The sequence below is a fragment of the Wohlfahrtiimonas sp. XWW7 genome, from assembly GCF_056716055.1.
Genome location: NZ_CP168032.1, coordinates 1,871,715 through 2,552,008, shown reverse-complemented (window position 1 = coordinate 2,552,008; position 680,294 = coordinate 1,871,715). Strand labels below are relative to the sequence as shown.

At 37.5% G+C, this 680,294-nt stretch carries 626 protein-coding genes, 19 tRNA genes, 3 other RNA genes, 5 pseudogenes, 1 CRISPR repeat array and 1 riboswitch (1 of these 655 only partly in view); of the genes and pseudogenes, 407 read left to right on the top strand and 246 right to left on the bottom strand.

The genetic code is table 11. The features are described 5' to 3' along the window. Window positions 1–35: 35 nt before the first annotated feature. The gene (yoaA, locus tag ACA100_RS12220; RefSeq protein ID WP_481077979.1) at window positions 36–1,976 is read right to left on the bottom strand and encodes a DNA repair helicase YoaA; all 1,941 of its coding nucleotides are present in this window, start codon (window positions 1,974–1,976) and stop codon (window positions 36–38) included. A 130-nt stretch (window positions 1,977–2,106) separates the two neighbouring features. On the opposite strand from yoaA, the gene mazG reads away from it, so the two are divergent. Beyond that, window positions 2,107–2,868 (top strand): nucleoside triphosphate pyrophosphohydrolase, encoded by a 762-nt coding sequence (mazG, locus tag ACA100_RS12215; protein ID WP_481077978.1) that lies wholly within the window; start codon window positions 2,107–2,109, stop codon window positions 2,866–2,868. Between the two features lie 2 nt (window positions 2,869–2,870). Then, on the top strand, window positions 2,871–4,223 hold the full coding sequence (gene xseA / locus ACA100_RS12210; protein ID WP_481077977.1) for an exodeoxyribonuclease VII large subunit: 1,353 nt from the start codon (window positions 2,871–2,873) through the stop codon (window positions 4,221–4,223). Between the two features lie 78 nt (window positions 4,224–4,301). Here the strand turns inward: xseA and ACA100_RS12205 are convergent, their stop codons facing one another. The 4 genes from ACA100_RS12205 to uvrD all read right to left on the bottom strand — a co-directional run bounded on the left by ACA100_RS12205 (window position 4,302) and on the right by uvrD (window position 8,643). Beyond that, window positions 4,302–4,685, bottom strand: coding sequence for a YgiW/YdeI family stress tolerance OB fold protein (locus ACA100_RS12205; protein ID WP_481077976.1), 384 nt, complete (start codon window positions 4,683–4,685; stop codon window positions 4,302–4,304). A 216-nt stretch (window positions 4,686–4,901) separates the two neighbouring features. Beyond that, on the bottom strand, window positions 4,902–5,822 hold the full coding sequence (locus ACA100_RS12200) for a DUF808 domain-containing protein (RefSeq protein WP_481077975.1): 921 nt from the start codon (window positions 5,820–5,822) through the stop codon (window positions 4,902–4,904). Between the two features lie 104 nt (window positions 5,823–5,926). Then, entirely contained in the window at window positions 5,927–6,355 is a 429-nt protein-coding gene (locus ACA100_RS12195; RefSeq protein ID WP_481077974.1) for a DUF1090 family protein, read from the bottom strand. 104 nt (window positions 6,356–6,459) lie between these two features. Then, complete coding sequence (gene uvrD, locus ACA100_RS12190) at window positions 6,460–8,643, bottom strand: DNA helicase II (RefSeq protein ID WP_481077973.1); 2,184 nt, start codon at window positions 8,641–8,643, stop codon at window positions 6,460–6,462. A gap of 182 nt (window positions 8,644–8,825) precedes the next feature. Here uvrD and ndk point away from each other — a divergent pair, with 182 nt between their 5' ends. From ndk to ACA100_RS12120, 14 genes and pseudogenes are all read left to right on the top strand, one after another. Beyond that, window positions 8,826–9,266, top strand: coding sequence for a nucleoside-diphosphate kinase (ndk, locus tag ACA100_RS12185; RefSeq protein ID WP_481077972.1), 441 nt, complete (start codon window positions 8,826–8,828; stop codon window positions 9,264–9,266). Window positions 9,267–9,290: 24 nt separating this feature from the next. Next, window positions 9,291–10,394: a dual-specificity RNA methyltransferase RlmN gene (gene rlmN / locus ACA100_RS12180; protein WP_481077971.1), complete on the top strand. Its 1,104-nt coding sequence runs from the start codon at window positions 9,291–9,293 to the stop codon at window positions 10,392–10,394. A gap of 48 nt (window positions 10,395–10,442) precedes the next feature. Next, window positions 10,443–11,183 (top strand): tetratricopeptide repeat protein, encoded by a 741-nt coding sequence (locus ACA100_RS12175; RefSeq protein ID WP_481077970.1) that lies wholly within the window; start codon window positions 10,443–10,445, stop codon window positions 11,181–11,183. Window positions 11,184–11,196: 13 nt separating this feature from the next. After that, window positions 11,197–12,204: a RodZ domain-containing protein gene (locus ACA100_RS12170; protein WP_481077969.1), complete on the top strand. Its 1,008-nt coding sequence runs from the start codon at window positions 11,197–11,199 to the stop codon at window positions 12,202–12,204. A gap of 3 nt (window positions 12,205–12,207) precedes the next feature. Beyond that, the gene (hisS, locus tag ACA100_RS12165) at window positions 12,208–13,482 is read left to right on the top strand and encodes a histidine--tRNA ligase (RefSeq protein ID WP_481077968.1); all 1,275 of its coding nucleotides are present in this window, start codon (window positions 12,208–12,210) and stop codon (window positions 13,480–13,482) included. An 11-nt stretch (window positions 13,483–13,493) separates the two neighbouring features. Then, complete coding sequence (locus tag ACA100_RS12160) at window positions 13,494–14,114, top strand: YfgM family protein (RefSeq protein ID WP_481077967.1); 621 nt, start codon at window positions 13,494–13,496, stop codon at window positions 14,112–14,114. A 36-nt stretch (window positions 14,115–14,150) separates the two neighbouring features. Next, the gene (gene bamB, locus ACA100_RS12155; RefSeq protein ID WP_481077966.1) at window positions 14,151–15,296 is read left to right on the top strand and encodes an outer membrane protein assembly factor BamB; all 1,146 of its coding nucleotides are present in this window, start codon (window positions 14,151–14,153) and stop codon (window positions 15,294–15,296) included. 3 nt (window positions 15,297–15,299) lie between these two features. Further along, window positions 15,300–16,769 carry a ribosome biogenesis GTPase Der gene (gene der / locus ACA100_RS12150; protein WP_481077965.1) on the top strand — a complete coding sequence of 490 codons (1,470 nt, stop codon included), beginning with the start codon at window positions 15,300–15,302 and terminating at the stop codon, window positions 16,767–16,769. A gap of 67 nt (window positions 16,770–16,836) precedes the next feature. After that, window positions 16,837–18,627, top strand: a complete 1,791-nt coding sequence (gene glmS / locus ACA100_RS12145; RefSeq protein ID WP_481077964.1) for a glutamine--fructose-6-phosphate transaminase (isomerizing) — start codon at window positions 16,837–16,839, stop codon at window positions 18,625–18,627. 189 nt (window positions 18,628–18,816) lie between these two features. Further along, window positions 18,817–19,015 (top strand): annotated as a pseudogene (locus tag ACA100_RS12140) (HlyD family type I secretion periplasmic adaptor subunit); the annotation flags it as partial. Then, entirely contained in the window at window positions 19,016–19,657 is a 642-nt protein-coding gene (locus ACA100_RS12135; protein ID WP_481077963.1) for a hypothetical protein, read from the top strand. 166 nt (window positions 19,658–19,823) lie between these two features. Further along, window positions 19,824–19,943 (top strand): annotated as a pseudogene (locus tag ACA100_RS12130) (hemolysin secretion D, plasmid domain protein); the annotation flags it as partial. Window positions 19,944–19,959: 16 nt separating this feature from the next. Further along, on the top strand, window positions 19,960–20,712 hold the full coding sequence (locus tag ACA100_RS12125; RefSeq protein WP_481077962.1) for a hypothetical protein: 753 nt from the start codon (window positions 19,960–19,962) through the stop codon (window positions 20,710–20,712). Between the two features lie 17 nt (window positions 20,713–20,729). Then, complete coding sequence (locus tag ACA100_RS12120) at window positions 20,730–20,930, top strand: hypothetical protein (RefSeq protein ID WP_481077961.1); 201 nt, start codon at window positions 20,730–20,732, stop codon at window positions 20,928–20,930. On the opposite strand, the pseudogene ACA100_RS12115 reads toward ACA100_RS12120, so the two are convergent. From ACA100_RS12115 to hisH, 3 genes and pseudogenes are all read right to left on the bottom strand, one after another. After that, window positions 20,918–21,214: pseudogene (locus tag ACA100_RS12115) on the bottom strand (integrase core domain-containing protein); the annotation flags it as partial. The gene ACA100_RS12120 and the pseudogene ACA100_RS12115 sit on opposite strands and share 13 nt — an antisense overlap. Window positions 21,215–21,273: 59 nt before the next feature. Then, the gene (hisF, locus tag ACA100_RS12110; RefSeq protein WP_481077960.1) at window positions 21,274–22,047 is read right to left on the bottom strand and encodes an imidazole glycerol phosphate synthase subunit HisF; all 774 of its coding nucleotides are present in this window, start codon (window positions 22,045–22,047) and stop codon (window positions 21,274–21,276) included. Next, the gene (gene hisH, locus ACA100_RS12105; RefSeq protein WP_481077959.1) at window positions 22,041–22,646 is read right to left on the bottom strand and encodes an imidazole glycerol phosphate synthase subunit HisH; all 606 of its coding nucleotides are present in this window, start codon (window positions 22,644–22,646) and stop codon (window positions 22,041–22,043) included. The genes hisF and hisH overlap by 7 nt, the downstream gene beginning before the upstream one ends. Window positions 22,647–22,820: 174 nt before the next feature. Between hisH and ACA100_RS12100 the strand changes: the two are divergent. Both ACA100_RS12100 and ACA100_RS12095 read left to right on the top strand, forming a co-directional pair. Then, window positions 22,821–23,957: pseudogene (locus ACA100_RS12100) on the top strand (DEAD/DEAH box helicase); the annotation flags it as partial. A 101-nt stretch (window positions 23,958–24,058) separates the two neighbouring features. Then, the gene (locus ACA100_RS12095) at window positions 24,059–24,487 is read left to right on the top strand and encodes a YqaA family protein (RefSeq protein ID WP_481077958.1); all 429 of its coding nucleotides are present in this window, start codon (window positions 24,059–24,061) and stop codon (window positions 24,485–24,487) included. A gap of 80 nt (window positions 24,488–24,567) precedes the next feature. Here ACA100_RS12095 and rluF read toward each other — a convergent pair whose 3' ends face one another. The 9 genes from rluF to accD all read right to left on the bottom strand — a co-directional run bounded on the left by rluF (window position 24,568) and on the right by accD (window position 33,381). After that, entirely contained in the window at window positions 24,568–25,296 is a 729-nt protein-coding gene (gene rluF, locus ACA100_RS12090; protein WP_481077957.1) for a 23S rRNA pseudouridine(2604) synthase RluF, read from the bottom strand. A gap of 177 nt (window positions 25,297–25,473) precedes the next feature. Beyond that, window positions 25,474–26,787 carry a M16 family metallopeptidase gene (locus ACA100_RS12085; RefSeq protein ID WP_481077956.1) on the bottom strand — a complete coding sequence of 438 codons (1,314 nt, stop codon included), beginning with the start codon at window positions 26,785–26,787 and terminating at the stop codon, window positions 25,474–25,476. Window positions 26,788–26,789: 2 nt separating this feature from the next. Then, window positions 26,790–28,184: a M16 family metallopeptidase gene (locus tag ACA100_RS12080; protein WP_481077955.1), complete on the bottom strand. Its 1,395-nt coding sequence runs from the start codon at window positions 28,182–28,184 to the stop codon at window positions 26,790–26,792. 122 nt (window positions 28,185–28,306) lie between these two features. Then, window positions 28,307–29,032: an SDR family NAD(P)-dependent oxidoreductase gene (locus ACA100_RS12075; protein WP_481077954.1), complete on the bottom strand. Its 726-nt coding sequence runs from the start codon at window positions 29,030–29,032 to the stop codon at window positions 28,307–28,309. Window position 29,033: 1 nt separating this feature from the next. Beyond that, a complete protein-coding gene (gene ubiG / locus ACA100_RS12070) occupies window positions 29,034–29,747 on the bottom strand; it encodes a bifunctional 2-polyprenyl-6-hydroxyphenol methylase/3-demethylubiquinol 3-O-methyltransferase UbiG (protein ID WP_481077953.1) in 714 nt (237 codons plus the stop codon). Between the two features lie 22 nt (window positions 29,748–29,769). Then, window positions 29,770–30,420 (bottom strand): CvpA family protein, encoded by a 651-nt coding sequence (locus ACA100_RS12065; RefSeq protein ID WP_481077952.1) that lies wholly within the window; start codon window positions 30,418–30,420, stop codon window positions 29,770–29,772. A 16-nt stretch (window positions 30,421–30,436) separates the two neighbouring features. Then, a complete protein-coding gene (locus ACA100_RS12060; protein ID WP_481077951.1) occupies window positions 30,437–31,198 on the bottom strand; it encodes an SPOR domain-containing protein in 762 nt (253 codons plus the stop codon). A gap of 4 nt (window positions 31,199–31,202) precedes the next feature. Further along, window positions 31,203–32,477: a bifunctional tetrahydrofolate synthase/dihydrofolate synthase gene (gene folC / locus ACA100_RS12055; protein ID WP_481077950.1), complete on the bottom strand. Its 1,275-nt coding sequence runs from the start codon at window positions 32,475–32,477 to the stop codon at window positions 31,203–31,205. After that, on the bottom strand, window positions 32,470–33,381 hold the full coding sequence (accD, locus tag ACA100_RS12050) for an acetyl-CoA carboxylase, carboxyltransferase subunit beta (RefSeq protein ID WP_481077949.1): 912 nt from the start codon (window positions 33,379–33,381) through the stop codon (window positions 32,470–32,472). The genes folC and accD overlap by 8 nt, the downstream gene beginning before the upstream one ends. Window positions 33,382–33,537: 156 nt before the next feature. Between accD and sufU the strand changes: the two genes are divergently transcribed. The 3 genes from sufU (at window position 33,538) to ACA100_RS12035 (ending at window position 36,891) form a co-directional block, all read left to right on the top strand. Continuing rightward, the gene (sufU, locus tag ACA100_RS12045) at window positions 33,538–33,993 is read left to right on the top strand and encodes a Fe-S cluster assembly sulfur transfer protein SufU (protein WP_481077948.1); all 456 of its coding nucleotides are present in this window, start codon (window positions 33,538–33,540) and stop codon (window positions 33,991–33,993) included. 15 nt (window positions 33,994–34,008) lie between these two features. Then, complete coding sequence (locus ACA100_RS12040; protein WP_481077947.1) at window positions 34,009–34,398, top strand: iron-sulfur cluster assembly protein; 390 nt, start codon at window positions 34,009–34,011, stop codon at window positions 34,396–34,398. Between the two features lie 180 nt (window positions 34,399–34,578). After that, window positions 34,579–36,891: a TonB-dependent hemoglobin/transferrin/lactoferrin family receptor gene (locus ACA100_RS12035; RefSeq protein ID WP_481077946.1), complete on the top strand. Its 2,313-nt coding sequence runs from the start codon at window positions 34,579–34,581 to the stop codon at window positions 36,889–36,891. A 149-nt stretch (window positions 36,892–37,040) separates the two neighbouring features. Here ACA100_RS12035 and accC read toward each other — a convergent pair whose 3' ends face one another. Genes accC through aroQ form a run of 3 tightly spaced genes read right to left on the bottom strand, consistent with a single transcriptional unit; the run spans window position 37,041 to window position 39,370 of the window. Further along, window positions 37,041–38,387 carry an acetyl-CoA carboxylase biotin carboxylase subunit gene (gene accC / locus ACA100_RS12030; protein ID WP_481077945.1) on the bottom strand — a complete coding sequence of 449 codons (1,347 nt, stop codon included), beginning with the start codon at window positions 38,385–38,387 and terminating at the stop codon, window positions 37,041–37,043. 15 nt (window positions 38,388–38,402) lie between these two features. Continuing rightward, on the bottom strand, window positions 38,403–38,879 hold the full coding sequence (gene accB / locus ACA100_RS12025; protein WP_481077944.1) for an acetyl-CoA carboxylase biotin carboxyl carrier protein: 477 nt from the start codon (window positions 38,877–38,879) through the stop codon (window positions 38,403–38,405). 32 nt (window positions 38,880–38,911) lie between these two features. Beyond that, window positions 38,912–39,370, bottom strand: a complete 459-nt coding sequence (gene aroQ / locus ACA100_RS12020) for a type II 3-dehydroquinate dehydratase (protein WP_481077943.1) — start codon at window positions 39,368–39,370, stop codon at window positions 38,912–38,914. Window positions 39,371–39,776: 406 nt separating this feature from the next. On the opposite strand from aroQ, the gene ACA100_RS12015 reads away from it, so the two are divergent. From ACA100_RS12015 to rluA, 6 genes are all read left to right on the top strand, one after another. Next, complete coding sequence (locus ACA100_RS12015) at window positions 39,777–40,742, top strand: transglycosylase SLT domain-containing protein (protein WP_481077942.1); 966 nt, start codon at window positions 39,777–39,779, stop codon at window positions 40,740–40,742. Window positions 40,743–40,821: 79 nt separating this feature from the next. Then, a complete protein-coding gene (locus ACA100_RS12010) occupies window positions 40,822–42,060 on the top strand; it encodes an aromatic amino acid transporter (protein ID WP_481077941.1) in 1,239 nt (412 codons plus the stop codon). A gap of 30 nt (window positions 42,061–42,090) precedes the next feature. Further along, on the top strand, window positions 42,091–42,981 hold the full coding sequence (locus ACA100_RS12005; RefSeq protein WP_481077940.1) for a hypothetical protein: 891 nt from the start codon (window positions 42,091–42,093) through the stop codon (window positions 42,979–42,981). Window positions 42,982–43,113: 132 nt separating this feature from the next. Beyond that, window positions 43,114–44,781: a Na+/H+ antiporter gene (locus ACA100_RS12000; RefSeq protein WP_481077939.1), complete on the top strand. Its 1,668-nt coding sequence runs from the start codon at window positions 43,114–43,116 to the stop codon at window positions 44,779–44,781. A 17-nt stretch (window positions 44,782–44,798) separates the two neighbouring features. Continuing rightward, window positions 44,799–45,713 carry an EamA family transporter RarD gene (gene rarD, locus ACA100_RS11995; RefSeq protein WP_481077938.1) on the top strand — a complete coding sequence of 305 codons (915 nt, stop codon included), beginning with the start codon at window positions 44,799–44,801 and terminating at the stop codon, window positions 45,711–45,713. 5 nt (window positions 45,714–45,718) lie between these two features. After that, window positions 45,719–46,375, top strand: a complete 657-nt coding sequence (gene rluA, locus ACA100_RS11990; protein ID WP_481077937.1) for a bifunctional tRNA pseudouridine(32) synthase/23S rRNA pseudouridine(746) synthase RluA — start codon at window positions 45,719–45,721, stop codon at window positions 46,373–46,375. 42 nt (window positions 46,376–46,417) lie between these two features. Here the strand turns inward: rluA and ACA100_RS11985 are convergent, their stop codons facing one another. Further along, a complete protein-coding gene (locus ACA100_RS11985; RefSeq protein WP_481077936.1) occupies window positions 46,418–47,635 on the bottom strand; it encodes a toxin-antitoxin system YwqK family antitoxin in 1,218 nt (405 codons plus the stop codon). Between the two features lie 232 nt (window positions 47,636–47,867). Here ACA100_RS11985 and ACA100_RS11980 point away from each other — a divergent pair, with 232 nt between their 5' ends. The 4 genes from ACA100_RS11980 to pepT all read left to right on the top strand — a co-directional run bounded on the left by ACA100_RS11980 (window position 47,868) and on the right by pepT (window position 54,144). Continuing rightward, window positions 47,868–50,144: a TonB-dependent receptor domain-containing protein gene (locus ACA100_RS11980; protein ID WP_481077935.1), complete on the top strand. Its 2,277-nt coding sequence runs from the start codon at window positions 47,868–47,870 to the stop codon at window positions 50,142–50,144. A gap of 156 nt (window positions 50,145–50,300) precedes the next feature. Beyond that, complete coding sequence (gene fabG / locus ACA100_RS11975) at window positions 50,301–51,056, top strand: 3-oxoacyl-ACP reductase FabG (RefSeq protein WP_481077934.1); 756 nt, start codon at window positions 50,301–50,303, stop codon at window positions 51,054–51,056. 250 nt (window positions 51,057–51,306) lie between these two features. Further along, on the top strand, window positions 51,307–52,890 hold the full coding sequence (locus ACA100_RS11970) for an AbgT family transporter (RefSeq protein ID WP_481077933.1): 1,584 nt from the start codon (window positions 51,307–51,309) through the stop codon (window positions 52,888–52,890). Between the two features lie 15 nt (window positions 52,891–52,905). Then, the gene (gene pepT / locus ACA100_RS11965; RefSeq protein WP_481077932.1) at window positions 52,906–54,144 is read left to right on the top strand and encodes a peptidase T; all 1,239 of its coding nucleotides are present in this window, start codon (window positions 52,906–52,908) and stop codon (window positions 54,142–54,144) included. Between the two features lie 68 nt (window positions 54,145–54,212). Here pepT and ACA100_RS11960 read toward each other — a convergent pair whose 3' ends face one another. Then, a complete protein-coding gene (locus ACA100_RS11960) occupies window positions 54,213–54,500 on the bottom strand; it encodes a hypothetical protein (protein ID WP_481077931.1) in 288 nt (95 codons plus the stop codon). A 182-nt stretch (window positions 54,501–54,682) separates the two neighbouring features. Between ACA100_RS11960 and ygiD the strand changes: the two genes are divergently transcribed. The 4 genes from ygiD (at window position 54,683) to carB (ending at window position 60,776) form a co-directional block, all read left to right on the top strand. After that, on the top strand, window positions 54,683–55,459 hold the full coding sequence (gene ygiD / locus ACA100_RS11955) for a 4,5-DOPA-extradiol-dioxygenase (RefSeq protein WP_481077930.1): 777 nt from the start codon (window positions 54,683–54,685) through the stop codon (window positions 55,457–55,459). Window positions 55,460–55,594: 135 nt separating this feature from the next. Further along, window positions 55,595–56,119, top strand: a complete 525-nt coding sequence (locus tag ACA100_RS11950; protein ID WP_481077929.1) for a pilin — start codon at window positions 55,595–55,597, stop codon at window positions 56,117–56,119. A gap of 313 nt (window positions 56,120–56,432) precedes the next feature. Continuing rightward, window positions 56,433–57,557: a glutamine-hydrolyzing carbamoyl-phosphate synthase small subunit gene (carA, locus tag ACA100_RS11945; RefSeq protein WP_481077928.1), complete on the top strand. Its 1,125-nt coding sequence runs from the start codon at window positions 56,433–56,435 to the stop codon at window positions 57,555–57,557. A gap of 9 nt (window positions 57,558–57,566) precedes the next feature. Beyond that, window positions 57,567–60,776 (top strand): carbamoyl-phosphate synthase large subunit, encoded by a 3,210-nt coding sequence (carB, locus tag ACA100_RS11940; protein ID WP_481077927.1) that lies wholly within the window; start codon window positions 57,567–57,569, stop codon window positions 60,774–60,776. Between the two features lie 72 nt (window positions 60,777–60,848). On the opposite strand, the gene ACA100_RS11935 is transcribed toward carB, so the two are convergent. Beyond that, complete coding sequence (locus ACA100_RS11935; RefSeq protein WP_481077926.1) at window positions 60,849–61,268, bottom strand: putative hemolysin; 420 nt, start codon at window positions 61,266–61,268, stop codon at window positions 60,849–60,851. Between the two features lie 140 nt (window positions 61,269–61,408). Continuing rightward, entirely contained in the window at window positions 61,409–61,750 is a 342-nt protein-coding gene (locus tag ACA100_RS11930) for a RidA family protein (protein ID WP_481077925.1), read from the bottom strand. A gap of 296 nt (window positions 61,751–62,046) precedes the next feature. Between ACA100_RS11930 and gltP the strand changes: the two genes are divergently transcribed. Together gltP and ACA100_RS11920 are read left to right on the top strand one after the other, a co-directional pair. Then, window positions 62,047–63,405 (top strand): glutamate/aspartate:proton symporter GltP, encoded by a 1,359-nt coding sequence (gene gltP / locus ACA100_RS11925; protein WP_481077924.1) that lies wholly within the window; start codon window positions 62,047–62,049, stop codon window positions 63,403–63,405. A gap of 210 nt (window positions 63,406–63,615) precedes the next feature. Continuing rightward, complete coding sequence (locus ACA100_RS11920) at window positions 63,616–64,113, top strand: MarR family winged helix-turn-helix transcriptional regulator (protein WP_481077923.1); 498 nt, start codon at window positions 63,616–63,618, stop codon at window positions 64,111–64,113. On the opposite strand, the gene ACA100_RS11915 is transcribed toward ACA100_RS11920, so the two are convergent. From ACA100_RS11915 to greB, 3 genes are all read right to left on the bottom strand, one after another. After that, on the bottom strand, window positions 64,114–65,352 hold the full coding sequence (locus tag ACA100_RS11915; protein ID WP_481077922.1) for a D-amino acid dehydrogenase: 1,239 nt from the start codon (window positions 65,350–65,352) through the stop codon (window positions 64,114–64,116). A gap of 69 nt (window positions 65,353–65,421) precedes the next feature. Continuing rightward, the gene (locus ACA100_RS11910) at window positions 65,422–66,315 is read right to left on the bottom strand and encodes a LysR family transcriptional regulator (protein WP_481077921.1); all 894 of its coding nucleotides are present in this window, start codon (window positions 66,313–66,315) and stop codon (window positions 65,422–65,424) included. Next, window positions 66,312–66,806, bottom strand: a complete 495-nt coding sequence (gene greB / locus ACA100_RS11905; RefSeq protein ID WP_481077920.1) for a transcription elongation factor GreB — start codon at window positions 66,804–66,806, stop codon at window positions 66,312–66,314. The genes ACA100_RS11910 and greB overlap by 4 nt, the downstream gene beginning before the upstream one ends. A 136-nt stretch (window positions 66,807–66,942) precedes the next feature. Here greB and ACA100_RS11900 point away from each other — a divergent pair, with 136 nt between their 5' ends. The 3 genes from ACA100_RS11900 to ACA100_RS11890 all read left to right on the top strand — a co-directional run bounded on the left by ACA100_RS11900 (window position 66,943) and on the right by ACA100_RS11890 (window position 69,128). Further along, window positions 66,943–68,247, top strand: coding sequence for an MFS transporter (locus ACA100_RS11900; protein WP_481079131.1), 1,305 nt, complete (start codon window positions 66,943–66,945; stop codon window positions 68,245–68,247). A gap of 22 nt (window positions 68,248–68,269) precedes the next feature. Beyond that, window positions 68,270–68,539, top strand: a complete 270-nt coding sequence (locus tag ACA100_RS11895; protein WP_481077919.1) for a metal/formaldehyde-sensitive transcriptional repressor — start codon at window positions 68,270–68,272, stop codon at window positions 68,537–68,539. 223 nt (window positions 68,540–68,762) lie between these two features. Then, window positions 68,763–69,128 (top strand): winged helix-turn-helix domain-containing protein, encoded by a 366-nt coding sequence (locus tag ACA100_RS11890; protein WP_481077918.1) that lies wholly within the window; start codon window positions 68,763–68,765, stop codon window positions 69,126–69,128. Between the two features lie 11 nt (window positions 69,129–69,139). Here ACA100_RS11890 and ACA100_RS11885 read toward each other — a convergent pair whose 3' ends face one another. Next, window positions 69,140–69,571, bottom strand: a complete 432-nt coding sequence (locus ACA100_RS11885; protein ID WP_481077917.1) for a hypothetical protein — start codon at window positions 69,569–69,571, stop codon at window positions 69,140–69,142. A gap of 176 nt (window positions 69,572–69,747) precedes the next feature. Here ACA100_RS11885 and ACA100_RS11880 point away from each other — a divergent pair, with 176 nt between their 5' ends. Then, on the top strand, window positions 69,748–70,080 hold the full coding sequence (locus ACA100_RS11880) for a hypothetical protein (protein ID WP_481077916.1): 333 nt from the start codon (window positions 69,748–69,750) through the stop codon (window positions 70,078–70,080). A gap of 76 nt (window positions 70,081–70,156) precedes the next feature. Here ACA100_RS11880 and ACA100_RS11875 read toward each other — a convergent pair whose 3' ends face one another. Continuing rightward, window positions 70,157–71,704 carry a multicopper oxidase family protein gene (locus ACA100_RS11875; RefSeq protein ID WP_481077915.1) on the bottom strand — a complete coding sequence of 516 codons (1,548 nt, stop codon included), beginning with the start codon at window positions 71,702–71,704 and terminating at the stop codon, window positions 70,157–70,159. An 83-nt stretch (window positions 71,705–71,787) separates the two neighbouring features. Then, entirely contained in the window at window positions 71,788–72,144 is a 357-nt protein-coding gene (locus ACA100_RS11870; RefSeq protein ID WP_481077914.1) for a hypothetical protein, read from the bottom strand. Between the two features lie 106 nt (window positions 72,145–72,250). Between ACA100_RS11870 and ACA100_RS11865 the strand changes: the two genes are divergently transcribed. The 11 genes from ACA100_RS11865 to pykF all read left to right on the top strand — a co-directional run bounded on the left by ACA100_RS11865 (window position 72,251) and on the right by pykF (window position 83,903). Beyond that, a complete protein-coding gene (locus tag ACA100_RS11865) occupies window positions 72,251–72,856 on the top strand; it encodes an ankyrin repeat domain-containing protein (RefSeq protein WP_481077913.1) in 606 nt (201 codons plus the stop codon). Between the two features lie 42 nt (window positions 72,857–72,898). Next, window positions 72,899–74,173 (top strand): glutamate-5-semialdehyde dehydrogenase, encoded by a 1,275-nt coding sequence (locus ACA100_RS11860; protein ID WP_481077912.1) that lies wholly within the window; start codon window positions 72,899–72,901, stop codon window positions 74,171–74,173. A gap of 102 nt (window positions 74,174–74,275) precedes the next feature. Further along, window positions 74,276–74,608, top strand: coding sequence for a Grx4 family monothiol glutaredoxin (grxD, locus tag ACA100_RS11855; protein WP_481077911.1), 333 nt, complete (start codon window positions 74,276–74,278; stop codon window positions 74,606–74,608). 64 nt (window positions 74,609–74,672) lie between these two features. After that, window positions 74,673–75,308, top strand: coding sequence for a uracil phosphoribosyltransferase (upp, locus tag ACA100_RS11850; RefSeq protein WP_481077910.1), 636 nt, complete (start codon window positions 74,673–74,675; stop codon window positions 75,306–75,308). Window positions 75,309–75,331: 23 nt separating this feature from the next. After that, window positions 75,332–77,224, top strand: coding sequence for a lytic transglycosylase domain-containing protein (locus ACA100_RS11845; protein ID WP_481077909.1), 1,893 nt, complete (start codon window positions 75,332–75,334; stop codon window positions 77,222–77,224). A gap of 15 nt (window positions 77,225–77,239) precedes the next feature. After that, window positions 77,240–77,731: a DUF2726 domain-containing protein gene (locus tag ACA100_RS11840; RefSeq protein ID WP_481077908.1), complete on the top strand. Its 492-nt coding sequence runs from the start codon at window positions 77,240–77,242 to the stop codon at window positions 77,729–77,731. 22 nt (window positions 77,732–77,753) lie between these two features. Continuing rightward, window positions 77,754–79,346, top strand: a complete 1,593-nt coding sequence (locus ACA100_RS11835; protein ID WP_481077907.1) for a sensor histidine kinase — start codon at window positions 77,754–77,756, stop codon at window positions 79,344–79,346. 37 nt (window positions 79,347–79,383) lie between these two features. Then, complete coding sequence (locus ACA100_RS11830) at window positions 79,384–80,850, top strand: sigma-54-dependent transcriptional regulator (RefSeq protein ID WP_481077906.1); 1,467 nt, start codon at window positions 79,384–79,386, stop codon at window positions 80,848–80,850. Continuing rightward, complete coding sequence (locus tag ACA100_RS11825) at window positions 80,850–82,028, top strand: CinA family nicotinamide mononucleotide deamidase-related protein (protein WP_481077905.1); 1,179 nt, start codon at window positions 80,850–80,852, stop codon at window positions 82,026–82,028. Before ACA100_RS11830 ends, ACA100_RS11825 begins: the two co-directional genes overlap by 1 nt. Then, complete coding sequence (mutT, locus tag ACA100_RS11820) at window positions 82,028–82,441, top strand: 8-oxo-dGTP diphosphatase MutT (protein ID WP_481077904.1); 414 nt, start codon at window positions 82,028–82,030, stop codon at window positions 82,439–82,441. The genes ACA100_RS11825 and mutT overlap by 1 nt, the downstream gene beginning before the upstream one ends. A gap of 46 nt (window positions 82,442–82,487) precedes the next feature. Further along, on the top strand, window positions 82,488–83,903 hold the full coding sequence (gene pykF / locus ACA100_RS11815) for a pyruvate kinase PykF (RefSeq protein WP_481077903.1): 1,416 nt from the start codon (window positions 82,488–82,490) through the stop codon (window positions 83,901–83,903). 100 nt (window positions 83,904–84,003) lie between these two features. Here the strand turns inward: pykF and ACA100_RS11810 are convergent, their stop codons facing one another. Next, a complete protein-coding gene (locus tag ACA100_RS11810) occupies window positions 84,004–84,216 on the bottom strand; it encodes a hypothetical protein (RefSeq protein ID WP_481077902.1) in 213 nt (70 codons plus the stop codon). Window positions 84,217–84,548: 332 nt separating this feature from the next. On the opposite strand from ACA100_RS11810, the gene ACA100_RS11805 reads away from it, so the two are divergent. From ACA100_RS11805 to ACA100_RS11785, 5 genes are all read left to right on the top strand, one after another. Further along, window positions 84,549–86,117, top strand: a complete 1,569-nt coding sequence (locus ACA100_RS11805; protein WP_481077901.1) for an anthranilate synthase component 1 — start codon at window positions 84,549–84,551, stop codon at window positions 86,115–86,117. Beyond that, entirely contained in the window at window positions 86,117–86,704 is a 588-nt protein-coding gene (locus ACA100_RS11800; RefSeq protein WP_481077900.1) for an aminodeoxychorismate/anthranilate synthase component II, read from the top strand. Before ACA100_RS11805 ends, ACA100_RS11800 begins: the two co-directional genes overlap by 1 nt. 144 nt (window positions 86,705–86,848) lie before the next feature. After that, a complete protein-coding gene (locus ACA100_RS11795) occupies window positions 86,849–88,210 on the top strand; it encodes an MATE family efflux transporter (protein ID WP_481077899.1) in 1,362 nt (453 codons plus the stop codon). Window positions 88,211–88,240: 30 nt separating this feature from the next. Continuing rightward, window positions 88,241–89,161, top strand: coding sequence for an AEC family transporter (locus tag ACA100_RS11790; RefSeq protein WP_481077898.1), 921 nt, complete (start codon window positions 88,241–88,243; stop codon window positions 89,159–89,161). A 69-nt stretch (window positions 89,162–89,230) separates the two neighbouring features. Continuing rightward, window positions 89,231–89,446 carry a hypothetical protein gene (locus ACA100_RS11785; protein WP_481077897.1) on the top strand — a complete coding sequence of 72 codons (216 nt, stop codon included), beginning with the start codon at window positions 89,231–89,233 and terminating at the stop codon, window positions 89,444–89,446. A gap of 64 nt (window positions 89,447–89,510) precedes the next feature. Here ACA100_RS11785 and ACA100_RS11780 read toward each other — a convergent pair whose 3' ends face one another. Genes ACA100_RS11780 through ttrB form a run of 3 tightly spaced genes read right to left on the bottom strand, consistent with a single transcriptional unit; the run spans window position 89,511 to window position 94,409 of the window. After that, entirely contained in the window at window positions 89,511–92,609 is a 3,099-nt protein-coding gene (locus ACA100_RS11780; RefSeq protein WP_481077896.1) for a molybdopterin dinucleotide binding domain-containing protein, read from the bottom strand. Beyond that, the gene (gene nrfD / locus ACA100_RS11775) at window positions 92,602–93,678 is read right to left on the bottom strand and encodes an NrfD/PsrC family molybdoenzyme membrane anchor subunit (RefSeq protein WP_481077895.1); all 1,077 of its coding nucleotides are present in this window, start codon (window positions 93,676–93,678) and stop codon (window positions 92,602–92,604) included. The genes ACA100_RS11780 and nrfD overlap by 8 nt, the downstream gene beginning before the upstream one ends. Beyond that, window positions 93,675–94,409 carry a tetrathionate reductase subunit TtrB gene (ttrB, locus tag ACA100_RS11770; protein ID WP_481077894.1) on the bottom strand — a complete coding sequence of 245 codons (735 nt, stop codon included), beginning with the start codon at window positions 94,407–94,409 and terminating at the stop codon, window positions 93,675–93,677. Before ttrB ends, nrfD begins: the two co-directional genes overlap by 4 nt. A gap of 142 nt (window positions 94,410–94,551) precedes the next feature. On the opposite strand from ttrB, the gene ACA100_RS11765 reads away from it, so the two are divergent. The 11 genes from ACA100_RS11765 (at window position 94,552) to ACA100_RS11715 (ending at window position 109,978) form a co-directional block, all read left to right on the top strand. Further along, on the top strand, window positions 94,552–96,312 hold the full coding sequence (locus ACA100_RS11765; RefSeq protein WP_481077893.1) for a sensor histidine kinase: 1,761 nt from the start codon (window positions 94,552–94,554) through the stop codon (window positions 96,310–96,312). After that, window positions 96,309–96,899, top strand: coding sequence for a response regulator (locus ACA100_RS11760; protein ID WP_481077892.1), 591 nt, complete (start codon window positions 96,309–96,311; stop codon window positions 96,897–96,899). Before ACA100_RS11765 ends, ACA100_RS11760 begins: the two co-directional genes overlap by 4 nt. Before the next feature lie 3 nt (window positions 96,900–96,902). Beyond that, window positions 96,903–97,727 carry an AraC family ligand binding domain-containing protein gene (locus tag ACA100_RS11755; protein WP_481077891.1) on the top strand — a complete coding sequence of 275 codons (825 nt, stop codon included), beginning with the start codon at window positions 96,903–96,905 and terminating at the stop codon, window positions 97,725–97,727. Window positions 97,728–97,810: 83 nt separating this feature from the next. After that, window positions 97,811–98,521, top strand: coding sequence for an AzlC family ABC transporter permease (locus tag ACA100_RS11750; RefSeq protein WP_481077890.1), 711 nt, complete (start codon window positions 97,811–97,813; stop codon window positions 98,519–98,521). Between the two features lies 1 nt (window position 98,522). Continuing rightward, on the top strand, window positions 98,523–98,849 hold the full coding sequence (locus ACA100_RS11745; protein WP_077926464.1) for an AzlD domain-containing protein: 327 nt from the start codon (window positions 98,523–98,525) through the stop codon (window positions 98,847–98,849). 52 nt (window positions 98,850–98,901) lie between these two features. Further along, window positions 98,902–99,450, top strand: a complete 549-nt coding sequence (locus tag ACA100_RS11740) for a hypothetical protein (protein WP_481077889.1) — start codon at window positions 98,902–98,904, stop codon at window positions 99,448–99,450. 118 nt (window positions 99,451–99,568) lie between these two features. Continuing rightward, window positions 99,569–101,119 carry a phosphoethanolamine transferase gene (locus tag ACA100_RS11735; RefSeq protein WP_481077888.1) on the top strand — a complete coding sequence of 517 codons (1,551 nt, stop codon included), beginning with the start codon at window positions 99,569–99,571 and terminating at the stop codon, window positions 101,117–101,119. Between the two features lie 97 nt (window positions 101,120–101,216). After that, on the top strand, window positions 101,217–104,111 hold the full coding sequence (locus tag ACA100_RS11730) for an insulinase family protein (RefSeq protein ID WP_481077887.1): 2,895 nt from the start codon (window positions 101,217–101,219) through the stop codon (window positions 104,109–104,111). Between the two features lie 85 nt (window positions 104,112–104,196). Next, window positions 104,197–105,921, top strand: a complete 1,725-nt coding sequence (locus ACA100_RS11725; RefSeq protein ID WP_481077886.1) for a hypothetical protein — start codon at window positions 104,197–104,199, stop codon at window positions 105,919–105,921. A 13-nt stretch (window positions 105,922–105,934) separates the two neighbouring features. After that, window positions 105,935–106,693 (top strand): Nif3-like dinuclear metal center hexameric protein, encoded by a 759-nt coding sequence (locus tag ACA100_RS11720; protein ID WP_481077885.1) that lies wholly within the window; start codon window positions 105,935–105,937, stop codon window positions 106,691–106,693. A gap of 9 nt (window positions 106,694–106,702) precedes the next feature. Then, a complete protein-coding gene (locus ACA100_RS11715; protein WP_481077884.1) occupies window positions 106,703–109,978 on the top strand; it encodes a translocation/assembly module TamB domain-containing protein in 3,276 nt (1,091 codons plus the stop codon). A 54-nt stretch (window positions 109,979–110,032) separates the two neighbouring features. Here the strand turns inward: ACA100_RS11715 and ACA100_RS11710 are convergent, their stop codons facing one another. Both ACA100_RS11710 and ACA100_RS11705 read right to left on the bottom strand, forming a co-directional pair. Then, the gene (locus ACA100_RS11710; protein ID WP_481077883.1) at window positions 110,033–111,118 is read right to left on the bottom strand and encodes a PilW family protein; all 1,086 of its coding nucleotides are present in this window, start codon (window positions 111,116–111,118) and stop codon (window positions 110,033–110,035) included. Between the two features lie 20 nt (window positions 111,119–111,138). Then, window positions 111,139–112,053 carry a pilus assembly FimT family protein gene (locus ACA100_RS11705; protein ID WP_481077882.1) on the bottom strand — a complete coding sequence of 305 codons (915 nt, stop codon included), beginning with the start codon at window positions 112,051–112,053 and terminating at the stop codon, window positions 111,139–111,141. A gap of 176 nt (window positions 112,054–112,229) precedes the next feature. Between ACA100_RS11705 and ACA100_RS11700 the strand changes: the two genes are divergently transcribed. The 6 genes from ACA100_RS11700 (at window position 112,230) to ACA100_RS11675 (ending at window position 116,300) form a co-directional block, all read left to right on the top strand. Next, on the top strand, window positions 112,230–112,901 hold the full coding sequence (locus ACA100_RS11700; RefSeq protein WP_481077881.1) for a site-2 protease family protein: 672 nt from the start codon (window positions 112,230–112,232) through the stop codon (window positions 112,899–112,901). Between the two features lie 9 nt (window positions 112,902–112,910). After that, window positions 112,911–113,903: a tryptophan--tRNA ligase gene (locus ACA100_RS11695; RefSeq protein WP_481077880.1), complete on the top strand. Its 993-nt coding sequence runs from the start codon at window positions 112,911–112,913 to the stop codon at window positions 113,901–113,903. A gap of 1 nt (window position 113,904) precedes the next feature. Continuing rightward, entirely contained in the window at window positions 113,905–114,699 is a 795-nt protein-coding gene (locus ACA100_RS11690) for a segregation and condensation protein A (protein WP_481077879.1), read from the top strand. Window positions 114,700–114,809: 110 nt separating this feature from the next. Beyond that, window positions 114,810–114,884, top strand: a tRNA-Gln gene (locus ACA100_RS11685). 126 nt (window positions 114,885–115,010) lie between these two features. Beyond that, window positions 115,011–115,961, top strand: coding sequence for a ribose-phosphate pyrophosphokinase (locus ACA100_RS11680; protein ID WP_481077878.1), 951 nt, complete (start codon window positions 115,011–115,013; stop codon window positions 115,959–115,961). Window positions 115,962–116,027: 66 nt separating this feature from the next. Further along, window positions 116,028–116,300: an oxidative damage protection protein gene (locus ACA100_RS11675; protein ID WP_481077877.1), complete on the top strand. Its 273-nt coding sequence runs from the start codon at window positions 116,028–116,030 to the stop codon at window positions 116,298–116,300. A gap of 29 nt (window positions 116,301–116,329) precedes the next feature. On the opposite strand, the gene ddpX is transcribed toward ACA100_RS11675, so the two are convergent. Continuing rightward, window positions 116,330–116,893 carry a D-alanyl-D-alanine dipeptidase gene (gene ddpX, locus ACA100_RS11670; protein ID WP_481077876.1) on the bottom strand — a complete coding sequence of 188 codons (564 nt, stop codon included), beginning with the start codon at window positions 116,891–116,893 and terminating at the stop codon, window positions 116,330–116,332. Window positions 116,894–117,044: 151 nt separating this feature from the next. On the opposite strand from ddpX, the gene ACA100_RS11665 reads away from it, so the two are divergent. The 5 genes from ACA100_RS11665 to ACA100_RS11645 all read left to right on the top strand — a co-directional run bounded on the left by ACA100_RS11665 (window position 117,045) and on the right by ACA100_RS11645 (window position 121,320). Next, window positions 117,045–117,121, top strand: a tRNA-Met gene (locus ACA100_RS11665). 163 nt (window positions 117,122–117,284) lie between these two features. After that, a complete protein-coding gene (locus tag ACA100_RS11660) occupies window positions 117,285–117,938 on the top strand; it encodes a potassium channel family protein (RefSeq protein ID WP_481077875.1) in 654 nt (217 codons plus the stop codon). Window position 117,939: 1 nt separating this feature from the next. Continuing rightward, complete coding sequence (locus ACA100_RS11655) at window positions 117,940–119,304, top strand: TrkH family potassium uptake protein (RefSeq protein WP_481077874.1); 1,365 nt, start codon at window positions 117,940–117,942, stop codon at window positions 119,302–119,304. A 40-nt stretch (window positions 119,305–119,344) separates the two neighbouring features. After that, window positions 119,345–121,180 (top strand): cation:proton antiporter, encoded by a 1,836-nt coding sequence (locus tag ACA100_RS11650; protein WP_481077873.1) that lies wholly within the window; start codon window positions 119,345–119,347, stop codon window positions 121,178–121,180. A gap of 63 nt (window positions 121,181–121,243) precedes the next feature. After that, window positions 121,244–121,320 (top strand) — tRNA-Met (locus tag ACA100_RS11645). Window positions 121,321–121,385: 65 nt separating this feature from the next. On the opposite strand, the gene ACA100_RS11640 is transcribed toward ACA100_RS11645, so the two are convergent. Further along, window positions 121,386–121,949 (bottom strand): TetR/AcrR family transcriptional regulator, encoded by a 564-nt coding sequence (locus ACA100_RS11640; RefSeq protein ID WP_481077872.1) that lies wholly within the window; start codon window positions 121,947–121,949, stop codon window positions 121,386–121,388. Window positions 121,950–122,071: 122 nt separating this feature from the next. On the opposite strand from ACA100_RS11640, the gene ACA100_RS11635 reads away from it, so the two are divergent. Next, a complete protein-coding gene (locus ACA100_RS11635) occupies window positions 122,072–122,545 on the top strand; it encodes an HPP family protein (protein ID WP_481077871.1) in 474 nt (157 codons plus the stop codon). Here the strand turns inward: ACA100_RS11635 and ACA100_RS11630 are convergent. The 7 genes from ACA100_RS11630 to ACA100_RS11600 all read right to left on the bottom strand — a co-directional run bounded on the left by ACA100_RS11630 (window position 122,542) and on the right by ACA100_RS11600 (window position 132,434). Continuing rightward, window positions 122,542–122,961, bottom strand: a complete 420-nt coding sequence (locus tag ACA100_RS11630; RefSeq protein WP_481077870.1) for a hypothetical protein — start codon at window positions 122,959–122,961, stop codon at window positions 122,542–122,544. The genes ACA100_RS11635 and ACA100_RS11630 overlap by 4 nt on opposite strands. After that, window positions 122,962–124,827, bottom strand: a complete 1,866-nt coding sequence (locus ACA100_RS11625; RefSeq protein WP_481077869.1) for a hypothetical protein — start codon at window positions 124,825–124,827, stop codon at window positions 122,962–122,964. 18 nt (window positions 124,828–124,845) lie between these two features. Continuing rightward, a complete protein-coding gene (locus ACA100_RS11620; RefSeq protein ID WP_481077868.1) occupies window positions 124,846–126,681 on the bottom strand; it encodes a hypothetical protein in 1,836 nt (611 codons plus the stop codon). Between the two features lie 13 nt (window positions 126,682–126,694). Next, window positions 126,695–128,527: a HEAT repeat domain-containing protein gene (locus tag ACA100_RS11615; protein ID WP_481077867.1), complete on the bottom strand. Its 1,833-nt coding sequence runs from the start codon at window positions 128,525–128,527 to the stop codon at window positions 126,695–126,697. 12 nt (window positions 128,528–128,539) lie between these two features. Then, window positions 128,540–129,976, bottom strand: a complete 1,437-nt coding sequence (locus tag ACA100_RS11610; protein WP_481077866.1) for an SWIM zinc finger family protein — start codon at window positions 129,974–129,976, stop codon at window positions 128,540–128,542. A 147-nt stretch (window positions 129,977–130,123) separates the two neighbouring features. Then, window positions 130,124–130,972: a universal stress protein gene (locus ACA100_RS11605; protein WP_481077865.1), complete on the bottom strand. Its 849-nt coding sequence runs from the start codon at window positions 130,970–130,972 to the stop codon at window positions 130,124–130,126. Further along, window positions 130,965–132,434 (bottom strand): SulP family inorganic anion transporter, encoded by a 1,470-nt coding sequence (locus tag ACA100_RS11600; RefSeq protein ID WP_481077864.1) that lies wholly within the window; start codon window positions 132,432–132,434, stop codon window positions 130,965–130,967. Before ACA100_RS11600 ends, ACA100_RS11605 begins: the two co-directional genes overlap by 8 nt. A 125-nt stretch (window positions 132,435–132,559) precedes the next feature. On the opposite strand from ACA100_RS11600, the gene ACA100_RS11595 reads away from it, so the two are divergent. From ACA100_RS11595 to ACA100_RS11455, 29 genes are all read left to right on the top strand, one after another. Next, window positions 132,560–133,468, top strand: coding sequence for a tetratricopeptide repeat protein (locus ACA100_RS11595; RefSeq protein WP_481077863.1), 909 nt, complete (start codon window positions 132,560–132,562; stop codon window positions 133,466–133,468). A gap of 17 nt (window positions 133,469–133,485) precedes the next feature. Beyond that, on the top strand, window positions 133,486–133,890 hold the full coding sequence (locus ACA100_RS11590; protein ID WP_481077862.1) for a RidA family protein: 405 nt from the start codon (window positions 133,486–133,488) through the stop codon (window positions 133,888–133,890). A 20-nt stretch (window positions 133,891–133,910) separates the two neighbouring features. Next, entirely contained in the window at window positions 133,911–134,213 is a 303-nt protein-coding gene (locus ACA100_RS11585) for a hypothetical protein (protein ID WP_481077861.1), read from the top strand. Between the two features lie 13 nt (window positions 134,214–134,226). After that, window positions 134,227–135,156: a helix-turn-helix transcriptional regulator gene (locus ACA100_RS11580; RefSeq protein WP_481077860.1), complete on the top strand. Its 930-nt coding sequence runs from the start codon at window positions 134,227–134,229 to the stop codon at window positions 135,154–135,156. Window positions 135,157–135,290: 134 nt separating this feature from the next. Then, on the top strand, window positions 135,291–137,480 hold the full coding sequence (locus ACA100_RS11575; protein ID WP_481077859.1) for a TonB-dependent siderophore receptor: 2,190 nt from the start codon (window positions 135,291–135,293) through the stop codon (window positions 137,478–137,480). After that, window positions 137,480–138,544 carry an ABC transporter substrate-binding protein gene (locus ACA100_RS11570; protein ID WP_481077858.1) on the top strand — a complete coding sequence of 355 codons (1,065 nt, stop codon included), beginning with the start codon at window positions 137,480–137,482 and terminating at the stop codon, window positions 138,542–138,544. The genes ACA100_RS11575 and ACA100_RS11570 overlap by 1 nt, the downstream gene beginning before the upstream one ends. After that, window positions 138,541–139,512 (top strand): FecCD family ABC transporter permease, encoded by a 972-nt coding sequence (locus tag ACA100_RS11565; RefSeq protein WP_481077857.1) that lies wholly within the window; start codon window positions 138,541–138,543, stop codon window positions 139,510–139,512. The genes ACA100_RS11570 and ACA100_RS11565 overlap by 4 nt, the downstream gene beginning before the upstream one ends. Window position 139,513: 1 nt before the next feature. Further along, window positions 139,514–140,434 (top strand): FecCD family ABC transporter permease, encoded by a 921-nt coding sequence (locus ACA100_RS11560; RefSeq protein ID WP_481077856.1) that lies wholly within the window; start codon window positions 139,514–139,516, stop codon window positions 140,432–140,434. Window positions 140,435–140,446: 12 nt separating this feature from the next. Further along, on the top strand, window positions 140,447–141,217 hold the full coding sequence (locus ACA100_RS11555; RefSeq protein ID WP_481077855.1) for an ABC transporter ATP-binding protein: 771 nt from the start codon (window positions 140,447–140,449) through the stop codon (window positions 141,215–141,217). Between the two features lie 12 nt (window positions 141,218–141,229). Next, entirely contained in the window at window positions 141,230–141,634 is a 405-nt protein-coding gene (locus ACA100_RS11550) for a hypothetical protein (protein WP_481077854.1), read from the top strand. Window positions 141,635–141,650: 16 nt separating this feature from the next. Next, complete coding sequence (locus ACA100_RS11545; RefSeq protein ID WP_481077853.1) at window positions 141,651–141,887, top strand: RNA-binding S4 domain-containing protein; 237 nt, start codon at window positions 141,651–141,653, stop codon at window positions 141,885–141,887. A 2-nt stretch (window positions 141,888–141,889) separates the two neighbouring features. Beyond that, the gene (locus tag ACA100_RS11540; RefSeq protein ID WP_481077852.1) at window positions 141,890–142,444 is read left to right on the top strand and encodes an SMI1/KNR4 family protein; all 555 of its coding nucleotides are present in this window, start codon (window positions 141,890–141,892) and stop codon (window positions 142,442–142,444) included. A gap of 427 nt (window positions 142,445–142,871) precedes the next feature. After that, the gene (locus ACA100_RS11535; protein WP_481077851.1) at window positions 142,872–144,296 is read left to right on the top strand and encodes an NAD(P)/FAD-dependent oxidoreductase; all 1,425 of its coding nucleotides are present in this window, start codon (window positions 142,872–142,874) and stop codon (window positions 144,294–144,296) included. A 287-nt stretch (window positions 144,297–144,583) separates the two neighbouring features. Continuing rightward, on the top strand, window positions 144,584–145,615 hold the full coding sequence (locus ACA100_RS11530; protein ID WP_481077850.1) for a methionine ABC transporter ATP-binding protein: 1,032 nt from the start codon (window positions 144,584–144,586) through the stop codon (window positions 145,613–145,615). 3 nt (window positions 145,616–145,618) lie between these two features. Then, window positions 145,619–146,284 (top strand): methionine ABC transporter permease, encoded by a 666-nt coding sequence (locus tag ACA100_RS11525; protein WP_481077849.1) that lies wholly within the window; start codon window positions 145,619–145,621, stop codon window positions 146,282–146,284. A 73-nt stretch (window positions 146,285–146,357) separates the two neighbouring features. Further along, window positions 146,358–147,512 carry an acyl-CoA dehydrogenase family protein gene (locus ACA100_RS11520; RefSeq protein ID WP_481077848.1) on the top strand — a complete coding sequence of 385 codons (1,155 nt, stop codon included), beginning with the start codon at window positions 146,358–146,360 and terminating at the stop codon, window positions 147,510–147,512. Window positions 147,513–147,605: 93 nt separating this feature from the next. Continuing rightward, a complete protein-coding gene (locus tag ACA100_RS11515; protein ID WP_481077847.1) occupies window positions 147,606–148,439 on the top strand; it encodes a MetQ/NlpA family ABC transporter substrate-binding protein in 834 nt (277 codons plus the stop codon). A 12-nt stretch (window positions 148,440–148,451) separates the two neighbouring features. Then, on the top strand, window positions 148,452–149,282 hold the full coding sequence (locus ACA100_RS11510; protein ID WP_481077846.1) for a MetQ/NlpA family ABC transporter substrate-binding protein: 831 nt from the start codon (window positions 148,452–148,454) through the stop codon (window positions 149,280–149,282). Between the two features lie 18 nt (window positions 149,283–149,300). Beyond that, window positions 149,301–150,158 (top strand): MetQ/NlpA family ABC transporter substrate-binding protein, encoded by an 858-nt coding sequence (locus ACA100_RS11505; protein WP_481077845.1) that lies wholly within the window; start codon window positions 149,301–149,303, stop codon window positions 150,156–150,158. Window positions 150,159–150,293: 135 nt separating this feature from the next. Then, the gene (gene yidA, locus ACA100_RS11500) at window positions 150,294–151,100 is read left to right on the top strand and encodes a sugar-phosphatase (protein ID WP_481077844.1); all 807 of its coding nucleotides are present in this window, start codon (window positions 150,294–150,296) and stop codon (window positions 151,098–151,100) included. Between the two features lie 219 nt (window positions 151,101–151,319). Then, entirely contained in the window at window positions 151,320–152,714 is a 1,395-nt protein-coding gene (locus ACA100_RS11495) for an NAD-dependent succinate-semialdehyde dehydrogenase (RefSeq protein ID WP_481077843.1), read from the top strand. A gap of 165 nt (window positions 152,715–152,879) precedes the next feature. Further along, window positions 152,880–153,818, top strand: a complete 939-nt coding sequence (gene cas1f, locus ACA100_RS11490) for a type I-F CRISPR-associated endonuclease Cas1f (RefSeq protein ID WP_481079130.1) — start codon at window positions 152,880–152,882, stop codon at window positions 153,816–153,818. Beyond that, window positions 153,815–157,105: a type I-F CRISPR-associated helicase Cas3f gene (gene cas3f / locus ACA100_RS11485; RefSeq protein WP_481077842.1), complete on the top strand. Its 3,291-nt coding sequence runs from the start codon at window positions 153,815–153,817 to the stop codon at window positions 157,103–157,105. The genes cas1f and cas3f overlap by 4 nt, the downstream gene beginning before the upstream one ends. Continuing rightward, complete coding sequence (csy1, locus tag ACA100_RS11480) at window positions 157,102–158,595, top strand: type I-F CRISPR-associated protein Csy1 (protein WP_481077841.1); 1,494 nt, start codon at window positions 157,102–157,104, stop codon at window positions 158,593–158,595. Before cas3f ends, csy1 begins: the two co-directional genes overlap by 4 nt. Continuing rightward, a complete protein-coding gene (gene csy2 / locus ACA100_RS11475; RefSeq protein WP_481077840.1) occupies window positions 158,592–159,767 on the top strand; it encodes a type I-F CRISPR-associated protein Csy2 in 1,176 nt (391 codons plus the stop codon). The genes csy1 and csy2 overlap by 4 nt, the downstream gene beginning before the upstream one ends. A gap of 24 nt (window positions 159,768–159,791) precedes the next feature. After that, window positions 159,792–160,769 (top strand): type I-F CRISPR-associated protein Csy3, encoded by a 978-nt coding sequence (gene csy3 / locus ACA100_RS11470; RefSeq protein WP_481077839.1) that lies wholly within the window; start codon window positions 159,792–159,794, stop codon window positions 160,767–160,769. 12 nt (window positions 160,770–160,781) lie between these two features. Then, window positions 160,782–161,384 (top strand): type I-F CRISPR-associated endoribonuclease Cas6/Csy4, encoded by a 603-nt coding sequence (gene cas6f, locus ACA100_RS11465; protein WP_481077838.1) that lies wholly within the window; start codon window positions 160,782–160,784, stop codon window positions 161,382–161,384. A 232-nt stretch (window positions 161,385–161,616) separates the two neighbouring features. Next, the gene (locus ACA100_RS11460; RefSeq protein WP_481077837.1) at window positions 161,617–162,318 is read left to right on the top strand and encodes a helix-turn-helix transcriptional regulator; all 702 of its coding nucleotides are present in this window, start codon (window positions 161,617–161,619) and stop codon (window positions 162,316–162,318) included. A gap of 21 nt (window positions 162,319–162,339) precedes the next feature. Then, entirely contained in the window at window positions 162,340–163,242 is a 903-nt protein-coding gene (locus ACA100_RS11455; RefSeq protein WP_481077836.1) for a pyridoxal-phosphate dependent enzyme, read from the top strand. A gap of 15 nt (window positions 163,243–163,257) precedes the next feature. Here ACA100_RS11455 and ACA100_RS11450 read toward each other — a convergent pair whose 3' ends face one another. Then, complete coding sequence (locus ACA100_RS11450) at window positions 163,258–163,998, bottom strand: UTRA domain-containing protein (protein WP_481077835.1); 741 nt, start codon at window positions 163,996–163,998, stop codon at window positions 163,258–163,260. 312 nt (window positions 163,999–164,310) lie between these two features. Between ACA100_RS11450 and ACA100_RS11445 the strand changes: the two genes are divergently transcribed. Genes ACA100_RS11445 through ACA100_RS11420 form a run of 6 tightly spaced genes read left to right on the top strand, consistent with a single transcriptional unit; the run spans window position 164,311 to window position 171,475 of the window. After that, window positions 164,311–165,438 carry a CaiB/BaiF CoA transferase family protein gene (locus ACA100_RS11445; protein ID WP_481077834.1) on the top strand — a complete coding sequence of 376 codons (1,128 nt, stop codon included), beginning with the start codon at window positions 164,311–164,313 and terminating at the stop codon, window positions 165,436–165,438. Between the two features lie 14 nt (window positions 165,439–165,452). Next, window positions 165,453–166,598, top strand: coding sequence for an acyl-CoA dehydrogenase family protein (locus ACA100_RS11440; RefSeq protein ID WP_481077833.1), 1,146 nt, complete (start codon window positions 165,453–165,455; stop codon window positions 166,596–166,598). Between the two features lie 49 nt (window positions 166,599–166,647). After that, window positions 166,648–168,069: a purine-cytosine permease family protein gene (locus ACA100_RS11435; RefSeq protein WP_481077832.1), complete on the top strand. Its 1,422-nt coding sequence runs from the start codon at window positions 166,648–166,650 to the stop codon at window positions 168,067–168,069. A gap of 21 nt (window positions 168,070–168,090) precedes the next feature. Beyond that, window positions 168,091–168,840, top strand: a complete 750-nt coding sequence (locus ACA100_RS11430) for an electron transfer flavoprotein subunit beta/FixA family protein (RefSeq protein WP_481077831.1) — start codon at window positions 168,091–168,093, stop codon at window positions 168,838–168,840. 11 nt (window positions 168,841–168,851) lie between these two features. Next, window positions 168,852–169,781, top strand: a complete 930-nt coding sequence (locus ACA100_RS11425) for an electron transfer flavoprotein subunit alpha/FixB family protein (protein WP_481077830.1) — start codon at window positions 168,852–168,854, stop codon at window positions 169,779–169,781. A 41-nt stretch (window positions 169,782–169,822) separates the two neighbouring features. Further along, window positions 169,823–171,475, top strand: a complete 1,653-nt coding sequence (locus ACA100_RS11420) for an electron transfer flavoprotein-ubiquinone oxidoreductase (protein WP_481077829.1) — start codon at window positions 169,823–169,825, stop codon at window positions 171,473–171,475. A 201-nt stretch (window positions 171,476–171,676) separates the two neighbouring features. Continuing rightward, window positions 171,677–174,345: a CRISPR direct-repeat array (repeat unit 28 nt; unit sequence GTGAACTGCCGAATAGGCAGCTTAGAAA). Window positions 174,346–174,647: 302 nt separating this feature from the next. Here ACA100_RS11420 and ACA100_RS11415 read toward each other — a convergent pair. Continuing rightward, window positions 174,648–175,100, bottom strand: coding sequence for a YaiI/YqxD family protein (locus tag ACA100_RS11415; protein WP_481077828.1), 453 nt, complete (start codon window positions 175,098–175,100; stop codon window positions 174,648–174,650). A gap of 118 nt (window positions 175,101–175,218) precedes the next feature. Here ACA100_RS11415 and ACA100_RS11410 point away from each other — a divergent pair, with 118 nt between their 5' ends. Continuing rightward, on the top strand, window positions 175,219–175,743 hold the full coding sequence (locus ACA100_RS11410; protein WP_481077827.1) for a hypothetical protein: 525 nt from the start codon (window positions 175,219–175,221) through the stop codon (window positions 175,741–175,743). A 38-nt stretch (window positions 175,744–175,781) separates the two neighbouring features. On the opposite strand, the gene ACA100_RS11405 is transcribed toward ACA100_RS11410, so the two are convergent. After that, window positions 175,782–175,857: transfer RNA gene (locus ACA100_RS11405), tRNA-Gly, on the bottom strand. A gap of 66 nt (window positions 175,858–175,923) precedes the next feature. Continuing rightward, a tRNA-Gly gene (locus ACA100_RS11400) sits at window positions 175,924–175,999 on the bottom strand. 163 nt (window positions 176,000–176,162) lie between these two features. Between ACA100_RS11400 and proC the strand changes: the two genes are divergently transcribed. The 7 genes from proC (at window position 176,163) to ACA100_RS11365 (ending at window position 182,813) form a co-directional block, all read left to right on the top strand. Beyond that, window positions 176,163–176,993 carry a pyrroline-5-carboxylate reductase gene (proC, locus tag ACA100_RS11395; RefSeq protein WP_481077826.1) on the top strand — a complete coding sequence of 277 codons (831 nt, stop codon included), beginning with the start codon at window positions 176,163–176,165 and terminating at the stop codon, window positions 176,991–176,993. After that, a complete protein-coding gene (locus tag ACA100_RS11390; protein WP_481077825.1) occupies window positions 176,990–177,559 on the top strand; it encodes a YggT family protein in 570 nt (189 codons plus the stop codon). The genes proC and ACA100_RS11390 overlap by 4 nt, the downstream gene beginning before the upstream one ends. Next, window positions 177,559–177,849: a DUF167 family protein gene (locus ACA100_RS11385; RefSeq protein WP_481077824.1), complete on the top strand. Its 291-nt coding sequence runs from the start codon at window positions 177,559–177,561 to the stop codon at window positions 177,847–177,849. The genes ACA100_RS11390 and ACA100_RS11385 overlap by 1 nt, the downstream gene beginning before the upstream one ends. Next, on the top strand, window positions 177,839–178,309 hold the full coding sequence (gene tadA, locus ACA100_RS11380) for a tRNA adenosine(34) deaminase TadA (protein ID WP_481077823.1): 471 nt from the start codon (window positions 177,839–177,841) through the stop codon (window positions 178,307–178,309). The genes ACA100_RS11385 and tadA overlap by 11 nt, the downstream gene beginning before the upstream one ends. A 13-nt stretch (window positions 178,310–178,322) precedes the next feature. Continuing rightward, window positions 178,323–179,447 carry a cell division protein ZapE gene (zapE, locus tag ACA100_RS11375; RefSeq protein ID WP_481077822.1) on the top strand — a complete coding sequence of 375 codons (1,125 nt, stop codon included), beginning with the start codon at window positions 178,323–178,325 and terminating at the stop codon, window positions 179,445–179,447. A gap of 9 nt (window positions 179,448–179,456) precedes the next feature. Then, the gene (locus tag ACA100_RS11370) at window positions 179,457–182,351 is read left to right on the top strand and encodes an FAD-binding and (Fe-S)-binding domain-containing protein (protein ID WP_481077821.1); all 2,895 of its coding nucleotides are present in this window, start codon (window positions 179,457–179,459) and stop codon (window positions 182,349–182,351) included. Between the two features lie 168 nt (window positions 182,352–182,519). Further along, a complete protein-coding gene (locus ACA100_RS11365) occupies window positions 182,520–182,813 on the top strand; it encodes a TFIIB-type zinc ribbon-containing protein (protein WP_481077820.1) in 294 nt (97 codons plus the stop codon). 71 nt (window positions 182,814–182,884) lie between these two features. Here ACA100_RS11365 and ACA100_RS11360 read toward each other — a convergent pair whose 3' ends face one another. Both ACA100_RS11360 and ACA100_RS11355 read right to left on the bottom strand, forming a co-directional pair. After that, a complete protein-coding gene (locus tag ACA100_RS11360) occupies window positions 182,885–183,346 on the bottom strand; it encodes an Lrp/AsnC family transcriptional regulator (protein WP_481077819.1) in 462 nt (153 codons plus the stop codon). Window positions 183,347–183,470: 124 nt separating this feature from the next. After that, complete coding sequence (locus tag ACA100_RS11355; protein ID WP_481077818.1) at window positions 183,471–185,093, bottom strand: FMN-binding glutamate synthase family protein; 1,623 nt, start codon at window positions 185,091–185,093, stop codon at window positions 183,471–183,473. 93 nt (window positions 185,094–185,186) lie between these two features. Here ACA100_RS11355 and ACA100_RS11350 point away from each other — a divergent pair, with 93 nt between their 5' ends. The 24 genes from ACA100_RS11350 to ruvX all read left to right on the top strand — a co-directional run bounded on the left by ACA100_RS11350 (window position 185,187) and on the right by ruvX (window position 211,396). Beyond that, window positions 185,187–185,750, top strand: coding sequence for a hypothetical protein (locus ACA100_RS11350; RefSeq protein WP_481077817.1), 564 nt, complete (start codon window positions 185,187–185,189; stop codon window positions 185,748–185,750). Further along, the gene (locus ACA100_RS11345; protein ID WP_481077816.1) at window positions 185,740–186,150 is read left to right on the top strand and encodes a regulatory protein RecX; all 411 of its coding nucleotides are present in this window, start codon (window positions 185,740–185,742) and stop codon (window positions 186,148–186,150) included. Before ACA100_RS11350 ends, ACA100_RS11345 begins: the two co-directional genes overlap by 11 nt. Next, window positions 186,150–187,181 (top strand): tetraacyldisaccharide 4'-kinase, encoded by a 1,032-nt coding sequence (gene lpxK, locus ACA100_RS11340; RefSeq protein ID WP_481077815.1) that lies wholly within the window; start codon window positions 186,150–186,152, stop codon window positions 187,179–187,181. Before ACA100_RS11345 ends, lpxK begins: the two co-directional genes overlap by 1 nt. Beyond that, window positions 187,169–189,610, top strand: coding sequence for a ribonuclease R (gene rnr / locus ACA100_RS11335; RefSeq protein WP_481077814.1), 2,442 nt, complete (start codon window positions 187,169–187,171; stop codon window positions 189,608–189,610). The genes lpxK and rnr overlap by 13 nt, the downstream gene beginning before the upstream one ends. Window positions 189,611–189,707: 97 nt before the next feature. Then, window positions 189,708–190,427: a UMP kinase gene (gene pyrH, locus ACA100_RS11330; RefSeq protein ID WP_481077813.1), complete on the top strand. Its 720-nt coding sequence runs from the start codon at window positions 189,708–189,710 to the stop codon at window positions 190,425–190,427. A gap of 38 nt (window positions 190,428–190,465) precedes the next feature. After that, on the top strand, window positions 190,466–191,011 hold the full coding sequence (frr, locus tag ACA100_RS11325; protein WP_481077812.1) for a ribosome recycling factor: 546 nt from the start codon (window positions 190,466–190,468) through the stop codon (window positions 191,009–191,011). A gap of 6 nt (window positions 191,012–191,017) precedes the next feature. Continuing rightward, window positions 191,018–191,737 (top strand): isoprenyl transferase, encoded by a 720-nt coding sequence (locus tag ACA100_RS11320; RefSeq protein WP_481077811.1) that lies wholly within the window; start codon window positions 191,018–191,020, stop codon window positions 191,735–191,737. Between the two features lie 10 nt (window positions 191,738–191,747). Continuing rightward, the gene (locus tag ACA100_RS11315) at window positions 191,748–192,587 is read left to right on the top strand and encodes a phosphatidate cytidylyltransferase (RefSeq protein WP_481077810.1); all 840 of its coding nucleotides are present in this window, start codon (window positions 191,748–191,750) and stop codon (window positions 192,585–192,587) included. Next, window positions 192,584–193,756, top strand: coding sequence for a 1-deoxy-D-xylulose-5-phosphate reductoisomerase (ispC, locus tag ACA100_RS11310; RefSeq protein ID WP_481077809.1), 1,173 nt, complete (start codon window positions 192,584–192,586; stop codon window positions 193,754–193,756). The genes ACA100_RS11315 and ispC overlap by 4 nt, the downstream gene beginning before the upstream one ends. Before the next feature lie 3 nt (window positions 193,757–193,759). Further along, window positions 193,760–195,112 carry an RIP metalloprotease RseP gene (gene rseP, locus ACA100_RS11305; protein ID WP_481077808.1) on the top strand — a complete coding sequence of 451 codons (1,353 nt, stop codon included), beginning with the start codon at window positions 193,760–193,762 and terminating at the stop codon, window positions 195,110–195,112. A gap of 88 nt (window positions 195,113–195,200) precedes the next feature. Then, window positions 195,201–197,594, top strand: a complete 2,394-nt coding sequence (gene bamA / locus ACA100_RS11300) for an outer membrane protein assembly factor BamA (protein WP_481077807.1) — start codon at window positions 195,201–195,203, stop codon at window positions 197,592–197,594. A 20-nt stretch (window positions 197,595–197,614) separates the two neighbouring features. Beyond that, the gene (locus ACA100_RS11295; protein WP_481077806.1) at window positions 197,615–198,130 is read left to right on the top strand and encodes an OmpH/Skp family outer membrane protein; all 516 of its coding nucleotides are present in this window, start codon (window positions 197,615–197,617) and stop codon (window positions 198,128–198,130) included. Window position 198,131: 1 nt separating this feature from the next. Then, window positions 198,132–199,166, top strand: coding sequence for a UDP-3-O-(3-hydroxymyristoyl)glucosamine N-acyltransferase (gene lpxD, locus ACA100_RS11290; protein WP_481077805.1), 1,035 nt, complete (start codon window positions 198,132–198,134; stop codon window positions 199,164–199,166). 14 nt (window positions 199,167–199,180) lie between these two features. Continuing rightward, window positions 199,181–199,636, top strand: a complete 456-nt coding sequence (gene fabZ / locus ACA100_RS11285; protein WP_481077804.1) for a 3-hydroxyacyl-ACP dehydratase FabZ — start codon at window positions 199,181–199,183, stop codon at window positions 199,634–199,636. Window positions 199,637–199,662: 26 nt separating this feature from the next. Next, window positions 199,663–200,454: an acyl-ACP--UDP-N-acetylglucosamine O-acyltransferase gene (lpxA, locus tag ACA100_RS11280; protein WP_481077803.1), complete on the top strand. Its 792-nt coding sequence runs from the start codon at window positions 199,663–199,665 to the stop codon at window positions 200,452–200,454. Between the two features lie 9 nt (window positions 200,455–200,463). Next, complete coding sequence (gene lpxB / locus ACA100_RS11275) at window positions 200,464–201,627, top strand: lipid-A-disaccharide synthase (RefSeq protein WP_481077802.1); 1,164 nt, start codon at window positions 200,464–200,466, stop codon at window positions 201,625–201,627. Continuing rightward, window positions 201,627–202,241: a ribonuclease HII gene (gene rnhB, locus ACA100_RS11270; RefSeq protein ID WP_481077801.1), complete on the top strand. Its 615-nt coding sequence runs from the start codon at window positions 201,627–201,629 to the stop codon at window positions 202,239–202,241. The genes lpxB and rnhB overlap by 1 nt, the downstream gene beginning before the upstream one ends. 43 nt (window positions 202,242–202,284) lie before the next feature. Then, window positions 202,285–202,740 carry an outer membrane lipid asymmetry maintenance protein MlaD gene (gene mlaD, locus ACA100_RS11265; RefSeq protein WP_481077800.1) on the top strand — a complete coding sequence of 152 codons (456 nt, stop codon included), beginning with the start codon at window positions 202,285–202,287 and terminating at the stop codon, window positions 202,738–202,740. Window positions 202,741–202,742: 2 nt separating this feature from the next. Continuing rightward, entirely contained in the window at window positions 202,743–203,480 is a 738-nt protein-coding gene (recO, locus tag ACA100_RS11260; RefSeq protein ID WP_481077799.1) for a DNA repair protein RecO, read from the top strand. After that, window positions 203,477–204,490: a quinone-dependent dihydroorotate dehydrogenase gene (locus tag ACA100_RS11255; RefSeq protein WP_481077798.1), complete on the top strand. Its 1,014-nt coding sequence runs from the start codon at window positions 203,477–203,479 to the stop codon at window positions 204,488–204,490. Before recO ends, ACA100_RS11255 begins: the two co-directional genes overlap by 4 nt. 159 nt (window positions 204,491–204,649) lie before the next feature. After that, the gene (brnQ, locus tag ACA100_RS11250; protein ID WP_481077797.1) at window positions 204,650–206,065 is read left to right on the top strand and encodes a branched-chain amino acid transport system II carrier protein; all 1,416 of its coding nucleotides are present in this window, start codon (window positions 204,650–204,652) and stop codon (window positions 206,063–206,065) included. A 114-nt stretch (window positions 206,066–206,179) separates the two neighbouring features. Next, entirely contained in the window at window positions 206,180–206,866 is a 687-nt protein-coding gene (gene tenA / locus ACA100_RS11245) for a thiaminase II (RefSeq protein ID WP_481077796.1), read from the top strand. Between the two features lie 106 nt (window positions 206,867–206,972). Next, entirely contained in the window at window positions 206,973–210,881 is a 3,909-nt protein-coding gene (gene purL, locus ACA100_RS11240) for a phosphoribosylformylglycinamidine synthase (RefSeq protein WP_481077795.1), read from the top strand. Window positions 210,882–210,982: 101 nt separating this feature from the next. Beyond that, entirely contained in the window at window positions 210,983–211,396 is a 414-nt protein-coding gene (gene ruvX / locus ACA100_RS11235; RefSeq protein WP_481077794.1) for a Holliday junction resolvase RuvX, read from the top strand. Here ruvX and ACA100_RS11230 read toward each other — a convergent pair. From ACA100_RS11230 to pyrC, 8 genes are all read right to left on the bottom strand, one after another. Then, window positions 211,373–212,266 carry a dihydrodipicolinate synthase family protein gene (locus tag ACA100_RS11230; RefSeq protein ID WP_481077793.1) on the bottom strand — a complete coding sequence of 298 codons (894 nt, stop codon included), beginning with the start codon at window positions 212,264–212,266 and terminating at the stop codon, window positions 211,373–211,375. The two genes, ruvX and ACA100_RS11230, sit on opposite strands and share 24 nt — an antisense overlap. Window positions 212,267–212,311: 45 nt before the next feature. Next, window positions 212,312–213,175, bottom strand: coding sequence for an ABC transporter substrate-binding protein (locus ACA100_RS11225; RefSeq protein WP_481077792.1), 864 nt, complete (start codon window positions 213,173–213,175; stop codon window positions 212,312–212,314). Window positions 213,176–213,254: 79 nt separating this feature from the next. Then, entirely contained in the window at window positions 213,255–215,183 is a 1,929-nt protein-coding gene (locus ACA100_RS11220; protein ID WP_481077791.1) for a TonB-dependent receptor, read from the bottom strand. A 143-nt stretch (window positions 215,184–215,326) separates the two neighbouring features. Next, window positions 215,327–216,316, bottom strand: coding sequence for a FecCD family ABC transporter permease (locus ACA100_RS11215; protein ID WP_481077790.1), 990 nt, complete (start codon window positions 216,314–216,316; stop codon window positions 215,327–215,329). Then, window positions 216,310–217,068, bottom strand: coding sequence for an ABC transporter ATP-binding protein (locus ACA100_RS11210; RefSeq protein WP_481077789.1), 759 nt, complete (start codon window positions 217,066–217,068; stop codon window positions 216,310–216,312). The genes ACA100_RS11215 and ACA100_RS11210 overlap by 7 nt, the downstream gene beginning before the upstream one ends. 21 nt (window positions 217,069–217,089) lie before the next feature. Further along, entirely contained in the window at window positions 217,090–217,848 is a 759-nt protein-coding gene (locus tag ACA100_RS11205; RefSeq protein ID WP_481077788.1) for an energy transducer TonB, read from the bottom strand. A gap of 5 nt (window positions 217,849–217,853) precedes the next feature. Further along, window positions 217,854–218,552: a hypothetical protein gene (locus tag ACA100_RS11200; protein ID WP_481077787.1), complete on the bottom strand. Its 699-nt coding sequence runs from the start codon at window positions 218,550–218,552 to the stop codon at window positions 217,854–217,856. 104 nt (window positions 218,553–218,656) lie between these two features. Further along, window positions 218,657–219,691 (bottom strand): dihydroorotase, encoded by a 1,035-nt coding sequence (gene pyrC / locus ACA100_RS11195; RefSeq protein ID WP_481079129.1) that lies wholly within the window; start codon window positions 219,689–219,691, stop codon window positions 218,657–218,659. A 119-nt stretch (window positions 219,692–219,810) separates the two neighbouring features. On the opposite strand from pyrC, the gene ACA100_RS11190 reads away from it, so the two are divergent. From ACA100_RS11190 to ACA100_RS11125, 14 genes are all read left to right on the top strand, one after another. Further along, window positions 219,811–220,098, top strand: a complete 288-nt coding sequence (locus tag ACA100_RS11190) for a hypothetical protein (RefSeq protein ID WP_481077786.1) — start codon at window positions 219,811–219,813, stop codon at window positions 220,096–220,098. 103 nt (window positions 220,099–220,201) lie between these two features. Beyond that, the gene (gene dksA, locus ACA100_RS11185) at window positions 220,202–220,636 is read left to right on the top strand and encodes an RNA polymerase-binding protein DksA (protein ID WP_481077785.1); all 435 of its coding nucleotides are present in this window, start codon (window positions 220,202–220,204) and stop codon (window positions 220,634–220,636) included. A 76-nt stretch (window positions 220,637–220,712) separates the two neighbouring features. After that, window positions 220,713–220,788 (top strand) — tRNA-Glu (locus tag ACA100_RS11180). Between the two features lie 53 nt (window positions 220,789–220,841). After that, window positions 220,842–220,917 (top strand) — tRNA-Ala (locus tag ACA100_RS11175). A gap of 7 nt (window positions 220,918–220,924) precedes the next feature. Continuing rightward, window positions 220,925–221,000: transfer RNA gene (locus ACA100_RS11170), tRNA-Glu, on the top strand. A 70-nt stretch (window positions 221,001–221,070) separates the two neighbouring features. Continuing rightward, window positions 221,071–221,146 (top strand) — tRNA-Glu (locus tag ACA100_RS11165). Window positions 221,147–221,214: 68 nt separating this feature from the next. After that, window positions 221,215–221,290, top strand: a tRNA-Glu gene (locus tag ACA100_RS11160). Between the two features lie 54 nt (window positions 221,291–221,344). Then, window positions 221,345–221,857, top strand: coding sequence for a ribosome biogenesis factor YjgA (yjgA, locus tag ACA100_RS11155; RefSeq protein ID WP_481077784.1), 513 nt, complete (start codon window positions 221,345–221,347; stop codon window positions 221,855–221,857). Between the two features lie 72 nt (window positions 221,858–221,929). Then, complete coding sequence (locus ACA100_RS11150; protein WP_481077783.1) at window positions 221,930–222,301, top strand: response regulator; 372 nt, start codon at window positions 221,930–221,932, stop codon at window positions 222,299–222,301. A 14-nt stretch (window positions 222,302–222,315) separates the two neighbouring features. After that, window positions 222,316–223,830: a hypothetical protein gene (locus ACA100_RS11145; RefSeq protein ID WP_481077782.1), complete on the top strand. Its 1,515-nt coding sequence runs from the start codon at window positions 222,316–222,318 to the stop codon at window positions 223,828–223,830. A gap of 2 nt (window positions 223,831–223,832) precedes the next feature. Next, the gene (locus ACA100_RS11140; protein WP_481077781.1) at window positions 223,833–225,614 is read left to right on the top strand and encodes an Hpt domain-containing protein; all 1,782 of its coding nucleotides are present in this window, start codon (window positions 223,833–223,835) and stop codon (window positions 225,612–225,614) included. An 8-nt stretch (window positions 225,615–225,622) separates the two neighbouring features. Beyond that, window positions 225,623–226,414: an ABC transporter ATP-binding protein gene (locus ACA100_RS11135; protein WP_481077780.1), complete on the top strand. Its 792-nt coding sequence runs from the start codon at window positions 225,623–225,625 to the stop codon at window positions 226,412–226,414. Then, window positions 226,411–227,187, top strand: a complete 777-nt coding sequence (mlaE, locus tag ACA100_RS11130; RefSeq protein ID WP_481077779.1) for a lipid asymmetry maintenance ABC transporter permease subunit MlaE — start codon at window positions 226,411–226,413, stop codon at window positions 227,185–227,187. Before ACA100_RS11135 ends, mlaE begins: the two co-directional genes overlap by 4 nt. Before the next feature lie 38 nt (window positions 227,188–227,225). After that, the gene (locus ACA100_RS11125; protein ID WP_481077778.1) at window positions 227,226–228,884 is read left to right on the top strand and encodes a FecR family protein; all 1,659 of its coding nucleotides are present in this window, start codon (window positions 227,226–227,228) and stop codon (window positions 228,882–228,884) included. Between the two features lie 93 nt (window positions 228,885–228,977). Here ACA100_RS11125 and ACA100_RS11120 read toward each other — a convergent pair whose 3' ends face one another. From ACA100_RS11120 to ACA100_RS11100, 5 genes are all read right to left on the bottom strand, one after another. Next, window positions 228,978–230,936 (bottom strand): MacB family efflux pump subunit, encoded by a 1,959-nt coding sequence (locus ACA100_RS11120; RefSeq protein WP_481077777.1) that lies wholly within the window; start codon window positions 230,934–230,936, stop codon window positions 228,978–228,980. 5 nt (window positions 230,937–230,941) lie between these two features. Continuing rightward, window positions 230,942–232,147 (bottom strand): efflux RND transporter periplasmic adaptor subunit, encoded by a 1,206-nt coding sequence (locus ACA100_RS11115; RefSeq protein WP_481077776.1) that lies wholly within the window; start codon window positions 232,145–232,147, stop codon window positions 230,942–230,944. 95 nt (window positions 232,148–232,242) lie between these two features. Next, complete coding sequence (locus ACA100_RS11110; protein WP_481077775.1) at window positions 232,243–232,863, bottom strand: hypothetical protein; 621 nt, start codon at window positions 232,861–232,863, stop codon at window positions 232,243–232,245. A gap of 17 nt (window positions 232,864–232,880) precedes the next feature. Then, window positions 232,881–234,431, bottom strand: a complete 1,551-nt coding sequence (lnt, locus tag ACA100_RS11105) for an apolipoprotein N-acyltransferase (RefSeq protein WP_481077774.1) — start codon at window positions 234,429–234,431, stop codon at window positions 232,881–232,883. After that, window positions 234,428–235,528, bottom strand: coding sequence for a serine hydrolase (locus ACA100_RS11100; RefSeq protein ID WP_481077773.1), 1,101 nt, complete (start codon window positions 235,526–235,528; stop codon window positions 234,428–234,430). The genes lnt and ACA100_RS11100 overlap by 4 nt, the downstream gene beginning before the upstream one ends. Window positions 235,529–235,682: 154 nt before the next feature. Between ACA100_RS11100 and ACA100_RS11095 the strand changes: the two genes are divergently transcribed. The 5 genes from ACA100_RS11095 to ACA100_RS11075 all read left to right on the top strand — a co-directional run bounded on the left by ACA100_RS11095 (window position 235,683) and on the right by ACA100_RS11075 (window position 238,449). Next, window positions 235,683–235,758 (top strand) — tRNA-Phe (locus ACA100_RS11095). A 19-nt stretch (window positions 235,759–235,777) separates the two neighbouring features. After that, window positions 235,778–235,853: transfer RNA gene (locus ACA100_RS11090), tRNA-Phe, on the top strand. A 101-nt stretch (window positions 235,854–235,954) separates the two neighbouring features. Continuing rightward, window positions 235,955–236,308, top strand: a transfer-messenger RNA (tmRNA) gene (gene ssrA, locus ACA100_RS11085). Window positions 236,309–236,473: 165 nt separating this feature from the next. Continuing rightward, a complete protein-coding gene (locus tag ACA100_RS11080) occupies window positions 236,474–237,682 on the top strand; it encodes a tyrosine-type recombinase/integrase (RefSeq protein ID WP_481077772.1) in 1,209 nt (402 codons plus the stop codon). Window positions 237,683–237,705: 23 nt separating this feature from the next. Beyond that, window positions 237,706–238,449, top strand: coding sequence for a Fic family protein (locus tag ACA100_RS11075; protein WP_481077771.1), 744 nt, complete (start codon window positions 237,706–237,708; stop codon window positions 238,447–238,449). A gap of 35 nt (window positions 238,450–238,484) precedes the next feature. On the opposite strand, the gene ACA100_RS11070 is transcribed toward ACA100_RS11075, so the two are convergent. Both ACA100_RS11070 and ACA100_RS11065 read right to left on the bottom strand, forming a co-directional pair. After that, entirely contained in the window at window positions 238,485–238,709 is a 225-nt protein-coding gene (locus ACA100_RS11070; protein ID WP_008315141.1) for a hypothetical protein, read from the bottom strand. After that, window positions 238,706–240,607, bottom strand: coding sequence for a hypothetical protein (locus ACA100_RS11065; protein ID WP_481077770.1), 1,902 nt, complete (start codon window positions 240,605–240,607; stop codon window positions 238,706–238,708). The genes ACA100_RS11070 and ACA100_RS11065 overlap by 4 nt, the downstream gene beginning before the upstream one ends. A 213-nt stretch (window positions 240,608–240,820) precedes the next feature. Between ACA100_RS11065 and ACA100_RS11060 the strand changes: the two genes are divergently transcribed. Then, complete coding sequence (locus ACA100_RS11060) at window positions 240,821–241,276, top strand: helix-turn-helix domain-containing protein (protein WP_481077769.1); 456 nt, start codon at window positions 240,821–240,823, stop codon at window positions 241,274–241,276. After that, entirely contained in the window at window positions 241,273–241,518 is a 246-nt protein-coding gene (locus ACA100_RS11055; protein WP_481077768.1) for a hypothetical protein, read from the top strand. Before ACA100_RS11060 ends, ACA100_RS11055 begins: the two co-directional genes overlap by 4 nt. 471 nt (window positions 241,519–241,989) lie before the next feature. Here the strand turns inward: ACA100_RS11055 and ACA100_RS11050 are convergent, their stop codons facing one another. The 7 genes from ACA100_RS11050 to ACA100_RS11020 all read right to left on the bottom strand — a co-directional run bounded on the left by ACA100_RS11050 (window position 241,990) and on the right by ACA100_RS11020 (window position 252,502). Continuing rightward, complete coding sequence (locus tag ACA100_RS11050; protein ID WP_481077767.1) at window positions 241,990–242,340, bottom strand: hypothetical protein; 351 nt, start codon at window positions 242,338–242,340, stop codon at window positions 241,990–241,992. A 45-nt stretch (window positions 242,341–242,385) separates the two neighbouring features. Next, entirely contained in the window at window positions 242,386–242,574 is a 189-nt protein-coding gene (locus tag ACA100_RS11045; RefSeq protein WP_481077766.1) for a hypothetical protein, read from the bottom strand. A gap of 59 nt (window positions 242,575–242,633) precedes the next feature. Beyond that, window positions 242,634–244,466, bottom strand: a complete 1,833-nt coding sequence (locus tag ACA100_RS11040) for an ATP-binding protein (protein ID WP_481077765.1) — start codon at window positions 244,464–244,466, stop codon at window positions 242,634–242,636. Between the two features lie 5 nt (window positions 244,467–244,471). Then, a complete protein-coding gene (locus ACA100_RS11035; RefSeq protein WP_481077764.1) occupies window positions 244,472–245,587 on the bottom strand; it encodes an SIR2 family protein in 1,116 nt (371 codons plus the stop codon). A gap of 1 nt (window position 245,588) precedes the next feature. Beyond that, window positions 245,589–248,828: a type I restriction endonuclease subunit R gene (locus ACA100_RS11030; RefSeq protein ID WP_481077763.1), complete on the bottom strand. Its 3,240-nt coding sequence runs from the start codon at window positions 248,826–248,828 to the stop codon at window positions 245,589–245,591. A gap of 78 nt (window positions 248,829–248,906) precedes the next feature. Further along, the gene (locus ACA100_RS11025; RefSeq protein ID WP_481077762.1) at window positions 248,907–250,262 is read right to left on the bottom strand and encodes a restriction endonuclease subunit S; all 1,356 of its coding nucleotides are present in this window, start codon (window positions 250,260–250,262) and stop codon (window positions 248,907–248,909) included. After that, window positions 250,262–252,502, bottom strand: a complete 2,241-nt coding sequence (locus tag ACA100_RS11020; protein ID WP_481077761.1) for a type I restriction-modification system subunit M — start codon at window positions 252,500–252,502, stop codon at window positions 250,262–250,264. Before ACA100_RS11020 ends, ACA100_RS11025 begins: the two co-directional genes overlap by 1 nt. 1,224 nt (window positions 252,503–253,726) lie before the next feature. Here ACA100_RS11020 and ACA100_RS11015 point away from each other — a divergent pair. Next, window positions 253,727–253,945, top strand: a complete 219-nt coding sequence (locus ACA100_RS11015) for a hypothetical protein (protein WP_481077760.1) — start codon at window positions 253,727–253,729, stop codon at window positions 253,943–253,945. Between the two features lie 56 nt (window positions 253,946–254,001). Here ACA100_RS11015 and ACA100_RS11010 read toward each other — a convergent pair whose 3' ends face one another. Next, on the bottom strand, window positions 254,002–254,499 hold the full coding sequence (locus tag ACA100_RS11010; protein ID WP_481077759.1) for a hypothetical protein: 498 nt from the start codon (window positions 254,497–254,499) through the stop codon (window positions 254,002–254,004). A 382-nt stretch (window positions 254,500–254,881) separates the two neighbouring features. Between ACA100_RS11010 and ACA100_RS11005 the strand changes: the two genes are divergently transcribed. Further along, window positions 254,882–255,274, top strand: coding sequence for a plasmid mobilization protein (locus ACA100_RS11005; protein ID WP_481077758.1), 393 nt, complete (start codon window positions 254,882–254,884; stop codon window positions 255,272–255,274). Window positions 255,275–255,345: 71 nt separating this feature from the next. Here the strand turns inward: ACA100_RS11005 and ACA100_RS11000 are convergent, their stop codons facing one another. Then, window positions 255,346–255,816: a hypothetical protein gene (locus ACA100_RS11000; protein ID WP_481077757.1), complete on the bottom strand. Its 471-nt coding sequence runs from the start codon at window positions 255,814–255,816 to the stop codon at window positions 255,346–255,348. 247 nt (window positions 255,817–256,063) lie between these two features. Here ACA100_RS11000 and ACA100_RS10995 point away from each other — a divergent pair, with 247 nt between their 5' ends. From ACA100_RS10995 to ACA100_RS10945, 11 genes are all read left to right on the top strand, one after another. Beyond that, window positions 256,064–256,303, top strand: coding sequence for a helix-turn-helix transcriptional regulator (locus ACA100_RS10995; RefSeq protein ID WP_481077756.1), 240 nt, complete (start codon window positions 256,064–256,066; stop codon window positions 256,301–256,303). A gap of 34 nt (window positions 256,304–256,337) precedes the next feature. Then, window positions 256,338–258,776, top strand: a complete 2,439-nt coding sequence (locus tag ACA100_RS10990; RefSeq protein ID WP_481077755.1) for a toprim domain-containing protein — start codon at window positions 256,338–256,340, stop codon at window positions 258,774–258,776. 4 nt (window positions 258,777–258,780) lie between these two features. Beyond that, window positions 258,781–259,032: a helix-turn-helix transcriptional regulator gene (locus ACA100_RS10985; protein WP_481077754.1), complete on the top strand. Its 252-nt coding sequence runs from the start codon at window positions 258,781–258,783 to the stop codon at window positions 259,030–259,032. Continuing rightward, entirely contained in the window at window positions 259,019–260,014 is a 996-nt protein-coding gene (locus tag ACA100_RS10980) for a site-specific integrase (protein ID WP_481077753.1), read from the top strand. Before ACA100_RS10985 ends, ACA100_RS10980 begins: the two co-directional genes overlap by 14 nt. 92 nt (window positions 260,015–260,106) lie before the next feature. Further along, a complete protein-coding gene (locus ACA100_RS10975) occupies window positions 260,107–260,355 on the top strand; it encodes a hypothetical protein (RefSeq protein WP_481077752.1) in 249 nt (82 codons plus the stop codon). 113 nt (window positions 260,356–260,468) lie between these two features. Further along, complete coding sequence (locus ACA100_RS10970) at window positions 260,469–262,019, top strand: type I restriction-modification system subunit M (RefSeq protein WP_481077751.1); 1,551 nt, start codon at window positions 260,469–260,471, stop codon at window positions 262,017–262,019. Further along, window positions 262,016–263,185: a restriction endonuclease subunit S gene (locus ACA100_RS10965; RefSeq protein ID WP_481077750.1), complete on the top strand. Its 1,170-nt coding sequence runs from the start codon at window positions 262,016–262,018 to the stop codon at window positions 263,183–263,185. Before ACA100_RS10970 ends, ACA100_RS10965 begins: the two co-directional genes overlap by 4 nt. Further along, window positions 263,182–264,408, top strand: coding sequence for an AAA family ATPase (locus ACA100_RS10960; protein ID WP_481077749.1), 1,227 nt, complete (start codon window positions 263,182–263,184; stop codon window positions 264,406–264,408). The genes ACA100_RS10965 and ACA100_RS10960 overlap by 4 nt, the downstream gene beginning before the upstream one ends. Window positions 264,409–264,451: 43 nt before the next feature. Further along, a complete protein-coding gene (locus ACA100_RS10955) occupies window positions 264,452–267,550 on the top strand; it encodes a type I restriction endonuclease subunit R (protein WP_481077748.1) in 3,099 nt (1,032 codons plus the stop codon). A gap of 93 nt (window positions 267,551–267,643) precedes the next feature. Then, a complete protein-coding gene (locus ACA100_RS10950; RefSeq protein WP_481077747.1) occupies window positions 267,644–267,964 on the top strand; it encodes a helix-turn-helix domain-containing protein in 321 nt (106 codons plus the stop codon). Window positions 267,965–267,967: 3 nt separating this feature from the next. Further along, on the top strand, window positions 267,968–269,212 hold the full coding sequence (locus tag ACA100_RS10945) for a type II toxin-antitoxin system HipA family toxin (RefSeq protein WP_481077746.1): 1,245 nt from the start codon (window positions 267,968–267,970) through the stop codon (window positions 269,210–269,212). Between the two features lie 14 nt (window positions 269,213–269,226). Here ACA100_RS10945 and ACA100_RS10940 read toward each other — a convergent pair. Next, window positions 269,227–269,556, bottom strand: a pseudogene (locus ACA100_RS10940) (DUF1090 family protein); the annotation flags it as partial. Between the two features lie 235 nt (window positions 269,557–269,791). Between ACA100_RS10940 and ACA100_RS10935 the strand changes: the two are divergent. Then, on the top strand, window positions 269,792–270,010 hold the full coding sequence (locus ACA100_RS10935; protein WP_481077745.1) for a hypothetical protein: 219 nt from the start codon (window positions 269,792–269,794) through the stop codon (window positions 270,008–270,010). A gap of 196 nt (window positions 270,011–270,206) precedes the next feature. Here ACA100_RS10935 and ACA100_RS10930 read toward each other — a convergent pair whose 3' ends face one another. Beyond that, on the bottom strand, window positions 270,207–271,565 hold the full coding sequence (locus ACA100_RS10930) for a cryptochrome/photolyase family protein (protein WP_481077744.1): 1,359 nt from the start codon (window positions 271,563–271,565) through the stop codon (window positions 270,207–270,209). Between the two features lie 92 nt (window positions 271,566–271,657). Between ACA100_RS10930 and ACA100_RS10925 the strand changes: the two genes are divergently transcribed. The 10 genes from ACA100_RS10925 (at window position 271,658) to ACA100_RS10880 (ending at window position 282,088) form a co-directional block, all read left to right on the top strand. Beyond that, a complete protein-coding gene (locus ACA100_RS10925) occupies window positions 271,658–272,191 on the top strand; it encodes a lipocalin family protein (protein WP_481077743.1) in 534 nt (177 codons plus the stop codon). A gap of 331 nt (window positions 272,192–272,522) precedes the next feature. Next, entirely contained in the window at window positions 272,523–273,884 is a 1,362-nt protein-coding gene (locus ACA100_RS10920) for a phophatidylserine decarboxylase associated domain-containing protein (protein WP_481077742.1), read from the top strand. A gap of 154 nt (window positions 273,885–274,038) precedes the next feature. Continuing rightward, window positions 274,039–275,541, top strand: coding sequence for a basic amino acid/polyamine antiporter (locus ACA100_RS10915; RefSeq protein WP_481077741.1), 1,503 nt, complete (start codon window positions 274,039–274,041; stop codon window positions 275,539–275,541). Between the two features lie 83 nt (window positions 275,542–275,624). Further along, window positions 275,625–277,073 carry a basic amino acid/polyamine antiporter gene (locus ACA100_RS10910; RefSeq protein ID WP_481077740.1) on the top strand — a complete coding sequence of 483 codons (1,449 nt, stop codon included), beginning with the start codon at window positions 275,625–275,627 and terminating at the stop codon, window positions 277,071–277,073. A gap of 768 nt (window positions 277,074–277,841) precedes the next feature. Continuing rightward, window positions 277,842–278,021 (top strand): hypothetical protein, encoded by a 180-nt coding sequence (locus ACA100_RS10905; RefSeq protein WP_481077739.1) that lies wholly within the window; start codon window positions 277,842–277,844, stop codon window positions 278,019–278,021. A gap of 76 nt (window positions 278,022–278,097) precedes the next feature. Then, window positions 278,098–279,192, top strand: coding sequence for an AAA family ATPase (locus tag ACA100_RS10900; protein WP_481077738.1), 1,095 nt, complete (start codon window positions 278,098–278,100; stop codon window positions 279,190–279,192). Next, window positions 279,192–279,842 (top strand): DUF4276 family protein, encoded by a 651-nt coding sequence (locus ACA100_RS10895; protein ID WP_481077737.1) that lies wholly within the window; start codon window positions 279,192–279,194, stop codon window positions 279,840–279,842. Before ACA100_RS10900 ends, ACA100_RS10895 begins: the two co-directional genes overlap by 1 nt. Before the next feature lie 17 nt (window positions 279,843–279,859). Next, on the top strand, window positions 279,860–280,192 hold the full coding sequence (locus ACA100_RS10890) for a hypothetical protein (RefSeq protein ID WP_481077736.1): 333 nt from the start codon (window positions 279,860–279,862) through the stop codon (window positions 280,190–280,192). 21 nt (window positions 280,193–280,213) lie between these two features. After that, the gene (locus tag ACA100_RS10885) at window positions 280,214–280,432 is read left to right on the top strand and encodes a DUF5710 domain-containing protein (protein ID WP_481077735.1); all 219 of its coding nucleotides are present in this window, start codon (window positions 280,214–280,216) and stop codon (window positions 280,430–280,432) included. Window positions 280,433–280,729: 297 nt separating this feature from the next. Continuing rightward, window positions 280,730–282,088 carry a cryptochrome/photolyase family protein gene (locus tag ACA100_RS10880; RefSeq protein ID WP_481077734.1) on the top strand — a complete coding sequence of 453 codons (1,359 nt, stop codon included), beginning with the start codon at window positions 280,730–280,732 and terminating at the stop codon, window positions 282,086–282,088. Window positions 282,089–282,175: 87 nt separating this feature from the next. Here ACA100_RS10880 and ACA100_RS10875 read toward each other — a convergent pair whose 3' ends face one another. From ACA100_RS10875 to ACA100_RS10840, 8 genes are all read right to left on the bottom strand, one after another. Beyond that, entirely contained in the window at window positions 282,176–284,350 is a 2,175-nt protein-coding gene (locus ACA100_RS10875) for a TonB-dependent receptor (protein WP_481077733.1), read from the bottom strand. A 19-nt stretch (window positions 284,351–284,369) separates the two neighbouring features. Then, window positions 284,370–285,347, bottom strand: a complete 978-nt coding sequence (locus tag ACA100_RS10870; RefSeq protein WP_481077732.1) for a siderophore ABC transporter substrate-binding protein — start codon at window positions 285,345–285,347, stop codon at window positions 284,370–284,372. A gap of 101 nt (window positions 285,348–285,448) precedes the next feature. Beyond that, the gene (locus tag ACA100_RS10865; protein WP_481077731.1) at window positions 285,449–286,384 is read right to left on the bottom strand and encodes an iron chelate uptake ABC transporter family permease subunit; all 936 of its coding nucleotides are present in this window, start codon (window positions 286,382–286,384) and stop codon (window positions 285,449–285,451) included. Beyond that, the gene (locus ACA100_RS10860; RefSeq protein WP_481077730.1) at window positions 286,381–287,295 is read right to left on the bottom strand and encodes an ABC transporter permease; all 915 of its coding nucleotides are present in this window, start codon (window positions 287,293–287,295) and stop codon (window positions 286,381–286,383) included. The genes ACA100_RS10865 and ACA100_RS10860 overlap by 4 nt, the downstream gene beginning before the upstream one ends. Before the next feature lie 2 nt (window positions 287,296–287,297). Next, a complete protein-coding gene (locus ACA100_RS10855; protein WP_481077729.1) occupies window positions 287,298–289,037 on the bottom strand; it encodes an ABC transporter ATP-binding protein in 1,740 nt (579 codons plus the stop codon). Next, complete coding sequence (locus tag ACA100_RS10850) at window positions 289,030–290,778, bottom strand: ABC transporter ATP-binding protein (RefSeq protein WP_481077728.1); 1,749 nt, start codon at window positions 290,776–290,778, stop codon at window positions 289,030–289,032. Before ACA100_RS10850 ends, ACA100_RS10855 begins: the two co-directional genes overlap by 8 nt. Further along, window positions 290,765–291,610 carry an AraC family transcriptional regulator gene (locus ACA100_RS10845; RefSeq protein ID WP_481077727.1) on the bottom strand — a complete coding sequence of 282 codons (846 nt, stop codon included), beginning with the start codon at window positions 291,608–291,610 and terminating at the stop codon, window positions 290,765–290,767. The genes ACA100_RS10850 and ACA100_RS10845 overlap by 14 nt, the downstream gene beginning before the upstream one ends. 17 nt (window positions 291,611–291,627) lie before the next feature. Continuing rightward, entirely contained in the window at window positions 291,628–292,014 is a 387-nt protein-coding gene (locus ACA100_RS10840) for a hypothetical protein (RefSeq protein ID WP_481077726.1), read from the bottom strand. A gap of 203 nt (window positions 292,015–292,217) precedes the next feature. On the opposite strand from ACA100_RS10840, the gene ACA100_RS10835 reads away from it, so the two are divergent. The 6 genes from ACA100_RS10835 to ACA100_RS10810 all read left to right on the top strand — a co-directional run bounded on the left by ACA100_RS10835 (window position 292,218) and on the right by ACA100_RS10810 (window position 297,157). Continuing rightward, the gene (locus ACA100_RS10835; RefSeq protein WP_481077725.1) at window positions 292,218–293,042 is read left to right on the top strand and encodes a hypothetical protein; all 825 of its coding nucleotides are present in this window, start codon (window positions 292,218–292,220) and stop codon (window positions 293,040–293,042) included. A gap of 111 nt (window positions 293,043–293,153) precedes the next feature. After that, complete coding sequence (locus ACA100_RS10830) at window positions 293,154–293,906, top strand: HEAT repeat domain-containing protein (protein WP_481077724.1); 753 nt, start codon at window positions 293,154–293,156, stop codon at window positions 293,904–293,906. Between the two features lie 440 nt (window positions 293,907–294,346). Further along, window positions 294,347–294,715 carry a hypothetical protein gene (locus tag ACA100_RS10825; protein ID WP_481077723.1) on the top strand — a complete coding sequence of 123 codons (369 nt, stop codon included), beginning with the start codon at window positions 294,347–294,349 and terminating at the stop codon, window positions 294,713–294,715. A gap of 9 nt (window positions 294,716–294,724) precedes the next feature. Then, entirely contained in the window at window positions 294,725–295,159 is a 435-nt protein-coding gene (locus tag ACA100_RS10820) for a hypothetical protein (protein WP_481077722.1), read from the top strand. Window position 295,160: 1 nt separating this feature from the next. After that, complete coding sequence (locus ACA100_RS10815; protein ID WP_481077721.1) at window positions 295,161–295,760, top strand: LemA family protein; 600 nt, start codon at window positions 295,161–295,163, stop codon at window positions 295,758–295,760. Between the two features lie 14 nt (window positions 295,761–295,774). Next, window positions 295,775–297,157 (top strand): TPM domain-containing protein, encoded by a 1,383-nt coding sequence (locus tag ACA100_RS10810; RefSeq protein WP_481077720.1) that lies wholly within the window; start codon window positions 295,775–295,777, stop codon window positions 297,155–297,157. A gap of 4 nt (window positions 297,158–297,161) precedes the next feature. Here the strand turns inward: ACA100_RS10810 and ACA100_RS10805 are convergent, their stop codons facing one another. The 7 genes from ACA100_RS10805 to pxpB form a co-directional block, all read right to left on the bottom strand. Then, window positions 297,162–297,644 (bottom strand): flavin reductase family protein, encoded by a 483-nt coding sequence (locus tag ACA100_RS10805; protein ID WP_481077719.1) that lies wholly within the window; start codon window positions 297,642–297,644, stop codon window positions 297,162–297,164. Between the two features lie 132 nt (window positions 297,645–297,776). After that, complete coding sequence (locus tag ACA100_RS10800) at window positions 297,777–298,799, bottom strand: methionine synthase (protein ID WP_481077718.1); 1,023 nt, start codon at window positions 298,797–298,799, stop codon at window positions 297,777–297,779. A gap of 59 nt (window positions 298,800–298,858) precedes the next feature. Next, window positions 298,859–299,836: a DUF1852 domain-containing protein gene (locus ACA100_RS10795; protein ID WP_481077717.1), complete on the bottom strand. Its 978-nt coding sequence runs from the start codon at window positions 299,834–299,836 to the stop codon at window positions 298,859–298,861. Window positions 299,837–300,035: 199 nt separating this feature from the next. Next, a complete protein-coding gene (locus tag ACA100_RS10790; RefSeq protein WP_481077716.1) occupies window positions 300,036–301,253 on the bottom strand; it encodes an NRAMP family divalent metal transporter in 1,218 nt (405 codons plus the stop codon). A 32-nt stretch (window positions 301,254–301,285) separates the two neighbouring features. Beyond that, a complete protein-coding gene (locus tag ACA100_RS10785; protein WP_481077715.1) occupies window positions 301,286–302,062 on the bottom strand; it encodes a LamB/YcsF family protein in 777 nt (258 codons plus the stop codon). Then, window positions 302,055–303,029: a 5-oxoprolinase subunit C family protein gene (locus tag ACA100_RS10780; protein WP_481077714.1), complete on the bottom strand. Its 975-nt coding sequence runs from the start codon at window positions 303,027–303,029 to the stop codon at window positions 302,055–302,057. The genes ACA100_RS10785 and ACA100_RS10780 overlap by 8 nt, the downstream gene beginning before the upstream one ends. Next, entirely contained in the window at window positions 303,026–303,685 is a 660-nt protein-coding gene (gene pxpB / locus ACA100_RS10775) for a 5-oxoprolinase subunit PxpB (RefSeq protein WP_481077713.1), read from the bottom strand. The genes ACA100_RS10780 and pxpB overlap by 4 nt, the downstream gene beginning before the upstream one ends. Before the next feature lie 461 nt (window positions 303,686–304,146). Here pxpB and ACA100_RS10770 point away from each other — a divergent pair, with 461 nt between their 5' ends. The 14 genes from ACA100_RS10770 (at window position 304,147) to ACA100_RS10705 (ending at window position 319,425) form a co-directional block, all read left to right on the top strand. Continuing rightward, window positions 304,147–305,520, top strand: a complete 1,374-nt coding sequence (locus ACA100_RS10770) for a diaminobutyrate--2-oxoglutarate transaminase (RefSeq protein ID WP_481077712.1) — start codon at window positions 304,147–304,149, stop codon at window positions 305,518–305,520. Further along, window positions 305,520–307,052, top strand: coding sequence for a pyridoxal phosphate-dependent decarboxylase family protein (locus ACA100_RS10765; protein WP_481077711.1), 1,533 nt, complete (start codon window positions 305,520–305,522; stop codon window positions 307,050–307,052). Before ACA100_RS10770 ends, ACA100_RS10765 begins: the two co-directional genes overlap by 1 nt. A gap of 161 nt (window positions 307,053–307,213) precedes the next feature. Next, complete coding sequence (locus ACA100_RS10760) at window positions 307,214–307,753, top strand: pilin (RefSeq protein WP_481077710.1); 540 nt, start codon at window positions 307,214–307,216, stop codon at window positions 307,751–307,753. 62 nt (window positions 307,754–307,815) lie between these two features. After that, a complete protein-coding gene (locus ACA100_RS10755; protein WP_481077709.1) occupies window positions 307,816–309,423 on the top strand; it encodes a type I restriction-modification system subunit M in 1,608 nt (535 codons plus the stop codon). Further along, window positions 309,416–310,618, top strand: a complete 1,203-nt coding sequence (locus tag ACA100_RS10750; protein WP_481077708.1) for a restriction endonuclease subunit S — start codon at window positions 309,416–309,418, stop codon at window positions 310,616–310,618. Before ACA100_RS10755 ends, ACA100_RS10750 begins: the two co-directional genes overlap by 8 nt. Before the next feature lie 43 nt (window positions 310,619–310,661). Then, window positions 310,662–311,297, top strand: a complete 636-nt coding sequence (locus ACA100_RS10745) for a restriction endonuclease (protein WP_481077707.1) — start codon at window positions 310,662–310,664, stop codon at window positions 311,295–311,297. A gap of 27 nt (window positions 311,298–311,324) precedes the next feature. Continuing rightward, a complete protein-coding gene (locus ACA100_RS10740) occupies window positions 311,325–314,423 on the top strand; it encodes a type I restriction endonuclease subunit R (protein WP_481077706.1) in 3,099 nt (1,032 codons plus the stop codon). Between the two features lie 15 nt (window positions 314,424–314,438). Continuing rightward, the gene (locus ACA100_RS10735) at window positions 314,439–315,518 is read left to right on the top strand and encodes a hypothetical protein (RefSeq protein ID WP_481077705.1); all 1,080 of its coding nucleotides are present in this window, start codon (window positions 314,439–314,441) and stop codon (window positions 315,516–315,518) included. 1 nt (window position 315,519) lies between these two features. Continuing rightward, window positions 315,520–315,738 carry a DUF6500 family protein gene (locus ACA100_RS10730; RefSeq protein WP_481077704.1) on the top strand — a complete coding sequence of 73 codons (219 nt, stop codon included), beginning with the start codon at window positions 315,520–315,522 and terminating at the stop codon, window positions 315,736–315,738. Between the two features lie 124 nt (window positions 315,739–315,862). After that, on the top strand, window positions 315,863–316,504 hold the full coding sequence (locus ACA100_RS10725) for a carbonic anhydrase family protein (protein ID WP_481077703.1): 642 nt from the start codon (window positions 315,863–315,865) through the stop codon (window positions 316,502–316,504). Between the two features lie 159 nt (window positions 316,505–316,663). Next, window positions 316,664–317,239: a 2OG-Fe(II) oxygenase gene (locus ACA100_RS10720; protein WP_481077702.1), complete on the top strand. Its 576-nt coding sequence runs from the start codon at window positions 316,664–316,666 to the stop codon at window positions 317,237–317,239. Between the two features lie 68 nt (window positions 317,240–317,307). Continuing rightward, window positions 317,308–317,619: an ArsR/SmtB family transcription factor gene (locus ACA100_RS10715; RefSeq protein ID WP_481077701.1), complete on the top strand. Its 312-nt coding sequence runs from the start codon at window positions 317,308–317,310 to the stop codon at window positions 317,617–317,619. 91 nt (window positions 317,620–317,710) lie between these two features. Further along, entirely contained in the window at window positions 317,711–318,115 is a 405-nt protein-coding gene (arsC, locus tag ACA100_RS10710; protein WP_481077700.1) for an arsenate reductase (glutaredoxin), read from the top strand. 26 nt (window positions 318,116–318,141) lie between these two features. Further along, entirely contained in the window at window positions 318,142–319,425 is a 1,284-nt protein-coding gene (locus tag ACA100_RS10705; protein WP_481077699.1) for an arsenic transporter, read from the top strand. Window positions 319,426–319,593: 168 nt separating this feature from the next. Here the strand turns inward: ACA100_RS10705 and ACA100_RS10700 are convergent. The 3 genes from ACA100_RS10700 to ACA100_RS10690 all read right to left on the bottom strand — a co-directional run bounded on the left by ACA100_RS10700 (window position 319,594) and on the right by ACA100_RS10690 (window position 321,633). Beyond that, window positions 319,594–319,668: transfer RNA gene (locus tag ACA100_RS10700), tRNA-Gln, on the bottom strand. A gap of 79 nt (window positions 319,669–319,747) precedes the next feature. Beyond that, window positions 319,748–321,286 (bottom strand): solute symporter family protein, encoded by a 1,539-nt coding sequence (locus tag ACA100_RS10695; protein WP_481077698.1) that lies wholly within the window; start codon window positions 321,284–321,286, stop codon window positions 319,748–319,750. Continuing rightward, complete coding sequence (locus ACA100_RS10690; RefSeq protein WP_481077697.1) at window positions 321,283–321,633, bottom strand: DUF485 domain-containing protein; 351 nt, start codon at window positions 321,631–321,633, stop codon at window positions 321,283–321,285. The genes ACA100_RS10695 and ACA100_RS10690 overlap by 4 nt, the downstream gene beginning before the upstream one ends. A 478-nt stretch (window positions 321,634–322,111) precedes the next feature. Here ACA100_RS10690 and ACA100_RS10685 point away from each other — a divergent pair, with 478 nt between their 5' ends. The 4 genes from ACA100_RS10685 to ACA100_RS10670 are packed head-to-tail and all read left to right on the top strand — an operon-like array spanning window position 322,112 to window position 323,815. Then, window positions 322,112–322,264 carry a DMT family transporter gene (locus tag ACA100_RS10685; protein WP_481077696.1) on the top strand — a complete coding sequence of 51 codons (153 nt, stop codon included), beginning with the start codon at window positions 322,112–322,114 and terminating at the stop codon, window positions 322,262–322,264. A gap of 59 nt (window positions 322,265–322,323) precedes the next feature. Beyond that, entirely contained in the window at window positions 322,324–323,331 is a 1,008-nt protein-coding gene (locus ACA100_RS10680; RefSeq protein ID WP_481077695.1) for a CNNM domain-containing protein, read from the top strand. A 2-nt stretch (window positions 323,332–323,333) separates the two neighbouring features. Further along, window positions 323,334–323,594 (top strand): GIY-YIG nuclease family protein, encoded by a 261-nt coding sequence (locus tag ACA100_RS10675; RefSeq protein WP_481077694.1) that lies wholly within the window; start codon window positions 323,334–323,336, stop codon window positions 323,592–323,594. Between the two features lie 2 nt (window positions 323,595–323,596). After that, on the top strand, window positions 323,597–323,815 hold the full coding sequence (locus ACA100_RS10670; RefSeq protein ID WP_481077693.1) for a twin-arginine translocation signal domain-containing protein: 219 nt from the start codon (window positions 323,597–323,599) through the stop codon (window positions 323,813–323,815). On the opposite strand, the gene cobC is transcribed toward ACA100_RS10670, so the two are convergent. The 7 genes from cobC to ACA100_RS10635 all read right to left on the bottom strand — a co-directional run bounded on the left by cobC (window position 323,805) and on the right by ACA100_RS10635 (window position 328,504). Further along, on the bottom strand, window positions 323,805–324,335 hold the full coding sequence (cobC, locus tag ACA100_RS10665; protein WP_481077692.1) for an alpha-ribazole phosphatase: 531 nt from the start codon (window positions 324,333–324,335) through the stop codon (window positions 323,805–323,807). The genes ACA100_RS10670 and cobC overlap by 11 nt on opposite strands. Further along, window positions 324,332–325,087, bottom strand: a complete 756-nt coding sequence (locus ACA100_RS10660) for an adenosylcobinamide-GDP ribazoletransferase (RefSeq protein WP_481077691.1) — start codon at window positions 325,085–325,087, stop codon at window positions 324,332–324,334. The genes cobC and ACA100_RS10660 overlap by 4 nt, the downstream gene beginning before the upstream one ends. Beyond that, on the bottom strand, window positions 325,087–326,130 hold the full coding sequence (gene cobT / locus ACA100_RS10655) for a nicotinate-nucleotide--dimethylbenzimidazole phosphoribosyltransferase (RefSeq protein ID WP_481077690.1): 1,044 nt from the start codon (window positions 326,128–326,130) through the stop codon (window positions 325,087–325,089). Before cobT ends, ACA100_RS10660 begins: the two co-directional genes overlap by 1 nt. Beyond that, window positions 326,127–326,651, bottom strand: a complete 525-nt coding sequence (gene cobU / locus ACA100_RS10650; RefSeq protein WP_481077689.1) for a bifunctional adenosylcobinamide kinase/adenosylcobinamide-phosphate guanylyltransferase — start codon at window positions 326,649–326,651, stop codon at window positions 326,127–326,129. Before cobU ends, cobT begins: the two co-directional genes overlap by 4 nt. 65 nt (window positions 326,652–326,716) lie before the next feature. Then, entirely contained in the window at window positions 326,717–327,361 is a 645-nt protein-coding gene (locus ACA100_RS10645) for a LysE family transporter (protein WP_481077688.1), read from the bottom strand. A gap of 1 nt (window position 327,362) precedes the next feature. Continuing rightward, window positions 327,363–327,995: a bifunctional 4-hydroxy-2-oxoglutarate aldolase/2-dehydro-3-deoxy-phosphogluconate aldolase gene (gene eda / locus ACA100_RS10640; RefSeq protein ID WP_481077687.1), complete on the bottom strand. Its 633-nt coding sequence runs from the start codon at window positions 327,993–327,995 to the stop codon at window positions 327,363–327,365. After that, complete coding sequence (locus tag ACA100_RS10635) at window positions 327,992–328,504, bottom strand: UPF0149 family protein (RefSeq protein ID WP_481077686.1); 513 nt, start codon at window positions 328,502–328,504, stop codon at window positions 327,992–327,994. The genes eda (ACA100_RS10640) and ACA100_RS10635 overlap by 4 nt, the downstream gene beginning before the upstream one ends. A gap of 149 nt (window positions 328,505–328,653) precedes the next feature. Here ACA100_RS10635 and ACA100_RS10630 point away from each other — a divergent pair, with 149 nt between their 5' ends. Together ACA100_RS10630 and ACA100_RS10625 are read left to right on the top strand one after the other, a co-directional pair. Then, complete coding sequence (locus tag ACA100_RS10630) at window positions 328,654–329,784, top strand: tetratricopeptide repeat protein (RefSeq protein ID WP_481077685.1); 1,131 nt, start codon at window positions 328,654–328,656, stop codon at window positions 329,782–329,784. Window positions 329,785–329,787: 3 nt separating this feature from the next. Then, complete coding sequence (locus ACA100_RS10625) at window positions 329,788–330,606, top strand: symmetrical bis(5'-nucleosyl)-tetraphosphatase (RefSeq protein WP_481077684.1); 819 nt, start codon at window positions 329,788–329,790, stop codon at window positions 330,604–330,606. Between the two features lie 277 nt (window positions 330,607–330,883). Here the strand turns inward: ACA100_RS10625 and ACA100_RS10620 are convergent, their stop codons facing one another. The 4 genes from ACA100_RS10620 to ACA100_RS10605 all read right to left on the bottom strand — a co-directional run bounded on the left by ACA100_RS10620 (window position 330,884) and on the right by ACA100_RS10605 (window position 334,255). Beyond that, complete coding sequence (locus ACA100_RS10620) at window positions 330,884–331,330, bottom strand: OsmC family protein (protein WP_481077683.1); 447 nt, start codon at window positions 331,328–331,330, stop codon at window positions 330,884–330,886. A 71-nt stretch (window positions 331,331–331,401) separates the two neighbouring features. Next, a complete protein-coding gene (locus tag ACA100_RS10615) occupies window positions 331,402–331,665 on the bottom strand; it encodes a FeoC-like transcriptional regulator (RefSeq protein ID WP_481077682.1) in 264 nt (87 codons plus the stop codon). Further along, a complete protein-coding gene (feoB, locus tag ACA100_RS10610; RefSeq protein ID WP_481077681.1) occupies window positions 331,662–334,010 on the bottom strand; it encodes a Fe(2+) transporter permease subunit FeoB in 2,349 nt (782 codons plus the stop codon). The genes ACA100_RS10615 and feoB overlap by 4 nt, the downstream gene beginning before the upstream one ends. 2 nt (window positions 334,011–334,012) lie before the next feature. Next, window positions 334,013–334,255: a FeoA family protein gene (locus ACA100_RS10605; RefSeq protein WP_481077680.1), complete on the bottom strand. Its 243-nt coding sequence runs from the start codon at window positions 334,253–334,255 to the stop codon at window positions 334,013–334,015. A 205-nt stretch (window positions 334,256–334,460) separates the two neighbouring features. On the opposite strand from ACA100_RS10605, the gene ACA100_RS10600 reads away from it, so the two are divergent. Continuing rightward, the gene (locus tag ACA100_RS10600; protein WP_481077679.1) at window positions 334,461–335,513 is read left to right on the top strand and encodes a magnesium and cobalt transport protein CorA; all 1,053 of its coding nucleotides are present in this window, start codon (window positions 334,461–334,463) and stop codon (window positions 335,511–335,513) included. A 71-nt stretch (window positions 335,514–335,584) separates the two neighbouring features. Here ACA100_RS10600 and ACA100_RS10595 read toward each other — a convergent pair whose 3' ends face one another. After that, window positions 335,585–335,998 (bottom strand): Mth938-like domain-containing protein, encoded by a 414-nt coding sequence (locus tag ACA100_RS10595; RefSeq protein WP_481077678.1) that lies wholly within the window; start codon window positions 335,996–335,998, stop codon window positions 335,585–335,587. Continuing rightward, window positions 335,998–336,843, bottom strand: a complete 846-nt coding sequence (locus ACA100_RS10590) for a hypothetical protein (RefSeq protein WP_481077677.1) — start codon at window positions 336,841–336,843, stop codon at window positions 335,998–336,000. Before ACA100_RS10590 ends, ACA100_RS10595 begins: the two co-directional genes overlap by 1 nt. A 149-nt stretch (window positions 336,844–336,992) precedes the next feature. Here ACA100_RS10590 and artP point away from each other — a divergent pair, with 149 nt between their 5' ends. From artP to ACA100_RS10555, 7 genes are all read left to right on the top strand, one after another. Continuing rightward, window positions 336,993–337,718, top strand: a complete 726-nt coding sequence (artP, locus tag ACA100_RS10585; protein WP_481077676.1) for an arginine ABC transporter ATP-binding protein ArtP — start codon at window positions 336,993–336,995, stop codon at window positions 337,716–337,718. Window positions 337,719–337,736: 18 nt separating this feature from the next. Continuing rightward, window positions 337,737–338,474, top strand: a complete 738-nt coding sequence (locus ACA100_RS10580) for a lysine/arginine/ornithine ABC transporter substrate-binding protein (RefSeq protein WP_481077675.1) — start codon at window positions 337,737–337,739, stop codon at window positions 338,472–338,474. A gap of 30 nt (window positions 338,475–338,504) precedes the next feature. Continuing rightward, complete coding sequence (locus ACA100_RS10575) at window positions 338,505–339,188, top strand: ABC transporter permease subunit (RefSeq protein WP_481077674.1); 684 nt, start codon at window positions 338,505–338,507, stop codon at window positions 339,186–339,188. A gap of 9 nt (window positions 339,189–339,197) precedes the next feature. After that, entirely contained in the window at window positions 339,198–339,857 is a 660-nt protein-coding gene (locus ACA100_RS10570; protein ID WP_481077673.1) for an ABC transporter permease subunit, read from the top strand. Further along, window positions 339,854–340,735 (top strand): site-specific tyrosine recombinase XerD, encoded by an 882-nt coding sequence (xerD, locus tag ACA100_RS10565; protein WP_481077672.1) that lies wholly within the window; start codon window positions 339,854–339,856, stop codon window positions 340,733–340,735. Before ACA100_RS10570 ends, xerD begins: the two co-directional genes overlap by 4 nt. 16 nt (window positions 340,736–340,751) lie before the next feature. Further along, window positions 340,752–341,456 carry a DsbC family protein gene (locus ACA100_RS10560; protein ID WP_481077671.1) on the top strand — a complete coding sequence of 235 codons (705 nt, stop codon included), beginning with the start codon at window positions 340,752–340,754 and terminating at the stop codon, window positions 341,454–341,456. A 93-nt stretch (window positions 341,457–341,549) separates the two neighbouring features. Then, window positions 341,550–342,062: a methylated-DNA--[protein]-cysteine S-methyltransferase gene (locus tag ACA100_RS10555; RefSeq protein ID WP_481077670.1), complete on the top strand. Its 513-nt coding sequence runs from the start codon at window positions 341,550–341,552 to the stop codon at window positions 342,060–342,062. Here the strand turns inward: ACA100_RS10555 and ACA100_RS10550 are convergent. The 13 genes from ACA100_RS10550 to elbB all read right to left on the bottom strand — a co-directional run bounded on the left by ACA100_RS10550 (window position 342,051) and on the right by elbB (window position 356,026). Then, a complete protein-coding gene (locus ACA100_RS10550) occupies window positions 342,051–342,971 on the bottom strand; it encodes a metal ABC transporter solute-binding protein, Zn/Mn family (protein ID WP_481077669.1) in 921 nt (306 codons plus the stop codon). The two genes, ACA100_RS10555 and ACA100_RS10550, sit on opposite strands and share 12 nt — an antisense overlap. After that, complete coding sequence (gene dprA / locus ACA100_RS10545) at window positions 342,971–344,101, bottom strand: DNA-processing protein DprA (RefSeq protein WP_481077668.1); 1,131 nt, start codon at window positions 344,099–344,101, stop codon at window positions 342,971–342,973. The genes ACA100_RS10550 and dprA overlap by 1 nt, the downstream gene beginning before the upstream one ends. A gap of 72 nt (window positions 344,102–344,173) precedes the next feature. Further along, entirely contained in the window at window positions 344,174–345,091 is a 918-nt protein-coding gene (locus ACA100_RS10540) for an AEC family transporter (protein WP_481077667.1), read from the bottom strand. A 20-nt stretch (window positions 345,092–345,111) separates the two neighbouring features. After that, the gene (gene nagA / locus ACA100_RS10535) at window positions 345,112–346,212 is read right to left on the bottom strand and encodes an N-acetylglucosamine-6-phosphate deacetylase (RefSeq protein WP_481077666.1); all 1,101 of its coding nucleotides are present in this window, start codon (window positions 346,210–346,212) and stop codon (window positions 345,112–345,114) included. Window positions 346,213–346,232: 20 nt separating this feature from the next. Next, window positions 346,233–347,252, bottom strand: coding sequence for an SIS domain-containing protein (locus ACA100_RS10530; protein ID WP_481077665.1), 1,020 nt, complete (start codon window positions 347,250–347,252; stop codon window positions 346,233–346,235). 3 nt (window positions 347,253–347,255) lie between these two features. Further along, complete coding sequence (locus tag ACA100_RS10525; protein WP_481077664.1) at window positions 347,256–348,146, bottom strand: ATP-binding protein; 891 nt, start codon at window positions 348,144–348,146, stop codon at window positions 347,256–347,258. 7 nt (window positions 348,147–348,153) lie between these two features. Continuing rightward, complete coding sequence (gene accA / locus ACA100_RS10520; RefSeq protein ID WP_481077663.1) at window positions 348,154–349,122, bottom strand: acetyl-CoA carboxylase carboxyl transferase subunit alpha; 969 nt, start codon at window positions 349,120–349,122, stop codon at window positions 348,154–348,156. A 70-nt stretch (window positions 349,123–349,192) separates the two neighbouring features. After that, window positions 349,193–350,569, bottom strand: a complete 1,377-nt coding sequence (locus ACA100_RS10515) for a class II 3-deoxy-7-phosphoheptulonate synthase (protein WP_481077662.1) — start codon at window positions 350,567–350,569, stop codon at window positions 349,193–349,195. Window positions 350,570–350,634: 65 nt separating this feature from the next. Then, entirely contained in the window at window positions 350,635–351,651 is a 1,017-nt protein-coding gene (gene ilvC, locus ACA100_RS10510; RefSeq protein ID WP_481077661.1) for a ketol-acid reductoisomerase, read from the bottom strand. A 50-nt stretch (window positions 351,652–351,701) separates the two neighbouring features. Beyond that, the gene (gene ilvN / locus ACA100_RS10505; RefSeq protein WP_481079128.1) at window positions 351,702–352,199 is read right to left on the bottom strand and encodes an acetolactate synthase small subunit; all 498 of its coding nucleotides are present in this window, start codon (window positions 352,197–352,199) and stop codon (window positions 351,702–351,704) included. 32 nt (window positions 352,200–352,231) lie between these two features. Beyond that, a complete protein-coding gene (gene ilvB / locus ACA100_RS10500; protein WP_481077660.1) occupies window positions 352,232–353,974 on the bottom strand; it encodes a biosynthetic-type acetolactate synthase large subunit in 1,743 nt (580 codons plus the stop codon). Window positions 353,975–354,018: 44 nt separating this feature from the next. Beyond that, window positions 354,019–355,320 carry a homoserine dehydrogenase gene (locus tag ACA100_RS10495; protein ID WP_481077659.1) on the bottom strand — a complete coding sequence of 434 codons (1,302 nt, stop codon included), beginning with the start codon at window positions 355,318–355,320 and terminating at the stop codon, window positions 354,019–354,021. A gap of 19 nt (window positions 355,321–355,339) precedes the next feature. After that, window positions 355,340–356,026 carry an isoprenoid biosynthesis glyoxalase ElbB gene (gene elbB, locus ACA100_RS10490; RefSeq protein WP_481077658.1) on the bottom strand — a complete coding sequence of 229 codons (687 nt, stop codon included), beginning with the start codon at window positions 356,024–356,026 and terminating at the stop codon, window positions 355,340–355,342. Between the two features lie 255 nt (window positions 356,027–356,281). On the opposite strand from elbB, the gene ACA100_RS10485 reads away from it, so the two are divergent. From ACA100_RS10485 to ACA100_RS10450, 8 genes are all read left to right on the top strand, one after another. Continuing rightward, window positions 356,282–357,868, top strand: coding sequence for a tetratricopeptide repeat protein (locus tag ACA100_RS10485; protein ID WP_481077657.1), 1,587 nt, complete (start codon window positions 356,282–356,284; stop codon window positions 357,866–357,868). 1 nt (window position 357,869) lies between these two features. Next, a complete protein-coding gene (locus ACA100_RS10480; RefSeq protein ID WP_481077656.1) occupies window positions 357,870–359,405 on the top strand; it encodes an N-acetylmuramoyl-L-alanine amidase in 1,536 nt (511 codons plus the stop codon). Between the two features lie 79 nt (window positions 359,406–359,484). Continuing rightward, window positions 359,485–359,574 (top strand) — tRNA-Ser (locus ACA100_RS10475). Window positions 359,575–359,900: 326 nt separating this feature from the next. Further along, window positions 359,901–361,601, top strand: coding sequence for a potassium-transporting ATPase subunit KdpA (gene kdpA, locus ACA100_RS10470; RefSeq protein WP_481077655.1), 1,701 nt, complete (start codon window positions 359,901–359,903; stop codon window positions 361,599–361,601). An 8-nt stretch (window positions 361,602–361,609) separates the two neighbouring features. Continuing rightward, on the top strand, window positions 361,610–363,670 hold the full coding sequence (gene kdpB, locus ACA100_RS10465; RefSeq protein WP_481077654.1) for a potassium-transporting ATPase subunit KdpB: 2,061 nt from the start codon (window positions 361,610–361,612) through the stop codon (window positions 363,668–363,670). A 10-nt stretch (window positions 363,671–363,680) separates the two neighbouring features. After that, window positions 363,681–364,241: a potassium-transporting ATPase subunit KdpC gene (gene kdpC, locus ACA100_RS10460; protein WP_481077653.1), complete on the top strand. Its 561-nt coding sequence runs from the start codon at window positions 363,681–363,683 to the stop codon at window positions 364,239–364,241. A 73-nt stretch (window positions 364,242–364,314) separates the two neighbouring features. Further along, the gene (locus ACA100_RS10455) at window positions 364,315–366,984 is read left to right on the top strand and encodes an ATP-binding protein (RefSeq protein ID WP_481077652.1); all 2,670 of its coding nucleotides are present in this window, start codon (window positions 364,315–364,317) and stop codon (window positions 366,982–366,984) included. Then, a complete protein-coding gene (locus ACA100_RS10450; RefSeq protein ID WP_481077651.1) occupies window positions 366,981–367,670 on the top strand; it encodes a response regulator in 690 nt (229 codons plus the stop codon). Before ACA100_RS10455 ends, ACA100_RS10450 begins: the two co-directional genes overlap by 4 nt. On the opposite strand, the gene ACA100_RS10445 is transcribed toward ACA100_RS10450, so the two are convergent. Continuing rightward, window positions 367,654–368,247, bottom strand: a complete 594-nt coding sequence (locus ACA100_RS10445) for a TetR/AcrR family transcriptional regulator (RefSeq protein WP_481077650.1) — start codon at window positions 368,245–368,247, stop codon at window positions 367,654–367,656. The two genes, ACA100_RS10450 and ACA100_RS10445, sit on opposite strands and share 17 nt — an antisense overlap. A gap of 573 nt (window positions 368,248–368,820) precedes the next feature. On the opposite strand from ACA100_RS10445, the gene nhaC reads away from it, so the two are divergent. The 3 genes from nhaC (at window position 368,821) to ACA100_RS10430 (ending at window position 373,331) form a co-directional block, all read left to right on the top strand. Next, entirely contained in the window at window positions 368,821–370,350 is a 1,530-nt protein-coding gene (nhaC, locus tag ACA100_RS10440) for a Na+/H+ antiporter NhaC (RefSeq protein WP_481077649.1), read from the top strand. 50 nt (window positions 370,351–370,400) lie between these two features. Continuing rightward, window positions 370,401–371,762: a putrescine aminotransferase gene (locus tag ACA100_RS10435; protein WP_481077648.1), complete on the top strand. Its 1,362-nt coding sequence runs from the start codon at window positions 370,401–370,403 to the stop codon at window positions 371,760–371,762. A gap of 87 nt (window positions 371,763–371,849) precedes the next feature. Then, window positions 371,850–373,331: an aldehyde dehydrogenase family protein gene (locus tag ACA100_RS10430; RefSeq protein ID WP_481077647.1), complete on the top strand. Its 1,482-nt coding sequence runs from the start codon at window positions 371,850–371,852 to the stop codon at window positions 373,329–373,331. A 70-nt stretch (window positions 373,332–373,401) separates the two neighbouring features. Here ACA100_RS10430 and ACA100_RS10425 read toward each other — a convergent pair whose 3' ends face one another. The 3 genes from ACA100_RS10425 to ACA100_RS10415 all read right to left on the bottom strand — a co-directional run bounded on the left by ACA100_RS10425 (window position 373,402) and on the right by ACA100_RS10415 (window position 377,716). Next, window positions 373,402–374,466, bottom strand: a complete 1,065-nt coding sequence (locus ACA100_RS10425) for an acyltransferase family protein (protein WP_481077646.1) — start codon at window positions 374,464–374,466, stop codon at window positions 373,402–373,404. A gap of 9 nt (window positions 374,467–374,475) precedes the next feature. After that, window positions 374,476–376,989: a penicillin acylase family protein gene (locus ACA100_RS10420; RefSeq protein ID WP_481077645.1), complete on the bottom strand. Its 2,514-nt coding sequence runs from the start codon at window positions 376,987–376,989 to the stop codon at window positions 374,476–374,478. Between the two features lie 88 nt (window positions 376,990–377,077). Next, window positions 377,078–377,716 (bottom strand): hypothetical protein, encoded by a 639-nt coding sequence (locus ACA100_RS10415; RefSeq protein ID WP_481077644.1) that lies wholly within the window; start codon window positions 377,714–377,716, stop codon window positions 377,078–377,080. A 92-nt stretch (window positions 377,717–377,808) separates the two neighbouring features. Between ACA100_RS10415 and yddG the strand changes: the two genes are divergently transcribed. The 12 genes from yddG (at window position 377,809) to ACA100_RS10355 (ending at window position 390,572) form a co-directional block, all read left to right on the top strand. After that, window positions 377,809–378,690: an aromatic amino acid DMT transporter YddG gene (gene yddG / locus ACA100_RS10410; RefSeq protein ID WP_481077643.1), complete on the top strand. Its 882-nt coding sequence runs from the start codon at window positions 377,809–377,811 to the stop codon at window positions 378,688–378,690. 34 nt (window positions 378,691–378,724) lie between these two features. Further along, the gene (locus ACA100_RS10405) at window positions 378,725–379,060 is read left to right on the top strand and encodes a DUF1622 domain-containing protein (RefSeq protein WP_481077642.1); all 336 of its coding nucleotides are present in this window, start codon (window positions 378,725–378,727) and stop codon (window positions 379,058–379,060) included. Window positions 379,061–379,089: 29 nt separating this feature from the next. Further along, window positions 379,090–379,476 (top strand): DUF4377 domain-containing protein, encoded by a 387-nt coding sequence (locus tag ACA100_RS10400; protein WP_481077641.1) that lies wholly within the window; start codon window positions 379,090–379,092, stop codon window positions 379,474–379,476. A gap of 374 nt (window positions 379,477–379,850) precedes the next feature. Further along, window positions 379,851–380,777, top strand: coding sequence for a 16S rRNA (cytosine(1402)-N(4))-methyltransferase RsmH (gene rsmH, locus ACA100_RS10395; protein ID WP_481077640.1), 927 nt, complete (start codon window positions 379,851–379,853; stop codon window positions 380,775–380,777). Next, window positions 380,774–381,094 carry a cell division protein FtsL gene (ftsL, locus tag ACA100_RS10390; RefSeq protein WP_481077639.1) on the top strand — a complete coding sequence of 107 codons (321 nt, stop codon included), beginning with the start codon at window positions 380,774–380,776 and terminating at the stop codon, window positions 381,092–381,094. The genes rsmH and ftsL overlap by 4 nt, the downstream gene beginning before the upstream one ends. A 5-nt stretch (window positions 381,095–381,099) precedes the next feature. Then, entirely contained in the window at window positions 381,100–382,824 is a 1,725-nt protein-coding gene (locus tag ACA100_RS10385) for a peptidoglycan D,D-transpeptidase FtsI family protein (protein WP_481077638.1), read from the top strand. A gap of 21 nt (window positions 382,825–382,845) precedes the next feature. Further along, on the top strand, window positions 382,846–384,330 hold the full coding sequence (locus ACA100_RS10380) for a UDP-N-acetylmuramoyl-L-alanyl-D-glutamate--2,6-diaminopimelate ligase (protein ID WP_481077637.1): 1,485 nt from the start codon (window positions 382,846–382,848) through the stop codon (window positions 384,328–384,330). 12 nt (window positions 384,331–384,342) lie between these two features. Continuing rightward, on the top strand, window positions 384,343–385,680 hold the full coding sequence (locus ACA100_RS10375; RefSeq protein ID WP_481077636.1) for a UDP-N-acetylmuramoyl-tripeptide--D-alanyl-D-alanine ligase: 1,338 nt from the start codon (window positions 384,343–384,345) through the stop codon (window positions 385,678–385,680). A 13-nt stretch (window positions 385,681–385,693) separates the two neighbouring features. Continuing rightward, window positions 385,694–386,776 carry a phospho-N-acetylmuramoyl-pentapeptide-transferase gene (mraY, locus tag ACA100_RS10370; RefSeq protein WP_481077635.1) on the top strand — a complete coding sequence of 361 codons (1,083 nt, stop codon included), beginning with the start codon at window positions 385,694–385,696 and terminating at the stop codon, window positions 386,774–386,776. Window positions 386,777–386,779: 3 nt separating this feature from the next. Next, window positions 386,780–387,376 carry an IMPACT family protein gene (locus ACA100_RS10365; protein ID WP_481077634.1) on the top strand — a complete coding sequence of 199 codons (597 nt, stop codon included), beginning with the start codon at window positions 386,780–386,782 and terminating at the stop codon, window positions 387,374–387,376. Window positions 387,377–387,410: 34 nt separating this feature from the next. After that, on the top strand, window positions 387,411–389,627 hold the full coding sequence (locus tag ACA100_RS10360) for a pilin (protein WP_481077633.1): 2,217 nt from the start codon (window positions 387,411–387,413) through the stop codon (window positions 389,625–389,627). A gap of 63 nt (window positions 389,628–389,690) precedes the next feature. Beyond that, window positions 389,691–390,572: a LysR family transcriptional regulator gene (locus tag ACA100_RS10355; protein WP_481077632.1), complete on the top strand. Its 882-nt coding sequence runs from the start codon at window positions 389,691–389,693 to the stop codon at window positions 390,570–390,572. Here ACA100_RS10355 and ACA100_RS10350 read toward each other — a convergent pair. The 5 genes from ACA100_RS10350 to ACA100_RS10330 form a co-directional block, all read right to left on the bottom strand. Continuing rightward, window positions 390,569–390,856, bottom strand: coding sequence for a hypothetical protein (locus ACA100_RS10350; protein ID WP_481077631.1), 288 nt, complete (start codon window positions 390,854–390,856; stop codon window positions 390,569–390,571). The genes ACA100_RS10355 and ACA100_RS10350 overlap by 4 nt on opposite strands. Window positions 390,857–391,064: 208 nt before the next feature. Then, complete coding sequence (locus ACA100_RS10345) at window positions 391,065–392,033, bottom strand: TPM domain-containing protein (protein ID WP_481077630.1); 969 nt, start codon at window positions 392,031–392,033, stop codon at window positions 391,065–391,067. Between the two features lie 39 nt (window positions 392,034–392,072). Continuing rightward, entirely contained in the window at window positions 392,073–392,507 is a 435-nt protein-coding gene (locus ACA100_RS10340; RefSeq protein ID WP_481077629.1) for a hypothetical protein, read from the bottom strand. Further along, window positions 392,507–392,977, bottom strand: coding sequence for a hypothetical protein (locus tag ACA100_RS10335; protein WP_481077628.1), 471 nt, complete (start codon window positions 392,975–392,977; stop codon window positions 392,507–392,509). Before ACA100_RS10335 ends, ACA100_RS10340 begins: the two co-directional genes overlap by 1 nt. A gap of 30 nt (window positions 392,978–393,007) precedes the next feature. Beyond that, entirely contained in the window at window positions 393,008–394,156 is a 1,149-nt protein-coding gene (locus ACA100_RS10330) for a hypothetical protein (protein ID WP_481077627.1), read from the bottom strand. Window positions 394,157–394,244: 88 nt separating this feature from the next. Here ACA100_RS10330 and ACA100_RS10325 point away from each other — a divergent pair, with 88 nt between their 5' ends. The 3 genes from ACA100_RS10325 to ACA100_RS10315 all read left to right on the top strand — a co-directional run bounded on the left by ACA100_RS10325 (window position 394,245) and on the right by ACA100_RS10315 (window position 396,055). After that, window positions 394,245–394,829 carry a GNAT family N-acetyltransferase gene (locus ACA100_RS10325; RefSeq protein ID WP_481077626.1) on the top strand — a complete coding sequence of 195 codons (585 nt, stop codon included), beginning with the start codon at window positions 394,245–394,247 and terminating at the stop codon, window positions 394,827–394,829. 101 nt (window positions 394,830–394,930) lie between these two features. Further along, entirely contained in the window at window positions 394,931–395,311 is a 381-nt protein-coding gene (locus ACA100_RS10320) for a VOC family protein (RefSeq protein WP_481077625.1), read from the top strand. Between the two features lie 60 nt (window positions 395,312–395,371). Beyond that, the gene (locus ACA100_RS10315) at window positions 395,372–396,055 is read left to right on the top strand and encodes a helix-turn-helix transcriptional regulator (protein ID WP_481077624.1); all 684 of its coding nucleotides are present in this window, start codon (window positions 395,372–395,374) and stop codon (window positions 396,053–396,055) included. On the opposite strand, the gene ACA100_RS10310 is transcribed toward ACA100_RS10315, so the two are convergent. Beyond that, window positions 396,035–396,547 carry a metallophosphoesterase family protein gene (locus ACA100_RS10310; protein WP_481077623.1) on the bottom strand — a complete coding sequence of 171 codons (513 nt, stop codon included), beginning with the start codon at window positions 396,545–396,547 and terminating at the stop codon, window positions 396,035–396,037. The two genes, ACA100_RS10315 and ACA100_RS10310, sit on opposite strands and share 21 nt — an antisense overlap. 134 nt (window positions 396,548–396,681) lie before the next feature. On the opposite strand from ACA100_RS10310, the gene ACA100_RS10305 reads away from it, so the two are divergent. Genes ACA100_RS10305 through ACA100_RS10295 form a run of 3 tightly spaced genes read left to right on the top strand, consistent with a single transcriptional unit; the run spans window position 396,682 to window position 399,014 of the window. Continuing rightward, on the top strand, window positions 396,682–397,836 hold the full coding sequence (locus ACA100_RS10305) for a hypothetical protein (RefSeq protein ID WP_481077622.1): 1,155 nt from the start codon (window positions 396,682–396,684) through the stop codon (window positions 397,834–397,836). A 51-nt stretch (window positions 397,837–397,887) separates the two neighbouring features. Further along, entirely contained in the window at window positions 397,888–398,442 is a 555-nt protein-coding gene (locus ACA100_RS10300; protein WP_481077621.1) for a GbsR/MarR family transcriptional regulator, read from the top strand. After that, a complete protein-coding gene (locus ACA100_RS10295) occupies window positions 398,439–399,014 on the top strand; it encodes a DsbC family protein (RefSeq protein ID WP_481077620.1) in 576 nt (191 codons plus the stop codon). Before ACA100_RS10300 ends, ACA100_RS10295 begins: the two co-directional genes overlap by 4 nt. Before the next feature lie 65 nt (window positions 399,015–399,079). Here the strand turns inward: ACA100_RS10295 and ACA100_RS10290 are convergent, their stop codons facing one another. Then, window positions 399,080–400,000: a competence protein CoiA family protein gene (locus ACA100_RS10290; RefSeq protein ID WP_481077619.1), complete on the bottom strand. Its 921-nt coding sequence runs from the start codon at window positions 399,998–400,000 to the stop codon at window positions 399,080–399,082. A gap of 102 nt (window positions 400,001–400,102) precedes the next feature. On the opposite strand from ACA100_RS10290, the gene ACA100_RS10285 reads away from it, so the two are divergent. Next, complete coding sequence (locus ACA100_RS10285; RefSeq protein WP_481077618.1) at window positions 400,103–401,113, top strand: hypothetical protein; 1,011 nt, start codon at window positions 400,103–400,105, stop codon at window positions 401,111–401,113. A gap of 34 nt (window positions 401,114–401,147) precedes the next feature. On the opposite strand, the gene ACA100_RS10280 is transcribed toward ACA100_RS10285, so the two are convergent. Genes ACA100_RS10280 through ACA100_RS10265 form a run of 4 tightly spaced genes read right to left on the bottom strand, consistent with a single transcriptional unit; the run spans window position 401,148 to window position 403,311 of the window. Further along, window positions 401,148–401,660, bottom strand: coding sequence for a GNAT family N-acetyltransferase (locus ACA100_RS10280; protein ID WP_481077617.1), 513 nt, complete (start codon window positions 401,658–401,660; stop codon window positions 401,148–401,150). A gap of 13 nt (window positions 401,661–401,673) precedes the next feature. Further along, window positions 401,674–402,159, bottom strand: coding sequence for a DUF2269 family protein (locus tag ACA100_RS10275; RefSeq protein ID WP_481077616.1), 486 nt, complete (start codon window positions 402,157–402,159; stop codon window positions 401,674–401,676). Further along, the gene (locus tag ACA100_RS10270; RefSeq protein WP_481077615.1) at window positions 402,152–402,532 is read right to left on the bottom strand and encodes a DoxX-like family protein; all 381 of its coding nucleotides are present in this window, start codon (window positions 402,530–402,532) and stop codon (window positions 402,152–402,154) included. Before ACA100_RS10270 ends, ACA100_RS10275 begins: the two co-directional genes overlap by 8 nt. Then, the gene (locus tag ACA100_RS10265) at window positions 402,529–403,311 is read right to left on the bottom strand and encodes an NAD-dependent epimerase/dehydratase family protein (RefSeq protein ID WP_481077614.1); all 783 of its coding nucleotides are present in this window, start codon (window positions 403,309–403,311) and stop codon (window positions 402,529–402,531) included. Before ACA100_RS10265 ends, ACA100_RS10270 begins: the two co-directional genes overlap by 4 nt. A 169-nt stretch (window positions 403,312–403,480) precedes the next feature. Between ACA100_RS10265 and ACA100_RS10260 the strand changes: the two genes are divergently transcribed. Beyond that, entirely contained in the window at window positions 403,481–404,170 is a 690-nt protein-coding gene (locus ACA100_RS10260) for an aspartate/glutamate racemase family protein (RefSeq protein ID WP_481077613.1), read from the top strand. Between the two features lie 36 nt (window positions 404,171–404,206). On the opposite strand, the gene ACA100_RS10255 is transcribed toward ACA100_RS10260, so the two are convergent. Further along, entirely contained in the window at window positions 404,207–404,509 is a 303-nt protein-coding gene (locus tag ACA100_RS10255) for a monooxygenase (RefSeq protein WP_481077612.1), read from the bottom strand. 20 nt (window positions 404,510–404,529) lie between these two features. Beyond that, entirely contained in the window at window positions 404,530–404,880 is a 351-nt protein-coding gene (locus ACA100_RS10250) for a winged helix-turn-helix transcriptional regulator (RefSeq protein ID WP_481077611.1), read from the bottom strand. Between the two features lie 130 nt (window positions 404,881–405,010). On the opposite strand from ACA100_RS10250, the gene ACA100_RS10245 reads away from it, so the two are divergent. After that, the gene (locus ACA100_RS10245) at window positions 405,011–405,556 is read left to right on the top strand and encodes an NAD(P)H-dependent oxidoreductase (RefSeq protein WP_481077610.1); all 546 of its coding nucleotides are present in this window, start codon (window positions 405,011–405,013) and stop codon (window positions 405,554–405,556) included. A gap of 54 nt (window positions 405,557–405,610) precedes the next feature. On the opposite strand, the gene dbpA is transcribed toward ACA100_RS10245, so the two are convergent. Beyond that, the gene (gene dbpA / locus ACA100_RS10240; protein ID WP_481077609.1) at window positions 405,611–407,005 is read right to left on the bottom strand and encodes an ATP-dependent RNA helicase DbpA; all 1,395 of its coding nucleotides are present in this window, start codon (window positions 407,003–407,005) and stop codon (window positions 405,611–405,613) included. A 63-nt stretch (window positions 407,006–407,068) separates the two neighbouring features. Then, on the bottom strand, window positions 407,069–407,986 hold the full coding sequence (locus ACA100_RS10235; protein ID WP_481077608.1) for a DMT family transporter: 918 nt from the start codon (window positions 407,984–407,986) through the stop codon (window positions 407,069–407,071). A gap of 151 nt (window positions 407,987–408,137) precedes the next feature. Between ACA100_RS10235 and ACA100_RS10230 the strand changes: the two genes are divergently transcribed. Beyond that, window positions 408,138–408,533: an SMI1/KNR4 family protein gene (locus tag ACA100_RS10230; protein ID WP_481077607.1), complete on the top strand. Its 396-nt coding sequence runs from the start codon at window positions 408,138–408,140 to the stop codon at window positions 408,531–408,533. A gap of 77 nt (window positions 408,534–408,610) precedes the next feature. On the opposite strand, the gene ACA100_RS10225 is transcribed toward ACA100_RS10230, so the two are convergent. After that, window positions 408,611–409,465: a CvfB family protein gene (locus tag ACA100_RS10225; RefSeq protein WP_481077606.1), complete on the bottom strand. Its 855-nt coding sequence runs from the start codon at window positions 409,463–409,465 to the stop codon at window positions 408,611–408,613. Window positions 409,466–409,553: 88 nt separating this feature from the next. Continuing rightward, window positions 409,554–410,678, bottom strand: coding sequence for a multidrug effflux MFS transporter (locus tag ACA100_RS10220; RefSeq protein WP_481077605.1), 1,125 nt, complete (start codon window positions 410,676–410,678; stop codon window positions 409,554–409,556). A 238-nt stretch (window positions 410,679–410,916) separates the two neighbouring features. On the opposite strand from ACA100_RS10220, the gene ACA100_RS10215 reads away from it, so the two are divergent. Next, on the top strand, window positions 410,917–411,318 hold the full coding sequence (locus ACA100_RS10215; protein ID WP_481077604.1) for a hypothetical protein: 402 nt from the start codon (window positions 410,917–410,919) through the stop codon (window positions 411,316–411,318). Between the two features lie 57 nt (window positions 411,319–411,375). Here the strand turns inward: ACA100_RS10215 and ACA100_RS10210 are convergent, their stop codons facing one another. Further along, entirely contained in the window at window positions 411,376–412,173 is a 798-nt protein-coding gene (locus tag ACA100_RS10210; protein WP_481077603.1) for a siderophore-interacting protein, read from the bottom strand. 141 nt (window positions 412,174–412,314) lie between these two features. On the opposite strand from ACA100_RS10210, the gene ACA100_RS10205 reads away from it, so the two are divergent. The 4 genes from ACA100_RS10205 to ACA100_RS10190 all read left to right on the top strand — a co-directional run bounded on the left by ACA100_RS10205 (window position 412,315) and on the right by ACA100_RS10190 (window position 416,261). Then, window positions 412,315–413,109 carry an AraC family transcriptional regulator gene (locus ACA100_RS10205; RefSeq protein ID WP_481077602.1) on the top strand — a complete coding sequence of 265 codons (795 nt, stop codon included), beginning with the start codon at window positions 412,315–412,317 and terminating at the stop codon, window positions 413,107–413,109. A 172-nt stretch (window positions 413,110–413,281) separates the two neighbouring features. After that, on the top strand, window positions 413,282–415,399 hold the full coding sequence (gene nrdD / locus ACA100_RS10200) for an anaerobic ribonucleoside-triphosphate reductase (RefSeq protein WP_481077601.1): 2,118 nt from the start codon (window positions 413,282–413,284) through the stop codon (window positions 415,397–415,399). 66 nt (window positions 415,400–415,465) lie between these two features. Continuing rightward, entirely contained in the window at window positions 415,466–415,939 is a 474-nt protein-coding gene (nrdG, locus tag ACA100_RS10195; RefSeq protein WP_481077600.1) for an anaerobic ribonucleoside-triphosphate reductase-activating protein, read from the top strand. A gap of 16 nt (window positions 415,940–415,955) precedes the next feature. After that, the gene (locus ACA100_RS10190; RefSeq protein WP_481077599.1) at window positions 415,956–416,261 is read left to right on the top strand and encodes a DUF2845 domain-containing protein; all 306 of its coding nucleotides are present in this window, start codon (window positions 415,956–415,958) and stop codon (window positions 416,259–416,261) included. 75 nt (window positions 416,262–416,336) lie between these two features. Here the strand turns inward: ACA100_RS10190 and acnA are convergent, their stop codons facing one another. Next, entirely contained in the window at window positions 416,337–419,024 is a 2,688-nt protein-coding gene (gene acnA / locus ACA100_RS10185) for an aconitate hydratase AcnA (protein WP_481077598.1), read from the bottom strand. 301 nt (window positions 419,025–419,325) lie between these two features. On the opposite strand from acnA, the gene ACA100_RS10180 reads away from it, so the two are divergent. Beyond that, complete coding sequence (locus tag ACA100_RS10180) at window positions 419,326–419,847, top strand: carboxymuconolactone decarboxylase family protein (RefSeq protein WP_481077597.1); 522 nt, start codon at window positions 419,326–419,328, stop codon at window positions 419,845–419,847. Between the two features lie 295 nt (window positions 419,848–420,142). Here the strand turns inward: ACA100_RS10180 and ACA100_RS10175 are convergent, their stop codons facing one another. Together ACA100_RS10175 and dsbD are read right to left on the bottom strand one after the other, a co-directional pair. Continuing rightward, the gene (locus ACA100_RS10175) at window positions 420,143–422,146 is read right to left on the bottom strand and encodes an FUSC family protein (protein ID WP_481077596.1); all 2,004 of its coding nucleotides are present in this window, start codon (window positions 422,144–422,146) and stop codon (window positions 420,143–420,145) included. A 143-nt stretch (window positions 422,147–422,289) separates the two neighbouring features. Continuing rightward, window positions 422,290–424,095 carry a protein-disulfide reductase DsbD gene (gene dsbD, locus ACA100_RS10170; RefSeq protein ID WP_481077595.1) on the bottom strand — a complete coding sequence of 602 codons (1,806 nt, stop codon included), beginning with the start codon at window positions 424,093–424,095 and terminating at the stop codon, window positions 422,290–422,292. Window positions 424,096–424,215: 120 nt separating this feature from the next. On the opposite strand from dsbD, the gene ACA100_RS10165 reads away from it, so the two are divergent. Then, window positions 424,216–424,291, top strand: a tRNA-Gly gene (locus ACA100_RS10165). 130 nt (window positions 424,292–424,421) lie between these two features. Continuing rightward, window positions 424,422–425,402 (top strand): 2-hydroxyacid dehydrogenase, encoded by a 981-nt coding sequence (locus ACA100_RS10160; RefSeq protein ID WP_481077594.1) that lies wholly within the window; start codon window positions 424,422–424,424, stop codon window positions 425,400–425,402. 12 nt (window positions 425,403–425,414) lie between these two features. On the opposite strand, the gene cmoB is transcribed toward ACA100_RS10160, so the two are convergent. The 5 genes from cmoB to ACA100_RS10135 all read right to left on the bottom strand — a co-directional run bounded on the left by cmoB (window position 425,415) and on the right by ACA100_RS10135 (window position 429,282). Continuing rightward, window positions 425,415–426,365, bottom strand: a complete 951-nt coding sequence (gene cmoB, locus ACA100_RS10155) for a tRNA 5-methoxyuridine(34)/uridine 5-oxyacetic acid(34) synthase CmoB (protein WP_481077593.1) — start codon at window positions 426,363–426,365, stop codon at window positions 425,415–425,417. A gap of 6 nt (window positions 426,366–426,371) precedes the next feature. After that, the gene (cmoA, locus tag ACA100_RS10150) at window positions 426,372–427,109 is read right to left on the bottom strand and encodes a carboxy-S-adenosyl-L-methionine synthase CmoA (protein WP_481077592.1); all 738 of its coding nucleotides are present in this window, start codon (window positions 427,107–427,109) and stop codon (window positions 426,372–426,374) included. A gap of 4 nt (window positions 427,110–427,113) precedes the next feature. Beyond that, complete coding sequence (gene tatB / locus ACA100_RS10145; protein ID WP_481077591.1) at window positions 427,114–427,797, bottom strand: Sec-independent protein translocase protein TatB; 684 nt, start codon at window positions 427,795–427,797, stop codon at window positions 427,114–427,116. A gap of 28 nt (window positions 427,798–427,825) precedes the next feature. Next, a complete protein-coding gene (tatA, locus tag ACA100_RS10140; protein ID WP_481077590.1) occupies window positions 427,826–428,056 on the bottom strand; it encodes a Sec-independent protein translocase subunit TatA in 231 nt (76 codons plus the stop codon). A gap of 107 nt (window positions 428,057–428,163) precedes the next feature. After that, window positions 428,164–429,282, bottom strand: a complete 1,119-nt coding sequence (locus tag ACA100_RS10135) for a pilin (RefSeq protein ID WP_481077589.1) — start codon at window positions 429,280–429,282, stop codon at window positions 428,164–428,166. A gap of 187 nt (window positions 429,283–429,469) precedes the next feature. Here ACA100_RS10135 and ACA100_RS10130 point away from each other — a divergent pair. The 9 genes from ACA100_RS10130 (at window position 429,470) to ACA100_RS10090 (ending at window position 435,956) form a co-directional block, all read left to right on the top strand. After that, window positions 429,470–429,545: transfer RNA gene (locus ACA100_RS10130), tRNA-Gly, on the top strand. Between the two features lie 4 nt (window positions 429,546–429,549). After that, window positions 429,550–429,623, top strand: a tRNA-Cys gene (locus ACA100_RS10125). Between the two features lie 20 nt (window positions 429,624–429,643). Beyond that, an RNA gene (ffs, locus tag ACA100_RS10120) (signal recognition particle sRNA small type) lies at window positions 429,644–429,740 on the top strand. A gap of 43 nt (window positions 429,741–429,783) precedes the next feature. After that, complete coding sequence (gene dnaX / locus ACA100_RS10115; RefSeq protein WP_481077588.1) at window positions 429,784–431,583, top strand: DNA polymerase III subunit gamma/tau; 1,800 nt, start codon at window positions 429,784–429,786, stop codon at window positions 431,581–431,583. A 39-nt stretch (window positions 431,584–431,622) separates the two neighbouring features. Next, entirely contained in the window at window positions 431,623–431,952 is a 330-nt protein-coding gene (locus ACA100_RS10110) for a YbaB/EbfC family nucleoid-associated protein (protein WP_481079127.1), read from the top strand. After that, a complete protein-coding gene (gene recR, locus ACA100_RS10105) occupies window positions 431,952–432,557 on the top strand; it encodes a recombination mediator RecR (RefSeq protein ID WP_481077587.1) in 606 nt (201 codons plus the stop codon). Before ACA100_RS10110 ends, recR begins: the two co-directional genes overlap by 1 nt. 9 nt (window positions 432,558–432,566) lie before the next feature. Then, window positions 432,567–432,908: a histidine triad nucleotide-binding protein gene (locus ACA100_RS10100; RefSeq protein ID WP_481077586.1), complete on the top strand. Its 342-nt coding sequence runs from the start codon at window positions 432,567–432,569 to the stop codon at window positions 432,906–432,908. Window positions 432,909–432,925: 17 nt separating this feature from the next. Beyond that, window positions 432,926–433,438, top strand: coding sequence for an adenine phosphoribosyltransferase (locus ACA100_RS10095; protein ID WP_481077585.1), 513 nt, complete (start codon window positions 432,926–432,928; stop codon window positions 433,436–433,438). A gap of 76 nt (window positions 433,439–433,514) precedes the next feature. Beyond that, complete coding sequence (locus tag ACA100_RS10090; protein WP_481077584.1) at window positions 433,515–435,956, top strand: LPS-assembly protein LptD; 2,442 nt, start codon at window positions 433,515–433,517, stop codon at window positions 435,954–435,956. A gap of 74 nt (window positions 435,957–436,030) precedes the next feature. Here ACA100_RS10090 and mnmA read toward each other — a convergent pair whose 3' ends face one another. Together mnmA and ACA100_RS10080 are read right to left on the bottom strand one after the other, a co-directional pair. Further along, window positions 436,031–437,128 (bottom strand): tRNA 2-thiouridine(34) synthase MnmA, encoded by a 1,098-nt coding sequence (gene mnmA, locus ACA100_RS10085; RefSeq protein WP_481077583.1) that lies wholly within the window; start codon window positions 437,126–437,128, stop codon window positions 436,031–436,033. Between the two features lie 5 nt (window positions 437,129–437,133). Beyond that, window positions 437,134–437,502 (bottom strand): hypothetical protein, encoded by a 369-nt coding sequence (locus tag ACA100_RS10080; protein ID WP_481077582.1) that lies wholly within the window; start codon window positions 437,500–437,502, stop codon window positions 437,134–437,136. Between the two features lie 97 nt (window positions 437,503–437,599). Here ACA100_RS10080 and ACA100_RS10075 point away from each other — a divergent pair, with 97 nt between their 5' ends. Beyond that, window positions 437,600–438,031: a PaaI family thioesterase gene (locus ACA100_RS10075; protein ID WP_481077581.1), complete on the top strand. Its 432-nt coding sequence runs from the start codon at window positions 437,600–437,602 to the stop codon at window positions 438,029–438,031. A 10-nt stretch (window positions 438,032–438,041) separates the two neighbouring features. Here ACA100_RS10075 and ACA100_RS10070 read toward each other — a convergent pair whose 3' ends face one another. Continuing rightward, complete coding sequence (locus tag ACA100_RS10070) at window positions 438,042–438,848, bottom strand: EfeM/EfeO family lipoprotein (RefSeq protein ID WP_481077580.1); 807 nt, start codon at window positions 438,846–438,848, stop codon at window positions 438,042–438,044. A 263-nt stretch (window positions 438,849–439,111) separates the two neighbouring features. Beyond that, window positions 439,112–440,314 (bottom strand): uracil-xanthine permease family protein, encoded by a 1,203-nt coding sequence (locus ACA100_RS10065; protein ID WP_481079126.1) that lies wholly within the window; start codon window positions 440,312–440,314, stop codon window positions 439,112–439,114. 247 nt (window positions 440,315–440,561) lie between these two features. On the opposite strand from ACA100_RS10065, the gene ACA100_RS10060 reads away from it, so the two are divergent. From ACA100_RS10060 to ACA100_RS10040, 5 genes are all read left to right on the top strand, one after another. After that, window positions 440,562–441,320, top strand: coding sequence for a phosphatase PAP2 family protein (locus tag ACA100_RS10060; RefSeq protein ID WP_481077579.1), 759 nt, complete (start codon window positions 440,562–440,564; stop codon window positions 441,318–441,320). A gap of 1 nt (window position 441,321) precedes the next feature. Then, window positions 441,322–442,095 carry a peroxide stress protein YaaA gene (gene yaaA, locus ACA100_RS10055; RefSeq protein WP_481077578.1) on the top strand — a complete coding sequence of 258 codons (774 nt, stop codon included), beginning with the start codon at window positions 441,322–441,324 and terminating at the stop codon, window positions 442,093–442,095. A 6-nt stretch (window positions 442,096–442,101) separates the two neighbouring features. Continuing rightward, a complete protein-coding gene (ppnN, locus tag ACA100_RS10050) occupies window positions 442,102–443,490 on the top strand; it encodes a nucleotide 5'-monophosphate nucleosidase PpnN (protein ID WP_481077577.1) in 1,389 nt (462 codons plus the stop codon). 212 nt (window positions 443,491–443,702) lie between these two features. Further along, window positions 443,703–444,620: an ABC transporter substrate-binding protein gene (locus ACA100_RS10045; RefSeq protein ID WP_481077576.1), complete on the top strand. Its 918-nt coding sequence runs from the start codon at window positions 443,703–443,705 to the stop codon at window positions 444,618–444,620. A gap of 31 nt (window positions 444,621–444,651) precedes the next feature. Further along, window positions 444,652–446,001, top strand: coding sequence for a dicarboxylate/amino acid:cation symporter (locus ACA100_RS10040; RefSeq protein ID WP_481077575.1), 1,350 nt, complete (start codon window positions 444,652–444,654; stop codon window positions 445,999–446,001). 58 nt (window positions 446,002–446,059) lie between these two features. On the opposite strand, the gene ACA100_RS10035 is transcribed toward ACA100_RS10040, so the two are convergent. The 8 genes from ACA100_RS10035 to hemC all read right to left on the bottom strand — a co-directional run bounded on the left by ACA100_RS10035 (window position 446,060) and on the right by hemC (window position 456,047). Further along, window positions 446,060–447,193 (bottom strand): 5-bromo-4-chloroindolyl phosphate hydrolysis family protein, encoded by a 1,134-nt coding sequence (locus tag ACA100_RS10035; protein ID WP_481077574.1) that lies wholly within the window; start codon window positions 447,191–447,193, stop codon window positions 446,060–446,062. A gap of 15 nt (window positions 447,194–447,208) precedes the next feature. Further along, window positions 447,209–448,309: a toxic anion resistance protein gene (locus tag ACA100_RS10030; protein ID WP_481077573.1), complete on the bottom strand. Its 1,101-nt coding sequence runs from the start codon at window positions 448,307–448,309 to the stop codon at window positions 447,209–447,211. Between the two features lie 8 nt (window positions 448,310–448,317). After that, window positions 448,318–448,710, bottom strand: a complete 393-nt coding sequence (locus ACA100_RS10025; protein ID WP_481077572.1) for a DUF3592 domain-containing protein — start codon at window positions 448,708–448,710, stop codon at window positions 448,318–448,320. 11 nt (window positions 448,711–448,721) lie between these two features. Continuing rightward, window positions 448,722–450,644 (bottom strand): ABC-F family ATP-binding cassette domain-containing protein, encoded by a 1,923-nt coding sequence (locus ACA100_RS10020; protein WP_481077571.1) that lies wholly within the window; start codon window positions 450,642–450,644, stop codon window positions 448,722–448,724. Window positions 450,645–450,655: 11 nt separating this feature from the next. After that, entirely contained in the window at window positions 450,656–451,483 is an 828-nt protein-coding gene (gene folP / locus ACA100_RS10015; RefSeq protein WP_481077570.1) for a dihydropteroate synthase, read from the bottom strand. 64 nt (window positions 451,484–451,547) lie between these two features. Further along, entirely contained in the window at window positions 451,548–452,858 is a 1,311-nt protein-coding gene (locus tag ACA100_RS10010; protein WP_481077569.1) for a heme biosynthesis HemY N-terminal domain-containing protein, read from the bottom strand. Further along, window positions 452,855–455,122, bottom strand: a complete 2,268-nt coding sequence (locus ACA100_RS10005; protein WP_481077568.1) for a uroporphyrinogen-III C-methyltransferase — start codon at window positions 455,120–455,122, stop codon at window positions 452,855–452,857. The genes ACA100_RS10010 and ACA100_RS10005 overlap by 4 nt, the downstream gene beginning before the upstream one ends. After that, window positions 455,106–456,047 carry a hydroxymethylbilane synthase gene (hemC, locus tag ACA100_RS10000; protein ID WP_481077567.1) on the bottom strand — a complete coding sequence of 314 codons (942 nt, stop codon included), beginning with the start codon at window positions 456,045–456,047 and terminating at the stop codon, window positions 455,106–455,108. Before hemC ends, ACA100_RS10005 begins: the two co-directional genes overlap by 17 nt. A 120-nt stretch (window positions 456,048–456,167) precedes the next feature. Here hemC and ACA100_RS09995 point away from each other — a divergent pair, with 120 nt between their 5' ends. The 9 genes from ACA100_RS09995 to mepA all read left to right on the top strand — a co-directional run bounded on the left by ACA100_RS09995 (window position 456,168) and on the right by mepA (window position 464,586). After that, a complete protein-coding gene (locus tag ACA100_RS09995; protein WP_481077566.1) occupies window positions 456,168–456,356 on the top strand; it encodes a hypothetical protein in 189 nt (62 codons plus the stop codon). A gap of 17 nt (window positions 456,357–456,373) precedes the next feature. After that, complete coding sequence (cmk, locus tag ACA100_RS09990) at window positions 456,374–457,054, top strand: (d)CMP kinase (RefSeq protein WP_481077565.1); 681 nt, start codon at window positions 456,374–456,376, stop codon at window positions 457,052–457,054. 113 nt (window positions 457,055–457,167) lie between these two features. Next, complete coding sequence (rpsA, locus tag ACA100_RS09985; RefSeq protein WP_481077564.1) at window positions 457,168–458,835, top strand: 30S ribosomal protein S1; 1,668 nt, start codon at window positions 457,168–457,170, stop codon at window positions 458,833–458,835. A 237-nt stretch (window positions 458,836–459,072) separates the two neighbouring features. Continuing rightward, window positions 459,073–459,375 (top strand): integration host factor subunit beta, encoded by a 303-nt coding sequence (gene ihfB / locus ACA100_RS09980; protein WP_077924646.1) that lies wholly within the window; start codon window positions 459,073–459,075, stop codon window positions 459,373–459,375. Between the two features lie 134 nt (window positions 459,376–459,509). Continuing rightward, window positions 459,510–459,734: an FmdB family zinc ribbon protein gene (locus ACA100_RS09975; RefSeq protein ID WP_077927480.1), complete on the top strand. Its 225-nt coding sequence runs from the start codon at window positions 459,510–459,512 to the stop codon at window positions 459,732–459,734. A 68-nt stretch (window positions 459,735–459,802) separates the two neighbouring features. Continuing rightward, window positions 459,803–461,596, top strand: coding sequence for an aspartate--tRNA ligase (gene aspS, locus ACA100_RS09970; protein WP_481077563.1), 1,794 nt, complete (start codon window positions 459,803–459,805; stop codon window positions 461,594–461,596). A 200-nt stretch (window positions 461,597–461,796) separates the two neighbouring features. Continuing rightward, window positions 461,797–462,759 carry a ferrochelatase gene (gene hemH, locus ACA100_RS09965; RefSeq protein ID WP_481077562.1) on the top strand — a complete coding sequence of 321 codons (963 nt, stop codon included), beginning with the start codon at window positions 461,797–461,799 and terminating at the stop codon, window positions 462,757–462,759. A 26-nt stretch (window positions 462,760–462,785) separates the two neighbouring features. Continuing rightward, window positions 462,786–463,682 carry a diaminopimelate dehydrogenase gene (locus ACA100_RS09960; RefSeq protein WP_481077561.1) on the top strand — a complete coding sequence of 299 codons (897 nt, stop codon included), beginning with the start codon at window positions 462,786–462,788 and terminating at the stop codon, window positions 463,680–463,682. A 67-nt stretch (window positions 463,683–463,749) separates the two neighbouring features. Next, a complete protein-coding gene (mepA, locus tag ACA100_RS09955; RefSeq protein ID WP_481077560.1) occupies window positions 463,750–464,586 on the top strand; it encodes a penicillin-insensitive murein endopeptidase in 837 nt (278 codons plus the stop codon). A gap of 75 nt (window positions 464,587–464,661) precedes the next feature. Here the strand turns inward: mepA and eda (ACA100_RS09950) are convergent, their stop codons facing one another. Continuing rightward, window positions 464,662–465,291, bottom strand: a complete 630-nt coding sequence (gene eda / locus ACA100_RS09950; RefSeq protein WP_481077559.1) for a bifunctional 4-hydroxy-2-oxoglutarate aldolase/2-dehydro-3-deoxy-phosphogluconate aldolase — start codon at window positions 465,289–465,291, stop codon at window positions 464,662–464,664. Between the two features lie 456 nt (window positions 465,292–465,747). Between eda (ACA100_RS09950) and kdsB the strand changes: the two genes are divergently transcribed. The 7 genes from kdsB to ACA100_RS09915 all read left to right on the top strand — a co-directional run bounded on the left by kdsB (window position 465,748) and on the right by ACA100_RS09915 (window position 470,886). Then, window positions 465,748–466,527 (top strand): 3-deoxy-manno-octulosonate cytidylyltransferase, encoded by a 780-nt coding sequence (gene kdsB / locus ACA100_RS09945; RefSeq protein ID WP_481077558.1) that lies wholly within the window; start codon window positions 465,748–465,750, stop codon window positions 466,525–466,527. 6 nt (window positions 466,528–466,533) lie between these two features. Then, window positions 466,534–467,379 (top strand): archaetidylserine decarboxylase, encoded by an 846-nt coding sequence (gene asd, locus ACA100_RS09940; RefSeq protein WP_481077557.1) that lies wholly within the window; start codon window positions 466,534–466,536, stop codon window positions 467,377–467,379. Window positions 467,380–467,473: 94 nt separating this feature from the next. Further along, on the top strand, window positions 467,474–467,842 hold the full coding sequence (gene rpsF, locus ACA100_RS09935) for a 30S ribosomal protein S6 (RefSeq protein WP_481077556.1): 369 nt from the start codon (window positions 467,474–467,476) through the stop codon (window positions 467,840–467,842). A 29-nt stretch (window positions 467,843–467,871) separates the two neighbouring features. Then, window positions 467,872–468,096 carry a 30S ribosomal protein S18 gene (gene rpsR, locus ACA100_RS09930; RefSeq protein ID WP_077924656.1) on the top strand — a complete coding sequence of 75 codons (225 nt, stop codon included), beginning with the start codon at window positions 467,872–467,874 and terminating at the stop codon, window positions 468,094–468,096. A gap of 15 nt (window positions 468,097–468,111) precedes the next feature. Then, window positions 468,112–468,558 carry a 50S ribosomal protein L9 gene (rplI, locus tag ACA100_RS09925; RefSeq protein ID WP_481077555.1) on the top strand — a complete coding sequence of 149 codons (447 nt, stop codon included), beginning with the start codon at window positions 468,112–468,114 and terminating at the stop codon, window positions 468,556–468,558. A 111-nt stretch (window positions 468,559–468,669) separates the two neighbouring features. Beyond that, window positions 468,670–470,400, top strand: a complete 1,731-nt coding sequence (gene dauA / locus ACA100_RS09920) for a C4-dicarboxylic acid transporter DauA (RefSeq protein WP_481077554.1) — start codon at window positions 468,670–468,672, stop codon at window positions 470,398–470,400. Between the two features lie 153 nt (window positions 470,401–470,553). After that, complete coding sequence (locus ACA100_RS09915) at window positions 470,554–470,886, top strand: hypothetical protein (RefSeq protein ID WP_481077553.1); 333 nt, start codon at window positions 470,554–470,556, stop codon at window positions 470,884–470,886. 43 nt (window positions 470,887–470,929) lie between these two features. Here ACA100_RS09915 and pnuC read toward each other — a convergent pair whose 3' ends face one another. From pnuC to ACA100_RS09895, 4 genes are all read right to left on the bottom strand, one after another. Then, window positions 470,930–471,622, bottom strand: a complete 693-nt coding sequence (gene pnuC / locus ACA100_RS09910) for a nicotinamide riboside transporter PnuC (protein ID WP_481077552.1) — start codon at window positions 471,620–471,622, stop codon at window positions 470,930–470,932. A 17-nt stretch (window positions 471,623–471,639) separates the two neighbouring features. Continuing rightward, window positions 471,640–472,872, bottom strand: coding sequence for a multifunctional transcriptional regulator/nicotinamide-nucleotide adenylyltransferase/ribosylnicotinamide kinase NadR (nadR, locus tag ACA100_RS09905; protein WP_481077551.1), 1,233 nt, complete (start codon window positions 472,870–472,872; stop codon window positions 471,640–471,642). 102 nt (window positions 472,873–472,974) lie between these two features. Then, window positions 472,975–473,397, bottom strand: coding sequence for an RrF2 family transcriptional regulator (locus tag ACA100_RS09900; RefSeq protein WP_481077550.1), 423 nt, complete (start codon window positions 473,395–473,397; stop codon window positions 472,975–472,977). A gap of 81 nt (window positions 473,398–473,478) precedes the next feature. Continuing rightward, window positions 473,479–475,167 (bottom strand): coiled-coil domain-containing protein, encoded by a 1,689-nt coding sequence (locus ACA100_RS09895; protein ID WP_481077549.1) that lies wholly within the window; start codon window positions 475,165–475,167, stop codon window positions 473,479–473,481. A gap of 211 nt (window positions 475,168–475,378) precedes the next feature. On the opposite strand from ACA100_RS09895, the gene ACA100_RS09890 reads away from it, so the two are divergent. Then, entirely contained in the window at window positions 475,379–476,827 is a 1,449-nt protein-coding gene (locus ACA100_RS09890) for an aminoacyl-histidine dipeptidase (protein ID WP_481077548.1), read from the top strand. Between the two features lie 64 nt (window positions 476,828–476,891). Here ACA100_RS09890 and ACA100_RS09885 read toward each other — a convergent pair whose 3' ends face one another. Then, a complete protein-coding gene (locus tag ACA100_RS09885; protein WP_481077547.1) occupies window positions 476,892–478,331 on the bottom strand; it encodes an O-antigen ligase family protein in 1,440 nt (479 codons plus the stop codon). A 96-nt stretch (window positions 478,332–478,427) separates the two neighbouring features. After that, window positions 478,428–479,468, bottom strand: coding sequence for a selenide, water dikinase SelD (gene selD / locus ACA100_RS09880; protein ID WP_481077546.1), 1,041 nt, complete (start codon window positions 479,466–479,468; stop codon window positions 478,428–478,430). A 69-nt stretch (window positions 479,469–479,537) separates the two neighbouring features. On the opposite strand from selD, the gene ACA100_RS09875 reads away from it, so the two are divergent. Then, the gene (locus ACA100_RS09875) at window positions 479,538–480,410 is read left to right on the top strand and encodes an NAD(+)/NADH kinase (protein WP_481077545.1); all 873 of its coding nucleotides are present in this window, start codon (window positions 479,538–479,540) and stop codon (window positions 480,408–480,410) included. Between the two features lie 3 nt (window positions 480,411–480,413). Continuing rightward, complete coding sequence (locus ACA100_RS09870; protein ID WP_481077544.1) at window positions 480,414–480,848, top strand: hypothetical protein; 435 nt, start codon at window positions 480,414–480,416, stop codon at window positions 480,846–480,848. 58 nt (window positions 480,849–480,906) lie between these two features. On the opposite strand, the gene ACA100_RS09865 is transcribed toward ACA100_RS09870, so the two are convergent. Continuing rightward, complete coding sequence (locus ACA100_RS09865) at window positions 480,907–481,413, bottom strand: NlpC/P60 family protein (RefSeq protein WP_481077543.1); 507 nt, start codon at window positions 481,411–481,413, stop codon at window positions 480,907–480,909. A gap of 93 nt (window positions 481,414–481,506) precedes the next feature. Further along, window positions 481,507–482,424, bottom strand: coding sequence for a homoserine O-succinyltransferase (locus ACA100_RS09860; RefSeq protein ID WP_481077542.1), 918 nt, complete (start codon window positions 482,422–482,424; stop codon window positions 481,507–481,509). A gap of 493 nt (window positions 482,425–482,917) precedes the next feature. Between ACA100_RS09860 and ACA100_RS09855 the strand changes: the two genes are divergently transcribed. Next, window positions 482,918–484,255 (top strand): YjiH family protein, encoded by a 1,338-nt coding sequence (locus tag ACA100_RS09855; protein WP_481077541.1) that lies wholly within the window; start codon window positions 482,918–482,920, stop codon window positions 484,253–484,255. 78 nt (window positions 484,256–484,333) lie between these two features. Here ACA100_RS09855 and ACA100_RS09850 read toward each other — a convergent pair whose 3' ends face one another. Then, the gene (locus ACA100_RS09850) at window positions 484,334–485,536 is read right to left on the bottom strand and encodes a hypothetical protein (RefSeq protein WP_481077540.1); all 1,203 of its coding nucleotides are present in this window, start codon (window positions 485,534–485,536) and stop codon (window positions 484,334–484,336) included. Between the two features lie 22 nt (window positions 485,537–485,558). Beyond that, on the bottom strand, window positions 485,559–486,785 hold the full coding sequence (locus ACA100_RS09845; protein ID WP_481077539.1) for an ArsB/NhaD family transporter: 1,227 nt from the start codon (window positions 486,783–486,785) through the stop codon (window positions 485,559–485,561). 129 nt (window positions 486,786–486,914) lie between these two features. Here ACA100_RS09845 and ACA100_RS09840 point away from each other — a divergent pair, with 129 nt between their 5' ends. Then, entirely contained in the window at window positions 486,915–488,093 is a 1,179-nt protein-coding gene (locus tag ACA100_RS09840) for an MFS transporter (RefSeq protein ID WP_481077538.1), read from the top strand. Window positions 488,094–488,174: 81 nt separating this feature from the next. Continuing rightward, window positions 488,175–488,645, top strand: coding sequence for an outer membrane lipoprotein (locus ACA100_RS09835; RefSeq protein WP_481077537.1), 471 nt, complete (start codon window positions 488,175–488,177; stop codon window positions 488,643–488,645). 82 nt (window positions 488,646–488,727) lie between these two features. Here ACA100_RS09835 and ACA100_RS09830 read toward each other — a convergent pair whose 3' ends face one another. Then, the gene (locus tag ACA100_RS09830; RefSeq protein ID WP_481077536.1) at window positions 488,728–490,986 is read right to left on the bottom strand and encodes a YgiQ family radical SAM protein; all 2,259 of its coding nucleotides are present in this window, start codon (window positions 490,984–490,986) and stop codon (window positions 488,728–488,730) included. Between the two features lie 142 nt (window positions 490,987–491,128). On the opposite strand from ACA100_RS09830, the gene ACA100_RS09825 reads away from it, so the two are divergent. Further along, window positions 491,129–491,680, top strand: a complete 552-nt coding sequence (locus ACA100_RS09825; RefSeq protein ID WP_481077535.1) for a class I SAM-dependent methyltransferase — start codon at window positions 491,129–491,131, stop codon at window positions 491,678–491,680. Here the strand turns inward: ACA100_RS09825 and ACA100_RS09820 are convergent. The 11 genes from ACA100_RS09820 to tkt form a co-directional block, all read right to left on the bottom strand. Beyond that, window positions 491,673–492,077 carry a hypothetical protein gene (locus ACA100_RS09820; protein ID WP_481077534.1) on the bottom strand — a complete coding sequence of 135 codons (405 nt, stop codon included), beginning with the start codon at window positions 492,075–492,077 and terminating at the stop codon, window positions 491,673–491,675. The two genes, ACA100_RS09825 and ACA100_RS09820, sit on opposite strands and share 8 nt — an antisense overlap. Before the next feature lie 216 nt (window positions 492,078–492,293). Next, on the bottom strand, window positions 492,294–494,381 hold the full coding sequence (gene lpdA / locus ACA100_RS09815; protein WP_481077533.1) for a dihydrolipoyl dehydrogenase: 2,088 nt from the start codon (window positions 494,379–494,381) through the stop codon (window positions 492,294–492,296). 11 nt (window positions 494,382–494,392) lie between these two features. Next, entirely contained in the window at window positions 494,393–495,703 is a 1,311-nt protein-coding gene (gene aceF / locus ACA100_RS09810) for a dihydrolipoyllysine-residue acetyltransferase (RefSeq protein WP_481077532.1), read from the bottom strand. Between the two features lie 32 nt (window positions 495,704–495,735). Then, window positions 495,736–498,411 carry a pyruvate dehydrogenase (acetyl-transferring), homodimeric type gene (gene aceE, locus ACA100_RS09805; RefSeq protein ID WP_481077531.1) on the bottom strand — a complete coding sequence of 892 codons (2,676 nt, stop codon included), beginning with the start codon at window positions 498,409–498,411 and terminating at the stop codon, window positions 495,736–495,738. A gap of 112 nt (window positions 498,412–498,523) precedes the next feature. Continuing rightward, window positions 498,524–499,090: a pseudouridine synthase gene (locus tag ACA100_RS09800; protein ID WP_481077530.1), complete on the bottom strand. Its 567-nt coding sequence runs from the start codon at window positions 499,088–499,090 to the stop codon at window positions 498,524–498,526. Next, window positions 499,090–500,340, bottom strand: coding sequence for a D-alanyl-D-alanine carboxypeptidase (locus ACA100_RS09795; protein ID WP_481077529.1), 1,251 nt, complete (start codon window positions 500,338–500,340; stop codon window positions 499,090–499,092). Before ACA100_RS09795 ends, ACA100_RS09800 begins: the two co-directional genes overlap by 1 nt. Further along, the gene (locus ACA100_RS09790; protein ID WP_481077528.1) at window positions 500,337–501,713 is read right to left on the bottom strand and encodes a M17 family metallopeptidase; all 1,377 of its coding nucleotides are present in this window, start codon (window positions 501,711–501,713) and stop codon (window positions 500,337–500,339) included. Before ACA100_RS09790 ends, ACA100_RS09795 begins: the two co-directional genes overlap by 4 nt. Window positions 501,714–501,736: 23 nt before the next feature. Further along, window positions 501,737–505,060, bottom strand: a complete 3,324-nt coding sequence (locus tag ACA100_RS09785) for a DNA translocase FtsK (protein ID WP_481077527.1) — start codon at window positions 505,058–505,060, stop codon at window positions 501,737–501,739. A 95-nt stretch (window positions 505,061–505,155) separates the two neighbouring features. Further along, window positions 505,156–507,999, bottom strand: a complete 2,844-nt coding sequence (gene secD, locus ACA100_RS09780) for a protein translocase subunit SecD (RefSeq protein WP_481077526.1) — start codon at window positions 507,997–507,999, stop codon at window positions 505,156–505,158. 80 nt (window positions 508,000–508,079) lie between these two features. Next, a complete protein-coding gene (gene yajC / locus ACA100_RS09775) occupies window positions 508,080–508,535 on the bottom strand; it encodes a preprotein translocase subunit YajC (protein WP_481077525.1) in 456 nt (151 codons plus the stop codon). 76 nt (window positions 508,536–508,611) lie between these two features. Continuing rightward, window positions 508,612–510,585 carry a transketolase gene (gene tkt, locus ACA100_RS09770; protein ID WP_481077524.1) on the bottom strand — a complete coding sequence of 658 codons (1,974 nt, stop codon included), beginning with the start codon at window positions 510,583–510,585 and terminating at the stop codon, window positions 508,612–508,614. 241 nt (window positions 510,586–510,826) lie between these two features. Here tkt and ACA100_RS09765 point away from each other — a divergent pair, with 241 nt between their 5' ends. The 4 genes from ACA100_RS09765 (at window position 510,827) to ACA100_RS09750 (ending at window position 514,307) form a co-directional block, all read left to right on the top strand. Then, entirely contained in the window at window positions 510,827–511,423 is a 597-nt protein-coding gene (locus tag ACA100_RS09765; protein ID WP_481077523.1) for a nitroreductase family protein, read from the top strand. A gap of 183 nt (window positions 511,424–511,606) precedes the next feature. Beyond that, window positions 511,607–513,007 (top strand): sodium:proton antiporter, encoded by a 1,401-nt coding sequence (locus tag ACA100_RS09760; RefSeq protein ID WP_481077522.1) that lies wholly within the window; start codon window positions 511,607–511,609, stop codon window positions 513,005–513,007. 127 nt (window positions 513,008–513,134) lie between these two features. Beyond that, an RNA gene (rnpB, locus tag ACA100_RS09755) (RNase P RNA component class A) lies at window positions 513,135–513,483 on the top strand. 113 nt (window positions 513,484–513,596) lie between these two features. After that, complete coding sequence (locus ACA100_RS09750) at window positions 513,597–514,307, top strand: hypothetical protein (RefSeq protein ID WP_481077521.1); 711 nt, start codon at window positions 513,597–513,599, stop codon at window positions 514,305–514,307. A gap of 86 nt (window positions 514,308–514,393) precedes the next feature. Here ACA100_RS09750 and ACA100_RS09745 read toward each other — a convergent pair whose 3' ends face one another. After that, window positions 514,394–515,788, bottom strand: a complete 1,395-nt coding sequence (locus ACA100_RS09745; protein ID WP_481077520.1) for an NCS1 family transporter — start codon at window positions 515,786–515,788, stop codon at window positions 514,394–514,396. A 50-nt stretch (window positions 515,789–515,838) separates the two neighbouring features. Then, a complete protein-coding gene (gene allB / locus ACA100_RS09740; RefSeq protein WP_481077519.1) occupies window positions 515,839–517,203 on the bottom strand; it encodes an allantoinase AllB in 1,365 nt (454 codons plus the stop codon). Window positions 517,204–518,002: 799 nt separating this feature from the next. Here allB and ACA100_RS09735 point away from each other — a divergent pair. From ACA100_RS09735 to ACA100_RS09715, 5 genes are all read left to right on the top strand, one after another. Then, window positions 518,003–518,521: a Dps family protein gene (locus ACA100_RS09735; protein ID WP_481077518.1), complete on the top strand. Its 519-nt coding sequence runs from the start codon at window positions 518,003–518,005 to the stop codon at window positions 518,519–518,521. A 283-nt stretch (window positions 518,522–518,804) separates the two neighbouring features. Further along, window positions 518,805–521,027 (top strand): TonB-dependent receptor domain-containing protein, encoded by a 2,223-nt coding sequence (locus ACA100_RS09730; protein WP_481077517.1) that lies wholly within the window; start codon window positions 518,805–518,807, stop codon window positions 521,025–521,027. Between the two features lie 35 nt (window positions 521,028–521,062). Further along, window positions 521,063–521,830, top strand: a complete 768-nt coding sequence (locus ACA100_RS09725) for an energy transducer TonB (protein ID WP_481077516.1) — start codon at window positions 521,063–521,065, stop codon at window positions 521,828–521,830. A gap of 34 nt (window positions 521,831–521,864) precedes the next feature. Then, a complete protein-coding gene (locus tag ACA100_RS09720) occupies window positions 521,865–522,596 on the top strand; it encodes a MotA/TolQ/ExbB proton channel family protein (protein ID WP_481077515.1) in 732 nt (243 codons plus the stop codon). Beyond that, window positions 522,596–523,120, top strand: coding sequence for an ExbD/TolR family protein (locus tag ACA100_RS09715; protein ID WP_481077514.1), 525 nt, complete (start codon window positions 522,596–522,598; stop codon window positions 523,118–523,120). The genes ACA100_RS09720 and ACA100_RS09715 overlap by 1 nt, the downstream gene beginning before the upstream one ends. 111 nt (window positions 523,121–523,231) lie before the next feature. On the opposite strand, the gene ACA100_RS09710 is transcribed toward ACA100_RS09715, so the two are convergent. Then, window positions 523,232–523,939: a hypothetical protein gene (locus ACA100_RS09710; RefSeq protein WP_481077513.1), complete on the bottom strand. Its 708-nt coding sequence runs from the start codon at window positions 523,937–523,939 to the stop codon at window positions 523,232–523,234. Window positions 523,940–524,340: 401 nt separating this feature from the next. Here ACA100_RS09710 and mgtE point away from each other — a divergent pair, with 401 nt between their 5' ends. Continuing rightward, complete coding sequence (gene mgtE, locus ACA100_RS09705; protein ID WP_481077512.1) at window positions 524,341–525,747, top strand: magnesium transporter; 1,407 nt, start codon at window positions 524,341–524,343, stop codon at window positions 525,745–525,747. Window positions 525,748–525,786: 39 nt separating this feature from the next. Here the strand turns inward: mgtE and ACA100_RS09700 are convergent, their stop codons facing one another. The 4 genes from ACA100_RS09700 to ACA100_RS09685 are packed head-to-tail and all read right to left on the bottom strand — an operon-like array spanning window position 525,787 to window position 529,266. Beyond that, window positions 525,787–526,629 carry a metal ABC transporter permease gene (locus tag ACA100_RS09700; protein ID WP_481077511.1) on the bottom strand — a complete coding sequence of 281 codons (843 nt, stop codon included), beginning with the start codon at window positions 526,627–526,629 and terminating at the stop codon, window positions 525,787–525,789. After that, window positions 526,629–527,480, bottom strand: coding sequence for a metal ABC transporter permease (locus ACA100_RS09695; RefSeq protein ID WP_481077510.1), 852 nt, complete (start codon window positions 527,478–527,480; stop codon window positions 526,629–526,631). Before ACA100_RS09695 ends, ACA100_RS09700 begins: the two co-directional genes overlap by 1 nt. Then, window positions 527,480–528,367, bottom strand: a complete 888-nt coding sequence (locus ACA100_RS09690) for a manganese/iron ABC transporter ATP-binding protein (RefSeq protein ID WP_481077509.1) — start codon at window positions 528,365–528,367, stop codon at window positions 527,480–527,482. The genes ACA100_RS09695 and ACA100_RS09690 overlap by 1 nt, the downstream gene beginning before the upstream one ends. Further along, window positions 528,364–529,266, bottom strand: coding sequence for a metal ABC transporter substrate-binding protein (locus ACA100_RS09685; protein WP_481077508.1), 903 nt, complete (start codon window positions 529,264–529,266; stop codon window positions 528,364–528,366). Before ACA100_RS09685 ends, ACA100_RS09690 begins: the two co-directional genes overlap by 4 nt. Window positions 529,267–529,428: 162 nt before the next feature. Between ACA100_RS09685 and ACA100_RS09680 the strand changes: the two genes are divergently transcribed. From ACA100_RS09680 to ACA100_RS09660, 5 genes are all read left to right on the top strand, one after another. Continuing rightward, complete coding sequence (locus tag ACA100_RS09680) at window positions 529,429–529,971, top strand: hypothetical protein (protein WP_481077507.1); 543 nt, start codon at window positions 529,429–529,431, stop codon at window positions 529,969–529,971. A gap of 30 nt (window positions 529,972–530,001) precedes the next feature. Then, window positions 530,002–531,195 carry an acetate/propionate family kinase gene (locus tag ACA100_RS09675; RefSeq protein WP_481077506.1) on the top strand — a complete coding sequence of 398 codons (1,194 nt, stop codon included), beginning with the start codon at window positions 530,002–530,004 and terminating at the stop codon, window positions 531,193–531,195. Window positions 531,196–531,262: 67 nt separating this feature from the next. Continuing rightward, a complete protein-coding gene (pta, locus tag ACA100_RS09670; RefSeq protein WP_481077505.1) occupies window positions 531,263–532,936 on the top strand; it encodes a phosphate acetyltransferase in 1,674 nt (557 codons plus the stop codon). A gap of 12 nt (window positions 532,937–532,948) precedes the next feature. Next, window positions 532,949–533,383, top strand: coding sequence for a type II toxin-antitoxin system RatA family toxin (locus tag ACA100_RS09665; protein WP_481077504.1), 435 nt, complete (start codon window positions 532,949–532,951; stop codon window positions 533,381–533,383). Between the two features lies 1 nt (window position 533,384). Beyond that, entirely contained in the window at window positions 533,385–533,678 is a 294-nt protein-coding gene (locus ACA100_RS09660; protein WP_481077503.1) for an RnfH family protein, read from the top strand. Here ACA100_RS09660 and trmL read toward each other — a convergent pair. The 3 genes from trmL to ACA100_RS09645 form a co-directional block, all read right to left on the bottom strand. Next, window positions 533,662–534,132: a tRNA (uridine(34)/cytosine(34)/5-carboxymethylaminomethyluridine(34)-2'-O)-methyltransferase TrmL gene (trmL, locus tag ACA100_RS09655; RefSeq protein ID WP_481077502.1), complete on the bottom strand. Its 471-nt coding sequence runs from the start codon at window positions 534,130–534,132 to the stop codon at window positions 533,662–533,664. The genes ACA100_RS09660 and trmL overlap by 17 nt on opposite strands. After that, window positions 534,129–534,509 carry a hypothetical protein gene (locus ACA100_RS09650; RefSeq protein ID WP_481077501.1) on the bottom strand — a complete coding sequence of 127 codons (381 nt, stop codon included), beginning with the start codon at window positions 534,507–534,509 and terminating at the stop codon, window positions 534,129–534,131. Before ACA100_RS09650 ends, trmL begins: the two co-directional genes overlap by 4 nt. A gap of 107 nt (window positions 534,510–534,616) precedes the next feature. After that, entirely contained in the window at window positions 534,617–536,269 is a 1,653-nt protein-coding gene (locus ACA100_RS09645; RefSeq protein WP_481077500.1) for a CTP synthase, read from the bottom strand. A gap of 277 nt (window positions 536,270–536,546) precedes the next feature. Here ACA100_RS09645 and aegA point away from each other — a divergent pair, with 277 nt between their 5' ends. From aegA to ACA100_RS09620, 5 genes are all read left to right on the top strand, one after another. After that, window positions 536,547–538,541, top strand: coding sequence for a formate-dependent uric acid utilization protein AegA (aegA, locus tag ACA100_RS09640; protein WP_481077499.1), 1,995 nt, complete (start codon window positions 536,547–536,549; stop codon window positions 538,539–538,541). Beyond that, on the top strand, window positions 538,534–539,037 hold the full coding sequence (locus tag ACA100_RS09635; RefSeq protein WP_481077498.1) for a 4Fe-4S dicluster domain-containing protein: 504 nt from the start codon (window positions 538,534–538,536) through the stop codon (window positions 539,035–539,037). Before aegA ends, ACA100_RS09635 begins: the two co-directional genes overlap by 8 nt. A 17-nt stretch (window positions 539,038–539,054) precedes the next feature. Beyond that, window positions 539,055–541,199 carry a formate dehydrogenase subunit alpha gene (gene fdhF, locus ACA100_RS09630; RefSeq protein WP_481077497.1) on the top strand — a complete coding sequence of 715 codons (2,145 nt, stop codon included), beginning with the start codon at window positions 539,055–539,057 and terminating at the stop codon, window positions 541,197–541,199. 61 nt (window positions 541,200–541,260) lie between these two features. After that, entirely contained in the window at window positions 541,261–541,689 is a 429-nt protein-coding gene (locus tag ACA100_RS09625) for a hypothetical protein (protein ID WP_481077496.1), read from the top strand. A gap of 75 nt (window positions 541,690–541,764) precedes the next feature. Next, on the top strand, window positions 541,765–542,586 hold the full coding sequence (locus tag ACA100_RS09620; protein ID WP_481077495.1) for an NAD-dependent epimerase/dehydratase family protein: 822 nt from the start codon (window positions 541,765–541,767) through the stop codon (window positions 542,584–542,586). A gap of 71 nt (window positions 542,587–542,657) precedes the next feature. On the opposite strand, the gene ACA100_RS09615 is transcribed toward ACA100_RS09620, so the two are convergent. From ACA100_RS09615 to cbiB, 3 genes are all read right to left on the bottom strand, one after another. Further along, the gene (locus tag ACA100_RS09615; protein WP_481077494.1) at window positions 542,658–543,905 is read right to left on the bottom strand and encodes an aminotransferase class I/II-fold pyridoxal phosphate-dependent enzyme; all 1,248 of its coding nucleotides are present in this window, start codon (window positions 543,903–543,905) and stop codon (window positions 542,658–542,660) included. A 77-nt stretch (window positions 543,906–543,982) separates the two neighbouring features. Further along, entirely contained in the window at window positions 543,983–544,984 is a 1,002-nt protein-coding gene (locus tag ACA100_RS09610) for an aminotransferase class I/II-fold pyridoxal phosphate-dependent enzyme (RefSeq protein WP_481077493.1), read from the bottom strand. A 10-nt stretch (window positions 544,985–544,994) separates the two neighbouring features. Then, window positions 544,995–546,005: an adenosylcobinamide-phosphate synthase CbiB gene (cbiB, locus tag ACA100_RS09605; RefSeq protein ID WP_481077492.1), complete on the bottom strand. Its 1,011-nt coding sequence runs from the start codon at window positions 546,003–546,005 to the stop codon at window positions 544,995–544,997. A 114-nt stretch (window positions 546,006–546,119) separates the two neighbouring features. Between cbiB and ACA100_RS09600 the strand changes: the two genes are divergently transcribed. Next, window positions 546,120–546,287: a hypothetical protein gene (locus ACA100_RS09600; RefSeq protein ID WP_481077491.1), complete on the top strand. Its 168-nt coding sequence runs from the start codon at window positions 546,120–546,122 to the stop codon at window positions 546,285–546,287. A 252-nt stretch (window positions 546,288–546,539) separates the two neighbouring features. Here the strand turns inward: ACA100_RS09600 and ACA100_RS09595 are convergent, their stop codons facing one another. The 4 genes from ACA100_RS09595 to ACA100_RS09580 form a co-directional block, all read right to left on the bottom strand. Further along, entirely contained in the window at window positions 546,540–547,457 is a 918-nt protein-coding gene (locus tag ACA100_RS09595; RefSeq protein WP_481077490.1) for a LysR substrate-binding domain-containing protein, read from the bottom strand. Window positions 547,458–547,466: 9 nt separating this feature from the next. Continuing rightward, window positions 547,467–550,946 carry a DNA polymerase III subunit alpha gene (gene dnaE / locus ACA100_RS09590; RefSeq protein ID WP_481077489.1) on the bottom strand — a complete coding sequence of 1,160 codons (3,480 nt, stop codon included), beginning with the start codon at window positions 550,944–550,946 and terminating at the stop codon, window positions 547,467–547,469. Between the two features lie 81 nt (window positions 550,947–551,027). Next, window positions 551,028–551,291, bottom strand: coding sequence for a hypothetical protein (locus ACA100_RS09585; protein ID WP_481077488.1), 264 nt, complete (start codon window positions 551,289–551,291; stop codon window positions 551,028–551,030). 291 nt (window positions 551,292–551,582) lie between these two features. Then, complete coding sequence (locus ACA100_RS09580; RefSeq protein ID WP_481077487.1) at window positions 551,583–552,203, bottom strand: XRE family transcriptional regulator; 621 nt, start codon at window positions 552,201–552,203, stop codon at window positions 551,583–551,585. A gap of 213 nt (window positions 552,204–552,416) precedes the next feature. On the opposite strand from ACA100_RS09580, the gene ACA100_RS09575 reads away from it, so the two are divergent. The 4 genes from ACA100_RS09575 (at window position 552,417) to ACA100_RS09560 (ending at window position 556,301) form a co-directional block, all read left to right on the top strand. Continuing rightward, the gene (locus ACA100_RS09575) at window positions 552,417–553,520 is read left to right on the top strand and encodes an NAD(P)-dependent alcohol dehydrogenase (protein ID WP_481077486.1); all 1,104 of its coding nucleotides are present in this window, start codon (window positions 552,417–552,419) and stop codon (window positions 553,518–553,520) included. Window positions 553,521–553,691: 171 nt separating this feature from the next. Beyond that, window positions 553,692–555,593: a molecular chaperone HtpG gene (gene htpG / locus ACA100_RS09570; protein ID WP_481077485.1), complete on the top strand. Its 1,902-nt coding sequence runs from the start codon at window positions 553,692–553,694 to the stop codon at window positions 555,591–555,593. 87 nt (window positions 555,594–555,680) lie between these two features. Continuing rightward, window positions 555,681–555,771, top strand: a tRNA-Ser gene (locus ACA100_RS09565). Window positions 555,772–555,977: 206 nt separating this feature from the next. After that, window positions 555,978–556,301, top strand: a complete 324-nt coding sequence (locus ACA100_RS09560) for a hypothetical protein (RefSeq protein WP_481077484.1) — start codon at window positions 555,978–555,980, stop codon at window positions 556,299–556,301. Window positions 556,302–556,394: 93 nt separating this feature from the next. On the opposite strand, the gene ACA100_RS09555 is transcribed toward ACA100_RS09560, so the two are convergent. Then, complete coding sequence (locus ACA100_RS09555) at window positions 556,395–556,616, bottom strand: hypothetical protein (protein ID WP_481077483.1); 222 nt, start codon at window positions 556,614–556,616, stop codon at window positions 556,395–556,397. Window positions 556,617–556,731: 115 nt separating this feature from the next. Then, window positions 556,732–557,190 (bottom strand): hypothetical protein, encoded by a 459-nt coding sequence (locus ACA100_RS09550; protein WP_481077482.1) that lies wholly within the window; start codon window positions 557,188–557,190, stop codon window positions 556,732–556,734. A gap of 178 nt (window positions 557,191–557,368) precedes the next feature. Between ACA100_RS09550 and ACA100_RS09545 the strand changes: the two genes are divergently transcribed. Next, window positions 557,369–557,590 carry a hypothetical protein gene (locus ACA100_RS09545; RefSeq protein ID WP_481077481.1) on the top strand — a complete coding sequence of 74 codons (222 nt, stop codon included), beginning with the start codon at window positions 557,369–557,371 and terminating at the stop codon, window positions 557,588–557,590. A 47-nt stretch (window positions 557,591–557,637) separates the two neighbouring features. On the opposite strand, the gene ACA100_RS09540 is transcribed toward ACA100_RS09545, so the two are convergent. Beyond that, window positions 557,638–557,937: a hypothetical protein gene (locus tag ACA100_RS09540; protein WP_481077480.1), complete on the bottom strand. Its 300-nt coding sequence runs from the start codon at window positions 557,935–557,937 to the stop codon at window positions 557,638–557,640. Window positions 557,938–558,137: 200 nt separating this feature from the next. On the opposite strand from ACA100_RS09540, the gene ACA100_RS09535 reads away from it, so the two are divergent. Next, window positions 558,138–558,365: a hypothetical protein gene (locus ACA100_RS09535; RefSeq protein ID WP_481077479.1), complete on the top strand. Its 228-nt coding sequence runs from the start codon at window positions 558,138–558,140 to the stop codon at window positions 558,363–558,365. A 68-nt stretch (window positions 558,366–558,433) separates the two neighbouring features. Beyond that, entirely contained in the window at window positions 558,434–559,318 is an 885-nt protein-coding gene (locus ACA100_RS09530) for a helix-turn-helix transcriptional regulator (protein ID WP_481077478.1), read from the top strand. Here the strand turns inward: ACA100_RS09530 and ACA100_RS09525 are convergent. Beyond that, entirely contained in the window at window positions 559,307–560,416 is a 1,110-nt protein-coding gene (locus ACA100_RS09525; RefSeq protein WP_481077477.1) for a peroxidase-related enzyme, read from the bottom strand. The two genes, ACA100_RS09530 and ACA100_RS09525, sit on opposite strands and share 12 nt — an antisense overlap. A 166-nt stretch (window positions 560,417–560,582) precedes the next feature. Between ACA100_RS09525 and ACA100_RS09520 the strand changes: the two genes are divergently transcribed. From ACA100_RS09520 to ACA100_RS09510, 3 genes are read left to right on the top strand one after another with little or no spacing between them, the layout of a single operon-like run. Continuing rightward, the gene (locus tag ACA100_RS09520; RefSeq protein WP_481079125.1) at window positions 560,583–563,501 is read left to right on the top strand and encodes a xanthine dehydrogenase family protein molybdopterin-binding subunit; all 2,919 of its coding nucleotides are present in this window, start codon (window positions 560,583–560,585) and stop codon (window positions 563,499–563,501) included. Continuing rightward, window positions 563,498–564,061 carry a (2Fe-2S)-binding protein gene (locus tag ACA100_RS09515; protein ID WP_481077476.1) on the top strand — a complete coding sequence of 188 codons (564 nt, stop codon included), beginning with the start codon at window positions 563,498–563,500 and terminating at the stop codon, window positions 564,059–564,061. Before ACA100_RS09520 ends, ACA100_RS09515 begins: the two co-directional genes overlap by 4 nt. A gap of 10 nt (window positions 564,062–564,071) precedes the next feature. Then, window positions 564,072–565,382, top strand: a complete 1,311-nt coding sequence (locus ACA100_RS09510; RefSeq protein WP_481077475.1) for a cytochrome c — start codon at window positions 564,072–564,074, stop codon at window positions 565,380–565,382. Window positions 565,383–565,409: 27 nt separating this feature from the next. Here the strand turns inward: ACA100_RS09510 and ACA100_RS09505 are convergent, their stop codons facing one another. Continuing rightward, entirely contained in the window at window positions 565,410–566,387 is a 978-nt protein-coding gene (locus ACA100_RS09505; protein ID WP_481077474.1) for an XdhC family protein, read from the bottom strand. Next, window positions 566,384–566,968 carry a nucleotidyltransferase family protein gene (locus ACA100_RS09500; RefSeq protein WP_481077473.1) on the bottom strand — a complete coding sequence of 195 codons (585 nt, stop codon included), beginning with the start codon at window positions 566,966–566,968 and terminating at the stop codon, window positions 566,384–566,386. The genes ACA100_RS09505 and ACA100_RS09500 overlap by 4 nt, the downstream gene beginning before the upstream one ends. 117 nt (window positions 566,969–567,085) lie before the next feature. Between ACA100_RS09500 and ACA100_RS09495 the strand changes: the two genes are divergently transcribed. Then, entirely contained in the window at window positions 567,086–568,474 is a 1,389-nt protein-coding gene (locus tag ACA100_RS09495) for an SLC13 family permease (protein WP_481077472.1), read from the top strand. Between the two features lie 178 nt (window positions 568,475–568,652). Here the strand turns inward: ACA100_RS09495 and ACA100_RS09490 are convergent, their stop codons facing one another. Beyond that, window positions 568,653–569,750 (bottom strand): LysM peptidoglycan-binding domain-containing protein, encoded by a 1,098-nt coding sequence (locus tag ACA100_RS09490; protein ID WP_481077471.1) that lies wholly within the window; start codon window positions 569,748–569,750, stop codon window positions 568,653–568,655. Between the two features lie 160 nt (window positions 569,751–569,910). On the opposite strand from ACA100_RS09490, the gene def reads away from it, so the two are divergent. From def to ACA100_RS09445, 9 genes are all read left to right on the top strand, one after another. Beyond that, a complete protein-coding gene (gene def, locus ACA100_RS09485) occupies window positions 569,911–570,429 on the top strand; it encodes a peptide deformylase (protein ID WP_481077470.1) in 519 nt (172 codons plus the stop codon). Continuing rightward, complete coding sequence (gene fmt / locus ACA100_RS09480; RefSeq protein WP_481077469.1) at window positions 570,429–571,370, top strand: methionyl-tRNA formyltransferase; 942 nt, start codon at window positions 570,429–570,431, stop codon at window positions 571,368–571,370. Before def ends, fmt begins: the two co-directional genes overlap by 1 nt. Then, complete coding sequence (rsmB, locus tag ACA100_RS09475; protein ID WP_481077468.1) at window positions 571,371–572,906, top strand: 16S rRNA (cytosine(967)-C(5))-methyltransferase RsmB; 1,536 nt, start codon at window positions 571,371–571,373, stop codon at window positions 572,904–572,906. 16 nt (window positions 572,907–572,922) lie between these two features. Continuing rightward, the gene (locus ACA100_RS09470) at window positions 572,923–573,459 is read left to right on the top strand and encodes a DUF4390 domain-containing protein (protein ID WP_481077467.1); all 537 of its coding nucleotides are present in this window, start codon (window positions 572,923–572,925) and stop codon (window positions 573,457–573,459) included. Further along, the gene (locus ACA100_RS09465; protein ID WP_481077466.1) at window positions 573,453–575,597 is read left to right on the top strand and encodes a sensor histidine kinase; all 2,145 of its coding nucleotides are present in this window, start codon (window positions 573,453–573,455) and stop codon (window positions 575,595–575,597) included. Before ACA100_RS09470 ends, ACA100_RS09465 begins: the two co-directional genes overlap by 7 nt. A gap of 16 nt (window positions 575,598–575,613) precedes the next feature. Next, window positions 575,614–576,999: an argininosuccinate lyase gene (gene argH, locus ACA100_RS09460; protein WP_481077465.1), complete on the top strand. Its 1,386-nt coding sequence runs from the start codon at window positions 575,614–575,616 to the stop codon at window positions 576,997–576,999. Window positions 577,000–577,334: 335 nt separating this feature from the next. After that, window positions 577,335–577,709 (top strand): NAD(P)/FAD-dependent oxidoreductase, encoded by a 375-nt coding sequence (locus tag ACA100_RS09455; protein ID WP_481077464.1) that lies wholly within the window; start codon window positions 577,335–577,337, stop codon window positions 577,707–577,709. A 50-nt stretch (window positions 577,710–577,759) separates the two neighbouring features. Beyond that, entirely contained in the window at window positions 577,760–578,071 is a 312-nt protein-coding gene (locus ACA100_RS09450; RefSeq protein ID WP_481077463.1) for a GrdX family protein, read from the top strand. A gap of 16 nt (window positions 578,072–578,087) precedes the next feature. Further along, window positions 578,088–578,132: riboswitch (PreQ1 riboswitch) on the top strand. 6 nt (window positions 578,133–578,138) lie between these two features. Next, window positions 578,139–578,816 (top strand): 7-cyano-7-deazaguanine/7-aminomethyl-7-deazaguanine transporter, encoded by a 678-nt coding sequence (locus ACA100_RS09445; RefSeq protein ID WP_481077462.1) that lies wholly within the window; start codon window positions 578,139–578,141, stop codon window positions 578,814–578,816. On the opposite strand, the gene ACA100_RS09440 is transcribed toward ACA100_RS09445, so the two are convergent. From ACA100_RS09440 to ACA100_RS09430, 3 genes are all read right to left on the bottom strand, one after another. Continuing rightward, the gene (locus ACA100_RS09440) at window positions 578,767–580,917 is read right to left on the bottom strand and encodes a DNA internalization-related competence protein ComEC/Rec2 (protein WP_481077461.1); all 2,151 of its coding nucleotides are present in this window, start codon (window positions 580,915–580,917) and stop codon (window positions 578,767–578,769) included. The two genes, ACA100_RS09445 and ACA100_RS09440, sit on opposite strands and share 50 nt — an antisense overlap. A 37-nt stretch (window positions 580,918–580,954) precedes the next feature. Continuing rightward, entirely contained in the window at window positions 580,955–581,545 is a 591-nt protein-coding gene (locus tag ACA100_RS09435; protein WP_481077460.1) for a hypothetical protein, read from the bottom strand. Between the two features lie 105 nt (window positions 581,546–581,650). Next, window positions 581,651–582,424 carry an alpha/beta fold hydrolase gene (locus ACA100_RS09430; RefSeq protein ID WP_481077459.1) on the bottom strand — a complete coding sequence of 258 codons (774 nt, stop codon included), beginning with the start codon at window positions 582,422–582,424 and terminating at the stop codon, window positions 581,651–581,653. A 105-nt stretch (window positions 582,425–582,529) separates the two neighbouring features. On the opposite strand from ACA100_RS09430, the gene ACA100_RS09425 reads away from it, so the two are divergent. The 18 genes from ACA100_RS09425 to ACA100_RS09340 all read left to right on the top strand — a co-directional run bounded on the left by ACA100_RS09425 (window position 582,530) and on the right by ACA100_RS09340 (window position 601,239). Next, window positions 582,530–583,663 carry an aminotransferase class I/II-fold pyridoxal phosphate-dependent enzyme gene (locus ACA100_RS09425; protein ID WP_481077458.1) on the top strand — a complete coding sequence of 378 codons (1,134 nt, stop codon included), beginning with the start codon at window positions 582,530–582,532 and terminating at the stop codon, window positions 583,661–583,663. Next, window positions 583,647–584,432: a malonyl-ACP O-methyltransferase BioC gene (bioC, locus tag ACA100_RS09420; RefSeq protein ID WP_481077457.1), complete on the top strand. Its 786-nt coding sequence runs from the start codon at window positions 583,647–583,649 to the stop codon at window positions 584,430–584,432. Before ACA100_RS09425 ends, bioC begins: the two co-directional genes overlap by 17 nt. 77 nt (window positions 584,433–584,509) lie before the next feature. Then, a complete protein-coding gene (gene yiiM / locus ACA100_RS09415; RefSeq protein WP_481077456.1) occupies window positions 584,510–585,184 on the top strand; it encodes a 6-hydroxyaminopurine reductase in 675 nt (224 codons plus the stop codon). Between the two features lie 170 nt (window positions 585,185–585,354). Further along, on the top strand, window positions 585,355–586,023 hold the full coding sequence (locus tag ACA100_RS09410) for a hypothetical protein (protein ID WP_481077455.1): 669 nt from the start codon (window positions 585,355–585,357) through the stop codon (window positions 586,021–586,023). 139 nt (window positions 586,024–586,162) lie between these two features. After that, a complete protein-coding gene (gene purE, locus ACA100_RS09405; RefSeq protein ID WP_481077454.1) occupies window positions 586,163–586,657 on the top strand; it encodes a 5-(carboxyamino)imidazole ribonucleotide mutase in 495 nt (164 codons plus the stop codon). Next, window positions 586,658–587,782 (top strand): 5-(carboxyamino)imidazole ribonucleotide synthase, encoded by a 1,125-nt coding sequence (gene purK / locus ACA100_RS09400; protein WP_481077453.1) that lies wholly within the window; start codon window positions 586,658–586,660, stop codon window positions 587,780–587,782. It abuts the gene before it with no gap. Then, on the top strand, window positions 587,782–588,492 hold the full coding sequence (purC, locus tag ACA100_RS09395; RefSeq protein ID WP_481077452.1) for a phosphoribosylaminoimidazolesuccinocarboxamide synthase: 711 nt from the start codon (window positions 587,782–587,784) through the stop codon (window positions 588,490–588,492). The genes purK and purC overlap by 1 nt, the downstream gene beginning before the upstream one ends. Before the next feature lies 1 nt (window position 588,493). Further along, the gene (purF, locus tag ACA100_RS09390; protein ID WP_481077451.1) at window positions 588,494–589,897 is read left to right on the top strand and encodes an amidophosphoribosyltransferase; all 1,404 of its coding nucleotides are present in this window, start codon (window positions 588,494–588,496) and stop codon (window positions 589,895–589,897) included. Continuing rightward, on the top strand, window positions 589,898–590,908 hold the full coding sequence (purM, locus tag ACA100_RS09385) for a phosphoribosylformylglycinamidine cyclo-ligase (RefSeq protein WP_481077450.1): 1,011 nt from the start codon (window positions 589,898–589,900) through the stop codon (window positions 590,906–590,908). A 97-nt stretch (window positions 590,909–591,005) separates the two neighbouring features. Continuing rightward, window positions 591,006–591,578, top strand: a complete 573-nt coding sequence (purN, locus tag ACA100_RS09380) for a phosphoribosylglycinamide formyltransferase (RefSeq protein ID WP_481077449.1) — start codon at window positions 591,006–591,008, stop codon at window positions 591,576–591,578. 2 nt (window positions 591,579–591,580) lie between these two features. Next, window positions 591,581–593,122 (top strand): bifunctional phosphoribosylaminoimidazolecarboxamide formyltransferase/IMP cyclohydrolase, encoded by a 1,542-nt coding sequence (gene purH / locus ACA100_RS09375; protein WP_481077448.1) that lies wholly within the window; start codon window positions 591,581–591,583, stop codon window positions 593,120–593,122. A gap of 215 nt (window positions 593,123–593,337) precedes the next feature. Then, window positions 593,338–594,318 (top strand): bifunctional threonine ammonia-lyase/L-serine ammonia-lyase TdcB, encoded by a 981-nt coding sequence (gene tdcB / locus ACA100_RS09370; RefSeq protein WP_481077447.1) that lies wholly within the window; start codon window positions 593,338–593,340, stop codon window positions 594,316–594,318. A gap of 435 nt (window positions 594,319–594,753) precedes the next feature. Next, window positions 594,754–595,569, top strand: coding sequence for a hypothetical protein (locus tag ACA100_RS09365; RefSeq protein ID WP_481077446.1), 816 nt, complete (start codon window positions 594,754–594,756; stop codon window positions 595,567–595,569). Then, on the top strand, window positions 595,562–596,653 hold the full coding sequence (locus ACA100_RS09360; protein ID WP_481077445.1) for an AAA family ATPase: 1,092 nt from the start codon (window positions 595,562–595,564) through the stop codon (window positions 596,651–596,653). The genes ACA100_RS09365 and ACA100_RS09360 overlap by 8 nt, the downstream gene beginning before the upstream one ends. A 337-nt stretch (window positions 596,654–596,990) precedes the next feature. Then, window positions 596,991–598,574 (top strand): flavin monoamine oxidase family protein, encoded by a 1,584-nt coding sequence (locus ACA100_RS09355; RefSeq protein WP_481077444.1) that lies wholly within the window; start codon window positions 596,991–596,993, stop codon window positions 598,572–598,574. Window positions 598,575–598,590: 16 nt separating this feature from the next. Beyond that, window positions 598,591–599,001, top strand: coding sequence for a c-type cytochrome (locus ACA100_RS09350; protein ID WP_481077443.1), 411 nt, complete (start codon window positions 598,591–598,593; stop codon window positions 598,999–599,001). A 174-nt stretch (window positions 599,002–599,175) separates the two neighbouring features. Beyond that, window positions 599,176–600,444 (top strand): phosphoribosylamine--glycine ligase, encoded by a 1,269-nt coding sequence (gene purD / locus ACA100_RS09345; RefSeq protein ID WP_481077442.1) that lies wholly within the window; start codon window positions 599,176–599,178, stop codon window positions 600,442–600,444. 3 nt (window positions 600,445–600,447) lie between these two features. After that, the gene (locus ACA100_RS09340; protein ID WP_481077441.1) at window positions 600,448–601,239 is read left to right on the top strand and encodes an aspartate dehydrogenase; all 792 of its coding nucleotides are present in this window, start codon (window positions 600,448–600,450) and stop codon (window positions 601,237–601,239) included. 124 nt (window positions 601,240–601,363) lie between these two features. On the opposite strand, the gene ACA100_RS09335 is transcribed toward ACA100_RS09340, so the two are convergent. After that, window positions 601,364–602,887, bottom strand: a complete 1,524-nt coding sequence (locus tag ACA100_RS09335) for a carbon starvation CstA family protein (protein WP_481077440.1) — start codon at window positions 602,885–602,887, stop codon at window positions 601,364–601,366. A 292-nt stretch (window positions 602,888–603,179) separates the two neighbouring features. On the opposite strand from ACA100_RS09335, the gene ACA100_RS09330 reads away from it, so the two are divergent. Both ACA100_RS09330 and ACA100_RS09325 read left to right on the top strand, forming a co-directional pair. Then, the gene (locus ACA100_RS09330; RefSeq protein WP_481077439.1) at window positions 603,180–604,478 is read left to right on the top strand and encodes an L-cysteine desulfidase family protein; all 1,299 of its coding nucleotides are present in this window, start codon (window positions 603,180–603,182) and stop codon (window positions 604,476–604,478) included. Between the two features lie 295 nt (window positions 604,479–604,773). Next, window positions 604,774–604,941 (top strand): prepilin-type N-terminal cleavage/methylation domain-containing protein, encoded by a 168-nt coding sequence (locus ACA100_RS09325; RefSeq protein ID WP_481077438.1) that lies wholly within the window; start codon window positions 604,774–604,776, stop codon window positions 604,939–604,941. A gap of 54 nt (window positions 604,942–604,995) precedes the next feature. Here the strand turns inward: ACA100_RS09325 and ACA100_RS09320 are convergent, their stop codons facing one another. Next, window positions 604,996–605,589: a hypothetical protein gene (locus ACA100_RS09320; protein WP_481077437.1), complete on the bottom strand. Its 594-nt coding sequence runs from the start codon at window positions 605,587–605,589 to the stop codon at window positions 604,996–604,998. Window positions 605,590–606,069: 480 nt separating this feature from the next. Between ACA100_RS09320 and ACA100_RS09315 the strand changes: the two genes are divergently transcribed. Then, on the top strand, window positions 606,070–606,423 hold the full coding sequence (locus ACA100_RS09315) for a roadblock/LC7 domain-containing protein (RefSeq protein ID WP_481077436.1): 354 nt from the start codon (window positions 606,070–606,072) through the stop codon (window positions 606,421–606,423). Here ACA100_RS09315 and ACA100_RS09310 read toward each other — a convergent pair. Continuing rightward, window positions 606,420–606,731: a hypothetical protein gene (locus tag ACA100_RS09310; RefSeq protein WP_481077435.1), complete on the bottom strand. Its 312-nt coding sequence runs from the start codon at window positions 606,729–606,731 to the stop codon at window positions 606,420–606,422. The two genes, ACA100_RS09315 and ACA100_RS09310, sit on opposite strands and share 4 nt — an antisense overlap. Window positions 606,732–606,817: 86 nt before the next feature. Between ACA100_RS09310 and ACA100_RS09305 the strand changes: the two genes are divergently transcribed. Then, the gene (locus ACA100_RS09305) at window positions 606,818–606,976 is read left to right on the top strand and encodes a hypothetical protein (protein WP_481077434.1); all 159 of its coding nucleotides are present in this window, start codon (window positions 606,818–606,820) and stop codon (window positions 606,974–606,976) included. An 11-nt stretch (window positions 606,977–606,987) separates the two neighbouring features. On the opposite strand, the gene ACA100_RS09300 is transcribed toward ACA100_RS09305, so the two are convergent. Beyond that, window positions 606,988–608,085 (bottom strand): hypothetical protein, encoded by a 1,098-nt coding sequence (locus ACA100_RS09300; protein ID WP_481077433.1) that lies wholly within the window; start codon window positions 608,083–608,085, stop codon window positions 606,988–606,990. A 155-nt stretch (window positions 608,086–608,240) separates the two neighbouring features. On the opposite strand from ACA100_RS09300, the gene ACA100_RS09295 reads away from it, so the two are divergent. From ACA100_RS09295 to ACA100_RS09285, 3 genes are all read left to right on the top strand, one after another. Continuing rightward, window positions 608,241–611,663, top strand: a complete 3,423-nt coding sequence (locus ACA100_RS09295; RefSeq protein WP_481077432.1) for an AAA family ATPase — start codon at window positions 608,241–608,243, stop codon at window positions 611,661–611,663. A gap of 85 nt (window positions 611,664–611,748) precedes the next feature. After that, the gene (locus ACA100_RS09290) at window positions 611,749–613,341 is read left to right on the top strand and encodes an ABC transporter permease (protein WP_481077431.1); all 1,593 of its coding nucleotides are present in this window, start codon (window positions 611,749–611,751) and stop codon (window positions 613,339–613,341) included. Between the two features lie 5 nt (window positions 613,342–613,346). Then, complete coding sequence (locus ACA100_RS09285; RefSeq protein WP_481077430.1) at window positions 613,347–614,372, top strand: ABC transporter ATP-binding protein; 1,026 nt, start codon at window positions 613,347–613,349, stop codon at window positions 614,370–614,372. Between the two features lie 56 nt (window positions 614,373–614,428). Here ACA100_RS09285 and ACA100_RS09280 read toward each other — a convergent pair whose 3' ends face one another. Beyond that, complete coding sequence (locus ACA100_RS09280; RefSeq protein ID WP_481077429.1) at window positions 614,429–615,424, bottom strand: extracellular solute-binding protein; 996 nt, start codon at window positions 615,422–615,424, stop codon at window positions 614,429–614,431. Window positions 615,425–615,731: 307 nt separating this feature from the next. On the opposite strand from ACA100_RS09280, the gene ACA100_RS09275 reads away from it, so the two are divergent. After that, entirely contained in the window at window positions 615,732–616,184 is a 453-nt protein-coding gene (locus ACA100_RS09275; protein WP_481077428.1) for a hypothetical protein, read from the top strand. A 47-nt stretch (window positions 616,185–616,231) separates the two neighbouring features. Here ACA100_RS09275 and ACA100_RS09270 read toward each other — a convergent pair whose 3' ends face one another. From ACA100_RS09270 to ACA100_RS09240, 7 genes are all read right to left on the bottom strand, one after another. Beyond that, window positions 616,232–616,450 carry a hypothetical protein gene (locus ACA100_RS09270; protein ID WP_481077427.1) on the bottom strand — a complete coding sequence of 73 codons (219 nt, stop codon included), beginning with the start codon at window positions 616,448–616,450 and terminating at the stop codon, window positions 616,232–616,234. Between the two features lie 119 nt (window positions 616,451–616,569). After that, window positions 616,570–616,998 (bottom strand): hypothetical protein, encoded by a 429-nt coding sequence (locus ACA100_RS09265; protein WP_481077426.1) that lies wholly within the window; start codon window positions 616,996–616,998, stop codon window positions 616,570–616,572. 141 nt (window positions 616,999–617,139) lie between these two features. After that, window positions 617,140–617,559 (bottom strand): hypothetical protein, encoded by a 420-nt coding sequence (locus ACA100_RS09260; protein ID WP_481077425.1) that lies wholly within the window; start codon window positions 617,557–617,559, stop codon window positions 617,140–617,142. A 113-nt stretch (window positions 617,560–617,672) separates the two neighbouring features. Then, window positions 617,673–617,999, bottom strand: a complete 327-nt coding sequence (locus ACA100_RS09255) for a hypothetical protein (protein WP_481077424.1) — start codon at window positions 617,997–617,999, stop codon at window positions 617,673–617,675. A gap of 80 nt (window positions 618,000–618,079) precedes the next feature. Next, window positions 618,080–618,156 (bottom strand) — tRNA-Arg (locus tag ACA100_RS09250). Window positions 618,157–618,184: 28 nt separating this feature from the next. Further along, window positions 618,185–619,171, bottom strand: a complete 987-nt coding sequence (locus tag ACA100_RS09245) for an MBL fold metallo-hydrolase (protein ID WP_481077423.1) — start codon at window positions 619,169–619,171, stop codon at window positions 618,185–618,187. 62 nt (window positions 619,172–619,233) lie between these two features. Continuing rightward, window positions 619,234–620,100, bottom strand: a complete 867-nt coding sequence (locus tag ACA100_RS09240; protein ID WP_481077422.1) for a YicC/YloC family endoribonuclease — start codon at window positions 620,098–620,100, stop codon at window positions 619,234–619,236. Between the two features lie 130 nt (window positions 620,101–620,230). Between ACA100_RS09240 and folE the strand changes: the two genes are divergently transcribed. Continuing rightward, window positions 620,231–620,779 carry a GTP cyclohydrolase I FolE gene (gene folE / locus ACA100_RS09235; protein ID WP_481077421.1) on the top strand — a complete coding sequence of 183 codons (549 nt, stop codon included), beginning with the start codon at window positions 620,231–620,233 and terminating at the stop codon, window positions 620,777–620,779. Window positions 620,780–620,867: 88 nt separating this feature from the next. Here the strand turns inward: folE and mutY are convergent, their stop codons facing one another. Beyond that, window positions 620,868–621,956 (bottom strand): A/G-specific adenine glycosylase, encoded by a 1,089-nt coding sequence (mutY, locus tag ACA100_RS09230; RefSeq protein WP_481077420.1) that lies wholly within the window; start codon window positions 621,954–621,956, stop codon window positions 620,868–620,870. Next, window positions 621,953–622,711: a methyltransferase domain-containing protein gene (locus tag ACA100_RS09225; RefSeq protein ID WP_481077419.1), complete on the bottom strand. Its 759-nt coding sequence runs from the start codon at window positions 622,709–622,711 to the stop codon at window positions 621,953–621,955. The genes mutY and ACA100_RS09225 overlap by 4 nt, the downstream gene beginning before the upstream one ends. Before the next feature lie 119 nt (window positions 622,712–622,830). Here ACA100_RS09225 and ACA100_RS09220 point away from each other — a divergent pair, with 119 nt between their 5' ends. The 9 genes from ACA100_RS09220 to ACA100_RS09180 all read left to right on the top strand — a co-directional run bounded on the left by ACA100_RS09220 (window position 622,831) and on the right by ACA100_RS09180 (window position 633,680). Beyond that, complete coding sequence (locus tag ACA100_RS09220) at window positions 622,831–623,277, top strand: copper resistance protein NlpE N-terminal domain-containing protein (RefSeq protein ID WP_481077418.1); 447 nt, start codon at window positions 622,831–622,833, stop codon at window positions 623,275–623,277. Between the two features lie 12 nt (window positions 623,278–623,289). Further along, a complete protein-coding gene (locus tag ACA100_RS09215; RefSeq protein WP_481077417.1) occupies window positions 623,290–624,210 on the top strand; it encodes an AAA family ATPase in 921 nt (306 codons plus the stop codon). A gap of 9 nt (window positions 624,211–624,219) precedes the next feature. Then, on the top strand, window positions 624,220–625,176 hold the full coding sequence (locus tag ACA100_RS09210) for a DUF58 domain-containing protein (protein ID WP_481077416.1): 957 nt from the start codon (window positions 624,220–624,222) through the stop codon (window positions 625,174–625,176). Then, window positions 625,169–627,220, top strand: coding sequence for a transglutaminase TgpA family protein (locus tag ACA100_RS09205; protein ID WP_481077415.1), 2,052 nt, complete (start codon window positions 625,169–625,171; stop codon window positions 627,218–627,220). The genes ACA100_RS09210 and ACA100_RS09205 overlap by 8 nt, the downstream gene beginning before the upstream one ends. Further along, window positions 627,207–627,431, top strand: a complete 225-nt coding sequence (locus ACA100_RS09200; protein WP_481077414.1) for a SlyX family protein — start codon at window positions 627,207–627,209, stop codon at window positions 627,429–627,431. Before ACA100_RS09205 ends, ACA100_RS09200 begins: the two co-directional genes overlap by 14 nt. Window positions 627,432–628,063: 632 nt before the next feature. Next, entirely contained in the window at window positions 628,064–631,129 is a 3,066-nt protein-coding gene (gene fdnG, locus ACA100_RS09195; protein ID WP_481077413.1) for a formate dehydrogenase-N subunit alpha, read from the top strand. Continuing rightward, a complete protein-coding gene (gene fdxH, locus ACA100_RS09190; protein WP_481077412.1) occupies window positions 631,129–632,082 on the top strand; it encodes a formate dehydrogenase subunit beta in 954 nt (317 codons plus the stop codon). Before fdnG ends, fdxH begins: the two co-directional genes overlap by 1 nt. After that, the gene (locus tag ACA100_RS09185) at window positions 632,079–632,738 is read left to right on the top strand and encodes a formate dehydrogenase subunit gamma (protein ID WP_481077411.1); all 660 of its coding nucleotides are present in this window, start codon (window positions 632,079–632,081) and stop codon (window positions 632,736–632,738) included. Before fdxH ends, ACA100_RS09185 begins: the two co-directional genes overlap by 4 nt. Before the next feature lie 66 nt (window positions 632,739–632,804). Then, window positions 632,805–633,680: a formate dehydrogenase accessory protein FdhE gene (locus ACA100_RS09180; RefSeq protein ID WP_481077410.1), complete on the top strand. Its 876-nt coding sequence runs from the start codon at window positions 632,805–632,807 to the stop codon at window positions 633,678–633,680. Between the two features lie 53 nt (window positions 633,681–633,733). Here the strand turns inward: ACA100_RS09180 and nadC are convergent, their stop codons facing one another. Continuing rightward, a complete protein-coding gene (gene nadC / locus ACA100_RS09175; RefSeq protein WP_481077409.1) occupies window positions 633,734–634,585 on the bottom strand; it encodes a carboxylating nicotinate-nucleotide diphosphorylase in 852 nt (283 codons plus the stop codon). A 233-nt stretch (window positions 634,586–634,818) separates the two neighbouring features. Here nadC and nadA point away from each other — a divergent pair, with 233 nt between their 5' ends. Continuing rightward, the gene (gene nadA / locus ACA100_RS09170) at window positions 634,819–635,880 is read left to right on the top strand and encodes a quinolinate synthase NadA (protein WP_481077408.1); all 1,062 of its coding nucleotides are present in this window, start codon (window positions 634,819–634,821) and stop codon (window positions 635,878–635,880) included. Here nadA and ACA100_RS09165 read toward each other — a convergent pair. Further along, window positions 635,877–636,818 carry an NUDIX hydrolase gene (locus ACA100_RS09165; protein WP_481079124.1) on the bottom strand — a complete coding sequence of 314 codons (942 nt, stop codon included), beginning with the start codon at window positions 636,816–636,818 and terminating at the stop codon, window positions 635,877–635,879. The two genes, nadA and ACA100_RS09165, sit on opposite strands and share 4 nt — an antisense overlap. A gap of 116 nt (window positions 636,819–636,934) precedes the next feature. Between ACA100_RS09165 and ACA100_RS09160 the strand changes: the two genes are divergently transcribed. Together ACA100_RS09160 and dcuC are read left to right on the top strand one after the other, a co-directional pair. Beyond that, window positions 636,935–637,678: a tetratricopeptide repeat protein gene (locus ACA100_RS09160; protein ID WP_481077407.1), complete on the top strand. Its 744-nt coding sequence runs from the start codon at window positions 636,935–636,937 to the stop codon at window positions 637,676–637,678. 264 nt (window positions 637,679–637,942) lie between these two features. After that, window positions 637,943–639,331: an anaerobic C4-dicarboxylate transporter DcuC gene (gene dcuC / locus ACA100_RS09155; RefSeq protein ID WP_481079123.1), complete on the top strand. Its 1,389-nt coding sequence runs from the start codon at window positions 637,943–637,945 to the stop codon at window positions 639,329–639,331. A 54-nt stretch (window positions 639,332–639,385) separates the two neighbouring features. On the opposite strand, the gene ACA100_RS09150 is transcribed toward dcuC, so the two are convergent. From ACA100_RS09150 to ACA100_RS09125, 6 genes are all read right to left on the bottom strand, one after another. After that, the gene (locus tag ACA100_RS09150) at window positions 639,386–641,539 is read right to left on the bottom strand and encodes a TonB-dependent receptor plug domain-containing protein (protein WP_481077406.1); all 2,154 of its coding nucleotides are present in this window, start codon (window positions 641,537–641,539) and stop codon (window positions 639,386–639,388) included. A 15-nt stretch (window positions 641,540–641,554) separates the two neighbouring features. Beyond that, window positions 641,555–642,373, bottom strand: coding sequence for a class I SAM-dependent methyltransferase (locus ACA100_RS09145; RefSeq protein ID WP_481077405.1), 819 nt, complete (start codon window positions 642,371–642,373; stop codon window positions 641,555–641,557). 17 nt (window positions 642,374–642,390) lie between these two features. Further along, window positions 642,391–643,146, bottom strand: coding sequence for an ABC transporter ATP-binding protein (locus ACA100_RS09140; protein ID WP_481077404.1), 756 nt, complete (start codon window positions 643,144–643,146; stop codon window positions 642,391–642,393). Further along, window positions 643,143–644,129: a FecCD family ABC transporter permease gene (locus ACA100_RS09135; protein WP_481077403.1), complete on the bottom strand. Its 987-nt coding sequence runs from the start codon at window positions 644,127–644,129 to the stop codon at window positions 643,143–643,145. The genes ACA100_RS09140 and ACA100_RS09135 overlap by 4 nt, the downstream gene beginning before the upstream one ends. Continuing rightward, a complete protein-coding gene (locus ACA100_RS09130) occupies window positions 644,129–645,148 on the bottom strand; it encodes an iron ABC transporter substrate-binding protein (RefSeq protein ID WP_481077402.1) in 1,020 nt (339 codons plus the stop codon). The genes ACA100_RS09135 and ACA100_RS09130 overlap by 1 nt, the downstream gene beginning before the upstream one ends. Window positions 645,149–645,318: 170 nt before the next feature. After that, window positions 645,319–646,236: a PH domain-containing protein gene (locus ACA100_RS09125; RefSeq protein ID WP_481077401.1), complete on the bottom strand. Its 918-nt coding sequence runs from the start codon at window positions 646,234–646,236 to the stop codon at window positions 645,319–645,321. 580 nt (window positions 646,237–646,816) lie between these two features. Here ACA100_RS09125 and ACA100_RS09120 point away from each other — a divergent pair. The 7 genes from ACA100_RS09120 (at window position 646,817) to ACA100_RS09090 (ending at window position 651,887) form a co-directional block, all read left to right on the top strand. After that, complete coding sequence (locus ACA100_RS09120) at window positions 646,817–647,383, top strand: hypothetical protein (protein WP_481077400.1); 567 nt, start codon at window positions 646,817–646,819, stop codon at window positions 647,381–647,383. A 53-nt stretch (window positions 647,384–647,436) separates the two neighbouring features. Further along, window positions 647,437–648,726, top strand: coding sequence for a hypothetical protein (locus ACA100_RS09115; RefSeq protein WP_481077399.1), 1,290 nt, complete (start codon window positions 647,437–647,439; stop codon window positions 648,724–648,726). A 5-nt stretch (window positions 648,727–648,731) separates the two neighbouring features. Continuing rightward, complete coding sequence (locus tag ACA100_RS09110) at window positions 648,732–649,844, top strand: RHS repeat domain-containing protein (RefSeq protein ID WP_481077398.1); 1,113 nt, start codon at window positions 648,732–648,734, stop codon at window positions 649,842–649,844. 80 nt (window positions 649,845–649,924) lie between these two features. Then, window positions 649,925–650,485 carry a hypothetical protein gene (locus ACA100_RS09105; RefSeq protein WP_481077397.1) on the top strand — a complete coding sequence of 187 codons (561 nt, stop codon included), beginning with the start codon at window positions 649,925–649,927 and terminating at the stop codon, window positions 650,483–650,485. A 38-nt stretch (window positions 650,486–650,523) separates the two neighbouring features. Then, entirely contained in the window at window positions 650,524–650,823 is a 300-nt protein-coding gene (locus ACA100_RS09100) for a hypothetical protein (RefSeq protein WP_481077396.1), read from the top strand. Window positions 650,824–650,862: 39 nt separating this feature from the next. Then, window positions 650,863–651,342 (top strand): DUF6714 family protein, encoded by a 480-nt coding sequence (locus ACA100_RS09095; protein WP_481077395.1) that lies wholly within the window; start codon window positions 650,863–650,865, stop codon window positions 651,340–651,342. Beyond that, the gene (locus ACA100_RS09090; protein WP_481077394.1) at window positions 651,333–651,887 is read left to right on the top strand and encodes a DUF6714 family protein; all 555 of its coding nucleotides are present in this window, start codon (window positions 651,333–651,335) and stop codon (window positions 651,885–651,887) included. The genes ACA100_RS09095 and ACA100_RS09090 overlap by 10 nt, the downstream gene beginning before the upstream one ends. Window positions 651,888–652,077: 190 nt before the next feature. On the opposite strand, the gene ACA100_RS09085 is transcribed toward ACA100_RS09090, so the two are convergent. The 6 genes from ACA100_RS09085 to ACA100_RS09060 all read right to left on the bottom strand — a co-directional run bounded on the left by ACA100_RS09085 (window position 652,078) and on the right by ACA100_RS09060 (window position 655,821). Continuing rightward, a complete protein-coding gene (locus ACA100_RS09085; protein WP_481077393.1) occupies window positions 652,078–652,341 on the bottom strand; it encodes a Txe/YoeB family addiction module toxin in 264 nt (87 codons plus the stop codon). Continuing rightward, window positions 652,334–652,591 (bottom strand): type II toxin-antitoxin system Phd/YefM family antitoxin, encoded by a 258-nt coding sequence (locus ACA100_RS09080; protein ID WP_481077392.1) that lies wholly within the window; start codon window positions 652,589–652,591, stop codon window positions 652,334–652,336. Before ACA100_RS09080 ends, ACA100_RS09085 begins: the two co-directional genes overlap by 8 nt. Before the next feature lie 293 nt (window positions 652,592–652,884). Next, the gene (locus ACA100_RS09075) at window positions 652,885–654,048 is read right to left on the bottom strand and encodes a glutathionylspermidine synthase family protein (RefSeq protein WP_481077391.1); all 1,164 of its coding nucleotides are present in this window, start codon (window positions 654,046–654,048) and stop codon (window positions 652,885–652,887) included. Window positions 654,049–654,055: 7 nt separating this feature from the next. Then, entirely contained in the window at window positions 654,056–654,766 is a 711-nt protein-coding gene (locus ACA100_RS09070) for a DUF1190 domain-containing protein (RefSeq protein WP_481077390.1), read from the bottom strand. A 35-nt stretch (window positions 654,767–654,801) separates the two neighbouring features. Continuing rightward, window positions 654,802–655,125 carry a DsrE family protein gene (locus ACA100_RS09065; protein WP_481077389.1) on the bottom strand — a complete coding sequence of 108 codons (324 nt, stop codon included), beginning with the start codon at window positions 655,123–655,125 and terminating at the stop codon, window positions 654,802–654,804. A gap of 33 nt (window positions 655,126–655,158) precedes the next feature. Next, window positions 655,159–655,821 (bottom strand): DsbA family oxidoreductase, encoded by a 663-nt coding sequence (locus ACA100_RS09060; RefSeq protein ID WP_481077388.1) that lies wholly within the window; start codon window positions 655,819–655,821, stop codon window positions 655,159–655,161. A gap of 101 nt (window positions 655,822–655,922) precedes the next feature. Between ACA100_RS09060 and lplA the strand changes: the two genes are divergently transcribed. Beyond that, window positions 655,923–656,939: a lipoate--protein ligase gene (lplA, locus tag ACA100_RS09055; RefSeq protein WP_481077387.1), complete on the top strand. Its 1,017-nt coding sequence runs from the start codon at window positions 655,923–655,925 to the stop codon at window positions 656,937–656,939. Window positions 656,940–657,091: 152 nt separating this feature from the next. After that, a complete protein-coding gene (locus tag ACA100_RS09050) occupies window positions 657,092–657,931 on the top strand; it encodes a universal stress protein (protein ID WP_481077386.1) in 840 nt (279 codons plus the stop codon). A gap of 113 nt (window positions 657,932–658,044) precedes the next feature. On the opposite strand, the gene ggt is transcribed toward ACA100_RS09050, so the two are convergent. Further along, window positions 658,045–659,757, bottom strand: a complete 1,713-nt coding sequence (gene ggt, locus ACA100_RS09045; RefSeq protein ID WP_481077385.1) for a gamma-glutamyltransferase — start codon at window positions 659,755–659,757, stop codon at window positions 658,045–658,047. A 259-nt stretch (window positions 659,758–660,016) separates the two neighbouring features. Beyond that, a complete protein-coding gene (locus ACA100_RS09040) occupies window positions 660,017–661,996 on the bottom strand; it encodes a PhoX family protein (RefSeq protein WP_481077384.1) in 1,980 nt (659 codons plus the stop codon). 179 nt (window positions 661,997–662,175) lie between these two features. On the opposite strand from ACA100_RS09040, the gene gpmI reads away from it, so the two are divergent. From gpmI to ACA100_RS09005, 7 genes are all read left to right on the top strand, one after another. Beyond that, on the top strand, window positions 662,176–663,708 hold the full coding sequence (gpmI, locus tag ACA100_RS09035) for a 2,3-bisphosphoglycerate-independent phosphoglycerate mutase (protein ID WP_481077383.1): 1,533 nt from the start codon (window positions 662,176–662,178) through the stop codon (window positions 663,706–663,708). A gap of 28 nt (window positions 663,709–663,736) precedes the next feature. Beyond that, on the top strand, window positions 663,737–665,101 hold the full coding sequence (locus tag ACA100_RS09030; RefSeq protein ID WP_481077382.1) for a S41 family peptidase: 1,365 nt from the start codon (window positions 663,737–663,739) through the stop codon (window positions 665,099–665,101). Window positions 665,102–665,164: 63 nt separating this feature from the next. Continuing rightward, window positions 665,165–667,984: an excinuclease ABC subunit UvrA gene (gene uvrA, locus ACA100_RS09025; RefSeq protein WP_481077381.1), complete on the top strand. Its 2,820-nt coding sequence runs from the start codon at window positions 665,165–665,167 to the stop codon at window positions 667,982–667,984. A gap of 33 nt (window positions 667,985–668,017) precedes the next feature. Next, a complete protein-coding gene (locus ACA100_RS09020) occupies window positions 668,018–668,461 on the top strand; it encodes a hypothetical protein (RefSeq protein ID WP_481077380.1) in 444 nt (147 codons plus the stop codon). Window positions 668,462–668,472: 11 nt separating this feature from the next. Next, window positions 668,473–669,495 (top strand): branched-chain amino acid aminotransferase, encoded by a 1,023-nt coding sequence (locus tag ACA100_RS09015; protein ID WP_481077379.1) that lies wholly within the window; start codon window positions 668,473–668,475, stop codon window positions 669,493–669,495. Between the two features lie 159 nt (window positions 669,496–669,654). After that, window positions 669,655–669,879: a hypothetical protein gene (locus ACA100_RS09010; protein WP_481077378.1), complete on the top strand. Its 225-nt coding sequence runs from the start codon at window positions 669,655–669,657 to the stop codon at window positions 669,877–669,879. Continuing rightward, window positions 669,861–670,109, top strand: a complete 249-nt coding sequence (locus ACA100_RS09005; RefSeq protein ID WP_481077377.1) for a hypothetical protein — start codon at window positions 669,861–669,863, stop codon at window positions 670,107–670,109. Before ACA100_RS09010 ends, ACA100_RS09005 begins: the two co-directional genes overlap by 19 nt. 25 nt (window positions 670,110–670,134) lie before the next feature. Here ACA100_RS09005 and ACA100_RS09000 read toward each other — a convergent pair whose 3' ends face one another. Then, entirely contained in the window at window positions 670,135–670,572 is a 438-nt protein-coding gene (locus tag ACA100_RS09000) for a GNAT family N-acetyltransferase (protein ID WP_481077376.1), read from the bottom strand. A gap of 78 nt (window positions 670,573–670,650) precedes the next feature. Next, window positions 670,651–670,920, bottom strand: a complete 270-nt coding sequence (locus ACA100_RS08995) for a type II toxin-antitoxin system TacA family antitoxin (RefSeq protein WP_481077375.1) — start codon at window positions 670,918–670,920, stop codon at window positions 670,651–670,653. 450 nt (window positions 670,921–671,370) lie between these two features. Here ACA100_RS08995 and ACA100_RS08990 point away from each other — a divergent pair, with 450 nt between their 5' ends. Further along, a complete protein-coding gene (locus ACA100_RS08990) occupies window positions 671,371–674,853 on the top strand; it encodes a pyruvate carboxylase (protein WP_481077374.1) in 3,483 nt (1,160 codons plus the stop codon). 125 nt (window positions 674,854–674,978) lie between these two features. Here the strand turns inward: ACA100_RS08990 and ACA100_RS08985 are convergent, their stop codons facing one another. Continuing rightward, window positions 674,979–676,439: an MFS transporter gene (locus tag ACA100_RS08985; protein WP_481077373.1), complete on the bottom strand. Its 1,461-nt coding sequence runs from the start codon at window positions 676,437–676,439 to the stop codon at window positions 674,979–674,981. A gap of 119 nt (window positions 676,440–676,558) precedes the next feature. Between ACA100_RS08985 and ACA100_RS08980 the strand changes: the two genes are divergently transcribed. The 5 genes from ACA100_RS08980 to rpoD form a co-directional block, all read left to right on the top strand. Beyond that, window positions 676,559–677,128, top strand: coding sequence for a TetR/AcrR family transcriptional regulator (locus tag ACA100_RS08980; protein ID WP_481077372.1), 570 nt, complete (start codon window positions 676,559–676,561; stop codon window positions 677,126–677,128). A 25-nt stretch (window positions 677,129–677,153) separates the two neighbouring features. Further along, window positions 677,154–677,669: a hypothetical protein gene (locus tag ACA100_RS08975; RefSeq protein ID WP_481077371.1), complete on the top strand. Its 516-nt coding sequence runs from the start codon at window positions 677,154–677,156 to the stop codon at window positions 677,667–677,669. A 1-nt stretch (window position 677,670) separates the two neighbouring features. After that, on the top strand, window positions 677,671–678,573 hold the full coding sequence (gene murQ / locus ACA100_RS08970) for an N-acetylmuramic acid 6-phosphate etherase (protein WP_481077370.1): 903 nt from the start codon (window positions 677,671–677,673) through the stop codon (window positions 678,571–678,573). Between the two features lie 6 nt (window positions 678,574–678,579). After that, window positions 678,580–679,731: an anhydro-N-acetylmuramic acid kinase AnmK gene (gene anmK / locus ACA100_RS08965; RefSeq protein WP_481077369.1), complete on the top strand. Its 1,152-nt coding sequence runs from the start codon at window positions 678,580–678,582 to the stop codon at window positions 679,729–679,731. Window positions 679,732–680,053: 322 nt separating this feature from the next. After that, window positions 680,054–680,294 carry the 5' portion of an RNA polymerase sigma factor RpoD gene (gene rpoD, locus ACA100_RS08960; protein ID WP_481077368.1) on the top strand. 1,643 nt of this gene lie beyond the right edge of the window, so the window shows 241 of its 1,884 coding nt (coding positions 1–241); the start codon lies at window positions 680,054–680,056; its stop codon lies off the right edge, out of view.

The following is a 680,294-nucleotide window of genomic DNA, read 5'->3' as shown; positions in this document are numbered from 1 at the left end:
AAAAAGTCCTTAAAAGTCCTTCAATAATATTTGGCTTATTCTAAGCGTTTTTTCTCAACATATTCAAAAAACTTCTGAACACGTTCAAATTTTTGAGTTTTAGCCATTTCAGGCAGGCTACTTAAAAATTGTTTGCCATATGTTTTGGTGATTAATCTTGGATCGGCAATGACTAATAAGCCATAATCATTAGGATCGCGGATCAATCGGCCAATACCTTGCTTTAAAGTAATGATGGATTTGGGTAATTGATAATGGATGAATGCATTCATGCCTTTTTTATTGATCAAATCAATTTTAGCTTGCTCAATAGGATCACCAGGTGATGCAAAGGGCAGCTTTTCGATGATGACGCAGGATAATGCTTCACCGCGAACATCTACGCCTTCCCAGAAGCTAGTTGTGCCTAATAAAACACCATTGCCAGATTCTCTAAATTGATCAATCAATGTGATTTTAGGTGCATCACCTTGAATGAATAATGGATAACTCAGAGACTTTTTCAAAATGGCTGCTGCTTCATTTAAGGCGCGATAGCTTGTAAATAGAATAAAAGTTCTGCCTTTTGCTTCTGTAATGACAGGCAACATGGCTGTGATGAATTTTGCAATATAAGTTGGATGATTAGGTTCAGGTAGTTCAGGTGGGTGATAAAAAAGCGCATTGCTTTTATAGTTGAAGGGGCTTTTTAAACAGAGCGTATTATCATCGGATAATCCGAGTGGCGCACAGAAATAAGCAAATTTACCATTCACAGCGAGCGTTGCAGATGTGAAAACCCAACCTGCTTTTAAGCCTTTACTATTTTTTTGGAAAATTTCTGAAATATCTAACGGCGTTGCACAGATTGTTAAATGATGCACATATGTTTCTAGCCAAACCACGGTATTATCATCGGGATTTTCTTGTGATGTGACTGTGATTTTCGTCCATAATTCTTGCAGTTCTTGTAATCGCTCGACAATTTGAGCCAATGTTTTGGAGCGAATGATCAGTGGTTTTGTTAACACAACCAATTCTAATAATTGATCAGCAATGTGAGCCAATTGATCTGCAATTTTTGGATCTTGATAAAACTCAGATAAAGCGTAGCGTTTCGTCCCTTCGGGGAGTAATTTACGCAATTCAATCATATTTTCAATGATGCTGGAAGAGATTGAATCATGGCTTGAAAAATCTTTCGCTTCCAAAGCTAAAAGGCGATTAAAATCCTCTAACCAATCGGAGAACATTTTTGTGCCAATTTGCTCGCTGAAGAATAAACCAGCTGTTTCGGCCAATTGATGCGCCTCATCAATAATGATGCTATCGGCTTCTGGTAATAGTTCACCAAAGCCTTCTTGTTTTAAAGATAGATCCGCACAGAATAAATGGTGATTGATGACGATAATATCTGCATCCATTGCTTTTTTACGTGCTTTGAAAATGAAACATTCTTCATAATCAGGACATTCTGTGTGTAGGCAGTTTTCCGTTGTAGAAGTTACATGGCTTGCCAATGTGGAATCTTGGAAATTCTCTAATTTTGTAATATCACCCGTTTCATCTTGCCCTGCATAACGCTCGATGCGGTAGAAATCATCCACTTGTTTTTTATTTTCAAATCGACCGCGTTGGCGCAAAGTTTTGATGCGATATAAGCATAAATAGTTGCTTCGACCTTTCAATAAAGCCGTTGTGACAGGCTTATATTTAAATATCTTTTTGAGTAATGGCAGATCTTTATCATATAACTGATCTTGCAAGTGTTTTGTGCCTGTGGAAACAATCACTTTTTTACCTGATAACAATGCAGGGATTAAGTAGGCAAATGTTTTGCCTGTGCCTGTGCCTGCTTCAATGATGACAGTTTCGTGATCTTCTATCGCACGTTGAACGGCTTCTGCCATTTCTATTTGAGCATCGCGCGGAGAATAGTGTGACAAAGCTTGGCAAAGCTCGCCACCTTCAGAAAATATGCTGTTAATGTCTGTCATTATATTGAAGTGTTATGAATAACGTCTTGCGGAAATGATTCATTATACGAACTTTATCAGGAATTTCGAGGGTAATATTTATTAAGGATATCGTATAATGAGCTTTTGCTAGCTATCTGAAAGATTATCCATGATGAATGAATTTTTGAAAACTGTTGCAACATTAAGATCGCCAGAAGGTTGTCCTTGGGATCGAAAACAGACGCATAGAAGTTTGATTCCTTTTTTAAATGAAGAGAGTGCCGAAGTTGTTGAGGCAATTGTGCAAGATAATAGCGATGCATTAAAAGATGAGTTGGGTGATTTGTTATTACAAATTGTTCTACATTCACAAATTGCGCAAGAAGAAGGTCGTTTTAATTTTAATGATGTTGTCAAAAGTGTGAATGATAAAATGTTGCGTCGTCATCCTCATGTTTTTGATGGTGTTGTTTATGCAGATGAAGCAGAGCAAAAAGCTGCTTGGCACGCAATTAAGTTAGAGGAGAAAAAGGCTAAAGGTGAGCAGCAAAGTTATTTAGATGGCGTGAAAGCTTCATTATCAGGCTTGACTGTTGCCAATAGTTTACAAGCAAAAGCTGCAAAAGTTGGGTTTGATTGGGGCGAGCCTGAACCAATTTTAGATAAAATTGAAGAAGAGTTAGAAGAAGTTAAAGCAGAATTGGCAAATAATCATCAAGAAAAGCTCCAAAAAGAGATTGGGGATTTGCTATTTGCTGTGGTGAATTTGGCAAGGCACTGTGAGATTGATCCTGAAACTGCCATCACAGAAACCAATGTGAAATTCAAAAAGCGTTTTCAGTACATTGAAAAACATCTCGATAAACCAATGACAGAAGCAACCTTGGAAGAGATGGATCATTTATGGGAAGCGGCTAAGAAGGAAGATTAATTGTGCTCAAAGATATGAAGTATTTAAGTGTCAGTGAATTGAATCATCAGATTAAATTTCAATTGGAAGACTCATTTTTTCATTGTTTAGTGGAAGGCGAAATTTCCAATGTGATTCGTGCGCAATCTGGGCATATTTACTTTAATTTGAAAGATGCAAATTCTATGATTCGTTGTGTCGCTTGGCGCAGTAATGCCATGAGCTTTAATGATTTTATAGAGAATGGTGCAAAGGTAGAAATTCAAGGCAAACTATCTCTGTATGTGCCACGCGGCGATTATCAATTGGTGATTAATCGCTTAGCGCCATTGGGGCGCGGAAATTTGTATTTAGCTTTTGAGCAATTGAGGGAAAAATTACAAAAAGAAGGTTTATTTAACCTTGAGCATAAAAAATTGATAGCACAATATCCCCAAAAAATAGGGATTGTGACATCACCGAATGCGGCAGCACTTCAGGATGTGTTAAAAGTATTGAAAGATCATCGCCCTGATATTCCTTATGAAGTTTATCCAACTTTAGTGCAAGGTGATGAAGCTGCGCCACAAATTGTTAAGGCGATTGAAAGAGCAAATTATGAAGCCAATTGTGATGTGGTTTTGGTGGTTCGTGGCGGTGGCAGCATTGAGGATTTATGGTGCTTCAATGATGAGCGCGTTGTGCGGGCAATTTTTGCTTCCATCATTCCTGTGATTACAGGCATTGGACATGAAACAGATACAACATTATCCGATTTTGTGGCAGATTTACGAGCGCCAACGCCGACAGCAGCAGCAAAATTATCGAGCATTTCTCAGCAAGAGATCATACAAACTTTGGATCGCCATGAGTATCAGTTTGCACAATTGATGCGGAATGTGATTGCACTGCAAGAAAAAGCATTGAAAGAGCGAATGGTGAAATTATCTTACCTTCATCCATTGCAAAAAATCAAAGAAAAACAAACAGCTTTGGATGCTCAATCTGAAAAATTACAATCATTGATGCATCATATTCACCAAAAGCATGTTGCTACGTTTCAAAATTTGGAAAAACGCTTACAAGTTGGCTTACTGCAACGAAAGCAAATGCAATTAACAGAGCAGTTATCCCGTTCAGCGATATTGTTGAATAAAACGATGTTAGGGCAATATCAGCAGTTAGAAAATAATTTTCAACAAAAAGCATCGTTATTGGATAGTTTAAGCCCATTAAAAGTATTGGCGCGTGGTTATTCAGTGACGCAAATTATGAAAGATCAGGAAGAGTTGGCCATTGATTCTATACATGATCTACAAGTCGATGATGAAATATCAACAACAATGGATCAGGGAAAAGTGTTTTCCAAGATTATTAAAATTCAATCAGTGGAATGATAGGTAAAAAAACCGTACTCACTTTCGGGGAGGGGATGAGTACGGGCTATGAAAATTGTTATTTTGGGGAAATATCAATTATTGAACTTTTGTGATGTAATCAACATCGATTTCTACAGAATTCCAGTCTTTATCAACTTCACCAACGATTTCGATTAAATCTTTTTCTGAAACTGTTAGACCGCGCCATTTATCTTTATCAATCTCAATTGTGATGTCGCCTGTGTTATCACTGAAAATATATTTGTCTTTATGTGAATGTTTGGTGATTTTACCGCGCATTTTGACATAAGCATCATCACGCAATGTTTTTGCTTCTTCAACTGTTGTGATGGATTGGCTTAAAGAAGGACCGCTGTAGCCACCTTGATTAATGTTTTGTTCGCCTTGAGGGCCTAAATATTGTGCAGAAGCAGTTGATAAACTTAAAATCATAAAAGTTGCTATGGCAAGCTTTTTCATTTGAATCTCCTAATGTATTTTTATGAGTAATCATTCCATGGCGCTAAATATATCACTCTTGTTTTAGAATGAATAATGGCTTTTCTAAGTTTTACGGCTCATTTACAATCTTTGACATCTGAATTTTGCTCAGAAGTTCATCAAAAAAGGATTCAGGAGCGACTTGCTCGAGAATCCTCATTGTGTTCATTGTATTGTACGTGTTATTCGCAATGCTTAGTGCGCTTTTTTAAATGTTTTAACGTAAATAGCATGGCCTGCTAATACGATATAGCCCACGATTAATCCAAGGATAAAACTATAGGTAATGCCAACAAAATGTTTGAAAAATGAGTCATTAAGCATTGTGATCCAGTTATTTTGTAACGCGATTAATTGTGGGATTTCACCAATGATAATGCCGCCGCCCACTAAAAACATGGCAACAGTGCCTACGAAGCCTAAAATTTTCATTAAGTAAGGTGCAGCATTGATGAGCATTAAACCAGTTTTAGCTTTTAAGCTTGCGGCTTTGGCATTTTTCATCATCCAATAGCCTAAATCGTCCATTTTAATAATGCCAGCCACTAAACCATAAACACCAATAGTGATTAAAATAGCGATACTTAATAACGTCATAATCTGTGTGGTTAATGAGTATTCTGCAACAGTGTGCAGCGTGATGACGATGATTTCTGCGGATAAAATAAAGTCTGTGCGAATCGCACCTTTAATTTTATCTTTTTCCATTTTTTTGATCATTTCATCCGTAATGGCTTCGCCTTCTTCTGTAATTAAAGACTTTTGTTTATGATCATTTTTATGAAATAAAGTATGGTGAATTTTCTCTGCACCTTCAAAACACAAATAAGCGCCGCCCATTACTAATAAAACCACCATTAACCAAGGTGCAAATGCATTAATTAATAATGCAGCGGGAATGATCAATAATTTATTAATGAAAGAGCCTTTTGCAACAGACCAAACAACAGGGATTTCTCGGCTTGCTTGCACGCCCACAACTTGTTGAGCATTGACGGCTAAGTCATCGGTTAATACGCCTGCTGTTTTTTTTGTGGCGAGTTTAGTCATGGATGCAACATCATCCAACACTGCTGTAATATCATCTAATAATGCTAATAAACTTGGGCTTGCCATAAAATTTCCAAAGGATAAAAATTAGGCGATTATAAAGAGCATTTTTAAATATTTATAGTTAATTTTTATTTATTGTTCTTTATGATGATTCATATAATGTAAGATTATGGCAATGTTTGTAGTTCCTTTTGATACGCTTCTAGTTTTATTTGGCGTTCTTGTAATTTTTCGGTTTTTTCACGAATTTTTTTAATTTTGTCAGATAACTTTGCTTGCATGAGCTCTTTTTCAGCAGCTGCAACTTTGGCTTGCTGTTTGATGATTTTTTCATTGAGAGTCTTTTTGTAAAGCTCATCATCTAACTGTAAAGCTGGATCTTCTATATAGCTTGATTGCCCACAATGCTCGCGGACATTGATCAGGGCGCGTTTTAGATTTTCAGCACGTTGAATATTGCCATGTTGTTCTGCGTAGCGTAGTTGGATTTTTAAGTTATCTTCTTTCTTTTTACAGTTGAAATCCACTTGAGCATAACTTGTAGATATGAATGTGAAAAAAGAGATGAAAAACGCAACGATGAAACTTTTTTTCAAAATTTATACCTTGTTGAAAGATGAATCATCGTTGAATTATAATCTAAAAATAATATTGATTAATGAATCTTTACATTATATTTACCCGAGTTTGTTCGTTTTTATTAAATAATCGTTAATTTTGCATAAGCTAAAACTAATGTTTTAGAGCCAGCTTGTTTAAAATTAACGGTAACACGAGCATGATCACCAACGCCTTCAAAATTAGTGATGACGCCCTCTGCAAACACAGGATGAGAAACCAACTGACCAAGAGAAAATCCTTTCATAGATTGATCTTGAGATGAACCAGATTGTCCATAGTTGCGCGCGGTCATTGGTTTAGAAATGGCAACTTTTTGGCCTTGTGCTTTGATTAAATGCAAAGGAATGTCTCGAATAAAACATGATGGTGCTAAGTAGACTGTTTTGCCGTGAATCATACGAGATGCAGCGGTTGTGATTGTTAGTTGTTGCTTTGCGCGGGTAATGCCAACATAAGCCAATCGTCGTTCTTCTTCTAAGCGAGCGGGATCATTCATAGAGTTTTCACTCGGGAATAAACCATCATCCATTCCAACGAGATACACATGATCAAATTCTAAGCCTTTGGAGCTGTGCAAAGTCATGAGTTGAATTTTATCATCGTTATCAGTATCTGCATTGACGGCGGAATCCAATGTAATTTGCCCAAGGAATTCCGTTAAATAACCATGTGCAGTTAACGGTGGGGCGCCTGGTTCATTATTGTAATCTTCCACAAATTGGCGGCTTGCAGAGATGAATTCGTTTAAGTTTTCAATGCGATCTTCACCGCGGCCCATGGGTTCTTTCTTATAATGTGCTTCTAATTCTACTTTTGTGATCACATCTTGAATGAATTGATCTAAAGTGACATCATCAAGCGCACATAATAAATCTGTGATGAGTAATCTAAAGCCCATCAATGCATTGTGTGAGCGTTTGGCTAAACTTTGACTTTCTAGGATGTTATTCATTGCATCCCACAGTGAAACTTCCGATTGCATGGCTTCTAGACGAATTTTTTCAACAGTTGCAGCGCCGATGCCTTTTGCGGGTGTTGAAATCGCGCGTTCAAAAGAGATGTCATCGTTAGGATTGACAATTAATCGCAAATAACTCGTGATGTCTTTAATCTCCATGCGATCGAAGAATCGTAAACCGCCATAAATGCGATAAGGAATGTTTGCGCGCAATAAAACTTCTTCAAAAATACGGGATTGTGCATTCGATCGATATAATATTGCTTGTTCTTTACGAGCAATACCGTTATCAATAGCATCTTTGATTTTGCTGATCACGAATTGTGCTTCTTCATAGGCATCCATCGCACTATATTGTGTGATGAGGGAATCATCATTATTCTCTGTCCAAAGTTTTTTGGGTAAACGCTCGCTGTTTTTTTCAATCACGCTATTGGCAGCATCGAGAATTGTTGAAGTGGAGCGATAGTTTTGTTCTAAGCGAACTGTTGTGCTATTAGGGAAATCTTGATCAAAATTTAAAATGTTTTCAACACGAGCGCCTCGCCAACCATAAATGGATTGATCATCATCACCTACAACAAAAATTTGTTGATGTTTGCCACTGAGCATTCTTAACCAAGCGTATTGAATACTGTTGGTATCTTGGAATTCATCCACTAACACGAATTGAAAGCGCTCTTGATAGTGCTTTAATAATTCTGGTTGATCACGGAACATTTCCAACGTTCGTAATAAAATTTCAGAGAAATCCACCAGGCTTGATTGATCACAAATGGCTTGATACTGTGCATACAGCTCGATCATTGTGTTATGTGCTTGGTTGGGTCTTGTTTCAATGTGGCTCGCTCTTCTGCCTTCATCTTTGTGATGACCAATGAAACCTTGCAAGGCTTTTGGGCTCACAAGTTTTTCATCAATGCCACGTTCACGCAGCAAGCGCTTACATAACCTCAACTGATCATCACTGTCCATGATCTGAAAGTTTTGATCTAGTTTTGCATCTACGTGATGTAAACGAAGTAAGCGGTGGCATAAAGAATGGAATGTACCTAACCATAAATTGCGCAAAGGGCGTTTGAGGGAAGATTCTAATCTAGTACGCATTTCTAAAGCAGCTTTATTAGTGAATGTCACTGCTAGAATGCCATAAGGAGTTGTTTGTTCTGTCTCTAATAGCCATGCGATCCTTGCGACTAATACGCGCGTTTTTCCAGAACCTGCCCCCGCAAGTACGCGAATAGGGCCTAAAGGTGCAGTGACAGCATCGTATTGTGCTGAATTTAAAGTTGATAGCATGGACATATTTAAGAATTGAATAGTATCTGATTAAACAAGTCCTCATCATATCATGAGCATAATGAAATAAATAATTTAGAGGATTATTAAGAGATAGCACTTTTTTATGGTAGAATTTCTCGGTTTTTATCATGAAAACATATATCAATTTATTTGTTTAGCTATCGTTAAGCTTTAAGGAGTATTTAATGGCTATTGAACGTACTTTCTCTATCATCAAACCAGACGCAGTTGCAAAAAATGTAATCGGCGAAATCTACACTCGTTTTGAAAAAGCAGGTTTCAAAATCGTTGCTGCTAAAATGGTTCATTTAACTCAAGCAGAAGCTGAAGGTTTCTACGCTGTACACAAAGAGCGTCCTTTCTTTAATGATTTAGTACAGTTCATGGTTTCTGGTCCAGTAATGATGCAAGTATTGGAAGGCGAAAACGCAATCGCTAAGCACCGTGAAATCATGGGTGCAACAAACCCTAAAGAAGCAGCAGCTGGTACAATCCGTGCTGATTTCGCTGATAGCATCGATGCAAATGCTGTTCATGGTTCTGATGCGCCAGAAACAGCTGCTGTAGAAATCGAATATTTCTTCGGCGCAAATGCAGTTGCACCAGTAAAAATCTGTGATCGTTAATTTTAAGTAAAAGTGAATCAAGTCGTGAGTAATGTAGTGGAAAAAAATTTGTATGGTTTAACTTATCAAGCAATGCTCGAACTCTGTGAAGAGATTGGCGAGAAGCCTTATCGTGCCATGCAGATTATGAAATGGGTCTATCATAAAGGCGCTGAGTCTATCGATGATATGACGGATATTTCAAAGAAAACACGTGAGAAATTAAAGTCACGACTTGTTTTTGATTTACCTAAAGTTTTGTTGGATCAGCCATCCAGTGATGGTACTCATAAATGGCTGATTCAATTAGAACCAGGTAATGCGATCGAAATGGTATTCATTCCAGAAGATGATCGCGGAACTTTGTGTGTTTCATCGCAAGTAGGTTGTGCATTGGAATGTACTTTCTGCTCAACTGCGCGCCAAGGTTTTAATAGAAATTTAAGCACAGCAGAAATTGTAGGGCAGGTGATGCTCGCTAAAAAGCTGTTGGGCGAATATGAGAATGACACTCAGCAAAGTCAAAATCGTCGTGTAACCAATGTTGTATTAATGGGGATGGGCGAACCATTGTTGAATTTTACAAATGTTACGCAAGCTATAGATATCATGTTGAATGATTATGGTTTTGGCTTATCTAAACGTCGCGTGACATTGAGTACATCGGGTGTTGTACCTGCATTGTACCGTTTGAAAGAAGTTTCAGATGTATCTTTAGCCATTTCATTGCATGCACCTTATGATACGTTGCGTGATGAGATTGTGCCAATTAATAAGAAATATCCGTTAGCACAATTGCTAGAAGCATGTAAAAACTACATCACTGATTCATCAGCATATCGCAAAATCACATGGGAATATGTTATGTTGAAAGATGTGAATGACAAAGAAGAAGATGCTTTTGCGCTGGCAAAATTGATCAAAGATATTCCAGGTAAAGTGAATCTAATTCCTTTTAACCCATTCCCTAACTCAGGTTATGAATGCTCATCGATGAATCGTATCAATCGATTCAAAGAGATCTTGCAAAGACAAGGCGTTGTCACAACAATTCGTAAAACAAGAGGGGAAGATATTGATGCAGCATGTGGGCAGTTGGCTGGTCGTGTGAAAGATCGAACTAAGCGCACAAAAACGGAAAATTCTTGATACAATCACAAGGCATTAGATTAACAAAAAATTAGAAAGGGGTAGAGTATGCGGTATTTAGCGGTGTTATTGCTTTCATCTACATTGTTAGCATGTACAACCACTCAAGGTACAAGTACTTCTATGCGTTCATCACCATCGATGACTGCAGAAGAATTGCCAGAAGCGGATAAACTAACTTATCAAATGGGCGTTGATTATATTGGTCGTGGCGAATATCAAGTGGCCAATGAAAAATTGCTATCCTTAACAAAGAAATACCCAAAATTTTCTGAGCTTTATGTCATGCTTGGTGTTGCTCAAGAACGCCAAGGTAAACAAAGTGATGCTTTAGCTTATTACTCTAAAGCAATCTCTATTAATCCCATGGATCGCATGGCTATTAAACATTACGGTATGATTCAGTGTGGTGCTTATGATAAGGCTGCACCTGCAAAACTGGCGCAAATTGCAGACAATGCAATGTCAGAATTGAAAGCTGGTATGAATAGTGCGGCAGCAGCCTGTTACTTGGTGCATAAAAATGCCGTGAAGGGCAATGAATATGCTGATCGTGCAATTGCGGCTAATCCAAACTATGCTGATACTTATTATTTTAAAGCGATTGCAGCTAATGAGCTGAATCGACCAAATGAAGTATTTCCAGCTTTAGATCGTTATCATGATGTTTATGGTTATGAGCCTGCCAGCGTTTATTTAGGTTTAAATGCTGCTAAGAAAGCACGCAATCAAGCAGAAATTAATAAATATGAAAATGTGATTGCAATGCACCAAGGGCAACGACAATAACTGAAGAGTTGATATGATCAAAGATGAATTAACCCAGAAACTAAAAGATGCTAGAGAAAATCGTCAAGCATCTTTGCAAGACGCATCTAGAGTGCTCTCAATTCGTGTTCAGGTCTTACAAGATTTAGAAGATGGTCGGTTTGATCGACTAGGTTCACTTTTGTATATCAAAAATTACGTGAGAAAGTATGCCGATTATTTAAAAATCGATCGTGATGAAATTGAATCCTTGTTAGCACAATTGATGGATCCGTTTAAGGATGAAAAAAGTGAAAGTTTAATCCGAGCGCAATTGAATGAAGATAAAAGAATGGTTCATCGATCATTCTTTAAATGGTATTCAGTGATTTTGTTCGCATTGTTAGGCGCAGGGATTGTTGTGTATTTTGTGTATGGTGAAAAGGTTGCAGATATTTTTCATATTAAACCTACGCCTGACAAAATTATTAACTATCAACATAATTCATCATCTGAAATGAATGATCAGCAAGATTTAGAACCGATTGATTTTTCAGATCAAGAGTTAGTCGCAACAGATGCAAAATCTCCAATGATTGCAATGAATAAGGAAACTGTTAATTCTGTGGTTTCTAGTGTTATACCGAGCATGGATACAAAGTCAGCTTTGTCAGAGTTTGAGGTGGAGCAGATTATTCGTGATGGTGCATTAACCTTGTCATCTGTAGAGAATGATCAGCAAGCAACTGAGAATTTACCTGATGAAACGCAGAAGATTTCTGAGTTGCCTGAAGGCATTTCTGCATTATCTATGACTTTGAATAATGCTGAATGTTGGGTTCAAATTCGAGATAAAAATAAGAAAATATTAATGAACGAAGTTTTACCTGCAAATGCTACATATCATATTGAGGGAGAAGCACCTTTCTCATTGCATATTGGCAATGCTCAAAGCATTGATAAATTAACGTTCAATGGTGAAGTGGTAGATGAAAAAATTTATCGCCCAACTGCGAGAACAACAGTTTCAAAAATTAAATTAGAGCCTAAGGAAGAGAATTAAGTCATGAGTCAAAAGATTCAATCTGTGAAAGGGATGCACGATGCTTTACCAACCCAAACTGCAAAATGGCAATACATTGAAGGTATGTTACGACATTTGTTTGCGCAGTATGGATATCGTGAAATTCGCACTCCAATCGTAGAAGAAACAAGATTATTTACACGTTCTTTGGGTGAAGTGACAGATATTGTTGAAAAAGAGATGTATGTTTTTTCTGACAGCGATGAAAAAACAAGCTTGGCTTTGCGTCCTGAGTTAACAGCAGGCATCGTTCGTTCGGGCATTCAGCATGGCTTATTTTACAATCAAGTACAAAAAGTATGGCAAATTGGTTCGGTTTTCCGTTATGACAAACCGCAACATGGTCGTTATCGTCAGTTTAATCAGGCGGATATCGAAGTATTTGGCATCGAATCACCAGATGTTGATGCTGAAATCTTAGCAATGATTAATCGTTTATGGCAAAAATTAGGTGTTTCTGAGTATGTGACTTTAGAGTTGAACTCAATGGGAACAGAAGAGTGTCGTCAACGTTATCGTGAAGTGATCGTGAAATATTTTGAAGATAATATTGAATTATTGGATGAAGATAGTTTGCGTCGATTAAAAACAAATCCATTGCGTATTTTGGATTCTAAAAATCCTGCGATGCAAGATTTATTGAATCAAGCACCAACATTATTGGATCATTTAACGGAAGAATCGGCAGAACATTTTAAAAAGTTATGTGCATACTTGGATGAATTGGGCATTCAATATGTGATTAATCATCGCATTGTTCGTGGTATGGATTACTATACGCGCACAGTATTTGAGTGGACAACTAATAAACTGGGTGCGCAAGCAACAATTTGTGGTGGCGGCCGTTATGATCGAATGGTTGAAGAGTTAGGTGGACATAAAACACCAGCGATCGGCTTCGGTTTAGGTATGGAACGTTTATACTTATTGTGTGAAGAAGTTAAAGAAATGGAAAATGCTCAACACTCTGATCTAGTGGCTGTTTTGTTGGGTAATGATGCAAAAAAAGCAGGCTTATCTTTGATGGAAAAAATTCGCACAGCTTATCCTGATTATTTGGTATCTACAGTATTAGGTGAATCAGGAATGAAATCACAGATGAAGAAAGCAGATCAAAGCGGTGCAAGATTTGCCATGATTATCGGTGAAAATGAATTAAACAACAATATCGCAATCATTAAGAATTTACGAGAAAGTGGTGAGCAACAAGAGATCGCTTTATCTGAATTAGTAGATTGGCTAAAGAATATTAAATAAAAGGTAATGAGATGAGTTTGAATCAGTTTGAAACAGATGAACAGCGTGCAGAAGCACTCGTTGATTGGTTAAAGTCGAATGGCGTTTGGATTTTTCTAGCTTTGGCATTGATTATTGGCGGGATTATTGGTTGGGATTATTATAAAGGTCAAAAAAATAATCGTTTATCCGAGCAAGCTCTGAATTATTACTTATTCGAGCAATCTTTGGAAACAGGTAAATTGGATGAAAAAGCAATTGCTGCTGTAATGAATGATGCTAAATCTGAGGGTTTTAAGGATTTAGCAATGTTGCAAAAAGCTGCGTTCCAAGTCAATGATAATGATTTAAAAGGTGCAATCGCTGATCTACAAGGCCAAGTGGCTAATGTGAAAGATCCTGTGATGAAAGATTTATATCGTTATCGTTTAGCTGTTGCTTTGTATGAAAGTGATGATTATGTTGCATCAATGGCGGAATTGAATCAAATCACTACGAAAAGCTATACAGGTTTAGTGAAATCCTTACAAGGTGATATCTACGTTAAAGAAGGTCGCTTTGATAATGCTAAAACTGTTTATACGGAAGCATTTGAGATTTTACAATCACCTATGATTCAAAGAAAAATTAATCAATTATCAACCGGAGCGTAATGGCTGGGTCATAAGATTACAATTGAAGGATAATGTATGAATAAATTAAAGATTTCAGCTGTATTAGTGGCAACTTTAGCTGTGACAGGTTGCTCTGGTTTTTTTGTGGGTGAGACAAATGCACCGACACCTGCACCGATCGATGCTTCTGCTAATCAAGGATTAGTAAGAACAGTTTGGTCTGTATCTGGATTAGGTAATTCAGCAGATACTGGTTTGCGTTTTAACATTGCTAATAATGTGAGTTCACTTTATGTAGCAAATGCTAATGGTACAGTTTCATCCATTGATGCAGCTAGCGGTAAAAAAGGCTGGTCAACTAAAGTTGATGAGCTTTATACAGGCGTTGCAAGCAATGGTAATTTAGTGTTTGTGGGAACTAAATCAGGTGAGCTTGTTGCATTGTCTTCGGCTAATGGTTCTAAAGTATGGAGTGCTAAATTATATGGTGCACCGACGACATCTCCAGTGATTGCGAATTCTCGTGTGATCATTCGTACGATTGGTGGTGCAGTTGAAACATTTGATGCTCAAACAGGCGAAAAATCTTGGGCATATATGGTACAAGTGCCAGAAGTTAGCTTGCGAGGTGGTGCAGCACCAGTTGTTGTAGGTCAAAATTTATTAGTGCCAACAGATCTAGGTTTAATCGGCTATTTGAATGCTGAAACAGGGGCTGTGATTTGGGGACAAAAAGTTAGTAATCCTCGTGGTGGCACAGAAATGGCTCGTTTAGCTGATATTGATGCTGAACCAGTCATTGATAATAATGTTGCTTATATTCCTGTTGCGCGTACAGGTGTAGCGGCAGTATCTTTACAGAATGCACGTAAACTTTGGGAAACCAAATCAGGTGTTTATTCTGGATTAACAGTAGATGCATCACGACTATATGTTGCTTATGAAAATGGCAATATTGGTGCATTATCAAAACGTGATGGGAAAGCAGAGTGGGAGAGCAGTGCATTGTTTGCTCGTCACTTAACGCGTCCTGTATTGATTAATGAACGCATTGTTGTGGGTGATAACGAAGGATATGTTCACGTTCTAGATAAGAATAGTGGGCAATTACTTGGTTCAACTAAAGTAGGCAAATCGGGATTCATGCCCGATGTTCTCGCTTTGGCTGGCAGTGCGGTTTTCCAGGATCACTCTGGAAATGTTTATCGTATTAGTATCTAATTTATGAAAGATTTACCGATTATTGCTTTGGTAGGGCGCCCTAATGTAGGAAAATCTACCTTATATAACGCATTGACTCGTACACGCGATGCTTTGGTTGCAGATCAACCAGGTTTAACGCGCGATCGCCGTTATGGCATGGGAAAAGTGGGTGCAGAACAAACACCTTATATCATCTTGGATACAGGTGGTTTATCTGGTGATGATGATAATCAAATGGATAATTTGATTGCTGGCCAAGTTTGGAAAGCAGTTGAAGATGCTGATTTGATCTACTTTATCGTGGATGGACGTAGTGATTTAACAGGTTATGATGAAGAAATTGCCGATCAAATTCGTCGTACTAACAAACCTGTGATCGTTGTTGTGAATAAAGCGGAAGGCAAAGATGAAGATATGGCTGTTGCGCCATTCTATGCACTTGGCATGGGTGATCCAATAGCTGTTTCTGCAGCCCATAATCGCGGCATTTTAGATTTGGTTCATTCGACATTTGCTCGTCATCCTGACTTGGAATTCGAGGAAGATGAGTTTGATGATTATGACCATGAAGGTGATGAATACGAAGATGATGAAGTATTGGATGAAGGTCCAATCCGTTTAGCTGTATTGGGTCGACCTAATGCAGGTAAATCTACTTTGATCAACCGTATTTTGGGTGAAGATCGAGTGTTGGCAAGTGATGTTGCTGGGACAACACGTGATGCTGTAGAGATCCCATTCTCTAAAGAAGATCGTGACTTCATTCTAATCGACACAGCAGGTATTCGTCGCCGTAGTCGCGTAGATGATAAGATCGAAAAATTCAGCGTGATCAAAAGTATTGAAGCGATGCAAAAATCTAATGTTGTTGTATTCGTATTTGATGCGCACGAAGGCTTGTCGGATCAAGATGCAGGGTTATTAGGTAATGTATTGGATTCAGGCCGTGCTTTAGTATTGGCTGTGAATAAATGGGATCATCTGCCTGATCACGAAAGAGAGTGGATCAAAACTGAATTCACGCGTAAATTTGCATTCATTGATTTCACACAACCGATCTTCATTTCTGCTTTACATGGTACAAATGTCGATAAAGTTTTGAAAATGGCGATTGCTGCTTATGATAATGCAATGCGTAAATTTACAACGAATGAGCTTTCTAATATCTTAGAAGCAGCTGTTCATAGACATCATCCACCTGTATCACAAGGTTTAGCGCCTAAATTACGTTATGCTCACCAAGGTGGGAAAAACCCTCCTCGCATCGTAATTCATGGCTCTCGTGTGAGTCATGTGAAGCCTGATTATATTCGTTATTTGATGAATACTTATCGTGAGCAATTAAAATTAGTGGGCACGCCAGTGCGCTTGGATTTCCGTTCAGGTGAAAACCCTTATGCGGTTGAAAAGCCAAAAACAAAAGTTCAAGCAGATAAGTTGATCTTAGCGAATGCAAAAGGTAAGCACTTAAAAATTCGTAAGAGCCGTTAATTAATGTATTTAAATATCACTCCTGCGGGGGTGATATTCATTTCATAACAAGTAAAAAGGAATGTAGATGTGTGGAATAGTTGGAGCAATTGCAGAGCGTAACGTTAGTCCTATTTTATTATCAGGATTGAAGCGCTTAGAGTACAGGGGATATGATTCAGCAGGTATTGCTGTTATCAATGAGCACGAACTATTTCGAGAACGAAGTCAAGGTAAAGTTGCTGCATTAGAAGTAAAAGTGATTGCAGCAGATTTAAAAGGTCCACTTGGTATCGCGCATACTCGCTGGGCAACTCATGGCGTTCCACATGAACGTAATGCTCATCCTCATATGAGCGGGACGATTGCAGTGGTTCACAATGGCATTATTGAAAACTATCAAGAATTGAAGGATGAGTTGGCGGGTCGTTATAGCTTTTCTTCAGAAACAGATACCGAAGTGATTGCTCACTTAATCCACTCTATGCGCAATAGTTCAGAAACTTTATATGCAACTGTGCAAAAAGCCCTGATGCGCTTGGAGGGTGCTTTCAGTATTGCTGTGATTGATTCTAATTTGCCTGATGAATTAGTGGCTGCTCGTAAAGGTACGCCATTAGTGATTGGTGTTGGTTTGGGTGAAAATTTCATCGCATCTGATCCATTTGCATTGCTACCTGTGACTAATTCATTCATTTACCTAGAAGATTTTGATTGTGTTCGTTTAACTCGTGAATCGATAGAAATTTTGGATAAAGCAGGTCATCCTGTGAAACGTCCAACTAAAAATCTTTATGCAACGGATGATGCGGCCGATAAAGGTTTGTATAAACATTACATGCAAAAAGAAATTTTTGAGCAACCAAAAGCATTGAGTGAAACTTTGCAAGGTCGCTTAAAATCTGATTTAGCTACTTTGATGGGTTGTGATACAGCAATTGTAGATAAGATTGAAGCTGTGCAAATTAACGCATGTGGTACAAGTTATCATGCGGGCTTGGTTGCAAAATATTGGTTTGAATCTATTGGCATTGCGTGCCATGTTGAAGTCGCAAGTGAATATCGCTACCGTGAAAGTGTTACGCCAAAAAATACTTTATTCATCTCTATTTCACAATCGGGTGAAACATTAGATACGATTGAGGCTTTAAAATTGGCAAAACAAAAGCCATTTTTAGGTTATTTAGCGATCACCAATAGTCCAGATAGCGCGATTACTCGTGAATCTAATTGGACAATTTTAACGCATGCAGGTCGTGAAATTGGTGTGGCTTCCACCAAAGCATTCACAACACAGTTAACTGTATTGCTAACATTGGCAGATGTTTTATCTAAGCATAGTCATCCTGCAATGAATGAAGCATTAACATCATTGCCATTCTATTCTGAAGCAATGCTCGCGATGGATGAAACAATCCAAAAAATGAGTGAGGAATTTGCAGAATCCACCAGTGCATTATTTGTTGCGCGCGGCATTTTGTATCCTATTGCAATGGAAGGTGCTTTGAAGTTAAAAGAAATTTCTTATATACATGCGGAAAGCTATCCTGCGGGTGAATTGAAGCATGGTCCATTGGCCTTAGTGGATAAACATATGCCAGTGATCGCAGTTGTGACTGAGAATGCTTTAACAGATAAGATGATTGCGAATTTAGAAGAAATTAATGCACGTAATGGCCGCTTATATATCTTCAAAGAACGTCGAGTTCAGCAAAAGATAGGCTTTGGCCATGAGATCGAATTGCCTGATATGCCAGAAATGACAGCACCAATTTTAGTATCGATTGCATTGCAGTTATTTTCATATCACGTTGCATGTGTGAAAGGCACGGATGTTGATCAACCTAGAAATCTTGCAAAATCAGTTACAGTCGAATAATTTCAATAGCTTATGATGAATTCTTGTAAGCAAACGATAAAGTATCATCCTGAACAATAAAGTTTGGAACTAAAGTTCAGTTTAAAAACACCTGTTATTCTTTTGAAAAATTAGAATAATGGGTGTTTTTTTATGAATAGTGAAAAGATTGCGCTCAGATTAAAGTATCTACCAATGCATTGTATACTAATTGAACACCAAGATTATGGATTGGTGTATCAAGCAATTATTAAACTAGACAAAGATTTTTTAATGATCAATGAGAAGAAAATACCATTGACAGCGGGGATGAATGTAACGGCTGAGATTAAGATCAGAGAACGTCGAGTGATAGATTATTTCTTATCCCCTTCAAACGAAGGTGGATGAGAGTATGAGGGAGTTGTAAATGAATAAGAAAAATAACATTAGTTATATTATTTTAGCGATTATCGTATTTATTTTTGGGGTTTATTTTTTTGATAAACTTTTATCTCCAAAATCACAAAAGCTAGATACAAGCCAAGTTCTTGAATGGAAACCGCCTAAATTAAAGTTTGCGGATGATAGCTTGGTGCGAAAATATGGAGTTTATATAAAAACTTACGAGAGTTCTATAAGCACACAAGAAGAAGTTGATGAAAGAAGAGATAAGTTTAGAGAAGAAGAGTTAGATCGTATTATTCCTAAGTCAAGAGGCGTATTTACTGTTGAAACAGTGGCGTTGCCAAAGAAAGGTTTTACCAAATTTATCGAAAGATACGAAGATAGAATATGGTCAATAAAATATTTAAGTCATAAAGAAGAATATAGATTAATTGATGGTAGAGATTTCTTTCTTTCTTGTCGAGGAGATGATGGTTTTTGTAGGGAAGGTTTTGAGGATTCAGTACATGGATTATCGGTAATGTATGATTTTTGGATAAATCTAAATAGATTAGAGAATGAGTTAGAAAATATAGTGAAAATTCAAAGAGAAATAGAGATAAGTATTAAAAAATATTATGAAGAAAATCCACAATTAATCATTAAAGGAGAAAATAATGAGTAAGCCCAATAACACTGGCTATATTATTTTAGCGATTATCGTATTTATTTTTGGGGTTTATTTTTTTGATAAACTTTTATGGTAATCCCCTAAAAATAACCTGATTCAAAAGTAGAATTTTCATTTAATATTAACTTAAATAAGTTAGGAGATTCTCAATGAAAAGAAAATACCGCTGACAGCGGGTATGAATGTGATGGCTGAGATTAAGATCAGAGAACGTCGAGTGATTGATTATTTCTTAAGCCCACTTCAAACGAAAGTGGATGAGAGTATGAGAGAACTGTAATAATGGGAATTGAAAAATGAAAGATTTATTGAGTAATAGGAAAATAATAATAACAGTTATCATTGTCTTTTTAAGTTTAATAAGTGGATTCGGTTATTTTATCTATCAAAAAAAAGAAGCAGAAGGTTTTTGCTGGGCAGCAGGAAAGCGATTAAGTGATGATGAACTTTATAAAGAAGCTATATTAAATTTAATTGAATTTCATCAAGAATGGCAAGAAGAACAATATACAAAATGGCGTTATGCTTGTAGCCATACGGCAAATTGTAAAATATGGATGATTAAAGAATCTATGAGTATTCCTCAGTTTAAAGAAAAAATGGAACGTTCTTGGAATAAAAAAATGTTAGATATTATCAAAATAGTTGATATGCAAGAGTTGGAGAGTAAAGTTTTTTTTAAAAGCTTAAAACAAAATAATAATGATTTTGCCTTATTTCATAATCTAGGTGGATCTGGATATTTTTATCCTTATGATTGCTGTGAGATTATATCCATGAAAAAAATTAAAAAATTAAAAATAGAGTTTGAAAAAAACAAACAATTACTTCGATTTAAATCTAACTTGGCTCATGTTGAACCTGAGAGTCAGCCCTTAGAGCGTCGTTATTTGCGATTTAATGAATTTAGAACAGGAATTCATGATTCTAGGAGTAATTTCAGAGATGGATTAAAAGGAGTATTTGATTTTGAATCAATGAAAAATTATACGGGAATAAGTGATCGCTATTTTCCTTTGAGTAATTGCGGAAAAATATTATCTAATTAATGAGCAAGGAGGATAAAATGAGTACAACAATACCAACTATAGAAGAGATCATTAATCTTTATTTATGGGGAAGCAAAGAGGCCCCAAGCCCAGAAGAAATAACAGATGATAAATATATTCGGGATGCTAAAAATGAAGATGGAACACCATATACAATTTTGACCTATGCTGTCAAATCTAGATATTTTCACTTGGGAGATTTTCATTATGCAGCATAACGCTCATAGTATAAATTTGCTAGCTGTCTTGGCGACATCCAACCCAATCCTTTTTGAATCCTAGTTTGATTGTATTCAAGCTCAATATACTGAGTGATATCAGCTTTAGCTTCAACTCTTGTTTTGTCATCGTTGTGATACACCAACTCATTCTTTAAAGTTCCCCAAAAACTCTCGATTGGCGCATTGTCATAGCAATTGCCTTTACGACTCATTGAGCCCAAAAATCCGTGTTTTTGAATGATGGATCGATAATCTTTACTGCAATATTGACTGCCACGATCGAGTTAAAGCACCAATTGGTGCTTTTTATTTGAGCATATTTTGATATAAAAATATTAATTTATATTCGTACTTCAATATTTTCTTGTCGTAAATATTGTTTTAAAGCTTGGATTTCAATAAGGTTTTTATGAAACACAGAGGCGGCCAATGCGCCATCTACTTTGGCTTCTTGGAATACTGTTTTGAAATGTTCCATTTTACCAGCACCACCTGATGCGATTAATGGCAAAGCACATATATCTCTAATTTTTTTGAGCTGAACAATGTCATAACCAGAGCGAACGCCATCTTTATTCATTACATTGAGAACAATTTCACCAGCGCCCAGCATGCTGATTTCCTGAACCCAATCGATGGTTCTTTTGGATGTTTTAATGCTTTTTTTCTCATCGCCTGTGTATTGATAAACCCAATAATCATGACTTGCTTCGTCATACCAGCTATCGATACCGACAACAATGCATTGGTCGCCAAACTCTTTTGCTAATGCGGAAATGAGCTGAGGATTATTTAAAGCAGGTGAGTTGATGGAAATTTTATCAGCACCATTGGCCAATAAGATGCGGGCATCTTCGATAGTATTAATGCCACCTGCAACGCAGAAAGGTATATCTATCACTTGAGCAACTTTTGTGACCCAATCTTTGCCCACAACGCGGCCATCGGAGGATGCTGTGATGTCATAAAAGACCAGTTCATCCGCGCCAGCTTTGGCATATTTTTCTGCCAATGGAATGATGTCGCCGATAATTTCATGATTTCTAAATTGTACGCCTTTAACAACGCTACCATTGGCAACATCTAAACAGGGAATGATTCGTTTGGCTAGCATGTTAAATCCTCTTCGATAAAGTTGCGTAATAGTTGTGCACCAATTGTACTAGAGCGTTCAGGGTGAAATTGCATGCCGTAGAAATTGTTTTTTTGCACAATACTACTGAAAGTTTGTCCATAAGCTGTTTCGCCTAAAGTTTTGTCTGATATTGGCAAACAATAACTATGGACAAAATAGGCATAAAAGGGATCTACAATGCCTTTGAATAAAGGCGATGATTTTGTAATGTGTACAGTGTTCCAGCCCATATGTGGCATTGGTAAATTGCCTGATTCGATCTTTTTAACTTCATCATCCATGATGTTTAAAAGTGGAATTGGTTCGCTTCCTTCATCGCTTAAAGCTGCCATTAATTGCATGCCTAAACAGATGCCTAAAACAGGTTGCGTTAAAGACTTAATGGGTTCAATGAGTGATCGTTGTGCTAATTTATCCATGGCTGCTTCTGCTGTGCCAACGCCAGGTACTAAAACTCTATCTGCTTGTGAAAATATTTGAGGATCTGCGCTGATGATTGCGGGATAGCCAAGGCGCTCCACTGCGTACTGTACGGATGCAAGATTTGCGCATCCTGTATCAATGATGACGATGTTCACTATAAAACTCCTTTAGAGTTTGGTCAGTTGTTATTTTTCATGCTTTTTCGATTATAAATTGATAAATTCTGACCATCAACTTTTATCAAAGCTCGTGATTTTTAAAAAGACTTTTAGACAAATTCCTGTACCATATGCACTTTATTTTATGCAGGCAGTGGAGTTTTAATTTTGATGTCCTTTAATGATTTAGGTTTATGCAAGGAATTACTGACAGCGTTGAATGATGTGGGTTATGCAGTGCCAACACCGATCCAAAAAGCGGCAATTCCTGTTGTCTTAAAAGGGCGAGATATTATGGCTTGTGCACAAACAGGCACAGGCAAAACAGCCAGCTTCACCCTGCCGATTTTGCAGCAATTGACACAAAAAACACCGAGTAAAGAGCATAAGAAACGTCCCGTTCGTGCTTTGATTTTATCGCCAACGCGTGAACTCGCTGCACAAATTGGTGAAAATGTTGAGGCTTACAGCAAACATTTAAAATTGCGCACATTGACTGTATTTGGCGGTGTGAGCATCAATCCCCAAATGATGAAACTCCGTGGCGGCGTAGATGTGTTGATCGCAACACCAGGGCGATTATTGGATTTAGAGCAAAAAAATGCGGTAGATTTATCGAATGTTGAATATCTTGTATTAGATGAAGCAGATCGAATGCTCGATATGGGCTTTATCCATGATATTAAAAAGGTTTTGGCTAAGTTGCCAAAAAGACGACAAAATTTATTATTTTCAGCGACTTTTTCTAAAGAGATTAAAAAGCTTGCCGAAGGTTTGTTATTTAAGCCTGAAATTATCGAGATTGAAAGCTATAAGCCAACGCCAGATCAAATCACTCAGCATGTGCATTTAGTGGATAAAAGCCGTAAACGTGAGTTATTAGCGCATTTGATTACGGAAAATAATTGGTCACAAGTTTTAATATTCTGTCGCACAAAGCATGGTACGAATCGCTTAACAGAGCATTTGAATAAAAAAGGCATTGTGACATTGGCGATTCACGGTAATAAAAGTCAAGGTGCGAGAACGCGCGCATTATCAGAATTTAAAGCAGGGAATATTCGTATCTTATTGGCAACGGATATTGTGGCGCGTGGTTTAGATATTGCAGAGCTACCTTATGTTGTGAATTATGATCTACCTGATCAAGCTGAAGATTATGTACATCGTATTGGTAGAACAGGGCGCGCAGATGCTGAAGGTGAAGCAATCTCTTTATGTGGTGCAGAAGAATTGGAATTATTGAAGGATATTGAAAAACTTTTGGGTAAACCAATCCCGAGAATGAATATTAAAGGCTTTGAGCCAACTGAGCATTAATAATTTTAAAATCTCAGCTTAAAGTTTGTTAGAGTTAGGATTTTCATTGTTCAATGGGATGACTATTTAATCAGGGGAGGGATTAGATTATGAGTAGTGAAGCATTAGATGCTTTAGTCTTTCTAGGGTTCATTAGCTTTATTTCAAATATCGCACCAGGTAGCTTAGAGGTTGTATTGACAGTATTTATTCACAAGCATACCGATTTAGCGATTTCGGGATGGTTAACTGCGACAATTTTTAATGCTTTAGGTAGTACGCTGATTTTCTTATTAGGTAATAAATTACCGAATAAAAAAGAATTTTCCTCCAGAACTAAATATTTAATCCAGAAATATGGTTCCTTTAGTTTATTGTTTTCAGGTGTACCATTGATTGGTGATGTTTTACCATTGGCTGCGGGTTGGTTTCGCTTAAAAATTTTACCTAGCATTATTTGTTTATTTATAGGTAAAGCGGTTCGTTATGGATTGATCGTTTTATTTTTAGAATATGTAATGCATAAAATTGCGAGTTAAATAGGTTTAACAAGATTATTTCAACATTTCGCTGTATAAGCGAAATGTTGATGTGTAAATTATTTTCAGTAATATTTATTTTATGGTGTCCACTTTGTAGTTTGTACTCCGTAACCAAGATCTTCAAACAATTCATCTTGTTCTTTACCTGTTAAATAGCGCCATTCGCCCACAGGTAATTTACCGAGTTCAATATTCATAATGCGCAATCGTTTCAAGCTTGTCACATTATAACCAAGGGTTTCGCACATTCTACGAATCTGACGATTCAAGCCTTGCATCAAAATAATATTGAACTCATTGCTGGATAGCTGTTTGACTTTACATGGCAAGGTTTTAGTGCCTAAGATTTTCACGCCCGCAGACATTTTTTGCACAAATTCATCATTGATTGGGCGGTCTACTGAAACGATGTACTCTTTTTCATGTTTGTTTTCAGAGCGCAATATCTCATTCACAATATCACCATCATCCGTCATTAGGATTAAGCCTTCTGAATCTTTATCCAAGCGGCCAATGTGGAAAATTCGTGTAGGATAATTCATGAAATCAACGATATTGCCTTTCACATTTTTCTCAGTGGTACTTGTGATGCCAACTGGTTTATTCAATGCAATATAAACAAAGCTTTGTGGACTTGCGACTTCTTCGATTAAAGCGCCATCCACAAGGACTTTGTCACCAGGATTGACTTGATCACCAATTTTAGCTTTTTTGCCATTGATTTTGACACGGCCTTCTTCAATGAGCTTATCTGCACCACGCCTAGATGTTTTACCAGATTCACTGATAAATTTGTTTAAACGCATATTTTTTCCTTCATGTTTAACCGTTATTTGATATTTCACCTAATGGGGAAATATTAAGAAATATATGGCAGGGAAGTTATCAAATTTAATGTGATAAGAGAAGCAATACTTATTTTATTCATGCTTTAATAAACAAAAGCTCCAAATTGGAGCTTTTATTATTGATTTTATAAAAAATTATGGTGCTTCGCCGCCCACAATCACAGTCACAAAATCATCAGGATGAACATGCTTTTGGAATGCTTTCTGAATCTCTTCTTTTGTAATTGCACGAATGGTTTCAGGGTAAGTATCATAGTAATCCAAAGGTAGATCATATTGTGCAATTGTTAATAAAGCACCTGCTAAACCACTATTACTACTGATGCCTAAAATAGAACTGCCGATCAAATTATTCTTAGCGCGTTCGAGATCTTCATCATCAGGCCCGTTTTTAATGAAGTCTTTAGTGCCTTGAATTGTTGCTTTGATTGCATGATCAACGCTTTCATTTTTAGTGGATAAACCGATCGTAAATGGACCATGTAGGAACGAAGGTGCAAAGTAACTGTAAATTCCATAAGTTAAACCTTGTTTTTCACGGATATCCATCATCAATAATGATGTTAAACCGCTACCACCTAATACGTGATTACCTAAAATTAACGGCCAATAATCAGGGCTGAAACGATCGATACTAACATGTCCCATAATGATTCTACTTTGTGGGCTGTTGAATGATTTACGAACAGTTTGAGCTGGTACAAGTTCAGCCTTTTCTGAAATCTTAGGTAATGTTTTGCCTTTGCCTAATACTTCACTGATACCAATACTAATTTTTTCAGCGGCTTCACGATTTAAAGCACCAACGATGATGATGTTGGCACCTGTTGCATGATAGTAATTTTTACGGAACTGTTTTAATTCTGCAATGTCCATTGTTTTCAATGATGCTTGAAGCATTGCGCTTGTCACACCTTGAATCTCATTAGGATAGAGTAGGGTGTTATAAGTTTCGCTTGCAATCGCATCAGGACTATCTAATCGTGCTTTTTGTGCATCGATGACTTGTGTGCGCTCACGATCAAAGATTTCTGAATCGAAGCGTGGTTCTTGAACCATTTCTCGCCACAAAGATAAAGTACTATTTAATACAGTATCATCGGTTAAAGAGCGAATTTTAATTGCGGTGCTGCTCACACCAGATGACACAGAAATAGAACTGCCAAGGTTTTCTAAAGCTTCAGAAAATTCATTTTCATCTTTATCTTTAGTACCCAATGTCATCATTTGTGATGTCATATTGGCTAAGCCATGTTTTTCACCTTCTCGGAAGCTACCTGCATCCATAGAGATGATAAAGTCCACCATAGGAATTTCTGGTGCTTCAATGAAAAGTACGCGGGCACCTTCATCTGTTGTCCATTCTTGAATACGTGATTTCATATCAGCCGCCATAACGATAGAAGAGATGCTGACACCAATGATGATCGCAATAGTTCTTTTTAACATGATTATTCTCCTTCATTGATCGCTTCTACAGGCGCTGTATGTGCACGAAGGCGACCTACAGTTAAATTGCCATCCGTTAGATATTTTTGTGCCACTTTCTGGATATCTTCTGGCGTAACTTTCTCTAAGTATGAAACTAGATTTTCGCGGTTTCTCCAACCTTCGCCTGTTGTTTCAGCAGAACCAATCGACATTGCTTGAGAGTAGATAGAATCTTTAGCAAAAACTTGGCTTGTACGATACGCTGTTAAAATTTTATTCAACTCTTCTTTTGTGACTAAAGTGGTTTGAAGGTTTTTAATTTCTGCTTTGAGTTCTGCTTCTAAGATTTCCAATTCAACACCTTCAGCAGGTACTGCGCTGAATAAGAATGTTGTATCATAGCGAGCGCCTTCATTATAGTAGCTAGATGCATCCAAAGATTGTTGAGATTCTCTCACCATTTTTTTAGGTAAACGTGCTGTATTGCTACCACTTAAGATTTCAGAGGCTAACAGTAATGCATAAGCTTCTTGCTTGTCATCTGTACTGTTAATGCTGGGTACTTTGTAGCCCATAAATAAAACAGGTAGATTGGCTGGTGTTGCCATTTCAATGTACTTAGTATCATTTTGTGGCACTTCAAAGTTAATTTCACGTACGATCTCTTCACCACGTGGGATTTTGCCAAAATATTGCTTCACCAATTCATGTGTTTGGTCTGCATCCACATCGCCCACAATGACAACTGTTGCATTATTAGGGCGATAGAATTGGTTATACCAAGATTGTAAATCAGCCAAAGTCCAGCTTTGGATTTCTGGCATCCAACCAATGATTGGATTACGATAAGCATTGGTTGTCCAAACTGTTGCATTGAAGGCTTCGTAGAATAATGATTGTGGATTACTATCTGTACGTTGACGACGCTCTTCTGCCACCACTTGGCGTTCAGGTGCAAAGTCTTCTTCTTTAAGCACAAGATTTGCCATACGGTCTGATTCTAATCGTAAGCTCGTTTCCAATTCCCAGCTGGGTAAAATTTCAAAGTAAGCTGTGTAATCATATGAAGTGAAAGCATTATCTTTACCACCTAAGTTTGCAATGATTGTGGAATGTTCATTAGGCTTCAATGTCGGTGTGCCTTTAAACATCATATGTTCTAACATATGAGATAAACCACCTTTACCACGTGGTTCATCCACTGAACCAACTTTGTACCAAACCATTGTTACCGCAACAGGCGCACGATGATCTTCTCGGACAATTAGCTTTAAGCCATTATCGAGTATATATTCATGAGTGTTATGAGTGGTAATATTTTGGCTTGCCATGGTTGTTGTCGCCAATAATGAGAGTGTTGTTGCAGCCAAAATCTGCTTAAATCCTTTTCTACTTTGAATCGTTGGCGATGCCATAGTGATCTCCTGAGTTAGAAAGTGAGTTTGATTGTGGGTCAAATGAAGAAGTCTAAATAAAGTAATGATCTCGCCCACAAGACGAGATCATTTGGTGGTTTTGCTCAACTGCTATTATATTTTTATAGTGTAAATGTTTGCCCAGTTGTGAATGGCTGAGTACTATCATTTAAATCAATGATAATTTTTGTAACATCGTTAATATTTTTAGCATCACGGCTGCCAGAAGGTGAAACACTGTAACGCAATGCCGAGTTTAAACGAACAGGATCGATGCTGTTGAACTGTAATTTGCCTTGTACTTCAAATTCTGTCGCAAATAGCTTCATTAATGTTGCTAAGCCTGCTTTGGCAACAGCATAACTGCCCCAATAAGCTTCATCACCACCTGCAACTTCGGCATGATCAAAGAAGATAACAGAGGCAAATTTATCTGCTTTATTCAATAATGGTAACAATGCTTGTGTTAAGTAAAATGGTGTATTCAATGTTGTATTAATACTGAGTAACCATTTTTCTGGATTGGTATGTGCCAATGGCGTTAAGTTGCCAAGATTAGCTGCTGTATGGATGATGCCATCTAATTTGCCAAATTCAGCTTCTAAAGTTTCATACAAAGCGTAGAAATCTTCTGTGGTACATTTTGCGAAATCCATGTACAAAATTGCAGGTTCAGCACCACCTTCGGCAACGATCTGATCATACAAATCATCAATGAGTTTTTTCTTTTTCTCACGGCCTAAGAGAATGACCGTAGCACCTTCTTTGGCTAATGCTAATGCACTATTTCTACCAACCATGCCTGTAACACCAGTGATTAAAATCACCTTGCCTTGTAAGCGACTCATGTTATACCTCTGTTGAATGATCTGTTAATGGTTTTTCTGCATACAAAAGATAATTCATAGAAAGATCTTTGGTTAAATAAGCCACACGATTGAACGGATTGAAAGACATTCCACGTGTTTCTTTCACGGATAAACCTGCATTTTCACAATATGAATAAAGCTCAAAAGGTGTAATGAACTTATCGAAATCATGCGTACCTTTAGGTACGATTTTGAGAACCGTTTCTGCTGTAAAAATGACTAACTGTTTAGCTTTGAATGTGCGGTTGATCGTTGATAAAAAGATCTTGCCGCCTGGCTTCAATAGTTTGCTACATGCATATAAAATGGATTGAGGATCTGGTACATGCTCAAGCATTTCTAAGCAAGTAATGACATCATAAGTTTCAGGTTGTAAATCTGCCAATGCTTCAACGGTGGAGAGTTGATAATCAATGTCTAATCCTGTTGCTTGAGCGTGATCACGTGCAACTTCTAATGCACCAATTGCTAAATCAACACCCGTTGAAATTGCACCGCGACGAGCTAATCCTTCAGTGATGATTCCGCCTCCGCAGCCAACATCTAATGCTTTAATACCATCTAGTTGTGCAAATTCTGTAATGAATTCAAAACGAGTGGGATTGATATCATGTAAAGTTTGGAAGCTACCATTAGGTTGCCACCAATCTTGCTGGTCAAATTTGTTGATCTCATCTTGAGAAACATTCTGCATAACTTATTCTCCTAGCTATGAGTTATTGTTCTACTGGTTTAGGTGCAACTGGTGCTGTTTGAGCAGGTGCACTTTGAGGCTGAGCTTGAGGTGTTTGCAAATCTGATTGCAATAATTTAGAAAGCTCACTGATATTAATTTGTTGTAAAAACTTTGTTGGCAAGAATTTAGCAATCATGTTGGCACTGGTTTCTACAAAAGGTGCTAATTGTGCTTTTTGCCACATAGGAATGCTGTTTAAGCCTGCATTCATCGCGAATAATCCTAAAAATGCCACAACTAACCAACCGCGCAATAAGCCAAAAAACATGCCTAAGAAACGGTCAATGAAAGAGATTTTTAAAAAGCGAATCATCAGAGATATGGCAAGATTCACTAAACCTGCTAAGAATAAAATGCCTAGGAAAGTGATGGCATAACTTAAGATAGAGACTAATAATTCTTCGGTTGAACCATCTGTCGCTACGAGATCAATTTTACCGCCGCTGAGTGAATTTAATTGACCTGGTAACATCGCTGCAACATCTTGTGAAAAATAAGCTGCCCCCCAGAATGCAACAATCCACACGAGCAAAGAGAGGGCTTCTGTAATTAGCCCTCTGAAAAATGCGATGATGGTTGATAGCCCGATAATACCGACGATGGCAATGTCAATGTAGTTTAGATTGTTCATAATATCCCGTTATGAATTATTGAATTTGAATGATATAGCTATTAACACCTTGGCGTTTTAAATCTGCTTGTACGTTTTTGGCATTATCTTGTGTTTTAAGTGGCCCGATGCGCACTTTATACTGTCCTGATAGATAGGCAACCTCGGATGAATAACCTCGTTTTTTATATTCCATCATTATTTTATTGGCATTTTCTTTGCTGGAATATGAACCCACTTGTACAAACCAAGTGAATTTAGGTTGGGTTGCTGCTTGTGTTTTATTGTTTGTGTTTGGTTTAGATTGAGCTGTACCAATTAATTCAATTTTTGGCAATTGACTAGGTGCCTTTGCCTGATTGCTATGTGTTGCATTATTAGGGCGATTGTGAGAAGAATTGGCGGATGTTTGCTGATTCGCTTCTGCTAATAGTTGTTCCGCAACGGAAATATTAGGATCACGCTGTGTTTCTGTTGGAATCATCGGCGCAACATTGTTGTTAGATTGTTGGTGTGTGACATTGTTCCATGTATTTTCTGAAATAGGATCAACATTTTCCATGTTTTGACCATTATTGGAGAGTGTAGGAATAGGGTCCACTGAAATTGTAGGCGATTGAAAATCATCAAAATTGTTCTGCATAGCATTAGATTGCGATGTTTGTGCAATATTTTGATTGTTTTGAGAATTGGTCGGAACTTTGTATTCATTGGATGATAGGAGATGCGGCAAAATTAAGATTAATAATGCCAAAACAGCGATAGCGCCGACGATGCGTTGTTGTAATTTTTTATTCATAGTTTTATCTCTGAGTAATCCAGTCTAGTCCTTCACTTACAGTATGGAATGATCCAAACACCAAGATTATATCATCATTTTGCTGCATGCTAAGTGCCTTTTGACATGCGTTGGCGACAGAATCTTCCATAAAAACAGTATGCTGTTCATTGAGGAATGGCAGGATGCGTTCTTTGAGCTCTGAGGCAGTTTGTCCTCGATCACCTTCTAAAGTTGCTAATACCCAACTATCCACATCATTCTTCAGAGCAGAAGCAAGATTGGCGGCATCTTTATCTTTGAGCATTCCCAATACAGCGACAACTTTTTGACTATTTGCACGATATGGTTTTAAAAGGTCATGTAAGATCGCAGCACCTTGAGGATTATGTGTTACATCAAAATAAAATTCACAGTTGTTATGAATGACTTGTTCAAAGCGGCCTTTGAGTTGTGTATTTAATAATCCGTGCCCAATGATGGACTCTGTTAATTGCTCTGCAATTGGGCTGTTGAGTAAAACAGTGATTGCTGTTGCGGAGTTCTGTAATTGATGGGCACCTTGCAAACGCGGCATAGGTAACATCAATGTTTTGCCCTGATGTTGATATTGCCATGAAGATTCACTGACTTGTTGATACTTAAAATCTTTATCCCCATGCAAAAGCGTTGCATGATTTTTGTCAGCTTGTTGAATAATAGAAAGATTGGGTGAGTTTTCCGCGGAAATTGCTAAAGCATTTGGCTTAATGATGCCAGCTTTTTCAAATGCAATCTCTGTAATGGTATTGCCAAGAAGATTGGTGTGATCCAAGTCTATTGGTGTAATGGCAGCAATATTTGCATCTACAATATTGGTTGCATCTAATCTTCCGCCTAAACCAACTTCCAAAACAGCGATCTCTATTTTATGTTTATGAAATAGATAAAATGCTGCCAAGGTTGCAAATTCAAAATAAGTGAGTGTGATTTCACCTCGCGCCGTTTGAATTGCTTCAAATGCCTCGATGATCTCTTCATCACTCGCATTTTGCCCATTAATTTGAATGCGCTCATTGAAGCAATGCATATGCGGAGAAGTATATAACCCTACAGAAATGCCTGCTGACTGACAAATGGATGCAATTGTATTCGTCGTCGAGCCTTTACCATTCGTGCCTGCAACAGTGATGATAAATGGCGCGATCGGCGAAACATTGAGTTGTTGAAATACTTTTTGAATGCGCTCTAATTTAAAATCCATCGCTAAAGGATGGATTTTTTCGAGCTCAATTAACCATTGGTTAAGGCTTTTAGGCATTTTTTTCTGCTGTATCTTCTGGCTGTTGGAAAGAAGTTTCCGCGAAAGGTTCTGGCAATTGATAGAGTTTAGACAATACCGAAGAGATTTCATTTCGCATTTCACGGCGATCAATGATCATATCAATGGCGCCTTTTTCCAATAAGAATTCACTTTGTTGGAAACCTTCAGGTAATTTTTCACGGACTGTTTGCTCGATAACGCGAGGGCCAGCAAAACCAATGAATGCTTTAGGTTCAGCGATGATGATATCACCTAACATTGCAAAACTCGCAGAAACACCACCATAAGTTGGGTGAGTTAATACTGAGATAAATGGGATTTGTTCATCATTCATTTTACCGATGATTGCTGAAGTTTTTGCCATTTGCATTAGAGAAGTCAGGCCTTCTTGCATACGCGCACCACCACTTGCTGCAAACACGATTAATGGTCTGCGTTCTGCAAATGCTAAATCCGCTGCGCGTTTAAAACGTTCACCAACAACAGAACCCATAGATGCGCCCATGAACTCAAAATCAAATGCACATGCAACAACAGGAATGTTTTTCAGTGTGCCAGACATTGCAATCATGGCATCTGTTTCGCCTGTTGCTTTTTGTGCCTTGCTGATGCGGTTCTTATAAGGCTCAATATCTTTAAAGCCTAAGAAATCTACAGGCTCTAAATTGCCAGCAATTTCATTGGTAGAACCTGTATCCAAGAAGTTCAATAAACGACTTCTTGCAGAAATTTTCATGTGGTGATCACATTTTGGGCAAACATTTAAGTTTTGCTCTAATTCTTGCTGATAAAGAATAGCATCACAGCTTTTACAGTTTTTCCAAATGCCTTCAGGTACTTTTTTGTTTGAGTTTGTACTTTTGATACGCATTGGGTTAAGACGGTCGAACCATGAACTCATTGATACACCTTTAACTAAGTTGAAGTGGATTAGCAATGATAAATTATTCCGAATAAATACTCAATAGAACAGAATTTAATGGCATTCTTAATGCGAGCCTTTTAAAAAGAGCGTATAATAGTGAACTCTTTTAGTCCTATATGATGAGCAAGACAAATGATGGATTCTGATTTACAGGCGTTGTATCAAGAAGTTATCCTTGATCACAATAAGAAACCTCGTAATTTTCGTGTAATTGATCCTGCAACGCATTCTGCCCGTGGGCATAATCCATTGTGTGGTGATCAAATTAAAGTATTTTTGACCGTTGACGATAATGGCGTGATTCAAGATGTGGCATTCAAAGGCGAGGGCTGTGCAATTTCAACAGCATCCAGTTCTTTGATGACAGAAGCTGTGAAGGGTAAAACGATTGAAGAAGCAGAAGCGCTTTATCATCTTTTTCATGATGCAGTAACATCTGATGATGACATTGATAGCAGTGGTTTAGGTCGTTTAGCAATTCTAACTGGCGTTAAGAAATATCCTGCGCGCGTTAAATGCGCAACATTATCTTGGCATGCGCTTCATGCAGCTTTGACTGAAAACAACGAACCCGTTAAAACAGAGTAATGTAAGGATTATAGAATGAGTGATGTTGAAAGATCACCGCACGAAGCGGTCATTTATTATGCTGAAGGTGTTGAAAAAACTGAAGCGAGTGAAGCTTTAGTTGAGGATATTGTTGCAAATATTAAACGCGTTTATGATCCAGAGATTCCTGTAGATATTTATGAATTAGGCTTGGTTTATGTGATCGAGTTTTTGGATACAACAGAAGACAATTTTAAAATTAAAATTGATATGACATTAACAGCACCAGGTTGTCCTGTTGCGGGCTCAATGCCTGAATGGGTTCAAAATGCTGTCATGGCATCGCCTGAAATCACAGAATGTGTTGTAGATTTAGTATGGGAACCATTCTGGACACCAGAACGTATGTCGCTGCGTGCGAAATTAGAATTGAATATGCTATAAATTTCTATTTCAGTGATTCAGAGAAAGGCTTCTAATATTGTTAGATATTAGAAGTCTTTTTTATTGGTTTAAATATATTGATAGTAACGCATTATTATTAGAAAAAATAAATTAAGAATGTATTTTATTTGCAAATGATAATCATTATTATTAATATATCGCCTTTTTCATAAGGCCAAGATGTTTAGCATTAAGAAAGAGCAGTATCGTATTCAGCCATTAGCAATGATTGTTGGGTGTTTAATCATGGGGCAAATGACATATGCGCAGGAGAAAAGCGCTAAAGTAAAAGATGAATCAGATGATGCGATCATTGCGGATCTTTCAGGTGTGATTGTTCAAGCAAATGTACAGAATCTTATTGGCATGGATGCAGGTTTAGGCAAAAGTGACGTTGGTACGAGCACCTTGAATCAAGCACAAATGGATGTCATTCAGGCAAGTAATATGGCCTCTGTTTTGGATAAAATGCCAGGTGTTAGTTTATCAGGCAGTCCAAGACCTGGTGGGCAAACCATAAATATTTGGGGATTAAGCGATAGTAAATCAGTGCCAATTATGGTGGATGGCGCCTTAAAAATATTCGATAAATATCAGCAGGGTACGTTATATGTAGATCCTGATTTAATCAAAGAAGTGACTGTGAATAAAGGTTCATTCAGTCCTGAAATTGGGAATGGCGGTTTTGGCGGTAATATTCAACTGAAAACGAAAGATGCGACTGATTTCTTGAAAGATCAGCAAAATCTTGGGGCTTTTATAAAGTACGGGCATCACACAAATAATGATCAAAATAATTATACGGCAGCGATTTATGGTAGAACGAAAAATCAAGTCATGGATGGATTGTTGTATTATACGAAAACTCGCTCGAAAGATGTTGAGTTGGCGACAGGTGAAAAATATCATGATTCTTCTATGGATCAATATAGTTACTTGGTGAAAAGTAATATCTATCTCGGCGAAGAAGCAAAGTTGACAGTATCATTGGCCAATACGCAGTATAAAGGTTGGATGCCATTTGCAGCGAAAAGTAAAAATACAATTAATTTTGATCCCAATAATGATTATGATCGAAAACGTCGAATGTTTTATCGTGATCAGCGTGATAAAAGTTACAGTGCTAATTTTGAATATGCGCCTTCTGAAAATCCTTTAATTAATTTTAAAGCTGAAATTGCTCATTCTGAAACTAAACAGCACGATGAGAAAATTAAACCAATGGCAGGGCAAAAAGCACCATCGGTATCATTATCGACATTTGGTAAAGAGAATTGGACGCGCTATAAAAATACCAGTATTCATTTAAGTAATAAGAGTGTATTAACGACAGGTAAATTTGAACATAATGTAACGGTTGGATTGCAGTATTTGCGTAAACAACAAAATGCCCTGATGCTTTATGATAAAGGGAAATATGCGACTGAAGAGTTTAACGGCGGTTATTTTACGCCACCATTCTTGCCAGCAGGTAGACAAACAATCACTAGTGTATATGTTAATGATGATATTAAAATCGGTGATTTTACGATCAGTCCATCATTGCGTTATGATCATGTGAAAAATCAGAGTTTTGGTAATGTAGTAGGATATTCGTCCACAGATCCTCGAGATGGCCATGATTATCGTTCAGTAAAATATGAAGGCTTTTCACCACGGATTGCACTTTATTGGCAACCGAATGAAACTTTTGCACTGTTTGCAGATTATTCACGTAGTTGGCAATCGCCTAGTATAGATGAGCAGTATACTGTGCAAGGAAAAGGCATTAGAGGCCCCAATGGTACAAGTCGTTATTTAGGTAAAGAGAAATTACAAGCCTTTCGTTTTGGTGGTATGGTTAATCTTCAAAATGTGATCACATCGGATGATCGCTTATCACTACAAGCTACAGCATTCCATAATAAAGTTAAAAATGAAGTGCTTCGTAAAATTGGTGCAAAGCAATGTTATGGGCATCATCAAACAGGTAGTTCCTCTATGTGCCCGAAACCTAAAGGTACATTTCATAATGGACCAGGTTATACCATTCAAGGTTTAGAGTTAGACATTAAATATGATAGTGAATATATATTTGGTGGTGTATCTGCGACGATGATCAAAGGGCAGAGAAAAGCTTCTCCTGTGGATATTTGGTTTGAAAAAGATACTTGGATGCGTGATATTCCGCCAAGAGAATTAACAGCAACGATTGGCTTTAACGTGCCTCAATATAATTTTAGTATGGGTTGGCAAAGTAAAATCGTGCGTAAACAAACAAGAACGCCCAATACGATTGATACAAGCTATGCAGCTAAAACGATGAGTTATAAGTTAACACCAGGTTATTCTGTGCATAATATTTTTATGGTGTATGAACCTTATGGTGATAAAGGGCCGAAGATTAATTTAACCGTGGATAACCTGTTTAATAAAGAATACGCACCTTATCTGAGTGATGATATTCCAGCACCAGGACGAGATATTCGTTTGAGCGTTTCATATCAATTTTAGTATGATTTAAGCTGTATTAGAGCTATTCATGTTGGAGAACCACAATTGAGAAATTGTGGTTTTTTGTGGGATCAATAGCTGAAATGCTGTTAATAAAAAAGCTCTGAATATTTCAGAGCTTTAATAACTTATTGAAAATAATCTAAAAATTAATCAGATTCTTTCAACATTTTTTCTAGGTAATGAATATCCGTACCGCCTTTGATGAAGTTAGGATCGTTTAAAATCTTCAAATGCAATGGGATATTTGTTTTGATACCTTCGATCACTGTTTCTTGCAATGCGTTGCGTAAGCGAGCGATTGCGATGTCGCGCGTATGACCATGAGCGATGATTTTACCAATCATTGAATCATAGTAAGGTGGAACTTTGTAACCAGCATAGATATGTGTATCTACACGGATACCAGGGCCGCCTGGTGGCACGAATGTCGTGATTGTTCCTGGTGAAGGCAAGAATGATCTTGGGTCTTCAGCATTGATACGGCATTCAATTGCATGACCAGAAAATTTGATATCTTCTTGTGTGAATTTCAATGGTTTGCCATTAGCGATATCAATTTGTGCACGGATTAAGTCGATGCCTGTTACTAATTCAGAAACGGGATGCTCAACTTGAATGCGTGTATTCATTTCGATGAAATAGAATTCGCCATTTTCATACAAGAATTCAAATGTACCAGCACCACGATAACCAATACGTTTACACGCATTAACACATGCTTCACCAATTTTTTGGCGTTCTTCTTCTGTGATTCCAGGTGCTAATGCTTCTTCGATAACTTTTTGGTGACGACGTTGCATAGAGCAGTCACGTTCACCTAAGTAAACGGCATTGCCATGCTCATCTGATAATATTTGGATCTCTACATGGCGAGGTTTGCCTAGGAATTTTTCCATGTAAACCATTGGGTTGCCGAATGCTGCACTTGCTTCTGCTTTCGTCAATTCAATGGATGATAATAGATCTTTTGCATCGTGAACAACGCGCATACCACGACCGCCACCGCCACCAGAAGCTTTGATGATTACAGGATAGCCGATTTCAGCTGCTAATTTTAAGTTTGTATTGCCATCTTCTGTCAAAGCGCCTGGTGAACCTGGAACGCAAGGAACGCCAGCTTCAATCATCGCTTTTTTCGCAGAAACTTTATCACCCATTAAGCGAATTGTTTCAGCGCGTGGGCCGATGAAGATAAAGCCTGATTCTTCAACACGTTCTGCAAAGTCTGCATTCTCAGCTAAAAAGCCATAACCAGGATGGATCGCATCAGCATCTGTTAATTCAGCCGCTGCAATCAATTGTGGCATGTTTAAGTAGCTTGAAAAAGATTGTGGCGGTCCGATACAAATTGAATCATCCGCTAGTAATACATGTTTTAAATCTCTATCTGCTGTTGAATAAACTGCAACAGTTTCGATATTCATCTCTTTACAAGCTCGCAAAATACGCAGTGCAATTTCACCACGATTTGCGATTAGTATTTTTTTAATCATGGAATGGTCCTTATCTTATTCAAGAATGAAGAGCGGTTGATCGAATTCCACTGGCTCACCATTTTGAACAAGGATCGATACAACTTTTCCAGAGATTTCCGCTTCGATCTGATTAAACATTTTCATTGCTTCTACGATACAAACTGTGTCGCCCATATTTACAGTTGCACCCACATCAGTGAATGATTTTGATGTTGGAGATGCTGCGCGGTAGAAAGTACCAACCATTGGTGAACGAATCACTTTACCTTCTGGTAATGCTGGTGCAGCTGGCTCTGCTGCAGCTTGAGGCGCTGCTGGTGCTGCAGTTGTTGCAACGATTTGTTGCATTGGATTGTATGCTGGTGCCGCTGCTGGTGCGATATGTGCTACTGCTGCGCCTTGAGTATTACGGCTAATGCGGATTGAACCTTCACCTTCGATAATTTCAATTTCAGAAATTGTTGATTCATCAACTAGATCGATTAAGTTTTTAATTTTACGAATATCCATGAGTTTTTATTCTCCTACGACAAAGTTATTAATTATCTTGATGAGATGATATTTTGAGCTCTGTAGAGCGCAAGCTCGTAGCCGAAAAGACCATGTCCCACCAGAATTCCTGAAGCAACATCTGATAAATATGAGTGATGTCTAAAATTCTCACGAGCATACACGTTTGAAATATGAATTTCTATAAAAGGAATTTGAACGCTTAAAAAAGCATCGCGAATACCAATACTTGTATGTGTATATGCACCTGGATTTATGATGATCACATCAACATTATCTGATTTTGCTTGTTGAATTTTTGTGATGATTTCACCTTCAATATTGGATTGAAAGCAAGATAGCGTGAGTTGTAACTGATGTGCTTGTGCTGTTAATTGTGTCTCTAATTGTTCGAGCGTGGTAGAACCATAGATATGAGGCTCCCTTGTACCAATCATATTGAGATTAGGACCATTGATTAACAATACCTTAGGTAAGTCTGCTGTAGACATATTGCCTCATAGTTAGTACATAAAATAGGGTAATTATACGGATATCACTTCAAAGTTTCAAAATTTAAGTGAAATTCGTTGAAATTTATCAGTCGGTGGGATCGTAACAGATTTGTTGGATATAACAAACTAAAATATAAAAAAAAATAGATTTGTTTAAAATATAATATATTTAGTTTTTTTTTGAATTTTTATGCATCATCCTAAAATTTTTTAAAATAAAATACTCAAGATTAATATTTAAGAATCTTTGTGATTAACCTATTTCCCTAATGTTACAGATTTTTATCTAAATATCATTTGGATTTTGTTAATGCTTCTTTTAAATTTTTGATCGCATTTTTGGTGTGATTATTTTTCACTGTGCTAAAATTACGCACTTTAAATTGATTGGACATTGATATAGATGTTTGAATTAAATGGAAAATATATCCGAAATTACCTTAATTTGATCCTTGTTTCTATTGTTGCTGTATTGATTTCAGCATGTGCAAATGCAAATACTGCACATAAATCATCTGCGAATCGTACTGAAAAGTTGTTGGTGGATGATTTTAACAAACATAGAAAATTACAGGATGAGATTAATCATAAAGAAGTACAAAAGCACATTAATAATTTTACGAAAGATCCAAGAATTTTTAATCATTTGGATTCTGAGCGTTTAGTGATCATGAGCTATATTCTCACTGAAATTAAGAAGCGTGATATGCCAGCTGAATTAGCAATGATTCCACTGATTGAAAGTAGTTATCGTCCTGCTGCTTCTAATAAAGGTCAGCATGTAGGTCTATGGCAATTTGGTAAGCAAACTGCTAAAAACTTTGGCATCGATGTGAAGAATAATTATGACGGCCGTTATAATACAGAGGCTTCTACTAAAGCTGCGTTAGATTATTTAGAATATTTGAATAAAATGTTCGATGGCGATTGGTTGTTAACAATGGCTGCCTACAATGCAGGTGAAGGCCGTGTTTTAAGAAGTATGAAGGCAAACCGTAAAAAAGGTAAAGCCGAAGATTACTGGAGTATTGAGTTACCTCAAATAACGCGCGCTTATATCCCTAAAGTTTTGGCATTGTCTGAGGTGATTTCTGAAAGAGATAAACTCACGAGTATTCAGCAGAATGACATTCCTAAATTGGTTCGTGTTAAAACAGATAGCCCTGAAAAGTTGAACAAAATCATTAAAGCTTCAGATGTTCCTAAGGATGTGATTGAGTTTTATAATCCTAACATTGCTAAGCGCAATAGTGTTAAAGGAATTGTCTTGCCAGAGAATGAGATTCAAAAACTGAAAGGTTTGCCTAAAAAAGAGTTGGATAAATACATCATTTATGGCACAACTGGGAAAAAAATTGCTAAGTCTTAAATTTGGTTAAGATATTGTCTTATCATTTTTCACGCGTACAATAATCGTTTGCTTAGAAAATAGAATGAGACATTAATTTATGAAAACGAGACAACCATCTGTACTTGGTGGTGCGATGATAGCAGCTGGCACAATGATCGGTGCTGGTATGCTAACGCTTCCTATAGTATCTGCGGGCATGTGGTTTACATGGACCATTTTTATCATGTTACTGACCACATTTTTCATGCAAAACTCAGCAGAGCAGATTTTAGAAGTTAATCTGAGTTATCCAGAAGGCTCAAGTTTTCATACATTAGTTAAAAGCAACTTAGGAAAGTTTGCCAGCATTGTGAATGGTTTTTCAGTTGCTTTCGTTTTATATATTCTTTTATATGCCTATGTAGATGGTTCAGGCTCAGTTATTCAAAATGCACTAGAAAGTAATTTCGACATTGATTTACCTAAGGCAATGTTGGGGTTACTTTTTGCCGTTGTACTTGCCTTTCTAGTTTGGTGGGGCACAAAAATGGTGGATCGTTTATCAACAGTATTAATGATCTCTATGTTCATTACGCTGTTTGTTGCGTTGACGGGTTTATTGGATTCAGTTTCTGCTACTAAGTTATTTGATCCATCAGGCAAGCCTGATTTTGCCATTTATGCATTTGCAAGTTTACCATTTTTCTTAACATCATTCTGCTTCCATGCCAGCGTGCCAAGCTTTGTGAAATATTACGGCAGAGAAGGTGGGCATAAAATTCGTTTAGCAATCATAATTGGTATGATTATGACATTGGTTTTCTATGGTATATGGATGTTAGGGATCATGGGGAATGTGGATCGTGCACAATTTCAGATGATGGAAGGCGATGGTTTAATTTGGTTATTTGATTCTGTTCAGCTCTCTTCATTTTTTAGAAACACATTAGATTTCTTTGCATTTTTTGCTGTTGTCACATCATTTTTGGGTGCAGGTTTAGGGCTGTTCGACTATATTGCAGATCTCTTTAAATTTGATGATTCTGCATTAGGTCGCGCTAAAACAACTTTAGTCACATTTGTACCACCTGCAATTTTAGGTATGAGTTTACCTGGTGGATTTGTCGTGGCGATTGGTTTTGCGGGTTTATTTGCTGCAATTTGGTCTGTGATCATTCCAGGCATGACAGTGATAGCACATCGGAAAAAAAATCAAGGTGCTCAAAATGTACCATTTAAAGCATTTGGTGGTAGCTTAATGCCTTATTTAGTAATTATTTATGGTATGATTGCTGCTGTGTCACATTTGTTGGTTGAAGTATTCGATGTGAACGCGTTAAACTTCTTCGCGCCATAATATTTTTGTTTGCCAATTAGGAGCTTTATCATGAACACAACTCAACCTGAATTAATGTACTTGGATTTTGCGGTAATGTTACAGTTATCAGAGTTGAGTCCTGATTTGCAAACATATTTAGATAAAGAAACCGCAGAAGAGATGAGTCGTAAAGTTACCTCATCACTTCTGCAGTTGTATCCTGAATTGTCGGATGCGGGTGTTGTATTTGTTGGTGCAGGTTATCAAGTGGCACAAATTATGCGCCCTAAATTTCCGATTTATCATGAAATGACAGAAGTTTCTAAAATTACCTTTAGACCTAATAATTTTGAACCATCCATTGTAACGATTACTGCTAAAGATGGTGAGTTTTCGGTCGGTGCTTTCAATAAAGATACTCAATCACCAGATCCTTTATATATATTTCCAGCGTTGTTGATTCTACCGAAAACGGAGGATAATCAAGCGTTGGTGGATCGTATTGAAAACACAATTTCTCAAGAAGGTATTGTGACAGATGTATTAAGCCCGATGATTGAGCAAGCATTGCAATGTAAAATTGCACACATGCATATGATCACATTGAGCGATATAAGTAGTTTCTATGCGACACAACTCATTCAAATTAATTTAGAACCATTGTGGGAAGTGATGAAACATATCATCTTTGATATGGGACCAACCTTTCAAGTATTGGGCAGTGGCCATTTAGTCCTATGGAATGGTGAAGAAGTTGTATTCATTGTGCCATCAAAAGATGCATTCAAAGAGATTTTTGGTGGAGAAGATGAAGATTATATCCACTATAAGCAGACATTGAAGCGTTTAAAATTGTTGTTAACGGATCATGGCATTCAATTTTCAGAATTTGTGGCGCATGATGCCAACTTCTTTCAAAGTGCTCAAACGCTCGATAGCGCGCTTAATTATATAAAATAATCAAATTATTACAGAATCATCATGTATATTATGTATGAATGCATGATGATTTGTTGATATTAGTAGATCTCTATAAAACTTATAGTATTTGATCTCGCATAATTTTATTTAATTAAATATAAAACTGACCCAATGAAGACTTTCTATATAATATTAATCTTAATTACAATGGTGTCATTATCGGATGTTATAAGACGCTTATTGCCCTTTAAAATGCCATTACCTCTGATGCAGATTATTATGGGTGCTGCAATAGCATTTCCATCGTTTGGTTTGCAAGTTGAATTCGATCCAGATCTTTTCTTATTTCTATTCATTCCACCATTATTATTTGCAGATGGCCGTAGAATGCCATTTCATGAGTTTATGGAGTCACGTTGGGAAATCATTAGCCTTGCGATGTTTTTAGTATTTGTCACAGTGATTGGTTTGGGCTTTTTCATTCCGACATTGATGCCAGATGTGCCATTGATGGTGGCTTTTGCTTTAGCCGCTGTATTATCACCAACGGACGCTGTTGCATTATCTGGTATTGTAGGAAAAGGACGTTTACCTAAAAGGATCAATAAAGTATTAGAAGGTGAAGCATTATTGAATGACGCTTCAGCGCTGGTTTCTTTGAAATATGCTGTGGCCATCATTATGGGCACAATGGTCTTCAAAACATCTAAAGATTACGCTGAAATGGGTGTGAACTTTTTATTGATGGCAGGTGGCGGCGTTTTGATAGGTTTCGGTGTGACTTGGTTTTATGTGCGTTTAGTGAGAGTGTTAGCGCGTTTGAAAGGCGATGAAACTGCTATTCAAATGATCTTTTTGTTGTTATTGCCATTCCTTGTATATGTGGTGGCGGAGCATGTCGGTGCTTCTGGTATTTTAGCAGCTGTTGTTGCGGGCATGACAGTGACTTATAGCAATACAATGAGTTCCGTTTCCATTGAAATGCGCTTTCAAGCCAATAGTATTTGGACTGTTTTAGAATATCTTTTGAACGGTATTGTATTTTTAATGTTGGGCTTACAGATACCAAGCATTATTGAATATTCCATTGAGCGTATTGCAGCTGATAATGGTGTGGATTTAGTGGGATTAATTTCAGATATTTTCATCATTTATGGCATGTTGATGTTAGTACGCTTTCTCTGGTTATTGGCGATGAAACATTTGAAGAAAATTCTGTTTTTGAAAAAAGGATTGGCATTTGAACACTTCACTGTTAAAGAGCTACTCATTATGACATTTGCAGGTGTTCGTGGTGCAGTAACATTAGCAGCTGCATTGTCTATTCCTTGGTATATCAGTACATCGCCGACATATATTTCTGTACCTGCTCGTTATCAGGTGACATTCATTGCCATTGGTGTGATTTTAACATCGCTATTAGTGGCGATCGTGATTTTACCATTACTATTGAAAGGTTTTACGCTAGATAATAGTGATGTAGAGCAGGAAGTCAAAGTTGCAAAAGCAGCCATGCAACAAGTGGCATTATCTAGCATTCAAACATTGGAAAATCGTTTAGTGCAGAATAATGAGTTAAAATTGGACCCACAACACATTACAGATATTCATAATCTCGTGGCTCGGAATATACGACAATCTTTAGGCATTTCAGATGCAGAAACAGCGTATTATGATTCGCTCGAGTTACGCTTTCGTTTGGCTGCCATTCGTGCTGAACGAGCAGAGCTGATGAGATTAAAATCAACTCGTCAAATTAGTGAGGAAACAGCTAATAAATTAAGATATGAGATTGATTTATTAGAGAAAATTTTAGCAGGTAGAGAGCAAAAACATTAAGTTTTAGGTTGGTCCATGTGAATCAAAGTGAATATAAAAAAGGTATATTTTATACATTAGCGTGTTATCTCATGTGGGGAAATTTTCCACTGTATTGGTATTCACTGAAAATGTTAGGCTCAACTCAATTAATGTCACAGCGCATTGTGTGGTCTGTGATTTTTATTGTGTTGGTGTTGACGTTATTAAGAGAATGGAGATCTATTTTCTCAGTATTAACGCAACGAAAAACAGTGCTAGTTTTGTTCATTACATCTCAATTACTATTTTTTAATTGGTTGACATATTTATGGGCAATTACGGCAAACCGTGTGGTAGATGCAAGTTTAGGTTATTTCATTACGCCGTTGTTTAGCATTTTTTTAGGGCGATTGATCTTAAAAGAGCGATTGTCCCATTCACAATCTATGGCTGTTGCGGTTGCAATGATTGGCATCATTTGGTTAACCATCGTCGGTCAAACAATTCCTTATGTGGCTTTAGGCTTGGCCGTGACATTTTCGTTTTATGGTTTATTGAAAAAAGCCTATCCTGTCAAAACTTTACCAAGCATTGCATTTGAAACATTTTTTATGTTGCCATTTGCAAGCATTTATTTGATTTATGAGTTTAATCAAGGTCATTTGGTGTTTACAGAGTTGCCGACTTTATCATTAATTTTATTATTGCTATCAGGCGCAGTCACAACGATTCCTTTATTGCTTTTTTCTGAAGGTGCAAAAAAGATTCCATTATCTTTGGTGGGAATTGTTCAGTTTGTTTCACCAACATTACAGATGATCAATGGCGTGATTTTCTTTGATGATCCTGTAGATTTTATGCGTTTAATGGGATTTGTGATTGTATGGATTGCTGTTGCCATTTTTATTATTTCTGAATATCGTCGTTATCAAACGCAAGTACGATTATTATCAATGCAATCAAAAGATTAAAACTTATGGATTATTATTACGATCCTGCCATTTCACCTTGGTTGGAAATTCTCTATCAAGACAGAGATATTATGGTGGTGAATAAGCCGCATGATTTATTATCTGTGCCAGGAAAGCCCGCAGAATTGTGGGATAGCATTTTGACGCGCGTACAATGGGAATTTCCAGATGCAGAAACCGTTCATCGTTTAGATTTAGCTACAAGTGGCTTAATGGTGGTTGCATTGCATAAAGATGCAGAGCGTGAATTAAAGCGTCAATTTAGAGAGAGAGAAACAGATAAAAAATACATCGCAAAGGTTTTTGGAGTTCTGGCACAAAAAGAGGGAAGCATTGATTTTCCATTAATTTGCGACTGGCCCAATCGACCGAAACAGATGGTTTCTTATGAATATGGAAAAGATGCTTTAACACATTACAAAGTATTATCAGAAGATGATGAAGGCAATACTTTGATCGAGTTAATGCCAGTGACAGGAAGATCACATCAATTACGCGTTCATATGATGAGCCTTGGGCATCCTATTTTGGGCGATCGTTTTTATGCGCATGATGAAGCTTTAAAAGGTCGAGATCGATTGTATTTACATGCCGCAGAATTGGCTTTTACACATCCTATGACAAAAAAAAGGCAGCTGTTTCATCAGCCGCCTAACTTTTAATGAATATCTCGCTGATTGAGTGAGATATTTATGGTGTATTTATTACAGAGCATTCATGATGTTTTTTACTGATCTTAATAATCTTTTGCCTTCAGTATCTTCTGGCTGATCTTCAGATGTATCAGCTGCTTCTTGAGGGAACAATACTGTGGCATTTTCGCCTGAAGTATTGGTTTCTGGTGCGATTTCAATTTCTTGCATATCACCATTTTCATCAATGATAGTATCACTTTGTTCTTCAGGAATGATGATTTCGATCGGTGCTGCATCTGTACCATTTTCTTCGATGGCCATTTCTTCTGCGACATTAATTTCTTCGTCATAGCCATAAAGCAGTGCAGAGCATTTTTCGGAATCTAATGCTTCAAAGTCTTCATTCCAACATTCCATAGATTGGATGCTATCATTTTTGATGACAGCTTTAATTTTAGGATAGCCATTTTCATACCAGCGAACATATAAGCCATCTTGTTTGCCATCATTGAAAGTCAGCTCATCAAATTTTTGTGTAGGATAAATGCCAGTGTACCAATTGGTAATCGTACCATTGAGTTTGCCGTTCTCGTAATGTTCTACTGTTGTTAAATCACCTTCGTCATTGAAGTATGAATATGTACCATTGCGATATTGAATATCCCAGCTTAATAGATCTTCACGATTAATCACGACTGGATCCATTTGGCGCATGCGACTATCTGTAAAATAGTCTGCCACTAAATATTGCCCAGTTTCAAAGTTTTGATCCAAAATTGTTCTAAATGTACCACCTGGCACTGGCATTGCCTGACGATTACCATCTTGATCAAAATAAGAGACAATCATTTCACCGTTGATTAATTCGTAAGTTTCTTGATTACCATTAATGTCCCAAGTTTTCCAAAAGCCTGAGTTGCCGCCATCTTGTTGGCTATAGCCCTCTTGCATCTTGTTACCTTGAATGTCCCAGAAAACTAAAGGACCTTGCATGCTTTGTGGGAACCATGATTGTAATTCTGCGGGATCTGTAAAGCAGATTGGATCTGTCTGTTTTTGATCATTCACGCTATAAAAATCTTGCACAAGATAACAACCACTGACGATCTCTTTAAAATAACGATAATATTCACTGCCATTACGATTAGGAAGCAATGTGCCATCTTCTGAGAAATAGGCAATGATAGAGTTGGGTGATAGATCAGTCGATGTCTCTGTTTGGGCTGATGCGAACGTTCCAAGAATTAAGCTTGCTGCAATTGAAAGGGGGATTTTCTTGTAGCTCATGATCTTTCCTTAAACGGTAAGTGATTATAAATTAATGTTCAATAGTTTACCGCAAAATCGAAGAGAAATCATAATAGGCTAATGGATGATTGAAAATTTGAAGGTTATAAAACTTATTGCATCTTATTTGTAATTAAATATTATATGATTAATATTTCTATTTGATAATGATAATCATTTAATATATTGTATCGAATCCTAATTCTGGGTGAATGATATTTGGGTGAGTGTTTTGAGGTACAATTTCAGTAAAATTTTTGTTGCAATGACTGTAGCGACAACAGGTTCATATGTTTTTGCGGATGATAAAGAGTCACAAGCAGTCGAGTTGTCTAAAGTTGTTGTCGTTGCAGATGCGGTGAGTGATTCTCCATCGACAACAGCTATTTCAATGGATGAAATCACACGCCATCGTGGTACTGGTAACGGTGATGTGTTTTCAGGTATTGCTGGCGTACAAATGAATAGTTTGCGTAATGAGGCAGGTGCTTTAGATATTGGTATTCGTGGCATTCAAGGTGAAGGGCGAGTGCCAATTGTGATTGATGGTGCAATTCAGTCAACACATACTTTCCGTGGTTATCAAGGTGAAAGTGATCGTACATACATTGATATGGACTTGATCAGTGATGTGGCAATTGATCGTGGCCCAACGATAGGATCTGGCAATACTGGCGGTATCGGCGGTACAGTACGAATGCAAACTTTGGGTGTTTCCGATGTTTTATTGCCTGGGAAAAATTACGGTGCATTGTTGCGTGGCAGTATTTATAACAATAATAAAACGCCAACGATTTCAGGTGATCAATTGGCTCAAGAGCATTACTTGCTCACTAAGAAGATTAAGCAAAGCCGATTTGAAAATGGTGCATTTACAGCTGCATTTGCTTATAAACATGATATTTTTGATATTGTGACAGCATATAGCCAAAGAAAAGTGGGTAACTATTTTGCGGGTAAACATGGTTCAAAGAGAATAGAAAAAACAGTGGTTAGCCCAGGGGAAGAAGTTGTTAATACTAGCTACCAAAGTAAATCAGCCTTAGTTAAATTAGGTGTGAATTTAACTGATGAGCAGCGCATAGAATTTAATTATCGTCAGCATGATCAAAAAGCGGGTGAAATTATGGCTGTTTATTGGTATGCATATAATGAAAAAGAGTTGCAAGACTTAAATGATTACTATCAAAAATATATGGGGCAGAGCATTCCTATTGGTTATAAAGCAATGCCACAATGGTCTTTGGGCAGTGCAAAAGTTGATGCTTATCGTATAGATTATCGTTATCAGCCTGCTAATAATTCTCTCATTGATTTCAAGACAGCCATTTGGAAAACAGAGGCTAAATTGCGTCAGCGCAATGGCATCGCAAGCGGAGCAGGTCAAAATGGTGATCAGTATTGGGGCAGTTATCAAGATGTGCGATATGGTTTAGATATCGATAATACAAGTAAATTTAGGGATTCATCCATCGTTTTGAATTATGGTTTTAATTATCAAGTACAAAAGATGAAGCCTCGAAATTTATTTAAAAGAGAATCTGCAAGAGACGGAGAGCGAAAAGAGCACGCTGTATATTTGAATGCTAACACGAAAAGTGAATGGGTTGATTTTAATGTCGCAACACGTATCCATAAAGCTTCAACATTAGATCGAACGGTGGATAAAAAACGTGATTTCTCATATAAAACTGATTGGACCGCTCAAGCCAATATTCATCTGCCTTATGGTGTAGATTTATATACAAAAGTGGGTAGTGTTTATCGTAATCCTAGTTTGTTTGAAACCACTCAATCTTTCGGGCAGACTTTTAAATATAACGAAAAGTATCCTTTAAAGGCGGAAAATACTCGTTTATTTGAATTGGGTTTTATGGGCGGATATGCTGATCTGTTTGCATCGAATGATACTTTAGATTTTAAAATTAACTATTTCCAAAATGATGTAAAAAATTACATCAGCGAAGCAGCATTACCAGGTAATAATCCTTGGATGCCAAGTTTCTCTTTTGCTAATTACAGTAGAGTGGAAACGCGCGGTTTTGAATTGGGGTTATCTTATAAAAATGATCATATGTTTGCAGATTTGAGTGCGACAGAATACAAAGATCCTAAAATTTGTCCTCATGATCGAAATGTTTGTGATGCTGTTGGTGAGCGCTGGAGCTTGATCTCAACAAGAATTGCACCTAAAAGGACGATTGCTTTGAATTTGGGTGGTTATTTGTATGATCAACGATTAATGTTTGGTGGTCGAGTTAAATATCATTCAGGTAAAGAGAATCCTAAAGGTTGGTTAACAGGCACAGGATTAAGTGGCAGAGCCATTGAACGTGTGCCTTCATCAACGACATTGGATCTTTATGGGCAATACAAAATTAATGAAAATATGAATTTCACATTCAATATTGATAATGTCACAAATCGTTATAGTTATGATCCTGGAACAGTGATCGGCATGCCAATGCCAGGAAGAACTGTTAGAATAGGCTTTGAAGCACGATTTTAATGCATAAATTAGATATATACTTTTATTGGTATTTGTTAGAATATTAACTATATATTTTAACTTATAATTTAGCATATATATTTAATAATGGATTATTATAAAGTTATTTCTTATAATAATCCCGTTGCACATGTTGAATTGTCATAAGGAGAGTCTATGTTTCAGTTGAAAGATCAGATCGCTTTAGTAACAGGTGGCGCAAAAGGTATTGGTAAAGGCATTGCAGAGGCTTTGGCGGAAGCTGGGGCAAAAGTGATCATTGCGGATATTGACCAAGTGGCGGGTGAAGCGACAGCTCAGTCGGTTAATGGTGAGTTTTTGACAATGGATGTAACAAAGCAATCCGTTGTGCAATCATGTATTGATGATATTGTTGCAAAATATGGCAAATTAGATATTGTGTGCTCGAACACAGGTATTTTCCCGCAAGCAACATTAGAAAAAATGACAGAGGCAGATTGGGATTTAATGCAATCCGTTAATGTCAAAGGTATGTTCTTTGTAGTTCAAGCAGCATTGAAACAGATGCAAAAGCAGAATTATGGTCGCGTTGTGATTACATCTTCTATTACAGGGGCAATCACAGGTTTTCCAGGTTGGAGTCATTATGGTGCATCGAAAGCTGCACAATTAGGTTTTATGCGTAGCGCATCATTGGAATACGCACGTTTTGGAATTACAGTGAATGCTGTGATGCCAGGTAATATATTAACGGAAGGTTTAGCTGCACAAGGCGAAACTTATCTGAATCAAATGAAGGCAAGTATCCCAACACATACATTGGGTGAGCCGAAAGATATTGGCTATGCTGCTGCATTTTTAGCATCGAAAGAGGCAAAATTTATTACAGGGCAAACCATTATAGTGGATGGTGGACAGATCCTACCAGAATCACCTGAAGCACTGTTGTAAAAGTTTCAAACTTATCCTTCTTGGCTAATTATCAGTTTGGTAATTAGCCTTTTTTCTTTGTATATTTTTTTATATATAGCTTCAAAATGGTTACAAAAAAACTTTTATTTTTTAATAAAATTAATAATAATGTGTTTTTTATATGAAATTTTTAAATACAAAGAAAAATGCCTTTGAATTTATTGTGATATGTATATTATCCTCCCTCGAGTTTGTATGTGATTTGTTATTTATTTAGTAGGGATGAAATATGGCGACAACTTCAGCCGAGCCTCAGAATAAAAAGGGGTTTTTAAACACTGTGGAACGCTTTGGTAATGCAATGCCTAGCGTTACGATGCTTTTTATCTATGCACTTATTATCTGTTGGGTGCTATCTTTAATCTTATCGTATGTTGATTTTAACTATTATTTGCCAGCAAATGGTACAGGTGCTGAACCGCAAAAAATAGAGATCATTAATATGTTTAATTACAATGAAATTGTGAAATTCATTGTATCTTCTGTCAGTAATTTTATGAGCTTCCCACCATTGGGCATCACGATTGTTGCTACATTTGGTATCGGGATCGCGGAAAGAAGTGGTTTCATCAAAACTGCATTGAAAAAGTTATTGGGTTTAATCTCACCTAAATTCCTAACACCAACAGTTGTGTTAGTGTCTATCATTGCCCATTTAGTATCGGATTCTGCGTATGTAATTTTAATGCCAGTGGCTGCTTTAATGTTCTATGCAATGGGCCGTCATCCATTGGCAGGTGTTTCTACTGCATTTGCAGGTTTAGCAGGCGGTTTTAGTGCAAGTTTTACACCATCGAAGATTGATCCAATCATGCAGGGTTTTACACAAAATGCAGCGCATATTATGGATTCAAGCTATGTTGTGAATGTATTGTGTAATTACTTTTTAAGCGTTGGTAGCACATTTGGTGTGATTGCAATGTGTTGGTATGTGACAGAAAAAATTGTTGAACCATGGTTGAACAAGAACTGTCCAGTTGATCAACAATTATCTAATGATGAAGCGAATGAATTATCTGTGATTCAGCCAATTGAAAACACAGGCTTTAAATGGGCAGGTTTATCCATTTTAGCGTTGATCGTATTATTGGTTGTATGTTTGGTACCAGAAGGATCTCCATTACGCGCACCAGATGGTAGCATGACAAGTTCTCAAGCTGGTATCATGAAAATGATCGTACCTTTGATCTTCATCTTCTTTGCATTGCCAGGGATCATTTATGGTTACATCACTCGCTCATTTACATCATCGAATGATGTGATTAAAGCAATGGAAGAGATTACAAAATCTTTGATTCCTTTTATGGTTTTTGCATTCTTTGCAGCGCAGTTTTTGTATTCATTTGGTCACTCGAATTTGGGTAAATTGATTGCATTAGCAGGTGCGGATGCTTTAACAACTTTGAAAATTCCAGCTGAATTAACAATTTTATTGGTGATTTTGTTGGTGGGGCTTTTAAATATCCTGATCACATCAGCAACATCTAAATGGGCAATTATGGCGCCAGTTTTAGTACCAATGTTGATGGCTGTGGGAATTTCTCCTGAATTAACACAAGCGGCATTCAGAATCAGTGACTCAGCGGTGAACGTCAGTACGCCAATGTTTCCATTCTATCCATTGATCATTATGTATTGCTGTCGTTACTATAGTAAAACAGGTGTGGGCACATTGTGTTCCATGATGTTGCCATACACTGTAGGTTTATTCATCGTATTGACTGCAACTTTATATCTATTCTGGTGGTTAAACATTCCATTAGGATTTGAAAGTACCTATACGATTCCTGTGATTAATTCTGTCGCACCATAAATTAGGAGTATTGACGTGTCCACTTTAGGTCAGCAATTGACAACGAGATTTTTCAGATATTTAGCAGTAGAAAGCCAAAGCTGTGCGGCTTCGCCAACTGTACCATCGACACCAAGCCAATGGAACATGGTGAAGTTATTGGCTGAAGAGTTGAAAGGCTACGGTTTAGCTGATATTCATATTGATGAGCATGGCGTTTTAACTGCATTCCGTAAAGGTACAATGCCAAATGCACCAACGATTGGTTTCATCACGCATGTAGATACTGTGGATGTTGGTTTATCACCAAATGTTTATCCACAAGTATTGAAGTATGAAGGCAAAGATTTATGCTTGAATAAAGATGCTGATGTTTGGTTTAAGCGTAATGAACATCCTGAAGCTGAGCCTTATGTGAATGAAGATATTATCTTCAGCGATGGCACAAGTGTTTTAGGCGCGGATAATAAAGCCGCTGTCACATGTGTGATGGAGTTGATGGATCAATTGCAATCCAATGAAATTGCTTGTGGCGATATCTATGTTGCATTTGTGCCTGATGAAGAGATTGGTTTACGCGGTGCAAAAGTGATGGATTTGGATCGCTTTAAAGTGGATTTTGCTTACACAATCGATTGCTGTGCAGAAGGTGAAGTGGTTTATGAAACATTCAATGCCGCAACTGTTGAGATCAAGATCGAAGGTGTGACAGCGCATCCGATGTCTGCCAAAAATGTGTTGGTGAATCCACTGCGTGTGGCACAAGATTTGATGGGCTGCTTTGATCGCTTAGATGCGCCAGAGCATACAGAAAATCGTGAAGGTTATTTCTGGATCAATGCGATCAATGGCACACAAAATGATGCAACGATGAAAATCAATATTCGTGATTTTGATAAAGCAAGCTATGAAGCGCGTAAGAAATACATCGGTGAAGCTGTTGCATTGATTCAAGCGCGTCATCCTCGTGCGAAAATCAGTTATACAATTACTGATGTTTATAGCAATATTGCTGATTCATTGGGTGAGGATCGCACTGCATTGGATCTATTGTTTGCATCATTTGCTGAGTTATCCATTGAGCCAAATGTGATTCCAATGCGTGGTGGTACAGATGGTTCGGCATTATCTACTCGCGGAATTTTCACGCCAAACTACTTCACAGGCGCTCTGAACTTCCATTCACGCTTTGAGTTTTTACCAATTTCAGCATTTGAGAAGAGCTTTAACGTGACGGTAAAAATCTGTGAATTAGCAGGCCAACATCAGAAGTAAGTTGATTTAATTTCTTTGAATCATGATATAAACCCAGCAATGCTGGGTTTTATTTTGAGGGAATTATGCTAAATATTATTTATTAGCTTTTCCATATAAATAATAAATTCTGAAGCGCATTCTTGCGACTCTATTTTTTGTTCTACCATATGAATAGATACTTTGATGCCAAATTTTCTTTCTATATCAAAATAATGATTTTCTAATAATAGGCTTAATTGTTCTTCTAGGTCATGAGGCAATAAATATCCAGTTGCTGTTAGATATAGATATTTTCTATTTTGAGTTATAGTTATTTTCCATCCACTTCCATTTCTTGAAGATGTTATTGGTATTATATGGTCAGATTGATTCATGTATCCTCCTTGATTTTTAATTAGTTTTTGTATAGTAACACTACATAAATTAATGAAAAGTAATATTGCAAAACTTTAAATATTTTACTGCAAAAGATTGTTCCATAAATATCAGTTTATTTTGTCTGTCATTCAGTTATGCTTGATCTTATATTTTATGACTGAATTGTGTGGAGATTAATATGACACAACAAAAAAAGAGAATGCCTGTTTTATTCATTGGTCATGGTAGCCCGATGAATATCATTGAAAAAAATAAATGGACAGAAAGCTGGCGCGATTTAGGTGAGAAGATCGGTAAAGTGGACGGCATTGTGATGTTATCTGCCCATTGGTACACGGATGGTACGTTTGTGACGGAAGAACATAATCCTAAAATGATCTACGATATGTATGGTTTCCCCGCGGAGATTTATGAGTATGTTTATCCTGCCATTAACGCAGAGCCGATTCGCGATTTAACATTAGAATCTTTGGATCATATGGGGAAACCCAATCATGATTGGGGTTATGATCATGGTAATTATGGCGTACTTTCCCATTTATTCCCTGAAGCGAATATTCCTGTGTTGCAAGTGAGCATTAATCGTAATGAATCAAGTCAATATCATTATGAAATAGGGCAGAAGTTGAAGCAGTTGCGTGATAAAAATATCCTCATTGTAGCCTCTGGCAATATTGTTCATAATTTGCCAAGAATTGGCCAGAGACAAACAACTGATTGGGCAATTAATTTTGATAATGATGTCGCAAAATTAACAAAAGCACGTGATATTGCAGGATTGATTGCACTAGAAACAATGCATCCTGATTTTAAATTGGCAGCACCAACGCCAGATCATTTTTATCCTTTTTTATCTGCTTTAGGTGCAACGGATGATAGTGATGAGTTAACCATAATGAATCAAGACCTAACTTTAGAAACTCTCACAATGACGAGTTATATTTGGGGAATGTAGTCTTTGATGCCATATGTCGGTAGAATGTAAAAAAAATTGTATGTATGTCAAAAAATTAATATTTTTACAGTGTGTCGATTTTGTTAAAAATATATAATTATTTGCAAATAATAACTTATATTTACGAGGCGCATCATGAATAATAAAGGCTTTACTTTAATAGAATTAATGATTGTGGTTGCAATTATTGGGATTTTGTCAATGATTGCCGTGCCATCTTATCAGGATTATACAAAGAGAGCTTATGTTGCTGAAGGCTTACAATTGGCTATGCCAATGAAGCTGGCGGTTGTAGAGCATTACTTAGAATACGGAAAATTAGCTTCTGATACTGATGAGTTAGGCATTCCTAATACGAAGTATGGTGGCACAGGAAAGCAGATGGTTGCATTGGGAGGTAAACGTGCTTTAGGTGTTGCCTTACACAACCAAGTTATTTACATTTATTTTGATCCTAAATTGCAAGATTATGAAGATGTAGCAAACCATCCTATTGAAATCCCAATAGCTCCTTTTATCAAAGATGGCTCCATTGAATGGGCATGTGGTTATGATGCTTTAAGAAAATCACGTGCACAATGGCCAAATTCTGTGTGGGTAGAGACAGATCCAAACCGTAATGGATTAAAAGCACGATATATGCCTGCAAATTGTCGTTAATATTTGCATTCAAATTAAAAATAATTTGTAAAAATTTTGCCCTGATTTTTCAGGGCATTTTTTTGTGCTAACACTTTGTAAAAAATAAAAATATTCCTGAATTAATATAATTGATTTTTTGTTCAATATTTTCAATTAATCAATAATAAATATAAAAAAATATTGTGTAAATTTTCAGTAACCGTTATTATAAGTCGCTTCTATGACATGAAGAAGCTATGTCACAAAGCACGTAAAACTCTCACTTTTGAGAGGGACGTGTTTTTTTTTGCCCAAAAAAAATGACGAATGAATTAATTAGGAAATAAACGAAATGACGATGCCAGCAGTATTAGTTTTAGCAGATGGAAGTGTGTTTGAAGGCACATCCATCGGCTCAGAAGGTCAAACGGTCGGAGAAGTAGTATTCAATACTTCGATGACTGGCTACCAAGAAATTTTGACAGATCCATCTTATGCGAAACAGATGATCACTTTAACTTATCCTCACATTGGTAACACAGGGACTAATCGTGAAGATGAAGAATCAGACTCTGTATATGCAGCAGGTTTAATTATTCGCGATCTGCCTCTACTTGCTAGCAACTTCCGCAGTACTGAGAGTTTAGGTGATTATTTAAAACGTCATAATGTGATTGCAATTGCAGACATTGATACGCGCAGATTAACAAGAATTTTAAGAGAAAAAGGCGCACAAGCTGGCTGCATTATCACAGGCAATCATATTGATATTGTTAAAGCGCAAGCAGATGCATGTGAATTTGGTAGCATGGCAGGTTTGGATTTAGCGCAAGAAGTTACTTGCGAAAAAGCATACGAATGGACAGAAGGTGAATGGCATTTAGGCGAAGGCTTTAAATCAGATATCGAACAGCCTTTGCATGTTGTGGCTTATGATTTTGGCGTTAAACGTAATATTTTAAGAATGTTAGCAGAGCGCGGTTGTCGCTTAACAGTTGTGCCTGCAAAAACACCAGCGAGTGAAGTATTGGCGATGAATCCAGATGGCGTGTTTTTATCTAATGGCCCAGGAGATCCTGAACCATGTGATTATGCGATCACTGCAATTCAAGAAATTTTAGCGTCGAAAAAACCAGTATTTGGTATCTGTTTAGGTCATCAATTATTAGGTTTATCTGTGGGTGCAAAAACTGAAAAAATGACATTTGGTCATCATGGTGCAAACCATCCCGTGCAGGATTTAGAAACAGGACGAGTTGTGATTACGACGCAAAATCATGGTTTCCAAATCAATGAATCAAGTTTACCAAGCAATGTAGAAGTAACACATAGATCTTTGTTTGATCAATCCATTCAAGGCATCAGCTTGAAAGATCAAGTTGCATTCTCTTTCCAAGGACATCCTGAAGCAAGTGCAGGCCCAAATGATGTGGCTTATTTATTCGACCAATTCATCAACAGCATGCAGGCTAAATAGGGGGAAATTATGCCAAAACGTACCGATTTAAAATCCATTTTAATCATTGGCGCAGGTCCAATTGTGATTGGCCAAGCATGTGAATTTGACTATTCTGGAGCTCAAGCTTGTAAAGCATTGCGTGAAGAAGGTTTCCGAGTCATTTTGGTGAACTCGAATCCTGCAACGATCATGACAGATCCAGAAATGGCAGATGTAACTTACATCGAGCCAATCACATGGCAGACAGTTGAAAAGATCATCAAAAAAGAACGCCCTGATGCTATTTTGCCAACAATGGGCGGCCAAACAGCATTGAACTGTGCTCTAGATTTAAGCCGCAATGGTGTATTGGCTAAATACAATGTTGAATTGATTGGCGCAACAGAAGATGCGATTGATAAAGCAGAAGATCGTGGTCGCTTTAAAGAAGCGATGGAAAAAATCGGATTGAGTTGTCCTCAATCTTATGTTTGCCATAGCATGAATGAAGCATTGGCAGCGCAAGAGAAAGTAGGATTTCCAACATTGATTCGTCCATCGTTCACAATGGGCGGTTCGGGCGGTGGTATTGCTTATAATAGAGAAGAGTTTTTTGATATTTGTGATCGTGGTTTTGATGCATCGCCAACGCATGAATTATTGATTGAACAATCTGTATTGGGCTGGAAAGAGTATGAAATGGAAGTGGTGCGTGATAAATCTGATAACGCAATCATCATCTGTTCTATTGAAAACTTTGATCCAATGGGCGTTCATACGGGCGATTCTATCACTGTTGCACCTGCGCAAACTCTGACAGATAAAGAATACCAAATCATGCGTAATGCAAGTTTGGCTGTATTGCGTGAGATTGGTGTAGATACTGGCGGTTCTAATGTACAGTTTGCTGTGAATCCTGAAAATGGCGAAATGATCGTGATCGAGATGAATCCTCGTGTTTCTCGCTCATCAGCATTGGCTTCAAAAGCAACAGGCTTCCCAATTGCGAAAGTTGCGGCTAAATTGGCGATTGGTTATACATTGAATGAGTTACAAAATGACATTACAGGCGGTAGAACACCTGCATCATTTGAACCTTCAATTGATTATGTTGTGACAAAGATTCCTCGCTTTGCATTTGAAAAATTCCCAGCGGCGGATGATCGCTTAACAACACAGATGAAATCTGTGGGTGAAGTGATGGCGATGGGTCGTACATTGCAAGAATCTATGCAAAAAGCATTGCGCGGCTTAGAAACAGGCTTATGTGGCTTTGATCCTCGCACAACGGATAAAACTGTGATTCAGCGTGAATTGGGTAATCCTGGGCCTGAACGTATTTTATATGTGGCAGATGCATTTCGCATTGGTATGACGCAAGCTGAAATCTTTGATATTTCTGCGATTGATCCTTGGTTCCTAATGCAAATCGAAGATTTGATGAATGAGGAAAAAGCGATTGCAGCGGGAACTTTGCAAGATTTAGATTTTGCAACAATGCGTCGTTTGAAGCGTAAAGGCTTCTCTGATAAGCGTATTTCACAGTTGTTAAATATCAAAGAAAAATTGGTGCGTGAAGCTCGTTATGCTTTGAAATTGCATCCTGTTTATAAGCGCGTGGATACTTGCGCGGCTGAATTTGATACAGATACTGCTTATTTATATTCAACATACGAAGAAGAGTGTGAAGCTCGCCCAAGTGATAAGAAAAAAATCATGATTTTGGGTGGTGGTCCTAACAGAATCGGGCAGGGCATTGAGTTCGATTATTGCTGTGTTCATGCATCATTGGCACTCCGTGAATCAGGTTTTGAAACCATTATGGTGAACTGTAATCCTGAAACTGTTTCAACAGATTTTGACACATCAGATCGTTTATATTTCGAGCCATTAACATTGGAAGATGTCTTAGAAATCGTACGTGTTGAAAATCCTTATGGTGTGATTGTACATTACGGTGGTCAAACGCCTTTGAAATTGGCAAATGCTTTGGTTGAAAATGGTGTGAATATCATTGGTACATCAGCAGATAGCATTGATGCTGCGGAAGACCGTGAGCGTTTCCAGAAAGTATTGAATGATTTGGGATTGAAACAGCCACCTAATCGTACTGCGCGTGCAGAAGAAGAGGCGCTTGTGTTGGCGAATGAAATCGGTTATCCATTGGTTGTGCGTCCTTCTTATGTGTTGGGTGGCCGTGCAATGCAGATCGTTCATTCTGATGAAGAGTTGCGCCGTTATATGAATGAAGCTGTACAAGTTTCTGAAGATAGTCCTGTATTGTTAGATTTTTATTTGAATCATGCAATTGAAGTAGATGTTGATTGTGTGTCTGATGGCAATGAAGTTGTGATCGGCGGTATCATGCAACATGTTGAACAAGCTGGTGTTCACTCAGGCGATTCAGGTTGTTCATTGCCACCTTATTCTTTGAGCAAAGAAATTCAGGATGAAATTCGTCGCCAAACTAAAGCGATGGCAAAAGCATTGGATGTTGTAGGTTTAATGAATGTTCAGTTTGCTGTGCAAGATGATGTTGTGTATGTATTGGAAGTCAATCCTCGTGCTTCTCGTACAGTACCATTCGTGAGTAAAGCAACAAGCGCACCTTTAGCAAAAATTGCAGCACGTGCAATGGCAGGTATTAGCTTGGCTGAGCAAAACTTCCATGAAGAGATCATTCCTGATTATTACTCTGTGAAAGAAGCGGTATTCCCATTCATTAAATTCCCAGGTGTGGATACAATTCTTGGACCAGAAATGCGTTCAACAGGCGAAGTGATGGGCGTTGGTAAAACATTCTCAGAAGCTTATTTGAAAGCACAAATGGGCGCAGGTGAGCGAATTCCTAAAATGGGTAAAGTATTCATTTCAGTGCGTGATGAAGATAAAGCTGATTTGGAAACAATGGCGCGTAATTTCCTAGAGCAAGGTTATGGTTTATGTGCAACTGGTGGTACAGCGCAGAAATTAACTGAATTAGGTTTCTATGTTCAGAAGATTCATAAAGTGGCAGAAGGTCGCCCACACATTTTGGATTACATCAAAAATGGTGAAATTGCTGTGGTTGTGAACACTGTTTCAAGTGATGCGAAAGCGATTGCGGATAGCCATGCGATTCGTCGTACTTCCATTAATTTGCGCGTACCTTTATATACAACATTGGCGGGCGGTGAAGCTGTGAGTGAAGGTGTGAAAAGTATGTTTGCAATGGATGTTTATTCGGTGCAAGAGTTACATCAGCATCTTAAAGGTTAACCCAACCTAAAATTTTAAGTATAAAAAAACCATCTTAATGAAATTAAGATGGTTTTTTGTTATACGGTTGAATTAACCGCAAGTTGCTTTGATAATTTTATTACGCTTGTTAGTAACAACAGTCACACGATCACCTCTAAATTCAAGAGATACAGGTTTCAATGATTGAGTATGACGAACGATAGGCGCTTTAGTGATGGATTGGATTTGCTCATCCGTTAAGTTAGATTTGCCCACGATTTTACGTGTTTCTTTGACATCACATTTGCTTTCTGCAGGCACCATTTCTGGGTGAATTTGTTGGTAATATTCCCAGTCATTTAATTCAAAACCATTTTCTAACACACAAATACCATATTCATGATTTAGGTTATCTTTTTTGATGATGTTTTTACCACCTTTATCTGTACAGAATTGAGTATTAGGCGCTGATGGTGCCGCGCAAGCAGCTAAAACAGAAACCGATGCAACGAGTAATAATGTTCTAAACATATAAGTCCTTTATGTTGTTATGAGTATTTTTAATAAATTTATCTAATATGCGCTATTTAGTTAAAATAGCTTTATAATTATAGCATTAATATCAAATGTTTCATATGTCGAAACATTTGATCAGTTATCATAACAATGGTTTATACAGCAGCAATAACTTTGACTTCCATTTTCCAATTAGGTCGCATTAAGCCTGCTTTAACAGTACAGCGAACAGGAGAATTGTTTGGATCAACCCATTCATCCCAAGCGCGGTTCATTTCATCAAAATCTTCGTCATTTACTAAGAAGATTGTCACATCTAAAATTTTACTTTTTTCACTGCCATTTTGTGCCAATACAGAATCAATATCTTCTAAAATACTTTTCATTTGCGCATAAGCGCAGTTGTCTTCAACTGTTGGCACAGATGTATAATAGATAGTTTGATTGTATGTTACAGCATCTGACATTCTTGGTGTTAAGTTAAAACGTTTGATCATAATCTTCCTTAAATTAACAAATTGTGGTTAGCAAAATTGCTAGTGCATTATACGAGTTTATAAAAAAATTTATTGTAAATATACTTAAAATTCAATTCGATGGAATACTTAGTTAAATTAAATGAATATTTTTGTTAACTTATGTAAAAAATAATGATAATGTATTTTCCTTGTGACCACATTCGGTGGTTATCATTGTGCCATAAGTCGCACTGTAGCAATATCTTGTGATGAAAGATGCGGTTAAATAACTGTAAAGATATTGAAATATATTATCAAAATTATAAGGAGATAGCATGGAAGCAACGCTAAACTCACGTAAGTTTAAATTTAGTCTGGGCATGCAAATTATGGTTGCTTTGATTTTAGGAATCATTGCTGGCTCAATTTTACATGGTAGTACAAATCAATCTTGGGTGATTGAGAATTTATTGAATCCTGCGGGTCAGATTTTTATCAAAATGATCCAAATGATTGTTGTACCTATCGTTATTTCAACATTGATTGTTGGGATTGCGGGGGTAGGCGATACTAAAAAACTAGGTAAATTGGGTTTAAAAACCATTATTTACTTTGAAATTGTGACAACAGTTGCCATCATTTTAGGGATTGTATTGGCCAATGTTTTTCAACCTGGTGTTGGTATTAACATGCAAGAATTAACCGCTGTTGATATTTCATCTTATCAGGCAACAAGTGCAGCGATTGAATCAGAAAGTCATGGCATTGCAGATACTTTATTGTCCATTGTGCCACACAATGTGATTGCTTCGATGTCAGAAGGTGAAATGTTACCTGTTATCTTTTTCGCAGTATTGTTTGGTATGGGTTTATCATCTTTATCAGCAGAGAAGAAGGAACCTTTGTTAAAAGTGTTGGATAGTGTTTCTGAAACTATGTTCAAAGTGACAAATATGATCATGTTGTATGCGCCCATTGGTGTATTCGCTTTGATCAGTGCAACAGTTGCAACATTTGGTTTTGCATCACTTTATCCACTCATTAAATTAGTATTGTTAGTTTATGGTGCAATTATTTTCTTTGCTGTTGTTGTTTTAGGTGGCATTGCATATTTCTTTAAGATTAATATTTTCTTAGTCATGAAATTATTGAAAGATGAATTGCTACTAGCATATTCAACTGCAAGCTCAGAAACAGTTTTACCAAGAATGATGGATAAATTAACACAATATGGTGTGCCAAGTTCAGTCACAAGTTTTGTTGTACCTATTGGTTATTCATTTAATTTAGATGGTTCTACGTTGTACCAAAGTATTGCTGCAATCTTCATTGCACAGTTATATGGCATTGAATTGAGTTTAACTCAGGAAATCATTTTAGTTTTCACATTGATGTTAACATCTAAAGGTATTGCTGGCGTTCCAGGCGTTTCGTTTGTTGTTTTATTAGCAACTTTAGGCAGTGTTGGTATTCCTGTCACAGGTTTAGCATTCATTGCAGGTGTGGATCGTATTTTGGACATGGCACGTACAGCACTTAATGTTGTTGGTAATGCTTTAGCAGCAATCATCGTCGCTAAATGGGAAAATTGTTTTGATGATGAGCAAGCTAAAAATTATTTTGATCAGCAAGAAAGTAATGCGGCAGAAGCGGAATCAATGGCAGTAGAAACAAAGTTAAGTTTAGAGCCTTAATTATCTAATTTAATGCTATACAGCTATAAAATCCTCAAAATAAATTATTTTGAGGATTTTTTATTGGCAATTTTACGGGATTGCATTGAGATATTTCCTAGAATGATTAACATGTCTTTTTAAAAAGATACTTGAGTGGGATATTATCTTTATATAAAGATTACTTTTGATGGAATTTCGGTATGATATGCAAAAAATTGAGAGAATATTATGGATAATAAAACTGATTTAATTGATGCAATTGTGTCTGCTTGGGCAAAAACAGATGAATCTTTAAATACAAATGGTACCGAAGTTGTGGGTAGAATTGTACGTTTGGCATCATTGATTAATCGTAAGGTGGATGCAAATTTAGCAGATTTTGATTTAAATGTTGGTGAGTTTGATGTTTTGGCGGCTTTATTGCGAGCGGATAATCATATTTTAGCGCCATTTGAATTACAGGATTTGATCTTGATTTCATCAGGTGGATTATCTAACCGTATGAAGCGATTAGAAAAAAATGGTTGGATTACAAGAACACAAGCGCGTAAAGATGCACGCGGCGTTGTTGTTAGCTTAACGAAAAGCGGTAAGGCTTTAGTGGAAAAAGCTGTGGTTGCGCATTTAGCCTTAGAAAATTCATTGATCGAATCATTGAATGAAGCAGATGCTAAATCATTACAACAGCTGCTTCGTGGCTTATTGATTAATGTGGATGTAGAGTAATTAACATAAATTTAATCCTGTTAAATCAATGGGCGATTGGTTTTGGCAAATGAGTGCAGTTAATACAGCTGCGCTACCAGCTGCTAATGTAAAACCTAAGCTACCATGCCCAACATTTAACCATAAGTTGTTATAACGAGTTTTACCTAAAATTGGCGTGCCTTTGGGCGTAGAAGGACGTAAACCTGCCCAAACATCAGCTTCATTAATGCCTTGCAATTCAGGGAACGTGGATTGCACAGTTTTCTTTAGAGCATTGATTCGGTTTTGGCGAATCGATACATCATAGCCAATGTCCACCATCGCGGCGATTCTTAAACGATCACCCAATTTTGCATACACAGTTTTATGCCCATAATCTGTTACGCTTGCATTCGGTACAATGCCATTTTGCTCTGGGAATGGCACAGTTAAGCTGTAACCTTTCAATGGATAAATTGGCAATTTGATATTCATCGGATTCAATAATTCCGTTGAGCCATTGCCTGATGCAATCACCAATTCCTGTACATCCATTGTGCCTTTCGTTGTCGTAATGCTGTGAATCGCATCGCTACCATGAATGGCTGTCACTTTTGTGTTTGTCATCAGAGTGAATAGATTTGATTCTTTAAGTTTATTGAGTAACGCAACGCAATAAAGATAAGCATCGGCAGTTTCATCATTCGGTGCGTAGATTGCACCTTTCAAATCAGCATAAGCATGCTTCAATGATGGCTCTTTTTCTACGATTTGATCTTTATTCAATACTTCTTGGAATTCAGGATTGATTTTAGATGCTGCTTTATCAAAATCTGATTGATGGCGATGAAGAATCATCTTGCCTGATTTCTTCCAGCAAAAATCATCTAAATTGTCATTGTCGCGCCAATCTTGTAAAACGCTTTGGCTCAAAATGGATAACCTGAGGATATGGGCGCCATTAATTTTGTTGGTTTTCTGGTTACATGCCAGTGTAAACTGCATTAACCATTGCCATTGCTCTAAAGAGAAGCGAAAACGTAGATTCAATGGAGAATCTGATTGACCTAACCATTGAATGCCTTGTAATGGTACGCCTTTATCAGCAAGAGGTGAAACGTAGCGGTAGCTTAATTGTGCGCCATTGGCAAAACTAGCGCCTTTGCCAACGCCATTTTCTTGATCAATTAACGTCACTTTTTGGCCTGCTTTCACTAAAGCATACGCCAAAGAAATACCAATCACACCGCCGCCGATGATGGTGATTGTCCGCGCCATAACATCCTCATATCTTTGATTGAAACATTGAGAATCATTAGAGCGAATGATAGGGCTTTATACAATTGATTAGTTTTCGTTAGGGTATAACTTTTGGTTAAGTCCTTTCGTCTTTTTCTCTAGGTAACTTTTCAGCATTTTCTGATAATTATGCGCCGCTTGAGAAAGCATTCTATCTGATCTGTATAACAAACAGATATCTAAATACATGGCAGGTTCGAGCGGATAGATCATGGATTCAGGTAGAATTTGCTCTGCGGAGAAGATATCGCAGATCGTACATCCTTGGGATAATTTCACAAATCCTGCTGCCATATAATAAGTTTGCACATTTAAGCGTGAGGATTGAAATTGGCGATGTTGCACGATTAACTGTGCCAATGAATCAGCACCAGGATGAATCCAGCGAGAGAGATCAATGTCATCAATTTTAACGGGCGATTCATTTGGCTGGCTGTCGATGTATGCCAGCGGTACTTTTGCCAATGGCACAACAGTAATATTGGGATTTTTCACATTTTGGAATGTAATGGCAAAATCGAGATCACATTTTGCTAAGCGCTGTAGCATCGTTTCTGTGTGATCAGTGCTGACATCAATTTTAATGGCAGGATTTTCTTGAATGAATTGCGCCGTAATGGCAGGCATTAAACTCAAGCCTAAACTTGGAATACAAGCGATGGATAAGCGCCCTTCAGGATTGATGGCAAGATTATCCGCCAATTCTTTTAAATGACCCAATTCACTGTAAATTGATTGTGCTTTGTCAAAGAGAATGTGCGCTTCTTTTGTTGGGATTAATTTACCGCTTTTGCGCTCAAATAGGCTGAAACCTAAGCGAAGTTCTGCATGCTTTAATGCTTTACTTGCCGCAGGCTGAGAGATACAAAGCATCTCGGCTGCTTTGGTTAATGAGCCACATAACATAATGGCATAGAAGATTTCGAGATGTCTGAGTGTCATAACTCAGTTTTTTCAGAATGATAGTTATAAATGATCTCTTCAATGATCCAAGTTTTTTGGCTAACATCCGTTTTTACTAAAACATCATCCCCATCTTCTTTGCCTAAACAAGCGCGCGCCATTGGTGCATCCACTGAAATATATTTTTTATTATGATAGATTTCATCGGGGCCAACAATGCGAAAGAATAGCTCATTGTCATCGTCATCACTTAATCTTACCCAAGCACCAAAAAAGACTTTGCCTTCTTGTTCAGGTGAATAGTCCACAATGCGAATTTCATCTAAACGCTTGGTTAAATAATGAATTCTGCGATCAATTTCGCGTAGCTTTTTTTTGTTGTAATGGTAATCGGCGTTTTCTGACCTATCTCCGAGGCTCGCAGCCCATGAGACTTTCTGGGTAATATCAGGGCGCTCTTCATGCCATAAAAAACGCATTTCTTCTTGTAGGATTTCCATGCCACCGCGCGTGACCAAGTTTGTTTTCATGTTATTCCACAGTTATTCATTGATATTGTGAGCATCATAGTGTGTTGCGGTAAGACAAGCAAACAATCTATTGTCTTTTGATAAATATTAATTATACTATACCCCCTATAGTATAATTAATAAGAAAAGGTAGATGATGTTTTCAGTATTGAAGAATAAAACTTATAGAAATCTATTGACGGCACAAGTTGTTGCATTGATTGGAACAGGGCTAGCAACAGTTGCATTAGGATTATTAGCGTTTGACTTAGCGGGAGATAATGCAGGGCAGGTACTTGGTATTGCTTTGATGATTAAAATGTTTGCTTTTATCTTCATTGCACCGATTGCGACTGCTTTTACCAATCACATTCCGAGAAAATCTTTATTAATTACATTGGATATTGTGCGTGCATCCGTTGCCGTATTCTTGCCATTTGTGACGGAAATTTGGCAGATTTATGTATGTGTATTTGTTTTACAGGCTGCATCTGCTGGCTTTACGCCAGTCTTTCAGGCAGTGATTCCCGAAATTTTACCCAAAGAAGAAGATTATACAAAAGCCTTGTCATTATCTCGTTTGGCTTATGATCTAGAAAGCCTAGCAAGCCCGACAATTGCCGCAATTTTGTTGACGATTGTGAGTTATAACAATTTATTTATGGGTACATCTTTAGGCTTTTTATTATCGTCATTGATGATTCTTGCAGTGACATTGCCGAAAATTAAACAACAAATCAAAAGAGATGCTTGGGATCGCATATCGCGCGGTACGATTTTGTATTTAAGCACACCAAGATTAAGAGGATTGTTATCTCTCAATTTAGCTGCAGCTGCGGCAGGTTCAATTATTATTGTGAACACCATCATATTGGTTCAAAGCGTATTTAAATTAAGTCAAACAGATACCGCAATGGCGCTGGCTGCTTTTGGCTGTGGTTCAATGGTTGTTGCCTTTTTATTGCCAAAAATTTTAGAAAAACACAACGATAGAACGATTATGTTTTTGGGCGCAGAAATACTGTTGATCACTTTAATTGTCAGCATATTTTTATCCAGTTACACGATGTTGATCATTTTGTGGTTTTGTTTTGGTATTGGTTATTCACTTGTTTTAACACCATCAGGTAGATTAATTAGAAGATCAGCAGATTCAGATGATCTACCAGCACTATTTGCTTCTCAATTTGCTTTATCTCATCTATGTTGGCTTTTAACTTATCCATTATCAGGGTTTGTTGGTAATCACTTGGGCTTGCCTATGACTTTTGGTGTAATGGCTGTGATTTCATTCATTGCAATTGTATTGGGGAAATATTATTGGACACCAAAAGGCTCATTACAACAACATAGTCATCCTGATTTACCTGAAAATCATCCGCATATATTGGCACATACTGTGAATGGTGTGCATCAACATGTATATAATAATGATGATGTATATCACTACAGCATTAAGTGACTAGAAGATAAAAGGAATTTTTGTGCACACAGTTAAAAGCAAAAAGCAGTTAAAAACACGAATCAAAAAGATTAGTGGACAAGTTCAAGCATTGGAAAAACAGCTAGATGATGGCAAAGAATGCATCGATATATTGCATCAAATTTCTGCTATCCGCGGTGCTGTGAATAGCTTAATGGCAAACGTGATTGAAGGACATTTGTTAGAGCATGTGGCTCATGAAAATAGTGCTGAAAAACGACATGAAGAAGTGGAAGTTGCTTTGAAACTGATTAAGTCGTATTTGAAGTAATGATTTAAATGATGAATATAAAAAAGAGATCTTGCGATCTCTTTTTTACGCCACCTACCCCTAAGTGGCTATCGATTCTATTAGGAGAGAACTCGATTGTATTCATACTACATGACATAAAGCTAGATGTACATCATACATTGGCTTATTCATAATCTATTCAATTAATGAAATATAAATAATCGGTATAATGAACAGAATATGAATTTAAAACGAGGTTGATATGCCTGAGAAAAAAGAAACAGCAATTCTAGTTCGTCCGCGTATTTATATTGGTGACAATGCCACAATTGGGCCAGGAAAGATCGAATTGTTGAAAGCATTGCAAACAGAATCTTCCATTACAGCTGCTGCAAAATCCTTAAATATTCCCTATAAAAAAGCATGGAACTTATTGGATGCTTTGAATAAAGCATTTAATCAGCCAGTTTTTGAGGCGAGAGTGGGTGGCAAAGGTGGCGGTAAAACAGAGTTGACGCCAATCGGCACCCAATTAATTAAATCCTATGAAGCTTTAGAGAAAAAACTCAATCAATGTGTTGAGGATGAGCTTTTGGATATTAAAAAATTAACAGAGACTCAACAATAAAGCTTTTATTATCATAAAAAATCTGCTGAAAACTGATTTTGTAGATGTTTTGTGGATGTTTTTTGCCAAAACTTGTAGAGCTTTAATTTCATTGTTTTATAAACATACCATTCACCTTGATTGTTCAGTGCTTGAAGATTGAACTTGTAAGGTTTGTCTGCCTTACAAAAGATTTCTAGCTTAACTTTGCCTGTTAATGCGTGAAAAATCAGATGGATCATCGTATGAATATCATGATCTGTGTGTGCAAAGTGATGATGAAAACCATCTAAATGGAGAATGCTTTCGTTTTCATCCGAGTAAAGCACAATGTCAAAACCATCATCATGATTTGTAAAAATAGAAAGTTGATTTTTGATATCGCTGTTATAAAGAATTTCAGGATAATTGTTTAATTTTTCAGTAATAAATTCGATAATGTCATTATCGTCATTCATTGTCACATTCTCCTTTTTTGTATTGTTTTTATTATGTCGATGATGATCGCTATGTTGATTGTACTATTACGGTAAATATTAGTCACTAATATTTTTATTAAGATAATTGATTTGTTAATTATTATGTAATACCGTTAGTTTATTGATAATCGTATCGATGATAATAAACAGAGGAAAACACTATGAGAAAAACAATTTTAGCATCTATTTTATCCGCATCTGTATTAGGTTTTGCGGGCTTGACAGCAGTTGCAGAAGAGAAAACATTGGTTGATCAAGTGGAAAATGCTGTGCAAAAAGGTGCAGATAAAACAGCAGACACAGTGAAGGATGTTGTAAAAGATACTGGCAAAGCAGTGGATAAAGTTGGCGATAAAGCAGGTGATGTCACCAAAGACGTTGTGAATGATACAGGCAAAGCACTGGATAAAGCAGGCAAAGCAACAAAAGATGTTGTCAATGATGCGAAAAAAGATGGTAAAGATGCAATTAAGGACATTAAAAAAGCATTCTAATACCATTTCCTCTCGAATCATGAACTGCGCCCCAAAAGTTGGACACAACTTTGGGGCGCTTTGATATGGCGAAGTATTATTTGGCCATTAATTGACCCATCATGCCTAATGTTTCATGTTCTAAAATATGACAATGATACATGCGTAATCCTTTCTCATCTTGAATAAAGCGAATGGTCACTTTTTCATAAGGGCGAATGTTCACAGTATCTTTAAAGCCATGAATTGTAGGCTGAGATTTTTTACCTTGGACATCATGTTCGACGATTAAAAATTGTGTACCATGAATGTGGAAGTTATGATCCATATGGGAATTATTGAAAATCACCCATTCTTCTACTTCGCCAGCTTGAAGCGTGACATCATTACGATGCATATCGTGCATTTTTCCATTGATTAAGAAAAGCATTTGGTTATGATTCATCACTTCTGTGTATTCAATTAAGCGTTTGATGACAGGTTTGTCATAAATTGGCAGTGTACGAACATTATTGGGTAATGTGATTTCTGCACTTTTTTGTAGATGAATGGTTGCCAATGTCATATCAGTATCAGCTGGAACCATACCCATTTTACCGCGATCATAAGCCAAAGACTTCAATGCAACTGTCGATGTTGATGTAGGTACGATCAGTACTTCAGCGCGTTCGCCAGGTGTTAATAATAGCTTTTGAATCTCTTGTGGATTTTCTAGGAAACCGCCATCCGTCGCAATAATATAAATTTTAGCGTTATCTAAAGCTAGATTAAGATACTTAGCAGAGCAAGCGTTCCAAATACGAATGCGCGTTGGTTTTGTGATATTCACTGTAGGTTTTAAAGCACCATTCATGAGCAAGAATTGACCTTCACGGCCATTCATCCAATCATTGAAACTATTGTCTGCAATTTTACCATTCGCTTGGAGCTTAAGATCTGAAAATAACCAGTTTTGCTGTGCAAATTGAGCATAAGGATCTGTTTTAGATTTCACAATGAAAACGCCAGCTAAACCACGATAAGCTTGTTCTGCAACTGTATTGTGCCCATGTGGATGATACCAATATGTGCCTGCTGTGCCTTCTGGGATTATGAATTTATAAGTACGTTTTTCACCTGATTTCACTTCATCTTGTGGATTACCATCTTCGCTTGCAGGTACTAAGATGCCATGCCAATGCAGAGTTGTGGCTTGTGGTAACTGATTATCTAGGGTGATTTCTACAGTATCGCCTTCATAAACCTCGATTGTTGGGCCAGGAATTGAATCATTGTAAGCCCAGAAATCAGTTGGTTTGCCTTGGATCAATTCAATATTCACAGGCTTTGCAGTTAGCGTTGCTTTGAATAGTTTAGGTTCGTTACTTTCATTGTTGAGCATTGGCAATGTAGGCAGATCTTTACCTTGTAGAATGGCTTGAGTTGGCAACAAATCAGCGTTTGCCTGTTGCATGGTTGCGATGTTTTCAGCGGTCAATTTATGATGACCTAATTGGTAACCTGGCGAGATCATTTGTGCCATATCATGTTCGCCATTACTCATAGTGCCGTGATGATTATGTTTTTGTCCAAATGCTAATGCATTAGTTGTAACAACGGCGCCTGCGACAGAAGCCGCACGAATCATAAATGTTCTACGTTTCATTATAAAATCCTCATAATTTTCGATAAAAATTGTTATTAATTTTTTGCCATCGCCGTAAAAGACAAGGCGTGAATTTAAATTAATTATGAGAATATGGGCGGTTTATGATCTTTTGCTAAGTCAGTGGAATAGAGAGAATCATCAGAGATGTCAGTGATCTTTGTGGAAGCATCTAATGCGATATGGAGATTAGCGTTATGCATTTCACTAATGCCCGCGCTGCAAGACATCATCAACGCATTACAGTGAACTTCACAGGAGAGAAGGTTATCGCTGGAATGGTGATTATTATGTGCAGTGTGATGAGCAGAATCCATTGTTATCATTTCATGATTTGTGGCGGGCACAAAAGCATCTTTTGCAATCAATGCAAAAGAGAAATTAGTGATTAGTACGGTGATGATCACCAATACAATGGAAAATAATTGTCGTTTCATCATGGTGAAAAATTATAGCGTAAAAGTATGCGATCTCAATTGTATTTACAGATGATTTACACTAATCTTGATATGGATTCGCATAATTAAAAACTTAAGGAGAATAATCATGAATCAGCACGCAAAAGACTTTTTAGCAGCCATTAAAAATAACTACGCAGAAGAAGCCAATAAATATTATTCGATAGATCGTGCAGTGATTTTTGCCAAAGATGAACAAAAGCGCACCGCAATACAGATTGCAGCCATGAATCAATATTATGACTTGGTGCAATATCTGATTTTAGTTGGTGTGGATATTAATGCACAGGACAATATGCGTTTTAATCCATTTTTGTGGGGCTGTATTCATAATGATCTTAAACTCGTTAAGCTTATGGTGGAAGCAGGCGCTGAAATTGATCGCTTAACACGTTTTGGTGGTAATGGATTAACGCCAGCTTCTGAAAAAGGTCATGTTGAAGTTGTAGAGTATCTCTTAACAGAGACGGATATTAATCCTAATCATACTAATTATTTGGGTTGGACAGCATTGATTGAGGCTGTCATGTTGAATGGCGATGATGAAAGGCAGCAAAAGGTTGTCGAATTGTTATTAACGAATGGCGCAGATCCGAATCTTGTGGATCCCTATGGTAAAACGCCATTTAGGTTGGCAAAAGAGCGTGGCAATATGATGATTGCTGAAATTGTTGCAAAACATGGTGGTGTATAGCCATAATGGAAGCATTTTGAAACACCTTTAGGATGAAATTTTATGACAGAATCATTGCAAACATATTGGTTGCAAGTTGGTCAGCAGGCAAGGGCGGCCAGTAGTTCCCTTTTAAAAGCAAGCACAGCAGAGAAAAATCGCGCATTACAATTGATCCATGATGAGATCATGAAGAATGTTGATGTGATCATGTCCGAGAACCAGAAAGATTGTGACATTGCACGTGGCAATAGCTTAACGGAAGCATTCATCGACCGTTTATTATTGGATAAAGCGCGTATTGAATCAATGGCTCAGGGCGTTGTAGATATGATTGCTTTGCCTGATCCTATTGGGGAAATTACAGATGTTAAACCGCGTCCTTCAGGCATTTTTGTGGGTAAAATGCGTGTGCCTTTAGGCGTGATTGGCATCATTTATGAAGCGCGCCCGAATGTGACGATTGATGCTGCTGCACTGTGTATAAAATCAGGTAATGCCGCGATTTTACGTGGCGGCAGCGATGCTTTTCATACTAATCAATGTTTAGCAAAGATTTTACAAGAAGCATTGGCGAGAACAGCTCTATCAGAACATTCTGTACAGATCGTTGCCACACAAGATCGCGCAGTTGTGGATTTAATGGTGACAGCAAAAGATTATATTGATGTGATCATTCCGCGTGGTGGGAAATCATTAGTAAGCCGCATTAATGCAAGCGCAACGGTACCTGTGATCAAACATTTAGATGGTGTTTGTCATACATTTGTGGATGAATATGCGAATTTGGATTTGGCCTTATCAGTGGTAGATAATGCAAAAACTCAGCGCTATGCACCGTGCAATACTATGGAAACATTGTTAGTGCATGAAAAAGTTGCGCAAGAGTTTTTACCAAAGATCGGTGAAGTATTTGCTGCTAAAGCTGTAGAAATGAGAGCATGTGAGCAAGCGCAGGCAATTTTAATTGAGCATGAGATTTCATCATTAATGGCGACAGAAGATGATTGGCGCGAAGAATATTTGGGGCCAATTATTGCGATTAAAGTAGTGAAAGACATTGACGAAGCAATGGCGCACATTAATCATTATGGTTCTCATCATACAGATGTGATCATCAGTGAGCACTATTCACACACAACGACATTTTTAAGAATGGTGGATTCTGCTTGTGTGATGGTGAATGCATCGTCTCGCTTCTGTGATGGCTTTGAGTTTGGTTTAGGTGCAGAAATCGGCATCTCAACGGATAAAATTCATGCGCGTGGACCAGTTGGGCTAGAAGGCTTAACATCACAAAAATACATAGTATTGGGACATGGTGAAATCAGAACTTAGTGTTATGAGCTATAGTTGTTGGAGAGCGTTATTTATTGCTAATGAATAACGACGTTAATAGTGTTAGAATGATTCGGATTTTCATTCATTTAGGAGTCGTTAATGAAAGAACAAACTTTAGAGTTGATTCGTCAACAAGTGACGGAAAACCCAGTAGTGATCTACATGAAAGGTACACCACAATTTCCAATGTGCGGTTTCTCTAGCCGTGCAGCACAAGCGCTAGCTGCAACAGGCTTGCCATTCGCTGCTGTCAATATTTTTGATGATGAAAATATTTATAACTTTTTGCCTTTCTATCAAGATTGGCCAACATTCCCGCAAATTTATATTGCAGGTGAGTTGATCGGCGGATGTGACATCACTTTAGAAATGTATGAAAGTGGTGAATTAAAAGATTTGATGCAAAAAGCCATTGACGAAGCGGCAAAATAAACATCATTAAAAAGTCCCATATACTGGGGCTTTTTTCGATAGCGTGAAAAAATTAGGAGATCAAATGAAAGTCGTTGAAATTAAACATCCATTAGTAGCACATAAATTGGGCTTGTTGCGTCAAAAGGAGATCAGTACTGCTGAATTCCGCCGTTTATCTTCTGAGATCACAACAATGTTGGCTTATGAAGCAACGAAAGATTTACCTATGGAAACAGTAACCATTGATGGTTGGGCTGGTCCTGTGGAAGTTGAGCGTTTAAAAGGGCGTAAAGTAACAGTTGTGCCAATTTTGCGTGCAGGGATTGGCATGTTGGATGGTGCTTTGGAATGCATTCCAAGTGCTCGTGTTTCAGTTGTGGGTTTTGAGCGTGATGAAGAGACTTTAGAACCTCGTGCTTATTATGCGAAATTGACAACATATATGGATGAACGCACAGCGATTATTTTGGATCCAATGTTGGCAACAGGTGGTACGTTGATCGCAACAATTGATTTATTGAAAGCAAAAGGTTGCACAAAGATTAAAGGTTTATTCTTAGTGTGTGCACCAGAAGGTTTAGAGAAAGTTAAAGAAAAACATCCTGATATTGAAATCTACACAGCATCCATTGATCAAGGTTTGAATGAAGATGCATACATCTTGCCAGGTTTGGGCGATGCAGGTGATAAAATTTTTGGTACAGTAGCATACGATTAAGTCACAAAAGGTAGATATTTAGAATGAAGGTTAATGTAATCGTAGCAACGCTTATCTCAATGGGCGTTTTTGGGCAATTGTCTTGGGCTTTAAACTCTAATGAGATATCCGCTTTTACGAAGGGGAAAGCCTTCATTCAAAATAATAATGTCGAAGGTTATGAGAAATCTTTGAAAGCTCTTAAAGGTACATCTGTTGCACCTTATTTAGAATATTATTATATACAGCAAAACTTTAAAAAATTACCACGTAAAACTGTTTTGAATTTTATTCAAAAAAATCCCAATGAGTTATTTGCTAGCTCGTTGAAGAATGATTTTTATCGTTATGAATTGGGGCAAAAAGAGTATGGCTTCATCATTGATCAGTTAAAAAATGATCAAAGCCAATTTTTGCGTTGTATTTATGATGATGCCATTTTGCAAACAGATCCCAAAGCATTCGATGCGACACGTTTTCAGTCTTATTGGGTCAAAGTGTCAACGCCATTATCAACATGTTTGCCTGTTGAAAAGGTTTGGTTAGATCAATATGCAACAGCAGATTTATTGGATCAAAAGTCAGGTGAATTGATTAAGAAATTGCAACTAAGCCGAGCAAAAGCTTTGTTGCCATATTTGCCAGAAGCAAAGCGTAAATATTATCAATCCATGATTCAAATTGTGCAAAATCCTGCGGGCCAGTTGATGAAGCAAAAGCAGTATTTTAAAGATTCAAGTGCTTATTATGCTTTAGCTGTTCGTCAATGGGGCAGAAGTGATTCTACAAATGCTTTAAAAGGCTTGGCATTTGTGAAGAAAAATCAATTGGTTACTAATGGTGATTATTCTGCGCTGAGAAATCTATTGGCAGTTTTTCAAGCAGGGCGCGCTGATGCGATTGATCCTTTGGGTAGAATTGAAGGTATTCCCAAAAATGAACAAGGCGATGATGTAAAAATCAGCGGCTTTAAATTGAATGCTGAAGCTGGTAATTGTAAAGCCGCATTAGATTACTTAAATCGTTTGTCAGCCAAAGCTCGTGAAGATGCTACATGGACATATTGGCAAGGCCGCATGTATCAATGCATTGGTAATGATGTGAAGGCTGCAGAATCTTTTAAACAAATTGCAGGGCAAACAAGTTTTTATGGTTTTTTAGCAGCTGATGAATTGAATCAACCTTATTCTGTGTTGGAATCCATTGTAAAACGTAAGGCGGATCCAAGAGAACCTTTGACTGATCGTTCTTTTAAATTGGCATTGGATTTGATGAAAGTGGATGAAAGAAACTTTGCCAACCAGGCTTGGCGAGAAGGTTTGCGTACAGGATCTAATGGACAAAAAAACAGTGCAAGTTTTATTGCATATGATCAAGGTTATTACGATTTAGGCATTCGTGCAGGTGTTGCTGCAAGAATGCCAGGTGCATTGCATATCCGTTATCCAATGGGGTATGAAAAAGAGGTAACTCAAGCCGCTAATTTATATGGCTATCCACCTGAATTACTATGGGGATTGATTCGTCAAGAGAGTTTATTCCAACCTGATGTTAAATCTCATGCAGATGCTTATGGTTTGATGCAATTATTGATCCCAACGGCTGAAAAAATGGCGAAAAAATTGGGTGAAAAACGTGGAAGCTTGTATGATCCTGTTTATAATATCCGTTATGGCTCTGCATATTTAGATGATGTGAGCGGCGTTGTTGGGGATAATTGGTCATATATGTTAGCGAGTTATAATGCAGGACCACATAAAGTTAAAAACTGGATCAATCCACCGATGGCAGATATTGTATTGTGGGTAGAATCCATTCCTTATCGTGAAACGCGCGGATATGTTAAAAGTATTTTGGAAAATGTGGTGATTTATCATTATCAAAAAGGCCGTAAAGTGCGCATCACAGAATATTTAAATAGCTTTTATCCCAAATAAATAAAGCGAGTTGATATGTTATTTAAGATTTTTTTTACAATAGTTGTTGTGGTTGGTTTGGTGTTTTTGTTTAAATTTAAACGCACGAAGCCGAAGAAAATTGCCAGTCCAACATCCAATAATGATCATATTCCCAATGCTTTTCGTACAAAAACAAGTGGTTTGAGTATCCATGAGCAGAGTTTATTGAAGTTTTTACAGGATATTGTGAGCAAAAAAAGCCACATTCAAGTTTTTCCTAAGCCACAATTGACGACATTCATCACGTTGGATCCTAATTTAGCACCAGAGATTCAAGCAAGATTAGAGCAGGAATTAAAGCAGATTAGTTGTGATTTTATGTTGGTTGATAATCGTACATTTTCACCGATTGTTGCACTGTCGATTGATCCTTCACCAAATTTAGAAAAATTATTGCAGGATTTAAATGTACCATTGATTTCATTGAAGAAAGATCAGCAGTATGATCAAGAAAAATTAGAACAATTAGTGATTCATTATTTATAACAATAACTAGAAGATAAATTTTATGGCACAAGATATACAACCTAGAGGAATTCCAATTCAATTATTGGGGATTTTCCGTCTAATAATGGCGGTGATTTTGTCCTCAGTGTATATCTTAAGTGCGCGAGTTTCGCCTGATGCTTTGCCAATTTCTCGTTATTTTCAAATTGTCTTGTTAACGTATTTGGTATTTTTATTGATCTCAACATTGATCTTAAAACGTCAGCAATTCCAAACTACAAAATTCATTTATATTTTCGGTTTGTTGGATTTAGGTTTTATTTCGGCACTGTGTTATTACACAGATGGCTTAAATAGCCCATTAGTGATCTTGTTATTGATCTCTTTTATGGTGCATGGCGCGTTCTTGTCAAGAATCGGTGCATTATCATTATTAGCTGTGTCTGTTTTGATTCAATTAATGCTTTGGTTGAAATTTGATTTTAATCCTGGAGAATTTAACTATTCTTGGCACCAATTGATGATCTCGCAAGGGATTTTACGATTAATTGGTCAAAACTGTTTCGCTTTTTTAGCATTAATGCTCACAAACTCTTGGTTGCATAAATATGAAGCCTCACAAAAAGAGGTGGATAAAAAGAATGAAGAGCTAAAAAAAGCAGCCATTTTGCATGAAGCCATTATTCAGCAATCTCGTTCAGGTTTGATCGTGTTGGATCCCGCAGGGCGGATCATTTTAATGAATAATTATATTAAATCATGGTTTGGCGATTTAGACTTGCAAGATGGTTACTTAATGGATTATTTGCCCTCTTTGACGGAAAGATTTTATCTTTGGAACTATTTGAAGTTTATGGATCCATCATTATTTGAGTATAACAATGAAAAATATTATGTGGAATTTGATGAGATTAAACAGCCAACAGGGCACTATGCATTGATTCAGATAGAGCCAACGGATATCGTGAATATGCGTGCTCAACAAGAGAAATTAGTGGCATTAGGAAGATTAACAGCAGCGATTGCCCATGAAATTCGTAATCCAATGGCTTCGATTTATCAAGCGAGCCAATTATTGGGCGAACAAGAAGGCGTGACGCCAATTGAAACTAAGCTCATTAATATGATCAATAATAATGTGCAACGGGCGAATCGAATCATTACAGATGTATTGGTTTTGGCTCGTAAAACAGAGTTAGAGCGCAAATATTTTAAGTTGCCGCCTTTTTTAGATGAAGTGATGGATGAGTTTTTTATGGAGCATCCTAATTTAAAAGATCGTATTGATATCATCATTCATCCTGAAGTTTCTCGCGTTCTATTTGAAATGTCGATCTTAAGACAAATGATTACGAATTTATTGAATAATGCCATCATTCATTCAGGCAAGCATGAAGATGAACTCAAGATTGTGATCGAAGCGGAAATGAAAGGTGAAAACCCTATCTTATCCATCTATGATAATGGGCAAGGTTTGACTGAAAATGTTAAGCAACATCTGTTTGAACCATTTTTTACAACCCATAAAAATGGTACAGGATTGGGTTTATATATTACAAAAGAACTGTGTTTATCCAACGGCGGTTTAATTCAATATGTGGAAGTGGATGAAGATAAACATGGTTTTAGAATCATTTTTCCTAAAAATGTATAATGACTAATGATTTTCTAACCGATAGCGAAGGAGAGCAATGTATAAAGCACTCATAATTGATGATGAAGAGAATATTTGTGAATTAATCTCGATGAGTTTTCTATCAATCAACATTGATTGTGTGGAAGCATATTCTGTTTCAGATGCCATTGTTGCGCTTCAAGAAGAGAGTTTTGATGTTTGCTTGACGGATCTTAAACTGCCCGATGGTGATGGCTTTGATATTCTTCGTTACATTCAAGATAAGTTGCCCAATTTGCCAGTGGCGATGATGACAGCACATGGCAATGTAGAAAGTGCCATAGAAGCTTTAAAGCTCGGTGCATTTGATTTCATCTCAAAGCCATTTGAAGTGGAAGCACTGCGCAATTTAGCATTGAATGCTATTGAAACTAAAAAAATTCCGAAAGCCGAATCTGTGCATGGTTTGTATGGTGAATCGACTGCGATGGTTTCAATGCGTGAACAAATTCGCAAGATTGCGCGCTCGCAAGCACCAATTTATATCACAGGCGAATCTGGCACAGGCAAAGAAGTGGTTGCAAGAGCCATTCATGCAGAAAGCCCAAGATTTGAAGGGCCATTCATCGCTGTTAACTGTGGTGCTTTACCAGAGCATTTAGTGGAAAGTGAATTGTTCGGCCATAAAAAAGGTAGCTTTACTGGCGCAGATAAAGATAAGAAAGGCTTATTTCAAGCTGCGGATGGTGGAACATTATTATTGGATGAAGTTGCTGATTTACCATTAGCAATGCAGGTGAAATTATTGCGTGCCATTCAAGAGCGTGCGATTCGCCCGATTGGTGAAATGAAGGAAATTCCCGTCAATGTACGAATTTTATCGGCTTCTCATAAAGCGCTTGGGCAATTAGTACAAGAGCAAGAATTCCGACAAGATCTTTTTTATCGTTTAAATGTCATTTCATTAGCTGTACCGCCTTTGCGTGATCGTTTATCCGACGTACCTTTGCTATCGGATGTGATTTTGCACCGCTTAAATGATGAAAATAGACGTTCTGTTAACATTTCTTCATCCGCGTTAGAATCATTGCAACACTATGCATTTCCAGGCAATGTGCGTGAATTGGAAAATATTTTGGAAAGAGCATCTGCATTGTGTGATGATGAAACAATTCAGCCTGAAAATTTATTGTTGAATGTTGATCAAGATGTACCTACATATCCTGTAAAAACAGATGTCGTGCCTGTGGTTGAAGCAATCAATGTTGCTGTTCCTGAGTCTAATGTGAAAGCAAAGCCAGAGCTTGAGTCGGAAAAAATTCCGATGATCTCCACAGAGGACAATGATCATGATCTAGAGGATCCGTCAATTCCTGATCATGTCGATGATATTGAGAGTTATTTGGAAGCTGTAGAACGCAAAATTTTAAAAAGAGCATTGGCAGAAAATCATAGTAAAACTGAAGCTGCGAAACAGTTAGGGATTTCCTTTAGAACATTTCGCTACCGTTTGAAAAAACTCAATATAGAGGATGACGAATAATGAAAGCTGAAATCATCTCAGTTGGTACAGAATTATTATTGGGGCAATTGGTGGATACCAATTCTGTGTGGCTATCTCAGCAATTGACTTTATTGGGCATTGATAGCCATTTCAAAACAACCGTGGGTGATAATGCAAATAATATTGAGCAAGTATTTAAATTAGTAACTGAGCGTGCGGACATTATCATTGCAACAGGTGGCTTAGGACCAACGCAAGATGACATTACAAAAGAAACTCTAGCCAAAACATTGGGTTTAGAATTATTTTATGACGAACAATTAGCAGAAGTGATTCAAGAAAAATTTATCACGCGCAATATTGAAATGAGTGAAAATAATTATCGTCAGGCTTATTATCCGCAAGGCTGTGAAGTTTTAGATCAATTTCCTGGAACAGCACCAGGTTTATATCTTTATCATAATGATAGGCACTATTTCTTATTGCCAGGTGTTCCTTATGAAATGAAGGCGATGTTTGAACAATCGATCATTCCGAAATTGCGTGCAATCTATCCCTCAGAGGAGCAAATTTATACAGAAATTATTAAAGTTTGGGGCATTCCTGAATCAGATGTTGCAGAAAAGGTTGCAAAAATTGATGAGGAATTGGCCGAAATTGGTAACCCAAAATTATCTTATTTAGCTTCTGGTATTAATGGCATTAGTGTGCGAGTATCAGCTAAAGCAAAAACCAAAGAGGAAGCTTTAGCATTAATTAAACCGTATCAAGTTGATATTGAATATGCATTAAAACCTTATATTTTTGGTTATAACTCAGACACAATGGAAGAACATATCTTAGCGTTGTGTCATAAACATGATTGGAAAATTGCGTGTGTAGAATGGTTCACAGCTGGAATGATGGCGAGTCGATTAATGGCTTATGGTAAAACATTGGAAGTATTTACTGGTGGATTAGTTAAACGAGGCTCGTTTAAACGTGAATATTTAACACAAGTACAAAATGATTTAGGTAGTGATATTGTATTGGCAGTGACAGAACATCCGAGCGAAAAGACAACCGTTTGGGAATGTCAGCTACATATGTTATTAAATGATCAATATTTTTCAAAAATGATTCAAATTCCGCGCCATCAAAAAGAAGAAGCGATGGCATTTGCAGTGATTAACTGCTTTAATTTTTTAAAGAACCAACTACAAACAGTGGAAAAGTGATGGAAGAAAAGCAATATTTGCGCGTTGTAATGGCCGTGATCTGGAACGCATCTATGGATGAAATCTTAATTTGTCAAAGACCTGAAACAAAGAACTTTGGTGGATTGTGGGAATTCCCTGGCGGCAAAGTGGAATCAGGCGAAACTGACATTGAAGCATTGGATCGTGAATTGGATGAAGAAGTTGGCATTCTGGTGAATGACTTTGTTCATCGTATGGACTTTACGCATGATTATGAAGATAAAGAGATCGAATTTGTGGTCTATGATGTTTACAGTTTTGAAGGTGAACCTTATGGCAGAGAAAGCCAAGTGATTCGCTGGATCAATGCAAAAGATCTAACATCAGCAGAGTTTCCACCAGCAGATTATATTTTAATTGATGAGATCAAAAATGGAATGATGCCAGATTAGATGGCGATTCGATTGAATGATCATTTAACCATGAAAGAGGATGTATATGAAAAAGACGAAAATTGTATGTACGATTGGTCCTAAAACTGAGTCAGAAGATGTATTGTTAAAGCTTCTGAATGCAGGAATGAACGTCATGCGCCTCAACTTTTCTCACGGTAATTATGAAGAGCATCAAGGACGCATTGATAATTTGCGTGCTGTGTGTGAGAAACATGGAAAACAGGCTGCAATTTTATTGGATACTAAAGGTCCTGAAATTCGTACCATTAAGTTAAAAGATGGCCAAGATGTACCGCTTAAATCAGGTCAAACATTCACATTAACCACAGATAAAACTGTCATTGGTGATGAAACACGCGTTGCTGTGACTTATGAAGGTTTGCCAAATGACTTGAAAGTAGGCAATACAGTATTGATCGACGATGGTTTGATTGGCATGAAAGTCACTGAAATTCGTGGTGCAGATGTGATCTGTGAAGTATTGAATGATGGCGATTTAGGCGAAAACAAAGGCGTTAACTTGCCAGGAGTTGTGACAAATCTACCAGCTTTAGCTGAAAAAGATAAAGCTGACTTAGTATTTGGCGCAGAAGTTGGTGTGGATTATGTTGCGGCATCATTCATTCGTAAGAAATCTGATGTTGAAGAAATTCGTGCGCATTTAGATGCAAACGGCGGAAAAGATGTGATGATCATTTCAAAAATCGAAAATCAAGAAGGTTTAACGAATTTTGATGAAATCTTAGAAGTATCTGATGGCATTATGGTTGCTCGTGGTGATTTAGGTGTTGAAATTGCTGTCGAAGAAGTCATTTTTGCTCAAAAAATGATGATCGAAAAATGTGTGGCAGCACGTAAAGTTGTGATCACTGCGACACAAATGTTAGATTCTATGATCAAAAATCCTCGTCCAACGCGTGCTGAAGCTGGAGACGTTGCCAATGCAATTTTAGATGGTACAGATGCTGTGATGCTATCTGGTGAAACAGCTAAAGGTAAATTCCCTGTGGAAGCAGTTTCGATCATGGCGGCGATTTGTGAGCGTACAGATGATGTGATGCCAAACCAAGTATCATTGCAAAAGCCACCGATGCGTAAAATGCGCGTGACGGAATCAGTGTGCTTGGGCGCAGTTGAAATGTCAGAAATGTTGGATAGCCCATTGATCGTCGTTGCGACCTATCAAGGTAAATCGGCACGCTCGATCCGTAAATATTTCCCAACAGCACGTATTTTGGCATTAACAACTAATCCAAAAACAGCAAGACAATTGCAAATGGTGAAAGGTGTGACAACTAAAGTTGTAGAAGAAATTCGTTCAACGGATGATTTCTATCGCATTGGTAAAGAAGAAGCATTGAACAGCAACTTTGCACAAAAAGGTGATGTTGTTGTGATGGTTTCTGGTGCATTGGTACCAAGTGGCACAACGAACACTTCATCAGTACATACATTGTAATAGAAGATAAATAATAATGATTTTCCTCCCGTAGGAGGAAAATATTGTGAAAAATTTATTTATAAAATCAGCATGAAAGCCATTCGAGAGAATGGCTTTTTTATTGATCATTATTTTCTTTATTATTTTTATCTTCTTTTTCATATTTGTTGAGAGCAGAAAACATAAAAATCATGAAAAGAATAAATCCAATAGGCAAAACAATAAATACAACAAAGAGTGTATTTAGAAAATCATCAGATATAGAAAAATCACCAGTAGCATGAGCGAGATTTAATAAAGGTAAGAGGTAAATTAATAAGTACTTTTTCATAATGATAGTTTTGTAGATATATGAATTTTTATTTTAACATATTGTTTTTAATATTAATTGATATGTATAAGTCAAAGTCATAAATTATGGGATCACTAAGATTGTATTGACATTTATTCTCATTACATGTTTACTAACTGAGCGATTAAACAAACGAGTTAATACTGAAATGACACACAATATGATGAACACAGCATGGTGGCAAAATCTCCCTTCCTCGGGCGGTTGAGCTGTGTCTGTTTGTCATTAACGTACAAAAGAACAAATGAAAACCCGCCCAAAAGGCGGGTTTTTTCATATCTGAATTTAATTATGTCAACAGAGGAAAATATATGGGATACACATTTTCAAGCGTGCAAACTGTGCTGAACTACCAAGACAATCCAGCAGAATTGTTCCATCATTACTGCCATAATAGAGACAATACATTGTTGTTAGAATCTGCGGATGTTAACAGCAAAGAGAATCTCAAAAGCTTATTGGTGATAGATTCAGCTGTTAAAATCACTGCAAATCACTACTCTGTTACATATCAAGCATTGACGAAAAACGGTCAAAACCTATTGAAAGTGATTGCAGATAAATTATCTCAAATGGGCGCAACAACTCATCTAACAACTCATGAGCTGGTTGCTGTATTTCCAAGCATTAATGGCGAATTATCAGAAGATGATAAGCTTCGTGCTTTCTCGATTTTTGATGGTTTGCGTGTATTATTGACGCTTGCACAAGAGCATTTAGCAAAGCCAGAAGAGATGTTTATGACAGGCTTATTTGCTTATGAATTAACATATTTATTCGAGCCGATTGCAAAAGAGAATTTTGCGAAAAAATGTGCGGATTACACTTTTTATGTGGCGGAACATGTGATCACGTTGGATCATCAGAAAAAAGAGAGCAAGTTAATTTCTCTAATGACCAATAATGATGAAACATCGGAATTGTATCAATCCATTAATGAACAACATCAGCATCTTTTGGAGCAATATGATGCGGAACTTGTTGCTATTAACAGAGATCAATTTAAGAATGAAACAAGTCGAGTTTCAACAAATATTGCAGATGATGCTTTTGGTGACAAGGTCAAAATGTTGAAAGGTTATATTCAGCAGGGCGATGTATTTCAAGTTGTGCCATCTCGACAATTCTATGTAGATTGCCCATCACCATTTTTGGCTTATTTACAGTTGAAGCAAAATAATCCTAGCCCATATTTATTCTATATGCAGGATCAAGATTTTACGCTCTTTGGAGCATCACCAGAAAGCGCATTGAAATATACAAAAGATACAAATGAAGTGGAGTTATATCCGATTGCTGGCACTCGTCCACGTGGTTTTGCTGAGGATGGCGGTATTAATCGTGATTTAGATAGTCGATTGGAATTATCGTTGCGAACGGATCAAAAAGAGTTATCAGAGCATTTTATGTTGGTGGATTTGGCGCGTAATGATTTAGCGAAAATCTGTGTGCCAGGTTCTCGTTATGTTGCGGATCTCACAAAAGTGGATCGTTATGCCTATGTGATGCATTTGGTTTCGCGCGTTGTGGGGCAATTAAAAGGTAATTTGGACTGTTTTCATGCATATCAATCCACTATGAATATGGGTACATTGACGGGCGCACCTAAAATTAGAGCCATGCAATTGATCCATGAATATGAAACCGTACCGCGCGGTAGTTATGGTGGTGCAGTTGGCTATTTCACAGGCAAAGGGGATTTTGATACATGCATCGTGATTCGTTCTGCCATTGTGCAAAATGGTGTTGCTTCAGTGCAAGCTGGCGCTGGCGTTGTTAAAAACTCTGATCCAACCGCTGAAATGGAAGAGACAAAATCAAAGGCACGCGCAGTCGTGAATGCCATTTTACAAGCCCATCAATCGAAGGAGAAATTCTAATGGCTAATATCATTTTTATGGATAATTTTGATTCATTCACTTACAACATTGTGGATGATTTAAGAACGATGGGGCACAACGTAGAGATTTATCGTAATAATTTATCCACTGATTTTTTCATGGAGAAGTTAGCTCAAACAAAAAAACCTATTTTATTTTTATCGCCAGGACCTTGTTATCCTAAAGATGCAGGTTCTATGTTGGATGTGATCAAAGCATCCATTGGGCAATATCCGATGATTGGTATTTGTTTGGGGCATCAAGCGATCATTGAAACGTATGGCGGTCACATTATTCCAGCCAATGATTATATTCATGGGGAAACATCTCATGTTGAACATGATGGATTAGGGATGTTTAAAAATATCCCTAATCCAATGAGCGTTGCACGTTATCATTCTCTTGTTGGTATTGATATTCCTGCATCTTTAACCATTAATGGCACAGTGGATAATATGGCGATGGCTGTACGTGATGATGAAAATCGAGTCATGGGTTTTCAGTTTCATCCAGAGTCAATTTTAACAACCAATGGACATAAGTTATTGAAGCAATCCATAGAATGGTTAGAAGAGTTTTATGCATGAAATTATGAGATATAGAAGCGTGCTATAAACGTATTTTAGTTCTATAATGACATCGTTGCGCAATGCAATGATGGTTTAGCTCCTTAATGGTGGCATTACCAAGTCTTTTGTATATACCACAATTAAGGAGGCTCGTAAGAGAGTATGACGCAATCGGACCGTATTTTAGAACTCAGAAACGCACCCATTAATAAGCTGTTATGGAAATATGCTCTGCCAGCAATCGTAGGGAGCACAGTAAGTGCGCTTTATAATATCATTACCCGCTATTTCGTCGGTAATGCTGATTACTTAAATGATGATGCAATGAGCGCAATGGGCTTAGCTTTGCCTATTATGACGATCATTGCTGCATTTGGTATGTTGGTGGGCGCAGGGGCTGGGAGCCGAATTTCTATCTTTTTGGGCAATGAAGATTATGAAAAAGCAGAGCGAGTTATTGGGACATCATTGCTGTTAACCATTGTCATTACGACAGTTGTCGCCATGTTTTTTTTCATATTTTTAAAGCCATTGGTCTATTTTTTGGGGGCGGATGAAGGCACCTATCAATATACTTATGATTTTTTGAAGTATTTTTTATTGGGCGCGCTATTTTCTAATTTGTGTTTTAGTTTTAATAATATGATGCGTGCATCGGGTTATCCGAAAAAAGCGATGTACACAATGCTATTAACGCTAGTGCTGAATGCTATTTTTGCACCGCTTTTTATCTATCAATTCCGTTGGGGCATCGAAGGTGCGGCATTGGCCATTGTTTTATCTATGGTAATCGGCACAGTATTTGTGATGCATCATTTCATGAGTAAAAATTCAACACTGCGATTCAAGTGGGATTATATTCGTTTTGATGGCGTGATTACTAAAGCGATTTTGAGCATTGGGATGTCACCATTTTTAATGAATTTAGTCTCTGGCAGCATCATTTTTATTGTGATTCAACAAGTGAAAATATATGGTGGTTCGGTCGCGGTAGGCGCTTATACTATTGTGAATGTATTGTTAATGCTGGTTGTGTTGATTTTATTGGGTTTAACACAAGGCATGCAACCAATAGTTGGTTATAGTTTTGGTGCAAAAGAGATATTGCGCTTAAGAGAAGCACTGCTGCAAACGATTAAAATTGGTGTAATGATTGGTGTGATCGCAATGATCATTGGTGTGTTTTTCCCATCTGCTGTGGTATCGTTTTTTAATCCGTCAGAAGAGTTGGCCGTTGTTGCTATTAATGCGATTAAAATTGTGACCATTTTATTTCCATTGGTGGGTTTTCAAGCGGTTGTGACAATCTTTTTCCAAAGCATTGGTAAAGTGAAACATTCAATTTTTCTCAGTTTGAGCCGCCAGATTCTGTTTTTAGTGCCAGGATTATTTATTTTGCCGAATTATTTTGGGATTGATGGCGTTTGGTATTCAATTTTGATGGCAGATTTATTGGCAACTTGTACAGCGGTGTTATTGTTATGGATACAATTAAAAGAATTTAGAAGGTTTTTAAAAAATTAAAAATAAAATAAAAATTAGAGGATATGGTCGATGTTGCATGTATTTTTATCCGTGTTGCCCATCTTTTGTTTGGTGCTGACGGGATTTGTCATTAAGCGTTTATTGCCACATACTGAACTTTGGCAAGGGATTGAAAAATTAGTTTATTATTTATTTTTCCCTGTTTTATTGATCCTTGAGGTTTCTAAAGCAAACTTCTCAGATGGTGGTTTGCTGCAAGCCTTAATTGCACCATTCATTGCAACATTGATGATAGCTGCTATTATTTTTATTTCTAAATATATTTTTAACATCGAAAATCGTCTGTTTACATCCATCTTTCAAGGTGGCACTCGTTATAATTCCTATGTGTTTATAGCATTATCACAATCTTTATTCGGTGATGCTGGCATTATTCTAGCAGGCGTATTTATGGCATATATGATCATTACTGTGAATATTTTATGCATTACTGTGATGAATGTTTATGGCAGTAACCAAGGGACTAAAAAGGGCATTGTTACGATTTTAGTGGCGTTATTTAAGAATCCTTTAATCATTGGTGTATTGATTGGCTTAGTGCTCAATGGATTGGAAATTCAAATCACAGGGGCGATTAAGCAATATTTATCTTATCTTGGGAATACAGCAACACCATTGAGCTTAATGTCTGTCGGTGCGGGACTAATCATCATGATGGATGCCAAAAAAATGTTGGGTATTTGCTATGCCATTGGCTTAAAACTATTGGTGATGCCGATTATTACTGTGACTTTATTGTATTTTTTAGGCTCATCTGGTTTACCTGCAAACATTGCATTACTATTTGCAGCAATGCCATCGGCAGGGAATGCCTATATTTTGTCTCGTCAAATGGGTGGAGATTCGGAAGCAATGGCATCCATCATTACATGGAGCACATTATTATCAATCGTAACGATTCCAATTGTGATCGGGTTATTTGAATTTTAATATTGTGCTGAGTTTTATCAAAATGCGATAATGCTACAGAATTATCAGTACTAACATTGAGGAGAAAGTATGAATAAAATTATTCGCTTAACTGTATTAATCAGCATGATTATAGTATTGGCAGGTTGTTCTACTTGGAACGGCATGAGTTCGAGAGAGAAAAAAATGGTTGGTGGTGCGGCAGTTGGCGCTGCTACAGGTGCTTGGATTTTTGATGGTGCTGTACTTGGTACAGTGGGTGGTGCTGCTGTTGGTGGTTTAGTCGGCGATCAATTGGGTAAGTAATTGTTGAAATGAATAAAGAAAAAAGGGATCTTGATGATCCCTTTTTGACGCGTAAAATTTATGTTTAAACTTTAGTGATTTTTGCAGGAATTCCTTGGCGAACAACAGAACCCGCCGCCCAATCAATCCACGGTGTTGGAATGTTGCGGCTTGGGTCTTGGATGGCAAGATCGTTTAAATTCAATCCACTGCCAACATGTTCATTGAAGTACAAAGGTACGCCATCAATAGTGTGAGCACGTGCGCCCATATCTCTATGGCCATAACCATGTTCAACGGCAATTACACCTGGCATGACGCCATCTAATACCATGATTTGTGCTTCATGCTTACCTGATGGTGATTCAATGTTCACAATTTCACCATTGTGGATGCCCATTCTATCTGCATCATCAGCATTCACACCCACAATATTAGTAGGCTTAATCATGCGCATGCGAAGGTTGGAACCTGCTGTGCTACTGATTAAATTAGATTTGAATGATGTTAATAAGAACGGCCAATCTTTTTCAGCATAGTGATCACGCATGCTTGAGCCATCCATAAAGCGAGCAGGATAATACGTTGGGCAGCCGCTATAGCGTTCTGCATTCATGCTGTGTTTGTGAATGCCCACTTGCTCATTCCACATCTGCATTGTGAGCGGCCATTTTTTGGTCATGTGCTCTTTATCCCAGCCTGTTTCAAAGCTTTCCACTCTGCCACCGCGGGCATACATATATGCGACTTTGAGTTGTTCTTCAGGTTTGAGCACTGCTTCAAGACGTGATTTTAAACGATTAACACCTGTTAAACGCATATCTTCACGGGTTGCATCTGGCACAGGTGAACCATCGTAAGCCACGTTTGCGGCAGCTCTTAAGTAATAATCTTCAGGTTTATGGAAAGGGTAATGAATTTCAGGATTTTTCGCATCTTGAATGCCTTTTTCACCAAAGCCAGGAAGGTTCATCATTTTACCAACAGCAATCAGGAATGTTTCCATACAGATTGCATCGCCTTCGGCATTTTTATAAACGCGCGGTTCAACAATTGGCCAACGGGCAGTGGAAGCTTTAAATGGCACGCCAGCCCAAGGATTTGTAAATCCCCAACTTTCAAAGTTATGTGTATCTGGCACGATGTAATCTGCAAATGCTGTAGTTTCATTAATGAATGCATCAATTGCTACAAATAGTGGTAAAACCTTTGGATCCGCTAATTGTTTGCCTAAAATTTGTCTAAAGCCAGTAATGCCATATACAGGGTTTGTCATGTGGCTGATCCAAGCTTTGAGCGGATAAGGATCTGCGGCAAAAGCAGATGCTAAAATCTCGGATGTTTGACCGCCTGCAAATGGGAACCAAGGGCGAGAAGCAGGATAAGGATTTTGACCATCTTTTTTCAATAATTTAAATGCTGTAGATGTTTCATAAGGCTTTTTAGAGCGTGCCAATAACATGCCTTTAGGTGATACTTTGCCTTCAAAATCCACCATATTATATCTTGGGCCAGGTGTATATTCTTTATATTTTCCACCATTGACTAACATGCCACCTTTGTGGTTCATGTTACCGATTAATACATTCAAAGTCATAATGGACCAAGCATTGTAAAAGCCGTTGCCGCTCATCATTCCGCCGTGAGAAACAATGGCTGCTTTACGGCCGTGACTTGTGAATTTACGTGCTAAGCCTTGAATGGTCGCTTCAGGCACACCACACATTTTACTGTATTCCGCCACAGTATGTTTTTGTGCGGATTCTGTTAGTAAAGTGAAGCTTGATTTTAATAATGCTGTTGTGCCATCACGCAGTGTGATTGTTTGATTAACATTGAGTGTGCCAATTGGAGAAGTTGCCTCTGACATAAAGTTTTGGGAGGCTTCATCTAACACTAGAATATCACTGGTAGCACGATCACCTGTCATCTCTTTAATATCCCATTCACGTAAGAAATGGCCATATAAAGGATGATCTTCATTGGCAATCACTAAGTGAGTTGCATTACATACGCTCACTTCATCATTGTGTTTCATGCCAGCTTTACCTGGTGTTTTCAAATACTTTCCGTTATACCATTGTTCATCAATGATGGTGCGAATCATCGCCATTGCCATTGCTGAATCTGTGCTGGGTAAAATTGGCACCCAAGTATTGTTGCTTGTGGCTAATGTATTGGTTAATTGTAAGTTGGGTGCAACAACAACATAAGAGAACTCTTCGGCATCTTTCATGCGTGCTTTTGCCAGTAAACGGCCTTGGCGTTTGAATGGATTACCTGCTTGGGCAGGCGACGTTCCCATAAAAATTGCAAATTCTACATTGTCAAAATCAGGTTTTGCATGGGCATTTTTTTGCATATCATTCATTAAAGCACCAGAACCTAAACGATAAGCTAAACCACAATATGCACCATGAGCACCAAAATTTTTAGTGCCAAAAGAATCATTCGTGAAGCGTTTAACCAAGGCTTCACGGCCTTCATTGCCTGCATTGGTCACCAATAGTTGATTGGCTTTTGGACCATATTCAGGGAAGTTAGGATCAATGGGTGTTTTCAAATCACGAATGGTACGCAAACCATCCACATGGCCTTCACCAAACAGATCGCCGCCTTCCACAACTTCTTTTACGAGTTGCTCGAAAGAGATGCGCTGCCATTTGCCTTCGCCACGTTTTCCGACACGTTTTAAAGGTGATAATACGCGGTATTGACTGGTTAAACCTTCGCCCATAGAAGCACCGCGTGCACAAGCTGTAGAACGATCATTAATGCCTGATTCACCACCCAATCTTGTCCAAGCTTCTTCTATCGGCATTTCATAAGGATAATGTTCTTCATGTGATAAAGGGCTGTAAGGATTACCACAGATGCGGATCACTTCATTTTTAGCTTGATCTACACGAACACGCACGCCACAAACTGTCCAGCAACCAAAGCATTGTGTGTTTGACATCACTTGGCCTGGTGTTTGTTCAAAATGACCATCTTTGATGACGCCTTCCACTTGTAACGCATTACCAAAAATTCGGTTATCTGTTGGTTCTGCTGATGTCCCTTTGATCATACCAACAGCCATATTTTTAGCTGTGTTACTGTAACCTGCAACAAAGGCACCAACACCGCCAGCAGCTGCAATGCCTTTTAAGATATTGCGGCGTTTTTTGTTAGTCTTATCCATGTTGAACTCCTTTGAATGTAAACCAGCGGTCGTTGAGTAAGCTCCAGAACACAATTAAAAGTGTGAGCCATAAACCAAATGTTGAAATAATGCCAAGTGCGCCATCGAATCCCCAACTTAAGTGATAAGGATTGATGAAGATATTGTATTTTGGCAGCGTTTGAACTTGCATGAGGATCGCCCAGCGAATCGTCCAAGCTAAAGATAAGCTGAATAACGCTAGGATTGTATGAATGAACCAACCAAATTTATGATCAGCTTTGAATGTGTAAATCGTATAAATGAATAGGGCAACGATATAAACCAAGATGCCAAAGCCAATGGTGAACCAAACGCTACCTTTTTCAGGTAAGGATCTGAATGCCTCACCTGCTGGCGTATTGGATGTTGCCCAGCCAATTAATGTCACAACAACACCAATGAGCGCAGCGAGTTGTAAACGATTTAAGCAGGTATTTTGTTCTTGGATGTTCGCCCAGTTTTTCCATGTTTTGACAAGCATAGGAATGGTTTGTAATGCTGTGAAGAAAAGCGCCCAAGGTAACCAAGGTGTGAACCACATGGCTTGTGCTTTTAGAATATTCACTTCTTTACCTGTGTAAAGCAAGATGCCGCAAGCTGTTAATGCTAAAAAAATACTAGAAATTGGGAGGATTTTACTTTCGTTATACTTGAACCAATGAACAAAACGTAGCCATTTGAAAGTTTTGCTTTTATCTGTGTTTTCACGCAACACCAATAAAAATTGCAATAATAAGAAGACAACGAAGAATGGCACGATGATGGCGCCAATCCACATCCATGACCAAGGTGTGATGGATAGATAAAAGTTAATGATTCTGCCAGGTTGATGTAAATCTGCACTTAATGCAATTGGGCCGACGATGCCAGTTGTTGCTGCAATGGCTAATGTGATCATTTCAGCTTTTGGATATAAGCCTTTGCGGAATAATCGTAAAAATACTGCCACTAATGCGCCAGTTGCCGCAATCCCGATGAAGAAGAAATATTGTACTGCCCAAGGCAACCAAGCTAATTCTTGTGGTGCTGTTAAAATTTCACGGATCATAGTTTGACCTCCTGCCATAGCATTGCTTGGCCTTGTACATTGCTTGTGAATGCTTCATCTAAACCAATGTAAAAGACTTGTGGAATGGTTCCTTGTTCAGGTTTTAAGACTTTGATTTGATCTTTAAATTCGATGAGCATTTTGCTTATCTCGCTTTCAGGATCTTTCATATCGCCAATGATGCGAGCACCGCCGACACAGGATTCCACACAACCTGGCAATAAACCTGCTTCTAAGCGATGCACACAGAAAGTGCATTTATCTGCTGTGCCTGTTTCATGGTTAATGAAACGTGCTTCATAAGGGCAAGCTTGTACGCAATAGGCACAGCCTACGCATTTCTTATTATCCACAACTACAATGCCATCTTTGCGTTGGAATGTTGCTTGTACTGGGCAAACAGGCACACAAGGAGGATTATCACAGTGATTACATAAACGCGGCAAAACCACATTGGTGGCTTCTTGATTTGTATTATTGATCACTTGATATTGACGAACTGTGGTTCTAAATTGCCCTGGTGGCATTTGATTTTCCACAGAGCAGCTCACTGTGCAAGCTTGGCAACCGATGCAACGACGTAAATCGATCATCATTCCATAGCGTTTGGCATCATCACCTTCTCTTCTTGGTGGTGCCATTGCGGATTGTGCTTCGGCTAAACTCATTACCGTTGCGCCTGCTGTAATGGTTGCCAGCTGTTTTAATAGTTCTCGGCGGTTTAAAGTCATAAGATCTTTCCCTTTTAAATTTGTGACTTTCCCCAAAAGCCACTAGAATCACTGACTATATATTCATCGTTTTCTAAAATTCGCTCTATTGTGGAAAACCACATAAAGGGTTAAAAGTTGACTTGTGACAAGAAAGGCGATCGTGAAAATTTATAACTCATTCATTCATAAAATTTTTGTACTATTTTTTTTGTTGTTACTCGCCATTGTTCAGGCAGAAGCGCTGTCGGTTAAAACGATTAAAGTGGCAGTTTTAGCACCAATGGGCAAAGAAGCCACGTTAAAAAGTTGGGCTAGCTTTCAGTCATTATTGGCACAAAAGTTTCCTGAGGATGAGGTGATTTTAATGCCTGTCACTTTGGAGCAATTTAAAAAAGTTGCCATCAATAATGAAGCTGATTTGCTCATTGCTAATCAAACTGCATTTTTATCCGTATTTTCAGACATTAAGTTACGCTGGATCGCAAGTTTGGATCGCAATGTGAGTGCATTTAATCCAAACTCTGTGGTTGGTAGTACCATTATTGTACGAAGGGATAGCGACATTCATACATTATCTGATTTAGAAAATAAGAAAGTGGCGGCTGTTTCTAAAGATGCTTTAGGCGGTTTCTTGTTAGGTTATAAAGCGATTTATGATGCGGGTTTAGAAGCCCCCAAAGATTATTTTGTGACTTTTTTAGGTTTTCCCATCGAGCGTGGCGTTTTCAATGTGCAAAGCCAACTGGTGGATGCTGCGATTATTCCTGCATGTTTATATGAAAATATGATTAAAGCGGATCAAATTAATCCTGATGATTTTAGACTGTTGGCAGCCAATGAAACCGAGGAAGGCTGTATGAGTTCAACGCCATTGGCATATAATTGGTCGTTGGCAGCATTGCCCACATTGACGGAACAAGATGCACAAACGATTCAAAAAGCACTCTTTGAGAATGAAGATCCTACTTTAACCACATGGCGCTTGCCTGTGGGCTTGGGGGAAGTTTATGCCATGAAGCGCTTTGCAGGGTTAATCGAAGTGGAAGAAACTTTATGGGAAACTTTTTGGCGCATTGCGAATCAATATAAACTATGGTTGTTGGCGATCGCATTGATTATGCTTTTATTGGCAGTGAATCATGGTTGGCTCACTTGGATTGCGCGTAAGCGCCGTTTTGCATTGGAATCCTCTTATCATCGCTTACATGAATATGAAAAAATGTTGTCTAGAGCAGATCGTGTGAATATTTTGGGTGAAGTGGCAAGCGGCATTGGGCACGAACTCAATCAGCCGTTGATGGCGATTCGTAATTATGCAGAAGGCAGTTTACTCGGCTTGCAAAAAGGAAGAGATCCGCAATCATTTGTGCAACCAATTGAGCGCATTGTGCAGCAAGTGGAGCAATGCAGTTCCATCATTAAAAATCTGCAATCGTGGGTGAAGCCTAAAACGATGGATCAATTGGAATGGTTTAATTTTAATGATTTTATGACAAGAATGATCGAAATTATCCGATTACAAACCAAAAATCGCGTGGCAATTGAACTGCACATTAATTGTGATCAAAAGGTTTTTACTGTGGTTTCTATTTTGGAACAAGTGATGATGAATTCATTGTTAAATGCTGTGCAAGCAGGTGCAAATCAGATCATCATTGAAGCCCATTGCCATCAGGATTATTATAAAATTTTGATCATGGATAATGGTTCAGGCTTTACGAAAGATGAGTTAGATGCACCATTTGTGCCATTTAGAACATCTAAAGCTACAGGTTTAGGATTAGGTTTGGTAATTTGCGAGCGCTTAATGGCTGTGATTGGCGGGAAATTTAGAATCGATAACCGCAAAGATGGCGAACAAGGTGCTTCTGTACGCATTATTTTACCAACAGGCGCAACGATTGAGGAAAAGAAGTCATGAAAATACACATCGTAGATGATGAAATTGAAGTGCGTGAATCGTGCGAATTTTTGGTGAATCAGTTGGATTATTCATTGGTTGAGCAATGGGAAAATGGTGAGCAATTCATTGATGGTGCAGATTTATTGGAGCCAGCAATTGCCATCCTAGATTTGCGCATGCCGAAAATGAATGGCGAAACAGTTGTTGATCTCTTAAAGAAAAAGGGCAGTGTGATTGCGCCGATCATTTTAACTGGGCACGGCGAATTATCTCAAGCTGTAACATTATTAAAAAATGGTGCTGTGGATTTTTTAGAAAAACCTGTTTCCATGGCAAAGCTCGAAACAGCCTTAGAACGCGCACAAATAGAAACGGAAAAGCTATTTTATGATTACACCATTCAACAGCAATTTGCACAATTATCCGAGCGAGAGCAGCAAGTGAGCCAATTGGTTTATGAAGGTTTAACTAACCGAGAAATATCTGAGCAACTGTGTGTTTCCGTGCGAACAGTGGAAGTACAGAGAGCCAGCGCTATGAAAAAACTGAATGTGGAAACATTGGCAGAATTTGTGGTGAAATTATCAGATGTGAAAGAAGCATAAATTATGGATCGATCAGAGTTTGCAAATTATTGGCATTTGCCTGAATTGAATGGATTGGAGTTATTGAATGCTCGATATGAAGAGCAATCTTTCACAAAACATTCTCACGAAGGTTATTGCATTGCGGTGATCGAAGATGGTGCGCAAACTTTCCAGTGGCAAGGCAGTAACTATTATGCCAATGAACGGCACATAGTATTGATCAATGCAGATGAAGTTCACACAGGCGCGCCAGCTAAAAATTTTGGATGGGAATATCACGCCATTTATCCAACGCCAGAGATGATTGATCACATCAATAAAGATCTATTCAAGCAAACTGGCGCGCCTTGGTTTGCGGATGCAGTTGTGGATGATCAAGGTTTAGCACAACAATTAATGCAGTTGTTTCTACTCTTAGAACAAGCGGGCAATATTTTATTAAAAGAGACATTTTATCTCTCAACAATGGCTTATTTGATTGCAAAACATGGACAATCATTACCAGAAATACAGCAATTATCTGATAGTAAAAAGCAAATTTTATGGGTGAAAGAATTTATTAATGCTTATCCTGAACGTGAGTTTACCTTAACAGAGTTAGCGAATATGGCACATTTGAGCCAATGGCACTTTTTGCGACAATTTAATCAACATGTGGGAATGACGCCGCACAAATGGCTCATTCAATCTCGATTGCATAAAGCGAGCCGATTATTAAAACAAGGCTTGCGCCCGATTGATATTGCGGTGGATTGTGGGTTTTCAGATCAAAGCCATTTCAATCGTCATTTTAAAAAGGCATTTGGCGTAACGCCCACGCAATATACGCAATCTCTATTTTCATAAAACAGCAATTTTGTTCTATTCAAGCGAAAGCGACATTCGCAATACTAAAGCTCTATTGAGTTTAAGTGAAGGTTGAATGGAAAATGAGTCACAAAAAGTTGTATGTGCAAGCTCGGCACTTTATGAAAGGTTTTATGATCATGTTGCCACTCAGCATTGCAGCATTGCCTTGGGGAATTTTGGCGGGCTCGATGGCGATCAATGCTGGATTATCTGTGGCTGAAGCAATGGCGATGCCGATCTTTATGTTCGCAGGTACAGCGCAATTGGTGAGTTTAGGTTTAGTCATGGCTGGCGCACCAATTGCGATGATCATTGTTTCAGTGTTTTTTGTGACATCACAGCATTTCATTTATGCATTAGTATTTAGAAAAAAGATTGGTAAATATCCATTGAAAACTCGACTGGCATTAGGTTTCTTACTAACGGATGAGCTCTTTGCCATTCGTTCGAGTGTCAATTCAAGCAATCGTTATTATTTGATTGGTGCAGGTTTCTGTTTTTATTTCTTTTGGGTGATTTTTAACTACGCGGGCATTGTGGTTGCCAATACTGTGCCTGATCTACATAAATATCATTTAGATTTTTCCATTGTGGCGATTTTTATTCCGATCATTATTGCGCTCACTAAAAATAAAGCAACTGTTTTGGGTGTATTTGTATCGTGTGTTTGTGCCTTTGTGTTGCAATTATTACAGTTCAAAAGTGGATTGATTGTGGCAGGTTTAGCAGGAATGTTAGTAGCTTCATTGTATGAAACATTTGTTGTGAAGCATGAAGTTGTGGAGTTATAAAATGAGTTACGGATTAATTTTTATTTTAGCCATCATCATCTATTTTAATCGTTACTTTTTCTTAGAGCCTAAAGTTGCGATCCGTTTACCGAAGTTTATTGAAAAAATGTTGAGCTTTTCAGCGCCATGTTTATTGAGTGTGATTTGTGTGCCGATTATCTTTTTTGATGGTGAAACAGGTTTACGAGAAATATCTACTAATGCTTATTTATATGCGGCGATTTTTGGTTGTTTACTGATGTTTAAAGTGAAGAATGTATTGTGGAATATGGTGGGTAGTGTGACGTTTTTCTATCTGCTACTTTTTCTGATTATTCCTAACATTTAGTTTATATTAACTAAGTATTTTATAAAATTAATATAAAACTAAGGAGATTATAATGAAGTTAATCAACATGTGTTTAGTGATAGCATTGTCGGCAATGTTAACAGCATGCGGTGGTATTGCTGCTTATATGGATACAAGTGATGAGAAACTGAAAGGTCAAGGCGTTACTTTATCTGAAACTGTGAAAACTAAAGACTTATATGGCGCATGGATGTTTTCAACGGATGATACAGACCCAGATGACATTATGTTAATCTTTGCATTTTATACTGATCATACAGGTTTAGCGTATGGTTTGGATGTGAATCGTAAGACAAAAGCAGAGCACATGAGCGCTGAATATTTCACTTGGAAATTGGATGAAACAAACAAAGAACTTCATTCTGTGATTTTTAAACAAGTGGATCGTAAAGGTGATAAGCGTACTGAAAAAACAGTGAATGAGCGTGATACACATAAAGTTGGTTTATATCGTTTAGATAACCAAAAATTTGCGATTACATTGGATAACAAATCACAGCGCATGATTTTCTTTAGAATGCCGAATGAAACTTATAATGATTTTATTAAATTGCGCCCTGATTTACCAAGATTGAAATAATATTAAATAACAATGTTACAAAAGCGGCTCTGAGGAGCCGTTTTTATTTTATAAAGGGTTAATATCCTGTTATTATAATCAGATTACAAAGAAAAGTAGAAGAGTGAAATGTTGCATTATGGAAGTAATCAAACACAAGTATATTCATTTATGCCAAAAAATTATTTTAATATTATGTACATGTGGAATAGCATATATTAATAGTTTCATAATGTTATTAGGAACTAATTCACTAGATTCACCTACTTCAGTTTTGTTTATTGCTTTTTTTGTTCTAGTATTTAGTTCTTCTAAGAATCTTTTTTGGTTAATACTCTTTCCATTAGTTATATTGCATGCCATATATATACCTTTAGGATTGATGTATGGCCCATTACATTATAGTTTTTGGATTGCAGGTGCAGCTGCGGATATATCTGAATTGAGTGAGTTTTTTCAATTAGTAGATAGGTCTAGTGTGTCTTATAGTGTGTTGTTAGTGGTATTAATTATTATTAATAGATGCATGATTGTAAAGTATAAAATAAGTTTGTATAAAAATTATAACTTTATGTCTATAGGGATATTGTGTTCAATGTTAGTATTTCTTCCGAATTCTATCTTTCAACAAATGTATATATCTTTACAAGATTTAAGAGAAGAATATAAGAAAATAGAGTTGCTTAGAGAAAAAAATGATTGGAAACATGTATCTAGAAATGATAATCTCAAACAATATGATACATATGTATTAGTGATAGGTGAGAGTGCGCGAAAAGATTATCATTATGCATACGGATATCCTATAGAGAATACACCATTTATGAGTGAGTCTAGTGGGGTTGTCATTTCAGGGCTGACTAGTGGGGGAAGTGCATCTGTTTCATCATTGAGATTAATGTTAACCTTGGCCCGAACTGTTGATTGGTCTGCAAGATATAGTTTGAATTTAGTAGATTTAGTGAAAAGTTCTGATATTACTACATATTGGTTATCAAATTCTGGGTATTTAGGTGAACATGATACACCAGTGACTGCTATAGCCAAATCTAGTGATGTAGTGACTTTTTTGAAAACTGGAGATTACTCTTCTAAAAACACTAGTGATTTTGACTTGTTACTAGAGTTTCGGAAAGTATTGATGATTAATCAGAAACAGCCTAAATTTATTGTATTGCATTTATATGGCTCTCACCCAGATGCTTGCCAAAGAATTGATGATTATCATTTAATTACTATGGTAAGTAATGCTTATTACTCAAATCTGAATTGCTATATCTCATCTATACATAAAACAGATGAGTTTTTAGAAAAAGTCTATGAGCTTTTAAAAGAACAAAAGAAATTAAATAATAAAAGTTTTTCAATGGTATATTTTTCTGATCATGGCTTAGTTCATAAAGAAGTAAGCAATGAACTAAGGTTAAATAATAATATGCTTAGTAAATATCACTATGAAATTCCTTTGTTCAAAATATCTTCAGATGATACTGAAAGAAAGGAATGCCAATCATTTAAATCAGGATTGAATTTTACAAATGGCATTGCTAATTGGATGGGAATTACTGCAGATCAACTAGATCCGAATTATAGCCTATTTGATTGTCAAGATGATCCAAGCGATTTTGGTCTGTCAGAAAAAATTAAAGAAGGGGTGGATGATCCTGCGATCGATATTACTGGGAAATAAACATTAAGTGTATTGAAATTCTGATTCTTAATAACCATATTGTTAAGTATTCATGCCATAATGGCATTCATTTTTAATACGGTGAGGAATTTCTTACATGTCATTTACCCAGCTAAAATCAACTTATATTGATTCTCTCAATGTTACATTGGAAGAATATGTTCATAATGAAACTAAAGCGAAGCATTTTCACATTGCATCGGATGATACGAACAACACATTTTTAGTCGGGTTTTTAACGGTTCCACAAGATTCTACGGGCGTTGCACACATTTTAGAGCACACAGCATTGTGTGGTTCTAAGAACTATCCTGTGCGTGACCCATTCTTTATGATGATTCGCCGTTCTTTGAATACATTCATGAATGCATTTACATCATCGGATTGGACGGCTTATCCATTCTCAAGTCAAAATAAAAAAGATTTCAATAACTTATTGAATATCTATTTGGATGCAGCATTTTTCCCAAATTTAAATTATTACGATTTCTTGCAAGAAGGCCATCGTTTTGAATTTGAAGAGACAGAAAACCCAGAAAGTCCATTAGTTTATAAAGGTGTTGTATTCAATGAGATGAAAGGTGCGATGAGCTCGCCAATTTCATTGCTATATCAGGAAATTACCACAAATTTATTCCCAACAGTAACTTATCATCATAACTCGGGCGGCGATCCTAAAAATATTCCTGATTTAACCCATGAAGAGCTCAAAGCGTTCCATGCTAAGCATTATCATCCTTCCAATAGTGTGTTTTTCACATATGGTAATTTAGATCCTAAAGATCATCAGAAAGTGTTTGAAGATCGTGTGTTATCACAGTTTGAAGCGCAGACTTTTGATTTTGCAGTGCCTAATGAAGAGCGCTTTACAGAGCCAAAATATGTCACAAGCTATTATCCATTGCCAAAAGAAGAGAGCATGGAAAATAAAACGCATGTGATCAATACTTGGTTATTGAACCCAATTTACGATAACTACGATGTTATGCGTGCACGTATTTTAAGTGGCGTATTGTTGGATAATTCAAGTTCGCCACTGCGTCATGTTTTAGAAACATCTGATTTAGGTGTTGCGCCATCCACTTTCTGTGGATTGGAAGATAGCACGAAAGAGATCTTTTTCTGCGCTGGTTTAGAAGGTGCTGACAGCGATAATGCAGAGAAAATTAATGAGTTAATTTTATCAACATTGATCAAAGTGCGTGATGAGAATGTCGATATTTCTGTTGTTGAATCTGTATTGCACCAGTTGGAATTATCATCTCGTGAAATTGTAGAAGGCAGAATGCCTTACGGTTTAAATATGATTCTTCAATGTTTAGCACCAGTTTTACATGGCGGCGAAGCAGTGGATGCTTTGGCGATTGATAATGTATTATTGAAAATGCGTGAAGAGATTAAAAATCCTAACTTTATCCCTGAATTGATTGATCGTATGTTGATCAATAATCCTCATAAATTGTGCTTAACTGTTAAACCAAGCCAAACAATGGCGGATGAAATTGTTGCAGATGAAAAAGCGCGCTTGGCGAAAATTCAGTCAGAGTTAACAGCTCAAGAACAACAAGAGATCATTATGGAAGCGCTAGAATTGAAAAAGCGCCAAAGCCAAGAGGATGATATTAGCGTATTGCCAATGGTTACACGTGAAGATATTCCTGCAAAATTGGAGATTCCAGAAGTTTCTGCAATTCAGTTGAACAATCAAACGATTTATACTGGCGCAGTGAATACGAATGGCATGATTTATCAAAGCTTGATCGTAGAGCTGCCTGAATTAACAGAAGATGAAAGTCGTTTATTACCATATTTAAACAGTATTTTGACAGATGTTGGTTGTGGTCAATACAGCTATACAGAACAGCAAGCGCGCATTTATGCTGTCACAGGTGGTTTGAGTGCAACATCGTTGTATCAAACGGATCGTAAAGATGGCAAATTAAAAGCGTTGTGGATTTTATCGGGTAAAGCATTGTCTGCGAATAGCCAACATTTGGCTGATTTATTGAAGGCAACATTCTTTGATGCGCGTTTTGATGAAACGAAGCGCATTCAAGAGTTATTGAATCAATTAAAATTGTCTCGTGAAGAAGGGATTGTTTCTAACGGCCATTTATATGCGATGGGTTCTGCAAGCCAAAACATGTCACAGATTAACTATTTATCTGAAGAAATTGGCGGCATGAAAGGCATTCAATTGGGTAATCAATTAACAGCACAATTGAAAGATGTGGCTGCTTGTGAAACATTTGCGGCTCAATTAAAAGCATTATTGCAAAAATTGAATGGTGCAAAATATGAGTTAATGGCGATTTCAAGTGACAACGAATTGACTCAATTCAGCGATTACTTCACAAAAGCGTTAACGCACGATGTGACACAAACAGCCGAATATAACTTCCCATTTGCAGTGCCTGATGAACAATTAAACATTGGTTGGGCGATCAATGCACCTGTTCATTATTGTGGCAAGAGCTATAAAGTGGCAACAGGCGATCATGCAGATGCGCCAGCATTAACAATTTTGGCAGGTTTCTTACGCAATGGTTATTTACACCGCGCTATTCGTGAGCAAGGTGGTGCTTATGGCGGTGGCGGTAACTACAATGCGAAAGGTGGTTCATTCAATTTCTTTAGTTATCGTGATCCTCGTTTAGCAGAAACATTGGCGGATTTTGATGCTTCCATTCAATGGATGTTGAATACTAAGCATGAACAATTAGCATTGGAAGAAGCTGTATTGGGCGTGATTTCAGGGATCGATAAACCAGCATCACCAGCAGCTGAATATCAGCAAACAGCATTAGCAAACTATTTTGGTAATACGCCAGATGTTCGCGAAGCATTCCGTGCCAATGTATTGAAAGTCACATTGGATGATTTGAAAGCAGTGACAGAGAAATATTTTGTAAATCAGTCTGCTGATATTGCTGTTTTAGGACCTAAAGATGCACTCGAAAAAGCAAATCTGAAGGTTTATACTTTAGCTTAGAATTGTTAAGATAAGCGCTCGAAAGGGCGCTTTTTTTTATGCCATAAATTTCTATCCATCATATCTTTAGCCTTGAGGAGACAATGTGTCTAGTAAAAGACTAATCCGTAGATTTCACAGTATTATCCTATTGTTCATTATCGTTTGTTCATCTCTATCATTGGCGCAAACAGATTTGCCAAGTGCGCCTGTTAATGCGATAGATAAAGGTGGCAATTGTTGCGCTGAATTGAATCAGATTGATCAATCTTTGAGAGAAAACTTGGAAAAGCAAAAGCAGATCCAAAATAGTTTAAAACAAACAAAAGATGAAGAGAGAATCACTGAGCTTAAAGCTAGCTTGGAAACTTTGAAGTCTCAAGAGAAAAGCTTAGAGAGTATTTTTAATAAAATGGCTTTTGGTGGTGTGAATCCTCATCTTTTAGCCAATAAAGCACCCAATGCAGATGATTTTAAATGGCAAGAAGAGTTGTTGGTGATTGTTAAACCACTTTTTACTGAAATGCGCTCATTGACGGAAAAGCCACGTGAAAGAGATCGTTTAAATTATGAACATCAAGAGGTTGAAAGTAAATATAAGGCGATTACAGATGGATTGACAGCTCTGAATGAAATACCAGAAGATCAAGTTTCCGAAGAGACCAAAAATCGTATAGATGCTTTACGAAAACAGTGGACGAATTATCAGCAAGAGTTGTTGAATCAGAAAAATATTTTAGATTTGCAATTAAAAGAGTTGGAAACTACGGAAATATCTTTAGAAGATAGAATTAAGAATGCTTTAAGTGCTATTTTCTTAGGTCGAGGTTTGATTTTATTAATGGCAGTTTTATCAGGTGCCAGTGTTGTATTGATTTTTGGTGTTGGTGTTAAAAGAACCTATATTCATTTTGACCAAAAACGTAAAAAACACAATCGTTCCCGTAAGGTGAATACACGCTTACGTTTTTTATGGATTGTTTATAACTTAGTGGTTTATGTATCTGCCATTTTGGCATTTTTGAGCGTGATTTATGTTCAAGGCGATATGGTGCTATTTGGATTGGCTGTATTATTGATCTTCTTTGGCATTATCAGTTTAAGAAATTATGCGCCGCAATATGTGAGTGAGCTGAAAATTTTCTTGAATCTTGGTGCAGTACGAGAAGGTGAGCGCATTATGTATCGTGGTATTCCGTGGGAAGTACAGCGATTAAGTTTTTACTGTACATGTGTCAATCCTGTATTAGAAAATGGTCGCATTCGTATTTCATTGAGTGAAATTGCTAATTTAAATTCTCGTCCATTCAATTCGGAAGAGGAGTGGTTCCCAACACAAGTGGGCGATCAGGTGTTTTTACCTGATGGTAATTACGCTGTCATTAAACGACAAACGCCAGAAATGGTTTATTTGGAATCATTTTTCAGGGAAATTATGGTGCCCACTGCAACTTTTTATAATATGCAGGTACAAAATGTGGGGAATGGTTTTTATGTTACGCCAACTTTTGGTTTAGATTATAGCCATACTAATTTACCAGTTGCAGAAGTGACAACAGCGCTTGAAAGTAGAGTCAGAGAAAAATTGGATGAATTGGGGCTGACTCAGTATTTACGCAGTTTGAGCGTTCAATTAAAACGCATTGTTTATGGTCAAGCGATCGAATATTCTGTGATTTTAGAATTTAGCAGTGAAGCTGCAGGTTGGTATTGGCGAATCGAGCGAATGGTCAATCATGCAGGTTTAGAAGTTTGCCAAGAAAAAGGCTGGTTATTACCACGCCAACAAATTTTAGTTAGTGATGATAAACCTGTACAATATGGGGCTTAATTGAGGAATTATAATGAATATTTTTGAGTTAGAAAAAATTCTAAACGATAAGCTTGAAGCATATAAGATTAAAGATTATGCGCCAAATGGTTTGCAAATTGAAGGCAAGCATGAGATCAAAAAAATAATTACAGGTGTGACAGCATCGCAGCGTTTAATCGACTGTGCCATTGAGAAAGGCGCAGATCTAATTTTGGTGCATCATGGTTATTTTTGGCGCAATGAAGATATGCGCATCATTAACATGAAATATCGTAGAATCGCATCATTGATTAAAAATGATATTAATTTGATGGGTTATCATCTACCTGTGGATATGGCGCCAAGCATTGGTAATAATGCGCGATTAGGGCAACTATTAGAGATTGAGGATGTTCAAGGTTTAGATCCTTTTGAAGTGAATCCTTTGATTTTAAAAGGCCGTTTAAAAACACCAATATCAGGCAGTGAATTTGCTAAAGTTATCGAGAAAGCTTTGGATCGTGAACCGCTTCATATTGCGCCAGAGTCTGATAAATTGATTAGCACAATCGCTTGGTGCAGTGGCGGTGCACAAGATTATATTGATAAAGCTGCTGAATTTGGTGTGGATGCATATTTGTCGGGTGAAATCAGCGAACGAACAACACATAGCGCACGCGAATTGGATATTCACTATTATGCGGCAGGTCATCATGCAACAGAGAGATATGGCATTGAAGCTTTGGGCGAATGGTTAGCAGCAGAGTATCATTTAGATGTTGAATTCATTGACTGCGACAATCCAGTATAGAGAACATTCATGACAGAAGAAATTGAAGCAGGGAAAGTGGCGGAAGTTGTAGAAGCGCCCATTAAAAAACGAAAAAGTCCTTGGCGTTGGTTAAAGCGTTTTATTTATTTGATCATCTTTTTATTAGTTTTAATTGTGGGGTTTGTGGCTTTTGTCATATTCACACCACAAGGATTAAAGCTTGTAGATTATGCACTGAAAAAATCCCCTGTCAGTGAAATGGTGCAGATTGATGAATTGCGTGGAACATTATGGAAAGGCATTCAATTTGATCGATTGCATTTAACCCTTAATGAAGAAAATTACATTGAGTTATTCGATGCTAAACTTCAATGGGATTTGAATCAATTATTGGATAAAACAGTCACTATTCGTGAAGTTTCGGTGGCTCAAGGTGATGTTATGTTGCCTAAAGCAGGTGAACCAACGCCATCAGATCCTAATTCTCCTCCATTTTTACCATTTTCATTTCAACGTGGTCAATTACCGATTGATATCACTATTGATTCTGTCAAAGCATCTGATATTGCGATCATTTTGCCAGACTTATCTGTGTATGTAGATGAAGCAAAAGTGAATGAAGGCGTGATCAGTCAAACAACTTGGGCGTTTAAAGATGTGGCTTATAAAGGTTTAGTGAACATCGGTGATGATGTAACTTTGCCTTTGAATGCAACAGCGAGTATTGATACGAATAAAGTTACGGATGATGTGAATATTCGTTTAAAAAATTCCACACAAGAAATGCGTGTCGGTGATGATTATTTTGATCATGCCATGAATATTATTGTGACAGGCAAATTGAATGATTTAAAAATACATGATGCCATTACATTCAATTGGCCTAATAAGTTAGCGAAGCCTTTGGTCATTGAAACTAAATTGGGAATTAAAAATCAAGCGGATTTAACGTGGGATTTGACGCTATTCAATATTTCTAATCAATTGGCAACAACAGGCGCTTGGTCTTTGAATCAACCCAAACGATTGACTGCTAATTTGGATCTTTATATGTCCGAATTAAAAGATATCTACCCCGATTTAACAGGCTCTCTAAAAGGTGATTTTAGTTTTGCAGGTGACTTTAAAAAGCCTTTATTATCGGGTGATGTGAAAGGCGATAATATTACTGGCTTTGGTTTGGTTTTGGATTCGTTAAAGATTAAAGCCAATCATAATGAAGCTCAAACTACAGAATTTACAGCAGATTTGAATCAATTGAAAATTCAAGATTTAACTGTGAAATCTGGGGAGATTCGTTTAAAAGCTGAGAAAATTGAGCAATTTGATTTTTCAGCTATGATCAAAAAGATCAGCAATAAAGGTGAAAATATCGTTGATAGCGTAGCATTAACATCTGTGGGTTCACTGGAAAATCATGATATTCAATTAAAAGTGCGCAGTATTTTTAATACGACAGATTTTGCGGGCGTGGGGCATATTAATCCTGAAGATTTTAAAGAATGGTCATTGAGCATTAATCAATTTGATGTGTACAGTGACATTATTGGACGCTATAAGTTATCTAAGCCCGCACAATTGAAAGTTGCGGCCAGTGATATTGAGCTCTCAATGCTGTGTTTGCAAGAGTTGCCGACAACAATGTGTATGCAAGGGCAGAAAATTGGCGACCAAAGTTTGGGATCATTGGTGATTCGTCGTTTACAACCTAAAAAACTTAAATCATTATTGCCGCCAGAGTTGGATTTAAATACAACGATTGATCTTGTTGTAGCAGGACAATTCATTGATCCAACAAATTTTAATGGTGTTGTAGATGTATCATTAGCGCAAGGCAGTGTACGTTATCGCATGCAAGGTTATGAATTAAATGTACCATTAACAAAAACTAAAGCAGTGGTGCATGCTCAACCTAAAGAAATTACTTCTAAGCTGGATGTGGATTGGGGTAAATATTTACAGATTCATGGTGGCGGTAGTTTAGTGGACCCATTTGGTAAGCAGGCATTAGACTTTAAAGTGAATGGGAATGCTCCTACATTAGATTGGTTATTGCCAATAGTGCCAAGTTTGCAGAAGTTAGATGGCAATCTTACGATGAAGTTTGAAACAACAGGGGAATTGTCTTCAGATAAATTGCTCAATATGGGCTTTGATGTCAATCTGACAAAGGGTGAGATTTATAACGCTGAGTACAATACATCACTTAAAAATATTCAACTGAATGTTGCTTTAAAGAAAGGGCAGCCTTTGCTCTCCATTGATGGTGGTTTGACAGCAGGCAGTGGGAATATGAAGATCAATGGTTCTGTAGATTTAAAAACTATGGATTCAGAAATAAAAGTGCGTGGTGACTCTTTGCTACTTGCCAATAGTAGTAATGTAAAAGCATTGGCATCACCGAATATTGATATTTCTGTGAAGAAAACAGGCGCTGTGATTCGCGGTAATTTATTAATTCCTGAGTTGAAGTTTTTGTATAAAAGTTCGGATGATCCACGGGGCAGTGTACAGAAAGTTTCGGAAGATACAGTCGTGATTTCATCCAAACGCAAGCCCGTTGAGAAAAAAGAACCTTCTCAGTTTTGGAATAATTCTACTGTCGATTTTAAGGTAACTTTAGGTGACAACATCACTGTCGGAGCAGTTGGATTTGTTGGAAAATTAATGGGTGGAATTGATCTGAAAAAATCTGTCAATAGCCCATTAACAGCGCTTGGTATCATCAATATGGGCAGCGGTATCTATAATGTATTAGGGCAGGAACTTAAATTGGATAAAGGTAAAATTCAATTCACTGGATTGGATATTGCAAATCCTAATATTGAGTTCCAAGCATCGAGATCGTTTGAGAATAAACGTACAGGGACAAAAGTGAATGTGGGTGTTCGTGTGACAGGAACAGCACAAAATCCTAAACTGAGCTTATTTTCTCAGCCAGGCATGCCAACCAACTCAATAGTTTCTTATTTAGCATTGGGTTCGGATGTGGATTCATTAACAGCAGTTGAGATGTTACAAATTGCAAAAATGGCACAAAGAATCGCGTCAGGTGAAATAGTGACATCTAATGATAATGCTTTTGCTAAAAGTGTTGGTTTGACGGATTTAGGTGTGATGAAGGATTTGTCGGGCAATACCAGTTTAGGTATTGGCAAATACATCACTGAAAATTTCTATGTTGGTATTGGTGTAAGTATTTTTGAAGAGAATAACAGTGCATTTGGGTTAATGCGGTATAACTTCTTAAAATACTTTAGCTTTGATACCCAAGTGAGTGATGAGTATTCCACGATGGATTTAAGATTTTCTAAAGAGATATAAGCATAAAAAAACCAATCTATCACGATTGGTTTTTTATTCATTTTGAGATTTTAATTATGAGCTTGGAGTATCGTTAATTTTCATTAAATGTGTATTTTTGAAACGAATCACTCTTGTTAGTTTACGTTCAGGGACATCTCCATGCGCGCCAAATGTGAATTGGAATTTGATTGCTCTAACTCTACCGATTAGATCTGTATTGGAATATCTATCTTTGGGCTCATCTGCGCCTTTAAGAGGATAGGTTTTTATATCAAAGCCTTCCTTATCGATAGCTTCATTATGTAATTTTTGACTAATTAAATGTGGCTTTTGATTATTGCCATTAATTAACAGGCTATTATTATTTTTTGTACTAAATGGATTGATCCATCCACCCTCTCCGTTAAGTAAGTTTTGTGCATTGTTAAATGTTGTATTAGGAACATGGGTATTACCTTTACCTGCCGGGGAAAATCCTAAGAATATATCGACACTATTTTTACCTGTAGAGATTGTTTTTTTATTCTCTTCATCAGAGAGAAACATCACCGTAGCATCATCCATGGTTGGTTTATATATATCAACTGAAGGATACAGATCGCCATCTTTTCTTGACTGAATTGCTGATAATGCTACAAATGCCATGATTTTATCAGCACTTGCCGAGTAGTCATTTTTGGTCGTGATATTTTTTATTGGAATCATTTCTAGGACAGTAGTGCCAATGTAAATTGTGCTTTGATCTTGACCACATCCTACATTGTCAAGTTTACGAGGCGTATAGGACTGAAGAGTTTCACCATTGAATTTTAACATTCCTAATGCAGAGTGTTGATATTCATCAATAATAGGGTGAAGAAAAACAATTTGTTTTCTATTAATATTATCGCCTAATGAAATGATTGCTGAGGGTTGATAATCTGATATGAATACATTGTCTGCACATTCAAATCCACCAGTATTTTCAATGTCTGTTTCTAAGAGATTGAGCATGCGACGTAGTTGTTGCTGCTCATGGTTGTTAGTTTGATGTTCTGCAACATTTTGTAGGCTGATACTGTAAAACGCGAGCATGGAAAGTATCAACGTAAGACCTAATCCTACAGCGACCATTAACTCTATGAGCGAAACACCTTTATTTTTATATAGTTTCAACATATTGAAATCCTTGTTAATTTTTACTGTAAGAATCTTGAGCCACAAATGCTACGGCTGAAAGATGGTGCTGAGCCGCTAGTGCCATCAATAGGATGGTGTGTGAATGTATTGGCATGTGTGATCACAGTGGAATCATTCGTATAGTTTATGCTATCAATGTTTAAACCTCCTGCCATTCTACAGCCTGCTAGCACACCTGTAACATTTGCAAGATCTGCAGCTGTAATATTAAAAAAATTAGTTGTAGATAATGCGGTATTAGAGGTCATAAATACTGGGATTACAACAGATCCTGATGGGTAAAATACTAGGAAGGTAGGTTTTCCTACTTCTGCGCCTTGGCCTTCTTGGAATATAGGTTTTCCTTCATCATCTTTCTCAATATTTCCATTGTTATCTCTTTTGATATAGGGAACTCGAACGTTACTATAACCTTCCATTTCTATGGTTGAACTATTATCAAAATTTTGTCGATCAATCGCATTGTGCATAGTGCTAGTTAATACAGTTAGGATAGATGTAGTGCTAGGAGTAAAAATGGGTTGTTGAGCAATCAGGTAATTAGGGTTAGGTGTGCCTGGACTTTTGGCATTCTCAAGTGCTAAGTCTTGTGCTGAGATTCTGACATTGTTTTTACCAATAGGCTTAAAGGACATAACCCAATCTTGGGTCCAATAATCATCTTTATGATTGGTATAGTCAAAATAGCCTGTCGTATAAACATAAACAATTCTATTAGTAGATGTTGCGATTTCTTGTGCGGAGCGTAGGAAGTTCGCAGCTTTTACCATTTGTGTTTTTGCACGTGATTGCTCAATAAAGTTATAAAAAGCAGGAACACCAAACATTGTAATGATTGCAAATATAAAAAGGGTGATCATGAGCTCTATGAGCGTATAACCTTTATTAGTATGAAGTATTCTTCGTAAGTTCATTTGTTATAGCCTTCTTGTTTGTCATGTAGAGTATACAAATATTGGTCTTATAAATTCAGCATTGTATCATTTTCTGTCTATTTAATTAATATTAAAAATCAGCAAGTAGATCAAGTTTCTGCCAGATTGGTTCGTAAATTTTGTTACAATCAATTCTTTTCAATTTGGAAGATGATATGGAACTTGATTTTACAGTTCTTCTCTTGATGTTAGTACCGCTAGTATTTGCGATCACGATTCATGAAGCTGCACATGGTTATATGGCGTATTGGCTAGGTGATAATACCGCAAAAGCACAAGGTCGTTTGTCTTTATCTCCCATTCGTCACATTGATCCTATCGGTACAATTGCTGTCCCGTTGGCATTATTTGTCTTATCGACATTGACAGATTCAGGATTATTTTTATTCGGCTGGGCAAAACCTGTGCCATTTGATCCCAGAAATTTTAAAAATCCTCGCAAAGATATTGCATGGACTGCGGCAGCTGGGCCATTATCAAATTTAATTCAGGCTTTTGTTTGGGCAATCGTCTTGGTGATTAGCTCAAAGTTTTCTAATGGACAAATGAATGAACCAACAATGCTGTTAGGTTTGATGAAGATGGCATATTTTGGTGTCATGGTTAATGTATTTTTAATGGTATTGAATTTATTACCGATTCCACCTTTGGATGGCGGTAAAATTGCTATGATGCTTTTGCCGTACAATATATCTCAGCACCTTTATAAAATTGAACCTTATGGGATTTGGATTTTATTGGGTCTGCTTTATTTAAATGTTTTGCCTTTAGGTGCAATATCACAAGCTGTGATTCAGCTAATTCTTTCAATCGTAGGAATTTTTTAGGATAAAGAAATGTCTAAACAAGTCGTATTAACGGGAATTACAACAACAGGAACGCCTCATTTGGGCAATTTTGCTGGCGCTGTTGGCCCTGCAATTAAAATGAGCCAAGAAAATGATAACTGTTTTTTCTTTTTGGCTGATTATCATGCGTTGATTAAGTGCCAAGAGCCTGCGCGAATCATTCAATCTCGTCAGGAAATTGCGGCAACTTGGCTAGCATTGGGTTTAGATACAGATAAAGCAACGTTTTATCGTCAATCAGACATTCCTGAAATTACGCAATTGATGTGGTTATTAACATGCGTGACATCGAAGGGCTTGATGAACCGTGCACATGCTTATAAAGCTGCTGTGGATGATAATGTCAATAATTCTGAAGATCCTGATAAAGGCATCACGATGGGATTGTTTTCTTATCCTGTATTGATGGCTGCGGACATTTTAATGTTCAATACGCATCAAGTACCTGTTGGCCGTGATCAGATTCAGCATGTTGAAATGGCGCGTGATATCGCGCAGCGCTTTAACTATTTATATGGTGAGCATTTTGTATTGCCTGAAGCTAAGATTGAAGAAAGCGTTGCATTATTGCCAGGTTTAGATGGTCGTAAAATGAGTAAGAGCTATAACAATACGATTCCATTGTTTTTACCTGAAAAACAATTGCGTAAATCCATCATGAAAATTGTGACAGATTCAACTGAACCTGGTGTTCCGAAAGATCCTGATCAATCCACTTTGTATGAAATGTATAAAGCATTTGCAACAGAAGCAGAATGTGCAGAAATTCGTAAAGCTTATGCAGAAGGTATCGCTTGGGGTGAAATGAAACAAGTATTGTTTGAAAAAATCAATGCAATCTTGATGGAGCCACGAGAAAAATATAATGAGTTAATGGCAAACCCTGAATATGTAGAAAGTGTGTTGTTGAAAGGTGCAGAAAGAGCGCGCGAACATACAGTGCCTTTCATCGCTCAATTGAAAAAGGCTGTAGGTCTGTAAAATGTTGTTTGAAGCTGAACAGGAAAACGTTGGTGCGACTTATCGAGGTGAAGCTGTTCAGCTCCCTTTAGATCTATTCATTCCGCCAGATGCATTGGAATTATGGTTAGAAGCATTTGAAGGGCCATTTGACTTATTGTTATATCTGATTCGTCGCAATAATTTTGATATTTTGGACATTCCAATTTCAGAAATCACGCGCCAATATATGGCTTATGTGGATTTATTAAAAAAAGATCGTTTTGAATTGGCATCCGATTATTTAGTAATGGCTGCATGGTTGGCAGAAATTAAATCACGGTTATTGTTGCCAAAGCATCCTACAGTTGAAGATGCGGAGGAAGAAAATGATCCAAGAAGAGAGTTAATTGAGCGCTTACAGTTGTATGCGCAATATAAACAGGCTGCTATGGATATGGATGCGTTGCCACGATTTGATGAGGAAATTTTTCCAACATCGCCATCTTTGCCTGAATTGATTAGGGAAGAGCGCTTACCACAAATTCATATTGATGAGTTAACGGCAGCGCTTAAAAGGCTTTTAAAGGATCAGGCTCATTTCACACAACATGTGATTACAACGGAAGTATTGTCTGTGCAGGAAAGGATGGTCAATATTTTGGATCATTTGAATGATGTTAGCTATTTATCATTTGAAAAAGTTCTGAATTTAAAAGAAGGTAAGCTTGGTGTTGTCGTTTCTTTCATTGCGATTTTAGAATTATCCAAGCAACAGATGATAGATATCGTACAAGAAAATGCTTATGGTACGATTAATTTGAAATTAAAAGCATAAAAAATATTTGTAATTATTTGATTTTGAAGTTCTTAAAGTAATTGTTTAAAAGTTGATCAGTGATAGGGGTAGACAAGTTAGTAAAAATCCCTATAATGCATCCCATCTTTTGGGCTGTAGCCAAGCGGTAAGGCAGCGGGTTTTGATCCCGCCATTCCCAGGTTCGATCCCTGGCAGCCCAGCCAAATTTCTTCTTTACTTTTGAGTTTGTAGATTTAAGAGCTTCTCATGCTTATACAAAATATAGTAATATATCAGGGCTACAAACATCACCTTTATTTTAATCAATCTTTAATCAAGGAAGTATAATCATGAGCAGTGCTCAGATGATGATCTTTGCAGGGAACGCGAACCCAGAATTAGCGAATAAAATTGTTGAACATCTTGGAATGACCCTTGGCGATGCCACTGTTGGTCGTTTTTCTGATGGTGAAGTTATGGTTTCAATTAATGAAAACGTTCGTGGTAAAGACGTATTCTTAATTCAGCCAACTTGTTATCCAACAAATGACAACTTAATGGAACTTTTAGTAACGATTGATGCGCTTCGTCGTGCATCAGCAATGCGAATTACTGCTGTAATTCCTTACTTTGGTTACTCAAGACAAGATAGACGTCCTCGCTCAGCGCGTGTTCCAATTTCAGCAAAAGTTGTTGCAAACATGATTACAAGCGTTGGCTGTAACCGTGTATTAACAATTGATCTTCATGCTGATCAAATTCAAGGTTTCTTTGAAATCCCAGTTGATAACATTTATGCAACACCTGTAATGTACCGTGACATCATTGGTCTTCAACAAGAAAACTTGTGTGTTGTATCTCCAGATGTTGGCGGTGTATTGCGTGCTCGTGCAATTGCTAAACAATTGGAAACAAATGATTTAGTGATCATTGATAAACGTCGTCCAGCACCAAACGTATCAGAAGTTATGAACATCATTGGTGATGTTCGTGGTAAAAACTGTGTCATCGTGGATGATATCGTAGATACAGCTGGTACATTAACAGCAGCTGCAAATGTATTGAAAGAGAATGGCGCAATGTCTGTTCGTGCTTATTGTTCTCACCCAATCTTGTCAGGTAAAGCAATTTCTAATATTGAAAACTCTGCGTTGGATGAAATGATTGTAACAGATACAATTCCATTGTCAGAAGCTTCAATTAACTGTGAAAAGATTCGCGTATTATCTGTTTCTCACATTATTGCAAATACGATTCGTCGTATTCACGCAGAAGAATCAGTCAGTAGTCTTTTTGCTTAATTGCAAAATTGCGTTATATTATAAAGCCAGATTTTTTCTGGCTTTTGTTTTATATGAGGATTTAAAATGTCACGCACTGTATTTTGTCAAAAACTCAAAAAAGAGGCGGAAGGTTTAGCTCGCCCAATGTATCCTGGTGAATTAGGAACAAAAATTTTTGAAAATATTTCTAATGAAGCTTGGCAGTTGTGGTTAAAGCAACAAACGATTTTGATCAATGAATATCGTGTGAATCCATTGGATCCTAATGCACGTAAATTCATTGAAGAACAAATGGTTCAATTTTTCTTCAGTGATAGTGATATTGAATTGCCAGAGCAATTCGTACCACAGCAATAAAATAACCGCCTAGATGGCGGTTTATTTTGTTATGGTTCGATTGTACTTAAGCGCTCATCTTCTAATAGTGGATATTCATAGGTATTGAAGAATTGATAATGCCACCATTCATGTGAATAGTTGTCGAATCCAGCGTTCAGCATTATGCCCGCTAGAATTAGTCGATTTCTTTGTGCTTCAGTGGATACACTATAGTTAGCATGCCAAGATTCGGGTAAAAAGCTATCAAAAGGTGTGCCCATTTCTACAGGTTCACCTGTGATCATATCAGCTAAGCCGACATCTAATGCAACACCACGAGAATGTGGTGAGCCTCGTTTATGAGGATTGGCTAGGAAATCTGGGTCTGGCGTGTGATCCCAAAAAATAAATTGAGCTTTGGGTGGGCGATAAGCATCATAAACAATGAATTTTAACCCTAGATGATGTGCCTGTTCGATGGCTTTTCTAAATTTGATTTCTGCATCTTTATGCAACAATACGCGCGCTTGATTATAGACTGCTTTACCCGTGAAATTACGATCATCAGCATATGGCATGTCTATGAAGATATTATGGGAATCTTCGGTGAGTTCAACTAAATCGCAGCTCATGTTCTATCCTTAACTAAACTTTTGAAAACTGATACACATGATAATCTTTTCAATAAATTTATGTGATTTTGTTTAAATAGTGATCAAGTGATGATATTGGTGTTGACGCTGAATAGAAACCTATTTATAATTCGATGCCTTAATGCAGTACGGACATGTAGCTCAGCTGGTTAGAGCACAGCACTCATAATGCTGGGGTCGGTGGTTCGATTCCACCTATGTCCACCATATTAAATATCAAAGCCCTTGGTTAATGAACCAAGGGCTTTTTTATTTTCCATAAAACTAATTATAAAGAATTGTAATCATGAAGGGTTGTCGCACAATTATAAATTGGTTTATGATTCGTTCTCAGTATGAATAATGTTTTATAAATATAAAAGAGGATGTGATGGCACATTTTACAGTGATTGGTTTAGGTCGATTTGGAGTTGCAGTCAGCCAGGAATTAATTCATTTAGGACATACGGTAACAGGTGTGGATAGTGATCCTAAAGTTGTCGATAAATATGTGGAATCACTCACGCAAGCAGCAATTTGTGATGTTGGTGATGAAAGTGCATTGCAAGAATTAGATGTGGCCAACAGCGATGCGGTATTGGTTGCAATCGGTGAAGATATGGAAGCAAGCCTATTATGTACTCTAGCTTTGAAAAATTTGAATGTGAATAATATTTGGGTGAAAGCGAGTAGTAAAGCGCATCATACATTGGTAGCTAAACTTGGTGTTCAGCGAATCATTCATCCTGAAGAGGAAATTGGCGTTCGTACCGCACAGATTTTGAATGATCCAATGTTGGATGATTATATTGCATTAGGCGATGATCAATATGTGGCGGAAATGCACATTACTAAAAAATGGCATTTAAATACATTGCATCAAGTGTTTGGTGAGATTAAAAATGAGATTAAAGTGTTGCTCATTAAGCGAGGAAAAGGTTTAATTACGGATATTGGGCCAGATTTTTCATTACAAACGAGTGATGTGATTCTTTTTTGTGGTTCTAGCCAAGATCTAAAGAGTTTATCGAATAGGTTGGTGTAATATGGCTTTTTGGCAACCAACTCGAACGGTGCATGATCATCGTTCCCAACCCGTTAAGAAAATATTTGGTGCACCGCCGTTCATATTAAGTGTGAGCTTTTTCTGTCTCATCATATTGGGTAGTTTATTATTAAAGCTCCCTTTTGCAACTCATGAGCCGATTACGTGGCTAGAAAGTTTATTCACAGCAACTTCAGCAACAACAGTAACAGGGCTTGCAGTTGTCGATACTGGTACGCGTTTTACTGTTTTTGGACAAGTGATCATTGCATTATTAATTCAATGTGGTGGATTGGGGCTGATGACATTTGCAATTGTGACATTGATTGCATTGGGCGGTAAAATTGGCTTTTTGGAACGTACTGTGGCGCGTGAAGCATTTAATCAAACAGATGCTTCCACATTGGTTGCAACGGCAAAGTCTGTATTGATCTTTGCATTATTTGTTGAAAGTATAGGAATATTAATCTTATCTTTGTATTGGATGCCAGAATTAGGCTTTGCAACAAGTCTTTATCATGGTTTTTTCTATACGATCAGTGCGTTTAATAATGCTGGTTTTGCACTGGATTCTAATAGCTTAGTGCCATATGTAGCTGATCCTGTCGTAAGTTTAACCATTAGTGCACTTTTTATTATTGGTGGTTTAGGTTTTTCCATATGGACTGATTTAATTCGCAAGCGTTGTTGGTCTAAATTGACCATTTATAGCCGCATGATGATCATGGGAACTGTTGTGATTAATGTTGTGGCTTTATTATTAATCTATTTCATTGAGCGCAATAATCCAGAAACTTTAGCACCTTTAAGTGAATCAGGGAAATGGATCGCATCTTGGTTTCAAGCTGTAACACCGAGAACAGCAGGATTCAATAGTTTACCGATGGATCAGCTAGAAGATGCAAGTACAGCATTGATTTTAATTTTGATGTTCATTGGTGGCGGATCTCTCAGTACAGCGGGTGGCATTAAAATTGTGACTTTTATGGTATTGCTCCGTGCAACTTATGCATATTTGCGCCGTGATGATCAGGTGATGATGTTTAAACGGGAAATTCCAAAAGAAACCATTCATAAAGCATTATCTCTTGTGATGATTTCAGCCATTGTGACATGGATTGCTATTTTTGCACTGTTATTGAGTGAAAATGCAGCCTTTATCGATGTTGTATTTGAAGCTGTTTCTGCATTGGGAACAGTCGGATTATCTCGTGGATTAACGGGCGAATTATCCGTTACGGGTAATTTTATCATTATTTTTCTGATGTTTATGGGAAGATTAGGGCCGTTAACATTGGCATATTTTTTGGCAACGCCAAGGCAGAAAAAAGTTAGGTATCCAGAAGTCTCCATTACAATTGGATAACAAAATTAATAGCATTTTTATAATATAAGGAGCATAACTAATGTCAGCACTTTATCTAGCGGGCATTGCAGTGATCGGTGTGGTTGCGCAATGGCTTGCATGGGCTTTTCGGGTGCCTGCAATTCTATTTTTATTACTGTTTGGATTAACATTAGGGCCAGTGACATCGTTTCTTGATCCTGATGCATTATTGGGTGATCTTTTATTTCCTGTTGTATCGTTATCGGTTGCGGTTATTTTATTTGAAGGTGCGATGACTTTGCATTTTAAGGATCTAAAAGGATTAGGCAAAGTCGTTCGCAATTTATGTTCTATCGGTATGTTTGCAACTTTTGCTGTGATCGCATTGAGCGCTTATTGGATCTTAGATTTAGATTGGCGTGTTGCAGCAGTATTAGGTGCCATTTTGGTTGTGACGGGTCCTACAGTGATCGCCCCTTTATTAAATTCTATGCGACCAACGCAGGACATTGATCGAATATTGCGTTGGGAAGGGATCATTATTGATCCTATTGGCGCGTTGTTTGCGGTTTTGATTTTTGAAGCCGTTATTTTGATTAATCCAGATGAAATTCTTAGCCATACATTGATCGCGTTAGCGAGAACTTTGGGGGTTGGTTTAACCATTGGTGTTGCTGCGGGTTGGTTGACAGCGTTATTAATTCGCCGTGAATGGTTGCCAAATCAGCTACATAAATTTGGTGTATTATCGCTAGTTTTAATCACAAGTACCGCTTCAAACTATTTAAGTGAAGAATCTGGTCTTTTAGCCGTGACAGTTTTTGGTATGTGGCTTGCGAATCAAGATGATATTGATACGGAATCCATTTTAGATTTTAAAGAAGATTTATCTGTCATATTGATCTCAACGCTCTTTATTTTATTGGCAGCGCGTTTACAGCTGAGTGATATTTTAAATCTGGATTTATCTGTCATCTTATTTTTAGTGGTGGTGATTTTTGTTGCGCGTCCTTTGAATATTTTTCTCTCCACAATGGGGAGCGACTTATCACTTCGGTCGAAAATTTTATTGTCATGGATTGCGCCACGAGGCATTGTTGCTGCGGCTGTTGGTTCTGTTTTTGCGTTGAGCATGGTGGATGCAGGGATTTTAGATGCACAAGTGATCGTGCCATTAACCTTTATGGTGATCATTGTGACAGTTGTTTTAAATAGCTTAACCGCAGCGCCTTTTGCCAAAATGTTGGGTGTTCAGCAGCCTGAGCCATCTACAATCTTATTAATTGGTGCGAATCATGTGGCTCGCGCGATCGCAAAAGGATTGCAAGAACAGGATATTCCTGTGTATTTATCTGATCCTTCGTGGGAGCATTGTAAAAAAGCGAGAATGGAAGGTTTCCCTTGTTATTATGGGAATGCACAATCTCAACATGCTGAGCTATTTTTACCATTGGCGAGCATTAGCAAAGTGTTAGCCGTTTCCCCTAATCGTCATAATAATGCATTAGGCGTTCAGCATTTTGCCCATGCTTATAGTAAAGATCGAGTGTTTTCTCTGCGTTCATCAGATAATCATGCTAAAGCTAATCAAGACAGCTCAACCTTTTTGTCACGTCAGATTTTATTTGGTGATAAAGGGAAGTTTATGGATCTTTCACTGCTTGTGATCAATGGTGGAAAAGTTAAAGGGACATTGTTGACAGAAGAATTTAACTGGGCTGAATACCAAGCTTATCATCATTCAGCAATTCCATTGTTTATCATCACTGAAGATGGCGATTTAAAAATCGTTACTGATGATATGGATGATCCGAAAGTAGGCGATAAAGTGATCGCGTTGCAAGCAGGTAAAGCAACAGAGCAAAAACAAGCAGAAGTGAAGAAAGATACGACTTCAGCGACACGTTTACCGTAATTGGATAATAAGTGTTGACGTGCATATTAAATATCTCTATAATGCCACACCTCAACACAGTACGGACATGTAGCTCAGCTGGTTAGAGCACAGCACTCATAATGCTGGGGTCGGTGGTTCGATTCCACCTATGTCCACCATATTAGAGAAGCCCTTGGTTAATGAACCAAGGGCTTTTTTATTGCTCAAAATTCATAATGATCCATTAAGCGAGCAATCGATGGAGTATTGCTTTAGCCTTAATGGCAGATTGAACATCATTTAAAACATGTGCTTGGACGATTGCTCCTTCTTTAAGCGTCATAATCGCAGTGATTAAAAATGCTTGTTGTGGCTTATCATCAGTGATGAGCTCAATGTGTTTTGTGATTAATTGTTGGATTTTCTCTTTATGATGGGCACACAACTGATGAATAGGATCATCAGGCGCTTTAAATTCTGCTGCAGTATTGATGAAATAGCATCCACAAAAAGGTGATAGTTCAGTCACTTTTTGATTGAACCAATCATCCAGTGCAAAAAATAATTCATATAAGGCATCTTTGCCCGCAGTGACATTGGCTAAACGGTTGGATAACCAGTGATAAAAATGTTGATCTCGCAATTCTAATGTTGCAAGGATTAGTGCATTTTTACTTTCAAAATGGTTATACAGCGTCTTTTTCGCAACGCCCGATTCACTCAAAATAGTATTGATGCCAGTTGCATGAATACCATGACGATAAAATAGATTAAATGCCGTTGTAATGATTAGTTGTCGCTTATCCATTGTGAGCTCTCTGATTTGGATGATTGAAATTATGTTGACATAAGGAGACAGATTTGTCTATTATTTTATAGGTAGACAGAATGGTCTCTTTTAATCTCAATGATCACGATAGGGAGTGATGAATGGAAAAGTATTACGGGAAATTAAAAATAGCAACATTGGCTGGTATTGGTGCGACGGTTTGTATTTCACTGTTGGCATATTTCAGTTCACAAACAGAAGTACTGTTATTGATGGCACCTTTTGGTGCAACGATGGTGATTTTATTTGGTCTGCCAGAAAGCCCATTGGCACAGCCAAAAAATATCGTATTAGGGCATTTAATCACAGTGGCAGTTGGTATGATTATTTTATATTCATTGGGTGTGAATGCATTCAGTTTGGGAATAGCGGTAGGTTTATCCATCTTACTTATGTTATTGACCAATACAACGCATCCACCAGCGGGTGCAAATCCTTTGGTGGTGATGCTTGCAGGGGAAGATTGGAGCTTTATGATGATGCCTGTCGCTTTTGGTGCATTTGTGATTGTATTATTTGGCTGGTTGTATCATAAATATGTTTCTCAGAGACAGTATCCAGCCAAATGGTTTTAACGAAAATCAGCGCTAGGGCAGCGGTAGAAACGTGCTTGTGTTTTACTGCTGACTTGGTTTTTAATCTGCTGATTTTGAATCAGTGACATTGTAGCTTGGGCATCATCCATATAAAAAAGTAGGGAAAGAATCTTGTCGTTGTTTTCGATGATGAAATGATAATCAGGCGGTGTTTGCTTGGGTGCTGAATATGCGATGGCTTCGCATGTTTGCATAATATCATCCAAGTTTTGCACAATATCATCATAAGCTTGAACCCATCCCATATTTTTAGAGATGGGTTGCAATTGCATGATTTCAGCAGGCATGAATGGGCTGATATATAGCTTAGTCGCAGGACGAAAGGCAAAGTAGAGCGCAATGCCGATGATGATAAAACTACTGAATATTATGGTGTAAATTTTTACATTCATCATTTACCCAATTGATTGACGAGATTGAATGCGTTCTTTGATGAAATTCATATGCTTTGTTCCTGGCGATGCGCGATTTTCCAAGCGATTAATCTCTGCATCTGCCTTCGCTAATATGATGGGATGCGCGGCTTTACCTATCCGTTCTTCTAAATGAACAAAGAGCGTACCGAGTTTTTCATAATGAAGATAGTTAATAAAACGCTCGTATAATTGAGGTAATCGCGTGCTATCTTTGGGCTCGATGGCATTGAATAGTGAGAGCACGCAAAATGCATCACTCACTGTATAAGCGCGTTTTTCATTTGGTGTATGTAACCATAATAAAAATTGCTGAGTTGAACAAAACTCGTAAAGATAATCTGCCCAACGAGGATCACACGATTCTGGATTAGGTACAGTTTTAAAGCAGTGATGTGTAATGAAAAAATGTGCATAAATTTCATCAGGATGATCTAAAAAACCATCACGCAACATTAAGAAATCCAAATGATGAATGAAATGGAGTAATCCACCTTCATTTGGCGATGGCAATAGTCTCATCGTACGATAAATGAAATGCGGTTCGGCTTTTCGTAAATTCATCTCTCTGAGTAGATTCAGTTTGCTGTAATGGTTTTCAATGTGAATGGCATGGAGCGTTGTTTCAAATTTTGGATCATTCTCTGGCAAACGTAATAGTGCAAAAGTGAGCGCAATTTGCCATTGCAGTAGATTGAATTGTTTTTTGAATATTTTGAATTCCGCAGAGGAATCTTTGTCTTTTTTTGGGGAAGGATGTGCATGTAATAGCTCACTTAAATCCATCATCCATTGTATGAAATCATCATCATGCACATGGTAAAACATGCGAATATACAGTGAAATTGCTGCCATTAATTCACTTGTTCTGTTGTAATCTTCTGACCAATCAAAAGTTGTCAATGTTGTGATGGCAGAACGAAGGGGAATGATGAGTTGTGCTTCATATCCATTCAAATGATCTAAAGGTTCAAGTGCATTGCTGATGACTTCTAGCGCAGTATAAGTTTTCACTTTTTGGAATGATTCTAATAAAAATGTCCAAGCTTCTGGTGATTGTGTGCGTGCTAGGCCAATGAAGGCAGCTTCTTTAACAGCTTTTTTCTTGCCTTTAACCGCAGCCATTAAAATAGGTAGATATTTAGGATCGCGTGATAAGGAAGGTACGAGCGCCACTTGTAGCTTGGTTGCGTTGCTGTTCATGATCTCTGTGATCATATCTTCACTTAAAGATGCGCCTAAACGATCCAATATCTCGATGCGCATTGCATTGCCTTTGGTATCTGCCATTGTGACATCTTTGAGTAAAAACGGAATCATGGGCGCACCAATGGCAGGAATGACATCTTTGATGATGCGCTCTGCAATTTCTGAATATTTGTCCTCAATGGCTCTGGCAATGTAAGCGTATAAACGCACATCGTGGATTAAACCTTGATCAATCGCTGTTGTGAGAATCTCATAACGACCGCTGCCAGTTGTGGAAAGTGCAGTGATGGTTGGCTCTAATTCTAAGTAAGTGAGCGGCGTTTGTATCGTTTGAATGTCCATCATTGGCTGGGATGCTGTTTCATCGCCATCCATAGCACTTTTGCCTTGCGTGTATAAAACTGCATAAACAAGCGTGGATAATTCTGTTAATCGTCCAGCGCTTTCATTATCAGTTGATTTTAATAATGTTTCGATGTTACTAGCAATCTTCTGAAAAACAGGTGCTTTTTCGCCCATTTTTTGAAAAATAGGTAGTAATTTTGCTAAACGAGGATCATTGCTAGCAAAACGGCTGCCTGCAATCATTAAACGATTGATCTCAGTTTGGAGATCAACTAATGGTTGTAATAAACTCATAATCTGAATCTTCCTTCATTAAGGGCGGTTATGAATGATCTCTTTAATGAGATTCATGGTTTGAGAATCTGGTGATTTTTCAGCTCTTGCTAAAATGATTGGATGAGCAGCTTTCCCTAAGCGTTCTTCGAGATATTTAAATATCGCGCCGATATGATCATCGGATAACTCATCCATCACTTTAATGAGCAAATCATTCATTCTTTGGCTATCTTTGGGTTCTAATGCTTCTGTGATCGCCAAAGTGTAGGTAACATTCATAAAATTATAGTGATGATTTTTTTTGCGTAAAAGCGCTAAATCCTTCAAAAATGCTTGGCTATTACAGTAATTAAAGAAAAGATCTTGCCAGCGAGGATCAGCATTGTCCGCATTTCTAGTCATCACTTGGTTAACATTGGGAATGTAATAATGTGAAATGACCAAATCTGCAGAAGTAGAAATAGCTGCCTCTTTGATTAAAAACTGGCAATCATCAGCCACAGCACAAACTGAGCTGCCTTCAAAGGCACGAGCTGCTAGCTCAAAGATCATTTCAGAGGACATTTTGTTGTAGTGAATGAATTGCAATAAATTGCCTGTATAACTGTCATCATCCATCTCAAATGAAGCCAAAAATCGCAAAAATAATGGATCTTGGCTATCTTTTGTGATGTGGGCAATATAATTGGCAATGGAAATTTCAATCGCATGGCGTAAATGCTTCATCGAGTAAACAGAATGAGGCAAACGACGCGACATTTTTTCACAGTCCATGGTGCTTAGTTTTTCATGAAGTAATAATGCTTTTTCTGTCAACTCTGGAGATGGTTTATTGATGAATACTTCAAACATATCTTCAACAAACTCCAAGCGTTCAGCCAAGGAGATTAAATTATCTTCGTCATTATCAGTGAAGCTTTGTGCTAGTAATTCATCGATTTTTTCCATCATCACAGCGGTAAATTCTGTATCTCTGCCATGGAAATGCGGCACATTGCGAAGCGCATAAACTGCACGATTGAGGCTTTCACCAATCGTAGCTTCTTTGAAAATGTTCAGTAAAATTTCCCAGGCTTCAGGTAGATCCGTATTAGACAATGCATCAATGGCAACATCTTTGAGCGCTCTTTTCTTGCTTTTTGCTGCGGCTAAAACCATGGAGGAATATTCAGGTTGCTTACTCAACCATGGCAATAATGCTTCTTGCAATTTTGTTGCTTTACCATTCATGATGCTTTGAATCATTGCATCATCAAATTGATTACCGCAATCTGCCAATGCTGCAATGCGCGCGGCATTGGGTTTTTTATCATCCAATGTTAGATCTTGCAATAAAAATGGAATCATCGGCTTGCCAACATGAGGAATAATATATTTCCCAATGTGCGCTGATAATTCTGAATATTTATCCTCTAATCCTGCTGCAAGATAAGGATGTAGACGAATATCATGCACTAGGTTTTGAGCATAAGCATCGAGTACAACTTCATAACGACCGCTGCCAGAAGATGTTAAAGCGGTAATGGTTGGCTCTAATTCTAAATAAGTGAGCGGCGTTTGAAGTTCATGGATATTCATCATTGGCTTTGGTTCGATGACATCACCATCCATTGTGCTTTTGCCTTGCGTATATAAAACGGCATATAACAATGTGGAAAGCGATGTTAATGTTTCAGCACTTTTTTCAGTAGGTGCTTTCAATAATGCTTCGATATTGTCTGCAATTTTTTGAAAAACAGGTGCTTTTTCCCCCATTTTTTGAAAAATAGGGAGAAGTTTTGCCAAACGAGGATCATTGCTAGCAAATCGGCTGCCTGCAATCATCAAGCGATTAATTTCTGTGTGTAGATTTGATAAAGGTTGTAATAGCATAAAATTTCTCTGATTATCTACGTGATTGGATGCGCTCTTTCACAAGTTTCATATATTGTGTGCCTTCGGCATGAGGATCATGGATGCGTGCGATCTCTGCGTCAATTTTAGCCAAAATGATGGGATGCGCCGCTCTGCCTAATCGTGTTTCTAAATATTGTAAATGGGCGCCGAGCGTGTCAAAAGTGGCATTGTCAATGAAGGTGCGAAGAAGCGTGATGATGCGTTCGCTTTCTATAGGCTCAACAGTATGATAGATGGATAAGATACTGAAGGCATTTTCCGCTTTTCTACTACCAGAATAGGGTGTTGAAAGTATGTGTGAAAATGCTTCTGTGGCACAATGTTGATGTAAAAGATCAGCCCAGCGAGGATCACAGTTATTTTTATCACAGTAAAATGTGCGATGAGCCATGATAAAGTAAAAATGATGGTAAAGCTCATCTCGTGAAAATTGCGATCGGCGGCCTGATCGAATGAGAAAGAATAATTCATCTGCGAAATCATCCAAAGGTTGATCGCCTAGAACTTTTACACAAGCATGATAAATAAATGCTGGTGTGGTTTGATGATGGCCATTGAAGCTAGAGAGAAAATAAGCGGTGTAATCATCATGCACGTTCAACATGGCAAGTGTATCTTTAAAGATAGGATCAGATTCATCCAGCTGTAATCGACCAAGATAAATCATAATGCTTTGCAATAAATAGTGCCGAGATTGATTGGTTTGATCATCAAAAGGTTGATTGGCCAGCATTTTGCCAAGTGGTAATAACATATTTGTCAGGACATCTGTCAGTGCTGTGTGATGCTCATATAAAAACAGTTGTAGATGACCGTAAACCCTCTGGATCAGCAGATTTGTTTTTTTAAGATTAGTCTGCCAATCAACGGACATTAAATCGTGAATGCTATCCACTAGCGGTGACAAGAGTGATTCATGATATTCAGGTTGCTTTTGTAAATCACACAATAGTGTGCCTAAAACATTTGCATGATCCATATCGCGAAAGTCTCGATATTGTGACAATAATGCCGCCCAAGCTTCGGGATGATTCATCTCTGCCAATGCATCCCAAGCTGTTTCTCGTACATCCATTTTTTTAGCTTGACTCGCTTCAATTAAAATTGGCAAGTGTTTAGGATCTTTAGATAATGCAGGTAACAGCGCTGTGATCAAATTTTGCGATTTGCTGCTGAGAATTGTTGAAATCATTGCATCATCGAAGGGATAATCGACCTTTGAGAGGGCAGAAATGCGCATGGCATTGCCTTTTTTATTATCCAACACAAGATCTGCCAAAATGAAAGGTGTGATCACTTGTCCCACTTTGGGAATGACAGTATTGAGAATGTCATAAGCAAGTTCTGAATATTTATCCTCTAAGCCTTTGACGATGTGAGGATATAAACGAAGATCATTGATTTTTTTCTGCTCAGTTGCTTCCATCACAATATCATGGCGGCCGCTGCCTGTTGTGGTGAGCGCCGTGATTGTAGGTTCTAACTCTAAATAAGTGAGTTCAGTGGATAGCTGCTCAATGTCCATCGTTGGCTGTGGCGCTGTGCTATCGCCATGGATAACGCTTTTACCTTGCGTGTATAAAACTGCATATAACAAAGTGGAAAGCGTTGTTAAGGCTTCAGCACTTTTCTCGGCAGGTACTTGTAATAATGCTTCGATATTCTGAGCAATTTTCTGAAAAACAGGTGCTTTTTCCCCCATTTTTTGAAAAATAGGGAGCAGTTTTGCCAAACGAGGATCATTGCTAGCAAAGCGGCTGCCCGCAATCATTAAACGGTTGATCTCTGTTTGGAGATCCACTAAAGGTTGTAATAACATCATGTTTACCTATGTTTAGTAGATCAAGCGGATGATGCCATTAGGACGAATCACTGATAATACTTGCGCTGCAAATAATCCTGTTGATAAATCAGTGTGAAAGCGAACCAAAAGGGCGCTGTCTGCTAACTCTGCGGGCATGATATTTTTTAGTAAAGTTGTAGAGGCTAAATGTTCTGGGACATCTTTAATCACAAGCGTTGCACCTTGTGCATCTGTGATGACGGGCACATCATCTATGAGCTGCATTGTACCCATTTGGATCAAAGCGACAGGATTTTTATCTGCCAAAGGATTTTTAATGCTGTTTTTGATGGATTTAATCAATGCATCATAATCTTTATGCGCATGTGCGATCACCTTTGTGAAATCAGATTCAGCTGTTGCACGAGTTTTACATTCACCATCTTCCCAGCGAATGCGAGGATTGAGATCACCAGGATAAATATACAATGTTTCCAATTGTTGAACATGATTATTGGAATTGGCTTGTTGAATGTATTTTGCGGCGCGATAAGGGCGATAGTTCAATGTTGTGAAGATTTTGCCGTTATTTAAGTTCAACCAAATGCCTTCATCCACAAACTCTTTTCGTGCAGAGTGATCAAATGAGTTGAATGATAGTTGGATTAATTCCGCATTCTCTTCATATTGCTGAAGTTCTGCCAACTCATTGAGCTTCCAAGCTCGGCCGATTTGCTCTTCAATGGCAGATGTCATTTCGGGTGCTTGGCTTGGATCATCTTTAAAGCTTGTGAGATAAGTGCGGCTTTTTTTCAATAACGAAGCGATGATATTGATTTGATCAATGGCTTTCGTGTAATCATCTTTTTTAACAGCTTTAACTTCTAGGATCAAATGGTTAAATGCAGTTTGAATGCCACCAATGTTGTAGTTACCCAATTCTTTGATCTGTGCATTGTAAGCTGTAATCAATTTGCCATCCATGGCGGATAAACCAGCATGAATGATGCTATTTAATAATGTATCTGCAATGGTTAAACCTTCAAGCTGCTTATCAATGCGCTTGATGATCGTTGTTGGATTAACTTTTTTAGGCTTGCTTGCAGTTTTAGCCGCGGCTGTATCTGCTTTTTTCTTTTCAGTGCGTTTTTCAATTTTGCCACGCTTACTTTCAATATCTTCTGGCACCGCAGATTCCGTAAAGCTCTCAGGTTTATTGGCGTAGAAATAGAGTAAACCAATCGCATGTTTACATGGAAATTGGCGGCTAGGGCATGAACAACGAAACACAGGATTACTGTCATCCACATAGTCAGCAGAACAGTAGTAAGGATTTTTACCGCTGCCAGCACATTCTGCCCAAATGAGGTTTTTTTCAGGAGAAATGTGCGGTACGCTGAATTTACCTTTATTGAATAGGGATAAGCCATTACTGTTAGCAGAAGCATTTGGCGCTAAGGAAACGATGTCAGATTGATTAATGTTCATAATACTTTATTGAATTTGATTAATTAAGATGCTTTTTAGGGTAGCAAAATTTGCGTTGAAGTCATTTTTTATTTGCGCAAAAAAACACCGTTTTTTGTATAAAAAACGGTCTTTGTTTTCTTGACACAAAATAAGTGTAAAGATGATTTAACGAATTAAAACAATAGGTTTATTTGATGCAGATAAAATTTTCGTTGTGGTGCTGCCAATGAAGAATTGACGAATTTTAGAATGGCCATAAGCGCCAATCACCATTAAGTCTATGGCATGATCATTTTGATATTTCAATAATGTTGGCTCAACATCACCTGATAAAATATGCGTTTCCACTTGCCAACCATGATCACTCAGCAGTTGCTTGGCATCATCAAGAGTTTTTTGAATCTCATCCGATGGATAACCGACATAAACAATGTGGCAAGCTAAACCTTGTAAAAATGCACTTTGAACGATTTTCTGAATGCATTGCTGGCTAGTTTCGCTGCCATCAAATGCGACAAGAAAGGATGTTGGTGCAGTGAAATCTTGAGCACACACTAAAATAGGGTGAGAAAATGCGCGGGCAATATTTTCGATTTGTGTGCCAATGGTTGTGGATTGGCCTTCCGTTTTTTGTCCATTTTTGCCCATAATTAATAGATCAACATCTGTTAATTCGGTAACAACTTCCAGTAAATTTCCACGCTTTTGTAATGTATCAGCTGTGATTTTATGTTGCTGTTCAACGTAGTTATGGGCAGCTTGCAATAGCAATGTGCTGTGCTTCATCTCCACTTTGCTTTTGGCGGATTCTAATTCCACAAGTTCACTTAACAACTGCTTTCGGCTATCAATGCCGATGGTTCCACTCCAATCATGTGCAGCTTCAATTTTTACTTTTTCAATGACATTCAGTAGCGTTAAAGGCAGGGCGCATTTTTGGCTGAACCACGCACCATAATCACATACGCTATTGCTGATGGTTGTGCCATCTATGCTTGCAATGATCTTAGACATATTTCTCTCCTTTATGCTCGCTGAATTTATTCATTAATTCTGCGCTCGATGGATTCAATCCTACTATTTTGACATCAACGCCTTCGCGTTTAAACTTCAATATCACTTTATCCAAAGCGCTGATGGCTGTCACATCCCAAAGTTGAGCATTGCTCACATCGATCACAACATCGGTAATGGCTTCTTTGAAATCAAAAGATTGAATGAGTTTTTCTGCGCAACTAAAAAAGATTTGCCCAGTGATAATGTAATGGCGCGTTGTACCTTCTAATGTGGATTCTGTATGAATATTTAAGACTTTTTCCATTTTATACGCAAAAAATGCCATGGCAAATGCTACACCAGTGATCACGCCGTAGGCTAAATTTTTAGTGTAGAGCACAACAGCAACGGTTGCTAACATCACAATATTTGTGAAAAGAGGCGTTTTATTCATATAGCGAATAGAGCCCCAATCAAATGTACCGATGGAAACCATCACCATCACAGCAACTAACGCAGCCATTGGGATAATTTTGATCCAATCTGACATGAACACAACCAATAAGATCAAAAATACGCCTGCGCATAATGTCGATAAACGTGTGCGACCGCCTGATTTTACATTGATGACAGATTGTCCGATCATGGCACAACCTGCCATTCCGCCCATAAATCCTGTCACAATATTGGCAATTCCTTGGCCTTTACATTCGCGGTTTTTATCGCTGTTGGTATCTGTAAACTCATCTAAAATAGAAGCTGTCATCATGGATTCTAATAAGCCCACAACGGTTAATGCAGCAGCATAAGGGAAGATGATCTGTAATGTTTCAAAATTCAGTGGAATGTTTGGCAGTAAAAATACTGGCAATGTGCTGGGTAATTCGCCCATATCGCCCACAGTACGAAGTTCAACGCCTGTGATGGCAACAAAAATTGTCAGCGCCACAATGCAGATCAAAGGTGATGGCAATAGTTTGCCAATGACAGGCACATAAGGAAATAGATAGATGATGCCAAGTCCTGCGATCACCAAAGCATAAACGGACCATGTAACATCCGTTAATTCAGGCAATTGAGCCATAAAAATTAAGATGGCAAGGGCATTCACAAATCCCGTAACTACGGAATTGGGGACAAAGCGCATTAAAGCACCAAGCTTTATATATCCTGCGATGATTTGTAAAATTCCCGTCAAAACTGTAGCTGCCAATAGATATTGTAAGCCGTGATCTTTGACTAAGGAAACCATTAAAAGTGCCATTGCGCCTGTTGCCGCAGAGATCATAGCAGGGCGACCGCCTGCAAATGCAATCACAAATGCCATAGAAAAAGATGCATATAATCCAATTTTAGGATCAACGCCCGCAATGATAGAAAAGGCAATTGCTTCGGGAATGAGTGCAAGTGCAACAACTAAGCCTGATAAAACGTCGGCACGAGTGTTGGAAAACCAATGTTGTTTAATCGATGTCAGCATGAATTTTAGTTTGAAAATGAATGTTAAAACCGATAATTATCGCATAGATACTTAGGTGAGAATATGACTTTTTGATATAGTGGCTTTGAATAGAGTTTGGTTTGAGCAGATAAATTGGGTGAATCATGACAAAATTTGAAAAGTGTTTAGCGGATGCAGAACAAGGTGATGCAGATAGTCAATGCACGTTGGGTGAATATTATTATCAGCACCAAAATTTTACAGAGGCTAAGTATTGGTGGGAGCTTGCCGCTGCTCAAAATTGTCCGCAATCAACTTATAATTTATCGCTCTTGTATTATCAAGGATTGGGTGTTGCTCAAGATTTTGAGCGCACATTGGCGTATTTAGAATCAGCTAAAAATTTAGGTGATGTATCAGCCATTTTTATGTTGGGGGTACATTATCTTAAAGGTGGAATGGTCCCAAAAGATATTGAAAAATCTTATCAATATCTCAATGAAACAGTGGCAATTGTGCCTGATCATATTGGTGCACACTACAATTTGGCCGTGATGAAAATTAATGAAATTAAAAGTGAAGAGAATCTGAAAGAGGCGATTGAGCATTTGCTTTATGTGAGCATGATGGAAAGTGAATTCAAGCAATCGGCACAGTTATTGCTCGGTGAAATCTATCTTGGGCGACAGAAATATGATCATGCGTTAATGACATTGGAAGCTTTAAGCAGATTAGTGAGTGAAGATAATCAATTACATGAAACGCAATTAGGCATTTTATATTCCTATTTGGGCTGTATTTATAAGCATGGCTTGGGAATAAAAATGGACTTAAATAAAGCAAAGCTGTATTTTACACAATCTGCAAAGTGCAATAATGTTCAGTCACAATGTGAGATCGCTTACTTATTGATTCAAGGGAAAAATGATAATGATTTGCCAGAAATTCGGCATTGGTTAACATTGGCTTGTGACAATGGTGATGACAAAGCATGTGCAGTACTGAAACAGGTGGATGCATTGCAGAAAAAGCTGTTAGAAGAGTACTCATTTGATGGTGTTTTACCATCATAATTATCTTATGGAGCGATATGAAACATATTTCTTTGAATCCTAAATCATTATTCAATAGTCAGCAGTACGGTTTTAGTCAAGCTGTGATCACAACAGGTACAAAGCAGGTATTTTTATCAGGCCAAGTGGCGGTTGATGAAAATGAAATGTTAACGGCTACAAGCATGTATGATCAAGCATGTAAATGTTTAGAAAATATCGAAAAATTATTGTCTGAACTAGATGCTGATATGACAAGCGTTGCGATGTTGAGAATCTACATTCGGGATGATGCAAGCAGTGAACAAGAGCAAATTGAGATCAGCAATGCATTGAATTTATATTTCAAAACGCACATGCCAGCTTCATCTTGGGTATTGGTTTCAGGGTTAAGTCGCCCAGAGTGGTTATTGGAAATTGAAGCGCAAGCAGTCATCGCTTAATTAAAAGTTGGAGAGTTCAAATGAGAAAAATGTTAGTGTTGGTTGGGATGTTAGTCACAACAATGATCGCTCATGGGCAATCAACAGAAACTATTTTTACGATCCAAGATACGAAAGATGGCGAACAAGTGATTGATGTTCAATATGAAGCTAAAGCTTTAGAGTTTGAAATGGATGGTTTTATACAAGCTGATCAAAATGGTGATGACTGTGTAGATCGCGCGGAAGCACGCGAAAAAGGTATTGTAGATTTTGATCGCTTTGCGCTCAGCAATGCTCGCTGTTTGAATGAGGAAGAGTATTCGCGGGCTCTACAAGAATAGTCGAAGTAGAGCTATGGATCATCATTTTACCCAACATTTGGACTATGTTTCTGATTTACCTTTGGTGCCATGCCGAACTTTAATGGGCTATCAAGCCAATGAATTATCAGAATCGGCAGGCAATGGATTCATTGATTTAGTCCATTTTAATCGGATACAAGTGATTCGTAGCCATTTTTCTCTGAAGCAAGATCATCGATTGGAGCGGGACATTCCGCTTCAATTTTTTGGCGTGAATATCTTTTTGCAAGGTCATCATGTGATTGATTTTTTGGATCTGAATAAGTCCTTTGATATTCAACCCAATATGATTTTGCTTCGTAAGGGCTATTTGGGTAAAACGCGCATCGCATTGTCTTCTGATACGCCCATTGCAGTGTTATCGTTAGATTTTGATCTGGCATTATTGCAAGAGTATGATCTCCCATATTTAAACCATGAAATTATGCAGTTTAAAGAGGGTAGAGAACAGATCAAATTATTAACAAATATTGAGGATCAACTGCTGCGCTCTGTGCAGCATATTTTGCATCTACCGATGTGCCATTCCACTTTAGATGTGATGGCGCTAGAAAGTGCAACGTTGGCGCTGTTGGTGAATTTGCTAAAAAATCAGCAAGCTAATGGTGAAGAGTACTCTCGCACCATCATTAATGCGATGGATATTTTACAAAATAATTTGGCTAAAAATATTAAAATTCAGCAATTGTCACGCCTAGTTGGCATCAATGAATGTGATCTAAAACGCAGTTTTAAGGAAGAAACGGGCCAAACCATTGGCGAATATAAATTAAAGCTGAAAATGACAGAAGCACTCTATTTATTGAATCAAGGGCAATCCATTGAAACGATCAGTGATGCTTTAGGTTATAGTTCCGCTTACTATTTTAAAAATGTTTTTCAGCGCTATTTTGGGCATGCGCCCATTGAAATTAATCGATAATATTTTTATAAAAATATCAGTCACTTTCCCGATTTTCTAAAAAAATTCCTGATCATAAGTTAAATGATAATTAATATCATATAGAATTGCGAGTCATTCTTAATTGATATTTATTTTATTATTTGGGCGTGATCATGACGATAAGATTGTTTAAAAAATCCCGTATCTATGCAGTATTAATGGCTAGCATTGCTTATTCTGGTGGGCAATTTGCCATAGCAGAAGATGACAAAGTAGTGAATTTGGATGAAGTGGTGACAAAAGTTGAAAGTGTTCAATCCTTGATGAATACTGAGAAAACGAATCAATACACAACATCTTTAACGAATTCCACCATTGGTATTCCACAAGAACTGAAAGACACAACGCAATCCATCAGTATCATCACGAATCAACGCATTTATGATCAGCCTGATTTTAATCGTGTGATTGATGTTGTGAATAATGCAACGGGATTAACATCTCAACAAAATGATATTGATCGTTTTAATATCACTGCGCGTGGTATGAATGTGGACAGTATTTCATATGATGGTGTGACAAATTATTACGATACGCGCTTTAACTATGGTGATAATTTAATGGATACAGCGATGTATGATCGCGTTGAAATCGTTCGTGGTGCAACAGGCTTTATGACAGGGCCAGGCAATCCTTCTGCTTCCATTAACTTAGTGAGAAAACGTCCAACATCAGATTTTCAAGGTTATGTATCTTTAGGCGGCGGCTCTTGGAATCTATCGCGTTTAGAAGCTGATGTTTCAGGTAAGTTGAATCAATCGGGCTCTATTCGTGGGCGATTATTGGGCATTCATCAGAAGCGTGATTCTTTCATCGATCGTTATCAAGAAGAGCGTCAAACGTTATATGGTATCATCGAAATGGATTTGACCAATAAAACCTTGTTGACATTGGGTGCGGATTATCAGCGCAATAAGCCTGAAGGCACGATGTCTGGCGGTTTACCGATGTTTTACAGTGATGGCAGCTTAACGCACTATTCTCATTCAGCGAATACTGCACCTAAATGGGCATCTGCACGCACAAAGAGTTTCAATACCTATTTAACTTTAGAACATGAGTTTGATAATGGTTGGCGCACAGAAGTGAACACAACTTATAGTCGCAATAACTTAGATTTTAATAATACTTATGTCTATGGTGCACCGAATCCTGTAACGAATGAAGGCATGGGCACAAGTTACATTAACCACATTGAAGGTAAACGCACGCAGAAAACTGTGGATTGGAAGTTAAATGGTACTTATGATGCTTTGGGTCGCACACACTTTGCAAGATTCAATTATAACTATAACCAAAACAGTTATAACAATGCTTATTATAATCCTGTGCCAGGGCATTTACCGCCTGTTTTAGGGGATTTCACGCAACCGAATTTTGATTTTCCTGAGCCGCCATTTTTGCCATACAGCTTCACAGCATTGAAAGGTAAACGTACACAACATGCAATTTCGGGGATTACAGAGCTAACTGTTACAGATCATTTATCTGTGACGGCTGGTTTACGTTTGACGCATCTTAAAACGAAAGACACAAGTTATGGCCCATATTTTAAACCTTATGACAATAGCTTTACTGAGGTTTCCAAATACTTTGGTGTGAACTATAAATTGACAGATCAATATTCTGTCTATGCAAGTTATACAGATATTTTCCAACCGCAATCGGTGATGGATATTAATCAGAAATATCTTGATCCCATCATTGGTGAAAACTATGAAGTGGGCTTTAAAGCTGGCTTAAATGATGGTGCTTTGAACTTCTCTATCGCGGCATTTGAAACAAGACGAGATAAAGTAGCAGAAGCAACGGGCGAGCGTTTACCAGGCGGTGAAGCAGCTTATCGTGCAGTGAATGGTGCAAAAACACGCGGTTTTGATGCAGAGCTTGTGGGCGCAATTACAGATCATTGGAACATTCAAATGGGCTATACGCAATTTGTGGCAAAAGATCCAAAAGGACAACGCATCAGCCGTGAAATGCCGAACAAAACTTTTAAGTTATTCACCACTTATCGATTGCCAAATGCTTTCAATAAGATGACGATTGGTGGCGGTGTGAATTGGTTTGGACCAACATCTCGTGAAATCAGAACGCCACAAGGTCAATCATTTGATGCGAAACAAAATTCGTATGCGATCGTTAACTTAATGATGCGTTATGAGTTTAATGACAATGCAGCTTTGTCTGTCAATGTGAACAATCTTTTAGATAAAACGTATTACCGCAATTATGGACAATTCTCGCAGTATCAATATGGCGCACCGCGCAATGTTTCTGCGACATTTAGGTACAATTTTTAATGGAGCGACGTCAGTTTTGTCGTAGCTTGGTATCTTTGGCCATTCTAGGTGCATTAACACATGTGTTGAGCGCCTGTCAGCCAACAACTGAGCGAACACATTTAGTTGAATATGAAAAGAATAATCACAGTTTTCCTGTGATCATTCATCATGCTTTGGGCAGCAGTAAAATTACAAAGCAGCCAAAGCGAATCATCTGTTTAGGTGCAGGCTCTGAGGATATTGTTTTTGCCTTGGGTCAAATGCCCATTGCCATAGAATCTCACATTTGGGGTGGCGATGAGAAGGGTTATTTACCATGGTTTAAAGAAGCTGTGTTGAATCAAGGCGAAGTATTGCCTGAAGTGATCCATATGTATCCAGAATTGGACATTGCCAAAATTATTCGATTGGCGCCTGATATTATTGTTGCGCCACAATCGGGCATTACGCCAGAGATTTATCGTCAATTGTCTCGTAAGATTCCCATTGTTGCTTATCCTAATCGCCCTTGGTTAACGCCTGTGCATCAGCAAATTGAGATGATTGGTGCTGCATTAGGTTTAGCACAAAAGGCAGAGGCATTAAAGGCACAAATGGCTGAGAATATGCGTCATTATCGTGAACAATATCCGCAATTGAGTCAATATACGTTTGCTTATTTAAATGCAGGCAGTCGCATGGCTTACTTATCGGCTTATGTGGCAGGTGATCCTCGAGTGGATTCTTTGATAGAGCTTGGTTTAAAACCAGCGCCTTTTATGAAAGATCTTCATGTAAAGCAGGGCGCATTTGCTGCAACCATCGGATTAGAGAATGTGGATTTATTGAAAGATGTGGATGTTGTGATCAGTTGGTTTAACAGTGAAGCAGTGAAAGAATCTGTGGATCAGATCCCATTGTATCGTGCGATTCCTGCCATTCAAAATGGTGCTTATGTGCCTTTGACAGATCAATCATTGGTGATGGCAATGTCTTATGGTTCACCTTTGAGTTTGCCTTGGGGAATTAAACGATTTGTACCGAGATTATTATCAGCTTTGGCAAACGTACCTCAGCCACAAACTAAGGATCTCTTGGGATGAAACGACAATGGTTTTTATTGGGGTTTTTACTGATCGCATCCATGATCTGTTTAATGCTCGGCATGATATTTGGTAGTAAATCACTCTCTTTAGAGAGTTTTAATCTTTATTTACAAGGGCGTGCGCCCACTTATGAAACATTGGTTTTCGATGTGCGTTGGCCAAGAACTTTGGCGGCCTTGGTTTGTGGCGCTGCCTTAGGTTTATCGGGTGCGTTGATGCAAGGTTTAACGCGTAATCCATTGGCAGATCCAGGTTTGTTAGGTGTGAATGCAGGCGCAGCAGCAGCTGTTGTCGCTTCTGTTTTTATGCCATCGGTGATGATTGCTGATCTATGGTTCGCATTGCCAGGCGCGTTACTGATTGCAACCATTGTTTGTGTGCTCGGCATGGGCGATGATCGGGATGATTTAACACGATTAATTTTGGTGGGGGCTGCAATATCAGCAAGTTTATATGCATTCATTCAGATGGTGACGCAATGGTATCCCACTATTTTTGATCATTATCGTTTTTGGAGCAGTGGATCATTGACGAATACCAGCAGTGATCAGCTTTATATGTTAGTACCTGTGATGATCATTGTTTCACTGTTTGCATTGTTGTTGGGCAAATTCATAAATGTTTTGGCATTAGGGAAGAGTACCGCACAATCTTTGGGTATGAATATCATTTGGGTGCAAGTCATAATTTTATTGGTGGTAAGCCTTTTATCTGCTAGCACTGTGGCATTGATTGGCCCTGTTAGTTTCATTGGTTTGGGTGCGGCACACATTGCGCGCTTTTTGGTTGGGCAAGATTATCGCTTTGTTTTACCTGCCAGTTTATTAATGGGCGGTTTGCTTTTGGTGATGGCGGATATTTTGGCAAGAGTCATCATTGCGCCTTCCGAAGTGGCAACGGGCATTGTGACAGCATTATTAGGTGCGCCATTGTTGTATTGTTTAATGATGAAGAAAAGGCGTTAACATGGCTAAAATTCTCCCATTAATTGTATTAGTATTGGCGGGTTATTCTGCTGCTGTGCCATATTTTGAAGGCGGTGATTCTCATGTGAATCATTGGCTATTTTGGGAATTGTGGTTACCTAGAACTTTAGTTGCCATCGGTGCGGGCGCTGCGCTAGGATTATCAGGTGCCATATTTCAATCATTGACGAAAAATCCATTGGGCAGCCCAGATATTATTGGCATCAATGCAGGTGCTTCTGTCGGGGCGATAGCGGTTTCTCTCATTTGGGTGAATAGTTTACCCATCGCAGCGGGCGCAATGATGGGTGCATTAATCGTTCTATTATTGATTTTATTAACGCTGAGAATCGCAGGAACATTTGGCATGCAGATGATTGTGGCAGGGATTGCCATCAATGCATTTGCATTGGCATTGGTACAGTTTGCGTTAACAGGTGTTCGCCAAGAGGATGCTTATCAGATCAGTATTTGGTTAAGTGGCAGCTTGGCACAGCGAACATGGCAGGATGTGATATATATTGGCAGCGCCATCCCTATTTTTGGCTTAGGTTTATGGGCATTGAAACGACCATTGATCGTGATGCGATTGGGTGATCATACGGCTCAAGTTTTAGGTGTTTGTGTGTTAAAAGTGACGCTGATGAGTTTAATATTTGCAACATTATTGGCAACATTTGCAGTTGTTTCAGCAGGGCCTATAACATTTTTGGCATTGGTGGCACCGCACATTACCTATAAATTATTTAAGCAACCATTATTATTACTGCCCACAGCAATGGTGGGATCAATCCTGTTATTAAGTGCAGATCTACTGGCGAGAGCTTTACCGAAAGGTTCGAGCTTGCCTGTAGGCGTTGTGACATCAGCATTGGGCGGAATCTATTTATTAGTATTATTGCTCAAAGCATGGAAGCGATAGAGGGAAAATATTGTGATCGCCATAGAATCATTAACATTGTCGTATCAATCTCGTACGATTATTGAATCAATCTCAACCAATATACCCGAAGAAAAAATTACGGTATTGATTGGCGCCAATGGTTGTGGGAAATCCACGTTGTTGAAATCATTGGCAAAGCTATTATTGCCATGTTCTGGGCAAGTTTTGTTGAATGACCAGAATATTACGAAATTATCCAATAAAATATTGAGTCAGCAATTGGCAATGTTGGCACAAAGCACCAATATGACAGAAGATATTACGGTTGAGCAGTTGGTGCGTTATGGTAGGCATCCTTATCATAGTTTATTCAGCCGATGGCGTGATGAGGATGATCATCATTTAGAGAATGCATTAGCATTGACTCAAATGAAGGATCTACGATCCGAATCACTGTTGTCCTTATCTGGTGGGCAGCGACAAAGAGCTTGGATTGCTATGACATTGGCGCAAGATACGCCATATTTATTATTAGATGAGCCCACAACATATTTGGATTTAACGTATCAAATAGAAATTCTATCGCTGTTGCGTGATTTAAATCGTACCACTCAAAAAACGATTGTGATGGTGTTGCATGATCTGAATTTAGCTTGCCGCTATGCAGATCATATGATCGCCATAAAAGATGGCAAAATCGCAGCAATGGGCAAACCTATAGATGTTGTGACAGAAGATAATGTGCTCAATATTTTTAATTTGCCGAATAAAGTGATCATGGATCCATTCAATCAAACCCCTTTGTGTATTCCCCTTTCTTAGATAGGTTTTATGATGTTTAAAGTATTGTGTATTGATAATTTTCCTGAAGTGACCATTCGTTATTTTCCTGCAACCATGAGCGATACAGATATTTGGTTGGAAGAGATGACACAAGTATTTGATCGAAAAGAGCCATTTGTACTGTTTTACCCTATTTATAATGATCAAAGATTGGTGGATGTGGATGCAGAAACTACGCAAGCTATGCGGAAAAAAGTTGTATTGTGGGTGAAGAAAAATAAGGATAAATATGCCCAATATTGCCAAAGCATTGTTTTGCCTGTGCATCCTGAACGGGATGATCGAGCGTTAATTGAAAAACAATGCAAAGCCGTTGAGGCTTTTTATAAAGTGCCTGCGAAAATTCTAGAACGTGGTGAAGATAAAAAGCTTAAAATGGAGACTTTTAGTCAATAAAGTATCTGGACGACATATGGCACATCAAGAAGTTTTTTATTTAGAAGATCATGCACACATTGCTTTGAATAGTTTGTTAAAAATGGCGGGATTCGCAGAATCTGGCGGCAGCGCAAAGCACATGGTGGCAGAAGGATTGGTTTGCGTCAATGGTGAAGTTGAATTGCGTAAAACAGCGAAAATTGTTGCAGACAGTATTGTTTCAGGCGAAGGCTTTGAAATTCTTGTGAAAGCAGGATTTAAAGGTGAATAGCTGTGAAATATTTTACAGAGGCAGATCTTAAAGATCTTTGGAACGATTCACTTTATGCTCAGGATAATTATGTTGGTGAATATCCCACAGATGAGTTGATCAAGAAGGTAGAAGCTGACATTGGTGGCTATAAACTACCTGAATCCTACATTGAGTTGATGCGCATACAAAACGGCGGTGATTTAAACCGCTGTTTTGTTATTTTGGGCGATGACAGTGAATTTGCGGATGGTATGAGCTGGGCTTCAGGCATTTTTGGTATTGGTTTTGATAAAAGATATTCTCTATGTGGTGATTTAGGAAGTAATTTCATGAAAGAAGAGTGGGGTTATCCCGATATTGGTGTCTGCTTTGCTGATACACCGAGCGCTGGTCATGAAATGTATATGTTCGATTATCGTGAATGTGGTAAAGATGGCATTCCTAAGGTCGTGCATGTAGATCAAGAGGGTGATTATTGCATTACACCGATTGCTGAGACATTTGAAGAATTCATTAAGTCTTTGGTTACAGAGGAAGAAGCAGAGGATTATCAGGCTGATAACAGCATAGAGTAATGTATGTTTAATGCGCAAATCAATGGAATATTGTATGAATTTTTATCATAAATGATTGGTATTATTCGACAATTTTAGTTAATTATTTTGATCTTACGCACAATTGAACAGTTGTTTTTTTGCCATGTTTTTTTTAATAAGTTCTTATAAAATCGACAAATATTTATGATTTGTCGATTTTTTTTGCGATTTTAGATGACTTTTGAGCGTTATATGTCACAAATTGCATTTATGTTGTTTAGATTAAATGAGTAAAAATTTTTGTAAAAAAGATCAAAAAATGACCACAATTTAATGAAAGTTTGATAATTATCAATTAATTTTTTTTGTGTTATGCTACGCGCCACTTGTTCCTAGTGTTGCTAGGAAAAAAATCCTAGCGATCCTAGGTATAGATAAATATTCAAGGTTTTAATGGAGGTAATCAATGAAAATTTCGCGTAGGAACTTTCTTTTAGGGCTTGGTGCAACAGGCGTTGTTGCTGGTGGTGCATCTGTATTGGTGCCAATGATGCAAAGAGAAGGCACTTTAGTTAACACTAAATCTAGAGCATTGCATGTAGAAGGGACAACTGGCCCGCTACCAAAAGAATCTGACGTTGTGATCATTGGTGCTGGTATTCAAGGCATTATGACTGCGATCAATCTTGCTGAAAGAGGATTGAGCGTAACGATTTGTGATAAAGGCGAAGTGGCTGGTGAAATGTCTGGCCGTGCGTACAGTCAAATCATCAGTTACAAAACAGATGAGCATATTTTCCCATTGCATCACTACGGAAAGAAAATTTGGCGTGGTATGAATGAGAAGATTGGTGCTGACACAAGTTACCGTACTCATGGCCGCGTTGAAGCGATTGCAAATGAACAAGAGTTGGCAGTGGTTGAAGAGTGGATTAAATTGAACTCTACAAACCCAGGTTTTGATACACCATTAAAAACTAGAATCATCAAAGGTGAAGAGTTGGCAGCACGTTTGCCAAATGCACAATCTAAATGGACAGTTGCTGGATTTGAAGAAGATGCAGGTAGCGTAGATCCAGAAACAGGTGTACCAATGTTAGCGCGTTACGCGATGCAGCAATTGAGTGTGAAAATCTTCACTAACTGTGCAGTGCGTGGCATTGAAACAGCAGGTGGCAAGATTTCTGATGTTGTGACAGAAAAAGGTGCGATCAAAACATCTTCTGTAGTATTAGCGGGTGGTATTTGGACGCGTCTTTTCATGGGTAACATGGGCGTAGACATTCCAACATTGAACATCTACTTATCACAGCAGCGTGTAACTGGCGTTCCTGGTGTACCAAAAGGTAACGTACATTTACCAAACGGTATTCACTTCCGTGAACAAGCGGATGGTACATATGCGGTTGCACCACGTATCTTTACAAGCTCTGTGATCAAAGATAGCTTCATCTTAGGCCCAAGTTTCATGCATTTATTGGGTGGCGGTGACCTTCCATTAGAATTCAAATTGGGTCCAGACTTATGGAACTCTTTCACAACGCCAACTTCATGGAGCAATGATGAAGTGACGCCGTTTGAAGAATATCGTGTAGCAATGGCGACACCAAACAATGAACACTTGGATTTAGTATTCAATCGTATGAAAGCTGAATTCCCTGCATTCAAAGATTCTAAAGTGGTTGAACGTTGGGGTGCTGCGATTAACTTAACAGCTGACCATTTACCAATCATTTCTGAAGTACCACAATATCCTGGTTTGTTCATCAATACAGCAACAGGTTGGGGGATGACAGAAGGTCCTGCTTCTGGTGAGATCACAGCAGACTTAGTGATGGGTAAAACGCCGATCATCGATGCAACACCATACAGCATGAAACGCTTTGGTTAATTAATACCATATCGATATGTTTTAAAGAGCCTTGATGATGATATCAAGGCTTTTTTATTGCATTTATTTCAGATATTAATTTAATAACATATTTATCATGTATGTTATATATGTAAAAAATGCTTGATTCTAGGTTTTCTAAGTGTTATAAATATTGCCATTCAATGGGATTTTATAGGGGCTTGCTATGAAAAAGCTAATGTCTATGATGTGTTGCTGCTGTGAAATGCATGTTTATTTTCAACATCTGTTAAGTCAAATTTCATATCTACCACGGACACATTATCATGATCGAGTTTCAAAATATCACTAAAACATTTACGAAAAACAATCAAGAAGTCGTTGCACTTCATCCTATCAATTTAAGCATTCAACAAGGCGATGTATTTGGTGTGATCGGATACAGCGGCGCAGGTAAAAGTACACTCATTAGATTAGTGAATGCATTAGAAAAGCCAACGTCAGGCGATGTTATTATCAATGGGCAGGTACTGAGCCAACTAGATACAACATCATTGCGCAATGTCAAAAAGCGCATTGGTATGATCTTTCAGCACTTTAACTTATTAGAAACTAAAACCGTTGCTGAAAATATCGCACTACCATTAAAACTAAATTCAAGTTTAACGAAACAAGAGATCGATGCACGCATTGATGAATTGTTGGCTTATGTAGAAATCCCTGATAAAAAGTATGCTTATCCTCGTGAATTATCTGGTGGGCAAAAGCAGCGCGTTGGCATTGCAAGAGCATTGGCAAATAATCCTGATATTTTATTGTGTGATGAAGCCACATCTGCATTGGATCCACAAACCACACAATCTATTTTAAATTTATTGCGTAAAATTAATAAAGAGCAGGGCATCACTATCATGATGGTGACGCACCAAATGGAAGTGGTGGTTGCCATCTGTAATCGCATTGCAGTGATGGATAAAGGGATTGTTGTGGAAACAGGCTCAACGAAAGAGATTTTCCAAAATCCTAAAGAGCCAATGACACGCAAATTTATTAATACCTTGATCGAAGAAGAGATTCCAAGAAGCATCATTCGTAACATTGAAGATGCATTGCCTAATCATATTTATCGTTTAGAGTTTTTGGGAGATTCTGCCAAAACTCCAGTGGTTAATGAACTGATTTTAACGAAAATTGTTGTGGTGAATATTCTGTTTTCCAACATGATCGAGATCGAAGGATCCGTCATTGGCAGCATGTTTGTGCAATTAGAAGGTTCACAGGAGTCGATTGTAGAAGCTGTCGGATTTTTAAGAGAGCGTGGTGTTCGCGTTACGCTCAATCAGTTGGATAAGGAGTAAATCATGAAGAGTTTATTTGTGACACAAGTTGGGTTGGATGGTTTTTTACTTGCGGGCCAACAAACATTGATCATGGTTGCCGTTTCCCTTGTGATTGGCGTAATTTTAGGTGGAATCATTGGGATCACATTAGTATTAACGCGCCCAGATGGTATTCGCCCGAATCATTTTATCTATTCTGTTTTGAATCCGATTGTGAACGTGATCCGTTCATTGCCATTCATTATTTTATTAGTGGCGATTATTCCGATCACACGTTTAATCATTGGTAGTTCGATTGGTACAGCTGCTGCGATCATTCCTTTAACCATTTATATTTCGCCATTCATTGGGCGATTGGTGGAAACATCATTGTTGGAAGTGGATCATGGGATCATTGAGGCTGCAAACTCCATTGGTGCATCGACATTTGAAACCGTTTGGTACTTTCTATTGCCCGAAGCAAAATCTTCGTTGATATTGAATTTTACAACAGCAACCATTGGCTTAATTGGCGCAACTGCAATGGCGGGGGCGATCGGTGCAGGCGGTATCGGTGATTTGGCCATTAACTATGGTTATAACCGCTACGATAATGCTGTACTGTTTTATTGTGTTGTGAGCTTAGTGATCATTGTGCAAGCAGTACAAATGCTCGGTAACTATTTAGCGAAACGCGTTCGCGCTTAATCACAAAGCTATCTAAATTAATATCGCTCCATCAGGAGCGATAAATAAAATTCTCATACTTTAGGAGTATCTTATGTCTTTATTTGCCTATGAAAATATGGCAGATCGTCTTTCGTTGACTCGAAAAACTGTCTTACCATTCAAAGAACGTGCCTCCGAACATGATCAATCCAATACTTTTCCATTTCAAAACATCGCAGATTTAAAGGCGATTAACTATCCTGCTTTAACATTAGGCAAAGCATTTGGCGGATTAGGTGTATCACTAGAAGAGATGCTTAAGCATCAACAAATTATTGCCGAAATGGATGGTTCAACGGCATTAGCAATGGGTTGGCACGTTGGCATTACTTTGCATTTAAGTGAGCAGCAAGAGTGGGATGAAGCCGTATTCAAACGCTTCGCAGATGATGTATTAGCAACAGGCGCTTTGATTAATAATGCAGCATCAGAAGCAGCAACAGGCAGTCCAACACGCGGCGGTTTACCTGAAACAACTGCAAAGCAGAATGAACAAGGCTGGGTAATCTCTGGCCGTAAGATTTTTACGACATTGTCCCCAGTTTTGGATTATTTTGTTGTGTCTGCAAGAATCAATAACAGTGATGAAGTGGGGCAGTTTTTAGTGCATAAGAACCGTCAAGGTTTATCCATTGATGAAACATGGGATTCTGTTGCAATGCGTGCAACAGGCAGCCATGATTTAGTACTGGATCAAGTTCAGTTAGATGTAGAAGATTTATTAACGAAAATTACACCAGGGAAAAAGCCACCACAAGGTTGGTTGTTGCACATTCCTGCGGTTTATCAAGGCATTGCAACAGCAGCATTTGATTATGCGCTGAATTTTGCGAACACTTATGCACCGAATAGCTTAGCTTCTGGCACAATTGCACAATTTCCGACGGTTCAGCAGAAACTGGGCGAAATGAAATTAAAGCTCACTCAAAATGAGTATCTTTTATATGGTGTAGCGCGTGATTGGGATCAAGCCAATGAAACAGAGCGCTTCGAGCTTGCGGATGCTTTGGCGGCGACAAAAGTTGCAGTTGTGAATAATGCTTTAGACATTGTGGATTTATCAATGCGTTTAGTGGGCGCAAAATCCCTTTCTGCCAATAATCCATTACAGCGTTATTATCGCGATGTACGCGCAGGATTACACAATCCACCGATGGAAGATATGGTGCTCGTCAACTTAGCCAAATCGGCACTGAGCAAGCTCTAAAGTACTCACAATTAATGTTTATGAATAATCGCATTGATGTTGCAATCAATGCAACGGGATTTTGTATCTTCAATAAAGTGAAAAGGAATAAAAATGTTTAAAAAAATGGCAATTGTGTTGGGCATCGCTTTGGCTGTTTCAGCATGTAGTAATGACGAGCAAACTGAGCAGGTTGTAAAGACATCACCCAAAAAAGAGAAAATTGTGGTGGGATTTGGTGCAGGCACGTACATTACGCAGTTTGAAAAAGGCGTTCGTCCTTATTTAGAAAAGAAGGGCTATGAAATTGAAACTAAAACATTTTCCCACAATAAATTGATCCCACAAGCACTGAAAGAAGATGCAGTGGATGCATCTGTGCATATCAGTACCGCCAATATGGGCGAAATGAATCGCCGCTTACAAGCGGACATGATTGTATGGGCAGATACACCCAGCGCACCACAATCATTGCGTTCGATTAAACATACATCTTTGGATGTTGTGAAAGATGGTATGACTGTGGGTTTGCCAAATGATCCGATTAATTTGGAGCGCGCTGTACGCATCTTGGAGGATTTAGATTGGGTCACTGTGGATCCTAATGTGGAAACGGTTGTATTCAGTACGAATGCTGTTTCACCGAAAAAATTTGATTTAGTTTTTAAACCAATGGATGCGGCGCAATTACCACGCGCAATGGATGATCTGGATTTTGCAGTGATTAACGGTAATTTTATTGCCAGTAAAGGTGAAAGAATCAGCGATGGTTTAGCCATTGAAAAATCACCGCCAGAACATTTGGTTAAAGTGGCGATTCGCGATGTGAATAAAAATGAACAGTGGGCCAAAGATCTGCAAGAAGCTTATCAATCTAAAGAATTTGAAACATATATCAAAGGCGAGCGCTTATTTGATGGTTTTATTTATCCTAAACATTGGGATTAAAGGGGAACAATCATGATGAAAAAAATAATGGCAGCAAGTGTAATGTTATTGGTTGCTGCTTGTGGCAATAATGAACCTCAAGAATCGGCGAATGTTAAGCAGGAGAAGAAGCAAATTGTTGTGGCATTTGGGCCATCTTCATATGGCACACAATTCACAACATCTATTCAGCCAATTTTAGAAGCGAAAGGCTATGAAGTTGTACCAAGAGTATTTTCTCAAAACAGCCAGATCAATCGCAGTATGAAGGATGGCGAAGTGGATGCTTCAATCTTTCAAAGTGTAGCTTATATGGAAGACATTAATCGTTTACTTGGCATGGATATGGTAAAACTTGCTGATACAGCAAGTGCGCCACAATCTTTGCGCTCTTCCCGCCACCAAAGTTTGGATGCCATTCAAGATGGCATGACGATCACTGTGCCAAATGATCCTGTGAATGCAGAGCGTGCTGCAAGAATTTTGGAACAGTTGGGCTGGATTAAGATTAAAGCGGATGTGGATCCTGTAAAATTCAGCGTGAACGACATCGAAAAAGGTCAGTATGATTTAATCATTAAGGAAGTTGATCCCGCACAAGCTTTACGCGCGATTGATGATGTGGATTTTGCAGTGATCAACGGTAATTACATTGCCAATATGGGATTGAAAATTACTGATTCTTTAGTGGTGGAAAAAACGCCGCCAGAGCATGTTGTGATGGTTTCTATCTCGGGTAAAGATCAAAATGAGCAGTGGGCTAAAGATTTGAAACAAGCTTACGAATCAAAAGAATTTGAAAATTATATTAAAAATGAGCCATTATATGACGGTTTTATTTTCCCCAAACATTGGGATAATTAGTCAGAGAAAGAGGCAGCAATGAAGGTAAACGGTTTAAAAATGGTGATGACATTATGTGCATCATTGATTGTGGCGGCGTGTGGTAATAATGATGAAGTGGCGAAAACTGCTGAACCTGTTCAGCCAGTGGAGATTAAAGTTGGCTTTGGTCCTTCTAACTATGCAGTACAGTTTCAAGAGTCCATTCAACCGATTTTAGAGAGAAAAGGTTATAAAGTCACACCAGTTGTTTTCTCTCAAAACCCTATGATCACGAGCAGTATGCGTGATAATGAGATTGATGCTTCTATCTCTCAGAGTTATGCATTTATGCTGGATTTAAACCGTTTATTGAATATGGATATGATGAGCGTTGGCCATACAGCAACAGCGCCGCAATCGTTGCGTTCCACTAAGCATGATTCATTGGATGATGTGAAAGATGGCATGATTGTGACGTTATCGAATGACCCGATCAATATGGAGCGCGGTGCTAGAATTTTAGAAAGTTTGGGTTGGATTAAAATCCGTGAGGATGCTAAGCCTGCAACATTCAGCTTAAAAGACATTGAAAAAGGTCAATATGAGTTAGTGTTTAAAGAGGTTGATCCTGCTCATTCAATGCGTTCGATGGATGATGTGGATTTTGCGGTTGTGAATGGTAATTATGTTGTGAATATGGGGCAAAAAATCACAGATGGTTTATATGTGGAAAAAACGCCTGATGAACATCGTGTGATTGTAACGATCCAATCGAAAGATAAGGATCAGCCTTGGGTTAAAGATTTAGCAGCAGCTTATGCTTCTGATGAATTTAGGGATTATATTTTATCGAAACCGATGTACGAAGGTTTTATTATGCCAAAAGAGTGGAATTCTGTTGCTGATCAAAAATAATCACTGAGCTTCGCTTTTTATCATTATCAACCTCGCAAATGCGAGGTTTTTTTATATTCAAGTAACTTCGTGGCATGAAAGGCGCTGAGTATAGTAGGATAGTGTCATTGATTTTAATAATGATAGGAAATATCCATGAGCATAAAATTGATCGCAATAGATTTAGACGGTACTTTGTTAAATTCACAACATCGAGTGAGTGATCGAGTTAAGCAAAGCATCGAATGCGCTCAAGCTCAAGGTGTTCAGATCATTTTAGCCAGTGGTCGCCCTTATTCTGGTATGTTGCCTTATTTAAAAGAGTTGGCAATTAAGAATGATAAAAATTATGTCATTACCAATAATGGCGCCAATATTCGGGACATTGATAGCGGTTATGCTTTCCATGATAATGCTTTGAGTTATGAGGATTATATAAGAATTGAAGCTTTGTCTCGTCAATTGGATGTGAATATGCATTTGGTGAGCGATCAATGTCTTTATACTGCCAATGAGCAGATTGGGCGTTATACAGTTTGGGAATCCTATCTGTCCAATATTCCTTTAGTTTATCGTGAAGTTGCCAAAATGACAGAGGATATGTACTACAATAAATGCATCTTTTCAGATGAGATTGCCAGAATGACAGGCATTGAAAAGCATGTACCACAATCCTTTTATGATGATTACGAAGTATTCAGAAGTGCTTCATTTTATTTAGAGTTTTTACGAAAAAATTCCACAAAGGGCTATGCATTACAAAAAATTGCAGATGAGATGAATCTCCAAGGCTCAGAAATTATGTGCATTGGTGATCATGAAAATGATTTTTCAATGTACAAAGTGGCTGAGACTAAAATCGCTATGGGTAATGGCATTGATTTATTAAAAGAAAACGCGACTTTCATAACAAAAACTAATAATGAAGATGGTGTTGCCATTGCGATCGAGAAATATATTTAAATCTTAAATCAAAAAATTGGTTATCTGTTTTTAATCAAATGGTTAATATATATACACAATGCAGTAGTGGTAATGTATTCAAGGTAACTTTATGATGTATAAGTGATAAATGTCATTATTTAAATTATTTCTCAGAGCGATATGAATTTTTCGGTTTCGCCTTAATGATAAAAGTAATATATTGATTCCGCATTTTGTTATTAGCCGGAGGAAATTAATATGGCATTTGCAACAGTTAATCCTTATACCAACGAATTGGTTAAATCATTCCCAAGTGCAACAGAAGCAGAAATTAAAGCTGCTGTTGATCGTTCTCATGAAGCTTTCCAAAGCTGGAAGAACTTATCAGTGGCGGAGCGCGTAGAGCATTTGAAAAATGCTTCTGCGTTATTGCGTAAAAACAGTGATGAATATGCACAATTATTAACATTAGAAATGGGCAAGATCTTTGCTGAATCTAAGGCAGAAGTTGAATTGTCTGCACAGATCTTAGATTACTATGTAAACAATGCTGCAAACTTATTGGCACCAAGAAAATTGCCAGTGATGATGGATCCAGCAGAAGGCGAAGCAGAATTAGTGAATGATCCAATGGGCGTTTTATTGGCGATCGAGCCTTGGAACTTCCCGTTCTATCAAGTGGCTCGTATTTTGGCACCACAATTGTCAGCGGGTAATACGTTGATCTTGAAGCATGCTTCAAACGTACCGCAAAGTGCATTGGCATTTGAAAAATTGATGCTAGACGCTGGTTTACCAAAAGATGTATTCATTAACTTGTTCATGGAGCATGATCATGTTGAATTGGTTGTGGCGGATCCACGTGTTTGTGGTGTCGCTTTGACAGGTTCTGAGTTTGCAGGTTCAGCGGTTGCACAAGTTGCTGGTAAACATTTGAAAAAATCCATCATGGAATTGGGCGGTGCGGATGCATTCGTTGTATTAGATGATGCGGATATGGATAAAACAGTTGCTTGGGGCGTTTTTGGTCGCCATTGGAATGCGGGTCAAGTATGTGTTTCTTCTAAGCGTATGATTGTAGATGCTAAAGTTTATGATGAATACTTAGAAAAATACACAGCGGGCGTTGCAGCATTGAAAGCAGGTGATCCTATGGATCCTGCAACACAGTTGGCGCCATTGTCTTCACAACGTGCTAAAGATGGCTTATTGAAGCAGATCGAAGAAGCAGTTAAACACGGCGCAACAGCAACAGAAGTGGGCGAAAAAGTACCTGAGCAAGGCTGCTTTGTTCAACCAACAATTTTGACAAATGTAACGCCAGATAATCCTGCTTATTATCAAGAGTTCTTTGGTCCTGTATCAATGATCATCAAAGCAGAAGATGAGGCCGATGCAATTCGCATTGCGAATGATTCTCCATTTGGTTTGGGCGGTTCTGTATTTACTTCTGATAATGCTCGTGGTCGTCGCGTTGCGGGTGAAATCTCTACAGGTATGATCTTTGTGAACCATCCAACAATGGTTAAAGCTGACTTGCCATTTGGTGGCGTTCGTCGCTCTGGCTTTGGTCGTGAATTGATCGATTTAGGCTTGAAAGAATTCGTTAACCAAAAATTGATTGATGTTGTGGATATCGACGCACCATTCTAATTAATTTAACATCTACCTAGATAAATAAACGCTGTCCGAAAGGATGGCGTTTTTTATGAAGATAATCTTTTGAGGTTGCTTATATAAAATATTTTGATAATACTGAGGGAAATGTTTTTAGTTTATTCAAGTATCAGTCATTCTAATAAAGATAAGCGAGTTGAGATGGATTATCTACATGGTTCAGATTTAAAAGCAATTTTGCACTCCAAACGTGCCAATATTTTCTATTTAGAGCATTGTCGAGTGATGCAAAAAGATGGGCGAGTGCTGTATCTCACAGAGGCGAAGAAAGAAAATCAATACTTTAATATTCCCATTGCCAATACAACAGTCATTTTATTAGGCACAGGCACATCTGTGACGCAAGCTGCTATGAGAATGTTGGCAAGCGCGGGCGTTTTAGTAGGCTTTTGTGGCGGTGGCGGCACGCCATTATTTATGGGGGCAGAGATCGAATGGCTGACGCCGCAAAGCGAATATCGCCCAACAGAATATATGCAAGGCTGGATGAAGTTTTGGTTCGATGATGATAAACGCTTAATCGCTGCCAAAAAATTTCAGCAAGCTAGGATTGAGTTTATTCGCACAACTTGGGCAAAAGATCGTGATTTAAAATCAGAAGGCTTCGACATCAGCGCACCTGAAATCACTCAGGCCCTTAATTTTTTCGAGCGCAGAATCCCTGATTTAACTAAAGTGGGTGATCTACTGTTGTCAGAAGCACAGATGACAAAGCAGCTCTATAAATTTGCGGCAACGTGTACAAATTATGCGGATTTTAGTCGTCATCATGGCGAAAGTGATTTGGCCAATACTTTTTTGAATCATGGTAATTATTTAGCTTATGGATTGGCTGCTTGTACTTTGTGGGTGCTTGGTATTCCTCATGGCTTTGCTGTAATGCATGGCAAAACTCGCCGAGGAGCGCTTGTTTTCGATGTGGCTGATTTGATTAAAGATGCTGTTGTATTGCCATGGGCATTCATTTGCGCAAAAGAGAACGCAACAGAGCAAGAATTCCGCCAGCAGGTTTTGCAAAAATTCACAGAGCATAAATGTTTGGATTTTATGTTTAATGAAGTTAAAGGGATTGCTTTATGATCGTCACTTTTGTCAGTCAATGTGAGAAAAAATCCCTCGCTAAAACAAGAAGAGTGCTAGATGCTTATGCCAATCGCATTGGTGATAATGTTTGGCAAACCATCATTACAGAAGAAGGACTTTTGATGGTGAAAAAGCTCCTTCGTAAAACTGCCACAAAAAATACTGCTGTGAGTTGCCATTGGATTCGCTCTCGTCGGCGCAGTGATCTATTATGGATTGTCGGCAATCGACAAAAGTTTAATAGTGAAGGCATTGTGCCGGTGAATGTAACAGGTGAAACATTTGATAAATATATTGATCCAGAAAAATGGCAAAGACTAGCTCTTATGGAAGATGCGGTAGTGATTGCAGGATTGTTTCATGATTTTGGAAAAAGTAATGTTTTATTTCAATCAAAGCTCAAAGGAGAAGGACGAAATAGATATGAACCGATAAGACATGAATGGATTTCTTTAAGAATATTTCAAGCTTTCGTTGGTGATCAAACAGATGAAGAATGGTTGATAGCATTAACTGAGATTAATAAAAATCAAAGAGATATTCTATTCAGGGATGGGATAGATCAAAGTAAGAATAATCCATTGGCAAATTTGCCACCTTTGGCTCAATTAGTTGGTTGGTTAATTTTGAGTCATCATAAATTACCTTTTGTGCCTAGTTGGAAAAAATCTCTTAGATCAGAAACTAAATTAGAAGTTATTAATCAGCAGAAAATTACACCTTTTTATGCTTGGTTTGAACAGGAACTTAAAGTTTATTGGAACTCATATAACTTTAGGGATGATGATATTCAAGATTTAATGCCTGAAAACTGGAATTTTTCACAAGAAGGATTACCATATAAAAGTGCAAAATGGCGGTTGAGGGTTATTAAAGCCGCTGATAAAGCTTTAGAAAATATAAAGTTGTTAGGCCAACAAAACCTATTACATGATGATTTATTTACAGCACATTTAGCAAGAATGGCTTTAATGCTAGCAGATCATTATTATTCAGCAAAGGATACGGTCACTGAGAGATGGCAAGCTCCGAATTACAAAGTATATGCAAATACAGATAGAGTAACAGGTGAGCTAAAACAACAATTAGATGAGCACTTAATAGGTGTTTCTGAGAATGCTAAAGAAATTATACGTGCTTTACCGAAATTAAAATCGGAGCTTTTATCTTTAGAAAATAATCAGTTTTTAAAAAATATAAAAATTATTGATGAACGCTTTGCATGGCAAATATCAGCACAAAAAGAGGTATTAAAACAAAGTAAAAGTAGTGAGAAGCAAGGTTTTTTTGGCATTAATATGGCATCTACAGGTCAAGGAAAGACTATAGCAAATGCTAAAATTATGTATGCTTTAGCTGATTGTAATAAAGAATGTCGTTTTACTGTAGCTTTAGGGTTGAGAACTTTGACATTACAAACAGGGAGAGAATATCGCAAACAATTGAAATTATCTGATGAGGAATTAGCGATTGCTGTAGGGGGTACAGCCGTTAAGACTTTGTTTGAGAATGAACAGAATAAACGTGGAGCACGAGAAGATTTTGGTTCAGGCAGTGAGTCAATGGAGGACTTTTTGGATCCTAGTATGGAGTTAGATTATGATTTATCTGGGATTGAACACCCACTGTATGAATGGACGAAAAATAATCCTCGTATTGAGAAATTATTACAAGCTCCTGTTTTGGTTTGTACGATTGACCATCTTATGCCTGCAACGGATGGTACAAAAGGTGGAAAGCAGATTGGACCAATGTTGCGGTTATTGACTTCTGATCTTGTTATTGATGAGCCTGATGATTTCGGTTTGGGGGATTTGCCCGCATTGTGTCGTTTAGTTCATTGGGCGGGAATGCTTGGAAGTCGGGTACTACTTTCAACGGCAACGATGCCGCCTGATCTGGCCATAGCGGCTTTTCAAGCGTATCAAAGTGGTTGGGCGGAATATTCTAAAACCAATATTGAAAATTGGAATAGAACAATTAATTGCGCGTGGTTTGATGAGCGATCTACAAATGGAGCTATTATCAGTGAAGTTAATGATCACAAAGCATTTATTGCAGCGCATGAACAGTTTGTGCAAAAACGCATTGAGTTTTTAGCTAAACATTCTGTGGTTAAACATAGAGGAAATTGCTTACCAAGTTTACAGCAAACAGATCATATTTATCATGATTTTGCGAGTACAATTTTACAAGGTGCTTTGGCGCTTCATCAGAATAATCATGTTGATGTGGCCAATAAAAAAGTTTCTATTGGTCTTGTTAGAATGGCTAATATTAATCCGCTAGTAGCTGTAGCTAAAGCGCTTTGTCAACTCGAATTTCCTGATGATATTCATATTCACCTATCGGTTTATCACAGCCATTATCCTTTGGCTGTTCGCTCTTATCTAGAAAGCAAGCTCGATAGCGTGTTGAATCGAAAAGAAGAGTGGCCACCTCCTGATATGAAGCAGCTTATTGAAAAGACAGAAACCGCCAATCAAATATTTATCGTATTAGCTTCTCCCGTGGCAGAAGTTGGGCGAGATCATGATTATGATTGGGCGATTATTGAGCCAAGTTCTATGCGTTCAATCATTCAAATCGCAGGGCGTGTATTGCGGCATAGAGATATTATTCCTGAATCTGAAAATATTTTTCTTCTTAATCAGAATATAAGATCTTTAAAAGGTTATGAGTATTGTTTTCAGAATCCTGGGTTTGAAGGTGAAAGATTAAAGCTAAAGAGTCACCAACTTAAAGATGTTTTACAAGTACGGCAATATCAAAATATCAATGCGATTGAGCGGGTGATAAAACCTAAAGAGAGCCCGATAGATAATTTAGTTGCTCTTGAGCATCAAGCACTATTAAATCAACTGTTTTTGATTGATGAATCAGCGAAAGTCTGGTGGAAAGAGCAAGTTCATTGGAGCGGGGTTTTACAGCGCTTACAACCTTTTAGAAAATCAGTGAAAGATGAATCTTTATATTTATTAGTTAAAAATGATGAGTTAGTGTGGCGATGGAAAAATGAATCAGTTTATCCTGCTACAATGGGAGAGATTAGTGGATCTGGTATTGAAATTAATAATGTAGAGATTCAAAGCAATCAAAATATCACTTTTTGGTTTGACCTTGATCCACTTAAAATTTATCAAGAGTTATCAATTGATTTGGGGATTGATATAGAAGAAACAGCACGGCGTTTTGGGGAGTTACGATTAGTAAGTTATCAAAAAAATGATATCAAGATCTATCAATATTCTAAGAATTTTGGTGTATATCAGGAGGTTAAATGATGTTAGATGAGCAAAATGAAGCTGGTTGGCAAATAGTTATGACAAATTTTTTTGCTGAGAAATTTGAAGCAGATTTTTCTAAATATTTAAAAGAATTATTTAAAGAAATTAATGATAAGTATCAGAAAGAAAATTTTTATAATAATGATGAAATAGCTTTTATTTTAGATCGTAAAAATAAAAGATCTGCAGATCAGCAAGAATCGGCTTTTATTCTAGAACAAATTGTATGCTTATCAAAATTTGAGGAAAAACCCAATGATATTTTGTATGAGTCATTGATTGAGGAAATTAATTTAAAAAAACAAATGCTTGCTGATAAGTTTTCTCCTAATACTTGGATTTCTTGGGCTGCTGATAATGCAAAAAACGTCAGTTTTGCAACGCACGTATCTAAGTTAACGCATGCCGCAATTGATAGTACATCATTTTTTGATAGTAGATCATCGATTAAGGAAAGATATATTTCAACATCTAGTTTGAAAAACATTGCTGTAGATGGTGCTGTTCGTGGGAATCAATATTCTCCCATTTATCAATTTTTGGAGTTGGAATTTAATGGTCAAAAACTAGTGGCAAATTTTAATAATTTGGATACTAATTTATTGACATGTTTTACTCAAAATGATCATCAAAGGAAAGAGTGGAATAAAGGCTTTGGTGCATCTTTAAATGAAGGAACATCATCAGCCCATACCTTATTAAAGCAAGTATATTTTCCTATTAAAAAAAGACAGTACCATTTATTGGTAAATGTGGTTTCATCCTCAAAAGCTCAAGCAATTTTTGAATTTTCGCGTCGTAACTCAGATGAAACATTTAAGGCACGTAATACTAAAAAGTATGCCTCCGAACAATATTTTAATTTTCCCAATCGAGCCAATATTTTAGTGACTGCTAGTAATCATGGCAACGCATCTCAGCTAAATGGTAAAAGAGGTGGGCGATTAGGATTGTTTTCCTGTCAATCACCTCTATGGCAATCCCAACTTAAGCCACCTATCTATCAGAATAGTTTTTTCTTTGAATTATCGCGCAATTATCAAGTGAAAGAAATAATTCAATATTTGGCTGAATTTTTAGTACGTTTTGAGTTGTTAGAATTAAGTATCAAAGATCCTAAAAGATTTTATTGGATTGAACGGTGGATGGAGGATTTAACTGATGAGGTTATTGTTTATGTTAAAACGATACAAGCACTTCCTACTGGTTGGTCGATGGTTGCTGATATTCGCTTAAAACAAGAACAACAAGTTTTATTAGATTGCCATCGAAGCGATGAATCTTTTAGAGATTTACAAAAACACAATTGGCAAGCCGCTGTTATTGAGGATTTTGCCAATTGGCTTAATTATTGCTTGAGAAAAGCCAATAATAAATTTACGCCTCAAGAAGAGCACAAAAAATTATGGTGTAAATTGTTTGAAAAAAACTTTAGAGAAATATTTGCATTGGGAAACTTAGAAGCGCTACAGGAGGATAATGAATGAGCCAGTTTTTATTAATTGAGCGAATTAGGGTTCAAAATGCTAATGCCGTTTCTGGGTTTACTTGGGGATTTCCTGCAATTACTCATTTTTTAGGATTTTCGCATAACTTAGAAAGAAAAGTTATTAATGTTGAGAGCTTTAATCATCTTGTTTTAAATGGTTGTGCTGTGGTTGCTCATGAGCAAAATGTTTTAACTTATAAAGAAGCAAGTAATATACGTTTTAGTCAGTATAAAACAGCGCAATATTTGGGCTTGAAGTTTGAGCAAGGAATTTTAAAAGATCCTGCAATCAATGAAGAAGCTAAGATGAATATGACAGTTTCTTTATTAATATCTGTTACAGGATATTTAGAGGGATTGGAAGATGAGTTTATTGAATTTATTGAAAATTCTTGTCAATTGCAACGATTGGCGGGTGGAACAATTTTGAGCATTGGTAGTATAAAACTGGTCGATTTGTCAGATGAAGATCAATTAAAACGTATAAAGTATCAATTGCTTCCAGGTTTCGTATTGCAAGATCGATCAGATTATTTAGAAAAACATTGGTTAAATCTCCAAAAGATTAATCCAAAAGCAGAGATGTTAGATGCTTGGTTTGATTTTATTGCTCTAAAACAAGTTGCTAGGCCAATTTGCCATTTGATTGATGATTATTTATCAAAAAAAGTGGCTGATGATGAAATATTATCCAGCTTAAATGATCTATGGTTACAGCACAAAGAGCAACCTTATCATACAGATTATATTCCTAACGAATTATTGAGTTATTTTGATGACAATCAGAGCAAACTTGATTCTAAATTGGTTGAACAGTGGTACAGCTATGTCGATCCTAATGAAAAAGTATCTGCTAATTGGGAATATGTAAAAAAACCAGAATCAGGTTTTTTAGTGCCAATTATGACGGGCTATAAAGCGATTACAGAGCTATTTCCAGCAGGTGAGATAGAAGGAGCCCGCGATGCAGAAACTGATATTTGTTTTGTTGAATCAGTACATTCAATAGGTGAGTGGCAAAGTGTCCATCGTCTTAAAAAAATTGAGGATTGGCAGAGAAGTGTTTGGCGCTACGCACCTTATGAGCAGGATTGGTATCTTTGTAAGCAGTTAATAGAAAGTGTGAGTTTCGTAGAAGAATTAGGCAATAATTTTGATCCATATGCATAATTTTATATAAAAAGAGGAAAAAATATGTCAATTAAATTACCAAGTATGTTGGCTTTTGAGCGTAAATTAGAAACATCTGATGCATTAATGTTTTCGGGAGATTGGAAGGATATTGCATTATCTGAAAAATGGAAAGAAATTCCTATTACTAAACGTCAAAATCGTTCAACTCAAAGTGCAGAGGGAACATCTGATGGTAACAAAGTCAAACCTAATCCTGTTTCATCGGATAGTGATGATGCTAATTTACCATTAGTGCATGATACGTTAAAAGTTAGTTTTAGTATGAGAATTGTTGGTAATTTAGGTGTTCCATTTGGTTGTAATGCCCCTGATTTTAGTGCTGCTATTCAAGAGAAAGTCACCAATTTTAAAGAGGGTGATGGTATTCGCCTTTTGGCAAATCGTTATGCTTATAATTTGGTTAATGGTCGTTTTTTATGGCGTAATCGAGTAGGTGCAGAAGAAGTTAAGATTGTTGTTAAAGCTGGAGATGAAAAATTTATTGTTAATGCCTATGAGTTTTCTTTAATAGATTTTGAAAAATCTAGTGATAATACTGATTTTAAAGCACTAGCCGATATTATATTTAAAGGTTTGACAGGAGATGCACAAAGTTTTTCATTAATTGAAGTAGATGCTTTTGTAAAATTAGGACATCAGCAGCATGTATTTCCATCACAAGAAATGAATATGGGTGAAAAAGGCAAAACTTTATTTCAATTAAATGGTTGTGCAGCAATGCACAATGTGAAAATTGGCAATGCGATTCGCACGATTGATACGTGGTACCCTCGTTTTTCCGATATGCAATTACCTATTGCAATAGAGCCTTTTGGTGCTGTAACTCAGATAGGGGATGCTTTCCGTAAAAATAAAAAAGAAGGAGATTTATATTCACTGATGATTGATTGGGTAAATGATACAGAGCTTGCTATTGAGCAACAAGCTTACATTGTTGGTAATCTTATCCGTGGCGGTGTATTTAGTCGTTCTAAGTAAAGTGAGGGGAATATGAAGTTTTATCAAGAGATAACTCTCATAGATCAAGAGGGGCTTACACCTTACTTCATTTGGTCTAAATTATATGGTCAATTACATTTAGCGTTTGTTGAACAAAAGGATGAGAGTAATCAAGTGGCTTTTGCTGTATCTTTTCCTCAATATCAATATGATTTGGAAAAAAAGAAGATTACTTTAGGAAAAAAAATCCGTATTTTTGCTAAAACACGTGAAGCGCTGATGGTATTAAATTTAAACCATTGGTTGGCGCGTTTAACGGATTATATGGAAATTAAGCAGATCGAAGAAGTGCCTAAGGATGTTTCAGGTTATGCGATTTATCAACGTCATCAAGTGAAGAGTAATCCTGAAAGATTAGCGCGTCGTTATGCAAAACGGCACAATGTTAGTTATGAGGAAGCTTTGGGGATTTATCAATCGATGGATATGCAAAGGACAAATTTGCCATATGTGCAAATGAAAAGCTTATCAAAGGATCAGTCGTTTAGACTGTTCATTGAGAAAAAAATTGTAGATTCTAAGAGTGTAGAAGCAAGTTTCACAACGTATGGCTTAAATTCAAAGGAGACAGCTTTTACTGTGCCTGAGTTTTAATAAATAGCACCTGATTGTTTGAATAAACATAAGAATCAATATGTTGTTATGTAAGCAAAAATCATTGGTATTGTGATCAAAATGATCATCTATCTTTGGTTTTTGCTTATTTTTATGAGTGAAATTTATGTTCATTGCATAATAGTTAGCTATAAATTTTAAACATTGTGTTGAAAGTTTGCATGATTAAAGTATTATTTCAATATAATGTTGAATTTATGTTGAGATGAATATGACAAATAGTGTAGATCCAGAGATATATCAGCAAGAAGTATTGGAAATTTTAACGATGGTTGTGCATGCAATCGGTTGTGTGTTGCCAGGCAATACAGAGTTAGTATTGCATGATTTGAGAAGCCTAGAGTTTTCGATTATTGCAGTTGCTAATGGGCATGTTACTGGGCGTAAAAAGGGCGATCCCGTTTTGGCAGGTATGCGAAAAGATAAAGGATTTGCGAGAGCTTTGGATAAAAATGATCAGAAAATTACGCTATTAACAGATTACGAGACTTTCGCCCATGATGGTACATCTTTGCGAAGTAGTACGGCAATTTTTAGAGATAACAATGCCAAACCATTCGCGGCGCTGTGTATTAACGTCAATAACAATGGGATTAATGAGGCTGTATCTTTATTGCAGCTCATATCAGGCATTAACATTGGGCCAAATCAACGGGCGTTAGTTAATCAAGAGGATGTTAATGTTGAAAATAGTATTGAACATTTAATGGAGGACATTATTCAGCAAGCAACAGACTTAAATAGTGGTAAAAAACGTTCAGGAAGCAAAAAAGCTAATCTCTTAGCTGTTCAAAAAATGCAAGAACGGGGGATATTTTTGATGAAAGGCGGTGTGGAGAAAGCAGCTGAAGCGCTTGGTGTTACGCGATACACCATTTATAACTACCTCGATGAATTAAAAAATGATCTTTGATATTTTTACGGAGTGAATCATATGTCTTTAAGTATAAATTCCCCTTTATTAGAATCACTAGCGTTAGGGCAGCTTAATCACACACGAATTTGGATGAAGATGGAATCAATGCAGCCTTCAGGTTCTTTTAAAATTCGTGGCATCGGGCATGCTTGTGAATATCATGTTGCACGTGGTGCAAAGCGTTTTGTTTCTTCCTCAGGAGGTAATGCAGGTTTAGCAGTCGCATATGCAGGTAGGCAATTAGGCGTGCCTGTGACGGTTGTTGTGCCAGAATCCACGTCTGCGCGTGCGCGCTATCTTTTAGAATTAGAAGGTGCAGAGGTTAAAGTGCATGGCAAAATTTGGGCGGAGGCGAATGAGTTGGCTCGTTTATTGTTGGGGGAGCATGATGCATTCATTCATCCTTTTGATGATCCTTTATTGTGGGAAGGTCATGCATCCATGATTGATGAAGTGGTTGCCAGTGGATTACGTCCTGATGCTGTGATTTTGTCTGTTGGTGGTGGAGGTTTGCTTTCTGGTGTTCATAAGGGATTACAGCGCAATGAGCTTGATATTCCAATATTTGCAGCTGAAACGGCTGGGATGTCATCTTTAAAGGCCTCGATAGAAGCAGGAAAGCTTGTATCTATTCCTGAGGTAACAGGCGTTGCAACATCTTTGGGTGCTCAACAAGTTGCACAGCAGGCATTTAATCTTACAAAAGAGAGAGATATCATCCCTGTAACTGTCAGTGATCAACAAGCGGTGGATGCTTGTTTAGCATTTTTGGATGATCATAGAGCATTGGTTGAGCCTGCATGTGGTGCATCATTAGCAGTTTTATATCAGCAACTTGTGGATCTGCGTGATATGAATAATGTTCTTGTCATCGTTTGTGGTGGATCAACGACTACAACAGCATCTTTGCAGGCATTTTAAGGATCGTGGTGTTTTTTATAAACTATCTGTCGGGATTTTAAAGATCTCTGTATCTCGTAATGTTAAATGAGATTGTAATTTATAACGGCAAGCAGGATAGGTGAATTCAGCATAGCTGATTAATCCTATCGTGCTCCAAGTTCTGCGTTTTATGGCTAAACATGCAGAATTTTCATCGATTTGTAAGAATTTTGCCAATTCTTCAGTTGTGATCATTGCTTCGATGGTTTGGTCCATTTCTACAAAATCGTAGTGACTTAATAAATATTTGCCTGGTGAAACTTTCAAGAAATCTTGTTCAAAGAATTTCGGTACAAGTGTGCGAGAAACATAGCGTTTTTCCATCGCCAATGGCACATCATTTTCCAAATGTAATAAATGGCAAAAATAGACGGTTTCGCCTTCTGGTATTTCTAGTTTTTTAGCGATGCTTTTGGGGGAAGATAGTAGTTTTTGTGTGATCATCTCTATCTTATACGCACTGCCGCGATCCTGTATCTCTTTAGAAATATCTATAATACGGATGGGCGGTGATGCTACGCGTTTACCTGCAACAAAAGTTCCGCTGCCTTGTATGCGCTTTAAGACACCTTGTTGGCTCAATTCAACAATGGCGCGGTTCACTGTCATTCGGCTGACGCCAAATTTTTTTGCCAGAATATGTTCAGAGGGGATTTGTTCCCCTTCTTCAAAAAGATCGTTATCAATGCTCTCAAGGATGTAATTTTGTACTTTTTTATAAACTGGTATAGACATCTTTGAATGTTACTCCAAATTGGGAATGGATGATTATACCTTAAATATTAATATAAATATATTGTTTTACTTGAACTTTATTTGGATTTTAATGTGGCTACAAAATGCATAAAATTAAAATAAGTATATATAATTATAATTATTGTCTAGACAACTTTTGTTTTGTGTGAATATAATGATTTAAGCCCATAAAAATATTTTACTAGGGCAAGTTGGAGGATAAAGCAATAGATGAATGTAGGAGCTATGTAGCATAGTTCTTAGGGTGTTTATTGTCTGTTGAAATTAATTTCACTGTTGGAGGTTGTCATAATGAGTGACATGAAAAAGCCTTTGGATGGCATACGCGTATTGGATCTTAGTCGAGTGCTTGCGGGTCCTTATTGTACTAGCATGTTAGCGGATCTTGGGGCAGAAGTAATCAAAATAGAGATGCCAAATCACGGTGATGATAGTCGCCATTTGGGCGCATTCGATGCCAATGGCGATAGCATTTATTATGCGTTGATTAATCGAGGTAAACGCAGTATTGAGCTTGATTTTAAAGTGCCAGCAGATATGAATCGCTTTCTTGAGTTGGTTAAAACTGCCGATGTGATTGTTGAGAATTTTCGTCCAGGTGTAACAAAGCGTTTAGGCATTGATTTTGAAAGCTTAAAAGAATATAACGCAAAACTTGTCTATACAAGTATTTCAGGGTTTGGTCAGGATGGTCCTTTTGCTAAATATCCTGCGTATGACATTGTGGCGCAAGCCATGTCAGGGTTGATGAGTATTACTGGTTTTAAAGAAACAGGCCCGACGCGCGTTGGTGAATCCATGGGCGATATCATCGCGGGAATTTATGCTTCTTGGGCTATTTCATCAGGTTTATTTGCAAGGGAACGCACAGGTGAAGCACAGTACATTGATGTTGCGATGTTTGATGCATTGTTATCTCTACAAGTGACAGGTTTAGCAAGTTTATTCTCGGGTGCAAATCCCTCTTTAGTGGGGAATCGTCATCCAATTTCTACGCCTTTCGATACTTATCAAGCTAAAGATGGTTTGGTAGTGATTGCAATTGCCAGTGATCGTCTATTCCAGAAATTCTGTGAAAGCATCGGGCAAGTTGAACTTGCAACAGACTCAAGGTTTTTAACAGATGAAACACGAACCACTAATGAGCAAGCGTTAAAGGCGATCATCGAAGATTGGGCACGTGCATTCAGTGTGGACGAAGTGTGCGAAAAGCTCGGTAATGATGGTATCCCAGTGTCTGCAGTATGGAATCTGAAGCAAGCAGCGTATAGCGAGCAATCCAAGTTTAGAAATATTTTAGTGGATGTGGAAGGGCAATCGTATCCGATTGTGCCACAACCAGTATTTTTTAATGGTCAAAAGCCACATGTTAATAAGCCGGCGCCTGTATTGGGCGAGGCGAATGATGAAATTAAATAGCGGAGTAATGAGTTATGTATCAGTTTGATGAAATGGAATTAGCAATCATTGAGGAAGCAGAAAAAGTTTCCGATGATTTTTTAAAAGTGAAAGCCGCGGAATACGATGAAAATCGTGCATTTTGTAAAGAGAGCTTAGAAGTATTGGGGCAATTGGGCTTTATGGGTGTGCATTTGCCAGAAGAGTATGGTGGATTAGGTTTGAGTGGTCCAGCTGTTAGTCGCGTTGTGGAATCTGTTGCTTCTGCTTGTGCATCCACATGTTCAGCATTGACTGCACATTTTTTAGCAACTGACTCAATATTGATTGGTGGCACAGAAGCGCAAAAGCAAGCGCTATTGCCAAAATCAGCAGCAGGGGAGTTGTTGGGTGCATTTGCATTGACAGAGCCAGCAGCAGGATCCAATCCTGTAGATATGCGAACACGAGCAGTTAAAGAAGGCAATGGTTGGCGCTTAACAGGTACAAAACATTACATCACCAATGCAAAAGAGGCAGATTTTATTGTGATGTATGCCAAAACGGACGTTGATGCAGGTGCGCGTGGTATCAGCGCCTTCATCATTGAAAAAGGCACTGCTGGCGTTGAGTTTTCTAGCCCTGAAAAAACAATGGGTTTACGTGGTAGCACCATTTATGAAGTTTCTGTGGATTGCTGGTTGCCAGACTCTGCTTTGTTGGGTAAAGAGGGTAAAGGCTTTCATACAGCAATGGGTGTATTGGATCGTGGTCGCATTGAGATTGCATCTATGTCGCTCGGTATTGCACGTGCAGCTTATCAAGCAACTTTAGGTTGGAGTACGGAGCGTAACATTGGTGATAAAAAGTTGGCTGAATATCAAGGCATTGAATGGATATTAGCAGAAATGTACACACGCTTAGAAGCTGCTCGATTATTAACATTGAAGGCAGCCAAAGCACGTGATGATCAAGAACGTTTCAGTTTGGAATCTGCCGTTGCAAAATTCTATGCAGCAGAAGCGGCAGGTTTTATTACAGACAATGCGCTACAGCTTCATGGTGGTTATGGATTTATTCAAGATTTGCCGATAGAGCGTTATGTTCGTGATGCGCGCATTTTAAGAATTTTTGAAGGCACATCAGAAGTTCAAAAAATCATCATAGCAAGAACGATCTTGCATAATTTCTCTCAACAATAAGCCTGAAAGGCAAGAGAGATAAAAATCAATCACCTTGGAGGAGGTTTTTATGAGTGTTCAGGAGCAAGAAGGCGGTAGAAAATTATTAGAAGTTAGATCCATAGATTATATTCCAGAAAGTGAAAGACACGGCAGCTTATGGAGCCAGTTCACATTATGGTTTGGTGCAAATTTACAAATCACAGCGATTGTTGTGGGTGCAATCCCAGTTGTATTGGGGGCGGATGTGTTTTGGTCCATCATAGGTTTATTCATCGGGCAAGTATTGGGCGGTGCGGTTATGGCGCTTCATGGTGCGCAAGGACCGCAATTGGGATTACCACAAATGATCTCTAGTCGTGTCCAATTTGGTGTTTATGGTGCTGTGATCCCCATTGTGCTTGTATGTATGATGTACATTGGCTTTTCAGCAAGCGGCTCTGTATTGGCAGGGCAAGCGATTGGAAAATTAGCGGGCGTAAATGATGATATGGGGATTTTGATCTTCGGGGCTTTGATCATCGCATTCACCATTGTGGGTTATAAGTTGATCCATTTGATCGGTAAAATTGCCACTGTTTTAGGGATTTTGACATTTTGCTACATGTTTTATCGTTTGATGACGCAGTATGACATTGGTGCATTATTGGCAATCCGAGAATTTAGCTGGAAGTATTTCCTATTTTCTGTCTCTTTAGCTGCATCATGGCAGATCGCATTTGGCCCTTATGTTGCCGACTATTCAAGATATTTACCACGAAATACTTCAAAAATTAAGGTGTTCTTTGCTGTTGGTAGTGGCACGGTGATTGGTACTCAGATCTCTATGATCTTTGGTGTATTGGCTGCGGCGCAAATTGGTGGTGAAAACTTCCGTCATCATGAAATTGAATACATTGTGGGTTTAAGTGCAGTGGGTTTGGTGGCGAGCTTGCTTTATCTCAGCATCGCATTCGGCAAAGTTGTGATCACAACTTTGAATGCTTACGGTAGCTTCATGTCGATGGCAACCATTGTGAGTGGCTTTAAAGGTAATGCACAGATCACGCAAACAACACGTTTGTTGTACATTTTTATTATGGTGGGTGCATCTGTTTTGATCGCGATTTTAGGGCGCGGTGAATTTTTAGATAACTTCACGTCATTCTTAGGCTTCTTATTAACATTTTTTACGCCATGGAGCGCCATTAACTTAGTGGATTATTACTGGGTAACGAAAGAGCGTTATGACGTACCTGCATTGTCTGATCCTAATGGGCGTTATGGTAAATGGAACATGATCGGCATTGGTACATATTTCTTTGGTGTATTGATCCAAATTCCATTCATCGACACAGGTTTCTATTCAGGTTTCTTATTGAATTCATTGATGAATGGCGTGGATATCTCTTGGATTATTGGTTTAGTGATTCCTTCGATTTTGTATTACGCATTGACGAAAAAGTATGTTCAAAATGTGCCAGATCAATTGATTTTGCCAGATGAGCAGTAAAGGTTAAGTTTAGGAGGTTATATGAAAGTTTTAGTGGCAGTTAAGCAAGTGATTGATCACAATGTGAGAATTCGATTGAAAGGTGATCGATCCGCTGTGGAAACAGATAATGTGAAATTATCCATCAATCCATTTGATGAGATTGCGGTGGAAGAAGCTGTGCGTTTAAAAGAAAAAGGTGTGGCTTCAGAGGTTGTAGTGGTTTCTATTGGGCCAAAAGGTGCTGAAGAGGTTTTACGTTCAGCTTTAGCCATGGGCGCGGATAAAGCCATTTTAGTGAATACAGATATGAAGCTTGATTCATTGGGCGTTGCTAAAGTTCTCACAAAGATTGGTGAAAAAGAGCAGCCATCACTGTATTTATTGGGTAAACAATCCATTGATCGTGATGCGAATCAAACACCGCAAATGTTGGCAGCATTATTGAATGCATCACAAGGTACTTACATTAATGAGATTAATATTCAAGGTGATCGTGCTGTCATTACGCGTGAAATTGATGGCGGTATGGAAACTTTATCGCTCTCTTTACCTGCTGTGATCAGTTCTGATTTACGCTTGAATGAGCCGCGCTTCATTAAATTACCGAACATTATGCAAGCGCGCCGTAAACCATTGGAGGTGATCGATCTTGATAGTTTGGGCTGTCATATTCAATTGAAAACACAAGTGGAAGCATTGCGCGAGCCAGAAGGGCGTACAGCTGGTGTGATGGTGGCAAGTGTTGAAGAGCTTGTGAGCAAATTGAAGAATGAAGCAAAAGTTATTTAAAGGAGTGAACTATGAAAGTATTAGTGATTGCAGAGCACAATAATGATGCGATTCTTCATTCCACTTTGCATGCTATTACAGCAGGGCAAACATTGGGTGAAGTGACAGTATTAGTGGCAGGTTTTCAGCAAGATAAAGCAGTCAATGCTGCTAAGAATATTGCAGGTGTTAGTCATGTGATTTCTGTTGATGCAGCGCACTATCAACATCAGCTGCCTGAAGAATTGGCGCCATTGATTGCCAGTTTGAAAGGCCAATATGACGCATTCACGGCAACGGCTTCTGTCTTTGGTAAGAACTTAATGCCACGTGTTGCGGCGCTGATGGATGTTAGTCAGATTTCAGACATTACAAAAGTATTGAGTGATCGCACATTTGAGCATCCTATTTACGCAGGAAATGTGATCGAAACTGTTACCACAACAGAAGACACTTTGGTTTTAACTTTTAGATCTACAGCTTTTGAAGCGGCTAATGTTGAGGGTGGTAATGCAGGTGTCGTCACTATGGACGCAGTTGCAGCAACAAACTTAACGCAGTTTGTATCAGCAAATTTAAGTAAAAGTGATCGACCAGAATTAGGGCAAGCCAAAGTGATAGTTTCTGGTGGTCGAGCATTACAGAGTAAAGCGCAATTTGAAACGTTATTGACGCCATTGGCAGATAAATTAAATGCAGCAATTGGTGCATCACGTGCTGCTGTGGATTCTGGGTTTGTCGCCAATGATTATCAAGTTGGGCAAACGGGCAAAATCGTTGCACCTGAATTATATATGGCGTTAGGGATTTCAGGAGCGATTCAGCACATTGCAGGGATGCAAGGCAGTAAAGTGATTGTAGCCATTAATAAAGACCCTGATGCGGCGATTTTTAAAATTGCAGATTACGGATTGGTGGGAGATATTTTTGAAATCATTCCACAGTTAACAGAGCAGTTATAAAAGCTATTAACAATAGTGATAAGGATGTATAGGAGGGTTAAATGGCGCGTGAAAGTATGATGTTCGATGTAGTGATTGTGGGCGCTGGGCCTGCGGGATTGAGTGCTGCCATTCGATTGAAACAGGAAGCGAGTCACAATGGCAAAGAAATTTCTGTTTGTGTCGTAGAGAAAGGTTCGGAAGTAGGTGCGCATACATTGTCTGGTGCAGTGTTGGATGCTAAAGCTTTGAGTGAGTTGATTCCTGACTGGCGAGAGAAAGGTGCACCTGTTCAGCAAAATGTTACTACAGAAAAATTTTTGTATCTTACAGAGCAGAAAGCAAAATCACTGCCCGTGCCACCTTCTATGAATAACCACGGTAATTGTATTATCAGTTTGGGCGTATTTATGCGTTGGCTTGCAAAAGAGGCTGAAGATTTAGGTGTTGAAATTTATCCAGGTTTTGCAGCCAGTGAAATTTTATACGATGAATCTGGTGCTGTTAAAGGTATTGCGACAGGCGATATGGGGCTGGATAGCAATGGCGAGCAAGCCAATGGTTATATGGAAGGCATGGAGTTGCACGCACAGCAAACTATTTTTGCAGAAGGTTGTCGTGGTTCTTTAAGTCAGCAAGTCATTAAGCATTTCCAGTTGAATAAAGAGAGTGATCCACAAACTTATGGCATTGGTATTAAAGAGGTTTGGGAGGTTGACTCGCCTTTGTATCATGAAGGTGAAGTCGTGCATACCGTAGGTTGGCCGTTGGAGCGTGATACTTATGGTGGTACATTTATTTATCACTTAACAGATAATAAAGTTGCTTTAGGCATGGTTGTGGGTTTGGATTATGAGAATCCTTATTTATCACCTTTTGAGGAGTTTCAGCGCTTTAAATTGCATCCAAGTATTCGTCCTTTATTGGAGAATGGCCGTAGAATTGCGTACGGTGCAAGAGCACTGATCGAAGGTGGCATTCAAAGTATGCCAAAGCTGACATTCAATGGCGGTGTTTTGGTGGGTGATTCAGCGGGATTTTTGAATGTTCCACGCATTAAAGGCATTCATATGGCGATGAAATCTGGCATGTTGGCGGCAGATTCGATTTATCAAACGCTTGTGCAAACAGATGTTTTGGGGTGTGAAGATGGTATTGGCATAGAAGTTGAGCAATATACAGAGAATTTTAAAAATAGTTGGGCATATCAAGAATTATGGCGCTCTCGCAATATTCGCCCAGCATTTAAGTTCGGTTTCATTCCAGCGATTATGTATGCAGGCTTAGAAGATTATATTTTAAAAGGTCGTGGCGGTTGGACGTTTAAGCATAAGCACAAAGATCATGAATCTTTAAAGTTAGCAAAGGATGCTGCGCCGATAGCTTATCCTAAGCCAGATGGGATCATTACATTTGATCGTTTATCCAGTGTTTATTTATCGGGTACGAATCACCGCGAAAATCAGCCTGTACATTTAAAACTCAAGGATGAATCCATCGCTATTGATGTGAATCATGCTTTATATGCATCACCAGAGACGAGATATTGTCCTGCGGGCGTTTATGAGATTTTAATGGAAGATGATCAACCACGTTTGCAGATTAATTCGCAGAATTGCGTGCATTGTAAAACGTGTGATATCAAAGATCCTAAGCAGAATATAGTGTGGCACGTACCAGAAGGTGGCGATGGCCCGAATTATGCAGAGATGTAAATAATCCAAATCCCACTTGTAATTAGAGATGATCCTCTTGCCCATGTTTTTACAAATGGGCTTTTTTTTACCCAAAATTTTTTAGTGAAAATTAAATACATATAAATCATATAGTTATATTATTATGAAAAAAGATTGGTATTTTATGGGGTTTGACCTGAGAAGAATGGTTTTTCCATCACTTTGAGAGTAAAATCTACTGTGAACTGCCGAATAGGCAGCTTAGAAAATCCAGCGAGCTAAAGCGCCACCCATGATCGAGTGAACTGCCGAATAGGCAGCTTGGAAATTTTTAAGTTGCTGTTTAAGTAAGTACGCTTCGTGAACTGCCGAATAGGCAGCTTAGAAATCTGTAAGATATGAGTTGGATGAATGTCATATGTGAACTGCCGAATAGGCAGCTTAGAAATTCTTTTAAGATTGAATCTAATTCAACTTTACGTGAACTGCCGAATAGGCAGCTTAGAAAGCTCAAAATAGATTAATGCAGCAATGGTTCAAGTGAACTGCCGAATAGGCAGCTTAGAAAAATAAAAAAGACCGCATTTATTAAACGCAGTCGTGAACTGCCGAATAGGCAGCTTAGAAATCAAAAAAGTCTGCAAGTTCAACATCGATCATGTGAACTGCCGAATAGGCAGCTTAGAAATATTGGAGATAAACAAATGAAGACTGAAAGTAGTGAACTGCCGAATAGGCAGCTTAGAAATAGATCAAGTGGTTGTTCAGGCATTAAGTTTGGTGAACTGCCGAATAGGCAGCTTAGAAATTATTCAACGATCTTCTAATAGCTATAGTGCGGTGAACTGCCGAATAGGCAGCTTAGAAATGATATGGTTTTAGATGAAATAGATGGCACTTGTGAACTGCCGAATAGGCAGCTTAGAAAATCGTAAATATGTTGGCCGTTGTAAATAATTGGTGAACTGCCGAATAGGCAGCTTAGAAATTGCCGAAACCCAGACATATTCATGAAATACCGTGAACTGCCGAATAGGCAGCTTAGAAATGAGTATTAGGCGACAATGTTGCCGTCATAATGTGAACTGCCGAATAGGCAGCTTAGAAAAGCCATGCTCTTCCGCAGCCATTCCCCATGCAAGTGAACTGCCGAATAGGCAGCTTAGAAATGCTTTGTTGGTTTTAAAGATGGGTGGTAACTGTGAACTGCCGAATAGGCAGCTTAGAAAAATCACTTCAAAGTCATTCGGCGGATTGTTCAGTGAACTGCCGAATAGGCAGCTTAGAAAGTCAAAACATTGATGCAGATGGCAAAAAGATGGTGAACTGCCGAATAGGCAGCTTAGAAAGCATGAAGAATTTGAAAAAATGACTACGTTTAGTGAACTGCCGAATAGGCAGCTTAGAAATTTTTTATATCTTGCTTCAATCAAAGAATCGAGTGAACTGCCGAATAGGCAGCTTAGAAAATCATTGAAACAAAAGATGCTCGCATCAAGATGTGAACTGCCGAATAGGCAGCTTAGAAAAAGATATTCAAGTGCTGTTGTTTTGATTTGCTGTGAACTGCCGAATAGGCAGCTTAGAAAAAAAATCTGCACAGATGGGCTATACATCTTCAGTGAACTGCCGAATAGGCAGCTTAGAAATTCTATCAACTTATGATTAAGCTGTTGTCCTGGTGAACTGCCGAATAGGCAGCTTAGAAAATGCAATACAGGATCTACGTTGTAAGTCATTTGTGAACTGCCGAATAGGCAGCTTAGAAATGCTAAATATGAATGTTCATCATGTAATAATTGTGAACTGCCGAATAGGCAGCTTAGAAATATCATCAGAATGGCTGTGAGAAATATCGCTTGTGAACTGCCGAATAGGCAGCTTAGAAATGAAAATTGTGTGGTGACGAAAATGTCAGGTTGTGAACTGCCGAATAGGCAGCTTAGAAAACCAAATGCCTTTACAAACAGCTCAGTTGATCGTGAACTGCCGAATAGGCAGCTTAGAAATGTTTTGCCTTCAGCTAAATGTCCAGCTTGGTGTGAACTGCCGAATAGGCAGCTTAGAAAATTTGCTTCAATTTTAATAACTTACGCATAAAGTGAACTGCCGAATAGGCAGCTTAGAAAATATTTGCGTATCTAAGTCGTAGTATTTCCCAGTGAACTGCCGAATAGGCAGCTTAGAAATTTTCTAATAAAAATCGCACTTGGGATATATTGTGAACTGCCGAATAGGCAGCTTAGAAAAATTAAGGGTGCGTAATGGCTTAACGTGGTGCGTGAACTGCCGAATAGGCAGCTTAGAAAATCAACTGCTTATTATGTTTGCCCAAAATGTGGTGAACTGCCGAATAGGCAGCTTAGAAACACTCAACACCCTTTGCTGTAAACTTTGCTTGGTGAACTGCCGAATAGGCAGCTTAGAAAAGGAAAGTTAGGTGATACTTTTACATAATCACGTGAACTGCCGAATAGGCAGCTTAGAAATTCTTGATGAACGCCTGCAATGTAACTATCCAGTGAACTGCCGAATAGGCAGCTTAGAAATGATCAATTGCACCGTTGTTAAACTCAAATTGGTGAACTGCCGAATAGGCAGCTTAGAAATGAGAATCTTCATCGTAAACAGCATCAAATAAGTGAACTGCCGAATAGGCAGCTTAGAAATGAGAATCTTCATCGTAAACAGCATCAAATAAGTGAACTGCCGAATAGGCAGCTTAGAAACTTTCGCGATCAGGTATATTCAGAAGATCTATGTGAACTGCCGAATAGGCAGCTTAGAAAATGAGAAGAGCTAGAGGATTTTCCTTTAGTTTGTGAACTGCCGAATAGGCAGCTTAGAAAGTGGCGAGCGCTGTTATATTCAAAGCCTTTATGTGAACTGCCGAACAGGCAGCTTAGAAAAGAGAGTAAGCGAATCGAGATATAGAAATACAGTGAACTACCGAATGCAGCTTAAAAGTTTTGTAGCAATGAGCGGATGGTTAATAGGGTTATAATGTAAAGAACAAATTACCAAGGAGATTACCAATGGATTTTTTTCTTGCTGTATTAGTTTTTCTAGGTTGGGCTTTGTTATGGATTGGAGTTTTAGTTTTTAAATTAATTTTATTATATTTTTTGTTTAATTGGATTGATAAACTTTTCGATAAGTACGGCGATTAAAGCGAGCAATGGAAACATCGCCCGCTTTTGAATGTCGTATTTTAAGCATTCTTACGTTGATTAAACCATTTATCCAATTCTTGGGCGAAGAGCTGGCGATCTTTTTGTGACAATGGCGGCGGTCCTCCAGTTTGTACACCGCTGGATCGTAATGTATCCATGAGATCGCGCATAGTTAATCGTCCGCCGATGCTGTCTTTAGTTAAAGGTTCGCCGCGCGGAGTGATTACATGGGCTTTTTTTTCAATGGAATCTGCTGCCAATGGAATATCCGCAGTAATCACTAAATCACCTTCCCCAATGCGATTAACAATTTCATCATCAGCGACATCAAAACCCTTGGGTACTGTTAATGTTTTAATAAATGGCGATGGTGGTACAGAGAGAATTTGATTGGCAACCAAATAGAGCATGATGGATTCGCGCTTAGCCGCACGATATAGAATCTCTTTAATCACTTTTGGACAAGCATCCGCATCCACCCAAATTGACATATTTTTCCTTTAGTTGAATCAATAAAATAGTAAACGTGAATTTTGACAGGATCACGCCAATAAAGCGAATTAATTTCATTCTGCTAATATGGTGATCAAATAAATATTAGGGATTGATATGAAAATAATTAAAACTCTTGTCGTTGGTTGTCTATTTTTATTCGCTATTGTTCAGGCTGAAACACAATATCCAAAAAAAATCACTTTTGCTGAACAAACATATTTTCATGCTTTTGAGGGTGAAAACTCATCGAAAAATGTCTTTGTTGTGGAATATTTGCCACAAGGTGAAGCGCTAGAAACTTTTAATCAAATGGTGACATATTCAGAGTTGAAAATGGTGAAAGCTAAGGATATAGAAGCTTATTTTAGTACTATGGCAAAAGATACTACGCAGCCTTTTTTCTCTAAAACCTATTACAGTGGTAAGGATGCTTCTCGGGGAGAATACTATTTAATCAAAATGGGTATTAGCGGAGATATGACTGAATATATGATCTTTCGTTTTATGGTAAAAGATGATCATGTGGCTTATTACTTATATTCAGATCGCTCGTATCACGGTTTAACGGATGAATGGATGGATAAAGTTACTCGGGAAGGCAAGCAATGGTTAAACGATATTCGTGAGTTGGAGATTTAAGGCAATAAAAAAGCCCTTCATCGAAGGGCTTTAAAACTTGGAGCGGGAAACGAGACTCGAACTCGCGACCCCAACCTTGGCAAGGTTGTGCTCTACCAACTGAGCTATTCCCGCAAAAAACGGTTTAAATGATGTTTTGGTATTTCATCATTTTGCCTTAAATCAATAAGGACTTTAATTTGGAGCGGGAAACGAGACTCGAACTCGCGACCCCAACCTTGGCAAGGTTGTGCTCTACCAACTGAGCTATTCCCGCAGAAGAGAAGCGTATTATACATAAAATTCAGAAGATGTCTGTATAAATATTGATCATTGGATTTTTTTAAGGAATTTAATTCATGAATACCCATAAATTAGTCGCTATGAACTTTGGTCACACTCTTGTAAAATTGAATAATTTTAATGAAGAGGATTGCAGCATGAAAATTGGATTTATTGGTGGCGGTAATATGGCAGAAGGCATTATTGCTGGGCTTGTTAAAAACTTCTTACCATCATCCATCTTCGTTGCTGATCCAAGTGAGGATCGCCAAGCTGTATTAAAAGAGCGTTACGAGATCAATACTTTTGATCATTATCGTTATTTTTTATCTGAAGTTGATTTCATTGTGCTTGCCATTAAGCCACAAGGTTTCGCAGATTTTTTACCTGAAATTGCACCGTTGATTCAAAAACATCAAGTGGTGATCTCCATTGCTGCGGGCGTAACAGTGGATGTGATTACGCATTTATTGCAGGGGGATGATTTTGCGATTGTCCGTGCAATGCCAAATATGCCAGCAAAAGTTGGTCACGGTGTGACAGGATTATTCGCCAATGCTAATGTTTCAGATGATCAGCAAAATGTTGTGTCTGAAATTTTTGAAGGTTGCGGCATGGCAACTTGGGTGAAACAAGAAGCACAGATCAATGCAGTGATCGCAGTTGCGGGTTCAAGCCCTGCATATTTTTTCTACTTTGCACAATTAGTTGGGCAAATGGGTGCAAAATTAGGTTTAAATGAAGAAGTTGCTACGAAAATGGCGATTCAAACTATGTTAGGTAGCGCGAAGCTTGCTGATATTGGAGATGTGAGTTTAGATGAGTTGATTCGTAGTATCTGTTCGCCCAAAGGTACAACAGAGCAAGCAATGATCTCCTTTCAAGAGAGTGATTTAGCGAGTATTGTGGAAAAAGCCATGATGGCGACGGTGAATCGTAGTGAAACATTGGCAGAAGAATTGGCAGAAAAAATTAGAGGGCAAGAATGATCGCAGGACTTTTAGAATTTATTATTAAGTTAGTTTTTAACTGTGTCAGTTTATTGGTGCTATTGCGCTTTTTGTTGCAGTGCGTAAAAGTTAACTTTTTCCATCCAATGGTGCAGATGTTGGTTCGTGTGACGAATCCAATTGTTTTGCCTGTTCGTAGAATTACGCCAGTATTTAGCAGTTGGGATTGGTCTTGCATTATTGTTGTGATCATTGTTGGATTGATTAAATATCTACTATTAATGGCTTTAAACCGCGTTGCAATGGCGCCTTTGATAGTATTTGGGATGATTCTCATTGATATTTTGCAGGATATTTTGACGTTATATTTCTATGCATTGATCTTTGTGGCGATTTGTAGTTGGTTCCGCGATTCACCCAATGCTCGCATTGTGTTAGATATTTTAGAAAGGCTGACAAATCCATTGATGCGCCTATTAAAATTTAAAGTGCGTTATCGCAACATTGATTTTAAGCCGATGATTCTTTTATTCATCATAATGTTGGTACAATCAGGTTTGTATATTGTTAAAGCATTTTTGGCAAATTTGAATGTAGGCGGATGATGTCAAAACACGCATATTATTTTGAGGGCGAGGATTTGATTCTCAATGTTCGAGTGACAACAAAATCATCGAAAAATGAGATTCAAGAAATTGGCGAGGAAAGTATTAAAATTAGGATTAATACGCCGCCAGTGGATGGTAAAGCTAATGCTCATTTGAAAAAATTTTTAGGTAAGGCTTTTGGCGTTGCACAAAGTAGAATCACGATAGAATCAGGTGAATTGTCTCGTGATAAACGTTTTCGCATTCCATCACCCAGTCAGTTTCCAGAAGGTTTTCATGTTGAGTAATGATGAGTTATTTATGGCAGAGGCTTTGATTGAAGCACAAAAAGCTGCCGCTATTGGGGAAATTCCAATCGGTGCTGTCATTGTTAAAGATGGAGAGATCATTGCTCGCGGATTTAATGAATCCATTACAACCAATGATCCAACAGCGCATGCAGAGATTGTTGCCATTCGTCGTGCTGGGGAAGTTTTACAAAATTATCGTCTGATTGATTGTGAATTATATGTCACTTTAGAGCCTTGCATGATGTGTGCAGGGAGTTTTGTGCACAGTCGATTGAAGCGAATTATTTACGGCGCAGGGGATTCGCGCCATGGTGCTTTAGGTACGCAGTTGAATGTGAATACTTTTGAATCATTTAATCATAAAGTATCCATTACATCTGCTGTATTAGAAACAGAGTGCCGAACGTTAATACAGTCGTTTTTCAGAGAAAGACGCAAACTACAAAAAAAGAAGTGAGCGAGGAGAAAATATGTCAACCATTAAGGATGCATACTTGAAAGAGATAGAACAGCGTGGTTATAACGTTGATCCAATTCAATTAAGAGTGGCAGAAGAGTACGATAAACTCAAAACTAAGATCATGAATGATGAGCCTGCTGTGGATACGAGTAAGGTTTCATTTTTCCAGAAGTTAATGAAAACTGTGCCAGATAATGCTAAGCGTTATGCAGATCCTCGTGGGATTTATATTTATGGGCGAGTGGGGCGCGGTAAAACATTTTTAATGGATCTGTTTTATAACAACATTGATGTACCAAAGATTCGTAATCATTATTATCATTTTATGCAAGATGTACATAATGAATTGCGCAGCTTTGCAGGTGAAACCGATCCATTGAAATTGGTGGCAAAAAGTTACGCGAAAAAGTGCAAAGTGCTCTGTGTGGATGAATTCCATGTAATTGATATTACAGATGCAATGATTTTATATCGTTTACTAGAATCTTTCTTGGATGAAGGTATTTTCTTTATCACAACTTCAAATCGTGAACCTGATGAATTGTATAAAAATGGTTTGCAGCGCGAGAAATTCTTGCCTGCGATTGAAATCATTAAAAAACGCTTAGTTTCTGTGCCTTTAGATAGTGACAATGATTATCGTATGCGCCATTTGGAAGCCGCAGATGTTTGGTTTACAGGTTCTGTAGATGAACAACAAAAACATTTTGAAGCATCATTTGATGATTTAGTTGGACACAGCGATGGCCCAATCACACGTGATATTAATGGCCATTCATTTGAAATGCTCAAAGTGGGTGGTGATGCAACTTGGTTTACGTTCAAAGAAGCTTGTGCAAAACCTCGCGCATCTCAGGATTTCATCAAGTTAGCTTCTGAATATGGCACTGTATTTTTAAGCGGCGTACCATTATTGAATCGCGATCGTCAAAATGAAGCGCGCAGATTCGTCATTATGATCGATGAATTCTATGATCAAGGCGTTAAAGTTGTGATTGGCGCAGAAACTTCCTTAGCAGATTTGTATGAATCCAAAGGTACGAATGCTTTAGATTTTGAATTCGATCGCACAATGAGCCGATTGATCGAAATGCAATCAGAAACGTATTTACAGCAACCTAAGAGACAGGCATAAGGGAAAGTAATGAGCACTTTTAGCTTAGAGAACTCAGTCAAAAATTTTATTACTGCTTTGGAAAAAACAGATTTCCAAGGTGATGTAGATGCTAATGAAGCCGCAAGACTGGTTCATTCAGTAGACAATTCCATTTATGAAGTGAAGCCAGCGGCTGTTATTTATCCGAAAAATAGCGATGATGTGGCAATTGTGACGCAACTATTGTCTCAGCCTGAATTTCACGGTGTTAATATTACGGCAAAAGGTGGCGGCACAGGGACAAATGGTCAATCTTTAAATCAAGGAATTATCTTAGATTTATCTCGCCACATGAACCAGATTTTAGCTTTTGATGCTGAAAAACACCAAGTGATCGTGCAAACAGGCGTTGTGAAGGATCAATTGAATGCATTTTTGAAACCGCATGGTTTTTTCTTTGCACCTGAATTATCAACATCGAACCGCGCAACGATTGGTGGGATGATCAACACAGATGCTTCAGGGCAAGGCAGTTATACTTACGGTAAAACAAGTCATCATGTTGTGTCTTTGAAAGGTTATTTACCGAATGGCCAATTCATTGATACGAATGAAATTGATCCATTACAGCAACAAATTGCTGGCGTGATCGCGCCTGAAGTGGATTCGATGAATGCACATTTTCCTGAGCTCAATCGCTTTGTGACAGGCTATGATGCGAAGCACTTCTTTGATGATGACAATCATAACTTGAAGCATTTGCTCTGTGGTGCGGAAGGTACATTGGCTGTTTTAACAGAGGCAACATTGAATGTGTTGCCGATTCCTAAATATAGTGCATTGGTATTGTTAAGTTATGATGATTTTATTGAAGCATTGAGGCATTCAACCTATTTGATGGATGCGCCTATGACGCCAACATCTATTGAAGTTATGGATGATCGTGTTGTTGAGCGTGCGCGCAATGACTTTATTTGGGAAGCAAACCAACAATATTTTGAAGGCGTGGATTATGATCGCTTGAAAGCCATTTTATTGGTGGAGTTCAATAGTGATGATGAAGTTGAATTACAAAAATCAGTGGAATCTTTTGCGGATTATATGAAGGCAAGCAACTATGCATCATTGTTATCTTCCAATGTGTTGAATGGTGATGCTGCCATTAAGAACATCTATGCGCTTCGTAAACGTGCAGTTGGCTTGTTGGGTAATATTAAAGGCGAACGCAGAACGATGGCATTTGTGGAAGATTGCGCTGTGCCACCAGAAAGCTTGGCGGATTTCATTGTGGAATTCAAAGCTGTATTGGATCAAGAAGAACTGATCTATGGTATGTTTGGCCACGTGGATGCGGGCGTATTGCATGTTCGCCCTGCTTTGGATCTCAAAACAGAAGCTGATCGTGAAAGAATCCGTAAAGTCAGTGATCAGGTTTATGATTTGTGTGTGAAATATAAAGGTGCATTATGGGGTGAGCATGGTAAAGGCGTTCGTTCAGAATATTGCGAGCCTTATTTTGGTCAGTTCTATCCAATCATTCGTGCGATTAAAACAGCATTTGATCCACATAATCAGATGAATCCTGGGAAAATTGCAGCGCCATTGGGCTCTGATTCAGCTTTATATAAAGTGGATTCAACACCAATGCGCGGGCAAAAAGATCAATTGATCACAGAGAAAATGTGGAATGAATATCGCCGTGTGAATTTCTGTAACGGCAATGGCGCATGTTTCAACTATGATCTCCATTCTCCAATGTGCCCAAGCTATAAAGCAACGCGTGATCGTGTTCAATCGCCGAAAGGTCGCGCTGTATTATTGAAGGAGTGGGAACGTCGTCGTTGTACTGATGAAAATACGCCAGAATTTGAAGAAGAGATTTTCACAGCATTACAATCTTGTTTAAGTTGTGGAAGCTGTACTTCTGAATGTCCTGTGATGATCAATATTCCAAATGGCCGTTCTCAGTTTGTGGAAGAGTATTATAAAACGCGTAAACGCCCATTGATTGATCATGTTTTGGCGCAGGCTGAAGAAAATGCACCATTGATGTATAAAATGCGAAACATCACTAATCCATTGTTTAAATTACCTATGACTAAAACGATCATGAAAAAGATTGGTTTAGTGGATGCTGCAACACCACAAGATAATGGTATTCCAGCTTTGGTGAAAGCAGGTAAGTTGACAGAGTGGACGATAGCGGATGTGGAGCGTATCAATGCTTCTCATATCGAAAATGCAGCAAATTCAGTGATCATTGTACCTGATGCACTGACAGAATTTTTTGATGGCAAAGTGTTAAAAGATTGCGTAGAAGTATTGCATTCTTTGGGCTTAAAAGTTTATTTAGCACCGTATCAAAATTCAGGTAAGGCTTATCATGTATTGGGCATGCGTGATCAATTCACAATGACGGCTGAAAAGCAAAACAAAATGTTGTTAAAGCTGGCTAAATTGAGCATTCCAATGATTGGCATTGAGCCACCAATCACCGTATTGTATCGTAAAGATTATCGTCAAATGTTTGGGGATTTTGTGGAAGTTAAGTTGGTGCAAGAATTCCTAGTGGATTATCTGAGCCAGAAAGATCATGCAGAGAAAACTGAACTGAAGGATAAATTTTATTTGTTGAGCCATTGTATGGAAAAAACTGCTGTACCAAATGCGCCAAGTTTATGGCAAAAAGTATTTAAGCATTTTGGTTTAGGTGTTGAAATTGTACCAACAGGATGCTGTGGAATGAGTGGTGCTTTCGGGCATTTAGCAAAGCAAGTGGCATTGTCTGAGAAGATCTATGATCAGTCATGGCGTGTACAAATTGATGGCATTGCAGAGAAAAATCATGTGATGGCGACAGGTTTCTCATGTAGAACGCAAGTGGATCGTTTTTCTAAAGTATCAGCATTGCATCCAATTTCTGTGTTGAATCAAAGCTTGTAATGATCTAGCAAAATTATTTCATATCACCATCCCTTCTTTTGAAAGGGATGGTTTTATCAGTGGTTTTTATAGATGGGTGAAATTAAAATTTTTGTAAATTACATGGATTTATGGCGGAATCTTCCTACAATGTGACTTCGTAAGTCATAAAACGGAGAGTTTTAAATAATGAAATGCCCAGTTTGTGTTGATGCAACATTGGTAATGTCTGAGCGTAAAGGGATTGAAATCGATTATTGTCCTGATTGTCGTGGTATTTGGTTGGATCGCGGAGAGATTGATAAAATCATAGAAAGATCAGTTGAGGAAATGATGGCAGATGCGCCAGCAGCTCAACAATCAGCACCGCAAAGAGCGCCACAACAGTCTCAATCACAACCTTATCCGCATCATCATCACGAAGATGATTATCATTATAGAAAGAACAAAAAGAAGAGTTTCTGGATGGAATTATTCGACTAATTGAAAGATTGAATTACATAGTAGAAAGCCCATGGAATGTGGGCTTTTTCTTGTTAGATGGAAATATTATGCTAATCAATATTCACTTCAAAAGTTTGTTTGATGTTTTGCAGTGTCACCATGGTTTTAAAGCCATTGATGTTCTCATCATTGAAAAGTAATCGCTCTGATAATGCTTCATATTCAGACATATCAGCAACTGTCATAATGAGCAAGAAATCAAAATCACCTGTGACTAAGTACACTTGCTGGATTGCCGATGTTGATAGGAAAATAGATTTATGATGATCCATTGCCACAGTGTGTTTATTCTTGATTCGTACTTCCACGATCAATGTAATGGGTTTGCCAAGCTTCTTATTATCGATGATGGCAATATTGCCTTTAATATAACCATCGGCCTCTAAAGCAGCAATGCGGCGATTCACAGCAGAAGGTGATAAATTGACTTGTTCAGCTAATTCACGCTGTGAAATTTTATTATCGCGTTGGAGCAGTTGAAGTATTTTTTTATCAAAACCGTCTAATTCCATAAATCATGCCTATATCAAATAGTTAAAGCTAATGTACATTTATACCTTATTTTTAAAGATAAAACCTCATTTTTAGATCACTAAAGATGAGGTTTATGCGAATAGTTGATGAAAGATCAATTATTTAGTAAGCATTTCTTCGAGAAACAGGTGCGAAGCTGTTTGCTTGTGCTGTTGCCCATACAGAAGCATAGAATTGGCTTGGAATATTATCGCGCAACAACGCACCAGGCTCGATATAGTAATAAGTATTCGAGAATAGGCGAACTTCATTATCTGTCGTTCTCAATACTAAATGGTGCGGTTCTAGCTCATTCACATGGCTAATGCCCGCTGAACTTAACATTTCAGCCAAAGCATGCAATGTATTGCGGTGATAATTATGAACGCGATTCACTTTATTTGTGACATCCAAACCCTTTTGGCGCATTAAATCTTGTGTTGCGATCCCTGTTGGGCAGGCATTTGTATGGCAACTTAATGATTGAATACAGCCTAGTGCAAACATGAATCCACGCGCTGAGTTAACCCAGTCTGCGCCGATTGCCAATGTGCGGGCAATGTCAAAAGCACTGATGATTTTACCGCTGGCGCCAATTTTGATTTGATCACGAAGGTTCGCACCAACCAAAGTATTGTGAACAAACAATAAACCTTCACGTAATGGTGAGCCAATATGATCTGCAAATTCAATCGGTGCTGAACCTGTGCCACCTTCTTTACCATCCACAACGATAAAGTCTGGCGTAATGCCTGTTTTTAACATTGCTTTTACGATGGCTGCAAATTCCCAAGCATGACCAATACATAATTTAAAACCAACAGGTTTACCATCGCTTAATTCACGTAATCTTTGGATGAATTCTAGTAATTCAATTGGGTTTGAGAACTCAGAGTGATAAGGTGGTGAAATACAATCTTTATCCATTGGTACACCACGAGTTTCAGCAATTTCAGGTGTGATTTTATCTTTCGGTAAAACACCGCCATGACCAGGTTTAGCGCCTTGGCTAATTTTAACCTCAATCATCTTAACTTGTGGTAATAACGCTTTTTCTCTGAATTTTTCAGGATCAAATTGACCATCTTCAGTACGACAACCAAAATAACCACTGCCTAATTCCCAAATTAAATCACCACCATTTTTTAAGTGATAAGGGCTGATACTGCCTTCACCTGTGTCATGTGCGAAGTTACCTAATTTAGCACCGCCATTTAGCGCTAAAACTGCGTTGGCACTTAATGCGCCAAAGCTCATTGCGGAAATATTAAAGATGGATGCGCTGTATGGCTGCTGACATGAATCACCACCAATGGTTACGCGAAATTCATCAGGGTTCGGCATTGCAACAGGTGCCATAGAATGGTTGATGAATTGAAAGCCTTTTTCATACACGTTTTGGATCGTACCAAATGCACGGTTTGAGTTATGATTTTTTGCACGATTATAAACCAATTCACGTTGTCCATGTGTGAACGGTACGGCTTCAGAATCTGACTCAATAAAATATTGGCGGATTTCAGGGCGGAAATGCTTAAGGAGATATCTCAAGTTACCCAAGATTGGATAATTTCGACGGACGGCATAAGTTGCTTGTGAGATATCAACAATGCCAATGATTGACAGCACCAGCGCGACTACAAAAACGATCTTTCCTAGAGGGAAATTAAGTGCGATGGAAGCGATGGTTGTAGCAATTGCAATTAAGAAAAGGGAATAGCGTCCCAAATATGCAACAGCAGTCATGATATCTCCTTTGATAAATGATGAGAATGGCTTAGAATAAATGGGCGATATAATACGCTATATTGGTTTAAATTATAAGGATTTGAAGCTCAGATGTTATTAAAAAATCGAAAGAATGCGATATATAATGATTGGGACTATAGATCCGTGCCTTCTATTCCCTTTAGAAATCAAAAATATAGTATTGATCGTGCAATTTTAAGCCTCATTCGTCCTAAAAATAATGATGAAGAGATTGGTGTGAAAATACAGATCAGGCGTGCAAGGCAACTTGCATATATTGAGCCATGGTTCCAATTTTTTCTCCCAGATAAGCTCAAAGGTTTACTTTTTATCAGTACTTTGGGGAAAAAGTTTTGGGTGATTGGTGCTGCAAATTCTTTGGCGGCCAATAATTTTAAGTTTTATCAAAAAGAGATTCGCCAAACATTGGAGAATCATTTGAACAATATTTCTAAGAAAGATTGGGAAATTCCAGAGTTTTATGTTCAAGTATTGCCGTTTAAACATGAGGATATTCCGCCAGAGTTTTCAGAAAAACCTGTGACGCAGTTTGCAGTACGTTCCAATAAAAGTTTATTGGCCAGTAAAACAAATCGTTCAATCGATGATATCCTAGCAAGCATGATGGATAACGCTAAAAAACATGGAAGATAATATATCCCCTGAAGATCGCCAAAAAGAGAAACGCTATTGGTTCGAGCGTGCACTGAATCTATTAATGCGTAGAGAGCATAGTGTTGTCGAATTAAAGCAGAAGTTGACGATCAAAGGCTGTCGAGATGAATTGGTGGATGAGATCATCGAAGATTGTATCTCTGCCAATTATTTAAGTTTAGAAAGATTTGCTGAAGTTTTTGCTAGAAACCAAGCGCAATTAGGTTATGGGCCGAAAAAAGTTCAATTTTTATTAAAGCAACATCAAGTGCCGAGCGATTTAATGGACATTGCATTAGAAGAGGTAAATTTTGATGAGGCTAAAGAGATAGCGTTGCGTAAAATTGGGCAAAAACCAGAGCCAAAATTAAGAGCGGCGTTATATCGCCGAGGTTTTTAATGAAAGCGCCTGATTTTTGGCAGTCAAATAATTGGGTTTCAACATTGTTGAAACCTTTGTCTTGCCTGTATCAATCTTTATCTGAAAAAAATAAATGCAAAAAGCTGAAAGTGCAGAAAAAACTCTCTGTGCCAGTGATAGTTGTGGGTAATATTAATGTGGGTGGCACAGGGAAAACGCCAGTCACCATTGCGTTGATCAGTGAATTGCAGCAACAAGGCTTAAAAGTTGGTTTAATTTCTCGTGGCTATGGGCGCAAAGATGAATCTCTCATTGTGAGTGATGAAAAAGCATCTTCAGAATTGTTGGGGGATGAGCCTTATTTGATTCACAAAAAAACGAATGCGCCCGTTGCTGTGGCTAGTCAGCGCTATGATGCTGGCTTAGCTTTGCTGGAAAAATATCCTGATTTGGATGTGATTGTGAGTGATGATGGCTTGCAACATTATGCTTTGCATAGAGATTTTGAAATTGCTGTGTTTGGTAAGCAAGGCATTGGCAATGGTTATGTCATGCCAGCAGGGCCACTTCGTGAAAGTGTAAATCGTTTAAAAACCGTAGATGCAATCGTGACAATTGACGATGAGCAGCAGTTTTTACTTCCATATTTACAAAAATGTTATAAGATAGCGCAGCGGTTGGGTGTGCCTTATCAATTAAATAATTTTAAACAAACTCGAGAGTGGAATGAATTCTCTCATGTCAGTGCCATTGCGGGCATTGCGCACCCGAGTAATTTTTTTAACGCTTTATCAGCCAAAAGCATAGAAGTTAGCGCTTATCCTTTTGGTGATCATCATACTTATCGTGACACTGATTTTACTAATATGGTAGAACCAATCTTAATGACAGAAAAAGATGCGGTTAAGTGCACGCAAATTTTAAACGACCATGATGCTTGGGTTGTACCATTGGAGACAACATGGCCATCGGGTTTTATCGAATTGATCATTCAACATATTAATTTAGAAAAGAATATTGAGAAAATCGATCCAAAGAATTTTATAGGAGACAGTGAATGTCCAAATTAACAGAAGAACAACAAGCATATTTTTTAGAGTATGCAAAAAATGATGCAAAATTTAAGGAAGAGCAAGAGAAATATACACTTGCCATTCCAAGTCGTACTTTTATTCAAGAAGCATTGAATGTTGCGAAAAAGGTAACATTTGACGAATTGGCTGCAATTTTTAACTTAACAGAAGAGTGGCAGTTAGAAGCTTTGAGTAATCGCTTGTACATCATGAATAAAGCTCGTCAGTTGCATTGTAATTCTCGTGAAGAGTTTATGCCTGTCGGCGGTGATGATACTGTGATTGGCTTATTTGAAGGTTCTGTAGAAGGTCACGGTTATGTGACTGTGAAAGATCAAGATACAATCTATATTTCACCAAAAGATTGTAAAAATGTGATGCACCATGATGAAGTTGAAGTGGTGATTACAGGCGTTTTTCGTTCCAAATCTATGCGCCAAGGCCGAGTTGTTAAGATTGTGAAACGCCATTTGCGTGAAATGATCGCACGTATTTCAATGTACGATGGTAGCGCTTTGGCTGTGCCAGAAAATCGTAAAATTTCACAACACTTTTTGATTTTGCCTGAAGCGTTGAAAGAGGTAAAAAATCACGATTTAGTGAAAATTGAGGTGGATCAAGAAGCTCTGAATAAAGGTAGTTTTATTGCCAAAGTGACAGAGGTTTTTGGTCGTAAAATGACGAAAGATATCGCCATTTTGCAAGCAATTATGGAGCATCAATTACCGCATGAATTTTCAAAAGCGACAGATGAATTGTTAAAAACGATACCAGATGAAGTGAGAGAAGAAGATAAGGTTGGTCGTAAGGATTATCGCCATTTACCTTTGGTGACGATTGATGGCATTACAGCGCGTGACTTCGATGATGCTGTTTATACAGAAAAAATGGAAGATGGTAATTTTAAATTGTATGTTGCCATTGCGGATGTTGCACATTATGTGAGAACAGGGAATGCAATTGATGCAGATGCTATTAAGCGCGGTACATCGGTTTATTTTCCAGATCGTGTGATTCCAATGTTGCCAGAGAAGTTATCCAATGGTTTGTGTTCATTGAATCCAGATGTGGATCGTTTATGTATGGTATGTGAATTGATCATTGCGCCAAATGGTGAAATGCTTAAGTTTGAGTTCTTTGAAGGTGTGATGCGCTCGCATGCACGTTTAACTTATGAGTTGGTGGCAGAATTGATTGCAGAAGATAATCCGATTCAAGAGGATTATGCAGAAATTATGCCGCATATTTTGAATTTATATCATTTGTATAAAATATTGCGTAAGGCGCGTGATCAACGTGGTTCCATTGACTTTGAAACCAAAGAGACAGAAATCATTTATAACGATGAAGGTTTAATTGATAAGATTGAATTTGTAGTGCGCAATGAAGCGCATATGATCATCGAAGAATGTATGATTGCAGCCAATATTGCAGCGGCAACATTCTTAGAATCTAATGAATTGCCTGCTTTGTATCGTGTTCACGCAAAACCGCCTGAAGAGCGTTTGAATAAATTACGTCGCTTTTTAGTGGAGTATAATTTGGGCGTGGAAGGCGGTGATGCACCTGAGCCAAAAGATTTTGCAAAGACTTTAGCAATGGCTTCAGAATTGCCTGTATTTGATATCATTCAAACAATGATGTTGCGTTCTATGGCACAAGCAGTTTATCAGCCTGAAAATGAAGGTCACTTTGGTCTTTCCTTAACGCATTATGCGCATTTTACCTCGCCGATTCGTCGTTATCCTGATTTAACAGTACATCGTGGCATCAAATATCTAATCAATAAAGGTAAAGAAGGTGCAGTTAAATATCCATATACTGAAAAAATGATGGTGAGCTTAGGTGAAAGCTTATCTGAAATGGAGCGTCGTGCCGATAGTGCTGTGGCGGATGTAGTTGCATGGTTGAAATGCGAATATATGCAGCAGCACATTGGTAAAGTTCTATCTGGACGCGTTTCAGGTATTACGAAATTCGGTGTATTTGTTGAGTTAGATGATATTTATATCGAAGGCTTGGTGCATATGTCGAAATTGCCAGGAGATTATTATCATTTTGACGATATTCGTTACCGATTAGTGGGTGAAGCAACGGGCACATTGATTAAGTTGAACGATGCTGTTGTGGTGCGCGTTTTGGATGCAAATCCTGAAACAAAGTTCATTGATTTTGAAATGATCACTTTGCCTAAAAATGCCAAGCTGAGTAAACGTGAGCGTGAAGCTATGTTGGCAGAAATTGCGGCAGCAAAAGCGATGGAAAAAGCAACGCGTAAACAATCATCTAAGAAAGGGCGACCAAGTAGTAAACCTAAAGAGAAACGACGCTGCTCAAGCGAGAAGCGTAAAATGGTTGCTAAAAAAGTGTCAAAACCTAGCAAGAAAGTTAAAAAGAAAGGTTCTAGCAAAAAAGGAAAGAAGTAATCTTTTAAATGTTTCGGCATTGCTATTAATTCCGTGTGAAATGTTTTAAAATGCCGAGTTATTTTGTGTCATTGACTAGTGTAAGGATGAAAGGATTATGAATAAGCCCCCTAAGTATAAACGTATTTTGCTTAAACTCAGTGGTGAAGCTTTAATGGGATCAGGTAATTACGGTATCGAGCCAGAAACGATCGGCCGTATTGCGGATGAGATCCAATCATTGAATGCAATTGGTGTAGAAGTAGGCGTTGTCATCGGGGGAGGTAATATTTTCCGTGGTGCAGGTTTGGCGAACAAAGGTATGGATCGTGTAACAGGCGATCATATGGGAATGTTGGCAACTGTGATGAACTCTTTAGCACTGCAAGATGCTTTAGAAAATCGTAATGTTTATGTGCGCGTGATGAGTGCAATTCGCATCAATGAAGTATGTGAAGATTATATTCGTCGTCGTGCTGTTCGCCACTTGGAGAAAAAACGTGTAACGATTTTTGCAGCAGGCACAGGTAATCCATTCTTTACAACAGATTCAGCAGCAGCACTTCGCGCAATTGAAGTGAATGCAGACATCATGTTGAAAGCAACAAAAGTGGATGGTGTTTACAATGCTGATCCAAATAAAGATCCAAACGCTGTAAAATACGATGTTGTGACATACAAAGAAGCCTTAGCTAAAGATTTAGGCGTGATGGATGCGACAGCATTGGTTATGTGTCGTGAAAACCACTTGCCAATTCGTGTATTTAATATCTTCAATCCAGGTGATTTAGTGCGCACTGTATGTGGCGATGATATCGGTACATTGGTAACTGAATAATAACTAATTTATTTGAGTGAATTAAGGAAATCAGATTTATGATTAATGAGATTAAGCAAGATGCTGAGCATCGCATGAAAATGTCCATTGAAAGCTTGAAAAATGCATTGCAAAAATTAAGAACTGGCCGTGCACATACAAGCTTATTGGATCACATTGAAGTTGAATTTTATGGTTCCCCAACGCCATTGAGCCAAGCTGCGAACATTAGCGTGATTGATTCTCGTACTTTGGGGATAACGCCATGGGATAAAAACATGGTTGCACCGATTGAAAAAGCAATCATGATGAGTGATTTGGGATTGAATCCTGCGACATCGGGGACTTTGATCCGTATTCCATTGCCGCCATTAACTGAAGAACGTCGTCGTGATATGGTTAAAGTGGTTAAAGGTGAAGGCGAAAATGCTAAAGTTGCCATTCGTAATATTCGTCGTGATGCTAATCAGAAATTGAAAGATGCAGAATTGTCTGAAGATGAAGTTCGTCGTGGCGAAGATGTTGTGCAAAAAATTACAGATGCAATGACAGCAGAAGTAGATGCAGTATTAGCATCGAAAGAAAAAGAATTGATGGAGATTTAATTCTAGATGGCAGCACCAGAAACTAAAACTTGTCGTCATGTTGCCATCATTATGGATGGCAATGGTCGATGGGCAAAAAAACGCTTTATGCCGCGCACAGTTGGTCATAAAGCTGGCGTTAAATCCGTTAAACGAGCGGTTGGAGCTGCCATTGAAAATAATATAGAAGCTTTAACTTTATATGCTTTTTCAACAGAAAATTGGTTGAGGCCTGATGAAGAAGTAAGCTTTTTGGTTAAGCTTTTTATCGATACTTTGGATAAAGAGCTGACGGCTTTGCATGATGCTGGTGTTGCGATTCATTTTATTGGGGATATTCAGAAGTTTCCTCATGCGTTTCAGCAAAAACTGTATGCAGCAGCTGAATTGACGCAGAATAATAAAAAACTGAACCTCATTATCGCGTTGAATTACGGTTCAAGGGCAGAAATTGTCTCTGCTTGTAAAGCGATCGCGAAAGATATTAAAAATCAATTATTTGATTTAGAAGATATTGATGAAGTGATGGTGAGCCAAAGATTGGCCTTGCATGAGTTTCCGCCTGTGGATCTATTGATTAGAACCAGTGGTGAAGAGCGTTTAAGTAACTTCTTATTGTGGCAGTTGGCATATGCTGAGTTTTATTTTACAGAATGCTTGTGGCCAGATTTTACAGAAGTCGAATTTAAAGAAGCATTGACGACTTTTTACGAAAGAGAACGTCGTTTCGGTGCTGTAGAAGAGTGAGTATAATAATATGAAAGAACGAATTATCACTGGCGTTATTATGGCGCTTGTTGCGCTATTATCCATTCGATTTTTACCATCGTATCTATTTCAGTTGGGATTATTGGTGGTTGCTTTGATCGGTGTATTGGAATGGAAAAAGATGTTGCCAGAATCAATTCGTTTACCTTTTTTGATGTGTAATACTATTTTGTTAGTGATTGCATATATTTTCATGATGACTTCAACGTCAGAACCATTATTAATGGTTAATGCTGTTGCTGCTTATGTTTGGTTAGCTGTACCGCTATTGCTTTATATGCATATTCAAGCGCCACAACAATGGCTGGTTTCTAAATATGTGACGGCAACGCTATCGAGCATTATGTTGTTAGGCTTTTATATATCATTGAGTATGTTGCATGAATTACCAGGTGGATATGGTTACGGTTTTGTTTTATATGTCATTGGTTTGGTTGCTTTGGCGGATAGTGGTGCATATTTTGTGGGCCGTAAAATTGGTAAAAATAAATTAGCGCCTTCGATTAGCCCAGGCAAAACCATTGAAGGTGCTGCTGGTGGAGTGGTCATTGCAATGATTTTTGCTTTGATTGTTATGTTGTGTTTACCAAGTTCTTTTAATGGTTGGCAAAAGTTTGCATTTTTATTAATGTCTTTGATTGCTGCAATGCTCTCTATTTCTGGTGATCTTTACGAGAGTTTAAATAAAAGACATGTCGGTTTAAAGGACAGTGGGAATCTATTTCCAGGGCATGGCGGTGTTTTAGATCGTATTGACGGATTGATTGCAGGTTCAACATTTTTTGCGTTTGGTTTTTATCTTTTTCAAATGAATTTAAGTGCGATATGAAACAGGTCTCAATTTTAGGCGCTACAGGCTCCATTGGTACATCTACATTAACGGTAATTCGTCATAATCCATCGCTTTATCAAGTGCATTCTGTTGTGGCAGATCGTAGCGTGCAAAAAATGTTGGAAATATGCAAAGAATTTCAGCCTAAATACGTTGTGATGGCGAATGAGGATGCTGCTGATGAATTGCAAACTCATCTGTTTAGTTTGGGTTTGTCCATAGAGGTTTTAGCGGGCGAAGCGGCTATTGCTGATATTGTTAAATTGCCTGAAATTGATTTGGTGGTTGCTGCCATTGTGGGTGCTAAAGGATTCTTGTCATCGTTATCTGCGGTTAAGGCAGGGAAAACAATTTTATTGGCGAATAAAGAAAGTTTAGTGATGGGCGGTTCTTTATTCATGCAAGCGGTGAAGAATTATGGTGCAACACTGTTGCCAATTGATAGCGAACATAATGCGTTATTTCAATCTTTACCAAAGGATGCAGAAGGCAAAGCAACATTGGCGGGCGTTTCTAAATTAGTATTAACAGCATCGGGTGGACCATTTCGTAATACTTCTTTATCTGAGATGGCTAAAATTAAAAAGGAAGATGCTTTAAAGCATCCCCGTTGGGATATGGGTGCAAAAGTTACGATTGACTCATCGACGCTGATGAATAAAGGTTTGGAGTTTATAGAAGCGCATTTCTTATTCAATATGCCACCTGATCAAATCGATGTGGTGATTCATCCGCAAAGCATTATTCACTCTTTAGTTGCGTATAAAGATGGTTCGTTGCTTGCACAATTGGGCGAGCCAGATATGACGATTCCGATTGCCCATGCTTTAGGTTATCCTGAAAGAGTGTTATCAGGAAAACAGCCTGTTGATATGACGCAAATGATGGATTTAACATTTGCTCAACCAGATTTAGAACGCTTTCCTTGTTTAAGAATTGCCAAAGAGTGCTTAATTAAAGGCAATGCTTATTTGGTTGCTATGAATGCCATCAATGAGATATTAGTAGAGGCATTTTTACAAGATAGCATCGAATATTTAGACATTCCTAAAAAACTAGAAGAGTTTTTGTCTCATTTGACGATTGCGCATCTCGATAGTTTTGATGAGATCATAGAGTTTGATCAGCTCATTCGACAAGAAACAATTGCAAAATTGAAGGCATAATTGATGATTGAATGGTTAGAAGCATTTTTTAGATCCATTGGCGGTTTTATTATTCTGATGGGAATTTTAGTGACGATACATGAGTATGGTCACTTTTGGGTTGCACGTAAGTTGGGCTTTGCTGTCACTAAATTCAGTATTGGATTTGGTAAAAATATTTGGAGCCGACAAGGTAAAGATGGTATTGAATATGCTATTGGAATGATTCCGCTCGGTGGTTATGTTGCTTTTGTGGATGATGAAAGTGAATCTAAAGAGCCGTTAAATGGCATGCCATTTAAACAAGGTAAGATTTGGCAGAAAACAGCTGTGGTAGCAGCAGGTCCATTGGCGAATATTTTACTGGCAATCGTATTATTATGGGGTTTGTTTATGTACGGTGTACCTGCATATAAGCCTTATATTGAAATCACAGAGCAGAATGCACCTTTTGCCGAAGCAGGATTACAAAGCGGTGATTTGATTGTATCTATTGATGGTGATTCTGTTGATAGTTTTAATTTTATGATGCAAAAAATGATTGAGCATTTGGGGGATGGAACTGCTGAAATCATTTATGAGCGTAATGGCAGTGCTCGTCAAACGGTGATTGACATTGGTGGGGCATTGCAGTTGGATGCTAAAACAAATTTATATAAAGAGTTGGGTGTTACGCTTTATCAGCCGCCTGTTCCACCCATTATTGGCATGATTGTTGAGAATGGTGGCGCTGCCAATAGTGGTTTAGCTGTTGATGATTTGATCACATCCGTTGCAGGCCAGCCTGTTTCTCAATGGTCTGATTTATTAAAAATTGTGAGTTCATTGAAAGAGAATGAAGCAATTATTATTGAAGTGATGAGGAATCATCAGATTGAAGCATTTACGATGACACCATTGAAAGATGCATCTGGAGAACTAAAACTAGGCATAGGCGTTGATGCTGAGATTTATAAAGATCTTGTGACAAAAGAGCGTCTAGGGCCAGTGGATGCATTGAGTGCTTCGGTTGCAAAAACGATAGATGATGTCTCCATGATTTTTAAATTCATCGGTAGAATGATTTCGGGTGATTTTCATATCAATACAATGGCAGGGCCTGTGAGTATTGCGAATATTGCAGGGCAAGCTTTAGCCTCAGGTTTGGTATTTTTTGTGCAATTAACAGCATTGTTTAGTATTAATATTGGTTTATTGAATTTATTGCCGATTCCAGTATTGGATGGTGGTCGTTTGGTTGGTTTTGGTATCGAGAAATTAATGGGCAAACATCAATTCCCTGACAGCGTTAAGATATTAGTATTACAAATTGGTGCTGCAATGATGTTTATTTTTATGGCAATTGTCATTGGCTACGATGTGGCTCGGTGGTTTTAGTCTAATTTAAATGAGTGGTAATTATGCTTCAAATTCTGTATATTGTCGCGTAGTTTGCCTTCAGAATTTATAGTGTTAGAGAATAATAATGGTCCTCAAGAATTGTAAAAAATCAGTACTTGCAACAGCATTGTTTTTGGCAATGCCACTTGTTTATGCTCAATCTTATTCCGTGCGTGACGTGCGTGTTGAAGGTCTGCAAAGACTGAATGCAGGTACAGTGTTTTCGCAATTAAGTGCCGATGGTAATGATATTAAACGTGGTAATGTTCAAGATACTATTTCACGTTTGTATGCTACAGACTTATTTGATGATGTTCGTGTACGACAACAAAATGGTGTATTGGTGATCAATGTTGTTGAAAGACCTGTCATTGATAGAGTATTTGTGAAAGGCAACAAAGATGTTGCATCCAAACAGTTTAAAGAGATGTTGAAAATGGCAGGTTTGTCTGAAGGAAAGACATACAGCGCATCAAAGTTAGCATCTGTTAAAAATAATTTATTGAAAGCTTATGAAGAGCGCGGTAAATACACAGCAAAAATGGATGTTAATGTCATTGAATTGCCAAGAAATCGTGTCAATATCGAATTGAATATTTCGGAAGGTAAAACTGCTGAGTTGACAGAAATTTCATTCACAGGTAATGACAATTATGGTGATGGCAAGTTGAAAAAACAGATGCAAATTAAAGAATCTGGATTGATGACTTTGCTAACTAAATCAGATCGTTATGATTCTCGTCGTTCTAATGAAGATATGGATAGTATCGAAAAATTCTATAAAGAACGCGGTTATATCAACGCAGAAGTTAATTCTTCTGTTGCATCTGTGACACCAAATCAGGAACAAATCTTTATTGATGTTAATGTGAATGAAGGTCAGCGTTATCGTTTGAATGACTTTGAGGTTGTGGGGAATACTCATGTGCCTTTAGAGGAATTAACTGCGCTCATCGATATCGATAAAGGTAAATATTATAAGAAATCTAAAGTGGATGCTGCCGTTAAAGCGATTCAAGATCGTTTAGGTGATGATGGCTATGCTTTGGCACGTGTGAATGCGATTCCTCAGCTTGATGAAGAGACAAAAACAGTTAAAATTTTGTTCTCGGTAGATAATGGTGAGAAAATCTATGTTCGCAGAGTAAATATTGAAGGGAATGAACGTACACAAGATGAAGTTTTCCGTCGTGAAATTCGTCAAATGGAAGGTAGTCAGTTTATTTCTAGCGATGTAGAGCGTTCTAAAGTGCGCTTACAACGTTTGCCATATGTTGAAGAAGTTGATGTTGTCACAAGTCAGGTGGATTCTGATTTAGTAGATTTAACATATAGAATGAAAGAGCGTAGTGCGGGTAGTATTACGTTTGGTTTGAGTTATGGTATGGAATCAAAGTTTGGTTTTAACATTAGCTTTGATCAGCCTAACTTTATGGGAACTGGTAATCAATTAGCTGTTTCTGCTGAAACAGATGATGAATCTCAAACATTCAATATCTCTTATACAAATCCATATTTCACAGATAGCGGTATCAGCGCGGGTGTTTCAGCGCATTATAGTCGCCAAGATAATAAGAATGGCTACACAGCCGACTATTTGATGGATGGTTATGGTTTATCATTCAACTTTGGTTATCCTTTAACAGAGTTCACAAGTTTGGGCGCAAGTGTTGGTTATGATCGAGTAAACTTAAAAACAACACGCGATTCCCCAATTGAAATTGTTAATGAATTAGGCTCAAGTTGTACACCAAGTTCACAGCATTTAGGTTATTGTAGCGGTTATGATAACGGTAGTGGCGATTGGCATCGTATCACTAAGAAGAAAAATCTATTTAGATTCAGTGCTGGTATCACGCGTGATACACGAGATAGAACTGTGTTTGCAACAGAAGGATCTGTGAATAGCTTCAATGTTTCAGGTACATTGCCAGGTTCGACAGATGAGTTTTACATCTTATCAGCGAAGCACAGTAGCTTCTATCCATTGTTTGATGGCGATGATTTTGTCTTGAACATTCGTGGTGATTTGGCTAAAGGTTATGGCTACGGTAAAACATCTGGATTGCCATTCTATGAGCGCTTTTATTCAGGCGGTTTAAGAACTGTTCGTGGTTTCCGTTCAGGTACTTTAGGCCCAAGATATTTGAATGATCAGAGTGCTGGTGGTGACTTGAAAGTGAATGCAACAGCAGAGTTGATTATGCGTGTTCCAGGTTTTGCTGAAAGCAATAGCTTGCGTTGGTCGATTTTCTTCGATGCAGGTCAGGTCTATGGCTTGGGTGATCATTTGAAGAAAACAAGTATTAATGCAGATTACAATAAATTTAAAACAAGTGATTTACGTTATTCTGCGGGTGTAAGCATGGCGTGGTTCTCTCCAATTGGGCCGTTAGTATTCTCATATGCGAATCCAATTAAATCTAAGTCTTATGATAGAAAACAGAAATTCCAATTCTCAGTTGGTATTCCTTTCTAATTCATAAAGGAAATAATTGAATGAAGAAAATGATTAAAACCATATTATTAATGTTCATTGGTAGTATGGTTTTAAATTTTGCAATAGCACAAACGCCATCTGTTAAAGTTGGCGTTGTTGATATGCCACGATTGGTTGAAGAGTATTCTAATATCAAAGGTGTTCAGGGTTTATTGCAGGAAGAGTTTTCTGCCAAAGATGAAGCATTACGTTCGTTAGGTTTAGAGCTTAAACAAGTTCAAGATCAAACTATAGAGATGGAATTGGCTGACAGTGCTCGTAAAGAGCATGAGCGCAAACTGTTGAATCTTGATCGTGAATATGCGCGTTTAGCTGCTGAGTTTAGACAGGATTATAATCTGCGTCGTAATGAAGAGTTGTATAAAATGCAAAAAGAAATTACTGATACGATTTTAGAGTATGCAGAAAAAAATCAATATGACCTGATTTTAGAATCAGGCATGATCTATGCATCAGATAAGTTGCAATTAACTGATGCGATTTTAGATGTTTTAAGACAAAAATTAGAGAAATAATATGTTGTTGTCAGAAATTTTTGCGCATGTTGTAAAACATGTGAGTGATCTTGTTCTTCAGGGTAATGATGCGTGTGAAGTTAAAGGATTGGCAACCATTCAGAATGCTCATGAAGGTGAAATAGCATTCATTAATAATGTTAAATATCACCAATATTTAGATGATACAGATGCATCTGTTGTGATTTTGTCGCCAGATTTGGCTGAACATTATCAGGGCAATATGCTCATTACTAAAAATCCTTATTTAGCTTGGGCTTATGTCTCGCATTTATTTGATACAAGACGTTCAAGCTTGCCAAGCCAAATTCATCCATCTGCAATCATCGCTGAGACTGCAAAGATCGGAGACAATGTTTTCATTGGCGCAAATGTCGTGATCGAAGATTATGTATCCATTGGGAATAATTGCGTGATTAAGGCAGGAGCTGTTATTGAGGAATTGGTAACAATAGGAGAAAATTGTTTGATTTATCCTAATGTTACAGTTTGCTATAACTGTGTTTTGGGTGATCGCGTGACATTACATCCTGGTGTTGTGATTGGCGCAGAAGGCTTTGGATTTGCTCGTGGGCCAGAAGGCTATGTAAAGATTGCTCAGGTGGGTCGAGTTGTTTTATCAGATGATGTAGATATTGGTGCCAATAGTTGTATTGATCGTGGTGCAATTGAGGATACGTTCATTGGTAAAGGTACAAAAATAGATAATCATGTGCAGCTTGGGCACAATGGTTTAGTCGGTGAAAATACAGTTATTTCAGGATTCACTGGAATTGCTGGCTCTGCCACAATTGGTAATAATGTAGTCATTGGTGGTGGTGTTGGTATCAATGGTCATATCAAATTACACGATGGTGTAATGGTGACTGGCGATACAATGGTGACGCATTCATTGGTTGAACCTGGTGTTTATTCATCAGGAATGCCTGTGACTGATAATCGCACTTGGCGCAGAAATGTCGTGCAATTGCAACAAATTGATAAGCTCTATCGTCGTGTGAAGGCGTTAGAAAAGAAAATAGACTTTGAAGAATAAGGAAAGGTGGCATTGTGTCAGACTCTAAAATTATTGATATCAACGAAATTATGAAGTATTTACCTCATCGTTATCCATTTTTACTGATCGATCGAGTATTGGATTTCGTACCAGGTGAATCATTGGTTGCACGTAAAAATGTGACTTACAATGAACCTTATTTCACAGGGCATTTTCCAATTAAGCCAATCATGCCTGGTGTATTAATTTTAGAAGCAATTGCTCAAGCAACAGGGATTTTGGCATATAAAACAGCAGGTGAAGATGCAACGCCAAATTCAATCTATTATTTTGTAGGTATTGATAAAGCACGTTTTAGAAAGCCTGTAGAGCCAGGTGATACAATGGAAATTGAAGTTAAATTCCTAAAAGCACGTCGTGGCATTTGGTCATTTGCTGGTGTTGCGAAGGTAGATGGCGCAGTTGTGTGTGAAGCAGAAGTTATGTGTATGCGTCAAGAGGCTTTTTAACTCTATTGGATTAAGGAGATAAAATTATGCCAAACCAAGATTTAATTCATCCAACTGCTGTGATTCATGAGACGGCGGAAATTGGTGAAAATGTTACCATCGGGCCTTTTTGTATTGTGGGGGCAAACAGCAAGATTGGTGATGGTACTAAACTGATCTCTCATGTTGTGATTGGTGCTGATACTACAATTGGTAAAGATAATACTTTTTATCAATTTTCCTCAATTGGTGAAGTACCTCAGGATAAAAAATTCAAAGAAGGCGACTTTACGGAGCTACACATTGGTGATCGTAATACGATTCGTGAATATGTATCCATTAATCGTGGCACAGTGCAAGATGCATCATTGACAAAAATTGGTGATGATAACTGGATCATGGCGACTTGTCATATCGCCCATGATTGTATCGTTGGCTCAAGAACAATCTTTGCCAATGGCGCTTCTTTAGCAGGGCACGCGATTATTGAGGATGATGTCATCCTTGGTGGTTACTCAATGATCTATCAGCGTTGCCGTGTAGGAGAAGGTGCGATTACAGGATTTTCATCAGGCATTCATCGTGATGTTCCGCCGTTCATCACGGCAGCAGGTTATCGTGCTGAGCCTGCAGGTATTAACTCTGAAGGTTTGCGTCGTCGAAGTTTTGATGCAGATGCTATTTCTGCAACGAAGAAAGCTTATAAGGCTTTGTATCGTCAAAATTTAACTTTGCAAGAAGCCATTGTAGAGATTAAGAAATTAGCTGTTGAATTCCCACATTTGCAAAAAATGGTGGATTTTTTAGAAATTGATACTCAACGCGGTATCGTACGATAGAGGTTCTGTGTGAAAGAAATATCATCGTCCCCGACATTTATGATTGTTGCTGGTGAATTATCTGGTGATATTTTAGGTGCAGGATTAATTAAAGCATTGAAGGAAGAATTCCCCCACGCCGAATTTTTTGGTGTGGGCGGTCCTTTGATGATTGCTGAAGGTTTTGAAAGCCTTGCGCCCATAGAAACGCTATCTGTTATGGGTTTATTTGAAGTGTTAATTCATTTACCTAAGTTATTGCGTTTAAAAATGCAATTGGTGAAGGAAGCTGAAAATAGAATGCCCGTTGCTTTTATTGGTATCGATTCCCCTGATTTTAATTTAAAAGTTGCCCATTCTGTTAAGCAAATTGGTATTACAACATTTCATTATGTGTCGCCATCCATTTGGGTGTGGCGTGAGAAACGTATTTTTACAATTAAAAAATCAGTGGATAAAGTTTTGTGTTTATTTCCATTTGAAGTGGATTTGTATACAAAGCATAAAATGGATGCTGCTTGTGTTGGGCATCGTTTGGCGGATGAAATTCCTTTAGAGCCTGATTCTGTAAAAGCTAGAGAATCATTAGGATTACCTAATCAAAGAAAAATATTAGCACTTTTACCAGGCAGCCGAGTGAGTGAAGTTTCAAGGTTATTGAAAATCTTTGTCCAAACCGCACAATTATTATTAGAAAAAAATCCAACCATTTCGGTTGTTATTCCAGCTGCAACAGATCATTTATATGGTTTAATTCAGAAAGAAGTGAGTGCACTGCCAGAGATTTATGCCAATGCCTTTTTAATACTCAAAGGTGATTCTCGTTTGGCAATGGAAGCATCTGACGTTGTGTTATTAGCATCAGGTACTGCTACATTGGAAGCCATGTTGCTGAAAAAACCAATGGTGGTTGCTTATAAATTCTCTTCTGTTACTGCATATATTGCAAAAAAAGTTGTACGAACGCCTTTTTTCTCATTGCCTAATATTTTGGCTAAGAAAGAGTTGGTGCCCGAAGTGTTTCAGGAGGATGTTTCTGCAGAGCGTTTAGCGCCCATGGTTCAAGATGCTTTTAGAAAAGTGAATGATCCTATTTTGATGGATGAATATTTAAAAGTGCATGAATCTTTACGATTAAATGCAGATAAAGCAGCAGCTCAAGCCGTTATTAATAAACTTGTGAATTCAATTTAATGCAAATAGATTTATTTTCTACAGACGATGATATTCAACTTATTGCTGGTGTAGATGAAGCAGGGCGAGGCCCATTATGTGGTGATGTGTATGCTGCAGCTGTTATTTTAGAGATTGATCATGGCATTGTTGGTTTAACGGATTCTAAAAAAATCTCTGAAAAAAAGCGTTATGTCATCGCTGAAGAGATTAAGCAAAAAGCAAAAGCATGGTGCATTGCCTCTGCATCAGTTGATGAAATTGATCAATTAAATATCCTACAAGCGACATTTTTAGCTATGAGAAGAGCTGTTGAGGGGTTAGCAATTGCACCGCAATTAGTTCGTGTGGATGGTAATCAAAATCCTAAATTTGGCATCCAATATCAGTGTGAAATGATTGTTAAAGGTGATTTATTGCACGAAGAAATTAGTGCTGCGAGTATTTTAGCAAAAACGGCACGTGATCTATCTATGATCGAATTAGATAAAGCTTATCCTGAATATGGTTTTGCGAAGCATAAAGGTTACGGAACTAAAGCACATATGGAAGCAATTGAACAATTAGGTGTGCTAGCAACGCATCGTCGAAGTTTTGCACCGATTCAAAAAGCTTTGGCAATGCATAAACAATAGAAAAGTAGTAGAATAATTAAGATTTTGTAAAAGTGAGAGCATTATGAATATGCGAGTAATGAATTTTGTTGTCGGTCTATTTGTGATTTTTGGTGTTGTTGCTTTGATATGGCTCGCACTTACAGCAAGTAGTACGGATGGCCGTTTTAGTAAGCAGATCACTGTATCAGCAGGTTTTGATAATGTAGGCTCTTTAAAAATTAAAGCGCCAGTTATGATTGGTGGTGTGCGTGTTGGTCGTGTATCACATATTTCGTTGGATCCTGCAGATTTTAAAGCAATCGTTGAGATGCGTTTAGATGAAAAGTACGAAATTCCTAAAGATAGCATTGCGATGATCTATACAGCTGGTTTAGTGGGTGAACAATATGTGGCTCTTGATCCTGGCGGTGCGCCAATGCCATTAGAGAATGGTGATTCAATTAAGTTGACGCAATCAGCCATTGTCATAGAGCGATTGATTGGTCAATTTTTAACTTCTATGGGTAATAAAGATTAATTGTGGCAGAAACCTTAGGTGTTTTATTAAAAAAAACAGCATACCAAGAAGATCGAGTTTTACTCGATCTTTTTACTGAGTGCCATGGAAAAATTTCAGTTTTAGTTAATCGATCACATAAAAATAAATATTCAGATCAGATTTTTCAATTGGGGAAATGGCATCTCAAAGAAGGTAAAGTTTTCTATTTCTCTGATGATTACGACGCAGTACAATCCTCTTCAATTCAAGGTTTGAATATCTGGTCAGGTTATTATTTGAATGAATTGTTAATACGATTATTGTCTAAAAATCATGCAGATTCAGCATTGTTCACACATTACTGGCGTGCGATTAAAACGTTGGAGTTTGGCGATAATGTCTTACAAGAGTGGATGTTACGTTGTTTTGAACGAACGCTTTTGGAGTCATTGGGCGTAATGCCAGATTTATGGACAGATAGTGATGGCGATGGCTTTGTGGACAATCTGCTTTATCATTTATGTGTAGAAAATGGTTTTAGTAAATTTAAAACTAAAACCCATGTCTTTCCGATTTTGGGAAAGAATATATTATTAATTAATGAGATTACAGATAATAATGATCATCAGCTCATTGATAAAGAATTACTGTTGATTTATAAACGCATGATGCGTTATTTATTACAGCCCTTATTAGGTAATCAGCCTTTGCAATCAAAGGTTTGGTTACAATCCTTACATTTAAGACAGCAAGAACGAGAGAAAAGGAGTTCCTCATGATGGATTTTGCCCGCAAACTTTTATTAACCATTCCTGCTGAAACAGCGCATAATATAGCGATTGCAACACTGCCATTGTTGCCCGTGCAACAAACTTTGCAAGATGATCCAACAGAAGTATTAGGCTTAACCTTTAGAAATAAAGTTGGGCTCGCTGCGGGTTTAGATAAAAATGGTGAAGCATTGTCGGCATGGGCAAAAATGGGTTTTGGTTTTGTGGAAATTGGTACTGTGACACCATTGCCACAATCGGGTAATCCTAAGCCAAGAATGTTTAGAATTCCAGAGAAAAAAGCGATCATTAATCGTATGGGATTCAATAATAAAGGGATTGATTATCTATTAAAAAATTTAGAAGAATATCGCTTAAATAATTCAGGTGGGCCATTGATTGGTGTGAATATTGGTAAAAATGCTGTAACACCGATTAATAAAGCAACAGATGATTATCTAATTTGTTTAACAAAAGCTTATCAATTAGCGGATTATATTACGATCAATATTTCTTCTCCGAATACGAAAAATCTACGTTCTTTACAAGGGAAAGATCAGTTACAGCAGCTGTTAGAAACATTAAAGTCAGCACAAACTGTATTAGCGGATCAACATAAAAAATATACGCCGTTGGTGGTGAAATTAGCACCAGATATGAGCGAAGAGGAATTATTAGAATCCATAGAAGTGATTAAAGCGGTGCAATTAGATGGCGTAATTGCAACGAATACCACATTGAGCCGCGCGGAAGTACAAGGTTTAGAAAATGCTGATGAAGCGGGTGGATTAAGTGGCGGACCATTAACAGAAAAAGCAACGCAAGTTGTCAAAGTATTGACTGAAAACTTGCCTTCATCTATTCCTGTGATTGCAGCAGGCGGAATTATGGAAGGTGAAGATGCAGTAGAGAAATTAAAAGCAGGCGCTAAGCTCGTTCAAATCTATTCTGGCTTTATTTATGGTGGCATGGAATTAATTGAAGATGTCAATGAAGAATTGATTGATTATCAATCATAAACGATTTTTTAAATGGCTTTAACTTGAGCTCTCTAATATTTCGTGATATTTATTAATATACCCAAAAGGTTTTCCTATTATGTTTATCAAAAGTAAACAGTGTCTTTATCCAAGACGATCTTAATAAATATTGACTAAATTGAAAAATTAGAGAGTACTATGACGGTTAGAAAAATTACAGCCATTGGGTTCATGTTGTTCGCCATTTTCTTTGGCGCAGGAAACTTAATATTCCCACCCAATGCAGGGTGGTTGAGTGGGGACGCATTTGGCCCTGCAATTATCGGCTTTGTTATCACAGGTGTTGGTTTACCACTTCTCGGTATCATCGCGGGCTCTTTCTCTGAAGAAGGATTCATTACAGAAACTAAACGCATTAGTGTCGTTTTTTCTGTTATTTTCATGGTTGCGATTTATCTAACCATTGGACCATTTTTTGCCATTCCAAGAACAGCAACAGTGTCATATGAAATGGCATTAGTGCCACTAATTAAAGCAGATGGTGGTGTTTTACACTCTTTATTCTTAAGTGTTGCAGAAGGTTTGAAGGCCACTTTTTATGCGAATGATGCATCTGTAACAGCATTAAACATGGTGGGTAAAGTTGGGCTTTTCTTTTATACAGTTGTATTTTTTGCGGCAGCATTTTGGTTGAGTTATAACCCAACTAAAATCGTTGATCGCGTTGGACAAATTTTAACGCCAGCTTTATTAGTGACAATGGTTATTTTAATCATTATCTCATTTGCTAAATTAGATACTGCGATTGTGGATGTGGATGATGCATATAAATTAGCTCCTTTTGCTAAAGGTTTCGTAGAAGGTTACCAAACGATGGATACGATTGCAGCCGTTGCATTCTCAATCATTGTATTGAAAGCCGTACGAGCTTATGGCATTGATAACCAGAAAGATCTATTTAAATATTCTTCATATGCTGCATTAATTGCAGGCGTTGCATTGGGGATTATTTATATGTCATTAGGTTGGATCGGTAATCACTTTCCAATTGATGAAGCAGCATTGGCGGCAACAGGACAAGATCGTGGTACATTCATTTTGACTGAAGTTGCTTATTTAACAATGGGCAGTGTTGGTAAAGTTGTTTTGGGTGTGATTGTTGGCTTGGCATGTTTAACAACAGCAATTGGTTTGATCGTATCAATCAGTAGTTATTTTCATGGTTTATTGCCAAAGATTTCTTATAAGCAATTTGCGATCATCTTTACTTTGATCAGTTTTGGTTTAGCTAACCAAGGTTTAGCACAAATCATTAAAGGTGCAATTCCTGTATTGTTGATTGTTTATCCAATCACAATTACTTTAATTGTTTTAATTTTCATTGATAAATTATTGGTGCCATTGGATAGAATTGAATTGCAGATCACAACTTATGTTGTATTGTTTGTGAGCATTTCTACAGTATTCTTCCCAACAGCAGGTTTTGTGAAAATGTTACCATTGAATGATATTTCTATGGGCTGGGTTGTACCTGGCGTAATCGCATTCTTAGTTGCAGTGCATTTGAACAATAATATTTTATTGAAGAAAACTCGTAAAGAGATGGCAAAATAATATATATCATTTGATATGAGTTAAGATAAAATCCGCAGTCAAATGCGGATTTTTATTATGTATGAAAATTTGATTATTTAATATTTTATTAATGAATTGATGTAAGGAATCGGAATGACTATTTCTTTTAGCCAGCAGATTTTTAATCGAGTAGAGCCATTGTGGCAATCATATTTAACGCATCCTTTTGTCAAAGGCATTGGTGATGGTACTTTGGATACAGCAAAGTTTATCCATTATATGAAGCAAGATTATATTTATTTAATCGAATATTCTCGTTTATTTGCAATCGGTGCATCTAAAGCAAATGATCTAGTAACAATGGGCTTATTTGGTGAATTATTGCATGGCACATTGAGTTTTGAAATGGATTTGCATCGTCAATATGCTGCAAAATTCGGGATTTCAGCGGAAGAGCTAGAAACAACGGAGCCTTCAGCGACAATGACATCATACACAAGTTATATGTTAAGCCAAGCATCTTTGGGCGGCGTTGAAAGTACGATTGCAGCAGTATTGGCATGTGCTTGGAGTTATAACTATATCGGAAAAGCATTAGCGGAAAATCCAGCATCCAAAGAACATGAATTATATGGTGATTGGGTGAATACTTATTCTTCAGCAGAATTTACAGCATTGGCTGAAAAGTGTATTCAATTGATTGATCGTATTGGTGAAACAGCATCACCAGAATTGAAGAGAAAGTTAGAAAATATTGTTGTTAATACAAGTTATTACGAATATATGTTCTGGGATATGGCAGAAAACATTTCTATGTGGGATGTGCCTGTTAAGGTGTGATTTTTATAAATATTCATTCAGTATTTTATAATCGGCAGTTTTTTTCGATGGAGAAGTAGGGTATGATATTGCGCTTCTCTGACCATCTTTATTTGAGAGTAATGTAATGTCCTCGATTATTTCTTTATGTGGTTCACTGGCGCTTTCCGACTTTAGATTGGATAAGTTAAGGCAAAATGCGGCAAGATTAGGCTTACCACCTGATATTAATATCACCGCAACTTATTGGTATTTCATAGAAAGTAAACAACCTTTAGATTCATCCTCTGTAGCATCTCTCTCGGCTATTCTAACAGCCACTGAAACAACTCCTCCTCAGCTATCTTCTAGCGAACATCTCTTCTTAGTTACTCCTCGCATTGGCACGATTTCATCTTGGGCTTCTAAAGCTACAGATATCGTACACAATTGTGGCTTTGATGATATTTCTCGCATTGAGCGTGGAATTGCATTTGTTTTGAAGGGCGATTTATCGGACGCTGAATTACAATCTTGGTCATCATTATTGTATGACAGAATGACAGAATCTTTATTGACGTCATTTAAAGATGCAGAGCAGTTATTCCATCATACAGAAGCACGTACATTTGAATCGATTGATATTTTAGGTCAAGGGAGTGAAGCGCTTGTTGTTGCGAATAAAACATTTGGTTTCGCACTGTCTGAAGATGAAATTGAATATTTATACGAAAACTATCAAAAATTGGGTAGAAACCCAACTGATGTTGAGTTAATGATGTTCGCGCAAGCAAACTCAGAACATTGCCGTCATAAAATTTTCAATGCAGACTTTGTGTTAAATGGTGTTCAGCAACCTAAATCATTATTCAGAATGATTAGAGACACCCATGCGAAAACGCCTGAAGGCACAATTGTTGCTTATAGTGATAACTCTTCAATCATTGAAGGTTATACAATTCCTCGTTTTTACCCAACATCACAAAACTGTGTTTATAACTATAATGAAGAACTCACACACATTGTGATGAAGGTGGAAACACATAACCATCCGACAGCTATTTCTCCATTTGCAGGTGCATCAACTGGCGCAGGTGGTGAAATCCGTGACGAAGGCGCAACAGGTCGCGGTGCACGTCCAAAAGCAGGTTTGACAGGTTTCAGTGTTTCTAACTTGCAGATTCCTAACTATGTTCAATCATGGGAACAGTATGATGCGAATGGTTATGGTAAGCCAGACCGCATCAGCAGTGCATTTGACATTATGATGGATGGTCCATTGGGCGGCGCGGCATTTAATAATGAATTTGGTCGTCCAAACTTATTGGGTTATTTCCGTACGTTTGAAGCACCTTATCAAGGTAAAGTGCGCGGTTATCATAAGCCAATCATGATCGCAGGTGGTTTAGGCAATATCCAAGCGAAGCAAGTGGAAAAAGGTATTTTCCCAGCAGGTGCTTTGTTAATTCAATTGGGCGGGCCTGGTTTATTGATCGGCTTAGGTGGCGGTGCTGCTTCTAGTATGGAAACAGGTGCGAATAGCGCAGATCTAGACTTTGACTCAGTACAACGTGGTAACCCTGAAATCGAGCATCGTGCACAAGAAGTGATTGATCGTTGCTGGCAGTTAGGTGATGCAAATCCAATCATCTCTATTCATGATGTGGGCGCAGGCGGTTTATCCAATGCATTCCCCGAATTAGTGAATGATTCAGGCAGAAGCGCAATCTTTAATCTTCGTGCAATCCATTTGGAAGAAGAAGGTTTAAGTCCAATGGAGATCTGGTGTAACGAAGCGCAAGAACGCTATGTTTTAGCAATTTTGCCAGAAGATTTGGATCGTTTCCGTGTATTGTGTGAACGTGAACGCTGCCCATTCTCAATTGTGGGTACAGCGACAGATGATGGCTTATTAAAAGTTAAAGATGAGTTGTTTGATAATGAGCCAGTGGATTTACCATTGGATGTATTATTGGGCAAGCCACCAAAAACAACACGCACAGATCATACTGTAGAAAGTCCAATTGTTGCATTCAACGCAGATAAGATTGATTTAGTGGAAAGCACATACAATGTATTGCGCTTGCCAACAGTTGCAAATAAGAGCTTCTTAATCACCATTGGTGATCGTACTGTAGGCGGTTTGACTTATCAAGATCAGATGGTTGGCCCTTACCAAGTGCCAGTATCAGACGTTGCTGTAACAGCAATGGGCTTTGATACATTACATGGTGAAGCAATGACAATGGGTGAAAAAGCGCCATTAGCATTGTTTGATGCAGCAGCATCAGGTCGTATGGCTGTGGGTGAGGCAATCACAAATATTGCAGCAACAAACATTGGCAAGATGAATAAAATCAAATTGTCTGCCAACTGGATGGCACCTTGTGGTTTAGAAGGGGAAGATGAGAAGCTGTATCGCACAGTGGAATCTGTTTCTAACTTTTGTCAATCATTGTCATTATCCATTCCTGTAGGCAAAGATTCATTGTCAATGAATACAGTTTGGGAAGATAATGGCGAGAAAAAATCAGTCACAGCACCATTATCATTGGTGATCACTGCATTTGCATCGATTGAAAATATCCGCAAAACAATCACGCCAGAATTGCAAAATGTAAAAGACAGCACGCTGTTCTTAATTGATTTAGGTAATGGTAATGGTCGTTTGGGTGGTTCTGCGTTGACGCAAGTGAATGGTGAATTGTCTGATGTTTCTCCTGATATTGATAGCGCTGATTTAGATGGTTTCTTCCAATTGATGCAAACAATGATTGCCAATGATCAAATTTTGGCTTATCACGATCGTGGTGATGGTGGTTTGGTTTCAACGATTGCAGAAATGATGTTTGCAGCACAAAAAGGCGCAACATTAGATTTAACTTCTGTATTGGCAGCACAAGCAGAATTTTCTGCACATGAATCAGTTGTCAGAGCATTATTCAATGAAGAGTTGGGTGCTGTATTACAAGTGGACAATCGCTTTGTATCAACTTTAACTGATTTAGCGAAATCATTTGGTATCGAGCATTTGGTTCATGCAATTGGTCAGATTTCAGATGATTATGCATTGGCAGTTTCTGCAAATGGTCAATCAATCTTGAATGAGCAAGGCATCGCATTACAGAAAGCTTGGTCGGAAGTGAGCTATCACATGCAGCGTTTACGTGATAATCCAGCTTCAGCAGATAGTGAATTCCAATTGATCGTTGAACCTGATTTGAAAAAATTATTTGCGAAAACAACGTTCGATGTGAACGAAGATATTGCAGCGCCATATATTAATAAAGGCGCACAACCACGCATTGCTGTATTGCGTGAGCAAGGTGTAAATGGTCATGTTGAAATGGCGGCAGCATTCCATCGTGCAGGATTTGAGGCACAAGATGTTCACATGAGCGATTTAATCGCTGGTCGTGTTTCTTTGGAAGATTTCCAAGCATTGGTTGCTTGCGGCGGTTTCAGTTATGGTGACGTTTTAGGTGCAGGTCAAGGTTGGGCAAAATCAATATTGTTCCATCAGCAATTGCATGCGCATTTTGCATCATTCTTTGAACGTGAAGACACATTAAGCTTGGGTGTTTGTAACGGTTGTCAGATGATGAGTCAGTTGGCTGCAATTATTCCAGGTGCTGAGCATTGGGCTCGTTTTGAACGTAACAATTCAGAGCAATTTGAAGCACGTTTATCATTGGTTGAAGTGCCAAAATCACCTTCAATTTTCTTATCAGGCATGGAAGGCTCAGTGATGCCGATCGTGGTCAGTCACGGTGAAGGTCAAGCTGTGTTCCAAGCTGGTGATATTGATCAGGTAGATGTTGCGTTACGTTATGTGGATGGTTTAGGGCAAGTCACAGATCGTTATCCATTGAATCCTAACGGTTCACCAAATGCGATCGCAGGCTTAACATCGAAAGATGGCCGTGCAACAATCATGATGCCACATCCTGAACGTGTTTATAAACGTGATCAGTTAAGTTGGAAGCCTGAGGAATGGAATGAAGAGTTCAGTGGTTGGTACAGAATGTTTGCTAATGCACGTAAATCATTTAACTAATTATTAGTTCTCTCATTTGAATATAAAGAAGACTCTGCCTTGTGGCAGGGTCTTTTTATTCATACAATAAAAAATGTTAATTCGTTGAGGTTTAGGAAAATATGGAAGAAATAGTATTGGGTTTTGATTTTGGTGTGAAAAATATTGGTTTGGCTGTGGGTAATCGTTTAACCAATACAGCACAACCCATTGCTATTTTAAAAGCCAATGAAGGTCAACCTGATTGGGATGAAGTTGAAAAACACATCCAAGAATGGACGCCGACATTATTGGTAGTTGGCATGCCATATACCGCAGATGGTACGGAAACTGAGCACATGAGAAAGATCCGTAAATTTATGAATCGTTTGCATGGGCGGTTTGGTTTGCCCGTCGAAGAAGTGGATGAACGCTTATCATCTAAAGAAAGTGAGCAATATATGAAGCCATCCAAAAAAGGCAAGAAAGGGCAATTGGATGCCCATTCTGCGGCAATTATTGTGGAGCGCTATTTAAATGATGGCTTGATCTTTTAAAAATGCCTTTAGTTTATCGATGGCTTCAGCATTAATGGGGTGAATTGGATCTGGCAAGCAAGGTGATTGAACCAATCCTAATATTTCAGCCATCGCGGCAATACAACGTACACTACCTTGATATTGAACAACCAATGACCATAAAGGTTGCATATCATTGGTTAGCTGCTCAGCTGCTTTGATATCACCTTTTTGGGCGGCATGGAATATTTTTTGGATTATGGTTGGTAATAAGCCAGCTGTAGCTGAATACCAAATATCAGCGCCTGCCAAAATTCCCCAAGCAGCAGAACTATCAGCGCTGACACCGATTTTGATATGTTTAGGTAACAAGGATCTTAAAGTATTAATCCTCTGTTTAGAAATCTCTAGATCTTGAGCGATGCCAGGAATTTTGAGTGAATCTATATTGGGAAGCTGTGCGATTCTCGCATATAAATCATCAGAAAATGTGAAGTTAGTTGTGCTGGGATTATCGTATAAACAAATGGGCAGCGAAACTTCATGAGCGACAGTTTTAAAAAGTGTAAAAACATCATCCTCTGTGAGTTTATGGTAAGAGACAGGGGCCAGCATAATGCTAGATGCTCCGAGTTTCTGTGCATCTTTGGCATTATTTAGTACATCTTTTGTGGTTAAGCTGCCAATCCCAACCATGATAGGAATACCGTTAGATTGCTCAACAGCAGCTTGGATGGCTTTTTGTTTAGATGATCGATCCAAATATGGATAGCATCCTGTGGAACCTAAAATACTGATGGAATCAACCTTAGCATCTACCAATCTGTGTAATAATTTTGAAAATGATGCAAGATCAATGTCGTCATCCTTTAAAGGCGTTAACGGAAAAGCTGATAGTGTCTGTTTCATGTTGATTCCTCACAATTAATCATGGTTATGATTTAAGTTATATCATTATTGTGATAACACAGTATAGAGGCTTTTGAGTGTTGCGATTACTGCATCTGGGCTGGCAATAAATGTTGGCTCACCTTTCATAAGATACACTTTGCCATTTTGAATGGCAGAGAGGTTCTGTAAAGCACGCCAATTGGGCTGAATGCGCTCTATGGTGATTGTTCTTGTATCATCCAACTCTTTGGCTTGATCTCCTTGTAATAACAAAATAATGTCAGGATTCAACATCAAAATGCCTTCTTGTGACATGATTGGTGCATTCAGTTTACCTTGATAGGCATTTTGCCCGCCAATAGCCTCTAAAATATCTTGGTGGAAGCTTTTACCTGCTGCGCGTTGTGGTAATTGATTGAGATGATCATCACCTTCATATGCATAAAACATCAGTACTTTCGGTGAATGATTTTTGAGTTGAATGGTTTCGATGGCTTGATTGAGTTCAGTTAATTTATATTCAGCCTGTGTTTCTATGCCACAAATATCGCCAATGGCTTGCAATGACTGCTGTATATCTTTAATTGAATTGAACGTGAGTAGTTCTGTATCTAATTTTAAAGTATCTAGACGGCGCTTTTGTGGGCTATCTTCAGTAATGTCCGCAAAAATAATTGTGGGAGAAAGTAGGGTGATGGCTTCATAGTTGGGATCTAACATGCCACCAATTTGTTGAATAGAACTATTTTTGGGTAATCGATCATAGCGAGTACCAGCCACAATATTTTCTTCTAATCCCAATGATAACAATGTATCTGTAATGGTGGGTGATAAAGAGATAATGCGCTGACATTTTTCATTCACTGCCAATGCAGATGTACTTAATAATGAAGTAGAAATGACAAATAAAGATAAGAGTTTTTTCATTGTAAAGTTGTAACCTTATGAAATCTCGCAAGATTAAAAAAGAGGGCAGAACCCTCTTTTTTACTGATATTACTTTAATTTAGAATGAGATTTTGACACCAATTGCACCATTGATGCGTTTTTGGCCATAGCCCCAAATGGTATAATAATCTTTGTCTAAAAGATTGTTCACGCGTGCATAGATGCTGACATCATCATTGATTTTGTAATCAGTTGCTAAGTTAACCATCCAATATGGTTTTAGGTTTCTTTCGCCATCTAAAACGGTGCCGTTGTATTTTGCTTCAGCAAATAAATTCCACTGCTCAGTTGGTTTAAAATTAATATGTCCACCAACCATGTGCTTTGGTACACGGTTTGCTTTCGTGCTGGTTTTGATATTATTTTCAATTTTATAATCACGAGCTTCTGTATAAGTGTAATTTAGCCCAAATGCTAATTGATCATTGAGTTGAGTATTGCTTGAGAATTCCATGCCTTTAAATTTGGAATGGTCTTTATTTTCATAGGTACCAGCCCACGTAATTGGGTCTGAAACCCATGTGATTCTATTGTCAATTTTTTGTTGGAAATAAGTGATATTAATTTCTGTATTATCAATCGGATTCAATACTAAACCGATGTCAAAACCTTTACTTGTTTCAGCTTTTAGATGAGGATTTCCTTTATTCCCCCAATCATCTTTAGGCATATATAAATTATATAATGTTGGTGCTTTAAAGCCTGTACCATAGCTTCCTTTAACTGCTACATAATTATTGATGTTATAACGAGAAGTTAAACGATATGTCGTTTTATCACCAAATTGAGAATTCTTTTCATGGCGTAAACCCACAGTATTAAAGAATTTATCACTAAAATTTAAGTGTTGATCAATGTAGAAGCTCTTTGTGTTAATATTTTTCTTATGATCAAGACCTGTTTGGGTGAGTCTCTCTCTGCTGTAAGATGCACCAAATAATGTTTGGAAATTAGGATCTAAGGTCAAAGTGTTTTGCCATGTATAAGTATCCTGTTTTCCTTGATATTCGCTTTGACCAGATTTAGAAAAGGATTCATTATAATAATTACGCTTTGTTTGGCTGATATCATAAATGATAGAACTTAACCATTTTTCATCGAAGAGAATAGTATTGATGGCAAATCGACCTAACCAGCGTTTAGATTCTTGATAGTAATTAAGATCATCTTTTGGTCCGTATATATTTAATTCTGGATAATAGCCATAAGCATTATCTAAATCTGTACGTTGTTGATCATAGCGAGCCATTAAGTCAAAGTTGATCCAATCTAAAGGTGCATAGTTCACATAAAATGAGCCATTGCGACTTTTAAAGCGATCACGTTCTGTATTCCCCAATTTTTTATCAGCTGTTGAAATACCATGTTCCTGATTTAGACCTAGAGCCAAGGAATACATTAAAGTATCTGTTTGGCCTTGAGTTTGGACGGTTGTTTTAACATGTTCATAACTGCCACCTTCTAATGTCACAGTTGTGCGTTGTGGTCCACCTTTTTTCGTAAAAATTTGAATAACACCAGCTGTTGCACTAGAGCCATACAAAGTGCTTTGTGGGCCTTTTAATACTTCGATGCGTTCCACGTTTAAAGTATCTAACGTACTGAAATCAAAACCACGACCTGTATTTGAAGGATCATTCACGATCACGCCATCAATCATGACTAAAATATTGTCACTATTCATACCACGTATGAAAGCATTGCTAAGACCATTAGCACCACTTCTAGTAATATTGATGCCAGGCACGCTAGATAAAGCATCACTCACACGTTGATATTGAGCATTTTCTAATTGTTGTTCAGAGATAACATTGATGGTTGAACCAACAGTATCTAATTTTTGATCTGTGCGGTTTGCTGTGAATACAATTTCATTATTTTCGGAAGATTGCATCACGCCTTGTTTGTCATCACTTGATTGTGCCAATGAGAAAGGCGTAACAAAAAAGATAGCACCAAGTGCCATAGATAATGGAGTAAGTTTCATAAAACACCTTGTCCTAGTCCGCGAGGAATTAATAATTGTTGTGGCACAAAGGTATTCCGACTTAGCTTAAAAGCATTACGATGGCGGGTCCGTGAGAGAATTTCACTCTCTTCCCCTTTGTGGTTTTTTTGATTATACAAGAATTAGTTTTTTTTATCTTTGATTAAAATTAAGATGAAAAAAGGTGCGCCAAGTAAGGCTGTAATAACACCAACAGGCAATTCAGAGGGCGCAAATAGTAAGCGCGCTGCAAGATCGGCCAGCACTAAAATTCCACCGCCTAGAAAAATGACAGCGAGCCACAAGTATCGATGATCATGGCCAATGAGTTGGCGGGCAATGTGGGGGATAACCAAGCCGACAAAACCAATAGGGCCGCTCACGGCAATCATTGTGCCCATCATTAAGCTCACTAAAAAGAATAATGGGATAAATGTATAGGCAGGATTAATGCCGCGTGTGATGGCAATGGTATGGCCAGCGCTTAATAGATTCAATTTAGGCGTGAATAGTGCAATGGTGATTGTGCTGATGAACATGACAATGAGTAATGAGCCGATTTCATGGTAACTCACATTAGCAATTGTGCCCATCATCCATTGCATTAAACGATAACTATCTTGTGGTCGGCCAATGGCTTGCATGACCATCACTAAACTGCTACAGAAAAAACTTAAAATAACGCCAACTAATAGCAGTCGAGAGACAGATTCTAAAGTATTTTTATTGAGTGAGTAAATTAGGAATGTAATGAGTGTCGCGCCGATGAATGCTGCAAAAGATAACCCTGAGAATAACCAAAAAGAGAATGTAATGCCTGTGTGTATATAAATAGCAGCACCTAAGGCGCTACCGCTTGCAATGCCTAACGTAAATGGTTCGGCTAAAGGATTGCGTAAAATGGCTTGGAAAACCATGCCAGATAATGCCAGCATCGCACCGATCAGCCATGCTGTCATCACTCGTGGCACGCGAATGTTCCAAAAAATATTATGAATGGCAGGCAAATCTTGCCATAACATTTTTGGGGAAATATTTTCCATGCCAATAAACGGTGTAATGATTAGTGCTGCAATGCTGATGAATGCAAAGCAGGCAATGAATATCAAACGATGAGAAGTTGTTTTTACCAAAATATCACTCCTTGCTCGCTTGTGGCTTCTGTAAAACGATAATGATATAGGTCAAATAGATTGTCAGAGTGAATGACATCTTGAGTTTTGCCATAAAATAATTGTTGACCATTTTTAATGGCTAAACAGTGTGTGAAATAGTGCATGACTTCGTTCACATCATGTGTGACGGAGATGATGGTTTTATTTAAATTCACAGATGTGTCATGAATGAGTGTTAATAATTCGTGAGCTTGTTTGGGATCTAAAAAGTTGGTAGGTTCATCCAAAAAAATGATGGGTGTTTCTTGGCATAATGCACCTGCAATGAAGGCGCGTTGTCTTTCTCCACCACTTAAGTGAGACAATGGTGTATCTTTATATTGAATGAGCTGAGTGCTTTCTAAGATATGTTCAATCACATTAAATTCATCTTGGGATAAAAAGAATCCTAGTTTTTGATAAGGAAAGCGTGCATAAACACACCAATCCCAAACAGTGATATGTAATGTTGGATGAGTTTGGGGTACATAAGCGACTAATTTTGCTAAAGCTTTCCGAGATAATGATTGTGCTGATTGCTCAAAATATATCAAATCAGTGAATTGCGCGGGGATAAGTTGTAACAAAGCTTGTAATGCTGTGCTTTTACCTGCGCCATTGGGTCCAATGATTGCAACTCTGCTACCTGCTTCAATCTCTATGGATAGATCTTTTAGGCGAATCTTATCGCCAGAATGAACAGATAGATTGTGAGCAGAAAGGGCGATCATACAATAAGGTCCTTATCTATGTTAATTTAAACGAAAGCGAATGGGTTGATCAAAATAGCTAGGTATTTTGCTACCATTTTTAGTGCTAGGTTTGACTTTTAATGATTTGACCGATTCTATCGCACATTTATCTAAACGGGAAAAATTAGTGGATTGTATGATCTCTGTTTTTGTAGAGTTACCATTGGCATCCACATGAATTCTCACAATTGCTAAACCTTGTTCACCGCGCCTACGAGAAATCAAAGGATAGCAGCGCTGAATGTTACGAAGAATGGTTTGATCGCTATTGCCATTAGCGAAACCTGCTGGACCATCGATCGCATTTTTTCCTGTACCTTTGCCAATGGCATTACGATTGCCTGATCCTGTACCTTTTTGATTATGTGTACTGTTGGCAGGTTTTACTGATGTTGTTGGTTTTTGTATGGGCTTTTTTGTGACTTTTGGTGTGGGTTTTATAAGTGGCTCAGGTTTGATTTCAGGAGGGTTTGGCTCTTGGGAAATTGGCGCAGGAATAATTTCTGTAGTACTTTTTAGTGCTTCAATAGGTGATTCCTGCGTAAGTGTTGGATATGTCCAATCACTCAACTCAACAGTAATGACATAAGCATCATCTTGATGTCGATATTGGGGCTTAAATGCCGTTGGTTCTACATTCAATTCTGTTAATCCTTCGGATGATAAGTCCGCCATTAACAATTCTGTTTCTGCGCCAATCAGCGTCATTAATAATAATGCATGGCATAATGTGACAAAAATGATGCTAAAAATTTTCATAACAATCATCGAAGTTGTAAAAGTTGCTCATAAGGTGCGAAGGGATCATTGATCAGGAAGTTGTTTATAAGATGATAGGCGCTGTAACTAAATGCAAGGATGAATAGAATCGTCAGGCATGCATTCAGTTTTCTCCATAAGGTAGAAAAATTCAAATTTAAACGCATGGGGATCAATATCATTATTGTAAACATTAAAAGATAACTATAAATCGCACTGTATAAAGGGAATTTAATAGAATTCAATTGGTAAGGCAGAGAAGTGATCGCTTGATTCAATGATTCAATAGAGAAGCTTTGTAAATATTTTCTGAGCGCAAATATGCCTTTATTGAGAGGGATGTTCATATCCACAACAACGCGATCAATATTAAAGATTAAGATCGCTAAGGATGCAGCAAATACTGTGGGGATCAGTGCTAAGACGATTTTCGGCCACTGATGAGTATTTAATGAAAATATTCTTATATATATAATGAGTAAAAATAATGCAATGGCAGCTAAAGTTGAATAAAAAATCAACGTACGTTGTTGATAGATGATCAAATAGCTATTGATTTGTGTGAAGTTTGTTTTGAAGTTTAATTCAAAATGGTAATAGAAGCCGATCAGCGCGGCGATACAACCTAAAAGTAGCCATGCACATAAGGACAAAGCTATGAAGCGCGAAAATTTCTTTGTTGATTTTGGGCTGCGATATTTCACTGTATCAACTCTTCTATTTATTATTGGAATTTGTCATTGTAGACGAAGAATGTACAACTGTTCCACCAAAATGATCGAGCAGTTGTACTATAGACTCAGTAAGGTTATTTAACTTTCCATTTTAGAGTTTGTTTTGCGCCGAGAGGGATCAATTTTTGATCGTCTAGATAAGGATATGATTCTGGCGGTGTCCAATCTTCACGTACAAGCGTGATAGTTTCTTCATTTCTTGGTAATCCGTAGAAATCTGCACCGTAATGACCTAGAAATGCTTCTAATTTATCCAATGCATTCATACGTTCAAATGCTTCAGCGTAGTGTGAAACTGCTGTTAATGCTGAATAACAACCTGCACAGCCACAGCTGTTTTCTTTGGCGCTTTGTGCATGTGGTGCGCTATCTGTTCCAATGAAAAACTTAGGATTGCCACTTGTTGCAGCTTCAATCAATGCTTGGCGATGTGTTTCGCGCTTTAAAATTGGCAGGCAATATAAATGCGGTTTAATGCCGCCAGATAATAATGAGTTACGATTAAATAGAAGATGTTGTGGTGTTAAGGTTGCACCTACATTTTCATTTGCACCTTGTACAAATTCAACAGCATCTTTAGTGGTAATGTGCTCTAACACAATTTTTAAAGTTGGAATCGCTGCATGTAATGGTTTTAATTCTTGTTCAATGAAGGTTAATTCACGATCAAAAATGTCAATGTCAGGATCACTTGCTTCACCATGGATTAATAAAGGTAAACCAACTTCAGCCATTTTTTCAAAGACTGGATAAAGATTCTTCAATGAAGAAACACCAGCGGTAGAGTTTGTTGTCACGCCAGCTGGATATAATTTAACCGCATAAACAATGCCTGATGCTTTAGCATCTTCAATAATGTCAGGCGTTGTCTCTGGTGTTAAATAGAGCGTCATTAAAGGTTGAAAATTTGAGCCTTTCGGAATATGTTGTTGAATGCGCGCAAGATATGCTTCGGCATCTTGTCGATTTTTCACAGGTGGCGTTGTATTTGGCATAACAATGATACGTTTGAAGCTTTCTGCGGCATGTGGCACTGTTGTTTTTAACGCGTCATTGTCGCGTAAATGAATGTGCCAGTCATCGGGGAAAGTGATAGTTAATTGATTTATCATGGAAGCTCCTGAAATGAAGAGGGAAGTCGTAAATTTTGTAAAAGCTTTTTTTAAAAAAGGTGATGCATACTATACTATGCCTTTTTTAGGATAGGAATGAAGAAGAGGGAGGGCATATGAAACAGCTCTATATTAATGGAAAACAAGCGTCATTGTGGCAAAAAGTCTTATTTGCTTTAGGGACAATCGGTTTTTTAATTTTGATCATTCCATTGGGACTTGGAATTTTAGCGATCGGTGCTATTCTTGCTGTGATTTTTTATTTGTATCTTTACTTCAAAATGAGAAAGATCAAAAAAATGTTTAATGAGCAAGCGGCACAGATGTATCAACAACAAAATAGTGCACAAAATGCAAATCAGAAGAGGGAAGGAAGCATTGATGGAGAATATAAGGAGTTGTAATGAGGCTAATTTTTAGCGAAAAACTTACATATATCTTTCTATTTTCTTAAATTTATGCTTTGATACTGCACTAAATTTACAACGCAAGATGGAGATGTTTTGAATGAATAATAATAATCCAACCGTATTTAAGAATTTCACACCTTACGTTTCATCAGAGGGTGAAGAATACATGAACGATGCACAGAAAGCTCATTTCCGTGGCATCTTAAATGGTTGGCGTGCACAGTTGATGCAAGAGAGTGAAAAAACAGTCTCGAATATGCAAAATGATGGCGCAACAATTTTGTCTGATCCGAATGATCGTGCAAGTCAAGAGGAAGAATTCTCTTTAGAATTGCGTACGCGTGATCGTGAAAGAAAGCTACTCGCCAAAATTGAGAAAACATTGCACAAATTGACCATTGATGATTATGGTTATTGTGAAACTTGTGGGATTGAGATTGGAATCAAACGCTTAGAAGCTCGTCCAACGGCTGAGTTGTGTATTGATTGCAAAGAAATTGAGGAGCAGAAAGAAAAATCTGGTGTTTTGTAAAAAAAAAGTTGACACCCTAATTTTTTTTGATATTATGCAACACCTCAGTTAGACGAACTAACTTCGAAACTGAAATGTCCCTATCGTCTAGAGGCCTAGGACACTGCCCTTTCACGGCGGCAACCGGGGTTCGAATCCCCGTAGGGACGCCAGCTTAATTTTGATTAGGTTGGTTATTCGAAGTTAACTGCTACCAGATTTATCTGGGGCTATAGCTCAGCTGGTAGAGCGCTTGCATGGCATGCAAGAGGTCGACGGTTCGAAACCGTCTAGCTCCACCAATATAACGTCCCTATCGTCTAGAGGCCTAGGACACTGCCCTTTCACGGCGGCAACCGGGGTTCGAATCCCCGTAGGGACGCCAACTTTAACAAGTTGAAGATTCGATTTTAGTAGTAACTCTTTAGATTAGAGTATAAAAAATCTAGAATTACGTCCCTATCGTCTAGAGGCCTAGGACACTGCCCTTTCACGGCGGCAACCGGGGTTCGAATCCCCGTAGGGACGCCAACTTAACTCTAGTAAGTTGGTGGATTCGTAAGCAGTAAACTCTTGGTTGAGTATAAAAGCCAAAATATGTCCCTATCGTCTAGAGGCCTAGGACACTGCCCTTTCACGGCGGCAACCGGGGTTCGAATCCCCGTAGGGACGCCATATTTTAGAAGCCTGCACATAGTTGCAGGCTTTTTGCTATGAGGAGAAATAAACATGCATGAAGATGAATTTGATTATGGTCCAAGTAAAAGCCAATTGAAGCGAGAAGCGGATGCTAAGCAAGCACTTGGCACAACTTTAATTCAATTGTCCAAAGGTGATTTAGAAAATTTAGATTTACCAGATACTTTATTAGATGCTGTCTTGTTAGCGCAAGAAATGCGTAATGATTCATCCTTGAAACGTCAAAAACAGTTGATTGGTAAATTGATGCGTCAATTAGATGATGAGGATTATGATCAGTTAGCTAAACGTTTAGAGTATATGCGTTCAGGCAGTGAGCAGCAAAAAATGGTTGAAAAGTGGGTGGAAAATAAAGTTGAACGCTTATTGAATCAAGATGCTTCTGTGAATAATGAGATTGTTGAGCAGCTAGATGATATTGATTTTCAATATATGAGGCAAATGGTTCGTAATTCCATTAATGAAATGAAAAAAGGTGGGAAATCGCGTAGCAGAACTTTGTTATTTAGATATTTGCGTGGTAAATTTGAAGAAAAGTCATAGTGAAAGTTGAAATTATAGATATAATGGCGCACTACAATAGTTTTTCTGCAAGTTAGATAATGGAATATAAGAATGGCGAATAATTTTAAGATCATGGTAGTTGACGATAGTAGTACTGTTCGTAAAACGGCAGAATTAATCTTATCCAAAGAAGGATTTGAGGTTGTTTCCGAAATTGATGGTTTTAATGCTTTATCTCATCTTGAGGAGGTTAAGCCTAATCTGATTTTTATGGATGTTATGATGCCAAATTTAGATGGTTATGATACCTGTCAGATTATTAAAGGTTCTCCATCTGAGCTCTCTAAGACACCTGTCATCATGCTAACAAGTAAAGATGGTGCTTTTGATAAGGCTCGAGGTCAATTAGCAGGCTGTGATGCGTTTATTACCAAACCGTTTACTCGTGACGATTTAATCAGCGTGATCGAAAAATTTAAATAATAAAGGATTTTTCAGTGATTGAAGAGAGTGGATCGGAATTGGCTATCAACCAACCAGTGAATAATCCTTATGAGAAACAAAAAAAACAGCTTGCTGTGACATTTGTTATTTTTGGATTATTGTTGGTTGGTTTCATCATTTTTGCATTTGTGAGTTTACCTAAATATCAAACCAATCAGAATGTTGAGCATTTATCTAAAGCTTATGATGCTGTGCGTGATATTGATTATTATATCGGCGTGCAAGCTCAAGGCGGTCGATTAAATGATGCTTTATTACAAGAAAAAATTCAAGCGGTGACAGACAGTTTGAATCAAGTCACTGGTGAAGATGCCAAAAGTGTTCAAATCATTTGGAGTGGATTTAAAAAACAGTTGTCAGAGCAAAATGTCGCTTTTGAAACTATGAATGATGCCATTCAATTGAAACTTCGTGTGGATAATGCAAGCCAATCTCTTTATCAAAATTTATCTTTTGTTTCTAATCAACTATCCGATGCAAGATCTGTCAGCGTCGAAACTGTACGCTATATTGATCAATTAGCAAATTCCATTGTCCGTTTAAATGCTAATATCAATAACGTCATCAATAGCCGTTCTCAAGTGGAAATTAAAACTATTTCTGATTTAACAGAAAGTTTGACAGTTGTACAAAAAGGTTTGAACGTGTTGTTGGTAGGATCGCCTGCCGATGCTGTTCAAAGCATTAAAGGTTCACTTGAAGAAGAGAGTATCATTGAGTCGCAATTTATTTTTAATCAGTTGGCTCGTGATGTTTCACAGCTTGTGAAGGATGCAAGTGGCATTGTGATGCTCAATCAGATGAAGATGCGATTACAAGAAGAAAAAGATCATATCCAGACATTGTTGCAATCCACCATTGATAATGCTTATGTTTCTCAGCAAGAGTACATTAAAGTCACGAACCATTCTGTATTTTTAATATCATTGGTTGCATCTATTGGCACAGTATTGTTTTTCATCATTTTTTCATTTTTATTCTTACGTTTAAATAAATCGAGATTGTCGATAGCATCAGAAAAAGATGCAAGAGGGCAAAGAATTGATGAAGTTATGGGGATCATAGATCGCTTTATGGTGCTGAGAACGCGTCTATTACCACAATTAGAAATTGTTGCATCATTAAATAATGAAAGTGATCATATTCTAAATAAAGGTAGAGAAGTAAGGCAAGCTGCTACGAGTTTTAATCATTTAGTGAAGGATATGGATCGCACTTATGAATATTTAGAGCAAGCTTTCACCCACGATTTAGCGTTATTGAGACAAGATGGTCAAAATATTAATTTAGATGATTTAAGAACGACTTTAAAAAAACAGCTACAATTTTTTACAGATCGTAAAACAGAGCTCATGAAAATGAAGCAATGTTCCATTTTAATTGACGAATTTTTCGCCAATGTTGTGAGTAATACGAATGATTCTGTGGTCGCTTATCGTGAAGTTGAGCAGGAATTAATGTTGATTATTTCAGAAATTGATCAGTTAAATAGAGACTTGAAGGAATAATAATGAGTGATAATGCAATTGAACTAACTGATGCAGAAGTTGTAGAAGAATTGAAAAATATTGTGCATAGTTTGCGTAATACTTTAGAAACTCTATTAGAAAACTCTGATGATGAAGAGCAAGAAAAAGATAATATCAGTGTTGCTTTAGAAGAGTTAGCGAATATTTTTGTAGTACTTAATTGGCATAAAGCTTCAGATTATACTCAGCAAGCTATGGAAAAAGTTTCAGGTTTATCTGCCTTTGGAGAAGGTGCAGATGAAAGCTTTTTACTTCGTTATTGTTTGATTTTAGAGCAAAGCTTAGAGATTTACCAAGATCTAGGTTTCATCGTTGAAACAGATATTGTGGAAGATTATGATGCAGATGCCAATAAATCATCAGATGAAGTTAATGTAACTTTATTAAAAGTATTGCGAACGCTTTATCAAAAACAATTGATCTTAATGATCAGATGCACGGATAAAACAGTGCCATTGAATGCATTGAATGCTTTGAGTCGTGATATTTCCTCAATATTACCTAATTTGAATGCAAGAGATTGGTTACTGCTATCTTTTTATGTTCAAGCTTTATTAAGAAATGAGCAAGCTTGTGATGTGGATACGCATCGAATTTTAGCGCAGTTAGATGGCCGTTTGTCTCAGCTATTGTCAAAAAAGCATGCTGAAGCAAATGTGTGTGATGATTTGGTTGCTATGATTCGTACGCTGAATGAAGGTAATGAATTCATTGAGAAAAATGTCTTAATGCAAGATATTTATTCAATTTCACCAGCTGTTTATAAGCGTTTTGGTGCAGCGTTGAAAGATGAATTGGTGAAAATTCATGAGCAGTTAGAGCGCGTCTATTTGGATCAGGCGCAACGTATACGTTTGGCAGAATCGATTCCTTTTTTAGAGAAACTTCAAAATGTCTTGAACTTTATGGGTTTAAAACGATTGTCACTTTTGACAGGAGATTTATTAAAATCTTTCAATCAATTGATTGAAAAACCTGTCAATAATATTCAATTCAATGAAATTGTGAGTGAGTTTTGGGTTTTAGAAAGCTTTTTATCTGATTTATGGTTGCGTCGCGAGCAGCCTGTGCCATTATCATACAACGAAACCCAAAATTGGGCATATATCAGTGCAAAACATTCAGCATTGAAATTATTCGTATCACAATACCGTAAAATTCGCGAACAAGTTACAAATACAAAAGATCCTGAAGAGCTGAGAGTATTGCAACAAAAACTGTATGATACTGTTAAAGCAGAAGGGATTTTGTCAATTGTCCATAATTTAACTCGATATTTTACTGATGGTTTTATGACTGTATCTTTATCTCAAGAAGAGCTTATGGAAGTCTCTTTGGCGATTGAATACATTAGTAATATGAATTTTGAAAACCGTGAAGTTGTATCAGATGTGGTTTATGGTGCAAAAGAGTTGTTACAAAAATATCAATCTGCAATGACACAAAATGTTGAGTCAGCTTCTTTTGATCAAGATTTGATTGATGCTTTTCGTGAAGATTTAACCAATCTAGAATCTGAATTAGCAGAATTGATGAATCAACCGATGGATGTTAAAGCTCATGATGATTTGATCAGAATTGCACATACTTTGCGCGGTAATGCGAATGTTGTGAAATTGAATGATGTTGTTCAATTGGCAACTGCTTTGGAAAATAATATACGCAATAGTAACGCTTATGAGCCTGAAAAAATCGAGCTGTACCATAAAGCTTTTGTGAGTATTTTTGAGCAATTTAAAGCATTTTTGGAAAAATTTAACTAGGAGCTGTAATGTCTGAAATGATCAGCTTAAAAGATGTATCGCTATCGTTTGGACCGCGTATCATTTTTGATAATATCTCTGTATCCATTCCTAAAGGCAAGATTACAGCTGTAATGGGGCCTTCTGGTACAGGGAAAACGACTTTATTGAAATTGATGACAAAGCAAATTTTGCCTCAATCAGGCTCGATTACGGTTATGGATCAACATTTAGATCAGTTATCACGTAACGAGCTATATGATTTGCGTAAACAGATGGGATTATTGTTTCAATCAGGTGCGTTATTTACGGATATGTCAGTGTTCGATAATGTTGCATTTTCATTAAGAGAGCATACAAAGCTCTCGGAAGAGCTCATCAATACTTTAGTTTTATTGAAGCTGGAAGCAGTTGGTTTGCGAGCATTGAAGGATGCAAAACCATCATCTTTATCAGGTGGTCAAGCACGACGCGTAGCACTAGCACGCGCAATTGCATTGGATCCACAGTTATTGTTATATGATGAGCCTTTTACAGGACAAGATCCGATTTCTATGGGTGTTTTGTTGCGATTAATTAAAAACTTGAATGATGCTTTGGACTTAACCAGCATCATAGTTTCACATGATGTGGAAGAGGTTTTAAGCATTGCTGATTATGTTTATATTTTAAGTGGCGGCAAAATTATTGCACATGGCACAGCAGAAGAAATTAAAGCGGATCAAAATATTTGGGTGAAACAGTTCATTGAAGGTTTATCTGATGGTCCTGTGCCATTTAATTTACCAACAACAGCCCTAAAGGATGATCTATTATCATGAAGTTTATTGAATCAATAGGGCAGAAAACACTACAATTTATCTCATCATTGGGTGATAGTTTTATTTTATTTTTTGCCATCATTCGCCATTTTACTTATTTGTTTCAAAAGCCAAATTTATTTGTCCGCCAAGTTTATCAGTTGGGCATTTTGTCTTTGCCGATCATTTTATTATCAGGGATGTTCATTGGCATGGTGTTGGCATTTCAAGGCTATGTGAATTTGGTGCGTTTTGGTGCCGAAGCTTCTGTGGGAACTGTGACTGCATTGGCGCTGTTTCGTGAATTGGCTTCAGTCTTTACAGCATTATTATATACAGGGCGCGCTTGTTCTTCTTTGACAGCAGAAATAGGATTGATGCGTGCAACAGAGCAGTGGTCAAGCTATGAAATGATGGCCATTGACCCTTATCGTTACATTTTATTACCGCGATTAATGGCGGGAATTATTGTCGTGCCTATCCTAACCATATTTTTTTCAGATGTGGGTATTTTAGGTAGTTATTACATCGCTGTAGAAGTTTTAGGATTAGATGGTGGTGGATATTGGTCGCAGATGCAGTCATCAGTTGTGTTTTATGACGATATTTTTAATGGTGTTATTATCAAAAGTATCGTTTTTGGATTAATATGTAATTTAGTGGCACTTCGTGAAGGTTTGATTGGCGGTGCAACTTCAAGTGGTATTGCTAATTCAACAACGGCGACAGTTGTTAAAGCATCATTATTAGTGTTAGCGGCAGATTTTCTATTAACGGCTCTATTGTTTAGATAAAATATATAGTTATTAACGTTCTTTAGGGGAAAAGTATCATGAAAATAATAATAAGAACATGGCTTCATGCCATGATAGCCCTTGCGCTTCTATTTTCAGTTGCATCAGCAGAAACAGAAAAGATAGCGCCTATGCAAGCGAATGAGGATATTTTTTTATACAAAACGATTCCAGGTGATAGTCTGTGGAATATTGCTCAACGTCATTTACATAATATTAAATTATGGGTTGAGTTAAAAAAGATCAATAACTTACCGAATGATGATTATATTGAGCCAGGTACATTGATTAAAGTGCCTAGAAAATGGCTAAAAACTAATCAATCAACAGCAACTTTAGTGAATGCGATTGGGCAAGTGAAAATTATTAATGGCGAGAAACAAACCTTAGAGTTTGGTCAAGATTTTACAGAAAAAGATAGCTTGGTTTTAACAACGGGTGATACTGTTATTACAGGCGAAGATGGCTTGGCGACGATTCTATTCAAAGATGGTTCTCGTTTGTTGTTGCAAAGTGACAGCGAGTTGGTTTTGAGTGATTTGATCGCATTGGGCGATGGTTCTTTGAGTGATATCAAATTGAAATTGGATAAAGGACGTTTAGAAAATCGTGTTTACTCAAGTCCAATTTCTAATACGAACTATGAAGTTAAGACAGCAACAGCCACGACATCTGTACGCGGAACTGTATTTCGTATGGGTTTAGAAGATGAAGATAGCGTGACTGAGGTTGTGTCAGGTAAAGTTGCGGCAAAATCACAAGCAGGTGATGCTGCTGAATTACTCGCAGGTCAGGCGATCATTATTTCTAAAGATGGTGATGCAAAGCATGTAGAAATGTTACCGCCGCCAGTATTTGCAAACTTTCCTCAATTGATCGAAGCTGTGCCAATCAATATTCCAGTTGAATCTATAGAGAATGTTGTGGGATATGCAACAAAAATCATTCCAGTTGGTAGCGATGAACAGGATGCTGTATCGAGCATGCGTTCTGAAGGAAATGTTTTATTGGGCAACGATTTACCAGATGGTCGTTATCAAATGATGGTGAGTGCGATTGATCAAGATGGTGTGACAGGTCAACCTGCTAAGTATGAATTTATTTTAAATGCTCGCCCATTTGCAGCAGTATTGGATAAGCCAGTTCAAGATGAAAAAGTCTTATTGCGTCATTTGACATTCAACTGGACGAAAGCCAATGATGAAGCGAAAACATTCTATCTGCAAGTGGCGAGAGATGATAAATTTAGAGACATTGTGATTGATGCAGACAATTTGACAGAATCATCATATAAGCCCGAAGACTTATTATCTGGCATCTATTTTTGGCGAGTTGCTTCGATTGATGAAGAAGGCATGCGCGGACCTTTCTCTGCAACTAAAGATTTTAGAATTTTATTGGAAGATCCAAATCTAGAAAAAGCAAATGTTAAGAAAGTAGATGTGCAGTTAGAATGGGCGCCGTTGGAAGCAGGTACTCAATATCTTATTCAAATATCTGATAGCGTAAACTTTGAGAATGTTCTTTTTGAAAAGTCATTGCCAGAAAATCAGATTTACGTGGAACAATTAGTACCTGGTACATATTTCTTTAGAATTCAATCTACTGCAAGTGATGATTATGTGAGTGAGTGGGGATTACCACATAAATTTGATGTATTAGATATTGAATCGGTATCTGCAAAGATTAAGCCTTAATCTTTAATATTAAGATTAACATTATGAATCAAAGCTCTCTTCTATGTAGGAAGAGAGCTTTTTCTATTTATATTTCTATTTAGATTACGATGCTTATGATCTTTCTAATGCTTCAATTGGGGCAAGTTGTGCAGCTCGTCTAGCAGGAAAGTAACCAAACATCATGCCAATGGCCGTAGATGCACCCAATGCCACCATAATGGAAATCATTGAGAAGCCAACGCTTAAATCGAGTTCTAATTGATTAATGCCATAGCCTGCTGCATAAGCGACTAAAATACCAACACAACCACCCAATAAACAAACTAAAACAGCCTCAATGAGGAATTGCATTGAAATATCGCTTTTACGCGCACCAACAGCCATTCTCATGCCGATTTCTTTTGTGCGTTCAGCCACTGAAACTAACATGATATTCATCACGCCAATACCACCAACAATTAGGGAAATCATAGCAATTGAGAAGATCAGAAAGCGCATCACAAAGGTTGTCTCTTCTACCAATTCTTTAAATGAATCTGCTGTGAAAATAAAAAAATCTTTTGTGCCATGAAGTTGGATCATTAAATCAGTGAGCGTTTGTTCTGCTAGCTTCATATCCATATTGTCTTGAACAGTGACAGTGATATTGCGCAAATAGCTTTGGCCTAATAAGCGCTTCATTGCTGTAGAGTAGGGCATGAACACAGTTAGGCTACTATATCCGCCAGAGCGTTGATTTTTAGAAGAAGCTACACCAATTACGCGCATAGGTAAACGATTGAGTGTGATCACTTCGCCAATAGGATTCGTACCATCTGTAAATAATTCATCGCGAGTGGCTTCATCAATGACGACATCTAAGCTTAATTTTTCTTCGCTCTCCTCATCAAAGAAAATGCCTTCAGATGGTGTATAGCCTTCTGTATTAAAATATTGAGTGCCAACGCCCATAACTGAGACATTCTTTTCTAAATTACCATAACGAGCCAAAGCATTAGTGCTGACAACAGGCGTGACATTTTTAATGAAAGATTGTTCACTGAGGAAGTTGACATCATTAGGTGTTAAACTACGAACTCGGCCAGATCTTGCATCACCAAAGCCACTGCCAGGATAAATGGTTAAAGTGGTTGTACCCATAGAATTAATATTGCTAAGAATTTGATTCATTGTGCCTTGCCCTAAAGCTATAACCAGCACAACAGACGCAATGCCAATGATAATGCCAAGCATGGTTAAGAATGTTCTCATGCGTTGCATTGACATAGAGATTAAAGCCATCCTAAAAGCATTAATGATGCGATCCAATAATAATAGCCAGTCGCTACTTTTTTGCCGATTCAGTTGAGGCAATTGAACTGAAGGATGAGTTGTTTCTGGTTGTGGTGGGGTATTTTTTCGATCTTCTATGACCTCGCCATCTTTGAGTTCTATGATTCGTGTCGCATGATTGGCAACATTTTTATCATGAGTGACAAGAATAATAGTATGCCCAGCTTGATTCAGCTCTTGTAAAATTTTTAAAACCTGTTCGCCACTTTCGCTATCCAGAGCACCTGTTGGTTCATCTGCTAGAATAACCTCGCCACCATTCATCAGCGCACGCGCAATGCTGACACGCTGTTGTTGCCCGCCAGATAACTGTGTTGGATAGTATTTAATGCGTTCTTGCAAGCCTAATGCCGTTAATAGTGCATCTGCGCGCGATTTTCGTTCGTTGGGTGAAAATCCTGCGTAAACCGCGGGAACTTCCACATTGCCTTCAGCATGAAGTGTCGATAACAGATGATAGCGCTGAAAAATAAATCCGAAGTGTTCACGACGCAATTTAGCCAATTGATCATCTTCATATTGACCGATATTTTCACCATGAAAAATATAGTCGCCAGATGAAGCTTGATCCAAGCAACCTAGAATATTCATTAAGGTGGATTTACCAGAGCCAGAAGCACCAATAATTGCGACCATTTCCCCTTCTTCTATCGTGAGATCAATACCTTTGAGTATCTGGACTGTGGTATCACCTGATTGAAAAGAGCGTGTAATGTTTTGGAGTTCAATTAATGGCATGGATATTACCTCATGCGCATGCGAGTAGGGCCAGATTTAATATCTCCCAGTGATTCGGAAAGAACCACTTGTTCATCACCATTGAGTCCAGAGATTATTTCGGTATAGATATTATTGCTGATACCTAAAATTACTTTTTTAGGCGAGATATTTCCAGTGCTATCTTTGACCCAAATGTATCGTTCATTTTTGGCTAATTTTTCTTGGGGTATTTCAATGGATGAGGGTTTAAAGCGTGTTGCCATCGTTGGGATGACCCATTGATCTTTAACGCTATCTACGACGATATAAACTTGCGTTGTCATATCAATACGAAACAGATGTTCTTGATTATCCACTTTTAAAATACCATTATAATAAATGGCTTCGGTACTTGCTGTTGTTGCTGTATTGCCAGTACTGTTTTGAAATTTTTCAGGCGCAGGTTCAGTTGATTCCAATTGTGCAGGATAACGCTTTTTAGGTTCGCCTAAAATAGTGAAGTAAGCCTCCATTCCAGGTGAAATTTTAGTAATATCTGCCTCGGAAATTTGTGCTTTGATATTCATCGTATCTAAATCAGCAATCTTAACGATCGTCGGTGCTGTTTGAGCTGAATTAACAGTTTGTCCTTCTTTGACAACTGTAGCGACAACAACGCCATCAATGGGCGCAATGATTTTTGTATAAGTTAGATCTAATTGTGCTGTGTCTAAAGCAATTTTAGCTTGAGCGATTTGTGCATCTAATGCTTCTAATTCTGCTTCTAAAACTAGGAGATTGGCTTCAGCAATATCTACTTCAGATTGCGTTGTGGCTTTTTGGCGAATTAAATTTTGTTGGCGTTGTAGTGTGATTCTGGCATTGACGATTTGCGCTTTTTTCGCAACTTTGGATGCTTCTACATTTTTTAGGCGAGCTGCACTATCTTTCACTGCATTCTGTTGTGGTAAATCATCAATTTCTGCGATGAGTTGTCCTTTTTTGACTGTATCGCCTAAATTTACATGGAGTTTTCTAATTTGCCCAGAAACTTGAGCGCCCACTTCAACTTGTTGAGAAGCTTCTAATTTTCCATCAGCTAAAATGGTCACTTCCAGATCCTGTTTTTTAACAGAATCTGTTAAATAACTGATGGGCGTTTGGGTGAAATAATTTTGATAGATAACAATGCCAATAATGGCAAGCGCGATCATTAAAAAGATCGCTCTTTTAAAGTTTTTGATTTTCATAAAACAGGGCCAGTTCAATATAAGTGACGAAAATTATATATAATTAAATAGTCTAAATTGTATAGAGAATGTAAAGGTTGTGAGGAATTGGCAAATTATGGATAGTATTCGATGGTGCGCGTGCGGATGATGCGTTGATCATAAGGATTTTCTTCCGATTGCTTCACCCAATTGCCATATTGATCATATTCGAGATTAAGAATAACAACCTGATTGGTTGGATCTGTTGGCTGTATGCTGTTGTCTAAATATTGATATTCAATCACTTCTTCAGGTGTTTCTGTGCCATCAAGGAATAATTCTCGGCGTATTGCATTGCCTTTATCATCATAAAATGTGTCAATGACTAAATCACCATCATCAAATCTTACGTGATTGGCTTGTAACCATTGTGTTGTTAGTGTTTGAGAATGTTCTTCGCCAGCTGCTTCATAAGCAAACTTCATAGTTCGAGTTTTGCCTTGATAAGGTTCAAAGATTTGCTGTAAATCTTCATCATACGTGATCGATGATATGAAACCTTCTTCATTGAATTGTGTTTGTATTTTTTGTAATGCTTCACCTGCTGGATTGGTGATGTGGATCGTTGTCTCTTTTGTGGGGTTATTCAAACCTTCGTAGTACCAATCATTTTTAACATCAAAATCATTGGCTGAAGAGAGATTGCTTAGTAATGAACTGATCAATAATAATGGTGCTAAATATAATTTTTTCATAATGATAATCCTATAGATTAATATTTTCTTTTATTTTTAGTATAACGATTTTTTAAGGATAAAATGATGGTGAATAAAAATAGTGTGCTTGCCAAAATGATCCAAGGATTGTCACCATATTTCACATAAGCAGTTAAACCATTTTTACCTGTAATAGATGCTGATAATGTTGTGGCTTCAAATTGTGGTGCTTTTGCAATGATTTCTCCATCTGCTGCAACAAATGCAGTTAAACCTGTATTGGTTGCACGAGCAATGGGGCGTGCAAATTCTATGGCGCGTGCTTGTACGATTTGTAAATGTTGCCAAGGTGCAAGAGAATCCCCAAACCATGCATCATTACTGATGTTCACTAAGAAACCACTTTGATTGGCTTGATAGCGTAAAGATTCGCCAAAAACAGCTTCAAAGCAGATGGAGCCAGTTGTTTGTGTAGAAAATTGTGAGAATGTGAATGGCGCTTGCTCAGGTGCGCCTTTTGTAAAACCAGCCAATGGAATATTTACCCATTCATAGAAAATGCCAAAAACATCAGGCAATGGAATATATTCACCGAAAGGTAATAATCGATATTTATCGTAGAACTGATCTTGTTCTGGGGATTGTCCTAAATGTAAAAAGGCATTAAATTCTTGAGATTGTTGGCTTCTAGGAATGCCAAGCAGAATTTCAGTATCATTATAATCAGACCATTGACGAAGGTTTGTCATTAATCCGCCCATATGATGATAATAGGCAACCACTGCTGTTTCTGGCCAAATCACTAAATTGGCTTGAGTCATTACGCTATCCGTTAAAGATAAATAAGTATTGATGGATGCTTCAAAGCTGTTAGCATCAAACTTTTGGTCTTGAGTAATGTTGCCTTGAATCAGAGCAATATTGATAGATTCTGATTGATCTTGAATGGGATCACTTAAATATTTCTGTAAACTTATTGTGCTGCCAGTAATGATTAGACAGGATAAAGCAATACCAATCAATGAAGGCATTAAGGATTTTTGGTTAAAAGCAGTGAAGATTAATAATAGTGCGCCAGCAATCCAATAAACTACAAAGCTACTGATCAAGGCACCAAATACGGGGAATAGATATTGAGCAAATAGCGTGGGTGTTAATGAATAGCCCATGGCTAACCAAGGAAATCCCGTAAAAACATGCGCGCGCAATACTTCTAATAGAACACCAGTGATTGGAAATAACAGTAAATAACGTGTTGCAATGCCTAAATTGAGTTTTTGAGTGATATAGCCTAATAAACCATAATAAATGGCAAGATAGCCTGACAAAACAAATACTAGCAAAATGGCTAATGGTAAAGGCGCACCACCAAACTGATTAATACTGATTCTGACCCACCAAAGCCCAACTGAAAATAGGCTTAAACCAAAGCAATAACTGAGCCAAAAACTGCGAGTATGAGAGGATTTTTGAATGGTTAATTGCCATCCTGCCAATAATAATGGTGCCAACCACCATTGATTAAATGGCGCGAATGCGAGTGGCATTAAAGCACCTAATGTAATGACGATGATGAGTTGAATCAGTAAATTGCTAGATCGCTTCATTGATTTAATCCTAGTGATCGATAGATTTCGTTCATGATGTTTTTATATTGTCCTGCCCATAAAGTATCACCCAAAAAGCGATGCTGATTAAGTGAAGGATTCAATACTTTACTATGTTTTCTATTGGTTAAATAGACAATTGTTAGATCATATTTGGGATCAATGACTAGAACGCAGCCTGTCCATCCTGTATGGCCATAAGCTTCTTCAGAAGCATAATGACCAAAATGATAAGCCATATCACCGCCTTTATTTAAGCGCCAGCCTAAACCAAAGCTAGGATCATCATCTTGGCTCTGTAAAAATTCAGGTGGAATATTCATGAGCTGTAAAGCAGAGTAGAGCGCCTCGCAATTGGCAAATAAACCTGCGTGCCCCGAAATTCCACTCATGCAGTGATAAGCTTTTTCATCCTGTACTTCACCATGAATAGTTTCAGTGCGGATATTATTAAAATGAATGAATCCATCGCGAGTATTGCCATGTAATTCTGTTGGGGCGATTTCTGACTGTGAATAGCCATGTCGTAAAGGTTGGTAACAAATACGTTGAGTTTTTAATTCAGGGAAGGTTTGCTCAAACAAATGATCTATGCGTGTATGGAATAACTTTTCTAAAATAAAAGTTAGTAGCATAAAATCTACATCTGAATATAAGGAGCGAGATTGTGGTGTATGAATCAACGGTGCTTTGAGTAATTTTTCTAAAAACTGATCTCTATTTTGACAAAAAAGCTCTTCACTATAAGCTTTGTCATAAAACAGAGGATTAGGTTCAAAGCCTGCTTCATGTGCTAAAAGCATTTTTATTGTAATATTTGCTTTATCAATTAACGCTTGATTGGCAAAAGAATGAGGAAAAATCTCTTTTAATGTTAAATCTAAGTTGATTTTGCCTTGAGTTGTATAAACTTGATACAAAGCAGTCAAAGAAAATACTTTCGTTAAAGATGCAATATCATACAGAGTATTTAAATTAGCATTGCCATATGCAGAATGTTTAATAATTTTTTCATTTTTTACGATCAAAACTTGAGCAGAATCTAAACCTGCAGTAATGGATGCATTTATTAATTTATCGAGATTTGCTAATAGCATTTCAATGGGTTCCATAGGATATGTATAGTATATTTTAGGTCACAAAAAAGATAAAAATAGTATATGATTAAAAGTTAATCATATCTTGCACTTGACCAAACGAAACGAATAGTGTTTAATGCTCACCTGCTTAGCGATGATGCATCGCATAAATGGCTCGATAGCTCAGTTGGTAGAGCAGCGGATTGAAAATCCGCGTGTCGACAGTTCGATTCTGTCTCGAGCCACCATTTAAGCAGAAGCCAAAAAGGCTCGATAGCTCAGTTGGTAGAGCAGCGGATTGAAAATCCGCGTGTCGACAGTTCGATTCTGTCTCGAGCCACCATTTTTGAACAGTAAAATTTCCCGAGAAAGTTTTTGTGTTTAACCTTAACGATTTGGAAGAAGTTTTGCTGTTTTTGTGTTACAATTTGAAAAGTTTCAAACGGGGGCGTTCTTGGATTCGACGGGGATGTTGAAGTTTGAGGTGCATGTCGAGAAGGTCGAGAGTCTCGTAAAAACGCGGCAATCAGTTATAATTGCAAACGATAATAACTACGCTTTAGCAGCTTAAGCCTGCTAACTGATCTTACTACTGTGTTCGTTCGGTGGTAACATCAGTCAACTTAAACGATCTAGAGAGATGTTTGCCTAGGAGCTCCCTCTCGAAACCTAACTGGGACAGCTGTTTGTCATCCTGCCAATCGGAAGGGAAACAGTTAAATTGAAGATTTGGCTAAACATGTAGTACCAAGGATGGATAGTTTTCGGACGCGGGTTCAAATCCCGCCGCCTCCACCAGATAACATAAATACTGAGTAAGAGTATTTGACGGAAAGCCACTAAAACACTGAGTTTAAGTGGCTTTTTTATTGCTTATGGTTTAGGTTGAATTGGTTTGTTTTAGAATAAAATGGGAGTATAAGTGGTAGTATATTAATTTTACTCAATGGATATACTACTATTATGGCTAGAATCATTGTACCACTCACGGTTAAGCAAGTGAAAGATGCTAAACCGCAAGCAAAACTTTATAGGCTATATGATGGTAATGGCTTGCAGCTTTGTATTCACCCTAGTGGGAATAAAGTTTGGCGCTTTGATTATCATGATCATAATAAAAAACGAAAAACATATACGATTGGTGATGCAAATTTAATTACATTAGCAGATGCAAGAATAAAGCGTGATGCATTAAAGCTTCAGTTAATCAATGGTGAAGCTATTCAAACCAGCAGTAATCATACATATGAATCCGTTTTTATGGATTGGTATGAACGTTGGAAGCATGGTGTTTCAAAGTGTCATCATACAAGAGCAATGAATACAATGGTTGCTGATGTATTTCCAAAAATAGGAAATATGAAAATCCATGAAATTGAAGCTAAGCATGTTGTTGATGCTCTTTTAGCAGTCGAAGCGCGAGAAGCACTAGCTCAATTAATTAAAACTAAATCATTTATTAAGATGGCATTTGATTTTGCTGTTGCGAGAGGTTTATGTAAATATAATCCTGTTATTCAGGTATCAAACCAAGCATTTAAAACTAGAAAGCCTAAAAACTATAAATCCGTAGATCAAGATAAAATTTATCAGTTCTTTGAGTTGTTTCAGAATGAAAAGGTAAGTTTATCAGGTAGGTTATGTACTGAATTCATCCTTAGAAATATCACAAGGCCCGTTGAGTCTGCAACAGCTAGGTGGGATCAATATGATGAAAAACAGCAATGTATAGTAATTGAAGGTGAGGATATGAAAGTAGATCGCAATCACTATATTCCTTTATCCCACCAATCTATTGCTATATTAGATAAAATGAAAACTCTTAGTAAAGGTGGTACCTATATTTTTCCACGAAGTAATTTTGTTGATCATATGAGTATCTCATATCCATTAACATTGGCTAAAAGGCATGGAATTGATACAACAATTCATGGATTAAGGCATTTAGCTTCAACAATTTTGAATGAAACAGGTTTATTTAATAGAGATGTGATTGAATCATGTTTGGCTCACGCTGATGAAAATAAAACGCGTGCGATTTACAATAAAGCCAAATATATCAAACAGAAAAGGGAAGTATTGCAATGGTGGAGTGATTTTCTTGATAAGTGCTCAACCCAAAAGGGTAATCGTGCTGCTTTGGATGAATTACAGTTAATTTTGAATGATTAAAAGAATATAGGTAAGGAATAGATATGATTAATGAAAATTTAAATAAGATTGATGCTTTGAGAGATCAGATCCATAGCTTACGTCCATTGCCTGAGTTGACACTTTCATCATTGCAAGAAGCTATGAATCTTGAATGGATCTATCATTCAAATGCTATTGAAGGTAATACGTTGACATTGAATGAAACTAAGGTCATCCTTGAAGGATTGACAGTTGGTCAGGGCAAGACGTTGCGAGAGCATTTAGAAGTTATCAATCACCAGGAAGCAATTGATTATATCCAATCTCTTATTCAGAGCGATGCAGATTTAACTGAAAATATTATTAAAGAAACCCATTATTTAGTGACGAAAAATACTGTGAAAGATGCAGGAGCGTATCGAACACAAAATGTTGTAATTAGTGGAGCATCAACAACGCCACCTAACCATATCAAAGTGCCGGAAGCGATGGTGGAATTGATTCAGTGGTTTAATAGTGAAGAATTTAACCAATATCATCCAGTGATTCGTGCAGCTATGTTCCATAATGAATTTGTGAAGATTCATCCATTCAGTGATGGTAATGGCCGTACAGGTCGCTTGTTGAGTAACCTCATCCTAATGCAAGCGGACTATCTACCCGTCATCATTCGTGCTGAAAATCGTTTGGCTTATTACGATGCATTGGATTTGGCTTGCCAAGCACAAGATTACTCTATGATTAATGAATTATTTATCCAGGAAGAATTGAGATCTTTGGAAAGATATTGGGATATTGTAAGTTAAAATATTAAGCCCCAACTTGATATTGGGGCTTAAGTTTATTTCTTATTAGTATTAAATCTTTTAACCGTTTCAATAATAGATTCTTTACTAGTATTCAGGCTTTCAGCCACTTGTTCGATAGAGTAAATATATGTATTACCACTGCGTTTTCCCATTGGTATAACACCTTCTTTTTCATAGTTCAGTAATGATTGATGGCATAACAATTTTCCATCAGTGGATAACAAGTGGCGTAGTTGTGTTCTATTTATAACAATCATGATTTCTCCTTATTTTTTATAAAAATATGACAGTAGGTTGGTTTGCCATCTCGTATAGCACTGCGAACAGTATTAGTGCCTATATATGGATAGCGAATTGATGTTGAAAGAATTTTTTTAATGAGTTTGATATCTTCTAGGCTTTGGTTATTTTCTTTTGCAAGAGCATGAAATTCATTAAGCTTGATTGCAATTACATCATCATTGGCTGAGTGATTAACTCTGTAATACTTATTGTTTTCTGATAATTCTTCAAAATAATCATAAACATCCCAAAATTGATCTATAACAGGATGGTCACTGACTAAGTCTTGTTCACGTTCTATGGATAATTCATGAATATAACTTGATGCTTTGGCTTTTACATTATCCGTAATCGGCAAAATTTCGCACAATGCTTGCAAGCAAGACATTAATAAACCATGTGTTAAACCAATACGCTCAGTTTTCATATTGGGTAGTTGCATGATGGTATTACGGTTGTTAGGAAAGGTTTCTGTAATATTGGATAGAATGCTTTTTTCTTGTTTGAGTGCTTCAAATAGAAAACCTGAAACATCATCTGTAGATAAGCGTTGTAATCGCTCGGCTGCATCGCGTGAGTATTGTCCTTGATGATGGCTTTTATCATAATAAATATAGATCAAACGTGACAGTATCGCTTCTGATCCAGATACTTTATTGTTTTGAGAAATCACAACTGCACCTCGAAAGGGCTCATCATCTGTATTATTATCGTTACTTTTAATGCCTAAAACACGTGGGGATCTTCCATTAAATAATGGTTTTATTTCATCAAAGTTAAATGTTTTCTGTTTATGTTTAGGTGGTGCATTAGGATCATTGGTATCACTTTCAATTAAAACTACTGGTAAGTTTGATACCTGTGATAAGGTTCGAGAACGACCTGAAATAGATGCAATGGTTGGATTGATTCCTTCATAATCTGAACGGCCAACTAATGACCATAAGAATTCAATGAGAAAAGATTTCCCTGCACCGGCTTCGCCAGTGATTTCTAAAAATGGCCATGCCCCAAATTTTTCTCTGATTTGCTCGGCAAAGAGTGTGCCAAACCAAAATGTCAAACAAACTAATCCTTTAATACCAAATACAATTAAAAAATCATTGAACCAATTGAGGTTAAAATTTTTACATGGCCTCATTGCTGTCATATCAAATGTAGATTTGATATTGAGACTATTAATTTCAAAGTAATCTTCCTGATTTTTCTCATATACCTGGCCATGAGCAACCGCATATTGATTGAAAATATAAGCTTTTCGTTCTTTGCAATATCCAATATATGGGATTGTCTCTATATCTTTAATGTTTTTAGTTTTATTAATAAAAATTGTATCGAGTTGTGTAGTGTTTCCTGAGTAGTGAGCACCTGATAATGCACCCATTATTTTAGATTTAAACTCTGAAGAAGTGGACAAATGCTTTGGTAAAAAAGCATGTTTAGCAGACTTTTTTTCATTATTTTTAATATGTAAATAATAGAAGCGTTCATCATTAGTATGATCAATTTGAAAATATAAAATTTCAAATATGCAGTTAGCAATTTCAGTAGTTAGACTACTATGATGAAAAGCATTAAGTTCAATTTCTATTTTTTCATCATTAGTTAAGTTTTCTAATTCTACGCCAGTACTTTCAATATATTGTTTTAGGTATTTGTTATATGCCTTATTGAATTTCGATAAATCTATTTTTGTCCAATAGGTTTTGAAATCAAATTCAAAATAAAATTGATCTTCATGTTTTTGGCTCCATAGCAAATAAGCTTGATGAGAATAGCTTTTAGCAGGATGAATAAGCGCATTATTTTTTGAGCTTTCAATGCCTTTTATATTTAATTTGGGCAAAATAGATCCCTGACTATTGAAAGTCATTTTTACTCCTGAGTAGTTAGAAAAGCGATTAATAGTTAGATTGATTAACAGCCTAAGTGAGCATCGATTATTACAAGATCAAATGATAAAAAAGATTCTTCCTTTTAAACAATAAATATTTACCTTAGAATGCTATTTACGAAACACTAGTTTAGTGTGCTTAAGAATATATTAGTTGTCGTTTGACAACATGTCAATAGGTATTGTTATTTTATGACGACTTTAAGTGAGAGATTAAAAGAAGAGCGAGAAAAAAAGGGACTAAACCAAGCAGCCTTTGCGGCTGTAGGAGGGGTAGGTCGCTCAGCGCAAATTAATTATGAAAAAGGTGAGAGATATCCTGATGCACAATATTTAGAAGCTATCGCTAAAATAGGCTGTGATATTCAATTCATCATTACTGGAGAGCCAGTAACAGAAAAGTTAACAACGGATGAAGTGAGATTATTGGAAGCTTTTAGAGCTGCGGATATTAAAATAAAAGCAGCTGCAATGGCTGTATTGGACAGTGATTCATTAATTTCTCATGACGTGAAAAGTAAGTCATCAATGAATATAGGCTCAATTGGGAACGTTGGTACTAATATTACAAGTGAAAGGATTTCTAACAATAAGATAACTGGGCAAGGTATCATGATTAATCCAACTAAAAGTGAGAGTGATCAGTGAGTAAGCATACTAATATTTCAAGAATTGAGCATGTGGGTGTATTAGTTAATGGCGATGTTAAAGATTCTACTATTCAATTAGTAGGCTTTAAGGCATGCGATGCTAAAGGTTGTTCCCATTATGTGATCAACGGTGTGAAATATTGTGCTGAGTGTAAAAAAAAGACAATAGAAATATTTGGTTTAGTCTTTGCTACTTTTTCCTTATTTATCTTTTTAGGTGGAATTGTGTTGTTCTCATAAACGGTAGTTGATTACCTCGCAGAGCAAGTTGAGTTTGTCCGGACATCGTGTCCGGACAAACACCTACCTTGCGGTAAATTGAAGGGCAGATTTTTCACCTTAAATATATAAAAAGTTGTCGAGATAATAATATTTCTATCTTAAAGGCACAAAAACAATCAATTTTCAGTAAAGATGTGGAAAAGATGTGGAAAAGATGTGGAAAAGATGTGGAAAAGATGTGGAAAAGATGTGGATTCTTGTGGAATAGATGTGGAAAACATGTGGATTCTTGTGGAATAGATGTGGATTTTTTTTAAAATAATTATAAATACTGACATTTTGAGTCGAATTTTTGAGCTTGGAATAAAACATGTGGAAAACATGTGGAAAACATGTGGAATCATATATAAATAGCATGAAAATGCTAAATTTTACTTTTAGATATTAAAAAAGCCATCTGATGAGATGGCTTATGAAGCAGATTTAATGTCATCTAGTTTGTAGATTTAAATAAATATCAGACTGGTTTAAAAGCTCATTAATGGACTGCCCATTTTGAAGTTCATTGAGTATGTCAGGTCTTTCTAAGTATTCTTGTTCCTCATTGGCTTGCATTTTGAGTTCCATAAGCAATTTTTCTCGTCCTGGATCTGTTGCAAGTAACTTTCTAACTCTTTCTTCATTCGTTCTCAACCAACGATCTAGTACTAACATTAATCGTGGTGGATGTGCTTCAACTTTAACCGAGTTAACAACCCGATTAAAAAACTCTTCACTGACTTCTTTTTTAATGCGTTCGGTATCAAGTTGTCTCAATGTTTGGTCAATGGTGTGGAACATGTACATATTTAATCCTCTTCAGTATTTATTATGTTTATTGTATATCTATAATTCAATTTTATCTGTTTGATATATGGCTACACGAAGTGCTTTTGGGTATTGTTGTTCTAACTCATAGATTGCAGCAAGGTTTGCTTCTGTTGAGTTTTCTGCACTGATAATGATACTTTCAGTTGGTGGATTAATATCATTCATATCAAAAATAATTTCACACTTCACTAAGAATTTTTTCATACATCACCTACAATAATTATTGATTAATACAGATTAAAATTTTGATCTAATATTTCATTTTAGATTTCATCATTTGAATCACACCATAAACTATCCAAATTTATTGTTTCACTATCTGGTGCGCTCTCTTGGGCTAGCTTTTCGATTTGTACTAATACAGGGAAGTGGAAGGCTGTTCCTGAAATAATACATCCACCAGGTGGTAAGCTTGGAATTTGGCTACGTGAACTAGCATCAAGTGTGCTAATCGTATTTTTTAAGAGAAATAGATCGTTTTCATTAACTAATCTATGAAGAAAATAGTTATGTAATTGTGAAATGATTGTCGGTGAAATATCAGCAGGTCGCTGGCTGGCTATTGTAATGAAAAAGCCAAATTTTCTACCTTCTTTAATGATTTCTTCAAATAATTCTAAACGATAGTCTTTCCAGCTTTCAGCCTCTCTAAATGATGTATCAGATAAAATATTATGTGCTTCATCAATAACAAAATGAAATGTTTGGGATGGTTGTGCATCGTCACCAGTCAGTTTATTTTTATGTTCTTGAAAGTGTATTTTGGCTAGTAGCATTGATACCGTTTTTTTCATTTCTGTATTACAGTTTCTCAATGAAATAACTCTTAAAAAAATGTCATAATCATTATTATTAGATACTTGAATGATTTTTTCTAAACTTTTAAGAGAGGTTTCTATTTTATTAATTAATGGATTAATATGGTCGTATTGCACATAATTACTACTAACAGAGTTAATTAATTGAAAGACAGCTCTGATCATAAGTTCATTAAAAGTAGGTTGGTCTTGAGATATCTTATAATCTTTTAGAATAGGTATTTTTTTATAAAAATCATCTATACTATTAATATAGTCACCAGAAATTATATATTTATCTCCTTTAGTAAACCATTCAACATTGTCAATAATTTCTGGATTTTCTTTAAATCCTATTAATGGTAATATTTTTCTTAATAAATTAATTGTTTCTTTATGCTGATTTGTACCAAACATGTTGGAAAGAGTGTAGTGAAAATATGGAGTTAAAGAATCAGCAGAAGAATGTTCTTTACGGCCATTAACTAAGTATTGTAAAAAAGGTTTTTGTGTTTTTTCTGTTGCTGAAAATAGGACAGATAGAAATTCAGCGTCCCAAAATATATCATTTGATATCTGTAGTTTATCCTGAGGTTCTGCTGCATTAGTATTAAGTTGTAAGTATTTCGCAGAATCAGGTTCTATATCATTGCAAGCTCGCACGAAATTCTGATACTCACCACCAAAATCTATGACTAAAAATTTAGAATTTTGTAGGAATGATTTAGAATTAGGTAAGCGTTTTTGAAATAAATCGACATATAATTTTGCCAAGGTATTTGATTTACCACTGCCTGTATTACCAAAAATGCCAATGTGTGAATTGTAAACACCATTGATGGGGATTTCGACAGGCAATTCTTCAAGAAGAGTTTTGCCTATATCAATAGTATATATCGGTTTTGAATGAATAGTCTTTGGCAAAAATGTTAATACAGATTTAATTTGTTCATTTGTGATTAAGTATATTTGGTCTTCAATCATGGGCATATACTTGATACCTTGATGAAACTGGTTATCTTCTAAATAGCCTAATAATTGAATATCCACAAATCTGTCATACTTTTCATAAGGGGATTTATCTTGAGTGAAATCACGCCTTTCTTCTAAGAACTCACCTTCAATTTTACCAACGATATCAATATAACCACGTCGGATTAGAATATATTCATTGATTGATATGCCTCTAAATATCTTGCCGTTATATAGATAACTGCTTTTATTGAATTTTGGTAAAACTAGACCTTTAATTTTAATGCCTTGAATAGATGTAATGATTCCAACAGAAATATTTTCCATGCTAATTACCTAAATACTCGTTTATTAAATTCGTCAAAAGGAATCTTAGAATGCTCATCAGGTCTAATAATTGTGACGTTATTTGCATTTTTAAGGAAAGGTGCAAATTGCGTATCGTGTGAGTAAGCATAAATATAAATATGTAATTCAGGATTACTTAAAGATCTTTGAATTATTTCACTTATATGTTCATCTGCAAATGAAAAACCGAAACAAATTAGAACTGTTTGAGGTCGTTCGAGTTCTTGGCTTAATAACCTTAGAGATTGGTAATAGTGTTGTTGAAATACTGTCTCAGAAAATTTTTCTTTTGTTGGATTTACAATAGCAAGTTTCTGATAGGAATTATAAAAATTTTGAAGAGTAATCACAATATCAGGAGGGATAATTAAGTTTTGTATTGCTTGAACTGTGCTGTGACTTAATAAGTTATCAGTGTTGGAGTCAGGAAAAGCATATTGATATAATGGTGAAACTCCTGATTGTTCAGCTAAAAGCGAATAATCTACCGAGATCAAATTATGCTGTTTTTTCCAAGAGACAGAGCCATGCATTTTTATCAGATTCACAGTTGGTATTTCATAAGAATAGCGGTCATCTGTACCTTGGTGCATCGTTGCTCGATGAAAATTACTAATATTTAATGTTCTATTAATAATTCCACTCCCACCATCATTAAGTATCAGTTGATGTTTTTGTTGAAACTCATTAATGGATCTTTCAAAGAATAAATCATAATTAGTAGTAAAAATATTGGCTCGGCGAGGTATGTGATTATTTTTTCTTTTTAATAAATCATTAATATTATGTATAAATGTAGTATAGCTACTATTAACATTTGAAAAATGATAGGGTGCAGGTGGGGGAGGAGGTGCTACATCTGATAATACATATGTTTTAGTGATAATTTTGATGTAGTACCAATAGTAAATAAGATGAGAATGGGCTGCTGAAGTGTATTTATATCCAGATAATAAATCTTCAAATGATAATTTTTTTCCAGTGGCAGCATCTGTTAAGGATGTCATAAAAGTCGGAATGTACGGTGCAGATGCACCCGATCCGAATAGAAAATTAACATTTTTATCTAAAAGATCTTTTTTATTTAGTGTATTAGTCATATTAGTTTCTCGCACCCACCAACAAATCAAACACAATTTTCTGGAACAGCTTCATTTTTTCTTCATCTGCCAAAAGCTGCATCATTTGTTCTTTGTGTGCCTCACTACTTGCAAAGATAGCATCATAAGTCGCAGCAGGGAAGTCACCAAGAATGGCGTGCTCAAGGGTATTATTTTTAATTTGGGTGATGACATTGCTATTTTCTGCAACTTTATCAGCTATGGTGACAGCATAATTAATCATGTCTTTATCTGTTAAGTGATCAGCACTGAAGACTTCATTGAGCTTAGATAAGATCACTGATAGAAACTCTTCTTTTTTATCTTTTGCTCGTCCTGTACCCGCTTCACCACCAACAGGTAGTTCAATCACTTCATCTTTGATCAGTTTGATGTTCTGTTCACGAATTTTAGATAAGCGGTAATGACTCATTTCCACATTGCTGAGGTTAATCTCATCTTCTTCGATGATTTGTTCACGCAGCATCGGGCGCAAATGGCGAGCATATAGGCTGAGTTTTTCCAACTCAGGATCATCATAATCCACAATTTGTGATAAAAATTCATAAGTACGAACATAGGTGCCTAAGTCTTTTTTGAAGATCTCTAAACGATCCTTTTCAATTTTAGTGGTCGCTAGATCATTCTCTGCATTGGCAATGAGCACAGGATCTTGAGTCGCTTTGGTGCGCTTTAACATCTCTAAACTGGTTTGATATGCTTCGATGGCTTGTTCATATTGCTTACGCCAACGATCAACCGCAGGTTTGCAAATATTACTGATGGCAGCCGCTGTTTTGTTCTCGGTAAAGAAGGCATCAATGAATTGTTCAACTTCAGTCCACGTGAAGATATTGGCCATGCGGATCTTATCAGCTAAATCAAAAATAGAATCAGGGTCAGTCACATCTTCTAAGGATGCAGTTTGATAATAAGGCTGAAAAGCCGCTAGAATTTCCTCAGGTTCATTGAAGAAATCGAGTATAAACGTACCTGATTCTGCTTTGCCAGGATAAGTACGGTTTAATCGTGATAAGGTTTGCACACATTCAACGCCACCTAACTTTTTATCGACATACATTGCGCACAGTTTTGGTTGATCAAAGCCCGTTTGGAATTTGTTGGCCACAATCATGACTTGGAAATCATCACTGTCAAAGGCTTTGCGCATTTCACGCCCTTTGAGATTAGGATTCATGTTGAATTCTGTGAATTTCTCGCCAATCAAATGGCCGCTGTCTGCATCATTTGCATCAAAAATCACTTCACCCGAGAAAGCCACCATCGCAGCTAAATTTGGGTAGCTATTTTCTGCAATGTATTTATCAAAGGCAAGCTTATAGCGCACAGCTTCTTTGCGTGAACTTGTCACAACCATTGCTTTAGCTTGTCCACCTAATAAATTGGCAATGTGTGCTTTAAAGTGCTCAATGATGACTTTAACTTTTTGGGATATGTTGTGTTCATGTAAGCGCACCCATTGATTGAGTTTGACTTTAGCTTTTTTCTCATCGACGGATTCATCGATGGCTTCAAGCTTTTGGCGCAATTGATAGATGACTTTGTAGTTCGTGTAATTCTTCAATACATCTAAAATAAAGCCTTCTTCAATCGCTTGTCGCATTGAGTAGACATGAAATGCTTCAGGTTTATTATCTTTCGATGGCGGTAGAGCAGGGTTCGGCACTCTGCCAAAGAGTTCTAATGTTTTTGTTTTAGGTGTCGCAGTGAAGGCATAATAACTTAAGTTTTTATTCTCACCTTTTGCAGCTAAAGAAGCATTGATCATATCTTCTGAAGAAAGATCTTCAGTTTCTCCATCGGTCATGAGCACTTTTTTCAATTCAGATGCAGTCGAACCTGTTTGAGAAGAGTGCGCTTCATCAGCAATGATCGCATAATGACGTGCTTTTAATGATACATCATCCTCAATGGCCTTAAGCACAAAGGGAAAGGTTTGAATGGTGACAATGATGATGGGCTTAGCATGGGTTAATGCATGCGCCAATTTCTCTGATTTACTGCCTTGGCCAACTTTGTTATTGATGGGTTCTACAACACCATCGGCATGTTCAAATTGATAAATGGTGTCTTGTAACTGTGAATCTAATACTGTTCGATCTGTGACCACAATCACCGAATCAAACAGTTTAGAGCCATCATCATTGGTCAGTTTTGATAATTGGTGTGCCGTCCAGGCAATCGAGTTCGATTTACCCGATCCTGCACTGTGTTGAATCAGGTATTTTTGACCTGTGCCTTCTGATTTCGCTGAATTAATCAGTTTAGTGACCACATCCCATTGATGGAAACGAGGGAATATCAGGCTTTCTTGTTTGTACTTGATGCCATCCCAATTTTCTTTATCTTCAATTTGTAGGTGAATAAAATGACCAATGATGTTCAGTAAGTGATCCTTAGTCAGCACATCATTCCATAAATAATCCGTGGCATATTGGTTCACATCTTCAGGCTGATCATTGCCAGCGCCACCTTCTTTTGTGCCTTTATTGAAAGGCAAAAAGTAAGTGTCCGCACCTTTCAGATGTGTTGCCATGTAAACTTCATATTGGCTCACCGCAAAATGCACCAAAGCACCGCGTTTGAACATCAATAAAGGCTCATCTTTATTTGTGGCAGGATCTTTGGCAAATCGTGTTGTTTTATACTGATTGATGGCATTGTCAATCGCCTGCTTAAACTCCGATTTTAATTCCATTGTCACAATCGGTAAGCCATTTAAAAAGAGCACCAAATCAATGCGCCATTTTTTGGCGGACTTTTGATCTAAGCTATCCACATCAATTTTTGTATGTGGGCTATAAACCAACTCAGGCACAATGCGCAAAATATTGTGTTCATAATTGGCTTGAACTTCAGGATTGAGATGGTTTTCAGGCTTAAATTGGCACAGGAAAAAATGGGTGTTTCGACTTTTCACGCCATGACGCAATACGCCCAAGGTGCCAAATTTACGGGAAGCTGCATTGGTGGCATTGATGTCCGCCTTTTTAAGCTGTTTGACCACAACATCACAGAAATGATCCTCAGAGTTGATCGGGTAAAGGACACAGAATTTTTCCCATTCTTTAGGTTGTGTCTTTTGAACAAAGGCAATGAGATCTTCTTCATACAATGCGCGTTCGCGATTGTAGTTTTTAGGCGAACCTAATTGCCAGCCATGTGCACGCATTTCATTAATAATGTCGTTTTGAAAAGTGGATTCTTTTGCCTTGTCCATGATCTCTTTCCTTTGTGTTCTTTTTGTTGATTTGAGATTGCATATCCTCCTGCAATCTCAATTATTTATATTGAATGACTATTGCTCAGACTGCCAATCTCGTACATCAATTTTCCCCGTGACCGCTGCGGATATCAGTGCCGTCCTACGTTCCTTAATCAACTCAATTTGCTGTTCTGCTTTTTGAATTAATGAATCAATTTTTGAGGTTTGATTTCTTAAATACTCTACAATTTTATTTTGCTCTCTTAGAGGACAACTAATGACCTTTGTATTAATTAAATCACCCATATAAACACCGCCTTGAGCACTACTTTTTATAATTGAATATAGTTGTGCTTGATAGAATTTTGATTCAATAAAATATTTATAAAACTTAGGGTGGTTTTGATTATTTAGCCTGATAAAAGCAACACTTCTTTGAAATGCTAATGGTTTTTGCAGATTATATACGCAACACCTACCTATAGTACCTACGCAAGTAATAAGGAGGTCACCTATAGAAGGAAATCCGTTATTAATAATTTCATTATAGTCTTTGGTTGGTATCATACTTTCTAATTCTCCAATATGGATACCATCATCAAATACATTTTTAGCACTCAGTAAATATTCACCATCATCAACTCGTTGATGAGTACCATGAGTTCCATCTTTAATTTGTAAAATAATTCTGTTAAATAGTACAACATCCCAATGATCAGGCACTTCGCCCAACCATTCAACACTCGAATCTTTCATTTTTACATTAGGATCAAGTCCTTTTGTGACAGCATGGCTAATCACTGCTTGTCGTTTTTCTTTCAAAAGCTCAATTAAGGTTTGTTGCTTTTCAATGAGCTGATCAATTTTGGCTGTTTCGTGATCGAGGAATTGAGCAATTTTGGTTTGTTCTTGAATAGTAGGAATAACAACTTTATTTTTTTTTGCATTTTCTATCGTATAAGTTCCTACAGTGGCCCCTTGATTATCTCTAAATATTTGATATTTTATTATATATGATTCATAACAATAGTTAATAAAGTCAGAATTGCTTCGGTAATTTGTTTTTAACCAAATTAAATTGCCATCTTTGAAATAAAAGGCAGTTGTATCATGAACTAAGTAAGTTATGCCTAACGTACCAACAGCAGTAATTAATATATCTCCTATTTTTGGTACTCCATAAAGATGTTTTATCTCAGAATATAATACATTGGATATAAAAAGCTCATTTTCGTATGACGGATCTTTTTGAATTCTGACAATTTCTCGCGCACGATAAAAAGGGATGCCTTCAGTTTTCCATTGTTCTTCAAAAATACGTTTACTAGATGTTATATCGAAAAGATAGCCTAGATTTACAGATTTCCAATGGCTTGGGATTTCGCCGAGCCATTCAACGCCTGAATCTTTATATTCAGGATAGGTTTTGTATTTGGATAATGCTGACATTATGAATGTACCTCTTCCAATAATTTCATAATCTCTTGGCTAACGGCAAATAACTCCGCATCAATCACCGCTAAATCTCTTGGTGGTTCGTACACATAGAAATGACGATTAAACGGAATCTCATAACCCACAACGCCAATTTCATTGTCTTTGGCATCTTTTTTATCGGCATTGATCCAAGCATCCGAAACATGTGGTAAAACTTCTTTTTGCACATAGCTTTCGATCAATTCAGTGGTGGTCACTGTTGGATCAAGTGGGATATTTTCATAATCACGTAAATCACCATCTTGCTCAAATTCAACCACTTTGCCTTTGTATTCACATGCACCATAAAGCGCATTCACAGGCACTTTGAGGACTTTTTTTACCACAGGCTCAGCTTCAGGATTCTTCCATGTAATGGCATCCATGATTTGCTTACGCTCTTTTGTGGTTAAAGTCACATTCGCTGATTTTTCGGCCTTTTTAAATGCATCGTTAAATGTATTGAAATCATCTGATTGATCTGTGCCTAAAACCGCTTGTAATGCTTGTGCTTTAGCAAAGAGATCCGCTTGATCTTGCCAGGTTTTGATGTCTAATAGATTTTTAATTTGTGCTTCTTTCAATTCAGTGAAATCTGCTTTGATCATGGCGCGGATTTCAATGGCTTTCTCTGTCAATGCTTCTTGAGAAGTGAAGAAGTCACCATAATGCTCAACCAATGCTTGCATGATGGCATTAAATGGCTTGGGCGCAAATCTAAGTTGTTCAATTTTTTCATCACTCATTTGCGCAGATAAACGCAATGGGCGTTCAATGGTCACTCTACGATAGCCGAATTCATGCGGTGCAAAGATTTTGCTTGTTAAGCCTTCAATGTGTTCACTTTCGCCTTCTAATAGTTCACCATAAGCTTTGACAATGGCTTTGATGGCGGCTTCATCAAGATAATGGCGCTTAGAACCCAAAGATTTACGCATTTTGCTCGCAAGGTTGGCAGCATTGATGAGTTGGATTTTCTGTCTACGTTCTGAGTGTTGATTGTTGCTGAGTACCCAAATATAGGTGGAAATGCCTGTGTTATAGAACATGTCCGTTGGCAATGCGATGATGGCTTCTAGCAGATCAGATTCTAAAATATAACGGCGGATTTCACTTTCGCCACTGCCTGCACTGCCTGTAAATAGTGGTGAACCATTTAGGATGATGCCAATGCGGCTGCCATTATTTTTAGTGTCATGCATTTTGCTGATCAAATGTTGTAAGAAGAGCAGGGAACCATCCGATACACGGGGTAAACCTGCACCAAATCGACCATTCCACCCTTTGACTTCATTTTCTGTTTTGATCTCTTTTTCGATTTTTTTCCAATCCACACCAAAAGGAGGATTCGATAGCATATAGTCGAACTTATGATTGGCCAATTGGTCATTAGACAGTGTATTGCCAAGCTTAATTTGCTGTACGTCTTGTCCTTTAATGAGCATATCCGCTTTACAGATGGCATAAGATTCAGGATTTAACTCTTGGCCAAAAGCACGCATCACGGCATTAGGATTTAATTCATGGAGGTATTCCATGCCTGAAGATAAGAAACCGCCTGTGCCTGCCGTTGGATCATAGATCGTGCGAATGATGCCATCTTTGCTTAAAGCATCATCATCACCAGCAAAGACCAGTTCTGTGGTTAAATTAACGATATCGCGTGGTGTAAAGTGTTCACCAGCTGTTTCATTTGAGCTTTCTGCAAAACGGCGAATGAGCTCTTCGAACACTAAGCCCATGTCATGATTAGAGATGGCTTTTGGGCTTAAATCTGCATTGGCAAAGATTTGTGTGACTTGGTACAACAGGTTGGCATCTTCTAGTTGCGTTAGAAACTCTTCAAACTTAAAGTTATCAAAAATTTCACGCGCATCTTTAGAAAAGCTTTGAATATAGAAATTGAGGTTTTTCTTAATGTCAGCCTGTCCGAGTTTTTTGAGGTCAAGCGGAGATGTATTAAAGAATGCTAGATGATTGGTGACACGAAGAAGCATTTTTTCTTGCATCTCTTCAGATAGGTTCATGGACTGAACTTTCTCATATTCGCTGAGTACTTTCTCTTTGCTATCAGCGAAAACGCATTCTAAGCGACGAAGGAGTGTGAAAGGCAAAATAATGCGGCCATATTGTGATTGTTTGAAATCACCACGAAGAAGATCCGCAACTGACCAAAGAAAGGCAGCGGTTTGTGAGAAGTTATTAATTGTCATGATTAGTGTGCCAACAGTCTATTAAATTGTATGGCATATTATCAATGCTTGCGTTTAAAGTCGATTAAATGAGCCTGAATGTAAAAAACTCTTACACGTCTCTATAAATCGAATAATTAGTGCTATTGATAAGGTGTATGTAGCGGAAAGTTCTTACATTCTTACAAACAATAAAAATATAATCTAATGTATTGTTTTTATTATAGTGTTTGTGTAATAAAATTTTATTACAATGTCTAACATTTCTTACAAATTTTCTTACTTATTTGATTTAAAAGTATTTTTATTAATCGCAGTGTAAGAGAGTTTTTCTTACAGATGTAAGAGGTTGTAAGAGAATTTTCTAACAGAAATTATTTATATAAATCATATTATTATAATATATATTCTAGTATTGTAAGAAAGTTAGAACATTCCGTAACATACTAGAAAGTTTTAGAGGCAAAAAAATATATTGCTTTCTTATGCCTCAAACATTTGTTTTAAATTGTGTGGTTTGATGATTGATAGTAGTAGTACAATTAGTAGTATATAAGTTTTTATTTTAAATAATTCGTTTTATATCAATAGATTATCCTTATTGTTTGGAGTCCGCCGCCTCCACCAAATATATAGTAAAAAATTAAGCTATTTCAATAACTTGAAGTAGCTTTTTTTATGTCTGATCCATTTTTTGTACCAAATGGTGTATGACGATTGATCAGTACTATAAAAACAGATGATTTTTCATAGAAAAATCGTTAGAAAAACAAAAAATATCACAACTGACTAATAAATGATCAAGATTACCCTAAAAATAAAATTTCTCAGAGTTTTGGTATATGCCTAAAAAGAAGTAATTTAAGTAATTTTTCTAAAAATATTGATGTAACTATTTGTTTTTTATAGATAATGTTGGTATGTCAAAAAGTAATATTTAAGTAATCTAGAAGTAATTTTATTACTCTTTTAAAAGTAATATATGGTTCTAATAAAAACAATAGTTTATAGTGAAAAGTAATCTAATATTACTATTTATTACTCAAATATTACTTTTTTGTTTTTGCTTTAAACCTAGTTTTTTCAATGGTTTTGAGATTTTTAAAGAAAAAAATTACTTAAATTACTTCTTTTTGAGAGATAGTCAAAGCTTGTCATTTAATTTTATTGTGATTACAGTTGGTCAGCAAAGATTAAAGAAATGGTTTTTGTTTGATTGTTGATTATAAATATAAAGGAATGGTCGTGAGAAAAATTAAGTTTTTATCTGTTGTTATGTTAGGTCTTGTGTTTGCTGGGTGTAGTGAAGATCCAAAACCGGAAGCTCCAGAATTAAAACAAGCCGAACAAGTCTTAGGAGCAGGGCAGGTAAAACCAACAATGACAGATGAGCAAGCGTTAGATTTAATAAAGCAATATGAAGAAAGAGAGGCAGCATCAGGTGAAATTACAATTTTGAAATGATGTATGTGAAGGCTATTGTGAATGAAAATAGCCTTTTCTTTAAATTAATCTAAATTCTATTGTTTTAGCTTTTTTCTTGCTTCACGCTTTTCAGCGACTTCCTGTAATCGTATTTGTGTCTCTTCAAGTGAGCCACCAAAGAAGCTAGAAGATATACCTTGTGTTGGATGTTCATCACCTACTTTGATAGGTTCATGTTCTTTTTTTGATATTTCTTTCTTGGGATAAGGTTTGGTCATTTGCGGTGAAGCTGCTTTAATGTATGTAGATAGTCTTCTGTTGAACGTAAGGTATGAGCTACTGCTCCAGTACCGTTTAACATAGAATCGGTGAATATCTGTTTTAAAAAAGCCTTTGTCCATTAGTTTTAATGTCACAGGCAATAATAAGTTTAGGTTATTACGATTTAAGGCTTTCTGTTCTTTGGGTTCTAAATTTTTAAAGTGATCAATGAATGATTGAGATAAAAATGCATCATTAAATGAATCACTGGCAACAGCTTCCATGGCTGCTTGAAAATTTTCAGGGTCTATAAATCTACTTAATTCTGTCACTGTTTAATCATCCAATTATAGGTTTTCAATCAATATTTAAAATTCTATCATGTATGAAATATTTGATGTAAATATGATATTTATATGATTAATTTTTGATATAAAAATGATATGTTTTTGTTTTGTAAAAATTCAACTAATTGAAAATATTGGATATTAATTTTTCGTTGTTTTTGTTTTTATAGATTTTTTATGTTTTTTCTTAAAATGTTACTTTTAGTGTACTAATAATATACTTTCATAAAAGTGGCAAGATATGTCTGTGTGTGCCTCTCATTTTGAGAGCGCACCCCAGACAGAACTTATTCGCATAAATGCTCAACGTCTATTTTTATCTTAATGTGATAGATTATATTGGGTGAAATGATCAGGAATGCACACAATGAAAACAGAACAAAATAATGCTTATAGTAAACGTATAGCAATTCGTATGAGCAATGAAGATAAATTAAAAATTGAGCAGATGGCCAAGCTCCATGGCATGACGACTTCGCAATTTATGAGAAAAATGGGGTTAGGCTTTATACCTGTTCCTTTGGTTGACATGCAAAATGTTAAACATCTTATGAAGGTTAGTAACGATCTAGCTCGTCTTGGCAATTTATTAAAATATTGGTTGGCTGATGATATTAAACTACAAATTGCAACCCGAAAGAAAATAGAAGATAAGCTACCCGAGATATTAGATGCAATCCATGAAGAGAGATTAAATATTCATAATCTCATCAAGGAAGTTAACAGAGGCATAAAATATGAGCGCAAACGTTGGGTTTGATAATAAAAGTGTTTATTATCTTTGTGAATTTAAAGGCACTGATTTTGTCAGTGCCTTTTTATTGCAAATATTTATGATAAATCTAAAGCTTCTTCGCCTTTAATGTAATTGTTTAAGTTTGTCCAACGGTCACGTACCTTTTTGAAGTCAATGAATGCTAGCATTGGAATATTAGCTTTGAATGCAGCTTCTTCATCTTTGTTAGTTGGCATGAAATTATCAGAATCTTTTTTGAATACAGAAAAGTTTTCATTAATGACTTTAAGTAGATGCTGCTCATCATATGTTAATAATCTTGGATAGGTATAGGCTAATTTAATAAAGCGATCAGCTTCATCAATATCCCATAGATAGTCCATCTGAGATGCGATCGTATTTCCATCATCAAATGTTAGCTTTTTAAAGCTTTCACTCATAGACCACTCAAGAAATGTTGTTAAGTTTTTACGTTGAACTCTAGCTGCAATCTCAGCAGTATATTTTACTATGGGTTCCAATCGGAAATTTGTTGCTTCTTTACGAACTTGTGGTGATTTTGCCATATGATTCTCTCAGTTCTTAAATAGATATACAGTAAATACAATTATTTTCTTAAGGCATTTTATCCTAAATTAATAAAATATGCACCGTGCGACGGTGCATGCCTCTTTTATTCAGATATTAACCGTTTTTATTATTGACTTTCTTAATTCATCTCAGTATATTTATTTTCAAAATGTATCAGCAATGTATTTACTGTGTATTAAAATATTATTATATGTGTTTTATGGTTTTAAATGAGAGGTGAAAATGGAAAAGAAAAATATTGAAGTAGGTGATGATTATGTTTTGTGGACAAGGGATCAGGTGAAGAATCTATTAGGTTTTAAAAGTAATGGTGCGTTATATAACGCTATTAATCAGAATGGATTTCCTAAGCCTTTAAGAATTGGCGGACAAGCAAGTAGATGGAGGAAAAGTGATGTGTTGAATTATATAGATAGTTGCTCTCAAGAATTAACAACAGATATATCTAAAATTGAAGAGTAAAAGTTTCGCAGCGAAACTTTTAAAAGGAGTTTGAATGAATGAGTTAATGAATCGGCCACAGGATTCTGATGCGATTCAAAAATTAGAAGTGCTAGATCTAAGTGATGGTGAAACAGATTTAGACCAGAGTTTAGAAGGAGTTCAGGTAGATGATCGTGCGAAAGCCAAGGCTTACTTTTCTAAGGAGCGAGGCCTTGACTACACACGATACGCAGGATTCACACAAGAAGCCTATTATGATTATACCACTACTGCTTATACGCCAACAATTCGTTTCGCTATGCCAAATGAAGGCTATTGGGAAAAGTCTATTGGGGATACGGAAAAAATTAGCCGTAAAGATCGCTTTAAGCCTGGTTATTCCTATAAAGGGTTAGCATGGTTCGATAAAGGCTTGGATATTGTTTCTATTGATGAGCTGTGGATTACTGAAGGAATATTTGATGCGCTTTCATTAATTCAAAATGGGATTCATGCGATTAGTGCCATGAGTGCTAATAACTTTCCTGAAAAAACTTTATCAGAGGTTTTTCAATTAAATCCTAATTTAGCGATTGTGATTGCATTGAATTCTGATAAAAGAGGGTTACGGGCAGTAAAACATTGGATGGAAAAGTGTAAGGCACTAGGTTTTAAACATATTTCTGTTGCAATAACGAATGATCAAGATGATTGGAATGATAAGCATAAGAAAAATGCCTTAAAGCCTGAAGACATTGAAGAGTATTTACATAACGGTTCATTATTGATGGCTGAATCTGTATTAAAGAAAGCTTATTTGATACATGAACGCAATAATGTGAATCAATTCATACTTGAATTTGATGATAAAACTTATGGGGTAAAGCGCGATGAGAAGCCAAAGGAAAGTGAAAGCCACGATCCTATTGCTATTTTTCAATCAGAATATCAGATTATTGAGATAGCCAATTGTACTTTTACGTTTTTATATGCTCAAAAGATGTTAGGTAGTAATGATCTGTCTTATTTTATCGAAGTTAGTACAGATAGAAGTCGTAATGTCGCAGCACTCAGTAGTAAACAGCTGAGCAGTGCAGGTGAATTTAAAACTACAGTGATGAACATTATTGCAGGCGCTACTTTTACAGGTGAGACTAAAAATTTAGATGCTTTGTATAAGCTTAAAACGACCAATATTTATAATATTGAAGCAACAAACTTTATGGGTTATGCCGAAGAGTTTGGTGCATATATCTTTAAGGATTTCGCTGTTTATAAAGGTGTCGTTTATAAAGCAAATCAACATGAATATATTGAATTACCTAATAATGTCCGAGTGAAAACAACTTTTCATTTACCTGATTTCAATCCTGTCATGCATTATCAAAACGATTGGTGGGATGATTATTTGGATGTCTTTGGTGCTAAAGGCGTAGCTGTACTAGCATATTGGTTTGGTTCTTTATTTGCTGAGCAAATACGTAGTATTTATAAGGCTTATCCATTTTTAGAATTAACAGGAGATCCATCTTCTGGTAAATCTATGATTCTCAGATTCTTATGGTCTTTATTGGGTCGCCATGATTATGAAGGTGCAAATCCTAACTTAGGTACAGAAAATAACTATCTACGCACGTTAGCTCAGGTAGGGAATTTACCTGTTGTTATGATTGAATGTGAGGGATTTAGTTTAGAAAACCTTAAAGCAGCATTCAATGGTGGGATATTACGAGCAACAGCTAAAAAAGATCTGAGCAATGAAACATATTCACCTAGGTTTCGTACAGTATTAATTATTTGCCAGAATGACCGAATTATCACGCTTGGTTCTAAATTTAATCAAGAAGCATTGTCATCACGAATGATTTCGATAATTTTTGATAAAACTCGGCATACATCAGAGCGTGCGATTAAGGCTCGTCGTTTAGAGCAATTGTCTATAGAAGATGTTTCAGGTTTTTTGATTGCCTCATTAAAACTTGAACAACAAGTGTTGAGTGCGATTCAATCGACATTTGAAGCTAATCGACAACGTATTATAGATTTGGGTATCAAAGAAGGACGTATAGGTTTAACGCATGGTTTGATGTTGTCTTTAGTGGATGCATTATCCTTGATTGTGCCACTCAATCAGTCAGTGAAAAATGAAGCATTTTCATATATTGATCAGATAGCTCTTGAACGTGATTTAGAGCTTAAACAAGATCATACTGCATTAGAGCAATTTTGGGATGTGTATGAAAATTTGGATGCACAAAACTACCCTGTGAACCATGCATGTGATCCTAAAATGATCGCTATTAATTTAACTCAGTTTTATGCTTTGGCAACTGAACACCGCTACCAACTCGATGATATACGTGAAGTTAAAAAGCTATTGCCAACGAGCACTCGCCACAAGTTTATTGCCAAAAATAAGGAAACATATTCTCGTTTTTACACTAATAAAGCACCTACAAAGATGCCGAGAATTGTACGAGCTTATGTGTTTCAAAAATTAGACCAGGAATAATATTATGAATACAGTAACAACAACCACAACGACTGTAGTAGAAGAAACTGTGACACGCTTAGATCCATTGTTGACAGCCCAAGATTTGGCGGAAATTTTTAAAATGTCTGAAGAGCATGTGAAGCAACGCATTGTGACACAGCCAGACTTTCCAAAACCTATCCGTTTAACTAAAAATGGTTACCCTCGATATATAGCCAGCGAAGTACAGGCGTTCATTGATAGCCGTAAGGAGGATCCGTATGGGATCAATTAATAAACGTGGTAAAAAATACTATGCTCGTATTCGTTTGATGCATAACTATATTACTTACAATGAAAATAAGTCTTTTCCAACTAAGTTAGAAGCAAGTATTTGGATGCAGCAGCGTGAAAAAGCCATCCTTGAAGGCTCTGACAAAGATTATGATGAAGATAAAACTTTAGGTGATGCAATGAAGCGTTATTTAAGTGAAGTGACACCCTCGAAAAAAGGTAAAAAGAACGAAGCGCATCGCATTAAAGCGATTATGCAGCAAGATTATTTCCCAAAAGAAGTACCATTGATGAAGCTGAAAGGGAAAATGATTATTGAATGGCGCAATCAACGACCGATTGCTAATCCTTCTAAAAACCGTGAGTTAGCCTTGATTCGCTCAGTGGTTGAAACTGCAAGGCGTGATTGGAATTGGACGAACCATAATCCTTTAACTGAATTAAAGTCTTTGCCTGAACCACCGCCACGCAATCGTAGAATTTCAGCTTATGAAGAAGAGCAATTGCTTGAGTATTTCAAATTCAATGAAGAGCCACCAAAGTTGCAAAAGCAAATGGTTGGATTGATCTTCTTGATTGCGTTGGAAACGGCTATGCGACAAAGTGAAATCACGCAGCTTGATTGGCGACATATCGATTTAGATCAAAAGTATTTAAGGTTGTTTGATACTAAAAATAGTGACAATCGAGATGTGCCTTTATCCAAACGAGCAGTGCAGTTGTTTAAATTAATGAATCCACGAGATACGGGCGAAGTATTTAATATTACTTCTGACAGCGTGAGCCAGACCTTTAGAAAAGCCACACGTTATTTGGGTATCGAAGATTTACGCTTCCATGATACACGCCATGAGGCTTGTACGAGATTAGCGAGAAAGCTTCAAGTACTGGATTTAGCGAAGATGACAGGTCATAAAGATACACGCTCATTGATGATTTACTACAATCCTACAGCAACGGAAATTGCTGATCGACTTGGGTGATATGTTTAAATAAATACAAAAAATCGATATATTTTAACAATGTGTCGATTTTCTAGAAAACTATCAACATAATAAAAAATAGCGGAGACATTATGCCAGCAACATATTTTGTATGGACATTCAGAAAAAAAGAAACTCAGCAAGGCACTAAAATTGTGAATGATTCACAGAGTTATCATGAAACAGAGGAGCAGGCTAGAGTCATAGCTAAATCTTTATTGGATTGTAAATGCGGTACGCTTGTTGGGGCACTGCATTATCATGAAGATACAGGTGATATTAATAGTATTAAGATCATTGAGAAGTTTGGTGAAGTGTCTGAGGATATGGCTCATTTATAAGAGTTAGGTGATTAGGTGTATATCATTACAGTTTGGATGCTACTCAAATATTGCTGATTTTGGTATGATCGTGAGTTATTTCTACTGAATCTTACTGTATAGGGAAGCACATCATGACTAGCACTCAACAACGTCAAGAATTACAACGCCGTATTTGGCAAATTGCAGGTGAAGTCAGAGGTTCTGTTGATGGTTGGGATTTTAAGCAGTATGTTCTAGGTGCTTTATTCTATCGTTTCATCAGTGAAAACTTTTCAATTTATATCGAAGCAGGTGATGAAAGCATTAAATATGCAGAAATGCCTGATTCAGTTATTACAGATGCAATCAAAGAAGATGCCATTAGAACCAAAGGTTACTTCATCTACCCAAGCCAATTATTTGCCAATGTTGCAGGTAATGCCAATACTAATGATCATCTGAATACGGATTTAGCTGAGATTTTTGCAAGTATAGAAAACTCAGCCATTGGTTTTCCATCAGAAGATGATATTAAAGGATTGTTTGCTGACTTTGATACCACAAGCAATCGTTTGGGTAATACTGTTACAGATAAAAATAAACGCTTAGCTGCTGTGTTAAAAGGCGTTGAAGAGTTGAATTTTGGTCGCCAATTTGATGAGAATGAAATTGATCTATTTGGTGATGCTTATGAGTTCTTAATCTCTAACTATGCAGCTAATGCAGGGAAATCAGGTGGTGAATTTTTCACACCGCAAACAGTTTCTAATTTAATCGCTCAAATTGCGATTCATGGCCAAGATAAAATTAATAAAATTTATGATCCTGCATGTGGTTCAGGTTCATTGCTATTGCAAGCTAAAAAGCAGTTTGATAAACACATCATTGAAGATGGTTTTTATGGCCAAGAGATCAATCATACAACGTATAACCTTGCTCGTATGAATATGTTTTTACATAACATCAATTACGATAAATTTAACATTAAGCTCGGTGATACTCTGATTAATCCTCAATTTGGTGATGATAAGCCGTTTGATGCCATTGTATCGAATCCACCTTATTCCATTAAATGGGTGGGAGATAATGATCCAACATTAATCAATGATGAAAGATATGCACCTGCAGGTGTTTTATCACCTAATTCAAAAGCAGACTTTGCATTTATCATGCATACGCTTAGCTATTTATCGTCTAAAGGCCGTGCTGCAATCGTCACCTTCCCAGGTATTTTTTATCGTGGTGGTAAAGAGCGCACAATCCGTAAATATCTTGTGGATAACAACTACATTGAAACAGTGATTTCATTACCGCCTAATCTGTTCTTTGGTACATCCATTTCTGTGAATATTTTGGTATTGGCCAAAAATAAGAAAAATACTGATATTCATTTTATTGATGCAAGTGGTGAAGAGTTCTTCAAAAAAGTCACCAATAATAATGAGTTGACTAAAGACCATATCCAAAAGATTTTAGATATTTTTGCCAACAAAGAAAATGTAGAGCATGTGGCGAAGTTAGTTGATTATGATGCGATTGTGGCGAATGATTATAACCTTGCGGTAACGTCTTATGTGGAAGCGAAAGACACGCGCGTCAAAGTGAATATCACTGACTTAAATGCAGAACTTAAAACCACAGTGCAGAAGATTGATCAATTGCGTAATGATATTGATGCCATTATTGCGGAGATTGAAGCATGATGGATATTAAAAGTAAGCTTCTCGATGAAATCCTAAACTGCCCTGATGTTGAGTGGTTAACTATTGATGATATCGCAGAATTTAGAAGAGGATCATTTCCTCAACCTTATGGTAATGCGGAATGGTATGATGATGCAAAAGGGATGCCTTTTGTTCAAGTTGCTGATATCAATGATGATATGTCGTTGGTCAACAGTACAAAACGAAAAATCTCTCAATTAGCTCAGGCTAAGAGTGTGTTTGTACAGAAAGGTACCGTAATTGTTAGCTTGCAAGGAAGTATAGGTAGAGTTGCTATTACACAATATGATGCTTTCATTGATAGAACAGTTGGAATATTTTTATCCTACAGAAGACCTATGATTGTTAAGTATTTTGCATACCAACTTGAAAAAATTTTTTTATTTAAAAGTAAAACTGCTCGCGGAAGCACAATTAAAACTATTACTAAGGAAGAGTTTTCAGATTTTATTATTCCTGTTCCACCGCTTCCAATTCAACAAAAAATCGTTGACATACTTGATAAGTTCACCGAGCTTACAGCGGAGCTTACAGCGGAGCTTACAGCAAGAAAGCAACAATATGAATATTATCGCGATGAATTACTGACGTTTGGGGATGATGTTGAGTGGAAAGAGCTAAATGAAATAGCTGAAATTAAAAGAGGGGGTCGCTTAGTAAGAAGCCAATTGTTTGAGGATGCAGAATATCCTGTTTATCAGAACAGCATGAAACCTTTAGGATATTATGATCAGAGTAATGTTTCTTCTAATACTGCTTTTGTCATAGGTGCGGGCGCAGCAGGTGAAATAGGCTATAGTTTTACTGATTTTTGGGCAGCTGATGATTGTTTTTATTTTGAATGTTCTTCTGTTTTACAGGATCGGTATTTATATCATGTTTTGGTTAATCAAAAGGCCTATATTAGTTCTCAAGTACGCAGATCAAGTATTCCAAGATTAGCTCGTATAGTTTTGGAGAAAGTAAGAGTTCCTATTCCTTCAATAGATAAACAAGCTCGGATTGTTGGGATTTTAGATAAATTTGATGCTTTGACAAATTCAATTACCGAAGGTTTGCCAAGAGAAATTATGTTAAGACAGCAGCAATATGAATATTATCGTGATTTATTGTTGAGTTTTCCGAAGCCTGATGGGGTGAAATGATGCTAGAGAATTCATTAAATGACATAGCAAAACAAATAAAAAATGCAGTATATAAGACTGAAGCTAGGTCTGAAAAAGAATCTGACGTTAAAGTTCAACTAATTTATGCATTCAATGGCACAGGGAAAACAAGATTATCCCGTGAGTTTAAAGAACTCATTGTGCCCAAAACCTACAATGAAGATTATCCAAATGAACTGGCTCGTGAGAAAATTCTTTATTACAACGCATTTACTGAGGATCTGTTTTATTGGGATAATGATTTAGATTTAGATCGTGAATTAAAACTAAAAATTCATCCAAATGAATTTACAAAGTGGGTCTTGGAAGAACAAGGACAGGAACTAAATGTTGTGCGTAATTTCCAACACTATACGAGCGATAAATTAACTCCTCGCTTCAATGCTGAATATGAAGAAGATATTACTAATCAAATAACAGGATTAAAGGAAAAAGTAAAGGTTGAGGGTTTTTCAGAAGTGACCTTTTCTTTTGCTCGTGGCGATGATTCTTCAGATGAGTATATAAAAATCTCAAAAGGCGAAGAAGCTTGTTTTATATGGTCTATCTTTTATAGTTTAATTGAGCAAGTGGTGAGTGTCTTAAATGTGTCGGAAGCTAGTGAACGCGAGACAAATCAATTCGATCAATTGGAATATATATTTATTGATGATCCTGTCAGCTCTCTAGATGATAATCATTTGATTGAACTAGCCGTTGATGTAGCACAATTAATTAAATCAAGTAAATCAGACATTAAGTTTATTATCACAACGCACAACCCATTGTTTTATAATGTACTACATAATGAATTCAAAAAGCCGAAATTTCTTAAATATCTACTTAAAAAGCAAGAAAATGGTGAGTTTGAGCTACATGTTCAAAATAATGACTCTCCTTTTTCCTATCATCATTTCTTGAAATCTGAGCTTGAAAAGGCAGTTGAAACAGATCAGTTACATAAATATCACTTCAATTTCATTAGAAATATTTTAGAAAAGACATCGACATTTTTTGGCTATGATAATTGGAAAGACCTTTTAGCTAATTTAGTTGATGGAGATGTTGAACCTTACGAAAAAAGAATAACTAGAAATATTGATATATCTAGCCATTCTAAACAATCAGGGGAAGAAATTAAGGATCTTACAGATAATGATAAGCGAGTTTTACGTTATTTAGTGGAAAAAATTAAGTCAGGATCGTATCAATTTAAAAACTAAAAGTGACAGTAAGCAGTGACAGCTACTATTTCAAGGTAAACAAATGACAGAAACAAAAACCATTGCAGAATCGAATAACTTTATTATCTTGGAAAAATATACCAAGATTGATCAATCAGGTAGTAATTATCAAACGGAAGCAGATTTAGAGCGTGAATTGATTCAGGATTTACAGAATCAAGGTTATGAATATTTATCTGATTTAACAAGCCATGATAAGTTAATGGTGAACTTGAGGGATCAACTTCAGCGCCTGAATAAAGTGGAGTTTAAAGAGACTGAATGGCAACGGTTTTTAGTTGAATACTTAGATAAACCGAGCGAAAACAGCACAGATAAAGCAAGAAAAATTCATAATAACCATATTCATGATTTTGTTTTTGATGATGGTCGTATTCAAAATATCTATTTATTGGATAAGAAAAATATCACCCGTAATAGCGTGCAAGTGGTTAAGCAGTTTGAACAGAAAGGCACACATGCTAACCGTTATGATGTGACGATCTTGGTGAATGGTTTGCCTTTGGTACAGGTGGAGTTGAAAAAGCGTGGCGTTGCCATTCGTGAAGCCTTCAACCAAGTGCATCGATATACTAAAGAGAGCTTTAATGCTGATAATTCGCTCTTTAAGTATTTACAGATTTTTGTGATCTCTAATGGTACAGATACTCGTTATTTTTCTAATACAACTAAGCGAGATAAGCACAGCTTTGACTTTACGATGAACTGGGCTAAGGCTGATAACAGTTTAATTAAAGACCTCAAAGATTTTACAGCGACATTTTTTCAATCTAAGACATTGCTCAACCTGATTATTAATTATTCTGTGTTTGATGTGAGTGATACATTGCTCATTATGCGCCCTTATCAAATAGCAGCCACAGAACGCATTTTATGGAAGATTAATGGTGCACATAATGCTAAAAATTGGAGCAAAACAGAAAGTGGTGGTTATATTTGGCATACAACAGGCTCAGGTAAAACACTGACAAGCTTTAAGGCTGCACGATTAGCAACAGAGTTAGATTTTATTGATAAAGTGTTCTTTGTGGTGGATCGTAAAGATCTCGATTATCAAACTATGAAAGAATATCAGCGTTTTTCACCTGACAGTGTGAATGGCTCAAATAATACAGCAGGGCTAAGACGTAATATTGAGAAAGATGATAATAAAATCATTGTCACTACCATTCAAAAGCTTAATAACTTGATGAAAGGTGATGAAGAACTCGCCATTTATGATAAGCAAGTGGTATTCATTTTTGATGAAGCACATCGTTCTCAATTTGGTGAAGCGCAGAAAAACCTGAAGAAAAAATTCAAAAAATATTATCAGTTTGGCTTTACGGGTACGCCAATCTTTCCACAAAATGCATTGGGTGCGGAAACAACAGCGAGTGTATTTGGGCGTGAGCTTCATTCTTATGTGATTACGGATGCCATTCGCGATGAAAAAGTATTGAAGTTTAAAGTGGATTACAACGATGTGCGTCCACAGTTTAAATTATTGGAACAAGAGCAAGATGAGAAGAAGCTGAGTGCTGCTGAGAATAAGCGAGCATTGCTTCATCCTGAACGCATTAAAGAGATATCGCAATACATTCTGAATAATTTTAAGCAGAAAACACATCGCTTAAAAGCGAATGGCAAGGGTTTTAATGCTATGTTTGCCGTGAGTAGTGTGGAAGCAGCTAAGCTGTATTATGAGTCACTGAAAGAGCTTCAAAAGGATGCTGAAAGACCTCTAAAGATCGCAACAATCTTCTCTTTTGCAGCCAATGAAGAACAGGATGCACAGGGTGATATTCCTGATGAAACTTTTGAACCAACAGCAATGGATGCTAGCAGTAAAGAATTCTTAACGATGGCCATTGATGATTACAACCGTACATTTAAAACGAATTATAGTGTTGAGAGCAAAGAATTTCAGAACTATTACCGTGACTTAGCATTAAAAGTTAAGAGCCAAGAAGTCGATCTATTGATTGTTGTAGGTATGTTTTTAACAGGCTTTGATGCACCAAGTTTGAATACATTATTTGTGGATAAAAACTTGCGTTATCATGGCCTAATCCAAGCTTATTCACGCACAAATCGTATTTATGATGCAACTAAAACTTTTGGTAATATCGTCACCTTTAGGGATTTAGAACAAGCAACAGTAGATGCGATTACATTGTTTGGTGATAAAAATACTAAAAATGTTGTCTTGGAAAAAAGCTATAAAGAATATATGGAAGGCTATACCGATACAGTGACAGGTAAAGCTTGCCGAGGTTATTTGGAAGTGGTTGAAGAGCTGCAAGCACGCTTTCCAAATCCTGATGATATTGTGACAGAGAAGGATAAAAAGGACTTTGCAAAGTTATTTGGTGAATATTTACGAGTGGACAATATTCTTCAAAATTATGATGAATACGCAAGCTTACAAGCATTGCAGGATCTAGATATTACAGATGAAGCAGCAGTTGCTGAGTTTAAAGAACAGCATTATTTATCTGATGAAGATATTAAAAAAATGCAAGCCATTACAGCACCATCAGAACGAGAAGTGCAAGATTACCGCTCAACTTATAATGATATTCGTGATTGGATTCGCCGTGAAAAAGCAGGAAATGAGCAAGGAGAGGTTAAAGAAGATTGGGATGAAGTTGTCTTTGAAGTAGATTTATTAAAATCTCAAGAAATTAACTTGGATTATATTTTAGAATTGATTTTTGAGCATAATAAGAAAACTAAGACCAAAGCTGAACTGGTTGAAGAGGTGCGCCGTTTAATCCGTGCAAGTCTTGGTAATCGAGCCAAAGAAAGCTTAATTGTTGATTTTATCAATGAAACAGATATGGATAAAATCCCTGATAAGGCGAGTATTATTGATACTTTCTTCAAATATGCCCAATCTGAATTGAAACGAGAAGCAGAAGAATTGATTGATTCTGAAGGTTTGAATAAAGAAGCTGCTAAGCGTTATATTGCAACATCATTAAAGCGTGAGTATGCAAGTGAGAATGGCACAGAGCTAAATGAAGCATTGCCTAAGATGAGTCCATTGAATCCGCAATACTTAACAAAGAAACAAAGCGTTTTCCAAAAAATTTCAGCATTTATTGAGAAGTTTAAAGGGATAGCAAATAGTTTTTAATCTTATTAGAAGTATTTATCTGTAATAATAAAGCATCTTATATGATGTTTTATTTGTATAAAAACATATAATATATCAATAATGATTGATTATATGGTTATTAATATGCATTTCGACTTTGCAACAGAATCAGAAATTTCTCAAGAGCTAGGCAAAAGAATAGCTCAGCAGAGAATACAGAAAAATATTACTCAAGTGGATTTGGCCAAAAGGGCAGGAGTAGGCGTAGCTACGCTTCAACGCTTGGAAAAAGGAGAGGGATCAAGCTTGAGCGTATTCATTCGTGTATTGACGGCTTTGGGCTTTGTGAATGATCTCTCTGATATTTTGGTGAAGAAAAATATATCCATTCAAGAATTTGAGGAAATGAATAACCCTGAACCACGTCAAAGAGCATCCAAGTCAAGGAAATAGCGCATGAAAAATCTATATAAAATCAGTGTTTATTACAATGGTTGGGGTGAGGATTGGCACTTGGGTGACTTGGTGTCCAATGGCCGACAAACCATGTTTGAATATTCTAAAGAAGCATTGAAGCGCAATATTGAGTTTTCGCCGAATTGTTTACCATTGCAGTCACAAGCATTTACAGATTTCCCAACTTTTCAATTTCAGTTGCCAGGATTATTTGCAGACAGTTTGCCTGATGGTTGGGGCTTATTGTTGATGGATCGCTTTTTCAAGAAAGAATTGGGCAAGAATCCTGATCGAATTAATCCATTAGAGCGCTTGGCATGCTTGGGTGATCAAACCATGGGTGCATTTACGTATCGTCCAAGTTCGGATGTGATCATGGAAGTGCAAGAAATGAGCTTGGCGGATATTGCTGAGCAAATGGCAGCGGTACAGATTGGCCAAGATGTGGATGTGTTAGAAACATTGGTGATGATTGGTGGATCACCGCAAGGCGCAAGGCCTAAATCACAAGTTTATTATAATCCTATCACTGAGCAGATGAGCAATCAGCCGATTGATGGTGGTGAGCCATGGTTGGTGAAGTTTAATGCGCAGGATGAAGATATTGAAGTCTGTGAGATAGAGAAATTCTATCTAGATACAGCGGAATTGTGTGGCTTGCCTGTGCCTGAATCCAAAGTTTTTCATGTGAACGATCAAATTGCAGCCATTGGCATGAAGCGCTTTGATCGTTTGAATGGCATGCGTATTCCGATGCACAGCTTAGCAGGTGCATTGCACGCTAATTTCCGCATTCCTAATTGTAGTTATGGCATCTATTTGCGTATGACGAGATTTATGACGAGGAATGAGCAGGAAGTTGAAAAGGCATTCAAATATTGTGTTTTCAATGTCATTATGAATAATCGTGATGATCATACGAAAAATTTCTCATATCTGATGAATCAAAATGGCGAATGGACGTTATCACCTGCTTATGATTTAACCTATAATCCTGGGCTGAATGGCTATCACCAAATGGACGTGGAAGGTGAGGCTTATAAAATCAAACGTGAACATTTGATTAATTTAGCTAAAAATTCAGGCTTGGATGTGAAGAAAAGTGAAGCAGTGATTGATGCTATGATTGACGTTATTAAAAGCCGATTGGGTGAGCTATCAGGCGGTAAATATGCTGTTTCTAAGGCAGCTGCTGTGATGATTGGTATGGCAGCACATCTTTTTACAACCTACAAGAACCACTAGTATGTTCATAACATTTAAAACTCAGATAGGTACTTTTCATACATTTCTATACGACCTTGTGCTTCTTTAATTTTATATTCAGCCTCAAACACATCTTCTACATCATTTTTTCTTTGAGCCTTACCAAGTTTATATTCTGCTTTAGCTAAATCTTTTTTGGCATCTTCAATTTTTTCCATGACTTCTAACTTAGAGTTAGTTGAATAATATTCTTTGGCTTCTTTTGAATCTAACGGATATCCACCGCCACAATATTTTTTAACATTACTTATGCCACGTTCTAATCCAGAAATTCTATATGAATTACCGTATTGTTTTGCATATTCTAATTGTTTTTCTAGAGCTTGTAATTTTTTTCACATCCATAATTATCATCAGCAAAACTTGGAATACTAAAAATTCCTGAAACAACTACAATAAATATTAATTTTTTCATAAAGCCTCTCTGGGAAAATTTACTTATATAAATATGATATGGTATATATACATAAAAATTTACCATATGATCATTTAATATATATATTAACCTTCCTATAAGCATGATAATCTAACAAAAAACTACACCAAAAGGAGGGTGTCATGCATAACTTAAATTTAGAAGCTCATCTCATTAATGCCAAATGCCCTAAATGCGACAGAATTATTACTGAAGCAATTGGCAAACTTAGAAGTAGCCTCACTGTTTCATGTACTACATGCAAGCATGACTTTGATATCGATGAAAACGAATTTCAACAAAAAGTAGAAAAGATTGAAGCTAATATCAAACATCTTAAAGAATCTTTGAAAAGAGCTTAATACAAAAAAGGCCCTGCCGTTGGGAAACATGAGAGAGTTCTTGGCAGGGCAAGCCCTTCTATACGTTGACACTAAGAGCGACTAATCTCATAGCTATTAACTTATAAAGCATTTTTACGTATTGGTCAATTAATATACAGTGTAGTACGTTATGTTGTTGCTTACAAAATAAACCATATTCATTTATACAACAGAATCAAGACAAGTTTTTAAAAGCTTCTATTGCCCTTATCCGGCTACTTTTTAGATCGACAATGGCATTTTTTTGTACTTTATGAATCTGCTTACTATCTAAATGTGATAATTCAGGGCACCATTGACGGATAAAATCTCCATCTGGATCAAATCTTTCAGCCTGGGTAATAGGATTAAAAACTCTAAAATATGGCACAGCATCCGTTCCTGTAGAAGCTGACCATTGCCATCCGCCATTATTAGCAGCAAAATCACCATCAATTAGATTTTGCATAAACCAAGCCTCACCCTTACGCCAATCAATTAATAAATTCTTTGTTAGAAACATAGCTGTAATCATTCGCCCACGATTATGCATCCAGCCAGTTTCCTTTAATTGCCTCATAAATGCATCAACAATTGGAACCCCTGTTGCACCATTTTTCCAAGCTTCAAAGCCTACTTCATTATCTAGCCACTGAATCTTTTCTGTTTTTTCCTGAAATGCTCTATTTTTAGAAACCTTAGGAAAATTCCACATAATATGATAATAAAATTCTCTCCAATAAAGCTCATTAATCCAAGTCAAAATCCCCTCATTACCGATCCTAAGACTACCTTCATTTAAAATTAAAGCCTCTCTCAACAATGCTTTTACAGAAACAATGCCAAGCGCGAGATAAGCCGATAATCTACTCGTACCATGAATTATAGGAATGTCTCTATGATTATGATAATTAAATATCTCTTCTTTTAAGAAATCTTGAAAAATCTCAAAGGCGGCATCTTCACCTGCTTTATAAGTTAAATCATCCAATGTCTGATAAGGATTAATAGTAATATCATCGCTTATCAGCTCTGTTGTATCTTGAGTAGGGATATCGCTATAATTTTCAAATGACTGATGCTCCAGAACTTCTATTAACCGCTTCTTAAAAGCAGTGAAAACCTTATAAGGCTGATTTTCACCATTAAGTATCGACCCTAATTTAACTAACGTCTTGTCATGACAGTGATAAACATTAAAATTATTTTTTTTTAATTTTCTATAAACAGCTCGATCCCTTTCAATCTCATTGATCCCCACTTCATGATTAAAATATAGTGATGAAATTTGATGATCTATCATGAATTGATTAATTAGCTCAGGGGTTTCACTCCAATATTCAACCTCCATTATCTTTAATGGTATATTTTTACTCTCTAGAGACTTTTGAAGTATTTGCAAATTTCGCCACATAAAAGCTAGTTTTAATTTAGCATCATGATGTTTTTCCCACTCTTTATGAGAAACAATAAAAAGTGCAATAGCTTGCTGATTCTGAGTAGCTTTATACAAAGCTTCATTATCATGAATTCGCAAATCAGATCGAAACCACATTAAAGATCGCATAATACCTCTTAGCTATACTAAAAAATTAGATAATTATAATATAAACTATAATCTTCTAGCCGATTAAACGAGGATTTTTGATGAAAGCGATACCAATCATAACCGCATTACCATTATTATTTTCATTTGCAGTTGCTAATGAAGTTAGAGCTGTCACCGACTTTGATACCACAAAATATTTAGGTAAATGGTATGAGATTGCTAGGTTACCCAACTTTTTTCAAAAGCAATGTATCTCTGATATTAGCGCAATTTACAGCCAGCAAGAAGATGGCATAGCAGTTTTAAATTCATGCACCAAACAAGGTAATAAGGTTGATACTGCTGATGGTTTTGCTACTACAGAAAATTCAATTGGCAGCAAGTTAAAAGTATCATTTTTACCAAAATACATTCGATGGATTCCATTTACAAAAGGTGATTATTGGGTACTTAAAATAGATCCTGATTATCAAGTCTCTTTAGTGGGTGACCCTAATCGAGAATACCTATGGATATTAGCAAGAAAACCACACATTGACCCTGCAATTATTGAAGATTATATAAATGCAGCAAAAGCACAGGGATACACAGAGTTAGATCAGTTAATTTATACACAACATACGATAAAATAGGATATAAGATATTTCCGATGAATGCTGTGTTATTTTTTAATACTAACGTATTCCATTAATTTAATGGGAGTGATAATCTTAATATATTATCCAAAAACAAGAAGGAGTTTTTAATAAAGCTGTTCTACTCAAGATAAAGGACTCGTGATATCTAAATGATAATTGGTGATGTTTCTTTGATTATATTGGTTATATTACATTACAAGATACATTGTTTGCTTTTTTCTTATTGGAATTCAATTTTTAGACAATAGAATTATTCTGTTTCATGCTTATGTGACATTACTCAATTAATATTATTGACATTATATTTAATAAGTAGGGGTACCAAATGGATAAGAAACAAGAGTTACTGAATGGTTGTCCGCATGAAGTACAAAGTGGATGGATGACACGCTCCAGCAAAGTATTAGCAGCCTTTCATGAAAAAATACATAGTGCAGAACGAAAAGAATATGCACCAAGTGTTCAAAAATTAGCAGATTTTATTGAAGGTAATCCTGTTATCAAGTATCTCGTAGAAGATGCTTGTAATAAAAATAAAAATCTAGTTGAAGCTTGTGAAAAGGGACAAGATAATCCTGATCATATTATGATCCCTAGAATTAAAGATACGGAAACGTTTTTACATGGCTTTAATACCATTTTAAAACAAGCGCCTCAGTTTGTAGATAATGAATTGGTTGGTTTGCCTTATTCAGCTTGGGTTGTTGGTTTGGATCCAACTTTAAGTGGGGTTGCACTTTTCAGTTTGCCAATGTTTAACGAAGTTATGAAAGAAATTCTACATGAATGGTTTTTATTCTTAGATCATCCAGAATCAGGTACAGAGTTATTTGGTAAAGAAGGCGAGCAATGGTTATCAGATAAAGCGAAAGCTCAGTATCAATTTGATGATTGGGCGAAAGATTCAGAAACATTGCCATACTGGAAATCTTGGAACTCATTTTTCACTCGACAATTTAAAGATAAAGCAAAGCAACGACCAATTGCTGTCCCAGAATCAAACCAAACTGTTATTTCTCCGAATGATGGTTCAGTGTTCAGATGGCAAGACAATGTATTGGAGACTGATGTATTTTGGTTTAAAGATATGCGTTATTCGATATCAGATATCTTGAGCTCTTCATATAAAGAGCAGCAAGCTTTGATTGATCAATACGATCTTGTGAATATGTTTAAAGGCGGAACCATTTTCCAAACGTACCTAAACCCTTATAACTTCCATAGATGGTGGGTGCCTGTTAATGGTGACGTATTATTCGACCCAATTGTTATTCCAGGTGATTATTTTAACAAAGTGGTAATTCCTGATTTTGCAGGTGCAACAACAGCATCATTGCCATACTCAATCCAAGTTAATGCTCGTGGTTTAATTGTATTTAAAACTGAAGATTACGGTTATGTTTGTTGTTTACCATTAGGAATGGGTGAGGTTTCAACCATTTCATTTGATGAAAAAATGAAAAAAAGTACGTCTGTTCTGAAAGGCGAAGAGATGGGGGCATTTAATTATGGAGGGTCTTCTTTTGTGATGATTTACCAAAAAATACCAAACAAAAAGCTCATTTTCATCGATGCAGAAGGTAACTTGATTCCTAAAGAACCAATTCTACCTGAAGGTAGTGCAAGTGTCGGTGGTATTACAATCAATATTGGTGCACAAATTGGTAAATGGATTGATGTTGTTTAATATATTAATTTATATGTTAAAAACCTGTCTAAATACGATTAGGTAATTCAATAATATTAATCGCTGTTTCTTTTTGGAAATAGCGATTATAAAAGCATGATGAATGTGGTTGATATCTATCTGTTAATTATAATTTTAAAGAAAGGTCAATTATATGAGCACTCAAAATCAAACTACTAGTGGCCAAGTATCTGCAGATAGTCGTGGAGCTAAGCTTGGTATTCTCGCCTTAATAGCTATTGTTGTCGGTTCAATGCTAGGTGGTGGTGTTTTTAGTTTGCCACAAAATACTGCTGCAAGTTCTGCTGTGGGCCCTGTTCTTATTGCATGGGTGATTGCAGGAATAGGGATTTATTTTATTGCTAACTCGTTTCGTATTCTTTCTGATATACGACCAGATTTACAAGCTGGTGTTTACATGTATGCACAAGAAGGCTTTGGCTCTTTCATAGGCTTTAATGTTGCATGGGGTTACTGGTTAATGACAGCATTCGGGAATGTTGCATTTGCTGTTATTTTAATGGATGCATTCGATGAGTTTTTCCCTGGCGTATTTACGAATGGTAACAATTTAAATTCAATCATTTGTGGTTCTATTTTAATCTGGGGTTACAATTTCCTTGTTCTATCAGGAACAAAAGTTGCAGGATTCATTAATACATTAGGCACGATTGCTAAATTGTTTCCTCTTGTATTATTTGTACTAATTTTGGGTGTGCTGATTGATTATTCACAGTTATTTAGTAACTTTTGGGGTATGGATCCACAGATCGTGATAGAAGTAGGTAAGAAGTCAGAACCAGTGTCTTTATTGTCACAAATTTTATCACCTATGACTGTAACACTTTGGGCATTCATTGGTGTTGAAGGTGCTGTTGTACTTTCGGGCCGTGCTAAGAATAAAAAAGATGTTGGTAAAGCAACATTGCTAGGATTCATTGTTGCATTAGTGATCTATATTTTGCTTTCAGTTTTACCTTTTGGTGCAATGACTCAAACTGAGCTAGCAGCAGTTGCAAACCCTTCAACAGCAGGTGTTTTACAAAAAGTTGTGGGTGAATGGGGTAATTGGTTAATGAGCGTTGGTTTGATCATCTCTGTTCTTGCTGGGTGGTTAGCTTGGACGATGGTGTGTGCTGAAATTCCAATGGTTGCAGGGGAAAAAGGTGCATTTCCAAAAGCATTTGCTAAAACTAATAAGAATCAATCAGCGAGTGTTTCGCTTTGGATTAGTAGTGCTGTAATGCAAGCGGCAATGTTGTTGGTATATTTCTCTAATAATGCATGGAACACAATGTATAACATTAGTGCATTGATGGTAGTGCCTGCATATATTACGACTACGCTCTACATTTCTAAGTTATGTTTGACAAATGAATACAGTAAATATGCTAAAACTGGTAAAACACTGGCTGTTATTGGTGGGATTCTTGGTGCATTATTCTGTTTATTTATCTTATATGCAAGTGAAATACAATATGTAATGTTAATTCCATTGCTTTTAACTATTGGTCTACCAGTATTCATTTGGGCACAAAAAGAAAAAAAAGATAATGGTCCTATCTTTGAAAAGTTTGAATATATTTACTTAGGTGTTTTAATTGCGGTAGATATTTTAATTATCATACTTTTTATGAATGGAGTTGTAACATTGTAGTGATGATGCATCATACATGATAATGGTCACCCTATTTTTTTAATATAAAATAGGGTGACTTGATAATAAGGAATAAATTTTTTATGAGTAGCAATAAGGATAACGCTCAAAAACTAGGATTGATTGCATTAATTGCTATTGTTGTTAGTTCTATGATTGGTGGCGGGGTAGATAGCTTACCTAAAAGTATGGCGCTTCAATCAGCACTAGGCCCTGTAATTTTAGCATGGCTTATTGGGGGGGTTGGAATGTTCTTTATAGCTAATACATTTAGGATTTTATCTGATATTAGACCTGATTTACAATCAGGTGTTTATATGTATTCACGCGAAGGATTTGGTGCATTTATAGGGTTTATTGTCGCTTGGGGCTATTGGCTAATGACAATATTTGGTAATGTTGCTTTTGCTGTTATGGTTATGGATTCTTTAAATTATTTTTTCCCTGGTAATTTTACAGGTGGGAATAATATTACTTCAATCATTTGCGCTTCCATATTAATTTGGGGATTTAATTTTCTTGTTTTATCTGGTACTAAAAATGCAAGTATTTTAAATACAATTGGAACTATTGGTAAATTAATTCCTCTCATTATTTTTGTTGTATGTGTTGGATATTTTATAACTAAACATCAATTATTTAGTAATATTTGGGGTGTTGAAAAGATTGATAATGTTAAACCGCTAGGATCAATAATAGAGCAAATTATTGCCCCAATGAGTGTTGTGTTGTGGAGCTTTATTGGTATAGAAGGAGCCGTTGCTCTTTCTGATAGGGCACAAAATAAAAAAGATATCGGTAAGGCAACAATAATTGGCTTTGTTATATCTCTTTTCATTTGTATATTAATCTCCATCTTACCGTTTGGAATTATGTCACAACATGAATTAAGCCAAATACCTACCCCATCAACAGCGGGTGTTTTAGGCATAGCAGTTGGAGATTTAGGTAAAGATATTATGAATATAGGTGTTTTAATATCTGTGCTTGTTGGTTGGCTTGCTTGGACAATGCTTTGTGCTGAAATTCCTATGGTGGCATCCCAAAATGGTACTTTTCCAAAATTTTTTCAAAAGAGAAATTATAAAGGAGCTGCTTCAGCATCACTTTGGTCTAGTAGTATAATTATGCAATTAGTTGTCTTTTTAGTTTATTTTTCAAATAATGCATGGAGAACTATGCTTGATATTTCTGCCGTAACTGTTTTACCTGCATATATTGGTTCAACAGCATTTTTATTTAAAATATGTCTAAATAATAGTTATGAGCAATATGCAAAAAAAGGAAAAATATTTGCAATGATTAGCTCTGTAATAGGAATTATTTTTTGTTGTTTTATGATTTATGCAAGTGGTATCAAAAATGTTTTGATGGTTCCTTTAATTCTTTCTATTGGAATCCCTGTTTATCTGTGGGCTGTTAAAGAAAATTCTATAAATAATACGATTTCGTTATCAAGAACAGAAAAAAACTATATGGCAATATTACTTTCTTTAATGATTATATTTTCAGTAATATATGTGTTTTTTTAATTCAATTTTAAAGGTTGGTTATATTCTTTTTTATAATATATAAATAGATTGCACCACAAAAGGTCCAATTACGTACATTTTCATGTTTTATGCTAATTTAGTATGTTTTTGATAAACAAAGCATAATGCAATTATTGATCGTTTTGTGACAGTGTAATACTCTCGCCGCTGACTCTACGAGATGTTTAGTGGGAAATTAATATATTTCAATAGCTTGAATTGTGATTTTTTATTGGTTTATTTTTGTATATGGTTTATTGCGATTGATCAGTGCATTAAAACTCATAATTGTTTATATGAAAAAATATGAACTATGCTGAAGAAGTTCTACATAAATAAGGCATAATTTATTTATGGCGTATTAAGGAACGCTACTCTCGTCTGAAAACTATTGTGTTCAGTTGTCTAGGTTAGGTCTTGTGAAACTGATCTACTCTCATATATTCGGCTCATATTGTAAGCCGAATAACATGATTAATCAGCTCATCTTATATAATCATGGATGTCACTTTCTATAATAATGGTCTGTTTTTTATCAAAAATAATAAGCTTACTTAAAATGTAACGTAATATTACGCATTAATTACCCAAAAATTACTTTTTAAAAAAACTCTAAATATAGGTTTATCAATTGATTTAAGAGATTTTTTTAAACAGATTACTTGAATTACTCTTTTTTAACGGTGCTGAACAAGTTGGTTATAATTGATTTGTTTATGGTTAATTGAGGCACGCTACTTGCGTCCGAAAACTATTGTGGGCTAACTAATGAAAAAACGATTAAAGGATTATACAGTTGAAAATCGTAAACCTAGATCTAATGGCATAACTCAGGTTTTGCCAATTGCTTTTGAAGATAATGATGCCACTAGAAGAATCGTTAAGCACGTAGCTAAGCGTGTTATTTGGCAACATAAAAAAGAGATTCAAGCATTGACATACAAATGATGGGATTACGAATAATCTCGTATATACTATTTGTTTATATATTGCAGCCAAATTAGATACAAGGAATATTGAAGCGATGAGTTTTAAACGACCAATTGATAGCTTACAAATTAAAGGATTTAAGTCTATTCAATCATTAGATATAGAATTAAAGTCTATGAATGTGCTGATTGGTTCTAATGGCTCAGGTAAAAGTAACTTTGTATCTTATTTTCGTATGTTATCTCAATTAATCGAAGGCCGTTTGGCAACTTGGGTCAATCAACAAGGCGGAGCAGACCGTATTTTGACTTTTGGTGTTAAAAATACAGATAAATTAACTTCAAAGATTAATTTTCAGCAGAATGCATATGCTTTTGAATTGTCCTCTACTGTAGATGATCGTTTGATATTTAACTATGAAACAGGATATTTTCATAATACTAATTATGCGCACCCATATAGCGTTGGTTTGCAAGCAGGGTTATCAGAATCTGTTTTAAAAGAATCGAAAGAGCGTATTGTTCAATATTGTTATGAGGCTATTTCTAATTGGCGCATTTATCATTTTCATGATACTAGTGATACAGCAAGTATGAAGCGTAAAGGTGCAGTGCATGATAATAAATATCTACGTCCAGATGCATCTAATCTTGCGGCTTTTTTGTATCGTTTGAAGCATGAGCATACAGAATGCTATGAATCTATTATTAATACTATTCGTTTAGCTATTCCATTTTTTGATGATTTTGTTTTAGAGCCGAAAACATTACCAACGGAAGAAATGCAAATTCGCTTATTATGGCGACAAACCAACAGTGACTATGAATTATGGCCAAGTCAATTGTCAGATGGTTCTATTCGTTTTATTTGTTTAGTTACAGCCTTGATGCAACCAGAGCCACCTTCTACGATAATCTTTGATGAACCTGAGTTAGGTTTGCATCCTTATGCAATTACTTTGCTTGGTGCATTATTTAGACGTGCCTCAGAACGCATGCAGGTAATTATTTCAACGCAATCAGTAGCTTTACTTAATCAATTTAATTTGGATGAAATTATCACAGTAGATAGGGAAAATGGTCATTCTATATTTAAGCGATTGGATGCAGAGCAATTTTTGGCTTGGCTTGATGAATACACAATTGGTGAGCTTTGGGAGAAAAATTTATTAGGTGGGAGACCACTGTAATGAAACGAGTTTATATTATTTGTGAAGGTCAAACGGAAGAAAGTTTTGTCAATCAGTTATTGCTACCTTACTTTATTCAGCAAAATATTTTAGTTCAAGCACCATTAATAGGTAAGCCTGGACATAAAGGCGGTAATGTTAATTTGCCACGACTATTGACGGATCTAGGTAAGATTCTGAATGCCGACCGTTCAGCATATTGTACGACTTTATTTGATTATTATGGTCTTGCATCTGATTTTCCTGGTAAGGCGGAAGCAGATCAACAAAATGACCTCGTTAAGAAAAATGAAGTGATTCATACAGCATTACATAAAGCCGTTGAAGATAAATTAGGAGCAGAGGTGGCTTCTCGTTTTATTCCATATATTCAAATGTATGAATTTGAAGCATTATTATTTAGTGATCCTGAATTGATGGAAGATAAGCTTAAAGCAAAAGGTTTTGTGGCCATTAGAGAATCATTTGATTCTCCTGAGCATATTAATAATAGCCCACAAACAGCACCATCTAAACGTATTTTGACATTGCATTCTACTTACAATAAAGTATTGAACGGTTCTATTTTAGCTCAAAATATTACGTTGGATATTATTCGCAAAGAATGCTTATTGTTTGATGCTTGGTTGAGTAAAATTAATAATTTATAAAAATATAAGAGAAGTATATGGCTGATTCATTTGAAAGAAAAGATAATTATTATGCTGAATCTATGACGATTGATGAAATTAGAAAAATAGATGGTATTCCTAATGATGTTGAGGTGGTTGGGTATGTTATACATCTACCAGATAAGGATGAGTTTGTTGGTAAAATTAAAAAATCAAGCGGGATGTTAACAATTGCTTATGTTGCTGCACCACATTATGCCAAAGTCTATAAAAACCATAAGAGTGCAATTAAAGATGCAAAGTTAATAATTAAACATAAATTAATGGTCTGTGCTCTTTTGGAATCTTCTAATCAGTATGTGATTCATTCTTTATGGTCTAATCATTAGTGATATTTGTTTGGAGATGTTATGAAAATTGTATTGCAAAATGTAGATTTTAAAGAAAAAGACAGAGTTAAGGCTTTGGGAGCAAAATGGGATCCTATAGAAAAATGTTGGTATATTATTGACCAACCAGACTTAATACCATTTATGGATTGGATTCCAGATATATCGAAGTTTTATAAGGATTTTGATGCACTTTTGAATCAAAGAAAGAAAGCGAAGAAAAAGGATAAAAAGAAGTAAATCTGTACCAAAAAAGATCCAACCACATACATTTTTATGTTTTAGGCTAATTTAGTATGTTTTTGATAAACAAAGTATAAAGTATTTTGAGGTTGTTTTGTGGCGGTGTAATACTCCCGCCGCCTCCACCAAATATAAAATACCGCTAATTTCATATATAGCGGTATTTTTTTATCTACAAAATTTCTATAAGCTGAGCATCTTGATAATCCATTAATTATGAGAATGTGCAATAATTGCATATTCCAATCATTTAGATATCTATTTTCCAGTTTTAGAGGTTTTATGCGATCTTTAATGTGGTTTCGATCTGATTTACGCATTCATGATAATGAGGCTTTATCTCGAGCAACTCAAAATCAGCAGACAATTGCGCTCTTTATTGTCGCGCATAAAGAGTGGGAAAATCATAATGATGCAAAATTAAAACTTGCCTTTATGTGGCGAAATTTACAACAACTTAAAATATCTTTAGAGCGTAAAAATATCCCGTTAAAGATTATTGAAGTCGATGCTTGGGCAGAGATCCCTGATCGTATTGAACAATTGATGTTGGCACATGAAATTTCATCACTTTATTTTAATCATGAAGTGGGCATTAACGAAGTTGAAAGGGATCGAGCGGTTTATCGTCAGCTTAAAAAACGACATCTTAATATTTATCACTATCATGATAAGACGTTAGTAAAATTGGGATCCATATTGAATGGAGAGAATCATCCCTATAAAGTTTTTACGGCGTTTAAAAAGCGATTGATAGAGATTTTACAACATAGCCATTTCGATAATTATGCAGAGATTATTGCACAACATCCGATGGATCTTGTCAGTGATGATCTAACCTTTAATCCTTATCATGCATTTGATGATTTAGCATATAAAGCAGGTGAAAATGCTGCTTTTGAGATTCTTCAAGAATTCCTCAAAGAAGATATTTTTAATTATCATCAGAATAGAGATCTACTTGCGATTGATGGCACAAGCCGTTTATCGCCTTATCTTACGCTTGGCGTAGTTTCTGTTAAAGCGTTGTTGAAAGAGGCTTTAATCATCAACGAAGGCCAGTTTCAAACGGGGAATGAAGGCGTTTTGACTTGGATGAATGAGCTTTATTGGCGGGAGTTTTATTATCATATTATGTGGAATTTCCCCCAAGTTTCTAAAAATAGGGCTTTTCAAGCAAAAACAGAAAATATTCCATGGCGGGAGAATGAATCAGATTTTGAAGCTTGGAAAAATGGAAAAACAGGCATTCCAATCGTCGATGCATGCATGAGACAACTGAAAGAAACAGGTTGGATGCATAATCGTGGGCGAATGATTACAGCAATGTTTTTAACTAAGAACTTATTAATTGATTGGCGCAAAGGCGAAGCATGGTTTATGCAAAACTTGATCGATGGCGATTTTGCTGCCAACAATGGTGGATGGCAATGGTCAGCTTCTACTGGAACAGATGCGGTGCCTTATTTTAGGATTTTTAATCCTATCACTCAGGCAGAGAGATTTGATCCCAAGGGTGATTTTATTCGTCAATGGTGCCCTGAATTATCAAGATTAGATCATAAGCAGATCCATAAAGCACAACAAAATGCGATTGTTGATCTCAAAAGTAGTAGATTAAGAGCAATTGAAGCTTTTAAAAGCCTGAGTTGATCGATATTTAATAGATCATATATGAATCGTTATCTATGGTTTTTGAAGATAACAACTCATATATGATGCTTTATTTTTAAAATTAACTTAGAAATCCATAGTCACAGATAAGTTAAACGTGCGTGGTGCGCCCATGCCTAAATTTGTGAAATTAGCCTTCGACCAATAGACTTTATTGCCTACATTTGTAACAGCGGCACGAATAGTTACAGGATTATTGGCAATCTTACTTGTATATCGCGCACCTATGTCAAAGGTAGTATGGCCAGGTATAGATAGGGAATTATCAGCATTAATATATTGCTTGGACATTGTTGTCACATTGGCAGTTAATGTCATGCCCTGCAATTCAGGAATATCCCATTCTACGCCCAATTTTCCCTGCCATTTTGGTAAACCTGTTGCTAATTTCCCTTGGTTGGCAGGATTCGCTGTTTTTGTAACTTTTGGATCAGAATAAGCAATCCCGCCCATTAAGCGAATGCCTTCTAATGGTGTGCCAAAGAAGCTCCATTCTACACCTCGGTTACGTTGTTCACCGCCAAATGAGAAGATATTGGTGGCTGGATCTGTGTAACTACTTGGGCGTTTGATTTCGTACAAACTAAGCGTTTGTGCAAAATCACCAAGGTCGAATTTGATGCCCATCTCTTTCTGTTTTGTTTTATAAGGTGCAAAAACTTCACCAGCATTTGCAGCCGTTGCAGGTGCAATAGAGCCTTGATTTAAGCCTTCAGTGTAGTTGGCATATAAGGCAATGTTATCGGTCGCTTGGAAGATCAATGCAGCGGCTGGCGTGATCGCACTTTCTTTGTAGCGTTCACCCATGCGAGCACCTGTCATGGCATTGAAGCTTTCATTGATCACTTGTTGATGTCGAATCCCCAATGTTAATTGCACTTTGTCATCAAAGGCTGACAGAGTATCTGCAATACCAAAGCTTGTTAAACGCATTTTAGTTTTACTGATGGCGGGAATTGGCGAGGGTTGCGGAAGTTCTGTTCCCCAAACAGGATGATAAATATTGCCTGCCCAATCTCCGCTCGGACCAATGCTTCTATAGCCATTTAAGTGATAGTTCTCATTATAATGAGTAAAGTTAATGGCAAATTGATGATTGATGGGACCAGTATTGGCTTTACCCGTTAATCCTAATTCTATGGATTTACGCGTCCAGCTATCTGATACACCACTGAAATTTGTGCGAAAATCTCCAGCTTGGTTAAATACTAAAGGCACAGCCATATGGCTATTGAAGTCAGTTTTACTCATCCCGCCTGTTGCATAAATCATTAAGTGTTCGGTTAAATCCAATTCTCCACGAAGCATCATGCCTTTATCTGTTGTATTGTAAAAAGCCCAAGGTGGATTCCAAGAGATATCGCCTTTTTTTGGGAGTTTTGGTATAGGTAATCCTGGCGCTAATCTGATCCCGCGTGTTAAACCAGTGACTCGATCTTTACTGTGATACAAATCTGCTGATAGGCGAATGCCTTCACCACGAAAATCTAAGCCCAATGAGCCTAAAGAGGCCTTTTTATCTTGGTGCTTAACAGCAGTTTCACCATCTTTATAAACGCCATTGAAACGAACACCAAATTGTTGATCTTGACCAAAACGGCGGCCTATATCAATGTGTCCACCAAAATGGGATTTAGACATATAGTTTATGGCGAAGCGTGTTAAAGGATCATCACCTGCACGTTTTGTGACTAAATTCACGGAGCCGCCCACAGAGCCTTTCGGTGGCATGCCATTCAATAAGGCAGAAGGACCTTTTAATACTTCCACACGTTCAAACATTTCAGGTAAATTCCGATAATAACCTGCAACGCCAGGTAAGCCGTTGAGCGTCACATCGCCAGATGCAGAGCTGAATCCACGGATTGAATAACCTTCGTTACTTTCGCCAGGAATGCCACTTGAAAATACTGTTGGGTCAGTTTTAGCAATCACTTGTTGAATATCTGTGACTTGCAGATCCTCCATGAATTTTTCTGTATAGCTAATTGTATTGAAAGGTGTTTCCATAAAATCTTTATCGCCTAACAAGCCAATTCTACTACCTGTTGTGACTTGTCCACCAGAATAAGGTGTGCTGGCAGAAGCTAATCCACCATAAACTTCAACGCCATCTAAAGTGACAATAGGATCAGTTTCTTCTGTTGCTTTATTCTCTGCTAATGTAGGTGTGATGCTCACAAGCAAGCTGAATGTTAAGCCTGTTAGCACCAATGATTTTTGATGATAGGGGATTTGCATATTATTTTCCTTGTGTGAGTTAGTTAAGATAGCCTTTGAGCACATCATCGATGATTAATTTAAGGGAAGTTGGGCTTGCAGCTGTGATGTACCAAGCTTCTGCATCTACAAATATCACTTTGCCGTTTTTCCAAGCTTTGGTTTCTTTTAAGAGAGGATTATTCAAACTGTCTGCATTGATGGTTGGTCGGCTTTCCATCACGGCGGTACGATCCACAATGTAGATAATGTCAGGATTAGTTTTGAGGATAAATTCGCTAGAAATGGGCTGGCCGTGCAATGCTGTATCAAGTTCTTGGCTCGCAGGTTTTACACCTAGATCATTGAAAATAAAACCATAGCGAGAGTTCAGGCCAAATGAGGTAAATGAACCATTGTTATGCAAAATAATTAGAGCTTTTTCAGGGCGATTGTGTGTAACACTTAGAGTTTCTTCTACTTTTTCATTAAGCTCATCAATTTTTTGTTGTGCTAAATCTTCTTTCTTAAAAATTTTGCCTAAATCTGTCAGATGTTTTTTGATGACTTCAATGTGTGCTGATTGGCTATCACGGTAATCCACATCAAAATGAATTGTGGGTGCAATTTGGTTCAATTCTTTATAGTGATTAGCTTGAAGAGACGTGATCAAGATTAAATCGGGGCGAGTTGCATAAACTTTTTCTATATTGGGTTGAACAATTGCGCCAGTATCTTGAATATTGGGTGCTGTTTTGTATTTCGTAAGGAAATGTGGCACAAAATCCTTTGGCATGCCCGCAACAGGAATATTCAATTGATCAAGGAAGTCCACTTCATTCATATCCAATGCAGCAACGGTTTGTGGCATTTGTGGAATATCAGTTGTGCCCAAATGATGCTGAATGGCGATAGGCGCATAATCTGTTTGTGTAGCGACATTAACTGTGGCTGTTTTAGGATCACAACCTTGCAGGGCAATAGTAGTTGCGAGTAATAAAGTGATCGCACCAAACTTGTGCTTTGAATTAAAGATCATGTTCATTCTCCTTTTGATATTTTTACGGCAAAGCTTAGCTAAGGCTAGGTCTTAGCAAGACAGCCTGAAGGGTTCAATTGGTCGTCACCAGTTGAGTGTGTTTATGTTGATCCTCGTGTGCGTAGCATCAATAGCAGAAACCAAGTGCCACACACTAAATTCACCAAAATACTGACGGTGGTTCTATAGTTGAATAGATGTTCTACTGCAAGTTGTGCCAATATAAACATCGCAATTGCAATGGCAGCGCCTATTGATAATGTCATTGAGTGCCTAAATGATCGAGTCAATGCATAGGTCATATTGGCAACGAAAATCCCCATAAAAGCAGTGGGTCCGAGTAAGCTTGTTGAGATTGCCACTAATATTGCGATCAATAATAGATATAAGCGCACAGTGCGTTGGTAATCCACGCCGAGTGATATTGCTTGATCGCGCCCTAGTGACAATACGTCCAGTTTCGGTAAATGTTTAAAGCCAATGATGCTGACAAAAACTAGAATCACTGCTGAAATCATCAATTGCTGAGGTTCAGCTTTACCAAAGGAAGCTTGGTTGAATCCTAATAAGATTGAGAATTCTCCTGGGCTCACTTTGAGTTGAATGAATTGTGTAAATGTACTGATGATGATGGTTAAAACTAACCCCAACATTAATAGAACATACACATCATTTTGACCATTGCGAAAAAGGCAACGATGAATGATCCATGAATAACCCAACATCAGCATAATGGATAATAAAAAGTTTGTGTTTGCACCAATAATGACTAAGCTTTGTGTTCCCATGAATAGGATCAATAATGCTTGGAATAACGAGTAAACAGATTCATAACCCATAATGGCGGGCGTTAAAATGCGATTACTTGTGATGCTTTGAAAAATAATGGATGACCAAGCAATGCAAATACCGCCAATGACCATGGTTGTTAAGCGGTTCATGCGCTTGGGAATAAGATAATTGAAATCAAAGCCTGAGCGAATGAATAGAAATGTCATCGCCAATGTCAATACAATGATCCAAATGCGAGTATTCATGTGCGGTTTCTCCATAAAATCAATATGAAGAACAGCACACCGCCAATACTGCCAGCTGTTAAGCCAATCGGCACTTCAAAAGGATGGATCAATAACCGCCCAATGATGTCGCAGATTAATAGTAATGATGCGCCACCTAAAGCTACAAGCGGTAAAGTACGCCCAAGATTATCGCCATAGTACATGGCAACTAAGTTGGGGATCACTAAGCCTACAAAAGGGATTGCGCCAACGGTAATCACAGTGGAGGCAACGGTGACAGCAACGAGGACTAAACCGAGCACAACAGTTGCTGTGTAATTTAAGCCCAAACTTTTGGCAATGCCTTCGCCCATACTGAGCATTGTGAAGCGCTGAGCATACAAATAAGTCAGAATCACAATCGGCAAAATAAGATAAATGATTTCATAGTTACCTTGCACGATTTTTGAAAAATCGCCCAGCATCCAGCCTTGCATGCTTTGTAGAATATTGTTGTGATAAGCGTAATATTCTGCAATGGCGCTGAGTACGCCGCCATACATTAAGCCAATCACAGGGATTAATACTGTGCTTTTTAGGCGAATTCGACTCACCATTCCCACAAAAATTAAGCTAGATGCAAAGCAGAAGAGCAGGGCAAATAACATTCTAATCAGATTACTGGATGTTGGGATCATTGTGAGCGCAACGAGAATGCCAAGTTTTGCTGCATCCAATCCGCCTGATGTTGCAGGCTCAACAAATTTATTGCGCACAATGTGTTGCAGAATCACGCCACAAACAGACAAGCCAACGCCCGTTAAAATAAGTGTTGCTAAACGTGGAAAACGGCTTGCTGTTAATGTGAGCCATGACATATCCTGTGCGCCAATCATGAGTGAAATGATACACAGTACGATGAATATGCCACCAAAAATACTTGCGCGCATTATCAATGAATTTCCTGTGATGTGCGGGACATGATTGTCCAAAATTGTGCATAAGCACCCTTGCGACTGATCAGATCATCATGAGTTCCGATTTCTATCATTTTGCCTTGATCAAGCACGATGATCCTATCAGCCATTTGAATGGTTGAAAGCTGGTGTGCAATGACAACAATTGTTGTATTTCCTTTTAATGTTTCTAAATTTTCGGTGATAATTTTTTGATTTTCAGCATCTAAGGATGCAGTTGCCTCATCGATGAGTAAAATTTTAGATTTTTTGAGTAATGCTCGTGCAATGGTAATTCTTTGGCGTTCACCACCAGATAATTTTGCACCACCTTCTCCGACCATCGTTGATAATCCATGCGGCAATCGAGCAATCATATTTCTCATGCTAGAAGCAGCAATAACCTTTTCTAAATCTTGGGATGATGCATTTGGTTTGCCCATTAAAATATTGTCCTGAATACTGCCTTGAAAGAGAAAGTTTTGTTGAAAAATTTGGCTCACTTGTGATGTTAAGTCTTGTTCGCTCATCTCACGAATATCTATACCTCCAATACGAATGGAGCCTTTAGAAACATCAAAAAACCTTGCCAATAACCGTGTTAATGTGGTTTTGCCAGAGCCAGATGCACCTACGATGGCGATCATCTCTCCTTCTTCAATGTGTAAATTGATATCAGACAGAACATTGTTGGATTCAGGTGAATAAGCAAATGAGACATTCTTCAGTTCAATAGAGCCGTTGCGTGCACGTTGTGAAATATTCGGCATGGGCAATGGTTGCTCTGCAAAAATTTCACTCACAGCTTGTAAATGATTTTTGCCATTACGCATCGCTTCACCGTAATTAGAGATTTCTTGTAAGGGATCAATGAAGCGATTAATTAAGATTAGAGTGATGACGATCGTAATGGTTTCAGTTGACGTAATGCCAAGTGCTAATAGATCATTGAGCCAAATGACAGTAAAACCAAAGAGCAGGGCAAAGAGTGTTTGCACAATCCATCCGCCTAGTATGGTGGATAATGTCGAAATTATGATGAGTTTTATGGCTGACTTTTGCTGAGTTTCAATCGCTCGTTGTAAAAATCGAGTACTGCTATTATCGCCACTAAAAGCACGTAAAACTGATTGTGCTTGCGCAAATTCAACGATCCTTTCACTGGTTTGTGCCGTATTACGATTAAATTCGACATCTGTTTGTGTGCCCAATTTTGCAGTCAAGAAAAGTATTCCCACAATTATAGGTATGCCAATGGAGGCGATCATTCCTAAGATTGGATTGATGATGAAGAGTGCGACGATTAAAACTAAAGGTGCGATTGAACCACTAATGATCGGTGTAAAAAGATGCGCTGGTAATTGAGCGACTTCCATCATGCCTTTTGAAATAATGTGACTCAAGCGAGCATTATTTTCGGGGGTAAACCAGCCAACAGGTAATGTTGCGACATGTTCACCGATACGATGTCGGGCATTTCTTAATAATCCTTCGCCCACTTTAATGCCTGATCGATCTGTCATTTGGCGCAATTTTAATGAAGAAAATACGCCAAACATCATCGGAATAAACCAAAAGAAGGATTGTTGGGTTTGGCCTTGTAATAAAAGGCTAATGACAGGGATAAAGAAAGTCATGGTTAAGCCACTCAAGCATCCGTATAAAATGACTTGGCGAAGATAATTTGTCCATAAATGAGATTCGTTGCCTAAGAGCTGTTTAAAAGTTTTAAACATGTTCATTCCCCTTTTTGTCATAGCCACCTAAATGCCATAATTGTGCGTATCTTCCTTGTTGTGCCAATAATGTTTGGTGTGTGCCTGATTCAATGATCTTGCCTTTTGCCATGACAATAATATGATCGGCATTCATAATGGTATCGAGCCTATGTGCAATCACGAGTAATGTTCGATCTTTAGAAAATCGGGAAAGTGCATCTTGAATCAGCGCTTCACTTGCAGGATCGACAGAAGCAGTTGGTTCATCCAGTATTAAAATTGAAGGATTCAATAGCATGGCTCTGGCGATGCTAATTCTTTGTAATTCTCCGCCAGAAAGTAATGCATCTTCGCCGATAATGGCATCATACTGTCGAGGCAGCGCCATAATGCATTCGTGAATATTGGCAAGTTTTGCCATGTGTTGAATCTCTGCCAATGTTGCATCCTGTTTGCCAAGTGCAATATTATCTCGAATGGATGCATGAATTAAGCGAACCTCTTGCAAGACAAATCCGATCCGTTGATAAAGCTCATGTGATGGAAAATCTGTTAAATCAACATCGCCCAATGAAATGTGGCCGTCATCAGGATCAAAAAATCTTAATGCTAATCGTGCTAATGTGGATTTTCCAGAGCCAGATTCACCAATAATTGCTGTAGTTGTTCCTGCTTTTAATGTGATGCTGAGCTGATCAATGACAGGATGATCTGCATGATAGCCATAGCTAATGTTATGAAATGTTAGTGTGTTATCTTTTGGTAATGCTTGTAAGGTTGTGGGTTGTATTAGAATGGGTGTATTCATCAACTGGTGCAAACGTTCTGCTGAACTTGTGGCATTGCGTAAACCATGTGTGATGAAAGAGATCATCAAAATAGGCGCACAGATATTGGGTGCAATTAAAATAAATGGAATGGTTTCAAATGGTGTCATCCAATTCAGTTGAATGAATAGAAGGGCAATGCCTAGGATAAAGCCCATAATGCTTAATGGGCTAACGATGGCATTGGCTGTTGCAACACTTTTGGATGTGGCAGTTGTCAATTTTAAAAAAGCTTGAGCAAAGTTATCCACTGCATTTCTAAAACCTTTGTGTGCATCGCCTGTGCCAAAAGTTTTAACAACAGGAATACCATTGACAAGTTCAACAACGGCATTATCAATTTGACTCATTCCAATAAAAAACTCGTGCATAAATTCATTGCCTGATTTGTAGGCTTTACCATACAAAAGAAAAAAAGCGATGAAGGGAATGAAAGTGATGATTGCCATTGTCCAATTCACTGTGAATAAATAGATCGCTGAAATAACAACAACAGTCAATGCACGTGAAATTGTGGTAAAGAAATGGGCGGTTAAATCATGAAGCATCGTGACATCATCTTGCATAGCACGTTTAACATCTCCTGAAGCTCTGTCAGTAAACCAGCCTAATGGCATCAATGCTAATCGTTGAATGGTTGATAAACGTAAATGACGTGTCAGATTATTGTCTGCGACATGAATTAAATATTCAGCCCAAGTATTGATCATTAATCCACTCAATAATGCCATTAAACTCACGATCATGACTGTACTAATGTGTGATGCATTTGCGTAACCTAAAGCAGCTTCGGCGATATAAATAATGCCACCCAAAGGTATGAAAATGAGAATAGTTCCAAGTATGGCTAATGCCGAAGAGATGATGATCTCTTTTTTAATAGGCAGTAGTACTTGTTTTAATGAATGCTCCTTATTTTTATTCATATTCATAAAAGCCTCCTGCTGGAATAGAAAAGTGCCTCTGATATTCTCGTTCTCGTCGTTCTTGCATGAATCGTTTAGGTGAATCACCTGCGATCTTTCGGAACATTGTGATAAAACTACTGGTGCTTTCATATCCGAGTGTTTCAGTAATTTCTTGTAGAGAGCGATCTTCCCCTAGCATAAAAATGGCATGGACAACATGTAATTGTCTTCTCCATTGGTTAACGCTCATGCCTGTTTCTTCTGAAAAAAGTCTAGACATATTGCGTTCACTCATATTGATGGATTGAGCCCAAGTTTTTAAAGTTTCACGAGTTGCGGGATTCTGAATGATCTGATCGGTCAGTTTTTTTAAGCGTGGATCGATTGGCAATGGCAGATTTAATGCACCTAATGGTGCATTTTTAAGCTCATCCAATAATACTTCTACTAATCGTCCCTCACTGCCTTGCTCATTATAATTTTCTGGAAATGTGGAAACTTTTTGTAAAATTTCTCTGAGTAGAGAAGAAATGCTCATAATGCAACACTCTTTGGGGAGTTGTTGGCAGGCTGATGGTTCGATGAATAGAACTAAACCTTTAGCATTGTCGCTGATGATAGAGCGATGTTCTATGCTAGGCGGAATCCAAACAGCTCCACGAAAAGGAACATTCCAGATGCCATCTTGCGTTTCTAAACTTGCTACGCCTTTCTCCATAAATATCAGCTGTCCTTTTTTATGGGAATGTGTCACAAGTTCCCAGCTTTCGCTGATTAAACCCATGCCAATCACAAAAACTTTACGATTAATTTGATTGGGATAATCCAGTGAGATATTAAAATGATTAATAAACATCTATAAATTCCAATTGATTAAATATCAAGTAAAGCAATCGCTTTTAGATAAGCTTCTTCTCTTGAGGCAACAACGATGAATGGATATCCCCAGAATTTTTCAAATACTGGGGTGTACAATTTCATCGAATCTCGTTTCTGAAGATCAGGAATGACCATAAAAGAGGATAAAACCCATTGTTTGAGTTGTAATTTATGTTGATTGGCCCATGCGGCGACTTCTTTGCGATCTTCTTTGGCTTGTTCAGCCTCTTCTTTTGAAGATTCACCTTCTCCGATGATGACAAAAGGTTGCTCTTTTGCAAAAAGCTTGTCATAGCACGCTAAAATTTCTCTAAAATCAGTTGCATAAGGCGCACTATAGTCCATGTTGATAATGGGAAAGTCCGCAATATCAATTCGCATATCTATCACCGAAAACTATTAACAAATAAGAATGATTATTATACGCAATTGATATGAAATATGTTTTGATAGACGGACAAAATGTTTTGAAATCGAGCCAAAATGGCAGAAATAAGGTGAGTCAGTACTATCAATGAAAGAGGTATTGCAAATATTTTAAAAATTCAGGTAGGATGACTTAAAAATTATTTAAAGATCTCTCTATGATCCCATTTAACCCTAATGTTTTTTTGTATTTCTATATCGCAGAGCTGATTTTATGGATCGCGCCATTATTTATTTTAATAACATTATTCATAATGTTTAGAGTGATTTATGTGGCTCGCAAAGCACAAATATCCATTTGGCAGCAGTTTTTTAAGCGAAAAATTTTAGCAGGCATTTCACTGATGATATTCGTATGCACAGGCATGTTATCGGTGATTGCTGTAGAAGTTTTGAATATGAAAAAAGAGTTAAACAGGCTATCAAAAAGCTATGATGAAAAGCATCGCAATCAGCAAATGCGTAGAAACTTTGTATTAGAACATGATCACCAATATGGTGAATTTGTTTTTCCTAAAGGCACATTGATCAATCGTTATGATCCTAGTGATGAAGGCGAAGCTATGTATCCATTAATTTTAAGTGGATTGCAAAAAGCACGGTTTGTTGAGCCCATAGAAATAGCAGGTGTTATGGCTTCAGCGATTGATGGTAGTTGGGTTGAATTAGCAGAAGATCAAGAGGTTGGCCCAGTATATTTCTATTCTTCAAAATTTGGTGAATATGGTGGTTGGATGGTTGATCGCACAACGCCAACGATTTTTTGTCCAAAAGGCTCTGTTGCGTTATTTGAAAAACCTTCTGGTCCTAGTTTCAATATGGCTGATGAGGAATGGTGGAAGGATAAAGATGGACAGGATGCTCACTTTAAACCATCGGAATGGCAATTTAGATATTGTGATCATTCACATAAAATTGAAGTATTACCAGCTTACGGAACAGATGCATCGATTGTTATAGAAAAAGCACAATCGGAAAGATAAAGAGCCAAACCATGATCAATATTAGCAAAAAGGCTTGTTACTTGGGTTCTGAGAAAGCATGTATAATGGCGCATAACGCACAGTAATTTTTACGTTGTAAACAAGGATAGTATGAGCAAGAAGCGATTATCAAAAGGAATAATAATTCCAGACAAAGACAAAAAAGTTGTTGAGGTATTATTAGGCTTGAGCAGTGATGCTTCAGATGATGAGTTTGTGATAGGGTTTAGACAAAAATATCCTGAAGATTGGAAAAGAGTGGAAGCACGTTATAAAGAGTATGAAAGCTTAACGAAAAAAGGCAATATTCCACCGATGGCGAAACCTTATCAATATGTGTTAAATGCAGGAAAAGGCATTCGTACGCGTTATAAAAATGGTGAAGATTTAGCAGAAGTTTTAAAAACGATGAATGCGCCAAAGCCAAAATTCATTGAAGGTATTCCACAAGATTTAGAAGCGTTATTAAAGAAATTGCATGATAAAGGTAGTTACGAAAAACGTTTAGATGCGATTAAAAAGCTTGGTAAATACAAGTGTAAAGAAGTGATCGATGAATTTTTAGCAATGATGAAAACAGATCCTGTGACAGATGTGAGAGAAGCTGCTTATTCATGTTTGATTGTATTTGGCTATGACATTAGTCGCCCACGAAAAGCACCGATGTATGTGGATAAGGATTTGAAAGAGAAGCTCATTGAAGTGGCCAACTCATTGCATGCAGATTTTTCTTATGATCGCTTTGCCTCGAAATTTCAGGCGATTTATCCTGAAGAGTATGATCTGCATAAATACAATAAAAACGTATTGTTTAAAGGTTGGTTACAGCAACAAATTAAGCAACTCCCTAAACAATCATCATAAAAACTAACGAGTTTTCAATGCAATTGCGGATAATCCGCCCAGAGTAAATGTAGACATTCGCTAAGTATTCTTAGCATTTGAATAATTAGGGAGCATCATCAACATGAATGTACAAAAAGGTGGGTTGTTCGCATAGTTGAGATCTGATGCTTTTATCTGGCTTGTTAACGCCTGTACAAAATATGCCTTATGGATTAGAAATCGTTTATCTTAATGCGATGTTTCAAAATATCATACGGTTAAAAAGCACGATTGCTTAATAATGATCATAAAAATCTGCTTTATCCTGCCAATTATTTGCAACTATTGGGCAATGTTAATAAGATAATCTGCATAAAAAAGTGACTGCTCACTCATAATATTTGGATAATAAAATGAAAAAAGTATTTGGCTATTTAATCATGATAGGGCTTCTTAGCATATGCTGGGGATTGGCATATATGATGTTCTCGCAAGGAGAAATCACAGGAGCATTGGTATGCTTTGGGATAGGCGCATGTTTTTTTATCTTTTTTGTTTTCATCATTGTGTATGCCAACAAAATGTCTCACCAACATGATTTTACAGGGCAAGATTATGAAGTGGTGATGACGCAGTTAGATCGTGTAGAAAAATTAGGCGAAGCGTATTATTTTGTGCACACAAAATGGGTAGATCCAGAAGGTGGTGCGGAATATTTCTTTAAAAGTGGTTATATCGATTTTAATCCCAAACAATTGCTCAAAGGTAAAGAAATTCCCGTCAAAATCAGTGTTGAAGATTATAGAGTTTATGCGGTTGATTTATCAATGCTGCCGAAAAAAGCCTAGGAGGAATGAATGAAAAATGGCATTAATGCTACGTTGATTTTTGTGTTTTCACTGTTTTTGGTGATGGGGCTCATTTTTGTTGCCATTGGTGTTTCTAATAGTGAATTAATATTTGCAGCAGTGGGTTCAATTTTTGCATTGGTGGGTGGTGCTGCATTGGTATCCATATTGTATCGTGGGCATATTCAAGCAAAAGTTAGAGCAATGGGCATTGCATTGTACACAGATGCAGTGGATGTCATTTTAGAGGATACAAGAGTGAATAATATTCAGGGATATCGTGTGAGAACGCAATGGTTGGATCCAACGACCAATACTTTGTATTATTTTCAGAGCAATTATCTCCAAGAAAATCCAACAGATAAAGTGATAAATATGAAAAAAATTAAAGTGTTAGTGAATCCTAGCAATTATGGCCAATACTATATGGAGTTACCTTTTTAATATGAAACAATTAAGCAATTGGGTATTTATTCCGTTAACGATGATTGCAATTGCGATCATTTTTACATTCGTGAGTTATTACAATACGATCCAAGCTTTGGATGAAAAACAAAGCGGTGCTGCTGCCGAAGTGATCAACCAATATAAGCGCCGTGCGGATTTGATCACTAATTTAGTGAATACAGTTAAAGCTTATACAGAGCATGAACAGTCTGTCTTTGCGGATATTGCAGCATCTCGTGCAGCATTGTCACAATTAAACATCACGCCCGAAAGCTTTCAAAATGAGACGACATTACAAAATTTTGAAAAAATGCAATCCACACTCAAAACAGAATTATCACGTTTGCTTGTCATTGTCGAAAGCTATCCAGAATTACAAGCCAATGAGCTGTATAAGAATTTAATGGTGCAGTTAGAAGGCACGGAGAATCGTATTACTGTTGCGCGTAATCGTTATATCGAAGCTGTGCGTGAATACAATACAACGCTGAGAAAAGTGCCTTATGTCTTTTTAGCGAATGTATTTGATTATCGGACATTGCCACAATTTTCTATCGAAGATTCCAACATAGAACAACCGCCCGTTGTGACATTTTAATAAGGATAAATCGTATGCGCTTGCTTTCTCGTGTATTCAGAGTTTGGTTGGTGACCATTATTGCATTCTCTGGCATTAGCTTTGCCACATCTGATATTCCTAAGTTAACTGGCGGTGTGATGGATGAGGTTGGGATTTTATCACCCAGTCAAAGATCAGAATTGGATCAAAAAATTATGTCACTAGAGTATGAATTAGGATCGCAAGTGGCAGTGTTGATCATTCATTCCACAGAAGGTGAATCCATTGTGGATTATGGCGTTCGTGTGATGGAAAATTGGCAGCTCGGTCGTAAAGATGTGGATGATGGTTTATTGCTTGTGGTTGCAGTGGCAGATCGTCAAATGCGAATAGAAGTGGGTTATGGTTTAGAAGGTGCCATTCCTGATGTCATTGCGATGTCTATTATCAATGAAGAAATGGTGCCAGCATTCCGTGCAGGCAATTATGATCAAGGTATTATGAATGCCGTGGATCGTATGATCCTATTGGTTCGCGGTGAAAATTTACCCTCACAAGCGGATGAACCCATCAGCACGACATTGATTGTGATTGCAGTCTCTAGCTTTTTGATTGTGATATTGTTGGTGAAATATCTATTTTTTGGTCATCAACGCAATGAGATTGTTGGGCAAGTGCAAGTGTCAAATCATCAAGAAAGCAGCTGGCAAAAGCATATTCGTGAACGTAGGGAAGTGCGCCTAGCATCCATCGAGAGCAGTGAGAAAATTGAAGTTGATTCTCCAGATCAATCCCCTATCAAGATCCCTATACCATTACAGAATGATAAAAAAGTTAAGATCGTGGCGTCTTTTACAGATCGGCCTGTGATTGCATCAGCTTATGCAACTTCGCCAAATATTGTGGATTTCACTAAAAGAGGGCTGAAATATAGGTTAGAGCAGCTCGATAGTCTAAAGAAAAATCCTAAGGAATCAACACCGAAAGAAAAGTTTCTGTTCGGTCTTTTACAAGCCGTGGTCATTGCTATTTTTACAGGGGTTTTCTTTGCATCATTCTTCGGTAGTGCATATTGGGGATTAGGGATTGGCCTTGCGGCATTGGTTTATAACACTATATTGCATGGCACATCGATCACTGATCATAAATGGTTGCGTGCTGTGTTTGAATCTATCCCAAGTTCAGCGATATTTGGTGTGATCGCTTATTTTGTTATGGATCTTAAAATCGGATTAATGGTTGGCGGTGGTTTTTGGGTTTTACAAACGCTTGGCTTAGGATTGGGCATCATGAAAAGAGCCTTTGCTGTGAATATCAGCAAAGGTGGCTCTTCATATTCTAGTGGTTCGAGCTCAAGCAGTAGTTCATCCAGTTCTAGTGGCCGTTCTGGTGGCGGCGGACGCAGCGGCGGCGGTGGCGCTTCTGGCAGTTGGTAAGGATTTATAATGCGCCCACATGATGATAAGCGCGATTAAAATAGACTAAACCACGATTCTGTTGGCTTTGTTGAATGGCGACGATGTGGCAAATGAAAATTGTATGTGTACCGATTTCTTGAATTTGATCGATGTGGCAATCAAAACTCACCAGTGCATCTTCTAACACAGGTGCGCCTGTTTTTAAAATAGTCCAAGTGCCATGTTCAAAGCGTTCTTCAGGGCTCATTTTGGATGAAAATACTTTAGAAATGTCTTGGTGTTGTGAGCCTAGCACATTTACAGTTAAAATTTTATTTTGAATAAAATGATCATGTGAGTGAGATGAACGGTTCATACATACTAATAATGATGGTGGTGAATCTGTGACGCTACATACAGCAGATGCAGTGAAACCATGACGCCCTGCTTCACCCATTGTGGTTACGACATTAACAGCACCTGTTAATAAAGACATTGCATTTCTAAAGTCTGTTACTTCAACCATTACTCTTTCCTAAATTGAATCATAGTTTTGTTCCTGATATTTAACTATAGCATGGGATTCCCGCAAGTGAGTTGAGTATCGGATTAAATATTAAGGGAAGATATTATCCCTTATATATTCATTGAGGATGATTTATAACTCTTGGCGAACGATTGCGGCGCCTGCGCTCAATGCTTCTAGTTTACCGCGTGCCACTGGACGAGATAATGGTGCCATGCCGCAATTTGTTGAAGGATAAAGCTTATCTGCATCTACAAATTGTAAAGCTTTTCTCAATGTATCAGCCACTTCTTCCGCTGTTTCAATGGTATTTGTTGCAACATCAATTGCACCAACCATCACTTTTTTACCACGAATCAGCTCGATTAAATCCATTGGTACACGAGAGTTTTGACACTCTAATGAGATAATATCGATATTAGATTGCTGAAGTTTAGGGAAAACCTCTTCATATTGGCGCCATTCAGAGCCTAAAGTTTTCTTCCAATCTGTATTGGCTTTAATGCCGTAGCCGTAGCAGATGTGCACAGCAGTTTCGCATTTTAAGCCTTCAATCGCGCGTTCTAAAGCAGCAATGCCCCAATCATTCACTTCATCAAAAAATACATTGAATGCGGGTTCATCGAATTGAATGATATCAACGCCCGCAGCCTCTAGTTCTTTCGCTTCTTGGTTAAGGATTTTAGCGAATTCCCAAGCGAGTTTTTCACGGCTTTTGTAATGATCATCATACAGCGTATCGATCATTGTCATTGGGCCAGGTAAAGCCCATTTAATCGGTTGATCTGTCAGTTTGCGTAGGAATTTTGCATCTTCCACAAATACAGGCTTTTGGCGAGAAACCGCATCCACAACAGTGGGTACACTTGCATCATAACGATTACGGATTCTCACTGTTTCACGTTTTTCAAAATCAACGCCACTGAGATGTTCGATGAATGTTGTCACAAAATGTTGGCGAGTTTGTTCGCCATCACTCACAATATCAATGCCAGCTAACAATTGCTCTTGCAATGCCAAGCGTAATGCATCTTGCTTACCTTCGATGAGTCCTTCGCCTTCTAATTTCCAAGGTGACCATAATTTCTCAGGTTCTGCCAACCAAGAAGGTTTTGGTAAGCTGCCAGCAGTTGATGTTGGTAATAAAATTTTCATAATTAATAACCTTGTATTGCGATTTTATTGTTAAGTGTTTAAAAGTGACTAGACTATGATTAAAGTGCGTAGTTAGCAGCCCATTTTTCAAGAATGAATTGGTAAGGTTTAATGAAATTTTCCTCAGTAAATTTACCTTGTTTAACAGCCAATTGACTGCGTTCTTCACGGTCATAAACTATTTGTGTTAATGAATAATCTTGATAGTTTAAGCTCGGTTGATAACATTGACCTGCCACAGAATTTGCATTGTAGATTTCAGGGCGATAGATTTTTTGGAATGTTTCCATTGTGCTGATTGTGCTGATTAATTCGAGATTTGTGTAATCACTCAATAAATCACCTGAGAAATAGAAGGCGAAAGGTGCAACGCTGCCTTTTGGCATGAAGTAACGAACCTCTAAGCCCATTTTTTTGAAATATTCATCCGTCAATGAATATTCATCTTGTCGGTATTCAACGCCCAAAATAGGATGAGAGTTTTCAGTGCGATGATAAGTTTTTGTTGTGGAAACGCTTAAGCAGATCACAGGTTGCTTACTGAAATGAGCATGATATTCATTTGAATTTAAAAAGTATTTAAAGAGCTTGCCGTGTAAATCGCCAAAATCATCAGGTGCATTGAAAGTTGGTTGATCTTTATTGTGTTCTAATAGCAATACGCTAAAGTCATAATCACGCACATAAGAGGAGAAGCTATTGCCCACAATGCCTTCGATGCGTTGATTGGTTTTGTGGTCGATGATGTTTGTTTTCAATACTTCAATTGTTGGGAAAGTATTGCCTTTACCTTCGATGTCAATATCAACAGAGACAATATCAATTTCAACAGAATAACGATCACTTTTAGGATTATCCCAATTCGCTAGATCATTGAAACGATTATTGATCATCGCTAAAGTTTTACGAAGATTTTCTTTGCGGCTTTCACCACGCGCTAAATTCGCAAAGTTAGTTGTTAGGCGAGTATTGTTGGATGGATGATAGTTTTCATCGAAGCGAATACTCTGAATGGCGCATGTAAAATTTTGACTCATGGTGGTTATTCCTTATTTTTGTATAAAACATATATGTATTTATACTCAAAGGAAGATATGAATAAAAATGATTTGATTTCATAAAACGATGAATAATATTCATGAATAGAAATTTGTGGCTTGAATGCAAACATAAAAAAGCCATGAGTGCAGTTCAACTGCACTCATGGCTTGGATGAATGTTGGTGCTAAAATTTATTTAACTCATTAAGTAAGTATATAAAGTTGAGCCTCCTAAAATCGCCATGATGATGACAACTAAAGCGCCGAATACCGCTTGCCAAATTGGGTGTTTGTAATCACCAACAATTTTCTTATTGTAAGCAGCAACTAAAATTGGCCCTAATGTTAATGGCAAAATTAAGCCATTCAATGCACCAACTAAAATTAAGATATCAACAGGGCGACCAACGCTGATGAATACAATTGTTGAAATCACAATGAATGCAATGATAATTTTATTCAAATGTTGTGCAACCTTAGGGCTAAAAATTCGTAAAAAGCTTACGGATGTATAAGCGGCACCAATTACAGAAGTGATCGCGGCTGCCCACATAATGATCCCGAAGAACATATAGCCTACTTTGCCTGCCGCATTTTGGAAGACAGAAGCAACTGGATTGCTCATCGCGATTTCATAGCCTTGTGAAACGATGCCCAATACGGCTAAGAATAGAATGATACGCATGATTGCAGTCACACCGATGCCAGCTAATGCACCTCTTGAAACATCTTTCAACATTTCAGGGCCATGTACACCAGAATCGATTAATCTGTGTGCGCCTGCAAATGTGATGTATCCGCCCACAGTTCCGCCCACTAATGTAATGGTTGCTAAAATGATCTCTTTATCAAATTTTTCAGGCATGACTGCGCGGTAGGCTGCTTCTGCCAAAGGTGGTGATGAATTAACCACAACATAGCACGTCAATAAGATCATCACGATCCCTGCATATTGCACGAATTTATCCATCGCACGACCTGCTTCTTTGAATAAGAAAATGCCAATGGCAATGATGGCACTGATGACCGCACCTAATTCTGTGGAAATAATGAAAGAACCACCTGAAATACCATCTGTGAATGCTTGTAGGCCTAACCCAGCACCTGCGACGTTACCGATGTTGAATGCTAAACCGCCCATGACCACAAGAATGGTGACGATATAACCTAATCCAGGCACGATGGCATTGGCAATATCTTGTCCACGCATATTGGAGACAGTGATGACTTTCCAAATATTGAGCTGTGCACCCAAATCTAAAATGATGGAAACTAAAATGGCAAATGCTAAGCTCGCGCCTAATTGCAATGTAAATGCGGTTGTTTGTGTTAAAAAACCTGGGCCAATGGCGGATAAACCCATTAAAAACACAGCGCCGACTATGAATTTCCTCTTTGATTTTATGTCTTGCATAAATAAATTTCTCCTTGGGGTGAATTATTGTTTTATTGAGGCTGCATTGCTCTGATTTGTATATTTTCCTGAATGAGCATATCGCGGATGGTTTGTGCAAATTTCAATGCAGTAACACCATCGCCATGAATACAGATCGTATCTGTTTTTAATGGAATGATTGCTTGCGTGGTTGTTGTCACACTTTGCTCCTTCACCATTTGTAGTACTTGGCGAATGGCAATCTTTGGATCAGTGATCAGTGCATTTGCTTCGCTTCTTGCGGTTAAACTGCCATCGGCTTGATAAGTACGATCTGCAAAGACTTCGTTGGCAACAGGGATGCCAATGTCGTTACCTGCTTCGATCATTGCGCTGCCAGATAAGCCAAAAAAGATGACATCACCATTGCCCACATCAGCGATGGCTCTTGCGATCGCTGTTGCTAATGCTTTATCTTTACTGGCCATTTGATAAAGTGCACCGTGAGGTTTGACGTGATTAAGTTTGCCGCCCAAAGCTTTTAAAAAACCTTGTAAAGCACCCACTTGATAAATCACCATGTCGTAGACTTCTTCTGGTGTCACGGCAAGATTGCGGCGACCAAAACCTTGTAGATCAGGCAAAGCAGGGTGAGCACCAATGGCGATGTTATTGTCTAATGCCAGTTGTACGGTTTTTCTCATCGTGGAAAAATCACCTGCATGAAAGCCGCAAGCGATATTCGCAGATGATATGAATGGCATAATGGCCTGATCATTACCCATTAACCAAGGGCCGAAGCTCTCACCTAAATCACAGTTTAAATCAATCGTCATGGGTTTAGACATTGGTATTTTCCTCCGCATTGGCTAGTGAAAGCATATATTCAATATGTTGTAGATATTTTTTCTGAGTCTGTAATTTGGCTTGGGCTTCTTGTTCATCAATGAACTCAAATCGTAAATGATTGCGCATTGGTAAATAAGCCAGTTTCCAAAGTTCTGCTTGTGGGATCACCGCAATTCTTGGATAACCGCCAGTACTTTGGCATTCCGCGGTTAAGATCAAAGGTTGTCCATTAGGCGGCACTTGAATCACGCCTTCAAAAACGCCTTGTGATAATAGATCTGAGGCCGTACGTGTTAAAGATTTACCCATTAAACGAATGCCCATACGATTGCTATGACTGCTGACTTCCCAAGATTGATTCACAAAATTTTGCTGAGATTCTTCTGTAAATTCTTCAAATTCTGGCCCTTTGAGCACAAAAATTTTATTGGCTAAAAATTCTTTATTGAAAGAACGAATGCCAATAGAGTGGCTGAAATTTGTATAAGAGTCATTGAGCTGAATGTGATCGCCAGCTTTTAAGCGAGAACCGTCGCCATTTAAGCCACCGAGATGATTTTTAATGTCTGTACTGATTGATCCTAAAACAGGTTCAGCAATGATGCCGCCAGAAACCGCTAAATAGCAGTAAAGCCCAGATTGTTGCATAGGTTTGATTTTAACGCGCTGACCTTTTTGGATAAAAATGCGCCAACCATGTGCCACTTGCTTTGTATGATCAATGAAAATATTGCACAGTGAACCTGTCACAGCGATCCAACAATCTTGGTTGAATTGAAATTCAGCGGCAGTGATAAGAGCAATTTCAATCGCAGGAGTTTGACTTGGATTGCCCACCAAACGATTGGCTAAATGTAGAGATAATGTGTCAATGGCACCTGATTTCCCAACGCCTAAATGCGCGTAACCAGAACGACCAAAATCTTGAATGGCGCAATAAGCACCAGCATTGATGACTTCCATCATAGTTCAGCGCCCTCCACAACAAATTGTAATTGATCACCTGGTAAAAATAGAGAAGGATCTTCTCGTGTAGAATCGAAGAACTTCATATTGGTATTGCCAATGATCTGCCAACCGCCAGGCGATTCTTCTGGGTAAACACCTGTTTGTGCACCACCAATGCCTACGCTGCCTGAAGGGATTTTAAGGCGTGGTTCAGCTCTTCGTGGTGTATGAATGACAGGATTTAATCCGCCCAAATACACAAAGCCTGGCATAAAACCAACAAAATAAACGGTATAAATGGCAGCAGTATGTAGTTCGATTAATTCATGGGGAGAAATCTTATGCGCCTTGGAAACCTCTAATAAATCAGGGCCTTTTTCACCACCATAAAACACAGGAACTTCGACCAATTTCCCTGATGTATTGATGAATGAAGCGGATTCTGAAAGATGCCAAAGTTCGATCAATAGCGATTTAAGGTAGGCTTGATCAATATCATGGTAAGCATCAAATGTCACAGTGATGTTATTCATGCCAGGAATAATATCGAGAATGTAGTCCTCTTTAATATTTTGGGCAATCCACCAAATGCGCCTTTGATTTTCAATTGAAACTGCCTGAGTGCAAGATAAAGTAATGCCTCTATCGCCCACAGGATATACTGTGACTGCCATGATTTCCTCCAAGGTACTGCTATTATTATGTAAAACCAAACAACTTTAGCGATAGAGATTTCCATTGTCAATAAAGTTACATAAGGGCTACATAATATTGGAATTAACTTTGAATGTATTAGCAAATCAGAACAATGAGTTATGTAAAATAAAAAATTATGATTGAGTTGACGATTAAAAATGCAAAATAATGATGAATAAAATTTAAACAGAGTGATATGAAAAAGGTAAAAGTTTGATTTAAGCCATTATTTTTTGATCATATATATATTTTATTGGCAGAGAGATTACCAAGGGCAAAAAAAGCTTTTGTTTGAGTGAAAAGTCTGTATCATCCGTCCTCTTAGCTGAAATCTACAGACAGATTTTAGACTAAGATTATTATATAAAGCACCGAGTCAAAGGACCGCAAGTCACCAGACTTATTTCTTTCAAAACCCTATCAGAGATGGTAATTCGATATGAGCGTTTTTTCTGTAAACCCTGCCACTAATCCTTCCAACGAATACTATTTGGCTCGCCAAAGTCAGATGGAATCGAATGTTCGTAGCTATCCACGCAAGTTGCCGTTGGTTATAGCGGAAGCCTTAGGTTGCTGGGTTACCGATGTGGAAGGTACTAAGTACCTAGATTGTTTAGCTGGGGCAGGAACATTGGCATTAGGCCATAATCATCCTGCGGTTATTAAAAGTATTCAAGATACCTTAACAAGTGGTTTGCCACTACATACTTTAGATTTAACAACACCTTTAAAAGATGCTTTTACTGAAGCATTACTTGAGCATTTACCAGGTGGTAAAGAAGAGTATTGTTTACAGTTTTGTGGACCATCTGGTGCAGATGGTACAGAAGCAGCAATGAAACTTGCAAAAACTTATACAGGACGCAGTTCTATCATCAGTTTTTCAGGTGGTTTCCATGGTATGACTCATGGATCTTTATCTGTCACAGGCAATTTATCTGCAAAAAATGCAGTGAATGGCTTAATGCCAGGCGTTCAATTTATGCCATATCCGCATGAGTATCGTTGTCCATTCGGTTTGGGCGGCGAAGCTGGTGTTGATGCATTGACATATTACTTTGAAAATTTCATTGAAGATGTCGAAAGTGGTGTAACAAAGCCAGCAGCGGTGATTCTTGAAGCCATTCAAGGTGAAGGCGGCGTTGTTGCTGCACCTATCAAATGGTTGAAAAAAATCCGTGAAGTGACAGAGAAACACGGCATTTTATTGATTTTAGATGAAGTGCAAGCAGGCTTTGCGCGTTCTGGCAAAATGTTTGCCTTTGAACATGCAGGCATTGAACCTGACATCATCGTTATGTCAAAAGCAGTGGGCGGTAGCTTACCGTTAGCAGTTTTGGGCATTAAGCGTAAATTTGATGCATGGCAACCAGGCGCTCACACAGGCACGTTCCGTGGCAATCAATTGGCGATGGCAACAGGCATCACAACATTGAATACAATCAAAGAGCAAAACTTAGCGAAAAATGCTGAAGAGCGCGGTGATTTCTTACAAGCTGAATTGAAAAAATTAGCACAAGAATTCCCATGCATCGGTAATGTTCGTGGTCGCGGCTTGATGATCGGTATTGAGATGGTGGATGAGCGTCAAGGTGCGGATCGTATGGGATCTTTCCCTGCTGATGCTCAATTATCAGCAGCTGTACAAACAGCGTGTTTCAATAACAAATTATTGTTAGAGAAAGGTGGTCGTAACGGTACAGTGATTCGTTTATTGTGTCCATTGATCATCACACAAGAAGAGTGTGAAGAGATCATTGTGCGCTTTAAGAAAGCATTGGCGGAAGCATTAACTGTGGTGAGAGGTGCTTAATGGCTGATTTTGCAGAACATCGTAAAGCGCTATTCTGCAATGATGCACAATCCATCGCTGATTATCAGTCAGCGATGGCCGAAGCAGTGGAAGCTGTTTCTGCATGGTTGCAAAATGAAAAAATGTACACAGGCGGCAGCATTAAAGCGCTCCGAGAAGAGATCGCATTTCAACCTTCAAAAGAAGGCATGGGCGTACAAAAATCATTGGATCGTATGGTGGAGCTTTTCTTAAATAAAAGCTTAAAAGTTCATCATCCACACTCTTTGGCGCATTTACATTGTCCAACAATGGTGACAAGCCAAATCGCTGAAGTGTTGATCAATGCCACAAACCAATCAATGGATTCATGGGATCAAAGCCCAGCGGGATCATTGATGGAAGTGCAGTTGATTGATTGGTTGCGTCAAAAAGTTGGTTATGGTGCTGGGCAAGCTGGTGTATTCACATCGGGCGGTACACAATCCAACTTGATGGGCATTTTGCTCGCGCGTGATGCATGTATTGCGAAAAACTGGAAAAATGATGCAGGACAGCCTTGGTCTGTTCAGCGTGATGGCATTCCAGCAGAAGCAATGCGTAATGTGAAATTCATCTGCTCTGAAAATGCACATTTTTCTGTTCAGAAAAATTTAGCAATGATGGGCATGGGTTTTCAGTCAGTTGTGACTGTGCCAGTTGATCGTGATGCGAAAATTGATACGATTGCATTGGCTAAAACAATGGCTGATTTGCAAGCTGAAGGCAAGATTGTTGCGTGTATTGTTGCAACTGCAGGTACAACAGATGCAGGCGCGATTGATCCTATGAAAGAGATTCGTGCAATTGCTGATCAATATGGCGCATGGATGCACATTGATGCTGCTTGGGGCGGTGCTTTGATTTTGTCTAATCAGCATCGTGCAATGTTGGATGGCATTGAATTGTCTGATTCAGTGACATTAGACTTCCATAAGCACTATTTCCAAACGATTTCTTGTGGTGCTTTCTTACTGAAAGATGAAGCGAACTATCGTTACATGCATTATGAAGCTGAATATTTAAATTCAGCTTATGATGAAGAGCATGGTGTGCCAAATCTTGTGTCTAAATCCTTACAAACAACACGTCGTTTTGATGCGTTGAAATTATGGATGACAGTAGAAGCATTGGGCGAAGCATTATATGGCTCGATGATTGATCATGGCGTGCAGTTAACACGAGATGTTGCTGAATATATCAAAGCAACGGATGGCTTAGAATTGTTGGTTGAACCACAATTCGCATCAGTGTTATTCCGCGTTGTGCCAGAAGGTTATCCTGCTGAGCTCGTGGATAATTTGAATCAAAACGTGGCAGATGAACTATTTGCACGTGGCGAAGCGAATATCGGCGTCACAAAAGTGGGTGATGTTCAATCATTAAAAATGACGACATTAAGCCCAATCGCAACATTGGAAAATGTTCAGAATCTATTGTCTTTAGTGCAAGCAGAAGCTGATAGTATTAAAGGCGCGATTGCCAATGGTACATATACTCCGCCAATTGATTAATTCATATTAATCATTGCGAGTATTGAAAAGAGGATCGTTGATCCTCTTTTTCATTGAAAATAATTATTTTAATATGCTTACATAATTTGTATAATTTTAAAGATGTTTATCGAAAATAAACATATATAACTAATAACACATAAAATATCTAAAGGATAACTATGAAACATAATGCAGGTTTTACTTTAATCGAATTGATGATTGTTGTTGCAATTATCGGAATTTTATCTATGATCGCTCTACCTGCTTACCAAGATTATACAAAGCGAACATATGTTGCGGAGGGATTGGCATTAGCAAAATCAGCGATGAATGCAGCAACAGAAAGTTATGCAAGTAATGGAAAATGGCCAAACACTAACGCAGAAGCAGGATTGGTTGCTGCGAACAGAATCACAGGTACAGCATTAATGGGGGTAGCTGTTGCAGCTAATAATGGTGGGCAATCAGGCGCTCATGTTGTTCTATGGTTTAATGATAAAGTGACTGTGCCTGCAACTGGAATTCCTGGTCCAGGAATGTTACCTAATAACCCACCACATCTTGCAGATATTAGTTATTCTACAACAGCAGGGAATACCATTACAATTAACCAAGTATCTGGTGCTAATGCAGGTAGCATAGTTTGGCAATGTGATAGAGTGGGGCGAATGATCCATATGAAATGGTTGCCAGCGACATGCCGAGCAACTGCTCGATAATATTGATAGCAATCTGCTAGAATCCACAGCTATATATAAAAGCAGTGAATAACGGATCAACTATGGCAGAGCAAAACTCGAAATCTTTATACAGCGCACTTTGGGCATCCGCAGATATTCTGCGTTCAAAAATGGATGCCAACGAATATAAAAACTATTTATTGGGCATTATTTTTTATAAATACTTATCAGATAAAATGCTCCATTATGCAGTGGATCAGTTAGAGGAAAAGGCTGAAAACCTCGCGGATTCGCAAATGATTTATGCAAAAGCATATGCTGATCCCGAAATTCATGAAGACTTAAAAGAAGCATTGAAAGATGAGTTCTCTTATGTGATCGAACCGCAATATACATTTACGCATTTAATCCATGAAGTTTTTACTCAAACATTTCAGTTAGAAAGCTTACAGCAAGGCTTTCGTAATATTGAGCAATCCTCAGAAGCGTTTGCAAATTTATTCCAAGACATTGATCTCTATTCTCGTAAATTAGGATCAACGCCACAAAAGCAAAATGAAACCATTTCAGGCATTATGAAAGAATTGGCAGAGATTGATTTTGCGGGTCATTCAGGTGATATTTTGGGCGATGCTTATGAATATATGATCGGGCAGTTTGCATCAGATTCAGGTAAAAAAGCAGGGGAATTTTATACGCCACAACCTGTTGCGGAATTGATGACCAAAATTGTGATTCATGGCAAAGAGCATCAGAAAGGTTTCAGCGTGTATGATCCTACAATGGGTTCGGGCTCATTAATGCTCAATATTAAAAAAGAGACAAAAGAACCGAATACGGTTCTATATTTTGGGCAAGAGATCAATACATCCACTTATAACTTAGCGCGCATGAATTTAATGTTACATGGCGTGCCGATTGCTAATCAGTATTTGAATAATGCCGATACATTGGATGATGATTGGCCAACAGAAGAGCCGACAAACTTTGATGGCGTGTTGATGAATCCACCATATTCAGCAGATTGGAGCGCAGTGAAAGGCTTTTTAGATGATGTACGTTTTGCGCCTTATGGCGTTTTAGCGCCTAAATCTAAAGCGGACTTTGCATTTTTGTTGCACGGTTTTTATCACTTAAAATCCAGCGGTACAATGGCGATTGTATTACCGCATGGCGTTCTGTTTCGTGGCGGTACGGAAGAGAAAATCCGTAAAAAATTATTAGAAAATGGGCACATTTATGCGGTGATCGGCTTACCATCGAATATCTTTTTCAATACTTCCATCCCGACAACCATCATTGTGTTAAAGAAGGATTATGATCAGCGTGATGTATTGTTCATTGATGCTTCTAGCGAGTTTGAAAAAGTCCGCACGCAGAATATTTTGACCGAAGAGAATATCGCGAAGATTTTGGATACTTATATTCATCGTAAAACGATTGATAAATATAGTTATGTGGCGAGTTTTGACGAAATTGAGGAGAACGAGTTTAACCTCAATATTCCGCGCTATGTGGATACATTTGAGCCTGAGCCTGAAATTCCATTAGCGGATATTTCAGCGAATATGATCAGCGTGAATGCAGAGTTAAAAACGGCAGAACAAGATCTATGTGCAATGCTCGGCGAACTCGTTGGCACAACGGACAAAGCCAATGATGAACTCGAAGCCTTTAAAGCAATGCTTAAAGGTGATCACAATGGCTAAAACAGAATCCCATATCCCAAAGCTCCGCTTCGCTGGCTTCACTGATCCTTGGCAGAGGTCGAATTTTAAAACAATATTTCAAATTAAATCAGGAACTACTCCGAGTAGAGGTAATTCTAATTTTTTTGAAAATGGGGATATTAATTGGATTAAAACAACAGATTTAAATAATTCAGTTTTGCATGAAAGTAGCGAAAAGGTAACAAGTACAGCATTATTGGAGTCAGGATTAACGATTTATCCTCCAAATACTATTTATTTAGCAATGTATGGTGGATTTAATCAAATAGGCAGAGTCGCTTTAATGGTTAATGAATCTACATGTAATCAGGCATTATCTGCATTATTACCTAACAAATATATTGCACCTAAGTTTTTATTACCATTTTTAGTACTAAGTACTAATAAGTGGAAAAGATTTGCTGCAAGTAGTCGTAAAGATCCAAATATTACTAAATCAGATGTAGAGAGTTTTATTTTTCAATATCCAATATTGGAAGAACAAATCAAAATTGGGGATTTTTTCCAAAAAATCGACCAAGTGATCGAATTGCAACAAAAAGTACTTGAAACCGCGCAAGATTATAAAAAATCAATGTTCCAAAAGATGTTCCCACAAAAAGGCGAGAAAGTACCAAAAGTGCGCTTTGATGGGTTTAGTGGGGATTGGGAGGAGAAAAAACTAGGTGATATTGCAAAAATTACGATGGGACAATCGCCTGATAGTGCAAATTATACTGAAAATCCTCAAGATCATATTTTGGTACAAGGTAATGCTGACTTAAAAAAAGGTTATGTTGTTCCAAGGATTTATACAACACAAGTAACAAAAAAAGCAGATAAAGGCGATATTATTCTTACAGTACGAGCGCCAGTTGGTGCAATAGCCTTTACTGATTTTGATGTTGTATTAGGTAGAGGAGTTGCAGGAGTTAAAGGAAATTTGTTTACTTATTACATATTAAAATTAATCAATATACTAGGAATCTGGGAAAGATTTAGCAGTGGATCAACTTTTGATTCTATTAATTCTAATCAAATTAAACAGATTGATATATTAGTTCCGAAATTAGAAGAACAGCAGAAGATCGGGGCGTTTTTTCAGAAGTTGGATCAGCAGATTGAGCAGCATGAGAAAAAATTAGAAAGCTATCAAAGCTTGAAAAAGGCGATGTTGCAGCGGATGTTTGTGTAAAAGATGAATGTTTCACGTTGTAGAACAAAAGTAAGAGGTTAAAATGTTTGCAAAGATTATGGGTTTATTAGTAAAACCAAAGCAAGAAAGTTTATATAGCTTATTAAATGTATCAGACTATGAGGATAACATTAAGGCTAATAAGTTGAAGAAACTTATTAATACTATTGATGAGTGTAATTCAAATGATTTCAATTATGTTGTGTCAGAATTGTTACAAAAAATGGGATATAGCACTCAAATTATTGATGGTAAAAATGATAAAGGGATAGATATTATCTGTTTTAAAGGTGATAAAAGATTAATTGCCGTTCAATGTAAAGCATGGAATCCGAAAAGAAATACTGAACAAATTAAGAAAGAAACTGTTCAAAGCTTTAAAGGTGCAACAACTAAAGATTATCAATGTTCATTATTTTTTACGACGCATTATTTCACAGATCCAGCATTAGAAGTTGCTGATGATTCTATAATTTTAATCGATCGTAAAAAATTCTTTGCATTATTAGCTAAATATTTTCCTGAAGCAATGGCTGATAGTTATTATGAATATTCAATAGCGGATCTTTGTGTATGTACGCAATGCCGCCATGGAAAACTTATTAAGCTCTTTTCTACTAATTCTCATAAGTATTACCATTGGTGTGAAAGTTGTGGTGAACGTATTTATAATCTTTAAGAAAGCCATTAAGGAAAAAAGAGAATCATGGTTAAATTTACGAAAGAACAGAAGCTCGAAGAAGATTTGATTAATCAGTTGATTTCTGGGGAATCCCAATGGAATTATCGTAAGGATTTACGCACAGAAGCTGATTTATGGGCGAATCTTAAAATGATTTTAGAGCGCAATAATCGTGCGGTGCTCAAAGATAAAATGCTGACAGCGCAAGAATTTAACCAAATCAAAGCACAGCTCACTTTCCCAAATTTCTACGAAGCTGCTAAATGGTTATCGGGCGAAAATGGTATTGCTAAAGTTCAAGTACAACGTGAAGATGCAAGCCTTGGCACAATCCGCTTGAATGTGATCAATCGTGCCGATATTGCAGGCGGTACAACGGTTTATGATGTCATTAATCAATTCACAAGCTCACAAGATGAAGGCAGAGAAAGACGTTTTGATGTGACGATGTTGATCAATGGTTTGCCGATGATTCATGTGGAATTAAAGAACCGCCAGCATCCTTATATGGATGGTTTTAGGCAAATTAAAAAATATCTCAAAGAAGATAAGTTTAAAGGAATTTTTTCATCCACACAGATGTTTGTGGTGAGTAATGGTACAGATACGCGTTATATCGCTTCAAGCAGTCATAAACATTTGAATGAAAAATTTTTAAGTAAATGGGTGGATAATAATAATCAGCCTGTGAATGATTATTTAGCTTTTGCCAAAGATGTATTATCAATTCCTGCGGCACATAAAATGGTGACGCAATATTCAATTACAGATAGTGCCAAAGAGTCTTTGATTTTATTAAGACCGTACCAAATTCATGCCATTGAGGCTGTCAAAAATGCATCGAGATTACAGGAATCTGGCTATGTTTGGCATACAACAGGTTCAGGAAAAACATTAACATCGTATAAAGTTGCGTGTAATCTATTGCAAATCCCTGCGATTGATAAAACGATTTTCATCGTAGATCGTGTGGATTTGGATCAACAAACCACGAGCTCATTTACTTCATATGCAGAGTTTGATCCCATCTCTATTGATGAAACAGATAATGTTAAAGATTTAATTAAGCGATTATCCAGTGATGATCGTACGGTTGTTGTGACAACGATCCAAAAGCTTAATCATTTAATGAAGCGGATGGATGAGGAAGATTTATCTGATAGAACGAGAAAAACATACGAGAAAATTCAAAATTTAAAAGTTGCTTTCATTGTGGATGAATGCCACAGAGCTGTGACGCCACAAAAGAAAAAAGAGTTGGATCAGACTTTTAGATATGCGCTATGGTACGGCTTTACAGGCACACCAATTTTTGGTGAGTTAAAGAAAGTGACAACAACTGCTATGTTATACAGCAGTGTGCAAAATCAACCGACAGAACAAGATTCTGATCGCTCTTGTCTGCACCAATATACGGTGAAAGAAGCGATCAATGATGGTGCAGTGCTCGGTTTTCATGTGGAATATAAGCATACATTGCAGGATGATATGATTGATGAGATTGTTGCACATCATCATCCCACTAAAAATTTTGCGGGTTTATCAGATCAAGAAGCTAGAATCGCCAAAGAGAAACTCATTCCTAAAAGTGTGTATGAATCGAAAGATTACCACTTAAAAGTGATCGATTCCATTATCAATCAATCGAGAAGTAAGTTGGGTTTTACAACGGAAAATGGGATTGGTAAAGCTTATGGCGCAATGTTGACTGTGTCGAGCATTGCAACAGCTCAAGCTTATTATGATCTATTTAAAAGTGTGATGGCAGGGAATGAAACTGTGACTGTGAGTGAACGAACCAAAGCAGTTTTGCCTGATTTTCCTAAGATTGCCATTACTTATTCGATCTCTGAAAATGAAGAAAGCTCCATAGATAATCAAGCCAAAATGGCAGAATCGATCGCGGATTATAATGCCATGTATGGCACGAATTATGCTTTGGAAAATATGCGTGCTTATAATCAAAATGTGAATGCTCGTTTGGCGCGTAAAAGTGAGCGTTATCAGAATAGAGCAGAACAAATTGATTTAATCATTGTTGTGGATCGTTTATTGACTGGGTTTGATGCGCCTTGTATCTCTACATTGTTCATTGATCGCCCGCCGATGAGTGCACCTAATATCATTCAGGCATTTTCTCGTACGAATCGTTTATTTGATCAAGATAAAACATTCGGACAGATTGTGACGTTCCAAACTCCAGAGCTTTATACGGAAGCCGTGAATGATGCACTGTATCTTTACTCCAATGGTGGTGAAAATTATGTGTTAGCGCCGAGCTTTGAAGAAGCTGCTGAGAAACTGTCTGAATCTTTAAATCAGTTGAAGCAGATCGCAGAAACGCCAGAGGCGATTGATGATCTATTGATTGAAGAAAAACGTCAGTTTGCTAAGGCATTTCAAGAGCTAGATAGAGCAATGAGTGCGATTAAGGTTTATTACGAATTTCAGCCTGAGATGTTGTCTGAAACATTTGGTATTGCAGAAGGTGAGCTTGAAGAGTATCACGGTAAATATCAAAATGTATTGGATGAATTGCGAGCAGAGCCGAGTGATGATCCAGAACTTGAGCCTTTAGATATAGAATATGATTTACGCACGCATCATACAGATGAAATTAACTACTATTATATTTTATCGTTGATTCAGCGTTTTGTGCCGAAGGACAATAAAGACCCTGAGTTTCAATTTGAAAACTCTGAGAAATTTCATCAGGTGAATGAGTATATTGCAAGATTGCGCAGTGAGAATCCGAAGCTTGCGAATCTTATGGCGCAATTATGGCGCAATCTTCAAAAAAATCCTGACATTTATCGTGGTAAAAATATTAATGAATTGCTCAATGAGATGGTGCTGGAAACGGTTGATCATCTAGTGAATAGTTTTGCCAAACAGTGGGCTGTGCAAGTGGATGAATTACGTTTTATTGTGGATAATTTTAATCCCAGCAAAATGGATGAAGCTCAAATGGGTGAGGATGATTTAAGAAAAACGAGCGATTTTGAACACTATAAGGCAATCACAGATCAACCTGTGAGTAAGTTGCGATACAACAAAGCTGTGAAAGAGGCTTATACGAAAATGATTATAGAGGATGTTTTGCCATTGCGAGTTAAGGGCTAATAAGGAGAATAGAACATGAAGCAATATATCGGTTTTGGATTGATGATTTTAGGCATGCAATACGCATCTGCTAATGAACATATTATGAAAGATGCTTATCGTAATTACGATGCAGCTCAGAAATGCTATATGGGGATCAATAAAACAGACAATGGTATTGATAAATTTTGTATGAAGCTTCATGCGAATGAAACAGTCGCTAATGATCAATTTCAAAATCAGTTTAAAACATATTATTTAGCCATTGGTAATAATATGGAGGATTCACATGTTTCGACAGGCAATGTAGGGTTAATCATTGAGGATAATGGAGAAGGTTATGATAATCGTGTCATTGCACAGGAGAAATATATCAATGCAGGATCATCGGGTTATCCGCCGATAGACTATAAATTTAATAAAATTGGTTTTAATAGTTATGGATTTTTTACGGAAACTGGCTATACAGGACAAGGTGTCACGCAGGGTGGAATCTTAATTGTTGGTGATAATAATGATAAGATTTTCACCGCTTATATTCCGAGCTTTTATGATGATAGTGGCTTTGCAGGAGAAGAGGAGAGCGAGTCAATCAGCGCAACTTATAAAATTTTAAATAATAAACAGCAGCAAATTTATCCGATAGAAATGATCTTTAATGGTAATTATTCAGGTAAAGAATATCGTCAGAAATCTTATGTTTTACAATTTGATGCTCAACAACAGAAATATATTTTGCCAGCGGATTATCCGTTTGAAGATCCAGATAAAGAATATTCAGAGAGTATTAACGAAGCATTTCAAGGAAAGTGGGTGACGGATATTGCGTTATGTCACAACTCAACTATTGAGCATGATCAGCAATATTTATTGACAGTGAATGATAAGGTCATTGATTTGTCAGGATGGAATTTCGGTTATACAGCAACAGTTTTTAACTTGTCTACTAATACAGATAAAGAACTGAATGCAGATATTGAATATTCAACATTTTTTGAGGCTGAGAGTTCCCAAGGCATTGCGGACATTCAATTATCTATTCGAGAGAAAAATCGTTTGTTATTGGGCGATACTCAAACAGGAACATTATTTATCAATTGCTCAGTATTTAAATAACATGAGAGATTCACTCAAACAACGATTCATCGCAGGTTGTGATGAGAAAATCGAAAAGAAAGGCGACAATGTTGGCTTATCTTTCTATGCATTTTTTAAAAACAAAAATGATGAGCCTGAATTATTGATGGAAGCAGCTACTTGGTGGATCAAAACACACAAGCTCGATCACTTTGAGAAAGCCGTTAAAATTAAACAGCTTATCTTGAATGAGATGTAATTCATCAGTGTTAATTTCTTAAGATTGTCTATACAGGTTTTGAATTAATATTTTTCATACTCGCCATTTAGGGGCAAATTAGAGTACATTATTTGTCCATTTACCATCGTTTGGAAGCTAAACAATGAGATTACACAACGTAGAAGATCAGAAGTCTTTAACGCCTGAATTAGCGCTTTCGTTTTTAAAAGAAGGCAATAAGCGCTTTGTGGACAATTTAAAAGCCCACAGTAATTTATTAGAGCAAGTGAATGAGACCAAAGCAGGGCAATTCCCATTTGCGATCATTTTGAGTTGTATTGATAGCCGAACATCCGCTGAGTTGATCTTTGATCAAGGTTTGGGTGATATTTTCAGTGCGCGTATTGCTGGTAATGTGTTGAATGATGACATCATTGGTTCTATGGAGTTTGCATGTAAGTTGGCAGGCTCAAAGTTGATCGTTGTGTTAGGGCATTCTCATTGTGGTGCGATCACAGGCGCTTGTCGTGGTACGGAATTGGGGCATTTGACAGATCTATTGGCAAAAGTTAAGCCTTCTATTGAGTATGTTAAGGCACAGCATCAGGACTTAGATATTCTCTCTAAAGAAGGTGTGGATCAAGTGGCTTTCCATAATGTTGAATACACAATTGATCATATTTTGGAAAAAAGCACAGTTTTAAAGGATATGTATGAAGGCGGCGAAATTGGCATCGTTGGGGCTTTTTATAAAGTGGAAACGGGCGAAGTTGATTTTGTGAAAGAGATGTTTGTGCAGAAGTAGATTGATGATTTCATCCAAGGCAAAATGATGTAAAAAAGCGCTTATTCTAGCGCTTTTTTATCGCCTGTTTTGGATATATGTAATTTAAGTTTTAAATTTTATTTTTGGTGGTTTTACGGGTATAAAATATTTCCACATCTATATGATATCTCTACCAAAATGACAATTAATAATCTTTTAGATTCTTTGACATCTTCAGGCTACTATGTTTGGGATGATTTCTTTAATTTATCCGAAATCCAAGCCATTAAAAACAGCATTCCAGACGCATTACAAGAAGCTAAAATTGGCAATGGTGAATCATTACAGCTCAATACAAATGTTCGTGGCGATGTCACATTATGGTTGGATGATGATATGGGTGATCCCATTAAAAACTATTTTGATAAAATGGATGAAGTTCGCCAAGAGTTGAATGCAGGTTTATATTTAGGTTTGCGTGATTTTGAAACGCATTTTTGTCGTTATAAGCCAGGTGCTTTTTATCAAAAGCATTTAGATAATCCACAGTTAAAAAGCCGTCGAAAAGTGACAACCGTTTTATATATGAATGAAGATTGGCAGGCAGGCGATGGCGGTGAGTTGGTGGTTTATGATCGTGAGGATACAAGATTATTGGAGCTATCACCGAAAGCAGGGCGCATGATCTTTTTTATGTCGGAGCAGTTTCCTCATGAAGTTTTGCCCACCAATACTGTGAGGGAAAGTATTGCAGGTTGGTTTTTGAATGTTTAATTAAGCTTATATTGTATTTGGGCTGGTTCTGATTTATATTATTTCAATATTAATTGAAATATTGAATTATGGATAAAAAGTTAGCTGTTAAAATGTTTGAGTCCTTATCCTCTGAAATTAGGTTGGATATTTTTCGTTTATTGATGAAACAAGGTGATGCAGGATTAGTGGCAGGAGAAATCGCAGAGGCTTTGGAGCTACCAAACACTAATTTATCATTTCATTTGAAGGCTTTGGTGCATGCAGATATGCTTGAAGTTACACAAGAAGGGCGTTTTTTGCGTTACAAAGCAAAGGTTGATCAAATGCAATTTTTGATCAGCTTTTTAACGTCAGAATGCTGTGAAGGTCATCCTGAGCAGTGTTTTAATCAATCCTAAGTAATTAAGTAATCTACAAAATATAGGGCAAATATTTTTAGTTTGTTCTATATTTCAATATTAGTTGAATAGTTAAAATGAGAGAGTTTATATGAACGATAGAGTTGTGATTTACCATAATCCTGATTGTGGAACATCGAGAAATGTTTTGGCATTGATTCGTAATTCTGGTGTAGAACCAGAGATTATTGAATATCTGAAAAAGCCGCCTTCGCGTGAAGTATTGGTGAAGTTGTTAGCAGATGCGCAATTAACAGCGAGGCAAGCATTGAGAACCAATGTTACTGAATATGAGGATTTAGATCTGGGTGATGTCGCAATGGATGAATCAATGTTGATTGATTGTATGTTGAAGCAACCGATTTTGATCAATCGCCCATTCGTTGTAACGGCAAAAGGCACTAGATTATGTCGTCCATCGGAGATTGTGTTGGAAATTTTAGTGAATCCACAGCAAGCGCCTTTTTATAAAGAAGATGGCGAAAAAGTTGTGTAATGAATGAAGAGAGTTAGGAATTAATTATGTTATTGGCTTTGATAATTTTTATCGCAACCTTGATTTTAGTGATCTGGCAACCGAAAGGCTTAGGGATTGGTTGGAGTGCATCGATTGGTGCAGTGTTTGCATTGATATTTGGCGTGATACAGTTGCAGGATATTCCTGTGGTTTGGGGGATTATTTGGAATGCAACGCTAACATTCATCGCTGTCATCATCATCAGTTTAATCTTGGATGAAGCTGGTTTTTTCAAATGGTCCGCGCTGCACATTGCACAATTAGGTAAGGGCAGTAGCCAAAAATTATTCGTCTATTTGATTTTGTTGGGTGCTTTAGTGGCGGCATTTTTTGCTAATGATGGCGCAGCATTGATCATGACACCGATTGTGATGGCGATGTTGTTATCTTTAGGCGTTGGTAGAGCGACGACATTAGCATTTGTGATGGCAGCAGGCTTTATTGCAGATACAGCGAGTTTACCTTTAATTGTTTCAAATCTTGTGAATATTGTCTCTGCTGATTACTTTAACATTAGTTTTAGTCGATATGCTGCTGTTATGGTGCCTGTGAATATTGTCTCCATATTGGCGACGTTATCTGTGTTGTATCTCTATTTTCGTAAGGATATTGCGTTTAAATACACTGCCAAAGAGTTGCCCAGTCCAGATTCTGCCATTGCGGATCGTAAAACCTTTTTAGCAGGTTGGATGGTTTTACTGTTTTTATTGGTGGGATTTTTCGCATCAGATGCTTTGGGGATTCCTGTGAGTCTAATCGCGGGCATTGGTGCATTGGTGTTGATTGCCGTTGCATATCAAGGAAAAGTGGTGAATATCAAAAGTGTGATTATAGGCGCACCTTGGCAGATCGTTATTTTCTCTTTGGGCATGTATTTAGTTGTTTTTGGTTTGAGAAATGCAGGATTAACGGATTACATTACAGGATTATTGAACCAGTTTGCAGATCATAGTCTTTGGGCGGCAACCTTTGGTACAGGAATGTTATCGGCTTTCTTGTCTTCCATTATGAATAATATGCCAACTGTTTTAGTGGGTGTTTTATCCATTGATGCGAGTACAGCAACAGGATTGACGCAAGAGGCTATGGTTTATGCGAATGTGATAGGCAGTGATTTAGGGCCGAAAATCACACCAATTGGTAGTTTAGCGACGTTGCTTTGGTTACATGTGTTGTCACAGAAGAATCTAAAAATCACGTGGGGTTACTATTTTAAAGTGGGTATTGTATTAACTTTGCCAATTTTATTGATCACATTGGGAGCATTGGCTGTAAGAATGTCATTTTAATAGTGATATTTGAGAAATATTATCAGCATCGCTCTGTTTGGAGTGGTGCTGAATATATAGCAAATAACGCTAGTCAATTCTACAATTAATATCTTTAAACTAGTTTCGTTATGTTTAGATCATGGACATGAAAAAAGGGATTAACAATAATGTTAATCCCTTTTAATTTGGCTGGGCTACTAGGATTCGAACCTAGGAATGACGGGATCAAAACCCGCTGCCTTACCGCTTGGCTATAGCCCAATTGCTTAAGTCAGTGACTGTAAGAGCTGACAATTATAACGAATATATTTATTTCGTCAAGCATTAATGTGTTTAAATTTTACCCAATCATTAATCCTGTGTTCGCTTTGACTCGGATGGTTCGGTAAAGCGTCGAAGCTTCAGCTGTATTGTGTTTTTTGGCTCCGATCATGGATCCAACGTAACCTGCTATGAATCCTAAAGGAATTGTAATAATAGCAGGCACAGCTAAGTCAACTAAAGGTTTGCCGACAAAGATTGCATTACCAGTTTCTGACCAAATATTAGGACCCATTGCACCGAAAATTAAGCAAGAAATTACGCCTGTTGCGATGGATGCTACAGCGCCTGTTGAATTAAAATTCTTCCAATAAATGGTGTAGAGGATCACAGGTAAATTGGCAGAAGCGCCAATGCAGAAGGCAAATGATACTAAAAATGAGACATTCAAGTTCTGTGCAAACAGTGCCAAGATTATGGATAAAACAGCAATACCAATGGATCCTAAGCGCGCAGCTGCAACTTCTTGGCCTGCACTTAATTTACCATCTTTGATGATTTGCCCATAAATATCATGGGAAATGGCAGATGCGCCTGTTAATACTAAGCCTGAAACAACTGCCAAAATGGTTGCAAAAGCAACAGCGCTAATGAATGACATTAAAACTTCACCGCCTAAATATTGTGCCAACAATGGTGCAGCAGTATTGCCAGCTTTGCTCTCTGCCAAAATGTTTTCAATACCAACGAATTGCAATGCACCAAAACCTAAGAAAATGGTTAATGAGAAGAAGATGGTTGTAATCCATGTTGCCCAAGAAATAGAAGATCGTGCAGTTTTGGCATCTTTCACTGTAAAGAATCGCATTAAAATATGTGGTAAGCCAGATGTACCTAGCACTAAAGCCATCATCATGGAAACGGAATCAATGGAGCTTGAGTATTTAATGCCAGGAATTAAGAACTTTTCTCCATCTTCTCTCGCAATTGTGTCAAACATATTAGTGATGGAATAGCCAAATTTGCTGAAAACTAAGCCAGCCAATAAGCCTGTACCAAAGAGTAAAAGAGCAGCTTTAATGATTTGAACCCATGATGTGGCTGTCATTCCACCAAACAATACATACGTTGTCATCATGATTCCGACGATCAATACAGCGATCCAATAATCAATGCCAAACAATAGTTTGATCAAAGCACCTGCGCCTACTAATTGTGCGATCATGTATAAAATTACGATAATGATTGTGCCAGTTGCTGCTGTACCGCGTACTCGCTTCTCATTGAATCGCGAGATTAACATATCTGCCAAGGTATATTTACCTAAATTTCTCATAGGTTCTGCGATGACATAGAGCAATACAAGGTTTGCCACAACATAGCCAACAGAGAAAAAGAAGCCGTCAAATCCTGTTAAAGCAATAGCGCCAGAAACACCCAAAAATGCAGCAGCAGAGAGATAATCGCCAGCAATAGCAAAGCCATTTTGCCAGCCAGTTAAACCACCGCCAGCTGTGTAGAAATCTTTAGCAGATGTCATGCGCTTTGCTGCTATGTATGTCACAAATAATGTTAAACCAACGATTGCTAAGAAAAAACCGATTGAAATCCAACTCATGGTGCTTCCTCCAGTTTCATTTGTTGATATTCTGCGATCACATCAGCAATTTTTTGATCGAATTTAGCAGCTTGGCGAATGTAAAGTGTGCATAGAATGATGGTCATTAAAAAGAGGGCCGCGGAATAAAACCAAACGCCAGTAATTGCACCTATCAACGGTTTTTGCAAGACAGGCTGAAAGGCCAAAATTGGCAAGAGAATATAGATGAACAAAAAGCTTGCGGTGATGGAAAAAAGGAATAAATGTTTTTGTCGCACGACTTTATTAAAAGCGGGCATTTGTTCAATGATGATCAAGTGATCATTACTATATGCATGTAAATTCTGATCTATGTGATGTGACATAGATATCCTCCTATTAATTTTTATCAATATTATGCTTAAGCCATTTATTGTGAATAAAAAGCTGGATTCCTTTGGTTTTTTTGATCTATTCAGCACCACTCATTTTGGATTTATTATGATTCTTATAAATAAAGCATTTGTAATGCGTTATTTAAATTGGAGCTAATTTGTAGTATCAATGAATCCAAAAAATTGTCAAATTATTTTTAAAATAAGTGTTTGTTTTGTATAAAAATAATTTAAATTCAATTGGTTAAAATTTATTAAATTAATAGCGATATATTTTTAAAATACGTTTTATATATTAAATTCAATATTTAAATGTATATGCATGGATATTAAACATTTATATGCGATTTATTCAGTGTTTTAAGGTTATTTAAAGCTACAATTTAACAACAAAAATAATTATGTCTATATTTGAAATATGAGATCACTTATACTTTGTGAATAATGTTAAATAGATGGTGGAATTGACATGTCTGAATCAAAAGAAAACGTAACGCAAGAAAATCAATCTGGGAAGACGCAATGGCTGTGGCTGATTGGTTTATGTGTAGGCGGTGGATTGTCGATGTATTTATTGGCAAAAGTTACAAGAATGATAGGCCTTTGGGCTGGATTGGGTTAGTGAAAATCCATATAAAAAGTTATATAATACTCGGCTATATTTACTAATATGAGATCTCAATGTTAATCCTTGTAGTTATAATTTTAATTTCTATTGCCATTTCATTTGTTTGTTCAATTTTAGAGGCATCTCTGTTGTCTTTAACGCCAAGCTTTATTTCTCAGCAAAAGCTAGATGCGCCTGATTTATATCCTAAATTAAAAAAATTGAGAGATAAAATTGATCGCCCATTGGCAGCGATTTTGACATTGAATACGATCGCGCATACTGCAGGTGCTGCTGGTGTTGGTGCGCAAGTCACAAAATTGTATGGCAATACTTATTTGGGAATTGCTTCAGCGGTTATGACCGTATTGATTTTAGTTTTATCTGAAATTATCCCAAAAGTTTTGGGTGCAAAGTATTGGCGAGAATTATCAGGGCTTTTACCATCCATTTTGAATCCTATGATCATTATTTTGGCGCCATTCATTTGGTTGTCTGACATGATTATGCGTTTAATTGGTAATCATAAAGTGGATGTGAATTTAAAGCACGAGATTAAAGCATTGTCTGTGTTGGCAAAAGAGCTTGGGCAAATTGAAACTAAAGAACAGACAGTTATTTCTAATATTTTAGATTTAGGCAATATCAATTTAACCTCCATTATGACGCCAAGAGTTGTAACAACGTCAATCACTCCAGATATTAGCGTGGAAGAATTAAAGATATTGATCGATCAGAATCAATTCTCTCGTTATCCGATTGTGAATGAGAAAGAGGCGCCATTGGGTATATTTTTCCGACATGATTTTATCGATTTGGTTGAAACAGGCCAGTCTGTATTGGATTTATCAGAACCGCCATTAGTGTTGCCAGATACAACAAGTGTTAAAACTGCATTCAGAAAATTATTGGACCATAAACAACATATGGCGTTCATTTATGATGAATTTGGCAGTTGGTTGGGCGTGATTACGCTGGAAGACATCATTGAGAAATTAATCGGTGAAGAGATCGTCGATGAAACAGATATCGTTGTGGATATGCGTTTGCTCGCTAAAAAGCGCTGGGAAAGTCGTCAATAAACATGAGTGAAGCTCAGAGACATTTCTTTTATGTTTTGCAGTGCAATGACAATACATTTTATGCAGGTTACACAACGGATGTAGATAGAAGGTTGAAAGAGCATAATGATGGCATTGGTGCTAAATATACAAGGCTTGCAAAGCGCAGGCCTTTACTGTTGTTGCATTACGAGAGCTTTGCCACTAGAAGCGAAGCGATGAAGCAAGAATATGCTTTTAAGCAATTATCACGTCAACAGAAAGAAATATATTTAAGAGGTTGAGTATGTTGTTGGACAATAAATCACGTCGTAGTTTTTTAAAAATGGGCTCATTATTAACGATTAGTGTTGCATTAACGCCCGCGATGGCTGTTTTTTCAAATCATGAAGTGAATCAAAGTCATTCTGATATTTCTCTCAAGCAAGATGTATTACCGATGCGATCAGATGTTCGCTCGTTGGATTTTGATTCTCATAACTTTCTATTAAATTTTAGAGATTAATCGCTAATATCTCGCCATATTTAGGTTTGTAATCAAAAGTATTATCAAAACGATCAATCCCTGCATGAATGCGAGCACAATGCAAAATGCCACCGTGAGTGAATAGTGCAATGGTTTGATCAGCATGTTTTGTTTTGATTTCATTCACAAATTCAACATAGCGCTGATATTGCATCATGAAGGATTCGCCATTGGTGGCAGGTACATTCAGCCAATCATTGAACCAGTTTTGCAGATTAGGATCATCAATGTCATCCCATAATTTTCCTTCCCAATCACCAAAGTTTAATTCCATCAATTTAGGCGCTTGAGTAGCATTTGGAAAACCGCAGAAATTCGCTAATTTAACGCAACGCTGCAGTGGGCTTGTGTAAATGGCATCGAATTCATAATCAGCTAATTGAGCTTTAACCGCTGTAGTTTCATCTATGAATGTATTGCTAACATCGATGTCTGATTGCCCGTAACAAATGCCAGATGCAATATTTAATGATGTATGGCGAATGAGGATCAGTTTCATAGCACTGTATGAATCGCTAGGAATGTAAGCATCATGGATATTTCTAACAATAGAAACAGAGCGCCCGCACAATCGCCTGTATAACCTTGAATTTTATGTTTCATCCATTGCGTGAGGATGAAAAATAGCAATATTGGTGTGATGACTGCAAAAACATACCAAAAACTAGGTAAAAACCAAGAAAAAATGACTAAAGGCAGTAATCCGAATGATAGAGAAACTATGATTTCTGGGGGGCTTGGTTTGCTGTAAATTGCTTGGATTTTGCTTGTATCTTCAGTTCTTGCATAAGGCAAACGTGTTGTAATAAAGCTACTGACCATTTTGCAAAATGGATCAGCAATCAACATAAACATGATCAATAAGCTCGGCTCAATATTGAGCATGATATTGTATGTGAGTAGAAAATAGAGAATGAGCCCTAAAATCGCATAAGTGCCAGCATGGCTATCTTTCATGATGGCGAGAATTTTCTCTTTGGAGTGTCCACCACCAAAACCATCCAAGAAATCACCTAAGCCATCTTCATGCAACGCACCTGTTAAAATCACACGGCTGATGATGGTTAAAACAATGGCAACGGATAATGGTAGGAAAGTACTCGTCGCTAATAATGTTAATGACATGACGCTTGCTGTGAGCCAACCTGCAAATGGCCAATAATAAATGACACGTTTAAAATTGTCGCTAGGCACAGATATGAATCGCCAAATGGGCAAGCGTGTAAAAAATATTAGGGCGGTTGCGAGCATTAACATTTTTTAATGTGAGAGATTCGGCTCTCTTCAAAGCTTTTCATTTGGTTCATCATGCGAACGCTAGATTCCACTAAAGGATAGGCGCAAACAGCACCAGTGCCTTCACCTAAACAAAAATTTAGATGCAATAGGGGCTCAACGCCTAAATATTCCAAAAGTAAAATGTGGCCACGCTCTTCGCTTTTATGGCTGAATAGTGCATATTGTTCCACTTCGTGATTAATTTTAGATGCCATGAGCAGTGAATTACTCATTAGAAATCCATCGATGAGGATTGTCATTTGTAATTCAGCAGCACGCAACATGGCGCCAACAGCCATAATCATCTCTAAACCGCCAAATTCACGCATGACTGACATCGGCGTGACAGGGCCATTGTAACGATGGATAGATTGTTGTAGAACTTCATATTTATGTCGCGTAAAAGTTTCGCTTAAGCCTGAACCAGCGCCAACACATTGCTGTAAGGGAATATTGGTCAATAAAGACATCCAAATGGATGCAACAGAAGTGTTGCCAATGCCCAATTCTCCAATGGATAAGATATTGCAGTTATTTTTTGCCACCATATCTACAATCTCTTCACCATAAGCAAGGGCAAGATTCACTTCTTCTTCTGTCAACGCCGCTTCGTGTAAAAAGTTACGACTGCTTTTGCGTATCTTGCGATCAATAATGCCAAGATTTTTAGGGAAATCATAATCTGTGCCAGCATCAATGATCAGTAGTTTGAAATTATGTTGTGTTGTGAAAATATTGATTCCTGCACCATTTTGTGTGATGTTGATGGCTTGTTGCCATGTGATCTCTTTGGGGCTTGGGCTAACACCTTCGGCCACAATTCCGTGATCTGCCACAAAAAGAATGTGATGGGGATTTTTAAGTTCTGGTTTGAGTGTATTTTGTATGGTTGAAATTTTTCTTGCCGCGCCTTCAAGTTTACCCAACGAACCGACAGGTTTAGCTAAGCTATCAATTCTATCTTGTGCAGTTTTTCTGAATTCTTCATTCAGTGCCTTTATGTGATAACTTCTCATAATTTTCCTTTCAGTTGCATGGGTAAGCCAGAGATCATGAATGTGACATTGTCTGCTTGTTTAGCAATGGCTTGATTCACCCAGCCCAATAAATCTGTGAATCTACGCTGTACAGGATCAACAGAAATGCCGCCCAAGCCAATTTCATTCGTCACAAATATGTAATGGTTATTCTGTTGTGTAAATGCATTAAATTCCGCCATGATTTTGGTGAAAATATCATCTAATGCTTCATCTGAATGATCAAAGAAGAAATTGGTTGTCCATAATGTGATGCAATCAATGACGATGGTTTTTTCATGGATGGAATGTTGGCTTAAAAATTTTTCTTCTTCAATGGTTTGCCATTGTTCACCACGATCTTTTTGGTGGCGCTGAATGCGTTGCAAATAGTCTTCATCCCAGATCCTAGATGTTGCCATATAAATGGGAGCATCGGACAAAGAGAGCGCATAACGCTCGGCAAAACTGCTTTTGCCAGATCTTTGTCCACCTGTGATTAAAGTAATTTGACGTGCCATTATTCAATACTCAATAGAGATAATCATTATTCTAGCATTAAGATAATAATTTATGTGATATTAGCTTAAATATTTAAATCACCGAATAATCCTGTATAAACTAACCAAGTACCAAAAAATGCAAAACAGATGCCCGCTGTACCATCTACATATTGAGTATATTTTTGATATTTAGCTTTAATGCTCGGTAATGAGAATATATAGGCTACGAAGACAAACCAAATAAAGGTTTCAAGCGTGATTAGCCCTAGAATAATGCCTTTTGTGCTTAAATCCATAGAGCCCGTGACAATTGCAGAAAATACACTGACAAAATAAATTAAAGCTTTTGTATTGGACAAATTGGTGAGCAAGCCTTTGAGGAAGAATTTACTATGTACCGTTGGCATTTTGGGTTCTGCGGGCATATGTTTAGCTTTGTGCGCGGCAATGGCTGAGCGGGTTAAAAGGTACGCTAAATAGAGTAAATAGCCGCCACCTAAAGTCATAATGCCACGGTGCAATATTGGCCACTCTTTTAGAAGAATATTCAAGCCTAAAAGTGCCAGTAAAGCCCAAACAAAAACGCCTAAAGTGATGCCGCAAACAGCTCGTAAGCTTTGTCTGCGCGTAGAGCTTGCCGCAACTTGGGAGACAAAAAAGAAATCTGGCCCTGGAGAAGCTAAAGCAACCAACTGAGTGGTTGCGATGGAGATGAGTAGTAAAAACATATTATGTATACTTTAGAATGGATTGAATGGTTTTGATGCGAGTTTTCAATAAGCGCCAATTCCCTTTTTGTATCTGTTTGGTTTCGGTGATAAAGCCAATACCGCAAGCAATGACATTTTTATGTGCAAAATAACTATCAATGTTGGAATCATCGATACCGCCCATAGGAATATAGGTAATATCAGGATAAACACTATTGAGGGCTTTAATCAACTTAACACCACCAGATGCTTCAGCAGGGAAAAACTTCACTAAAGAGATATCATTTGCTAGCGCCATTTCCAGTGATAACGGTGTATTGACGCCAGGAATGATCGGGCATGATTTCTCTTTAGCAAAAGTTAGAATGTCAGGATTGATGCTGGGCGTTATGAGAATGTCCGCGCCAGAATCAATTGCTATGGCAGCACGATCCTTTTGGATAATGCCACCTGCAAGCAATAACGCTTCTGGAAACTCTTTCTTTAATGTGGTTAATATCTCGCTAGAATTAGGCTGATTAAAGCCAATTTCAGCAACAAGGATATTGGCTTCAGCTAATAATTGCATCATTTGTCTTGCCTGATGCACATCATTCACAGAGATTAAAGGGATCAGCTTTGTCGTTTTAAGCGTTGTTAGCCATGTGTTCATTCATTGTGACCTTGCGCTTGTAATGTTTCATGGTAAAGCAACAAAATGCCCATGCGAACGAACTCTAATATCTCTTCAAAATCTTGTTCTGTTTCTTCATCATCCAGCTCTTCATCTTCAAATGTTGTGTGCGAGAATTCGATTAAATCATTCATAAATTCATAAGCATCGCCTTCCAATTTAATATGGTTGATGCCAATGCCGTAAATCAAGCCTTCTGCACAATGTTGTAATGCATTGATTTTTTGATAAACATCGCCATCTGGTAACAATGGTGAAAATGTGAAGTTGAGATCGTTCAAAGATTGTACAGTCTCTTTATACATTGTTACTAAAAGATCACCTTCTTTAATGCCGTCATTGGTGAGGCGAGAAAGTTCTTTGATCCATAATAAAATTGCTTCATTGGGCGCTGAACAAATGTAAGAAATCAGCATTCCTTGAGCTTCTGAGGGATTTACGCCCATCAATACATCTTCATATTCGTTATACAAAATTTCATCGCTCATTATGGCTTCCTTACACTGAACTAAAAACAATTTTTGATTATCCCAAGAATAAAATCTTTAATCCATCACGATTTTATATTTTTTGATACTATATTTTGTTGTAAAATAGAAAATTCTGTATCATTAGTACAACATTTTAGGCGTTTTTCATGAAAGAGCATTTGAAATCAATAGGCTTTTGGAGCATTCTCACAATGGGAACATTAGGCTCTATTGCGATCTCTGAGGATGAGAGCATTGCATTGAATGGCATTATTGAATTATCGCAATCCCCTGAGTTACGCTTAAAAAATACAGTTTTAATTGGTGATTGGTTCATTGAGCAAAATGATATAGCCAAGGCAAGAGAATATTATGATCGTGCCATCAGTGAATATATTGGTGTTCGGACGAATAAAGATTATTTAGAGCTTTTATTAAAAGTTGCTAATCTTGAGAAAGATAAAATGGCAGCAAGGGCCATTTTGACAGAAGCCAAAATGCTGACAGAAAATGATCCCAAAAATGAGTTAGTTTATGCGGATGTTTTGGAATCATTGGTTTGGACTTATGATATTCAAAATAAAGACATTCAAACTGTGACAAGCTTGCTAGAAAGTGCCATTGCCATTCGCAAGAAATATCCTTATACATCAGATTACAGTGCAACCTTGCGGGTTTTAGCTTGGACTTATGAAACACGTGGATTATTGAGCCAAGCGGAATATTATTATAATTATGCGCTGAATAGTGATCTTAAATATTTAGGATTTGGTGATATTCGCACAATCCTAGCGATGGAAAATTTAGCACTTTTTTATATTGATTTCAATGAGTTTGATAAAGCAAAACGCATTTTGGATCAAAAGCATGAGCAGCATTTGGCGAGTAAAACCATCGATTACTATAATTTAGCACGTACAGAATCTATGCTCGGTTGGGTTTTATTGCAAACAGGCAAAGCAGATGAAGCAGAATCCGTTTATCTCAGTGCCCTTAAAAATGTGAATCAAAGCCTGACAAAATCAGAGGATCAACTGCATTATTTTTCATTATCCGCGCTGTTTGATCTGATCTATTTTTATGTCACACAAGATAATTTTGAAAAAGCTTTAGAGTATTACGAACAAGCACAAACGGTGGTTGCTCAAACAGATGGATTAAGTTTAAAAGAGTATGTTGGGGCGCTTGGGCAGAGCGGTATGGAAGAATTAGCTTCCAGTTATGCTTGGGCGATTCTTGCGCAGTACAATAGCATTCAGCGCTTACATGAATACTTAAACAATAGGAAGACGAAATAGATTATGGCTGTTTATGCGATTGGCGATTTACATGGTTGTTATCGTGAGTTTAAAAAATTATTAGAAAAAATTGAATTTGATCATGGTAAAGACCAGCTTTATCTTGTGGGTGATTTAATCAATCGTGGGCCAAAATCAGAGAAAGTACTCTCTTATTTGATGGAGCATACAGATTCTATTTTTCCTGTGTTGGGCAATCATGATCTAGCATTTTTGGTGTATCAAGCAGGTTTGATTCGATTAAAACGCTTTGATACTTATGATGAGATCATTAAAAGTCAATATTTGGATGAATATGTTAAGTTCATTCGCGCACAGCCATTGATGCGTCATATTCCCGAGTTGAATGTGGCGATTTGCCATGCAGGGCTTTATCCAAAATGGAGCATTGACCAAGCATTAAATCTAGCAAAAGAAGCCGAAGCTGTTTTGCAGGATGATGAATTGTTTGCAGAGTTTTTACCAAGAATGTTTGGTAATTTTCCCAATATTTGGCAAGATGATTTAGAAGGCATTGATCGCATTCGCACAATCGTGAATGTTTTCACTCGTATGAGATATTTACATGATGATGGGCGATTGGACTTCGATGCAAAAGCGCCTGTCGATGAAGTAAAAGATTTAATACCTTGGTTTCGTTTCCCTAATCATTTTGAGAAAACTCAAGTGGTTTTTGGTCATTGGGCTTCGTTAGGATTGCACAATGAAAATAATATTATCTGTATTGATACTGGTTGTGCTTGGGGAGAGAAGCTGACAGCATTGCGCTTAGATACTAATCCGCAAATGATCGTACAAAAGAAGCGTAAGAAAGAAGAATAAAAGTGCTCAGTCAATAAACAGCAGATCGTTGTGATCTGCTTTTTAGTTAATATTTACTCATCATTTTTACGTCTAGATCTGTTAACAAAAATAGCTATTAAACCCAAGAGAGGAATGATATATCGTGCATGTGGATATAAATGAGAATTTGTATTACTCATTGCATATAGGAAAGATCTCTGTCCTTCTTTTCTAGATGGGTCAGTTGACGGGAAGAAATTAATCCAAATAGATAAAGTGATTACTACAATAATATCTTTGTTTTTGGATAAGAAATTCATGACAAACGCTTTAAAGTTGAGTTCATCGGGACGCTGTCTTTAATTGTGGCAGCAGCAGGGCAATGAGCATCCACATAGTTCATGAGTTGTTTAAGTTTCTCTTCAGAAGCATCGGAATCAATCTGATAAATCGTCCGAATGTCGCTAAAACCAATATCAAAATCAGGATCACCTTGATAACCACGTGAATCAAAATCACCTTCTACGATGATTTCTAAGGCGCGATAATCAATGCCCATTTTTTTAGCTGTCATTTTTGCTACGATGGATTTACATGCGCCAATTGCACCTAATAAGCCTTCTAGCGGCGTCATGCCAGCATCGTTACTAATGGGTGCAGGTTCATCAAAATGAATGGTGTGATTGCGAGCGGTTACTTCCACTTGGAATTTATCTGTAATGACAGATTTTGCGCGATATACTTTTGCAGATGCTTGTGACATTTTCTCCCCCAATGATATTCAAAATATAAATCTCGCTCTGTGGGAGCGAGATATGATCATAGGATATAAGATTAGATTGGTCTATAGAGAATCTGCCTGTTGCGATTGAACTCTTGAATAACTTGAGTCGCGCAGCCGCCAGAACAGCCTTGGCAACCTGAAGAATCGCTTAAAGATCCGCAGGTTAATGTGAGTTTCTCCACGGTTTTCTTGTGTACCCACATTTCCACCATATTTTCTATGGCGGATTCTGGCATTTGAAAGTGCATTGCCAATTGTGGCAATGTCACTTCTTTGTGCTGAATGATATAGTCTCTAATCTCGATTAAGATCATTGGCAGCAACTCTTTTTAGAAGGTTCTTTGATATGACTTTGTGCAATGATGCTTTGGCTTTGTGAAAAAATATCCACTTTGCCCATCCAACGCAATAGCATGAATAGTGCAAATAGCGCGACTGATAATCCAATCAACCAAATAATTGCAGTGCTTGAACCTAATGATAATAAATGGGCTTGGTAATAAGCAGTGGCTAAAATCCAACCAATGATGAATGTCCAGCTTGCCACTAAAATCGTCCATTTTGTACCTGCTTCACGATAAACAGAACCTAAAGCTGCAACGCAAGGTGTATAAAGCAAAATAAAGATAAGGTATGAGATTACAGCGGCATCTGATTGAAAGTAATCATGGATTTTTGTTACTGTCACATCATCCACTTCATTGGCTTCTTGGATTGCTGTAATGTCTCCATCTGCGGTTTGTCCGCTGATTTGTAAGGGATCCAATAATAAGTCAGGAATGCCTGAAAGATTTTCAGGGATTGTGGCGAATGCTTCTTGTACTTTTGCCCAAAAATCAAAATCCTCACTCTGTCCGCCTTCTGAGTAAAGCGCGTTCAATGTACCGATGACAGATTCTTTTGCAAAAATACCTGTAAATACACCAACGGTGGCAGGCCAGTTTTCTTCTGTGATGCCCATTGGTTCAAATGCAGGTGTGATGGCTTTACCAACGCTGGAGAGAACAGATTTTTCTGTATCTGCATTGCCAATGCTGCCATCTGTACCGATATTGTTCAGCACGCCGAGAATCGCAACCACTAATACAATGGCTTGCCCAGCCTTGTAAATGAAGCTTTTTAAGCGTTCCCATGTGGAGATTAAAGTGCCTTTTAATGTCGGTAAGTGATAAGCGGGTAATTCCATAATGAATGGTGTGTTTGGCCCTTTTAAAATGGAGAATTTCAACGCAAAGCCCGTCAAAATTGCAACAACAATGCCCAATAAATAGAGTAAGTAAACAATTAAACCGACATTTTCAGGGAAAAATATCGCAGCAAATAAAGCATAGACAGGCAAGCGAGCACCACATGACATGAATGGAATCATCATAATGGACATGAGGCGATCACGGTGATTTTCTAATGTACGAGTGCCCATGATGGCAGGGATGTTGCAGCCAAATCCCACTAGCATTGGTACAAAAGCTTTGCCTGGTAACCCTATGGCGCGCATTCCACGATCAACCACCATTGCTGCACGCGCCATATAGCCTGAATCTTCTAAGACGGATAGACATAAAAACATCATGGCTAAAACAGGGATGAATGTTGCGACCGTTTTAATCCCTTCACCGATACCGTTGGCAAGGAAGGTAATGAGCCATTCTGGCGCATTGATGTTTCCCAATAAATGAGCGAAACCATCCACAAAGATTGTACCGAATAGGATGTCAAAGAAGTCAATAAAAGCAGAGCCAATATTGATGGCGATGGCAAACATTAAAAACATGACCAGTAGAAAGATGGGAATACCTGTGATTCTGCCCAAAGCCCAGCGATCAATTTTATAAGTGAGTTGTGAGCTTGCAATGCCGACGGTTTTAATCACTTCTTTAGCGAGTTGGTCGATTGCCTCATAGCGGGAACTTGCTAATGCAATATCTAATTCACCATCTGCGAATGCTGCGATGGATTTGCGTGATTCATTGAGTACAGTTGTATCTGCGGGCGTGAATTGGTCGCTTGTGTAATCACCTTTGATGGCTTCTAACAATAGCCAGCTATTCATTTGGTTTAATACACTATTGTCAGATAATGTGGCTAATTGTGTTTCAATGATGTTTGTGACTTTAGGATCTAAAGTTTTATGTGGTTGGTGATCTAAATATAGCTTTGGATTATAGGCTGCAATGACTTTTTTGAGTTCTTGAATGCCTTCGTTTTTACTAGCACTGATGGCAACAACAGGGCAGTGCAAAGTTTCTTGTAATAAAGCGTGATAGATTTCAAAGCCTTCTAATTTTGCAACGTCCATCATGTTGAGTACAATGATCATTGGGCGTTTGAGATCTAATAATTGAAATGTGAGATATAGGCAGCGTTGTAGATTGGATGAGTCAATGACATTAACGATGATGCTATCATCATTTTCGAGGAGATAATGGCGAACAATGAGCTCATCTTGAGACGTATTGGTGAAGCTATTTTCAAATGAATAGGTGCCAGGTAGATCAACTGCTGTAATTTCTTTATTTTCGACGGTAAATTTACCTGTTTTTTTATCAACAGTAACGCCAGGCCAGTTCGCAACCTTTTGATTGCCACCAGTTAATGCATTGAATAATGTGGTTTTACCACAATTTGGATTGCCTAATAGCGCAATGGTTTTATTTTGCATGATCAATCCTCTAATTCCACTTGAATGGTTTCGGCTTCAGTTTTTCTTAAGCATAATTGAAAGCCGCGAATGGTGATTTGAATTGGATCACCCAATGGTGCTGTGCGCACGATGTTAACTTTACATCCTGGTGTGATGCCCATTGCAAGTAGCTTATTACGATATTGAGCATTGTCTGTATTGAGCTTGGTAATCAGTGCAGTTTGGTTTATGGCCAATTGATCTAAAGTCTTAGTTGCCATCATTGAATTTCCAAATAATTATGATTGACATATAATATCACTGTTGATAATGATTATTAATAGCAAATGATTATTTGTGATTTATGTCAAAAAAAATTTCTATGACCTATAATTGTGCTGTCGAATATAGATGACACAATTTAAAAGTAGCAGGTTATAATTAGCAATTAAATTTATTCTTGGCAGCAGCGTCAATAAAGGAGAAAGCGTGATCACAGGATTTATCCTTCAAAATGGGCGTTTACAACAAATTAAAATCGAAGAGCAAAAGGACATCATAAAAGAGATGATCTGGATCGACTTGGTTGATCCCACAGAAGAAGAGCGTTTGTTAGTAGAAAATCATTACAAATTTGAATTGCCTGAAAAGGCTGAAATTAAAGACATCGAAGCATCTGCACGATTCTATGAAGATGATGATGGTATTCATATTCATAGTTTCTTTTTGAATGACTTTGAAGAGAGTGCAACAAATGTCACCGTTGCCTTTTCAATTTTTGCAGGCTGTTTATTTACAATTCGCGATGAAGATTTGAGTTCATTCCGTTTATATCGTTTACGTGCACGACATCCTAACGTGAATGATATGGATAACTTAGTCAACGCGATGGATATTTTGGTGGGATTGCATGAAACGGCAGTCGAGCATGTTGCAGATGCACTCGAGGGCATTTATTCACGTTTGGAAAATGTTAGTCGTGATGTTTTAGATTACACAAAACAAGGCAGTGAAGGTTCTTCTAATTCGGATGCGAAGAAGCAGAAGAAGGAATCTAAGAAAGATTTAAAAGATGAAGAAGAACAAGAAACCAAAGCGAAAATGGATGATATTTTGGTGTGCATCGCGCGTGAAGAAGATATCAACGGTAAAGCACGTTTATCATTAATGGATACACGCCGTTCATTATCATTCTTAGTACGCGGTCGTTTATTGAATGATGCACAAAATGAAGATGTGCGAGAAATCCTTCGAGATTTAGAATCGTTGACAGGTCATACATCTTTCCTCTTTGATAAGATCAACTTCTTATTAGAAGCAGCAATGGGCCAAATCTCATTGGAGCAAAGCAGAATCATTAAAATCTTCTCCATCGCTTCTGTAGTATTTTTACCACCAACATTGATTGCGAGTATTTATGGTATGAACTTCACAGTGATGCCAGAATTGAATTTTTCATATTCATATCCGCTGTCCATTGCAGGGATGTTTTTATCGGGCATCGCACCATATTTGCTCTTTAAACGAAAAGGCTGGTTGTAATATTAAGCTACAAACAAAAAATCTCGCCAAAAGGCGAGATTTTTTATATCGGGCTTTTAATTTAATTGGTTTTATTCAGTAATTGGAAACAGAATCGCTAAGCCATTACGCATTTCGCCAGCAATTACGCTATAGGTTCTACAAGCTGAATCTGTGCGCATGGTTTCAATGCCAACGCCTTTTGCATAAAAGTATGCAACTTGCTCAGGTTTTAAGAAGAAATGGGAAGAACCTGTGCCAATTAAAATCATTTCAGGCTTTAAAGATAACCATTTGCGGAAATGTGTTTCTGTGATCTCATCAAAGCTCGCGGGCATAATGTCTGTATAAACTTTGCCTTTATAAAGGGCGATTGCGCCTTCATAAGTTTCGCCATCAATGAGTGTGAATTTATTCACATCATATTTTTTAACCGCTAAAAAACCTTCATCTTCTTTACGAAGGTTGGATGTGCCAATGTGTTGTGATTCATCATTCTGTGACATTATTTTCCTTCTTTTTTCTGCAATGTTGTGTGAATGAGGTTTAAAAACTCTTCAGCACTTGTAATGTTCAATGTATCTTCTGCTGACAATGTGATGCCATGTTTTTCTGCAATAGCATCATAACGAACAATGCGATGCGCCACTAAATGTGGGAATACCCAAACAGCAAAATGATCGGGATTGATTTCAGCCCAAGAAGATAAGCTTTGCGCTTCGCAATAATTTTTAATCGCACTGTGTAAGAAATCTGCTTGATAATAGAGCGGCTTTGGATATTTTTGTGCACGATCAATCAAGGTGGACATCATGTTATCTGTTGCTTTCAAGTAAACTAATAAGCATTCATCAGCAACATCTTGAATCACTTCAGGTGCATCGAGTTCACATACACTGCCACTGAAATCACAGATAAAGTTAGGATAACCATAAATATTTGTCGCACGATTAATAAAAGCTTTTGTATCTTCCATTGCTCTGATTTCTGCTGTGCGATGAGCTTGTAAACGTGCTAAAAATTCATCTAAAGGCAATCCACCTTTATCTAATGCGCCCACCATGCCAATGAACATGGAGATCGCACTTAAATTATCGAACGTAACATTCGGTGAAATAAAAACTGAATCGTTTCTCAATAATTTAGCCAGCGCTGGGCTTTTCATCGCTTCAATTTTTAATAGATCTGTAATTTCTTCATGCAAGTATCGTGTGCCAATTCGGTAATCAATCGAATAATGGAACCATTCATCTTTGGGTAATAAGTTGGATAGTGTAGTTTTGCCAACACCGCTCATGCCCATTAGCGCGATGCGTTGATTGTTTTGCTCTAAAAAATTATACGATTGCATGGTCTTTTATTCGTTGAATGGAAATAGTGGGAAAAGCATTATAGCGAATTCAATATAAATTTATCCATGTATTGCATTTAAGGAAAGCGATTAGGGTGCTATAATTACAGAATTTGTGACATTTTGATGATAGACACTTTAGGCGAGCAATGATTGAATTAAAGAATATCGAATATGGTTATGGTAATCATATTGTATTAAAAAATATTAATTTAATGGCAAAAAAGGGCAGCGTTCTTGTACTTTTGGGACCAAGTGGTGCGGGTAAAAGTTCTTTAGTGCGCATTATGAATTTATTAGAAATGCCTAAAGTGGGTGGTTTATCCATCGCAGGATTTGATTTCGATTTTACGCAAAAAATTGCGGATGTGGATATTCGATCATTGCGCCAAAAAGTTGGCATGGTGTTTCAGCAATATCATTTGTGGCCGCATAAAACTGTGATGGAAAACTTGATCTACGCGCCAACGCAATTAAATAAAATGAATAAAGCTGAAGCCATTGCACAAGCGGATAAAATGTTAGATCGCTTGAAATTGTCAGGTTTAGGTGATCGTTTTCCTTTGAAACTATCAGGCGGACAGCAGCAGCGTGTTGCGATTGCGCGTGCATTGATGATGTCACCAGAAGTTTTGTTGTTCGATGAGCCAACAGCTGCTTTAGATCCAGAAATTACTTCACAAGTTGCAGAAATCATTAACGAGCTATCAACGACAGGCATCACACAAGTTGTTGTGACTCATGATGTTGATTTTGCTAAAAAAATAGCAACGGATATTGTGTATTTAGAAAATGGTCAAACGGTAGAAGTAGGGAGCCGTGATCATTTTGAAAACCCTGTAACACCTCAATTTAAAGACTATTTATCCCATTAAAATACAAAGGAAAGAGATATGAAAAAGCTAAAAGTTTTCCTAACGCTAGCGAGCTTGTGTGTCGGCGGTATGGCATTTGCGAAAGAAGATACGATTCGTTTTGGTACAAATCCAGAATATCCTCCGTTTGAATTCAAAACAGAAGCGGGTGAAGTGACGGGCTTTGACATTGATATTGCGAATGCAATCTGCGCTGAATTACAAAAGAAATGTGTCTATGTGGCGCAAAGCTTTGATTCTTTAATTCCAAACTTACGTTTAAAGCGTTTTGATGCAATTATCTCATCCATGGATATTACAGAAGCACGTAAAAAACATGTGGCATTCTCTGATCCTTACTATTTGAATCCTTCTGTATTCGTTGCAATGGCGGGTGAATTTAAATCTGTAGATGATTTCAAAACTAAAGATATCGGTGTTTTGAATGGTTCAACACATCAGCAATACATTAAGAGCAAATTTGCAGATGCAAACATTAAAAACTATCCACAATATCCAAACGCAATGAGCGATTTAGAAATTGGTCGTGTGAATGTTGTATTTGGTGATGAAGTTGTCGTGGCTGAATTTATTAAGCGCAATGACAAGTTAGAAGTTGTGGGTGAGCAAGTGAATGACCCAGAATACTTCGGTAATGGTTTGGCCATCGCGGTATTGCCAAAAAATACAGAGTTGTTGGCAGAAATTAATGGTGCATTGAAAAAAATTAAAGAAGATGGCCGTTATCAAACAATTTATGAAAAATGGTTCAAGTAGTTCTTTTTTAATTTTTAGTTAGGCAAATTCATGCTCGATTCGTTGTTTTCACACAGTGGTTTTTTTACAAGCTTATTAAAAGGTGCAGTGACTACCTTAGAGCTTTCATTATTATCCTTAGGGATTGGTTTGGTTTTAGCAATTATCTTAGCTTTATTAGAGCTGAGCCGATGGAAGTTTATCCGTTATCCTGTTGCCATTCTTGTGAACATCATTCGAGCATTGCCTGAATTGTTAGTGATTATATTTATTGCATTTGGTGTTCCTTACGCTTTAATGCTAATGATGGATGATGTGCCAGATATTTCAGTCTTTGCTTTGGGTGCTGGTGCATTGTCATTAATTTTTGCATCCTATGCATCGCAAACTTTACGCGGCGCATTACAGGCTGTACCAAAATCTCAATGGGAATCATGTGATGCTTTAGGTGTTTCTAAAGTGAAAGCATTTTTTTCTATCATCATGCCACAAATGTGGCGCCATGCATTGCCAGGTTTGGGCAATCAGTGGTTAGTTTTATTGAAAGATACAGCTTTGGTTTATACCATTGGTGTGTCAGATTTAATGTCAGCAGGGCAAACTGCGGCGAATGCAACAGGTGATTTCTTCACTTGGTTGATCATTGCTTCATTGATCTATTTGTCCATCAGTTTATTAAGCCAACAGATTCAAAAAGGGTTCCAGCTCTTTTTAACGCGTCACGAAAGAGCATAAGGGGATAACATGAAAGAAGATGTTTTATTCATCATGGGCGGAATCCCAGTCAGTTTAGGTGTAACATTCGCATCATTAATCATTGGTTTTGTTTTGGCTTTGGTCTTAGTTGTAGGATTAATTTATAAAGAGAAAAAAAATCCATTGGCGTATTTAATTAAAGCATTAGTGATATTTTTAACAGGCACGCCATTATTCATTCAAATTTTCTTGGTATATTACGCGCCAAAGCAATTTGAATTCTTGCGTGGTACTTGGTTTGATCATGCTTGGTTTTGTGCTGTATTTGCATTGGCATTAAATTCGGCTGCTTATACCGTTCAATTATTTCACGGGGCAATTTTAAATATTGCGCCAGGATTATGGCAAGCTTCTGCGGCATTGGGTTTAAAGCGCTTTCAAGTGGTTAAAATGATGTTTTCTCTAGCTCTGAGAAGAGCATTACCGAGTTATTCCAATGAAGTGGTTTTATTGTCTAAAGGTTCTGCATTAGTTTCTACAATAACCATTATGGATATTATGGGTAGAACGATGGAGATCACAGGCGTAACGTATGATTATTTAACATATTACGCGATTGCAGGTGCGATCTATTTAGTGATTAATGGTCTTTTGATTTTAGGTTCTAAGGTTGTGGAGCGTAAGCTCATGGCTTTTGAAGCAGTATGAGTTTATTAGATCAATTTGAAGAAGCGCTCTATTATCAAGAAGGATTGCAGCCACTGACGTTGCAATCTTATTTATCAGATCTACAAAAATTAGAAGTCTATCTAGTTGAGCAAGATACTCAGCTAGAGCAAGCTGATACAGAAATATTACAAGAATATATCCAGCTGAAACTCTCTGAAAACATCAGTCCACGAAGCATTGCGCGTTTTGTTTCAACATTTAAACATTTTTACGATTTTTTAATCATCTCAGAATTGCGGGAAGATAATCCTGCACGCAAATTAATCGTGCCTAAATTTTCAGCAACTTTGCCTGAATCATTGAGTGAAGAGGATGTGGAGGCATTATTAAATAGTCATGATGTTGGTACTGCGCTTGGTTTGCGTGATCGAGCCATGATGGAGCTATTATATTCATGTGGATTACGCGTGACCGAGTTGATTTCTTTGACAATGTCGCAAATTAATCTGCAAGCGGGTGTTGTTCGTTTAGTGGGAAAAGGTAATAAAGAGCGATTAGTGCCAATCGGTGAAGTGGGTATTGAATGGCTAGAGAAATATTTAGATCACGCTCGCGGTGAACTGTCAAAAGGAACAAGTTCAGAATGGCTATTTTTATCCAATCGTGGCGATAAAATGACACGACAAGCATTTTGGTATGTGATCAAAAAAACAGCCCAAAGAGTTGGCATTTCGTCTACAATATCTCCACACACGTTGCGGCATGCTTTCGCGACGCATCTTGTTAATCACGGTGCAGATTTGCGTGTTGTACAATTATTATTAGGGCATTCAAGCTTATCCACCACGCAAATATATACTCATATTGCAAAAGAGCGCTTGAAATCAATCCATCATGAACATCATCCACGAGGATGATCGAAAAGAGGTAAGTATGAAAAAAATGGCAGTTGCATTAGGTTTAATGATGGCAACGACAACCATCTCAATGGCGAAAACAGATTTGTCTCATATTGAATCCATTTTGGGTGGCATGAAAGTTGAGAAAGTATCGCCAAGTGGTGTGAAAGGCATTAATGAGTTATATATTGAAGGTGTAAATTTACCATTATATTTATCTGAGGATGGTCGTTATTTATTTGAAGGCCAAATCACAGATCTCGTAGAGCGTGTGAACTTAACTGAGAATCGTCAGAATAAGATTCGTTCAATGGCTTTGGATAAGATGGATCCTAAGGATATGATCATCTATTCCCCAGAAGGCAAGAAAAAACATATGATCACTGTATTCACAGATGTGAACTGCCCATATTGTCAAAAATTGCATAACGACATTCCTAAGTATTTAGAAGAAGGTATTGAAGTGCGTTATTTGGCATTCCCAGCGATTGCAACAAAAGAGCGTATGGAAAGTGTTTGGTGTGCGAAAGACACGAAAGCCGCAGCAGATTTAGCAATGAACAAGCGTAAAGTGGATGAGAAAATCAAATGCGAAGGCGCAAGTCCAGTAGAGGCTCAATATCAATTGGGTATTTCATTTGGCATTACAGGTACGCCAAATATCATTTTAGAAAATGGTCAAATGATCGGTGGTTATGTGCCTGCGGAAGAGTTGATCAAGTTAATTAATAGCAATTAATTGCTTTAATTTTGTGAGCGTATTATAAAAGCATAGGTGATTCAATTTACCTATGCTTTTATTTTATTGACCTTTGATAACGAGGCAGATGCCATGAATTTATTTTACACATTGATTGAAACACCGATCGGGCAGGTGGTTGCATGTGAGGCTTTTGATAAACTATGTGCTGTTGAATTCGTGGATGATGATTTACTGGAAATTTTAGAACTGCTCGCGACACAAACCAAACTTAAGCCTAAAGAAGAAGCAACAGCTGTATTGGTACAAACTCAACAAGAACTCGCAGAGTATTTCAATAAAACGCGTCAAAAATTTACCATACCACTTTTAATGCTTGGCACACCATTTCAACAATCTGTATGGAATGTATTGCTGACAATTCCTTATGGTAGAACCATTAGTTACAAAGAAGAATCCATTCAATTAGGTAATGAAAAAGCCATCAGAGCTGTTTCTAGCGCCAATGGCCGTAATAAAATTAGTATTATAGTGCCATGTCATCGAGTGATTGGCAGTGATGGCTCATTAACAGGATACGCTGGCGGCTTGCACCGCAAGCAGTATCTGCTAAATTTAGAAAGTGAGCAGGCTCTATTGATCTGATCTAACAGTTTCAAATGCTTGATTAATCGTATTGACATTGCATTCTAAAATGCCAATGTAAGAGTCGCACATTTTGCCAAAATCTAAAATTGTATCAGAAATGAGTTGCCCGCCATTGACGATATTGTAATCATTCACAATAGTTGTAATGAAACGATTTTGCTCCATAGATTCTGCAAAAATCACAGGGATTTGATTGGTGTTGATCGTATTTTGAATGCCTGCAAATGTTTTAACGGAAGGTTCACTGACGCTATGAGCATCCAAAATAGGGAAAAATTGCATCGGGTAGCGTTCAGAGAAATATCTAAAGCTATCATGCAATACAATGCCTTTTAATGGTTGGCTTGGGTTGTTTGTGATCTGTTGCATGATATTTTGATCTAATGCGCGTAATTGTGCAGTGTAATCCTCTAAATTTTTAGCATAGAATGCTTGGTTCTCAGGATCCTTGGCAATGAAGGCTTGGGCGATATTTTCAGCCATAATGATACCATTCAAAGGATTTTGCCAAATATGTGGATCAATATCGCCGTGGTCATGTCCGTGATGATCATGTTCTTCGTCGCCATGGTCATCTAAATGAATAACAGGCACGCCATTGCTTACTGTGATGATTTCACCATTAAAATTAGCTTGTTGGGTAACGCGATTCAACCAGCTTTCAAAATTCAAACCATTAATGATTAATAAGTCTGCTTTGTATAGGCTTTGTATATCTGAGAATGTCGGTTCATAACCATGAGGATCTTGGTTGCGCTTAACCATGGATGTGATGGTGACTTTATCTTTGCCAATGTTGTAGGCAATGTCTTCTAAAATTGAAAATGAAGTGACGACATTTAAGTCAGCCAATGCTGAGGTGGCAACGCTGGATGCAACTAGAAGAGATAGAATAAGTTTTTTCATTAGTGAGTCCTTTGTATAAAATATTGTCCATCTTGACGAATAATATAACCTTCTATCTCCATCATGGAAATGGCTTGCATGACAATGTGCGCTTCCAGTGATGTTTGCATTGCAATATCATCGATGGTTAATGGTTGTGTTAATTGTTCAAAAATCTGCTTTTCCAAAGGATCTTCTGGTGGATCAACAGCCACTGCAATATGGTTTTTTTTCATCGGTAATGCGGGAGTATTATGTGTGGATGGTTCTTGATTTTGTTGAGGTAGCCAGTGCTTTAATTCGGAGAAAATATCGAGGGTTGATTCTACTAATTTAGCACCTTCTCTGATCAGTTTATGGCAACCTTTAGATTGTGTATTATGGATGGAGCTTGGAATGGCAAAAACTTCACGGCTGGATTCATTGGCCAATCGTGCTGTAATGAGCGAACCTGATTTATCTGCAGCTTCGACCACTAAAATACCAAGAGATAATCCTGCAATGATGCGATTTCTTTTAGGGAAATTATTAGGAATTGCAGGCGTATGTAATGGAAATTCACTCACTAAACAACCGCCATGTTCGATGATTTTTTCAGAGAGCGTAATATGATTCTTAGGATAAATTTCATTCAATCCTGTACCCAAAACGGCAACAGTCGGTGATTGGCTCATTAATGTACCTTCATGCGCAAATTTATCAATGCCCATGGCAAGACCACTTGTGATGACAAAGCCACAATCCCCCAGCTCTTTGGCAAAATGATAAGCATTTTGTTCACCTTCTTTGGTGGGATGTCGTGTGCCGACAATGCCTAATTGAGGTTTGGATAAAATAGAAGGGTTGCCTTTTATGAATAAAAGCGCGGGTGGATCATCTGAAACACGCAACAATTCAGGATATAAATCATCTGTTACGACAATGATATGATGTTGTTTGTTACTATCCATCCAATTGAGTGCAGCTTCTGCTTTTTTGACCGCAATATCTTCACGGGATGCGATAACAGTATCTGTCATGCCAGCTTTTCTCCATTCACTATTGGAGGCATTCACTGCATTGGTGGCAGAATCAAAATGTGCCACTAGTTGCATCAATCGTTTAGAGCCAATATTTTTTGTGTAATAGAGCGTGAGCCAATCAATCAACATATTTGTATAACCATTTCAAAGAGATGAATCGTTGGAAGATTATATCAAAGTTATTAATAAGTTATGATTTAATTAATGTGCTGTGGCTTGAGCAAATGGCAGTAATATATTCCATAAAACAGCTGTGATAAAAGATATTGGAATGCCGATACTGGTTAAGAAGTTGGCGAGTTCTGGATTTAAATTTTTATCTGCAGCAATAATCACTGCCATCACCATTGGTGCCATGCCCACTTGCATGATGGAAACCGCTGCAGTTACAGGGGATAAATTGGTAAAAACGAACATTGCTAATAATGAGATCACTAATGGCATTAAAATTAACTTAATGCTTAAACCGAGTGAAATGAATTTAATCATGCTTTTATCGCGAGGGAGCGTTAAGCTACAACCGATGGATAACATTGTGAGCGGTGTTAACAAGGAGCCAAACGTGGACAATGTATATTGAACAGCTTCAGGATAGGCAAATGGGCGAAGTGCAATGCCTAGAATTAAGGCAACCACAGGGGGATAGACTAAAATTCTAATGAGCATCTGTTTTACATCGACGTTTTTGCCTGAATATAAATTAGCAACCAAAATGCCCATTGTGAATAAAACAATCAGATTAGATTGATCTACGATGATTGCAGTATTTAAGGCTTCATCACCTAGCAAGGCGTGTACCAAAGGAAAACCTACGAATGATGTATTGCTTGTGCCGCATAGTAGGATTAAGCAGCCAGTGGTGATTTTAGAAATGGGGATGAATAGCTTGATGAAGTAAATGGCAGCAACAGCAACAATAAAGCCAATCCATGGTGTTGCAATAGGGAAAAATGCATCACCTGCTAAATCTATTGTATGAATTTTATCTAGAATTAAAGCGGGTAGAGCAACGCGAACCACTAATAAGTTCAAAGAGCGGATCAGTTCTTGTGGGTTGGTTAATCTTGAAAGAATTTTACCGACAACAATACAGACAAATATGAATATTAAACCGCTCATGACAATTTGCTACCAAAAAGTTATACAACAGGTTTAATAATAGCACCATTTAACCAATTTATATTGGCTTTTGCGCCTTTTTTTAGTGAACCTAATGTTGGGTGTAGATTTAATGCTTTGGCGGGGTTTTCTGTGATGAGCTTTAATGCTTGCTCAAAAGAGTAACCAAGGTCCATTGTGTTATTAAGGCTTGTGAAGAGATCAATATGAGCGCCTGCAAGCTTGCCTTCATGATTCACCAGTTTATTATGTTCTTTATAAATTGTGTGACCATTAAAATTAAATGAATCAATGTCGCTGCCTAAAGTTGCCATCGCATCTGTCACAAGGATCATATTATCAATGTGTTTGGCTTCAATGGCAATTTTGACCATGATGGGATCTACATGAATGCCATCATGAATAATGGTTCCCCAGCTATTTCTATCTGAAAGTGCTACACCTAAAATAGATGGCTCTCTCGATAGCATTGGTGGCATTGCATTGAACATATGAGTAAATCCAGAAATTCCTGAATTCAATCCTAGTTGCGCTTCTTTGGCAGTTGCATTACTGTGGCCAGCAAATACTGTAATGCCAGCATCTTTGAGCTCTGTAATGATATGTGGTTCAACAGTTTCTGGTGCTAAAGTGATTAAAATTTTACCTAAATTGCGTGATTGTATCGTTTTTAATAAGTCATCATTGAGAATATGGATGTCTTGATCAAAGTGAATGCCACGTTTTAGACTATTGATCATTGGGCCTTCTAAATGAATGCCTAATAAACCTTGTAAATTATGGTCTATGGCTGTTTCTATCGCCTCTAATGCTTTGTAGATTGTATCATCATCACTTGTGATTAAAGTTGCTAATAGCTCATGTGTACCTAGCGATCTATGCGCTTGAATAATAGTTTCTAATCCTTGTATTGTTGGATCATTATTCAATAAAATTCCACCGCCACCATTAACTTGTAGATCGATAAAGCCAGGTATTAACGTGCCATGATCATAAACAAATTGATCGCTAAATAGTGCAGAGTCAGTGATATTGAGAACGGTATTATTTTGGATATTTAACCAAGCATTATGATGATATTTTTCACCATCATAAATGCTTGGTGCATAGATTGATTTCATGGCGCGAGATAGGATTAAATTTAAACAGTCTTAGTAATTTTGCTTAAGAATGGTGGTTCATCAGGGTTCAAACCCTTTTTAACAGAGATTTGTTCAATGATGCTATACATTACAGTTGTTTGAATGAGCGGCTGAATCAGTGGGGATGATGTTGGTACGATTAATGTTTTATCATCAAATGCTTTGCTGTCGACGGTGTAAACATTTGCACCTAAGTCGATGAGTCGTTCATTGGTTTCTAGAGAAACTTTGTGGCTTTCATCGTTCATCAGGAAATGAAGGATGGGGACGCCACGCTCCACAAGAGCTAAAGGACCATGAAAAAATTCGGAAGATGAATAATCTTTCGCGAAGACTTGGCAAGTTTCATTGAATTTTAAAGAAATTTCTCTAGCAGTACTGTAATTGTAGCTACGTCCTAAGCAGAAAAGATTCTCAGTTTCTAACATGGCATCGGTAAATTCATCCCATGTAGAATTGACTACTTGATCCATAGTTTCTGGTAGATGATAAAGTTCGTCGGCCAGATCATTTTTGCCACAGAACATTGCGTAGATAGATGCAAATGCATAAAGTGTTGCAATATATGATTTGGTTGCTGCAACACTGTGTTCTTTCCCAGCTTTTAAGCCAAAAAAGAAGTCAGATAGTTTTGCTAAAGGTGATGATTCATCATTGATTAAACCAATGATGGTTGCACCGCCAGCTTTGGCATTTTCAGTATATTTGATCAAATCCGGGCTTGCGCCAGATTGTGAGCACACAAATAATAATTGGTTCTCAAAGTTGAGTGTTCGATCATAAACAGACGCAATAGAAGGTGAAGCCATAGAAACAGTAATGTTCAATGCTGTTTCAAAAATATATTTTGCGTAATAACACGCATTTTTAGAACTACCACGACCCAATAGTGTGATGCCAGTTGGTGGTGTTTTACGTAAAAACTCTGCGAGTTTAATCAACATAGGAGCATTGCTTTCTCCTTGTTTGGCAATGACCTCAGGGATCTCTTTGATTTCTTTTGCCATATAAGTTGACATAATTTATTCCTTGTTCAAATGTTTAAGTTGATGGGCGCCAACACAGATTTTTGCAAATTGTATCGCAATTCTACCACTGCGTGAACCACGCAATAATGCAAATTTTAAAGCGTCTTGCTCTACTTCATGGGTGAATTCTATTGTGTGATCTAAAATGGCGATCCAATTTTGAATCACGCTGAGATACTCTGTCTGAGAAAAACTATAAAAAGTTAACCAAATGCCAAAGCGTTCGGATAATGAAATTTTTTCTTCAATGGCCTCACCTAAATGAATTTCACCATTACTATCCATTTTAGCACTTTGGTTGTCGCTCATGTATTCAGGCAATAAATGACGACGATTAGATGTGGCATAAAATAGGATATTGTTAGGAGGATTCATGAGTGAGCCATCTAATAATGCTTTTAAAGATTTATAAGAAGCATCATCAGACTCGAATGATAGATCATCACAGAAGATAATGAATTGATAGGGCTGATGACTTAATAGAGTAATGAGTTGGTGGAGATCCGTGAGTGCATCACGATCAATTTCCACCATTTTTAAGCCATCTTTAGCAAATGCTGTGAGTGTTGCCTTGATTAAAGAGGATTTTCCAGTACCACGAGATCCTGTTAATAAAACATTATTTGCGGGTAATTGATGTAAAAATTGCTCCGTATTTTGTCGGAGGGTAGCGATTTTTTCATCCACACCAATCAATTCACTGAATTGTACATGTGCAAATTGCTCTATGGGAATCAAGTGAGCGGGGCGCCATTTTTGATCTGGCATCCATCGAAATGCAGAAAATTCCTCAAAATCAACAGATGTTGCTGTTTGAGGAATCAACGGTTCAATACGCTCAATGAGCGACAAAAGTCGCTCAATCAATACCGAATTGTCTTTCATAAAGGAATTAACCTTTGAAACGACCAAATTTCATGATGCGATCATAACGCTGTTCTAAGCGTCGATCTGCTGGTAATGCTTCGAGATCATCTAAGTATTTAATGATTTGAGCTTTGACAGATAATGCAACTGTTTCGTAATCTCGATGTGCACCACCTTCTGGCTCAGGAATCACAGTATCAATCAAATCTAATTCAGATAAGCGATCTGCTGTGATGCCCATTGCATTGGCTGCCTCTACAGATTTTTCAGCGCTTTTCCAAAGAATGGATGCACAACCTTCAGGTGAAATGACTGAATATGTTGAGTATTGAAGCATCATAACGCGATCACCTACCGCGATTGCTAATGCGCCGCCTGAACCGCCTTGGCCAATGATTGTACAAATGGTTGGTACTTTCAATTTACTCATTTCTAGAAGGTTACGAGCAATCGCTTCACTTTGTCCGCGCTCTTCTGCACCAATGCCAGGATATGCGCCAGGAGTATCAACAAATGTCACAATCGGCATATTAAAACGCTCAGCAAGCTTCATTAAGCGCAATGCTTTACGGTAACCTTCTGGACGTGGCATACCAAAGTTACGTGAGATTTTCTCTTTTGTATCGCGGCCTTGTTGATGGCCAATGATCATTACTGGGCGACCATCGATGCGTGCAAAACCACCAACGATGGATTTATCATCTGCATACGCGCGATCACCATGTAATTCTTGGAAATCTGTCGCTAAATATTTGATGTAATCAAAAGTATATGGACGTAAAGGATGACGAGCCACTTGGGAAATCTGAGAAGGTGTTAACTTAGAGAAAATAGATTTAATTTCTTTTTCTCTTTGGCTTTTTAATGCTGATAATAAAGCAGCCTGCGCATCACTGACATCTGCAACAGTATGTAAAGTATCACTTTGTAGAGCTTCGATTTTAGCATCTAGTTCTAAAATTGGTGCTTCAAAACTTAAAAAATTAGGGTTCAAAACTCATACTCCTAGAGTTAACGAAATGGGCATATTCTAGCATGCCCATTTAAAAACTAAAAAGAACAGATTATTTTGTAGAATAATCAGCCATGATTTTCTTATGTTCGTTCAGTTTTTCTGCTGTCAAGAAGGCTAATTCCAAGCTTTGCGCAGCATTTAAACGAGGATCACAGTGAGTGTGATAACGGCTCGATAAATCTTCATCAGTGATGTTTTGTGCACCGCCTGTGCATTCTGTGACATCTTTGCCTGTCATTTCAAAATGAACGCCGCCTGCATGTGTTTTTTCTGCATTATGTGCATCGAAGAATGCTGTGACTTCTGCCAAAATGCGATCAAATGGACGCGTTTTATAGCCATTCTCAGTCTTGATCGTATTGCCATGCATTGCATCACAGATCCATACAACATTACGACCTTCTTCTTTGACTCGGCGAAGAAGAGCAGGTAAGTATTCCAAAAGATTTGTATCACCCATGCGAGTGATCAATGTTAATCGACCTGCTTCATTGTCAGGGTTCAACGCATCAATTAAACGAATCAATTCATCCCCTGACATTTTTTGGCTCACTTTGACGCCGATTGGGTTAGAAATGCCACGAGCAAATTCTATATGTGCGCCATCTAATTGACGTGTTCTTTCACCAATCCAGATGAAGTGGGCAGAAGTATCGTACCAATCGCCCGTTGTGGAATCGACGCGTGTCATTGCTTCTTCGTAACCTAACAGCAACATTTCATGTGAAGTGTAGAAATCAACTTCTTTCAATGCACGCACAGAATCAGGGCGAATGCCGCATGCTGTCATAAAGTTCAATGCATCTTGAATGCGGTTTGCTAAATCAGCATATTTTGTAGCTTGTGGTGATGAATCTAAGAAATCCATTGTCCAGCCTTGCACACGATGAAGATCAGCATAACCACCCGATGCAAATGCACGGATTAAGTTTAATGTTAACCCTGATTGGCCATAAGCTTTCCATAAGCGCTCAGGATCAGGAATACGTGCTTCAGCTGTGAAATCTATACCATTGACGATATCGCCGCGATAGCTTGGCAGAGTAATGCCATTGATGGTTTCTAAATCTTCTGAGCGCGGTTTTGCAAATTGGCCAGCCATGCGACCAACTTTAATCACTGGGCTGCTTGCAGCAAATGTTAAAACTACAGCCATTTGCAATAATACGCGAAAGCTATCTCTGATATTTGTTGCATTAAATTCCGAAAAGCTTTCTGCACAGTCACCACCTTGCAGCAAGAATGCGCGGCCATAAGCTGCTTCTGCGAGTGATTGTTTTAATGTGCGAGCTTCACCTGCAAAAACTAATGGTGGGGCTTCATGTAAGCGGTCTTCAACCTCTTTCAATTTTGCAGCATCAGGATAATTAGGCATCTGTGCTGCTGGGAATTTTCTCCAACTATCGGGTGTCCAAATATTAGACATAACTTTTTCCTTTTTTAACTTCTAAAAAAGAAGACTGTTGCCAGTCTTCTTTTGACCTTCTGATCTTAGTTCTTAGACTGATCCACTAAACGGTTTTGCGCAATCCATGGCATCATAGAGCGCAATTTACGACCTGTTTGTTCAATTGGATGTTCTGATGTTAAGCGACGACGAGCTGTCATTGAAGGGTAATTTGTTTTACCTTCCAAGATGAACATTTTCGCATATTCACCAGTTTGAATGCGCTTCAATGCTTTACGCATCGCTTCTTTTGATTCAGCAGTGATCACTTCTTCACCTGTTACATATTCGCCGTACTCAGCGTTGTTAGAGATGGAGTAGTTCATGTTTTCAATGCCGCCTTCGTACATCAAGTCAACAATCAATTTTAACTCATGTAAACATTCAAAGTAAGCCATTTCTGGTGCATAACCAGCTTCTGTCAATACTTCAAAACCCGCTTTAACTAATTCAACAGCGCCGCCACACAATACAGCTTGCTCGCCGAATAAGTCTGTTTCTGTTTCTTCGCGGAAGTCAGTTTCGATCACGCCAGCACGGCCACCGCCATTTGCTGATGCATATGCTAAAGCGATATCTTTTGCACGGCCAGAAGTGTCTTGGTAAACCGCGATCAATGTTGGAACGCCAGCGCCTTTTACATATTCAGAACGTACAGTGTGGCCAGGTCCTTTAGGTGCGATCATGATTACGTCTAAATCTTTGCGAGGCACGATTTGATTGTAGTGAACGTTAAAACCATGAGCAAATGCTAATGCTGCACCATTTTTGATGTTTGGCTCAATTTCATTTGAGTAAACTTCAGGTTGGTTTTCATCTGGTAACAAGATCATAACAACGTCAGCTTGTTTAGTTGCTTCTGCAACTTCCATTACGTTGTGACCAGCATTCACTGCTTTTGACCAAGATGCACCATTTTTGCGAAGGCCAACGATTACATTCATGCCAGAATCTTTAAGGTTTTGCGCATGTGCGTGGCCTTGTGAGCCATAACCAATGATTGCAACTGTTTTGTTCTGGATCAATGATAAATCTGCATCTTTGTCATAATAAATATTCATATGTATTCCTTTAAAACTTGTATAAACGTTATTTAGTAATAATCAATTTGTTAATTAATTGTCAAGCCTTTTGCGCCACGAACGAGTCCGAGTGCGCCAGAACGTACAATCTCGATGATGCCTAATGTTTCAACGGCTGTGATAAATGCACAGAGTTTATCCGCTGTTCCTGTCATCTCAATTGTATAACTTTGCTCAGTAACATCGAGTAAACGGCCTCTGAACATATCGTTTAAACGATACAGTTCAGCGCGAGCAGGTTCAGTTTCCGCTTTTACTTTGATCAGCATGATCTCGCGCTCAATGTGTGAGCCATCTGTAAGATCCACCAATTTAATTACATCGACTAATTTGTTCAGTTGTTTGACAATCTGTTCCACCACAGATGCATTGGCAAAAGTCACCAATGTTAAGCGTGAAATAGAATTATCCTCTGTTGGTGCAACAGATAAACTTTCGATGTTATAACCGCGCGCAGAGAAAAGATTCACAACACGAGACAAAGCGCCAGCTTCGTTTTCCATCAATATCGAAATGATATGACGCATAGCTTGTTGATTAGTGCTCATTTATGATCTCCTTATACCTGGCTTAATCCATCAACCATAGTGTTTTCCATTTTATCGCGGCCGCGTAAAATCATCTCGTGATGACCTTTTCCAGCTGGAATCATTGGATAAACGTTGGCATCGGAGTCAACAATGATATCTAAAAATAAAGTCTTATCTTTTTGCTTAAAGGCTTCGATAAGTGCGGGTTCTAGATCTTTTGGATCTCTAATTTGAATCCCGTCATGCCCGTAGGCTTTGGCTAAACCAATAAAATCAGGTAATGACTCAAAATAGCTCATGCAATAGCGCTTCTTGAAGAAAAACTCTTGCCATTGACGAACCATTCCAAGGTATCCATTGTTTAAGTTCAAAATTTTCACAGGTGTTGAATATTGAAGCATTGTCGACATTTCTTGGAGCATCATTTGGATACTGCCATCGCCTGTAACACATGCCACATCTTTCTCTGGTGCACCCAATTTTGCACCCATTGCAGCAGGTAAGCCAAATCCCATGGTGCCTAAACCACCAGAATTGATCCACTGTCTTGGGTTATCAAATTTATAATATTGCGCAGCCCACATTTGGTGCTGTCCAACATCTGTCGTCACAATTGCTTGACCTTTTGTCACTTTATAAAGTGTTTCGATCACTTGTTGTGGCTGAATGATGCCTGGTGTTAGATCGTAGCCCAATGAATCCATTGTGCGCCAATGATCAATTGTGTTCCACCATTTTGCCAATGAATCAGGGTTGATCTGCTTTTCACCTTCTTTCACCAATTGTAAAAACTCTTGGAGGATTGGTTTTACTTGGCCAACCAATGGAATATCAGCCGCAATATTTTTACCAATGGAAGATGGGTCAACATCCACATGAATGATTTTTGCATGTGGGCAGAAGTGTTCTAATACGCCAGTGATTCGGTCATCAAAACGTGCGCCAATTGCAAATAATACATCACATTCATGCATGGCCATATTGGCTTCGTATGTGCCGTGCATTCCAAGCATACCAACGAATTGTTTATCTGAAGCAGGGTAAGCACCCAATCCCATTAAAGTATTGGTGATGGGTACATTCAATGCTTTGACTAATTCTGTTAACTCTTCACAAGCATCACCTAAGATTACGCCACCGCCAGTGTAAACCATTGGACGTTTTGCGCCCATAAACAAGTTATAAGCTTTACGAATTTGGCCTGAATGGCCTTTAATGATTGGATTGTAAGAGCGCAGAGAAACCTTTTTAGGGTAGCTAAATTTCGCTAAAGCAACTTGGACATCTTTAGGTACGTCAATGACAACAGGACCAGGACGACCTGTTGTTGCAATGTGGAAAGCTTTTTTAATAGTGTAGGCAAGCTCTTCAACATTTTTAACTAGGAAGTTGTGTTTAACGCACGGACGAGTGATGCCAATAGTATCCACTTCTTGGAAAGCATCGTTACCAATTAAACTTGTGGCAACTTGTCCTGAAAAAACAACCATAGGAATAGAGTCCATATGGGCTGTAGCAATCCCTGTGACAGCATTGGTTAAACCTGGGCCTGATGTTAAGAGAACAACACCAGGTTTGCCTGTAACTCGCGCGTAACCATCAGCGGCATGTGCGGCTGCTTGTTCGTGACGGACGAGGACGTGTTTAATTTCATCTTGTTGATAAATTGCATCATATAGAGGAAGAACTGCTCCGCCAGGGTAGCCAAAGATGTATTCAACGTTCTCCTCCATGAGGGATTTTATAATGATTTCTGCACCTGAAGATTTCACGATTAACCTCTGTTTTTCGTTTTTGTATCGTTTTAAAAAGTCATTTATGAGCCGAAGGATTCAATTCTTAATAATGTCGTATCACCTTTAACATTTGCTAAGGCTTCAATCTGACGAATTGAATCAAGAATTGCTTTCTCTTTAGTTTCATGAGTGGTCATTATGATATTAGCTAGATTGTCTTCAACAGATTTTGTCTGGATCATCAACTCAATACTAATATCATGATGAGCTAGGATATGGGTAATATCGGAAAGCACACCAGATTGGTCCACTGCTTTTATTCTTAAGTAATAGGCAGTATGAATCTCTGCTTGTGGCAGGATTGGCGCATTGGATAGCGCTTGGTTTTGGAAAGCTAAATAAGGAACATAATGTTCTTTATCAGCATTTAACATTCTAGAGATATCAGCCAAGTCTGATAAAACAGAAGATGCGGTTGGATGTCCGCCTGCACCAGCGCCATAGCTTAATACAGGGCCAACAGCATTACCTTTCACTAAAACAGCATTCATCACGCCATTGACGTTAGAAATTAAATCTGTTTTAGGAATTAAGGTTGGGTGAACGCGAATTTCAATGCCTTCGCTTAAATTCTTTGCGATGCCTAAATGCTTGATTGTATAGCCCAATTGATCAGCATATTTAATGTCATCGCTTTCTAATTTAGAAATGCCTTCTACAAATACTTTGTCAAATTGCAATGGAATGCCAAATGCAATGGATGCCAAAATCGTCAATTTGTGCGCAGCATCAATACCTTCTACATCAAATGTAGGATCAGCTTCAGCATAGCCCAAAGCTTGAGCATCTGCTAAAGCATCTGCAAATGAACGGCCTTTCTCTTTCATCTCAGTTAAGATGTAGTTGCCTGTGCCATTAATAATGCCCGCCAATGATTCGATTTTGTTGCCAATCAAGCTTTCACGTAAGCTTTTGATCACAGGAATGCCGCCAGCAACAGATGCTTCAAACATTAACATCAAACCTTTTGCTGACGCTAATTTGAATAACTCATTGCCATGGGTTGCAATCAATGCTTTATTCGCGGTAATCACATGTTTGTTTTGCTCTAACGCAGTTTTAATATAGGTTAGGCTTGGTTCAATGCCGCCCATCAATTCAACCACTACATCAATTTCAGCATCCATTAAAATATCATTAATGTCTGTTGTCAGTGGAAGATTGTGAGGGTTTGCACGATCTAAAGAGCGTACAAAAATATTTTTAATTGAGAAATCGTAACCTGTACGACCACTAATTTCTTCGTGATTTTCTCTGATTAAATCAGCAACACCTGTTGCAACTGTACCAAAACCTAAAATACCAATATTCAAACGTTTCATGCGTTAATTTTTTCCAACTCTAATGATTTGTTAACTGTTTTAATAATTTTTCAATTACAAAGTCCGAACAAAGATATATATCATAAGGAGAAGCATCATGGAACATATATGCACCACTTGTGATAATTCTGTGTTCTTTATCTGTACAATACTCATCGATATTTGTATCAATGTGATTGATTTTCCATGCATTTAATGCAGGTATAAAGTCCTCTGCACCGCTACTATGACCAAATGTAATGTTGACATTGCTTTGATCCGCATCGCGCATTGCCATAGCGATGACTAAAGGTGCTGCACAAATGCCAACGATCCACTTTTTCTGTGTGATCACACTGTGCAATGCTTTTTTAACGTCACTATGTAAACTACCATTAATGCCATCTTGCAAGAAGGTTGTAAAGTTTTTTACTGCACCAAATCCACCAGGTAATACAACAGCATCGTAAAGTTCTGCATTAAAATCGCTGAGCGGTGCAATTTTTCCTCGTGCAATGCGTGCAGACTCCGTTAAAATATTACGATTTTCTGCTTGTGATTCACCTTTAATATGGTCCACAACATCCATTTGATTACGATTGGGTGCAAAAAAATCCACCACAACATTGCGCTTAGATAAAGCGATCAATAAGCTAGTAGCTTCAGTGATTTCGCTACCATCTAAATAGCCTGAGCCTGATAAGAAAAGCGCAACTCTATTTGTCATTTCATCCTCCCAATGTTGTGTTAATTTTTTATTAGATTCATTTGATCATATCGAGTTATTTTGCAGAATGCTATAGCTAGAACGTAAAGAAAACGACATATAGAAGAATAACGCTCTTTTTTAGTGTAGAATTACGCAGAAATCTCTGAAAGGATAAACGTTGTTATGATAAAAAAAGTGACATTAAGCCTGGTAATGAGTTTAAGTGTTATGCTAGGTGTATCACAGGCCGAAGCTCCTCAAAAAGATAGCGCAATGCTAAATTTTTTATTGGGCGAATTAGCTGTGCAACGCAATGATCTTGAGTCTGCATCGAGTTATTTAGAAAAAATTACTAAAAATCAGAAAATACCGTATGTATTAAGACAGCAATTTAACTTAGCGTATGGGCAAGCGGATTATGTCAAAGCATTATCATATTTAGATCAAATTCTTGTAGATGAGCCAGATAATATTGAAGTGTTATTGTTTGAGGCAATTATCTACGCGCGTTTGAATAGTTATGACAAAGCTGCAAATGTGATGAATCAAATTGCACATTTATATGCTAAAGATGCCAATGATAATGGTTTTCACTTTTTGTATCGTGAATTAAAAAGCCAAATTGAACCACAGACGTTTTTAACCATTTATCAAAAAATTGCAAAGATGAATGATTACTCCAATAGTGTTACGCCATTATTGGCAAGTCTGTTGGTAGATAATGGGCGTTATTATGAAGCCATTAAATATCTCAATGATGTTATTGCTAAAGGACAAGGCAGTGCAGTGAATTATTCGCTGTTGATGTATGCTTATTCTTTATTAAATGATCCAGAAAAAGGTTTGGAGATTTTGAAAAATGCTGCACAAGATAGTCAAGATGCAGACATTAAGATCGAATATTTACAAGCTTTAATCAATGAGTTTTATTTTAAAGATGCGCTAACTTATGCGGCACAATTGGTAAATGATTATCCTAATGATGCGCGTGTTTATGGGCATTTAGCCTTGTTGAATTTTGCGCTTCGTAATAATGACATTGCAAAAGAGAATATTGATAAAGTCATGCAGTTAAAGGGCGATTATGTCAATGTTGTGTTTAGATTGGCTGATTTTGGACGGACAACGGGGCGTTTTGGCGAATTGTATGAGATTTTGCCCAATATTAATGTCATAGACGTTCAAGTGATTCGTTTGATAGCAGAAGCGGATATGGCATTGCGTAAAAAATCTTATGCGACATTTTTAGCAATTTTTGATGAATTGCGCACAAAATTTCCTGATCGTACAGAATATCTCTATAACCAGCAGTTGGATATGTTAGAGAAATCCTATGATTATCAGCTTTTATTACCCTATGCAGAAATTTTAGATGTTGTCACAAATTATGAGTTATTCATCTATACCTATTATAAATCGATCGCTTATCAAGAAATGAAGCAATACGACAAAATGGAAGAGCTAATGTTGACATGGCTTCAGAAAAATCCAGAGGATGCATTGGCATTAAATGGCTATGGTTATGTGATGTTAGAAATTGCAGAAACTGCCAAAGAGCGCGAGCACGCTATGAGTTATTTAAAAAAGGCTATTCAGTTAGCACCTGATGAGCCCGCTATCATGGACAGTATTGGTTGGGGATATTTTCAAGAAGGGAATTATGTAGATGCAAGAAAATATTTATGGCCTGCGTATAATCGTTTGAAACAGCCTGATGTGATTGCACATTACATTGCGTTGCTGATCGAAGAGAAAAAAATTGAAGAGGCTAAGGCTTTATTCAGTCGTTTAGTGGTGGTTTATCCTGAGCATAATGAAACCATTGAATTGATGAAACAATATCAAGGAGTTCTACAGTAATATGACTGATGCTTTAGCAAAAGTATTTCGTACACTTGTCATTGGCTTGCTGTGCGTTTTAAATATTGGCTTGGTGCATGCGGTAACTTTGGTTGGCAAAGGTACGAGCACAACAACACCAGATGGCAATCTGAAAATTGTATTTCCATTGAATGAGCGCACAAATTTTACGAGTTTCCGTTTAGATAGCCCACCGCGCTTAGTGGTGGATATTCCGCGTGCTCAGTTGCGTCAAAAAGTTCAATCATTGCCGATTCGCGGAAAAAATGTGAATGGTGTTCGTTTGGGAACTCAGCAAGGCACAGACTTACGCATTGTTGTGGATTTGGTGAAATCTGTTCCAGGATCCACCGCCTTAGTGAAAGGTAAAAAAGGTTATGAGCTGGTGATTTTAATCAGCCAAAGTGGCACTGCAGTTTCTAAAGATCGAGCGATTGCGGGAACAAGTACTGTTGTTTCGGAGCAATCCAGTGTTCAAGTGGCAAAACAGATGCCTAAAAAGAATGTGTTGATTGTGATTGATCCTGGCCATGGCGGTAAAGATCCTGGGGCAATTGGCCCTAATAAAACTCGTGAAAAAGATGTTGTATTGGCCATTGGTAAAGAGCTGCGCAATCGCATTAATCGTGAGCCTGGTATGCGTGCAATCATGACGCGTGATAGTGATCGCTTTATTCCATTAAGAGAACGTGTATTAATTGCTCGTCGCCAAAAAGCAGATATGTTCGTTTCTATTCATGCAGATGCTGCCTTGAATCGCTCTGCTTGGGGGGCTTCAGTGTATGTTTTATCAACAAAGGGAGCGTCAAGTGAGGCGGCAAGATTATTGGCAGAGAATGAAAATCGCTCGGATATCATTGCGGGTGTAAAAATGTCTGATAAAGATAATGCGATCGCTTCAATGCTATTGGATATTTCGCAAGATGCAACGATCGAAGCTTCGCATGAATTGGGTAAACAAATTTTGAGTTATCTTCAGCACGATACTAAGCTTCATAAACAAAATGTTGAGCGTGCAAACTTTGCGGTGTTAAAAGCACCTGATATTCCATCAGTTTTAGTGGAAACGGGTTTTATCTCTAATGCCAATGATGAAAAAAAATTGAAAACTGCATCCCATCAGCGCCGTTTGGCGGATGATATGTTAAAAGGGATTCGTGGTTATTTTAAAAAACGCCCAGCAACGGAACTGGTTTATAGTACGGTAGCTGCACCTAAGAAAGTTGTACCGAATGGCAAACCGACGATTACAGCAACACCCAATCCACCAAAAGTTAGTAGTGGAAACAATGCGCCTCGAGTTAATTTAGAAAGTCAGCCACAAGTGAGGTTTCCATCTTTGGAGTTAGAGGCTAAAGGTACAGCGCCTGTACAAAATGCAAAAGGACAAGGTAAACAGCATACTATTAAACGTGGAGAATCTTTGGAGGATGTGGCAAAACGCTATAAAATTTCTTCGGATAATTTACGCAAAGCAAATAATTTACCAAGTAATCAATTGCGCGTTCCTGTGGGCACAGTATTGAGTATACCGTAGGGATTAGTATAATTTTTCATCAAATCTTTAATAAGTGGTTGCGTTTGATTGTGAATTATATATAATGCACCTCTCTTTTGGAGGCGTGGCCGAGTGGTTGAAGGCACCGGTCTTGAAAACCGGCAACGGGTTAAACCGTTCGTGAGTTCGAATCCCACCGCCTCCGCCAATCATATGATTAAGCCCTTGTTATACAAGGGCTTTTTTATTGTCTAAATTAAAGTAGACCACTTTGTATGTGAGCTATGCTGGTTTTTATGTTTAAAATGTGATTGCCAATAAATTGTTGATAATAATAAATAATATTGCATAGCAACTCAAAAAGATCATATACACAGATCCAATATTTTTATAAGTTTTTTATACGATTTTTTCTACAATCCCGATCCTCGCAATAGTTATAAGGAAAATATGTTAACGATACTTTTTGCAACTTTTTTATTAATCACTCTAGCGTACTTATGCTATGTGCTTTGTCATGTGGAGGATTTCTAAATGCTCAATGCAATACTTTTGCTCGCGTTGTTAGTGGGATTGCTAACAATGCTGGCTTATCCTTTAAGTAGATATTTAATGTGGGTCAGTGAATCTAAAACTGCACCTCTGGGATTATCTAAAATTGAATCTGGCATTTATCGATTGGCTGGCATTAATCATGATCAAGAAATGACATGGAAGCGTTATGCAGGTTCAGTTATTTTATTCAGTATTTTAGGTGTTTTAGCTGTGATGGGCTTGCAGCTTTTACAGCATGTTTTGCCGTTGAATCCGCAAGAGATCGATGCGCCAACATTGGATTCTGCATTCAATACCGCCACAAGTTTTGTGACGAATACTAACTGGCAAGCTTATAGCGGTGAAACAGCGATGAGTTATTTGACGCAAATGTTAGGTTTGGGCGTGCAAAACTTTGCATCTGCTGCAACAGGGATCGCCGTGGTATTTGCTTTAGTGCGTGGTTTAATTGCTCATCAAAATGAAAATCTTGGTAATTTCTGGGTGGACATCACGCGTATCTGTTTATATTTATTGTTGCCCATCGCATTCATCAGTGCGCTCTTTATGGTGTCTCAAGGAGTGATTCAAAGTTTATCTGAATATGTATCATTCACTGGTTTAGAGGGTCAGGAAGGTTTGTTGCCAATGGGGCCAAATGCTTCGCAAGAAACCATTAAATTATTGGGCACAAATGGCGGCGGTTTTTTCAATGCTAACTCTGCACATCCTTTTTCCAATCCTAGTTTTATCACTAACTTTGTACAGATGTTTTTAATCTTGATCATTCCAATCGCACTTTGCTTCTATTTTGGCAGAATGTTGAAGGATATGGCGCAAGGTTGGACGATTTATGCGGTGATGACAGCATTATTTGTGATGTTAGTTTTGTTTCTTTTCTATACAGAAATGCAAAGCAACCCAGCATTGCAAGAAGCAGTAAAAGGTGAAGGTTATTTATTACAATCATCGGGGAATCTTGAAGGTAAAGAGAGTCGTTTTGGCATTATTTCATCTGCATTGTTTACAGCTGTGACAACGGCTGCATCATGTGGCGCTGTGAATAATATGCATGACTCATTGATGCCACTTTCAGGCATTGTTCCGCTCTTTTTGATGCAAACAGGTGAGATTGTTTACGGTGGTGTTGGTTCTGGTCTTTATGGCATGTTGATTTTTGTGATTTTGACTGTGTTTTTAGCAGGTTTAATGATCGGCCGTACACCAGAATATTTGGGTAAAAAAGTGGAATCACAAGAGATGAAACTGATTTCAATTGCAATGTTAGTGGGTCCTTCTGTTGTGCTTTTAGGAACATTGTGGGCGGCATTGACACCAAGTGCGATTGAAAGTATCACAAATCCAGGTTCACATGGTTTTAGTCAATTATTGTATGCATTGACATCCGCTACGAATAATAATGGTAGTGCATTTGCAGGTTTAGGCGCAAATACACCATTTTTAAACTATTTATTAGGCTTTGCGATGTTATTGGGGCGTTTTGGTGTCATCATTCCAATGCTTGCATTAGCGGGTAGTTTTGCTGTGAAAAAGCGTTCTATGAATGCTGCAAGTTTTCCAACAAAAGGTTTGCTTTTTGCAAGTTTGCTCTTTTTCGTTGTACTCACAATGGGCGCGCTGACTTATGTGCCAGCACTTGTGCTGGGCCCAGTTGTCGATCATTTAATGTTATTTAATTAAGGAATAAGATGATGAAAAATCAAAATAAAGCCCTATTAAAGGCATCATTGATTATGTCCTTTTATAAATTGAATCCTTTGGTTCAATGGCGCAATCCTGTCATGTTCATCGTTTATCTTGGCAGTATTTTTTGTACGATGTTTATCGGTCATTCATTATTGAATGGTGGCGAACATGTCGGCTTTGGGATCAGCATTGTTGCATGGTTGTGGTTCACAATTCTATTTGCCAATTTTGCAGAAGCATATGCAGAAAGTCGTAGTCAAGCACAAAGTGATAGTTTGAAAAGCTTACAAGCTGATGTACCTGCCAGAAAACTCATTGAGAAAAGTGGTGAAACTGAAGTTGTGATGACTTCATCGAAATTGCTGAAAAAGAATGACATCATTCGCGTTGAACAAGGTGAAGTCATCCCGATGGATGGTGAAGTGATTGAAGGCATTGCATCGGTTGATGAGTCTGCCATTACGGGTGAATCAGCACCTGTCATCAGAGCTTCAGGCAGCGATTTCTGTTCTGTTACAGGCGGTACATTGTTAGTTTCGGACTATTTGATCATAAGAATCAATGCTAATCCTGGTGAATCATTTTTGGATCAAATGGTGAGCATGGTTGAAGGTGCTAAACGTAAAAAAACACCCAATGAGATCGCTTTAACCATTTTATTAATTGCTTTGAGTATTATTTTTATTCTTGTTGTCGGTTCTTTGTATGGTTTTTCTAGTTTCATGGTGGATCATGCGGGAGCATTGGCACCGATCAGTTTATTGGCATTAGTTGCATTGTTGGTTTGTTTGATCCCAACAACCATTGGCGGTTTGTTATCTGCTGTGGGCGTTGCAGGTATGAACAGAATGATGCAGTCTAACGTGATTGCGACATCTGGCCGTGCTGTTGAAACGGCAGGAAATATCGATGTATTACTGCTAGATAAAACAGGCACAATCACTTTTGGTAACAGACAAGCGAGCGAGTTTGTGCCTTGTCCAAATGTTGATTTAGATCGCTTAATCAAAATGGCTTATTACGCATCCATGGGTGATGAAACGCCAGAAGGGCGAAGCATCATCACATTGGCACAGCGACTGCATCCTAGTTTGAAAGATGAATCTGTGATTTTGGGTCAATCTGAAGTTGTGCCATTTACTGCTCAAACACAAATGAGTGGTGTGAATTATACAAAGTCTGATCAGCAAGTTTTAACGATCCGCAAAGGCTCATCACATGCGATTGCTCAACACATTGAATCACAACAAGGCAAATGGCCAAAAGAGCTGACGATTGCTGTTGAAAAAATTGCTGCCAGCGGTGCAACACCATTAGTTCTCAGTGTGAATGATGAAGCGTTGGGCGTCATTGCATTAAAAGATATTGTTAAACCTGGTATTCGTGAGCGTTTTCAGCAGCTTCGCCAGATTGGCATTCGTACCATCATGATCACAGGGGATAATCCATTAACAGCAGCTGCAATTGCCTTGGAGGCAGGCGTGGATGATTATCTTGCAGAAGCAACGCCCGAAGAGAAATTGAACATGATCCGTAAATATCAGGCTGAAGGATTGTTGGTTGCCATGACAGGCGATGGCACGAATGATGCACCTGCATTGGCACAAGCGGATGTTGCAGTTGCAATGAATTCAGGTACACAAGCCGCGAAAGAGGCAAGTAATATGGTGGATCTGGATTCTGATCCAACCAAGCTCATTGAAATTGTCAAAATTGGTAAGCAATTGTTGATGACGCGCGGTGCTTTGACAACATTCTCGATTGCTAACGATATTGCTAAATATTTTGTGATCATTCCTGCGCTATTTATCCCGCTTTTCCCAAGCTTGGCACAATTGAATATTTTAGGTTTAGAAAGCCCAAATTCGGCACTGTTATCCGCTGTGATATTTAATGCATTGATCATTGTTTTCTTAATCCCATTGGCGATTAAAGGCGTCACTTATCGTTCTGAAAATGTGGGTAAAACATTGCGCAGAAATCTTTTGATTTATGGCGTTGGCGGATTAATTGTGCCATTTATCGCCATTAAAGCGATAGACATCATTATATCTTGGTTATAAAGGAGAAATTATGTATTTACGACCAGCCATAACATTGCTATTGAGCTTAAGTATTTTACTGGGAGTTGTCTATCCTGTGACAGTGACAGGTTTGGCACAGTGGTGGTTTCCCCACCAAGCGCAAGGGAGTTTGATCATGAAGAATGATCAAGTGATAGGATCAGAGTTGATCGGGCAATCATTTACGCAGCCTAAATATTTCTGGGGACGATTAGGTAATAGTATTGATGATCCTTACAATCCAGAAGTTTCTGGCGGTACAAACCTTGCAGCGACCAATCCAGAGTTGATCGAGCGAAGCATACAACGATTGATTCAATTGGATTTAGAGAAAAATACCATGGTGCCAACGATGTTGATCAGTCATTCAGGCAGTGGATTGGATCCGCACATTGATCTTGAATCTGCATTGATTCAAGTGGATCGTGTTGCGAAGGCTCGAGGATTGTCAAAAGAGCGATTGATTGATCTTGTGATGGAAAATCATACGGAGAATGTATCCAATGGTTGGACATCTCAAGTGAATGTTTTACTGCTGAATTTATCGCTAGATAAGATTGAAAGTAGATAAGAGAAAATTTAATATGAATGAGCATCTCAGCTTGAGGGTTGAGATGCTTAACTTTTTATCGGGATGATTGTCTATGGACGGTAAACATACATCAGAGCAGTGGTTACAAACAATTGCAGAAAAAAATAGAGGGCAATTAAGAATCTATTTTGGCGCGGTTGCTGGCGTTGGCAAAACGTACAGCATGTTAAGTGCTGCACATAAAGTTCATGCTGAAGGCAAAAATGTATTAATTGGTTGTGTGGAAACCCATAAACGACAAGATACAGAAGCACAGATTGGTGAGCTGCCTATTTTACCAGCCAAACAATATGATTTTCGTGGCCATTTTTTGCCAGAGTTTGATATTGATGCGGCGATTCAAGCTAAACCTGATCTGCTGTTGGTGGATGAATTGGCGCACAGTAATGTGCAAGGATCTCGCCATTCAAAACGCTGGCAAGATATTGAAGAGATTCTCGCAAATGGTATAGATGTTTGGACGACACTTAATGTGCAGCATTTAGAAAGTTTGAATGATGTTGTATGTAATATTACAGGCATTGATATTAATGAAACTGTGCCAGATGCTTTTTTTCAATCCGCTGATGAAATCATTTTGGTGGACATTACAGCAGAGGAGCTGTTGACCCGTTTAAAAGATGGCAAAATTTATGCAGAACATAAAATCCGACAAGCGACTAAAAACTTTTTTAGAAAAGGTAATCTCATCTCCTTGCGGGAAATTGCGCTGAGGCGAACAGCGGAAAATGTCGAAGCAGAAGTCAAAACATATCGTCATAAAAAATCCATCGATAGAGTTTGGCATACAGATACAGGATTACTAATTTATACCTATGCAGGTGTTAATAATGGGCCATTGATCCGAGCGGGTGCGCGATTGGCGAATCAGCTCCATTGTGAATGGCACATTGTTTACATCGAAAAACGTTTGTGGCGCCATCGGAATCAAGAGCAATTGAAATGTCAGGCCATTGAAGATTTAGAGTTTGCAGAAAGTTTAGGTGCAAAAACAGTGATCTTGCACGGTGAACAAATGGCAAAATTATTGGTGGATTATGCAAGGCAGCATAATTTATCGAGAATTATGGGGATTCGAGGTGGATTATGGGACAGTTTGTTGCGCCATCAGATTCAGAAACTGGGCGATGAGATAGATTTTATTCAACTGAATTATTCATCGAAGACAAAAGATGTCAGGCCATCGACTGTACCGCAGTCAACACAATCGATTGGTCAACAGATTAAAGAATCTACAGTTGGTTTATGTTTAATGACGGCATTATCATTGGGGTTAACATTTGCACTGTGGCCGTTTTCTGGTGTACTAGATAATAGTAATACAGTGATGTTGTATTTGCTCATCGTTGTGATTGCAAGCTTGATTTACAATCGCATTGTAGGGGTTTGGACGGCATTTTTAACAGTTGCACTGTTTGACTTTGCATTTGTTGAGCCTAAATTTTCATTTGCTGTGCGAGATATTCAGTATGTGCTAATTTTTGCAGTGATGTTACTGCTCAGTTTGCTGTTAACACATTTAACAAGTTATTTGAGGCATCGCGCTAGGGAAGCCAATAGTCGAGAGCAAAAAGCGATCAATTTATTTGATTTTGCAAAAACGCTATCAGGCTTATCTAAAGAGAGAGAGATTCTTGCGCTCAGTAAAAAATTTGTGAAGCAAGAGTTTGATTGTGAAGTATTTTTTCTCTTGCCAGATGATCATGGTCAACTCATTTATTCAGGCAATGATGCGGTTAATTTATCCATTGCAAAATTGGCATTTCAGCATCAACAAGCGGCAGGATATGGCACGAATACTTTGTCAGAGCATAGAATTTTGTATTTGCCGTTAATGGCGCCCGTTAAAATTCGTGGCATTTTGGCGATTGCAGCAAAAATGCCAGAAAGTTTATTGCTCACAGATCAAAGACGACAGTTGGAAACTTTTACAAGATTGATCGCTTTAACATTAGAGCGTGTACATTTTGCTGACATTGCCAATGATATTTTGGTGGAAGTGGAAGCGGAAAAGATGCGCAATACTTTATTGTCATCTGTGACACATGATCTTAAAACACCATTAACAGCCATGGTTGGTGAAGCAGAATATTTACAAAATTATTGGCAGAAAATGCCAGCAGTAGAGATTCACCAAAGTATTCATTCTTTAACCATTTCAGCACATAATGTGCAGAAATTTGTGAGTAATATTCTACAAATGACGCGCCTAGAAAGTGGACAAATACAGCTACACGCTGATTGGGATTGTGTGGAAGATATTGTGAGTAGTACAGTGAGGACCATTCAACTTGCATCAGATAAAAAACCAAATGTGCAAATGAATATCGAAGATGGTTTGCCAATCATTCAGTTTGATGCAGTGTTATTTAGTCATGCTGTGAGTAATTTACTTGAAAATAGCATTAAATACAGTCAAGGCAATCTCACAATTAATGTCCGTGTTTATCAGGATAATGGCTATGTTTGGGTGGAAATTATGGACAATGGCATTGGCATTAGTGATGAAGATCGCCCCTTTATTTTTCAGAAATTTTATCGTGCAGAAAAAGAAGGTAATATCGCAGGATCTGGTTTAGGGTTGAGCATTGTGCAAATGATTATGGATGCGCATGAAGGAAAAATTGAAGTGGCAGCGAGGCAAGATGCACAAGGTTCTATTTTTAGATTAGCCTTGCCGATCACACAAGCGATTAAACTCGAAATAGAGGATTCACTATGAGCGTTGTTAGGAAAATCTTAATTGTAGAAGATGATGATGCTATTCGGAAGTTGATTCGTAAAACTTTAGAGCAGGAAGATTGGCAAGTATTGGAAGCAATCTCTGTGAAAAGGGCGATCATAGATGCTCAAGCGCATCAGCCTGCTTGTGTGATTTTAGATTTAGGATTAACGGATGGTGATGGTATGGATTTTATTGCGGCTTATCGTAGCTGGTCCAATGCACCGATCATTGTATTGACGGCACGACATCAAGAAATCAGTAAAGTCCAAGCGCTCGATGCGGGTGCGAATGATTATATGACAAAACCATTTGGAATCGCAGAATTGCTCGCAAGAATTCGAGCACAAATGCGTCAACATCGCCCTAGCATGCAGCAAGATGTTTATGTTTTTGGTCAAAATACTATTCATTTTGAAAATCGGCAGGTATTGAGAAAAGAGGAAGAAGTGCATCTCACACCAATCGAATATAATTTATTGTTAGAATTGATTCGTAACGAAGGAAAAGTCGCTACGCAACGTCAATTATTAGTGGCGGTTTGGGGGCCAAATTTTGTTGAAGAGCCGCAGTATTTACGAATTTATATGAGAAAGCTCAGGCAGAAGCTGGAGCATGATCCGACAAATCCTGAACATTTTCTCACAGAAGTTGGTGTGGGTTATCGGTTCATTGGGGCACTTTAATGCCTTCCAGTAGAATTCGCCAGCCTTCTAAAGTTTCAGCTAATCGTACTTCTGAATCCGACTCTGCAATCCAAAAAGCGGATTCAAATAAACTCCCATCAAGCATAATCGCTAAAACTCTAGGGCTTCCTGATTTAATGATGCCTTGTTTTATACCATTTTCGATCAATACAATATCGGAATCCATACTTCGTCTTTGAATAGTCATCAATTCAGTACCGAGAATGGCTTTTGCATCTTTCAATAGTATTTGTTGAAATTCAGGTTCCAAAGAGTGTTGAAGATATGCAACACCGCGTTTATACAGAGCTCGCCATGGATCAGGTTCTTGATTTGAGATCTCTTGTAATATTTCATCAATCTCTGTATCGATTTGCATTACAACTTCAGCAAACAATCCTTTTTTATTGCCAAAATGATGATAAAGCGCGCCTCTTGTTAATCCGATACTGGATGTAAATGTTTCCATTGCTGTATCAGCATAACCATATTTACCAAAATATTCTCGTGCTGCTGTGAGTAACTTATCATGGGTTTCCTCCATCATCTTTTCGCGTTTATTCAGCGCTTTTGCCATGCTCCTGATCCCTTTTACAATAATTTGCCATCTATTTAGTATATTTATAATGACATGCTAATTTAGCATTTTCATGCTCACTAAGTCTTATTTAATTCTCATGTAACTATTTTTAATTCATAGCTAATCCATATTTAACCTATATGGATTATTTTACTTTTCTTAATGAATCAATTGATTTTCTAAAATTTTGTTTTAAAGTTACAAAAATTTAATTCCATAATCATTGAAAAACATTGTTTATTTGAATAAAAAATGATCAAAAATGTATTTATTTTTGACTACTTTTTGTGTCGATTTGCCATTGAAAAAATATCATAAAAAATTGATATACATACTGTATGTGAAATTTATAAAATCCAAATATCTATTAATTCATAGAGATATGTGGTGTTGCAAATAAAATTACGGCGTGTATATACTGTTTTCGAGTCATCGGGAGGAGATGACTAAAAAATTTAAAAAAGATAATAAGTAGCAAAAAAGTAGCATTTGAATTTGTATTCCATTGGGGTACAGAGAAAAATTCGATCAAACATTGATTACAAAAAAATGTAAACAAAAGGAGGGTGCATGGCTTGTTGTGAGAGCAATGATCTAAGAGCTGAAGAAGCATTTATCAAGCACGATAAACCGCTACCAAGTTTAATGGTTGCGTTGATTCCTATCGTTTTTATGATGATTTTTTTATTTACCGGAATTTTTGTCTTTGATTCTGAGCCACATATACCAATTTTAATGAGCGCAGTTGTTGCGGGCATTGTTGCAATATGTTTGGGTTATTCATGGTTGGATATCCAAAAATCCATCACCGCAGGTGTTGCATTGTCTGTACAAGCGCTGTTGATTTTGATCATTTTGGGTACATTGATTGCGACATGGTTGGCAAGTGGCATTGTGCCAACAATGATTTATTACGGCCTAAATATTATCTCGCCTGATTGGTTTTTGCCTTTGGCCGTTGTGATCACAAGTGGTGTTTCACTGACAGCAGGAAATGCTTGGACGGCAGCAGGAACGGTTGGGATTGCGGTAATGGGCGTTGGTTTAGTGCTAGGATATGATCCTGCAATGGTGGCAGGTGCTGTGATCTCTGGTGCATACTTTGGTGATAAATTATCGCCATTATCAGAAACGACGAACATGGCTCCTGGCATTATTGGTGTTAATTTGTTTGATCATATTCGTTACATGTTATATACAACAATTCCTGCATGGTTGTTAACAATCGTATTATTCATCATTCTAGGTTATTTCACTAAAACAGGTGTAACGGATCTTTCAGGCATTACAACTTTACAAAAACAGTTGGATGATATTTTCATCATCTCTCCATGGTTGATTTTAGTGCCAGTGTCTGTTTTAGGTATGATCATGTTCAAAATGCCAGCAATTCCAGGTTTAATCATTGGTTCATTGTTAGGTGCTTTAGTTGCTTTCTTTATTCAAGGAGAAACAGTTGCGGCGCTATTAAATATGATGATTGTGGGTTTTGAAAAACAGACGGGCAATGAAATGATTGATTACTTGCTCAATAACGGCGGTATAGAAAATATGATGCCAACGGTGAGCCTTGTAATGTTGGCAATGAGTTTAGGTGGCATTTTAGAGTTAACAGGTTCTTTAGAAACCATCGTTCAAAGATTACTGCGTTTTGCTCGTTCAACTGGTAGTTTGATTGCAACCACTGCGGCATCTTCAGTGACGGCAAATATTATTGCGTGTGATCAATATCTCTCAATCCTTTTGCCAGGTCGTATGTATGTTCAAGCTTATAAAGATAAAGGTTTAGAGCTTAAAAACCTATCTCGTACTGTGGAAGATGCAGGTACGATGACATCTCCTTTAGTGCCATGGAATACATGTGGTGCATTTATGGCAACAACTTTAGGCGTTGCAACCATTGATTATGCACCTTACGTTTTCTTAGCCTTTTTAAGTCCAATCGTAGCAATTATTTATGGCTATACAGGCTTTAGAATTGCACGTGTGCCACTCTCTGAAAGAACAGATGAGCCAGTAGATTTCGATACATCAGGTTCCGTCTTGCTCGATGCAAATCCAGCATTGACGATTGAAGCGATGCATCATGAGAAAGTTTAACCAACAGAATCACATAATATTTATCACCACTATGAAAGAAAGGAAATTTTATGAATAACAATGAACAAGTTAGAGAATTTATTGGCAAGGTATTGGGATTGGTTGAAAAGGAATCTGTCACGCCAGAAGATGCAGCTTGGGTAACAGCACAAACCATCGAAGGTTTTAGAGAAAATGTTAATCCTGGTTTTTTGGAATATCGTAAAACAGTTACAGAAGATCAAGGCTTTGCTGCTGTAGAATGGTCAGATGGCGGCAATGGTTTTAAAGACATCAATGGCAATACATATATCGATTGTTTAGGGGGTTATGGCATTTATAATGTTGGTCATCGTCATCCTAAAGTTGTGAAAGCAGTCAAAGATCAATTACAACATCAGGCATTGCATAGCCAAGATTTATTAGATCCATTGCGTGCGATGTTGGCAAAAGCATTGGCAGCAATTGCACCAGGTGATTTGAAATACTCATTTTTCACAAACTCAGGTACAGAAAGTATTGAGGCAGCATTAAAAATTACTAAGTTGTACACTTATAAACATAATCCTAATGCTTCTACATTCATTTCAACGGTAGGTGCATTCCATGGTAAAAGCTTAGGCTCATTAGCAGGCACGGCAAAAGGCATATTCCGTAAACCATTTATGCCATTACCACAAGGTTTTAGACACGTATTATATGGTGATATTGATATGATGCGTAAAACATTTGAGGCATGTGCAGCAGTACAAGAAAATGTTACAGCTGTGATTTTAGAGCCGATTCAAGGGGAAGGCGGAATCATTATTCCACCTAAAGGGTACTTGAAAGCCGTCCGCCAATTATGTGATGAATTTGGCGCATTATTGATTTTCGATGAAGTTCAAACAGGTATGGGGCGTGCAGGTTCAATGTTTGCATGTGAATTGGAAGGTGTTGTGCCTGATATTATGTGTTTGGCAAAAGCATTTGGTGGCGGTGTGATGCCAATTGGTGCAACAATTGCTTCTGAAAAAGTATTTGCACCGATGTTTGATAATCCATTCATGCACACAACAACGTTTGGCGGTAATCCATTGGCTTGTGCTGCAGCATTGGCAACGATCGATGTTTTATTAGAAGAGAATTTACCTGCGCGTGCGGCAGAAGTGGGTGAATATTTCCTTAATGGCTTGAAAGCGGCAGCGGATGGCTATGATGATCTAGTAATGGAAATTCGTGGTCAAGGTTTAATGATCGGTATTGAGTTCCATAAAGATGAAATTGGTTATGAAGCTTCTAAAGGCATCTTTGAACGTGGTATTGTTGTAGCGGGTACATTGGTGAATTCAAAAACAATTCGTATTGAACCGCCTTTGACTATTTCTTATGAAGAAGTTGATTATGTACTCAAATCATTTAAAGAAGTGCTCGAAGTTTTGAGAAAAGGGTAATGATTTAAGATTAATTATTAGTATAAGGGGCGATTGGTGAGAGATTTCCCCTTATAGTGCTCTTAATAAGCAGACACGGAGAAAATAATGGTTAAAGAAATTTTGAACTATATTAATGGTGAATGGGTTAAGCCTGATTCAGGTAAAGAAAATATTGTCATTAATCCAGCGAATCAAGAAGTGATTGGTCGAGGATTTCACTCTTCTAAAGAGCAAACGATTGAAGCGATCAAAGTAGCTAAGGCTAATTTTGAAAGTGGTGTTTGGGCCGATTTATCTACGCGTGAACGCGCTGATGTGTTGAATGAAATTGCTGATAAAATTGATGCACGAGCTGAAGAGCTTGCAACATTGGATACTTTGGATAATGGTAAAATTTTACCAGAAGCGCAAGGTGATGTTGCTGATGCAGCTTCAACTTTCCGTTACTATGCGGGTTTGATTCGTGGTACTCAAGGTGAAGTGTTTAATGCTTCAGAAGATTATCAATCTATGATTGTCCGCGAGCCAGCGGGCGTGACAGGCTTGATCGTACCTTGGAACTATCCATTACTAATGAGTGTTTGGAAAATTGCACCAGCTTTAGCAGCAGGTAACTCCATTGTATTTAAACCTGCAGAATTAACGCCATTATCTTGTATGGTGTTATTTGAAATTCTAGACAGCGTTGAAGCATTGCCTAAAGGCACTATTAATATGGTGATGGGCGAAGGTAATGTTGTTGGTCAAACGATCTCAGAAAGCGATGATATTGATTTAGTTTCCTTTACAGGCAGTACGGCTGTGGGCAAAAAAATCATGAAAGCATCAGCTGAAGGCAATTTAAAGCGTGTATCACTTGAGCTTGGTGGTAAATCTCCTAATGTTGTGTTTGCAGATACGGATTTAGATTTGGCTGTAGATTATGGCTTGTTTGGTATTTTTTATGGCACAGGCCAAGTATGTTCTGCGGGTAGCCGAATCCTTGTTGAAGAATCCATTTACGATGATTATGTGAAGCTTTTAGTGGAAAAAGCAGAGAAGATCAAAGTAGGTTCAGGTATGGATAAAAACTCTCATATGGGGCCACTTGTTTCAGAAGCACAAATGAATCGCGTGCTTGAATACATTGAAATTGGTCAAAAAGAAGGTGCTAAAGTAGCTTTTGGCGGCATTCGTTTGACAGAAGGTGAATTGGCAAAAGGCTTCTTTATTTCGCCAACGATTTTTGTCGATGTCGATAATGATATGCGCATCGTTCAAGAAGAGATCTTCGGGCCAGTTGTGACAGTGCAAAAATTCAAAACCGAAGAAGAAGCGATTGCTTTAGCTAACTCTACAAATTATGGTTTAGCAGGTGCTGTATTTTCAAAAGATGGATCAAGAGCATTACGTGTGATTAAGAAGATTCGCTCAGGTATTACATGGATTAATGATTATCATCCAACATTTATTGAAGCGCCTTGGGGCGGTTATAAACAAAGTGGTATTGGACACAGTTTGGGGACTTATGGCTTAGAAGATTTCCAAGAAGTGAAGCAAATCAATATTCGCTTGAAGCCAGAATCACCAGGTTGGTTCCCAAGCTAATTTAAATATTGCTTGATAATTAAGCCCAAAAGTTATGATTAGCTTTTGGGTTTTTATTTGAAAGCACAGGTTAAAGAATCTGAATGTTTTCGATGCGTTTACCACAAATTATCCCAATGATGATGGATAATGTGGCGGCAGATAATGTAGAGAAAATGAGTAACATAACATTGTGATAAATATAAGGTTGAATCACGCCATAAATGAATAACAAAATTGGGAAATGCAAGAGATAAATTGTATAGGATGTTTTTGCAATGAAATAGCAAGGTAGCCAAATCTTAACTTTTTGAGTCGCAATTAAATAGAGCAAAATGGCTAAGATGATACCAATCCATGTGCCATAAATGGCCAATGGAGATGCTTGAATAATGTATAAAAACCCAAGCATTATTGTGATCATCATGATGATGAAGATGATCTGTTTTTTATTCAAATGGTAGCGCTGCTGATAGAGTAAAACGGCGATTGCACCAGCAAGCCAAATGCATACATATAATAAAAATATATAATTTAAAGTGCTTAAAATCACTAAGCCAACGAGTGAAAATAATATGCTCATGCTTCGATTGGGTAATAGTAAAATCCCAAACAGTATGTAAAACCAAGCTTCAAAAGATAATGACCAAAAAGCAAAATTACTGGCGGGCGTTTCCGTGATAAAGCCATTCATAAAGAATAAAACACCCAGTAAATCTTTGAGATGGAGGCTCATATTAGCTTGGCTCATGGTTTCGCTGATGATCTTAAATTCACGATTACTAGTGGCAAAGACAGAAGGCGATAACCAATAGAGCATTACTAAAACAATGCATGCAAAATATAAAGGTGGCACGATGCGATTAATGCGAGCATGTATATATTGTTTTACGTTGAATTGCTTGTATTTTTGAATGTTATGACAGGCTGATTGGCAGATCAAAAATCCACTGAGTGCAAATAAAGCCATCACACAAGCATGAGCTGTTAGGTAAATGGGCAACATTGCCGCAGGCCAAATGGGATACAAAAAGAGTAAATAAGCGTGACAAAATACAACGCTCGCTGCACTGAATCCACGAATTTGGTCGAATTGTCGAGAAACTTCTGGATTAAGTGGCTGATATTGGCTGAGTAGTTTATCAATCGAGATCATGTTTTATCATTATTTAGGGATGAACTGCATGGGCGCACGATATATTTTGGCTTGTTTTTCTCTACTAAAGGGCAAGTTTTCATATTGGCCATGTAACCAATTGTGAATATTGTCTGCATAATGTGGGCTGGCGGGATTAGCAGATTGCCCAGCATTATTCATGATCCAAACGGGATCTTGTTGGCTAAAATCTACGATTAAACGCAAAGATGGGATCAATAATGTATCAAAATCTTTGCCCATACTATAACTTGCAATGTTAATGGTATTGATATTGCCGCCAGCAGGATAAGGGCCGCGATTGAAATAACTGCTTAAATCATCGACTTTTTTCTTCTGTTCAGGTGGAAGATATTCTGCCACTTGAGAAAATAGGCTATTCCATTGATACTGATGGATTTTTCCCCATTGCCATTTGTTATAATTTTGACCGAAATGTTGTTCGCCTGTTTGTTGTGCTTTGGCTAAAGCATGCGCCACAACATTGGCTTTGCCGCTGAGCATTGGATCATGCTTTTGCCAAAATGGACTGGCATTAGTTTTTTGATCATCTTGCCACAGTAAATGATCAGCTTGTGCTGAATAGGATTTAGAGCTTTCCACAAATGCAGCCCAAGCATGTGGCGAGTTTTCAAAAGCATCTGAAAATAATTGTTGGCTGAATGATGCTAAAAATAGATTGTATAAGGCGGCGCCTGCACTGTTGGCTTTTAAATCACCATTGAATGCTAATAAGCGTTGTTGTGCTAATGATGCTTGTTGCTGTATGGGTTTAGGTAGTTGTTTAATGGCTTGGGAGAGTTCTGTGCTGGATAAATAGTATTGTAATTTCTGAACCATAGGATCATATTGATCGTATTGTATTTGTTGCATGAAATTAAAATCGTGGCGTTGATTGCTATTGAGCAATTCTGTAATGCGTTCAATACGTTCGGGATTCGCCCAAGTTTGTGAAAAATTAGCAGGGTAATCTTTGTTGACAATACGATTATTGGCTGTCGCTAGCCAGCTTTGATTGGTTTTTAGTGCAGAAGGATAATCTTTGGTGGATACAAATCCCACCCAATCATATTCACCATTCCATCCTGGTGAAGGGAACAATCCAGTACCTTTTTTCCGAATTGGATAACTGCCTGTTAATTGCCAGCCTATTTCTTTTGGGGTTGCAAATAACATGTTGACGGAAATGACTTTGATTTGTCGTGCAAGTTTGATAGCTTGAGCAACAGATTTCTGTTTAGGCAGGTCCATTAATGCATTAATGCTATTGTCATTACGATTGGGGGAATAATGGCTTAACGCAATGCCATAGCGGGATTCTACGGCTAAAGGTTGCAATAAATAGCTACGATTTTTGAGGGATTCATTGAGCAAAATACCATGGCGAGTTTCATATAAAGTTTCAGTGATATCAGCTTGCCCTTTAACTTTGAAAACTGTTTCAGTTGCTTTGGCTCGTTGCCATTTGCCTTGATAAAGGTATTCTAAACCATTTTTTGTTGTGCGAGTTTGTTCTAAAAATAGATCTTGATTATCTGCCATCACCATTGTGTAGCCCCAAGCAAGATCTGGTGTTCCACCCACAACAATGGCAGGAATTCCAGGAATGGATGCGCCCGCGATGGTTAAATCAGGTGATTCTATCTGTATGATGCTCCATAATGAAGGTAATCCGATTGGCAAATGCGTATCATTGGCTAACAATGTGCCATTGTTTTGTGTTAAATCCGCTGTCACAGCCCAATTGTTGGATGCCATGAGATCATTCAAATGAATATTCTTTAAAGATTGAGTGAGGGTTTTCAGTTGATTGGTTTCATCTGCTAATGGCTGTAAATTTAAGCCAGCTAATTTTTGAGCTTCTTTGTGTGGAATGGGTTCATCGGGATAAACAGGGAATAGCCAAGGTAATAATTCTACATTCAGTGATTGCGCGATGATTAAGCTATCAATCTCTTCATGCAAGTTACCCGCTAAGCCAAAGTTGGCCAATGATAGGATTAATAATGCATCATCTGCTTGCCAAATGGGTACGGTATAATCAGTTGCTGATAAATCCATCGGCAATTTGTCTTGATGTGTTGCAAGCCATGTATTCACACCGCGAGCATAAGCTTTTAAATAGCGGCGATTATCAGGGCTAATGTTTTGCCAGAGTTGATTGGCTGTTTGTCTGAATTGCATTTTACGCATAAAGCTATCAATGCTAGCAGCGCTTTCGCCCAAATATTCGGATAATCGACCTTCAGCGGTTAAGCGCATTAATTCCATTTGATTAATACGATCAGCAGCATGCACATAGCCCCAAATTTGATAAGCATCTTCAGTGTTTTCACTTTGAATGAATGGAATGCCTGAATTGCTGTAGCGAACAATTACAGGTGCTTTTAATCCATCCAATACAATTTGCCCAGATGTTTTCGGCAAAGTATCAGCATAATATTGATTAATGAAAGTATGGCAACCTGAGATAAAAAATATGCCAGTGAATAGGCTGATTTTGAGTATTTGTTGTAATTGCATATCAATATGCTCTTTTGAACGATGTTAAATAATAGAATAAAGTATTTTTAACATTTAGGCTATGAGTTTTTATTGATATAAAAGTTAATTATTTTTCTTCTTGAGCCCAAATAATATCGATATTTCTTTGATATGATTTTATATCGTATATAATTGATTGTATTTGATTTTGGCTTATTTTTGTAAGAGCTACACAAATAGTCATATTGCAGTTTACGGTATAAACATCAATTTCTTTACCTTCATGCATAATGGTGTGCATATTTTCATTGTTAACAACTTTAGTATATGTTTGATTCGCATTTTTTCTTCCATGTTCAGCACCTGCTTGGTAAGAAATGACTAATAAAAATAATTGTATTGTTATAAGGTATAGTATTATAGAAATCTTAGAGAATTTTGGAGAGTCTGATAGCGTGTATTTAACGATTTTTTGAATGATATGGTTTGATTGAATCTTAGGAATTAGCCATGTGAATATTATGCTTATACTAAAAATGATTGCGAAGAAAACAGCAATCGGTTTAATAAGACTTGTTATGATAGGCATATTGGAAGCAAATAGATCAATGACATTAGAGCTTTCTATCCTTGTTGAAATGTTCAGTGCATGGTAAAAAACATATTCAGAGCTGTATAAAAAGACATATAGTAGGGTTATTAGAAAAACAAAAATATACGTAATAACCTGAGTTATGGAAAAAGTGTTTATGTTTAAATTTTTCATTTCATTCGAATTATATAAAAGATTATTTATATGTTAATTCTTGTCAATATCTTAATCAAGAATATTTAATGAATTCTATACTGAGCTGAACCATGACCAAAACCAAAGCAACATTCATAGGATTAATTGCCATTGTATTGTGGAGTTTTATTGTTGCGTTGATTCGGGTAGTGAGTGAAAACTTCGGCACAGTTGGCGGTGCTGCTTTAATGTACACGGTTGCTTCTGTATTTTTGCTGTTTTCTGTTGGATTTCCCACAATTCGCCACTTTCCTAAAAAATATCTCTGTGTTGGTGCGGTTTTATTTGTCTCGTATGAAATCTGTTTGGCATTATCGATTGGCTATGCGAGTAACGGCAGGCAAGCGATTGAAGTTGGGATGATCAATTATCTATGGCCGACATTAACAATCATCGCGAGCATTTTATTTAATCAGCAGAAAACCACTTGGCTAGTGATTCCAGGGTTTATCATTTCTATGGTCGGCATTACATGGGTTTTGGGGGATGAAAGTGGTTTAAATATTCGTTTAATGATTGCCAATATTCAAGAAAATCCCATCAGCTATATTTTAGCATTTGTGGGTGCAATTATTTGGGCTGCATATTGTGTGGTGACGGCAAAATACGCTAAAGGTAAAAATGGCATCACATTATTTTTTATATTGGTGGCTGTGACATTATGGATTCAATATTTATTGGTGGGCACAAATGAGTTTAACTTTACGATAAAATCAATGATTTCCCTGTTATTGGCAGCTTCTGCTTTAGGTTTTGGTTATGCAGCTTGGAATGTGGGAATTTTACATGGCAATGTTATGGTGCTAGCAACAGCTTCATATTTTATTCCAATCTTTTCAGCATTTTTTGGTGCAATTGTACTCAATGCAACATTATCTTTAGGTTTTTGGCAAGGTGTTGTTATGATCTGTATTGGTTCTCTCTGTTGCTTTTTTGCGACCAAACAACGATAACGATTCAAATACATGAATTTAAAAAGGATATAAAATGCTGACAGAAATCACTCATTATATTGTTTTAGTGCTCAATATTTTTTCGATTTTAATTTTATTGGTGGGCGTAACTAAAGCGCTTTTTGGCTTTATTATGAATGAAGGCAAAGGCGGCAATCGATTCGAGATCGCACATAAAAATAATAAAATTAAGATTTATCTTGGTTCCTATATATTATTGAGTTTAGAAGTATTGATTGCTTCGGATATTATTGAAACGATTATGAATCCAACGCTGGATGATATTTTAGTTTTGGCTGGTATCGTTGTGATTCGTACGACTATTTCATATTTTTTAGGCAAAGAAATTGAAGCAGCAGAAAAAGAGTAGCTATATAAACCTTAATCAAGGAAAGAATGATGATGAAATCAGCAATGATAGGTGTAATTTTAAGCTTAAGTTTAACAATGAGCGTCAGTAATGCTCAACCCATTAGCATTTTGGGTGATGATGAAGCATTTTTGCTTGTTAAAGGGCAAAAAGCAGAATGTATGGGCGTTGGGCCGATGGAATGCTTGCAGGTCAAAAATAATTTTGATCAACCTGAATGGGAGAATTTTTATGCAAATATTCAAGGCTTTGAATTTACGGAAGGTGAAACCACTTTATTAAAAGTTAAAAAGACGAATATTGACAATCCGCCAGCTGATGCACCAAGTATTCGTTATGAATTAGTGGAAACAGTAGCGGTAATGCCAAGTTTGCCTGTTGTGAAAAAAGTGGTGCCAGTTGAAAATCCAAAATAATTGATGAATAGATTATTGATCCAATAGCGCTGTATAAAACAAGGGAGCATGTTAAGTGCTCCTTTTTTGTTGTCCGTACTTTTTGTCCACATTTTTTGTGCATAACTATGTGAAGAAAAAATTGGATGATCGAATGGAAATGGGAATTTGTGGGGAAATTTTCCACTGTAGATACATGTTTTAAAAATATGTTTGTATATCAGTGTGTTGTATGAATTTTGAGCTCTATGGTTTTAAAAAATCATAGAGTTATTTTATTTTTCAGGGTTTAAAAATGATAAAAGTTAACAACTTTTTAAATAAAAGTGGAAAAAAGTGGGGGAAAGTGGTAAAAAGTACAGCATGAATACTAAATTTGGATTTTTCTTATAAATATGTCGAATTTCCAACACATTTCAGTCCTTTTAAATGAGGCAATTGATGCGCTGAATATTCAATCAACAGGTGTTTATGTTGATGGAACATTTGGTCGTGGTGGTCATTCATCCGAGATCTTAAAAAGATTAGAGTCTGGACGCTTGATCAGTATCGATAGAGATCCAACGGCCAAGCAGTGTGCAGAAGAAAGATTCAAAGGTCAAACAAATTTCACATTTTATGCAGGTTGCATGAGTGAAATTAAGGATGCAATTGCAACAGCAAATGTAGAACTAGTGGATGGTGTGTTGCTTGATATCGGCGTTTCCTCTCCACAGTTAGACGATGCAGAGCGCGGCTTTAGCTTTATGAAAGATGGTCCGCTTGATATGCGAATGAATCCTGAAGCAGGTGTGAGTGCGGCAGATTGGATTGCGGAAAGCAGCTTTGAAACTATGGCGAGTGTATTTCGTGAATTTGGTGAAGAGCGTTTTGCAGGAAAAATTGCAAATCATATTATAAAAAGCAGGGCGATTACTCCAATTACTACCACCCACCAATTGGCAGAAATTGTGACAGAAGCTGTGCCATATAAAGATAAGCATAAACATCCAGCAACACGTGTATTTCAGGCAATTAGAATTGCAGTAAATGAAGAATTGACCGAGTTATCTAAAACACTAGAAGCAGCTTATTCAATTCTGAAACCAGGCGGACGTTTAGTTGTGATTAGTTTTCACTCTTTAGAAGACCGAATAGTGAAAAACTTTATGAATAACTATGCAAAACCTAAAGACTTAATGCCAGATTTACCCGTTGCTCAGTTTGTGGAAGCACCAACATTAAAATTAATTGGCAAGCCTGTAAAGGCTAGTGATGATGAATCGCTCAATAACCCAAGAGCAAGAAGTGCAATAATGAGAATTGCGGAGAAATTACCGTGAAAACAACAATAATGATTATAACATTGGGAATGATTGCTACAGGTGTTGGGATGTTTAAAATTAAAACAACTCAAGATCAACGTCATTTATGGAACCAGTATGAAAAAGCATTGAGTCATCAAAATGATTTGAATGCTGAATGGAATAAATTGAAATTAGAAGAGAGTATGCTGATCACATCTGTCTTGCTAGATCATAATATCCGTGAACGTATGGGCATGGTTTTACCAACACAGGAAAGCATTGTCTATGTAGTAGAACAAGGTAACTCTGCTTTGGTTAGCACTAATAATGATAAAGAGCGTTATGTTCAGTAATTGTTATGGATAAAACTAAACCTGAGAATATACAGTCATCTGTAAAAAATACTCGACGCGTGATTGTGTTGAGTATTTTTTACGTTTTGGGCTTGTTACTTTTGATCAGTGCATTTGGTTTGCAGATTGTTGAACAGAAATTTTTACAAACTCAAGGCAATAATCGTGTCATTCGTACTGTAGAAATGCCTGCGGTTCGTGGCATTATTATGGATCGTAATGAGGAATCTTTAGCGGTTTCAACAGAGGTTTATTCTGTTTGGGCGGATCCTTATGTACTTTTGGATTATGCCGAATATTTTCCTGCGCTTGCTAAGTCTTTAAGTATGGAAGAATCTCACTTAAATGAGCTGTTAAGAAAGCGTGAGCAATCTAGATTTGTGTGGCTAAAACGTCAAATGCCGCCTCATGAAACGAATGATTTAGCAAAATTGAATTTGCCAGGTATATATATAGAAACAGAATATAAGCGTTTTTATCCTGATGCGGAAATGACAGCGCAATTATTAGGGTTCACAAACTCTGAAGATGTTGGTATTGAAGGGATTGAATTAACTTTTAATGAGCATTTAAAAGGTAAAGCGGGTCGCAAGCAAGTCATCCGTGATACAAAAAATCGTGTTGTTGATCAATTAAGAGTCATTGAGCCTGCATCTCCTGGGCATGATCTTGAATTGACGATTGATCGAAGGATTCAATTGGCAGCTTATCAAACGCTCAAAAGTGCCATCATTGAGCATGGTGCAAAAAGTGGTGCTGTTATGGTTGCAGATGCTTGGACGGGAGAGATCTTAGCTTTAGTGAGCCAGCCATCGGGCAATCCAAATAATTTGCAACATCGTATTCCAGAGTTGATGAAAAATCGTGCCATTTCGGATACTTACGAGCCAGGCTCTACAATTAAACCATTTGTTGTGGCTTTAGGTTTGGAGTCTCGTCAATGGACGCCTGATAGCATTGTAGAAACTGGTTATGAGTTTCGTGTTAATGGGAACTCGATTAAGGATGTTTCTAAGTCTAAAAGCATGAACATTGTGACTGTTTTAGTGAAATCAAGCAATATTGGTGTGTCTAGAATTGCATTGTCATTACCTCCAGATGTTTTATGGAATTTGTATAAAAATCTTGGCATGGGTAAACGATCTTCACTTGGGATTGCTGGTGAACAATCGGGCTATTTAGGCAGTGTTAAACCTTGGGAACGCAATGCTTTTGAGCATGCGACTAAATCCTTCGGTTATGGCATCAGTGTTAATACTGCACAATTGACACAGATGTTTGCAGTCTTTGCTAATGATGGTGTTTTGCAGCCATTAAAAATTATTAAAAACTCTCCAAAGCCGACAGATGAACAGTCTCAACGTATTTTCTCTAAAAATGTGAATCAAACAATGGTACATTTATTAGAGCGAGTGATTACGGATAATCCGAATACGAAAGCAAAAGTTGCAAATTATCGCGTTGCAGGTAAGTCAGGGACTGCGCGTAAAGTTGAAAATGGTCGTTATAGTCGATCGAAACACAGATCTTTTTATGCGGGCTTTGGTCCTGTTTCTAATCCGCGCTATGTCGTTGTGGTGATGATTGATGAGCCTTCTAAAGGTCAATATTATGGTGGTGCAGTTGCTGGCCCTGTTTTTTCTGCCATCATGGGTGATACATTGCGTATTTTGAACATTAAACCTGATGGATTGACAGAGTTGCCGAAGTTGCAATTGATCTCCAATTAGTTATTTAGATAGAGGAATATTATGAAACTCTCTCAGTTATTTTCAAACTTAGATTTACCACAAAGTTTTCAAGATATTATGATACAAGGCTTATCTTCAGACAGTCGCTATGCGGAGAAAGGTGATCTTTTTTTTGCATTACAAGGTGAGCAAAATCATGGTTTGGATTATGTAGAGAGATTGAGAGATACAGGTGTTGCTGCTATTTTTTATGAGGGTGATTACAACGATATTCCTTCAGATATTCCTACTTTTAAAATATCCCATGCATTAGATTTAATGCATGAAAGCGCGAAAGCTTTTTATCACGCATCTTTGAAATCAGCAACTTTGATTGGTATCACTGGCACAGAAGGCAAAACTTCTGTAGCGATGTTCACAGCACAAGCATTGCAAAAATTTGGTCGCTATGTGGGCATGATTGGTACTAACGGCATTGGCCCACTGCATGATTTAAAAGAAAATACACACACAACGCCAGATTTCTTGGCATTGTATCGCTCAATCGATCAAATTGTTAAAGCATACCCTGAGCATAATGAGATTGATGTTATGTTAGAAGTCACGTCTCATGCATTGGATCAAAAACGTGTGAATGGCTTGTCTTTTGAAGTATCGACATTTTTAAATTTAGCACGTGATCATTTGGATTATCACAATACAGTTGAAGCTTATCGCGAAGCAAAAGAGCGTTTATTTAAAGAATATGAATCGAAAGCATCAGTTGTGAATATTTCTGATCCTGTCGGTCAAGATTTATTTGGTTATTTATTGGATAAAAATGATCGACCTTTATTTCCATTCGGTGAAGTTGAATGTAATCACGTGAACTATTTAAAAATCAGTGAGATTGATCTGCATGCACAAGGTTTGCGTTTTACCTTGATGTATCATGGTTCATCTTATGAAATTGAAAGTCCATTATTTGGGCATTTCAATGCGTATAATTTAGTGGCAATGGTGGGGAATTTATTGGCTATGGGATTGCCAATGGATAAAATCAGCAGAATTTTGCCAGAAATCACGCTCGTTAAAGGTCGCATGGAAGCATTACAATTGCCAAATGGCGCGGTTGCTGTGATTGATTATGCACATAAACCGAATGCTTTACTTCAAGCTTTGAATGCTTTGAAGAAACATATTCCCAATGGTGATCTATACTGTATTTTTGGTTGTGGTGGTGATCGTGATCGTGGTAAACGACCATTAATGGCGGAAATTGCTGAAGAGTGCTCTGATTTTGTGATTGTTACGAATGATAATCCAAGAACAGAGGATGAAAATTTCATTGCTGATGAAATTTTTACAGGCTTTAAGCAACCTGATCAAAATATCGAGCGCATTTTGGATCGTCAAGATGCCATCTTGAATACATTGGCAAAGGCCCAAGCAGGCGATATTGTACTGATTGCTGGGAAAGGCCATGAAGATTATCAAATCATTGGTAAAACTAAACACCATTTTTCAGATGCTGAGGTTGTATCAGCATTCATTCATAAAGGATAATCAAAGTAATTTATGAAATTATCAGATGCAGCAAAAATTTTACATGGTGAATTAAGAGGTGAAGATGCGATCTTTTATGGTGCATCGACAGATACTCGTTCGCTTCAAGCTGGGCAACTCTTCTTTGCATGGAAAGGCGATAAGCATGATGCTCATAACTTTTTGGACAGCATAGAAGCAAAAGGTGCCATTGGTGCCATTGTGGAGCGTTATACGCCATCTGTAAATATTAGCCAAATCATCGTAAAAGATAGTCAAAAAGCCTTGGGGATTTTGGCAAAAGAGTGGAAAAAACAGTGGAAAGGCACAGCGATTGCTTTAACAGGTTCCAATGGTAAAACTACATTAAAAGAGATGATTGCTTCTATTCTACGAGAAAAAGGGCAAACATTAGCGACGGAAGGCAATTATAATAATCATGTAGGTTGCCCGTTGACGGTATTGAAATTAACGGATCAGCACGAATATGCAGTCATAGAAATGGGGGCTAACCATTTTGAAGAAATTCGTTATCTCACTCAAATTGTTCAGCCCAATGTTGCGATCGTCAATAATGCAGGACCTTGTCATTTAGAAGGTTTTGGTGATGTCGAAGGCGTTGCGAAGGCTAAAGGTGAAATCTTTGAGGGATTAGGCAACGATGGTATTGCAGTGATTAATGCTGATGATGAATATGCCAATTATTGGCAAAGCATCAATACTGAGCATAAAGTGATGACATTTGGTATTAAAAATTCTGCGGATGTCATGGCAAAAAATATTCAAAAACAATCATTTGAATTGGTCATTAATGGTGAATCTGTTCATGTGGATTTAGCGTTAGTGGGTGTCCACAATATTTTAAATGCTTGTGCTGCGGCAGCTGCAACATATGCAATTGGTATAACATTGCCAGAGATCAAACAAGGTTTAGAAAATTTACATTGTGTGAAAGGTCGCTTAGAAAAAATTCAATTGTCACCGAATCATATTTTAATCAATGATGCTTATAATGGTAATCCTGCGTCTTTGAAAGCAGGGATTGATGCGCTAGAAGATATTGCAGATCATACTTGGCTCGTGTTAGGTGATATGCGTGAGTTAGGTGATTTGGCTGTTGCGTTGCATGAAGAAAGCGGTCGTTATGCTAAGTCTAAAGGATTTGATCAGCTTTTTGCCTTGGGTGAATTGTCTCAAAAAAGTGCAGAGGCTTTTGGTGAAGGTGGTCGTCATTTTGATCATCATGATGATATCATTGCAGCCTTGCAGCAAGATTTAAAAGCCATTCAAAATGAATCAGTCGCGATTTTAGTGAAAGGTTCAAACTCTATGAAAATGTTTGTTGTTGCTGAAGCAATGATGAAACAATAAAGGATTAATAAACATGTTATATGCTTTACTAAGCTATTTAGCAGAAGAACATTGGAGTGCACTGCGTGTATTCCAATATTTATCCATGCGAGGCATTTGTGCTGTATTGACAGCATTAGTCTTCGCGCTCTGCTTTGGACCGAAATTCATTCGTCGTTTACAGAGACGACAAATTGGCCAATTTGTGCGTGAAGATGGCCCTCAATCACATTTGTCTAAAAAAGGCACGCCAACAATGGGCGGTGTTTTGATCATTGCGAGTATTTCTGTTGCCGTTTTATTATGGGCAGATTTAGGTAATATCAATGTCTGGGTTGTGATGGGCATTTTGTGGGGCTTTGGTTATGTGGGCTTCTTGGATGATTATCGTAAAGTGGTGAAAAAGCAATCTTTAGGCTTACGTGCAAAAGAGAAATATCTGTATTTGACCATTGGCGGTGCTTTGGCTGCGATTGTTTTATATGTGACAGCGGGCCCGAAAGGCACAGATCTATTGATCCCATATTTTAAAGATTGGTTCATTCCACTCGGAGTTTTATTCATACCTTTTGTTTATCTTGTCATTGTAGGTGCAAGTAATGCTGTGAACTTAACTGATGGTTTGGATGGTTTAGCCATCATGCCAACAATATTGGTGGCAGCTGCATTAGCAATTTTTGCGTATGTTTCTGGGCATTTAGAGTTTGCACGTTATTTGGCTGTGCCTTATGTCAAAGGTGCGGGTGAAATGGCGATCATTTGTGCGGCAATTTTTGGTGCAGGTTTAGGATTCTTATGGTTTAACACTTATCCTGCACAAGTGTTTATGGGCGATGTAGGTGCATTAGCCTTGGGCGGTGCATTGGGTACAATTGCTGTTGTGGTTCGCCAAGAATTAGTATTCTTTATCATGAGCGGTTTGTTTGTGGTGGAAACATTGTCTGTCGTGATTCAAGTAGGTTCGTATAAAATGTTCAAAAAGCGTGTCTTCAAAATGGCGCCAATTCACCATCATTTTGAATTGAAAGGTTGGCCTGAACCACGCGTGATTGTACGTTTTTGGATTTTAACTGTTGTGTTGGTTTTGATTGGTTTAGCATCTCTCAAAATTCGATAATTTATGGCAGAAACTTATAAAGAGATTCAAAAGGAAGCAAACTCAGAATTTACTGAACAAAAAAGTAAATTTCTCGGGTTTGCTTTTCCCGTTTATGACGAAGGGGAAATTAAAAAGATTCTGGCACAATTATGGGCAGAGCATCCCAATGCTAATCACGTTTGTTATGCTTATCGTTTAGGTAAACGCTATGAACTTTATCGTTTTAGTGATGATGGCGAACCAGGTGGCACAGCAGGTAGACCGATTTTTGGGCAGATTGAAGCGTTTAATCTCACCAATATTTTAGTGGCCAGTGTGCGTTATTTTGGTGGTGTGAAGTTAGGCACAGGCGGTTTAGTGTCCAATTACCAAAAGTCAGCCAAATTAACGTTGGAATCTGCTGAGATTATAGAAAAACAAATCATGGCATCAGTGACATTTTTGTATGATTATGATGTCACAAATGATGTACAAAAATTATTATATGATTTCGGGATCACAGAAGTTGAGACTGAATATCTTGAACAATGTCGTTGTACAGTATTTTTAGGCATTGATCGCATCAAAGATTTGACGGAAGCAATAAAGAACAATCACCGTTTGGTGTTAGTAGAATAAATTAATTGATATCAATAAACTGGGTAAAATTATCATGATGAAAACTTTGAAAGTTTCTGTGGCGCTCGCTACGCTCTCTTTTTCTACATTAACATTTGCAATGGCACAGAAATCGGAAGTGGTTGTGCCAAAACTCGATAAAAAGATTTCTAAAGCCTCATTTTTACGCGATAAATTAACAGATCATACAGTTGGTTATGTGCGCATTCCAACGCAGTTTGGTATGGCATTCAATGTCAAAAATAAAGCATCTGACAAAGTGATGACGAATGATGTGAATGAGCGCATGATGTTGCACATTAAGAAAGTGTTGCAAGATCCAAGTTTGGTGAATGAAGCATTGAAACAGCATGTTTCGATGCCTTTAGACGAAATGCCAATGGATTTAGGGAAGTTAACATCGCTCATTTATACAGCGGTGGATGGCCCGATTGAAATCATGGCAACGGATATGAACAAGATGATCTCGCCAGCAACTCAAGCTTTGATTGTTGTGCCTGTCAATTTTGCATCTGCAAAAGAATTGGATGATGCTTTAGCGCAAGTGATGAAGCAAAACATTGGTGTGAAGAATCAAAATGGTTATTATTCATTAGCACCAACAGCCTCAATGTATTTGGATGAAAAAGAAAAGCGTTTATTCATCTCTATTGCACAAAAAGCACAATCAGAAGCGCAATTGCTGAAAACTATTGGTGATTTGAAAGGCACTAAAGAGCATCGTATGTATGCTTATGAAAACCAGATTGATTTAACAGGGCAAAATTTATTCGTTTGGGCAGATGTAATGGGCAGCCGCGATATGGTTGCAATGTTGGCCCAGAAAGAGTCTCCATTTTTAGCAGAATTTGTACAAAATACAGATGGTTTAGCATTTGGTATTGGCACAAATGCAAAAGATTTAGGTCAAGCGAAGTTGATCACAAAAACGAATACGCAAAAAGTTACAGTATTGAAGGATTTCGCTAAACCATTAGATTTTAAAACAGTTGGTGAACCTAAATATTTTGCAGCATTGTCATTGCCATCAAAACAGACTGTGATAGAACTTGTGAAACAGAGCAAATCTGTGACTGATGCGGATATACGCAAGTTTGAAGAGCAATCACAAGAAAATTTATCCTTCAATGTGCTGAATCTTCTCGATATTTTTGGGCCAAAAGTGATTGCTTATGAAGATGATACTGGTGCTAATATCGCAATGGGTATCCAAGATAAAGCTGCCTTCCAACAGTTAATTCAGACTTTAACAAGCAAAGCCAATGCAACGCATACAGTTCATAAAGGTGTGCACGAGTTAAAATTAGTGAATCCAATTCCGCAGCAAATTAATAAAGTTGGCAATAGATCGACGGGGAATCCTATGGAAAACTTAGGCCGTGAATATGCGATGATTCAGCCTGCATTAGCAGAATTCGTCTCCGCAGTTTATGGTATACGCATTTTGGATGTGAATTTCTATATTTACTGGAATGAAGAAGAGAACTGGATTGTTTTCAATACATTGCCATATTCGTTGGCTGAGCGTAATAAAGCGAAAGTTTCCGTTGATAAATGGTTGGATGATCAAGGCATTCGTTCATCAGGGTTAGTGATGAGTTTCACAGGCACAGTGAAAGGTGCAGAAGAGAATTGGTATCGTGATTATGTGAAATTTATGCGTAATAATCATGACATTCTAGGATTGAAGTTTGATCCGTTTACCTTGCCATCACCTTCATCGATGAAATTTAATCCAACATCTCGCGTTGGTGTGCATACAGCCATAGATAAAGAATGGGTTGTGATGTCATTGGATTATGATATTTCACCATTTTATAGTTATTCATTGTTAACAGGGCAAGGCAGCTTAGGTTTGCTGGGCTTAATGTCATCTTTCTCATTGCCTGCTTATCAAGATTACACAAAGAGAAGTTATGTTTCTGAAGGCATGGCGTTAGCAAGCGCGGCAAAATTAGCATCCACAGAATATTATATTACGACGGGAAAATGGCCAGCCAATAATGCAGAAGCAGGTATTGCTGAAGCCGATCAAATTAATTCATCAGTTGTTGCAGGTGTTGAAGTGATGGGCGATGGTATGATTAACATCACTTATCGATTATCTGTGCAATATGATGGTTATTTGACCTTAAAAGGCAAGAAGACTGAATCAGGTAGTGTTTCTTGGGATTGTTATGAAACAAATCTAAAACTTAAAACATTGCCTGCCAATTGTCGTGCGACGGTCAATTTTGTTTCTGACTATTGATGATAAGATCCTGCATATAATATGCAGGATTTTTTATGAGTTTGTGATGGTTAAAAGGCTGAGATGATCGAGAGAATCCATTTAAATATATTGAGAGAGATTGATAGGCAAGGCTCACTAACTGCGGCGGCGGATGCTCTGAATTTGACGCAATCTGCATTGAGTCATACGATTAAAAAGCTTGAAGGGCAATTGAATACTGAGCTTTGGATCAAAGAAGGTCGCAAACTACGCCTGACAGAAGCGGGTCAATATTTGCAAGATCAAGCCAATCGCTTATTGCCTCAATTAGAAAGAGTGGATGAAAATCTTAGGCGCTTTGCTAATCATGAAAAAGGCACATTGCATATTGGTATGGAATGTCATCCTTGTTATCACTGGTTATTAAACATTGTGAATCCCTTTTTACAAGCATCGCCAGGTGTGGATGTGGATGTCAAACAGCGCTTTAAATTTGGTGGAATGGCAGCGCTGTTTAATTATGATATTGATCTGATCATTACGCCCGATCCATGGACGATGACACAAATTATCTTTCAACCAGTATTTGCGTATGAGCTTGTTTTGGTTGTGGCTGACAATCATCCTTTAGCAGGACAAGATTATGTTGTGCCGAGAGAATTATTGGATGAAACGCTACTAACATATCCTGTTGAAACTGCACGTTTAGATATTTTCCAGCGATTTCTAATCCCTGCACAATGTATGCCAAGGCAACATAAGCAATTAGAAGATACGGAGATTATTCTACAAATGGTCGCAGCCAATCGCGGTGTGACAGCGATGCCGAGATGGCTCATTGAAAAATATAGTGAAAAACTTCCAATTCGCGCTATGAGTTTAGGAGCAGGTATCTTCAAACAGATTTATGTCGGCTATCGTCAGGCTGATCAAAACAATGCACACATTCAAAAGTTCATTGATTTGGCAAAACATAGTAGCTAATCATCTGCATTATTATCGAGTATATGTTTGAGTTCGGGCATTGTTGCAAGATCCATATAATATTTTTTAGGATTATCGGGATTAATGAATACAGGGATTTTAAGATCTTTGGATAGATATTTACTCGGGTTATTGGATATAGGGAAGCTAGTAAATTGATGAATGGTATTATTTTGTTCATCCCAATATTGTGATCGAATGACCCAAGGCTTATTACCAATAAAATCGTATTCAGCATCAATCACATCTAAAAAAGTTGTTTCAATCACGACATTGAATTTCATAATTTTATGCTTTATCAATTTTCTTCTAGCATAGATCAATAGCGGTGCTAAGCCTACAGACAAAAGGATGAAACCTATGATAAACGTAGGTATATGAAATTCTGATATTGATATAACGATCGCTTTGAGCCCAAAATAACACAAGCAAGCCATGAAAATGCCTAGTATGATCCATGGCAATATTTCTTTATTTTTATTTGAATTATTTTTACCATCCACCTGTTGCACCACCGCCGCCGCTTTTTCCTCCTCGACCATGTCGATCATTAGAGTTGGGTGCAGAAGAAGTATAGGATTGGGAGCTATTCGTATTAGTGGTCTCTGAACGCGAGATATGTGGTGATCTGTCGTGATGATTAGAGTTATCAGTTTTGGTGCTACTAAAGGAAACTTTTTCAGGGTGATGGATCAGCATATGGATCAATGAAACGAACATAAATACACAAACACCAATAACAATGGATGCAGGCAATACTCCGATATAAGCATGACTGATGAATACTGCTAGTATTGCAGCGCTCATAGAAAGTAGAAATGTTGCTTTGGGCTTCAATCGATATAAGTAATACAATAAAATCAAGGCGATTGTAATAAAAATGATGAAGCCAAAATTACTTTTAGTATGAACATATTCTGTAATTACTTCTTCTTCCTCTTTGAAATTTTGAGCTAAAAGTTCTACTTGAATCAATGCAATGATGGCATCTGTTGCTTGATTAATGCCTTGGTAATAATTTTGATTTTTAAAATGGGGCGCAAGGTATTCATTGAGAATTTTAGCGGCAGTGATATCAGGAATCGCTCCTTCTAATCCATAACCCACTTCAAGGCGCATTTTGCGATCATTGACAGAAATAATGAGCAAAACGCCATCATCAATATCTTTTCTGCCTAATTTCCATTCTTCCATTACACGAATGCCATAAGCCACAATGTCTTCATTGTTCAATTGTGGAATGATTAAAACGGCAATTTGTGAGCCTGATTCTCGCTCAAATTGCATGATTTTTTCATCCAATTTGGCTTTCTCAGAAGCTTTTAAAACATTGGCACTATCCATTACACCATTATTTAAAGGCGGAATTGCTGTCTGTGCTATGCTCACGCTTAAAATACTATTGATTAGGATGATCAAGAGCCAAGTCATCAATTTTTGGGTAGGAAAATAATGTGTCATGGTTTGCTCACAAATTGTATGGGTTGTTTGAGTCATAATCTATGCAAGTTTTGGTAATGAGGATAAATCCATTGTGTAATAATTGCGATTAAGCAGACTAATTTTTACAGGCACAAGTTTATCTTTGAGCACAATTTCAGGATTGTATTTGATCATATCGCTTTTAAACATATATTGATCGCCTTCAGAGTCAATCCAAATCGTGTGGACTATATAGAAATCCCCAATTTTTTCTACATAATGAAAGTGCGTCATAACTGTTTCGAAATCTTGGCTCACAAACTCATTTCTACGCCGAATTTTAATATAGTAATGAATACAGAAAATAAATAGTAGGGCAAGAAAAGCACCGAATGAAAAAGCAATATATGTGCCTGTGATATCGCCGCGTGTATAGAACATATAAGATGCGGACCAAAATATCGTGATTAATACGATCATTAAAAGATAACCCAATGCTTCTTTCATTGTCATTAACCTCTTTGATTCAGCATCATTTGAATACGGGGAATCATCTCGAGATTCATATAATATTCTTTAGGATTATCTGGGTTAATGAAGACAGGAATTTTTTGATCAGTTTCTAAGTATTGGCTAGGATCAAAGGATAATGGTGAGCTATTAAATTGATAGATTAAATTATTTTTTTCATCGAACCATTGCGAGCGTAAGATTAATGGTGTGAAACTGTTAATTTGATATTGAGCACGAATAACATCCAAAAAGTCTGTTTCTATCATTACGCCATTTTTCAGCACTTTGTTTTTAATGATTTTTTTCTTAAAGTAAATGTAGGCGGGCGTGAGTCCAATAGAGGCTGATAACAGTCCTATTAATATAATAGGAATATGACCAACCGATAGTCCAATAATGGTGGCAAGTGTACCAAAACCACCAAATAATACGACGCATAATATTATTGTTAATTTACTACTGAGAGGCATAATTTCTCCTTATTTTTATTTGAATATTGTTTACCAGTCGCCACTTGCACCACCGCCACCACTTTTTCCACCATTGCCAGAGCGATTGTTTGAAGATCCACCAGAACTACTTGAGCTAGAAGCACTTAAATTAATATTAATAGGATTTTTGAGTAAGCCTGTATATAAACCGATTATTTGGAATATTAGAAAAGCTCCACTGATTTTTAAGTTTAATAGATTGGAAGTGCCAAATAATAGCAAGCCTATAAACAAAACCGCTGAAGAAGGTAAGGCTTGAAAACAGACTTTAAAAAATTTATTCGTTTTCAGATTAGTGCCAGCTGTTAATAAATAATAAAGGAAAATAGCTGTAAATATGATTACTGTGTATTGCCAAGACCAAAGCCCTGCAAAAGCTAAAAAGATTGAGTAAAAAAATGTGAAAAATATAGCAAGAAGTAGAGCAGCAACACTGCCTGAATATAATAATTCAATGTTGTTGTTTGGTGCATCTTGCATACGCTTGAGCTTTTTCATATATGCTATGAATCTGTTATCAGGTTTGTTCATTTTGGGTGATTTTTTAGATTTTTTATGCTTACCTTTTTTGTTCTTTCGACCACGATATTTTGGAGCACTTTCATCTTCTTTGAGTTCGGCATCAATCTCTTTTTTGTTGAAGAAATAATAAGTAAATAAGATGCCGAATATAATTGTCATTGCCCCTACAATAAATACACTGAATAGCATTGCGATGGATAGAAGGTGAGGCAACCATTGCAATGCAAGCATTTGCACCCAATAGGGTAAGCTATCTTGTAAACCTTGCTCTCCAAATTGAATGCCATTAGGAATATTGGGATCAAAGCTCCCATATTGAATGAAGAGCGAAACTAAAATAGCAATAATGGGAATGCTATAAAAAGGATAACGGCGTATTGCTGTATGGATCAAAGCCAACCACATCAAAAATGACATGCCAATTAAATAACCAAAGAGAATATCTAAAAACCCAAAATCATCGGGTGATTTTGTAATTATCAATTCAGCTGAGACAATCGAGCCAATAGCATCAAGGCAAATGAGTAATAATATCAGCAATATTTTGGGATATTGTTGTGTTGTTTTCATCATGTTTATTATTAAAAGCAGTGACTTATTTTTAAGTGAGCCTATCATACCTGATATTTTAATCACGTCATCTGTATTTGGTCTTTTATTGATTTTGTGCAGAATCCTCTTTAATCTAAAACAGAGAATTCAACCAACCATAGAAGTAGGAAATATGAAGGATTTTATTTTAGAAAACGAGCATGTTTTATTGCGCCCATTAACGGAAGATGATTTTGAATTATTATTACCCTATTCATTGAATGAACCAGATACTTGGCATTTTTCACCAAGAAGTGCAGCAGGTGAAGATAATCTTCGTGAATATATGAATTATGCTTTAACAAAAAAGGCAGAAGGTACAGAATATCCTTTTGTGGTGATCGATAAAAAATCAGGCCAATGTGCGGGCAGCACTCGTTATTACAATATTAATGAACGCAATCGCAATTTAGAGATTGGTTTTACTTGGTATGGCAAGGCATTTCGCGGTACAGGGTTGAATAAACAGTGTAAGTTCTTGTTGCTTCAGCATGCTTTTGAATTGATGAATATATTACGCGTTGGCTTTAAAGCTGATGCAACGAATATTTTAAGTGTTGCGGCGATGAAAAGTGTTGGTGCTAAAGAGGAAGGAATTTTACGCCAAGATACTTTGATGTCCGATGGTAGATTCAGAGATACGATGGTTTTAAGCATCCTACAACATGAATGGGAAGATTCTGTTAAGGCTGCTTTATTAGCAAAATTGGCCAAATAATCATTTAACAATCACTCCTGACATAATGGTGTCAGGAGCACTTCGTTATACTTTTCTTAACTTCATGAGAAGTGATATTTATGAATTTTAAGGAGAGTATTATGTCATTCAATAGCCCAATCGCTTGGTTTGAAATTGTTACACAAGACTTTGATCGTGCATGTGATTTTTACAGTAAAGCATTCGATGTAACTTTTAACCAAAGAACCATTGGTGAAATGCAATTAGCTGTTTTTCCTTATCAAGAAGGTCATGTTGGCGGTGCTTTGGTGAATAGCCCATGTTATAAGGATCATAAAGCAGGGCCAAGCACTTCTGTGATCTACTTAAATTGTGAATCTGTGACAGCGCAGTTGAAAAAAGTGATCGAATTGGGCGGTAAGGAGATTTTTCCAGTCACGCCAATTTGTGAAAATGGCTTCATTGCAGGCTTTGAAGATAGCGAAGGTAATCATATTGGTATTTGGTCTCAAAACCAATAAATATATTCAGCATAAATAGATTAAAATCTTTGCATTAAATTATTTTACTGAGCCAATATTATGCGCCGTGCTGATCGATTATTTGAAATCATCCAATATTTACGCAGTCGTCAATTAACGACCGCTTTGTGGTTGAGTGAGAAACTAGAAGTTTCAGAACGAACGATCTATCGTGATATTCAAGATTTGATCAGTAGCGGTGTTCCGATTGATAGCGCAGCGGGCGTTGGTTATATTTTGCGAAAAGAGTATGATCTGCCACCATTGATGTTCGATGCAGATGAGATCACAAGTTTGGTGATTGGCATTAAAATGGCAATGGCGCTCGGTGGCAATGTTGCAAAATCAGCTGAAGATGCATTATCCAAAATCAATCATGTGATCCCAAAAACGTTGAAGCATAAAATTGATGATATGCAAATTCATACGCCCACATTGTATGAATCTGATCTGTTGGGTGATCGCATTACTGCGTTGAACTTAGCGATCCAAAATCGTCATCCTGTGGAGATGGATTATCAGAGATTAAACGATACAGAAATTGTGAAACGCATAGTTTATCCTTTGGGGATTTTCTTTTGGAGTACAAAATGGACGCTCGTTGCTTGGTGTAAACTGCGTGAGGATTTTCGCCATTTTAGAATTGATCAAATCCAAGGACTAACTGTTTTGGAAGAACAGTTCACTTTAGAAGAATCTCAACGTTTGCAGACATTTTTAAAATTAGTTACAGGCGATATCTAATCGCTCATGTGTGCCAAGATGATAAAAATCCACTTGATGCTTTTGTGATTTATCCAATGTGATGATGGCATAAGTTTTCTCTTTGCGGCTGCGTGGATAAGCCAAGCTTCCAGGATTGACCATTAATATATTGTCTTTTAAATCAGCTTTGGCAATATGAGAATGACCATACAATGCAATTTCAGCACCCATTTCTTGTGCACGATCATTCAGCTTATCCAAAGATGATTTCACACCATACATATGTCCGTGAGTGACATAAATTGTATGCTGACCAATTTTTATGAATAGCTCATTGGGTAAAGAACGATCATAATCACAATTGCCACGCACAACGTGAACATTTTTTAGAATGGGATCAAAGTTCATGAGTTCTGAATCTCCACAATGGAAAATGGCAGAGACATCTTTGTGTTTTTCCATGATCTCTTTTAAAGGTAAAATAAGTCCGTGTGTATCGCTTAATATTAATATTTTGTTATTTTTTGGCATAATTTTAGTACTTTTATTCAATTTTAAGGTGCGCTATCGTAGCGGAGTTTTATGACAACTATATAAAATTAGATAAAAAAATACTATATTGAAGCAGTGTATTTCTAATTTATATGACCATTGGACAAATCAATATGTTGAGTCAATCTGAAACAATCAAAATCGAAGGCGTTAATTTTTCTATTGTACAAGTAAAGGATATCTTGGATCGCCTGCCTGAGAATTGCTGGTTAGCATCACAAAGTACTGAGTTTTTGGACAATAGTATTTTCTTCCACGAAGGTGATGTGGAACTATCTATATTGCGTTTAGGCGAATTACCAACATGGTCTTTAGGTTATTTCATCATTGGTGATGTGAAAGTTGGCCGAATCATCGAAGCGAGTGATGATTTGGCAATGGGATTGATTGTGGATGGTCATTTAACAGCAGATCATATTCGTGCAGGTGGCAATGAAATTTATGTTTCAGGTGATTTAAAGGTTAATGGCCTATTTTTTGGTAAATATAACCATGGTTCTTTGACTGTGGAAGGTGAAAGTTTTGCCAATGCATTTATTTCGGATGATTATTCAGGTTGGATTGACAATCATCATTGGGCATTAACGGATGATGAATGCTTTGATGATGAACAGATCAGCGATGAAGAATATCACGAAGCATGCGTGGAAATCCTAGGAGCGATTCGCCCTGAATTTTTATATGAACAAGAAGAAGCAGATGAACCATTTTTGTGGGCGCAATTGCTCAATTATTATGAGCTTGAAAAAGCGATGAAGCACAATTCGCCAATTCTGCAAGATTCATTCATCGAAGAACATCAAATTCAGTTTTTAGCTAATCCAGTGGAATATCAAAAAGCTGAATTGCTTGCCGATTTTGTTGTGAATACAGTGGCTAATATCCATAATGAATTGAGTATTCAAGATGTGGAAGCATTGGCAAAGAATTTAACAGGTTTATCGCATGATCATATCTTTGTGCCAGCAGCTTTATACAATGATGATCACGGTTTATCTGTGAAGTTTTTGGAAGGTTATCCTGAGCGTTTATTCTTGGAATTCATTGCAGTTCGTTCAGAGTATCAAGGTGACTTGCCACACAATATCCAAATGGGCATGAATGGTGAAGCATTGAAAGTGCAATTTGGTGATCGTTATACAGAGGAAGCTTTTGAAGAATATGAAGATTCAGCACAAGGCACAATCACTTTGGAAGGTTTAGTAATCGAACTATTACTAGAAAATGATGCTGTGACTTTTGTGAAGTATCAAATTTCAGAAAGCTGAGAAACTTCGTTATAATGAAGGCTTCCGTAATTGGTTGTGAAAAAGGGAAGCATGAGCGAATTAAAAACATTAACTGAGAAAGAATTAGCATTCATTCTGCATTGGGGTGAAATGGGCAATCGTTGGGGCGTGAATCGTACGGTTGCTCAAATTCATGCGTTATTGTTTATTCGTGGTGAATGTTTAACAGCCGAAATGATTTGTGAATTGCTAGGCATTGCACGCTCGAATGCCAGCAACAGCATTAAAGAATTAGAGCGCTTAGGTTTAGTGAAGCGCACGCACATTTTGAATGATCGCAAAGATTATTTTGAAACGTCGGGCGATGTTTGGGAGCTATTTAAAATCATCGCACGTGAACGCATTGAGCAGGAATTAAAACCCACAGAAGTAATGCTTAATGATTTATTGAATGATCCTGATTTCAAAAAAGAGAGTGAAACTTTCCAAGCACGCACAAAAGAGAGTGCAGAATTATTGCATTCATTAGTTACATTGGGCGATCAAGTTTTGGTGTTTTCATCGAAAGGCTTAAAGAATATTTTAAAGGCAGGTTCAGGCTTAGGAAAATTCTTATTGGGCTTTAATAAAGGTGATAAAAAATGATGAAGTGGATGGCGATATGTTTCATGAGTTTATTGACGATCTCATTCGCTGTGAGTGAAGATAAAATTACATATCAAGCCATCGAAAACTCACCGAATAAAGCTGTATTAGATCAAATTGATCCTGAACTCTTAGTGGTTTATCCTGCGGAGAATGAGCGATATACAGTGACTGTTTTTACAGATATTTTTTGTCCATATTGCCGTAAATTACATCAAAATTTGAATCAATTGACTGATAATGGCATCACAGTTCGCTATGCACCTTTCCCATTAACGAGAGATTCTAATCCTGTATTGGAATCCATTTGGTGCGCACCGAAAGATCAGCAACAGTTTTTGATGGATGTCGCAATGTTGGAATTTAAATTCAAAGCGCGATCATGTGATTTTCCTGTGATCGATGAAGCCAGAAAATTTTCTAAAGCATTAAAAGTTTATGGCACGCCATCCATTTTCTTGGAAGATGGCCGAAAAGTCAGCGGATTCATGTCGCCAACAGAGATCATCGATGGCTTAGAAGGTCGCTTGAATTTTGATGAATGGCGCCCTGAGCATATGCGAAATCAATAAAGGGTTGGCAGCATTAACCCTTTATTTTGTTAATTTCATCATATGGAGATGTAATATTTTGTGTTTTAAGAGTCTCCAAGATTATTTTCAGGTTCTTCATCGATTGATGCTAAATATTCTAGAACTTGCTCAGAATACGGATACCTGAAATTTGATGACCTGTAGTTAGAGTTGTAATGACCATTATATTTCCATCTTAATTCTGAAAATAGTTCAACCAATTGAGGATTATAGACAGCTCTAATATAAATTCCCCCATCATTAAATACATTCACATTGACAAACATGCCGAAAATTTTAAAACGCTTTCGTTTGTCTTTTACTTGAGGAGTAATTTCTACGGGTGTATTTATTTCAGGATTTTCCTCAGGTACAGGATCAGGTTTTAGTGTTGGCTCATCGGATGGCGGAATCGGATAAATCCAATGTTTATTATGGACTGCATCCAAAATAAACTTTTTAGCTTCTTCACTTGGAATATGCATTTGTGATGAGAGTAATTCTTTAAGGTCAATCACGATTGTATTGAGTTTTAAATCATGAATACGTTGAATTTTTTCTTCACTTGGTGGATTTGTCACTACTATCTCAATATAGAGTTTTCTCTCACTGTTATATAGCGTAGCTGTTAAATCAGGTCTGATTGAGTCGATGGACTTTTCAGCGATTACTTCCTCAAAATCAACATAACCATCACCTTCTAATCCATTGCCATCTTCACCTTTCCAATTGCTATTTTTAGGTAGATTTAATAACAAATCTTTTTGGATAACTTCTTTCGCATATTTATGCAAAAGGCTTTCAGGATTAATAATACAGCTTACTTTTGAACTTGCATGGGCAAAATGATGGCGGCGTTTCTGTCCCTTTTTCGCGATGACTATTTCATTGCACTGAAAGCAAGTACAATGACAGGCAAGTCCTTTTTCAACTGAGCTGATATGGGCTAAATTATTGTGTTCATCATTGGCATAATACATACTCATTTTTGACTTCTTTTAAAAGTGAAAGAATGAGTGCATTGTGTTGATGTTCTATTTTGAAAAACAGACCTTAATAGGGTTTTAATGGGTAAGAGGTGGGTTTAAGTGGATGATAATATTAAAGTAATAGGGATGTTAAGAGATCTGCTAATCAATAATAACGAGTGCACAAAAAACTATTATTGCCTTCTTTTTCTATGTGAGAAAACATTAGAAGTGAATGCAAAAGGGGAGGGTTTTCAAGGAAAAGATCGCCACTCAATGAAGGCTTATTTTGATGAGCAAAAAGGAAAAACCTATAAAGAAGCTTCTAACATAAATAACTTTATTACTGAGAAACAGTTGGTGGATTATTGTGCAAGGATTGTTAGTCAGCATGCACAAAATTTTCAAGATTTAGGTTTTATTCCTATAATTCAAGCAACTCAAACTGGTGGTGGGCAAGGAAACGAAAAGTTTTTTTGGCTAGAACTTAAAGCTATTGATGATGAAAATTTTGCTGATTTTAGCAGTGAGAATAATGAGACTAATATTAGTGAAGTCAATTATAGAAGAGTGCCTGCGAAAGATATTAAACTTGCTTTTTATATGAAGCCATTTTTTAAAGATGGTGAAATGAAAAATCGTAGTATCAAAGGATTAAGTTTTCTGCTGGGATGGATGCTGTTATCTATAGGATTTATTGCAGTATTAATTTTTCTAGCCTTTGCTGTTACAGCACTAGGTAATAAGTATATTACGTTCCAACTAATGTCTTTTATCATACTTGCAGGTTGTGCATTTATAACCATTAAATATATGTCGCAGCCAATTATGAGGTTAGCTTTTGATCGAGTGATTAAAGCACCAATGTTAATGTTATCTTTTAAAGAATATGATGCCGAGATTGAAATGCATCGAGATTTCAAAGAGCAAAGAACGCGTTTTACAAGATTTACTGCAACATGCCCGATTTGTACTGGTGAAATTACTCTTCAAAAAGGTGAGAAGCATCATCTACAACCATTAGTCGGTAAATGCTCTGAAAGTCCATTTATTCATGTTTATAGTTTTGATCGGGCATTGATGACAGGGAAGTTACTTTCTGAGCATGTCATACTTAAAAATAATCAATGATGAGTATTATCATGCAATGGGCGATAAAGCTTCGCTAAAATGAAAAAGCAGGGTGAAATTGCACTGTACCTTGTGGAATTGTTTCAGCACATAAAGTTTGTGCCATAAAATACTCTTGTGGCACGCCATTAACCACTAATGCATTTTGCGCTTGAAAGCCAAATTTCTGATAATAATCTGGCTCGCCTAAAACAACACAACCATTCGCATTTTGATCTTTTAGTTGCTGTAATCCAGCCTGAATTAATGCTTTGCCAATTCCTTGCTTTTGATGTGAAGGCAATACAGAAACAGGCGCCAGCACAAACCATTTATTATCCTTGCCATCAATTGTGATGGGTGAAAATGCAATGTGCCCAACAACTTGATTGTTCTCTGTTGCAACCAATGAAATGGTTAATGCTTTAGCTTGGCGTAATTGATAAATAATTAAATGCTCAACTGTGCCTTTTTGCGGATCTTGATGAGGATGATCTTTAAAAGCAATCAATGTCAGCGCTTCAATAATTGGAATGTCTCGATGTGTTTCAGGTCGGATTGTGATCATAAATGTATCTCAACTAGCTAAATGATATCAATGGCATTTTTGTCACCATTAAGAAGAATATAATCATAGCACCACTGAATCCGATGTAACCCAAAATTTCCCAAGTTCTTTGATAAAGCTTGTATTTTGGGTTTAAAGGCTCGTTATTATGTACGGCTTGATCTGTCATTTGTTTCATTCTGACTTGTAACCAAACCACAGGCAACCAAGCTGCACCCACAACGATATACATTAAATAGATATTCAAAAACCAATCGGATAATAAGCTCATTTTCATAATATGAGCAAGCATAATGCCTGTGATTGGTTGAATAATCACAGTTGGCGTTGTGATCACCCAATCCAAAAATACAACGGTGCGATTGGCAAAATATTGTGCTTGTAAACTGCCTGAGCGATTCGCTAAAAATACATACAACGCGCTCCCAAAGCCTGTGCCAACCATTAATAACGATGAAATGATGTGGAAGTATTTTAAGACATAATAAGCATTAAACATGGTGATCTTCCTCCAATGAATAAGTGATCCAAAGTAGTGAAAGAATCGGAAGATTTTTCAGCAATGTGCCAAAAGGTTCGCGCCAAATTTCAGGTGCAAAAGTAGTAATGATGATTGTGTAACCTAAAACAACAATGAATAATATCGTCCAAATGAATCGAGAAGGGCGAAGTAATGCAATGATTCCGCATAAAATATCCATCGCAACCAAGCCATAAAAGAGCAGTTCTTGCCAACTTGTTGGAAAAGGTAATGGATCTAATAACTGCAAGCGTGCAACGGGATCGCTTAATAACAGCGGAATCAAACCTGAAGCGATGAACACAATGCCCAATGTGATTTGGCTGATGCGATAGATTTTATTCGTTGTCATATTTTTCTCGCTTTTTTGCCCATGATTAACTGGTAATCATCTCGTGTATTCACGCTGCCAGCTCGCAACAATGCAAAAGCGTATTTACCTGCGATGGATGGCATCACCATACCGAGCATGTTCATGGAAGTTGCCATCATCCATTCTGGCAATGGCAGAATGATAAGTTTAGAATTAAAGCGTTTAAGGTAATTGCCTAATGTGATGGCTTCAGTGCCCACTTCAAAGATTTGTGAAGGTAAATCTAATGGCAATAAAGCCATGATGAAACTCACTAAATCATCAATATGAATGGGTGAAACTGCATAATTTGAGTTTGAAGGGAAAGCTAAAAGCGGTAGTTTAGAAAGTTTTTTAAAGAATTTCGTACTTGCACCATTTTCCGCATAAACCAAAGAAGGGCGCACGATATAACTTGTGATATTGCTCTCTAACAAATGCTGATCTAATGCATATTTATACTTGAGGTAAGGAATTTCAGTTGGATTGGGATATTGGCTGAGTGCTGAGAGTGAAATGATTTTCTTCACGCCTAATTCTATACAGCGATCCAAAAATGCTTTTTGCACTGCATAAACGGCTTTATGCTTGTTTTCCCCAAAGCCAGGTGCAATACCAATCGCATTGATAATGATTGTTTCATGGTTAATTAAATCTGCAAGTCTATCCAATTGTGTGAGTTCAGTGCGGTTTGGCAGCCAATATTCTATATTTTGTTGCTTTAATGCTTTTGCGATATGTGAGCCAATCATGCCAGTGCTACCTAAGAGAATGATCATTATTTTATCTCCTGATGATGTAATATGCTCATAGATTATTTGTTTTTGTAATTTCTGTCAATACAGAAATTAAAGAATTAAATGAAGTTGATCAGGCTCTATTTTGTTGATCATGGAATGTGATACAAAGATAAGGTAAAAATATTTAAAATCTGGATCAGGAGTAATGATGAAAAGAATTGGTTTAATTGGTGGAATGAGCTGGGAATCGACTGATTTGTATTATCAGCAGATCAATCGTGCCGTGCAAAAGCGCTTAGGTGGATTACATTCGGCAAAGATCATTTTAACGAGCGTAGATTTTGCAGAAATTGCTGAATTACAGAAGCAAGGTGATTGGGAGACAGCAGGGAATATCTTAGCTTATGAAGCAAAAGCCTTAGAAAAGGCGGATGCCGCTTGTATTATTCTATGCACCAATACAATGCATAAAGTGGCAGAACATATTGAAAATGCCATCAACATTCCTTTCATTCACATTGCAGATGCGACAGCGACTGCGATTAAAGCACAAAATATCCAAAAAATAGGTTTGCTTGGCACCGCATTCACGATGGAGCAAGATTTCTATAAATCACGCTTACAAGATCAAGGCATTGATGTGATTGTCCCAGAATCAGATGAGCGTAAAACCATCCATGAAGTGATTTTCAATGAATTATGCTGTGGCATTATCAAAGAGGATTCCAAACAAAAATACATTGAGATCGCAAATCAATTAATTGCAGAAGGTGCTGAAGGGATTATTCTAGGTTGTACGGAAATTTGTCTATTGATTGGTGATGTTGAGTTCAGCGTGTCAACTTTTGATACAACCACAATCCATGCAATGGCAGCAGTGGATTTTGCTTTGGCATAATAGAACAAAAGCCAGCGTTTGCTGGCTTTCTGTATCTTACAATGGTGCTTTATCAATTTTAGATAAAGCTTCATTCACTGCGAATATTTTGCCATTCACATGGGGAATGCCAAATGATTTCAAGCGCGCAGAATGCATTGTTAAATAACGCTCTGCATCAGCAATATTATTAAATAGATAAATACCGCCAGCTTCATTGGCATCTTTATTTTCTGTCCAAATTTTCCAAATTAACCCCGTTTCTTCAGCGATAGAATGAGCTAAGTCATGCATTACCGCAGTCATTTCATCGCCCCAAGGGCCAGTATAAGGGAAATCAACTTGTAGAATATAGTTCATGTTTACTCCTCAATTTAGAATTACAAATTATTGTTCATATGTTTTTTACCCCATTCGCACATAGTGTTCAAAATTGGGATAAGGGATTGACCACGCTCAGACAATGAATATTCAACTTTAGGTGGAATTTGAGAATAGACTTTGCGAATAATAAGTTCATCACGTTCCAGTTCTTTCAGTGTGCTACTGAGTGTTTTAAAAGATATTGTGCCAATAAAACGATGAAGTTCATTGAAGCGCATGATGGGTTTATGCTCATATAATGTATAAATAATGATCATTTTGTACTTGCCGCTGATCTGTGACAATGTGTAACCAAAGCCAGTGTTTTCAAATGTTTCGTAACCATCTATGCATTTATCTTCTGCCATTTACACTTTCCTAAAAGTAAGTATATAACCTCATTGTGCGTACTAGATTATATATGATTTCATGGCTTATACTCAGCGACATGTTATTGCAATGGCTACTTACTTTTTAAATTAACTCGATGGTATTTGTATGAAGAAAACATTAGTGATTATGGCGCATCCCAATATTGAGGATTCCTTGGCCAATAAAGCGTGGCGCGATGCAATTAAACAGCATGAAGATTCCGTAACCTTTCATGATTTGTATCAAACATATCCAGATGGGCACATTGATATTACGAAAGAACAAGCATTAGTAGATGAGCATAATGCATTGATTTTTCAATTTCCCATGTATTGGTTTAGTGCTCCGCCATTGTTAAAACAGTGGTTTGATGAGGTTTTAGAATATGGTTGGGCTTATGGAGAAAATGGTACACATTTGCAGCACAAAAAGGTCGCATTGGCTGTATCAACTGGTGTGCAAGGACATGAATTTTCAGTGGAAGGGCGATGCGGTATTTCTTTAGAAAATTTATTGATGCCCTTTGAATTGTCGATGCGATATTGCCAAGCAGATTATCGTAGCATTTTTTCTGTTCATGGCATTAATAATGAGCCAAATGCTACTACATTAACAGAAGAAGAAATCGCAGAAAGCGCGAACAATTATGTGGATTTTGTTTTAAATTTATAACATCATCAATGAAAGTCTCATCATGCTGAATATGCAAGATGAGACTTTTTGGAATTATTCGCCCACAATTCTTGCACGGCAACGAATGCCTTTGATTGGGGATTTCCAGATTTGATTGACAGCTTCTTTGGCATGTTTACGTGAAACAGCAACGTAAGCTTGTAGTGGCAATAAGTTGATTTTGCCCACATCTTTACCTGCAATTTCACCTTTCGATGTCAAAGAGCCTAAAATATCGCCTGCGCTGATTTTAGATTTTTTACCTTCGCTGATTTCAATTGTCACCATTGGTGCGATCAATGAAATTGGCTTCACATCTTTCAAATCATTCGCTGAAAATTTTGGGATAGATTTTTCGATGTAAGCTTCTACTTCTTCCAAGCGATGCAGTTTAGAAGCTAATACTAAACTTGCTGCAATCCCTGTTTTACCAGCGCGTCCTGTACGACCAATACGATGAACATAAACTTCAGGATCAAAAGGTAAATCATAGTTGATCACCATCGATAAATCTGCGATGTCTAAACCACGTGCTGCAACATCTGTCGCCACTAAAACACGGCAGCTGCGATTGCTGAAGCGCAATAATACTTGGTCGCGATCACGTTGTTCTAAATCACCATGTAAAGATAAAACATCGATATCTTGTGAATAGAGATAGTTTTCTAACTCGATACAAGCGGCGATTGTGTTACAGAAGATCACAGTGGATTCTGGCTCATGGCGATACAATAATTTGGCTACTAATGCATCTTTTTCGCTATTGTTATCGTGCAATACAACAGATTGATCGATTTTAGGCTCATCCGCTTTAGTTTCTTCAATTTTAACCATCACAGGATTATGTTGAATGCGTGAGCTGATGGCTTGAATATTCTCAGGATACGTTGCTGAAAATAGCAATGTTTGGCGTTTTTTAGGTGCATAACTAATGATGGCATCCATTTCATCAGCAAAACCCATATCCAGCATACGATCAGCTTCATCGAGCACAAACATTTTGATATTTTTAAGGTTTAATGTATTACGCTTTAAGTGATCCAAAATTCTACCTGGCGTGCCCACTGCGATATGCGGTGGATGTTGGCTCATGGAGTGAACTTGTCTAGCAACAGGAACACCGCCACAAATACTAGAGATCTTTAAGTTAGGAATATAACGTGCTAAACGGCGCAATTCTTTACTCACTTGATCAGCCAATTCGCGCGTAGGGCACAAGACTAAACTTTGTGTAGAGAATTGTGTTGCATCAATGGTTTCCAATAAACCAATACCGAAAGCTGCTGTTTTTCCGCTCCCTGTTTTAGCTTGTGCCACAATGTCTTTACCATTCAAAATTGCAGGCAATGCAACGGCTTGAATCGGCGTCATTGTTAAGTAACCTAAGTCTTTTAGGTTATCTAATTGTGCGATTGGTAAGGAAAGTTCAGAAAAGTTTTGGATAGCCACGATGATTCTCAATATAATTCAATCAAATAATGTGTGAACTATACTGAAAAGTGACGAAACAATCTACTTTTGATGTGAATCGCTATGAATGATCACTTTGCTACGCTTTTTAAATTGCGATACGGATAATCCGCCCAAAACTAAAGCAATCCCTGTGCCAGACATCCACGTGAGCCTTTCATGCAATACGATCATGGACAAAATTACCGTCACCATCGGCACAGCATTAATGTATAAACTTGCCTTGATTGCGCCTAATGATTTTAATGCTAAATTCCAAGTCACAAAGCAGATGGCAGAAGCGCCTAAACCCAAAAACATTAAGTTTAAAATCACAGTTGTGTTGAGATAGTGATTAATATTGAAATCAACATGAGCAAATGGAATGATGGGCAACATGAATAAAATGCCGTACATGAATGTTCTGCGTGTTGTTTGGATTGTGTTATAGCCAAATGAACTGATTTTCTTAGAGAAAATCGAATAGAACGACCAAATGATTGCAGCGAGTAATGCTAAAAAGTCACCTTTTAAATTGATTTGTAATTCTGTTGCACCACTAAAGCTCATTAAACCAACGCCAACGAACGATAAAACCATACCAAAATAAAATTGTGGGCGAATGGTTTCATCTTTTAAGAAAAAGCGTGCGAGTAATACAGTGAAGAATGGTGATGTGGATGCAATCAATGCAGCATTGGATGCTAATGTATAAATGAGCGCATTGTTTTCAAATAAGTAATAGAGCGTAATGCCACATAAACCTGCGGCTGCAAAGTATGCTTCTTGCTTTAATGTTGTACCTTTTAATCGCTTCGGAAATAGTAGCATTAAGAAGCATGTACCCATCACAAAACGTGTGAGCAAAATTTCCATTGGTGATAAATCATGGTGTAAGAGGATTTTTGTTGAAACGAAAGTTGTGCCCCATAACAGAATAGTGAGCAGGGCGAGCGTATGTCCTCTGAGTTCTTGATTCATGATTCATTCCAAAAGCGATGATCAATAATGATCGAGTTAAGATTGATCAGTGTAATGGAAATTTCAAGGAAAGTGAGGATATTTTTATGGGAATTGTTATGATGCGAAATATTACAAAATATCCAAGATAATATTGAGGAGTACACAAAACGTGATTGAGTTAAATGAATTAAAGGCGATCTATGATGTTATTGAAGTGGCTGATTTACAGATCAATGATTTGCCATCAGATTTGATGAATTTTTATAAAATATGTGATGGTATCAATGGTGATTTAGAAGGTGAAACAAGCTTGATCATCTATTCAAATGACATCATTCATGCAAGAAATTTGGATTATGAAGTGGCAGAATATTTACCTGAGTACATCATGATTGGTGATGATGGTGGCGGTGTTGCTATTTTAATGCATAAAATAACACAAACGATCCATGCAAGTGGCATGGGGGCTTTAGATGAAACAATGATGGTGAAAATTTCAGATAATTTAGAAACGTTTCTAATCGATAATAGAGCAAGCTTAGATCCATATTACGATGATGAATAGCACGTTTAAATACAAAAAAATAGCGAGTAGATTAATGTATCTAGCTCGCTATTTTTAAATCAATTTTTTACAGCTACTTAATCATTTAACTCAATTTTATCTTTAAAAATTCTGATCTTTTTAGCTTTAAATAAACCACCAATTGCGCGTTTGAAAGATGATTTACTCACACCAAAACGGCGCTGAATTTCTTCAGGTGCGCTCTTATCACTCATCGGCAATGAACCATTGTTGATTTTTAAAGCTTCTAAAATTTTAGATTCCAAGCTGTTACGATCTTCTGCTGTTTTGATCACAGGTTGCAATAGAATATCTAACTTGCCATCTTCACGAACATTTTTGATGTAACCAGTCACTTCGCTACCGATTTGTGCATCATAGTTGATGTCGCTTTTAAATACTAAACCACGGTGAGCATGATTCACGATCACATTTAAGCCTAATGGCGTTCTGCTTTCGATCAAAAGCATCACTTCATCACCTTCTTTGTAGCTGTGCGGGATTTGATCTAAGTATTTATCATACTTCATGGTCGCTGTGATGCGTTGAGAACGTTCATCCATATAAGTATAAACAATCGCAAAATCTTCAACCGCCAATGTGCCAACTTCTTCATTAAATGGCAGCATCAAATCTTTTGGTAAACCCCAATCCAAGAAAATGCCATAATCTGAAATTTCCACCACTTGAAGATCAGCAAATTTACCAACTTCTGTGAATGGCTTTTGCGTAGTTGCAGTTAATTTACCTTGTGCATTGGCATACACAAACACTTCCAAAGTATCCCCGATATTGGCAGGAATGCTTCTTGGAATGGATTTGGTTGGCAGTAAAATATCACCTTCTAAAACTGCGCCCGCAGAAGTTTTCTGCGTGATTTTTAGGTGATTCATACGGCCGATTTTTGGTTCTGAGTAACGATAGTAAGACATTTGACCTTTCATCAAAGAATAGAATAATCAATAAATAGCGATAATTATAAACCTTACTGAGAAATTCTTCAGGAAAGATGAAAGATATCTAAACTTTAATGCGTTGAGTGATGAAAACTAAAACACTCAAAATCATTAAACTTAATCCCAAATGTTGTCCATAAGCCACTAACATCAAACCAAGGCCGATGATTAAGTAATACATTAAACCCAAAATTGCGCCTGCTGTGCCGAGTTTATCACCATAATTCATCAACGCTTTCGCCAAAATATTGGGGATTGCAATGCCATAAGCCATCACAACGCCAACCATTGGCAAAATGAAGAGCCATTGGCTTTGGAATATTAAAACCAATGCACTGCTGATTAATAAAATGATGCTCGCAATCGAGACCAATTTTTCACTGCTGAACGCATATTTTTGAATCCAACGTTTATTCAAAAATGCGCCTAAAAATGAACCTAAACCTAGCAAAATTCCACTTAAACCAAATAATGTATGGCTCAATCCTAATTGCTCAAACATAAACGGTGCTAATTGATAGTAAGCAAATAGGGCAATGTTTAAAAAGCCAATTAAGCATGCATTTTTCAAGATGAAAAGATCACATAGCATCTCTTTTAATGTTGCTAAAAATGGTGGTTTGCTGATATGTTCAGGTTTAGTTTCAGGCAAAATGAACGCAACCCAAGCCAATAAAACAATTGCCATCAGAACCAATAAAATGAATACACCATGATAGCCAGAAAAACTCACCATCAATGCGCCTAATAACATCCCAATGATTGGGCTGATCGCTAAAGCAATGCCCATAATAGAAAATACATAGCGTAAAGTTTCGCCTGATAAACGATCACGCATAATCGTTTGTGTGCCGATTGAACCAATCGCCGCTGAAAATGCCATGAGCATTCTGCACATCAATAATAGATCAAAGTTTGTCGCAAAGATTGCTGCAACACAAGCAATCCCATAAAGGAATAGTGCGATTAATACTGTTGGCTTTCTGCCTAACCAATCGCAACTGTAGCCCCAAATTACCACGCCAAATGCAAAGGCAATGAAGTAAAGGGATAATGTTTGCCCTGCATCGCTTTGGCTTACATTAAAGGCTGTCGCAATATCTGTGAGTGCTGGACTATAAATAGTTTCCACAATTTGTGGAAACATCATCAATGCAATCAGCAAGGGCAAAGATAAAGTCTGTTTCATAAAAAGTTACCATAATTTGAAAGCAACAATGGTAATCGTTATTGGATTTTCTTAATTTATAACCTAAGACAATATTATTATAAAATCAGACATGTTTTTTGTATGGAATATGAACAAAAGTCACTTTATATGGCAATAGAATTGATTTGTGATCGTATATATGTGAAGATTCCACCGCTTTTTATTTGTAATAAGCATTTATTGTAAAAAAAATTTATAAAATATAAGGAAATAAATTATGAGTACTGTAGAAAGTACAGAAAAGGTAGAAAAAGTAGAAAAGGTAGAAATTGTTAATACTCAAAAGAAAGGTATGATTCCTGCTATTATTGGTTGTGTTGCGGGTGTATTAGCGATTTTAACAATTGGTATTGTATTTTTCCCAATCGCATTAGTTTGTACTATTATCGCTTTAATCTTATCCATTAAGACTAAATATGGTGCTGCAATTGGCGTGAGTATTTTGTCATTGTTGTTGACGATCGCAGGCTTTGTATTCTCTCCAACATTGTGGGCTATTATTTTTGGTGCATCGATTGCTAATGATCCCCAATTTCAGGAAGGCTTAAATGCAATTCAACAAGATATGCAACAAATCGAGCAAGAATTAAATAACGCAAATGTTCCTGTGGAGCAATAACTTCTGAGACAATGGAAACAGCCTTACATATAGTGAATGTAAGGCTATTGTTGATCATTAATCCATGCGTTTTTCGCGCTCTTCGTGTTCTTTTTTGCCAATCTGCCAGTAAGCACAAGCGTAGAACTCACGTGATGTCCACTCTTTCTCTTTACGTAAGTAATCACGTAATTTTTTCACAGTCGTGAATTCAGCAGTGATATGAACAAAATGTGATGCAGGCATTAAATCCACCATTGTTTTGGTTAAATCATATAAATCGCTACCAGTTTCAGGGTGCGCGTTGATCAACCAATGCAAATCCAAATCTGCTGCTGTTTGATAATGCTCTGGCAATATATCTTCTTTTGTCATCACTTCTGTGATCACTGTCACTCTTGCATGGTTTGGCACTTGTGCAACCAATGCTGATACCGCAGGAATCCCTGTCATATCTGTTACAAATAGATAATGATCTGCTTCTGTTAATACATCACGATGGTTTTTTTTCATTGCTAAACCGATTTGATCATCCGCCTTAGCATTCATCGCCCATTGGCAAGCCACAGAATTACCTTCATGTACTGCAAAATCTACGATGAGTTCTTTGGCATCTAGATCAATTTCACGATGCGTGTAAGTGCGTACAGTTGGGCGATTGGCTTCATTTTCAATGTCCCATTTACGAGTTTCTTCGTTATAAATAGGCATTTCTACCGTAGAATGGCCTTGTGGCGGAATGAACAATTTATTATTGACGCCTAAAGATACATCTTTGTAATGCTCAACATCATCACATTTTAATACAACGCGCAAATAATTAGGCGTTAAAAATTCTTTGCGAGCAACTCGCACAACAGTTCTATGAACTTGCATAATGTATTCTCCCTTTAAATGTGCTGATATCTTGCTGCATATTATTATTAAATGCAAATGATAATTACTGTTATTTATGTGGTTAACTTTGGATAAAAAGCGTGATTGTGGTTAAATATTCAAAAAATTTAGGGAAATTCAATGGCATGGATAGAAGCGGATGCAATCTTTGATCCAGATACAATAGCAATAAGCATCATCGGAATTGCAGCTGAATTGGTGAAACATAACTCAGGGGAGCATCAGCATAATAAAGGGCAATTACTCTTTGCACAGCAAGGCAGCATGCGCGTTGTGATTGATCAAAAATTATCTGTGATTCCACCACAAAAAGTCGTTTGGTTGCCACCAAATCAAACACATTGCGTATTTTTCACAGAAGTTGTGGGTTATCGCTCTATTTATATTGATACTGAAATCTTTCCCCATTTACCCAAAGAGCCTGCAACATGGAGCTGTTCACCATTATTAAAATGCATCTTAGAAAAGATCGCACAATCAGATTGGGCAATGGATTGGCAATTGCCATCGCGTGGTGCACATTGGTTATTAGTTTTGTGGGATGAACTGAAATTAGCAGATCGTGAAGAGCATTATTTAGAGTTACCGAAAGATTATCGCCTTCAGAAATTTGATCTATTAACTTATGCACCGCCATTGTCAGAGTTAGCTAAGCACATTGGTGCAAGTGAACGAACCATTACGCGCATCTTTTTGAAGGAAACAGGCTTAAATTATCAATCATGGCGGCAGCAATGGCGACTATTCAGAGCCATAGAATTGCTGAGTGAGCAGAGAAGTATGATGGACATCGCATTAACATTAGGTTTTGCCAATGATAGTGCCTTTTCCACCTTTTTCAAAAATATGACAGGATCATCACCAACTAACTATTTGTCAGTTGATAAGAGTCAAACAGATCAAGAATATAGATAAGAACATTCTCATCTTGTAAATATGAGTGAGGATTCATATTGGCTATGTTTGCTGTGATTTCAATGGCTTTTTAGCTTTACGCACTAACATTTTTTGACTGTTTTTTATGATCGGGTTTCCTATCATGTTGTTCTATTCCTTTCTGTCAATTTAAGTTTTGGAGTGAAAGAACATGACGATTGTAATCAAACGGGATGGCTGCCAAATGTCATTTGATCAACAACGAATTTACGATGCAATATACAAATCAGCGATAGCTTCCAATGTGAATGATGAAGCTTATTGCCAACATGCCACACAATTAGTAACAAAAGCAGTGACAGATCAACAAACGATCGCGATAGAAAAAATACAGAATGCGGTTGAAAATGCTTTGATGTCTGGCCCATATAAAGAGATGGCGCGCTGTTATATAGAATATCGTCATGACCGCGATAAAATCCGCGAGCAAAAGAGCCGATTAAACCAAGACATTAAAGGCTTAGTGGATCAAACCAATGCGGCGATTTTGAACGAAAATGCCAATAAAGATGGCAAAGTGATCCCGACACAACGTGATCTGCTAGCAGGAATTATCACAAAGCATTATGCCACTCGTTATATGTTGCCAAAAGAAGTAAGCCTTGCGCACGAGCGCGGTGAAATTCATTATCATGATTTAGATTATGCGCCATTTTTCCCGATGTTTAACTGCATGTTGGTTGATTTGGAAGGGATGCTGAGCCAAGGCTTTAAAATGGGCAATGCAGAAATTGAGCAACCTAAATCCATCACAACTGCAACAGCTGTGACAGCACAAATCATCGCGCAAGTGGCAAGTCATATTTATGGTGGTACGACGATTAATCGCATTGATGAAGTGCTTGCGCCTTATGTGGCAATCAGCTATCAGAAACATTTGAAAATAGCAGATGATTGGGGTATTCAAGATCGTGAAGCTTATGCTAAAGAGCGCATAGAAAAGGAATGTTACGATGCATTTCAATCCTTAGAATATGAAGTGAATACATTGCATACAGCCAATGGGCAAACGCCATTTGTCACATTTGGCTTTGGTTTAGGCACAAGCGAAGAATCTCGCTTGATTCAACATTCTATTTTAAAAGTACGCATGAAAGGTTTGGGTAAAAAAGCCAAAACGGCGATTTTCCCGAAATTGGTTTTTGCCATTAAAGATGGGATCAATCATAAAGCAGGTGATCCCAATTATGATATTAAGCAATTGGCGGTTGAATGTGCATCGAAACGAATGTACCCAGATATTTTGAATTATGAACAAGTGGTGAAAGTGACAGGTTCATTCAAAACGCCAATGGGATGTAGAAGCTTTTTAAGTCGCTATGAAGAAAATGGCATTGAGCAACATGAAGGGCGCAATAATCTCGGTGTGATCAGCTTAAACTTACCAAGAATTGCAATTGAAGCTGAACATAATGAAGATAAATTCTGGCAATTATTGGATCAACGCTTAGATATCTGTCAACAAGCACTGTTAACTCGCATTGCACGATTAGATACAGTCAAAGCACGCGTTGCGCCAATTTTGTATATGGAAGGTGCTTGTGGTGTTCGTTTGAAAGCAGATGATAGCATCGCGCAGATCTTTAAAAATGGCAGAGCTTCTATTTCACTTGGTTATATTGGTGTGCATGAAATGCTACAAGCTTTATATGGCACAGAAACACATCCTTTTGATGATGCAATGAAGCAAGCAAAAGGCATTGAAGTGATTCAATATCTCCGCCAGAAAGTGAATGAATGGAAAGCTGAAACAGGTTATGGATTCAGTTTATACAGCACGCCAAGTGAAAATTTATGTGATCGTTTTTGTCGATTGGATGCAGCAGAATTTGGTGTGATTGATGGAGTAACAGATAAAGGTTATTACACAAATAGCTTCCATTTGGATGTTGAAAAAAGCGTGAATCCTTATGAAAAACTAGATTTTGAAGAAAAATATCCTGCTTTTGCCAATGGTGGATTCATCTGTTATGGCGAATATCCCAACTTACAGCATAATTTAAAAGCGATTGAAGATGTATGGGATTACAGCTATTCACGCGTACCATATTACGGCACAAATACGCCGATTGATGAGTGCTACGATTGTGGTTTTACAGGCGAATTTGCGTGTGAAAGCAAAGGCTTTACTTGCCCAAATTGTGGTAATTCTAATCCTGATCGTGTTTCGGTTACGCGCCGTGTTTGTGGTTATTTAGGAAGCCCAGATGCAAGGCCATTTAATCAAGGCAAACAAGAGGAAGTAAAGCGCAGAGTGAAGCATTTATAGTTTTTATATTTAAGTCATTATTGCGCTCACATGTGATGTGAGCGTGAGTACTTTTTGGGAATAAATATGAATTATCATAAATATTACTCTGTGGACGTTGTGAATGGGCCGGGTACACGATGCACATTATTTGTATCAGGCTGTATGCATCAATGCAAAGGTTGTTATAACAAACGTACTTGGAAAGTTACTTCAGGCAAGCTTTATGATGAAGCTTTAGAGAATCAAATCATTCACGATCTACAAGATACAAAAATTAAGCGCCAAGGTTTATCGTTATCAGGTGGTGATCCTTTATTGCCTGATAATTTGCCAAGCATTTTAAAACTATTGCAAAGAGTGAAAAATGAATGCCCTAATAAAGATGTTTGGGTTTGGACAGGTTATCGATTGCAAGATTTAACGGATGAGCAAAAAGTGCTTTTGAGTTATATTGATGTATTGATCGATGGTCAATTTATAGAATCAGAAGCAGACAAAAAATTAATTTGGCGCGGTAGCCGAAATCAGATCATTCATTATTTACATTTAAAATCATAACACTAAGGAGCTCATCATGAAAAAATTATTCATTACTCTGTTATTACTTTCTGTAACATCGTTATCGTATGCAGATTCTATTCGCTGTAAGAATAAATTAGCGAGAACAGGAGATGCGAAAGCTTATGTTCTTGAGATCTGTGGGCAACCCATTAGTGATGAAGTTGTGGCATGGGAAAATGATGTTATATACAAAAATAATATCGCATATAAAGAAAATAATGTTGCCATTAATCATGTGACATACAAAGAAAACGGCAATATGAAAACTTTAATATTTAAAGGTGGAATTTTAACTAGCATCATTGATGCTAAAAAATAATCTTGATGATTTTGTTGATATAGAAAAAGCCCATGATCAACATGGGCTTTCATTCTTTTCGCTAGCTAAAATTGATTATTTAGCTGCTTTGCTTTTAGCGATCAAGTCACGCAATACGTAATGTAAGATACCGCCAGCTTTGAAGTAATCCACTTCGTTCAATGTATCAATACGGCACAATACAGTGAATTTAGTTTCTTTACCTGTTGCTGGGTTAGTTGCAACAACGTTGATGTCTTGATGAGGTTTGATGTCATCATTGAAATCGATGTGGAAGCTTTCAGTACCATCTAAACCTAATGATTCTGCATTGTCACCATTTTTGTATTGAAGTGCCAAGATGCCCATGCCGATTAAGTTAGAACGATGAATACGCTCGTAGCTTTCTGCAATTACAGCTTTAACGCCTAATAGGTTAGGACCTTTTGCAGCCCAGTCACGGCTTGAACCTGAACCGTACTCTTTACCTGCTAAGATGATTAGTGGTGTTTGATCTACTTTATACTTCATTGCAGCATCATAGATCGCCATTACATCGCCAGTAGGTAAGTACTTAGTCAAACCACCTTCAATGCCAGGGATCATCTTGTTACGGATACGGATGTTAGCAAATGTACCGCGCATCATCACTTCGTGGTTACCACGACGAGAACCGTATGAGTTGAAGTCTTCTGGTGCAACACCGTGCTCGATCAAGTAACGACCAGCTGGAGAATCTTTTTTGATTGAACCTGCAGGTGAGATGTGATCCGTTGTGATTGAGTCACCAAATACAGCCAATACGCGTGCATTATCAATTGATTTCAATGCTTCGATTGGTTTGTCAATGTGCTCGAAATATGGAGGATGCTGAACGTATGTTGATTTTGCATTCCACTCGTAAGTTTCGCTATCAGTTACTGCGATAGATTGCCATTGTTCATCACCATCAAACACGCCTTCGTAACCTTTTTGGAACATGTTGCTTGTGATCATCAATACTTCTTTTGCAATCTCTTCGTTGGATGGCCAAATGTCCGCTAAGAATACATCTTTACCATCAGCTGTTTGCGCGATTGGATCTTTTGTCAAATCAATGTTCGTAGAACCAGCGATCGAGTAAGCCACCACTAAAGGAGGAGATGCTAACCAGCTACCACGGATTTGTGGGTGAATACGGCCTTCAAAGTTACGGTTACCAGATAAAACACCTGAAACAGTCATATTGTTGTCATCGATTGCTTTTGCAACAGCAGGAATTAACGGACCTGAGTTACCGATACAAGCAGTACAGCCATAACCAGTTAAGAAGAAACCAACTGATTCTAAGTGTTCCATCAAACCAGCTTTTTCTAAGTATTCACTTGCAACTTTAGAGCCTGGTGCCAATGATGTTTTAACCCATGGTTTACGAGTCAAGCCAAGAGCAGCTGCTTTCTTAGCAACTAAACCTGCTGCCATCATTACGCTTGGGTTAGAAGTATTTGTACAAGATGTGATTGCTGCAAATACAACGTCACCATGATGTAATTTTAAATCAACGCCATCAATGTTGATGTCTACTGCTAAATCAGGATTTTCTACGCTGTCAGCAATGAATTTTTTGCTTGTTGCAGGTAAGTCAGCCAAGATTACGCGATCTTGTGGGCGGCTTGGGCCAGCGATACTTGTTTCAACTGTACCCAAATCCAACTCTAATACGTCTGTGAATACTGGTTCATCACCAGCGTTACGCCATAAACCTTGTGCTTTTGCATATTCTTCAACACGTTTAACTGTGTCAGCATCACGGCCTGTTAAGCTCATGTAGTCTAAAGTGATTTGGTCAACAGGGAAGAAACCAACTGTTGCGCCGTATTCTGGTGCCATGTTAGAGATTGTTGCACGGTCAGCCAATGGTAATTCTGCTAAACCATCACCAAAGTATTCTACGAATTTACCCACAACGCCTTTTTTACGAAGCATTTGTACAATGGTTAATACTAAGTCAGTTGCTGTTACGTGGCTGCGTAATTTACCAGTCAATTTGAAGCCTACAACTTCAGGGATCAACATTGAAATTGGTTGGCCCAAGATTGCAGCTTCAGCTTCGATACCGCCAACGCCCCAACCTAAAACAGATAAACCATTCACCATTGGTGTATGTGAGTCTGTACCTACGCAAGTATCAGGAATGACCCAATCTTTGCCATCTACTTTAGAAACCCAAGCAGTTTTTGCTAAGAATTCTAAGTTAACTTGGTGACAGATACCAGTTCCTGGTGGCACTACGCTGAAGTTATCGAATGCTTTTTGGCCCCAACGTAAAAACTCATAACGCTCACCGTTACGTTCCATTTCCATGTCAACGTTTTGTGTGAATGCATTGTTTGTGCCAAAGTTATCAATCATTACAGAGTGATCGATGACTAAATCAACGGGTGATAATGGGTTGATATTTTCTGGATTTTCACCAGCTTTAACCATTGCATCACGCATTGCTGCTAAGTCAACAACTGCTGGAACGCCTGTGAAATCTTGCATTAATACGCGCGCAGGGCGATATTGAATTTCGCGATCAGATTTACGATCTTTCAACCAATCACGAATTGCTTCGATGTCTTGTAAGTTAACAGTTTTGTTATCTTCATAGCGAAGTAAGTTTTCTAAAAGTACCTTCATTGATTTAGGTAGCTTAGAAACATCCCCCAATGTTTCGGCAGCTTTTGCAATTGAATGATAAAGAAACTCTTTATCACCAACTTTTAGCGTTGCTTTGGATTGTAAACTGTCGATTTGACTCATGCTCCACTCCTTGTTAGGTAAACAAATTACTAAAATTTATAAATTCGGCTTTGATTCGATAACCTCTTTTAACAATATGTTGTTAGAAAGTAATTTTTCAAGCCTTGAATAATCCTCGTTTATTATATGCAAAGAAGCCGTTAAGACAATCCTATTTGAGGTATTGTTGATATTTGAAGTTATTTATCATCTCGATCAAGATTATCAATATGACTTTTTCATAAAAATTATTAATAATAGATGCACTTTTTAGGAATTAGTCATAAAAACCGTTTGTTGATAGAAATTAAGGAGTTTAGATATGTCAGTAGATGCATTAAAAGCAATGTTGCCAGATTACGCTAAAGATATGCGTTTGAATTTAAGCAATGTATTGAGTGAAGCTGGTTCAGAAGGTTTGACTGAAAAGCAAATCGCGGCAATTGCAGTTGCTGTTGCTTTGAGCACTAAATCAAAGGTTTTGATTGAAAACATTGAAGCATTTGCAGCACCAATTTTGACTGAAGAAGAGATGAATGGCGCTAAAATTGCATTCAGTATTATGAGCATGAACAATGTTTACTACCGTTTTGTGCATTTAACTAGTAATAAAGAATATGCAACGATTCCAGCGCGTTTGCGTATGAATAGTATGGCAAATCCTGGCCTTGATAAAGTGACATTTGAACTAGCTTCTATGGCTGTTTCAGCTGTGAATGGCTGTGGTATGTGTTTAGATTCACATGAGAAAAACTTGCGTGATCATCAAGTCACTACACAAGCAATCCAATCATCTGTGCGCATTGCTGCGGTATTGTTCTCTGTTGGTTGTACATTAAACTAATCATTAGATTTAATTTTGATATTCAAAGCCTGCAAAGCAGGCTTTTTTATTGTGTTTTTCATTGTTTATCAATCAGTAATATATTTAGATTATTTGGGGCATATGCTGTTAAACTAATTGATTCGATTGTGCTTACTTACCGATTGATCATAGAACTAAATTTTCTGAAACTGTTTAATATAGATCAAGATTAAATACAAAAAAGAGGCAGGTAAGCCTCTTTTTTTGAGAAAAAATGATTGATTTTTATGCTATCTCAATTGTAGAATCAATATTTAATTGATATGCATCAGCTTTATGTGTTCGCTTCCACCATCCAAATTAACGGTTTAAGCTCTTGTCCTGTGAATGGTTTTGTATTTTCGCTGCTTGGAATGGATGGATCTAGACGCATTTTTGTCAGCATGATTAATTCTGCAAACTCAGGAATATCTGTTGGATCTTTACCGAGCTGATCCAATGAATAACCTAAAATTGCCAATTGAGACAATATAGATTGTTGGCGGATCATGAATTCATTGTAGTAATGGAAATCCCCATGGAACTTTTGGGGCTCTTTTTGCATGCGCGTTAATGAATTGGATAATTGAATGATTAAAGCTTGTGTATCTTTAAGTTTGATATAAAAATCAGATGTATCTGTTGTCTTTTTAATCCATGCATTTTCAAGAATTTCTAAAAGATCATACATATGGAAGCGAATACGATCAGCTAAACGAGGGGCTTCTCGTTTTTCCCAAGAAGGTAAAAAGTAAATGGTGAAGGAAATGGCAATCAAAGCACCAATCGCTGTATCTAAAATACGTTCGCCTGCTAATGCTAAACCAGATGTACTGATGCCAATATTTAAAGTGAGTAACACATACAAAGTTGTGAACATGACAGATAATTTATAATCAATACTACCCAAAGCATTACTGAGAATAACGCCGATGAAAATATAAACAATAAGATAAGTGATAGGCGGTTGGAATGAGATCACAATGCCCACTAACATACAGCCCATGATCGTACCAATGATTCGATCGCGGCTTCGCTCTTTTGTGATGCTAAAACCAGGGCGCATCAATGTCATAATGGTAAAGGCAATCCAGAAACTGTGACCAAGAATTTGCTTTTGTTCCAGAACAAGATTAATAAAAGTTAAGGTGCAGAACATAGCTGTTGCTGTTCGGATTGCAAAGCGCATGTAATCCGAAGAGAAGGATAAGTTTTCTTTCAAAATATTCCAAGACCAATAACTGTGAGAGATATATTTTTTGAAATTATCACCCAGTGCAGGCGCATCAATTTGCCCAAGTAAAAGCTGCCTGATCTTATCAAGTTGGCGATTCATCACCCAAGCTTTACGATAATGAGAAGCCAAAACATGATAAGCATCTTGTGCTGAACCTTCTAAATTTTGATTTTTAAGGATCTCTAACTCATATTCTAAAGCTCGCAATTCTGCCTTAAATCCGAGACGACGGATCATTTCACCACCGCCTAATGTATGCATGCCCATTTCATCTAGATTATTGGCAGCTTTAGCATATAGATCACGGAAGAAGATTTGAATGTCTGAGTTTTCGTAGGATTGACGGATTGTCGTGAAATCTTGATAAGGTGCCACTAAGCGATCATAAATATCTGTTAACAGTGATAGTTCTCCTGCCATTTTGATGATTTTAGGATCATGACGATTCGGTGCACGATACAATAGATCTCGTACTTGTTGTAGTTCCGAGACCAAAAAAGTTTGTGACTCAATGAGATTTGCAAACTTTTTATCCAAATCATTATTTTGTCGATAACATTCAGATAAGGCACGTAAATATTTGGATAAACGAATATAACAGCCTGATAATGTTTGTCTTAAAATATAGTCAGCAAAATATTTTGCAAATATGAGTGCATAAATGACATAGAAGATTGAACCAAAGGCAAAATCTATCACATATTCTGTGAATGTATAAGTATTTCGCCCTGTAATCATGGCGATAAATATAAAAGTAAAGCCAATTGTTGTCGCTTTTGGGCCAAAACAACTGATGAAGTTACTGAAAAATACGACAATGGATAAAGAGAGAATGAATGCTAAGGAAAATCCATTGAACTGCGCAAAATAAAATGCGATGGCTAAAGTACCAAATAGCGACAACAGTAATTCATTGCGTTTATGTTTGAAGGAGCCAATCTGATCAGCAATGCCAATGGTTAAGCTTGCATAGCCAACAGTTACCAAATTTTTGGATTCTCCACCCAATAAATAGACAATTAAAACAGGCAAAAAGACGCCAATGCCTTTATACAAGCCCATTGTAAAGTCATAAGTAAAGAAGAAACGGTAGATATTAGTCAGCGATCGATTCATACGAAGTTAAAATAATGATTTAACTGGGAAGAAATAAGTAAGCTCATCATTATAGATGAGCTTACATAATCAATCTAGGGTAAAGGCTTTTATTTTTGCATCAAAATGTAATCTAAATGATCACGGAATTTATCAGCAGGTACATAGCCCATCACGCGGTATTTAGGAATCTCATTGCCATTTTGATCAAAGAATAAGATGGCTGGAGGACCAAAAATACCAAAGTGCTTTTGAATTTGCTGATTAGTCTTGGTATTTTCTGTGATGTCCGTACTTAAAACATTCAATTTTGTGAAGCGTTCTTTCACCTCTGGATCACTGAATGTATATTTTTCGAGCTCTTTACAGGCAACGCACCAATCCGCACCAAACTCTAGCATTGTGATTTTTCCATGATTATTTTGTAAAGCTTCATTTAAACCATGTAATCCAACGATTCCAGTAAAGCTTGGCAGCTCTTTTTTCTGTAAACTTTCATAACCATAGAATCCTGAGAATCCTAAAGTTAATAATGTGGGGATCAAGAAAAATTTTGGCAGTTGTTTAGATCTGAATATTTTAATGATGAACCAAAGTGTCAATGCTAAGGCGATGGTTGCATAAAGTATATTCTCCCAAAAATGAGATAAAATTCTACCTAAGAAATAAGCTGCAATCCCTAACATAATGAACCCAAAGAACTCTTTGATAGCATTCATCCATGGGCCAACTTTAGGTAATAGATAACCTGAAGATAGACCAAGAATTAATAGAGGCACGCCCATTCCCATGCTCATAGAAAATAGGGCAAAGCCACCTAATACATAATCTTGAGTTTGTGAAATCAGTGTGATGATGCCAATTAAAGGTGCTGTGACACAAGGGCCAACAATCAGTGCCGAGAGTGCGCCCATAATAGCCGCGCCAGCATATGTTCCACTTTTAGATTTACCTGCAAATTTGTTTAAATAGTTTTGGATAAATACAGGCATTTGCAGTTGATATGCACCAAACATACTTGCGGCCAAGACAACAAATAGCAATGAGAAGCCAATTAAGACATATTTGTTTTGGAGTGCTGCGGACAATCCACTGCCGAGCATAGCAGCAACAATGCCTAAAACTGTGTAAACAATGCCCATTGCTAAAACATATGAAAGAGAAATTAAAAAGCCACGGGATTTAGTTAGGTTTTTTTCACCAGTTAAAATGCCTGATAAAATTGGTAACATTGGTAATACGCAAGGTGTAAAGGTTAACAAAACACCCAATAAAAAGAATAAAGGTAATGCTAAATATTGCTGCTCTTTTAAGAAAGAACCTAGGCGATCATGTTCATTTAACAAGCTGCTAGGTACTTCATTATCAGTTTCTGTGATCAATAAGTCAGGCGTTGTAATGGATGGATCGATTACGATGGACTGCTCCCATTGATAGGGTGCGAAACATAAGCCTGCTTTTGCACAACCTTGTGCTTCAATATTTAAATAGAGAGTATTAACATTAGTAATGGCTCGATCAAATTTGATAAGCATCTCTATGCTGTGATCATAAATGGGTTGCTCGCCAAAAAACTCATCTTCATGCATGATGGCTTCAGGCCAGATGATTGCTTGAATTTTTATATCTTTGTTCAAAGGTTGAATAGAGATTTTATTTTTATAAAGGTAGTAATCTGGGTTGATCTCCCAAATTAGAGAAATTTCATTGTCACTTTTTTTAAAGATCTGTGGTTTAAAAACTTGCTCAGGCGGCAAAAAATCCTGTTGAGTATTAACAAGAGATGGTTGAGTTTTTGTTTGATCTTGTATGAGTGAATTAGAGAAGCTTTGCGCTTGAACTTGAGTGCCAAATAAGGCAAAAACGATGAGAAGTAAAAGGCTTGTTGCCATGACTTTTAGAGAGAGATGTTTCAAAACCGCACCTTTCCAAATTGAAGTGAATCAAGAACAGGAGATTATCTCACATAAAATGTAAATTGTTTAAGATTTACGCTTGACGATTAAAAATATATCGCTATAATTACTTCACTTTCTGCGGGAATAGCTCAGTTGGTAGAGCACAACCTTGCCAAGGTTGGGGTCGCGAGTTCGAGTCTCGTTTCCCGCTCCAAAATTTTAAAACCTCATCTTTCGATGAGGTTTTTTTATTGCCTCAGTAATAGTTGTGCATTTTTATGGTGTTCGTTATGCTTGAATGCTTAGCCTTGATGCTAAGCCATTTCCATTAATGAGGATTCAGCATGAAAAAAAATGTTGTACTGTATAGTTCTATCCCGCAAGATCAACAAGAGAGATTAGAGCAGGCTTTTAATCTGACGATTTTTGATAAAAGTCCTGATGCCAACCCTGATGAGTTTATTAACGCCATGAAGAATGCAGATGGGATGATTGGTGCTAATATGTCAACTCGCATCGATGAAGCATTTCTGGCAAAGGTACCTAATCTAAAAGCAGCATCCACAATATCTGTTGGATTTGATAATTATGATCTAAATGCTTTAAGTCAGCGAAAAGTCCGTTTGATGAATACTCCCACTGTATTAACTGAGGGTACGGCGGATCTGATTTTTACATTATTGATGGCAACAGCAAGAAGAACGGCAGAATTGTCTCAATATATTCACAATGGGCAATGGCAAAAAGGGATATCGCCCGAATATTATGGTACAGATGTTTATGGCAAAACCATTGGTATTATTGGGATGGGAAGAATTGCCAAAGCCATTGCAAAACGTGCTCATTGTGGATTTGATATGAATGTGTTGTATTACAATCGTTCATCCCATGCAGATGTGGAGTCTGAATATAAAGCTAAACGTTGTGATCTAGATGAGTTATTGAGGCAATCTGATTTTGTTGTAGTGATTGTGCCTTTGGTGAAAGAAACAGATCGATTAATTACAGCGGATAAGCTGGCGCTCATGAAGCCTACAGCAATTTTAATCAATGGTGCGCGTGGTCGCGTAATTGATGAAGCAGCATTGATTAAAGCTTTGCAGGCAAAAACTATACGAGCGGCAGGTTTGGATGTGTATGAAGTCGAGCCATTGCCAATGGATTCTCCATTGTTGAAACTAGACAACGTTTTGCTTTCACCTCATGTGGGTTCGGCAACAGTGGAAACTCGTTATGCTATGGCAAAATGTGCGGTTGATAATATCATTAATGCACTTAAGGAAGAGAAGCCTGAAGAAAATTGGGTCAATCCCGAAGTGGGTTAATGATGAATTGCATCACTGCTCAGCAATAATGACAGCGCGCAGTGGTGCAGGATAGCCTTCTATTGTTTTGTTGTGATCGTTAGGATCTAAGAAATCTTCCAATGACTGATAAGTCATCCAATCTGTTTTTCTCTGTTCTTCAATGGATGTTTGGTTTAAATCCACGCAACGAACATTTTTAAAGCCAACGCGTTTCAAGAAAATTTCTAGCATCTTAACAGATGGAATGAACCAAGTATTGCGCATTTGTGCGTAGCGATCGTGGGGAATTAAACAGGTATGCTCATCACCTTCAACAACCATTGTTTCCAAAATCAATGTGCCTTTTTTATTGAGTAACTTTTTCAAATCACTCAAATGATCAATGGGCGATCGGCGGTGATAAAGTACACCCATAGAAAATACAACATCAAAAAATTCTAATTCTTCTGTGATGGCTTCTAAGCCAATGGGTAATTGCCAAATTGGTAGCTCGGGCGTGTAATGCTTGAATGCTTTGAATTGTGATAGAAATAGAAAGTTCGGATCAATACCCAATACTGATTTTGCGCCAGCGCCTAACATTCTATAGCCATAATAACCATTGCCACAGCCAACATCTAAGACATTTTTATATTTCAAATCAATATGTGGTGCAACGCGTTCCCATTTCCAATCAGAATGCCATTCGGTATTGATAAATGTATCGCAGAATTGCCAAGGGCCTTTGCGCCACGGCATTAATTTGCGAAGGGAGGCTTCTAAAGCTACTTCGTCTGTTTGACCTTTTAAAATAGCACCATTCACTAAATCAATACTAAGGTTTTCAATTGTAGGTAATTGATCTAATATTGCTTGCCATTCGTCAAAGTTACCATGAATATTCTCTGTAATATGTTGTGGCAACCAAGTGTCGAGTTTTTGAGTCCATGCACTTAAATCAGTATTGCGGTAGAAATTAGAAATAGCAGAGTAATCAATCATAATATATTAAGGTAGGGCGACAATAGAGATGAAATTAAGGCATTGAAACCATTGGTAAACACGAGTAAATCCTGCTTCATGCAAGCGTGCTTTATGGATCTCGAATGAATCAATGCGCATGACATTTTCAATGGCTTCGCGTTTTTGAGCGATTTCTAATTCCGAATAGCCGTTGGCACGCTTAAATGCTAAATGCATATCATCGAGTACAGCTTGCTCTTCTGGATCATGAAAATAAATTTTCTCTGATAAGAATAGTGCACCTGTTGGTAATAGGCTTTGACGAATTTTAGTCAACAGTGCTAATCGTTCAGGTGGATCAATGAATTGTAGTGTTAGATTTAATACTATAATTGATGCAGGATCTAACGATATTTGAGTAATATCCGCTTGCTCTAATCGAATTGGAATTAAGCCATCGTGTACTTGATCTTGCAGTTGGAAAAATTGTGTTGCCTTTTCAATCATTGCGGATGAATTATCAATGGCAATGATTTCTGTATTGTCTGTTTTAATAGAGTGGCGCAGTGCATTGGAGATCGCGCCGAGAGAGCAACCAAGATCATAGATTTTAGAGTTATCTTCTGCAAATAATGGTGCGAATCGTCCAATTTGTTCGATAATCATTGGATAGCCCGGCGCAGATCGTTTGATCATGTCTGAAAAAACATTCACAACTTCTTCGTTGAAGGCAAAATCTGTCTTTTTTCGTTTTTCAGAAAAAATGGTATCAATAGATGACATAAGGTTATTGATGGTTAAGTTCAATTAAAGTGTCATAGTAATTGTCAATAACGCTGGATAGGTTTTTGATCTCTCTAGGTTTAGAGTACTTTAATTGATAGGTTAAGAGTTTTGCTTCCTCATTTTGGGAAAGTAACTCAAATTGTCTAGCTTGGCAGATTTGAAGTAATGCTTCGAGATTCGCTGGCTGTATTGGGTGTGCGCGATATTCTACAGAAGCACTATAATTTTTCGGTGGTTCTGTTATGACATTATCATCGAAATGATAATCGTAGTGGTCAGCTAGATCTGCATCTGCCTCAGATTCAGGATGATTATGTGTCCAATCAGTTTTATTGGACTGAAGATTAACATTTGGTTGAGCGCTTTGATCAATAGCTTTTTGAGATTCTCGCATAGAGCTTTCAGTTGCTGCACGTGCTTCGTGCAATGATTTCTTAACTTCATCAAGATGAGCTGTATCTTTGATCTGATTCGTAAAACTGTCTTTTGTATCTAAGAAAGATTGCTTCAAGTCATCCACTTGAAACTCTTTAGAAACGTCATTTTTCACCTGATCGGTGAAAGAACGGATTTTATGAATCAACGAGCCGACAGTACGGATTGTTTCAGGTAGCTTTTGAGGGCCAATGACAATCAGTGCGACAGTAAAAATGATGACGAATTCGCCAAAGCTGATACCAAACATTATTTGTTATTCAATATAGAAGTAGATATTACGCGTTATCTTTTTTGCTTTCTTTTGCAGTAGCTTCACTGTTTTCAGCTTTATGCTCAACAGTTTCAACTTTTTGTTCTTCTTTTTTATCATCTTCTTTCATTGCATCTTTGAAACCTTTCAAGGCAGTTCCCAAGTCGCCACCGATATTACGCAACTTTGCTGTACCAAAAACAGCCAATACAACCACTAAAACTACGATCCAGTGCCAAATGCTAAATGAACCCATAATACACCTCATAAAAAAACAGAATGTTAAATAGTGGAAGCATTATAATCGCTATGATGGATTTGGTATAGGCAAAGTTGGATTATTTTTGCACGAATATTTATTAATTAAGGTGAATTTCTACAGCTGATTGGTCGGTAACTGCTTTTTAATGTACCTTGTGTACATTGCCATTGAATGCTTCCACCAAAGATTTCAGGGGTTAGAATAATAGTGCCGTAATCAAGCTTTCCATTGTATTGAACAGTAATGTTGCCATGATTGATCTCAATGCTAGAAACAGCGCCGCTCATTATAGTGTTGGGTGCAGGTAAACCAGCCGCTTGATTGGTTGCAGGGAGTTTTTTATGTTCTCTGTAATATTCTGCTATGGCCATTTTGGGTGCGGATGCGAGAGCAATACCTTCTGCTGCATAGGTGCGTTTTGTATAGTCATTATAAGCAGGTACAGCAAAGGCAATGATAATTGCAATGAGTGCAACAGGTGCAATGCACGTTAAAATCAATCCAATAATATGGCCTTTCTCTGGTTGTTCACCAAATTTATTATCACCTTTAGTGCCAGCGGCAGCCATTAGAAATATGGTGAATCCTAATGCAAAAAGTCCACCAGCAAAAGGAATGAAGGAGATTAATGACAATAAGCATAACCAACCAGATTGGTCTAGATCGTGAAAGCGTAGGGCGATGGCTCTCATGTAAAAGTATTGCATCAAAATAATAATGATGATTACTAAGATTATAGTGAGAGCTTCAGATTGTAGAAAACCGCCGATTAATGAAGTAATGAAAGCGGCCAGAAATGTCATGCCATAAATCGCCCAAACAGCATTAATAAAATTTAAGCGGCCATAACGTCCGTCAAAGGAGAATTTGAAGAAAGATGGCGCATCTTCTTCGCCTAAATAGACTTTATTATTGTGTTGAGCGTTATGTGCAGGTTTTATCGCTTTGAGCTGTTGTCTTTGCGGCTTAGTTGTTTCTTTAGTTGCTTCGATAGAAATCTCTTCGAGGTTGATCAATAGACCTTTATTCTCCAGTGCGGTTTTAATTGCGTGAGCTTGCTCTAGTGCAATATCTTCTTTAATGGTAATAGGCTTACCAGAGAAGAAATTAATGCATTGCTCATCTGTCAGCTTTAAAGTACGTTTAATGTCTTGAGTAACAATGTTGACATCGTGCCCAGGCAGAATGATCCCTGAAAAAATTACTTTGTATTGTGTCATGATCTCTATCTTTAAATGTTAATTTATTCTATTATTGAATCTAAGCGAAAATACAAAGTACTATTCTAGCTAATAAAGAGTAGGATTGATATTGAAATCATAATCAAAAGTGTTTAAATTAAAATTGCGCAATAATTAACCTTGACCATTAGTTTAAATTGCCTATAATACGCTTCTGATTTGCAAAGCGGGAATAGCTCAGTTGGTAGAGCACAACCTTGCCAAGGTTGGGGTCGCGAGTTCGAGTCTCGTTTCCCGCTCCAAATAGGCTGAATAGCATAGTGGTAATGCATCGGTTTGCAAAACCGCGGATCCCAGTTCGATTCTGGGTTCAGCCTCCAAAAATTATTATGGTGACCTACATTGGTTTCCTCGCAGTGAATTATTACGCACCGTGTCAGGTCCGGAAGGAAGCAGCACACGTATTAGGTTTGCGTGCAGAGGGTCTGCTGGTGTAGGTCATCTCCATTTTAGGCAGGTAAAAATAGGAGTTCATCCAATATGGCAACACAAGCCTTGGCGCGTAAATGGCGTCCAAAAAACTTTCACGAAGTTATCGGGCAAAAGCATGTTGTCACCGCCTTAACAAATGGGTTGGATAATAATCGTCTTCATCATGCGTTTTTACTAACAGGTACTCGTGGCGTTGGTAAAACTACGCTGGCCCGAATTTTAGCAAAATCTTTAAACTGCGAAGAAGGTGTAAGTTCTCATCCTTGTGGTGTTTGTAGTATTTGTCAGGAAGTTGATCAAGGACGCTTTGTTGACTTGATCGAAATTGATGCTGCATCTCGAACTAAAGTCGAAGATACACGCGAGATTCTAGACAATGTGCAATATGCTCCGACGCGTGGTCGTTATAAAGTTTATCTCATAGATGAAGTACACATGTTATCCAATAGCAGCTTTAATGCGCTATTAAAGACATTGGAAGAGCCGCCTGAGCATGTCAAATTCATTTTGGCAACAACCGATCCTCAAAAATTACCTGTGACAGTTTTATCTCGCTGTTTGCGTTTTCATTTGAAAAAAATTCCAGCGACTGAAATCACGAATCATTTATCTATGATTATGGATGCAGAGCACATTAGCTATTCATCAAAAGGTTTGGAATTGATAGCTAAATCTGGCGCAGGCAGTATGCGAGATAGTTTGTCCTTATTAGATCAAGGCATTGCTTATACAAATGGTGACTTGCAATTTGAATCGATTCAAACAATGTTAGGTTTAATGGATGATCAATATACGTTAATGATCTTAAAGGCTCTTGCAGATTTAGATCAAACAGCAGTGTTGCAAGCATCCAAACAAGTGATTGCATCAGGTGCTGATCCATTTGCGCTATTGGAGGCGTTGATAGACGCATTCCATCAATTAACATTGCTACAAATAGATTCAAGCTTTATTGATTTAGATGATACGCACCAAGAGGAATGGTTATCTTTATCTGAGCAAATGTTGGCGGAAGATTTACAACTCTATTATCAAATCGCTTTACATGGTCGTAAAGATCTAGAAATGCATCCTGAGCCATTGATGGGTTTGGAGATGACTTTGTTGCGTATGTTGCTGTTTACGCCAGATAGTAATCATTCAGCGTCCGCTAGAAAAGTCGCGCCAAAAGCGGCTGCTCACACTCAAGTTGCGCATTCCAGTTCAGTTGCAAAACCATCTTTTGCCAATATTTTGAATGAAGTTCAAGCTGAGCCGACAGTAGAAAGGATAATGCCAGCGCCAGTTGTTGAACCGACTATTGAACCAATAGTTGAAGTGGCTGCTACTGTTGCAGAAGAAATTATTCCGCCTTGGATTGATGATGAAATGAATGAATCATCGCCAATAGTGATGGAAAAAATATCTGCGAAACCTGTTGAATGTATAGAGAATGCTCAGTCTTTAATTGCTTTAAACAATAATGAAGAATGGCTGGAAATCGTTCGTAATTTAGAAATTACGGGATTGAGTTTAGGGATTGTGCGTAATTTGGTTTTTGAATCTTTTGATGGGCATTTGTTGACATTAAAAAGATCCCAATCAGATCATGCATTCAATATTCCAGATGCAGAAAAAAATATTGCCGAAGCAGTTGGTAAAATTTTAAGTTCTGATATTCAGTGTAAGATTGCAGCCGTTGAATTTGAAATGGTGGAAGATGATTTTAATCATAGGGCAGATAAAGAGCTGCATGCGAAAAAAGTCGATGCATTGGTGCAAATTAAAAATGATCCAGTTGTGCAATTATTAGTGACTGAATGTCAGGCAAATGTAATTGATTCATCGTTAATACTGGCTGATGAATAGTGTATAATACAAATTTTTAGTGAAGGAAATATCCAAATGATGATGAAAGGCGGTATCGCTGGGATGATGAAAAAAGCCCAGAAAATGCAAGAAGATATGATGAAAGCACAAGAAGCATTGGCAGAGATCAATGTTGTGGGTGAGTCAGGTGCAGGCTTAGTGAAAATTGAAATGTCATGCCGTCATGTTGTTCGTAAAATCGAAATCGATGATTCATTATTATCGGATGATAAAGAAATGTTGGAAGATTTGATTGGTGCGGCATTTAATGATGCTTTATCTAAAGTAGAATCTACTTCTCAAGAAAAAATGAAATCTGTAACAGGTGGATTGGATTTGCCTGCTGGTATGAAATTACCTGGTTTCTAATGAATAGTTCGCTTTATCCAAAAGCGCTTAAAAATCTGGTGGATTCTTTAAGAATCCTGCCAGGTATTGGGCAAAAGACAGCGCTGAGAATGGCGCTTTATTTGCTTGAGCGTAATCCAAATGGTGCGCAGAAACTAAGTTTAGCCATTGAAGGTGCAATGACGGATATTCGTAAATGTACACAATGTCGTAATCTAACAGATGAAGATATTTGCTTGGTTTGCAGTGATCCAACACGTGATGAATCATTGTTGTGTGTGGTTGAAAATCCTGCAGATGTATTCGCATTATCACAATCTGTTGAATATAAAGGCTTATATTTTGTCTTAATGGGTAATCTTTCGCCATTAGATGGCATTGGCCCTGAGGATGTGGGTTTGGATTTATTGGAAGAGCGATTATCTAAAGGTGTTATCAAAGAATTGATTTTAGCAACCAATCCAACAGTAGAAGGTGAGGCAACTGCATTTTACATTGATGAAATTGCCAAGCCTTACAATGTGCAAGTCACAAAAATTGCACATGGTGTACCGATGGGTGGAGAACTAGAATATTTAGATAGCAGTACACTTTCTCATGCTTTTAGAGCGAGACAGCGATTTTAGGATGTGATGATGAGTACAATTTTTACAAAGATTATCAATAAAGAAATTCCTGCAACCATCATTTATGAAGATGATGAAATTTTGGCATTTCGTGACATTAGTCCACAGGCACCCGAACATATTTTGGTCATTCCCAAAAAAGAAATTCCAACAGTGAATGATATTGAAGAGGCTGATGCAGCATTAGTGGGGAAATTATTTTTAACAGCTAAAAAAATCGCTAAAGAGTTAGGCTTTGATGAAAAAGGCTACCGTTTAGTGATGAACTGTAATGAAGATGGTGGCCAAACGGTTAATCATATTCATATGCATATTTTGGCTGGCCGTCAATTAAGTTGGCCACCAGGCTGATCAAAGGATCAAACATTATGAATTTAAAAGATTATATTATTAGTATTCCTGATCATCCTTTGCCAGGCGTAATTTTCAGAGATATTTCGCCATTGTTGGGTAATGGTGAAGCTTATGCTTATGCGACTAATCAATTGGTGGAATTTGCAAAAGCAAAAGGTGTGCAGAAAATTGTAGGCCCTGAAGCGCGTGGTTTTATTGTGGGTTGTCCCGTTGCTTATGCTTTAAATGTTGGTTTTGTACCTGCAAGAAAGAAAGGCAAATTACCGCGTGAAACGGAATGTGTTGAATATGCTTTGGAATATGGCACAGCATTGATTGAATTGCATAAAGACGCAATTCAACCAGGTGAAAAAGTGCTGATTTGTGATGATTTATTGGCAACAGGTGGCACAATTGCAGCAACCATTGAGTTGGTGGAAAAATTAGGTGGGGAAGTTGTTGGCTGTGCTTTTTTAGTGGAATTAACAGAGCTAAAGGGCCGAGAAAAAATCAATGGTTATGACATTGTCACTTTGATGGATTTTTAGGTCTTTTAAACAACATATATATTTGATGTGATCTGATATGATGATCACATCTATTGATGAATGATTGGATTTTCCTTTGAAAAATATAAGCCAACGAAAAAAAATCTATATTGCGTTGATCTTGGGTTTAACACAAGCACCATCCATGGCTCAATCTCCGCCATCGGGTGCATTTGGTGCATGTCGAGTGAGCCCTCTTGCTGAATATGTTCAACCAGCATCCAATGATGCAGATAATGAAACAGTTTATTTGTCAGGACGATATGCAGATAGCAATGAACAATTTTCCACGATTAGGGAAGACATTGTTGCGTATTATGGCAATGCAAGAATCGATGCGGATCACCTTGTTTTAGATCGACAAAAGAATGTTTTAACGGGCAAAAAGCAAAATATTCGTTATGCATCAGATTCAGCGGTGATCGAGTCTGATAGTTTTACTTCGTATCTTAATAGTCGAGAGTATGAAGGTGAAAATGTAACTTATTACATGCATCAGATTGAAGCGCAAGGTAAAGCACGTTATGCGATTAATCGTCAAAATGAAGGGACCTCAGATTTTGAGCAAGTGACATATTCAACTTGTCCTGTTGGTACAGAAGTATGGCAGTTATCGGCAGATGAGTTACATTTAGATGAAGAGACTGGGCGAGGCGTTGCGCGTCACGCTAAATTAGCGGTCTTTGGCGTACCAGTTTTATATTCGCCATATTTTTCTTTTCCGATAGATGATCGCAGACAAACGGGTTTTTTATTCCCTGTTATTTCTATGGATAAAAGTGGTGGATTGTCTGTCAGAGCGCCATATTATCTTAATATCGCTCCTAATTTTGATATGACATTAACGCCAGGTTTTTATACAAAACGTGGTTTGATTTTAGGTGCAGAAGCCCGTTATTTAAATGAATGGCAATATTCAACTTTGGCGGTGGAAGTTTTACCACATGATCGAGTTTTTAAGAAAGATCAAAATAATCGATATAATGCTGAATTAGCATCAGGTAACCCTAATTACAAAAAAGATAATACAACACGTTGGTCTGTATTCTTCGAGCAGCAGTTAAGATTTTTGCCGAAATTAAATGGTAGAATTTTATTCCAACAAGTATCTGATGATCAGTATGCTGAAGATATTCAAGATGCCGTTGGATTATTAACAAAAACAAACTTAGAACGAGTAGGTGAGTTAACTTATGCGGATCAAAACTGGCAGGCGAAATTACGTTTCCAACATTTCCAAGTTTTAGATCGCGATGTGATTCCAAATGATCCTTATGCGCGCATGCCGCAGTTGTTATTCAATGGTGAATGGATAACAGATAATGGTATTTATTATGGTATTTATGGTGAAGCCGTTAATTTTACAACGAATGTAACGCGTAGTTTACCGAATCGACCAAAATCAGGTGTTCGTTTAGATGTGATGCCTTATGTGGGATTCCGTGCAGAAAATTCTTGGGGCTTTTTTGAGCCACGATTGGCATATCGTTATACGCATTATGACTTGAAGTATCAAGATTTTTCAGGTTATCAACGCCCAAATCAGCCATCAACATTGAATAGAAGTTTACCAATTTTTAGTGTAGATACTGGGATTGTATTGGAGCGTGACACATCGTTTAAGAACTTATTTGGTGGTGGTAATTTTGTTCAAACTTTAGAGCCGAGATTGTTTTATTTGTATGTACCATATCGCAATCAGTCAGACATTCCGATTTTTGATACAGGTTCTGTTACACCAAGTTTTGATAGTTTATTTGCAACGAATCAATTCACAGGGGCAGATAGGCAGGGTAATGCTAATCAAATCACAACAGCTTTAACTACGCGCTTTATTAATGAAGAAACGGGTGTTGAACATTTTAGATTATCAGCAGGGCAGATCTATTATATTGACGATCCTCGCACAACTTTAGGCAAGGATTTACCGACAAAAGGCGAATGTTATGCTGTTAATTCAGGCTTTTCTAATGTTGCGGAACGTTGTAATAGAAATCGTAGTTCAGAGTGGTTCATTGAAAGTAATGTTCAATTAACGGAAGATTTTTCTGGGCGTATGACATGGCAATGGTCGCCAGATAGTAAAAAGACAACGCGTTTATCTTATGACTTAAAATATCAGCCAGAAGACCGTAAGATTATTAATGTAGGTCAGCGTTATTCTAGGGATCGTAACTATAGTAATGACTATATCACTCATCAATTAGATGTGACTTCTTATTGGGCAGTTAATAGTAATTGGGCTGTTGTAGGGCGTTATAACTACTCTTTACAAGAAAATCGTCTTAATGACTCATTCTTAGGATTTGAGTATAGTGATTGTTGTGTCGCAACTCGTGTTGCAGCGCGTTATTATCGAAATAATTTATTAGATCAAAAGAAAGAGTGGAAAGCTTACTTGCAGTTTGAGTTTAAAGGTTTGGGTAATTTTGGTCCGAACACTGATAACTTGTGGAAAGATACCATTTATGGCTATCAAACTAATACACTCACACGTAACAGGCAACAAGATTTCTAACAGATTTTTAAAAGTTATAGCGATAAAAAACCAAGTTGAAGAACTTGGTTTTTTATTAAGAGTTATATCATCTTCTATCGTTCAATGATCGCGCCACCTAAACAGATATCTCCATGATAAAACACAATGGATTGTCCTGGTGTGACTGCGCGTTGCGGGTCTTTGAAATCAACGAAGATACGGCCATCTTCTAAGAATTGAATAGAACAAGATTCATCTTGTTGACGGTAACGAATTTTTGCAGTGAGATTTTGATTAATATTTTCTAAATCAATATTGGTATTGATCCAATGAACATCACGTGCTGTCAATGATTGTTTATACAATGCTTGATGTTCACCTTGGGCGACAATCACGCGATTGTTTTCAATGTCTTTTTCTACAACAAACCATGGTTCGCCTGAAGAGTTTTTCACACCGCCAATGTGTAAGCCTTTACGTTGGCCAATGGTATAAAATGATAAGCCTTGGTGTTCACCGATTTTTTCACCATCGACAGTCATCATATCGCCAGGTTTGGACGCAATGTACTGGCCGATGAATTCATTGAAATCACGCTCACCAATGAAGCAGATGCCTGTGGAATCTTTTTTATCATAAGTGATGAGTTTATGTTTTAATGCAAGCTCTCGGACTTGAGGTTTTTCTAAATCGCCAACAGGGAATAGAGCATTCTTGATTTGTGTTTGACTCAGTAGATGTAAAAAATAACTTTGATCTTTGTTGTTATCTAAGCCTTTTAATAAATACGTTTGTCCATCTTTACGAGCCGTGCGCGCATAATGTCCAGTTGCGATGTAATCCGCACCCATTTCATTAGCATAATCTAAGAAAGCTTTAAATTTGATCTCTTTGTTGCATAAAACATCAGGATTTGGTGTTAATCCCATTTTTAATGTTTCTAAAAAGTATGAAAAAACGCGCTCTTTGTAGTTCTCTACAAAGTTCACTTTATGTAATGGAATGCCTAAAGTATCGCAAACTTTTTGGGCATCTTTGACATCTTCTTCTGCGGAGCAATAACCTGTTTCAAAGTTATCTTCCCAGTTTTTCATGAATACGCCATGAACATCTGCGCCTTGTTCTTTCAATAAAAGTGCTGCAACGGATGAATCAACACCGCCAGACATGCCGACGATGACGCGTTTACCTTTAATATCTTCTTGAATCATGTTATTTACTCAGTTGCTCCTGCATCATCTGCTGCATCGTTAGTGGAATTTCCACGAATTCTTTCGTATGGCACATAAGTTGGTTTGCCATTTTTACCGACGCCAAATTCGATTTGGCATTGGCCATTGATCCAGTCGTATTTTGTGGATTTGTTTAGGCTGTGGCCGTTGTATGAACATTTCACATTGTTATAAATGGGCTTAATGCAAATTAAAGTAATGATGGCAAACATCAATACTACGCAAGCAAAAAAGCTTTTCTTTTTGTGCCAAATGAAAAAGAAAATGGGAATTTCTTTATGTTTTGCATAAGCAATAAAGCTACCAACAATAATAACTAACCCAATGAATTGAAATAATAAAAAGAAGTACAAGATCGCTCCTTTGAGGAATCAATAAACAATTAGTCACAATTTTACCATTATTTGCTCTAGAATGAGAGCTCAATAACATTTAATAAGAGGATATGGAATGTTAACTATTGAACAGATGAATAGCCATACGCGTGAAACATTAGTAGGGCATTTAGGCATTGAATTTACTGTGAGCGAAGATGGTTATGTGGAAGCTACCATGCCAGTGGATGAAAGAACGATTCAATCATATGGCTACTTGCATGGCGGTGCAACAATTGCACTGGCAGAAACGGTTGCAGGTGTTGGTACTTTTAGCATAGCTCTGCCTGAGAAAAGTTGTGTGGGGATGCAAATCAGTGCAAGTCACATTTCTTCGGCGCGTACAGGAGAAATAGTTGTGGCAAAAGGACAGATTGTCCATCGAGGTAAAAGCACTCATGTTTGGGATGTGAATATTTATGCAAAAGATGATGATCGTTTAATATCGACGATTCGTGTTACGAATGCGATTGTTAAAAATCGCAATCCAAATGTTTTTGCGGAATAAGAGATTGTGCTTATTCGAGAGTTTTTGAAAGAATCTCATTCATTTGAATCAATAGATGATCTAAGTGAATGACTGCTTGTTTTAATAACTCTCGATCTTTATTTGTGAGTTTTGAATAAGGTTGGTGCAGGTCGCCAGACCGATAGCGGTATAATATTGCTTCAATGTTGTTTTCTATTTGAGCAAACTCTTGATAGAGTGGTTTTGGAAATAGTGAGCGAGTTTGATGAACAATTAAATGAATCCCTTCCATGTTGGCTGCAATTTCGCCAAGGCCAGAGTAACTGTACAAGCTATCGTGACCAGGCAATTTATGCACCAAGATTTGCCGAATAAATTTTGGCCATAGATCTATCATATGTTTAAAGGTGATTTCCTGATGTTCTAGAAAATGAATCATGACTTCTAGATTGTTAATGAGTTTCTTGCTTTCAACTAAAGAGCGAGCAATATCATGTTTGATAAACAGCTCATATTCTAAAGCATGAAAACCGATAAAATTAATGTCATTGGTATCATTAGGGAGATCATTGATCCTAATATCGACAAGATTATTCAGATTGGGAAACAGTAGAATCAAAGGGCGAACAGATTCATATTGATAATGTGCTTTAATATAATCCTCTTTTGCAGCCTCTACTTCACCTGCTTCTAGTTTGCGAGAAAGTCTTTCTAGCATCTCTTCTGCATTTTTTACACGTTCCACAGAAAATAAATAGTATTGTTGTGTGGCTTTATTGTGTTGGATAGAGTGAACCTCTGCCAAGGCAAAAGCATTAGCTAAATAGAGTAGCAGCCATAAAAGTATGTGGTTCACGATCGCTCCTAAGTGTTGCAGTGTCAACAATTAATAATGATCAAACATGAATCTATTGTTTAATAAGTAAATATTAATAACACATTTTTATTGTGTTATTTGTGTAATTATCATCATTATTATGTATATATAAATTATTTGATTTACTAATAAATGGTTTGTAATATCATATTATCTTTATCATACACAAAAACCTCCAAAAGTTGGAGGTTTTTGTATTTTTTTATAATAGATTAATTTATAAATTAATCTATTATAAAAATTTATTGTGCTGTCTTTTCTTCTGGTGCTTTTGGCAAAATAAGATTTAATACAATGGCTAAAACTGCAGCCAAGCCAACACCTGCAAATGGGAAGTTGCCCACGTTGATTGTGTAGCCACCAACACCTGTGATCAATGTTGCACTGATGATCACTAAGTTGCGAGGGATCATGATGTCCACTCTTGCATCAATTAACGTTTTTAAACCAATGCTTGCAATTGTACCGAATAATAGGATCATAATGCCGCCCATGACAGGTAATGGAATGGAATTCAAGAATGCATTGAATTTACCCATAAATGCCATAGCAATTGCAAAAATTGCAGCGTATGTCATGATTTTAGGATTATCATTTTTTGTGATCATCACAGCGCCCGTAACTTCACCATAAGTTGTGACTGGTGGGCCACCGATTAAACCTGCTACACAAACACCCAAGCCATCACCTGCTAAAGTTTTATCCAATCCTGGGTCTTTCGTAAAATCTTTGCCTGTCACTTTGCTGATTGCCATAATGCCACCAATGTGTTCGATTGCAGGTGCAATTGCAACAGGTAACATGAAGAGTGCGGCCAACCAATTTACTTCAGGTTTTTGGAATTCAGGAATTGCAAACCATGTCGCATCTGCCAATAGCTCTAAGTGTAAAATCTCTTTGCCATCATTTAAATGGGCAGACAATCCTGTTAAATCTGAGATTAATGCCAATAAATAACCAGCGAAAATACCACCCAAAATCGGAATTAGACGAAATAGGCCTTTGCCAAAAATAGTGATTAATACGGTGACTGCAAATGTTGCAATCGAAAGGCCAATTGCTAATGTGTCATTCATAATGGCTTGACCGCCGCTAATGCCCATCGCCATTTGCGTTGCAGTGACGGCAACAGACAAACCAATCACCATGATGACAGGGCCGATCACAACAGCAGGAATTAACGTATTCACTAAGCCGATACCGCGCCAACGAATGATGGCTGCAAATACAAAATACATGAAACCTGCAGCAAATAAACCAAACATTGTTGCGCCCATTCCCCAAGTTTCTAGTGAGAAAATGATTGGCGTGATGAAAGCAAATGATGAGCCTAAAAAAATAGGCACTTTGCGTTTTGTGATGAGTTGGAATAAAAGAGTACCAATACCAGCACCCAAAAGTGCCATAGAGGGATTTAAACCTGTTAATAATGGGACTAGAACCATTGCACCGAATGCAACGAATAGAATCTGTACGCCTGAGATTAGATCTTTAATGGGCTGCACAATAATACGCTCCTGTGAGATTTTTAGGGTGAGAAAAGCGTGCGCTAGTATAGCACCAATCCTTTGATTGTTAGATAAAAATATCTCAATCACTCTGGATTAGCATAATAATTTTATACAGAAAAAAAGCAGGGCTATTCGTTAGTGATATACTGACAGATCTTTAAATAATATATTCAGGATCAAAATGATAGCGTTATCCCGTCAAAAAATAATCATCATGCTATTAGCTGTATTAGAACTTCTTTTAATTCCGATTGTTCTGTGGCTAGCAGATTGGCAATGGCAATTGGATGAAACATTTGACAATGTTGATCAGGTTTTATTTTGGATTACAGAATCAGGCAGCGCCATTATTTATGCAGCATTAACCAGTCTGTTTTTGGTTTTGATATTATCTGTGTTTGCTAGACAAACACCATGGATCATCATAGTGTTTACAGCACTATTTTTGCTAATGAGCACACAAATTATTAAAACAGGATTAAAAGTTTTTTATAAAGAGCCAAGGCCTTATACAGGTTATTTAATTGAGCAAGGCGTTAATTTAGATCATTTTTATCAAGAGAAACGAAGCGTTCGCAAAGAACTTGTCATCAGTGCTGTTGAAGATAATGCAACGATGCCACAGTATTTAAAAAATCATTGGTCAAAAGAAGTGGGTTACTCATTTCCATCTGGACATACAGCATTTGCAATGACGTGGTTGATGATGTTTATTTTGATTTTACCAATGAATAGAAAGCGTGATTGGGTGTTGTTTTCTATCGTATATGCTTGGACAGCCCTGATGATGATCAGTCGAATTAGATTTGGTATGCATTATCCTATTGATGTCTTTGTTAGCACATTATATGTACCAATCGTATGTGTAATTTATGCTAAGTTAACGCAACACACTAAATTTACGCCTGATCAACTATTTTCATATGTAACACGGAGGTAATATGTTGTTATTCCTTTTATCACCTGCAAAAAAACTAGATGAAACAAGAACACCACCTTTTCGAGGTGATACTGAACCTCATTTTTTAAATCAAAGTGTTGAGTTGATTGATATTTTGAAAAAAATGTCACCGCCAGATTTAGAATCATTGATGAAAATCTCGGGTAATTTAGCTGTGCAGAATGCTGCACGTTATAGTAATTTTAGTGTGCCATTTACTCATGATAATGCTAAAGAAGCGCTGTTTTTATTCAATGGTGATGCTTATGAAGCTTTGGATGCTTATAATCTATCAAAGGACCAAATAGAGTATTTACAATCTCATTTAGTCATGCTTTCTGGTTTATATGGTGCTTTGCATCCTTTGGATTTGATAGCCCCTTATCGTTTGGAAATGGGCACCGCATTGAAAAATACTAAAGGTAAAAATTTATATGAATTCTGGAGCGATTCAGTCACTCAATATTTGAATGAACTCATTGAGAACAATAAAATCACAGCAGTGGTTAATTTAGCTTCTCATGAGTATTTTTCTGTTTTACAACCTGTTAAACTTTCGGTGCCTGTTATTACGCCTATTTTTAAAGATTTTAAAAATGGGCAATATAAGACAATTAGCTTCAATGCAAAAAAAGCGCGAGGTTTAATGGTGCGCTATGCTGCGGAAAATAATATTCAAAATGCGGATGATTTGCAGAAATTTACGGGCAATGATTATCGTTTTAAAGGCGAAAACCCAACACAAAAACAAGAATGGTTATTCTATAAGGATTAATTTGGCATGAGCATACACATAGAAAGCACAAATTACGATATTTACCCGCCACAAGGCTCGTTAGATTTACTTTCTCGTGTTGAAAGTGATCTATTGACAAAAAGTGCGGATGGAGAGTTGTATGAATTATTTAGAAATTGCTTATTGGCTGTATTGAATACAGGCAGTCAAACAGATGATGCTAGTATTTTATTTCAATTGTATAAAAATTTTGATGCAAAGGTAGAACGTACAGCTCGTGGTATCAAATTAGAATTGATCAATCCGCCGCAATCTGTTTTTGTGGATGGAGAATTAACGCGTTTAATTCGTGCAAATTTATTCTCTGTACTGCGTGATATTTTATACATGCGAGAAGTTGTCAGTAGTTATGATCAAAATCGATTTTTAAAATACGGTAATCAGAAGATTACGACAGATATCGTATTCATGACGTTACGCAATGCTCAAGCTTTAAAGGCTGCTTATGATTATAATGTCATGGTTTGCTGGGGCGGGCACTCTATCAATAAGGTAGAGTATCAATATGCACGAGAAGTTGGTTATGAGTTAGGTTTGCGTAATTTTGATATTTGTACAGGTTGCGGACCAGGTGCAATGGAAGCGCCTATGCGCGGTGCTGCTGTTGGTCATACACAGCAGGGTCATGAGGCGAATCGTTATATTGGTATTACAGAACCTTCCATTATCGCAGCAGAACCACCTAATCCATTGGTGAATGAATTGATCATCATGCCAGATATTGAAAAGCGTATAGAAGCATTCATTCGTCTAGGTCATGGATTGATTATTTTCCCAGGTGGCGTTGGGACTGCGGAAGAATTTTTATATGTGCTCAGCATTTTGATGATGGAAGAGAATAAAGATCAAATTTTACCGATCATATTGACAGGGCCTAAAGAAAGTGAGAGTTATTTCAAAACTTTAGATCATTTCATTGAGCAGAGTTTAGGAAAAGAGGCGCAAAAATATTATGAAATCATCATTGATGATCCTATGTTGGTTGCGCGTAAAATGAAGCAGGCAATGCCATTAGTGAAAGAGAGCCGTAAAACAAGCGAAGATGCTTATTGTTTTAACTGGTCGCTCGTGATGTCTGAAGATTTACAAAAGCCTTTTATTCCGACTCATGAAAATATGGCGGGCTTGAATCTTCATAAAGACCAGCCCAAAGAGAAATTAGCAGCTGCATTGCGCCAAGCTTTCTCTGGTATTGTGGCAGGTAATATTAAGGAGTCAGGGATCAAAGCGATTAAAGAAAAAGGACCATTTGTATTACATGGCGATCCAGAGTTGATGGGCTTAGTGGATCAGTTATTGAATGACTTTGTTGAACAAGAACGTATGAAGCTACCAGGTTCTGCTTATCAGCCGTGTTATCGAGTTGAAAAATAAGCACTGATAAGTTTTAAGATTATGAAAGCCTAACGGAGAGTTGGGCTTTTTTTATGTATGATTGCACGGATAGAATATTAGAAAAAGTTAGCTAATCTGTAACCATTCTTTAATTATATAGTGCTATCGCAAATTATTGATAATAGTAAGTTTTTTGGTACATGTTCTCTGTTATAAATGAATCATCTTTATTCAAAATGATGAGGAATGCGATGAATAAGTTTGTAATTGCAGCAACAGGGTTATCCATGAACTATATGCCAGAATATGTGGCAAAAGAGCAGGGTTTCTTTGAAGAAGTTGGGCTAGATGTAGTTTCGTATGTGCCAGCACCGTGGACGCAATGTCTAACGGATGTTAATCAAGGTAAGGCACATGTGGTTGTGGGCGGTATTTGGGTGCCTTTAGTCTATATGGACCGCATCCAAAATTATTATTCATTTGCCAAAATTGCTTCTCGATGTCCGTTGGTGATTGTTTCTAGAGAAAAACAACCTACGGAATTCACATGGCAAGCAATGGAAGGCAAGCGTGTATTAGTTTCGGGCGGTGATGGTGCAAGTCACTATTTGTCTGTGGCAGGTTGTGCGAAAGAAGGTGGTACAGATACTTCAAAGATTCGTTTTATTCATGATTTTTCCACGAGCATGATCATCGATATGTTTTTGGGTGGTTTTGGTGATTTTATTGTGTTGCAACCAGATATGGCGAATAAGTTTATTGCTGATGGTGTTGCATTTCCATATTGTGATCTAGCATTGCGTGGCGGTGTGATTCCTTGGAGCGTTTATTATGGTTTGGAATCTTTATTTGAGCATGTAGATGATTTAGCGAATAAATTTGCACTAGGATTACAAAAAGGTACAACTTGGTTGTTAGAAAATGGTGGTGAAGGTTGCGAGGCAATTATTCGTAAAAACTGGCCACATGTGAAATTGGAAGATGGTATTCAAACCATTAATCAATTTTGCCAAGAAGGTATGTGGACGCCATCGATAGAGATCACAGAGCAGGAGTTAACTCGTTGGCAAAGGTTCTTAGTGGAAGGCGATATTTTAGATTCGCCAATCTCTTATGAGACAGTTGTTAAAACGAGTCCAATGAATTATGTACATAAACATTTGAAGTAATTATAACTATCTATCAATAAAGGCTTAAATTATGGAAAAACTTAAAAGTTTCTTTAAAACATTATCAGGAAAGATCGTTATAGGTTTAACGCTCGGTATTATTGTAGGTGTGATTCTAGAGGCGATGAAAGCACCTATGCCAGAAGGACAAGTTTCTGCAGAAGTCTTGGCAAGTATTCAAAGTCAAAATGCTACTATTTTACAGATTGCTAATTATCTACAAATGTTAGGGCAGATCTTTCTAAATTTAATGAATATGTGTGTGCCATTCTTGATTTTTGGTTCGATCGTGATGTCTGTTTCCTCATTGGATTTGAAAGAATTTAAAATCATGGGCGGAAAAACATTATTGCTATTCTTTGTGACAACCGCCGCAGCATCTTATCTAGCTGTATTACTAGGTTTGGTTTTACCATTTAATTTTGATGCAAGTTTATTAGATGGCTCTCAAGCAGTTACTGCCACAACATTGACAGTGAAGGAAATTATTTTAGGCTTTTTCCCAAGCAATGTATTTGTTGCATTCACTAAGCCAATCGTTTTGCAAGTGATCATCTTTGGTTGTTTATTTGGTTTATGTATGAATTTATTGAAGGATAATACACCTGGTGTTTCTGAATTATTAACTGTGACTTTGGCATTCCGCAGTGTCATTATGAAGATCATTACATTGGTAATGTACATCGCGCCAATCGGTATTTTCGGTATTTTATCTTCAACGATTGCGATTAATGGTTTGGGCTTATTGAAATCATTAGGTTTAGTATTGGTTTATATTACTGTTGTGAATGTTTTATTTTTTGTTTTATACGCATTGTTCATCAGTATTCGTTATGGTTTAAGTTTAGGAATGCTATTGAAGAAATGTTCTCGTGTGATTATTTTTGCAGCAACAGTCACATCGACAGCTTTATCATTGCCATTAGCGATGGAAGATACTAAAACCTTGGGTGTAAAAGAAAAAATCTCTAACTTTATCCTGCCTTTAGGTAATTCATTGAATACGAATGGTGGGCCAATCACAAATGTGATCATTGCGATTGCTGCTGTGAATTTGATGAATATTCCTGTGGGCGTTGAGTTCTATATTATGTTGGGTTTATATGCGACGATTGCGGCGTTTGGTAATCCTGGTGTGATTGGCGGTGCCTTAGTCTCACTATTTGTTGTATTTGATTTAGTGGGCTTACCAAAAGAAGCAGCGGTGATCTTCTTCGGCTTAGATTACTTCTATGGCATTACGCGCGTTGTATTGAATGTAATGGGCAGTATTTATGTTTCTGTGATGGTTGCTCATTCGCAAGGCGAGTTTGACAAAAAAGTATTTGAAACTAGCTTAGATGATTTGGCAAAACAGAAAAATACAGCAAATATTGGTTAATTTCTAATAACTGATAGATAGAAAAGGCGCTGAATCAGCGCCTTTTATCATGTAGGATTTAATCCTTAATCTCAAATCCTTGGCTTCGGATCAATTGATCCATCACTTTTAAATCCACGCGTAAATCATCCACATCATTGTCTGCCAATTGTTGGCGGATTTGTGTGAAAGCTTGCTGCATACCATTTAAAGCAATCAAGGTTTTCTCATCGATATTTTCTTGGATATTCTCTTCGCTGTGCAAAGATTTAATCGTGCTATAACGCACAACTGACTGATGAATCAGTGGTAAATAGCGATTTAAGAATTGTCCACCTGGTAAAACATCACGAGGATCAGCTTTCATGATCTTTAAAATATCAATGGATTGATGGCCAATCTTTTCTACGATGACGGATAATTGTGGTGGTAACTTCTGATTTTCCACTTCAATTAAACGTAAAACTTCGATGTGGCGAGCAAATAGTGCAAAAGATAACTCTTCTCTTGCAGCTTGCTGTTTAGCAATTGCGAGAGTTTTTTGTGCTTCAATATTTTCAAGATATGCTTTTTTATCTTCTTCAGACATTAATGTTAAATTGGCTAAATGTCGCAATGCCTTAGGTTTTAGTAAACCTAAAACAGCAGTGGCTCCCATTGCGCCATAAGCCCAAATTGGCATGGATGCAAAAATGGATTCAGGCATTTTAATATTGGCATAGAACAATGCTAGTAAGGATAAAGGAATGGTGAACCAGAAACCTGTATTTTCGGCTTTGCGATCAATTAAATCTAAAAGCATCGTCATTATGCCACCAAAGAGTAGGGCAATTGGCCACATTCCAGTGATTGCAACAATTAATGCTGTGATCAATCCTAAACCTGTTGCCAAATGATTTTTGCGTAAAGGAAAAAGCATGACAATGCCGATGTATGAACATAGAAATGTTGCACCATAAAATGGATCGATGCTACTTGGTACAAACCATTTCAAAATCTGGGCAGTTAAACCGCCTACCATTGCTTTGAAATGAAACAACATGCGCTTGGCTGTTGTTTTAGCGCCTTTAATGAAGGCATTGCTAAAATCTAATTCTTCAGCGCGGATTGTTTTGCTTTCAGTAGTATTGCTCGATTTTTGCTCATGCTTTTCAGAATCCATAGATTTTTGAAAAGGCAAGGTTTGTTCATTGTAATCCATAGGATTGTTCATGCTTTTTGATGGCCTCTATTGATATTTTGTCACAGCTTCAGTGATGCGCTCACGAAGATTATTTTCCATTTGCGACAACTCAATTTCCACAGCTTTACGTTTTTCGCGCGCTTCTGTTGCAATTTTCATTGTTTCTTCAATGGTATTCACAAGGCGATTTTGGACTTCACGCACAGTTTCAATATCAACAATAGAGCGCTCAACTTCTTGTGCGGTTGCAATGCTATTTTGTTGCAACATTTCAGCATTTTTACGAAGAAGTTGGTTGGTTGTGTCCGCAACATCTTTTTGTAGTTTTGCGGCTTTTTCTTGCTCTTGCAAAGAAAGTGATAAAACAATTTGGCTTTTCCAAATAGGCAATGTTGAAAAAATGCTGCCTTGGATTTTTTCAGCCAACTGCTGGTTATTACTTTGAATGATGCGAATTTGTGGTGCAGTTTGCATTGCAATTGTTTTAGAAAGATTGAGATCATGCAAACGGCGTTCAAAACGATTGATGTTTTCCATCAGATCTTTGACGTTCTGTGCATCGAGCATATCTTGTGTTTCCATTGCTTTAGCTTCTAACGCAGGCAGATCCACCGTGCGAGTTTGATTTAAAAACTGTTTACCTGCTTCGATGTAAAGATTCAATTCGCGATAATAATCTAAATTTTTATCATAAAGTTGTGCTAATTGTTCATTATCACGCAGTAAATTCACCATAGAGTTATCTAAGTGGCTCGCGATAACATCCACTTGAGTTGTTAGAGTTGTGTGATCAATTTTAGTTTTTTCAACTTGTCTGAATAGGCTGCCAATGAATGGAATGTTCGCTAGAAATCCAGTGGCTTTTTCTTCTTGGCTCAGCGGATCATATTCACGGATTTTTAAAACTAAATCTGATAATTGGCCACCAACTTCGCCTGCATCTTTGGTCTTAATGCGGTTGAGTAAAGTATCAGAAAATTTTGCAATTTCAGCCATTGGTTTAGAGCCATAAGCTAAAAATGCAGTTGGATCATTGATGCTAATCGTAGTTGCGATTTCATTCACGCGAGCATCATCGGGTACGATTTCCGCTAGCATTTTTTCTTCTGTTACGATGATTGCTTGATCTTGTTTTTGTTCACTCATAATAGTTCCTATTGATTGTTCAATTGTTTGCGCACTTGGATTGTGAGTACCGCACCAATGAAGAAAATGATTAATCCTATCAATAATACAATATAAAAAGCCCATTGTAATAGTGGGGATACATATTCTAGTTTGCCATAATCATTTTTAGGGAAACGTACTTCTAAAAAAGTGCCAATGGGATGTTTGGCAATATCGAATGTTTCTTGCATTTTATAGGTGATTTGTTCAGTTTGTGATGCGGAAAAACGCACGACAGGATGTTCATCTTCATAGGCGATGATATTGGCGCTGACATAATTTAATTCTGTATCAATGTAGACAAAATAGCCCGCACTCAATACAAGTGCTGCGCCTAATAAACGGAAAAGTCGCGCAAAAAAAGCTTTGTTCTTAAACATATAGATTCACCTTATTGGGAAAGTTGTTCACGAATGGTTTCAATCTCATCATTATTCATTAACCAAGATTCTTCCATATCCGCAAGCTTTTGGTTAAGTTGATCTTTCTCATCATTCATTTTTTGGATTTCATCGTGGGACTTAGAAACATAAGTATCGCTATTACCCAAAATTTCATCCAGTTTTGCGATTTTATCCTCGATTTTTGGCATCTCTTTTTCAAATTTTTCCACATCGCGCTCTAATTTTTTCAATTTAGAGTTTAAGTTCTTGCGTTCATTGAAATCTAATTTCGGTGCGCTATCAGAAGCAGATTCTGTGGAAGTTACAGACGTTGATGTTTTAGATGAAGTTTTACCTGAACGTGCATCCGAAACCAAAGCACGATAGCTTTCTAAGTCGCCATCATACAATTCAAAACGATGATTGCTTACAATGGCAAATTGATCACAACACATTTCCAAGAGTGAAGCATCATGGGATACGATGACAACGCCGCCGTCAAATTCTTGCAGTGCCATGGCAATTGCTTCGCGCATTTCTAAATCTAAATGGTTAGTGGGTTCATCGAGGAGCAATAGATTAGGTTTTTGATAAACGATCATGGCCAAAGCTAAACGTGCTTTTTCACCACCAGAAAAGCGTTCAATACTTTCTAAGGCTTTTTCACCATGGAAATCAAAGCGACCCAAGAAGTTACGAATATCCTGTGTGCCAATCAATGGATCCAACGATTGAATGTGCCACATGGGTGATTCTGTGATGGTTAAATATTCCAATTGATGCTGTGCAAAGTAGCCAATTTTTAAGAATTCAGAGGCAACATATTCGCCTTTCTCAATATTTAATTCACCTGCGATTGCTTTGATTAAAGTAGATTTACCTTCGCCATTTTTACCGAGTAAACCCAAGCGAGTATCTGGCGTTAATGTGAGTTCTACTTTTTCTAAAATGGGTTTGCCTACTTCATAACCGATGCTGACATTATCAAATGTCAATAATGGATCAGGAATGCGATCAGGTTTTAAGAATGAGAAATGAAATTCATTCGTTGCAACAACAGGTGCGATATCTGCCAATTTAGATAAGGCTTTCACGCGACTTTGTGCTTGTTTAGCTTTTGTGGCTTTTGCACCAAAACGGCGAATGAAATTTTCTAAATGGGCTTTAGTTTTTTCATTCTTTTCATACATTGCTTGTTGCAGCGCTAATTTCTCTGCACGTAAACGCTGGAAATCCGCATAGTTACCTTTATATAAAGTGGCTTGCTGATTTTCTAAATGCAAAATGTAATTACAAGTGTGATCCAAAAACTCTTTATCATGGGAAATGATGACTAAAATGCCTTGATAGCTTTTGAGCCAGTTTTCGAGCCAAACGACAGTTTCAAAATCCAAATGGTTTGTAGGTTCATCCAGCAACAAAATATCAGAGCGGCACATTAACGCTTTAGCGATGTTTAAGCGCATGCGCCAACCACCTGAGAAATGCTTGACTGCTTTAGTGATCTCATAATATTCAAAACCTAAGCCCATTAATAATGCAGAAGCTTTGCTGTCCGCGCGGTAGCCATCAATGCGATCCAATTCTTGGTGGATTCGGCTGATTTCTAAGCCATCATTGTCTTCTAAAGCTTTTTCTTCAGCTTTACGAAGGGCGATTAATTCAGCATCGCCTGATAATACATAATCAAAAGCTGTTAATTCTGTATTGCTGATCTCTTGCTCAACATGAGCAATTTGTAAATGTGGTTGAATGTGCAATGAACCTTTATCAGATTCATAATTGCCCAAAACCATATTGAATAGGGAGGTTTTGCCTGTGCCATTTTTGCCCACTAAACCCACATGCATTTTGTTATGGATTTGGGCAGAGAAGTTCTCAATTAAGACTTTGGTACCAACGCGAAGAGTAATTTGGTTAAATTCAATCATATTCTAAATTTTTAAATCGATAGTTGTTGCCATAATTGGAAAGCTTCATGCGTTGCTTTCACATCATGAACACGGAAAATTTTTGCGCCTTTTTGTAAACACCAAAGCGCGGATGCAACATTGCCAATGGTGCGTTCTTTAGCAACATCGACATTGGTTAAATGTCCAATTAAGCGTTTACGAGATAAGCCAATAAAAATAGGGTAAGGCAGAACAGTTAAGCGCTCTAATTGCTGTAATAGTACGATCTGTTCTTCAGTGGTTTTACCAAAGCCGAAACCAGGATCTAATAAAATTCGATTAGGATGAATATTATGATCAGATAAATGTTCCACTTGATCTAAGAAAAATTGTGCAATGCTATGAGTGATATCATCGTGCTCTGTTTCCACATGCATGCTTTCAATGGGATTATCCAAATGCATCACAACTAAACCAACATTGGTATCCTTAACCGCATCGATGGAAGCAGGATCACGAAAGCCATTAATGTCATTGATGATATCAACACCTAAATCCACCATAGCTTTCATGGTTTCAGGATGATAAGTATCAATGGAGATCAAAGCTGGTAGATCTTGTGCTAAAGATTCAATGATTGGGGTTAGGCGATCAATCTCTTCATTGGCAGAAATGGGTTCTGCTTTTGGGTTGGAAGATTCAGCGCCAATATCAATGATCGTTGCACCTTCTTTCACCATTTCATGGGCGCGATCAATGGCAGTAGCGTGATGCCAAAAATCCCCACCATCAGAAAATGAATTGGGTGTTGCATTTAAAATACCCATGATGATTGGGGCATCTTTGATCAATAATTGCTGTAAAGTCGGTTTATTCATAATCTCAAAAAAAGAGAACCTTCTATGAACGCCATAGAAGGTTGCTCTACATCTATATTAATAATTACTTGGTTTGTTCATCTGCATTGGCAACTGTTTCTGGTAAAGCCTCATGAGCTGTATCAACGACTTCGCCTTCAACTTGTAACAATTCAGCAGAAGGTTTTGCATAAGATAATTTACCTGCTTCTTTAAATGCTAATGCTGATTTTTCAAACTCACCTTTTTCTAACAGAATTTCAGCCAATAAATGGTGAATTTCAGGGATTTGATCATCAATTTGTAATGCTTTTTGTAAGTATTCTAAAGAGTCTTCCATGCGTTTTGTTTGATAATACAAACGAGCCACTGCCAAAGCAGCATAAGCGCTGTCTGGATGCTGATTAGAAAAGCTTTTTGCATGTTTAATGTAGCTATTGAAATCACCTTTGTATAAATGACCATAAGCTGTGATCACTAAATCATTCCAATCTTTCTTCAATGAATAACGCAATGCTTCTTCTGCATCTGAAACTTCGCCAGCGTACAGCAATTTTTCAGCGTAGTTCACAACAACGCCTGGCACTACTTTAATATTATTAGGGATATGCGCCCATAGTGCTTTCAGTTCATGGCCTTCATTTTTCGCGCCAACATGATCAATCAATGTGACATACAATTCAGGTTCAATGGCTAAGCGTTCATCTTTAGGTAGCGATTTGTGCAATGCTGGCATGATTTTCAATAGTTCATCGTATAAGCCTTGTTGCTCATAAGATTTTGCTAATGCTGTCAATACACGGTGATGATCGCCTTTCTCTTTGCGTGTGCGCTCTAATACTGTACGCGCTTTCTCATGTTCGCCCCATTGATTCAATAACTCGCCAATCATAATGCCAGAATGTAAACGATTATGTTGATCGGACGTTGTTTCAACAGCACGAAGATATTGATCACGCAATGCGGTTTTACCTTGTGCATGTGCCGCACGTGCAGCACCAATGTAGCTAAAGCTAGGGTTGGCGCTATTTTTGACCGCAGATAAATGTAATGCTTCTGCTAATTCTGGTTTGTTCTCTAATAATGCCAATTCAGCACGAGCCACTTTACGGCTAGCGCTTTTTTCACTGCGAGCTTCAGCAGAGCGCTTTAAAAACTGTGGTAAACCTAATAATCTGAATAGAAAACGTAATGTTAAATAAGTGATAACAAATAGCGCTAAGCCACCAAATATAAAGCCAGAAAACGTCATCATCAATGTGAAGCTTTTTTGCGTCAGGATATTTGTACCAGAGATAATCACCATGCCAGGATCATCTTTAACCAAAAGATGCAATGCAAAGGGAATGGCAACGATGATCAGTAAAATGGCGGAGGCTTTGAATAAACGAATCATAAACCTTCTCCTCTATAGTTCAACATAGATGCATCAAAAGATTTTAAGATTGGTGTAATGTCCAATGCTTCTGCTGTTACATTCACATTCAATAGCTCATTCAATGCAGCCAATACTTGATGATATTTTTCATCATTCGGGCTGAAGTAGTTTGTTAACAATGAACGCGCCACTTTCAATGATTCTTGATAAGTTTGTGCTTGATTTTGCAATAAAGCTAAACGTGCTGTTGTTAATTGTAATTGAATGTTTTGTTTCAACAATGTTTCATCTGTGATGGACATCAGTTCTGGTGCTGGAGTGCGCTCTTGTGTTACCACAAAGACAGGCGTTACTTTATCCAATGCTTTTTGATACCAAGGTTGTGCTTCTGCTTCCTTAGCATTTTCTTTGCTGGTTGCTTCTGTTTGGAAAGTATTGCGTAATCCACCTAGGATATCATCTGATTTGGTATCAATCGTTGGGATGATTTCTGAGATATTTTGAATGCGTGCAGCATATTCTTCACGATTAATCGTTGGAATATCTTTTAACTTCACAATTTCACTCTGGATTAAATTGTTAGTTTCGCTAAATTTTGCATTAGCTGTAGCCATTAAGCGCTCGCTTGCTTCGCCTAAAATTTTAACTGCTTCTGTTGAATCATCTTCAAACATCAGTTTAAAGTTAGCTAAACGCAGTAGATATTTGGCTTGGCTTAAGTTTAGTAAATCAATGTCTGTTGCTGCTGATAAACGCGCTTCTAATGTATTGAGAGATGCAATTTTACTATTGATCTCAACCAATTGTGAAGTTAGGCGATTTTGTGTTTTAACTGCATCAGTTTGTACATCATTGGCAGTTTTGCCAATCTGATTAATGGATTGATCTAAGTTAGTGACAATTTTTTCAAACTCGTTTAAATGATCTTTCAATTGATTATAGCGATTGAGTGATGTGCCATTGTCTGCTTGCAGATTAGTAATGGCTGCATCCAATGTTGATAAACGCTGTTGCAATGTTTGAATATTTTGTTGATGCTGAGTTTGTGCATCTGCAAGATCCGTAAAGTCAGATGATTGGCCACGTTCAGCTTCAACAGTTTTTTGTAGCGTAGAAAGCGATTGTGTCAATGTTTCAATGTCTTTCTTTTGTTGAGAAACTTGTGATTCTAAAGCTTGTTTAATCGCTTGTGCATTGGTGCTTTCTTGAGAGGATTGTAAGAATGCAAATGCGCCAACACCAATACCTAAAATGCCAAGAGCAATGGCAATGTAAGAAAGTGAATGATTAGGCTTTTGTGGTGAAGCAATAGCAGTCTGTTCTGCGTGTTGTGGTGCAGATTCAGCACGATGTTCAGTTTCTACAGTCGGCGATGATTCTTCAAGAGTAACTGGATTATCTTTATCGTTCATTTGGGTCATGGATGAATCCTCAGTAATTGAATCTGTGGTGGATAAGGTAATATTTGGCGCCACTTCTGTGAGTTTTTGCCATAGATCTTTGCTGACAGCAGAGTTGGCTACAAAAATATGCTGATAACCTAAAGATTCAACATAGTTAGCTAAACGATTGCTGGCAACGATTAATGTATGTTGTACAAAATTTGTATCTAAAGCACTGCTTGCTTTGTGATACGCTTCAAATGCTTCTTGGCTAGAGACTAAAATAATAATGGGATGTGATTGGCTATATTCAATCACTTCATTGACATCTATATTCTCAGTCTGAATGCGACGATAAACATCTACATAGTGAGCATTGGCGCCCATATCATTCATGGCATTTTCTAATAGCCTTCTGCCACCTTCGCCACTAAAAATAGAGATTTTTTGATCAGCGAGATTATGGTTTGCCAATGTTTCTAAGAGTTTTTCTGTTGTATAAGGTTTGTCACCTTGAATAACATCAGCAGTTGTTAATTGCTGTAATAATTTCGTCGTGCCTGAGCCAATCGATATGCACGGCTTATCTAAGCTAAAATCTAAGCCGAATTTTTGTGCATACTCAACGGCATTTGGGCTAGTAAAAGCCCAATAATCAGCTTCAGCTGCTAGCTCTGTGCATTCTAATTTTGCCGTTTCAATGTCCAAAGGATCATGAATTTCTAGGCAAGGCACAGAAAATGCTGTGCCATTGTGACGTTGAATGGATTGAATGAGAAATGCTGATTGCTCTTTTGGACGAGTGATAACAACACCAACTTGCTGCAAGTCGATGCTGTTTTTATTATCATTCATTGGTTTATTTTTCGGTGAGTAATGTTTTTTAGACTTTTTCGCCATAAATACTCCTTAAAAAAACATCTGCCCCTTTATCAAGTAGCTCTTGCGCTAAGCGTTGACCAATATTTTGTGCTTCTAATGGATCACCAATAATTTCAGAGAAAAGAATTTCATTGGTTTCGATATTGCCAACAAGGCCGCGCATCCATAAACCTTGCTCTGTTAATTCTGCATAACCTGCGATGGGTGCTTGGCAGCCACCATTTAAAGTTGCGTTGAATGAGCGCTCTGCTGATACACGAATAGCGGTTGCTTCATCATTCAATGATGCGATGATTTTACGAACCTCTTCGTTATTGCGATGACATTCGATGCCGATTGCACCTTGGCCAACAGCGGGCAATGAAATGTCTTGAGAGATCTCTTCAGAGATGCGGTGATCAAAGCCTAAACGCTTCAAACCTGCGGTTGCTAAAATGATGGCGTCAAATTCGCCAGCATCTAATTTAGCTAAACGTGTATTAACATTGCCACGTAGATCTTTTAATTGTAGGTCAGGGCGGATTGCCATTAATTGAACGCGGCGGCGCAATGAACAAGAACCAACAACAGCATTTTTTGGTAATGTTTTGATTGTGTAGTTATGGTTGCTAACCAATGCATCTCGTGGATCTTCACGATCCATAACAACTGGCACGATTAGATCTTCTGGTAATTCTTTAGCCATTGGCACATCTTTCATAGAGTGTACAGCAATGTCAGCGCGACCATCTAAAATTGCAACTTCTAGCTCTTTGATGAATAAGCCTTTGCCTCCAATTTTACTTAACGGTGATGAAAGAAGTTGATCACCTTTGGTTGTCATGCCTAGTAATTTCACTTCTAAATCAGGATAAAATTCAAGAATTTTACTTTTCACATGTTCAGCCTGCCATAAAGCAAGTGGGCTTTCTCGAGTTGCAATTGTTAAGGTTTTTAGGGACATCTCACATTCTCATCATATAAAAATTGTATAACCTGAATAGAATACAATAATTAGAGCAAAACTTATAGCCTTGGTTATATAATGGCTACCTAAGTTAGTTGGCCTAAATGGAGAATCATTATGAAAAATTGTACAAAATGCATCCTTTTATTAGTATCCATGATCTTTGTGGTTGGATGTAGCTCTACATCTGCTGTTGGCGGAGCTGAAGTTTCTCGCGGTGATAATGGTAGTCGCGTTGGTGTTTCAAATACTGGTGATGGTACGCAAGTTTATGGCAGCGTTCGTATGGGTGGATCTTTTAAGTAATCAGTAAGGAGTTGTGAATGATTGTTCCTGTCGTAACAGTTGACGGACCTGGTGGCGTTGGTAAAGGTACGCTGTCACTTAAATTATCTCAAAAATTGGGATGGCATTTATTGGATTCAGGGGCGATTTATCGTGCGTATGCCATTTTTGCATTGAATCAATCATTGGATTTAGAAAATGAAGATTTGTTGGTTGCAAAAGCGATTGATTTTGTTATGGACATTAAAGTAGAAGATGATCGTGTGCAAATTTATGTGTGTGGTGAAAATGTAACATCACGTTTGCGCTTAGAAATTACAGGTAGCAGCGCATCGATTATTGCAAAACATCCTAAAATTCGTGATGCATTATTCCATTATCAAAGGGATTGCGCAATTGAACCAGGTTTGGTGGCAGATGGGCGAGATATGGGCACAGTTGTTTTTCCTGAAGCACCTTTAAAAATATTTTTAACAGCAAGGGCAGAAGTTCGCGCAGATAGACGATATAAAGAGTTGATTGCAGCGGGAGAATCTGTTAATATTGCACAGATTTTGGGCGAGATACAAGAACGTGATGAGCGTGATCAAAATCGATCGGTTTCTCCGTTGGTGCCTGCCCATGATGCTGTAATTATTGATACATCTGATTACACGCGAGATGAGGTTTTTAATCAAGTTTGGCAGTTGATCTTAGATAGACAATTAATTAAAGCATAATTTGGTGGTGATAACTTTTGTTATTGCCTTTTGTTTTTTCAATTTAACCCGATCAAATTGAATACCGAATATAGTAAGTGTTTGAGGCGATCATATACAGAGTACATAATATTATGACAGTAAGTTTTGCTGAGTTATTTGCACAATCAATTCAAGAAAAACCAGAAGTTGGCGCAATCATTGAAGTAACAGTAGTTGCTATTGGTAAAGAATTCGTTATCGTTGATGCAGGCTTGAAAAGTGAAGGTCGCATTCCTTCAGAACAATTCCAAAACGAAAACGGTGATGTAGAAGTACAAGTTGGCGATAAAGTTGACGTAGTTCTTGAATCAGTTGATGATGGTATGGGTGAAACTCGTCTATCACGCGAAAAAGCTAAGAAAGCAGAAATTTGGGGACGTCTTGAGAAGTCTCTTGAAGCTGATGAAATCATTAAAGGTATCATCTCTGGTAAAGTTAAAGGTGGCTTCACTGTTGATATTGGTGAGATCAAAGCGTTCTTACCAGGTTCTTTAGTAGATGTTCGCCCAGTTCGTGATGCTTCTTACTTAGAAGGCAAAGAATTAGAACTTAAATTAATCAAGTTAGATCCTAAGCGTAACAACATCGTTGTATCTCGTAAAGCAGTTGTTGAGAAAGAATACTCAGCAGAACGCGAAGAGTTGTTGGCTAACTTGAAAGAAGGTGACAAAGTTAAAGGCGTTGTTAAGAACTTAACTGATTACGGTGCGTTCTTAGATTTAGGCGGTATCGATGGTTTGTTACACATCACAGATATGGCTTGGAAACGTGTTCGTCATCCTTCTGAAATCGTTGAAATCGGTCAAGAAATCGAAGTTGTATTGTTGAAATTCGACCGTGAACGTAACCGTGTTTCATTAGGCTTGAAACAGTTGGGTAACGATCCATGGCACGAATTATCAGTTCGTTTCCCAGCGGGCGCGAAAACTAAAGGTGCTGTAAGCAACATTACTGATTACGGTTGTTTCGTTGAAATCGAAGATGGCATCGAAGGTTTAGTTCACGTTTCAGAAATGGATTGGACTAACAAAAATGTTAACCCAGCTAAAGTTGTAACAATTGGCGAAGAAGTTGAAGTTGTAATCTTGGAAATCGACGAAGAACGTCGTCGTATCTCTTTAGGTATGAAACAAGTAACTACTAATCCTTGGATCGAATTTGCTGACAAATACAACAAAGGTGATCGCGTTACAGGTCAAATCAAGTCAATCACTGATTTCGGTATCTTCATCGGTTTAGATGGTGGTATTGATGGTTTGGTTCACTTGTCTGACATTTCTTGGAACGAAACTGGCGAAGAAGCTGTTCGTAACTTCAAGCGTGGCGACGAAGTTGAAGCTGTTGTATTGGCAGTTGATGCAGAGCGTGAGCGTATCTCTTTGGGTATCAAGCAATTGGATCAAGACCCATTCTCTAACTTCTTGGCAGCTAACGAAAAAGGCAGCATCGTAACTGGTACTGTAACTGCGGTTGACGCTAAATCAGCAACAGTTGATTTGGGTGAAGGCGTAGAAGGTTCTTTACGTGCAGCTGATGTTTCTAACGAGAAAGTAGAAGATGTTCGTAACGTATATAACGTTGGTGATTCAGTAGAAGCGAAATTTGTAAACGTAGACAAGAAAAACCGTACAATCGTATTGTCTGTGAAAGCAAAAGATCACGCAGAAGATGCTAAAGCAATCGCTGATTACTCTTCTTCATCTAAGAGCGCTGTAGGCGGTACTTTAGGTGATTTGTTGAAAGCAGAAATGAACAAGTAATTCTTGTTGATTCAATAAGTTAATTCAAAGGCCATTATTTTTAATAATGGCTTTTTTCTTTGCTCGAATTTAAATATTATTTTGTGTAATATGTTTGAGGAATTGAGATGATTGTTTTATAGATTAAATTTATGATAATGATAAATTATTTTATCTTGTTATTTATTGTCACATAAGGTAATAATCTTAATTTCTGTACTAAGATTAATGGGTCAGTGTATAAAAGAGGTTTATTGAATGACTAAGTCGGAATTAATTGAAAAGTTAAGCGCAAAATATCCACGTATTCCAGCGGGGGAAATCGAAAAGGGTGTTAAGCTTATCTTGGAACACATGAGTGATACTTTAGTTGCGAATAATCGTATTGAGATTCGTGGCTTTGGTAGTTTCTCTTTGCGTTATCGCGATCCTAAAATTGGTCGCAATCCAAAAACTGGTGATGCAGTGGAATTGAGTGGTAAATATGCGACTCATTTTAAACCAGGTAAATTGTTAAGAGAGCAAGTGAACGATAGCCGTAATAAGTTCAAAATTCACTAATTTTAAGATCCCTTCCTTGTGAAGGGATTTTTATTTCAATACCTTAAAAAGATCTGATAATTTCACTGAAAAGAACTGAAAAATTCAGTATAATTATCGGATTTTGTTGTGTTGTGAGTTTGTTTGAGGAAAACATGCCAATTTATCAATATCAATGTGAAAGCTGTGGTCACGAATTAGAAGCATTACAGAAAATTTCTGCTGAACCATTAACTGAATGTCCTGAATGCAAGGAGCCACGTTTGGTTAAACAAGTGACAGCACCTAATTTTAGATTGAAGGGCTCAGGTTGGTATGAAACTGATTTCAAAACCAGTAACCAGAAGAATTTAGCCAATAAAGATTCAAGTTCATCTTAATCTTTGCTGTGCGCCTATTTCTAGAAATACTCATTTAATTTAAAAAACGTTTAAAGGTAATCTTAATTATGATGCGTTCTCATTATGCGGGCTTGGTATCAGAAGCTCTTTTAGATCAAACTGTAACTTTAACGGGCTGGGTTCATCGTCGCCGTGATCATGGCGGTGTGATCTTTATCGATCTTCGTGATCGTGAGGGCATCGTTCAAATCGTTATCGATCCTGAATTTACACCTGCTGATCAATTTAAAGAAGCTGAGCGTATTCGTAATGAGTTCGTGATTCAAGTTGTTGGTAAAGTTCGCATGCGTCCTGCTGATATGTTCAATGAAAAATTGGTATCAGGTAAGATCGAAGTTGCAGCAACAGGTTTAACAATCTTGAATAAATCTGAAGCATTGCCATTCCAAATCGATGATGAAGCAACTTCTGAAGAAGTTCGCTTGAAATATCGTTACTTAGATTTGCGTGGACAAAAAATGCAACGTAACTTGATGTTGCGTTCAAAAGTTACTCGCGCAATCCGTGATTATATGGATGATGCTGGTTTCTTGGACATCGAAACACCATTCTTGACAAAAGCAACACCAGAAGGCGCACGTGACTACTTGGTGCCATCGCGTACATATCCTGGTGAATTCTTTGCATTGCCACAAAGCCCACAGTTGTTCAAACAAATCCTAATGATGAGTGGTTTTGATAAGTACTATCAAATCGTTCGTTGTTTCCGTGATGAAGATTTACGTGCGGATCGTCAGCCTGAATTTACACAAATCGATATTGAAACTTCATTCTTAGAAGAATCAGACATCATGGCGATGGCTGAAGATATGATTCGTAAAGTATTTAAGCAAACAATTAATGTTGATTTGGCAGCTGAATTCCCAGTGATGACATATGCTGAGGCAGCACATAAATACGGTTCAGATAAGCCTGATTTGCGTATTCCATTAGAGTTTACTGATGTAACAGAAGTGATGAAGAGCACTGAATTTAAAGTGTTCCGTGAAGCTGCAAACATGAAAAATGGCCGTGTTGTTGCATTGAATGTACCAAATGCTGCGGATAAATTATCACGTAAAGATATTGATGAGTTAACAAACTTTGTTGCGCGTTATGGTGCGCGTGGTTTGGCTTACATTAAAGTGAATAACTTGGCTGAAGGTCGTGAAGGCTTGCAATCTCCAATCACTAAATTCTTAGATGATGCAACAATCGAAGGTTTGATCAAAGCAACGAATGCAAAAGATAACGATATTATTTTCTTCGGTGCAGATAAAACTAAGATCGTTAATGATGCGATTGGTGCATTGCGTATCAAGTTGGGTGAAGATTTGAATCTATTCACTTGTGAATGGGCGCCAATGTGGGTGGTTGATTTCCCAATGTTTGAATACGACGAAGATGAAAAGCGCTATGTTGCAGTTCACCATCCATTCACAGCACCAAAAGATGGTATTGAATCATTGAAAAATGATCCTGAAAATGCAGTGGCAAAAGCATACGATATGGTCTTGAATGGTACAGAATTGGGCGGTGGTTCAGTGCGTATTTATCAGCCAGAGGTTCAATATCAAGTATTTGATTTATTAGGTATTTCTCAAGAAGAAGCTGAAGATAAATTCTCCTTCTTGTTGGATGCATTGAAATTTGGTGCACCGCCGCATGCAGGTTTGGCATTTGGTTTGGATCGTTTAATCATGTTGATGACACATTCTAAATCGATCCGTGAAGTGATTGCGTTCCCTAAAACTCAGACAGCTTCATGTATGATGACAAATGCACCTTCTTTTGCAAATCCAAAGCAATTAAAAGAGTTAGCGCTGGAAATTAAATTGCCAGAAGCGAAAAAAGAGGGTTAATTTATTATTAAGTTTAGTCATTGATTGAACTTTTGATTTCATAAAAACCATCATCACTGTATGATGGTTTTTTTGTTATCTATTGTCTGTATTATTTTCTATATGATATCGATAGATAAAAATTTATATGAGAATGGTTCACATTTAGTGTAAGTTTATGCATAATGGTTTGCATGTGATTCAAAGGATAGGAATTCAAAATGTCTCAACGTAAAATTGGTGTATTGCTTGTGAACTTAGGTACGCCAGAATCGCCTACAGCTAAAGATGTTAGACCATATTTGAGGGAGTTTTTAAGTGATCCCCGTGTGATCGAAGTTCCGAAATATATTTGGTTTTTCATCTTAAATTTATTTATATTAACAACGCGTCCTAAAGATTCTGCTGAAAAATATGCAACGGTTTGGACGGATCGTGGTTCTCCTTTGTTATATATCACACAAGATCAAGCGGAATTATTGCGAAATTCATTGCCAGAAAATCATGAAGTGGTTGTTGCAATGCGATATGGTAATCCATCCATTGAAAAAGGTTTAGATGAATTAATTGCCAAAAAAGTGGATAAAATTGTGATTTTACCTTTGTATCCTCAATACTGTGCGGCGACAACAGCTACAGTTTTTGACAGTGTTGCAGATACATTAAAAGCACGTCGTTATTTTCCTGAGATTCACATGTTAGGGGATTATCATGCTAATCCATTATATATTGAAGCATGTAAAGCTCAGATTGAGAAAAATTTAACAGGCGTTGAAATTGAAGAGCTTGTGTTGTCGTATCATGGCATGCCAAAATCAACGTATGAGAAGGGGGATCCTTATTATGATCAATGTATGGAAACAACACGTTTGATTACAGAATCATTGGGTCGCTCAGATATTAAAATTACAACAGTTTTCCAATCTAAATTTGGTAAAGAGGAATGGTTGCAACCTTACTCTTTTGAATATTTGCCGAGTTTACCATCGCAAGGCGTTAAACGTGTTGCAGTATTTTGTCCTGGATTTAGTGCGGATTGTTTGGAAACCATTGAAGAAATGGGTGTTGAAAATAGAGATTACTTTAAAGAGCAGGGCGGTGAATATTATCAATTCATTCCTTCGCTTAATACAGAATCTCTACACATTGAGATGATGAAGCAATTAATTGTGGATTCAAATTAGTTTTTACTCTTGAGGAGCATATTTAGATGAATAAAATCAATGCTATAGTTGTCGGCTCTGGTAACGTAGGTTTAAAAGTTATCGACGTTTTGTTAAACACAAATGATTTCAATTTGGTAGGCGCTGTTCGTCGCAGTGGCGAGCCAATTGCACAATATCCTAATATTGTTGTGAAGAAATCGGTAGAAGAGTTTAGCGAAAAGATTGACGTAGCATTTCTAGCAATCCCAACGCGTGAAGTACCAAAGCAAGCGAAAGAATTCTTGGCGAAAGGTATTCATACAGTAGATAGCTACGATATTCATTCTAGTATCTTAGAAGTGAAAAATGAATTGGCAGAAGTGGCAAGAGCAAATAATGCTGTTGCGATTGTTTCTGCGGGTTGGGATCCAGGTACTGATTCAATTTTACGTGCAATGTTGTTGGCAATGGCTCCGCGCGGTATGACATATACAAACTTTGGTCCAGGTATGAGTATGGGGCACACAGTTGCGGTTAAGGCAATTGAAGGTGTGAAAGATGCATTATCTATGACAATGCCAACAGGTGCGGGCGTTCATCGTCGTTTAGTATATGTTGAATTGATGGATGGTGCCATTCGTGATGTGGTTGAAAATTCTATCAAAACAGACCCGTATTTTATCCATGATGAAACTCATGTTCGTTTTGTAGATGATGTTAATGCCTTGAAAGATGTTGGTCATGGCGTGGAAATGACTCGTAAAGGTGTTTCTGGTTCTACAGGTAATCAAAACTTTATGTTCAAAATGTCAATTGACAATCCTGCATTGACAGCGCAAGTCATGGTTTCAAGCGGTCGTGCAGCAACTCGTTTACAAAGTGGTGCTTATACTTTGATTGAAATCCCAATGGTGGATTTCTTAGAAGGCGAGCGCGATGAATGGATTAAAGAATTGGTGTAATCCTGCAAATAATATGCATTAATATGATAATCTGCCTTTCGGGCAGATTTTTTTTGGAAAAAATATAATGAAATTAATCCAAGTTATAACAATTCTATCTCTAGCTATGTGTTCCGCTGCTTTGGCAGATCAGAGCTGGCATGCAGTTAAAAAACCAACAGAAGGACAGACAAAAATTTATGGTAGCTATGCCAATGGTTGTTTTTCGGGGGGAGAAGTCCTTCCTATTAATGGCGATGGTTTTCAGCAAGTACGGCCAAGTCGTAATCGTAATTATGGTGATGAATCTCTGTTGATATTCATCGAGTCATTGGGGCAATATGCTAAAACTCAAAGTAAAACTGTCATTTTGGGAGATTTATCACAACCGCGTGGCGGGCCAATGAATTTTGGCCATTCAAGTCATCAGATTGGTTTGGATGTCGATATTTGGTTTGAAGCGATTGGTTCATCAGGATTGACGAAAAAGCAACGAGAAGGATTGGTAACGCCATCATTGGTGGATGGTAAAAAAGGTGCGATTTCTAAACATTGGCAGCCTTATTATCGTGACTTGATTTATCAAGCTGCTTTGTATCCTAAAACAGAAAGAATCTTTGTGAATCCTGTGATTAAAGCGTATTTATGCAAAACAGAACAAGATAAAAGCTGGTTGTATAAAGTGCGTCCTTGGTTTGGTCATGATTCACATTTTCATGTTCGCTTGGTTTGTCCAAAAGGGCAGAAAGATTGTGAGCCACAAGCGCCTGTTGTTAAAACATCAGGCTGTGATGCAGATTTACAAAACTGGGTTAAAGATCAAACTGATTTAGCTCTAGGTATTAAAAAGCCTGCAGTTTCAAAAGGTAAGTCCGCACCAAAAATTATGCCTGCAATGTGCCGAACTGTATTGAATCAAAAATAAGTAAGATTGAAATAATAAAAAATGCTTAATGATTTTATTAAGCATTTGGATCATATGAAAATTTGTAGTGAGCAATCATTTTGCTAACAGTTTTTTAATCAAACGAACACGGCGAGTGATTTCATCCCAATTGCCAGCTTCGATTAACTTCTTATCCACCATCCAGCTCATACCGCAAGCGATTACGCGCTCTGTTGCTAAATAGTCTTGGAAGTTCTCATTATTAATGCCACCCGTCGGGATGAAATTAATATTTTGATAAGGTGCCATTAAAGCTTTGATCATTGGAATGCCACCAGAAACTTCTGCAGGGAAGAATTTCATGGTTGTAATGTTGTAGTTAAGAGCCATTTCAATCGCAGTTGGATTATTCACACCAGGTAAAATAGGCATGCCTAAATCTTGTGCTGTTTGAATTGTGCGTGGATTACAGCCTGGCGCAACTAAAAAGTCAGCATCTGATGTGTATGCAATTTTCGCTTGTTCTGAATTAAGCACAGTGCCTGCACCTACAGTTAGATCAGGATAGTGATCTTTGATGGCTTTTAAAATATCTGAAGCTTCTTTTGTGCGAAATGTTACTTCTAAAATAGGTAGCTCTTCGCGAATCAAAATGGTTGCTAATTTCAAGCCGTCTTTAATATCGTCGATCATAGCGATTGGAACGACAGGTTGGTTGTGGAAAATTGTATCGAGATTTTTCATATTTAGAGTTCTTTTGTAAAAATTGTATTGTATATAAGAATTTTTAAACTAAGTGGGAATGCTATAAAAATAGTCAATTTGATGCTTTATTTGTATAGTTAATGTCTTAAGTAAAGTGTTTAATTTTTAAGCAAAATGCTTTCCACAAGAACTGTGGATAACTATGTGAATAATCAAAAAAACTATCTCGTAAGGTGCATGGTTATTTGAGGTCAATAGGATGTATATTAATTGATCAAAAAAAGATAAATTTTCCATATCAATTAGTTACGGTGAAACTTGTATTTACATCTATTGACAACTGATTGTTCTAGCTTCTATCGAATCTATAGATTGGTTGTGCATAAGTCAATACCTTGACTGTATAATTTACATACTTGTCATGAATTTACTGTTTTTATATGTCCCTCTGATAGAATGTACGTTTTATATCGAAATTGTAATGATGGTTCATTTATGAATAATTTTATTATTGTGATTCCTGCAAGGTTAAATTCAACACGTTTACCTAACAAAATGATGTTGCTGATAGGTGATAAGCCAGTGATTGAGCATACATGGAATCAAGCGATGTTGGCGAATGCTAAAAAAGTCATTGTGGCAACAGATGACCAATCGATTTTTGATCACATGCAATCTGTAGGTGCTGAAGTTGTGATGACTTCAAAAGATCATCCAACAGGGACAGATCGCTTGGCAGAAGTTGCTGTGCTTTGTGGTTTTAATGATGAGGATGTCATAGTCAATTGGCAAGGTGATGAACCGTTTCTACCATTTGAATTCATTGAAAAAGTTGCAAATAAGTTGGCGGCTTACCCAAAAGCAGCAATGAGTACTTTAGCGACGCGCATTGATAGCTGGGAAGATTTTTTCAATGTTAATGTTGTAAAAGTTGTGCATAGCAATTTAGATGAAGCTTTGTATTTTTCTCGCGCACCGATTCCATTTCCGCGAGGTATAGAAAAAGGTACAGGAGAATTACCTAAAAATGTACAGCCACTGCGACACATTGGTGTTTATGGTTATCGTGCATTCTTTTTGAAAGAATATCCTAAATTAAAGCCATCTCCACTAGAACAATCAGAATCACTAGAGCAATTGCGAGCATTATCAAATGGTTATTCAATTGTGATTGAGCATATGGATGCAATTCCACCAGTGGGCATTGATACAGCAGCAGAGTTAGAGCAGGCTCGTCAGTGGTATAATGAGCAGTCGCTGACCTTAAAGGATTAAAAATTTATGTCGATTCAATATTTTTTACCACAACGCTTGAGTTCATGGTGTATTCGTAAACTCACAAGAATTCGTACAGTTTGGTTTAAAAACTTATTCATTAAGGTTTTTTCAAAACTTTATAAAATCAACTGGGAAGAGAGTAGATACAGTTCACCAGATGATTTTAAAACGTTTAATGAGTTTTTTACGCGTCCATTAGAATTTGGCGCGCGCCCAATCGCAGAGTCTCCTTTAGTATCACCTGCCGATGGTAAAATTGCAGCTTGTGGACAATTACAAAATACACAATTTGTCAAAGCCAAAGGTCATGATTTTACAGTGGAAAGTTTGATTGCTGATCCAAAATTAGCTGAAGACTTTAAAGATGGTAGCTTTGCAACAGTATATTTATCGCCAAGTGATTATCATCGTGTGCATATGCCTGTAAAAGGCAGATTATTACGCACAATTCATATTCCAGGGAAGTTATACAGCGTGTCCTTAAAAACGGCATCGCAAATTCCAACATTGTTTGCAGAAAATGAACGATATGTCTGTTTATTTGATACCGAGTACGGCAAGATGATTGTGATTTTAGTGGGAGCGATTAATGTTTCTAGTATGGCTACTGTTTGGGGTGGTGATGTGACGCCACCTTATGGTCGAGTGATTGGTTATCAAACTTATGATCGTGACATAGAGCTAGATAAAGGTGCTGAAATGGGTCGATTTAATATGGGGTCGACAGCGATTGTATTATTAGAAAAGAATGATTCAGTTGTATTGAATGAATCGCTTAAAGAAGGTTCAGCCATAAAAATGGGTGAAACTTTATATAAGTTTTGCAATTTAGAATCGAAAAGCTTATAATTCAGCGCTTGTATTTTTAGCGAAATACATTCCTTGTCTTACAGAGAAATCTGGAGACTTTATTTGTTTAATAAATCCATAAGGAATTATGAATATGCGTCATTATGAAGTTGTATTCCTTGTTCACCCAGATCAAAGCGAACAAGTACCAGCGATGATTGAGCGTTATCGTTCAGTTATTACTAATGAAGGTGGTCAAATTCACCGTTTAGAAGATTGGGGTCGTCGTCAATTGGCTTACCCAATTCAAAAATTACACAAAGCTCATTATGTTTTGATGAACATTGAATGTAATGATCTTGCACTTGAAGAATTACAAGGCATTTTCCGTTTCAATGATGCGATTTTGCGTCACATGGCTATTCAAAAAGATGAAGCTGTGACAGAAGCATCAGTATTGATGAAGCCACAACGCGAAGACCGTTCAAATGATGAGTCTTCTGACGCTTCAGATGCAGAATAATCACATCATTTAACTAAAGGAATTTTAATATGTCACGTTATTTTCGTCGTAAAAGATTCTGCCGTTTCACAGCAGAAAACGTAAAAGAAATTGATTACAAAGATATCAATACCTTAAAAAACTATATTACTGAAACTGGGAAAATCATCCCAAGTCGTGTAACTGGTACGCAAGCACGCTATCAGCGTCAATTAGCGACTGCGATCAAACGCGCTCGTTACATTGCATTGCTTCCATATTCTGACCAGCATTAATTTTAAGGAGCAATCATGCAAGTTATTTTATTAGAAAAAATCAACAAGTTGGGTAAACTTGGTGATACAGTTGAAGTAAAATCTGGTTATGCTCGTAACTTTTTGTTGCCTTTAGGTAAAGCTACTGAAGCAACGCCAGCTAACTTAGAAAAATTAGAAGCACAGCGCGCTGAGTTAGAAGCTAAGCAAGCTGCAATTTTGGCTGACGCGACAGAGCGTGGCGAAAAATTGAATGGCATCGTTATCACTATGTCAGTTAAAGCAGGTACAGAAGGCCGTTTATTCGGTGCTGTAACTAGCCAAGATATCGCTGAAGCTGTGACAAATGCTGGTGTTAAATTAGAAAAACGTGATGTTCGCATTGCTGATGGTTCAATCCGTAGCATTGGTGAGCACGCTGTAGTTTTAACATTGCACCCAGATGTAATCGTAAACATTCAAGTGAACGTTGTTGCTGAGTAATTTGCTCTAAAACAAAATTCATTGAAAAGCCCCGTTTTTACGGGGCTTTTTTTGTTATCATCTATCAGTTAATGTTATCGATAGCTATAAGTAATAAAGGTGGTGGCTTAATTGGGAAGAAATTATATAACGCGCGTTCGTGTCGGTATTGCGCTTTACAATGCGTGTATTCGGGATAAATATTCTCTATCTCGTTTAGTCCAGGATCTCATCGCAGGCATTACAGTGGGCATTATAGCTATTCCTTTGGCGATGGCTTTGGCGATTGCAAGTGGTGTGCCACCGCAATATGGGCTCTATACAGCAGGGATTGCAGGTATGGTTGCGGCATTGACAGGCGGTTCAAAATTTAGTGTTTCTGGGCCAACAGCTGCTTTTGTTGTTATTTTATTTCCAGTTGCACAGCAATATGGCTTGCAAGGCTTGTTGGTGGCGACATTATTTTCAGGTGTTATTCTTATCATTATGGGTTTGGCGCGCTTAGGTCGAGTGATTGAGTATATCCCTTTACCAGTAACTTTAGGTTTTACAGTGGGTATAGCAATCACAATTGCGAGTATGCAATTTGTTGACTTTTTAGGTTTAACACCAGCAATGGAAGCGGAAGATTTTATTGCAAGAATCACAATGGTTGTGAGCTCTTTGCCAACTTTACAATGGGGAGATGCTTTGGTTGGGTGTGTGACTTTATCAATATTGATAGTGTGGCCTAAATTGTCTATAAATTTCCCTGGTCATTTGCCTGCCATTATTATGGGTGTGATTGTAATGATTGTTTGTCAGTCAATATTTGGGCAGGAGGTTCAAACAATCGGGAGTAAATTTAGTTATTTATTGCCAAATGGTGATGAGGGGAGCGGTATTCCGCCGGTATTGCCAACCTTTTTACTGCCTTGGAATGTGCCTTCTGTTGAAGGTAGCTTTGATTGGAGTTGGAAGCATGTTTCCGCATTATTGCCAGCTGCTTTTTCTATGGCGGTTTTAGGTGCGATAGAATCCTTATTGTGTGCGGTGATTCTAGATAATATGACGCGAACCAAACATAATCCTAATAGTGAGTTATTAGGGCAGGGTTTAAGTAATGTTATTGCACCATTTTTTGGTGGTATCACATCAACCGCGGCGATTGCTCGTTCTGCTGTCAATGTAAAAGCAGGTGCTACATCGCCAGTTGCCGCGATTATTCATGCTTTATTTGTATTAGCGGCTCTATTATTCTTTGCTCGATATTTATCATTTTTGCCTTTAGCAGCTATGGCAGCAATGTTGTTCATGGTGGCATGGAACATGAGTGAGGCAAAAAAGATCAAGGATATTATTCAGAAAGCACCGAAAGGTGATATTGTGGTTTTATTGGTGTGTTTATTTTTAACTGTATTCTTTGACATGATCATCGCAATTTCAATTGGTGTTGTATTGGCAGCCTTATTGTTCATGAAAAATATTGCGGACTTAACGAAATTAACAGAGATAGATTGCGCGCAATTTCATGAGCATGAAATATTATATACGATTCAAGGTCCGCTATTTTTCGCAGCTGCAGAACGTATTTTCAGTGAGTTATCTGAATTAAGTGATCATTACCAAACAATTATTCTGGATTGGGAGCATGTGACATTATTAGATGTAGGTGGTTTGCAGGCTTTTACGCGTTTCATGGAGGATTTAGACATGGGTAAACGCGTGATGGTGTGCAATGTACCTTTTCAGCCATTAAAAACTTTAGCGCGTGCAAAAATTCAACCCATTGAAGGAAAGTTAGATTTTTATTCATCACGCGAAGAGGTTTTTGAAGTGATAGGTCATGGGAGCAATGTTTGTATTGAAGTTACTAAGCCGTAAAGTACAATAAAAATCAATAACTCATTCTCACTTGATAATGCGTCTATAAGCTTTACTGCTGATTTACAAGCTGTAGACTGCCTTTTACATTGAAGGAATTATTATATCCTTAATCCATAAGGATTAGTTGAAAAGAAATAAAGGATAATAATTATGAAAAAGAGTATGTTTTTGGTGATCGCAGGCACTTTATTTTTATCATCGGCAGCAATGGCGCAAATGGGCAGTTATCATAATAACTGTGATGGTAGTTGTTATAACAATAACAATATGACAGAAGAACAATATAATCAAATGTTAGAGCAACGCGCCCAATACCGTGAAAATAATCGCAATATGAGAATGAATCAAGCCAATAGTAACGGGCGTTACAATAATCAACCCATGATGAATAATCGTGGTAATTATCATAACAATCACCGTAATGGCAATTGTATGAATGGTAATAATCATAGTGGGTACGGAAGAATGAACAGCAATTGGTAATTTTATTAAAGATTCACTCAATATGAAGCCAGCTCTGCTGGCTTTAGTTATTTGTTTTGTCTGCAAAAGTTTTCCATTCTAATAATCCATAAATCGCATTGAATAGATAAATACAATATTGGGCGCCGATTACAGGATTGGGTTCAGGTCCAAAGAAGTTTAAGGCTATGACAAAAACATTCATGATGATCCATAAATACCAGTTGAAATCATAGCGCATCACTAATAATGTTTGTGCAGGAATTGCTAGACCAAAAATGATGCCATTAATGGTTAATTGCCAAAGCGTATTGTCAACGCCGCTGAGTTTGGTGATTAATATGTTTAAGCCAAAAATGGCGATAAATGCAAAGAAAACATAAATATGTTGTTGAAAATTTAATGAGCGTGTGATGACTTTGTCATCATTATCATGATTTTTGCGCCAATTAATAATGCCATAAACATGTGTACTAAAATTATAAATATGGGGTAATCCTGCACCAATATTGCCACCTAAAAAATTTCCAATACTTTCACCAAAAGTTGCCAGTAATCCAAAATAGTTACCCAATTGACTGCGACGTGTGAATAAAATAACGCAGATCAAACCTGTGATGGCGCCAAAAAATGAAATTGTATATCGGAGATTCAATTCAGTGAAAGGATCAGTGTATAAAAATGCACTGATCACTAAAATGAAACAGATAAATGGGTAAGATCGATGTCTACCAATGGATAATATCCAAGATTTCATCTCAATTTCCTAGGTGGTTAACGGGATGCTTTCAATACATCTTTAACGAGTTCAATACATTGTAAATAGCGTTCATCGTATTGATCGGATGTGATTTCAACATAGGGGATATTGTGTTTATTCAAGATTAGCTTTAAGAGTGATTGAAATTCTTTGCGCGCTTGATTTGAGCCTAAATGGCGTAAACCATCTGCAACCCATGGTGTATTGTTTTCCAATAAGATAACAAGATCGAAATAATAGTTATCTAGCATTGCCTGAACAGATGGATGTGGTCGGCCTTCATATTTAATACAGAATGCTTGTGTTGTCACAAATGCAGTATCAATGAATGCGATTTTATTGGCATGTTTAACGGCAAAATCGATATATTGTGCTTGTCCTAATGCGATGTTTTGGTAGTCATCAAATTGCAAAGCACGTTCATCACCGCCTAAATGTTTAAAGACATATTCACGGCCATATTCCCAAGCACTTGTTGTATTGAACATATTGGCGAGCTTATTAATCATCGTACTTTTACCACTGGATTCACCGCCTAAGATTGCAATTGTTTTAACAAAGAAAGGGCGAACTTCGGTCGGGATGTACTCCCAGTGAGATAAAGGAGATCGACGAATGTCTTCACTGCAAACGCCCATAAATGTGCGCTCAGGATCGATCACTTTTGTGGGTAAATTCAGATGTTTTTGGTAGAAATCTACATCATTATTTTCGCTGCTATAGATCATGTCAGGTTTGATATTGTGGGATTGTAAAAAGTAATCCACTTTTTTAGCCCATAAGATCTGATCTTCTTCTGATTGCGTGAGGTTTTCTTCATCGATGTAGTGAATATGGATATTTTTTTGGTATTTAAAAGTTTGTAATAACCAGCGTAAGCGATCTTTGAGTGATGGTTGTCGGCTCATTGCGCTATCTTTAAAAGATTGGTAATCACGCTCTTCGTTATAACGCAAAATAATGTGGAGCTCATCCATTTGGCTAATGGCACGCTGAATAAGATATATATGGCCTGTATGTAGCGGATAAAATGCACCAAAAATCAATCCTACATTTTTTTCTTCTTCTTGTGGATTGATATTCAGATATTGATATAATGCATTCAATTTAGTCGCACTAGGATTCTGGACTTTATTATTCAATAATTGGCTGAGATAGCCTTTTGTCATATCGCAGTTATCTGCGACATTCTGTAATGTTAGCCCTCTATCTTTAATAACTTTTTTAATATATGCAACATTGATCATAATAAAGACTCCTTAAACAATTGCAATATATTATACACAAAATGTTTAGTATAAAAAACATTATTTCTATTTAATCAATTAAATATTTTTAAGATCATCAGGTTATTGTCTGATCATGCCAATTAAATTAGGATTTGTAACAACATCGGATAAGTAATAGCCATCTAAGACTTGTAAGAAGCTTTTCAAAGCATCAGCCATGATAAGATTGATTCTGCATTGCTCAGAGATGTTGCATTGATTTTCTTCGCTATGACATTCAATGATGGAGAGTTGCTCAAAATCACGAATGAGTTGCCCAAGATTGATTTTGAATGGATCATTGCCAAGTTTTAAACCACCTTGATTGCCACGAATGCTAGTTAAATAGCCATGTTTGGTGAGTTTTGCAATAACTTTGGTTAAGTGGCTGCGGGAAATATTGTAATAAAGGGATATTTCAGAAATATTGACCAATCGTTCAGAATGAATGGCTGTATAAATGAGGGTTTTAAAAGCGTAATCAGTTTGTTGAGTGAGTTGCATAATGGGTTGCTAAAAATAAGATCATTAAAAAAGCCAATGTATTCAGTAGAATTCTGAATACATTGGCCATTATGCACTGAGTTATTGTGAAATGTTATCCACTAATACAGTGCGTGTTCCTGTTAAGTTCCAACCGTGTTTTTCTGCGGCTAAAATGGAACCTTGTGCTGCGAGTCGTAAAATTTTACCTTTATAATCGGTAGAGAAAGATCCCATGGTGATGTAAACCATAAATACAGCATAACCATTTTCTGTTAAACGTGTGAGATCAATGGTTAAAGACTTCATGCTTTTGAATGCTTCAGGTGACTTTTCTTTGATGTATGCAGAAACTTCATCGTTTAATAGCTGTGTAACCTCTTCGATGGATTGCTGCAATGTATTGTAGTTTAAGCCAACTTCGCTAGAAACACTATAGCCGTAAGATAGATTAACCACTTTGTCTTTAATAAAATCTTTGGTTGGATAAATGATCTCAACGCCAAATGAATTCAAATAAACATATTCAGGTGTTTGTCTAAGTACTTGGCCTTGTGTGCCATTTGGTAATACAACAACATCATTGACAACAGTTGGGAACCACGTTTCATCCATTTTAACTGGACGAGAGATTAAGTTGTTTAGGTGATCAATCGTTAAGCGAATGGTACCATTTTCTAATAAAGGATTGACCAAATACACTGTATATAAATTAATGTGGCTAATTTTCCATGGCAAATCATTATAAATAACGCGTTCGCCTTCACGTGCTTGTCCCATATTTAAGAAAATACGTGTTTTTGTGAAATATTTTGGAATTGAATTACGAGATGTGACAAGGAAAGCCAATATAATTAAGATGGCAATACCAAACAGAACCATATCACCAGAAGAGTAGAGAATTGCTAATGTAATGATGACAACAATAATTGTTGTGATGATTTGATAGAGCAAGATGAAAATGCGCCATCTGATTGAGATCGTGTTTTTTTCACGAGATTCCAATAAGAGTAAAAAGCGATTGAAGCCATACAATAAAATAGAAATGGCAGCAATTGTCACAAGTAATAATAAACCTCGGCCTTTTGCAAAACCCCAAGCACCTTTGGTTAAGCGAGTTGTGAAATCTTCTTTAACCGTTAATTCATCTAATTTGATGACGGTTAAACGATGTTCACGCTCTAGTTCTTTATGTAAATTGTTCCAGCTGTTTTGAATGTTTTTGAGATTATCTTGTGCACCTTGCGGAAGTTCTGCGAGATTGATTTGATTAAGTGTTTCTAATCCTTTATTTAACTGTGCTAAACGATCATTGATCTCTTTTTGCTCTAAACGCAATAAATCACGTTTTCTGGGTGCATCTGTGATCTTTTTCATTTCAGCAAAAACAGGTTGAGCAATTTGGATTAACTCTTTTTGCCAATTGTAATCATCAGTTTGTTGAATGGCTTGTTTTGCAGGCGTATCAAAGCGAGAAGTATCAATTCCGCCCAACGATATTTTCTCAAAGAGTTCTGTATATTCTTTTAATTGTGAATTGGCGCGGGCGAGGCTATCTTCTAATTCTGCTTTGTGCAGTTCGTCTGTAGATTTCTTGATTTCGCTCGTTAATGTCGCCTTCTTTTCTTGTAGCTCTTTGATGTCATTAGATATTGTCACAAGCTGTTCTGTTAGATTTTCTTGTGGTGCTGTGACTGCTTCTTCGACAGCAAAGGACATGGATGTACAAAAGAATGTAATGAGGAGTGAGAATAGTGCGAATTGCTTTGCGAATACATTGCGTTGTTGCATTGATTTCTCCTAGGGTTTGAGTATAAAAAATCTTACAAAGTATAGCATTATCCTATGAGATTCTTTATAGGAAATGAGAATAAACGAGGATTTATCATGATGTTGACAGTGATGCCTTGAGAAAGAGCGGGGAATTCTTTATGATAAATCTCTGTATTAATCGGCTATCAAGCTGATTTAACCTTAATTGAAATAGAATAAAGGAACTTCTATGTCTGAAATTTTAAAGTTATCGCCAGAATTGGTTTGGAAACATTTTTATGAAATGAATCAAATCCCTCGTCCTTCGAAGAAAGAAGAGAGAATTCAGGCTCATTTTAAAGCAGAAGCTGAGAAAAGAGGCTTAGAAGTATTACAGGATGAGATTGGCAATCTCTTAATCCGTAAGCCTGCAACACCAGGTTATGAAAATTCGCCAGCTGTGATCATTCAAGGTCATACAGATATGGTTTGCCAGAAAAATGATGGTACAGAGCACGATTTTGAAAAAGATCCTATCGATATGTATATTGATGGCGATTGGGTAAAAGCTAAGGGTACAACATTGGGCGCTGATAATGGTATGGGCGTTGCAATGGGGATGGCAATTTTGGATGATCCAGAGGTTGAGCATGGTCCATTAGAAATCTTATTAACTGTAGATGAAGAAGCAGGGATGGGCGGTGTTCGTGCATTGCAAGCGGATTGGATGCAAGGCAAATATCTCATTAATTTAGACAGCGAAGATTTAGGCAAATGCTTTGTGGGTTGTGCTGGTGGCGTTGATATTGGGTACAGTGCAAGTTTGGATTACGATGCTAATCAGTATGGAAAATTTGCTAAAGTGACATTGAAAGGTTTAAAAGGTGGTCACTCAGGGATTGATATTCATACAGGCAGAGAAAGTGCAAATAATTTATTGGCGGAATGTTTAAGTGCTTTATCTCAACAGATGCCAATTCGTTTAGTCTCTTTTGTTGGTGGGACATTGCGCAATGCATTGACACGTGAAGCAACTGCCGTGATCGCATATGATGAAACTCATGAAGCGTTTATGAAAGAACATTTTGAACATTGGCAGCAGCATTTCGTGAATCGTTTGCATAATGTTGATGAGGGTGTGCAGCTATCTTATGAAGAAACAGAAGCTGCTTCGTCTATGTCATCACAAGATTCTCATCATTTATTATCATTCTTAACTTTGTTACCACAAGGCGTTTTAAAGCGTTCGGCGATTTTGCCAGTTGTAGAAACAAGCTGTAATATCGGCACAGTTTCTGTGACGGAAAAAGGTGGTTTAAGCGTAGGATTGTTGGCACGCTTCTTGACGCCAGAAGGCCTTGAAATGATCAAAGTCAAAACGAAAAACTTGGGTGAGTTATCTGGTTACTTTTGGCAGGCAAAAAATGATTATCCATCATGGACGCCAAACTTAGAATCTAAACCATTACAAGTTTTGCAAGCGATCTATGAAGCACAACATGGCAAACCAATGAGTGTGGAAGTGATTCATGCAGGCTTAGAAACTGGTTTGATTGGTAAATTGTATCCTAACCTAGAGATGGTAAGCTTTGGGCCAACCATTAAAGGTGCGCATTCGCCAGATGAAAGAGTCAATATTCCTGCGGTTGCAGAGATTTATGATCTGACGAAAGCTTTATTGAAGGCCCTGAAAGATTAATCTGTTTGAGTGACATGGAAAATCAAAAAGCTGAATGAGTGATATCATTCAGCTTTTTTGTAACTTATTCTTTGGGGAAGTTTACAATTGGGTTCTGCTGCCATGTGGATGGTCCTTGTGCTCTATAGATTAAAGTTTCATCTAAAATGACATCTTGAGTATTTAAAGGTGTATCTCTCAGATAAGGATAGATCCAATAAGTTGTGACCAATAAAATGGGGATTGCAAATAATACTATGGCTTTGCTGATAAGCGTAGCTTTTAATGTCCATCCATATTGCGTGGGTGATGAAGGCTGATGTTCATGTTCATTTTGATATTTAGCATAAATATAAGCAACTACCAGCAAGGTGAGCATTTGACTCAATGGATAGACTAATGCGCCCGATAACATACCATTGGCTAAAAGCATGAATATGCCAACCCAGCCCCATGTTGGTATTTTCTTTCTAATTAAAAACAGTTTGAGTGATGCTATGCACAGTAAGATCGATAATATGATACCAAAGATCCCCATTTCACTGAGCCACATTAATAGAAGATTATGAGGATGGCCTTGTCCATGAAATATTGGATCAGGGGGCAAGGTGAAATTTGCAATGCCAACGCCAAAGATTGGATGTTGAATAAAGTTTTTTAATGCATAGATATAAAGATCTATACGACCTGAGCTTGTTGTTCTCGATAATTCTAGATTATCTAATTCCGCACCAGAATTTAATAAGCTTGTAAGATAGTTTAATCCATAAAAGCATAAAACCGTGATGATCAAGTAGATCAATGGTTTGTTGATTGCATTTTTTCGTTTAAAGTCGAACAATAATATGACAAGGAAGGCTAAAGTGAACGCAAGCATAATAGCGCGAGCGCCATCACTTAAGAAGATATATAAGTATAAAATACTTAGAATCGCAATGATTTTATTGTATTTGGGTTGTGCTAAAAAGCTTGGTCGCAACCATAAAATGAGCAGTGCGGGTAACAGTGCATCATTGAAATATCGAATATTCGCAAAATGATTGTGTCCATGATCAGAATAGGTTGGATCAAAAAATTGAATGATAATACCTGTGACAAAGTACACAATTGCAGGAATGGGCATAAAGGCGATGAATGCCAAGATTTTCTCGTACCATTGAAAATCTAATGTAAATATTACTGCAAAATAGACGATAGCAGTGATGAATAGAATATTTAAGCTGATGGTTAAAAAGGCTGTAGTATTTTGAATGCCCAGAAAATATAGTAAAAAGTAGCTAAGGGAAGCGAGTGTTGTGGGTAATAAAAGCCAATAATGATTAAGTAGAAAGCGTTTGGGTAGGATTAAAAATGCAAAGCATGCAAGAAGTAATATAGTGATTTGTCCAATTCTCCATACATTATAATAACCGCCAAAGGGAATGGGGAGATTGTCTAGGCTTGCGAAAGTTACGAATATCCAAAAAGCAAAAATGATAAAAATGCTTCTATGTAGCAATATTGCAGGTAAAACTTTATTGTGCATCGGTTGCAACCTTTATTATAAAAGTATGAGTGAATCAGCTGCATTAGTATATGCCATAGGGTCGTTAAACTCTATGGCATGATCTTAAACGATATTTTATTTAGGATAGATTCGATATTCTTGAGTGGGGATCACTTGTCCAATTGCTTTTAGGTCTGTTAAACCTAATTCATGTGTCAAAGTTAGAAACTCAGTAACGTGATCTGGTGATACAGATACTAATAAGCCACCACTTGTTTGTGGATCACCTAAAATATGTTTGTATTGCTCAAATGCACTATTTGGCTCAACCAAATAACCGTAGTTATCTAGATTGCGGAAAGTGCCACCTGGCATTGATCCCAAAGACTCATAATGTCGAACATTTTCAATCAACGGAATTGCATCACCAAAAAGTTCGATAGAAACATTGCTACCTTCTGCCATTTCAGATAAGTGTCCAATTAAACCAAAGCCTGTGATATCCGTCATTGCATGAATGTAATCGTATTTGGCAAATTCAGCACCTGCTTTATTTAATTGAATCATAATGTCACGAGCAGCATATTTGTCTTCATCTTTTAAAATGCCACGCTTTTCTGCAGTCGTTAATATGCCGATGCCCAGAGGTTTTGTTAAAAATAAGTAATCCCCAATTTGGGCGGTATCATTGCATTTGAGATGGGCTTTATCAACGATACCTGTGACAGCTAAACCAAACATTGGCTCTGGTGCATCAATCGAATGTCCGCCAGCTAACACAATGCCAGCAGCATCACAAGTTGCACGTCCACCTTCAATGACGGTGCGGGCAATTTCTGGTGCAAGTACATTTGTAGGCCATCCTAATATTGCGATCGCCATAATGGGTTTGCCACCCATTGCATAGATATCACTGATGGAATTAGTTGCAGCAATTTGGCCGAAATCAAAAGGATCGTCCACAATTGGCATGAAAAAATCCGTGGTTGAGATAATCCCAGTTTTTTCATCGATGCCATAAACTGCTGCATCATCTCGAGACTGGTTGCCCACCCATAAATTTGGATCAGAGGTTTGTATGCCACTGCCTGCTAAAATCTGCCCAAGAACCTTGGGATCAATTTTGCAGCCTCATCCAGCGCCGTGGCTATACTGTGTTAATTTGATTTCAGACATTTCTTTGCTTTTAAATCTTAATGGAATAAGGTAAAGTTTAGCACTTTATCCTTAGATTAATAAGCCGAGATGATCAATTTTAAGAAAGTTGCTTTGGTGAGCCGAAATAATGTCTGTACTTCATCATTTCAGGCAGTGATTCATGCTGCGGAGGATGTGCTTAAGCAGAATGATTGTGAGGCTGTGGTTTTGGCATTGCCACCCAATGATAGCGAGGAAACAAGAACAATATTAGAACAAGCAGTGAAAGACTGTGATCTGATAGTGATTTTTGGTGGAGATGGTACATTTTTGGGCGTTGCTCGCAAAGCTTGTCATTTGAATATACCTTTTGTGGGAATTAATTTAGGGCGCTTGGGTTTTTTAACAGACATTCGAGAAACTCAGTTGCGCGAAAGCTTGCAGTGTATTTTAAGTGGTGAATATACAACGGAAGAGCGAGAACTGATTCGCATCACTATCGATAACAAGATCGATTCATTTGCTTTAAATGATGTGGTGATTCATCAGCGCAGTATTTCTCGTATGATCGAGTTAGATGTTTATGTGGATGATCAGTATTTGACGAGCTATTGGGCAGATGGTGTGATTTTTGCAACGCCAACAGGATCTACAGCTTATGCATTGTCATCTGGTGGTCCATTGGTTTATCCAACATTGTCAGCAATCTTGATCGTGCCAATTTCCCCTCATACATTTAGCCATCGTCCGATTGTGTTGCCAGCAGATCGAAAAATTAAAGTTAAACTCAAAGATAGTGTCAAGCACGCTGTAAGCGTGAGTTGTGACGGGCAAGTGGTTTTTGATTTTAATTTAGGTGAAGAATTAAATTTAGTAAGTAATGCAACCAAAATTACGCTGATTCATCCATCGAGTTACAGTTATTTTGAGATTCTGCGTGCTAAATTAAATTGGGGACATCACCCAGAAAGAGAGCGTTAATAGATGAGTGAATTAGTGGTTCAACATCCAGTTTTGGGTGATTTGACTTATGAAGAAGTATTAAAAGGTTATGTGGGTAGCATTGAGTTATCTGAAATGCCCTTGAAGATTAATTTGGTTGCAGATGCTGATAATGTTTTGGTATTAGGTGATCAGCTGATTAGTTTTTTAGAAAGTGATGAGTTTGAGTCTGCGTTTGTTGCAGGATTAGAGAAATTATTGGCGATTAAGAATCGTGATTGGTTGAATGACGGCGAAGCAGAATATACCTTAGAAGAGTTATTTGATTTTGTATCATTGGATGCAATTGTGATCTATGCAGATAAAATTGAATTGTATACAGATGATTTAGAATTGTTATGGCGTAATCGTGCAGTACTTAAATATAATCCTCAATATCAATTGATGGATGTTGTGATTGATGAAAGTGTTGAGTAATAGTCAATCATAGATCAATAAAAAAGAGTGGGAGTTGTTAATTTCCCACTCTTTTTTATTATGTCACTGCTGGTGTTTGTAATCTACGTGCTTGATAGAATCTCTGCTTCCAATATCTCTCTTCTAATGATGATGTCATCACGCCTTTAGATGAAGATGCATGGATGAATTGGTTATTGCCATTATAAATGCCAACATGTAAACCGCTGCCACCCCAGTTAGTTTTGAAGAATACTAAATCGCCAGGTTTAAGATTTTCTTTCGCGATTCTGATGCCTTGAGATGTTTGTGCTGTTGTTGTGCGCGGCAAGGCAATATCGAATTTATCATTGAAGGTGCGCTGTACAAAAGCAGAGCAGTCAATGCCATTCAATGAATTACCACCTAATTTGTAAGGTGTGCCTTTCCATTGTTTCAATTGTTTTTTGAGCTCTGTCGTTACAACGTGATTATCTCTCAGTTGGGTATGACGTGCTACAGAGTCTTTTGATGAATCATTTTTACCTGTTGAGGCACAGCCTGCGGTAAGAATGGTTAACATCATAATGGCTAATGTTTTTTTCATAGAGTAATCGTCAATATTTGAGTTAGATTCGTTCATTATAGATCAGAAGATATTTTCTGATCTATATCGTTTTATACTTTTTATTTATTATGACTAAGAATTGCGAGAAGTAAAGTCATAATCCGTTTCTTGATAAACAAAATAGTTTAGCCAGTTTTGGAAGAATATGCTGGAAGCGCTGATCCAACGAGTTTGGATTGCTTTTTCAGGGTTATTATCCACAAAATAATTGCATGGAATTACCGTAGAGCCTTGTGCTAAATCTCTTTGGTATTCTAGCAAAAGTGTTTCTTTATAATATTCGGGATGGCCGCTCATGAATAATTGTCGGCCATTTTTGCTAGAAACAATATGTATGCCTGCTTCTTCTGAGCTAGCGATCACTTCTAGATCAGGATGATTACGAATAGCAGTAGGATCGCTCTCTGTATTACGGGATTGAGGGACATAGAAGACATCATCGATACCGATTAAGAGTTGGGAGTCTTCTTTCTCTTTGATGTGTGGAAATACGCCTGTGAGCTTTTCTGGGAAAGTTTGTTTGTCAATGTCGTAGAAATATTTTAAAGCAGCTTGGCTCCCCCAACAGATGTATAGAGAAGTGAAAACATGCTCACGGCTCCATTCAAAAATTTTAGTGAGCTCATCCCAATATGTAACATCTTCAAATTTTAATAGTTCAATTGGCGCACCTGTAATGATCATGCCATCAAAATATTGGTCTTTAATATCATCAAAATAACTATAAAAAGTATCTAAATGTGCTTGTTTAGTATTTTTAGAAACATGGCTTTCAATTGCCATTAATGTGATATCTACTTGTAATGTACCATTACTAAGTTTGCTTAATAGCTGAGTTTCAGCTGTGATTTTGTCAGGCATTAAGTTCAAAATGCAGATTTTGATCGGGCGAATGTCTTGAGTTTGCGCGCGCTCAGAGTTCATTACAAAAATGCCGTGATCTTTTAAAATTTGGGTGGCAGGTAGGTTTTCTGGGATAACGACTGGCATATGATTTTTTCTCCTCAAATATTATATCCATAAAAAAACCAGAGTGGATTATCACTCTGGTTTCTTAAACTGCAATCAATGATCTGCTTTAGAGTGACTCATACGGGTTTCGAGAGTCACTCAGCGAGTAACCCTCTAAAGCATCATCATTGGTTGAAATTGGTTGTTGTTCATGTTGTCTCTTTCTTGAATTAACTGTCTCACATCAAATCACTTAACTCAAATCGTGTCAAGTGTTATGTATGTTTGTTGATTATGTCTAGACATTAATTCATTGTAGTTTGTATGTAATGTTGTGATATTCAAAATAATTTTTTAAATGTCATATAAAACATATTCTTACAATATGCGAAAATGTAATGACAAATGATATGAGTATGGTAGTATCCGAAATGTGTGATGAAAGATGACGAAATGCCATATTGATAAAAGAGCATACGCATTCATTCCATATCAAGAGGATCATAAACATTCGTTGTACTTGGAGGATAATATGGAAGCTACTGATAAAAATGTGGCGGATAAAAGTCGTGAAATCAATATATTAACGCTGGTTAAAATATTTTCATTGAGTTTGGTTGGCATTGTGATGTTCTTTGTATCCATCGATATTGGTGGGAAGGAAACAATTTTGATTGATCACATTGCCAGTTTTGTGATCGTGAATCTAAGACCTGTTGCGCTTACATTAATACTACTAATCATGGCATATGGTGCATTTTCTCCATTGATTAATGGGAAATTTAAGAGCTCTGTCAGCGAAATGATTTTTTCAGTATTTAAAGTGATAGGTTTTATTTTAGGCGTGATGTATCTCACAGGATTTGCACCAGAGTGGGCAATGAAGCCAGATATGTTGCCATTCTTATTTGAAAAGTTAGCGCTATCTGTTGGATTGTTGATTCCTGTTGGCGCGATCGCTTTGACATTCTTAATTGGTTTTGGGTTGCTCGAATTTATTTCTGTCTTTATGGAAAAGTTCATGCGCCCATTATTCAGAACGCCAGGATCTTCCGCGATTGATGCAGTTGCATCCTTTGTGGGTAGTTATTCAATTGGTTTATTAATCACAGATCGTGTGTATAAATTAGGGCAATATTCTCATCGTGAGGCGATCATTATCGCCACAGGATTTTCAACAGTATCAGCAACATTTATGATCATCGTTGCAAAAACTTTGGGATTAATGAGTCATTGGAATTTCTATTTCTGGAGTACTTTGATCATTACTTTTACAGTCACTTCAATCACAGTTTATTTGCCACCCATTAGCTTGTTCAGTAATAAGGCGAAGGATCCGTTACCTGAGCCACCTAAAGGCGGCAAGTTTAAACATGCAGCTGAGTTAGGGATTGAGCAGTATGAAAAGAATACGAATGTATTAAAATTAATATGGATGAATCTAAAAGATGGTTTAGCGATGTCATCTGTGGTTGCGCCATCTATTTTAGCGATTGGTTTTACAGGATTGGTATTGTCGAAATATACGCCAGTATTTGAATGGTTGGGTATTGTTTTGAAACCATTTTTATGGATGACAGGCATTGAAGATGCGGCAAGTTATAGTGGTGCTTTGGCATCGGGCTTGGCAGAAATGTTTTTGCCGTCCATTTTATTAAAAGATGCTGATCTAGCCATTCGTTATATTACAGCAGTCACAACAGTGGGCAGTGTTCTATTCTTTTCAGGCAGCATTCCATGTATTTTAGCAACATCTATTCGCGTTAAAATTTGGCAATTGGTTTTAGTCTGGTTCATTCGTACAGTTTTATGTATTTTGTTATCCAGTGTTGCTTATCGTTTGGGGATGGCGATGGGCTGGTTAGGTTAAATAGATTCTAGTGCTTTTAGGCTCTCCTTAAATCTACGAGTTATGATGAAAGGAGAGCTTTTTGTTATTGATTAAAAATTAAAATCCGCCACCAAAGAAAAAAGCGATAACAAGTATAATGAATATTATGGGTAATACATAGATCACAGCTGCAAGATAAGGCAAAAGAACGATGGCGAAGATGATGAGCATGATAATCATAATGCCAATTTCTGTTAAAGCACCGCGCCAAATATCGCCCCACAAACTGGTTTGTTGAACCTCATGAGTTTCCCGATAAGGCTTGACTTGATCCTGTTTTGTTATAATTTCTGGGTAATATTCATGGATGAATTGTGTAATCTGGTGAATAGAGCTTTGAGAAAGTTTTAAATTGACTGGAAAACGTCGTCTTTTTAATAAGATTTCTCCTGAGCTTTCTGAGAAGGTCAAAATATCAGAGAATCTGATTAAATAAAATTTTGTTAAACGTGTGATGAATAGATAGTTTTGGGTAAAAACACCTTCAGGTAAAGAGTATAACTGATTGCGTTCGTATGCTTGGTCGAACTCTTCATCGATCTTGCTGAAAGATACATGAGTGTTATATCGGTTGGCATGATTTGTGAGGTATTTAGGTAGATTGAAAGCTCGCATCGCAAGATAAATGGCGTCAATGATGAATAGCAAAAATGCGAATGGTAATAGCCAAAATATGGTAGGAATGTAATAAATTTTTGGGCTGATGATGATTCTGTTATTTTGATTCAATTGAGTTAATAATTGTCGATCAAAATCTGAAACTAATGTGGATGTGGTGCTTGTGTTATAACCATGAATGGTCAAAGTATATTCCTCAATAGCCTCACCAGTGATATTGATTAATTTACCAAAGAGAGAGACTTTGGGTTTTTCAGAATAATTACCGAGCGCTTCTGTAATTGTGCCAGCGCTTTGTAAAATTTTACTCTTTTTATTCATCGTGGTTTTGATTGGGCTTAACTCGTTTTTATAGGTTTTAATGAGTGTATGTTGATCATTATTGGTGCCAATATAATATTCAAATTGAGAATGTGGATTATCATCCAACGCCAATAATGTTAGTTTTTCAAATTGGTAGGTTTGTGATGAATGACCAATTTCGCCATAAATAAGGCGCTGTAGGCTGAGTAGACCATTTTCTTGGATAAAGCCTTTTGGTAGCATAACAACCGCAATGCCACATACTAAGAAGAACAAAAAGAGGCTGCGATAGATTTGATGGCGAATGATTTGTAATAGAGGATTTGTTAAAAATTTCATAATGATTCACTTATTTTTATTGTTATAAAAAGAGTATCCAGATACTTGCCATGGCTAAACAAGAGAGTGCCACAGGAATGCCAGATTGAGCAAATTCAGCAAATGAAATGGTCACGCCATGTCTAGCTGATTGTTCTACAGCAATGATGCCAGCAAGACTGCCAAATACAATTAAATTGCTTGAGAAACCTGTACCAAGTACCAATGCTGCACCTAAAATATCAGCGCTTGCACCGATATGAATGTAGGGCGTTAATAGCATGACAGCAGGATTATTGCCCACAATATTGCTTAATATGGCACTTGAGAAAAATAGGGCGATCGGTTCATTTAAATTCAATCCCATATGTTTTAAATCTGAAAGTAAAAGTTGTGGTAATCCTGTTTTGCTCATTGCAGCATTCACAACAAATAAACTCATGATTAATATCAGTAGATTGTAGTCAACTTCTTTTAAAACATCATTGGAGGAGATTTTTCTGTTTAATAATAAAATTGCAGCACCTGCTAATGCCACAATGGCTTGTGGCCAAATATTTGTAATAAAAGCAGCGATCACAGCAATGGTGACAAATAAAGCCTTGAGGGTTTCAACTTTATCCAGCTTTATAGGTTGTGTCGAGATTGCTGTTGTTTTAGGTTGTGCCAATAACCAGCGATTGCGATATAACAGTGTAATGGTCATCCAAACAATGAACAACGAAAGTAGGGCAGGAATGCCTGCGACTTTTAATAAATCGATGAATGAGAGATTCAGTTGTTGTGCAATGATCATGTTTTGTGGGCTACCAATTAATGTACCCGCTGATCCCGTATTGGCTGCAAAACAGAATCCCAATACAAACGGTATAGGATTTAATCCACGTGCCAATGTTAAGGAGATTAAAAGTGGCGTCATTGCAACAACGACAACATCGTTGGTTAATACTGAGGATAGTAACCCAGAAACTACGATTAAAATTGCTAATAATTTGGGTGGGCTGACTTTTAGCGTTGCGACATAGTGTGCGGCCCAACTATAAAATCCTGAGATGGAAAATGCACCAGAAACGACCATTAACCCAAATAATAAACCAAGGCTAGTGTAGCTGATAGAATCCCAAGCTTCTTTACCTGAAATATCACCCATAATGAGCATTGCTAAAGCACCAACAAGCGCAGCGCCAGTTCTATCAACTTTTAATCCTGGAAGTTTACCCAAGGCCATGGCGAGGTAAACTAATAAAAATATTATAACGGTGCTATTCATTTATAGTATTGCCCATTCTGTCGTATTCATAAATTATGGCGCTATATTAACAAATAACAGTAGGTTCTACCTTTCTTAATGTGAACAAGTCGTTATAATGATGATTTTTGTGTCTACAAGGAGATCAATATGCCCATTACCATTTGGGGATTATCGTTAGCTCAAGCATTGTTAGTAACAGGTAATATATTATTGGTTTCAATTTCTAGTTTAATCGGGCAGCAATTGACTGATGAGCCTCTATTGATGACAGCGCCTGTGGCCGCGCAATTCATTGGATTAATTTTATCAACAATGCCAGCAGCGCACTTGATGCAAAAATTTGGGCGTAAAAAAGGTTTTGTGGTTGGCAATGTGATTGGTGTTTGTGGTGCATTGGTTGCGATGCAGGGTTTGTTGATGCATAGTTTGGCAATTTTTGCATTGGGAACATTTTTGACAGGCATGGCAATCGGCACATCTCAACAGTATCGATTTGCTGCCTTGGATGAATGTGCATCGCCAGAAATGCACTCAAGAGCGATTAGCTTAGTGATGAGCGGTGGTGTTTTAGCTGCATTTTTAGGTCCTAATTTAGCCGTTTGGTCTCGGGTTTGGTATGCAGAAAATCCATTTGTTGGCGCATTTTTTGGACTATTTGCAATTTATGTCATAGCTTTAATACTGATTATTATTTTGCCATTGAAAAAACATGAGCATAAGGTGCAACAGCAGTCAAATCAACAATCGAGAAGCTATTCAGAGCTTTTAAAGCAACCTGTATTATTGGCAGCTTTAATATCAGGGGCGATTGGTTATGGATTAATGGTATTTTTAATGACGGCAACGCCAATTTCAATGCAAAAAGATGGCTTTGAGTTCAGCCAAATTGCAACAGTCATTCAATGGCATGTGTTAGGAATGTTTGTACCATCATTTTTTACGGGCCATTTAATTCGTTGGGCAGGTGCGCGCAGTATTATATTATTAGGTTGTGTTTTATTGATATCATCAGCGATTGTAGGATTATTGGGAACTTCATTTGTTTACTATTTTGTGGCATTGATGTTCTTAGGTGTTGGCTGGAACTTTACATTTATCGGTGCGACAAGTTTATTAACATTGACATATCAACCATCTGAAAAAGGCAAAGTACAAGGATTGAATGAATTTATAGTATTTTCAGCATCTGCTGTGGGTAGTTTTATGGCTGGACCATTGATTGGTATGTTGGGTTGGTCTTGGTCAAATTTATTAAGCATACCATTGAGCTTGATTGCACTTGTATTGATTTTACGCATTCCATTAAAAGCAGTGCAAGCTCGCTGAATAAAGCCATTATGATATTGCCCGTTGATATTTTAATGTAATATACTCAGCGAGAAGTTTATTTTTGATTAAGGACTAATTATGAAAAGAAATCATTCTACCGTTATTATTGCGGCGGCTGTAACTTTGTTGCTATCAGGTTGTGCCTCATCATTATCTGGTGATAGCTATTCACGCTCAGAAGCAAGACAAGCACAATATGTACAAGTAGGTACAGTTGTTGGTACGCGTTTAGTACAAATTGAAGGGACTAAAACAGCGGCAGGTACTTTAACTGGTGCTGCATTGGGTGGTGTTGCTGGTAATTCTATTGGTGGTGGTAGAGGTAAAACTTTGGCAACTATTGGTGGTGTAGCTTTAGGTGCACTTGCAGGTTCTGCTGCTGAAGAAGGCATTACTCGCACGCAAGGCGTAGAAGTGATGGTACGTTTGGATAGTACTAATCAAACTCGTGCTTATGTCCAAGATGCTAAAGGCACATCTTTCTACAATGGTCAGCGCGTTCGTATTACAACAACATCAAGTGGTACAGCTCGAGTAGTGCCTCTATAATCTTTGATGATTATGATTAATAACAAAATCCCCAGCTATGATGATCATGGATGGGGATTTTTATTGACGATGTTTTTATAGCTTATGGCTTCTGTCTAGTCATTCTTTTGGGTTTTGCACTTGAAGGTTTGCCAAAAGTTGATGTACTTGCCGCTTTTGGTCGAGTGAATACACCTTTTGTTGTAAAGGATTGCTGTTGGTGTTTTCTGCCCATTCGTTTACCTTCGCCACCAGTTTTACCTGTGCCCACTGGTTGATACAACGGAATTAGATGATTCTTGCTATTACCGATCAAATCAGCTCTACCCATTTTTTTCAAGGCTTCGCGTAACAATGGCCAGTTTTCAGGATCATGATAGCGCAAGAATGCTTTGTGTAAACGGCGATGTTTCAAACCTTTTGGTGTTAATACTTCTTCAGAATCTGTTTTCACAGGTTTTAATGGATTTTTTTCTGAATGGTACATTGCACCTGCCAACGACATTGGTGTAGGAATAAATGCTTGTACTTGATCAGCTCTAAAGCCATTACGTTTTAACCATAATGCTAAATTCATCATGTCTTCATCAGAAGTGCCAGGATGTGCTGCGATAAAGTAAGGGATTAAATATTGCTTTTTCCCTGCTTCTTTACTGAATTTTTCAAATAATACTTTAAACTTGTCATAGTTTGTGATGCTTGGTTTCATCATTTTAGACAAAGGCTCTTCTTCAGTATGTTCAGGGGCGATTTTTAAATAGCCACCAACATGATGCGTGACTAATTCTTTGACATATTCTTCATCACGAATTGCCAAATCATAGCGTAAACCAGAAGCGATTAAAATTTTCTTAACACCTTTGACGTTACGTGCTTGGCGATAGAGTTCGATTAATGGCTTATGATTTGTATCTAGATTTTTACAGATATCAGGTGAGACACAAGAGAAACGACGGCAATTATGTTCAATTTGAGGATCTTTACATGCTAAACGATACATATTAGCTGTTGGGCCACCCAAATCTGAAATCACGCCAGTGAAGCCTTCTGTGCGATCACGAATTTCTTCGATTTCACGTAAAATAGATTCTTGTGAACGATTCTGAATGATTCGGCCTTCATGTTCTGTGATAGAGCAGAAAGAGCACCCGCCAAAGCAGCCACGCATGATGTTTACTGAGAATTTGATCATTTCCCATGCAGCGATTTTTGCACCTTTATAGTCAGGATGTGGTGCACGAGCATAAGGTAGGTCATAAACGCCATCCATTTCTTTAGTTTCTAATGGTAATGGTGGTGGATTCACCCAGACATCACGATCACCATGTTGCTGAACGAGTGGGCGAGCATTGTATGGATTGGTTTCTAAATGCAATAAACGACTTGTATGCGCATAATAGATTTTATCATTTTTCACTTGATCAAAGCTTGGTAAGCGAATGTAGTTAGTTCTACGCGCTAATTGTTTCTCTTCACGTTTTTGATTGCGGTCTTTGTCTGTTAAATCTGTGCCCATTTTGGCTAGATCAGGTGCATCTAATGCTGCATTGAAATTTGGCGTTTGCTCTTCCTTAGAACCAATGGGTTGATTTGTATAAGGATTGAGCATTGGCTCTATTCTACCCACTTCATCTAATGTGGTGGAATCTAATTCTGTTAAACCAAAGTGATTGCGTTGATGTGGCAAATTCAGCGCTGAGCCACGAATATCGAGCATATCACTGATTTTTTCACCTTTAGCTAATCGATGTGCAATTTCTACCAAGCTGCGCTCACCATTGCCAAACAATAACATGTCAGCGCGAGAATCTAGTAGAGCAGAACGACGAATTTTTTCTGACCAATAATCATAATGGGCAATACGGCGAAGGGAGGCTTCGATGCCACCCACAATGATAGGCACATCTTTATAAGATTCTTTAGCGCGTTGAGAGTAGACTAATAATGCGCGATCTGGACGTTTGCCTGAAACATCTCCTGGTGTATAAGCATCGTTATGGCGAATTTTACGATCAGAAGTGTAGTGATTCACCATGGAATCCATGTTGCCAGCTGAAATGCCAAAAAATAGATTGGGTTTGCCTAGCTTCATAAAATCGTTAGTATTTTGCCAATCAGGCTGAGAAATAATACCAACGCGGAAACCTTGTTCTTCCAATAAACGGCCTAAAATTGCCATGGCAAAGCTAGGGTGATCCACATAGGCATCACCTGTGATGAGAATAATGTCACAGCTATCCCAGCCGAGCATATTCATTTCATCGCGACTCATTGGTAAGAAAGGAGCAGTGCCAAAACGCTTTGCCCAAAAAGGCTTGTAGGAAAATAGAGGTTTGGCATCATTAGAAAAAGAGAAGTTCATATACAGCGAAAAGTTATGTTAAAGAGTCGCATTATACCGTTAATGTGATTAATTGTGTGATAAATTGAATTTTTATCGCGATGGAGAACTTTGTTGGTATAATGCCACCCAGTATAATTATATAGGATTGTGACAACACATCATGGCGCACCCTCGGTTAAAAAAGCATTTAACATATATCAATAGTTTTCTTCAGAATCCCCGCAGCGTAGGTACTTTAATGCCATCATCGCCTGCACTATGTGGTGCTATGGTTAAGGAGATAGATTGGTCTCAAAAATCCTTAGTGGTTGCAGAATTAGGTGCGGGAGATGGTGTTTTAACGCGCCATATTTTGCATGCAATGTCTCCAGATGCACGTTTGTCTGCTTATGAGATTAATCCATTGTTTTTCAGTGATTTAGAAGAGATTCAAGATCCGCGTCTCACAGTGAGAAAAGTTTCTGCTGAGATCTTAGATCAACCTTATCAAGTTATTTTTTCATGCTTACCATTTTTATCTTTACCTTTGAGAGTTTCTCTAAGAATTATTAAAGCAACTTTGCAGATATTGGAACAAACACAAGGTACGTTCATTCTTTTTCAATATACTCAACGCATGGAAAGAGTATTATCGCGTTATTTTCAGTGGGAAAGAAAATTGATTGTGAAGAATTTTCCGCCTGCTTATGTATATGTTTGTAAGCCTAAATAAGAAAGTCATAGTTTTTATGTGAATCTTCACAATTGTCTTCAGCTTCTTTGGCTTTTTGCTCTTCTAATGCTTGGATGATTTTTGGAAGGTTCATTGTATTTTTGGCATCAATACAGATGGTTTTAAAATCATCAAACCCGCTACGACGAAAGCGCTCTTGCAGTAGTCGGTTATAATGTTTTTCAATATTATGAATGTGTTGGATTTTATTTTGGGAAAATACTTTTCGTGCAACTGCATGATATTCATCAGATTCTATAAGATGTGAAAGACGAGTGTAATCATTATGTAACTCAATGCACTCTTGTGGTGCATCCGTTCCATTCTGATAATAATACAGTGCTATAAACAGAACCACCAAAAGGGCAGTAATGGATATGGCAATCTTCTCAAACATCTTGACCCCTTTAGTTAATATGTTTACATCTATTAAGCAACCATAAATATAATTATTATTTAATTAGTTATATACTAAATGTGTAAAATTTATACCATAATTTTGAGATATAGTCTAAGAATATATTTTAGAAAGAAAAAACGACTTTAAAATGTGATTTAAAGTCGTTTTTCTATTACTTAAATAAGAGTTTAAGAGAAAACGCTGAGTAAAAGCTTATTTTTTCTTAACTGGAGGAAGATCTGTACAAGCGCCTTCCGCAGCTTCCGCGGCCATTCCTACTGATTCAATCAATGTTGGATGAGGGTGAATTGTATGGGCAATGTCTAAGACATCTGCGCACATTTCAACTGCAAAGGCAATTTCACCAATTAAGTCACCAGCATTAATACCGACAACTGCACCGCCCAAAATAGTTTTGGTTTCAGGATCGAAAATTAACTTAGTTAAACCTTCTTCACGAGAGCTTGCCAATGCTTTACCACTTGCACTCCATGGGAATACTGATTTCTCATAAGGAATACCTTTGGCTTTCGCTTCAGTTTCCGTTAAACCAGCCCATGAAATTTCAGGATCAGTATAAGCAACAGATGGGATCTGTTTGATGTCAAAGAAGCGTTTGTGACCAGCACAAACTTCAGCAGCAACGTGTGCTTCATGCACTGCTTTATGCGCTAACATTGGTTGACCAACGATGTCGCCGATTGCAAAAATATTGCCAACATTTGTACGCATTTGTTTATCAACATTGATAAAGCCACGCTCTGTTACATTAATGCCTGCATTTTGTGCATCTAACTTCAAGCCATTTGGCGCACGACCAATTGCCACTAACACATAGTCATAAACTTGTGCTTCGGCTGGTGCATTTTCGCCTTCAAAACTAACTTTGATGCCTTCAGGTAATGCTTCTGCACCGACAACTTTAGTTTTGAACATCAATTTGCTGAAACGATCTTTGTTATATTTCTCAAAGACTTTCGTTAAATCACGGTCCGCACCAGGAATGAAACCTTCTGTGAATTCAACGATCTCAACATTTGAACCTAGGTTAGAGTAAACAGTTGCCATCTCTAAACCGATGATACCGCCACCAATGACTAACATACGTTTAGGAATTTCACGTAACTCCAATGCGCCTGTTGAATCTATGATACGAGGATCTTCTGGCATGAATGGTAATTTAATTGCGTGCGAACCAGCGGCAATGATCGCTTTATCAAATGATAATGTGCGAGCTGAGCCATCTGCTTGTTGAATTTCTAAGTGATGATCATCTTTGAATGATGCAATCCCTTGGATCACTTCAACTTTACGCATTTTAGCCATACCAGCCAAACCACCTGTTAACTTACTCACAACAGATGATTTATAGTTGCGAATTTCATCCAATTCAACGCGCGGTGCATCAAAGTAGATGCCTGCATTTTTCAAATGAATTTCAGCTTCTTCTTTTGCTTTCACAACATGCAACAATGCTTTGGATGGAATACAACCTACGTTCAAGCAAACGCCGCCCAAAGTAGAGTATTTTTCGATCAATGCAACTTTTAAGCCAAGATCAGCTGCACGGAATGCTGCTGAATAACCGCCAGGGCCAGCACCAATCACAACAACATCACAATCAGCATTTGATGGTGCAGACGTTGCTGCTGCCACTTGAACTTCAGGTTCAGATGCTTTGATTGCTTCAGCAGGTTTAGCTTCTGTTTTAGGCGCAGCTGCTGATCCACCAACTGTTGCGCGAGCAATGGTTGAACCTTCTTTTACTTGATCGCCAACTTTCACTAAAACTTCAGTGATCACGCCATCCACTTCAGCAGGAACATCCATGGAAGCTTTATCTGATTCTAAAGTTAATAAGTTTTGATCTTTAGTAATGGCATCACCCACAGCAAATGCAACATCAATCACATCTACACTGTCAAAGTTACCAATGTTAGGGATTTTGATGTCAATCACTTGTGATGCTGATGCAGCAACAGGCGCAGCTTCTGCTTTTGGTGCAGGTGCAACTGTTTCCGCTTTAGCTTCAGTAGCTTTTGGCTCAGATGCAGCAGGCGCTGCTGCACCTGCTTCGATCATTGCGATAACATCGCCTTCTTTCACTTGATCGCCAACTTTCACTAAAATTTCAGTAACTTTACCTGCGATATCAGAAGGCACATCCATCGATGCTTTATCTGATTCCAATGTTAGGATGTTTTGATCAATTTCTACAACATCACCAACATTTACAAGCACTTCGATCACGTCAACTGCATCAAAGTTACCGATATTAGGAATTTTTAATTCAATAGCCATAAAATCGTTCCTTATACTAAAATGCGACGCATATCTGCTAAGCATTGGTTTAAGTGAACAACGAAGCGCGCGCCAGCTGCACCATCAATCACACGATGATCGTATGACAATGATAATGGCAACATTAAGCGTGGTTCGAATTCTTTACCATTCCAAACTGGTTTCATAATAGAGCGAGAAACGCCTAAAATTGCAACTTCAGGTGCGTTAATGATTGGTGTAAATGCTGTACCACCAATGCCGCCCAATGAAGAGATTGTGAAACAACCGCCTTGCATTTGATCAGGTTTCAATTTGCCATCACGAGCTAATTTAGCCAATTCACCCATTTCAGAAGCAATTTCAATCACAGATTTTTTATCACAATCGCGAATCACAGGCACAACTAAACCATTTGGTGTATCTGCTGCAAAGCCGATATGGAAGTAGTTTTTCAAAATGAGATCATCGCCATCTAAAGAGCTGTTGAATTCTGGGAATTTTTGTAAAGCGTGAACACAAGCTTTCACTAAGAATGCAAGCATTGTTACTTTCTTACCAGATTTTTCATTTTCTTTATTCAACATTACGCGGAATGCTTCTAAATCTGTCACATCGCTTTCATCAAACTGAGTCACATGAGGAATCATTGCCCAGTTACGAGCTAAGTTAGCGCCAGAAATTTTCTTAATGCGTGACATTGGTTCACGAGTGATTTCACCAAATTTAGCGAAATCAACTTTCGGCCACGGTAATAAGCTTAAACCACCACCATTAGTTGTTGCGACAGAGCCAACGCTACCAGAACCTGACATGATGGATTTCACGTGTGCTACAACGTCTTCACGCATGATGCGTAATTTAGGACCAGAACCTTTCACTTGATTTAAATCTGCGCCCAATTCGCGTGCAAACGCACGAACAGATGGGGAAGCATGAACGCCTGAGAAATCAAGATTAGATTGATTTGTAGTAGGCGTTGCAGTTTGTACTGGCGCAGCAACTGGTGCTGGTTTTGGTGCTTCCACTTGTGGCGCTGGTGCAGGTTTTGCTTCAGCTTTTGGAGCTTCTTCTGCTTTAGGCGCTGCAGGTGCAACTTCTGCACCTGTTGCTTCAATACGGAAAACCAAATCACCTTCTTTAACTTTATCGCCTACTTTGACTAAGATCTCTTTGATCACGCCAGCTGCGTCAGAAGGAACATCCATAGATGCTTTATCAGATTCTAAAGTCAGTAATGTATCATCTTTTGCCACTGTATCGCCTACAGCAACTGGAATTTCGATAACATCTACTTCATCAAAGTTTCCGATATCAGGCAGTTTCATATCTATCATTGCCATAATCTTTTATCCTTTTCTTAATTCGGTCAATATTAAAGAGAGATTGGGTTTTTCTTGTGAGCATCGATGCCATATTTGTTGATTGCATCCGCAACAACACTTGCTTCGATCACACCTTGATCAGCCAATTCTTTCAATGCAGCAACTGTCACGTAATAGCGGTTAACTTCAAAGAATTCACGTAATTTACCGCGTGTATCAGAACGACCAAAACCATCTGTACCTAATACTTTGTAAGGCGCTTTAATTGCTGAGCGAATTTGCTCACCGAATAAACGAATGTAGTCAGATGCAGCAACAACAGGTGCATTGGTATCATTCAATAATTCAGCGACATGAGAAATACGTGGTTTATCAGTTGGGTGAAGCATGTTATGGCGATCTACATCCTGTACATCACGTGCAAGAATATTGAAGCTTGGGCAACCATAAAGATCTGCATCTACGCCCCAATCTGACTTCAATAGATCAGCAGCAGCAATCACTTCGCGGAAGATTGTCCCTGAACCTAATAAACGTACGCGTTTTGCTGAATCTGGGTTATCACCTTTCTTCAATAAGTACATACCTTTTAAAATGTCTGCTTCAGCGCCTTGTGGCATTTCAGGATGAGGGTAGTTTTCATTCATGATGGTCAAGTAATAGAATACATCTTCTTGGTCTTGCATCATGCGCTTCAAGCCATCTTGCATGATCACAGCCAATTCAAATTGGAATGTAGGATCATAAGATACACAATTTGGAATGACTTGTGCTAATACATGGCTATGACCATCTTCATGTTGCAAGCCTTCACCGTTCAGTGTTGTACGGCCAGACGTTCCGCCCATTAGGAATCCGCGAGCACGCTGATCGCCAGCAGCCCAAACTAAATCTAAACAGCGTTGTAATTGGAACATTGAATAACATACGAAGAATGGAATCATTGGCACATTGCTGACAGAATAAGATGTCGATGCTGCGATCCATGAGCTTACTGCACCAGCTTCGTTAATGCCTTCTTGTAATACTTGGCCATCTTTAGCTTCTTTATAGTACATCAATTGATCAGCATCTTGAGGGACATAGTTTTGTCCTGCCTGTGACCAAATGCCTAATTGTCTAAATAAGCCTTCCATACCAAATGTGCGAGATTCATCCACAACGATTGGTACAACATGTTTACCAATTGCTTTATCTTTTAGGATCGTGTTCAACATACGAACGAAAGCCATTGTTGTTGAAATTTCACGACCTTCTTGCGTTGCAGTCAATTGAGCTTTGAACGCTTCTAATTGTGGGGCAGGTAATGGATTGTCAGTTTTTTGACGGCGCTTTGGTAAATAACCATGCAGTGCTTCACGACGTTCACGGAGATATTTCATCTCTGGTGAATCTTCGGCAGGCTTGATGAATTTTAATTCTTCAATCTCTTCATCCGATACAGGTACTTCAAAACGATCACGGAATTGACGCAATGTTTCTGTGCTGATTTTTTTCTGTTGGTGAGATGTATTTTGTGCTTCACCTTCTTGGCCCATGCCGTAGCCTTTGATTGTTTTCACTAACAATACAGATGGCTGGCCTTCATGTTTAACGGCAGCATCATAGGCAGCATAGATTTTATTTTCATCGTGACCACCACGATTTAAGCGCCAAATATCATTGTCTGACATATGCGCAACCATTTGACGCAATTCTGGCGTATTGAAGAAATGTTCGCGAACATACGCACCATTTTTGGATTTATACGTTTGATAATCGCCATCGATTGCTTCCATCATACGCTTACGCAAAATACCTTTTTCATCTTGAGCCAATAGCGCATCCCAACCGTTGCCCCAGATTAATTTGATCACATTCCAATGGTTACCGCGGAAGTTAGATTCTAATTCTTGGATGATTTTGCCATTACCACGAACAGGGCCATCTAAGCGCTGTAAGTTACAGTTAACAATGAAAATTAAGTTATCTAATTTTTCACGGCCAGCTAATGAGATTGCACCCAATGATTCTGGTTCATCCATTTCACCATCGCCACAGAAACACCAAACTTTACGCTTAGAAGTATCTGCCAAGCCACGAGCATGTAGATATTTTAAGAAGCGTGCTTGGTAGATGGCTTGCATTGGACCTAAACCCATAGAAACAGTAGGGAATTGCCAAAAATCATTTTGTAACCAAGGATGAGGGTAAGAAGGAATGCCTTTACCATCCACTTCTCGGCGGAAGTTGAGCATTTGTTCTTCAGTGATGCGGCCTTCTAAAAATGCACGAGCATAAATACCTGGGCTTGAGTGACCTTGGAAAAAGACTAAATCTCCACCATGATCATCCCCTTCAGGGCCATGCCAGAAATGGTTAAAGCCAACTTCCCACATTGTAGCTAGGGATGCATAACTTGCGATATGTCCGCCTAAAGATGAATCGGCTAAGTTGCTCTTTACGATCATTGCCATAGCATTCCAGCGGTTATATGCGCGGATTCTATGTTCGATATCGGAATTTCCTGGGTAAGCTGGTTGCTCGTGAACAGGGATTGTATTGATGTATTCTGTTGTGCCAGAGAAAGGAACTTCGATGCCATCACGATGTGTGCGTTCAATGATCTGTTCTAACAGAAAGCGTGCTCGTTCTTTGCCTTCAGTCTTGATAACGCTATCAATGGAGGCAATCCAATCTTGAGTTTCGATTGGATCGATATCTTGAATAGTTTTTAAATCGCTCATATTTCTTCACCTATTTTGAAATAATGTGATTGTAATAATTTCTATTTGACTGAAATATTTACAAAATTAATCTGCTGAGCAGATAAATTGCTTTAAATGATAGCACGAATTTTTAAAATAAATCTGTTTGTGAAATAAAACACCAATCACCAAGCTCTAAATTTTTGGTAAATAAATTTAACTTGCCAATTTGCGTTCTCACAAGCCTTAAACACGGAAAACCTATGGCAGCACACATTCTTCGGACTTGTCTATTTTTTCCTTCAGTGATTGTGATGCTAATCCATGTAGTGGGAATGTTTTTTCTTTCACGAATGGGAGGAACTCTTTCCCAAAGATTTTCAGGTTCAGGAATAATCTCTGCTATGGCTGGCAAAGTTGTGAATTCTTTAAGTTTTACGCCTTTATGTAATTGAGCAATGGCTTCTTCTGTTACCAAGCCTTCCACTTGTGCCCAATAGGTTTTTGCGACTTTGAACTTAGGTGATGCAATTTTTGCTTGTAGTTTGCCATCATTGGTTAACAATAATAAACCTTCGCTATCTGTATCTAATCGTCCAGCAGGATAGTAACCCTGTAAAGAAACATACGACTTTAAAGTCGTATGTTTTTCATGTTCAGAAAATTGTGAAATAACGCCAAACGGCTTATTGAGCACTATTAAAGGTGTTTTTTTCATTACTTTCCTATCACTAAACAATCATTACCTATTTGTTTTAATTGGTTGCATGCTAATGTAGCATTTTCGTAGTTAAAACCTGATAAACGGGCACGATATAAATTATCTATCAGTACAATATCGATCTTTCCTTGCTTCAATTTTCGGTGTGCAATGCGCGCACGATCTTGAGCAGATTTACGATTTTTATATGCGCCCACTTGAATGGATGCTGGAGATTGTGGGTTAGAGTTATAAGCTGTATTGCTAGTTGAAATGAGCTTGATCGTCGGAATATTAGGTGTTCTATCATTCGTTACGATTTGTACAGAACTCTTGCGGTTACTTGCTTTGACTCTTTTTGGATTGGGATTTTCTTTGGGATCATATCCGACAAGTAAATCCTCTGTGATGATTGGAGAAATCGATGGATTACGACGGTTGCGTTTTAATGCATCAAAGGAATCATCCATAATGTTAACCATGATATTGTCACGAGATTCACTATTTTTACCGCCAATCACAACAGCAAATAATCGAGTATTACCACGTTGGGCGCTTGTGACTAGGTTAGAACCAGATTTTCTGATATAGCCAGTTTTAATGCCATCTGCACCCACTAACATTTGATTAACGCGATTGTGACCTTTTACTTCATATCCATCGTACCAAAAACTTGTGAGCTTAAATAAAGCATAATGTTTAGGATGATGGTTATAGAGCGCAATACCAAGTGTCACCATGTCTTGTGCTGTTGTGTATTGTGCATCGTTAGGTAAGCCATGAGCATTGACAAAATGTGTGTTTTTCATGCCAAGGCGTTTAGCGGTTTGATTCATGCGCTTTGCAAAACCTGCTTCTGATCCACCAATGTGTTCCGCAACAGCAATGGCTACGTTATTTGCAGATTGCACAATTAATGCTTTGACTGCTGTTTCTACGGTGATTGTCGAGCCAGCAGGAATGCGCTTGCCTGATTTATATTTCAAACAAGAGCATTCAGCCTGTGAGGCTTTTTGTGAAATTTTGATGCGTTGTTTCATTTTGATTTTACCTTTCGATAAATCTTCAAAAAGAATGTATAACGTCATCATTTTTGTCAGAGATGCAGGATAACGACGCTGATTTGCATCGTGTTCATAAATAACTTTGCCTGTTTTGGGTTCAACAACTAAGGCAGAAAATCCTGTGTTAGCATATGCCAAACTACTTATGCTGCCAATGACTGGTAGCATGCATGCGATTATGATTTTTTGTAATAGTTTTTTCATAGATCAATCTCAAAATGTTTAGCCAAGCCATAATATGCAGCACGTAAACCCATTGCCTCGCCGCCGACAGGACGACCTTTACGGTTACGGATATTCCATGCCATGACATCAATATGTGCGAAAGGTATATTATCACTTAAAAAGTGGGTTAAGAAAAGTGCAGCAGTGATCGCGCCACCATAAGGTTGGGTCGATGAGTTTAAAATATCAGCAAATTTTGTATCAATCCAATCATTATAAGCTTGATGCAATGGCAAGCGCCATAAATCATCCGTTTTTTGCTGACTTGAATGGATTAAGTCTAGCGCTAATTGATCATGATTAGCAAATAATGCAGGTAGCTCCGTGCCTAATGCGACACGAGCAGCACCTGTTAATGTTGCAAAATTTAAGATGGCATCTGGTGATTGTTCGCATGCATAACTGATTGCATCCGCTAATACTAAACGGCCTTCAGCATCTGTATTATCAATTTCTACTGTTAAACCATTGCGAGCTTTAATGATGTCACCAGGTCGCATTGCTGTGCTGGATACAGAGTTTTCAACAATGGGTAATAATAAACGTAATTGTACAGGCCATTCTTCTTTAATGATCCAGTTTGCTAATGCTAGAGCATGAGCAGAACCGCCCATATCTTTTTTCATTAAACGCATTCCATTGGCAGGTTTTAGATCTAAACCACCACTATCAAATGTTACACCTTTACCAATTAATGTTAGCTTTGGATGGTTAATTGAGCCATAAGTCACTTCTACCAAGCGTGGTGCAAATTCGCTGCCATGACCAACGTGATAAATTAAAGGGAAGTTTTGTTCTAATAGTTCTTCATCTTGAATGATATTCACTGTACATTTATGAGACGAAAATAAGCTCTGTGCATATTGTGCCAATGTTTCAGGATTTAAATGATTGGGTGGACGATTGATTAAAGTCCGCGTTATATAATGTGCTTCGATCTCATTCACTAGCTTTTTTCGGTCCAATTCTTTAGGGAATAGGATCTGAACATTAGGCTGTTTAGATTCTTTAAACTCATTATATTGATAAGCACCTAAAGCAAATCCTAGCAATAATTGGTACTGTGCATCTGCAGTTAAATCTTCATTGGCGATATAGTAAACGCCTTGAGGTGCTTTTGTATAAAATCCACCTAAAGAGAACATCTCTTCTGCGGAATCAAATTTAACTAATATTTTACTAATGGCGCCTGTGTCGTCTGGAATTGTTAAGAATTCAGGTTCATTATCTAAAGACTGATGAATCCAGTTTTGCTCAAATGGAGAGAAGTTAAAGTCTGATAGTTGGCGATATAGATAAATCGGCACTGCTTTAACAGTTGAAGGTGCATTGATTAATAACTCATGAAACATTTTCTCTCTCCAATTTGTAACAATTAATAATCGTCATTATCTGCGGCTAATAATACTTCGCGGTTGCCGTTAGATTGTGGCGGAGTGACGATGCGTAATTCCTCCATTTCTTCCATTAAACGTGCAGCGCGTTGATAACCAACGCGTAATTTACGTTGAATGTATGAAATGCTTGCTCTTCTAGATTCAACAACAATTTTCACTGCTTCATCAAATAAAGGATCTTGTTCATCTGATGGCGATGCAGGTACGCCAGAAGCTTCTGGTGATAATCCTGGAATTGCTTCTGTTGGTTCTTGTAAGATATCTTCAATATAATCAGGTTCACCTGTTAATTTCAAGAATTCAGCAACTTTATTGACTTCATGATCATCGACAAATGAACCATGCACACGGATTGGTACATTGACGCCTGAAGGTGCATATAACATATCGCCATGGCCTAATAATGTTTCCGCACCTTGTTGATCAATAATCGTACGAGAATCAATTTTACTGGAAACTTGGAAAGCAATTCGCGTTGGAATATTTGCTTTAATTAAACCTGTGATGACATCTACAGAAGGGCGCTGAGTTGCAAGAATTAAGTGAATACCTGATGCTCGTGCTTTTTGTGCCAATCTTGCAATGAGCTCCTCACATTTTTTACCAACCAACATCATCATGTCCGCAAATTCATCAATCACCACAACGATGAAGGGAAGCTTTTCTAATAATGGTGGATTTTCAGTATCAGAAACATGTTCGCTTCTACGCCATAAAGGATCAATAATTGGTTGTCCTGCATCCATGGCTTCTTGGACTTTTTGATTAAAACCCGCAATGTTACGAACTTTCAATTGACTCATCAACATATAGCGGCGTTCCATCTCTGCAACGCACCAACGCAGAGCATTGGCGGATTCTTTCATATCCGTGATGACTGGGATTAATAAATGTGGAATGTCGTTATAAACAGATAATTCCAGCATTTTTGGATCGATTAAGATTAAGCGTAACTCTTCAGGGCGCGCTTTAAAAAGCATGCTCAAAAGCATTGTGTTTACGCCCACAGATTTACCTGAGCCTGTTGTACCTGCAACAAGCACATGTGGCATTTTTGCAAGGTTTGCCAAAACAGGTTCGCCAGAAATACTTTTACCTAAAATTAAAGTCAAAGGATCTTTAGCATCTTGATATTCTTTGGACTCTAATCCTGTTTTAAAGTAGACGATCTCTCGCTTTCGATTAGGAATTTCTAAGCCAACATAACTCGTGCCTGGAATAATATCCACAACGCGAACACTTGTGACAGATAAGCCGCGTGCAATATCTTTTTCAAGATTGTTAATTTGCGCGACTTTAACACCTGGCGCTAAATCTAATTCAAAGCGAGTGACAACAGGACCTGGTTCAATATTGGCAACTTGCACTTTAATGGAGAAGTTTTTAAGTTGCTCCTCAATGAGTTGAGCCATATCATTGAGTTCATCAACATCATATTGATTATAAGATGGCGGAGGATCACCTAAAAGATTCAATGGTGGTAATTGTCCTGCCATAGGGAACTGTTTTAATAGCTCTGCTTTTTTACCTTCACTCATTGGCTCGGGCATGCGCGGTGTTGGCATGACTATGTTTTGTTTAGGTTCTTGAATTGGTTTAGGTTCTTGAATTGGTTTAGGTGCTTCGATTTGCGGCTCTGGCTCGATAATAAGTTCAGGCTCTGCTTGTACAGGCGATGGTGTAGGTTCAAATGGTTCCCATGTTGGCACAGAAATTTCTTCAATTGCTGGCTCAATTGTAAGTTTTGTATGATCAGGTTCTTCAAAGAACTCTGTGACTTGAGGCAGGTCGATCTCTTTTTCAGTGGATTCCGTGATCATTTCAACGTCAGGGAAGCTTTCCATGATGAACGTTTCTGTATTGTGATTAGGCTCTTCAATTGTTGCAAATGTTGGTTCATCAGAAAATTTGGGAGGATGATATTTTTCTAGTTCCTCTAAAAAAGCATTGAAGTCTTGTTCATCATCGTGAATATGTGCAGTTCTGATTGTTTCAGTTGCTTTATGATCCGCAAAGCTATTAGTTTGTGAAAACATGGATTGCCCAGTATGTGAATTTGGCGCAATTTCAGGCTCATTAAATGTCTGACTGGGAATAATGGGTTCGTGTTTTTCTGTGGGTATATTGAATACAGGTGTTTGTGCGGACGGCTCTAATTCTGCCGATGCTGTTTTGGCAAACATAGATGCTGGTATTTCTAAAGGTTCGTCGTTATTCACCCAATCAGATAGATTTTTGACACGAGCATCTTCAGGCGTAGTATTTTCGTCACTTTGTGGTGCTGACTTAATGGTTGGGCGCTTGAAGATAGAAGGAAGTTTTGGTTCACCTTTTTCATCCATTTGAGGTTCAAATTTAGGTGTAATCGTTGAAGCAGTATTCTCTTCTGATGTGTATGAATGTACTGCGCCAAAGGTTGGTTCAGCTTTAAATGAATGTGCAGGGATGTGCTCTTTCTGAATATCATCATGATTTTCATTAAGGGCAGGTTCTAGATCTTGTGTGTGTTGTTTATGCTTGATGAATTTTGAAAATAAACTTGTTTTAGGTTGTCCTTCATCAGATTTTTCTTCGGTATGTGATTCTTTGGTCATTAGATGTTCAATGTTTGCTAAATCACCAGTGTTGTCTTTCTCGTTTGATTGCTTGAATAAGCCAACGAGCATTTGGAATGCTTTAATTAAAATTGCACCAATGGCTTCTGTCCAAACTAATGGGCCGCAACCACTGGCCATGATGGCTGTGATGAATAGTAAGAAAAATAGAACGACTTTACTGACGGTGATGGAAATAAAACTTTCTGGGAATATATTTTCGAGCCAACCAACAGAGTGACTAAGCAGCGTTGCAATGAATTGTCCAATCGCGCCGCCATGTTCAATGAGGTTGCCATTGGGATTATAAACATTGAATAGGGAAGCAAGGGATAATAGTACCAAGGCGACACCTACAACTCTAATAATGATTGTTTCAATGTCTAAGTTTTTATAGGCTTCTTGATAAACTAAACGGTAACCATATGCAATGAGCAGTATTGGTGCAAACCATGCGGCTCTACCAATTGTGCTGAATAAAATGTCTGAGAAGTATGCACCGCGAGTGCCCAACCAATTACTCACTTGCGATGTTGCCATGGTTTTGCTCCATGCAGAATCATCTGGATGGTAAGTTAATAAACTCACTAGCATTAATAGTGCAACGATGACAACGCTACCGAATATGATATTACAAACAATCTTATTGGCTTTTTTTGTTGGATTAGTTGTGATTTCAAGAGGCTGACGTCGAATGGCTTGTTTCAATGTTAAGCACCCAATAAATGATGTAAATAAAGAAAGAAGTTTACCATACATTCAGCTAAATCAAAAAAGCCCCAGTTGGTCTGGGGCTTAGTGTTTTAGAAGTATGTCATCGATTCTTCTTGAATTTCATCTGCTTTCTCTTTTTTAGGTGGCAATAAATTTTCACGTTTAATGCCTAAAATTAGAGCACTTGCTGATGCGATGAAGATGGATGAGTATGTACCCACCAAAATACCGATCAACATGATGAAAGAGAATGAATGAATTGCTTCTCCGCCAAATAGATAAAGTGCCAATACTGCTAACAATGTTGTCGCAGATGTCATAATCGTACGAGACAATGTTTGATTGATAGCTTGATCTATGATCTCTTTTGGTGTGCCATTTCGAGATGCGCGGAAGTTTTCACGGATACGATCGAGGACAACAACGGTATCATTAACAGAATAACCAATAACAGCCAAAACTGCTGCCAATGAGGTTAAGTCGAATTGTAAATGACCATATTTGCCAAGGATCGCAAACACAGCAAGTACAAAGGCCGCATCATGTACTGTCGATAAAATTGTACTCGTTGCTAAACGCCATTCAAATCTTATCCAGATATAAGCAAGAATCATTAGAATTGCGATAACAGAAGCTAAAATACCACTGTTGACCAATTCATCACCAACTTTGGAGCCGATGAAGTCAACACGTTTGATCGTTACATCTTGATCAATGAGTTCTAAAGCACCTAAAACAGCTGTAGAAATTGATGATTCATTCATGCCTTCAATGATTGGTAGTGTGATCAATACATCACGGCTTGATCCGAAATGTTGAACTTCAGCATTTTCTAAACCAACTTCTAAAAGTGCAGCACGAACATCATCCGTCTCAATGCTGTGTTTATAAACAGCTTCAACTTCTGTGCCGCCTGTGAAATCTAATCCATACTTAAAGCCAAAGAATCCAACAGAACCAATTGCAGTGACAATAACAACAGCACATACAGCTAACCAAGCTTTAGCGTGCTTCATGAAATCATAAGTGGTTTCACCACTGAAAATATGGAATAACTCTCTGCCGCCAATTGGCAATGATTTAATACGGCGACCGCCCCAAATGAAGTTAACAATCGCTCTGTTCATTAATACTGCTGTGAAGACAGATGTGATGATGCCAATGGATAAAGTTACAGCAAAACCTTTGATTGCGCCTGAGCCAATTAAGAATAAAACAACAGCAGCAAATAAACTGGTTAAGTTGGCATCCATGATGGTTGCGAAAGCTTTATTGAACCCATCATTGATTGCATTTTGTGGGCTGACACCTTTTCGTAGAACTTCTCGTATTCGTTCATTGATCAGTACGTTAGCATCCACGCTCATTCCAAGTGAAAGAACTATACCTGCAATCCCAGGTAATGTGAGCGTTGCTTGTAATAAAGATAAGCAGGCAATGATTAAGATTAAGTTAGCAACCAATACAACATTTGCGATTAAACCAAACATGCTGTAACGAATTAACATGAATACCATAACAGCAGCTAAGCCGTAGAAACCAGCAGCCATACCTTTATCGATATTATCTTTACCTGCACTAGGGCCGATTGTTCGCTCTTCAATGATTTGAATTGGCGCCGCTAATGCCCCAGAGCGCAATGTGATTGCTAATTTATTTGCTTCTTCCAATGAATCTAAACCAGTGATGACGAAGTTTTTGAATAATTGCTGTTGAATCGTTGCCGCGTTAGCTACTTCTTCTACAACGATATTGCGTTTAACTTCTTTGCCATTTTGCATAATGGTTTCTACTTTATGCTCAATGAATACTGTTGCCATTGGCTTGCCAACATTCGCTTTTGTCACAACAGAGAATTTATCAGCGCCTTGTGAATCCAATGTGATGGAAACTAAAGGGCGACGATTCTCAGGGTCGATTTGTGCCACGGCGTTAACAATGGATTCACCTGTTAACATCACTTGGCGTTTTAATAAAATAGGTGCACCAGTATCACGCCAGTGATAAAGTTTCGTGCCTAACGGTGCATTTTTCGCGCCGCTTGCCACTTGAGCCGCTTCTAAATTAGAGTTCTCATAAACGATGTGAAATTCTAAAGTAGCCGTTGTTCCTAAGATTTCTTTGGCTTCAGCTGTGTCTTGCACGCCTGGTAGCTGAACAACGATACGATCAGCGCCTTGTTGTTGGATGATTGGCTCTGCAACGCCCAATTCGTTCACACGATTACGCAATGTCACAATATTTTGTGCGACAACATTACGTTTACGTTCTGCTAATTCAGCATCTGAAAGCTTTGCGATTAATGTATTGCCTTTGATAGACCAGTTTAATTGCGTTAGATTTTGTTTATTAATCGTAACAGCATTGCGAGCATTTGCTGCTTCTGCATCAGAATTAAAGGTAATATCAATGGATGAATCTTTAACAGAGATAGATTTGTAAGTGATCTTTTGATTGCTTAATGATGTTTTGATCTCATCAGCATAGCTTTCTGTTAATTGTGTGATGAGCGTGTTCATGTCAATTTCTAATAAGAAATGCACACCACCACGAAGATCAAGGCCTAAATACATTGGTCTGAAGCCGAGGTTTTCTAACCATTCAGGCATATCTGGTGCTAAGTTTAAAGCTGTCATATAACCATTGCCAAGATCGTGGGCAATTAAGTCTTTAGCTTTGAGCTGTGTTTCAGTATCGTTAAAACGAACCAAAACTTGATCATCGACTTGTTCGATTCTTTTATATGGCAATTGTGCTTTGGTTAATAGCGACTCGATATTTGTGACGAGTTTTTCATCCACTTTGGTTGTGCGAGTTGCAGAAATTTGTACCGAAGGATCTTCGCCATATAAGTTAGGCAAGGCAAGTAAAGTAGATATTGCCAATACCACTATGATTAATAAGTTTTTCCAGAGCGGATAACGGTTTAGCATAATTATTTCTTCGTTGTTATATGAAAAGTGAAAAGGCAAGTTATTCACTTGCCAATCATTTCGTTAGGTTAAATTGCGTATTAACCGTTATTTTCTTTTGTTTCAACTGCTGCAGTTGTTTGTGCAGTTTCAGCTACTGTTTCTTCTTTCTTAGCTTTTTTGTTGCCTTGTGCATTATCTGCTGTGCCCTTGTAAGTACCTTTTGGTACCATTGATACGATTGCTTGACGTTGTAATTTGATCACAACATTGTTTGCAATTTCAACAGAAATATAACCATCAGCAACTTCTGCTACTTTACCAATGATGCCTGCGCTTGTGATAACTTCGCTACCTTTTTTCAATTCGTTCATCAAATTTTGATGTTCCGTTTGACGTTTTTTGTTAGGGCGAATAATCATAAAGTAGAAGAATAAACCCATCACTGCCAACATGATCAATGTGCTTGTCATGCTACCTTGTTGAGCTGCGGCATCTTGTGCATTTGCAACAGTAGTAGAAACAACAGCTAATGATAAAAGTAACGTTCTTAACATTGTAAAACTCCAAAAATAAAAAGATGTTATCTCATAATGAGACTTAATTTTCAAAATACAATTGCAATCAATGAAATTATTTTTGAATTAATTGATCAACGTGTTGATTGATGTTTTCAACAGTAAAGCCGAACACTTCAAATAGTTGCTCTGCTGGTGCTGATGCACCAAATGTATCAATTCCGATCACTGAATCTGCAAATTCATACCAGCCACGAGTTGTGCCAGCTTCTACAGCCAAAATAGGTAAGCTGCCTAAGACTGCTGATTTATAAGCCGCATCATTTGCGCGGAACAATTCAACGCAAGGCATAGATACAACGCGAACATCGTCACGCGCTTCTGCTGCTTTCATTGCCAATTCAACTTCTGAGCCTGTTGCGATGATTGTTACTTTAGCATTAGCATTTTCTTTCAATACATAACCACCTTTAGCAATATTTGCTAAAGCTTCAGCTGTACGAGGTTGGAAGGATAATTTTTGACGAGACAATGCCAATAATGTTGGGTTTTTATCTGATGTTAAGCCAGAAGCCCAAGCAGCCATTGTTTCTACTGTATCAGCAGGGCGCCATACATTTAAGTTAGGGATTAAACGTAAAGATTCAACGTGTTCAACTGGTTGGTGTGTTGGGCCATCTTCACCCAAACCGATTGAGTCATGCGTCATGACGTAAACAACTTTTTGTTCCATCAATGCGCTCATGCGAATTGCATTACGCGCATAATCACTGAACACTAAGAATGTTGCACCATAAGGAATAAAGCCACCATGCAATGCTAAACCATTCATGATTGCAGCCATACCAAATTCACGCACGCCATAACGAACGTAGTTACCTTCGCCTGTTGCAATGTCTAAGTTTTTGCTTGCTTTGAAGAATGTGTTGTTTGAAGGCGTTAAGTCAGCTGAGCCGCCAACGATTTCAGGTAAATGAGATGCCAATGCATCTAATGCATTTTTACTTGCTACGCGCGTTGCAATGCTTTCGCCTTTTGCATTCACTTCTGTCATTGCATTGGCAATGATTTCGTTGAAGTTTTCAGGCAATGCCATATTCATACGGCGCAAAAATTCTTTTGCTAACTCTGGATATTTTGTTTCGTATTGTGCAAATGCAGCTGCCCAGTTTTGTTCAATTGATAAACCTTTAGCTTTAGCATCCCAATGAGCTGCAACGTCTGAAGGTGTTTCAAATGCAGGAGAAGTCCAACCCATTTTTTCACGGATTGCAGCAATTTCAGCGTCACCCAATGGTGCGCCGTGAGTTGCTTCAGAACCTTCTTTAGAAACAGAGCCTTTACCAATTTTAGTTTTACAAATGATTAAAGTTGGTTTTTCTGATTGTGCTTTAGCTTCTGCAATTGCTTTAGAAACAGCTTCAATGTTATGACCATCAATCGGGCCAATCACATTCCACTGATAAGCTTCAAAGCGTTGTTTTGTATTGTCTGTGAACCAGCCAGATACATCGCCATCGATAGAGATTGCATTGTCATCATACAATGCGATCAATTTGTTTAATTTTAAAGTACCTGCCAAAGCACAAGCTTCGTGAGAGATACCTTCCATCATGCAGCCATCGCCCATGAATGTATATGTGTGGTGATCAACAATGCTGAAATCATCTTTGTTGAATTCTGCCGCTAACATTTTTTCTGCTAAAGCAAAACCGACAGCATTTGTGATGCCTTGGCCTAAAGGACCAGTTGTAGTTTCGATGCCAGGAATATAACCGTGCTCAGGGTGACCAGCTGTTCTTGAGTTTAATTGACGGAAATTTTTCAAGTCATCAACTGAAACATCATAACCTGTCAAATGAAGCAAAGAGTACAAAAGCATTGACGCATGGCCGTTTGACAAAATAAAACGATCACGGTTAAAGAAATTTGGATTGCTTGGATTGTGTGAAAGGTGATTATGCCAAAGTGCATAAGCCATTTCTGCCATGCCCATTGGTGCGCCTGGATGACCAGAGTTTGCTTTTTGGACAGCATCCATACTTAAAAAACGGATAGCATTAGCACTTTTTTGTTCGATTGACGACATGTTCAAATCCTTAGAATGAATAAATAAGAAAATCAATCCTATCATTATACTGAATCTGACTAGATAAATCACTTGTTGATCTGCTGTTCCATAATATATTTCTGATTAAAGTCATTGTTGCAATTATAGAACAGTTTGTTGGATGAAAATCGTTCGCATTTAATGGCAGAATGCTTATAATTATCGACACAATTTATGGTTTCAACAATAATTTAGGCGTTAGATCGCAAAAGGATAAAATATGAGTCACTTTCAAAATTTATTAGAAAAACGTAGAACAATTTATCAATTGGGTAAAAATGTTGCTTTATCAAAAGATGAAATTACGACATTAATTAAGAAGGCAGTGAATGAATCACCGTCAGCTTTCCATTCACAAAGCTCACGTGTTGTTGTGCTATTGGGTGATGAGCATACAAAGGTTTGGGATATTACAGAAGCACAGTTGCGTAATATCGTACCTGCGGATCAATTTGAACCAACGAAAGCACGCATTGATGGTTTTAGAGCAGCATTTGGTACGATCCTGTTTTTTGAAGATCAGAATGTTGTTAAGGGTTTACAAGAGAAGTTTGCTTTGTATGCGGATAATTTTCCAAAATGGTCGCAAGAATCAACAGCAATAGCACAATATGCGGTTTGGTTGTTATTAGCAGAAAATGGCATTGGTGCAAATATTCAGCATTACAATCCATTGATTGATGCTGAAGTGGCTAAAGAATATGGCATTCCTGAATCTTGGCGATTACATGCTCAAATGCCATTTGGTGAAATTGTTGCGCAAGCTGATGTTAAAACCTATATGGATGAAGCGGATCGTTTTAAAGTATTTGGTTAATTGTTTTTATAAACAAGTAATTGAATTAAATTCAAAGGATTATGTGACTACATGATCCTTTTTTATTGTCATAAAAAACGTCTGATTTTGTATGGAAAATTAGAAAAGTGTAGATTTTTTGTAGCCTTGTGGACATGATTGCGGTAGTATCTTGTCTGTTTGAAATATTATAGAAGAGAAGATATGAAGCAATTTACATCTTTATTACTGGTCATTTTTGGGGGATTATCGCCTGCATTTTCAGCAGGTTTAGATGGCGCAAATGCCAGTTTGCTATGGACAATTCCGTTTGCTGGGATTTTATTATCCATTGCGATTTTTCCATTGGTTGCAGTGAATATTTGGCACCACCATTTTGGTAAAATTACAGCATTATGGTGTTTAGGCTTTATGATTCCATTTGTTATCATTTTTGGTTTCGTAGAGATGAGCCATGTTGTTGCTCATGCGCTGTTATTGGAATATATCCCATTTATGGTGCTGATTTTTTCGTTGTTCACAGTATCAGGTGGAATTTATTTAGAAGGGAGCTTAAAAGGTACGCCGAAGTTAAATGCGATCATTTTATTGATTGGTACGTTTTTGGCATCTTTCATGGGAACAACAGGTGCAGCAATGTTATTGATTCGTCCTTTATTGCGTGCGAATCAGAATCGTAAGCATCGCATTCATATCGTTGTGTTTTTTATTTTCTTGGTTGCAAATATTGGCGGAAGTTTGACACCATTGGGTGATCCACCATTATTTTTAGGTTTCTTAAAAGGTGTTGATTTCTTCTGGACGATGAAACACATGTTTATGCCTTTGATCATTACAACGGCGATTGTATTGGCAATTTTCTTTGTGATTGATAGTTACTACTATAAGAAAGAAGGGCCAATGGAACATGTTGTGACAGAAAAAGTACCATTCAGCATTCAAGGTAAATCGAACTTTATTTTATTGGGCGGTGTGATTGTTGGTGTTTTGGTTTCAGGTTTCTGGAAGCCAGGTATTCAATTCACTATTTTAGGTACGCCTGTTGAATTACAAAATATTGTGCGTGATATTATTTTGCTAGCAATGGCAGTGATTTCATTGAAAACAACATCTAAAGAAATTCATCAGAAAAATGAATTTGGTTGGGATCCAGTATTGGAAGTTGCAAAATTGTTTGCAGGGATCTTCATCACAATTGCACCAGTGTTAGCAATTTTAAAAGCAGGTTCAGATGGTTCAATGTCTGGTATTGTGAATATGGTGCATGATACAAATGGCGCACCAATTGATAGCATGTACTTTTGGATGACAGGGACTTTATCTGCTTTCTTAGATAATGCACCAACTTATTTAGTATTTTTCAACTTGGCATCTGGTGATGCTCAGCATTTAATGACTGATTTGAGCCCAACATTGTTGGCAATCTCAATGGGTTCAGTGTTTATGGGGGCTGTGACATATATTGGTAATGCGCCAAACTTTATGGTGAAAAGTATCGCAACGCAATCAGGCGTTAACATGCCGACATTCTTCGGTTATATGAAGTGGTCAGTTTTAGTATTAGTCCCAGTTTACGTGTTGTTAACTTTGATTTTCTTTATTTAGATTAATTCTGAATATATTTTTGATTAATCTTACTCCCGAAGGGAGTAAGGAAATTATTAATTGTATGAAATGATGGCAATTCTTGAAAAAGGGTTGCCATTTTTTGTGAAGAGAGGATAATTGCGCCTGAGTTGATTGGATTATCGCGTGTGAGAAATCATCCGAGGAAAGTCCGGGCTCCACGGATCAAAGTGCTAGATAACGTCTAGACAGCGTGAGCTGATGGAAAGTGCTGAAGAAATTAAACCGCCTAAAGACGCAAGTCTCGGTAAGGGTGAGAAGGTGCGGTAAGAGCGCACCGTACACAAGGTGACTTGATGTAGCTGAGGTAAACCCCACTTGGAGCAAGACCAAATAGGAATACTTATAGTGTGATCCGCACTGTATTCGGGTAGGTTGCTTGAGGATATGAGTGATTGTATCCCTAGATGAATGATAATTCTCGACAGAACCCGGCTTATAGATCGACTCGCAAAACAAGAAAGCCTTCTTAGTTATCTAAGAAGGCTTTTGATTTTGGAATTAACCATATAAGATCTAATAAATTTGCAGTAATTTTAAAAATCCAAATACATTATAAAGAGTTGCTATGAAAGTTAGAGTAATATTTTTAGCTTTATTGGTTTTAATATCAGGCTGTGGTCCTAAAGTTTTAGAGCCAGGAATTTATGATAAAGAATTACATTCAACCTATATGCCATTTGGCGATACAGCATTTTTAATACCGAATGAAACATGGCTAAGAAGTTTTGCTGTTAATAAGGGCTCTGGAGAAATTGATTATATTAAACTTCATGCAACTGTTGATGGGCAACCTTGGAGTGAAAAAGTACACAAGAGAATGTACCCTGGTGGTGGTCATCAAGGAGATCACCTTGAGATAGTTATTAAGTTTGATTCTTCTGACACAATAGAAGAGAGAAAAGAAAAGGTGAAACGTTTTAAAACATCACCTTATAGTCTTGAAGATGGGGATGAATGGATAAGTATCCCCTCGTCTTATCAGGGATGGAAGAGTTATCAAAGGATTAGAAAATCATCCATAGGAAAAAGTACATATAATCCTATAATTTATGTTTTTGAAGAAAATGGAGAGGTGAAATATCTCATGGGTGATTTTGTAGGGGAAAAAATTATATTTACCTATAACGATTATGCACTTGTAGAGGTTCTATTTTCACCATTTAGACAAGATGAACAGATGGCTAGAGCCATTCAAACAGCAGAATTTTTTCGATCAAAGCTTTCTGAATTTGAACAAGCGGGCTTGGAATATCCGCAAAAGCTTAATCAAGAATAGTAATAGAAAAGTGATATTTCCATAGAGCCAATAAAAAATGCCTGAACAAGTCAGGCATTTTTAGTTTTACAAGGTATTTGATTTAACTATTTTTGTTTATCTTCAAAGATCGTACCTTTACGGAAAGGTGAATCTAAGAAAGCTACTTTCGTTAAGATCATATAAGCCGCACCGCCCACAACGAAGCCAATAATCCAAGCTAGATTCACTTCAACGAATGCAGCGCCTGCACCAATCAACATCGCAATGATTGCGGCTTTATTGAAGCCTGCAAATTGTCCTGTTGTGTTGTAAAGCTCTTGCACATCCACTTGCTGTTTTCTTAATACATAGTATTCCAATAGTAAGATCGCAACGATTGGGCCTAAGAATGCTGAATACGTCAAAATGAAGATCTGTAAGCCTTTTGCTGAGTTTTCATCAACCAATACCCAAGGGCAAGCAGCAATTGCTAATAAGCCAGTTAATACAACAGCAGGCTTGTATTTCATCTTAGTGATTAAAGTGATGACATAAGCAGGTGGAACGATGTTTGCAACCATGTTCACAGCAATGGCGCCTAATACGATGAATGCAGATACTGCTACAGTGATGTAATCATTATCAACAATGATGGAGAATGCTTGAACTGGATTTGTGTTGCCAGTTGCAGATGCTAACATTACGCCAATTGTTAAAACGAAGCCATATGCAATCACGATGGGCAAGAAGTATAGAAAACCTCGTCTTGTATCGCTAATACCAGTTTTTAATTCACGAGAATAATCTGCTGCACTTAAGAAAATAGCAGCGTAGTTCCCTAAAAACATCATGATGAAACCAAAGAATGGTAACCCCCAAGTACCTGGAGTGTTGACCCATTTTTCAGTGATTTTAGCCATATGTTGTGGCTGTAATAAGATCACAAATACATAGAGTAAAGCAGTGATCACAACGATGGAAATTAAAATTTCTACCCATTTAATCGCATGGAAACCATAAAGCGATAAAATGATTTGTACAGCTTGTAATACTAAGAAACAGATAAAAATATTATCAAAAGTATGACCAGAAAATACTTTTACAATCTCATTCAACGCTGTTGCACCGATCCAACTTTGGAAGCCGTACCAAACAACGGCGGGGATTCCACGGAGCAGAGAAGATATGATTGCGCCTTTTGCACCAAATGACATTCTTAATTGAACGACATAAGGAATACCTGTGCGATAACCCACACGATCATTTAAGGCAAATACAGCCGAAATGATTCCGATTGCAATTAATGCAGCTGCAAAAGTTTGGTAAATATTCATGGTTGCTAAGCCTGCTACAATCAAGCTCGCACCCAATGTCATGTTACCAAGATTGATGCCATCACCAATCCACATAAATACATATCCTAATTGACCAACTGTACGTTCTTCAGCCTTTTTAGGCAGCAGTGATTGATCAATATTGGCTGCTTTTTCGCAAACATCATGATTGTCTGTATTTGCCATAATTCCTTCCTTTAAACAACTACTCTCAAAAGTTGTGACATGTGTTAATTTTATCGACGAATAAATTGACCTGTTGCGCCTTCTGTCACGCCTGTACCTAATGCATAGATTGTTTTGCCACGTAAAATTGTGCGAGCAATTTGTGCATTGATTGTGCGGCCAACATAAGGGCTGAATTTATTGCGATATTCTAAATCTTCAGCTTTTAATGTATAAGCTGAATTTGGCTTGATGAGTACAAAGTCAGCATCTTTGCCTAATGCAATTGAACCTTTCATTGGTAAGTTGAAGCGTTCTGATGGTTTGGTTGCGATTAAATCTGCAAATGCTTTTAGCGATAAGCCGCGTTTTTGTACGCCTTCATCAAATAAGATATCGACATTGTTTTGTACGCCTGAAATACCGCCCCAAGCATCAAATGCATTTTCTTTATCTTTTAAATCTGGCGTACATGGTGAATGATCAGAAACAGCAGTAATGACAGCGCCTGAAATCACATATTTCCACAAACCATCTTGTGCAGCTTGATCGCGAATTGGTGGTGAGCATTTAGCGGACATGCCAATGGAATCCAATTCATCAGTTGTGAAGTATAAGTAATGAACACATGTTTCGCATGTGATATCTAAACCTTCTTCGCGTGCTTTAATCACTTCTTCAACACCTTCAGGACATGCAACATGACAAATATGAATACGGCAGCCTGTTAGTTTTGCGAAGAAAATGGCACGGCGAATGGCTTCAACTTCTGTAAATACTGGGCGAGTTGCCACATATTCCGCCAATGTCTTTTCACCACGAGCTTTAGCTGCACGGCCTAATGCATCTGTAATCGCTGCATTTTCTGCATGAATTGCCAATAATTTACCTGTTTTAGCAATTTGTTTCATGCCTTCCATTAATGCATAATCATCCACGTTGGAGAAGTCGCCATCCAATGTTGGATCACCACAAGTTGCCATAAAGCATTTATAAGCAGCAACGCCTTCGTCATCTAGTTCTTGAATGCCACCTTCTAGGTTAAATGGTACTAAGCCACCAAATGATGCAACATCTACACGTAACTTATCTTGGCCTGCGGCATATTTTTTACGAATGCTTTCACCATTGACTGTTGCAGGTAATTGATTCAATGGCATTTCCACAAATGTTGTGACACCGCCTTTTGCACAAGCTTTTGTACCTGTCACATAGCCTTCCCAATCAGCACGAACACCGCCTGGATCAGTAATATGAACGTGAACATCCACCATACCTGGGCTAACAATTAAGCCTTCGGCATCAATGATTTCTTCTGCATCACCTAAGTCATAACCAAACGCTGCGATTTTTCCATTTTTAACAGCAACATCGATATTGGTTTCGCCGCTTTCCAAAATCACTAAGCCATTCTTAATAATTACGTCATAACTCATTGGGTTGTCTCCTTGAAAAAAGCGTTTGTAAAATACTGTATGGATAAAATTATCCCTGTTGTTAATCCTAGTGTAAAGAGATGAAAAATGTGTGATGATTTATCTCTTTTATTAACGGTATGATTTATAAAGTAAGAGCTTAAAAGAGCGTACTTCCTAGAAAGTAGAAAGGATATAAGGTGCTGAGAGCATAAATTTGAAGTTGTTAGTGGTTGCATAAAACACCCTTGTATTAGCTCAGTTACCATAAAAAATCATCATTATATGATTGATTTTAATCTATATTTATTGCGCTATCTGATTGCAATGACATTAGAATTTAAAAAAGTATAGTATAAAAAAAGTTATTGTTCTAATATTTTTTATAATGAAATTTTGATTTAGATCTTCAATACAGTGCTCATTTAGCTAAGGCGCTTGCATAGTCAAAGAGTTTTGTATGGAAAATCTATTAATATTGATATAAATATCATGTGTTTATATTGTTTTTCACAGAAGCAAGAGAGTTTTTTGGTCATTCATTTTAAAAGTTAATCATATAGCTTATGATGATATTTATAGTTAAATATCAATGCATTGATGATTATTATAAATAGATATGAGTATAATTTAATGGTTTTTTATATCAATAAAGTATTATTGTTAGAATTATTTGAATAATAAAGACGTTGAAGATTTCTGGTCGATTAAAAAAAGTTATGATTCATATAGTGAGGATCAAATAGTCTGGCCATGAATGCAGATGTATACTTCTTTCATCAAATCAGTACATAGATATAGTTATGAAAAGGGAAAAATCATGAAAACATCAGCAATTGTTACAGAAATGGCCAGAAAAACGAGTTGGGCGCCTACTTCAATTGAAGCAGAAGGTGTTGCGCGGATTACCACAGGTTTAAACCAATTACTTGCAAATGTATTCGCATTATATTTGAAAACTAAGAATTTTCATTGGCATGTCAGTGGTCCTCATTTCCGCGAATACCATTTATTATTGGATGAGCAAGCAACAGAAATTTTAGCCATTGTAGATGCAGCCGCAGAACGTGTTCGTAAAATTGGCAGTACAACGATTCATTCTATTGGTGAAATTGCTCAATTACAGACGATCCAAGATAATAATGATATTGCAGTTAATGCACAAACAATGTTAGAAATTTTGATGGAAGATAATCAGCGTCTAGGTCAAGAGTTGCGTGCATTGCATACGATCACAGATCAATATGATGATTATGCAACAACTAATTTATTAGATGATTGGATTGATCAAGCAGAACAGCGAGTATGGTTTTTATATGAAACGATTCAAAATGCTTAATTTAAGATTGCTAAACATATCTTAATTCATTGTTAAATGAGTAAAAAAGAGAGAATCTATGATTTTCTCTTTTTTTATGTGCATTAGAAAATAGATGATAAGCACATGATTTTCAAAATAGATAACAATTATCGAATAGTAAAGTAAATCAAAATCAAATGAGAATAGATTGTATTTGTATTGACATATCAGATGTAAATGTGAATAATTCAAGCCCTAAGAAAATTCAATGGTTGTTTGTTATTTAAACGCGTCTTTTATGACAATGAGGAGAAATGTAATCATGGCAAAACTATACGTGAAGACTTCAAAGGAAGTCGTATTGCGTAAAAGCATTTTATCGATGTTTGTAATGGGTATGTTTGTGTCTGCCTATGCTGATACAGCTGTCGAAAAACAAGCTGAACTTGATTCAGCATCTGCCATTGATTTATCTGGAGTTGTTGTAACTGCTGCGGGTTTTAGTCAAGCTGTTAAAGATGCACCTGCAAGTATTTCTGTGATTTCTGGTGCTGAATTGAGTGAAAAACCAATTTCTGGTTTAGGGCCAGCATTGAAAGATGTTGAAGGTGTGAATGTAACACGTGGTGGTAAAGCAGGTGGATACAATATCAGTATCCGCGGTATGCCAAGTGATTACACTTTGATTTTGGTGGATGGCAAGCGATTAAGCCAAAGTTCTGGCGCACGTCCAAATGGTTTTGGTGATGTAGATACTAACTTTATTCCACCCATGAGTGCAGTTCAGCAAATTGAAGTTGTCCGTGGCCCAATGTCGACTTTATATGGTTCGGATGCAATGGGCGGTGTTATTAATATCATCACTAAAAAAGTGCCTGAAAAATGGGGCGGTGAAATCAGCTTCGGCTTTACTGAACCACAAAAAACATCAAAATTTGGTCGTAAAATTAACACAAGTATGTATGTTGCAGGTCCATTAGTGCCAGATACATTAGGTTTAGCTGTCACAGCAGGTTTTTCTGATGCTATGAATGCAAAGGGAAAATATGCTAAAAACCAAGCTGAAGTCAATTCAGGTGAATGGACAGGAAAATATAATGATTTTAAAGGTTTAGGTAAACATAAAAATCATAATTATGGTGCGAAATTGAGTTTTACACCCAACGGCGAAAATGACATTATTTTAAGCTATGATCGTGGTGTTCAGCGTTTTGATAATAATGAAGAACAACTGGGGACATTAAATAGTAGTATTAAACCTGGGAAGTCAGGCGGTGGTTATAAAGATGAGTTGAAATTCACTCGTGATCGTGTCTCTTTATCCCATCAAGGTCGTTATGATTCTGTAACGGTTGACAGCTCTATTTTATGGGATAAGACTGAGACTTTAGGTCGTACATATCCAATTGGTGCACCGATCGCAAGTTATGATGAAACAGATCGTAATATCGAATATACCAATATCGTGTTGGATAACAAATGGATGTTTGCATTGGGTGATCATTTTATCAGTGCAGGTATGCAATATCGTCACCAAGATTTCACGGATGGTTATGGCGAATTAGAAATTGCTAAGAAACAGTGGCAATGGGCAATGTTTGTGGAAGATGAATGGTCGATCAATGATCAATTCATTGCAACATTTGGTTTGCGTTTTGATAAAAATGAAGACTTTGGTAATCACTTCAGCCCGCGTGTTTATTTAACATGGAACATCGATGATTCATGGCAATTGAAAGGTGGCGTGAGCCAAGCCTTTAAAGCACCAGGTGTCAATATGATGCATGATGGTTTACGCGGTTATGGTCGTCAAGGCACATTACCATTGTTTGGTAATGCAAATCTGAAAGAAGAGACATCGACATCAGCAGAATTGGGCGTTTACTTTGATAACAATGTCAATTTCTCTGCTAATGCAACAGCATTCTACACAAAATTCAAAGATAAAATTGATAGTGAAACCGTGCAATGTGATCGTGTGAATGGTCAAGCAACTGGTTTGTGTGCAGGTGTTCCTGGTATCAATACAACATGGTCAGGTTTTGATGAAATCAACCGTAGCTTAAATGTGGATGATGCTAAGTTGTATGGTGTTGAAATGGGGATGCGTTATCAGCCAACTGAGCAAGTGGGTATTAAATTGAACTATACCTATACAGATAGCTCATTGAGAGATAGCAAAAACAATAAAGTGCCATTCAGTACAACGCCAAAACACATGGTGAATGCAAAAGTTGATTGGCAGATCAATGATGCATGGAATATTTGGGCAGATGCAGAATATCGTGCAAAAGAGTATGAAGGCTTAAACAAAGTGACGAATAAGAAAGAGTTCTATAAGCCTTATGCATTGGTGAATTTAGGTGCGAAATATCAATTGAATGAGAGCTTAAGTTTCACTGCTGGTGTTGACAATGTTTTCAATAAAAACTTTGTGGATTACCAAGATAAACGTGTTTCAGGTAGAGGCAATGATTTTGATAATCGTTATGCGCGCATCGAAGAAGGCCGTCGCTTCTGGTTGAATGCTAAATATACATTTTAATGTTTTAAATTGATGTTTGAATGAAAGGATAGATTGTGCCGTTACGAAATTACAAAACAAGCCGAGCATTAGTTGTTTTTGCGCTGTTAGCCGTTTTCTTATTTCATGGCGGCATTATCTATGCCATTACATATGCTAATAGTCGTGAGCTTGAGCAAGTTATGTCTGAGCCTGCGACTGTTACTATGCATCACATTAGTTTAGCGGGCTTGGATACAGCGCAAGAAGTGACGAATCAACATGATGATGAAGAGTTGCTGACTGAGCCAACAGAGCCAGAAGAAGAAATCAAAGAAGAAGAAAAAGTTGAAGAAGTGGTTGAAGAGAAAGTTGAGCCAGAGCCAGAGCCTGAACCTGAACCAGTTGTAGAAGAGCCTAAAGAAGAGATCATTACAACGAAACAACCGACACCACAAGCGCCAAAAATTCAGGAAAAGAAAAAAGATAAACCAAAGCCTAAGCCACAAAAGAAAAAACAGGAAGCAAAACCGCAGCCTAAACGACAATCCAAACGTGTAGAAAATCGTGTGTTTTCGATGCAAGATATTTCTGTATTGTCAAAACCTGCACCAAATTATCCAAGATCTGTACTCATGCGTCGTACAGGTGGAACAACAGTTTTATTAATTAAGATCAATGAGCAAGGCAGAGCTGTTTCTGTGAAAGTTGAACGCTCATCAGGTAATGATCAAATTGATAAGGCTGCTATGAAAGCTGCACAAAAAGTTCGTTTAAAACCTTACATTGTTGATGGTAAAGCAAGATCAATCACTGTTCGAGTGCCTTATCAGCTCAAATTTTAAAATTTAAACTCAATATTAAGTAGAAGGAAAAAATATGCAACCAGAAGTCGCTACTCTTGGATTTGAAAGTTTTATTGGCCAAGCAGATATGCTGAGCAAATCACTATTCGTTGTGTTGATACTCATGTCAGTGGTTTCATGGTTGATTATCTTTTTAAAGGCATTTCAAGGTATGTCTGAAAGAAGAAATACTAAAAAGTTCTTAAAGATGTTTTGGAATGCTAAATCAGTGGATGATATTGATGGTTATTTGGTAGAACATACGCCTAATAACTATCATGAAATTTTAACAGATGCGGGTGTTCATGCTTTGCAGCGTTATAAGAAAACTCACGGTAATTCATTGAAAGATAGTGGATCTTTAGGTGAAGTGATCACGCGTGCTTTGAGCACTAAATTGGATGAGATCAACTTGCGCTGTGAAAATGGTGTGACAGCATTGGCTGCAATTGCGGCAACAGCACCATTTGTAGGCTTGTTTGGCACAGTTTACGGCATTTACCATGCTTTAATCAAAATTGGGTCAACAGGCGCGGGTACGATTGATAAGATCGCAGGCCCTGTTGGTGAAGCATTGATTATGACAGGTGTTGGTTTGGCGGTTGCAATTCCTGCGGTTTTAGCACATAGCTGGGTGATTAGACGTAATCAAGTGACAGTCGGTGCATTGGATTCATTTGCATATGAATTGTTAAATCTATTGGGCGGTGAATGTGTTCATTGTAAAAATGATTGTTGCGATAAGAGCCAAGCAAAAGGAGCTTAATGATGGCATTTGGACGTTTACGAGGTACTAACTCGCGTGCCCGTGCTGAAATCAATATGGTGCCTTTGATTGATGTGATGTTGGTTTTGTTAGTTATTTTTATTTTAACCGCACCATTAGTAACACAATCAGTACAGTTAAAGTTGCCAGAAGCGGTAGATCTCAAAGAAAAAACTGTACAGGATCAAGCTGAGAATAAGCCCATATTAGTTGCAATTAATGGTGATTCAGAAGTTCATATTAATGAAGTTAAGATGGAAACCGATGAAGCTGTGTTGGCTACTTTAACAACATTGAAGTCAGAAGCTTTGGCTAAAAATGGTCCTGAATATAATCCTTTGGTTCAGTTTCATGTGGACATTAAAGTGCCTTATGAAATTGTTGCCAAAACCATTACTTCGTTGAGTAAAGCAGGTTTAGGTAACATTGGCTTTGTAACTTTGCCAGGTGAAGGTGGATCTGCTCCTGCAGCAGGAGAAGCAGCGGCTGCTGAAAATACAGCACAACCAGCACTCGCAAACTAGAAACAAAAGTATAAAAAATTACTTAACCATTATTAACCTCGCTCCCTTCGGGAGCGCGGTGTTGTTATAGAGTTCTTAGTCCTATTTTATTATATCTTGCCATGCGAGATGTTATTGTGGCTGCTCAGATTGCTCTTTAACTTCGTTGGTATCATCACTGTTTTTAGACTCTTTAATGATGAATTTTAATAAACCTACACCAGCTTTCATGAATTGATCTTCTGCTTTTTGATTATCCTCTTCATTGATCATTGTGAAATAGCTTTGTAATGTATTGCCAAATTCATCGGGTATATCATTAGCTTTCATAAGTTGAGTGATTAAATTCACAACATCTGTTTCACTGGGATCTTTTTCAGAAATGATCTTAAGTCCTGCTTGTAGTGAGCTTTGATATTCAACTGGAATATTAAAAACTTCTGTTAAAACTTTCTCAATTTCTTTAGGATTTGCTGTGCCTGATTCACTGCTTTGCAAATACAGTGCTAAAGCATTCACATAAGCATCAGGCATTTTAGGTAATGACGATGCCAATTCTTGTACATCTTGATTGGATAATTCTTTGCCTTGTTGGCTTTGTAAGAGTAACTGCAAGACAGTCATCTGTTTGCTGCTGAGCTTTGGCAAGGATTCTGCTAATTGATCTGCATCTTTTTGAGTGAAATTAGAAGGAGCATTTTGAGATTTTTGTTTAACACAGATTTCTAAACCTTCACTGGTTTCATAACATTTCTCAACAGGTTGAATTGCATAGGTTAAGCTCATCGAAGCTGAGAGTAAAATTAATGCTAATGATGTCGATTGCACTTGATTATTCATAATGTATCCTTGTGGTACTTTCGTCTTTTAACGATGATTTTATCAGGAAAATCATAAGGAGAGATGAAATAAGTCATTTCACTTTATCAATAAATTTAATTTTTATTTATTTTTGTAAATAAAAATAGTTACATTTAGAAATGATTCTGTATAATACGATTTTTTTACTATTAGGAGAAAAATTCCGTGGACGAGGACCCGATCATATCCTTGTGTTTTGATCATACGATCAACAGTTAAGTCCTGAGAGTTTTTCTTTATCTTCAGGCAATCTGAAGATCTATTTTATAATTCACTTATATCTAATGTTAAATGTTAATATTATATTAACTATTGATATTAGATGTGGGTGATGTCCAGAACCCATGGTCTCCTGCATATTATATAACTAAGGAGTTACAATGAGCGTTTATCAACAATCAAATTTATACTTTCACTTAGAGCCTATTATTCAAGCAGGTGATGCAGAAGCTTTTATCGAATTAGTTAAAAATGCTAAAGCGATTGATATTGCAGATATCGTAGAAGAGTTTTCAACAGAAGCTGTGGTTGCATTGTTGGAAAAATTGGATGCGGAAAACCTCTCATATTTGTTTGAAGAATTTGAAGAAGAAGAGAAGTTACGTTTCGTTCCTAATTTATCCATTGATACTTTAGGTCGTTTATTTGCTGAGTTACCATCGGATGAAAAAGTTAGTCTATTTGTAATGTTGAGTGCTGAGCAACGTCGTGAAATTCTCCCAGCTTTAGATAAAAGTGAGCGTGATGCAATTGTAGAATTATCTTCTTATCCAGAAGGTACAATTGGCGCCATGACAACAGCGGATTATGTGAATGTTGCAGAAACTGCAACCGTGCGTGATACTTGGGCGCAGATTCGTACTGATGCACGAACAAAAGAAGCATTATCCATGATTTATGTGACGGATGAATATCGACATTTGGTGGGAGTTTTATCATTGCAGGATCTTTTAATGAGCAATGATGATGATTGCATCAAAGATATTATGGTTAAAGAGATTATTCAGGCGAGAGCTTCAGATAAAGATAATGTGGCGGTTGAATTGATCGAGCGTTATAACTTAGAAGCCTTGCCCATCACAGATGGTTACGGGCATTTAATTGGTATTGTAACGGTTGATGATGCAATGGAGCGTTTACGTGAATCAGCAGCAGACTCATTTGCAAAATTGGGTGGTAACGTGCCAATGTCAGGCCCTGAATTGGATTATCAATATTCAAGTTTTTGGCGTATGTTCTCTGTGCGTGGTTTCTGGTTGATCATATTAACTGTATTTGGTGTCTTCACGAGTGCATTTGTGGCAAAGCAAGAAGAGATTTTGTCAGAAGTTATTATCTTAGCGGCATTTTTGGCGCCGATTGTAGATATGGGCGGTAATACAGGTAGCCAATCTGCAACTTTGGTGATTCGTTCAATGGCATTGGGTGATTTGACATTGAAGTGGAAAGATATTTGGTTCGTTTTTAAAAGAGAAGTACCTGTTGCTTTAACATTGGGCATTATTGTTGCAGTCGTAGAAGTTGTTTTAGCATATTTCTTCAAGGCAGGAATCAGTGTTGAAGTTCTTATGATTATTGGTTTATCAATGGTAACAGTAACATTTGTGGGTGGTTTAATAGGTATTTTCTTACCATTTATTGCCAGACGCTTTAATATTGATCCTGCAACATTGAGTTCTCCAATGTTGACATCAATTATGGATTTCTTGGGCGTTGTGATCTATTTCAGTTTCGCTTATTGGTTCCTAAGTGATTTATTGATTGAAGCTGCGGATGCATTAGGTTAATGATATTGCCCAATCAATAAGTGGCAAAGCCACAATATGCTATGCATGTTGTGGCTTTTTTACGCGTAGAATTAAACTTAAAATATAGGCGAGCACAAAGATGATTGCTTGAATGATTACAATGGAAGGACCTGTATCCGCATCTAAATGATAGCTCATAATTGTGCCTATAATGGATGCAATCACTGAAACGAATACTGCGATGACTAGCATATATTCAAAGCGTTTGGTTAATAAGAATGCTGTAATTCCTGGTGAAATTAACATCGCAATCACTAAGACGATGCCTGCCGCTTGTAAAGTTGTCACGATCGTCAAAGAAAGCATAGAAAGTAATAGGTAATGCAAGAATGTTACAGGTAAACCTACGACTTTTGCTTGTGTTGCATCAAAACAAAATAGAATGAAATCTTTAAGTTTTAATAACAGAATACCACTGATTAATGCACTGATAATAATGGTGAAAATGAACTCATTGTGTGTAATGCCAAGAATGTTACCAAATAGAATGTGTGATAGATGAATGTTGGTTTGTATTTTGGTCACCATAATAATGCCGACAGCAAACATGCCTGAGAATAAAATTCCCATTACAGTATCTTCCTTGATTCTGGAGTTATTTTTGATAAATCCCGTTGCAAATGAGCAGAAAATACCAGAAATGAATGCACCTATAATTAATGGAATGCCGATTAAATAAGCGATGGCAATGCCAGGTAAAACAGCATGGGAAATTGCATCGCCAATGAGCGACCAACCTTTAAGTACCAAAAAGCATGAGAATAATGCACACACAATGGCAATCACAATGGCTGAATATAATGCCCTTCGCATGAGCTCTAATTGGAAAGGTTCTGTGAAGAAGTTTAATAAATCTGACATTATTGCGCACCTTTACGAATTTTCAAACGTGTTGCAATGTAACCATATTTGGGTGCGAAGAAGAAGGCCAATAGGAATAGCCCAGTTTGTAGCGTCACAATCACACCGCCTGTTGCACCATCTAGGAAATAACTTAACCAAGCACCAATAATGCTACTAATGGAGCCAATTGCAATGGAGATCAAAATAATATGCGAAAACTTATCACTCAATAAATATGCTGTGGCTCCAGGTGTGACAACCATTGCGATTACCAAAATCGCACCAACAGTTTGTAATGCGGCGATTGTACAGGCGCTCAACAATGTAAAAAAAATAATTTTTAATCTTAAAGGTGATAAGCCAACGGAGCGAGCATGCACTTCATCGAAGAAAACTGCGAGTAGATCTTTCCAGATAACACAAAGGACAATCAAAGATACTGCGATAATGATATTCACTTGTAAAATATCACTGTCTGCAATGGCTAGAATATTGCCAAATATGATGGATTGAACATCCACAGATGTTGGGTTTAATGAAACAATGAATAAGCCGATTGCAAAGAATGTGGAAAATATGAATCCAATGATGGCATCTTCTTTCAGATGTGTGAAATGACGAATCACAGTAATGGAGAATGCAGCCAATAAACCTGAAAAAAATGCACCGATAGAATAAGGCAGACCTAAAGCATAAGCACCTGCAACGCCTGGTACAACAGAGTGGGATAAAGCATCACCCATTAAAGACCAGCCTTTGAGCATTAAATAAGCGGATAAAAATGCACAAGTACCACCTACTAAACCACTCACCCAGATGGCTTTACGCATGTATTCATAGGTGAATGGCTCCATTAATAATTCCCACATTATGACTCTTCCTTCGGCGCTTGTACGCTGGTTCTTGGTGGTTCTTTTTTATCAACGCCATAGAATACAGCAGGGCGCTCATCATCCGTTAAGACTGTGACGCGGCGTGGATCACTATCATCATGCAGATCATCACCATCAATGTGGATATGGCGCAATACTCCACCAAATGTTTTTTCAAGGTTATGATGGTTGAAGGTTGTCTCTGTTGGGCCAGCAGCGATGATCGTACGATTGATGAAAAGCGTTTGATCACAAAACTCTGGTACAGAGCCTAAGTTGTGTGTGGAAACTAAGATTAAGTGGCCTTCTTCACGCAATTTACGCAGCAGTTCTACAATGGCGTTTTCTGTTTTCACATCCACGCCAGTGAAAGGCTCATCTAATAAAATGATTTTACCTTCTTGTGCCAAAGCGCGTGCTAAGAATACACGTTTTTTCTGACCACCTGATAATTCACCTATTTGACGATGTGCTAAAGCTTCCATATTCACGCGTTTTAAGGATTCTAATACTTTAGTTTTGTCATTAGATGATGGAATTCTTAGAAAATTCATCTTGCCATAACGACCCATCATGACAACATCGGAAACTAAAACGGGGAAGTTCCAATCCACTTCTTCGGTTTGAGGAACATAAGCGACAGTATTTTGCTTCAGTGCAGATTGAACATTGCCACCATTGATTAATACTGATCCTTTAGTGGGCTTGACCATTCCCATAATGCTTTTGAATAGCGTGGATTTGCCTCCGCCATTGACACCCACTAAAGCACAGATTGTTCCGCCATCTAAATGAAAATTAACATCTCTAATGGCCGTATGGCCATTATTGTATGTAACAGTTAAATTCTCTACTGTGAGCGAAAATTTTTGTTGTGAACTCATTGGTTAAAACCTTTGGCAATTGTTTCAACGGTGGTTTGTAAAAGATCAATGTATGTTGGTACTGGACCATTGGGTTCAGATAATGAATCAACATATAAAATGCCACCGTAAATTGCATCTGTCTCTTTACTGATCTGTTTTGCAGGCTTATCAGAAACTGTACTTTCACTAAAGATTACAGGAATGTTGTTGGCACGTACAGTTTCGATTACTTTGCGTACTTGTTGTGGTGTGCCTTGTTGTTCAGCATTGATCGCCCACAAATACAATTCTTTTAGATCATAATCTTTTGCTAAGTAACTAAATGCACCTTCACTTGTCACTAACCAACGTTGATCTTTTGGAATATTGGCCAATCGATCACGCAGTGGTTGATCCAATGCTTCAATTTTCTTTTTATAAGCTGCTGCGTTGGCAGTATAAGTTTCTTTATTATCTGGGTCATATTTAATGAATGCATCACGGATATTGTCAATGTAAATGATGGCATTGCTTGGTGACATCCATGCATGAGGATTTGGCATGCCACTGTATTCACCTTCTACAATTGATAATGGTTGTACGCCATCACTGATGACGACAGAAGGTACATCTTTCATGTTTTCAAAAAAGCGCTCAAACCAATTTTCTAAATTTAAGCCATTCCATAAAATTAAATCGGCGGATTGTGTGCGTAGGATATCTTTGGGTGTTGGCTGGTAGTTATGAATTTCAGCCCCATGTTTTGTGATGGATTCAACGGTTGCTGCATCGCCTGCAACATTTTGTGCCATATCTTGGATAATGGTAAAGGTTGTCACGACTTTTAGTTTGTCTTTAGCATTGGCAATGGAAGAAAATGTCAATATGGATGACAAAATGGTTAAACCGAAAGTTGCAAGATATTTATTTTTAAACATACGGAGAATGGGCCTTTAGATCATGGGAAAAGGTTAGTATAGTAAATATGTAAGATATTGCAAATAAGATTATTATCATTTGATATTAATTCTCACTAATAAGAGGGTTATTGAATGCATAATGATTTAAAAATTAATCATTAGAGAATGGATTTTGAGTATATGATGAGTAAAAAGAAGGTATTGGCATTTGTTTGGATGACTTTATTTTTTAAAAGTTCAGATGCATTAACTTTAGATGATATAAGTAATTTTTTGTTAAATACTGATCTGGCTCAATTGACCCCACAAGAGCTGATTGCTAATAATAATTTTTTCGGTAAATTAGACACTTCTTTAGAGAATGATGAAGAGTTGGTTTTGTCCGTACAGAAAAAGCCTAATAGTTTAGAGGCAGTTTATATAAAACTAGAAGGCCAATGGCTATTGAATGATGTCACTTTCAGTTATTATTCAAATAAGGAAGAAAATTGTATTCGGCAACAAAATGCTTACATAAAACATTTGACTAAAAAGTTAAATAGGGCTACGTTCAATGAGTCAAATGATGGCATGTTTTGGCAGTTGCAGGATCGTAATTGGGGAATTTGGTTAACGGTAAATCGTGCAATTAGTCCATTTACAAATGCAGGTGGTTGTTCTTCTAAAATAATATTAATTTATAGTAATTTAGAAGATCAACAAAACGAAGATGAAGATTTTTAACAATAACAAATTGAAATTCACGGAGATTTTATGTCTTATATCCTTATTTTTAACTGTGGTAGTTCATCGCTCAAATTCTCTTTAATGGATGAAGCAAGTGAACAAGTGGAAATGTCAGGTTTGGCGGAAAGATTGGGTGAGCCAGGTGCTACGATCACAACTTCTTGGAATGGTGAAAAAATCCCCGCTGATTTAGGTAATGGTAGTGGACATAAAGCCGCTGTTGATTATATTTTGGCTTTTTTAAAAGAAAAAGGATACGTGGATCAGATTAAAGCAATTGGTCATCGTGTTGTTCATGGTGGTATTAAGTTTAAAGATTCTGCTTTAATCAACGATGAAGTGGTTGCGCAAATTAGAAAATGTATTCCATATGCACCTATTCATAACCCTGCCAATTTAATTGGTATTGAAGCTGCGATTGCAGCTTGTCCATCTTTACCACAAGTTGCAGTATTTGATACGGCATATCACCAAACAATGCCAGAAACTGCTTATCTTTATGCGATTCCAATGGAATTGTATAGAGAGCATAATATTAGACGTTATGGTTTTCATGGTACGAGCCATCGTTATATTGCAGATAAAACTATTGAAAAATTAGGATTGGATCGTAATAATTCTGCGATCATCAGCGCACATTTGGGTAACGGCTCCTCCGTAACGGCGATTAAAAATGGTGAATCAGTTGATACAACAATGGGATTCACGCCTTTAGAAGGTTTGGTTATGGGTACGCGCGCAGGTGATGTGGATGCGGGTATTGTTAAATTTCTATCATCTAAATTAAATTTAAATGTGGATGAGATCGATACATTATTGAATAGCAAGAGTGGTTTGTTAGGTATTTCAGAATTATCCAATGACTGCCGTACATTATGGGCAGCAGCTGAAGAAGGTCATAAAGGTGCAAAACTTGCTTTAGAAATTATGATTTATCGTTTAGCGAAGAAAATTGTCTCTTTCATTGTGCCATTAGGTCGTTTAGATGCATTAGTGTTCACAGGTGGTATTGGTCAAAATGATGTGATGACGCGTCAAAAAGTGCTAGAGCATTTAGCATTTTTAGGTTTTAAAATGGACGATGCAGCGAATCAAGATACAGTTCGCGGCAAAGAAGGTATCATCGGCGAAAGCCCTACATTTGGTAAAGTTATGGTGCTGTGCACAGATGAAGAATTAATGATTGTAAGAGATACTCTAAAAATCGTTAATGCACTTTAATTTTTAAACCATGGAGAAAAGGATGATTTGATATCATCCTTTTTCGTTCAACATAGGAATTCTCTTAATGAAAACATTATTCGTTAGCCCAATTGGCCAAATTAAAAATCTTTATCCAATTACTTTTGCATTGGTTAAAGCATTAGAAGCCAAAGGTTTGAAAGTTGGTTATATCAAACCAATTAGTCATGCTAATAAAGATACTGCAATGTTGTATAAATATGTTTTTGATGGTGTTGCACCGATATCATTGGATATGGCAGAAGTTGAAAGCTTAATCTTAAAAGATGATTACGACACTATTTTAGAGAAATGTATTGAATTAGTTGTCAAAGCTCAAGCAGATAATGATGTTGTGCTGATTGAAGGGATTGAATTAAATGCTCGCAATCCTTTTACTGAGAAATTAAATTTAGATCTAGCGGCAACTTTCCAGTCAGGATTGATTTTTGCGGGGAATGCTGGTGCAAATACATTCTGTCAAATTGGCGAATATTTGAATTTCTATATTAAGCGTTTTTCAGGTTTGAAAAATTGGCTGGCGGGTTATGTCGCCAATAAGATGGCGGATGCATCTTTATCGGATGAAGAAAATGCATGCCAAGTTTTAACGGATGAGCAAATTGATTGCTTAGGTTTGATCGCAGATAATCAAAGTTTGCGCGATGTTAATGATATTGTTAATTTCATTCAAGGCAGTTTAAAAGTGGACGATATTGTTGCTAAATTGAATGCTGTGGAAGAAAAGCCAATCACAACGCCAGCATTCTTTAAATATCGTTTGATTGAAAAAGCACGCCAAGCGAATCAGCGCATCGTATTACCAGAAGGCGATGAACCAAGAACATTAAAAGCTGCGGTGATTTGTCATGATCGACAGATTGCGCAATGTGTTTTGTTAGGCGAACGTGCAAAAATTGAAGCCGTAGCAGAAGCGCAAGGTTTAACATTGCCAGAATCTATCGAGATCATTGATCCAAAAGATGTGGCAGAACAATATGTACCCACGTTGGTGGAATTGCGTAAACATAAAGGTATGACAGAAGAGATCGCAAAAGAGCAAGTGAAAGATACTGTAATTTTGGGGACTTTGATGTTGGCAAAAGATGATGTTGCAGGATTGGTTTCAGGTGCAGTTCATACGACAGCTGATACAATTCGCCCAGCATTGCAATTATTGGGCACAGCAAAAGGTTCCAATATTGTTTCCAGTATCTTTTTCATGTTGATGCCAGAAGGTGCAAATGTTTACGGCGATTGTGCTGTGAATCCTAATCCAACGCCTGAACAATTGGCAAATATTGCATTGCAATCCGCACAATCTGCAAAGGCATTTGATGTTGAACCACGCGTTGCGATGATCTCTTACTCAACAGGTTCTTCAGGTGCTGGTGCAGATGTGGAAGCTGTAAAACAAGCGACAGAATTGGCGAAAGCGGCTGATCCAAGCTTAATGATTGATGGCCCAATTCAGTTTGATGCAGCTTATGTGCCTTCTGTAGGGAAGCAGAAATTACCGAATAGCCCAGTTGCAGGTCAAGCAACAGTATTTATTTTCCCAGACTTAAATACAGGGAACACAACATACAAAGCAGTGCAGAGAAGTGCGAATTTAATCAGCATTGGACCAGTGCTTCAAGGATTGGCAAAGCCAGTAAATGATCTATCTCGTGGTGCATTAGTTGAAGATATCGTTTACACTATTGCGATTACCGCAGTGCAGGCGGCGCAACAGAAGTAACAGGAGTTTTCTTTGCCAATTATTCGTAAAAGTAAAGTCGTACCTTATTCGGCTAAGCAAATGTTTGATTTAGTTAATGATGTGGAGAAGTATCCAGAATATTTACCTTGGTGTAAAACAGCAAGGATACTTCGCCAAACTGAGAGTGAAATGGATGCCTCTGTTGGTGTTTTGATGGGGCCAGTGAATAAAAGCTTCACCACAAGAAACCAAATGGTGGATGGTGAAATGATTCATATGTCTTTGGTGAATGGGCCTTTCAAAAAATTGCGTGGAGAATGGAAGTTCACGGATATTTCAGAAACTGAATCAAAAATTGAATTTGAACTCGACTTTACTTTATCTATTGGCTTATTGTCCAACATGCTCAATCCAATTTTTGAAAATATGTATGGTTCCATGATCAAAGCTTTTTCTGATCGTGCCAAGGTTGTTTATGGCGAATAATATGATCAAAATTGAATATGTTTTGGCTTTGCCGAATGAGCAATTGCAAGAATATCAAATGATTGAAGAAGGCAGCGCATTGAAAGATGCATTGTCTTCTTTTGCATTGGATGAAAAGGCAAAATCAATGATTGAATCGCCCATTTACGGCATTTTTAATCAATCAGTAGAGTTGGATTATGTTTTGCAAGATGGTGATCGCATAGAAGTTTATCGACCATTACAGATAGATCCGAAAACTGCCCGAACAATTCGAGCAGAACGAAAAAGAAAGCTGCTTAACTCAAAGAAGTAAAGTTCAGTTGGCGCCATCCTTCATAGATTGCGATGGCAACACTATTGGATAGATTCAAACTACGTCCATTTTCTGTCATCGGTAAGCGGCATAATGTTTCATGTGGTTGGCTTTCTAGAAATTCTTTGGGTAAACCACGGGTTTCTGGGCCAAAAATTAAAGCGTCATTATCACTGAATTCAACATCAAAAAAAGAGCGAGTACCTTTAGTTGTCATCGAATATGCATTGTTGGGTTTAATATAATCTAAGCATTCAGCTAAGCTATCCCAAGTTTTGAGATCGGCCCATTCGTGATAATCCAATCCAGCCCTTCTAAGTGCTTTATCTTCAAGTTTAAAACCTAAAGGCTTAATTAAATGTAATTTTGCACCTGTATTTGCACAAAGTCTGATGATATTGCCTGTATTCGGTGGAATTTCAGGCTCAAATAATATTACTGATAGTCGATTCATGATTTACGTTTAGCACAGCCTTTAAATGTTTTTTTGTTAATTTTGACAATGGCAGAATGGGTGAAATCTTTACCTGCAACTGCACAATCTTTTTCCGTTAATTCAATGTTAGCTAATTGATTGGTGGCTTTAAGATATGTTTTATTACCTTTTTCTGAGGATTCCCAGCTCATTACGCGGCCTTCATAGCGACCAGGGAATGATCCATGAAATCGTTGATCATTGATGCTAACGTGCCATTCTGGTCCGCGGCCTTCCATAATCCAGCGAATAGCATCAGGATTAGTGTTAGTTGTTTGGCTAGGTAACGGCCCTGTTTTGCCTGCACAACCTGCCGCAATGATGATTAACGAGGTTAATCCTAAATATTTCAACATTAATAAGCCTCTCAATAAAATAATATAACCATTATTTTTATATTTTATTAATTCATTAAATGCAAATATCTCGCCATGAAGGCGAGATATTTATATAAGATTTAGAATTACTGACCAGAAGTTTTCTTTTGGCGCTCAACTGCTGCTGCAATAAAGCTGACAAACAATGGATGTCCATCACGTGGTGTTGATTTGAATTCAGGGTGAGCCTGACATGCAACAAACCAAGGATGCTCAGGAATTTCAACGATTTCAGCCAACTCTTTGTCTTTTGACCATGCAGAGAATTTCAAGCCTGCTTGCTTCAATACATTCAAGTAATCATTATTGAATTCATAACGATGTCTATGGCGTTCGATCACTTCTTCTTTTTGATAGATTTCGTAAGCTTTAGAATCTTTTTCTAATACACATGTTTGTGCGCCTAAACGCATTGTGCCACCAACGTCTGATTTAGCTGTTCTGCGTTCAGTTTCACCTGCTGCATTTGTGAATTCAGTGATTAAACCAATCACAGGATGAGGAGTATCTGAACGAATTTCAGAGCTGTTTGCGTCTGTTAAGCCAGCAACGTTACGTGCATATTCGATCACAGCAACTTGCATGCCTAAACAAATACCAAAATATGGGATTTTGTGTTCACGAGCATAACGAACAGCATTGATCTTGCCTTCAATACCGCGCTCACCAAATCCACCTGGCACTAATACAGCATCAATATTTTCAAAATATGGTGCTAATTCATCATTTGTTTTTGCATTGTCTAATGTTTCTGAGTCTAAGTAATGGATTTTTACTTTCACAGAGTTTTTAATGCCAGCATGGAACAACGCTTCATTAACTGATTTATAAGCATCTGTTAAGTCGATGTATTTACCGACCATTAGTACATTGACTTGTGATTGTGGTGTTAAGATCTTCTCAACAACTGCATCCCATTCTGTTAAATCAGCTTCAGGTGCAGACAATTTTAAGTAATCCAATACGATGCGATCCAAGCCTTCTTCATGCAATACACGTGGTAATTCATAGATCGTTTTAGCATCTAAACATTGAATCACTGCTTCTTTTTGGACGTTAGTAAAGAGTGCGATTTTGCCTTTTTCATCATCAGGAATAGCAACTTCAGAACGGCAGACTAAAATGTCAGGCTGAATACCAATTGAACGCAATTCTTTCACAGAATGTTGTGTTGGTTTTGTTTTCAATTCACCAGAAGCTTGTAAATAAGGCAATAATGTCAAATGCATGAACAAGGACTGATCACGACCCAATTCTGAACTCAATTGACGAATTGCTTCCAAGAATGGCAATGATTCAATATCACCCACTGTGCCGCCGATCTCGATCAATGCAATGTCTGCATCACCAGCAGCTTGGCGAATACACGTTTTGATTTCATTAGTAATGTGTGGAATAACTTGAACTGTGCCACCTAAGTAGTCACCACGACGTTCGCGTTGGATAACGTTCAAGTAAACACGACCTGCGCTCACGCTATTTTTACGTGTTGCAGTCATGCGAATGAAACGCTCATAGTGACCAAGGTCTAAGTCAGTTTCTGCGCCATCTTCAGTCACATAAACTTCACCATGCTGAAATGGGCTCATTGTGCCTGGATCGACATTAATGTACGGATCCAATTTCATCATAGTTACTTTAAGTTTGCGCGATTCTAAAATAGCGCCAAGTGAAGCTGCGGCAATGCCTTTACCCAGTGATGAAACAACACCACCAGTCACAAAGATAAAACGTGTCATGAATAATTCCTGATTGGGATAAAATGTATATATATCAGGGATTGCATTGTACTATATCGTCCTTGGTTTTGCGATAGAAGATTTCGAGAATTTTCTAAAAGAAAATAAATTAGACAGATTCCGATAAAGATTTATGATGAATCTCAATACCAATTAATCTAAATTCAGTCACTTTTTGCTTTAAATCATGTACAAGACTGCAAAATAGCAGTAAATAGCACATTTATTATAAAATTGCAGACATTAATAATTAATATAAAAGAAACAGGTGCGGGATATGAATCGATTCGTTTTAACTGATCCATTAAGTTGTATTGGTTGCTTAGCATGCGAAACCGCTTGTGTCTTATCTCACAATGATGAGGTTTGGCCAGAGAATAAAGAGAATTTCTTACCACGAGTAACATTATTAGACAATGGTAATGTGCGAACATCTGTGATGTGCCATCAATGTGATGATGCACCTTGTGTTGCTGTTTGTCCAACAGATGCGCTGATATTCAGAGATGATCACGTTAAATTAATTGAAGAAAAATGTATTGGCTGTAAAAACTGTGTGATTGCTTGTCCGTTTGGCGTGATTTCAGTTGTGAATGCTCAAGCTCAAGATGGCTTTCTAAATTATGAAGCGGTTGCCCATAAATGTGATCTATGTGAAGAGAGAAACGATGGCCCTGCGTGTGTGAATGCTTGTCCAACGAATGCCATTCGATATTATGATGAAAGCTTAATTCAACATAATCAGCAACAAAAGCAGTTGCGTACGATGCTTGGGAATCACGGCTATCAAGCGCCGCAACGATCTTCCATCATTGATAACTTAGGTAAAATTCCTAGAAAAGATGCGGATAAAATCGCGATCGAAGAACGTAAAACAGGCTTTGATGAAATTTATATCGGTTTTAATCAATGCGATGTTGAAAAGCAAGGCGAGCGCTGTATCACTTGTGGCGATCATGCTTATTGCGAATGGACTTGCCCAGTGCATAATCAAATTCCTCATTGGATCACATTAGCGAAAGAAGGCAAAATTTTAGAAGCAGTTGAATTGTGCCATCAATACAGTTCATTGCCTGAAATTTGTGGCCGAGTTTGCCCACAAGATCGCTTATGTGAAGGTGCTTGTACTTTAGATCGTAGAGATTTAGGTGCGGTTACGATTGGCAACATTGAAAAATATATTACCGATACTGCTTTTGAAATGGGTTGGAAGCCAGATTTATCGAACGTGATTGCAACAGGCAAGCGCGTAGCAATCATTGGTGCAGGGCCAGCAGGTTTAGGTTGTGCGGATGTGCTCACTAAAAATGGCATTAAAGCTGTTGTGTTTGATCGCCATCCTGAAATTGGTGGGATGCTCACTTTTGGCATTCCATCTTTTAAATTGGATAAAAATATCCTTGTCCATCGTCGTGAACTGTTCACAGAAATGGGTATTGAGTTTCATTTAAATACAGAGATTGGCAAAGATATCTCTTTTGATGATTTGATGCGTGATTATGATGCAGTATTCGTGGGGGTTGGCGCTTATCAATATACAAGAGCAGGGCTAGAGAATGAAAATGCGGATGATGTTTATGATGCATTGCCATTTTTAACTGCCAACACGAAGCATGTGATGGATTTAGCGCAGCTAGAAAAAGAGCCTTATGTAAATACGGAAGGCAAGAAAGTTGTGGTTTTAGGCGGTGGTGATACTGCGATGGATTGCGTACGGACATCCATTCGGCAAGGTGCAGAAGTTGTGACTTGTGCTTATCGTCGGGATGAAGCCAATATGCCAGGCTCTAAAAAAGAAGTGAAAAATGCGAAAGAAGAAGGCGTTGAATTCTTATTCAATGTTCAGCCATTAAGAATCATTCTGGATGATGATGGTAAAGTTTCAGGCATTGAAATGGTGAAAACAGAATTAGGTGCACCTGATGCTTCGGGGCGTAGACGACCACAAAAAATTGCAGGTTCAGAATTCATTTTAGATGCTGATATTATCTTGCAAGCCTTTGGTTTCAGCTCTCATGCGATGCCTTGGTTATCATCTTATCATGTGAATTTGGATAAATGGGGCGGCATTGATGCAGCACGTGGCGAAGGTAAATTCTGTCAAACGAGCAATGCTAAAATTTTCGCAGGTGGTGATGTTGTGCGCGGTGCGGATCTAGTTGTGACAGCAATGTCAGATGGTAGAAGAGCAGCTGAAGGCATCATTAAATATCTAAAAGTAGAACCAATTTTCCCGCCGCAATTTGTGGCAAGAGAGTTGCGCCATGAATAAATTCATTACAGTGAATGCAGAGCGCTGCATCGGTTGTAGGACTTGCGAGATTGCCTGTGCTGTTGCTCATTCTGAAATTAAACTGCAAACTTTATTGCCGAAAGAGACATTTTCACCGCGTTTAAAAGTGGTTCGTGGTGCAAAAATCACGCTGCCTGTATTATGTCGCCAATGTGAAAATGCACCCTGCGCGGAAGTTTGCCCAACATTGGCAATCTCAAGGCAAGATGATGCTGTCATTGTGGATCAATCACTCTGCATTGGCTGTAAAAACTGTGCGATTGCTTGCCCATTTGGCGCAATGACGGTGATTACACAAGAGGATAGCCAAGCGCTGAAATGCGATTTATGCCATGAAGTTGCAACTGGGCCAGCTTGCGTAAGAGTTTGTCCAACGCATGCGCTAACAATCATGGATGCTAAATCACTGGATGAAATTATTAAAGAAAAACGGGAAGCAACGGCTGCTAAAAGCTTAGTGAGCTTAACTCAATAAAATTGGGGAAAAATATTATGGAAAAAGTTTTAACAGTCTGCCCTTATTGTGCATCAGGTTGTAAGCTCTATTTAATGGTGGAAGATGGCAAAGTTGTGGGTGCAGAAGGCGCGAATGGATATACGAATCAAGGGGAATTATGTTTAAAAGGTTATTATGGCTGGGATTTTATCAATGATACGAAAATCCTAACGCCACGTTTAACAACGCCAATGATGCGAAAAAATCGCAATGAACCATTACAGCCAGTTTCTTGGGCAGAAGCCATTGAGTTTGCTTCTGAAAAATTGATGGGTATTAAAGAAAAACATGGCTCGGATAGCATTTATTTGACAGGTTCATCCCGCGGGCCAGGCAATGAAGTCAATTACTTAATGCAAAAATTTGCTCGTGCAGTAGTGGGGACGAATAATATAGATTGTTGTGCTCGGGTGTGACATGCACCATCTGTTGCAGGTCTGCAACAAACTGTAGGAAACGGCGCAATGAGCAACTCAATCAATGAGATTGAGGATGTGGATTGTCTATTAGTTTTTGGTTATAACGCCGCAGATTCTCATCCGATCATTGCGCGCCGTGTGATCAAAGCGAAAGAAAAGGGCGCGAAGATCATTGTATGTGATCCTCGTTATATTGAAACAGCGCGTATTGCGGATTTATGGTTGCCATTGAAAAATGGCACGAATGTCGCGCTACTCAATGCATTTGTCCATGTGATCATTGAAGAAAAGCTCTATAAAGCCAATTATGTGAACCAATTCACGGAAGGCTTTGATGCCATGAAGCAAACGGTTCAGCAATATACGCCAGAATATTCTGAAACGATTACGGGGATTCCTGCGCAAAAGATCAGAGAAGCTGCACGTATGTATGCTAAATCATCAGGTGCGTTGATTATGTGGGGAATGGGCGTGACACAGTGGAATCAAGGTGTGGATGCGGTTAAAACATTGGCAAGTTTAGCCTTATTAACGGGAAATCTTGGGCGACCCAATGTCGGAATTTCCCCTGTGCGCGGGCAAAATAATGTGCAAGGTGCTTGTGATATGGGCGCTTTGCCAAACCAATTCCCAGGTTATCAGCCTGTGACAGATGATAATATCCGTGCAAAATTTGAGAAAGCTTGGAATGTGGAATCTTTACCGAATAAAGTTGGCGAGTTTTTAAGTGAAGTGCCACATTTAGTGGTGCATGAAGATAAGATCAAAGCCTTTTATGTGATGGGTGAAGATCCAATGCAAACGGAAGCTGATTTATCCATGGTTCAGCAATCCTTTGAGCAATTAGAATTTGTGATTGTGCAGGATATCTTTATGACGAAAACAGCATTGATGGCGGATGTTGTATTTCCTGCAACTTCTTGGGGCGAACATGAGGGCGTTTATACCGCTGCTGATCGTGGCTTTCAGCATTTTAATAAAGCCGTAGAGCCAAAAGGCGATGTCAAAACTGATTGGCAGATCATTAGTTTGATGTCGAACGCGATGGGCTATCCGATGGATTATGCCAATACCAAAGAAATTTGGGATGAAATGCGTGCATTGTGCCCATCATTTTCTGGCGTGACTTATGAAAAATTAGAAGGCTTAGGACATGTTCAATGGCCTTGTCCTGATGAAAATCACGAAGGTACAGAATGGCTCTATAAAGATAATCTGTTCTCAACGCCATCGAAAAAAGGGCAGTTATATGCCACAGAATGGCGATCGCCATTAGAGAAAACAGATCAAGAATATCCATTCATATTATCAACCGTGCGTGAAGTTGGGCATTATTCTTGCCGATCTATGACGGGCAATTGCAGTGCTTTGCAAACATTGGCAGATGAGCCAGGATTTGTGCAGATTCATCCTGAAGATGCCATAAAAATGGGCATTAAAGATCAAGATTTGGTATGGATTGCATCGCGCCGTGGGCAAGTGATGACGCGCGCTAATTTTAATGAGCGAGTGAATAAAGGCGCAGTTTATATGACGTATCAATGGTGGATTGGTGCATGTAATAAACTCACATTGGATGTGGGTGATCCCATCACCAAAACACCTGAATATAAGCATTGTGCGGTGAAGTTGGAAGTGATTGATGATCAAACTTGGGCAGAGAATTATGTGCAGGAAACTTATGTGCAGATTAAGGAATCGTTGAATCATGCTGTTAGATAATATGAGATTATAGTATTATGAATAGCCTAATAATTATATAAATCAAAAGGATAAATATAGAATGAGAAAAAGTATTCTTCTAACATTAGCAGTGATTCTATCTTTGGGTAGCAATGCCAATGCAAAAGATGAAAAAGAACTGTATAGAGATCTTAATCTTGTGAGTGACATTTATGCTATTCGTTACAACATGGAAGAGCGTTTTTATAAAGCATTATATTTTGATGATGTGGTTGATTTTAATAATTATCGTTCGGCAATAGAATCTTTATCGACAAGGCTTAATCAATATTCCAATGCTGTAGTTGGTCAAAAATATTTTCAATATTGTTCATATGTTGGTGAAGAAGTTTTAAAAGAGTGGCAAATGCGAAATGAATTACTTAAGACGGAAATTACAAAAGATTCAATGCGTGGTTTGATTAAGCAAAAATCAGTAGTGGATAAATATACGATGTATTGTTTGAATAATATTATTGGATCAATGTAATAATCATCTAGATAGATTAAACGATAAGTTTTAGTGCTTTTAAGCTATAATCCCTCCATTTGGTTGGATAATAACATGGAAAAAGTCTCCATCGTTGGCTTGGGCTGGGTTGGTTTGCCATTGGCAGAGAAATTGCAAAAAGATGGTTATGATGTGCAAGGCTCAAAGGCATCAACAGAAGGTGTTGAAGAAGTCAAAGCATTGGGTTTGAATTGTCAGTTGTTGAACACAACTTTGGATTTATCATTAAGAAATCCAAACATTAAAGCGCTATTCAGTTGTGATACTTTGGTGATCACATTGCCACCAAATGGCCATCATGGTTTGAAAAAATATGCATCCATCGTGGCTGCTTTAGCAAAAACTGCTGAATATTGCGGTACAAAGCGCATTGTGTTCACAAGCTCGATCTCTGTATATGGCAAGCAAGCCAACATCGTAACAGAGCAATCCTATTGCGAACCTATCAATGATTCAGGTGATGCAGTTCTAGCAGCAGAAGAAGCATTATTAGCAGCGGTTAAAATTCCTGTAGCGATTGTGCGTTTGGGTGGATTATTTGGTGATGATCGCTTACCACAAAATTGGATGCAGAAGAAAACGCATTTTGACCATCCAAATCATAGTATTAATATGGTTCATCGTGTGGATGCTGTGAATGCAATTGCGGCGATCATTGCGGGCGATTGGACTGAAAAGCAGATTTATAATGTGGTTGTGGCAATGCATCCAACGCGTTATGAATATTATAATAAAGTGGCGGTGGATCATCGCTTGCCATTACCAATTTTTGATGAGGCTGAACTCGCACGCCCAACGCGTGCATCGTATGTGGATGGCAGTAAAATCACACGTGATTTCCCATTCCAATATCAAGGTTCAATTTACGAAGTTTAATTAAATCGGGCTTGTAATAAAAATAATCCTCGCATAGCGAGGATTTTTGATTTTGATGTGCGAAAAATTGATTATTGCAGTGCTTGAAGTATATCAGCTTTAATGTCTTCTAGCTCTTCTAAGCCAACAGACATACGAATCAATGTATCTTCAATGCCGATCACTTTACGCATTTCTGCTGTGAATGTGCCATAAATTGTAGAAGCAGGATGAATGATCAAGCTATTGTTATCAAACAAGTTTGTTGCGCGTTTGATGAGTTGCAGTTTATCCATAAAGGCAAAGCAAGTGGCTTGATCTTTTAAGTCAAATGTCAGCATTGCACCAGGATGATCTTTAAACATTTCATCTGATAGCTTTTTGTAAGGTGAGCTATCTAATTGTGTGTAAGAAACTTTTACAATTTGAGGTAAAGTTTCTAAGAATTTTGCCAATTCATAAGCATTTTTGCTCATTTTTTCATAACGCAATGTTAATGTTTCTAAGCCTAATGATTGGAAAAATGCTGTATCAGGATCCATGTTTGCACCAAAATTACGGGCAATTTCACGTTTAATCTTAAACATAAATGCAGAAAATGGTGCTTGTGGCGTAACTTTTTTTAAGCGAGGATGTTTAGACCAATCAAATGAACCATAATCAACAATTGCACCGCCCAAACTTGTTGCACCACCTGAAATGTATTTTGTGGTGGAAACCACTTCAATATCTACGCCAAATTTTTTCGCATCAAATCCGCACCAAGGAATCACCGTTGTATCGACAATCATTGGTACATTATGCTTTTTCAAAATGGGTGAAATTTTGGCTAAATCTGCAATTTCTAAATGGGGATTCGTGATCACTTCACAAAAGAAAGCGCAGGTATTTTCATCAATGGCATTTTCAATAGCAACTAGGTCATCTGTATCCACAAAGCGAACTTCTACACCAAATTCAGCTAATGTGAATTGGAAAAATGCAAAGGTATTACCGAATAAATGTGGTGAAGTCACAATATTACTGCCAGCATAAGCGAGGGCCATGAATGTATTAGAAATTGCCCCCATGCCAGAGCTGAACAGCATGACTTGATCGCCACCAGAAATGGCTTTGATCTTTTTCTCTAAACTTTCAACGGTGGGATTGCTGATGCGCGAATAAGTGTGGGAAGGAATCATCTCTTTGTTTTGGAAAGCATCTGCAATGGCTTGAGAGCTTGGAAACTCATAAGCTGCTGTACGATAAATCGGCGTATTGATCGCACCATGAACATCTTTTAGGCTTTTATCTGTTGATAAAAGCTGACTGTTGAAACCTTTACACTGTGAATCCGCCATTTTAATCCCACCTGATATTTTTATAAGATTGATGAATATAGCAATATCTTGCAGGAAGTTTAAGTACTAATTGAAAATCATTTGTAGTGCATTGATGAGGGATTCATTGGCTTCTTTTTTTGTGTTGCAATGCGGAAATAATAGGGCGTTAATCCTTCAAAGTTAGCACAATCACGAATTAATATTCCATGTTCTTCGCCCAATATTTTCTTGAGTTCAGAGGCTGTCATTATTTCATTTTGAATATGTACTAAAAAGAAATGGGTTTCTGTGGGTAATGCAGATAGCATTGGGATTTGATTAATAACATCACGTAAACCTTGAGTTTCATTCAATAAGTCAGCTAAAGGCACAGCAAATTTATCTTTGTACTTTATGAGAAATTTACCTGCTTCAATGGCTAATTGGTTCACTGACCAAGGCATTGCGTAATGGCTGATTTTTTGAATTAAAGCTTCGGATGCTGAGAAATAACCTAAGCGTAAACCAGGAATGGCAAAGCATTTGGTCAATGAATGCAATGTAATGACATTGGGTAGATCTTGATAGGGAAATACAGAGCTTCTTGAGCATTGAATGAAAGCTAAATAGGATTCATCCACCACAAAAGTTGTTTGTGGGCATTTTTTAAACAATGCAATCAGAGTTTTATTATCTAAATAAGTGCCTGTCGGATTGTTGGGATTGCATAACCAACAGAGTTCGCTATCACCTTTAAAATCATCAATATTATAAATATATTGAATGGCTATATTATGAATGCGAGAAGCATCCGCATATTCGCTAAATGTAGGTGCAAGAATGGTTGCTCGTTGATTTTGGAAGGCTTGTGCGATGAGATAAATGGCTTCGATTGCGCCGTTGGTGACCCAAAGTTTCTGCTCTGGAATTTGATAGGTTTCTGATAGTAATTGCTTTAATGATGCAGCATCAGGTTCAGGATAACGCGTGATTAAATGCAATTGATCAGCTAAATATTGTTGTAAAGCAGGAATCGCTGGTGATTGATAAACATTGCTACTGAAATTAATCTCTATGTGATTAAAATTAAAATAATCATCACCATGGCCTCTGATCATTGAACATCCTTTAAAATATGAATTGAACCGCTAAAAAAATGAGCGTGAATGAGACTAAAGCAATGGCACAAGCACCATAGATTAAATGATTAGTTTGCTTAATATGTTCAATTTGAACAGGATTAATATCATCACCAATGGTTGGTTTATCAACATAAATGCCATGGTAATAATTGCCACCGCCCAATTGAATGTTCAAAGCGCCTGCAACAGTTGCTTCTGACCAAGCGCTGTTGGGGCTTTTGTGTTGGTAGCAATCGCGCCTACCAATTTTCCAAGCATTTTTGTAATCCAATTTTAATAATAATGCACTCGCTGTGATGAATAATAAACTTAATCGCGCAGGGATATAATTGGCAATGTCATCTAGTTTCGCAGAACACCAACCAATGGCTTTGTAATGACTGTTTTGGTAGCCAACCATTGAATCTAATGTATTGATGGCTTTATAGGCCGCCATTAATGGTACGCCGCCGATGAATAAAAAAAAGAGCGGGGCAATCACGCCATCCACACTATTTTCTGCAACGGTTTCTACGGTCGCTTTAGTGACTTGCTGTTTATCCAATTGCGCTGTATCTCTGCCTACAATCATGGCGAGCTTTTTGCGTGTTTGTGCAATTGGCTCATTTTTTAATGAATAATAAATGCCATTGGCAGCATCCACTAAAGATTGCAGTGCTAAAAATGAATAAATTAGAAAAATGGCTATGAATGTTGAAAGTAGTTCACTGATTTGTGCGCTAATGGAAAGAGCTAAATAGGTTATCACATAAGTGGAGATAACGACGGATGTCGTTAAGAAAATGCCTGCGGTTTTTAAGGCTTTATCACCAGAATAACGCTGACGTAATTTTTCTTCTACGAATGTGATGACATTGCCAATAATGCGGACAGGGTGATAACGATAATTAGGATCTCCCCAAAATAGATCGGTAATAGCAGCTAGCCAAATTGTCAATAAACTCATCATTTCACCATCAGAAAATGTATTCGTTGTTATATCTCTTAACAATAGCATTATTGTGTCTTTTCGAGAAGAGTATGAAAAAATAATAAAAAAACGTTGCTTTTTTGTTTATTAATAATACAATGTTTAATTATTAATTGGTCATTGTTTATTTTTAGGTGATGTATGAAAACGATCTGTAGAAATTTATTGATTACGTTAGCAGCACTTTTTGTTTTTGGTTTGGTGACAGGGCAATTATATGAATTAGATAAACTTTTAGTGAATCATGTGCATTCAGAAAAAGTTGTTGTATATCATGAGCCTATTTCTACTTATAACTTAGGGCGTTAGTATGGATGGTATTAGAGTGTTCAGAATGCGAAAGGCAAGGGAATTTGTGGAGATTATCAGCCATTAATATATATTTAGACTCTTCTTCGTACGAATCAAAGACCAATAAAGTAATCACTATTATCAAAAGTGATAACATGATTTTGTCTGGCAGAGTTAAATATTTAAATATATTCATTTCACTAGCTTACAGTAAGTAAAGTAATGTTATTATAAATCTAAATATGAAAGAATAGTAATAAAAATGCTAAATTAACACTGCGATTGATCTAATTGAATGAACTCTTTTTCTAAATGATCTAAAAAGCTACGAATGGCAGGAATTACACCGCGACGAGAAGGATAAACTGCATGAACAATTTCATCTTCAAAGCGCCAGTCAGGTAATAATCTGATCAATTGTCCTGTTTTAATTTCATCATGAACCACCATTAACGGGATCTTTGCAATGCCAATGCCATTGATTGCACCTTGTTTGAGTAAAGCGAGGTCGGTCGTCATAAATTTAGGGTTGAAAGGTATAATTGTCGTATTGTTATGCGAATCAATAAACTCCCAGATATTACGATCTTTATATTGACTGTGTGCCATGGAAGGATAGATATAAAGATCTTTTGGATCTTGAACATTTCCGAGAGATTGAATAAGCTCAGGGCTCGCAACTAGTGCTTGTTCTCGTACACTTAAGCGTTTCATCACATATTCACTATCTTCAAATGGAGGCTTTAATACGCGTAACGCGATATCAACACCCTCATGTACCAAATCCACACGGCGATTGGTCGCATCCACGATCATATCCACTTCAGGATTTTCTTTTAAGAAGCTAGTGATCATATGCTGAACAGACATATGAAGTAGAGTAATTGGGCAAGTAATACGAATCAATCCTCGTGGTTTTGTTTGAGCTTCCATTATAGATGCTTGGGCTATCTCAGCTTTATCCAGCATTGCTTGACAATGTGTATAATAAGTTTGTCCGATGTCAGTGACAGAAAAATGTCGAGTTGTGCGGTGAATTAAACGTACGCCTAACTCTTCTTCTAGTGCAGCTAAATGTCGACTGAGTTTAGATTTAGGAATGCGTAGGTGTTTGCTTGCTTCACTGATGCCGCCATATTCAACAATCTTAGCAAAATAATAGAGTTGATTGAGATCCACCATACGCATATAGACTCCTTAATATTGTACTTTAATTGAAAGCTCATGGAATTGGCTGGAAAGTTTTTCGAGTAATTCATCCGTGAGTTGTAAATGCCAAGCATTTCCCAATTGTAATAAAATATTGGCATAATCAGTATGGTATCTGAGGTAGATTGGTTTGCCATGTTCTGACTGGTGTTCTTTCATCAGTTGCAGTAGTTTTTGCAATTTAGTCGATTCTAACGGTGCATGGTTGGTTAATAATAATGATTTGGCGGATGAATCTCTAATGGCTTCGATCTGTTGAATTTCTAGTGGGCGAGTTCTCATGCCGCCATTGAAATCATCCCAAGTCAAAGTACCTTTAACGACAAGAATGGATTTAGTTGTGAGTGGTTGACTAAGGTTTTCTAGATGCTCATCATATAATCGTAATTCCATTCGGCCAGAGCGATCATCTAATGTCACAAAAGTCATTTTAAGACCTTTCTGATTAAACTTACTGCGAATACCAATGACCAATCCTGCGATTGTAGATTCAGGCTCTTTGGCGCGCGCAATACGATATGGAGGCTCTGGCATCGATAAGATTTCACCAATTGGATGTGTGACAATGGATTTTAATTCTTGACGATAACGATTAATTGGATGTGTTGTGAGATAAAAACCTAATGTATCGCTCTCATTTTCCAATAATATGCGCTCTGACCAAGCATCTGCTTGTGTTAAGTGAGTATTTGTAGGCATTGTATCTTGAGTTGAGTCGCCACCAAATAATCCAAAGAGATCTTCTTGTCCTGAGTTTAGGTTGCGTAAATGTTGTTCTGCTGCATGAATGGCTTCGGGGAGCGTTGCCAATAGATTTGCACGGAATTGACATTTTTCAGGGATTTTTAAAGGTTTTGGCGATAGATCATCTAAAGCACCAGCTTTAATTAAAATTTCAATTACGCGGCGATTCATTTTAGATAGATCAACACGGCGACAGAAATCAAATAAATCTACATAACGACCATTATTTTGCATCTCTTCAATGGCTTGTAATGCTGCGGCTTCGCCAACGCCTTTGATGGCACCTAAACCATAAATGACTTCGCCTTTGTTGTTCACTGTGAACTTATAATGTGAAAGATTGATGCTTGGTGGCAGAATGGTGAGCTTCATGTCTTCACATTCCTCAATGAATGTGACAACTTTTTCAGTATTATCCATATCTGATGACAATACAGCTGCCATAAATTCAGCAGGATAATGTGCTTTTAAATAGGCAGTTTGATAAGAAACTAATGCATAAGCTGCGGAGTGAGATTTATTGAAACCATAGCCCGCGAATTTTTCCATCAAATCAAAAAGTGCACCCGCTTTTTCTTTGTCAAAGCCTAGCTCTTCTGCACCTTGCATGAATAAGCCACGCTGTTTTTCCATCTCTTCAGGTAATTTTTTACCCATTGCTCGGCGTAATAAGTCAGCGCCACCCAATGTATAGTTACCAATAACTTGAGAAATCTGCATAACTTGTTCTTGGTAAACGATAACGCCGTATGTTGGGGCTAATACTGTTTCTAATTCAGCAAATGGGTATTCAATTTCCGCACGGCCATGTTTACGGTTAATAAAGTCTTCAACCATGCCTGATTCCAATGGACCAGGACGGAATAGTGCAACCAAAGCGATGATATCTTCAAAGTTATCAGGTTGTAATCGACGAATAAGATCTTTCATACCGCGAGATTCCAATTGGAATACAGCGGTTGTTTTGCAGGATTTTAATAGATCAAACGCAGGTTTGTCATCTAAAGGAATGTCTAGAATATTAATGTCTAGATTGCGTGTTTTTTTGATGTTTTGAATGGCCCAGTTAATGATGGTGAGCGTTCTTAATCCCAAGAAGTCGAATTTAACTAAGCCAGCTGATTCCACATCACTCTTATCATATTGTGCAACTAAAGCTTCGCTACCTTCTTCGCAATATAGTGGAGAGAAATCTGTAATGGTTGTGGGTGAAATCACAACACCGCCTGCATGTCGGCCAACAGATTTTGTTAAGCCTTCCAATTGCTTTGCATAATCGATGAGCTCTTTGACTTCTTCATCTTTTTCATAAAGGTCATGTAATTCAGGCTCTTGCATTAATGCTTTATCAAGCGTGATCCCTAGATCAAATGGAATTAATTTTGCAATGCGATCCACAAAACCATAAGGATGCCCCAATGCTCGGCCAACATCGCGAATTACTGCTTTTGCAGCCATTGTGCCATGAGTTGCAATTTGAGATACAGCATCACGGCCATATTTTTCTGCAACATACTCAATTACACGATCACGGCCTTCCATACAGAAGTCGACGTCGAAGTCAGGCATGGAAACACGTTCAGGATTTAAGAAACGCTCAAAAAGTAGATCGTAAGGTAGGGGATCTAAGTCAGTGATTTTCAACGCCCAAGCAACCAATGAACCTGCACCTGAACCACGGCCTGGGCCTACAGGAATATCGTGATCTTTTGACCATTGAATAAAGTCTGCAACGATTAAGAAGTATCCTGGAAATCCCATGTTGATGATGACATTGAGTTCGATATCCAATCGTTCTAAATATCGTGCTTGCTCTGGATGATCTGTGCCAATGCGATCTTTCAAACCTTCATGAGAGAGATGACGGAAATATTCATCCATTGTCATCCCATTTGGAATTGGGAAGTTAGGTAGGCAAGGTTTATAAAGAGAGAGTTCAACGGTGCAGCGTTTTGCAATTTCAACTGTATTGTCAATAGCTTCAGGAATATCTGAAAATAGTGCGATCATCTCCTCAGGAGATTTTAGGTATTGTTCTGGGCTATATAAACGAGGGCGTTTAGGATCAGAAATGACATTGCCTGCTTGAATACATGAGCGAATTTCATGGGCATCAAAATCTGATTTTTCCAAAAATCTTACATTGTTGACAGCAACCAAAGGGAGATTTTGAGCTAATGCGAATTGTTTAGCAGCTGTGATGAATGTTTCATCATTTTCTTGTTGCGTTCTTGAAATACCTAAATATAAACGATCATTAAACGCTTTAAATGGTTTAAGTGATTCAGGCCAATCTTCTTCTTTACGAGTTAAGAGCGTTGTACCAATCGGGCTTTCTTTGCCTGCAATAATGATCAAACCGCTTTGATATTGGTTTAACCATTCATAAGTAATATTAGGCACGCCACGTTCTTGACCATGACGATAACCTTCGCTCAATAAATTGGATAAGCTCAAATAACCATCCATATTTTGAGCCAATAATGTCAATTTTCCAAGAGTTTCATGCCCATCTTTCACATAACATTCAGCACCAATGATGGGTTTAATGCCATTCTTTAGAGCGGTTTCATAAAATTTTATGACGCCAAATGCGTTACCAATATCCGTAATTGCAACGGATTCAACTTCTTGTTCTTTCAATTGACTAAATAGTGGTTTAATTCGAATTAAACCATCGGCAATTGAAAATTCAGTGTGAAGATTTAAATGGACAAAACGCATGTGAATCCTTCGTCATGTGATGGTGAAAATTAGCCATTGTATCATGAGGGAAGGATTCACTGTTTAACAAAAAGGATTCACTTATGCCGCTGTCATTAGAGGACCCATTCTATTGTGCATCGCATGTTGTAAAGCAGCAAATAGAGTTGCGTGATGAATGCGCTGTTTCTTAAAGCGGAAAGTTTGCATAGCTTCTTTAGCATGATAATGGCTTTCGCGCATCAACTCTGCGATAGAGCTAGCTTTAAATTGTTCGCTCAATGCAATTGCACGATCAATGATGCCGTCTTTTTCTTGTTGTGAGAGTGAATTGAATAACTGCTGAAAACGTTCTTGCTTAATCATAATTTTCACCTTAAGTTCTCGTCGTTAATAATATAACTTAATTATAACTTTAGTTATAATGTTGTCAAATTATTTTGCACGAAAAGTTATAAATATTGTTATAAAATAATTTATGTTTTTAATATTCATTTATTCATCAATAGTTTAGTGCTTATCTATTCTTTCGTGATAATTGCTTAAAGTTATATTTCTGATTGATTTTATGATTAAAAAGTAATTTTTGGTTATAAAAAATGCCCCAAGATATTTCTATCATGGGGCATAATTAATGAGTAATGTATTGAAAATTAATTACATAACAGTTGAGTACCAGAAAACTCGTCCAATCACTTCAACTTGTTCTAAGGAAACATCAAATGCAGGATATTCTTCACGGTTATATGATTCCACTGTAATTACGCTACCTGTCTTTTGTTTAAGGCGTTTCATTTGCAATAAACCATCGTTATTAATGGCATAAACATCGCCATCGATGATTTTTTTACGAGATAAATCAATGCCAACTGTTGATCCATTTCTGAAAACAGGTTCCATGCTGTCACCTTTCACTGTTACACAAATGGCATCTTTGGGTGAAACACTTGCTTCTCTTAATGTATCTAAAGCAAAGCGGATGGTTCTGCCTTCATAATCGTCAAATTCGCTAGCGCCATAACCTGCTGATAACTGAACATCTTTATAAAAAGGTACCAAAACTTCGTCGTCATCAGTTGTTTCTTCACCAAATAATAACCAGTTTTCTGCTACGTTAAAATATTCAGCAATTTTAGGTAAATAGCGACTTCTTTTAGTTCTGCCTTGGCAAATTTTTGAGATCGCCGCTTGTGAAATACCCACATCGGCTGCGAGAATTTCCTGAGAGATTTTTCTCTCTTCGATCAAATGATTGATTCGATCAGCTGTATCTTTCATATAAACTCTCCTTAATTTACGAGAGTTAATATAACTTATAGTTATAAAAATAACAAGGGAAATACGGGGTTTGTGTGGTTAAAGTTATTATGTGTTTGTAGTAGGGATTGAATTATTATAATAAATGTAACTTTATGATAAGTTAGAGTGGTAATCCATGGATCAGAGTATGGGTTAGATGTTGTTTAAGTATAAATAATAAGAGGTCGTATTATGAAAATAAAAGCAGCAGTGTGTTATGGATTAAATGAATCTTTAAAAATTGAAACATTGAATTTAGATGAACCTAAAGCAGATGAAGTTTTAATTGAAATGGTAGCCACTGGATTCTGTCATACAGATGCAAGCGGGCAAAATGGTACGTTGCCTGTGCCATTTCCTATTGTGTTCGGGCATGAAGGTGCAGGAATTGTTAAAAAAGTTGGACAATCAGTTCGCTCGGTAAAAGAAGGTGATCACGTTGTTATTTCCATACCTTATTGCGGTGAATGTCGGCCATGTTTATTTGGACGTCCTGGTGAGTGTGAGCATTCAATGGAAGCAAATTTTGGTGGCTTCATGTTGGATGGAACAACACGTATTACGAATGAAAAACAGGAACCAATTCATATGTTTTTTGGGCAATCAACCTTCGCAAATTATGCGATTGCCAATGAAAAAAGTATTGTGAGGGTAGATAAAGATGTTGACCTTGCGCTTTTAGGTCCTTTGGGTTGTGGCTTTTTGACGGGTAGTGGCACAGTAATGGAAGGCATTAAACCAAGAATAGGTTCTTCTATTGTCATTTTGGGTTGTGGTGGTGTTGGTTTAAGTGCAGTGATGGGGGCTAAAATTGCAGGTTGCACCACGATTATTGCGGTGGATCTGAATCAAAGCAGATTAGAGATGGCAAAAGAATTGGGTGCAACCCATATAATCAATGGGAAAGATACGGATATTCAGGACGAAATGCTTGCGATTACAGATGGCTATGGTGTTGAATATGCAGTGGATGCATCGGGTAGTACATTTGTGGTATCTAAAGCCTTAAAAGCTTTAGCGCATGGCGGTGAAATGGTTCTAATTGCTGCTGGTTATCAAGAATTGAAGTTAGATATTAATATGGATATCTTTTTAAAAACGAGATCGATTAGAGGCATGATTGAGGGCGCTGCCCATCCTAAAGATTTGATTCCAAAATTGGTCGATTTCTATAAAAAAGGTATGTTCCCGATAGATAAGTTGATTAAGTTTTATGATCTTGAAAATATCAATCAAGCTTTTGAGGATTCTGCACAAGGTAAAACAATTAAACCTGTGATTAGACTTAAGTCATAATGGATGAATTTGGATGATAGTAGGTGGCCTTGAAAATCTAATTAAGATTTTTGGGGCTATTTAATTTAGCTTCAAATGATTGTGGCTGATCATCTTGAAATCACGAAACCAGTGCCCATATTCATAACTATCAAATTTATCGATCAATTAATGGTAAACACTGGAGAAGTTATGAGCCAAAAAGAAACAATGCAATTTCAAACAGAAGTTAATCAGTTATTAAAGTTAATGATTCACTCTTTGTATTCGAATCATGAAATATTTTTGCGTGAATTAATCTCAAACGCATCGGATGCTTTGGATAAACGCCGTTTCGAAGGTTTGACTGATGCTAAATTGATTGAGAATCAAGGTAACCCTGAAATCTTCATCACGATGGATGCTGAACAAAAAACATTAACCATTAAAGATAATGGTATTGGTATGAATCGTGATGAAGTGATTGAAAACATTGGTACAATCGCTAAATCAGGCACAAAAGCATTTTTAGAAAAATTGGAAGCGAATGAAAAAGATGTATCCAATTTGATTGGTCAGTTTGGTGTTGGTTTCTATTCTGCATTCATTGTTGCAGATAAAGTGACCTTAACAACGCGTAAAGCAGGTGAGCCTGAAGATAGCGCTGTGATTTGGGAATCAGCAGGCGAAGGAGAATTCTCTTTAGAAAATACATCGAAAGCAGATGCAGGTACAGAAATCACATTGCACATGCGTGATGAACATATTAATTTACTGAATGAATGGTCAATTCGTTCGATCATTACTAAATATTCTGATCACATTGCTTATCCTGTAATGATGGAGATTGAACGCACAAAAACTGTGCCAGCAGAACAAGAAGGCGAAGAGCCAACGACAGTTTCTGAAGTTGAAATTGAACAAATTAACTCTGCAACATCCATTTGGCAGCGTGATAAAAAAGATGTGACGGATGAAGATTATCAAGAGTTTTATAAGCACATCAGCCATGATCATGCCAATCCTTTATTGTGGTCACATAATAAAGTGGAAGGTAAAGTTAGCTACACTTCTTTATTGTTTGTACCAGAACATGCACAGCAAAATATGTGGGAGCAAAATCAAGATTACGGTTTGCAGTTGTTTGTGCGCCGTGTATTCATTATGAATGCAACTGATAAATTGATTCCACGTTATTTGCGCTTTGTGAAAGGTGTTGTGGATACGGCTGATTTGCCATTGAATGTTTCGCGTGAAATTTTGCAATCATCTTCTACATTGGATTCTATTAAGCAAGGCGTAACGCGTCGTGTGTTAACCATGTTGAACAACTTGGCAACAGGCGATGAAAAAGAAAAATATGCGACATTCTATAAAGAATTTGGTCGTGTGATTAAAGAAGGCATTGGCGAGGATACGTCGAACAAAGAAAATATCGCTAAACTCTTACGCTTTGCTTCTACGGAAAATGATGCGGAAGAGGTTTCATTTGCAGATTACATTGGCAGAATGAAAGAAGGGCAAGAGAATATCTACTTCATCACAACAGATAACTTGAATACTGCAAAAAATAGCCCGCATTTAGAGATTTATCGTTCTAAAGGTTATGAAGTGTTCTTGATGACAGATGTGATCGATGATTGGATGATGGGCTTCTTATCTGAATTTGAAGGCAAGAAATTTGTGAACATTGCGAAAGGCGATGTGAATTTGGATGATAAAACCGAAGATGAGAAAAAAGAAGAACCTGAATTAAGCAATGAAGATAAAGCAATCATCGATAAGATCACAAATGTATTGGGTGAAAAAGTTGAGAATGTGAAAGTTTCTAAGCGTTTAACCAATTCAGCATCTGTATTGGTTCGCAATGAATATGCTTTAAGTAGCCATTTTGAAAAAATGTTGAAAGAAGCAGGGCATGATGTACCAAGCATGAAGCCTTGGTTAGAAATCAATGTGAAGCATCCGTTGGTTGAACGCATTGCACGTGAAACTGATAACGCAGTTGCGGATGATTTAGCTATGCTAATCTATGAAGAAGCGCTATTGTTGGAAGGTTCTCAGTTGGAAAATCCATCTGAATTCGTGAATCGACTCAATAGATTGATGAAATAGTAGGCAGAATGCGGTAAAGCCTACTTTTTACGCAAAATTAGGCTTTACAACTGAGATTTTTTCTCTATAATACATCTCACTTCTTACGGAGAAGTGGCCGAGAGGCTGAAGGCGCGCCCCTGCTAAGGGCGTATACGTTAATAGCGTATCGAGGGTTCGAATCCCTCCTTCTCCGCCAGATTATGCGATCAAGCCCTTGTTTTACAAGGGCTTTTTTGTTTTTATGCTTTAACGAAGCGCACTACATAGTGAAATTGGTTTAAAATTATTTTTCTAATATCTCGCCCTCTGGGCGAGGTACTGATCTGATGGTTATTCTTAGATCGATTTGGCTATAAAATTCCATGTTGTCAGTCAATACAACATGATTATTGAGGAAAGAAAATGACAACCGCAGATTTTTATATATACAAGATTAAAAAAGATAGCCAAGGCAATATCGCAGGCGTGAGAATTAGACGCGTAGATGTGGATCAAGATGGCAAGATCATCGTAAAAGGTTCTAGATATGCTGTGAAAGGTTTGGTTTGTGATTTGTTGAAAACAAATAAATTAAAGATTCAAACAGCTGCCTATTCAAAGAATCAAAAGTTATGGACCGTATTGAACGATGTGAGCTTGGTTGTAGAAGGCGATAAAGAATATCTAAGAATTGATGGCGAACGCACATTGAAAGATGACTTGGGTACATTGCCTGAATTTTTATAATGGTTAGTATTTTTGAATGATTGATAACAGGATTCTATTTGAATCCTGTTTTACTTTATAGGTCTGCATTTAGCTGTATAAAGCACTAGAAGCTTACCAGCCTTTTTGTAAAGATGCTTTTAAGCTTTCAATATTAGCTTCAATTCTTTCAATGCCTTTATTGAGTTCATCTGCTTGAGCTTCAAAAGTTGTATCACATGTTATACAAAATAATGTTGGCTCTTTTTTGAGTTGACCAATCATTTCAGGAATGATTCTTGAGCACTTAGGGCATTTAATGTTGATGGAATGTTTTTCTAAATCTAAGTTACTCATTAATTTTCCTTTGCTACTTTGTTAATTCGTGATGGGAGTTAATAGTAGTACATGAAATTAATATATGGTTTATTGAAGTTAAAAATATATCAATTTGTGTAATATATGATTCATCCTAGAGGGATGTCAGTATTTTTGAGCCACACAGATGTGGTGGCGTAATCTCTTCGCCATGAAAAGTGTAGGTTGCTCGTAAGCATGATGTGATTTCTGTATTGAGAGTATCCAAGGCAGAAAATCGCATTTTAATCACGATCTCTTTGCGTTGTTCATTTTTGAAATATATGGTCTCCAAATGTTGGTAAGAAATTGGAAATGCAAGTGTTGTCATCGCAAATTTTCTTAATTGAACATGTTCCCGACTAATAGGATCAAATTGTTTTGCTATATGTTTATTTGCTGTGGGTTTAGTTTGTAGAGCATATTTAGCCTCTTTTTGGTTTTCATAAAGAAAAATGATGTACCAAACTAATAATAAGAATAGAAGAAAAAAAGCGGGCACAGAATAATGCTGAAATAGAGGTTCATCGATTTCATAATTATGATCGTGCGAATGAGAGTTTTGTTGTGACATATTGCAAAATAACTAGAAAAAACCGCTATATGTTAAGATTTATATATTTGCGTTGTCAAATTGTACATAAAAATACATTTTATGTAATTGTATAACTGGTGTCATTGTCACTCTTTGAGTTTTTTATTAATGTTATAATGATTATCAGATAATAAATAATGAAATAAGAGGCGAAAAAATGGCTGATAAATATATTCTTGTAAGTTTTGCAACCAATATTGGTAGTAGTCGAAAATTAATCTCTCTAAATAACATCACTGAAGTTTCTGAGTTGCCAAATAATGGCGGCCTATCAATTAAAACAAGTACTACGAGTTTTAGTGTTAAACGATGTACTTTGGATGCATTTATGGATTTTTTATCTGGTGACCAAAAAATTTTTAATAGTATAGATCTATAAATCAACCCCATTTTATATTGATAAAATGGGGTTGATTGATTTGAAAATTATTGTAAAAGATTATTATATTGCGTTTGTATAGAAACATAATTACATTGATTAGAATCACAGGCAGCTTTAATGGCTTCATTCATAATGTCACGATTTTTTTCATGTGAAAGTGCTTCAAATGCTGTGAGCTGTGCCTTGACATCCACATTTGTTAATTCTTCATTGACGAAATAGTTGACAGAGTAATTGACGGCTTCTGTATTATCAAAATCCATCGGATGCACGAAAAAAATGGGTTCTGCTGTCACAAATGTGAATGTTGCACTGAATAAAACTGTCATGATAATTTTTTTCATTTTGATCACCCTTCAACAATTAATGTATCTCGTGAGATGCATACTAGAACGCTTGTGAGCTAGATACAATCGAGATATCACGCAATGCTAGCTTGGATCAATGTTATGTGATTTAAATCGGATATTCGTACTATTCAATGACACAACTGTGTCATCTTGAATGTTACTTTGTGCATAATCTTAGTTATTAGGAATTAAATATGCCGATAATGCAAAAATTACCCTTTGTGATTCGTTGTCAACATTGTCATTGGATGATGTCAGAAAGTAGTGACGCCATTGAGCTTCCGTCATCGTGTCCACGGTGCGGTCAATCCAAATTTAAATATGAAACGAATACACAACAGTCACCGAGAGATTATCTCTTGCCCAAAAATACGAATCCTTCTCGTTGGTTTAATTATTTGAAAAGATTATTTGGTGCATAGTTATTGGCACTATCTTTTTGTGTAAAAACGCTATAATGCTAAGCATTGATAAAATAATGAGTAAGAATATGTCACAGAAAAATGTTCAATTGGCTTATCGCTTAGCAGGTATTTTAACGAAGTTAAATCAAGGTGATCGCTTAGAAATATCAAGACTAGCAGATGAATATAAAGTGGAAGCAAGAACCATTAATAGAGATTTACGTGATCGTTTTGCTTTTTTAGATTGGGAAGAATTTGGCCCTAAGTATTATAGTTTAGCCAAATCATCCTTGGGGCGATTATATCAAGAGGATATAGATCGCTTTGCGAATTTTGCCAGTATTCAGAATCTTTTCCCAAAATCTGATCGAGACTTTTTTCAAAATCATTTAGCCCAGAGTATTTATATTAAAGGGCATAATTATGAGGATATTACAGATAAATCCTCAGAGTTTGGGCTGATTCAATCGGCAATCACGCAACAGCAATATTTGAATTTTTCTTATCAGAAAAATAATGGTGAGATTAAAGATTATACAATCGCACCTTATATTTTATTGAATCGCAATGGAATATGGTATTTAGTGGGTTTAGACAATGGAAAAACGAAAACTTTCTGTTTCTCTCAGATTGAAAAGTTGTGCGCATTGAATGAAACATTCTGTGTGGATCAAGCACTTTTAGACAATATAAAAAGCACGGACAGTATTTATTATGGCAATCAATTGAATGAAGTGATCATTCGAGTAGATGCTGAAAAAGCGATCTATTTTAAGCGCCGCGCCTTATTACCCAATCAAACCATTGTGAAAGAGGAAGATGGCGGCGATTTAATTGTGAAAAGTGAAAAAGTTAATCAACAAGAGATTTTGGCCTTAATGCGTTACTGGATTCCTAATGTGAGAATTCTAGCGCCTGAAGGTTTACAAGAGCAGTTGAATGAGTCATTGAGGGAGTATTTACTCACCTAACTCATAAGCCTCGCCCAGTGACAACATCAATCGATTTGCCCAAGAGAAAAACGCAACGGATTGAACTAAGTCCAATAGCTCTAAATCATCTAAACCTAAATCACGCAATCTCTCAATTTGTGCAGGGTAAGCAGAGATAGGGGTTGTGGAAAGGGAAGCGGATAAGTCCGTGACTGCTAATAAGCGCTCATCAAAGTTTTGCGTTAAAACTTCACCTGCTTGAGTTGCAAGTAATTGGTCAATATCATTTTTGCGATCTTTGGCTAAGTGGCTCGCTTTGCGTGCATGGACAGAAGCACAATAAATACAGCCATTCACTTTGCTCACAACAGTAGCTGCATATTCACGTTCCCAGCGCGGTAAACCTTCTGGCGTATAGAAAACGCCGCGATCGATTAACGTTCGGAGTTCTAAAATCCTGCTTTGGTGAGCCAACAATAAAAAATATTCAGACTTGATTTGTTCCATTTTAGTCATGACGTCAGCTTCTTCATTGCTTAATGTAGAGGCATCACGAGCATTTAACCAACTTTCCCATCCCAATAAATCTTGCGTGAATGTTGTCGATGCTGTTCTTCCTTGTGCAGTCTGTTGATTTTTATTCCAAATGCCAGCAGTTACTGGCTGAGTTTTTGTACGGTTGGATTTGTTTTCTAACAGTAACATGCCTTCAATTAATCTTGCTTGATAAGTCACAAATGTGACTAACTGCGCCAATAATAAAAAATCTTTTTCGTGCCAACCTGATTCAATGACAGCATTCACTAATGCTTTATTTGCTTGCTTAGGTTTTTCAATGATCACATTCACATAGTTTAATGCTGCATCATAAATATCAGAATTCAAATTAATAGAATTTGTACCAAGCTGTGTTTGGTAATAATTAGCGAGTAGATCACTACCTGTTTTGCGAGCCACTTTTTCTGCAATAAAATATTTAATGGATTGGCTTAAATGTTCTGATTCTGCTGAGAAAATCGTTTCAAAAGCTAGTTGTAAATGATTAGTTGCCACATCTCGCATTAAACGTGCTTTAGCCAGTTGAGATTGTGGATCCAATTGAGTTAATTGGCTCACTAAATCTTGTTTTAATGCCATGATCAATATCCTTTTTTAATTCATATTTAAAATGCATGTTATATATGTTAATAAATTTCGTCAATAAAAAACGATAGAAAGGCTGGTAGTCTTTATGAATAAATCCCCCTATAATGAAAATACTCATAAAATTAAATAATGATGAGATAAAAATAGGGAGAATATGATGGCCGCACAGATTTCACGACGAGGTTTCATAAAATTAGGCGCGATTGCGGGCATTACTGTCATGATTGGCAAGTTGCCATTTGCAAATGCAACGCAGGTAAATTCGGGTCCGAGCAGTGCAGATTGGATCGGAAAAGATGGCAAAGCTAAATTTCGCTGGGACGCCATTCGTAAAGTGACAGGCCATAAAAATTTTGCGCGTGATTATCGTGCGAAAGATATTCCAGATTGGCCTGAACAGCAAAGTTATGCTTTTATGCTGAAATCCATTCATGCAGATAGATCGTTTGAAGGAATAGATTTATCCATCTTGGGAAATCATTTGCAGCCAGATGTTTTGATACTGCAAGAAGATTTGGTGAAAGATGGCTTTAATATCCCGCAAGATACAAGTATGGGCGGCGGTTTTTATGGCCAAAATATTCTTGTGCCAAAAGGAGAAACACCGCCAATTTTAGGTCATCCAGTTGCAATTTTAATTTATAACGATTTCGCACGATTCAATTCAGCTCAACGCATGTTACGTTTTAATGAAGATGTTGTGAAATATGGTGCAGTTACAGGCATTAAACCACCGAAAAATTATGGCGCAGCTCGTTATGTGAGAATTGGCGGTGCAACGCCTTATGATCGTTCGGTATTTTCACCTTATACAGATGCAGCGATTAAAGGCGCTTTTGATGGCAATGATGTGGTTTGGCCACCGTTTGCGCCACATCAAAAACCTGCAACAATTCCTGCTATTGTCCGTAAAGATCGTGGAGGTGGCTTTATTCATGCATTGCATCAAGCAGATAAAAAGCCTGATACACAAGGGATTGCGATGGATTATGCCGAAAGTTTAGCTGAAGCCATTGAGCAAGCTAAAAATGATCCTAATAAGTTTGTATTGGAACGTAAAGGTTTTTCACAATCAATAGATCCTTGTGCAATGGAGCCTGATAATTGTAATGCTTGGTATGATCGTGCTCATAAAACATTACATGTATTAACCGCAACACAATCGCCTGCGGGTGTTGCCAATATGGCTGCTGATTTATCCAAAAATAAAAAAGCCTTTCCTGTTGAAACAATCATGTTACTGACGGGATCTACAGTTGGTTATGGCTCTAAAGATTATTCAGTTTTCCCAATTTATGCGATGGCAGCAAGTTTTTATAGTCAATATCCTGTCAGAATGGCGAATGATCGATATGAGCAGTTCCAAATGGGGATGAAACGCCATGCCGTAGATATGGATGTTACGATTATGGGCGATCGTACAACGGGTAAATTTGAGATTTTAAAAGGTACTTATAGCTGTAATGGCGGTGGGCGAGAGAATTTATCCGTTGCAGTTTCTCATGTGGCAGTTCGTGGTGCACAATCTATTTATTATTTCCCTAATTCAGATTTAACAGCACTAGCGATGGCAACACCAGCGGTGGAAGCAGGATCAATGCGAGGATTTGGTTCATTGCAGTCGATGGCTGTGACAGAATTGATGGTGGATGAGATTGCATCAGAATTAAATATCAGTCCGATCGAATTGCGTCGTAGAAATGCAATTTTAGAAGGCTATCCCAATACACAAGGAGGGATTATTGCTGGCGATCCTCGTAATGTAGAGATGCTAAATATGGCAGAGAAACATCCATTGTGGGTGAATCGTGATGCCAATAAAGCTAAGTTCGATGATGCCAATCCAGGTAAGTTATACGGCGTTGGTTTTTCTCAGGTTCAGCAGGTTTATGGTTCCAGTGGAGTGCCAACAATTTTGTCTTTATCTTTCGATAAAACTGGAAAATTAACGATGCGCCATTGCGTACAGGAAATTGGCACAGGCGGCACAACAGCGCAACAAGTGATGATCTGGAATGCATTAGGTAAAGCACCTGATGTTGTGGAATTTGGCGTCACTGAATTTGAAGAGTTACCATTGAAAACAGGTTGGGCGGATCAGAAGAAGCAAGATGAGTTATCCAAAACGGATCCTTATTGGACACCAGGATTAATTCCCGATATGAGTTCTTCAAGCGGCGTTTATTATATTGGTTTTGGTACGCGCCAAGCGGGTAAGTTTTTATTAGAAAATACTTTGTGGCCAGCAGCAAAAGCCATTTGGAGCGAAGGGATTGGTGGCGGTACTTTCAGTAGTTTAAATGTTGAATTATCAGACATTCGTGTGGGGCCAGATGGTGTTGGCGGTGGTGGAATGACGCCTTTGTCGTTTGATGTTTTAGCACAAAAAGCTCACGAAATGGGATTGATTACAGGCGTTGCAGTGCATGCTTATTCTAGCTGGCAATGGGCAAGAGCGGATTTTGATATTCCAACTGTTGGCATGGTTAATCTGCCACTAGATGCGATTGCTGTGCAATATGGTGAAGGCGCACCTAAACATTTGCAAGATGAAATGACAACAGGTGGATTTCATTTCATTAAACGCAAACAAGCGTTTTATCCACCGACAGATCGTTCAGGGGCTGACCCAACAACTGTCACACCTGCATCATGTTTGGTGGAGCTGAATGTGAATACATTCACAGGCGAAGTGGAAATTATGAGCCATCATATGATGATGGATCCTGGAACGATGATCGTTCCTGAATTGGTGTCAGGGCAGATTCAAGGTGGTACAGCAATGGGCATTGGACATGCTTTAATGGAAGAGATGCCATTGTATGAAGATGGCCCAGGTAATGGTACTTGGAATTTCAATCGTTATGTATTGCCACGAGCAAAAGATGTCGCTGTTTGGCAGCAAACGACAGATTATTTGCCGCCTTTATCTGAAACTTCTCCGCCAAAAGGTATGGCGGAACTTGGCATGATTCCGATATTACCTGCCACAAGTAGTGCATTAACTCATGCGACAGGCAAACGATTCTATGAGTTCCCAATCACACCAGAAAAAATTAAAAAGGCATTATCATGAGCAATCAAAATATAACATCTGTGATTGAAACAAAACCATTAAGCATGATCATTAATGGTGAAAAAATTGGGCCAATGGATGTGCCTGTTGATATGATGATGATCGATTTTCTACATGAATATTTAGATCTAACGGGCACGCATTTTGGTTGTGGGCAAGGGATTTGTCATGCTTGTACAGTGGTTGAATTGCAAGATGATGGTAATATCATTGAAAGTAGAACATGTATTTATGGCGCACATTTATTCAATGGTAAAAATATCATCACAATTGAAGGGCAAGCAGGCAAGGATGCCGAAGGTAAAGCAACATTAACCGCGATTCAACAAGCTTTTATTGATCATTTTGCATTTCAATGTGGTTATTGTGCTTCGGGATTTGTGGCAGCCGCGACAGTATTCATTGATCGATTGAAAAAAGAACCCATTCGTCGAGAACATCTAGAATCAGCCATTGAAAATGCATTGAATGATCATATTTGTCGTTGTACAGGTTATGTTCGTTATTATGAAGCTGTTCGCCAAGTGGCATTGGAAACGCCAGGTTGCGTGATTAAATAAGGGGCGAATGATGAAAAGAAGAAAACACAATGGTTCAAGATTTCGCAAGTGGTTTGTCAGCATCATTATTTTAGGTATTGTTGTTTCAGTCCCCATTTTATTGGGTGTATTTCGTCAAACATCTATTTCTAAAGAGATTGAGATACCTTTAACAGATGCAGAAATGCAAGCATTGATTCCACGTGGTCAAGAGTTAGCGCTGGCTGGTGATTGCTTTGGTTGTCATTCATTGCCAAATGGTGCAATGGGCGCAGGTGGTGTTGCGATTAACATGCCTGTTGGTACGATTTATTCCACCAACATTACGCCAGATAAACAGTATGGTATTGGTAATTATACGCGTGCAGATTTTCATCGTGCGTTGAAAGATGGTATTGGTCAACAAGGGAATTTATACCCCGCAATGCCATTTGTATTCACGCATTTAACGACATCGGATGATTTAGATGCATTGTATGCTTATATGATGAGTATTCCACCATTAGCAGTACCCAATAAAGAGAATACAGGTGTTTTTACTCTGCCAGTTCGCCCATTTTTAAATTTTTGGACATTACTGAATTTTCCAGATCGTCAATTTCCTATGAATCCAGAGCGTACAGATGCTTGGAATCGTGGTGCTTATTTAGTGGAAGGATTGGCTCATTGTGGGGCTTGTCATTCGCCACGTAATTTTATGATGGGCGTTGAGTTTGATAAAGCTTTAACAGGTGGTTTTGTGGATGATTTGGCCATTCCGAATATTACAGCAGAATCGTTATCGCAAAAAGGTTTTAGTTTGTCATCTTTGACTGAATATCTGCATACTGGCGTTTCTCCTGAAGGTGATTCTTTTGCAGGCATGAATACTGTGACACATTTTTCAACAAGCCAAATGACGCAATCAGATGTGATGGCGATGGCTAATTATTTGTTAACGGATTCACAAGGACAATTACTGAGTCCTAAAGTAGCACCTAAGCCATTAGCAATCATAGAGGAAAAACCGTTAGAGGATCGCATGTTAAATGGTCGATTGAACTATATTGCGGCATGTTCTAGTTGCCATGGAATGAATGGTTCGGGTATTCCAAATGTTGTACCAGCTTTGAAAGGTGATGGTATTGTGATGATGGAAAATCCACAAACATTGATTTCTGTCATCTTACATGGTTTAGCAACCACAACCTATACGAATCAACAGCGTTATTATGCAATGCCGAGCTTTTCGGATCGGATGAGTGATCAAAACATTGCAGATCTTGTGATGTGGCTTCGTGCCGAATGGGGCGGGCAAGCAACGCCAATCAGCGCTAAAGATATTGCAAAAGAGAAGAAATGATTTTCATAGGTGATTAACATTAAAGCCCTAATGCAGGGCTTTATTTTTTGTTTGTACAATATCCGCCATGATGGCTAAAGCTATTTCAGCGGGTGTTTTACTGCCTAAAGCTAAGCCAATCGGTGCATGAATACGATTTAATTCGTCATCTGAAAAATCTGTGCATTCACGCAATCGCGCCAATCTGTTGGTGCTATTGCGTTGAGATCCCATTGCACCAATGTAAAATGCAGGTGTTTCTAAAGCTGCCATCATCGTTAAATCATCAATTCTAGGATCATGCGTGAGGGATAAGATGGCAGTTTGTGCAGTGCAGCCATATTTTTCTAAATAGTTAGCAGGAAAGGTCTGAATTAATTGTATTTTCTCGGCCAATGGGCTTTGTGTAATTTGTCTGAGTTCTTCGTCGCGATCTTCGCATACAATAATGTTAAATCCTAGAGCGCTTGCAAATTCAATGCAATACAGTGCAACAGCAGAAATACAAGCAATGAAAATGGTCGTGCAACTTTGTAGGTTGATCATAATTTTTTGATCATGCCATTCGATTGCATAAGGCAATGAGTGTTCAGATTGAGCCAGTTTTGCAGCTTCTCCTAATGTTATGACTTTTTGTAGCGTTGCTTTGCCTTGGAGGGCTTGCTGTACTTGTTCAAGCATTGAGATATTATGTGAAGTCGGCTGGAGATATTCGACTAATAAGTCAATGCTACCACCACAAGGGAGCGCGATATTTGGCCGATATTCGGATTCACCATTGCCATAGCGAATGGCTTGGCTAGGTAAAATAAATTGTTGTTGAGCAATTTGCTTTAAGAAATCTTCTTCAATGCAACCACCTGATAATGAGCCGCTATATTTTCCATCCGCTGTTGCAACTAATAGTGAGCCTGCTGAGCGAGGAGCAGAGCCATAAGTTTTCAATACAGTGCATAACCAAATGGGTTGTGCTTGTTTAAGCCATTCAATGGCATGTTCAATGACGATTAAATCTAGCGTTTTCATGGCAAATAACTCATTAAATCTTGAGGATGATCGATATCCTGAATGCTGCCTCGATCTTCTACGGGCAGAGCAATTGCAGAAAATTTTTTTAAAATTTGCATAGCACCTTGGTCGCCTTGTAAAGCCATCAATTGTGGATATAAGCTTTTTTGAAAACCAACGGGATGACCAAATATACCTTTATAGCAAGGTCGAACGATTTCATGTTTTTGAGTGGCATCGTAAACTTTTTGTATGGTGGATGATTGAATGAAAGGCAAGTCGCCATGCAATATTAATAGATGATCCCATGATTGATTGTGGGCAACAGCTTGAGCAATACTTTCACCAATACCATTGGTCTGAATCGATAGAGTTGGGCTGCCCAATTGATCCGCTAAATCATGAACCATTGGTTCAGAATTATTGGTGATGATGCAAATCTCATCAGCTGAAAAGGTATTGCGCGCGGCTTGATAAGTTAAGGCCAGCATGGATGTATATAATTTATCGCAAGGATAAAGGAGCTTATGTCGACCGCCATTAGCCTCTTTAAATCTTTGACTTTTTCCCGCCGCCATTAACAGTAAACCAGTTGTCATTTATCTCTAATATCCATGAGTTATCAGCAAAATAATAAATTTATATGCATAAAATTTTTTTATCATCTATCATACGCGTTTCGTTAATTACAGACAAACTACACGAGGGAGGAGTATATGTCTGAAGAGCAGCCCACATTGTCAGAAATGTTACCACATAGAACGGTGATTAAGGGCGTTATTATTACTGTGATTGCAGCCATTTTATCCATCGCTTTGTATCATATCTTGCCTTACGATGATAATGCAAACAAAGGGATTGGTTTGTTATTATTCATTGCCATTTTATGGTTCACAGAGGCTGTACACATTACAGTGACAGCATTAATGATTCCTATATTGGGTGTTGCGATTGGTATTCCTGAGTTGTCGACACAAAAAGCTTTAAGCACATTTGCGAATCCAATCATTTTCTTGTTTTTTGGTGGCTTTGCATTGGCAACGGCACTACATATCCAACAGTTAGATAAAAAGATCGCTTTTTGGCTGATTTCTTTGTCAGGTTCTCATTTGGGGATTGCAACATTATCCATGTTCGGTGTGACAGCATTTTTATCCATGTGGATCAGTAATACAGCAACAGCAGCGATGATGTTGCCATTGGCATTGGGCATGATGCAGCATCTAGATAAAACAAAAGATCGCAATACTTTTGTATTTATTTTATTAGGTATTGCATATTCAGCAAGCATTGGTGGCTTGGGAACAATTGTTGGTTCACCGCCTAATGCCATTGCTTCTGCTGCATTGGATTTAGATTTTACAGGTTGGATGGAATACGGTTTGCCAATGATGTTGGTGTTATTGCCAGTGATGTTATTGTCGATGTTTTTAGTGTTGCGCCCACGATTGAATCAAAAGATTACGGTCACAACAGAAAGTATTCCTTGGACTTTGCCTAGAGTCATTACGTTGGTGATCTTCTTAGCAACGGCAGTGGCTTGGATTTTTGGTAGTTATATTGGTAAAAAATTTGGCATCAGTAGCCCTGATACTTGGGTTGCAATTGCAGCAGCCATTGCTGTGATTTTATTTGGCTCTGCTACATGGAAACAAGTATCCGATGGTACAGATTGGGGTGTTTTACTCTTATTTGGTGGTGGTTTAACTTTAAGTGCTTTATTAAAAGATTCAGGTGCATCACTGGTTTTAGGTCAGCAAGTTGCCAACACATTTGGTACATCGCATCCTTTATTAGTCATTGTCATTGTGACAATCTTTATCATTGCATTAACTGAATTCACAAGTAATACAGCATCTGCCGCATTATTAGTGCCTGTATTTGCAAGTATTGCAGCGCAAATGGGTATGCCGAAGGAAGTCTTAGTATTGGTGATCGGCATTGGTGCATCTTGTGCATTTATGTTGCCAGTTGCAACGCCACCCAATGCAATTGTTTTTGGTTCGGGCTTAATTAAGCAAAAAGAGATGATTAAAGCAGGCTTAGTCTTGAATGCATTCTGTATTGTGGTCATCAGTTTATGGGCGTATTTCTTCTTGCTCTAAGATTGATGCTAATGGTATATGCAATATACATAGATAATAGATACATAGATTCATAAATTTGTCCCGCTGTCATGGCGGGATTTTTTTGTTTGTAATAATACGCAATGAGATTTCAAGGTAAAAGAAAAGCCTGCATCGGCAGGCTTCAAGCAATATTGTATTGATTAATAGTGACTATTTATTTTGTCATATAATCAGAATATGGTGTGACCGCCATCATATCTCTTTGAATAGGCTTAGTACTTTCGATTACGATACCTAAACTCATTCGATCGAATACTTTATAGATCATAACCATGCCCGCTGCTTGACCAGGGATGCGAATGCGCTTACTTGGGTTCATTGGATCATTTTTAAAAATGTCTGCTTGTTGAACCAAAAGAAGATCACCTGGAGATAATGCTGAATCAAAACCTTTATCAAGTACGACATTGCCACCAACAGCAACGCTTTTTAACATACCAGGCGTTGCAACAACTTCTGCTTCTGTTTTTTGTGGTGCTGATTTTGGTTCAAAGTAAAGATTACCAATAGTGCTCATTGGCGCTTGTTCAATCAAGAATTGACTTGGAGCTAAACCTTTATTAGTAATGCTTTTGATATAAACTGTGGAAATACCATCTTTACTATTTTCAACAATAACTTCGCCTGTTTTTAAAAGCTCTGTACCAATTTCTGTATTTTTCTTTTTCTTGCCTTTGCTGATGTCTTCGAGTTTTACACCTTTATGTGTTGTACCACGCTCATAAACATCATAAGTTTTACCTGGCGTTAGATCACCTTTTACGAAGGCTTTAAGATTTGTATAGCCCATTAAACGGTCATCTTCAAAACCGACAATATATGGTAATGCTTTAAGTTCTTCAGCGCTGACAATTTCCATATCTACGAATTTACCACGTAAATAATCGTAAGAAATTACTGGTAGACCTAATTCAATTGGTACTTCTCTCATTTCTGGCGTAAGTTTAACAGTGCGCATACCGCCTTGTTTTTTATTGGAAGCGCCTTTGAAATTTCTCTTGTAAATAATTTTACCATTCACAATAGATAATTCATCACCAGGATAGATGCGGTTAGGATTAGAAACTTGAGGGTTGCTTTTCCAAAGTTGGCGCCATTCCCATGGATCATCTGTATATTTTTTTGCTATGTTCCATAATGAATCCCCTGGTTGAATAACATAGTGTTCTGGCGCATCAGGTTTGAGCGTTGCTGCCATCGAAATAGACGCACACAACAAGCTTGTTGCAATGAGTAGGCGCTTTATATTCATAAATTATCCTTATTAATATTAATGCAAACAAAAATTTGATAAGATTATCTGAATTTTTTGAGTGTTTAGCAAGTTACAATACTAAATTAAATAGAGCTAGCGCAAGAAATAAGTGGATTTAAGTGTAATTTCTTTGTAATAAGATAGGTAATTCTTTTTAATGTCGAAACTTGATGTAATTTATGTACCGCATGAGACGCTTCGCAAAACAGCAAGCGTTGTCACTACTTTTGATAATGATTTGTATGAATTTGCCAATGGCATGCTTGAGACAATGTATGAGCATAAAGGCATTGGTTTGGCTGCGAATCAGGTGAATGATTTAAGGCGAGTATTTGTCACAGATTGTAGTGAAGATAAAAGCGATCCTATGATCTATATCAATCCTGAGATTGTTTGGGAATCAGATGATGTTGCAGATGCTGAAGAGGGTTGTTTATCTTTACCAAGCATTTATAGTGGTCCGATTGAACGATCTTTTGCAGTTAAAATTCGCGCGCAAGATATCAAAGGCGAATATTTTGAACGTGAAGCGGAAGATTTATTGGCACGCTGTATGCAGCATGAATTGGATCATTTGAATGGCATTTTATTCATTGATTATTTATCACGTTTGAAGCGTGATCGAGCATTGAAAAAGCTGGATAAATATCTTAAAGATATGGAGGCAAATCGTTAATGAATGCACCAGAAAATACACGAGTGATTTTTGCAGGTACGCCTCAATTTTCAACAGGTGCGTTACAGGCATTATTGGATGCAAAATATAATGTTGTAGCAGTTTATACTCAGCCAGATCGTCCAAAAGGTCGTGGTAAAAAATTAACAAAAAGTCCTGTTAAAGAGCTGGCTGAAGTTCATAATATCCCAGTGTATCAGCCATTATCTTTACGAAAAGAAGATGCTCAAGCAGAGTTGAAAGCATTGAATGCAGATGTCATGGTTGTGGTTGCTTATGGTTTGATTTTGCCTGAAGTTGTTTTGAATACGCCAAAATATGGCTGCATTAATATTCATGGGTCATTATTACCAAGATGGCGCGGTGCAGCACCTGTGCAGCGTGCGATCGAATCAGGTGATGCGGAAACAGGCATTGGCATTATGCAAATGGATAAAGGCTTGGATACAGGCGCTGTTTGGAGCGAGGCTAAAATCACTATTACGGAAACTATGAATTCTGGTGAGTTGTTTTGGGCATTGGAAAAACTTGGTTCAGATCTTTTGGTGGAAACATTGCCAATAATTTTGTCGGGGAAATCTCAACCTACGCCACAATCAGAAGACGGTGTAACATATGCTGAAAAATTAACCAAAGAAGAAGCGCGTCTTAATTGGGTTGAGCCTGCGGAATTATTGGATCGTAAAATCCGTGCATTTAATCCAGCGCCATGTGCACATACAACGTTACATGATCAATTGTTTAAAGTTTGGGTCGCAAGATTAACAGATCAACCAAGCATACATAAAGCAGGTACGTTGGAAGTGAAAGATGGTTTGTTGTTTGTGAATACAGGCACAAATTTGATGGAAATTGTTACCATGCAAGTTGCAGGTAAAAAAGCCATGTTGGCATCAGAATTTTTGAAAGGTACACAACTTCATTTAGAGGAATTAAAGTAAATGAGCGAACAAACCACTCTAAATGGTGTAAAAGTTAGTTATAAGCCAAAATCGGAGAAACCTAAACAGTTTGAGCAGAAAAAACGTTCGCAAGATTCTAAAAAGCGCGTGTATTTTGATAAAGGACAGTCAAAGCCTGCTCGCCTTTATGGGAATAAATCACGTACTGCTCGACCAAAAGTTGAAGCTAAACCTAAAGTGATGGGCAATCCATTTGCACATTTAATGAATAATGCTCGTTTTTGTGCTGTTGATATCATATTCAAAGTTGAAAATGGTCAATCACTTTCTGAATTGTTGGTGACGGAGTTAAAAACTTTAGAAGATAGTGATAAACGCTTTGTCCAGCATTTAGTTTACGGTGCTTTGCGTCAATTTGAGATTTTAGAGTTTCAATTAACACATTATCTGCAAAAGCCGATTAAGCCTTCTGAAAGACATGTTTATTTGGCAATTTTATTGGCAATCTACGAAATCACAGAGATGAATACAGCAGAATATGCAGCTGTAAATAATTGGGTTACGTTGATTCGTCAAATGAATAAAGATTGGGCTGTTGGTTTGACCAATGGTATTTTGCGTAAGGTGTTGCGTGAAGGTTTGCAGCCATTACCCAAAAACACAGCAAAAGTTTCATTACCTAAATGGTTATCAGAATCTTTGATTAAATCTTGGGGCGTTGAGAAAGCTTGTGCAGTTGCAGAACACTTTTTAACGCATCCACAAATGACGATTCGTGTGAATCCATTGCAAGCAACTCGAGATCAATATTCTGCATTATTAACAGAAATGGGCATTGAACATGCAAAACATGATTGGGTTGATTCTGCCATCGTATTGCGTGAGGCTGTTTCAGTTTCTACATTACCAAGTTTTTCAACTGGTATGAGCTCAGTGCAAGATGCAAGTGCGCAATTAGCAGCACAATTACTATCGCCTAAAGATCATGAAGTGATCATCGATGCATGTGCGGCGCCTGGTGGTAAAACGATTGCAATGTTAGAGCGCAATGCAAACATCAATGCTATTTATGCGATTGATAGCGTTGATAAGCGTTTAGTCCGTGTGAAGGAAAATTTAGATCGTGTATTTCCTGAAGATTTAGCGAATAAAGTTAAGTTGTCGGCGATTGATTTTGAATTATTTGAGTTGGCTGATCGCGCTGATGCTGTATTGTTAGATGTGCCTTGTTCGGCAACAGGAATCATTCACCGTCATCCTGATATTAAGCGTTTGCGTCAAGTTACCGATATTAAGCCTTTAGTGGAGGTTCAAGCAAAATTGTTGGAAAATGCTTGGGCACAATTGAAGGCTGGTGGTCGTTTGTTATATTCAACTTGTTCAATTTTGAAAGAAGAGAATGAGCAGCAAATGAAGTCATTTTTTGCAAAACATGCGGATGCGAGCGAAATTGAATGTGATCTACCATTTGCAGAGCGTGAAACATATGGTTATCAAATTTTGCCAACATCTGTCATGCGCCCTGAGAAAATGGATGGATTTTATTACTGTTTGATTCAAAAGGCTCATGATTAAACGTTGGAGCTGTTTGATGCTTTTGCTAAGCTCATTGGTAACAATGAGCTTTTCTGCTGATTTTTCGATTTCATCTGTCTATGTGAAAAATGGCAATAAAGAAGATAATTATAAAATTGCTATTGAAGCCACCATTAAAATGAGTGAAGAGCAGGTGGAAATTCTTAAAAATGGGATTTCACTGACGTTTAGTTATACATTTGTGATAGAAGAGAAGGTTGGGGTTGCGTGGCTAGAAGGAGATAATGAGCCGAAAACTTATAACTATACGGTTTCTTATAATGCATTGACGCAACAATATGTGGTGAATTCACATCGTCATAAAAAATATGAAAATTTTCCGACTTTGAGTCTTGCTTTAGCATATGTTGCAGAACCTAAAAATATGAACATAGAAATTGTCAATCGCCATCAGAATCGTGTGTATCGCGGTGGTGTGCGTTTGAAATTAGACATTAATGAATTACCTACACCATTGCGTGTTCCTGCGTATTTATCTAAAGAATGGAATTTAGATACAGGCTGGAAATATTGGGAGTTTGCACCATGGTAAGAAAAGCAAAGAAAGAGAGTATTTTACCTTTATTAATTTTATCGTTGTTGTTAGTGATTATTTTAGCAATGATGAGTCAATCTTTAGAGTCTGTTTCTCAATATTCTGATAATTTTGTTTGGTTATTGGCAGCAGGTGGATTATGTTTTTTATTATTGATCATTTTTGTGGGTCATTATTTAATTCGATTAATTAGAACTTATCGCAAAGGTTATATTGGCTCGCGGTTAAATGTGCGTATGATGCTATTTTTCTCGGGCATTTCATTGCTGCCATTAACAATATTACTGTTCTTTTCCATCACAATGGTATTCAAAGGCATTGATAGTTGGTTTGATGCATCTTTAGATAAAGGTTTTGATGATGCATTAGCGCTTTCGCGATCTTCATTGGATATTAGACGATTGGATGCTTTGAATTTAACGCAAAGTACGGCGGATCGGTTAAGCTCTGTGCCCATCAGTGATTTGAGCTTTTATATCGAAAATATTCGTGAAAGCATTAATTCAATGGAATTGGCTGTTTTTGATGGGCGCGGCAGCGTGGTTGCTTTTGCATCCAATGATTTTGATAAGGTGATGCCAGAACGACCTAATGATGTGATTTTGATGAGCGTAGCGCAAGGCATGGAATATGTTGTATTGGAGCAAACATCTGAGTCACAATTGCGTGTTCGTGTTGTGACTAAAGTCTCGGAAAATTCACCATTCATTATCCAAGCATTTTATGAAATTCCTGATAAATATACAGAATTGGCCAATTCAACACGAGATTCTGTTCAGTATTACAAGCAGTTTAAGTCATTGCGCGCACCATTTAAGATGAATTTATTGGTGATTCTTGTTTTAGTTGCATTGTTATCTGTTTTATTGGCATTGGGCGGTTCATTCTTTGCATCACGCCGAATTGTTAAACCGATTCGTGAATTATCGATTGCCACAAAAGCGGTGGCAGAAGGTGATTTAGAGCGTAAGATTCGTGTGAAATCGAAAGATGAAATTGGTTTTTTAACATCTTCATTCAATGAGATGATTCAAAAATTGAAAAAAGCTCATGAAGTGGCACAAAATTCTCAAGGCTTATTAGAGGCAGAGCGTGCTCATTTGGAATCATTGTTAGAGAAATTATCCTCTGGCGTTTTAGTTGTGGATGAAAAAGGCAAGGTGCGTGTATTTAATAATGCTGCATTGGTGATTTTGGGTGTTGAAGAGAAGGATATGGAAAATCTCTCTATGGCTTCTTTACAAAGTGCGCCTGAAGCACTGAAAAGCTTTATGATGCCAATATTTGAGTATTTGAAGTCCACACAAGAAAAAGAGTGGCGCACAGAGATCAGTCGTTATCATAATGGTTCTCAGCAGATTTTATCTGTGCGTGGTTCGGAAGAGAATGATCAGATCGGCCTAAAAGGTGGTGAAATTATCGTTTTTGATGATATTACACAATTAATCAGTGGCGAGCGTGAATCTGCTTGGAGTGAAGTTGCGCGTCGTCTGGCGCATGAAATTAAAAATCCATTGACGCCGATTCAGCTATCAGCAGAACGTTTAAAATTGCGCTTCTCAGAAAAATTAGTGGATAAAGATAAAGAAGTGATTGATAAATCTACAGAAACGATCATTGCTCAGGTCAAAGCTTTGAAGACAATGGTGGATGAGTTCAGTCAATATGCGAAGAGCTCACAGCAACAGCTAGTAGAATTGGATTTGAATCGTTTGGTTCGAGAAGTGATGTATTTATATCAAGATTATCCTGCCGATGTAGTGATTCATACTAATATTACGAGTGATCAAGCCTGTATTTTAGGTGATGGGTTGCGTTTGCGACAGCTTTTACATAATTTAGTGAAAAATGCGATCGAAGCGTGTATTGATCAACATGGTACGATTAATGTCGATGTGAAAGAGAGCAGTGATTGGATTATCTTGTCCATTAAAGATAATGGTATTGGGTTTGATCAAGACCAAATGGTGAAAATTTTCGAGCCTTATGTGACAACAAAACCTAAAGGTACTGGATTAGGATTAGCCATTGTTAAAAAGATTATCGAAGAACATCATGGTAAAATCGCCATATATTCGGAAGGCAAAATGCAGGGTGCTGAAATTGTGATTCAGTTCCCGAAAATAGTTAAATAGATGAAAAGGATTTAGGATGTCTGAACAGAAAGTAAATCAACAGTGGGGCGGTCGTTTTTCAGAAAGTACAGATGCATTTGTACAAGCATTTACAGCATCAGTACAATTTGATCAGCGTATGTATAAAGAGGATATTGCAGGTTCTAAAGCGCACGCTGAAATGCTATTTAAGCAAAATATCTTATCTCAAGAAGATTTTGATGCCATCATTAAAGGCTTGAATGAAGTACAAGCTGATATTGAAGCAGGTCAATTTGATTGGTCGGTTGCATTAGAAGATGTTCATATGAATATTGAATCTGCGTTAACTAATAAAATTGGTATTGCAGGTAAGCGTTTACATACAGGACGCTCTCGTAACGACCAAGTGGCAACAGATATTCGTTTGTGGCTTCGTAATACTTTAGATTTAGTGGATGCGGAATTAAAGCGTTTACAGTTGGGTATTTTGGATTTGGCTGAACGTGAATATTCTACAATCATGCCAGGTTTTACGCATTTGCAAGTGGCGCAGCCAATCACATTTGGTCATCATTTAATGGCTTGGTTTGAAATGATTAAGCGTGATCGTTCACGTTTTCAAGATTGTCGTGAGCGTATGAATTATTCTCCCTTGGGCGCGGCTGCATTAGCTGGCACAACTTATCCCATTAATCGCCATTTATCAGCAGAATTATTGGGCTTTAATGCACCAACTGAAAACTCTTTGGATTCTGTATCTGATCGTGACTTTGCAATTGAGTTTTCAAGTGCTGCCAGTATTTTGATGATGCATTTATCACGTTTCTCAGAAGAGTTAGTATTATGGTCAACGCCTGCATTTGATTTCATTGATTTGCCTGATCGTTTCTGTACAGGTTCTTCTATCATGCCACAGAAGAAAAATCCTGATGTGCCTGAATTGGTGCGCGGTAAGTCAGGCCGTGTATTTGGTCATTTGATGGGCTTATTGGTATTGATGAAAAGCCAACCTTTAGCGTACAACAAAGATAACCAAGAAGATAAAGAGCCAATTTTTGATGTGGCAGATACAATTTTAGGCTCTTTACGTGCATTTGCGGATATGGTGCCTGCAATCATTGCGAAGAAAGATAATATGTACTTGCGTACAAAATTGGGTTTCTCAACTGCAACAGATTTAGCGGATTACTTAGTTCGTAAAGGTATTGCGTTTAGAGATGCGCACGAAATCGTTGGTAAAGCAGTTAAATTAGGCGTGGATACAGAACGCGATTTATCTGAAATGAGTTTAGATGAATTACAAAACTTCTCATCATTAATCGAAGCAGATGTATTTGAAGCATTAACATTGGAAGGTTCTGTGAATGCTCGTGATCATTTTGGTGGCACAGCACCTGCGCAAGTTAAAACAGCCATTGAACGCGCAAAAGCGATTATTTAAATAATTTCCAGAATACAAATAAACCCTCTTATTATTTATAAGAGGGTTTATTTTTTGACTAAAAAATAAAAATTAAATTTTAGTCAATTTATTATCTTATTGTTATTTATGTTTTTGTATAAAACTTATTAAAATAATATGGAAAATATAGCTATGATGATTTACCTTTTATGCTATTGATTAGGATTAACAAGTAACCACGGCGTGGTTATTGGCGAAAAAGGTGTGCAAAGCCAATTTTGCACCATCGTTAATAGAATTGTAATGAATATTCAAAAGGAATGTCTTTGTATAAGGCATTCCTTTTTTGTTGAGAAAAATTTGGTGCAGAATTTTTGAAAGATCGTGTCATGGGTTTTACGATCGCAGAGGATGGTTTTCATAAAAATATCCAGTTGAAAAGTAATGAAGAAATCATTGCAAAATCTATCATCCTTGCCACAGGTACAAAGCCAAGAATCATTGGCATTCCAGGTGAAGAAGAGTTTAAAGGGCGCGGTGTTTCTTATTGCGCCACTTGTGATACCGATTTCTATGAAGATTTAGATGTTGTGGTTGTGGGTTCAGGCAATACAGCTGTTGAAGAGTCAGTTTTTTTAACCAAAGTTGTGAATCAAGTGAATTTAGTGGTGATTCATGAAGAAGGTAAATTGGATGCAGATAAAATTGCCCAAGAGCAAGCATTGACCAATCCTAATTCCTACATCTAATCATTACCAATAATCCACTGGTTCAGCAGAAATATATTAATGATGAATTGGTGATTGTTCAGACATATCATGATGTTTTATTAAAGGCACGGGATTATGTCCATCAAGGACATAAATTATTGAGCCATCCTCAAGCGGGAAGCATTAAGCCTTATGAAACGCCATATCGAACGATCATTATGAGTAGTGAGCAAAATGAATTGGACTTTAAATCGCTACATTACATTGAAAGTGCATTGGAGCGATTTACTGTTCTTTCAGGTTCGATGGGCATGCGAGAATATGATGAGCGCTGTATGAATGATTTCCAAGTGATTGATGAAGGATTGATTCGTAGTGCAATTATTTTGACAAAAATATAAATTCTTCTACAATGCAGCTCCTGTGGTTCGAAATCCTCCCACTATAAAAAACTAAGGAAGTTTTAAAATGTTAGTATCTACTTTGCTTAACCATCGCAATGCGTTGGTTGTTTTGTGTTTTTTTCATATTTTGGTCATTGTTTCCAGTAACTATCTGGTGCAGATTCCCTTTGAAATTGGTCCTGTATTGACAACTTGGGGCGCTGTAACATTTCCATTCATCTTCTTATTTACAGATCTAACGGTGCGAGTTTTTGGGGCGCCTTTAGCACGTAAGATTATTTTTTGTGTGATGTTCCCAGCGCTGATTATCTCTTACATTATTTCTGTCTTATTTGTGGAAGGGCGATTTGTTGGCTTTGCAGAGCTTTCGACATTTAATCTATTTGTATTCAGAATTGCTTTGGCCAGTTTCTCTGCTTATTTAGTGGGGCAGTTGTTAGATATTACTGTATTCAATTATTTCAGAAAGCATCATCGTTGGTGGGTTGCACCAAGTTTGGCGGCAGTTTTTGGTAATTTAATTGATACGATTTGCTTTTTCTCCATCGCTTTTTATAAAAGTACAGATCCTTTTATGGCGGCGAACTGGGTAGAAATTGCGGCAGTGGATTATGCTTTTAAAATTGTGATTTGTGGCATATTCTTTTTACCTTTATATGGCATTGTGTTGCACTATTTATTGGCAAAACTTGCTAAATTGGACGAGCCCACCAAAAATTCTCTGCATCACTCGCAGATTTAAGCTCGATTCCTTTCGCTGAAAACATGACTTTGATCGCGCCATAATATGCATTATGTATATTATGGCGTTCATTATTAGCATGGATATATTTGGTGGAACCAATCAATATGACATCTTGCCAATCATCAGGAATAACATAACCTTTAGATCGCCCTTTATTAGGGAAAAGTACAAGATTTGGCTGTATTTGTGTTTTGGTTAACTTTGACCATTCATACGGTTCAATATTGGCGATGAGCCAAATTATTTGATCATGTAAAGTGATCTGAAAAGCACAGCTTTTATGAGTTTTTAATGGCTCGATCGTAATATGATCTGTACGAAAATGGTAGTTTTGGCAAGTGATGCTATCATCAATGTATGGTTGTAAACTACTGTGAAGAATAACTTCAGCATTAGGAAATGTCCTGCGAATACTTTTTGTACCGCCAATATGCTGTTGATTATCATGGCTGAGCACAATGTTATCCAGAGTATAAATATTCATATTTTTCAATGTTGGAATCGTTGTAATTTCAGCGCTATCGTAGCCGCGAAAATATGGGCCAGTATCGAACAATAAAGTTTTATCATGACTTTTGAATAATACAGATAATCCCTCACCGACAGGTAAAGCTAATAAATATTCATTGTTATCTGGTTTAAATGTGTATGCAATGGCAAGTATGATACTCACGAAATAACATAAGCGATATTGCCATTTTGTTTTTGTGATGATTAATAAAGCTAAGATTGTGATAATAATTGCGATTAATAATGGTACATAAGGCACTTCCACATGGCTATAAGGTAAATCATTCATCACACGTAAGAAGTTGAGTAATGCTGTGATGTTATGGTCACTGAGTTCCAATAACGCATGACCAATCGTGGATGATATTGGCAAAATTAATATGCCAATTAATAGAAAAGGGAGGATTAATAGCGTTGTCCAAGGAATGGCAAATAGGTTGGCAATAGGGCTGATCAAAGAGACTTCATTGAAGAAGCTTGCGACAATTGGAATGGCTAGCGTACTAATAATTAATTGGGTTAACAATAATGAAACGATGAAAGAGAATCGATATTGACTGAATAGCATTAATATTAATACTGCTGTGAAAGATAGCCAGAAACCAATTGTGATCACTGAAAATGGTGCAACGATTAGAATAATGAATAGCGCAGTTGCTAAGCTTTGAAAGTTCAAAATGGGATAGCGAATGAGCAGTGCTATCATAAATATCCCAAACATAATGAGTGCGCGTTGTGTTGGTAAGCTCATACCTGCTAATAGCGCATAACTTATTGCAATGATTAAGCTAATGATCGCGGCGATTCTGTAAGGTGCAGGTTTTTGGATCATACAAAAACCTAACAGAGTTTTTAAGATGATGAAACACCATAATGCGATGAATGTTAAATGCAAGCCTGAAATAGCAACCAGATGAATTGTGCCTGTCTGACGCAATAAATCCCATGTTTGTTGATTTAATTGGTTGGTTAAACCAACACTCAAAGCGCTCATTAAATCAGAGTTCTGGAAATGATGCTCTTGAAAGTAATTGGATAAATTGACACGAGTTGCCATCAAAATCTCTGGTTCTTGGACGAATTTTAAAGAATCTTTAAGATTTGCTGTACCAATTCTATGGTTCACTAAATGTGTTAAGCGAGGATTGAGTTTATAAAATGTTGCTTTTGCTCTGTTAGGCTGAATTGTTAAAGATGCTTCATAAGTTGCATCTAATGCCAAATTTTCATTTTTAGGTAGATTATATAATTGAATGGCATAGCTTTTGAGCGATTCAGGCGCGGTGATGATAACTTCGGCGGCATTATCATTGTAAATTTTATGGATTTTGAATTGATAAGTATCCGTTTGTGGTAATTGCTGAAAAGCTTTTTGGTATTGGATCAGTTGTGGAATGGTGAGTAAAGATGCAAGTGTGATGCCAATGGCTATGAATATAGATAAACGTCGGTAACTTTGAATAAAATAAGCAATAACGCAGGCAGTAATCACAAGTAGAGATAATGTTGTGATTAATAAAGGGAATGACAGTGGGAAAAATAAAATTAAAACAAGGCCAAATAATAATGAAATAGCCAATGGGATCATTGACTATTTCCTTCACTAATTGTGTGCAATGTTTGCATCAAACAGCTTTATTGATTGTACGAATGGTGCGTAAAACAGCACGGCGTTCAGCATTGGTTAATGTGCAACGAGATAGTTTTCTATCCATTAAGTAAGGTATAAATTCCCCTTTATCTTTCTTGTCCACAACTAATGCCAATGCATATTGTTTATTTGCATCATCTGAGTTGATGATAATCGGGCCAGATTGACTAGAAAACTCAGCAGTGACAATTTGATTTGTACCAATCGGCCAGCGATAAGATACTTTGGTCGTTGTATTGCCGCGTAAACTTTTTGCTGCATAGATATTTTGTACAGGCACTAAAACTGGCATGACTTTTTTATCTTTTAAGGTATAAAGATATTTCAGTTTTTTAAGATTGAACAGAGCAAAAACGATTAAAAAACCAATTGCTAACACGCCCAAAGATAAAAATTTAATTGTCAGTGCGCCACTGAAGAGAAAAATACCCAAGATGCTGACAGCGATTGCAGCCAAGCATACAAGGCTATAAATGCGAACAGAACGACCAATGCTAATGTGCAAGCGACGATCAGGAAAGCTTGCTTTGATCATTTCATTACATTTGCCGATATCATATGCCATATATTATCCTTTAGTCTTGAAGACGGTTTATTCTTGCTTACTAATATATTTTAACTGATTTATAAGTCAATTTTTTATATTCACAATAATATTTTATAAAGTACTTTAATTATGTATGAAAACATGTTGAATGAATAATTTAGGCGATTCCTCGGGCAAAAGATGATTGGCATGTGAGATGGCGCCAGAATTATTTAAGCGCATTTTGTCTGGTAAATGCTGATAAAGCGCCTGTGAAGCCAATTTGAAAATGGTTCTAGAATTTTCTCCCCAATAAATACCGCAAGGCACTTTGAGTATTTTTAACATTTCAGTGGTTATTTTAGTGGGTTCAGCTTGTGTGAGTAAACGAGAAACTGTATGGGCATTGGCTCTTTTAATGATTTGAATTCTAGTATCTTGGTCAGAGAGTGTTAAATTCTGCTCACTGCATGCCAAAACAAAGGCATTAATGATAGTTTCGCTATCTTGAGTTCGTATGGCTTTAATGACAGGTGACATCATTTGATTTAAATCTCTGCTGAAAGATTTAAAAGCATCGTGATTATTGTCTAAACCGTAGCTCGGTACTATGCAATCGTACAGATGTATGGTTTCAAATAATTCAGGTGCTTGCAATGCCGCTAGTAAAGCTACATGGCAACTGTAAGACCAAGCAACAATGGAAACTTTATCGTGATCGAGTGATTGGCAGAATTGAATTAACTCGCTTGCATGAGTAGTTGTATTGAATTGTTCTATAGAACTATTTTGGCTATTGTCACCAAAACCTAACATGCTGTAGCTGATTGCATTGATATTGTCTGGTAAATATTGGAAAGCATTTTGCCATGTTCTTTCATCACCTAGGATTCCATGCATAAATATGACTGTTTTCATTGAATAAAACCTATTATGTAATCTCTTTGTTATAAAATTAAGTTTACATGATAACTAAGATTAACTTATGATGTGTTTTTATTTAGTGATTAATTTGGAATATTCATGAATGTTTGGCAAATGCGCATTGCGAATGCTTTGGAAGAGCGAAAACAGAGTCAAGGTTATCGGGTGCGACAAGTGGCTCAAGATCATAGTGATTGTTTGAATTTTGCATCGAATGATTATTTGGGGTTGTCGCATTCACCAGAATTGATTCAAGCATGGCAAAAGGGAGCTGAGTTATATGGCGTAGGCAGCGGCGGATCAAGTCATGTAACTGGCTACCATGCGCCATTACAACAGTTAGAGAGACGATTGGCAGAGTGGTTAGGTTATGATAGAGCAATTGTTTATTCTTCTGGATTTTCAGCCAATCAAGCATTGATTCAACTATTGATCGAGAAAAATGATTGGATCATTGCAGATAAGTTAAGCCATGCTTCATTAATAGAAGCAGCAATGAATTCTAAAGGAAATTTTAAGCGTTTTGCTCATAATGATTCAGATTCTTTGAGGCATTTACTGAGTAAAGTGGATAGAGATCAAGCGGTATTAACAGTGACTGAAGGTATCTTCAGTATGGATGGTGATGAGGCGCCATTAAATACTATTCAGGCAGTTATAGAAAAGAATCATAACCATTGGCTGATAGTGGATGATGCTCATGGTATTGGTGTGCACGGTCAAGAGGGTAAAGGAACATGTGATCGACAAGGCATTCATCCAGATATTCTCATAGTGACATTTGGCAAGGCTTTTGGGATAAGTGGTGCCGCAATTTTATGTTCAGATTCTATGGCTGAATATTTGGTGCAAAAGTCTCGTGCATTGATCTACAGCACAGCCATTCCACCTGCGCAAGCTTATACATTGATGAAATCTATAAAAGTGATTAGTCAATCAGATGATAAAAGAGCCTATTTGCATAGTTTGATTAGATATTTCAAATCAGAGTTAAAGGATTTAGGCATTGAGAATCATTCTAATAGTGCAATTCAGCCCATTATTATTGGCAGTAATGAAGAGAGTTTACGAGTCGCACAAATACTCAAAGATCATCATATTTGGGCGCTTGCCATTCGACCGCCAACTGTACCACCCAATAGTGCTCGTATTCGACTAACATTGAATGCAAATCATACACAAGAAAATATTGATCAAGTGATAGGAGCGCTGCGTTATGCATTCGGTAGATAAGCAAAATGTTGCATCCGCATTTGGTCGAGCAGTTGAGACTTATGATCAACAGGCCATATTGCAAAGGGAAGTTGCGAATCGTTTGATTGCAAACGTCAAAGAGGAAAATATTTTTGCCAAAGTTCTAGATGCAGGCTGTGGTACTGGTTATGTGAGCCAAAATTTGAAATATCATAAGGGTTATGAAATTACTGCGCTAGATTTATCGCATGAGATGTTGCACAAAGCACAAGACAATAATGTGGCGCATCATTATCTCTTGGGCGATATCGAAAGCTTGCCTCTGGCAGATAATCAATTTGATGTGGTTGTGAGCAGTTTAGCAATTCAATGGTGTCATTCGTTAACTTTAGCAATTTCTGAGTTGTTGAGGGTTTTGAAGCCTCAAGGGCGCTTATATTTATCGACTTTGACTCAACCATCGCTGTGGGAATTGGCAAAAGCATGGCAAGCTTTGGATGATGATCCACATGTGTTAACTTTTCTTTCGGATGAAGAGATCGTAAAAGCCTTATCGAAGCTACAGGAAGTTTATGTGATTCAATCTGTCAATTATAGTGCTTATTGCAAAGCATCGAGATTTGATCATATTGTTGCGTTGTTAAAAAGCTTACAAGGGATTGGTGCAACGGCTTTGCCTTATCGTAAAAAAGGATTAATGGGCAAGAATCAGTTAAAACTATTGTCAGAATCTTATCCCAAAAATGTATTGACTGATCAATTAGCATTGACTTATCAGATTGCAGAAATTGTGATTGTGAAAGGGTAACAATATCTGACAAGATGATTGAAAATTGAAGCATGATTGGCGGATAATACGCTTTCACAAGACGAATGAGGTGATTTATGTTGATACAACCGTTGGTTTTTGTTGGGCAAATAACTGAAACAGACTGCTGTGGACAATCTGCTATAGTGAAATCACTCAAATTAGATTCACTTGAGTTAACTTTATTGGGGTTGGCAGGTGATGAGCAAGCAGAGAAGCGTGTTCACGGTGGGCCAGATCGTGCATTATGTCACTATCCAAGAGAGCATTATGATTTTTGGATGACGCAATACCCAGAATTGAAAACTATCTTTAAATCATCAGCATTTGGTGAGAATTTATCGACATTGGGAATGTTGGAAAATAATGTCCATATTGGAGATGTATATCAATGGGGCGAAGCATGGATTCAAGTCACTCAGCCACGTTCACCATGTTTTAAACTTAATGGCTTAACTGGTTTATCAGATTTTTCATTAATCATGCAAAATAGTGGGAAAACTGGTTGGCTGTACCGTGTGATCAAAACTGGTATTGTGAGCTCTAATGATCCTTTGATTTTAATGAATCGCAGTAGTGATTTGTCCATTGAAGAAGTCGTTAATATCGCATTTCATCAATCATTTGATGAAGAAAAAACATTGAGGCTGTTGAGAGCATCTGGCTTGTCTGCCAGTTGGACTGTGACAATGTTAAAGCGATTACAGAATAAAGCAGTTGAAAATTTTAATCGACGATTGTTTGCGGAATAAAGATTGTTCTGATTCAAGTCAACTATATGGACTTTTAAATTATATAACTCATTGAAAATATACAATGATGATTGTAGTTAATGATAAGTGAGGTTATGTTTTGATGTAAAAATGTTATGATTATCACAATTATTTAGATAAAAGTTGTATAGCAATAGAGGCAAATGGCCATGAAAAAAATAATAATTGCATTGTCTATGTTAATGGTTTTATCGAATAGTGCGTGGTCCAATACTTTTGTTAAAAATGATTGGTTCATCGATGATGTAGATCATCCTGTCAAGAGCATTACAGAAGTAATGGATACAGGGAAAATGCAGCTTTTTACAGTCACAAAATATAATAAGAAAGGCTTTAAAGAGTCGAGCGTTGTGACAATGAAGTATCAAAATTGTGATCATCGAAAGTTCTTTATATATTATCAACCCTATCAAGGTAATCAAAGAACGGTCTTATCATCTTTTGCAGAGATGAATCGCCAAGAGTTATTGGCAAGTTGGCATAAGATCGATTCAACTATCGAGAAGTGGATCTCTGATTCTGCTTACGAAATCATCAGTGATGGTGCCATCAGCATTAAAAAATATGATGAGGATGGTGATATGCAAGAGTTGATTCGACGATTTTACGCTGATCAAGTTGTGGAAACTTATTCTACGAATTTTGCATATTTTGATTCATTGGAAGATTATCAAATGACAATTTTGGGTGAAGATGTTACAGCCATTGTGACATTGGCATATGATGAAAAGGGTAATTGGGTATATCGAAAAAGTTTAAAAAACAAAGAAGATGCCATTGTGAAACGATTCATTGAATATTATGAAGGTGTTAACTAGCTAAAAGATAATAAGTCGCTATTTTGCTTTCTTTGAAGATATTTTTTGTCTAAAAAATTAGAAAATATTTGTTTACAGAATGTAGTCTACCCTTTATAATCTTGCGCTCCGATGAACTTGCTTTTTTGAAGTTAGTGAGATGAAAAATCCAAAAGTTGCCGTAATTATGGGTAGTCAAAGTGATCTACCAACGATGCAGTTTGCGATCGACATTCTAGTCGAATTTAATATTCCTCACCACGTGCAAGTAGTATCCGCACATCGTACCCCACATCTAATGTATGAGTTTGCTGATTCAGCCATTGATAATGGATTTTCCGTTATTATTGCTGGAGCAGGTGGCGCTGCGCATTTACCAGGAATGGTTGCCGCACTGACAACTTTACCTGTGATCGGCGTTCCTGTAGAAAGTAAAGCGCTCAAAGGTATGGATTCCTTATTGTCAATTGCCCAGATGCCAGGCGGTATACCCGTTGCTACCGTAGCTATTGGTACGGCTGGCGCTAAAAATGCAGGCTTATTGGCGGCTCAGATATTATCTATTACTGATCCTGTATTGCAGGGTCGTTTGCAAAAGTATAGAGATGATCAACGTGACTCTGTACTTCAACAAAAATTGAATATTGGAGAATAAATGATGAGAAGCATTTTACCTACACAAAAAATCGGCGTTATAGGAGGCGGTCAGTTAGGTAAGATGCTTATAGAAGCAGCCAACCGAATGGGCTACTTAACATACGTTTACGATCCATCTTTACAAGCGCCGGCTTTCTCTGTTGCTAATCAATATATGATTGGCCAATTTGATGATTATGAAGCATTGAGTCAATTTGTCTCTAAGTGTGATGTTGTCACTTATGAATTTGAAAATATTAATGCAGAGATCGTTAAACAGTTATCTGAAAAATATCAAAATATTCCACAAGGTGAATTTCCACTCTGGATGACGCAAAATCGTATGCGTGAAAAAGAGCATATTGTGAATGCAGGTTTGCCTGTTCCGCCAATTGTGATGGTGGAAAATCTCGGTGATGAATGGTTAGAGCTGCCTCAAAAACTAGGTTTTCCTTTTGTCGTCAAAACTTCTGAAGGCGGCTATGATGGTAAAGGCCAAGCGGTGATTCGCGGTCAAGAAGATTTACCAAGCAAGTTAGCTGCTTTGATGGATTGTTCTGTCATTGCTGAAGCATTTGTTGACTATGATTTTGAAGCTTCTATTATCGGTGTTCGTGCGCAAGATGGCGAATTCAAAACTTTCCCTGTTGCACGTAATCAACACATTAATAATATATTGCACATATCAACTGCACATATGGATGAAGATGCTGCTTTAAGTGAGCGTTTACATGTGATGCTAAAAGATTTAATGGAAAAATATAATATCGTTGGTATTTTGGCGATGGAAGTTTTTGTGAAGGGTGATGAAATTTATGTGAATGAGTTGGCGCCGCGCCCACATAATTCTGGTCATTACACAATGGAAGGTTGCGCAACAAGTCAATTTGAGCAAGCCATTCGTGCTGTTTGTGGATTGCCTTTAGGTAATACTTCATTGAAACAGACAACAACCATGTATAATTTATTGGGTCAACACATTGAGCCATTATTTAAATATTTGCCATCTTTATCTGAAAATGCGCATCTCCATCTTTATGGTAAAAAAGAGAATAAATATAATCGTAAAGTTGGACATGTGACATTTACTGCTGAAGCTGGAATGACAGATTTTTCTCACGCGATTTTTACTCAGGAGGAGTAATGAAACAAGAATTGTTGTATGAAGGTAAGGCTAAACAAATTTACTCAACAGCAAATCCAGATGAAGTGATCATCTATTATAAAGATGACGCGACAGCAGGCAATGGCGCTAAGAAAGCTCAATTTGAGGATAAAGGGCGTTTAAATTCTGAGATCTCTCGTATGATCTATACAGATTTAATGAAAAGCGGCGTGAAAACTCATCTAATAAAATCTGTGAATGAGCGTGAGCAGTTATGTCATAAAGTTGAGATCATTTTACTAGAAGCAATTGTGCGTAATATCGCAGCAGGTTCTTTGGTTAAGCGCATTGGTTTGGAAGAAGGTAAAAAACTGAATCCACCAATTTTAGAATTCTGTTATAAAGCAGATGAGTTTAATGATCCTTTAATCAATGATGATCATGCAGTGGCTCTAAGTTTAGCAACGCACGAAGAATTAGATTTTATTCGTGGCGAAATGTTAAAAATCAATGATTACCTAAAAGCGTTATGGTTGGAAGTTGGTATTGATCTTGTAGACTTTAAAATTGAATTTGGTCGCATGAAAGATGGCACGATCGTATTAGCTGATGAAATCAGTCCAGATACTTGCCGCTTATGGGATAGCAAAACAGGTGAAAAATTGGATAAAGATCGCTTCCGCCAAGATATGGGTGGCGTGATTGAAGCGTATGAGGAAATTCATCGTCGCCTCAAGGATCGTACATAATATGAATATTAAAGAATTACACGAAGAATGTGGTGTATTCGCTGTGCAGGGAAACCGCGAAGCTGCAACGATGACTTATTATGGTCTTCATGCGTTGCAACATCGTGGGCAAGAAAGCGTGGGGATTGCAGTTCTCACAGAAGATCAGAAAATTAACTGTATAAAAGGTGAAGGTCTTTTAACGGAAGTATTTTCTGATGCTAAAAAATTACAGAGTTTAGTGGGTGATACTTCAATTGGTCATGTTCGTTATCCGACCAATAGCAGTCGTGGTGTTTTGAATGCGCATCCTATTGTTGTCGCAACGACAGATGAATCTATCGGAATTGCCTTCAATGGTGCATTAACGAATGCAACAGAACTTAAAATTCGCTTAGAAAAGAATGGTAGCGTTTTCCATACACATGGAGAAACTGAATTATTGGGTCATTTGATCCGTCGTTGTGAAGGCACTTTTTTAGAGCGTTTGAAAAAAAGTTTATTAGAGATTGAAGGTGCTTATAGTTATGTTTTATTACATAACACAGGTTTGTATGTTGCACGTGATCCTCATGGTATTCGTCCATTATCAATGGGTAAATTAAGTACTGGTGGTTATGTATTTGCATCAGAAACATGTGCATTTGACATTGTGGGTGCAGAATTCATCCGTGATGTAGAGCCTGGCGAAATCATTACGATCCAAAATGGTGAAGTCATCTCGACTTTCTTAGATGTCAAACGTACACATGCGCTATGTTCCATGGAATATGTTTATTTCTCTCGTCCTGACAGCGATTTGGAAGGTAAGAATGTTCATGCTGTTCGTAAGCGTAGCGGCATTGAATTGTATAGAGAAGCACATGTAGATGCTGATATTGTCATTGGTGTGCCTGATTCTAGTATCTCAGCAGCGATTGGTTATGCGGAAGCATCAGGTTTGCCCAATGAAATGGGTTTGATTAAAAACCGTTACATTGGTCGTACATTCATTCAACCAACACAAGAATTACGTGAGCGCGGTGTTCGTATGAAGCTCTCTGCAATTACGAGTATCGTGAAAGGTAAGCGCATTATCTTAATCGATGATTCCATTGTGCGCGGTACAACAAGTAAACACATTGTGGCATTATTGCGTACAGCAGGCGCAGCGGAAGTTCATATGCGTGTAGCTTCTCCTGAGTTTAAATATCCTTGTTATTATGGTGTTGATGCAACTGATCCGCGTGAATTGTTGGCGCAGCATCATAAAACAAATGAAGAGATGCGTGAATACATTGATGTGGATTCATTAGCATTTTTAAGCCCACAAGGGCTAATTAAAGCAACTGAACATGAAGGATCACGTGGTGAAAACTGTGGATTGTGCATGGGTTGCTTTACCAATCAATATCCCACCAATATTAAGTTTGATGAGGCAGTGTAAATGAGTAATGCGTATAAAGAAGCAGGCGTAAATTTAGAAGCAGGTTATGAATCCGTTGAGCGCATTAAAAAACATGTGATGAGCACAATGCGTTTTGGTGCAATGAACTTGTTTGGTGATTTTGGCGGCGCATTTGATCTATCTGAATTGGGCTATGAAAAACCAGTTTTAGTGTCAGGCACAGATGGCGTTGGCACTAAATTAAAGTTAGCTTTTGAATTAGATATTCATGACACAATCGGTATTGATGCCGTTGCAATGTGTGTGAATGATATCTTAACGCAAGGTGCTGAGCCTTTATTTTTCTTAGATTACATTGCATGTGGTGCAAATAATCCTGCACAGATCGAAGCAATTGTTGCTGGTGTTTCAGAAGGCTGTCGTCAGTCGAATGCAACATTATTGGGTGGTGAAACTGCTGAAATGCCAGGCTTCTACCAAGATGGCGAATATGATATCGCAGGTTTTGCTGTGGGTGTTGTTGAAAAAGATCAACGCATCACTAAAGACAATGTCAAAGTTGGTGATGTGATTTTAGGTTTACCATCTAGCGGTGTTCATAGTAATGGTTTTTCGTTGGTTCGCCATATTATGAAAAATCATGGCTTATCTATGTCTGAAACGTATGAAGGCTTTGATCGTCCTTTGGGCGAAGTATTGTTGACACCAACGATGTTATACGTTCGTCCTATTTTAGATTTATTAAAATCTGTGAATGTTCATGCAATGGTGCATGTAACAGGCGGTGGTTTCTATGAAAATGTTCCTCGTGCATTGCCAGAAGGTATGGGCGCTGAGTTTGTGAAAGGCAGTTGGACGATGCCTGCTATTTTCCCATTCTTGCAAAATACAGCGAATATTCCAGAAGAGGAAATGTATAGCGTATTCAATATGGGTATTGGCTTTATGTTGATCGTTGATAAAGGTGATGTTGATACCGTATTGGCGAATAATAGCGATGCTCAGATCATCGGTGAAGTAACAAATTCTGGTGAAATTACTTTTAAATAAATGCGAACCCCAAATGTAAAGTATTTGGGGTTTTATTTTAAAGTGAAATAACTTTAGAAAAATTTATATTGATAATGATTAATCATATGGATATCTAATGACAAAAATTGCAGTTTTTGGTTCAGGAAGTGGTACCAATTTTGAAGCCATTATGAAATGGGTGAATAATGGTCATTTGCAAGCAGAAGTCATGCTTGTTGTGTGTGATCAACAAAATGCAGGGATTATTACAAAAGCAGAACGTGAAGGTATAGAAACTTTAGTGTTCGATCCTAAAGCCTTTGAGTCAAAAGCGGCTTATGAAAAGGTTTTAGTAGAAAAAATGCAATCACTCAACATTGAGTGGGTGGTTTTGGCAGGATTTATGCGTTTGGTGGGTGAAGAGTTATTAAAAGCTTATCCTAATCATATTATTAATATCCATCCGTCATTACTGCCAGCATATAAAGGCAAGGATGCCATTGGGCAAGCATACCGTGCAGGGGAAAAAGAGATCGGTGTTTCTATTCACTATGTGGATGAAGGCATGGATACTGGAACAATCATTGCTCAAAAATCAATTCAATTAACTGGTGAAGAATCTCTCGAGGAAGTGGAAGGTATGATCCACGCCGTTGAGCATCGTTTGTATCCAGCAACTTTAGAAAATTTATTTAACAAGGAGAAGTAACCGTGTCTAAAAAGCGTGCATTATTGAGTGTAAGCGATAAAGCAGGAATCGTAGAATTTGCAACATTATTGGCTGATTTAGGCTATGAATTAATTTCTACAGGCGGCACAAAAAAAGCGATTTTTGATGCGGGTATTCCAGTTAAAGATATCTCTGAAATCACAGAGTTTCCTGAAATGATGGATGGCCGTGTTAAAACTTTGCATCCTAAAGTTCACGGTGGTTTATTGTCGATTCGTGGCAATGAAGAGCATACAAAAGCGATGCAAGACAATGGCATTGAATACATCGATTTAGTTTGCGTAAACTTGTATCCATTCAAAGAGACAATTTCAAAACCTGGTGTAACGTATCAAGATGCGATTGAAAACATCGATATCGGTGGCCCTTCAATGTTGCGTTCAGCTGCGAAAAACCATGCTTTTGTAACGGTTGTGACTGATCCTTTAGATTACAACATTGTGATCGAAGAGATCAAAAACAATGGTGATACAACATTGGAAACTCGTAAACGTTTAGCGTTGAAAGTATTCCAAACAACAGCTGCTTATGATGCATTGATTGCAGATTATTTTGCACGCACATTGGGCGATGTATTCCCAGATAAATTGACAGTAACTTTTGAAAAGCAGCAACCATTGCGTTACGGCGAAAACCCACATCAAGAAGCAGCGTTCTATCGCACACCTTTAGCGGAAAGCAATGCGTTGGCGTTTGCTAAGCAATTGCATGGTAAAGAGTTGTCTTATAACAATATTCAAGATGCGAATGCTGCTGTTAATATCATGTTGGAATATAGTGAGCCAGCAGTTGTAGCTGTTAAGCACATGAATCCTTGTGGCGTTGGTACAGGTAAAGATCTTTTCCAAGCTTGGACAAAAGCATTTGAAGCTGACCCTACTTCTATCTTCGGTGGCATCATTGCAACGAATCAAACAGTGGATGCGCAAACAGCTGAAGAAATGGGCAAAATTTTCTTAGAATTGATCATTGCACCAGACTTCACAGAAGAAGCGCGTGCGATTTTAGAAGCTAAGAAAAATATCCGCTTATTGGCTAACCCTGCAATTCAAACAGAATTTGATAATGCTTACACAACAACGGCTGTGAATGGTGGTTTGTTGTTACAAACTAAAGATCGTGGCGAAATCAACTTTGCTGACTTTGATGTAGTAACAGAACGTGCACCAACAGAAGAAGAGAAAGAAGCTTTAGTATTCGCATGGAAAGTTGTGAAGCATGTGAAGTCTAACGCGATTGTTGTGGCTAAAGAAGGCCAAACTTTGGGAATCGGCGCAGGTCAAATGAACCGTGTAGGTGCAGCTCGCATTGCATTAGAACAAGCAGGTGCGAAAGTTGAAGGCAATGTGATGGCTTCTGATGCATTCTTCCCAATGTCAGATACTTTGGAATTAGCTGCGAAAGCAGGTATCAAAGCAATCATCCAGCCTGGCGGTTCTATTAAGGATCAAGGTTCAATCGATGTTGCGAACAAATACGGCATCACAATGGTGTTTACTAAGAAGCGTCATTTTAAACACTAATTAAAGTTAATACGGTCACCGAGGAATAGATGGCATTTCACCTCAAGCAAAGGCGCCATCTATCTCCTCGGGTGGCAGTGGATTAATTAATAGATTAATTAATCATTTCTAAGATTGAATATAAATTACTATAATATTTTTATCTATTCATCCGCTCCTATATAATACTTTCTTAAAATTCAAATAATTGTTTACGAACTCAATAAGGAAAGTGCATGGATCTATTTAATCTACCAATAACAATGAAAGATATTCGCGATGCACAAAAAGCGGTGAACGGCAAAGTGTATCAAACAGGTCTTTCGCGCAGTAATTACCTCAGTGAAAAATGCCAAGGTGATATTTATATTAAATTTGAAAATATGCAGCGCACAGGTTCATTCAAAATGCGTGGTGCTTTTAATAAATTAAGTTCTTTGACGGACAAAGAGGCTCAACATGGTGTTGTGGCTTGTTCTGCTGGGAATCATGCACAAGGTGTTGCATTATCAGGCAAAATGCTTGGGATCAATGCGAAAATTGTAATGCCAGAAACAGCACCCAAAGCTAAGATTGATGCAACAAAAGGTTATGGTGCAGAAGTTGTTTTATATGGGCAAAACTTCAATGAAACCATGCAAAAGGCACAACAAATCGTGCAGGAAGAAGGTCGAGTATTTATTCATCCTTATGATGATCCAAAAGTGATTGCAGGGCAAGGTACGATCGGCTTAGAGATTTTAGAAGATTTATGGGATGTTGATAATATCGTTGTACCAATTGGTGGCGGTGGTTTGATTGCTGGGATCGCAGTTGCTTTAAAATCATTTAATCCAAATATTAATATTTTTGGTGTGCAAGCGGATAATGTTCATGGTATGGCTGCATCTTTAGCAGTAGGCAAGGTAATTACGCACCGTGATAATAGTACAATTGCTGATGGTTGCGATGTTGCAACGCCAGGTGAACTGACATTCAAAATCACGAAAAGCTTAGTGACAGACGTTGTCACGGTCAGTGAAGAAGAGATTAAAAAGAGTATGATTGCATTGGTTCAGCGTAATAAAATCATCAGCGAAGGCGCAGGTGCATTATCTACAGCGGCGATTTTGAGTGGCAAAATAGGCTCTGAATATATCGAAGGTAAGAAAACTGTTGCGATTATTTCTGGCGGTAATATTGATTTAACAAAATTGGCTTTAATCTTAAACTCATAATGGATAATCAATATTATTAAATATTGTACATAATTAATACATATGTACTGTTTTGCATCAAAGGAAATATAAAGCATGGCAACAGAAATTACCGCGATTAATTACATTGAGTTTAATGTAAAAAACTTTGCCAAAAGCAAAGCATTTTATTCTGCTTTGAGTTGGGAGTTTGTGGATTATGGTGAGTAATATTGTGAGTTTAATTCAGGTGCTTTGAAAGGTGGCTTCTTCCAAACGGATGGTGTAAATTCTAATGGTAGTGCTTAGTTATATTATTTAATCATGATTTAAAAATATATTAAATAATATAAAGAATGCAGGCAGAATTATCACTGCGGAGGTTTTTGAATTCCCTGGTGATAAATGTTTCCATTTTAAAAATTTGAATGGTTATGAATTGGCTGTTTGGTCGGATAGATAGAGAGTATCAGTACAATGAAAAATTTGAAGTTAGATAAAATTATTTACTTTGATAGAGAGACAATTAGCAACATGCTACAAGTTTTGAATCAAGGGGATAAGATAATGCAAAATATATCTAGCAATGCTAGTAAAGGAAATCTTAAAATTAATGCAGGTACAGAAATTGAGACGAAATTTTCTGTTCCCTTTTTTACTAGAGTAAAATTTTTATTTTCTGCTAATGCAATACAAGAATACATAATTTCTAAAAACCAAACTGTTACGATCAATTCCACTGAAGTTTCAGAATTTAACTCTAAAATTAAACCTTCGTTAAAGCATTTTAATAATAAGAAGGTTGATGATATTAAAAACTCTTCTACCTTTTTTAGAGTAGCAGGTGCCTATCTTAGAATAGCAAGGGAAGGTGTTGAAGGTATGAATGTAACGGAATTTAACGATGTTTTGAGTGGTATGGAAGGTTATGATACTTATAAGATAAATGATTCTCAGTATGTTAGATTCAATAACACAGCATTTGTAAGTAATTATAAAAGACAAGATTTATTATATACACATATGGATATGTATTGTATTGAGGTTGGTGAGTTTTTGACCGAAGATTTTGATTTTTTTAAACAATTAAATGAAATGCATAAATTGTTACCAGGAGTTGAGTCTTCACAAATTTTGGCAGATATTTATCCTTCTAAGATCATAAAGTATTCGGATTTAGATGAAGATAATTTATCGCTGGATATAGATAATGATAATGGTGTGAAAACAGTAAAACTATATGATGTTGTCTATGCCTCTGTTAGTACAATTAGTGATAATCATAATGAATAATAGAAAATATAAAATAGTAATTGGTTCAAGGAGTTTTCTTGAGGAAAAAATAAAGCAATTGTTATTGCCTGATAACTCAGCACTAGAGTTTATGAAGTTCATAAAAATGGGCGATCAACATGAAAAATTACCTAGTTTACCTATTATAATAGTTAGTAATAAAGATTATCATGGTATTACAGAGAACGCTATAGAGAGGCTAGGGGCTATTCTTGACACAATGACTTCTGATGATGCTGAAATTTACTTACATAATCCTCCAATAAGTTTTTATACATATTTATCTAGTTTAAATCTTAGTAATCAACCTGAATTTTTCAAAGAACAGTATATTAATTTGGTAGGCGTAGGAAATTTTTCAGATAATATTGATCAAATCAACCAAAATATTATTGGACAAAATAATGCTGTAAAAGAAGTTAGTAAATCTCTGTTGTATTTATCAAAAGTTAATAGAAAAAAACCATATGTTATTATGCTATATGGAAGTAGTAGTTTGGGTAAAACTCAATTGGTCAGGGAAATTGCTGAAAAGTTTTATAATAATAAGTTTTTTGAAAAGCATTTATCTATGTTTCGTAATAACTCATATGCAGATTATTTTTTTGGTGAAAAAGCTACTTTGAGATCGTTGGGTTATGAATTATTAGAGAGAACTTCAAATTTACTTTTTTTTGATGAATTAGATAAATGTCCTGAGAGTTTTTATTCTGCATTTTACACATTGTTTGATAATACTACATTTGAAGATAAAAGCTATCGAGTTGATATATCGAATACCTTGATTATTCTTACATCAAACTATAAGAATATAAATGAAATGCAGAAAGAATTAGGAGCTCCCATATTTTATCGAATAGATAAATTAATTAAGTTTAATGATTTTTCTGTTGATGATATTTATTGCATAGTTCAAAAAGAACTAAATGATAGAGAATCGGAATATTCTGCTTATTTAAATAAAGACGAGATTTATGCTCGTGTGAGTTTACAAATCCATGCTAAAGGGGAAAATGCTAGAACTATTAAGTCGAAGGTGCAATCTGTTATAGAAGAGTTGCTCTTTGATAAATATTTAAGGTGATGTCTAATTTTAGTATAAATCTAAAGTGTATGAATTATGCCCAAAATACATTGTTTTATGTATTATTTTTGCTCAAATGCAAATAATTCTCTTTATCATATTCATTTGAAAAATATATGAATTTTTAGAGTGATTTTTACACAAATATAATAATCTATTGATTTTTGTGATATTTATTTGCTCTAAATTTCGGCATTTAATAAAAATTAGCTGTGCTATGATCCCCCGCCTATCGTGCATTAGCACGAGTAGTAAAAAATATTCTTGATGTTAATCACAAAGTAGATTTTTAAATCTTGATTAACATCAAATATGTACCAAGGAGTAAGGGGAAAATATGGCTAATGAAGCTAAAGATATGAAGCGTCGTGACCTTCTTAAAATGATTGGCGCGACAGCTGGGGGATTCGCTGTTTATAATTCAATGATGGCTTTCGGCTTGATGAATAAAAGCGATTTCAATGGTACGCCAAACTTAACAAATGCCCCAAAAGGGTCAACAGTTTTGATTTTGGGTGCAGGTTTAGCAGGTTTAGTTGCTGCTTATGAATTAAAAAAAGCAGGCTATAAAGTTAAAGTTTTGGATTATAACGATCGCGTCGGTGGGCGTGCTTGGTCATTGCGTGGCGGTGATGTTTATACTGAATTAGGTGGACACACACAAAAATGTGAATTTGATGAAGGCCAATACTTCAATCCAGGTCCATGGCGTGTGCCTTATCATCACCAAGGTTATTTACATTATGCACGTGAATTTGGCGTACAAATGCAGCCATTCCAACAAGTGAATCAGAATGCTTATTTGCATAATTCACATGCATTTGATGGTCAACCTCAACGTTATCGTGAAATTTTCTCTGACTTCCGTGGTCATACAAATGAATTGTTGGCGAAATCAATTAGCCAAAATCAATTAGATGATTCAATCACTCAAGAAAATAAAGAGATGCTATTAGAAGCCTTGAAAGATTGGGGTGCTTTGGATAAGAATTATCGCTACACTGGCGAAACTGGTTCTCATTTCCGTGGCTGGGGAACACCAGCAACAGCAACACATGGTCCTGTGCCTTCAAAGCCTTTGAATTTTGATGATGTATTATCGTCAAATTTATGGTCAGCTTTGAACATGCATTTCAATATTGAATATGCATCGACAATGTTCCAACCTGTTGGCGGGATGGATCAATTACCAATGGCGATGGCAAAAGGCTTGATGAATGAAATTAAATTAAGCTCAAAAGTGACAGAAATTACGCAAGATGATAATGGCGTAAAAGTGACTTATATTGATATGGCGGACGGTGATAAGGAAAAAGTAGAAACGGCTGAATGGTGTGTTTGTACGATTCCTTTCTCAATTCTTGCGCAGATCAAAAACAATTTAAGCAGAAAAGTTAAGGATGGTATTGCAGCTGTTCACTATGCAACAAGCTTCAAGGCGGGCGTTCAATTTAAGCGTCGTTTCTGGGAAGAGGATGAGCAAATTTATGGTGGCATTACCTTTACAGATTTAGACATTGGTCAAATCTCTTATCCAAGTGATCAATACTTGTCAAAAGGTAAAGGTGTGGTTTTAGCCGCTTACCAATTTGGTATTAACTCATTTGATTTCTCTGCAAGAACACCAGAAAATCGTATGGCTAAAGTGATGGAAGATTTCAATAAGATCCATCCTCAAGGTAAAGCAGAGTTTGATAATGGTATTTCTGTTGCTTGGCATCGTGTACCTTCAACTTTAGGTTGTTACGGTTTATGGACTGATAGCACTCGTGAAAAACATTTCAAAGATGTGTCCACTATGGATAACCGTGTAGTTTTGGCAGGTGAGCATGTTTCTTACATTCCTGCATGGCAAGAAGGTGCGATTCTGTCTTCATTAGAAGCAATTCGCCAATTGAACGACAAAGCATCTAAGAAATAATTGAAGGACGAGACAGATGAAAAAGATTCTTTTAGGTACTGCTTTATTGAGCATGATGAACTTTGTTTATGCAGATGGTGCAGGTGGATTATCAGGTAGCGGCGTGATTGAAGTGAGAGGCGGAGAAGAAATTTATAACTCTTCTTGTGCAGGTTGTCATATGCCAGATGGTAAAGGTGCTGTGGGTGCTGGTTTCTACCCAAGCTTGGTGGATAATCCTAAGTTACAACAATCTGCTTATCCTTCTATCGTTGTATTGTATGGTTTGCACGGCATGCCTGCATTGGGCGGTATTTTGGATGATGAGCAGATCGCGAATGTCGTGAATTATATTCGTAATGACTTCAATGGTGTGGAAGAAAAAATTACAGCTAAAGAAGTTGCACCAATGCGCGTGCCGAATTATGACTATAATGATTTGAACTAAATTTCGCTTTAATTTTTCATCTTAATCCATCGGATAAGATGTCGAATGAGTTTTTAGGCAGTTTCCATAAGGAAACTGCCTTTTTACTTATGTATTAATCCAATGAATGGTATTATATGAGCCGCTTTGTAGCACCATGATTTCAATATTTTAGTGAGCGAGAAAAGACAAACGATGAAAATTTTAATTGTTGGTAAAGGTGGACGTGAACATGCTTTGGCTTGGAAAGTAAAGCAGAGTGCGAAAGTTTCAGACGTATTTGTAGCACCAGGCAATGTGGGCATGAAAGATGTTGCACAGTTAATCAATATTTCTGAAACCAATGCTGAAGAATTAGCAAATTGGGCAGAAAATAATCATATTGATCTTGTCATTGTTGGGCCAGAATCCAGTTTAGTGGCAGGTGTTGCTGATCAAATGAATGCAAAAGGCATTAAAGTTTGGGGGCCAAACCAAAATGCAGCACAGATCGAAGGCAGTAAAGATTTCGCTAAAATCATTATGAATCAATACAATGTACCAACAGCTGCACATCAGACGTTCACAAATGCAGCGAAAGCTATTGAATATATTGAAGAAGTTGGTGTGCCAATCGTCATTAAAGCAGATGGTTTAGCTGCGGGTAAAGGCGTTGTATTGCCACAGACTCTAGAAGAAGCAAAAGCAACAGTTGTAGATATGCTGGAAGATAATCGCTTCGGTGATGCTGGCGCGCGCATTGTTGTGGAAGAATTTTTAGAAGGTGATGAATATTCACTGATGTGTTTTGTTCATGGTAGTAAAGTAGTGCCAATGGTGATGGCGCAAGATCATAAGCGTGCTTATGATAATGATGAAGGTCCGAATACTGGTGGAATGGGTGCTTATGCGCCATGTTTCACAGCTGATAGTGATGAAACAGCGATCGCAGTAAAAACGATCATGCAGCCAGTTGCAGATGGTTTAGTGAAAGAAGGTAAGCCATTTACAGGATTTTTGTACGGTGGCTTGATCTTAACGAAAGAAGGTTTTAAAACAATCGAGTTCAATGCGCGTTTTGGTGATCCTGAAGCTGAAGTGATTTTACCATTATTAGAAAGTGACTTGGTGGATGTCATTTTATCTATGTTAACAGAAGGTGAAATGCCTAATGTTGAATGGAAAAATGAATATTGCGTGGGCGTAGTTTTAGCCTCAGAGGGTTATCCTCAAGATCCTAAGTTGGGTTATCCATTAAAATCTGTGACGACAGATGGCGTGACAAATATGGTATTCAATGCAGGTGTTGCAGAAAAAGATGGCCAGATTGTATCTAATGGTGGTCGTATTTTAGTGGTAACTGGCAGCGCACCAACATTTAAAGAAGCAAAAGCAAATGCGTACGGCATGATGGATCAAGTTTCGACAGAAGGTACATTCTTCCGTACAGATATCGGACATCGTTTTAAAAAGCAATCAGTATAAAATATGAAAAAGATCATGGTGATAGGTTATGGTGCCATGGCTAAAAATGTATTAGCAAATCTACCGAGCGATATTTCGCTCGGTTATTTGTTAGTCAAGCCTGAAAAAGTGGTGCAGACGCAAAAGTTATTGGGTGATTCAGTCCAAGTAATTTCAAAAGTTTCACAGTTGATTGGGCAGCCTGATTTGGTGGTTGAAATGGCTGGGCAATCTGGTTTAAAACAGCACATTGTCGATGTTTTGGCTAAAGGCTTGGACATTGGTGTCATTTCTGTGGGTGCATTTGCAGATGCTGATTTTGAAGCCGATGTTAGACAAATGGCTAAAGATCATTGCTGCCAAGTACATATTTTATCAGGTGCAGTTGCGGGAATGGATGGATTATCAGCCGCTAAAATTGCGGGGTTAACATCTGTGGTTTATCAGGGGAGAAAACCGCCACAAAGTTGGCAGGGAAGTCCTGCGGAATCTCTGATTGATTTATCAATGATTAAAGAGCCTACAATTTTTTTCAAAGGTACAGCACGCGAAGCTGCTCAAATGTTCCCTGCCAATGCAAATGTGGCAGCGACAATTGGTTTATCAGGCATTGGCATGGATCACACATTAGTGGAATTGATCGCAGATCCAACTATTGAGCGCAATCAGCATCATATACAGGTTGTGGGTGAATTTGGTGAAATGGCTATTACTATGGCAGGTATGCCATTGGCAGATAATCCTAAAACATCTATGTTAGCAGCATTAAGCGTTGCTCATTATTGTCATCAACTGACGAATACATTTGTGATGTAAAACTGTTTTTTTAAATAAGATTCTAGATATTGTTTAATTTTTAGATCTGATTTTATTTAGTCATAACTATAAAAGAAAAACCGCCTAATTGTGAATTAGACGGTTTTGTATTATAGATTACAGCTTATTGGAAATCTTGAGCAGGTGCATTGCCTTTACAGCTGAATACAAACGCGCCACTGACTTCACCATTCCAGCCAGATAGATCTTCTTCTAAAGGAAGGTTTGCAGCTTTTTGGCGTTTTGCTTGCCAGAAGAATGCTGAAATGATTGCTAAAGAGATGATTGTCGCACCGATGAATGCAACATCTGATGCTAAACCAAATCCAATTTTTTGTTCTAAGATATAAGTAGTTGTTGCCATTAACATAAATGAACCTGGTAATAATGAGATCCAATAGTTTTTGCCACCAATGTAAAGATACATTGAACCTACAAACAATGCGATAACAGCAGTTGATTGGTTAGCCCAAGAGAAATATCTCCATAAGATGTTAAAGTCGATTTGTAATAAGATTGCAGAGATAACAAACATCGGTAATGCGATCCATAAACGCTTTGAAATTGCTTTTTGTGACACTTTTAAATAGTCAGCAATGATCATACGTGCACTTCGGAAAGCTGTATCGCCAGATGTGATTGGTAAAATAATTACACCAAGGATAGCTAATGTACCACCAACGCCACCTAACATTGTGATAGCAACTTTACTTACAACTAATGCAGGACCACCTTCTTTTAATACTGCTGATAAACCTGCGCCAAATGGAGCGTTCGGCTCATAGAACATTGCCATTGCAGCCGCAGCCCAGATCATTGCAATAACACCTTCAGCAATCATCATGCCGTAGAAAATTTTACGGCCATGGAATTCATGCTGAGTTGTTCTTGAGATGATTGGTGATTGAGTTGCATGAAAGCCTGATAATGCACCACAAGAGATTGTTAAGAATAACAATGGGAAGATCGCTAAACCACCAGGGTGGAGGTTATCTAATGTCAATTCAGGAATGTTTGCAGCTTCGCCTGTCACAACTAAACCAAAACCAATGCCGATCGCACTTAAAACTAATAATGCACCAAAGAAAGGATAGAAGCGGCCGATAATCTTATCGATAGGTAATAATGTTGCTAATACATAGTAAGCAAAAATCACGCCAACAATGATAGCAAAACCGATTTTTCCGCCCATTAAATCATATAACAATTGACCAGGTGCAGAAACAAATACGGTACCTACTAATACTAATAGTAATAATGCAAAACCATTCACAATGTGTCGCATCGCTTTACCTAAGAATTTTTCTGCCAATTCTGGTAAGTGTGCGCCGCGATTACGAATAGAGATCATGCCTGTTAAATAGTCATGAACGCCGCCCGCTAGAATGCAGCCTAAAACAATCCAAATGAAAGCAGCAGGGCCATATAATGCACCTAAGATCGGGCCAAAGATTGGGCCAACACCTGCAATGTTTAATAACTGAATCAAAGAGTTTTTTGTTGTATTCATAGGCACATAGTCAACACCATCACTGTTGGTAAAAGCTGGTGTTGGTCGCTCTTTTGTGCCAAATACTTTTTCAACATATTTACCGTAGGTAAAATACCCAAGTATTAATAATATAATCCCACCTATAAATGTATACATATTTAATGTCTCCCAAAACATTGAATATTAAAGAATGATTTTTGCTTAGAATTTTTTATTGGTACAGCAAGATATATAACGTGAATTAAACATTTTGTATAGTCATTGGTTTAAAAAAATTGTAGTTGACTTGTAGCTTTTGTTGTAAGTGCTTATTTACAAATAAGATTAATATTTATTTACAAGTAGAATTTTTTTGATTTATCATCAAAAACTTTATGCATATAATTGTGATTTTATGTGAAGTTGTGTGTCATACTAGTGCGAAAATTATATGGGAGATCAGTTGTCTATGAATCAAGTGGTTTGGAAAGAATATATTAAAGCCCTAAAAAATGAAGTGAAACCAGCTTTGGGTTGCACAGAACCAATCTCACTAGCATTGGCTGCGGCAAAAGCACGTGCTGTCGTTGGCGATGAGGATATTATCAGTATCGTGACGCGGGTTTCTCCCAATTTAATGAAAAATGGCATGGGTGTAACCGTTCCTGGCACAGGCATGAAAGGTTTGGCTATTGCAGCAGCGGCAGGTGCAATTTGTGGTGATGCTGAAGCAGGTTTGGAGGTATTGAAAAATATCAATGAGTCTCATGTTAAAGCCGCCAAACAGTTATTGGATCAAAATCTTGTGTCTGTTTCGATTTCAGATATTGATAAAATACTTTATAGCGAAGCGGAAATTAAAACAGCGAATCATATCGCACGTGTTTGTATTGCCGATACACATACAAAAATTGTACGCATCGAAAAAGATGGTGCAGTGATTTTTGAAGAAACAGATTCAGAGGGTAAAGGTCATGCAAAACCATATGATTTAACGGGTGCTTCGATTGCGGATATTTATGATTTTTGTACGAATGCTCCCATAAATGATATCGCTTTTATGAAAGATGCTGAAACGATTAATAATGCGTTATCCGTTGAAGGTTTAACTAATGATTATGGTTTACACATTGGTAAAACAATGTTGAAACAATTGGATAAGGGCTTTATAGCAAAAGATCTAATGACAGACATTATGATTCGCACTAGTGCAGGCTCAGATGCAAGAATGGGTGGGGCAACTTTACCTGCGATGAGTAATTCTGGCTCTGGCAATCAAGGGATTTCTGCGACAATGCCAGTTGTGGTTGTCGCAGATTTTCTGAAAGCTTCAGAAGAGGATCGTATTCGAGCGCAAGCTTTATCTCATTTAGTGGCAGTTTACATTCATAACACATTCCCCGCATTATCTGCATTGTGTGCAACATCCACTGCCGCAATGGGCGCAGCAGCAGGAATGGGATGGTTATTAGGTGATAAAAAACTAGATGTAATCAATGATGCTATTTGCAGCATGATCGGTGATGTTTCTGGCATTATCTGTGATGGTGCAGCGAATAGTTGTGCAATGAAAGTATCATCGACAGCCAATTCTGCATTTAAAGCAGTGATTATGGCTTTGGATAATGTTCGTGTCACTGGGCAAGAAGGCTTAGTTTCGCCAACTGTTGAAGAAAGTATTCGTAATCTTGGTAATTTAGTGACTGATGGCATGAAGCAGACAGATGAACAGATCATTAAAATTATGATTAATAAATCCCAGTGTTAAATTTTATTTTGTAAATAATTTTCTGGATTGAATATAAATAGGGCCAAATTTGATTTGGCTCTATTTATATATATATAGATCTGATTTTAAAAAAATATTTGTATATGTTATTCAAGTCGCCTGGTGATTTTAATGTCAGCGATATTCAAAGAATAAATATTAGATTGATTAAGTTAATATAATGTATTTAAAAATTAAATTTAGTAAAGTTGAAATTGTATAGTATTTTATAGTTATGTTAAAAAAGAATTAAATAAAAAAGATCAAATGTGGTAGCAAAACGAAAGAGGCGATTATGAAAAATAATTTTACTCTGGTTGAATTACTGATAGTTTTAGTTTTAATCGGCATATTAGCAATGGTGGCGATGCCGATTGATGGAAGGAAGTTTGAGTCACCAAAGCAAGATGCGTATATGGTACAAGTGAAGTCTCAACCAGAAAGCGAAGTCATTGTTAAGTAATATAAAATTAGGCCATAGAAATCCCCCTGATATATAAATATTAGGGGGATTTTTTTATTGGATTGATGTTGGATAATATGTGTAATTATTGAATATCTTTTGTTTACTTCGGGCATTATATTTATATTCTATAATTGGATTACCATACCAATCTGTGTATCGTACATAGTTAATCTCTACTCTAGGGTCTAACAATAGCCATTGATTCTCTACATAATTTTCAATGTTTTGTTGGTTGGCTGAAACATAAAAAATGTCATCCTCTTCATATTTTGATAAATCAGTTTTGAGATATTCAGCGAATGATAAATAATAAAGGTGTCGAATTTCCGTTTTATTGCCAGTGATGATTTCTAGGCGGGTCATTCTGTTTTTATGATCAAAGAAACATTTTGATCGAGAAAGTATTGATTCGGGGGAATTTTCATCGGCATCAAGTAGCGTATCTGTAATAGCACCTTCTGCTGTCCACGTAATGTGCTGATGTTTGAATGATTCACTCATGGGTGCACCATAAGTGATGGGGAAAAAATTCGTGAGTTCTTCATTAAGCAATGTAAAAAAGTCACGGCGGTTGCCTTTGTAAAATTGTGTCCATTGATATAGTTGTAATGATGGCATAGGATTATATGTGTTGATAATCGACATATATAAAAATCCTTTGGTGTCATAATATTGGGACCAAACAGTATTTAATAAATCATTCTCGTTATAAAAGGTTGAATGGACATTTTGAATTGGGCCTTTTAATTGTGAGAGTTGTAAATCCGTTTTAATAAATTCATTATTTGCATAGCTGAGGCAAAACAGTGAAGATAGTAATATGTATGAAATTGTATTAATCTGTATTAGGGTGATATTTTTTAGCATAAAATCCCTCTTAATTTTTTTGTTTTTGTGGGGATAATTATAATTTTTTAAACATATAAACACTATCATAAAAATAATTTTATCGAGTATTTATGATCGAGATCTGACAGATTTGAAAAAATTCTACGGGATATTATGGCTAGGAAGTTATTAAAATGATAATATGCTAAGATTAACTTTAATTATATTAAGTTTTCTTAATTTAATGTATTTTAACATTCCAAATAGATCGACAATTATAAGTGAATGAGGTGAAACATGGGACAATCATATTTATCTGACTTAGTGGCCATTGAAGGTTTTAAAGCTGCATCATTAGTGGATGCCAATACAGGAAGATCATTGGCTTCATTTGGTTCAGGCATTGATATTGATTTAGCATCTGAAGGCAATACAGAAGTATTGAATACTAAAAGGCGAGTGGTTGATCTTTTAGAGCTAGATGATGTGATTGAAGATATTTTGATCAGTTTGGGCAAGGAATATCACCTCATTAGGCCTTTAGTCAAGCAACCAAATGTTTTCTTATATTTAGTATTGGATCGTCAAAAATCTCACTTGGGGTTGGCGAGGCACTTTTTAAAAACATTTGAAAGCTCATTAGAATATTAATAATCTTCTAGGTTAATCACATCATAAGCAGGCATTTCATAGGGATGTGCTTCTTTCATAGCATTAACAGCTGCTTGAATATTAAATTCTTCAACGACTAATTCGACACGCCATTCTGGTACCGTTGATAATTCATCAATTGTACCAGAATAAGGATTGCTGCCTTTTAATGGCTTAAATTGTCCTGTTCCAAGGGTTTGCCACGCACAGTGGGAATACTCGCCAAGCTTGCCACCGCCTGCGTTGAATATTGCTTCTTTGACTGCTTCGACATGAGAATCAGGTACGAAGAATACAAATTTATACATAAATTTCTCCCAATAAGTCCAATTATGCAATTTATATACTATATTTTGAATGTAGAATTTTTAAGTTGTTTGTGTGAATATGGATTATGAAATATAGTTTAACATTGATTGAATGGTTGACGATTGTTGTTTTCATAGGGATTTTGCTAATGATCAATATGCCAATGAATCAACGTCAAGAGAACCTTTTGGCACAAGAGAAAGAGATCATTGCACCTAAAAGTTGGAAGTGCCAAAAGCTGTAATACATTATGAATTAATCATTGGGTACGCTAACTTTAAGTATAAAACGTGTGTAAAGCCCAAGTATCAATAGAAAACCACCTAATACAAAAAGTGCTGGGCCAACCATATGTAATGCAACATAAAAACCTAAAGCGCCACCTTGAATGATCAAAAAACCAGTCACACCAATAGCACTGACAATGAATACACATGTGTGAAGCACTTTATAACGATACTGATTTGATAAAAATAATGCTGCAATGAAGCAAATGATGCCTAAAATATAAGTCCAAATCATGCCTGTTGTTTCTGCTATACCTGCAAATGGTGCAGTGCTAATATAGATAAAGATTTCTTGGAAAATAGAAACTAAAGCAAGCAATATTGTTGAGATGAGCGTATAACCAATCACAAAATTCAGTGCAAATTTTTGCAGGTTTCGAAGCATCATTGATTGATCATTCAATTGATCTAAATATGGTTGATGCCAATAATAGAGATAAGTGATTGAAAGAGCAATGCCAATAGTGGAAAGTGTCAAGCTTACCAATATATTGAATCCTACAAATAAAAGTGCGTAAGAGATCACTAATGGTGCCAGTATAAAAATAAAGATCATCATGCTGTATAAGATATTTTGGTGTTGTTTGAAGTATTTGACTTCACTTGGTACTGAATTGTTCTGATGGCGCCATTTGAAAAATAAAATATTGGGCAATGCTAAACAATAAACATTGGCAACTAATAGAAAGATTTTGAACCAAAATGCCATAATGATGCTGAATTTCCAATGGGCAGCAGTGTGCATTACGGAGATATCGACAGATTGTAATAAACTTAATAATAACTGCGCACAAAATGTGATGATTGGCACAAGGATAATATAAACGATACTAATGACATTGAATGTGCGCAATTGCTGTCTTTGCGTTAAATAGGATGATAAAACAAAGAGAAATGAGCTTTCAATGATTGTATTTAATATGAGTATGATGGAAAAGCTCTTAGAATATGTCACACCATAATGCACTGAATGATCGGAAATGACCATCTTAATAATAATTGTGAGTGCAAAATAGATGAATGCAAGTGACAAAGGTATCTTTTCTTCTTTTATCCATGTTTTCATGGAATTTTTCCTTATGTTATGAACTTTATTCTTGCATAATATCGCTATTTTATAATAAATCAAGTGGTTAGCAGCCTAGATATATTAATAATCAATCTTGCATTCGGCTTTCTAAGGCTTGATAATACTCTCCTTTTAATTATTGGCAGTCGCTTGTGTATTTAAGTAAAGTTAAACTCTCTGGTTTTAAATCCTTCGTGGATCATACTGTTTTCGAGCTCACAGATCGCTTAAATGGCATTGTTGGGCCAAATGGCTGTGGGAAATCGAATATTATTGATGCCATTCGTTGGGTGATGGGCGAATCTTCTGCAAAACAGTTGCGTGGCGAATCCATGACGGATGTGATTTTCAGTGGTGCAACGAGCCGAAAAGCCTCTAGTTTTGCAAGCATAGAATTAGTGTTTGATAATTCGGATGGCAGAGTGGGTGGCCAATGGTCAACTTTTACTGAAATCAGCATTAAGCGAGTGTTGGAAAGATCAGGGCAAAGTACTTATTTTTTAAATGGTGCAAAATGTCGTCGCCGTGACATTACCGATATTTTTCTAGGTACAGGCTTGGGATCTCGTTCATATGCCATCATTGAACAAGGGATGATTTCTCGTGTTGTAGAATCTAAACCAGATGAATTGCGTTTAGTCTTTGAAGAAGCTGCGGGTGTTTCTAAATATAAAGAGCAGAAGCGTGAAACAGAAACACGCATTGAACATACGCGTCAAAATTTATTACGTTTATTAGATGTTCGTGAAGAGTTAACTAAACAACTTGAACATTTGGAAAAGCAAGCAAAAAAAGCTGAAGAGTATCAAATATTGAAGCGTGAAGAGCGTTTGTTACAGTATTTATCATTGAAGCAAAAGCGTGCTGAATTAGAGCAAGGACAGTCTGAATTGCAAAACCGTATTGATGCTTTGCAAAAAGAGTTCCATGAATCAGTGGCTTTTTATAATGACTTGGTGATTAAGCATAATGGTCATAAAAATACATTGTCTGAAAAATCAACGCTGTTAACAGCTAAAACAGAGCTGCATCATGCAAAACAGAAAGAGATTTTAACGCTTCAACACAAAATTGAATCCATTCGTACGTTACAAGAAAGGACAACAGCGGATCAAAATGAGTTACAGCTTCAAATTCAACAAATTGAAGAAGAGCTTGTGACAGGCGAAATGATGCTGGAAAACTTGGAAGGCGAAAAGATCGACAAGAGTGAATCTTTGATGATTTTGAACGAATCTCTATTGGAATTGAATGAAGCTTTAATGGTTTTGAATGAAACTTTTGATAGTTTTATTGCGCAATCCAAAACTGTGAATGAAGAAATTAGCACTTTAGAGCGCAAAGCTGATGTGGCTAAAAATAGTATTGCTCATTTTGAGACAAAACAAATCACAGATGAAGCAACAATTAGTAAGTTGGATAATGAGCTTAAAATCTTATTGGATAACGATACATTACGTGATCGTGAGGTATTATTGGCCGAGCAATTGGATGAGAAAAAGATCCAATTGGAAGCGCTGCAAGAACAAGCATTGACTCAAAAAGAGAAACAGAGTGAGTTAAATAGTCAAAAGTTATTGGTGGAACATGCAATTCATCAAAATTTACGCAAACAATCAGAGTTTGAGGGGCGATTGAGTGCATTAACATTGCTACAAAATGCATTGTTATCGCAAGAAGAGAATATTGAGCCACTGTTTGAAGTTATGACAATCGAGCCTAAATGGCAGAAAGCGGCTGAAGTTTCTTTGTCTAAATTTTTGACGTTATCCGTCCATGAAAATACGCGAGGTTATGTTTTAGGGCAAACAGACTTTGAATTTACGCCTGCTCACTTGGGCTTTTATGTAAAAAGCGAGCATAAACTCGGATCGCTCTTATCACATGTTTATGTGGCGAATTCATTGCATGAAATAGAAGAAAAGCGTCAACAATTAAAGCTGCATGAATGCTTAGTTTTAGAAAATGGTGATCTATATGGTAGAGATTGGTTCATTGGTCATGATCAACAAGAAATTCAGGGTGTTTTAGAGCGCGCTGAAGAGATGAATCAGTTGTCAACTCAGTTGGAAGAGTTAACACTTGCAATTACTATGCAAGAGGAAGAAAAGTCTGCCATTACTGAGCAATTGGAGGCTTTGAAAGTTCAATGGGTAACTTTGGAAAAAGCACTAGAGCAATCGAAAACTGAAACAGCATCGATAGAAAAAGAGCTGGCAGTTGTGATGAAGGAACGTGCTCATATTACAGAAAATCAAACGCGAATTGAGAAAGAGCTGGCTACATTGAAATCAGCCCATGAAGAAGGGCAGATGAAAATTGAAGAAAATCGCGTTGAATTAGAAAGTACATTGATGCTGCTCGATGAAAAGCAAGAAGGCAAAGTTAAAGTTGAATCTCATTTAACGCAATATGAAGAGAATAAAAAGCAGAAAACATCTGAACAACAAACTTTAGCACAAAAGGTTAATGAAGAAACTCGCCAATTGGATGCTGTGCAATTTAAATTGAAAGAGACAGAAACCAATGTAGCACGCTTAAAAGCGAACAAGGCTCAATCTTTATTGAAGCTTGAGGAAAAACAAACTGCATTGGCAGAGAGTGAAGAAGCAATCATTATTGAAGAAGAATTGATGATTCACAATGAAGCGCTATTAGAAATTGAAGGGGCAAAGGCAGAGTTAGCAGAGCTGGTTGGTCAATTGCAAACCACATTATCACAAGAGGAAAAGCTTAAAGAGAGCCAAGAAAAACATATCGAAAGCCAAAAAGATATGATTCAATCTTTGATGTTGCGTGATGCAGAATTTAAGGCGCATGAAGAGCATGTTGTAAAAAGTTGGGAAGCTTTGCTGGACACATTGAGCGAGGAAGAACAGCAATCTTTATCACAAGAGATGATCACTATTGATGAAGATAATATTGATGAGTTGTTAAAATCCGTACAATCCAAATTAAGTAGGATAGGTGCAGTCAATCTGGTTGCCATTGATGAATGTAAGGTATTAGGCGAGCGTAAAACATATCTAGATGAGCAGGATCAAGATTTAAACAAAGCATTGTTTGAGTTAGAAACAGCGATTCAGAAGATTGATCAAGAGACTAAAACTCGCTTCATGGAAACATTCAATACGGTGAATGCCGATTTCTCCAAATTATTCCCACGTTTATTTGGCGGTGGTGAAGCATATTTAGAATTAAAAGGAGATGATGCATTATTAAGTGGCGTGAATATCATTGCGCGCCCACCAGGGAAAAAACCTGGCACAATTCATTTGTTATCAGGTGGTGAAAAAGCATTGACAGCAGCAGCTTTAGTATTTGCGATTTTTAACTTGAACCCTGCGCCATTCTGTATTTTGGATGAAGTAGATGCGCCATTGGATGAAGCCAATGTTCGTCGTTTAGGTTCATTGTTACAAGAAATGTGCGATAAGGTTCAATTCATTTTTATTACACATAATAAAACGACAATGTCTATCGCAGAATCATTGATTGGCGTAACAATGAGTGAACCTGGGGTTTCTCGTTTGGTTTCTGTAGATTTAGCAGAAGCTGAAAAAATGGCGCAATAATTATGAATGATAATCATTGGCTTTTATTTTACAGGGCCAATTTTTTTATGGATAATGTCAGCCTTTATGCACTAGGATCACGTTTTTGAATTATTTATTGGGCAAGTTTTGGCAATGGCTTTGGGCTTTAGTTGTATTATTGCCCATTGGTGTCATATTATCTTCTTATCAAGCCGTTGATCAAGAGCTGTGGAATCATCTATTAACCTTTAAAATGAAAACACTGTTAACCAATACATTTGTATTGTTGTTGGGTGTAGGAATTTTTACAGCAATTTTGGGCACAACGAGCGCTTGGCTGACGGCAGTTTACCGTTTTCCAGGACAAAGAATATTTTTCTGGGCGTTGATGTTGCCATTAGGAATGCCTGCTTATGTTATGGCATTTGCTCAAGTCGGGTTATTTGAATACAGCGGCCCGATCAGTACATATTTACGGGAACATTGGCAATGGTCGAGAGGATTGCCAGAGATTCGTAATACAGCGGGCGTTGTAATGGTGATGAGTTTGGCATTTTATCCGTATGTTTATCTATTAGCGAGAAATGCATTCTCAAGTTTAGGTCAGCGCTCTTTAGAAGTGGGTGCGACTTTAGGGTTGAATCATTCACAATCTTTTATAAGAATTGCGCTACCCATGGCAAGACCATGGATTGCAGGCGGTGTTTTGTTAGCATTAATGGAAACATTGGCGGATTTTGGTACGGTTTCAATATTTAATTTTGACACATTTACGACAGCAATTTATCAAGCATGGTATGCATTTTTTTCATTGGAAACGGCTAAGCAACTAGCTTCTTTAATGATCATTATTGTATTTGTTTTATTATTGATCGAACAATATAGCCGCCATAAAAAACGATTCACGCAAATGGGTAAAGCTCAACAGAATATACGCATTCGATTGATGGGTTATAAAGCTTGGTTTGCGACCGCTTATTGTAGTGTTATTTTGTTGATGGCATTCATTTTGCCTATTGGGCAATTGACCATTTGGGCATATGAAACTTGGGGCAGTGCTTTTGATACTGCTTTGTGGCGTTATGCTTTAAATTCATTAATGATTGCATTATTAGCAGCACTTTTTGTTACATGTGTGGCTTTAGGTTTGGCATTGTCTAAACGATTTATTCATACAAATCAGAGTCTTTGGTTAATTAAAATAGCAACATTGGGTTATGGTATTCCTGGCACAATTTTAGCGGTTGGTATTTTTGTTCCCATTGCATGGCTGGATAATCAATTAATAGAGTGGCTGGGCTTAAGTGATAGCAGTAATGGCTGGATTAAAGGTACGTTAATTGTTTTGCTTTTGGCATATGTTGTACGATTTATGGCGATTGCTTTTTCCTCCATCGAAACAGGTTTGGAAAGAATTTCTCCTCAGCAAGAAGAGGCTGCACAAAGTTTAGGTAAACATGGATTATCATTGGTGACAAGCATTCATTTGCCACTGCTAAAAGGTGGGTTGAGTATTGCGATGCTGATGGTATTTGTAGATGTAATGAAAGAGATGCCAATTATGTTAATGATTCGTCCATTTGGTTGGGATACATTGGCGGTTAGGATTTTTAACTTCACAACAGAAGGCCAATATAGTTTAGCGGCTTGGCCATCTTTATTAATTGTATTAACAGGATTGATTCCTGTTCTACTGTTTTCTAGACAAGAGAGATGATGGAAATGTGGTTATCGATCGAAAATATGAAAGTGATACTTGGGCAGAGAGAAATTGTGAAAGCTTTAAATTTTTCTTTGCAAGAAGGGGAAATCGCTTGTCTATTAGGTCCATCAGGATGTGGTAAAACAACTGCATTGCGCACTATCGCGGGATTTGAATCAGTTAAAGATGGCAAAATTATTTTGAATGGACAAGTGCTTTCAACTGCTACAAATCATATTGCTCCGCATGTGAGACAGATTGGCATGGTCTTTCAAGATTATGCTCTGTTTCCTCATTTGACAGTCAGCAAAAATATTGCTTTTGGATTGCGTGGAATGAATCAGCAAGATAAACAAAAGCGAGTGACTGAGTTGTTGGATCTAATCAATTTGAGTCAATATGGTGATTATTATCCACATCAATTATCGGGTGGGCAACAACAGCGCATTGCCATTGCTAGAGCGCTTGCACCAAAACCGCAGCTGTTATTGTTGGATGAACCATTTTCAAATTTAGATGCAGATTTACGCACAACATTGGCGCAAGAAGTCCGTCAATTATTAAAAAAAGAGAAGATTACCGCGATTTTGGTCACGCATGATCAAGAGGAAGCTTTTGTTTTTTCGGATAAAATTGGTTTATTGTCGGAAGGTGTTTTGCAACAATGGGATGAGCCTGAAAATTTATTTAATCGCCCTTGTAATCCAATGGTTGCAGAATTTTTTGGTAAAGGACAGTGGCTAAAAGCAACGGTTGTGGATGATGTGACATTATCGAGTATTTTGGGTGATCATTCTTATCAAGAGCCACATGGATTTGAAGCGGGTAACAATGTTTGTTTATTGGTGAGAACGCAAAATGTTATTTGTAGTGAACAAGATTTGTGCAATGCAACAGTTGCAAAAACAGAGTTTCGCGGTGAATACATTAGGCATTATTTGATTTTAGAAAATGGTGAGCAATTAATTGCAGATTGGCCTTCTTTAAAAGAGGATAGAGTTTCTGTGAGTTTAGATACAAATGCATCCATTTCATTTGCAATATAAGTTTTATTAAAAGCCGCTCTCTTAATATTTTAAGAGAGCGGCTACCAGAATTATAATTATTTATAACCTGCGCGATCCATTAGGATGACTGCTTCTTTTTGCTTACTACCTGCATTAGAAACATTGATTAAGTTTGTTTTATGCTCACCCCATTTTGCAACTACATCGCTTGGTGCAACTTTGTCGTTAGCAGGGGATTCATGGTTCAAGTCTGTGAATAGGTTTTGAGCTTGATCGCTTGATAACCATTCAAGAAATTTTTGTGCTTCTTCTTTATTTTTAGAATATTTTGCAATACCTGCGCCAGAAACATTAACATGTGTGCCGCTACCATCTTGATCAGCCCAGAACATAGTCACTGGAATATTAGGCTTAGTTGCGACTAAACGGCCAAAATAATAAGTGTTAGCAATACCAACTTCACATTGACCAGCTGCGATAGCTTCTAATAATGAAGTGTCATCTGCAAATGGTTGTGTTGCTAAGTTGTTAACCCAACCTTTTACAATTGCTTCAGTTTGTTCTGCACCAAATTCAGTGATCAACATTGCAACTAATGATTGGTTATAAACTTTTTTAGAAGTGCGTAAACAAAGTTTGCCTTTCCATTTTGGATCGGCTAGATCTTTATAAGTAGATAGTTCTTCTGGTTTTACTTTATCTGTATTGTAAAAGATTGTTCTTTCACGAACTGATAGTCCAAACCATTCATTATTTTCAGCGCGTAAATGTGCTGGGATGTTTTCTGTTAACACAGTTGATTCAATTGGCTGTAATAATCCCATTTGAGATGCTTGCCACAAGTTACCACCATCCACAGTGATCAAGATATCAGCAGGAGAGTTTTTACCTTCGGCTCTCATGCGTTCCATGATAGGTGCATCTTTGTCTGAGATTAGGTTAATATTAACGCCAGTTTGTTCCTTATATTTTGTAATCACAGGTTGAAGCAGTTGTTCAGCGCGGGATGAGTAGATTGTTAAATCTTGAGCAAATACAGGTGATGCACTTAATGCAGTAATCAAAGATAATGTGAGTAACTTTTTAGTCATTGATCATGACTCCATAAATTAATATTGCGTGAAGGAAATAGAATCTGTCGTGATTTTCATATGGAAATGATAATCGTTATCGATCTTTTGGCAATAGTAATCTAATTTTTTTTAATCGTCCACTGTCTTTTAACAGAAAATTGTTCTGTATAGACACATAGAGTTTTATGATTCAAGAAAAAGTTATTAAGATTTGATCGATGTAGTTTATTAATAAAATAAATTAATTGAGTATTAGGGATTAAACATTATGTACTAATATAATAGATGATAGTAAATATATAATGTGAGCGTATAAGGAGATGCTATGACGAAGATATTATATGCGATTATCTTGATGCCATCTTTACTTATGGCACAACCTGCTGGTTTTATTAATCCTTTGACGTTTGATAATAGCGAAGCACAAAAACAAAAAGTGATTGCATATATTAAAGACGAAAGCCTGCATAAATATTGTGATGCTTCTGAGGATTCTTGCCATCCCTTTGTTTTACAATTGGCACAATCAGATAATTTGAGTGCATTTTTAAAATTAAGCACGATACAAAATAAAGAGTATTTGAATAGTTTAATCAAAGAATATTGCAATTCAGAGTTTTTTCAATGCAGTTATGAAAATATTCTAGAAGTGTATGAAGAAAACTTATGGTGCGATGTCAAATTAGGTGATATGCGTTCCATTCAAAATAGCGAATATCAAAGCAGGGTTTATCCTAATCCTATTTCAGTTGATAGCAGAGCTAACTTAATACCTTAAAACCCACAAAATAGAATTTATGGGTTTTTAATTGTACTTATGGTTATTTATAATCCACCGCCATATTTTTTAACATTTTTAAGCCACGACTTATGCTCATCCTGACAAATTTCATTATTGGAGTTCAACTCTTCGATATGATCTTCAGCTTCCTCGCGTGTTTTAAATGCTCTTTGGTATTGTGCATGAATAGATTTTCCTAGGGCTTTTGCTTTAACATCATATGAACGTGCCGTTTCCACTAAAGTGATTTGTTGTAGTTTCATAAACACCTCTGATTTTTAATATATTGTTAATTTATATTTATTGTATACACAGCGATTGTTATCAATCTTTGCGTAGAATAGCATTTATTTTGTAGATGTACAGTAGTTCATGAACGTTGTTAAAAACTTTTATTTTTATCACAGGGTTCTGGCGCCATAATTTCATCACCATAAAATGTATAGATTGCCTTGGCACAAAATACTCTCTCGGTTTTAAATGTATCTTCACCTGTATAGAGTGTTTTGACTAAAAGCTCCTGATCTTCATTATTTCTCATATATATAGTATCTATATGTTTATAAGAATAGGGGAATTGTAGAGAGTTTTTAGCATATTCTTTGAGTTGTTGATGTTCACCTGCAATGCCATCAAATTGTTTGGAAATAATCGCTGCAAAAGATCTTTTTCTGAATTTATACTCATAACGAATGGCTGTTTCATAAGAGTAGATGATCCAATAGATGATGATTAAGAATGCAATAAATAAAAGACTTAAGGAGAAAATTGGTATTTTCTGATCCATGGATTCTTGTGATTCATTTTTCATTGGAATATGCAGTATCGTGTATTTGTAAGGTTGTGCTTGTAATGGTATTTTTAAGTTAATATATCTGTCAATATAAAAGATGATTTGTCAGAATAATTGTATGATGATTTTGTATTAATGTATGAATTTTAATAGTTGTGATTAACAAGGTGCAGGGTTTTGAATGGTTTGACCTTCTCGTGAATATGAAGCCTTTAAGCATAAAATTTCTTCAACATTATGTGCAGTTTTCCCTGAAAATAAGCTGCGTACAAAAAGCTCTTGATGATCATTATTATGAATATAGATGGTTTCAATGTGTTTGTAAGATTGTGGTAAAGCTAAGAGAGCTTTAGCATGTTGCTTGAGTTGTTGATGTTCGCCCATTGGTCCATTGAATTGTTGAGCAATGATCGATGTAAATCCTTTCTCTTTTGCACTATATTCATAGCGATATTGATTTTCCCACCAATAGAGAATATATGTTATGACAGATAAAAAAAGCCCAAATAGAGCAATAGCTGAAATGTTTTCAAGCCGACGATCTTTGATGACTTCAGTATTGTGTAGTTGGTTATTCATGGATTTCACTATTAATCAAATCATTAACAGACAATGATAACGTGTATTCAAATAACAATTATTTGAATATATTGTTTATTAATGAATGATTGCTAGTGAATTTTTAATAATGATTAAATGATGTATGCGATCTCAAAATCTTTGAGCGCTGGATGGATTTTTACCTCGTCTTTTCGTTCACAAATTTCTTTAACATGAATGTTACGAATTGTGATGCGATTGCCACTGATAATTAAATCATCCACTTCATCTGCAATATGATGGCGGATATATTCAGGATTTAAAGCGTTGCCTAATTCGATGTATTCTGTACGCTCTTCTTCTGATTCTTCAAATGTTCTACTATCAATGCGAGTTCTAAGATGAACCGTAAAAGTTAACTCTAGTGTAATGTCATCACTTTGAATGCCGATAATGTCTAAATCTTGTTTCTTAATCATTGTAACCTCTGTTAATCATGCCAAATGGCATAATATCGATAATGAATTAAGGAAAATTATGCGAGCATTGATGCTATGTGTGGCGCGCCTGAGAGGGATCGAACCTCTGGCCTTCAGTTTCGGAAACTGACACTCTATCCAACTGAGCTACAGGCGCTAAATAAGGTTTGCTAGCATAGCAAAAATCACTCTAATTTCATAGTTGTATTAATAGGCACTACTTTGAATATTGGTGGATTGTCATATGTGGCAATCGCATTTTGGACTTGGATTGGTGTATCATCAAAAGGTTCATCGCCCAATTCAAAAACGCCCCAATGTACACCAACTGATTGTTGAATGCCAAGTTCAACATGTAACCGTACAGAATCTTTTGGGGAAATGTGTTGATATCCCATAAACCATTCTGGTGAGTAACAGCCGATCGGCATATAGCCATAATCAATGTCAAATCGCTTGCCAATTTCTAAAAGATTCTTTGCATAAGCGGTATCACCTGCAAAATAGTGGTTTGTATTTTTATGCGTGATCATATAACCACACCACAAATTACGATTGCGTGAAAATGGATCTCGATTGCTCCAATGTTGTGCTGGCGTTGCAGTTATAGCGAGATCATTATTAATATCATATTGATCCCACCAATCTAAAGCGATCACATTATGAATTCCTTTATTATGGAACCATCGTTCTAAGCCAAGTGGCACAATGAATGTTAGATTAGGGAAGTGCTGTAATAATTTTTGAATGGTTAACCAATCCAAGTGATCATAATGCTCATGCGAGATCAGCACATAATGTAAACAAGGCAATTGCTCAATTTGTGCCAATACTGGCGTTTGTCGTTTTGGGCCAACCCAGCTCAGGAAGGATGCTCGTTCAGAAAATACAGGATCTGTAATAATAGCGATGTCATCTAGCTTAAAATATAAGGTGCAATGACCAAGCCAATTGACGAAATTGCCATTGTGAGAAAAGTCTGGTTCGATCATCCAATCTTGAATGAATTGCTCATATCCACCTTCAGGTAAACGAGATGTTTTACTTGTCCAGCGTTCATGCAACCATTTGGCAACGCGTTTTAGCGGAATATGTAAAGGTTCAGGATTTTGAAATCCTCTTGGCGTATGGTGCGATTTATGAGGATTATAATAAGGATTTTTATAGCGCAAAATATCATCCTTTATGAACAATAAAAGAACAAAGCCCTGAGAAACAGGGCTTAAGCATATATTTATTCGATATTTTGTATCTGTTCACGAATTTGTTCGATCAATACTTTAAGCTCTACAGCGATGGCAGTTAATTGTGCATCTTGTGATTTAGAACCTAATGTATTTGCTTCACGGTTAAATTCTTGAGTTAAGAAATCTAAACGACGACCAATCGCATCATCTCTTTGTAAAGCTTCACGCATTGCCGCAACATGAGATGCTAAACGATCAATCTCTTCATCGATGTCTAATTTTTGGATGGCGAATACAAGTTCTTGCTCTAGGCGTTGATGATCCACTTCCACTTGGAATTCTTGTAAGCGTTGATTTAATTTATCGCGTAAGCGCTGAACGGCTTCAGGTCGAAGTGCTTGCGCTTCTTTTGTTAGCGCTTCAATTTTAGTCAAACGATCTTCAATGACATTATAAATACGTGCGCCTTCTGATTGGCGATTTTGAATTAACGATTGAATTGCAATATTGAATGTTTCCTGAGTGATTGCTGCAAGCTCTTTCGGATCTGGCGTTGTTGTCGTTAACATATTGGGGAAACGTAATAATTCAGAAGCGGATAATGCTTGTGATGTGCCGAGCAAACTATTGGCATGGCGATACATTTTGATGACTTTTTTGGCCAAATCATCGTTGAATACTAACTCTTCATGTGTTGAACCTGTAGATTCAAGGCGCATCATAATTTCTATCTTGCCGCGTTTGAGTTGAGTTTGTGCTTGATCGCGTAAATTCACTTCAAAAGAGCGTAAAATTTCAGGCAGTTTAAAGTATGTCTCTAAATAACGATGGTTGATGCTACGCAGCTCAATGGACAAAAGACCGAATTCCGTTGCTACAGTTTCTCTTGCGAAACCTGTCATTGAAGAGATCATGATTTTCCTTAATTAATGTAAACAAAAGATGATTATAACTCTGTTTTATGAATTTAGTGAATATCGTTGAAAAAATGGCAGAATGCTAGTAGACTCCAAAACTTTATTTAATCTCTTTGAGTTGAGTGACATGTCTGATTTAGAAAAGAATTATCGTGCAATCATTACTGAAGTTGGTGAAAATCCTGAGCGTGAAGGATTAGTAGATACGCCAAAGCGTGCGGCAAAAGCCATGAAATATCTATGTCGTGGCTACGAACAAACTTTGGAAGAAGTTGTGGGCGGGGCGATTTTTACATCAGACAGCAACGAAATGGTTTTGGTTAAAGATATTGAACTTTACTCATTATGTGAGCACCATTTATTGCCATTCATTGGTAAAGCACATGTTGCTTACATGCCAAACGGGAAAGTATTAGGTTTATCGAAAATTGCACGCATCGTTGATATGTATGCTCGTCGTTTGCAGATTCAAGAATCTTTGACATCAGAAATTGCAAAAGCCATTCAAGAAGTGACGGATGCTAATGGTGTTGCTGTTGTCATCGAAGCAAAACATATGTGCATGATGATGCGCGGTGTTGAAAAACAAAATTCTCATATGGTAACTTCTGCAATGTTAGGCGCATTTAGAAGTAACCCTGCCACTCGTGCTGAGTTCTTGAGTTTTTTGAAGTAATTTAAATTTTATCTCAATAACAATTTTAATTAGCCGCTTTAAAGATGAAGCGGCTTTTTTATTATGAGATGACTAATTGAAATTTAAATCATTCAATTAATGCTAATAAATCATTCGTCGGCTTAGTTTTAGCATAAGTATTGTAGATTTCAGCATTCACCCAAGTATAAATTTGATCATTGAATTGTAATGTATCTTTGTAAGATTCTACTTGAATAATAATTGGGTGAATTTCATAATTAATGTGCGTTAAAACATGCTTAAAACTTGGTCGTTCTGAAATGTTGAGCAATTTTACATTATCAGGATTAAATAATGTTTCTAATTCATGCAAATGTGAATCTAAGTGAGGGAATTCATACAAATTGTGCCAAATAGATTCTTGTGTGCGTTGATGAAATACCAATTCGCCATGCTGATTTTGAATAATCACAGGATATAACTCGATATTTTTTTTCATGAGCTTAATTTTTTTAGCTGGGATTTGATCCATTTTTTGATGCTGATGAGTAATGCAGTGAGCTTGCCAAAAGCATTGATCACATTTTGGACTTTTGCTACAAATCGTTGCGCCAAAATCCATAATTGCTTGTGTGTAATCATTCGGGCGATTTTGCGCTGACATTAAATATGCAAAAGGTAATAATACTTTTTCCAATTGCTTTTCAGGATGCATTGCGCCTGTAATACGCGCCATGACGCGTTTCACATTACCATCCAAAATTGCAAAAGGGCGATTGAAACCTTGGCTGATGATTGCGGCTGCTGTTGTTCTACCAATGCCTTTAATGCTTTGAATGGACTGAAAGTTTAAAGGTATTTCACCATTGAATTCATCGCGAATAATTTTAGCACCAGCATGTAAATTGCGTGCGCGAGCATAATAACCTAAACCTTCCCACGCTTTTAATACTTCATCTTGTTCTGCATTGGCTAAATCAGTCGCGGTTGGGAATTTCTCAATGAAATTGAAAAAGTAGGGAATGACTGTCACAACTTGAGTTTGTTGGAGCATGATTTCAGAAAGCCAAATGTGATAAATATTTTGTGCTTCTGTATATTGCACTTGCGGTTTCCAAGGTAGATCATGGCGGCCATGATCATCGAACCAATTCATTAATTGTTTATGAAAGTGTTTGAATGTTTCACCTTTCGGCGTTGTTAAAAATTGGTTCATGATGATGGCTTAATTAACCAGTGTAAATAACGGGCATTGGGGATGAATTGTGGTTGAGTAGAGCATCGCATTTCCATTTCAATGTGCTCTGCCTCTGTAATCTTTTGCTTATTTTCTTTCGTCATATAATCATAATAGGTGCGAATGCCACTTTTATGAATGATTTCAAAACCGTTATCATTGAATGCTTTTTCTAAAGCCTCAGGATTCACAGGAGAAATTGGCGTTAATCCACCAGCTTCACCACGGAAATTGTTTTTCTGAATATAACGATAATTGCCACGAATCAGATTGTGATAGATCAAACCGTTGAGATTATAAAATAATAGGGAAATCGTAGAATCAGCGTGCGTAACGTGCTTTAAAATTGGAATAATATCTTCAGGGTTTTCCAACCATTCAATAACTGCATGCGCTGTAATGAGATCATATTTTTCATCAATGATCTTAGGAATATTCTGTAATTCATCATGGATGAACTTGCCGTTGTAATTATATTGGGCAAATTTCTCTTTTGCTAGATTCAACATATTGTCTGATGATTCTAATAAAGTCATGTGATGTTTTTGGCTGGCTAAAAAACTGGCAAATTGTCCTTGTCCAGCGCCAATATCCAAAGTAGTTGCTTCGGCTTGAAGGAGTTGATGGTTTTCAAAATCACGCTTTAATATTTCAAGACGTAATTTACCTTTAAAAGATGCATAAATTTTATCCTGAAAATGAGTGCTTAAAGCGTTGAAACGCGTAGAATTCATAATGTGAACTTAAAAATGAAAAAGATCATAGGTTACATCTCTAAATAATGTCAAATGATTAAATATTTTGATATACAATATTATTTCTGTGACATTAATCAATTATTGGAGAGAATTGTATGAAAAAAGGATTAATCACTGTAGCGATGACTTCGCTATTTCTAGCTGGTTGCGTTAGTTTGCCAGCTAAAAAAGCGGAACCTGCGCCTGTCGAAACAAATCCTAGCGAAACAGCCCAAAATAGTTTGGATTATGCGGGCACATATAATGCTAAATTAAAGTGCAGTGATTGTGATTACACAATGGCAAGATTGCAGATTAATCAATACGGTCAATATCGTTATATTGAACAGAATGTTAAAAATGGTGGGCCAGTTGGCAACCCTGTTGTGTTTCAAGGTAAATACACATGGAATCAAAAAACGCCTGTTATTCGTCTCTTAAATGCACGCAATATGCATTTCTTTGTAGCGGAGAATGAAGTTGTGCTATTATCCAAGCCAGTGACGAGTTATGCTGAAATCACATCAGAACCAAAATTCAAAAAAGCTATCCGACAAATTTAATCATTAACGAATATGCATAATAAAATATTAAAAATTAGGGCTGCGCTGAACAGCGTTATCTTAGGCAAAGAAGAGCAAGTCACATTAAGTTTAGCATGTTTGCTGGCTAAGGGGCATTTGCTGTTAGAAGATTTGCCAGGCATGGGAAAAACAACTTTAGCGCATAGTTTGGCTAAGGTTTTAGGCTTATCCTATCAACGCATTCAGTTTACATCAGATTTATTGCCAGGGGATATTATTGGGGGCGAGATTTTTGATGCAGATAGTAAAAAGTTTTTATTACATCGCGGTCCAATTTTTACTGAAGTGTTATTGGCAGATGAGATTAATCGTACAACGCCGAAAAGCCAAAGCGCATTGCTAGAAGCTATGGAAGAGCGCCAAGTTTCTATCGGACGTAAAACGTATCCGTTGCCAGAACACTTTTTTGTTATTGCAACGCAGAATCCTAACACATCGGGCAGTGGAACATATCCTTTGCCCGATTCGCAAATGGATCGATTTTTAATGGCGATTTCGTTGGGTTATCCTTCCGCGGATGCTGAGTTGAAGATTTTAAAAGGCGAAACCAATCGCGATCGAATCACCAATTTACCTGCGATGCTCACTAAAGAAGAGTTAGCACAAATGCAAGTGATGGTGAATCAAGTGCATGCATCGGATGCCTTATTGGCATATATTTTACGCATTGTGGAAGCAACGAGATCTGAAGAGAAATTTACAGTGGGTATTTCACCACGCGGAAGTTTAGCTTTATTGAAAGGTGCTAAAGCATATGCGTTTATCTCGGGTAGAGATTATATTATTCCTGAAGATATTAAAGCAGTATTGCCAAGCGTTTTAGAGCATCGTTTACGACAAATGGGTCAGCAAGCAAATCATAGCCGAGATTTGGCGTATTGGTTATTGCATAATGTGCCTGCGCTACAGTAGCGGCTTTGTATGTTTAGTGCTCAATCTTTTAAAGAGAGAATTAATCAGCGTATACCAAGAAATAGCCGAGTAACGCTTAATCGTAAGCAAGTATTTATTTTCCCGACAAAATTTGGCTTCATCTATATTGGCATGTGTTTTGTTTTGTTATTGATGGCCATTAATTTTGAAAATTCGCTGGTTTATATCTTGCTATTTTGGTTGATCTCTATCTTCGTTTCCACAATGATTTTAACGTGGAGAAATTTAGACAATCTTCATCTTCGTGGTGCAGGCAGTCAACCTGTTTTTGCAGGTGATGAAGCAACTTTTGGTATTACAATTGAAAGCTTAAATAAAGCGCACCATGCATTATGGTTGCATACTAAAACATCTAATAATTTTGTGGATTGTGATGCTAAATCCAGCAATACAACATATTTGTTCGTTCCAGAAACAGCTCGGGGAAAAGTTCGTTTGCCACGTTTTACAGTGGAAACCAGCTATCCATTAGGTATATTTCGTGCTTGGAGCTATGTGGATTTAGATCAAACCACGTTATGTTATCCACGGCCGATTGCTTCTGAGCTTCAGCATTTTAGTGCTGTGGATAATGAAGATAATGAGTATTTGGATAATAGTGCTTCTAAAAAACGCGGCGTTGATAATTTCGATGAACTAAAAAATTATGAAATGGGCGATGCAATATCGCGCATTGATTGGAAAGCATATGCAAAAGGCAATGGCCTTTTGGTTAAAACATTCACGGAACAAGCCTCGAAAGAGATTTGGTTAAATGAGCAGAATTTTTCTGGTGATTTAGAAACGCGTTTATCACAAATGTGTTATTGGGTTTTGGAATTATCATCCAATAATCATCGTTTTGGTATGATTTTAGGTAGTGAAACTTTAGGACCAGATTCAACAGATGCGCACACAAAAAAATGTTTAGAAACTTTGGCATTATATAGGACTGCACATGGCTAGCTTGAAGAACGTTGCGCAAAGAGATCTTAGCCGAAGCAGTATTCTTTGGTTTAGCATAGCATTTGTACTCACCATTATTCCGCAGCTATTTATTTTTCTACCAATGTGGGTTGCTGCCGTCTTTACTATCTGTTTTGTATGGCGGATTCAGATTTTTCGTATGAAATTGGGCTATCCAAACGGCGTTGTGAAATTTGCCATTATAGCCATCATTATTGGCGTACTATTTTTGACTAAAGGCAATTTTCTCAATACTGAAGGTTGCGCCATTTTATTCATGGCAATTTATGGTTTGAAATTTGTGGAATCTAAAACAGTACATGATGGCCATGTTTTAGCTGTGATAGGTTTTATTGCCTTAGGCACAACGTATTTATTTGATAATTCGGCATATCTATTTTTATTCTCAGTGCTGATATTTCTCACTCTGATCACTGCAATCATTGGTTTACAGCAGCAAGGCTATGGTATTTATTCGCGCAAAATATTGTTATGGAATGCGATTAAAATCATGGGAATTTCCTTGCCATTAATGGTTTTGTTATTTGTGATCTTTCCGAGATTTCCTTCTATGTTGCCAAATATGAAACAAGGACAGGAAAAATCACAAGCGCAAACAGGTGTTTCCAATTCTATGGAACCAGGCAGTATTGCGGAATTAGCAAACAGTGACAAACATATTTTGTGGGCTGAATTTACCAATAATGTTCCAGCAGTTCGTGATCTATATTGGCGAAGTTTAACATTGGATCATTTTGATGGGCGAGCTTGGCGTCAATCGGGGCGAACTCAGGTTTCAGCATCGCCTAATTATAAAATTATAAACTTAGCAGGATCACAAGATTATTCTGTCATTTTTGATCCAAGCTTTCAAAAGTATTTAGCAACATTGGATATCTCACAAATAGATTTCGGCTCAGTTAATCGCGGCGGGCAAATTCTACCTTTTAGTGATTTTCGTGTTGAATTTAATCGTCCTGTGGATACTAAAATTCAATATAAAGCGAAATATGTACCGAATGTCGCAATGCTCAGTAATACAGGTGGGAGAAGTGCCATTGAAAGTGATGAACAGTTTATTCAAGCCACCAATAATAATCCAAAAACAACGGAGTTAGTGGATCAGTTACGCCAAGATAACCCTTCTGAGAAAGAGTTTGTGGAAAGATTGATGAATCATTTTAGGCAAGGTGGTTATCAATACACAATGCAGCCAGGTTTAATGACAAGCCGAGATAGCATTGATGAGTTTATGTTTGATGCTAAGGCAGGATTTTGTGAACATTATGCGAGCGCAACAACATTCATGTTGCGTAAAGCCAATATTCCTAGCCGTGTTGTCATTGGCTATTTGGGCGGTGCTATTGATCAAGATAGAAAGCTTGTAGAAGTGCGCGGAAAAGATGCTCATGCTTGGGTGGAATATTGGGATAATAGCCAAGGTTGGGTAAGAATTGATCCAACATCTACTGTATCACCAAGTCGTATAGATTTTGGGATTGATGATTTATTTGCTGAATTGACTGGTATGGGAGATTCTTCTGTTTGGGATCAATTCAAATTATCATTTGAAAGTATTAAAGATCGCATTGATTATCAATGGACAAAAATGGTTTTAGGTTATCAAAGTGATTCACAGCAATCATTATTAAAAAATTTGTTTAAAATTGATTTTATCAGTGTATTTACATTAGTGAAAATCTCGATAGGTTTGTTGTTCACATTTGTGCTGGTGCAGACAATTGTATTTTTCAAGCCGTGGCGACATCTGTATTTTAATGCAGAGCGAGAATATTTTCGCGTCATTGAGTTGGCAAATCAGACTTATGGATTGAAATTACCAATCAGTACAGCACCTGTTGAATTTGCTCATCGACTCAATAAATATTTACCAGAAGATGATCAAGTAAAAGTGACAATGATGATGAATGCGTTGGTGGCTCATTGGTATCAACCAAATGCTACGGTATCTTCGATGAAACATGTTAAAGTAGCCATTTTTGCAGTACAGAAATTGCTAAAGGGAAAAAATGTTAGAAAATGAGATCGCCTTATTAAAAGCGCGTGTTGATGAATTGGAACAAAGAGAAGCATTCCATGAATTAACGATTGAGACTTTGAATCAATGTTTGATTGATCAACAGCAACAAATTGAGAATTTGCATAATGAATTCATTAAGCTTTCCACTAAAGTTGCTTTACAAGCTGAGGATTCTCCAATTTCTTTGGCAAATGAACGTCCACCACATTATTAAATTGTATAAATATTTTGGATCGCATGTGTAGATATGCTCAATGATATTTTTATGTTGATAAATATTGGATAGTAGTTGGTGGATCATTAATTTTTTCAAATGAGCATGTTACTCGATCCAGATAATCTATATAAACACCATATTTATAATGATTTGCAGGTTGCTAATAAGGAATCTGAATAAATTTGCAAAATAATCGTCTAACTCTGATTGATCAATTTTTTTGAAAGTTTTTATTAAGATTGAATTTATTATTGATCTATATTTGTTTAGTATATAGAAAAATTTATATTAAATATTATATATAATGATTGATAAATAAAACATAAGTGTATAACCTATGGTTTAACAGGAGATGTTAATCTTACATCATAAATTCATTGAAAAGCTTGATTTTGCTGACTATTCAAGAGAGAATGTCGCGCGATAACGGCAAGAGATGTTGATTTTTAAGCATGACTTGTCAAATAGCTACTGGCTGTTATGCCAAAAGGGAAAAGGTAGCAAGTAGGGGTGGAGAAATTTATGTTTCTCAGGGAAAAATAGATTTAAAACGTATATAATGTGCGATTATCTTTAAAACTGTGTTGAAGATATTTGTTGTTAAGTGATTAAAATTTAAGAGGTAATTTATGGAAGTTTCTAGACGACAGTTTTTTAAACTGTCCGCTGGAGCTGTCGGAGGAACTGGTTTAGCGCTAATGGGTATGGCGCCAAGCATAGCTCACGCGGAAGTTCGCCAGTATAAATTATTGCGTGCCAAAGAGGTTCGTAATACGTGTACATACTGTTCGGTAGGTTGCGGGTTGTTAATGTATAGTTTGGGTGATGGTGCATTCAACGCTAAAGAGAGCGTAATGCACGTGGAAGGGGATCCAGATCATCCAGTAAGCCGTGGTGCATTGTGTCCTAAAGGTGCAGGCTTATTAGATTACGTACAAAGCCCTAATCGCTTAAAGTATCCAGAAGTGCGCCGCCCTAACTCAGATAAGTGGGAACGTATCAGCTGGGATCAAGCATTCAAAGAAATTGCTGCACACGTTAAAGAAGATCGTGATGCAAATATGATTGTGAACGATGAAAACGGTACTCGTGTGAATCGTTGGACAACAGCAGGTTTCTTAGCAGCATCAGGTGCAAGTAACGAAGCAGGACATGTAACTGGAAAGTTTGTGCGCTCGCTTGGTATGGTAGCCATAGATAATCAGGCCCGGGTCTGACATGGTCCTACGGTAGCAAGTCTTGCTCCAACATTTGGTCGCGGCGCCATGACGAATCACTGGGTTGATATCAAAAATGCCGATGTTGTAATTGTAATGGGTGGGAATGCCGCGGAAGCGCATCCTGTTGGTTTTCGTTGGGTTGTAGAAGCGAAACAAAAGCGTGGTGCAACATTTGTTGTTGTTGATCCTCGTTTCAATCGTTCTGCATCCGTTGCTGATTTTTATGCACCAATTCGTTCAGGTACGGATATCGCGTTCTTGGGTGGTGTCATTAATTGGTTGATTAAAAATGGACAAATTAATTGGGATTATGTGAAAAGTTACACAAATGCCACGTTTATTGTTCATGATGATTTTGATTTCAATGAGGGTTTATTCTCTGGTTGGGACGAATCTAATAATGCATATACAGATAAATCCACTTGGAATTATAAGATGGATGCTGATGGTAATGCTATTGTTGATGAAACAATGGAAGATCCACGCTGTGTATTTAATATGATGAAAGAGCATTATGCTTCATATACACCAGAATTAGTGAGCACAATCACAGGTACGCCTGAAGATGAGTTCTTAAAAGTATGTGAAATTATTGGTTCTTGTTCTAAACATAACAAAGTAGCGACTTTCTTGTACGCATTGGGTTGGACACAACACACAGTTGGTTCACAAAATATTCGTACAATGGCCATGATTCAATTGTTATTGGGTAATATTGGTATGCCAGGTGGCGGTGTGAACGCATTACGTGGTCACTCAAACATTCAAGGCTTGACGGATTTAGGTTTGTTATCAACAAACTTGCCAGGTTATATGCCGTTGCCAAGCCAAAAACAAACTGATTTAAATACTTATTTAAGTCAAGTTACGCCAAAAGCCACGCGTCCTGATCAGTTTAACTATTGGAGCAATACACCAAAGTTCTTTATCAGCTTGATGAAGACTTTCTGGGGTAAAAACGCGACAGCAGAAAATAATTGGGGCTACGATTGGTTGCCAAAATGGGATCAAATGTATGATGTATTACGTGTATTTGACTTAATGCATCAAGGCAAAATGAATGGTTACTTCTGTCAAGGTTTTAACCCAGTTGCATCATTCCCAAATAAGAATAAGAGCATCGCTGCATTATCTAAGTTGAAATATTTAGTTGTGATGGATCCATTAGTAACAGAAACGTCTACGTTCTGGAAAAATTATGGTGAGTCCAATGATGTAGATTCAAGCAAGATTGCGACATCTGTTTATCGTTTGCCAACAACGTGTTTTGCTGAAGAAGATGGCGCGATTGTTAACTCAGGCCGTTGGTTGCAATGGCACTGGAAGGCGGCAGATGCACCAGGAGAAGCACAGCCAGATGCAAACATCTTGTCAGGTATTTTATTTGAATTAAGACGTTTATATGCAGAGCAAGGTGGTGTTAACCCTGAGCCAATCATGAACATCTCTTGGGATTATGACATTCCAACGCATCCACATCCTGCGGAAATTGCTAAAGAGATGAATGGTTATGCCTTGGAAGATTTAAAAGATGCAAATGGCAATGTTGTTGTGAAGAAAGGTGAGTTGCTATCGAGCTTTGCACAATTACGTGATGATGGTACAACATCTTCAGGTTGTTGGATCTTTACAGGTTCTTGGACTGAGCAAGGTAACCAAATGGCAAATCGTGATAATAGCGATCCATCTGGTTTGGGTAATACGTTGGGATGGGCTTGGGCTTGGCCAGCGAATCGCCGCATCATTTACAATCGTGCTTCTGCGGATCGTGATGGTAAAGCTTGGGATAAAGAACGTGCATTATTGTTCTGGAATGGTAAAAAATGGACAGGTTATGATGTTCCTGACTTCAAAGCTGATGAACCACCAGGTTCTGCAATGAATCCATTCATCATGAACCCTGAAGGTGCGAGCCGTCTATTTGCGATTGATAAAATGGCAGAAGGTCCTTTCCCAGCACATTATGAGCCAATGGAATCGCCAATTGGTGTGAACTTGATGTATCCTAAAGTGCTCAATAACCCAGCAGTTCGTATGTTCGCTGATGATAGAAAACAGTTAGGTGAAATGAAAGAATATCCTTATGTGGGTACAACTTATCGTTTGACTGAACATTTCCATTATTGGACAAAACATGCACTATTAAATGCGATTGCACAGCCTGAACAATTCATCGAAATTGGTGAGGTTTTGGCAGCTGAAAAAGGTATTAAAGAGGGCGATTGGGTGAAAGTTTGGTCAAAACGTGGCTTCATTAAAGCGGTTGCAGTTGTGACAAAACGTATCAAGCCTTTAGATGTTAATGGTCAAAAAGTTCATCACATTGGTATTCCAATTCACTGGGGTTATGAAGGTTTAACAAAACAAGGGTTCATTGCAAATACATTGACACCATTTGTGGGGGATGCGAATACGCAAACGCCTGAGTTTAAAACTTTCCTTGTGAATATTGAGAAAGTAGAAGGAGGTCGATAATGGCACTACAATCGTTGGATATTAAGCGTTTGTCTGCAACGTCGACAACGCCTCCACAAGCTCGTCAACATGTTACAGAAGTCACAAAGGTTATTGATGTTTCTTCTTGTATCGGTTGTAAGGCTTGTCAGGTTGCTTGTTCTGAATGGAATGATATTCGTGACAAAGTGGGTACTTGTGATGGTACATACAATAACCCGCATGATTTATCAGCAGAAAGCTGGACTGTAATGCGTTTTGCAGAAGCGCAAAATGTTTCAGAAACACCAGAAGAAGCGGATAAATTAGAATGGTTGATCCGTAAAGATGGCTGTATGCACTGTGAAGATCCAGGCTGTTTAAAAGCCTGTCCTTCACCTGGCGCAATTGTTCAGTATGAAAATGGTATCGTAGATTTCCATGAAGAAAACTGTATTGGTTGTGGGTACTGTATTACAGGTTGTCCATTTAACATTCCGCGCATCAGCAAAAATGATAACAAAGCGTACAAATGTACGTTATGTTCTGATCGTGTTGCTGTTGGCCAAGAACCTGCATGTGTTAAAACATGTCCAACAGGTGCGATCCGTTTTGGTGAGCGTGAGGATATGTTAGACTTTGCTGAAGGCCGTGTGACCGAGTTGAAAACGCGTGGCTTTGATAATGCTGGTGTTTACAATCCTAAAGGTGTGGGTGGTACGCACGTTGTATATGTATTGCAACATGCTGATAAACCTCAGTTATATTCAGATCTACCTAAAGATCCTAAGATCAGCACTTGGACAGAAGTTTGGAAAGGTTTCTTGAAGCCATTGTCTACGTTCGGTATCGCAGCTTCAGTATTGTTTGGTTTTTTCCACTTTATCACTGTGGGACCAAATGATGCGGACAGTAAAGATAAAGATCGCGAAGTGATTGATCCTAAGAAATTAGCAAAAGAAGCTAAAGATATTGAGAAGGAGAACAACGCATGAAACAAGAAAACCGTTTGATTCAACGTTATTCCGCTTCTGAGCGCATCAATCACTGGATCGTTGCTTTCTGCTTTATTTTGTTAGCACTTTCAGGATTGGCTCTGTTTTATCCATCATTCTCATGGTTTGGTCAAGTGTTTGGTACGTTGCAAATCGCACGTATTATTCATCCATTCGTGGGGATTATCATGTTTGTAGGCTTCATGGTTCAGTTTTTCCGCTATGCAGCACACAATATTCCTAATAAGGAAGATGTAAAGTGGGCGCTTTCTGTTAAAGAAGTGATCATGGGACATGAAGTGGGTGATGTTGGTAAATACAATGCGGGTCAAAAAGTAATGTTCTGGGCTATGACAGCATGTTTATTCGTGATGTTAGTGACAGGTATTATGATGTGGCAAAGTCCTTATTTCTTTGCAGATTATTTCTCAATTGAAGCTCGTCGCATTGCAATCTTATTGCACGCTTGGGCAGCTTTGATCTTAATCGCTTGTATCATTGTTCATGTTTACGCTGCTATTTGGATTCGTGGTACAATCCGCGCTATGACAAATGGTGTTGTGACAGAGAACTGGGCAAAGAGCCACCATCCTGCATGGTACCGTGAAATTATGAAAAATGAAAAAACAGTTAAATCATCTAAAAAAGATGTATAACTCATAAGTTTTATCATTAGAAAGTAGGCGCAAGAAATTGCGCTTATTCTTTTTATAGGGAAAGAAATGACTCAATTTACACCTGAAAATAATGTATTGGTGGGTACAATTCCAGACATTAAACCGATCATTTTGCCAGAAGGTAATCCATTCACTGGTCGTGTTATGCAGTTTGAAAAAATGCGTATTACAGCTGCTGAAGAATTACATAAGACAATTGACTTTTGGATTCAAATGACAGAAACAGCGAGTACAGTTTTTAAAGTATGCAACATTGAATCACCAATGTTAAATAGTGCAGTACCATTTTTGAATGATGAAGCATTATTAACGCATGTACCAAAAGTGTTAAAAGATATTTTGTTGAATTTGCAACAGAAAGTATTGTCAGAAGAAGTGCAAACAGTTGTGGCTCAATTGTCTGAGTTATCAGATGAAGCAGTGATGGATCATAGTCGTGCGTTATTGGGCTATACAGAAGAGGAAGTGCCAAAAGCATTCCAACTATTTTTATCAATGGCTTTAAAAGTAGTTTATGTAAAAAGTGCAGCATTGGCTGAATTGCCTAAGATGGAAGTTGAGCAGTCATTCCATCATTGCCCAATGTGTGGCGATGCACCAATTGCCAGTGTCATTGATCCTATGGACAATGGTTTGCGTTATTTAGTGTGCAACACTTGTGAAACCAAATGGCATAAAGTTCGTTCAACTTGTCACTCTTGTCCAAATACAGGGAAAATTGAATTGTTATCCTTAGAAGGTCAAGAATCTACAATGAAGGCGGAAAGTTGCCCTGAATGCCATACTTATATTAAACATTTGGATCGTTCTAAAAATCCTATGTTAGATGTATATGTAGAAGATTTGGCGACATTATCATTAGACTTCACATTGGCAGAAGATGATTATCAACGTACATCATTCAATCTATATTTGAAATAATGTGTATTTGATTTGCGATCGTAATAAACGCCCTTTAGGGCGTTTTTTGTGGCTTAAATAAAATCAAAGCCAATGTCTAAGGATTTTACACTATGTGTTAACCAGCCCATTGCAATGAAATTCACGCCAGTTGCAGCCACTGCTTTAAGTGTTTCGGGTGTAATTCCACCAGATGCTTCTGTCAAACATTTGCCATGACAAAGTTTTACGGCTTCTTTTAAAATCTCAGGTGACATATTATCTAATAAAACAAGGTTAATACCTTCTGCTAATGCTATTTTGAGTTGCTCTATGGTATCCACTTCAACTTCAATGGGAATTAAGTGACCTGCGAATTTTTTTGCATCTCGAATTGCTTGAGTAATGCTGCCAGCAATCGCAATATGATTGTCTTTAATTAAAATTGCATCATCTAATCCCATGCGATGATTTCGTCCACCGCCAACACGCACTGCATATTTCTGCAATATGCGTAAACCTGGGATTGTTTTTCGTGTACATGTAATTTCTATAGGATACTCGGCAATCATTGATTTGAGTCGATTCACTTCTGTGGCAATGCCGCTTAAGTGCGTCATAAAATTAAGTGCGGTACGTTCAGCAGTCAATAGAGCACGAGCGTTACCTGAAACTGTCGCTAAGATTTGATTGGGCGCAATTGCATCACCATCTTTTACTTTAGCTGTGAATTCAATATTTTCATTAGTCATTGCAAATGCTAAGCGTGCTAAATCTAATCCAGCCATGATGCCATTTTCTCTTGCAGCGATATGCAAAGTTGCCATTTTATCCGCAGGAATGATGGCTTGGCTAGTGATATCTCCGCGTCTGCCAAGATCTTCTGTCAATGCTTGTTCAACAAAGGGCTTTAACAATACATCGGGTAATGGTGTTATTTCGCTCATATTGCATTCCTAAATTTAGATGAATTTAAATATACTCAATATGAGCATATATATTTATTTCATATTTGGCAAATATCAGTGAAATTGGAATATTATTTGGGTGTTGATATTAATCTATAGTCTTTTGATATAACTTTGTTTTTTATTTTAAACTAAGCTCACTGAAATTTATCGATTAGTTTTTATATTCAAAGTCTGTTATGATTTTTCTCTAAAATTAATATATGCTCATTATGAGTATATATTGGAATAAAAGGTTAAAGGGAAAGGAAATGGGACAACAGGAGAGAATCAAACAATTATTACAGCAAAATAATGCAACATTAATCGCGCATTATTATACTGATCCTGAAATTCAGGCATTGGCGGAAGCGGCTGGTGGATGCGTGGCTGATTCCTTAGAAATGGCAAGATTTGGGCGTGATGCTCAGTCTGATACTCTCATTGTTGCTGGTGTTCGTTTTATGGGAGAAACCGCCAAAATTTTAAGTCCTGAGAAAAAAATATTGATGGCTGATTTAGATGCAACATGTTCTTTAGATGTTGGTTGCCCTGCGGATGATTTCTCTCAGTTTTGTGATCAACATCCTGATCGAGTGGTTGTAGTTTATGCTAATACAAGTGCGGAAGTGAAAGCGAGAGCAGATTGGGTTGTGACTTCTGCCATTGCTTTAGACATTGTGAGTGCATTGCATGAGGAAGGGCAAAAGATTATATGGGGGCCCGATCGTCATTTAGGTCGTTATATTGCAGAGCAAACCGGTGCTGATATGATCTTATGGCAAGGTCAATGCATTGTGCATGATGAGTTTAAAGCAGACAGTTTACGATTATGTCGAGAGAAAAATCCGAATGCTTTGGTTTTGGTTCATCCTGAATCACCCGCTCAAGTTGTAGAGCAAGCTGACTTTGTGGGCTCAACATCACAAATTATAAAGTTTGCACAAAACTCAGATGCAGATCAGTTCATTGTGGCAACGGATCGTGGCATTTTTTATAAAATGCAGCAATTAATGCCTGATAAAACTTTCATCATTGCACCAACAGCAGGCGAAAGTGCTACTTGTAAAAGCTGTGCGATGTGTCCATGGATGGCAATGAATACTTTGAATAAAATTCAAAATATTTTAGAAAATCATAGCAATGAAATTACTGTGTCTGAAGAGATTCGTGTGCAAGCTGAAATTGGCATCAATAGAATGTTGGATTTCTCTACAATACGATCCATTAATGTGAAGGCTTCAGGAGATTTAAGCAAAGACCAAGCATTGTTTAATCAAGTTGGCCCAGCTTAATTGAATGAGCGGGAAATGGGTAATTTACTGCCAGATAATGATCGCTCTAATAAAATATCATCTCTAAATTGATATAAGCGAGCAGGTCGACCTGGGCCTGTTGGATCCATTTCGCCTGTTTCTTCGATCAAATCTTGTTGAATGATGAAACGGCGGAAGTTCTGCTTATGCAGTGTAATACCACCCAATGCTTCAATGCTTTGTTGTAATTGAAACAGTGTGAATGTTGGTGCCATTAATTCAAAAATCACAGGGCGATATTTGATTTTAGCGCGCAATCTTGCCATTGCTGAAGCGAGAACTCTGCGGTGATCATGCACCATAGATTGCCCGCAATATTCTTTCGGTAAGATCACATTGTGTGCCATGTTTTCTGGCAAAATCCCCACTTCATACATTAATTCATAGCGCTGTAATACATATTCTTCATTCCAAGCAAAGGGTGATAATCCCCAACATAGATTCACTCTTTGCTCGCGGGATTTTTGCTCTGCAATTGTATTGCCAGCATTGATCCAATGCTTAAAGATTGGCAATAACTCTGTATTAATAAAGTTTGGACGGCCATTGCGATGATCTTCCCATGGAAAATATTGATACCAATTGAGCCAAGTGGCTTGAGATTCTAAGTGATTGGTTTCTTCTCGCACTAAACCTAAATAGCTGATGTAAATAAGATAATGACCAGAAGCTGTTTTGCGATTGGTGTCGACTAATGTATACAATTGCTCTACATAACCCAATGATTGCTGAGTTTGTGTTTCAACCCATTGACGAACGCCAGCTTGTAGCGATCGATGAATGGGATTCAATGGACCATTCGGTAAAGAAGTACCATGTTCAACTGTGAGAACTTTGGCTTCAGAATCTGTCACTGCAATCAGAACGGCAGCCAATTCAGTGGTGGCTTCTTTGGTTATGTTGAATGGTTTGTCCATGTAGAGAATATTTTCAAATGATAAATAGTGATTATAAGATAAAGCCCTAGATAAGGCACGCATTACAAATATGCATGTTTTTGCTATGATATGTCATCATCATGGGAGCTGAGTTTATGCCATATTTTTTAAGTATTTTAATCACGCTGGCTTGCATCATTCATATTATGAAAACTGGGCAAGAGCGTTATTGGGTTTTGATTGTGATCATCGCGCCGATGTTAGGGCCGATTGCCTATTTTGTTGTGGTGATTTTGCCAAATTTGATGGATTCGCGCCGTGGGCATAAAATTAATAAAAACATTAAAAGATTAGTGAATCCTAATGCTGACATTAATTCTGCAGAAAATGAAGTAAGAACAGCGCCAACTTTTATGAATCAAAAGTATTTGGCGGATGCTTATTTTGCAGCACATCGCTATCAAGATGCTTTGACCATTTATCAGAAAATTCAAGTGGGTTTGTATGCGAATGATCCTGAGTTATTATTACAAATTGCAAAATGCTATTTTTTCTTGAATCAACCAGAAGTGACAATTCAAACATTGGATACATTAAGAGCAAGCAATCCTGATTATGATTCCAGTGAAGGGCATCTCTTTTATGCTAAATCATTGGCAGCACAAGGTTATACGCAACGAGCGATTGAAGAATTTGATGCTTTAGTGATTTATTATCGTGGTTATGAAGCAAAAGTGAGTTATGTGGAAGCATTGGTGCAATTAAAAGAATTGGATAAAGCTAAAGAGCGTGCATTAGCACTGAGTGAAGAAGTTAAATCAATACCAAGCCATGTGAGAGATTTAAACAGCGAATGCTTAAAGCGCTTAAAGAAAATGATCAGTGATCATCATTGGTAGTTTCGAATAATAATTTGTGAGATCTAACGCCTTTCGGGGCGTTTTTTGTTATGTGCTAATATATAATATGTGAATAATAAATTTAATAATATTTAAGATCAGATAAAGAATAAATAAGTCATTAGTTGATTGGCGTTAAGAAATGTAATTTAAAAATTGAAAGAAAATCTATAAAAGCAGTAATCTACTCAGCATACAAGAAGCATATTTCTGAATAAAATTCCAAAATTAATGGAGATGAAAATGTTAGGCATTCCTATGTATGTGATCGATCTTTTGATCGGTACAATCGTTGCCATTATGGTGGGGCGATATATCATTAAAGGTTATTCTGCAACAGGTGTATTGATGCTCGGCGGTTTTATATTGCTGATCATCAGTTTGCTTTTAGGGCGAGATATTGTACCTGAGCAATCAACAGGTATTGAAGTTTTAGATATTTTTGAATTTACAAAGAATTTATTAACTAGTCGAGCAGCTGATTTAGGGATGATGATTATGATCTTATGTGGGTTCGCATCTTACATGAATCATATTGGCGCAAATGATGTTGTGGTTAAAATAGTTTCTAAACCATTAACTCATATTAAATCACCTTATATATTGATGATCGCAGGCTATTTTATTGCATGTTTAATGTCATTTGCAGTATCTTCCGCAACAGGTTTAGGCGTTTTACTGATGGGAACATTGTTTCCATTAATGGTAAATGTTGGGATTAGTCGAGGTGCGGCAACGGCAATTTGCGCATCACCAGCTGCTATTATTTTATCGCCAACATCGGGTGATGTGATTTTGGCGGCTGAAAAATCTGGTATGGGCGGTGATTTGCTGATTAATTTTGCATTTTATAAAACTCTGCCTGTTTCTATTGTGGCGATCATCGCAATTGCCATTACACATTTTTTTTGGCAACGTTATTTGGATCGTAAAGAAAATAGTATTTGTGAACGCTTGGATGTGAATGAAATTAAAACCAATGCACCAGCTGCTTATGCCATTTTGCCATTTCTACCAATCTTTGGCGTATTGCTTTTTTCAGGCAAATGGACATTGCCATTCAGTGACCAATTGATTCCAAACTTAAATATTATTACGATTTTGGTCATATGTTTATTTATCACGGCAGTGATCGAGTTTGTTCGTTCATTTGATGCTCAAACAGTCTTTGAGGGTTTAAATTGTGCCTATAAAAGTATGGGCGATGCATTTGTCTCTGTTGTAATGTTATTGGTGGCTGCTGGTGTATTTGCAGAAGGTTTAAAAGTCGTGGGCTTCACTTCAGGTTTGATTGAATTGGCAGAATCAGCAGGCGGCGGTGCTTTAATCATGATGATTGTTTTAGTATTAGTGACAATGTTAGCTGCAATTGCAACAGGCTCTGGCAATGCTCCATTTTATGCGTTCGTGGAATTCATTCCTAAAGTTGCATCAGAAATGGGCATTAATCCTGCATATTTAGTGATTCCAATGCTGCAAGCATCGAACATTGGGCGAACAATGTCGCCAGTTTCTGGTGTTGTGGTTGCAACATCGGGAATGGCAAATATATCGCCATTTGAAATAGTGAAAAGAACAGCTGTGCCTATGATTGTTGGTATGTTGGCTGTGATTATTGCAACTGAATTTTTAGTACCAACAGCACCTTTATAAACTCAATAATCATCCCTTCCTTCGGAAGGGATGATTTTTTTAAAGCTTTTTCAATCAATAGAAATCAATGCGCATATTGGCATAGAATGAACGGCCAGGTGAAGCATAATCTGCATTGTCAGCAGAATAGTTTTTATTGAAGATATTATCCACACCAGCATTGAATGTGACACCTTTCCATTGTGGAGGCTCAACGCTCATTTTTAGATTATATAATTGATAACCTTTATTTTTAGCATTGCTATCATATTCTGCATAACTGCTACTTCTCGCGGTCATAGATGGAGAAATGGTTAACCATTCAACAGGTTTGATGGATGCATAAAGATAACCAAAGTGCTTAGGCACATTGGTTAAATGTAGATCAGCATGATCTTTATTACGGCTTTCTAAATATGTATAGCCCGCACCTAAATGCAAGTACTGATTCATTTCATAATCAATGCCGAGTTCAAAGCCTTTACGCTCAATTTTTCCTGGCAAATTGATGGTTTGATTCACAACATAACCAGGGAAACGGTTAGGATTATTTTCATCGCGATCAATGGAATCTTTGGATTGGCTATAAAATAGTGTCGCATCCAATAGTAAACCTTCGATTGGCATGCCGTTATAGCCCAATTCAACATTGATGGCGCTTTCAGGTTTTAAGCTAGGGTTTTGTAAAGCAATAATGGGCGAGCCATTGTGCGTTGGGCATAATGATTTGTCACGTTTAAATTTTCCTTTTTTGCAATTGACGTATTCATCACCATAGTTTGAATAGACTTCTTTAAAGCTTGGAAAGCGTGTTTTTTTACCGACAGTCAAGCGGAATGTATCTGTATCTGTTGGTTTATAAAATAAAGCAGCTTGGAAATCAGTGGAATCCATTGAAGGTGCTAACAATGAATGGGCATCAGGATATTGATTGATCAATCCTTGTGCATTGATCCCAATGCCACTTGCTTTGGCCTTTCTTTTGGTATAGATCACACCCAGCTGTGCTTCCCATTGCTCAGAGAATGTAATTGTATCTTCTAAAGCAATTGAATAGAACTTCTGTGTCGCTTTAGAATCTGATTTTGGCATGATGACAGATGAATTCGGATAAGTATCAAATGATTTATGGGTTTCATCCTTATAACTCAGCATCAATTTAATATGATGGTTGGTTAATGCAGTTGTGCCAATTTCAACAGATGCACCGAATGCTTTATCGTCATAATGGCTACCTTTTGGATCACCTCGCCAGCCAACAAGTTTATTTTTATAAGTATCATGATAGATTCGAGGTTTGATATAAACTTTGTCATCCAACAACCAAGTGGTTGATACGAAAGAAATAGTTTCGCGATCCCATTCTGGCCATTGCCATGTAGTTGGTACAAAGCCATTTTGACCTGCACGGCCAGGGTATTTTTTTGCTTCTTGTTTAGAATAACTTAAAACATATTCATCTGTGGCATTGGGCGTCCAACCCAATTTAATATTGGCGCGTCGATCTTTTGTTGTATAGAGGTATTTATCAGAATCTACCATTTGTCCCGCTTCATCTTCACCTACATAATTTTCTGCGAGCTTGGTATATTTGCGAGTGCGATCAGAAAACCCTGCTTGTAAATACCAATATTCTTGTAATGTACCAACATTGACGCTCATTTCTTTCATATTGCCAGAGCCGCCGCCAACAACCGCTGAAAAATCAAATTTAGAGCGAGGTTTCATTGTCACAATGTTGATTGCACCGCCCATTGTATTGTGGCCGTACATCACTGAGCTGTAACCTTTCGCCACTTGAATGGAGGATATGTCCGCTGTGGAAAAGCGACTCATGTCAGAATATCCATCGTAAGGCACATAAACAGGAATGCCATCGACAAAAATCGGTACATAACGTAAACCATAGCCGCGTACATTTACTTTGGGTTCAAATCGCCCAGCCGAACGAAAGCCATCACCAGCACCAATCGGCGCATCATATGTAATGCCTGGAATATATTGTAAAGCTTGCCCCACATCTTTTGCTTCTAAAAGATTAATAGTATCTTTGCTGATGTAATATTCAAAAAGCTCTGATGTTTGTGGCATGGATGCAGAAACCACAACAGTACCCAATGTGAAGACATTGCTGTTTTTCGTTGCTTCATCAGCATAAGCGAGGGTAGAACAGAGCAATAATGCTGCTGAAATTTTACTGATTTTAAATAAAGGAGAATATTTGTTCATTATAATGTTTTTAACTTAATGAGTTTTCCAGTGAATAAAAGCCCATGCGCGTTGCATAGGTTGTGCTGAATAAAGTTTGGATTGGTTTTTCTGGTAGTAATGAACCAAACGATCAATCTCCTCTTCATTCAATGTGCCAATCGACCATTGCACAGATTCGATGAAGCTTGGCTCATCTAAAGTGAGCATTTTGCTTGAGCAGTTTTGTGTTTCTAAAAAATCCACAGAAACACGATAACCTTGTTGATACAGCAGATTCATGGCGTAAATATAAGTAGGGAAGCCAATATCATCACGGCCAATGGCACGCAAAATATCTCGGCTGATAAAGTCTTTATCCACTGTCATCGTCATATAGACGGCTTTTTTGGCTTTGCTGTTGAGTTTTGCTAAAGCTGATTCAATGTCATTCACCATGGAAGAACGAGAAGATACGCAAATATCGCATTCAGGCACATCATCCCAATTGTCATCCCATGATTTTAAAATACATTCATAGTTCTCAATATTCTGTTCTGCGGCATGTTCTTTCACAACTTCGAGCATTTTTGGGCTGTAATCTAATTCATAAATCTTCTCTAAGCCTGAAGCTAACGCTAAGCCAATCGTGCCACCGCCACAACCAACATCTAATAATGTGCTCGCATCTGTTAAATCCATACGAGATGTAAAATCTTGAATGTAAGATGCACCTGCGCAACCGCCACCAGATTTCATATTGTGGGCTTTTTTATCCCAATCATCGGATGTTTTAGGTTGGCGAATGGCTTGTGCTGCATGGTTTCGATAGAGTTCTGCAAAATCAATATCAAAAATGGTTTTAGAATTAGACATTTATCATTCCTCTAAGATTAAATAATGGATGGTAAATTTTTGGCGATGATGGATTCATCAAGTGCATAGATTTGCGCTAAATTTTTTAAGGTTAAGCACTCTTTCGGTGAGCCATCTGAAATGATAGACCCGTGATCTAATAAAATCACACGATCAGCAATTTGCATCGCATGTTCAGGTTGATGCGTTGTCATTAATATGGATAAACCTTGCGCTTTGAGTTTTTCGATTTGTTCAAGCACACGCATTTGGTTGCCAAAATCTAAGCTGGCTGTGGGTTCATCCATAATCAGAAATGATGGATTTTGTGCCAAAGCTCTAGCAATTAATACTAACTGCTGTTGTCCACCACTTAATTGCGTATAAGGTTTATGGGTTAAATGCTCAATGCCCAATTGTTGAATACATCTATGCGCAATAGCTTTATCTTGTGCTTTTGGGGATGAATACCAATCTAAATGAGCAGTTCTACCCATTAATACAACAGCTTCTACAGTGAATGGAAATATGTGATTATGTGCTTGTGGCACATAACCTAAGTATTTTGATAATTCACTACGTTGCCATTTATGTTGTGGCTTTTGATTGATGGTTATATCGCCTGAAATTTTCGGTAATACGCCCAAAATCGTTTTTAATAATGTGGTTTTACCACAGCCATTCGCACCTAATAAGCAAGTCACTTCTTGGGATTGAAATGATAGATTGAGTTTTTCAGCAATCACTTGTCCACGATGACCAATTGTTAAATTCTGCAATTGAATTAAACTCATGATCTTGCTCCGCCATTGATTAATAAACCAATGAAGAATGGCGCACCAATGAATGCCGTTAATATGCCAAGTGGAATTTCAATGGGGAATGCTGTGCGGGCAATTGTATCTGTCAGTAGTAAAAAAGTTGCACCTAAAAATAGGGCAGTTGGTAACATTTTTCTAAAATCAGGGCCAACCCATAAACGTGCAATGTGTGGAATCACTAAGCCAATCCAACCAATGATGCCAGTGATGGAAACGGTTGCCGATGTCATCAATGTTGCGGATAAAATGAATATGATGCGCAAGTGTTTAATATTCATACCAAGCGCGAGAGCTTCTTCATCATTGAGGCTCAGTAAATTCATGCGCCAGCGGAGCAAAATGAGCGGAATAATGCTCACCAATAATAACGGCGCAACGATGGCTAAATCGCTCATGGTTGCCATCGTTAATGAACCCATCATCCAAAATGTGATCACCGTTAATTGGCTGTAAGGATCAGACAATAGCTTGATCATGGAAATACTTGCGCCCAATAATGCTGCAATCGCAATACCCGATAAAACGAGCGCCAATATTGGCTCTAATCTGTGAACGCATTGGGAGATGATGTAAACTAAAAATACTGTGCCTAAGCCAAATATGAAAGATAGAATTTGTACGCCAATCACAGAATAGTTGAGATAAATGGCAAGCACAGCGCCCAATCCTGCGCCTGCAGAAACGCCCAAAATATCGGGTGAAACTAATGGATTCCTAAACATGCCTTGATAAGTGCTGCCTGCGATTGCTAAAGCTGCACCTGCTAAAATGGCAGTGAGAATCCTTGGTAAACGAATATTCCATAGCACAAAGCTTTGATCGCTCAATGTTTCACCATTGAATAATTCTTTAAAAGCATTCATTAAATCACTGAAAGGAATATTGATCTGCCCAACACAAAATGCGATCAGCACCATTACGAATAATGCAATGGGTGGAATTAACAACCTAACCATTAAATGGTTCCAGTGAGTTGAGTTAAGGCTTCACGTGATAATGAATAGCCGTAGAACAGTTGATAATATTCAATGATATTTTTGGCATAATCATCGTATGATAATAATTCGGGATATAAAACGTGCGAAAGCCAAGAAACGCCTAATAAACGATTAATGCTTGGCGGTTGGTCTAACCAACCAAAAGGTAATTTTGGCGCATAATAAACACGTTTGTTTTTGACAGCAGGTAAACGTTGCCATAATGGATCTGTTTGTACTTTGTCATAAAAATGCTGATCCATTGCAATGACCACATCAGGTTGCCAGAGCATTAACTGCTCCATAGAAACACGAGAAATGATTTTCTCCCCTGCATCTGCGGCAACATTTTTTGCGCCAATCCAATCCATAACTTCTGTATGAATGGAACCTGCCAAACCTGTTTCTAAGCCATCTGCACCGCGAGCAGAATAAATTTTTAACGGGGATGATTCTGTGGCTTTGTGAGCAATGTTATGAGTTTGTGATAATACTTTTTGTGCATAATCTGCTAATTTTTGCCCGCGTTCTTTAACACCGAGAATTTCGCCTAAATGTGAGAGCTGTTTCGGTGTTTCAGCTAAGGAACCATTCATTAAAATATAAGGAATATTTGTCTGTTTGTTAACTCTCTTTGCAGTGCTGATATACGTGGGCGCAATGCTGCCAATATCAACAATGACATCAGGCTTCATTTGTATGACTTTTTCTAAAGATGCAGTTGTACCGCGGCCAGCGAATCGCCCTGTTAATGGTAGGGATTGAATGTGAGATGAAAAGAAAAGTTTCTGTGAATCTGCAAGTGGGCGAGTTGAAATGCCCAATAATTTTTCTGGTACTAATGAAAGTAAAAGAATATCAGCCACAGGTCCTGCGCTTAATACTCTGTGAATATTGTCGGAAGAAGGTAAATCACCGAAGCTTTTTATCAAAAATGATTGATTTGTCTCTGCCATTAAAATGGAAGGGAAATGCGCGACTAGGGAGGTCACTAGCATTTTCTTTAAAAAGCTACGGCGATTTTCCATATACAATAAAAGTTGTTAAGTTAATTAATTAGTGATTTAAGGGAAACCACAGATTAAGATAATCGTTATATATTGTCAAACATAACGATAGGCAAAAATAAAAATGTGATGTTAATCAAAGGGTAAATATAGTTTTAATATTATGGAGTGTTAGGTTTTTCGATTGGGAAAAATAATGAAGATAATATGATGCCAGGATGATAGGAGTGAATGAGTTGAGCCGTTTCAAATATTGATAATCCATCAAAAGCAGGGAGAATCCTAGAATAATTCTGAGCATGTATCCATAAAATTTGATGATATTCATCGATCATAATTTTGTTGCATTGAGAAAAATAGGTGATATATCTTATATTGTCAGCCCAGCCCTTTATGGATAGAACAGATTTATTCGTAATGATAATGGTTTCTGTATTGGCTAATTGTATGCCAATACAAAATATGGCTATAAAGATTAGGCAAAAAGTAACTAAGAGAAATCCATAAATGGCTATATATGTTTCAAATGTCGACAATATCAAGGATGAAATGGTAAATATCATCAAACTTAAAATAGATAATAGCATTTTGAGTAATCGAGTAGATTGATGATAATTCTTAGTTGTTAAGTTTTTTTCTGGTATCGATGATTGTTGATCTAATCGTGCTACGAAATCATATTGAATATTCAGGGGTTGATGAATATTATGGATGAGTAGAGATTTTCCTGATGTGAGTATTATGGATAATGATCCATAGTTTAGATATCGATGCAGTATTGGTTGTTGAGATTTAGTTGCGGAAATTTCATTAATATTAATTGTGGCTTTTTGGTGAGGCCAAATACCATATTTAATCATTATTTCATTATCTGAAAAGTTAAGAGAACATAATTGATGGTGCAGCAATGTCCGTATGGACATGATTAAGCTAATTGATAAGCCAAATATCAAACTATTACTAATTTTTTCTACAATGATTTGGCTGAGCAATGCCAAGAATAAGCCTAGTAGTAGATTTTTAGTTAAATTAAAGATTAAAGCGTTGTAACTTGGTGTTATATGGTTTGTATTGTTCATTAGTTTGATCTTTTATTGTTTTAATCAGAGCAATTATATTAGATGGAGGGAGGTTTTTATCAGTAATATAATGAAAAATTTAAAAAAGCGATCCGAAGATCGCTTTCAAATAACTCTAAATCTTAACCAATCATTGCATGAGGATAGAGGCGAGATAAATCCTTGGTTTTTAGGTAATATTACCAAGTTTTAATATCTAGTATCTTCAGTATAGCTCATGGGCTATTAAACCTTTGCCTGAAGATAGTACATGCTCTGTAATACCTTTGAATCTTAGTCCTAATATGCAAAGTAATTTTAGGATCCAACCTAAAGAAAATTGGAAAGCAACTAAGGCTATGTTTAGTGTAGTTCCAAGGTTATTGAGATCATTTCCTATATTAATGGTAGATCCATGTCTAATAGGTCAGATGTCTTGTAACAAAGATCCAATGGAGAAATTTTCAATATAAGTAATGATGATTTAGAATAAATATGTCTTTGAGTAATTTTAAAAACGCTATTTCATTTTTTAAATAGCGTTATTTATTCAATGAATATCAGTATTCTCTTATAATTTTTTACAAGGAGCATTGCTGTTATGTATAAACGAATAGAAGAAATAGTTAAAAATTTAAAAGAAAATGATACGATATCTACTTGGAATACTTATAAAAAAGACCTTATTGATAGAGTTTATAAAGACTTTTTACATGAAAATACTTTGCTAAAAGATGAGCTTATAGCTAATTATTTGTCGAATAATAGTGCAGATAGAATTTTTTTAGAATATCATTTGTATGGTACGAGCTGGGGTGAACTAGTAAATGATGGGCAAGTTTTATATGACGTAGGAACTGATGCTATATATTTAGCGAATAAGGCATTTGCTTATTATTTGCCAGCATATTTAATTCTTACATTAAATGAATGTAGTGAACCAAAAAAATATGATTATGTGAGAGGTTGTAATGAGATAGTTCCATTTCTGTTTTTTAGTAGTCCTAATAAACATCTAGCTAATAGCTGGATTTTATTTAATCAGAGCCAACAATTTGATATTCTTGTCTCGTTTATATTAATTGTTAATAATCCTTATCATTATTTTTATGATGTGGAAGATATATATGATTTCTTAAATAATTTTCAAGTAAATATTAATTCATAAAATATGAGCAGCGTTATAACTTAGATGGTCGTTTGAATCAGGTGATTGATGCGATGGGTAACATCACCGCGTTAACTTATGGTACGACAGATGCCATGACAGGTATGTTGGCAGAAGTGAAATACCCAACTTACCGTGAAACCTATGGCTACAATGAAAAGGGTCAAGTGACTTCTGTCACACAGTGGCTAGATGACACTGAAAAGCAGACAACCCTCATGAGCTATGATGAGTTAGGTCAGTTAGTGGCTGAGGTTCTACCTGGCAATCGCACCACGCAAATCATCTATGATGAGCTGGGTAATACCGTACAACAAACCGATGCAATGGGGGGCATTACCTCACAAAAGTGGAACATCTTTGGTGAGTTAGTGGAAGTCACTAATGCCAATGGTCACACGCATCGTTTTACTTATGATGCCAATAGTAATTTGATTGAGGAGAATAATCCATCCAGTGGTATCACACAATATGAATATGATGCAGCCAATCAGCTCATTCAAAAAGTGAATGCTAAAGGTGATCAAACCACTTATCAATATGATTTAGCAGGCAAGTTAACGACTGAAATCACAACAGCAACAGGTTCAGCAACACCGAGCCAAATTGTGACGTACCTCTATAATGATGCAGGCCAATTGGTGGATGTGAAACAAACAGGTGCCACAAATAGTCGTTATCAATACAGCCTAGATGACTTGGGTCGTACAATTGAAGAAACTGTGACTTATGGCACAGGCAGTGAAGTCATCACTCAAAAACTGGGCTATGGTTATGATCAAGAAAATCGATTATCATCCTTTAAATATCCTGAAGGCAGTGAACTTCAATATCACTATGATAAAGCTAACTTAAAATCCACACAGTTGGCGAATGGTGAAAGCATTGAGTGGGCGAAATATCAGTGGTTCTCACCCACAGAAATTAATACGCCAAATGTAAAACAGCAGAATCAGTATGATGCATTGATGCGCCCAACTAGCATTCAAGTGAATGCCAACAATGGACAAAATGCACAAAATCTATTGATGAAGCGTGATTATCAATACAATATTGCAGGTAACATCACAAGCCGTAACACTGAAAAAGGTAAAGTGGATTATCGTTATGATCAATTGGATCGCTTGATTGAAGCGACGCCTGACGCATCATTACAAACCATCGGTCTGCCCAATGAAGGCTATACCTATGATGCCATTGGTAATCGCTTAGGTAGCCGACATCAACCGGGTTCATGGCAATACAATGGTCAAGATCAATTGATGTCATGGGGTACAGGTAGCCAAGCAGAAACATTGAGCTACACAACCACAGGCCAATTGAAGCAGAATAAAAAGCCTTAGAAACTTTGGATTATGACTATGATGCAACAGATCGCTTAACAGAGGTGAAACGCAACGATATCACACTGGCGAATTACCAATATGATCCTTTTGGCCGCCGCATGAGCAAAGAGGTGAATGGTGAACGCACGTATTTCTTATACAGTGATGAAGGCTTGATTGCGGAATTGAATGATCGTGGTAACACGCAAGTGGCCTATGGCTGGATGCCTGATAGTGCTTGGGGCACAAACCCTTTGTGGCAAGCGAACTTAACGACAGGTCAAACCTTGAAAAATGCAGCTTATCATTATCTTCATACAGATCACTTAGGCACACCGCAGATCGCCACCAACCAAGCAGGTAATATCACATGGCAAGCACAAGCAGAGGCTTTTGGGGAAGCACATCTCAACGAAAGCAATCAGATCACTATGAACCTAAGGTTCCCAGGACAGTACTATGATGCAGAAACAGACACTCATTATAACTACTTCAGGGACTACAACCCAAGAACGGGCAGATATCAGCAGAGTGACCCGATTGGGTTAGCAGGTGGGATTAATCATTATGGGTATGTGGGTAATAATCCATTAATATCAATTGATTTCACAGGTCTTAAGAAAAAACCAGGAAATATTGCTCAAGCAAGGATTGGGTCTAAATATGAGTATGATTCTGCAAAGAGTGAGAGTATAGAAAAATCAATAAAAAATTTGACTGAACAATTATATGATAAACGATACCCAGATTTAGAAATTAACCCTGGTAAATTGCCATATAAAGCTACACCAGGAACAAAAATAGAGGAAACTGTTCAAGGGCATGAAATTGAAATCGTTAAGGTTAGAAGATATCTCGATAACAAATGGGAAGATTGGTATGATTATGGTTGTGATGATCCGCCACCACCATCTTCAGGAGCGCAGAGTTGTGTAACTACAAATGTTGATGCTAAATCTTCAAGTCAAACAAATAGTAATTCAAACAGTTCTACACAAAGAAATAGAGGCAAGCTTCCACTTCCTTTGCGCCTTCTTAGAATTCCAGCGTTAATCTTGATGCCAGATCCATGTTTAATAAATCCTGGTTCTATGATGTGTAACGGACATCCTTATCAGAATATACCAGATGCATAAATATATGTTTTAAATATATAATAGGCCAGTTCAGCTACTGGCTTATTTGATAAAATTTAAATAAAAATTTTGGGGCTATTATGAGTAAAAATGATTCTCAGATACGTGATGCAATAGAAAAAATTTTAGTTAGTTCATCATATGGATGTGAATTAATAGAATATCTTGATCAAGTACCAAGTAACCAATGTCGCAGGGTTTTGTATATTCTCTCAGAGATCTATCCTTGCTCACTAGATGTAGATGATAATGATTATGTCTTAATAAAATATATCTTTACACAAGATAGATATCTAACAACAGATACCATATGTAATTTCCTTAGATCTATTAACACACTTGATTTGAAAAGTAAGGATCAAAAACATATTTTAACTACAATTATTAGGGATAATATAAATATATTAAGTAATTTATGTAGTTTTGAATTGAGTGAATTCATGTCTAAAAATATGGCTGTTGATGAATTAATATCTTATATGGAGGCATCTCTTTCGGATAAAAGTTGTCATATAAATATCGTACGGCTTTTTGATTTGATTCTGCGATATGATAAAAGATTTAAAAATGATATGTCTTTGAAATTAAAACAGTTGAGAAAAAATATTATTAATCAACTTGAATATTCTTATAGCTCATAAAAGATTAGCTCGGTAACTCAGTCCAGCAAACCGATGCAATGGGAGGTATTACCTCACAAAAATGGAACATCTTTGGTGAATTGGTGGAAGTGACCAATGCCAATGGTCATACTCATCGTTTTACCTATGATGCCAATAGTAATTTGATTGAGGAGAATAATCCCTCAAGTGGCATCACACAGTATGAATATGATGCAGCCAATCAGCTCATTCAAAAAGTAAATGCTAAGGGTGATAAAACCACTTATCAATATGATTTAGCAGGTCAATTAACAACAGAAATCACAGCAAAATGCTCTGCGGTACCGAGCCATATTGTGACGTACTTCTATAATTGAAAGTCTTTTAAATAGGTATTTATAAAATAGGGAATATATATGGCTATAAATTTTGATTTATTTTTAAACAGCATTTTTCCAATTAATGAAACAATAGCAGGAGGAACAGCTGGAGCTGAATATCAATATGTGGAAGATTTTTTTAAAAATAAGAAACGTTATGATATCACTTTAGATCTTTTAAATAATATTTATCCTTCTGATCCATCAGCTTGTTTAGCCATGATGTCTCCTAAAGCATTTGCTTTTTTTTTACCAGCATTTATAAAGATTTCTTTAGAGAACTGCCTAGATGCAGATATGATTCCATCGTCTGTAGTGTTGCAAATAAAAAGAATGATAGAAAGCAGAAATAAAAAACTTGAATATATTTTGAGTGATTATTCAGTAAAACAATTGAATTTTATCACATTATTTCTACAAAAAATGAAATGCATTTGTACTGAGGATTTTGATCCCTTTTTGAATAAAGAAATAGAGGAAACAATTTCTTTATGGGAAGCTATATTATGGATATAAAAAGAATTATTAGTGATTTAAAGAGGACTGATATTGAATCGTTTTGGGTTTCTTATAAGGATGATCTCATTGAAAAAATTTATAAAGATTTTCCATATCAAAATATTCTTTTAAGAGAAGAGTTGGCTGTTGACTTTCTACCAAATAATGATGAAGAAAGAATTTTTTTGGAATATCACCTGTATGGTATGACTTGGCAAGAGCTTATAGAAAATGCTCAGACGGTATATGACATGAACTATAACGTTGGATTTTTGTCTCATAAGGCTTTTGTTTATTATTTACCAGCATATTTAATTATTGCACTAAAAGAATTTAAAGAGTCTCCTGATTATGTTGAAGTAGGCTGTGATGAAGTTATTACATTACTATTTTTTGGCATGGATTTTTTAGAAAAAAATTGGGATCAACTTAACAATGATCAAAAGATAGGTATTATTATATTTCTTATTTTATTTCTCAAAAACCCTTACTACAGTTTTAATGAAACTGACGAAAAAGACATATATAATTTTTTAAGCAGCGTTCATGTTCAAGTTAGTTGATTATTTGCTGTTACAATCACAGAATTGTCTGGATTTAAGGTGACAGTTCTAAATATTGAATTTAATGAGCTTGATTGATTATATTCATCTTTGAAGTATAGTTATGATCAAGAAAGCCGCTCAGTATCCTTTAAATATCCTAAAGGCAGTGAGCTTCGATGAGAATCTGGAAAGTCTAAACGTCATTAAATTAGTAATGAAATCTACATTGAACAATAGATATTTTTTCATCTGTCACCTCATAAACTAAACGATGTTTTTCATCTATTCTTCGACTCCAAAATCCTGAAAGATTAGCTTTTAATGGCTCAGGCTTACCTGTTCCCTCAAAAGGAGTTCTTTGACATTCTTTAATTAAAGAGTTAATACGCTTAAGGACCTTTTTATCTTGTGTTTGCCAATAAATATATTCATCCCAAGAATTGCTAGTCCATTCGATATTTCTACTATTCATCCTCAATCAACTCTTTTTTAATCACTTGACCTGAACGCAATTGAGCAATCGACTCATTTAAATGATTAGTATTATTCGGTGAAGATAGCAGGTAAAGAGTTTCCATTAAACTATTATAATGGTCTTGCCCCATGACTACAGCATGACCACCTTCTTTTCTTGTAATAAATGCAACATCAGCATCATTAACTACTTTATCTAAAACCAATTTTAAATTATTACGAGCATCAGAATATGTAAATACATGCATATTTCATCTCCTATAGAATTAATATATTAAGAATTGTTGTTATTGTACAGTTTGTTGTACATATTTGCTATAAATACATTATTAAAAATAATCTTTATTATGCTAATAGCTATCCTGTAAATGAATATGGCTCATAAAATCAATTGGAATTGCTGATTGTCATCAACTATTATTTTTATATTTTATTGTTTTAATCAGAGCAATTATATTAGATGGAGGGAGGTTTCTATCAGTAATATAATGAAATATTTAAAAAAAGCGATCCGAAGATCGCTTTCAAATAGCTCTAAATCTTAACCAATCATTGCATGAGGATAGAAGCGAGATAAATCTTGTGTAATGATCTCTTTATCTTCACGGATACAAATACCTGCTGATTCATCGCCGACAACCCAGCTACCAACCAATGTTGTGTTATTTTCAAATTTTGGCAATGGATAATAAGCCTGAACAATATAGCCTTCTTCACCATAAGGACCATCAATTTCAGAAATCACAGAGCCACGATCCACGATAGAAATATTCGCACCTTCACGAGAGAAGAGGGGTTTTTTCACATAAGTGGATAGGTTGCTTGCTTTGCTATCTTCTGCAAAGTAACTTTCCAAAAGGTTTGGATGATTAGGGAACATTGACCATAATAATGGCAAAATCGCTTTATTGGATAAAATGCTCTTCCAGCCTGGCTCAATCCACAATGTTTTGCGGCTGTCCAAATAGTTTGCAAACTCTTCACGGAACATGAATTCCCAAGGATACAATTTAAAAATTGTACGAATGAGATCATCGTTCACATCTGTGAATTGACCATTTTCAGTGATGCCAATATCTTCGATGAATAAGAAATCATTTGCTAAGTCTGCATCTAGCGCACAATCTTGTAGATATTGAATCGTACCGCGATCTTCTTCAGTATCCGAACAGCATGCAAAATGCAGTTTAGAAATACCATGCCATTCTTTAAAATAGGCAAAGCGTTCGATCAGCTTTTCTTGAATGCTATTGAATTGATCAGCACCTTGTGGCAAATGACCATTTTCAATTTGATCTTCTAACCAAATCCATTGAAAGAATGCACTTTCATATAAAGAAGTTGGTGTATCTGCATTGTATTCGAGCATTTTGGGCGGCGCTTTACCATCATATGCAAAGTCAAAACGACCATACAAAGAAGGTTCTTTTTTATGCCATGAATCTGCAACAAATCCCCAAACATTTTCAGGAATGCGGAATTTTTGTAACAAAGCTTCATTATTGACAACAAGATCAACTGCTTCCAATGACATTTGATGCAATTCATTGGTGGTCGATTCTAATTCATCAATCTCACGCTCTGTGAACTCGTAATAATAATCTTCACTCCAATACGGTTCATCGTACATTGTGTGAAAATAAAAGCCGTATTCCACGGCTTTTTCCTGCCAATCGGCTCTTGGTGTAATTGCAACTCTTTTCATCTAAAAATTAACCACCATAAGATGTTGAACGGCTTGATGAACCTGATGTTGCAGAACGCTGAGTGCTTTGCTTTTGTGACGCTGCAATCCGTTGCTGTGCAGCCATTTTACCAAATCCGCCACGTTGCATTGTGCCTGCTGGTTTAGATTTAATATCACTTTTTGGTACAGTGACTGTACGGCCAGATTGTGCAGCGCCATAACTTTTACCTGAACTATCATAAAAGTTAGTAGGGCGACCATTCGCATCTTTTGGTGAATAAACAGGTTTGTGCGCCATGTTGTTGCCGCCCATTCCACCCATTAATTTACCCATCATAAAACCTGCTAATAATGGCATAAAGAAGCTACCGCTAGAAGCTTGCTGCATAGATTGCTCTGCATTGGCAACAGATGTGCCAGTTGCAGCTGCGGCTTCAACAGATTGGCAGTTTTCTGCGCCAAAATCTGCTGTACATTCTTCGATAGATGCATATTTTGGTGCTGTTTCGATGGCTTCTTTGATGGCACCTTCATAAACAGCATTACATTCTGCAACCATGTTTGGATTGTTACTGATACAATCTTGAACATCTGCATAGATGGTCAACTGTTCTGTATCTTCGCTACCACCGCAAGCGACAACGCCAAATGCTACAAAGAGCGATAAGGCGATTGGCTTGAGTTTAAAGTTTTTACGAAAGGTAAATTTGTTAATGGAACGTGTTCTTTTTAGCATACTTAAATAATTGTCCTAAATTTAAAGATAATTGATTAAAAAGTTAAAACTTGATCATTCTCTTCTGTCATACGAACGGCTTTCATCATTGATGTAATCTCTGTACGTTGTGCTCTTTCGTGAAGTTTTCTGAATTGTAAGCAAGTGCTGCATGAATAAATCTTACCGCTGCCTTCGATGAATTTATCTAACTGATCTGAAACATTAAAAAACTCGTGATCCATGAATTCACATTCAACGCCAGCACTCATTAAAAATGCAGTCACTTCATGATCCATTTCTAAAGCAGTATTCATATAACGAAAGGCATTCCAAGCTTTTTCCACTTCACTGGTTGTGATAATAACACCGATTTTCATATTGCACTCCTTAGTTATTTATAGCTGTTAATATTAATTTTCTGTTGCAACAACGGGTTGATCAATCTGTTTGATCACTTGATAAAAATTCACAGGTGTTTGCGCACCAGCCACAGCATCTTGACGATTGAAAACGAAGAAAGGCACGCTTTTGATTTCAAAAGCTTGTGCTTCAACTTTATCTACTGTCATCGCTTGGCTGATTGTCATATCAGTTAAAATTTCTGGTAATGTGATACCAGTAATATTTAATTCTGTCATAAATGATGATAATACTTGATCATCCGCAATATTCAAACCATCTTCAAAATATGCTTTAAAAATACGCATCGCTAAAGTACGAGTTTTCTCTGGCTGATTGTTTTGAACCCAAGTGATTAAGCGATGTGCGATGGATGTACTCACAGCAACTGCTTTATCAAAGTTTAATGTTAAACCAGCTTCTTTAGCAATTTTACTCGCATTTTCTGTCATAGCTTGTGCGCGATCTAAAGGCACATCATATTTATCTGCCAACACTTCATAATAGGAACGATCATTGGTAAAAGGCGCATCTGGTGCTAATTCATATGATTTAAAAATCAATTGTTCAGAATGGTTCATCTCATCATTGAATGCATCCATTGCGAGATAAAAATTGTGAACGCCGATATAACAAAACGGGCAAGAAAAATCTGACCAAACTTCAACTTTCATAATGTTTCCTTTGTGTGACTTTAAGGATTAGTATATTAACAGAGAAAAACAAACTATCATTTAGATTTTAGAGTACATTAGCATTATTTGAAGGTAAAAATATGACGCAACTGAGATTATTGATTTCTGAAAGTGTAGATCCTTGGTTTAACCTTGCGGTTGAAGAGACGATTTTTAGCGCTATGGATCCGAACCAAAAGGTTCTATTTTTGTGGAGAAATGATAGTACAGTTGTGATTGGTCGTGCTCAGAACCCTTGGAAAGAGTGTAATACTCGTAAAATGGATGATGATCATGTGAAATTAGCACGTCGTCATAGCGGCGGCGGTGCAGTATTTCATGATTTGGGTAATACGAATTTTACCTTTATGGCAGGCAAGCCAGATTATAATAAAGATACATCCACGCAAATTATTATTGATGCTTTGCAATCATTAAATTTGAATGTAGAAGCTTCTGGACGTAATGATTTAGTCATTCATCGCGATGATGAAATTCGTAAAATTTCTGGTTCTGCGTATCGTGAAAAAGCAGATCGTGGCTTTCATCATGGCACATTATTGATCAATGTGGATTTTACACGTTTGGCCAATTATTTAAATCCTGATCCTAAAAAACTACAAGCGAAAGGCATTACTTCTGTGCGTTCTCGCGTGGCTAATTTAACGGAGTTATTACCAAGTATTTCCCATGCGGAAGTTTGTGGTGCAATCACGGAAGCATTCTTTGAATATTATGGTGAAAAAATAGAGCCTGAATTTATTTCAGAGATTAATCCACCAAAAATAGAAGGTTTTGCAGAGCGCTTTGTTGAGCAATCCAGTTGGGATTGGAATTTTGGCAAAGCTTTAGAATTCAATCATCATTTTGATGAGCGTTTTACTTGGGGCGGCGTTGAAGTTCAATTGATCGTGAAAGATGGTGCAATTATTGAATCGAAGATTTATAGCGATAGTTTATATTTGGATTCTTTAGAAGCATTGGAACAAGGATTGATTGGCATTCGTTATAAAGCAGTGGATATTCTTCATGTTTTTGATAATATTTTGAAAGAATATCCTGATGCAACAGATTCATTGAATGAATTAAGAGATTGGTTTGTTAAATCAATTCAGTGATTACATGATTAATTTTTTAATCGCCATTTCTATAGCCAATGTCTTTATCTATAATCACTGCATTATTATAATCTTTACGTTATATTATATAAATAGTTATTCGGTATTAATTCAGTATTAATTCAGTATTATCAATATAAAGAGGTAATATCATGTTGCATGAATGGAAAAATATTGCAGTTTTCTTTAATCATAGCGATGAAGGTCGATCTTTATTGGCTTTTGCAGCAGATGCAGCGGAGCGTTATAACGCAGAGTTAACAGCAATTTGTATTGATCGTTCCAATGATTTACGCCCTTATAATGCTTATGTTGTGGGCGCAGCAGCAAGGCAAGAGATTTTAGAGAAATATAAAACCGAGCAACAATCAGAAATGGATGATACAGAAAAGCTATTTCATGAGATTGTGAGTGAATATAAAATCGAAGCTAAATACCGCAGAATTGGTAAATATTTTTCTATGGATGAAATTGAGTCAGAATCATTCTATTGTGATGTGGTGATTTTAGGCTCACCAGAAACACGAATTTTGCCAGAAGGATTAACAGCGGAACAGATTTTATTAAAAATTGGCATTCCAACTGTTGTGATCCCTAAAGAATGGCATGCAAAATCTAATGAGAAAAATATCGTCATTGCTTGGAATGCAAGTCCTGTTGTACGAAAGGCTATTGTAGATGCTGTGCCAATCATTATGAAAGCAAATAGTGTTAGATTATTAGTGATAGATAATCCCAACTTAGACCATAAATCTGGACAGGAGATTCTAGATTATTTGAATGAGCAGGGCATAAAAACTGATATTCAGTATGTGAATTCATATGGTCGCTCGGTTGCAAAAACCATCATCGATCACGCAAAAGAATTAGATGCATGTTTAGTGATTATGGGCGCTTATAGCCGTTCACGCTTTACTGAAATGTTTTTGGGCGGCGTAACAAAAGAGCTATTTTTCAATGAAGTACCAATGCCATTGTTTATTTCTCGTTAAAATTAGATTGATTTGATTATTGTGGGGGTATTTATCATTTATACGGATTATGGAGCAATATTAAAACCCAACTTAATGGCTATTAAGCTGGGCTTGAATTTCATGGCGAGGCATTAATAACCTTGACTTGTGCCATCGGTTCTTGGATCTGTTGCACCAAATAAACCTTCATCTGTGCGCATGATGCTTTGAGTGCTGCCCATTACAGGCTCGACTTTTACTTCATGACCCATTTCTTTCAGACGATTAATAGTGTCAGGGCTGACAGTTTTTTCAACGCGGATATAATCAGGTAACCACTGATGATGAATACGTGGTGCAGTGCTCGCTTCAGCAATATTCATATCATATTCCATCGTATTCAGCAGGATTTGCAATACTGTTGTAATGATTCGGCTTCCACCAGGGCTACCTGTCACAACGAAAACATCACCATCTTTGGAGACAATTGTCGGTGACATAGATGACAATGGGCGTTTTTTCGGCGCGATCGCATTACTTTCACCACCGATTAAACCATAAACATTTGGCACGCCAGGTTTGCTTGAAAAATCATCCATTTCATTATTTAACAATATGCCAGTACCTTCAGCCACAATGCCTGAACCAAAATTAGTATTCAGTGTGTAAGTTACGGCAACTGCATTGCCAAACTGATCAACGACGGAATAATGTGTTGTTTGGGTTGACTCGTATGGTGCTAATGCGCCTGGCTTAATCATTGAAGATGGTGTGGCTTTATTGGGATCAATGGTTTGTGCAATATCTTTTGCATATTGTTTGCTGATCAGTTGTTGTACAGGCACGTCATTGAAATCAGGATCACCTAAATATTCAGAACGATCAGCGTAAGCACGCTTCATTGCTTCACTCATTAAATGATACGTTTGTGCACTGTTTGGGCCTGATGATTGTAGATCAAAATTTTCAAGGATATTGAGAATTTGCACAATATGAATACCACCTGAAGATGGCGGCGGCATGGAAATGATTTCATATTCTTGATATGTGCCTTGAATTGGTTTGCGCTCAACGACTTGATATTCTTTGAGGTCCTCCAACGTCATCAATCCGCCTTTTGCCATATGGGCGGCGATTTTTTGTGCAGTTTCACCTTCATAGAACTCTTTTGCACCATTGTCACGAATACGCATTAATGTATTGGCGAGATCTTTTTGAATTAATTGATCTCCTTCTTTAAGGACTTTACCATTAGCATCGAAGAAGATAACACGGCTACTAGCATGTGGGCCTAACGTATCCACGCCGTAATTTTTTAAAGTATTGCCAAGATTTAAGCTAATGGGAAAACCTTTTTCAGCTAATTGAATGGCAGGATTTAATACATCTGCATTGGTTTTAGTGCCATATTTATCTAAAGCATAAGATAAACCTGCCACTGTTCCAGGCACACCAGAGGCATTTAATGTGGTTAGTGATTCGTTAGGAATCACGTTGCCATTTTCATCGAGATACATATCTCTAAAAGCGGCTTTTGGTGCTACTTCACGGAAATCAATCGCTGTTGTTGTGCCATCTGCTAAATGAATTAACATAAAACCACCGCCACCAATATTACCAGCTTGTGGATGTGTAACGGCAAGGGCATAGCCGACAGCAACAGCAGCATCCACCGCGTTACCGCCTGACTTTAATACATCAATGCCTACTTGTGTTGCGAAAGGATCCTGAGATGAAACCATCCCTTGTTTTGCAAATACGGGATGAAAGGCTTCACCTTCCACACCGTAATTCACTTGCGCATAGGCAAAACTTGTCGCACTTAAAATGCTGATAGCGATCAAGGAACGTAGCGATTTAACCATACAACCTCCATTCAATTAGTTATCTTTTTTATTAATTTTTTACTCAAATTATTTTTAAAAACATTTAAAAATAACCATTTTGATCATACTGATGGCGAATAAAGTTGTATATATTTTCGTACCAATTTGTATAAAAAAAGCTCCACCAAACTGGAGATTTGGCAGAGCTGAAGGATAGTTCATGAATTTGTTGTTATTGTTTGTTTTAATTGTTCACTTATATTTTGGTCAGTGTTTTTTATCCACGAGGTTTTTGTTCTTATAAGCCGATTATGCCATTGTCAGTGCGTTGAATCACAACAGTAGAGGCGCGGGGGCGACCTTTTGCATTGTGATCAGGCCAGCTTGAGAACTGGTTTGGATTATTATGATCAGAATTTCCATCACCAGGTTCACCTGGATGCTGAATGTTGATGAACATTGTTTTGTTATCTGGTGTGAATGCAATACCAGTAACTTCTGCACCATTTGGACCTGTTAAGAAGCGCTTGAAGTAACCTTCTTCAGGATCAACCACCAACATTTGGTTGTTGCCCATGCCTTCATACTCTTTTTGATTCAAAGTAGAAGAAGAAACGTCCGTTTGAATCCATAACAAGCCATTGTGATCAAATTTCAAACCATCTGGGCTACCGAATAAGTCGCCGCGGTTATTGGCTAAGTGGTTACGATCTTGAGTTTTATCTTTACCTGCTAAAACTAAGATATCCCAATTGAAGTCTTTAGATGCAGAGTTACCATCTTTTTCATCCCAATGGATGATGTGACCAAATAAGTTATTGGCGCGAGGATTGGCTGCATCAATGTCAGGATAACCATCTTTACCACGGTTTTTATTGTTAGTTAATGTACAGTAAATAGAACCTGGTACTAATGGATTTGCAGAGATCCATTCAGGGCGGTCCATCTTAGTTGCATTAGCTAAATCAGCCGCTTTACGTGCATTGATGACAACGTCACCTTGGTTATTGAAGCCATTCGCTTTCGTTAAACCATTTTGGCCAAATACTAATGGAATCCATTCACCTGTACCATCTTCATTGAAGCGCGCCACATATAATGTACCGTCATCCAATAGTTTGCTGTTTGCTTTGCCTTTTGCTGGATCAAACTTACCATTGGATACAAATTTATAGATGTATTCAAAGCGTTGATCGTCTCCCATGTAAGCCACGACTTCGCCAGTAGAAGCAATCACAATTTCAGCGCCTTCATGTTTGAAGCGACCTAAAGCTGTGTGTTTAATTGGTTTAGATGTTGGATCTGTTGGATCAATTTCCACAACCCAGCCAAAACGATTAGGTTCATTGGGCGTTTTATCGACATTGAATCGATCATCAAATTCATTCCAGCGATAAACGCCATCATTGTTTGCAATGCCATAACGCTTTTCTAAATCATTAGGCGCAGCTTTTTTAACAAAAATATCAGACCAGTTTTCTTCACAGGTTAAATATGTGCCCCAAGGCGTTTCGCCATTTGCACAGTTTTGCATTGTACCGAATACAACTTCACCTTTTGGATCAGCGGCAGTTTTCATTAAATCATTGCCTTTTGCAGGGCCTTCAATCGCCATTTCTGTATAAGGCGTGATTCTACGTGCAAATTTAGAAGGGCGAACCACTTTCCATTCATTGCCATCTTTTTGTACTTCAATCACTGAAATACCCATTGCATTTTGGCTCTTGCGAACTTTATCCAATGACCAGTTTTGATCTCCATCTGTGAATAATAAGCCATTGTCCACATATTCATGGTTCATCACCAATAAGCCATTGGTGGATTTTGTTGCGTCTTTGATTGGGAAATAAGCCATGCCATCATGGTGCATACCTGCTTGAGCAGCTTGATCATCTGCTGTATTGGATGCATCTAATTTGAACTCAGGCATGTTGTTATTTAAGCCAACAGGATCACCCCAACGATAAAATACTTTAGCTTCATAGCCTTCAGGTACTACGATGTCATCTTTCGTAGAGAAAGGTACAGCTTTAAAGCGAATCAATTCATTTTTATCCAAAGGCTTATTTGCAGTTGCAGCAGGTGCAACTGCTTTTGCAATATTTGCCAATGGCAAACTGAATAAACCTAATAAACCAGCGCCCATGCCAGCTGTGCTTAACATTGTGCGACGAGATAGCGGCTTTTCTAAGATTTCAGAAAAAACAGGATTATCTGTTTGGTTGCTGATGTCTTCACCTTTATCATTTTTCAAATAAACGGCTTTAGGTCTTCCCATGATCATTATCTCCTACGATAAACTAAGTTGTGAATCTGATTGATGCAGAGAATACTGTAAATATGTGGCAGTTTTATGACAGAGCACTTTATAGGCAAATGAATCCTGAAAGCCGAGGGATAATTCATTATAATGATTGAATTTTATTGATTTGAATGCTTAAGCAAAAGGAATCTACCATGGATAAAGCGCCAAAACCTGTTGTTCTATGTATTTTAGATGGCTGGGGCTATCGCACAGATATGAAACACAATGCTGTGATGGCAGCTGAAACACCGAACTTTGAAGAGTTTAAAACTGTAGGTGCTTGTACATTGCTCAAAACATCTGGTTTAGCTGTAGGTTTACCTGATGGACAAATGGGTAACTCAGAAGTCGGTCACATTAATATCGGTGCAGGTCGCGTTGTTTATCAAGATTTAACTCGAATTTCAAAAGCATTTGAAGAGGGTGAATTTGCGAATAATCCTGTTGTTGTGAAAACTTTGAATGATTTAAAGGCAAGTGGTAAAGCATTGCATATTTTTGGTTTGTTATCAGATGGCGGCGTGCATGCAGATGAATCTCATATTCATGGTTTGATCAAAGTTGCTGCAGAAATGGGCTTAACAAAGATTTATCTACATGCATTCTTGGATGGTCGTGATACGCCACCGCGCTCGGCAGAAACTTACATTGACAGAGCTGAAGCGGTATTTGCAGATACAAAAGTCGGTCGCATTGCAACGATCATTGGTCGTTATTATGCAATGGATCGCGATAACCGTTGGGAGCGTGTTGAGCAAGCTTATGATTTATTGAGCCAAGGTCAAGGTGAATTTCATGCAAACTCTGCAATGGAAGGCTTAAAAGCTGCTTATGATCGCAATGAAAACGATGAATTCGTGAAAGCAACAGTGATCGGTGAAGCTGTTAAAATGGAAGATGGCGATGCTGTGATGTTCATGAACTTCCGTTCTGATCGTGCGCGTGAAATCACTTATCCATTCACAGAAGATGATTTTGAAGGCTTTGTCCCTAAATATCGTCCGAAATTATCCCATTATGTTTGTTTGACTCTGTATAAAGATACGATTCATGCAGAGATTGCATTTCCACCACAATCATTGGTGAATGGTTTGGGTGAAGTATTGGCGAAACATAATTTAACGCAATTGCGCTTGGCTGAAACTGAGAAATATCCTCATGTGACATTTTTCTTCAATGGTGGCCGAGAGCAAGTGTTTGAAGGCGAAGGACGTATTTTGGTGAATTCACCCAAAGTGGCGACTTATGATCTTCAACCAGAAATGAGCGCGCCAGAAGTTGCAGATAACTTAGTGGAAGCAATTTTATCTCAAAAATTTGATGTGATCATTTGTAACTTTGCAAATCCTGATATGGTTGGTCATACAGGCGTTTTTGATGCGATCGTAACAGCTGTAGAAACAGTGGATGATTGTATGGGCAGAGTTTATGATGCTGTATTGGAAGTGGGCGGAGAATTATTAGTGACAGCGGATCATGGTAATGCTGAATTAACATGGGATGATAAAACTAATCAGCCTCATACCGCGCATACAACTGGCCCTGTACCATTCATTTATTTAGGTCGTCCTGCTGTATTGTCGCCAGATGGTGCTTTGAAAGATATCGCGCCAACGATTTTGCATTTATTAGGTGTTGAACAACCAGCAGAAATGACAGGACATAACTTAATCCATTTCAAATAATTACGATTAATAAACGGAGAAATTCAGGATGAGAAAGGTTCAGAAATCCTTACTAACCATTGCGCTGTTGTCTTTGGTTTCTTTTGCCAATAGCGAAAGTATGGCATTGACGATTGATCAGCCTAAAGTCACAGTGCCAGTGATTGGCGCAGAGACTATGGATGAAGCTGCTGTAGAAAACTTACCTGTGCAGCAATTGTTATTATTCGTCAATGTATTTGAGCAGCTGCGTGCCAATTATGTGGAAGATGTGACAGAGGAAACGTTAGTGAACAATGCCATTAAGGGCATGTTAAGTGGTTTGGATCCTCATTCTGAATTTTATGATGCTGAATCTTATAAGCGCGTACAAGAGGTGACAACAGGATCTTTTGCAGGTTTAGGTGTTGAGGTCGTGAGCGAAGATGGTTTAATTCGCATTATTGCGCCGATGGATGGTTCACCTGCAAAAAAAGCAGGAATTAAAGCGGGTGATTTAATCATTAAGATTGATTCGACTGCTGTGCAATCTATTGATGTCGCAAAAGCTGTGGATATGCTGAAGGGTGATCCTGGCACTGAAGTTGTATTGACGATCATTCGTGAGAGTGAGCGTTCGCCATTAACAATTCCTGTCGTGCGTGATGTGATTAAAACTGAAAGCATTAAAAGTGAGTTAATTGATAATGAGTTTGGTTATATTCGTTTGAGTCAATTCCAAGAGCGTTCAGCAGAAGAGATGAAAAATGCCATCATGGAGTTGAATAAACAAGCCAGTGCTAAGAAGTCAGCAGTGAAAGGTTTGATTTTGGATCTGCGTAATAATCCAGGTGGTGTTTTAGATCAAGCCGTTGAGATTTCTGATCTATTTTTAGAATCAGGATTGATCGTTTATACGCAAGGTCGTGATCCTGCTTCTCGCATCGATTTTGTGGCAAATCCTGGTGATGTTTTGGCAGGTGCACCATTAGTTGTGTTGATCAATGGTGGTTCAGCATCGGCTTCTGAAATTGTGGCTGGGGCGATTCAAGATCAGCGCCGTGGCGTTGTTGCAGGTGAAAAGAGTTTTGGTAAAGGCTCTGTGCAATCAGTTGTGAATTTGGCTGAAGGTCAAGGCATGAAATATACAACGGCATTGTATTACACGCCAGAAGGTCGCTCGATTCAAGGTGAAGGCATTTCACCCAATATTGAGTTATTGTCTTTAAATGTGGACTCAGAGAAAAATTCTAGTTTCATTCGTGAAGAGAATTTAGCAAAGCATTTGAATAAAGGTTCAGATACTGAGCAAACCATTACAACTTTTTCGCAATCTGCAAAAGCACGTGATTTGGCTGTTTCTGATAATCAATTGTATGAAGCATTGAATTTATTGAAAAGTTTGATTTTTGTGAAAGATAACCCCATTCAATAATTAATATCAATCATTACCATTTGATCACTCCCTTCATTGGGAGTGTTCTTTTTGAGAGTAAGCATGGAAAATATTACGGTTCAAGGTGCACGCACGCACAATTTAAAAAATATCAGTTTAACCTTACCTCGCAATAAACTCATTGTGATTACAGGGTTATCAGGTTCTGGTAAATCTTCTTTGGCATTTGATACTTTGTATGCTGAAGGACAAAGACGTTACGTTGAATCGTTATCCGCTTATGCTCGCCAATTCTTATCGATGATGGATAAACCAGATGTGGATCACATTGAAGGTTTATCGCCAGCGATTTCAATTGAACAGAAATCAACTTCCCATAATCCACGTTCTACCGTGGGAACAGTGACAGAAATTTATGATTATTTGCGCCTATTATTTGCGCGAATTGGTACACCTCATTGCCCAACTCATCATTTAGCTTTGCATGCACAAACTGTGAGCCAAATGGTGGATCAAGTTTTGAATCTGCCTGAAGATTCTCGCATCATGTTATTAGCGCCTGTGATCCGTGATCGCAAAGGTGAACATGTTAAATTAATCGAAGGCTTAAAATCACAAGGTTATTTGCGCATTAGAATTGATGGCGAAGTTTATGAAATCGATGAGTTACCTGAAATTAATCCTAAGCAAAAGCATAGCATTGAAGTGGTGATTGATCGCTTTAAAGTGCGCCCTGATATTGCACAGCGCTTGGCTGAATCGATGGAAACAGCGTTAACATTATCATCAGGTTTAGTTTATGCGGTGGATATGAATGATCCATCCATCATGCTCCAATTCTCTGCAAACTATGCTTGCCCAGAATGTGGATTTTCATTGCCTGAGTTAGAGCCAAGATTATTCTCATTCAATAATCCAACGGGCGCTTGTCCATCGTGCGATGGTTTAGGTGTGAGCCAATTTTTTGATCCCACAAAAGTGATCACGAGTGATGAATTATCTTTAGCAACTGGCGCTGTGCGTGGTTGGGATAAAAAAGCTTTTTATTACTATTCAATGATATTGTCATTGGCAAAGCATTATAAATTCGATCCTGAAGTACCATTCAGAGAATTGCCTGAAAATATTCAGAATGTTGTATTAAATGGCAGTGGTAAAGAAGAAATCGACTTTGAATATTATGGCTCTAATGGCAAAGTTGTTAAAAGAACACATGCATTTGAAGGAATTTTACCGAATTTAGATCGCCGTTATCACGAAACAGATTCGCAAAGTATGCGTGAAGAGTTGGCAAAATATTTAACATCTTGCCCTTGTGCAGCATGTAAAGGTGCGCGTTTAAATGAGTCTGCGCGCAATGTATTGATCCATGATCATGCCATTAATCAAGTAACATCCATGTCCATTGATGATGCTTTGAATTGGTCATCTACTTTGACATTAACAGGCGCAAAAGCTGAAATTGCTGATAAAATTTTGAAAGAAATTAACGAGCGATTAGGTTTCTTGGTGAATGTTGGTTTGGATTATTTGAATCTATCTCGCTCAGCGGAAACATTATCGGGTGGTGAAGCACAGCGTATTCGCTTGGCATCACAAATCGGTGCAGGTTTAGTGGGCGTAATGTATGTATTGGATGAACCTTCGATCGGCTTGCATCAACGTGATAATGAACGCTTATTAAAAACTTTGATTCATTTACGTGATTTAGGTAACACTGTGATTGTGGTTGAACATGATGAAGATGCCATTCGTGCAGCCGATTATGTTGTGGATATTGGCCCAGGCGCTGGCGTTCATGGCGGTGAAGTTGTGGCTAAAGGCAATGTGAAAGAGATCATGGCTGTACCTGAATCTTTAACAGGGCAATATTTATCGAAGAAAAAAGAGATTGCTGTGCCGAAAGAGCGCGCTCAAAATGATCCTGACAAGCAATTGTCCATCATTGGTGCAACAGGCAATAACTTAAAAGATGTGAGTGTGAATATTCCTGTGGGCTTATTAACATGTGTGACGGGCGTTTCAGGTTCAGGTAAATCTACTTTAGTGAATGATACGTTGTATCCGTTTACTGCCAATGCTCTAAATCGTGCCAGCCAAGAAGTTACACCCGTCAAAGAAATCACAGGTTTAGAACACATTGATAAAGTGATCAACATTGATCAAAGCCCAATTGGTAGAACGCCAAGATCGAACCCTGCAACTTATACAGGTTTATTTACACCAATTCGAGAACTCTTTGCAGGTACAGCAGAATCTCGTGCGCGTGGTTATACTGCGGGGAGATTCAGCTTTAACGTGAAAGGTGGACGCTGTGAAGCTTGCCAAGGTGATGGTTTAATTAAAGTTGAAATGCATTTCTTGCCAGATGTTTATGTATTATGTGATGTGTGTAAAGGTAAACGCTATAACCGCGAAACTTTGGACATTCAGTATAAAGGCAAAAATATCAGCGAAGTATTAGATATGACCGTGGAAGATGCATGTGAATTTTTCTCTGCAATTCCTGTGATTCATCGTCGATTATCTACCTTAATGGATGTGGGTTTAAGTTATATTACGCTTGGGCAAAATGCTACGACATTATCAGGCGGTGAAGCGCAGCGCGTGAAATTATCTCGTGAATTATCTAAACGCGATACTGGTAAAACTTTATACATTTTAGATGAGCCAACAACAGGTTTGCATTTCCATGACATTGCACAATTATTAACGGTGATTAATACTTTGCGTGATCAAGGCAATACTATTGTAATCATTGAGCATAATCTAGATGTGATTAAAACAGCTGATTGGATTGTTGATTTAGGTCCAGAAGGCGGTTATAAAGGAGGTATGATAATTGGTGAAGGAACGCCAGAAGATATCGCCAATAATCCGAAAAGCGCTACAGGACGTTTTTTAAAAGATTTTTTACCATAACATTGCCATTCAAATGGATAAAGAAGAGAAAATATGAAAAAATTCCCTATTACTAAACCAGCAATAAAAACAAAATACAGTGATTTGGTCGGACAAATTGAGATTGATTGGGAAGGTAGAATTGCAAGCCTTGCTGCATTATGCCGTGAACATAAGATTGATATGGATAAATATTATCTGATCGGTTTTGGTTTTGTGAGCTTTGAGCCTGAATACATTATGTGTAATGCAATTTTGATCGAAGGTGCGCAATACGGTAAAACATTTAATGAAATTGAAGATAATGTTGCGAAGCTGCGTAGTGTTGATGCCATTCAGAAAAATTTACGCATTCATTATGCGGAACTTGAGAAATACATTAAGCATATTAATGCGCTTGTATTCACTGATATTGGTGCAATGATCGGCGAGGTTAATATTATTGATAGTTTAGATGATCAAACATTTGATGATGATCTTCCTCAATATAGTCTATAAGGATCATAAACATGTCTCAAACAGTAGATATTGATTGGAAAAATTTAGGTTTTGATTACATTCAAACACCTTTTCGCTTTTTAGCAAAGCATGTGGATGGCGCTTGGCAGAAAGGTGAATTGACGGAAGATCCTAATCTTCATATTCACGAAGGTTCAACAGCCTTGCATTATGGTCAGCAATGTTTTGAAGGTATGAAAGCTTATCGTACAAAAGATGGTAGCATTCAATTATTCCGCCCATATGAAAATGCACGCAGAATGAATGACAGTGCCCGCCGTCTGCGTATGCCACAAATTCCTGAAGAGATGTTTGTGGAAGCGATCAAAGAAGTAGTACGTGCGAATGAAGCTTATGTGCCACCTTATGGTACAGGTGCTTCTTTGTATATTCGCCCATTGTATATTGGCGTGGGTGCAAATATTGGCGTAAGACCTGCGCCAGAATTTATTTTTACTGCATTTTGTATGCCAGTTGGGCCATATTTCAAAGGCGGTTTGGTGCCAACGAACTTTATCATTTCTGATTATGATCGTGCAGCGCCAATGGGCACAGGCGCATCTAAAGTTGGCGGTAACTATGCAGCGAGTTTATTGCCAGGTTACGAAGCGCATGAGCGTAATTTCTCAGATTGTATCTATTTAGATCCTGCAACTCATACGAAGATCGAAGAAGTGGGTTCTGCTAACTTCTTTGGTATCACAGCGGATAATAAGTTCATCACGCCAATTTCTCCATCCATTTTGCCAAGTATTACTAAATATTCTTTATTGCATATTGCGAAAGAGCGTTTAGGTATGGAAGCAATTGAAGGTGATGTTTATTTATCAGAGTTGGATCAATTTGTGGAAGCTGGCGCATGTGGTACAGCAGCTGTCATCTCTCCAATTGGTGGCATTCAAACGCAAGATAAATTCCACGTGTTCTACAGTGAAACAGAAGTTGGTCCAATCACAACGAAGCTTTATAACGAGTTAGTTGGCATTCAATTTGGTGATATTGAAGCGCCAGAAGGCTGGATTGTTAAGGTTTAATGCTTAAATATAACTTTAAGTTATAATAAATCCCGATCATGAAAACCGGCATATTTGTCGGTTTTTTGTTATTTACCAATATCCTTTTAGATATAAATAGTATAATTATAAAGCGCTGTATTTATAAATAAGCAATTAATATAAAAATAAGGATTTATCATGGTTAAATTAATTATGCTGTGTTTATCTATGATGTTATATCAGTTAAGTTTTGCAGACTCATTAGAAATAGATAAAAATAATTTCCATTTATTACAAACAAAAAATGAATATTTCACTGCTCATAACAATAGAGCATTTATATTTGGGGTTTCTTTCTTACAAAAAGATTTGAAACCTGAATGGGAAAAAAGATATTTGGGTCAATGGCTATCTACTCTGTAAATAAAAAAGGAGATCTTAATGAAGTGATGGTTATTAAAACTTATGGTAAGTGGTGGGGAGATGCTAATAATTCAGACATGGTTATCCTTGATGCAAAATGGGATAAAACCCCATGGAATACAGAATTAAAAAAAGGAAATTATTATTTGGTTCCAAAAATATATATTCCAAAAGAGATGCCTTTGGATACGCCACATGAGATAACTATTATAGAGAAAGGCTGGAAGTGATTTGCGACAAGGATTCAATAAAATTTTATATTTGGCGCAATGATGACATTGAAACAAATAATCTCATAGGATTATTTGTTAAAGGTTGGAAGAAATCAAATTTCTGATAAAAGGCTAGGGCATCTTGATCTAGTACATCCAATATTAAGCCAAATACAGGCAAGCCTGAGTCACATAAACGTACAGCGTGTCTTAATGCATAAATGAGCGTTTTCGAGCCTAAATGTTGCCCTTGAAAACTCTTGTCTATTGCTAATCGTGCTAATAATGCCATTGGGATTGGATATTTGGGTAAGCTTTGAGTTGTAGGAAGATATTCTTTAATGATGGTCGATACAGCAAGTGTGTAATAGGCAGCAATATCAACTTTATCAGTAGATGGATCATCAATTGGCAAAACATAAGTGCTACTTAAGCCTGCTTTATGATGTTTAATGGCAAATCTTACTAAAAATTCATTCATTTCAGATTTGCCACAATTAAATCCTTTAATTAAATGTTTATCTTTATCGATAGGGACAAAAGCTTGGCAGAGTTTCAATTAAAAACCCTCTTCATCTAATCGTTTTGCGGCATCTAAAATTGCTTTACTTGGTTTTTGTGTTGCTTGGCATGCTTGCATGAATTGATCAAATTGCTGATTAGTTAATTGAATTTCAGAATAAGCGCTTAATGTTTTCGGTGCATCTTCACGAACCAATTTTGCTAGATAATCTGTCAATGTCATGCCATTTGCTAATGCTGCACGTTCAGCTAATTGCTTAACTTCTGGTAAGAAACGAGCTTCTACGCGTTCAGTTTTTGCAGTCATGATTACCTCCTTTTTAACTTGTATGGATGTATGTGGTATTTTATCATACGGAAAATTGCCGTACATAAATAATTTTAGATATTGCTTTGAAGTTATTTCTTAAAATTGATCCGCTCTTGTTTTGAGCAATAGCTAAAAAATATGCAGAATTTAAATGCTATTAATGATTGTTTTACGCAATTTTGTTTCGCATCTATATCTTCTAAAATTTATGTAGTTTCTATAAATTTGCATATACTACCATTTTTTTATCAACACTATATTGATTATCTTATTGATATTTAATGTAGTAAATAATATTAAGATCGCTACATGGTCACTACTTTTTGACTGTTCTACTGTGTTATTGAGATTGGTCAATAGCTTTGGGGGAGGATTGAATCTTTCTATGAACTCCATTATAAAAGTACAGCAGGAAATTTTAAGCTAGTCACTTTTAGAGGATGAATTATGAACATTCAAGCAGCATCTGAGCTACAGTTGGATCGTAAGATCAAAAAATTATTAGTAGCCAACCGATCAGAAATTGCAATTCGCATTATGCGTGCAGCTTCTGAGTTAGGCATTAATACTGTGGCAATTTATTCTGAGCAGGATATTAAAGCTGTTCACCGTTATAAAGCAGATGAAAGTTACTTGGTGGGTTTAGGCAAACCACCATTAGCAGCATATTTGGATATTGCAGATATTATTCGTATTGCAAAAGAGGCAGGTGCAGATGCAATTCATCCTGGTTATGGTTTCTTAGCTGAAAATCCAGAATTGGCAAAAGCATGTAAAGAGAATGGCATTATTTTTGTTGGCCCAGATCAACGCATTCTAGAGTTGTTAGGTAACAAAGTTTCCGCTCGTAATTTGGCAGTGAAAGCAGGTGTGCCTGTCATGCCAGCATCAGAGCCTTTGCCTCATGATGATGCGGCGGTGCTTAAAATTGCGGATGATATTGGCTATCCTGTCATGTTAAAAGCGAGCTGGGGCGGCGGTGGTCGCGGTATGCGCGTTGTGGAAAATGAAAGTAAGTTGTTAGAGGCGATTGAAGTTGCACGTCGTGAAGCTAAAGCAGCTTTCGGGAATGATGAAGTTTATTTAGAAAAATTGGTTGTGCGTGCTCGTCACGTAGAAGTTCAAATTTTAGGTGATCAGGCTGGTAACATTGTTCACCTATTTGAGCGTGATTGTACTGTTCAACGTCGTCACCAAAAAGTTGTTGAACGCGCACCTGCACCATATTTGGATGATGCATTGCGTGCGGAAGTTTGTGGTTATGCCGTTCAAATTGGTAAAACAGCAGGCTATGAAAATGCGGGTACTGTTGAATTCCTAATGGATGCAGATACACAAAAATTCTATTTTATTGAAGTGAATCCTCGTATTCAAGTAGAACACACAGTGACAGAAGCCATTACAGGTGTTGATATTGTTAAAGCGCAGATTGGTATTGCAGAAGGTTTAAGCATTGGTGACAAACTTTTAGAAGTGCCACATCAAGATCAAATTGAAATGACAGGTGCAGCATTACAATGTCGTATTACAACAGAAGATCCTGCCAATGGTTTCGTACCTGATCACGGTACAATCAATGCTTATCGTTCGCCAGCAGGTTTTGGTATTCGATTGGATGGTGGTACAGCTTATGCTGGTGCTGTCATTACACCTTACTATGATTCATTGTTAGTGAAAGTGACAACTTGGGGTAGAAATAGTGCAGAAGCGATTTACCGTATGGATCGTGCATTGCGTGAATTCCGTGTGCGTGGCTTAGCAACTAACTTATTATTCGTTGAAAATGTGATCAATCATCCATTGTTCATTAATGGTGAATGTATTACGCGTTTTATTGATGAAACGCCTTCATTATTCCAATTCCCTGTGCGTCGTGATCGTGCAAGTTATCTTTTGAAATTCTTATCTGAAGTTCAAGTGAATGGTAATCCTGAAGTAGAAGGTCGTGAAATTCCAAAACATTTTGCGACGCCAGTTTTGCCAACTGTAAAACCACGTACAGAAGATCAAAATATTAAGGGCTCAAAAATCATTTTAGATGAATTGGGTGCAAAAGGTTTCAGTGATTGGATGCTCAAACAAAAAGAAGTTTTGATCACAGATACGACAATGCGTGATGCGCATCAATCACTGTTTGCGACGCGTGTTCGTAGTTATGATTTGTTAAAAATTGCACCAGCTTATCAAGAATTATTACCACAAATGTTCTCTATGGAATGTTGGGGCGGTGCGACATTTGACGTTGCAATGCGCTTTTTGAATGAAGATCCATGGGAGCGTTTGGAAAAATTACGCGAAGCAATGCCAAACATTTTATTGCAAATGTTGATTCGTGGTGTAAATGGTGTCGGTTATACTAGCTATCCAAACAATGCAATTAAGTTCTTTGTTGAACAAGCTGCAAAAAAAGGCATTGATTTATTCCGCGTATTTGACTCATTGAATATCATTGATAACATGCGTTACTGCATGGATTCAGTAATTGATACAGGTAAGTTGTGTGAAGCGGCGATTTGCTATACATCGGATATTCATGATGCAGCACGACCTAAATATCAGTTGGAATACTATGTTAAATTGGCGAAAGAGTTAGAAAAAGCTGGCGCACATATTATTGCAATTAAAGATATGGCGGGCTTATGTCGTCCATTGGCTGCAAAAGAGTTAGTGACAGCATTGAAAAATGAGGTGGGTTTACCTATTCATTTCCATACGCATGATACTTCAGGGATTTCTGGTGCAAGTGTATTGGCGGCGATTGAAGCTGGCGTAGATGCTGTAGATAGCGCAATGGATAGCTTCTCAGGTTTGACAAGTCAACCACCAATGGGCTCAATTTTACGTGCTTTAGAGCATACAGATCGTGATCCAAAAATGAACTATGACGCAATTACTCAAATTTCTACATACTTTGAAGGTGTTCGTTCATTATATGCGCCATTTGAATCGGGCGTACGTTCAGGAACTTCGGATGTTTATCGTCATGAAATGCCAGGCGGACAATATACGAACTTAAAAGAACAAGCTCGCAGTATTGGTTTAGAATCTCGCTGGGATGAAGTGGCAAGAGCATATTCGGATGTGAATACGTTATTTGGTGATATTGTAAAAGTTACGCCAAGTTCTAAAGTTGTGGGCGATATGGCGTTGATGATGGTGACGCAAAATCTAACAGCGGAAGATGTGAAAAATCCTGAACGTGAAATTGCATTTCCTGCATCAGTTGTGGGTTTGTTTAACGGTGAGTTGGGGATTCCAAATGGTGGTTTACCTGCGGATTTAACGAAAAAAATTCTCCAAGGTAAACAACCAGAAGTTGTGAATGCAGGTAGTCAATTGCCAGAAATTAACTTTGATGCATTGCGTTTTGAGTTAACGAACAAATTTAAATATGAAGTATCAGATACTGATTTGGCATCATATGTAATGTATCCAAAAGTATTCAGTGACTTTGTAAAATTCCGCTATGAATATGGTGATGTTTCTATCATTCCAACGAAGAACTATTTCTATCCAATGTCAGAAGATGAAGTATTCTCTGTACAGTTAGAAAAAGGTAAAGATCTTTTGATCAGCATGTTGGTCGTTTCTGAGCCTGATTCAAAAGGTGAATGTCAAGTATTCTATGAGTTAAATGGTGAACAACGTATCTTTAAAACTTTGAAAAAAGGTTTGGAAGGTGTCAGTGCTAAACGTGTAAAAGCTGATCCTGCAAACAAAAACCAGATTGGTGCGCCAATGCCAGGCATGATTGGTTTAATGCGCGTCAAAGTTGGCGATAATGTGAAAGAAGGTGATGCATTATTGACAATGGAAGCGATGAAGATGGAAACAATCCTACGTTCAGAAAAAATTGGTGTAGTGAAAAATGTTTATGTTCAAGCTGGTGATACAGTAGAAGCTGGAGATTTATTGGTTGTGATTGAATAATCTTCATTGAATTTAAAGTTTAATTGGCAAGCCATTGAGTAAAATCAATGGCTTTTTTATGCGTTATTGATAGATATAAACCGACTGACCATCAGTCAATGCGTTTTGAAAAAATAATAAAGGAATTAGGTTTTATCTTCCTTAATTAATAAACAAATGATCACAATAACTGTCGAAATAGCAGCACCAACCATGGCCATATTAAAACCATAAGCCCATGAAGCTTGTATTTGTGTTAAGGGTATATTCAAGTCATTTGGAATGATGGCTTGTGTGATTATATTATTTGCCACATTTTCGTAGTTTGTCATTGCTGAAAGTAGGATTTTTAATTGTTGCACTGCGCTGAATGACATAACAGCTCCGAGCAATGCGATAGAGGTTGCCATACCAGTTTGCCTAAAAGCATTCATAATGGCGGAGATTGAGCCTAAATTGCTAGAATTTGCATCTTTTAATGTTAATAAGCTAATGGCAGGGATTGCGATGCCCATGCCGCTTCCCATTACAAACATAGTAATAGCAATGATTCGATAATTTGTATTATGAGTAAAGAATGCCATGATCATGGATGAGATGAAAATTAGTATAAAAGCGAATCTAATTAAATGTTCAGTATCGAAGATTTTGGCGAGTTTTCCATAACTCATCGCAAATATTCCCATTGCAATGAATTCTGGTGCTAAACGAATGCCAGTTTCTACCGCACTGTATCCTTGTGCATTTTGAAAATAAAGGGATAAAAAGAAGATATTACTATATGTGGCAAACCCAATGACAAAAGATGCAAGATTGTTTCGGCAAAATTGCCAAGATTTAAATAATGATAATGAAATTAATGGCGCTGAAATTTGTCTTTCCCATAGAATGAATAGAATTAAAGAGAAGGCAGTCATAGAGAAAATCATGATGATGAACAGTAAAGAAGGGGCTTGAGATAATTCAATTAAACCAAAGGTTAATGTTCCAAGCGTGATAATTGTGAGTACTTGCCCAATAGGATCTAAAGAGATAGAGCAGTTTTGTGGTTCTGACTGAACGGCATAAATACTTAAACCAATCACGAATAAACCAATGGGAAGATTGATGGAGAATATTGTCCACCAACCGAAATAATCCACCAGAAATCCCCCAAATATTGGGCCAGCAATCAGCGCAATAGCTGTGATGGAAGACCAAATGCCCACCATTTTATTGCGAATATGGTGATCCGAAAATGTCATCATAATGATCGACATAGCACCAGGAATTAAAGCTGCGCCTCCGATTCCTTGTGTAATTCTGCCTATGATTAACCATATATTATTCACAGCGAGGGTACAAAGTAGCGAACCTAATGTAAATACAGAAATGCCTATGATCCAAATACGCTTTTTACCAAAACGATCGCTCATTACACCAGAAGATAATATCAGGGCAGAGAGTGAAAGAGCGTAAGCATCTACAATCCATTGAAGATTAATAATGGATGAATTGAGATCATTTTGTATCGCAGGTAGCGCAACATTAACAATGCTGATGTCCAAAGTCACCATAAAAGAGCCTAAAGATACAGCAATCATGGTGATGATTTCTTTAGATTTCATTAATAACAGATCCTATTTAAATTAAGAATTGCATTGTATAAAACGACTGACCGTCGGTCAATGTGCTTTTTAATTAAATTATAGGTACAATGTGCAACAGTTTAAATGCAGGAAATAACATGAAAGTCACAAAAACTTATGATGAAAGACATGCTGAAATTCTCGAAATATCACTCAGACTTTTTATAGAACATGGCCAAAAAGAAACCACTGTTAATGATATTGTAAAAGCTGTGAATATCGCCAAAGGAACTTTTTATCATTACTTTGAATCTAAGGATGATTTAATTTTAACTTTGCGTGCTAACTATATGCGAGGCTTCATGACTTTGACGGCAGATTACATTGCACAATGTAAAAGTAGTGATTGGCATGGCAAAATACATGCTTGGTGCATGGGCAGCATTCAACATTATTATGATCATAAAGCAGAGCATGATGCACTGTTTCACCAAAGTCATCACATAGAAGATCATCAAGACCGAACCATAGTGGTACGATTTTTAGAAAATCTTATCGCAGAAGGGAATGATGTGAATGCTTGGAATGTAGCATCACCAGATTTGGCAGCCTTATTAATTTATCATGGTATGCATTTAGCTTTGGATGAATGTCCAAGCGATGATTTTAACGCATTAAAAGAGATAGCTGAGCGGTTTTACGCACTTTTCATTAAAATGTTATCATGACAGCATCAGCATATTGGGTATTCATATGAAAAAGTTTTACCAAATTTTCATCAGTGCAATCCTGTTAATGACTATCATTGTGGATGCACAGAGCTTAACGGATGATATGAAAAATTTCCTCCATTTAGCTGTCGCTAAAAATGGGGATCAAAAAGGTTATACATTAGAAGATGCTGAAAAATATTTAAATGTTAATTTTACGAAATCTGGCCGAAATTATGAGTCAGATCGCACATTAGAAAGTGATCCAAATCAATCAGTTTTTGAATACTCTGCTCATAAAGGTACTCGATATTTATCCTTTTATTTCGATGATCCCATTAAAACTTTTGAACAAACGATTGATCATTTAAATGGATTTGAAGCGGCATGGTTTGATCGTAGGCAAGCTAATGGATTACCTGTTTACTATTTTATAGGCAAAAACCCAAGCGAATACATTAAAACTCGAAAACTCTATATTAGAATTTATGAATGTTCTGATAAAGCCCAAGAAAAATGCACACGACAAGCACAACTCATTTTTGGACAAAGACAATAATATGGCATCAAACTCTGTTAAAAACTTGCTGACAGAACAGCGAAATAATCTCAGTACTCACATTGATCAGATGAGCACAGTAGAAATGGTTCAATTAATGAATCACGAAGATCAAAATGTCATCAATGCTATTGCCAATGTGACAAAACATATCGCTACAGCCATTGATACAATTGCAGCTGCAATTTTAAAAGGTGGACGATTAGTTTATATTGGCGCTGGCACATCTGGTCGATTAGGCGTTTTGGATGCTTCAGAATGTTTACCTACTTTTGGGGTCGGTGAAGAAACTGTGATTGGCATCATTGCTGGCGGAGATCGTGCTTTAAGAAATCCTGTCGAAAATGCAGAAGATAATAGAGAAGCTATCATTACAGATTTACAAAAGATTCAGTTCAATGACAATGATGTATTGTGTGCAATTGCCGCTTCTGGCAGAACGCCATATTGTATTGCTGGATTAGAATATGCTAAATCTTTAGGCGCTCAAACAATCGCATTGGCATGTACAGAACATAATCCTATGTTTGATATTGCTCATATTAAAATTCCTGTGTTAGTGGGCGCTGAGGTCATTACAGGCTCAACTCGTTTAAAATCAGGCAGTGCACAAAAAATGGTGCTAAATATGCTCACAACGTGCAGCATGGTTAAAATTGGTAAAACATATGGTAATTTGATGGTGGATGTTAAACCAACCAACGAAAAACTTCACCAACGCGCCATTAATATGCTCGTCACAATTTTGGATATTGACGATGAAACTGCTGAAGTTTTATTGAATAATGCCAATAATCACGTAAAAACAGCTATTTTAATGCATTTAAAATCTATTAACTGTGATCAAGCAACTCAACTTTTGGCAGCAAATCAATCACGTTTATCAGAAGCATTGAAGGATTAATTGAATATGGCTTATGCAATTGGCGTAATGTCTGGCACATCGTTGGATGGTATTGATATCGCGTTGGTGGATATTACAGGCTTTGATGAAACAACATCTTGTGAATTGGTTCATTACAAAAGCTATCCTTATGATTCTGTGACTCAAGCTGAAATTTTAGCAGCAAGTCATATTGAAACGTCAAATGTTGCGCTGATCTGTTCATTGAATTTTAAATTGGGGAAATTATATAGCAATGCAATTACCCAATTTTTGGAAGAATTCAGCGTTCAATCGCCGCTAGAATTCATCGCCATTCATGGGCAAACGATTCATCATTTACCGAATCCGACCAATGGATTAACACATTCTACTTTGCAAATTGGTGATCCTTCAAAATTAGCTTTTGATCATAAAACTACAGTGATTTCTAATTTTAGAGCGATGGATATGGCAGCTGGCGGTAATGGTGCGCCTTTAGTGCCTTATACAGAATACATTCTATTTCGTGATGCCCATAAAAATCGCCTATTACAAAATATCGGTGGAATCGGCAATGTGACAGTTTTACCTAAACATTGTACAGAAGATGAAATCTTTGCCTTTGATACTGGTCCAGGCAATATGATGATCAACGCTGCCATGCAATATTTTTACAAAAAAGATTATGATCACAATGGTGAAATTGCAAAAAGTGGAAAAATAATTCCTGAGCTATTGAAAAAATTACAATCGGACCCATATTTTAATGAGTTACCTCCTAAAGCAACAGGTAGAGAATTATTTGGTGAAGATAGAGTTAACAAAATTTGTGAAGAATATGCACAATCGCCGCAGGATGTTATCAATACGTTAACTGAGTTAACAGCTTGGAGCATAGCAGACAGTTATCAACAATTCATTTTACCTAAGTTAATGATAGATGAGGTAATTGTCGGTGGTGGCGGTGCATATAATCAATTTTTAATGGATAGATTACGTTATAATCTACCAAATTTAATTGTTAAGAGACAAGAAGACATTGGTCTTAGCAGTGATGCAAAAGAGGCCATTGCATTTGCAATTTTGGGCAACCAAACCATACATCGTCGTCCTAGCAATTTAATTAGTGCGACTGGCGCAAAAATGCCCATGATATTGGGCAATATCACGCCAAATCCATGGATTTTAAATAGGTGATCAAAATTGTGAAAAATTTCTTATACTTAATAATAGGGGCTATGTTTCTTTTAACAGCATGCAGCGACAATGAGTCTGCTAACCAACACTATGCAGTGGAGCAGAAAAAACAAATGGAAGTCGAACTGAATAAAAGCTTAGAAAGAAATATGGAAAGGTTAGAGTCGCAAAATGAATATTAATTGCGTATTTAGCAATTGGCGTTGAATGCAAAAAAAATTGCCATTGTATAGCACATGGTATTGAGCATTATTATACGAATCTAAATATGGTATAATATTAAATTGCGCGTTTTTTACATTATTGGGGTTATCGGATACATATGAGCAAGCAAACTGCTTTAACAGTTACAGAACAACAAGAACGTATTAAGGAACTCATTGCTCAAGGTAAGGAGCAAGGTTACTTGACGTATTCTGAAATCAACGATCACCTTCCTGAAGACATCATAGATCCAGAACAAATAGAAAGCATCATTTCTATGATTTCAGAAATGGGCATCAAAGTTAGCGATGAAGCTCCCGATATGGACAGTTTATTATTAACCAATGATTCTATTGGCT

Excerpts from the sequence above, each read along its gene's own strand:
- ACA100_RS09090 (WP_481077394.1), top strand. The coding sequence starts at position 651,333 with ATGGATATAAAAAGAATTATTAGTGATTTAAAGAGGACTGATATTGAA.
- ACA100_RS10855 (WP_481077729.1), bottom strand. The coding sequence starts at position 289,037 with ATGTTTAAAACTTTTAAACAGCTCTTAGGCAACGAATCTCATTTATGG.
- ACA100_RS11985 (WP_481077936.1), bottom strand. The coding sequence starts at position 47,635 with ATGAGCTACAAGAAAATCCCCCTTTCAATTGCAGCAAGCTTAATTCTT.
- ACA100_RS10525 (WP_481077664.1), bottom strand. The coding sequence starts at position 348,146 with ATGAAAGACAATTCGGTATTGATTGAGCGACTTTTGTCGCTCATTGAG.
- ACA100_RS09735 (WP_481077518.1), top strand. The coding sequence starts at position 518,003 with ATGAAAACATCAGCAATTGTTACAGAAATGGCCAGAAAAACGAGTTGG.
- ACA100_RS11020 (WP_481077761.1), bottom strand. The coding sequence starts at position 252,502 with ATGACAATTAATAACTTCTCACAAACCGCTGCCTTTCTTTGGTCAGTT.
- ACA100_RS09610 (WP_481077493.1), bottom strand. The coding sequence starts at position 544,984 with ATGATCAGAGGCCATGGTGATGATTATTTTAATTTTAATCACATAGAG.
- ACA100_RS11390 (WP_481077825.1), top strand. The coding sequence starts at position 176,990 with ATGATCGCAGGACTTTTAGAATTTATTATTAAGTTAGTTTTTAACTGT.
- ACA100_RS10450 (WP_481077651.1), top strand. The coding sequence starts at position 366,981 with ATGAGCGTTGTTAGGAAAATCTTAATTGTAGAAGATGATGATGCTATT.
- pyrH (WP_481077813.1), top strand. The coding sequence starts at position 189,708 with ATGAATAAGCCCCCTAAGTATAAACGTATTTTGCTTAAACTCAGTGGT.
- ACA100_RS10900 (WP_481077738.1), top strand. The coding sequence starts at position 278,098 with ATGAGTTTTAAACGACCAATTGATAGCTTACAAATTAAAGGATTTAAG.
- ACA100_RS09200 (WP_481077414.1), top strand. The coding sequence starts at position 627,207 with ATGTTAGAAAATGAGATCGCCTTATTAAAAGCGCGTGTTGATGAATTG.
- ACA100_RS11545 (WP_481077853.1), top strand. The coding sequence starts at position 141,651 with ATGGCACATCAAGAAGTTTTTTATTTAGAAGATCATGCACACATTGCT.
- ACA100_RS09525 (WP_481077477.1), bottom strand. The coding sequence starts at position 560,416 with ATGGCATTAAAACAAGATTTAGTGAGCCAATTAACTCAATTGGATCCA.
- ACA100_RS10110 (WP_481079127.1), top strand. The coding sequence starts at position 431,623 with ATGATGAAAGGCGGTATCGCTGGGATGATGAAAAAAGCCCAGAAAATG.
- ACA100_RS09515 (WP_481077476.1), top strand. The coding sequence starts at position 563,498 with ATGAGCAATCAAAATATAACATCTGTGATTGAAACAAAACCATTAAGC.
- ACA100_RS10705 (WP_481077699.1), top strand. The coding sequence starts at position 318,142 with ATGTTATTGGCTTTGATAATTTTTATCGCAACCTTGATTTTAGTGATC.
- ACA100_RS08990 (WP_481077374.1), top strand. The coding sequence starts at position 671,371 with ATGAACATTCAAGCAGCATCTGAGCTACAGTTGGATCGTAAGATCAAA.
- lpxD (WP_481077805.1), top strand. The coding sequence starts at position 198,132 with ATGTTGTTGTCAGAAATTTTTGCGCATGTTGTAAAACATGTGAGTGAT.
- ruvX (WP_481077794.1), top strand. The coding sequence starts at position 210,983 with ATGGAAGAAATAGTATTGGGTTTTGATTTTGGTGTGAAAAATATTGGT.
- ACA100_RS10355 (WP_481077632.1), top strand. The coding sequence starts at position 389,691 with ATGATCGAGAGAATCCATTTAAATATATTGAGAGAGATTGATAGGCAA.
- ACA100_RS10270 (WP_481077615.1), bottom strand. The coding sequence starts at position 402,532 with ATGACAACGAATAAAATCTATCGCATCAGCCAAATCACATTGGGCATT.
- ACA100_RS09065 (WP_481077389.1), bottom strand. The coding sequence starts at position 655,125 with ATGAAAATCGGTGTTATTATCACAACCAGTGAAGTGGAAAAAGCTTGG.
- ACA100_RS11320 (WP_481077811.1), top strand. The coding sequence starts at position 191,018 with ATGGCAGCACCAGAAACTAAAACTTGTCGTCATGTTGCCATCATTATG.
- sufU (WP_481077948.1), top strand. The coding sequence starts at position 33,538 with ATGATGGATTCTGATTTACAGGCGTTGTATCAAGAAGTTATCCTTGAT.
- ACA100_RS10680 (WP_481077695.1), top strand. The coding sequence starts at position 322,324 with ATGTTAATCCTTGTAGTTATAATTTTAATTTCTATTGCCATTTCATTT.
- ACA100_RS09115 (WP_481077399.1), top strand. The coding sequence starts at position 647,437 with ATGGGTAACATCACCGCGTTAACTTATGGTACGACAGATGCCATGACA.
- ACA100_RS10405 (WP_481077642.1), top strand. The coding sequence starts at position 378,725 with ATGCTGACAGAAATCACTCATTATATTGTTTTAGTGCTCAATATTTTT.
- uvrA (WP_481077381.1), top strand. The coding sequence starts at position 665,165 with ATGGAAAATATTACGGTTCAAGGTGCACGCACGCACAATTTAAAAAAT.
- ACA100_RS11795 (WP_481077899.1), top strand. The coding sequence starts at position 86,849 with ATGACGCAATCGGACCGTATTTTAGAACTCAGAAACGCACCCATTAAT.
- ACA100_RS10020 (WP_481077571.1), bottom strand. The coding sequence starts at position 450,644 with ATGATTGAATTTAACCAAATTACTCTTCGCGTTGGTACCAAAGTCTTA.
- xerD (WP_481077672.1), top strand. The coding sequence starts at position 339,854 with ATGAGTTTATTAGATCAATTTGAAGAAGCGCTCTATTATCAAGAAGGA.
- ACA100_RS10630 (WP_481077685.1), top strand. The coding sequence starts at position 328,654 with ATGAAAGAGCATTTGAAATCAATAGGCTTTTGGAGCATTCTCACAATG.
- ACA100_RS09535 (WP_481077479.1), top strand. The coding sequence starts at position 558,138 with ATGCCGATAATGCAAAAATTACCCTTTGTGATTCGTTGTCAACATTGT.
- ACA100_RS09625 (WP_481077496.1), top strand. The coding sequence starts at position 541,261 with ATGAGAAAAAGTATTCTTCTAACATTAGCAGTGATTCTATCTTTGGGT.
- ACA100_RS09680 (WP_481077507.1), top strand. The coding sequence starts at position 529,429 with ATGATGAGTAAAAAGAAGGTATTGGCATTTGTTTGGATGACTTTATTT.
- ACA100_RS11530 (WP_481077850.1), top strand. The coding sequence starts at position 144,584 with ATGATCGAGTTTCAAAATATCACTAAAACATTTACGAAAAACAATCAA.
- ACA100_RS10305 (WP_481077622.1), top strand. The coding sequence starts at position 396,682 with ATGTTGAGTCAATCTGAAACAATCAAAATCGAAGGCGTTAATTTTTCT.
- ACA100_RS10480 (WP_481077656.1), top strand. The coding sequence starts at position 357,870 with ATGACTGATGCTTTAGCAAAAGTATTTCGTACACTTGTCATTGGCTTG.
- ACA100_RS11595 (WP_481077863.1), top strand. The coding sequence starts at position 132,560 with ATGACAAAATTTGAAAAGTGTTTAGCGGATGCAGAACAAGGTGATGCA.
- ACA100_RS10190 (WP_481077599.1), top strand. The coding sequence starts at position 415,956 with ATGAAAAAATTATTCATTACTCTGTTATTACTTTCTGTAACATCGTTA.
- ACA100_RS10380 (WP_481077637.1), top strand. The coding sequence starts at position 382,846 with ATGAAACTCTCTCAGTTATTTTCAAACTTAGATTTACCACAAAGTTTT.
- ACA100_RS12175 (WP_481077970.1), top strand. The coding sequence starts at position 10,443 with ATGCGGTATTTAGCGGTGTTATTGCTTTCATCTACATTGTTAGCATGT.
- ACA100_RS10455 (WP_481077652.1), top strand. The coding sequence starts at position 364,315 with ATGGACGGTAAACATACATCAGAGCAGTGGTTACAAACAATTGCAGAA.
- ACA100_RS09540 (WP_481077480.1), bottom strand. The coding sequence starts at position 557,937 with ATGAAAAAAATTATCATGACAGTTTTATTCAGTGCAACATTCACATTT.
- dnaE (WP_481077489.1), bottom strand. The coding sequence starts at position 550,946 with ATGCGTTTTGTCCATTTAAATCTTCACACTGAATTTTCAATTGCCGAT.
- ACA100_RS11350 (WP_481077817.1), top strand. The coding sequence starts at position 185,187 with ATGTTATTAAAAAATCGAAAGAATGCGATATATAATGATTGGGACTAT.
- ACA100_RS10760 (WP_481077710.1), top strand. The coding sequence starts at position 307,214 with ATGAAACATAATGCAGGTTTTACTTTAATCGAATTGATGATTGTTGTT.
- ACA100_RS10880 (WP_481077734.1), top strand. The coding sequence starts at position 280,730 with ATGTGGTTTCGATCTGATTTACGCATTCATGATAATGAGGCTTTATCT.
- ACA100_RS11210 (WP_481077789.1), bottom strand. The coding sequence starts at position 217,068 with ATGATCGCCCTTTCTGCTCACAATCTATCTGTTCATTCTGGCGATAAG.
- hisF (WP_481077960.1), bottom strand. The coding sequence starts at position 22,047 with ATGCTAGCCAAACGAATCATTCCCTGTTTAGATGTTGCCAATGGTAGC.
- ACA100_RS10795 (WP_481077717.1), bottom strand. The coding sequence starts at position 299,836 with ATGAGTCAAAATTTTACATGCGCCATTCAGAGTATTCGCTTCGATGAA.
- ggt (WP_481077385.1), bottom strand. The coding sequence starts at position 659,757 with ATGGTTAAATCGCTACGTTCCTTGATCGCTATCAGCATTTTAAGTGCG.
- ACA100_RS10325 (WP_481077626.1), top strand. The coding sequence starts at position 394,245 with ATGAAGGATTTTATTTTAGAAAACGAGCATGTTTTATTGCGCCCATTA.
- ACA100_RS11690 (WP_481077879.1), top strand. The coding sequence starts at position 113,905 with ATGTTGTTTGAAGCTGAACAGGAAAACGTTGGTGCGACTTATCGAGGT.
- ACA100_RS10620 (WP_481077683.1), bottom strand. The coding sequence starts at position 331,330 with ATGTCACAAGCATCTGCAAAAGTATATCGCGCAAAATCTGTCATTACA.
- csy2 (WP_481077840.1), top strand. The coding sequence starts at position 158,592 with ATGAGCCAGTTTTTATTAATTGAGCGAATTAGGGTTCAAAATGCTAAT.
- ACA100_RS09440 (WP_481077461.1), bottom strand. The coding sequence starts at position 580,917 with ATGATCCCATTGGCTATTTCATTATTATTTGGCCTTGTTTTAATTTTA.
- ACA100_RS10485 (WP_481077657.1), top strand. The coding sequence starts at position 356,282 with ATGCTAAATTTTTTATTGGGCGAATTAGCTGTGCAACGCAATGATCTT.
- ACA100_RS10235 (WP_481077608.1), bottom strand. The coding sequence starts at position 407,986 with ATGAATCAAGAACTCAGAGGACATACGCTCGCCCTGCTCACTATTCTG.
- ACA100_RS09435 (WP_481077460.1), bottom strand. The coding sequence starts at position 581,545 with ATGGCATATGATATCGGCAAATGTAATGAAATGATCAAAGCAAGCTTT.
- ACA100_RS10135 (WP_481077589.1), bottom strand. The coding sequence starts at position 429,282 with ATGACACAATACAAAGTAATTTTTTCAGGGATCATTCTGCCTGGGCAC.
- ACA100_RS09220 (WP_481077418.1), top strand. The coding sequence starts at position 622,831 with ATGAAAAAAGGATTAATCACTGTAGCGATGACTTCGCTATTTCTAGCT.
- ACA100_RS11005 (WP_481077758.1), top strand. The coding sequence starts at position 254,882 with ATGAAAACAGAACAAAATAATGCTTATAGTAAACGTATAGCAATTCGT.
- ndk (WP_481077972.1), top strand. The coding sequence starts at position 8,826 with ATGGCTATTGAACGTACTTTCTCTATCATCAAACCAGACGCAGTTGCA.
- ACA100_RS09260 (WP_481077425.1), bottom strand. The coding sequence starts at position 617,559 with ATGAATAACCAACTACACAATACTGAAGTCATCAAAGATCGTCGGCTT.
- ACA100_RS10065 (WP_481079126.1), bottom strand. The coding sequence starts at position 440,314 with ATGGTTCTAGTCCCATTATTAACAGGTTTAAATCCCTCTATGGCACTT.
- ACA100_RS09275 (WP_481077428.1), top strand. The coding sequence starts at position 615,732 with ATGACGAAGATATTATATGCGATTATCTTGATGCCATCTTTACTTATG.
- cas6f (WP_481077838.1), top strand. The coding sequence starts at position 160,782 with ATGAAGTTTTATCAAGAGATAACTCTCATAGATCAAGAGGGGCTTACA.
- ACA100_RS11840 (WP_481077908.1), top strand. The coding sequence starts at position 77,240 with ATGTTATTTAAGATTTTTTTTACAATAGTTGTTGTGGTTGGTTTGGTG.
- ACA100_RS09130 (WP_481077402.1), bottom strand. The coding sequence starts at position 645,148 with ATGCTAGTGACCTCCCTAGTCGCGCATTTCCCTTCCATTTTAATGGCA.
- ACA100_RS10910 (WP_481077740.1), top strand. The coding sequence starts at position 275,625 with ATGAGTAGCAATAAGGATAACGCTCAAAAACTAGGATTGATTGCATTA.
- ACA100_RS09975 (WP_077927480.1), top strand. The coding sequence starts at position 459,510 with ATGCCAATTTATCAATATCAATGTGAAAGCTGTGGTCACGAATTAGAA.
- ACA100_RS10750 (WP_481077708.1), top strand. The coding sequence starts at position 309,416 with ATGGCTAAAACAGAATCCCATATCCCAAAGCTCCGCTTCGCTGGCTTC.
- ACA100_RS10550 (WP_481077669.1), bottom strand. The coding sequence starts at position 342,971 with ATGAAAAAACTTATTCTATCTCTTCTAGTTGCATCCAGCGTTGCCACC.
- ACA100_RS09800 (WP_481077530.1), bottom strand. The coding sequence starts at position 499,090 with ATGAAAAAAACACCTTTAATAGTGCTCAATAAGCCGTTTGGCGTTATT.
- ACA100_RS09575 (WP_481077486.1), top strand. The coding sequence starts at position 552,417 with ATGAAAATAAAAGCAGCAGTGTGTTATGGATTAAATGAATCTTTAAAA.
- ACA100_RS10925 (WP_481077743.1), top strand. The coding sequence starts at position 271,658 with ATGAAAGCGATACCAATCATAACCGCATTACCATTATTATTTTCATTT.
- lpxA (WP_481077803.1), top strand. The coding sequence starts at position 199,663 with ATGCCAAACCAAGATTTAATTCATCCAACTGCTGTGATTCATGAGACG.
- nhaC (WP_481077649.1), top strand. The coding sequence starts at position 368,821 with ATGGCTTGTTGTGAGAGCAATGATCTAAGAGCTGAAGAAGCATTTATC.
- ACA100_RS12065 (WP_481077952.1), bottom strand. The coding sequence starts at position 30,420 with ATGAACAATCTAAACTACATTGACATTGCCATCGTCGGTATTATCGGG.
- rnr (WP_481077814.1), top strand. The coding sequence starts at position 187,169 with ATGTCCAAATTAACAGAAGAACAACAAGCATATTTTTTAGAGTATGCA.
- ACA100_RS11445 (WP_481077834.1), top strand. The coding sequence starts at position 164,311 with ATGAGTGACATGAAAAAGCCTTTGGATGGCATACGCGTATTGGATCTT.
- ACA100_RS10025 (WP_481077572.1), bottom strand. The coding sequence starts at position 448,710 with ATGTTTAAGAACAAAGCTTTTTTTGCGCGACTTTTCCGTTTATTAGGC.
- ACA100_RS10245 (WP_481077610.1), top strand. The coding sequence starts at position 405,011 with ATGAAGAAAACATTAGTGATTATGGCGCATCCCAATATTGAGGATTCC.
- ACA100_RS09580 (WP_481077487.1), bottom strand. The coding sequence starts at position 552,203 with ATGAAAGATACAGCTGATCGAATCAATCATTTGATCGAAGAGAGAAAA.
- ACA100_RS11720 (WP_481077885.1), top strand. The coding sequence starts at position 105,935 with ATGAATATTTTTGAGTTAGAAAAAATTCTAAACGATAAGCTTGAAGCA.
- ACA100_RS10955 (WP_481077748.1), top strand. The coding sequence starts at position 264,452 with ATGACAGAAACAAAAACCATTGCAGAATCGAATAACTTTATTATCTTG.
- ACA100_RS11620 (WP_481077868.1), bottom strand. The coding sequence starts at position 126,681 with ATGCTATTACAACCTTTATCAAATCTACACACAGAAATTAATCGCTTG.
- ACA100_RS11370 (WP_481077821.1), top strand. The coding sequence starts at position 179,457 with ATGAGCACTTTTAGCTTAGAGAACTCAGTCAAAAATTTTATTACTGCT.
- ubiG (WP_481077953.1), bottom strand. The coding sequence starts at position 29,747 with ATGCAGAATGTTTCTCAAGATGAGATCAACAAATTTGACCAGCAAGAT.
- ACA100_RS10040 (WP_481077575.1), top strand. The coding sequence starts at position 444,652 with ATGGAAAAACTTAAAAGTTTCTTTAAAACATTATCAGGAAAGATCGTT.
- ACA100_RS09075 (WP_481077391.1), bottom strand. The coding sequence starts at position 654,048 with ATGAAAAGAGTTGCAATTACACCAAGAGCCGATTGGCAGGAAAAAGCC.
- ACA100_RS10815 (WP_481077721.1), top strand. The coding sequence starts at position 295,161 with ATGAAACAATTAAGCAATTGGGTATTTATTCCGTTAACGATGATTGCA.
- ACA100_RS11220 (WP_481077791.1), bottom strand. The coding sequence starts at position 215,183 with ATGAAACTTACTCCATTATCTATGGCACTTGGTGCTATCTTTTTTGTT.
- ACA100_RS10950 (WP_481077747.1), top strand. The coding sequence starts at position 267,644 with ATGGTTATTAATATGCATTTCGACTTTGCAACAGAATCAGAAATTTCT.
- ACA100_RS11630 (WP_481077870.1), bottom strand. The coding sequence starts at position 122,961 with ATGATGAATGTAAAAATTTACACCATAATATTCAGTAGTTTTATCATC.
- ACA100_RS09765 (WP_481077523.1), top strand. The coding sequence starts at position 510,827 with ATGAGTCACTTTCAAAATTTATTAGAAAAACGTAGAACAATTTATCAA.
- ACA100_RS10035 (WP_481077574.1), bottom strand. The coding sequence starts at position 447,193 with ATGAACAATCCTATGGATTACAATGAACAAACCTTGCCTTTTCAAAAA.
- ACA100_RS09310 (WP_481077435.1), bottom strand. The coding sequence starts at position 606,731 with ATGTATAAATTTGTATTCTTCGTACCTGATTCTCATGTCGAAGCAGTC.
- ACA100_RS09120 (WP_481077400.1), top strand. The coding sequence starts at position 646,817 with ATGTATAAACGAATAGAAGAAATAGTTAAAAATTTAAAAGAAAATGAT.
- murQ (WP_481077370.1), top strand. The coding sequence starts at position 677,671 with ATGGCATCAAACTCTGTTAAAAACTTGCTGACAGAACAGCGAAATAAT.
- lpxK (WP_481077815.1), top strand. The coding sequence starts at position 186,150 with ATGAAAGCGCCTGATTTTTGGCAGTCAAATAATTGGGTTTCAACATTG.
- ACA100_RS09650 (WP_481077501.1), bottom strand. The coding sequence starts at position 534,509 with ATGTTGAAATATTTAGGATTAACCTCGTTAATCATCATTGCGGCAGGT.
- ACA100_RS10780 (WP_481077714.1), bottom strand. The coding sequence starts at position 303,029 with ATGATGGAAGTCATCAATGCTGGTGCTTATTGCGCCATTCAAGATTTT.
- ACA100_RS10985 (WP_481077754.1), top strand. The coding sequence starts at position 258,781 with ATGAATACAGTAACAACAACCACAACGACTGTAGTAGAAGAAACTGTG.
- ACA100_RS12080 (WP_481077955.1), bottom strand. The coding sequence starts at position 28,184 with ATGGCATCGCCAACGATTCAAAGTAGAAAAGGATTTAAGCAGATTTTG.
- ACA100_RS09635 (WP_481077498.1), top strand. The coding sequence starts at position 538,534 with ATGAATAAATTCATTACAGTGAATGCAGAGCGCTGCATCGGTTGTAGG.
- ACA100_RS10570 (WP_481077673.1), top strand. The coding sequence starts at position 339,198 with ATGAAAGAAGATGTTTTATTCATCATGGGCGGAATCCCAGTCAGTTTA.
- folE (WP_481077421.1), top strand. The coding sequence starts at position 620,231 with ATGTCTGATTTAGAAAAGAATTATCGTGCAATCATTACTGAAGTTGGT.
- ACA100_RS09615 (WP_481077494.1), bottom strand. The coding sequence starts at position 543,905 with ATGGCGGATTCACAGTGTAAAGGTTTCAACAGTCAGCTTTTATCAACA.
- purM (WP_481077450.1), top strand. The coding sequence starts at position 589,898 with ATGAGTAATGCGTATAAAGAAGCAGGCGTAAATTTAGAAGCAGGTTAT.
- ACA100_RS10560 (WP_481077671.1), top strand. The coding sequence starts at position 340,752 with ATGAAAAAAATGGCAGTTGCATTAGGTTTAATGATGGCAACGACAACC.
- ACA100_RS12010 (WP_481077941.1), top strand. The coding sequence starts at position 40,822 with ATGAAAACGAGACAACCATCTGTACTTGGTGGTGCGATGATAGCAGCT.
- ACA100_RS10595 (WP_481077678.1), bottom strand. The coding sequence starts at position 335,998 with ATGTCACAGAATGATGAATCACAACACATTGGCACATCCAACCTTCGT.
- ACA100_RS11430 (WP_481077831.1), top strand. The coding sequence starts at position 168,091 with ATGAAAGTTTTAGTGGCAGTTAAGCAAGTGATTGATCACAATGTGAGA.
- ACA100_RS08975 (WP_481077371.1), top strand. The coding sequence starts at position 677,154 with ATGAAAAAGTTTTACCAAATTTTCATCAGTGCAATCCTGTTAATGACT.
- ACA100_RS12135 (WP_481077963.1), top strand. The coding sequence starts at position 19,016 with ATGAATAAGAAAAATAACATTAGTTATATTATTTTAGCGATTATCGTA.
- ACA100_RS11050 (WP_481077767.1), bottom strand. The coding sequence starts at position 242,340 with ATGTTCCACACCATTGACCAAACATTGAGACAACTTGATACCGAACGC.
- ACA100_RS09585 (WP_481077488.1), bottom strand. The coding sequence starts at position 551,291 with ATGATTAAGCAAGAACGTTTTCAGCAGTTATTCAATTCACTCTCACAA.
- ACA100_RS09325 (WP_481077438.1), top strand. The coding sequence starts at position 604,774 with ATGAAAAATAATTTTACTCTGGTTGAATTACTGATAGTTTTAGTTTTA.
- ACA100_RS10365 (WP_481077634.1), top strand. The coding sequence starts at position 386,780 with ATGGCAGAAACTTATAAAGAGATTCAAAAGGAAGCAAACTCAGAATTT.
- purD (WP_481077442.1), top strand. The coding sequence starts at position 599,176 with ATGAAAATTTTAATTGTTGGTAAAGGTGGACGTGAACATGCTTTGGCT.
- rplI (WP_481077555.1), top strand. The coding sequence starts at position 468,112 with ATGCAAGTTATTTTATTAGAAAAAATCAACAAGTTGGGTAAACTTGGT.
- ACA100_RS09265 (WP_481077426.1), bottom strand. The coding sequence starts at position 616,998 with ATGAAAAATGAATCACAAGAATCCATGGATCAGAAAATACCAATTTTC.
- ACA100_RS11590 (WP_481077862.1), top strand. The coding sequence starts at position 133,486 with ATGAAACATATTTCTTTGAATCCTAAATCATTATTCAATAGTCAGCAG.
- ACA100_RS11075 (WP_481077771.1), top strand. The coding sequence starts at position 237,706 with ATGATTAATGAAAATTTAAATAAGATTGATGCTTTGAGAGATCAGATC.
- ACA100_RS09140 (WP_481077404.1), bottom strand. The coding sequence starts at position 643,146 with ATGAGTTTAATTCAATTGCAGAATTTAACAATTGGTCATCGTGGACAA.
- hemC (WP_481077567.1), bottom strand. The coding sequence starts at position 456,047 with ATGTCCCTAAAAACCTTAACAATTGCAACTCGAGAAAGCCCACTTGCT.
- zapE (WP_481077822.1), top strand. The coding sequence starts at position 178,323 with ATGTCAACCATTAAGGATGCATACTTGAAAGAGATAGAACAGCGTGGT.
- ACA100_RS09145 (WP_481077405.1), bottom strand. The coding sequence starts at position 642,373 with ATGTCTAATTCTAAAACCATTTTTGATATTGATTTTGCAGAACTCTAT.
- ACA100_RS09100 (WP_481077396.1), top strand. The coding sequence starts at position 650,524 with ATGGGAGGTATTACCTCACAAAAATGGAACATCTTTGGTGAATTGGTG.
- ACA100_RS11120 (WP_481077777.1), bottom strand. The coding sequence starts at position 230,936 with ATGCCATTAATTGAACTCCAAAACATTACACGCTCTTTTCAATCAGGT.
- ACA100_RS11700 (WP_481077881.1), top strand. The coding sequence starts at position 112,230 with ATGGAACTTGATTTTACAGTTCTTCTCTTGATGTTAGTACCGCTAGTA.
- ACA100_RS10310 (WP_481077623.1), bottom strand. The coding sequence starts at position 396,547 with ATGCCAAAAAATAACAAAATATTAATATTAAGCGATACACACGGACTT.
- ACA100_RS09125 (WP_481077401.1), bottom strand. The coding sequence starts at position 646,236 with ATGAACAATACAAACCATATAACACCAAGTTACAACGCTTTAATCTTT.
- ppnN (WP_481077577.1), top strand. The coding sequence starts at position 442,102 with ATGAGCATACACATAGAAAGCACAAATTACGATATTTACCCGCCACAA.
- ACA100_RS11295 (WP_481077806.1), top strand. The coding sequence starts at position 197,615 with ATGAAGAAAATGATTAAAACCATATTATTAATGTTCATTGGTAGTATG.
- ACA100_RS09470 (WP_481077467.1), top strand. The coding sequence starts at position 572,923 with ATGCTTTTGCTAAGCTCATTGGTAACAATGAGCTTTTCTGCTGATTTT.
- ACA100_RS08995 (WP_481077375.1), bottom strand. The coding sequence starts at position 670,920 with ATGACTGCAAAAACTGAACGCGTAGAAGCTCGTTTCTTACCAGAAGTT.
- ACA100_RS11315 (WP_481077810.1), top strand. The coding sequence starts at position 191,748 with ATGAAAGAACGAATTATCACTGGCGTTATTATGGCGCTTGTTGCGCTA.
- ACA100_RS09255 (WP_481077424.1), bottom strand. The coding sequence starts at position 617,999 with ATGATTAAGAAACAAGATTTAGACATTATCGGCATTCAAAGTGATGAC.
- ACA100_RS11830 (WP_481077906.1), top strand. The coding sequence starts at position 79,384 with ATGTATAAAGCACTCATAATTGATGATGAAGAGAATATTTGTGAATTA.
- purN (WP_481077449.1), top strand. The coding sequence starts at position 591,006 with ATGACAAAAATTGCAGTTTTTGGTTCAGGAAGTGGTACCAATTTTGAA.
- ACA100_RS11710 (WP_481077883.1), bottom strand. The coding sequence starts at position 111,118 with ATGTTGAAACTATATAAAAATAAAGGTGTTTCGCTCATAGAGTTAATG.
- rnhB (WP_481077801.1), top strand. The coding sequence starts at position 201,627 with ATGCAAATAGATTTATTTTCTACAGACGATGATATTCAACTTATTGCT.
- ACA100_RS11100 (WP_481077773.1), bottom strand. The coding sequence starts at position 235,528 with ATGCTATTAGCAAATCTCGATAAATTAATAAATGCATCCATTACTGCA.
- ACA100_RS09915 (WP_481077553.1), top strand. The coding sequence starts at position 470,554 with ATGAAAAAGAGTATGTTTTTGGTGATCGCAGGCACTTTATTTTTATCA.
- fdxH (WP_481077412.1), top strand. The coding sequence starts at position 631,129 with ATGGCACTACAATCGTTGGATATTAAGCGTTTGTCTGCAACGTCGACA.
- pykF (WP_481077903.1), top strand. The coding sequence starts at position 82,488 with ATGAAAAAGACGAAAATTGTATGTACGATTGGTCCTAAAACTGAGTCA.
- ACA100_RS10265 (WP_481077614.1), bottom strand. The coding sequence starts at position 403,311 with ATGATCATTCTCTTAGGTAGCACTGGCATGATTGGCTCACATATCGCA.
- ACA100_RS10030 (WP_481077573.1), bottom strand. The coding sequence starts at position 448,309 with ATGAGTGAACAAAAACAAGATCAAGCAATCATCGTAACAGAAGAAAAA.
- ihfB (WP_077924646.1), top strand. The coding sequence starts at position 459,073 with ATGACTAAGTCGGAATTAATTGAAAAGTTAAGCGCAAAATATCCACGT.
- ACA100_RS10220 (WP_481077605.1), bottom strand. The coding sequence starts at position 410,678 with ATGAAACAGACTTTATCTTTGCCCTTGCTGATTGCATTGATGATGTTT.
- cobT (WP_481077690.1), bottom strand. The coding sequence starts at position 326,130 with ATGAGAAGTTATCACATAAAGGCACTGAATGAAGAATTCAGAAAAACT.
- rsmB (WP_481077468.1), top strand. The coding sequence starts at position 571,371 with ATGAGCGAACAAACCACTCTAAATGGTGTAAAAGTTAGTTATAAGCCA.
- csy1 (WP_481077841.1), top strand. The coding sequence starts at position 157,102 with ATGATGTTAGATGAGCAAAATGAAGCTGGTTGGCAAATAGTTATGACA.
- mlaD (WP_481077800.1), top strand. The coding sequence starts at position 202,285 with ATGAATATGCGAGTAATGAATTTTGTTGTCGGTCTATTTGTGATTTTT.
- ACA100_RS09745 (WP_481077520.1), bottom strand. The coding sequence starts at position 515,788 with ATGGCAAATACAGACAATCATGATGTTTGCGAAAAAGCAGCCAATATT.
- ACA100_RS11035 (WP_481077764.1), bottom strand. The coding sequence starts at position 245,587 with ATGACTAATACACTAAATAAAAAAGATCTTTTAGATAAAAATGTTAAT.
- eda (WP_481077559.1), bottom strand. The coding sequence starts at position 465,291 with ATGAAAAATCTCGATACAATTTTCCACAACCAACCTGTCGTTCCAATC.
- ACA100_RS09425 (WP_481077458.1), top strand. The coding sequence starts at position 582,530 with ATGAATGTTTGGCAAATGCGCATTGCGAATGCTTTGGAAGAGCGAAAA.
- ACA100_RS10865 (WP_481077731.1), bottom strand. The coding sequence starts at position 286,384 with ATGAATACTCGCATTTGGATCATTGTATTGACATTGGCGATGACATTT.
- ACA100_RS11640 (WP_481077872.1), bottom strand. The coding sequence starts at position 121,949 with ATGGATAAGCGACAACTAATCATTACAACGGCATTTAATCTATTTTAT.
- aegA (WP_481077499.1), top strand. The coding sequence starts at position 536,547 with ATGAATCGATTCGTTTTAACTGATCCATTAAGTTGTATTGGTTGCTTA.
- ACA100_RS09355 (WP_481077444.1), top strand. The coding sequence starts at position 596,991 with ATGGCTAATGAAGCTAAAGATATGAAGCGTCGTGACCTTCTTAAAATG.
- ACA100_RS10320 (WP_481077625.1), top strand. The coding sequence starts at position 394,931 with ATGTCATTCAATAGCCCAATCGCTTGGTTTGAAATTGTTACACAAGAC.
- ACA100_RS09855 (WP_481077541.1), top strand. The coding sequence starts at position 482,918 with ATGGAAGCTACTGATAAAAATGTGGCGGATAAAAGTCGTGAAATCAAT.
- ACA100_RS11435 (WP_481077832.1), top strand. The coding sequence starts at position 166,648 with ATGAGTGTTCAGGAGCAAGAAGGCGGTAGAAAATTATTAGAAGTTAGA.
- ACA100_RS09410 (WP_481077455.1), top strand. The coding sequence starts at position 585,355 with ATGAAAAAAATAATAATTGCATTGTCTATGTTAATGGTTTTATCGAAT.
- ACA100_RS10515 (WP_481077662.1), bottom strand. The coding sequence starts at position 350,569 with ATGTCTAATATTTGGACACCCGATAGTTGGAGAAAATTCCCAGCAGCA.
- ACA100_RS11625 (WP_481077869.1), bottom strand. The coding sequence starts at position 124,827 with ATGAGTTTATTACAACCATTAGTTGATCTCCAAACTGAGATCAATCGT.
- ACA100_RS10805 (WP_481077719.1), bottom strand. The coding sequence starts at position 297,644 with ATGGTTGAAGTAACAGACTTTAGAAATGCAATGTCTTTATTAACAGGT.
- kdpC (WP_481077653.1), top strand. The coding sequence starts at position 363,681 with ATGTATTTACGACCAGCCATAACATTGCTATTGAGCTTAAGTATTTTA.
- purC (WP_481077452.1), top strand. The coding sequence starts at position 587,782 with ATGAAACAAGAATTGTTGTATGAAGGTAAGGCTAAACAAATTTACTCA.
- ACA100_RS11875 (WP_481077915.1), bottom strand. The coding sequence starts at position 71,704 with ATGAAACGTAGAACATTTATGATTCGTGCGGCTTCTGTCGCAGGCGCC.
- ACA100_RS09760 (WP_481077522.1), top strand. The coding sequence starts at position 511,607 with ATGAAGCAATTTACATCTTTATTACTGGTCATTTTTGGGGGATTATCG.
- ACA100_RS11575 (WP_481077859.1), top strand. The coding sequence starts at position 135,291 with ATGACGATAAGATTGTTTAAAAAATCCCGTATCTATGCAGTATTAATG.
- ACA100_RS11125 (WP_481077778.1), top strand. The coding sequence starts at position 227,226 with ATGAAAATAATAATAAGAACATGGCTTCATGCCATGATAGCCCTTGCG.
- ACA100_RS10260 (WP_481077613.1), top strand. The coding sequence starts at position 403,481 with ATGAAAAGAATTGGTTTAATTGGTGGAATGAGCTGGGAATCGACTGAT.
- ACA100_RS09085 (WP_481077393.1), bottom strand. The coding sequence starts at position 652,341 with ATGAATAGTAGAAATATCGAATGGACTAGCAATTCTTGGGATGAATAT.
- lnt (WP_481077774.1), bottom strand. The coding sequence starts at position 234,431 with ATGAAGCGATCTAGCAATTTACTGATTCAACTCATCATCGTCATTACA.
- ACA100_RS11835 (WP_481077907.1), top strand. The coding sequence starts at position 77,754 with ATGGCACAAGATATACAACCTAGAGGAATTCCAATTCAATTATTGGGG.
- ACA100_RS09010 (WP_481077378.1), top strand. The coding sequence starts at position 669,655 with ATGGTTAAATTAATTATGCTGTGTTTATCTATGATGTTATATCAGTTA.
- ACA100_RS10005 (WP_481077568.1), bottom strand. The coding sequence starts at position 455,122 with ATGGCGAAAAAGTCTAAAAAACATTACTCACCGAAAAATAAACCAATG.
- secD (WP_481077526.1), bottom strand. The coding sequence starts at position 507,999 with ATGCTAAACCGTTATCCGCTCTGGAAAAACTTATTAATCATAGTGGTA.
- ACA100_RS10435 (WP_481077648.1), top strand. The coding sequence starts at position 370,401 with ATGAATAACAATGAACAAGTTAGAGAATTTATTGGCAAGGTATTGGGA.
- ACA100_RS09830 (WP_481077536.1), bottom strand. The coding sequence starts at position 490,986 with ATGAACTTCTCTTTTTCTAATGATGCCAAACCTCTATTTTCCTACAAG.
- nadC (WP_481077409.1), bottom strand. The coding sequence starts at position 634,585 with ATGAGCGAAATAACACCATTACCCGATGTATTGTTAAAGCCCTTTGTT.
- ACA100_RS12040 (WP_481077947.1), top strand. The coding sequence starts at position 34,009 with ATGAGTGATGTTGAAAGATCACCGCACGAAGCGGTCATTTATTATGCT.
- ACA100_RS10205 (WP_481077602.1), top strand. The coding sequence starts at position 412,315 with ATGGCATGGATAGAAGCGGATGCAATCTTTGATCCAGATACAATAGCA.
- ACA100_RS11535 (WP_481077851.1), top strand. The coding sequence starts at position 142,872 with ATGAAAATTTCGCGTAGGAACTTTCTTTTAGGGCTTGGTGCAACAGGC.
- ACA100_RS09730 (WP_481077517.1), top strand. The coding sequence starts at position 518,805 with ATGGCAAAACTATACGTGAAGACTTCAAAGGAAGTCGTATTGCGTAAA.
- ACA100_RS12205 (WP_481077976.1), bottom strand. The coding sequence starts at position 4,685 with ATGAAAAAGCTTGCCATAGCAACTTTTATGATTTTAAGTTTATCAACT.
- ACA100_RS10695 (WP_481077698.1), bottom strand. The coding sequence starts at position 321,286 with ATGAGTTGGATTTCAATCGGTTTTTTCTTAGCAATCGTTGGTTTAACA.
- ACA100_RS11040 (WP_481077765.1), bottom strand. The coding sequence starts at position 244,466 with ATGGAAAATATTTCTGTTGGAATCATTACATCTATTCAAGGCATTAAA.
- ACA100_RS09750 (WP_481077521.1), top strand. The coding sequence starts at position 513,597 with ATGAAAGTTAGAGTAATATTTTTAGCTTTATTGGTTTTAATATCAGGC.
- ACA100_RS10335 (WP_481077628.1), bottom strand. The coding sequence starts at position 392,977 with ATGCCTCTCAGTAGTAAATTAACAATAATATTATGCGTCGTATTATTT.
- ACA100_RS09320 (WP_481077437.1), bottom strand. The coding sequence starts at position 605,589 with ATGTCGATTATCAACACATATAATCCTATGCCATCATTACAACTATAT.
- ACA100_RS12200 (WP_481077975.1), bottom strand. The coding sequence starts at position 5,822 with ATGGCAAGCCCAAGTTTATTAGCATTATTAGATGATATTACAGCAGTG.
- ACA100_RS11800 (WP_481077900.1), top strand. The coding sequence starts at position 86,117 with ATGGCTAATATCATTTTTATGGATAATTTTGATTCATTCACTTACAAC.
- ACA100_RS10920 (WP_481077742.1), top strand. The coding sequence starts at position 272,523 with ATGGATAAGAAACAAGAGTTACTGAATGGTTGTCCGCATGAAGTACAA.
- ACA100_RS09860 (WP_481077542.1), bottom strand. The coding sequence starts at position 482,424 with ATGCCAGTCGTTATCCCAGAAAACCTACCTGCCACCCAAATTTTAAAA.
- ACA100_RS10715 (WP_481077701.1), top strand. The coding sequence starts at position 317,308 with ATGGATAAAAAGTTAGCTGTTAAAATGTTTGAGTCCTTATCCTCTGAA.
- ACA100_RS10930 (WP_481077744.1), bottom strand. The coding sequence starts at position 271,565 with ATGTGGTTTCGATCTGATTTGCGAATTCATGATAATGAAGCTTTGTAT.
- ACA100_RS09895 (WP_481077549.1), bottom strand. The coding sequence starts at position 475,167 with ATGCAACAACGCAATGTATTCGCAAAGCAATTCGCACTATTCTCACTC.
- ACA100_RS10250 (WP_481077611.1), bottom strand. The coding sequence starts at position 404,880 with ATGGCAGAAGATAAATGCATAGATGGTTACGAAACATTTGAAAACACT.
- dksA (WP_481077785.1), top strand. The coding sequence starts at position 220,202 with ATGAATAATAATAATCCAACCGTATTTAAGAATTTCACACCTTACGTT.
- ACA100_RS09105 (WP_481077397.1), top strand. The coding sequence starts at position 649,925 with ATGAGTAAAAATGATTCTCAGATACGTGATGCAATAGAAAAAATTTTA.
- ACA100_RS09305 (WP_481077434.1), top strand. The coding sequence starts at position 606,818 with ATGAAATATAGTTTAACATTGATTGAATGGTTGACGATTGTTGTTTTC.
- ACA100_RS09150 (WP_481077406.1), bottom strand. The coding sequence starts at position 641,539 with ATGAACAAATATTCTCCTTTATTTAAAATCAGTAAAATTTCAGCAGCA.
- mgtE (WP_481077512.1), top strand. The coding sequence starts at position 524,341 with ATGAGCGTTTATCAACAATCAAATTTATACTTTCACTTAGAGCCTATT.
- ACA100_RS10280 (WP_481077617.1), bottom strand. The coding sequence starts at position 401,660 with ATGATCACAATCCGACCTGAAACACATCGAGACATTCCAATTATTGAA.
- ACA100_RS11565 (WP_481077857.1), top strand. The coding sequence starts at position 138,541 with ATGAAACGACAATGGTTTTTATTGGGGTTTTTACTGATCGCATCCATG.
- mnmA (WP_481077583.1), bottom strand. The coding sequence starts at position 437,128 with ATGATTCAAGAAGATATTAAAGGTAAACGCGTCATCGTCGGCATGTCT.
- ACA100_RS11660 (WP_481077875.1), top strand. The coding sequence starts at position 117,285 with ATGGCACATTTTACAGTGATTGGTTTAGGTCGATTTGGAGTTGCAGTC.
- ACA100_RS10810 (WP_481077720.1), top strand. The coding sequence starts at position 295,775 with ATGCGCTTGCTTTCTCGTGTATTCAGAGTTTGGTTGGTGACCATTATT.
- rpsR (WP_077924656.1), top strand. The coding sequence starts at position 467,872 with ATGTCACGTTATTTTCGTCGTAAAAGATTCTGCCGTTTCACAGCAGAA.
- ACA100_RS12035 (WP_481077946.1), top strand. The coding sequence starts at position 34,579 with ATGTTTAGCATTAAGAAAGAGCAGTATCGTATTCAGCCATTAGCAATG.
- ACA100_RS09560 (WP_481077484.1), top strand. The coding sequence starts at position 555,978 with ATGACAACCGCAGATTTTTATATATACAAGATTAAAAAAGATAGCCAA.
- ACA100_RS09870 (WP_481077544.1), top strand. The coding sequence starts at position 480,414 with ATGAGTGAATTAGTGGTTCAACATCCAGTTTTGGGTGATTTGACTTAT.
- ACA100_RS10685 (WP_481077696.1), top strand. The coding sequence starts at position 322,112 with ATGTCTGAATCAAAAGAAAACGTAACGCAAGAAAATCAATCTGGGAAG.
- bioC (WP_481077457.1), top strand. The coding sequence starts at position 583,647 with ATGCATTCGGTAGATAAGCAAAATGTTGCATCCGCATTTGGTCGAGCA.
- cas1f (WP_481079130.1), top strand. The coding sequence starts at position 152,880 with ATGGATTATCTACATGGTTCAGATTTAAAAGCAATTTTGCACTCCAAA.
- cmk (WP_481077565.1), top strand. The coding sequence starts at position 456,374 with ATGATTGTTCCTGTCGTAACAGTTGACGGACCTGGTGGCGTTGGTAAA.
- ACA100_RS11805 (WP_481077901.1), top strand. The coding sequence starts at position 84,549 with ATGGGATACACATTTTCAAGCGTGCAAACTGTGCTGAACTACCAAGAC.
- nrfD (WP_481077895.1), bottom strand. The coding sequence starts at position 93,678 with ATGATCCGTGAAATTTTAACAGCACCACAAGAATTAGCTTGGTTGCCT.
- ACA100_RS11580 (WP_481077860.1), top strand. The coding sequence starts at position 134,227 with ATGGATCATCATTTTACCCAACATTTGGACTATGTTTCTGATTTACCT.
- ACA100_RS09185 (WP_481077411.1), top strand. The coding sequence starts at position 632,079 with ATGAAACAAGAAAACCGTTTGATTCAACGTTATTCCGCTTCTGAGCGC.
- ACA100_RS09330 (WP_481077439.1), top strand. The coding sequence starts at position 603,180 with ATGAATCAAGTGGTTTGGAAAGAATATATTAAAGCCCTAAAAAATGAA.
- ACA100_RS12095 (WP_481077958.1), top strand. The coding sequence starts at position 24,059 with ATGAGTAGTGAAGCATTAGATGCTTTAGTCTTTCTAGGGTTCATTAGC.
- ACA100_RS09205 (WP_481077415.1), top strand. The coding sequence starts at position 625,169 with ATGGCTAGCTTGAAGAACGTTGCGCAAAGAGATCTTAGCCGAAGCAGT.
- ACA100_RS09180 (WP_481077410.1), top strand. The coding sequence starts at position 632,805 with ATGACTCAATTTACACCTGAAAATAATGTATTGGTGGGTACAATTCCA.
- ACA100_RS11440 (WP_481077833.1), top strand. The coding sequence starts at position 165,453 with ATGTATCAGTTTGATGAAATGGAATTAGCAATCATTGAGGAAGCAGAA.
- htpG (WP_481077485.1), top strand. The coding sequence starts at position 553,692 with ATGAGCCAAAAAGAAACAATGCAATTTCAAACAGAAGTTAATCAGTTA.
- ACA100_RS10385 (WP_481077638.1), top strand. The coding sequence starts at position 381,100 with ATGGATAAAACTAAACCTGAGAATATACAGTCATCTGTAAAAAATACT.
- ACA100_RS09495 (WP_481077472.1), top strand. The coding sequence starts at position 567,086 with ATGTCTGAAGAGCAGCCCACATTGTCAGAAATGTTACCACATAGAACG.
- ACA100_RS11785 (WP_481077897.1), top strand. The coding sequence starts at position 89,231 with ATGAATAAAATTATTCGCTTAACTGTATTAATCAGCATGATTATAGTA.
- ACA100_RS11255 (WP_481077798.1), top strand. The coding sequence starts at position 203,477 with ATGATGGATTTTGCCCGCAAACTTTTATTAACCATTCCTGCTGAAACA.
- ACA100_RS11230 (WP_481077793.1), bottom strand. The coding sequence starts at position 212,266 with ATGAAACAGACACTATCAGCTTTTCCGTTAACGCCTTTAAAGGATGAC.
- ACA100_RS10495 (WP_481077659.1), bottom strand. The coding sequence starts at position 355,320 with ATGAAACGTTTGAATATTGGTATTTTAGGTTTTGGTACAGTTGCAACA.
- accB (WP_481077944.1), bottom strand. The coding sequence starts at position 38,879 with ATGGATATTCGTAAAATTAAAAACTTAATCGATCTAGTTGATGAATCA.
- ACA100_RS09690 (WP_481077509.1), bottom strand. The coding sequence starts at position 528,367 with ATGAGTTCACAACAAAAATTTTCGCTCACAGTAGAGAATTTAACTGTT.
- ACA100_RS10180 (WP_481077597.1), top strand. The coding sequence starts at position 419,326 with ATGTCAGTAGATGCATTAAAAGCAATGTTGCCAGATTACGCTAAAGAT.
- ACA100_RS10730 (WP_481077704.1), top strand. The coding sequence starts at position 315,520 with ATGAGAGATTCACTCAAACAACGATTCATCGCAGGTTGTGATGAGAAA.
- fmt (WP_481077469.1), top strand. The coding sequence starts at position 570,429 with ATGAATGCACCAGAAAATACACGAGTGATTTTTGCAGGTACGCCTCAA.
- ACA100_RS11860 (WP_481077912.1), top strand. The coding sequence starts at position 72,899 with ATGACAGAATCATTGCAAACATATTGGTTGCAAGTTGGTCAGCAGGCA.
- ACA100_RS09505 (WP_481077474.1), bottom strand. The coding sequence starts at position 566,387 with ATGAAAACGCTAGATTTAATCGTCATTGAACATGCCATTGAATGGCTT.
- ACA100_RS10580 (WP_481077675.1), top strand. The coding sequence starts at position 337,737 with ATGAAAAAGCTAAAAGTTTTCCTAACGCTAGCGAGCTTGTGTGTCGGC.
- rluF (WP_481077957.1), bottom strand. The coding sequence starts at position 25,296 with ATGCGTTTAAACAAATTTATCAGTGAATCTGGTAAAACATCTAGGCGT.
- nrdG (WP_481077600.1), top strand. The coding sequence starts at position 415,466 with ATGAATTATCATAAATATTACTCTGTGGACGTTGTGAATGGGCCGGGT.
- ACA100_RS12060 (WP_481077951.1), bottom strand. The coding sequence starts at position 31,198 with ATGAATAAAAAATTACAACAACGCATCGTCGGCGCTATCGCTGTTTTG.
- ACA100_RS09225 (WP_481077419.1), bottom strand. The coding sequence starts at position 622,711 with ATGAATTCTACGCGTTTCAACGCTTTAAGCACTCATTTTCAGGATAAA.
- carB (WP_481077927.1), top strand. The coding sequence starts at position 57,567 with ATGCCAAAACGTACCGATTTAAAATCCATTTTAATCATTGGCGCAGGT.
- ACA100_RS09595 (WP_481077490.1), bottom strand. The coding sequence starts at position 547,457 with ATGCGTATGGTGGATCTCAATCAACTCTATTATTTTGCTAAGATTGTT.
- ACA100_RS09995 (WP_481077566.1), top strand. The coding sequence starts at position 456,168 with ATGAAAAATTGTACAAAATGCATCCTTTTATTAGTATCCATGATCTTT.
- ACA100_RS10755 (WP_481077709.1), top strand. The coding sequence starts at position 307,816 with ATGGCAGAGCAAAACTCGAAATCTTTATACAGCGCACTTTGGGCATCC.
- rpsA (WP_481077564.1), top strand. The coding sequence starts at position 457,168 with ATGACAGTAAGTTTTGCTGAGTTATTTGCACAATCAATTCAAGAAAAA.
- ACA100_RS09645 (WP_481077500.1), bottom strand. The coding sequence starts at position 536,269 with ATGACACGTTTTATCTTTGTGACTGGTGGTGTTGTTTCATCACTGGGT.
- ACA100_RS10860 (WP_481077730.1), bottom strand. The coding sequence starts at position 287,295 with ATGCGCGCAAGTATTTTTGGTGGCATATTCATCGTACTGTGTATCATT.
- ACA100_RS10870 (WP_481077732.1), bottom strand. The coding sequence starts at position 285,347 with ATGATCTTTAATTCAAAGCACAAGTTTGGTGCGATCACTTTATTACTC.
- ACA100_RS09510 (WP_481077475.1), top strand. The coding sequence starts at position 564,072 with ATGAAAAGAAGAAAACACAATGGTTCAAGATTTCGCAAGTGGTTTGTC.
- ACA100_RS11450 (WP_481077835.1), bottom strand. The coding sequence starts at position 163,998 with ATGTCTATACCAGTTTATAAAAAAGTACAAAATTACATCCTTGAGAGC.
- ACA100_RS11750 (WP_481077890.1), top strand. The coding sequence starts at position 97,811 with ATGAGTCACAAAAAGTTGTATGTGCAAGCTCGGCACTTTATGAAAGGT.
- ACA100_RS11600 (WP_481077864.1), bottom strand. The coding sequence starts at position 132,434 with ATGCTGACATCGATTAAACAACATTGGTTTTCCAACACTCGTGCCGAC.
- elbB (WP_481077658.1), bottom strand. The coding sequence starts at position 356,026 with ATGACAAATAGAGTTGCGCTTTTCTTATCAGGCTCAGGCTATTTAGAT.
- brnQ (WP_481077797.1), top strand. The coding sequence starts at position 204,650 with ATGACGGTTAGAAAAATTACAGCCATTGGGTTCATGTTGTTCGCCATT.
- ACA100_RS09050 (WP_481077386.1), top strand. The coding sequence starts at position 657,092 with ATGTTGCATGAATGGAAAAATATTGCAGTTTTCTTTAATCATAGCGAT.
- ACA100_RS11825 (WP_481077905.1), top strand. The coding sequence starts at position 80,850 with ATGAAAGCTGAAATCATCTCAGTTGGTACAGAATTATTATTGGGGCAA.
- ACA100_RS10375 (WP_481077636.1), top strand. The coding sequence starts at position 384,343 with ATGAAATTATCAGATGCAGCAAAAATTTTACATGGTGAATTAAGAGGT.
- ACA100_RS10915 (WP_481077741.1), top strand. The coding sequence starts at position 274,039 with ATGAGCACTCAAAATCAAACTACTAGTGGCCAAGTATCTGCAGATAGT.
- rpsF (WP_481077556.1), top strand. The coding sequence starts at position 467,474 with ATGCGTCATTATGAAGTTGTATTCCTTGTTCACCCAGATCAAAGCGAA.
- ACA100_RS09080 (WP_481077392.1), bottom strand. The coding sequence starts at position 652,591 with ATGCATGTATTTACATATTCTGATGCTCGTAATAATTTAAAATTGGTT.
- ACA100_RS11355 (WP_481077818.1), bottom strand. The coding sequence starts at position 185,093 with ATGACTGCTGTTGCATATTTGGGACGCTATTCCCTTTTCTTAATTGCA.
- gpmI (WP_481077383.1), top strand. The coding sequence starts at position 662,176 with ATGGATAAAGCGCCAAAACCTGTTGTTCTATGTATTTTAGATGGCTGG.
- ACA100_RS10850 (WP_481077728.1), bottom strand. The coding sequence starts at position 290,778 with ATGAATATGAATAAAAATAAGGAGCATTCATTAAAACAAGTACTACTG.
- yiiM (WP_481077456.1), top strand. The coding sequence starts at position 584,510 with ATGTTGATACAACCGTTGGTTTTTGTTGGGCAAATAACTGAAACAGAC.
- ACA100_RS10770 (WP_481077712.1), top strand. The coding sequence starts at position 304,147 with ATGAGCGTTTTTTCTGTAAACCCTGCCACTAATCCTTCCAACGAATAC.
- ACA100_RS09675 (WP_481077506.1), top strand. The coding sequence starts at position 530,002 with ATGTCTTATATCCTTATTTTTAACTGTGGTAGTTCATCGCTCAAATTC.
- ACA100_RS09315 (WP_481077436.1), top strand. The coding sequence starts at position 606,070 with ATGGGACAATCATATTTATCTGACTTAGTGGCCATTGAAGGTTTTAAA.
- folP (WP_481077570.1), bottom strand. The coding sequence starts at position 451,483 with ATGAATAAACCGACTTTACAGCAATTATTGATCAAAGATGCCCCAATC.
- ACA100_RS10875 (WP_481077733.1), bottom strand. The coding sequence starts at position 284,350 with ATGCAAATCCCCTATCATCAAAAATCATTGGTGCTAACAGGCTTAACA.
- ACA100_RS10970 (WP_481077751.1), top strand. The coding sequence starts at position 260,469 with ATGACTAGCACTCAACAACGTCAAGAATTACAACGCCGTATTTGGCAA.
- ACA100_RS10400 (WP_481077641.1), top strand. The coding sequence starts at position 379,090 with ATGATGAAATCAGCAATGATAGGTGTAATTTTAAGCTTAAGTTTAACA.
- ACA100_RS09875 (WP_481077545.1), top strand. The coding sequence starts at position 479,538 with ATGATCAATTTTAAGAAAGTTGCTTTGGTGAGCCGAAATAATGTCTGT.
- ACA100_RS09215 (WP_481077417.1), top strand. The coding sequence starts at position 623,290 with ATGCATAATAAAATATTAAAAATTAGGGCTGCGCTGAACAGCGTTATC.
- ACA100_RS10660 (WP_481077691.1), bottom strand. The coding sequence starts at position 325,087 with ATGCTCGCAACCGCCCTAATATTTTTTACACGCTTGCCCATTTGGCGA.
- ispC (WP_481077809.1), top strand. The coding sequence starts at position 192,584 with ATGAAACAGGTCTCAATTTTAGGCGCTACAGGCTCCATTGGTACATCT.
- asd (WP_481077557.1), top strand. The coding sequence starts at position 466,534 with ATGTCGATTCAATATTTTTTACCACAACGCTTGAGTTCATGGTGTATT.
- ACA100_RS10960 (WP_481077749.1), top strand. The coding sequence starts at position 263,182 with ATGATGCTAGAGAATTCATTAAATGACATAGCAAAACAAATAAAAAAT.
- ACA100_RS10825 (WP_481077723.1), top strand. The coding sequence starts at position 294,347 with ATGATGTTCTCGCAAGGAGAAATCACAGGAGCATTGGTATGCTTTGGG.
- ACA100_RS11915 (WP_481077922.1), bottom strand. The coding sequence starts at position 65,352 with ATGGCGCGGACAATCACCATCATCGGCGGCGGTGTGATTGGTATTTCT.
- ACA100_RS08985 (WP_481077373.1), bottom strand. The coding sequence starts at position 676,439 with ATGAAATCTAAAGAAATCATCACCATGATTGCTGTATCTTTAGGCTCT.
- ACA100_RS11890 (WP_481077918.1), top strand. The coding sequence starts at position 68,763 with ATGCCTGAGAAAAAAGAAACAGCAATTCTAGTTCGTCCGCGTATTTAT.
- nadR (WP_481077551.1), bottom strand. The coding sequence starts at position 472,872 with ATGATCAATGTTGCATATATTAAAAAAGTTATTAAAGATAGAGGGCTA.
- cbiB (WP_481077492.1), bottom strand. The coding sequence starts at position 546,005 with ATGCTATTGTTAAGAGATATAACAACGAATACATTTTCTGATGGTGAA.
- ACA100_RS11655 (WP_481077874.1), top strand. The coding sequence starts at position 117,940 with ATGGCTTTTTGGCAACCAACTCGAACGGTGCATGATCATCGTTCCCAA.
- ACA100_RS09465 (WP_481077466.1), top strand. The coding sequence starts at position 573,453 with ATGGTAAGAAAAGCAAAGAAAGAGAGTATTTTACCTTTATTAATTTTA.
- def (WP_481077470.1), top strand. The coding sequence starts at position 569,911 with ATGTCGAAACTTGATGTAATTTATGTACCGCATGAGACGCTTCGCAAA.
- ACA100_RS11865 (WP_481077913.1), top strand. The coding sequence starts at position 72,251 with ATGAATCAGCACGCAAAAGACTTTTTAGCAGCCATTAAAAATAACTAC.
- pnuC (WP_481077552.1), bottom strand. The coding sequence starts at position 471,622 with ATGAAATCTTGGATATTATCCATTGGTAGACATCGATCTTACCCATTT.
- ACA100_RS09520 (WP_481079125.1), top strand. The coding sequence starts at position 560,583 with ATGGCCGCACAGATTTCACGACGAGGTTTCATAAAATTAGGCGCGATT.
- ACA100_RS09445 (WP_481077462.1), top strand. The coding sequence starts at position 578,139 with ATGTTAGTATCTACTTTGCTTAACCATCGCAATGCGTTGGTTGTTTTG.
- ACA100_RS09685 (WP_481077508.1), bottom strand. The coding sequence starts at position 529,266 with ATGTTTAAAAATAAATATCTTGCAACTTTCGGTTTAACCATTTTGTCA.
- ACA100_RS09530 (WP_481077478.1), top strand. The coding sequence starts at position 558,434 with ATGTCACAGAAAAATGTTCAATTGGCTTATCGCTTAGCAGGTATTTTA.
- ACA100_RS10095 (WP_481077585.1), top strand. The coding sequence starts at position 432,926 with ATGAATTTAAAAGATTATATTATTAGTATTCCTGATCATCCTTTGCCA.
- tatA (WP_481077590.1), bottom strand. The coding sequence starts at position 428,056 with ATGGGTTCATTTAGCATTTGGCACTGGATCGTAGTTTTAGTGGTTGTA.
- accD (WP_481077949.1), bottom strand. The coding sequence starts at position 33,381 with ATGAGTTCATGGTTCGACCGTCTTAACCCAATGCGTATCAAAAGTACA.
- ACA100_RS09900 (WP_481077550.1), bottom strand. The coding sequence starts at position 473,397 with ATGCAACTCACTCAACAAACTGATTACGCTTTTAAAACCCTCATTTAT.
- kdsB (WP_481077558.1), top strand. The coding sequence starts at position 465,748 with ATGAATAATTTTATTATTGTGATTCCTGCAAGGTTAAATTCAACACGT.
- aspS (WP_481077563.1), top strand. The coding sequence starts at position 459,803 with ATGATGCGTTCTCATTATGCGGGCTTGGTATCAGAAGCTCTTTTAGAT.
- ACA100_RS11900 (WP_481079131.1), top strand. The coding sequence starts at position 66,943 with ATGTTTTCAGTATTGAAGAATAAAACTTATAGAAATCTATTGACGGCA.
- cobU (WP_481077689.1), bottom strand. The coding sequence starts at position 326,651 with ATGGCACGTCAAATTACTTTAATCACAGGTGGACAAAGATCTGGCAAA.
- ACA100_RS10745 (WP_481077707.1), top strand. The coding sequence starts at position 310,662 with ATGTTTGCAAAGATTATGGGTTTATTAGTAAAACCAAAGCAAGAAAGT.
- ACA100_RS10360 (WP_481077633.1), top strand. The coding sequence starts at position 387,411 with ATGATGAAAACTTTGAAAGTTTCTGTGGCGCTCGCTACGCTCTCTTTT.
- proC (WP_481077826.1), top strand. The coding sequence starts at position 176,163 with ATGAAAATTGGATTTATTGGTGGCGGTAATATGGCAGAAGGCATTATT.
- ACA100_RS10045 (WP_481077576.1), top strand. The coding sequence starts at position 443,703 with ATGAATAAGTTTGTAATTGCAGCAACAGGGTTATCCATGAACTATATG.
- ACA100_RS11970 (WP_481077933.1), top strand. The coding sequence starts at position 51,307 with ATGGCGACAACTTCAGCCGAGCCTCAGAATAAAAAGGGGTTTTTAAAC.
- ACA100_RS09850 (WP_481077540.1), bottom strand. The coding sequence starts at position 485,536 with ATGAAATTTTTAACAAATCCTCTATTACAAATCATTCGCCATCAAATC.
- ACA100_RS10790 (WP_481077716.1), bottom strand. The coding sequence starts at position 301,253 with ATGCAAGACATAAAATCAAAGAGGAAATTCATAGTCGGCGCTGTGTTT.
- acnA (WP_481077598.1), bottom strand. The coding sequence starts at position 419,024 with ATGAGTCAAATCGACAGTTTACAATCCAAAGCAACGCTAAAAGTTGGT.
- ACA100_RS11845 (WP_481077909.1), top strand. The coding sequence starts at position 75,332 with ATGAAGGTTAATGTAATCGTAGCAACGCTTATCTCAATGGGCGTTTTT.
- ACA100_RS11510 (WP_481077846.1), top strand. The coding sequence starts at position 148,452 with ATGATGAAAAAAATAATGGCAGCAAGTGTAATGTTATTGGTTGCTGCT.
- pxpB (WP_481077713.1), bottom strand. The coding sequence starts at position 303,685 with ATGGCAGTCACAGTATATCCTGTGGGCGATAGAGGCATTACTTTATCT.
- ACA100_RS10420 (WP_481077645.1), bottom strand. The coding sequence starts at position 376,989 with ATGCAATTACAACAAATACTCAAAATCAGCCTATTCACTGGCATATTT.
- ACA100_RS09000 (WP_481077376.1), bottom strand. The coding sequence starts at position 670,572 with ATGAATGAATTTTTAGTAAGATTTGCCATTAAACATCATAAAGCAGGC.
- ACA100_RS09360 (WP_481077445.1), top strand. The coding sequence starts at position 595,562 with ATGAATAATAGAAAATATAAAATAGTAATTGGTTCAAGGAGTTTTCTT.
- ACA100_RS09030 (WP_481077382.1), top strand. The coding sequence starts at position 663,737 with ATGAGAAAGGTTCAGAAATCCTTACTAACCATTGCGCTGTTGTCTTTG.
- ACA100_RS09270 (WP_481077427.1), bottom strand. The coding sequence starts at position 616,450 with ATGAAACTACAACAAATCACTTTAGTGGAAACGGCACGTTCATATGAT.
- tkt (WP_481077524.1), bottom strand. The coding sequence starts at position 510,585 with ATGTCGTCAATCGAACAAAAAAGTGCTAATGCTATCCGTTTTTTAAGT.
- ACA100_RS11030 (WP_481077763.1), bottom strand. The coding sequence starts at position 248,828 with ATGGACAAGGCAAAAGAATCCACTTTTCAAAACGACATTATTAATGAA.
- ACA100_RS09865 (WP_481077543.1), bottom strand. The coding sequence starts at position 481,413 with ATGAAAAAAACATTAGCCATTATGATGTTAACCATTCTTACCGCAGGC.
- ACA100_RS09845 (WP_481077539.1), bottom strand. The coding sequence starts at position 486,785 with ATGAATAGCACCGTTATAATATTTTTATTAGTTTACCTCGCCATGGCC.
- ACA100_RS10295 (WP_481077620.1), top strand. The coding sequence starts at position 398,439 with ATGATGAAGTGGATGGCGATATGTTTCATGAGTTTATTGACGATCTCA.
- tadA (WP_481077823.1), top strand. The coding sequence starts at position 177,839 with ATGTTGAGTAATGATGAGTTATTTATGGCAGAGGCTTTGATTGAAGCA.
- ACA100_RS11585 (WP_481077861.1), top strand. The coding sequence starts at position 133,911 with ATGAGAAAAATGTTAGTGTTGGTTGGGATGTTAGTCACAACAATGATC.
- mazG (WP_481077978.1), top strand. The coding sequence starts at position 2,107 with ATGATGAATGAATTTTTGAAAACTGTTGCAACATTAAGATCGCCAGAA.
- ACA100_RS09015 (WP_481077379.1), top strand. The coding sequence starts at position 668,473 with ATGTCTCAAACAGTAGATATTGATTGGAAAAATTTAGGTTTTGATTAC.
- allB (WP_481077519.1), bottom strand. The coding sequence starts at position 517,203 with ATGAGTTATGACGTAATTATTAAGAATGGCTTAGTGATTTTGGAAAGC.
- ACA100_RS10830 (WP_481077724.1), top strand. The coding sequence starts at position 293,154 with ATGAGCAAGAAGCGATTATCAAAAGGAATAATAATTCCAGACAAAGAC.
- ACA100_RS11420 (WP_481077829.1), top strand. The coding sequence starts at position 169,823 with ATGGCGCGTGAAAGTATGATGTTCGATGTAGTGATTGTGGGCGCTGGG.
- ACA100_RS09825 (WP_481077535.1), top strand. The coding sequence starts at position 491,129 with ATGGCGCACCCTCGGTTAAAAAAGCATTTAACATATATCAATAGTTTT.
- ACA100_RS10995 (WP_481077756.1), top strand. The coding sequence starts at position 256,064 with ATGGAAAAGAAAAATATTGAAGTAGGTGATGATTATGTTTTGTGGACA.
- ACA100_RS10965 (WP_481077750.1), top strand. The coding sequence starts at position 262,016 with ATGATGGATATTAAAAGTAAGCTTCTCGATGAAATCCTAAACTGCCCT.
- feoB (WP_481077681.1), bottom strand. The coding sequence starts at position 334,010 with ATGCAAAATAAAACCATTGCGCTATTAGGCAATCCAAATTGTGGTAAA.
- ACA100_RS10425 (WP_481077646.1), bottom strand. The coding sequence starts at position 374,466 with ATGATCTCGATTGATAAACTACTCAGCCAATATCAGCCACTTAATCCA.
- gltP (WP_481077924.1), top strand. The coding sequence starts at position 62,047 with ATGGAAGCAACGCTAAACTCACGTAAGTTTAAATTTAGTCTGGGCATG.
- ACA100_RS11935 (WP_481077926.1), bottom strand. The coding sequence starts at position 61,268 with ATGTTTAGAACATTATTACTCGTTGCATCGGTTTCTGTTTTAGCTGCT.
- dnaX (WP_481077588.1), top strand. The coding sequence starts at position 429,784 with ATGGCAACACAAGCCTTGGCGCGTAAATGGCGTCCAAAAAACTTTCAC.
- ACA100_RS10555 (WP_481077670.1), top strand. The coding sequence starts at position 341,550 with ATGAATTTATTTTACACATTGATTGAAACACCGATCGGGCAGGTGGTT.
- ACA100_RS10945 (WP_481077746.1), top strand. The coding sequence starts at position 267,968 with ATGAAAAATCTATATAAAATCAGTGTTTATTACAATGGTTGGGGTGAG.
- ACA100_RS09060 (WP_481077388.1), bottom strand. The coding sequence starts at position 655,821 with ATGAAAGTTGAAGTTTGGTCAGATTTTTCTTGCCCGTTTTGTTATATC.
- nrdD (WP_481077601.1), top strand. The coding sequence starts at position 413,282 with ATGACGATTGTAATCAAACGGGATGGCTGCCAAATGTCATTTGATCAA.
- ACA100_RS09695 (WP_481077510.1), bottom strand. The coding sequence starts at position 527,480 with ATGTGGGAATTATTAATGGAGCCATTCACCTATGAATACATGCGTAAA.
- ACA100_RS10010 (WP_481077569.1), bottom strand. The coding sequence starts at position 452,858 with ATGATTCGTTTATTCAAAGCCTCCGCCATTTTACTGATCATCGTTGCC.
- ACA100_RS11740 (WP_481077889.1), top strand. The coding sequence starts at position 98,902 with ATGAAGTTAATCAACATGTGTTTAGTGATAGCATTGTCGGCAATGTTA.
- tatB (WP_481077591.1), bottom strand. The coding sequence starts at position 427,797 with ATGTTTGGTATCAGCTTTGGCGAATTCGTCATCATTTTTACTGTCGCA.
- yidA (WP_481077844.1), top strand. The coding sequence starts at position 150,294 with ATGAGCATAAAATTGATCGCAATAGATTTAGACGGTACTTTGTTAAAT.
- ACA100_RS10210 (WP_481077603.1), bottom strand. The coding sequence starts at position 412,173 with ATGCAAGTTCATAGAACTGTTGTGCGAGTTGCTCGCAAAGAATTTTTA.
- ACA100_RS09165 (WP_481079124.1), bottom strand. The coding sequence starts at position 636,818 with ATGGACAAACCATTCAACATAACCAAAGAAGCCACCACTGAATTGGCT.
- ACA100_RS11000 (WP_481077757.1), bottom strand. The coding sequence starts at position 255,816 with ATGGCAAAATCACCACAAGTTCGTAAAGAAGCAACAAATTTCCGATTG.
- ACA100_RS11705 (WP_481077882.1), bottom strand. The coding sequence starts at position 112,053 with ATGAACTTACGAAGAATACTTCATACTAATAAAGGTTATACGCTCATA.
- cmoB (WP_481077593.1), bottom strand. The coding sequence starts at position 426,365 with ATGATTGATTACTCTGCTATTTCTAATTTCTACCGCAATACTGATTTA.
- ACA100_RS11715 (WP_481077884.1), top strand. The coding sequence starts at position 106,703 with ATGACAGAAGAAATTGAAGCAGGGAAAGTGGCGGAAGTTGTAGAAGCG.
- ACA100_RS09210 (WP_481077416.1), top strand. The coding sequence starts at position 624,220 with ATGTTTAGTGCTCAATCTTTTAAAGAGAGAATTAATCAGCGTATACCA.
- ACA100_RS10785 (WP_481077715.1), bottom strand. The coding sequence starts at position 302,062 with ATGTCTAAACCCATGACGATTGATTTAAACTGTGATTTAGGTGAGAGC.
- purL (WP_481077795.1), top strand. The coding sequence starts at position 206,973 with ATGTCCTCGATTATTTCTTTATGTGGTTCACTGGCGCTTTCCGACTTT.
- ACA100_RS10060 (WP_481077579.1), top strand. The coding sequence starts at position 440,562 with ATGATAGCGTTATCCCGTCAAAAAATAATCATCATGCTATTAGCTGTA.
- ACA100_RS11135 (WP_481077780.1), top strand. The coding sequence starts at position 225,623 with ATGTCTGAAATGATCAGCTTAAAAGATGTATCGCTATCGTTTGGACCG.
- ACA100_RS10990 (WP_481077755.1), top strand. The coding sequence starts at position 256,338 with ATGAATGAGTTAATGAATCGGCCACAGGATTCTGATGCGATTCAAAAA.
- ACA100_RS12120 (WP_481077961.1), top strand. The coding sequence starts at position 20,730 with ATGAGTACAACAATACCAACTATAGAAGAGATCATTAATCTTTATTTA.
- ACA100_RS11780 (WP_481077896.1), bottom strand. The coding sequence starts at position 92,609 with ATGGATAAGACTAACAAAAAACGCCGCAATATCTTAAAAGGCATTGCA.
- ACA100_RS09555 (WP_481077483.1), bottom strand. The coding sequence starts at position 556,616 with ATGAGTAACTTAGATTTAGAAAAACATTCCATCAACATTAAATGCCCT.
- cobC (WP_481077692.1), bottom strand. The coding sequence starts at position 324,335 with ATGAAACTGATCCTCATTCGCCATACATCATTAAATATTGCATCTGGC.
- purK (WP_481077453.1), top strand. The coding sequence starts at position 586,658 with ATGATGAGAAGCATTTTACCTACACAAAAAATCGGCGTTATAGGAGGC.
- ACA100_RS11760 (WP_481077892.1), top strand. The coding sequence starts at position 96,309 with ATGAAAATACACATCGTAGATGATGAAATTGAAGTGCGTGAATCGTGC.
- ACA100_RS10255 (WP_481077612.1), bottom strand. The coding sequence starts at position 404,509 with ATGAACTATATTCTACAAGTTGATTTCCCTTATACTGGCCCTTGGGGC.
- ACA100_RS09280 (WP_481077429.1), bottom strand. The coding sequence starts at position 615,424 with ATGACTAAAAAGTTACTCACATTATCTTTGATTACTGCATTAAGTGCA.
- ACA100_RS11675 (WP_481077877.1), top strand. The coding sequence starts at position 116,028 with ATGTCACGCACTGTATTTTGTCAAAAACTCAAAAAAGAGGCGGAAGGT.
- ACA100_RS09660 (WP_481077503.1), top strand. The coding sequence starts at position 533,385 with ATGATCAAAATTGAATATGTTTTGGCTTTGCCGAATGAGCAATTGCAA.
- ACA100_RS11515 (WP_481077847.1), top strand. The coding sequence starts at position 147,606 with ATGTTTAAAAAAATGGCAATTGTGTTGGGCATCGCTTTGGCTGTTTCA.
- ACA100_RS10275 (WP_481077616.1), bottom strand. The coding sequence starts at position 402,159 with ATGTTTAATGCTTATTATGTCTTAAAATACTTCCACATCATTTCATCG.
- ACA100_RS10690 (WP_481077697.1), bottom strand. The coding sequence starts at position 321,633 with ATGTCACATCACATAGATCAGAATTTACATGCATATAGTAATGATCAC.
- ACA100_RS11205 (WP_481077788.1), bottom strand. The coding sequence starts at position 217,848 with ATGAAAATTTTTAGCATCATTTTTGTCACATTATGCCATGCATTATTA.
- ACA100_RS11080 (WP_481077772.1), top strand. The coding sequence starts at position 236,474 with ATGGCTAGAATCATTGTACCACTCACGGTTAAGCAAGTGAAAGATGCT.
- aroQ (WP_481077943.1), bottom strand. The coding sequence starts at position 39,370 with ATGTCTACAGCAGACTTACCTAAGGTATTGTTAATCAATGGTCCTAAT.
- ACA100_RS12125 (WP_481077962.1), top strand. The coding sequence starts at position 19,960 with ATGAAAGATTTATTGAGTAATAGGAAAATAATAATAACAGTTATCATT.
- glmS (WP_481077964.1), top strand. The coding sequence starts at position 16,837 with ATGTGTGGAATAGTTGGAGCAATTGCAGAGCGTAACGTTAGTCCTATT.
- ACA100_RS09795 (WP_481077529.1), bottom strand. The coding sequence starts at position 500,340 with ATGAAAAAACTATTACAAAAAATCATAATCGCATGCATGCTACCAGTC.
- yoaA (WP_481077979.1), bottom strand. The coding sequence starts at position 1,976 with ATGACAGACATTAACAGCATATTTTCTGAAGGTGGCGAGCTTTGCCAA.
- kdpB (WP_481077654.1), top strand. The coding sequence starts at position 361,610 with ATGATGAAAAATCAAAATAAAGCCCTATTAAAGGCATCATTGATTATG.
- yjgA (WP_481077784.1), top strand. The coding sequence starts at position 221,345 with ATGCATGAAGATGAATTTGATTATGGTCCAAGTAAAAGCCAATTGAAG.
- ACA100_RS09620 (WP_481077495.1), top strand. The coding sequence starts at position 541,765 with ATGGAAAAAGTCTCCATCGTTGGCTTGGGCTGGGTTGGTTTGCCATTG.
- ACA100_RS11070 (WP_008315141.1), bottom strand. The coding sequence starts at position 238,709 with ATGATTGTTATAAATAGAACACAACTACGCCACTTGTTATCCACTGAT.
- ACA100_RS09070 (WP_481077390.1), bottom strand. The coding sequence starts at position 654,766 with ATGCTAAAAAGAACACGTTCCATTAACAAATTTACCTTTCGTAAAAAC.
- der (WP_481077965.1), top strand. The coding sequence starts at position 15,300 with ATGAAAGATTTACCGATTATTGCTTTGGTAGGGCGCCCTAATGTAGGA.
- ACA100_RS11025 (WP_481077762.1), bottom strand. The coding sequence starts at position 250,262 with ATGTCAGCATTATCCAAATACAAAACCTATCCTGAATATAAAGATTCA.
- ACA100_RS11735 (WP_481077888.1), top strand. The coding sequence starts at position 99,569 with ATGGAAGTAATCAAACACAAGTATATTCATTTATGCCAAAAAATTATT.
- cmoA (WP_481077592.1), bottom strand. The coding sequence starts at position 427,109 with ATGTCATCTATTGATACCATTTTTTCTGAAAAACGAAAAAAGACAGAT.
- ACA100_RS11060 (WP_481077769.1), top strand. The coding sequence starts at position 240,821 with ATGACGACTTTAAGTGAGAGATTAAAAGAAGAGCGAGAAAAAAAGGGA.
- ACA100_RS09500 (WP_481077473.1), bottom strand. The coding sequence starts at position 566,968 with ATGACAACTGGTTTACTGTTAATGGCGGCGGGAAAAAGTCAAAGATTT.
- ACA100_RS10530 (WP_481077665.1), bottom strand. The coding sequence starts at position 347,252 with ATGTCAACTTATATGGCAAAAGAAATCAAAGAGATCCCTGAGGTCATT.
- ACA100_RS09820 (WP_481077534.1), bottom strand. The coding sequence starts at position 492,077 with ATGTTTGAGAAGATTGCCATATCCATTACTGCCCTTTTGGTGGTTCTG.
- ACA100_RS09840 (WP_481077538.1), top strand. The coding sequence starts at position 486,915 with ATGCCCATTACCATTTGGGGATTATCGTTAGCTCAAGCATTGTTAGTA.
- mlaE (WP_481077779.1), top strand. The coding sequence starts at position 226,411 with ATGAAGTTTATTGAATCAATAGGGCAGAAAACACTACAATTTATCTCA.
- ACA100_RS10890 (WP_481077736.1), top strand. The coding sequence starts at position 279,860 with ATGGCTGATTCATTTGAAAGAAAAGATAATTATTATGCTGAATCTATG.
- ACA100_RS09160 (WP_481077407.1), top strand. The coding sequence starts at position 636,935 with ATGCCATATTTTTTAAGTATTTTAATCACGCTGGCTTGCATCATTCAT.
- fabG (WP_481077934.1), top strand. The coding sequence starts at position 50,301 with ATGTTTCAGTTGAAAGATCAGATCGCTTTAGTAACAGGTGGCGCAAAA.
- ACA100_RS10980 (WP_481077753.1), top strand. The coding sequence starts at position 259,019 with ATGGGATCAATTAATAAACGTGGTAAAAAATACTATGCTCGTATTCGT.
- ACA100_RS10885 (WP_481077735.1), top strand. The coding sequence starts at position 280,214 with ATGAAAATTGTATTGCAAAATGTAGATTTTAAAGAAAAAGACAGAGTT.
- ACA100_RS10625 (WP_481077684.1), top strand. The coding sequence starts at position 329,788 with ATGGCTGTTTATGCGATTGGCGATTTACATGGTTGTTATCGTGAGTTT.
- ACA100_RS11140 (WP_481077781.1), top strand. The coding sequence starts at position 223,833 with ATGAGTGATAATGCAATTGAACTAACTGATGCAGAAGTTGTAGAAGAA.
- ACA100_RS11950 (WP_481077929.1), top strand. The coding sequence starts at position 55,595 with ATGAATAATAAAGGCTTTACTTTAATAGAATTAATGATTGTGGTTGCA.
- ACA100_RS11570 (WP_481077858.1), top strand. The coding sequence starts at position 137,480 with ATGGAGCGACGTCAGTTTTGTCGTAGCTTGGTATCTTTGGCCATTCTA.
- ACA100_RS11790 (WP_481077898.1), top strand. The coding sequence starts at position 88,241 with ATGTTGCATGTATTTTTATCCGTGTTGCCCATCTTTTGTTTGGTGCTG.
- trmL (WP_481077502.1), bottom strand. The coding sequence starts at position 534,132 with ATGAATCGACTATCAGTAATATTATTTGAGCCTGAAATTCCACCGAAT.
- folC (WP_481077950.1), bottom strand. The coding sequence starts at position 32,477 with ATGCCTAAAAGCCTTAACCAATGGTTAATTGAGCTCGAAAAAATCCAT.
- lplA (WP_481077387.1), top strand. The coding sequence starts at position 655,923 with ATGACGCAACTGAGATTATTGATTTCTGAAAGTGTAGATCCTTGGTTT.
- ACA100_RS11615 (WP_481077867.1), bottom strand. The coding sequence starts at position 128,527 with ATGATGTTATTACAACCTTTAGTGGATCTCCAAACAGAGATCAACCGT.
- lpdA (WP_481077533.1), bottom strand. The coding sequence starts at position 494,381 with ATGGCTATTGAATTAAAAATTCCTAATATCGGTAACTTTGATGCAGTT.
- ACA100_RS10350 (WP_481077631.1), bottom strand. The coding sequence starts at position 390,856 with ATGAAATTCAATGTCGTGATTGAAACAACTTTTTTAGATGTGATTGAT.
- ACA100_RS11525 (WP_481077849.1), top strand. The coding sequence starts at position 145,619 with ATGAAGAGTTTATTTGTGACACAAGTTGGGTTGGATGGTTTTTTACTT.
- ddpX (WP_481077876.1), bottom strand. The coding sequence starts at position 116,893 with ATGAGCTGCGATTTAGTTGAACTCACCGAAGATTCCCATAATATCTTC.
- ACA100_RS11610 (WP_481077866.1), bottom strand. The coding sequence starts at position 129,976 with ATGAACATTAATCAATCTGACATCGTTTCCTTAGCGCCAAATGCTTCT.
- ACA100_RS09545 (WP_481077481.1), top strand. The coding sequence starts at position 557,369 with ATGGCTGATAAATATATTCTTGTAAGTTTTGCAACCAATATTGGTAGT.
- ACA100_RS11495 (WP_481077843.1), top strand. The coding sequence starts at position 151,320 with ATGGCATTTGCAACAGTTAATCCTTATACCAACGAATTGGTTAAATCA.
- ACA100_RS10225 (WP_481077606.1), bottom strand. The coding sequence starts at position 409,465 with ATGTCTTACTATCGTTACTCAGAACCAAAAATCGGCCGTATGAATCAC.
- ACA100_RS11410 (WP_481077827.1), top strand. The coding sequence starts at position 175,219 with ATGAAAATAATTAAAACTCTTGTCGTTGGTTGTCTATTTTTATTCGCT.
- nadA (WP_481077408.1), top strand. The coding sequence starts at position 634,819 with ATGAGTATATATTGGAATAAAAGGTTAAAGGGAAAGGAAATGGGACAA.
- ACA100_RS08980 (WP_481077372.1), top strand. The coding sequence starts at position 676,559 with ATGAAAGTCACAAAAACTTATGATGAAAGACATGCTGAAATTCTCGAA.
- ACA100_RS09240 (WP_481077422.1), bottom strand. The coding sequence starts at position 620,100 with ATGATCTCTTCAATGACAGGTTTCGCAAGAGAAACTGTAGCAACGGAA.
- bamA (WP_481077807.1), top strand. The coding sequence starts at position 195,201 with ATGGTCCTCAAGAATTGTAAAAAATCAGTACTTGCAACAGCATTGTTT.
- ACA100_RS10445 (WP_481077650.1), bottom strand. The coding sequence starts at position 368,247 with ATGGCAAAAGCGCTGAATAAACGCGAAAAGATGATGGAGGAAACCCAT.
- ACA100_RS11635 (WP_481077871.1), top strand. The coding sequence starts at position 122,072 with ATGGAAAAGTATTACGGGAAATTAAAAATAGCAACATTGGCTGGTATT.
- argH (WP_481077465.1), top strand. The coding sequence starts at position 575,614 with ATGTCTGAACAGAAAGTAAATCAACAGTGGGGCGGTCGTTTTTCAGAA.
- ACA100_RS09550 (WP_481077482.1), bottom strand. The coding sequence starts at position 557,190 with ATGTCACAACAAAACTCTCATTCGCACGATCATAATTATGAAATCGAT.
- ACA100_RS10835 (WP_481077725.1), top strand. The coding sequence starts at position 292,218 with ATGATCCCATTTAACCCTAATGTTTTTTTGTATTTCTATATCGCAGAG.
- ACA100_RS10575 (WP_481077674.1), top strand. The coding sequence starts at position 338,505 with ATGCTCGATTCGTTGTTTTCACACAGTGGTTTTTTTACAAGCTTATTA.
- ACA100_RS12000 (WP_481077939.1), top strand. The coding sequence starts at position 43,114 with ATGAAGACTTTCTATATAATATTAATCTTAATTACAATGGTGTCATTA.
- ACA100_RS11910 (WP_481077921.1), bottom strand. The coding sequence starts at position 66,315 with ATGACACTCAGACATCTCGAAATCTTCTATGCCATTATGTTATGTGGC.
- ACA100_RS09960 (WP_481077561.1), top strand. The coding sequence starts at position 462,786 with ATGAATAAAATCAATGCTATAGTTGTCGGCTCTGGTAACGTAGGTTTA.
- rseP (WP_481077808.1), top strand. The coding sequence starts at position 193,760 with ATGATTGAATGGTTAGAAGCATTTTTTAGATCCATTGGCGGTTTTATT.
- mutY (WP_481077420.1), bottom strand. The coding sequence starts at position 621,956 with ATGAACCAATTTTTAACAACGCCGAAAGGTGAAACATTCAAACACTTT.
- ACA100_RS09720 (WP_481077515.1), top strand. The coding sequence starts at position 521,865 with ATGCAACCAGAAGTCGCTACTCTTGGATTTGAAAGTTTTATTGGCCAA.
- ACA100_RS10345 (WP_481077630.1), bottom strand. The coding sequence starts at position 392,033 with ATGACACATTATTTTCCTACCCAAAAATTGATGACTTGGCTCTTGATC.
- ACA100_RS09005 (WP_481077377.1), top strand. The coding sequence starts at position 669,861 with ATGGCTATCTACTCTGTAAATAAAAAAGGAGATCTTAATGAAGTGATG.
- hisS (WP_481077968.1), top strand. The coding sequence starts at position 12,208 with ATGAGTCAAAAGATTCAATCTGTGAAAGGGATGCACGATGCTTTACCA.
- ACA100_RS09790 (WP_481077528.1), bottom strand. The coding sequence starts at position 501,713 with ATGTTTCATGAGTTATTAATCAATGCACCTTCAACTGTTAAAGCAGTG.
- artP (WP_481077676.1), top strand. The coding sequence starts at position 336,993 with ATGATTGAATTAAAGAATATCGAATATGGTTATGGTAATCATATTGTA.
- upp (WP_481077910.1), top strand. The coding sequence starts at position 74,673 with ATGAAAGTCGTTGAAATTAAACATCCATTAGTAGCACATAAATTGGGC.
- anmK (WP_481077369.1), top strand. The coding sequence starts at position 678,580 with ATGGCTTATGCAATTGGCGTAATGTCTGGCACATCGTTGGATGGTATT.
- tenA (WP_481077796.1), top strand. The coding sequence starts at position 206,180 with ATGACTATTTCTTTTAGCCAGCAGATTTTTAATCGAGTAGAGCCATTG.
- ACA100_RS09490 (WP_481077471.1), bottom strand. The coding sequence starts at position 569,750 with ATGAATATAAAGCGCCTACTCATTGCAACAAGCTTGTTGTGTGCGTCT.
- yajC (WP_481077525.1), bottom strand. The coding sequence starts at position 508,535 with ATGTTAAGAACGTTACTTTTATCATTAGCTGTTGTTTCTACTACTGTT.
- ACA100_RS09340 (WP_481077441.1), top strand. The coding sequence starts at position 600,448 with ATGAAAAAGATCATGGTGATAGGTTATGGTGCCATGGCTAAAAATGTA.
- ACA100_RS11045 (WP_481077766.1), bottom strand. The coding sequence starts at position 242,574 with ATGAAAAAATTCTTAGTGAAGTGTGAAATTATTTTTGATATGAATGAT.
- ACA100_RS12005 (WP_481077940.1), top strand. The coding sequence starts at position 42,091 with ATGAACACAACTCAACCTGAATTAATGTACTTGGATTTTGCGGTAATG.
- ACA100_RS09135 (WP_481077403.1), bottom strand. The coding sequence starts at position 644,129 with ATGGTTAGGTTGTTAATTCCACCCATTGCATTATTCGTAATGGTGCTG.
- ACA100_RS11065 (WP_481077770.1), bottom strand. The coding sequence starts at position 240,607 with ATGACTTTCAATAGTCAGGGATCTATTTTGCCCAAATTAAATATAAAA.
- ACA100_RS10605 (WP_481077680.1), bottom strand. The coding sequence starts at position 334,255 with ATGATGGCAACTAAGACTTTAGATCAATTGGCCATAAACCAAACTGCA.
- ACA100_RS11345 (WP_481077816.1), top strand. The coding sequence starts at position 185,740 with ATGGAAGATAATATATCCCCTGAAGATCGCCAAAAAGAGAAACGCTAT.
- uvrD (WP_481077973.1), bottom strand. The coding sequence starts at position 8,643 with ATGTCCATGCTATCAACTTTAAATTCAGCACAATACGATGCTGTCACT.
- dprA (WP_481077668.1), bottom strand. The coding sequence starts at position 344,101 with ATGTTGATTGATTGGCTCACGCTCTATTACACAAAAAATATTGGCTCT.
- ACA100_RS10615 (WP_481077682.1), bottom strand. The coding sequence starts at position 331,665 with ATGATCTTAATCGAGATTAGAGACTATATCATTCAGCACAAAGAAGTG.
- rsmH (WP_481077640.1), top strand. The coding sequence starts at position 379,851 with ATGTCGAATTTCCAACACATTTCAGTCCTTTTAAATGAGGCAATTGAT.
- ACA100_RS10840 (WP_481077726.1), bottom strand. The coding sequence starts at position 292,014 with ATGCGAATTGATATTGCGGACTTTCCCATTATCAACATGGACTATAGT.
- ACA100_RS11960 (WP_481077931.1), bottom strand. The coding sequence starts at position 54,500 with ATGAATCAATCTGACCATATAATACCAATAACATCTTCAAGAAATGGA.
- ACA100_RS11930 (WP_481077925.1), bottom strand. The coding sequence starts at position 61,750 with ATGATCAAACGTTTTAACTTAACACCAAGAATGTCAGATGCTGTAACA.
- bamB (WP_481077966.1), top strand. The coding sequence starts at position 14,151 with ATGAATAAATTAAAGATTTCAGCTGTATTAGTGGCAACTTTAGCTGTG.
- kdpA (WP_481077655.1), top strand. The coding sequence starts at position 359,901 with ATGCTCAATGCAATACTTTTGCTCGCGTTGTTAGTGGGATTGCTAACA.
- greB (WP_481077920.1), bottom strand. The coding sequence starts at position 66,806 with ATGAAAACAAACTTGGTCACGCGCGGTGGCATGGAAATCCTACAAGAA.
- ACA100_RS10975 (WP_481077752.1), top strand. The coding sequence starts at position 260,107 with ATGCCAGCAACATATTTTGTATGGACATTCAGAAAAAAAGAAACTCAG.
- recR (WP_481077587.1), top strand. The coding sequence starts at position 431,952 with ATGAATAGTTCGCTTTATCCAAAAGCGCTTAAAAATCTGGTGGATTCT.
- ACA100_RS09285 (WP_481077430.1), top strand. The coding sequence starts at position 613,347 with ATGTGGTTATCGATCGAAAATATGAAAGTGATACTTGGGCAGAGAGAA.
- tdcB (WP_481077447.1), top strand. The coding sequence starts at position 593,338 with ATGGATCTATTTAATCTACCAATAACAATGAAAGATATTCGCGATGCA.
- ACA100_RS10635 (WP_481077686.1), bottom strand. The coding sequence starts at position 328,504 with ATGAGCGATGAAATTTTGTATAACGAATATGAAGATGTATTGATGGGC.
- ACA100_RS11745 (WP_077926464.1), top strand. The coding sequence starts at position 98,523 with ATGAGTTACGGATTAATTTTTATTTTAGCCATCATCATCTATTTTAAT.
- ACA100_RS09710 (WP_481077513.1), bottom strand. The coding sequence starts at position 523,939 with ATGAATAATCAAGTGCAATCGACATCATTAGCATTAATTTTACTCTCA.
- ACA100_RS10430 (WP_481077647.1), top strand. The coding sequence starts at position 371,850 with ATGGTTAAAGAAATTTTGAACTATATTAATGGTGAATGGGTTAAGCCT.
- ACA100_RS12085 (WP_481077956.1), bottom strand. The coding sequence starts at position 26,787 with ATGTTAAAAAGAACTATTGCGATCATCATTGGTGTCAGCATCTCTTCT.
- rluA (WP_481077937.1), top strand. The coding sequence starts at position 45,719 with ATGGATTATTATTACGATCCTGCCATTTCACCTTGGTTGGAAATTCTC.
- purF (WP_481077451.1), top strand. The coding sequence starts at position 588,494 with ATGAATATTAAAGAATTACACGAAGAATGTGGTGTATTCGCTGTGCAG.
- ACA100_RS11650 (WP_481077873.1), top strand. The coding sequence starts at position 119,345 with ATGTCAGCACTTTATCTAGCGGGCATTGCAGTGATCGGTGTGGTTGCG.
- ACA100_RS11365 (WP_481077820.1), top strand. The coding sequence starts at position 182,520 with ATGAAATGCCCAGTTTGTGTTGATGCAACATTGGTAATGTCTGAGCGT.
- ACA100_RS11810 (WP_481077902.1), bottom strand. The coding sequence starts at position 84,216 with ATGAAAAAGTACTTATTAATTTACCTCTTACCTTTATTAAATCTCGCT.
- ACA100_RS11550 (WP_481077854.1), top strand. The coding sequence starts at position 141,230 with ATGTTTAAAGTATTGTGTATTGATAATTTTCCTGAAGTGACCATTCGT.
- ACA100_RS11425 (WP_481077830.1), top strand. The coding sequence starts at position 168,852 with ATGAAAGTATTAGTGATTGCAGAGCACAATAATGATGCGATTCTTCAT.
- ygiD (WP_481077930.1), top strand. The coding sequence starts at position 54,683 with ATGACACAACAAAAAAAGAGAATGCCTGTTTTATTCATTGGTCATGGT.
- mutT (WP_481077904.1), top strand. The coding sequence starts at position 82,028 with ATGGAAGAAAAGCAATATTTGCGCGTTGTAATGGCCGTGATCTGGAAC.
- ACA100_RS11730 (WP_481077887.1), top strand. The coding sequence starts at position 101,217 with ATGTCATTTACCCAGCTAAAATCAACTTATATTGATTCTCTCAATGTT.
- pta (WP_481077505.1), top strand. The coding sequence starts at position 531,263 with ATGAAAACATTATTCGTTAGCCCAATTGGCCAAATTAAAAATCTTTAT.
- ACA100_RS09300 (WP_481077433.1), bottom strand. The coding sequence starts at position 608,085 with ATGAAAACATGGATAAAAGAAGAAAAGATACCTTTGTCACTTGCATTC.
- ACA100_RS10765 (WP_481077711.1), top strand. The coding sequence starts at position 305,520 with ATGGCTGATTTTGCAGAACATCGTAAAGCGCTATTCTGCAATGATGCA.
- arsC (WP_481077700.1), top strand. The coding sequence starts at position 317,711 with ATGAACGATAGAGTTGTGATTTACCATAATCCTGATTGTGGAACATCG.
- frr (WP_481077812.1), top strand. The coding sequence starts at position 190,466 with ATGATTAATGAGATTAAGCAAGATGCTGAGCATCGCATGAAAATGTCC.
- ACA100_RS09335 (WP_481077440.1), bottom strand. The coding sequence starts at position 602,887 with ATGTATACATTTATAGGTGGGATTATATTATTAATACTTGGGTATTTT.
- ACA100_RS12170 (WP_481077969.1), top strand. The coding sequence starts at position 11,197 with ATGATCAAAGATGAATTAACCCAGAAACTAAAAGATGCTAGAGAAAAT.
- ACA100_RS10160 (WP_481077594.1), top strand. The coding sequence starts at position 424,422 with ATGAAAAAAAATGTTGTACTGTATAGTTCTATCCCGCAAGATCAACAA.
- ACA100_RS11385 (WP_481077824.1), top strand. The coding sequence starts at position 177,559 with ATGTCAAAACACGCATATTATTTTGAGGGCGAGGATTTGATTCTCAAT.
- aceF (WP_481077532.1), bottom strand. The coding sequence starts at position 495,703 with ATGGCAATGATAGATATGAAACTGCCTGATATCGGAAACTTTGATGAA.
- ACA100_RS09365 (WP_481077446.1), top strand. The coding sequence starts at position 594,754 with ATGAAAAATTTGAAGTTAGATAAAATTATTTACTTTGATAGAGAGACA.
- ACA100_RS10075 (WP_481077581.1), top strand. The coding sequence starts at position 437,600 with ATGTTAACTATTGAACAGATGAATAGCCATACGCGTGAAACATTAGTA.
- ilvN (WP_481079128.1), bottom strand. The coding sequence starts at position 352,199 with ATGCGTCATATCATTTCGATATTGATGGAAAACGAAGCTGGCGCTTTG.
- ACA100_RS10725 (WP_481077703.1), top strand. The coding sequence starts at position 315,863 with ATGAGATTACACAACGTAGAAGATCAGAAGTCTTTAACGCCTGAATTA.
- ACA100_RS11415 (WP_481077828.1), bottom strand. The coding sequence starts at position 175,100 with ATGTCAATTTGGGTGGATGCGGATGCTTGTCCAAAAGTGATTAAAGAG.
- ACA100_RS09040 (WP_481077384.1), bottom strand. The coding sequence starts at position 661,996 with ATGGGAAGACCTAAAGCCGTTTATTTGAAAAATGATAAAGGTGAAGAC.
- ACA100_RS10415 (WP_481077644.1), bottom strand. The coding sequence starts at position 377,716 with ATGAAAAATTTAAACATAAACACTTTTTCCATAACTCAGGTTATTACG.
- ACA100_RS11695 (WP_481077880.1), top strand. The coding sequence starts at position 112,911 with ATGTCTAAACAAGTCGTATTAACGGGAATTACAACAACAGGAACGCCT.
- ACA100_RS10675 (WP_481077694.1), top strand. The coding sequence starts at position 323,334 with ATGAGTGAAGCTCAGAGACATTTCTTTTATGTTTTGCAGTGCAATGAC.
- ACA100_RS10540 (WP_481077667.1), bottom strand. The coding sequence starts at position 345,091 with ATGAGCGGTTTAATATTCATATTTGTCTGTATTGTTGTCGGTAAAATT.
- ACA100_RS10340 (WP_481077629.1), bottom strand. The coding sequence starts at position 392,507 with ATGACAATGAAAGAAGCATTGGGTTATCTTTTAATGATCGTATTAATC.
- hemH (WP_481077562.1), top strand. The coding sequence starts at position 461,797 with ATGTCTCAACGTAAAATTGGTGTATTGCTTGTGAACTTAGGTACGCCA.
- ACA100_RS10895 (WP_481077737.1), top strand. The coding sequence starts at position 279,192 with ATGAAACGAGTTTATATTATTTGTGAAGGTCAAACGGAAGAAAGTTTT.
- ACA100_RS09600 (WP_481077491.1), top strand. The coding sequence starts at position 546,120 with ATGAAAACGATCTGTAGAAATTTATTGATTACGTTAGCAGCACTTTTT.
- ACA100_RS12075 (WP_481077954.1), bottom strand. The coding sequence starts at position 29,032 with ATGAGTCGCTTACAAGGCAAGGTGATTTTAATCACTGGTGTTACAGGC.
- ACA100_RS10845 (WP_481077727.1), bottom strand. The coding sequence starts at position 291,610 with ATGTTTATTAATCATTTTAATATCTCACTGGATTATCCCAATCAAATT.
- ACA100_RS10670 (WP_481077693.1), top strand. The coding sequence starts at position 323,597 with ATGTTGTTGGACAATAAATCACGTCGTAGTTTTTTAAAAATGGGCTCA.
- mraY (WP_481077635.1), top strand. The coding sequence starts at position 385,694 with ATGTTATATGCTTTACTAAGCTATTTAGCAGAAGAACATTGGAGTGCA.
- ACA100_RS11560 (WP_481077856.1), top strand. The coding sequence starts at position 139,514 with ATGGCTAAAATTCTCCCATTAATTGTATTAGTATTGGCGGGTTATTCT.
- ACA100_RS11360 (WP_481077819.1), bottom strand. The coding sequence starts at position 183,346 with ATGGAATTAGACGGTTTTGATAAAAAAATACTTCAACTGCTCCAACGC.
- mepA (WP_481077560.1), top strand. The coding sequence starts at position 463,750 with ATGAAATTAATCCAAGTTATAACAATTCTATCTCTAGCTATGTGTTCC.
- ACA100_RS12015 (WP_481077942.1), top strand. The coding sequence starts at position 39,777 with ATGTTTGAATTAAATGGAAAATATATCCGAAATTACCTTAATTTGATC.
- yddG (WP_481077643.1), top strand. The coding sequence starts at position 377,809 with ATGACCAAAACCAAAGCAACATTCATAGGATTAATTGCCATTGTATTG.
- ACA100_RS11870 (WP_481077914.1), bottom strand. The coding sequence starts at position 72,144 with ATGATGAAACGACAATTATTTTCCATTGTATTGGTGATCATCACCGTA.
- ACA100_RS09020 (WP_481077380.1), top strand. The coding sequence starts at position 668,018 with ATGAAAAAATTCCCTATTACTAAACCAGCAATAAAAACAAAATACAGT.
- purE (WP_481077454.1), top strand. The coding sequence starts at position 586,163 with ATGAAAAATCCAAAAGTTGCCGTAATTATGGGTAGTCAAAGTGATCTA.
- ACA100_RS11115 (WP_481077776.1), bottom strand. The coding sequence starts at position 232,147 with ATGAAAATCAAAAACTTTAAAAGAGCGATCTTTTTAATGATCGCGCTT.
- ACA100_RS11150 (WP_481077783.1), top strand. The coding sequence starts at position 221,930 with ATGGCGAATAATTTTAAGATCATGGTAGTTGACGATAGTAGTACTGTT.
- ilvC (WP_481077661.1), bottom strand. The coding sequence starts at position 351,651 with ATGAATATTTATTATGACAAAGATGCAGATTTATCATTGATCCAGAAC.
- ACA100_RS09095 (WP_481077395.1), top strand. The coding sequence starts at position 650,863 with ATGGCTATAAATTTTGATTTATTTTTAAACAGCATTTTTCCAATTAAT.
- ACA100_RS11880 (WP_481077916.1), top strand. The coding sequence starts at position 69,748 with ATGAGAAAAACAATTTTAGCATCTATTTTATCCGCATCTGTATTAGGT.
- cas3f (WP_481077842.1), top strand. The coding sequence starts at position 153,815 with ATGATCGTCACTTTTGTCAGTCAATGTGAGAAAAAATCCCTCGCTAAA.
- ACA100_RS10175 (WP_481077596.1), bottom strand. The coding sequence starts at position 422,146 with ATGGGCTTGTATAAAGGCATTGGCGTCTTTTTGCCTGTTTTAATTGTC.
- ACA100_RS10215 (WP_481077604.1), top strand. The coding sequence starts at position 410,917 with ATGAGTACTGTAGAAAGTACAGAAAAGGTAGAAAAAGTAGAAAAGGTA.
- ACA100_RS11680 (WP_481077878.1), top strand. The coding sequence starts at position 115,011 with ATGAGCAGTGCTCAGATGATGATCTTTGCAGGGAACGCGAACCCAGAA.
- ACA100_RS09835 (WP_481077537.1), top strand. The coding sequence starts at position 488,175 with ATGAAAAGAAATCATTCTACCGTTATTATTGCGGCGGCTGTAACTTTG.
- eda (WP_481077687.1), bottom strand. The coding sequence starts at position 327,995 with ATGAACACATGGCTAACAACGCTTAAAACGACAAAGCTGATCCCTTTA.
- ACA100_RS10315 (WP_481077624.1), top strand. The coding sequence starts at position 395,372 with ATGCGCCGTGCTGATCGATTATTTGAAATCATCCAATATTTACGCAGT.
- ACA100_RS10735 (WP_481077705.1), top strand. The coding sequence starts at position 314,439 with ATGAAGCAATATATCGGTTTTGGATTGATGATTTTAGGCATGCAATAC.
- ACA100_RS09715 (WP_481077514.1), top strand. The coding sequence starts at position 522,596 with ATGATGGCATTTGGACGTTTACGAGGTACTAACTCGCGTGCCCGTGCT.
- ACA100_RS11755 (WP_481077891.1), top strand. The coding sequence starts at position 96,903 with ATGGATCGATCAGAGTTTGCAAATTATTGGCATTTGCCTGAATTGAAT.
- ACA100_RS10740 (WP_481077706.1), top strand. The coding sequence starts at position 311,325 with ATGGTTAAATTTACGAAAGAACAGAAGCTCGAAGAAGATTTGATTAAT.
- ACA100_RS11455 (WP_481077836.1), top strand. The coding sequence starts at position 162,340 with ATGTCTTTAAGTATAAATTCCCCTTTATTAGAATCACTAGCGTTAGGG.
- ACA100_RS11460 (WP_481077837.1), top strand. The coding sequence starts at position 161,617 with ATGACAAATAGTGTAGATCCAGAGATATATCAGCAAGAAGTATTGGAA.
- ACA100_RS10645 (WP_481077688.1), bottom strand. The coding sequence starts at position 327,361 with ATGTTTTTACTACTCATCTCCATCGCAACCACTCAGTTGGTTGCTTTA.
- ACA100_RS11920 (WP_481077923.1), top strand. The coding sequence starts at position 63,616 with ATGGATAATAAAACTGATTTAATTGATGCAATTGTGTCTGCTTGGGCA.
- csy3 (WP_481077839.1), top strand. The coding sequence starts at position 159,792 with ATGTCAATTAAATTACCAAGTATGTTGGCTTTTGAGCGTAAATTAGAA.
- ACA100_RS10905 (WP_481077739.1), top strand. The coding sequence starts at position 277,842 with ATGAAAAAACGATTAAAGGATTATACAGTTGAAAATCGTAAACCTAGA.
- grxD (WP_481077911.1), top strand. The coding sequence starts at position 74,276 with ATGAAAGAACAAACTTTAGAGTTGATTCGTCAACAAGTGACGGAAAAC.
- ACA100_RS09890 (WP_481077548.1), top strand. The coding sequence starts at position 475,379 with ATGTCTGAAATTTTAAAGTTATCGCCAGAATTGGTTTGGAAACATTTT.
- ACA100_RS09430 (WP_481077459.1), bottom strand. The coding sequence starts at position 582,424 with ATGAAAACAGTCATATTTATGCATGGAATCCTAGGTGATGAAAGAACA.
- ACA100_RS09350 (WP_481077443.1), top strand. The coding sequence starts at position 598,591 with ATGAAAAAGATTCTTTTAGGTACTGCTTTATTGAGCATGATGAACTTT.
- ACA100_RS10590 (WP_481077677.1), bottom strand. The coding sequence starts at position 336,843 with ATGCAATCGTATAATTTTTTAGAGCAAAACAATCAACGCATCGCGCTA.
- ACA100_RS10820 (WP_481077722.1), top strand. The coding sequence starts at position 294,725 with ATGAAAAATGGCATTAATGCTACGTTGATTTTTGTGTTTTCACTGTTT.
- ACA100_RS11605 (WP_481077865.1), bottom strand. The coding sequence starts at position 130,972 with ATGTCTAAGATCATTGCAAGCATAGATGGCACAACCATCAGCAATAGC.
- ACA100_RS11190 (WP_481077786.1), top strand. The coding sequence starts at position 219,811 with ATGAAACAGCTCTATATTAATGGAAAACAAGCGTCATTGTGGCAAAAA.
- ACA100_RS10290 (WP_481077619.1), bottom strand. The coding sequence starts at position 400,000 with ATGAGTATGTATTATGCCAATGATGAACACAATAATTTAGCCCATATC.
- accC (WP_481077945.1), bottom strand. The coding sequence starts at position 38,387 with ATGATTAAAAAAATACTAATCGCAAATCGTGGTGAAATTGCACTGCGT.
- ACA100_RS11520 (WP_481077848.1), top strand. The coding sequence starts at position 146,358 with ATGTCTTTATTTGCCTATGAAAATATGGCAGATCGTCTTTCGTTGACT.
- ACA100_RS11225 (WP_481077792.1), bottom strand. The coding sequence starts at position 213,175 with ATGAAAAAACTCTTATCTTTATTTGTCATTTCTACTTCATTATTAAGT.
- aceE (WP_481077531.1), bottom strand. The coding sequence starts at position 498,411 with ATGAGCGATTTAAAAACTATTCAAGATATCGATCCAATCGAAACTCAA.
- ACA100_RS10935 (WP_481077745.1), top strand. The coding sequence starts at position 269,792 with ATGCATAACTTAAATTTAGAAGCTCATCTCATTAATGCCAAATGCCCT.
- ACA100_RS11505 (WP_481077845.1), top strand. The coding sequence starts at position 149,301 with ATGAAGGTAAACGGTTTAAAAATGGTGATGACATTATGTGCATCATTG.
- ACA100_RS09885 (WP_481077547.1), bottom strand. The coding sequence starts at position 478,331 with ATGCACAATAAAGTTTTACCTGCAATATTGCTACATAGAAGCATTTTT.
- ACA100_RS09700 (WP_481077511.1), bottom strand. The coding sequence starts at position 526,629 with ATGTCAGATTTATTAAACTTCTTCACAGAACCTTTCCAATTAGAGCTC.
- ACA100_RS10800 (WP_481077718.1), bottom strand. The coding sequence starts at position 298,799 with ATGAAAATTTTATTACCAACATCAACTGCTGGCAGCTTACCAAAACCT.
- nagA (WP_481077666.1), bottom strand. The coding sequence starts at position 346,212 with ATGAAATCAATCTATGCACCAAGCATTTATGATGGTGAAAAATATCAT.
- carA (WP_481077928.1), top strand. The coding sequence starts at position 56,433 with ATGACGATGCCAGCAGTATTAGTTTTAGCAGATGGAAGTGTGTTTGAA.
- ACA100_RS10100 (WP_481077586.1), top strand. The coding sequence starts at position 432,567 with ATGAGTACAATTTTTACAAAGATTATCAATAAAGAAATTCCTGCAACC.
- ACA100_RS12160 (WP_481077967.1), top strand. The coding sequence starts at position 13,494 with ATGAGTTTGAATCAGTTTGAAACAGATGAACAGCGTGCAGAAGCACTC.
- ACA100_RS11110 (WP_481077775.1), bottom strand. The coding sequence starts at position 232,863 with ATGAAAAAATTATATTTAGCACCATTATTATTGATCAGTTCATTACTA.
- ACA100_RS10300 (WP_481077621.1), top strand. The coding sequence starts at position 397,888 with ATGAGCGAATTAAAAACATTAACTGAGAAAGAATTAGCATTCATTCTG.
- ACA100_RS10720 (WP_481077702.1), top strand. The coding sequence starts at position 316,664 with ATGACAATTAATAATCTTTTAGATTCTTTGACATCTTCAGGCTACTAT.
- yaaA (WP_481077578.1), top strand. The coding sequence starts at position 441,322 with ATGTTGTTATTCCTTTTATCACCTGCAAAAAAACTAGATGAAACAAGA.
- ttrB (WP_481077894.1), bottom strand. The coding sequence starts at position 94,409 with ATGACTTTAAACCGCCGAGAACTATTAAAACAGCTGGCAACCATTACA.